835 protein-coding genes, 18 tRNA genes, 13 rRNA genes, 2 other RNA genes, 17 pseudogenes, 8 riboswitches and 3 other annotated features (2 of these 896 running past the window's edge) are annotated in these 922,746 nt (G+C 38.5%); of the genes and pseudogenes, 528 read left to right on the top strand and 357 right to left on the bottom strand.

What is annotated here, in order from left to right; genetic code table 11:
• Both FI644_RS08845 and FI644_RS08850 read right to left on the bottom strand, forming a co-directional pair.
• A 16S ribosomal RNA gene (locus tag FI644_RS08845) occupies nucleotides 1-917 on the bottom strand (it extends 634 nt beyond the left edge of the window).
• Nucleotides 918-1,156: 239 nt separating this feature from the next.
• Nucleotides 1,157-1,387, bottom strand: a complete 231-nt coding sequence (locus tag FI644_RS08850; protein WP_053478228.1) for a hypothetical protein — start codon at nucleotides 1,385-1,387, stop codon at nucleotides 1,157-1,159.
• 139 nt (nucleotides 1,388-1,526) lie between these two features.
• On the opposite strand from FI644_RS08850, the gene pdaB reads away from it, so the two are divergent.
• Nucleotides 1,527-2,279, top strand: a complete 753-nt coding sequence (gene pdaB, locus FI644_RS08855; RefSeq protein WP_053478229.1) for a polysaccharide deacetylase family sporulation protein PdaB — start codon at nucleotides 1,527-1,529, stop codon at nucleotides 2,277-2,279.
• 35 nt (nucleotides 2,280-2,314) lie between these two features.
• Here pdaB and FI644_RS08860 read toward each other — a convergent pair whose 3' ends face one another.
• Entirely contained in the window at nucleotides 2,315-2,953 is a 639-nt protein-coding gene (locus tag FI644_RS08860) for a KinB-signaling pathway activation protein (RefSeq protein ID WP_053478230.1), read from the bottom strand.
• 146 nt (nucleotides 2,954-3,099) lie between these two features.
• On the opposite strand from FI644_RS08860, the gene gerD reads away from it, so the two are divergent.
• Nucleotides 3,100-3,738: a spore germination lipoprotein GerD gene (gene gerD, locus FI644_RS08865; RefSeq protein WP_053478231.1), complete on the top strand. Its 639-nt coding sequence runs from the start codon at nucleotides 3,100-3,102 to the stop codon at nucleotides 3,736-3,738.
• A gap of 44 nt (nucleotides 3,739-3,782) precedes the next feature.
• On the opposite strand, the gene salA is transcribed toward gerD, so the two are convergent.
• The 3 genes from salA to FI644_RS08880 all read right to left on the bottom strand — a co-directional run bounded on the left by salA (nucleotide 3,783) and on the right by FI644_RS08880 (nucleotide 6,263).
• Entirely contained in the window at nucleotides 3,783-4,841 is a 1,059-nt protein-coding gene (gene salA, locus FI644_RS08870; RefSeq protein ID WP_053478294.1) for an iron-sulfur carrier protein/transcriptional regulator SalA, read from the bottom strand.
• A 170-nt stretch (nucleotides 4,842-5,011) separates the two neighbouring features.
• The gene (cwlD, locus tag FI644_RS08875; protein ID WP_053478232.1) at nucleotides 5,012-5,728 is read right to left on the bottom strand and encodes an N-acetylmuramoyl-L-alanine amidase CwlD; all 717 of its coding nucleotides are present in this window, start codon (nucleotides 5,726-5,728) and stop codon (nucleotides 5,012-5,014) included.
• A gap of 91 nt (nucleotides 5,729-5,819) precedes the next feature.
• The gene (locus tag FI644_RS08880) at nucleotides 5,820-6,263 is read right to left on the bottom strand and encodes a YbaK family protein (RefSeq protein WP_053478233.1); all 444 of its coding nucleotides are present in this window, start codon (nucleotides 6,261-6,263) and stop codon (nucleotides 5,820-5,822) included.
• A 240-nt stretch (nucleotides 6,264-6,503) separates the two neighbouring features.
• On the opposite strand from FI644_RS08880, the gene FI644_RS08885 reads away from it, so the two are divergent.
• On the top strand, nucleotides 6,504-6,602 hold the full coding sequence (locus tag FI644_RS08885) for a YjcZ family sporulation protein (RefSeq protein WP_075209061.1): 99 nt from the start codon (nucleotides 6,504-6,506) through the stop codon (nucleotides 6,600-6,602).
• A 93-nt stretch (nucleotides 6,603-6,695) separates the two neighbouring features.
• On the opposite strand, the gene FI644_RS08890 is transcribed toward FI644_RS08885, so the two are convergent.
• The 128 genes and pseudogenes from FI644_RS08890 to metG form a co-directional block, all read right to left on the bottom strand.
• A complete protein-coding gene (locus FI644_RS08890) occupies nucleotides 6,696-7,088 on the bottom strand; it encodes a hypothetical protein (protein WP_053478234.1) in 393 nt (130 codons plus the stop codon).
• A 210-nt stretch (nucleotides 7,089-7,298) separates the two neighbouring features.
• A complete protein-coding gene (gene rpsI / locus FI644_RS08895) occupies nucleotides 7,299-7,691 on the bottom strand; it encodes a 30S ribosomal protein S9 (protein WP_053478235.1) in 393 nt (130 codons plus the stop codon).
• Between the two features lie 21 nt (nucleotides 7,692-7,712).
• Nucleotides 7,713-8,150, bottom strand: coding sequence for a 50S ribosomal protein L13 (rplM, locus tag FI644_RS08900; RefSeq protein ID WP_053478236.1), 438 nt, complete (start codon nucleotides 8,148-8,150; stop codon nucleotides 7,713-7,715).
• A gap of 195 nt (nucleotides 8,151-8,345) precedes the next feature.
• Nucleotides 8,346-9,083, bottom strand: coding sequence for a tRNA pseudouridine(38-40) synthase TruA (gene truA, locus FI644_RS08905; protein ID WP_053478237.1), 738 nt, complete (start codon nucleotides 9,081-9,083; stop codon nucleotides 8,346-8,348).
• Nucleotides 9,084-9,095: 12 nt separating this feature from the next.
• Nucleotides 9,096-9,893: an energy-coupling factor transporter transmembrane component T family protein gene (locus FI644_RS08910; protein WP_053478238.1), complete on the bottom strand. Its 798-nt coding sequence runs from the start codon at nucleotides 9,891-9,893 to the stop codon at nucleotides 9,096-9,098.
• On the bottom strand, nucleotides 9,890-10,759 hold the full coding sequence (locus FI644_RS08915; RefSeq protein WP_053478239.1) for an energy-coupling factor ABC transporter ATP-binding protein: 870 nt from the start codon (nucleotides 10,757-10,759) through the stop codon (nucleotides 9,890-9,892). The genes FI644_RS08910 and FI644_RS08915 overlap by 4 nt, the downstream gene beginning before the upstream one ends.
• Nucleotides 10,735-11,577 carry an energy-coupling factor ABC transporter ATP-binding protein gene (locus tag FI644_RS08920; RefSeq protein ID WP_053478240.1) on the bottom strand — a complete coding sequence of 281 codons (843 nt, stop codon included), beginning with the start codon at nucleotides 11,575-11,577 and terminating at the stop codon, nucleotides 10,735-10,737. The genes FI644_RS08915 and FI644_RS08920 overlap by 25 nt, the downstream gene beginning before the upstream one ends.
• Nucleotides 11,578-12,083: 506 nt before the next feature.
• On the bottom strand, nucleotides 12,084-12,446 hold the full coding sequence (gene rplQ, locus FI644_RS08925; protein WP_053478241.1) for a 50S ribosomal protein L17: 363 nt from the start codon (nucleotides 12,444-12,446) through the stop codon (nucleotides 12,084-12,086).
• A gap of 80 nt (nucleotides 12,447-12,526) precedes the next feature.
• Nucleotides 12,527-13,471, bottom strand: coding sequence for a DNA-directed RNA polymerase subunit alpha (locus FI644_RS08930; RefSeq protein ID WP_053478242.1), 945 nt, complete (start codon nucleotides 13,469-13,471; stop codon nucleotides 12,527-12,529).
• Between the two features lie 173 nt (nucleotides 13,472-13,644).
• Entirely contained in the window at nucleotides 13,645-14,034 is a 390-nt protein-coding gene (rpsK, locus tag FI644_RS08935; RefSeq protein WP_053478243.1) for a 30S ribosomal protein S11, read from the bottom strand.
• Nucleotides 14,035-14,055: 21 nt separating this feature from the next.
• Nucleotides 14,056-14,421 carry a 30S ribosomal protein S13 gene (gene rpsM, locus FI644_RS08940; RefSeq protein WP_053478244.1) on the bottom strand — a complete coding sequence of 122 codons (366 nt, stop codon included), beginning with the start codon at nucleotides 14,419-14,421 and terminating at the stop codon, nucleotides 14,056-14,058.
• Nucleotides 14,422-14,443: 22 nt separating this feature from the next.
• Nucleotides 14,444-14,557: a 50S ribosomal protein L36 gene (gene rpmJ, locus FI644_RS08945; protein WP_000868344.1), complete on the bottom strand. Its 114-nt coding sequence runs from the start codon at nucleotides 14,555-14,557 to the stop codon at nucleotides 14,444-14,446.
• A 35-nt stretch (nucleotides 14,558-14,592) separates the two neighbouring features.
• Nucleotides 14,593-14,811 carry a translation initiation factor IF-1 gene (infA, locus tag FI644_RS08950; protein WP_009336604.1) on the bottom strand — a complete coding sequence of 73 codons (219 nt, stop codon included), beginning with the start codon at nucleotides 14,809-14,811 and terminating at the stop codon, nucleotides 14,593-14,595.
• 173 nt (nucleotides 14,812-14,984) lie between these two features.
• Nucleotides 14,985-15,731: a type I methionyl aminopeptidase gene (gene map, locus FI644_RS08955; RefSeq protein WP_053478245.1), complete on the bottom strand. Its 747-nt coding sequence runs from the start codon at nucleotides 15,729-15,731 to the stop codon at nucleotides 14,985-14,987.
• Nucleotides 15,728-16,381, bottom strand: a complete 654-nt coding sequence (locus FI644_RS08960; RefSeq protein ID WP_053478246.1) for an adenylate kinase — start codon at nucleotides 16,379-16,381, stop codon at nucleotides 15,728-15,730. The genes map and FI644_RS08960 overlap by 4 nt, the downstream gene beginning before the upstream one ends.
• A gap of 63 nt (nucleotides 16,382-16,444) precedes the next feature.
• A complete protein-coding gene (gene secY / locus FI644_RS08965; RefSeq protein ID WP_053478247.1) occupies nucleotides 16,445-17,740 on the bottom strand; it encodes a preprotein translocase subunit SecY in 1,296 nt (431 codons plus the stop codon).
• Nucleotides 17,740-18,180: a 50S ribosomal protein L15 gene (gene rplO, locus FI644_RS08970; protein ID WP_053478248.1), complete on the bottom strand. Its 441-nt coding sequence runs from the start codon at nucleotides 18,178-18,180 to the stop codon at nucleotides 17,740-17,742. The genes secY and rplO overlap by 1 nt, the downstream gene beginning before the upstream one ends.
• Nucleotides 18,181-18,214: 34 nt before the next feature.
• Nucleotides 18,215-18,397, bottom strand: coding sequence for a 50S ribosomal protein L30 (rpmD, locus tag FI644_RS08975; protein WP_053478249.1), 183 nt, complete (start codon nucleotides 18,395-18,397; stop codon nucleotides 18,215-18,217).
• 13 nt (nucleotides 18,398-18,410) lie between these two features.
• Entirely contained in the window at nucleotides 18,411-18,911 is a 501-nt protein-coding gene (gene rpsE / locus FI644_RS08980) for a 30S ribosomal protein S5 (protein ID WP_053478250.1), read from the bottom strand.
• A 24-nt stretch (nucleotides 18,912-18,935) separates the two neighbouring features.
• The gene (gene rplR / locus FI644_RS08985) at nucleotides 18,936-19,298 is read right to left on the bottom strand and encodes a 50S ribosomal protein L18 (RefSeq protein ID WP_053478251.1); all 363 of its coding nucleotides are present in this window, start codon (nucleotides 19,296-19,298) and stop codon (nucleotides 18,936-18,938) included.
• Nucleotides 19,299-19,330: 32 nt separating this feature from the next.
• Nucleotides 19,331-19,867 carry a 50S ribosomal protein L6 gene (gene rplF, locus FI644_RS08990; RefSeq protein WP_053478252.1) on the bottom strand — a complete coding sequence of 179 codons (537 nt, stop codon included), beginning with the start codon at nucleotides 19,865-19,867 and terminating at the stop codon, nucleotides 19,331-19,333.
• A gap of 31 nt (nucleotides 19,868-19,898) precedes the next feature.
• Nucleotides 19,899-20,297 carry a 30S ribosomal protein S8 gene (gene rpsH / locus FI644_RS08995; protein ID WP_053478253.1) on the bottom strand — a complete coding sequence of 133 codons (399 nt, stop codon included), beginning with the start codon at nucleotides 20,295-20,297 and terminating at the stop codon, nucleotides 19,899-19,901.
• A gap of 30 nt (nucleotides 20,298-20,327) precedes the next feature.
• Nucleotides 20,328-20,513 (bottom strand): 30S ribosomal protein S14, encoded by a 186-nt coding sequence (rpsN, locus tag FI644_RS09000; protein ID WP_009336593.1) that lies wholly within the window; start codon nucleotides 20,511-20,513, stop codon nucleotides 20,328-20,330.
• A 25-nt stretch (nucleotides 20,514-20,538) separates the two neighbouring features.
• On the bottom strand, nucleotides 20,539-21,078 hold the full coding sequence (gene rplE / locus FI644_RS09005; RefSeq protein ID WP_053478254.1) for a 50S ribosomal protein L5: 540 nt from the start codon (nucleotides 21,076-21,078) through the stop codon (nucleotides 20,539-20,541).
• A 26-nt stretch (nucleotides 21,079-21,104) separates the two neighbouring features.
• Nucleotides 21,105-21,416 (bottom strand): 50S ribosomal protein L24, encoded by a 312-nt coding sequence (gene rplX / locus FI644_RS09010; RefSeq protein ID WP_053478255.1) that lies wholly within the window; start codon nucleotides 21,414-21,416, stop codon nucleotides 21,105-21,107.
• 35 nt (nucleotides 21,417-21,451) lie between these two features.
• On the bottom strand, nucleotides 21,452-21,820 hold the full coding sequence (gene rplN / locus FI644_RS09015; RefSeq protein ID WP_053478256.1) for a 50S ribosomal protein L14: 369 nt from the start codon (nucleotides 21,818-21,820) through the stop codon (nucleotides 21,452-21,454).
• 40 nt (nucleotides 21,821-21,860) lie between these two features.
• A complete protein-coding gene (gene rpsQ, locus FI644_RS09020) occupies nucleotides 21,861-22,124 on the bottom strand; it encodes a 30S ribosomal protein S17 (RefSeq protein ID WP_053478257.1) in 264 nt (87 codons plus the stop codon).
• Nucleotides 22,125-22,145: 21 nt separating this feature from the next.
• On the bottom strand, nucleotides 22,146-22,346 hold the full coding sequence (gene rpmC, locus FI644_RS09025; protein ID WP_053478258.1) for a 50S ribosomal protein L29: 201 nt from the start codon (nucleotides 22,344-22,346) through the stop codon (nucleotides 22,146-22,148).
• The gene (gene rplP / locus FI644_RS09030; RefSeq protein ID WP_053478259.1) at nucleotides 22,336-22,770 is read right to left on the bottom strand and encodes a 50S ribosomal protein L16; all 435 of its coding nucleotides are present in this window, start codon (nucleotides 22,768-22,770) and stop codon (nucleotides 22,336-22,338) included. The genes rpmC and rplP overlap by 11 nt, the downstream gene beginning before the upstream one ends.
• A 1-nt stretch (nucleotide 22,771) precedes the next feature.
• Nucleotides 22,772-23,428 carry a 30S ribosomal protein S3 gene (rpsC, locus tag FI644_RS09035; protein ID WP_053478260.1) on the bottom strand — a complete coding sequence of 219 codons (657 nt, stop codon included), beginning with the start codon at nucleotides 23,426-23,428 and terminating at the stop codon, nucleotides 22,772-22,774.
• Between the two features lie 3 nt (nucleotides 23,429-23,431).
• Nucleotides 23,432-23,773 carry a 50S ribosomal protein L22 gene (gene rplV, locus FI644_RS09040; protein ID WP_053478261.1) on the bottom strand — a complete coding sequence of 114 codons (342 nt, stop codon included), beginning with the start codon at nucleotides 23,771-23,773 and terminating at the stop codon, nucleotides 23,432-23,434.
• A gap of 18 nt (nucleotides 23,774-23,791) precedes the next feature.
• On the bottom strand, nucleotides 23,792-24,070 hold the full coding sequence (rpsS, locus tag FI644_RS09045) for a 30S ribosomal protein S19 (RefSeq protein WP_049635903.1): 279 nt from the start codon (nucleotides 24,068-24,070) through the stop codon (nucleotides 23,792-23,794).
• A gap of 60 nt (nucleotides 24,071-24,130) precedes the next feature.
• Nucleotides 24,131-24,961: a 50S ribosomal protein L2 gene (gene rplB / locus FI644_RS09050; RefSeq protein WP_053478262.1), complete on the bottom strand. Its 831-nt coding sequence runs from the start codon at nucleotides 24,959-24,961 to the stop codon at nucleotides 24,131-24,133.
• Between the two features lie 29 nt (nucleotides 24,962-24,990).
• On the bottom strand, nucleotides 24,991-25,275 hold the full coding sequence (rplW, locus tag FI644_RS09055; protein WP_053478263.1) for a 50S ribosomal protein L23: 285 nt from the start codon (nucleotides 25,273-25,275) through the stop codon (nucleotides 24,991-24,993).
• Nucleotides 25,275-25,898 carry a 50S ribosomal protein L4 gene (rplD, locus tag FI644_RS09060; protein ID WP_053478264.1) on the bottom strand — a complete coding sequence of 208 codons (624 nt, stop codon included), beginning with the start codon at nucleotides 25,896-25,898 and terminating at the stop codon, nucleotides 25,275-25,277. The genes rplW and rplD overlap by 1 nt, the downstream gene beginning before the upstream one ends.
• A 27-nt stretch (nucleotides 25,899-25,925) precedes the next feature.
• Nucleotides 25,926-26,552, bottom strand: coding sequence for a 50S ribosomal protein L3 (gene rplC, locus FI644_RS09065; protein WP_053478265.1), 627 nt, complete (start codon nucleotides 26,550-26,552; stop codon nucleotides 25,926-25,928).
• Between the two features lie 39 nt (nucleotides 26,553-26,591).
• Nucleotides 26,592-26,900, bottom strand: a complete 309-nt coding sequence (rpsJ, locus tag FI644_RS09070; RefSeq protein ID WP_009791329.1) for a 30S ribosomal protein S10 — start codon at nucleotides 26,898-26,900, stop codon at nucleotides 26,592-26,594.
• 396 nt (nucleotides 26,901-27,296) lie between these two features.
• Nucleotides 27,297-28,484 carry an elongation factor Tu gene (gene tuf, locus FI644_RS09075; protein ID WP_053478266.1) on the bottom strand — a complete coding sequence of 396 codons (1,188 nt, stop codon included), beginning with the start codon at nucleotides 28,482-28,484 and terminating at the stop codon, nucleotides 27,297-27,299.
• A gap of 121 nt (nucleotides 28,485-28,605) precedes the next feature.
• Nucleotides 28,606-30,684 (bottom strand): elongation factor G, encoded by a 2,079-nt coding sequence (gene fusA / locus FI644_RS09080; protein ID WP_053478267.1) that lies wholly within the window; start codon nucleotides 30,682-30,684, stop codon nucleotides 28,606-28,608.
• Between the two features lie 51 nt (nucleotides 30,685-30,735).
• On the bottom strand, nucleotides 30,736-31,206 hold the full coding sequence (gene rpsG / locus FI644_RS09085; RefSeq protein ID WP_009336565.1) for a 30S ribosomal protein S7: 471 nt from the start codon (nucleotides 31,204-31,206) through the stop codon (nucleotides 30,736-30,738).
• Between the two features lie 46 nt (nucleotides 31,207-31,252).
• Nucleotides 31,253-31,675 carry a 30S ribosomal protein S12 gene (rpsL, locus tag FI644_RS09090; RefSeq protein ID WP_053478268.1) on the bottom strand — a complete coding sequence of 141 codons (423 nt, stop codon included), beginning with the start codon at nucleotides 31,673-31,675 and terminating at the stop codon, nucleotides 31,253-31,255.
• 102 nt (nucleotides 31,676-31,777) lie between these two features.
• Complete coding sequence (locus FI644_RS09095; RefSeq protein WP_053478269.1) at nucleotides 31,778-32,026, bottom strand: 50S ribosomal protein L7ae-like protein; 249 nt, start codon at nucleotides 32,024-32,026, stop codon at nucleotides 31,778-31,780.
• A gap of 156 nt (nucleotides 32,027-32,182) precedes the next feature.
• Nucleotides 32,183-35,782 carry a DNA-directed RNA polymerase subunit beta' gene (rpoC, locus tag FI644_RS09100; protein ID WP_053478270.1) on the bottom strand — a complete coding sequence of 1,200 codons (3,600 nt, stop codon included), beginning with the start codon at nucleotides 35,780-35,782 and terminating at the stop codon, nucleotides 32,183-32,185.
• 152 nt (nucleotides 35,783-35,934) lie between these two features.
• Entirely contained in the window at nucleotides 35,935-39,495 is a 3,561-nt protein-coding gene (gene rpoB, locus FI644_RS09105; RefSeq protein WP_053478271.1) for a DNA-directed RNA polymerase subunit beta, read from the bottom strand.
• 357 nt (nucleotides 39,496-39,852) lie between these two features.
• Complete coding sequence (locus tag FI644_RS09110) at nucleotides 39,853-40,455, bottom strand: class I SAM-dependent methyltransferase (protein ID WP_053478272.1); 603 nt, start codon at nucleotides 40,453-40,455, stop codon at nucleotides 39,853-39,855.
• Nucleotides 40,456-40,588: 133 nt separating this feature from the next.
• Nucleotides 40,589-40,951: a 50S ribosomal protein L7/L12 gene (gene rplL, locus FI644_RS09115; protein ID WP_053478273.1), complete on the bottom strand. Its 363-nt coding sequence runs from the start codon at nucleotides 40,949-40,951 to the stop codon at nucleotides 40,589-40,591.
• A gap of 57 nt (nucleotides 40,952-41,008) precedes the next feature.
• The gene (gene rplJ, locus FI644_RS09120) at nucleotides 41,009-41,509 is read right to left on the bottom strand and encodes a 50S ribosomal protein L10 (protein ID WP_053478274.1); all 501 of its coding nucleotides are present in this window, start codon (nucleotides 41,507-41,509) and stop codon (nucleotides 41,009-41,011) included.
• Between the two features lie 32 nt (nucleotides 41,510-41,541).
• Nucleotides 41,542-41,684, bottom strand: a sequence feature (ribosomal protein L10 leader region).
• A 50-nt stretch (nucleotides 41,685-41,734) separates the two neighbouring features.
• Nucleotides 41,735-42,433: a 50S ribosomal protein L1 gene (rplA, locus tag FI644_RS09125; protein ID WP_056681733.1), complete on the bottom strand. Its 699-nt coding sequence runs from the start codon at nucleotides 42,431-42,433 to the stop codon at nucleotides 41,735-41,737.
• Nucleotides 42,434-42,590: 157 nt separating this feature from the next.
• The gene (rplK, locus tag FI644_RS09130; RefSeq protein WP_009336545.1) at nucleotides 42,591-43,016 is read right to left on the bottom strand and encodes a 50S ribosomal protein L11; all 426 of its coding nucleotides are present in this window, start codon (nucleotides 43,014-43,016) and stop codon (nucleotides 42,591-42,593) included.
• A 242-nt stretch (nucleotides 43,017-43,258) separates the two neighbouring features.
• On the bottom strand, nucleotides 43,259-43,792 hold the full coding sequence (gene nusG, locus FI644_RS09135; protein ID WP_053478276.1) for a transcription termination/antitermination protein NusG: 534 nt from the start codon (nucleotides 43,790-43,792) through the stop codon (nucleotides 43,259-43,261).
• 147 nt (nucleotides 43,793-43,939) lie between these two features.
• The gene (secE, locus tag FI644_RS09140; RefSeq protein WP_053478277.1) at nucleotides 43,940-44,122 is read right to left on the bottom strand and encodes a preprotein translocase subunit SecE; all 183 of its coding nucleotides are present in this window, start codon (nucleotides 44,120-44,122) and stop codon (nucleotides 43,940-43,942) included.
• A 53-nt stretch (nucleotides 44,123-44,175) separates the two neighbouring features.
• Nucleotides 44,176-44,319, bottom strand: coding sequence for a 50S ribosomal protein L33 (gene rpmG / locus FI644_RS09145; RefSeq protein ID WP_053478278.1), 144 nt, complete (start codon nucleotides 44,317-44,319; stop codon nucleotides 44,176-44,178).
• A 111-nt stretch (nucleotides 44,320-44,430) separates the two neighbouring features.
• Nucleotides 44,431-45,087 (bottom strand): RNA polymerase sporulation sigma factor SigH, encoded by a 657-nt coding sequence (gene sigH, locus FI644_RS09150; protein ID WP_172797594.1) that lies wholly within the window; start codon nucleotides 45,085-45,087, stop codon nucleotides 44,431-44,433.
• Nucleotides 45,088-45,157: 70 nt separating this feature from the next.
• Nucleotides 45,158-45,667 carry an NYN domain-containing protein gene (locus tag FI644_RS09155; RefSeq protein ID WP_053478279.1) on the bottom strand — a complete coding sequence of 170 codons (510 nt, stop codon included), beginning with the start codon at nucleotides 45,665-45,667 and terminating at the stop codon, nucleotides 45,158-45,160.
• A gap of 2 nt (nucleotides 45,668-45,669) precedes the next feature.
• Nucleotides 45,670-46,413: a 23S rRNA (guanosine(2251)-2'-O)-methyltransferase RlmB gene (rlmB, locus tag FI644_RS09160; protein WP_053478280.1), complete on the bottom strand. Its 744-nt coding sequence runs from the start codon at nucleotides 46,411-46,413 to the stop codon at nucleotides 45,670-45,672.
• The gene (locus tag FI644_RS09165) at nucleotides 46,413-46,835 is read right to left on the bottom strand and encodes a Mini-ribonuclease 3 (protein WP_053478281.1); all 423 of its coding nucleotides are present in this window, start codon (nucleotides 46,833-46,835) and stop codon (nucleotides 46,413-46,415) included. Before FI644_RS09165 ends, rlmB begins: the two co-directional genes overlap by 1 nt.
• 3 nt (nucleotides 46,836-46,838) lie before the next feature.
• On the bottom strand, nucleotides 46,839-48,242 hold the full coding sequence (gene cysS / locus FI644_RS09170) for a cysteine--tRNA ligase (RefSeq protein ID WP_053478282.1): 1,404 nt from the start codon (nucleotides 48,240-48,242) through the stop codon (nucleotides 46,839-46,841).
• Nucleotides 48,223-48,891 (bottom strand): serine O-acetyltransferase, encoded by a 669-nt coding sequence (gene cysE, locus FI644_RS09175; protein WP_053478283.1) that lies wholly within the window; start codon nucleotides 48,889-48,891, stop codon nucleotides 48,223-48,225. The genes cysS and cysE overlap by 20 nt, the downstream gene beginning before the upstream one ends.
• Nucleotides 48,892-49,198: 307 nt before the next feature.
• Nucleotides 49,199-49,454: a binding site (T-box leader), on the bottom strand.
• Nucleotides 49,455-49,496: 42 nt separating this feature from the next.
• Entirely contained in the window at nucleotides 49,497-50,954 is a 1,458-nt protein-coding gene (gene gltX, locus FI644_RS09180) for a glutamate--tRNA ligase (protein WP_053478284.1), read from the bottom strand.
• A 99-nt stretch (nucleotides 50,955-51,053) separates the two neighbouring features.
• Nucleotides 51,054-51,533, bottom strand: coding sequence for a 2-C-methyl-D-erythritol 2,4-cyclodiphosphate synthase (gene ispF / locus FI644_RS09185; RefSeq protein WP_053478285.1), 480 nt, complete (start codon nucleotides 51,531-51,533; stop codon nucleotides 51,054-51,056).
• A gap of 25 nt (nucleotides 51,534-51,558) precedes the next feature.
• Nucleotides 51,559-52,248 (bottom strand): 2-C-methyl-D-erythritol 4-phosphate cytidylyltransferase, encoded by a 690-nt coding sequence (ispD, locus tag FI644_RS09190; RefSeq protein WP_053478286.1) that lies wholly within the window; start codon nucleotides 52,246-52,248, stop codon nucleotides 51,559-51,561.
• Nucleotides 52,249-52,269: 21 nt separating this feature from the next.
• The gene (locus tag FI644_RS09195) at nucleotides 52,270-53,352 is read right to left on the bottom strand and encodes a PIN/TRAM domain-containing protein (RefSeq protein ID WP_053478287.1); all 1,083 of its coding nucleotides are present in this window, start codon (nucleotides 53,350-53,352) and stop codon (nucleotides 52,270-52,272) included.
• 214 nt (nucleotides 53,353-53,566) lie between these two features.
• On the bottom strand, nucleotides 53,567-54,640 hold the full coding sequence (gene disA, locus FI644_RS09200; RefSeq protein ID WP_053478288.1) for a DNA integrity scanning diadenylate cyclase DisA: 1,074 nt from the start codon (nucleotides 54,638-54,640) through the stop codon (nucleotides 53,567-53,569).
• A 3-nt stretch (nucleotides 54,641-54,643) separates the two neighbouring features.
• Nucleotides 54,644-56,023 (bottom strand): DNA repair protein RadA, encoded by a 1,380-nt coding sequence (gene radA, locus FI644_RS09205; protein ID WP_053478289.1) that lies wholly within the window; start codon nucleotides 56,021-56,023, stop codon nucleotides 54,644-54,646.
• Between the two features lie 156 nt (nucleotides 56,024-56,179).
• Nucleotides 56,180-58,630 carry an ATP-dependent protease ATP-binding subunit ClpC gene (gene clpC, locus FI644_RS09210; protein ID WP_142108242.1) on the bottom strand — a complete coding sequence of 817 codons (2,451 nt, stop codon included), beginning with the start codon at nucleotides 58,628-58,630 and terminating at the stop codon, nucleotides 56,180-56,182.
• A gap of 16 nt (nucleotides 58,631-58,646) precedes the next feature.
• Nucleotides 58,647-59,714: a protein-arginine kinase McsB gene (mcsB, locus tag FI644_RS09215; protein ID WP_056681715.1), complete on the bottom strand. Its 1,068-nt coding sequence runs from the start codon at nucleotides 59,712-59,714 to the stop codon at nucleotides 58,647-58,649.
• 1 nt (nucleotide 59,715) lies between these two features.
• On the bottom strand, nucleotides 59,716-60,264 hold the full coding sequence (gene mcsA, locus FI644_RS09220; protein WP_053478292.1) for a protein-arginine kinase activator protein McsA: 549 nt from the start codon (nucleotides 60,262-60,264) through the stop codon (nucleotides 59,716-59,718).
• A gap of 25 nt (nucleotides 60,265-60,289) precedes the next feature.
• Complete coding sequence (locus FI644_RS09225) at nucleotides 60,290-60,751, bottom strand: CtsR family transcriptional regulator (RefSeq protein ID WP_053478293.1); 462 nt, start codon at nucleotides 60,749-60,751, stop codon at nucleotides 60,290-60,292.
• A 181-nt stretch (nucleotides 60,752-60,932) separates the two neighbouring features.
• Nucleotides 60,933-61,049, bottom strand: a 5S ribosomal RNA gene (rrf, locus tag FI644_RS09230).
• A 113-nt stretch (nucleotides 61,050-61,162) separates the two neighbouring features.
• Nucleotides 61,163-64,095: ribosomal RNA gene (locus FI644_RS09235) — 23S ribosomal RNA — on the bottom strand.
• Nucleotides 64,096-64,552: 457 nt separating this feature from the next.
• Nucleotides 64,553-66,103, bottom strand: a 16S ribosomal RNA gene (locus FI644_RS09240).
• Between the two features lie 160 nt (nucleotides 66,104-66,263).
• Nucleotides 66,264-66,339, bottom strand: a tRNA-Ala gene (locus FI644_RS09245).
• Between the two features lie 13 nt (nucleotides 66,340-66,352).
• Nucleotides 66,353-66,429, bottom strand: a tRNA-Pro gene (locus FI644_RS09250).
• A 6-nt stretch (nucleotides 66,430-66,435) separates the two neighbouring features.
• Nucleotides 66,436-66,512, bottom strand: a tRNA-Arg gene (locus FI644_RS09255).
• A gap of 12 nt (nucleotides 66,513-66,524) precedes the next feature.
• A tRNA-Leu gene (locus FI644_RS09260) sits at nucleotides 66,525-66,613 on the bottom strand.
• A gap of 7 nt (nucleotides 66,614-66,620) precedes the next feature.
• Nucleotides 66,621-66,695: transfer RNA gene (locus FI644_RS09265), tRNA-Gly, on the bottom strand.
• Between the two features lie 11 nt (nucleotides 66,696-66,706).
• Nucleotides 66,707-66,788 (bottom strand) — tRNA-Leu (locus tag FI644_RS09270).
• 10 nt (nucleotides 66,789-66,798) lie between these two features.
• A tRNA-Lys gene (locus tag FI644_RS09275) sits at nucleotides 66,799-66,874 on the bottom strand.
• Between the two features lie 13 nt (nucleotides 66,875-66,887).
• Nucleotides 66,888-66,960 (bottom strand) — tRNA-Thr (locus FI644_RS09280).
• A 12-nt stretch (nucleotides 66,961-66,972) separates the two neighbouring features.
• Nucleotides 66,973-67,048 (bottom strand) — tRNA-Val (locus FI644_RS09285).
• Nucleotides 67,049-67,058: 10 nt separating this feature from the next.
• Nucleotides 67,059-67,175: ribosomal RNA gene (gene rrf, locus FI644_RS09290) — 5S ribosomal RNA — on the bottom strand.
• A 190-nt stretch (nucleotides 67,176-67,365) separates the two neighbouring features.
• Nucleotides 67,366-70,298 (bottom strand): 23S ribosomal RNA (locus FI644_RS09295).
• A 318-nt stretch (nucleotides 70,299-70,616) separates the two neighbouring features.
• Nucleotides 70,617-72,167 (bottom strand): 16S ribosomal RNA (locus tag FI644_RS09300).
• The 16S, 23S and 5S rRNA genes sit together here with 9 tRNA genes alongside, the layout of an rRNA operon.
• 342 nt (nucleotides 72,168-72,509) lie before the next feature.
• Nucleotides 72,510-73,946: a lysine--tRNA ligase gene (lysS, locus tag FI644_RS09305; RefSeq protein WP_053479386.1), complete on the bottom strand. Its 1,437-nt coding sequence runs from the start codon at nucleotides 73,944-73,946 to the stop codon at nucleotides 72,510-72,512.
• Between the two features lie 266 nt (nucleotides 73,947-74,212).
• Entirely contained in the window at nucleotides 74,213-75,214 is a 1,002-nt protein-coding gene (gene dusB, locus FI644_RS09310; protein WP_053479385.1) for a tRNA dihydrouridine synthase DusB, read from the bottom strand.
• A gap of 132 nt (nucleotides 75,215-75,346) precedes the next feature.
• Nucleotides 75,347-75,565 carry a helix-turn-helix domain-containing protein gene (locus tag FI644_RS09315; protein WP_053479384.1) on the bottom strand — a complete coding sequence of 73 codons (219 nt, stop codon included), beginning with the start codon at nucleotides 75,563-75,565 and terminating at the stop codon, nucleotides 75,347-75,349.
• Nucleotides 75,517-76,044: a 2-amino-4-hydroxy-6-hydroxymethyldihydropteridine diphosphokinase gene (folK, locus tag FI644_RS09320; RefSeq protein ID WP_053479383.1), complete on the bottom strand. Its 528-nt coding sequence runs from the start codon at nucleotides 76,042-76,044 to the stop codon at nucleotides 75,517-75,519. Before folK ends, FI644_RS09315 begins: the two co-directional genes overlap by 49 nt.
• A complete protein-coding gene (folB, locus tag FI644_RS09325; protein WP_053479382.1) occupies nucleotides 76,044-76,406 on the bottom strand; it encodes a dihydroneopterin aldolase in 363 nt (120 codons plus the stop codon). The genes folK and folB overlap by 1 nt, the downstream gene beginning before the upstream one ends.
• A complete protein-coding gene (folP, locus tag FI644_RS09330; protein WP_053479381.1) occupies nucleotides 76,399-77,232 on the bottom strand; it encodes a dihydropteroate synthase in 834 nt (277 codons plus the stop codon). Before folP ends, folB begins: the two co-directional genes overlap by 8 nt.
• Nucleotides 77,233-77,248: 16 nt before the next feature.
• A complete protein-coding gene (gene pabC, locus FI644_RS09335) occupies nucleotides 77,249-78,106 on the bottom strand; it encodes an aminodeoxychorismate lyase (RefSeq protein ID WP_056681705.1) in 858 nt (285 codons plus the stop codon).
• Nucleotides 78,107-78,109: 3 nt separating this feature from the next.
• Nucleotides 78,110-78,703 (bottom strand): aminodeoxychorismate/anthranilate synthase component II, encoded by a 594-nt coding sequence (pabA, locus tag FI644_RS09340; protein ID WP_053479379.1) that lies wholly within the window; start codon nucleotides 78,701-78,703, stop codon nucleotides 78,110-78,112.
• A pseudogene (locus FI644_RS27480) lies at nucleotides 78,687-80,116 on the bottom strand (anthranilate synthase component I family protein). Before FI644_RS27480 ends, pabA begins: the two are co-directional and overlap by 17 nt.
• A 197-nt stretch (nucleotides 80,117-80,313) precedes the next feature.
• Nucleotides 80,314-81,243 (bottom strand): cysteine synthase A, encoded by a 930-nt coding sequence (gene cysK, locus FI644_RS09350; RefSeq protein WP_056681702.1) that lies wholly within the window; start codon nucleotides 81,241-81,243, stop codon nucleotides 80,314-80,316.
• 191 nt (nucleotides 81,244-81,434) lie between these two features.
• Entirely contained in the window at nucleotides 81,435-82,331 is an 897-nt protein-coding gene (locus FI644_RS09355) for a peptidyl-prolyl cis-trans isomerase (protein ID WP_053479376.1), read from the bottom strand.
• Nucleotides 82,332-82,358: 27 nt separating this feature from the next.
• Nucleotides 82,359-83,237 (bottom strand): Hsp33 family molecular chaperone HslO, encoded by an 879-nt coding sequence (gene hslO / locus FI644_RS09360; RefSeq protein ID WP_056681699.1) that lies wholly within the window; start codon nucleotides 83,235-83,237, stop codon nucleotides 82,359-82,361.
• Between the two features lie 35 nt (nucleotides 83,238-83,272).
• Nucleotides 83,273-84,049 (bottom strand): type III pantothenate kinase, encoded by a 777-nt coding sequence (locus tag FI644_RS09365; protein ID WP_172797593.1) that lies wholly within the window; start codon nucleotides 84,047-84,049, stop codon nucleotides 83,273-83,275.
• Between the two features lie 145 nt (nucleotides 84,050-84,194).
• Nucleotides 84,195-86,186, bottom strand: a complete 1,992-nt coding sequence (gene ftsH, locus FI644_RS09370; protein ID WP_056681695.1) for an ATP-dependent zinc metalloprotease FtsH — start codon at nucleotides 86,184-86,186, stop codon at nucleotides 84,195-84,197.
• A gap of 146 nt (nucleotides 86,187-86,332) precedes the next feature.
• Complete coding sequence (gene hpt / locus FI644_RS09375; protein WP_053479372.1) at nucleotides 86,333-86,878, bottom strand: hypoxanthine phosphoribosyltransferase; 546 nt, start codon at nucleotides 86,876-86,878, stop codon at nucleotides 86,333-86,335.
• 23 nt (nucleotides 86,879-86,901) lie between these two features.
• On the bottom strand, nucleotides 86,902-88,290 hold the full coding sequence (tilS, locus tag FI644_RS09380) for a tRNA lysidine(34) synthetase TilS (RefSeq protein WP_056681692.1): 1,389 nt from the start codon (nucleotides 88,288-88,290) through the stop codon (nucleotides 86,902-86,904).
• Between the two features lie 93 nt (nucleotides 88,291-88,383).
• Entirely contained in the window at nucleotides 88,384-89,367 is a 984-nt protein-coding gene (gene prkT, locus FI644_RS09385) for a serine/threonine protein kinase PrkT (RefSeq protein WP_053479370.1), read from the bottom strand.
• Complete coding sequence (locus tag FI644_RS09390; RefSeq protein WP_053479369.1) at nucleotides 89,336-90,073, bottom strand: vWA domain-containing protein; 738 nt, start codon at nucleotides 90,071-90,073, stop codon at nucleotides 89,336-89,338. Before FI644_RS09390 ends, prkT begins: the two co-directional genes overlap by 32 nt.
• A gap of 89 nt (nucleotides 90,074-90,162) precedes the next feature.
• Nucleotides 90,163-92,649, bottom strand: coding sequence for a stage II sporulation protein E (spoIIE, locus tag FI644_RS09395; protein WP_142108243.1), 2,487 nt, complete (start codon nucleotides 92,647-92,649; stop codon nucleotides 90,163-90,165).
• Nucleotides 92,650-93,076: 427 nt separating this feature from the next.
• Nucleotides 93,077-93,535: a S1 domain-containing RNA-binding protein gene (locus tag FI644_RS09400; RefSeq protein ID WP_053479367.1), complete on the bottom strand. Its 459-nt coding sequence runs from the start codon at nucleotides 93,533-93,535 to the stop codon at nucleotides 93,077-93,079.
• Nucleotides 93,536-93,622: 87 nt separating this feature from the next.
• Nucleotides 93,623-94,030, bottom strand: coding sequence for an FtsB family cell division protein (locus tag FI644_RS09405; RefSeq protein ID WP_053479366.1), 408 nt, complete (start codon nucleotides 94,028-94,030; stop codon nucleotides 93,623-93,625).
• A 13-nt stretch (nucleotides 94,031-94,043) separates the two neighbouring features.
• Entirely contained in the window at nucleotides 94,044-94,676 is a 633-nt protein-coding gene (yabQ, locus tag FI644_RS09410) for a spore cortex biosynthesis protein YabQ (RefSeq protein WP_053479365.1), read from the bottom strand.
• The gene (gene yabP / locus FI644_RS09415; protein WP_053479364.1) at nucleotides 94,673-94,978 is read right to left on the bottom strand and encodes a sporulation protein YabP; all 306 of its coding nucleotides are present in this window, start codon (nucleotides 94,976-94,978) and stop codon (nucleotides 94,673-94,675) included. The genes yabQ and yabP overlap by 4 nt, the downstream gene beginning before the upstream one ends.
• A 94-nt stretch (nucleotides 94,979-95,072) precedes the next feature.
• Nucleotides 95,073-95,339 carry an RNA-binding S4 domain-containing protein gene (locus FI644_RS09420; RefSeq protein WP_053479363.1) on the bottom strand — a complete coding sequence of 89 codons (267 nt, stop codon included), beginning with the start codon at nucleotides 95,337-95,339 and terminating at the stop codon, nucleotides 95,073-95,075.
• Between the two features lie 17 nt (nucleotides 95,340-95,356).
• The gene (gene yabN / locus FI644_RS09425) at nucleotides 95,357-96,814 is read right to left on the bottom strand and encodes a bifunctional methyltransferase/pyrophosphohydrolase YabN (protein ID WP_053479362.1); all 1,458 of its coding nucleotides are present in this window, start codon (nucleotides 96,812-96,814) and stop codon (nucleotides 95,357-95,359) included.
• A gap of 15 nt (nucleotides 96,815-96,829) precedes the next feature.
• Nucleotides 96,830-98,431, bottom strand: a complete 1,602-nt coding sequence (locus tag FI644_RS09430; RefSeq protein WP_142108244.1) for a putative polysaccharide biosynthesis protein — start codon at nucleotides 98,429-98,431, stop codon at nucleotides 96,830-96,832.
• A gap of 240 nt (nucleotides 98,432-98,671) precedes the next feature.
• On the bottom strand, nucleotides 98,672-99,208 hold the full coding sequence (gene spoVT, locus FI644_RS09435; protein ID WP_053479360.1) for a stage V sporulation protein T: 537 nt from the start codon (nucleotides 99,206-99,208) through the stop codon (nucleotides 98,672-98,674).
• 273 nt (nucleotides 99,209-99,481) lie between these two features.
• Nucleotides 99,482-103,018: a transcription-repair coupling factor gene (mfd, locus tag FI644_RS09440; RefSeq protein WP_142108245.1), complete on the bottom strand. Its 3,537-nt coding sequence runs from the start codon at nucleotides 103,016-103,018 to the stop codon at nucleotides 99,482-99,484.
• 232 nt (nucleotides 103,019-103,250) lie between these two features.
• Nucleotides 103,251-103,481 carry an anti-sigma-F factor Fin gene (fin, locus tag FI644_RS09445; protein ID WP_053479358.1) on the bottom strand — a complete coding sequence of 77 codons (231 nt, stop codon included), beginning with the start codon at nucleotides 103,479-103,481 and terminating at the stop codon, nucleotides 103,251-103,253.
• A gap of 149 nt (nucleotides 103,482-103,630) precedes the next feature.
• Complete coding sequence (gene pth, locus FI644_RS09450) at nucleotides 103,631-104,191, bottom strand: aminoacyl-tRNA hydrolase (RefSeq protein ID WP_056681671.1); 561 nt, start codon at nucleotides 104,189-104,191, stop codon at nucleotides 103,631-103,633.
• 100 nt (nucleotides 104,192-104,291) lie between these two features.
• Nucleotides 104,292-104,927: a 50S ribosomal protein L25/general stress protein Ctc gene (locus tag FI644_RS09455; RefSeq protein ID WP_053479356.1), complete on the bottom strand. Its 636-nt coding sequence runs from the start codon at nucleotides 104,925-104,927 to the stop codon at nucleotides 104,292-104,294.
• 331 nt (nucleotides 104,928-105,258) lie between these two features.
• Nucleotides 105,259-106,215, bottom strand: a complete 957-nt coding sequence (locus tag FI644_RS09460; protein WP_053479355.1) for a ribose-phosphate diphosphokinase — start codon at nucleotides 106,213-106,215, stop codon at nucleotides 105,259-105,261.
• A 17-nt stretch (nucleotides 106,216-106,232) separates the two neighbouring features.
• A complete protein-coding gene (glmU, locus tag FI644_RS09465) occupies nucleotides 106,233-107,606 on the bottom strand; it encodes a bifunctional UDP-N-acetylglucosamine diphosphorylase/glucosamine-1-phosphate N-acetyltransferase GlmU (protein ID WP_053479354.1) in 1,374 nt (457 codons plus the stop codon).
• A gap of 293 nt (nucleotides 107,607-107,899) precedes the next feature.
• Entirely contained in the window at nucleotides 107,900-108,190 is a 291-nt protein-coding gene (gene spoVG, locus FI644_RS09470) for a septation regulator SpoVG (RefSeq protein WP_053479353.1), read from the bottom strand.
• A 280-nt stretch (nucleotides 108,191-108,470) separates the two neighbouring features.
• A complete protein-coding gene (locus FI644_RS09475) occupies nucleotides 108,471-108,845 on the bottom strand; it encodes a RidA family protein (RefSeq protein ID WP_053479352.1) in 375 nt (124 codons plus the stop codon).
• Entirely contained in the window at nucleotides 108,842-109,684 is an 843-nt protein-coding gene (gene purR / locus FI644_RS09480; RefSeq protein WP_142108246.1) for a pur operon repressor, read from the bottom strand. Before purR ends, FI644_RS09475 begins: the two co-directional genes overlap by 4 nt.
• Before the next feature lie 59 nt (nucleotides 109,685-109,743).
• The gene (ispE, locus tag FI644_RS09485) at nucleotides 109,744-110,613 is read right to left on the bottom strand and encodes a 4-(cytidine 5'-diphospho)-2-C-methyl-D-erythritol kinase (protein ID WP_053479350.1); all 870 of its coding nucleotides are present in this window, start codon (nucleotides 110,611-110,613) and stop codon (nucleotides 109,744-109,746) included.
• A 208-nt stretch (nucleotides 110,614-110,821) separates the two neighbouring features.
• On the bottom strand, nucleotides 110,822-110,998 hold the full coding sequence (locus FI644_RS09490; protein WP_075209064.1) for a small, acid-soluble spore protein, alpha/beta type: 177 nt from the start codon (nucleotides 110,996-110,998) through the stop codon (nucleotides 110,822-110,824).
• 136 nt (nucleotides 110,999-111,134) lie between these two features.
• Nucleotides 111,135-111,398 carry a biofilm formation stimulator Veg gene (gene veg / locus FI644_RS09495; RefSeq protein WP_053479348.1) on the bottom strand — a complete coding sequence of 88 codons (264 nt, stop codon included), beginning with the start codon at nucleotides 111,396-111,398 and terminating at the stop codon, nucleotides 111,135-111,137.
• A gap of 227 nt (nucleotides 111,399-111,625) precedes the next feature.
• Complete coding sequence (gene yabG / locus FI644_RS09500; RefSeq protein ID WP_053479347.1) at nucleotides 111,626-112,510, bottom strand: sporulation peptidase YabG; 885 nt, start codon at nucleotides 112,508-112,510, stop codon at nucleotides 111,626-111,628.
• A 349-nt stretch (nucleotides 112,511-112,859) separates the two neighbouring features.
• Nucleotides 112,860-113,738, bottom strand: a complete 879-nt coding sequence (gene rsmA / locus FI644_RS09505) for a 16S rRNA (adenine(1518)-N(6)/adenine(1519)-N(6))-dimethyltransferase RsmA (protein WP_056681655.1) — start codon at nucleotides 113,736-113,738, stop codon at nucleotides 112,860-112,862.
• Nucleotides 113,731-114,291: a ribonuclease M5 gene (gene rnmV / locus FI644_RS09510; protein ID WP_053479345.1), complete on the bottom strand. Its 561-nt coding sequence runs from the start codon at nucleotides 114,289-114,291 to the stop codon at nucleotides 113,731-113,733. Before rnmV ends, rsmA begins: the two co-directional genes overlap by 8 nt.
• Nucleotides 114,292-114,658: 367 nt before the next feature.
• Nucleotides 114,659-115,840 carry a G5 and 3D domain-containing protein gene (locus FI644_RS09515; RefSeq protein WP_142108247.1) on the bottom strand — a complete coding sequence of 394 codons (1,182 nt, stop codon included), beginning with the start codon at nucleotides 115,838-115,840 and terminating at the stop codon, nucleotides 114,659-114,661.
• A gap of 329 nt (nucleotides 115,841-116,169) precedes the next feature.
• Nucleotides 116,170-116,937 carry a TatD family hydrolase gene (locus tag FI644_RS09520; protein ID WP_053479343.1) on the bottom strand — a complete coding sequence of 256 codons (768 nt, stop codon included), beginning with the start codon at nucleotides 116,935-116,937 and terminating at the stop codon, nucleotides 116,170-116,172.
• A 488-nt stretch (nucleotides 116,938-117,425) separates the two neighbouring features.
• The gene (gene metG / locus FI644_RS09525) at nucleotides 117,426-119,381 is read right to left on the bottom strand and encodes a methionine--tRNA ligase (protein ID WP_053479342.1); all 1,956 of its coding nucleotides are present in this window, start codon (nucleotides 119,379-119,381) and stop codon (nucleotides 117,426-117,428) included.
• 621 nt (nucleotides 119,382-120,002) lie between these two features.
• Here metG and abrB point away from each other — a divergent pair.
• Nucleotides 120,003-120,284 (top strand): transition state genes transcriptional regulator AbrB, encoded by a 282-nt coding sequence (abrB, locus tag FI644_RS09530; RefSeq protein ID WP_053479341.1) that lies wholly within the window; start codon nucleotides 120,003-120,005, stop codon nucleotides 120,282-120,284.
• 32 nt (nucleotides 120,285-120,316) lie between these two features.
• Here abrB and rsmI read toward each other — a convergent pair whose 3' ends face one another.
• From rsmI to FI644_RS09580, 10 genes are all read right to left on the bottom strand, one after another.
• Nucleotides 120,317-121,195 carry a 16S rRNA (cytidine(1402)-2'-O)-methyltransferase gene (gene rsmI, locus FI644_RS09535; RefSeq protein WP_053479340.1) on the bottom strand — a complete coding sequence of 293 codons (879 nt, stop codon included), beginning with the start codon at nucleotides 121,193-121,195 and terminating at the stop codon, nucleotides 120,317-120,319.
• Nucleotides 121,173-121,460 carry a GIY-YIG nuclease family protein gene (locus tag FI644_RS09540; protein WP_053479339.1) on the bottom strand — a complete coding sequence of 96 codons (288 nt, stop codon included), beginning with the start codon at nucleotides 121,458-121,460 and terminating at the stop codon, nucleotides 121,173-121,175. Before FI644_RS09540 ends, rsmI begins: the two co-directional genes overlap by 23 nt.
• Nucleotides 121,450-122,190, bottom strand: a complete 741-nt coding sequence (locus FI644_RS09545; protein ID WP_053479338.1) for a tRNA1(Val) (adenine(37)-N6)-methyltransferase — start codon at nucleotides 122,188-122,190, stop codon at nucleotides 121,450-121,452. Before FI644_RS09545 ends, FI644_RS09540 begins: the two co-directional genes overlap by 11 nt.
• Nucleotides 122,191-122,358: 168 nt before the next feature.
• Nucleotides 122,359-122,733 carry a DNA replication initiation control protein YabA gene (yabA, locus tag FI644_RS09550; RefSeq protein WP_053479337.1) on the bottom strand — a complete coding sequence of 125 codons (375 nt, stop codon included), beginning with the start codon at nucleotides 122,731-122,733 and terminating at the stop codon, nucleotides 122,359-122,361.
• A gap of 13 nt (nucleotides 122,734-122,746) precedes the next feature.
• Entirely contained in the window at nucleotides 122,747-123,574 is an 828-nt protein-coding gene (locus FI644_RS09555) for a PSP1 domain-containing protein (protein WP_053479336.1), read from the bottom strand.
• A complete protein-coding gene (gene holB / locus FI644_RS09560; RefSeq protein ID WP_053479335.1) occupies nucleotides 123,567-124,574 on the bottom strand; it encodes a DNA polymerase III subunit delta' in 1,008 nt (335 codons plus the stop codon). The genes FI644_RS09555 and holB overlap by 8 nt, the downstream gene beginning before the upstream one ends.
• Nucleotides 124,575-124,586: 12 nt before the next feature.
• Entirely contained in the window at nucleotides 124,587-125,027 is a 441-nt protein-coding gene (locus FI644_RS09565; RefSeq protein WP_053479334.1) for a YaaR family protein, read from the bottom strand.
• Nucleotides 125,028-125,053: 26 nt separating this feature from the next.
• Nucleotides 125,054-125,383, bottom strand: coding sequence for a cyclic di-AMP receptor DarA (darA, locus tag FI644_RS09570; protein WP_053479333.1), 330 nt, complete (start codon nucleotides 125,381-125,383; stop codon nucleotides 125,054-125,056).
• Nucleotides 125,384-125,700: 317 nt separating this feature from the next.
• The gene (gene tmk / locus FI644_RS09575; RefSeq protein ID WP_053479332.1) at nucleotides 125,701-126,357 is read right to left on the bottom strand and encodes a dTMP kinase; all 657 of its coding nucleotides are present in this window, start codon (nucleotides 126,355-126,357) and stop codon (nucleotides 125,701-125,703) included.
• Between the two features lie 38 nt (nucleotides 126,358-126,395).
• The gene (locus tag FI644_RS09580; RefSeq protein WP_142108248.1) at nucleotides 126,396-127,832 is read right to left on the bottom strand and encodes an aminotransferase class I/II-fold pyridoxal phosphate-dependent enzyme; all 1,437 of its coding nucleotides are present in this window, start codon (nucleotides 127,830-127,832) and stop codon (nucleotides 126,396-126,398) included.
• A 239-nt stretch (nucleotides 127,833-128,071) separates the two neighbouring features.
• Between FI644_RS09580 and FI644_RS09585 the strand changes: the two genes are divergently transcribed.
• Nucleotides 128,072-128,275, top strand: a complete 204-nt coding sequence (locus FI644_RS09585; protein WP_053479330.1) for a sigma factor G inhibitor Gin — start codon at nucleotides 128,072-128,074, stop codon at nucleotides 128,273-128,275.
• A gap of 84 nt (nucleotides 128,276-128,359) precedes the next feature.
• Here the strand turns inward: FI644_RS09585 and rrf (FI644_RS09590) are convergent.
• The 12 genes from rrf (FI644_RS09590) to tadA form a co-directional block, all read right to left on the bottom strand.
• Nucleotides 128,360-128,476, bottom strand: a 5S ribosomal RNA gene (gene rrf, locus FI644_RS09590).
• 67 nt (nucleotides 128,477-128,543) lie between these two features.
• Nucleotides 128,544-131,476 (bottom strand): 23S ribosomal RNA (locus FI644_RS09595).
• Nucleotides 131,477-131,690: 214 nt separating this feature from the next.
• Nucleotides 131,691-131,766, bottom strand: a tRNA-Ala gene (locus FI644_RS09600).
• Nucleotides 131,767-131,775: 9 nt separating this feature from the next.
• A tRNA-Ile gene (locus FI644_RS09605) sits at nucleotides 131,776-131,852 on the bottom strand.
• A gap of 170 nt (nucleotides 131,853-132,022) precedes the next feature.
• Nucleotides 132,023-133,573 (bottom strand): 16S ribosomal RNA (locus FI644_RS09610).
• Nucleotides 133,574-133,836: 263 nt separating this feature from the next.
• Nucleotides 133,837-134,100 (bottom strand): pro-sigmaK processing inhibitor BofA family protein, encoded by a 264-nt coding sequence (locus tag FI644_RS09615; RefSeq protein WP_053478147.1) that lies wholly within the window; start codon nucleotides 134,098-134,100, stop codon nucleotides 133,837-133,839.
• An 85-nt stretch (nucleotides 134,101-134,185) separates the two neighbouring features.
• Nucleotides 134,186-134,404 carry a YaaL family protein gene (locus FI644_RS09620; RefSeq protein WP_053478148.1) on the bottom strand — a complete coding sequence of 73 codons (219 nt, stop codon included), beginning with the start codon at nucleotides 134,402-134,404 and terminating at the stop codon, nucleotides 134,186-134,188.
• 21 nt (nucleotides 134,405-134,425) lie between these two features.
• Complete coding sequence (gene recR, locus FI644_RS09625; RefSeq protein WP_053478149.1) at nucleotides 134,426-135,022, bottom strand: recombination mediator RecR; 597 nt, start codon at nucleotides 135,020-135,022, stop codon at nucleotides 134,426-134,428.
• Nucleotides 135,023-135,197: 175 nt separating this feature from the next.
• On the bottom strand, nucleotides 135,198-135,518 hold the full coding sequence (locus tag FI644_RS09630; protein ID WP_053478150.1) for a YbaB/EbfC family nucleoid-associated protein: 321 nt from the start codon (nucleotides 135,516-135,518) through the stop codon (nucleotides 135,198-135,200).
• 18 nt (nucleotides 135,519-135,536) lie between these two features.
• Nucleotides 135,537-137,231: a DNA polymerase III subunit gamma/tau gene (dnaX, locus tag FI644_RS09635; protein ID WP_053478151.1), complete on the bottom strand. Its 1,695-nt coding sequence runs from the start codon at nucleotides 137,229-137,231 to the stop codon at nucleotides 135,537-135,539.
• A 121-nt stretch (nucleotides 137,232-137,352) separates the two neighbouring features.
• Nucleotides 137,353-137,617, bottom strand: an RNA gene (gene ffs / locus FI644_RS09640) — signal recognition particle sRNA large type.
• Between the two features lie 77 nt (nucleotides 137,618-137,694).
• Nucleotides 137,695-138,225, bottom strand: a complete 531-nt coding sequence (gene tadA / locus FI644_RS09645; protein WP_379999993.1) for a tRNA adenosine(34) deaminase TadA — start codon at nucleotides 138,223-138,225, stop codon at nucleotides 137,695-137,697.
• 142 nt (nucleotides 138,226-138,367) lie between these two features.
• On the opposite strand from tadA, the gene FI644_RS09650 reads away from it, so the two are divergent.
• The 3 genes from FI644_RS09650 to FI644_RS09660 all read left to right on the top strand — a co-directional run bounded on the left by FI644_RS09650 (nucleotide 138,368) and on the right by FI644_RS09660 (nucleotide 141,165).
• Nucleotides 138,368-139,654 (top strand): LysM peptidoglycan-binding domain-containing protein, encoded by a 1,287-nt coding sequence (locus FI644_RS09650; protein ID WP_142108249.1) that lies wholly within the window; start codon nucleotides 138,368-138,370, stop codon nucleotides 139,652-139,654.
• Between the two features lie 204 nt (nucleotides 139,655-139,858).
• Nucleotides 139,859-140,500, top strand: a complete 642-nt coding sequence (locus FI644_RS09655; protein WP_056681951.1) for a deoxynucleoside kinase — start codon at nucleotides 139,859-139,861, stop codon at nucleotides 140,498-140,500.
• Nucleotides 140,497-141,165, top strand: coding sequence for a deoxynucleoside kinase (locus FI644_RS09660; protein ID WP_053478155.1), 669 nt, complete (start codon nucleotides 140,497-140,499; stop codon nucleotides 141,163-141,165). The genes FI644_RS09655 and FI644_RS09660 overlap by 4 nt, the downstream gene beginning before the upstream one ends.
• 115 nt (nucleotides 141,166-141,280) lie before the next feature.
• Here FI644_RS09660 and FI644_RS09665 read toward each other — a convergent pair.
• The 6 genes from FI644_RS09665 to guaB form a co-directional block, all read right to left on the bottom strand.
• A tRNA-Ser gene (locus FI644_RS09665) sits at nucleotides 141,281-141,373 on the bottom strand.
• Between the two features lie 96 nt (nucleotides 141,374-141,469).
• On the bottom strand, nucleotides 141,470-142,750 hold the full coding sequence (gene serS, locus FI644_RS09670) for a serine--tRNA ligase (RefSeq protein WP_056681954.1): 1,281 nt from the start codon (nucleotides 142,748-142,750) through the stop codon (nucleotides 141,470-141,472).
• A 98-nt stretch (nucleotides 142,751-142,848) separates the two neighbouring features.
• Nucleotides 142,849-143,066: a binding site (T-box leader), on the bottom strand.
• 69 nt (nucleotides 143,067-143,135) lie between these two features.
• A complete protein-coding gene (gene pdxT / locus FI644_RS09675) occupies nucleotides 143,136-143,714 on the bottom strand; it encodes a pyridoxal 5'-phosphate synthase glutaminase subunit PdxT (RefSeq protein ID WP_142108250.1) in 579 nt (192 codons plus the stop codon).
• 14 nt (nucleotides 143,715-143,728) lie between these two features.
• Nucleotides 143,729-144,610, bottom strand: a complete 882-nt coding sequence (gene pdxS, locus FI644_RS09680) for a pyridoxal 5'-phosphate synthase lyase subunit PdxS (RefSeq protein ID WP_142108251.1) — start codon at nucleotides 144,608-144,610, stop codon at nucleotides 143,729-143,731.
• A 161-nt stretch (nucleotides 144,611-144,771) separates the two neighbouring features.
• The gene (locus FI644_RS09685) at nucleotides 144,772-146,151 is read right to left on the bottom strand and encodes a serine hydrolase (RefSeq protein WP_181758185.1); all 1,380 of its coding nucleotides are present in this window, start codon (nucleotides 146,149-146,151) and stop codon (nucleotides 144,772-144,774) included.
• A gap of 410 nt (nucleotides 146,152-146,561) precedes the next feature.
• Complete coding sequence (guaB, locus tag FI644_RS09690) at nucleotides 146,562-148,025, bottom strand: IMP dehydrogenase (RefSeq protein WP_142108253.1); 1,464 nt, start codon at nucleotides 148,023-148,025, stop codon at nucleotides 146,562-146,564.
• Between the two features lie 115 nt (nucleotides 148,026-148,140).
• On the opposite strand from guaB, the gene FI644_RS09695 reads away from it, so the two are divergent.
• On the top strand, nucleotides 148,141-149,106 hold the full coding sequence (locus FI644_RS09695) for a YaaC family protein (protein WP_142108254.1): 966 nt from the start codon (nucleotides 148,141-148,143) through the stop codon (nucleotides 149,104-149,106).
• 79 nt (nucleotides 149,107-149,185) lie between these two features.
• Here FI644_RS09695 and rrf (FI644_RS09700) read toward each other — a convergent pair.
• The 13 genes from rrf (FI644_RS09700) to dnaA all read right to left on the bottom strand — a co-directional run bounded on the left by rrf (FI644_RS09700) (nucleotide 149,186) and on the right by dnaA (nucleotide 165,187).
• Nucleotides 149,186-149,302, bottom strand: a 5S ribosomal RNA gene (rrf, locus tag FI644_RS09700).
• Between the two features lie 67 nt (nucleotides 149,303-149,369).
• Nucleotides 149,370-152,302 (bottom strand): 23S ribosomal RNA (locus FI644_RS09705).
• 255 nt (nucleotides 152,303-152,557) lie between these two features.
• Nucleotides 152,558-152,633: transfer RNA gene (locus FI644_RS09710), tRNA-Ala, on the bottom strand.
• A 9-nt stretch (nucleotides 152,634-152,642) separates the two neighbouring features.
• Nucleotides 152,643-152,719, bottom strand: a tRNA-Ile gene (locus FI644_RS09715).
• 170 nt (nucleotides 152,720-152,889) lie between these two features.
• A 16S ribosomal RNA gene (locus tag FI644_RS09720) occupies nucleotides 152,890-154,440 on the bottom strand.
• Between the two features lie 266 nt (nucleotides 154,441-154,706).
• Nucleotides 154,707-155,798, bottom strand: coding sequence for an HD-GYP domain-containing protein (locus FI644_RS09725; protein WP_142108255.1), 1,092 nt, complete (start codon nucleotides 155,796-155,798; stop codon nucleotides 154,707-154,709).
• Between the two features lie 94 nt (nucleotides 155,799-155,892).
• Complete coding sequence (gyrA, locus tag FI644_RS09730) at nucleotides 155,893-158,412, bottom strand: DNA gyrase subunit A (protein ID WP_053478297.1); 2,520 nt, start codon at nucleotides 158,410-158,412, stop codon at nucleotides 155,893-155,895.
• Nucleotides 158,413-158,694: 282 nt separating this feature from the next.
• Nucleotides 158,695-160,617, bottom strand: coding sequence for a DNA topoisomerase (ATP-hydrolyzing) subunit B (gene gyrB, locus FI644_RS09735; RefSeq protein WP_053478819.1), 1,923 nt, complete (start codon nucleotides 160,615-160,617; stop codon nucleotides 158,695-158,697).
• A 108-nt stretch (nucleotides 160,618-160,725) separates the two neighbouring features.
• Nucleotides 160,726-160,974, bottom strand: coding sequence for an extracellular matrix regulator RemB (gene remB / locus FI644_RS09740; protein ID WP_053478298.1), 249 nt, complete (start codon nucleotides 160,972-160,974; stop codon nucleotides 160,726-160,728).
• Nucleotides 160,975-160,983: 9 nt separating this feature from the next.
• Complete coding sequence (recF, locus tag FI644_RS09745) at nucleotides 160,984-162,102, bottom strand: DNA replication/repair protein RecF (RefSeq protein ID WP_053478299.1); 1,119 nt, start codon at nucleotides 162,100-162,102, stop codon at nucleotides 160,984-160,986.
• Between the two features lie 84 nt (nucleotides 162,103-162,186).
• Nucleotides 162,187-162,399, bottom strand: coding sequence for a S4 domain-containing protein YaaA (yaaA, locus tag FI644_RS09750; RefSeq protein ID WP_053478300.1), 213 nt, complete (start codon nucleotides 162,397-162,399; stop codon nucleotides 162,187-162,189).
• Nucleotides 162,400-162,527: 128 nt separating this feature from the next.
• Entirely contained in the window at nucleotides 162,528-163,664 is a 1,137-nt protein-coding gene (gene dnaN, locus FI644_RS09755; protein ID WP_053478301.1) for a DNA polymerase III subunit beta, read from the bottom strand.
• A 176-nt stretch (nucleotides 163,665-163,840) separates the two neighbouring features.
• Nucleotides 163,841-165,187 carry a chromosomal replication initiator protein DnaA gene (dnaA, locus tag FI644_RS09760; RefSeq protein WP_053478302.1) on the bottom strand — a complete coding sequence of 449 codons (1,347 nt, stop codon included), beginning with the start codon at nucleotides 165,185-165,187 and terminating at the stop codon, nucleotides 163,841-163,843.
• A 689-nt stretch (nucleotides 165,188-165,876) separates the two neighbouring features.
• Here dnaA and rpmH point away from each other — a divergent pair.
• The 11 genes from rpmH to FI644_RS09815 all read left to right on the top strand — a co-directional run bounded on the left by rpmH (nucleotide 165,877) and on the right by FI644_RS09815 (nucleotide 176,587).
• The gene (gene rpmH / locus FI644_RS09765) at nucleotides 165,877-166,011 is read left to right on the top strand and encodes a 50S ribosomal protein L34 (protein ID WP_053478303.1); all 135 of its coding nucleotides are present in this window, start codon (nucleotides 165,877-165,879) and stop codon (nucleotides 166,009-166,011) included.
• A gap of 74 nt (nucleotides 166,012-166,085) precedes the next feature.
• The gene (gene rnpA / locus FI644_RS09770) at nucleotides 166,086-166,475 is read left to right on the top strand and encodes a ribonuclease P protein component (RefSeq protein WP_053478820.1); all 390 of its coding nucleotides are present in this window, start codon (nucleotides 166,086-166,088) and stop codon (nucleotides 166,473-166,475) included.
• Nucleotides 166,476-166,605: 130 nt separating this feature from the next.
• Complete coding sequence (spoIIIJ, locus tag FI644_RS09775) at nucleotides 166,606-167,385, top strand: YidC family membrane integrase SpoIIIJ (protein ID WP_053478304.1); 780 nt, start codon at nucleotides 166,606-166,608, stop codon at nucleotides 167,383-167,385.
• On the top strand, nucleotides 167,382-168,002 hold the full coding sequence (gene jag / locus FI644_RS09780) for an RNA-binding cell elongation regulator Jag/EloR (protein WP_053478305.1): 621 nt from the start codon (nucleotides 167,382-167,384) through the stop codon (nucleotides 168,000-168,002). The genes spoIIIJ and jag overlap by 4 nt, the downstream gene beginning before the upstream one ends.
• Before the next feature lie 452 nt (nucleotides 168,003-168,454).
• Complete coding sequence (gene mnmE, locus FI644_RS09785; RefSeq protein ID WP_053478307.1) at nucleotides 168,455-169,840, top strand: tRNA uridine-5-carboxymethylaminomethyl(34) synthesis GTPase MnmE; 1,386 nt, start codon at nucleotides 168,455-168,457, stop codon at nucleotides 169,838-169,840.
• A gap of 272 nt (nucleotides 169,841-170,112) precedes the next feature.
• The gene (mnmG, locus tag FI644_RS09790; RefSeq protein WP_053478308.1) at nucleotides 170,113-172,002 is read left to right on the top strand and encodes a tRNA uridine-5-carboxymethylaminomethyl(34) synthesis enzyme MnmG; all 1,890 of its coding nucleotides are present in this window, start codon (nucleotides 170,113-170,115) and stop codon (nucleotides 172,000-172,002) included.
• Nucleotides 172,003-172,029: 27 nt separating this feature from the next.
• Nucleotides 172,030-172,746: a 16S rRNA (guanine(527)-N(7))-methyltransferase RsmG gene (rsmG, locus tag FI644_RS09795; RefSeq protein WP_053478309.1), complete on the top strand. Its 717-nt coding sequence runs from the start codon at nucleotides 172,030-172,032 to the stop codon at nucleotides 172,744-172,746.
• Between the two features lie 204 nt (nucleotides 172,747-172,950).
• Nucleotides 172,951-173,829, top strand: a complete 879-nt coding sequence (gene noc / locus FI644_RS09800) for a nucleoid occlusion protein (protein ID WP_057768011.1) — start codon at nucleotides 172,951-172,953, stop codon at nucleotides 173,827-173,829.
• A 293-nt stretch (nucleotides 173,830-174,122) separates the two neighbouring features.
• Nucleotides 174,123-174,884: a ParA family protein gene (locus tag FI644_RS09805; protein ID WP_053478311.1), complete on the top strand. Its 762-nt coding sequence runs from the start codon at nucleotides 174,123-174,125 to the stop codon at nucleotides 174,882-174,884.
• Nucleotides 174,877-175,719, top strand: a complete 843-nt coding sequence (locus FI644_RS09810; protein ID WP_053478312.1) for a ParB/RepB/Spo0J family partition protein — start codon at nucleotides 174,877-174,879, stop codon at nucleotides 175,717-175,719. The genes FI644_RS09805 and FI644_RS09810 overlap by 8 nt, the downstream gene beginning before the upstream one ends.
• Before the next feature lie 154 nt (nucleotides 175,720-175,873).
• On the top strand, nucleotides 175,874-176,587 hold the full coding sequence (locus FI644_RS09815) for a DUF554 domain-containing protein (protein WP_053478313.1): 714 nt from the start codon (nucleotides 175,874-175,876) through the stop codon (nucleotides 176,585-176,587).
• Between the two features lie 40 nt (nucleotides 176,588-176,627).
• Here FI644_RS09815 and yyaC read toward each other — a convergent pair whose 3' ends face one another.
• Nucleotides 176,628-177,269, bottom strand: a complete 642-nt coding sequence (gene yyaC / locus FI644_RS09820) for a spore protease YyaC (protein WP_053478314.1) — start codon at nucleotides 177,267-177,269, stop codon at nucleotides 176,628-176,630.
• Nucleotides 177,270-177,516: 247 nt separating this feature from the next.
• Between yyaC and FI644_RS09825 the strand changes: the two genes are divergently transcribed.
• The 30 genes from FI644_RS09825 to FI644_RS09970 all read left to right on the top strand — a co-directional run bounded on the left by FI644_RS09825 (nucleotide 177,517) and on the right by FI644_RS09970 (nucleotide 207,161).
• A complete protein-coding gene (locus FI644_RS09825) occupies nucleotides 177,517-177,714 on the top strand; it encodes a DUF951 domain-containing protein (RefSeq protein WP_053478315.1) in 198 nt (65 codons plus the stop codon).
• A 127-nt stretch (nucleotides 177,715-177,841) separates the two neighbouring features.
• Nucleotides 177,842-178,942, top strand: a complete 1,101-nt coding sequence (gene ychF, locus FI644_RS09830) for a redox-regulated ATPase YchF (protein ID WP_056687015.1) — start codon at nucleotides 177,842-177,844, stop codon at nucleotides 178,940-178,942.
• Nucleotides 178,943-179,085: 143 nt separating this feature from the next.
• The gene (locus FI644_RS09835) at nucleotides 179,086-180,006 is read left to right on the top strand and encodes an ABC transporter permease subunit (protein ID WP_053478317.1); all 921 of its coding nucleotides are present in this window, start codon (nucleotides 179,086-179,088) and stop codon (nucleotides 180,004-180,006) included.
• Nucleotides 180,007-180,010: 4 nt separating this feature from the next.
• Complete coding sequence (locus tag FI644_RS09840; protein ID WP_142108256.1) at nucleotides 180,011-180,910, top strand: ABC transporter permease; 900 nt, start codon at nucleotides 180,011-180,013, stop codon at nucleotides 180,908-180,910.
• A gap of 181 nt (nucleotides 180,911-181,091) precedes the next feature.
• On the top strand, nucleotides 181,092-181,379 hold the full coding sequence (gene rpsF / locus FI644_RS09845; RefSeq protein ID WP_053478318.1) for a 30S ribosomal protein S6: 288 nt from the start codon (nucleotides 181,092-181,094) through the stop codon (nucleotides 181,377-181,379).
• 57 nt (nucleotides 181,380-181,436) lie between these two features.
• Entirely contained in the window at nucleotides 181,437-181,943 is a 507-nt protein-coding gene (ssb, locus tag FI644_RS09850; RefSeq protein ID WP_053478319.1) for a single-stranded DNA-binding protein, read from the top strand.
• A 50-nt stretch (nucleotides 181,944-181,993) separates the two neighbouring features.
• Nucleotides 181,994-182,230 carry a 30S ribosomal protein S18 gene (gene rpsR / locus FI644_RS09855; protein WP_053478822.1) on the top strand — a complete coding sequence of 79 codons (237 nt, stop codon included), beginning with the start codon at nucleotides 181,994-181,996 and terminating at the stop codon, nucleotides 182,228-182,230.
• A gap of 259 nt (nucleotides 182,231-182,489) precedes the next feature.
• Nucleotides 182,490-184,481 (top strand): methyl-accepting chemotaxis protein, encoded by a 1,992-nt coding sequence (locus tag FI644_RS09860; protein ID WP_142108257.1) that lies wholly within the window; start codon nucleotides 182,490-182,492, stop codon nucleotides 184,479-184,481.
• Between the two features lie 182 nt (nucleotides 184,482-184,663).
• Nucleotides 184,664-185,605 (top strand): YybS family protein, encoded by a 942-nt coding sequence (locus FI644_RS09865; protein ID WP_053478321.1) that lies wholly within the window; start codon nucleotides 184,664-184,666, stop codon nucleotides 185,603-185,605.
• A 71-nt stretch (nucleotides 185,606-185,676) separates the two neighbouring features.
• On the top strand, nucleotides 185,677-187,650 hold the full coding sequence (locus FI644_RS09870; protein WP_053478322.1) for a DHH family phosphoesterase: 1,974 nt from the start codon (nucleotides 185,677-185,679) through the stop codon (nucleotides 187,648-187,650).
• Nucleotides 187,647-188,096: a 50S ribosomal protein L9 gene (rplI, locus tag FI644_RS09875; protein ID WP_053478323.1), complete on the top strand. Its 450-nt coding sequence runs from the start codon at nucleotides 187,647-187,649 to the stop codon at nucleotides 188,094-188,096. The genes FI644_RS09870 and rplI overlap by 4 nt, the downstream gene beginning before the upstream one ends.
• Nucleotides 188,097-188,488: 392 nt before the next feature.
• On the top strand, nucleotides 188,489-189,853 hold the full coding sequence (gene dnaB, locus FI644_RS09880; RefSeq protein WP_056687003.1) for a replicative DNA helicase: 1,365 nt from the start codon (nucleotides 188,489-188,491) through the stop codon (nucleotides 189,851-189,853).
• A 266-nt stretch (nucleotides 189,854-190,119) separates the two neighbouring features.
• Complete coding sequence (locus FI644_RS09885; RefSeq protein WP_053478325.1) at nucleotides 190,120-191,412, top strand: adenylosuccinate synthase; 1,293 nt, start codon at nucleotides 190,120-190,122, stop codon at nucleotides 191,410-191,412.
• 124 nt (nucleotides 191,413-191,536) lie between these two features.
• A tRNA-Lys gene (locus tag FI644_RS09890) sits at nucleotides 191,537-191,612 on the top strand.
• Nucleotides 191,613-191,623: 11 nt separating this feature from the next.
• Nucleotides 191,624-191,695 (top strand) — tRNA-Glu (locus FI644_RS09895).
• Between the two features lie 67 nt (nucleotides 191,696-191,762).
• Nucleotides 191,763-191,835: transfer RNA gene (locus FI644_RS09900), tRNA-Phe, on the top strand.
• A gap of 404 nt (nucleotides 191,836-192,239) precedes the next feature.
• Nucleotides 192,240-193,712 carry a peptidoglycan DD-metalloendopeptidase family protein gene (locus FI644_RS09905; RefSeq protein ID WP_142108258.1) on the top strand — a complete coding sequence of 491 codons (1,473 nt, stop codon included), beginning with the start codon at nucleotides 192,240-192,242 and terminating at the stop codon, nucleotides 193,710-193,712.
• Nucleotides 193,713-193,921: 209 nt separating this feature from the next.
• Nucleotides 193,922-194,632, top strand: coding sequence for a response regulator YycF (gene yycF / locus FI644_RS09910; protein ID WP_142108259.1), 711 nt, complete (start codon nucleotides 193,922-193,924; stop codon nucleotides 194,630-194,632).
• A 9-nt stretch (nucleotides 194,633-194,641) separates the two neighbouring features.
• Nucleotides 194,642-196,468, top strand: coding sequence for a cell wall metabolism sensor histidine kinase WalK (gene walK / locus FI644_RS09915; RefSeq protein WP_142108260.1), 1,827 nt, complete (start codon nucleotides 194,642-194,644; stop codon nucleotides 196,466-196,468).
• The gene (locus tag FI644_RS09920; RefSeq protein WP_142108261.1) at nucleotides 196,465-197,802 is read left to right on the top strand and encodes a YycH family regulatory protein; all 1,338 of its coding nucleotides are present in this window, start codon (nucleotides 196,465-196,467) and stop codon (nucleotides 197,800-197,802) included. Before walK ends, FI644_RS09920 begins: the two co-directional genes overlap by 4 nt.
• The gene (locus tag FI644_RS09925; protein ID WP_142108262.1) at nucleotides 197,789-198,586 is read left to right on the top strand and encodes a two-component system regulatory protein YycI; all 798 of its coding nucleotides are present in this window, start codon (nucleotides 197,789-197,791) and stop codon (nucleotides 198,584-198,586) included. Before FI644_RS09920 ends, FI644_RS09925 begins: the two co-directional genes overlap by 14 nt.
• Before the next feature lie 6 nt (nucleotides 198,587-198,592).
• Nucleotides 198,593-199,387: an MBL fold metallo-hydrolase gene (locus FI644_RS09930; RefSeq protein WP_142108263.1), complete on the top strand. Its 795-nt coding sequence runs from the start codon at nucleotides 198,593-198,595 to the stop codon at nucleotides 199,385-199,387.
• 235 nt (nucleotides 199,388-199,622) lie between these two features.
• Nucleotides 199,623-200,852 carry a S1C family serine protease gene (locus tag FI644_RS09935; RefSeq protein WP_142108264.1) on the top strand — a complete coding sequence of 410 codons (1,230 nt, stop codon included), beginning with the start codon at nucleotides 199,623-199,625 and terminating at the stop codon, nucleotides 200,850-200,852.
• A 158-nt stretch (nucleotides 200,853-201,010) separates the two neighbouring features.
• Nucleotides 201,011-201,172, top strand: a complete 162-nt coding sequence (locus FI644_RS09940) for a CxxH/CxxC protein (protein ID WP_082631651.1) — start codon at nucleotides 201,011-201,013, stop codon at nucleotides 201,170-201,172.
• An 80-nt stretch (nucleotides 201,173-201,252) separates the two neighbouring features.
• Nucleotides 201,253-201,732 carry a 23S rRNA (pseudouridine(1915)-N(3))-methyltransferase RlmH gene (gene rlmH / locus FI644_RS09945; RefSeq protein ID WP_142108265.1) on the top strand — a complete coding sequence of 160 codons (480 nt, stop codon included), beginning with the start codon at nucleotides 201,253-201,255 and terminating at the stop codon, nucleotides 201,730-201,732.
• 421 nt (nucleotides 201,733-202,153) lie between these two features.
• Nucleotides 202,154-202,426, top strand: coding sequence for a dsDNA nuclease domain-containing protein (locus tag FI644_RS09950; RefSeq protein ID WP_053478334.1), 273 nt, complete (start codon nucleotides 202,154-202,156; stop codon nucleotides 202,424-202,426).
• A gap of 92 nt (nucleotides 202,427-202,518) precedes the next feature.
• The gene (locus FI644_RS09955; protein ID WP_053478335.1) at nucleotides 202,519-204,192 is read left to right on the top strand and encodes a DUF6138 family protein; all 1,674 of its coding nucleotides are present in this window, start codon (nucleotides 202,519-202,521) and stop codon (nucleotides 204,190-204,192) included.
• A 109-nt stretch (nucleotides 204,193-204,301) separates the two neighbouring features.
• Nucleotides 204,302-204,817 (top strand): imm68 putative immunity domain-containing protein, encoded by a 516-nt coding sequence (locus FI644_RS09960; protein WP_245637818.1) that lies wholly within the window; start codon nucleotides 204,302-204,304, stop codon nucleotides 204,815-204,817.
• A 550-nt stretch (nucleotides 204,818-205,367) separates the two neighbouring features.
• Nucleotides 205,368-206,537 (top strand): ParM/StbA family protein, encoded by a 1,170-nt coding sequence (locus FI644_RS09965; RefSeq protein WP_053478336.1) that lies wholly within the window; start codon nucleotides 205,368-205,370, stop codon nucleotides 206,535-206,537.
• 12 nt (nucleotides 206,538-206,549) lie between these two features.
• Nucleotides 206,550-207,161 (top strand): hypothetical protein, encoded by a 612-nt coding sequence (locus tag FI644_RS09970; RefSeq protein ID WP_053478337.1) that lies wholly within the window; start codon nucleotides 206,550-206,552, stop codon nucleotides 207,159-207,161.
• Nucleotides 207,162-207,595: 434 nt separating this feature from the next.
• On the opposite strand, the gene FI644_RS09975 is transcribed toward FI644_RS09970, so the two are convergent.
• Nucleotides 207,596-208,786 (bottom strand): coenzyme F420-0:L-glutamate ligase, encoded by a 1,191-nt coding sequence (locus tag FI644_RS09975; protein WP_053478338.1) that lies wholly within the window; start codon nucleotides 208,784-208,786, stop codon nucleotides 207,596-207,598.
• A 136-nt stretch (nucleotides 208,787-208,922) separates the two neighbouring features.
• Here FI644_RS09975 and FI644_RS09980 point away from each other — a divergent pair, with 136 nt between their 5' ends.
• Nucleotides 208,923-209,807: a LysR family transcriptional regulator gene (locus tag FI644_RS09980; protein WP_053478339.1), complete on the top strand. Its 885-nt coding sequence runs from the start codon at nucleotides 208,923-208,925 to the stop codon at nucleotides 209,805-209,807.
• Nucleotides 209,808-209,982: 175 nt separating this feature from the next.
• Here FI644_RS09980 and FI644_RS09985 read toward each other — a convergent pair whose 3' ends face one another.
• Nucleotides 209,983-210,447: a DUF8821 family protein gene (locus FI644_RS09985; RefSeq protein ID WP_053478340.1), complete on the bottom strand. Its 465-nt coding sequence runs from the start codon at nucleotides 210,445-210,447 to the stop codon at nucleotides 209,983-209,985.
• 22 nt (nucleotides 210,448-210,469) lie between these two features.
• Nucleotides 210,470-210,949 (bottom strand): GyrI-like domain-containing protein, encoded by a 480-nt coding sequence (locus FI644_RS09990; protein ID WP_053478341.1) that lies wholly within the window; start codon nucleotides 210,947-210,949, stop codon nucleotides 210,470-210,472.
• A 111-nt stretch (nucleotides 210,950-211,060) separates the two neighbouring features.
• On the opposite strand from FI644_RS09990, the gene FI644_RS09995 reads away from it, so the two are divergent.
• Both FI644_RS09995 and FI644_RS10000 read left to right on the top strand, forming a co-directional pair.
• Nucleotides 211,061-212,023: a helix-turn-helix transcriptional regulator gene (locus FI644_RS09995; protein ID WP_053478342.1), complete on the top strand. Its 963-nt coding sequence runs from the start codon at nucleotides 211,061-211,063 to the stop codon at nucleotides 212,021-212,023.
• Between the two features lie 248 nt (nucleotides 212,024-212,271).
• On the top strand, nucleotides 212,272-213,072 hold the full coding sequence (locus FI644_RS10000) for a nitroreductase family protein (RefSeq protein WP_056686990.1): 801 nt from the start codon (nucleotides 212,272-212,274) through the stop codon (nucleotides 213,070-213,072).
• A gap of 139 nt (nucleotides 213,073-213,211) precedes the next feature.
• Here FI644_RS10000 and FI644_RS10005 read toward each other — a convergent pair whose 3' ends face one another.
• Entirely contained in the window at nucleotides 213,212-213,757 is a 546-nt protein-coding gene (locus FI644_RS10005) for a pyridoxamine 5'-phosphate oxidase family protein (protein ID WP_053478344.1), read from the bottom strand.
• Nucleotides 213,758-213,812: 55 nt separating this feature from the next.
• Here FI644_RS10005 and pdxR (FI644_RS10010) point away from each other — a divergent pair, with 55 nt between their 5' ends.
• Nucleotides 213,813-215,282, top strand: a complete 1,470-nt coding sequence (gene pdxR, locus FI644_RS10010) for a MocR-like pyridoxine biosynthesis transcription factor PdxR (protein WP_053478345.1) — start codon at nucleotides 213,813-213,815, stop codon at nucleotides 215,280-215,282.
• A gap of 360 nt (nucleotides 215,283-215,642) precedes the next feature.
• Here the strand turns inward: pdxR (FI644_RS10010) and FI644_RS10015 are convergent, their stop codons facing one another.
• Nucleotides 215,643-216,815: an MFS transporter gene (locus FI644_RS10015; RefSeq protein WP_053478346.1), complete on the bottom strand. Its 1,173-nt coding sequence runs from the start codon at nucleotides 216,813-216,815 to the stop codon at nucleotides 215,643-215,645.
• Nucleotides 216,816-216,895: 80 nt separating this feature from the next.
• Here FI644_RS10015 and yeiL point away from each other — a divergent pair, with 80 nt between their 5' ends.
• The 5 genes from yeiL to FI644_RS10040 all read left to right on the top strand — a co-directional run bounded on the left by yeiL (nucleotide 216,896) and on the right by FI644_RS10040 (nucleotide 222,836).
• Complete coding sequence (gene yeiL, locus FI644_RS10020; RefSeq protein WP_053478347.1) at nucleotides 216,896-217,567, top strand: transcriptional regulator YeiL; 672 nt, start codon at nucleotides 216,896-216,898, stop codon at nucleotides 217,565-217,567.
• A 126-nt stretch (nucleotides 217,568-217,693) separates the two neighbouring features.
• Nucleotides 217,694-219,142 carry a DEAD/DEAH box helicase gene (locus FI644_RS10025; protein WP_053478348.1) on the top strand — a complete coding sequence of 483 codons (1,449 nt, stop codon included), beginning with the start codon at nucleotides 217,694-217,696 and terminating at the stop codon, nucleotides 219,140-219,142.
• Between the two features lie 335 nt (nucleotides 219,143-219,477).
• Nucleotides 219,478-220,038: a class I SAM-dependent methyltransferase gene (locus FI644_RS10030; protein ID WP_142108267.1), complete on the top strand. Its 561-nt coding sequence runs from the start codon at nucleotides 219,478-219,480 to the stop codon at nucleotides 220,036-220,038.
• 55 nt (nucleotides 220,039-220,093) lie between these two features.
• On the top strand, nucleotides 220,094-220,780 hold the full coding sequence (locus FI644_RS10035; RefSeq protein WP_053478350.1) for a response regulator transcription factor: 687 nt from the start codon (nucleotides 220,094-220,096) through the stop codon (nucleotides 220,778-220,780).
• Nucleotides 220,755-222,836 carry a sensor histidine kinase gene (locus FI644_RS10040; protein ID WP_142108268.1) on the top strand — a complete coding sequence of 694 codons (2,082 nt, stop codon included), beginning with the start codon at nucleotides 220,755-220,757 and terminating at the stop codon, nucleotides 222,834-222,836. The genes FI644_RS10035 and FI644_RS10040 overlap by 26 nt, the downstream gene beginning before the upstream one ends.
• A gap of 120 nt (nucleotides 222,837-222,956) precedes the next feature.
• Here the strand turns inward: FI644_RS10040 and FI644_RS10045 are convergent, their stop codons facing one another.
• The gene (locus FI644_RS10045; protein WP_142108269.1) at nucleotides 222,957-223,598 is read right to left on the bottom strand and encodes a lysoplasmalogenase; all 642 of its coding nucleotides are present in this window, start codon (nucleotides 223,596-223,598) and stop codon (nucleotides 222,957-222,959) included.
• Between the two features lie 192 nt (nucleotides 223,599-223,790).
• Between FI644_RS10045 and FI644_RS10050 the strand changes: the two genes are divergently transcribed.
• The 4 genes from FI644_RS10050 (at nucleotide 223,791) to FI644_RS10065 (ending at nucleotide 229,175) form a co-directional block, all read left to right on the top strand.
• Nucleotides 223,791-224,567, top strand: a complete 777-nt coding sequence (locus tag FI644_RS10050) for a MerR family transcriptional regulator (protein ID WP_053478353.1) — start codon at nucleotides 223,791-223,793, stop codon at nucleotides 224,565-224,567.
• 4 nt (nucleotides 224,568-224,571) lie between these two features.
• On the top strand, nucleotides 224,572-225,606 hold the full coding sequence (locus FI644_RS10055; protein ID WP_053478354.1) for a C45 family autoproteolytic acyltransferase/hydrolase: 1,035 nt from the start codon (nucleotides 224,572-224,574) through the stop codon (nucleotides 225,604-225,606).
• 371 nt (nucleotides 225,607-225,977) lie between these two features.
• A complete protein-coding gene (locus tag FI644_RS10060; protein WP_142109006.1) occupies nucleotides 225,978-227,120 on the top strand; it encodes an MFS transporter in 1,143 nt (380 codons plus the stop codon).
• A gap of 238 nt (nucleotides 227,121-227,358) precedes the next feature.
• Nucleotides 227,359-227,549, top strand: a riboswitch (Lysine riboswitch).
• A 144-nt stretch (nucleotides 227,550-227,693) separates the two neighbouring features.
• Entirely contained in the window at nucleotides 227,694-229,175 is a 1,482-nt protein-coding gene (locus FI644_RS10065; protein WP_082620724.1) for an amino acid permease, read from the top strand.
• 46 nt (nucleotides 229,176-229,221) lie between these two features.
• Here the strand turns inward: FI644_RS10065 and FI644_RS10070 are convergent, their stop codons facing one another.
• The 5 genes from FI644_RS10070 to FI644_RS10090 all read right to left on the bottom strand — a co-directional run bounded on the left by FI644_RS10070 (nucleotide 229,222) and on the right by FI644_RS10090 (nucleotide 235,541).
• A complete protein-coding gene (locus FI644_RS10070; protein WP_053478355.1) occupies nucleotides 229,222-229,926 on the bottom strand; it encodes a DUF421 domain-containing protein in 705 nt (234 codons plus the stop codon).
• 274 nt (nucleotides 229,927-230,200) lie between these two features.
• A complete protein-coding gene (locus FI644_RS10075; protein ID WP_142108270.1) occupies nucleotides 230,201-232,192 on the bottom strand; it encodes an alkaline phosphatase family protein in 1,992 nt (663 codons plus the stop codon).
• 72 nt (nucleotides 232,193-232,264) lie between these two features.
• Entirely contained in the window at nucleotides 232,265-232,780 is a 516-nt protein-coding gene (locus FI644_RS10080; protein WP_053478357.1) for a type 1 glutamine amidotransferase domain-containing protein, read from the bottom strand.
• Nucleotides 232,781-232,859: 79 nt separating this feature from the next.
• Entirely contained in the window at nucleotides 232,860-234,860 is a 2,001-nt protein-coding gene (locus tag FI644_RS10085) for a catalase (RefSeq protein WP_142108271.1), read from the bottom strand.
• Between the two features lie 249 nt (nucleotides 234,861-235,109).
• Entirely contained in the window at nucleotides 235,110-235,541 is a 432-nt protein-coding gene (locus FI644_RS10090) for a MarR family winged helix-turn-helix transcriptional regulator (protein WP_053478359.1), read from the bottom strand.
• 118 nt (nucleotides 235,542-235,659) lie between these two features.
• Between FI644_RS10090 and FI644_RS10095 the strand changes: the two genes are divergently transcribed.
• The 11 genes from FI644_RS10095 (at nucleotide 235,660) to FI644_RS10145 (ending at nucleotide 246,810) form a co-directional block, all read left to right on the top strand.
• Nucleotides 235,660-236,247, top strand: a complete 588-nt coding sequence (locus tag FI644_RS10095) for an NAD(P)H-dependent oxidoreductase (protein ID WP_053478360.1) — start codon at nucleotides 235,660-235,662, stop codon at nucleotides 236,245-236,247.
• Between the two features lie 169 nt (nucleotides 236,248-236,416).
• The gene (locus FI644_RS10100) at nucleotides 236,417-237,118 is read left to right on the top strand and encodes an AraC family transcriptional regulator (protein ID WP_053478361.1); all 702 of its coding nucleotides are present in this window, start codon (nucleotides 236,417-236,419) and stop codon (nucleotides 237,116-237,118) included.
• A gap of 87 nt (nucleotides 237,119-237,205) precedes the next feature.
• Nucleotides 237,206-238,102, top strand: coding sequence for an EamA family transporter (locus FI644_RS10105; protein WP_053478362.1), 897 nt, complete (start codon nucleotides 237,206-237,208; stop codon nucleotides 238,100-238,102).
• Nucleotides 238,103-238,139: 37 nt separating this feature from the next.
• Nucleotides 238,140-238,472: a chaperone CsaA gene (gene csaA, locus FI644_RS10110; RefSeq protein WP_053478363.1), complete on the top strand. Its 333-nt coding sequence runs from the start codon at nucleotides 238,140-238,142 to the stop codon at nucleotides 238,470-238,472.
• A 519-nt stretch (nucleotides 238,473-238,991) separates the two neighbouring features.
• Nucleotides 238,992-240,290 carry an ABC transporter substrate-binding protein gene (locus FI644_RS10115; RefSeq protein WP_082446769.1) on the top strand — a complete coding sequence of 433 codons (1,299 nt, stop codon included), beginning with the start codon at nucleotides 238,992-238,994 and terminating at the stop codon, nucleotides 240,288-240,290.
• Between the two features lie 77 nt (nucleotides 240,291-240,367).
• On the top strand, nucleotides 240,368-241,366 hold the full coding sequence (locus tag FI644_RS10120; protein WP_231690171.1) for a carbohydrate ABC transporter permease: 999 nt from the start codon (nucleotides 240,368-240,370) through the stop codon (nucleotides 241,364-241,366).
• Nucleotides 241,363-242,205: a carbohydrate ABC transporter permease gene (locus FI644_RS10125; RefSeq protein ID WP_053478364.1), complete on the top strand. Its 843-nt coding sequence runs from the start codon at nucleotides 241,363-241,365 to the stop codon at nucleotides 242,203-242,205. Before FI644_RS10120 ends, FI644_RS10125 begins: the two co-directional genes overlap by 4 nt.
• A 95-nt stretch (nucleotides 242,206-242,300) precedes the next feature.
• The gene (locus FI644_RS10130) at nucleotides 242,301-243,317 is read left to right on the top strand and encodes a LacI family DNA-binding transcriptional regulator (RefSeq protein WP_053478365.1); all 1,017 of its coding nucleotides are present in this window, start codon (nucleotides 242,301-242,303) and stop codon (nucleotides 243,315-243,317) included.
• Between the two features lie 74 nt (nucleotides 243,318-243,391).
• A complete protein-coding gene (locus FI644_RS10135; RefSeq protein ID WP_142108272.1) occupies nucleotides 243,392-244,321 on the top strand; it encodes an ROK family protein in 930 nt (309 codons plus the stop codon).
• Nucleotides 244,322-244,333: 12 nt separating this feature from the next.
• Nucleotides 244,334-245,779 carry a glycoside hydrolase family 1 protein gene (locus FI644_RS10140; protein WP_281176522.1) on the top strand — a complete coding sequence of 482 codons (1,446 nt, stop codon included), beginning with the start codon at nucleotides 244,334-244,336 and terminating at the stop codon, nucleotides 245,777-245,779.
• A 41-nt stretch (nucleotides 245,780-245,820) separates the two neighbouring features.
• Nucleotides 245,821-246,810, top strand: coding sequence for a Gfo/Idh/MocA family protein (locus tag FI644_RS10145; RefSeq protein ID WP_142108273.1), 990 nt, complete (start codon nucleotides 245,821-245,823; stop codon nucleotides 246,808-246,810).
• An 86-nt stretch (nucleotides 246,811-246,896) separates the two neighbouring features.
• Here FI644_RS10145 and FI644_RS10150 read toward each other — a convergent pair whose 3' ends face one another.
• The 4 genes from FI644_RS10150 to ahpC all read right to left on the bottom strand — a co-directional run bounded on the left by FI644_RS10150 (nucleotide 246,897) and on the right by ahpC (nucleotide 250,770).
• Complete coding sequence (locus FI644_RS10150) at nucleotides 246,897-247,049, bottom strand: sulfurtransferase TusA family protein (protein ID WP_172797678.1); 153 nt, start codon at nucleotides 247,047-247,049, stop codon at nucleotides 246,897-246,899.
• A 96-nt stretch (nucleotides 247,050-247,145) separates the two neighbouring features.
• The gene (gene yedE / locus FI644_RS10155) at nucleotides 247,146-248,375 is read right to left on the bottom strand and encodes a selenium metabolism membrane protein YedE/FdhT (protein WP_053478367.1); all 1,230 of its coding nucleotides are present in this window, start codon (nucleotides 248,373-248,375) and stop codon (nucleotides 247,146-247,148) included.
• A 288-nt stretch (nucleotides 248,376-248,663) separates the two neighbouring features.
• Nucleotides 248,664-250,193, bottom strand: coding sequence for an alkyl hydroperoxide reductase subunit F (ahpF, locus tag FI644_RS10160; protein ID WP_142108274.1), 1,530 nt, complete (start codon nucleotides 250,191-250,193; stop codon nucleotides 248,664-248,666).
• Between the two features lie 13 nt (nucleotides 250,194-250,206).
• Nucleotides 250,207-250,770, bottom strand: coding sequence for an alkyl hydroperoxide reductase subunit C (ahpC, locus tag FI644_RS10165; RefSeq protein WP_053478369.1), 564 nt, complete (start codon nucleotides 250,768-250,770; stop codon nucleotides 250,207-250,209).
• A 344-nt stretch (nucleotides 250,771-251,114) separates the two neighbouring features.
• On the opposite strand from ahpC, the gene hprK (FI644_RS10170) reads away from it, so the two are divergent.
• A complete protein-coding gene (hprK, locus tag FI644_RS10170) occupies nucleotides 251,115-252,041 on the top strand; it encodes an HPr(Ser) kinase/phosphatase (protein WP_142108275.1) in 927 nt (308 codons plus the stop codon).
• 29 nt (nucleotides 252,042-252,070) lie between these two features.
• Nucleotides 252,071-252,170, bottom strand: a riboswitch (purine riboswitch).
• Nucleotides 252,171-252,408: 238 nt separating this feature from the next.
• Here the strand turns inward: hprK (FI644_RS10170) and FI644_RS10175 are convergent.
• A complete protein-coding gene (locus tag FI644_RS10175; RefSeq protein WP_142108276.1) occupies nucleotides 252,409-255,864 on the bottom strand; it encodes a S8 family peptidase in 3,456 nt (1,151 codons plus the stop codon).
• Between the two features lie 681 nt (nucleotides 255,865-256,545).
• Between FI644_RS10175 and FI644_RS10180 the strand changes: the two genes are divergently transcribed.
• Nucleotides 256,546-258,054 carry a malate:quinone oxidoreductase gene (locus FI644_RS10180; protein ID WP_056686953.1) on the top strand — a complete coding sequence of 503 codons (1,509 nt, stop codon included), beginning with the start codon at nucleotides 256,546-256,548 and terminating at the stop codon, nucleotides 258,052-258,054.
• Nucleotides 258,055-258,154: 100 nt separating this feature from the next.
• Here the strand turns inward: FI644_RS10180 and FI644_RS10185 are convergent, their stop codons facing one another.
• Nucleotides 258,155-259,477, bottom strand: coding sequence for a phytoene desaturase family protein (locus FI644_RS10185; RefSeq protein ID WP_056686952.1), 1,323 nt, complete (start codon nucleotides 259,475-259,477; stop codon nucleotides 258,155-258,157).
• Between the two features lie 221 nt (nucleotides 259,478-259,698).
• Here FI644_RS10185 and FI644_RS10190 point away from each other — a divergent pair, with 221 nt between their 5' ends.
• Nucleotides 259,699-260,445: an SDR family NAD(P)-dependent oxidoreductase gene (locus tag FI644_RS10190; RefSeq protein WP_053478374.1), complete on the top strand. Its 747-nt coding sequence runs from the start codon at nucleotides 259,699-259,701 to the stop codon at nucleotides 260,443-260,445.
• 114 nt (nucleotides 260,446-260,559) lie between these two features.
• Complete coding sequence (locus FI644_RS10195) at nucleotides 260,560-261,933, top strand: IS1182 family transposase (RefSeq protein ID WP_142108277.1); 1,374 nt, start codon at nucleotides 260,560-260,562, stop codon at nucleotides 261,931-261,933.
• Nucleotides 261,934-262,052: 119 nt separating this feature from the next.
• Here FI644_RS10195 and FI644_RS10200 read toward each other — a convergent pair whose 3' ends face one another.
• Nucleotides 262,053-262,667 (bottom strand): TetR/AcrR family transcriptional regulator, encoded by a 615-nt coding sequence (locus tag FI644_RS10200; protein WP_056686949.1) that lies wholly within the window; start codon nucleotides 262,665-262,667, stop codon nucleotides 262,053-262,055.
• Nucleotides 262,668-263,000: 333 nt separating this feature from the next.
• Between FI644_RS10200 and FI644_RS10205 the strand changes: the two genes are divergently transcribed.
• From FI644_RS10205 to FI644_RS10215, 3 genes are read left to right on the top strand one after another with little or no spacing between them, the layout of a single operon-like run.
• The gene (locus FI644_RS10205) at nucleotides 263,001-263,750 is read left to right on the top strand and encodes a methionine ABC transporter ATP-binding protein (RefSeq protein ID WP_056686945.1); all 750 of its coding nucleotides are present in this window, start codon (nucleotides 263,001-263,003) and stop codon (nucleotides 263,748-263,750) included.
• Entirely contained in the window at nucleotides 263,743-264,405 is a 663-nt protein-coding gene (locus FI644_RS10210; RefSeq protein WP_053478378.1) for a methionine ABC transporter permease, read from the top strand. The genes FI644_RS10205 and FI644_RS10210 overlap by 8 nt, the downstream gene beginning before the upstream one ends.
• 19 nt (nucleotides 264,406-264,424) lie before the next feature.
• A complete protein-coding gene (locus FI644_RS10215; RefSeq protein WP_053478379.1) occupies nucleotides 264,425-265,258 on the top strand; it encodes a MetQ/NlpA family ABC transporter substrate-binding protein in 834 nt (277 codons plus the stop codon).
• Nucleotides 265,259-265,761: 503 nt separating this feature from the next.
• Here the strand turns inward: FI644_RS10215 and FI644_RS10220 are convergent.
• The 6 genes from FI644_RS10220 to kynU all read right to left on the bottom strand — a co-directional run bounded on the left by FI644_RS10220 (nucleotide 265,762) and on the right by kynU (nucleotide 272,640).
• A complete protein-coding gene (locus FI644_RS10220; protein WP_142108278.1) occupies nucleotides 265,762-266,670 on the bottom strand; it encodes a nuclease-related domain-containing protein in 909 nt (302 codons plus the stop codon).
• A gap of 270 nt (nucleotides 266,671-266,940) precedes the next feature.
• Nucleotides 266,941-267,384, bottom strand: coding sequence for a GNAT family N-acetyltransferase (locus FI644_RS10225; RefSeq protein WP_142108279.1), 444 nt, complete (start codon nucleotides 267,382-267,384; stop codon nucleotides 266,941-266,943).
• Between the two features lie 778 nt (nucleotides 267,385-268,162).
• Entirely contained in the window at nucleotides 268,163-268,792 is a 630-nt protein-coding gene (gene kynB / locus FI644_RS10230) for an arylformamidase (protein WP_053478381.1), read from the bottom strand.
• 61 nt (nucleotides 268,793-268,853) lie between these two features.
• Nucleotides 268,854-270,197, bottom strand: a complete 1,344-nt coding sequence (locus FI644_RS10235) for a sodium-dependent transporter (protein ID WP_053478382.1) — start codon at nucleotides 270,195-270,197, stop codon at nucleotides 268,854-268,856.
• Between the two features lie 221 nt (nucleotides 270,198-270,418).
• Entirely contained in the window at nucleotides 270,419-271,273 is an 855-nt protein-coding gene (kynA, locus tag FI644_RS10240) for a tryptophan 2,3-dioxygenase (RefSeq protein ID WP_053478383.1), read from the bottom strand.
• A gap of 83 nt (nucleotides 271,274-271,356) precedes the next feature.
• On the bottom strand, nucleotides 271,357-272,640 hold the full coding sequence (kynU, locus tag FI644_RS10245; protein WP_053478384.1) for a kynureninase: 1,284 nt from the start codon (nucleotides 272,638-272,640) through the stop codon (nucleotides 271,357-271,359).
• A gap of 156 nt (nucleotides 272,641-272,796) precedes the next feature.
• Here kynU and FI644_RS10250 point away from each other — a divergent pair, with 156 nt between their 5' ends.
• Nucleotides 272,797-273,417 (top strand): TetR/AcrR family transcriptional regulator, encoded by a 621-nt coding sequence (locus FI644_RS10250; RefSeq protein ID WP_053478385.1) that lies wholly within the window; start codon nucleotides 272,797-272,799, stop codon nucleotides 273,415-273,417.
• A gap of 62 nt (nucleotides 273,418-273,479) precedes the next feature.
• On the opposite strand, the gene FI644_RS10255 is transcribed toward FI644_RS10250, so the two are convergent.
• Nucleotides 273,480-273,689: a hypothetical protein gene (locus FI644_RS10255; protein ID WP_053478386.1), complete on the bottom strand. Its 210-nt coding sequence runs from the start codon at nucleotides 273,687-273,689 to the stop codon at nucleotides 273,480-273,482.
• A 321-nt stretch (nucleotides 273,690-274,010) separates the two neighbouring features.
• On the opposite strand from FI644_RS10255, the gene FI644_RS10260 reads away from it, so the two are divergent.
• On the top strand, nucleotides 274,011-274,727 hold the full coding sequence (locus FI644_RS10260; RefSeq protein ID WP_053478387.1) for a sulfite exporter TauE/SafE family protein: 717 nt from the start codon (nucleotides 274,011-274,013) through the stop codon (nucleotides 274,725-274,727).
• A gap of 71 nt (nucleotides 274,728-274,798) precedes the next feature.
• Here FI644_RS10260 and FI644_RS10265 read toward each other — a convergent pair whose 3' ends face one another.
• The 4 genes from FI644_RS10265 to FI644_RS10280 all read right to left on the bottom strand — a co-directional run bounded on the left by FI644_RS10265 (nucleotide 274,799) and on the right by FI644_RS10280 (nucleotide 277,318).
• Nucleotides 274,799-275,107, bottom strand: a complete 309-nt coding sequence (locus FI644_RS10265) for a hypothetical protein (RefSeq protein ID WP_053478388.1) — start codon at nucleotides 275,105-275,107, stop codon at nucleotides 274,799-274,801.
• The gene (locus FI644_RS10270; protein WP_053478389.1) at nucleotides 275,104-275,769 is read right to left on the bottom strand and encodes a hypothetical protein; all 666 of its coding nucleotides are present in this window, start codon (nucleotides 275,767-275,769) and stop codon (nucleotides 275,104-275,106) included. Before FI644_RS10270 ends, FI644_RS10265 begins: the two co-directional genes overlap by 4 nt.
• Nucleotides 275,770-275,959: 190 nt before the next feature.
• Nucleotides 275,960-276,373 (bottom strand): MarR family winged helix-turn-helix transcriptional regulator, encoded by a 414-nt coding sequence (locus FI644_RS10275; RefSeq protein ID WP_053478390.1) that lies wholly within the window; start codon nucleotides 276,371-276,373, stop codon nucleotides 275,960-275,962.
• Nucleotides 276,374-276,556: 183 nt separating this feature from the next.
• Nucleotides 276,557-277,318, bottom strand: coding sequence for a DeoR/GlpR family DNA-binding transcription regulator (locus FI644_RS10280; protein ID WP_053478391.1), 762 nt, complete (start codon nucleotides 277,316-277,318; stop codon nucleotides 276,557-276,559).
• A 236-nt stretch (nucleotides 277,319-277,554) separates the two neighbouring features.
• On the opposite strand from FI644_RS10280, the gene FI644_RS10285 reads away from it, so the two are divergent.
• The 7 genes from FI644_RS10285 to FI644_RS10315 all read left to right on the top strand — a co-directional run bounded on the left by FI644_RS10285 (nucleotide 277,555) and on the right by FI644_RS10315 (nucleotide 284,268).
• Nucleotides 277,555-278,307 (top strand): ABC transporter ATP-binding protein, encoded by a 753-nt coding sequence (locus FI644_RS10285; protein WP_053478392.1) that lies wholly within the window; start codon nucleotides 277,555-277,557, stop codon nucleotides 278,305-278,307.
• The gene (locus FI644_RS10290; protein ID WP_053478393.1) at nucleotides 278,300-279,949 is read left to right on the top strand and encodes an ABC transporter permease subunit; all 1,650 of its coding nucleotides are present in this window, start codon (nucleotides 278,300-278,302) and stop codon (nucleotides 279,947-279,949) included. Before FI644_RS10285 ends, FI644_RS10290 begins: the two co-directional genes overlap by 8 nt.
• Nucleotides 279,949-280,923: an extracellular solute-binding protein gene (locus FI644_RS10295; protein ID WP_053478394.1), complete on the top strand. Its 975-nt coding sequence runs from the start codon at nucleotides 279,949-279,951 to the stop codon at nucleotides 280,921-280,923. Before FI644_RS10290 ends, FI644_RS10295 begins: the two co-directional genes overlap by 1 nt.
• A gap of 20 nt (nucleotides 280,924-280,943) precedes the next feature.
• A complete protein-coding gene (locus FI644_RS10300; RefSeq protein ID WP_053478395.1) occupies nucleotides 280,944-282,041 on the top strand; it encodes a 2-aminoethylphosphonate--pyruvate transaminase in 1,098 nt (365 codons plus the stop codon).
• Complete coding sequence (gene phnX / locus FI644_RS10305) at nucleotides 282,034-282,864, top strand: phosphonoacetaldehyde hydrolase (RefSeq protein WP_053478396.1); 831 nt, start codon at nucleotides 282,034-282,036, stop codon at nucleotides 282,862-282,864. The genes FI644_RS10300 and phnX overlap by 8 nt, the downstream gene beginning before the upstream one ends.
• A gap of 83 nt (nucleotides 282,865-282,947) precedes the next feature.
• Nucleotides 282,948-282,994: riboswitch (PreQ1 riboswitch) on the top strand.
• Nucleotides 282,995-283,120: 126 nt separating this feature from the next.
• Nucleotides 283,121-283,621, top strand: a complete 501-nt coding sequence (queF, locus tag FI644_RS10310; protein ID WP_053478397.1) for a preQ(1) synthase — start codon at nucleotides 283,121-283,123, stop codon at nucleotides 283,619-283,621.
• Nucleotides 283,622-283,635: 14 nt separating this feature from the next.
• Nucleotides 283,636-284,268, top strand: a complete 633-nt coding sequence (locus tag FI644_RS10315) for a queuosine precursor transporter (protein WP_142108280.1) — start codon at nucleotides 283,636-283,638, stop codon at nucleotides 284,266-284,268.
• 225 nt (nucleotides 284,269-284,493) lie between these two features.
• On the opposite strand, the pseudogene gnd reads toward FI644_RS10315, so the two are convergent.
• The 5 genes and pseudogenes from gnd to FI644_RS10340 all read right to left on the bottom strand — a co-directional run bounded on the left by gnd (nucleotide 284,494) and on the right by FI644_RS10340 (nucleotide 290,567).
• Nucleotides 284,494-285,893: pseudogene (gene gnd / locus FI644_RS10320) on the bottom strand (decarboxylating NADP(+)-dependent phosphogluconate dehydrogenase).
• A 107-nt stretch (nucleotides 285,894-286,000) separates the two neighbouring features.
• Nucleotides 286,001-287,347 carry a GntP family permease gene (locus FI644_RS10325; RefSeq protein ID WP_053478400.1) on the bottom strand — a complete coding sequence of 449 codons (1,347 nt, stop codon included), beginning with the start codon at nucleotides 287,345-287,347 and terminating at the stop codon, nucleotides 286,001-286,003.
• Nucleotides 287,348-287,362: 15 nt separating this feature from the next.
• Nucleotides 287,363-288,907: a gluconokinase gene (gntK, locus tag FI644_RS10330; RefSeq protein WP_142108281.1), complete on the bottom strand. Its 1,545-nt coding sequence runs from the start codon at nucleotides 288,905-288,907 to the stop codon at nucleotides 287,363-287,365.
• The gene (locus FI644_RS10335) at nucleotides 288,900-289,631 is read right to left on the bottom strand and encodes a GntR family transcriptional regulator (RefSeq protein WP_053478402.1); all 732 of its coding nucleotides are present in this window, start codon (nucleotides 289,629-289,631) and stop codon (nucleotides 288,900-288,902) included. The genes gntK and FI644_RS10335 overlap by 8 nt, the downstream gene beginning before the upstream one ends.
• Before the next feature lie 447 nt (nucleotides 289,632-290,078).
• A complete protein-coding gene (locus FI644_RS10340; RefSeq protein WP_231690172.1) occupies nucleotides 290,079-290,567 on the bottom strand; it encodes a GyrI-like domain-containing protein in 489 nt (162 codons plus the stop codon).
• A gap of 310 nt (nucleotides 290,568-290,877) precedes the next feature.
• On the opposite strand from FI644_RS10340, the gene FI644_RS10345 reads away from it, so the two are divergent.
• From FI644_RS10345 to FI644_RS10365, 5 genes are all read left to right on the top strand, one after another.
• Nucleotides 290,878-292,146: an ATP-binding protein gene (locus tag FI644_RS10345; RefSeq protein ID WP_053478403.1), complete on the top strand. Its 1,269-nt coding sequence runs from the start codon at nucleotides 290,878-290,880 to the stop codon at nucleotides 292,144-292,146.
• Nucleotides 292,147-292,157: 11 nt separating this feature from the next.
• Nucleotides 292,158-293,048: a response regulator gene (locus FI644_RS10350; protein WP_053478831.1), complete on the top strand. Its 891-nt coding sequence runs from the start codon at nucleotides 292,158-292,160 to the stop codon at nucleotides 293,046-293,048.
• Nucleotides 293,049-293,191: 143 nt separating this feature from the next.
• On the top strand, nucleotides 293,192-294,487 hold the full coding sequence (gene gltP / locus FI644_RS10355; protein ID WP_053478404.1) for a glutamate/aspartate:proton symporter GltP: 1,296 nt from the start codon (nucleotides 293,192-293,194) through the stop codon (nucleotides 294,485-294,487).
• Nucleotides 294,488-294,789: 302 nt separating this feature from the next.
• Entirely contained in the window at nucleotides 294,790-296,067 is a 1,278-nt protein-coding gene (codB, locus tag FI644_RS10360; RefSeq protein ID WP_053478405.1) for a cytosine permease, read from the top strand.
• Complete coding sequence (locus FI644_RS10365; protein ID WP_053478406.1) at nucleotides 296,057-297,325, top strand: cytosine deaminase; 1,269 nt, start codon at nucleotides 296,057-296,059, stop codon at nucleotides 297,323-297,325. Before codB ends, FI644_RS10365 begins: the two co-directional genes overlap by 11 nt.
• 238 nt (nucleotides 297,326-297,563) lie before the next feature.
• Here the strand turns inward: FI644_RS10365 and FI644_RS10370 are convergent, their stop codons facing one another.
• Nucleotides 297,564-297,839 carry a hypothetical protein gene (locus tag FI644_RS10370; RefSeq protein ID WP_053478407.1) on the bottom strand — a complete coding sequence of 92 codons (276 nt, stop codon included), beginning with the start codon at nucleotides 297,837-297,839 and terminating at the stop codon, nucleotides 297,564-297,566.
• Nucleotides 297,840-298,405: 566 nt separating this feature from the next.
• On the opposite strand from FI644_RS10370, the gene FI644_RS10375 reads away from it, so the two are divergent.
• The 6 genes from FI644_RS10375 (at nucleotide 298,406) to FI644_RS10405 (ending at nucleotide 302,651) form a co-directional block, all read left to right on the top strand.
• Nucleotides 298,406-298,933: a bifunctional transcriptional activator/DNA repair enzyme AdaA gene (locus FI644_RS10375; RefSeq protein ID WP_053478832.1), complete on the top strand. Its 528-nt coding sequence runs from the start codon at nucleotides 298,406-298,408 to the stop codon at nucleotides 298,931-298,933.
• Nucleotides 298,934-298,947: 14 nt separating this feature from the next.
• Nucleotides 298,948-299,856, top strand: coding sequence for a DNA-3-methyladenine glycosylase family protein (locus FI644_RS10380; protein ID WP_379999706.1), 909 nt, complete (start codon nucleotides 298,948-298,950; stop codon nucleotides 299,854-299,856).
• On the top strand, nucleotides 299,849-300,370 hold the full coding sequence (locus FI644_RS10385; RefSeq protein ID WP_231690174.1) for a methylated-DNA--[protein]-cysteine S-methyltransferase: 522 nt from the start codon (nucleotides 299,849-299,851) through the stop codon (nucleotides 300,368-300,370). The genes FI644_RS10380 and FI644_RS10385 overlap by 8 nt, the downstream gene beginning before the upstream one ends.
• A gap of 269 nt (nucleotides 300,371-300,639) precedes the next feature.
• Nucleotides 300,640-301,536, top strand: a complete 897-nt coding sequence (locus FI644_RS10395; protein ID WP_142108282.1) for a LysR family transcriptional regulator — start codon at nucleotides 300,640-300,642, stop codon at nucleotides 301,534-301,536.
• 207 nt (nucleotides 301,537-301,743) lie between these two features.
• On the top strand, nucleotides 301,744-302,259 hold the full coding sequence (locus tag FI644_RS10400; protein WP_053478409.1) for an acyl-CoA thioesterase: 516 nt from the start codon (nucleotides 301,744-301,746) through the stop codon (nucleotides 302,257-302,259).
• A gap of 20 nt (nucleotides 302,260-302,279) precedes the next feature.
• A complete protein-coding gene (locus tag FI644_RS10405) occupies nucleotides 302,280-302,651 on the top strand; it encodes a hypothetical protein (RefSeq protein ID WP_053478410.1) in 372 nt (123 codons plus the stop codon).
• Nucleotides 302,652-302,737: 86 nt separating this feature from the next.
• Here FI644_RS10405 and FI644_RS10410 read toward each other — a convergent pair.
• A pseudogene (locus FI644_RS10410) lies at nucleotides 302,738-302,995 on the bottom strand (aldo/keto reductase); the annotation flags it as partial.
• Between FI644_RS10410 and FI644_RS26815 the strand changes: the two are divergent.
• A pseudogene (locus FI644_RS26815) lies at nucleotides 302,992-303,300 on the top strand (winged helix-turn-helix transcriptional regulator); the annotation flags it as partial. The pseudogenes FI644_RS10410 and FI644_RS26815 overlap by 4 nt on opposite strands.
• Before the next feature lie 138 nt (nucleotides 303,301-303,438).
• On the top strand, nucleotides 303,439-304,173 hold the full coding sequence (locus tag FI644_RS10420) for a sulfite exporter TauE/SafE family protein (protein ID WP_053478411.1): 735 nt from the start codon (nucleotides 303,439-303,441) through the stop codon (nucleotides 304,171-304,173).
• A 151-nt stretch (nucleotides 304,174-304,324) separates the two neighbouring features.
• On the opposite strand, the gene FI644_RS10425 is transcribed toward FI644_RS10420, so the two are convergent.
• From FI644_RS10425 to FI644_RS10435, 3 genes are all read right to left on the bottom strand, one after another.
• Entirely contained in the window at nucleotides 304,325-304,678 is a 354-nt protein-coding gene (locus FI644_RS10425) for a cupin domain-containing protein (RefSeq protein WP_053478412.1), read from the bottom strand.
• Nucleotides 304,679-304,697: 19 nt separating this feature from the next.
• Nucleotides 304,698-306,266 carry an autoinducer-2 kinase gene (lsrK, locus tag FI644_RS10430; protein ID WP_142108283.1) on the bottom strand — a complete coding sequence of 523 codons (1,569 nt, stop codon included), beginning with the start codon at nucleotides 306,264-306,266 and terminating at the stop codon, nucleotides 304,698-304,700.
• A gap of 149 nt (nucleotides 306,267-306,415) precedes the next feature.
• On the bottom strand, nucleotides 306,416-307,336 hold the full coding sequence (locus FI644_RS10435; RefSeq protein ID WP_082446766.1) for a sugar-binding transcriptional regulator: 921 nt from the start codon (nucleotides 307,334-307,336) through the stop codon (nucleotides 306,416-306,418).
• A gap of 352 nt (nucleotides 307,337-307,688) precedes the next feature.
• Between FI644_RS10435 and FI644_RS10440 the strand changes: the two genes are divergently transcribed.
• The 7 genes from FI644_RS10440 (at nucleotide 307,689) to fba (ending at nucleotide 314,911) form a co-directional block, all read left to right on the top strand.
• Nucleotides 307,689-309,194: a sugar ABC transporter ATP-binding protein gene (locus FI644_RS10440; RefSeq protein WP_053478415.1), complete on the top strand. Its 1,506-nt coding sequence runs from the start codon at nucleotides 307,689-307,691 to the stop codon at nucleotides 309,192-309,194.
• On the top strand, nucleotides 309,187-310,188 hold the full coding sequence (locus FI644_RS10445) for an ABC transporter permease (RefSeq protein WP_053478416.1): 1,002 nt from the start codon (nucleotides 309,187-309,189) through the stop codon (nucleotides 310,186-310,188). Before FI644_RS10440 ends, FI644_RS10445 begins: the two co-directional genes overlap by 8 nt.
• Before the next feature lie 7 nt (nucleotides 310,189-310,195).
• A complete protein-coding gene (locus FI644_RS10450) occupies nucleotides 310,196-311,203 on the top strand; it encodes an ABC transporter permease (RefSeq protein ID WP_056686914.1) in 1,008 nt (335 codons plus the stop codon).
• Complete coding sequence (gene lsrB, locus FI644_RS10455) at nucleotides 311,196-312,263, top strand: autoinducer 2 ABC transporter substrate-binding protein LsrB (RefSeq protein ID WP_053478418.1); 1,068 nt, start codon at nucleotides 311,196-311,198, stop codon at nucleotides 312,261-312,263. The genes FI644_RS10450 and lsrB overlap by 8 nt, the downstream gene beginning before the upstream one ends.
• Before the next feature lie 66 nt (nucleotides 312,264-312,329).
• The gene (lsrF, locus tag FI644_RS10460; RefSeq protein WP_053478419.1) at nucleotides 312,330-313,238 is read left to right on the top strand and encodes a 3-hydroxy-5-phosphonooxypentane-2,4-dione thiolase; all 909 of its coding nucleotides are present in this window, start codon (nucleotides 312,330-312,332) and stop codon (nucleotides 313,236-313,238) included.
• 102 nt (nucleotides 313,239-313,340) lie between these two features.
• The gene (locus FI644_RS10465; protein WP_053478420.1) at nucleotides 313,341-313,850 is read left to right on the top strand and encodes a type 1 glutamine amidotransferase domain-containing protein; all 510 of its coding nucleotides are present in this window, start codon (nucleotides 313,341-313,343) and stop codon (nucleotides 313,848-313,850) included.
• A 197-nt stretch (nucleotides 313,851-314,047) separates the two neighbouring features.
• Nucleotides 314,048-314,911, top strand: a complete 864-nt coding sequence (gene fba / locus FI644_RS10470; protein WP_056686911.1) for a class II fructose-1,6-bisphosphate aldolase — start codon at nucleotides 314,048-314,050, stop codon at nucleotides 314,909-314,911.
• Between the two features lie 84 nt (nucleotides 314,912-314,995).
• Here the strand turns inward: fba and FI644_RS10475 are convergent, their stop codons facing one another.
• Nucleotides 314,996-316,033: a ketopantoate reductase family protein gene (locus FI644_RS10475; protein WP_053478422.1), complete on the bottom strand. Its 1,038-nt coding sequence runs from the start codon at nucleotides 316,031-316,033 to the stop codon at nucleotides 314,996-314,998.
• Nucleotides 316,034-316,213: 180 nt separating this feature from the next.
• Between FI644_RS10475 and FI644_RS27485 the strand changes: the two are divergent.
• From FI644_RS27485 to FI644_RS10495, 3 genes and pseudogenes are all read left to right on the top strand, one after another.
• Nucleotides 316,214-317,728: pseudogene (locus FI644_RS27485) on the top strand (methyl-accepting chemotaxis protein).
• A gap of 30 nt (nucleotides 317,729-317,758) precedes the next feature.
• Nucleotides 317,759-318,430 (top strand): YdeI/OmpD-associated family protein, encoded by a 672-nt coding sequence (locus FI644_RS10490; protein WP_231690175.1) that lies wholly within the window; start codon nucleotides 317,759-317,761, stop codon nucleotides 318,428-318,430.
• Nucleotides 318,431-318,615: 185 nt separating this feature from the next.
• Nucleotides 318,616-320,256 carry a peptide ABC transporter substrate-binding protein gene (locus tag FI644_RS10495; RefSeq protein WP_053478424.1) on the top strand — a complete coding sequence of 547 codons (1,641 nt, stop codon included), beginning with the start codon at nucleotides 318,616-318,618 and terminating at the stop codon, nucleotides 320,254-320,256.
• Between the two features lie 118 nt (nucleotides 320,257-320,374).
• On the opposite strand, the gene FI644_RS10500 is transcribed toward FI644_RS10495, so the two are convergent.
• The 3 genes from FI644_RS10500 to FI644_RS10510 all read right to left on the bottom strand — a co-directional run bounded on the left by FI644_RS10500 (nucleotide 320,375) and on the right by FI644_RS10510 (nucleotide 322,513).
• On the bottom strand, nucleotides 320,375-320,824 hold the full coding sequence (locus FI644_RS10500; RefSeq protein WP_053478425.1) for a hypothetical protein: 450 nt from the start codon (nucleotides 320,822-320,824) through the stop codon (nucleotides 320,375-320,377).
• Between the two features lie 5 nt (nucleotides 320,825-320,829).
• Nucleotides 320,830-321,597, bottom strand: a complete 768-nt coding sequence (locus FI644_RS10505) for a hypothetical protein (RefSeq protein ID WP_053478426.1) — start codon at nucleotides 321,595-321,597, stop codon at nucleotides 320,830-320,832.
• 67 nt (nucleotides 321,598-321,664) lie between these two features.
• The gene (locus FI644_RS10510) at nucleotides 321,665-322,513 is read right to left on the bottom strand and encodes a hypothetical protein (RefSeq protein WP_053478427.1); all 849 of its coding nucleotides are present in this window, start codon (nucleotides 322,511-322,513) and stop codon (nucleotides 321,665-321,667) included.
• 146 nt (nucleotides 322,514-322,659) lie between these two features.
• Here FI644_RS10510 and FI644_RS10515 point away from each other — a divergent pair, with 146 nt between their 5' ends.
• From FI644_RS10515 to FI644_RS10545, 7 genes are all read left to right on the top strand, one after another.
• Nucleotides 322,660-323,676, top strand: a complete 1,017-nt coding sequence (locus FI644_RS10515) for a DUF2804 domain-containing protein (RefSeq protein ID WP_053478428.1) — start codon at nucleotides 322,660-322,662, stop codon at nucleotides 323,674-323,676.
• Between the two features lie 108 nt (nucleotides 323,677-323,784).
• A riboswitch (Lysine riboswitch) is annotated at nucleotides 323,785-323,967 on the top strand.
• Nucleotides 323,968-324,114: 147 nt separating this feature from the next.
• The gene (locus FI644_RS10520) at nucleotides 324,115-324,969 is read left to right on the top strand and encodes a transporter substrate-binding domain-containing protein (RefSeq protein WP_053478429.1); all 855 of its coding nucleotides are present in this window, start codon (nucleotides 324,115-324,117) and stop codon (nucleotides 324,967-324,969) included.
• A gap of 65 nt (nucleotides 324,970-325,034) precedes the next feature.
• Nucleotides 325,035-325,799, top strand: a complete 765-nt coding sequence (locus tag FI644_RS10525; RefSeq protein ID WP_053478430.1) for an amino acid ABC transporter permease — start codon at nucleotides 325,035-325,037, stop codon at nucleotides 325,797-325,799.
• Nucleotides 325,800-325,819: 20 nt separating this feature from the next.
• A complete protein-coding gene (locus tag FI644_RS10530) occupies nucleotides 325,820-326,560 on the top strand; it encodes an amino acid ABC transporter ATP-binding protein (RefSeq protein ID WP_053478431.1) in 741 nt (246 codons plus the stop codon).
• Nucleotides 326,561-326,747: 187 nt separating this feature from the next.
• On the top strand, nucleotides 326,748-328,445 hold the full coding sequence (locus FI644_RS10535; RefSeq protein ID WP_321172082.1) for a methyl-accepting chemotaxis protein: 1,698 nt from the start codon (nucleotides 326,748-326,750) through the stop codon (nucleotides 328,443-328,445).
• A 241-nt stretch (nucleotides 328,446-328,686) separates the two neighbouring features.
• Entirely contained in the window at nucleotides 328,687-329,958 is a 1,272-nt protein-coding gene (locus FI644_RS10540; RefSeq protein ID WP_053478433.1) for an MFS transporter, read from the top strand.
• Between the two features lie 133 nt (nucleotides 329,959-330,091).
• Nucleotides 330,092-330,192: riboswitch (cyclic di-GMP riboswitch) on the top strand.
• Between the two features lie 92 nt (nucleotides 330,193-330,284).
• Nucleotides 330,285-330,656 (top strand): hypothetical protein, encoded by a 372-nt coding sequence (locus tag FI644_RS10545; RefSeq protein ID WP_053478434.1) that lies wholly within the window; start codon nucleotides 330,285-330,287, stop codon nucleotides 330,654-330,656.
• Between the two features lie 73 nt (nucleotides 330,657-330,729).
• Here FI644_RS10545 and FI644_RS10550 read toward each other — a convergent pair whose 3' ends face one another.
• The 4 genes from FI644_RS10550 to FI644_RS10565 form a co-directional block, all read right to left on the bottom strand.
• A complete protein-coding gene (locus FI644_RS10550) occupies nucleotides 330,730-331,737 on the bottom strand; it encodes a FecCD family ABC transporter permease (protein WP_053478435.1) in 1,008 nt (335 codons plus the stop codon).
• Nucleotides 331,734-332,741, bottom strand: a complete 1,008-nt coding sequence (locus FI644_RS10555) for a FecCD family ABC transporter permease (protein ID WP_181758186.1) — start codon at nucleotides 332,739-332,741, stop codon at nucleotides 331,734-331,736. Before FI644_RS10555 ends, FI644_RS10550 begins: the two co-directional genes overlap by 4 nt.
• Before the next feature lie 75 nt (nucleotides 332,742-332,816).
• Complete coding sequence (locus FI644_RS10560; RefSeq protein WP_053478436.1) at nucleotides 332,817-333,755, bottom strand: iron-hydroxamate ABC transporter substrate-binding protein; 939 nt, start codon at nucleotides 333,753-333,755, stop codon at nucleotides 332,817-332,819.
• Nucleotides 333,706-334,551: an ABC transporter ATP-binding protein gene (locus FI644_RS10565; RefSeq protein ID WP_142108286.1), complete on the bottom strand. Its 846-nt coding sequence runs from the start codon at nucleotides 334,549-334,551 to the stop codon at nucleotides 333,706-333,708. The genes FI644_RS10560 and FI644_RS10565 overlap by 50 nt, the downstream gene beginning before the upstream one ends.
• A 191-nt stretch (nucleotides 334,552-334,742) precedes the next feature.
• Between FI644_RS10565 and FI644_RS10570 the strand changes: the two genes are divergently transcribed.
• From FI644_RS10570 to FI644_RS10580, 3 genes are all read left to right on the top strand, one after another.
• Nucleotides 334,743-335,795 carry an NAD(P)/FAD-dependent oxidoreductase gene (locus FI644_RS10570; RefSeq protein ID WP_053478438.1) on the top strand — a complete coding sequence of 351 codons (1,053 nt, stop codon included), beginning with the start codon at nucleotides 334,743-334,745 and terminating at the stop codon, nucleotides 335,793-335,795.
• A 90-nt stretch (nucleotides 335,796-335,885) separates the two neighbouring features.
• Nucleotides 335,886-336,074, top strand: coding sequence for a hypothetical protein (locus FI644_RS10575; protein WP_053478439.1), 189 nt, complete (start codon nucleotides 335,886-335,888; stop codon nucleotides 336,072-336,074).
• A gap of 223 nt (nucleotides 336,075-336,297) precedes the next feature.
• Complete coding sequence (locus tag FI644_RS10580) at nucleotides 336,298-337,107, top strand: AAC(3) family N-acetyltransferase (protein ID WP_053478836.1); 810 nt, start codon at nucleotides 336,298-336,300, stop codon at nucleotides 337,105-337,107.
• Nucleotides 337,108-337,146: 39 nt separating this feature from the next.
• Here the strand turns inward: FI644_RS10580 and FI644_RS10585 are convergent, their stop codons facing one another.
• From FI644_RS10585 to FI644_RS10600, 4 genes are all read right to left on the bottom strand, one after another.
• Complete coding sequence (locus tag FI644_RS10585; RefSeq protein ID WP_053478440.1) at nucleotides 337,147-337,794, bottom strand: TetR/AcrR family transcriptional regulator; 648 nt, start codon at nucleotides 337,792-337,794, stop codon at nucleotides 337,147-337,149.
• Between the two features lie 78 nt (nucleotides 337,795-337,872).
• Entirely contained in the window at nucleotides 337,873-338,979 is a 1,107-nt protein-coding gene (locus tag FI644_RS10590) for an ABC transporter permease (protein WP_142108287.1), read from the bottom strand.
• The gene (locus FI644_RS10595; protein ID WP_056686883.1) at nucleotides 338,976-339,698 is read right to left on the bottom strand and encodes an ABC transporter ATP-binding protein; all 723 of its coding nucleotides are present in this window, start codon (nucleotides 339,696-339,698) and stop codon (nucleotides 338,976-338,978) included. Before FI644_RS10595 ends, FI644_RS10590 begins: the two co-directional genes overlap by 4 nt.
• Before the next feature lie 247 nt (nucleotides 339,699-339,945).
• Nucleotides 339,946-341,112 (bottom strand): MFS transporter, encoded by a 1,167-nt coding sequence (locus tag FI644_RS10600; protein ID WP_142108288.1) that lies wholly within the window; start codon nucleotides 341,110-341,112, stop codon nucleotides 339,946-339,948.
• Between the two features lie 189 nt (nucleotides 341,113-341,301).
• Between FI644_RS10600 and FI644_RS10605 the strand changes: the two genes are divergently transcribed.
• Nucleotides 341,302-342,954 (top strand): FAD-binding dehydrogenase, encoded by a 1,653-nt coding sequence (locus tag FI644_RS10605; RefSeq protein WP_142108289.1) that lies wholly within the window; start codon nucleotides 341,302-341,304, stop codon nucleotides 342,952-342,954.
• 68 nt (nucleotides 342,955-343,022) lie between these two features.
• Here the strand turns inward: FI644_RS10605 and FI644_RS10610 are convergent, their stop codons facing one another.
• The gene (locus tag FI644_RS10610; RefSeq protein WP_142108290.1) at nucleotides 343,023-343,754 is read right to left on the bottom strand and encodes a DUF4230 domain-containing protein; all 732 of its coding nucleotides are present in this window, start codon (nucleotides 343,752-343,754) and stop codon (nucleotides 343,023-343,025) included.
• A gap of 225 nt (nucleotides 343,755-343,979) precedes the next feature.
• A riboswitch (SAM riboswitch) is annotated at nucleotides 343,980-344,092 on the top strand.
• 96 nt (nucleotides 344,093-344,188) lie between these two features.
• Between FI644_RS10610 and FI644_RS10615 the strand changes: the two genes are divergently transcribed.
• Together FI644_RS10615 and FI644_RS10620 are read left to right on the top strand one after the other, a co-directional pair.
• Nucleotides 344,189-345,487, top strand: coding sequence for a Na+/H+ antiporter NhaC family protein (locus FI644_RS10615; RefSeq protein ID WP_142108291.1), 1,299 nt, complete (start codon nucleotides 344,189-344,191; stop codon nucleotides 345,485-345,487).
• A 33-nt stretch (nucleotides 345,488-345,520) separates the two neighbouring features.
• Nucleotides 345,521-346,006 (top strand): PaaI family thioesterase, encoded by a 486-nt coding sequence (locus tag FI644_RS10620; RefSeq protein WP_053478447.1) that lies wholly within the window; start codon nucleotides 345,521-345,523, stop codon nucleotides 346,004-346,006.
• An 85-nt stretch (nucleotides 346,007-346,091) separates the two neighbouring features.
• On the opposite strand, the gene FI644_RS10625 is transcribed toward FI644_RS10620, so the two are convergent.
• The gene (locus FI644_RS10625) at nucleotides 346,092-347,513 is read right to left on the bottom strand and encodes a PAS domain-containing sensor histidine kinase (protein WP_142108292.1); all 1,422 of its coding nucleotides are present in this window, start codon (nucleotides 347,511-347,513) and stop codon (nucleotides 346,092-346,094) included.
• A 219-nt stretch (nucleotides 347,514-347,732) separates the two neighbouring features.
• Here FI644_RS10625 and ybaK point away from each other — a divergent pair, with 219 nt between their 5' ends.
• From ybaK to FI644_RS10640, 3 genes are all read left to right on the top strand, one after another.
• Nucleotides 347,733-348,215: a Cys-tRNA(Pro) deacylase gene (gene ybaK, locus FI644_RS10630; protein ID WP_053478449.1), complete on the top strand. Its 483-nt coding sequence runs from the start codon at nucleotides 347,733-347,735 to the stop codon at nucleotides 348,213-348,215.
• A gap of 273 nt (nucleotides 348,216-348,488) precedes the next feature.
• Complete coding sequence (locus FI644_RS10635; RefSeq protein ID WP_142108293.1) at nucleotides 348,489-349,592, top strand: PRK06851 family protein; 1,104 nt, start codon at nucleotides 348,489-348,491, stop codon at nucleotides 349,590-349,592.
• Between the two features lie 130 nt (nucleotides 349,593-349,722).
• Nucleotides 349,723-350,160 (top strand): hypothetical protein, encoded by a 438-nt coding sequence (locus FI644_RS10640; RefSeq protein ID WP_053478450.1) that lies wholly within the window; start codon nucleotides 349,723-349,725, stop codon nucleotides 350,158-350,160.
• A gap of 242 nt (nucleotides 350,161-350,402) precedes the next feature.
• Here FI644_RS10640 and FI644_RS10645 read toward each other — a convergent pair whose 3' ends face one another.
• On the bottom strand, nucleotides 350,403-351,758 hold the full coding sequence (locus FI644_RS10645; protein ID WP_056687328.1) for a YjiH family protein: 1,356 nt from the start codon (nucleotides 351,756-351,758) through the stop codon (nucleotides 350,403-350,405).
• A gap of 189 nt (nucleotides 351,759-351,947) precedes the next feature.
• On the opposite strand from FI644_RS10645, the gene FI644_RS10650 reads away from it, so the two are divergent.
• The 3 genes from FI644_RS10650 to FI644_RS10660 are packed head-to-tail and all read left to right on the top strand — an operon-like array spanning nucleotide 351,948 to nucleotide 354,587.
• On the top strand, nucleotides 351,948-352,751 hold the full coding sequence (locus FI644_RS10650; protein WP_056686868.1) for an ABC transporter permease: 804 nt from the start codon (nucleotides 351,948-351,950) through the stop codon (nucleotides 352,749-352,751).
• Between the two features lie 3 nt (nucleotides 352,752-352,754).
• Nucleotides 352,755-353,561, top strand: coding sequence for an ABC transporter permease (locus tag FI644_RS10655; RefSeq protein ID WP_053478452.1), 807 nt, complete (start codon nucleotides 352,755-352,757; stop codon nucleotides 353,559-353,561).
• Nucleotides 353,562-353,579: 18 nt separating this feature from the next.
• On the top strand, nucleotides 353,580-354,587 hold the full coding sequence (locus FI644_RS10660; protein ID WP_056686865.1) for an ABC transporter ATP-binding protein: 1,008 nt from the start codon (nucleotides 353,580-353,582) through the stop codon (nucleotides 354,585-354,587).
• A gap of 64 nt (nucleotides 354,588-354,651) precedes the next feature.
• On the opposite strand, the gene FI644_RS10665 is transcribed toward FI644_RS10660, so the two are convergent.
• On the bottom strand, nucleotides 354,652-356,412 hold the full coding sequence (locus tag FI644_RS10665) for an ABC transporter ATP-binding protein (protein ID WP_053478454.1): 1,761 nt from the start codon (nucleotides 356,410-356,412) through the stop codon (nucleotides 354,652-354,654).
• Complete coding sequence (locus FI644_RS10670) at nucleotides 356,393-357,166, bottom strand: MerR family transcriptional regulator (RefSeq protein WP_056686863.1); 774 nt, start codon at nucleotides 357,164-357,166, stop codon at nucleotides 356,393-356,395. Before FI644_RS10670 ends, FI644_RS10665 begins: the two co-directional genes overlap by 20 nt.
• 131 nt (nucleotides 357,167-357,297) lie before the next feature.
• Between FI644_RS10670 and FI644_RS10675 the strand changes: the two genes are divergently transcribed.
• From FI644_RS10675 to FI644_RS10690, 4 genes are all read left to right on the top strand, one after another.
• The gene (locus FI644_RS10675; RefSeq protein WP_142108294.1) at nucleotides 357,298-357,489 is read left to right on the top strand and encodes a hypothetical protein; all 192 of its coding nucleotides are present in this window, start codon (nucleotides 357,298-357,300) and stop codon (nucleotides 357,487-357,489) included.
• Between the two features lie 112 nt (nucleotides 357,490-357,601).
• Nucleotides 357,602-358,258, top strand: a complete 657-nt coding sequence (locus tag FI644_RS10680; RefSeq protein WP_172797677.1) for a DNA alkylation repair protein — start codon at nucleotides 357,602-357,604, stop codon at nucleotides 358,256-358,258.
• 38 nt (nucleotides 358,259-358,296) lie between these two features.
• On the top strand, nucleotides 358,297-359,166 hold the full coding sequence (locus tag FI644_RS10685; protein ID WP_053478457.1) for a Cof-type HAD-IIB family hydrolase: 870 nt from the start codon (nucleotides 358,297-358,299) through the stop codon (nucleotides 359,164-359,166).
• Entirely contained in the window at nucleotides 359,163-360,239 is a 1,077-nt protein-coding gene (locus FI644_RS10690) for a PQQ-dependent sugar dehydrogenase (protein WP_056686857.1), read from the top strand. The genes FI644_RS10685 and FI644_RS10690 overlap by 4 nt, the downstream gene beginning before the upstream one ends.
• A gap of 51 nt (nucleotides 360,240-360,290) precedes the next feature.
• On the opposite strand, the gene FI644_RS10695 is transcribed toward FI644_RS10690, so the two are convergent.
• The 9 genes from FI644_RS10695 to FI644_RS10735 form a co-directional block, all read right to left on the bottom strand.
• A complete protein-coding gene (locus tag FI644_RS10695; RefSeq protein ID WP_053478459.1) occupies nucleotides 360,291-360,929 on the bottom strand; it encodes a MarC family protein in 639 nt (212 codons plus the stop codon).
• Between the two features lie 183 nt (nucleotides 360,930-361,112).
• Nucleotides 361,113-361,811, bottom strand: coding sequence for a hypothetical protein (locus FI644_RS10700; RefSeq protein ID WP_053478460.1), 699 nt, complete (start codon nucleotides 361,809-361,811; stop codon nucleotides 361,113-361,115).
• Nucleotides 361,812-361,816: 5 nt separating this feature from the next.
• Complete coding sequence (locus FI644_RS10705; protein WP_053478461.1) at nucleotides 361,817-362,179, bottom strand: FixH family protein; 363 nt, start codon at nucleotides 362,177-362,179, stop codon at nucleotides 361,817-361,819.
• Nucleotides 362,176-362,847: an ABC transporter ATP-binding protein gene (locus tag FI644_RS10710; protein ID WP_053478462.1), complete on the bottom strand. Its 672-nt coding sequence runs from the start codon at nucleotides 362,845-362,847 to the stop codon at nucleotides 362,176-362,178. Before FI644_RS10710 ends, FI644_RS10705 begins: the two co-directional genes overlap by 4 nt.
• Nucleotides 362,844-363,641: an ABC transporter permease gene (locus FI644_RS10715; protein ID WP_053478463.1), complete on the bottom strand. Its 798-nt coding sequence runs from the start codon at nucleotides 363,639-363,641 to the stop codon at nucleotides 362,844-362,846. The genes FI644_RS10710 and FI644_RS10715 overlap by 4 nt, the downstream gene beginning before the upstream one ends.
• Before the next feature lie 2 nt (nucleotides 363,642-363,643).
• The gene (nosD, locus tag FI644_RS10720; protein ID WP_075209262.1) at nucleotides 363,644-364,963 is read right to left on the bottom strand and encodes a nitrous oxide reductase family maturation protein NosD; all 1,320 of its coding nucleotides are present in this window, start codon (nucleotides 364,961-364,963) and stop codon (nucleotides 363,644-363,646) included.
• Entirely contained in the window at nucleotides 364,960-365,523 is a 564-nt protein-coding gene (locus FI644_RS10725; protein ID WP_053478465.1) for a hypothetical protein, read from the bottom strand. The genes nosD and FI644_RS10725 overlap by 4 nt, the downstream gene beginning before the upstream one ends.
• Nucleotides 365,524-365,651: 128 nt before the next feature.
• The gene (gene nosZ / locus FI644_RS10730) at nucleotides 365,652-367,523 is read right to left on the bottom strand and encodes a Sec-dependent nitrous-oxide reductase (protein WP_053478466.1); all 1,872 of its coding nucleotides are present in this window, start codon (nucleotides 367,521-367,523) and stop codon (nucleotides 365,652-365,654) included.
• Between the two features lie 61 nt (nucleotides 367,524-367,584).
• Nucleotides 367,585-368,016, bottom strand: coding sequence for a cytochrome c (locus tag FI644_RS10735; RefSeq protein ID WP_053478467.1), 432 nt, complete (start codon nucleotides 368,014-368,016; stop codon nucleotides 367,585-367,587).
• Nucleotides 368,017-368,337: 321 nt separating this feature from the next.
• Between FI644_RS10735 and FI644_RS10740 the strand changes: the two genes are divergently transcribed.
• Together FI644_RS10740 and FI644_RS10745 are read left to right on the top strand one after the other, a co-directional pair.
• Nucleotides 368,338-369,060 (top strand): Crp/Fnr family transcriptional regulator, encoded by a 723-nt coding sequence (locus FI644_RS10740; RefSeq protein WP_053478468.1) that lies wholly within the window; start codon nucleotides 368,338-368,340, stop codon nucleotides 369,058-369,060.
• Between the two features lie 86 nt (nucleotides 369,061-369,146).
• The gene (locus FI644_RS10745; RefSeq protein WP_053478469.1) at nucleotides 369,147-369,611 is read left to right on the top strand and encodes an SRPBCC family protein; all 465 of its coding nucleotides are present in this window, start codon (nucleotides 369,147-369,149) and stop codon (nucleotides 369,609-369,611) included.
• Nucleotides 369,612-369,711: 100 nt separating this feature from the next.
• Here FI644_RS10745 and bshB2 read toward each other — a convergent pair whose 3' ends face one another.
• The 3 genes from bshB2 to pdxK all read right to left on the bottom strand — a co-directional run bounded on the left by bshB2 (nucleotide 369,712) and on the right by pdxK (nucleotide 371,903).
• Nucleotides 369,712-370,377: a bacillithiol biosynthesis deacetylase BshB2 gene (gene bshB2 / locus FI644_RS10750; protein ID WP_053478470.1), complete on the bottom strand. Its 666-nt coding sequence runs from the start codon at nucleotides 370,375-370,377 to the stop codon at nucleotides 369,712-369,714.
• A gap of 40 nt (nucleotides 370,378-370,417) precedes the next feature.
• Entirely contained in the window at nucleotides 370,418-370,762 is a 345-nt protein-coding gene (locus tag FI644_RS10755) for a YojF family protein (protein WP_053478471.1), read from the bottom strand.
• Nucleotides 370,763-371,063: 301 nt separating this feature from the next.
• Entirely contained in the window at nucleotides 371,064-371,903 is an 840-nt protein-coding gene (gene pdxK, locus FI644_RS10760) for a pyridoxine/pyridoxal/pyridoxamine kinase (RefSeq protein ID WP_053478472.1), read from the bottom strand.
• A gap of 147 nt (nucleotides 371,904-372,050) precedes the next feature.
• Here pdxK and FI644_RS10765 point away from each other — a divergent pair, with 147 nt between their 5' ends.
• From FI644_RS10765 to FI644_RS10790, 6 genes are all read left to right on the top strand, one after another.
• Nucleotides 372,051-372,722 carry a response regulator transcription factor gene (locus FI644_RS10765; protein ID WP_075209261.1) on the top strand — a complete coding sequence of 224 codons (672 nt, stop codon included), beginning with the start codon at nucleotides 372,051-372,053 and terminating at the stop codon, nucleotides 372,720-372,722.
• Complete coding sequence (locus FI644_RS10770) at nucleotides 372,719-374,071, top strand: HAMP domain-containing sensor histidine kinase (protein WP_142108296.1); 1,353 nt, start codon at nucleotides 372,719-372,721, stop codon at nucleotides 374,069-374,071. The genes FI644_RS10765 and FI644_RS10770 overlap by 4 nt, the downstream gene beginning before the upstream one ends.
• A gap of 170 nt (nucleotides 374,072-374,241) precedes the next feature.
• Entirely contained in the window at nucleotides 374,242-374,670 is a 429-nt protein-coding gene (locus FI644_RS10775; RefSeq protein WP_056686848.1) for an Hsp20/alpha crystallin family protein, read from the top strand.
• Nucleotides 374,671-374,692: 22 nt separating this feature from the next.
• Nucleotides 374,693-374,896, top strand: coding sequence for a hypothetical protein (locus FI644_RS10780; RefSeq protein ID WP_056686845.1), 204 nt, complete (start codon nucleotides 374,693-374,695; stop codon nucleotides 374,894-374,896).
• Nucleotides 374,897-374,901: 5 nt separating this feature from the next.
• Complete coding sequence (locus tag FI644_RS10785; protein ID WP_056686842.1) at nucleotides 374,902-375,282, top strand: hypothetical protein; 381 nt, start codon at nucleotides 374,902-374,904, stop codon at nucleotides 375,280-375,282.
• A complete protein-coding gene (locus FI644_RS10790) occupies nucleotides 375,263-375,547 on the top strand; it encodes a hypothetical protein (protein ID WP_053478477.1) in 285 nt (94 codons plus the stop codon). The genes FI644_RS10785 and FI644_RS10790 overlap by 20 nt, the downstream gene beginning before the upstream one ends.
• Here the strand turns inward: FI644_RS10790 and FI644_RS10795 are convergent.
• A complete protein-coding gene (locus FI644_RS10795; RefSeq protein ID WP_056686838.1) occupies nucleotides 375,544-375,801 on the bottom strand; it encodes a spore germination protein in 258 nt (85 codons plus the stop codon). The genes FI644_RS10790 and FI644_RS10795 overlap by 4 nt on opposite strands.
• 9 nt (nucleotides 375,802-375,810) lie before the next feature.
• Nucleotides 375,811-376,056 (bottom strand): hypothetical protein, encoded by a 246-nt coding sequence (locus tag FI644_RS10800; RefSeq protein ID WP_053478479.1) that lies wholly within the window; start codon nucleotides 376,054-376,056, stop codon nucleotides 375,811-375,813.
• 242 nt (nucleotides 376,057-376,298) lie between these two features.
• On the opposite strand from FI644_RS10800, the gene FI644_RS10805 reads away from it, so the two are divergent.
• The 16 genes from FI644_RS10805 to FI644_RS10885 all read left to right on the top strand — a co-directional run bounded on the left by FI644_RS10805 (nucleotide 376,299) and on the right by FI644_RS10885 (nucleotide 392,627).
• On the top strand, nucleotides 376,299-377,213 hold the full coding sequence (locus FI644_RS10805; RefSeq protein ID WP_053478480.1) for an ABC transporter ATP-binding protein: 915 nt from the start codon (nucleotides 376,299-376,301) through the stop codon (nucleotides 377,211-377,213).
• A complete protein-coding gene (locus tag FI644_RS10810; protein WP_053478481.1) occupies nucleotides 377,213-377,923 on the top strand; it encodes an ABC transporter permease in 711 nt (236 codons plus the stop codon). Before FI644_RS10805 ends, FI644_RS10810 begins: the two co-directional genes overlap by 1 nt.
• Entirely contained in the window at nucleotides 377,923-378,648 is a 726-nt protein-coding gene (locus FI644_RS10815) for an ABC transporter permease (RefSeq protein WP_053478482.1), read from the top strand. The genes FI644_RS10810 and FI644_RS10815 overlap by 1 nt, the downstream gene beginning before the upstream one ends.
• Before the next feature lie 579 nt (nucleotides 378,649-379,227).
• Nucleotides 379,228-379,992 carry a formate dehydrogenase accessory sulfurtransferase FdhD gene (gene fdhD, locus FI644_RS10820; protein ID WP_142108297.1) on the top strand — a complete coding sequence of 255 codons (765 nt, stop codon included), beginning with the start codon at nucleotides 379,228-379,230 and terminating at the stop codon, nucleotides 379,990-379,992.
• A gap of 45 nt (nucleotides 379,993-380,037) precedes the next feature.
• On the top strand, nucleotides 380,038-383,016 hold the full coding sequence (gene fdnG, locus FI644_RS10825) for a formate dehydrogenase-N subunit alpha (protein ID WP_142108298.1): 2,979 nt from the start codon (nucleotides 380,038-380,040) through the stop codon (nucleotides 383,014-383,016).
• Nucleotides 383,016-383,834, top strand: a complete 819-nt coding sequence (locus FI644_RS10830; protein ID WP_056686833.1) for a 4Fe-4S dicluster domain-containing protein — start codon at nucleotides 383,016-383,018, stop codon at nucleotides 383,832-383,834. The genes fdnG and FI644_RS10830 overlap by 1 nt, the downstream gene beginning before the upstream one ends.
• Nucleotides 383,827-384,501, top strand: a complete 675-nt coding sequence (locus FI644_RS10835; RefSeq protein ID WP_053478486.1) for a formate dehydrogenase subunit gamma — start codon at nucleotides 383,827-383,829, stop codon at nucleotides 384,499-384,501. The genes FI644_RS10830 and FI644_RS10835 overlap by 8 nt, the downstream gene beginning before the upstream one ends.
• Nucleotides 384,502-384,601: 100 nt before the next feature.
• A complete protein-coding gene (locus FI644_RS10840; RefSeq protein ID WP_053478487.1) occupies nucleotides 384,602-385,396 on the top strand; it encodes a formate dehydrogenase accessory protein FdhE in 795 nt (264 codons plus the stop codon).
• Between the two features lie 21 nt (nucleotides 385,397-385,417).
• Complete coding sequence (gene mobA / locus FI644_RS10845) at nucleotides 385,418-386,038, top strand: molybdenum cofactor guanylyltransferase (protein ID WP_053478488.1); 621 nt, start codon at nucleotides 385,418-385,420, stop codon at nucleotides 386,036-386,038.
• Nucleotides 386,035-387,264, top strand: coding sequence for a molybdopterin molybdotransferase MoeA (locus FI644_RS10850; RefSeq protein WP_053478489.1), 1,230 nt, complete (start codon nucleotides 386,035-386,037; stop codon nucleotides 387,262-387,264). Before mobA ends, FI644_RS10850 begins: the two co-directional genes overlap by 4 nt.
• A 13-nt stretch (nucleotides 387,265-387,277) precedes the next feature.
• Complete coding sequence (locus FI644_RS10855) at nucleotides 387,278-389,209, top strand: molybdopterin biosynthesis protein (RefSeq protein WP_142108299.1); 1,932 nt, start codon at nucleotides 387,278-387,280, stop codon at nucleotides 389,207-389,209.
• A gap of 4 nt (nucleotides 389,210-389,213) precedes the next feature.
• Nucleotides 389,214-389,678 carry a molybdenum cofactor biosynthesis protein MoaE gene (locus tag FI644_RS10860; protein ID WP_053478491.1) on the top strand — a complete coding sequence of 155 codons (465 nt, stop codon included), beginning with the start codon at nucleotides 389,214-389,216 and terminating at the stop codon, nucleotides 389,676-389,678.
• A complete protein-coding gene (gene moaD / locus FI644_RS10865) occupies nucleotides 389,671-389,904 on the top strand; it encodes a molybdopterin converting factor subunit 1 (RefSeq protein ID WP_053478492.1) in 234 nt (77 codons plus the stop codon). Before FI644_RS10860 ends, moaD begins: the two co-directional genes overlap by 8 nt.
• A gap of 202 nt (nucleotides 389,905-390,106) precedes the next feature.
• Nucleotides 390,107-391,126 (top strand): thiazole biosynthesis adenylyltransferase ThiF, encoded by a 1,020-nt coding sequence (locus tag FI644_RS10870; protein WP_142108300.1) that lies wholly within the window; start codon nucleotides 390,107-390,109, stop codon nucleotides 391,124-391,126.
• 833 nt (nucleotides 391,127-391,959) lie between these two features.
• On the top strand, nucleotides 391,960-392,235 hold the full coding sequence (locus tag FI644_RS10880) for a YwdI family protein (RefSeq protein WP_231690176.1): 276 nt from the start codon (nucleotides 391,960-391,962) through the stop codon (nucleotides 392,233-392,235).
• Between the two features lie 20 nt (nucleotides 392,236-392,255).
• Nucleotides 392,256-392,627, top strand: coding sequence for a DUF423 domain-containing protein (locus tag FI644_RS10885; RefSeq protein ID WP_053478494.1), 372 nt, complete (start codon nucleotides 392,256-392,258; stop codon nucleotides 392,625-392,627).
• A 43-nt stretch (nucleotides 392,628-392,670) separates the two neighbouring features.
• On the opposite strand, the gene gerQ is transcribed toward FI644_RS10885, so the two are convergent.
• Both gerQ and hemQ read right to left on the bottom strand, forming a co-directional pair.
• Complete coding sequence (gene gerQ, locus FI644_RS10890; RefSeq protein WP_053478495.1) at nucleotides 392,671-393,144, bottom strand: spore coat protein GerQ; 474 nt, start codon at nucleotides 393,142-393,144, stop codon at nucleotides 392,671-392,673.
• A gap of 230 nt (nucleotides 393,145-393,374) precedes the next feature.
• Nucleotides 393,375-394,121, bottom strand: a complete 747-nt coding sequence (hemQ, locus tag FI644_RS10895; protein WP_142108302.1) for a hydrogen peroxide-dependent heme synthase — start codon at nucleotides 394,119-394,121, stop codon at nucleotides 393,375-393,377.
• A gap of 519 nt (nucleotides 394,122-394,640) precedes the next feature.
• Between hemQ and pta the strand changes: the two genes are divergently transcribed.
• Nucleotides 394,641-395,618 carry a phosphate acetyltransferase gene (pta, locus tag FI644_RS10900; protein WP_142108303.1) on the top strand — a complete coding sequence of 326 codons (978 nt, stop codon included), beginning with the start codon at nucleotides 394,641-394,643 and terminating at the stop codon, nucleotides 395,616-395,618.
• 219 nt (nucleotides 395,619-395,837) lie between these two features.
• A complete protein-coding gene (gene lipL / locus FI644_RS10905) occupies nucleotides 395,838-396,674 on the top strand; it encodes an octanoyl-[GcvH]:protein N-octanoyltransferase (RefSeq protein ID WP_053478498.1) in 837 nt (278 codons plus the stop codon).
• A gap of 245 nt (nucleotides 396,675-396,919) precedes the next feature.
• Here the strand turns inward: lipL and FI644_RS10910 are convergent, their stop codons facing one another.
• The gene (locus tag FI644_RS10910; RefSeq protein ID WP_053478499.1) at nucleotides 396,920-397,660 is read right to left on the bottom strand and encodes an RsfA family transcriptional regulator; all 741 of its coding nucleotides are present in this window, start codon (nucleotides 397,658-397,660) and stop codon (nucleotides 396,920-396,922) included.
• Nucleotides 397,661-397,983: 323 nt separating this feature from the next.
• Between FI644_RS10910 and FI644_RS10915 the strand changes: the two genes are divergently transcribed.
• From FI644_RS10915 to FI644_RS10925, 3 genes are all read left to right on the top strand, one after another.
• On the top strand, nucleotides 397,984-398,208 hold the full coding sequence (locus FI644_RS10915; RefSeq protein ID WP_053478500.1) for a YuzB family protein: 225 nt from the start codon (nucleotides 397,984-397,986) through the stop codon (nucleotides 398,206-398,208).
• Nucleotides 398,209-398,407: 199 nt separating this feature from the next.
• Entirely contained in the window at nucleotides 398,408-399,709 is a 1,302-nt protein-coding gene (locus tag FI644_RS10920; protein ID WP_056686823.1) for an HD domain-containing protein, read from the top strand.
• A gap of 49 nt (nucleotides 399,710-399,758) precedes the next feature.
• Nucleotides 399,759-400,265 carry a YwgA family protein gene (locus FI644_RS10925; RefSeq protein ID WP_053478502.1) on the top strand — a complete coding sequence of 169 codons (507 nt, stop codon included), beginning with the start codon at nucleotides 399,759-399,761 and terminating at the stop codon, nucleotides 400,263-400,265.
• A 9-nt stretch (nucleotides 400,266-400,274) separates the two neighbouring features.
• On the opposite strand, the gene thmT is transcribed toward FI644_RS10925, so the two are convergent.
• Nucleotides 400,275-400,460, bottom strand: a complete 186-nt coding sequence (gene thmT / locus FI644_RS10930) for a 2-hydroxymuconate tautomerase (protein ID WP_056686821.1) — start codon at nucleotides 400,458-400,460, stop codon at nucleotides 400,275-400,277.
• A 181-nt stretch (nucleotides 400,461-400,641) separates the two neighbouring features.
• On the opposite strand from thmT, the gene FI644_RS10935 reads away from it, so the two are divergent.
• Both FI644_RS10935 and FI644_RS10940 read left to right on the top strand, forming a co-directional pair.
• Nucleotides 400,642-401,304: a site-2 protease family protein gene (locus tag FI644_RS10935; RefSeq protein WP_053478504.1), complete on the top strand. Its 663-nt coding sequence runs from the start codon at nucleotides 400,642-400,644 to the stop codon at nucleotides 401,302-401,304.
• Nucleotides 401,305-401,459: 155 nt separating this feature from the next.
• On the top strand, nucleotides 401,460-401,972 hold the full coding sequence (locus tag FI644_RS10940; RefSeq protein WP_053478505.1) for a YwhD family protein: 513 nt from the start codon (nucleotides 401,460-401,462) through the stop codon (nucleotides 401,970-401,972).
• A 250-nt stretch (nucleotides 401,973-402,222) separates the two neighbouring features.
• Here FI644_RS10940 and FI644_RS10945 read toward each other — a convergent pair whose 3' ends face one another.
• Nucleotides 402,223-404,283: a transglycosylase domain-containing protein gene (locus FI644_RS10945; RefSeq protein ID WP_053478506.1), complete on the bottom strand. Its 2,061-nt coding sequence runs from the start codon at nucleotides 404,281-404,283 to the stop codon at nucleotides 402,223-402,225.
• Nucleotides 404,284-404,688: 405 nt separating this feature from the next.
• Here FI644_RS10945 and speE point away from each other — a divergent pair, with 405 nt between their 5' ends.
• From speE to argS, 4 genes are all read left to right on the top strand, one after another.
• Nucleotides 404,689-405,516: a spermidine synthase gene (gene speE / locus FI644_RS10950; RefSeq protein ID WP_053478507.1), complete on the top strand. Its 828-nt coding sequence runs from the start codon at nucleotides 404,689-404,691 to the stop codon at nucleotides 405,514-405,516.
• Between the two features lie 170 nt (nucleotides 405,517-405,686).
• Nucleotides 405,687-406,559, top strand: a complete 873-nt coding sequence (speB, locus tag FI644_RS10955) for an agmatinase (RefSeq protein ID WP_053478508.1) — start codon at nucleotides 405,687-405,689, stop codon at nucleotides 406,557-406,559.
• Nucleotides 406,560-407,101: 542 nt separating this feature from the next.
• Nucleotides 407,102-407,518, top strand: a complete 417-nt coding sequence (locus tag FI644_RS10960; RefSeq protein ID WP_231690177.1) for a YwiB family protein — start codon at nucleotides 407,102-407,104, stop codon at nucleotides 407,516-407,518.
• Nucleotides 407,515-409,185: an arginine--tRNA ligase gene (gene argS / locus FI644_RS10965; protein WP_053478510.1), complete on the top strand. Its 1,671-nt coding sequence runs from the start codon at nucleotides 407,515-407,517 to the stop codon at nucleotides 409,183-409,185. Before FI644_RS10960 ends, argS begins: the two co-directional genes overlap by 4 nt.
• Before the next feature lie 45 nt (nucleotides 409,186-409,230).
• Here argS and cls read toward each other — a convergent pair whose 3' ends face one another.
• A complete protein-coding gene (gene cls, locus FI644_RS10970; RefSeq protein ID WP_379999727.1) occupies nucleotides 409,231-410,415 on the bottom strand; it encodes a cardiolipin synthase in 1,185 nt (394 codons plus the stop codon).
• Between the two features lie 217 nt (nucleotides 410,416-410,632).
• Here cls and FI644_RS10975 point away from each other — a divergent pair, with 217 nt between their 5' ends.
• From FI644_RS10975 to FI644_RS27125, 11 genes are all read left to right on the top strand, one after another.
• Nucleotides 410,633-412,744, top strand: coding sequence for a (Fe-S)-binding protein (locus tag FI644_RS10975; RefSeq protein ID WP_053478512.1), 2,112 nt, complete (start codon nucleotides 410,633-410,635; stop codon nucleotides 412,742-412,744).
• Nucleotides 412,745-413,037: 293 nt separating this feature from the next.
• Nucleotides 413,038-414,225, top strand: a complete 1,188-nt coding sequence (locus FI644_RS10980; protein ID WP_142108304.1) for an acetyl-CoA C-acetyltransferase — start codon at nucleotides 413,038-413,040, stop codon at nucleotides 414,223-414,225.
• Between the two features lie 110 nt (nucleotides 414,226-414,335).
• Complete coding sequence (locus FI644_RS10985; RefSeq protein ID WP_053478514.1) at nucleotides 414,336-415,187, top strand: 3-hydroxybutyryl-CoA dehydrogenase; 852 nt, start codon at nucleotides 414,336-414,338, stop codon at nucleotides 415,185-415,187.
• A gap of 233 nt (nucleotides 415,188-415,420) precedes the next feature.
• Nucleotides 415,421-416,551, top strand: a complete 1,131-nt coding sequence (locus FI644_RS10990) for an acyl-CoA dehydrogenase (protein ID WP_142108305.1) — start codon at nucleotides 415,421-415,423, stop codon at nucleotides 416,549-416,551.
• A gap of 33 nt (nucleotides 416,552-416,584) precedes the next feature.
• On the top strand, nucleotides 416,585-417,724 hold the full coding sequence (locus FI644_RS10995) for an acyl-CoA dehydrogenase (RefSeq protein ID WP_053478516.1): 1,140 nt from the start codon (nucleotides 416,585-416,587) through the stop codon (nucleotides 417,722-417,724).
• A 127-nt stretch (nucleotides 417,725-417,851) separates the two neighbouring features.
• On the top strand, nucleotides 417,852-418,490 hold the full coding sequence (locus FI644_RS11000) for a TetR/AcrR family transcriptional regulator (RefSeq protein ID WP_142108306.1): 639 nt from the start codon (nucleotides 417,852-417,854) through the stop codon (nucleotides 418,488-418,490).
• 148 nt (nucleotides 418,491-418,638) lie between these two features.
• A complete protein-coding gene (gene icmF / locus FI644_RS11005; RefSeq protein ID WP_142108307.1) occupies nucleotides 418,639-421,905 on the top strand; it encodes a fused isobutyryl-CoA mutase/GTPase IcmF in 3,267 nt (1,088 codons plus the stop codon).
• Between the two features lie 213 nt (nucleotides 421,906-422,118).
• Complete coding sequence (locus FI644_RS11010; RefSeq protein ID WP_053478519.1) at nucleotides 422,119-422,316, top strand: hypothetical protein; 198 nt, start codon at nucleotides 422,119-422,121, stop codon at nucleotides 422,314-422,316.
• A 154-nt stretch (nucleotides 422,317-422,470) separates the two neighbouring features.
• Nucleotides 422,471-423,034: a DNA-directed RNA polymerase subunit delta gene (gene rpoE, locus FI644_RS11015; RefSeq protein WP_053478520.1), complete on the top strand. Its 564-nt coding sequence runs from the start codon at nucleotides 422,471-422,473 to the stop codon at nucleotides 423,032-423,034.
• Nucleotides 423,035-423,274: 240 nt separating this feature from the next.
• Nucleotides 423,275-424,879, top strand: a complete 1,605-nt coding sequence (gene pyrG / locus FI644_RS11020; protein WP_053478521.1) for a CTP synthase — start codon at nucleotides 423,275-423,277, stop codon at nucleotides 424,877-424,879.
• A 36-nt stretch (nucleotides 424,880-424,915) separates the two neighbouring features.
• On the top strand, nucleotides 424,916-425,041 hold the full coding sequence (locus tag FI644_RS27125; RefSeq protein ID WP_256376288.1) for a hypothetical protein: 126 nt from the start codon (nucleotides 424,916-424,918) through the stop codon (nucleotides 425,039-425,041).
• 1 nt (nucleotide 425,042) lies between these two features.
• Here the strand turns inward: FI644_RS27125 and FI644_RS11025 are convergent, their stop codons facing one another.
• Nucleotides 425,043-425,573, bottom strand: a complete 531-nt coding sequence (locus FI644_RS11025; RefSeq protein WP_053478522.1) for a DUF2529 domain-containing protein — start codon at nucleotides 425,571-425,573, stop codon at nucleotides 425,043-425,045.
• Between the two features lie 213 nt (nucleotides 425,574-425,786).
• Between FI644_RS11025 and FI644_RS11030 the strand changes: the two genes are divergently transcribed.
• The 45 genes from FI644_RS11030 (at nucleotide 425,787) to nuoN (ending at nucleotide 471,132) form a co-directional block, all read left to right on the top strand.
• A complete protein-coding gene (locus FI644_RS11030) occupies nucleotides 425,787-426,161 on the top strand; it encodes a response regulator (protein WP_053478523.1) in 375 nt (124 codons plus the stop codon).
• Between the two features lie 223 nt (nucleotides 426,162-426,384).
• Complete coding sequence (locus FI644_RS11035; RefSeq protein ID WP_053478524.1) at nucleotides 426,385-427,242, top strand: class II fructose-bisphosphate aldolase; 858 nt, start codon at nucleotides 426,385-426,387, stop codon at nucleotides 427,240-427,242.
• Nucleotides 427,243-427,564: 322 nt separating this feature from the next.
• A complete protein-coding gene (gene fsa / locus FI644_RS11040; RefSeq protein ID WP_053478525.1) occupies nucleotides 427,565-428,209 on the top strand; it encodes a fructose-6-phosphate aldolase in 645 nt (214 codons plus the stop codon).
• 292 nt (nucleotides 428,210-428,501) lie between these two features.
• On the top strand, nucleotides 428,502-429,788 hold the full coding sequence (gene murA / locus FI644_RS11045; RefSeq protein WP_142108308.1) for a UDP-N-acetylglucosamine 1-carboxyvinyltransferase: 1,287 nt from the start codon (nucleotides 428,502-428,504) through the stop codon (nucleotides 429,786-429,788).
• Between the two features lie 63 nt (nucleotides 429,789-429,851).
• A complete protein-coding gene (gene glpX / locus FI644_RS11050) occupies nucleotides 429,852-430,814 on the top strand; it encodes a class II fructose-bisphosphatase (RefSeq protein WP_053478527.1) in 963 nt (320 codons plus the stop codon).
• Nucleotides 430,815-431,523: 709 nt separating this feature from the next.
• A complete protein-coding gene (rho, locus tag FI644_RS11055; protein WP_053478528.1) occupies nucleotides 431,524-432,798 on the top strand; it encodes a transcription termination factor Rho in 1,275 nt (424 codons plus the stop codon).
• Between the two features lie 185 nt (nucleotides 432,799-432,983).
• Entirely contained in the window at nucleotides 432,984-433,190 is a 207-nt protein-coding gene (gene rpmE / locus FI644_RS11060; RefSeq protein WP_053478529.1) for a 50S ribosomal protein L31, read from the top strand.
• Between the two features lie 456 nt (nucleotides 433,191-433,646).
• Nucleotides 433,647-434,267, top strand: a complete 621-nt coding sequence (locus FI644_RS11065; protein WP_053478530.1) for a thymidine kinase — start codon at nucleotides 433,647-433,649, stop codon at nucleotides 434,265-434,267.
• 241 nt (nucleotides 434,268-434,508) lie between these two features.
• On the top strand, nucleotides 434,509-435,486 hold the full coding sequence (locus tag FI644_RS11070) for a DMT family transporter (protein ID WP_142108309.1): 978 nt from the start codon (nucleotides 434,509-434,511) through the stop codon (nucleotides 435,484-435,486).
• Between the two features lie 42 nt (nucleotides 435,487-435,528).
• Nucleotides 435,529-436,200: a GntR family transcriptional regulator gene (locus tag FI644_RS11075; protein WP_053478532.1), complete on the top strand. Its 672-nt coding sequence runs from the start codon at nucleotides 435,529-435,531 to the stop codon at nucleotides 436,198-436,200.
• Between the two features lie 251 nt (nucleotides 436,201-436,451).
• Nucleotides 436,452-437,795: a serine hydroxymethyltransferase gene (glyA, locus tag FI644_RS11080; protein ID WP_142108310.1), complete on the top strand. Its 1,344-nt coding sequence runs from the start codon at nucleotides 436,452-436,454 to the stop codon at nucleotides 437,793-437,795.
• 327 nt (nucleotides 437,796-438,122) lie between these two features.
• A complete protein-coding gene (gene prfA / locus FI644_RS11085; RefSeq protein ID WP_053478534.1) occupies nucleotides 438,123-439,196 on the top strand; it encodes a peptide chain release factor 1 in 1,074 nt (357 codons plus the stop codon).
• Nucleotides 439,189-440,061 carry a peptide chain release factor N(5)-glutamine methyltransferase gene (prmC, locus tag FI644_RS11090; RefSeq protein ID WP_305791047.1) on the top strand — a complete coding sequence of 291 codons (873 nt, stop codon included), beginning with the start codon at nucleotides 439,189-439,191 and terminating at the stop codon, nucleotides 440,059-440,061. The genes prfA and prmC overlap by 8 nt, the downstream gene beginning before the upstream one ends.
• Nucleotides 440,062-440,256: 195 nt before the next feature.
• Nucleotides 440,257-441,003: a stage II sporulation protein R gene (gene spoIIR, locus FI644_RS11095; protein WP_246067045.1), complete on the top strand. Its 747-nt coding sequence runs from the start codon at nucleotides 440,257-440,259 to the stop codon at nucleotides 441,001-441,003.
• A 102-nt stretch (nucleotides 441,004-441,105) separates the two neighbouring features.
• Entirely contained in the window at nucleotides 441,106-441,549 is a 444-nt protein-coding gene (locus FI644_RS11100) for a GNAT family N-acetyltransferase (RefSeq protein WP_056686800.1), read from the top strand.
• Nucleotides 441,550-441,727: 178 nt separating this feature from the next.
• Nucleotides 441,728-442,771 (top strand): L-threonylcarbamoyladenylate synthase, encoded by a 1,044-nt coding sequence (locus FI644_RS11105; protein WP_142108311.1) that lies wholly within the window; start codon nucleotides 441,728-441,730, stop codon nucleotides 442,769-442,771.
• A 174-nt stretch (nucleotides 442,772-442,945) separates the two neighbouring features.
• A complete protein-coding gene (locus FI644_RS11110) occupies nucleotides 442,946-443,497 on the top strand; it encodes a manganese efflux pump MntP (protein ID WP_056686797.1) in 552 nt (183 codons plus the stop codon).
• Between the two features lie 231 nt (nucleotides 443,498-443,728).
• Nucleotides 443,729-444,181, top strand: a complete 453-nt coding sequence (locus tag FI644_RS11115) for a low molecular weight protein arginine phosphatase (RefSeq protein WP_056686794.1) — start codon at nucleotides 443,729-443,731, stop codon at nucleotides 444,179-444,181.
• A gap of 14 nt (nucleotides 444,182-444,195) precedes the next feature.
• Nucleotides 444,196-445,491, top strand: a complete 1,296-nt coding sequence (locus FI644_RS11120) for a methyl-accepting chemotaxis protein (RefSeq protein WP_142108312.1) — start codon at nucleotides 444,196-444,198, stop codon at nucleotides 445,489-445,491.
• A 151-nt stretch (nucleotides 445,492-445,642) separates the two neighbouring features.
• A complete protein-coding gene (gene rpiB, locus FI644_RS11125; protein WP_053478540.1) occupies nucleotides 445,643-446,083 on the top strand; it encodes a ribose 5-phosphate isomerase B in 441 nt (146 codons plus the stop codon).
• Between the two features lie 31 nt (nucleotides 446,084-446,114).
• Complete coding sequence (locus tag FI644_RS11130; RefSeq protein ID WP_056686789.1) at nucleotides 446,115-446,690, top strand: TIGR01440 family protein; 576 nt, start codon at nucleotides 446,115-446,117, stop codon at nucleotides 446,688-446,690.
• Nucleotides 446,691-446,860: 170 nt separating this feature from the next.
• Nucleotides 446,861-448,102, top strand: coding sequence for a serine hydroxymethyltransferase (gene glyA, locus FI644_RS11135; RefSeq protein ID WP_056686786.1), 1,242 nt, complete (start codon nucleotides 446,861-446,863; stop codon nucleotides 448,100-448,102).
• 350 nt (nucleotides 448,103-448,452) lie between these two features.
• On the top strand, nucleotides 448,453-449,082 hold the full coding sequence (gene upp, locus FI644_RS11140; protein ID WP_053478543.1) for a uracil phosphoribosyltransferase: 630 nt from the start codon (nucleotides 448,453-448,455) through the stop codon (nucleotides 449,080-449,082).
• Nucleotides 449,083-449,213: 131 nt separating this feature from the next.
• On the top strand, nucleotides 449,214-451,463 hold the full coding sequence (locus FI644_RS11145; RefSeq protein ID WP_056686782.1) for a S8 family serine peptidase: 2,250 nt from the start codon (nucleotides 449,214-449,216) through the stop codon (nucleotides 451,461-451,463).
• Between the two features lie 417 nt (nucleotides 451,464-451,880).
• Nucleotides 451,881-452,255, top strand: coding sequence for an ATP synthase subunit I (locus FI644_RS11150; RefSeq protein WP_053478545.1), 375 nt, complete (start codon nucleotides 451,881-451,883; stop codon nucleotides 452,253-452,255).
• 22 nt (nucleotides 452,256-452,277) lie between these two features.
• A complete protein-coding gene (gene atpB / locus FI644_RS11155; RefSeq protein WP_053478546.1) occupies nucleotides 452,278-452,991 on the top strand; it encodes a F0F1 ATP synthase subunit A in 714 nt (237 codons plus the stop codon).
• 73 nt (nucleotides 452,992-453,064) lie between these two features.
• Entirely contained in the window at nucleotides 453,065-453,277 is a 213-nt protein-coding gene (gene atpE / locus FI644_RS11160) for a F0F1 ATP synthase subunit C (RefSeq protein WP_053478547.1), read from the top strand.
• 150 nt (nucleotides 453,278-453,427) lie between these two features.
• A complete protein-coding gene (locus FI644_RS11165; protein WP_053478548.1) occupies nucleotides 453,428-453,946 on the top strand; it encodes a F0F1 ATP synthase subunit B in 519 nt (172 codons plus the stop codon).
• Complete coding sequence (locus FI644_RS11170; RefSeq protein ID WP_053478549.1) at nucleotides 453,943-454,479, top strand: F0F1 ATP synthase subunit delta; 537 nt, start codon at nucleotides 453,943-453,945, stop codon at nucleotides 454,477-454,479. The genes FI644_RS11165 and FI644_RS11170 overlap by 4 nt, the downstream gene beginning before the upstream one ends.
• A gap of 24 nt (nucleotides 454,480-454,503) precedes the next feature.
• A complete protein-coding gene (gene atpA / locus FI644_RS11175) occupies nucleotides 454,504-456,012 on the top strand; it encodes a F0F1 ATP synthase subunit alpha (protein ID WP_053478550.1) in 1,509 nt (502 codons plus the stop codon).
• Between the two features lie 40 nt (nucleotides 456,013-456,052).
• The gene (gene atpG / locus FI644_RS11180; protein WP_053478551.1) at nucleotides 456,053-456,910 is read left to right on the top strand and encodes an ATP synthase F1 subunit gamma; all 858 of its coding nucleotides are present in this window, start codon (nucleotides 456,053-456,055) and stop codon (nucleotides 456,908-456,910) included.
• A gap of 209 nt (nucleotides 456,911-457,119) precedes the next feature.
• Nucleotides 457,120-458,541 carry a F0F1 ATP synthase subunit beta gene (gene atpD / locus FI644_RS11185; protein WP_053478552.1) on the top strand — a complete coding sequence of 474 codons (1,422 nt, stop codon included), beginning with the start codon at nucleotides 457,120-457,122 and terminating at the stop codon, nucleotides 458,539-458,541.
• Nucleotides 458,542-458,563: 22 nt separating this feature from the next.
• On the top strand, nucleotides 458,564-458,971 hold the full coding sequence (locus FI644_RS11190) for a F0F1 ATP synthase subunit epsilon (protein ID WP_053478553.1): 408 nt from the start codon (nucleotides 458,564-458,566) through the stop codon (nucleotides 458,969-458,971).
• Nucleotides 458,972-459,011: 40 nt separating this feature from the next.
• Nucleotides 459,012-459,146 carry a hypothetical protein gene (locus FI644_RS27130; protein ID WP_256376290.1) on the top strand — a complete coding sequence of 45 codons (135 nt, stop codon included), beginning with the start codon at nucleotides 459,012-459,014 and terminating at the stop codon, nucleotides 459,144-459,146.
• Between the two features lie 1,079 nt (nucleotides 459,147-460,225).
• Nucleotides 460,226-460,600 carry an NADH-quinone oxidoreductase subunit A gene (locus FI644_RS11195; protein ID WP_053478555.1) on the top strand — a complete coding sequence of 125 codons (375 nt, stop codon included), beginning with the start codon at nucleotides 460,226-460,228 and terminating at the stop codon, nucleotides 460,598-460,600.
• Entirely contained in the window at nucleotides 460,591-461,103 is a 513-nt protein-coding gene (locus FI644_RS11200; protein ID WP_053478556.1) for a NuoB/complex I 20 kDa subunit family protein, read from the top strand. Before FI644_RS11195 ends, FI644_RS11200 begins: the two co-directional genes overlap by 10 nt.
• A 3-nt stretch (nucleotides 461,104-461,106) precedes the next feature.
• Nucleotides 461,107-462,486, top strand: a complete 1,380-nt coding sequence (locus FI644_RS11205) for an NADH-quinone oxidoreductase subunit C (RefSeq protein WP_056686772.1) — start codon at nucleotides 461,107-461,109, stop codon at nucleotides 462,484-462,486.
• A 3-nt stretch (nucleotides 462,487-462,489) separates the two neighbouring features.
• A complete protein-coding gene (locus tag FI644_RS11210; RefSeq protein ID WP_142108313.1) occupies nucleotides 462,490-463,590 on the top strand; it encodes an NADH-quinone oxidoreductase subunit D in 1,101 nt (366 codons plus the stop codon).
• Nucleotides 463,590-464,600 carry an NADH-quinone oxidoreductase subunit NuoH gene (gene nuoH / locus FI644_RS11215; protein WP_142108314.1) on the top strand — a complete coding sequence of 337 codons (1,011 nt, stop codon included), beginning with the start codon at nucleotides 463,590-463,592 and terminating at the stop codon, nucleotides 464,598-464,600. Before FI644_RS11210 ends, nuoH begins: the two co-directional genes overlap by 1 nt.
• A gap of 226 nt (nucleotides 464,601-464,826) precedes the next feature.
• Nucleotides 464,827-465,252 carry an NADH-quinone oxidoreductase subunit NuoI gene (gene nuoI, locus FI644_RS11220; RefSeq protein WP_053478559.1) on the top strand — a complete coding sequence of 142 codons (426 nt, stop codon included), beginning with the start codon at nucleotides 464,827-464,829 and terminating at the stop codon, nucleotides 465,250-465,252.
• On the top strand, nucleotides 465,249-465,770 hold the full coding sequence (locus FI644_RS11225; RefSeq protein WP_053478560.1) for an NADH-quinone oxidoreductase subunit J: 522 nt from the start codon (nucleotides 465,249-465,251) through the stop codon (nucleotides 465,768-465,770). Before nuoI ends, FI644_RS11225 begins: the two co-directional genes overlap by 4 nt.
• Nucleotides 465,767-466,081, top strand: a complete 315-nt coding sequence (gene nuoK, locus FI644_RS11230; protein ID WP_053478561.1) for an NADH-quinone oxidoreductase subunit NuoK — start codon at nucleotides 465,767-465,769, stop codon at nucleotides 466,079-466,081. The genes FI644_RS11225 and nuoK overlap by 4 nt, the downstream gene beginning before the upstream one ends.
• A gap of 159 nt (nucleotides 466,082-466,240) precedes the next feature.
• The gene (nuoL, locus tag FI644_RS11235; protein WP_053478562.1) at nucleotides 466,241-468,103 is read left to right on the top strand and encodes an NADH-quinone oxidoreductase subunit L; all 1,863 of its coding nucleotides are present in this window, start codon (nucleotides 466,241-466,243) and stop codon (nucleotides 468,101-468,103) included.
• Nucleotides 468,100-469,608 carry a complex I subunit 4 family protein gene (locus tag FI644_RS11240; protein WP_142108315.1) on the top strand — a complete coding sequence of 503 codons (1,509 nt, stop codon included), beginning with the start codon at nucleotides 468,100-468,102 and terminating at the stop codon, nucleotides 469,606-469,608. The genes nuoL and FI644_RS11240 overlap by 4 nt, the downstream gene beginning before the upstream one ends.
• 6 nt (nucleotides 469,609-469,614) lie before the next feature.
• Nucleotides 469,615-471,132: an NADH-quinone oxidoreductase subunit NuoN gene (nuoN, locus tag FI644_RS11245; RefSeq protein ID WP_142108316.1), complete on the top strand. Its 1,518-nt coding sequence runs from the start codon at nucleotides 469,615-469,617 to the stop codon at nucleotides 471,130-471,132.
• Nucleotides 471,133-471,400: 268 nt separating this feature from the next.
• Here the strand turns inward: nuoN and FI644_RS11250 are convergent, their stop codons facing one another.
• Together FI644_RS11250 and FI644_RS11255 are read right to left on the bottom strand one after the other, a co-directional pair.
• Nucleotides 471,401-472,642: an MFS transporter gene (locus FI644_RS11250; protein WP_142108317.1), complete on the bottom strand. Its 1,242-nt coding sequence runs from the start codon at nucleotides 472,640-472,642 to the stop codon at nucleotides 471,401-471,403.
• 94 nt (nucleotides 472,643-472,736) lie between these two features.
• Nucleotides 472,737-473,375: a TetR/AcrR family transcriptional regulator gene (locus tag FI644_RS11255; RefSeq protein ID WP_053478566.1), complete on the bottom strand. Its 639-nt coding sequence runs from the start codon at nucleotides 473,373-473,375 to the stop codon at nucleotides 472,737-472,739.
• A gap of 436 nt (nucleotides 473,376-473,811) precedes the next feature.
• On the opposite strand from FI644_RS11255, the gene FI644_RS11260 reads away from it, so the two are divergent.
• The 3 genes from FI644_RS11260 (at nucleotide 473,812) to murA (FI644_RS11270) (ending at nucleotide 476,486) form a co-directional block, all read left to right on the top strand.
• Nucleotides 473,812-474,057 carry a DUF1146 family protein gene (locus FI644_RS11260; protein ID WP_053478567.1) on the top strand — a complete coding sequence of 82 codons (246 nt, stop codon included), beginning with the start codon at nucleotides 473,812-473,814 and terminating at the stop codon, nucleotides 474,055-474,057.
• Between the two features lie 341 nt (nucleotides 474,058-474,398).
• The gene (locus tag FI644_RS11265) at nucleotides 474,399-475,139 is read left to right on the top strand and encodes a YwmB family TATA-box binding protein (RefSeq protein ID WP_246067048.1); all 741 of its coding nucleotides are present in this window, start codon (nucleotides 474,399-474,401) and stop codon (nucleotides 475,137-475,139) included.
• 33 nt (nucleotides 475,140-475,172) lie between these two features.
• A complete protein-coding gene (gene murA / locus FI644_RS11270) occupies nucleotides 475,173-476,486 on the top strand; it encodes a UDP-N-acetylglucosamine 1-carboxyvinyltransferase (RefSeq protein ID WP_142108318.1) in 1,314 nt (437 codons plus the stop codon).
• A gap of 17 nt (nucleotides 476,487-476,503) precedes the next feature.
• Here the strand turns inward: murA (FI644_RS11270) and FI644_RS11275 are convergent, their stop codons facing one another.
• Nucleotides 476,504-476,695 carry a hypothetical protein gene (locus FI644_RS11275; RefSeq protein ID WP_142108319.1) on the bottom strand — a complete coding sequence of 64 codons (192 nt, stop codon included), beginning with the start codon at nucleotides 476,693-476,695 and terminating at the stop codon, nucleotides 476,504-476,506.
• A gap of 228 nt (nucleotides 476,696-476,923) precedes the next feature.
• Here FI644_RS11275 and spoIID point away from each other — a divergent pair, with 228 nt between their 5' ends.
• Nucleotides 476,924-477,961, top strand: a complete 1,038-nt coding sequence (spoIID, locus tag FI644_RS11280; RefSeq protein ID WP_142108320.1) for a stage II sporulation protein D — start codon at nucleotides 476,924-476,926, stop codon at nucleotides 477,959-477,961.
• A gap of 65 nt (nucleotides 477,962-478,026) precedes the next feature.
• On the opposite strand, the gene FI644_RS11285 is transcribed toward spoIID, so the two are convergent.
• Nucleotides 478,027-478,446 (bottom strand): VanZ family protein, encoded by a 420-nt coding sequence (locus FI644_RS11285; protein ID WP_142108321.1) that lies wholly within the window; start codon nucleotides 478,444-478,446, stop codon nucleotides 478,027-478,029.
• A 140-nt stretch (nucleotides 478,447-478,586) separates the two neighbouring features.
• On the opposite strand from FI644_RS11285, the gene spoIIQ reads away from it, so the two are divergent.
• A complete protein-coding gene (gene spoIIQ, locus FI644_RS11290; protein WP_142108322.1) occupies nucleotides 478,587-479,525 on the top strand; it encodes a stage II sporulation protein SpoIIQ in 939 nt (312 codons plus the stop codon).
• 217 nt (nucleotides 479,526-479,742) lie between these two features.
• On the opposite strand, the gene FI644_RS11295 is transcribed toward spoIIQ, so the two are convergent.
• Nucleotides 479,743-481,446, bottom strand: coding sequence for a methyl-accepting chemotaxis protein (locus FI644_RS11295; protein WP_142108323.1), 1,704 nt, complete (start codon nucleotides 481,444-481,446; stop codon nucleotides 479,743-479,745).
• Nucleotides 481,447-482,040: 594 nt separating this feature from the next.
• Here FI644_RS11295 and spoIIID point away from each other — a divergent pair.
• From spoIIID to FI644_RS11330, 7 genes are all read left to right on the top strand, one after another.
• Nucleotides 482,041-482,313 (top strand): sporulation transcriptional regulator SpoIIID, encoded by a 273-nt coding sequence (spoIIID, locus tag FI644_RS11300; RefSeq protein WP_053478845.1) that lies wholly within the window; start codon nucleotides 482,041-482,043, stop codon nucleotides 482,311-482,313.
• 410 nt (nucleotides 482,314-482,723) lie between these two features.
• Nucleotides 482,724-483,725, top strand: coding sequence for a rod shape-determining protein (locus FI644_RS11305; RefSeq protein WP_053478575.1), 1,002 nt, complete (start codon nucleotides 482,724-482,726; stop codon nucleotides 483,723-483,725).
• Nucleotides 483,726-484,004: 279 nt separating this feature from the next.
• Nucleotides 484,005-484,832, top strand: coding sequence for a flagellar hook-basal body protein (locus FI644_RS11310; protein WP_053478576.1), 828 nt, complete (start codon nucleotides 484,005-484,007; stop codon nucleotides 484,830-484,832).
• Nucleotides 484,833-484,859: 27 nt separating this feature from the next.
• On the top strand, nucleotides 484,860-485,702 hold the full coding sequence (locus FI644_RS11315) for a flagellar hook-basal body protein (protein WP_053478577.1): 843 nt from the start codon (nucleotides 484,860-484,862) through the stop codon (nucleotides 485,700-485,702).
• Between the two features lie 24 nt (nucleotides 485,703-485,726).
• Entirely contained in the window at nucleotides 485,727-485,999 is a 273-nt protein-coding gene (locus FI644_RS11320) for a DNA-directed RNA polymerase subunit beta (protein WP_053478578.1), read from the top strand.
• Between the two features lie 140 nt (nucleotides 486,000-486,139).
• On the top strand, nucleotides 486,140-486,562 hold the full coding sequence (gene fabZ / locus FI644_RS11325; RefSeq protein WP_053478579.1) for a 3-hydroxyacyl-ACP dehydratase FabZ: 423 nt from the start codon (nucleotides 486,140-486,142) through the stop codon (nucleotides 486,560-486,562).
• A 161-nt stretch (nucleotides 486,563-486,723) separates the two neighbouring features.
• Nucleotides 486,724-487,026: a hypothetical protein gene (locus FI644_RS11330; protein WP_053478580.1), complete on the top strand. Its 303-nt coding sequence runs from the start codon at nucleotides 486,724-486,726 to the stop codon at nucleotides 487,024-487,026.
• Between the two features lie 30 nt (nucleotides 487,027-487,056).
• Here the strand turns inward: FI644_RS11330 and FI644_RS11335 are convergent, their stop codons facing one another.
• The gene (locus FI644_RS11335) at nucleotides 487,057-487,491 is read right to left on the bottom strand and encodes a YwpF family protein (protein WP_053478581.1); all 435 of its coding nucleotides are present in this window, start codon (nucleotides 487,489-487,491) and stop codon (nucleotides 487,057-487,059) included.
• Between the two features lie 289 nt (nucleotides 487,492-487,780).
• On the opposite strand from FI644_RS11335, the gene FI644_RS11340 reads away from it, so the two are divergent.
• Both FI644_RS11340 and FI644_RS11345 read left to right on the top strand, forming a co-directional pair.
• The gene (locus FI644_RS11340) at nucleotides 487,781-488,140 is read left to right on the top strand and encodes a single-stranded DNA-binding protein (RefSeq protein ID WP_053478582.1); all 360 of its coding nucleotides are present in this window, start codon (nucleotides 487,781-487,783) and stop codon (nucleotides 488,138-488,140) included.
• 5 nt (nucleotides 488,141-488,145) lie between these two features.
• Entirely contained in the window at nucleotides 488,146-488,325 is a 180-nt protein-coding gene (locus FI644_RS11345) for a hypothetical protein (protein WP_142108324.1), read from the top strand.
• Nucleotides 488,326-489,036: 711 nt separating this feature from the next.
• Here the strand turns inward: FI644_RS11345 and FI644_RS11350 are convergent.
• A complete protein-coding gene (locus FI644_RS11350; protein WP_053478846.1) occupies nucleotides 489,037-491,856 on the bottom strand; it encodes a DEAD/DEAH box helicase in 2,820 nt (939 codons plus the stop codon).
• Nucleotides 491,849-493,465 carry an SWIM zinc finger family protein gene (locus FI644_RS11355; RefSeq protein WP_142108325.1) on the bottom strand — a complete coding sequence of 539 codons (1,617 nt, stop codon included), beginning with the start codon at nucleotides 493,463-493,465 and terminating at the stop codon, nucleotides 491,849-491,851. Before FI644_RS11355 ends, FI644_RS11350 begins: the two co-directional genes overlap by 8 nt.
• A 643-nt stretch (nucleotides 493,466-494,108) precedes the next feature.
• On the opposite strand from FI644_RS11355, the gene FI644_RS11360 reads away from it, so the two are divergent.
• From FI644_RS11360 to FI644_RS11410, 12 genes are all read left to right on the top strand, one after another.
• Nucleotides 494,109-495,023, top strand: a complete 915-nt coding sequence (locus tag FI644_RS11360) for a helix-turn-helix transcriptional regulator (protein WP_142108326.1) — start codon at nucleotides 494,109-494,111, stop codon at nucleotides 495,021-495,023.
• A gap of 67 nt (nucleotides 495,024-495,090) precedes the next feature.
• On the top strand, nucleotides 495,091-495,840 hold the full coding sequence (locus FI644_RS11365; protein WP_142108327.1) for an effector binding domain-containing protein: 750 nt from the start codon (nucleotides 495,091-495,093) through the stop codon (nucleotides 495,838-495,840).
• A 137-nt stretch (nucleotides 495,841-495,977) separates the two neighbouring features.
• Nucleotides 495,978-496,436 (top strand): DinB family protein, encoded by a 459-nt coding sequence (locus FI644_RS11370; RefSeq protein ID WP_181758187.1) that lies wholly within the window; start codon nucleotides 495,978-495,980, stop codon nucleotides 496,434-496,436.
• Nucleotides 496,437-496,872: 436 nt separating this feature from the next.
• A complete protein-coding gene (locus FI644_RS11375; protein WP_142108329.1) occupies nucleotides 496,873-498,231 on the top strand; it encodes a M28 family peptidase in 1,359 nt (452 codons plus the stop codon).
• Between the two features lie 1,206 nt (nucleotides 498,232-499,437).
• Nucleotides 499,438-500,961: a YifB family Mg chelatase-like AAA ATPase gene (locus FI644_RS11380; protein ID WP_142108330.1), complete on the top strand. Its 1,524-nt coding sequence runs from the start codon at nucleotides 499,438-499,440 to the stop codon at nucleotides 500,959-500,961.
• Entirely contained in the window at nucleotides 500,958-502,022 is a 1,065-nt protein-coding gene (gene dprA / locus FI644_RS11385) for a DNA-processing protein DprA (RefSeq protein WP_142108331.1), read from the top strand. Before FI644_RS11380 ends, dprA begins: the two co-directional genes overlap by 4 nt.
• Before the next feature lie 137 nt (nucleotides 502,023-502,159).
• Nucleotides 502,160-502,975, top strand: a complete 816-nt coding sequence (locus FI644_RS11390) for a YwqG family protein (protein ID WP_142108332.1) — start codon at nucleotides 502,160-502,162, stop codon at nucleotides 502,973-502,975.
• 67 nt (nucleotides 502,976-503,042) lie between these two features.
• Nucleotides 503,043-503,612, top strand: coding sequence for a cupin domain-containing protein (locus FI644_RS11395; RefSeq protein WP_142108333.1), 570 nt, complete (start codon nucleotides 503,043-503,045; stop codon nucleotides 503,610-503,612).
• A 124-nt stretch (nucleotides 503,613-503,736) separates the two neighbouring features.
• Nucleotides 503,737-503,883, top strand: coding sequence for a hypothetical protein (locus FI644_RS26285; protein ID WP_172797676.1), 147 nt, complete (start codon nucleotides 503,737-503,739; stop codon nucleotides 503,881-503,883).
• A gap of 47 nt (nucleotides 503,884-503,930) precedes the next feature.
• A complete protein-coding gene (locus FI644_RS11400) occupies nucleotides 503,931-504,878 on the top strand; it encodes a hypothetical protein (protein ID WP_142108334.1) in 948 nt (315 codons plus the stop codon).
• A gap of 100 nt (nucleotides 504,879-504,978) precedes the next feature.
• The gene (locus FI644_RS11405; protein ID WP_142108335.1) at nucleotides 504,979-506,331 is read left to right on the top strand and encodes an SMI1/KNR4 family protein; all 1,353 of its coding nucleotides are present in this window, start codon (nucleotides 504,979-504,981) and stop codon (nucleotides 506,329-506,331) included.
• 61 nt (nucleotides 506,332-506,392) lie between these two features.
• On the top strand, nucleotides 506,393-507,145 hold the full coding sequence (locus FI644_RS11410; protein WP_142108336.1) for an NUDIX hydrolase: 753 nt from the start codon (nucleotides 506,393-506,395) through the stop codon (nucleotides 507,143-507,145).
• Nucleotides 507,146-507,250: 105 nt separating this feature from the next.
• Here the strand turns inward: FI644_RS11410 and FI644_RS11415 are convergent, their stop codons facing one another.
• Nucleotides 507,251-508,447 (bottom strand): L,D-transpeptidase family protein, encoded by a 1,197-nt coding sequence (locus tag FI644_RS11415; protein WP_142108337.1) that lies wholly within the window; start codon nucleotides 508,445-508,447, stop codon nucleotides 507,251-507,253.
• A gap of 522 nt (nucleotides 508,448-508,969) precedes the next feature.
• On the opposite strand from FI644_RS11415, the gene FI644_RS11420 reads away from it, so the two are divergent.
• A complete protein-coding gene (locus FI644_RS11420) occupies nucleotides 508,970-510,346 on the top strand; it encodes a S41 family peptidase (RefSeq protein ID WP_142108338.1) in 1,377 nt (458 codons plus the stop codon).
• Between the two features lie 242 nt (nucleotides 510,347-510,588).
• The gene (locus tag FI644_RS26290) at nucleotides 510,589-512,616 is read left to right on the top strand and encodes a coiled-coil domain-containing protein (RefSeq protein ID WP_181758189.1); all 2,028 of its coding nucleotides are present in this window, start codon (nucleotides 510,589-510,591) and stop codon (nucleotides 512,614-512,616) included.
• A 245-nt stretch (nucleotides 512,617-512,861) separates the two neighbouring features.
• Here FI644_RS26290 and FI644_RS11430 read toward each other — a convergent pair whose 3' ends face one another.
• Genes FI644_RS11430 through FI644_RS11440 form a run of 3 tightly spaced genes read right to left on the bottom strand, consistent with a single transcriptional unit; the run spans nucleotide 512,862 to nucleotide 514,873 of the window.
• The gene (locus tag FI644_RS11430; protein ID WP_056686734.1) at nucleotides 512,862-513,134 is read right to left on the bottom strand and encodes a hypothetical protein; all 273 of its coding nucleotides are present in this window, start codon (nucleotides 513,132-513,134) and stop codon (nucleotides 512,862-512,864) included.
• Nucleotides 513,134-513,892 carry an Ig-like domain-containing domain gene (locus FI644_RS11435; protein WP_056686731.1) on the bottom strand — a complete coding sequence of 253 codons (759 nt, stop codon included), beginning with the start codon at nucleotides 513,890-513,892 and terminating at the stop codon, nucleotides 513,134-513,136. Before FI644_RS11435 ends, FI644_RS11430 begins: the two co-directional genes overlap by 1 nt.
• Nucleotides 513,893-514,873 (bottom strand): Ig-like domain-containing domain, encoded by a 981-nt coding sequence (locus tag FI644_RS11440; protein ID WP_056686728.1) that lies wholly within the window; start codon nucleotides 514,871-514,873, stop codon nucleotides 513,893-513,895. It lies immediately after the preceding gene.
• Between the two features lie 589 nt (nucleotides 514,874-515,462).
• Here FI644_RS11440 and FI644_RS11445 point away from each other — a divergent pair.
• The 3 genes and pseudogenes from FI644_RS11445 (at nucleotide 515,463) to istB (ending at nucleotide 520,386) form a co-directional block, all read left to right on the top strand.
• Complete coding sequence (locus tag FI644_RS11445; RefSeq protein ID WP_142108340.1) at nucleotides 515,463-517,694, top strand: hypothetical protein; 2,232 nt, start codon at nucleotides 515,463-515,465, stop codon at nucleotides 517,692-517,694.
• A 651-nt stretch (nucleotides 517,695-518,345) separates the two neighbouring features.
• A pseudogene (gene istA, locus FI644_RS11450) lies at nucleotides 518,346-519,628 on the top strand (IS21 family transposase).
• Nucleotides 519,628-520,386, top strand: coding sequence for an IS21-like element helper ATPase IstB (istB, locus tag FI644_RS11455; RefSeq protein ID WP_142108341.1), 759 nt, complete (start codon nucleotides 519,628-519,630; stop codon nucleotides 520,384-520,386). The pseudogene istA and the gene istB overlap by 1 nt, the downstream one beginning before the upstream one ends.
• A gap of 256 nt (nucleotides 520,387-520,642) precedes the next feature.
• Here the strand turns inward: istB and FI644_RS11460 are convergent, their stop codons facing one another.
• Entirely contained in the window at nucleotides 520,643-520,912 is a 270-nt protein-coding gene (locus tag FI644_RS11460; protein WP_142108342.1) for a hypothetical protein, read from the bottom strand.
• 207 nt (nucleotides 520,913-521,119) lie between these two features.
• Nucleotides 521,120-523,678, bottom strand: coding sequence for an Ig-like domain-containing protein (locus tag FI644_RS11465; RefSeq protein ID WP_181758190.1), 2,559 nt, complete (start codon nucleotides 523,676-523,678; stop codon nucleotides 521,120-521,122).
• A gap of 232 nt (nucleotides 523,679-523,910) precedes the next feature.
• On the opposite strand from FI644_RS11465, the gene FI644_RS11470 reads away from it, so the two are divergent.
• From FI644_RS11470 to FI644_RS11480, 3 genes are all read left to right on the top strand, one after another.
• On the top strand, nucleotides 523,911-526,010 hold the full coding sequence (locus FI644_RS11470; RefSeq protein WP_142108344.1) for a ligand-binding sensor domain-containing protein: 2,100 nt from the start codon (nucleotides 523,911-523,913) through the stop codon (nucleotides 526,008-526,010).
• A gap of 243 nt (nucleotides 526,011-526,253) precedes the next feature.
• Nucleotides 526,254-528,845 (top strand): hypothetical protein, encoded by a 2,592-nt coding sequence (locus FI644_RS11475; RefSeq protein WP_142108345.1) that lies wholly within the window; start codon nucleotides 526,254-526,256, stop codon nucleotides 528,843-528,845.
• Nucleotides 528,846-529,123: 278 nt separating this feature from the next.
• A complete protein-coding gene (locus FI644_RS11480; protein ID WP_056686712.1) occupies nucleotides 529,124-529,978 on the top strand; it encodes an HNH endonuclease in 855 nt (284 codons plus the stop codon).
• A gap of 612 nt (nucleotides 529,979-530,590) precedes the next feature.
• Here FI644_RS11480 and FI644_RS11485 read toward each other — a convergent pair.
• From FI644_RS11485 to FI644_RS11500, 4 genes are all read right to left on the bottom strand, one after another.
• Nucleotides 530,591-531,040: a competence protein ComK gene (locus FI644_RS11485; protein WP_246067069.1), complete on the bottom strand. Its 450-nt coding sequence runs from the start codon at nucleotides 531,038-531,040 to the stop codon at nucleotides 530,591-530,593.
• A gap of 36 nt (nucleotides 531,041-531,076) precedes the next feature.
• Entirely contained in the window at nucleotides 531,077-531,358 is a 282-nt protein-coding gene (locus FI644_RS11490) for a helix-turn-helix domain-containing protein (RefSeq protein ID WP_142108347.1), read from the bottom strand.
• A 361-nt stretch (nucleotides 531,359-531,719) separates the two neighbouring features.
• Nucleotides 531,720-532,220, bottom strand: a complete 501-nt coding sequence (locus FI644_RS11495) for a sigma-70 family RNA polymerase sigma factor (protein WP_142108348.1) — start codon at nucleotides 532,218-532,220, stop codon at nucleotides 531,720-531,722.
• Nucleotides 532,221-532,405: 185 nt separating this feature from the next.
• The gene (locus FI644_RS11500) at nucleotides 532,406-533,224 is read right to left on the bottom strand and encodes a hypothetical protein (protein ID WP_142108349.1); all 819 of its coding nucleotides are present in this window, start codon (nucleotides 533,222-533,224) and stop codon (nucleotides 532,406-532,408) included.
• Between the two features lie 59 nt (nucleotides 533,225-533,283).
• Between FI644_RS11500 and FI644_RS11505 the strand changes: the two genes are divergently transcribed.
• On the top strand, nucleotides 533,284-533,487 hold the full coding sequence (locus FI644_RS11505) for a hypothetical protein (RefSeq protein ID WP_056686698.1): 204 nt from the start codon (nucleotides 533,284-533,286) through the stop codon (nucleotides 533,485-533,487).
• Nucleotides 533,488-533,774: 287 nt separating this feature from the next.
• Here the strand turns inward: FI644_RS11505 and FI644_RS11515 are convergent, their stop codons facing one another.
• Nucleotides 533,775-534,215, bottom strand: coding sequence for a YtoQ family protein (locus FI644_RS11515; protein ID WP_056686695.1), 441 nt, complete (start codon nucleotides 534,213-534,215; stop codon nucleotides 533,775-533,777).
• Nucleotides 534,216-534,832: 617 nt separating this feature from the next.
• Between FI644_RS11515 and FI644_RS11520 the strand changes: the two genes are divergently transcribed.
• The 8 genes from FI644_RS11520 (at nucleotide 534,833) to FI644_RS11555 (ending at nucleotide 543,448) form a co-directional block, all read left to right on the top strand.
• Nucleotides 534,833-535,621 carry an IclR family transcriptional regulator gene (locus tag FI644_RS11520; protein WP_056686692.1) on the top strand — a complete coding sequence of 263 codons (789 nt, stop codon included), beginning with the start codon at nucleotides 534,833-534,835 and terminating at the stop codon, nucleotides 535,619-535,621.
• Nucleotides 535,622-535,639: 18 nt separating this feature from the next.
• Nucleotides 535,640-536,665, top strand: a complete 1,026-nt coding sequence (locus FI644_RS11525) for an ABC transporter ATP-binding protein (RefSeq protein WP_053478631.1) — start codon at nucleotides 535,640-535,642, stop codon at nucleotides 536,663-536,665.
• Nucleotides 536,655-537,719 (top strand): ABC transporter ATP-binding protein, encoded by a 1,065-nt coding sequence (locus tag FI644_RS11530; RefSeq protein ID WP_142108350.1) that lies wholly within the window; start codon nucleotides 536,655-536,657, stop codon nucleotides 537,717-537,719. Before FI644_RS11525 ends, FI644_RS11530 begins: the two co-directional genes overlap by 11 nt.
• Before the next feature lie 64 nt (nucleotides 537,720-537,783).
• Nucleotides 537,784-539,004, top strand: a complete 1,221-nt coding sequence (locus tag FI644_RS11535; protein WP_142108351.1) for a dipeptidase — start codon at nucleotides 537,784-537,786, stop codon at nucleotides 539,002-539,004.
• A gap of 24 nt (nucleotides 539,005-539,028) precedes the next feature.
• Nucleotides 539,029-540,663, top strand: coding sequence for an ABC transporter substrate-binding protein (locus tag FI644_RS11540; RefSeq protein WP_142108352.1), 1,635 nt, complete (start codon nucleotides 539,029-539,031; stop codon nucleotides 540,661-540,663).
• Nucleotides 540,664-540,734: 71 nt separating this feature from the next.
• Nucleotides 540,735-541,682, top strand: a complete 948-nt coding sequence (locus FI644_RS11545; RefSeq protein ID WP_053478634.1) for an ABC transporter permease — start codon at nucleotides 540,735-540,737, stop codon at nucleotides 541,680-541,682.
• A 24-nt stretch (nucleotides 541,683-541,706) separates the two neighbouring features.
• Nucleotides 541,707-542,597, top strand: coding sequence for an ABC transporter permease (locus FI644_RS11550; RefSeq protein WP_142108353.1), 891 nt, complete (start codon nucleotides 541,707-541,709; stop codon nucleotides 542,595-542,597).
• Nucleotides 542,598-542,614: 17 nt separating this feature from the next.
• On the top strand, nucleotides 542,615-543,448 hold the full coding sequence (locus FI644_RS11555) for an alpha/beta fold hydrolase (RefSeq protein WP_142108354.1): 834 nt from the start codon (nucleotides 542,615-542,617) through the stop codon (nucleotides 543,446-543,448).
• Between the two features lie 372 nt (nucleotides 543,449-543,820).
• Here the strand turns inward: FI644_RS11555 and FI644_RS11560 are convergent, their stop codons facing one another.
• Complete coding sequence (locus FI644_RS11560; RefSeq protein WP_142108355.1) at nucleotides 543,821-544,471, bottom strand: hypothetical protein; 651 nt, start codon at nucleotides 544,469-544,471, stop codon at nucleotides 543,821-543,823.
• Nucleotides 544,472-545,237: 766 nt separating this feature from the next.
• Here FI644_RS11560 and FI644_RS11565 point away from each other — a divergent pair.
• The 4 genes from FI644_RS11565 (at nucleotide 545,238) to FI644_RS11585 (ending at nucleotide 548,302) form a co-directional block, all read left to right on the top strand.
• Nucleotides 545,238-545,795, top strand: coding sequence for a YitT family protein (locus tag FI644_RS11565; RefSeq protein ID WP_075209256.1), 558 nt, complete (start codon nucleotides 545,238-545,240; stop codon nucleotides 545,793-545,795).
• Nucleotides 545,796-545,954: 159 nt separating this feature from the next.
• A complete protein-coding gene (locus FI644_RS11570) occupies nucleotides 545,955-546,308 on the top strand; it encodes a hypothetical protein (protein WP_142108356.1) in 354 nt (117 codons plus the stop codon).
• Between the two features lie 936 nt (nucleotides 546,309-547,244).
• Nucleotides 547,245-547,796: a cysteine hydrolase family protein gene (locus FI644_RS11580; protein WP_082446748.1), complete on the top strand. Its 552-nt coding sequence runs from the start codon at nucleotides 547,245-547,247 to the stop codon at nucleotides 547,794-547,796.
• Nucleotides 547,797-547,876: 80 nt separating this feature from the next.
• Complete coding sequence (locus FI644_RS11585; RefSeq protein WP_056686667.1) at nucleotides 547,877-548,302, top strand: hypothetical protein; 426 nt, start codon at nucleotides 547,877-547,879, stop codon at nucleotides 548,300-548,302.
• A 287-nt stretch (nucleotides 548,303-548,589) separates the two neighbouring features.
• Here the strand turns inward: FI644_RS11585 and FI644_RS11590 are convergent, their stop codons facing one another.
• Nucleotides 548,590-549,645: a C40 family peptidase gene (locus tag FI644_RS11590; RefSeq protein ID WP_053478646.1), complete on the bottom strand. Its 1,056-nt coding sequence runs from the start codon at nucleotides 549,643-549,645 to the stop codon at nucleotides 548,590-548,592.
• A gap of 399 nt (nucleotides 549,646-550,044) precedes the next feature.
• Between FI644_RS11590 and FI644_RS11595 the strand changes: the two genes are divergently transcribed.
• Nucleotides 550,045-550,428, top strand: coding sequence for a hypothetical protein (locus FI644_RS11595; RefSeq protein ID WP_142108358.1), 384 nt, complete (start codon nucleotides 550,045-550,047; stop codon nucleotides 550,426-550,428).
• 174 nt (nucleotides 550,429-550,602) lie between these two features.
• Here FI644_RS11595 and FI644_RS11600 read toward each other — a convergent pair whose 3' ends face one another.
• Nucleotides 550,603-550,764 carry a type II toxin-antitoxin system antitoxin gene (locus FI644_RS11600; RefSeq protein WP_075209255.1) on the bottom strand — a complete coding sequence of 54 codons (162 nt, stop codon included), beginning with the start codon at nucleotides 550,762-550,764 and terminating at the stop codon, nucleotides 550,603-550,605.
• A gap of 12 nt (nucleotides 550,765-550,776) precedes the next feature.
• Entirely contained in the window at nucleotides 550,777-551,622 is an 846-nt protein-coding gene (locus FI644_RS11605; RefSeq protein ID WP_056686662.1) for an SPFH domain-containing protein, read from the bottom strand.
• 289 nt (nucleotides 551,623-551,911) lie between these two features.
• Between FI644_RS11605 and FI644_RS11610 the strand changes: the two genes are divergently transcribed.
• From FI644_RS11610 to FI644_RS11620, 3 genes are read left to right on the top strand one after another with little or no spacing between them, the layout of a single operon-like run.
• Nucleotides 551,912-552,196 (top strand): DUF997 family protein, encoded by a 285-nt coding sequence (locus FI644_RS11610; RefSeq protein WP_053478649.1) that lies wholly within the window; start codon nucleotides 551,912-551,914, stop codon nucleotides 552,194-552,196.
• A gap of 11 nt (nucleotides 552,197-552,207) precedes the next feature.
• Nucleotides 552,208-553,701, top strand: a complete 1,494-nt coding sequence (panF, locus tag FI644_RS11615; RefSeq protein WP_142108359.1) for a sodium/pantothenate symporter — start codon at nucleotides 552,208-552,210, stop codon at nucleotides 553,699-553,701.
• 46 nt (nucleotides 553,702-553,747) lie between these two features.
• Nucleotides 553,748-555,355: an N-acyl-D-amino-acid deacylase family protein gene (locus FI644_RS11620; protein ID WP_142108360.1), complete on the top strand. Its 1,608-nt coding sequence runs from the start codon at nucleotides 553,748-553,750 to the stop codon at nucleotides 555,353-555,355.
• 137 nt (nucleotides 555,356-555,492) lie between these two features.
• Here the strand turns inward: FI644_RS11620 and FI644_RS11625 are convergent, their stop codons facing one another.
• On the bottom strand, nucleotides 555,493-555,855 hold the full coding sequence (locus FI644_RS11625) for a YflT domain-containing protein (RefSeq protein WP_142108361.1): 363 nt from the start codon (nucleotides 555,853-555,855) through the stop codon (nucleotides 555,493-555,495).
• A gap of 239 nt (nucleotides 555,856-556,094) precedes the next feature.
• On the opposite strand from FI644_RS11625, the gene FI644_RS11630 reads away from it, so the two are divergent.
• Together FI644_RS11630 and FI644_RS11635 are read left to right on the top strand one after the other, a co-directional pair.
• On the top strand, nucleotides 556,095-556,838 hold the full coding sequence (locus FI644_RS11630; protein ID WP_053478653.1) for a tail fiber protein: 744 nt from the start codon (nucleotides 556,095-556,097) through the stop codon (nucleotides 556,836-556,838).
• Entirely contained in the window at nucleotides 556,839-559,409 is a 2,571-nt protein-coding gene (locus tag FI644_RS11635) for a discoidin domain-containing protein (RefSeq protein WP_142108362.1), read from the top strand. It begins immediately after the preceding gene.
• 123 nt (nucleotides 559,410-559,532) lie between these two features.
• On the opposite strand, the gene FI644_RS11640 is transcribed toward FI644_RS11635, so the two are convergent.
• Nucleotides 559,533-560,378 (bottom strand): MurR/RpiR family transcriptional regulator, encoded by an 846-nt coding sequence (locus FI644_RS11640; protein WP_053478655.1) that lies wholly within the window; start codon nucleotides 560,376-560,378, stop codon nucleotides 559,533-559,535.
• Nucleotides 560,379-560,682: 304 nt separating this feature from the next.
• On the opposite strand from FI644_RS11640, the gene FI644_RS11645 reads away from it, so the two are divergent.
• The 18 genes from FI644_RS11645 (at nucleotide 560,683) to FI644_RS11730 (ending at nucleotide 581,618) form a co-directional block, all read left to right on the top strand.
• Nucleotides 560,683-562,248: an ABC transporter substrate-binding protein gene (locus tag FI644_RS11645; RefSeq protein ID WP_142108363.1), complete on the top strand. Its 1,566-nt coding sequence runs from the start codon at nucleotides 560,683-560,685 to the stop codon at nucleotides 562,246-562,248.
• Nucleotides 562,249-562,275: 27 nt separating this feature from the next.
• A complete protein-coding gene (locus tag FI644_RS11650) occupies nucleotides 562,276-563,226 on the top strand; it encodes an ABC transporter permease (protein WP_142108364.1) in 951 nt (316 codons plus the stop codon).
• A gap of 16 nt (nucleotides 563,227-563,242) precedes the next feature.
• The gene (locus FI644_RS11655; protein ID WP_053478658.1) at nucleotides 563,243-564,145 is read left to right on the top strand and encodes an ABC transporter permease; all 903 of its coding nucleotides are present in this window, start codon (nucleotides 563,243-563,245) and stop codon (nucleotides 564,143-564,145) included.
• Between the two features lie 22 nt (nucleotides 564,146-564,167).
• On the top strand, nucleotides 564,168-565,190 hold the full coding sequence (locus FI644_RS11660; RefSeq protein WP_181758191.1) for an ABC transporter ATP-binding protein: 1,023 nt from the start codon (nucleotides 564,168-564,170) through the stop codon (nucleotides 565,188-565,190).
• Nucleotides 565,165-566,151 (top strand): ABC transporter ATP-binding protein, encoded by a 987-nt coding sequence (locus FI644_RS11665; protein WP_142108366.1) that lies wholly within the window; start codon nucleotides 565,165-565,167, stop codon nucleotides 566,149-566,151. The genes FI644_RS11660 and FI644_RS11665 overlap by 26 nt, the downstream gene beginning before the upstream one ends.
• A gap of 73 nt (nucleotides 566,152-566,224) precedes the next feature.
• On the top strand, nucleotides 566,225-567,376 hold the full coding sequence (locus FI644_RS11670; protein ID WP_142108367.1) for a M20 peptidase aminoacylase family protein: 1,152 nt from the start codon (nucleotides 566,225-566,227) through the stop codon (nucleotides 567,374-567,376).
• 38 nt (nucleotides 567,377-567,414) lie between these two features.
• Nucleotides 567,415-568,524 carry an o-succinylbenzoate synthase gene (menC, locus tag FI644_RS11675; protein ID WP_142108368.1) on the top strand — a complete coding sequence of 370 codons (1,110 nt, stop codon included), beginning with the start codon at nucleotides 567,415-567,417 and terminating at the stop codon, nucleotides 568,522-568,524.
• Nucleotides 568,525-568,983: 459 nt separating this feature from the next.
• Nucleotides 568,984-569,976: an ABC transporter ATP-binding protein gene (locus FI644_RS11680; RefSeq protein ID WP_056686651.1), complete on the top strand. Its 993-nt coding sequence runs from the start codon at nucleotides 568,984-568,986 to the stop codon at nucleotides 569,974-569,976.
• Complete coding sequence (locus tag FI644_RS11685) at nucleotides 569,973-570,992, top strand: ABC transporter ATP-binding protein (RefSeq protein WP_053478664.1); 1,020 nt, start codon at nucleotides 569,973-569,975, stop codon at nucleotides 570,990-570,992. The genes FI644_RS11680 and FI644_RS11685 overlap by 4 nt, the downstream gene beginning before the upstream one ends.
• Nucleotides 570,989-571,798 (top strand): IclR family transcriptional regulator, encoded by an 810-nt coding sequence (locus FI644_RS11690; RefSeq protein WP_053478665.1) that lies wholly within the window; start codon nucleotides 570,989-570,991, stop codon nucleotides 571,796-571,798. Before FI644_RS11685 ends, FI644_RS11690 begins: the two co-directional genes overlap by 4 nt.
• An 18-nt stretch (nucleotides 571,799-571,816) precedes the next feature.
• The gene (locus FI644_RS11695; protein WP_053478851.1) at nucleotides 571,817-573,397 is read left to right on the top strand and encodes an ABC transporter substrate-binding protein; all 1,581 of its coding nucleotides are present in this window, start codon (nucleotides 571,817-571,819) and stop codon (nucleotides 573,395-573,397) included.
• 131 nt (nucleotides 573,398-573,528) lie between these two features.
• Entirely contained in the window at nucleotides 573,529-574,461 is a 933-nt protein-coding gene (gene nikB, locus FI644_RS11700) for a nickel ABC transporter permease (RefSeq protein WP_056686648.1), read from the top strand.
• Between the two features lie 107 nt (nucleotides 574,462-574,568).
• Nucleotides 574,569-575,369 (top strand): ABC transporter permease, encoded by an 801-nt coding sequence (locus FI644_RS11705; protein ID WP_434088023.1) that lies wholly within the window; start codon nucleotides 574,569-574,571, stop codon nucleotides 575,367-575,369.
• A 10-nt stretch (nucleotides 575,370-575,379) separates the two neighbouring features.
• Nucleotides 575,380-578,328: a M14 family metallopeptidase gene (locus tag FI644_RS11710; protein WP_053478667.1), complete on the top strand. Its 2,949-nt coding sequence runs from the start codon at nucleotides 575,380-575,382 to the stop codon at nucleotides 578,326-578,328.
• A 12-nt stretch (nucleotides 578,329-578,340) separates the two neighbouring features.
• Nucleotides 578,341-578,952 (top strand): pyroglutamyl-peptidase I, encoded by a 612-nt coding sequence (locus tag FI644_RS11715; RefSeq protein WP_142108369.1) that lies wholly within the window; start codon nucleotides 578,341-578,343, stop codon nucleotides 578,950-578,952.
• Complete coding sequence (gene pxpB, locus FI644_RS11720) at nucleotides 578,945-579,688, top strand: 5-oxoprolinase subunit PxpB (RefSeq protein WP_053478669.1); 744 nt, start codon at nucleotides 578,945-578,947, stop codon at nucleotides 579,686-579,688. Before FI644_RS11715 ends, pxpB begins: the two co-directional genes overlap by 8 nt.
• A 305-nt stretch (nucleotides 579,689-579,993) precedes the next feature.
• The gene (locus tag FI644_RS11725) at nucleotides 579,994-580,758 is read left to right on the top strand and encodes a LamB/YcsF family protein (protein ID WP_053478670.1); all 765 of its coding nucleotides are present in this window, start codon (nucleotides 579,994-579,996) and stop codon (nucleotides 580,756-580,758) included.
• A complete protein-coding gene (locus tag FI644_RS11730; RefSeq protein WP_053478671.1) occupies nucleotides 580,755-581,618 on the top strand; it encodes a 5-oxoprolinase subunit C family protein in 864 nt (287 codons plus the stop codon). The genes FI644_RS11725 and FI644_RS11730 overlap by 4 nt, the downstream gene beginning before the upstream one ends.
• 186 nt (nucleotides 581,619-581,804) lie before the next feature.
• On the opposite strand, the gene FI644_RS11735 is transcribed toward FI644_RS11730, so the two are convergent.
• The 5 genes from FI644_RS11735 to FI644_RS11755 all read right to left on the bottom strand — a co-directional run bounded on the left by FI644_RS11735 (nucleotide 581,805) and on the right by FI644_RS11755 (nucleotide 587,433).
• Nucleotides 581,805-582,665, bottom strand: a complete 861-nt coding sequence (locus FI644_RS11735) for a Gfo/Idh/MocA family oxidoreductase (protein ID WP_053478672.1) — start codon at nucleotides 582,663-582,665, stop codon at nucleotides 581,805-581,807.
• 5 nt (nucleotides 582,666-582,670) lie between these two features.
• Nucleotides 582,671-583,981, bottom strand: a complete 1,311-nt coding sequence (locus tag FI644_RS11740; RefSeq protein WP_142108370.1) for a GGDEF domain-containing protein — start codon at nucleotides 583,979-583,981, stop codon at nucleotides 582,671-582,673.
• 112 nt (nucleotides 583,982-584,093) lie between these two features.
• On the bottom strand, nucleotides 584,094-585,152 hold the full coding sequence (locus FI644_RS11745; RefSeq protein ID WP_056686639.1) for a dihydrodipicolinate synthase family protein: 1,059 nt from the start codon (nucleotides 585,150-585,152) through the stop codon (nucleotides 584,094-584,096).
• Nucleotides 585,152-586,168 carry an NAD-dependent epimerase/dehydratase family protein gene (locus FI644_RS11750; protein WP_056686636.1) on the bottom strand — a complete coding sequence of 339 codons (1,017 nt, stop codon included), beginning with the start codon at nucleotides 586,166-586,168 and terminating at the stop codon, nucleotides 585,152-585,154. Before FI644_RS11750 ends, FI644_RS11745 begins: the two co-directional genes overlap by 1 nt.
• Nucleotides 586,169-586,188: 20 nt before the next feature.
• Entirely contained in the window at nucleotides 586,189-587,433 is a 1,245-nt protein-coding gene (locus FI644_RS11755) for an Nramp family divalent metal transporter (RefSeq protein ID WP_056686633.1), read from the bottom strand.
• A 247-nt stretch (nucleotides 587,434-587,680) separates the two neighbouring features.
• Between FI644_RS11755 and FI644_RS11760 the strand changes: the two genes are divergently transcribed.
• From FI644_RS11760 to FI644_RS11785, 6 genes are read left to right on the top strand one after another with little or no spacing between them, the layout of a single operon-like run.
• On the top strand, nucleotides 587,681-588,625 hold the full coding sequence (locus FI644_RS11760) for a sugar-binding transcriptional regulator (protein ID WP_142108371.1): 945 nt from the start codon (nucleotides 587,681-587,683) through the stop codon (nucleotides 588,623-588,625).
• A gap of 11 nt (nucleotides 588,626-588,636) precedes the next feature.
• Nucleotides 588,637-589,563, top strand: coding sequence for a sugar ABC transporter substrate-binding protein (locus FI644_RS11765; protein ID WP_053478678.1), 927 nt, complete (start codon nucleotides 588,637-588,639; stop codon nucleotides 589,561-589,563).
• Nucleotides 589,564-589,587: 24 nt separating this feature from the next.
• The gene (locus tag FI644_RS11770) at nucleotides 589,588-591,096 is read left to right on the top strand and encodes a sugar ABC transporter ATP-binding protein (protein WP_142108372.1); all 1,509 of its coding nucleotides are present in this window, start codon (nucleotides 589,588-589,590) and stop codon (nucleotides 591,094-591,096) included.
• Nucleotides 591,093-592,064 carry an ABC transporter permease gene (locus FI644_RS11775; protein ID WP_053478680.1) on the top strand — a complete coding sequence of 324 codons (972 nt, stop codon included), beginning with the start codon at nucleotides 591,093-591,095 and terminating at the stop codon, nucleotides 592,062-592,064. The genes FI644_RS11770 and FI644_RS11775 overlap by 4 nt, the downstream gene beginning before the upstream one ends.
• Nucleotides 592,061-592,834 (top strand): tryptophan synthase subunit alpha, encoded by a 774-nt coding sequence (trpA, locus tag FI644_RS11780; RefSeq protein WP_142108373.1) that lies wholly within the window; start codon nucleotides 592,061-592,063, stop codon nucleotides 592,832-592,834. The genes FI644_RS11775 and trpA overlap by 4 nt, the downstream gene beginning before the upstream one ends.
• Before the next feature lie 17 nt (nucleotides 592,835-592,851).
• On the top strand, nucleotides 592,852-594,324 hold the full coding sequence (locus FI644_RS11785) for a xylulokinase (protein WP_142108374.1): 1,473 nt from the start codon (nucleotides 592,852-592,854) through the stop codon (nucleotides 594,322-594,324).
• A 19-nt stretch (nucleotides 594,325-594,343) separates the two neighbouring features.
• On the opposite strand, the gene FI644_RS11790 is transcribed toward FI644_RS11785, so the two are convergent.
• Nucleotides 594,344-594,655: a hypothetical protein gene (locus tag FI644_RS11790; protein WP_142108375.1), complete on the bottom strand. Its 312-nt coding sequence runs from the start codon at nucleotides 594,653-594,655 to the stop codon at nucleotides 594,344-594,346.
• 347 nt (nucleotides 594,656-595,002) lie between these two features.
• The gene (locus FI644_RS11795; protein ID WP_142108376.1) at nucleotides 595,003-596,235 is read right to left on the bottom strand and encodes an ATP-binding protein; all 1,233 of its coding nucleotides are present in this window, start codon (nucleotides 596,233-596,235) and stop codon (nucleotides 595,003-595,005) included.
• A 189-nt stretch (nucleotides 596,236-596,424) separates the two neighbouring features.
• Here FI644_RS11795 and FI644_RS11800 point away from each other — a divergent pair, with 189 nt between their 5' ends.
• Entirely contained in the window at nucleotides 596,425-597,774 is a 1,350-nt protein-coding gene (locus tag FI644_RS11800) for a diguanylate cyclase domain-containing protein (RefSeq protein WP_142108377.1), read from the top strand.
• 128 nt (nucleotides 597,775-597,902) lie between these two features.
• On the opposite strand, the gene FI644_RS11805 is transcribed toward FI644_RS11800, so the two are convergent.
• Nucleotides 597,903-600,413: an NEW3 domain-containing protein gene (locus FI644_RS11805; protein ID WP_369692283.1), complete on the bottom strand. Its 2,511-nt coding sequence runs from the start codon at nucleotides 600,411-600,413 to the stop codon at nucleotides 597,903-597,905.
• 327 nt (nucleotides 600,414-600,740) lie between these two features.
• Between FI644_RS11805 and FI644_RS11810 the strand changes: the two genes are divergently transcribed.
• From FI644_RS11810 to FI644_RS11845, 8 genes are all read left to right on the top strand, one after another.
• On the top strand, nucleotides 600,741-601,946 hold the full coding sequence (locus FI644_RS11810) for an ROK family transcriptional regulator (protein ID WP_142108379.1): 1,206 nt from the start codon (nucleotides 600,741-600,743) through the stop codon (nucleotides 601,944-601,946).
• Nucleotides 601,947-602,073: 127 nt separating this feature from the next.
• On the top strand, nucleotides 602,074-603,165 hold the full coding sequence (locus FI644_RS11815; RefSeq protein WP_053478686.1) for an extracellular solute-binding protein: 1,092 nt from the start codon (nucleotides 602,074-602,076) through the stop codon (nucleotides 603,163-603,165).
• Between the two features lie 66 nt (nucleotides 603,166-603,231).
• The gene (locus FI644_RS11820) at nucleotides 603,232-604,302 is read left to right on the top strand and encodes an ABC transporter ATP-binding protein (protein ID WP_142108380.1); all 1,071 of its coding nucleotides are present in this window, start codon (nucleotides 603,232-603,234) and stop codon (nucleotides 604,300-604,302) included.
• Between the two features lie 42 nt (nucleotides 604,303-604,344).
• Complete coding sequence (locus FI644_RS11825; RefSeq protein ID WP_053478687.1) at nucleotides 604,345-606,072, top strand: ABC transporter permease; 1,728 nt, start codon at nucleotides 604,345-604,347, stop codon at nucleotides 606,070-606,072.
• 15 nt (nucleotides 606,073-606,087) lie between these two features.
• Nucleotides 606,088-606,819, top strand: a complete 732-nt coding sequence (locus tag FI644_RS11830) for a creatininase family protein (protein WP_142108381.1) — start codon at nucleotides 606,088-606,090, stop codon at nucleotides 606,817-606,819.
• A gap of 48 nt (nucleotides 606,820-606,867) precedes the next feature.
• Nucleotides 606,868-608,367 carry an argininosuccinate lyase gene (gene argH, locus FI644_RS11835; protein WP_053478854.1) on the top strand — a complete coding sequence of 500 codons (1,500 nt, stop codon included), beginning with the start codon at nucleotides 606,868-606,870 and terminating at the stop codon, nucleotides 608,365-608,367.
• The gene (locus FI644_RS11840; protein WP_053478689.1) at nucleotides 608,360-609,310 is read left to right on the top strand and encodes an N-acetylglucosamine kinase; all 951 of its coding nucleotides are present in this window, start codon (nucleotides 608,360-608,362) and stop codon (nucleotides 609,308-609,310) included. Before argH ends, FI644_RS11840 begins: the two co-directional genes overlap by 8 nt.
• Before the next feature lie 93 nt (nucleotides 609,311-609,403).
• Complete coding sequence (locus tag FI644_RS11845; RefSeq protein WP_053478690.1) at nucleotides 609,404-611,131, top strand: alpha/beta hydrolase; 1,728 nt, start codon at nucleotides 609,404-609,406, stop codon at nucleotides 611,129-611,131.
• A gap of 59 nt (nucleotides 611,132-611,190) precedes the next feature.
• Here the strand turns inward: FI644_RS11845 and FI644_RS11850 are convergent, their stop codons facing one another.
• The 7 genes from FI644_RS11850 to fdrA (FI644_RS11880) form a co-directional block, all read right to left on the bottom strand.
• Entirely contained in the window at nucleotides 611,191-612,447 is a 1,257-nt protein-coding gene (locus FI644_RS11850; protein ID WP_053478691.1) for an MFS transporter, read from the bottom strand.
• A gap of 386 nt (nucleotides 612,448-612,833) precedes the next feature.
• Nucleotides 612,834-613,547: a response regulator transcription factor gene (locus FI644_RS11855; RefSeq protein ID WP_142108382.1), complete on the bottom strand. Its 714-nt coding sequence runs from the start codon at nucleotides 613,545-613,547 to the stop codon at nucleotides 612,834-612,836.
• Nucleotides 613,519-616,158, bottom strand: coding sequence for a sensor histidine kinase (locus tag FI644_RS11860; protein ID WP_053478693.1), 2,640 nt, complete (start codon nucleotides 616,156-616,158; stop codon nucleotides 613,519-613,521). Before FI644_RS11860 ends, FI644_RS11855 begins: the two co-directional genes overlap by 29 nt.
• A gap of 101 nt (nucleotides 616,159-616,259) precedes the next feature.
• The gene (arcC, locus tag FI644_RS11865) at nucleotides 616,260-617,198 is read right to left on the bottom strand and encodes a carbamate kinase (protein ID WP_053478694.1); all 939 of its coding nucleotides are present in this window, start codon (nucleotides 617,196-617,198) and stop codon (nucleotides 616,260-616,262) included.
• Nucleotides 617,199-617,201: 3 nt separating this feature from the next.
• Nucleotides 617,202-618,107: an oxamate carbamoyltransferase subunit AllH family protein gene (locus tag FI644_RS11870; RefSeq protein ID WP_142108383.1), complete on the bottom strand. Its 906-nt coding sequence runs from the start codon at nucleotides 618,105-618,107 to the stop codon at nucleotides 617,202-617,204.
• A gap of 7 nt (nucleotides 618,108-618,114) precedes the next feature.
• Nucleotides 618,115-619,380 carry a YlbE family protein gene (locus FI644_RS11875; protein WP_053478696.1) on the bottom strand — a complete coding sequence of 422 codons (1,266 nt, stop codon included), beginning with the start codon at nucleotides 619,378-619,380 and terminating at the stop codon, nucleotides 618,115-618,117.
• A 180-nt stretch (nucleotides 619,381-619,560) separates the two neighbouring features.
• A complete protein-coding gene (fdrA, locus tag FI644_RS11880; protein WP_056686597.1) occupies nucleotides 619,561-621,309 on the bottom strand; it encodes an acyl-CoA synthetase FdrA in 1,749 nt (582 codons plus the stop codon).
• Nucleotides 621,310-621,651: 342 nt separating this feature from the next.
• On the opposite strand from fdrA (FI644_RS11880), the gene FI644_RS11885 reads away from it, so the two are divergent.
• From FI644_RS11885 to FI644_RS11895, 3 genes are all read left to right on the top strand, one after another.
• Complete coding sequence (locus tag FI644_RS11885; protein ID WP_053478698.1) at nucleotides 621,652-622,506, top strand: alpha/beta hydrolase; 855 nt, start codon at nucleotides 621,652-621,654, stop codon at nucleotides 622,504-622,506.
• A 159-nt stretch (nucleotides 622,507-622,665) separates the two neighbouring features.
• Complete coding sequence (locus FI644_RS11890; protein WP_053478699.1) at nucleotides 622,666-623,799, top strand: DUF4062 domain-containing protein; 1,134 nt, start codon at nucleotides 622,666-622,668, stop codon at nucleotides 623,797-623,799.
• Entirely contained in the window at nucleotides 623,796-624,008 is a 213-nt protein-coding gene (locus tag FI644_RS11895) for a hypothetical protein (RefSeq protein WP_053478700.1), read from the top strand. The genes FI644_RS11890 and FI644_RS11895 overlap by 4 nt, the downstream gene beginning before the upstream one ends.
• Nucleotides 624,009-624,941: 933 nt before the next feature.
• Here FI644_RS11895 and FI644_RS11900 read toward each other — a convergent pair.
• From FI644_RS11900 to FI644_RS11920, 5 genes are all read right to left on the bottom strand, one after another.
• Nucleotides 624,942-625,322 (bottom strand): VOC family protein, encoded by a 381-nt coding sequence (locus FI644_RS11900; protein ID WP_142109012.1) that lies wholly within the window; start codon nucleotides 625,320-625,322, stop codon nucleotides 624,942-624,944.
• Between the two features lie 69 nt (nucleotides 625,323-625,391).
• Nucleotides 625,392-625,778, bottom strand: a complete 387-nt coding sequence (locus FI644_RS11905; RefSeq protein WP_082446736.1) for an SRPBCC family protein — start codon at nucleotides 625,776-625,778, stop codon at nucleotides 625,392-625,394.
• Between the two features lie 5 nt (nucleotides 625,779-625,783).
• Nucleotides 625,784-626,140, bottom strand: a complete 357-nt coding sequence (locus tag FI644_RS11910; protein ID WP_053478702.1) for a VOC family protein — start codon at nucleotides 626,138-626,140, stop codon at nucleotides 625,784-625,786.
• A 27-nt stretch (nucleotides 626,141-626,167) separates the two neighbouring features.
• Nucleotides 626,168-626,986, bottom strand: a complete 819-nt coding sequence (locus FI644_RS11915) for a helix-turn-helix domain-containing protein (RefSeq protein WP_231690182.1) — start codon at nucleotides 626,984-626,986, stop codon at nucleotides 626,168-626,170.
• Nucleotides 626,987-627,061: 75 nt separating this feature from the next.
• Nucleotides 627,062-627,553 (bottom strand): GNAT family N-acetyltransferase, encoded by a 492-nt coding sequence (locus FI644_RS11920; protein WP_231690183.1) that lies wholly within the window; start codon nucleotides 627,551-627,553, stop codon nucleotides 627,062-627,064.
• A gap of 304 nt (nucleotides 627,554-627,857) precedes the next feature.
• Here FI644_RS11920 and FI644_RS11925 point away from each other — a divergent pair, with 304 nt between their 5' ends.
• Both FI644_RS11925 and FI644_RS11930 read left to right on the top strand, forming a co-directional pair.
• Entirely contained in the window at nucleotides 627,858-628,538 is a 681-nt protein-coding gene (locus tag FI644_RS11925; RefSeq protein WP_142108384.1) for a hypothetical protein, read from the top strand.
• A 14-nt stretch (nucleotides 628,539-628,552) separates the two neighbouring features.
• Nucleotides 628,553-630,058 (top strand): NHL repeat-containing protein, encoded by a 1,506-nt coding sequence (locus FI644_RS11930; protein WP_142108385.1) that lies wholly within the window; start codon nucleotides 628,553-628,555, stop codon nucleotides 630,056-630,058.
• A 239-nt stretch (nucleotides 630,059-630,297) separates the two neighbouring features.
• Here the strand turns inward: FI644_RS11930 and FI644_RS11935 are convergent, their stop codons facing one another.
• Complete coding sequence (locus FI644_RS11935; RefSeq protein ID WP_053478704.1) at nucleotides 630,298-631,263, bottom strand: DUF3298 and DUF4163 domain-containing protein; 966 nt, start codon at nucleotides 631,261-631,263, stop codon at nucleotides 630,298-630,300.
• A gap of 458 nt (nucleotides 631,264-631,721) precedes the next feature.
• On the opposite strand from FI644_RS11935, the gene FI644_RS11940 reads away from it, so the two are divergent.
• The 10 genes and pseudogenes from FI644_RS11940 (at nucleotide 631,722) to FI644_RS11980 (ending at nucleotide 646,317) form a co-directional block, all read left to right on the top strand.
• A complete protein-coding gene (locus tag FI644_RS11940; protein ID WP_056686588.1) occupies nucleotides 631,722-633,584 on the top strand; it encodes a bifunctional metallophosphatase/5'-nucleotidase in 1,863 nt (620 codons plus the stop codon).
• A gap of 342 nt (nucleotides 633,585-633,926) precedes the next feature.
• Nucleotides 633,927-635,066, top strand: coding sequence for a glucosaminidase domain-containing protein (locus FI644_RS11945; protein ID WP_082620733.1), 1,140 nt, complete (start codon nucleotides 633,927-633,929; stop codon nucleotides 635,064-635,066).
• A 204-nt stretch (nucleotides 635,067-635,270) separates the two neighbouring features.
• On the top strand, nucleotides 635,271-635,933 hold the full coding sequence (locus FI644_RS11950; protein ID WP_053478706.1) for a hypothetical protein: 663 nt from the start codon (nucleotides 635,271-635,273) through the stop codon (nucleotides 635,931-635,933).
• Nucleotides 635,934-635,948: 15 nt separating this feature from the next.
• Nucleotides 635,949-637,160 carry an efflux RND transporter periplasmic adaptor subunit gene (locus tag FI644_RS11955; RefSeq protein WP_056686585.1) on the top strand — a complete coding sequence of 404 codons (1,212 nt, stop codon included), beginning with the start codon at nucleotides 635,949-635,951 and terminating at the stop codon, nucleotides 637,158-637,160.
• A 169-nt stretch (nucleotides 637,161-637,329) separates the two neighbouring features.
• Complete coding sequence (locus FI644_RS11960) at nucleotides 637,330-640,785, top strand: S8 family peptidase (protein ID WP_142108386.1); 3,456 nt, start codon at nucleotides 637,330-637,332, stop codon at nucleotides 640,783-640,785.
• 262 nt (nucleotides 640,786-641,047) lie between these two features.
• Nucleotides 641,048-641,296, top strand: a pseudogene (locus tag FI644_RS27535) (hypothetical protein); the annotation flags it as partial.
• Nucleotides 641,297-641,374: 78 nt separating this feature from the next.
• Nucleotides 641,375-641,878: pseudogene (locus FI644_RS27540) on the top strand (anthrax toxin lethal factor-related metalloendopeptidase); the annotation flags it as partial.
• Nucleotides 641,879-642,275: 397 nt separating this feature from the next.
• Nucleotides 642,276-644,753: a phosphodiester glycosidase family protein gene (locus FI644_RS11970; RefSeq protein ID WP_142108387.1), complete on the top strand. Its 2,478-nt coding sequence runs from the start codon at nucleotides 642,276-642,278 to the stop codon at nucleotides 644,751-644,753.
• 208 nt (nucleotides 644,754-644,961) lie between these two features.
• Nucleotides 644,962-645,372, top strand: coding sequence for a hypothetical protein (locus FI644_RS11975; RefSeq protein ID WP_075209246.1), 411 nt, complete (start codon nucleotides 644,962-644,964; stop codon nucleotides 645,370-645,372).
• Between the two features lie 237 nt (nucleotides 645,373-645,609).
• A complete protein-coding gene (locus tag FI644_RS11980) occupies nucleotides 645,610-646,317 on the top strand; it encodes a C40 family peptidase (RefSeq protein WP_053478710.1) in 708 nt (235 codons plus the stop codon).
• Nucleotides 646,318-646,343: 26 nt separating this feature from the next.
• On the opposite strand, the gene FI644_RS11985 is transcribed toward FI644_RS11980, so the two are convergent.
• Entirely contained in the window at nucleotides 646,344-647,249 is a 906-nt protein-coding gene (locus tag FI644_RS11985) for an accessory Sec system S-layer assembly protein (protein ID WP_053478711.1), read from the bottom strand.
• Between the two features lie 65 nt (nucleotides 647,250-647,314).
• Nucleotides 647,315-649,681: an accessory Sec system translocase SecA2 gene (gene secA2, locus FI644_RS11990; protein ID WP_053478712.1), complete on the bottom strand. Its 2,367-nt coding sequence runs from the start codon at nucleotides 649,679-649,681 to the stop codon at nucleotides 647,315-647,317.
• A 385-nt stretch (nucleotides 649,682-650,066) separates the two neighbouring features.
• On the opposite strand from secA2, the gene FI644_RS11995 reads away from it, so the two are divergent.
• The 14 genes from FI644_RS11995 (at nucleotide 650,067) to FI644_RS12060 (ending at nucleotide 666,419) form a co-directional block, all read left to right on the top strand.
• Entirely contained in the window at nucleotides 650,067-651,125 is a 1,059-nt protein-coding gene (locus FI644_RS11995) for a glycosyltransferase family 4 protein (RefSeq protein WP_053478713.1), read from the top strand.
• A 173-nt stretch (nucleotides 651,126-651,298) separates the two neighbouring features.
• Nucleotides 651,299-652,411, top strand: coding sequence for a DegT/DnrJ/EryC1/StrS family aminotransferase (locus tag FI644_RS12000; protein ID WP_142108388.1), 1,113 nt, complete (start codon nucleotides 651,299-651,301; stop codon nucleotides 652,409-652,411).
• Nucleotides 652,412-652,510: 99 nt separating this feature from the next.
• Complete coding sequence (locus tag FI644_RS12005) at nucleotides 652,511-653,254, top strand: hypothetical protein (RefSeq protein WP_053478715.1); 744 nt, start codon at nucleotides 652,511-652,513, stop codon at nucleotides 653,252-653,254.
• Nucleotides 653,247-654,257, top strand: a complete 1,011-nt coding sequence (locus tag FI644_RS12010) for a Gfo/Idh/MocA family protein (protein WP_053478716.1) — start codon at nucleotides 653,247-653,249, stop codon at nucleotides 654,255-654,257. Before FI644_RS12005 ends, FI644_RS12010 begins: the two co-directional genes overlap by 8 nt.
• Before the next feature lie 14 nt (nucleotides 654,258-654,271).
• Nucleotides 654,272-655,585 carry a nucleotide sugar dehydrogenase gene (locus tag FI644_RS12015; RefSeq protein WP_053478717.1) on the top strand — a complete coding sequence of 438 codons (1,314 nt, stop codon included), beginning with the start codon at nucleotides 654,272-654,274 and terminating at the stop codon, nucleotides 655,583-655,585.
• Between the two features lie 118 nt (nucleotides 655,586-655,703).
• Entirely contained in the window at nucleotides 655,704-656,435 is a 732-nt protein-coding gene (locus FI644_RS12020) for an N-acetyltransferase (protein ID WP_142108389.1), read from the top strand.
• Nucleotide 656,436: 1 nt separating this feature from the next.
• The gene (locus FI644_RS12025) at nucleotides 656,437-657,864 is read left to right on the top strand and encodes a lipopolysaccharide biosynthesis protein (protein ID WP_142108390.1); all 1,428 of its coding nucleotides are present in this window, start codon (nucleotides 656,437-656,439) and stop codon (nucleotides 657,862-657,864) included.
• A gap of 122 nt (nucleotides 657,865-657,986) precedes the next feature.
• On the top strand, nucleotides 657,987-659,579 hold the full coding sequence (locus FI644_RS12030; protein WP_181758193.1) for an asparagine synthase C-terminal domain-containing protein: 1,593 nt from the start codon (nucleotides 657,987-657,989) through the stop codon (nucleotides 659,577-659,579).
• Entirely contained in the window at nucleotides 659,576-660,634 is a 1,059-nt protein-coding gene (wecB, locus tag FI644_RS12035; RefSeq protein ID WP_053478721.1) for a non-hydrolyzing UDP-N-acetylglucosamine 2-epimerase, read from the top strand. The genes FI644_RS12030 and wecB overlap by 4 nt, the downstream gene beginning before the upstream one ends.
• A 10-nt stretch (nucleotides 660,635-660,644) precedes the next feature.
• Entirely contained in the window at nucleotides 660,645-662,024 is a 1,380-nt protein-coding gene (locus FI644_RS12040) for an O-antigen polymerase (RefSeq protein WP_053478722.1), read from the top strand.
• Between the two features lie 9 nt (nucleotides 662,025-662,033).
• Nucleotides 662,034-663,140: a glycosyltransferase gene (locus FI644_RS12045; protein WP_053478723.1), complete on the top strand. Its 1,107-nt coding sequence runs from the start codon at nucleotides 662,034-662,036 to the stop codon at nucleotides 663,138-663,140.
• An 81-nt stretch (nucleotides 663,141-663,221) separates the two neighbouring features.
• Nucleotides 663,222-664,304 (top strand): glycosyltransferase, encoded by a 1,083-nt coding sequence (locus tag FI644_RS12050; protein ID WP_142108392.1) that lies wholly within the window; start codon nucleotides 663,222-663,224, stop codon nucleotides 664,302-664,304.
• Nucleotides 664,301-665,164 carry a UTP--glucose-1-phosphate uridylyltransferase GalU gene (gene galU, locus FI644_RS12055; protein WP_053478725.1) on the top strand — a complete coding sequence of 288 codons (864 nt, stop codon included), beginning with the start codon at nucleotides 664,301-664,303 and terminating at the stop codon, nucleotides 665,162-665,164. The genes FI644_RS12050 and galU overlap by 4 nt, the downstream gene beginning before the upstream one ends.
• A gap of 13 nt (nucleotides 665,165-665,177) precedes the next feature.
• The gene (locus tag FI644_RS12060) at nucleotides 665,178-666,419 is read left to right on the top strand and encodes a glycosyltransferase family 4 protein (protein WP_142108393.1); all 1,242 of its coding nucleotides are present in this window, start codon (nucleotides 665,178-665,180) and stop codon (nucleotides 666,417-666,419) included.
• 578 nt (nucleotides 666,420-666,997) lie between these two features.
• Here the strand turns inward: FI644_RS12060 and FI644_RS12065 are convergent.
• From FI644_RS12065 to FI644_RS12085, 5 genes are all read right to left on the bottom strand, one after another.
• On the bottom strand, nucleotides 666,998-668,320 hold the full coding sequence (locus tag FI644_RS12065; RefSeq protein WP_142108394.1) for a SpoIID/LytB domain-containing protein: 1,323 nt from the start codon (nucleotides 668,318-668,320) through the stop codon (nucleotides 666,998-667,000).
• Between the two features lies 1 nt (nucleotide 668,321).
• Nucleotides 668,322-669,017 (bottom strand): SH3 domain-containing protein, encoded by a 696-nt coding sequence (locus tag FI644_RS12070; RefSeq protein WP_053478728.1) that lies wholly within the window; start codon nucleotides 669,015-669,017, stop codon nucleotides 668,322-668,324.
• Nucleotides 669,018-669,193: 176 nt separating this feature from the next.
• The gene (locus tag FI644_RS12075; protein ID WP_075209244.1) at nucleotides 669,194-671,302 is read right to left on the bottom strand and encodes an N-acetylmuramoyl-L-alanine amidase; all 2,109 of its coding nucleotides are present in this window, start codon (nucleotides 671,300-671,302) and stop codon (nucleotides 669,194-669,196) included.
• A gap of 207 nt (nucleotides 671,303-671,509) precedes the next feature.
• Nucleotides 671,510-672,547: an LCP family protein gene (locus FI644_RS12080; protein WP_053478729.1), complete on the bottom strand. Its 1,038-nt coding sequence runs from the start codon at nucleotides 672,545-672,547 to the stop codon at nucleotides 671,510-671,512.
• A gap of 164 nt (nucleotides 672,548-672,711) precedes the next feature.
• Nucleotides 672,712-673,350 carry a YigZ family protein gene (locus FI644_RS12085; RefSeq protein WP_053478730.1) on the bottom strand — a complete coding sequence of 213 codons (639 nt, stop codon included), beginning with the start codon at nucleotides 673,348-673,350 and terminating at the stop codon, nucleotides 672,712-672,714.
• Nucleotides 673,351-673,815: 465 nt separating this feature from the next.
• On the opposite strand from FI644_RS12085, the gene FI644_RS12090 reads away from it, so the two are divergent.
• Together FI644_RS12090 and FI644_RS12095 are read left to right on the top strand one after the other, a co-directional pair.
• Nucleotides 673,816-674,973, top strand: coding sequence for a sensor histidine kinase (locus FI644_RS12090; protein ID WP_053478731.1), 1,158 nt, complete (start codon nucleotides 673,816-673,818; stop codon nucleotides 674,971-674,973).
• A 111-nt stretch (nucleotides 674,974-675,084) separates the two neighbouring features.
• Complete coding sequence (locus FI644_RS12095) at nucleotides 675,085-675,771, top strand: response regulator (RefSeq protein ID WP_053478732.1); 687 nt, start codon at nucleotides 675,085-675,087, stop codon at nucleotides 675,769-675,771.
• Between the two features lie 477 nt (nucleotides 675,772-676,248).
• On the opposite strand, the gene FI644_RS12100 is transcribed toward FI644_RS12095, so the two are convergent.
• Nucleotides 676,249-676,521, bottom strand: coding sequence for a hypothetical protein (locus tag FI644_RS12100; RefSeq protein WP_142108395.1), 273 nt, complete (start codon nucleotides 676,519-676,521; stop codon nucleotides 676,249-676,251).
• 171 nt (nucleotides 676,522-676,692) lie between these two features.
• Here FI644_RS12100 and sda point away from each other — a divergent pair, with 171 nt between their 5' ends.
• The 28 genes from sda (at nucleotide 676,693) to fliT (ending at nucleotide 703,089) form a co-directional block, all read left to right on the top strand.
• Nucleotides 676,693-676,845, top strand: coding sequence for a sporulation histidine kinase inhibitor Sda (gene sda, locus FI644_RS12105; RefSeq protein WP_082446734.1), 153 nt, complete (start codon nucleotides 676,693-676,695; stop codon nucleotides 676,843-676,845).
• Nucleotides 676,846-677,067: 222 nt separating this feature from the next.
• Nucleotides 677,068-677,910: a DegV family protein gene (locus tag FI644_RS12110; RefSeq protein WP_142109015.1), complete on the top strand. Its 843-nt coding sequence runs from the start codon at nucleotides 677,068-677,070 to the stop codon at nucleotides 677,908-677,910.
• Nucleotides 677,911-678,161: 251 nt separating this feature from the next.
• Complete coding sequence (locus FI644_RS12115) at nucleotides 678,162-679,658, top strand: ATP-dependent helicase ComFA (protein ID WP_142108396.1); 1,497 nt, start codon at nucleotides 678,162-678,164, stop codon at nucleotides 679,656-679,658.
• Nucleotides 679,648-680,352, top strand: coding sequence for a ComF family protein (locus tag FI644_RS12120; protein ID WP_369692284.1), 705 nt, complete (start codon nucleotides 679,648-679,650; stop codon nucleotides 680,350-680,352). Before FI644_RS12115 ends, FI644_RS12120 begins: the two co-directional genes overlap by 11 nt.
• A gap of 92 nt (nucleotides 680,353-680,444) precedes the next feature.
• On the top strand, nucleotides 680,445-680,876 hold the full coding sequence (locus FI644_RS12125; protein ID WP_053478735.1) for a TIGR03826 family flagellar region protein: 432 nt from the start codon (nucleotides 680,445-680,447) through the stop codon (nucleotides 680,874-680,876).
• 254 nt (nucleotides 680,877-681,130) lie between these two features.
• Nucleotides 681,131-681,394, top strand: coding sequence for a flagellar biosynthesis anti-sigma factor FlgM (gene flgM, locus FI644_RS12130; protein WP_053478736.1), 264 nt, complete (start codon nucleotides 681,131-681,133; stop codon nucleotides 681,392-681,394).
• A gap of 18 nt (nucleotides 681,395-681,412) precedes the next feature.
• Nucleotides 681,413-681,898, top strand: a complete 486-nt coding sequence (locus tag FI644_RS12135; protein WP_053478737.1) for a flagellar protein FlgN — start codon at nucleotides 681,413-681,415, stop codon at nucleotides 681,896-681,898.
• 18 nt (nucleotides 681,899-681,916) lie between these two features.
• Nucleotides 681,917-683,482, top strand: a complete 1,566-nt coding sequence (gene flgK, locus FI644_RS12140; RefSeq protein ID WP_053478738.1) for a flagellar hook-associated protein FlgK — start codon at nucleotides 681,917-681,919, stop codon at nucleotides 683,480-683,482.
• A gap of 10 nt (nucleotides 683,483-683,492) precedes the next feature.
• Complete coding sequence (flgL, locus tag FI644_RS12145) at nucleotides 683,493-684,380, top strand: flagellar hook-associated protein FlgL (RefSeq protein WP_053478739.1); 888 nt, start codon at nucleotides 683,493-683,495, stop codon at nucleotides 684,378-684,380.
• Between the two features lie 49 nt (nucleotides 684,381-684,429).
• Nucleotides 684,430-684,981 (top strand): DUF6470 family protein, encoded by a 552-nt coding sequence (locus tag FI644_RS12150; RefSeq protein ID WP_053478740.1) that lies wholly within the window; start codon nucleotides 684,430-684,432, stop codon nucleotides 684,979-684,981.
• Between the two features lie 19 nt (nucleotides 684,982-685,000).
• Nucleotides 685,001-685,447: a flagellar assembly protein FliW gene (gene fliW, locus FI644_RS12155; protein WP_056686561.1), complete on the top strand. Its 447-nt coding sequence runs from the start codon at nucleotides 685,001-685,003 to the stop codon at nucleotides 685,445-685,447.
• A gap of 2 nt (nucleotides 685,448-685,449) precedes the next feature.
• Nucleotides 685,450-685,659 (top strand): carbon storage regulator CsrA, encoded by a 210-nt coding sequence (gene csrA, locus FI644_RS12160; RefSeq protein WP_053478742.1) that lies wholly within the window; start codon nucleotides 685,450-685,452, stop codon nucleotides 685,657-685,659.
• 144 nt (nucleotides 685,660-685,803) lie between these two features.
• Nucleotides 685,804-686,655, top strand: a complete 852-nt coding sequence (locus tag FI644_RS12165; RefSeq protein WP_053478743.1) for a flagellin N-terminal helical domain-containing protein — start codon at nucleotides 685,804-685,806, stop codon at nucleotides 686,653-686,655.
• Between the two features lie 133 nt (nucleotides 686,656-686,788).
• The gene (locus tag FI644_RS12170) at nucleotides 686,789-688,672 is read left to right on the top strand and encodes a TPR domain-containing glycosyltransferase (RefSeq protein ID WP_053478744.1); all 1,884 of its coding nucleotides are present in this window, start codon (nucleotides 686,789-686,791) and stop codon (nucleotides 688,670-688,672) included.
• Between the two features lie 244 nt (nucleotides 688,673-688,916).
• Nucleotides 688,917-691,040 carry a glycosyltransferase gene (locus FI644_RS12175; RefSeq protein WP_246067050.1) on the top strand — a complete coding sequence of 708 codons (2,124 nt, stop codon included), beginning with the start codon at nucleotides 688,917-688,919 and terminating at the stop codon, nucleotides 691,038-691,040.
• Between the two features lies 1 nt (nucleotide 691,041).
• Nucleotides 691,042-692,616, top strand: a complete 1,575-nt coding sequence (locus tag FI644_RS26295) for a glycosyltransferase (protein ID WP_181758194.1) — start codon at nucleotides 691,042-691,044, stop codon at nucleotides 692,614-692,616.
• Between the two features lie 27 nt (nucleotides 692,617-692,643).
• Nucleotides 692,644-693,810, top strand: a complete 1,167-nt coding sequence (locus FI644_RS12185; RefSeq protein ID WP_246067052.1) for a glycosyltransferase family 4 protein — start codon at nucleotides 692,644-692,646, stop codon at nucleotides 693,808-693,810.
• Nucleotides 693,811-694,033: 223 nt separating this feature from the next.
• Nucleotides 694,034-694,597, top strand: a complete 564-nt coding sequence (locus FI644_RS12190) for an acyltransferase (protein WP_142108397.1) — start codon at nucleotides 694,034-694,036, stop codon at nucleotides 694,595-694,597.
• A gap of 90 nt (nucleotides 694,598-694,687) precedes the next feature.
• Nucleotides 694,688-695,800, top strand: a complete 1,113-nt coding sequence (locus FI644_RS12195) for an aminotransferase class I/II-fold pyridoxal phosphate-dependent enzyme (protein WP_142108398.1) — start codon at nucleotides 694,688-694,690, stop codon at nucleotides 695,798-695,800.
• A 27-nt stretch (nucleotides 695,801-695,827) separates the two neighbouring features.
• The gene (locus FI644_RS12200) at nucleotides 695,828-696,574 is read left to right on the top strand and encodes a sugar phosphate nucleotidyltransferase (protein ID WP_142108399.1); all 747 of its coding nucleotides are present in this window, start codon (nucleotides 695,828-695,830) and stop codon (nucleotides 696,572-696,574) included.
• 11 nt (nucleotides 696,575-696,585) lie between these two features.
• Nucleotides 696,586-697,131, top strand: coding sequence for a dTDP-4-dehydrorhamnose 3,5-epimerase (gene rfbC / locus FI644_RS12205; RefSeq protein ID WP_142108400.1), 546 nt, complete (start codon nucleotides 696,586-696,588; stop codon nucleotides 697,129-697,131).
• Between the two features lie 12 nt (nucleotides 697,132-697,143).
• Nucleotides 697,144-698,157 (top strand): dTDP-glucose 4,6-dehydratase, encoded by a 1,014-nt coding sequence (rfbB, locus tag FI644_RS12210; protein ID WP_142108401.1) that lies wholly within the window; start codon nucleotides 697,144-697,146, stop codon nucleotides 698,155-698,157.
• On the top strand, nucleotides 698,154-699,026 hold the full coding sequence (gene rfbD / locus FI644_RS12215) for a dTDP-4-dehydrorhamnose reductase (protein WP_142108402.1): 873 nt from the start codon (nucleotides 698,154-698,156) through the stop codon (nucleotides 699,024-699,026). The genes rfbB and rfbD overlap by 4 nt, the downstream gene beginning before the upstream one ends.
• Nucleotides 699,027-699,284: 258 nt before the next feature.
• Nucleotides 699,285-700,346, top strand: a complete 1,062-nt coding sequence (locus FI644_RS12220; protein ID WP_142108403.1) for a tetratricopeptide repeat-containing glycosyltransferase family 2 protein — start codon at nucleotides 699,285-699,287, stop codon at nucleotides 700,344-700,346.
• 61 nt (nucleotides 700,347-700,407) lie between these two features.
• Nucleotides 700,408-700,767, top strand: a complete 360-nt coding sequence (gene flaG / locus FI644_RS12225) for a flagellar protein FlaG (RefSeq protein ID WP_142108404.1) — start codon at nucleotides 700,408-700,410, stop codon at nucleotides 700,765-700,767.
• A gap of 15 nt (nucleotides 700,768-700,782) precedes the next feature.
• Nucleotides 700,783-702,300: a flagellar filament capping protein FliD gene (fliD, locus tag FI644_RS12230; protein ID WP_142108405.1), complete on the top strand. Its 1,518-nt coding sequence runs from the start codon at nucleotides 700,783-700,785 to the stop codon at nucleotides 702,298-702,300.
• 43 nt (nucleotides 702,301-702,343) lie between these two features.
• Nucleotides 702,344-702,739, top strand: a complete 396-nt coding sequence (gene fliS, locus FI644_RS12235) for a flagellar export chaperone FliS (RefSeq protein WP_142108406.1) — start codon at nucleotides 702,344-702,346, stop codon at nucleotides 702,737-702,739.
• Complete coding sequence (gene fliT / locus FI644_RS12240) at nucleotides 702,739-703,089, top strand: flagellar protein FliT (RefSeq protein ID WP_142108407.1); 351 nt, start codon at nucleotides 702,739-702,741, stop codon at nucleotides 703,087-703,089. The genes fliS and fliT overlap by 1 nt, the downstream gene beginning before the upstream one ends.
• Before the next feature lie 209 nt (nucleotides 703,090-703,298).
• On the opposite strand, the gene FI644_RS12245 is transcribed toward fliT, so the two are convergent.
• Nucleotides 703,299-703,478 carry a hypothetical protein gene (locus tag FI644_RS12245; RefSeq protein ID WP_053478760.1) on the bottom strand — a complete coding sequence of 60 codons (180 nt, stop codon included), beginning with the start codon at nucleotides 703,476-703,478 and terminating at the stop codon, nucleotides 703,299-703,301.
• A gap of 239 nt (nucleotides 703,479-703,717) precedes the next feature.
• The gene (locus FI644_RS12250) at nucleotides 703,718-704,761 is read right to left on the bottom strand and encodes an HD-GYP domain-containing protein (protein ID WP_181758195.1); all 1,044 of its coding nucleotides are present in this window, start codon (nucleotides 704,759-704,761) and stop codon (nucleotides 703,718-703,720) included.
• A 186-nt stretch (nucleotides 704,762-704,947) separates the two neighbouring features.
• Between FI644_RS12250 and FI644_RS12255 the strand changes: the two genes are divergently transcribed.
• Complete coding sequence (locus tag FI644_RS12255) at nucleotides 704,948-705,292, top strand: hypothetical protein (protein WP_056686526.1); 345 nt, start codon at nucleotides 704,948-704,950, stop codon at nucleotides 705,290-705,292.
• Nucleotides 705,293-706,185: 893 nt separating this feature from the next.
• Nucleotides 706,186-706,737 (top strand): ribosome hibernation-promoting factor, HPF/YfiA family, encoded by a 552-nt coding sequence (hpf, locus tag FI644_RS12260; RefSeq protein WP_053478763.1) that lies wholly within the window; start codon nucleotides 706,186-706,188, stop codon nucleotides 706,735-706,737.
• Between the two features lie 295 nt (nucleotides 706,738-707,032).
• On the opposite strand, the gene FI644_RS12265 is transcribed toward hpf, so the two are convergent.
• A complete protein-coding gene (locus FI644_RS12265) occupies nucleotides 707,033-707,161 on the bottom strand; it encodes an FbpB family small basic protein (protein WP_075209241.1) in 129 nt (42 codons plus the stop codon).
• A 420-nt stretch (nucleotides 707,162-707,581) separates the two neighbouring features.
• Between FI644_RS12265 and FI644_RS26300 the strand changes: the two genes are divergently transcribed.
• From FI644_RS26300 to FI644_RS12345, 16 genes and pseudogenes are all read left to right on the top strand, one after another.
• Entirely contained in the window at nucleotides 707,582-709,495 is a 1,914-nt protein-coding gene (locus FI644_RS26300; RefSeq protein ID WP_181758196.1) for an SEC-C metal-binding domain-containing protein, read from the top strand.
• 240 nt (nucleotides 709,496-709,735) lie between these two features.
• Nucleotides 709,736-710,725 carry a nuclease-related domain-containing protein gene (locus tag FI644_RS12275; RefSeq protein WP_053478764.1) on the top strand — a complete coding sequence of 330 codons (990 nt, stop codon included), beginning with the start codon at nucleotides 709,736-709,738 and terminating at the stop codon, nucleotides 710,723-710,725.
• A gap of 106 nt (nucleotides 710,726-710,831) precedes the next feature.
• A pseudogene (secA, locus tag FI644_RS12280) lies at nucleotides 710,832-713,341 on the top strand (preprotein translocase subunit SecA).
• A 149-nt stretch (nucleotides 713,342-713,490) separates the two neighbouring features.
• Nucleotides 713,491-714,592, top strand: a protein-coding gene (gene prfB / locus FI644_RS12285) for a peptide chain release factor 2 (RefSeq protein WP_142108409.1) whose coding sequence is annotated in 2 segments (ribosomal slippage) — nucleotides 713,491-713,562 and nucleotides 713,564-714,592 — 1,101 coding nt in all. Because the reading frame shifts where the segments join, the coding sequence is not laid out codon by codon here.
• Nucleotides 714,593-715,268: 676 nt separating this feature from the next.
• Complete coding sequence (locus tag FI644_RS12290; RefSeq protein WP_056686518.1) at nucleotides 715,269-716,135, top strand: YitT family protein; 867 nt, start codon at nucleotides 715,269-715,271, stop codon at nucleotides 716,133-716,135.
• A 51-nt stretch (nucleotides 716,136-716,186) separates the two neighbouring features.
• Nucleotides 716,187-716,540, top strand: a complete 354-nt coding sequence (cccB, locus tag FI644_RS12295) for a cytochrome c551 (protein ID WP_056686515.1) — start codon at nucleotides 716,187-716,189, stop codon at nucleotides 716,538-716,540.
• A 483-nt stretch (nucleotides 716,541-717,023) separates the two neighbouring features.
• The gene (gene ftsE, locus FI644_RS12300) at nucleotides 717,024-717,710 is read left to right on the top strand and encodes a cell division ATP-binding protein FtsE (protein WP_053478769.1); all 687 of its coding nucleotides are present in this window, start codon (nucleotides 717,024-717,026) and stop codon (nucleotides 717,708-717,710) included.
• The gene (gene ftsX / locus FI644_RS12305; RefSeq protein WP_053478770.1) at nucleotides 717,700-718,593 is read left to right on the top strand and encodes a permease-like cell division protein FtsX; all 894 of its coding nucleotides are present in this window, start codon (nucleotides 717,700-717,702) and stop codon (nucleotides 718,591-718,593) included. Before ftsE ends, ftsX begins: the two co-directional genes overlap by 11 nt.
• Before the next feature lie 325 nt (nucleotides 718,594-718,918).
• Nucleotides 718,919-720,370, top strand: coding sequence for a S41 family peptidase (locus FI644_RS12310; protein WP_142108410.1), 1,452 nt, complete (start codon nucleotides 718,919-718,921; stop codon nucleotides 720,368-720,370).
• A gap of 317 nt (nucleotides 720,371-720,687) precedes the next feature.
• Nucleotides 720,688-721,443, top strand: a complete 756-nt coding sequence (locus FI644_RS12315; RefSeq protein ID WP_053478772.1) for a DUF364 domain-containing protein — start codon at nucleotides 720,688-720,690, stop codon at nucleotides 721,441-721,443.
• Nucleotides 721,444-721,462: 19 nt separating this feature from the next.
• On the top strand, nucleotides 721,463-722,035 hold the full coding sequence (locus tag FI644_RS12320; RefSeq protein WP_053478773.1) for an FmdE family protein: 573 nt from the start codon (nucleotides 721,463-721,465) through the stop codon (nucleotides 722,033-722,035).
• Nucleotides 722,036-722,055: 20 nt separating this feature from the next.
• Nucleotides 722,056-723,087 carry a FecCD family ABC transporter permease gene (locus FI644_RS12325; RefSeq protein WP_142108411.1) on the top strand — a complete coding sequence of 344 codons (1,032 nt, stop codon included), beginning with the start codon at nucleotides 722,056-722,058 and terminating at the stop codon, nucleotides 723,085-723,087.
• Nucleotides 723,084-723,875 carry an ABC transporter ATP-binding protein gene (locus FI644_RS12330; RefSeq protein WP_053478775.1) on the top strand — a complete coding sequence of 264 codons (792 nt, stop codon included), beginning with the start codon at nucleotides 723,084-723,086 and terminating at the stop codon, nucleotides 723,873-723,875. The genes FI644_RS12325 and FI644_RS12330 overlap by 4 nt, the downstream gene beginning before the upstream one ends.
• Nucleotides 723,876-723,919: 44 nt before the next feature.
• Complete coding sequence (locus FI644_RS12335) at nucleotides 723,920-725,050, top strand: ABC transporter substrate-binding protein (protein ID WP_142108412.1); 1,131 nt, start codon at nucleotides 723,920-723,922, stop codon at nucleotides 725,048-725,050.
• 287 nt (nucleotides 725,051-725,337) lie between these two features.
• Nucleotides 725,338-726,531 (top strand): PDZ domain-containing protein, encoded by a 1,194-nt coding sequence (locus FI644_RS12340; protein WP_056687307.1) that lies wholly within the window; start codon nucleotides 725,338-725,340, stop codon nucleotides 726,529-726,531.
• Between the two features lie 134 nt (nucleotides 726,532-726,665).
• Nucleotides 726,666-728,510, top strand: a complete 1,845-nt coding sequence (locus FI644_RS12345; protein WP_142108413.1) for a TniQ family protein — start codon at nucleotides 726,666-726,668, stop codon at nucleotides 728,508-728,510.
• A 566-nt stretch (nucleotides 728,511-729,076) separates the two neighbouring features.
• Here the strand turns inward: FI644_RS12345 and FI644_RS12350 are convergent.
• Genes FI644_RS12350 through FI644_RS12360 form a run of 3 tightly spaced genes read right to left on the bottom strand, consistent with a single transcriptional unit; the run spans nucleotide 729,077 to nucleotide 736,062 of the window.
• Complete coding sequence (locus FI644_RS12350) at nucleotides 729,077-731,506, bottom strand: hypothetical protein (RefSeq protein WP_142108414.1); 2,430 nt, start codon at nucleotides 731,504-731,506, stop codon at nucleotides 729,077-729,079.
• 55 nt (nucleotides 731,507-731,561) lie between these two features.
• Nucleotides 731,562-734,951, bottom strand: a complete 3,390-nt coding sequence (locus FI644_RS12355; protein ID WP_142108415.1) for a hypothetical protein — start codon at nucleotides 734,949-734,951, stop codon at nucleotides 731,562-731,564.
• Nucleotides 734,944-736,062: a restriction endonuclease-related protein gene (locus FI644_RS12360; protein ID WP_142108416.1), complete on the bottom strand. Its 1,119-nt coding sequence runs from the start codon at nucleotides 736,060-736,062 to the stop codon at nucleotides 734,944-734,946. The genes FI644_RS12355 and FI644_RS12360 overlap by 8 nt, the downstream gene beginning before the upstream one ends.
• A 700-nt stretch (nucleotides 736,063-736,762) precedes the next feature.
• Between FI644_RS12360 and FI644_RS26820 the strand changes: the two genes are divergently transcribed.
• From FI644_RS26820 to FI644_RS12380, 4 genes are all read left to right on the top strand, one after another.
• Nucleotides 736,763-737,578, top strand: coding sequence for an abortive infection family protein (locus FI644_RS26820; protein ID WP_142108417.1), 816 nt, complete (start codon nucleotides 736,763-736,765; stop codon nucleotides 737,576-737,578).
• 20 nt (nucleotides 737,579-737,598) lie between these two features.
• The gene (locus FI644_RS12370; RefSeq protein WP_142108418.1) at nucleotides 737,599-738,429 is read left to right on the top strand and encodes an HNH endonuclease; all 831 of its coding nucleotides are present in this window, start codon (nucleotides 737,599-737,601) and stop codon (nucleotides 738,427-738,429) included.
• 113 nt (nucleotides 738,430-738,542) lie between these two features.
• A complete protein-coding gene (locus FI644_RS12375; protein ID WP_142108419.1) occupies nucleotides 738,543-739,175 on the top strand; it encodes a hypothetical protein in 633 nt (210 codons plus the stop codon).
• Between the two features lie 478 nt (nucleotides 739,176-739,653).
• Nucleotides 739,654-740,757, top strand: a complete 1,104-nt coding sequence (locus tag FI644_RS12380; protein ID WP_142108420.1) for a hypothetical protein — start codon at nucleotides 739,654-739,656, stop codon at nucleotides 740,755-740,757.
• Nucleotides 740,758-740,964: 207 nt separating this feature from the next.
• On the opposite strand, the gene FI644_RS12385 is transcribed toward FI644_RS12380, so the two are convergent.
• A complete protein-coding gene (locus FI644_RS12385; RefSeq protein ID WP_142108421.1) occupies nucleotides 740,965-742,767 on the bottom strand; it encodes a TniQ family protein in 1,803 nt (600 codons plus the stop codon).
• A gap of 69 nt (nucleotides 742,768-742,836) precedes the next feature.
• Here FI644_RS12385 and FI644_RS12390 point away from each other — a divergent pair, with 69 nt between their 5' ends.
• From FI644_RS12390 to FI644_RS12480, 20 genes are all read left to right on the top strand, one after another.
• Nucleotides 742,837-743,478 carry a TnsA endonuclease N-terminal domain-containing protein gene (locus tag FI644_RS12390; protein WP_142108422.1) on the top strand — a complete coding sequence of 214 codons (642 nt, stop codon included), beginning with the start codon at nucleotides 742,837-742,839 and terminating at the stop codon, nucleotides 743,476-743,478.
• Nucleotides 743,478-745,586: a TnsB C-terminal domain-containing protein gene (locus tag FI644_RS12395; protein ID WP_142108423.1), complete on the top strand. Its 2,109-nt coding sequence runs from the start codon at nucleotides 743,478-743,480 to the stop codon at nucleotides 745,584-745,586. The genes FI644_RS12390 and FI644_RS12395 overlap by 1 nt, the downstream gene beginning before the upstream one ends.
• The gene (locus FI644_RS12400) at nucleotides 745,579-746,559 is read left to right on the top strand and encodes a TniB family NTP-binding protein (RefSeq protein ID WP_142108424.1); all 981 of its coding nucleotides are present in this window, start codon (nucleotides 745,579-745,581) and stop codon (nucleotides 746,557-746,559) included. The genes FI644_RS12395 and FI644_RS12400 overlap by 8 nt, the downstream gene beginning before the upstream one ends.
• 652 nt (nucleotides 746,560-747,211) lie before the next feature.
• Nucleotides 747,212-749,212: an AAA family ATPase gene (locus FI644_RS12405; RefSeq protein ID WP_142108425.1), complete on the top strand. Its 2,001-nt coding sequence runs from the start codon at nucleotides 747,212-747,214 to the stop codon at nucleotides 749,210-749,212.
• Nucleotides 749,202-750,944, top strand: coding sequence for a UvrD-helicase domain-containing protein (locus FI644_RS12410; RefSeq protein ID WP_142108426.1), 1,743 nt, complete (start codon nucleotides 749,202-749,204; stop codon nucleotides 750,942-750,944). Before FI644_RS12405 ends, FI644_RS12410 begins: the two co-directional genes overlap by 11 nt.
• A 366-nt stretch (nucleotides 750,945-751,310) precedes the next feature.
• The gene (locus FI644_RS12415; protein ID WP_142108427.1) at nucleotides 751,311-752,936 is read left to right on the top strand and encodes a hypothetical protein; all 1,626 of its coding nucleotides are present in this window, start codon (nucleotides 751,311-751,313) and stop codon (nucleotides 752,934-752,936) included.
• 584 nt (nucleotides 752,937-753,520) lie between these two features.
• On the top strand, nucleotides 753,521-754,222 hold the full coding sequence (locus FI644_RS12420) for a response regulator transcription factor (protein ID WP_142109019.1): 702 nt from the start codon (nucleotides 753,521-753,523) through the stop codon (nucleotides 754,220-754,222).
• Between the two features lies 1 nt (nucleotide 754,223).
• Nucleotides 754,224-755,159 (top strand): sensor histidine kinase, encoded by a 936-nt coding sequence (locus tag FI644_RS12425; RefSeq protein WP_142108428.1) that lies wholly within the window; start codon nucleotides 754,224-754,226, stop codon nucleotides 755,157-755,159.
• A gap of 205 nt (nucleotides 755,160-755,364) precedes the next feature.
• The gene (locus FI644_RS12430) at nucleotides 755,365-756,288 is read left to right on the top strand and encodes an ABC transporter ATP-binding protein (RefSeq protein WP_142108429.1); all 924 of its coding nucleotides are present in this window, start codon (nucleotides 755,365-755,367) and stop codon (nucleotides 756,286-756,288) included.
• Nucleotides 756,281-756,976 carry an ABC transporter permease gene (locus FI644_RS12435; RefSeq protein ID WP_053478779.1) on the top strand — a complete coding sequence of 232 codons (696 nt, stop codon included), beginning with the start codon at nucleotides 756,281-756,283 and terminating at the stop codon, nucleotides 756,974-756,976. Before FI644_RS12430 ends, FI644_RS12435 begins: the two co-directional genes overlap by 8 nt.
• Nucleotides 756,977-757,222: 246 nt before the next feature.
• Nucleotides 757,223-758,449, top strand: a complete 1,227-nt coding sequence (locus FI644_RS12440) for a TraB/GumN family protein (protein WP_053478780.1) — start codon at nucleotides 757,223-757,225, stop codon at nucleotides 758,447-758,449.
• A 211-nt stretch (nucleotides 758,450-758,660) separates the two neighbouring features.
• On the top strand, nucleotides 758,661-759,008 hold the full coding sequence (locus FI644_RS12445; protein ID WP_053478781.1) for a metal-sensitive transcriptional regulator: 348 nt from the start codon (nucleotides 758,661-758,663) through the stop codon (nucleotides 759,006-759,008).
• A 12-nt stretch (nucleotides 759,009-759,020) separates the two neighbouring features.
• Nucleotides 759,021-759,227 (top strand): copper chaperone CopZ, encoded by a 207-nt coding sequence (copZ, locus tag FI644_RS12450; protein WP_053478782.1) that lies wholly within the window; start codon nucleotides 759,021-759,023, stop codon nucleotides 759,225-759,227.
• 86 nt (nucleotides 759,228-759,313) lie between these two features.
• Nucleotides 759,314-761,728: a heavy metal translocating P-type ATPase gene (locus FI644_RS12455; protein ID WP_142108430.1), complete on the top strand. Its 2,415-nt coding sequence runs from the start codon at nucleotides 759,314-759,316 to the stop codon at nucleotides 761,726-761,728.
• A 13-nt stretch (nucleotides 761,729-761,741) separates the two neighbouring features.
• Nucleotides 761,742-761,873: a hypothetical protein gene (locus FI644_RS27135; RefSeq protein WP_256376293.1), complete on the top strand. Its 132-nt coding sequence runs from the start codon at nucleotides 761,742-761,744 to the stop codon at nucleotides 761,871-761,873.
• A gap of 285 nt (nucleotides 761,874-762,158) precedes the next feature.
• A complete protein-coding gene (locus tag FI644_RS12460) occupies nucleotides 762,159-763,082 on the top strand; it encodes a DMT family transporter (RefSeq protein WP_142108431.1) in 924 nt (307 codons plus the stop codon).
• Between the two features lie 95 nt (nucleotides 763,083-763,177).
• Nucleotides 763,178-763,276, top strand: a riboswitch (SAM riboswitch).
• Between the two features lie 134 nt (nucleotides 763,277-763,410).
• Nucleotides 763,411-763,516, top strand: a riboswitch (SAM riboswitch).
• 185 nt (nucleotides 763,517-763,701) lie between these two features.
• A complete protein-coding gene (locus tag FI644_RS12465; RefSeq protein ID WP_142108432.1) occupies nucleotides 763,702-764,733 on the top strand; it encodes a methionine ABC transporter ATP-binding protein in 1,032 nt (343 codons plus the stop codon).
• Entirely contained in the window at nucleotides 764,723-765,373 is a 651-nt protein-coding gene (locus tag FI644_RS12470; RefSeq protein ID WP_053478785.1) for a methionine ABC transporter permease, read from the top strand. The genes FI644_RS12465 and FI644_RS12470 overlap by 11 nt, the downstream gene beginning before the upstream one ends.
• Nucleotides 765,374-765,390: 17 nt before the next feature.
• Nucleotides 765,391-766,221, top strand: a complete 831-nt coding sequence (locus tag FI644_RS12475; protein ID WP_053478786.1) for a MetQ/NlpA family ABC transporter substrate-binding protein — start codon at nucleotides 765,391-765,393, stop codon at nucleotides 766,219-766,221.
• Nucleotides 766,222-766,257: 36 nt separating this feature from the next.
• A complete protein-coding gene (locus FI644_RS12480) occupies nucleotides 766,258-767,472 on the top strand; it encodes a M20 family metallopeptidase (protein ID WP_056686471.1) in 1,215 nt (404 codons plus the stop codon).
• Between the two features lie 409 nt (nucleotides 767,473-767,881).
• Here the strand turns inward: FI644_RS12480 and FI644_RS12485 are convergent, their stop codons facing one another.
• Nucleotides 767,882-768,154 (bottom strand): alpha/beta-type small acid-soluble spore protein, encoded by a 273-nt coding sequence (locus FI644_RS12485; protein ID WP_142108433.1) that lies wholly within the window; start codon nucleotides 768,152-768,154, stop codon nucleotides 767,882-767,884.
• 138 nt (nucleotides 768,155-768,292) lie between these two features.
• Between FI644_RS12485 and FI644_RS12490 the strand changes: the two genes are divergently transcribed.
• From FI644_RS12490 to FI644_RS12510, 5 genes are all read left to right on the top strand, one after another.
• Nucleotides 768,293-768,526 carry a CsbA family protein gene (locus FI644_RS12490; protein WP_053478790.1) on the top strand — a complete coding sequence of 78 codons (234 nt, stop codon included), beginning with the start codon at nucleotides 768,293-768,295 and terminating at the stop codon, nucleotides 768,524-768,526.
• A gap of 471 nt (nucleotides 768,527-768,997) precedes the next feature.
• The gene (uvrB, locus tag FI644_RS12495; protein WP_053478791.1) at nucleotides 768,998-770,977 is read left to right on the top strand and encodes an excinuclease ABC subunit UvrB; all 1,980 of its coding nucleotides are present in this window, start codon (nucleotides 768,998-769,000) and stop codon (nucleotides 770,975-770,977) included.
• 7 nt (nucleotides 770,978-770,984) lie between these two features.
• A complete protein-coding gene (gene uvrA, locus FI644_RS12500; RefSeq protein ID WP_142108434.1) occupies nucleotides 770,985-773,864 on the top strand; it encodes an excinuclease ABC subunit UvrA in 2,880 nt (959 codons plus the stop codon).
• A gap of 132 nt (nucleotides 773,865-773,996) precedes the next feature.
• On the top strand, nucleotides 773,997-775,112 hold the full coding sequence (locus FI644_RS12505; protein ID WP_056686456.1) for a DUF4097 family beta strand repeat-containing protein: 1,116 nt from the start codon (nucleotides 773,997-773,999) through the stop codon (nucleotides 775,110-775,112).
• A 104-nt stretch (nucleotides 775,113-775,216) separates the two neighbouring features.
• Nucleotides 775,217-775,576 (top strand): phage holin family protein, encoded by a 360-nt coding sequence (locus FI644_RS12510; RefSeq protein WP_053478794.1) that lies wholly within the window; start codon nucleotides 775,217-775,219, stop codon nucleotides 775,574-775,576.
• 330 nt (nucleotides 775,577-775,906) lie between these two features.
• On the opposite strand, the gene FI644_RS12515 is transcribed toward FI644_RS12510, so the two are convergent.
• Nucleotides 775,907-776,500, bottom strand: coding sequence for an N-acetylmuramoyl-L-alanine amidase (locus FI644_RS12515; protein WP_246067053.1), 594 nt, complete (start codon nucleotides 776,498-776,500; stop codon nucleotides 775,907-775,909).
• 234 nt (nucleotides 776,501-776,734) lie between these two features.
• Here FI644_RS12515 and hprK (FI644_RS12520) point away from each other — a divergent pair, with 234 nt between their 5' ends.
• The 21 genes from hprK (FI644_RS12520) to FI644_RS12620 all read left to right on the top strand — a co-directional run bounded on the left by hprK (FI644_RS12520) (nucleotide 776,735) and on the right by FI644_RS12620 (nucleotide 795,954).
• Nucleotides 776,735-777,658: an HPr(Ser) kinase/phosphatase gene (gene hprK / locus FI644_RS12520; protein WP_053478795.1), complete on the top strand. Its 924-nt coding sequence runs from the start codon at nucleotides 776,735-776,737 to the stop codon at nucleotides 777,656-777,658.
• A gap of 247 nt (nucleotides 777,659-777,905) precedes the next feature.
• Nucleotides 777,906-778,727, top strand: coding sequence for a prolipoprotein diacylglyceryl transferase (gene lgt / locus FI644_RS12525; protein WP_142108435.1), 822 nt, complete (start codon nucleotides 777,906-777,908; stop codon nucleotides 778,725-778,727).
• A gap of 40 nt (nucleotides 778,728-778,767) precedes the next feature.
• Nucleotides 778,768-779,721, top strand: coding sequence for a nucleoside recognition domain-containing protein (locus tag FI644_RS12530; RefSeq protein ID WP_053478796.1), 954 nt, complete (start codon nucleotides 778,768-778,770; stop codon nucleotides 779,719-779,721).
• Complete coding sequence (gene ppaX / locus FI644_RS12535; RefSeq protein WP_053478797.1) at nucleotides 779,705-780,358, top strand: pyrophosphatase PpaX; 654 nt, start codon at nucleotides 779,705-779,707, stop codon at nucleotides 780,356-780,358. The genes FI644_RS12530 and ppaX overlap by 17 nt, the downstream gene beginning before the upstream one ends.
• Nucleotides 780,355-780,891 carry an acyltransferase gene (locus FI644_RS12540; RefSeq protein WP_053478798.1) on the top strand — a complete coding sequence of 179 codons (537 nt, stop codon included), beginning with the start codon at nucleotides 780,355-780,357 and terminating at the stop codon, nucleotides 780,889-780,891. The genes ppaX and FI644_RS12540 overlap by 4 nt, the downstream gene beginning before the upstream one ends.
• 338 nt (nucleotides 780,892-781,229) lie before the next feature.
• On the top strand, nucleotides 781,230-782,420 hold the full coding sequence (locus FI644_RS12545) for an ATP phosphoribosyltransferase regulatory subunit (RefSeq protein ID WP_142108436.1): 1,191 nt from the start codon (nucleotides 781,230-781,232) through the stop codon (nucleotides 782,418-782,420).
• Complete coding sequence (gene hisG / locus FI644_RS12550; RefSeq protein WP_053478800.1) at nucleotides 782,417-783,076, top strand: ATP phosphoribosyltransferase; 660 nt, start codon at nucleotides 782,417-782,419, stop codon at nucleotides 783,074-783,076. Before FI644_RS12545 ends, hisG begins: the two co-directional genes overlap by 4 nt.
• Complete coding sequence (hisD, locus tag FI644_RS12555; protein ID WP_142108437.1) at nucleotides 783,054-784,325, top strand: histidinol dehydrogenase; 1,272 nt, start codon at nucleotides 783,054-783,056, stop codon at nucleotides 784,323-784,325. The genes hisG and hisD overlap by 23 nt, the downstream gene beginning before the upstream one ends.
• A gap of 4 nt (nucleotides 784,326-784,329) precedes the next feature.
• Entirely contained in the window at nucleotides 784,330-784,917 is a 588-nt protein-coding gene (hisB, locus tag FI644_RS12560; RefSeq protein ID WP_053478802.1) for an imidazoleglycerol-phosphate dehydratase HisB, read from the top strand.
• A 1-nt stretch (nucleotide 784,918) separates the two neighbouring features.
• Nucleotides 784,919-785,554: an imidazole glycerol phosphate synthase subunit HisH gene (gene hisH / locus FI644_RS12565; RefSeq protein WP_053478803.1), complete on the top strand. Its 636-nt coding sequence runs from the start codon at nucleotides 784,919-784,921 to the stop codon at nucleotides 785,552-785,554.
• Nucleotides 785,554-786,291, top strand: a complete 738-nt coding sequence (gene hisA / locus FI644_RS12570) for a 1-(5-phosphoribosyl)-5-[(5-phosphoribosylamino)methylideneamino]imidazole-4-carboxamide isomerase (RefSeq protein ID WP_053478804.1) — start codon at nucleotides 785,554-785,556, stop codon at nucleotides 786,289-786,291. The genes hisH and hisA overlap by 1 nt, the downstream gene beginning before the upstream one ends.
• On the top strand, nucleotides 786,285-787,043 hold the full coding sequence (hisF, locus tag FI644_RS12575; protein WP_142108438.1) for an imidazole glycerol phosphate synthase subunit HisF: 759 nt from the start codon (nucleotides 786,285-786,287) through the stop codon (nucleotides 787,041-787,043). The genes hisA and hisF overlap by 7 nt, the downstream gene beginning before the upstream one ends.
• Nucleotides 787,040-787,630 carry a bifunctional phosphoribosyl-AMP cyclohydrolase/phosphoribosyl-ATP diphosphatase HisIE gene (gene hisIE, locus FI644_RS12580; RefSeq protein WP_142108439.1) on the top strand — a complete coding sequence of 197 codons (591 nt, stop codon included), beginning with the start codon at nucleotides 787,040-787,042 and terminating at the stop codon, nucleotides 787,628-787,630. Before hisF ends, hisIE begins: the two co-directional genes overlap by 4 nt.
• Nucleotides 787,631-788,021: 391 nt before the next feature.
• Nucleotides 788,022-788,984 (top strand): nuclease-related domain-containing protein, encoded by a 963-nt coding sequence (locus tag FI644_RS12585; protein ID WP_053478807.1) that lies wholly within the window; start codon nucleotides 788,022-788,024, stop codon nucleotides 788,982-788,984.
• A gap of 84 nt (nucleotides 788,985-789,068) precedes the next feature.
• On the top strand, nucleotides 789,069-790,559 hold the full coding sequence (locus tag FI644_RS12590) for a tetratricopeptide repeat protein (RefSeq protein WP_053478808.1): 1,491 nt from the start codon (nucleotides 789,069-789,071) through the stop codon (nucleotides 790,557-790,559).
• A 92-nt stretch (nucleotides 790,560-790,651) separates the two neighbouring features.
• Nucleotides 790,652-791,602 carry a thioredoxin-disulfide reductase gene (gene trxB / locus FI644_RS12595; protein WP_053478809.1) on the top strand — a complete coding sequence of 317 codons (951 nt, stop codon included), beginning with the start codon at nucleotides 790,652-790,654 and terminating at the stop codon, nucleotides 791,600-791,602.
• A gap of 512 nt (nucleotides 791,603-792,114) precedes the next feature.
• Nucleotides 792,115-792,573: an 8-oxo-dGTP diphosphatase gene (locus tag FI644_RS12600; RefSeq protein WP_053478810.1), complete on the top strand. Its 459-nt coding sequence runs from the start codon at nucleotides 792,115-792,117 to the stop codon at nucleotides 792,571-792,573.
• A 105-nt stretch (nucleotides 792,574-792,678) separates the two neighbouring features.
• On the top strand, nucleotides 792,679-793,572 hold the full coding sequence (gene rapZ / locus FI644_RS12605; protein ID WP_142108440.1) for an RNase adapter RapZ: 894 nt from the start codon (nucleotides 792,679-792,681) through the stop codon (nucleotides 793,570-793,572).
• Nucleotides 793,569-794,549 (top strand): gluconeogenesis morphogenetic factor MgfK, encoded by a 981-nt coding sequence (gene mgfK, locus FI644_RS12610; RefSeq protein ID WP_053478812.1) that lies wholly within the window; start codon nucleotides 793,569-793,571, stop codon nucleotides 794,547-794,549. Before rapZ ends, mgfK begins: the two co-directional genes overlap by 4 nt.
• A 170-nt stretch (nucleotides 794,550-794,719) precedes the next feature.
• Nucleotides 794,720-795,661 carry a DNA-binding protein WhiA gene (gene whiA / locus FI644_RS12615; protein ID WP_053478813.1) on the top strand — a complete coding sequence of 314 codons (942 nt, stop codon included), beginning with the start codon at nucleotides 794,720-794,722 and terminating at the stop codon, nucleotides 795,659-795,661.
• A 35-nt stretch (nucleotides 795,662-795,696) separates the two neighbouring features.
• The gene (locus tag FI644_RS12620) at nucleotides 795,697-795,954 is read left to right on the top strand and encodes an HPr family phosphocarrier protein (protein WP_053478867.1); all 258 of its coding nucleotides are present in this window, start codon (nucleotides 795,697-795,699) and stop codon (nucleotides 795,952-795,954) included.
• A gap of 181 nt (nucleotides 795,955-796,135) precedes the next feature.
• On the opposite strand, the gene clpP is transcribed toward FI644_RS12620, so the two are convergent.
• Nucleotides 796,136-796,741 (bottom strand): ATP-dependent Clp endopeptidase proteolytic subunit ClpP, encoded by a 606-nt coding sequence (gene clpP, locus FI644_RS12625; protein WP_053478814.1) that lies wholly within the window; start codon nucleotides 796,739-796,741, stop codon nucleotides 796,136-796,138.
• A gap of 270 nt (nucleotides 796,742-797,011) precedes the next feature.
• On the opposite strand from clpP, the gene FI644_RS12630 reads away from it, so the two are divergent.
• A tRNA-Arg gene (locus FI644_RS12630) sits at nucleotides 797,012-797,083 on the top strand.
• A gap of 90 nt (nucleotides 797,084-797,173) precedes the next feature.
• Here FI644_RS12630 and FI644_RS12635 read toward each other — a convergent pair.
• Nucleotides 797,174-797,731, bottom strand: a complete 558-nt coding sequence (locus tag FI644_RS12635) for a site-specific integrase (protein ID WP_142108441.1) — start codon at nucleotides 797,729-797,731, stop codon at nucleotides 797,174-797,176.
• A 241-nt stretch (nucleotides 797,732-797,972) separates the two neighbouring features.
• Between FI644_RS12635 and FI644_RS26825 the strand changes: the two genes are divergently transcribed.
• From FI644_RS26825 to FI644_RS12675, 8 genes are all read left to right on the top strand, one after another.
• On the top strand, nucleotides 797,973-798,122 hold the full coding sequence (locus FI644_RS26825; protein WP_156341161.1) for a DUF1064 domain-containing protein: 150 nt from the start codon (nucleotides 797,973-797,975) through the stop codon (nucleotides 798,120-798,122).
• 184 nt (nucleotides 798,123-798,306) lie between these two features.
• Nucleotides 798,307-798,462: a site-specific integrase gene (locus FI644_RS26830; protein WP_246067054.1), complete on the top strand. Its 156-nt coding sequence runs from the start codon at nucleotides 798,307-798,309 to the stop codon at nucleotides 798,460-798,462.
• Between the two features lie 896 nt (nucleotides 798,463-799,358).
• Nucleotides 799,359-799,622 carry a hypothetical protein gene (locus tag FI644_RS12650; protein WP_142108442.1) on the top strand — a complete coding sequence of 88 codons (264 nt, stop codon included), beginning with the start codon at nucleotides 799,359-799,361 and terminating at the stop codon, nucleotides 799,620-799,622.
• Between the two features lie 819 nt (nucleotides 799,623-800,441).
• Complete coding sequence (locus tag FI644_RS12655; protein ID WP_053477617.1) at nucleotides 800,442-802,265, top strand: reverse transcriptase/maturase family protein; 1,824 nt, start codon at nucleotides 800,442-800,444, stop codon at nucleotides 802,263-802,265.
• Between the two features lie 639 nt (nucleotides 802,266-802,904).
• Nucleotides 802,905-803,057 (top strand): hypothetical protein, encoded by a 153-nt coding sequence (locus FI644_RS27370; protein WP_369692288.1) that lies wholly within the window; start codon nucleotides 802,905-802,907, stop codon nucleotides 803,055-803,057.
• Between the two features lie 24 nt (nucleotides 803,058-803,081).
• Nucleotides 803,082-803,315, top strand: a complete 234-nt coding sequence (locus FI644_RS27375; RefSeq protein ID WP_321172085.1) for a phage holin family protein — start codon at nucleotides 803,082-803,084, stop codon at nucleotides 803,313-803,315.
• 6 nt (nucleotides 803,316-803,321) lie between these two features.
• On the top strand, nucleotides 803,322-804,233 hold the full coding sequence (locus FI644_RS12670; RefSeq protein WP_053478818.1) for a GH25 family lysozyme: 912 nt from the start codon (nucleotides 803,322-803,324) through the stop codon (nucleotides 804,231-804,233).
• A 308-nt stretch (nucleotides 804,234-804,541) separates the two neighbouring features.
• Entirely contained in the window at nucleotides 804,542-805,780 is a 1,239-nt protein-coding gene (locus tag FI644_RS12675) for an IS110 family RNA-guided transposase (RefSeq protein ID WP_142109020.1), read from the top strand.
• A gap of 319 nt (nucleotides 805,781-806,099) precedes the next feature.
• On the opposite strand, the gene FI644_RS12680 is transcribed toward FI644_RS12675, so the two are convergent.
• Nucleotides 806,100-807,005 carry an anti-sigma factor family protein gene (locus tag FI644_RS12680; RefSeq protein WP_053477618.1) on the bottom strand — a complete coding sequence of 302 codons (906 nt, stop codon included), beginning with the start codon at nucleotides 807,003-807,005 and terminating at the stop codon, nucleotides 806,100-806,102.
• Nucleotides 807,002-807,490: an RNA polymerase sigma factor gene (locus FI644_RS12685; protein ID WP_212139252.1), complete on the bottom strand. Its 489-nt coding sequence runs from the start codon at nucleotides 807,488-807,490 to the stop codon at nucleotides 807,002-807,004. Before FI644_RS12685 ends, FI644_RS12680 begins: the two co-directional genes overlap by 4 nt.
• A gap of 525 nt (nucleotides 807,491-808,015) precedes the next feature.
• Here FI644_RS12685 and FI644_RS12690 point away from each other — a divergent pair.
• From FI644_RS12690 to FI644_RS12700, 3 genes and pseudogenes are all read left to right on the top strand, one after another.
• Nucleotides 808,016-808,783 (top strand): annotated as a pseudogene (locus FI644_RS12690) (IS110 family transposase); the annotation flags it as partial.
• A 245-nt stretch (nucleotides 808,784-809,028) separates the two neighbouring features.
• Nucleotides 809,029-809,493 (top strand): GNAT family N-acetyltransferase, encoded by a 465-nt coding sequence (locus tag FI644_RS12695; protein WP_142108443.1) that lies wholly within the window; start codon nucleotides 809,029-809,031, stop codon nucleotides 809,491-809,493.
• Nucleotides 809,494-809,788: 295 nt separating this feature from the next.
• Nucleotides 809,789-810,193 (top strand): annotated as a pseudogene (locus FI644_RS12700) (transposase); the annotation flags it as partial.
• Nucleotides 810,194-810,221: 28 nt separating this feature from the next.
• On the opposite strand, the gene FI644_RS12705 reads toward FI644_RS12700, so the two are convergent.
• Nucleotides 810,222-810,662, bottom strand: a complete 441-nt coding sequence (locus FI644_RS12705) for a cytidine deaminase (protein WP_053477621.1) — start codon at nucleotides 810,660-810,662, stop codon at nucleotides 810,222-810,224.
• Between the two features lie 209 nt (nucleotides 810,663-810,871).
• The gene (locus FI644_RS26305) at nucleotides 810,872-811,045 is read right to left on the bottom strand and encodes a hypothetical protein (protein WP_180320708.1); all 174 of its coding nucleotides are present in this window, start codon (nucleotides 811,043-811,045) and stop codon (nucleotides 810,872-810,874) included.
• A gap of 104 nt (nucleotides 811,046-811,149) precedes the next feature.
• Here FI644_RS26305 and FI644_RS12715 point away from each other — a divergent pair, with 104 nt between their 5' ends.
• From FI644_RS12715 to FI644_RS26310, 3 genes are all read left to right on the top strand, one after another.
• Nucleotides 811,150-811,368, top strand: a complete 219-nt coding sequence (locus FI644_RS12715) for a hypothetical protein (protein WP_053477622.1) — start codon at nucleotides 811,150-811,152, stop codon at nucleotides 811,366-811,368.
• Nucleotides 811,369-811,370: 2 nt separating this feature from the next.
• Nucleotides 811,371-811,610: a YolD-like family protein gene (locus FI644_RS12720; RefSeq protein ID WP_053477623.1), complete on the top strand. Its 240-nt coding sequence runs from the start codon at nucleotides 811,371-811,373 to the stop codon at nucleotides 811,608-811,610.
• Nucleotides 811,611-811,927: 317 nt separating this feature from the next.
• Complete coding sequence (locus tag FI644_RS26310; protein WP_156319152.1) at nucleotides 811,928-812,080, top strand: hypothetical protein; 153 nt, start codon at nucleotides 811,928-811,930, stop codon at nucleotides 812,078-812,080.
• Nucleotides 812,081-812,178: 98 nt separating this feature from the next.
• On the opposite strand, the gene FI644_RS12725 is transcribed toward FI644_RS26310, so the two are convergent.
• A complete protein-coding gene (locus tag FI644_RS12725; RefSeq protein ID WP_053477624.1) occupies nucleotides 812,179-813,156 on the bottom strand; it encodes an exonuclease domain-containing protein in 978 nt (325 codons plus the stop codon).
• A gap of 289 nt (nucleotides 813,157-813,445) precedes the next feature.
• Between FI644_RS12725 and rpoN the strand changes: the two genes are divergently transcribed.
• The 8 genes from rpoN (at nucleotide 813,446) to eno (ending at nucleotide 822,508) form a co-directional block, all read left to right on the top strand.
• On the top strand, nucleotides 813,446-814,777 hold the full coding sequence (gene rpoN / locus FI644_RS12730) for an RNA polymerase factor sigma-54 (RefSeq protein WP_053477625.1): 1,332 nt from the start codon (nucleotides 813,446-813,448) through the stop codon (nucleotides 814,775-814,777).
• Between the two features lie 13 nt (nucleotides 814,778-814,790).
• Nucleotides 814,791-815,048, top strand: a complete 258-nt coding sequence (locus FI644_RS12735) for a glutaredoxin family protein (RefSeq protein ID WP_056686411.1) — start codon at nucleotides 814,791-814,793, stop codon at nucleotides 815,046-815,048.
• Nucleotides 815,049-815,164: 116 nt separating this feature from the next.
• Nucleotides 815,165-816,187, top strand: a complete 1,023-nt coding sequence (locus tag FI644_RS12740; protein ID WP_053477627.1) for a sugar-binding transcriptional regulator — start codon at nucleotides 815,165-815,167, stop codon at nucleotides 816,185-816,187.
• A 46-nt stretch (nucleotides 816,188-816,233) separates the two neighbouring features.
• Nucleotides 816,234-817,241 carry a type I glyceraldehyde-3-phosphate dehydrogenase gene (gap, locus tag FI644_RS12745; RefSeq protein ID WP_053477628.1) on the top strand — a complete coding sequence of 336 codons (1,008 nt, stop codon included), beginning with the start codon at nucleotides 816,234-816,236 and terminating at the stop codon, nucleotides 817,239-817,241.
• A 197-nt stretch (nucleotides 817,242-817,438) separates the two neighbouring features.
• Nucleotides 817,439-818,623: a phosphoglycerate kinase gene (locus FI644_RS12750; RefSeq protein ID WP_053477629.1), complete on the top strand. Its 1,185-nt coding sequence runs from the start codon at nucleotides 817,439-817,441 to the stop codon at nucleotides 818,621-818,623.
• Nucleotides 818,624-818,909: 286 nt separating this feature from the next.
• Complete coding sequence (tpiA, locus tag FI644_RS12755) at nucleotides 818,910-819,659, top strand: triose-phosphate isomerase (RefSeq protein ID WP_142108444.1); 750 nt, start codon at nucleotides 818,910-818,912, stop codon at nucleotides 819,657-819,659.
• Nucleotides 819,652-821,187, top strand: a complete 1,536-nt coding sequence (gene gpmI, locus FI644_RS12760) for a 2,3-bisphosphoglycerate-independent phosphoglycerate mutase (protein WP_142108445.1) — start codon at nucleotides 819,652-819,654, stop codon at nucleotides 821,185-821,187. Before tpiA ends, gpmI begins: the two co-directional genes overlap by 8 nt.
• Nucleotides 821,188-821,212: 25 nt before the next feature.
• Nucleotides 821,213-822,508: a phosphopyruvate hydratase gene (eno, locus tag FI644_RS12765; RefSeq protein ID WP_053477632.1), complete on the top strand. Its 1,296-nt coding sequence runs from the start codon at nucleotides 821,213-821,215 to the stop codon at nucleotides 822,506-822,508.
• Between the two features lie 155 nt (nucleotides 822,509-822,663).
• Here eno and FI644_RS12770 read toward each other — a convergent pair whose 3' ends face one another.
• Complete coding sequence (locus FI644_RS12770; protein ID WP_056686402.1) at nucleotides 822,664-823,623, bottom strand: nuclease-related domain-containing protein; 960 nt, start codon at nucleotides 823,621-823,623, stop codon at nucleotides 822,664-822,666.
• 150 nt (nucleotides 823,624-823,773) lie between these two features.
• Between FI644_RS12770 and secG the strand changes: the two genes are divergently transcribed.
• The 5 genes from secG (at nucleotide 823,774) to ssrA (ending at nucleotide 828,685) form a co-directional block, all read left to right on the top strand.
• Nucleotides 823,774-824,007 carry a preprotein translocase subunit SecG gene (secG, locus tag FI644_RS12775; protein ID WP_053477634.1) on the top strand — a complete coding sequence of 78 codons (234 nt, stop codon included), beginning with the start codon at nucleotides 823,774-823,776 and terminating at the stop codon, nucleotides 824,005-824,007.
• A gap of 111 nt (nucleotides 824,008-824,118) precedes the next feature.
• Nucleotides 824,119-824,865 (top strand): alpha/beta hydrolase, encoded by a 747-nt coding sequence (locus tag FI644_RS12780; RefSeq protein WP_053477635.1) that lies wholly within the window; start codon nucleotides 824,119-824,121, stop codon nucleotides 824,863-824,865.
• A gap of 21 nt (nucleotides 824,866-824,886) precedes the next feature.
• Nucleotides 824,887-827,235: a ribonuclease R gene (gene rnr, locus FI644_RS12785; RefSeq protein WP_142108446.1), complete on the top strand. Its 2,349-nt coding sequence runs from the start codon at nucleotides 824,887-824,889 to the stop codon at nucleotides 827,233-827,235.
• A 473-nt stretch (nucleotides 827,236-827,708) separates the two neighbouring features.
• Entirely contained in the window at nucleotides 827,709-828,176 is a 468-nt protein-coding gene (smpB, locus tag FI644_RS12790; protein WP_053477637.1) for an SsrA-binding protein SmpB, read from the top strand.
• Between the two features lie 149 nt (nucleotides 828,177-828,325).
• Nucleotides 828,326-828,685: a transfer-messenger RNA gene (gene ssrA, locus FI644_RS12795) on the top strand.
• Between the two features lie 593 nt (nucleotides 828,686-829,278).
• On the opposite strand, the pseudogene FI644_RS12800 reads toward ssrA, so the two are convergent.
• From FI644_RS12800 to FI644_RS12825, 6 genes and pseudogenes are all read right to left on the bottom strand, one after another.
• Nucleotides 829,279-829,500, bottom strand: a pseudogene (locus tag FI644_RS12800) (DDE-type integrase/transposase/recombinase); the annotation flags it as partial.
• A gap of 327 nt (nucleotides 829,501-829,827) precedes the next feature.
• A complete protein-coding gene (locus FI644_RS12805; RefSeq protein ID WP_142108447.1) occupies nucleotides 829,828-830,934 on the bottom strand; it encodes a YcaO-like family protein in 1,107 nt (368 codons plus the stop codon).
• Nucleotides 830,935-830,943: 9 nt separating this feature from the next.
• Nucleotides 830,944-832,029 carry a YcaO-like family protein gene (locus FI644_RS12810; RefSeq protein WP_142108448.1) on the bottom strand — a complete coding sequence of 362 codons (1,086 nt, stop codon included), beginning with the start codon at nucleotides 832,027-832,029 and terminating at the stop codon, nucleotides 830,944-830,946.
• On the bottom strand, nucleotides 832,008-832,853 hold the full coding sequence (locus tag FI644_RS12815) for a nitroreductase family protein (protein WP_142108449.1): 846 nt from the start codon (nucleotides 832,851-832,853) through the stop codon (nucleotides 832,008-832,010). The genes FI644_RS12810 and FI644_RS12815 overlap by 22 nt, the downstream gene beginning before the upstream one ends.
• On the bottom strand, nucleotides 832,846-833,709 hold the full coding sequence (locus FI644_RS12820; RefSeq protein WP_181758197.1) for an McbB family protein: 864 nt from the start codon (nucleotides 833,707-833,709) through the stop codon (nucleotides 832,846-832,848). Before FI644_RS12820 ends, FI644_RS12815 begins: the two co-directional genes overlap by 8 nt.
• Nucleotides 833,710-833,876: 167 nt before the next feature.
• Nucleotides 833,877-834,125, bottom strand: coding sequence for a hypothetical protein (locus FI644_RS12825; protein WP_142108451.1), 249 nt, complete (start codon nucleotides 834,123-834,125; stop codon nucleotides 833,877-833,879).
• Nucleotides 834,126-834,540: 415 nt separating this feature from the next.
• On the opposite strand from FI644_RS12825, the gene FI644_RS26315 reads away from it, so the two are divergent.
• From FI644_RS26315 to FI644_RS12915, 21 genes and pseudogenes are all read left to right on the top strand, one after another.
• Nucleotides 834,541-834,699: a hypothetical protein gene (locus tag FI644_RS26315; protein ID WP_181758198.1), complete on the top strand. Its 159-nt coding sequence runs from the start codon at nucleotides 834,541-834,543 to the stop codon at nucleotides 834,697-834,699.
• 769 nt (nucleotides 834,700-835,468) lie between these two features.
• Entirely contained in the window at nucleotides 835,469-835,585 is a 117-nt protein-coding gene (locus FI644_RS27545) for a hypothetical protein (RefSeq protein ID WP_501162002.1), read from the top strand.
• A 160-nt stretch (nucleotides 835,586-835,745) separates the two neighbouring features.
• Nucleotides 835,746-836,642, top strand: coding sequence for a gluzincin family metallopeptidase (locus FI644_RS12830; RefSeq protein WP_142108452.1), 897 nt, complete (start codon nucleotides 835,746-835,748; stop codon nucleotides 836,640-836,642).
• Nucleotides 836,643-836,739: 97 nt separating this feature from the next.
• On the top strand, nucleotides 836,740-838,380 hold the full coding sequence (locus FI644_RS12835; protein WP_181758199.1) for an ABC transporter ATP-binding protein: 1,641 nt from the start codon (nucleotides 836,740-836,742) through the stop codon (nucleotides 838,378-838,380).
• A gap of 211 nt (nucleotides 838,381-838,591) precedes the next feature.
• Nucleotides 838,592-839,008, top strand: a complete 417-nt coding sequence (locus tag FI644_RS12840) for a hypothetical protein (protein WP_142108454.1) — start codon at nucleotides 838,592-838,594, stop codon at nucleotides 839,006-839,008.
• Between the two features lie 426 nt (nucleotides 839,009-839,434).
• Nucleotides 839,435-839,947, top strand: a complete 513-nt coding sequence (locus FI644_RS12845; protein WP_142108455.1) for a hypothetical protein — start codon at nucleotides 839,435-839,437, stop codon at nucleotides 839,945-839,947.
• An 820-nt stretch (nucleotides 839,948-840,767) separates the two neighbouring features.
• Nucleotides 840,768-842,093, top strand: coding sequence for a TniQ family protein (locus FI644_RS12850; protein ID WP_142108456.1), 1,326 nt, complete (start codon nucleotides 840,768-840,770; stop codon nucleotides 842,091-842,093).
• 157 nt (nucleotides 842,094-842,250) lie between these two features.
• Entirely contained in the window at nucleotides 842,251-844,917 is a 2,667-nt protein-coding gene (locus FI644_RS12855; RefSeq protein WP_142108457.1) for a TnsB C-terminal domain-containing protein, read from the top strand.
• Nucleotides 844,914-846,029 (top strand): AAA family ATPase, encoded by a 1,116-nt coding sequence (locus FI644_RS12860; RefSeq protein WP_142108458.1) that lies wholly within the window; start codon nucleotides 844,914-844,916, stop codon nucleotides 846,027-846,029. The genes FI644_RS12855 and FI644_RS12860 overlap by 4 nt, the downstream gene beginning before the upstream one ends.
• A gap of 143 nt (nucleotides 846,030-846,172) precedes the next feature.
• Nucleotides 846,173-847,690 (top strand): TniQ family protein, encoded by a 1,518-nt coding sequence (locus FI644_RS12865; protein ID WP_142108459.1) that lies wholly within the window; start codon nucleotides 846,173-846,175, stop codon nucleotides 847,688-847,690.
• Nucleotides 847,691-848,325: 635 nt separating this feature from the next.
• Nucleotides 848,326-848,892, top strand: coding sequence for a DUF2441 domain-containing protein (locus FI644_RS12870; RefSeq protein WP_053477649.1), 567 nt, complete (start codon nucleotides 848,326-848,328; stop codon nucleotides 848,890-848,892).
• A 44-nt stretch (nucleotides 848,893-848,936) separates the two neighbouring features.
• Entirely contained in the window at nucleotides 848,937-849,113 is a 177-nt protein-coding gene (locus tag FI644_RS26320) for a hypothetical protein (RefSeq protein WP_172797673.1), read from the top strand.
• A 482-nt stretch (nucleotides 849,114-849,595) separates the two neighbouring features.
• A complete protein-coding gene (locus FI644_RS12875) occupies nucleotides 849,596-850,456 on the top strand; it encodes an alpha/beta fold hydrolase (protein ID WP_142108460.1) in 861 nt (286 codons plus the stop codon).
• Between the two features lie 345 nt (nucleotides 850,457-850,801).
• Nucleotides 850,802-850,891 (top strand): hypothetical protein, encoded by a 90-nt coding sequence (locus FI644_RS26835; RefSeq protein ID WP_231690137.1) that lies wholly within the window; start codon nucleotides 850,802-850,804, stop codon nucleotides 850,889-850,891.
• Between the two features lie 514 nt (nucleotides 850,892-851,405).
• Nucleotides 851,406-852,221: a TrmB family transcriptional regulator gene (locus FI644_RS12885; RefSeq protein WP_053477651.1), complete on the top strand. Its 816-nt coding sequence runs from the start codon at nucleotides 851,406-851,408 to the stop codon at nucleotides 852,219-852,221.
• 61 nt (nucleotides 852,222-852,282) lie between these two features.
• Entirely contained in the window at nucleotides 852,283-853,005 is a 723-nt protein-coding gene (locus tag FI644_RS12890) for an alanyl-tRNA editing protein (RefSeq protein WP_053477652.1), read from the top strand.
• Between the two features lie 44 nt (nucleotides 853,006-853,049).
• Nucleotides 853,050-853,790: an AzlC family ABC transporter permease gene (locus FI644_RS12895; protein WP_142108461.1), complete on the top strand. Its 741-nt coding sequence runs from the start codon at nucleotides 853,050-853,052 to the stop codon at nucleotides 853,788-853,790.
• A complete protein-coding gene (locus FI644_RS12900) occupies nucleotides 853,763-854,083 on the top strand; it encodes an AzlD domain-containing protein (protein WP_053477654.1) in 321 nt (106 codons plus the stop codon). The genes FI644_RS12895 and FI644_RS12900 overlap by 28 nt, the downstream gene beginning before the upstream one ends.
• A gap of 3 nt (nucleotides 854,084-854,086) precedes the next feature.
• A complete protein-coding gene (locus FI644_RS27380; protein ID WP_142108462.1) occupies nucleotides 854,087-854,257 on the top strand; it encodes a Tn3 family transposase in 171 nt (56 codons plus the stop codon).
• Nucleotides 854,258-854,387: 130 nt separating this feature from the next.
• Complete coding sequence (locus FI644_RS12910; RefSeq protein WP_246067056.1) at nucleotides 854,388-854,774, top strand: DUF1801 domain-containing protein; 387 nt, start codon at nucleotides 854,388-854,390, stop codon at nucleotides 854,772-854,774.
• Between the two features lie 226 nt (nucleotides 854,775-855,000).
• Nucleotides 855,001-856,295 (top strand): annotated as a pseudogene (locus tag FI644_RS12915) (IS110 family RNA-guided transposase).
• Between the two features lie 559 nt (nucleotides 856,296-856,854).
• Here the strand turns inward: FI644_RS12915 and FI644_RS12920 are convergent.
• Genes FI644_RS12920 through FI644_RS12935 form a run of 4 tightly spaced genes read right to left on the bottom strand, consistent with a single transcriptional unit; the run spans nucleotide 856,855 to nucleotide 859,212 of the window.
• Entirely contained in the window at nucleotides 856,855-857,580 is a 726-nt protein-coding gene (locus tag FI644_RS12920) for an ABC transporter permease (RefSeq protein ID WP_053477656.1), read from the bottom strand.
• Nucleotides 857,577-858,302: an ABC transporter ATP-binding protein gene (locus tag FI644_RS12925; RefSeq protein WP_053477657.1), complete on the bottom strand. Its 726-nt coding sequence runs from the start codon at nucleotides 858,300-858,302 to the stop codon at nucleotides 857,577-857,579. Before FI644_RS12925 ends, FI644_RS12920 begins: the two co-directional genes overlap by 4 nt.
• Nucleotides 858,303-858,767: a DUF3021 domain-containing protein gene (locus tag FI644_RS12930; RefSeq protein WP_056687291.1), complete on the bottom strand. Its 465-nt coding sequence runs from the start codon at nucleotides 858,765-858,767 to the stop codon at nucleotides 858,303-858,305.
• A gap of 10 nt (nucleotides 858,768-858,777) precedes the next feature.
• On the bottom strand, nucleotides 858,778-859,212 hold the full coding sequence (locus tag FI644_RS12935) for a LytTR family DNA-binding domain-containing protein (RefSeq protein WP_053477659.1): 435 nt from the start codon (nucleotides 859,210-859,212) through the stop codon (nucleotides 858,778-858,780).
• A gap of 356 nt (nucleotides 859,213-859,568) precedes the next feature.
• Here FI644_RS12935 and FI644_RS26635 point away from each other — a divergent pair, with 356 nt between their 5' ends.
• The 3 genes from FI644_RS26635 to FI644_RS12945 all read left to right on the top strand — a co-directional run bounded on the left by FI644_RS26635 (nucleotide 859,569) and on the right by FI644_RS12945 (nucleotide 861,272).
• Complete coding sequence (locus FI644_RS26635) at nucleotides 859,569-859,781, top strand: hypothetical protein (protein ID WP_212139253.1); 213 nt, start codon at nucleotides 859,569-859,571, stop codon at nucleotides 859,779-859,781.
• Between the two features lie 252 nt (nucleotides 859,782-860,033).
• On the top strand, nucleotides 860,034-860,354 hold the full coding sequence (locus FI644_RS12940) for a hypothetical protein (protein WP_053477660.1): 321 nt from the start codon (nucleotides 860,034-860,036) through the stop codon (nucleotides 860,352-860,354).
• A 327-nt stretch (nucleotides 860,355-860,681) separates the two neighbouring features.
• On the top strand, nucleotides 860,682-861,272 hold the full coding sequence (locus FI644_RS12945) for a histidine phosphatase family protein (RefSeq protein ID WP_053477661.1): 591 nt from the start codon (nucleotides 860,682-860,684) through the stop codon (nucleotides 861,270-861,272).
• A 109-nt stretch (nucleotides 861,273-861,381) separates the two neighbouring features.
• Here the strand turns inward: FI644_RS12945 and FI644_RS12950 are convergent.
• A pseudogene (locus FI644_RS12950) lies at nucleotides 861,382-862,725 on the bottom strand (IS3 family transposase).
• A 237-nt stretch (nucleotides 862,726-862,962) separates the two neighbouring features.
• Between FI644_RS12950 and FI644_RS12955 the strand changes: the two are divergent.
• The 5 genes from FI644_RS12955 to FI644_RS12975 all read left to right on the top strand — a co-directional run bounded on the left by FI644_RS12955 (nucleotide 862,963) and on the right by FI644_RS12975 (nucleotide 867,936).
• Complete coding sequence (locus FI644_RS12955; RefSeq protein ID WP_142108463.1) at nucleotides 862,963-863,547, top strand: TetR/AcrR family transcriptional regulator; 585 nt, start codon at nucleotides 862,963-862,965, stop codon at nucleotides 863,545-863,547.
• A 15-nt stretch (nucleotides 863,548-863,562) separates the two neighbouring features.
• Entirely contained in the window at nucleotides 863,563-864,342 is a 780-nt protein-coding gene (locus FI644_RS12960) for an aminoglycoside adenylyltransferase domain-containing protein (protein ID WP_142108464.1), read from the top strand.
• 886 nt (nucleotides 864,343-865,228) lie between these two features.
• Nucleotides 865,229-865,906 (top strand): hypothetical protein, encoded by a 678-nt coding sequence (locus FI644_RS12965; RefSeq protein ID WP_053477665.1) that lies wholly within the window; start codon nucleotides 865,229-865,231, stop codon nucleotides 865,904-865,906.
• A gap of 267 nt (nucleotides 865,907-866,173) precedes the next feature.
• Nucleotides 866,174-866,734 (top strand): hypothetical protein, encoded by a 561-nt coding sequence (locus FI644_RS12970; RefSeq protein WP_053477666.1) that lies wholly within the window; start codon nucleotides 866,174-866,176, stop codon nucleotides 866,732-866,734.
• 179 nt (nucleotides 866,735-866,913) lie between these two features.
• Nucleotides 866,914-867,936, top strand: a complete 1,023-nt coding sequence (locus tag FI644_RS12975) for a Gfo/Idh/MocA family protein (RefSeq protein ID WP_142108465.1) — start codon at nucleotides 866,914-866,916, stop codon at nucleotides 867,934-867,936.
• 153 nt (nucleotides 867,937-868,089) lie between these two features.
• Here FI644_RS12975 and FI644_RS12980 read toward each other — a convergent pair whose 3' ends face one another.
• Both FI644_RS12980 and FI644_RS12985 read right to left on the bottom strand, forming a co-directional pair.
• Nucleotides 868,090-869,328 carry an IS110 family RNA-guided transposase gene (locus tag FI644_RS12980; protein WP_142109020.1) on the bottom strand — a complete coding sequence of 413 codons (1,239 nt, stop codon included), beginning with the start codon at nucleotides 869,326-869,328 and terminating at the stop codon, nucleotides 868,090-868,092.
• Nucleotides 869,329-870,214: 886 nt separating this feature from the next.
• Entirely contained in the window at nucleotides 870,215-871,471 is a 1,257-nt protein-coding gene (locus FI644_RS12985; protein WP_380000388.1) for an MFS transporter, read from the bottom strand.
• A gap of 393 nt (nucleotides 871,472-871,864) precedes the next feature.
• Here FI644_RS12985 and FI644_RS12990 point away from each other — a divergent pair, with 393 nt between their 5' ends.
• The 3 genes and pseudogenes from FI644_RS12990 to FI644_RS13000 form a co-directional block, all read left to right on the top strand.
• Entirely contained in the window at nucleotides 871,865-872,287 is a 423-nt protein-coding gene (locus FI644_RS12990) for an ester cyclase (protein WP_246067082.1), read from the top strand.
• Between the two features lie 48 nt (nucleotides 872,288-872,335).
• Complete coding sequence (locus FI644_RS12995) at nucleotides 872,336-872,917, top strand: TetR/AcrR family transcriptional regulator (protein ID WP_053477674.1); 582 nt, start codon at nucleotides 872,336-872,338, stop codon at nucleotides 872,915-872,917.
• 305 nt (nucleotides 872,918-873,222) lie between these two features.
• Nucleotides 873,223-873,463: pseudogene (locus tag FI644_RS13000) on the top strand (MOSC domain-containing protein); the annotation flags it as partial.
• 101 nt (nucleotides 873,464-873,564) lie between these two features.
• Here the strand turns inward: FI644_RS13000 and FI644_RS13005 are convergent.
• Complete coding sequence (locus FI644_RS13005; protein ID WP_181758200.1) at nucleotides 873,565-874,830, bottom strand: MDR family MFS transporter; 1,266 nt, start codon at nucleotides 874,828-874,830, stop codon at nucleotides 873,565-873,567.
• Nucleotide 874,831: 1 nt separating this feature from the next.
• Nucleotides 874,832-875,755: an ArsR/SmtB family transcription factor gene (locus tag FI644_RS13010; protein ID WP_142108468.1), complete on the bottom strand. Its 924-nt coding sequence runs from the start codon at nucleotides 875,753-875,755 to the stop codon at nucleotides 874,832-874,834.
• A 347-nt stretch (nucleotides 875,756-876,102) separates the two neighbouring features.
• Between FI644_RS13010 and FI644_RS26840 the strand changes: the two are divergent.
• The 5 genes and pseudogenes from FI644_RS26840 to FI644_RS13045 all read left to right on the top strand — a co-directional run.
• A pseudogene (locus tag FI644_RS26840) lies at nucleotides 876,103-876,539 on the top strand (tyrosine-type recombinase/integrase); the annotation flags it as partial.
• A 266-nt stretch (nucleotides 876,540-876,805) separates the two neighbouring features.
• The gene (locus tag FI644_RS13025; protein WP_053477677.1) at nucleotides 876,806-877,282 is read left to right on the top strand and encodes a CarD family transcriptional regulator; all 477 of its coding nucleotides are present in this window, start codon (nucleotides 876,806-876,808) and stop codon (nucleotides 877,280-877,282) included.
• A gap of 1,094 nt (nucleotides 877,283-878,376) precedes the next feature.
• Entirely contained in the window at nucleotides 878,377-878,832 is a 456-nt protein-coding gene (locus tag FI644_RS13035; RefSeq protein ID WP_142108469.1) for a VOC family protein, read from the top strand.
• Between the two features lie 204 nt (nucleotides 878,833-879,036).
• Entirely contained in the window at nucleotides 879,037-879,417 is a 381-nt protein-coding gene (locus FI644_RS13040; protein WP_212139239.1) for a VOC family protein, read from the top strand.
• 292 nt (nucleotides 879,418-879,709) lie between these two features.
• Complete coding sequence (locus FI644_RS13045) at nucleotides 879,710-880,171, top strand: NUDIX hydrolase (protein WP_142108470.1); 462 nt, start codon at nucleotides 879,710-879,712, stop codon at nucleotides 880,169-880,171.
• Between the two features lie 308 nt (nucleotides 880,172-880,479).
• Here the strand turns inward: FI644_RS13045 and FI644_RS13050 are convergent, their stop codons facing one another.
• The gene (locus FI644_RS13050; protein WP_142108471.1) at nucleotides 880,480-881,148 is read right to left on the bottom strand and encodes a Crp/Fnr family transcriptional regulator; all 669 of its coding nucleotides are present in this window, start codon (nucleotides 881,146-881,148) and stop codon (nucleotides 880,480-880,482) included.
• A gap of 69 nt (nucleotides 881,149-881,217) precedes the next feature.
• On the opposite strand from FI644_RS13050, the gene FI644_RS13055 reads away from it, so the two are divergent.
• Nucleotides 881,218-881,952 carry an HAD-IIB family hydrolase gene (locus FI644_RS13055; protein WP_053477682.1) on the top strand — a complete coding sequence of 245 codons (735 nt, stop codon included), beginning with the start codon at nucleotides 881,218-881,220 and terminating at the stop codon, nucleotides 881,950-881,952.
• A 498-nt stretch (nucleotides 881,953-882,450) separates the two neighbouring features.
• Here the strand turns inward: FI644_RS13055 and FI644_RS13060 are convergent, their stop codons facing one another.
• The gene (locus FI644_RS13060) at nucleotides 882,451-882,966 is read right to left on the bottom strand and encodes an undecaprenyl-diphosphatase (RefSeq protein WP_142108472.1); all 516 of its coding nucleotides are present in this window, start codon (nucleotides 882,964-882,966) and stop codon (nucleotides 882,451-882,453) included.
• Between the two features lie 254 nt (nucleotides 882,967-883,220).
• Nucleotides 883,221-884,783, bottom strand: coding sequence for an alkaline phosphatase family protein (locus FI644_RS13070; RefSeq protein ID WP_142108473.1), 1,563 nt, complete (start codon nucleotides 884,781-884,783; stop codon nucleotides 883,221-883,223).
• 224 nt (nucleotides 884,784-885,007) lie between these two features.
• Here FI644_RS13070 and FI644_RS13075 point away from each other — a divergent pair, with 224 nt between their 5' ends.
• From FI644_RS13075 to FI644_RS13085, 3 genes are all read left to right on the top strand, one after another.
• A complete protein-coding gene (locus FI644_RS13075; RefSeq protein ID WP_053477685.1) occupies nucleotides 885,008-885,232 on the top strand; it encodes a hypothetical protein in 225 nt (74 codons plus the stop codon).
• 403 nt (nucleotides 885,233-885,635) lie between these two features.
• Nucleotides 885,636-886,109 carry a GNAT family N-acetyltransferase gene (locus tag FI644_RS13080; protein WP_056686290.1) on the top strand — a complete coding sequence of 158 codons (474 nt, stop codon included), beginning with the start codon at nucleotides 885,636-885,638 and terminating at the stop codon, nucleotides 886,107-886,109.
• A 211-nt stretch (nucleotides 886,110-886,320) separates the two neighbouring features.
• The gene (locus FI644_RS13085) at nucleotides 886,321-886,761 is read left to right on the top strand and encodes a YrvL family regulatory protein (protein ID WP_053477687.1); all 441 of its coding nucleotides are present in this window, start codon (nucleotides 886,321-886,323) and stop codon (nucleotides 886,759-886,761) included.
• 468 nt (nucleotides 886,762-887,229) lie between these two features.
• Here FI644_RS13085 and FI644_RS13090 read toward each other — a convergent pair whose 3' ends face one another.
• Complete coding sequence (locus FI644_RS13090) at nucleotides 887,230-887,700, bottom strand: CD3072 family TudS-related putative desulfidase (protein WP_142108474.1); 471 nt, start codon at nucleotides 887,698-887,700, stop codon at nucleotides 887,230-887,232.
• Nucleotides 887,690-888,265 carry a CD3073 family putative ECF transporter S component gene (locus FI644_RS13100; RefSeq protein ID WP_056686288.1) on the bottom strand — a complete coding sequence of 192 codons (576 nt, stop codon included), beginning with the start codon at nucleotides 888,263-888,265 and terminating at the stop codon, nucleotides 887,690-887,692. Before FI644_RS13100 ends, FI644_RS13090 begins: the two co-directional genes overlap by 11 nt.
• A 459-nt stretch (nucleotides 888,266-888,724) precedes the next feature.
• On the opposite strand from FI644_RS13100, the gene FI644_RS13105 reads away from it, so the two are divergent.
• Complete coding sequence (locus tag FI644_RS13105) at nucleotides 888,725-888,865, top strand: GNAT family N-acetyltransferase (protein ID WP_246066931.1); 141 nt, start codon at nucleotides 888,725-888,727, stop codon at nucleotides 888,863-888,865.
• Between the two features lie 302 nt (nucleotides 888,866-889,167).
• Complete coding sequence (locus tag FI644_RS13110) at nucleotides 889,168-890,220, top strand: NosD domain-containing protein (protein ID WP_142108476.1); 1,053 nt, start codon at nucleotides 889,168-889,170, stop codon at nucleotides 890,218-890,220.
• Between the two features lie 367 nt (nucleotides 890,221-890,587).
• On the opposite strand, the gene FI644_RS13115 is transcribed toward FI644_RS13110, so the two are convergent.
• Nucleotides 890,588-892,207: a PucR family transcriptional regulator gene (locus FI644_RS13115; RefSeq protein WP_181758119.1), complete on the bottom strand. Its 1,620-nt coding sequence runs from the start codon at nucleotides 892,205-892,207 to the stop codon at nucleotides 890,588-890,590.
• A 534-nt stretch (nucleotides 892,208-892,741) separates the two neighbouring features.
• Between FI644_RS13115 and FI644_RS13120 the strand changes: the two genes are divergently transcribed.
• From FI644_RS13120 to pdxR (FI644_RS13155), 9 genes and pseudogenes are all read left to right on the top strand, one after another.
• A complete protein-coding gene (locus tag FI644_RS13120; RefSeq protein WP_053477692.1) occupies nucleotides 892,742-894,109 on the top strand; it encodes a hypothetical protein in 1,368 nt (455 codons plus the stop codon).
• A 25-nt stretch (nucleotides 894,110-894,134) separates the two neighbouring features.
• Entirely contained in the window at nucleotides 894,135-895,358 is a 1,224-nt protein-coding gene (locus tag FI644_RS13125; RefSeq protein WP_053477693.1) for an amidohydrolase family protein, read from the top strand.
• 259 nt (nucleotides 895,359-895,617) lie between these two features.
• Nucleotides 895,618-897,240: pseudogene (gene fdrA / locus FI644_RS26845) on the top strand (acyl-CoA synthetase FdrA); the annotation flags it as partial.
• Nucleotides 897,241-897,318: 78 nt separating this feature from the next.
• Nucleotides 897,319-898,569 (top strand): YlbE family protein, encoded by a 1,251-nt coding sequence (locus tag FI644_RS26850; RefSeq protein ID WP_380000472.1) that lies wholly within the window; start codon nucleotides 897,319-897,321, stop codon nucleotides 898,567-898,569.
• Nucleotides 898,569-899,423 (top strand): oxamate carbamoyltransferase subunit AllH family protein, encoded by an 855-nt coding sequence (locus tag FI644_RS13135; RefSeq protein ID WP_142108479.1) that lies wholly within the window; start codon nucleotides 898,569-898,571, stop codon nucleotides 899,421-899,423. Before FI644_RS26850 ends, FI644_RS13135 begins: the two co-directional genes overlap by 1 nt.
• 22 nt (nucleotides 899,424-899,445) lie before the next feature.
• On the top strand, nucleotides 899,446-900,408 hold the full coding sequence (gene arcC / locus FI644_RS13140; RefSeq protein ID WP_053477695.1) for a carbamate kinase: 963 nt from the start codon (nucleotides 899,446-899,448) through the stop codon (nucleotides 900,406-900,408).
• 220 nt (nucleotides 900,409-900,628) lie between these two features.
• Entirely contained in the window at nucleotides 900,629-901,849 is a 1,221-nt protein-coding gene (locus FI644_RS13145) for a dicarboxylate/amino acid:cation symporter (RefSeq protein WP_053477696.1), read from the top strand.
• A 480-nt stretch (nucleotides 901,850-902,329) separates the two neighbouring features.
• The gene (locus tag FI644_RS13150) at nucleotides 902,330-902,530 is read left to right on the top strand and encodes a hypothetical protein (RefSeq protein WP_246066932.1); all 201 of its coding nucleotides are present in this window, start codon (nucleotides 902,330-902,332) and stop codon (nucleotides 902,528-902,530) included.
• Nucleotides 902,531-902,650: 120 nt separating this feature from the next.
• Nucleotides 902,651-904,084, top strand: a complete 1,434-nt coding sequence (gene pdxR / locus FI644_RS13155; RefSeq protein ID WP_142108480.1) for a MocR-like pyridoxine biosynthesis transcription factor PdxR — start codon at nucleotides 902,651-902,653, stop codon at nucleotides 904,082-904,084.
• An 85-nt stretch (nucleotides 904,085-904,169) separates the two neighbouring features.
• Here the strand turns inward: pdxR (FI644_RS13155) and FI644_RS13160 are convergent, their stop codons facing one another.
• Nucleotides 904,170-904,931 carry a MerR family transcriptional regulator gene (locus FI644_RS13160; RefSeq protein WP_056686255.1) on the bottom strand — a complete coding sequence of 254 codons (762 nt, stop codon included), beginning with the start codon at nucleotides 904,929-904,931 and terminating at the stop codon, nucleotides 904,170-904,172.
• Between the two features lie 317 nt (nucleotides 904,932-905,248).
• Here FI644_RS13160 and FI644_RS13165 point away from each other — a divergent pair, with 317 nt between their 5' ends.
• Nucleotides 905,249-905,539 (top strand): hypothetical protein, encoded by a 291-nt coding sequence (locus FI644_RS13165; RefSeq protein WP_142108481.1) that lies wholly within the window; start codon nucleotides 905,249-905,251, stop codon nucleotides 905,537-905,539.
• 44 nt (nucleotides 905,540-905,583) lie between these two features.
• Nucleotides 905,584-906,120 (top strand): PadR family transcriptional regulator, encoded by a 537-nt coding sequence (locus tag FI644_RS13170; protein ID WP_142108482.1) that lies wholly within the window; start codon nucleotides 905,584-905,586, stop codon nucleotides 906,118-906,120.
• Between the two features lie 158 nt (nucleotides 906,121-906,278).
• Here the strand turns inward: FI644_RS13170 and FI644_RS13175 are convergent, their stop codons facing one another.
• Nucleotides 906,279-907,148 carry a cation diffusion facilitator family transporter gene (locus tag FI644_RS13175; protein WP_056686249.1) on the bottom strand — a complete coding sequence of 290 codons (870 nt, stop codon included), beginning with the start codon at nucleotides 907,146-907,148 and terminating at the stop codon, nucleotides 906,279-906,281.
• Between the two features lie 207 nt (nucleotides 907,149-907,355).
• Between FI644_RS13175 and FI644_RS13180 the strand changes: the two genes are divergently transcribed.
• The 3 genes from FI644_RS13180 (at nucleotide 907,356) to FI644_RS13190 (ending at nucleotide 909,838) form a co-directional block, all read left to right on the top strand.
• Nucleotides 907,356-907,850: an arsinothricin resistance N-acetyltransferase ArsN1 family A gene (locus FI644_RS13180; protein ID WP_053477703.1), complete on the top strand. Its 495-nt coding sequence runs from the start codon at nucleotides 907,356-907,358 to the stop codon at nucleotides 907,848-907,850.
• Between the two features lie 23 nt (nucleotides 907,851-907,873).
• Complete coding sequence (locus FI644_RS13185) at nucleotides 907,874-908,323, top strand: MarR family winged helix-turn-helix transcriptional regulator (RefSeq protein WP_053477704.1); 450 nt, start codon at nucleotides 907,874-907,876, stop codon at nucleotides 908,321-908,323.
• Nucleotides 908,324-908,473: 150 nt separating this feature from the next.
• On the top strand, nucleotides 908,474-909,838 hold the full coding sequence (locus FI644_RS13190) for an NAD(P)-binding domain-containing protein (protein ID WP_246066937.1): 1,365 nt from the start codon (nucleotides 908,474-908,476) through the stop codon (nucleotides 909,836-909,838).
• 51 nt (nucleotides 909,839-909,889) lie between these two features.
• Here the strand turns inward: FI644_RS13190 and FI644_RS13195 are convergent, their stop codons facing one another.
• Nucleotides 909,890-910,396: a VanZ family protein gene (locus FI644_RS13195; RefSeq protein ID WP_056686242.1), complete on the bottom strand. Its 507-nt coding sequence runs from the start codon at nucleotides 910,394-910,396 to the stop codon at nucleotides 909,890-909,892.
• Between the two features lie 231 nt (nucleotides 910,397-910,627).
• On the opposite strand from FI644_RS13195, the gene FI644_RS13200 reads away from it, so the two are divergent.
• From FI644_RS13200 to FI644_RS13210, 3 genes are read left to right on the top strand one after another with little or no spacing between them, the layout of a single operon-like run.
• On the top strand, nucleotides 910,628-911,335 hold the full coding sequence (locus tag FI644_RS13200) for an ABC transporter ATP-binding protein (protein WP_056686239.1): 708 nt from the start codon (nucleotides 910,628-910,630) through the stop codon (nucleotides 911,333-911,335).
• A 1-nt stretch (nucleotide 911,336) separates the two neighbouring features.
• Nucleotides 911,337-912,398: an ABC transporter substrate-binding protein gene (locus FI644_RS13205; RefSeq protein WP_142108484.1), complete on the top strand. Its 1,062-nt coding sequence runs from the start codon at nucleotides 911,337-911,339 to the stop codon at nucleotides 912,396-912,398.
• Entirely contained in the window at nucleotides 912,373-913,143 is a 771-nt protein-coding gene (locus FI644_RS13210; RefSeq protein ID WP_181758120.1) for an ABC transporter permease, read from the top strand. The genes FI644_RS13205 and FI644_RS13210 overlap by 26 nt, the downstream gene beginning before the upstream one ends.
• 55 nt (nucleotides 913,144-913,198) lie before the next feature.
• On the opposite strand, the gene FI644_RS13215 is transcribed toward FI644_RS13210, so the two are convergent.
• The 9 genes from FI644_RS13215 to FI644_RS13255 form a co-directional block, all read right to left on the bottom strand.
• Entirely contained in the window at nucleotides 913,199-913,882 is a 684-nt protein-coding gene (locus FI644_RS13215; protein WP_142108486.1) for a response regulator transcription factor, read from the bottom strand.
• Complete coding sequence (locus FI644_RS13220) at nucleotides 913,879-915,255, bottom strand: HAMP domain-containing sensor histidine kinase (protein WP_142108487.1); 1,377 nt, start codon at nucleotides 915,253-915,255, stop codon at nucleotides 913,879-913,881. The genes FI644_RS13215 and FI644_RS13220 overlap by 4 nt, the downstream gene beginning before the upstream one ends.
• Before the next feature lie 166 nt (nucleotides 915,256-915,421).
• The gene (gene guaD, locus FI644_RS13225) at nucleotides 915,422-916,789 is read right to left on the bottom strand and encodes a guanine deaminase (protein WP_142108488.1); all 1,368 of its coding nucleotides are present in this window, start codon (nucleotides 916,787-916,789) and stop codon (nucleotides 915,422-915,424) included.
• 234 nt (nucleotides 916,790-917,023) lie between these two features.
• Nucleotides 917,024-918,112: a GerAB/ArcD/ProY family transporter gene (locus FI644_RS13230; protein ID WP_142108489.1), complete on the bottom strand. Its 1,089-nt coding sequence runs from the start codon at nucleotides 918,110-918,112 to the stop codon at nucleotides 917,024-917,026.
• 24 nt (nucleotides 918,113-918,136) lie between these two features.
• A complete protein-coding gene (locus FI644_RS13235; RefSeq protein WP_142108490.1) occupies nucleotides 918,137-919,231 on the bottom strand; it encodes a GerAB/ArcD/ProY family transporter in 1,095 nt (364 codons plus the stop codon).
• A 40-nt stretch (nucleotides 919,232-919,271) separates the two neighbouring features.
• Entirely contained in the window at nucleotides 919,272-919,496 is a 225-nt protein-coding gene (locus FI644_RS13240; protein ID WP_053477715.1) for a hypothetical protein, read from the bottom strand.
• Nucleotides 919,496-920,671, bottom strand: a complete 1,176-nt coding sequence (locus FI644_RS13245) for a Ger(x)C family spore germination protein (protein ID WP_056686218.1) — start codon at nucleotides 920,669-920,671, stop codon at nucleotides 919,496-919,498. The genes FI644_RS13240 and FI644_RS13245 overlap by 1 nt, the downstream gene beginning before the upstream one ends.
• Nucleotides 920,672-920,703: 32 nt before the next feature.
• Nucleotides 920,704-922,275, bottom strand: a complete 1,572-nt coding sequence (locus tag FI644_RS13250) for a spore germination protein (RefSeq protein WP_380000417.1) — start codon at nucleotides 922,273-922,275, stop codon at nucleotides 920,704-920,706.
• 184 nt (nucleotides 922,276-922,459) lie between these two features.
• Nucleotides 922,460-922,746, bottom strand: the end of a protein-coding gene (locus FI644_RS13255) for an ABC transporter ATP-binding protein (RefSeq protein ID WP_142108491.1). 502 nt of this gene lie beyond the right edge of the window; the window shows 287 of its 789 coding nt (coding positions 503-789); the start codon falls outside the window, past its right edge; the stop codon is at nucleotides 922,460-922,462.

Below are 922,746 nucleotides of genomic sequence, written 5' to 3' on the forward strand. Positions count from 1 at the left end.
TTTCAGCCTTGCGGCCGTACTCCCCAGGCGGAGTGCTTAATGCGTTTGCTGCAGCACTAAAGGGCGGAAACCCTCTAACACTTAGCACTCATCGTTTACGGCGTGGACTACCAGGGTATCTAATCCTGTTCGCTCCCCACGCTTTCGCGCCTCAGTGTCAGTTACAGACCAGAAAGTCGCCTTCGCCACTGGTGTTCCTCCAAATCTCTACGCATTTCACCGCTACACTTGGAATTCCACTTTCCTCTTCTGCACTCAAGTCTCCCAGTTTCCAATGACCCTCCCCGGTTGAGCCGGGGGCTTTCACATCAGACTTAAGAAACCACCTGCGCGCGCTTTACGCCCAATAATTCCGGACAACGCTTGCCACCTACGTATTACCGCGGCTGCTGGCACGTAGTTAGCCGTGGCTTTCTGGTTAGGTACCGTCAAGGTACCGCCCTATTCGAACGGTACTTGTTCTTCCCTAACAACAGAGTTTTACGATCCGAAAACCTTCATCACTCACGCGGCGTTGCTCCGTCAGACTTTCGTCCATTGCGGAAGATTCCCTACTGCTGCCTCCCGTAGGAGTCTGGGCCGTGTCTCAGTCCCAGTGTGGCCGATCACCCTCTCAGGTCGGCTACGCATCGTCGCCTTGGTAAGCCGTTACCTCACCAACTAGCTAATGCGCCGCGGGCCCATCTGTAAGTGATAGCCGAAGCCATCTTTCAGCTTTTCTACATGAGTAGAAAAGGATTATCCGGTATTAGCTCCGGTTTCCCGAAGTTATCCCAGTCTTACAGGCAGGTTGCCCACGTGTTACTCACCCGTCCGCCGCTAATCTTTGGGAGCAAGCTCCCTCAGATTCGCTCGACTTGCATGTATTAGGCACGCCGCCAGCGTTCGTCCTGAGCCAGGATCAAACTCTCCAATAAAGAGTAAGATTAGCTCTTAAGTTTTAATACTTGAATTAACGTTGACGTTTTTTGTTCGTTCAGTTTTCAAAGAGCAATATCAATTCCGCTGCTTACAGCGACTTTATTAATATATCACCTTTCACTTTCGACGTCAACAACTTTTTTAAGTTATTTTCATTACGTCATTAGCGACGCTTATTAATATAACAGCTAAATAAAACTAAGTCAACAAAAATCAAAGAGTTTTTTTGAAAGTTTTATCCCTTTTGTTCCCTCTTCTGTCTATTTAGCATATATTTCAAGCATTCATTAGGTGCAGCCACTCTTTTGAATAACGAAAATAATATTTTATATCTCTCTTCCATTGCTCTTTTTACTATATGATCGATTCGTTCATCCTTCAAATCAAATAATATTTCATCCATTTCTCTTTTTATTAAATACTCTATTTCTTTTTGTTCTTTTTGATTGATTAACATTCCTAACATCCTATAACCCCTTTATTTCAGTTTGGTTTTTGTAGTATTTTCCATTTTATTTTTTTTATGAATTTGTTTTTCAAATCATTTTTGAAAATTACTTGCATAAGATTGAGACAAGAAGTATTTGGACGAGGTGAGAGGAATTATGAACTTCTTTTTTGTGCTTAACGGAAAAACGTTTAAACAGCTTGTTATCGTTGTAACAACCGCTTTTTTTGCTGCCTGGTTCCTTTACGTCGGAAACATTGTTCATCTGCCAGCTTTTTCAACAAAAGACGGGCCTAAAGCAATATACAAAGGTGAAAAAGATCTGGCACTCACATTTAATATCGGGTGGGGCGATGAAAAGGCAGAACCCATTCTCGATGTTCTTAAAAAGGAAAATGTGAAAGCTGCTACCTTTTTCCTTGCGGGATCATGGGCAGAACGTCACCCAGATCTTGTTGCTCGAATCGTTAAGGAAGGATATGAAATTGGAATACTTGGTTATAATTATGAAGACTATACCGAGCTTGAAGAACAGAAAATTAGGCAGGATATTGCGAAGGCTCAAGATGCATTTAAAAAGTTAAATGTAAAAGATATTAAGCTAATTCGAGCACCGACAGGACATTTTGATCAAAAAACATTAAAGGTAGCTGACAGACTCGGATATACGGTTGTACATTGGAGTCTTGATTCAAAGGATTGGACAAATCCCGGCATAGAGGTCATCGTCAAGAATGCGGCACAAGCAAAAAAGGGAGATATCCTGCTATTACACGCCTCAGATTCTGCGAAACAAACAGCAAAAGCTTTGCCTCAAATCATCCAAGGGATAAACAGCAAAAATTTAAAGTTTGTGTCCGTTTCTGAAATGATTGCGAATGCTGAAACAAATACAAGCGAAGTCAAATAATACAATAATATATTAACTAAGCAAAAAAGCCGTCCTTATTTGGCCGGCTTTTTTGCTACTTTTTGTCTTTGCTCTTGTGAAGCTTTATTAAGCTTTTGAAGAATAAGCAACTGGTACGCGTTACATACTAATAACGGAAATATCATTAGATATACCCAGCTTTCTTCATTTACTCGCAAAACTGGGACCCACTCGATTGTTGTTACAACAACCATAAAAAATACAGCAGGTATAAATGCTTCTTTACTTGTCATCTTAACTTTCATTGCTGCCACTGCCGCTCCAACAACAAGGATAAATGCTGCTACTCCAACATATGGCCAAATGCTGTCTCCTTCTTCAGCAAAAGTATTATAACGAAGGTAGACCAAATCAAATAAAACAAACAAGATTAGAATAACCTGAACTGCATTCCATAACGAATGGGATTTAAATATGCCAAGTCCAAAACGATGAACGGTTAAATAAGCAAAAAAACCTGCTTGGCTTAGAACACTGAAAATAAAACCTACTCCAATTAACCATATTAAAACAGATAATATTTCAAGAAGATCGAAAGATGTAAATATAGGTTCAAATTCATTCCAGCGCACAATAAAACCTACAACCCCAGTAGTTAATCCCCCAACTAACAGAGTTGTCATAAACAACTTTACCCAGTTCCGGCTAGTCAACTTATTTTTCCTCCATAGCATTTATTCAATCCCTTTTGATTGTACCAACGTAGCAATAAAAAATCTAGGTAAAGCAATTCAAGCGAATAATATTTGCTCATTTTCTTCATTCTAACATTAAGGACATCTCTGAAAGGAGCTTCTATATGTTAAAAATATTCCGTATACTCGTCCCTTCAATGCTAATTATGATGCTCGCAGGCTGTGGCTCAGGTGAAGCTGGCGGCAATAATTTGGATTATGAACAAACAAAGAAAATGATTGTGGATATACTAAAAACAGATGATGGCAAAAAAGCAATACAGGAGCTAATGGAAGATGACAAAATGAAGCAGAAGCTTGTAATGGACCAAACGGTTGTTTCAGAAACGATCGAAAGGACATTAACCTCGGATAAGGGAACAGAATTTTGGAAAAAGTCCTTTGAAGATCCTAAATTTGCTGAAAGCATTGCAAAAAGCATGAAAAAAGAAAATGAAAAGCTTTTAAAGGATCTAATGAAGGATCCTGAATACCGCGGAATGATGATAGAAGTTTTAAAAGATCCTGAATTAGAAAAAGAAGTCACTAATGTATTAAAAAGCAAGGAATATCGTGAACATTTGCAGACCGTTGTCACTGAAACATTTGAGAGTCCGCTCTTTAAGGCAAAAATCCAAGAAATTCTCCTAAAAGCCGCTAGTGAAGTAAAAAGCGGTGAAAAAGGAGGAGAAAGCGGAGAGCAAAGTGATAAAGAGCAAGGCGGTGATCAAGGTGGAGGCCAGAGTGGCCAAGGCGGCAGCTAATCCCAAGAAAAAAACCTCTTTTCACAAAGTGAAAAGAGGTTTTTTTATTTGCCTTCAAGAGAATAAACGACTTTCTGTGCAATTTCAGTATAAATTTTTCCCAACCTATGATCTTCTTGATATACAGAAGGAGCAAACTCCTTTTCATCCCAGTCTGGTTGTTGAAGAGGCAGCTGACCTAAAACGTCTGTTTTTAATTCTTCAGCAAGTTTCTGTCCTCCGCCTTGACCGAAGACATATTCCTTCTCACCCGTAAGCTTACTTTCAAAATAAGCCATGTTTTCAATAACACCTAAAATTTCATGTTCAGTTTTTATGGCCATCGCACCAGCTCGAGCAGCAACAAATGCAGCAGTTGGATGTGGAGTAGTAACAACGATTTCTTTACAAGCTGGAAGCATTGTATGAACATCCAGTGCCACATCACCTGTTCCAGGAGGTAAATCAAGTAATAAGTAATCAATGTCTCCCCATTCTACTTCATTGAAAAAGCTATTAAGCATTTTTCCAAGCATTGGGCCTCTCCATATAATTGGAGCATTGTCTTCAACAAAGAAACCCATAGAAATGACTTTTACACCAAAACGATCAACCGGAATAATCTTCTCTCCTCTTACAACAGGGCGTGTCGTAATCCCCATCATATCAGGCACACTAAATCCGTAAATATCAGCATCAATCAAGCCGACCTTTTTCCCTAATCGTGCTAATGAGACTGCAAGGTTCACCGAAACAGTAGATTTCCCAACTCCACCCTTTCCACTCGCAATCGCAATAAAGGTCGTCTTGCTATCAGGAGACAGCAACCCTTTATCTTCTTCTTTCACCGCTTGACGATACTGGGCTAATACAGATTCCGGCAGTTCACTAAACCGGATACCAACAGTTGCTGCACCTGCTTCCTTTAACAAATTCACAATTTGTGTTTGAAGCTGTAGCTGCTCAGCACTACCTGTTTTTGCAATTAATATCTTTACACTTACATGATTTTTATCTTCCTTGATTTTCACTTCATCAATGGCACCGAGTTCACCTAGTGTTTTATGTATAAATGGCTCTTGAACTCCACTTAAAACTTCTCTAATATTTTGTTCCGTTAACATACTAGCACCTGCCTTTATGAATTCGTTTCCATTAAAGTATAACATAATGTTAGTGCGCTACAGTTAATTCTATCACACCTTATCAAATTAAAACCAATACTCGTACTTCCTATAAATTTTCAATTAATCGGTTTCTTTAGAGCACAAAAAAAGATGCCTTTTAGCATCTTTTATTCCTCTTCCTTTAATTCTTTTTCATCGGAAAAATACCTGAGAATCCCCATATATATCGAGGCTGCTACTTTATTCTGGTATTGCTCTTTCTTCAAATTTTCTTTTTCAGCTGGATTGGATAAAAAGCCTACTTCCACTAAAGCGCCAGGAATTTCAGCGTTTTTTAAGATATATACATTATTTAATTTCTTTGCTTTTCGATTCGTGTTTTCTAAGTTTCGTCTTAGTTCATCCTGTATAAACTTTGCCGCCCTTGCGTTTTCATCTTTATGAGATGCATAGAAGGTCTGTGCGCCGCTCCAGCGTGAAGAAGGAATCGCATTTAAATGAATGCTCGCAAAAAACTCAGCCCCTGACGTATTAATCAGTTCGAGGCGCTTCTTTAAATCCTCTACTTTTCGTCTGCTATATCCTCTTGTGCCATCTGGAGCCAGGTCACGATCATCTTCTCTCGTTAAAATGACAAGCGCTCCCTGTTCTTGAAGATATTCTCTCACCTTCAGTGTCACATCAAGGGCAATTTCCTTCTCAAGTGCATCCTCGTCCCCTGCTCCGCCATCTGGACCACCATGACCTGGATCAAGTAAAATAATCTTCCCAGTTAACGGCAAATGCCATGATTCCCAAGAATCCTCTTCTGAAAAATCATATTGCAAAATTAAAAATAGGACGATAAGTCCAATGGCGAATGCCGCAGCTTTTAATTTTTTCATATTCCCTGTCAACCTCCCGCTCGTCCTCCATTAAAATATATGGGACAAGGTAAAGAGATAGAACTAGGAAACACAGTAGTTAGGAGCGAAATTAATGAAGACGGAGTTTATGTCTCCTTTGACCTTTTTGAAACCCCTCCATCCACCAGGTATTTACATATTCCTCACATAAGTAATAGAGAGATTCACTTATTATTCCTTCTTCCCCATGACCCCAATATAAGAGGAAGTTGTAAAGTGTATCTGAAAAATGCTGTATCTCGTATCGGCAACGATTTCTTACGTCTTCCGCAGGTTCGCCATATAATCCAAATCGGCTAAAATGAGCACCTAATAAATACGCTTCAATCGCTACATCATAGCAAGCTTCTTCAATCCCAGCATTCATCATAAGCCCAGATACAAATCTTGAGGATCCAAAATGATGCTGAACTTTTTCCTTTAATGCCTTTATAGAAATTTCCTTTAAAATGGACTTTTCATATTTAATTTGCTTTTCACGTTTCTTTTCTGCAAAGGTTGTAATTACATTCATGCCTTCCCACCTCTTAATGATAGTCTTTAACCGCAAAAGGAGAGACATACAAAAATGCAGACGCTTTTGTCTGCCAATTTTGTATAAATCCTTCAAAAAAATTCTTTATGTAATCATTTTTTGATTAAAAAGTAAAATTCCGCAATACAATCAATATGCTTGTCCTATTCAAAGTTTGATTCAATTCATACCTTATAGATGAAAGAGCTCTTTCAAAACTATTCGAAGGAGGAAAAACAAATGGCTGAAACTAGAGGATATGGAAATGGAAATGGCAGCACCTTTGTGCTAATTGTCATATTGTTCATATTGTTGATCATTATTGGCGCTGTATTTTAAAGGAATAGGAGCAGTATCAATCTAATAGCGATACGAGTTGCATCAAAATGAATGAGGCTGACTTATTAGGGGATATAATAAGTCAGCCTTTTTTTATTCATTTTCATTATTCTTATTTAATTCATATAGATCTCCCGCAATTTTTGCCATCTTTAACAGTTTTTCTAGATTAAAGCTATTGAGAAAACTAAAAGGATGTTTAGCTGGCTCTGATGGTTGAAATTCCTTAGTGGATTTAATGTTTTCTAACTTGTCGTTTATTTGGGTCATTTCAATTAATAATTTATTTACATTTTCACGTTGTATTTGTGTAGATTCGTTTATGCTTGAGATTTCATTGACTAGTCTAATCAATATTTCCTCATTTTGTGATGGAGCTTTTCCCACCTTTTCTCGACCTTGCATTTGTTCCATAATTAAATTTAATGCCTCTCCTTGCCTGACTAACTCCTTTAATAGTATTTCTTTATAATCGCCTTCGCTCATTCACATGAACCCCTTTCTTATTAATTGTAAGGACGCTTAACTTAGTATCAATCCATTGAACGAGTTTTCTATTTTTAAGCTTGTCCGGGTTATCATATGTTGAACAATGGCAAGTTGTATAGATAAAAGCTATGTCTCCTCACGAAAATTCTAATTTTATATAAAAAAGACCCCCAACCAAATTGGTTGAGAGTCTTTGAAAAGTTGATATTAACGTTTTGAGAACTGAGGTGCACGACGAGCGCCTTTAAGACCGTATTTTTTACGTTCTTTCATACGAGCGTCACGAGTTAATAGACCTGCAGCTTTTAGTGTTGGACGGTATCCTGGATCAGCTTGAAGTAACGCACGAGCGATACCGTGGCGAATTGCGCCAGCTTGACCAGTGTATCCTCCACCATTAACATTTACATGTACATTATAGCTGCCTTGTGTTTCAGTAGCTACAAGCGGTTGATTTACAACTGCACGCAATGCTGCAAATGGGATATAATCTTCAATTTCACGACCGTTGATAATAATTTGACCATCGCCTGGAACTAAACGAACTCGTGCAACGGAGCTCTTACGACGACCAGTACCAATATATTGAACCTGTGCCAAGTTAATAACCTCCCCTAAAAATTATCCACGAAGTTCGTAAACTTCAGGTTGTTGTGCTTGGTGCTTATGTTCAGCGCCAGCATATACGTGTAATTTCTTGAACATTTGACGACCAAGAGAATTCTTTGGAAGCATGCCTTTAATAGCAAGCTCTAACATTCTCTCAGGGTAGTTTGTACGCATTTCATTAGCAGTTCTAGTTTTTAAACCACCTGGGTGTAAGCTGTGACGGTAGTAAATCTTGTCAGTAAGCTTTTTACCAGTTAAGTGGATTTTTGAAGCATTAAGAATAATTACATGATCACCAGTATCAACATGTGGTGTATAAGTTGGTTTATGTTTACCACGTAGGATTGATGCAACTTCACTAGCAAGACGACCTAAAGTTTTGCCTTCAGCATCAACTACGTACCATTTACGCTCGATATTGTTTGCATTCGCCATAAACGTTGTACGCATCAATTTTCCCTCCTAAAATTTCCATTATTCATTCATTTGGTTTCATTTATCTTAGACACAATAAGTTCCGGGGCTTATCGTGGTTTTAATAACAATACCTTTGCTATGATACACTTTTCATCGACTAATGTCAATAAAATGTTACGCCAGGTTTAGTTGTTTTAATGTTTTTTTATAATGACACCTATTTTCACTTCAATAATGCACTTCCCATAAATACAAACCTTGTGCCGGCGCTGTTTTCCCTGCATATACACGATCCCTTTTTTCAAGTATATCTGGTATGGATCCGGGAGAAATATCACCTGCACCCACCCCTAGAAGCGTCCCCACTAAAATGCGAACCATATTATACAAAAAACCATTTCCGACGAAGCGGAAAATCAGCATATCTCCCTCTTCTACCACTTCTATCTTACGTATTTCACGTACCTTATCAACAACATCTGTTTTAGCTGAGCAAAAGCTTGTAAAGTCATGTTCTCCAATCAAAAAGGGGACAGCTTCATTAACTTTCTTAATATCTAAAGAATATGGATACTGATAAGCGTAATTTCGTTTAAATGGGCTGCGCTGCAAGGAACGATAAACGAAATAACGATATTCCTTCCCTTTTGCATCAAAACGGGCATGAAAATCATCGGCAGCCATTTCTGTATGAATGATGGCGATATCTTCCGGTAACAGCGTATTTAACGCAACCTCCCACTTTTCCAAAGGAATCTTAAGAGGGGAGTCAAAATGAATCACCTGCCCCCTTGCATGAACGCCAGCATCCGTTCTGCCCGAAGCACTAACCTTGACATCCATATCTTTATGAAGCTTTCTAAGCGCCTTCTCCACTTCACCTTGCACTGTCCGCTTATTTGGCTGGACTTGATAGCCAGCAAATTGTGTACCATCATAAGAAATTATACATTTATATCTTTGCATCACATTGCTCCATTACGTTCGAAATAGGACTAATAAAGCTGTTAAAATTCCAAGAAATACGAGCATTGAAGTATCCTTAATCCCCCAGCTAAGCTGCCTGTACTTCGTCCTGCCTTCTCCGCCTCTGTAGCCCCTTGCTTCCATCGCTGTAGCAAGCTCTTCTGCCCTTTTAAAGGAATTGACAAAAAGCGGGATCAATAGGGGGATAATCGCCTTCACTCTATCTTTAATCGGCCCGCTAGAGAAGTCGACTCCTCTAGCTGTTTGTGCCTTCATGATCTTATCTGTCTCTTGCATCAAGGTCGGTATAAAGCGAAGCGAAATGGACATCATGAGAGCAAGCTCATGTACAGGAAATTTTACTTTATTTAACGGATGAAGTAAGTTCTCTAATCCATCTGTTATTTCAATCGGCGTCGTCGTTAATGTAAGAATCGATGTCATCAATATAAGTAGGAAGAAGCGTAAGGATATGAAAATCCCCTGCCTTAAACCTTCTTCATAGATGGAGAACCAGCCAGCTTGAAATAAGAGTTCCCCTTCCTTTGTTAAAAACAAATGCAAGAGCAATGTAAAAAGTACAAGCCATAGTACAGGCTTCAGTCCCGATATAATAAACCGAAAGGGCACTTTAGATAAAGAAATCATTACCAATGTATAAATCGCTAATAATCCATATGTTAGGCTATTATTTGCGATAAAAACAATACAAACAAATAAAAAGATGATCACTAGCTTTGAACGCGGATCCATGCGGTGAATCAGCGATTGAGCAGGAACATAACGGCCAAAAATCATCTTCTCCATCATTTCTGCCCACCCCCCTTTAGTAAAGAGGCAATTTCCTTAGTTAGCATCTCCACAGTTAAACAAGTTTGCGAAAACTTTATATGAAAGGTTTCTTCGATTTTTTGCTGGAAGCGTACGACCTCAGGCACATCTAACCCAAGCTGCATCAAGCCTTCAGGAGAAGTGAAAATTTCCTCTGGCGTTCCTTTCTTATACACTTCCCCATTTTGCATAATAACAATGTGGTCTGCGTATTTAGAAGCATCCTCCATACTATGTGTGACTAGCACAGTCGATAGTTTTCTCTCAATATGAAGAGCATGGAACATATCCATAATTTCCTTTCTCCCGCGTGGATCAAGTCCTGCAGTCGGCTCGTCCAGTACGATAACATCTGGTTCCATTGCTAACACACCAGCAATGGCTACTCTGCGCATTTGACCGCCAGATAGGTCGAACGGGGATTTGCTCAATATCTCTTCAGAAAGTCCGACTTGTTTAATTGCTACCTTTGCCCTTCTCTGCGCTTCTTCCATCGTTACGCCAAAATTCATCGGTCCGAAGCAAATATCTTTTTCAACCGTTTCTTCAAACAATTGATGCTCTGGAAACTGAAAAACGATACCTACCTTCTGCCGTACTTCCTTTAAATTTTTTTGCTTTTTATCTGCCGTGACTTCTTTATCCCCAATGACAACTTTACCTGCAGTTGGCTTTAATAAGGCATTCAAATGCTGCAAGACCGTTGATTTCCCGGAGCCTGTATGGCCAATAATCGCTAGAAAGGTTCCTGATGGAATATTAATAGACACATCCTTAATGGCAAGGCGTTCAAAAGGGGTTTTAGCCTGATAACGGTATTCTACTTTTTGTAGTGAGATGTCCATAACTCTGCCACCAACTCTTCTTCTGATAAAAAATGCCTAGATAGTGAAACCCCTTGTTCCTTTAGAAGCTTACTCAATTTAACTGGGAATGGAATGTCCAAGCCAAGTTGAACAAGTTCTTCATCCAATTGAAATATTTCTTTCGGACTACCTTCCCGGTAAAGTTCCCCTTTATTCATTACAATGATCCGATCCGCCTTTACTGCCTCTTCTAAATCATGCGTAATCGAAATGACTGTCATATGGTGGTTCTCTTTTAACTCTCTAACCGTCTCCAAAACCTCTTCTCTACCTCTTGGATCAAGCATCGAGGTTGCTTCATCCAAAATAATAATCGAAGGTCTAAGTGCGATGACACCAGCAATAGCCACTCTTTGCTTCTGGCCACCGGATAGATGGTGCGGCTCTTGATCAAGAAATTGAGCCATTTTTACCTTTTCCAGCGAATACTTGACTCTTTCTAGCATTTCTTCTCGAACAATTCCGTTATTTTCTAAACCAAAAGCCACATCATCCTTTACAGTTGTTCCAACAAATTGGTTATCAGGATTTTGAAAGACCATACCAATCTTTTTTCTTATCTCCCATACTGATTCCTCTGTAAGAAGCATCCCATTCACCTTAATTGAACCTTCTTGAGGAAAGTGTAACCCATTTAATAGCTTAGCGAGGGTTGATTTACCAGAACCGTTATGACCGACTAATGCTAGCCATTCGCCCTCATATATATCAAAAGAAACATTTCTTAGTGCAAACCCAGTCTCTAAAGCATACTGAAATGAAATATTATCTAATTGAACTAGCTTTTCTTTACTCAAAGCAGCTCCTCCTCTCAACTTACTCTTCTCTATTCTAAACTGTTCTCCTAACCAATCAAAACAAATTTATAAATAAAAAACCCGCCATTTTTGGCGAGCTTCAATAGCAAAGACAGTAAATTTATCAAAAAAATATATTAAAAGACCATTACAAACAAGAAAAGCGCTAATTTCCAAATCTGCTATTCGAGCTTATAAAATGTCAATACTGTCCCTATTTAAGCCCATTCAACAGTATCCTATTTAAAAAAGCCCGCACCTTCCCGAAAAACAGGCCTCCACCTGCTTAGCGCTAAGACAAATATAAATCGGAAAGGTGCAAGAAGAGCTAGACGCGACATGATCTTAGAAAGCTTATGCATATGCATAAATCATACACCTGTAATTTGTGTATGAACGAATCATGCCCATCGTAACACTCACTTTGGCTACTTCCTTACAGAAGTTTGTTCTATTACAGAAAAAGGGCAAAGAACAAACTGTCCTGCCCTTCATCCGAATAGAAATTAAACTAACTCGATAATTACCATTGGTGCACCGTCACCGCGACGAGGTCCAAGTTTCATAATACGAGTATATCCACCTTGACGTTCTTCATAACGAGAAGCGATATCGCTGAATAATTTTTGAACTGCATCTTGCTTTGTTTCAGCGTTAGCTACCTCATTACGTACGAATGCAGCTGCTTGACGACGAGCATGCAAATCGCCACGTTTTCCAAGAGTGATCATTTTTTCAACAACTGAACGAAGTTCTTTCGCACGAGCTTCAGTTGTTTCAATACGCTCATTGATGATTAAATCTGTTGCTAAGTCACGTAGCATAGCTTTACGTTGAGAGCTAGTACGTCCTAACTTTCTGTATCCCATGAAAGTTTCCCTCCTTTGTTGAAGTCATTCTTAAGCCGATAAGCTACAAGAATTATGACAGGTTAACAAACGTTAACTAATCAATCATCTTTACGTAAGCCTAATCCAAGCTCTTCTAGTTTGTGTTTAACTTCCTCAAGAGACTTTCTGCCTAAGTTACGTACCTTCATCATATCTTCTTCCGTCTTATTAGCTAATTCTTGAACGGTATTGATACCAGCACGTTTTAAACAGTTATATGAACGAACAGAAAGATCTAGTTCTTCAATGGTCATCTCAAGTACTTTTTCTTTTTGATCTTCTTCTTTTTCAACCATGATTTCAGCATTTTGAGCTTCATCAGTTAATCCAACGAAAATATTCAAATGCTCAGTTAAGACTTTCGCACCAAGTGCAACAGCATCTTGTGGACCTGTACTTCCATCAGTCCAAACATCGAATGTTAACTTATCATAGTTAGTCATTTGTCCTACACGTGTATTTTCAACCTGATAAGACACACGTGAAACTGGTGTGTAAATAGAATCGATAGGAATAACACCAATCGGCTGATCTTCTCTTTTGTTCTGAACAGCTGGCGTATATCCACGGCCTCTTCTTGCAGTTAGACGCATGCGTAAATGACCATTAGCACCTAAAGTCGCAATGTGTAAATCAGAATTAAGGATTTCTACATCACTATCATGGGTAATGTCAGCAGCATGAACAACGCCTTCACCTTTTACATCAATTTCAAGAGTTTTCTCTTCATCAGAGTAAATTTTTAGTGCAAGTTTCTTAATGTTTAAAATGATAGATGTTACATCTTCTACGACGCCTTCAATTGTTGAGAACTCATGAAGTACCCCATCAATTTGAATCGATGTGACTGCGGCACCTGGGAGTGAGGATAAAAGGATACGACGTAAGGAGTTACCCAAAGTAGTACCATATCCACGCTCAAGCGGCTCTACGACGAACTTCCCGTACTTGGCATCATCGCTGATCTCAACCGTTTCGATTTTTGGTTTTTCTATTTCGATCATGAAAATATACCCTCCTTCAAAACGTCGAAACCCCGGTTAGCATACTAACCGAAATTCCCCCATGTATACGTTCCCGTTTTGTGCACAACAACTGGAATAATTATCCTGTATAAACATAAAACATTTACATCATATCCCATTATAGACAAGGATACAAATTCTATACAGAAAAATTAAACACGGCGGCGTTTTGGTGGGCGACATCCGTTATGTGGAACTGGAGTCACGTCTCTGATAGCAGTTACTTCAAGACCAGCAGCTTGTAGCGCACGAATAGCCGCTTCACGTCCTGCACCAGGTCCCTTAACAGTTACTTCAAGAGATTTCATTCCGTGTTCCATAGATGACTTCGCTGCAGTTTCTGCTGCCATTTGAGCTGCGAAAGGAGTAGATTTACGTGAACCTTTAAATCCTAGCGCACCAGCACTTGACCAAGAAAGTGCATTCCCATGAGCGTCAGTAATAGTTACAATTGTGTTATTAAAAGTAGAACGAATGTGTGCAACACCTTGTTCAATATTCTTTTTCACACGACGTTTACGTGTATTAGTTTTGCGTGCCATTTAAAGTACCTCCTTTACCGATTATTTCTTCTTGTTCGCTACAGTCTTACGAGGACCTTTGCGTGTGCGAGCGTTATTTTTAGTGTTTTGTCCGCGAACCGGTAAACCACGGCGATGACGTAGACCACGATAGCTTCCGATCTCCATTAAACGCTTAATGTTAAGTGAAACCTCACGACGAAGGTCACCTTCAACCTTTAGCTTATCGATGACTTCACGGATTTTATTTAACTCATCTTCTGTTAAATCACGAACACGAGTGTCTTCAGAAACACCAGCTTCTGCTAATACTTTCTGAGCAGTATTTTTACCAATCCCATAGATGTAAGTTAATGAGATTACTACACGTTTTTCACGTGGAATATCTACACCAGCAATACGTGCCATAAATTAGCGCACCTCCTTGTTATTAACCTTGTTTTTGTTTATGTTTAGGGTTTTCACAGATAACCATAACTTTTCCACGTCTGCGGATAACTTTGCACTTTTCGCAGATCGGTTTAACAGATGGTCTTACTTTCATTATCCTAACCTCCTTAATAGTACGGAGTGCAATGGTTATTTAAAACGATAAGTGATTCTTCCGCGAGTTAAATCATATGGAGATAGCTCCACAGTAACTTTATCTCCTGGTAAAATACGAATAAAATGCATGCGGATCTTACCAGAAACATGAGCCAACACCGTATGACCATTTTCTAATTCTACTTTAAACATGGCATTTGGCAAAGTATCAACCACTGTGCCTTCAATTTCAATTACATCGTCTTTCGCCATCAAACAGTCTCCTTTCTTTATTCAAATACGAACTCATTTATCTTTGCAAAAGCAAAGCTTGTTTTCCATCATTACACGCCGGATTTTTCGAGAAATATATTTGAAACTAACAACCTTATGATTATAGCACAGAAACGGAACAAAATTGAAATGATATATTTAAATACAAACAATTACACAATTGTAAGTATCTCATACCCATTTTCAGTAATGGTAATCGTATGTTCAAAATGAGCACACATTTTCCCGTCAATTGTTACGACTGTCCAGTTGTCAGTCAATGTTTTCACATATCGGCTTCCTGCATTCACCATTGGTTCAACAGCAAGTACCATACCCGGTTTTAGTCGTGGACCTTTGTTTGGGGGACCATAATGAGGAATTTGCGGGTCCTCATGTAAGTTCTGTCCTACTCCATGACCAACATACTCGCGTACAATGGAAAAACCATTCTGTTCCGCATATGTTTGAATAGCATGTGAGATGTTCGATAGACGCTCACCTGGCTTTGCTTCCTTAAGGCCAATAAACAATGACTCTTCTGTGACGTCAAGAAGACGCCTCGTTTCATCATCAATTGTACCTACAGGATAAGTCCAAGCAGAGTCACCATGATAACCGTTATATTTAGCACCAATATCTACGCTGATAATGTCGCCGTCTCTCAACACCCGACTACCAGGTATGCCATGAACAAGTTCATTATTTACTGAAGTACAAATGCTGCCAGAGAAGCCATTATAGCCTTTAAACGAAGGAATTGCATTCGCTTTACGAATAAATGTATCAGCGATATGATCTAATTCTTTTGTTGTTATTCCAGGAGCAATATGTTTTTTCAGTTCTTGGTGAGTCAATGCTACAATTTTGCCGGCCTCACGCATGATCTCAATTTCACGCGGCGTTTTGCAAATAATCATTCATGCAAGCCCCCGAGTAAACGATCCAGATCAGTAAATACTTTATCGATATCCTGCTGGCCATCAATATTGCGTAAATACCCTTTTGCTTCATAAAAATCAAGCAAAGGCTTTGTTTGTTTGATATTCACATCAAGTCGAGTCTTAACCGTAGCCTCATTATCATCCGCACGCTGATACAGTTCCCCGCCACAGCGATCACATTCATCCACTTTTGCTGGAGGATTAAATACAAGATGATACGTGGCACCACAATCTTTACAGATCCGGCGACCAGTCAAGCGCTCCATAAGAATATCTTGATCCACATCAATATTAATGACAAAATTAATTTTTTTATTCAATTCTGCAAGAATATTTTCAAGTGCGTCTGCTTGAGGAACCGTTCTTGGAAATCCATCAAGCAAGAAACCCTTCTCACAATCATCCTTGCTTAATCGTTCACGAACAATACCGATTGTCACTTCATCAGGAACAAGCTCGCCTTTGTCCATGAAAGATTTTGCTTTCAGGCCTAGTTCCGTTTCATCCTTAATGGCTGCACGAAACATATCACCTGTTGAAATATGAGGGATGCCATACTTGTCGACAATCTTCTCGGCTTGTGTACCTTTACCGGCACCGGGGAGCCCCATTAATACTAAATTCATATGAATTCCCCCTTAAATCTAATTGGCTTATAGGGAACCTTTTCATGTCCCCTAAAAACCAAATTATTTGATAAACCCTTTATAATGACGTTTAACAAGCTGTGATTCAAGCTGTTTCATCGTATCTAGCGCAACACCAACAACGATGAGCAAGCCTGTTCCTCCAATTTGAGCTGAATCTGGCAATCCTGCGATATTGATGAAGAACATCGGCAAAATTGAGATGGCTGTAAGAAAGAGAGCACCTACAATTGTTAAACGATACAAAACACGAGTCAAATATTCCTGCGTACTTTTCCCTGGTCTAATGCCTGGAATGTAACCGCCCTGCTTCTTCAAGTTATCAGCCACTTGTTCTGGATTCACTTGAATGAAAGCATAGAAATAAGTAAAAGCAATAATTAATGCACTATAGATGATCATTCCGACAGGTGTCGTATAATCAAATACTCTTTGAATCCACAAAGTGACATCATTTTGCTCTAAGAAACCGGCAACAGTTCTTGGCGTAATGATGAATGACATAGCAAAGATAACTGGAATAACCCCAGCTGCATTAACTTTTAATGGTAAGTGAGTGTTTTGACCACCAACTGGATTTCTCCCAGCTGTTACACGCTTGGCGTACTGAATTGGAATCTTTCTTAATGCCTGTTGGATGAAAATAGTACCAACAACAATAGCAACAACTGCAAGGAGAATTAATACAACAGTAACGATTTGAAGGAAAATTTGCTCTCCAGCATTTTCAAACTTCTGTGCATAGATCTGGTTAATAATTGACGGTATACCAGCTACGATACCAGCGAAAATGATAATGGAAATTCCATTTCCAACGCCCTTTTCAGTAATTTGTTCCCCTAACCACAATAGAAATGCAGTTCCAGCAGTTAGTACAGTTGCAATAAGAAGATAGGAAGCAATTCCAGGGTTTTCAATCAACTGACCATTTGCAAGGTTATTAAAACCATAAGACATACCAAGAGCTTGGATGAAACCAAGCACGATAGTAAAGTAGCGGGTAAACTGAGCTAATTTACGGCGTCCAACTTCTCCCTGCTTTGACCATTCCGTAAACTTTGGCACAACGTCCATTTGCAGTAACTGAATGATGATTGATGCCGTAATATATGGCATAATTCCCATCGCAAGTATCGAGAAGTTAAGAAGTGCACCACCGCCAAAAGTATTTAAAAGACCGAATGCATTTAATTCATCCTGGGCTTGTAAAAGGCCGGCATTCACACCTGGTACTGGTATGAAAGTACCGATGCGAAATACGACCAGCATTAAAAGGGTGTATATGATTTTTCTTCTTATATCACCCACGCGCATAAAATTGGAGATAGTCTGAAACATTAAATCACCTCAGTTTGACCGCCGGCAGCTTCAATCGCTTCCTTCGCAGCAGAGGAGAATTTATGAGCTTTAACTGTAAGCTTTTTCTCAACTTTGCCTTTAGCAAGAATTTTAATTCCTGCTTTTTCATTACTTACTACCCCAGTTTCGACAAGAAGAACTGGTGTTACTTCAGTTCCATCTTCAAAACGGTTTAGTGCATCAAGGTTCACTACTGCGTATTCCTTACGGTTAACATTCGTAAAACCACGTTTTGGTAAACGTCTGAATAAAGGTGTTTGACCACCCTCAAAACCAGGACGAACACCGCCACCTGAACGAGCGTTTTGACCTTTATGACCTTTACCAGCAGTTTTACCGTTACCAGAACCGATTCCTCGGCCCTTACGCTTACGTTCTTGACGTGAACCCTCTGCAGGCTTTAATTCATGAAGTTTCATGTTGGCACCTCCTTATTTTGTAGAAGAGTGAAATTTAGTTTTCTTTTACCGTAACAAGGTGAGCAACTTTGTTGATCATACCGCGAATAGCAGGATTATCTTGATGCTCAACTGTTTGGTGCATTTTGCGTAAACCAAGAGCTTTAACTGTTTCGCGTTGGTCTTGCGGACGACCAATCACGCTGCGAGTGAGGGTAATTTCTAGTTTATTCGCCATTTGATTTCCCTCCTTATCCTAACAGTTCTTCTACTGATTTTCCACGTAATTTAGCTACGTCCTCAGCACGTTTTAATTGTTGCAAACCATCCAATGTTGCACGAACCATGTTGATTGGTGTGTTTGTTCCTAAAGATTTAGAAAGGATATCACCAACACCAGCTAGTTCAAGCACCGCACGAACTGGTCCACCAGCAATAACACCAGTACCTTCATATGCAGGCTTTAAAAGAACTTCACCAGCACCAAAGTTTCCAATTACTTGGTGAGGAATGGATGTTCCAACCATTGGTACTTCGATTAAGTTTTTCTTCGCATCTTCAATCGCTTTACGAATTGCTTCAGGTACTTCTTGTGCTTTACCAGTACCAAAACCGACATGGCCGTTTTTGTCGCCCACTACTACAAGAGCAGAGAAACGGAAACGACGTCCACCTTTAACAACCTTCGCTACACGATTAACTGTAACTACGCGTTCTTCAAGTTCAAGTTTGTTTGGATCAATACGACGCATCTTTTTGTGTCCCTCCTTTATCTATTAAAATTCTAATCCATTTTCACGAGCCGCGTCAGCTAATGCTTTTACACGACCATGATAAAGGTATCCTCCGCGATCAAAAACGATAGTTTTAATACCCTTTTCTACTCCACGTTTTGCAACTAATTCTCCGACCTTAACTGCTGCATCAACGTTGCCTGTAGATTCTAGATTGATTTCTTTATCTAATGTAGAAGCACTTGCTAAAGTAACTCCCTTAACATCATCAACTAATTGAGCATAGATATGCTTATTAGAGCGGAACACATTTAAACGAGGACGAGCTTCAGTTCCAGAAAGCTTAGCACGTACACGGCCATGTCTTTTCTTACGAACTGCATTTTTGTCAGCCTTCGTAATCATTTAAGTCACTCCTTTCGTTTACTTATGCGGCATTACTTACCAGTTTTACCTTCTTTACGACGCACATATTCGCCTTCATAACGGATACCTTTTCCTTTGTAAGGCTCTGGAGGACGAACATCACGAATATTAGCTGCTAAAGCACCAACACGTTCTTTGCTGATTCCTTTAACGATAATCTTCGTATTTGATGGTACTTCAACCTCGATACCTTCTTCAGGTTCCATTTCAACAGGATGAGAGTAACCAACATTAAGGATAAGCTTCTTACCTTGTTTTTGAGCACGGTAACCGACACCAATAAGCTCAAGACCTTTTTCAAAGCCTTTAGAAACACCTTCAACCATGTTAGATAATAATGCACGAGTTGTACCATGGATTGTACGGTGTTCTTTTGATTCAGATGGACGAGAAACCGTTAATACGTTCTCCTCTACTTGAATCATCATATCAGGATGGAATGAACGAGTAAGTTCACCCTTTGGTCCTTTTACAGTAACTGTGTTTTTATCGTTAGTGATTGTAACGCCAGTTGGAATTTCAATCGGTTTTTTACCTATACGAGACATTTATTGCACCTCCATTCATTAAGAAACTCTTTTACCAAACGTATGCTAGTACTTCTCCGCCAACTTGTTTAGCGCGAGCTTCTTTATCTGTAAGAACTCCTTGAGAAGTAGAAACTAGTGCGATTCCAAGGCCGTTAAGTACACGTGGTACTTCGTCAGCTTTTGCGTATACACGAAGACCTGGTTTACTGATACGTTTAAGACCAGTAATTACACGCTCGTTGTTTGAGCCGTATTTTAAGAAAATGCGGATAATGCCTTGCTTATTGTCTTCGATAAACTCAACATCACGCACGAAACCTTCACGCTTAAGGATTTCAGCAACTTCTTTTTTAATATTAGAAGCAGGAACTTCTAATTTTTCGTGACGAACCATATTCGCATTACGGATGCGAGTAAGCAAGTCTGCAATTGGATCTGTCATGACCATTGTTTTTACCTCCTTCCCACACTTGGGTTTTTACCAGCTAGCTTTTTTCACGCCAGGAATTTGACCTTTATATGCTAATTCACGGAAACAAATACGACAAAGCTTAAATTTACGGTATACAGAATGTGGACGTCCGCAACGTTCGCAACGTGTGTATTCTTGTACCTTATGTTTAGGCGTGCGTTTTTGTTTCGCAATCATTGACTTTTTAGCCACGTTTTCGCCTCCCTCTATTTAGCGATTACTTTTGGAATGGCATTCCGAATTGAGTTAAAAGTTCACGAGCTTCTTCATCAGTATTAGCTGTAGTTACGATAACGATATCCATACCACGAACTTTGCTTACTTTATCGTAATCAATCTCAGGGAAGATTAATTGCTCTTTAACACCTAGAGTATAGTTTCCACGGCCGTCAAATGACTTCTTAGAAATCCCACGGAAGTCACGAACACGCGGAAGAGATACAGAGATTAATTTGTCGAAGAACTCATACATACGCTCTCCACGAAGTGTAACTTTCGCACCGATTGGCATACCTTCACGTAGACGGAAGCCAGCGATAGAGTTTTTTGCACGAGTTACTACTGGTTTTTGTCCAGTAATTAATGCTAATTCTTCCACCGCATTATCAAGTACTTTTGAGTTTTGAACAGCATCACCAACACCCATATTAATAACGATTTTATCAATTACAGGCACTTGCATTACTGATGTATAGTTAAACTTGCTCATTAGAGCAGGAGTAATTTCTTTTGTATATTTTTCTTTTAGGCGGTTCATTCATTGTACCTCCCTTCTTCTTTAAACTATTTATCTAGAACTTCACCGGATTTTGTTGCTACACGTACTTTTTTGCCATCAACCGTTTTATAGCCTACACGAGTTGGTTCACCAGACTTAGGGTCTACAGGCATAACGTTTGATACATGAATAGGAGCCTCTTGGTTAATGATTCCGCCCTGCGGATTCACTTGAGAAGGCTTAGAGTGTTTCTTAACAATGTTTACTCCTTCAACAAGAACTCGATCTTGTTTAGGGAACGCTGCAAGAATTACGCCCGTTTTGCCTTTATCTTTACCAGAGATGATCATAACTTTGTCACCTTTTTTCACATGCATCAGTAAGCACCTCCTTAAAGGCAATTTAGTTAGTATTATAATACTTCTGGAGCTAAAGAAACAATTTTCATGAAGTTGTTGTCACGTAGTTCACGAGCAACTGGTCCGAAGATACGAGTTCCACGAGGGCCCTTGTCATCACGAATAATTACACATGCGTTTTCATCAAAACGAATGTAAGTACCGTCATTACGGCGTACACCGCTCTTTGTACGAACAACTACTGCTTTAACAACATCACCTTTTTTAACAACGCCACCTGGTGTTGCTTGTTTCACTGTACAAACGATAATATCACCAATATTAGCTGTTTTGCGGCCAGAGCCACCAAGAACTTTGATTGTAAGTACTTCACGAGCACCAGAGTTGTCAGCAACTTTCAAACGTGATTCTTGTTGAATCATGAGTGTAACCTCCCTTCGGAATAAGCCTTTTTCCGAACAATTAGATAATAACTGCTTTTTCTACCACTTCTACAAGACGGAAGCGTTTTGTAGCTGAAAGCGGACGAGTTTCCATAATACGGACGATATCGCCAGTTTTTGCAAGATTTTGCTCATCATGAGCTTTGAATTTTTTAGAGTACTTAACGCGTTTACCATATAAAGGGTGTTTTTTGTAAGTTTCAACTAAGACAGTAACGGTCTTATCCATCTTATCTGAAACAACACGCCCAGTGTAAACTTTGCGTTGGTTGCGTTCACTCATTGTGCGAACCTCCTCTCAATATCACTTAGTAAAACCAATTTCTCTTTCACGAATAACAGTTTTCATACGAGCAATCGACTTACGTACTTCACGAATACGAGCTGTATTTTCAAGCTGTCCTGTCGCCAATTGAAAGCGAAGATTGAATAACTCTTCTTTTAATGATTTGACTTTTTGTTCAATTTCGGCAGTGGTAAGGTCACGAATATCATTAGCTTTCATTTGATTCACCACCAATTTCTTCTCGTTTTACAAACTTACACTTAACAGGAAGTTTGTGTGCTGCAAGACGTAAAGCTTCACGAGCGATCTCTTCAGAAACACCTGCGATTTCAAACATTACTTTACCAGGTTTTACAACTGCTACCCATCCTTCAGGAGCACCCTTACCGGAACCCATTCGGACTTCAAGAGGCTTCGCAGTGTATGGCTTATGCGGGAATATCTTAATCCAAACTTTACCGCCACGTTTCATGTAACGAGTCATCGCAATACGAGCTGATTCAATTTGACGGTTCGTAATCCAAGAAGCTTCTGTTGCTTGTAGACCGAATTCACCAAATGTTACTTCAGTACCGCCCTTTGCTTGACCGCGCATTTTTCCACGATGTTGACGACGATATTTTACGCGCTTTGGCAATAACATATTATTTGCCTCCTTCCCCAGTTTTCTTCTTAGTAGGAAGGACCTCTCCACGATAGATCCATACTTTTACGCCTAATTTACCGTAAGTTGTATCAGCTTCAGCTGTAGCATAATCGATATCAGCACGAAGAGTATGAAGTGGAACTGTTCCTTCGCTATAGCTTTCCGAACGTGCTATATCAGCACCGCCTAAACGGCCAGATACCATTGTTTTGATACCTTTAGCACCAGCACGCATTGCACGTTGAATCGTTTGTTTTTGAGCACGACGGAAAGAAACACGGTTTTCTAATTGACGAGCAATGTTTTCCGCTACTAATTTCGCGTCGATGTCAGCTTTTTTGATTTCAAGAATATTGATGTGTACACGTTTGCCAGTAAGTGAGTTAAGCGCCTTACGAAGTGCTTCTACCTCAGTACCACCTTTACCGATAACCATACCTGGCTTCGCAGTGTGAATAGTGATATTAAGACGATTTGCAGCACGTTCGATTTCCACTTTAGAAACAGAAGCATCATTTAGACGCTTTGTGATGTACTCACGTACTTTAAGGTCTTCGTGTAAAAGATCAGCATAGTCTTTGCCTGCGTACCATTTAGATTCCCAATCACGGATAACTCCGATACGCAAACCGACTGGATTTACTTTTTGACCCACTGATTACCCCTCCTTCTTTTCTGATAAAACGATAGTAATATGACTAGTACGTTTGTTGATTTGGCTTGCACGGCCTTGTGCACGAGGACGGAAACGTTTTAATGTTGGTCCTTCGTCAACAAATGCTTGAGTAACTACTAAATTATTAACGTCCATTTCGTAGTTGTGCTCAGCGTTGGCTAATGCAGATTTTAAAACCTTCTCTACGATTGGAGAAGCAGCTTTTGGCGTTAAGTTTAAAATCGCTACTGCTTCACCTACTTGCTTACCTCGAATTAAATCTACGACTAAACGAGCTTTACGAGGAGCAATACGAACTGTTCTTGCAACAGCTTTAGCTTGCATATGAATGCCCTCCTCTCATTAACGTCTTGTTTTCTTATCATCATTGCCATGGCCTTTGTATGCACGAGTTGGAGCAAATTCTCCAAGCTTGTGGCCTACCATGTCTTCAGTAACGTATACAGGCACATGTTTACGACCATCGTAAACAGCAATTGTGTGTCCGATGAATTGCGGGAAGATCGTAGAACGGCGAGACCAAGTTTTTACAACTTGTTTGCCCTCAGTTTCATTTAGCTTTTCGATCTTTGTCATTAAATGTTCATCAACAAAAGGTCCTTTTTTTAAGCTGCGACCCATGATTGAACCTCCCTTCGCGATTGTTCTACGGTCCGACTTTGGAACCGTAGTTCAATCCCGTTATTTTTTGCGGCGACGCACGATAAATTTATCTGATTTATTATTTTTCTTACGTGTTTTGTATCCAAGAGTTGGTTTACCCCATGGAGTCATTGGTGATTTACGTCCGATTGGTGAACGTCCTTCCCCACCACCGTGTGGGTGATCGTTAGGGTTCATTACAGAACCACGAACAGTTGGGCGTTTACCTAACCAGCGTGAACGTCCTGCTTTACCAATGTTGATAAGTTCGTGTTGTTCATTACCCACTTGACCAACAGTTGCACGGCAAGTAGCAAGAATCATACGAACCTCACCAGAGTTCAAACGAACAAGTACGTATTTGCCTTCTTTACCAAGAACCTGCGCAGAAGTACCTGCTGAACGTACTAATTGTCCACCTTTACCAGGTTTTAATTCAATGTTGTGGATAACTGTACCCACTGGAATGTTTGCAAGTGGTAGTGCATTACCCACTTTAATATCTGCTTCCGGTCCAGACATTACTTCCATGCCCACTTCTAAATTCTTAGGTGCAAGGATGTAACGCTTTTCTCCGTCAACGTAGTTAATTAATGCAATGTTTGCTGAACGGTTTGGATCATACTCGATTGTAGCAACGCGTCCTGGAATGCCATCTTTGTTACGTTTAAAATCGATTAAACGGTATTGACGCTTATGACCGCCACCTTGATGACGAACTGTTAACTTACCTTGGTTGTTACGGCCGCCTTTACGGTGTAAAGGAGCAAGTAATGACTTTTCTGGAGTGCTTGTAGTAATTTCAGCAAAGTCAGATGATGTCATATTACGTCGACCGTTTGTGGTAGGTTTATACTTTTTAATCGCCATTTCGTTTCCCTCCTTTTCTCGTCAATGTATTAAGCTTCGAAAAACTCGATTTCTTGACTATCAGTTGTTAATTTCACAATTGCTTTACGACGTTTGTTTGTGTAGCCGCCGAATTTACCCATACGCTTGAATTTACCTTTGTAATTCATGATGTTGACCTTATCAACTTTCACGCCAAAGATTGCTTCAACAGCATCCTTAACTTGAGTTTTATTGGCTTTAACATCAACCTCAAACGTATATTTCTTTTCAGCCATAAGATCAGTAGAACGTTCAGTGATTACGGGGCGCTTAATGATATCGCGTGCATCCATTATGCAAGCACCTCCTCTACTTTTTCAACCGCTGCCTTCGTCATGATTAACTTATCATGATTTAAAACATCCAACACATTGATTCCAGAAGCTGTTACAACTGTTACACCAGGGATGTTACGAGCAGATAGTGCTACATTTTCATCTAGGTCAGCTGTAACGATTAACGCTTTTGTATCAACAGAAAGTCCTTTAAGTACACCTTTAAAGTCTTTTGTTTTTGGAGTTTCGAAAGCAAGGTTTTCTAATACTAATACATTTTCACCTAATACTTTAGAAGATAATGCAGATTTAATAGCTAAGCGACGAACTTTTTTAGGAAGCTTGTAGCTATAGCTGCGTGGCACAGGACCAAATACAGTACCACCTCCGCGCCATTGTGGAGAACGGATAGAACCTTGACGTGCACGGCCTGTTCCTTTTTGGCGCCACGGCTTACGTCCACCGCCTGCTACTTCAGAACGAATTTTAGTTTTATGAGTTCCTTGACGTAAAGAAGCTCTTTGCATAACAACTGCTTCAAATAATACATGGTTGTTAGGCTCGATTCCAAATACTGTTTCATTAAGTTCGATTTCTCCAACCTTTGATCCAGCTTGGCTGTATAATGCTACTTTCGGCATTCTTTATTCCTCCTTTCCGACTTATTACTATGCTTTTACCGCACTTTTAATTTTTAGCATTGCTTTTTTAGCACCTGGTACATTTCCTTTAATAAGTAAAAGATTGCGTTCAACATCAACTTTTACAATTTCAAGGTTTTGAACAGTTACTTGATCTCCACCCATACGTCCAGGTAATAATTTACCCTTGAATACACGGTTTGGAGCTACAGGACCCATTGAACCTGGGCGACGGTGGTAACGAGAACCGTGAGCCATTGGTCCGCGAGATTGTCCGTGACGCTTAATAGCACCTTGGAAACCTTTACCCTTTGAGATTCCTGTTACATCAACAGTTTCACCTGCTGCAAAAATATCAACTTTGACTTCTTGACCAACTTCATAATCTCCTAAATTCACTCCACGTAATTCACGAACGAAGCGCTTAGGAGCAGTGTTAGCTTTTGCAACATGTCCTTTTTCAGGTTTGTTAGATAACTTTTCACGTTTATCTTCAAATCCAACTTGGATTGCTTCATAGCCATCAGTTTCAACTGATTTCTTTTGAAGAACAACGTTAGAAGCTGCCTCAACAACTGTTACCGGGATAAGTTCACCGTTTTCAGCAAACACTTGAGTCATACCAATCTTTCTTCCTAAGATTCCTTTGGTCATATCAGTCACACCTCCTAGATTGTTAGTTAAATTTATTCATTAAAGTTTAATTTCGATATCTACACCAGATGGTAAGTCTAAACGCATTAGCGAATCAACTGTTTGTGGTGTTGGGTTAATGATGTCGATTAGACGTTTATGCGTACGCATTTCGAATTGCTCACGAGAATCTTTATACTTATGAACCGCACGAAGGATTGTGTAAATAGACTTTTCAGTCGGTAGTGGAATCGGACCAGAAACAGCCGCACCAGAACGTTTTGCAGTCTCAACAATCTTTTCAGCAGATTGATCAAGGATTCTGTGATCATACGCTTTTAAACGAATACGAATTTTTTGTTTTGCCATTATTTTCCCTCCTTTTCGCCTATTTTCAAATAGACATTCTCAGTGAAAATTTCCCACACACTCGCCATGGCAAAGCGGCCGGGTGTGTCAGCAACCTTTCACATCATCGCAGTCAAAGACCAACATTGTCTATTATACAGAAATTAATAATGAAATGCAATAGCTTCACATAATTTCTTTTTGTTTTGCACACTTGTATTATTATAGCGGCAACATGGTACTTTTTCAAGTCTCTACGAATAAACCAATTATTTCAAATTAGCTTTTTCAATCGCTATGCAACTATAATTCTCTGTTTAAACTGAGTGCAATTATTATAGAAGAAACACGACTAAAATCAATCTTTCCCAATAAAAAAACCAGATGGATCGTCACCCATCTGGTTTTTGAGTTCAATTATTCAATGATTGTAGCAACAACGCCAGCGCCTACTGTACGTCCACCTTCACGAATTGAGAACTTAGTTCCTTCTTCGATAGCGATTGGAGCAATAAGCTCTACGTGCATTTCAATGTTGTCTCCAGGCATAACCATTTCTACGCCTTCAGGAAGGTTACAAATACCAGTTACGTCAGTTGTACGGAAGTAGAACTGAGGACGGTAGTTTGTGAAGAATGGAGTGTGACGTCCACCTTCTTCTTTTGATAATACATAAACTTCTGCTTTGAACTTTGTGTGAGGCTTGATTGTACCTGGCTTTGCAAGTACTTGACCACGTTGGATGTCTTCACGAGCAACACCACGAAGCAGAGCACCAATGTTGTCTCCAGCTTCTGCATAGTCAAGTAATTTACGGAACATTTCTACACCAGTTACTGTTGTAGATTTTGGTTCTTCTGTAAAACCAGTGATCTCGATAACATCTCCAACTTTAACTACTCCACGCTCAACACGGCCAGTAGCAACAGTTCCACGACCAGTGATTGAGAATACATCCTCAACTGGCATCATGAATGGCTTTTCAGTATCACGAGCTGGGTTTGGAACGTACTCATCAACAGCAGCCATAAGTTCGATAATTTTCTCTTCCCATTCAGCTTCACCTTCAAGAGCTTTAAGAGCTGAACCTTTAACAACTGGAATGTCATCGCCAGGGAATTCATATTCTGATAATAGATCACGAATTTCCATTTCAACTAATTCAAGAAGTTCTTCATCGTCTACCATGTCACATTTGTTCATGAACACAACAAGGTAAGGTACACCTACTTGACGAGAAAGAAGAATGTGCTCACGAGTTTGTGGCATTGGGCCATCAGCTGCAGATACTACTAGGATACCGCCGTCCATTTGAGCAGCACCAGTGATCATGTTTTTAACGTAGTCAGCATGTCCTGGGCAGTCAACGTGTGCATAGTGACGGTTAGCAGTTTCATACTCAACGTGAGAAGTAGAAATTGTAATTCCACGCTCTTTTTCTTCAGGAGCGTTGTCGATTTGATCGTAACCGCGTGCTTCACCGCCACCTGCTTTTGCAAGTACAGTAGTGATTGCAGCTGTTAATGTAGTTTTACCATGGTCAACGTGTCCGATTGTACCAATGTTAACATGGGGTTTTGAACGGTCGAATTTAGCTTTTGCCATTAGGAAAATCCTCCTTTAAATTATAAAAGTTAAGTATTTGGTGAGCTGCAAAAAGAATATTCTTTTTGCAGCAAAATTAGCCTACATTAGTAGTTATACTTGATAAATTAGGTAAAATCAATTATTCACCTTTATTTTTTTTGATGATTTCTTCTGAAATCGATTTTGGCACTTCTTCATAGTGATCAAAGTGCATTGAGAATACACCACGACCTTGCGTGCTTGAACGCAATGACGTTGCATAACCAAACATTTCAGAAAGTGGAACCATCGCACGAACAACTTGTGCATTACCACGAGCGTCCATACCTTCAACACGACCACGACGAGAAGTTACGTTACCCATAATATCACCTAAGTATTCCTCAGGGATAATTACTTCTACGCGCATGACTGGTTCAAGAATGACTGGGCTACATTTTGAAGCAGCATTTTTAAGAGCCATAGATGCAGCTATTTTAAACGCCATTTCTGATGAGTCAACATCATGGTATGAACCATCGAACAATCTTGCTTTAATATCTACTAATGGATAACCAGCAAGTACTCCTCTATCAAGAGCATCTTCAAGTCCAGCTTGAACTGCCGGGATGTATTCACGAGGAACAACCCCACCGACGATGCCGTTTTCGAATTCAAAGCCTTTTCCTTCTTCGTTTGGAGAGAACTCAATCCAAACGTGACCGAATTGTCCACGTCCACCAGATTGACGAGCAAATTTACCCTCAACTGAAGCAGACGCGCGGAAAGTTTCACGGTATGCAACTTGTGGTGCACCAACGTTAGCTTCCACTTTGAATTCACGTTTCATACGGTCAACAAGGATATCAAGGTGAAGCTCACCCATTCCAGCGATGATAACCTGGCCAGTTTCCTGATCAGTATGCGCACGGAAGGTTGGATCTTCTTCTTGTAATTTTTGAAGAGCAGTAGTCATCTTATCTTGGTCAGCCTTTGACTTAGGCTCGATAGATAATTGAATAACCGGCTCTGGGAATTCCATAGATTCAAGAATAACAAGATTCTTTTCATCACATAGACTATCTCCAGTTGTAGTGTCTTTAAGACCTACAGCTGCAGCGATATCTCCTGCATATACTGTTGAAATCTCTTCACGAGAGTTAGCGTGCATTTGAAGGATACGTCCTACACGTTCACGCTTACCTTTTGTAGAGTTTTGCACATATGAACCAGAGTTCAATGTTCCAGAATACACACGGAAGAATGTAAGTTTACCAACATAAGGGTCAGTCATAACTTTAAACGCAAGAGCTGCGAATGGCTCTTCGTCACTTGAATGACGTTCAATTTCTTCATCACTATCTGGAAGGGTACCCTTAATTGCAGGTACATCAAGTGGTGATGGAAGATAATCAATTACTGCGTCAAGCATTTTTTGAACACCTTTGTTCTTGAAAGCAGAACCACAGATTACTGGGTAGAATTCAACGTTTACAGTACCTTTACGAATAGCAGCCTTTAACTCTTCGTTAGAGATTTCTTCTCCGCCAAGATACTTTTCCATCAAATTCTCATCAAGTTCAGCTACCGCTTCAATTAATTTTTCACGGTATTCTTCAGCTTGATCCATGTATTCTGCAGGGATTTCACGCTCTTCAATGTCAGTTCCTAAATCATTACCATAGAATGTAGCTCTCATTTCGATTAAATCAATGATTCCTTCGAATTGATCTTCAGCTCCAATTGGTAACTGAATTGCAGCAGCATTCGCTTGCAGACGATCATGAAGAGTTTTTAATGAATAAAGGAAGTCCGCTCCAAGTTTGTCCATTTTATTAACGAACACAACACGCGGAACTCCGTATGTTGTAGCTTGACGCCAAACTGTTTCAGTTTGAGGCTCAACACCAGATTGAGCATCAAGTACAGCCACAGCTCCATCAAGTACACGAAGGGAACGTTCTACTTCAACTGTGAAGTCTACGTGTCCCGGTGTATCAATAATGTTTACACGGTGACCTTTCCATTGAGCAGTTGTTGCAGCAGAAGTGATTGTAATTCCACGTTCTTGCTCTTGCTCCATCCAGTCCATTTGTGAAGCACCTTCATGTGTTTCACCAATTTTATGGATCTTACCAGTGTAATAAAGTACACGCTCCGTTGTTGTTGTCTTACCGGCATCAATGTGAGCCATGATACCGATATTACGAGTGTTTTTCAAGGAGAACTCTCTTGCCATTGGGTCTTTCTCCTTCCTAGTATGAGTGTTATTTTAATTAATCTTTTAATCTTACCAGCGGTAGTGAGCAAACGCTTTGTTTGCTTCTGCCATTTTATGTGTATCTTCACGTTTCTTAACCGATGCACCAGTGTTGTTAGCTGCATCTAAGATTTCGTTAGCTAAACGCTCTTCCATCGTTTTTTCTCCACGAAGACGAGCATAGTTTACTAACCAACGAAGACCAAGAGTTGTACGGCGATCAGGACGCACCTCTACTGGTACTTGATAGTTTGCTCCACCTACACGGCGTGCTCTAACTTCAAGTACTGGCATGATGTTCTTAAGTGCTTGATCAAATACTTCCATCGGCTCTTTGCCAGTTCGCTCGCTAATGATATCAAATGCAGAATATAAAATAGCTTGTGATTTACCTCTTTTACCGTCGATCATCATTTTGTTGATAAGGCGGCTAACAAGCTTTGAATTATAAATCGGATCCGGCAATACGTCTCTTTTTGCTACAGGACCTTTACGTGGCATATTATTTCCTCCTTTCGGAAATTCTTTTTAATAATATTTTAGTTGATTATTTCTTAGGTGCTTTTGGTCTCTTCGCACCGTACTTAGAACGTCCTTGCATACGGTTTGCAACACCAGCTGTATCTAATGCTCCGCGTACGATGTGGTAACGTACCCCCGGTAAGTCTTTCACACGTCCGCCACGGATTAACACAACGCTGTGTTCTTGAAGGTTGTGTCCGATACCAGGAATGTAAGCATTAACCTCGATTCCGTTAGATAAACGAACACGCGCATATTTACGTAACGCTGAGTTTGGTTTTTTCGGTGTCATTGTACCAACACGAGTACATACACCGCGTTTTTGTGGTGAAGATACGTTAGTTTGTGCTTTCTTGAAGCTGTTATAGCCTTTGTTTAGTGCTGGTGATTTTGATTTGTCCTCTTTCGTTTGACGAGGTTTACGCACTAATTGGTTAATAGTAGGCATGTAATTGTCCTCCCTTCATTTTTGTTAAGCCCACACATCCAGGTGGTTCATTTTGTTGCAAAAAACAAAGTCTTCGCAGATATCTATCTACAAAAACAGTTTTTAATTAATTATTGCAATAGTTGCCGCACCTACATCTATCCCGCATGCTTTTCCAAGCTTTTTCATTGAATCAACATACAAAACCGGAACTAACGCTTCCTCTGCTGTATTTACAACTTTTGCTATGACTTTATAGTCTGCATCTTTTGCAACTACAACTTCTCTAACCGTTCCTTGATTTAGTGCTTTCACCGTTTGCTTTGTTCCTATTACGACATTTTTTGCCTGCAATACTTTTTCATAAGACATGAACGATATCCTCCAAAGTATTCGGTTAATAGGAGCACCTTTGCTATATTACCATTTTCGATTTCCTATGTCAACAATCATTCTGCTTTTATTCACAAGTTTATCGAAAAAAATTGGTGCTAGCCGATTGAACTAGCTAGCACCAAAGGAAATATCCTACTCTACTGTCACAGCATCTTCAGCTGCTTCTTCATTTGTGTATGGTTCAGCACGTCTATATCGCTGCATACCTGTACCAGCAGGGACTAATTTTCCAATAATTACATTTTCCTTTAACCCTAACAGTTCATCACGTTTTCCTTTAATTGCTGCATCTGTAAGAACTCTTGTTGTTTCTTGGAAAGATGCCGCAGATAAGAATGAATCTGTTTCAAGAGATGCTTTAGTAATACCGAGCAATACAGGACGGCCTGTTGCTGGTAATTTGCCTGCAAGAAGGGCTTTTTCATTCGCATCAGTAAATTGATGGATATCCAATAATGTACCAGGAAGTACATCTGTCTCTGCAGCATCAATTACACGAACTTTACGAAGCATTTGACGAACCATAACCTCAACGTGCTTGTCGCCAATTTCTACCCCTTGCATACGGTAAACCTTTTGTACTTCACGTAACAAGTATTCTTGTACTGCCGTTACATCTTTAACTCTGATTAACTCTTTCGGGTCAATAGAACCTTCTGTTAGTTCTTGACCGCGTTCCACATGGTCATTTACAGCTACTTTTAGACGAGATGTGTAAGGGGCGGTATACGTTCGTGATTCTACTTCACCTTGAACGACGATTTCCTGCTGTCGATCACGGCCTTCGTTTATACCAACAACCACACCTTCAATTTCAGTAATAACTGCCTGACCTTTAGGATTACGCGCTTCAAAAATCTCTTGAATACGCGGTAAACCTTGAGTAATATCGTCTCCCGCAACCCCACCGGTATGGAAAGTACGCATTGTTAACTGTGTACCCGGTTCACCGATAGATTGAGCAGCGATAATACCTACAGCTTCTCCTACCTCTACCTCTTGACCAGTTGCTAGGTTGCGGCCATAACATTTCTTACAAACACCATGTCGTGTATTACACGTAAACGCTGACCGAATCCAAACTTCTTCAATATTCGCATTGATAACCGTTTCAGCAAGATCCTCAGTAATTAGACCATTCTCTGGCACAATCACTTCATTCGTTTCAGGATGTTTGATTGATTTCCTAGCATAACGTCCGATTAGACGTTCCTCTAGCGTTTCAATCACTTCAGTCCCGTCCTTCAACGAGCTAATTTTCAAGCCGCGATCAGTTCCGCAATCATCTTCACGGACAATGACATCTTGCGCTACATCTACAAGACGACGCGTTAAGTAACCTGAGTCAGCCGTTTTCAACGCGGTATCTGCAAGACCTTTACGAGCACCGTGAGTGGAAATAAAGTACTCTAAAACCGTTAATCCTTCACGGAAACTTGATTTGATAGGCAATTCAATAATTCGTCCAGCCGGGTTGGCCATAAGTCCGCGCATACCAGCTAACTGAGTAAAGTTAGAGGCGTTACCACGGGCACCAGAGTCACTCATCATAAAGATTGGGTTTGATTTATCGAGTGATTTCATTAGTCTTTCTTGAATTACATCTTTCGCTGCACTCCAAATAGAAATAACACGATCGTAACGCTCATCTTCAGTGATAAGTCCACGTCTGAATTGCTTCATAACGTTATCAACTTTATTTTGGGCATCATGAATAATTTTTTCTTTCTCACCTAATACAACGATATCAGCTACACCAACTGTAATCCCAGCTTTAGTAGAATATTTGAATCCAAGGTCTTTCATACGGTCAAGCATTTTGGATGTTTCCGTAATTTTATATCGCTTGAATACTTCAGCAATAATATTCCCAAGGATTTTCTTCTTAAATGGATCTACAAGCGGCATTTCACGAATAACAGAAAGAACATCCGTTCCTTGCTCAACAAAATATTGCTTTGGTGTTTCCACCTCAAGATTTTGCCTTGTAGGTTCATTAATATAAGGGAATGATGTTGGTAAAATTTCGTTAAATATTAATTTCCCAACCGTTGTTATTAATAACTTTTTGTTTTCCTCTTCGGTAAAGGTTGGATTTTTTAAAGATCCAGCGTGAACTGCTACACGTGTGTGCAAATGCACATACCCATTTTGATAAGCAAGCAACGCTTCATTTATATCTTTAAAAATCATCCCTTCACCGACTGATCCGTCTCTTTCCATCGTTAAGTAATAGTTACCTAAAACCATATCCTGAGAAGGAGTAACAACCGGTTTTCCATCTTTCGGGTTCAAGATATTTTGAGCTGCAAGCATTAATAATCTAGCTTCTGCTTGTGCTTCTGATGAAAGCGGAACGTGAACAGCCATTTGGTCACCGTCAAAGTCAGCGTTATATGCTGTACACACAAGTGGATGAAGACGTATCGCGCGTCCTTCAACAATCGTTGGCTCAAATGCCTGAATACCCAGTCTGTGTAAAGTTGGTGCACGATTCAGAAGAACCGGATGCTCTTTAATAACACTTTCAAGAACGTCCCATACTTCAGGCTGCACTCTTTCGATTTTGCGTTTTGCAGATTTAATATTATGTGATAGACCCTTTTCAACTAATTCTTTCATAACGAATGGCTTAAATAGCTCTAATGCCATTTCTTTAGGGAGACCACACTGATACATTTTTAAATTTGGTCCGACAACAATAACCGAACGGCCAGAGTAGTCAACACGTTTACCTAAAAGGTTTTGACGGAAACGACCTTGCTTACCTTTTAGCATATGTGAAAGAGATTTTAACGGACGGTTACCTGGACCCGTAACTGGGCGTCCACGACGTCCATTATCGATTAATGCATCGACTGCTTCCTGAAGCATTCTCTTTTCGTTTTGTACGATAATGCTTGGTGCACCAAGATCTAATAAACGTTTTAAACGATTATTTCTGTTAATTACTCGACGGTAAAGATCATTAAGGTCTGAAGTTGCGAAACGGCCGCCATCAAGCTGTACCATTGGACGCAATTCTGGAGGAATTACCGGAAGAACATCAAGAATCATCCAAGATGGTTCATTGCCTGACCCACGGAATGCCTCTAGGACTTCTAAACGCTTAATTGCGCGTGTTCTTCGTTGTCCTTGGGCAGTTCTTAATTCTTCTTTTAAGATATCGACTTCTTTGTCAAGGTCAATATCAGAAAGGAGTTTTTTGATGGACTCAGCACCCATTGATGCTTGGAATTTATTCCCGTACTTTTCACGATACGCACGGTATTCTTTTTCTGAAAGCAACTGTTTCTTCTCAAGTGCAGTATCACCTGGCTCAGTCACTACATAAGAGGCAAAATAAATTACTTCTTCAAGTGCACGAGGAGACATATCAAGAACGAGTCCCATACGACTTGGAATTCCTTTAAAATACCAAATATGAGATACCGGAGCAGCCAGCTCGATGTGTCCCATTCTTTCACGACGAACCTTAGCACGGGTTACTTCAACACCGCATCGGTCACAAACTACACCTTTATAGCGAACTCTCTTATACTTTCCGCAATGACATTCCCAATCCTTCGTAGGACCAAAAATGCGCTCACAGAACAAACCATCTTTTTCTGGTTTTAATGTACGGTAATTAATTGTTTCCGGTTTTTTCACTTCACCATGTGACCATGAACGAATCTTATCTGGTGAAGCTAGACCGATTTTCATATACTCAAAATTGTTTACATCTAGCAAGGGGCCTACCTCCCTTTTGATCTCCGGGCTTTTCCCTTATTGCCCATATGTAGCAAACAGGGTGAAACTATATTACCCTTCAGCCTCCGTTACATATTGTAAACAGGGGCTGAAGGAGCAAAAAAATCGATTAATTCACTGTTTTTTAGAAGTTATTCCTTTGTAACAACTTCCTCTTGTTCAATATTTTGTGGTTCCGGAGCAATTGCTAAAGATTCAGCTTGCTGTACTTCTTCGTCATCCTCCGTATCACGCATTTCAATTTCTTCTTCATCGCCAGAAAGAATTTTTACATCCATTCCTAAGCTTTGAAGTTCTTTAATAAGTACCTTAAATGATTCCGGTACTCCCGGCTCTGGGACATTTTCACCCTTAACAATGGATTCGTATGTTTTCACACGTCCAACAACATCATCCGATTTAACAGTTAATATCTCTTGTAGTGTATATGCAGCACCATAAGCCTCTAATGCCCATACCTCCATCTCACCAAAACGCTGTCCGCCGAATTGTGCTTTACCACCCAACGGCTGCTGAGTTACAAGTGAGTATGGTCCAGTTGAACGGGCATGAAGTTTGTCATCAACCATGTGCGCAAGTTTGATCATATACATAACCCCAACTGATACACGGTTATCAAACGGTTCACCTGAACGTCCATCATATAGAACTGTTTTCGCATCGCGTGCCATTCCAGCTTCTTCAATCGTCGCCCAAACATCTTCCTCGCTCGCTCCATCAAAAACCGGAGAAGCTACATGAATACCAAGTGCTCTAGCAGCCATTCCCAGATGAAGCTCAAGCACCTGCCCAATATTCATACGAGATGGAACCCCTAGAGGATTTAACATGATGTCAACAGGTGTGCCATCCGGCATATAAGGCATATCTTCTTCCGGTAAAATCCGTGAGATAACCCCTTTGTTCCCATGTCGTCCAGCCATCTTATCTCCCTCAGAGATTTTACGCTTTTGAACAATATAAACACGAACTAATTGGTTTACTCCAGGTGGGAGTTCATCCCCATCTTCTCTGTTAAAGACTTTTACATCCAGAACGATACCGCCACCGCCATGAGGTACACGTAGTGAAGTATCACGTACTTCACGTGCTTTTTCACCAAAGATTGCATGAAGAAGTCTTTCCTCAGCAGTTAGCTCCGTTACTCCCTTAGGTGTAACTTTACCTACTAAGAGGTCTCCATCCTTCACTTCAGCACCCGTACGTATAATTCCACGCTCATCCAAGTTACGCAGGGCATCTTCTCCAACGTTCGGAATATCACGCGTAATTTCTTCAGGTCCAAGCTTTGTATCACGTGATTCAGATTCATATTCCTCAATATGAATTGAAGTATATACATCATCTTTTACAAGGCGCTCACTCATGATGATTGCATCCTCGTAGTTATAGCCATCCCATGTCATAAAGGCTACTAAAACATTGCGTCCAAGAGCTAATTCACCAAGCTCCATTGATGGTCCATCTGCAAGTATTTCACCTTTTGTTACACGGTTGCCAACAGCCACGATTGGGCGTTGATTATAGCAAGTTCCTTGATTAGAACGGATGAACTTGAGCAATTTATATTTATCAAGATCACCTTTTACTTCTTGGCCATCGATTGTGTTGATTCTGCGAACCCATACTTCACGGGCTTCTACATGTTCAACAATCCCCTCGTGCTTACAAATAACCGCAGCACCGGAATCCTTCCCTGAAACATATTCCATTCCAGTTCCAACACGAGGCGCTTGTGGCTGCATTAAAGGAACAGCCTGACGTTGCATGTTTGCTCCCATTAACGCACGGTTGGAGTCATCGTTTTCTAAGAAAGGAATACATGCTGTCGCAGCAGATACAACCTGCTTAGGTGATACATCCATATAGTCAACGCGATCACGGGCAACAACTGTATTTTCCCCTCTGAAACGAGCAACAACTTCTTCGTCAAGGAATGAACCATCATCATCAAGACGAACGTTCGCTTGCGCTACAACATAATTATCCTCTTCATCTGCAGTCAGATAATCAATGCGGCTAGTCACTTTGCCTGTTTCAGGATCAATTCGACGGAAAGGTGTCTCAATAAAGCCAAATCGATTTACTTTTGCAAATGATGATAAAGAGTTGATCAATCCAATGTTCGGACCCTCTGGTGTTTCGATTGGACACATCCGGCCATAGTGGGAGTAGTGTACGTCACGAACTTCCATACCAGCTCTTTCACGCGTTAAACCACCTGGTCCAAGAGCAGAAAGCCGGCGTTTATGCGTCAGCTCTGCAAGCGGGTTTGTTTGATCCATGAACTGAGATAACTGCGAACTGCCAAAGAATTCTTTAATCGATGCAATGACAGGACGAATATTAATCAGCTGCTGTGGAGTAATTGTGTTTGTATCCTGAATGGACATTCTCTCACGAACGACACGTTCCATTCTTGAAAGCCCAATACGGAATTGATTCTGAAGCAATTCACCTACAGAACGCAAACGACGATTTCCGAGGTGATCAATATCATCTGTAAGACCAACTGAATGCAGCAGGTTAAAGAAATAACTAATTGATGCAATAATATCAGCTGGAGAGATATTTTTCACAGCCTCTTCCACGTAAGCATTGCCAATTACATTAATGATCTTTTCCCCATCTTCATTTGGTGCATAAATTTTAATCGACTGGAGTGTAATATCTTCCTCCAGCACACCACCTACAAGACTCACCGATTTAAAGCCAATATTTTTTTCTAAATAAGGCAGGATTCGATCTAATGTACGGCGGTCAAGGGTAACGCCCTTCTCTGCAATAATTTCCCCTGTTTCCGGGTCAACAAGTGTTTCTGCAAGGCGTTGTCCAAATAATCTATTTTTAATATGAAGTTTTTTATTAATCTTATATCTACCAACATTCGCCAAATCATAGCGTTTTGGATCAAAGAATCTTGAAACCAATAAGCTTTTTGCATTCTCAACTGTTGGTGGCTCTCCAGGACGAAGACGCTCATAAATTTCTAATAACGCCTTGTCAGTTCCTTCGGTATTATCTTTTTCAAGCGTATTACGGATGTATTCATTGTCTCCAATCAAATCAATGATTTCTTGATCAGATCCGAACCCAAGTGCACGCAAAAGAACCGTAACGGGCAGTTTCCGAGTACGATCTATTCTAACGTATACGACATCCTTGGCATCTGTTTCATACTCAAGCCAAGCGCCGCGGTTCGGGATTACAGTTGCAGTAAAGCCTTTTTTCCCGTTTTTATCTAGTTTTCCACTAAAGTATACACTTGGAGAACGGACAAGCTGTGAAACGATAACACGCTCAGCTCCATTAATCACAAATGTACCTGTTTCTGTCATAAGCGGGAAGTCACCCATAAAGACATCCTGGTCTTTAACTTCGCCTGTTTCTTTGTTTACAAGACGCACTTTCACACGTAAAGGTGCAGAATATGTAACATCTCTTTCTTTCGATTCCGGAACGGAATATTTTGGTTCGCCAAGGCTGTAATCAATAAATTCAAGCGACAAATTACCAGTAAAGTCTTCAATCGGAGAAATGTCATGGAACATTTCACGTAAACCCTCATCAAGAAACCATTGATAAGAAGAGGTTTGGATTTCGATTAGATTTGGTAATTCTAAAACTTCACTGATTCGTGCGTAACTTCTACGTTGGCGGTGTCGTCCATACTGAACTAGTTGACCTGTCAACTGATTCACCCCTCAAATCAAGCGTTATTATTAGAAAAGCGGAAGTGCCTCGCTTAGGGACGACAAGCATAAGACAAGACGGCCTAAAGGTTGTTCTTTAACCTTTTGGTCGGATTGGCTTATGACTCGAGTCTCTAGGCACTGGAGCTAGACATCCTAACTTCAGGAAACTTGCCACTTTTCGGTTAGACAAAAAGAAAAAGGGTTTTAACTAAAAAACCACATTTCCACATTACGACAATTATTTTGTTATCATTCCCATTAACACCATTTTTATACAACTTTTGTGCATTTTAGTAATTAACCGGAATATAATATGTTGGCATTTTACAATACTATCATACGAAAAAAGTCAAGTCAATCTTTTTTTGCTTTTATAATAAAGTAGCCTTTTTTCTTCGCAACCGTCTCTACTTCTCCGTATATTTCGGACATTTTTTCAATTGCTGATGGAGCTCCTTGCTTTTTTTGAATAACAACCCAAAGCTCCCCACCAGGGAGCAGACAATCAAAACTTTGTTCAAATATATCATGAACAACTTTTTTTCCAGCACGGATTGGCGGATTTGTTAAAATTGCCGCAAACCGATTGCCCTTAACATTCTCTAATCGATCACTCTCATAAATGCAAACATTTTCAATTTCATTTAATTTTGCATTCTCCCCTGCAAGCGAAAGGGCTCGTTCATTTACATCAATCATATGCACAAGTCGATCCTTCATTTGTTTCGCCACAGATAACCCAATCGGTCCATATCCACAGCCAACATCAAGAATATTCCCATCTATCGCCGGTTCAGTAAATACTTCTATTAAAAGCCTAGACCCAAAGTCAACTTCCTTTTTAGAGAATACCCCATTATCTGTTTTAAACCGGAACGAAAAGTTATTGAGAGTGAAGCTCCAAAATTTCGGGTCACTTTCAACATTTTGTGTTTTGGAATAATAGTGTTCAGACAAGATAAAGTCACCTCCGTCGGAGAAAGAATTGTAGAAAGCTAAAGAGGTTTACAACCTTCTCATGCACGAAAAGAAATTTCATTGTTTCGGGTCAAAAAAAGCCCGCTATACAGCGGGCTTTTCAATATTTATATTACTTAACTTCAACGCCAGCTCCAACTTCTTCAAGTTTAGCTTTGATTTCTTCAGCTTCTTCTTTAGAAGCGCCTTCTTTAAGTGCTTTTGGAGTGTTATCAACAAGTTCTTTTGCTTCTTTAAGTCCAAGACCTGTGATTTCACGTACAACTTTGATAACTTTGATTTTTTGATCGCCTGCAGAAGCAAGGATTACATCAAAATCAGTTTTTTCTTCAACAGCGCCAGCAGCAGCTCCGCCCATAACAGCTACAGGAGCTGCAGCAGTTACACCAAATTCTTCTTCGATAGCTTTTACTAAGTCGTTTAATTCTAAAACAGTCATATTTTTAACTGCTTCAATGATTTGTTCTTTAGTCATGATAAAATTTCCTCCTTATATTTGGTTTGATTCTATTAGTTTAACGCTAACCTTAACTTACGCGCCTTGTTCTTCTTTTTGGTCTGCAACAGCTTTTGCAGCAAGAGCAAGATTGCGGATTGGTGCTTGAAGAACGCTGAGTAGCATAGAAAGTAAACCTTCGCGTGATGGAAGTTCTGCAAGAGCCTTCACTTCATCAACTGAAGCAACATTACCTTCAATTACACCCGCTTTAATTTCAAGCGCTTCATGTTTTTTCGCAAAATCATTAATGATTTTTGCTGGAGCAACTACATCTTCAGTACTGAATGCAACCGCATTAGGACCTGTTAACACTTCATTTAAGCCTGAAAGCTCAGCAGATTCAGCTGCACGGCGTGTTAATGAATTCTTGTATACTTTGAATTCTACACCAGCTTCACGAAGTTGCTTACGAAGTTCAGTTACTTCTGCAACAGTAAGACCACGATAATCAACAACAATCGTTGATACACTTGCTTTAAATTTATCAGCAATTTCTTCTACGATCTGTTTCTTTTGTTCGATAGCACTGCTCATCTTTACACCTCCTGTAGAAATTCTACATTTAAACCGTCCATAAAAAACCTCCACACCTTTGCAGACATGGAGGAAGTATACAATAGTTAATAAATCAATTAACTGTATCGTAATACCTCGGCAGGAAATTAAGCTTAAAGGCGCCTGCTGTCTACGGTAAAAATGTTATTTTATTTTCACAACAAAATACATAATACTAAATGTATATTTGTTTGTCAATTGTTATTATTTAACTGTTACAGTTGAAGGGTCTACTTTTACGCCAGGTCCCATAGTTGAAGTAACAGATACGTTCTTCATGTAAGTTCCTTTTGCAGCAGCAGGCTTAACTTTCATCATTGTATCGAAAATAGTGTTGAAGTTTTCAACAAGCTTTTCGTTTTCAAATGAAACTTTACCGATTGGCACGTGGATGTTACCAGCTTTATCAACACGGTATTCAACTTTACCAGCTTTAATTTCTTGAACAGCCTTCGTTACATCAAAAGTAACTGTGCCTGTCTTAGGGTTTGGCATTAAGCCTTTTGGTCCTAACACACGTCCAAGTTTACCAACTTCACCCATCATATCTGGTGTAGCAACGATTACATCGAAGTCAAACCAGCCTTGTTGGATTTTGTTGATGTAGTCCGCATCACCTACGAAATCTGCTCCTGCAGCTTCTGCTTCCTTCGCTTTTTCGCCTTTAGCAAAAACAAGGACACGCTGAGTTTTACCAGTACCGTTTGGAAGCACAACAGCCCCACGGATTTGCTGATCAGCTTTCTTAGGGTCTACTCCTAAACGGAATGCCACTTCTACAGTTGCATCGAATTTAGCGAAATTTGTTTTCTTCGCAAGTTCAATTGCTTCTCCAATTGGATAAGCCTTCATGCTATCTACAAGCTTAGCAGCTTCTAAATACTTTTTACCTTTTTTAGCCATTTTTATTTCCTCCTTGATTTGTGGTTTTAACGGAATAACCTCCCACGTAACAAAAGCATAAACGCTTCGTTAGCGCTATGAACTATTGTTAGACGCACAAAGGGTTGCGTGTGAAACCAAATTCAGCAACGCAACCCCGTTGAACAGCATACATGGATTAGTCTTCGATAACGATACCCATGCTGCGAGCAGTACCTTCAACCATACGCATTGCAGCTTCAACACTTGCAGCGTTTAGATCAGGCATTTTTGTTTCAGCAATCTCGCGTACCTTGTCACGCTTGACTGTTGCTACTTTATTACGGTTCGGTTCACCTGAACCAGACTCAATTCCAGCCGCTTTCTTAAGAAGAACTGCAGCAGGAGGAGTTTTCGTAATAAATGTAAATGAACGGTCTTCAAAAACCGTAATTTCAACAGGAATGATTAGACCAGCTTGTTCAGCTGTACGAGCGTTAAATTCCTTACAGAATCCCATGATATTCACACCGGCTTGACCTAGTGCAGGACCAACTGGCGGCGCAGGGTTTGCTTTACCTGCTGGAATTTGCAATTTAACAAGTTTGATTACTTTTTTAGCCACGAGACACACCTCCTTAAAGTCCGTGATGTGGTAATAGGGATATTCCCTCCCACTCAACTTATAGTCTTTATATAAAGATAAAGAACTCTAGCAATTGTCCGGTCTCATTGTCCGAGACATACTGACCTTTGAAATGTTACCACTTTTTAAAGATGATTTCAAGTTTTTTTCAAATAAGCAAGGATAACTTTTTATAGTTATAAAAAAGACATGCCATATTTTGAAGATTTCTCATTATTTTTTTATAATTTTTCAATCTGAGAAAAGTCCAGTTCGACTGGAGTATCACGGCCAAACATATTTACTAATACTTTAATCTTCGCCTTATCCTTATCAATATCTTCAATTGAACCTGTAAAGTTCGCAAATGGACCTTCTTTCACTTGAACTGTTTCTCCAAGTTCAAAATCGATATCTACTCGCTTTTCTTCCACGCCCATGCGCTTCAAAATAACGTTTACTTCTTCTGGTAATAACGGAGTTGGTTTAGAGCCAGATCCAGCTGAGCCAACAAATCCTGTTACACCTGGCGTATTGCGGACTACATACCAAGAATCATCAGTCATCACGATTTCAACTAATACATATCCAGGGAAAACTTTACGTTTAACAACCTTTTTCTTTCCATTTTTGAAATCTGTTTCTTCTTCTTCTGGCACAATCACACGAAAGATTTTATCTTGCATTGCCATTGATTCTACACGTTTCTCTAAGTTAGCCTTTACTTTGTTTTCATAACCCGAGTACGTATGAACAACATACCAATTCTTTTCCATTCAAGGGGACTCGTTCGTCCTTCCCTCCCTGTAATAATAAATTTTAGGCTTTTTTGTAGAGTATTTTTTACCAAATGAAAAAACCCGTTTCCGGGCTTTGCAAATGTTTCCTCTGTTATTCTCCATTATACCATGGACATAGAGGGGTTATTCAAGAATTAAACGAATCAGTTCAGAAATACCTAAATCAACTACAGCAAAGAACACAGCAAAGAACACGACTGTTGCAAGAACCGTCACTGTATAGCTTGTCAATTCTTTACGCTTTGGCCAGCTGACCTTCCTCATTTCACGGCCAACATCACGGAAAAACTTCAAGATGCGTTGCATGTCGTAACCCCCAACTCCAAGAGAAATATCCTTTTAAATTTTATCTATAGACCTTATTTTGTTTCGCGATGGGTAGTATGATTATTGCATGTTTTACAAAATTTTTTAAGTTCTAAACGGTCAGTTTCTTTGTTATTCATCGTTGAATAATTTCGAGAACCGCACTCAGCACAAGCTAGTGCCACTTTTTTCCTCATTCATTCCACCTACTAAATACTTCTACGTCCTTAAAACTTTAACACGGACGATAATTGATGTCAATAACAGCGAAAACTGGAAGAAAGAGTAGAATGTAATACTTGATCTGTTTACAAAGAAATTTCACGAACCTCCAGGTATCGCTCAAGCTTTCGCTTTACCCGCTGAAGGGCATTATCAATTGATTTAACATGACGGTTAAGTTCCTCTGAGATTTCCTGATAGGATTGACCATCTAAATAAAGCGCAAGTACCTTTCTTTCCAAATCACTCAGAAGCTCCGCCATTTTCACTTCAATATGATCGAATTCCTCCTGATTAATGATTAATTCTTCAGGATCCATTACCTTCGCACCAGAAATGACATCCATTAATGTCCGATCCGATTCCTCGTCATAAATCGGCTTGTCCAAAGATACGTAGGAATTCAACGGGATATGTTTTTGTCGGGTAGCTGTTTTGATAGCTGTAATAATTTGTCTAGTAATACATAGTTCAGCAAAGGCTTTGAAAGAGGAAAGCTTGTCCTCTTTGAAATCTCGAATCGCCTTATATAATCCAATCATTCCCTCTTGAACAATATCTTCTTTATCTGCACCAATCAAAAAATAGGATCTTGCTTTTGCACGAACGAAATTACGATACTTATGAATTAAATAATCTAATGCTTCACTTTCTCCACGATGTACTAAATAAACCAGTTCTTCGTCTTCTAGCTGTAAATACTCTAAATTACTTTCGTCGATTGCCTTTAAGTCAGTATCCACTCAGATCCCTCCGACCGCACAAACATAGATAGAAATATTATACAGTAGGCTTTTTTCCAGCGTCAACCGCTCATCGCTTTCCTCTGCGCCATTTTTCAAAAATTTCTGATACCTCATTGCTAAGCGGTATTCTAGAGAAAGGTCTTTCCTCTTGTATTTTTTTCACTTTTTTGTCTATTCTATTTTCAATATTGTTCATTTCATTTAATAATTCTCTTGATGATTTCCGCAATGCCCCTTGACCAAAGATCGCCCACTGTTCCGTATAATCTGAAGTAGCTACGTGAATTTGTGTTTTTATATTATTGAGACTGATTGCTAATTTTTCAATTCGTTCATCCGCTGTTTCATTTGTTCTTGTAAAAATTACTTCTACATTATGATTTTTATACTGTTTTTCTGTTCCCTTCACAAAATGGGCATCAAATACAACGATCACCCGATAACCAGAATATGCTCGGTATTCTGCCATTTTCTCTATTAAGCGATCTCTAGCTGCAGATAAATCCTTGTCTTTAAGTGCTCTTAGCTCGGGCCAAGCACCAATCACATTATAGCCATCGACAATTAGGATGTTCATCTTTATCCCTCTAGAGGGTGTCGTTTCCGGTGGACCTCATACATGAGGAGTGCTGCAGCAACAGATGCATTTAAAGAGGTTACATGGCCTGACATTGGTAAATGGATAAGAAAGTCACATTTATCACGAATGAGGCGTCCCATTCCTTTCCCTTCACTGCCGATCACTAAGCCTAATGGCAATGTTCCATCAAACTGCCGGTAATCCTCTCTGCCTTTTGCATCTGTTCCAGCTATCCATACACCTTTTTCTTTTAGTTCATCAATTGTCCTTGCCATATTTGTTACTCGGACAACAGGAATATGTTCAATTGCTCCCGTAGATGCCTTTGCAACTGTAGCAGTTAAACCGACAGCTCTTCTTTTGGGAATAATAATCCCGTGAGCTCCTACTGCATCAGCTGTTCTCATTATTGAACCTAAATTATGCGGATCCTCAATTTCATCCAATAGTAAAAAGAATGGGGCTTCATTTTTCTTTTCAGCTGCATGAAACAAATCGTCTATTTCAGCATATTGATATGCCGCAACTTGTGCGATAACCCCCTGATGGTTTCCTTCTGCTACTTGGTCCAGTTTTTTCTTCGGGACAAATTGAACAAATACATTTGACGCCTTAGCTAAACCTATAACCTGCTGCATTTGGCCGCCTTGGGAGCCTTCAGCGATCAAAATTTTATTAATATCTCTGCCTGATTTAAGCGCTTCAATAACAGGGTTTTTCCCCATAATGATATCTTCGTTCATTACACTGTTCCTCCTTTCTTATCCTCAACCATTTGAAAAGCAGCCACAATTATTTCTTCGAGCCTCTTTTGCTGATCCGATAAGTATAAATTGCCTATAAGCGATTCAAAAGCCGTACTATAACGATATGTTTGGACATCCGTGTTTTTTGGAACTGTACCTGATTTTGCATTTCTTCCTCTTTTAACAATAGCCAATTCTTCTTCCGTCAGAAACCCAGAATCAATAAATTGATGAACAATTTGCGATTGTGCTTTTGCTGACACATAATGGGTCGCCTCCTTATGAAGCTGATTTGGCCGTACCTTTCCATTTTGAAGCAGATGTCTGCGTACATATATTTCAAAGACAGCATCGCCCATATAGGCAAGGGCGAGACTGTTTAGCTGTTTTTCATCAATTTTATTATCATATTGAAGCATTGTTTAGCCTCTTTTCCATCTAATCCCTTGAGGTGTATCTTCTAGGATGATATTCATTTCCTTCAGCTTCTCGCGAATTTCATCGGCTAGTTGGAAGTTTCGTTCCTTCCTTGCCTGATTGCGCTGTTCAATCATTCGGTCAATTTCCTCATCCAATAGTTCTTCTTTCGGAAAATCTAGTGAAAGACCTAGAACGTGGAAAAGCTCTTCAAATTCCTTTGCAAAAGCAACAATTACTTGAACAGACGTATTTTTCTCCATCAAATAATAATTAGCTAATTTAGAAAGCTCAAAAAGAACGGAAATTCCATTTGCAGTATTAAAATCATCATCCATTGCTTTAATGAATTCTTCATGTAAGGCAATAATTTTTCCTAACCACTCTTCATTGTTGTCTGTAAGATTCACACTTGCTTCTTGGCGATGTTTTAAATTCTGATAAGATGTTCTAATTCGTTCCAAGGATGCTTTAGTACTTTCTAATAATTCTTCACTGTAATTAATCGGATTCCGGTAATGGACTGAAAGCATAAAGAATCGAAGAACCTGTGGGTCATGATTTTTGATAATGTCATGGACTAGCACGAAGTTACCAAGTGATTTCGACATTTTTTCATTATCAATATTGATATACCCATTATGCATCCAGTAACGAGCAAATGTCTTTCCATTTACTGCTTCTGATTGCGCAATCTCATTCTCATGGTGCGGGAAGGCCAAATCCTGTCCACCAGCATGAATATCAATCGTTTCACCTAAGTATTTCTTAGCCATCGCAGAGCATTCAATATGCCAGCCAGGTCTGCCCTTGCCCCATGGGCTATCCCAATAAATCTCGCCTTCTTTCGCGGCCTTCCAAAGAGCAAAATCAAGCGCATCATCCTTTTTTTCCCCTACGGCAATACGCGCACCAGAGCGCAGCTCGTCGATTGATTGATGGGATAGCTTACCATAACCGTCAAATTTCCGAGTATGGAAATACACATCCCCTTCAGATTCATAGGCAAATCCCTTTTCAATCAATGTTTCAATAAACTCAATAATAATGTCCATACTCTCCGTTACTCTTGGATGTGCATCAGCACGCTTGCAGCCAAGTGCGGAAACATCTTCGAAAAATGCGTCGATAAAACGTTCAGCAATCGTCGGAACATCCTCCCCAAGCTCCCTTGCAGCCCGGATTAATTTATCATCTACATCCGTAAAGTTGGAAATATATTTAATATCATATCCCCTATATTCAAAATATCTTCTAACCGTATCAAATACAATTGGCGGACGGGCATTTCCTATATGAATATAATTATAGACGGTCGGTCCGCACACATACATTTTTACCTTTCCTTCTTCCAAAGGGATAAAGGGCTCTTTTTTTCTTGTTAACGTATTATAAATATGAATGGTCATTAACTTGACTCCTTTCTTTCCTTAAACTTTCGATTTCGCTCTTTAATGCAGCTAGTTCATTTTCCATCTCTTTAAACCGGTCAGCAATCGGGTCAGGCAGATCACAATGGTTTAAGTCTTTACTTATTTTTACCCCATCCTGAACTTTCACTCGGCCCGGAATACCGACAACTGTTGAATTAGGGGGTACCTCGTGTAAGACAACCGAACCGGCCCCTACCTTTGAATTTTCTCCAATTGTTATTGATCCAAGCACCTTTGCTCCCGTTGCAATGAGGGCATTATCTTTAATTGTTGGGTGGCGTTTGCCCTTTTCTTTCCCTGTCCCTCCTAGTGTTACACCTTGAAAAACGGTGACATTATCACCAATCTCACACGTCTCCCCGATCACTACACCCATACCATGGTCAATAAAAAACCGCCTGCCTATTTTAGCACCTGGATGAATTTCAATTCCGGTAAAAAAACGACTAATTTGCGAGATAGCTCTCGCAAAGAAGAATAGCTTTCTTTTGAATAGGGCGTGAGCGATATGATGTGCCCAAATAGCGTGAAGTCCAGAATACGTTAATATTACTTCTAAATAGCTTCTTGCCGCAGGATCCTGTTCAAAAACAACCTCAATATCTTCTTTCATCCTCTTAAACATGCTGACTCCCCTCCTTTTAGAATCAAAATAATTGTTATAAAAATAGTTTTATCTAAATAATATTTTCCCGGGAAATTTTATATTTCCTAAATAGAAAAGCGTAAGCGCCTTGATCATCGCCGTACAAACTGGAGGGGCTCTTCCTTTCGATAAAGGAAACACGAAGAGCGATAGCGATTCGATGTTGACTTATCGTAGGGAGGAGACCCGAATTTTGATAGGCGATAGGCGCTGGAGCTAGACAATTCCCATACTCCCAAGTTACACCTCTTATCTAATAAATAAAAAAAGCGCCTCTGTCACATAGGACAGAGACGCTTTATGCGCGGTTCCACTCTGTTTAGACTTAACTAGTCTCAACTTTAACCTGTTAACGGAAGGAGTTCCGCTCATTTCTACTTAAAAAAGCATGGCCCTTACACATACACTCAGGCAGCTTAAATGTTCGAAACAAGACTCAGAGGGGCACTTCAGAACAATGAGGGGCTTAAACCACTTTCAGCCGATGATGGTTCTCTCTAAAAAGCATCATGATCCCTACTTTTCCTCTTCTACACTTTCATTTATTAAATTACTTATTACTATATTACATTTTAAGCAATATGTTAACCCAAAATACTCATTAATCTTGTTTTTACTTTTTCCCTTCCAAAAAGTTCGATTGCCTGTGGAAGATCTGGCCCATGCGTTTGTCCCGTGATTGCCACACGTATTGGCATAAAGAGTTTCTTTCCTTTATGACCCGTCGCCTTTTGTACAGCCTTCATTGCAGCTTTGATTTCTTCCGCCTTAAAGTCAATCATCTGCTCAATTTCATTTAAGAAAGCAGCAAGCACCTCAGGCACCTGTTCTTCATTAATAACCTCTTTTGCTTCTTCATCCAATACAGTCTCTTCTGCAAAGAAAATTTCCGTCAGCTCAATAATCTCAGCGCCATAACTCATCTTTTCTTGATATAACGCAATCAAGCCTCGCACCCATTGTTCTTCTGCTTCTGTTCTTTGCTCACTTACCAGACCAGCCTTCACAAGGTGTGGCAAAGCAATCGAAACAAGCCGATCGATATCTAGCTTTTTCACATACTGATTGTTCATCCATGTCAGCTTCTGTTTATCGAATAGAGCTGGTGATTTTGATAATCGATCCGCATCAAAGATATTAATAAACTCTTCTTTTGTGAAAAGCTCATCTTCTCCCGATGGTGACCATCCAAGCAGGGCAATAAAGTTAAAAAGGGCTTCAGGTAAATAGCCAAGCTCTTCATACTGCTCAATAAATTGGATGATAGACTCGTCACGCTTACTTAGCTTTTTACGGCTTTCATTCACAATCAATGTCATATGGCCGAATATTGGAGCTTCCCACCCAAGTGCTTCATAGATCATCAATTGCTTCGGCGTATTGGAAATATGGTCATCCCCTCTTAAAACATGGGAGATCTCCATTAAGTGATCATCTACCGTTACTGCAAAGTTATATGTCGGTGTTCCATCCTTTTTGACAATAACATGGTCGCCAATTCCATCCGCTTCAAAAGAAACATTCCCTTTGACCATATCAGTAAAAGTAAACACTTTTCCTTTTGGTACTAAGAAACGGATACTTGGCTGTCTGCCTTCGGCTTCTAATTTTGCACGTTCCTCTACTGTTAAATGGCGGCATTTTCCGGAATATGCAGGTGTATCGCCTTTTTCTACCTGTGCTTCGCGCTCTGCTTCAATTTCCTCTTCGGTACAGTAGCATTTATAGGCGTGTCCTTTATCAAGAAGCTCATTATAGTATTTCTCATAAATATCATTCCGTTCTGATTGGCGGTACGGACCGAAAGCACCTTCCGTATCAACGCTTTCATCCCAATCTATGCCAAGCCACTTTAAATACTTTAACTGGCTTTCTTCTCCACCTTCAATATTGCGCTTCTTATCTGTATCTTCAATACGGATAATAAATTTCCCGCCTTTATTACGAGCAAATAAATAATTGAATAATGCCGTACGAGCATTACCGATATGTAAATGTCCAGTTGGACTCGGGGCATAACGTACGCGAATATCGTTTGACATAATACTGTTGCCTCCTAAATAATCTTCTAGCTACTCATCTATTTTAGCACCCTGAATTTCTGTGATAAAGACTTATATCAATCAAAAATAGATTTCACTTTATTTCCTTTTTTGCAATAACACCGCTACCTGTGAAGCAATTCCTTCGCCTCGGCCTGTAAAACCCAGCTTCTCAGTTGTCGTTGCCTTCACATTAATATTTTCGTTATCTGTTTCTAGTAATTGTGCAATCCGCTCTCTCATTGGCTCAATATAGGGAGCCATTTTCGGCTTCTGAGCAATAATGGTACAATCTGCATTGACAAGCTCATATCCTTTTTCTTTAACAAGCTTCCAAACGTGTTCTAATAATTTTGCAGAGTCCGCATCTTTAAATGCTGGATCAGTATCTGGAAAATGCTTGCCGATGTCCCCTTCTCCGATCGCACCTAAGCAAGCATCAGCTACTGTATGCAATAAAACATCCGCGTCTGAATGGCCTAATAAGCCTTTTTCATATGGGATCTCAATTCCGCCAATAATTAGGGGGCGTCCTTCAGTTAATTGATGTACATCAAAGCCTTGTCCAATTCGAAACATTCGATTTGCTCCTTTATCTATAGTTTTACAACCGCTCTTGTCTTTTTCTGAGAATCGCTTCAGCAAAATACAGGTCCTCAGGGGTCGTTAGCTTAATATTGTCATAATTTCCTTTTACGATAACAATTTCCTGACCGAGGCGCTCTACTAAACTTGCATCATCGGTTCCAAGAAAATCATCTTGCTCTGCCTTCTTATAAGCATTCATCAAAATAGAAAAACGAAAAGCCTGCGGGGTTTGAACAGCCCACAAGCTCGTACGTTCGACCGTTTCAGCAACGATATTTCCAGCAGCTTTTTTTATTGTATCCTTTACAGGAACTGCTAAAATAGCAGCTCCTTTCTCCTTGGCAGCTTCCACTAATGGAAGGATGAGTTCCTTATCAATAAATGGCCGTGCGGCATCATGTACAAGTACGATTCCTTCTTGTTTTACATGCTTTAATGCATTAAATATACTATACTGTCTTTCTTTCCCTCCTGGGACAAGAGCAACTACCTTCGTAATATGATTTTCGGCAAGAATCGCTTTCAATGCCTTCTCCTCTTCCGGATTTATCGCAAGAAATATCCCCTTACATGATTCATCCTTCTGAAAAACATTTAATGTATGAATGAAGACAGGTAACCCATTAACCTCTAGCAAAATTTTATTTTTCCCTGCTTCCATTCTCTTTCCTTGACCAGCTGCAGGTATAATGACTTGATAAGCCATGTAAAACAAACCCCTATCTCTCTATAATGCTTTTTCTAATAGTTTCGGCTTTGCAAAGATCATCCGTCCAGCTGAGGTTTGCAGGACACTTGTTACTAAGACATCGATATGCTTGCCAATATAATCCCGGCCATCTTCAACAACAATCATCGTTCCATCATCCAGATAGGCAATTCCTTGATTTTGCTCTTTCCCATCCTTAATGACTTGAACTTTCATTTCTTCTCCTGGAAGAACAACAGGTTTCACAGCATTAGCCAGATCATTAATATTTAAGACGGCTACCCCCTGGAACTCACAAACTTTATTTAAGTTAAAGTCATTCGTTACGACCACACCATTTGTAATCTTCGCAAGTTTGACAAGCTTACTGTCTACTTCTTGAATCTCTTCAAAGTCACCTTCATAAATTTCTACTTTTATGGCAAGCTCTTTTTGAATCCGATTCAAAATGTCTAACCCTCTTCGTCCTCTATTACGCTTTAATACATCTGACGAATCAGCGATATGCTGTAATTCTTCAAGGACAAACTGCGGGATAACAATTGTTCCCTCTAGAAATCCAGTCTGGCAAATATCTGCAATTCTGCCATCAATAATGACACTTGTGTCTAATATTTTCAAGATGTTTTTAGCAGCTGCTTCAGGCTCCTCTTCATTTGCCTTTTTCTTTCGATTAGAAAACAAATTAAGAAGCTCATCACGTTTTTTAAATCCAACCTGAAACCCTAAATAACCAAATATAAGTGTTAATACAATTGGTGCAACCGTATTTAAAATAGGAACTTCGATGGCATTCAATGCATAACCAATCAAAAAGGCAACAATCAGCCCAAATACTAGGCCGATGCTTCCAAAAATAATATCAGTTATCGGTACCCGTACAAGCGATTCCTCTACCCATTTTACAAAGTTAACAACATAATCAACCGCCCAAAAAGAAATAAGATAAAAAATAATTGCACCTAACACCGCGGACATATAAGGATTATTTAACATGGTAATGTTATCGAGTGATATTAGTCTTAATAAATCAGGAATCAAAAATATCCCAAGCGTTACCCCAATAATAAGGAAGCATGCTTGAACAATACGTTTTAACATTCCTTCACCTCCTTTTAATCATTATTAACAAATTCCAAAAATTGAAACCTATAGAAAAGGGAAATTTCCTCAAGAAATTAAATTATATTAAAATAAGATAAGATAACCGATAATAGTCAATGCCACAGCCTAAGGTTAGCACCATTCGCAATCTAGTGTCAAATAAAACAACCAGACATTGTATCATACTGATTATTATAGTTCAATAGTCACTTTATAGCTGCCGATCTGCAAAAAACTGATTTTTTATCAATTTTAACCCATCTTTAATTTTCCTCGCTCTTACTTCTCCGATTCCCTCTACTTCATCCAATTCCTCTACAGATGCAGCAACAATGGCAGGCAAATCGCCAAAATGAACAATTAAATTCTCTATAATGACTGGCGGCAGCCGCGGGACTTTTGAAAGCATACGATAGCCACGCGGACATTTATATTCGTCCGTGTGAATATACCCGTTATACCCTAGCAATTTCAAAATAAGGGTATCCTCAAGAATTTTTCCAGTAGATAGTTCCTGTAATTTATCAAATAATTCGCCCGTTTGAACATCCTTAGATTGTGCATAGTCCTTTATAATTAATTCCGCTTCCCTTTCAATATCCAGCAAAATCTCATTCATCTGCAAGCGGATTAATCTACCTTCAATCCCCAATTCATTTAAATAAGCAAGCAATTCTGTCTTAATCCTCAATACCATTTCAATACTATGAAAAACATTGATGATATCACAATAGGTAACTAGCTCTTCAAACTCCAGCACACTTAAATTAGCAATGCTCTGTTCTAATACAACCTTATATTTTTCAAGTGTTTGCAGAGCAACATTTGCTTTCGACAAAATCACCGCAATATCCCTTAGTGCATAACGAAAATGCCCTTTATAAAGAGTAATGACATTTCTGCGCTGAGAAATAGCTATAACCAAGGATCCTGTTTGCTTCGCTACCCTTTCAGCTGTTCGATGACGCATCCCCGTTTCCGTGGATGAAATGCTAGGATCTGGGGCAAGTTGAGCATTTGCTATTAATATCTTATTCCCTTCCTCATTTAGAACAATTGCCCCATCCATTTTAGCTAACTCGTATAAATAGCTTGGCGAAAATGGAGAATTTATTTGAAATCCTCCATCAACGATATTTGTCATTTTCTCTTTATTCCCAAGAACGATTAATCCCCCAGTGTTTGCACGAAGGACATTATCAATTCCTTCTCTTATCGGCGTACCCGGAGCCATAAACTGCAGGATTTCACTCATCGTTTTTTCACCAAGCTTTTTCATATCCATCCTTTATCCTCCTAATGTCGCTTTTAATGCTTCACTAACAGAACCTACCCCTATTAGTTCTACTCCTTTTGGTCCCTTCCAGCCACCAAGATTATTAGATGGTAGAATGACTCGTTCAAAGCCAAGCTTTGCAGCTTCCTGAACCCGTTGCTCAATTCTTGAGACCCTTCTGACTTCACCAGTTAATCCAACTTCTCCAATAATACAATCCGTAGGTTTAGTTGGCTTATCACGAAAACTAGATGCAATACTGACAGCAATAGCTAAATCGATAGCAGGCTCATCTAGCTTTACTCCACCAGCTACCTTTAAATAAGCATCTTGGTTCTGCAGGAGCATCCCTACCCTTTTTTCTAGTACTGCCATTAGCAATGGCACACGGTTATGGTCAATTCCCGTTGCCATTCTTCTTGGATTTCCAAAGCTTGTTGGGGAAATAAGCGCCTGTATCTCCACGAGAACTGGACGTGTTCCTTCCATCGATGCAACAACAGTTGATCCTGCTGCACCTTGGGATCTTTCCTCTAGGAAAATTTCGGACGGATTTTCTACCTCTTCCAATCCAAACTCCTTCATTTCGAAAATTCCCATTTCATTTGTAGATCCAAACCTGTTTTTTACTGCTCGTAAAATACGATATGTATGGTGGCGTTCGCCCTCAAAATAAAGCACAGTATCAACCATATGCTCCAATAGTCTCGGTCCGGCTATAGAGCCTTCCTTTGTAACATGCCCAACTATGAAAATGGCAATTCCTTTTGTCTTCCCGATTCTCATTAACTCAGCCGTGCACTCCCTTACTTGAGAAACACTTCCAGGTGCTGAAGTAACCTCTGGATGAAAGATTGTTTGAATTGAATCAATGATTACAAAGCTTGGATTTACTTGATCGATTGTCCTGCTGATTTCTTCAAGACTTGTCTCCGAGTAGACTAATAAATTATCTGAAGAAACACCCAAACGGTCCGCTCTTAATTTCGTTTGACGCATGGATTCTTCTCCAGATATATACAAAACAGAGTGGTTTTTATTAGCAAGTTGGGATGAAACCTGCAGGAGAAGCGTAGATTTACCGATTCCAGGATCACCGCCGATTAACACAAGAGAACCTCTAACTACTCCTCCTCCAAGTACACGATTAAGTTCATTTAAATCTGTATATATTCTTGGCTCACTTACCGTCTCAATAGCGTTTATTGGCGTCGCCTTTGAGAGAATGGTCGATCCTGCGGAATGGGCAAATGCTCCCCTTCTTGAGGTAGCAGGCTTCTCTACTTCTTCGATCATTTTATTCCACTCGCCACAGCCCGGGCATTTCCCCATCCACTTTGGTGATTCATACCCGCATTCCTGGCACATAAACTTTGTTTTCCTTTTGGCCATAACCTTATTCTCCTTCTCTAATCAAACCTTTACCATTTATGTTCTAATTCTTCATTGGAAATATACCCAGAATTATATTATACGCTGTTTCGCACTTAGTAATTACAAAGAAGGTACACGATTATCCACGTGCACCTTCTTCTTTTATCTCATTCATTATTTTTGTATAGTGGCCGTAAGGTTTGATCCCCCTGTTTCTACAACAAACTCTCCATCACGGACATCAATAACAACCTTTTGACCTGTTAATACCGTTCCTTTAAGCAGCTCTTCTGACAAACGATCCTCGATATGTTTTTGAATCGCTCTGCGAAGCGGTCTTGCCCCATATTCAGGGTCATAGCCTTCGACAGAAATTTTCTCCTTCGCAGCATCAGTTAATTCAATATCGATATCCTGCTCTTTTAACCGTTTAGTCAATTGATCAGACATTAATGTAACAATTTCCTTTAAATGCTTTCTCTCTAGTGCATGGAAGACAATGATCTCATCAATACGATTGACGAACTCTGGACGGAACGCCTTTTTCATTTCCTCCATTACCTTCGATTTCATATCCTTGTAATCCTGTTCGCCATCTTGAATGTTGAATCCGACATATTTGTTGCGTTTTAATGCCTCTGCTCCAACATTGGAAGTCATAATTAAAACTGTATTACGGAAATCGACAGTTCTTCCTTTCGAATCAGTCAAACGGCCATCCTCTAATACTTGCAAAAGAATATTGAAAACATCTGGATGTGCCTTTTCAATTTCATCTAGCAGTACAACTGAATATGGCTTTCTGCGAACCTTTTCAGTTAACTGTCCGCCTTCTTCATATCCTACATATCCAGGAGGTGAACCTACCAATCTTGAAGTAGAGTGCTTCTCCATATACTCAGACATATCGATACGGATCATTGCATCTTCATCGCCAAACATTGCTTCAGCTAATGCACGGGCAAGCTCTGTCTTTCCGACCCCAGTTGGACCGAGGAAAACAAATGAGCCAATCGGACGCTTTGGATCCTTTAACCCAGCCCGCGCGCGGCGAACTGCTTTGGAGATCGCTTTAACTGCTTCTTCTTGACCAATCAGTCTTGAATGAAGGATCTCTTCTAAATTTAGAAGCTTCTGTGTTTCTGTTTCTGCCAATTTAGAAACAGGGATACCCGTCCAGCTAGATACAACGCTGGCAATATCTTCAACAGTTACTTCACTGTTCTCTTTGCCTTGTTTTTCCTTCCAAGATTTCTTTGTTTCCTCCAGCTGCTCACGAAGGCGCTGTTCTGTATCCCTTAAAGAGGCAGCTTTCTCAAATTCTTGGCTTTGTACAGCAGCATCCTTTTCTTTACGAACATCCTCAAGCTTTACTTCTAATTCCTTTAAATTAGGCGGTGTCGTGTAAGAGCGAAGACGCACTTTCGAACCTGCTTCATCGATAAGATCAATCGCCTTATCTGGAAGGAACCGATCTGAAATATAGCGATCTGATAGTTTTACAGCCGCATCAATGGCTGCATCAGTTATCGTTACACGGTGATGAGCTTCATAACGGTCTCTTAATCCCTGTAAAATTTGTACAGACTCATCAGCTGTCGGCTCATCAACCGTTATTGGCTGGAAGCGTCTTTCTAATGCTGCATCTTTTTCTATATATTTACGATATTCATCAAGTGTTGTTGCTCCAATACATTGCAATTCGCCACGGGCAAGTGAAGGTTTTAGGATATTAGAAGCATCAATTGCTCCCTCTGCTCCTCCTGCACCAATTAATGTGTGCAGCTCGTCAATGAATAAGATAATATTACCTGCTTGCCTGATTTCATCCATTACCTTTTTCAAACGATCTTCAAATTCTCCCCGGTATTTTGTTCCAGCAACAACCGTTCCCATATCAAGGGTCATGACCCTTTTATCACGAAGTGTCTCTGGGACCTCATTATTAATAATTTGCTGTGCCAGCCCTTCTGCTATTGCTGTCTTCCCAACACCAGGCTCACCAATTAACACTGGGTTATTCTTTGTCCGGCGGCTCAACACTTCTATTACACGCTGTATCTCTTTACTGCGTCCGATCACAGGGTCAAGGCTTCCTTCTTTGGCGATAGCCGTTAAATCTCTTGCTAAACCATCAAGCGTAGGTGTATTGGCATTAGCCGATGATCCGCCCTGGTGATTGCCAGATTCATTGCTTCCTAATAACTGCAGCACTTGCTGGCGTGCTTTATTAAGACTAACCCCAAGGTTATTAAGCACTCTTGCAGCTACACCCTCACCTTCACGAATAAGTCCAAGGAGGATATGCTCAGTCCCTACATAGGAGTGGCCTAATTTCCTCGCTTCATCCATTGAAAGTTCGATCACTTTTTTAGCTCTAGGTGTATAATGTGGCGTCTGGGTTGCATCCTGCCCCCTGCCAATTAAATTTTCCACTTCGTTTTGAATTTTATCCGAACCAAGTCCCAGCGCATAGAGGGCTTTAGCAGCAATGCCGTCCCCTTCTCGAACAAGACCTAGAAGAATATGCTCTGTTCCAATATTATTATGACCTAAACGAATGGCCTCCTCTTGTGCTAAAGCCAACACCTTCTGGGCTCTTTCTGTAAAACGACCGAACATCATATCAGTATCCTCCTATCTATTGATTCTCCATTTTTAATCTTTCTCTTATTAAGGAAGCCCTTCGGATATCCCGCTCATGAGGTCTTAATGGACCTCCAGCATATTGTTGGAGAAATCCAGGCTGTGTTAGAATCATAAGCTCATTTAAAATATTCTTAGAAATATCGCTTAAGTACCCCATGTCAATACCTAAACGAACATCTGATAAGCATCTTGCCGCTTCCTTTGATTCTATAATTCGTGAATTGGACAAAATCCCAAAAGAACGGAACACTCTGTCTTCTAATTGTATGTTTGAAGTTTTCTCTAATGCTTCCCTTGCCGATCTTTCCTGTGAAATGAGCTGACTCACTACACTCTTTAAATCCTCAACTATATCTATTTCTGATTTCCCAAGTGTCAACTGATTCGATACCTGAAAGATGTTTCCTAAAGCCTCGCTGCCCTCACCATAAATCCCTCTAACAACTAAACCCAATTGATTAATTGCTGGGATAATCCGATTGATTTGCTGAGTTAAAACAAGTCCAGGCAGATGCATCATTACTGAAGCCCTTAACCCAGTCCCTACATTCGTCGGACAGCTTGTTAAATAACCGATATTTTCATCAAATGCGTAATCAATCTTCTCCTCAAGCCAATCATCGATCTCATTAGCCATTTCCAATGCCTCTAAAAGTTGAAAACCCGGGAATAAGCATTGTATTCGGATGTGATCCTCTTCATTAATCATAATGCTTAATTCCTCATTTTCAGAGAGCAAACAAGCACCATAAGATGAGTTTTCTGCTAAATAAGGGCTAATTAAATGTTTTTCCATGAGTACTCTTTTTTGAAGCGGCTGAAGTTCATCCATTAACAATAGCTCCATATTCCCAAGCTTTGTAAAAGAAGAGTCATCCACCCTTTCTTTTATCTTATGAATGACTGACTTGGCCTCGTCATTGGAAAAAAGAATAGGAAACTTAAATTGGCTTATATTACGGGCTAATCTAATTCTTGAACTTAAGATAATGTCTGAATCTGGACCTTCAGCACTCATCCAGGAGCTGACAGCTTGATTAATAAAACGTTCTAAAGACAAGCTATTTCCCTCCCTCAAGATTTGTATTTAATTGGCTTTCCAGCAATCGTATCTCATCTCTAATTTCCGCGGCCTTTTCAAACTCTTCCCTAGAAATAGACTCTTTTAGCTGATACTTTAATTCCTCAATATTCTTTTTCAAATGTAGGCTTCCGCCGATTCTTGCCGGAATCTTCCCATTATGCGAAGAGTTTCCGCTATGCAATCTTCTAAGTATTGGCTTAAGCTGTTCCTCAAAAGCTTTGTAACAATGGGCACAGCCAAATCTTCCTATTTTAATAAATTGTTGAAAAGTCATAGAACATTGATCACATTGCAAAATAGTTTCATCTTCGAATGTATCCTGTTCTTTTTTTTTGACTGTAGGATCCATGTTCAATAAGCCAGCTAATAAATTATTAATGGAAAAACCAGTTGCACCGCTAAGCATGAACATATCACCCTTTTCCTGCGCGCATTTCTCGCATAAATGATATTCTGCCTTTTCAGCATTGACTATTTTTGTAAAGTGCAGCGTTGCAGGTCTTTGATTACATTCCTGGCATATCATGTTTTCACCTCTCCAGCTCGCTGTTTTATTTATATTTTAAAGTCGTAAGCATCGCTCTTAACATTCTTGCACGAAGTTCATCTCTATAAGGGAGATCAATATATAATACAGATCGGTCAATAACACTGAGCATGATTTTTGCCTCTCGCTTAGTAATAATTTCCTCTTCTATAAGTCGGAATATCACATCTTCCGCACTATTCTGTGTTAACCGGCCTTGAATTAAAGATAATATTTGTTCAATTACATGAGCATGATCATAAGATTGAACCTTCATTATTCGAATATATCCACCGCCGCCTCTTTTGCTTTCAACGACATAACCCTTTTCAATTGTAAATCTTGTATTGATGACATAATTAATCTGGGACGGTACACATTGGAATTTATCTGCAATTTCACTGCGTTTTATCTCAACGAGTTCTCTTTCGCTCAATTCTAAGACCTGCTTCAAATAATTCTCAATGATATCTGAAATATTTCTCATTACTCCTCCCCCCAATCTGACTTTGACTATATTTGACTTTAATTATACATAAGTATAAATGACGTTGCAATGAACAAGTATTATAATTTTCCCCCATTTTTTATTTCTCAAACCTATGAATGAACTGATAATTAGAATATAGAACACAAAAAAGAGCACCTTTACAGGTGCTCTTTCATTTGCCTAGCGACGTCCTACTCTCACAAGGGGACAGCCCCTAACTACCATCGGCGCTGAGAAGCTTAACTTCCGTGTTCGGGATGGGAACGGGTGTGGCCTTCTCGCCATCGTCACTAGACCTATTTATGATGAGGTTTGTTCCCTCAAAACTAGATAATGCTAAAGAAGAAGTTGAGTAATCATTTTGTCCAGCTACGGCTCCTAACTTCTCGGTCGCCTTCGCTTTTCATTTTGGTTAAGTCCTCGACCGATTAGTATTTGTCAGCTCCACGTGTCACCACGCTTCCACCTCAAACCTATCAACCTGATCATCTTTCAGGGGTCTTACTAGCTTGACGCTATGGGAAATCTCATCTCGAGGGGGGCTTCATGCTTAGATGCTTTCAGCACTTATCCCTTCCGCACATAGCTACCCAGCGATGCTCTTGGCAGAACAACTGGTACACCAGCGGTGCGTCCATCCCGGTCCTCTCGTACTAAGGACAGCTCCTCTCAAATTTCCTGCGCCCACGACGGATAGGGACCGAACTGTCTCACGACGTTCTGAACCCAGCTCGCGTACCGCTTTAATGGGCGAACAGCCCAACCCTTGGGACCGACTACAGCCCCAGGATGCGATGAGCCGACATCGAGGTGCCAAACCTCCCCGTCGATGTGGACTCTTGGGGGAGATAAGCCTGTTATCCCCGGGGTAGCTTTTATCCGTTGAGCGATGGCCCTTCCATGCGGAACCACCGGATCACTAAGCCCGACTTTCGTCCCTGCTCGACTTGTAGGTCTCGCAGTCAAGCTCCCTTATGCCTTTACACTCTTCGAATGATTTCCAACCATTCTGAGGGAACCTTTGGGCGCCTCCGTTACTTTTTAGGAGGCGACCGCCCCAGTCAAACTGCCCACCTGACACTGTCTCCTGCCCCGATCAGGGGCATGGGTTAGAATTTCAATACAGCCAGGGTAGTATCCCACCGATGCCTCCACCGAAGCTGGCGCTCCGGCTTCCAAGGCTCCTACCTATCCTGTACAAGCTGTACCGAAATTCAATATCAGGCTACAGTAAAGCTCCACGGGGTCTTTCCGTCCTGTCGCGGGTAACCTGCATCTTCACAGGTACTATAATTTCACCGAGTCTCTCGTTGAGACAGTGCCCAGATCGTTACGCCTTTCGTGCGGGTCGGAACTTACCCGACAAGGAATTTCGCTACCTTAGGACCGTTATAGTTACGGCCGCCGTTTACTGGGGCTTCAATTCAGAGCTTCGCGTAAGCTAACCCCTCCTCTTAACCTTCCAGCACCGGGCAGGCGTCAGCCCCTATACTTCGCCTTGCGGCTTCGCAGAGACCTGTGTTTTTGCTAAACAGTCGCCTGGGCCTATTCACTGCGGCTTTTCAGGGCTATTCACCCTAAAAAGCACCCCTTCTCCCGAAGTTACGGGGTCATTTTGCCGAGTTCCTTAACGAGAGTTCTCTCGCTCACCTTAGGATTCTCTCCTCGCCTACCTGTGTCGGTTTGCGGTACGGGCACCTTATCCTCACTAGAGGCTTTTCTTGGCAGTGTGGAATCAGGAACTTCGGTACTATATTTCCCTCGCTGTCACAGCTCAGCCTTCACGCAAACGGGATTTTCCTCGCTTGCAGCCTAACTGCTTAGACGCACATATCCAGCAGTGCGCTTACCCTATCCTCCTGCGTCCCCCCATTGCTCAAACGGAGTTTGGTGGTACAGGAATATCAACCTGTTGTCCATCGCCTACGCTTTTCAGCCTCGGCTTAGGTCCCGACTAACCCTGAGCGGACGAGCCTTCCTCAGGAAACCTTAGGCATTCGGTGGATGGGATTCTCACCCATCTTTCGCTACTCATACCGGCATTCTCACTTCTAAGCGCTCCACCAGTCCTTGCGGTCTAGCTTCAACGCCCTTAGAACGCTCTCCTACCACGGACATCGTAGATGTCCATCCACAGCTTCGGTGATACGTTTAGCCCCGGTACATTTTCGGCGCAGAGTCACTCGACCAGTGAGCTATTACGCACTCTTTAAATGGTGGCTGCTTCTAAGCCAACATCCTGGTTGTCTAAGCAACTCCACATCCTTTTCCACTTAACGTATACTTTGGGACCTTAGCTGGTGGTCTGGGCTGTTTCCCTCTTGACTACGGATCTTATCACTCGCAGTCTGACTCCCATGGATAAGTCTTTGGCATTCGGAGTTTGTCTGAATTCGGTAACCCGATGGGGGCCCCTAGTCCAAACAGTGCTCTACCTCCAAGACTCTTTCTACATGAGGCTAGCCCTAAAGCTATTTCGGAGAGAACCAGCTATCTCCAAGTTCGATTGGAATTTCTCCGCTACCCACACCTCATCCCCGCACTTTTCAACGTGCGTGGGTTCGGTCCTCCATTCAGTGTTACCTGAACTTCAACCTGGACATGGGTAGATCACCTGGTTTCGGGTCTACGACCACATACTCATTCGCCCTATTCAGACTCGCTTTCGCTGCGGCTCCGTCTATTCAACTTAACCTTGCATGTAATCGTAACTCGCCGGTTCATTCTACAAAAGGCACGCTATCACCCATTAACGGGCTCTAACTACTTGTAGGCACACGGTTTCAGGATCTCTTTCACTCCCCTTCCGGGGTGCTTTTCACCTTTCCCTCACGGTACTGGTTCACTATCGGTCACTAGGGAGTATTTAGCCTTGGGAGATGGTCCTCCCTGCTTCCGACGGGATTTCTCGTGTCCCGCCGTACTCAGGATCCACTCTGGAGGGAACGAAGTTTCAACTACAGGGCTTTTACCTTCTCTGGCCGGCCTTTCCAGACCTGTTCATTTACCTCGTTCCTTTGTAACTCCGTGTAGAGTGTCCTACAACCCCAAGAGGCAAGCCTCTTGGTTTGGGCTAATCCCGTTTCGCTCGCCGCTACTCAGGGAATCGCGTTTGCTTTCTCTTCCTCCGGGTACTTAGATGTTTCAGTTCCCCGGGTCTGCCTTCAATACCCTATGTATTCAGGTAAAGATTCTATCCCATTACGGATAGAGGGTTCCCCCATTCGGAAATCTCCGGATCAAAGCTTACTTACAGCTCCCCGAAGCATATCGGTGTTAGTCCCGTCCTTCATCGGCTCCTAGTGCCTAGGCATTCACCGTGCGCCCTTTCTAACTTAACCTACTTCGGTCAATGATCAACTGCGCATCTCGGCGTCAGCTCTCTCGCTGTGCTCCTCACGTACTGAGTACGTTCCGGTGCTCGCTCGGTCGCTTCCTTGATCTGCTTGTTGCTCATTGCCCTCATGGTTTACACTCTTACTTGGTTTTAAAAACTCAATATAAGAGAAAAAACTTACTTGGTTTTAAAAACTCAATATAAGAGAAAAAACTAAGATGGCGATTACTCGGTTATCTTCTTTATTGCATTATCTAGTTTTCAAAGAACAAGGCTACTGATTTCAATCACAACGTGATTAAGCTTCGTAGCTATTCATCATGCTGCCTTGCGACGAGCTGAGGTTTATCTTCCTCGAACTACTGCGGCGCAGGAGCAAAATAATATGAGAGATTACTCTCTCAAAACTGAACGAACAATGAAACGTCTTTTAATGAAGTTAGACTTCATTTCATCCTTAGAAAGGAGGTGATCCAGCCGCACCTTCCGATACGGCTACCTTGTTACGACTTCACCCCAATCATCTGTCCCACCTTAGGCGGCTGGCTCCTTGCGGTTACCCCACCGACTTCGGGTGTTACAAACTCTCGTGGTGTGACGGGCGGTGTGTACAAGGCCCGGGAACGTATTCACCGCGGCATGCTGATCCGCGATTACTAGCGATTCCGGCTTCATGCAGGCGAGTTGCAGCCTGCAATCCGAACTGAGAATGGTTTTATGGGATTGGCTAAACCTCGCGGTCTTGCAGCCCTTTGTACCATCCATTGTAGCACGTGTGTAGCCCAGGTCATAAGGGGCATGATGATTTGACGTCATCCCCACCTTCCTCCGGTTTGTCACCGGCAGTCACCTTAGAGTGCCCAACTGAATGCTGGCAACTAAGATCAAGGGTTGCGCTCGTTGCGGGACTTAACCCAACATCTCACGACACGAGCTGACGACAACCATGCACCACCTGTCACTCTGTCCCCCGAAGGGGAACGTCCTATCTCTAGGATTGTCAGAGGATGTCAAGACCTGGTAAGGTTCTTCGCGTTGCTTCGAATTAAACCACATGCTCCACCGCTTGTGCGGGCCCCCGTCAATTCCTTTGAGTTTCAGCCTTGCGGCCGTACTCCCCAGGCGGAGTGCTTAATGCGTTTGCTGCAGCACTAAAGGGCGGAAACCCTCTAACACTTAGCACTCATCGTTTACGGCGTGGACTACCAGGGTATCTAATCCTGTTCGCTCCCCACGCTTTCGCGCCTCAGTGTCAGTTACAGACCAGAAAGTCGCCTTCGCCACTGGTGTTCCTCCAAATCTCTACGCATTTCACCGCTACACTTGGAATTCCACTTTCCTCTTCTGCACTCAAGTCTCCCAGTTTCCAATGACCCTCCCCGGTTGAGCCGGGGGCTTTCACATCAGACTTAAGAAACCACCTGCGCGCGCTTTACGCCCAATAATTCCGGACAACGCTTGCCACCTACGTATTACCGCGGCTGCTGGCACGTAGTTAGCCGTGGCTTTCTGGTTAGGTACCGTCAAGGTACCGCCCTATTCGAACGGTACTTGTTCTTCCCTAACAACAGAGTTTTACGATCCGAAAACCTTCATCACTCACGCGGCGTTGCTCCGTCAGACTTTCGTCCATTGCGGAAGATTCCCTACTGCTGCCTCCCGTAGGAGTCTGGGCCGTGTCTCAGTCCCAGTGTGGCCGATCACCCTCTCAGGTCGGCTACGCATCGTCGCCTTGGTGAGCCGTTACCTCACCAACTAGCTAATGCGCCGCGGGCCCATCTGTAAGTGATAGCCGAAGCCATCTTTCAACTTTTCTACATGAGTAGAAAAGGATTATCCGGTATTAGCTCCGGTTTCCCGAAGTTATCCCAGTCTTACAGGCAGGTTGCCCACGTGTTACTCACCCGTCCGCCGCTAATCTTTGGGAGCAAGCTCCCTCAGATTCGCTCGACTTGCATGTATTAGGCACGCCGCCAGCGTTCGTCCTGAGCCAGGATCAAACTCTCCAATAAAGAGTAAGATTAGCTCTTAAGTTTTAATACTTGAATTAACGTTGACGTTTTTTGTTCGTTCAGTTTTCAAAGAGCAATGATTATTATTACTCTGCCGCTCAAGGCGACTTTTAAATACTACTATGTTTAAAATGTTAAGTCAATACCTTTTTTAACATTTTGGTGGAGCCTAGCGGGATCGAACCGCTGACCTCCTGCGTGCAAGGCAGGCGCTCTCCCAGCTGAGCTAAGGCCCCATAAAAATATGAATGGTCGGGAAGACAGGATTCGAACCTGCGACCCCTTGGTCCCAAACCAAGTGCTCTACCAAGCTGAGCTACTTCCCGTTTTTATGGCGCGCCCGAAAGGAGTCGAACCCATAACCTTCTGATCCGTAGTCAGACGCTCTATCCAATTGAGCTACGGGCGCTATTTTTTAAAGTGGTGCCGAGGACCGGAATCGAACCGGTACGGTAGTCACCTACCGCAGGATTTTAAGTCCTGTGCGTCTGCCAGTTCCGCCACCCCGGCAAATAATTGGAGCGGAAGACGGGATTCGAACCCGCGACCCCCACCTTGGCAAGGTGGTGTTCTACCACTGAACTACTTCCGCAAATAAAATGATGCGGGTGAAGGGAGTCGAACCCCCACGCCTTGCGGCGCTAGATCCTAAGTCTAGTGCGTCTGCCAGTTCCGCCACACCCGCATTATTTAAATGGTGAGCCATGAAGGACTCGAACCTTCGACCCTCTGATTAAAAGTCAGATGCTCTACCGACTGAGCTAATGGCTCTTTCTAGGAAACATGCCGGCCAGAGGACTTGAACCCCCAACCTACTGATTACAAGTCAGTTGCTCTACCAATTGAGCTAGGCCGGCATAATAAAAATATGGTGGAGGATGACGGGATCGAACCGCCGACCCTCTGCTTGTAAGGCAGATGCTCTCCCAGCTGAGCTAATCCTCCATTTTATAAAGCCTAGCGACGTCCTACTCTCACAAGGGGACAGCCCCTAACTACCATCGGCGCTGAGAAGCTTAACTTCCGTGTTCGGGATGGGAACGGGTGTGGCCTTCTCGCCATCGTCACTAGACCTATTTATGATGAGGTTTGTTCCCTCAAAACTAGATAATGCTAAAGAAGAAGTTGAGTAATCATTTTGTCCAGCTACGGCTCCTAACTTCTCGGTCGTTTCGATCCGCCCCTACAAATCCAAATGCGGGATTTGCATGGTCGGCTCTCCAACGCCTTTCGAAGTTGAACAGTCGCCTTCGCCTTTCATTTTGGTTAAGTCCTCGACCGATTAGTATTTGTCAGCTCCACGTGTCACCACGCTTCCACCTCAAACCTATCAACCTGATCATCTTTCAGGGGTCTTACTAGCTTGACGCTATGGGAAATCTCATCTCGAGGGGGGCTTCATGCTTAGATGCTTTCAGCACTTATCCCTTCCGCACATAGCTACCCAGCGATGCTCTTGGCAGAACAACTGGTACACCAGCGGTGCGTCCATCCCGGTCCTCTCGTACTAAGGACAGCTCCTCTCAAATTTCCTGCGCCCACGACGGATAGGGACCGAACTGTCTCACGACGTTCTGAACCCAGCTCGCGTACCGCTTTAATGGGCGAACAGCCCAACCCTTGGGACCGACTACAGCCCCAGGATGCGATGAGCCGACATCGAGGTGCCAAACCTCCCCGTCGATGTGGACTCTTGGGGGAGATAAGCCTGTTATCCCCGGGGTAGCTTTTATCCGTTGAGCGATGGCCCTTCCATGCGGAACCACCGGATCACTAAGCCCGACTTTCGTCCCTGCTCGACTTGTAGGTCTCGCAGTCAAGCTCCCTTATGCCTTTACACTCTTCGAATGATTTCCAACCATTCTGAGGGAACCTTTGGGCGCCTCCGTTACTTTTTAGGAGGCGACCGCCCCAGTCAAACTGCCCACCTGACACTGTCTCCTGCCCCGATCAGGGGCATGGGTTAGAATTTCAATACAGCCAGGGTAGTATCCCACCGATGCCTCCACCGAAGCTGGCGCTCCGGCTTCCAAGGCTCCTACCTATCCTGTACAAGCTGTACCGAAATTCAATATCAGGCTACAGTAAAGCTCCACGGGGTCTTTCCGTCCTGTCGCGGGTAACCTGCATCTTCACAGGTACTATAATTTCACCGAGTCTCTCGTTGAGACAGTGCCCAGATCGTTACGCCTTTCGTGCGGGTCGGAACTTACCCGACAAGGAATTTCGCTACCTTAGGACCGTTATAGTTACGGCCGCCGTTTACTGGGGCTTCAATTCAGAGCTTCGCGTAAGCTAACCCCTCCTCTTAACCTTCCAGCACCGGGCAGGCGTCAGCCCCTATACTTCGCCTTGCGGCTTCGCAGAGACCTGTGTTTTTGCTAAACAGTCGCCTGGGCCTATTCACTGCGGCTTTTCAGGGCTATTCACCCTAAAAAGCACCCCTTCTCCCGAAGTTACGGGGTCATTTTGCCGAGTTCCTTAACGAGAGTTCTCTCGCTCACCTTAGGATTCTCTCCTCGCCTACCTGTGTCGGTTTGCGGTACGGGCACCTTATCCTCACTAGAGGCTTTTCTTGGCAGTGTGGAATCAGGAACTTCGGTACTATATTTCCCTCGCTGTCACAGCTCAGCCTTCACGCAAACGGGATTTTCCTCGCTTGCAGCCTAACTGCTTAGACGCACATATCCAGCAGTGCGCTTACCCTATCCTCCTGCGTCCCCCCATTGCTCAAACGGAGTTTGGTGGTACAGGAATATCAACCTGTTGTCCATCGCCTACGCTTTTCAGCCTCGGCTTAGGTCCCGACTAACCCTGAGCGGACGAGCCTTCCTCAGGAAACCTTAGGCATTCGGTGGATGGGATTCTCACCCATCTTTCGCTACTCATACCGGCATTCTCACTTCTAAGCGCTCCACCAGTCCTTGCGGTCTAGCTTCAACGCCCTTAGAACGCTCTCCTACCACGGACATCGTAGATGTCCATCCACAGCTTCGGTGATACGTTTAGCCCCGGTACATTTTCGGCGCAGAGTCACTCGACCAGTGAGCTATTACGCACTCTTTAAATGGTGGCTGCTTCTAAGCCAACATCCTGGTTGTCTAAGCAACTCCACATCCTTTTCCACTTAACGTATACTTTGGGACCTTAGCTGGTGGTCTGGGCTGTTTCCCTCTTGACTACGGATCTTATCACTCGCAGTCTGACTCCCATGGATAAGTCTTTGGCATTCGGAGTTTGTCTGAATTCGGTAACCCGATGGGGGCCCCTAGTCCAAACAGTGCTCTACCTCCAAGACTCTTTCTACATGAGGCTAGCCCTAAAGCTATTTCGGAGAGAACCAGCTATCTCCAAGTTCGATTGGAATTTCTCCGCTACCCACACCTCATCCCCGCACTTTTCAACGTGCGTGGGTTCGGTCCTCCATTCAGTGTTACCTGAACTTCAACCTGGACATGGGTAGATCACCTGGTTTCGGGTCTACGACCACATACTCATTCGCCCTATTCAGACTCGCTTTCGCTGCGGCTCCGTCTATTCAACTTAACCTCGCATGTAATCGTAACTCGCCGGTTCATTCTACAAAAGGCACGCCATCACCCATAAACGGGCTCTGACTACTTGTAGGCACACGGTTTCAGGATCTCTTTCACTCCCCTTCCGGGGTGCTTTTCACCTTTCCCTCACGGTACTGGTTCACTATCGGTCACTAGGGAGTATTTAGCCTTGGGAGATGGTCCTCCCTGCTTCCGACGGGATTTCTCGTGTCCCGCCGTACTCAGGATCCACTCTGGAGGGAACGAAGTTTCAACTACAGGGCTTTTACCTTCTCTGGCCGGCCTTTCCAGACCTGTTCATTTACCTCGTTCCTTTGTAACTCCGTGTAGAGTGTCCTACAACCCCAAGAGGCAAGCCTCTTGGTTTGGGCTAATCCCGTTTCGCTCGCCGCTACTCAGGGAATCGCGTTTGCTTTCTCTTCCTCCGGGTACTTAGATGTTTCAGTTCCCCGGGTCTGCCTTCAATACCCTATGTATTCAGGTAAAGATTCTATCCCATTACGGATAGAGGGTTCCCCCATTCGGAAATCTCCGGATCAAAGCTTACTTACAGCTCCCCGAAGCATATCGGTGTTAGTCCCGTCCTTCATCGGCTCCTAGTGCCTAGGCATTCACCGTGCGCCCTTTCTAACTTAACCTACTTCGGTCAATGATCAACTGCGCATCTCGGCGTCAGCTCTCTCGCTGTGCTCCTCACGTACTGAGTACGTTCCGGTGCTCGCTCGGTCGCTTCCTTGATCTGCTTGTTGCTCATTGCCCTCATGGTTTACACTCTTACTTGGTTTTAAAAACTCAATATAAGAGAAAAAACTAAGATGGCGATTACTCGGTTATTCTTCTTTATTACATTATCTAGTTTTCAAAGAACAAAAAAGTTTCGAGAGAAAATTACTCTCTCAAAACTGAACGAACAATGAAACGTCTTTTAATGAAGTTAGACTTCATTTCATCCTTAGAAAGGAGGTGATCCAGCCGCACCTTCCGATACGGCTACCTTGTTACGACTTCACCCCAATCATCTGTCCCACCTTAGGCGGCTGGCTCCTTGCGGTTACCCCACCGACTTCGGGTGTTACAAACTCTCGTGGTGTGACGGGCGGTGTGTACAAGGCCCGGGAACGTATTCACCGCGGCATGCTGATCCGCGATTACTAGCGATTCCGGCTTCATGCAGGCGAGTTGCAGCCTGCAATCCGAACTGAGAATGGTTTTATGGGATTGGCTAAACCTCGCGGTCTTGCAGCCCTTTGTACCATCCATTGTAGCACGTGTGTAGCCCAGGTCATAAGGGGCATGATGATTTGACGTCATCCCCACCTTCCTCCGGTTTGTCACCGGCAGTCACCTTAGAGTGCCCAACTGAATGCTGGCAACTAAGATCAAGGGTTGCGCTCGTTGCGGGACTTAACCCAACATCTCACGACACGAGCTGACGACAACCATGCACCACCTGTCACTCTGTCCCCCGAAGGGGAACGTCCTATCTCTAGGATTGTCAGAGGATGTCAAGACCTGGTAAGGTTCTTCGCGTTGCTTCGAATTAAACCACATGCTCCACCGCTTGTGCGGGCCCCCGTCAATTCCTTTGAGTTTCAGCCTTGCGGCCGTACTCCCCAGGCGGAGTGCTTAATGCGTTTGCTGCAGCACTAAAGGGCGGAAACCCTCTAACACTTAGCACTCATCGTTTACGGCGTGGACTACCAGGGTATCTAATCCTGTTCGCTCCCCACGCTTTCGCGCCTCAGTGTCAGTTACAGACCAGAAAGTCGCCTTCGCCACTGGTGTTCCTCCAAATCTCTACGCATTTCACCGCTACACTTGGAATTCCACTTTCCTCTTCTGCACTCAAGTCTCCCAGTTTCCAATGACCCTCCCCGGTTGAGCCGGGGGCTTTCACATCAGACTTAAGAAACCACCTGCGCGCGCTTTACGCCCAATAATTCCGGACAACGCTTGCCACCTACGTATTACCGCGGCTGCTGGCACGTAGTTAGCCGTGGCTTTCTGGTTAGGTACCGTCAAGGTACCGCCCTATTCGAACGGTACTTGTTCTTCCCTAACAACAGAGTTTTACGATCCGAAAACCTTCATCACTCACGCGGCGTTGCTCCGTCAGACTTTCGTCCATTGCGGAAGATTCCCTACTGCTGCCTCCCGTAGGAGTCTGGGCCGTGTCTCAGTCCCAGTGTGGCCGATCACCCTCTCAGGTCGGCTACGCATCGTCGCCTTGGTGAGCCGTTACCTCACCAACTAGCTAATGCGCCGCGGGCCCATCTGTAAGTGATAGCCGAAGCCATCTTTCAGCTTTTCTACATGAGTAGAAAAGGATTATCCGGTATTAGCTCCGGTTTCCCGAAGTTATCCCAGTCTTACAGGCAGGTTGCCCACGTGTTACTCACCCGTCCGCCGCTAATCTTTGGGAGCAAGCTCCCTCAGATTCGCTCGACTTGCATGTATTAGGCACGCCGCCAGCGTTCGTCCTGAGCCAGGATCAAACTCTCCAATAAAGAGTAAGATTAGCTCTTAAGTTTTAAAACTTGAATTAACGTTGACGTTTTTTTGTTCGTTCAGTTTTCAAAGAGCAATGATTGTTATTACTCTGCCGCTCAAGGCGACTTTTAAATACTATCACATTCATTGTGTTTAAGTCAATAACTTTTTTAATTTCTTTTTTCAAAAGTTATCGTCTCGCAACAACAGATATTAATATACCACCATATTTACGCGGTTGCAATATGTTTTTTCGATATTTATCTTTAGAATTCAAAGAAAAAATATTCATATTATTTATTGAAATACAAAAAAGGTAAAGCACATAAAATATCATGCCTTACCTCTGATAAAGTTATTTAACGGTGACGCATTAACGGGAATAATAAGACATCTCTAATGGAAGGAGAATTTGTTAAAAGCATGACAAGGCGATCGATACCAATCCCAAGCCCTCCCGTTGGAGGCATTCCGTATTCTAATGCTTCAATGAAATCATCATCCATCATATGAGCTTCGTCATTACCTTGCTCACGTTCTTTGAGCTGAGCTTCAAAACGTTGTCTTTGATCAATAGGATCATTAAGTTCTGTGAATGCATTCGCATGCTCACGTGCAACAATAAATAGCTCAAACCGATCCGTAAACCTTGGATCTTCATCATTTTTCTTTGCAAGCGGAGAAATTTCAACAGGGTGTCCAAAAATGAATGTTGGCTGAATTAATTTCTCCTCTACTTTTTGCTCAAAAAATTCATTTACAATATGGCCATAAAGCATATGTTCAGTAATTTCTACCCCATGCTCTTTCGCTAATTGCTGCGCTTCTTCCTTGCTCATCTCTTTCCAGAAGTCTACCCCTGTGTATTCCTTAATCGCATCTACCATATGAAGTCTTTTCCACTCTGGTTTTAAGTCAACTTCATATTCTCCATATTGCACCGTAGTTGTTCCAAGTACTTCCTGTGCGATGTGTGCAATTAGGTTTTCAGTTAAGCTCATAATGTCGCGATAGTCAGCATATGCTTCATATAATTCAATCATCGTAAATTCCGGATTATGGCGTGTTGAAACACCTTCATTACGGAAGACACGGCCGATTTCATACACCTTCTCTAAGCCGCCAACAATCAAACGCTTCAAATGTAGTTCAATTGCGATACGCATGTACAGCTCCATATCAAGTGCATTATGGTGGGTAATAAACGGACGAGCTGAAGCTCCACCAGCAATTGAGTGCATCATTGGGGTTTCTACTTCTAAGTACCCTTGGCTATCTAGATAGCGGCGCATGGATTGGATAATCCGACTACGGTCAACGAATGTTTTTTTGCTTTCCTCGCTCATGATTAAATCCAAATAACGTTGACGGTATCGTTGCTCAACGTCCTTTAAACCATGGAATTTATCCGGGAGTGGTCGTAACGCTTTCGTTAAAAGTTCAAATTCCTGAACCTTTACAGAAAGTTCGCCTACTTTTGTTTTAAAAAGAGTTCCTGAAACGCCAACGATATCCCCAAGATCAACCGAGTCGAAAATTTCATATTTTTCATCACCAATTGCATCTTTACGAACATAGATTTGAATTTGTCCAGATAAATCCTGGATATGTGCAAAACCCGCTTTTCCTTTCCCGCGCTTTGTCATGATACGGCCTGCAAGTGCTACTGTTATATTTTTTTCTTCAATCTCTTCTTTTTCAAGTGCTTCATATTGTTCGATCAATTCCTTAGTTTGATGAGAACGATCAAAACGCTTTCCAAAAGGATCTAGTCCTTGATTGCGAAGGCTATTCATTTTTTCCCTTCTGACGATTAATTGGTCATTTAATTCTTCATGACTCTGGCTCACTTATATCATCTCCATTATTTTGTAAATCTTTTTTATGTAAAGCTTATGCACAATAAAAGATTTCTCACTTCTATTATTCTACACAATGTGGACCGGACAGACATCAATAATATGAATAAATAGAATAAAAACTGCCAGTAGGTCACTGGCAGTTCTCTTTCGTTCAAAAGTATTATAGATAAAGAAAATTCCAAAGTCAAACATCACCACTGTTATCCCGCTTGGATTTGACTCTGTTCCTTTTCCTCTACTTCTATTACAAGTGCATTTAACAATGTAACAAGATCTTCTCTTGTATGACACTCATTGATCGCATTTCGTGCTTTTGCATTTCCACGAATCCCTTTTAGGTACCAAGCAGCATGCTTACGCATCTCACGAACAGCTATATACTCGTTTTTCAAAGCGATTAAACGATCTAAATGAAGGATGCAAACATTAATTTTCTCCCGCACACCCGGCTCACCCATTAATTCCCCTGATTCTAGGTATTTAACTGTACGGTAAATCATCCATGGGTTCCCTAATGCAGCTCTACCAATCATGACACCATCACAGCCTGTTTCATCAAGCATACGTTTAGCATCTTGAGGCGTTTGCACATCTCCGTTTCCAATTAGTGGAATATTGATACTTTGCTTCACTTCACGAATAATATCCCAATTTGCATTTCCTTCATACATTTGTACACGTGTACGTCCATGCATCGCAACAGCCTTTCCGCCCGCACGTTCAACTGCCTGTGCATTACGAACAGCGTAAATATGGTCTTCATCCCATCCCATACGCATTTTAACGGTAACCGGTTTCTCAACTGCATCTGTTACAGCTGAGACCATTTCATAAATTTTATCTGGATCAAGCAGCCATTTCGCCCCTGCATCACATTTAGTGATTTTAGGTACAGGGCAGCCCATATTAATATCGATAATGTCCGCGTTTGTACTTTTATCAACAAATCTCGCCGCTTCAACCAATGTCTCTTTTTCACCGCCAAAAATTTGCAGGCTTAGCGGCTTTTCTCTTTCATCGATGTAAAGCATGTTCATTGTCTTTTCATTCTTAATAACGATGCCTTTATCACTGACCATTTCAGCACACACTAATCCAGCACCGAATTCTTTGACAGTAAGTCTAAAAGCTGAATTGCAAACTCCTGCCATTGGCGCAAGTACAACACGATTTTTTAATTCTATATCGCCAATTTTAAACATAGTAAACCTCCTAATTCGCAATAAGAAAGCGCCTTGTTGAGGTAGACAAGCATAAAACAAGTCTTTCAACCCAAGGCGCAGCAGCTAGAAATCTATCTAACCTAAAGTTACATCCCTTATTTAAGTAAATATCTATTCTCTATTTTCATCTGGGGGAGTTAAATCTTCAACGGTAATATTTAGCATGAAAGCAACCCGCCCTAAAAAGTCTGCAGCCGGCATTCTGTTCCCTCTTTCAATCTCTCCTAATATCGATACTGATACACCAAGCTCCTTGGCAAAGCTTTCCTGTGTAAAGCCTTTTAGTTTACGAAAAGCGCGAATACGTCTTCCCCATTTTTCCGCTTCCATATCCGTACTCCCTCTCTATCAGGTATATCCTCTAAACTTGCTTGAAGAGGCTTTTCCATCGTCGGAAGCTTGATGCTGGACTGAATCTCAAGTAGAGGGATCATAACAAAAGCTCTCTCTTGCATCCGAGGATGAGGAACTAATAACTTCTCTGTTTTAATATTTTCTTGATTATACAGTAAAATGTCAAGGTCTATCGTTCGAGGACCCCAGCGTATTTCCCTCTTTCTCCCAAGGTCCTTTTCGATAGCAAGGCACGCTTCCAACAATTGAATTGGGCTTAAAGCCGTGTTCACTTGTATGACCATATTTAAAAATTGCTCTTGATCCTCATACCCAACTGGATCCGTTTCATAAATGGATGAAGCATTCACTACATTCACATCTGGAAGAGAGTTCAACTCCTCGATCGCTTGCTTTAAATGCTCGAAACGGTTCCCAATGTTGGAGCCTAGTGCAATATACGCTTCATTATTCATTACATCCTGCTCCTTGTTACTTCAACCGCAACGGATTCATAATGTCCTGGAATAGGCGGATCTGGTTTAATTACCCTCACAGTCACTTGAGATATAGGTTCAAAACGGTCAAGCATTTCCCCGGCAATCTTTTCAGCAACTGCCTCGACAAGCTTATAAGGTTTTCCTTCAACAATCTCTTTGCAAACTTGATAGATTTCTCCATAATTAATTGAGTATTCGAGCTGATCCGTTTCCCCTGCTTTTTTTAAATTAGTTTCCACAGTTAAATCGACCATAAATCTTTGTCCTAGATGGGTTTCCTCAGGAAAAACCCCATGATATCCATAAAAAGCCATCTTATTTAAAATAATTTTATCCATGATAAACTCCCTTACCTACTAGTGCATCCATCATTTTTGCCATTCGAGCCATTTCTTTCACATCATGAATGCGCATAATGTGACATCCCTTCTGAATTCCATAACAAACAGTCGCCCCAGTCCCTTCCATCCGCTCATCAACAGGCAAGTCTAACACCCCGCCAATCATAGACTTTCGAGAGGTTCCAAGTAAAACAGGATATCCAAGGGATACTAGCTTGTCCAAATCTCTCATCATTTCTAGATTATAAGATAAGTCTTTAGCAAAGCCAATTCCCGGGTCTAAAATAATATTCTCATCCTTAACTCCAGCCTGCCTCACAAGCGAGATGCTTTCATACAGATCATTAACCACATCACGGTAAAAAGCGGAGTAATCTTGGTTTGCACGATTATGCATTAACACAATTGGAACTTGAAGTTCAGCAGCAACCCTCGGCATGTCCTCATCCGCTTTCGCACCCCAAATATCATTTATGATATGGGCTCCTGCCTTTATCGCTTCTTTTGCCACTTCAGCCTTATATGTATCTATTGAGATCGGTATATTTACTGCTTCTGAAACTGCCCGAATAATAGGAGTGACCCGCTCTATTTCTTCTTCAGCAGATACCTTAATAAATCCAGGTCTGGTAGATTCTCCTCCAATATCAATAATATCTGCCCCATCCTGTACCATTTGCATAGCCCGTTCCACCGCTTGGTCCAAGTGATTATACTTGCCCCCATCAGAAAAAGAATCAGGCGTAATATTTAAAATCCCCATAATTAGCGTCTTCTTGCTGTAATCCAATGAATAAGGACCACATTGAATAATTGTAGACATGTATTTTTACCTCCTTTTACCACTCATTCCTGCTCCACAAGTACCCGCTAAGGTTCTTATATTGCTTTTGAAGATCTTGTACAAAGCCGCCGTTATTGCCTGGCATCTCGCTCCCAGCAAATGAATAAATCGGAACAATTTCCTGGATGGAATTCGTAACGAAGATCTCATCTGCCTTTTTGGCTTCAGCCGTTTGAAAGAAACCTTCTTCAACAGCTATTCCATTCCTTTGGGCTAGCTTTATAATTAATTTTCTTGTAATCCCATTTAAAATGCCCGTTTCAATCGCCGGCGTATACAATACATTCTCTTTTAGCCAAAATAAATTCGAGACAATTCCTTCTGCTAAAAACCCTTCTTTGGTTAGAAAGATCCCTTCACATTCAGGCATATCCCCTATTTCCCTCTTTGCTAAAATATTATTTAAATAATGATGTGACTTTAAACGCTCCACACCTTCAGGGGTATTCCGATTCAAAGTTAATATAACCGCCTTTTTTTCCTGTCCGATCATTGATGGAGGCAGAGGCTTTGCAAAGATAATCAAATTGGGATAAAGATAAGGATCTGGCTGCAGTCCGATTTCCCCTACGCCCGCTGATACATTCAAACGGATGTAAGCATCAGTTAAACGATTTTTTGCTAAAAGCAGGCGCAGCGCACTCTGTATCTCCTCCCTCGAATAAGAAACTTTCATGTTAAGCACTTCTAAACTATTATTCAGCCTTTCCAGATGATCATCCAATAAAAAGGGATGTCCATCATAGACTCTGAATGTTTCAAAAAGACCCATTCCGTATAAGTATCCATGGTCAAACGGGGAGATAACAGCCTCTTCCTTCCCGACAATTTTTCCATTCATATAGATAAACATAGCCTAATCACCCCTTAATACTTCCATTTTTGAATAATAGCTTAGGAAGTTCTTGAGCAAATCCTTTCCTGCCGTTGTCATGATCGATTCTGGATGAAATTGAACACCTTCTACCGGCAGTTCCTTATGGCGAATGGCCATGATTTCACCTTCAGCCGTCCAGGCGGATACTTCGAGGCAAGAAGGCAGTGTTTCCTTCCTGACAATTAGGGAATGATATCTTGTTGCCGGAAAAGGATTGGGCAGCCCTTGGAAGATCGTTCTCCCATCATGATGCATATTAGATGTTTTTCCATGCATCAGCCGCTCTGCTTGAACGACCTCACCACCAAAAACCTGAGCAATTGATTGGTGCCCAAGGCAAACCCCGAAGATTGGTATATGACCAGCAAATGCCTTGATTGCTTCTATGCTAATACCCGCTTCATTCGGACTGCAAGGCCCAGGAGAAACCATTAAAAACTTTGGCTTTAATTCACAAATTTCTTCAATCGACGTTTCATCATTTCTTCTAACAACTAATTCTTCGCCTAGCTCACCTAGGTACTGAACGAGATTATATGTGAATGAATCATAGTTATCAATCATAAAAATCATCATTAATCACCTTTTTCCTGTTCTGCCATTTCTTTTGCCATCCATAAAGCAATAGCCTTTTTTAATGATTCTTTATATTCATTTACTGGGTTTGAATCAATGACAACACCTGCACCCGCCTGAACATGTGCAAACCCATCCTTCACTAGCATTGTTCGAATAATAATATTCAGCTCAAGATCTCCATTAAAATTAATCCATCCGAACGAACCTGTATAAGGTCCTCTCGTCACAGGTTCCAATTCCTCGATAATTTCCATTGTTCTTATCTTCGGAGCCCCTGTAATCGTCCCTCCGGGGAACACAGCATCAATTAAATCAAACCCATCTTTGCCATCAGCAAGTTCACCTCTTACATTTGACACAATATGCATGACATGAGAATACTTTTCGATCACCATAAACTCATCTACTTCAACAGACCCATATGTGCAGACACGGCCAAGATCATTTCTTTCTAAATCGACGAGCATCACATGTTCTGCCCGTTCCTTTTCATTTTCAATTAACTCATTTGCCAGTTCAAGATCTTCTGATTCATCTTTTCCGCGGGACCTTGTTCCTGCGATCGGCCGAGTGCTAACCTCTTTTCCCTTTTTCTTAATCAATAACTCTGGCGATGCACTGACAAGCTGATATTCAGGTGTTTGGATATATCCCATATATGGAGAGGGATTTAACTCCCTAAGCTTTTCATAAACATCCAGTGCTGGAAGGGAGATCGGCTGGCTTTGACGGACAGATAAGTTCACCTGAAAAACGTCACCCTGTGAAATGTAATGCTGTACACGCTGAACCGCCTGAATAAATATCTCCTCACTCATGGAGACTTCTTTTTGCGTGCTTATTTCAGTTGCGTTTTTTTGAATTTGGAAGAGCATATTCCGCTATCCATCGCCTCTTCCAATTTTCAGCTCTGTTTTCAACTTCTTCCCTCTCATCAGACTGCTCATATAGAAACATAAGCCACAAAACTTCAGCCTGATGATCGAACACAAACCATTCCTTAAAAACTAAAAAGTGAATATCAGGCATTTGCAAATCATCTCTTGCTAATTCCGGCAGTTTTTCAATATAACGGCCATAATCATAGCTAATTAAACCGATTGCGCCACCCTGAAAATCAGGGAACTCCTCATACCTTTCTGCTTCATATTGACTGAGCCAGTCTTTAAACAAATGCAGCGGATTTCCTTCAAGGGTTTGTCTTCCTTCTTTATGTATTACTTCTAACTTTGAGTTTTTCCCGATTAAAACCGTTTCTGGATCAAAGGCTGCAATGCTGTAGCGTCCGCCGCGCCCGCTTTCCAATAATATATGATGCTCTTTCTCTAAGGAAATTTTGCGATATTGCGGAAAAAGACGATTATAAGTATAAGGAATCTTTTTTGCGTGTAAATGGTATTTTTTCATCGGAAGGCACCCCCATGTATTCTCTTTTTTCATCATACATGAAGAACGCCTCTCTTTCATTTTAATTTAGAAATTTTGAATAAATGGATAGGCGCTGGGGCTGAACGAAGAGGAACTCATCACAAAGTTTTCCATAACAGTGGTTTTTTCCTAATCAAAAAAAGCAACAGTCAAAAATGACCGTTGCCTTTTGCTGATTATTCCGTTTCAAATTGGTACAATGGAGTGCTTAAATAACGTTCTCCATTACTAGGAAGGATCGCAAGCACTTTCTTGCCCTTTCCAAGCTCTTTCGCAATCTTTAATGCAGCGAAAATAGCTGCTCCTGAAGAAATGCCTCCAAGAATCCCTTCTTCTTTTGCTGCACGGCGAGCATACTCAAATGCCTCATCATTCGTCACTTGGATCACTTCATTATAGATTTCTGTATTAAGAATATCTGGGACAAACCCAGCACCAATTCCTTGAATTTTGTGTGGACCCGGTTTTCCGCCTGATAAAACCGGAGAGTCTGTTGGTTCTACCGCATAAATTTTGATATTCTCATATTTTTCACGAAGAACTTCACCCGCTCCGGATATTGTACCGCCAGTTCCAATTCCTGAAATAAACGCATCTAGCTGGTCACCCATTTGTTCTGTAATTTCTTTTCCAGTTGTTTTCCGATGAATTTCTGGGTTAGCAGGATTTTGGAATTGTTGAGGCATGAAATAGCCATGCTCCTTTGCAAGCTCTCCCGCCTTGCGAATCGCTCCATTCATTCCCTCCGCTCCAGGTGTTAAAACAAGCTCCGCCCCATAAGCACGAAGGAGATTCCGTCGTTCCATACTCATTGTATCAGGCATAACTAATACCGCCTTATACCCTTTTGCAGCAGCAATCATCGCCAGGCCAATTCCTGTATTCCCGCTTGTCGGCTCAATGATGGTTACTCCTTCTTTTAATTCTCCACTTTCTTCTGCCGCTTCAATCATCGCAAGAGCAATACGATCCTTCACACTGCTCCCGGGATTCATATATTCTAATTTGACAAACACATCTGCACTATTCTCATCAACGATGCGATTAAGTTTCACAATTGGAGTCTGGCCTACTAATTCTGCAATCGAATTTGCTACACGTACCACTTGCCCCACCTCTTATTCCGAGTATTTTTATTGGTTTAATTAAAACTTACCAAGTAAAGCCTATAAAGTCAATTGTTTTGCAATGGAAAATTCAATTTTCAATTAAATTTCATACTTTCGCCTAATCTTTATTAACCTATCCCTAAAACCCAGAAAAAAACACGGACTTGGTCCGTGTTTCTTTTATTTTCCTAGTGAGCCTCAAGCTCTCCATAAAACCATTCAATATCCGTTTCATTCCATAGCGGCTTCGCAGAAACAGGGATTTCCATTTGCTCTAACGCAATCTGCCTTCTAATCTGATCTTTTACATCCTTATATTTGTACTCCTTGCCCTTAACAGCTTCATGAAGCATAACAATTGCATAGCTGTCCTCAAGCTTTATTGGTTTACTCCATTTACCCGGCTTTAGTTTTTTTATTATTTGAAGAAAGTCCTTTGAATAACGGTCGCTATCTTCATTTATGTAGCCAGCATCTCCGCCGAGATTAGCCGTAAACTCATCAATCGAGCGTTCCATTGCTAGCACTGCAAAGCTAGACCCTTGCTCCAACTCCTTCAGCGTTTGTTCCGCTGCTTTTTTTGTTTTGACTACAATTTTAGAAATATGATAGGAGTCAGGCAAATGAAACTGCTTTTTATTCTGATCGTAATAACTCTTCATTTCTTTTTCTGATACTTTAACATCCTTTGTTAAGATTTCTTCAAGCATCAAGCTGCTTTTTATTTGCTCACGCATTTTTTCCTCATCTGATGACTGGTAACCACCAGAGGAGCCATACATTGTTTTAATAACCATGAGTTCCCGTTCAACCGCTTGATCTGATATTTTTATATCGTACTTCTTCCCGGCAGTTTCTATGATTTTTTGGTCAACTAGTTCACTCAGTATTTCTTTTCCGTATCTAGACTCCATTTCATTCAGCCAATCTTGCCGTGTGATCTTTTCCTTTCCTACCTTTGCCACAACTTCACTGCTGCCTGTACTCCCTTTAGAAATTAAAAAAGCCACGGTCAAGCAATTAAGCAAAATGAGTCCAGCTATCACTATCCAAAGTTTCTCTCTTTTTAACCTCTCCTTCTTCACCTTAACCTCCCCCTAAAACTCCACCTTTTACTTCGCTTCTTGCTTAAACTTTTCTAATTCTTCCTTTGAATAATGGTACATTTCATTACAGAAGTGGCATTGTGCCTCTGCTTTGCCTTCTGTATCAATCATATCTTGAATTTCCTCTTTTCCAAGACTAGTGATTGCATCTGCAAACCTTTCCTTGGAGCAAGTACACGTGAATGCCACAGGTAACTTCTCAAGTATCTTCACATTTTCCTTCCCTAATAGCTCACTTAATAGTTCTTCTGGTGATAGCCCTTGTTGTATGAGTTTAGATACAGGAGGGATCTGTTTTAAGCGATTTTCAATATCTGTAATTGTTTCATCATCAGTTCCCGGCATAAGCTGCAAAATGAACCCACCAGCAGCAAGAATCGTATTATCAGGATTAACAAGTACTCCTACACCAACAGAAGATGGTGTTTGTTCCGAAGTAACAAAATAGTACGTGAAATCTTCTCCTAATTCACCAGATACAATTGGAACCTGACCTGTAAAATGCTCCCTCATCCCGATATCTTTCACAACAGTTAATGTCCCTGTTGTCCCGACTGCACGGCGAACATCGAGTTTCCCTTGTTCATTTAAATCAAAATGGGTTTGCGGATTCGTCACGTATCCCCTTACTTCCCCTTTTGAATTACTAACCACTAAGATAGGACCGATCGGACCGCCGCCCTCTATTTTAATTGTTATCTTTTCCTCACCTTTCAACATGGCACCCATCATCACACCAGCTGACATGGCTCTCCCTAATGCTGCAGAAGCTGTTGGCCAAGTTTGATGACGGCGCTGTGCCTCACCAACCGTTTCCGTTGTCCGAACAGCATATGCCCGGACTTGTCCATTATAAGCAAGTGCTTTAATTAAATAATCACTCATTTGTAAACCCCTTTCACTTGTCAATCTCTTGTTATTTATTTTAATGTCTCCATATTACGCTTATAAATAATCTGAAGGCCTTTTAAAGTTAAAAATGGATCAACAATATCAATAATCGTTGATTCTTTTGCAATTAAGCTTGCTAATCCACCGGTTGCGATAACGGTAGGATTTCCTTTTGCCTGATCCTTCATTCTCTTAACAATTCCTTCTACTTGACCAACATAACCAAATAAGATTCCTGCCTGCATCGCTGCCACCGTGTTCTTCCCAATAATATCATCGGGTCGTGCGATTTCAATTCTTGGCAGCTTGGCAGCTCTTGAATATAATGCCTCCGTCGAAATCCCAATTCCCGGGGCAATTGCACCGCCCATATATTGTTTATGCTCATTGACATAGCAATAGGTAGTCGCTGTTCCAAAATCAACAATAATAAGCGGACTGCCATAGTCATGAATGGCAGCAATAGCATTCACAATGCGGTCTGCTCCAACTTCTCTTGGGTTTTCATATTTAATATTTAACCCTGTTTTCATACCAGGGCCAACAATTAGCGGTTTTATATGAAAGTATTTATGACACATTCTTTCAAGTGCATTCATTATCGGTGGGACAACCGAAGAAATAATAATTCCATCTATATCAGCAAATTTCAACTCTACATGGTCAAACAGTGACTTAATCAGCATGCCATATTCATCTTCTGTTTTATTTCGGTTCGTTTCAATTCTCCAATGGTATTTCAGAGTATCTCCGTCATATACACCTAGAACCATATTTGTATTCCCTATATCAAATACGAATATCAATCTTCTCACCACTTTTTTTATAGTTAAATTCGACAATGTTTTCACTGAACACATCATAACATAACTCGGTTAGCAACGTGTAATCGGAATTAAATCGATGTAAATTTCGCGAAAAAAAAGCGCTCTGCTAGGAGCGCTTTTCCATTTATTCTTTTCGATCGTCCTTCGTTTCTTGCGGACTTTCTTCTCTAGAAGAAGCTGAATCTTCTTCTTTTGCCTCTGTCGTTTTTTCAGGAAGTTCTTCTTTATTGACGTTAATATTTACTTTAACATCTCCAGCAGATGCTTCATCTGTTTTGACAGGACGATCAGGTAATGTACCATGATCAATTAGATGCTTAATTTGTTCCGCATCGAGCGTTTCTACTTCTAGTAGCGTATTGGCAATTAAATCAAGTTTTTTGCGATTTTCAGTAAGTACCTTTTTCGCCTTTGCATAACAATCCTTAATTATACGCTGAATTTCTAAATCAATCTCATAGGCAATCGCATCAGAGTAATTCTGATCGTTATTGAAATCTCTTCCTAAGAAGACCTGACCGCCTTGGGATTGGCCAAACTGTAACGGACCGAGCTTATCGCTCATTCCAAATTCTGTTACCATTCTTCTAGCAATTCCTGTTGCACGCTGGAAGTCATTATGAGCGCCAGTACTTACTTCGCCAAACACAATTTCCTCTGCAACACGGCCACCAAGTAGACCGACAATTTTATCAAGAAGCTCTGGTTTTGTCATAAAGAAGCGATCTTCTTTCGGAAGCATAACAGCATATCCGCCAGCTTGCCCACGAGGGACAATCGTTACTTTATGAACCATTTCTGCTTCTTCAAGAACTACACCTATAACTGTATGACCCGCTTCATGGAAGGCAACGATGTTTCTTTCCTTTTTAGAAATCACACGGCTTTTCTTCGCAGGACCAGCAATTACACGGTCAGTTGCTTCGTCGATATCAGTCATATCAATTTTTTTCTTATCCCGACGAGCCGCAACAAGGGCTGCTTCATTCAATAAGTTTTCTAAATCAGCACCTGAGAATCCAGGAGTACGCTGTGCAATGGCTTTTAGATTAATACCTTCATCTAATGGCTTATTGCGGGCATGTACTTTAAGAACTGCTTCACGTCCAATAACATCTGGGCGATCAACTGTAATCTGACGGTCAAAACGTCCTGGACGAAGCAATGCTGGATCTAGAATATCCGGGCGGTTTGTTGCAGCAACAATAATAATTCCTTCGTTGGCGCCAAATCCATCCATTTCAACAAGCAATTGGTTAAGCGTTTGTTCACGTTCATCGTGACCGCCGCCTAAGCCAGCACCACGCTGGCGTCCAACCGCATCAATTTCATCAATAAATATAATACATGGTGCATTTTTCTTAGCATTTTCGAATAAATCACGTACACGTGATGCACCAACACCGACAAACATTTCAACGAAGTCTGAACCACTAATAGAGAAGAACGGGACACCAGCCTCACCAGCTGCAGCTCGCGCAAGCAACGTTTTACCTGTACCTGGAGGTCCTACAAGAAGCACACCTTTCGGAATTCTAGCTCCTAGTTCTGCAAACTTTCTCGGGTCTTTCAAAAATTCAACGACTTCAACAAGCTCTTGCTTTTCTTCATCCGCTCCTGCTACATCCTTAAAGCGGACTTTCTTTTTACTGTCATCATAGAGCTTTGCCTTACTTTTACCAAAGTTCATCACACGGCTTCCACCGCCCTGTGCTTGGTTTAGTAAGAAGAAGAACAAAATAAAAATAATGATGAAAGGGATAATTGAAGTGAAGAATGTAACCCATCCACTTGTTTCCTTAGCTGGCTGAAAATCCACCTCAGCGTTTTGTGCAGCAAGTGCATCAATTCGATCAAGTATCTTATCACTGTTTACAACATAAGTAACAAAATACTTGCCTTCTTCGTAGCCTTCAAGCTGGCCCTTTACTTCAAAAACGCCTCTCTCAGGCTGCATCGTAATGGATTTAATGTCACCATTTTCTAAATGTGTAACAAATTCATCATAAGAGACTTGTTTCGTTGGCTCATTGTTCCCATTAAAGAAACTAACGACGCCGATAATTACCAAAAATATTAATAAATAAAAGATGGTATTCCGGAAGATCCGATTCATCCTTTACCTCCTCCCACGGTAAACAAACTATAATGTATAGTATCATAGAAAATCGTGCCAATACAAGGATTTGCACTTGACAAAACTGGTTCACTTCTTCATGTAGAAAGGATCATTCTTGGATGTTTCTTCTTACAATTATTGACTTAATTATTATCACTATATACTTCAGGCTTTAGTACACCAATATATGGAAGGTTCCGGTATTTCTCAGCATAATCAAGACCATACCCAACAACAAACTCATCAGGAACGATAAATCCAACATAATCTGCTTTAATATCTGCCTTACGTCCTGTTGGTTTGTCCAGTAATGTAACAATTTTGATTGATTTTGCCTTGCGATAACGGAATAATTCAACTAAATAACTTAAAGTCAAACCACTGTCGATGATATCTTCAATAATTAAGATATCTCTGCCTTCAACAGATGTGTCAAGATCTTTAACAATTTTAACCTCACCCGATGAAACAGTTGACTTGCCATAGCTGGAAACATCCATAAAGTCCATTTCAAGATACGTATCGATTCGTTTTAACAAATCACCCATAAATGGCATAGCACCTTTTAAAACGCCAATAGCAAGGGGGAAATTATCTTTATACTCCTCAGTTAGCTCTGCAGCAAGGCCCTTAATTTTTTCTTGAATTTCTTCTTCTGTTATTAAAATTTTCTCGATATCATTTTTCATTTTCAGCGTGCCTCCTAGAAGAATCATTGCCTTATGTAAGTTAAAAGAATAAAGTTAGCATTCGACTGCTGCCCAGTTGAAGAATGAGATTTTTTTAATCCTGGCACCCACAAGATTTGGCCATTGCTGTCTGTTACAATTGGCCAAAAATTTCTTTCTTGCAAAGGCACTTTATAATCGATAAAAATATCTTTTACCTTCTTCGACCCTTGCATTCCTTTCAATGTCATACGGTCTCCATCTTTCCTCGTTCGAATAACAAGAGGAAGCAAAGAATCGTCCCGCTGTATAAGAAGGGAATTTGCTTGAATAGAACCTTCAGGACAGTTTGTAAATTCGAACATCATACAGCTGCCATTGGGTAATTCGACTTTTCCAGGCTCATTCATTTCAAAACGATAGGATTGTATTGGTTGAAGACGAAAAAGGAATTGACATTTCTCGTATGAACGCACAACTTTCAAACCGTTTGGGAAATGAAGTGTTCCGGATGGGTGGGGACTGCTCATTAATGCAAAAACATTCTCAATATGTAAGGCAGATAAAGATGTAGGTTTTTCCTTATAAAGATAGTTTAATATTAGTTGAATCCCTCTTCTTTGTAAAGGCATTGGCATTTCTCGAAATTCTTTAATATTTATTATTATTTCCCTAGTTGCCTTCTTTTCCATTACTTTATTCATTTTTTGGATCGTTAATTCCTGCAAAAAAGCTTCATCACTTTGAATTTCTTCGCTAAATCGCTGAAAATGCACATGAACATGGGGATTTTCCTTTTTTAAAAAGGGCATAACTTCCTTCCGAAACCGATTGCGGCTGTACATTCCCTTTTCATTACTTGGATCTCGGCGCGGATCAAGCTGATGGCTTATGCAATATTCTTCAATTTCCAATCGATTCAAGCATAGAAAAGGCCGAAGGATATATCCATTTCCAAACGGTCTGCTAAAAGCGATCCCCGCTCTTGCATCTCCTGAGCTTCCTCTGGTTAGCCTCATAAGAATCGTTTCTACCTGATCATCCCCATGGTGGCCGAGGGCAAGGTAGTCTGAATGATGCTTTTCCATCATTTGTTCATAAAATTGATATCTGCATTCTCTAGATGCAGCCTGAGCGCTTTTGCCTGTCTCTTCAATATAGTTAGGAACATCTATTCTCGTCATTTCAAAAGGGATGTTTCTTTCCTCACAAAATTGCTGAACAAATTGTGCTTCTGCATAAGATTCTTCGCCTCTAAACATATGATCCACATGAGCGGCAACAACTGATAAATCGAACGTTTGTTTCTTCCCCCACAAATAATGAAGCAGGGCCAGTGAGTCTGGTCCACCTGACACCCCAATTAAAAGTTTCTTATTATTTAACTCTATACCTTTTCGCTGTAAAAAAGCTTTGATCTTGGCATCCAGCATATACTTCTTCCTTATCATAAAAATATAATGTCTAAATATGTTCTTCTTGAAGCATAGCATAGATGACTTGCATGAAACTAATCATTTAATTTTTTATGTTAATTGACCATAAATATAGAACATATAGAGAAGAGAAATAATAATAAAAATTAAAGTGGTTTCAAAAAGACCGCTTCTTTTCTTTTTTTTAGTATACGTTTGCCTGCTTACACTTTTATTCGATTGTCTTGTTTGAGTTTGTGTTCTTTGGGGAGGGCGTGTTTTATGATTAGGGTGGGGCTGGTTAAACTGCAGCATCGCCGTCCTCATTTCCTTCGCACTTGAAAAGTTCCCTTTTAAGGCATGTATTAAGGTGCCTTCATATTTTTTGAGCTCATCTTTCCCCTTAATCATGACCTCAAGCTGTTTAAGGTCACCTGAGGTTTTATTGAATCGCTTTGGGTAAGAGATATTAATAAGGATCATAGCAACTGCAAAAAGATCGTAGCTCGGATCAGCCTTCCTCGATCCGAGTCCCCAATACCCTCGATCAAAGAATTCTGTGAACTCCTTAATTGCCCTTCCTTGAATAGTCGTTCCACCGACATCAATACAACGTATACGCGCTGGCGGCCCTGTTACGATCAAATTATCGGGCTTCAGGTCACCAAACACCCAGCCATTTTGATGAAGCGTATGCAAATCGTTTAAAAGCTGTAATATAAGCACTTCTACCCATACTCGCCCATTTTGCTGAATATAGGTTAATAAATCTGGACCTTGGATATATTCCATTACATAAAAGGAAATTTGCCCGCCCCTTTGCTGCCAGTCATCAACATCAAGTAAAGAAGGCCCGAGGGCAGACCCTTGGACCTTTGCAAAGGATTTTAGAACATTCACTTCACTAGTAATAGACATGCCATTATCACTCATTTTCAGCGCAACCGACTGATTGCGGAATTGAGCTAAGTAGACAATACCGTTTGCCCCAAATCCTAGTTCCTTTATAATTCTATATTGATTATGGTGCCATTTTCCTTCTATAAGTGTTCCTGGCTTTACATTAAACTGATTCTTCAAAGAATGATTCATCATCACGAGAGAACAAACTCCTTAATGATCGTTTTTTCTTAAAATAAGTTAATGCCTCACGAATGGCAGGGCCCGTTGGGGTGATTCCGCCAGTTGTTAATTTCCCAAATATACTTGTGAGCGAACCAAGATTCGGAGTCCAGTCCAGAACCTTTTCGACTTCTTTCTTTCTGGCCGGAAAGACGAATACGCTAAAATGATTATCACCTGAACGGGCATTTAAACTTAAGGAAAGATCGAGCAAGGCTTCTTTTACAGTCGGAAGCTTCTCTTTCATACTCGCACTCATATCCACTAGTATAAGCACTTCCAGCTCAACGGTTTCACCAAGCTCATCAACAACCTCCATCACTTCTCCTCTCTGGTCCGGCGGGAGATCCTCTACTTTTTTGCTGCCCCCTAGAATTTGCTGCAGCTCACGATTGACAACTCCCTGCAAGGTTTGTGTCATCGCCTTTCTCGTAACCATTTGAACGGTTTGTGATAGTTGCTTTGCATAAACAACCTGACTGACGCCTCCGCCTGACATCGCGATGCCCTCGATTTCATTCATTCCCTTTTCATCAATGACATCATGTTCCATCACACCGATGACATTCACTGTAATCCCCTGCTCTTTTGCTAACGCGGCCATCGCAATTGGGTCCTCTCCTTGATTCGAGCAGCCGTCCGTAATTAATAAAATCTGCTTCAATGTTCCCGTTTTCATAAAACGTCCCTCCTATACCTTCGTTGTTCTCATTTTCGACCGGTAAGAAGGGAAATATACATATATTATTAGCTATTAGGTTAAATTAACTAATTAGCCATTTTTCTTATTTTATGAACAGGAATGCTAGTCCACTTCGGTGTATTATGCTTGATCTTAGCAACAATGACCGTCATATCATCCTCAATAAAGCCAGATCTTGAACGAATAACCTCTTCCATGATCAAATCGGCTACCGCCTGCGGGTCCTCTGTTTTCAATTCAATAATTTTCCTCTTCATCCATAAATCAAAATTTTCTACATGCTTCGGTCCCTCAAAAATCCCATCACTCATCATAATTAATAAATCCCCTGCTTTTAGCTGTTCACTGACAACATCTACTTCAAACTCTTGTATAATTCCCATTGGTAGGTTACTAGCCTGTATTTTTATTACCTTATCTCCTCTCCTGATAAAGCTTGGTGCCGACCCAATCTTCAGAAATTCCGCCCCTGCATTTTGGAGGTCAATCATCGCTAAATCTAATGTTGAGAAAATCTCATCAGTCGTGCGCAATGATAAAACAGAATTTACCGACTTAATGGCTACCTTTTCTTCAATCCCTGATTGCAAGATCTTTTGAAGCAGCTGAAGTGTCTCTTTACTTTCCACATGTGCTCGTTCTCCGTTCCCCATCCCATCACTAATAGCAATGGCATACTTTCCACAGCCAAGCTCCATCGTAGAATAACTGTCACCGGAAAGAAATCCCCCGTCTTTAGCTGCATGAGCAACCGCACTTTCAACAGTAAAGGCTTTAGCAGAACGGAAAGTTACATGGCAGAAACCATTAGGAAAGGTTGAACAATCCTCTGAACTGACAACAATGGATTCTCCAAGGATATCCGATAGCATCGGCGCAATCAGTTTCTCACATTCTCCATGCCCGTTGCAGTAAGGAATAGTCATATCAATATCTACATTTCTCTGTTCCAAGCTGTAAATCTCCACTTGTTCAATCTGAATACCAAACTCTTGTAAGGCTTCTAAAATAAGCTCTTCCTGTTTATGATGATTTTCTCTTTCCCTTTGAATTTCCTTTGCAAAATCACCCATCACCTCTGATACACCTAGTAATTGTTCAGCTACCAATCTTCTGCTTTCCTGTACCTGTTTCTTTAGTTTTTGATTCGCATGGTAAAAGGTTAACTCCTGTTGGATTGTATCTGTTACCTTCTTCGAACGTGTACAATGCTTTTCCCACTCTCGTGATAGCTTCGGCGATAAATCGCCATGATTATCTTCCATTTCATTCATAATTTCTTTCATGTAGTCATATGTTGTATCAAAGTTTCTTGTCCAGCAATGATCCTTTTTAAAGCATGTTTGACATGTTTTTTCGGTAACATTGCTTAGAAAATAATCTAACTCACGTGCTCCTTCATCCTCTTTCCATTCTGATGGCTCATCATAGGATGAAAAACTTTTTGAAAGGGCTTGAAATACGTTTGAGAATTGTGCCACTCTTTGAGCTGTAACATCTCGCATTTTCCGCATATATTGCTGTTGTTCCGCAGCATGTTCAGTTGTGCCTGGAATATGTTTTGCAAGCTTCGTTAATAACGCTTGAGGTGTAAAAATAAACAAGAGAATAGCAGCCGCTGTCTCTAATAAAGTTTTATAAAGAGCGCCTCCTCCTTCACCATACATCCCAATTAAGAGAGTAGCTATTAAAAGACCTGCCGACACACCTATCTTTCTTCCATCTTTTAATAGACCACCAAGCAGACCCGCAAAAGCTAGCAAACTCATATGGTGGAAACTTGTTATATTGGCAAGACTAAATATTAATCCTGTTACAACGCCTACCGTAGAGCCTACTGTTGCACCGGCAACAAAGGCAAATAATAACACTAAATATCTTGACATAACATGCTCAATGGAAAGCCCATAAACAGTCCAGCCAATCGTACCAGTCATGACGGTAGCCAACATAATAATTAGGCAAACGATCTCCTCTATCTTTAACGATTGCTTTCGCTTGTTAACAGACAATAATGGGAGACTCTGAACAAAAATGAGTGTAAGAATAAAACCTAAGCTTGCTTCTACACCAGCCATCATTCCATCAAAAAGTGTAAGCTGCTTCGTTACTATAAAATCTTCCAATAGTTTTCCTGCAGTAATTGTAAAAAACACAAAAAACGGCAATGCCTTAATCTCATTAGTAAGCCATTTTTTTGCGATACGATAGGCAAGCAAAAATAAAAAGCTAATTCCAAATGCAGATACAGCATGAGAAATAGATAGGGTTGCAGCTCCTGCGATCAATCCTATAAGAGCAATCGGTGCCTTTTCCTTTCTTAAAAAGTACACAGCTGCGAAGAAAGGGAGGCTAAAAGGTGTCAGTTGGGCTAAAATCAGCGCTCTTCCAAGTAAAAAACCGATCAATAAAAGAAGATAGCCTTTTTTTAGAAAGACAGTCTCACACATCTGCTGAAATTTATTTAATCCTTTTGTAAACTCCCATTTAGGTTTAGTAAAATTCACTTCTCCAAGCGGTTGGACTACATTCCTTTCTACACTATTTGCCATTTTAACTACACTCCCCACTTTTTATCGTTGCAAATCATTATAAGTTTGAAACAGAAAGAAGTTTGTCAAAATGGTGGACAAGACCACTTTTTTCGTTCGACTTATTTCCCTGAAATATCTAATAAGTAAACAAAATGATCGAATGAATCACACATCCTATTCCACTTTTTCGATCTTTAAAGGCTCAAAAGGGAAAAAAAGGAGAGATATATGCTTCATTTGCCTTAATGCTAAAAAGATTGACGAAATGATCGTTTTCGATACGACATAATCCTATAAAAAATTTATTAGCTTATTGAGAAACCGTTAGAAAAAGGCACCCTTTAAATAAAAAAAAGACAAGTCTATTTCAGACTTGTCTTTTATCTATGGGAATCATAAACGATAAACCCTGCTATTTAGAATAATATATCAATTAAGCAGCAAGTTACCCTCGTCTAGCGCCTCTTCCCCCACGTTTTGATTCAGTATTGCGTTTTAAAGATGATAAACGATCTTCACTATCCTTTAAGAAACGAGCCATTTTAGATTCAAAGTTTTCTCGGGAAGGACGATTATCATTTGATCTGCCTTGACGTGGACGTTGAGAATGTGAATGTCCCCTTGACTCTCTTCTGTCGCCTCTTTCAGGACGCTCTGTTCTTTCAGGCCGGTCTTTAGCTTTTTTAATGGATAAACCGATCTTTCCATCCTTTTCGACATTAATGACTTTAACCTCTACTTGGTCACCGACCTTAAGATGTTCATTAATATCCTTTACATAATTGTCTGCAACTTCACTAATGTGTACCAGACCTGTTGAGCCTTCCGGTAACTCCACAAACGCTCCGAAATTTGTAATTCCTGTTACCTTACCCTGTAACTTGCTGCCCACTTCGATTGACATAAAAAGATATTGCCTCCTTGAGTTATATAAAAAAATCAAACTTACTGTATATTATACAGAATATGAAAAAAGAGTTCAATACAAGGTCTAATTAGTTGATTTTCCCTTTTTGTCATTTTTTTCCTTATTCTCAGGGATATTAAAAATGACTTCCCCATTTTCAGAAAGGAAATAATCCTTCCTCGCAAGCTTTGAGATGTATTCATCATCATTTAACTTCACAATTTCTTCTTCTAACATCACTTCTTGTTTCTTTAGTAAGGCTAACTCCTGATCAAGCTTCTTTTTTTCTGCCCTTTTTTCATCAAGAACAGAGGATTGCGAAACGAGTGTGGAGATCATGAAAACAGAAAGGACAGCTGCTCCTATAAAAAATACGGTTAATCTTCTAAATAGACGTTTTCTTTTTATATTCCCACTAATCTCGGCTACTTCTTGCTGTTTTGCATAGCTTGTCTGTATTTTTGCTACATTTCTTTTCTTGATGGCACCCACTTCGCACCCTCCCTTACTTTTTATTTTTATTCCACCTAGATATCCATCTAAGGAAGTAATTCTTTATTTGTTTAATAATTCCTGCCATTCTATTATAAATCTTATCGACTGTTTTTTTAATATGTTTCGGCAAAAGTTTCCAAATTAGCAAAAAAATCCACTTTACAGGCAGTAAAATGAGTTTCAATATTAATAATACTAGTTTTAATACTGCTTTTAACAGTGAAAAAAGACCCTTTTCTAATAAAATGAATAAAGAAATGATCGCAACAATTAATGCACGAATCGGTTTATAAATAACAAAATGAAATAATTTCAACAAAAAGCGGTAAAAATTGATGACCATTGTTATAAGAATTTCTAGCAAACGAAGGTAGATTCCCTTAAATAAACTCTGGTAGGCTGCAAATCCGCATAAAAGGGCAAGAAATATATACCCTCTTAGTTCACCCTTATTGGCTAAAAACAAAATGTAAAAAATCGCCAACCCTTGTACAATCCAAAAGAGGATATCGTTTATAAAGACGATTAGACGGTTTCGCTCTGTCCGCTTTAAAAAACGATTGTATGTATCAAGGGCGGCGCCAAAGACACAACCCATGCCAACCATAGCTAGCATGGTGATAAATTGGGTAGTTAATGTCATCGGAATAACTTGCTAAAGAATCCTTTAGCCTTATCTCCATGCTGATCATCCAGATAGACGAGATCAAAGATTTTCCCCTTAATCGAGACAACACCCTTATCTACATCTAAATTCTTCATTTGCAGATTCTGACCCTTTATCGCTAGAAAACCCATAACTGTATCTAACAGAAACTCTTCATTATCAAAGCTCTCAACCTGCTTAACTCCAGTAATATCTAACAGCCTTCTGCCTCGCATGATGACATCATGTTCCTGGACATTTGTTTTCGTTGTTGAATTTGTCTCATAATATTGACTCATTCATTCATCCCTCACATTCACAAAGTACAAGCTTTTTGTACATGTTTATGAATGAATGGAATGAAATAGAACAACGAAATGCGGAGGCGACTGTTTAGCCTTCCGATTCTACTTTCTCTTCTTTTATAATTGTATACATTTCTGCAGCGTCTTCTTTTCTTGTTGTTTCCTGTAAACGGTCGATTTTGACAGTCACTAATTTTTGGCCAAAGCGAACAACTAATTCATCTCCAACCTTTACGGTTGTACTCGCTTTTGCTTGTTGTCCATTAACTGAAATACGCCCTTGATCAGACACCTCTTTCGCTAACGTTCTTCTTTTAATTAACCGTGACACTTTTAAAAATTTATCTAATCTCATGCTAAACGCTCCTTTATTTACAAACCTTTTTCTTTCGCTTCATCCCAAAATTGATCAAGCTGTTCTAATGGAAAAGCTTCAAATCGCTTTCCACTTTCCTTTACCCGTTTTTCTACAAATGAAAATCGGCGTTTGAATTTTTGATTGGTCTGGTATAATGCTTCTTCCGGATTAATGTTATAAAACCTGGCAATATTGACAAAAGCAAAGAGTATGTCGCCGAATTCATTTGGCATTTTATCACTGTTATTCTCTGCTTCTAATTCAAATTCACGAATCTCCTCTTTTACTTTCTCCCAGGCTGGTCCTACTTCCTTCCAGTCGAAACCAACTTTTGCTGCTTTCTTTTGGATTTCCGCAGCCGCCATTAAATTAGGAAGAGACTTTCCTACTTGATCAAGGAGAGATTCTTCTGCTATTCCCTTTTCTTCTTTTTTTATAGCCTGCCAATTCTTCAATACATCTTCTTCGGTTTCTGCTGTTGAATGGCCAAATACATGCGGATGACGGCGAACCATTTTTTGAGATAACCCTTCAATGACGTCATCTATTGAGAAAAACCCATCATCCTCACCAATTTGGGCATGCAGGAGGACTTGAAGAAGGACATCACCAAGCTCTTCTATCAAATGATCGATATCGTCTTCATTTATCGCCTCAATGAGTTCATATGCCTCTTCGATTAAATACTTCTTTAAAGATTCATGTGTTTGCTTTTTATCCCATGGACACCCATTAGGCCCACGCAATTCAGCAATAATGTGACGGAGCTTTGTAAACCGTTTATATAGAATAGCTTCATCACTGACTGGCGGGACATAAACAGAAGTTAAATTATTTAACTCGACTTCCCGATCAAGTTCGTATAATGGAACCTTTTGAATCCGTTCGGATTGGCTCCCTGCTGCTGTCACAATATATATATCATAGTCATACGGGAGGATATCCATAAGTGTAAGCTTTACTTCTGAAGCAACAAATTGATCATACACCTGACCAATAATTACATGCTGTTTCACTTCCATTTCATCCTTCTTCAGACTTGTGCCATCTAGAAGCTGAAAGCCATCGATCGGGTCAATTTTTAACGCTTGAAATAGGGCATCAAGAAAGCTTTGTCCACCGCCAACTTCTATGTCCACACCTCTTTCAGGTGCTTTTTCGAGTAAAAGCTGTACGGTTTGTTCGGCCACAAGCGGATGACCAGGCACTGCATAAGTAATATTTCCCTTTGATAAAGCTTCATCAAGAAGAAAATGACAAATTTCCTCATATACTGCTTGAAATTGATCATGCTTTTCATAAACAGAATCAAAAGAAGTGAACACCAATCCCTCTTTTTCTAGTTCATTCACTACCGGATGCTCCTTCGTCCGCAAAAAAAGTGGATCCGCATTCTTTAATGCTCGATACACACCAAGTGGAAGCTGGTCCAAATCTCCTGCACCAAGCCCGAGTATACGAATTTTATTCATTTGTATCTTCAACTCCTATTTCTTTTTTGGCAGGAAAAACAATAGCTTGCTTCCAAACGGCAGCAGGGCAAGTTCCTCCTCTTTAAAGGTCCTCCCTTTTAAAACAATCCAAACATATATGATTGCACCTACAATTACAGCACTTACGGACTGAAGTCCTGCAAACAGACGATCATGATCAAAGGTTGGGAAAAGACCCGTTACATATATATAAATCTTTAAAACGATCACCATGACAAGTGCAGCTGCACTTACTACTAGGAAAGATCGCATACTCAAAATAGATGTTCTTAGTAACTTTCGAAGCCTGTATAACAATATAACCATGACCATACCTAATGTTAGACAGGATGCCAACGCTGCACCCATTGTATCAAACAACGGAACAAGGATCATATTCAAACCATATTTCACGCCAAACCCGCATAGAATAGCAAAAGCAGGGAAAAGAAAATTGCCTAACCCCTGAAGAATAGCGGTTGTGGTAATGATGATGGACGTAAATAAAATCAGCAAACATAATACCGCCAGCACTTCAGACCCATTACTATTTTCAAACAGCATTCTGTTAGTAGGTTCAATAATACTCCATAATCCAAATGTAGCACCCACTCCAATGAATAGACCGATTTGAATGGCAAGGCGGATTTTATCATGCATATATTCCATTTGTTCTTTCAACTTTTCACTCGTAATCATCGGAACGAGAGACAATGACATAGAAGTCGCAACAACCGTCCCAAGCTGTATTAACGGCTGTCCTCGGTCATATATCCCCTTTAATTCCTTTGCCCCTTCACTAGTTAAACCAGAAGAAAGGAGAATAGAATATAAATTCAATGAATCAGCCATTTGGATAAAAACAAGTAACATGCTGCTTATACAAACAGCAAAGCCTTGAAACAAGAGTGCATTTGCCAATCTCCTGCTTTCTTTCCAATTCACTTTCTCAATTGATAGGAATGTTCGTTTTCTTCTAGTCCAATAAAAAGCACCCAATAGGAGAATAGCTGTAATTCCACCGGTTACTGAACCAAGAACGGCCCCGCTTCCAACTATGTATAGGCTATACTCCTTTTTTGTCAGAATCCATGCTGTGAGCAAAATAGTAAGCACACGAACAAACTGTTCTCCAACTTGAGATATAGCGGTCGGAACCATATTTCCAGTTCCTTGAAAATAACCTCTAAGGACAGACACAATTGGAAAGATTAGAAAGACGAATGAAATCATTCGCAGCAATTGGGCAAGTCCTGGGTCACCCATTGATGCAGCGAGTCGCTCAGCTCCCCAATAAAGAATCGAAAAGCCAGAAAAACCAATTAGCATTAAAACAACTGCAGCAATGGCAAATAAACGATGTACTCCACTTTTCCCCTGTTTCACTGCCTGCTCTGCATAAAGCTTAGAGATAATAACCGGAAACCCATTCGTAGCTAATACTAATGCAACGCCATAGAATGGATATACCTGCTGATAAATATAAAATCCAACATCTCCAACAATATTTTGAAATGGTACGCGATACATCGCACTTAATATCTTTGTAATTAAAGCAGCAATTGTTAATATGAGCGCTCCTTTAAATAAATCTCTAGAATTCTTTTCGGGCCCCATAAGCCCAACTCCTCCCAAAACACAATCAGCAATAATTCAGAAGTATTATAACACAGAAATGCGGAGGTGCCTTGTTCACCCCCGACAAGCATAGGACAAGCCGGCTATATTAACTTTCTAAATAGATAAGGTCAGATCTAAGTGCTGATCCCGTCTGAAAAAAGAAAAAGGGCAGCATTTTGCTACCCCTTTTTCAAATATATTCTTTTGTAAATCTTGAACTAGGAAGCTAAGTACTTCTTAAGATTCCATTTGTCTTGCTAAGAAGCTCGCTGCGGTCTCCACCGCTTTTTGTTCTACATCACCTAAGGAGCCCTCTTTTGCATAAATAATGACTGCACCAATTGGATCCCCATTCGCAATAATCGGACCCATTGTATAAGCGGATAAATCCTCTGAATTCCCTTCAACCAAGGAGATATTACCAGACTGATTCATAATAACTGAACTGCGGTCTTCCATGGTTTTCTCAACTAGTTCGCTAACATTTTTGTTTAAATATTCCTTCTTCGAACCACCTGCAACAGCAATAAACGTATCTCTGTCACAAATTAAGACCGGATTGCCAAGACTGTCATACAATGCTTCTGCATACTCCTTCGCAAAATCACTAAGTTCACTGATTGGAGAGTATTTCTTTAGAATCACTTCTCCATCACGATCCACAAAAATTTCGAGTGGGTCTCCTTCACGAATACGTAATGTTCTGCGTATTTCCTTAGGAATAACTACACGACCTAAATCATCGATTCGACGAACAATGCCAGTTGCCTTCATCTAATGTTGCCTCACTTTCATCTGATGATTTTTGAAAAGCGGCTGCGCTAAAACAGCTGTCTAACTTAAGACGCACCTGCTTTTCCTTTAGCAATGCTTTAATTGGGAGAAAATGAATGCATCGCCATGTTTGAACTTAGTATCTTTCATCTGGAAAGTTATATACACGTTCAATTATTTTTTTCTCATGTAGGTAGTAGTAACCAAATTTGGTTAAACATTACATCGGGCTTTCTTATGAAATACCCTTATCCTAAGCAACTGAAACATTTTCTATGAAGTTGTTTGACTCTGTACCTCTTTTTTTGATCCATAAAGACCACGGACAATTTCAAAGGCAATATTCAACCATTCTCTAGTTTTCATCCCTTTAATATAAAGAACAGCCTTAAGTTTTTTCCCATCCATTCCAAGACCAACTGTTCGTCCATATTTACTTGTTACTTCAAAGATCTTCTGACCGTCAATTTGAGAACTTGCCTTTTCAGATAATAGTATTAAGACTTCATTCTTAGTCTGCTTAATCGTTTCAATTCCGATCATTTCTCCATAAACCTTCATTTCAGTCATTTGGAATAGATAAGATACTTCATCTGGATACTCACCAAACCGATCAAGCATTTCTTCATTTAATTCCTCTAGATCTTCCAATGAAGAAGCGCCTCTAAATCGTTTATACATTTCAATCTTTTGATGACCGTCATTAATATAAGCATCAGGAAGATAGGCATCTACTTCAAGGTCCACTTCTGTTCGCGGCTTAATCTCTTCATTCATATTGCCTTTTCGATCCTCAATCGCTTCTTTTAACATTTGAGAATATAAATCAAAACCAACCGAATCGATGAAGCCATGCTGCTCTGCCCCTAGCAGGTTTCCGGCTCCCCTAATCGATAAATCACGCATGGCAATCTTAAATCCGGATCCTAGCTCTGTAAATTCCTTTATGGCTTGAAGTCGTTTTTCTGCCACTTCTGTTAATACCTTATCCTTACGATAGGTGAAATAGGCATAGGCAACCCGATTCGAACGGCCAACCCTTCCTCTTAGCTGATAAAGCTGTGAGAGCCCCATTTTATCAGCATCATGGACAATCAAGGTATTCACATTCGGAATATCGACACCTGTTTCAATAATCGTTGTGCTCACAAGTACATCAGATTCTCCTGCAAGAAAGCTCAGCATGACCGATTCTAGTTCATTTTCTGTCATTTTCCCGTGGGCATAGGTCACCTTCGCATCTGGTACAAGCATAGAAATTTCTTCCGCTTTTCTTTCAATATCTTCGACTCTATTATAGAGAAAATACACTTGCCCATCTCTCGCAAGTTCTCTTTCAATCGCTTCACGAACGATTCCGCCATTATATTCCATGACATATGTCTGAATCGGAAAACGATTTTCAGGTGGTGTCTCAATAACAGACAGATCACGCACACCCAGCATGGACATGTGGAGAGTCCTCGGAATTGGCGTTGCTGTAAGCGTCAATACATCCACATTCGTCTTCAGCTGTTTAATTTTTTCTTTATGTGTCACACCGAAGCGCTGCTCTTCATCGACGATTAATAGACCTAAATCACGGTAGGAAATATCCTTTGATAAAATACGATGAGTACCAACTACAACGTCAACTGCACCAGACTTCAGCCCTTTTATCGTTTCTGTTTGCTGCTTTCTTGACCGAAAACGGCTCAAGAGGCCAATTTCAATCGGAAAGTCTTGAAACCTTTCCCTCATTGTTTCATAATGCTGCTGGGCAAGAATCGTAGTTGGAACAAGGATAGCCACTTGTTTTCCATCCGCAATTGCTTTAAAAGCAGCACGGATTGCCACCTCTGTCTTTCCGTAACCAACATCCCCGCAAAGCAATCGATCCATCGGCCGCTCTCTTTCCATATCCCGTTTAATCTCATGGATTGAACGGAGCTGGTCTTCTGTTTCTTGATAAGCAAATGCCGATTCAAATTCTCTTTGCATTTCTCCATCCGGACTAAAAGCATGTCCTTTCGAAGCTTCCCTTTCCGCATAAAGCTTAATAAGATCATCCGCAATATCCTGAACAGAGGATTCAACTTTCTTTTTAACCCGCTTCCAGTCATTACCGCCTAATTTATATATTTTTGGCTCTTTTGCCTCTGAGCCTACATATTTCTGAATAAGATCAATTTGCTCAACTGGAACATAAAGCTTATCACTGCCTTGATATCGTATATGAAGATAATCTTTATGAACACCATTGATTACTAGTGTTTCAATCCCTAAATATTTCCCAATTCCATGATTCACATGGACAACATAATCTCCAACTTTTAATTCTGAATAGCTTTTAATTCGTTCAGCATTTGAAAGTTTTTGGCGACGAGGCTGTTTTTTTGTCCGTTTATTAAAAAGCTCCTCTTCCGTGATCACTGCAAGCTTTTGAATCGGCAATTCAAATCCCGTATGAAGATTTCCTTCTACAATTTGAACTTTTCCAAGAAGAAGCGGCTGTTTTTCATCTATGAACAGCGTGTCAATTTCATAGTCTTCTAACACTCTTTGAAGCTTCCTTACCCGCTCTTCTCCAGGACCTACTAGAATAACGGTATATTTTGCTTTTTTCCATCGTTCCAGTTCACCTTTTAACACATTCATTTGACCGTGGAAATTCTGCATTTGCTTGCATGTTACATTAATAATATTTTCTGGACTTGTATTCGGGACGTGTCTTAAAAATAAGGACATATATATAACAGGCTGCTTCTTCTTATTTAGAAATCCTTTTAAATTATGGGATATTTTCACTTCATGGATAATTTGGCCTTCACTTAATAGACTTGTATACCATTCTGCTTCTTCCTTCTCCAAAGAGTCATTCATCTCTTGGACACGACTGATTTCATCAATAATAATAAGACCATTCTCAGGAAGATAATCTACTAAACTATTTCTTTCCTCATAGGCAAAGGAGAGGTACTTGAATAGTTGATCTGGTTTACTGCCCATTTTCAATTGTTCTAACTCAAAACCAATATTTTGTGCTAGCAGTGTCTTTGCCTTCTCATCTTTTATCTTTTTAAGACTTGATCCTAATCCTTTTTCAAGCTTTTCAATGATTTTACTAAAATGATCAGCTTGTAAAGGATATTCTGTTGCAGGTCCGATTGTCACATCTGATAGTTTCTCTTTTGAACGCTGATCCTCCAATGAAAAGGAACGAATCGAATCTACTTCTGTATCAAATAATTCAATCCGGATAGGGTCTGTTTCCGTTAAAGGATAAATATCAATAATTCCACCTCTTATACTGAATTCACCTGGGGATGAAACCATTCCAACCCGTGTATATCCCATTTGAACAAATTGAAGAAATTGATCTTCTAGAAGTTCATCGCCTACTTTTAATGTTAATTGGCAAGCATTCCAAAGAGATGCGGGTGGGAGGATTTTTCTCAGTCCTGCCATTGGGGCAATTAAAATTCCTTCTTTACTTTTGCTCCAATAGTTTAATACTTCTATTCGCTGTGCCTTTAATTCTGGACTAGCAATACTAATTTCTGCAGCGATTAATTCATTAGCTGGATATAAAAATACCTCTGATTCTCCAGCTAAATTAACAATATCCTCATATAATTTCTGTGCTTGAAGTAGGTTATGTGTAACAACAAGCATCGGCCTTCCTGTCTGTTCATAAACAGATGCTAGAAAAAGTGTACGAGCAGAACCGGATAAGCCAGATATTAGCTGCTCCCTCAGTCCTTCTTTTATACCAGACAAGACGGACCTTACATCATCTTGCTGACTTATCATATGTTTAAGCCCTATCATGGCTACCCTCCAATCTGAAATGCGCAAGCGGCTTGGTCAGACCCGACAAGCATAAGACAAGACGGCTAGAAGGTTGTTCTTTAACCTTCTGGACGGGTTGGCTTATGACTCGAGGGTCTAGCCGCTGAAGCTAGACAATCTGAAATGCGCAAGCGGCTTGTCAGTAGATTTTCACCGACAATTCACAATAATTAGAAATAGAAAAACGCTTTGGATGATGGTCCAAAGCCTATTATTGAATCAAGAAGTCATGTTCGTGATAATCAGGATTGCGCTCTAACAGTTCATGACAATCTTCACATATTGCTTTTACTTGAAGATCTCCTGACTGATCATACGAAATCATTTCCTGTCGTTCTGAATGATTTAATAGATGAAAACCTAGAGAGTCCGTATTTATCGCTGTATTTTCAATTGTTCCTATTTTTACTCCACAATGACGGCAATGATAATGTATAGCCACTCCCTGTCCCTCCCCGCAAAACGTTCAATACTATTAGTATGAACGCATTGTTATGAACTTATTCATTAGGGATACAGATGCATAGCATACAGTAACATTCATATATAAAGATATATTATTTTATGATACTAATAAAAAAATATGATGGATTACTGGTTATATTCATTCATAATATGTAGAAATGGCTTTGATATCCAATCCTCACAGGCATTTGTGCATTTTAGAATAACCTCACCCAATATTTCCTGCTCTTCTTTCGAAAATCTTCCTAGAACATAGTCTGGAACCTTCATTCCGCTTGGTGGTCTGTCAATCCCTACTCTTATTCTGTTAAACTCTTGTGTTCCCAAATGAGCAATGGTTGACTTTATACCATTATGACCGCCCGCACTGCCTTTTTGCCGCAATCTAATTTTCCCAACCGGTAAATCTAAATCATCATAAATAACGACAAGCTCTTCATCTTCTATTTGAAAATAATCCATTAAAGCAGCAATAGATTCTCCTGATAAATTCATATAGGTTAGAGGCTTTAATAGATATACTTTCTCCCCTTGCACATGGCCAACCCCATAGATTCCTTGAAATTTCCCCTGGTTTAAAGGAATATTCAATCGATCAGAAAGTGCATCAATAACTTCGAACCCAATATTATGCCGTGTCTTTTCATACTGCTTTCCTGGATTTCCCAGTCCAACAATTAGTTTCATCTTCCCACCATCTTTTTAAATATTGCCTAAAAAGAAGGGGCCGACCAATTATAGCAGGCCAGTCCCTTCCGTTCGGGCAAGGCTTTATCCCTTTTAGCCTTTATTCTTCACTGCTTTTCGTTTCTCTGCCTTCCTCATTATCAGGAGTTCCAGGCTCCTGCTCTTCACCGCTATTAATTTCTGCTTCCTGTCTAGGAGGTAGGATGGAGGCAACAACTTCCTCGTCGCCCTCGTTTATTGTATACCCGCTGTTCGTTTGAATATCAGCAATAGTAAGTGTTTCATTCACTTGAAGATTTGAAACATCGATGTCCACCGATTGAGGAATGTTATCTGGCGTAGCAGTGACAGTAAGCTCATGCATAGATTGCTGCAGCACACCGCCATCTTTAACGCCTGGTGCATCCCCAACAAGATTTATTCGCACATTAGCTGTTATTTCCTTAGACATATCTACTGCAAGAAAGTCAACATGGATTACTTCATGTTTAATCGGGTCTGCCTGATAATCACTTAATACTACATTATGTTTATTCCCGCCCAATTCTAATGAAATAACTCCATTTCTTCCTACTTTTCGGATGATCTTAGTAAAATCCGCTTCACTTACATAAATAGACTTACTGTCCAATTTTGCTCCATAGACTACAGCTGGAATATTTCCATCCTGGCGTATACGGGTTAAAGCAGATCCTCGAAATTCTTTTCTCTCCTGTGCTTGCAATACAGCTGTCATCAATTGATCCCCTTCCTCATTTTGTAATCTAAGACACTCTATATAAAAAATGCCCTAAAAGGAGGAAAACTAAACCTTCTGTTTCAAAATCAGCGCCATCAGCAGATGCAATAATAGCAGGCTTGCACTTATGCAGGCCTGCTTCTTTTTTAGGATAAGAAAGTATAATATTTCACGAATTGGAGAACTGCATAGCGCAAGCAGCCTAGGGCCTATTGACCTTCCCTTCCTTGCCTGCGTTAAGTCAAGCACGAATGCGCTATCGCTCTTCGTGTTTCCTATATCTCATCGGGAGCGTCCAGTCCATATGACGTTTGCGCCTTGCTTACTATTAATCGAAAAGCGTGCTTACAGACTGCTCTTCGTGAACGCGAATGATCGCTTCTCCAATTAAAGGCGCAACAGATAGCTCAACAATTTTGGCAATTTTCTTTTCTTCTGGTAAAGCAATTGAATTTGTAACCACTAATTCTTTAATATTTGAATTCTGAATTCTTTCAATTGCTGGACCTGATAATACTGGATGTGTACAACATGCATATACTTCAGATGCTCCATTTTCCATAAGCGCATTGGCAGCAAGGGTAATCGTTCCAGCTGTATCGATGATATCATCAATTAAAATGGCTACTTTCCCATCAATATTACCTACGATATTCATTACTTCAGCAACATTTGGCTTTGGACGGCGTTTGTCAATGATGGCAATCGGAGCCTTTAGACGCTCAGCCATTTTACGTGCACGTGTAACTCCACCATGATCCGGAGATACAATGACAACATCTCCATCCATTGCCTTCTTCTTAAAGTACTCAGATAAAATAGGCACACCCATTAAGTGATCAATTGGAATATCGAAGAATCCTTGAATTTGCGGTGCATGTAAATCAAGTGTAATCACACGTGTTGCTCCAGCTGTTTCAAGAAGATTAGCTGCTAATTTAGCAGTAATTGGTTCACGTGCTCTCGCCTTTCGATCCTGACGCGCATATCCATAATATGGCATAACGATGTTGATTGTCTTAGCTGAAGCGCGCTTTAAAGCATCGATCATAATTAAAAGTTCCATTAAGTGCTCATTTACAGGAGAGCTTGTTGATTGAATCACATATACATCACATCCGCGAATACTCTCTTCAATGTTGATTTGAATTTCTCCATCGCTAAAACGCTGTACTGAGCACTTCCCTAATTCTACTCCAATTACACTTGCAATTTCTTGTGCTAAGTCACGGTTTGAGTTAAGACTAAAAACTTTTAAATTAGGATCTAAATATTGGTTAGACATGTTGAGCCTCCATCGCATTATTTCTTTATGTTCAGTTTTCCCACATAATTCTCTTTATTCACTTGACGCGCTCTCGCAATTGACAACGCTTCCCCAGGTACATCCTCTGTGATTGTAGAACCAGCAGCTACATAAGCATTCTTGCCAATCGTTACAGGCGCTACAAGATTGGAATTACAGCCAACAAAAACGCCATCCTCAATCTTTGTCAAAAATTTATTTTTTCCATCGTAATTAACAGTGATTGTGCCACAGCCAATATTCACATCACGCCCAACCTCTGCATCACCAATATAGCTTAGATGTGAAGCTTTGCTTCCTTCACCCAAAACAGCCTTTTTCACTTCCACAAAGTTTCCAATTTTTACACTGCTGTGGATTTCTGATTTTGGACGAATATGGGCATAAGGACCAATTTGCACATCAATTCCTATTTGACTATCAAATGCGGCGGATTGACGTATGACGGTACGATCTCCTACTGTACAATCAGCAATTTCACTATGTGGACCAATCACACAATCAGAGCCGATTACCGTTTTTCCAGAAAGTGTTGTTCCTGGGTGCAAGATTGTATCCATTCCAATTATAACATCTGGACCGATATATGTATTTAATGGGTCAATAATTGTTACACCATTTTTCATGTGAAATTCATTGATCCGCTTTTTCATAAATCGCTCTGCTTCAGAAAGTGCTACACGGTCATTCACACCAAGCGTTTCTTCGAATTCATCCGTTTGATAAGCAGTAACGATTTCTTGATCATCTTTTAAAATTCCAATCACGTCAGGAAGATAGTATTCACCCTGTACATTATCATTGCTTACACGAGTAAGGGCACTAAATAAGGCGTTATTGTCAAAACAATAGGTTCCAGAATTAATTTCCTGAATTTCTCGCTCTGCCTCTGTTGCATCCTTATGTTCAACAATTTTTTCTACATACCCATTTTCATCACGAATAATGCGGCCATATCCAGAAGGATCATCCGCTAATACCGTTAGAACCGTAGCTTTCGCTTTCATCTTCTCATGGTGGTTAAGAAGTGCCTCCATTGTTTCATGCTTGATCAACGGCGTATCACCGCACACAACAATCGTTACTCCTTCTTTTCCTCCTAGGATATCTTTCGCCTGCATTACGGCATGAGCTGTCCCTAGCTGCTCTTTTTGCAAGGCATATACAATACTGTCACCAAGCTGAGATTGAACCAGTTCTGCTCCATGACCAATAATGGTAACCATTTTCTCTATATTAAGCTTTCCAACTTGGTCAACCACATGTTGAACCATTGGTTTACCGCAAACGGGATGAAGGACTTTATAAAGTTTTGATTTCATTCTTGTCCCTTGGCCCGCGGCTAATATAACCGCATAACGATTAGACATAAACGCTGCCTCCATTCCAAAATATATCTTCAACACGTCAAAAGCCATCACAACGATATCCTTTTTATCCATTAAAAATATATCTTAATTAGGACACTATTTCAAGGAATGAAAGAAACTACTTATATTTGTCAATTTAATGAACATTTTTTTGCAGGGAAGGTTTAGATGGAAACAAAAAGGGGGAATGATAGAAGAGTGGGCAGAAGTTTTTACTAACCGTTCATTCATTTTAAAAAAGAGATAAATAAAAAGAGCCATACTTTTGAAGTAGGCCCTTGATGTTTATTTGTTTAGGAAGCTCCAGCTTCTTCGAATTCAACTTCTAATTCACCTAAACGGTGGTATTCTGATAATACAGCTTCCTGAATTTTGCCTCTAGTTCCGGAGTTAATCGGATGAGCAATATCTCTAAATTCACCATCTGGAGTACGCTTGCTTGGCATTGCAACAAATAGACCGTTATTCCCATCAATCACTCGAATATCGTGAACAACAAATTCATGATCTAAAGTAATGGATGCAATAGCCCTCATCCGACCATCTGTATTAACACGGCGTAATCTTACGTCAGTTACTTCCATCCTGTTCACCACCTTTGCGAGAAGATACAAACCTAGTGTATAAATTCAACATGATTCTTGTTTCTCCTTCTTTAAGTTGAAAAAAATTTTCGAATTATTCAGTTGAAAGAGCAAGATGTCACATTTTCCCCTATATTCCCTCATTCATTATGACTAGTTTATTGTAATAATATACAAAATAATTTTAATTTATAAATAATTGGACCTATTAAAAACCATGCTCACTTAGCAAATAAAATAAAAAACAAGCTTATCAATCACGATAAGCCTGTTTTTTATTTTATTTAACTAGGGCAATTACTTCAATTTCAACTAATGCATCTTTCGGAAGTTTAGCTACCTCTACACAAGATCGAGCCGGTTTATGGGTATGGAAGTATTCCCCATACACTTCATTAATAGCAGCAAAGTCGTTCATACTCTGAATAAACACAGTCGCTTTTACAACAGTATCCAAGGAAGCTCCAGCTTCTTCAAGTACTGCTTGGAGGTTTTTAAATACTTGATGAGTTTGAGCCTTTACATCTCCCTCAACCATTACCCCTTCAGTTGTCAGTGGAATTTGTCCAGAGCTATAAAATAAATTATTTACAATGATTCCTTGAGAATAAGGACCGATTGCTGCAGGAGCCATGTTCGTTTGAATCGTCTTCATACTGATTTTCCCCCTTCTATAGATCTTTTGAAATAATTTCCTTCACCAACATTAATCTTTTTCTCTTTTACATCTACATCTGAAAGCCTAACAAGGGATATATATTCATCTACAAGCCGCTCTTCCGCTTTTTCCGCTTCAACTAATACGGCAATACCTGCGACATATGCCTTAAACTCTTCAAGCATACTAACCATCCCATTGACCGTCCCGCCTGCCTTCATAAAATCATCAACAATCAAAACTCTTGAGCCCTCTTCAAGGCTTCTCTTAGAGAGCAGCATCGTTTGAATTCGTTTGGCAGAACCTGATACATAGTTGATGCTTACAGTTGAGCCTTCAGTCACCTTACTGTCCCTTCTGACAATAACAACAGGAACATTTAAATAATTTGCCACTGCATAGGCTAAAGGAATGCCTTTTGTAGCAACAGTCATAACCACATCAATTTTTGTATCAGCATAAGCAGAAGCAAATAAACGGCCAGCACGCTGCACAATGGTTGGGTCTCCTAATATATCTGTCATATATAAATATCCACCAGGCAATAGCCTTTCAGGGCTTGCAATTAATTCACAAAGCTCTTTAATAAATGATCTTGCCTCTTCATCCGACACCTTTACATGGAACCGTACCCCGCCTGCAGCACCTGGCACTGTTTGCAGAGTACCAATATTTCTTTGTTCAAAGGTTTCCTTAATAATAGCTAAATCTTCACTAATGGAGGATTTAGCTGACCCATATCTTTCCGAAAAAAATGTTAAAGAAACTAATTGATGTGGATGTTCTAGTAAATAATTCGTCATGTCAATTAAACGTTCACTTCGACGAAATTTCATCATAGGACCCCCAGTGAAATCCGAATATTTTATCGATAATATACCACTATTATCCGGATTTAATCAAGCATATGTCTTTCACCAAGCATTCTGACTGCGAAAACTTGATCACAAAAACCTCTTAGTCCATTATAAATCCGTTGCATTCTAGAATCATGATGAACAAGTCCAAATACAGTCGGCCCACTGCCGCTCATCAATACTGCATCCGCTCCAAAACGCTTCATTTGCTCTTTAATTTGAGCGACTTCTGGATGTAAGGAAAATGTTACCTCTTCAAGAACATTGCCAACATGCCCACATACACCCTCATAATCCCCTTGTTCAATTGCTCGAATCATTTCTTTTGTTTTCGGATGGTGAATCCCATTTATATTAAGTCTGCGATACACATCCGCTGTTGAAACGCCAATAAATGGCTTAGCCAATATGACCCAGCAAGTCGGCGCAGCCGGAAGCTTCGTAATTACTTCCCCGCGACCGGTTGCAAGGGCTGTCCCTCCATATACACAGAAAGAGACGTCTGAGCCGATCTCTGCTCCTATTTCTGCAAGCTGATCAACCGAAAGTCCAAGCTTCCAAAGTTTATTAAGCCCTCTTAATACAGCAGCTGCATCACTGCTGCCGCCCGCAAGACCCGCTGCAACCGGTATAGTCTTTTCAATGGCAATCTCTACGCCACTCTTCACATGAAATCGTTCTTTTAATAGGAGTGCAGCCTGGTACGCCAGATTCCGCTGATCATCCGGAACAAATCGATTATGTGAAATAATTTTTATTTCATCTTGTTCTAATAAAGTTAATTCTAGGCGGTCCGCTAAGTCAATTGTTGTCATTATCATTTCAACTTCATGATAGCCATCTTGCCGTTTATGTAAAACATCTAATGATAAATTGATCTTCGCCGGTGCCTTCACCAAAAGCTTCACATTTCCACCTACTTTATATATTTCAACGACTCCATTTTTTGTCCTATTTTACCACAAAACAGCAAAAGTAAGACCTCTGATCTAACTTTCGTCACAAATTATTTGTTTCACGGAATTTTCAAAATAAAAAACCAGGGCAGATAACCCCGGTTTCACACAGTGTTTTCAATTTAGTTAATTAGTAAGCATGCGTAAAAGCCATAAAAGATTATTGGTTTTTCAGAAGACTTTGCTGGGCAATTTCAACTGCTCTTTTAACCATATTCCCTGCATCTCTAGCTGTTATGCCGCCCCATCCCTCTTTTTGGACGGTATCATAAAAGCCTAATTCCTTCGCAAGCTCCTCTTTAAATCCTTCTGACATAATCCCTCTTCTTCTGCCTATGATTAACATCCCCTTCTACACTGTGTATGTATAGTATGGGACAAAGTTTTGTTTTCATTAAAATACAAGGCTCACATTTTGTAAACGAAAAGAGCCGCTGATTTCTCAGCGACTCCATGTGAAGCAAAATCATCTATTAATTTAAAGCAACTTGTCCTGTTGTATCTTCATAGAATGTAATTTGAACCGTTTCTGTTAAGACATCTGCATAGCTGTAAGATACGCGTTCAAACGCATTTTCTTCCTGATCTAACTCAATAACAAATACGGATGGGTACGTTTCAGCTAAAACACCTGAACGCTCAATCGTCTTTCTCCGTCCGCCATTGGCCTTGAGTAATAGTCTTTTCCCAAGGTTTGAATCAAGAGCCTTTTTGATATCATTTAATGTTTTTCCCATTCGGTCCACCTCACTATGTTAAGTATATCACGTTGACACAATGGAGTCAAATTAAAAATATAAATTATAACAGGAAATAAAAAAGATTGTCAATATATTTTAATCCGCAATTTCTTCTATTTTTCAACATTTATAGGTTGCCCTTATACATATAGAAATATGTAAGCTTACTTCACATTCTCTTCATGTAAAAAAAATAAACCGTTTCATGAAGAACGGCTTACAAATCATGATTCAGTGTTTTGTTCTCTATTATAAGGCATACCTGTTCTCAATACCCCTCTTGTCTCTATTCCTCCTAATCCTTTTTCTCCGGTTAATGTATTTCTTAGAACATCCCAAACATTGATCCGCTCCATAAAGGGGGTAAAACTGATTTTTGCTACAATATAAACTGGATCAAGTGCATGGATGTTCACTCGATAAGGTGAACTTGCAAAATTTGCCCCTGCATGGATGATTGATTCGAAATGGGACTGACAAGCGCCTGCAAAAATAACAAGCTGGTCTAAATGAGGGATCTTCTTCCTTGCCTCCTTAACTGTTTGAACAAAATGTTTAGAATGTCGATAGGCATTAATATCTGCTTTTTTCCCCTTGGATTTTGAGTAGGAATCATGCCCTGTAATAACCAAAATATCTGGTCTGTAATAATCAATTAATTGTCCAATTTTGATTGGCATTTCCTTTTCATTGCAATGAATCCCTGTTACAGGAACACCGATTTTTTCGTATAAAGATAAGCACTTTTCCAAATAAGCTGGGTCACCGTCTAAATGCAGCACTCTTCCTGGTATCTGAAAATAATTATATGCCTTGCTGTACCCATCTGTAGCCTCATACTCTCGTCTTTGCTTAAGCAGATCTACATCCTGCTGAAATAACTGAAGAGATTGCTCCTCTCGTGTGTAGGATTCCTTCGCTTTCTTTTCCCTCATCGACTGGCTAACCGCAAGTAGATCCTCAAGTGGTGCATCAGCTATCAGCCGAATATCTTCCCCATATAAAATAGCGATCTTCTTGCCATTTTGTTCACGTATATCAATTACCCGAAACATAATATCACATTGATAAGAGACTCTGCCGACAATATCCATGATGTTTATGCTCACTGTTGTCACTCCATTTAGCCCTATACATATAAAGAGCGATCTATTCGAATATATTCCTCTCATAAAATATGCATACGTCCATAAACATGTGCGTTATCGCAGACAGCGGATGAAATAGAAGCTCAGCTATACCAAGAAAAGCGCAAGCGCCTTGGTGATCGCCGTACAAACTGGAAGGGCCGGTTCTTTCGATAAAGGAAACACGGTGAGCGAGAACGAACCGATGTTGACGCAATCGTTGCGGAGGGGACCTGAAGTTTGATAGGCGATAGGACGCTTGCGCTAGACAATTCTCTAACTCCAAAGTTATAAATTCTGATACTAAAAAAAGGCCTGCAACATGCAGACCTTAAGCAAAGATTGGAAATAGATGATCACTTAACCGGGCAAATTCTTCGATTGATAAAGTTTCTCCCCTTCTTCCGGGATCAATTTCCGCTTGTTTCAATGCAGAAAGAATCTCTTCCTTCTTCTGTTTTCCTTCTTGCAGCCCATTCGTAAGATTGTTTAGTAACGTTTTTCTTCTTTGTGCAAAGCTTATCCGTATTAATTGAAAAAAGAAGCCTTCATTGATTACTGATACCGCTGGTTCCTTCCTTTTCGTTAATCGAATGACTGCTGAGTCCACATTTGGCTGAGGAACAAAAACAGTTTTAGGAACAATCATTACTGTCTCAGCTTCCGTATAATATTGAATGGCAATCGAAAGGGAGCCATAATCCTTTGTTCCTGGCTTGGCAGCTATTCGATCAGCCACTTCCTTTTGGAGCATGCAAACAATCCCCCTAATCGGGAGCTTTTCTTCAAGCAGCTTCATTATGATTGGGGTTGTTACATAATAAGGGAGATTGGCCACAACCATTAAATCTGCTATCTCACCTAACTCCTTTTCAATGACCCCTTTTACATCCGCTTTTAATACATCTTCATGTATAACCTTCGTATTTGGATAGGGAGCTAGTGTTTCCTCTAAAATGGGCAATAGACGCTGATCAATTTCAAATGCGACTACCTTTTTGCTTCTTCTAGCAAGCTGCTCTGTTAAGGCACCGATTCCCGGTCCTATCTCAATGGCTGCTGAATCATCCGTTAGTTCTGCATGATCAACGATTCGCTTTAAAACATTCGTATCGATTAAAAAATTTTGTCCGAGACTTTTCTTAAAGGAAAATCCGTATTTTTCAAGAATATCCCTTGTCCTAATTGGTGTAGCAATATCTTTATGCATTGTCTTCCTCCTGACGTATAACTTGGATAGCAGCAGCAAATGAAGCCTTGCTAATCTGGAACATCATTAACCTCTTATGCAGCTGTTTCCCATTTGCAAAGCCAATTTTCAGCAACTTACCAAGCTTTTCTCTGCGCTCTCTCGCTCCCTCTCCACCGATAAGACCTGCCGTTATTAAATCCTCTTGCGTTATCTCCTCTACTGTCTCTTCATGCATCACGTGAGCAGCTTGAAGAGCCCTTCGGATTGTTTCAGGAGACGCATGTTCAACACCAACACCTTTTCCATGCTTATGAATAGCATCTTCCTTTTCGATAAAAGCATGCTTACAGCCTGGAACCTGCTCTTTAATCGTGTTGCGGATTTTTTGTCCTGGAAAATCCGGGTCAGTAAGGACAATAACCCCTCTTGTTTCTTGTGCAAGTTTTATTTTATCAATCGTTTCTAGATTAATTGCTGACCCATTTGTTTCAATTGTGTCAGCATCCAACGCTCTCTTTATAGCCGTTGTATCATCTTTTCCTTCGACAACTATAATTTCTTTAACTTTCATATTTCCTCCTTAAGACGACGAAAAGCGTAAGCGCCTTGACCATCGCCGAACAAACGCAGAAGGGCCGGTTCTTTCGATAATGGAAACACGAAGAGCGATAGCGCATTCATGTGCTTGACTTATCGTAGGGAGGGGACCAGAAGTTTGATAGGCGATAGGCGCTGCAGCTAGACAATTCTCTAATTCCAAAGTTATTCTTCTTATCTTTAAATAAAATATTTGATAAAAACCTGAAACATTTTTGTAATGTAAATCGTCTATATAGATGAACATTAAATAATGACTTTTATTATATATGAAAAATCCAAGAATGGAAAAAACAAAAAATGCAGAGGTTTTAAAAGCCCCTGCATCGTGAATAATACTATTAATTTAGAATTCTAATTTTAACCGTCTTACGGCCCCAACGGTAAGCTACAGCTTTAGATGAGAAGAATACGTCAATTTTGTTTCCTTTGATTGCGGATCCAGTATCAGCAGCTACAGCATAACCATAGCCCTCAACATATACCTTTGTTCCTAATGGAATAACTCTTGGATCCACTGCAATCACTTTTGCATTCGGATTGGCTCTTAGGTTAATGCCTGTTGCAGTATTCCCTGAACAGCCATTACAGTTCGCTGTATATGCCGTTGAAGAGACATATATTTCTTTGCCGCCTGATTCATTTCCTCGAGACACAACATAATTGACTGTCTTTGATCCAACAGCAACTACTTTATCTGTCTTTTCTCTGACCTTTTTCTCACTAATTAATTTTCTGGAAACCTCTTTGCCATTCTCTAAAACCACTTCAAACTCTTTGTTTAGAAGGCCTTCCTTCCCTTGTGTAACAACTTTCTCTGTCCCTTTATTCATGCTGCTGTCCTTTTTCGTTACAACAGCAAACTTTATTGGTTCTTCCACTACATCGGTGACCTTTTCTACTCGAATGACATGGATCACGTCATTTTCTTTGACTTTTTCTTCTGTTTTCGGTTCAACACGATCGAACTCTCCTAGTGTAATCCCCTGTTGTGATAAAAAGTCAGCGACCGTAGTCGAAGTTGACCATACCTGTTTCTTATTCCCGCCATCAGACAAAGTGATCGGAAATGCTGTATCTATTTCTATCTCTAAATGATCTTTTATTTTGTTTTCGAGATTTGGTTGAACTTTGTCATATTCAGATAAGGCAATCTTCTGTTCATTCAAAAGCTCTTCAACTGTTTCGGATACTGTCCAAATCGTTTTCTTCTCGTTGTCTTTTACAATGTGAACCTGTTTTGCCGGCTTCCAAACAATTTCTAAATTATTTTCCACCTTTGTGTCCCTTGCTGGAAACACATAATCCTCTGAGTGTAAAGAAATTTCTAGCTCTGCGAATAACTCACTTATTGTTGCCGCATGAGTTTTAATATTTTTTTCTTGCCCATCTAATGTGATTGCTACTGTTTTCTTAGTAGTTTCAAAGATTAAGAAGCCAAAAGACGCCGCAAAAACGAGGAAACTCGCAGTAATAATTGCTAATTTCTTTTTACTCAAAGACTTGGATAACAGGTTTTTCATGTTTTTGAATACGATGAAAAACGCCTCCTTTTCTCTCGGAGTGATTATATAGACTATCGAGCTTGCTGTCAACTCCTTGGTATTTGCCGTCACGTATGAATGTTACACAAAGGAGACAGACAGGTGTCTAACATTTAGTCGTAATCTTTCTTTCCAAGTAGAATAACCAGCCCCCTCTCAAACTTATTCCCTATTATGCAAAAACTTCAATAGAAAGGAAAGAGAGACTTATCGACATGGTTATCCTATGAGAGGAGAAGGAAATGTAGAACTTCTTAGAAATAGAAAAAAATAGGACAAGCTTTCTAAAAAAACGACAATTTTCCTTATCAGTTTATGCCGAATATTTTTTTGGCATTGGCTGTTGTTGCTTCAGCTACTTCTTCGAAAGAGATCCCTTTTATTTCTGCAATCTGCTCAGCAACTAACTTTACATAACTTGGCTCATTTCGCTTTCCCCGATATGGATGCGGAGCTAAATAAGGGCAATCTGTCTCAATAAGCAACTTTTCTAAAGGGATAGCTTCAGCGACTTCCTTTGGTTTTTTTGCATTTTTAAACGTAACTGGCCCTCCTAGGGAAATATAAAAATTCATCTCTACACATTCTTTTGCCGTCTCTGGACTTCCACTGAAGCAATGCATGATTCCCCCAACCTCTCTTGCCTCTTCTTCTTTTAGAATCTCAACAATGTCAGCCGTTGCATCCCGATTATGAATAACGATTGGCAATTTTACTTTTTTCGCTAGTTGAATTTGCCTTCTAAATACCTCTTTTTGAACATCCTTTGGAGATTTGTCCCAATGGTAATCAAGCCCCATTTCTCCAATTGCTACTACCTTTGGATGGCTCGCAAGCTCTTCGATCCACAGAAGGTCTTCATCCTTCATATCAATTGCATCAACAGGGTGCCAGCCAATACTTGCATAAATAAAATCATATTTCTCCACTAATTCCATTGCCTTTTCAATTGTCGGACGATCAAAACCAACAACGACCATTCGAGAAATTCCCTCTTTTAATGCCCTATTAATCACTTCTTCTAAATCTTCTTTATATTGATCCGCATTCAAATGCACATGTGTGTCAAATAACATCAAAATACTCCTTTTTATCAAAAATTATTTTTACATTACATTTTTATCATTTATTTAACAAATGCAAAAGTGCCTCTCTCCCCCATCGAATAGCAAAAGACATATCTCACGGGAGGGTGTTTTTTTACCTTTTCAGGAGGCTTGGTTTGATACCTTGAAGTCGACCAAAATGCGACGGTTCCATAAAATCTTTCCTTTTGCAAATTGCCGCTGCCACCAAAGCTTTTCTTATCCTGTCTAATTGTCGACACTAGTTTATCCTGTACGCCGTGGGTAGCGCTTAAACTAAAAGGTAACAAATAGTAATAAACTTTCTCTGCTATAACTCTTAAATTTAGTTGAAGCTATCTAAAAATAGTAAATTACATGCTTTTCTTCTTTATTATCCCAACATTCAATCAACAATAAGCTATTTTATAAAAGAAAAACATAGAAATGTTCGACGTAAAATGTTACACGTGAAACATTTCTATGTTATTCACTTTTTATTATTTTACCCTAGAACCTAAAGGAAGAGATTCTGCAATGGTTGCTAGTGATAATTCGCCATCCTTACTTCCTGCTAAAATCATTCCTTCGGAAAGCTCTCCGCGAAGTTTAACAGGCTTTAAGTTTGTAACACAAACCACTTTTCTGCCAACTAAATCTTCTGGTTTATAGAACTTCGCAATCCCTGAAACAACTTGGCGTTTTTCATATCCTAGGTCTAATTGGAGCTTCAGCAGCTTATCTGCCTTTTTCACCGGTTCCGCGTGTATGACTTCAGCTACCCGTAAATCTACCTTCATAAAGTCATCGATAGTGATTTCTTCGCTATCCGGTTTCACTTCTTCTTTTCCCTCTTCGACTTTAGGAGCAGAACCTTGCATCTTTGTTTTGATATATTCTACTTCATCTTTTAAATCTAGACGCGGGAATATTGGATCCCCCTTTGCAATCTTTGTTCCCTCTGGAATTAATCCAAACGACTCAAGGCTCTCCCAGGAAGTTAAAGCTTCTTCATTAATATTTAACTGGGTAAAAATTTCCCTCGGCGTTCTTGTTAAAAAAGGCTGCAATAGAATGGCAATTCTTCTTAATGATTCTGCCAAATGAACCATTACATTGCCTAGTTCTTCCACGTTGACTTCATCTTTTGCTAAAGCCCAAGGCTGTGTTTCGTCAATATACTTGTTTGTTTTGCTCACTAATTGCCATACTGCTGTTAACGCAACCGAAAATTCCATATTTTCCATTGCTTCTTCATATTTTGCTACCGTTTCTTTATTAACTTGAAGCAATTGCTGATCAAATGCGCCTGTCGAACCTTTATAAGTTGGGATTACGCCATCAAAGTACTTATCCACCATCGCTAATGTTCGATTTAATAAATTCCCTAAATCATTTGCAAGATCAAAGTTGATTCTTTCAACAAAGCCTTCTGGTGTAAATACACCATCGGAGCCGAAAGGAACTTCGCGCAATAAATAATAGCGTAAGGCATCTAATCCATATCGATCAATTAAGGTAACAGGGTCAACCACATTCCCTTTTGATTTGGACATTTTGCCATCCTTCATTAATAGCCATCCATGGCCAAATACCTTTTTAGGAAGCGGAAGATCTAACGCCATCAACATAATTGGCCAATAAATCGTATGGAAACGAATAATTTCTTTTCCTACTAAATGAACATCTGCAGGCCAATACTCTTTATACTTAGAATCATCATCTGTGCCATATCCAAGTGCAGTAATATAATTGGATAATGCATCAATCCAAACATAAATAACATGCTTTGGATTTCCAGGAACCTTAACTCCCCAGTCAAAGGTTGTTCTTGAAACAGCAAGGTCTTCTAATCCCGGTTTAATGAAGTTATTGATCATTTCGTTTTTGCGGGATTCAGGCTGAATGAATGAAGGGTTTTCTTCATAATATTGAAGTAATCTGTCTGCATATTTACTTACCTTGAAGAAATACGACTCCTCTTTCACCTTATTTACAGATCGTCCGCAATCTGGGCAATTCCCATTTTCAAGCTGACGTTCTGTGAAAAAAGATTCACATGGTGTACAATACCATCCTTCGTATTCCCCTAAATAAATATCCCCCTGCTCCAATAATTGAGCAAAGATCTTTTCAACCACTTGCTTATGCCTCGTTTGTGTTGTACGGATAAAGTCATCATAAGAAATATCAAGTTTCTTCCAAAGTTCCTGGATTCCCTCGACAATTTCATCTACATAACTTTGAGGTGTTACCCCCTTCTCTTCTGCCTTTTCCTGAATCTTTTGTCCATGTTCATCCGTTCCTGTAAGATACATAACCTCAAAGCCACGCATACGTTTATAACGTGCCATTGCATCTCCTGCAACTGTCGTATAGGCATGACCTATATGTAAATTGCCACTTGGGTAGTAAATAGGTGTAGTTAAATAAAAGGTTTTTACTTGTTCCTCCATGAAAATTCCCTCCCTAAAAAAAAACGTAAATACTGGTTAAAATCAACTCTCGAATTGAAAATAATATTTAACCATCTTTTAAAATTAGTCAAATAAAGACGTGAATGAAAATTAGTCAAGATATCGAAAAAAACGTATAGATTTTCAAGTCTCTATATTCGTCATCTTTACCTCTTATATCATCAAAATATACCTAATATTTAGCATTTGTGCAACAAAATGCACATATTATGCCATACAAATAACATTAAGTACGCCTTTATATACTTTTCCAATTATTATTTACATTTAAATATTTTAAATTATCCCTATAAAACTAGTTTTTTCTTCGAATACTATAATACATGTCGAAAAATAGCATTAGATTTTGTCGAATAATATTTATATGAAAGTGTATTCAAACTGTCATTTAAATCCTGTTAATAAATTGAAATTTAGAGGAAACCCACTTATATCAAGTGATTATTAGTAAGTATAAATTTACCAAATAAAATAGAAATAAATTAATTGACGTTTTTTGGAATGACTGGTATTATTGAGGTACAATTAATTTTGTCGAATTATGACGAATCAATGATAATTTAAAAAATAGAATTATATATTTTGGGAGGAGAATATTAAATGAAATCTACAGGTATTGTTCGTAAAGTTGATGAGCTTGGACGTGTGGTTATTCCTATAGAATTAAGACGTACATTAGATATTGCTGAGAAGGATGCACTTGAAATCTATGTGGATGATGAAAGAATCATCCTAAAAAAGTATAAGCCAAATATGACATGCCAAGTAACTGGAGAAGTTTCTGATGATAACCTTACTTTAGCTAACGGCAAGTTAATTGTTAGCCGTGAAGGTGCAGAGCAACTATTAAAAGAAATCCAAAATAGATTTGAATTAGTATAAGAAAAAAAGCTTCTCAAAATTTGAGGAGCTTTTTATTCTTTAATATGGTAAATATGGTAAACCTCTCTTTTACTCATCTGGCGATCACTAGCCGTTTGTTTAACAGCATCCTTGCTTGACATTCCATTGACCGTAATATAATGAGAAACATGATCCTCAATAGACATTTCTCCCCACCAGGCCTCTTCATCCTCGTTTTCTTCAGCTGAAGAACCTTCTATTATCAGGCAAAACTCTCCCCGGACTTCCTCATTTGTTGCCCAATTTATTACTTCTTTTACTGTTCCTCTGATAAACTCTTCATATTTCTTCGTTAATTCACGGCAAAGAACAATCCTTCTATCACCCATCTGTTCATCAATCAGTGTAAGTGTTTCTTTTAAGCGATGCGGCGCCTCATATAGGATTGTGGTTGCTGTAAATTTGGCAAGTTTTTCAAGCTCCTGCCTTTTTATCTTCTTTTGTCTGTTTAAAAAACCATAAAAATAAAAAGGCTGCGGGTTTAGGCCAGATGCAATCAGTGCGGTCAATGCTGCATTTGCACCTGGAAGAGGGACAACCGTTAATTGTTCAGCGGTCGCCGCTGCAACTAGCTCAAAACCTGGATCTGAGATCGTTGGCATCCCTGCATCACTCACAAGAGCAATCTTCGCGCCTGCCGTTAGTTTTTCCAACAGTTTTTGCCCGCTCACCTCTTTGTTATGCTCATGATAACTTATAACAGGTGTATCAATCTCAAAGTAATTGCAAAGCTTCTTCGTATTTCTTGTATCCTCCGCAGCAATAAAGTCCGATTCCTTCATTATTCTTATCGCCCGAAAGCTCATATCTTCAAGATTACCAATTGGGGTCGGAACCAAATACAAAATTCCCTTTTGCTCCTCATTATTAAAGCTCTTTTGCTGCCACATATATTCCACCTGATTCCTTTACTAGAAAGTCTTCTTTCTTTTTCCTGGTCCACTGCTTAAATTCATATTCTGCCTTTAATGCCTCGCTCTTATTATCATAAGCTTTTGAGAAGACCAGCTTTACCGGTCCTCTCCCTCTCGTATACTTGGCACCCTTGCCTTCATTATGGAGCTTTACTCGTCTATCCAAATTATTAGTATAACCAGCATACAGACTATTATCTTTACAATGCAATACGTAAAAATAATGATGACTATTTTCCATATAAAATTTCCTTCAACTCTGAGGTATATTCATTTTCTTCATTATATACAATAAGCGGCGGCAATATTTTTAAATCAGGATTGCCATCTTTTGTTGCTTCAATCAGCAATGTGTTTGCTTCTTTTCCTTGCTTCGGGTAGACAAATTGAATTTTTTTCGGTTCCAGTCTATATTTTCTCATTAAAGTCATGATATCGAGAAATCTTGAAGGACGATGGACAAATGCCACTTTCCCACCCTGTCTTACTAACTGACTGGAAACCTGAATGGCATCCTCTAATGTACATAAGATTTCATGCCTCGCAATAGCTAAATGCTCATTCTCATTTCTTTCCTCCGCGGAGGGAGTAGGAAAATATGGAGGATTACAAGTAACAACATCAAACTTTCCATATCCTAACCTATTAGGCATTTCTTTTATATCCCCATGAATCATTTGTATACGTTCTTGAAGATTATTATACTCTATGCTCCTTTTCGCCATATCGTATAGTCTCTCCTGAATTTCAACACCCGTTATTATTCCTTTTGTTCTTGCACTTAAGAATAATGGAATCACACCATTTCCGCTGCATAGATCGATTATCATTCCCTTTTGAATAGGTACATACACAAATCTTGCTAATAATACAGCATCAAGTGAGAAAGAGAAGACTGATGGGCTTTGAATGATTCTCAAATCCTCTGCCAACAAATAGTCTAACCGTTCATCTCCTTGTAAAAAGTCCATTCGCTTGCCTCCAAAACGTATAAATTTCCATTCGAGTAAGAAAAGCGCATGCATCTTGATCATCCGCCTTACAAACTGATAAACCGCTGCGTTAAACAATTCTCCGTCTCGAAAATACACTTTCTTGTCTTTAAAAATAGCCTTCCTTTGATAGGAAGGCCATCATCATTATTTCTTATTTAGGAAGGATAAACAAAACAAGCAGTCTCCTTCTTTCCGCGGACTTCCAAAATGCAGGTTACAAATATGAAAGCCTTCTTGGTACAAACGGGCAAGGTTATCGTAGCCTTCCCCTATATCAATCAGCTTTTCAGCCGCTGACTCTACCTTCGCATTCGCTGTTTGACTCTTTTTACTTGGCTTTTCTACCTCATCTGTGTGCAATTCTAAATGTTGTCTTAGATGATTATTTTCCAGTTTTAAAGAATTATTCTCTTCAAGTATTTCTGCCAAATGCTGCTTTAACTCACCAAGCTGCTGATATAAATGTCCGATTTGGGCTTCCATACTACTTACTGAGTCAAAGATTTCTTTTTTATCCACGTGTTCCACCTCATTAATCTGTGGATTGAACTGATACAGCATCCTGTTTTAATATTTCATCATGTGTATATTCCAGCACTCGCTCCTGTGATGTCACATCGACCTGAAGCACTCGTTCAAGAATATTTAAGCCTACTACTTTTCCAGGTCCATCCGGCGTTTCGATCCATTCACCTACATCCGGCAACAGTTCTTTAGCCGCCTCATACTCATCATTCTCATATTTTAAGCAACACATTAATCTTCCGCATAGTCCTGAGATTTTTGTAGGGTTTAATGATAGATTTTGATCCTTCGCCATCTTAATTGATACGGGGTCAAAGTCGCCTAAAAAGGTAGAGCAGCATAGCATTCTTCCGCAGGGGCCAATTCCGCCGAGCATTTTTGCTTCATCTCTTACCCCTATTTGGCGCAGTTCAATCCTTGTCCGGAAAATGGCTGCCAAATCCTTAACTAATTCACGAAAATCTACTCTTCCGTCAGCAGTAAAGAAAAATATGACCTTATTACGATCGAATGTATATTCAACATCAACTAGTTTCATATCAAGTTGATGCGTACTTACCTTTTCACAGCAAACCTCATAGGCTTCCTTTGCTGCTTGTTTATTTTCTTCAACAATCATTCGATCTTTTTGATCCGCGATTCGGAGGACTTTTTTTAATGGAAGGACAACATCATGCTCATCAACCTTTTTCGGGGCTACCACTACCCTCCCATATTCCACTCCTCGAACGGTTTCAACAATTACAAAGTCATCCTTTACAATCATTAACCCACCGGGATCAAAATAATATATTTTCCCCGCTTTTTTAAAGCGGACTCCTACTACATCATACAAATGAAGACCCCTCCTGCAATTTCAATACAAGCTGTTCCATTAGCAGCTGCGGATTCATATTTGCTTGCAATTTCCTTTTTGCTTCTAAAATGGCTGTCATCTGCTCTGATATACGCCTGCTCGAGGATTGCAAGGCAAACTGCTCAAAGCGGATTTTTTCGTTTTGAAAAACAGCTTGATCCTGTTTGCCTAACTGAATATATAATAAATCCTTAAAAATAAGTAATAGTAGATCTAAACCATAATCCATTTGTTCTTTTTCTTTAAAGTGGAAAAACCATTCCTCCTGAAGGGTTACCATTGCTTCAAGCGGGTTTTTTTTAAGCACTTCATGTAATTTTAACACTATTTTTTGCGCTTGTACAAACCAATCATTTCGACTATATTCGAGTGCTTCATCTAAATTATTGGTAATCTGGGCAAGTATTGGCGCCGTAAAACGATCCACTCCATTTGTTGTAAGCGTTTCAATCATTTGATAAGAAGAAAGAGCCTTAAATGAAATAGTTTGACAGCGAGAAAGAATAGTAGGGAGTATTTGTTGGGACTGTTCTGTCATCAAAATGGCAATGGTGTGAGGATGTGGCTCTTCGAGAAATTTTAATAAACTATTTGCTGCATTTATTGTCATTCGGTCCGCATGTACAATCATGTATAATTTCTTATTTGATTCAACCCCTGTTTTGGAAAACTCCTCTTGCAGCGAGTGAATCTGAGTTTTCTTGATAGACTGGCCATCTGGTTCAACAACATGTACATCTGGATGGTTTCCGTTGTTGATTCTTTTACAGTTTAGGCAGGTTTCACATGGGATATAACCTTCTACAAGGGATTGGCAAAATACACTTTTGGCCAACAGCGTACTTGCCTCACGTTTTCCAGTCCCCTTCATTCCTTCGAATAAATAGGCATGGGCAAGCCGCCCCTTTAATATACTATTTTTTAACATTTTCAAAACGACAGGCTGTATTTCCTGAAGCTGTTCCCATGTTTTCGCCAATTCCATCACCACTTACGTATATATATTGATCAAAAGCCCTTTTATTTCACCGATTTTTCCTAATATATCTATAGAAGATTCTTCTTTTTTCATAACTTCCTCTGTTAATTCAACTAGCTTATTATCAATAGTTTCAACAACTCGTAAAGATCTCCCTTGGCCAAATTGATTCCAGCTATGGGACTGCTTTAGCTCCATCCCATAATCAACAGCCTCTTTCACAAAACGTTTTACTAATGTTTTAAATTTAGCTAAATCTTTAAAAGTTCTTGAACGTCCAAGCCGGTCTCCCGCTAAATTGATATCCTTTAGCAGCTGTTGCAGCTGCATATTTTGCATTTTCTGATCTTGCTTTTGAACTAGACCAGAAAACTTAGCTCCGCCATTAACTAAATGCTTTTGTTCTGGTCTAACTTTATCCACATTCAAACGAAGTTCTTGATTAATTTTCATCATAATCCTCCACGATACCTTTCTATCTAAAACTGGAGAAAATTTTCAATTGGCAATACAAATACGGTTGCACCGCCTACCTCCACCTCTACTGGATATGGCACATACGAATCTGCATTCCCTCCCATTGGAGAGATTGGGGCGACTAGCTGGTCTCTAGACTGACAATTTTCTTTTATTATTTGCAATGCTTTATCAACACGTATATCCTCTGTACCTATCATGAAAGTTGTATTTCCTGACTTTAGGAAACCACCTGTACTTGCCAATTTAGTCGCTCGAAAGTTATGATCCACCAATGCTTTTAATAATTTATTGCTGTCTTGATCTTGAATAACCGCTAATATAAGCTTCATATTTTCAGCCCCCTTCATTGTTCCATAATTATTCCTATCTACATTATACCAATTAATAAGGGAACAAACATATTTAATTCATTGTCGATAAATGGGAATTTTCTTGGACTATAAGAAAAGCGCAAGCACCTTGGTCATCGCCGTACAAACTGGAAGGACCGGTTCTTTCGATAAAGGAAACACGGTGAGCGAGAGCGAACCGATGTTGACTTATCGTACAGAGTGGGCCTGAAGTTTGATAGGCGATAGTGCGGAGCTAGACAATTCTCTAACTCCAAAGTTATACTTTCTTATCTTTTAAAAAAAGACTTTAAAGACTATTCTTTAAGGTCTTTTTCACTTTCTCGCTGAATAATCTCCTTAATTTTCCATTCTGCTTCTCTTAATACGGATTCAATCGGCTGAGCAGCATTAATTTTAACCATTCGCTCTGGATAGTCATTCATTAAATTAGCATATCCTTCTCGAACCTTATGGTGAAAATCAAGATCCTCTAAATCAAGACGATTAACTTCTCGATTCTTATGCTTGTTAATTCTTTCAAGTCCAATCTCTGGTTCAATATCAAAATACAATGTCAGCTTCGGCATCATATCCTCTATTGCAAAACGGTTAATGGAAAAAACTTCTTTAATACCTAACCCGCGAGCATAGCCCTGATAGGCCAAAGAACTATCAATAAACCGATCACATAAAACGATATATCCTTTTTCAAGAGCAGGGATAACCTTCTCAACTAGATGTTGTCTTCTCGCGGCTGCATACAATAAAGCTTCAGTTCGAGCATCCATTTGTGTATTTTTTTTATCCAGAATGACCCTTCGTATTTGTTCAGCTATTTCTATTCCTCCCGGTTCTCTTGTTAGGAGGATCCGATACCCTTCTTGCTCAAGTTTTTGGGAAAGCATTCCGATCACTGTTGTCTTACCTGCTCCCTCCGGTCCTTCTGCTGTAATAAAAATCCCTTTATTCATTTGTTAACCCCCATGATGATTTAGTATAGTAAATATAGTTAGGTTAAATATATAGTTAGTTTCCCTTCTTTTAGATCCCCATCACCTTGAAATCTAGCTCCGGACACTCTTAGTAATTTAATATGTTCGTTTGTTTCTTCGCTTATTATTTCCCCAGGAAATAATAATGGGATGCCAGGCGGGTATGGAACAATTAATTGTGCACATATTTTCCCAGTAGCTTCCTCAATCGGGATATTGACTTTTTCTAATCGTGCTTGTTCTTCTGCATTTAATGCTAATCTGGAAATATCAGGATTATTGTACGAACCTTTTCCTTTACCCATTTCATTATAAGTAATTGATTTCAATGCAGCTTGAAAGTGAGTAGTAATTTCCCTTATAGGATATTCCATTCTATCTTTTAATAATGGGAATACAAGAACAACATTATAAGGGTCAGCCATTTCTGTATATATCCCTTTACTTTCAAATAATTTTTGGAGGTCATACCCACTTAACGAGGTTGTTGATTGGATTGTTATCTTTAAAGGGTCACCCATCCCCCCCTTATATGTTAACACCCTGATTTCTTTTAGCTGCTGTAGCTCATTCCGAAATTCAGTTATCTTCTGCTGAAGTGATTCGGCATCCTTATCTGTAAATGTAGCTAAATAGTTTCTGGCTATATCTAAAGAAGCCATAATTGGATAGGAAGGGCTGCTAGATTGTAGAATCTGAAGAAATCCGCTTACGTGTACTGCTGAAAGAAGGTCACTATTAAAATGTAAATATGCTCCCATTGTCATTGCAGGAAGTGTTTTATGTGCCGATTGAACAACGATATCTGCATTTAGTTGTATGGCAGATGGCGGAAAATACTTTCCACCAATAAAATGAGCCCCATGTGCTTCATCAATCAAAACAGGAATACGTTGGCAATGAGCGACTTCTATAATCTCCTCTAATTCATTAACCATTCCATAATAATTAGGATATGTAAGAATGAGCGCCTTTGCATAAGGGTACATTTCTATAGCTTGTTTAACTATCCTTGCAGATACCCCTCCTGCCACACCCCAATCTTCATCAAAAACTGGAGCTAAAAAAACAGGATTCGCTTTTACAAGGCTGATCCCATTCAAAATGGATTTATGACAATTCCTTTGTACAAGAACCGTATCATCTTCCTTAACTGCTGTCATGATCATTGCGAGGTTTCCAACAGTCGAGCCATTCACTAAGAAAAAACTTTTTTTTACCCCATATAATTGAGCAAGAAGCTCTTCTGCTTCTTTAATCGCTCCTTCAGGAGAATGTAAATCATCTAAGCCAGTAATTTCCGTTGCATCAAGCCTAAGCAATTCTTTATAATAACTTCCGATCTCTCCTGTTATGAGCTTCCCATATTTGTGACCAGGCACATGAAATGACACTGGATTTTGCTCGGCATGCTTCTTTAACTTTTCGAATAAAGGCATTTTTTTTTGATTCATTTATAATCACCAATTATCTTTGTTAGAGTCCCATTTATTTTACCAAATAGCTGTTTGAAGTGATACTATTACCTTTATTCATTAATATTAAAAAGCAGTAAAAGAATTCCATAATAGACATACAACCAAATTATGTTTAAATCATACAATGGTTTATAAGTGGATTTATAGTTGAATTTTCTAAAGATTGTATACAACGATACAGAGACGGACAGACTAGGTGTATGGAGGTGGAGTAGTTGGGTATGCTAATGGCAAAGAAGCATATTGGGGAAGAGTGTGTCATATGCGAGCAAACAAAATGGAAAGGAATATATCTATACACTTCTTTTATTTGTACAGACTGCGAACATGACCTAATTTCTACAGATACAAGTAATCCTAAATATAAATACTTCTTAAAGCAATTAAGAAAAATAACAAATCCAGAAATTTTCTCTTGATGAGCTCCATTATGGGGCTTTTTATTTTCCCATCATTTTTTATAGAACACAAAAAGAGCACCTTTACAGGTGCTCTTTTCATTTGCCTAGCGACGTCCTACTCTCACAAGGGGACAGCCCCTAACTACCATTGGCGCTGAGAAGCTTAACTTCCGTGTTCGGGATGGGAACGGGTGTGGCCTTCTCGCCATCGTCACTAGACCTATTTATAATAAGGTTTGTTCCCTCAAAACTAGATAATGCTAAAGAAGAAGTAGAGTAATCATTTATGGTTAAGTCCTCGACCGATTAGTATTTGTCAGCTCCACGTGTCACCACGCTTCCACCTCAAACCTATCAACCTGATCATCTTTCAGGGGTCTTACTAGCTTGACGCTATGGGAAATCTCATCTCGAGGGGGGCTTCATGCTTAGATGCTTTCAGCACTTATCCCTTCCGCACATAGCTACCCAGCGATGCTCTTGGCAGAACAACTGGTACACCAGCGGTGCGTCCATCCCGGTCCTCTCGTACTAAGGACAGCTCCTCTCAAATTTCCTGCGCCCACGACGGATAGGGACCGAACTGTCTCACGACGTTCTGAACCCAGCTCGCGTACCGCTTTAATGGGCGAACAGCCCAACCCTTGGGACCGACTACAGCCCCAGGATGCGATGAGCCGACATCGAGGTGCCAAACCTCCCCGTCGATGTGGACTCTTGGGGGAGATAAGCCTGTTATCCCCGGGGTAGCTTTTATCCGTTGAGCGATGGCCCTTCCATGCGGAACCACCGGATCACTAAGCCCGACTTTCGTCCCTGCTCGACTTGTAGGTCTCGCAGTCAAGCTCCCTTATGCCTTTACACTCTTCGAATGATTTCCAACCATTCTGAGGGAACCTTTGGGCGCCTCCGTTACTTTTTAGGAGGCGACCGCCCCAGTCAAACTGCCCACCTGACACTGTCTCCTGCCCCGATCAGGGGCATGGGTTAGAATTTCAATACAGCCAGGGTAGTATCCCACCGATGCCTCCACCGAAGCTGGCGCTCCGGCTTCCAAGGCTCCTACCTATCCTGTACAAGCTGTACCGAAATTCAATATCAGGCTACAGTAAAGCTCCACGGGGTCTTTCCGTCCTGTCGCGGGTAACCTGCATCTTCACAGGTACTATAATTTCACCGAGTCTCTCGTTGAGACAGTGCCCAGATCGTTACGCCTTTCGTGCGGGTCGGAACTTACCCGACAAGGAATTTCGCTACCTTAGGACCGTTATAGTTACGGCCGCCGTTTACTGGGGCTTCAATTCAGAGCTTCGCGTAAGCTAACCCCTCCTCTTAACCTTCCAGCACCGGGCAGGCGTCAGCCCCTATACTTCGCCTTGCGGCTTCGCAGAGACCTGTGTTTTTGCTAAACAGTCGCCTGGGCCTATTCACTGCGGCTTTTCAGGGCTATTCACCCTAAAAAGCACCCCTTCTCCCGAAGTTACGGGGTCATTTTGCCGAGTTCCTTAACGAGAGTTCTCTCGCTCACCTTAGGATTCTCTCCTCGCCTACCTGTGTCGGTTTGCGGTACGGGCACCTTATCCTCGCTAGAGGCTTTTCTTGGCAGTGTGGAATCAGGAACTTCGGTACTATATTTCCCTCGCTGTCACAGCTCAGCCTTCACGCAAACGGGATTTTCCTCGCTTGCAGCCTAACTGCTTAGACGCACATATCCAGCAGTGCGCTTACCCTATCCTCCTGCGTCCCCCCATTGCTCAAACGGAGTTTGGTGGTACAGGAATATCAACCTGTTGTCCATCGCCTACGCTTTTCAGCCTCGGCTTAGGTCCCGACTAACCCTGAGCGGACGAGCCTTCCTCAGGAAACCTTAGGCATTCGGTGGATGGGATTCTCACCCATCTTTCGCTACTCATACCGGCATTCTCACTTCTAAGCGCTCCACCAGTCCTTGCGGTCTAGCTTCAACGCCCTTAGAACGCTCTCCTACCACGGACATCGTAGATGTCCATCCACAGCTTCGGTGATACGTTTAGCCCCGGTACATTTTCGGCGCAGAGTCACTCGACCAGTGAGCTATTACGCACTCTTTAAATGGTGGCTGCTTCTAAGCCAACATCCTGGTTGTCTAAGCAACTCCACATCCTTTTCCACTTAACGTATACTTTGGGACCTTAGCTGGTGGTCTGGGCTGTTTCCCTCTTGACTACGGATCTTATCACTCGCAGTCTGACTCCCATGGATAAGTCTTTGGCATTCGGAGTTTGTCTGAATTCGGTAACCCGATGGGGGCCCCTAGTCCAAACAGTGCTCTACCTCCAAGACTCTTTCTACATGAGGCTAGCCCTAAAGCTATTTCGGAGAGAACCAGCTATCTCCAAGTTCGATTGGAATTTCTCCGCTACCCACACCTCATCCCCGCACTTTTCAACGTGCGTGGGTTCGGTCCTCCATTCAGTGTTACCTGAACTTCAACCTGGACATGGGTAGATCACCTGGTTTCGGGTCTACGACCACATACTCATTCGCCCTATTCAGACTCGCTTTCGCTGCGGCTCCGTCTATTCAACTTAACCTTGCATGTAATCGTAACTCGCCGGTTCATTCTACAAAAGGCACGCTATCACCCATTAACGGGCTCTAACTACTTGTAGGCACACGGTTTCAGGATCTCTTTCACTCCCCTTCCGGGGTGCTTTTCACCTTTCCCTCACGGTACTGGTTCACTATCGGTCACTAGGGAGTATTTAGCCTTGGGAGATGGTCCTCCCTGCTTCCGACGGGATTTCTCGTGTCCCGCCGTACTCAGGATCCACTCTGGAGGGAACGAAGTTTCAACTACAGGGCTTTTACCTTCTCTGGCCGGCCTTTCCAGACCTGTTCATTTACCTCGTTCCTTTGTAACTCCGTGTAGAGTGTCCTACAACCCCAAGAGGCAAGCCTCTTGGTTTGGGCTAATCCCGTTTCGCTCGCCGCTACTCAGGGAATCGCGTTTGCTTTCTCTTCCTCCGGGTACTTAGATGTTTCAGTTCCCCGGGTCTGCCTTCAATACCCTATGTATTCAGGTAAAGATTCTATCCCATTACGGATAGAGGGTTCCCCCATTCGGAAATCTCCGGATCAAAGCTTACTTACAGCTCCCCGAAGCATATCGGTGTTAGTCCCGTCCTTCATCGGCTCCTAGTGCCTAGGCATTCACCGTGCGCCCTTTCTAACTTAACCTACTTCGGTCAATGATCAACTGCGCATCTCGGCGTCAGCTCGCTCGGTCGCTTCCTTGATCTGCTTGTTGCTCATTGCCCTCATGGTTTACACTCTTATTTTGTTTCTAAAACATTATAAGAGAAAAAACTAAGATGGCGATTACTCGGTTATCTTCTTTAATTGCATTATCTAGTTTTCAAGGAACAAAAAATAACGAACGGATTCGTTATGTTGGTGGAGCCTAGCGGGATCGAACCGCTGACCTCCTGCGTGCAAGGCAGGCGCTCTCCCAGCTGAGCTAAGGCCCCGTTATGAAATGGTGGGCCTAAATGGACTCGAACCATCGACCTCACGCTTATCAGGCGTGCGCTCTAACCAGCTGAGCTATAGGCCCATATAACGGAATTCGGTAAATGATAAGCGATGATTATTCGGTCACTATCTTGACCTGTTTGCTTCTCATTTCCCTCATTTTGATATTAAGTTAATAAAGAGATTGCTCTCTCAAAACTGAACGAACAATGAAACGTCTTTTAATGAAGTTAGACTTCATTTCATCCTTAGAAAGGAGGTGATCCAGCCGCACCTTCCGATACGGCTACCTTGTTACGACTTCACCCCAATCATCTGTCCCACCTTAGGCGGCTGGCTCCTTGCGGTTACCCCACCGACTTCGGGTGTTACAAACTCTCGTGGTGTGACGGGCGGTGTGTACAAGGCCCGGGAACGTATTCACCGCGGCATGCTGATCCGCGATTACTAGCGATTCCGGCTTCATGCAGGCGAGTTGCAGCCTGCAATCCGAACTGAGAATGGTTTTATGGGATTGGCTAAACCTCGCGGTCTTGCAGCCCTTTGTACCATCCATTGTAGCACGTGTGTAGCCCAGGTCATAAGGGGCATGATGATTTGACGTCATCCCCACCTTCCTCCGGTTTGTCACCGGCAGTCACCTTAGAGTGCCCAACTGAATGCTGGCAACTAAGATCAAGGGTTGCGCTCGTTGCGGGACTTAACCCAACATCTCACGACACGAGCTGACGACAACCATGCACCACCTGTCACTCTGTCCCCCGAAGGGGAACGTCCTATCTCTAGGATTGTCAGAGGATGTCAAGACCTGGTAAGGTTCTTCGCGTTGCTTCGAATTAAACCACATGCTCCACCGCTTGTGCGGGCCCCCGTCAATTCCTTTGAGTTTCAGCCTTGCGGCCGTACTCCCCAGGCGGAGTGCTTAATGCGTTTGCTGCAGCACTAAAGGGCGGAAACCCTCTAACACTTAGCACTCATCGTTTACGGCGTGGACTACCAGGGTATCTAATCCTGTTCGCTCCCCACGCTTTCGCGCCTCAGTGTCAGTTACAGACCAGAAAGTCGCCTTCGCCACTGGTGTTCCTCCAAATCTCTACGCATTTCACCGCTACACTTGGAATTCCACTTTCCTCTTCTGCACTCAAGTCTCCCAGTTTCCAATGACCCTCCCCGGTTGAGCCGGGGGCTTTCACATCAGACTTAAGAAACCACCTGCGCGCGCTTTACGCCCAATAATTCCGGACAACGCTTGCCACCTACGTATTACCGCGGCTGCTGGCACGTAGTTAGCCGTGGCTTTCTGGTTAGGTACCGTCAAGGTACCGCCCTATTCGAACGGTACTTGTTCTTCCCTAACAACAGAGTTTTACGATCCGAAAACCTTCATCACTCACGCGGCGTTGCTCCGTCAGACTTTCGTCCATTGCGGAAGATTCCCTACTGCTGCCTCCCGTAGGAGTCTGGGCCGTGTCTCAGTCCCAGTGTGGCCGATCACCCTCTCAGGTCGGCTACGCATCGTCGCCTTGGTGAGCCGTTACCTTACCAACTAGCTAATGCGCCGCGGGCCCATCTGTAAGTGATAGCCGAAGCCATCTTTCAGCTTTTCTACATGAGTAGAAAAGGATTATCCGGTATTAGCTCCGGTTTCCCGAAGTTATCCCAGTCTTACAGGCAGGTTGCCCACGTGTTACTCACCCGTCCGCCGCTAACCTTTGGGAGCAAGCTCCCTCAGATTCGCTCGACTTGCATGTATTAGGCACGCCGCCAGCGTTCGTCCTGAGCCAGGATCAAACTCTCCAATAAAGAGTAAGATTAGCTCTTAAGTTTTAATACTTGAATTAACGTTGACGTTTTTTGTTCGTTCAGTTTTCAAAGAACAACTTCTTTTTATTCGCAGTTAAGCGACTTAACAAATATATCATTTATCATTTCTAGTGTCAATAACTTTTTAAAGTTATTTCAACTATGTCGTGGTGACGACTTTTAATATATTACCACCTAGTAATTATACAGTCAATACTTTTTTTATAAAAAATTGGACAGCTCATTAAAAAATCAGCTGTCCATTAAATAACCCAGGTTTGAATAGCTACTAATGCAAATAAACCAGGAATCCCTAAAAAACCGGAAATAGAAGATGTAATGAGATTTATAGGTACGTGGATGCCAAATTGATTGCCGAACGCATTTAAAAAGAACAAAAAAAGTGCGCCAATAAGTAATTTAATTACGCCCTGTCCAATAAATCTTACTGGCTTTAGAGGGGCTCCAATAAATAAAAGTAAAATAATTAATCCTCCTAATATGGAGATTACTACAACAGGCTCCAACAAAAAGTCCTCCTCTCAAGATACTTGTACTTTCATATTATGATATGCAAGTACAAATAAGACCTAGAAAGAAGGACATGCTTATTTATTTTCTTATCGTTATCTTTCTTTTCCTCACTTCTTTAAAAAGAAAGAAATATTTCGCTTCAGCAATCTTTGCCTGGCTGATTGCTTCTGCGGACGGGTCGAAGCTTTTTTCTAGCAGCTGCCGCTGACTATTCCAAGAATTCTTCAAGTCATTCACTTTTTCTAATAGCTGATCATCAAATTCCTTCCGAAGCCAGCCTTTTTTGCGAAATAACATCTATTCCGCCTCCATCTATTCTTAAACTTCTCTTCTTCCTTCTAATGCTTTTGAAAGTGTCACCTCATCAGCGTATTCAAGATCTCCTCCAACTGGCAGACCATGGGCTATACGTGTGGCACGAATACCTGATGGCTTTAAGAGTCTCGAAATATACATCGCTGTTGCTTCTCCCTCAATATTAGGGTTTGTTGCAAGGATAACCTCTTGCACTGTATCATCTTGCAGTCTCTTTAAAAGACTTGGAATATTAATATCCTCTGGACCAATGCCATCCATCGGAGAGATAGCTCCTTGAAGAACATGGTACAAACCATGATATTCTTTCATTTTCTCCATTGCAATCACGTCTTTTGGATCTTGAACCACACAAATAACCGTTCGATCCCTCTTTTGATCCTCACATATATAGCAAGGATCTTGATCTGTGATATGACCGCAAACGGAGCAGTACGTTAAATTCCTTTTTGCATTGACTAAAGCCTTTGCAAAATCGAGTACAGTGTCTTCCTTCATACTTAGTACAAAAAAAGCCAGACGAGCGGCCGTTTTCGGGCCGATACCTGGCAATTTCATAAAGCTGTCAATCAGCTTTGATATCGGTTCAGGATAATGCATATCTATTCCTCCTAGAAAAGCGTAAGCGCCTTGGTCATCGCCGTACAAACGCAGAAGGGCCGGTTCTTTCGATAAAGGAGACACCATGAACGATAGCGAATAGATGTCGACTTATCGTAGGGAGCGGACCTAAAGTTTTGTAGGCGATAGGACGCTTGTGCTAGACAATTCAGTCTTAGAACATTCCTGGGAGATTCATCCCTTTAGTAAATTGACCCATTGTATTATTTGTTAATTCATCTGCCTTTTTCAAAGCATCATTAGTTGCAGCCAAAACAAGATCTTGAAGCATTTCAATATCTTCAGGGTCTACAACATCTTCCTTGATATTTACCTCAAGCACCTCTTTATGTCCGGAAACAACAACTGTAACCATTCCGCCTCCAGCTGTTCCTTCAATTCTTTCTTCACCTAGCTTTTCTTGAGCTTCTGCCATCTTTTTTTGCATTTTCTGCATTTGCTTCATCATATTTTGCATATTTCCCATTCCACGCATCGTCTTTTCCTCCAATAATTATTCTTTAATTTCTATTAAACCTTCTCCAAATAACTTCATAGCCTCTGAAATCAGAGGTTCTTCCTCCATCTGGTTTATACTACCATCAGATTCGCCATCGTGCTGTGTATGAAGGAAATCTTCCCTGATTTTTTGCCATTGTTCATCAGGGACCCCTGCAATGTGCATTCGCTTCCCTAATATCTCATGCATTATATTTGCTAATGTTTCTAAAAACTTTGCATTGTCCATCGCCATTTGGCAATGAATCTCATATTTAAATTTAATAATGAAGGCACTTTGAGATGCTGCTACAGGCTCCGCTTCATTCAATAAGGCTGCTTGTGATCGCATTTGATTATGAACAAGCCGATTGAGCATATCGCCCCACTGACTCTTGATAGCCTTCAAGTCATCTTTTGTCGCTTGCTTTAGTATTTCATTGATTTTACCAACGGGAACTTGAAATCCTTTTCTCGAGCTTCTTTGTGGTTTCTTTTGAACAACCGGTTGGGCTTCATCGTTCACAGTAAGCCCATTTCTTTTTAAATCGCTTATCTCTTGTTCAAGCTGGTTAATTCTATTCAGTAATGGTTGAATATCACCAGTTGGTGTTGCCTGTAATCCTCCTTCAAGCTGACAAAGTTTAACAATTGCAACTTCAAGGAAGATTCGTGGATGATTCGTCCACCGCATATCTTGTTGTGCCTTATTTAATACATCGATTAATTTATAAAGCTCTTCTGGTTTTACTTTTTCTGCAAGAGTCTGGAATTCATCATCAAGCATGACTCTTTCTAACGATTCTTCTAATCTTGGTGCAGCTTTAAAAAGCAGCATATCTCGATAATAAAGAATAAAATCCTCTATAAATCGGGCAGGATCTTTTCCATGAAAAAGCAGTTCCTCAAGATATTCCAAACCGGCTGCAGCATCCCTTTCAAGAACTGCATTTGCTAACTTATTAAGAAAACCTTGTGATACAGCACCTGTGACAGTTAAAGCATCTTCAACAGTTACCCGATCCTCGCTAAAGGAAATGGCTTGATCGAGTAGGCTTAATGCATCACGCATCCCGCCATCAGCCGCTCTAGCTACAATTTGAAGGGCTTGCCCATCACATTGAACACCAGTCTCCTCGACAATTAGCTGCATTCTGCCTACAATTGCCTGTGCCGTAATGCGTTTAAAGTCAAATCGCTGGCATCTAGAAATAATCGTAAGCGGGATCTTATGCGGCTCTGTAGTAGCCAAAATAAAAATGACATGCCTTGGAGGCTCTTCCAGTGTTTTTAACAGTGCGTTAAAGGCGCCAATGGAAAGCATATGTACTTCATCAACAATGTAGACCTTATATTTCACTGATGTCGGTGCATACTTCACCTTGTCGCGAATATCCCTTATTTCTTCTACACCATTGTTTGAAGCGGCATCGATTTCAATCACATCTGGAATCGAACCATCTGTAATTCCTTTACAAGATGCGCATTCATTGCACGGCTCATTCACCGGGGCCCTTTCACAGTTAACGGCTTTTGCTAAAATTTTCGCCGCACTTGTTTTTCCAGTTCCTCTTGGACCAGAAAATAAATAAGCATGCGATATTTTTTGCTGAAGCAGGGCGTTTTGCAATGTCTTCGTTACATGCTCCTGTCCAACAACATCTATAAAGCTTTGTGGCCGCCAAACGCGATATAAAGCCTGATAACTCATCGACACGCCCCCTTCCTGTGCACTCTCCAACCATTATAACGTATCCCTGTTCTTTTTTAAAAGGAAACAAATAAAAAACTCATCTCAAATGAGATGAGTTTCATTTATAATAGTTAAACTGCCGTGCACCTTCCGTCGACTGACGCCCATAAGCGTTACTTAAGCAGTTAGCTCGGCCCAGGCAACCCTGCGGCACATGAGAGTGTCCACTTAATGCTGCTTCCTTCCGGACCTGACATGGTTCATGGATTCCCATTGCGCAGGACCCAGGCGTCAACACCACTTACTTAAGGCAGGCCCTACAGGACATCAGCCTCGGGAAGGGATTCAGCCTCGCTAGAGCGGATTGCGAGTACAGGGCACCGCTACCTCCCCACCTAGCACGGCAAAGTTGAAACCATATTTAGGTGTCACCCGAGTGACACAATATAAGTATACTAATATCATTTGTAAAAATCAATGCCTAACCATTGTTAATTCCTTCATCTATCTCCAATTGCTTCTTTCGTTGTTTCTTTTCTTCTTTCTTACGCAAACGCAGTCCTTTAAAAAAAGCAGATAGAAGCTCGCCACATTCTTTTTCTAACACTCCAGATACGACTTCACTCTGATGATTAAACCGATCATCTTGAAGCAAATTCATAAATGTGCCTGCACATCCGCCTTTTGGATCCTTTGCACCATAAACTACCTTTTTTATTCGAGAAAGCATGATAGCTCCAGCACACATCGGGCAAGGTTCAAGTGTCACGTACAAAACGGCATCTTCTAGTCTCCATGTTCCAAGTGATTGACATGCTTGATCAATAGCCATCAGTTCTGCATGAGCAATCGAGCTTTGGTTATGTTCCCTTAAATTATGTGCACGTGCAATAATTTCCCCATTCAGCACAATAACTGAACCAATCGGAACTTCCATTATTTCTTGTGCTTTTTTAGCCTCTTTTATTGCTTCTATCATGTATGTTTCATTTTGGTCTACATTTTGCAGCATCCTTCTCATTCCTTTTGCTTATTCCTCTATAAATTATATCATTTCTTTTTTCTCTCATTCATAAAATGTTGTAATGACTATTTTCTGATCAGACCATTTATTCAATTGCTGCCCCATTCGGTTTAATCTAGGAGGGAATAACTTGCAAATTCATGTTGTTCAGCCAAACCAATCCTTATATGGGATTGCACAAGCCTATGGTTCGAGCGTTAGTGATATTGTAGAAGCCAATGAACTTCCGAATCCAAACAATCTTGTAATCGGTCAAACTCTTGTTATTCCAATTATTGGCCAATTTTACTGGGTCCAATCTGGTGATAGCTTATATTCAATTTCTAGAAAATTCGGCCTTTCTTTTCAACAGCTCGCTGCTGTTAACGGCATTTCTGTTAATCAGCCTCTTCAAATTGGGTTTCGGCTTTATATTCCTCCCCGCCCGAAAACAGAAGCAGAGTTCAATGCCTATGTAGAACCGAGAGGTACAACGGTTGCTCCTAATTTAGAAGCTAGTGCAAGAGAAGCTGCACCGCATTTAACATACTTAGCACCCTTCAGCTTCCAAGTGCTCCGTGATGGCTCACTGAAGGAACCACTTCTTAACAATTTCCCTGCTATTGCTCGTGCAAATAACAATGTATTAATGATGGTCATTACAAATCAGGAGAATGATCAATTCAATGCTGAACTTGGGCAAATTCTTTTAAACAATATGCCAATTCAAGAGCGATTTCTAAACAATATCGTAACTACAGCAAAGAAATACGGTTTTAGGGATATCCATTTTGACTTCGAGTTTCTGCGCCCAGAAGACAGGGAAGCGTATAATCAATTCCTTCGAAAAGCAAAAGCACGCTTCCAGCAAGAGGGGTGGCTGATTTCTACAGCTCTTGCACCTAAGACAAGAGCAGATCAGCCTGGAGAATGGTATGAAGCACATGATTACAGAGCACACGGAGAGATTGTCGACTTTGTTGTTATCATGACATATGAATGGGGGTATAGCGGGGGTCCAGCTATGGCTGTTTCTCCAATTGGACCAGTAAGAGATGTAATCGAGTATGCAATAAGTGAAATGCCTTCTACAAAAATTATGATGGGGCAAAATTTATACGGCTATAATTGGACACTGCCATTTGTGCAAGGTTCAATAGCTAGAGCAGTCAGTCCCCAGCAGGCAATTCAGATTGCAGCAAACAACAATGCAGCTATCCAATATGATTATACAGCCCAAGCACCATTTTTCCGCTATACAGACAGTGAAGGAAAGCAGCATGAAGTTTGGTTTGAAGATGCTAGGTCCATTCAAGCTAAATTTAATTTGGTGAAAGAACTCAACTTAAGAGGAATGAGCTATTGGAAGCTTGGTCTATCCTTTCCGCAAAACTGGCTCTTAATCACAGAAAATTTCAACGTGGTAAAGAGAGCTTAACAAAAATCACAATATTCTTCCCTACTAACAGCTGGCCATACGCACAGCTGTTTTTTTCATTGCCCTCACACATTGAAATTCCATATCCCTCCCACCTAATAGTGTGATAAAATATCTTTTGTGTCATTAATGAACGATAGAGTCCTAACGGATACAATTTTATTAGATAGAAAAGTAAAAAGCGAAAGAGTAGGAGGGCAATCTATGGGGGGAACACCTTTTATTACTGTAGAGGGGCCAATAGGTGTCGGAAAAACATCTCTTGCCAAAGAGATAGCCGAACAGTTTCAATTTGCATTATTAAAAGAAATTGTTGATGAGAATCCATTTTTAGGGAAATTTTATGAGGACATTGAAGAATGGAGTTTTCAAACAGAAATGTTTTTCCTTTGCAACCGATATAAACAGCTAGGTGATATAAACAATCACTTTTTAAATAAAAATAAATCTGTTGTTGCAGATTATCATATATTGAAAAATTTAATATTTGCTGGTCGTTCACTAAATACAGTCGAATACCAGAAATATTTAAAAATCTATGAAATATTAACAAGCGATATGCCTAAGCCAAATGTGGTCATATATTTGCATGCCAGCCTTGAAACACTCTTAACCCGCATTAAGCTTAGAGGACGAGAGATTGAAAAAAATATTAGCCCTTTATATTTAGAGCAATTATCCATTGACTATGATAATGCTATAAATGACTTTGAAGCAAAACACCCGGACATTCCAGTACTGCGATTCAATGGCGATCATCTGAATTTTGTAAAAAATAAAAATGACTTATCTTATATACTTGATACGCTATCCACATTATTGAAAAAGAGGAGCATTCAATCATGAATTTAAGAAATAAATATGAGATCCCGGCAAACTCAGTGATTACCATTGCTGGAACAGTTGGGGTCGGGAAATCTACCATGACAAATGCACTTGCCAAAGCCCTTAACTTTCGCACATCGTTTGAAAAGGTTGATACAAATCCTTACTTAGATAAATTTTACGCTGACTTTGACCGTTGGAGCTTCCATTTGCAAATTTACTTCCTTGCAGAGCGCTTTAAAGAACAGAAACGTATCTTTGAATACGGAGGAGGCTTTATTCAAGACCGATCCATCTATGAAGATACAGGCATTTTTGCTAAGATGCATTTTGAAAAAGGGACCATGTCAAAAACTGATTACGAAACATATACAAGCCTTTTCGACGCAATGGTTATGACGCCTTATTTTCCACATCCGGATCTCCTTATCTATCTTGAAGGTTCTTTGGACGATATCCTTTCTCGGATTCAAGAAAGAGGCCGTCCTATGGAACAGCAGACACCGATTGCCTATTGGGAAGAAATGCATCAGCGCTATGAAAACTGGATTAATACATTTAATGCATGCCCTGTACTAAGGCTTAATATTAATGATTATGATATTATCAATCATGAAGATTCAGTTGAACCCGTTGTCGAACGGATCTCAGACTTTTTACGGCAAACACAATTATTAAAAAAATAGTCGCCACTACTGGCGACTATTTGCTTTATTAAGCATAAAAAAGAATAAAAAAACCGTTACAGCTCTTGTAACGATTTTATCTCCAATTTATGCGCATGTTAGATGTCAATTTAAATGGAGGAGGAAAGGGGATTCGAACCCCTGCGCGGTTTGACCCGCCTGTCGGTTTTCAAGACCGATCCCTTCAGCCGGACTTGGGTATTCCTCCGTATCGACAAGAAATACTATATCATTAAATTAATACGAAGTCAACGTTATTTTTAATATATTTTCTGAGCGGGTTTGACCCGCTCAGAACTGATACTTACTCCGGTTTAATAACATCCCTGTTTCCCATATATGGACGTAATACTTCTGGAATAATTACACTTCCATCTGCCTGCTGATAATTTTCTAAAATAGCGGCAACCGTACGGCCGATCGCAAGGCCAGACCCATTCAATGTATGGACAGCTTCAGGCTTGCCCTTCGGCTCGCGGCGGAATCGAATATTCGCACGCCTTGCTTGGAATGCCTCAAAATTACTGCAAGAAGAAATCTCCCTATATGTGCCATAGCTTGGGATCCAAACCTCAATATCATACTTCTTAGCGGCAGTAAAGCCAAGATCACCTGTACACATGCGGAGCACACGATACGGAAGACCCAATAGCTGTAAAACCTTTTCGGCATTCTTGGTTAGCTTTTCCAATTCATCATAAGAATCTTCAGGTTTTACAAATTTCACAAGTTCTACTTTATTAAATTGATGCTGACGAATGAGCCCTCTCGTATCACGTCCAGCAGATCCTGCTTCAGAACGGAAACATGCACTAAATGCTGCATAATTAATAGGCAGATCCTCAGCACTTAAGATTTCATCCCGATGCATATTTGTAACTGGTACTTCGGCAGTTGGAATTAAGAAGTAGTCTTCATTTTCAATCAGGAATGCATCCTCTTCAAATTTTGGAAGCTGCCCTGTACCTGTCATACTTGCACGATTCACTAAGTATGGCGGCAAGACCTCCTTATATCCATGTTCTTCTGTATGAAGATCGAGCATGAAGTTGAACAATGCACGTTCCAATCGCGCCCCAAGCCCTTTGTAGAATACAAAGCGGCTTCCCGTTACTTTCCCTGCACGTTCAAAATCAAGAATTCCTAAATCATCGGCAACATCCCAATGTGGCTTTGGATCAAAATCAAACTCGCGAATTTCTCCCCATGTCCAAGCTTCCTCATTATCATCTTCAGTCTCCCCAACTGGTACACTTTCATGCGGAATATTTGGGATGCTTAGCATTAAATGCTCTAATACCTCTTCTACTTCCCTTAATTCATCGTCAAGCTTTTTTATTTCATCGCCTACTTCTCTCATCTCCGTGATTAAATGATCTGCATCCTGCTTCTCACGCTTTAAGACCGCCACTTGCTGTGAAACCTCATTTCTTTTACTCTTCAGCTGTTCTGCTTCTACAATTAATTCACGGCGTCTTCCATCAAGCTCTTCGAATTTTCCTAAATCCCCAAGATCCTCTCCACGGTGCTCTAGCTTCTTTTTCACTTCTTCAAAATTTGCTCTTAAATACTTAATGTCTAACATAAATAATTCCTCCTTTTTAAATAAAAAATCATCATGCCATTTTCGATAAAAACCCTAATTTAATTATCCGCAGCAACACAAAAAACTCCCGTCCCCAAAAAAGGGACGAGAGTTACCCGCGTTGCCACCCTAGTTGAAAGCATAAGCTTTCCACCTTAAAATAATAACGGTTTTAACCGAAAGTAATTACTAACCTAAAGCGGCTTTCCATACTTTACTCGAGGATGGATTCACAAGCAGCATTCACCGATTTCCACCAGCCATCGGCTCTCTAAAGAATGAATAACCTGTTACTATTTCCTCTCATTGCTTTGAACTATTAGAATTTAAGTAATTCATAATTTACTACAATTATAAACGATTTGCAACCATATTATTCAAATATTTACTTTTTTGCTTCTTTAACCATGTTAATAAAATAACCAGTTAAACGGTGATCATCCGTTAATTCGGGATGAAATGAACAGCCAAGAATATTTCCTTCACGGGCAGCCACAATACGCTCCTTATGCTTAGCTAGGATCTCCACATTTCCTCCAGCTTGTACAATATGCGGTGCGCGGATAAAGACGGCTTGAAAATCTTCTGCAACACCCGCAATATCTAAATCAGCTTCAAAGCTTTCTTTCTGACGTCCAAATGAATTTCTTTCGACCTTCACATCCATAACACCAATATGCGGTTCATCGTAACCGACAATATTTTTTGCTAATAAAATCAAGCCTGCACAAGTCCCAAACATTGGCTTGCCTAACTCAGCAAATTCTTTCAGACTCCTCATAAAGTCATATTTATCAATCAATTTACGCATTGTGGTGCTTTCTCCACCAGGGAGAATTAGACCGTCTATTTCATCCATTTGTTCTTTACGTTTAATGACAATAGCTTCTGCACCGCATGCCTCGATAGATATTACATGTTCCCTTACGGCACCTTGAAGGCCAAGAACTCCAATTTTAATCATTCAGTATTCTCTCCTTACCAGCCGCGCTCCTGCATACGAGCTTCCGGAGCTAATGATGAAATTTCAATCCCTTTCATTGGAGCCCCAAGCTCTTTTGAAAGCTCTGCAATCAATTTATAGTCTTGATAATGGGTAGTTGCTTCAACAATTGCTCGAGCAAATTTAGCTGGATTTTCTGATTTAAAAATACCTGACCCTACAAAGACTCCGTCTGCACCAAGCTGCATCATAAGAGCAGCATCAGCAGGGGTTGCTACGCCGCCTGCAGCAAAGTTAACGACTGGTAGACGCCCAAGGTTCTTAATTTCAAGAAGAAGCTCGTACGGTGCTCCTAGCAGCTTAGCTTCTGTCATAAGCTCATCTTCATTCATTCCTACAACCTTACGAACTTGTGCATTTACCTTACGAATATGGCGGACGGCTTCTACAATATTTCCAGTTCCTGGTTCACCTTTTGTACGAAGCATAGCTGCACCTTCACCGATACGGCGTGCAGCCTCACCTAGATCACGGCATCCACAAACAAAAGGAACAGTATATTCTCTTTTATTTAAATGGTACTCCTCATCTGCTGGAGTTAATACTTCACTTTCATCTATGTAATCTACACCCATAGCCTCAAGTACTCGCGCTTCTACAATGTGACCAATACGTGCCTTAGCCATAACTGGAATTGTGACTGCATTCATAACTTCCTCGACAATGCGAGGATCAGCCATTCTCGCTACGCCGCCTGCTGCACGAATATCTGATGGAACTCTTTCCAATGCCATTACTGCAACCGCACCAGCTTCTTCAGCAATTTTCGCTTGCTCGGCATTAACGACATCCATGATGACGCCGCCTTTTTGCATTTCTGCCATTCCTCTTTTTACTCGATCTGTTCCTGTCTTCATTGTGCTCCCCCTTTGTCTTATACCATCAGCCATGGATGGGTGATTCAATAAAAAAATGCGGGCAAGGAAAATATTTCATTAAATCAATCGGAATAATTACCTTTCCCTAATGAAAATAAACAACAAAAAGGGTTTCCTGTCAAGACAGGAAACCCTTTTTTTTAAAACCAGCCTTTTACTGTTGAAGAAATACTGCCCCAGACATTTCCGAAGAAGCTGCCTATTCCGCGCATCATCAGCACAAACCAGTTCGCTTTTTCAACATCATCAGCAGCGACAACATCGACTTGAATATTTTTTTGTCCATCTTCAGTTAAAAAGTTTAATGCTTGTCCATCTTCTGCTTTTATTGTTAATGTACCAATCTTTTCTCCCTTTTTGATTGGTGCTGTCAACTCACCTTTATCGTTTAGCTTCTTTTTATCTAAAACGAGCTTAGGCTTATAATTTTCTTTTTCTCCATTCTTCACAACCATTGTAATCGGTTCTTTTGTTTGAATCTTTACCTTATCCTCTTTCCCTTTAGTTACAGGTAACGTTTTTTTCCCTTTTACCTGATAATTTTCAGGATATAATTCTTCTTTACTATAGTTGCCAAAAGCATAATCAAACATTTTTCTTGTTTCATCAAAACGAACCTTTTTATTTGTGTGATTTCCCTTTTCATCTTTGGCATTCATGATCACGGTAATGTAGCGCGTACCATTTCTCTCCGCAGTGCCCGTGAAGCATAGCCCTGCAAAGTCAGTCGTTCCAGTCTTCAAACCATCTACACCCTCATAGCCATAAATAAGAGATGGAAGCATCCAATTCCAATTTTCCATTTGAATCATGTCATCCGTACCTTCACGGAATTTCATTTTTGGTGTGCTTGCAGTTTCAAGAACCTCTGGAAAATCACTAATCAAACGTGAAGCTAGCTTTGCTGTCGCTCTAGGAGACATAACGTTTTCATCTTCAAGATTTCCAGTATGGTGAAAACCTTTTAAATCTGAGTTGTTTAATCCTGTAGAGTTAACAAATTTATAATCCTGCAATCCTAACTGTTCTGCCTTTTTATTCATCATTTTAACGAAATTGGCTTCTGAACCAGCGATTGTCTCAGCAATCGCAATCGTTGCCCCATTTGCTGAATAAATTGTCATTGCTTGATATAATTCACGAATACTATATTTTCCATCTCTTCGTAATGGAACATTCGATAAACGCGGGTAATCTTGAGATACTTTATAAACGTATTCATTTACTGCGTATTCCTGATCCCACTTTACTCGTCCTTCTTTAATCGCTTCAAGCAGCAAATACTCAGTCATCATTTTTGTCATACTAGCAATGCCGAGTACTTGATCGGGATTTTTAGCATACAGCACTCTTCCTGTTTCTGCCTCTACTAAAATAGCACCATCTGCATTTATATTTAATATATCCTCTGCATGCGCTCTATTTAAACTCGGGAAAATTCCTAATACCATTATTAACACAAGGAAACTAGCAACATATTTACGATATTGTTTTATTTTCAATATAAAGCCCTCCAACATATTAGTACACTTTTGTTATTTTAACATAACTCACCCATAAAAAATAGGCAGATGAATTACCTATTTAGAAAAGCGGATGTGTCACGCATAGAGGCGTATGGACTGGAGGGTTCTAATCCAGTTGCGGCTCCTAGCTCGAGGCCATAAGATGGACTGCCTGTGGCAAAACATGCCACGCAGCAGTCCATCTTATGCTTATTGTGGCTAAACAGTCACCTCACTATTTGATGGTAAAAAAAACACAAAGAGCACGAATGTTCCATGTTTCTTAGTGTAGTGAAGAGTACTAGACGCTGAGCGCTCATACTCGTGCAATGCTATCAAGGCGTTCCTTGTAGAGCTAGATAGTTTCTTTTTTTTAATTACAAATAAAAAAGCAGAGAAGAAATTTCTCCCCTGCTTTCATATGATTACATTGAATAATTGGGTGCTTCTTTCGTAATTTGCACATCATGCGGGTGACTTTCTCTTAATCCTGCACCAGTCATTTTTACAAATTGAGCATTTTCCCTTAAATCTGTTAAGTCCTTTGTACCACAATATCCCATTCCTGAACGCAATCCGCCAACAAGTTGATAGATCGTGTCTGAAAGAGGGCCTTTGTAAGGCAGGCGGCCTTCAATTCCTTCTGGAACAAATTTCTTATTATCCTCTTGGAAGTAACGATCCTTAGAACCTTTTTCCATGGATGCAACAGATCCCATTCCACGATATACCTTAAAACGACGGCCTTGGAAGATTTCCGTTTCTCCAGGACTTTCTGATACACCAGCTAGTAAGCTTCCTAGCATTACCGCGTGTCCGCCTGCAGCAAGTGCCTTAACTACATCACCTGAGTACTTAATTCCGCCATCAGCAATAATTGTTTTTCCATGCTTCTTCGCTTCTGTTGCACAGTCATAAACAGCCGTTATCTGTGGAACACCTACACCTGCAACTACGCGTGTTGTACAAATGGAACCAGGACCAATTCCCACCTTTACAATATCAGCTCCTGCTTCAATCAAATCCTTTGTCCCTTCGGCAGTAGCGACATTCCCAGCGATAATAGCCAAATCAGGGTAGGTGCTGCGGATTTCACGAACTGTATCTAAAACACCTTTTGAGTGTCCATGAGCAGTATCAAGTACAATCACATCAACTTGAGATTTAACAAGCATCTCAACTCTTTTCATTGTATCCTTCGTAACACCAACAGCAGCTCCCACTAATAGACGCCCATGTTGATCTTTTGCAGAGTTAGGAAACTCAATGACTTTTTCTATATCTTTAATGGTAATTAACCCTTTTAGAATGCCATTATTATCTACTAAAGGTAGCTTTTCAATTTTATACTTTTGAAGAATTTTTTCAGCTTCAGCTAATGTTGTACCAACAGGAGCTGTAACTAAATTCTCTTTTGTCATTACATCTGAAATAATGATTGAGAAATCAGAGATAAAACGAAGATCACGATTTGTTAAGATACCAACAAGCTTTTGCTCTTCTTGATTGTTAACAATCGGAACACCGGAGATGCGGTATTTCCCCATCAAATGTTCTGCATCGAAAACTTGTTGTTCTGGGGTGAGGAAAAATGGGTCTGAGATAACGCCGCTTTCTGAACGTTTAACTTTATCTACCTGCTCAGCTTGCTGTTCAATGGACATATTTTTATGAATAATGCCAAGTCCGCCTTGACGAGCCATTGCAATTGCCATATCCGCTTCAGTAACTGTATCCATTCCTGCACTAATAATCGGGATGTTAAGCTTTACATTTTCCGTTAATTGGACACTTAAATTCACATCTCTTGGAAGAACCTCTGATTTGGAAGGAACAAGCAATACATCATCAAATGTTAAACCTTCTTTTACAAATTTACTTTCCCACATCTTTTTTACCCCCTAGACTCGAAAATATTATTAGTAGGTTATCAATTGGACAAAATACTGTCAAGATAACTTTAATATGTTAGACTTTTCTAATAATTACGGAGGGATATTTTTTATGTCTACATACACAAATTGGAACTCATTTCTTCCCTTTTTTTCGGCAAGCGCTACTCAAGACTATTTAAAGAACTGTTATCAGCAACGAAATCTTGAGAGGGCCGAAATTAATAGTTATGAAAAAAGCTATCCCTTTATATATTATCTTGAACATGGACAAATATATTACAAACAAGCAGAATTAGCCCCATTAATCATACAGCCAATCCTTCTTTTTTATGGATTTGTTCATTTAATCAAAGCATGTATATTAACAATTGATCCTAACTATCCTGAAACAACATCGGTTTTGGCACACGGTGTTTCCACAAGAAAAAAAAAGAAACAACAATACCACTTTTTTCAGGATGAAGTAAAGATTCAAAAAAGCGGGCTTTTTCCATACATGGCTGAGAAAATGTTTCACATGAAACAGTTAGAAGGGGAAAAAGCGACAATGGAAGAATTACTTATGCAAATACCTGAACTAAATTCATTCTTTTCTAGACTCGAAGGGAAAAATACTTTTTTACAAATAAATAAACAAAAAGATCTATTATCAATATCGAAATGTATTTTAGATGAATACCACATGACTGAATCTCGCTTTATTGAATACTGGAAAACAAAATCAATTTCAGAAATTATATTCGAGGATTCTAACGAAGATTTTATTAACTTTAAATATCCTCAATTACATATTGACAAAATTCTCCCTTTAAAATTTTCTTTAGAAGATAATCAACTTGCTTTTCCATTAAGACAAAGCGCATTAAACAACTTTCCTGAATTATTAATCCATTATTTACTATTATATAATTTAAGTATGATTGCACGCTATGAAACAGAATGGTGGAGTGAGACAATAAAAATAATGCCAAATCTTGATTATCCGTTTATTCTATCCTTTCTTAATATGACATCTAGGAAAGGTCCTTTCTTGATTTATCAATTTTTAATGAAAGAAAGACAACTATTGTATTAGCCTATTGAGTTTATACATGGATAGTCCTAGCTCTCGTAAATAACACAAAAAGAGCACCTTTACAGGTGCTCTTTCATTTGCCTAGCGACGTCCTACTCTCACAAGGGGACAGCCCCTAACTACCATTGGCGCTGAGAAGCTTAACTTCCGTGTTCGGGATGGGAACGGGTGTGGCCTTCTCGCCATCGTCACTAGACCTATATAAGATGAGGTTTGTTCCCTCAAAACTAGATAATGCTAAAGAAGAAGTTGAGTAATCATTTATGGTTAAGTCCTCGACCGATTAGTATTTGTCAGCTCCACGTGTCACCACGCTTCCACCTCAAACCTATCAACCTGATCATCTTTCAGGGGTCTTACTAGCTTGACGCTATGGGAAATCTCATCTCGAGGGGGGCTTCATGCTTAGATGCTTTCAGCACTTATCCCTTCCGCACATAGCTACCCAGCGATGCTCTTGGCAGAACAACTGGTACACCAGCGGTGCGTCCATCCCGGTCCTCTCGTACTAAGGACAGCTCCTCTCAAATTTCCTGCGCCCACGACGGATAGGGACCGAACTGTCTCACGACGTTCTGAACCCAGCTCGCGTACCGCTTTAATGGGCGAACAGCCCAACCCTTGGGACCGACTACAGCCCCAGGATGCGATGAGCCGACATCGAGGTGCCAAACCTCCCCGTCGATGTGGACTCTTGGGGGAGATAAGCCTGTTATCCCCGGGGTAGCTTTTATCCGTTGAGCGATGGCCCTTCCATGCGGAACCACCGGATCACTAAGCCCGACTTTCGTCCCTGCTCGACTTGTAGGTCTCGCAGTCAAGCTCCCTTATGCCTTTACACTCTTCGAATGATTTCCAACCATTCTGAGGGAACCTTTGGGCGCCTCCGTTACTTTTTAGGAGGCGACCGCCCCAGTCAAACTGCCCACCTGACACTGTCTCCTGCCCCGATCAGGGGCATGGGTTAGAATTTCAATACAGCCAGGGTAGTATCCCACCGATGCCTCCACCGAAGCTGGCGCTCCGGCTTCCAAGGCTCCTACCTATCCTGTACAAGCTGTACCGAAATTCAATATCAGGCTACAGTAAAGCTCCACGGGGTCTTTCCGTCCTGTCGCGGGTAACCTGCATCTTCACAGGTACTATAATTTCACCGAGTCTCTCGTTGAGACAGTGCCCAGATCGTTACGCCTTTCGTGCGGGTCGGAACTTACCCGACAAGGAATTTCGCTACCTTAGGACCGTTATAGTTACGGCCGCCGTTTACTGGGGCTTCAATTCAGAGCTTCGCGTAAGCTAACCCCTCCTCTTAACCTTCCAGCACCGGGCAGGCGTCAGCCCCTATACTTCGCCTTGCGGCTTCGCAGAGACCTGTGTTTTTGCTAAACAGTCGCCTGGGCCTATTCACTGCGGCTTTTCAGGGCTATTCACCCTAAAAAGCACCCCTTCTCCCGAAGTTACGGGGTCATTTTGCCGAGTTCCTTAACGAGAGTTCTCTCGCTCACCTTAGGATTCTCTCCTCGCCTACCTGTGTCGGTTTGCGGTACGGGCACCTTATCCTCGCTAGAGGCTTTTCTTGGCAGTGTGGAATCAGGAACTTCGGTACTATATTTCCCTCGCTGTCACAGCTCAGCCTTCACGCAAACGGGATTTTCCTCGCTTGCAGCCTAACTGCTTAGACGCACATATCCAGCAGTGCGCTTACCCTATCCTCCTGCGTCCCCCCATTGCTCAAACGGAGTTTGGTGGTACAGGAATATCAACCTGTTGTCCATCGCCTACGCTTTTCAGCCTCGGCTTAGGTCCCGACTAACCCTGAGCGGACGAGCCTTCCTCAGGAAACCTTAGGCATTCGGTGGATGGGATTCTCACCCATCTTTCGCTACTCATACCGGCATTCTCACTTCTAAGCGCTCCACCAGTCCTTGCGGTCTAGCTTCAACGCCCTTAGAACGCTCTCCTACCACGGACATCGTAGATGTCCATCCACAGCTTCGGTGATACGTTTAGCCCCGGTACATTTTCGGCGCAGAGTCACTCGACCAGTGAGCTATTACGCACTCTTTAAATGGTGGCTGCTTCTAAGCCAACATCCTGGTTGTCTAAGCAACTCCACATCCTTTTCCACTTAACGTATACTTTGGGACCTTAGCTGGTGGTCTGGGCTGTTTCCCTCTTGACTACGGATCTTATCACTCGCAGTCTGACTCCCATGGATAAGTCTTTGGCATTCGGAGTTTGTCTGAATTCGGTAACCCGATGGGGGCCCCTAGTCCAAACAGTGCTCTACCTCCAAGACTCTTTCTACATGAGGCTAGCCCTAAAGCTATTTCGGAGAGAACCAGCTATCTCCAAGTTCGATTGGAATTTCTCCGCTACCCACACCTCATCCCCGCACTTTTCAACGTGCGTGGGTTCGGTCCTCCATTCAGTGTTACCTGAACTTCAACCTGGACATGGGTAGATCACCTGGTTTCGGGTCTACGACCACATACTCATTCGCCCTATTCAGACTCGCTTTCGCTGCGGCTCCGTCTATTCAACTTAACCTTGCATGTAATCGTAACTCGCCGGTTCATTCTACAAAAGGCACGCTATCACCCATTAACGGGCTCTAACTACTTGTAGGCACACGGTTTCAGGATCTCTTTCACTCCCCTTCCGGGGTGCTTTTCACCTTTCCCTCACGGTACTGGTTCACTATCGGTCACTAGGGAGTATTTAGCCTTGGGAGATGGTCCTCCCTGCTTCCGACGGGATTTCTCGTGTCCCGCCGTACTCAGGATCCACTCTGGAGGGAACGAAGTTTCAACTACAGGGCTTTTACCTTCTCTGGCCGGCCTTTCCAGACCTGTTCATTTACCTCGTTCCTTTGTAACTCCGTGTAGAGTGTCCTACAACCCCAAGAGGCAAGCCTCTTGGTTTGGGCTAATCCCGTTTCGCTCGCCGCTACTCAGGGAATCGCGTTTGCTTTCTCTTCCTCCGGGTACTTAGATGTTTCAGTTCCCCGGGTCTGCCTTCAATACCCTATGTATTCAGGTAAAGATTCTATCCCATTACGGATAGAGGGTTCCCCCATTCGGAAATCTCCGGATCAAAGCTTACTTACAGCTCCCCGAAGCATATCGGTGTTAGTCCCGTCCTTCATCGGCTCCTAGTACCTAGGCATTCACCGTGCGCCCTTTCTAACTTAACCTACTTCGGTCAATGATCAACTGCGCATCTCGGCGTCAGCTCTCTCGCTGTGCTCCTCACGTACTGAGTACGTTCCGGTGCTCGCTCGGTCGCTTCCTTGATCTGCTTGTTGCTCATTGCCCTCATGGTTTACACTCTTATTTTGTTTCTAAAACATTATAAGAGAAAAAACTAAGATGGCGATTACTCGGTTATCTTCTTTAATTGCATTATCTAGTTTTCAAGGAACAAAAAATAACGAACGGATTCGTTATGTTGGTGGAGCCTAGCGGGATCGAACCGCTGACCTCCTGCGTGCAAGGCAGGCGCTCTCCCAGCTGAGCTAAGGCCCCGTTATGAAATGGTGGGCCTAAATGGACTCGAACCATCGACCTCACGCTTATCAGGCGTGCGCTCTAACCAGCTGAGCTATAGGCCCATATAACGGAATTCGGTAAATGATAAGCGATGATTATTCGGTCACTATCTTGACCTGTTTGCTTCTCATTTCCCTCATTTTGATATTAAGTTAATAAAGAGATTGCTCTCTCAAAACTGAACGAACAATGAAACGTCTTTTAATGAAGTTAGACTTCATTTCATCCTTAGAAAGGAGGTGATCCAGCCGCACCTTCCGATACGGCTACCTTGTTACGACTTCACCCCAATCATCTGTCCCACCTTAGGCGGCTGGCTCCTTGCGGTTACCCCACCGACTTCGGGTGTTACAAACTCTCGTGGTGTGACGGGCGGTGTGTACAAGGCCCGGGAACGTATTCACCGCGGCATGCTGATCCGCGATTACTAGCGATTCCGGCTTCATGCAGGCGAGTTGCAGCCTGCAATCCGAACTGAGAATGGTTTTATGGGATTGGCTAAACCTCGCGGTCTTGCAGCCCTTTGTACCATCCATTGTAGCACGTGTGTAGCCCAGGTCATAAGGGGCATGATGATTTGACGTCATCCCCACCTTCCTCCGGTTTGTCACCGGCAGTCACCTTAGAGTGCCCAACTGAATGCTGGCAACTAAGATCAAGGGTTGCGCTCGTTGCGGGACTTAACCCAACATCTCACGACACGAGCTGACGACAACCATGCACCACCTGTCACTCTGTCCCCCGAAGGGGAACGTCCTATCTCTAGGATTGTCAGAGGATGTCAAGACCTGGTAAGGTTCTTCGCGTTGCTTCGAATTAAACCACATGCTCCACCGCTTGTGCGGGCCCCCGTCAATTCCTTTGAGTTTCAGCCTTGCGGCCGTACTCCCCAGGCGGAGTGCTTAATGCGTTTGCTGCAGCACTAAAGGGCGGAAACCCTCTAACACTTAGCACTCATCGTTTACGGCGTGGACTACCAGGGTATCTAATCCTGTTCGCTCCCCACGCTTTCGCGCCTCAGTGTCAGTTACAGACCAGAAAGTCGCCTTCGCCACTGGTGTTCCTCCAAATCTCTACGCATTTCACCGCTACACTTGGAATTCCACTTTCCTCTTCTGCACTCAAGTCTCCCAGTTTCCAATGACCCTCCCCGGTTGAGCCGGGGGCTTTCACATCAGACTTAAGAAACCACCTGCGCGCGCTTTACGCCCAATAATTCCGGACAACGCTTGCCACCTACGTATTACCGCGGCTGCTGGCACGTAGTTAGCCGTGGCTTTCTGGTTAGGTACCGTCAAGGTACCGCCCTATTCGAACGGTACTTGTTCTTCCCTAACAACAGAGTTTTACGATCCGAAAACCTTCATCACTCACGCGGCGTTGCTCCGTCAGACTTTCGTCCATTGCGGAAGATTCCCTACTGCTGCCTCCCGTAGGAGTCTGGGCCGTGTCTCAGTCCCAGTGTGGCCGATCACCCTCTCAGGTCGGCTACGCATCGTCGCCTTGGTGAGCCGTTACCTCACCAACTAGCTAATGCGCCGCGGGCCCATCTGTAAGTGATAGCCGAAGCCATCTTTCAGCTTTTCTACATGAGTAGAAAAGGATTATCCGGTATTAGCTCCGGTTTCCCGAAGTTATCCCAGTCTTACAGGCAGGTTGCCCACGTGTTACTCACCCGTCCGCCGCTAATCTTTGGGAGCAAGCTCCCTCAGATTCGCTCGACTTGCATGTATTAGGCACGCCGCCAGCGTTCGTCCTGAGCCAGGATCAAACTCTCCAATAAAGAGTAAGATTAGCTCTTAAGTTTTAAAACTTGAATTAACGTTGACGTTTTTTTGTTCGTTCAGTTTTCAAAGAGCAATTCATTAATAACGCACTTCTTTTTTAGAAGCAACTTTATTAATATACCATATAGGTTTCTGTGAGTCAAGAAGATATTTTCCTCTTTTAAGGAAACTCGTCTCCTGCTGACTTGAATTATTATATCAATCTAATATTATTATTGCAAGCATTTTTTAGTAAATATAAAATAGACCGTGTAATTACGGCCTATTTTAGTACTTCCTCTATAAATAATTGGCGGTTTTTTTCTAAATGGATAATCTCATCCGTATTGCTAATTTTTACGAGTGGTCTCGTCGGGGACTTTTCTTCAATAAATAGAATTTCTGCTACTCGATCATCGGATAGCTTTACGCTGCTCCCGATTGAAAATGTCATAATACCTGATCCAATAGCTTGCATTGCAGTAATATCATATTTACCAAACATATCTTGAAGCATCATTTCTAACACTTTAAACGGCGATTGTTTTCGTCTGTATAAACGGCTGCATGTCATAGCATGGAACGTATCAGCAACACCAATGATTTTAGCAAAAATATTAATTTTATTATTCTTCTCTCCTAAAGGGTACCCGCTGCCATCTAATCTTTCATGATGCTGCAAGATACCAATTTTTGTGCTTTCCCTTAAAAGAGAGATATTCTGAACCATTTTGTACGAATAGGTCGTATGTTTTTTCATTTCCTCAAATTCCTGTTTGGTTAATGTAGATTTCTTATTTAAAATTGCTGGTTTAATTTTTGCCATTCCAGCATCAGATAAACATCCTCCAATAGCTAACTGAACAATATCCCCTTTATTCATTCTAAACTTTTTTCCTATAAACGCACTTATTAATCCAACTGCAACCGCATGTTGAAATAAATACTCATCTTGCGTTGATAGATGATGCAAGGAGAATAATTCAGATGGGGTTATTTCTGACTTCTCTACGAGAGGGATCATAATATTCCTAATTTTTGAAATATCAATAGGAAGACCTGCTTGCCAATTATTAAATTCTTTCTTATAATCCCTGACACCCATTAAAAATGAATCTTCTAAACTAGCCTCAATTATGGATGGGGCAATTTTTTGCTCATTTCCGTCATCATCCATAATTTCCTTCGGCAGAAATGGAGAGCCGTTAACCATCAATTTGTCTACAGGAACCTCTTTAATTAAAAAAGCTTTTAATATTTCAATTAATTCATTCGTAATAATCGTCTTTTTACTAATGATTGGGCGATTTGTCAGACTATATATATCTTCTGTTAAAATACACCCTTCTTGAAGTTCATTTATATTTACACGCATGTCTTCACACCTCAAATGTCATGAGTCCTTAATACTATTCTACTCCATTTTAATAAAAAAGAGGAACACTAAATTGTGTCCCTCCTGCTTATTATTATTCTTGCTCATTATTCCCATCATCTTCAAGGTTTGCATCAGCACTTTCAATTGGCTTTGTTAATTCTTCATCTGATTTATCCTCATCTTTTTCAACCTTCGTAACAGTAGCAACAAATTCATTCTGACTTTCATCTAAACGGATCAATCTTACCCCTTGGGTATTACGACCCATTGTTGAAATATCACTTACTGCCATACGAATAAGGACTCCACCCGTTGTAATTAACATTAAGTCTTCTTCTCCAGTTACAGCCCGCATGGAAACAAGATTGCCGTTTTTCTCGGTTATATTACATGTCTTGATTCCTTTTCCGCCTCTTCCTTGAACTCGATATTCTTCAGAAGGAGTACGTTTGCCATAACCATTCTTAGTCACAATTAATATTTGAGATTGTTCTTCTAAAACTTCCATTCCAACAACTTCATCATCGCCATTTAAACTAATTCCCTTCACACCTGTGGCTGTACGCCCCATTGAACGAACATCCGTTTCTGGGAATCGAATAAGCAATCCATTACTTGTTCCAATAATGATTTCCTTATTGCCATCTGTTAAGCGAACAGAAATTAATTCATCATCTTCTCTCAAATTCAATGCAATTAATCCATTGTTTCTAATATGGGCAAATGAGCTTAAAGGGGAACGCTTGGAAATCCCCATTTTTGTTGTAAAGAATAAGAACCAGTCATCAACAAATTCTTCTACCGGAATGATCGCATTCACCCATTCATCCTTCTCAATTCCAAGGAGATTGATGATCGGTATCCCTTTAGCTGTTCTGCTGAATTCTGGAATCTCATACCCTTTTGAACGATAAACCTTCCCCTTATTTGTAAAGAAAAGGATCGTATCATGGGTGCAAGTAGTAATTAAATGCTCGACAAAATCGTCCTCATTTGTTCCCATTCCTTGAATTCCGCGACCTCCGCGCTTTTGAGAACGATAAGTCGATACAGGCAGTCGCTTAATATAACCCTTATGAGTCAGTGTGATGGCAATATTCTCACGCGGAATAAGGTCTTCATCTTCAATTTGCTCAATTCCACCTGCAACAATTTCTGTGCGGCGCTCATCGTCAAATCGTTCCTTGATTTCAATTAATTCTTCACGGATAATATCCAATAGTTTTTCTTCATCCGCTAAAATAGCTTTAAGCTCACCAATTAGTTTAACTAAGTTAGCATATTCTTCTTCAATCTTTTCACGTTCTAATCCAGTCAAACGCTGAAGACGCATATCAAGAATCGCCTGTGCTTGCTTATCGGATAAATTAAACTTCGACATTAATCCTTCACGCGCGATATCTGTTGTTTGGGAACTGCGGATTAATGCAATGACTTCATCTAAATGATCCAGTGCAATGCGCAAACCTTCCAGAATATGTGCACGAGCTTCTGCTTTTCTTAATTCAAACTCTGTTCTGCGGCGAATAACAACCTTTTGGTGGTTTAAGTAATAAACTAAGCATTGTTTTAAGTTTAATACCTTAGGTTCCCCATCAACTAAAGCAAGTAAATTAATACCAAAACTTGTTTGTAAAGCTGTCTGCTTATATAAATTATTCAATAAAACATTAGCATTTGCATCTTTACGAACCTCAATAACAATTCTCATACCTTCGCGATCAGATTCATCCCGAAGGTCAGTAATGCCATCAATTTTTTTATCCCTTACAAGCTCCGCAATTCTTTCTATCAATTTTGCCTTGTTCACTTGATAAGGAATTTCATTGACAATAATGACTTCCTTGCCACTTGGCTTTTGCTCAATTTCTACCTTCGCTCTTAAAGTAATGGAGCCTCTTCCAGTTTCATAAGCTTTACGAATCCCGCTGCGCCCCAAAATAATACCAGCAGTTGGAAAATCCGGGCCTGGAATAATATCCATTAGCTCTTGAATGGTTATTTCAGGATCCTTACTTACTGCTAAGACACCGTCGATCACTTCTCCAAGCTGATGTGGCGGAATATTCGTTGCCATCCCTACCGCAATCCCTGAAGTTCCATTAACTAATAAGTTAGGAAAACGTGCGGGAAGAACAACTGGCTCTTTTTCTTCTCCATCATAGTTATCTTGATAATCAATCGTATCTTTATTAATATCTCGTAGAAGCTCCATTGAGATTTTAGACATCCGAGCTTCTGTGTAACGCATAGCTGCTGCAGAGTCCCCATCAATAGAACCAAAGTTTCCATGTCCATCCACGAGCATATATCGATAGTTAAAATCCTGTGCCATCCGGACCATTGTTTCATATACCGCTGAATCACCATGAGGATGGTATTTACCAATAACATCCCCAACAATACGAGCTGACTTTTTGTACGGCTTATCCGAGTGCATACCAAGGTCATGCATCGCATATAGAATACGACGGTGAACAGGCTTTAAACCGTCTCGAACATCGGGTAATGCACGAGATACAATAACACTCATCGCATAATCAAGAAATGACTCACGCATTTCTGTGCTTATATTTCTTTCTTTTACCTGAGACTTCGGAGTTTCGGCCATTTAAAGAACCTCCCTTTTAAGTGAAACTTCCAGCATGTTTACATGCTTATCATCTGGCGACTTCATGCCTTTTCTCTTGTATCGAGGCCGGGCAGTCACCTTCGCTTTTCTACTTGTCCAGCTGCGGCTCCTAGCTCCTCGAGGTCATAAGCCAATCTAGCTAGAAGGTTAAAGAACAACCTTCCAGCTAGCTCGTCTTATGCTTGTCGGAGCTGGGCAGTCGCCTTCACTTTTCTATGTAAAACCAGGATAGAATAATCTTGTATCTATCCTGGCATCCTATTATATATCTAGATTTTTTACATATAGTGCATTTTCTTCGATAAAGTGACGACGTGGTTCAACTTTATCGCCCATTAATATTTCAAATGTCTCATCAGCTTCAATCGCATCTTCTAGATTCACTTGCAATAACGTTCTTGTTTCAGGATTCATTGTTGTCTCCCAAAGCTGCCCAGGGTTCATTTCCCCCAAACCTTTATATCGCTGTACATTTGGCTTTGGCTGACTTGGCAACCTATTCATGATTTCCTCTAGCTGACGGTCATTGTATGCATATTCAATTTTCTTCCCTTGCTGCACCTTATATAACGGCGGCTGGGCAATGTAAATATACCCGGCTTCAATAATTTGTCTTAAATATCGGTAAAAGAAGGTTAATAATAAAGTACGAATATGAGCGCCATCGACATCCGCATCCGTCATAATGATAATTTTATGATATCTCGCTTTGGAAATATCAAAATCTTCTCCTATACCGGTGCCTGCCGCTGTAATCATCGCTCGTACTTCATTATTTGAAAGAATACGATCCAATCTTGCTTTTTCGACATTCAGGATTTTCCCTCTTAAAGGGAGAATCGCTTGGAAATGGCGATCTCGCCCCTGTTTAGCTGAACCGCCCGCTGAATCACCCTCAACAATATAAAGCTCAGATATGGAAGCATCTTTAGAAGAGCAGTCTGCCAATTTCCCAGGCAAGCTTGACACTTCAAGCGCGCTCTTTCTTCTCGTTAATTCACGTGCCTTCTTTGCTGCAAGTCTTGCACGTGCTGCCATAAGGCCCTTTTCCACAATTTTTCTGGCAACTGATGGATTTTCTAATAGAAACTTTTCAAGTGTTTCTGAAAAAATAGTATCTGTAATTGCTCTAACTTCAGAATTTCCAAGCTTAGTTTTTGTTTGTCCTTCAAATTGCGGGTCAGGATGCTTTATAGAGATAATTGCAGTTAATCCTTCACGTACATCTTCTCCCGAAAGATTCGCATCATTTTCTTTAAATATCCCATTTTTTCTAGCGTAGTCATTAATGACTCGGGTTAACGCAGTTTTAAACCCTACTTCATGCGTTCCGCCTTCATACGTGTTGATGTTATTAGCAAAGGAATGGATATTTCCAGTGAAACCGTCATTATACTGCATGGAAACCTCAACATTTATACCGTCACGATCCCCTTCAATATAAATCGGCTCTTCGTGAATAACATCCTTCGTACGATTCAAGTGTTCAACATATGACTTGATTCCACCTTCGTACATATATTCACTTTTTTTATTTTCTTCACGTTTATCTTCAATCGTAATCTTTAATCCGCGATTTAAGAAAGCGAGCTCACGAATACGATTAGCAAGTGTGTCATAATCATATTCAGTTGTTTCCGTGAAGATTTCACTATCTGGCGTGAAGTGAGTAGTTGTCCCGGTATGATCTGTTTCACCAATTACTTTAAGATCCGCACAAGGAACTCCTCTTTCAAATTTTATATAATGGATCTTGCCATCACGATGGACATACACTTCCAGTTCTGTGGAAAGGGCATTTACTACCGAAGCACCAACACCATGTAATCCACCTGATACTTTGTATCCGCCGCCGCCAAATTTCCCTCCAGCATGCAGAACGGTCATGATGACTTCAACAGCCGGGCGACCCATTTTTTCTTGAATACCTACAGGAATTCCCCGGCCATTATCCGTTACGGTTATACTATTATCCTTTTCGATGCACACATTAATTTCTGAACAATATCCGGCTAATGCTTCGTCAATACTGTTATCAACAATCTCCCATACAAGGTGATGAAGACCTTTAGCACTGGTAGAACCGATATACATTCCAGGACGCTTCCTTACTGCTTCAAGACCTTCTAATACCTGTATCTGATTCGCATCATAGGACTGTTCCTGTGCAGCCTTTTGCTCTATTGACACATCGATCACCTACACTTTCATTATGCATAACTTACAAATCAATCATCTATATAAAAGCTGACGTTTAATGTCAGGTTATTTTTTTACTAGCTTCTCAATTATTTAGTAATCGTGGGTAACTGAATGTTGCGTACGTCTTTTCAATGTTCCTGAAGCTAGTGAGGAAAAATAGACTTTCTTTGAAGTGATAACTACTGATTTAAAAGACCCTTTAGAAAGGTTTACAACAGAATCATTCTGGCATTCTAAAAACTCTTCTATATACTTAGAAGAGTTAACACTTTCTTTATCTAAAATCGCAATGATATCCTTTGAACGAACTAAAATATCTTCTCCGACATGGATATACAAACACTCACCTCATTGAATCTTAGTTATTCCGCCAGCTTTAACATTAAATGCAGCTGCTTCTTTTAATGTTTGGTGATCAATTCCATCGACACTCGTTGTTGTTACAAAGGTTTGCACTTTCCCTTGTATTGTATTTAATAAATGGGACTGACGGTAGTCATCCAATTCAGAAAGAACGTCGTCAAGAAGAAGAATCGGATACTCGCCAATTTCTGAATGAATGAGTTCAATCTCTGCTAGCTTTACAGATAAAGCTGTTGTCCTTTGTTGCCCTTGCGACCCAAATGTTTGGACATCTCGGCCATTAACAAAAAAAAGAAGATCATCCCGATGTGGCCCAAATAGAGTAGTTCCGCGTTCTATCTCTCTATTTTTTATTTTAGCAAATTTTCCCTCGTACACATTTATCATTTTCGACAATTCTAGCTGTTCTGATACATCTGCTGACGGCTTGTACTCTATTTTCAGCGTTTCAAGTCCTCTAGATATGCCCTCATGGATGGGCAGCGCCCATTTTTCAAGCATCCTCAAAAATTCAAAACGCTTAGATACAATCTTCACAGCTATCTGAATAAATTGCTCTGTCAAAATTTCAAGCATCGTATGATCGGATTGTTTCTTTATTTGCATCTGTTTTAAATAATGATTACGCTGTTGTAATGTTTTTTGGTACTGGCTGATATCATGTAAATAAACGGGGGACACTTGGCCAATTTCCATATCAATAAAACGGCGTCTTACTTGCGGACTGCCTTTTACAAGATGAAGGTCTTCGGGAGCAAACATGACAACGTTCATATTTCCTACATACTGACTTAACTTTTTCTGTTCAATATGGTTACATTTAGCCTTTTTCCCCTTTTTGGAAATGATCAATTGCATTGGCAATGAACCATAGTTTTTTTGTATCCGTCCTTCTATTTTAGCATATTCTTGATCCCAGCGTATAAGATCTTTATCATTTGATGTTCGATGAGACTTTGCCATGGCTAATACATAGATGGATTCCATCACATTTGTTTTCCCTTGCGCATTCTCGCCTAATATAACATTCACTTTATTTTCGAAGTGTACCTCTAACTCTTCATAATTACGATAATTTTTCAAAAGTAATTGCTCTATATGCATAGACGCTACATCCTTTTAGCTATTTAAAGCTTCGGTCAATTGCTTTTTGCTTAATGTTGAATTTTTTACTTATGGAATAATTTGTTAAATAATTTCAAAGGAACCATAATCAGGGATTTCGATTTTATCCCCTATACGAAGCTTTCTTCCTCTCCTTTGATCCTGCTCTCCATTAACGAATACCTCATATTCACTTAAAAACCACTTCGCCATTCCACCTGTTTGGATTACATCCGCAGCCTTCAGGAATTGCCCTAAGGCAATATATTCAGTACTAATTTTTATTTTCGTCATCATTTCACTCTTTCTGCATCTAAAAATAGCTTCTAATACTTTATTCTACTAAATAACTGATTAATATTCAAAGGTAACATAATTAAAATAAAAAGCTACCCGCAAACGCACGAGCAGCTTTTAATTATATTTTAATATGTTCGAACTGGCAGAATTAATTGAAGTATCGAATCATCATTGATTGGACGTATGACAAAAGGTCTCATCGCCCCTGTAAAACTTATCGTAATTTCTGATCCTTCCAGTGTTTTTAATGCATCCATCATAAATTTAGCACTGAAAGAAATTTTTAATTCTTCCCCTTCAATCGATTGGCTTTGAAGTTCTTCAACTACATTACCAATTTCAGGAGTGTTCGAAGAAATTTCAATAATTCCATCTTGAATAGTTGTAAATTTAACAACATTATTTCTTCCTTCTCTAGCAAGCAGGGAAGCACGGTCAATAGCATGTAAGAAATCCTTTGTATTGACGACAATATTCGTCTTGCTTTCATTTGGAATTAATTTAGAAGTATCTGGGTAATTCCCCTCTAATAATCTTGAGAAAAACAAGAGATTCTTTGCTTTAAATAAAACTTGGTTTTCTGTAATAACAATATCAATTAAATCATTGTTGTCATCTAAGATTTTACTTAGTTCACCTAAGCTTTTTCCTGGAATAACCACATTATAGCTTTCATCCGCTTCTGTTTCAATTCTTGCTTTTCGTAATGCTAGACGATGACTATCTGTTGCAACACAGGTTAATTCACCATTTCCAACCTTCCAGTTTACACCTGTCAAGATGGGGCGTGTTTCTGAGGTGGACACTGAGAATACTGTTTGTCTAATCATAGCTTTTAATAAATCTGTTGGGATTTTAAAGATATTTTCTTCTTTAATTTGCGGCAAATGTGGATATTCATCAGCATCCAAGCCGTTTAGCTTAAATTCAGATTTTCCTGAACGGATAACAGTTTGCAATTGATTCTCGACATGAATCTCAACTGTATCTGTAGGCAATTTTTTTACAATCTCACTAAAGAATTTCGCTTGGAGAACGATCGCTCCTGGTTGTTTAATTTCTGCAATTTCGTCTCCAGCATCTTCTTTTGGGATAAAGGATTCAATTGAAATATCTGAATCACTGCCTGTTAATGTCACTCCGTCTGTAGTCGCAACAATTTTGATTCCCGTTAAAATAGGGATTGTTGTTCTGCTTGTCACAGCTTTCATAACATCTTGAACACTTTGAACCAAACGATCCCGTTGGATTATGAATCTCATTTTTTTAATCCTCCGATATAATTTTTTTATGGTGTATATTTATATATTTTCTTTTAAAAAAATAATAGAAGTACTAGTAGGTCTTGTTGATATGTGGATAACTCTGTTTATTGAATGGAAACACAGCCTATCCACATGTGGACAGACTGTGTGTAAGCGGAATAGAGTTATTCACATTATACCTTTAGAATTTCATGAATTTCACGCAGCTGCTTCTGGAACTGAGTATCCGTTTGGACTAGTTTAGAAATTTTCTCATGTGCATGAATAACTGTTGTATGATCTCTTCCTCCGAATTCTTCTCCAATCTTAGGCAGTGAAAAATCCGTTAATTCTCTTGATAGATACATAGCAATTTGTCGAGGGAAAGCAACTGATTTCGTTCTTTTCTTTGCCTTAAAGTCCTCAAGCTTTACATTATAATGCTCTCCTACAACTCTCTGAATATCATGAATGGTAATTACTTTCGGCTTGGAGCTAGGAATGATATCTTTCAGCGCTTCAGCGGCTAAATCAGCATTAATATCTTTATTTATTAAGGAGGAGTAAGCTACAACTCGTATAAGTGCTCCTTCTAATTCACGGATATTGGAATCGATTTGATTGGCTATATACAGCATCACTTCATTCGGAATATCCAGTCCTTCAGCCTTAGCCTTTTTGCGGAGAATAGCAATTCTTGTTTCAAGATCTGGAGGAGTAATATCAGTAATAAGACCCCACTCAAATCGGGAACGAAGACGGTCTTCAAGTGTTGGAATTTCCTTTGGCGGCCGGTCACTTGAAATGACAATTTGTTTGCTTTCTTCGTGCAATGTATTAAAAGTATGGAAAAATTCCTCTTGTGTAGATTCTTTTCCGGCTAAAAATTGAATATCATCAATTAATAGAACATCAACTTTACGATATTTATTACGGAAATCAATCGCTTTATTATCACGAATGGAGTTAATAAATTCGTTTGTAAATTTTTCTGATGATAAATAAACAACCTTAGCAGACGGATTATGATCTAAAACATAGTGTCCAATTGCGTGCATTAGATGTGTCTTCCCTAATCCTACACCACCGTAAATAAATAAAGGGTTATAAGCTTTTGCTGGTGCTTCAGCTACAGCAAGAGAAGCCGCATGCGCAAACCGATTACCTGAACCAATAACAAAAGTATCAAATGTATTCTTCTGATTAAGCATAATGGAAGGTATTTCTGGCTGCTCTTCTTCCTTCTTTGCTCTTTTTGGCGGATTAGGAAGATCCATATCATTTTCCGTTTGATTTTGCGGGATAATAAACTTTACTCCTAATTCTTCTCCAGTTATTTCATAGACAATTTCTGAGATCAGTTTGGAGTAACGTTCTTCAAGCCAATCACGGGCAAAATCATTTGGAACAGTAATGACTAAAGTATCGCCTTGAAGGGCGTGAGCTTTTGTTGATTTTAACCATGTTTCATAACTTGGTTTGCTTATTTTCTTCTCGATCTTAGCAAGAGCATTATTCCAAAGATCCGATATATTCTCCAACCAATGTCCCTCCTTTTGCCTTTTTGTTAAAGCTGCTAAATTCTGCATTAAAAATATAGGTTATACAAGTTGTACAACCTATATTTAGTGGTTTATGGATCCTTCTTCATCCTTGTTAGCCTATTAAATTAAAATCAATCAAAATTAAAATGTGGAAAAATATATAATAAGGAAGTAAAGTAGGGTTTCGACAATATCCACTACTTGTGGACAACGTTTTACAAACCGTTCGAATAAACTGTCCACAACATATCCACAATCTGTGGATAAAGAAGTTATGCACAATAAATTATTAAGAGTGAAAACACAATTATGATAACAGATAATACTAGGAGGTGCAACGGTTTTTCAGATATTATCCACAAGCATAACATATTGGGTATAAAAATTGTCCACATGACAGGATTATGTGAAAAAGCTGTCAATATGTGTTGTGGATAATGAAAAAACTGTCGAAATTTTATCCACAAGGCGGTGTAGCTATATTCCCTTGAAGAAATTTACTTTATTAAAATATAAATTTTAGAGTGACAGATAGCAGAAAAAAGGGTAAACTCTCCTAGTAGATCTTTTCAAATTTTAAACAAAGATGTTCAACTACTTTAATCAAGAGTTGACAATTTTCTAGTAGCATCTTTATAATAGTTAAGACTGTCTTTAGCAGCTATTCCTCAGGGAGGTGTCATATAATGAAAAGAACTTACCAACCAAGTAAGCGTAAAAGAAGCAAAGTTCATGGATTCCGTAGTCGTATGAGTACGCCTAACGGACGTAACGTACTTGCTCGTCGTCGTCGTAAAGGAAGAAAAGTATTATCTGCTTAGACCACTGAAACGTCAGTGGTCTTTTTTTCCATAATCATAGAATTTGTATTGGATTAAAGGTGGTGTAAATGACGATGAAAAAAGAGTATCGTGTAAAAAAAAATAAAGAATTTCAAGAGGCCTTTAAGAAAGGAAAGTCATTTGCAAATCGCCAATTTATTGTCTATTCGTTAAAAAAGCCAGGGCAAGAGCATTTTCGAATTGGTCTTTCAGTTAGTAAAAAAATAGGGAATGCGGTCACGCGAAATAAGATAAAAAGATATATCCGCCAGGCCTTTCACGAAATGGAGAATGAAGTACATAGCCAATTTGATTATATTATTATCGCTAGAAAACCTGTTGCTGAGATGGGATTAGAGGAAATTAAAAAAAGTCTGACCCATGTATTAAAGCTTTCTAGGGTTTTGAAAAAACAAAAATCTGGCAATAATGTACAACAGAATTTTCGACCAAATAATAACTGATGAGCTTTAATGGCATGGTAATTTTAAAGACATGAGTTAGTAAAAATGTTAAAATATATGCAAGTCTGTGTTTTATGCATGGAAAAAAATAAATATAATTATTTTCTAAGCAGTTAGGAGGAAAAAACGTTTGAAAAAAAGAGTATTTCTGGTAATCGGCTTAATTTTCGTGATCGCATTATTATCGGGGTGTACGGAGATTAAACAGCCAATTACTTCAGAGAGTGAAGGCTTTTGGAATGAGTACATAGTGTATCCGCTTTCACTGTTTATCATTAAAGTTGCAGAATTTGCAGGTGGCAGCTTTGGATTATCCATCATCCTAGTTACAATTATCATTCGCTTATTCTTGCTGCCACTTATGATTAAACAGACGAAAAGCTCAAAAGCAATGCAGGCAATTCAACCTGAAATGCAAAAGCTAAGAGAGAAATACAGCTCGAAAGATCAAAAGACACAGCAAAAGCTGCAGCAGGAAACAATGGCTTTATTCCAGCAGCATGGTGTTAATCCGCTAGCGGGATGTTTTCCATTAATAATTCAAATGCCAATCTTAATTGGTTTTTATCATGCAATTACTCGTACGCGAGAAATTGCCGATCATAATTTCCTATGGTTTGATCTCGGTGCCCCTGATCCCATTTATTTATTGCCATTAATTGCAGGAGCAACAACATTTATTCAGCAAAAAATGATGATGGCTGGAACAGCGAATCAAAATCCGCAAATGGCAATGATGCTATGGTTGATGCCGATCATGATTATTGTCTTTGCGATTAACTTCCCAGCTGCTCTTTCATTATACTGGGTTGTAGGAAATATCTTTATGATTGTTCAAACGTATTTTATTAAAGGACCGGAGCTTAAGAATGCGAAGGCAACCGGTAATGCAGGAGGAGCAAAAAAGTGAAACAAGTAACTGCTACGGGGACTACAGTCGAGGAAGCAGTAAAGTCGGCACTCGCTCAATTACAAACGACAGAAGAGCGCGTAGAGATTACAATTGTTGATGAAGGAAAAAAAGGTGTTTTCGGTATTTTTGGCGCTAGACCTGCAATTGTGAAAGCTGTTTTGAAGCAAGATCCAATCGAGGAAGCAAAGAAGTTTTTGTTGGATATTAGTGAAAAAATGGGTGCTCCAATTGCGATAGAAGTTGTTGGCGAAGGACGAAATATCCAATTTGTTCTAACTGGAGAAAAGATTGCTCTTTTAATTGGAAAAAGGGGTCAAACGTTAAACTCGTTACAATATTTAACACAGCTTGTCATCAATCGATACTCAGATCAATATATAAATATTTTACTTGATGCAGAAGATTATCGAAAGAGACGTAACGATACCCTTACACAATTAGCCGAGCGTTTAGCACAAAAGGCGTTAAGAACAGGTCAAAATGTCGCATTAGAACCGATGCCTTCATACGAACGAAAAGTAATCCATGCAGCTCTAGCAGAAAATAAGCGAGTAAAAACATATTCAAGCGGCAATGACCCGCATCGTCATCTTGTTATTTCACCAATAAAGTAGAAAAGCGAAAGTGGCTTGGTCACCCCCGACAAGCATAAGACCAGTCGGCTGAAAGGTTGCCTTTTTAACCTTTTGGACGGATGGGCTTATGACCTCGAGGGGGTAGCCGCTGGAGCTAGACAAATAGAAAAGCTGCTGGAGATAGACAACAAAAGAAGCGGCTTTGACTCCCAATCAATGAATTGGGAGTTTTTTTTTGTGCCTATTTTTATATGAAATCGCCAGAATAGGAATTATCAAATGGTTTTATTGTTATTCACATGTGGATAAGTTAAAATAAAGCATAATAAATTTAATGTATGTGGATAAAAGGAATAGAGAATTTGAAAGACAAGACTTGTGGATAATTGTGATAAGGGGTACGCCATTCTTTTCTTAAAAATAGGCATGTGCTATTCTATTTATTTGGGATAAACGGATTTTGGTAAGGCAGTAAGTGAGGTGGATTTTAAATGGAATTTGATACAATTGCGGCTATTTCTACACCGATGGGTGAAGGAGCGATTGCCATTGTACGATTAAGTGGAGATCAGGCAATTGCTATTGCAGATAAATTATTCAAGGGGATAGGCGGAAAAAGGTTAAAAACAGTCTCCTCCCATACGATCCATTATGGTCAAATTATTGACCCAAAAACGGAACAAGTAGCGGAAGAAGTAATGGTATCCGTGATGAAGGGTCCAAAGACCTTTACGAAAGAGGATGTTGTTGAAATAAATTGTCACGGAGGCTTAGTTTCTGTTAATCGGGTGCTCCAGTTGTTATTAACGAATGGGGCAAGACTTGCAGAGCCTGGGGAATTTACAAAACGGGCATTTTTAAACGGGCGGATTGATTTATCTCAAGCCGAAGCGGTTATGGATTTAATTCGTGCTAAAACGGATCGTGCGATGAATTTAGCTTTAGGTCAAATGGAAGGGCGATTGTCGAAGCTTATTCGGAAGCTTCGTCAAGAAATATTAGAAACATTAGCTCACGTTGAAGTGAACATCGATTATCCTGAATATGATGATGTGGAGGAAATGTCACATCGAATGTTGTTAGAAAAGGGGTCCTATGTAAAAGAGGAGATTGAGAAACTGCTTCGTACTTCCCAGCAGGGGAAAATTTTGCGGGAAGGGCTTTCTACTGTTATCGTTGGTCGTCCTAATGTAGGGAAGTCCTCATTACTGAACAGTCTTGTGCATGAAAATAAGGCAATTGTTACGGATATTCCTGGTACAACAAGAGATGTAATTGAAGAGTATGTTAATGTTCGCGGGGTCCCGCTGCGATTATTAGATACTGCAGGGATTCGGGAAACAGAGGATATTGTGGAACGTATCGGTGTGGAAAGATCACGGCAAGTATTAAAAGAAGCGGATCTTATTTTACTCGTTCTAAATTACTCAGATGAATGTACGAAAGAAGATGAAAATTTATTTAAAGCAGTGGAAGGCATGGATGTTATCGTGATCGTTAATAAAACAGACTTGCCTCAAGTGATAGACATGGACCAAGTCCATAAACTTTCAAAAAACCACAAGCTTGTTACGACTTCTTTATTAGAAGATAAAGGTGTGGATGAATTAGAGGAAGCGATCGCCTCATTATTTTTTGAAGGCTCCATTGAGGCGGGGGATTTGACCTATGTATCCAATACCCGTCATATTGCCCTGCTAAATCAAGCTTTACATTCGATTGAAGAAGCGATACAGGCTGTCGAAATGGGCACACCTATTGATATTGTCCAAATCGATTTAACAAGAACATGGGAACTGCTCGGTGAAATTATTGGAGATAGTGTCCATGAGAGCCTTATCGACCAGCTGTTTTCGCAATTTTGTTTAGGTAAATAAAGGTCATTTCTAAAAGCTCGTTATTTTAAAAATAGATTTATGTTTTATGTTTGAAAAAAGCTTAGTTGATTGGAGTGGAAGGTGCGAGACTCCTGCTCAGAGTAGTGAGACAGGTGAGACCCCACAGGCACAAAAGTGCCGAGGAGGCTCACCGCCCCCCGCGGAAAGCGAGCAACCTGGAGCAGAAATCAACCTCTACCAATTATTTGTTAATTAGCTACAATGTTTACGAAAATAGATAAAGTAAAAGAAGTAATAAAGGAGGCAGCATCATGCCATATGAAGCAGGAAATTATGATGTCATCGTTGTCGGCGCAGGTCATGCAGGCTGTGAAGCTGGCCTTGCATCAGCACGTATTGGTGCAAAGACATTAGTTGTGACAATCAACTTAGATATGATTGCCTTTATGCCATGTAATCCATCAGTTGGCGGACCGGCTAAAGGAATAGTGGTTCGGGAAATTGACGCATTAGGTGGGGAAATGGGAAAGGTAATTGATAAAACCCATATTCAAATGCGAATGTTGAATACAGGTAAAGGACCAGCTGTCCGTGCCTTAAGAGCACAAGCAGATAAATTCATGTATCAGCACGAAATGAAGAAAATTCTTGAAGAAGAAGAGAACTTGACACTTATTCAAGGAATGGTCGAAAGATTAATTGTAGAAGATGGTGTTTGCAAAGGTGTAGTGACTCAAACGGGTGCAGTCTATACGTCTAAAACAGTTATTATTACAACAGGTACCTTCCTAAGAGGAGAAATCATTTTAGGGGAATTGAAATATTCAAGCGGTCCGAACAATCAACAGCCGTCAATTAAGCTTTCCGAACATCTTCAGGAGCTTGGCTTTGATTTAGTCCGATTTAAAACAGGTACACCTCCTCGAGTAAACAGTCAAACCATTGATTATAGCAAAACGGAAATTCAGCCTGGTGATGAAACACCAAGAGCTTTTTCATACGAGACTACAAAGTATATTACAGATCAGCTGCCATGCTGGTTAACGTATACGAGTGAAGAAACGCATCAGATTATCAATAGCAATCTTCATCGATCACCGATGTATTCAGGAATGATTCAAGGAAAAGGTCCGCGTTATTGTCCATCCATTGAAGATAAGGTTGTTCGTTTCAATGATAAGCCTCGTCATCAGATTTTCTTGGAGCCTGAAGGAAGAAATACACAGGAAGTATATGTTCAAGGTCTTTCTACGAGCTTACCTGAGGAAGTTCAGCATCGGCTAATTAGAAGTGTGCCTGGCTTAGAAAATGCACAAATGATGCGTGCTGGGTATGCTATTGAATACGATGCAATTGTGCCAACACAGCTATGGCCTACATTGGAAACAAAGCAAGTAAAAAACTTATTTACAGCTGGTCAAATTAATGGAACGTCAGGTTATGAAGAAGCAGCGGGACAAGGTCTAATGGCAGGAATGAATGCTGGTTTAAAAGCACTTGGAAAAGAAGAGGTTATTTTAAGCCGCTCGGATGCTTATATTGGCGTTATGATCGATGACCTTATCACAAAGGGAACATCTGAGCCGTACCGCCTGCTTACTTCACGTGCGGAATATCGTTTATTGCTGCGCCATGATAATGCCGACTTACGCTTAACAGAGCTTGGCTATTCAATTGGTCTTATTAAAGAAGAACGTTACCAAACATTCTTAGCAAAAAAGCAATCAATTGAAGGAGAAATTAAAAGACTTCAAAAAACAATGATTAAGCCAACTGCAGAAGTTCAAGAATTAATTCACAGTCTAGGCGGAAGTGAATTAAAGGATGGGATCAGGGCTTCTGATCTATTAAAACGCCCTGAAATGACGTATGAGCATATTCAAAAGCTTGTACCTAGTGAAGAGCTGCTAAATCCCGATGTTGAAGAACAAGCAGAAATTCAAATTAAGTATGAGGGATATATTGAAAAATCCCTTCAGCAAGTTGAGCGTTTAAAAAAGATGGAAGATAAGAAAATTCCAGAGAATATCGATTATGATGCAATTAACGGACTTGCCACAGAAGCGAAGCATAATTTAAAAGAAGTACAGCCTTTATCCATTGCACAGGCTTCAAGGATTTCTGGTGTAAATCCAGCAGATATTTCAATTTTGCTGATTTATATCGAGCAGGGGCGAATCGCAAGAGTTTCAAACGAATAGAGCGAGACAATTGGAAAGGACTAGGCGATGAATACAGAACAATTTATTGATATGCTGAGTGCGAAGGGGATATCACTTTCGCCTCAGCAGCTTCAGCAATATGAAACATATTATTCTACATTAGTGGAATGGAACGAAAAAATGAACTTAACGGCTATTACTGACAAGCCTGAGGTGTATTTAAAGCATTTTTATGATTCGATTACTGCTGCTTTTTATTTTGACTTCAAGCAGCCAATACATATTTGTGATGTAGGCGCCGGGGCAGGATTTCCAAGCTTGCCAATTAAAATTGCTTTTCCGGAACTGCATGTTACCATTGTCGATTCATTAAATAAACGAATTGGATTTTTAGAGCATCTCTCAAAGCAATTGGGCTTGAAGAATGTGCAATTTGTCCATGATCGTGCGGAAACCTTCGGCCAAAAAAAGGAGCATCGTGAAGCTTATGATGTAGTTACTGCACGTGCAGTAGCACGACTGTCCGTACTTAGTGAACTATGCTTGCCGCTTGTTAAAGTCGGTGGTACTTTCGTAGCTATGAAGGGGGCAAGTGCAAAAGAGGAATTGGATGCTGGGAAAAAGGCGATTGCTGTCCTAGGCGGTAAACTTGATCAATCCTATTCCTTCACACTTCCTCAAGAAGAAAGCGAACGGAATATTTTAATTATCAAAAAAGAAAAATCGACTCCGAAAAAGTACCCTAGAAAGCCAGGGACACCGAATAAAACACCAATTGAATAATGTTACTTTTTTCATAGAAATATGGCATAATGAATGGGTTAATACAATAGCTCTCTGTAAAAGTAAATATATTAGATAACTTAATGAGGAACAGAAATGTTCACAATTGCAGTGCGAAAAAACAAGTTAACATGGTTTTCGGAAGGACTTGTCATTTTTATAGAGAATATGTAATAGGGAGTTTCGTAAAGGTGGTGCAGGGTGATGAAGCATTCTTTCTCACGCTTTTTTGGCCTAGGCGAAAAGGGAGAACAAGTAGAAGCGGAAAAGATTGAAGAACAAGTGGATATAGAGAGGATTGGGGAATTTGAAGAGGTAAAGAAAATCCCCATTGACCTAATTGTTCCTAACCGTTTTCAGCCAAGAACGGTATTTGATGATGATCGAATTGAGGAACTGTCACGAACCATTCATACACACGGCATTATTCAACCGATTGTTGTAAGAGAATTCGAAAATGGCCAGTTTGAAATTATTGCTGGTGAACGTAGATGGCGAGCAATGAAAAAGCTTGGCTGGGATGAAGTTCCAGCTATTGTAAAAAATTTAAATGATACAGAAACAGCTTCTGTCGCATTAATAGAAAATCTTCAAAGAGAAGAATTATCCCCAATTGAAGAAGCTGTAGCATACGGAAAGCTGCTAGAATTGCATAATCTAACGCAAGAGGCATTAGCCCAGCGTTTAGGCAAAGGTCAGTCTACAGTTGCTAATAAACTTAGACTATTAAAGCTCCCTCAACCTGTTCAGGATGCCTTGTTAAGCAAGGCAATTACAGAACGTCATGCACGTTCTTTGATCCCACTAAAGAATCCTGAAAAACAAGTGAAATTGCTTGAAGAAATTATCGAAAAAAATCTAAATGTTAAGCAGACAGAGGATCGTGTCGTCAGGCTTCTTGAACAAAATAATTCAAAGCCTAAGCCGAAAAGAAAAGCTTTCAGTAAGGATATGCGAATTGCGGTCAATACAATTCGTCAATCGTTGTCAATGGTATCTGATAGTGGAATTAATCTAGATTCCAAAGAAGAGGAATTTGATGAGTTTTACCAAATCACAATAAAAATCCCGAAAAAGAAATAGCTTTCATACATTATTGATACGAATAAGTATATGGCCTGTGGGGTATGCGTTTAGAACTTTGATCGTTCTTTTGGATCACTTTCGAAAACGTGTGCACTACAGGCTTTTACACATCTACATTTTTCCTTCTCCATATTTTTAACAAAAAGAATATTCTCTATCCTTTTTCATGTTAAAATAGATTACGTGATTGCCATTTTCCGATAATGGCAGTTTATCCATTTTCAAACGTTGATATTTTTCATATATATATGCTTTAAAACCTTAATTAGAAGATGAAGGTAGGTGATATCGTGGGCAAAGTCATTGCAATTGCGAATCAAAAGGGCGGAGTCGGCAAAACGACTACTTCAGTAAATCTTGGTGCATGCTTGGCATACATAGGCAAGAAGGTCTTGATCGTTGATATTGATCCGCAAGGGAATGCTACGAGCGGTGTTGGGATTGAAAAAGCAGATGTTGAACAATGTATTTATGATGTGCTAGTAGATGATGTAGAAGCTTCTAAAGTGATTATGGCAACTTCTGTTGAAAATCTTTATGCGATTCCAGCGACCATTCAGTTAGCAGGTGCAGAAATTGAGTTAGTGCCGACGATTTCCAGAGAAGTGAGGTTAAAGAGGGCATTGGAAGAGATAAAGGAAGACTATGATTATATCATCATTGACTGTCCTCCCTCATTAGGTTTGCTTACACTAAACTCATTGACTGCTTCGGATGCAGTCATCATTCCAGTTCAGTGCGAATATTACGCATTGGAAGGATTAAGTCAGCTATTAAATACTGTCCGCCTCGTTCAAAAACACTTAAATCATGAATTGAAGATTGAGGGTGTTTTATTAACGATGCTTGATGCACGGACAAATTTAGGATTGCAAGTCATTGAAGAAGTGAAAAAGTATTTTCAAGATAAAGTGTATAAAACAATTATTCCTCGAAATATCCGTTTAAGTGAAGCACCAAGCCATGGTGAGCCAATTATTACGTATGATCCTAAATCCCGTGGAGCAGAAGTATATATCGATTTGGCAAAGGAAGTGGTTTCGAATGGCTAAAGGCTTAGGAAAAGGACTAAATGCTTTTTTTACAAACATGGAAACCGTGAAGGAAGAAACGGTTCAAGAGGTCCGAACGAAAGAGCTACGGCCCAATCCTTATCAGCCTCGAAAAGTATTTGACAAGGAAGCAATTGAAGAGCTTAAGCAATCAATTATAGAACATGGTATTCTTCAGCCAATCATTGTACGCAAAAGTATTAAAGGATATGAAATTGTTGTTGGTGAAAGACGTTTCCGAGCAGCAAAGGAAGCGAAGCTCGAAACGGTTCCTGTAGTTGTAAGAGAATTAAATGAACAGCAAATGATGGAGCTTGCTGTGTTAGAGAACTTACAGCGCGAGGATTTATCTCCAATTGAAGAAGGGGCAGCCTATCAGCTTTTAATGGAAAAGCTCAAGCTAACACAAGAGGAGCTGGCAAAGCGTCTTGGAAAAAGCAGGCCACACATTGCTAACCATATTCGACTGTTATCCCTTCCACCGAAAATACAGGCTCTTATTTCAGAAGGGGAAATTTCCATGGGGCATGGCCGGGCACTTTTAGGTTTAAGAAACAAGGACAAGATCCAGGCGGTTGTAGAAAAAACAATGAAGGATCACTTAAATGTCCGACAGCTTGAACAGCTTATTCAACAGCTGAATGATGTTCCACGTGAAACAAAGAAACCTGTTCAACAAAAGGATATTTTTATTAAAGAACGGGAGTCTTCCTTACGTGACCGATTTGGCACAACTGTTACGATTAAGCAATCAAAGAATAAAGGGAAAATTGAAATAGAGTTCTTTTCAAAGGAAGATTTAGAACGAATTATAGAATTGATAGAGAAGAAGTAATTCTTGTAAACCATCATATCGATGGTTTTTTCTTTGACGATTTTTCTTTAGAAAAAGCTTAAATTTAAAAAAAGGGTTGTAAAGAGTGCTCGATACATGATAGTGTATTTTAAAAATATTCGATTTTCTAAATAGACTGAATAAGGTGAAGAAGATGTTTCTACTAGGCACACTTGTCAACGGATTATTGATTATCATTGGAACATTAATAGGTAAGCGGCTTAATCGAATTCCTGAGAATATGAAGGGAACCGTCATGTATGCAATTGGGCTCGCTGTTATGGTTCTCGGTCTGCAAATGGGTTTAAAAGGTGAAAATTTTTTAATTGTAATCCTTAGTCTCGTTTTTGGTGCAGTAATTGGCGAATACTTTGCTTTAGAGGATAAATTGAACGCGCTCGGAAACTGGCTAGAAAAAAAGCTTGGTTCGAGTGATCAAGGCAGTATCTCACAGGGGTTTGTAACAGCTACCTTAATATTTGTCATCGGTGCCATGGCTATTATTGGTGCATTAGACAGCGGGATAAGAGGCGACCATGATGTTCTGTATACGAAATCAATTATTGATGGATTTACTGCATTAATATTAGCAACAACACTTGGGATTGGCGTTCTTTTCTCTGCGTTCCCTGTGGTTATTTATCAAGGACTAATTGCCCTTTTCGCCACGCAAATTGATCGGTTTGTACCAACAGAGCTAATGAATAGCTTTATTACGGAAATGACTGCTACAGGGGGAGTCATGATATTTGCTATAGGGTTGAATTTGGCAGGGATAACAAAAATTCGCGTGGCGAATTTACTCCCAGCTATTCTAGTAACAGGCTTAATTGTAACAATCGTTTATGTATATCGTTTGTATGTTTAGCAAATAGTGGAGAGGAACAGTTTCCTCTCCACTACTCGATTTATATCTTGCTGCCTTGAATGTCCTGTTCTTTGTCTGATTCCCATTTAAATGCAGAGATGATAGGATCGGACTCATATGTGAGGCTTGCTTTATAAATCCCGTTAGCAATCGTTTTAGCCATATTCAATACAAGATGAAGTCTTGTATTTTGCAAAACGAAAAACTCCATAAATCCGCTTACATTGACAATCCCTGTTATATGAATATGTCCGACTTCAGGAAGATCCTTATTTACACCTGCTCCAGGCTTTACAGGTCCTTCTCCTGCTTGAATGACTCCAACACTTTTTAAACGGCCTAAACAAGCATCAATTCCAATAATAAATGGGTTGAAATGCACCTTTTTAATTTCGTCCAATTTTTCAGCAAGATTGACTGCATGGACAGGATTTTCCAGTGTGCCATATACAAAAAAAGAGGATAGTCTTTTCTCTTCAAGCAATGTGCCGACAAGTGGTCCCAATGAATCACCGGTTGAGCGATCTGTCCCGATGCAGACAATGACAACTGGACGGCTAGTGACCCCAGCTGGCAATAGATGTTTAACTGCCTTTGCTAAATCTCCCGCCGCATTTGTCTCATCATATGGAATTCTCGCTGCACCGTCTTTTTTATCAAACAGATTATTTCGTAAATTCACTGGTTCCACCCCTTTTTCATAGATAAAAAAGCATATTCATAGGTGTTTTTATACACGCTTTTGATTAGTAGTAACAGTATACGGAAGATTTTAGTAATGTATACGTACCGATTAAATGAAAAATGGAATCCAGGTGAAAAGACCTGTGATTTATAAGAATATACAATTAATAGAAGGTAGCCTTTGATAATTTTGCTCATTTAAGCTTAAATAAAGTAAAAGAGCACTATGTTTGGGAGGGTTAGCAGTGGAGCAAAAGGAATTTAATTTAAATGATGTGGTTGAAATGAAAAAGGCACATCCATGCGGAACGAATCGCTGGAAAGTTATTCGGATGGGGGCAGATATCCGCATAAAATGTGAGGGATGTGCACATAGTGTGTTAATTCCCCGCAGAGAATTTGCACGTAAAATAAAAAAAATTCTTGTGAAAGGCGAGGAATAACATTCATCATGCATGGTTTTGGTGAGTGCTTGTCTTTTCCCCCTTATATCTCTATAATTGTGAAGGGTATTACCTGAATGAAACCATAGATTTTTAATAGATATTTTTTAATAGAGGAGTGGCAATAATGGCTTTAACAGCTGGGATTGTAGGATTGCCGAATGTTGGAAAGTCTACATTATTTAATGCAATTACCCAGGCGGGAGCAGAATCTGCAAACTATCCGTTCTGTACAATTGATCCGAATGTTGGAATCGTAGAGGTACCGGATGACCGCTTAAACAAATTAACAGAGCTTGTTCAACCTAAGAAAACAGTTCCTACTGCCTTTGAATTCACGGATATCGCTGGAATTGTAAAAGGGGCTAGTAAAGGTGAAGGACTAGGAAATAAATTCTTGTCACATATTCGTGAAGTTGACGCTATATGTCAAGTTGTCCGCTGCTTTGCAGATGATAATATTACACATGTATCTGGAAAAGTAAATCCGATTGATGATATCGAGATTATTAACTTAGAGTTAATCTTAGCTGACTTAGAGACAGTTGATAAGCGCATCGCCCGTGTAGGAAAAATGGCGAAGCAAAAAGATAAAGAATCCATGTTTGAAATGGAGATTCTTGAAAAATTAAAGGAAGCGTTCGAAGCAGACAAGCCTGCGCGTACGGTTGAATTTACAGAAGAGCAGATGAAGGTGGCAAAAGGACTTCATTTGCTAACGATTAAACCTGTTCTTTATGTAGCAAATGTTGGCGAAGAAGATGTAGCTGATCCTTCTTCTAACGAATATGTAAAACAAGTGAGAGATTTTGCTGAAAAAGATAATGCGGAGGTCATTGTTATTTGCGCAAAGATTGAATCAGAAATTGCTGAGCTTGAAGGAGAAGAAAAGGAAATGTTTCTTCAAGAGCTTGGAATTGAAGAATCAGGTCTTGATCAGTTGATTCGTGCTGCATATAGTCTGCTTGGCTTAGCTACTTATTTTACAGCAGGTGTGCAGGAGGTTCGTGCATGGACGTTCCGTCAAGGAATGAAGGCCCCTCAATGTGCAGGCGTAATCCATTCTGATTTTGAAAAGGGCTTTATTCGTGCAGAGACTGTTTCCTATGACGATTTATTAACGGCTGGAAGTATGACAGCAGCAAAAGAAGCCGGAAAAGTACGTTTAGAAGGAAAAGAATATATCGTTAAAGATGGCGATGTCATGCATTTCCGATTCAATGTTTAATAGTGAATGAACTCTAAAACACTGTAGAATTCTATCTGCAGTGTTTTTTTTATGGGTTCAATTTTAAGAAAATAAATAATTTGTAGAATATTAAATTTATATTTGTTGTGATTTTGTAAAACTAACATTTATTGGGGGTTTCTATGAGCGTAGCTAGAACATTTTTTAAAAATGTCGTTCTTTATGTATTGATCATTTTAGCCCTGATCTTGGTTGTATTGTTTCCGCGTAATCCTTCCATGGCTGTTAGTGGAAAAGCTATGACTGTGGAAATGGGATACAATTTTTCATGGAAAGAATATAAAAACAATATTTTCCAGTATTTCCGATCTGTCTGGATGGAAAAAAGTTTGGGAGATACACGCTATGAAAGAGTGACTGTAGAAGATGAGATTAAACGTTTTTTTCCAAATAGCTTAAAACTTATTATTCCTGCTTTCTTTTTAAGTCTTTGCTTAGGTATATGGAAGGGAGTTTTTGATTACAAAAATAAATTAAAGAGGAGAAACATATTTGGCAATGGATTGACATGGCTCCTGCAATCAATCCCTGATTTTTTCATTGTGGTTTGTCTTCAGTGGCTTGTCATCTTTATTTTTCCATCTTTACGTCTTTTTAGCCAGTTAAATTGGTATGGTTTTATCGTGCCTGCCCTATTAGTTTCCGTTTATCCGATGATGTATTTAGCTAGAATTACCTCAGCAGCTCTTTCGGATGAAGAGGGTCAATATTATATTCAAGTAGCAAAAGCTAAGGGAATTCCTATGAAAGATATCATTAACCGACATATTTTGCGCAATGGCTTAAAGAAAATTTTACCCCATATGACCTCATTGATGGTACATACTTTGTCAAGTCTTCTTATTGTTGAATATTTAATTGGATATGAAGGGATGGCTTATAGACTATTTACTGCACTTGACTTCAATCTATCCTTTAATATGGGCTCTTTAAATGGTTTTGAGCCAGGAGTCATTATTGGACTTGGTCTTTGCTTTTTGCTCATGGTCATCATGGCACAGGTGACAGGATTTATTATTAAGAGAAGTCTTCGGATTCCATAATGGGGTGGCTAAACTGAGAAATAACTATCTAATATTCGGAATCATTTTGGCGGGGATTTTAGCGTTTTTTACTATACTAGGACCTTTTCTTCCCTTTGTAGATAAAGAATTAAAGGGAGAGCGGATTACTTTTCCTGAACCAGGAAAAATCGAAATGGCACCTTTTCCGCCATCTGACAGGTTTCCTATTGGTTCAGACAGGGATGGCCGGGATTTATTAAGTTTGCTAGTAATAGGGGCAAAGGATACTTTCTTCCATATTTTTATGATTGTTATTATTCGATATTTAATTGCTATTCCTTTAGGCCTTCTTGGCTTGAAAAATAAAGGATTCTTTTCCTGGATCATTAAATGGTGGAATCAACTTTTTTCTAGTTTTCCAGTTGTGTTTACGACTGCTTTAATACTTTGTTTGCCCATTTTATTATTTAATGAGCAAAGATATTATTGGTCAATCCTTATTATTGCGCTTGTGGAGGTTGGAAGGGTAAGTTTCATTATCCAGCAGCAAGCTTATGTTCTTTCACAAAAAGCATTTATTGAGGCTGGAATTACAATTGGTGTCAAGCCAATTAGGATGATCATTTCTCATTATTTCCCGAACATCTTCCCAAGCATAGTAGTGAATTTTTTTATAGACGCAGGTCGTGTTGCGATATTAATTGGGCAACTAGCTATTATAAATATATTTATATCACAAGAGTTAATTCAGGTTAATTATGGTCAAAGCCAAATTTTTAATACAAGTGTGGACTGGGCAATCCTTATTAGGGAAGCACGAAAAGATGTGATTACAGCCATTTGGATTCCATTTTTCCCAATGCTATTGATTGTTCTATCAGCATTAACTTTTAATATCCTTGGAGAAGGACTACGTAAGCATTTTAATCGGCATATGCAATAAAGTGAGATGCAGATATGTGCAAAACAAGGTGTCCGGCTGCTCTTCATAAAAGTTTTTGTATGTATGTAGGGCTTTCATTGCAAAAAACAATCTAATATGCTATACTTTCATCTTGTGAGTAATGAATAATTGCTCCTTGCCCGTATAGTCGGGCCGTTTAGACCAAAAGGAGGTGAAAGTGATGAGAAAGTACGAAATTATGTACATCATCCGCCCAAACATTGAAGATGAGGCTAAGAAAGCTCTTATTGAGCGTTTTAACACAATCTTAACTGATAATGGTGCGGAATTGACTGATTCTAAAGAGTGGGGTAAGCGTCGTTTAGCTTATGAAATCAATGATTTCCGCGATGGCTACTACCAATTAATACATGTGAATGCAGAAGCGAAAGCTGTAGATGAATTCACACGTTTAGCTAAGATCAACGAAGACATTATCCGTCAAATCGTTGTTAAAGACGAAAAATAATAGATATATTTACTAAAATGTTCCATGTGGAACAATGGTTGGAAGGAGTTGATTCTAATGATGAACCGTGTTGTTCTTGTCGGACGTTTGACAAAGGATCCAGAATTGCGGTATACCCCAAATGGAGTGCCGGTTGCAACTTTTACTCTTGCAGTAAATCGTACGTTTACGAATCAGCAAGGTGAACGAGAAGCGGACTTTATTAACTGTGTGATTTGGAGAAAGCCAGCAGAGAACGTAGCAAACTTTTTGAAAAAGGGAAGTCTTGCAGGTGTTGATGGGCGAATTCAAACGCGTAGTTATGAAGGCCAAGACGGAAAGCGCGTATATGTGACTGAAGTTCAGGCTGAAAGTGTTCAATTCTTAGAACCGCGCAATAGTAATAAAGGCGAAGGCGCTGGCTATGGCTCTCCTAGGGAACAGGATTTCCCATTTGGGAACAACAACAATCAGAATCAACAACCGCAGTACAACCGAGATAATCAGGGATATACACGTGTAGACAAAGATCCATTTGCCAATGACGGCCAAATTGATATTTCAGATGATGATCTACCGTTCTAACAGACCGATTATTTTATAACACAATATAAAGGAGGGAAATAACCATGGCTATGGGAGGACGTAGAGGAGGACGTGCAAAACGTCGTAAAGTTTGCTTTTTCACTGCAAACGGAATCACTCACATCGATTATAAAGATGTGGATCTTCTAAAAAAATTCATTTCAGAACGCGGTAAAATTTTACCACGTCGTGTAACTGGTACGAACGCTAAATACCAACGTAAGTTAACAACAGCTATTAAGCGTGCACGTACTATGGCATTACTGCCATATGTTTCAGGTGAATAACTTTTAAAAAGACATCGAATGAATCGATGTCTTTTTTTATGTCCAAAATTCACAACATTGGTAATTATTTTATTATGAGATTTACTATAAAAGTAGTAAAAGTATGTTGAATTATGTCGAAATAATGACTGATTAGTTATATTGGATGGAGTAAGGGGAGAAGAAATACAGGAATAATATACTGGGTCTAAAGGGGCATTATCTAACTAAATTTCGAGCAAACGATAGCTAGAATTAAATTAAAAATGGGGGAAAAATCTTGTTGAAATCTATAAAAGGCAAGCTTATTTTACTGATTTCTGTATTATTTATTGCTGTTCTTACCGCGGTTGGTTTTTTTGTATATCAGCAAACAGATCAAGAAATTGAAAAAGATGTAGTTGGCCAAACAAAGAGTATTGTTGCGGAAATGAATAATTCACTTCATTTATTTCTTGAAAAACATTCAATAAATATGCAGTTTTTATCACAATCTGGACGTGTAATCGATTATGTTAAGACGCATGGGGACGAAAAGGTAAATATTGAACTTGAAAAGGATTTTACCAATTTCCTGGATAAGAATAACGATGTTACTTCAATTTATGTAGCAAGTGCGAATAAAGACTTAAATATCATTCCAAAGGCAGATTTAGGAGCGGATTTCGATCCAACTTCCCGGGATTGGTATAAAAAAGCTGCTGCAAACCCTGATCAGGTAGTTTGGAGTGAACCTTATGAGGATGCGGCTACAAAGGAATATGTCGTGACAGCCTCGTATGCAGTAAAAGAAGGATCTAAAGTAATTGGTGTCATGGGTCTGGATATTAAACTTACAGATGTAACAAATATGATTAGCTCAGTCCGTATAGGATACAATGGATACCCATTTGTTTTTTCTCAACAGGGAACAGCAATCGTCCACCCTACAGAAAGAAGCAATAACTTGATGGATCTTTCATTTATTAAAGAAATGTATGAACATCCAAAAGGTGATGGCGTCATCAATTATGTGTATGAAGGGGCAAATAAAAAGTTAGTTTTTGATACTGTTCCTGGAACAGACTGGAAGGTGGGCGCAGCCTATTCTGATAAAGACTTGATGGTGACAGCTATAAAAATTAGAAATAGTATTGTTCTTATTTCTGTAATTGGCATAATTATTGCAATTGTAATTACGTATTTTGTTGCTATTGGATTGACAAAGCCTCTTGGATTACTTAAGAAGGCATTTAATCAAGTATCGAACGGTAATTTGATGGTGAAGGTAAATGTAACTTCCAAGGATGAAATTGGCGAATTAAGCGGTCATTTTAACACCATGGTGGAAAATATGAAATCGATCCTGACCGCAGTCAATTTATCTGTTAATAATGTAAAAGAATCAGCAGAAAGTTTAAGTGCTGTTTCTGAAGAAACAAATGCTTCTAGTGAGGAAATGGCTGCCGCTATTAATGAAATTGCTAAAGGCGCTACGCAATCTGCAGCAGAAGCGGAATCTGCGAATCATTTGTCTAATCAGTTAAGCACTCAAATTAATGATATTAGCGAAAAAGCTTCTGAGATGACTTCACTAGCGGAAAAAGCAGATGGCATCAATCAATCGGGAATCAAACAGATTGGTCATTTAAAAGGATCATTTACGACATCTAGGGAATACCTTGGTTCCATGGAAGAAGTAATCACTGACCTAGAGAATAAAATTGAAAAGATTGAAAAGGTGATGACCACCATTACGGAAATAAGCTCGCAAACCAATTTATTAGCTTTAAATGCTAGTATTGAAGCTGCTCGTGCAGGTGAGCATGGAAAGGGCTTTGCTGTTGTAGCTGAAGAAGTAAGGAAGCTTGCAGAGCAATCAGTTATAGCTACAGATGAAGTAAAGCTGACTATTACTGATATCCAAAACGGTGCTTTACAAGCCGTTGAATCGATGAATAAGACGAAAGAAACCTTTAATCAGCAATCTGAAGTGGTAAGTGAAACGGAGCAAAACTTCCAAAACATTTCAGGGCTTGTTGAAAGAATGAGAAACTCCATCCTTTATATAAGCAATGAGATGATTCATCTTGCTGAAAGTAAAGAAGAAGTAGTAAGTGGCATTCATAGCATGGCTGCCATGGCTGAACAGGCAGCTGCATCTTGTGAGGAAGTAAGTGCTTCTACAGATGAACAGCTTCATGCACTTCAGTCAGTTGCTGCTTCAGCGGAACAATTAACGGAATTAAGTAATGAACTAAAAGATGTTGTTGAAAAGTTTAAAATTAATTAAAGTGAGAAAAGGGATATCATTGTATTGATATCCCTTTTCCATTAGAGCTAATTCATACTAAACCAAGCTGTGAAAACCACTCTGTGATTATATTTGTTCACCTGCAAAGTATCGCATGGTTGAATCTGACTATATTACTAGCTAAAATAGACTTTATGAGTGCCCATTTAGGGGGTGGAAATTTGAGAAATGCACATAAATTAACAGAAGGAGCACTTTGTTTAGCTGTTTTTGCTGTTTTAATTTTAATGACTATCTATATCCCAGTGTTAGGGATTGTTACGAACTTATTTTTAGCAGTCCCGTTTATCTTATTTGCGGCAAAGAATACACGGATCCATTCTTTAGTTTTTCTCATTGCTGCGATCATTCTGTCTATCTTAGTAGGGACGATTCTATCGATCCCGCTTACGCTTTCTTATGGACTAGCGGGTCTTGTTATCGGGGATTTTATTCAAGGGAAAAAGAGTAGAATGTCTACTTTTGTTGCTGCTACACTAGTCTTTTTAATTACATTATTAGTACAATATGGCGCATCGGTTGTCTTTTTTAAGCTGAATTTAATTGAAGAATTTATTCAGGTGATGAAAGAATCCATTGATCAATCAGTGGCCATTGTTGAGGCTCTGGGACAAAAGGTCGATGGAACTGTTTTGGATAATTTTGATGCATTTATTAAAATGATTGAGACCTTGACCCCAAGTTTGTTCGTTATGACCTCTATCGTTGCTGTTTTATTGATTGAGTCGGTTTCCCTTCCAATTGTTAAAAGATTTGGAGTGATCCCACAGGAAAGACCACCTTTAAGAGAGCTTACTTTGCCAAAAAGTATCCTTTGGTACTATTTGGTTATCATGCTTGCTTCGCTTATTTTAAAACCTGAAGAGGGAGATTATTGGTATTTAGCCTTGGCTAATCTTTCATTTATACTTCAGCTATGTATGGTTATTCAAGGGTTGGCATTTTTATTTTATATTTGTCATATGAAAGGCATATCCAAAGCAGTTCCTATCATTGCAGCAGTCTTCACATTCTTTCCCCCAATTCTCCTTCCTATTGTTAGGATATTAGGTATAATTGACTTAGGGTTTGAATTAAGGAAAAGGTTAGAAAACAAAAATTGATAAACGAGTGTTCAAAAGGAAAATTCATCTTTTGAAAAACATCTAACACTACTGTTAGGGAGCTGAAAAGAATGCCATCTTATTTAGAAAAGCGGTCCATTCGCTATCCGATTTTTGGGTTGATGGGCATAACAGTGGTGCTTCTCGGATTATTAGCGTATTATAACTGGCTTTTGAGTATATTGGGAGTTATTCTCTCCTTTCCTCCTTTTTATTATATTTTTAAAGTGGATGCAGTGCAGAGGAAGGAAACAGAGGAATACATAACCACTCTATCTTACCGGGTAAAAAAAGTCGGTGAAGAGGCTTTGATGGAAATGCCGATTGGGATCATGCTGATTAATGATGAATATTTCATTGAATGGACCAATCCCTTTTTAGCGTCATGCTTTGATGAAGATACGTTAGTGGGAAGATCGCTTTATGATGTTGGGGATTTACTCATACCCTTAATTAAGCAGGAAGTGGAAACAGAAATCATTACTCTGCATGATCGGAAATTTCGAGTCATTCTAAAACTTGAAGAACGGCTGTTATACTTTTTCGATGTGACAGAACAAACAGAAATTGAAAAAATGTATCAGGAAGAAAGAACTGTGCTATCAATTATCTTCTTGGATAATTACGATGATTTGACACAAGGAATGGATGATCAGACGAGAAGCAGCATGAACAATGTTGTGACTTCCATTTTAAATAAGTGGGCAGTCGATAATGGGGTATTCTTAAAGAGAGTATCATCAGAAAGATTCATTGCTGTCTATAATGAGCAAATTCTTCAGCAACTTGAAAAAGGGAAATTTACCATTCTTGATGAGGTAAGAGAAACAACCTCAAAGCACAATATCCCTTTAACTTTAAGTATTGGTGTGGGAACAGGCGTATCATCTCTTCCTGAACTTGGCGTTCTTGCCCAGTCCAGTCTGGATTTAGCACTTGGAAGGGGCGGAGATCAAGTTGCCATAAAGCAGACGAATGGAAAAGTGAAATTTTTCGGAGGGAAAACAAATCCAGTCGAAAAAAGGACGAGGGTTCGTGCCCGAGTTATTGCCCATGCATTGAAGGAATTAATTACTGAAAGTGATAAAGTAATTATTATGGGACATAGAAATCCGGACATGGACGCGATTGGGGCAGCGATTGGTATTCAAAAGATTGCCGAAATGAATAAGCGTGATGGGTATATTGTTGTGAATTTCCAGGAAATTGATACAGGAATCCAGCGATTAATGACGGAAATACAAAAGAAAGAAGAGTTATTTTCGAAGTTTATCAGTCCTGCACAAGCTCTGGAAATCGCGTCAGAGGATACTTTATTAGTAATCGTTGATACACATAAGCCTTCCATGGTGATTGAAGAAAAGCTTATTCATAGGCTTGAGCATGTTGTTGTTATTGACCATCATCGCCGTGCCGAGGAGTTTATTAAAAATCCTTTGCTTGTTTATATGGAGCCATACGCTTCTTCAACTGCGGAGCTTGTAACAGAGCTGCTTGAATATCAGCCAAAGAATGTAAAGGTTGAAATGCTTGAAGCAACTGCATTATTGGCGGGGATTATTGTGGATACGAAAAGCTTTTCATTAAGAACAGGTTCTCGGACGTTTGATGCAGCATCTTATTTGCGATCGCTTGGAGCGGATACTGTTCTTGTGCAGAAGTTTTTAAAAGAAGATGTAGAGACGTATATTAAACGCTCGAAAATTATTGAGAATGTATACTTTTATCGAGAGGGAATTGCCGTTGCAAAGGGGCAGCCTGATGAAGAGTATAGCCAGGTACTGATCGCGCAGACAGCTGATACCTTATTAACGATGGATGGAGTAATCGCCTCATTTGTTATCTCGAAAAGGTCAGAGTATACAGTGGGTGTGAGTGCGCGTTCGCTAGGCGATGTAAATGTTCAAGTCATAATGGAAAATCTGGAAGGCGGAGGGCATTTAACTAATGCAGCTACCCAGCTCTCAGATGTTTCATTAGATGAAGTGGAAGAACGTTTGCAAAATGTAATTGATGAATATATGGAAGGGAGAAAAAAGGTATGAAAGTTATATTTCTGAAAGACGTAAAAGGTAAAGGAAAAAAAGGCGAGGTAAAGAATGTTGCTGACGGGTATGCACAAAACTTTCTAATTAAACAAGGCTTAGCGGTAGAGGCAAATCAGGCAAATGTCAGCACATTAAATGCCCAAAAGAAAAAGGAAGAAAAACTTGCAGCTGAAGAGCTTGCAGATGCAAAGAAACTTAAGGAAGTAATGGATAAAATTACTTTAGAGTTCTCAACAAAAGCAGGTGAAGGCGGCCGTTTATTCGGTTCTATTACAAGCAAGCAGATTGCAGAAGAACTGCAAAAGGCTCATAATTTAAAAGTGGATAAGCGAAAAATTGAACTGCCTGATGCGATACGTACACTAGGCTATACAAAAGTGTCTGTCAAGCTTCACGCTGAAGTGACAGCTACTCTGAATGTTCATGTAAAAGAAGCAAACTAAATTTGGAAGTTCCATTTACACATAAACATGATAAAATAGAAGAGTTGAAAAAATGTGATCGGTTTTCGCTGATCACATTTTTTCTAGGTGTTTGTATGTATGACGATGCTTTATCTAAATGATAATTTTATAGATTTGATTAATAGACTTTAACTTTCAGTGCCTTGGTCAAGGCGCTTTTCGTATTTAGAATTATCCAGCTGCAGCGCCTAGCCCCTCGAGGTCATAAGTCAATCCTCTCAGAAAGGTAAAGAACACCTTTCCGGGAGGCTTGCCTTATGCTTGTCGGAGCTGAACACTAAGGAAAGCTCCTTTGAGTAATCCACGCAGGAACAATCTGCTTTTGATTGTTCCGAAGGCGCTTCCGCTTTTATATTAAGGAGGTTTTATAGATGAGTGATTTATATGCAGATCGTCTTCCGCCTCAAAACATTGAAGCGGAGCAGGCGGTTCTTGGTGCGATCTTCCTTGAACCATCTTCCCTCACATTAGCCTCTGAAATTCTAATTCCAGAGGATTTTTACCGTGCGGCTCATCAAAAGATCTTTAATGTCATGCTGAAGCTAAACGATCAAGGAAAAGCGGTTGATCTAGTTACGGTGACAGAAGAATTGAGTGCAGCTAAGCTTCTCGAAGATACTGGCGGGGTCAGTTATTTAAGTGAGCTCGCCGGGTCGGTCCCAACTGCGGCAAACATAGAATATTATGCAAAAATTGTCGAAGAGAAATCTTTGCTCCGCCGGCTTATTCGAACAGCAACTAGCATTGCGCAGGACGGATATGCACGTGAGGATGAGGTTGAGGTCTTACTTGGAGAAGCTGAAAAAAATATTCTTGAAGTAGCCCAGAGAAAAAATGCAGGAGCTTTTCATAATATAAAGGATGTTCTCGTACGTACCTACGATAATATTGAAGTGATGCATAACCGAAAAGGGGACATCACTGGAATTCCAACAGGTTTTGCTGAGCTTGATAAAATGACTGCAGGCTTTCAGCGCAACGATTTAATCATTGTCGGTGCCCGTCCTTCAGTTGGTAAGACGGCCTTTGCTTTAAATATTGCCCAGAATGTTGCAACAAAGACAGAAGAGAATGTCGCGATATTCAGTCTTGAGATGGGTGCTGAACAGCTTGTGATGCGTATGCTTTGTGCAGAAGGAAATATTGATGCGCAAAGACTTCGTACCGGATCACTTACAGATGATGATTGGGGCAAGCTGACGATGGCAATGGGAAGTTTGTCAAATGCGGGTATTTTCATTGATGATACACCAGGAGTCAGGATTACAGAGATTCGTTCAAAATGTCGCCGTTTAAAGCAAGAGCATGGTCTTGGGATGATCCTGATTGACTATTTGCAGCTGATTCTTGGCAGTGGACGTTCAGGAGAAAACCGCCAGCAGGAAGTTTCAGAGATTTCTCGTTCTTTAAAAGCGTTAGCACGTGAACTGCAGATTCCTGTTATCGCTCTATCTCAGCTTTCCCGTGGAGTCGAGCAGCGTCAAGATAAGCGGCCGATGATGTCAGATATCCGTGAATCAGGGAGTATTGAGCAGGATGCGGATATTGTGGCCTTTTTATATCGTGATGACTATTATGATAAGGAATCAGAGGATAAGAATATCATTGAAATTATTATTGCTAAACAGCGTAATGGCCCAGTAGGTACAGTACAATTAGCCTTTGTTAAAGAGTATAATAAATTCGTAAACTTAGAGAGGCGGTATGATGACTCAGCGATGCCGCCAGGGGCCTAGAGGAAGAGGACTAGTGTATATACTAGTCCTTTTTTATATATCAGAAGCATGTAAGCGATATAGTAACTTGGGCGGAAAATAATCTCACTATTTAGACGAACATATTTTCATATTTTCATATAAAATGTTCGTGTTTTGTTGACTTTTATCTGTAATACTTGATAAAATAGGAATGTTTGAAAGGGATATAAGGAATATTTGATTATGATTTTTAATGCGTATGTAAACTTACATTTTTAATAATGAATATCTCGGAGGTGCTTTTTATGTCATCAGTAGTTGTCGTTGGAACACAGTGGGGAGATGAAGGGAAAGGGAAAATTACCGATTTTCTTTCTGAAAATGCTGAGGTTATTGCTCGCTACCAAGGTGGAAACAATGCGGGACATACAATTAAGTTTAATGGAGAAACTTACAAGCTTCACTTAATTCCATCCGGAATTTTTTATAAGGATAAAGCATGTGTGATCGGAAACGGAATGGTTGTAGATCCGAAAGCGCTTATAAAAGAACTAGCTTATCTGCATGAAAAGGGAGTAACAACTGATAACCTCCGTATCAGCAACCGTGCTCATGTCATTCTGCCATATCATTTAAAATTAGATGAGGTGGAAGAAGAGAGCAAAGGTGCAAACAAAATTGGTACAACGAAAAAGGGAATTGGCCCTGCTTATATGGATAAAGCAGCACGAATCGGGATTCGAATTGCTGATTTATTAGACCGTGAAGTATTTGAAGAAAAGCTTGCACGTAATCTTGAAGAAAAAAATCGTCTGTTTGATCGAATTTATGAAACAGAAGGATTTAAAATCGAAGATATTTTAGATGAGTATTATGAATATGGACAGCAAATTAAGCACTATGTATGCGATACATCCGTAGTTCTTAATGATGCACTTGATGAAGGACGCAGAGTTCTATTTGAAGGGGCACAAGGAGTCATGCTTGATATTGATCAAGGAACATATCCATTTGTTACATCTTCAAACCCTGTTGCAGGTGGCGTAACTATCGGATCTGGTGTAGGTCCTTCAAAAATTAAGCATGTGGTAGGTGTTTCTAAAGCTTATACAACTCGTGTGGGTGATGGTCCATTCCCTACTGAGCTTGATAATGAAATTGGTCACCAAATTCGTGAGGTTGGCCGTGAATATGGAACAACTACTGGCAGACCTCGCCGTGTTGGCTGGTTTGATAGCGTTGTTGTGCGTCATGCTCGCCGAGTAAGTGGACTGACAGATCTTTCACTGAATTCCATTGATGTATTAACAGGAATTGAAACACTGAAAATCTGTGTAGCTTACCGCTACAAAGGAGAAGTTATCGAAGAATTTCCAGCAAGCTTGAAGGTACTAGCTGAATGTGAGCCAGTATATGAAGAGCTACAAGGCTGGACAGAGGATATTACAGGCTGCAAGACTTTAGATGAGCTTCCTGCCAATGCTCGTCATTACCTTGAGCGTGTATCTCAATTAACAGGCATTCCGCTTTCAATCTTCTCAGTTGGTCCAGACCGTACACAAACAAATGTTGTTAGAAGCCCTTGGCGCCAAAACTAATAGCAGAAGGAGCCCTGATCTTATCAGGGCTTTTTTGTTTTTAAGGAAAACCAAAAAAGTTATTGCATTAAACATAGTTTATATGATATTATAAAAAACGTCGTCATAATAATAGTTTTATTCCGAGCCATTAGCTCAGTCGGTAGAGCATCTGACTTTTAATCAGAGGGTCGAAGGTTCGAGTCCTTCATGGCTCACCATTTTTATAAATGGCCCCTTGGTCAAGCGGTTAAGACACCGCCCTTTCACGGCGGTAACACGGGTTCGAATCCCGTAGGGGTCATGGCACATGACAGTCAGTAAGCGGCTGGCAAGCACAGCCTCCTTGCTGACTGTCATATTTTATATACGGCTCAGTAGCTCAGTCGGTAGAGCAAAGGACTGAAAATCCTTGTGTCGGCGGTTCGATTCCGTCCTGAGCCATCAAAAAAATAACGGAAAAAAGGAGTATGATTCTATCATACTCCTTTTTTGTTACATAACTGTAACATTAAAACCATTTTCTTGAAGTTGAAAGGACTTTCTCTTTTTTTCTTATTGCTTTGCAGCTCCGATCAAGAAACATTCAAAAACCTCCATATATAGGCATTTTATACCTGTATATAAGATTTATTATTTCGACAATTCCTGCTAAGTTTTATGCTTTTACTTTCATTAATAGTAATAAAATGTCAACTATTATACATTTTTGTTACATTATGAAGTCTAGTTATCTAAGAAGTGGCTTTTATGATAAAGTAGAGAAGTGAAATTTTACAGGAATTAAAAAATAGTTACATAGCACTATATGAAAGTTTGTTTGGTACCGTAGTCTAGGAGGATGTAACATGCAAGATTCAATTAAAAAAATATTTTCGTTAAAGAATGATACATATAAGAAAATGACAACAGGATTTAAAAAGACAGCAGTTTCAGCAGTGGCTGTTGCTGCACTCTCGTTTGCGGGAGGTGCTTCTGCTTTAGCAAATGGTGAAAAGTTAACAACTGTTTATTATGTTTACATGAATGATAAATACATAGGAACTGTTTCCGATAAAAGCGTAATTGAAAATATTGTAAATGATAAATTGTCTGAGTCAAAAGATACATATCAGAATCTTAACCTATCTGTAGCGTCCGAGGTTACATATGTTCCGGAGCAGGTTTTTCATTCAAATGCTGCTACGAATAATTCAGAAGTAGCAGAACAAGTTGTTAAAGAAATTGGTGTAAAGGCTGACGCCTCAGCGTTAGTAATTGATGGCAATCCAGTTGCTTATGTTGAAAATGCAGAGATGGCAAAAACAGTATTAGACCAATTAAAGTTAAAATATGTATCCGAAGATCAATTGAAAGCTCTGGATGCACAAAAAGCTTCTAATCATACATTACCCCCATTAAAGGAAAATGAAACTCGTATAGTAGACGTTCGTTTATCAAAAGAAGTGACAGTTTCCAATGAACAAATTGAACCAGGGATAATATTATCTGTTGCAGATGCGATCAAGCTCCTTGATAAAGGTTCAGTAGAAGAAGTGAAATATAAAGTAAAAGAAGGGGATGTGCTTGGAGGAATTGCCCATGCGCATAACCTTGAAACAAAACAGCTGCTAGCCATTAATCCTGGGTTAACGGAGGATTCGCTTCTTCAAATTGATCAGGAAGTTAACGTTACTGTTTTGAAACCGTATGTACAAGTGGTAGTTGAAAAGGAAACCTTTACAAAGGAACAGGTTCCATTTGAAAAAGAGGTTGTGGAAGATTCTTCTATGTTTAAAGGTGATACAAAGGTTAAACAAGAAGGTAAAGACGGTATGCGGGCAGCAACCTATCATATTTCTGAACAGAATGGCCAAGTCATTACAAAGAAACTAGCAAAAGAAGAAGTTCTTCAAGAGCCGGTTAAACATATTGTGGTCAAAGGGACAAAAGTAGTCCCATCTCGTGGAGAAGGAAGCTTTATCTGGCCTGCTAATGGTGGATACATTTCCAGTAAGGTCGGACATCGCTGGGGCAGAATGCACAAGGGAATTGATATTGCCAGACCGAGCAATCGCACAATTAAGGCAGCCGATAATGGAGTGATCGTATCAGCAGGCTATGATGGAAGCTTTGGAAATAAGATTGTCATTGACCATAATAATGGCTATAAAACAATCTATGCTCATCTTTCATCGATAGATGTAAATGTAGGACAAACTGTTTCCAAAGGTTCAAAAATTGGTGTCATGGGCTCTACTGGAAATTCAACAGGTGTTCATCTGCATTTTGAAGTTCACAAAAATGGGGAAATACAAAATCCCTTAAATTATATTCGCTAATAAATTGACAGGAAAAAGTCTCTAGTGCTGCATACTAGAGATTTTTTGCTATTTCGTTTTGAAAAGAATGAATAGCAACTATGATCATACTGTAACATCTTTCTAATACGTGTATTCTCATTTATAAAATGGTAAAGTAAAAGTGAGAACATATATGAAAAAATTAAAATCTACTTCCTTCAAATAATCGATTGAAAAAGGAGCGCCATATGGAGAAAAAAATTCTTGTTGTAGACGATGAAAAACCAATTGCTGATATTTTGCAATTTAATTTAAAGAAAGAGGGCTATGAGGTTTTCTGTTCCTATGATGGAAACGATGCCCTGGACAAGGTGGAGGAAATAAAACCCGACCTTATTCTGCTTGATATTATGCTTCCACTAAGAGATGGGATTGAGGTTTGCCGAGAAGTTAGAAAAAAGTACGATATGCCAATTATTATGTTAACAGCAAAAGACTCTGAAATTGATAAGGTCATCGGGCTTGAGCTCGGGGCAGATGATTACGTAACAAAACCTTTTAGTACGAGAGAGCTGATCGCGCGTATTAAAGCGAACTTAAGACGTCACCAGCAAATAACTGCAAACGCGGTGGAGGAAGAGGAGTCAAATGAAATTACGGTAGGCTCGCTTACCATTCATCCGGATGCCTATATCGTTTCTAAACGCGGAGAGACGATCGAGCTGACACACCGTGAATTCGAGCTTCTACATTATTTGGCTAAGCATATTGGACAAGTAATGACAAGGGAGCATCTTTTGCAAACTGTTTGGGGCTATGATTATTATGGAGATGTCCGAACGGTTGACGTAACCGTTAGACGACTTCGGGAAAAAATTGAAGATAACCCAAGTCATCCTACCTGGATTGTTACGAGAAGAGGGGTAGGGTATTACTTGCGAAATCCTGAACAGGAGTAAGGAGCATCAATGAAAAAAGTTGGCTTTTTCCGTTCGATTCACCTTAAATTTGTCATTATATATGTCCTTTTAATTTTGATTGCCATGCAGATTATTGGTGTTTACTTTGTACGGCAATTAGAGTTTACATTGAAGGATAATTTTAAAACAACGATTCAAGACCGTGTGAATTTGCTTGCCTATTATCTTGAAGAACAAATGACGAAGGATCGTCTGCCTGATGATGAGACTACCAAAGAAGAAGACGTTTATAAATTATTGAGAGACTTTTACTCACCTGATATTACGGAAGTAACTGTCATTGACGATTCGTTGAGGATTCTTGGCACATCGGATCCGGATAATCAGGGTGTTGTTACGCAAAGGACAACAGACACGCTCATTAGGATGACACTTGCAACTGCCCAGCAATCAAGCGAGGATCGGATTGACCATAGGGGGAATCGTATCTGGGTATTAGTTACCCCAATTAAGCATCATGGGGAAGTAAAGGGTGCTATATATTCAGTTGCAAAAATAGAAAACGTCTTTCAGCAAATGAGACAAATCAATAATATTTTTATTACTGGTACAGCCATTGCACTTGCAATTACTGCTGTTTTAGGTGTTCTTTTGGCACAAACAATCACAAGGCCAATGTCAGATATGAGAAGGCAGGCACTTGCGATGACAAAAGGGAACTTTTCGCGCAAGGTTAAGGTTTACGGGTATGATGAAATTGGCCAGCTCGCAATGACATTTAATAACTTAACGAAAAAGCTGCAGGAAGCGCAGGCAACAACAGAAGGGGAACGACGAAAGCTGTCTTCTGTACTCTCCTATATGACGGATGGCGTGATTGCGACTGATCGGAAGGGACGTGTCATTTTAATAAATGAGCCTGCGGCAGAAATGCTGAATGTTTCACGTGAAACAGTCCTGTCCTCTCCAATTGTTCCACTTCTTGGTCTGGAGGAGGACTATACCTTCGATGAACTGCTTGCAGAACGAGATTCAGTTATTTTAGATTACAGTGAACCTACAAATACATTAATCTTACGGGCAAACTTTTCCGTTATCCAAAAGGAAACTGGATTTGTAAATGGCCTTATTACTGTGCTTCATGACATTACAGAGCAAGAGAAAATTGAGACGGAGCGCCGTGAATTTGTTGCAAATGTATCTCATGAACTAAGAACACCATTAACGACGATGAGAAGCTATTTAGAAGCGCTAGCTGATGGTGCGTGGCAGGATAAGGAGATTGCACCAAACTTTTTAGAAGTAACCCAAAATGAGACAGAACGGATGATTCGTCTTGTGAATGATTTGCTGCAATTATCAAAAATGGACAGCAAGGATTACCGTCTGACAAAAGAGTGGATCGATCTTATTTCCTTCTATAACCGGATTATCGATCGATTTGAATTAACGAAGAAACAAAATGTGATTTTTGACCGAAGACTACCTGATCAGGCAGCATTTGTTGAGATTGATGCGGACAAGCTTACACAGGTGCTGGATAATATCATATCCAATGCACTGAAGTATTCTCCAGAAGGTGGAAAGGTTACATTCCGTGTAGAAGAAAAGCTAGGTATGATAGTTGTGAGCGTTTCTGACCAAGGAGTGGGGATACCGAAGGAAAATATTGATAAAATATTTGACAGATTTTATCGAGTTGATAAAGCAAGAACTAGAAAATTGGGTGGTACAGGTCTTGGTCTGGCTATTGCTAAGGAAATGGTTGAAGCACATGGTGGTGAAATATGGGCAATGAGTAAAGAGGGGAAAGGAACATCGATATTTTTCAGCCTGCCTTATGATGCTCGTACTGAAGAGGATGATTGGGAATGACATATGAAAATATTAAATCAGTCATATTAGTCATTTTAGTCTGTTTTAGTATTTTATTAACATGGAGTATTTGGACATACCAGCCAAATTTAGAAGTGATTGAAAAGCAAAATACGGTTGAAAAAGTAGCGATAAGTGACAAAAAGGAAGTCGGAGAAATTGTTAGGCCTGATCGGATTATCTATCATCTTGATAAAGAGAGTCATTTCGGAACAGTTGATATAAATGAAATTAATAAGGTGATAGCTGAAATAAGCAGATGGAATTATGCTGATTTTGAGAATATTTCAGGTGGAATAGGCAATTACCCCTCCTTTATCCATAATTCAGGAAAAGCAGTTATTGAATTTCCAGACCTGATTCCAATTGATCTTTATCGGTCGATTATTGATATTAAAGATAAAAAACTGCCTCATTTTCAATTTGATCGTATTGTTATTGATATAGGTGCAACGCAGAAGGAACAAAGCTATGTCTATTTTATATCTTCTAAAGAAAAAAAGGCATATAGAAGCCATGTTGCTTCATCTTTCGTCCATAATTTTAATAATGCATTCTTTAAAAATGTGGAATACAATTTAAGTTATTCTTCCTATTTTCCATATAAAGTGTCTGAGGATCGAGTGCTCTTTTTGCTGTCTGATGAAACAAAAATGTTAAGCTATCAATATGTATCCAACCCATTAGACCCTGAAAAGTATAAGAACGCTTTATTTAAAGATCCAAGTGTGGTTCAGAAGAATTGGCAGTCTTCAGGTTCAGGGGTAGAGTTTAAGGATTATTCAAGTCTGATGAGAGTGGATGAGGATAAAAATACGCTTTCATATGTGAACCCGGTTGAGAGCAATGAGAGCCAGTTTCCTACAGATAATCTTTTGAAAAGAAGCATTGATTTTGTCAATGAACATGGTGGCTGGACAGGAAATTATCAATATGTGAAGATTGATGAATCAAATCATCGAGTATTGTTCCGCCTTTATGAGAATAATGGGTATCCCGTGTTTAGTGATGCGAATGGAATCTCCGAAATAAGCCATACTTGGGGACAAAACGAGATTCTGGAGTATTCCCGCAGTAATTTTTCGTTTGGCATTCAAACACCGGATGAATCTGAAACAACTCTGCGTTCTGGTCAAGAGGCATTAGAGTGGCTAGAGCAAATGGAAGGAGTTCATCTTAATCAGCTGCAGGATATGGTAATAGGGTATACGATGACAAAGGATTTACACACTCGATTAGTTTATCTTGAACCGGCTTGGTACTATCAATACAATGATATATGGAATAAAATTTCCTTCGAGGAAATAGGAGGGGGCAATCATGGATTGGAGTAAAATTAAAACAATCTTTATATTGACCTTTCTTGTACTCGATATCTATTTAATGTATGAGTTCTTTAAATTAAAGGATTCAAGTCAATATGAATTTATTGTGGAGCCATCATTTGATAAAAGACTGAAAGCTGATGAAATTGAGTATAATGATCTTCCGAAAAATATTCAAAAAGATAACTATTTAAGTGCTACGCCTAAAAACTTTACGAATGATGATGGATTGGATGATCCAAAGCTAAAAGGGCAGCAAGTAACGGTGAATGATGGCTTGGTCTTAACTGCCACCCTAGATAAGCCGTATGAGTTAAAGGATAAGTTAGATACGGCAGAGATTAATTCTTTTGTTAAAAACCATGTGATATATGGTGATCAGTATCGTTTCTGGGGAAAAGATGAAAACAAAATTACCTACTATCAGCAGTTTAAGGACAAAGTTTTCTATAAAAATATTAGCGGGGAATTGACGATATGGCTAAATGCTGAAAATGATATTGTTTCCTATCAGCAAACGATTTTAGAGAAAATTGAAGAGCTTTCAGAAAAGGAAAAAATAATCCAGCCGCTTAAAGCCATTGAAACATTATATGAAAAGGGCTCCTTAAAGCCGAAAAGCAAAATCTCAAAAGTCGAGTTAGGCTATGTAACCTTTCTTCATACTGGTACATCCCAGGTGCTGACACCTGCTTGGCGCTTTGTGATTAATGGGGAAGAGAATATATTTGTCCACGCGTACGAGGGGCAGATAATGCAATTAAACAATGAAGAGAAAAAAATAGTGGAGTGAGAGAATATGTCCTTGGAATTTAGCGTTCTCGCAAGCGGAAGTACGGGGAATGCGATCTATGTTGAGACAGAGGATCATTCATTTTTGGTTGATGCTGGTCTAAGCGGGAAACAGATGGAAGCCTTATTTCAAAAGATTGACCGGGATATGGGGAAGCTCTCAGGCATTTTAGTTACACATGAGCATAGTGATCATATTAAAGGTGTCGGAATTGTGGCTAGAAAATATAAATTACCTGTGTATGCAAACGAAAAAACATGGCAGGCAATGGATGGCTTAATTGGACAAGTACCTGTTGAGCAGAAGTTTGTTTTTAATATGGAAACCGTAAAGACATTCGGTTCTTTAGATATCGAATCATTCGGTGTTTCCCATGATGCGGCAGACCCGATGTTCTATGTTTTTCATCATGGGCAAAAGAAAGTGGTTATTATAACAGATACAGGCTATGTAAGTGATCGGATGAAGGGCCTTATTTCCAATGCGGATGCGTATGTATTCGAAAGTAATCATGATGTGCAGATGCTTAGAATGGGAAAGTATCCTTGGAGTATTAAACGAAGAATCTTAAGCGATGTTGGCCATGTCTCTAATGAGGATGCGGCGATTGCCATGAGTGAAGTAGCTGGGGATCGAACAAAGCGCATTTATTTGGCTCATTTAAGCCAGGACAATAATATGAAGGATTTAGCGAGAATGGCTGTTGCACAAACGCTTGAGGGCAGAGGGATTAGAGTAGGGGAGCAGTTTGACCTGTTTGATACAGACCCGAAAATTCCGACGGCATTAACAGCGGTTTAATAGAATGGGCATCGCTTAAGGCGATGCTCATTTTTTTTAACAAAATTCATCAAACTTATGAACAAAGTCGTAAGATTGAGTTTTACAATTGCTTTTTTCTTAGCTTATAAAAATTGAGGGAGTATAATAATGGGTAAGAAGGAAGAATAAATCTTAGGACTAATCATGACATTAAAGGTAAACATGTAGCTCTCTCATTTTTTAAATAGACGTGAAATGAAAGGACTGGTGCAAGGTGGGCTATTATGATCAAGATTATCAAAATCGATCCAATAAACAAAAAGGAAACAAAGGCGGGTATTTTTTAGCAAGCCTAGTAGGTGTGATTCTAGGAGCCATTCTTGTCATTATTGCAATCCCTAAGCTCGCAGATTACAATGTTTTGCCGTATTCAATCGAGCCGGATAACCAATTGGAAGAGGAAGCGGCGAATAATGAAAGTGCGAACGTTCCTACACAAAATGTATCCCTTAATGTCGTAACAGATGTAACGAAAGCCGTTGATAAAGCGGGGGATGCAGTCGTTAGTATTACAAATATCCAAGCAGCAGGCTTCTGGTCCAGAGAAGCTGGTGAAGATGGGGTGCCAGCTGGAACTGGTTCAGGTGTTATATATAAAAAGCAGGGGAAAAGTGCTTTCATCGTAACGAATCACCATGTGGTTGAAGGTGCCCAGCAGCTCGAGGTAAGTCTTGCAGATGGAACAAAAATACCGGCAAAGCTTGTTGGCAGTGATATTTGGACAGATCTAGCTGTATTGGAAGTGGACTCAAAGGATATTAAAACGGTTGCTGAATTTGGTGATTCAGGTGCATTGAAAACTGGGGAACCAGTCATCGCAATCGGAAATCCATTAGGCACATTTGAGGGCTCTGTCACACAAGGGATTATTTCTGGCTTAGAACGGACAGTACCAGTTGATATTGACCAAAATGGAACAGCTGATTGGCAGGCTGAGGTTCTACAAACAGATGCAGCCATTAACCCAGGGAATAGCGGTGGAGCCTTAATTAATATTAGTGGCCAAGTCATCGGCATTAATTCAATGAAAATTGCTGAGTCAGCGGTTGAAGGAATCGGATTGGCTATTCCAATCAATTATGCCCGGCCAATTATTGAGGACCTAGAGAAATTTGGGGAAGTAAGAAGACCATACATGGGTATTCAGTTAGCATCGGTAAGTGAAATCCCTGGCTACTATCAGCAAGAGGCATTAAAACTTCCTCGAGATGTGAAAGTAGGAGTTGCGATTACATCTGTTGAACCTAATTCACCTGCTGCTCAAGCAGGCTTAAAGGAAATGGATGTAATTGTTGAAATGGATGGCGAAGCAATAGGGGATGTCATTCAGCTTAGAAAGCATTTGTATAATCAGAAAAAAGTTGGCGATCAGATGAAAGTGAAGTTTTACCGAGCAGGTAAGCTTCAAGAAGCAACCATTAAACTGAGCGGTGAAACATTCTAATAACCAAGATAAAAGCAGGAAAGCACAATGAGGCTTTCCTGTTTTTTATTGGTTTGATATGATGAGATGTGGATAAGTAGAAAATGTGAATGGAATGAAAATTATCCACAATTCAAATAATAATCACAAGTGAAAATGAAGAAAGAAGGAATGCTTAAATGATTTACAGCTGCGAGGAACATGTTGATATAGCAATAGATACAGTGGTTGATGAGTACGAAACCTTTCCGCAATTATCAAAGATTTCAAAGGAAGAAGAGTTATCAACAACCTGTGAATATTGTCAAAATCACGCTGTATATCTTGTGGCGAACGAATGATCTCACACAAGATGTGGATAGAAAATGTGGATATGTGGATAACTAATGTGGATATCTTGTTTACAAAGTGAGGATGACCTGTGAATATCTCAATAATAACGGTTGGCAAGCTAAAAGAAAAATACTTAAAGCAAGGAATCGATGAATACTTAAAAAGATTATCGGCCTACGCTAAAATAGAAATCATCGAAGTCCCAGACGAAAAAGCCCCAGAAGAATTAAGCGATACTGAAATGATCCAAGTGAAACAAAAGGAAGGCGAGCGGATCCTATCAAAAATCCATCCAGACGCACATGTCATTGCTCTAGCGATTGAGGGGAAAATGAAAACATCAGAGGAGCTGGCTGATGGTCTGGATAAGTTAGCTACATATGGTAAAAGCAAAGTGACGTTTGTGATCGGAGGATCGCTAGGGCTGAGCTCTGAGGTCTTGCAGCGGGCGAATGAGAAACTGAGTTTTTCGAAAATGACCTTTCCACATCAGTTAATGAGGCTAATATTGGTGGAGCAGGTTTATCGGGCGTTTCGGATTTTGCGGGGAGAACCGTATCATAAGTAAATGAGGTTATTACCACAAATGCCGTTAGTTTATAAACTAACGGCATTTTAAATATCAAGGTAAACAAGTAATATGTACAATAACTCCCAATTCTTTACAAGTAGAAATAAATGAATAGAGCAACCATCATATCTGATACTAGTAAATTTTATGTATTAGCTAAGCATTCAATACTCTGTATTTATCATTTCTTTGTTTTAAAAGAATTAAAACAAAGAATATATCCTAAAATCAATGTGGGATACGAATTAAGGAAATGACTGTAATATTTAACAGAGAGAAGTTACTACTTCTTTACTACGTAAAATGGTAAAATTGGTAAAAAATGTTGTTATGGACCTATTTTATCGATACAATTGAGGAAGATGATTTATTCATATATTAACAAACTCTCAGATTGAGAATGAATAGGATTGATTACATGGATAAACTAAAAGACTCATTTGTTAAGCAGAGAGACATTAGTGGTCCACGTTCTTCAAATAGATTTGATTACCAAAAAGATTGGGCTATTTTAAAGATGATGGAAATGTATGGAGTTGAAGGGGATTTCTTATTAGTTATGGACTATTACGATGATGTTGTTATTTATGATTCAGCTACAGACCCTGAAAACAATTCCTTTTTTCAGATAAAAACTAGTTCAAAAAACTGGACTTTAAACTCTTTGACAAATAGAAAACCAGGAGCGTAAGGGCGGAGAGGAATATCAATTCAACAAGGTTTTCCATTTTCATAGTATGATTATGTTGAGAAAAGATAGAACACGCGGAAAGGCAGAAGACAATGAACGAATTGCAGAAAGAAGCGCTGGAAGAGATGAAAACGGCCATCAATAATTGGTTTGACGAACAGGAGAATCGAAAGAACGCAGAGGAAGTGGTCTTACGCACCACGCTGCAAGTAGGCATCTTTAACTTTGTCAAGCTGGATTATCGACCGGGCAGGACTAGGGTCGACAGTTCGAAATCTGTGGGGAGTGCCGCAGGCAAAAAGTCGATGAAAGCTTCACCCTTTACGCGGGAGCAGATATTGCATGAGATTCAGCCCCTGCTGGCGGAAATCGTAAGGAAGAGGCTGAACAAGCTGGAAACGTCGCCGTTGATCAACTACCGTTTTACCTTCCAAGGAACTTTCGCAACGATGGACGGGCTTGTGGAATTAACGGTGCTGGAAACTGTGTATGAAGCGAAAAAGAGGCAGCTTCTAGAGCAAATTCGGTCCTATATCGAGAAAAAACTGGAGAAGGACTCTTACCCGACAAAGCCGCTGGAAACTTTCTTTTTGGCGCGTCATCTGCTGAATCCGGATTTGTTCCCCGAACCGGAAGCCGCAAAGACGATCACCTTATTTGATCGGATTCAAGAGTTGAATAAAGAACGGGCTGAGGCTCTCGCGGAGCATCGAAGAGATATCATTAGAGGTTTGACCGGCTGGGCTGAGGATGTATTCCTGCCTCGTTACTATGATGTTACCCGTTCCGAATACGGGAGCAATGAGTATGTGATCAAGCCGGATGCTGTTCTTGAGAATAAGGATGAGCCAAATCAGCCTATTGACCTTCTGTTGTACGGCGCGGTAATGATTATTCGTTATGAGCCGAACTACAGCAAATTTAGGGGACTGACTTTTTTGGAGCTGGCGAAGCAGCTTGGCAGCGGCAAAGCCACACGTATGCTGAAGGAGGGCAGCGACAGCTTCTCTCAAGAAGACGTTCATATGCGCCATGAATTGGTCGAATGCAAGGCTAACGATGTTTTTTCCCTCTTCACCATCGTTATTCGCAAGGAAGAAGCCGGGGCGTATGAAGGGGCAATTTCGTTTATTCTCTCTTTGCTCAGAAAGGGCTTCCCGAAAAGCTACAAAATCAAGTTAAAATCTAGCGTGAGAGAGTATTTGCCCATCAAGGGGCTAGCCAAATCGGAAACGCATCGTTTTTTTGCGAATGCTCTGGCTTATTCCGAGCTGCATCCGTTATTGGAGGAATACGCTCGTGAGGCGATGGTAGAATTCGAATGGTATGAAGATGTGGATGACGAAAAAAGCGTCATGCCTGGCAGTTATGCTGTGTTCGGGCTGGGGCTTTCGTCCGAAGGGTACTTTCCGCTTGTTGAAGCTTACATAGACCTTGTAGATGATGAGCACCAGCTGGTGCATGACAAGTTCACAGCCGTTTTTGTCGAGACCTATGGTATAACGGAACGATCGACGCCCACCTTGATCTCCTGCCTGCTTCGTTCCCACGATTCGTTAAAGCTGAAAATTCAGCCGGAGCTGGAAAGTGAAGACAAGCTTACGCTATTAGTACAGCAAATAGAGACTTTGTCGGATGATGAGGCCGAACGGGTATTGTACCCGATCTGGGGCAAGGCGGAGAAGCTGGCTGCATTGGCTCGCAAGGCACAGGGAACGCGCAAGGAGCTGTTAATTCGTCTCTTAAAGGCGGCGGGTATAGCCTGACGATGGCTCGGCGATAGCGGCATTGATAAGTATGCTTTTGAGAGATTAAGCGTTAGTCAAAGCCTATGACCTCTTATAATAATAAAACGGTCTTATTTGGATAATTACAATGCTTAAAAGAAAGTGGGAGAAGAACATATACATAAACAAATGGTGGAGAGATTTAATTGGCGGGTCCGATGATTCACTGGCATTAATAGACTATTTAGAACAATTGGACTCAACGGATGTGACGCTCAATCAGATTTTAGAGGAATTGGGTTTCGATGAGCTCCTTTCTGAGGGGGACTTGGAGAACGGCGGAAGTATTGGATTTGATGTGAAAAGTGCTAACGGCACATTTCGAGCAGAAATTGATATTGCCTGCTCAGCTCTAATCGATCTTTCAGCTATTGTGTTGGAGTCTCATAAATCAGGCTATGTCGATTTGCATGATTTGGATGAGGCTAGGCAGCCATGCAAGCTTTATATAGATGCATCCATAGAAAAAAGGAACCTGCTGCGGGACGAATTGTACAAATTTTCCCGTAATCCGCTGGCTTACGAATTAGCCGAGCTTGTTCCGGTCGAGGATATGAGAGAGATTGCGGAAAAGGCGAAAATGATCGCGGATGAGCTGGTATAAGTTGCACATGTTTGTGATAAAGATCCTGTGAATATGGTTATGGGTCATTACTATAAAGATGGTTGCCGGTTAAGTGCCGTGGTGAATTTTCGCCGATAGACCAGTTACGGAGAACCGTACCATAAGTAAATGAGTTTTTTAGAAACTAAGGCGGGAATTTAAAAAATATATTAAAAAGGGAGAATGCGCAAGCATTCTCCCTTTTTATAGGGTGGAAAATGATAAATACATCATGTTTTTTCAAGAGGTTGATAATGATAACTTCTCAATCATTTACGAAAAATATGAAGTATACAAAAGTGTTTACACGTCTACATTTTGTAATCAGATTGTATGCAAAAGTGTTTACAAGTAAACAAACCTGTATACATCTTGTCGCTGTAGGATGTATACAGGTTTGTTGCTAAAGATTACGGAAATGTCTACAAATAGCCATAGTTTACGAAGTGTTTACAGTTGTATATCTTTTGGGTAAAGCTCATTGTAGAATCTAGTAATCTCTTATAGCCTTTTTAATAGTAAAGAAATAAATAAAAAGGAATGATTAAAGATGAACTCTAGAATTGCAGCTGTAGATGTTGGTAATGACTCCATTAAGGCCATTTTTGGTGAATTAGAGTACGAATTAAATATTCCTAATATTGTAGGAATAGACACAGAAGATCGTCCTGTGATTGGAATAGAAGAATTAAATAATAAAAATCCGCTAGAAGGAATACATATCAAGGTTCACTCCCCTGCATTGAAAGATAACAATGCCATCTACCGTGTAGGCCATTTGGCAACAAAAAGTGACAATGCAACAGAGCTAGATCCAGGAAGCGCTAAATCCGAAGAAGATCAAACATTGGTCATGCTTTTTGCCACTCTAGCATTAGATGCCGTAAATGAGGAGAATAGCAATACTTTCCCACGAGTAAAAAATGTTATCGATGCCAATTATACACTTGGAACTGGCCTCCCACTACGTGAAGTAAAGGAAGGTAAGGACGCTGGATACCGCTCCAAATTGGTTGGTTCCGTCCATCAGGTGGAATTCCTTGTTACTCCTAAATATCAAGGTTTAAAAGTGAATATTAAGTTTAATGAAGTAAAGATTTATCCCGAAGGGTTTGCCGCTTATATTAATCTTGTCATGGACAACCAGCTAAAAATCATTAATAAAGATTTAATTGATAAAAGAATAATCATTCAGGACATAGGGGGACTATCGACAGATATTGCTGTCATTAAGAATCGAAATGTTGATGATGATAAGGCACAAGGATTTAATCTAGGTGTATCGGAATCATTAGAGGCTATTAGAGAAGAAATCAGATCGAAACATGCCATCGAATTAGATAGCCGTCGTGATGTTGTCGAAATTATCACGAGAAAAAATGACCGGAATCATATTATGGTGAAGGGAAGTCGGACAAGTGTCCATGATATTACGGATCGGATCTTACTTGAACTAGCAAAAAAACAATATCGTCTATTACGAAATGTATGGCAGAAAAATTCACAAACAGAAATCTGCTATTTTGTTGGTGGGGGAGCGAATGTTTTAAAAGAATATATTAAAACATTGAATAATAATCTAGATGGGTATAATATTGATTTCTTTGAAGATGAGAAAGAGAGTATTTGGATGATGGCGAATGCTTACTATAAGCTTATTACTGATTTTGTGAGGAAGAGTGAAAAGTCTAAACCATCCCAAGAACCTGTGAAGAAATAATAGGGTGATGATATGAAAAGCTCTAGTTCAAAGGAGATTAAGAGAGGGCAAGCCATTTCATTTCGTATCCCTTCAGATACCCCTGATCATCTATTAGGGCATTTACAAAGGCTAAAGGAATTAGAAAGAAGGAATTTTTCGAGTAAGATTGCCGAGTTTGTGTTACAAGGGGTTGGACAATCTTTTTCGAAGGAACGGGAAACGATTACGGTTCCTCTTCCTCATAAATTAAGTAAATCACAACGAGATTGGTTAAAACATGAGCATTCGGAGGCCGTATTGGGTTCGATTGTTTACCAGCTTTTAACGGATCCCATTCGAACAACTGCCTTGCTTGCATCGTTAAATAGTAATTCTCTAGATATTAATGATGCCTTGTATTTGCAAGAAGAATTGCCGAACGAAGAGGTACCTGATACGGAAGCATCCTTAGCGAGTAACTATTTAAGTGCTTTTGAGGAAAAAGCTGATGCCGGAGATTTAAGTATAATGGATGATTTAAATACGTTTGATTGGCAAAAAGCAACAAAAGACAAATCGATAACAGCAGAAGAGCAACAGGCTGACATGGAAAATGATCTAGACAGTCTGTTAGGGGATTTTCTTAATAAAATGAATAAGTAGCATGAAAGAAAAGAGAAAAAATTGCAAATACAAAATAAACCTCATTAACAACTATAACGGGGAACCGTATCATAAGTAAATGAGTTTTTTTGTTATAACTATTTGCGGGAAGCTAAATAGACTGTTTCTACACTCTACACGTTCAGAGTTTATTTGAGGACTCGTATTAAAGAAAGGCAACTATCCCTTCTGATGTGACGCCCGAAAGTTAGAGTTTTATATTATGCAGCTAATTGGCTAGTATGGATACGGTATTGTACCGGACTCATACCTGCCAATTTTTGCTTTATCCGCTTGTTTAAATCCTTCACTATACTTAGCCATAGAAAAACACCTCAAAAATTAGATTTCACTCTAACTTTTGTATGGAGTATATTAATTCATGAAAGTAAAAAAAGATGTCTGGATTTAGGAGACATCCTTTTTGTATTATTTTATTTTGTATAGTTATCGAAGTAACCTTGAATATAGATTATGGGTGTTCCTTTGTCCCCACTACCCGAAGTCAAATCAGATAATGATCCAATTAGGTCTGTTAGTTTACGAGGTGTAGTACCTTGTGCCTCCATTGCACCAACTAGGTCTTCTTTTTTATTCTGGATGTATTCAGAAATAGCTTGTTTTAACTCTTCTCCATGAAGATGTGAGAAGTTGTTATCTGCCAAGTATTTCAATTTCACTTCGTTTGGAGTACCATTAAGTCCTTTAGTGTAAGCAGGTGACACTACTGGATCCGCAAGCTCCCAAATTTTACCGACTGGATCTTTAAATGCCCCATCACCATAAATCATTACTTCAACGGTTTTACCTGTTACTTCTTTGATTCTTGCTTGAATCTCATCAACAATTGGTTGACAATTGTTTGGAAATAGTTTTACGCTGTCTTCTGTTGCTTTGTTTGATCCAAGTAGACCAAAAGCTTCATTAAAGCCGCTATCATTGATTGATTCTGAAAGAATATCATCAAGTCCATATACTTTTTCAGCACCATGGTTTGTTAAGATCCGTTTTGTTCTGAAACGTGAGTGAATATCACAAGTTAATACCTTCTTTGTATAGTCTAAAATGGTTTTTGGGTTGTTTGAGAAAATAACCTCGCAAGTTACACCTTCAGCCTGAATCAGGGATTTATAGTATTCGATGTAATCAACACCTGTAAATGGATGTTGGATAAAACCGAAATGTTCACGGAACTGAGCTTCAGATAATACATCTGTCCATGGATTTATGCCTTTAATGTCTAGTTCGTCGATATCTACAAGGTGGTTCCCGACTTCATCAGATGGATAGCTTAACATTAAGACTATACTCTTTGCCCCTTTTGCTATCCCTCGTAAGCAGTTTGCAAATCGATTACGGCTAAGAATCGGAAAAATGATACCAATTGTTTCGTCACCGAATTTTGCTTTAATATCTGTTGCTATATCGTCAATTGTCGCATAGTTTCCTTGTGCACGAGCGACAATGGATTCAGTTACTGTTACAATATCACGATCCTCTATCGAAAAGCCTTCGATTTTTGCAGCATTTATTACTGTATCAACTACGATTTGTTCGATATTATCTCCTTTGTTAATGATAGGACCGCGAAGCCCACGAACTACTGTTCCAACGGCTCTTGTCAATTTAATCTCTCCTCTAATCGAGTACACTTTATATAGAATTATGTACTTATGTTTTAACGCTATGAGTTTACTATACCTTTCTAAAATGATATAAGTAAAATTAATATTTGTAATACCTGATATAAGGAGAACTTATATGATTGGAAAATTGGATTTATATCGTATATTTAACGTCGTTAGCCGAAATAAAAGTTTTTCTAAAGCAGCACAGGAATTATATATGACACAATCTGCGGTCAGTCAAGCTATTATGAAGCTTGAGAATGAATTAGAAATACAACTTTTCTATCGAACATCAAAGGGCATAGTATTGACAAATGAAGGAAAATTATTAAATGAGCATATTAATTCAGCTTTAGGAATGATCAACGTAGCAGAAGAAAAAATATTAGAATTTAAAACATTAAAGACTGGACAATTACGTATCGGGGTTGGAGATACCATCTCTCGCTATTTTTTATTACCTTATTTGGAAGAATTTCATGCAAGATACCCCGGAATCAAATTAAATATATTAAATGGAACCACAACAGAAATCTGTGATTTTATTAAATCTGGAAAGGCAGATATGGGGATATGCAATTTGCCAATCTATGACGACCACCTTCAAGTCATACCGTGTAAGGAGATTCAAGATATTTTTGTCTGTGGAGAAAAATTTAAAAAATTAACGAATAAACCGATTAGTTTAGAGTATTTAATGGGAATGCCACTAATTTTTTTAGAAAAGAAATCGAATTCACGAATGTTTGTGGAAAATTTCTTTAAAAAGAGGGGCTTTCATGTTTCACCAGTGTTTGAACTTGGGTCATATGATTTAGTTTTAGAATTCACAAAAATAAATTTAGGTATTTCTTGTGTCATAAAAGAGTTTTCAAGGTATTATTTAGAAAGAGAAGATTTATACGAGATAAGGCTGGAAGAGGAAATCCCCAAAAGGAGTATTGGCATATGCTATTTAAAAAATATTCCATTATCGCGTGCTGCGAAGAAGTTTGTAGAAAGTATAAATAACGTCTGAAGCAGTAAAAACTCATTTAGATGTATCAAGGTGAACCGCACCAGTAAATGAAGTTTTCGCAAAAAAAGTAACAGCACCTTCTAATTGGATGGAGAGGTGCTGTTTTATTATTTGAATGACTAGATGATTATTTGCTTCATGAATGGTTGTGTTTGTTCTTGCAATTTTGCTTACTTTAATATTCTCCTTTGATTACAAAAAACGAGCCCCGAATCGTTCCAGCTAGTTTAGACTTCTGCCTAGCAAACTTAAATTTTCCTTCTAATTCTTTTGGTACCTCCATCCCCTCAGAAAGCTTAAAACCAACAGCCCGCTTCTTTGGATCATTAACCGTATACATAACGTTGATCCCCAGACCATCCTCATAAAAGACGTAGGCAAATTTGATATCTTCCACTTGAAAACGTGACGTTTCTAAAGGTTTGGCAGCAAACACAATATCACGTTCTTCTTTCAAAATTTGGTTCACATAATCGAGGGTATCTGAGGACTCGCTAGCTGGTACAACCGTAAATTCATGCTTATATTTGTTCATAAAGTAACGGGCTTCATTAGCACGTAAACCAGCAAGCGCTTCAGCTGCTGGTGAAGACTCTAAACCAGCCGTAGATACATTTTTAAAATCAACGATATAGGACATTTCCATTCCTCCTATTATCTTTTTATTTCCTAACAACAGGAATCCACATTTCACCAAATAGTAAGCCGTTTTGCTGCCCCATCTCAACCGCTGCATTGGGCCCTCCAACATAAGCGACATTTTTTTCTTCTGGCAAAACTTGACCAAAGGCAATGCCAGTAAGCAGATTACTTAACTCTTCCGCTGTCTCAGCTTGCCCTTTAACAACGAGGTATTCCCCTTTAGGGAATTGAATCACTCTTGATGCTTCTGGCAGTGACTTTTCTGTCATGACGCCAGCATAATGCATCATCTTGTTATTCACCGCTTCGTTTACGACAAAGATGTAATCATTTGTGGCGATGGATTTTAATTTTTCAAGCCTTCCGTCCTCTTTAACTGCCTGCCAAAAGTCTGCCTTTTCCTTATTAATGCCGGCATAGTCTGTATAATCGCTCTTAAGTTCAGTCCCAATGCCTAATACAGTAAAGCTTTCTTTTTCTTCTAAAGTATAATTTGTCATTTTCAAAACCTTCCTTTTAAATTAAATTTATCAAATGATTTGTCTTTTCACTTGATGAGTTTATAATAGCTTTAAATCATGTCAAAAAATGATACTGTTTAGGAGGTCCCGATGAAAAAAGTTGAACGGATTAATATCATCATGCGGTATATCAATAACCGCGCCCATTTTACCATTTCTGAAATTATGCGGGAATTTAACATCTCTCGTTCGACAGCTATTAGAGATATCAAAGAAATTGAAGCCATGGGGATGCCGCTTGTCGCTGAAGTTGGAAGGGATGGGGGATATTTTGTCATGAGCAACTCTGTCCTGCCTACTGTTCGCTTTACTGATAATGAGATCAAAGCCCTTTTTATTGCATTTATGGCTACAAGAAATCAACAACTCCCCTATCTAAAGAGCCGTCAGTCTTTAGCTGAAAAGTTACTAGGCCTCATCTCAGAAAATCAGCAAGAGGACCTTGTTCTATTAAATCAAATCTTGCTTTTTGAAGGGACCAACCCTCATAATCCCGATTTACTTGATCTGTCAGACCTTCCCCATCCGATGTTAGAAAAACTCATTCAAATCATTCTGTTGGATAGCTATTTATTGATTACCATCAATGAAGAGAAAGCGATAAAGTCTTATTCAATTTATCTTCTGCACCTTTACCGTGAAAAAAGTCTTTGGCTGATTGAAGGCTTCGACTTAAAGGATGAAAAGAGGAGGATTTTTACTGTCGATAATCTCATCGATGTTAAACCAAACCCGACGAAAAAAAGAATAAGTAAAAAAAAGATTTTAGAAAAACTTAGTAATCAGGAAGAAATAGTCAATCTGATCCTTGAACTTGGTCCAAAAGCGATTGCCCAGTTCAAAAAATACCATCCTTTAAAAGTTTCCATTTCCTATACGAATCCTTACCAAACCACAGCCATTCTAAAGACTTTTATCCATGTTAATCATTCAGAAGAATTGACCGAAATAACAAATTGGCTGCTTTTCCTCGGTGGGGATATCAAGGTCAGGGAAATGCCGGAAGAAATCTTAGAAGTTTTACAGGGGAGATTACTCCTATACTGCCCATAAGTAGTGCCAGTTAAAACCACTAAAAATTATAAGTTTGACTAGTTGCCAGTCTTCCAAAGGCAATCTTTTTATTTATCAGATTATTCAAAAATAATGATATAATATTATCAGAGTCTATTCATTTTTCTATATCAAGGGTAAGAGGAATGACGCCTATCTTACAGTATTAACCAAATGGATAGATTGAACTTTATATATGCAAAGATTGTTAAACCCCTTAGATATGCGATTAATAAGGAGTGATTGCTTTGGAATTAAATGATGTGATATTTGGACACAGATCCATACGAGAATATGAAGATAGGGAAGTAAGTCAAGAACTGCTAGAGCAAATAATAGATGCAGGTATTCGTGCCTCATCAAGCGGAAATATGCAGTCTTATTCGATTATCGTCACAAAAGACAAAGAACTTAAGCGAAAGTTGTACACCGCACATATGGAACAATCGATGGTTGTTGATGCACCTATCCTATTAACCTTTTGTGCTGATTTTAATAGAATGAGAAAATGGCTTTCGCTCAATGATGCACCTGTCCATTTTGATAATTTTATGAGCTTTATGATCGGTGCTATTGATGCTTCTTTGGCAGCACAAAACTGTGCCTTAGCAGCAGAGAATGCTGGGCTAGGGATTTGTTATATGGGCTCAACGCTTGCAAATTGTGATCAAATTGGTGCACTGCTAAACTTACCGCCCAATGTCGTACCAGTTGTGGGTTATTCATTAGGCTATCCTGCAGAAAGCCCTGCTCCAAGAGATCGATTGCCAAGGCATGGACTTGTTCACTATGATCAGTATCGTGATTATTCAGATGAAGAAATTCTAGAGATCTACAAAGAAAGAAATGAAAAGGGATGGAAACGCTATATGGACATTCCTAGGCTAAAGGAAATGACAGAACGGCTGGGATTAAAGAATCTGGCTCAAGTCTATACAATTGCCAAATATACGCAAGAATCTCACATCGAGTTTTCACATACAGTGCTGAATTACTTGGAGAAGCAGAGCTTTATGAATAATAATGACAGAGAACCTAATCGTAAGTAAATGAGATTTTGATATAAAAAGGGAGCCAATGCGTTGTGCAGTATTGGCTCCCTTTTTTAGTCTTATCCCATTAGGATTGTGCCACTAGCCTTTATAAAAGGTTTTCTTGATGGAAATGATGTCCTGTTTGCAGAAAATTTTAGATATCCATCTGAACGTTCCTGCCGGGGTAGAAAGACAATTGCGGATTCATTTGGTTTTCTTTTGCCGTTCGTACGCTGGGTTTAAGTTTAAAAACCACTGTATGGCTCCCTAGAGAAGATCGATATTTCTCAACATGGGATTGTGAAAGGCTTTTATCGTAGTAGCCGGGTACGTACTTATCCAGCATGGCTTGCATTGCCGCGGTCGCTTCTGTTAAATCACTTACCTTTTCAAGTACTCCGAACAGCATCACACTCATGTAAGCAGTATCTGTCTTTGCAGGTATAGGGCTTACCATCGTTCCGTAATCTTCAGATACTGTGAAACAACAGTTGGGATTTGCATGAATCAAATTGATTTTTCTTCCTTTTGCGGCACCATGAAAATACAAAGCTTCATTCATCCAGACAAAATCCAAAGGAACCACATAAGGAAGCTCCCCATCCGTTAATCCAAGGTAACCCGTCCGTGCGTGGCTTAAAAACTGATCAATACGCTTTTCATCTGTACATATTAATTTTTCTTGGCGGATCTTATGCATTTTTCATCCCATCTTTCTTTATAAATGATAAAATCATTTTAAGAAATTTCTGTACATGATGAAAGCGGCAGAATTAAAAAGTTTAATAGGGACAGATGGAGGGTTACCAGTGGAAATTACCCCATTTTTACATAGAGAGCTGCCTGAGCCCTTATACAGTCAGTTGTATCATTGGATTAAGAAGGAAATTGAAGAGGGCAGGCTCTTGCCAGGAATGAAGATGCCATCCATCCGTCAGCTAACAGCTCATTTAAAGGTTAGCCGAAATACGGTTGAGGCAGCATATCAGCAGCTGCAATCAGAGGGATACCTCGAAAGTGTACCTAAAAGTGGAATATGGGTAGCTGAGATTGAGAAATCTCCACTGCATCCGAATGAGGTGGAGCATCCTATTAAGTTGGAATGTAAGCCTTCAAGCGAAGTCCTTGTGGATTTTGAATATGGAAATGTCGATCTTGAAAAATTCCCCTTGAAGCAGTGGAAGAAATGTCTTTCAGACGCAGTTGATCAAGAGAACAACTGGTTATTTGAGTATAGTGAAAAGCAAGGTGAGTTTGCATTGAGGAGGGAGATTTCAAACCATTTACTGCAATCCAGAGGTGTACGCTCTGCACCAGAACAGATTCTTATTACGGCTGGAACACAAACTTCTATGGCGTTGATCTGCCGGCTTTTGGCACTCCAGGGAAATACCGTGGCCATGGAAGAACCGGGTTACAGTGGCGTACGGTCTGTATTTGAAGACGAGAGATGCCATGTTGAACCCATGCCTCTTGAAAAGGACGGATTGTCAGTTGAGCATATTCAAACGAGCAGGGCAAAAGCCGTATATGTAACGCCTTCTCACCAATTTCCATTCGGTATGGTTTTGTCCATTTCGAAAAGAATGCGGTTGCTAAAATGGGCTTATCAATCTGAGGGATACATTATTGAGGATGATTATGACAGTGAGTTTCGTTACCGGGGACAGCCCATTCCTTCGCTGAAATCCCTGGATGAAGAAGAAAGGGTCATTTATTTAGGTACATTTTCTAAATCATTTCTTCCTTCAGTCCGGTTAAGTTATATTGTATTTCCACCTTCTCTAATGGGTCAATATTTACGAAAGTTCGCGGCTTATAACCAATCTGTCTCTCCTATAATTCAGAGGGCTATGGCTCTGTTCATGCAATCTGGAGAATTCGAAAGGCATATTCGAAGAATGCGCAAGCTGTATCAAAGAAAACATCAGGCTTTGCTAAGAAGTATTGAACAACATATGGGCACTAAAGTAAAAGTTGTTGGAGAAAAGTCAGGCTTGCATATCTTATTGAAACTAAAGGGTGTATCCACCTTAGAGCTAATCGAAAAGGGTCTGCAGAAGGGGGTCAAAGTTTATTCCCCGTTAAGTTTTTGGTTGAATCCAACCCCTGAAGGTCATTCCTATATTATGTTAGGATTTGGGGGATTATCAATTGAAGAAATTGAAAAGGGAATCAGTTTACTCGCTAGCTGCCTCCATGAAGAGGAGATAGGCGAGTCATAGACATATCATTACGCAAAGCCATGCTCATTATTGTACATTTTCTCATCTTCTTTTTTTCTTAGTATATGGAAAAGGAATAAGTGAGTTTAGACATATGACCTAAACCGATATAACCCAGATAACTTGAGTTGATAAGAGTTATCGTTATATTCCGACTGATTAGTGGCTCAAATCGGGAAATAAAATCCGCCTTTAGAATAGTTTCGAAGAACCGTACCGTAAGTAAATGAGGTTATCCTTATATGTTTTGTGAAAATATAAAAAAGCTGAGATTTATCTAAATTAGATAAATCTCAGCTTTTTTGAAGGATTGTGAAGTTAAAAAAATTGAAACAGCTTTGGAAGAACTAGACAAGAGATTTAAATAGAAATAAGAGCTCCCTTTCTAAGTTCTAGTTTTCGGTATATAAGTGCAATCAGCATGGCTGGCAGGGTACAAACAATCATTCCGATAAAGGCATATCTTGGCTCAATTTCGTATAAGTAGCCACCAAAGATTGTAAACACTGCAGTGCTCCAGCTAAGTGCAAGTGCTGAATACATGCCTTGTGCTTTTGGTATCTGTGCGTGTGGTATGTTGTTGATTAAGTATTTCATAAAGGCGTAATGCCCCATAGCAAACGAAAATGCATGTAAAGTTTGCGCGATACAGAAAACAAGTACATTTGGAAAGGCAAATATTAATATCCAACGAATGGAAGAACCAATTGCTGCAAATGTCAGTAAAGTGCCTACTGAAAATTTGTTAAAGCTTTTATCTGCAACTGAGAAGAATATGATTTCTGCAATCACGGCAATGTTAATAATGAGACCAATCAGGTATATGGGTGCATGGATATCCTGTAGGAAAATATATCCGTAGTTGTAATAAGTAGCATGTGCGGCTTGCAGTAAAATGACAATCATAAGTACCAAACTAAAGTGTTTGATCCGAAATAAATGGAACATGCCTGCTTTTTGTGTTTGGTCTACTTGCGGCTTTTTAGATAAAGTACTAGGGGCACTCATTAAACTAAGAAGCACAAATCCGATCATTCCAAGCAATAGTGCCCAGAAAATTACCTCATCTCCAAACATTCCTGTAAAAATGGTTAAAACTATGCCCACTGAGACAAACCCAATGGATCCCCATTGACGGCTTCTTCCATAGTGTCTTAATTGTTTGCTTTGTACAAGGATACTGGCAGCACTATCTAAAGCAGGCATCAGAGTAGGATAAAATATGTGTAAAACGATCGTTACTAATAGTAAGCCAGCAAAGGAGTTTACTGGAATATAACAAAGAATGGAGGCTAGGGTGCCAATTCCCGCCACTTTTAACAGGACTTTACTGCTAAATCTCTCTGATAAATATGGAAAGGCAAATAATGTGGACAGGCCTCTCGTAATTAAACCGAAGCTCATGATCAAGCTAGCTTGTGAGACAGTAATTCCTTTTGTATAAATCATCCACCCTGACCAATAAGGCAGAAAAATGCCCCATGTCATAAAAAAACTAAAAAAACGTGTACTCATCCAGCGCTGTGTATTCATTATTTTCCTCCTCATTGAATGCATGATATCATGGGATAAAATATGAATAATATGAGATATCTCATATTTCGAGGTGGAATATGGAAGTTTACAAAGGTGAGAAAAAAAGATTGTATTTGGAGAATAACTCAATCGCACATCTATTTTCATTTCAAGTAGAAGCATTTATAGAAGTTCACGAATACAGGCGGGATGAATGGATCATTCAAGAGGGCATGAGGCCGGACTTTTTATTTTATGTAATGGAAGGAAAAGCAAAAATATATGTAACACATCAGAATGGAAAAGTATCCTTAATTAATTTTATCAATGCTCATGATTATATTGGGGAAATGGAATTATTAAATGATGTGTATTATACAAAGGGGATTCAAGCATCAACGAAGATCATTTGTTTTGCGATTCCGTTTCATCGATATCGCACACAATTACTGGATGATGCAAAATTTCTCCGTGAAATGACTAAATTTTTAAGTGTAAAAGCTACACATATGGCAGCAAAGTATTCACAAAGTCTCGCTTTCCCGCTTGAAAACCGGCTAGCGGATTTTATTTTGCAAACAGCAGATGAAGGAATTTATAAAGAGAAACACGTAACAGTTTGTGATTATTTAGGTGTATCCTATCGGCACTTATTGCATGTACTTACACAATTTTGTGATAAAAATTATTTGCAAAAGGAAGGACGGAACTATCAAATTAAACAATCCCATTCCTTGAATGAACTTGCCGAAGTGTTGAAGAATAAATAACCATTTAGACAACAGGAGGTTGTTCAGTAACAAAATAGGAATTCGCGTATAATAGTAGTTTGTATAAGGAAATGATCTATACGCAAGATAATAAGGTAAATAATTCAAAATAAAAGAGGTTTAGTTATGTGCAGAGAAAGTTTTAAGGATTATAAATTAAGTAATGAAATAGTAGATGCGCTGGAAAGCTTAGAATATGAAAATCCAACAGCTGTTCAAAGTAAGGTTATCCCTCTTGTGTTAGAGAAAATGGATCTTGTCGTAAAATCACAAACAGGGAGTGGAAAGACTGCATCATACGGGATTCCCATTTGTGAATTAATTGATTGGAAGGAAAATAAACCGCAAGCGTTAATTTTGACACCAACAAGAGAACTTGCTGTTCAAGTGAAAGAGGATTTCATAAACATAGGCAGATTTAAACGAATAAAAGCTGCAGCTGTTTATGGAAAACAACCTTTTGCAATCCAAAAAACAGAATTAAAGCAAAAAACGCATGTAGTCGTCGGTACTCCGGGCCGCGTGTTAGATCATATTGAAAGAGGTACTCTACCTTTAGAACGAATTAACTATCTTGTTATAGATGAAGCTGACGAAATGTTAAACATGGGATTTATTGAACAAGTGGAAGCTATCATCAAAGAGTTACCACGAAAACGAGTGACAATGTTATTTTCAGCTACTATGCCGGAGAAGGTCAAAAACCTATCACTTAACTATATGAAAACACCTATCGATATTGAAATTAAGGTGACTGGACTCACAACTGATAAAATTGATCATTCTCTTTTTGAAGTGGAAGAAGACCATAAATTTTCTATGCTTAAAGATGTAACGATTGTTGAAAATCCAGATAGCTGCATAATCTTTTGTCGAACAAAAGATCGAGTAGATACTTTGTGTGATCAGTTAATGGATTTAGGTTATAGCTGCGATAAAATTCACGGCGGCATGGTACAAGAAGATCGGCTTGATGTGATGAATGACTTTAGAAGAGGAGAATTCCGCTATTTAATTGCTACGGATGTAGCCGCTAGAGGAATTGATATTGATAATATAACACATGTCATTAACTATGACCTTCCATTAGAGAAAGAAAGCTATGTCCATCGAACGGGAAGAACAGGAAGGGCAGGGCAAAAGGGGAAAGCTATCACTTTTGTTACACCATTTGAGGATAAGTTTTTAAGTGAAATTGAAGAATATATTGGTTTTGAGATTCCGAGCATGGCTGCTCCTTCAAAAGAGGAAGTCTCAAATAAGAAATCTGACTTTGAAGCAAAAATGAATGTTGAACCAACTATTAAAAAGGCAAAAGGTGAAAAAATAAATAAGCAAATTATGAAGTTGTACTTTAATGGTGGTAAGAAAAAGAAGCTTAGAGCAGTAGATTTTGTTGGAACGATTGCAAAAATTGAAGGAGTAACAGTAGAGGATATTGGTATCATTACAATATTAGATGCTGTTTCTTATGTTGAAATATTAAATGATAAAGGTCCGATTGTGTTGAAACGGATGAAAAACACAACCATAAAAGGTAAGTTGTTGAAAGTATATGAAGCTAATAAAAAGTGAAACGTTGGTGTGTGAAGTAACTAGGAGCAATCAGACAATCTGACTTTTTTCTTGTTAGTAACAATATTAGTAGATATCAAACAGAAAACCTCATTTAGAAATAATACGGTGAACCAAATCGTAAGTAAGTGAGACTTTAATATATCACATTGAAACAGTCTATGAATAAAAGTAGACTGTTTTTTATTTTTTACCCCTACTTCTCACTTCGCAACTCTCCTAATAAAAAACCTTAAGAAAATCTTAAGAAACCTATCCACTAGTTTCTAAGATTTTTTTATTAAGATAACCTCATTAGCAAAAGGCAAGACCATAAGTCAGTGGAGGCGAGTTCTTTGAATAATCACAATTCCTTGTTATTTTTACAATCCTTTATCCGTAAGCCAAAGGAAATCGGCAGTGTATGGCCAAGCTCAAGTTTTTTGGCTAGAAAAATGGTCCAGCAGGTGGCGTGGGAGGAAGTGGGTGCAGTAGCGGAGCTTGGTTCCGGTACAGGTGCGATTACAAAAGAAATCCAATCACATGTATCCAATAAAGCAGCTGTTCTTCTGTTTGAGAAGGATGGGGAAATGAGTGGGAACCTTCAGAAGGAATTCCCGGAATACTTGTGTTATCAGAATGCTGTTCAGTTACTAAATATAATGGACCAAAATGGTATTAAGCAATTAGACTGTGTTATTAGTGGACTGCCCTTCTTTAATTTTTCAACGGAACTACGTGAAAGATTACTAAAACAGGTGATTGATTCATTAAAGCCAGGGGGGTATTTCATTGCTTTTCAATATTCTTTACAAATGAAGAAACAGCTTTCTAGAGCTTTCAACATTGAGAGAATCCATTATGTCCCACTAAATTTCCCGCCAGCTTTTGTTTATGTTTGCAAAAAAATTAACTAAAAACGAATAATAGAGGGAGGAGCAGGACTTGTAGTTTATTTTAGGGGTGAATGTAGTGAACATATTGGTTTGTGACGATGATCAGGCAATTGTGGATGCGATAGGAATTTACTTAGAAAATGAGGGCTATACAATTTTCAAGGCTTTTAACGGTTTAGAAGCAATCGAAATAATCGATAATCAGGAAATTCATCTAGTTATTATGGATATTATGATGCCAAAGATGGATGGTATAAGAGCAACCATGAAGATTAGGGAAGAGAATAACATCCCGCTCATTATGCTTTCCGCTAAAACGGAGGATTACGACAAAATACTAGGATTAAATATAGGAGCAGATGACTATATTACGAAGCCCTTTAATCCTTTGGAGCTAATGGCAAGAGTTAAATCACAGCTAAGAAGGTACACAACTTTAGGAAGCCTTGAAACGAAGAGCAACGTTTATAAAACAGGTGGGCTCATGATTGATGATGAAAGTAAAATAATTACTGTTGATGGAGAGGCGGTTCAACTTACACCAGTGCAATACAAGATCTTAAAATTTTTAACTGCAAATGCAGGACGAGTGTTCTCTATCGAAGAGATTTACGAAAAGGTTTGGAATGAAACGGCCTTTAGCCCGGAAAACACAGTAACCGTTCATATAAGAAAAATTAGAGAAAAAATAGAAATCAATCCGAAAGAGCCAAAATATTTAAAGGTGGTGTGGGGAATTGGATATAAGGTTGAAAAAATATAGCCACTCAATGACAACAAAATTGATTGTCTTTATGATCATGCTTGCTTGTTTTTCAGGTGTTATGCAAGCAATTGCTAATTTAGTCTCTGTAAATGATGGCGATGTTGGAATCGTTTTTGAAGATAATTACTTCTTTAGCGAGTCTTATGTAAGAGAAAGTGAAAATCTCATAAGTGAACTCACAAGGCTGTTGGGAAAATATAAAAGTGAAGAAAATATTCTAAAGGGCGGAACAATTAATAAAGATGATCAAAGAATGGAAGAACAGAACTTATTTTCAGAATTTCAGATTGATTCCAAGAGTTATAATCCAAATTTAAGTGAAGCGGAAAATTACGAGAAGTTCAAGGTTGATTATGCCGATAAAATTTCTGAGTTAAAGGACCAAATGATAAAGAGGGATTTAAGAGAATTTCATTTCCTATTGAACAATATCGAAGAAGTTAAAGATCCTTTGTATTATGCCAGCGATGGTGTAAATGTTTATACGAATAGTACAATGAAAGATAAAGAACAATTTAAAGACTATCCATCTTACATGGTGTTTGAGGGGTATAAAAGCGATATTTATCCAAAAGAAATAGAGGCAAATAAATATTTAAATCGGATTACAATGGAATTGGATGAATGGGGCACTGAAAACCATGCAATGTATGTTGCTTTTCCAAAGAAGTTTTTAGATTCAAAAATAAATGAGTGGAAAGAAAAGAAAGTGAATTCCACAAAGGGCTTTTATTATTTACTAGGATTTTCAGCAGGCTTTATCCTATCCTTTTTATATCTGGCATTTGTGACCGGGAGAAAGTCCTTTAAGGACGAAGAGCTGCGTTTGTATGCAGTAGATAAATTATATATTGATTTGAACATCTTACTATGTATAGGACTTATAACACTTTGGGTATTAATACTTGATTTTTTGGAAATTCCAAACAACTTAAACTGGGTCATTCCAATCACGATTCCATTTTCCGCTGCTTGTTTTGTACTTATTTTATCAATGGTGAGACATGTTAAGAATAGAACATTGTTTAAGCATACCCTGATTTATCAAATAGTCAAAGGACTTGTTCAATTTGTAAGAAATGTCTATGATAGTGGAAATGTTGGGGTAAAAACAGTTCTGATTGTTATAGGGTATCCGCTATTAATTGCTTTAACATTTTTTATGTTTCCAATAACCATAGGGTTTGCTGCCTGGTTTGCTTTGAAGAAAGTTAAGTCTTTTAAGGCAATTAAAGATGGAGTAGAGAGAATAAAAAATGGAGAAATCCAACACAGTATCGAAATTGGTGGAAAGGGAGAGTTTGCAAATCTAGCTGCCAATATTAACAGCATTACCGATGGATTGAAAAATGCAGTAGAAAACGAACTAAAAAGTGAGCGGTTAAAAACAGAACTCATCACTAATGTATCCCATGACATACGAACACCGTTAACATCGATTATCACATATGTTGATTTACTGAAAAATGAAAAGGACCTATCAAAGATAGCGGAATATACAGAAGTACTGGATCAAAAATCTAAAAGGCTAAAGTTTCTAACGGACGATTTATTTGAAGCTGCTAAAGCTTCAAGCGGAAATATCCCAGTCCATCTTGAAAAGATTGATATTGAATCATTGATCACTCAGGGGCTTGGGGAAGTAAGTGAAAAGATTGAAGAGCTGAACTTAGAATTTAAGTTTAACCATCCAAATGCCAAAGTTTATGTGACTGCTGATGGGAAATTACTATGGAGGTCTATTGAAAACGTATTATCCAATATCTTTAAGTATGCTCTTAAAGGGTCAAGGGTTTATATCAATATCGAAGATTTAGGAAAAGATATCCTTCTTACCTTCAAGAATATTTCAGCTTATGAATTAAATATTTCAGCTGATGAATTAATGGAGCGTTTTAAAAGAGGCGATGAATCTAGATCTAGCCAAGGCAGTGGATTGGGCCTTTCCATTGCAAAAAGCCTAATTGATATACAGAAAGGGAAATTTATGATTCAAATTGATGGGGATTTATTTAAATCTATCATCTGTATCCCTAAGCATAGTAATGAGTGAGTCATTAATAAATAACATTTAGTTGGCTTGTTTCACGTGAAACAAATAGGATGTAAAGTAAAACTGCGGATTTCAAATGGATGATTTAATGTTCGGCAAAAAAGGGCCTAATTCATAAAATTAGGCCCTTTTTGGTATAAATAATTTAATACTATGAGCGATAAAGAACTGGGCTGTGTAATAGGTGGTCATAATTAGGACAGATGCATAGGGGATGTCGGATACAAAGCGATTCCACGCTAGTATCGAATCAGAGATAACGAATAAAATACTCCCAGCAATTGCCCACTTATTACCGGTCATAACGGCAGACCAAGCCATCGCAGAAATGATAATCGTATATACAATAACTGGAATGAATAAAGCACTATTGCCTTTTTCGATAAGAGATTCGGTAAGAATTAGACCAATAAAAATGGCATAGAAACTGATAGGAATAATGGTCAAAACACGGATGAGGGAAAAACGCCACTCCTTAAAGAACCCAATGATATAAAAAATATGACCTATTAAAAAGGCAGATAGTCCTATCAGGAACCAATGAAGTAAACCATCGCCAAACATACAAAACAATAGTCCCGCTAAAATAATCCAACCGGTGAAGGAGCGGTTTCCCCGAAATTGAAGAAACCCATAAGTAATGATTAACCACATTGGAATTAACTTGAAGAGAAGATTAAGAACAAGAGGTGCATCCGGAATAATAAAAATATATAATGCACTCGAGACTAAGATGAGTAATGGTAAAGACAACCGTTTCAATTCGTCACACCTTTCTATAAGTTAATTTTTATCAATATATTAGACTATTCTCCATTTAATACCAGACTCTTTGGACATCCTTGGAATTTATATCATTTATTTGAGAAAGCTTGCTTAGCAAATTTTTTTATACCTTCCACTTGACCTTAAAGTAACTTGAACCTGTAACATAGGATTAAAGGAGTGAGGGATTTGAGCAAACTCATGACAATACAGGATTTTTCCGAGAGAACGGGTATTTCCAAGAGTGCTTTGAGGTATTATGAGTCAAAAAATTTACTGCGTCCAGCAGGTAGGAACTCCAATGGGTATCGAGTATATTCTGAGACCCAAGTTGCAATCATTAAGCTAGTTTCCAGTTTACGTTTGGCTGATGTACCGATTAAGGACATCCAAGTATATCTAAAAGAGAAAGATGAAAATATACGAAAAAATATGATGGATGATTGGACTGTAATGATAAAGAAAAGGCTTGATATCTTGAATGTAAGTTTACGATATTTAGAAAGCGATTCTATGAATGATCAAATTTATTTGATCGAAAAAGCTGATGAAAATATCATATGGTTCTCAGCAGAGTCTGAAACTGGGAAATTCGGAGAACACTTTATAAAAAGAGGAAAAGAACTTGAAAAGTTAAATATTCCGATAAAAAGTTGTTATTTAAAATATCTATCGGGCAAAGACTTGATTAAAGCACATATAGGCTTTGGCGTACCATTCGGCATCCCAACAAGCGGATTATCTGAAGTTGAATTAGTAGAACACCTAGCTTCATGCATATATATTGCCTTGTCATTTAATGCTCCGATGACTGAAATACAAAATGGCTATTGGAAATTAATTAACTATGCAAACGAAAACAAATGGATTCCAACAGGTTCCATACTAGAATGGTATCGAGGGGATGACTTCTCAAATCTTGATTTATTAATGCCAGTCACTAAATTGGAAAAAGGGAGGATATAGTAAAATGTTTAAAAATGAAGAGCTGGCTGTTAGAATAGTAGAATTGAGAGGGGACTATTATCAAATTGGCTTGGAACAAGGCAAAGAATTAATGTCATTATCAAGCTTTCAACAAATAGACCATCTAAGGGAATTGACTACTAATTCTAATGTACAAAAGTCTAAGGAAATACTAGAGAATATTTCCCCGAAACTTTTTCAGGAACTGAGTGGCTTGGCAGAAGGATTAAATATGGAATTAGATAGTACAATAAAACTATTTAGTGGGTACGATGTAGTATTCCCAGAAATGGGGTGTACTACATTGGTAAACGACGGCTATTATGTACGTAATTATGATTTTAGCCCGGAAATGTACGATGCAAGACTTGTATTTATGAGGCCATTAAATGGCTATACTAGTGTAGGGTTTAGTCAGCAAGTAATCGGAAGACTTGATGGGATGAATGAAAAGGGGCTCGTTGTAGGGCTGCATTTTGTAAATAATGAACACAGGGACGAGGGCTTTATTGCAACGACCATTGTTAGAATGCTGCTTGAACAGTGTGCAAATATTGAGGAGGCAATAGCCTTCATCACTGATATCCCTCATGGTTATTGCTACAATTACTCCATTACAGATAAAAGTGGAAAAAGTATACTTGTAGAAGCTTCTCCACAACAACAGATCATAAATTTTGCAAATCCTCTAATATGTACGAATCATTTTGAATCAGAAATATTAAGAAGCAAAAACAGAATAAATATACAAGGCTCAGTAAAACGGAAGGAATATGTGAGTTCCTTACTAACTGGGGAGCTATCTCCAATGTCTGTTTATCATCATTTTAATGATTCAAGTTCCCCATTATTCTTTAAACACTATAAAGAGTACTTTGGTACGTTGCATACAGTTGTTTATTCGCCAAAGGACTTAAGCATCATAATTGGTGTTGGAGAGAATTGTAAACCGATAGTATTTTCTCTTAAAGAATTTATGGAGGGGAGATTGATTCTTCCTGAATATATGAAAGGGGCAATCAATCAAGTTTCCCTATAAGTAAAAAAAGGCTAAAGTACACTGACTAAAAAATGTGCACTTTAGTCTTTTTAAATTGAAATAGAATCCTTCAAAAAGGAAACTATATTCGATATGTTATAAAAGATTTGTTCATTAACGTATTCCTAGGAGATATTCCTTTTCTATTATTATTTCTCTTTATGATTTATCTGTCATTTCCTCATAGTAATAAGTATGAGATGAAAGGGCATACTAAAGCTTTTCCAGAAAAAAATAAACCTTGTTTTTTCGAAGGAAGATGATTATAGTAAAATGGTAATGACAACTGTCAAGACATCAGGGGGGTAAATATCGTGACAGAAAAGACTATTTCACAGAGAAAGCTTCTTGGCATCGCAGGACTCGGATGGATGTTTGATGCACTGGATGTTGGGATGCTTTCGTTTATTATTGCAGCACTGAAAGTAGAATGGGATTTGACACCAGAACAAATGGGGTGGATCGGAAGTGTGAACTCAATCGGGATGGCTGTTGGAGCGCTCGTTTTCGGTCTATGGGCAGATAAGATTGGCAGGAAGAATATATTTATTATTACCTTGTTATTATTTTCTATTGGTAGTGGTCTTTCTGCATTAACAACTACCCTTTTTGCTTTCTTAGTTCTACGCTTTTTTGTTGGCATGGGGCTCGGTGGAGAATTACCTGTCGCATCAACTCTCGTTTCAGAAAGTGTATCAGCGAAAGAACGCGGGCGAGTGGTTGTATTACTTGAAAGCTTTTGGGCATTTGGCTGGTTAATTGCAGCACTTATTTCATATTTTGTTATTCCGTTATTTGGCTGGAAAGTGGCTCTAATCCTTAGTGCTTTACCTGCTTTTTATGCCATTTATTTACGGTTGAATTTGCCTGATTCACCGGCATTTTCGCCAAAGAAAGCAGAGAAACGGTCCATTCTCCAAAACGTCCGGGAAGTTTGGTCGAAGAAATACGCACGCTCCACTTTCGTACTTTGGATTGTTTGGTTCACGGTCGTTTTTTCATACTATGGGATGTTTCTTTGGCTGCCAAGTGTCATGGTGATGAAAGGATTTAGTATGATTCAAAGTTTTGAATATGTATTGATCATGACTCTAGCTCAGCTGCCTGGCTATTTTTCAGCTGCCTGGCTCATTGAACGAATGGGAAGAAAGTTTGTGCTTGTCACTTATTTGCTAGGGACGGCAGGTTCAGCCCTTGTTTTCGGTCAGGCAGAAACAACTGCAGTCCTTATCGTGTCGGGTATCTTTTTATCATTCTTCAACCTTGGTGCATGGGGAGCTTTATATGCATACACCCCTGAACAATATCCGGTTGTCATTCGTGGGACAGGCGCTGGTATGGCTGCAGCAATTGGACGTGTTGGTGGGATTCTTGGACCGCTCCTTGTTGGCTCACTTGTTGCTGCAGGTCATTCCATTGGTTTCATTTTTGCACTGTTTTGCGCAAGTATTGTCGTCGGTGTGATTACACTTGCCTTTTTAGGGAAAGAAACACGGCAGACAGAATTAACCTAGAAGAAAGTGTCCAAAAGTTAAAAGATAGGTACCAAGTCTTTTACCTTGATTAAAGATTAACAATAAATTTTTCGTGAGAAGAATGTATATATTTTCATTCAGATTCAATTGGTAAATAATAACCATTCCCTTTAATACAGCATTTGGGGATAAGAGAAAACAACGAGATATTGACTATTCTAAAATAGTATTATAAAGTTAGGAACGTAATAATTTCATATAACAAATCCTCATCAACCGATGAGGTAGAGGTCGCAGTTTTTATCAGTAAGGCGGACGAGATGCAGGGACATCACTTGACTCCGTTTGAAAGGAAAAGCTGCCGAAGCGTGCTTGTTTCTCTGATTAAGCATGCTGGGGCTGTCTCCAAATAGGAACAGAACTGTCACGATTGGCCCTACCAGCCATTCGTGTTGGGCTATCTTTCGGAAGGTATGATGCGGGCTATTTTTAATGTCACCTGAATCTACTTCGGTGGCATTTTTTATTCCAAGCTCCTTCCAGATTAGACAAGCTGATGGGTCTTCAGTTAGGGCCTTGTGCTAGAAAAATTGAAGAAAAGGAGTAACATCGATGAAAACAGCAGAAGTAAGAAAAGATAAATTAAGTAAAGGTACAATTTCTTCCGAAAAAGAAAATACCGGCTTAAAACGCAGTTTAAAATCACGCCACTTGACAATGATTTCTCTAGGCGGAACCATTGGAACAGGTCTCTTTCTCGCTAGTGGCGGAGCAATCCACTCCGCTGGTCCCGGAGGAGCTATACTATCCTATCTTGTGATTGGGATTATGGTCTATTTCTTAATGACAGGTCTTGCGGAAATGGGTGCCTATATGCCTGTTGCAGGAAGCTTTAGCACGTATGCCACTAAGTTTGTCGACCCATCACTTGGATTTGCACTTGGCTGGAACTATTGGTATAACTGGGCGATAACTATTGCAGCAGAATTATCAGCCGTCACGATGATTATGAAGTTTTGGTTCCCTCATACGCCTTCCATTATTTGGAGTGCAGTATTCTTAGTAATCATGTTTTTATTAAACTATCTATCAGTAAAAGGCTTTGGTGAAACGGAGTATTGGTTCGCCTTAATTAAAGTGGTTACTGTAATCATTTTCATTATTATTGGTATTTTAATGATTTTTGGAATCTTAGGTGGTCAGGTAATTGGTTTTAAGAATTTTACGGTTGGAGATGCACCGTTTCATGGCGGCTTTATGACCATGCTTGGGATCTTTATGGCTGCTGGCTTCTCCTTTCAAGGCACAGAATTACTTGGTGTTGCTGCAGGTGAAACCGATAATCCTAGTAAAGCAATTCCAAGAGCTGTAAAATCAGTATTTTGGCGCATCCTTCTATTCTATATCCTAGCGATTTTTGTAATTGGTTTAATCATTCCTTATACAAATGAGAATCTTGCAAGCAGCGATGTAACGGTTAGCCCATTCACGATTGTTTTCCAAAAAGCAGGAATTGCTTTTGCTGCTTCCGTAATGAATGCAGTGATCTTAACAGCTGTGCTGTCTGCCGGTAACTCAGGCATGTACGCTTCCACACGTATGCTATGGAATTTGGCCCGTGAAGGGAAAGCACCTAAGTTTCTTGGAAAATTAAATAAAAGAGGTGTTCCTGTAAATGCTTTGATTATCACATCATTAGTCGGAACACTTGCATTCTTGGCTTCATTATTTGGTGATGGTACTGTATATGTTTGGCTGCTAAACGCTTCAGGGATGTCAGGGTTTATCGCATGGCTTGGAATTGCCATTTGTCACTATCGATTCCGCCGGGCATTTGTTGCTCAAGGAAAAGACTTAAACCTCTTGCCATACAAAGCAAAATTATTTCCATTTGGCCCAATTTTTGCCTTTGTGGTTTGTGGCTTTGTCGTACTAGGACAAAACTATTCGGCATTTCTAGGAGATCATATTGATTGGAACGGTATATTGGTTTCTTATATAGGATTACCTTTATTCCTTATTTTATGGCTTGGGTACAAATTTACGAAAAAGACAAAATTGATCCCGTTAAAGGATTGTGATTTATCAAATTGACTTTATTGCACGCAGCAAGCGTGCTTTTTTTTATGCTTTATATGTTTTAGTTATATAAAAAAACTTTAAGGTTGTCTTGGCTATCAATGGTGGCAAACAGAACATTTTTTACTTCAGTCTGATATAAACTTTTTAAATTAGAAACAACCCATTCTTCACTCTTTTGAATTTGTTTTAATTCCTTGAAGTTAATTTTCCCTTCTTTAATGATGGTCTTTGGAAAATCGAATGGCTGTGTTTCCATCTGAATCGATGAAGGGGTTAAAGGTTCGTATTTTGGATCCAAAAAAACAGAAAATTTCCCATCTGCCTCCCAAATGGCTAAGGCTACTTTCTTTACATCTTCTATTTTTTCTTCTCGTAATTCTTCTAATAACACATCTAGAGATATCCTTGCTTTTTTTAATCCGTTATAGATGATTTCTCCATTCTCAACAATGGTTATTGGTGCAGGGGTAATCAGTCTTCTAAACCATGCCCATTTCAGGATTGTAAAAATGCCTCCAAGATAGAAGACCACCAATACAATGGTTGTAATGATAGACCCTTTGAGACCTAGATTTTCATCAGATAGAGGGTGAGCAATAATGTTTCCGATGACTAATGCAATTGCAAAATCGAGAGGTCTTAACTGGGAGATGGCACGCTGGCCCAATACTCTCGTTACAATTAATAAAAAGAAAAAAGCAACAATAGCTCGAAGAATCCACTCAAAGCTGGTAAGCGTTTCTTGGCCTTGGAAAAAATCCATATAAGACACATCCCTTACAAAATACTATTACATAGTTTAACACTGATGTTATTTTAATAAACGGCAATTCATTTAAAGTAAAATGTAAAAAGAAACGGGAATAACGGAGTGTATCCATATGTATTTTTGGAGTGGTTTAAATAGGATTTATCACCAGTTAAAAACCAAGATGATTTCTCTACCCCTTATCTATTTTTAAATTAACAGACAAGGGGATCATTTCATTAATTAATGCTTAGTTTTTCTAAAGTATGAAAAGCTAAGTAGGCTTGGATCATTGGGAAGGTTTGTAGCCGTTTTTATCCTTGTAAATACCTTTAATCTTCTTGCCTTCTACAAATGAAGGTACATTTAGCTCTAGTAAATCGTAAATAGTAGGAGTGATATCTAAATTAGACATGGAGTTAATCTGTTTCCCTTTGTAAAAGTCTGTCCCGATAGCCATAAAAACAGGTCTTAGCATGTTTCTATCTGCATCTCCTCCATGTGTTCCTAATTCAATTGGCGGAGAGACATTTTTTACAAAGCCGCTGCCCATCACATAGCCTGGAGCCCCAATTAACACAACATCCCCTGAATTTTGATGGTCCAAAAGTGTTTTATTTGTATTTGTATTTTTCATTACTTTTTCATAAGGATGGATTTTTTGTTTGAAAAGGTGTTTCCAAAAATCTTTGACATGTTCTTGAACCTTATTGAATGAGAAGTTGTCCGTTTTAATGGCTGACATGATTGCTTTCATATCATATTGAATGACTTCTCCCTTTTTATATTTAATTTCTACTTCTTTAAAAGCTTGAATAATCTGGCTGCGGACACTTTCATATTCTTCTATAGGGACAATTCCATCTTTTTCACGGTTCTGTAAGTTAATGTATACGTGTGCGGCTGATCCGCTTGGAATAGCATACGCTTTTGATTCAGTAAAGTTGATTTTATTTTTTTGATCGACAGTTAATAACCCGGCATCTTTTAATACTTTGTTCGGTGATAGAGTAGAATGAGCAGGTTCCATCCCATGATCGGAGACTACAAACAAATAGTCATTATCGTTTAGGGACTTCAATGTTTCACCAACCACCTTGTCTGCTAACCGGTACGACCACTCGATATAGCTCATATATTGTTTTGACTTTTCAGGTGAGTATCCAGGCTGTCTGGGATCTATTAATAAATACTTATGTTGTTCATGATCAATCTGGGGGGTATAGAACATCAGTAAATCAGGATTGTATTTCTGTTTTATATAGAGAGCAACTTTTGTGACCCACATGACAAAACGTGTGCTTATCTCCTCATATTCTTTCCTCGTAATCCATCCCTTTTTAAGTGCTGTACCATCATCCTGAGCCGGATAAAACCCAAATTCCTCCTGTATCTCATCAGCAAATCCTTCAGGCCCGCTAATTAAGCTGGAAGTGACTTCTGTCCGATACAAAGAGATAGGAAGGGTATGATCTTGGTTATCTGCTTTCATTTTGAACCAAAAGCCAGCTTTTTGACGATCGTTTATCTGCAATGAAAGAGATCCCCATTGCTTTCCTTTTACAATCGAATCATTAGGATCTATTTTTTTATCCTGAGATAGTATAAAGGTGTCATAGTTTGGCTGTTGATCATCCGTTGAGTCAATCGCTAAAATGTGGATGAGCTGATCCCTTTCATTTTCTATTTTGATCGTGAGTTCCGCTTCTTGTAAAGGAGTGAAGCTTTTGGGAGGGTGAACCCATTCGGCAGCTTTTGTAAAGGTTAGTGATTCTAAATTGCTTGGAGACCATGTTTTTTCAAAGTAAATAGAATAATCACCCTGTTTTCCATCTTTAGGATTAGCCCCTGGAAAAGCAATGGTAGCGGTTGTTTTTCCTTGTTTTCTAGCCTCGACCCACAATGGAGGAACCTGAATTTCCTCTTGGAAACCGCTATCATCATTGCCTAAAGTTTTATTAGGTTCGTGCCAATGATTACTTACAATTCCGGTCTGGTTGGGTGCAGCTCCTGTGGCAATTGCTGCGTGTGAAGGCGCTGTAAGCGAAGGCGTAATAGTAGAGGGCTTTTTTGCCGAGACTCCGTTGTCTAGCAGCTGTTTGATATGAGGCAATTTATTCTCTTTCACATATTTTTTAGTATAGTCATTTTTCATTCCGTCAAAAGAGATAAGTATGACCTTTCTATTAGTTTCTTGATTTTCTGCCGCTCCAACTCTATTAATTGTGGTGAAAAGAAATAAATTAAGAATGATTATGACTGCAAATAAAGGCTTTCTCATTTTATTTATCCTTTCTGTTGGCTATTTCTCTTCAAAAGTAAAAGGCAGAAGGAAGCCCCTTCTGCCTGCTAACTATCCTAATATTCGCAACGATTCCCGAATAAATGCCGGTATGTCATCAGGCTGTCTGCTAGTGACTAGCTGATTCTGGCATACAACCACTTCTTTATCATGGAAATTTCCGCCGGCGTTCTTTAAATCAACTTGTATCGATTTATATCCGGTCACATCGCGTCCTTCGAGAGTTTCTGCGGTAATCAGCAGCTGTGGGCCGTGACAAATAGCTAATACAGGTTTTTTAGCATCCATAAATGCCTTGCTAAAGTGAACAAAACGCTCGTCTGCACGAAGAATATCTGGAGAAAAACCGCCTGGGATGAATAAGGCATCAAAGTCCTCAGGGGAAACATCACTAATACTTTTATCAATCATGATTTCACTGTGTCCTTGTTTCCCCTTTACTCTTTTTCCTTCTTCCATTTCAATTGTTGTTACTTCATATCCTTTTTCTTTAAACACTTTTACTGGTTCTGTGTATTCCGAATCCTCAAAATGGTCTGTTACTAAAACGGCAATTTTTTTACTCAATGCAATCAACTCCTTCATTAGTAAACTACCCTTTTTTACAAGGATGAAACTTTTTTAGCAGTTTCGAAATGCTAGTATCTCACCGATCCCAGAATCGGCCTTGGGCAATGCCTTTAATAAATGATTCAATCGTGGAGTCTGATAAATTGAAAACTCCTGCTCCCTCTAGTTTTACCCTGCTGGAATCTAATGCATGAGGATCACTAAGGGCAAGGGCTAATGGTTTATAGTGTTTAAAGGTTGTTTCTATAAATTCCAGCACAGGTGTCTGAATAAGAGATTCACTACTGATGACTAATACAGCATCAAAAAGGCAGGGGTCTGTTGTGTCATAAGTATCGGTCACTTTTAGGGAATCATCGAAACGAGAAACCTTTTTATCAATGATGCTATAATTTAAACGTTGGTTTGTTAATGTCTGAACCCATTTTGACAGAAGGGGCACATTGGGCTTCCCATTCAATACGATCGCGACATTTTTGGAATCGGGTTTGCAGATGGTATTGGCCATGCTGAGTGCGGGAGATTTTTTATCCGATTGGATTTCGAGATTTTCCTTAGGCAATGGCACTCCGATATTGTCAGCCACCGCTTGTGCTAATTGACGGTCAATATGATTCAAAAGGGCGACTGCATTAGCTTTCACCATATCTGACTTGCATTTTCCAAGTTCGAAGCTAAATGCGTCTTTTACATGCTGCTGTTCAAAGGAGGCCAGACTGTTAAAGAATAGTTTGGCCTGGGAGTAGAAATCTAGAAAGCTATCACTGCGGCCTCTAATTTTCTGTCCATCAATCTTTTCTTGATAATGCTCGTATCCTCCATGTTCGGCTGGAACGGGTGCTGGTTGATTGTCATTTAAACTGTTGCGGTGATAGCTGGTTTGGCCGTGATGGATCGTCATTTGGTGCATGCCCTCACGTTGATTGTTATGAAAAGGACACACAGGCTGATTGATTGGAATTTGATGAAAATTAGGACCGCCTAATCGCGATAATTGTGTGTCAGTATAGGAAAATAATCGGCCTTGCAAAAGAGGATCATTGGAAAAATCAATACCGGGTACAACATGTCCAGGGTGAAAGGCCGCTTGTTCTGTTTCAGCAAAGAAGTTGTCGACATTTCGGTTCAATGTCATTTTGCCGACTATTTTCACGGGAACCTCTTCTTCTGGCCATAGTTTCGTTGGATCTAAAATATCAAAATCAAATGCATGCTCCTTTTCTTCCGGTATCAACTGTAATCCAAGCTCCCATTCAGGATAATCCCCCTTTTCAATCGCTTCGTATAAATCTTGACGATGGAAATCAGGATTTTTCCCAGCTATCTTTTGGGCCTCATCCCAGACTAATGAGTGAACGCCTAGTACAGGCTTCCAGTGGAATTTCACAAAATGGGCTTGTCCTTCATCATTAATGAGCCGGAAGGTATGAACGCCAAAGCCTTCCATCATTCGGTAGCTGCGAGGAATGGCGCGATCACTCATGTGCCACATAACCATATGAGCCGATTCAGGATTCTGTGCAATAAAATCCCAAAAGGTATCATGAGCGCTGGCCCCTTGGGGGATTTCATTGTGTGGTTCTGGTTTGACCGCATGGACAAAATCAGGGAACTTAATCGCATCTTGAATAAAGAACACAGGCATATTGTTGCCGACTAAATCGTAATTGCCTTCATCCGTATAAAATTTAGTGGCAAATCCTCGCACGTCTCTTACGGTGTCATTAGATCCTCTTGATCCTTGCACGGTTGAGAAGCGTACAAAAACGGGGGTTGTTTTGGAGGGATTTGTAAGAAAATCTGCTTTCGTGTATGCCTCTAAGGATTCATAAAGCTGAAAAAAACCGTGTGCACCTACACCGCGTGCATGAACAATTCGTTCAGGAATCCGTTCATGGTCAAAATGGGTCATCTTCTCACGAAAATGAAAGTCCTCCATGAGTGTAGGACCTCTTAACCCAGCCTTTAAAGAAAATTCATCCTGTGCCATTTTTAATCCCTGGTTAGTCGTTAAGGCATGTTTCCCTTGATTATCATTGATGTATTGCTTTAATTGCTCAGTCTTTTTATTTTCCATTAGAATCCTCCTCCATATCATATAATTTTGTGCATACCCTTTTTATTAGGTTAAAAACATGTAAAATTATTTGGTTGAAGACATTTGAGGAAAAATAAAGAAGGGGCTAATAAAAGATCAGGTATCTGACCTTTATTAGCCCCTCTAATTTTTATTTTCTGCAGTATAAGCTATGATGTGTGCTAGTAATAAATCCATTTAAAACAAAGAAAAATCAGTTTTCAATTGAGGAAGCCTAATAAATGATGTCTATTGATAAAATAGTTTTGTCTGAAGAATATCTAGGGCACGCTCAATATCCTCTAAATCTTCTTTTGAAGCATGTTGTATTCGATCTAGAAAACGAGCCTCTATAGATGCAAATGCTTCGTTCATCATAATTTTTCCGTCATATGAGAGACAGATATATTGTTTTCGGCGATCCTCTGTATCTTCGATTTTTTCAATCAATCTTTTCTCACTTAATTTTCTAAGCTCTCGACTTGTGTTCGGCATAGACATATTCATACAATTGCTAATTTCGCTTGGAGTCACAGGCTGACTAACCGTAATATATTCAAGAATTTTGTATTGAACTTGAGTGATTGAATCTGACTTGGCATCTTGTGTTAATTCATATGTCACCCGATGAACTGAATTTGTAAATGATACTAGCTTATAAAAAAGAGCTGTTTTATCCATAATTCTCACCTCTTACAGACAAGATAACAAAAGTGTTGTCAAAATACAATTATCATTTGACAATGAAATTTGAAGAGTGCTATGATTTACTTATCAAATGATAAGTAAGAGGTGCACTATGAAGATGTTAATAATCTACACATATCCTCATCATAAAAGTTTAAATTTTGCATTTTTACAAAATGTGATCAATGGGAGTAAACAGAATCCTAATATTAAAGAGGTACAGGTTTTAGATTTATATGATGAGGGTTTTAACCCAATTCTAGTATTTAACGAGCAAAAACGAAGACGTGATATGCATACTGATCCTGCAATTGAAAAATATAGACAACAACTTACATGGGCAGACAAGATTGTCTTTATCTATCCAATGTGGTGGGGGAGACCTCCGGCGATGCTTTTGGGATATATCGATCAATTATTTGCCTCCAATTTTGCCTATAAAGATAAGAAGGGACTTTTCCCGGAAGGGCTTTTGAAAGGAAAATCCGTTGTATGTGTGTCCACCATGAAGGGGCCAACTCACTATCCATTTCTTTGGTTGAATAATGCACATAAAACTCTAATGAAAAGAGCATTATTTAACTTTGTTGGAATCAAGAAAGTGAAGTTCTTTGAATTTGGAAGTATGGAAAGTCCAAAGGGAAAACAAAAGAAGAAACTAGAAAAAATTTATAAGTATTTTAGTAAACTAGACCATTAAGAAAACCGAAAAATGTTTTATAAAGTGATTTTGATATATAAGAGGGTTGAGTCTATCGGAAAACTAACCCAAAACAAATCCATTCATGCTTCATCTTTTTTCTAAACCCTTTCTTACATCTTTGTTTAGAACTATAATATATCTTAAACAAAGAGTAAGGAGGGGTAAGATGGAAAGGGTCAACCAAGTAATTTGTGAGAAAAGGTCTTATTCTAGAGAGTTTAAATCTCATCAGCATGACTTTGGCCAACTTCTTTTTCCATTACAAGGCTCCTTAGAGATACAAACGAAGGGGCAAGAGATCATTCTGAATTCAGATTACTGTTTCTATCTTCCTCCCCAATTTGATCATAACTACCGATCCATGGACAGGAATGAATTTTTAATTTTAGACATCCCAATACAATATTTACCAGACAATACAAGCAGCATGTATATGCAGTTGGATAAACAGTGGACTTCTATCCGTTATTTGCTTTTAGAGGAGGCGAAGAGTCAGGAGAACAAAGCCTCTTTAGTAGACTTGACTAGATATGTGACCAACAAACTTCATCTCTCTAATACGCCATCTATTGACTATATTCATAAGCATTTTAAAGAGTCAATTAAGTTAGAAACTTTAGCCAAAATTGAACATTACCATCCAGTATATTATTCAGCATGGTTTAAGAAGAGAACGGGGAAAAGTCCAAAAGATTATATTTCTGAACTTCGTTTGAAAGAGGCTAAACATTTATTAATTTCAACAGTGTGGTCCATCACAAAGATTAGTGAGGAATTAGGCTTTGAGAATTCTTCATCGTTTACAAGATGGTTTGTTCGTTGCGAGGAAATAGCTCCACAAAAATATCGAAATCTTAATAATGGGTAAAAAGGATATTAAACTTGGTAAAGGAAATTTTTAAGAAATTTCCTATGATAAGTTTAATATCTTTTTTATTTTTTTGAGGTGGGAACAATGAAGGGAAATTTGTCTCCATTATTCATATTACTTGCAGCAATACTTTGGGGGACGACGGGGACAACTCAGGCACTTGCTCCAGAAACAGCCCACCCAATTGCGATTGGGGCTACTCGTCTAGCTGTAGGAGGAATGTTTTTAGTATTAATTGTTCTGCTAATAGGACAATTCGACTTTAAACATTGGCCAATCAAGACAACAGTATTGGCTTCATTAAGTATGGCGCTGTATCAGCCATTATTTTTCTCGGCCGTTTCGATTACGGGTGTGGCCATAGGGACAGTGGTAGCCATTGGCAGTGCCCCTATTTTATCAGGTCTCATCGAATGGCTATACTTAAAAATTCGTCCTTCTAAGGTTTGGTGGTGTTCTACTTTCCTATCAATAGTAGGTTGTCTATTGCTCTTTGGTAATAAAGAATCAGTAAATGCAGACCCTGTTGGGATAATAATGGCTCTCGGAGCTGGCTTATCGTTTGCAATTTATGCTCTGATCAGTAGAACTTTAGTTGAAAGCCATTCTTCATTATCAGTAGTAGCAGTCGTTTTCACTCTCAGTGCGGTCTTGTTATCCCCATTTTTATTTATTTTTGATATGTCTTGGATAATGAGTTTTCGAGGTGTTGGTGTAAGCCTGCAACTTGGCATTATGGCGACTGGGATTGCCTATTTCCTTTTTGCCAAAGGTCTTATCCATGTCTCTTCATCAACTGCCGTTACACTCACGTTAGCAGAACCATTAACAGCAGCATTATTAGGAGTTTTCATATTAGGAGAGTACTTAAATATAACTTCTTGGGGAGGGATTCTGTTCTTAATACTCGGAATCGGAATATTAATATGGCCGTTCAAAAGTTCTAGTAATGAAAAGGAACTTAGTATGATTCAGAAATGAGTAATATAGGAAATTGAAAAAAGGTGGTTCGTTTAGTATGGCAAAAATTGAAGACTTTTTAAAACTAGATATTCGTGTAGGTACCGTCATTCGTGCAACATCTTTTCCTGAAGCAAAAAAGCCTGCTATAAAACTAGAAATTGACTTTGGAGAAGAACTCGGCATAAAGCATTCTTCTGCTCAAATTACACGCAGATATAGCCCTGAACAACTTTGTGGACGACAAGTAGTAGGAGTCGTTAATTTTCCACCCATGCGTATTGCGGGGTATAAATCTGAGGTTTTGGTAATCGGTGGGGTACCGGAAGAGGGGGATGTCATTCTTTTAAAGCCTGATGAAATCATTAGGAATGGAACAAGAATATCATAAAAATATATAAGGAAAACTACCAGTGAATAACGAAAAATATAGCAAAAAGTAGTAAAGAAGAGAAATAAATGTCATTGACTAACAATATTTAGAAGATGGATTTCAATCAAAGAGACTGTCATTATTAGACGGTCTCTTTCATTTTTTAACAACATCTCTCTGTGCAAGCTAAAGAATGATTCCTGCCTAGACACGACATACCACTCGTGACATGTCGTATGTAGATTATTTTTTGTAGAATTTTAAAGAAAATTTAGGAAACCGGTTTCGATAAAGTAGTTGATTTTTCTGAATATTGGGTTTATAATCTGGATTGAAAGCGGTTTCTTCCGTATAAAAGACTAAATTTCTTCTGAAGTTTAGAAATCGGTTTCCGAATTATCTTGCAATAATTTCGTTTTAAGGATCAAATTTCAAATAAAGAAGGTGAATGATACAAAAAAAGGAAAATGATTATTTCAGTGGAGTTTTCAAATTTGCAAGTAATTATTGGCTAAAAAATAGTGGGGGGAATGAAAAGTGAGAAGCTTGAAAAAACTGGTCGCTATAGGATTATCGACAGCCCTGGCATTTACATTAGCAGCCTGTAATAACAATGAAAAGTCATCTTCTGATGATGTTGAAAACGGAGATAAACAAGTGACCTTAAACTTTTGGACGTTCGGTGCTACTGGCTATGAAGATTTAGCCAAAGAATACGAAAAAGAAAATCCGAATGTAAAAATAAAAGTACGAGCAGCTGAAACGGCAGAGCACCATGATGCATTATTTACGGCACTATCGGCTGGGAGCGGTGCCCCAGATATTTCAATGTTGGAAATTGACCAGTTAGACCGTTTTAAAGCAGCGCAAGATCGATTTGAAAACTTATATGACCTCGGAGCGAAGGATATTAAAGCTCAATACTTGGATTGGAAATGGAGTACTGGTGAAAACAATAATGGAGGTTTCTTAATTGGTTTACCGACGGATATTGGGCCGAAAGCTTTATACTACCGCATGGATGTGTTTGAAGAGGCGGGCCTGCCGACTGAACCAGATGAAGTAACAAATTTAATTAGTTCACCGAAGGCATTTGAAGAAGCAGGTTTAAAAGTAAAAGAACAAACGGGTAAACCGTTTATTGATAGTATTGAAATGGCATTCAGAGCTTATTTAGATGCTGCAGAAGAAACCTTTCTTAACCCTGAAGGAGAATTATTACTGGAAGAGGACGGCAATGCTGTCAAAAACGCCTATGACTATGCAGTTAAATTAAACGAGTTAGGCATTGTAGGGAAATTTGAAATGTGGTCGCCGGAATGGGCAAATGCAGTAAATAAAGGAGAATTTGCAGCAGAGCTAGGTGCAGGCTGGCTAAAAGGCTGGATGGAAGGCAATGCAACAGAAGCGATCGGTAAATGGAGAGTGGCTACATTGCCATCAGAATTTGCAGCAAACTGGGGTGGCTCTTTTATCGCCATTCCAAAGGAAACAAAAAATGCGAAGGAAGCGTATGAATTTGTTGAATGGTTAGTATCACCTGATAATCAATTGAAATCATTCCAAGCAAAGGGACTATTCCCATCTGCACCATCTGTTTATGACATGGGTGAGTTTAAGAATAATGAAGATGAGTTCTTTGGCGGGCAGGCAACAGCACCTGTTTTTGCAAAAGCTGCCCAAGATATCAATGGCGCCATTTATAAAGGGGAAAAATATTTCCCAGTTTACCAGGAAGTGTTGAATGCCTTAAAGAATGTCCAATCTAAAGGGGCAGATCCAGAAAAAGAGTGGACTGAAGCCATTAAGCGGGCGAAGGATTTATTAAATCGATAGGTTAATAGTACTTTAGAGGTGGATGTGGGGCTTAATAGCTTCACTTTCCGCCTATTGATCGGAAAAGAGGTGTGAAAATGCATGCTGAAAGTAATAAGGAAAAGGTGAGTAAGAAGGGAGGCGTAAGTGTCTATCAAGAGCCAAGGAAGGAAAAGGTAAAAAAGAAGCGATACAGGTCTGAGGAGAAAAAGGATATGATTTCAGGCTATTTGTATATTGCACCTTTCTTTATCATTTTTTCCCTTGTTGGTTTATATCCAGCCCTATTTAGCATATACTTAGGATTTCAAAAATGGAATGGTTTAAGTCCGATGGAGTTTGTTGGATTATCAAATTTTAAAATTGTTTTAACAGACCCTCTATTTTGGAAATCGGTTTATAATACAATTGTTATGGGGATTATGGGTACCGCCCCACAATTAGTTTTCGGAATCATTTTTGCTTTTTTGCTGAATCTAGCCTTTTTAAAATTTAAACATTTTTTCAGGGTAACGATTTTTATGCCGTATATTACTTCTATGGTAGCCGTAGCCCTTATTTTCAGTGTACTGTTTAGCGATCACGAGTCTTCGTTAGTCAACTATTTGTTAAGTTTGGCAGGTGTTGATCCGGTCAATTGGAGCAGTTCTGAATGGGGGACGAAAATTGCTATTTCAATCATGGTATTTTGGAGATGGGTAGGCTATAACACGATTATTTATCTTGCTGGTATCCAAAGCATTCCAAATGACTTGTATGAAGCAGCCACAATTGATGGAGCAAATAAATTTCAGCAGCTGATCTACATTACGATGCCGATGCTGAAACCATTTATTATTTTAACTGTATTTACCTCGACCGTTGGGGCTTTGCAGCTATTCTCTGAACCTACCGTCTTTTTAGGAAATAGTGCGTTTACAAGAGATGAGGCTATGACTATCGTTATGTATTTGTATCGGGATGCCTTTAAATTGCAATCCTTTGGTACAGCATCTGCAACGGCGATTATTCTCTTAGTGCTGATTACCGTATTTGCACTTATTAATACATCTTTAATTGCAGGGAATGGAAGGAAGAAGCGGGGTGAAAACGCATGAGTAAATTAGAAAAAAGGAGAAGCACCCCTGTTAGCAGAATCCTCATTTATGTACTTTTATCCATCGTGTCATTATTTTCATTGTTCCCATTTTATTGGATGTTTGTCATGGCAACGAGTCCTAGCTCTGCCTATAACTCCATTCCGCCAACAGTTACACCAGGAAGCTTTTTAGTCGACAACTTTAATAAGGTTCTGGATAAAATTGATTTCTTTCAAGCGATGTGGAACTCCTTTGTTGTTTGTTCGATTGTGACCATGGTCGTTTTATTTATTAGTTCATTAGCTGGATTTGCCTTTGCGAAGTTTAAATTTCGAGGGAAAAATATCTTCTTTACGGCCATTCTATTAACGATGATTATTCCGCCGCAATTAGGATTAATCCCACAGTACTTCTTAATATCCAAGGCGGGACTCCTCGATACATTGCCAGGTGTGATGATATTATTCTTCCTAAATCCGCTCGGTATTTTTCTAATGAGGCAGTATATCAGTGAATCTGTACCTGATGAGTTAATCGAAGCTGCGAAATTGGATGGGTGTTCCAACTTTAAAATTTATCGAAGCATTGTGCTTCCGATTATCCTTCCTGCATTTGCAACGCTAGGAATCATCGTCTTTTCTGCAGCATGGGGAGAGTTCCTCTGGCAGTTTACCGTCTTAAGGGATCCGGAAAAATATACAATTCAAGTAGCCTTAGCCCAATTGAGCAATACACAGAATGTCGATTTCGGAATGATTCTATCAGGTGTATTCTGGGCAACGGTGCCGCTTTTGATTATTTTCTTATTATTTAACCGTTTATTTATTTCAAGTATTACTGAAGGATCTGTGAAATAGGAATTTTTTGCAAAATATCTTTGTTATCTATTTAAAACTTTTAGGAATCTAGCAATGATTATCTATTATTTTGTGAGAAATAGAAGGGATTAGAGATGAATTTAACTATTAAAGATATAGCACAAATGGCAGGTGTTTCCCAAGGCACTGTTTCAAAAGTAATTAATAATTATGCAGGCGTTAGTGAGAAAACGAAGAAACAGGTAATGGATGTCATTACGAAAATGGGGTATGAGCCTAACTTTTCTGCTCGAACATTGGCAACAAAGAAGTCAAATCTTATCGGACTTATTTACGCCGGGAAAATTAATGTTGATATGACACACCCTTATTTCAATGAGGTGATCTCATCATTTAAAAAAAATATTGGTTTACTTGGTTATGATATTTTAATGTTTTCTAATGAGCTTTTTCAATCAGACAATGGGAGTTATTTAGCGAGATGCAAGCATTTTCATGTAGATGGCTGTTTGGTTATTGCTGGGGAGGAGGTTGAGGAGGCTGTCTTTGATTTAGCCAAGGAAGGATTCCCTTGCATCGGAATCGATATTGAACTTAATGGTCCGAAGTCTAGCTACATCATGACAGATAATATCGATTTATCAAGAAAAGTAGTTGAATTTTTTTATCTTAATTCTATAAAAAAGATTGGTTATATTGGAGGGAAATGGGATTCAACTATCTCTAATTTAAGAAATCAAGGATTCTTTGAGGCTATGAATCAATTTGGCTTAGACGTTCGCGAAGAGTGGATTCAGTATGGTGATTTCCATGAGAAAAGCGGATATGAGGCGATGAAGAAAATACTAGAAGGCAAGGAGTATCCTGAAGCCATTTTTGCCATCTCTGACTTAATGGCGCTTGGTGCATTAAGGGCGCTGAAGGAGGAGGGACTTCATGCTCCTCACGATATTCGCATAATTGGATGTGACGATATTGCTGCCTGCCGCTATAGTGACCCAAAACTTACTTCAGTTAAACAAGATAAAGAGAAATTTGGAAAATTATCAGCTTATATGCTGAATGACTTAATAAATGGAGAGTCACAATTAAAGCCTGTATTAATTGACTCTGAATTAATAATCCGTGAGTCATGTGGAACAAAACAGTGATAATTTCTATCCCGTTCTTAGTAAGATCTCATTGATAGACATTCCGCTTTAAAGGGTTGATAGGAGGTTGTTTGGTGAATTACTATGCGGTTCTAGATGTTGGAGGATCCTCTATTAAATATGCGCTTATGGATGAATCGGGGGAGTTTATTGAAAAATCCTCTGTTCCTACTCCTAAAGAGAGTCTTGAATTATTTGTGGATCAAGTACATTTAATTGTTAAGGAATATCAAAAAATTCACGAATTAAGAGGCATTGCCATTAGCATGCCAGGTGCAGTAAATGTTGATACAGGGTACATTGCTGGATTAAGTGCACTTCCGTATATCCATGGACCGAATATGAAGGAGCTTCTTCGGGAAAGAACCTATTTAACGGTTGAAATGGAAAATGATGCGAACTGTGCTGCATTAGCAGAAGGGTGGATTGGTGCTGCGAAGGATGTAATGGATTACCTTTGTCTTGTGATTGGCACCGGCATTGGCGGCGCAGTCGTTCTTAATAAAAATATTCGCCATGGGAAAAATCAATTTTGTGGAGAATTTGGCTATATGATTATGGAGGATTATCTCGAAAGGCCAGAAGGAGAAACATGGAGCTCACTAGCTGCAGTTGGCGGATTGATTAAGAGAGTAGCTAAGCGAAAAGGAGTGGACCCAGTTAGCCTAAATGGCAGAAGGGTGTTCGAATTGGCAAATAATGGGGATGAAGAAGTTGCAGATGAAATAGAAAGGTTTATGAAGCGACTAGCTGTTGGGATTTATAATCTTCAGTATATGCTTGATCCGGAGAAAATTTTGATTGGCGGAGCAATCAGCAGTCGCGAAGGTTTTGTTGAACAGATTAATGAAATCCTATCTCAGCTTAAACTTAATCAAAATGACTTAACGATTCACGTTGAAAGATGCCAGTTTGGCAATGATTCAAATTTAATTGGTGCTTTATACCATTTATTACAAAGACAATCCATTGGCGAGAAGAGAGAGGCCATTCCAAATGAATAAGGGGCGTGTAAAATGATACATCATCAAACATTTAAATGTTTCCCAAAGGATTTTTTGTGGGGAGCAGCATCTGCAGCCTATCAAGTGGAAGGTGCGTGGGATAAGGAAGGAAAAGGGATTTCAAATTGGGATCAGTTTGTCCGGATTCCAGGAAAGACGTATAAGGGAACAACAGGGGATGTAGCCGTAGACCACTATCATCGTTATTTGGAAGATGTGAGATTGATGGCGGAGATGGGATTAAAAGCCTATCGTTTTTCTGTCGCCTGGACCCGAATTTTTCCTAATGGACGTGGGAAAGTGAATGAAAAAGGAATAGAGTTTTATGATCATTTAATTAATGAATTAATTAAATATAACATTGAACCAATCTTAACTCTATATCACTGGGATTTGCCTCAGTCACTTCAGGAAGAATATGGGGGATGGGAATCAAGAAGAATTATTGAGGATTTTACAAATTATAGTGTTGAATTGTTTAAGCGTTTTGGTGATCGTGTGAAATATTGGGTTAGCTTAAATGAACAAAATATATTCACAAGCCACGGATATCTTCATGCCACACATCCGCCGGGGATGAATGATGAAAAATTATTCTATCAGGTCAATCATCACGCCAATCTCGCCAATGCTAGTGTCATTAAGGAGTTTCGCAAATATGTTCCTGATGGAAAGATTGGCCCTAGCTTTGCCTATTCGCCTGCATATGCCGCTTCCTCCAATCCGATAGATATCCTAGCAGCCGAAAATGCGGAAGAGTTAAATAGTTACTGGTGGATGGATATATATGCATGGGGGAAATATCCAAAAATGGCATGGAGCTATTTGGAGGAAAAGAGGATTGCGCCTATTATTGGAGAAGGGGATTTCGAATTACTGCAAGAGGGCAAGCCAGACTTTATGGGAGTAAACTATTATCAGTCAACAACCTTTGAAATCAATCCTTTAGAAGGCGGCGTCGGCGCTGGGAAAATGAATACAACAGGTAAAAAAGGGACATCAAAGGATTCGGGAATACCGGGATTATTTAAAACGACAGCCAATCCAAATGTAGAAAGGACGAATTGGGATTGGAATATTGATCCTCAAGGCTTACGAATTGCCTTGCGCAGAATAACGAGCCGTTATGATTTGCCGATATTGATTAGTGAAAATGGATTGGGAGAATATGATCAGGTTGAACAGGGGGATGTCATTCATGATGATTACCGCATTGAATACCTCCGCTCTCATATTATTGCCATCCAAGAGGCCATTTCAGATGGTGTCGATCTGTTCGGTTATTGCGTATGGTCCTTCACCGACCTGTTAAGCTGGTTAAATGGTTTCCAAAAACGCTATGGTTTTGTCTATGTGAATCAGCATGAGGAAGGAAATCACGACCTCCGCCGAATGAAGAAGAAAAGCTTTTTTTGGTATAAAGAGGTTATTGACTCTAATGGAGAAAAATTGTTCTAGTTAAGAACGGATTTAGACGTGATGTAAAGGGGGACAGGGCAATGGCGCCTGGAAAAGTCCGTTGGGGAATGATTGGCTGCGGGGATGTAACAGAAGTGAAAAGCGGACCTGCATTTCAGAAAGCTGCAAACTCTGAGCTAGTTGCTGTTATGAGGAGAACAGGAAAGGTAGCAGAAGATTATGCAAAGAGACACAATGTACGGAACTGGTACGATAATGCGGATGCACTTATTAACGATCCAGAAGTCGATGCGGTCTATATTGCAACACCTCCTAGTTCACATAAGGATTATACCATTAAAGCGGCAAAGGCCGGGAAGCCTGTTTATGTAGAAAAACCAATGGCACTTAATTTTGCAGAATGCAATGAAATGATTGCTGCATGCAAGGCTGCAAATGTTCCTTTATATGTTGCTTATTACCGAAGGGCACAGCCTAAATTTATTAAAATCAAAGAGTTATTAGAAAGCAATAAGATTGGCGATGTTCGTTTCGTATCAACTACACATTATCAAAAGGCTGCTGAAGATGTAAAAAACAAACATAATCCCCCATGGAGAATCAAACCTGAATTGTCTGGTGGGGGGCTGTTTTTTGATTTAGGCTGCCATACACTCGATATATTAGACTTTTTATTAGGGCCTATAAAGGATGTGCAAGGCTTCGCTTCCAATCAAGCAGGCTACTATCGGGCTGAGGATATTGTAACAGGTACCTACCAATTTGAATCTGGCATACATGGTGTAGGATCTTGGTGTTTTTCTGCTTATGAAGATGTAGAATTAAATGAGATCATTGGCAGTACAGGGAAAATAACCTTTTCTACTTTTGGTCCTGATCCGGTGTTGCTAACGACAGTATATGGAACGGAGCAATGGAGTTTTCCGCCATTCCAGCATGTTCATCAACCCCTTATTGAACGGATTGTAGCAGATTTAACAAGAGGTTTTAGTCAGACACCTAGTACAGGATTGACTGGTGCTAGAACGACATGGGTTATGGATAAATTGGTGAAAAGCTTCGGAAGTTAACTGGAAAATTTAAATGATTGGTAAAAAAAGTACCCGCTAAGTAGAATTCATGCGTTTCTACTTTACACGGGTACTTTGAATATTAGCTATTGAACGACCTTAATATAAAAGTAAATATCCTGCCCAAATTTCTCCGGCTCTGCTAGGAGCTGGTATCCATGTTTGACGGCTTCTTCCGGGACACTGCGAAAGGATTGCGGACAATCCGCAATAACCTGGAGAATCTCTCCAATTTTCATCGTTTTTAGCGCATCCAGCGCATAAATAACAGGATATGGTCAAGGTTCACCACGAATGTCTAATGTGTAGTTGACATCTATTATCTGGGACATGAATTATACCTCCTTGGTAACGTGAGACATCCGTTCCGTTTTTTGCTGTTTGATTCCTGTTCCGTAACGGAATCGTTTTTCCCACCAATTTGAGAATAAAAGCCAAGCAGCCAGCATGGCCATTGTTCCAAATAAGGCTCCCATCGGTCCCCATTGTTCAATTAAATTAACTTTTGGCCAATTTTCCACAAGGGCATGGTAAATGCCGAGATGATCCCAGCCATAGGCAAGCACTGTCGCACCAATAATATTACCAGCGCCGACTACCCAATATAATAATTGGCCTTCCATTGCCCGATACATCATTCCCGTTTCGCAGCCACCTGCAAGCACAATGCCAAACCCAAAGAGGAGGCCGCCAATCACTGTGCTGGGAGCAGCTACTTTGATAAGGGCGATAGAGCCGCTTTGAATATAGAAAAATGTAATGACAACGCTGATCATCATACCAACCGCAATAGCTTTTGACATCACGGCACGGCCACTGATCCACAAATCGCGAAAAGCAGAAGTGAAGCAAATTTGACCGCGTTCAATGAGTATACCAAACAAGGCTCCTGCAATACAAGCAACTGCAAGAAGGGTCTTACCTATTGCGAAAAAGTAAAAAATGATTGCTAGGTACAGAATAGCAAATACGAGACCTAAAATCGGCTGAATACTCTTTTTCTGAACATCCGTTGTTCCAACTGGGCTTATCCTGCCTTTTATCATGGTCGGTTTTCCTCGCCACCATTTCGTATTCACGACTTTGACACCAAAGTAGGTTCCGATGGCTGTGGTCACCATAAAGATCCATGCATGGAATGAGAATTGAGGTACGCCTGTGAAAAAAGCCGCTAAATTGCAGCCAAGAGCAAGGCGTGCACCAAACCCTGCGATGATTCCCCCAATGAATCCTTGGAATAACCTTCTCTTTTGTTTTGGTATGCGGATTTTAAAGCTGCTGCTTAGTAAAATCGAAATCATTGCGCCAATAAGCATCCCAATGACAATCCAGCCATCCGTTCGGCTAATGGGATTTCCTTCGAGACCTACTAGTTGGAAATATGCCCATTGCGATACATCAATGCCAAACCATTCTAAAATATGCCCGCCAAATCTGGTGAATTCCCCGGTAACCGCCCAAACCGTACCTGTAATTCCAAAATACAAAGCACTGACCAGGCCTGCAATGCCAATGGCGATGTATGGGTTCCAATACTCTTGGAAGACTTTCTTGTAAAGATTCATGGCATGTAACTCTCCCTTTTATAGAGACTATTGAAACAGTCCTTCAGATAATCATAATGAGAATGTTCCTATAGAATAGTCCTAAAATAATTGTGCAGAAAAAAATGCCTAGGGGTTTCCAGGCATACTTACTCTTAATGTAACTATTTTTATGTTACAAGGCAATTCAATTTATCGATAAGTTAGATCAATAATTATCGTAACTTTGAATATAAGAACAGCCTATAAAAATAAATAAGCTAGACAGAACATATCACTAATGACTTGTCCTATCTAGCTTATATTCTATTAATTTCGGATTAGATAATCAAATGCGCCTAAGGCAGCAGTAGCACCCGATCCCATCGATATAATGATTTGCTTATAAGCACTATCAGTACAGTCGCCTGCAGCAAATACGCCAGGAATATTCGTTGCCCCACGCTTGTCTACAATGATCTCACCGGTTCTAGTGCGGTCAACCGCATCACCTAACCATTCGGTACTTGGTACAAGACCGATTTGAACAAACACACCTTGCAATTCAACATGATGTTCTTCTTCTGTTGCACGGTCAATATACGTAATACCGTTAACCTTATCAGTTCCAGTAATTTCCTTTGTTTGCGCATTTTTTATAACTGTTACATTTGACAGGCTGTAAAGGCGGTCCTGCAATACAGAATCGGCTTTAAGCTCAGGTGCAAATTCAATAACAGTCACATGTTTTACAATGCCTGCAAGATCAATGGCTGCCTCGATGCCTGAGTTGCCGCCACCAATAACTGCAACGTGCTTTCCTTCAAATAATGGACCATCACAATGCGGGCAGTATGCCACACCTTTGTTCTTAAATTCAGCTTCACCTGGGACGCCGACATTACGCCAGCGAGCACCTGTTGAAAGGATGACTGTTTTACTTTTTAGAACAGCTCCGCTTTCTAGTTCTACTTCTATAAGGTCTTTCTTTTCTAAACGTTTTGCACGCTGTAAATTCATTACATCAATATCATATTCTTTTACATGTTCTTCAAGGCTTGCAGCAAGCTTAGGGCCCTCAGTATATTTAACACTAATAAAGTTTTCAATGCCAAGCGTATCCATAATCTGACCGCCAAAGCGCTCTGCTACAATACCTGTACGAATGCCTTTACGTGCTGTGTAAACGGCTGCACTAGCACCGGACGGACCTCCGCCAATAACAAGGACATCAAATGGATCCTTGTCAGAGAGTTCAGAAGGGTCTGGAGTGCTCCCCATTTTCGCAAGGATTTCCTCTAATGACATACGGCCGCTGCCAAAGACTTCTCCATTTAATAAAACAGTTGGTACTGCCATTACGTTCTTGCTTTCAACTTCTTCTTTGAAAGCAGCCCCGTCAATCATTGTATGTGTAATACCAGCGTTGAGAACACTCATTACGTTCAGTGCCTGTACAACATCAGGGCAGTTATGGCAGCTTAAGCTAACGTATGTTTCAAAGTGGTATTCGCCTTTAATACTTTTCACTTGATCGATTACTTTCTGATCGATCTTCGGAGCTCTTCCGCTTACCTGCAGTAAAGCTAACACTAAGGAAGTGAATTCATGTCCAAGCGGAATCCCGGCAAAAGTTACCCCAGTGTTCTCGCCAATACGATTGACGCTAAAGCTAGGTGTTCTTTCTAATGTTGTATTTTCAACCTTAATTTTAGCTGACATTGTTGCTAGTTCATCAACTAAGGTTAACATATCCTTTGATAATTCATCAGTTCCAGCACTGACTTTGAGCAGTATATCGTTTTCCAGCAATTGTAGATATTGATCGAGTTGTGCTTTAATATCAGCGTCTAGTATCATTTGAATCTTCTCCTTAAATTTTGCCTACAAGATCAAGGCTTGGCTTAAGTGTTGCAGAGCCTTCCTTCCATTTTGCCGGGCAAACTTCACCTGGATTGTTGCGAACATATTGTGCTGCTTTAATTTTGTTAATTAGTGTGCTTGCATCACGGCCAATGCCATCTGCATTAATTTCAACAGCTTGGATAATACCATCTGGGTCGATGATGAACGTACCGCGATCTGCTTGTCCTAATTCTTCAACTAATACGTCAAAGTTACGGGAAATAACATGTGCTGGGTCACCAATCATTGTATAAGTAATTTTGCCGATTGCTTCTGATGAATCGTGCCATGCTTTATGTGTAAAATGAGAATCTCTAGAAACAGAGAATACTTCAACTCCAAGTTCTTGAAGCGCTGGGTATTGCTCTTGAAGGTCTTCTAGCTCAGTAGGGCAAACGAATGTAAAGTCTGCTGGATAAAAACAAACAACACTCCATTGACCTTTGAAATCTGCTTCTGAAACCTCAAAAAATTCTCCATTTCTATATGCATGTGCGTTAAATGGTTTAACCTCTGATCCAATAAGTGACATAGTAAAAATTCCTCCTAAAGTTAGGTTTTAATGGTTATAGATAGTTTGTTCAATGGGGATTGAGAAAAGTTATCTATCTATAACAATTTCTTGTTTATATTAATTATTATATAGGCTTAATTATTAATGTCAACATAAATGCAATAATTATTTTAATTAAATAGTAATTTTACAACCAATGTACTTATTTATTCTGCTTTTTTCTATCAATAGGCAAGGGAATAATGATTTCAAAATACAATATTCCATTCTCATTTAGCGAAGAAGTTGGTAAATGGATGACGTTTCCATTCCACTTCAGTATAATTCAACTATAGAAGAACGATTAGGACGGTGAGAAAAGGGTGAAGAAGATAACCGTTGAAAACTTGGTTCGTGAGTTTGCCTTGAAAGTAGTAGCTGGTCAAAGTCAGCTTCAAAAAAAAATAACACAGTCGCGTGTGCACCGCCCGGGCTTGGAATTTGTAGGCCATTTTGATTTTTTTCCAACAGAACGAGTTCAGATTCTAGGAAAAAAGGAAATTACTTATCTGCATAAGTTAAGTAAAGAAGAACGTAAAGTCCGAATCGGAAACATTGTTCATTATCACCCTCCATGCTTTATTGTAACGGCTGGTGAAGAAGATATTACTTATTTAACCCACCATTGTGTCGAACAGGGTATTCCATTGTTAGTAGCAAAAAGATCTGAGGCCACTTCGGAGTTTATTCCTAGATTAGATGCGTATTTATTAAAGGAATTAGCTCCAGAAATTGCCGTACATGGAGTTTGTATGAACGTGTCTGGCATTGGCATCTTACTTCGTGGGAATTCGGGGGTTGGAAAAAGTGAAACGGCACACACATTAATACGCCGTGGACACCGTCTGGTTGCTGATGACGTCGTTGTTCTAAAAAAGCTTAGCCCACAAACAATATTAGGTACGCATGATGAGAAAACGAAGGAGTTTTTGGCTCTTCGAAGTATTGGCTTGCTGAATGTAGTTCGATTGTACGGTCGCAAGGCTTTTCAAGATGAGACACGAATAGCCCTTGATATTCATTTGACGAGATGGGAAAAAGATGCCCTGTATAATGAATTGGATCAGAAGTTTCATTATACAGACTACATGGGGGTTAAAATTCCATCTATTGAAATTCAGCTGCAGCCTGGAAGAGATGTGGCTGGGTTAATTGAAGCAGCGGCAAACAATTGGTATTTGAAGCAGCAAGGCTACAGCGCAGCAGAGGAGTTTATGAGCAGAGTGAGGGAGGATATCTCCGAAAAATGAATTGGTCATTTAAATCTTAAAGTCAGCAGTTAATATAAAAATATCCCGTCTAAGGCTATTTACAGTAGTTTGGTAGAAACTTTTGGACCATATCTCCAACTTTATACAGAGAACAAAAATACGAATAATATTATTTGTTTTTATAAATTGTTCGTGATTTTACGATTTATATCATTTTTTTAGGGTGTCAAAGTATTTTTTTAATCATTTACGAATGATTGTTAGTTGACTTCGTTTGATGGAGAAAATATTTACGTTTATAGAATTTTATTCGAAGTTCTTCCTATTCGCTCCTTTTCATTAATCTAGTAAAGAAATCGGCGCATGCGCCGATTTCTTGAAATTCACCTTAAAAACTGGCAGGTGATTATTTTAATGTAACTGTAAGCTTATATGGAGATGTGCTTGCTTTTCCGAAAGCTTCACTAACTTCGATATAATATTTACCTTTTTCTAATTCTGCGTTTGCTAATTCTTGGTCATTTGCACCATATTGGTCAAAGCTCTTAATCAATTTTCCTTTTGAGTTAAAGATTTTCAATACTCCATCAAGTGAACTTTCCATATTAAGAACCATTGAGACTCTAGATTTCTTGTTTAAGTCTAGGACGAAATGATCGATATCGCCAAATGGAACACCGGCATTCATATATCCTTGGCCTTCAAATTTAGTATTGTTTATTTTTTTCAATTTTAATGGCTTTTCAGGAACATGATTTGTCACTTTTCCATCCTCATCAGCTAATTGATCTTTTAAGCCAACTAACTTAACTTGATAAGGTTTAAGGTTTAGGGAAGAGAACATGGACTCGATAACGATGAAATAACCATTCCCCTTTTTGGCTTTAAAGGATGCTTCAATGTCCCCAGGAGAAAGATTAAATATACTTGCTCCAAAAGGAACGGCTGCTTTAATCTCGTTAGTATCAATTTTTTTGTTTCCGTTTGTATCTTCAATTAGTAAACCCGAGAAAATATGCTCATCTAGCAGGTCTTTAGGCAATTTATTTAATTCTTGAGCAGATAATTTTTTCTCTAAAATTTTTAAATCAATAATTTGATCTTTACCTGTATGTTTATAATAATAAAAATCTGTATCACCTTCATAAATGAAGTAGTTATCATAAACTTTTCCCTGCTGAATGGCAACTGCATTTTCGATGCTGTTATTGTCTAAATCCTTTTCAGGTGAGTTCGTTACTTTCTTAATTGATAGTGTATAAGGATCAGCAGAAATATTACCTGTAGCATTTTCTAGTTCAATGAAATACTGTGTATCTTTTTTTAAGGCAACATATGGAGATGGAGTGCCTGCCATTCCTAATAAGTCAAGAAGGCCTCCTCCACTTGACATGCTTTGATAAGGTATTAGCATTTTTGATTCTGAATCATACTCATAAATTGTCGTATTTATTTGTTGACCAGATCCTTTTTGTGCAAATAGACTATAAATGGAATCTTCAGAAGGGTTAATGGAATAATAGTCCTTATCCCCGGAAATTTGGAAAAATCCTTTTTGCTCTTTTTCTGTTAGTGGAATTGCATTTTTACGAATAGCCTCAGTTTGTATTTCAGAAAAGAAATCATCCTCTTCGCTCAATAGCTCATCGATCTTGTTTGCATGATCAGCAGTATCTTGTTCCTCCATATTTAATGGTAGACCATCTTCATCCTGAGGAAGCTGAACTTGTTCAATTTTTAAATTATAAGGATAAGCATTATAGTCAAAAGAAATTTCTTCTTCCGTTCCTTCTATACCCAATCCCTCACCTAAAAGAGAGCCAATATCAAAATCAAAGTCTAGCATATTCTCATTTGATACTGTTAATAAGTACTTAACTCCAGGCTCAGCTTGGAATGAAAGATGTTTTTCATTTCCTATTCCATTATCTTCGGCATTTGCGAGTAAAATGGGCTCTGTTTCTTCATCGTTAAGCATGGAAACAAAAAGGGAAGAATTTACACCAGGTATGCCATCTAATGATGTTGATAATATGGTTGGTTCAGCAACTTCGAAAGCAAAGTAATCATAATCAGGCATATTGTCTGTGTTAAAAAGTGTTAATGGTTCATTTTTTTGCTGCTTAGAAGAGTAAGGGAATGCTTTTACTTCGATAGGACTTTGGATTGAGTTAGAATTTGGTATTAATTGGGCGAATTTCTCCGCTTTAAAGGTATATGTAGATTTACCTGATTTACTATAATTTCCGTTTACATCAGTAATACCGATAACTAAAGTACCTTCATTCTCTGCACTAAATAAGTATGCTTCTTGCTCACCTGCTTTTGCCCTATTCATTTTTATTGGCTCGACAGTTTTTGCCTCAGAGCCTTTAGGATAAAAATAAAAATCCATTTTGTAGTCATAATTTTTAGCAGCATCTAATACGGTTTGAACATGCTGCCCGTTTTTAACAGGGATTTTATAATAATGTGATTCCTCTTGTGCAGTTAATTTTCCTTTTTCAATATTTTCACCTTGCTCTTTCAGAGGCTTTGCTGTATTAATTTGTTCAATGCCTTTCAGCTTTTTATACTTAGGAAGCTTTTTTATATCAAATTGTAAAGCTGCAACAGGGTTGATCAATCCATTTGCAAATATAGGATCATACCCTTTTTCACCTAAATCAGTTGCCGTATTTTCAATAATATATTCAATTTCATATGGTGTTAAATTCGGATATTTCGATTTTAATAGTGAAACAGTACCAGCTATGACAGGAGAAGCCATTGATGTTCCAGTTAATTGCATGAAAGTGTTGGGCTTATTGTCTGTATAAGCAGAACTATAAATATCTTCACCAGGAGCAACAATATCTACACTAGGGCCATAGTTAGATGACTCAGACAGCTGTTTTTTACTATTAATATTTCCTACACTAATTACACCTGGATAAGCTGCAGGATAGGAATACTCATCAGTAGATTCATTTCCAGCTGCTGCAACAACCGTAATACCAGCATCAATTGCTTTTTGGACAGCGTCAGCAGTAATTGGTGAACTAGAAGGACCACCAAGGCTCATATTAATGACATCTACTTTTTTCTCGATCGCATGCAAAATGCCTTGGGCAATTATGTAATCATTTGCAAATGGTTGTCCACCAAAAACATCAATTGGCAAGATTTTTGCATTCGGATTCACTCCGTGTCCACCAATGCCATTATTAGCTGTTGCTGCAATGATTCCAGCTACATGTGTACCGTGAAGATCAGGAATGCTTGATTTCGCTGGTGCTGCTGCATTATAAGGTGTTACAACTTGTGCTGATAAATCAGGATGTCGATAGTTAACACCAGCATCAATGACAGCAACCGTTACTTGATGCTTTCCAGCATATTTTAAAGCCTTATCAATATTTAATATTTGCAAATGATACATTTTATTTTTTTTCGGATCAACTTCACCAAATTTTTTATATTTGACACTTGGGGTGATGGATGTAATTTCTGCTTGCTTCTTATAAGTTTTTAAGACATCGCTTAATTTGCGTTTTTTCGGAACATAGACAACATCGTAGCCTAGTCCAGGAAACGAATTAATAACTTGAGTTCCTGCTTTTTTATGAATGTTTCTTGGGATAGCCTTGTTATATTTAATGATTAATGTGTCTACATCAAGGGTTTCATTACTTTTTTTGTTATTTTTATATGCTTCGAGTTTTAGCTCTGCTTCAGATTTAGCTAAGTTTTTTACGATGGCCTCTTTGCTCGCTGCAATACTGCTATAATCTTGATTATTTTCAGCAGCGCTAGCTAACGAAGGGACAACTAGTATAGCAGATGCAGCAACGGCTAGTGATTTTTTCCAAATGTTTCTCACGAGTGTTCCTCCTTCAGTTATGTAATACTAACATTTGTTTTGATTAAATGGTTTTTTAGAATGTTGAAGACAATAAGAATAATGATAGTTTTCTCTAGATTAATTTGAACTGCTTTATTAGAAAAATATTTTTATTATATTTAGTTGTTTATTGCTGAATTTCACCAGCCTTCTCTTTATCTTGCATACGAATGCCTTTTCAAAATTTTAAGATGCACTTTTCATTCCATTATTCTTTTTCTCCAGCGTGATACACTATTAATAATGCTTGCAATTAATAGAGCTTTATTCAAAAACCACTTATTCACGAATATGATGTAATACGTGTATAACTACTTAGTAGTTTCATAAAATAACAAGAATTACTATTAAATGGAAAATAAAAGTATTTTCTTAATATTTCAATTAGGAATTGTAACTAGTTATATCATTAATATATTCATCTCTTAATATTCCTGTTTTTCACAAATGGAAAGGCTGCCCACCTTTTACCAAATTTAAATAGTTTATTATTATCAGAAATTAGTAGATATTTTAATCTATTAATAATTATAATAGACTATGAGGTAGTTATATAATTAATACAGAGAAGGTGTGTTCCTAAGTGGCTCCAAGATTAGTTGCCACCTATGCAGCAATGCCTACATTTTTTGGCGAATATAGCGGATAAGGAAGGTTATTATGAGCAGCGTACAGAACAAAACAGACGTTATCTTAATTGGTGCCGGAATTATGAGCGCAACTTTAGGATCTTTACTGAAAGAATTAGCACCGGAATGGGAAATTAAAGTGTTTGAAAAACTTGCAAATGCTGGGGAAGAAAGCTCGAATGAGTGGAATAACGCGGGGACGGGTCATGCGGCACTGTGCGAGCTTAACTATACATCCGAAAAACCAGACGGATCGATAGACATTAGCAAAGCGATAAAGGTGAATGAGCAGTTTCAGCTTTCAAGACAGTATTGGGCATATCTTGTTAACAACAATCTGATTCATAATCCGCAAGACTTTATCATGCCAATCCCACATATGAGTTTAGTTCAAGGGGAAGAAAACGTATCCTATTTGAAAAAACGATTGGAAGCGCTGTCAAACAATCCTCTGTTTCAAGGTATGGAATTTTCTGATGATCCTGAAACACTGAAGAAATGGATTCCGCTTATCATGGAAGGCCGTACTTCGAATGAACCGATTGCGGCAACAAAGATTGACTCTGGAACGGACGTCAATTTTGGTGCATTAACACGCATGCTGTTTGACCACTTAACGAGAAACAGTGTTGAGATCAATTACAAGCATAGCGTGGAGGATATTAAACGTACGAACGACGGCTTGTGGGAAGTGAAAGTCCGTGATATTGATGGCGGCAAAACAGAATCTCATACAGCAAAATTCGTCTTTATTGGCGGGGGCGGTGGAAGTCTGCCTTTACTGCAAAAAACCGGTATTCCTGAATCAAAGCATATTGGCGGATTCCCGGTGAGCGGATTATTTATGGTTTGTAATAATCCAGAAATAATCGAACAGCATCATGCAAAAGTATACGGAAAGGCAAAAGTTGGAGCTCCTCCAATGTCTGTTCCGCATCTGGACACAAGATTTATTGATAATAAGAAATCATTGCTGTTTGGACCGTTTGCTGGCTTCACACCAAAGTTCCTTAAAACAGGTTCAAATTTAGACTTGATCGGTTCCGTAAAACCGAATAATGTCATTACAATGCTGGCAGCAGGTGTAAAAGAAATGGCATTGACCAAATATCTGATTCAGCAAGTGATGTTATCAAATGAAAAGCGCATGGAAGAATTACGCGAGTTTATTCCGAATGCAAAGCTTGAGGATTGGGATATCGTGGTAGCAGGTCAACGTGTACAAGTTATTAAAGATACAGATGCAGGTAAAGGAACGCTCCAATTTGGAACAGAAGTGGTTAGTGCTGCGGATGGATCTGTGGCTGCTCTTCTTGGCGCTTCTCCAGGTGCTTCTACTGCCGTACACGTAATGCTGGAGGTATTAGAAAGATGCTTCCCAGAGCATATGTTTAAATGGGAAGCAAAAATAAAGGAAATGATTCCTTCTTATGGCGTGTCACTAACGGAAAATCCTGAACTTTTCCAAGATATTCATACATCAACAGCACAGACGCTTGGTTTAAGCGAAAAGAGCGAAAAAGAATTGGTTTATAGTTAATTCTTTGGTTGCAGATACGCTGTATTGAAAAAATAGATTGTCCCTATGGGTATCTTAATACCTAATAGGGACAATTTTATTTTTACATAATAACAATGGTTTAAATAGCTGGTACTCTTCCGTTGTAATTTGCACTATTTTTCCTCTCTTCGTTTAAAATGATTTCTTCAGCTGCTTGTTTTCCGCTGCTAATGGCTCCTTCTGCCAGAATCGAGTGGGGAGAAGTCCAATCCCCTGCTATATATAATCCCGGAATTTCTGTTTTAGAACGATGAAGATTAAGCTCATCTCCTATTTGCGGTAAGCGCTGATTTACCGTAATGTCAGGGATAAAGCGTTTTGAAATGACATATTGCTGCCAGCCTGGCTGCAGTCTATCTAAAAATTGTTCAAGCTCGTTTTTTACACTTGGTCCATCAACATGTTCATTTGGATAATGATATTTAAATACATGCAGCACTGCATTCTTTGTATGATCAGAGAGGCGGGCGTAAGTGGAATGAACAGAATAATAGAGAGGGTCCGTGGTCCCCATAGCGAACAATTGCTTTGGAATAGGCAGCTGTGTTAAAGCGACATCTAATGTTGCCCCCTTTACAGGTGTTATTTGAGCAAAAAAATCCCTATTAGGAAGGCTCGCTTTTTCCCCTAACATATGAATAAGTTCGTTTGGACCAGTTGTACAAATCACATATTTTCCAAGAGTTTCTTCGCCATTGGATAGAGTAAATTTAAATTGGTCCTTTTTGGGGTCGCGTTCCATTTGTTCAACAAGAGTATGTGAATGAACATGAACTCCGGAGACAATTGCTTTATTGTGAAGCTGGTCAATGATCGTCTGCCAGCCGTCATCAAGATATAGTACGCCTCCCATCGCATATTTTAAATGTGATACTGCTACTCTTGCGCTTATCTTTTCTGGAGCATGACAATAGGTGGCAAGTCTGCCAAGCGTATAAGGTAATGACTTAATAGTGTTTGATTTGGTCATTTGATGAACCCATTGTTGGAAAGTTTGGTTTGTTAATTTTTCAGGATCTGCACTCATGATTTTCAATATAACGGCAATCCACTCCATCCTCTCTTTCGAATGTAGAAATCTAGTTGTGAATAGTTCAAAAGGAGAAAATGGGGCAGTGTATTCAACATTGTTTTCAATTAATGTGCCGCCTAGTTTAGGGGATTTCCCATTAAGATGAATACCTAAATCTTCGAGAATGAACCTGGCTTTTCCTTTTTTATAAAGGGCATGAGGGCCAAGATTGAAATGCTGTCCATTCATCTTATTTGTTCTAGCCCTTCCGCCAACACTTTTTCCCTTTTCCAAAATTAAAATAGATAAATTCGTATTCATTAAATAGTTAGCTGCAACATAGCCTGCTAATCCACCGCCAACAATGACAATATCCCATGTTTGTGTCATATAATAACCTCCTTTTATTCTTTCATAACTCAAGACGATGAAGGGTGAATAGTTGTGACACTGTTTTAAAAAAATAGCAAAGGATTATATTATTGACATGATGTATATAACTTCACAAAATAGATATATTTATGTATAATAAATTTATCCTAGGTATTCATTTTAAAATGAATTTTTTGAAAAATAAGTATACGAGTTTTCTAAATGAAAGGGAGATTATAATGGGACGTTTATCTGGTAAAGTAGCGATTATTACGGGTGCAGCATTAGGTATGGGAGCAGCTGAGGCGAAGCTTTTTGCAGAAGAAGGAGCAAAGGTTGTTGCGACAGATATTAAAGATGATGTGCTGCAGGAAGTAATCAATGAAATCAAAGCAAGTGGCGGTGAAGCCATTGGCTTGAAGCACAATGTCGTTTCAGAAGAAGAGTGGAAGAACGTTATTCAAACAGCGGTTGATATGTACGGTAAAGTCGATATATTAGTTAATAATGCTGGAATAGCAAGTCCAAAAACAATGACACAAATGGAAATGGCTGAGTGGAATAAGGTTATGGATATTAACTTAAACGGTTGTGTCCTAGGAATGAAGTATGTGATTCCAGAAATGCAAAAGGCAGGCGGCGGATCCTTAATTAATATTTCCTCAATCGGTGGAATTGTTGGGATGGCTGGGTCAAGCCCATATACAGCTGCAAAAGGTGCATTACGCTCATTATCAAAATCAGCTGCTGTAGAATATGGCAAGGATAAAATTAGGGTGAATTCTGTTCATCCTGGTATTATTGAAACACCAATGACGGCTGACTCTTTCAAGGATGCACTGCCTTTCTATAAAACATTTACACAACTTCCTTATTTCGGACAACCTGAAGATGTTGCTTACGGTGTATTATTCCTTGCGTCGGATGAATCACGCTTTATGACAGGTGCAGAGCTTGTCATTGATGGTGGCTGGACAGCTCTATAATGTTTACATTAAAAATCCTCTCAAACTATGGGGCTGTTGACAAACTAATAGGATTTACCAATACCTGTGTAGAATTTAATTATTCTATACAGGTTTTGTATTGGGGGAATTTTTATGATGGGTCGTAAAGATGAATATCAAAGTAAACTAGAGTTTATTGATTTAAATACATTTGTTCCTTCAAATCATATTCTTCGCCAAATTAATGAAAAGATAGACTTCTCTTTTGTATATAACAAAATGGAAAAATATTATTCGAAACTCGGCAGGAAATCACTTGATCCTGTACTTTTATTTAAGATGTTACTCATTGGCTATCTTTATAATGTTGATTCAGAACGAGTGTTAGAACAAGAAGTCAATCTAAACATTGCTTATCGCTGGTTTTTAGGGCTTGATTTATCTGACACTGTACCTGATCACTCCACATTTAGTCAGAATCGACGAAGGAGATTTAAGGATAGTACTGTCTTTCAAGAAATTTTTGATTATATTATAGATCTTTGTATAGAGAATGGGTTAGTGACTGGTGAAGTCATTGTTACTGATTCTACCCATATTAAAGCTAGTGCTGCAAAGGGTAAGGCCGAAAAGGTAGTTGTAGAGAAAACACCTTCTCAATATTTGAATACCCTTGAAAAGGAAGCCAAAAAAATTGAAAAAGAGCTTGAGGATAAAAGAATTGAATCTGGGAAGAAGAAACGAGGCAGAAAATCAAAGAGTTCATCTACCGAAAAGATTTCTGTAATAAAAACGGACCCTGACTCTGGCTTATTAAATCGCCCTGGAAAGCCATCTGGTCCCCACTACTTAGCACATGCAAGTATTGATACAAAAAACGGAATCATAGTTGATATTCATCCGAGTGCTGGTAACATAAATGATTGTGAGCCTTTTATAGATAGATTAAATGTGATACAAGAAAAATTTGAATTAAACATTAAAAATGTGGCAGCTGATAAAGGATATGATAAAACTAAGATTCATCATGGCTTAAAAACATTGGAAATCACAGGTTATATTAGTCCCATAGGATATACTACACCTTTCGAAACAACGTCTTATAAGGAGTTTACCTATAACATTGACACTGATACGTATACTTGCCCCAATAAAAAAACACTTACGTTTACCCATTTAAGAAAAAAAGAAACTGATAATTATTTAAAAACGTATTCTGCTAAAAGTAAAGACTGTAAAGTCTGTCCATTTCGAGAATGTTGTTTTGGGGAAACAGCAAGTAAAAGAACGATTTCTCGACCAATTGCACATGAATTGTTGGAAGCAAATACTCAGAGGGCAAAAACTAGTGAATATAAAGCATTCCAAAAGCTCCGAAGAGTTTGGTGTGAAGGTTCCTTCGGAACATTGAAATCTAAGCATAACCTGTATAAAACATATAAGAGGGGCATTGAAAAAATTTCTGAACAATGCCTTTTTTCAGCGTTGGCATTAAATTTAAAAAGAATTATAAAGGTAATGAATTAAGACAAAAATTATAAAGAAAACTAATAAATATACTCTTAAAAAGAGAATGGGAAAGGAGCAAAGCTCTTTTCCCATTTTGTCAACAGCCCCAACTATTGAGAGGATTTTTTAATGAGTGATTAAGATCTGTCCTTCATTGGATTATGGATATAAGGTCCTTTAATAGATAGATTCATTAATTGAAAGGCAATTTCTTCCTCAGATAAATGCATCCCTTTTTCTATCCACCAAATGATTACTTCTAAAAAAGCAGATTCCACATATTTAATAATTAATTCTCGATTGGCTGTAAGATTTTGATCGTTAGGTTCCATTTGATTCATTCCTTCAGAAATAAACTCATGGATAAATGCTAATAGCCCTGAGGTCAAAGTAGGGATACGATTGGTTACGAGTAATGCTCTGTAGAAAGGGTAATTTTCACCTATTTGATGAAATAATTGTACAAAACTAGGATGAGGCTGATCTTCCAGGAAATCAAAATTACCTAGAAATGACACTTGTTTGCTCACCTTTTCATGTAAATCATTTAAGGTTTCATCTATACATTGGTTCATCAAATCAGTTTTGTCCTTATAATGAAGGTAGAAAGTCGCTCGTTTCACTGTTGCACGTTCCGAAATATCCGCAACAGTAATTTGTTCGAATTCCCTTTCTTCCATTAACTCAATAAAAGCGCGCTTCAATAAACTTTGTGTTCGAACCGCACGAGGGTCTTTTCTTTTTGTTGACATGGAATACTTTCCTTTACGAAAAAGTTTTGGATAAAATTCTTCATTAAGTTTATCATTAGTCTTTATAGATGGAAAGAACCGGAAAACTTTATTATAGAATTTGCCTTGTTAGGGTATATAAAGAATACAGATGTAAATGCAATTTTTACCGATAGAACCTATGCAGGCAAAAGAAATTACTCTGTGTAGTCGATAAAGACAGTGGTAATAGGGAAAGACGTGTATGAAGCCAGTTGAATAAAATGAAAATATTGTCAAAATGACACCCCTCTCTATTTAGGCTATAATAATAAAGTTCTAATCACCTTTCAAACAGTGGAAAGGGGTTTTTTTATGATTCATTTACATAAGGTTAGTAAAAGTTTTTCACATTTTCAGGTCATTAAATCGGCATCTTTAACGATCGATAAAGGTGAGATATATGGAATTATTGGGGCAAGTGGAGCGGGAAAATCGACTTTGCTGCGGCTAATGAATTTATTGGAAACACCGGACGAAGGCCAAGTAGAAGTGAATGGTCAAGATTTGACCAAATTGAACAGCAAAAAACTTCGACAAGCTCGACAATCGATCGGGATGATCTTTCAACATTTCAATTTAGTGGCGAATAAAACGGTTTACGACAATGTGGCTATTCCTTTAGAACTAGCAAAAGTTCCAAGACAAGAACGCCGCAACCGAGTAGTTGAGTGTCTTCAATTTGTTGGATTGGAGAGTTTATTGGATAAATTTCCTGCTGAATTAAGCGGAGGACAAAAGCAGCGGGTGGCTATTGCACGGGCATTAGCGAATCACCCGCAAGTTTTGTTGTGTGATGAGCCCACCTCCTCTCTTGATCCTAATACAACGGCTGAAATATTAGGTGTATTAGAAAATGTAAATAAAAGTCTCGGTGTGACGATTGTTATTGTCAGCCATGAGATGGAAGTGATTAAAAGTATATGTAATCGCGTAACTGTCATGGCAAATGGTGAAATCTATGACACGGTATCCATTGAACCAGAGGGGATCAAACAATTAAGTAAACGTCCAAATTGGTTTATCGAACAATTAATAAAGGATGGTGAGAAAAGCCATGCCTGAGATTTTAGTTCAATATCAAGCCGAGATTTGGACGGCAATCATCGAAACGTTCGTAATGGTTGGTGTCTCTATTGTTGCTGCTGTCCTAATAGGACTCCCAGTTGGGACGCTGCTATTTCTTTGCAGGAAAGGAAAAATACTTGAAAATCCATTCGTTTTTTCAGTTTTAAATTTATTAGTAAATACAATCCGTTCCTTTCCTTTTTTACTGCTTGTTGTTTTTTTAATTCCATTTACAAGATTAATTATTGGAACGGCGATTGGTACAGCAGCTGCAACTGTACCATTATCGATTATTGCGATTGCTCATTATTCACGTTTAGTCGAACAATCTTTATTGGACGTACCTAAAGGTGTGATGGAAGCGGCCATTTCGATGGGGGCTTCTGTTAAAGATATTATTTTTAAATTCCTTTTTGTTGAGGCTCGTTCTGGCCTTGTTCTTGGGTTAACTACATCCATTATTAGCTTTATTTCTTATTCAACGATAATGGGCGTAGTCGGAGGCGGCGGGATAGGAGACTTCGCCATTCGATACGGTTACCAGCAATTCAAAACAGATTTAATGATCTATATGATCGTTATTATGGTAATATTAGTACAGCTTATTCAATTTACTGGTACAACTGTATCTAGAATAATTGATAAAAGATAATAGTAAGGAGAAAAGACAAATGAAAAAGGTAATATTACTAGTAACGTTGTTTCTAATTCTTTTAACTGGCTGTGGCCAAGGGAATGAAACAAAGGAAAAGGACAGTAAAAAAACTGCAGCAGATAACGAAGAAGTAACATTAAAGGTAGCGTCATTAATTCCGCCAATGACGGAAATTCTTGATCTTGTTAAACCAAAGCTAGCGGAGGAAGGCATTAATCTAGAAATGGTTGTATTAGGTGATAACGTGCAGCCCAATACAGCATTAGCTGCAAAAGAAGTAGATGCAAACTTCTTCCAGCATGTTCCGTATATGGAAGAATTCAATAGAAACAATGATGCAGAGCTCGTTCCAATTGTCCCTATTTATTTTGCTAACTATGGGGTTTATGCAAAAGACTACAAGTCAATGGACGAACTGCCAGAGGGTTCCGTTATTGCCATTGCGAATGATGTTTCGAATATTGATCGTTCCCTATCTTTGCTGGCTCAGCATGGGGTAATTACTTTAAAAGAAAAAACAGGTCCCTATTATACACAAGCAGACATTACGGACAATCCTAAGAATTATAAATTCGAAGAGGTAGACTTGTTAATGCTAGCTCGAATGTATGATGATGCAGACGCAGTTGTTATGACACCTGCCTATGCTGCACCGCTTGGATTGACACCTAAAAGTGATGCGCTCCTTACAGAAGGAGTAGAAAATAACTTTGCCATTACTCTCGTAGCACGAAAAGACAATGCTGACTCAGAGGCAATCCAAAAGCTCGCCGAAGCGATGACAAGTACAGAGGTACGTGAGTTTTTAGAAAAAAATTATGACGAGACGGCTATTCCAGCGTTTAAATAGGATTTTTAAGGACCATTCGAGTTGTTATCTACAACGAGAATGGTTCTTTTTTATAGGGTCAGACAGGTTTAAGGGAAAAGCTGAACTAAGTCCGAAGTCAACCTGAGTTCAGACAGGTAGAAGAGGAAAAAGCTGAACTAAGTCCGAAGTCAACCTGAGTTCAGACAGGTTTAAGAAGAAATAGCTAAACCAAGTCCGAAATCACCCCAGGTTCAGACAGGTAGAAGAGGAAAAAGCTGAACTAAGTCCGAAGTCAACCTGAGTTCAGACAAGTACAAGAGGAAAAAGTGAACTAAGTCCGAAGTCAACACGAGTACAGACAGGTTTATGTGAAAAAAGTTGAACCAAGTCCGAAGTCGGCACGAGTTCAGACAAGTACAAGAGAAAAAAGCTGAACCGAGTCCGAAGTCCACCCGGATTCAGACAAGCTCAAGAAAAAAGGTCTCAATCAGTTCTGAAGGATTATATATGGGATTACTCACAAATTAACCATGACAAGGTTCTTATTCAAAATAAGTATCACTGGTAATTCCAAATGCAGTATAGTTTTTCTTTAAAATCCTGCTGATAGTTTTTTTATTTAAATCAACCTTACACCATTCATAAATGTTTTGGGTAGTAACCCGGTGATCTGGAAATAGGAGCTTAAATTCCTCCACATTTCGTAAAATAGCTGAGTCAATCTTTTCGTGTTCTCCACACTTTTCGCATACAAAGTGATATCTTTTTCTGCAGATCATGAAAGACTTACAACACCTACAATATATCCCCTTTTGAAGTTGCTCATAGGTATACTCTGGCAATTTCATAAATGGATTTATCGTTTGGTGTAACGAAACTAATCTTTGAGCTAGTTTTCTATGTCCATCATTCAGTTTAGAGGGTGTTTTATTTAAATCTTTTAAAAAACGATTTACCTGGGTTGGAAGAATAACCGGTTGGTCCATTGGGGCCTGATACAAAGTGAATTCAGAGTTCACAAAGATAACGGAGGCTTCAACGAGGTAATTTTGTTTGAGGTTTTGGAGTAATTGGCGGAAAAGAGTAGTACTTCTTTTTAACTGATCTACAGGGTTCTTATATTCACGTCTGGTTGTGATAGAATAAAGCTTGTCCGATTCGAAGTAACAATCCCCCTGATAATTTTTTATATCTAAAAAATGAATAACGCCCTGTGAAATAATCAAAGTATCAATTTGAAAATAGGAGTTGTTAACCTCAAGTAGTAAATCGTTTATGATATATCTTTCTTCTAGAAGGCTTTCGACAAGCTGATCAAATATTGTCTCCCCTTCATATCCCCTTTCAAGATTTATATAGTAGAGCTTTTCCTTTTCAGTTAATTCCATTCGTGTGTTTAAATAGCGCAATATCATTAATTCATCTGATTCTCCTCGAGCCTTAATTAACATAAGACCACTCCCCTTTCTTAACGTTTCTTTAATTATATTAAAAAATAGCGAGATTCCCTTAAGAGTATATGATTATTCAGTTAACATTTGTTCGTTTCGCAGATCCATAAATGGTAAACTCTCTGCCGTAGTAAAAGAAAGGATAAGTGATACCGCGATTTTTCACGTGCAAAAACTCTATATCGTGGATGAACGGTTAAGTTCGAGCAAACGGGTATTTTAAAAAAATAAAGCTGACGAGGCTATCTCCCCTTTGTCAGCTTTTCCAATTTAAAGAGTAAAGCGGGAGACTTGTTCGTCACTGATAATCAGCCCATCTACTTCTTGGAAACCTACCTTTTCGTAAACACGTTTTGCATGTACATTCGTTGGTTCATAGGACAGTGTAATCGTTTTGTGATGCTCCTCTTTTATATTCCTTATATCATCTATAACTAGTTTGACCGCTTCCTTTCCATATCCCAGCCCTTGATATTTATGATCAATCATTATCCGATAAATCCAGTACTCATGATCGTCTTCATCAATGCCATATAACGCGAAACCAATCATTTCCTTGTCATGATAGATTCCTTTTGCATGGAAGTTTTCTAGAAAGTTTAATTGAGCAAGGGATACAGCATTTGATGCCACAAACTTCACTTGATCTTCTCGGACGCGGAGTGAAATGGCTGTAATCCAATTGTCTTTCGTAATCGTATCTAAATGCAGCATGCTTCATCTCTCCTTTCATTAATTATACATAATTGTTAGTTAATTTGGATTAGTTGAATTACATTTTTATCTATAGGTCTTCCTTTTCAATTTTCAGTGACATAGGCTTAAGCAAAAAGATGATCATGCTTAAATTTTAGTGAACTTTGCAAAGTTGGGAGGTAGAAATTTACAATTCCCGAACAATTCAGTTGGAGCAAGGAAAGGGAAAATTAGAGATGAATAAAGACAAAGCAGGGAAAAAGCCGTTCAAAAGATTATGAAAAGAGGTATGTTAGCTGCAGCAGTACTTGTAATAGCTATCTCTATTACCGTTGCTGCGGCCCATAATACGGATTATTTCAAGATGCTTTTTGGTGTGTGAAAGGGATGAGTAGTAATCCCACAGATCAAGTGACCATTGATTAAAATGAAGGTAGAAGAAAGTATAAGTGGAGGGAAAAGCGTGATTATTATGGCTTCCTTTGAGAGAGGACAGATCTGCTTTTCCTGAAGACGCAGTCATCGCCACTCTAGAATTATACGTGAAAAATGGAGCAAGTTACATGGTTGATTAGCAAGTAACGGAGGATGGCAAGAAGCTTATAGTCATGTTTGGTATGAAGTAAAAAGTACTTTTGGGAAAACAGCCTTCATTGTTAAGCATAGGAAAACTTAATAATTTTTATAAATAAAGACCACCTTTCATTGATAGGTGGTCTTTCCTTGTTAATAGTTGAAGTTATTAAGAACATTGAAGTTGGTGGGAAAAGGATCTTGTACCCTTGTCTCACAGTAATTAAAGTGCTCGCAGTACAGCGCGTACTGGGCTGGCGTCTGCGCCTTCAATGGCAAGCGGCAAGGCAATGAGTTCATAATCGGCCGGCTCAATATTGGTTAGGACGATATTCTCTAAGATATATACACCGTTCTGATTCAATGAGTGGTGTGCCGTCATTGATTTACTGTCGACTGCATCCACAGATGGCCCGTCCGTTCCAAGCAGGCGAATTCCTTTCTCTTTGAGGAAAGGTCCGATGTTTTCTTTAAAGACTGTGAAGCTTTCGGGGAATTGCTTTATATTCCTTTTCCCGCTTGTTTTTAGAAGGAGCCGTTCGATCCCCTCCAGATTATAAGACTCCAACTCCTCTTTTCCAATAGCTTCGAGGCCCGTTACATCGATGACCCGTGCTTTTCCAACATATATATTCACATCTAACTCATGCACTTTCTCTCCGTTCCCATCGAAGTGATAGGGGGCATCGATATGTGTCCCTGTATGAACACCAGTATGGATTTGGCCAATATTCACTGACCCTGTTTGTTCCTTTGTGAAGCTTAACTTGAATGTAAATGGCAGATCTCCTGGCCAAACAGCTATGTCATTTGTGAGAGGCTGTGTAATATCGATCCATTTTTCTTCTTTCATAAAAGCACCACCTTGAGTCATTTTTTTCGCAGATTAACAGAATGTAAAACCCACTTTTAAGTTAAATGATGCCGAGCGTATTCAGGAATACAACAATGATCGTAATGGGTGCCACACATATCATTAGAAAGCGCCAAGCGGGATATAGCTTTGGTGCTGCTGTGCTGTTTAATTCAAATTCATGCTTAACAAGTGACTTATCCGCGCTATAGATGATGAAGAATGAAATCAGCAGGCTGCCGAATGGAAGCAGGATATTACTGACAAGGAAATCTGTCGCATCAAAAATGCTTTTTCCAAAAATCATTAAGTCGCTTAGACTGCTTGAAGATAAAGCGGCTGGAATGGCTGCTAGGAAAATAATGAGCCCAGAGATCCATGTCACCTTGCTTCTTGATCTTTTTCCATTTGCTGTAAAAGCGGCTACAATGATTTCATACAAACTAAAGGAGGAGGTCAATGTAGCAAATAAGAATAATAATAAGAATAGGCTCAAGAATACTTCGCCAAATGGGAGCTGAGAAAAAACGGACGGCAATACCATAAACAGTAATCCAGGTCCCTCTGCTGGCTCATAGCCGAAAGCAAATACGACTGGGAAGATGGCAAGTCCAGCTAATAAGGAAACGAAAATATTCATGCCGACAACCGCACTGGCAGAAGACGTTAAGCTTACATCCTTTTTTAAATAAGAGCTGTAGGTAACCATACAGGAAAATCCGACCGCTAATGAGAAGAATGACTGTCCCAGCGCATATAGAATGGATTCACCAGTTATTTTTGAAAAGTCGGGCGAGAGGAAGAACTTTACTCCTTCCAGTGCGCCTTCAAGAGTCAAGGCACGCACAACTAAAATAATAAAAAAGATGAATAATAGCGGCATCATATATTTATTTGCTTTTTCAATTCCGTTTGAGACACCAAGCGAAATGACGAGAACATTAATTAAAGAAAAAATAAGCAAGCCAAGAATCGTAATCCATGGGGTCCCAATGATCGAACCAAATAAATCAGGATAGCTTGCCCCATCAGCAATAATATTTCCGGGAATAGACAAACCACTATAAACAAGAACCCATCCGCCAACGACACTGTAAAAGGATAGGAGCAAAAAACAGCCGAGGACTCCTAGTCGGCCAACCCACACCCACAGGCTGTTTGGTGCCAAGTTCTTATACGCGCTGACCGCTTCTTTGCCTGATCCCCTGCCAATAATAAATTCAGAAATAAGCAGAGGCAGGCCGATTAGCAATGTAAATGCGACGAATAGGAGAAAGAAAGCGCCCCCGCCGCTCATTCCTGTTACATACGGAAACTTCCATATGGCGCCAAGACCAATAGCCGCCCCAGCAGACGACAAAATAAATCCAATCTTGGATGTCCACTGATCCTTATTTACCTCCACTTCACATCACCCTTTTCTAAATTAACGAAATAAACGTTAAAAATAATCACCGGTCCGTCTCACAGACCGGCGATAGGAGTTCAATTTTATCATAGATTATCGGACCGTTCGCCTCCTATCTCAAAACTTTTAGACCGGAAATGAATGGTCTGTTTACGGCCGAACGTCTTACTAACATTCGGGAAGGATGAAAATCGACTAGGAACCTTGCTGAATAAAGCTTATAGTTCTGTTCGTAAATCCCAAAGCTCTGGGAAGAATCGGTGATCAAGCACCTGCTTCAAATAATTCACCCCTGAAGAACCGCCAGTTCCTACTTTGAACCCGATAATTCGTTCTACTGTCTTCATATGGCGGAACCGCCACTGCTGAAGCCAATCTTCTATATCAACAAGCTTTTCGGCCAATTCGTATAAATCCCAGTATTGGTCGACATTGCGGTAAACCTCACGCCAAGCTGCGGCTACACTTGGGTCTCCTGCATATACATTCGAAAAGTCCCGATCGAGCAATTCTGGATTAATGTCAAAGCCTGCACGGGCTAATGCTTTAATCGAGACATCATAAATGCTTGGCGCCTGAAATGCAGTCTGAAGTGCTGCATGAACAGCAGGATCCTTCTCATAGATTTTTAGAATATGAGTGGACTTATAGCCAAGAGCAAATTCGATGAGTCTGTATTGGTAAGACTGGAAGCCAGAAGCCTTTCCAAGTGTGTCGCGGAATTGCAAATACTCAGCAGGTGTTAAGGTGGACAAAACATCCCAAGCTTGAATGATTTGCGTCTGGGTTTTAGAGACACGGGCAAGCTTTTTAAAGGCAGAATGCAGCTCATCTTGTTCAATTTCTTTAATTGCTGAGGAAAGCTCATGCAAAATAAGTTTCATCCAAAGCTCGCTTACCTGGTGGATAATGATGAACAGCATTTCATCATGATGGTCTGATAGTCGCCGTTGGCTTGTAAGAATTTTATCAAGATGCAAGTATTCCCCATATGTCATATTCTCTTTGAAATCTGTATGAATTCCTTTTTCTTTTTCAAGATTTTTATAAAGATCTGAGATGGATTTTGACATTGTGTTCTCCCCCTTTGGAGTTGAGTATCATGTATCATGGCTACTAGCGGCTGATGGAATCTATCGAGTGATTCTATTCTATTTTACGCAACTACATCGCGCTTGTTCTCAAATTTCTTATACTGCTCTTCTTCCATGATTTTTTTCAAAATCTGCACAACTTCCCGTACTTCTTCAAATGTATTGTATAAAGCAACAGGAGCAAGTCGAATGCCATTCGGTGTACGGAAGTCAGGAATGACCCCGTTATCTTTCAAAGCTTTACAAATGCGAGCTGCCTCTTCATGTTCAAGAAATACATGGCCGCCCCTTCGGACTGCATCAAGCGGGTTTCCAATCTTGAACCCAAAACAGCTTAATTCAATGTTAATGAGATCAAGCATATAATCGGTTAACTTTAAAGATTTTGTGCGGATTTTTTCTATTCCTGCATCAGCAAACATCGATAGAGAACCTAATAGCGGTGCTGCACTCAGTAAATTAGGCGTGCCCATTTGCATAGCTCCTGCAGTTGGTGCCGGAGTTAAGTCATGCTCCATGTCAAATTGTTTGTCCTTATCCGAACTAAACCAGCCTGCAAGCCCGGGATTAGCCCCAAAGTGCGTCTCGTTTACATAGATGCCGGCTACAGCTCCTGGTCCGCCATTTAAATGCTTATATGAGCACCAGAAGGCAAAATCTACGCCCCACTCACTTAATGAATGTGGAATGGAGCCAATGGAATGGCATAAATCAAAGGCAACTATGATCCCTCTTTTGTGTGCTTCCTCGGTTATCCGCTTCATATCTAGTATTTGGCCACTGCGGTAAAGAACGCCTGCAAGGACAATCAGTGCCACTTCGTCTGTCATTGCCTCAATAATATCCTCTTCACGGATTGTTAGCCCATCCCTGCTTTTCACTTGCACTAAATGTTCATCTGGATTGAGTCCGCGAATGTTCAGCTGGCTTTTTAAAGCATAAATATCGGTTGGAAAATTCAACTCATCTGCAAGAATCTTTGTTTTTTTTTCTTCCGGCTGATAAAAGGTAGAAAGGATTTGATGTAAATTAATTGTCGTGGAACCGGTTACAATTACTTCTTCAGGCTTTGCACCGATAAGTGGTGCTGTCATCTCCCCAAGCTTTTCAGGGAGATAGAACCACGGATTTTCCCCCTTTAGCCAGCCGTCAATGCCATAAGTCTTCCATGATTCAAGTACGTTATGAAGTGCTTGCTCAGCCCTTCTCGAAAGAAGTCCAAGAGAGTTCCCGTCAAAGTAAATGGTTCCTGTCTGCAGGTAAAATTCGTTTCGATACTGTTTTAGTTCATCCTCAGAATCAAGCTTTTGGGCATAGGCCTTTGTTAAAAACTCCTTTTCACTCATATGGACCAGCTCCCTTTCTTATGGAATGTTCTTTATAAAAATAGAATGAAGTATTTAATTGATATTATGTCAATGATATAATATCAATTAACAGATTGTAAAGAAAATACTTAAAATTTAGAATATGTTAAAAATTGTTAAGACGAGGTGAAATGAGTGAATCATGAAGACGGTTTATCCAAGAGACAGCAGAAGGCACTGCAAACCCGATTAAATCTACTGAATGCCGGTAAAGTCATTTTTCTAAAAGAAGGCTTTCAAAAAGCAACGATGACGGAGATTAATAAACGGGCAAATACTGGCTATGGTACGGCCTATGTGTATTTCAAAAATAAAGATGAGCTATTTGCTGAGCTAATGGAAAATATAGTAGAGAAAATGTATGATGTTGCAAGCATGCCCTTTGAGCCCACGACAGTGGAAGAAGCGTATTCGCAAATAAAAGCGCAGGTAAGATTATTCATCCAGGCGGCATTAGATGAACAAGAGACGATGAAGGTTATAAAGGAGGCCATCGGAATTTCAGAAATGGTAGAAAGAAAGTGGAGTCAGATTCGTGCCCGATTTATTGCTGAGATAACAAAGGATATTACTTTCGTTCAGACGGCCGGAATGGCTAACAAGGATATAGAAGCTTCTTTGATTGCTAGAGGCTGGTATTATATGAATGAACAGCTGATGTGGGATATCGTGCTTGGGGAGGTTGTAGAAGACCTCACTATTGTAGCTGAAAATCTAGCTTTACTTTATACAAGGGGCCTCTACAAAGTTAGGTAATCTTCAAAAATCAAAATAGAGCCTTACCAGAGCTTTCTGATAAGGCTCTATTCCTTTAGAGATTACTTCCTCCCAGCCGTCCAATTCATCCCCCATTTATGGGCACGGTCCATTTGCTTATGTCCATCATAGTATTCTACAAGCCTTTTAACATTGAAGGATTTGTTTTGGACATTTTCAATCATGGCGATGGCACACATAATCTTGCCATTTCGATGTTCGTCCATTTTTACAACAATGTCTTGTCCGTTCTGATACTTAAGGGTTACCACGCCATCAACTAGATTCGCCCCTTTTTGTTAACTGAATCATTTGTACCACTCCTAATATTGAATTTTAATAGACTGGATGCATACATAATCTTTCTAAAGTAAGATTGTAAGTGGGTAAATCTGATGCGAAGGTCGTGGTGTTCTTAGTTACGAGGTGTAAGAAAATGTATTATCACGTAGTTACCCCCATTTTACAAAAAATGATAGAAAATATATACCTTCGTGTGAAAACTTCTCTAGTGACAGGAAAAGGTATATCATTGAAGGAAAGAATAACTTGAACGGATTTATGGAACAAAAAGTAAAAAAAGCAGGTGCTATATGAACACATTGTTATTTGTCGTCATCATCCTAACAGCTTCCATCCTTCAAACAAGTACAGGTTTTGGTTTTTCCATATTGGCTACTCCCTTTCTTCTACTGCTCTTTGAACCAACTGAAGCGATCCAAATGAACTTACTATTATCGCTAGTGATTTCTATTGCTTTAATAAGGAAGGTTAGAAAGGATATTGATTTTGGAATCGTGAAAAGATTTGTGATCGGAAGTGGAATAGGCCTGCCAATAGGAATCATCATCTTTATGCTAATAGACATCAATAAGTTAAAGTTAGTCATAAGCCTTATTATTTTGGCATTAACCATTTTGCTTATCCTTAAGTTTCGCATGAAACAGGGGAAGAAGAGAGACCTAGCTGTTGGCGGACTTTCAGGTGCTCTTACAACGAGTATAGGCATGCCTGGACCGCCATTGTTGTTATACTTTTCAGGAACAGATACGCAAAAGGAAAAGCTGCGAGGGACTACGCTGGCATTTTATATGTTTATTTATTTGATCAGTTTAGTTATCCAGGTTATTTTTGCTGGGACGAATAAAACAGTCTGGGTATCAAGCGCTGCTGCACTTCCATTAGTATTTATCGGTTTGTATGTGGGGCAGCTTTTATTTAAAAGAATTAACCAGCAAATTTTTCGTATCTTCACGTATATTATTTTATTGTTTACTGGTGTTTATTTGTTTATTGAAAGTTTGCTATAACTTAAATCAAGAAATGATTAAAGGCAGTTCCTATTTTCATAGGTGCTGCCTTTTTTGCATACAGTAATAATTTATTTAAACTTCATGGGTGGTTGGGCTGGAGAGAAAAGATTGTGAAAACAAAATGTAATCGAGCGTTTTACATAAAGTGAACCTTTGAAAAGCAGCAATGAAACAACAAGTGATACAGGAATGCTTAAAGCGATAGGAAGATCAATGCCATGCCAAATACTCATTTTTATTTGTTCGAAACCGATGGTTCGTAGTATCCCGGCTATTATGGAGATTAGTGCACTCAACATCATTCCTAGATAAAGGACAGAAAGGACAGGGATTGTTAACGACAATAAGAAGGAAAGGATCGTTTTTTTTATATTCATGGATTCTCACTCCGTATAATCTGTTGGACTTTAGCATTCGGAGAGATGGTACAGCTTTTTGTATAGGTAAGTGTTTGAATATTGCACTGGCTGCCAACATCCACAACATCCCCCTCAACGATTTCCGCATCTGTATAGGCAAGCTGCAATTGTCTTCCTTTAATAAACTGGCAGATTAGTTTTTTCTTTAATGAAATGGACTTTCTATCCTTTTCTATAAACGCTGTATCTGTAATTAATCGGTTGATCCTGCTCTCACCTGATAATTTTAGCTGAAAGTGTTTTGTGTGAATTTCTTTTGCGGTAATCAGCCCAATGGAATCAAGGTGTTCTGAATGAAGCATTTGTTCAATGGTAAGCTTTCCTGAACTGGAAAGCTTCGCTGCACGCACATTTTTCATTTTTAAATTTCCGGCATTGATGATCTCTTTTACCTCGCAATTGCCTTTTATGACACATGATCCAGAGCTTTTTAACAGATCTGCTGCAACATGAGAATGAAAGGTACTAAAGCCATGAGTGGAGATCTCTTTGAGGTGGATTTCTTGGTGTAATGTAACAGAACCACGTATGTTCAATCGTTCGCAGTCTTTAGCTAATTCCTTGATATGACCGCTTGTCAGAGTGATGCTTCGGGGCTTTTGAGCCTTTTGGTTTTGCATTCCTTCACACCGCCTTATTTAATTAATATATATTTTAATAATTAAAATATATATTAATTAAAATACATTGATTGGTGATTTGTCAAGAAGGGATTAGATTAATCACCTATACTATCTGGTTGTATGAGGATATAAAAAGCTTTTTCCATAATTGGACAATAAAAAAAGGATTTCAATATAGATGAAATCCTTAAAAAATGGCACTCATTAATGAATTAACTTCTTTTAATATTTTTGCCATATCTGTTAGCTTCTCGGATGGGAATTTCAAAAAGATGGCATGGACTTTTTCTTCACCCATCCTCGTCAAGACCATTTTTACAACTCTGCGGTCTTCAGTTTCTCTTACACGCTGAACCACATTTAATTTTTCCAGTTTATCGCACATCGATGTAACAGCTCCAGGGGTTACATTAAAGAAATCAGCAATTTCAGTTGCTTTCATTCCATTATTGATTTTTAGCTGAAGCAGAAGTATAAGCTGATTCTGGGTGAGTGACTCCCCTTCTGATAGCAGGTTGACAAACATTTTAGACTTTTGTTGTATATCAAGCATTTCTTTCATAATGATTTCCACATTATGTATCTGTTCATTTTTTGCCATTGGATCACAGCCTAATATAGTATTTTACTTATTAAAATATATGGTAAGTATATAATTAATCTTTGCCAATGCCAATAGATCTTCCCAAGAGTACTACGTATAGATATTTATTTAACTGTCACTTTTTTCAATAAAGTAATCTTTTAGCTTTTGTTATTTACATACGATCTATTGACCTATAGATTATTCTGAAATAATTAATTCAGTGTTCGTATGTCTAAATTCATTAATTAAATCTTTATTAACGTTTTCATCCGTAATAATGTAATTAATTTGCTCAATAGGAGCTATTGCAATAGTGACATCTTTTCCGAACTTTGTACTATCGGCAGCAACGTATATTTCTTTGGAGCGTTCAATGATTTTTTTCCGGGTAAGAGCTTCTTCAACATTATAGTCGGAAATACCTCTTTCAAGCGTAATGCCGCTTGTACAAATAAATGCTTTCAATATATTTAATTCATTAAAATTAAATAAATAGTCAAAGGTTACAACAGATTGCTCATTTTTCCTTATCTTTCCGCCAATGATGATTAGTTCAACATCCGTATTCATCAGCTCGGTTATTACAGGAATGGAATTTGTTACGACAGTTAAGTTTTTCTTGTTTTTAATGTATTTTGCAATTTGATAAGTTGTTGAGCCGCTATCAATAAATATACAATCCCCGTCGTTAATCCATTCACTGCATGTTCTCGCAATGCTCTCTTTTTCTTCTAAGTGGCTAATCATCCGTTCATCGATCGCAGATTCACCAAATTTTGATTCTACTATCTTAACCCCACCATAAATCTTTTCAATTTTCCCTTGTTTCGTAAGGAGATTTAAATCTCTGCGAAGTGTATCAACGGAAACGTTTAGTTTATCCGTTAGTTCAGATATTTTAAGGACTTTTTTTATCGTTAATAAATCAATAATTTTTTTTTGCCTTTCAAGTGGAAACATATTTTCACCCATTTAAATTTAATTAGATGCAGCTATAGTAATTCCAGTTTACTGATAAATCTCGGCGTACTCAATAGATTTATATAAATGACAATAAGGAAAACAGCGAAAGTTAGTAACGATTTGGTATTAAGTTAGTAAAGATATTGGCAAAATTTACATAAACTATACAAAAATCTTTATTCAAATTTACATATCATTTTTATACTGAAGTTGTATTTAGGGAGGTGAGCCGTTTGCTGAAATTGCAAAATATAAGCAAACAATTCGATCAAAAGATCGTTTTAGAAAATATAAATCTTGAAATAAACACTGGCGAGATTGTTTCCCTACTAGGTCCAAGCGGAAGCGGAAAAACAACATTATTAAATATCATTCTCGGATTAACAAAAATGGATGAAGGAAAAATCATTTTTAATGGGCGGGATGTAAGCAATGTACCAATGAAGGACCGGGAATTTAATATTGTTTTCCAAGACTATGCACTTTTTCCTCATTTAAATGCCTATGAAAATATTGTTTATGGGTTAAGAAATAAGAAGGGAATGGTTTCTGAAAAGGAGCTTCAGGAATATATCGATTTCTTAGAATTAAAGCCGCATTTAACAAAGAAAATAGGGGAATTATCAGGCGGGCAAAAACAAAGAGTTGCTCTTGCAAGAACACTGGTAACAAAGCCGAAAATATTGCTATTAGATGAGCCGCTGAGCGCACTGGACGGGGTAATAAAGGAATCAATTAAACAGCGTATTCAATCCATTGCAAAAGAGTATAAGCTTACAACAATTATTGTTACGCATGATCCGGAAGAAGCTTTAACACTGTCTGATAAGGTATTAATTATTAATCGGGGGAATATTTCGCAGTTTGGTACTTCTAGGGAGATTATCAATCAGCCAAGTAATGATTTTGTAAAGGATTTTATTTTAAAACAGCTACAAATAAAGCGGCAAAATATATTCAATTTATTTGGTGAGAAGTATGCCTAATGTAAGACCAGAAATGCGCATCGTTTATTTCCTGTTAGCATTATTATTTGCTGGTTTTCTCCTATTGCCTCTGTCCGTGTTATTTATTCGATCCTTTGAAACGAGCAGCGGGTTTGATCTTTCCAATTATCTTTCGGTTCTGTCGAATAAAGAGATAATAGAGTCAATTGGAAATAGTTTCAAAGTTTCAAGTGCGACAGCGGTGATAACGACTATTCTAGCATTTACATTGGCTTATTCGATTAACTGTACGAGAATCTATCAGCCACTAAAAAGAGTGATTGGAACGGTAATTATTCTCCCGATGCTCCTGCCTACGATTACATATGGATTTGCTATTATGTATTCATTTGGAAACCAAGGGTTAATAACAAAGATAATCGGCCATGGATTTTTTGACATATACGGCTTTAATGGTTTATTAATCGGCTATGTGATCTATACATTGCCAGCTTCCTTTCTTCTTATTAATAATTCCTTTAAATATGTTGATAAGAAATTTATCATCGTTTCCAAGTTAATGGGTGATGGGACGTTAAGAAGCTTTTCGAATACGATTGTTCGTCCATTAATCGGAACCTTAGGAGGTGCCTTTGTTCTTTCCTTTATTTTAAGCTTTACAGATTTCGGAATCCCTGCATCAGTTGGGGGAACGTACTCTGTTGTTTCAACCCAACTGTATCAAGTAATGCTAGGGTCCATTCCTGACTTTAATCATGGGGCTGTCATTGCCGTTCTTATGTTATTACCAGCAGTGCTAGGCGTTTTTCTGTTATACTTCCTTGAAAAATTTAACTTTCAATACGAAAAGATTACCGACATAGAGTGGACGCAAAATAAATATCGGGATACTTTTCTAGCAATGATTTCATCGATCTTTTTATTAGGGATGCTGTCTATTTTTGCCGTTATGTTTATTGCGCCATTTCTTAATAGTTTTCCTTATAATCTATCGTTTACCTTTAAGCATATTTTGAATGTGTTTCAATCGGGTGATTTAGTAGCTGTTTATAAAAATTCATTTGTAGTTTCTATTTTAACAGCCATTATTGGCACTGTTATTGCCTACAGTTCTGCAATTCTAAATGTACGCACACAATTAAAAGGAAGAACAGCAATCGATATCGTTTCAATGATTACAAATACTGTTCCAGGTATGGTGCTTGGCTTATCGTATTTGCTTCTTTTTAATGGCAGTAGTTTAAAAGGAACATTTATCATCATCATCCTATGTAATATTGTTCACTATTTTACTACTCCCTATTTAATGGCCAAAAACTCTTTATCTAAAATGAATCGATCTTGGGAAACGACGGGAGAGTTACTTGGAGATAGCTGGATTAAGACCATTTATCGGGTCATTCTGCCAAACTCAGTATCTACTGTTATTGAGATGTTTAGTTACTATTTTATCAACTCAATGGTAACGATTAGTGGAATTATCTTTCTAGTTACAGCTCAAACTTCATTAGTTGCGAGCAAAATTAAAGAACTGCAGCATTTTGCAAAATTCAATGAAATATTTGTTTTATCTTTACTCATCTTTTTTACTAATCTATTAATCAAATTCCTTTGTGATTATTTGCAGAAAAGGCAAGTAGTAAATGGTAAAAAAATATATAGAAAAAGTGAGGCGGCATAATGATGAAAAAAATGATCCTGATTCTATTCGCTTTAGGTTTTGTGATTGCGTTAGCAGGTTGTAACAGTCAAAAAGAAGAGGAAGTCGTTATTTATACGAATGGGGATGAAGAAGCTGTTGCGGCAATGGAAAATGCCTTAAATAAGGCTGGCTATGAGGGAGAGTATGTTTTTCAATCGTTAGGAACGTCTGAATTAGGCGGGAAGTTAATAGCAGAGGGTAAGGAAATCGAAGCTGATTTAGTGACAATGAGTTCTTATTTTCTTGAAAGCTCACAAGAGGAGCATTCGATGTTTAAAGATTTAGCTTTTGATGCGAAGGCATTAGAGGAATATCCATCCTTCTATACGCCGATTTTATCCAATTCAGGTGCCATTTTTGTCAATACGGAAGTACTGAAGGAAAAAGGGCTGGAAGCACCAACATCTATTAAAGACTTAACAAAACCAGAATTTAAAGGATTAGTGTCTATTCCGAATATCGTTGATTCTTCAACAGGCTGGCTGTTAATCCAAGCGATTATAAGTGAGTACGGGGAACAAGAAGGAAAAACGATTCTTCACGAGTTGATTGCTAATGTGGGCCCACACTTAGAAAGCTCTGGCTCAGGTCCAATTAAAAAAGTCCAGGCTGGAGAAGTGGCGGCAGGTTTTGGACTTCGCCATCAAGCGGTCCAAGCAAAGGAATCAGGTGCACCGATTGATTATGTCGATCCAGTGGAAGGCAACTTTTCTCTTACCGAATCGATTGCTGTTATTGATAAAGAGGGTGAAACAACAGACTTAGCTATGAAGATGGCAGAGGTAATTATTAGCGATGCAAGGAAGGAATTATTGTCATCCTATCCGGTTGCTCTTTACAAAGGGGAGACAGTTGATGAGGTGAACAAGCCAGCTCATTCGATGACATTCGCCCAACCGTTAACAGTAAAGTTATTGGAACAGCACCAAGCATTTTTTAATTCAGCAAAATAATAATTGGAGTGTGAAGGAACATGCATAATTATAAGCTTTTGACACCGGGTCCGCTGACAACTTCTCGTACAGTGAAAGAGGAAATGCTTTATGACCGCTGCACTTGGGATGATGATTATAAAGGAATTACACAAAAGATTCGTATACAGCTGCTTGAATTAGCTGGTGTATCGCAGCAAGATTACTCGGTTGTGCTTATGCAAGGAAGCGGGACATTTGCGGTTGAATCTGTGATGACATCAGCCGTTTCGGATGAAGATAAGGTTCTCATTGTGACGAACGGTGCTTATGGAGAGCGGATTGTAAAAATCGCACACTATATAGGGCTTAATTACCGTGAATATCGTGCCGCCTATAATGAGTACCCAAATGAAGATGAAATTAAAGAGATTTTAGAAGAAGATCAAGCGATTACCCATTTGGTTATGGTTCATTGTGAAACAACGACAGGCATTTTAAATCCGATGGAGATGATATCGAGATTATCAAAGGAATACGACAAAACGTTAATCATCGATGCAATGAGTAGTTTTGGAGGGATAGATATAAATATTCCTGAACTTGGAATTGATTATCTAATTAGCAGTGCGAATAAATGTATTCAAGGGGTTCCGGGATTTGGCTTTGTTATTGCCAAACGGGATAAACTTGCAGCTTGTGAAGGAAATGCTCGGAGCTTATCATTAGATCTATTTGATCAATGGAAGGAAATGGACAAGGACGGGAAATGGCGATTTACATCCCCAACGCATGTTGTAGCTGCCTTTTCGAAAGCAATTGATGAATTGCTTGCAGAAGGCAGCATCCCAGCCAGACATCACCGCTACCAAAATAATAACCAAATTTTGCGGGATAGACTTGAAAGGATTGGCATTCACACGTATATTACAGCAGAAAAACAGTCACCGATCATTACAACCTTTCTTTTCCCAAGCGAACAATTCTGCTTTGAAGATTTCTATTTGTATGTGAAAGAACGAGGATTTGTCCTTTATCCAGGAAAGCTGACAGATGTGGATACATTCCGAATTGGCAATATTGGGGAAATTTATGAAGAAGATATAGAGGCATTATGTAATATTATTGAGGAATATCTGGAGGGATGCCAGCATGCATAAAGTTGAAGGGGTTATCTTAGATTGGGCTGGAACAACTGTTGATTTTGGATGTTTTGCTCCTGTAAATGTATTTATTGATATTTTTAAACATGCAGGCATTGATGTAACGATGGAAGAGGCAAGAGCACCCATGGGCATGCTAAAGATTGATCATATTCGTGAAATGCTAATGATGCCAAGGGTTTCCGGATTATGGGAAGCTAAGTTTGGGAGAAGATTCAATGAGCAAGATGTAGAGGATTTATATGCCGAATTTGAGCCTGCATTAATGTCCTCCTTAAAAGAATATACGGATCCCATTCCTAGGGTGGTAGAGACAGTACAAAAGTTGAAGGAGATGGGGCTGAAAGTTGGTTCGACAACAGGGTATACCCAATCAATGATGGATGTTGTTGTTCCTCATGCAGCTAGTAAAAGCTATAGTCCTGATTTCTATATAACTCCTGATGGAACAAATTCTCTTGGAAGACCGTATCCTTATATGATTTATCGTAATATGGAGGCATTGAAACTTTCTGCTGTGTGGAAGGTTATCAAAGTGGGTGATACGGTTTCAGATATTAAAGAAGGGGTTAATGCAGGGGTTTGGTCAGTTGGTGTCATTATAGGAAGCTCTGAACTAGGTTTAAGCTTAGATGAATTTAATGCTTTATCAAAGATAGACCAAGAAACAGCTATCGCTAAAACCGAACAAACCTTTATCCAAAATGGGGCCGATTTTACAATGAAATCAATAAGTGAATTGCCGCAGTTAGTCGAGAGGATTAACCACCTTATTGCAGAAGGGAAAAGACCATATACAAGAGTTGAAAAGATCGAGTAGATTTAGCATAGTACATTACATAAATTTCTATTTGACGTTTTCCGCTGCATTCTATATTATATTGAAAAGATACCCGAACTTGATCGGGAGAGGTTCATAGCTTATACCCTCTATAAAAAACTATGGATACATGACAATACGCCATGTCCATAATAGGACATGGCTTTTTTTGTTTTATCCTATTTGTTTGCAATAGAATGGTTGAACGAGCCTCTTTTGAAAAGTGTTGGGAAACATTTTACAAGGAGGCTTTTTTATGTCTGGACGCAAGCTGGAAGAAGGATTAAAGGATTTAACACTCTTAGGCAATCAGCAAACACAATATCGATCTGATTATGCACCTGAGGTATTGGAGGCGGTCGATAGCCTGCATTCTAATCGGGATTATTTTGTAAAATTTAACTGCCCGGAATTTACAAGCTTATGCCCCATAACAGGTCAGCCTGATTTTGCAACGATGTACATCTCGTACATCCCAGATAAGAAAATTGTGGAAAGTAAGTCTCTGAAGCTCTATTTATTCAGTTTCAGAAATCATGGTGATTTTCATGAGGATTGCGTCAACATTATCATGAACGATTTAATTAAATTACTAGATCCACGGTATATTGAGGTTTGGGGAAAATTCACACCGCGCGGGGGCATATCGATTGATCCATGGTGCAATTATGGGAGACCCGGCACGAAATATGAAGAGATGGCGAATCATCGGCTGATGAACCATGATCTCTATCCGGAAAAAGTAGATAATCGATAAGGCAGGTAAAGGACATGATTTTATATTTAAATGGTATATATGTCGGGCTTTTAATTTTGGCTAATATTGTGGCTGTTAAGCTATTTAGTATTGGGGACTTTGCGATCTTGCCAGCAGCTGTTATTATCTATATTTTTACGTATCCAATTATCGATGTGATTGTCGAGGTTTATGGAAAAAAGGAAGGGCAGAAGACAGTTCATGCTGGTTTGATCATGCAAGTTCTAGCCGTTCTATTTATGACAATTGCGATTCATTTGCCAGCAGCTCCCGTATTTAAAAACCAGGAGTCCTTCGAAACAATCCTAAACGGAAGCTTTCGAGTGATTACCGCGAGTCTAATTTCTTATGCGATTAGTCAAAATCTAGATGTTTTTGTATTTAATCGATTAAAGAGCAAGCATGGACAGAAAAAACTTTGGCTTCGTAATAATGCCTCCACCATGCTGAGTCAATTGGTCGATACAACTATTTTTATTACGATTGCTTTCTATGGAACAATGCCTGTTGCTATCCTAGGAAGCCTAATTCTAACCCAATATGTTTTTAAGTTTTTTGCATCGATTTTTGTTACTCCGCTTGTTTATTTATTGGTTCATCTTATTAGGAGACAAGAAACAACATCTATCGTTCAAAAGGAAATTTAATATTTTTGAGTGAAAAAATTAGTAGAAATAGTCCATTCCATATTGAACTGCACCCCCATTGCTAGATACATCTAAACGATTGGAGGTGCAGTTTTTCTATGACTAAATATTCATTTGAATTAAACCTAGAGGCTGTAATATCCTATTTAGAAGGGAACCGACGCTGCGTTTTATGCAGGAATCTGTCTTGCTTTTACCTGGGACAGTAAACCTGTCCACATGTCCCTACCATTCTGTATGAAAGATCCCTTCTCTGTCATTTCTTTCATAAGTGTGGGCACCGAAGTAGTCGCGTTGTGCCTGTAATAAGCTGGCATTAGATGTGCCTGTGCGATAGCTGTCATAGTAAGTGAGTGAGGCACTTAAGCAAGGGAATGAGATCCCAGAGTTAATGCCCTCGCAAAGTACTTTACGCAAGCCTGATTGATATGCCTTTGCTTTTTTAGCAAAATACGGTGCAATTAACAAATTCGCCAAATTTGGCTGAGACTGATATGTTTCACTAATGACATTGAGAAATTCTGCACGAATAATGCAGCCGCCACGGAAAATGAGGGCGATATCCTTTAAAGGTAAATCCCAGCCATACAGTTCAGAAGTCATTTTATATTGTGTAAACCCTTGTGTGTAGGCACAAACCTTTCCCATGTATAACGCTTGTCTAACATACTCAATCCAAACCTCTTTATCTAATGGCTGCTGATTCATATTTGGGTCAGCTAGGATGCTTTCTACAGTCAATCGTTCTTCTTTTAAAGAGGATAGATATCTTGAAAATAATGATTCCGTAATAATAGAAGAAGGGATTCCGTTATTAATCGCTTGAACACTTGTCCATTTTCCTGTTCCTTTTTGTCCTACTTTATCAAGAATGACATGGATGAGGGGCAATCCTGTTAATTCGTCTTTTTTTCTTAAAATGTCTGCAGTGATTTGGATTAAATAACTATTTAGTTCTCCTTGGTTCCATGTGTCGAAAATGTCTGCAATTTCATGAACGCTCAAATGGAGTCTGTCTTTTAAAAATGTATACGCTTCTGTAATTAATTGCATATCTGCATACTCGATCCCGTTATGTACCATTTTTACAAAGTGACCAGACCCTTTTGGACCAATATAAACACAGCATGGGGTGTTGTCCACTTGTGCTGCTATTTTTGTAAGAATGGGAGCCACTTTCTCATATACTTCTTTATCCCCGCCTGGCATGATAGAAGGTCCCTTTAAAGCACCGACTTCGCCACCGGAAATCCCAATTCCTAAATAGTCAATTCCTTTAGACTTCAGCTCATCGTATCTGCGTTCTGTATCGTCGTAATGAGAGTTCCCGCCGTCCATAATGATATCGCCTGCTTCAAGAACAGGCATTAATGAACGAATCACTGAATCAATCGGTTTGCCTGCTGTAACCATAAGAAAGATTTTTCTTGGCGTTTTTAATGACTGAACAAAGTCTTGGATTTCGTAGTATGGATGGATTCCCTGTCCTTCACTTTTTTGAACAAGCTGATCGGTTAAATCCCTCGTATAGTTATAAACGGCTACTTGTTCTCCTTTACTAGCCATGTTTAAAGCGAGATTACTGCCCATTAGCCTAAACCAATAATACCGATTGTATTGAACATTCTTCTGAGCTCCTTTTAACTTAGATTAATAGGCAGTAAAACTCCGATTTCAATCGAGAGGTTTTACTGCCTAGAAAGGATAAATTTATATTGCCTTTAGAAAAAAATTATACGAATAAGCTTAGGAGTAGAATGAATCCTAATCCAGCTACAGAAATAATCGTCTCAAGTAATGTCCATGTGGCAAACGTTTCCTTCATGCTTAATCCAAAATATTCTTTAAACATCCAGAAACCTGCATCGTTTACGTGGGAAGCAATTAAACTGCCCGCGCCTGTTGCAAGTACAACTAAAGCAAGGTTAGCATCAGATTGTCCTAACATTGGAATAACTAAACCAGCAGTTGTTAAAGCAGCAACTGTTGCAGAACCTAAGGAAATCCGTAAGATGGCTGCGATGATCCAAGCGAGTAAAATGGGTGATAGGGAAGTACCACCGAATAATTCAGCCACATAGTCACCTACACCGCCATCTATTAATACTTGTTTGAAGGCACCGCCGCCCCCAATAATTAACAGCATCATCCCAATTTGTGTAATAGCTGTGGTACATGATTCCATAACCGTTTTTATAGGAATTTTTCTTGCCAGACCCATTGTATAAACGGCAACTAATAAGGAAATCAGCATGGCGGTACCAGCTTCGCCAATAAACCGGATCGCAGCTAGAAAACTATTGTCTTCAAAGCCCATTGTCTTTTGAAGAAGAGTAATAATGGTTGAGATCGACATGAGGATAACTGGAAGTATAGCAGTAAAAACACTAATGCCAAATCCAGGAGTATCCTCCAGTTTGAACGTTTTTTGCTCTCCTAAGGAAGCAATATTACCTGTTTTTGTAAATGATGCAGGGACTATTTTTTTAGCAATTTTCGTAAAAATAGGTCCAGCTAAAATAACTGTTGGAAGAGCAATAATAAAACCGTAAAGCAATACTTCACCAATGTTTGCACTGTATTCACCAGCAATAACGGTTGGTCCCGGATGCGGCGGCAAGAAACCATGGGTGACAGATAAAGCGGCAGTCATCGGTATTCCAAGATACAAAATGGATACCTTTAATTCTCTTGAAATGGCAAAAACGATTGGAATTAATAAAACTAATCCCACTTCGAAAAATAATGCTACCCCAATAATGAATGAGGCAACAACGACAGCCCACTGAATATTTTTTTCTCCAAATTTGTTGACGAGGGTCATCGCAATTCGTTGGGCTCCTCCAGAATCAGCGATTAATTTCCCTAACATGGCCCCGAGTCCAAAGATTAATGCTAAATGGCCAAGCGTTCCTCCTAATCCTGCTTCAATCGTTTTAACAATTTCCTCTAGTGGCATTCCAAGGGCTAAAGCAACGCCAAAAGATACGATTATTAATGAAATAAAGGTGTTTAATTTTAGTCCCATTATTAAAATCAGTAATGCAATGATCCCAATGGCTACAATGAATAATGGCATGTTCGCCCCTCCTAATTATTTATTTGTGTCTATTAAGCCGCGTTGATAGCTGGCAATTTGTGTATATTCATTTGCTAATGCTCGAGAAAGGTTGATGAAAATCGGCAGTAATTGTCGATATTCTTTAACAGCTTCCTCATTTGGTGTGTGCTTAAAAGTGCTGCCAATCATTTCAGTTGCTACTTCAAATGACTGGATTGTGCCTGTCGCATAAAGCCCCAAAATGCAAGCACCTAAACAAGAGCTTTCATAGCTTTCAGGAACGACTACTTCAGATTCAAAGATATCAGACATCATCTGTCTCCAAACCTCAGATCTAGCAAAGCCGCCAGTTGCTTGAATTCGGGTAACAGGGCTATTCATACATTCCATTAAAGCCAAAAATACGGTATATAAATTGTAAATGACACCCTCTAATGCTGCACGTATCATATGTTCTTTCTTATGTGAAAGTGTGAGACCGAAAAATGAACCTCTCACATTCGGATTCCAAAGTGGTGCGCGTTCACCTGCAAGGTAAGGGTGAAATAATAATCCATCAGCACCTGGTCTAACACGCTGAGCGATCTTCGTTAATACCTCATAAGGATCAATACCTAGTCTTTTTGCTGTTTCAATTTCTGAAGAGGCAAATTCATCCCTTATCCAGCGGAGGATCATCCCCCCATTATTAACTGGTCCGCCAATTACCCAATGCTTTTCGGTGAGGCAATAGCAAAATATTCTGCCCTTTTCATCTGTTTGCGGCTTGTCAATAATCGTTCGAATGGCACCGCTTGTCCCTATTGTTACCGCAATCTCGCCTTTTCTTATTGCATTTACCCCTAGATTAGAAAGCACACCATCGCTTGCACCAATAATAAATGGGGTTTGCGGATTGATCCCAATCTGCTTTGCTAAATGAGGGTGACAGTTCTGAAATATTTTGGTTGTCGGTACAAGCATAGATAATTGGGCACATGTTACACCAGCAATTGCGAGAGCTTCCTCATCCCAATCCAGTGTTTTGAGATTCATCATGCCCATCGCTGAAGCAAGAGAGTAATCGACAACATATTGATCAAAGAACTTTTTAAAGATGTATTCTTTAATTCCAATATACTTTTTAACTTTGACAGCGATTTCAGGATGCTCATTCACAAGCCAAGCAATTTTTGTTAATGGTGACATGGGATGATTGGGTGTGCCTGTCCGTTTATATATTTCATGTCCATTCAACTCATCTTTTATTTTATGTGCCCATGCTTCGCTGCGATTATCTGCCCAAGTAATACAAGGGGTCAGTGGATGGTCATGTTCATCCATCGCAATGACACTATGCATGGCACTGCTAAATGAAATAAACGATAGCTTTTTTTGCGGATGCTTCTTCGTTATATTCGAAATAGCTTGTAAGAAAGCTTTGAAAATCTCTTCAGGGTCTTGTTCAGCTGTAGAAATATCCGGTGTGTAAAGGGGATAACCAATATTCTCTTGTTGAATGACCTCTCCCTTTTCAGTAAATAGAACAGCTTTCGTACTTGTCGTGCCGATGTCTATACCTAACATATAGTTACTCATCTTCTAGCTCGGCTCCTTTAGATAGCATTTGTTGAGACATCCATAAATCCTCTACCTTTCCTTGGACATCATCAAAGTTTTGGTGCAGGGATTTAATCATCAGCGTTCGATCTCTCGTTTTTATTGCTTCAATATACAGCTCATGATTTTCCAAAATCCGTGGGAAGTCTTCGTATTTTTCCTTAAAGCGAGCACGCATCGATAAAAGAATGAGGGATTCCATAACGGGTTTTAAATTATTCCAGATCATCAGCATATAGGAATGATTAATGGCACGAATAATTGTTTCATGGAATAAGACATCTTGATAAGAAAATTCATCAGCGTCTTGGAATTTGATGGCTACTTTCATCATTTCATGGATTTTGCTGAGCTCATTTACTAACTCATGAATATCCATTTTGACAAGTCGTTCAAACACAAACGTTTCTATTAGTAAACGTACATCGTAAATTTCTTCAATTTCTTTTTCTGTTAAGCCGATAACGACGGCACCCATTCTTTCTAATCGAATCATATTTTCCGAAGCAAGTATTTTTAATGCTTCACGAATGGGTGAGCGGCTCACAGCAAAATCAGCTGCTAATTTATTTTCAGAAAGGATGGTACCGCTTTCAATTAAGCCGGAAATAATTTGCATTCGAAGCTCACATGCTACACGATCACCAGCCGAAGCTTTAGAAAGCCATTTTCCTGGATAGAGAAATTCTTTGGGTTCAGTCATAAAATCACCTTCTTATTTTTAAGGTATACTTGTATACAAGTATTATAACTGAGATTTATAATTGTGCAAACGCTTTTAATTCGTCTGCTTCTATGCATATTTTGGAAATTTAATTGTTATATGTAATGAATAATGTAGAATTCCTGCCTGACGTTTTCCTTCATATTCTATGTTATATTGGCGAAAATACTCGAACTTGATCAAGAAAGGCTTATAGCTGATACCCTATAAAAAAACATGAAAACATGACAATACGCCTTGTCCATATTGGACACGGCGTATTGTCATGTTTTATTCTCTTTGTTTTCAATTGAATGGTTATGATTGATTAGAATAGGAGAGGAGCAATTTAAGGAGTTCTTTTCCTTGTTTTTGTTTGCAAAATGAATGTAATATGAACATAATTTTCATTTCTTATTAAAACATGTACGATCAAAATTCTTCCTCTTACTTTTTCTGAACAGCAATAAATACATCAATTTCATTATCGGAATCATCTGGCTTGTATCGTTCATCCCATCGTTCCATATCATATCTAATGGGTGCGTAGCCGTTTTCCCTTAGCCATTTCCCGTATAAGTAATCATAAGTTTTATACAATTCTGCTTCAGGTCCTTGATGAGTATAAGTGACATAGAAATTCTCCGGAATGGTGTGGAGAATGGCTCCTTCAGGGACATCAATTGCATTAGATACCTCATAGCCAATGATTTGTGTGAATTTATCCTCAAAGGCATTAAAGCCTTCCTTCATAGGATATAGCTGAACTAAATAGACGTGATTGCCGCATTTATTCAGAATGCTTCCGGCATTTTCTTGTAATCTAGCCAATGTTTTCTTTCCTAGATCTCCTTCTTCTATTTCCCGCAGATTTGCTTCAAATTGATAACCAATTACATGAAATGCTTCCTTTTTCATTACTTTTGGTTCCATCATGTGAAACTCTCCTTTCTCATTTACTATGATTCATTCTAAATAGCCGTACATATCTGTGATTTCAATTCTGCAAAAAGGGATTCGTATGTGGGGTCTAAGAGGTGAAAGGTAAAAAGCAGTTCCTATAAGATTAAATTTCTCTTTCTTTTTTTCTTTTCCTTCTATAAATGGGAAATATTGATTTTATAATTCTTTCAAATGTAACTATGAGGGATACCTTAAGGTCAGAGTCAAGGTTTGTTAATAAGGAATATTTAAGAGAAAATAGAGATGATATAATGATTAAAAAAAGTGCAATCAGGAGATTTCAATGGCTTTTTCAAAAAAATATGTAAGTAAGCATTTTTATCAAACGGATGGATTTATAGTAGCTATTATTGCTTTACTGACGTCAATTCTAAGTGAAGTGAAGGTAGTGCCCTTCGATGGAGAGGTTTTTCGTTTTGGTCTTGGAAGCATCACCTTTTTTCTGCTTATTCTTATTTGGCCTCCGGTTTCACTTATACGTACAGGGATTGTCACAGGGATAACCGTTGTTGGCTTTCGTTTAATCGAGGATTATTTTTTAAGTGATATATCTTTTTCGGTAAGTTTCCTTAGTCATTTGCCGGCCCTACTATTTTATTTTGTATTTGCACTTGGTTTACATACAATTAAAATCGAACGGTATAAAACATTTCCGCTTATTTTGGGAGCCTGGGCTTCCCTGTTTGAATTGATCGGAAACGTTTTAGAATACATCATGCGACATGGGCTGCTGCATCAAACGAATGATTTCAGGGATTGGATACTATTATTTGGAGTGGCATTGTTCCGCAGCTATTTTGCTGTAGGATTATACAGCTCCATTACGGTTTCAGAACAAAAGAAAAGAATGCAAGAGATGCTTGAGGTCGGATCTGAATTATATGGAGAAGTGCTCTACTTGCAGAAATCAATGAACCATATTGAGCAAATAACTGCTGAGAGCTTTGATTTATATCGAAAATTAAAAAAGCTTGAGCAGCACCCATTAAGTGTTCAGGCTCTTCGCATTGCGCAAGAAATCCATGAAGTGAAAAAGGATTCACAAAGGATTTTAGCCGGGCTTACGAAAGTAACGGGAAGAAAAAATAGTGACACTCTTTTTCTAGCAGATGTGCTGAACCTTGTCGTGATGGCAAATGAAAAATATAGTGAAATGTTAAAGAAAAAGATCACCTTTTATGTGAATTTATCTGCTGATTTTGAGACCAGTCAGCTTATTCCGCTTCTTGCTTTATTAAATAATCTGACTGCCAATGCGGTCGAATCGATAACGGAGACCGGGGAAATTCATTTTGATATAAAGGATGAGTCGACACATATTTGTTTTGTTATTAAAGATACAGGCAAAGGAATTGCGGAAGAGGATGTATCCATTATTTTTGAACCGGGGTATACAACAAAATTTGATGATGATGGTGTTGCTGCAACAGGGATTGGACTATCCCATGTCAGCGAAATTGTTCAAAAGTTAGAAGGGCAAATCCAAGTGGAGACTTCTACTAAGGGAACGGTTTTTCAAATTCGCATTCCAATAAAAAATGTACGAAAGTGAGTTGAATGATTCTGCGTTATTTCATTGTAGATGATGATCCAGCAAGCCGAACAATGCTGAAAAATATAATTATAGATGGAGATTTGGGAGTTGTCATAGGTGAAGCAGAAAGCGGTGCCTCTGGACTTCAAACCATCCTTACAATTAACCCGGATGTTGTTTTAATCGACTTACTAATGCCGGAGTTGGATGGAATTGAAACGATTGAGCTTTTGGGAAAGAAAGGGTTTAAGGGCCAATTTATTATGATTTCCCAGATTGAAAACAAAGAAATGGTAGGGGAGGCATATGAAAAAGGAATAGAGTTTTTTATTCATAAGCCAATCAATCGTGTGGAAGTGCAAAGTATCTTAAAGAAAACAGCAGAACAATTTCGGCTAAGAGGTTCGCTGCTAACGATTCAGGAATCATTAGCCAATATCGGATTGGTGAATCAAATGAAAAGGCAGCCAAGTGTAAAGGAAATTGTCTTAACGATTTTAAATGACATGGGAATCATTGGGGAAGCGGGAAGTGATGATATTATAGCGATCATTGAGTTTCTGATGAGCCAGGAACACAAGGTTTCTCAATTGCCGCCTTTAAAAGATTTATATGAGGCTGTATCTAAAAAACAAGGATTTGCTGATTCAGATATAAATAAAGAAAGTAAAGCAATGGAACAGCGAATTCGCAGAACACTTCTTACAGCAACGAATAATTTGGCTTCATTAGGGGCTATTGATTATACGAATCATGAGTTTGAATATTATGCCCCACGATACTTTGACTTTCAGGAAATAAGAAAACAAATGATATTTATCCAGGAAGGAAAAGAGGAGGTAGTAAGGATAAAAATTAATAGCAAAAAATTTCTTCAAGTGCTTTATCTTGAAACACTGGAAAAATACAACCAGAATTAGTTAAATAATGGCTCATTTTAAAATTATTAAAAAATATAATTGTCGGATTTTGTAGGATTGAGTAAGTCGCCCATAAAATTATTTTAATAAGCTATCTCAGCTAGAGAAAGCGTTTTCATTCGTATAAAAGGGGTGACTTCTTGATGAAGAAAAAGTTTAAATTTTCTTTGGCATATCAAATACTTACCGGTCTGGTACTGGGGATTATTATTGGAGCCATTTTCTACGGAAATCCTGCAGTAGAAACGTATTTACAGCCTATTGGTACGATTTTCCTTAATATGATCAAGATGATTGTTGTGCCAATCATTATTTCTACTTTAATTCTAGGTGTTGCTGGAACTGGAGATATCAAACAGCTAGGGAAGCTTGGCGGGAAAACACTGATCTATTTTGAAGTTGTTACAACGATTGCCATAATTGTTGGTGTATTGGCAGCAAATATTTTTCAGCCTGGTCATGGGATAGACATGTCGTCTCTTTCAAAGGGGAACATTGACCAATATGTTGAAACGACAGAAGAAGTACAAAGTGAAAGCCACGGGGTTTTGGATATCCTTGTCGACATCGTTCCAAGTAACGTGATTAAATCGATGTCTGAAGGCGATATGCTGCCGATTATTTTCTTTTCCGTGTTATTCGGTTTAGGGATTGCAGCCATTGGTGAAAAGGGGAAACCAGTGCTTGCATTCTTTGAGGGAATGGCAGAGGCGATGTTCTGGGTGACAAACATGATTATGAAGTTTGCCCCATTTGGCGTGTTTGCTTTAATTGGTGTAACGGTTTCTAAATTCGGATTGGAATCCTTACTTCCATTAGGAAAATTAATGATTCTCGTTTATGTAACGATGGCATTCTTCATTGTTGTTGTACTTGGCGGGATTGCGAAGCTGGTCGGCATTAATATTTTCCATCTGATCAAAGTATTGAAGGATGAGCTGTTATTAGCTTATTCAACTTCTAGTTCGGAAACTGTATTGCCTAAAGTCATTCAGAAGATGGAAAAATTCGGATGCCCGAAAGATATTGTTTCTTTTGTTGTTCCAACAGGTTATTCCTTTAACCTGGATGGGTCTACGCTATATCAGGCGCTAGCGGCACTGTTTATTGCGCAAATGTATAATATTGATTTAAGTATTACGCAGCAAATTACATTAATATTAGTATTGATGGTTACATCTAAAGGAATCGCTGGTGTACCAGGAGTATCTTTTGTTGTTTTACTAGCAACACTGGGAACAGTAGGAATTCCTTTAGAAGGTCTTGCATTTATTGCGGGAATTGACAGACTTCTTGATATGGCACGTACAGTCGTAAATGTGATCGGCAATGCACTGGCTACTGTTGTCATGTCTAAATGGGAAGGCCGATTTGACTCTAAGAAAAAGGTAGAGTACTACTCATCTATTAATCAACCAGAGGAAACGGTTCAAGCGTAGCTAAATTAACTCTTATAACTATAGGATTCTATTTAATTGTATAAACATAGTGAAAAGCTGATATTGACAATAAAGTAGTTTCCTGCAATAATAAAGTCAATTAAATATTGGTACCTTTAATTCAGTCCAGAGAGGCTGACAAGGACAGCGGAAGTTAACAATCATTCATGGGATGCGTATATAGGCAGCCTGTGTTTATTGTGAACGAAAGGGGTTTATTGTCAGATATGGCGATAAACCCTTTTTTGTTTTGTCCGAGCTTATTCGAGGACCAATTTCAACACAAAATTGGAGGAATATGCATGGAAAAGATAGATTTAGAGTTTTCACTACAGCCTGTACCAAAGGAACATCGAACGGGGTTTTGGAAGATTCTCGCTGTTATGCTTGGCTTTACATTCTTCTCAGCAAGTATGTGGTCTGGCGGAACGCTAGGGAACGGTCTATCATTTATCAATTTTATCTGGATTGTACTAGCAGGTAATTTAATTCTTGGAATCTATACAGGTGCATTAGCGCACATTGCGGCGAAAACTGGATTATCGACTCATTTGCTGACTAAATATGCTTTTGGTGAAAAAGGTTCCTATTTATCCTCTCTTTTGCTAGGTGTTACACAAGTCGGCTGGTTTGGTGTAGGAGTCGCCATGTTTGCCGTGCCGGTTCAAAAGGCAACAGGGCTTAATGTTTACTTTTTGATTATCGTTTCTGGAATTTTAATGACAATCACAGCGATATATGGAATTAAAGCACTAGCTATATTAGGAGTTGTTGCTGTACCTTCTATAGCTATTTTAGGAAGCTACTCTGTTTTAGAAGCTACTGAGACAGCTGGTGGAATTCAAGGTCTATTGGATTATCAGCCACTTGAAGCAATGGGACTGGCAACGGCTATAACCATTTGCATCGGCTCATTTATCAGTGGTGGGACACTTACTCCCGATTTTGCCCGGTTTGCAAAGACTGCACGCTCTGGGGTAGTTTCAACAGTTATTGCTTTCTTTCTCGGAAATTCATTAATGTTCTTATTTGGTGCAGTAGGAGCGATTGTCTATAATAAATCGGATATATCCGATGTGATGTTTTTACAAGGATTAATTATACCAGCTATTATTGTACTCGGTTTAAATATTTGGACGACAAATGAAAATGCTTTATATGCTTCAAGTTTAGGATTCGCCAATATCACAAAAATCTCTAAAAAGAAGATCGTTGTATTTAACGGGACAGTTGGGACAATCACAGCGATGTGGCTATATAATCACTTTGTTGGTTTTTTAACTATACTAGGATCTACCTTGCCTTCCATTGGAGCGATCGTATTAGTCGACTATTTCTTGTTAAAGCGTGGAAAGTATAAGCCGTTTAATGAAATGAAATTTAAAGCGGTGAATTGGCTTGCGATTATTGCATGGGTAGGCGGAGTGGCTGCAGCGAACTTGATTCCGGGCATCCCGCCGATTAATGGACTTTTAGGTACGGCGATTCTTTATGCTGTTTTAATGAAGTGTATCCCACAACATGAAGAAGTTGTGAACCATTTGGATATTAGAAAAGGCGGGGAAATAAATGATTATTAAACAAGCAAAGCTTAGAGGAAAAGATGGATTATGGAATATTGTTGTCCAAGACGGAAAGATAAGCAACGTGGCGCAAACCTTGGAAGAGGTTTCTGGTCATGAAATCCTTGATGTAGAGGGAGCTCTTGTTCTTCCTCCTTTTATTGAATCACATATCCATTTAGATACAACTTTAACGGCAGGTGAGCCGGAGTGGAATCAAAGCGGTACTTTGTTTGAAGGGATCCAAAGATGGTCACAAAGAAAAGAAACATTAACATTTGAAGATGTTAAGAAAAGATCGAAAACTGCGTTGAAATGGCAGATCGCTCAAGGAATACAGCATGTCCGTACACATGTAGATGTAACAGATCCAAAGCTTACAGCATTGAAAGCCATGCTTGAAGTGAAAGAGGAGATGGCTCCTTATATAGATATTCAATTAGTTGCTTTTCCGCAGGAGGGCATTCTTTCTTACCCAAACGGAGTTGAACTGCTAGAAGAGTCGTTGAAGATGGGAGCAGATGTAGTTGGAGGCATCCCTCATTTTGAATTTACTCGCGAATATGGAGTGGAATCATTAAAAAAGGCATTTGACCTAGCAGAAAAATATGATCGATTAGTGGATATTCATTGTGATGAAATCGATGATGAACAATCGCGTTTTGTTGAAGTGGTAGCAAAAGAGGCATATGAGCGTGGAATAGGTGCTCGTACAACAGCAAGCCATACAACAGCAATGGGTTCATATAATGATGCATACACATATAAGCTATTTAGATTATTAAAGCTATCGTCTATTAATTTTGTATCGAATCCACTTGTCAATATTCATCTACAAGGGCGATTTGATACATATCCGAAAAGAAGAGGCCTGACAAGAGTCAAAGAGCTTCAAGAGGCAGGGCTAAATATTTGTTTTGGTCATGATGATATTTTTGATCCATGGTATCCGCTTGGAACAGGCAATATGCTCCAAGTATTGCATATGGGGATTCATGCTTCACAATTAATGGGCTACGAACAAATTGTAAATTCGATTGATTTAATCACAAGTAATAGTGCGAAAACACTGCAAATCGAAGAAGTCTACGGAATAGAAGAAGGAAAACCAGCGAACTTTATCGTGCTATCTGCAGAAAACGAATATGAAGCAATTCGCAAGCAGGCAACAGTTAGATATTCCTTCAGAAACGGAAAAATAATCGCAGAAACAAAACCAAGTGAAACAAGCATAACACTCAACCAGTCAAAAGAAAGCGTAAATTTTAATAGATAATGGGACAGATGGACAGGTTCATTGTCCCAGCTGATTTTATAGAAACAAGGAATCTGTCAGAAAAATATTAAAGTAGCACATTTTTTACTTAATATATAACCCCCCAACCTAGTAATAGCTTGATTACCGGGTTGGGGGGCTTTTTTTCTATTTGTCTTAGGTTTCTTTTGAAATTATTTTAATCTAAATTTTAATAGTTTTACCTGCTACAAAGGATAAAATGATAGCAAAAAAATAATTATACAGAACTTAATGAAGCTATGCCTATCCAAAATAAAAATTTCATAGCAATTGCAACAACACCCAAAATAATCGATGCTATCGACATGCCTCTCTTTACTGACTTCATCATCCCTACACCACCAAAAATAATGGCTAATGCTCCTAGGATGTAAGGTAAAAATGGAATTATATTTAATACGACTCCGATAATACCTAACACTAATCCAGCAACGGCTAAACCATTACCTTCAGCCTTTTGCACTATAACTGTGTGTGTTTGTTCATTATTCATAATTTTCACTCCCTCCCGTTTTTAGAAATAAATATCTATATAGGGAAATTTTACTATATATATTATAAATCTAAAGATATTATGGATATATGTCAATAGAATTTAGAAAATTTAAAAATTACATACTATAATTAATATTACTTTATTATTTTTAAAGATGTTAGTTTAATAAAATTAGATAAATTTCTTTTAGAAAATTGGCTGCCATTCTCTCAATCTAGCACGATAATAAAATCCCCTCATTTTTTGCCCCAAATAATAACCTCTCATAATTCTATAAAAACTCATTATGAAGACTGGGAAATTAAAAGAATTTAGTGTAGAGTTTTTTTCCTAGCTCAGACCATAAGAGCAAGAATGAGGATGAAATGATTGCTGCCACATTGATAAAATGAAATACACAATAGTATCCTCTATAATTCCTCCTCTTTACCTAAGTGAGACAAATGTAATAAGCTTGAATTAGTCATGCTTTAGAGCGGGAGAGGATGTGAAGGGTTCTTCATATTGCCCATAATGGGAAAGGAGATCAATCGGTGGCTATTATCTGTCTTTCATTCGATGAAATGTGGGAGAAAATTATCGCCTGTGACCGAAAATATGACGGATTATTTTATACAGCCGTGAAAACGACCAAGATTTATTGCCGTCCTTCATGCAGATCTAGAAAACCAAAGAAAACGAATGTTTCCTTTTATTTGGATATCAATGAGGTTGAGCAAGCTGGTTTTCGTGCATGCAAGAGATGTCAGCCAGAAGTAGAGCATTCTCCGCATATTGGGCTGGTAAGAAAAACAATTACTTTTTTAGTGAATCATTATAAACAACAGCTTGTATTACAGGATATTGCCGATCATGTAGGTGTCAGTCCTTATTATCTTGAACGGCTATTTAAGCAGGAAACAGCTGAAACACCAAGAACCTATTTGGAAAAAATTCGAGTGGATAAAGCAGCGTATCTACTTATAAGCACAGATCAAACAAATCTAGAAATTTGCTATGAGGTTGGATTCCAAAGTCCATCTAATTTTTATCGGGTTTTTCGGCGGTTAAAAAGTTGTTCACCAAGTGAATATCGAGACCTTGATAGGTAAAGGAGACCGAATAAGTGAATTGGATGGACCATGAATACTATATTGAAATATATCCGCCACTTGAATTTAACTATAAAGAATGTTTAGTGTTTTTGTGCAGGTCAGATCAAGAGGTGCTGTACAGGGTGATGAATGGATTTTTATATAAGCTTATTAAAGTAGGAGAGGAATCCATTTTATTAAAAATAGGGTATGATCAACATGTGCTGTATGTTGAATTTCCGATAAGTCATCCATCTGAAAGTGCACGTAAAGAAGCAGCTATGTATGTATGGGAATGGTTTGATCTTGAACAGGATTTATCATCTTTTTATGAGGTAGCTTGTAAAAGTGAGGTTTTGCAGCCGCTTGTTCAAAAATATGCTGGGCTTCGGGTGGTATGTATGCCTGATTTGTTTGAAGCTCTTGCTTGGGCAATTATTGGACAGCAAATTAATTTACCCTTTGCTTATTCTTTAAAGAAACGGTTTGTAGAATCCTTTGGTGAAGGACTGTCATTTGAAGGCGAGCGATTTTGGTTATTTCCCTCATTTGAAAAAGTTGCAGAAATAGATGTTGAGGAATTGAAGAAGCTTCAATTTACTACTAGGAAGGCTGAGTATATCATTGGTGTTGCAAAGGCGATGTCAAATGGAGAAATAACAAAGGAAAGCATGCTAAAGAAACAAGATTTTCAGCAAGCGAAACAATCATTAATGGTGATTAGAGGCGTAGGAGCATGGACAGCAGACTATGTGCTGATGAAGTGCTTACACTATACGTGTGCCTTTCCAATCGCAGATGTCGGTCTGCATAATGCACTAAAGGAGCAAATGGGGCTTGAAAGAAAGCCGACAATAGAAGAAATTAATCAAATAGCAACAAATTGGGAAGGCTGGCAAGCATACGCAACATTTTACCTATGGAGGTCCTTATATGAATAATCAGCAAATGGAACGGAGGGACAGGTCCCTGAGTCCCGCTTTATATACACTAGACTACGAATCTCCGGTTGGAGTACTTGAAATAATAGGCAGTGACGAAGCAATTTATTCTATTTTGTTTTCTGATTCGGAGACACTAGTGAATTTCAAGAAAGCCGATACACCTAAAGTGTTGCTGGATTGCTATGAGCAGCTTGATGAATATTTTAACGGGAAGCGCCATGATTTTACTTTTCCTTATGTATTTGAGGGAACAGCCTTCCAAAAGGATGTTTGGAATGCGTTAACAACTATATCCTATGGGAAAACAGGCTCTTATAAAGATATAGCGGTTGAAATCGGAAATGAAAAAGCAATCAGAGCAGTTGGAAGTGCAAATGGAAAAAACAAATTAAGCATTGTCATCCCGTGTCATCGCATTATCGGCTCCAATGGAAAATTGACCGGCTATGCAGGCGGGTTATGGAGAAAAGAATGGCTGCTCCAGCATGAAAAATCTTTTAAGAAAGAATAATGTGGGTCAGAGGGGCAGGTCTCGTGTCCTAATTAAAATAGGAAGAGACAGTAAACTTGTCCCCATGTCCCTTATGCTGTGAAGTTTCCATCATAGCTTAGCATAATGGCTGATTTAACACCTTTCATGTCGGAAATATTATTGATGAAGCTTGTAGTTTATTTTATTTAGTATCAAAGGTTCATTCGTTTGCCATTATGGTAAAATGGTAAAATAGTAAAATTGAAAATGATATTGAAGGTTTAAACGAATGAAAGGCGGGAGCATCATTGGACATTAAACATATGCAGTATTTTATGGAGGTTACGCGTACTGGCAGCTTTACGAAAGCAGCAGAAAACCTGTACATTACTCAGCCCGCCCTGAGCAGAATTATCAAATCTTTGGAGGATGATGTGGGTGCGCACCTTTTCATCCGTTCCCGGAAAAAGCTGATGTTAACGGATGCTGGAAATGTTCTATTTAGACATGCACAAGTGATTGAAAAGCAGCTGCAGCTTTTGGAAACGGAGCTTGCTAGTATGATTAAATTAAGAAAAGGTCATATTCGTATAGGTCTGCCTACGATCGTCAACTCCTTCTTTTTTTCCAAGCTCATTGCGAGCTTTCATCAGGAGTATCCTGAGATTACATTCCAATTAGAAGAGGATGGATCCAAGCGGATTGAAGAAAAGATTATGAGTGGCACACTGGATTTTGGCGTCATTGTTTTGTCTGATAAAAATGATCGGCTAGATGATTATACATTTGTTAATGAGAAACTTACACTTGTTGTTCCTTCATCCCATCATTTAGTTGAGAAAAAGGAGGTAGCCTTGCATAAATTAAAAGATGAAGCGTTTATTATGTTTAACCAAGACTTTGAACTGAGAAATCTGATTCTTAAGGCATGCAAGGAGGCTAATTTCCAACCGAGAATTATATCAGAAACCTCGCAATTAGATTTTATTGAAGAATTGGTTGCCTCTAATTTGGGCATTACACTTCTGCCAGAAAGTACAAGCAAGGAACTGACAGCAGACGTCCAAACCATTGCGGTAACGAATCCAGTGATTGAATGGAATCTTGCTATTATTTGGAAAACGGATGAATATTTATCCCAAATAAATAAGGAATTTATTCATTTTGCAAAAGATAAACTATCCCACATCAAGAACAACATATGATGGTCGAATGATCGCCTTCTCCCATTTTGGAGAGGGCTTTTTTGTTTGGGGAAATGTACACGTTTACATAACATTTTCTTATAATTGGCATGTATGATTGGCATTGTACTTCGATTGAACACGGGTACTATAATGGTTTCTGTGATTAAAATGAATGCACAAAGGCTCATTCTTCAAATATGCAAGGATAGACAAGGAGATGGATATATGGAGCCAAAAAAGATTAAAGAAACACGCGTTGTTCAAACAGATCAGGTACTTATTAATGATTTAAATAATTATCATACATTATTCGGCGGCGTTCTTATGAAAAAGATGGATGCCTGTGCAACTCTTTCTGCCCGAAGACATTCGAGAGTGAAGGAATGTGTAACGGCATCAACAGACTCCGTACACTTTATTGAACCAATTCGGCAAAGTGATTCCGTTTGTATTGAATCATTTGTTACTCATACTGGAAAAAGCTCGATGGAAATTTTCTGCAAAGTAATTGCTGAGGATTTAGATACAGGTATTCGTAGGTTGGCAGCCACTGCCTTCCTTACCTTTGTTGCTTTGGACGAAAACAAAAGACCAGTGGAAGTGGCGAAAGTCGTGCCGGAATCTGAAGAAGAAAGGTATCTTTTTGAATCTGGAGAAGAACGGGCAAAAATCAGCAAATTGAAAAGACAGCAAAATATTGAACTTATCTCTAAACTTTCATTACAAAAGCCTTGGGATTAAGAGTAAAAGGAGAGATTTATATGCTGATCGCATCAAGCATTAATGAACTGCAAAGTGCAAAAGGGGCGATCGAAACATTAAAATCGACACAGCCGGCACTATTTCAAAAGTTTATGAATTCCATTCGTTTAACACATCAATTACAGTTTGGATTTCAATATATGGGCTGCCTCATTACAGAGGAAGACTCTAGCAGCTTCCGTCCAGCGTCTCAGGATGAGTATGTGCTATCTGTCTATCAGAGAGAAATTAAAGAATTAAAGGCAGACAGTAAATTTCACGACTTGAAGCAGCTGCTAGCAAGCTATAAACAAATCAGCTACGCAAATATTTGTAAGCTGGCAATGGGAACTGACCCGAAAACATTAGTTGGGCCGACTTATATTCGGTAAAGTCGTTATAGATATAGGCATTAATTTGCAAAAAAAGCTGTCATTACACAGACATAGCTCATGTGTGATGACAGCTTTTTTATAGTTTAAAAGTCAAAGTTATCTGGATCTGGACCAACTCGGTGATTTTGATTTAAATTATTTATTTGTTCCATATCTTCTTTTGTTAGTTCAAAATCAAATAGCATTGAGTTTTCAACAATTCGATGTTCCTTTGTAGATTTCGGAATGGTAACAACTCCATTTTGCAGATCCCATCTTAAGATGATTTGTGCAGTTGATTTGTTATACTTCCTTGCCATGTTCTCTAGAACGGGGTGATCTAATAATTGACCTTGCATTAATGCCAGATATTACACAGAAAATGTTGACTCAACAATTACGAGAGCTAGAAGCTGACGGAGTAATAAAGCGAATTGTCTATAATCAAGTTCCTCCAAAAGTAGAGAATGAGCTTAGTGAATACGGCTGGAGCTTGAAAGGAATATTAGACTCGCTATGTGCATGGGGAGAAAAACATATTACAAAAGTATACGGAGCTGCAACGGAGGAACAATTGGCATCAATACAAGAAATTACTGCTTCCTCTGCGGCGTTGGTTAAAATGGCTGAGGAACTGCAGAATATTGTTGTGCGGTTTAAAATTTAAATAGTTGAAGGATAGGCAAAACGAGATATTTTACCTATTTTTTATATTATAATAAGTTTTTCTTATCGGTTTTAATAAAAACTATTAAATTTATTTATGTTTATTGCAGGAATATACTTTTGATAAGGGGGCGTCAATATGGAGTATGTTGTTATTTTCTTTATTGGTATATGTGCAACAACCGTTGGTACGCTAGCAGGTGGTGGGGGTCTAATCAGTCTGCCGGCCATGCTGCTTATGGGAATACCTGTCCACTCAGCGATCGGTGCCAACAAAGTGTCGAATACGGTTAGTTCCTTTTCGAGTTTTTTTCATCTATATAAAAAAGGTGATCTTTCACTTAAAGAATCATTATGGATCATCCCCGTAAGTGTTTGCGGCGGAATAAGCGGCGGGTTTATGGCATCAAGAATTGCAGAAGAAAATATGTATATCGTGGCGATTATCTTACTTATTTTTGCTTTTATTACTTCATTTATCGGAAAAAAGGATTTTACTGGTGATGCTCAGCTGAAAATGAATAAAATAAGTATACCAGGTCTTTATGGAATTGGTATGTACGATGGTCTTTTCGGTCCGGGTCAAGGGACATTGATGCTTTATTTATTTGGGTATTTAAATATTTCTTATATTCGAGCGGTTGGCTTGGTTCGTCTTGCTACCTTTTCAAGCTGTTTTGGCGCAGCAATCACTTATATTGCAACAGGTAAAATCATTTGGCCCTTAACACTTGCACTTCTTTTCGGTTCTGTAGCAGGTGCTCAAATTGGCGTACGCATTGCTAAAAAGCTAAAGCCGAAGTATGTAAAACCCATTTTGAGAATAGTTACCATCGCTCTTATTGTTCAAATAGTTGTAAACAATGTTTTTTAGGGGCAAAGGGAAAAAAGAAAGAGCATTTGATATTTAAAAATAGAAGATGCTCTTTCTTTTTAATTAATTTTACCAGTAAATAATTTTGCACTCATTTTCTATTCTATTAAACTGAAGAATTCTATCCTGAAAATATACTTGACGGTAAAAATCAACTATATGGCCGATAATCTACTTCGATCTTGTCTTTCTCCTGGAAGGGAGAAAGCATAAATGCAGCTTTGAAGTCTGTTGTGCCTTTGTTTATGAGATAGTGAACTTTTTTTGGTTCGACATGGATCAGGTCGCCTTTTTTGCAATGGAATATTTCGTTTTCAATATGGATTTCGAGTTCTCCTTCGAGAATGAAAAAGTTTTCCTCCATTATATTGTGATAATGAGCAGGGAAATCTTGGCCGGGTTTTAAGACGACTACGCCGAAGTTCATGCGTGGTCCGCGTAATAAATATTTGGGACCATGGTCTCCGAATCGATATTCTCTTTCTTTCTCGTTCACAATTGTCATGAGCTTCACTCCGTATCAATTATTTTAAACCAGGGGCAATCCACATATTGTCTGTAAGTTTGTTGTCTGCTAACTCGAGTTGCTTTTTATAGACTTCCTTCCATTTCAAAAACAACTCTTCATACACTTCATTATTCTCTGGGGATGGATAATACGTTTTTTCAAATGTAATTACTTTTGAGATGGCGTCATTGAAGTTTTGATAGATTTTGGCACCGACTCCTGCACAGATAGCAGCACCTAGAGCGGTTGATTCTCTTATGACTGGGATTTTTAGTGGGGTGTTTAGGACGTCGCAAACGATCTGGCACCAGAGTTCGCTTTTGGATGCGCCGCCAGCAAAGACAATGGAATCTGGAGCAGTATTTGTAATGCTATTGACCAATTCAATATTTCCTTTTGTAACAAAGGCGGCATTTTCCATAATTGCTCTATAGAAGCTTGCTTTGTTAAATTTATCGGGGTCTAGTTTAAAGTTGATAAAGCTTGGAGCTGCATGCTTCCAAGATTTATAATTCATGATGTCAGAAAATGTACAAAGCATACCATAGCTACCGACAGGGATGTTGCGCGCGCGTTTTTCCATTTGGGAATAAATGCTCTCGCCAGTTTGAGTCTGGATGTATTGTTCAAGATCACAAAAGCTATCTCGAAACCATCTCATGACTAAGCCGGGGAAGAAGGAGATGGCTTCATATTGCCATGTATTCGGGACGGCGTGGCAGTTAATTCTAACCCTGCATTCTTCATCCATTCGAACATGATTGGTTGTGTATTCATATTGCCAGAAGCTTCCCCCGAATACAGCAGCATCCCCCTCATTGATCACACCAGCGCCAATACAGCCGAGTTGGGCATCACCACCACCAGCAACAACTAATGTATTAGTGCTTAGTCCTGTAAGCGCTGACATTTGTGCGGTGACATTCCCGATTACTGTTCCACTTTCATGGACAACTGGAAAAATATCATTTCTAAGATTTACTTGGTTTGCGATGTTAGGGTCCCAAACTCTTTGCTTCAGATCGAAAAGGCCCGTTGTACATCCGTTTGAAGGCTCTACTGACAACACACCAGATAAACGGTACGTAATCCAGTCATTCAGCATTGAGACATATTTAATTTGACGATAGGTCTCAGGGAGATTGTTTTTTACCCAGAGGATTCTTGGGATCGCTCCTAAGGAAAAGGTTTGACCGGAAATTTTATAAAGATTCGCTTCTAATGTGTCACTAATAAGATATAAGTTATTAACCTCATTATTGGAACGTGAATCGACGTTCGCGCATGCCCATAATTCATTACCGTTTTCATCGTATAAAACAATGGCTTCTCGCATGCTCGTAGTAGATAAGGCAATGATTTCTTTCGGATCGATATTACTAGTTGCAATTAATTCTTTAATTAAATCTGTAATGATGGTAATATTTTGAACAATGTCGAAATCCATTGAACCAGGATATCTCGGATCCTCTTTATGTGTCCATTCAGATTGCGTTACACCTAATTCCTGCCCCAAAGTATTAAATAAAATTACTCTTACACTGCCGGTTCCGGCATCAATAGCCATTAGGTATTTATCCATCATTCTCTACCCTTCGTATATTTATTTTTAAGTATAGGGGCAAAATTAACACAATATAGCGGACAGGCAAAATGATTGGTATGCAAAACTAGGGGCGTAAGTAGTGCACATGTCCGGTTGTGTTAATCATCCCTATCATAAACGAAAAGCTATTAAATCAAATTTTGAGCAACTAATTCATCTGTAATCAAGACATCGATGTATCCCCCTTTTAGCGCACCGATTATAGCATCCTTTTTGGCTAAACCTCCTGCTACGGCGACAACATTCTGTAGTGATTTTAGTACATCTATTTCTGTACTAATTAGCATACTATGAAAATCAAAATCTAGAATATTCCCATTAATGTCGTAAAACTGGCTTAATAAGTCCCCGACAGCGCCCTTTGATTTTAAAATCTCAAAATCATTGGTGTCCATGTAGCCTTCCTTAATTAATGTTGCTCGGTCATTTAAGGCGCCAATTCCGATAACGGTAATATTGGAATAGGGAATCATATCTAATATTTTTTTAACTTGCTTCTCCTCTAGTAAGTGACTGGCAATTTCTTTCGAAGATACAAGTAATGGAGAAGGTACTATGTAATGATTGTAATTTGGATTTGTATAATAGTCTGATCTTGTATCGATAGCAGTAGGCATGTAGAATTTCACACCTCCAGATAAGGATACGAATGTAACGTTATATTTAGTGGAAATTCGCAAGTGTCCTAGAGTCTTCGATACGGCTTCTCCGTAACCAATGCTAATCATTGTGTCACTTGTAATGCGATCTTCAATGTATTGAGCAGCAGCAATGGGAAGAGAGTCAGCATTGGTATCATGGGAAGTTGGGACAATGTAAATATCCTTCAAGTTGTATTTTTCTTTAATTTTATTTTGAAGCTCAATATTATCGAGGTTTTCTAAGTTGATTTTAAATTGAATGACATTATTAGTTTTTGCCTTTTCAAGGTATTTAATAACCTTCATTCTTGAAAGATTTAAAGACTCAGAGATTTCATTTTGCGTCTTTCCTTCAATATAATACTGCCACGCAATTTTTACGATTAAATCATTTTCATACATCATCATAATCACTCTTTTTATTTTATTTGTTTAACAAAATATTAATCTTAAAACATTTGTTGTTTATTAACTTTAATATATCAACAAATGTTTTGTTCGTCAATATTTGTATTTTGTAAATTCAATTAATTGAAAAAACAACGTAAATGCATGAGTAATAAGCGTTATCTTCTATTAATATATTTATATTATGTACTTAATATGAGGAAAATAAAATTGTTATAAGAATAATTAAAATATTTAAAATAAAAATAAAATGATGCTTGATTAATAAAATGTTTTAAATTATACTTTTTGTAACGTGGAGAAAGCGGTTTCAAAAATGCTGCATACATAGACAAAGTATGGAGGGTATTTTATGGGGGAAACGAAACGGTTAGTCAAATTGGATCATATTCAAAAGACATTCAACCAAAATAAGGTGTTAAAAGGTGTCTCGCTGGAAATTAACCAGTCAGAAGTTATCTCGATTATTGGTGGCAATGGAGCTGGGAAAAGTACGCTGATGAAAATACTTACAGGCGTTTATAAAGCAGATGAAGGCAGCATCGAAATCAATGGAGATAAACTAACAAATTATAATCCTTCCATCGCTCATGACAAAGGCATTTATCTCGTCCCTCAAGAACCTTTGCTATTCCCTAATATGACGATCGAACAAAACTTAACGATTGGCTTTCATAAGAAGAAGCAAGAAGTCAGAGAAGCAGCGAAAAAATTAATTGAACAATTAGGCTGGAATTTTGATTTAAGTCGATATGCCATTTCATTATCGATCGCTGAGCAGCAACAAGTTGAAATTATTAAAGGACTTTTAAGAGATTCGAAGGTTTTGATTCTAGATGAACCTACTTCTTCCTTAACCTTTGCTGAAACAGAGTCCTTATTTAAGTTAATAGAGCAGTTAAAGAATGCTGGCGTTGGAATCATCTATATTACTCATCGATTAGATGAAGTGTTTCAAATTTCAACACATGCAGTGATTTTACGAGATGGGAAAGTCACGTTGAAAGGCAAAATTAATGAATTTACAAAGGAAATGCTGATTCAAGGATTATTACCGATGGATAGTGAGAAAGATGGCAGTCATTCGTATGAGAAGTGTTCCGTCGATCGAATGAAAGAAGAAAAGATATTACGGGTGCAAGATTTGTGTGGGGACGGCTTCAAGAATATTAGCTTTGATGTATTTAAAGGAGAGGTTGTTGGGGTAGCGGGCCTCCTAGGAGCAGGGAGAACAGAAATTGCAGAGGCTATATACGGGATTACTCAAGTAAAGAGCGGAAAAGTCATTTTGAATGGGAAAGATATCACTCACTTTCGTGTTAAGGAAACAATTGAAAGTGGTATAGCCTATATTCCCGAGGATCGGTTTTTGAATGGGATTTTTTCGATCAGCTCAATCAGTAGTAATATGACGGCTCAGGTCATTAAGAAACAAAAATATTTTATTGATAAACAATTTGAAAAAAAGATTACAGATGAATATGTTAGCAGGCTAAGTATTAAAATTGGCAGCCAAGATGATGAGATTCGATCATTGTCTGGGGGAAATCAGCAGAAAGTTGTGATTGCAAGAATATTATCAATGAATCCGCAGCTGATAATTATGGATGAACCTACTAGAGGAATTGATGCTGCAGCTCGAAGTGATATTTATAACATAATTACTCAATTAAAGGAACAAGGATATTCGATATTACTTATTTCATCAGACTTAGAAGAAATTGAGCGTATAAGCGATCGAATCTATGTGATTTATCGTGGAACCTGTAATGTTTGTCTTGATTTGGAAGAGATTAATGCAACCAATGTGATGAGAGCAGCCTTTGGCACCTATAAAGGAAGTGAAAATTATGTCTAGGCTCATTAGTCTTGCAAAGCATCGGGAAATTAGAACGGTTATATTCTTAATTTTGCTATTTCTAATTGTAGGAATAGTTAATCCTGATTTTGTAACCGTAGCCAATATTGAGAATGCTGTAAAAAATAGCTTGCTATATATCGTGCTGGCTGCAGGAATAACATTTGTCTTACTAACAGGTGAGATTGATATCTCGGTTGGAGGGATATTAGGTCTGAGTGCTGCGGTTAGTGGAATGTTTTTGCGGGATGGTGGAAGTATTTTTCTAGCTATTCTCATAGCGATTGTGATTGGTGGGGTTATTGGGCTAATCAATGGCTTAGGGGTCACAAAGTTAAGAATCTCTTCCTTTATTATGACTTTAGGGATGCTGGAGATTGCTAGGGTTGTTCAAGTCATTTATACAAATGGGAAATGGGTTGAGAATCTCCCGAAAACATTTAAGGAAATATCACAGAGTAGTATTTTAGGCATTAATACACTTGGAGTCATTGTGATTATTGCTGTTATTCTCATTCACTTTTTCTTGGTAAATAGTAGAAAGGGGCGGTATTTCGCTGCTATTGGTGATAACCAGGATGGAGCAGTATTAATCGGAATACCTGTGAAGAGATACAAGGTTTTTGCTTTTGTTATTTCGGGGATTTGTGCCGCTGTTGCAGGACTGATCTTTGCGAGTCAAATTGGATTTATTTCTACAACTGCTGGCATAGGTATTGAGATGACTGTCATCGCAGCAGCAGTTCTCGGGGGAGTTTCCTTAAGTGGAGGAATCGGTTCCGTAATCGGGGCATCCGTTGGAGCAATTATTATGAGTTCGATTAATTCGGCTCTTGTATTTTTAAAGGTTCCCGCATTTTGGAATTCAGCTATTTCAGGCTTGCTCTTAATTCTGATCGTTGTGGCGGATGTCCTGATTGTACGTCGTGCGAATAAAAAGGCAAATAAAGAACGGCTAAATGCAAGAGTCTTGAACTATCAGGAGGGGGCGTAAGATAAGTATGTTGAAAAAAATACCCAAATGGAATCTCGTTCTCTTCCTTATCTTAATTGCGGAAATGATTATTTTTGGTTTAATGAATCCTAGATTTTGGAACATAAATGTTCTATTAAATAGTTTTAATGATTTCATCGGTATTGCCATTATTGCCTTTTTCGTTACATTCGTCATTATAACAGGCGGAATTGATATATCTGGTGGAGCGATTATTGGATTAACCTCTGTTGTCGTGGGGATTTTGTCACAGGTGGCAGGTTTAAATATTTGGGTTGCTGTCTTTTTAGCGATAGTAGTAGGTGGATTATGTGGTCTGTTAAATGGAATACTCATTGCCTATGCAAAAGTGCAAGCGATGGTTATTACTCTTGGAGGTATGCTTCTATACAGTGGTGTTGCACTCGTTTTGGTTGGGGTGTCAGGCGCAAGTACGTATGAAGGGATTTCAGGTTTTTCGCAAGGGTTTATTAATCTAGCGAATGGGAAGCTTTTCGGAATTCCGCATTCTGTTTTCATCTTCTTTGCCTTGTTGCTATTTGCATATATTCTGCTCCACCGGACGAGGTATGGAAGATATATCTATTTAACTGGGATTAACCAGAATTCAGCTGAGTACTCGGGGATTGATACAAGGAAAATCATTACGAGTACGTATGTATTATCAGGGCTGAGTGCAGGGGTTGCTGGGGTGATTCTTACCTCTTATTTAGGAAGTGCACGTGCGGATTTTGGCGCAGAATATTTAATGCCAATCCTCACTGCTGTTGTATTAGGAGGAACATTAATAACAGGTGGTAAAGGGGGTGTTATCGGTACTGCTCTTGCAAGCATCATCGTTGGTTTTTTAAAGCTCGGATTACAAATGGGGGGCATACAAACGCAATATATCGGATTAGCTACAGGGTTACTTTTGATTATCTCCGTTGCATTCTTAGGAGTTCCAGAATTTAAGTCCAATGTGAAACGATTAGTTACGATTAAAAAGGATAGAGGGGGCAAACTAAATGCGTAAATCAAAGTTTTTCAAAATATTAACCGGTGTGGCTCTTTCAACTCTTGTTTTAGCAGCTTGTAATAGTGAGGATGCTGGAAGCAATGCTAAAAAAGATCCTAGTGATATTGAAGTAGTATTTATCCCCAAGATGACGGGCAATGCTTTTTTCGAGTCTGGAAATGATGGTGCACAAGAAATGGCCGAAAAAGTCGGGTTTAAGGTGAAATATGATGGGGCACCTGAAGGAACCGTTGCCAACCAAGTGCAAATCATTAATAGTGCTGTAAATAGTGGGGCAGATGCGATTGCTGTTTCTTCAGTATCTTCGGACGGTCTAAATCAAGCTTTACAAAAAGCATTGGATGCGGGTATTAAAGTTGTTACATGGGATTCAGATGTGGATCCGAAATATCGAACTGTATATATAAACCAAGGGACACCAGATATTTTAGGTGCGATGCTCGTTGACATGGCTGCAGGTCAGCTTGCTAATCCGGATGATGCGCAAAAGGTTGCTTGGTTCTACTCAAGTCCAACGGTTCCTGACCAAAATTCATGGGTTGAATATGCAAACGAGTATATGAAAGAAAAATATCCAAAATGGGAAGTTGTGACAACACAATTTGGTGAAGGCAATGAGCAAAAGTCGTTACAAGTAGGGGAAAGTATTCTTGATACGTATCAAGACATTGATGTCATTATTTGTCCAGACTCTACCGCTCTTCCAGCAATGGCACAAGCAGCACAAAATAAAGGCTTAGATAAAAATGATGTCGCTATTACGGGATTTGCTTCTCCGAATTCAATGAGGCAATATATTGAAAACGATACAATCGAAAACCACGGTTTATGGGATGTAAAGGATCAAGGTGCCCTAGCGGTATATATAGCCTACCATTTAGCATTAGGCAAGGAACTGAAGGTTGGCGGCAGTGTAGAAGTGCCTGATCTTGGTGAAGTGAAGGTAGAGCCAAACTCTGTTCAGGGCTATGACTACGATGCGGAGGACTCAGGAATTATCGTACTGCCTGAACGAATTGTATTCACGAAAGCAAATACAGGAGAATATGATTTCTGATGATTATTATCTCGTTTTATTAATTTTAAAGTTTACTAGATAACTAGCGAGGAAAGGAAGATAAAAATGGCGGATAATATCGGTAACAAAGCAGCAAAAAACTTTGCAGAGAATGTCCCTTTTACGAATAATGGTAACTTCCACGTAAAGGGAGCTGCAAATTTAGATTGGGGAATGAAAGACAGATTATCGAGGATTTTTAACCCGAAAAGCGGAAAGACGGTCATGCTTGCATTTGATCATGGCTATTTTATGGGACCTACGTCTGGGCTAGAGCGCTTAGATATATTAATTCCTAAGCTAGCAAAATATGCGGATTGCTTAATGGGGACTCGCGGTGCAATTCGAAGCAGTGTACCGCCAAGCTTTAATAAATCGATTGCACTTAGAGCTTCTTCAGGTTCAAGTATATTACAAGACGATTTAAGTCGTGAATCAATGGTTGTTGATATAGAGGATGCCATTCGCATGAATGCAAGTGCAATCGCCATCCAAACATTTATTGGTGCTGCTGGACAGAAAGAAACAATTGAGCAATTAAATAAGGCGGTAAACCTTGGAACAAGATATTCAATTCCAACAATGGGTGTTGTAGCGGTAGGGAAGGAAATGGAACGTACAACTCAATTCTTCCTGTTAGCAACAAGAATGCTAGCTGAATTCGGAGCCTCCATCGTCAAAACATACTATTGTGACGATTTCGAAAAAGTTGTTTCAGCCTGTCCGGTGCCGTTAGTAGTGGCAGGAGGAAAGAAGATTCATGAAAAAGATGCGTTAACGCTAGCATATAGATCTATTCAAGGAGGCGCGGCAGGTGTAGATATGGGACGTAACATCTTCCAGTCAGAATATCCTGAAGAAATGATTCAAGCCGTAACAAAAGTCGTACACGAAGGCTTCACAGACTTAGAAGCATATGAGTATTTCTTAGATCTAACAAATGTAGGGACAGGTTCCTTGTCCCACAATTCATAATGCTGAACTAATTCATTCTAATAAAGCTTCTACTGAAATAAGGTAGAAGCTTCCCTTTTTTTAGTCTCGCAAAATTCATATTATTTAATGGAGGTATTCAAAATGGCAAAAGTTGCTTTCTTGTTAGCACCTGATTTTGAGGATTCCGAAATGAAAAATCCGTATGATGAAGTGAAAAAAGCAGGGCATGAGACGGTCATTATCGGCAATGCAAGGGGAGTGGAATGTGCTGGTAAGAAAAGAACCGTGACGTATGTAACTGAAATAGCTGCTTCTGAAGCAAATGCAGATGAGTTAGACGCTATTGTTATCCCAGGTGGGAGTGCGCCTGAAGAACTAAGAGTAAATCTGGATACCGTTCAACTTGTGAAACGTTTAAATGAAAAATCAAAGGTAATTGCAGGAATCTGCCACGGCCCACAAGTTATGATCAGTGCAGACATACTTAAAGGAAAAGAAAGCACGAGCTATATTGGTATTCGTGATGATGTTATCAATAGTGGAGCGGAATTTCTTGATGAAGAAGTCGTTGTTAGTGGGAATATCATCACATCCAGAACGCCAAAGGATGAGCCTGCTTTTATTCGAGAAATATTGAATAAATTACGTTAGGGGAGAGGACAGTGGGGACAGGTTCATTGTCCTACAACTGTCCCTTAATCTGTTAAATAGTTGTCTAGTGCCAAGCATCATCAGCACTCGGTCTAAGCTAATCCGTCTATAAGATTAACAAGCACAACTCTACAGTCGGTTCTATTTGGCCAATAGAACGGCGTCTTGTGCTTTTTTTGAATGGAGGTAACGATAAAGTGGAATTAGTTACAATGAAAGAGATGTTACACAAAGCTTTAAAGGAAGGTTATGCGGTTGGTCATTTTGACATTCATAATCTTGAGTGGACTCAAGCTGCTTTAAGTGCTGCTAAAGATGAAAACTCACCTATTATACTTGGAGTAACGGAAGAGGCAGTACGCTATTTCGGTGGATTTTCTGTAGCTGTCGCAATGGTGAGGGCATTACTATATGAAATGAATATAACTATTCCGGTTGCGCTTCACTTAGATCACGGTTCTAGCTTTGAAAACTGTAAAGCAGCTATTGATGCTGGGTTTACTTCGGTGATGATTGATGCATCCCACCATCCATTTGAAGAAAATGTAAAGATGACACAAATGGTCGTTGAATACGCTCATGAACGAGAAGTAACGGTTGAAGCTGAATTAGGCAGTATCGGAGGTTGTGAGGCAGGTGTTTCTGTTGTCTCAAAAAATTCAATTTATGCCAATTTAAATGAATGTGTGGAATTAGTAAAGCTAACGGGAATTGACGCTTTGGCTCCAGCGCTGGGTTCAGCCCATGGCCCCTACAAAGGTGACCCCAAATTAGGAATTCAAGAAATGATAGCGATTAGTGAAGCAACCCATATTCCGCTAGTTCTGCATGGCGGTTCTGGTCTTCCTGTTGAACAAATTAAGCAATCGATTGCCTCAGGTACAGCAAAAATTAATGTCAATGCAGATAACCATCTCGCGTTTACAAATACAATCCGAGATATTTTTAATCAAGATGCAGATATTTACTATTCTGACAATTATATAGCACTTGGTCGTGAAAAAGTAAAAGAAACGATCAAAAAGAAAATACACTTGTTTGGATCGGCTGGGAAGGCTTAGACGAAAAAATAAAAAGAGCATCTAATTATTAATAATAGCCAGATGCTCTTTTGAGCTGAAAAGTTATATCATAATAATTTATTATTAAATTTCTTTGCTAATTAATTCTTTAAAGAATACGATGTTTTCATCAAAATTTGGTATGGTTTTTCCATCTTCTGCTTGTTTGACTAAGCTTACGACTAAATCATTGAATGGAGTGCGTACGCTAAATTCTTTCCCTTTTGCAGATACAACGCCATTGATATAATCAATTTCAGTCTTTCTTTGCTTTTCGAGGTCTTGCAGCATGCTTGCTTTTAGAAGGGCTTGCGGCTCAAAAATTTTCTTAGCTAACCCGATGACATTTGATAGGTTGCTTTTGTCCTCATTTACTTTAAATACACCAACATGAATACCAGCTAGCTCTGTGAATTCAACACCTGATGCACTTCCTGCCTGTAATGTTTCATCAGCCAGCATTACGGCACTAGTTACAGCTGTCTCGTTTTTTAAAATGTCCCCATATGTACAGCCTAGGGCAGCTGACATGCCGCTCATTGCCACATTAACGAGTAATTTTGACCATTTGGTTCCTACTAGATTAGTAGAAATGACAGTGCCTCCAACTAAATTTAATACTTCTTTAATGTTGTGGATCCGATCCGTAATTGTTCCGTCTAATTCACCAATTTGAAAGGCATTGTTTTTAAAAGATTCCATAGCCGTTGTTAATTCAGATACACCAGGTTTTACCCAAGTCGCGCCAAATTCAACTGACCCGCCAATCACACGGTTTTTTCCTAATGAAGATACTAGTGATTCTTCTGGAACCCCGTTTTGCAGCGAAAGGACTATGCTATCCTCTGTTAAAAAGGGTTTTAAGTTAGCTAATACGTCTTTATTAAAAACTTGTTTGGTTAATAATAAAACAAGGTCGTATGCTCCGGTCATTTCTTTAGGCGTTATCGCCTGTACTGGAACATTTTCTTTAATTGTTCCAATGACGGAAGCGCCAGTTTCGTTTAGTGCCTTTACATGCTCCTCGTTTACATCGATTAATTCTACATGTTCTTTCCCTTTAGAAAGAAATGCACCAATGATTGTTCCTAAAGATCCAGCTCCCATAATTGCGATTCTCATAATTAAGTATCCTTTCTTATAAAACCTTCATTGATTATTTGTGATAATAGTACTTTTGTAATAAAAATTATATAGAAATAGAAATTATTATTTAAACAAATATTCCCTATATAGGAAATTTATATTAATATTAGATCAATACTACTATATTTTTCCTGAAAAATTGAGAGGGAGATCCTAATGAAACAACAAGATACCTATAATACACAAAGGGTGCATAAAGTAAATTTAGTGCTGTTAACAGCTCTAGTTTTTCTTATCGTCGTTCCGATTATTTTTGAAAGAGGCGTTGCTGATAGTGTAGGGATCATTATTGCAGGGGCTCTTGTTTTAATTTTATCGGCTGTAAACTACTTCTTACCAACACCTGAATATTTGAAGGGGCTTTTCTTTGCCCTGCTGCCGAACTTAGTTGTGGTAGCTCTATTTAACTTAGATGGTTTTGCTCTCAATAAGCATTATTTAATTTTATTAACGATTGCGATGGTCACTCTTTATTTAAAAAAGGAATTAATTCTTATATTTAGTTTAATCGTAAACGCAGCCTATATTTCCATGTGCATTTTCAATCCATCAGGGCTATTAGGAAGTGAACAGGGATTAAAGGCATTTATTACCGTATTTTTTATTATCAATGGAATTTTGTGTGCTTTCTTTTACATAACAAAATGGGGAAGAGAACTTATAGAGGAATCCTATAAAAAGGAACTTGAGGCAAAAAAATTATTAGAAAAATTAAAAGTTACGTTTTCTTCCATAGAAGAAGGTACAATAACATTAGAAGGCAATATCAATCATTTTAAGACAAATATAACAACGATTTATGATTCTAGTCATCATATTCTTGACTCTGTTCAGGAAATGGCTGCAGGGATTCAAGAGGAAGCGAACAATATCATTCATGTGAATGAATGGATGGGAACTTCGCTGTAAAGAGTTAATCATACGATTTCCATTTCCCAAGGGATTGTGGAAAAGTCAGATGAGATGAATGAGAAAGTCCAGGATGGCTGGAATAAGATCAGCCAAGTAACAGACCATATGGAAACAGTCAATTCTGCCATTAGCACGACTGCTTTAACAGTTACAGAACTGCAAGCAAGCCTTGAAACAGTGAATTCATTATTAGAAGGCATTAAACAGATTGCAGATCAGACCAATTTATTAGCACTCAACGCAGCCATTGAATCTGCTCGTGCAGGAGAACATGGAAAGGGCTTTGCGGTAGTAGCAGATGAGGTGCGCAAACTAGCGGAGCAAAGTGCAAATATTACTGTATCTATATCAGAAGTGACAAATACACTCTTCCATAAGTCCGAGGAAGCACAAGTAAAGTCTATTGAAGGGGAAAATGCAGTCGTGGAAGGGCAGCATTTATTACATGAGGTTTCATCCTTCTTTACTGAGATAAAAGATTCGTTCCAAGAGACAAATGCCGAACTTTCTAAGGGAATGGAAGAAATTAAATTAGCGACAGATAATTTTACCCATATTCAAGAACAAATTGAAAATACCGCTAATATTTCAGAAGAAAATTCGGCTTCCACTCAGGAAATAGTGGCAACACTAGAAGATGAACATCATCTAATTACTTCAATTAATGAAGTAGTAACCGGATTAAATCATGTAAGCTTACAATTAAAAGATATGGTAAATGGGGACAAAGGTTTTTCGGGCAATCAGTCAGGACAGTAAACTTGTCCCCTTATCCGAGAAAGGTGGATTTTGGTGGCAAAAACAATTGTAGAAAAACTAAACCTGCAAAAGTATAAAAAGGCAGCTATTTTAAATTTGCCAGAAGGAGCGGATTACTTAGCGGAATTAGCAGATTATGACAAAGAGCTTACTGATACATATGATCTTATCTTTGCATTTGTGCTGGATATGGAGTCTTTGCAGGAAGTTGTATACGACGTCATTAAAAACAATTACTTGAATAAAAATGGGTACATCTTCTTGGCTTATCCGAAAAAGGGCAATAAAGTATACCCAACTTATATCCATCGTGATGATTTGCTAGCAGGGTTAGGGGCAGATGAAGATGGCTATGTGGGCACAAGCAACATTAAATTTGCCCGTATGGTCGGGTTGGATGATGTCTTTACGGTTGTCGGCTTAAAAGAAGATTCCAAGGGTAAAAACAGTGTATCAACAAAAGCAAGCCAATGTGTGGACGATTATATTGAAATGATTCCTGAAGTAGAAAAGGATTTGCAAGATCATCCAGATTTACTTGCCTTCTATCAGTCACTCACCCCAGGATATCGAAAAGACTGGGCTCGCTATGTATATAGTGCGAAACAAGACGCAACCAAAGAAAAACGCCGTGAGGAAATGAAGCAAATTCTAGGAAAAGGCTTTAAGAGCAGGGAGTTGTATCGAGCAAATCAAAAGTAACCTACAGTTGAATAGCTTATGGAAATTACACAAAATGCTGCAAACATTAGCGGAAAGCAAATATGTCCGTTATTGTTTGCAGCTTTTTCAATTAGTAAGAACTAAAATTTATATACATAGATTCCAGAATGTGTATAATGTTACTAATTAAATATTTTTATTTTTCTAAAAATAAGGAGGGTCATATGAAAAATCAAAAGTGGATGGTATGGATTGTACTATTAATAGTGTTCTTTCTTAGTGCTTGTAATTCGAAAGAAAGTGGTTCCCAGGCAGTAGGGAGTGAAGAGGGAACAGAAAAAAATAGTCAAGAGCAAGTGCTGAAGGTAAATAATTTTACAGAGCCATCCTCTCTCAATCCTAGTTTGGCTACAGATGTTTGGTCATCCAACATCCTTCTGCAAACGTTTGAAGGGCTAACCCGTATTAACCAAAAGGGTGTGCCTGAAAATGCGATGGCAGAAGAAATTGCTGTATCTGATGATCTTCTGACATATACATTTACATTAAGAGATGATGCAAAGTGGTCAAACGGGGACCTGTTAACGATGCAAGATTTTGAATATGCTTGGAAATGGGTGTTAAATCCAGAGAATCTGTCACAATATGCTTATCAATTATTTTATATAAAAAATGCGGAGGCAGCCAATAAAGGTGAAGTATCTCTTGATGAGGTAGGAGTAAAAGCGATTGATGAAAAGACATTGGAAGTTACACTGGAAAATCCGACACCATTCTTTTTAGAGCTTACGGCTTTCTATACGTATTTTCCAGTTAACAGTAAAATCGCTGAAGGGAATCCAGATTGGGCTAAAGAGGCAAGTAAGAGTTATACCTCAAATGGACCCTTTAAGATGATGAAGTGGGAACATCAAAATCAAGTCATTCTTGAAAAAAATGAACATTATTGGGATAAGGAAAGTGTCAAATTAGAAAAAATCGAAATGGTGATGTTAAATGATTCGAATACGGAGCTTAACATGTTTAATTCTGATGAATTACATTGGGCGGGTGCTCCGACTGGCAGTTTGCCGCTTGAAGCCATCCCTGCCTTGCAGCAAGAGGGAGCTCTAGAGGCTGCACCTACAGCTGGTACGTATTGGTATGAATTTAACTTAAAGAAAAAACCCTTTAATAACGTGAAAATTAGAAAAGCGCTGTCTTATGCGATTGATCGCCAGTCTATTGTTGATAATATTACACAAAGCGCAGAAATCCCTGCAACCGCGATTGTTCCAAATTCAATGATTCCGGAAAATGAAACGGGCTATTTCAAGGATGGGGATATTGAACAAGCAAAAGCGCTTCTAGAAGAAGGGCTAAAAGAAGAAGGATATTCCGGTGTGGAGGAATTACCAGTCATTACTCTTTCTTATAATACGGATCCAGCCCAAGCCAAGATAGCGCAAGCCGTTCAAGATATGTGGAAAACAAATTTGGGAATAAATGTAGAGCTTAGTAATAAAGAATGGGCAGTTTATTATGAAGGAATCATCAATGGCGATTTCGAAGTAGCTCGAATGGGTTGGACAGGGGACTTTAATGATCCAATCAACTTCTTAGAAATATTTAAAACGGATGCTGGGAATAACCATACCGGTTGGATGAATAAAGAATATGCTTCTTTGCTAGATCAGTCGGCTCTTGAAACAGATCCAAGTAAACGAAAAGAAATATTCAAGCAAGCTGAAGCGATTATCATGGATGAAATGCCCGTTATTCCATTTTACTTCAAAACAAGTGTGTATGTGAAAAAGGATAATTTAAAGGGCGTATATGTCTCGGGATTAGGGAACGTCCAGTATAAGTGGGCATACTTTGAATAATGATCGATAAACGTTAGTTAAACATGAAAGCTGTCAGTTTGAGGGAATCCTTATTCCACTAAAGTTGGCGGCTTTTATTTATATAAAATAGGGGGTGCAAATTTGCATCCATATCATTTCAATGCGATTTCCCAACTGTAATTGCTTGGTATTTCCACAAGATATCTTCTATGAATGAAAGTTGACTTTTGGCACATTGAATGATGACGGCAACTTCAGGTATTTTTTTCGTTTTCTTCGATTGAGCTTTGCTTTTATTTGGAAAATAATATAAGGCATATCCAATGGTGAATCCAATAAGTGCACCAAGAAGACCGCAAATAATTGGTCCTAAATACAATGTAAATCCGACACTGGCACCAATAACTGCACACCCTGTAGCGCTTGCCATGCCAATTTCAAACGCATTGGAGTGGATATTTTGTGTTCTTCCTGAGATCTGAATGGGTGAAGGCTTATCGTCCATAAATACGACAAGGATTTGATCCCTAGAAATAGAGCTATTCTCTAATACAGTTAATGCTTGCTCTAATTCAATCGATTGTTCAAACATTCCAATAATGATCATAAGAATTACACCTGCTTATGGAAGATAAGAAAATCATCTTTCCTGTAACGATTTTTAAGATACTGACGTTGTGCGATACGATAAAGTTTATTGTGTTCAATCGTTGTAGTATAAGCATGAAAGATGGCTCCGCCCATTACAGAAGGCATAAATAATAACCAATGTTGCTGCAGAATTAAGTTTGATGCTTGGAGATTCCCAAGCATTAATTGTAAAAGAGACTCGTGAAGCTTTGAAAAGTATAGATAAATCCACCACCAAATCATTGCATAAAATGCTAATCCAAACCGGTGAATATATAGCTGCCCTAATCCCGGAAATAGAAAAGAATAAACAGCGCCAACGATTGGTTTTTTCCTATCTAAAAATTGAATTTCCAAAGGGAAAATGCCTATACGAGAGATTTGTTCATTTTTTAAGCAAGTTAAATCAAATACTTTATTTTGGTAAATGGCCAGGCGGTAACTATCCCAAATGGTTATCATATAAATAATCAGATAGCCAAATGCCCATTTAGGCTGAACAACTGATTGTGCAAGTTCAAACTTCCCGCAAAAGGAGTAAATCATTGCATCATTAATGTGAGCAAACGTATTAATAAAAACCTCAGATAATGATAGTAAGGTTGCTCTTATGTAGTGGTTAAGAAAATAATGCCCAAAACCAGGAAAGACAGCAGACCACCAAGCAATCATAAGGGGACTTTGCTTTTGAAGATGCGTGATTCCAAATACACTCATTCTTGCAAGAGAAGGATCGTGTTCATTTATCATTATCAGAGCACCTCTTACGGAAATTACTTTACGCAGGTATACATAACATTTTTCAATTATTTACATTTTATTCAAGATAGGATCTCATGAATAATCTTTTATTAATCAGACTCGTAAGCAGAACCAGCAATAAGGACAAACCAATATAATATAAATGATCCCACCAAACAAGGCTTTGAAGGATTCCTGCAGTTAATAGCACCTGATTGACTATAAACATCAGGAAACCTGTTAAAGCATATTTTATCCACTTTGTTTTCCAGTTGATATGAATAATTAGGCAGTAATAAAGAGAATCGATTAAAAAGAATATGTCTGCAAAAGCAACGGTATCACGTTCCAGATATTCAAACCATCCAGGATTGTATATTCGATTTGAGAAAAAAATAATTGGCAGAATGTGGGCACTGCACGAAATAGAAACAATGGCTAAATAAAGAATCAAGTTCTGTTTAAATCTCCTTGGATGATTCAAAATCCATTGATAAATAATCTTTGCAGTAGCAAAGTAGAATGGCAATCCAAGCCCTGTAAATGCTAACCGCCACCAATTATGTGAATAGATTTGCAATTCTAGAAATAACCACTCAATACCGACAAATAAACCGGCAAAAAGGAAAATCCAAATCCAATTTAGATGAAAGGTTGCAATGAAGGTTGCAATAACTGGCAAAGCAAATGCATTTGAGGCAAAGGCGCCTAAGTTACTGTCATAAAAGGGATGACCTTTAACGAATTTAGGATAATATTCATAGCTTCCTAAAAAAGTAAAGATGACCGTTTCAATTATAAAGCCGAGTCCAATCATAGCTAATAAAAGGAACAGGGTTCCTGTATTTCTTTTTTTAAAAAGATTAAAAATAAAAATGGAAATACTAAAAACAATGAGAGCTAGAAACCAATATGAATTATACACACTGATCACTCCGATAAATCGAGAATATATATAATTTGTACAAATGCCTGAATAATATTCGGCATTGGAAACTGAATGCATATTAAGTTTGCAAAAGATAGTAGAGTTACAGTATGAAGTATACATAGAGATGAGGGGTTAAGAGGATGGCAAGAGAAATAACAGAACGAGTAGATATGTGTGATGAGAATGGCCGATTAGCCGAAAACAGCATCGGCTGGGCAAGGCAGCCGCTGTTTAATTGCAATGTGTCGGGAAGGTTCCTGCGGAAGAAAAAATGGAATTATTGGTGTGTAACAAGCCCAGAGTTCTTGTTTTCAGTCACAATTTCTCATTTGGATTATGCTGCTGTTTTATTTGTGTATGTGCTAGATTTACAGAGTCTTAGTTTTCAGGAGCAGACAGCCATTGTTCCATTTGGATTCGGCTGTAAAATGCCTGAAGAGGTGAATGCCTCCGTGAAATTTGAGGGAAAGCAAATGGCTATTTCATTTGAAGAAAAGGGAGATTCCACAAGTATACGTGTTCATTGCCCGCATTTTAGCGGAAGAAATAAGCCGTTAGTTGCAGAAGTACGAGTTGAACGTCCACGTGGGCATGAATCGATTAATGTCGTTGTGCCGTGGAGTGAAACACGATTTCAGTTTACGTCAAAACAAACAGCACTTCCTGCAGCTGGAACAGTTCATTGGAATAGGAAGGAATACATCTTTAATAACGAAAATGCCTTTGGATGCTTGGATTTTGGCAGGGGAGTCTGGCCCTATCATTCGACATGGAATTGGGCTCAAGCTGCGGGGATTGTCAATGGAAGATCAGTTGGCCTAAATTTCGGTGGTCAATGGACGGATGGAACTGGACAGACTGAGAATGGAATTGTGGTCGACAGAAAGCTAAGCAAAATCAATGAAGACATCAGTTGGGAATATGATAACAGCAATTATTTGAAGCCTTGGACATTGAAAACAGCTGAAACGGATCAAGTGTCTCTAACGTTTCAGCCATTGTTTGAGCGAAAAGCAGCAACGAACGCATGGGTTATTCGTTCCTCCGTTCACCAAATGATTGGTACATTTAACGGTTATATTCGAACGAATGATGGGGAAAAGATAATGATTGAATCCTTTGTAGGGTGGGCAGAGGATCATAAGGCAAGCTGGTGAGTTCAACGAATCTAGTTCTTTGGTAGCAAGTGCCAATTTTGATGAGTTGACAGAATAGGCTTACTACTGTAGGATAATGAATATAATTTAATAAGACCTCATCTTTGCTGATGAGGTAGAGGCGCGGTATTTAATAGTCTGTAGTGGAGCTTGAGAAGCTAGGATGCTAGAGAGAAGGAAATATCGCCGAAGCTTGTAATATTCTCAGTATTGCTTGCTGGGTCTGCAGTTAAGAACTGCAGGACTGTCTCAATGAACTTACCCGGTTTGTTGAGTTGTGCTATCTCATTTAGGGAAAGAAGAGGGATTTTGGGGCAAACTATAAACGTTGCGACCTGAGTTCATCTCAGGTCGCTTTTTGTTTTTAGTAAAATGCCTAAAGGCAAGAGGTCAAGCATATATTAGACTATTAAATCAAATAAATAGGGGGAAAATAGCATGAAGAAAAAACTATCATTATTTTTAGCGATATCTCTTTCAGCCATTATTCTATTAGCAGGCTGTGGAACAAGCGGTGATTCAGATAAGAAGACAGAAGGATCAGGATCATCATCAGAAAAAGATACCTTTAAAGTAGGACTTGAAGCTGGCTATGCACCATTCAATTGGACACAAATGGATGATTCAAACGGTGGCGTTAAAATCGATGGCAATGCAGAATACGCAGGCGGATATGATGTAGAAATCGCTAAGAAAATTGCTGAAGGGTTAGGCAAAGAGCTAGTGATTGTGAAAACAGAATGGGATGGACTTGTACCATCGCTAACTTCAGGAAAAATCGATGCGATTATTGCTGGGATGTCACCGACAGCAGAACGTAAAGAAACCATTGATTTCTCAGATAACTACTACAAATCGGATTTAATCATGGTTGTCAAAAAAGGCGGAAAGTATGAAGGTGCAACTTCGATCCAAGATTTCAAAGGAGCAAAGGTAACGGCACAGTTAAATACATTCCACTATTCAGTTATTGATCAAATTGATGGAGTGGAAAAAAAGCCAGCAATGGATAACTTTCCGGCTATGAGGGTAGCGCTAGAATCGGGTGTTATTGACGGATATGTTTCTGAACGTCCAGAGGGAGTTAGTGCATCAGCTGCAAATGATAACTTCGCGATGGTTGAATTCACTGAAGGATTTAAGACGTCTGAGGATGATACGGCTATCGCAGTTGGGATTGCAAAGGATAGTGAGCTAACAGCAAAAATTAACGAAATATTGGCTGGTATTTCTGAGGAAGAACGCATCAGTATTATGGATGCTGCAATTAAAAATCAGCCAGCGGCAGAATAATGGTTTGTGAAGCCGGCTGCATCAGCACAATGTAGTCGGCTTCCACGTTTAAGGGGAGGATACGAATGGATTTAAGTTTTGAATGGATTATAAAAATTATTGAAACAAACTGGCCGATGTTTCTGCGCGGAGCAGGCGTAACCCTCTTGATTGCATTGATCGGAACTATTTTTGGGGCATTGATCGGGTTATTGGCAGGCATCATCCGCACCATTCCAATACCTGAAAAAGGAGCGAAGAAAGGCTTCTTAAAATTCATTAACATCATCCTATCCGTGTATATAGAATTTTTCCGTGGCACACCGATGATTGTACAGGCAATGGTTATCTATTATGGTTCTGCTGCAGCATTTGGCTGGCAAATGAACCCGATTATTGCAGGGGTCGTTATTGTAGCAATCAACACAGGTGCATATATGGCTGAAATTGTCCGTGGGGGGATTATTTCAGTTGATACTGGACAATATGAAGCAGCCCAAGCCATTGGAATGAATCATGTTCAAACAATGACTCATGTAGTGATGCCACAGGTTATCCGCAATATTTTACCAGCAACAGGCAATCAATTTATCATTAATATAAAAGATACAGCGGTCCTAAGTGTCATTTCCGTTACTGAGTTATTCTTCCAAACGAAAACGGTGGCAGGCAATAACTTTAGATATTTCGAAGCATTCTTTATCGTATGTATCATTTATTTCATTTTGACATATGCAGTCACTTTAATTCTGCGCTACTTTGAAAGAAAGCTTGATGGTCCGGATAATTATATAGTCGTAGGCAATCAGGCTCAGATTGAAGCTGGAGAACATAAAGGGATCGGGCAATAATGGGGAAGGAGGAGAATGGTATGGAGACAGTCATTGATATTCAGCGTTTAAGTAAATCCTTTGGAAACCATGAAGTATTAAAAGATATTCATTTCTCAGTGAATAAAGGAGAAGTCGTCTGCATCATTGGTTCCTCAGGTTCAGGGAAATCCACACTTCTTCGCTGTGTCAATCTATTAGAAAAACCGAGCGGCGGAAAAATTATTTATCATGGTGAAAATATTCTCGATGATAAGCATGATATTCATGCCTATCGAAGAAGATTAGGAATGGTATTTCAGCAATTTAACTTATTTAATAATCATAACGTACTAGGCAATTGTGTAATCGGCCAAATGAAGGTATTAAAGCGCTCGAAGGAAGAAGCGGAAAAGGTAGCGCTGAAATACTTGAAAGTGGTTGGGATGGACAGGTTTGTGAATGCGAAGCCCAGACAGCTGTCTGGGGGGCAAAAGCAGCGGGTTGCTATCGCTAGAGCCCTTTCGATGGAACCAGATGTGCTGCTGTTCGATGAACCAACGTCTGCGCTTGATCCAGAGATGGTAGGAGAAGTTCTTAAGGTCATGAAAGAGCTTGCTGAGACAGGTCTGACGATGCTAATCGTTACGCATGAAATGGAATTTGCCAAAGAAGTATCTGACAGAGTGGTCTTTATGGACAAAGGGGTTATAGCAGAAGAAGGAAGCCCTGACCAGATTTTTAATCACCCAACTGGGGAACGTACGAGGGAGTTTTTAAAACGTACTTTGAGGGCAATCTAGGTTTTTAATAAAACTTATCAAACTATGTCAAATAATGTCGATATTAGGAGAAGAAAAATCATTCAGTAATGATGATTTTTCTTCTTTTTTTAATCTAGGAGAATGGTGGGAATGAGAAAAGTCATAGTATAGTAGAATGAATTGCGGTAAGATTTAGTAAAATCTTAAACCAAGTCTATAAAAATAGGTGATTGAGTTGAAAAAATTAAAATTAGGCATGAAGATCAATATGATGGTTCTGGCGATTATACTTTCGTTATCAACGATTATAGGAGTAGTTGTTAATCAAGAAATAACAAAGGGAATTAAGGGATTTGCGCTAGAAAAGGCAAAAGCGGATCTTACTTTAGCATATAAATATATAGATGTTAAATATCCGGGAGAATGGACAATTAAGAATGGACAGCTTTACAAGGGAAAAACCCTAATAAATGAAAATGATGATATGGTCGATGAAATCGGTGGCGATACTGAAGATACAGTGACGATTTTTCTAGGCGACACACGTGTATCGACTAATGTCATTAAAGATGGGAAACGTGCAATTGGAACACAAGTATCAAAAGAGGTCTCAGATGTTGTACTAAAAAACGGGGAACATTTCTATGGTGAAGCAAATGCTGCAGGACATATTTATCAGTCAGCTTATATGCCAATTAAAGATACTAACGGTGAGATTATAGGTATTTTTTACGTGGGTGCCTCACAAAATATTATTGACAGCATCCTATCTAGTTTCTTAGTCAAATTTATTACTATTCTTTGTTTAGTCATCGTTGTGTCAGCTCTTGTTACCTATTGGTTTACAAAAAGGATGAAAAAAAGGTTAGCCAAGATCACGGCGGCTCTTGAATTAGCAAGGGATGGGGATTTCACCTCTCAAATCAAGGATCATACGGGAGATGAATTAAACGATCTTTCTACTAGTTTCAATAGAATGGCTGACAACCTTAGACAAATGATGAATGAAGTGAATATGGCTTCCGAACAAGTTGCGGCTTCTTCTGACGAGTTAACGGCAAGTGCAGAGCAAACGAGCCAGGCAACGGAACTAATTACTGACACCATACAACATGTTGCGCAAGGAGCAGAACATTCAACAATAAGTGTACAAGAAAGTGCAGTAGCTTTGGAAGAGGTTTCAAAAGGGGTGCAATCTATGGCAGAAACAGCCTCTATTATATCTGAAGCTAGTTCTCAGGCAACACAGAAAGCGAAGGATGGCGGAGTGTATGTGAACAGAACTGTTCAACAGATTAATGCAATTAGCCATTCAGTAAACGAAAGTGGAGAAGTCTTTCAATCGTTGGATCAGCGCTCAAAAGAAATTGGTGAGATTACAAAAGTCATTTCAGGTATTGCTGACCAGACAAACTTGTTGGCACTAAATGCGGCAATTGAAGCTGCTAGAGCAGGAGAACATGGAAAAGGGTTTGCTGTGGTTGCTGATGAGGTTCGGAAATTAGCAGAGCAATCGCAGCAATCGTCCGCCCAAATTTCAGGCTTAATCGTTGAAATTCAACAGGACATGCTGCAATCCAACAAATCTATTGAGCAAGTAACGATGGATGTCAAGGCTGGGCTTGAGATTGTTGGACAAACAGAGGGTAGCTTTAAAGAAATTCTGCATTTTATGGACAGTCTTGCAGCGAAGATACATGATTTGGCAGCTACCGCAGAACAGGTCTCTGCAAGTGTTGAAGAAGTATCTGCAACGGTATCTAGCATTACACACATATCAGTAGGAACATCTGACCATTCCAAAAATGTGGCGGCATCTGCAGAAGAACAGCTTGCTTCTATGAAAGAAATATCCATATCCGCCCAATCATTATCCAAATTAGCGGAAGACTTACAAACTTTAATTAGTAAGTTTAAGATCTAGCGGAAAGTAATAATCGAATAAGATAAAAATGTGATTAGCTATCTGTTTTTATGGGTACAGGATATAGAATCACTTCTATTCAAAGAGGGGAAGAAGACACCAAATGCTGGTGAAATTCTTCTTCTTTTTGTTATGAGAAAAGTTTTTTGAATTGAAAACGCCTTCATTAAAAATCCTAATAAATATATAAGAAAACTAGAGTATAATGAGTTTTATTAAATATTAACAGGAGTAGTGACCATTGGAAAAACAAAATAGCAAATACAGATGGGCTGTCTTTGGCACAGTGTTGTTTACTTATTTTCTAATTGTTAGCCAAAGGACGGCCCCAGGACTAATTACAGATCAACTAATGAAGGACTTCGGTCTTACAGCTTCAACCATTGGATTACTGACAAGCATTCAATTTCTTGCATACGCAAGTCTGCAAATACCAATTGGGCTATTGTCTGATCGATATGGTCCTAATTTTTTCCTTATTATTGGAACCATTCTAAATGGCTTAGGGACAGTATTATATAGTTTAGCTCCAAATGAATTTTTCCTTCTCTTTGCTAGGTTATTAGTGGGACTTGGTGATGCAACCATTTGGGTCAACTTGGTTTTAATTTTAAGTCTGTGGTTTAAAGGAAATGAATTTGTTGGGTTGATTGGAATAGCTGGGATGGCGGGGAGTTTTGGATTTCTGCTGGCAACTGTGCCTTTTTCCTGGTGGATTACTTTATGGGGCTGGAGGGTTCCATTTTTATTAATAGGGATTATTCTATGTGTACTAGGAATCTTGCTTTATTTCATCCTTGTGAAAAAACCTAAACAACTCTTTAATGATTATCAGAAACAAAAGATAATCTCACCTAAAGAAGAACAAGTAAAGGAAAAGACATTATCGCTGCTACGCCGCATTCTTTCAAGCCGTCAAGCTTGGGCAACCTTCTTATGTCATTTTGGTGTTGTTGGCACATATGTTGGATTTATCGGTTCATGGGCTGTTCCATATGGGATGAATGTATATGATATGAATCGTTCAGATGCGAGCCAGCTTATTATGATCGGACTTATCGGAGCAATTATCGGCGCACCGATTACGAGCTGGATTGCAGGACGTATAGGTTCAATCAAAAAGCCTTATACAGTTATTCACTTCATTTCATTCTTATGCTGGACAGCCATTCTATTATTCGGGGGAGAGCCGCCCATTTTCATGCTTATCATTCTTTTCTTTATCATCGGATATTGCAACGGGGCAAATACGTTAACATTTGCTGTTGTCCGGCAATCATTTGATCGGAAAGAGGTTGGTCTAGCTTCTGGATTTGCGAATACAGGCGGTTTTTTAAGTGCAGTCCTTTTGCCCGGTATTTTTGGCAAAATACTCGATCATTTTCATGCTTCACCAATCCAAGTAGGCTATCATTACGCATTTATCATACCGGTTATTTTTTCTATGCTTGGTTTGGCCGGCGGGCTTTTGATTAAGGAGCAGCGCCAGGAAGAAAAGGAGTTCAATGTGTAAATTTGAATAAAATAATTTTCAATTGGAATTTCAATAATGTAGAATTTTGCTGAATCTTGTTGAATTATAAATTAGAATGAATTATCATAAGAATTAGAGGTTAAAAAGTCCTAAATAAAAAGTCCTACATAAATGAGTTTAAAGGCAAACTATTCGAAAGAATAGGACGCAAAGCTATGGGTCTAAGGTAGTGGTTTAGTGATAAGCAACTAACTATGACAGCCGGTTACCAAATTTTTGAATGGGTTATTTGAATTTTTGGCTATTCACGAATGAGGGAATAGCTTTTTTCTTTTGCCCTACTTTTTTATTTTGAGGTGATTTTTTTGAAGGTCGAGGAATTAATACAGGAAGTTAATAAAAATGTAGAACAATTAGATTTTGTCACAACCAGGAAATTAATTGAGGAGAATATAGAAGTTTTAAGCAAGCATAAGGTGCTATTGAAAAGCAATGCGAGAGAGCTGCTCAAATTGCTTACAGAACGGCTAGATGCGGGGTATGAACCTATTTCAAGGCAGGATATGGCTACGGTCATTGCCCTAAATTCATATGCAACGAAATTTGATATTCGATCCATGAAATTAATTGTAAAAGATAAAGCAAAATTGTTATTAAGAAGAGACGTTATTGAATACTTAAATAAAGATGCGAAAGTGCTATTAGAAGGTATGGGTGTGATCGAAAAAATTAGTTAAGATGACAACCCTTCAAATTAAATTGGAAGTTATCTGAGAAGCCCCTGAAATTATCTATTTTCAGGGGCTATTCTTATTTTTTCAACAATAAGTAAATAAAGTATGGCGCACCGATTAATGAAACCATAATGCCTGCTGATATCCCGTCTGGCTCAACTAAGTTACGCCCAACCGTATCAGCGAATAACAGAAGCCATCCGCCAATTAGAATGGAGATCGGGATAAATAATTGATTTCTCGGTCCTACCAAGGCTTTTGCTATATGTGGGGCCATCAGTCCGATAAATGTAATACCACCCGTCACTGAAACGGCCGCAGCGGCTAAAGCAACAGCTGTCAGAAGGAGAACGATACGCTCCTTTTCAATGGATACACCAACTCCAATGGCTACCGGTTCGTTTAATCCAAGGAGATTCAATCGGTTTGCCTTATACAAGGTAAAGGGAATGAGTATCACCAGCCAGGGAAGGATGGCCAAAATAAATGGCCAGTCAGTCCCCCAAATATTCCCTGCTAACCACTTAGCGATAAAATCGACTTTTTCCTGTTCCGCAGAAGAAATAAGGACAATCATCGCTCCAGAAAGCGCCATTGAAAATCCAACGCCAATTAAAACTAATCGGACTGGCTGGAGTCCAACTTTTCTATTATACGAAAAAATATAAATTACACTAGCAGTAATTAAAGCACCAATAAATGCGACAACAGGAAGCAGATAAACAAAGGAACCAGCATCAATCGGCAGAAATAGGAAGAAAATAGCAATCGCTACCCCTGCACCTGAATTAATTCCGATGATGCCAGGATCAGCAAGATCGTTCCGTGTAATGCCTTGCAAAATGGCTCCTGATAAAGCAAGTGCCATCCCAGCTAACAAAGTAATGATTATTCGTGGCAATCGAATGGAGAATAAGATAAACTCCTCTTTAAATGTACCCTGACCAAATAAAATAGGCATTAATCGGTTATAGGAGATGGATGAATACCCGAGCCCCATCCCAATAAAGATAGTAAGTAAAATCAGTGCAAGTAATACAAATAATAGAATTCGCTGTTTTTTTATTAATCCTGGCTGAATCATGAGAATGCTTTTCCTCCTTTACGTACAATGAACAGGAAGAAAGGTAAACCAATCATAGCAATAATGGCAATAATCGGTGTTTCATATGGTGAATTGATGGTACGACCAAGTGTATCCGCTAATAGCATAAAAGAAGCTCCGATAATCGCTGACATAGGTATAATAAACCGGTAATCCGTTCCAACTATTGCACGAACTATATGAGGAACCATTAATCCAATGAACACCATATTTCCAACAAGTGCAACAGCAGCACCGGCGAGCAGAATAATAACTATAAATAGGACAAGCTTAACCTGAGTGGTCTTTTGCCCTAATCCAACAGCTACCTCTTCATTTAGACTAAGAATCGTTAGTTGCCTTGAGAAGAAGAGAGAAACAATAATTCCTATTAAAATAAACGGAACGATTACTTGAAGCTGTGCCCAGGACGTTCCGATTAAACCACCGGCAGTCCACATGGATACATTCTTTGATATTTTAAAATATATTCCAACTCCTTCTGATAATGCATATAAAAAGGCAGATATAGCAGCCCCTGCTAATACAATGCGAAGAGGAGAGAAGCCTCCTTTTTTCATTGAGCCAATACCGAAAACCAAAATGGCCCCAATAGCTGCACCAATAAAGCAGGCGATCATGATCCCCAAGTAATTGGTTGAAGGGATGAAGGCAATCGAAATAGCTAGTGCCGCATTAGCCCCAGCTGTTAATCCAAGCAATCCTGGATCAGCAAGTGGATTTCTTGTGATCCCTTGCATAATAGCACCAGAAACAGCTAGCGCAGTACCAACAAAAACAGCTGCGATTTCACGAGGCAAGCGAATTTCACGTATGATCGAAATTTTATCACTGGTAGCATCGGAGGTTAGTGCTAACCATACATCTTTAACCGCAATATCTGCTGCGCCAAAAACACAAGCCATAACAAACATTCCTATAAAAACAAGGGTTCCAGCAGTAAGTTTAAATATAAATGGGATCGAACGTTGCTTTTCTTTCATTATTGAGTCCTCATCTTTTCTGTTCTTAGAATAAGGGAAAAGGAATTCTTTAGAAAAAGAATTCCTCAAAAAGATTTAGTTTCCTAAAAATGATTCCTTAAAGAAGGCAAGCTGTTTTTCAAGTGTAACTGGGTCAGTAAAGGAAGCACCATTCCCTTCCATTTCAAATACACGATTGTTTTTGACAGCAGGAATGTTTTTGTATGTTTCTGTTTCCTGGAATGAGCTATCGGCATCTGCATATTTACTGAAGACAATGTAGTCCCCGGCAAATTCTGGCAGTACCTCCGCTGATAATGTATAATACCCTTCTTTTAATGCCATTTCCTTTACTTTTTCAGGCATTTTTAGCTTCATAGATTGATATAAGATCTCAGTCCCACGTGCCCAGTTATCCCCAAAGACGTAAAGCTGTTTATCGTAGCCTTCGATGACAGTAACTGTTGCATCTTCACCAATTTTTGCTCGAATCTCTTCCCCAGCTGCTTCTGCTTGAGCTTTAAAGCCCTCTACCCATTCTTTTGCCTCGTTCTCTTTGTTTAAAAGCTTGCCAAGTTCTATATGCTGTGTGAGGTAATCTACTTTTCCCCATGTATATGTGACAGTAGGCGCGATTTCACTTAACTTATCGATGTTTTTACTAGTAGAACCAGCAATAATTAAATCAGGCTCTAATTCAATAATTTTCTCTAAGCTTTCATCTGAAACTTCTTCTACATCTTTTAACTCTTCTGCAAACGTTGGATTATTCTTAGACCACACGTCCACTCCAACAATGTTAACACCCAAACTAATGACATTTCCTGTGTACCCAGAAAGCAAAATAACTCTTTGTGGATTTGCAGGAACTTCGATTGGTCCATTTTCAGACTGATAAGTGATCGTGCCTGATTGTTCCTCTTTCGGTGCTTCAGCCTCTTTTTTATTTTTATCTTCTTTCACTTCAGATCCATTGCTGCAGGCACTAATAAGAAGCACCAGCAACAGTATAAACGGGACTAGTATTTTCTTCATTATTGTTTTCTCCTTTTACTAAATTATAAGTGATGCACATTGGTTTATTTGTACGAGGATCTTTTCCAATTTCAGCATCAATATTGAAAACTTTTTTAAGTACTTCATGATGAATGACATCTTCACAATGACCAGCTTTTACAACCTCGCCGTTTTTTAAGGCAATAATATAATCAGCAAATCGGGCAGCTTGATTTAAATCATGTAAAACCATGACAATTGTACGTTCCTGTTCTTTGTTTAGCTTTTGTAATAATTCTAGAACCTCTAGCTGATGGGCCATATCTAAATAGGTTGTAGGCTCATCAAGGAAGATGATTTCTGTTTCTTGTGCAAGGGCCATCGCGATCCATACACGCTGCCGTTGCCCGCCTGAAAGCGCATCCACAGGCCGGTATTTAAAGACAATCGTACCTGTCACATCAAGTGCCCAATCGATTACATCATAGTCTTTTTTGGTTAATCGGCCAAAACCTTTTTGATAAGGGAAGCGGCCATAAGAAACGAGTTCACCTACTGTTAACCCGTTTGCACTTTCGGGAGATTGGGGGAGAATGGCCATTTTCCTCGCCAGGATTTTCGTATTTTCTTTAGCGATATTTTCTCCATCCAACACAACAGTTCCTGATTGATGTGGAATAATTCTGGTTATAGCTTTTAGAAGGGTAGACTTCCCACAGCCATTTGATCCGATAATTGTTGTAATTTTTTTGTCTGGGATCTCAATGCTAAGGTTTTTTACAATTTTCTGTTCACCATAACCAATATTTATTTCATTTGTATACAGGCGAACCATTTGCCAACCTCCAATAAAATACGATAATTTTAGGATAGTGATAATGATTATCAATATCGTTTCTGAATCAAACTATAATTCTATTTTTTTCTGTTGTCAATCGTTATTTTTGTATTGCGAAAATAACGAAAAGGGGATATAGTTAAATGAGAATGATAATCAATAACATTTATGGTTTGGGGTGAGCGGAGATGGAACATCGGGAAATATACGATGTAACGGTAATTGGTGGAGGACCTGCAGGCCTTTATTCAACTTTTTATAGTGGATTGAGAGAAATGAAAACAAAGCTGATTGAATATCAGCCGCAATTAGGCGGAAAAATTCATGTATATCCAGAGAAAATGATATGGGATGTTGGAGGAATGACGCCAATTCCAGGTGCAAAGCTGATTGAACAACTTGTTGAGCAGGGGCTAACATTTAATCCAACCGTTGTTTTAAATGAAAAAGTACTCTCGATCACTCGTGATGAAGAAGAAGGCATATTCGTTTTATATGCTGCTTCAGATCAAAAGCACTATTCGAAAACAGTTATTGTTGCTGTTGGCGGGGGGATACTAAACCCGCTTAAGCTTGAGATTGAAGGGGCAGAAAGGTTTGAAGTATCAAATTTAAATTACACAATAAAGTCGTTAAAACGTTTTAAGGATAAAACAGTCATTATTTCAGGCGGAGGCAATTCAGCTGTTGATTGGGCAAATGAATTAGTGCCCATTGCGAAGAAAGTGTATGTAACCTGTAGAAAAGAGGCTTTAAAGGGGCATGAGGCACAGGTTTCCCAGTTATTGAGCAGCTCTGCTACATGTTTCTTCCATACAGAAATTACAAAGCTTATTGCTGATGCTAAGCATGAAGTAATTGAACGTGTTGAGCTTACAAATATGGAAACGGGTGAGGTCTCTTATTTGCCTATAGATGACGTCATTATTAATCATGGGTTTGAAAGAGATGCAGCATTGCTTGATAACAGTGAATTAAATATTGCCTTGGCAGATCAATATTATATATCAGGAAATTCAACTAGCGAATCTACTGTCCCAGGGCTTTATGCTGCTGGTGATATTTTAACATACGAAGGAAAAGTACATTTAATTGCAGGAGCATTCCAGGATGCAGTGAACGCAGTGAATAAAGCCAAGCAATTTATTGAACCTGATGCATATAAAGTTGGAATGGTCTCTTCGCATAATGATCTTTTTAAGAATCGCAATAAAGAACTAGTCAAGCAATTATTAAATTAATCGACTATTCATTCATATATTCTCTTCGAATAAAGTACTTCTATTAGGGAAATCTACATATGTACTTTTGATAAAAAGGAGAGATATAAATTGAAAAAGCGACAAAATGAAGTACAAGAGCATGAAAAAGTAATTGCTGCACAAAACCAAGCAGGACAATTCAATCAAACAGATACTGAGTTTTCTCTGGATGAAAATGTGCAGGCAGCAGTAGCTAAAAGTATACAGAACCAAGCGAAAAATCAGCAGCCAACCTATCAGCCAAACAAACCAATATAAATGGATATAGAATCTGACACTAAGATGGTGTCAGATTTTTTTGTTGGGTTTGGCGAATATAATCAGTGTGACGGCGAATATATCATTTTTTTGTCCAATATATCGAGGTGGACGGCGAATATATTAGTGACGATGGTATAATTAGACATAAAGTGCAAGCGATATAAAGGGAGAAGAAACCATGGAATTAATTTATCTCAATGAAATGCTTAGGGGGATGGAAATGAAAGAAGCGGACGTAATTAAACAATTAAAGTCACCACATACAAGATCCAGTCTACATGAAAATTTCAAAAATCTTGGGATAGAAAAAGGGATGGTTGTTATTGTCCATTCCTCATTAAGTGCATTTGGCTGGGTTTGTGGAGGAGCCATTTCTGTTGTTCAAGCATTAATGGATACGATTGGTTCTGAGGGAACCATTGTGATGCCAACGCAGACAGCAGATGTCTCTGATCCCTCTGAATGGCAAATGCCTCCTGTACCAAAGGAGTGGTGGCCGATTATCCGTGAACATATGCCAGCATATGATCCGCAAATAACACCTACAAGGGGAATGGGGAAAATTGTTGAGGTATTTAGAACCTTTCCAGGGGTAAAAAGGAGTTCACACCCAACGTATTCCTTTGCGGCATGGGGAAAAAATGCCGAGTATATCTTATCTGAGCAGCCATTAGAAGAAGGATTTGGCCCGAAGTCTCCTTTAGCAAAACTATATGAATTAGATGGGCATATCTTGTTATTAGGTGTGGGACATGACAGCAACACCTCTTTGCATTTTGCAGAACACGCCATCCCGGATAGAGAAAAGGCTAAAAAGGGAACGGCACTTGTTGAAAATAACGTGCGTGTCTGGAAAACATATGAAGAGATTGTGTATGATTCTGATTGTTTTGCTGATCTAGGGGAGGACTTTGAGAAGACATATGCAGTGAGAAAAGCAGCTATTGGCTCAGCCGAATGCAAGCTGATGAAACAGCAGCCAATCATTGACTTTGCGCGGGAGTGGATGAAAAAGAAGGATCGTTTATGATAGAAAAAGTCCAATTCACCATGATTGGACTTTTTCTATTTATTCTTTTTTTCCCAAACCGTGCATGATAAATTGAATGGTGCGCTCCGTTTCAAGTTCATCATCCCATTCCAGATGAGGGAACAGGACATAGCGAGATATTAAATAGCCAAGTATGGTAGTAATAGCTAGCCTCGCAACACTTTCTGGAGGCATTTCAATTAATTGTCCCTTTTCCTGATAGCCCTTAATGATAATGGAGACACGATCAAATATTTTTTTAGCAATTTGTTCTAGAAAGAGTTCTCTTAATTCTGGCTGAAAAGGGATCTCTTGAAGAAGGATTTTAATAACTGGCAGCAACTTTATTAAAACTTCTCTTCGATTTTCGATCGTCGCCTTCAAAAAGTCTTCCACCCGATCATATTGCCGGTCAAGCACTTTGTTAAAATCATTCACTACAAAAGGACCAATTAGGTTTGCCATAAGGGGGGCAACAATCGACATCAGCAGATCTTTTTTTGTCTTATAGTGCCGGAAAATCGTTCCTTCAGCTACCCCTGCCTTTTTGGCAATTTCACTCGTTGATGTGGCCGAATATCCCTTTTCTGAAAAGGATTCAATAGCGGCAACGATTATTTTTTTTTGTTTATCAGTTAATTTTTCCTCATCAAATAGCTGTTGGATCATCAATTCTTCTTCAGACATTGTTTACTCCTTTAAATTCCATTCTGCATACACTTATTTTAAATCATTTTAACGGAAATGGAAAAGTGAATAAACGGTTTAGATTTTTCGATACTTTTTTAGTGTAATGATATTTAGAATAATGAAGACAAGGGCAAAGCCTAATAGGACAAGCAAATCGAACAAGATGTCACTTAGTCCTAATCCTTTGTACATAACATCCACTAATGCATTGCCGGCGTAGTACATCGGCATTGCTTTTGCGATGATTTGAAGCCAGTCTGTCATGGCTTCGACAGGGAAGATTCCCGCGAAAAAGATTTGTGGAATGATTGCGATTGGGATAAACTGCATCATTTGAAATTCTGAATTTGCGAATGCTGATAGAAGGATGCCTAAAGACAGTGCAACTAAGGCGATTGTCAAATTAATTAAGATCACATTCCATAAGGACCCGACGAGCATGATGTCTAAAACTTTAACCGCATAAAAGACGACAATAATCGTTTGGATGATAGCAAATAATCCATATCCTAATAAATACCCAAAAACAATGTCTCTTCTTTGAATGGGTGTTGCCAGTAATCGGTCAAGAGTGCCAGTTGTCCGCTCACGCAATAGCGCAATCCCGGAAATAAGGAAGACGAAAAAGAAGACAAAGTAGCCGACTAATATCGGGCTTAACTGGTCAAAAAAGGTTGTTTCTTTATTGCCATATATATAAGCTGTATCAATCTCTGGTGCTTTTTTCTGTTCTAGCTTTTTTAGATCGCCAGGGACTTTATTCTGAATCTCTTGTATGAAAAGAGATAGTTTATTTGCCTGTTCCTTGGCGTTTTCAGCAGCAACTGCTTGTTGTACCTTCATTTTTAATACTTTTGCAGTAGAGGGATTTGCATTTAATAAGGTTAATTGAATGTCTTCATCTTCCATTTGAAGAACACCATCCAGCTCATCCTCGATCATGATTTTTTGTAAGTTATCTAGTTGGTCATACTGCAGAACAGTTACATCCATATTTCCCAATTGCTCAGTAAGTGGTTCATCGACATGATTGACACCAAGTCTTGGAGTGACCTCATTACTTGAAAGTAAATAATCGAGCAGAGTAAGAATCAGTAATGGGGCGATCATCATTAGGGCAAGCGCTCTTTTGTCACGTATCATTTGCTGGAAAATTCGCTTCACTAACGCTAATACTCTCATCCCTTTTTCCCTCCAGCTTTTAAGAATACTTCTTCTAGACTAGTAATGTTGTAATGTTCCTTTAACTCTGCTGGTGTCCCACTCGTGAGTATTTCCCCGTCCCTTACCATCGCGAGACGGTCACACTTTTCTGCTTCATCCATTACATGTGTTGTTACCAAAATCGTTTTTCCAGATGCCTTCAACCGGCGGATTTCTTTCCATATAGACTGTCTTAACTCAGGATCAATACCAACAGTAGGTTCGTCTAATATAAGTACTTGTGGGTCTTGAATTAAAGCAACAGCGAGGGATAATCGCCGTTTCATTCCGCCTGAATAATCCTGGATTCTCTTTTTTAGATGCGGAGTTAGATTAACTAAATTTGCTGCATAAGAAATTCTCTCTTTTTGCTCTTGTTTATTTAATTTAAACAGGGAAGCAAAGAAGGCAAGGTTTTCTTCACCCGTTAAATCCGTGTATAGGGCATCGGCTTGTGCCATATAGCCAATTTTCTGCAGCAGGTTTAAGTTTGGAACAGGGGTATCTAATACATGGATATGTCCTTCTGACGGACGGTCCATTCCAACAATCAACTTCACTAAGGTTGTTTTTCCCGAACCTGAAGGGCCGATTAGACCGTATATTTGTCCGGACTCCACCGTTAAACTAATCTTATTTAATACAGCCTTCTTGCCAAAGCTTTTGCAGACATCTTTAATAACAATAGTTGAAGCCATTTGTAAGCCTCCTTTTATAAAAGTGAGTGATTACTCACTTTTATTATAATCAAAACTAATTATAGGTCAATATAAGTTTGTAGGAATTATCATTCATGGCGCCCAAAATCAGGAGGGGAAAGCAAAACGGTAGCCAAGAAGTGTTCATGGCGCTCGAAAATAGGAGAAAAAATAAAACTGGTCGTCATGATCCATTCATGACGACCAAAATCAAAGGTAAAATGGCAAAACGAATTATTATAAGGCATTAGTTTGCTTCTACATGTCTCACTTTCACTCGATATACTTGATATAAAAGCAATGCAACAATCGACAGGATGATTCCAGAATAATAAGGCATCCCAATTGCTACGGAAAAGAGCCACCCGCCTAACGGAGGACCGGCGATTCTGCCGAGTGAATCGAATGAGGACAGAAGTCCGGTTGTGCTTCCATGTCCTGTTGTTGATTGTTTCGTTAACAGGGAGGAGACACTTGGGCGGATGAAGCCATTACCGATTCCAAATATCGTTAAATAAAGAGCGGCAGTTGCAAAATTATTAATGAATAGAATAAGGATAAATCCGATTGCCGAAATAATAATACCAAGCTGAATAACAAAGCCTTCGCCAAGCTTTTTAGTCAATCTTCCAACTAATCCGCCTTGTACAATCGCTGAGGCGAAGCCCATAATCATAAAAATATAGCCGAGCTTCACAGCACCTAATCCCGCCTTTTCAGAAGCGAAGTAAGCAAAGGTTGCTTCAAGGCCTGATAAGGATAAAGAAACGAACAACTGAAGGATAAACAGAATGGAAACAGGGCCATTGAAAGCCTTAAGTATGGATGTTTTCTTGCTTGTTTTACTCTTTCTATGTTCAGGTGTTAATGATTCTTTTAAAATACCCATAACAAAGAAAAATGTGAGTAAAGAGGAGGCGCCTGCGATATAGAAAGGAATATGTAAGCTTGCCTCAGAGAAGATTCCGCCTATTGCTGGACCAAAAATAAATCCAAGTCCTGTTGCAGCTCCGATGATCCCCATCCCTTTTCCGCGATCCTCTTCTGAAGTAATATCTGCCACATAAGCCATAACAGTTGGCATATTAGCAGAAGACAAGATCCCTCCAAGAATCCGGGCTACAAAAAGCATCCAAAGCTGTGTGGATACTGCCATTAATAAGAAAGAAAGAGAAAGCCCGAAGATTCCAATCATGATGACTGGTTTTCTGCCGATTCGATCAGAAACTCGACCCCACATTGGTGCAAAGAGAAGCTGCATAAGAGAATAAACAGCCATTAATAATCCTAATTCAGTTGGTGTGGCACCAATTTCTTCCGCATAAAATGGCATGACAGGAATGATAATGCCAAAGCCCACCATGACAAGGAACATGATAGCAAACAAGATAGGCAAAGCTTTTTTCGTTTCCAAAATTAAGTTCACTCCAGTTAAATAACTTTTTTCGAATGTCATGAAAATTATACCATTAGCATCATGTTAAATAAAAACGAAGCAAACTTTTTAACGCAAGAAGCAAATAATTGATTTAATTATCTAAAAAATCAGTTAATATATTAATAAATAAAAAAATGATCGGATGATAAAAAGGGGCTGTTAAAAATGAAATATGATGCAATCGTAGTAGGAGCAGGTCTTGCTGGTTTGGTAGCGACAGCTGAGATGGCAGATGCAGGTAAAAAAGTACTGCTAGTAGACCAAGAACCTGAAAGCTCACTTGGGGGGCAAGCATGGTGGTCTTTTGGCGGATTATTTCTTGTTGATTCACCAGAGCAGCGGAGATTAGGCATAAAAGATTCAAAAGAGCTGGCATGGCAGGATTGGTTAGGAACGGCTGGTTTTGACCGAGAGGATGACGAAGATTATTGGGGGAGAAAATGGGCTGAGGCGTATGTTGGTTTTGCAGCAGGGGAGAAGCGTGCATGGCTGTATGATATGGGTGTACGTTTTTTTCCAATTGTCGGCTGGGCCGAAAGGGGCGGTTATCTGGCAGAAGGACATGGGAACTCAGTACCCCGTTTCCATATTGTATGGGGGACAGGTCCAGGTCTAGTGGAACCATTTGAACGACGTGTAAAAGAGCATATGAAGAATGGGTTGGTTGAGTTTCGTCCGCGTCACCGGGTCGACCACCTATTAAATAGTGGTCCTTCAGTAGTTGGAATAAGCGGATCTGTTCTTGTGCCTAGTTCAGCAGCCCGCGGGGAAGCGAGCTCAAGAGAGGTAATCGGTGAGTTTGAATATCGTGCAAAGGCAGTGCTAATTACAAGCGGCGGTATTGGCGGGAATCATGACCTCATCCGCAAAAACTGGCCCAGCCGTCTTGGGAAGCCGCCAAAGAATATGCTGTCAGGTGTGCCTGCACATGTGGATGGCCGGATGCTGTCGATTACAGAAAAAGCAGGAGGTAGAATTGTTAACCGTGATCGCATGTGGCATTACACAGAAGGGATAAAGAATTGGGATCCTATTTGGGATAAGCATGGAATTCGAATTCTCCCAGGGCCATCGTCCATATGGCTGGATGCTAGAGGGAGGCGTTTTTCAGCCCCGAATTTTCCAGGGTTTGATACATTAGGAACTTTAGAGGCGATCCAAAAGACAGGATATAGCTATTCTTGGTTCATATTGACCCAGAGGATTATTGAACGTGAATTTGCCCTTTCTGGTTCAGAGCAAAACCCAGATTTAACAGGGAAAAGTATTAAAAAGGTATTATCTAGAGTTTTGCCTGGTGCTCCTGGTCCTGTCCAAGCATTTATGGATAAAGGAGAGGACTTCGTTATTGCCAATCATTTGTCTGATCTCATTGAAGGGATGAATAAACTAACAGACGAAAATTTGCTGGATTTTGCAGAGATTGAGCGGCAAATTAAGGCAAGAGATCGAGAAATCGATAATAAATTTACGAAGGACCTGCAAATTACTGCTCTTCGAGGTGCCCGCCAATATATAGGGGATAAATTAATTCGTGTAGCAGCTCCACATAAAATCCTTGATCCTAAAAATGGCCCTTTAATTGCTGTTCGGTTAAATATCGTTAGCCGAAAAACTTTAGGGGGGCTACAAACAGATTTATCGGGTCAAGTATTGAATGATGCAGGAGAAGCCATTCCAGGGCTGTATGCGGCAGGAGAGGTTTCTGGCTTTGGCGGAGGAGGAATTCATGGCTATCGCGCATTAGAGGGGACATTTGTCGGTGGGTGTCTTTTCTCTGGGCGGGAAGCTGGCCGCGCCATTGCATCAAAAGTGTGAAAGACAAAATAAGTCTAGTAGAAGTATAAAAAATGGGTTGTGCTGTGCGCACCACCCATTTTCTATTGTTATTTAAATTCAACGCGTGCTTCATAGCCAAGCTGTTGAAAGAAATGACTTAATACCTTTACTGCACTATCCTCTGCTTTCGTTAATAATCCGATATTTTCAGCTTCTTTTATAATCTCAGTCTGTGCTTTTGCAGCAAGGTCATACCCCTCGTCCCATTTCACTTCACTTCTAAACAGGCCTTCCTCAGAGTACGTTTGTACTTTGTCCATGTTAATAGATGGATCTTGGATCAATGCCGCATGCGGAAGAGTTAGTTTAATTTCTTTGTTTTCCTCATCAATTACAAAGTTTTCATCCGTAACTGATTGCAGATCAACACCAGCAAGTACTGTTGCAGGAACAATGAGAAGTACCGTCCTTTTTGTACCGGGGAAATTCACACTGATTTCTTTATTAAATAGTTTATTATCTTCTTCTTTGATCACTGTTGTGACAACAGCCTGTGCGGTAGCTAAGGTTGCCAATTCTTGAACGCCTTCAACAATATTAATTGTTTCGCTTTGGTAGGTGCTGCCAGTAAACAATTTTAAATAGGTAAACGCACCTAAGCTGCCTATTAAAAAAACGATAATAGCAATCAATAAAACTCGTAACTTAAAAGACTTGCCAAATGAGGGAAATGGGATAGAAGATCTTTTTCTCGTTCCCATCGCTATGGATGCTGCTGCTTCTCTGCTTCCAGCAAGGATTTCCTCCTTGGCTGCGCTCGTATCTTTTATATGTGCCATATGGATCCTCCTTGTCGAATATTGAAAATGGGCTATATATTATATACATTCGTTTTCTATGAAAAGTTTCTACTTCATTATAATTTATTTCCTTCCAATTGTGTGGGAAATGAAATAAGTGGCAGTAGAATCAATTTACAGCAAAAGAAATATCCAAAAATTTACCGTTGCATGAATACAAGAAATCATGTAATCTGTTACTTATTCAAATAGATCGTTTATATCTTCTTATCCAGAGAGATGGAGGGACTGGCCCGATGATATCTCGGCAGCGGAACTGTAGGAAACTAGAGTTGCTGTGCCAAATCCAGCAAGCAAATGTGCTTGAGAGATAAGAGGAGTGTTTTATAAATTCGTTTATAAGGCCTCTTCTTGCTGTGGTGAGAAGAGGTCTTTTGTTATGTTCGAAGGAAAATTTTACGGAGGTGCACTTTATGGAACTGGGTAAAAAAGGGAACCCGTGGGCGCTGCTGCCTTTCGTGGTCTTTTTAATATTATTTATTGGAACAGGAATTGTGACGGGAGATTTTTATAAGTTTCCTGTCATTGTTGCCATTGCAATCTCTGGTGCAGTTGCATTAGTAATGAATCGAAAGGAAACGTTCAGTAATAAAGTAGATATTTTCTGCAAAGGGGCAGGAAACTTAAATGTGATGCTTATGGTTATCATTTTCCTCCTAGCAGGAGCGTTTTCAGAAGTGGCTAAGGGGATGGGGGCAGTTGATTCGACAGTAAACTTTGCGCTTTCAGTCATCCCGCAAAACCTATTAATGGTCGGAATATTTATTATTGCCTGCTTTATTTCTCTTTCGATGGGAACATCGATGGGGACGATTGTTGCACTTGCTCCAATTGGAGTTGGAATAAGTGAGCAAACAGATATTTCATTGGCGCTTTCCATGGCGGCCGTTATTGGCGGATCTATGTTTGGTGATAATCTTTCCTTTATATCTGATACAACAATTACTGCTGTTCGTTCACAAAATACACAAATGAAGGATAAATTTAAAGTGAACTTCTGGATTGTCTTACCGGCAGCCATTGTGACATGTGTCATCCTAGGCATTGTGACAATGGGAGAAAATGCCGAAATTACGCAACATTCCTATCACTTAGTAAAAATTCTTCCATATGTTTTAGTCATTATTTTTGCCTTAATTGGGATGAATGTTTTTCTTGTCTTGGCATTAGGAATTGGATTAGCAGGAGTTGTTGGATTGGCGGATGGAAGCTATCAAATGATGCCATTGGTTCAAAAGGTTGGAGAAGGAATGGCTGGAATGTATGAGATTTCCTTTCTAGCTATTTTGATAGCTGGTATGGTAGAGGTAATTAAGCATAATGGCGGGATCGACTTTTTGCTTCATATAGTAACCCGAAATATCAAATCCAAAAAGGGAGCAGAGTTTGGCATTGCTGGACTTGTCGGACTAACTGATTTATCAACTGCCAATAATACGATTTCAATTTTGATTGCGGGACCGCTTGCCAAAAATATTGCCGATCAATATGAAATTGATCCGCGAAAATCGGCTAGTCTCTTAGATATTTTCTCATGCTGTGTACAGGGGTTAATTCCGTATGGAGCACAAATCCTAGTTGCTGCAGGTGTTGCTAGTATTTCACCAGTAAGCATTCTGCCTTTCTCTTATTATCCGATTCTAATAGGAGTTTGTGGTGTAGCAGCCATACTCATTGGCTATCCAAATTTTAAAAAAGAAAAAAGCGTTTGATATGTTATACTATTCTGAAAAGGGGGTAGTATAATGGAGAAAAAAGTAGTAAATGCTGTTCAAGATATTTATCCGGATGATTTTGCTTGGTGCTATGGCTGCGGCCGTCTGAATGAGGATGGGCATCATTTTCGCACAGGCTGGCAAGGGGAACAAACAATGACAGTCTATACACCAGAAAAAGAACATAAGGCCATTCCTGGCTTTGTTTATGGCGGATTAATTGCTTCACTCATTGACTGCCATGGAACAGGTTCTGCTTCATTAGCGCTCCATCGTAAAAATGGACATGAAGTAGGGGATGGTGCTGAGCCACCGCGTTTTGTTACAGCATCCTTGAAGGTTGACTTTGTGAAGCCAACTCCAGATGGTGTGCCATTAACAGCGATAGGGACAGTGACAGAAATCCATCCGAAGAAGTGGAAGGTCGATGTAGAGGTTTTTGCTAATGATGCGGTATGTGCTCGTGGAGAAGTGGTTGCTGTAGTTATGCCAAGTTCATTTAAAAAACAAGATTAATAATAGAGAGAGTATAAAAATCTAAAGGCTGTCTAAAAAGTCACTCATTCATGAACTTTTTAGACAGCCTATTTTTGCAAACAACTTATAATAAAGGTAATAATATTTCTACTCTCGTTCCATTGGAAGAGCTATCAATGTGTAGATTTCCTTTATGCTCTTCAATAATATTTTTACATATCATTAAGCCTAATCCTGTTCCTTGTTCTTTTGTTGTAAAAAAGGGTTCTCCAATTTTACTTAATAGGTGTTCTGGTATGCCGCTGCCCTGATCAATGATTTGTATCATAATCGTATCTGTGTGATGCTTACGGATTTCGATTGTTATTCTTCCGCCCTTTTCCATTGCTTCAATTGCATTTTTTAGGAAGTTGATAAACACTTGTTTTAATTGATTCTCATTGCACTTGATGAGCGGTAAGTTCGGTTCGATGCTTTTGATTAATTCAATGCTATTTAAATTGGATTGTGTTTTTAATAGTGTAATGACATGATTGATAATAACTTCTATATTCTTTCGTTCATATTTGATTTGCTGTGGTCTTGCAAGTACTAATAGCTCATTAAGAATGGTTTCAATTCGATTGATCTCTGAACTGATCACATCAAAATACATCTTATTGCCTTTCAGATCCTTCTCCATCATTTGAAAAAAACCTTTAATGGCGGTTAAAGGGTTTCTAACTTCATGAGCAATGCCCGCGGCTAATTGCCCGGCAATGGTAAGCTTTTCAGAATTAATGATTAAATCCTGCGTTTGTTTTCGTTCACTAATATCTCTCATTATGACATGAACCGCTGGATTGTCCTGGTAAATGGTAGGGATTGTTTTCAGTTCCACATCAATTACTTTCCCATCCATTCGAATAAATCGTTTTTCGATGGGTCCGATTGAACCATTATGCATATCACGCTGTTTTAAGCGTTGGTGGTCATCGGGGTGAACAAAATCATAGATGGGTCGTCCAACAATGTCACTCTTTCCCTTAAAACGAAGCATTTCAACACCTGTTTGATTAATGAAGAGGCAGCGTTCATCTCTTAAAATAATCACACCATCAGGGGACTCCTCTACAATGCGATGGTACCTATCTTCCCCTTCTCGCAGCTTTTCCTCTGTTCGCCTTCTGTTAGAAATGTCCTGAATTTGACTGATATAAAAAATAGGGTTTTGCTGCTCATCCCTTACTAAGGAGACGCTCATTAATGCCCATATTTCATACCCATCTTTATGTATGTAACGTCTTTCTGAATGGTAGGAATGCTCTTTCCCATTTAATAATAAATGAACTATATGTAAATCGTTTTCTGAGTCGTCTGGATGAGTGATATCAAATATTTTTAATTTTAGCATCTCCTGTTCTTCATAGCCAAGGATGCTGCATAGCGCTTGATTTACCTTTAATAGTTCGCCATCATTTGCTGCTATTAATGCCATTCCAATTGCAGAATTCTCAAAAGCCTGGATAAATAATTGCGGATGATCTAAAGTAATCTTTCCCAGCATTCATATGTACCCCTCATTTGTTGTTTTATGGCTATCAAAGTTAATTAGACAAGGATATGACAGATAAGCTACTATAATAAATATGTCAACTTCTATGATAGCACTTTTTCTTAGATATAAGTCAAAATTTTCAAAGTATACATATTAATTTTTAAGAGTATTTTCTCAATTATATTATTTTATAAAAATATATATTCCTTTCATAAAGGGGGGAACAACATGGCGCAAGGAAAGACAAATGCCATGCGTATTCTTGATTCAAAAAAGCTTTCCTATGAATTAATCACCTATGATAACCAGGATGGAAAAATTGATGGGCTGTCAGTGGCTGAAAAAATAAATCGGGATCCGAAATGGGTATATAAAACACTTGTTGCCTATGGAAGCAGTAACCAAGTATATGTATTTATTATTCCAGTAGGAGATGAGCTTGATTTAAAAAAGGCAGCAAAAGCTGCAGGTGAGAAGAAAATGGAAATGATCCCCGTTAAGGATATACAGAAGCTTACAGGCTATATTCGTGGAGGATGCTCACCTGTTGGGATGAAGAAGCAATATCCAGCATTTATTGCCGTACAGGCAATGGCATTGGAAAGAATGGTTGTCAGTGGAGGCAGAATTGGCTTGCAAATGGAAATGAATCCTGAGGACTTAATGAAGGCTATTCAGGGAAAACAAGCAGATATTTGTAAAACTGTATAGTGAAATTTTAGTATAGGATGCCTGCAAGATTTGTAGGCATTCTTTTTTTGAATTCAATGCAAATGCTCGATAAAGTACTCAAAATGCTAGATAAACCATGAGAATAGCTCGATAAAATAATCAAAATGCTAGATAAACTAAAAAACTAGCCCGATAAAGTTGAAAAATGCTCCATATGAAATTCTATTTAATTGGGCATTCACCCATGAACCCCATTTTGCATATCGTAAAGGTGAAAGCAAATCAGCTAAATACGGGAAAGGACGTGTAAAAGTGGCTGGAAAGATAAAAAATTACTTTGCCGGCGGAAATACAGCCCGTGGTTTTTATAGCTTGTATGAATCAAATCTGCAAGGACTTAATCGCATCTTTATATTAAAAGGCGGTCCTGGAACAGGAAAGTCCTCTTTAATGAAAGCAATTGGAACGGAATGGGCGGATAAGGACTATGATATAGAATATCTTCATTGTTCTTCAGATAATGACTCCATTGATGGAGTTTTGATTCCAGAACTAAGAGTAGGCATCGTCGATGGAACAGCCCCACATGTCATAGAGCCTAAAGCGCCTGGTGCGATTGAGGAATATGTGAATCTTGGAGAGGCATGGGATTCAAAGGCACTTGCTAATCAGAAGGAAAGTATTCTTAAAATTAACAATGAGGCTAGTAAATCATTTGAAGCTGCATATAGTACATTTGAAGAAGCATTAAAGATACATGATATTTGGGAAAATATTTATTTTGATCATATGGATTTTAGTAAGGCGGATCAGCTTACAAACAAGTTGATTGCTGATTTTTATGGAAATATCTATTTAAATAAGCAATCCGATGTGAGGCATCGATTCTTAGGAGCAGCAACACCAAAGGGTGCGGTGGACTTTGTCCCCAATTTAACAGAGGATTTGCCAAAGCGATATTTTATTAAAGGCCGAGCGGGAACAGGAAAATCAACCATGCTGAAAAAACTAGCTTCTGAGGCTGTAAATAGGGGACTGGATATTGAAATTTATCATTGTGGCTTCGATCCTCATAGCTTAGATATGTTAATTATACGTGAGCTTGGTATAGCGATATTTGATAGCACAAGCCCACATGAATATTTTCCAAGTCTGGCTGGGGATGAAATCATCGATACGTATGAGGAATTTGTCACTCCGGGAACGGATGAAATTTTTGCAGAACAAATTAATGAGATAAGCAAGCAGTATAAGGCAAGAATGAAAGAAGCGATCTCTTATCTGGCACAGGCAAAGGAACACCGTGATAAATTAGAAGCAATTTATATAGAAGCAATGGATTTTTCAGTCGTTGATCTCCTGAAAAACAATATCCGAAAAGAAATCTCCAATATGGTGCCAAGCACCAATCTTTGACAAATGGATGATTTAATATCGTTAGGATGGACACTAAATATATATTGAAATTAAATAGAAACAGTCAAACACACAAATAGGCTACTGGCATACATTAAATGGAATGCATGAAGAGAGGAGAATAAAATCAATGGATTATCGAAACTACCCTTATTCATTTCCTTATAATGTTGAAGGTCCAATAATGGATGAAAGAATTTTCCCTGGTGGAGGAGGGGGAATGCCAGGCTTCCCACCTGGATTTCCGCCAGGATTCCCGCCAGGGCAGGGCCAACCGGGTCAACAGCAAGGAGGAGGCCAGCAGGATGGACCACCCTCTTCGCCCCCGCCATCCTTTACACCACAAATGCAGCAGCAATCATCCTTTGGTACATTTGCAGTAGACCCAGGAGCTATTAGAGGTTGTTTACGCCGTTTTACTTACATCTGGCTTGAAAACGGACGGAGTTTTTGGTTTTTCCCAACATTTGTAGGAAGAACCTCAGTAGCTGGCTGGCGCTGGAGAGGTTTCCGCTGGGTATTTTATGGAACAGATCTCAACAGAATCCGTTCCTTTCAATGCTTTTAAACAAAAAGACGGACTTCTAAGGTCCGTCTTTTTGTCATAGTCTAGGAAATTATAAAATCGAATGTTGTGGATAACTTTGGAGAAAGGAAATTGTCTAGCTCCAGCGCCTATCGCCTATCAAACTTCAGGTCTCCTCCCTACGATAAGTCAACATCGGTTCGCTCACTCACCGTGTTTCCTTTATCTCAGTCGAAGCCCTTCCAATTTGTACGGCGATGATCAAGGCGCTTGCGCTTTTCTTATTAAAAGATAATATGGGCAGCCAATACAATGACCGGCAATGTAATGATCGTTCTTTCTAAAAAGATGATAAACAGATCTTTCAATGAAACCGGGATTTTCGAACCTAGTAAAAGTCCGCCAACCTCTGACATATAAATAAGCTGTGTAACAGATACAGCAGCAATAATAAAGCGGGTCATTTCACTCTCGATGGATGCACCAATGACCGATGGAAGAAACATATCGGCAAACCCGACAATTAATGTCTCAGACGCAGCCTTTGCTTCTGGAACCTGCATAATTTCAAGCAGCGGAATAAACGGGATGCCAAGAAATTTAAATATCGGTGTATACTCTGCAAGAATTAGTGCGATTGTACCGAGTGCCATAACAATGGGGGCTACACCCATCCACATATCAAGAATATTTTTAGATCCTTGCTCGAAGAATCTTTTAATGTTTTGATTCTCTTTTGCTTTATCAACAGCTTGGACAACGCCCCAGCTAAATGCTGTGTACCCTTTTGGAACGGATTCATCCAATTCCGTTTTTTTATCTCCGATGTACGTATCTGGCTTTCTTGAAAGTGGCGGAATTCTTGGACAAATAATTGCTGCCACTAATCCTGCTAAAGTTACAGTCAAATAAAACGGACCAAATAAATGACCTAAATTAACCTGAGAAATAACCACTAGGGCAAATGTAATGGAGACGACGGAGAACGTCGTACCAATAATCGCCGCTTCCCTCTTCGTATAATACCCCTCTTCGTACTGTTTGCTCGTAAGCAAGACACCAATTGTACCATCGCCAAGCCATGAAGCAATACAATCGATAGATGATCTTCCTGGAAGCTTAAAAATTGGGCGCATGACCTTTGTTAGCATGGAACCGAAAAATTCTAGAAGACCGTAGTCTAACAATAAAGGAAGAAACAAGCCGGCAAATAAAAATACAGAGAAAAGGACAGGAAGCAAATCATTTAGCAGCAAACCGCCCGTGTTTTCTGACCAAATAAACTCAGGGCCAATTTTAAAAAATGCGGCAATCACAAATAGAGTCCCGAGTATTCTTGCTCCAAACCAGACAGTCGGCACATTAAATAAACTATTGAAAAAAGGACGATTAATGATAAATGCCGGTTTGAAGAGTTTTGCGACAACTGTACCTAACAGCGTTAAAATAATGATGACAGTCATAATTGCTGGCAGATAGGCAGCAAGTACATCTTGAATCCACCCTGAAAGAATAGCAATAGGGATGGTAATCTCATCATTATATTTTAACGGAACGATAAATAGGCTAATCCCGATAAGGGAAGGAATAAGAAATTTTAATACATCTAAAGGAGTGACTTTCTTTCTAGTTGTGTCAATCAAAACAATCACCTTTGTTAGTTATATTTATAAGACAAAATTCATTTTAATTCATATTCATAGAAATGCCAACCTTTTTTATTTAGCTTCCACTGTTTCCCTTCTTTTATTTGCAGAAAATGTCATTCACACCTAATTAAATTGAATTATGTTAAAATATTTAAAAGTCAGACAAAAAGAGGTGGGAAGGTGCCCAAATTTCACGTTTACTGGATCTTTACGAAAAAAGCCTTTCTTCGTTCAGCCGTGTACCGGTTTGATGTTTGGTCAAGGTTAGGCTCTAATCTTATTTTCCTTCTCATGTGGGGTTCGATTTGGACTGCCCTTTATGCAGGAAGGGAAGAAGCAGGCGGCATCAGCTTTCAAGCTATGCTGACTTATATTGTTGTCAGCCAATTTTTGACTGGAGTGAATGGAGCCGGTACACCTTTATGGGAAATTCAGGAGAAGGTAAGAACAGGTGACATTGCTTTAGAACTAATGAGGCCCTTTAATGTTCCGTTAAGGTACCTATTCGCTGATTTTGGCAGTGTCACTTTCTATATTGTTACAGCTCTCTTGCCTATATATGCAATTTTATTTATTTTTATGGATTTTACGCTGCCAACGGATATAATCACTTGGGTAAGTTTTATTGCTGCAGCATTCATCGGTTTTTTAATTAGGTACTGCATTGAAATGTCCTTCGGTCTGCTCTCTTTCTTTTTAGTGGAGACAGGTGGAATTGAGGATATTTTTTACTTTGCAATGTCCCTGCTCTCAGGCTCTGTTATTCCGCTATGGTTTTTCCCAGAGTGGCTGGCAAAAATAGCTGCCTATCTGCCTTTCCAAGGAATCTATTACATACCCAATGCTATTTTTATCGGGGAAATTGCCGGAGGGGAAATCTTGCTTTCTATTGGCTTGCAGATTTTCTGGTTAATTATTTGCTATTTTCTATTAAGACTTGTTTGGAATAGAGCCTCACATAAAGTTGTTGTACAGGGAGGTTAACAAATGGCTGCAATTAAATATGTGAATCTCTACTTTAAGTTAATTTCAGCAGGAATTCGTGCACAAATGCAGTACCGGTTTGCATTTATCATGAGGATTATCGGTTTAATTACTGCTTATACGGGTACGGCAGTCACGATGTGGGTGATGCTCTATCAGTTTCAGGTGCTTGGTTCATGGACCTTTTTTGAAATGCTTTTTCTTTACGCGATTGCCATCCTCTCTTGGGGCTTTTGTGTCATCCTCTTTTTACATTTTCGCAGTCTGGATACATATATTCTAAACGGAACATTCGACCGCTTTTTGGTCAGACCGATTAATCCCTTTTTCCATTTCATGGCGATGAAGTTTGATATGGCCTCATTCGGGCAGTTTATTTTTAGTCTAATTATCTTTATTTGGGTGAGTCTTGAATTACATATTGAGTGGTCCAGCGGAAAAGTGCTGTTTTTACTCGCTTCCATTATTGGAGGCATTCTCATCCAGGGTGGCATGCTCGTATTGATTTCGGCGATAGCCTTTTGGACAACGAAATCTCAGCAGTTCTACTGGGTTGTGATGTATCCGGCAAGAAATTTAACAAATTATCCGCTAGTTATATATCCGAAAATTGTGCAATGGATAGCAGCGTTTGTAGTTCCATTTGGATTTGTAAACTATTTTCCTGCGGCAGTTATTTTAGAAAAAGGAACGCCATTTTTTCCTGTGAGTATCGGCTATTTTTCCCCACTAGTAGGTCTTGTATTCTTTATGATTGCCTATTGCGTTTGGATGCTCGGATTAAGCCGGTATAAGAGTACAGGCTCATAAGATTAGGAGGAAGTAAGGATGCCGATTATTGAAGTAGAGAATGTAAGAAAGGATTTCATGATTGCAAAAAGGGAAACAGGAATGATGGGAGCTTTAAAAAGCTTAATTAAGCGGGAATATATGAGGAAAGAGGCTGTTAAAGATATTAGTTTCTCCATTAATGAAGGAGAGATTGTAGGCTATATCGGTCCAAATGGGGCCGGAAAGTCCACAACCATAAAAATGCTAACCGGAATTCTCGTCCCTAGCTCCGGGAATGTTCTAGTTAATGGGCTTGTGCCATATGAAAATAGGCAGGAGAATGCGAAAAGTATTGGCGTTGTTTTCGGGCAGCGATCACAGCTATGGTGGGATTTGCCAACGATTGAATCCTTTGAACTATTGAAAGAAATCTATCAAGTGTCCAATCAGTGCTATAAGAAGAATATGGACACGTTTACAGAAATTCTTGGTCTGGATGAGTTTCTGAACACACCTGTAAGGCAATTATCCCTTGGACAAAGGATGCGGGCTGATATCGCAGCTTCATTACTGCATGATCCGCCTATTCTATTTCTTGATGAACCGACGATTGGCCTTGATGTGGTTGCAAAAGAGAAAATGCGGACATTCATTAAAGAAATTAATCATGAACGAAAAATTACTGTTATCCTGACGACACATGATATGGAGGATATTGAAAAGTTATGTGAGCGGATGATCCTGATTGATCATGGCATGAAGGTGTACGATGGAGAAATAGCCATGATAAAGGAAAGGTTCGGGAAAATCCGCACACTTATTGTTGATTTAGAAGAGTCTCTGCATAGTTTACAGCTATTGGGTGGAGAGGTATGTAAAGAGGAAGGAAACCGCTATTGGATTAAATTTAATCGTGATGAAGTATCAGCTTCCGAATTAATCGCCCAAATTACAAAGACTCATAGTGTGAAAGATTTAACCGTGGAAGAGCCTGCGATTGAATCCATTATTAGCCGAATCTATCAGGAGGGGTATAAGGATCTTCAGGTAAGTGCGAAAGTATAATAAAGGTAGAGGATGACAGCAAAAGATCTAAATTGACTGTCACCCTCATGTGTAAGAAAAATTATTAATGCATAACTTGTTCACCAAGCTGCTGCTCTGCCAGCTTCCTATACAATTCATGTGATTCAAGCAATTCATGATGTGATCCAGTACCTGTAATACGTCCGTCCTCGATTACTGCGATTTGGTCTGCTTCAACAATCGTCGATAAACGATGGGCGATGACAAGCGTAGTCCTTCCAGCCATTAATTGCTGTAATGCCTGTTGGACGAGATGCTCTGAGGCGCTGTCAAGATTAGAGGTGGCCTCATCTAGAAGGAGGATTTTGGGGTTGCGAATTAATGCCCTAGCGATAGCAATTCTTTGCCGCTGACCACCAGAAAGCTTCATTCCTCTCTCCCCAACTTCTGTTTCAAACCCTTTCGGCAGCCGCTCGATAAATTCTGCAGCGTTGGCAAGCTCAGCTGCTTGCTGGATTTCTTTATCCGATACTTGATGTTCGATTCCATAACAGATGTTTTCTCTTATTGTTCCTGACATAAGGGGACTTTCCTGTGAAACATAGCCAATCTGGCTTCTCCAAGAGTAGAGATTAAAGGCTGTAATATTCGTTTCGCCAAGGAGGATTTCACCTGATTCAGGCTTGTAAAATCGCTCAAGCAGTGCAAATAAAGTAGTTTTGCCGCTCCCGCTCGGTCCGACAAAAGCAGTTGTTTTTCCAGATGGAACGGTTAAGTTCATATTTTTAATAATTGGATTTTCCTTATAGGCGAATGAAAGATTATGAAAAGTAAGGTCCATTGCTGAATTTTCAACAGCGCGAGTTTGCAGTGATGTCTCTTTCTCAATGCCAAGAATCTCTTGAATTCGTTCCGTTGCCCCAACAGCCTTTTGAAAAGCGGTAAAAAAGGAGGCCATCTGTGTGAAGGGAACAACAATTTGAAACATGTAGATAATAATTGCCACAAGGGAGCCTGCTGAGAGGGCACCTGATGCTACTTGAACGCCTCCATAACCGATTAAAATGACGAGCACGAGCATCATGATAAACGTCATAAAAGGTGAAATGACTGCTTGAATTTTAGCCTCTCTTAAACCGAACTGGAAAAGATGCTGGATGCCTAAATTCCCTTTTCGTTTTTCTGTATTCTCTGCATGGTAGGCCTTCACAAGGCGAATATCCGCCAAAACACGCCCAAGGTTTCCTGAGAAATCGGCCATTTCATCTTGAGTAGACTTTGAAATTTTATACATTTTTTGTCCGAGCGGCATGATGATAACGATTGAAATGGGCACGGAGATAATCATAATAAGCGTCATTTTCCAATCAATTAATAGGAGGATGATGATGGAACCGATAATGGATATGAGCCCAGTTAAAAAAGTGATTAAATGCTGCGTGATAAGATTTTTGACAATATTGGTGTCCTGTGTCACTCTGCTCATCGTTTCACCTGATTGATGCTGGTCGAAAAACGGAATAGGAAGAGATAAGACTTGCTCCCATAGCCGTTTTCTTATGGATGCAACAATTGCTTCCCCGATATAAGTCATAAAGTAGAAGGAAAACCCGGAAGAAACGGTTTGGATAATAAAAGCTGCTGCCAGCAGGATAATTAACGAGGCCTCAAGAGCCGATGCTGCCAGCTGATCAACAAGTGCCTTTGTAAAAAGCGGAACAATTAAACCTGCTCCGGTCTCGATTAAGCTTAAAAATATGGCGAGAATAAAGATCCACTTTGGCGGGTTTGCTTCCTTTAATAATTGCCAAAATGCCTTCCAATTCGTGGAGGTTATCTCTTTATTAGCTGGTTTCGTTTCCATCAAATATCACACCTTTCCTTTTTAAATAAACCTCCATTGCTTTCCCAACCCATTCTTCTTCTTCCGGTGTAAATGGAGAGGGGAATAATTTAGGATCATCTTCAATTTCAACCTGTCTATTAATCAAATCTTGAATCAGCTCTAATGATCCTCCTAATACATCTTCCGCAATGTCCATATAGTCCTGAATTAATCCTTGTACTTTGTCACTTTCAGGATTTTGCCCAACTGCTTCCTTCATTTTAGTGAAAAGAAAAGCAGTTCTTGCATTTAACTCCTGTTGTTTTTCCTCCGATATGTTATATAAAACTTCTACTTTACTCTCGGGGATAAGCCCTTTTAGCCATTCTTTATGCTCATCCTCCATTTGGATATTATTAATTAACGATATAAAGATGGAGGAGTTAACCGTTCCTTGATCCTCCATAATATGAAGAGCATGGTCCAAGGCGCGGATGACGCGTTCAATATGCTCTTTTCTTTGCACCATTTCCTGTTTTTGAAAAGCAAGCGAGTCCTTTAAATCCCAATCCTTTAAATGGAGGAACTCACTAATTTTTTCTAAGGAATAGCCCAAAAATTTCAGTGCAACAATTTTTTGCAGTTGAATGATGTCATTATTCGAATAATATCTCCTCCCAGAAGGAGAGACTAAGGTAGGTTTAAGCAAATGAATCTCATCATAATAACGAAGGGCTCGGATGGTCGTTCCTGTTTTTTTTGCAAACTCACCAATGGAATATTTTTCAGCCATGATTATGCCTCCAATCTTCTTTCTACTATTATCATAAAACCTAACGTAACGGGAGAAGCAAGAAGAAATTTACATTTCATTCATCAATATTTTCAGAAAAGTGTTATAATAAAGAAGAGGGAGTGATGATTATGTGGTTTTTAGTCATTCTTTGTGTTTCTTTGCTTGGCATCGGGTTTCTTGTAGACTGGTGGAATAAAAAGAACGGAATAAGAAATTTTGATCCTGAAGAAAATGCGAAGCATGTTTCAGAATCTGAGAGAGCCTATATCGAATCCCATATGCATAATATAAAAAATGACCATAGTAATGGGCCGTTTTAATTTATCGGGCGTGACTGCTAAAAGCGGTGATGCCTTTTCTTATTAATAATGAATGTTTTATATCGTTTCTAGGTACAATGAAGGAATATGATGAAAAAGGGGTAAGTAGTTGATGCTACACGTATTAGTCGATTTATTTGAGCAAAACAGAGATCAGGAAAAAGCGATCCCCATGCAAAATTACATGAAAAATCATTTTCCGTTTCTCGGTATTAAAACAACAGAAAGAAGAAGCTTAGTGAAACAATTTTTTGAAGAAAGTGGAATCTTAAAGAACGATTTTCAGGCGGACTTTGTTCTTGCTTTATGGAAAAAGGATGAAAGGGAATATCAGTATGCTGCATTGGATTATATCGAGAGGTCAATGAAAAAGCTGGAGAAACGACATCTTCCTTTTTTAGAGCAGCTGATTACCTCTAAATCATGGTGGGATACGGTGGATGTCCTTGCCCCTAAACCCGTTGGATCGATTGCTTCCGAGCATCCGGAGGTCATTGAAGAGAGGATAGAAAATTGGGCTTATGGTGATCATTTATGGCTGCGCCGTTCAGCTATTCTCTTTCAGCTCAAATATAAAGCTCGTACAGATGAAGAGCTTTTATACCGCTATATTGTCCAAAATAAAGAGAGCAAGGAGTTCTTTATCCAAAAAGCGATTGGCTGGGCACTGCGGGAATACTCAAAAACAAATCCCGCTTCAGTAAGAATCTTTATTGAATCAACAGCCTTGCCTAATTTAAGTGTCAGGGAAGGAAGCAAATATATTTAATCTTTAAGTTAATACATTAAAAAGAAAAAGGTGAAAACATGATTAAATGCATTGCGATTGACATGGACGGAACGCTTTTAACAGCTGCTCAGCAGATAACGCCTGAAAACCTGGAAGCGATTCGCAGGGCCCAATCCAAAGGAGTAGAGGTGGTCATTGCAACAGGAAGATCGTATACAGAAGCTAGCTTTGTCTTAGATGCGGAAGGCTTAATATGTCCGATGATTTGTGTAAATGGAGCGGAAATACGATCGGCAAATAAAGAAATTGTTGCGACCAATTCATTAGAGAAATCGACAGCAAGAAAGATTACGGCCATTCTTGACAGGTATAGACTTTATTTTGAGGTATATACAAATAAAGGTACATTTACATTGGACGAGGAAAAGGCTGTTTCCATAATGGTTGACATTTATATGAGTGCAAACCCGGAAGCGGATGTCAATGAAGTAATGAAAGTCGCAGAGAAGAGAATAACAAAAGGACTTGTACATAAAGTGGAGAGCTATGATCTGCTTTTCAATAATGATGAACATCAAATCTATAAATTATTAGCCTTCTCTTTTGAACAAGATATCTTATCTGAGGCAAAGAGGGAGCTATTAAAGGTAGAAGGGTTAGCAATCTCTTCTTCCGGAGAGGAAAACTTAGAGCTGACAAGCATAAACGCCCAAAAAGGGATAGCACTTGAAAAGTTTGCACAAGCAAATGGGATTGACATGAAAGACACAATGGCTATTGGGGATAATTACAATGATCTTTCCATGTTTAATCTGGCTGGCTTATCCGTTGCAATGGGAAATGCAGATGAGGTGATTAAGGCACAGTGTGACAAAGTTACACTTACAAATGAGGAAAGCGGGGTCGCTAAGGCGATATGGGATGCTCTAGAAGGAGTAGAGGATTGAAGCGTGTATTAACAAGCCTGATTATTTTATTTGCTATCGTTGGTGCAGGCTGTTCACAAATAGAAGAGAAAGGACAAGAGGTGGATCAAGAGGCAAGTCTTCCCTATAAGGAGCCAAAAGTGATTGCAGATGGGCTGCAAATTCCTTGGTCAATTGATCAAAGTGAGGGCATCTTCTATCTGTCTGAAAGACCAGGGCATATTGTGAAAATAGAAGAAGAGAAAGCGGAACGTCAGAAGGTGGTTCTTGAGCAGCCGCTGGCAACTGCTGCAGAAGCAGGGCTTTTAGGCTTTGTATTGTCACCTGATTTTTCCAAAACAAAAGAAGCTTTTGCATACTATACGTATACAGACGGATCAGGACAGTTTAATCGAATCGTCCTTCTAAAGCAGGACAATGGAACTTGGAAGGAAACAAGGCTTCTACTGGACCAAATACCAAGTGGTCAGTTCCATCATGGAGGAAGAATTGAGATAGGACCGGATGGCAAGCTTTATGCCACAACTGGCGATGCATCCAACGAGCCAGAGATCGCGCAGGATATTCATTCCCTAGGCGGGAAAATCTTGAGAATGAACCTTGATGGATCTATTCCAGCAGACAATCCTATCCAGGATTCATATGTGTATACCTACGGACATCGAAATCCGCAAGGTCTGGCATGGACAAAGGACGGTATGTTATATGAAAGTGAGCATGGTCCCTCGGCAAATGATGAAGTGAATCTTATTCAACCGGGCCATAATTATGGCTGGCCGCTTATTAAAGGAAAAGAGAGCAAGGAAGGATTGGAGACGCCACTATTTACCTCAGGGGACAGCGCCACATGGGCACCTTCTGGCATGGCATTTTATGAAGGGAAGCTGTATGCTGCTGCTCTAAGAGGCAGTGCCGTGTTGGAGTTTGATTTAAAATCGAAGAAGATGAGAGAAGCCATTACAGGTCTTGGGCGGATTCGAGATGTATATATTAAGGATGGATTCCTATATTTTGTCAGCAATAATACAGATGGCCGCGGCACTCCGCTGGAAAAGGATGATAAGCTCTATCAAATTCCGCTAGCTGATCTATAGAGAAAAGGTCCGGTCTCATCCAGGCCTTTTCTGTTTTGATTCAATAGAATATTATTCTATTTTCAGGATCGTTCGAATAATTGGAGTGAGACCACTTACAATAAATTCAACAGCTATAACCATAACGATCAGTCCCATCAATCGCATTAAAATATTGTTTCCAGTTTCGCCTAAAAGATTATAAATACGCGTTGAGTTCAGTAAAATCAGATAGGTTGCAAAACAAACAATGGAAATAACAATGATTAAGATACCTTGAAAGACAATGCTTTCAGCTGTATCCATCATGAGGATGGCATTCGTAATCGCCCCCGGTCCGCAAATCATAGGGATGGCAAGTGGTGTAATGGAAATATCATTTGTATAGCTATTTACTTCTTTTTCACTGATTTTAGCCCGAACAAGTCTTGCTTGAAGCATGTCCTGCCCCATGAGAAAGAATATGACTCCGCCAACAACCTTTAGGCTGTTGATTGTAATTCCAAAAAATTTAAAAATTAGCTGCCCTGTTATTGCGAACAATACAAGAATAATAAAGGAAACAATCGTTGCTTTTCTTGCTGTTCGCTTCTTCATCTCTTTATCTAAATCAGCTGTCATTGAGAGATAAATAGGCATAACACCGAGAGGATTTATAAGAGTAAAGAATGAAGTAAACCCAAGTAAGGCAAAAGCAAAATACTCGTGCATAAAAACCTCCAAAATTTTAATAACATATGTGCTAGTATATCAATATTTGTAAAAAAGCTAAACACGAAGAGTAAGAGAAAACAAAAAGCCCTATCATTTTAGATAAGGCTTACACTCGTTTTTTATATGTCCACTGCTTGTGTGCGAGTAACTCAACATTGCCATATGCAGTGTCTGATATCGCTAAGGTGTTTCAATAGTTAAATTTAATGATTCCATTTGTGACATGTAGAGCTCTTCGTACTTCTTATCAGTTAAATAGGATATTTCTTGTTCTGCTGCATCTGGATTTTCCTTTTTAACATCTTCTTTTAGTATATTATATATTTCCTCTGTTAAAACTCTTTGTTTAAAGTAAGTATTTAATTGAGTATTATATTCGTCTGATGAGCTAGCTTCTATTAGCTTCTTAGCTAATTCTGCTTGATCTACTTTTTGAGTAAAGTCATCGATCTTTTTTTGTAAAACTTGTTCATCTACTTTTAAACCCTTTTCCTCTGCAAGAAGATACATGGAGTTCTGTTCAATCATTTTGGATAGATTGACATTATAATTATCATGATATTTGATTTGTTCATCCCAGTATTTAAGCTTGTCTTCCAATTCCTTACCTGTAAGGCTTTGCTGGTCTTGAAGTCGATTCAATTCAATCTCAACTTTACTCATTAACTCGAAAAATTTAAGATCAGCATATGTGTAAACCATTCCATTAATTGTAACAACCTTGTCTTCATTCGTTAGCTTTTCCATACTCACATCTTCGTTTCCGGTATCACTTTTTTTCTCTTCGCTCGGATTTGAGGCTGCATTTATCTGGCAGCCGGCAAGAAAGCTGCATACAATTAAAATCAGCAAGGTAGTGAATAATCTTTTTTTACACATGTTCCTCATTCCTCATCAACATCAAATATAATTGCTTTTTCAAAGGATTCCCCATCTTTATCCGCTTCAATATTGGCAATCCATTCGCCCGCCATCGGCAACTCTACACTTGATTCGTATAGCCCATTCCCTTTATCTTGAAGGTTCAAATGGATTTCGCCATGGTCCATTTTTGCCATTTCAAGATTAGCAATGATTTCTAATCCTTCTATTGGCTTTCCATCCTCAGAAACTTTAAATATAATAGGTGAATCCTTCTCCCCATTATACGTTGGGGGTGTATCTATAGAGAACTCATAATTAGAGCCAGAACTACAGCCTGTGAGAAGGATAAGCAATAGTGTCAATATAGAAAAAAGCTTCCTCATTTTTTTCCAACCTCCTGCAAATGGTTACTCATAAAGTCGTCAACTGTATATTTGATAATTGTTCCTTCATTTAGAAAGGCAACATTTGTACAAGTTTGTTTAATTTCATCCATATGATGTGAAGACATCAAGATGGTCTTACCTGATAATGATTTCAGAATATCTAGCACCTCTTTGCGGCCAATTGGATCCAGTCCACTTGTTGGCTCGTCTAGGATTAAAATATCTGTATCGTAATAAAGCATGACACCAAGACCAAGGCGTTGCAGCATTCCTTTTGAATATCCTTTAATTTGGTGATGTCGATCGTCCCATAAAGACACAAGTCTCAGCTTTTCTTCCATCTTTTTCTCGTCTATTTCCTTTGAACTAAGGGAAGCAAAGAAGCGCATGTTTTCTTCCCCTGTCAGATGCGGATAAAGATGGAACTTTTCAGGTAAATAGGAAACTATTTTTTTCCATTCTCCTTTTTTGTGGGAATATCCCCCTAATTGAATGGATCCTTTTTTCACGGGAAGCAGGCCAAGCATAGAATGGATCAAGGTGGATTTACCAGCTCCATTCCGACCTACTAAAGCGCAATGCTCATTTTTTTCTATGATTAAATTTATATTATTTAGTACATTCTTATCTTTATAGGATTGATAAAGCCCCGTTATTTCAATCATGATTTTTCCCCCTTGCTTCTAAGCAGTATAGACATCTCGAAGAAAATGACCATCCATAGGACAATATCAATTAGAAGGAATTTCCATGGTTGCATCCAAATCATTTTTTCCATTAATCTGGACATGTTATTTAAAGAGAATAGACCTAGTGACGTCTCTAAAAAGAGTTGAAGGGTATGGATTGGATCTAAAAAATATAACCAAGAAAAAAGTTTTACATTTTCATATGAAACAGAAGAGACATATTGCAAAAATACAAGATCAATAAGAAAGATAAAGAAAAACCAAGTGAAAATCACGGCGCCAATCAGCTGCATTTTTGTATTGCAAATACTGCCGAGGAACAGTCCAATTTGATTAAAAATGAGTAAAAGGACAATCACAGTTCCTAAAAAAAATAGAAAGCTAGCTAGGTGAAATTGAAGAAACCATTTCATGAAAATAGCTAGAACAAAATACCAGACAACAAAGACACTAATAATAACACAATGAATGGCGAGACTTTTTTTCAATAATAGGGTCCGATAGGATTCTTTCTTTGTTAAAAGAATCATCGAAGTTTTTAACTCTCTTTCTTGAAAAATAGAAAAGGCAGATAGAAAAAGGCCAAAAATCGGAATGAGATAAACATTCATACCGTGAAGAGAAAGGAGAAAGGCGTCAAATCCTAATGCATCTGGATATGAACGTGCCTCCACTAATAAAAAGATGGAGGTAAGTATTACCATTGCAAGTCCTAGCCATAAACCTTTTCCACGTGATTGTTCAAGCCACTCCTTCCAAATGTAATTCATTGTCAACGGCTCCTTTTCGAATTGTAAAATCGACCAATACCAACCAAAAGAATTGGAATGGAAAATAATAGCATCGGCACCCAAGTAGGTGAACGGCCTTTTTGCTTTGCTATTAATGGAAATTGATCTTCGACCATTACATCCTGAGTATTCATTACCTCATTAATCTTTTCATAGATACCAATGGAAGGGCTTTTCAGAAATAGATAAGCAAGCTCGTTTTCATCAATTAACTTATATAATGAGGATTTATACTCAATGGGTGAATCACCAATACCGTTTTGATCTAAATCAAAACCAGATTGTTCATTTCCCCAATAATTTCCGCGACCATTTTTGAACCAATGATTTGTAGCCTCTCCACCAACATTTAATACATGGGCTACATTTTGCTTGAAATGGTTATCTGTAAATACCTGATTGGTTGAGGAAGACCATAGTTCAATACCAATATCATTATGGAAAAATTTATTTCCAATAATTTGATTTTGATTCGATTGTTCTAAATAGATTCCTCGCTGGTTTAAATAAAATTCATTATTTTTAATGATATTATCTTCACTAGTTTGGATGATTAGCCCAAAAGACCTTGATCCTTGATTGAAAGAAAATTGATTTTCTTCTAAAATAATTCCTTGTGAGTGCATGATAGCTGCACCACCGGTATTTTTAATAAAGTGATTATTAATAAACTTGTTGTCATTTGAGTACATATAGTGGAGACCATAACGAGTCCTAGTAACAAGGGTATCTTTTACTTCAACTTGGTCTGCAAATTCAAAAAAAATGCCGTCTCTAGTTTGAGTAATAAAGGAATCTTGTATCATAATATCGGAAGATCGAATAAGTTGAATTCCATTCCCTTGACTACCAAGCTTTCCAGTTCCTTGCCCAGTCACTGAAACATTTTTTACTTCAGCGTGCCTCACCTTATTTAGAAATAAGCCATGGTAAACATCGTGAATAACAAGATTAATGAATTGATGGTGGTCTCCTTTAGCACGAATACCAGAAAACTCCTGATCTGAGCTTCTGTTTAAACTACCGTGCTCAATCGTCAAATTTTTCAATGTTACGTTTGAAGCATCTATTGTTATTACATTGCCTTTTCCATTTCCTCGTATGACTGTGTTTTCTTCACCGGTTATTGTTAGTGGTTTATTAATTTTAATATTTCCATCGTATTTTTTTCCTTCTAGTATTAACTCGCCATTTCTCGGTGTTTCATCTATTAATTGTTGTAAGGGAACATTGGCAGAGACGGGAGAATTGGTAAATATCCAGATGCCTATTGCAACAAATAATAAAACAAAATGCCTCATTTCTTTCGCTCCAACCATAAAGGAATAAGGGTGCAAATAAAAGCAGCACCAAGTATAAAGGCACCTGTTGTAAAGTAACTATTAGTTACAAAATTAGCAATGGTGTTTTCTCCGATAATTGGGGGGACAAAAGGATCTAATTCAATAGGTGCTTTCGGATCAAGCTCAGTACCAAATTTCTTGAGCCATCTCTTCATATCGTAAATACCAAGAATCCCTCCGATGGTAAATAAACCAATCCCAACATATAGTAGTTTCTTCTTCCGAAGGAATCCTATCATTAAGATAATGATAGCTAGGCCAATAACAAGATATTTCATATATGGTAATTCAGGAAAACTTTCATTGCTGAATTCCGTCATGCCAATATAGTGATTTAGACCATTAACAATATCGATATCTCCAGCTAATGTGTACGGATAAACAATAATATCGAGGCCTTCCGGATATTGCGGTGCAAAGAACTTCATACCCCACCAAGGGAAAAATAGGGAGGTAACTAAAAGGGCAGCAGCTATTATTAAACTAAGCATAGAACCAATTGATAATTTTTTAGACATGCCTTTCATCTCCTATATTTTGAACTTCCATTTTTCAAAGGTTCAAAATGGTGTCAAAGGTAGGAGGGTATTGTTCGTTATTTACCAATACCCTCCAAGAATAAATTATAGTTGATAATTACAATGCTTTATTTAGGTTCAACTAGTAAATATCCGCTCATTTCTTGGTGTAGCGCTGAACAGAAGTTTGTACAGTAAATAGGGAATGTACCTGCTTTGTCAGCTGTAAATTCCAATGTGTTTGTTTGTCCTGGCTGAACCTCGTAATTCAGGTTATAGTCCATAATACCGAACCCATGGGTTATATCTTGGTCAAGGTCAATGTTTGTCAAGTGGATAAAGACTTTATCACCTTGTTTCACAGTCAGTTCATCTGGACGTTTAGATTTAGCATCAAATATGAACTTTGAACGCATGGCAATCCCGTAAACATGGACTTCATTTCCTTTTCTTTCAATCCGTGTGTCTTCCTGGCTCCATACGGAATTAGGACGCTTCTCATCCTTTTCATAAATTGGTATTGTTTTAATTTTGTCTGCTTTAATAATTTGTGCATAATGTGGTTCAGGATCCACTGGATTGGTATAGACCAGTTCCATTTTGTCATTAGAAATATCGATTAATTCCATAGATTCTGGATGTGAAGGCCCTACTGATAAGAAAGCATCCTTTGCAATTTTATTTAATGATACAAGCCAGTTCCCATCTGGAGAAGCTGTATCCCCTTCAGCGGCAGAGGAGTGACCTGGTGAATAATGGACAGGAATTCGATCGATTACTTCCCCAGTGTCAATTTTCCACTTAATAACTTCTGAAGAAATAAACATTGTATTATAGGCATTTCCTTTGTCGTCATATTGGGTATGAAGAGGACCTAAAGCTCCTGGAGGATCAACCTCACGTTCCATCACCTTATCATATGGAAGAACAGGAATACCGAATTTCTCATCCGTAAAATCCTCATTTTTAACTGCTTCCATAGCTTTTTCAAAGGAGAAAACAGTCATTAGTGGAGCAAGTTTACCAGAAGCGATGAATCTTGTTCCATCAGGTGTAAAGTCCACTCCATGCGGAGACTTAGCTACTGGAATTGCATAAATTGATCCTTTAACTTTTGTTGGGTCAATCACTTTTGCACCGTTAATTTCCTCGAATTGGCCATCAGCAACCTTTTTCTCAAGTTCTTTCCAGTTAAGCAATACAATGTAGTCACGGTCATTTTGTGAAGCATTAATTTCTAAGTTAGTTGTTGCAAATTCAGTATTATACGTAGTCATGACAATCCAGTCGCCGGAAACCTTTTTACCGGCATCAGATAAATCGTAAGACCAAGGTGGAAGCATGATTTGGTAGCCTAAATCAAACTTCTTTGTTTCCTGGTCAAATTTAACCATTGAAACAATTCCTTTATATTTTTCTTCAAATTGGTCCAGAGATGCATAATCTCCTCCGAGAGGTCTAGAAAAGCGAGTAGGCATAACAATATATTCTGTATTTTGTGTTACAAATGTACCTGCATGAGGTCCACCCATATTAGGCATGCTCATAATATCTGCTGTATGAAATGTTTTTAAATCGACAGCAGCTATTCGGTTATTGGCCACGTCATTGGCAAATACAAACTTTCCATCATATTCAGCATCTGTTTCAGATATTGCTGGATGGTGGAAGTCACCCCAAGTAAAACCACCTAACATTTTCTTTGTGGCATCATCAAATCCATAACCTGTAGCTGGATCAGGAGTAAAAACTGGAACAGTCCGGAGTTTCCTCATTGACGGTACTCCATATACAAACAATTGACCAGAGTGTCCCCCTGATGAAAGCATATAGTAGTCATCGTGCTCACCATATGGAACGTAAACCTTTTCTGCATTCGTTTTGTTAGCGTTCTCATTGGTTGCTGATCCGGAAGGTCCTGATGAAAAATCCGCAAAAAATACTGTTGCTGCAAGGACGCCAGCAACTAAGCCGGTCGCAGCAGGAATCCAATTTTTCATTAATAATTGCACCGCCTTTTATTATTATATTTGTCTTTTGAGTCATCTAAGGTAATAGATATTATTCAGCTGCTTTTTTAAGTGCTTCTACAACTTGACTGATTTCTTCATCAGTTAATGGATTTCCGCCAATTACGCTAGACATAACTGCAGAAGTGGGTTCTTTTAAAAACTCAGCAAGTGGCTTGCCATGCTTGCCTTCAACATTATTAAATGCTTGTGTTAAATCAGGACCTGTTGCTCCACCCTCGAGATTTAATCCACTTACAGCATGACAGCCCAAGCATCCTTTTGCCTGAAGAATGTTATCATCAGAAACGGCTACTGTTTTATCTGTTTCTTCCGTTGCTTCCTCTGAGGATTTTGAGTCTTCCTTATCATTTACAGCTACTTCTGGCTGTGATTGACCAGGCGCTATAACATCAAATACTAAATAACCTAGCCCTAAGCCAATTAGAGCGCTAGTGACAAAAATAATTAAAGGTTTTTTCAATTGATTCCCCCCTTTTTTTTGTATGTTTTTCCTTATTATCCTAACGTTTGGAAAGGGGAGGGCTGTGTGATGAGATTCACACCTTAGCTATTCTGCTGTGGATGTTCTGTGACTGGGTAGTGAAGAATTTGTGACGATTGAAAACCAAAAGGATCAAAAAACTCCTTTAAACCATACATCTATTAATATAAAACCAGTATTGATGATTTTTTTTGAGAAAGTGGATGTAGAAGGATAATGTGAAAAATGTCACATGCAACAACTGTAAGCTTAGATAGAATAAATATAAATATGAAATACTTTATAAGGTGGGAAATGAACATGAACAACCCAAATACAGCTCAGCAGCCAGATATTGAAGAGTTTTTAGGTCAAATAGAAGTGTTTAAGAACCTCCCAAAGCAATCGGTCCAATTAATTGATAAACGGATTGTAAAAAAAGCGTATAAAAAAGGTGAGCAAATTATTTCTGAGTATGAAGAGGCTCAAGGTGTCTTCTTTGTTTATTCAGGTATTGTGAAGTTAACGAAGCAGGATGAACATGGGAATGAAATCATTACTTGTATTAAGAAAAAAGGCGAAATTTTCGCAGAAGCTTGTTTGTTTAATGCGGAGGGCATGTGCTACCCGGCAACAGCAACGATGATTCAAGAAGGGGAAGTATACTTTTTAAATACAGATGACTTGGAGCAAGAGCTTGCGCTATCCCCAGAAATGTCTGTCCAAATCATCCGATATATGAGTGAACAGCTTCGGGATATGACATCGATCTTAAGAGATATTGCCCTTCTAGATGTTTATATGAAAACGATTCGTACGCTCGAGCGGCTTGCTGAGAAATTTGGAGCAAATCGCTGCAATAAAATGTATATTGAGCTTCCTATTACAGTTCAAGAGTTCTCCACCTTAGTTGGCACATCACGAGAAAGTGTCAGCAGAGTATTTTCAAAGCTTAAAAAAGATGGAATTATCGAAATCAAAGGGAAAACTATTGTTATTACCGATTGGTGTAAATTCTGTTCTCTGTTTCATCAAAAATTATAATTCACTAAAACAGGATTCTAATTAGAAAGAATTCTGTTTTTTGTTATAATAAAGAAAAAAGGCTCGTACTTAATAGAGGTGTAAATATGGCTGATTTTCGTTCAAGTGCTATCATTCATAAACCAGTGAAGGAAGTATTTCAATATATGGCAGGCATGGAGAATGTCCATGAGGTGATGCCGCTTGTTGCTAAAATGGAAAAGTTAACAGAAGGAGAGATCGGGAAAGGAACAAAATTTAAGGAAACGCGAATAGTTAGAGGAAAGGAAATCTTTGCAGATGTTGAATATATTCAATATGAGGAGAACCATTCCTTTACTTCAAGAAGCAATTCAAATGGATTAATTGTTGAGTATAACTATGTTTTCCATGAAATTGAAGAAGGAACACAAGTGGAGCTTGAGGCATTTATTAAAACAAGCGGTTTGAGGATGAAATTAACAAGGCCGATGATTGTCAAGATGATTAAGCAAGAAGACGGCTACCAGCTTGAGAACTTAAAGAATATGCTAGAGTCAGAAATCAATGAAACGAGTGATTTGCAAATATAATTCTTGTTTTGCAAAAAAACAGGCGGATATGCAAATAAAAATGGCATTTTGCAAAAAAAGCAGTTTTTCGCAAATTTGAAGTGAAAAACTGCCTTTTTTATTAGAACTTATAGGTCCAAAAACGCTCATTATGAATTCGTGCCATCACTGCGGGGTCTTGGTTTTTTAACTGTTCTTCCATTTCTGCGGCCATCAGCTGTGTTTGTGAAACATGCGCTTTTATGGCAGCCACCTTTAAATCAGCAACTTCACTTACATTGTTAACAACGTCTGCTTGGCCGATTTCTTCCTCGCAGTTATTAGAGAAGGCAACACAATGAACCTTTGGCCGCTTGTTTTCAGGCATATCTTTTACAGCTTTAATGACAGCGGCACCGCATGCATCATGGTCAGGATGTACAGCATAGCCTGGATAAAAGGTAATAATTAAAGAAGGCTTTACTTCTTTAATAATTGATCCCATATGGGCTGCAAGTACAGCTTCATTTTCAAATTCTACTGTTTTATCACGATAACCTAGCATGCGTAAATCGTTGATTCCAAGGACATTTGCAGCATCCTGCAGCTCTTTTTTTCTTATGTGCGGCAAGGATTCCCTCGTAGCAAATGGAGGATTTCCCATGTTTCTCCCCATTTCCCCGAGTGTCAAGCAAGCATATGTTACAGGGACCCCGCTCTTCGTATAGGAGGCAATTGTTCCTGAAACACCAAATGCTTCGTCATCTGGGTGAGGGAAAACGACTAATACATGTCTTTCTTTTTCCATGTCGCATACTCCTTTCTTTCACTTTATGTTCCGGTAAGCTCTAAAATGGCTGTTCACTTAATTGCAAGGAGACGGCCAGTTTGCCGCTAAAGTCATGTCCTGCTAGTAGCAGCCTTCCTTTGTTATCCACTTCAAAATGAGTAATTCCTTCTGCATACACCCAGCCGAAGCTCATTTTGAGCCCAACACGAAAAGGTCCATTTCCAGTTATTTTCCCATGTTCATATTGTAAAAGCGCATTCCGTATGTATGCTCCTGAAGAGAAAAAGGACTCATCGAAATGAGAAGCATATGCCCCGTTTGTTGTTTCTAAATGGATATACACTTCCTTTTGGGCAAAGCGATCCAATTCTTTTTGTACCTGATCAATAATTACCGGTTCCATCCTAATCCACCTTCTTCGTACGTTATCCCTATTTCTATCTTGATTTCAATTTTTATTTTACTAAAAAAGGAATGGAAAAGCGAAATTCATGCTTAAAGAAAAGCGCAATCGCCTTGGTTATCGCCGTACAAACTGGAAGGGCCGGTTCTTTCGATAAAGGAGACACAATGAGTGATAGCGAATTGATGTCGACTTATCGTAGGGAGGGGACCTGAAGTTTGATAGGCGATGGAGCTAGACAATTCTCTAACTCTAGAGTGTTTTCTGATGCTTTTAAAAAAACAGAGCCGCTTGGCTCTGTTTATGAATTAAGCTGTTCTGCTTCCAAACGACCTGTACCAAAACGGCGATAAGCTCCATGCATCGTTGGTCCAACATATTCATTTAATTTAAACCCATGACTAATAGCTGCTGTAATGAAATCCTTTGCAATTTCCACTGCTTCTTCTACTGTTTTCCCTTTTGCTAATTCTGCAGTAATAGCTGATGAGTAAGTGCAGCCTGCACCATGCGTGTAAGTCGTTTCAATTCGTTCGCTTTCAAACAGTTTAAATTCTTTCCCGTCATATAGCAGATCTACCGCTTTTTCATGCTGCAATTTACTTCCGCCTTTAATAAGGACATACTTTGCACCAAGCTCATGAATTTTCACAGCCGCTTCTTTCATATCATCAACGGTTTTGATCGGTCCCGTTTGAGCCAATTGCCATGCTTCAAAGAGGTTAGGTGTAACAACCGTTGCACGTGGAACAAGAATCGTTCTTAATGCTTCAGCAGTTTCTGGGTGAAGCACCTCATCTTCCCCTTTACAAACTAATACGGGGTCAATGACAACCCGGTCTAATTTATTTTCGTCTATCACTTTAGCTGCAAGTTCAATAATTTCAACAGAACCGAGCATACCCGTTTTCATTGCATCTATTCCAGTTGATAGGACCGTTTCTATTTGCGTTTCTAATGTATCAAGGGCAATTGGAAAGACATTATGATTCCAGTTGTTTTTTGGATCCATTGTCACGATTGTAGTTAGAGCTGTCATTCCGTAAACGCCTAGTTCTTGGAATGTTTTTAGGTCAGCTTGGATGCCTGCGCCTCCGCTTGTGTCAGATCCAGCAATAGTTAAGACTTTTTTCATCGTCATTTGCAAATTCCTCCCTGAAGTATTGCTTCATTAAATAAGTTGGTATTGTTTTTTCTATTATAACAATAATCACTTTTTCGAGAAACTTTAAATCAAAAGTCTTTTATTCCCAATTGCTATTCTCTATTATAAACGTAGGTGATAAAAATGAGAAGAATTCTATACATAGAAGATGATTTAGAAATTGGCAGCTGGGTGCAGGAGGATCTAGAGCAGAGAGGATATAACGTCCAGTGGTTAAAAACAGGCGAAGGAGCCGAAAAAGCAGTTATCAATAGTGATCTTGTCATATTAGATGTTATGCTCCCTGGACTTGACGGATTTACAGTCGGACAGCGGCTTAAAAAAGAGGCGCCTTATGTCCCTATATTAATGCTCTCGGCTCGTACAGCTGTAGATGATAAGCTGCATGGCTTACAATTCGCAGATGATTATGTAACAAAGCCCTTTCACCCGGATGAACTGGCAGCAAGAATTGAGGTATTGCTAAGAAGGTCTGGTCTATCGGTTTCAAATGAGATAAGGCTCGGCCATATATGTGTGAATCTCTCCGAAAATACCATTGTTGATCAGCGGAATGGAGAGGAAATCATTTTAACTGGCAAGCAATATCAGATATTTATGCATTTTATAAAACATCCAAATCAGATTCTAACGAAAGAGCAGATCTATGAGTCTGTTTGGGGAGAGCAGTACATGGAAGGCGACAAGACATTGATGGTTCATATTCGCTATCTTCGTGAAAAAATAGAAAAAAACCCAGGCTCACCTGAAATAATAGAAACAATCAGGGGAATCGGCTATAGGGTGAAGCAATGAAATTGAAAAACTCATTATTGAATCAGTATCTATTAATTATCTTATTTGCCATCATGATCGTACCAATATCCTTTTTAGGTATTTCAATTCTATTTTTTAATTATCTTCCTACTGATGTGGAGCCGAGTAAATATCAAAATGGGACAGATTTAGAAGCGATGTGGCATGAGGAAGCACAAAGCCTAGCTGGTGCTTCCGATGATCAAATAAACGAAAAGCTGACAGAAATAAAAAAGGAGTATTCAGAGGCATCTATGTTTTGGGTGGATGAAACAGGGCAGACGAGGGAAAGGCTGCCTGAAAGCCTTTCTGTTCCACCTTCATGGTCACCAGCCTTAACGATTGATTATATGAAAAAAAACCGTGGATTAGAGGTTGACCCTTTTACAGTCGTGGCTTTAATCGGCAAGAAAAAAGATGAAGGGTTTATGATTCTCCAGGTCCCGCGTTCAGCCATGCTCTCTGCTGGACAGAGTTTACAAGAACGGTACAGCTATGCCATTATTCTGGCTGTAGTAGCTGTATTAGCAATCTTTATATTTATCTCGTGGATTTTCTTCTACAAAATTAGAAAGCGCCTTCTGCGGCTTCAGCAGGCCATGTCCAGTCCAGCAGAAAGCGGCATTCCAGATACAATAAGTGTTGAGAAAAGGGATGAAATAGGGCAGCTGGAAGTTTCATTTAATGAAATGATTCATCAGCTTGAAATTAGCCGGGTCCGTGAGAAGGAAGAAGAAATGCTTAGAAGACAGCTGATTGCGAATTTATCACATGATTTAAGAACGCCATTAACAACGATTAGAGGACATGCCTTTAGCTTAAAGAAAGAAGCATTGAGTGACAAAGGTAAAGAATCGCTCGATTTAATCGACAATAAAATTGGCTATCTTGGCCAGCTAATTGAAAACCTTCTTTCTTATACATTATTGACAACAGGAAAGTATCCGTATTATCCAGAGAGGACAGACATGGTTCGGTTAGTAAAGACATCTTTTGCGGCATGGTACCCTGTATTTGAAGGAGCAGGCTTTCAAATGGAGGTTGAGTTTCCAGAGACGACCTTTTATTGGGAAGTTGATCCCCAAAGGATGGAACGGGTGTTAGATAATTTTTATCAAAATATTTACCGGCATGCACGGAATGGCGCATATATTGGTGTGAAGATCGATGCTCATCTTCAGGAGATCTTCATTGAAGACCATGGTCCAGGGATGGGCGGGGAATCGATTGAAAAAGGAGCGGGAATCGGGCTTTCCATTGTATCTCTTATGCTGAAGGATATGAAGCTTAAATGGGAAACAGAAACAGGAGAGCATGGGACAATGATTAAAATTAGAAAAAGAAGTTGATGGCTGGCAGATAAAACGAAAAAAGAACTTACTTTTGAGCAGATGATTCTCAAAAATAGGTTCTTTTCTTTGTTAATTAAATATGTAAGGAGTTCTATTTATAATCAGCAATTGGGAATTCTTAAATAATCTCACATTTCTATGCATATAAATGCTTTGAGGTGGTTTTTATGACTAGGGATACAGGGAAATTTAGCTGGTCGAAACTTCCCGAGGGTGCAGAGGATGTTCTAGGTAAAGAGTTTTGGAATGATATTCAGCAGCTTTTCCCTAAAAAGGGACCACTTATTGATATGTATGAAACCGAACATGAAGGAATTATTCTTGTGGAATTACCAGGATTGCACTCTATTAATGATATAAAAATTAAGCTAAAAGACATGAATTTGGTTATTTTAGGCAATATTCCTGTTTTTTCGCTTAGCAGCAATGGGAAGGCAACTATAAAGGAAAGGTTTACAGGTCCCTTTGAAAGACAAATACCTCTTCCTTTTTCATTTATGGCAAAGAATGTCACTGCAAAGTATCAAAATGGTCTCCTTGTGATTAGGCTTGAAAAAGTGGTGAGTGAGCAATTAATTGATGTCCATTTCGAGTAATGAAGCGACGGAGGTGAAAAGAATGGCTCAGATTAAAATAAAGCAATTCGCGATTGGTCAAATCAAAGATTCTTCAGCTGTATTTTCTGGAAAAAATACACAGTATCGTTTTTCATCAGCCGCATACAAAGCAGAGGGAAATGGAACGATTCAGGGGAATCATAATCACATTTTTAATAATATTCATATGGTGAAAAATAATAAACCTACTTCAGAAAATGAGTGATTCCTTTGTTTTGGCATAAGCGGAGAAAAGATGATCTTTCTTACAAAGAACTGCAGAAGCAATTAGAGGATTTGCAGAAGAGGATCGATCGAATGAAGGAACATCAAAAGGCAGAATATCATTTTCATATTGATAGAGTAGATATTCATCAGCCTGTTCTTGATCAATTATCGTTTCACCTTGATCAAATTGATATAGAAGAATTGAGCGGTGCGCTCAATGTAGGGAATAATTTTGGCGTAAATATAGGAAATGAAAAAGAAAAGGGACAAAAGAACAAAAAGGAAAAACAATCTCAAGATAACAGTGTCTTCAAAACAACGAAAGAAGGCTATTCCATCTCTTTAAAAGACAAGGAGGCTAAGAATGACACTACTATCTCCTAACTTCTTTATTGGGACAATCCGAATTGGGACAGTAGAAGGTGCTTCATGTGTAAACTTCGGCAATAATGCTCCTTCGGGATTTGAAAGCTTTAAAAAACATAGTCAAGGCCTTGGGAGTATTAGTGGTGACGGGAATCATATTGAAGGCTTACGATCATTGTTAAATGACTCGGCCATTATGGATCTGCTAACCAGCCGGGATGAGAAGGATGTTCCAGATTGGGTAAAGGAGTTAATACAAGAAAAGATGAAAGGGGAGGACTAATGGTGTCCATCCCCTTTTTTTTTGTTACTCTGATTCATTTGGCTGGGCTCAGTGATAATAGGCATATCTATTAAATCATTATCGTAAACAACATTTATATTATTCATTAGGTGATTAAAGTCTCCTATCACCGTTCCCAATGCGCTGTTTTCTTTTGTTTGTGATTGCCAGTTTAATTGAATATTAGATCCTGTAAAAACACCAGAATTTTGGCTAATGCTATTAATTGAAATCGAATCAAAGACAATTTTCATGTAAATTCCTCAATACTGTATATTAGGCTGTGGATTGATCACTTCAGGAGTATTAATTGGAGTATCAACTAAATCGTTATCAAAATTAATATTCAGATTGCCTGTTGCAGCCGCCAATCCAAACTGCTGACCGGCAGCAAGATTATTTTTCCCTTGAAAAGACCAGTCCGCTTGGTTGTTTTGACCTGTTGCTACTGATGAGTTTTGATTGATTGTGTTTACTGCAATTTGGTTGAAAATGATGGATACAGGCATCGTCTTCCCCCTTTACGAAAAGCTGCGCCCTTGAATAATTTGTCAAAGGTGATCATACGTAAGCGGCATGATTTTTTAAATAAAGCATAATTGCTAAATATGGAGACTACTTATAGGTATCATATTCGCCTAATCGGGAAATGTGTTTAGTCCATTTGCATTCGAATATTTAAACGAATTTTAAACTTCATTGCCCTTCGTTTTAACCAAGGCTAGTTATGATGGGTATCGAGGTGATGAAGATGAGTGAATTAATTATTGAAACGAATCAATTGACGAAGAAATTTTCGAATAGGTATGCCGTGGAGAATATTGATCTCAAAATAAATAAAGGTGAGATCTATGGATTCCTTGGACCAAATGGTGCAGGGAAAACAACTACGATTCGGATGCTTCTTGGACTTGCTAAACCAACAAAGGGATCCATTCATATATTTGGAAAGAATATGAAAAAGGAAAAACTTAATGTGTTAAAAAAAGTAGGTTCTTTAGTCGAGTACCCATCCTATTATGGCCATTTAAATGCGTATGAGAATTTGGAGGCTCTGCGTATTCTGCTCGATGCGCCCAAATCGAGGATTAATGAAGTGCTTTCGATTGTCAGATTATCGAATGAAGCGAAAAGACCGGTGAAAGGATTTTCATTAGGAATGAAGCAAAGATTAGGGATTGCTGCGGCACTTTTAGGAAATCCTGAGCTGCTTATCTTGGATGAACCGACAAATGGACTCGATCCTTCGGGCATCCTGGAAATAAGAGAACTCATTAAAAGTATGCCAAAAGAGCATGGCATTACAATTCTCGTATCAAGCCACTTATTATCAGAAATGGACCAGATGGCAACGCAGGTAGGCATCATTTCAAAAGGAAAAATGATTTTTCAAGACTCCATTGAAGCGCTTAGGCAAAGAGCACAAAGCAAAATAGCTATCAAAGTTGATCAAACAGAACAAGCATGGAGAATGCTGCTTTCAAAAGGCAGGCAGGCAGAAATGGACAACAATCAAATATATTTGCCTCATACTTCGGATGAAGAGATTTCTACTGTGATTGGTGACCTCATTCATGATCGCTTCTCTGTGTACAGAGTCCAGGAGGAGAAAAAATCACTTGAAGATATTTTCCTGGAGCTTACTGGCGGGGAGGGGAGTTTGTAATGCTGAGCATTCTAGCCTCGGACTTTATTAAGATTAAAAGGAAGCTGATTTGGTTTTTGATATTTCTCGGGCCCTTCGGAGTTGTAGCACTTGAAGCCGTTAATTTTGGACTTCGGTATGACTATTTAACAAAGGTCCATGAAAAGGATTTATGGGCCGGTCTGATAGGAGAGGCAAAGTATTTAGCTATTCCTGCTCTCATGCTCGGGTTGACACTTATTGCCTCTATGATTTCGAACATTGAGCATCAGACAAATGCATGGAAGCAGCTTCTCGCATTGCCAGTTTCTAAACTGCGGGTTTTCACCGGGAAATTTGTGTTAACAGCCCTTTTGCTTTTCGTATCAAGCACGTTCCTATTCCTTGGGATCATTGTCCTTGGTTTCTTTCTTAAGTTTGGAACGGACGTCCCGTTTCTGTCCTTGCTTAAAATGGCTTACTTTCCTTATCTTGCTGCCATGCCTTTTATCGCGCTGCAAATCTGGCTTTCCATCACAATGAAAAATCAGGCCATTCCTTTGGTTATCGGAATTGTAGGTACGATTCTCTCATTGATGTCCTTTCGATTCCCAGATTGGATGCCTTGGAAATGGCCATCATTAAATAATGGCTGGGATGATCCATTGTATTCCGTCATTTTCGGTCTTGTTTGCGGATTAGCCATATACTTGATTGGTTTGCTTGATTTTGCAAGAAAGGATGTGAAGTAATGGGAAAGGTATTAAGGTCTGAGTTTTTAAAACTTAGAAAGTCAGCAATCTGGCTGTTAATTTTTATAAGCCCTGCTCTCTCATTCTTAGTTGGCCTTGGTGAATCTGTAGAAGATACACCTCACAAATGGGAGATGGCAATAACTTATATGGCATTTATACACGCACTTTTATTTTTGCCTTTACTCACAGGTGTTTTTTCTGCTTTTGTGTGCCGATATGAGCATATTGGAGGAGGCTGGAAGCAGCTGCTTGCTATGCCTGTTTCCCGCAGCAATGTTTATCTTGCGAAATTCCTGCTTGTTCTAGGTTTGCTTGCATTCACACAGCTGCTGTTTGCTTCAGGAGTACTGTTGGTTGGACAATTAAAAGGATTCGAAGAAGCCATTCCGTGGAAGACGATAGCGATAAGCTCATTAGGCGGCTGGATCGCTTGCCTTCCTCTTGCTGCTCTGCAAATATTCGTATCTGTTGCATGGTCCAGTTTTGCTGCTCCATTAGCCATTAATGTCATATTTACATTGCCAAATATGTTAGTAGTGAACTCAGAAAAGTTTGGTCCTTTTTATCCGTGGGCTCAGCCATTTTTAGCAATGGTGCCAACAGGACAGGATGGATTTGGTGCAATGAATGTAACGATGGAGACATTGCTGCTTGTCATTTTTGGGAGCTTTGTTCTATTTTTTCTATCAGGTTTTACTTATTTTCAAAGAAAAGAAATTTAGCATCCTTCCAATTTTGGAAGGATTTTTTTCTGTCTATGAAATAATAAATTTGGATGTTGTGGATAACTTTGCGACAGGTTTGTCTGCGTTCAGCTCCAGCGCCTACCCCCGACGTACAGGACGTACTAGTGTCGACAATGCGACAGGACAAGGAAAGCTTCGTCAGCGATGCATCGCACGACTAAAAGTGAAGCTTTTAGGAGGACGTCGCGTTTTTGTCGACCCCGTCTTGTGCTTGTCGGGGGTGATCAAGACGCTTGCGCATTTGTTCTAATTTGGAAAGGAGGATCATATTTTTCATTATTTATTCACAATAATTTTTAACAATATGGTGAACAAATGAACTGCTTTTTATTTGCCACTATTGAAACGTGATAAATGTTACTGCTGTTATTGCTTGTTCCATTTACTATATATTACGTATTAATAATAAATTTTCACATTAATCTCATATTTTAATCCTAGTTTTCGTGATAATTGTCGCAGAAGAGTTAGAACGGTTCTTCTTATAATAAAAAGGGAGATCACTCCGTACAATTGATATGGCCTGCGCTTCCTTTAGCAAAAGGGGTGGAAACGATGAATAAAAAGGGATGTCCTGAGGAGTATCCGATTACTCTCATAATAAATGGATATGAGGTAGCCGTTTTCCAGCTGACAAATCAAGATTTGGAGGACTGGGTATACGGCTATTTATTTTCAGAAGGAATGATTGATGGAGCAGAGGATATTCAGTCTATTACGAGTGAAGAAGACTCTGGAACACTTTCAGTCACTTTAAGGGAAGGGTTTAACCCCGAATTAATGTTTTCGAAGAAGAAGCACTATACCGCTGGCTGCGGAAGGGGAGTCACTTTCTTTTCTATGACAGATGTGAAGACATTTAATAAGGTGCAATCCAACAATACGTATCTATTAAGTTATATCTTGAAGAAGCGCAGTGAATTTGCTAAGAACTCTCCATTGTATGCAGAAACAGGAGGCATGCATGGTGCCTGCATTGTACATGCAGATGGGGAAATGGCAATTCGAGAGGATATCGGCAGACATAATGCAGTTGATAAAGTTATCGGACATGCCATCCGGACAAACTGTAAGCCTGAGGAGCTGGTTTTGCTAACCACAGGAAGGGTTTCTTATGAAATGCTTTCGAAAGCAGCAAAGTTTGGCTTTTCGGTTATCGGATCGAGAACCGCTGCGACAAAGCAGGCGATTCAGCTAGCGAAATTTCTAAATATTGAGGTAGTTGGCTATTTAAGAGGAAGAATGGCTATTTCATATACGTCATTCGGAAGGGTCATTAACGATTTGGAAGAAAAGACTGTGGGGGTTCATCCAAAATAATTGGGTTTAATATATGTTCTATTTATGGAAAAGAGGGGAAAATAGATGGAATTTACAAGAAGACAGTTTCTGAAATTGTCCGGGGCTGTGGCAGCGACTCTAGCGGTTGTTGAGCTTGGCTTCGACGATAAAGGAGCGAGAGCAAAAACAAGAGAGTTCAAGATTGCTGAACTCAAGCCTACACCAACCATTTGTCCTTATTGTGCGGTTGGCTGCGGAATTTTAGTTTATTCTAAAGGCGATGATGTGGTGTATACGGAGGGGGATCCGGACCATCCGATCAATGAAGGAAGCCTTTGCAGTAAAGGAACGACAGTAAGACAGGTGTATACAAGTGAAAAACGGATAACAAAGCCAATGTACCGTGCACCTGGCAGCGACAAGTGGAAAGAAGTAGATTGGGACTTTGCCCTTGAAAAGATAGCCAAAAATATTAAAGAAACACGGGACCGTACGTTTATCCATAAGGAAAAAGGACTGACAGTCAATAGAACAGATTCTATCGCCTATCTTGGCGGAGCTGCATTAGATAACGAAGAGTGTCATTTGCTGCAGAAATTGTTCCGTGCAGGGCTCGGGCTAACCTATATCGAACACCAGGCCCGAATATGACATAGTTCAACGGTTGCCGGTCTGGCACCTACATTTGGTCGTGGAGCAATGACAAACCACTGGAATGATCTTAAGCATGCCGATGTATTAATGATTATCGGTGCGAATCCCGCTGAAAATCATCCGATTAGCTTTAAATGGATTTTAAAGGCATTAGAAAAAGGCGGGAAGCTTATCTCTGTTGACCCGCGTTTTACAAGAACCTCACAAATGGCAAATGTGTATGGGCAGCTGCGTTCTGGGACAGATATTGCCTTCATTGGCGGAATGATCAACTATATTCTTGAAAACGAATTATTCCATAAAGAATATGTAGCCGCTTACACTAATGCCTCTTACATTGTCGAAGATACGTATTCGTTTAATGATGGAATGTTCAGCGGCTATGATAAAGGAAAGAGAAGCTACGATAAGACAAAGTGGGCTTTCAAAAAGGATAAAGAAGGAAAAACCCTTAAAGATCCAACATTGAAAGATCCGAAATGTGTATTCCAGCTGATGAAGAAACATTTTTCTCGTTATGATATTGACACAGTTATTGGCGTGACAGGTACTGCGAAAGAAACGTACCTAGACATTTGCAAAACATATGCATCTACAGGTGAAGTAGGTAAAGCAGGCACCATTCTATATGCAATGGGTGGAACACAGCATACGGTTGGAACGCAAAATATTCGTTCTTATGCGATACTTCAGCTGCTCCTTGGTAATATTGGGATTTCTGGCGGTGGTGTGAATGCATTGCGTGGGGAATCCAATGTTCAAGGTTCAACCGATTTCGGTCTTCTATATGATAATGTGCCAGGATACATGCAAGTACCAACAACAGCTGAAACCGATTTTACTTACCAAGGCTTCCTAGATCGCATTACTCCTAAAGAAGGCTATTGGGTGAATAAGCCGAAGTTTTATACAAGCATGATGAAATCCTTCTATGGGGACAATGCAACAAAAGGAAATGAATTCGGTTATCACTATTTACCTAAGCTTGCAGCAGGCAAAAACTATTCATTTATGCGATTGTTTGATGCGATGCATCGGAAAGAGCTTGAAGGTTTATTGTTATTTGGTTCAAACCCAGCAGTTGGCGGACCAAATGCTGGCAAAGAAATCGAGTCTCTCAGCAACCTAAAGTGGATGGTTGCAGTGGATCTTTTTGAAACAGAAACCTCTTCCTTCTGGCAAAAAGAAGCAGGGGCAGACCCAGCATCCATTCAGACAGAAGTCATTTTCCTTCCTGCAAGCGGATCTTTTGAAAAAGAGGGCTCGGTTACAAATTCAGGCCGCTGGATGCAGTACCGCTGGCAAGCGATTAAGCCAAAGGGTGAGTCGAAGGCAGATTTGGAAATTGTCCATATGCTTGCACGTCGCTTAAAGGAAATGTACAAAAATAGCTCAAATCCTGCAGATATGCCGATGAAGGCATTGACGTGGGACTACGGTGAAAGTGATCACCCTGATATTGATCTCGTATGCAGAGAAATAAATGGCTATGACATGAAAACAAAACAACAAGTAAAGAAATTTGGCGACTTAAAGGATGATGGTTCCACATGCAGTGGAAACTGGATCTATTGTGGTTTCTATCCTGAAAATGAAAACCTGTCAAAACGAAGAGACAATACAGATGAAGGAATGAGTAATTTCCTAAACTGGTCTTATGCATGGCCAGCAAACCGCCGTATTCTCTATAATCGTGCAAGTGCGGATTTAAACGGGAAGGCATGGAGCAAAACAAGAGTTGGCATTGAATGGAATGCTACTGAAGGGAAATGGAAGGGAAATGACGTTCCGGACTTCGTTGTCGATAAGGGGCCAAATGATCCAACTTTCATTGATCCTTTCATTATGATGGCAGGAGGAAAGGGAGCCCTATTTGCTTCCATTAATGAAGGACCACTTCCTGAACATTACGAGCCATATGAAAATCCGATGTCCAATTCATTCTCAAGTGTCCAGCTGAATCCAGCTGTACAATTTGGTGAAGAAGAAATGAATGCACAAGGGGATGTATCCAAGTTTCCAATTGTTGCAACAACATACCGTCTATCCGAACATTGGCAATCTGGGGCGATGACGCGGAGCCAGGAATGGCTGGCAGAGCTTGTTCCTCATATGTTCGTTGAGATTAGTGAGGAATTAGCAAAAGAGAAAGGCATTAACAATAAGGATAAAATCATTGTTTCATCCGCACGTGGTGAAATTAATGCTTACGCAATGGTTACGAAGCGTTTTAAACCATACAAATTAAAGGATAAAACGGTTCACCATATTGGTATGCCATGGCATTTCGGATATAAAGGCATTGTCACAGGCGGCTCAGCAAACCGCTTAACACCGCATATTGGAGATGCAAACTCAACAATACCAGAATACAAAGCATTCCTGTGCGATGTTAGGAGGGCGAAATAATGGCTGAAACAATTAAATTAGTTGATGTAACGAAATGTGATGGCTGTCGTGCATGTATGGTGTCATGTAAAAATTGGAATGATCTCCCTTCTGAAATGGAGGATTTCCACGGAAGCTATCAATCTCATGAAAAGATTACAGCAAATACATGGAATGTCTTAACATTTAACGAGCAAGAAAGAAAGGATGGCGGGCTTGATTGGCTCTTCCGCCATTCCTCCTGCTTGCATTGTACGGAAGCTGCATGTGAGAAAGCATGTCCTGAAAATGCAATTAGCCATACAGAATTTGGATCAGTTGTCGTTGATTATGATACATGTGTTGGCTGTGGCTACTGTGTGCAGGCATGTTCGTTTGATGCTATCAATCTCGCAACATATATAGATAAAAATGGAAAAGAGTTCAGAAAGGCACAGAAGTGTACGCAATGTACGGACCGTTTAGAGGAAGGGCTTCAGCCTGCGTGTGCAACTGCTTGTCATACGGGAGCTATTGTTTATGGGGATAAGGATGAACTTCTTTCTTCAGCTGAGGATCGTTTAGCGCAAATAAAGGAGCGTTACCCGAATGCAAATATATACAATCCACAAGGCATTAGCGGAACAAATACGGTGTATATCCTTGCTGATAAACCGACAACATACGGCTTACCGGAAAACCCTAAAGTGGCACTTTCTCAAATTGTTTGGAAGGACTATGCACAGCCAATTGGGAAAATGATGCTTGGTGCGACAACGATGGCCGTTATTGGTTCATTCATCGCAACCAATTTAAACAAGAAGAACCATTCCAGTGAAGGAGACCAGAGCCATGAATAAAAGTGGAAATCAAAAAACGGTTAAACGTTTTAATTTGGGCTTTAGAATTTCACACTGGGTAAATGCAGCAGCCTTCTTTGTTCTTTATATTTCAGCATTGCCAATGTATACCGAATTCTTTGACTGGCTTTACCCTGTTTTTGGCGGACCAGCAGGTGCAAGATTAGTGCATAGAATTGCCGCAGTCGCCTTTATGCTTCCACTGCCAATTATGATAATTTTTGATTGGAAGGGTTTTAGTAATTGGGCAAAAAATATCTTTTCATGGAAGAAGCATGACCTGCAATTCTTCCCCCAATTTATTAAAGAGTTTTTTGGAATGAAAGCAAAGGTCCCAAAGCAGGATTTCTTTAATGCTGGTGAAAAAATTAATTCCTGGTTAATGATTATTACAACGATTATGCTGATTTGTTCAGGACTTATCATGTGGTTCCCGCAGTATTTTCCATATGGAATCATCATGTGGGCATATCCAATGCATAGCATTGGTTTAGGTCTTGCTGCAGCTGTTGCCATTGGTCATATTTATATGTCTCTTGTTACCGCAAAACCTTCTATGAGAGGAATTATCAAGGGGGATGTATCGGAGGAATATGCGAAGGATCACCATGGCCGTTGGTATGATGAGCTTCAGGCGGCAAAACCGAAAAAGAAAAAACATGCATAACCGCTCATGCTTTGAACAATTGATAACCGAATAATAATAGAGAGGAGCTACCCTGGATAAAGGGTAGCCCTTCCTCTCTTCAATGAAAGTGGTGTTTTCGATGGCAAAAATGAATGTTCTTGATGAAAACTATGAAAAACTGCAACAGGAGATACAGTCATTAAATGAAAAATGGAGAGGAGAAATAGGTAATCTGCAAATAGAGGATATAACAGGGAACGGTTCACCCATCCTTCCTCAAGCAGAACTTTCAATTGATTTCAGCCAATATCAACGATTTATTGAAGAGCTTCTCCAGATGCTTGGTCAAAATAATGAGGGCATAATCCATACAGCAGATAAAATAAAAGCACTATTGACGTTAGATGTCTTACAAGCATGGTTTAAAGAAGCAATTGTTGTGAACCATTTCTACTTTAAAAACTATGCAGATGAAAATAACCTTCCTGATTGGCTTCCAATCTTTGTTGCTGAACAGGCTGCACGTCCTTTTTTACAAGAGGCAACCGCTCTATTGGAATCACAATTAAGGGGAATGAATCATGCCAATGGCTGCCCTTCCTGTGGTGAACCTGCACGCTTTGCCTTGCTCAACAAGAAAGGCAAGAAGGAGCTGACATGTCCAAGATGTCTTCATGCTTGGGAAGAAAAGAAAATTAGCTGTGCACACTGTGGATCAGAAGACGAGTTAGTGATCCTTAAAGTAGAGGGCGACGAAAGTGCGGAAATTCATGCATGCCATAAATGTAAAGGGTATACTAAAGTTATTGATAGCAGAAAAATGTTTAAAAAGGAATCTCCAACCCTATTAGATGTGAAAAGCATCCATCTCGATTATATTGCTCAAGAAAAGGGTTTTGGGGTTTCAGACGATTCGGGTATAGGGACTCACTAATTTTCAAAGCAGGTGAGAAAAATGAGGACTACAGGAATAATCATGGCGGGCGGCAAGTCAAGCAGGATGGGAAAAAATAAAGCTCTGTTAAAAATAGGCGAAAAAACGGTCATAGAACATATTGCTGCAGAGCTTGAAAAGACGGTTACGGATCTAATGATTGTGACCAATACAATTGAAGATTATCACTTTCTTAATCTTCCAATGGTTGAGGACGAGTGGAAGGGTATGGGGCCGCTTGCAGGCATTCATGCGGGACTAAAAGCCTCCAAAACAGATAAAAACCTTGTTGTTGCTTGTGATATGCCATTTGTATCTTCGAAGCTAGGAGAAATTTTGCTAGGTTTCTTAGATGATTTTGATGCGGCCGTGCCAAATATCTCGGAACAGCTTCATCCATTATTCGCAGCTTATCGTAAAAATGTTCATGAGGAAATCAGCCATTCCTTACAGAAACAGGAGCTGCGAATTAGACAATTTTTTCAAAAGATAAATACAAAAATTGTGTTAGAAGAAGATCTCCAAATGCTGCATTTCCCTTATCAAGATCATCATTTTTTTAACATGAACCATCCAGAGGAATTTGAGGAAGCTCTAAAGCTAGCAAATGGATATCCAAAAGAAAGCAGAGATTTATCATGAAATTTTTTCAAGTGAAATCGGTAGAAGAAACGTTTGATCTAATCAGCCACCATGTAAAACCATTAACTGAATATATAACCATTCCGCTCATTGAAGCGCTGCATTTCGTTTTAGCTGAAGATATCTATGCCCTTGAAAATGTTCCTGATTTTCGCCGCTCAACTGTTGATGGATATGCTGTTAAAGCAAAGGATACATTTGGATCATCCGAAAGTCTGCCGGGTTTTCTTGCTCTTGCAGGAGAAGTTCAAATGGGCGAAGTACCACCAAGAGCACTTCAAGCAGGGGAAGCGATGTATGTACCGACTGGAGGCATGCTCCCTGATGGCAGTGATGCGGTTGTAATGATTGAGCATTGTGAAGATTTGGCTGGATTAATCAATGTCTTCAAGCAGATCGCTCCAGGTGAAAATGTCATTTCTGTCGGAGAGGATATAAGCAAGGGAGCCCTTCTCTTAGATAAGGGGACGAAGCTTCGTTCTCAGGAGTTAGGTGCACTTGCCTCTCAAGGAATTACAGCAGTTTCCGTGATAAGAAAACCGGTTATCGGCTATCTGTCCTCAGGTGATGAAATTGTTCCAATTGAAACGAAAAATCTAGCTCCAGGCGAAATACGAGATATGAACGGGATGACAATTGGTGCCCTTGTGACTGAGTGGGGCTACAGCTTCCATTATGGAGGAATTGTCAAAGATAACCGCGAGGAGTTTGAACGAAGGGCAAAAGAATTATTAGCACGTACAGATTGTTTAATTGTATCTGGCGGCAGTTCAGTCGGCACGAAGGATTATTCAGTAGAAGTGATCCAATCGCTAGGAAAACCAGGAGTATTTGTGCATGGTGTATCTATTAAGCCGGGAAAGCCGACGATTTTATCTTTAGCGGATAACAAGCCTGTTATTGGTCTCCCAGGTCACCCAGCATCAGCTGTTATTATTTTCCACTTGTTCGGAAAGGCTATCTTAGAACAGCTGCACGGAGCTCGAACGAAGGAGAAACAGCTAACCTTTGCGAAGGTAACGAAGAATATTCCCTCATCACCAGGACGGACAGATTATGTGAGAGTACGATTATTTGAAGAGAATGATGATTGGTACGCTGAACCGATTATTGGAAAATCCGGTCTCATCTCTACCCTCGTTCAAAGTGATGGAATGATCGAGATCGCAGCAAGGCGAGAAGGTGTTCAAAAGGGAGAACTCGTTCCGGTAAGAATTTTTAGGTAGGGGGTGGAATTAGATGTCAACATTCCATTTCAAGAGGAAGGTATATTTACAGGACAAGCCACGGCATGAGGCAGTTCAACAAATGCTTGCCCATTTTGAATCCAAGCAAGAGATCGAATGGCTGGACAGCTCAAGTTCATTAGGAAGGGTATTAGCTGAGCCTGTTTTTGCAAACAGTTCCATGCCCCATTACCATGCGTCTGCGATGGATGGAATTGCTGTTATTGCAGAGGAAACCTTCTCAGCTCACGAGCAGCGACCGATTCAGTTAAAACGAAATGAAGATTTTGTATACGTTGATACAGGAAATGAAGTTCCTTCTCCTTTTGATGCTGTTATTATGATTGAGCAAGTAAATGAGCTTACTGAGGATACGATTGAGATTATTGAACCTGCTGTACCTTGGCAGCATATTCGGCCCATTGGAGAGGATATTGTACAGGAAGAAATGCTATTTCCTCAAGGTCATCTTATTCGGCCTGTGGATATCGGAGCCCTTCTTGCATCAAGAACGGTGACCGTTCCGGTAGTGAAAAAGCCGATCGTTACAATTATTCCAACAGGGAATGAGCTGGTTTCTCCAGCTGCCTCCATCTCTGCTGGCCAATTAATTGAATTTAATGGAACAGTTTTTGCTAATTATATTCATGAATGGGGTGGAGAACCACACCTGCACCCGATCGTGAAGGATGAACCGGAGGAATTACGGGTAGTTCTTTTGGAAGCTGTCAAACATTCTGATATTGTTGTTATCAACGCAGGCTCTTCGGCAGGATCAAAAGATTACACGGTTCACATGATTCAAGAGCTTGGAGAGGTTTTTACTCATGGAGTGGCAACCAGACCAGGTAAGCCTGTAATCATTGGGAAAATTGAAGATACAATCATCATTGGGGTTCCTGGCTATCCTGTTTCCGCTTATCTAGCGCTTGAATGGTTTGTCAGGCCACTAATTTATGAAGTATTGCAAACACCTGAGCCAGTAAGGCAAAAGCTGAAGGTGAAAGTTGGACGCCGCATTGTTGGGGCAATGGGGGCAGAGGATTTTATTCGGATGAACATTGGGTTTGTAGACGGTGAATATATTGCTAATCCACTCCCAAGAGCAGCTGGAGTAACCATGTCGTTAGTCCGGGCAGATGGGATTCTTGTTATTCCACCTACAAGCCTTGGATATGAACAAGGTGAGTACGCAGAAGTTGAATTGTATAGACCGTTAGAAGAAATTCAGCAATCCATCGTTTGTATTGGAAGTCATGATTTAACGATTGACCTCCTATCATCCCAATTGAAAAAAGTAAAAAGAGATTCAAGAATCATGTCCTCTCATGTCGGAAGCTTGGCAGGAATTATGGCAATTAAGAAGGGAGAGGCACATGTGGCCGGCATCCATCTTCTTGATCCAGAAACACTGGAATATAATCAATCCTATATTGAAAGATTTTTGGCAGATAAAGAGGTTGTTCTTTATCCATTTTTAAAACGAAAACAAGGCTGGCTAGTGCCGAAGGGCAATCCACTTGATATACAATCAATAAAAGATATTGTTCAAAAACAGGGACATTTTGTTAATCGTCAAAAAGGAGCGGGCACGAGAATCCTATTTGATATGCTCTTAAGAAAAGAAGGAATGGGTGCGGAAGCCATTATAGGCTATGATAGGGAAATGTTCTCCCATTTAAGTGTGGCGGCAGAGGTAAAAGGAAATCAGAATGCAGTTGGGCTAGGAATTTACCCTGCAGCAAATGCAATGGGCCTTGATTTTCTCCCTGTTGCAGATGAACACTATGATTTACTTATGACAAAGGAATTCTTCGAAAGTCAAAAGGGCAAGGATTTAATCGATGCGATTCAGTCGGAAGAGTTTATAGAAATAGTAGAAGGAATTGGCGGGTATCATCTAGAAAGGAAACCTAATCCGATCTACTTTAGCAAAAAGGAGTGATTAAATGAATTACGCAATCTCAAAGGAACCAATCCATGTTCAGGAAGTGATTGATAAGGTTGTGCAGCGTGAAGCAGGTGCGATTACTACCTTTATAGGGACAGTTCGCGAATTGACGCATGGAAAGAAAACACTATATTTAATATACGAAGCATACGAATCGATGGCTGTGAAAAAGCTCGAACAAATCGGAAATGAGATTAAAGAGCGCTGGCACGGATCAGAGGTGGCAATTACCCATCGAGTAGGGAAGCTGGATATAACAGATGTAGCCGTTGTCATTGCCGTTTCAACTCCCCATCGTGCAGATGCATATGAAGCGAATCGATATGCAATTGAGCGGATCAAGGAAATTGTACCAATTTGGAAAAAGGAACATTGGGAAGACGGACAAGAATGGATTGGAAATCAGCTTGAAACAGTTGCCTATCCAAAAGGAAAACCGGAGGAGAGTGACTTAAATGAATAAAATTTTGTTTTTTGCTCATTTACGTGATGCTGTCGGTGAAGAGTCAATCATGATGGATGCAAAAGGAAAAACGATAGCGGATCTGAAACAGATGGTTTTGGAAACTTATAAGTCGGTCAATCTTGAAAATGTAATGACTGCTATTAACGAGGAATTTGCTTCGGATGAGGATATCATTCATGAAGGAAATGAAATTGCCTTTATTCCTCCAGTCAGCGGTGGCTGATAAGGGGAAAAAGATGTCATTTTTATAAATAGTAAGAAACCATCTTTAAGTTAGAGAATTGTCTAGCTCCAGCGCCTACCCCCTCGAGGTCACAAGCCAAGCCTCCCAGAAAGGTAAAGAACACCTTTCCGTGAGGCTCGTCTTGTGCTTGTCGAGGGTGACCTAGGCGCTTCCGCATTTCTTACTGAAAGGAGTAACGCACATGGATGAAAGGTATTCAAGGCAAACCTTATTTTCACCAATTGGAAAAGCGGGACAAGAGAAAATTCGTTCAAAGCATGTATTGATGATAGGTGCTGGTGCGTTGGGTTCAGGCAATGCAGAAATATTAACAAGGGCAGGAGTAGGCAAGCTGACGATCGTTGATAGGGACTATGTAGAGGCTAGCAATCTTCAGCGTCAGCAGCTGTATACAGAGCGAGATGTAGAAGAAAAGCTGCCTAAAGCAGCAGCTGCTGAAAAACGACTGAGGAAGATTAATTCTGATGTAGAGATAGAGGCATTTATTACGGATGCAACACCTGAAAAGCTAGAGGAGCTCGTTCAAGGTGTGGACCTAATTATTGATGCAACAGATAATTTTGAAACGAGAATGGCGATCAATGATGTCTCACAAAAATATCAGATCCCTTGGATTTATGGGGCATGTGTAGGCAGTTTTGGCATGAGTCTTACAATTATTCCTGGGAAGACGCCCTGCTTAAATTGTATTCTGAAAAAGATCCCCATTCAGGGAATGACATGTGATACAGGTGGGATCATTGCTCCTACTGTTCAGATGGTTATTTCACACCAAGCAGCTGAAGCATTGAAAATCCTTGTTGAGGATTGGGAAGCTGTTCGTACTTCATTTATTAGCTTTGATCTTTGGAGAAATCAATATACGAGCATGAAGGTTTCGAAAGCGAAGGATGCAGGCTGTTTATCATGTGGGGAAAATAGAACCTATCCGTATTTAGATAGCGAGAATATGACAAAGTCGACTGTTCTTTGCGGAAGAGATACAGTACAGATTCGCCCGCCCGAACGGCAGAATATCCAGTTAAATGATTTATCCCAGCAATTAAAAGAACTTGGATACAAAGTGAAGGGGAACCCCTATTTACTATCTGTTGAGATAGATGAACAGCGTCTCGTTATTTTCAATGATGGACGTGCACTTATACATGGAACTAAAGATTTAACACAAGCAAAAACAATTTATCAGCGACTGCTAGGATAAAAGTAAAGCCCTGACTATACATCGGTCAGGGCTTTTTTTTCGTGTGAAAAAAACGTCGACTGGTTAATACTAACTAGTTTTTAAATGAGCGGAATAACTAGGTAGGCAGATACCAAAAAAGGTTTCTATACGACAAAATTCCCCAGGAAATGAGTTGTTTCACGTGAAACAGACAGTATTTGTCATCATACGAGATGTAGCAGAAGAAAAGTAATGATGGATCGAAAAAATCAGCCAGTTCATGTATAATGAATGTTGATTAAAAAGAGGAATGGGAAAAATGGAGAAAAACAGAATTGATTGTTTCAAATGTAAATTTTTCTATTTGTCTAGTTCCGGCTCCTAGTCCCTCGAGGTCATAAGCCAATCTGTCTAGAAGGTTAAAGAACAACCTTCCAGCCAGCTCGTCTTATGCTTGTCGGGGCAACCCAGTCGCCTCCACTTTTCAATATTACTTGGGACCAAAGGTTTCCAAAGGGCTGCAAAGCGTTCCAATTTAAAATAGCAAAGCTTCCATCAGTAGAAGTACTCCGTGCATCAGGTAAGCCTTGCTTACGCTTTGAAAAGAGAGTGAATAAAAAGTAATTAAAATAAAGCTATTTTCTAAAAGATTGTGTTAATTGTGTAAATGATAATTGCAAAAAAGATTAGTTGATTGGAGCGGAAGGTGCGAGACTCCTGCGGGAAGTGTGGGACAGGTGAGACCCCGCAGACGCTTTAGCGTCGAGGAGGCTCAGCGCCCACCCCGCGGAAAGGGAGCATCCTGGAGCGGAAATCAACCACTATGAACTATATAATAGTAGAAACAAAAGCTTGATAAAGTAGAGGTGAAAATGTTGAACATTTCCGTCCAGCAATTGCTAAGGAAAATCGAAGAGGAATTGCACGAAGCTAAAGGAAACATAAATGAAGCAAGAATAAGAGAAAGAATCTATTCGATTAAATCACTATGTGAGCTCATACTAGATGAACAGGTGCAGCTAGCTGCTCCAAAAAAAACATTTGTTCCTCAAGAACCAGTTCATCAGGCTCAGCCAGTTAGTATTCAGCACCCTAAACGTCTAGAGATAGAAGATGATGCAAATGGGGATTCATTGTTCGACTTTTAACAGGAAGAGAGGGAGTTAAAATGAAATTATTTATTATTCTTGGTGCCATTAATGCTTTTCTATCAGTTGCTCTAGGAGCATTCGGCGCGCACGGCCTAGAAAAAATGGTAGAACCAAAGTATTTGGAAATCTGGAAAACAGGAGTCACCTATCAAATGTTCCATGCGACGGGATTATTAGTAATAGGTGTCCTTCTAGGCAAACTGCCAGCAAGTGCTTTATTATCCTGGTCAGGCTGGATCATGCTAATTGGGATTATCTTTTTCTCTGGAAGCTTATACATACTGACGCTAACGAAAATTGGTGTTCTTGGTGCGATCACTCCAATTGGCGGTGTTTGTTTTTTAGTGGCATGGGTATTGTTAATCATCGCAGCAGTAAAGCATTTATAAGAAAAAAGAGCTTTGACATTTTGTGTCAAAGCTCTTTTTTTAATCACCTCGGACTGTATTGTGAAAGGCTTGGTGCTCCACCGAATGAAGGATATTCATACTCGATTTCTTCTTCAAACGTGACATAGTCTACGTAAACCATTGGAATTAAGTATCGCATGCCTGATTGCGGGTCACTTAAGATTACATGATCCCTGCCTGCAGCTTCGATTATGCCTTCGAATTTTTTGGCGTTCCACTCTCGATTATTTTCAAAGGTGGCATAAACCGTTGCAAGTTTCCCTTTGTTCAAACGTAGAATGTTTTCGATATAGGATTGCTCAATCGGAAGCATCCCTGGAACTTGAGGAGCTTGTGAGGGGGCACTGCCGCCTCCTGTTGTTGGAAATGGTACAGTTTGCATTTGCGGGTAGGCCATTGGCTGCACTCTATATGCAGGAGTAGCAGTTCCTCCTGTATATGGCTGCTGATACCCGTAGTATGGGTTGGCTGTGTACTGATTAAAGTTTTGACTCACACTTTTCCCTCCTAGAAATCAAAGTGAAACTTCATATAAAGCTCAGGAGAATATGGATTTAATAGACTAATGGAAAACGATATTGATGATAAATACTCACTAATTCATAGTATGTATAGGCATGTTTTTTTATGCTTTTTTCTTTGTAAGAAAATTGTTTTAGTATACACGCAGTAAAGCCGAAAAAAACCTCCTTCGCATGATTGCAAAGGAGGTAAAATAAAGATTTATTAATTTATGTGTAATAGCTGTGCAATACGATCTTCCTCAAGAAGATTACCTACGAAGAATGAACCGAATTCTCCATACCTTGCACTTACTTCATCAAAACGCATTTCGTATACAAGCTTCTTAAATTGAAGGGCATCATCAGAGAATAAAGTAACACCCCACTCATAATCGTCGAAGCCTACAGATCCAGTAATAATTTGTTTTACTTTTCCAGCGTATTGGCGGCCAATCATACCGTGGCTGCGCATCATATTACGGCGATCTTCCATAGGAAGCATATACCAGTTATCATTTCCTTGACGGCGCTTATCCATTGGATAGAAGCAAACATGCTTGGATTTAGGCAGAATAGGATACAGACGTGCCAATATTTCTGGACTTTGGTATGGATCCTGATCTGAAGGTAAATAGTTGCTTAATTCAACAATGGAAACATAAGAGAATGTAGGTACAGTATACTCTGCTAGTTTCGTTTTATTGAATTCATTTTCAATTTCATTTATTTCCTCAAGTGTTGGTCTTAAAATCATCAGCATAAAGTCAGCCTTTTGGCCAACCACTGTGTATAATGCATGGCTTCCCTTTTTCTCGCTTTGAGTTGTGTTCCACTTATCTAAAAGGGATAAAAACTCATGGATAGCTGCTTGGCGCTCATCACTTGACAACATCTTCCATGATGTCCAATCGATTACACGGAAGTCATGTAAACTATACCAGCCTTCAAGCGTTTTTGCTGCTTCACTCATTACTATCACTCCTAATATGTATATGTGCGAATAATCACACCATAACTATATCATAGTTTCTCCAAATGATAAGGGAATAAAACTTGTAAAAATGATGGATATTGATTAATATGACAGATTTGTGGATATTTTGTTACAAGAGGCTAATATTAAGGGACGTTCATGTTTATAAATGAGTAATAACTGGAAAATACATAAGAAAAGCGCAAGCGCCTTGGTCATCGCCGCACAAACTGGAAGGGCCGCGACTGAGATATAGGAAACACGGTGAGCGAGAGCGAACCGATGTTGACTTATCGTAGGGAGGGGACCTGAAGTTTGATAGGCGATAGGCGCTGGAGCTAGACAATTCTCTAACTCCAAAGTTATACTTTCTTATCTTTTAAGAAAAGACATTGTAAATGTGATAAAACCAACTTGAAATTTTACTATAGTAACGTATTCTAGAAGGGGAAGCTGTACGGATTAAATGGAGAATCTTAAGTGAATACATACAATTGAAAAGTAGGAGGAGCTCTTATGAGTGATTTATTTTCAGTCTTGAAAGAGAAAGTGAATGGGAAGGGTTTAAAGATTGTTTTTCCAGAAGGAATGGATGAGCGGATTTTGGTAGCGGCAGGCAGATTAGCTGCTGAAAAAATGATTATACCGATTTTAATCGGAAATGTTCAATCGATTGAGGCAAAGGCGAAGGATTTGAATGTTTCTTTAGAATCTGCAGAAATTTATGATCCAAGCCACTATGAAAAAATGGATGAGCTTGTCGCTTCTTTTATTGAGAGAAGAAAAGGGAAAGCGACGGAAGAAGATGCCCGAAAGATTTTACTAGATGAAAACTATTTTGGGACCATGCTCGTATACACGAATAAAGCAGATGGCTTAGTGAGCGGTGCTGCCCATTCAACAGCAGATACAGTACGGCCGGCACTTCAAATTATCAAAACAAAGGCAGGCGTTGGCAAAACTTCAGGTGTTTTTATTATGGTACGAGAAGATGAAAGGTATATTTTTGCAGACTGTGCAATCAATATTTCACCTGATAGCCAGGACTTGGCAGAAATTGCGATTGAAAGTGCAAAAACAGCAAAAATGTTCGATAATGAACCACGTGTAGCAATGCTGAGCTTTTCAACAAAGGGTTCCGCAAAGTCGCCAGAAACAGAGAAGGTCACCGCTGCTGTTCAGGAAGCGAAATTACGTGATCCACAGCTGATTTTGGATGGAGAGTTCCAATTTGATGCGGCATTTGTTCCTTCTGTTGCAAAGAAGAAGGCGCCGGACTCTCCGCTCCAAGGCGATGCCAATGTATTTATTTTCCCAAGTCTGGAGGCTGGAAATATTGGCTATAAAATTGCCCAGCGCCTTGGTAATTTTGAAGCAGTTGGGCCGATTTTACAAGGCTTAAACCGCCCGGTAAATGACCTGTCCCGCGGATGCAATGAAGAGGATGTTTATAAGCTGGCTTTAATTACAGCTGCGCAGGCGTTAAATCAATAGATTGATGAAGAGCTAGTCTATGCCTAGCTCTTTTTTTCTGTAAAATCTGTTGGTATAATTGGGTTTGGCGAATAAACAGCTTCATTTGGCGAATAAAATTTAATTTTGTCCAATATAAGGTAGGGTTTGTCCAATATACTGCAGTTTTGGCGAATAAAATACAGAAATTGTCCAATAAATGATTAGTGTAAGATAAATTAGGTTAGGGGAATACCATAGATGAAAGATATATTACAGCAAGAGCAATGGAGAGTTATTGATGAATCGGTTTTGGCTAAACATTTGCCTGCACTGCATTCATTTGGAATAGATGATACGCTATGTGCATCTGTTGGAGGCGGAATGGTTCCAGCGACGGCTCGAAGCTGGGTGCATGAAAAGACAATTGTATTAGGCATCCAAGATACAAGACTCCCTTTTTTGGAAGAAGGCATTGATTTTCTAAAAAACGAAGGCTATCAGGTCATTGTCAGAAACTCTGGCGGGTTAGCAGTAGTGCTGGATGAAGGTGTGTTAAATATTTCACTGATCTTTCCAGAAGGGGAGAAAGGCATTGATATTAACCGCGGCTATGATGCGATGTGGATGCTGATTAAAGAAATGTTTTCAGATTTTAAAGCAGACATTGAGGCAAAGGAGATTGTTGGTTCTTATTGTCCGGGGAGCTATGATCTTAGCATTGGCGGTAAAAAATTTGCTGGGATTTCTCAAAGGCGGCTCCGCGGTGGGGTAGCTGTACAAATTTATCTTTGTGTAGATGGAAGCGGAAGTGGCAGAGCTAAGTTAATCGAACAATTTTATCAAACAGCGAGAAAGAATACAGATACAAAATTTCAATATCCTACGATTAAACCGTCAGTTATGGCGTCCTTGTCTGAGTTATTGAATACAACTCTAACAGTGCAGGATGTCATGTTCCGGTTTTTAACTAGTTTGAAAAACAGATGTAATCATTTATTCACCGGTGGGCTTACAGAAGAAGAACGAAAACTATATGAAGCTTATTACGATCGCGTCGTCCAGCGGAATGAAAAAATACTCGGTGATAACAAATAACGAAAAGCCGTACCTTATAAAGGGGTTACGGCTTTTCTTAATCGAGGCATGCGGCCTTCCTTCTCCTATTACTGTATAAGTCGTCCACGTGACAAGTGAATGACCTCTTTCTATATATCCGTCTAGCTACAGTGCCTACCCCCTCTTGGGTCTAAGCTGAATCCTCCCAGAAAGGTAAAGGACACCTTTCCGAGAGGCTCGTCTTATGCTTGCCGGGGGTAGTCAAGGCACTTCCGCTTTAGGGATTACTCCGCGACCTTTTCTAAATTCCCGTTTCGGTCCATTTTAAATTTGGTTGCAGGTCTTTCCTCTTCATCAAAGAGTACAAGTTTGCGAGCGCGGTTCATAATTTTCATTAAGGTCTCGTAATCTTCTTGAATGGTTACGGTGTTTTGCTCTAACTGGCCAATTTTTCCCTCTAGTTCTTCGTTTCGGCTCTTAATCTGTGCATTTTCACGTTTTAATCTTTCATTCTCATTTCTTAAAATATCCAATTGAATACTCGAGTGTTTTAAAGATTGTAAGTATGAAATAACACGATCGAGATTGATTTCAGAACTGACAGGATAATTTTGGACTTCATTATAGACTGGCGTTGGCCTTGTTTCAATTATTTCTTCAGCATACTCTTCAATATAATCTTCATTTGCTGAAACAGGCTCTGGCAATGAAATAGTAGTAGTTTCCATTTCATTTAATTCCGGTACTGGCGGTGAATATAGCAGCTTTTTCTTTCCGCCTTGATCTTTTCCAAGGATTCGCTGTCTTTGCTTCCGCTGCTTCTTAGCAAGCTGGAGTGCTTTCTCATATTGATGTCTAACGACAGCATTCCAACGAAATCCGCAGGCTGCAGAAGTGCGATCGAGCTTGTCTCCAACCTCTTCAAAGGCGTTTAATTGTGTGCTGCCCTCTCTTACATGTCTTAATACAGTTTCGGCTAGTAATAAATCATTTTCATCTGTCCATGCATCTTGACGAACTTTCATTTCCTCAACTCCCAATTTAATTTTGCATTTTTTTAAAACCTTAGTTTAAGGATGGACAACTTTGGGCGAATTTATACAAATTGGATTAAAAGGATAGTAGATTTTTATAAAAACAATAGATAGGTATGATAAAATAGAACTTGTGATTTGCTTGAAGCAGCGTTAGAAAAATTTAAAAAATTCCATATTGCTAGTGGGATAAAACGGCTTGCAAAGAAAAAGGTTAAGCTGTAAAATACAGCATGAGCCAAGTGAATAAGAGTAACTAGCATCGGAAAAACTTATAGATACTATGCTAGACCGCAGAAAGGGTTGTAATATAGATGGCAAACGAATTTCGTGTTTGCGATGATTGTCTAGGCGTAAACTTAAAAACATTAATTCCTCTTTTAAAAGAAATAGATCCAGAGGCAAAGATAGAAATAGGTTGTCAATCCTATTGTGGGCCAGGCAGAAAGAAAACATTCGCATTTGTAAATAATCGTCCGTTAGCCGGTTTAACGGAAGAAGAATTAAAGGAAAAAATTAATAAAAAGCTGAAGAAGTAAAAATCACCTTTGAAGAGTGTCCTAAGGTGATTTTTTGTTTTCGAGGAATTTATATAATTGGATATTGTAGCTAGCCTTTATTCAAAGGCGCTTGCGCTTTTCTTGTTGTCGAATATAGCTGAAATATCAGAAAATGTGTAGTGAATTGCGTTTGAAATCGAGATATAATAGAGAGAAGTTGGAAAATCGGAGGTAAAAGATGGCCTATTCGATGGAGAAGCTACGTGAAGAAAAGGTGTTTAAGGATCCTGTTCATCGGTATGTTCATGTGAGGGATCGGGTAATCTGGGATTTAATAGGCACGAAGGAGTTCCAGCGGCTAAGAAGGATTAAGCAGCTTGGAACAACCTATTTAACCTTTCATGGGGCCGAACATAGCCGTTTTAATCATTCGCTCGGTGTTTACGAGATTGTCAGGCGGATTGCAGATGATGTATTTATTGGAAGGCCGGAATGGAATGAAGATGACCGCCTCCTCTCTTTATGTGCTGCACTTCTTCACGATTTAGGACATGGTCCTTTTTCGCATTCTTTTGAGAAAGTCTTTGATTTGGATCATGAATATTTTACAAGAGCTATCATTCTCGGAGAAACGGAAGTTAACCAGGTGTTATCAAGGGTAGGAAAGGATTTTCCTATAAAGGTAGCTGAGGTTATCGCGAAAACATCAAAAAATAAGCTAGTAGTCAGCCTCATCTCCAGTCAGATTGATGCAGATCGGATGGATTATCTGCAAAGAGATGCTTATTTTACAGGGGTTAGCTACGGTCATTTTGACATGGAACGAATCCTGCGTGTCATGCAGCCGAGAGAGGATCAAGTGGTCATTAAGCAAAGCGGAATGCATGCTGTTGAGGATTACATAATGAGCCGATATCAAATGTATTGGCAAGTATATTTCCATCCAGTAACCCGAAGCGCAGAAGTGATTTTGACGAAAATTTTGCATCGGGCCAAATACTTGCATGAGCATGGATATTCCTTTAAATCACAGCCGATTCATTTTTATTCAATGTTTAATGGGGAACTAACATTAGAAGATTATATTAAGCTTGATGAAGCCATTATTCTTTATTACTTTCAAATGTGGCAGGAGGAGGAAGATCCAATCCTTCGAGATCTATGCTGCCGCTTTATGAACCGTAATTTATATAAGTACGCGGAATTTGAGCCTGCAAAGGAATATAAGAAGCTTGCAGAGCTTTCTGTCCTTTTTGAGAAGGCAGGGATTGACCCGGACTACTATCTTGTTGTCGATTCGTCATCAGATTTGCCGTATGATTTCTACCGCCCAGGTGAAGAGGAAGAGCGGCTCCCCATTCAATTATTAATGAAAAACAAAGAAATTCGAGAGCTTTCCAGGGAATCAGAGATTGTAGATGCGATCTCGGGGAAAAGAAGAACCGACCATAAATTGTATTATCCAGCGGATTTGCTCCAGGATGATTCGACCGAGCCGCTGATTAAGAAGCAAATTCGAAAGCTATTGGAAATAGAATAGAGATTTTAAAGTTAAGATATGGGACTAAACGGAGTAGGAGATGAAGAGCTTGTTAAAAGATCATGCCAAAATCATTCATGCGATTGCCGCTTCGGAGGAAATTATCGGACGAAAAAAACTGCAGAAGATAGTGTATATCGCAAAAAAGCTGGCTTTCCCCTTTCAGGAGCGATTCCAATTTCATTTTTACGGCCCTTATTCAGAGGAGTTAACATTAAGAGTAGAAGAGCTTTGCAATATGGGTTTTTTAGATGAAGTGAAGGAGAAGAAGGGCGGATACTATCAGTACCGATATACATTAACGGAAAATGGCAAGGAATTTTTAAGCCTGAATGAAGTGTCTATGCCGAATCTTCAAGAATGTTTAACAGATATGAACAATCAAAATGCCAGATTTCTTGAGCTTGTTTCAACGGTGTTGTATTTTGACACCCTTCCGAAAGAAGAAGTAAAAGAAAAGATCTTTACGTTAAAAAGCAAGCAGCGCTACACGGATGAAGAAGTAGAAACTGCTTATCAATATATTGCCAATTTAAGAGAAAAAGCCGGGCATTAATGCTCGGCTTTACTTATCGCTCAAACGTTCTCCACCTACAGCATAATGATTCTTTGTCATTTCTTCAATAAAGACAACGATCTTTTCCTTCGGTGCTCCAGTTGTCTCGTTCACTGCTGCTGTTACTTTTTCTACAAGTGCTTTCTTTTGCTCCTCAGTGCGTCCCTCTAGCATCTTTACCGTTACATATGGCATGAATATCATCTCCTTTTAAAATGAGTTAAAATGAGTTTTTCATATTTCGGAAAAATGTGCAAGTAGTGCAGTGGTGTCTATCTTTCACTTTCAGAGCAAAGTCGTGTATACTTTTAAATAATGTATAAGGGGAAATTCATTCCCTAGATAGGATCTCCAGTTTGAAAGAGGGGTTTGGTGTTTGGAACAATTTCTAGCCTTTTCACTTAGAGAAATTCCATATGTTGCGATTACGTTAATGATCGCTTTCACGGTCCATGAGTTTGCCCATGCGTTTGTGGCTTATAAATTTGGCGATTCAACCGCACAAAGGCAGGGAAGATTGACGTTAAATCCAATTCAGCATCTAGACCCAATCGGAACAATATTAATCTTTATTGCAGGCTTCGGGTGGGCAAGACCCGTGCCGGTAAATCGCTTTTTCTTTAAAAATCCAAGACTTGCGGGAATCATGGTTTCGATTGCCGGGCCGATAAGTAATCTGCTAATGGCCATTTTAGGCTTTATAATATTGTTTGCTCTGCTTGGAATGGGTGCTGCAGCTGGTCTGCCAACGTTTGTACCGGAGTTTTTAAATATTTTTATCCAGCTTAACTTAGTTTTATTTGTTTTTAATTTATTGCCGTTTCCGCCATTGGACGGGTATCGAATAGTTGAGGACTTGGCACCGGCGCATATACGTCCGAAGCTTACACAATTTGAAGCATATGGCTCTGTCATTTTTCTGATACTTGTTATCACACCGCTTGATCAATACACAATTCAGCCGATCTTTAGAACGGTCTTGCCTATCCTATCTAATGGATTAGGTGATTTCTTTTACCAATTATTTATCGCAGATTAACGGGCTGTAAGACCCCCTTAAGAAGTTTAGGAAACAAGAGATTCTAAGTAGGGGATCTAACAGTCTGTAAATGCCGATTGGTTCAACTAACAATCAGCGGGGGATGAAGGAAAACCCCACTGATTGAGTTTCACTTTATGTAAGGAGGAATACCTTTGGAAGAGAAAAAAAAGAAAGATATTGGGTTTAATATTATCAAAAATGATCCGACAGAGGGGCATGGAGGATTTGGTTCAGGCTCATTAAGCCTAGACAATGTATCTCCCGTCATTATTGATGTGGATGCTGGAGAAGCATCGATAGAGGTTGGGGCGATGCATGCCCGCAGCCCTGTGGAAAAGGGGATAAAATTCTTAAAAAGCAAAGAAGAGGTTCCGAATGGAAAACCTTATTGGCTTGTTTGGGTGACGATTGACCGCAAGGAAGATGGCCCGTACTATGCGGGTGTAACAGCTTGCGAGATGACAGTAGACAGGGGAATCCGCAGAGGATACAAGTCCTTGCCAGAGCATGTTAATCGGATGGATAAATCCATTAAAAAACATATTATCGTTGATCATATGGATGCTAAATCAAAGGCAATTCTTACTGAGTTTTTGCAGAATCATAATCTTGGGATGTGGGATCGCTCTATACAACAGCTCAAAGACGATTTGCAAGCAAATTAATCGAAATAGCGCATGAATTTTGACGAAATTGTGACAGTTTACTGACTTAAATTTTTAACTACTTGCCCAAATCCAATAAAATAAGTAAACTTATAAACAGTGTGTAGACACTTTATAAAAACTAGGACACGAAAAAACTCGGGGGAATTCCTCCGAGTTTTTTCACTTATATTTGCGGAGAAATTATTCTTGAATAATTTCTCTTAAATTTATATGTCCACTCCATAAAGACAAATATTGCACGATACTGTTACCAGTCAAATAATTTTTTATACCAAGGTTTTTTGGCCACTTTTTCCTTTTTGCTAGGTTTTTCCTCTGAGTAAGGCAAATGGTCTGTACAATATTCGGTTGGTTCGGTGCCGCTGACATAGTACGTAAATCGCTTGATTGGGCAATCGTCTGTTGCAAGCTTTCCATTCGCAGGATTCACATAAACTCCTACTGTCCCTTTCGGCTGCTTAAAGCTTTTGGAAGGCTTTCCTTTATGAGCATCCTCCATGAAGCGGGCCCAAATATTCTTCGCGTAGGATTTATCTGCAGAAAGTGTAATCGCCTTTCCTTTATCATATCCAGTCCAAACAGCAGAGACGAGCTGAGGGGAAAAGCCAATCATCCAGCTATCCGTGTCTGTTGTTCCAGATTTCCCAGCATATGTGCGTGAAATATCATTTATGATTGTACTCCCTGTCACACTAGTGTAGCCATTTAGTTTCCGATCAAAAATCCCTGTCATCATTTGTGTCATTACAAAGGCAGATTCAGGCTTTAAAATCGGAATGGACTGCTTGTCATTCTCATAAATCACTTTTCCGCGATGATCTTCAACTCGTGTAATCATAACAGGTGAAACCTTTTTTCCACCGTTTGCCAGGATGCTATAGGCACTTGCCATTTCAATGACTCTTACTCCGGATGTCCCTAGGGCTAATGATGGGACGTCAGCCATCTTTGTTGTAAGTCCGAATTTTTTTGCTGTATCGACAAGTGTGTTTTCGCCTAAAAATAAATGTGTTTTCACAGCAAAAATATTATCGGATAGAGCCAGTGCCTGAGCCATTGTAATATCACCGTCTGCATACTGGCTATTAAAGTTCTTTGGTGAGTAGTCAGGTCTCCCATCATCAAAACGAAAGGTTGTCTGCTCACTGCGCATGACAGTGGAAGGGGTAAAACCCTTTTCAAGCGCCGCATAATATAGAAGCGGTTTTATGGTGGATCCAGGCTGGCGAACCGCCTGTACAGCCCGGTTAAAGGGGCTCTCTTCATAACTTCTTCCACCAACCATCGCTTTGACATAGCCGTTTTTAGGATCCATCGCAACGAGTCCTGTTTGGATCTCTGATTCCTTAGAGATCAATCTCTTAACCGTTTGTTCAGCAATTTCCTGTTGTTTTAAATCAATGGTTGTGTATACTTTTAATCCGCCAAGCTCAATGACCCGATCATCTAAATTCAGCTCTGTTCTTAATATATGCCGAACCGTATCCTGAAAATAAGGTGCTGTCTTTGTTTTTGTGTGGAGATGCTTTCCAACGAAAGTGAGCTGTTCATTTAAAGCCTCATCTACTTCAGTTTTGTGAATGAGTTTGTTCTCAACCATTGTTTGTAAAATAAGCTTTTGGCGGCTCTTGGCATTTTCCATTGAGTTGAACGGGGAGTAAATGCCTGCCCCTTTTGGTATACCAGCAAGCATTGCTGCCTCTCCGAGAGTTAACTCACCAGCTTTTTTTCCAAAGTAGTATTGGCTTGCTGCTTCAGCTCCATAAGCGCCATGTCCATAATAAATCGTATTTAAATAGCCTTCTAAAATTTCCTTCTTCGTATAATTCATTTCAAGACGAATCGTATAAAAGGCCTCGAGCATTTTTCGCTTCCATGTTTTTTCATGTGCCAGGAATAAATTACGGGCATATTGCTGACTAATGGTGCTCGCGCCTTGAACCTTGGCCATTGCTTTGATATCTGCAATTAAAGCACCGACAATCCGTTTATAATCAAACCCATGATGGGAATAAAATTTGCGATCCTCTATAGAGATGGTAGCGTCGATTAAATGCGGGCTGATTTGGTCAAGTTCAACCCAATAACGCTTTTGGCCATTATGGCTCTCTCCGATCACAGTTCCGTCATCGGAATAAAATAAAGTTGACTGCGGAACAGCAAGTGGCGGGGGACCCAGTATTTTTGCGTAGAGCAATATACCTGCACCAATAAGCACGGTTAATGCGAGTCCAATTAAGCTAATAATGAAGATTGCTCGAAAATATTTACCTGCTTTTCTAAATCGCTGGTTTGTCATTATCTCCATTTCGGTGCCTCCCCCTTTCTGGGCTAACCTAAAGAATTACGGTAAAATAACCTAAAAATCACATCTATTTATCTAGTATTGAAGAAACAGTGGGATTTTAAACATTTTTATCAAATACATGTAACTTTTTCTTGCATTTTCGCTAGATTCATCTATACTTTTTCTCATGTTTGTAATTATGGCGTTTGGGAATTATAAGAAAAGTGCAAGGCATTGATCATTGCTATACAAAATGTGGGGGCACCAACTGAGATAAAGGAAACATGGTGAGCGCGGGCGCATCGATGTTGACTTCTTGCAGGGTGGAAACCTGAAGTTGATAGGCGATAGTCTGCTGCTTGCGCTCGCCTTATTCTTTTTACATTAAATACACGTCATTTTTTTGATGGAAGGGATGATTCTAAAATGGGACTATGGTTTACTGAGAAACAAACAGAGAATTTCGGAATTACAATGAAAATTAAGCAGACTTTACATACAGAGCAAACAGATTTTCAAATGCTTGAAATGGTTGAAACAGAAGAATGGGGAAATATGCTTTTGCTTGATGGCATGGTTATGACTTCTGTAAAGGATGAATTTGTTTACCATGAAATGGTGGCGCATGTGCCATTGTTTACACACCCAAATCCTGAAAACGTCCTTGTAGTAGGCGGAGGAGATGGCGGTGTTATTCGTGAGGTGCTTAAGCATCCTAGCGTGAAAAAGGCAACGCTCGTTGATATCGATGGAAAAGTAATCGAGTATTCTAAGAAATTTTTGCCGGAAATTGCTGGCATGCTGGATGATCCGCGTGTAGATGTCCAAGTTGGAGACGGCTTCATGCATATTGCTGAAAGTGAAAATGAATACGATGTCATTATGGTTGACTCAACTGAGCCAGTGGGTCCTGCTGTTAACTTGTTTACAAAAGGATTCTACGCAGGAATCTCTAAAGCGCTAAAGGAAGATGGCATCTTTGTTGCTCAATCAGACAACCCTTGGTTTAAGGCTGACTTAATCCGCAATGTCCAAAAAGATGTAAAGGAAATCTTTCCAATCACAAATCTATATGTGGCAAATATTCCTACTTATCCAAGTGGCATGTGGGCTTTCACAATTGGTTCAAAAAAATATGATCCATTAGCAGTTAGTGAAGAACGCTTCCATGAGATTGAAACAAAGTATTATACGAAGGAACTTCATAAAGCCGCATTTGTTTTGCCGAAATTTGTACAAGATTTAGTGAAGTAACCTAGATTTGCAATAATAATTGTAATTTCACAATTAAAATTGAGATTTTGCAAAAATAAGGTTAATTTCGCAAATAAAAGTGGATCTTTCGCAAATAAATTCATTTTTTTGCAAATTAGACTTGAAAGGAGCTTCATGCTCCAAATACATACGAACGAGGGATGACAGTTATGCGTTTTGATGAAGCATACTCAGGCAATGTTTTTATAAAAAGCCATCCGAATTACGAAGAAAGTGAAGCTGTTTTATATGGAATGCCAATGGATTGGACGGTCAGCTATCGTCCGGGCTCCCGCTTTGGCCCTGCACGTATACGCGAAGTATCCATTGGTCTTGAAGAGTACAGTGCTTATTTAGATCGTGAATTAGAAGAAGTAAAATACTTTGATGCAGGCGATATTCCGCTTCCGTTCGGAAACCCGCAAAGAAGTCTGGACTTAATCGAGGAATTTATTGATAAGCTTTTAGCAGAAAATAAGTTTCCATTAGGGATGGGCGGCGAGCATCTAGTCTCTTGGCCTGTAATGAAAGCGATGTATAAAAAATATCCAGATCTTGCGATTATCCATATGGATGCACACACAGATTTGCGTGAGAATTATGAAGGGGAGCCATTATCTCATTCAACACCTATTCGCAAGGTGGCTGAATTAATTGGACCTCAGAATGTTTATTCATTCGGCATCCGCTCTGGTATGAAGGAAGAGTTCCAATGGGCAAAAGAAGTGGGCATGCACATTTCAAAGTTTGAAGTGCTTGAGCCTCTAAAAGAAGTGCTGCCAAAATTATCCGGACGACCTGTGTATGTCACGATCGACATTGATGTACTCGATCCTGCGCATGCACCAGGTACGGGAACAGTTGATGCAGGAGGCATTACATCTAAAGAGCTGCTAGCCTCCATCCATGAAATTGCCCGTTCGGAAATTAATGTAGTAGGAGCAGATCTTGTAGAAGTTGCCCCAATCTATGACCCGTCAGAACAAACGGCAAATACAGCAAGCAAGCTAATCCGCGAAATGATCCTTGGCTGGGTTAAATAATAAAGCACTTTTCTAAAAGATTGTTGTATAAAACTAGTTGTGTAATTGAAAAAATTGGTTGATTAGAGCGGAAATCAACTTTTGCCAACTATGTGTTATTTAGCAACAATGTTAAAACAAAAACGGAGACCCGCTGTCTCCGTTTTTTTCCGTGAAATAAGAAAGTATAGCTTTGGAGTTAGAGAATTGTCTAGCTACGGCTGCTAGGGGCTCGAGGTCATAAGCCAACTCGTCAAGAAGGCTAAAGAGCAGTCTTCCTGCCGATTCGTCTTATGCTTGTCGCCCCTGGGCAAGCCGCCTCCGCATTTCGGATTGTCTAGCGCAAGCGCCTATCGCCTATCAAACTTCAGGTCCCCTCCCGACGATAAGTCGACATCAATTCGCTCTGCTTATTGTGTCTCCTTTATCTCGGTCGCGGCCCTTCCGGTTTGTACGGCGATAACCAAGGCGCTTGCGCTTTTCTTATTCAACTAGCACCTGTTATCGTTTTCTACTATAATGAAATGAAAAGGATGTGTAGCCAACCAGTGGAGCAAGTGCCTGTGAAAATTAAGGTAAAAACGGATATACGTGATGGGAGCAGTAAGGATACTTTTGAACTTACAGCTTTTGGACAATACTACAAAAAGGAAAATGCCCGTTTTCTGCAATATAATGAGGAAATGGAAGAAGGCACCGTAAAGACTATTATTAAAATTTCAGATCAGGATGGTCTAATTTTGCGAAGTGGTGCAGTGAAAATGAGGCTTCCTTTTCAAATGAATAAAAAGCTAAGAGGCAGCTATGATACGCCGTATGGGGTATTTGAAACGGCTACTTTAACAAAAAGGCTTGACCATCAGTTTGATGAACAGACAGACATTGGATCAATTGATCTTTTATATGAAATGAGCATACAAGGTGCACATTCAGGTACATATCATTTAGTCATAACATTTCAAAAGGAGGAAGAAAAATGAATAGTGTTGAGCAAATGCAGAATAAATTAAAACAAGAAATCAAAGATGCTGTTCTAAAAGCGAATTTAGCAGCTGAAGAACAAATTCCGGACGTTATCCTAGAAGTGCCGAAGGATAAATCACATGGGGATTATTCAACAAATATGGCCATGCAGCTGGCACGTGTTGCAAAAAAGGCGCCTAGACAAATAGCAGAAGCATTAATCGAGAATTTTGATGCTTCCAAAGCGTCCATTAAAAAAATTGAAATGGCTGGACCGGGGTTTATTAATTTTCACATGGATAATAGCTACTTAACAAATTTAATTCCAACGATTCTTGAAGCAGGGGATCGATATGGGGAAACAAATATCGGCGGCAAGCAAAAGGTTCAAGTGGAGTTTGTGTCTGCAAACCCTACCGGTGACCTTCATCTTGGACATGCTCGCGGAGCGGCAGTTGGCGACTCTTTATGCAACATCTTAGCAAAGGCCGGCTATGACGTTTCTCGCGAATATTATATTAATGACGCGGGCAACCAGATTAATAATCTGGCATGGTCTGTTGAAGCTCGTTATTTCCAAGCACTTGGCATGGAAAAAGAAATGCCGGCAGATGGATACCATGGGGAAGATATTATTGGCATCGGCAAAAAGCTTGCCGAGGAATATGGCGATAAGTATGTTCATGCAGACGAAAAGGAGCGCTTTGACTTTTTCCGTGCATACGGGTTAAAGGTTGAAATGGCCAAGCTAAAGGCTGATCTTGAAGATTTCCGTGTCCCATTTGATGTCTGGTATTCTGAAACGTCTCTTTATGAAAATGGGAAAATTGATAAGGCATTAGCAGCATTGAAGGATAATGGCCATATTTTTGAAGATGGTGGAGCGACATGGTTCCGTTCAACTACTTTTGGCGATGATAAAGACCGTGTTCTTATTAAAAATGACGGCTCTTACACTTATTTAACACCAGATATTGCTTACCATAAGGATAAGCTTGAGCGCGGATTTGAACAGCTGATTAATATTTGGGGTGCAGACCATCACGGCTATATCCCTCGTATGAAGGCAGCGATCGAGGCACTTGGCTATAATCGTGAGGCATTAGAGGTAGAAATTATCCAGCTCGTTCATTTATATAAAAACGGCGAAAAAATGAAGATGAGCAAACGCACAGGGAAAGCTGTAACAATGCGTGATCTTGTTGAAGAGGTAGGACTTGATGCAACTCGTTATTTCTTTGCAATGAGAAGCGCAGATACGCACATGGACTTTGATTTAGACTTAGCTGTTTCTCAATCTAATGAAAACCCTGTATATTATGCGCAGTATGCACATGCGCGTATTTCAAGCATTTTACGCCAAGGAGAAGAACAAGGAATGACTGTCGACAGACAGGCTGATTTCTCTCTTATTTCTTCTGAGAAGGAAATGGATGTCCTGAAAAAATTAGGCGAATTCCCGCAAGCAGTTGGAGAAGCAGCTGCGAAGCGGTTGCCGCACAGAATTACAAACTATATTTTTGAACTAGCATCTACTTTCCACAGCTTCTATAATGCTGAAAAAGTATTAGATGCAGATCATCCTGAACGAACAAAAGCACGCTTAGCACTAATTAAGGCAGTTCAAACGTCTTTGAAAAATGCTCTTGCTTTAATCGGTGTGTCTGCTCCGGAAAAAATGTAATCGAAAAAGCTGACTCGCGGGAGTCAGCTTTTTTGCGATTTTCAATTATAAGAGTGGTGCAAAAAGCCTGGCTGCCCATTCTTTGATATTGCGCCTCCGATTTAATTCTGTTAGGGATAATTGTCTGGAATCCTGAATATCTTTTTTAATGACAGCCTGTACTTTTTTTATGAAAGGCTGATCATAAATATAACAGTTAATTTCATAGTTGATAAAAAGGCTGCGCCTATCGAAGTTTGCTGTGCCAATATCGCAAACCTCATCATCGATAATGATTGTTTTGGCATGATAAAAGCCAGTTTGAAATTCATAAACGGCAGCGCCATTTTCAAGAAGTTTCCTTAAAGATGGATAGGAAGCCTCTTTTACAAGGATATGATCTGAAATTTTTGGAACAAGGATGGTTAATGCAATTCCCCTTTCCTGCGCTGCGATTAAGTCATTAAATAATCTTTCACTAGGAATAAAATAGGGTGTACCAATGAAAATTTTTGTTTTTGCTCTATTAATTAAAGAAGAAAAGGTGTCTTCCAAAAAGGCACCTTTTGACGGAATAATCTGATGCTGAATCTTTCCAGTATGCAATGCAGGAAAATAAGCGTTATTTGCTAATAGATTTGTGTTCGTCTCTTTATGCCAGTCGACCAAAAATTCCTTCTGCAGATCAGCAGCACCTTCACCGGCCATTTTTAAATGATAGTCGCGCCAAGGGCTTAATTTTGGATCTAAATTAATATACTCCTTGCCAATATTGAATCCGCCAATATATCCAATTTTCCCATCAATAATCGTGATCTTTCGGTGATTTCTAGCTTGGAATGTATAGAAAAGGTAGGGCAGCTTAGGTGTATGGGCAAAGGAAAAATGAATCCCATGCCTTTTTAGTGATTCAATTGTTTTTTTCTTAATCGGGAAGCTCCCCATTCGATCAAGAAGCAAACGGACTTCTACTCCTTCATCCGCCTTTTTCTTTAATATGCTTAGAAATTCTTTACTGATTTTGTCGTCCTTTACAATGTAAAAGAGGATGTGGATATGATGTGTTGCCTTTTTTAGCTCGGAAAAATAGTCGGCAAATAGCTCTTGCCCCTGAGTGAAAATATCGATATTGCTTACTCGAAAAGGGGAGTCTACTCGTTTTAAGCCTTGTAACTGTTTTTTTCTCCCGAGGGTGAAATCAAGTGAAAGCCAAAGAGCAATTATTAGTAAAATAGCTGCTACTGTCAATATGATCGTCATTGCTGCGTGCTCCCCAGATATATGTTACCAATTATTATCTCCATGTCCATGCATTCTATAATTATTTTTGTAGAAAAAGCAAAAACTGGTTGACTGAATGCTCATTCATTATATAATAGATACAAGTAATAATATCTGAAAATTTAATTGTATTAAAAATTTTCGACTAATATGTATATTAGGAATCCAAGAAAGGAGCGCTTTATATATGAATGGGTTATTATGGATTAACTTAATCGCATTTCTCCTTGTAACCGCTTACGCTATTAGCTTGTTTGTCTATGTGATTAAGACAAGAATGGCGTATATCAAGCTCGGTAAGAAGGTTGACTTCGATAATAATGTGAAAGAGCGGCTCGGAAAAATCTGGGTGAATGTCTTTGGGCAGAAAAAGCTTATGAAGGATAAGAAAAGTGGAGCGATCCATGTTATGTTTTTCTACGGCTTTATTCTTGTTCAATTCGGTGCGATTGATTTTATCATTAAAGGGATCAAGCCAGGAGCTCATTTGCCGCTTGGGCCATTATATCCAGCCTTTACCTTTTTTCAGGAAATTGTCACGTTAACGATTTTAGTAGCGGTTGTTTGGGCGTTCTATCGCCGATATATTGAAAAGCTTGTCCGATTGAAAAGAGGCTTTAAATCAGGTCTTGTTTTAATTTTTATCGGTGGGTTAATGCTATCCGTTCTACTTGGAAACGGCATGGGTATGATCTGGCATGGACATGAAGGTGTATGGACAGAGCCAGTTGCATCTTTAATCGCCGGAGCATTCTCCTGGATGGGAGAAACAGCCTCTGTCGTCGTTTTCTACATCTCTTGGTGGATTCACTTGCTATTCCTGCTTGCATTCCTAGTATACGTTCCACAGGGCAAGCATGCTCACTTAATTGCTGGACCAGCAAATGTGTACTTTAACCGTTTAGAAAATCCAGGAAAATTAACAAAGATTGACTTTGAAGATGAATCACAGGAATCGTTTGGTGTTGGAAAAATTGAAGATTTCAACCAGCTGCAAATGATTGACTTCTATGCATGTGTGGAGTGCGGACGCTGTACAAATATGTGTCCAGCAACAGGCACAGGCAAGATGCTATCACCGATGGACCTAATTCTTAAGCTTCGCGATCATTTAACAAACCACGGGGCGGCTGTTACATCTAAACAGCCGTGGGTGCCGACATTTGCATTTTCAAATACAACAGGCAATCAGCTTGCATTAGCAGCGTCAGGTAAAGGAGCGCAAGAGGCTGCAGCAGGACTTGCCTACAGCCCAAGCTTAATTGGCGATGTGATTACGGAAGAAGAAATCTGGGCATGTACAACTTGCCGAAACTGTGAAGACCAATGTCCAGTAATGAATGAACATGTGGATAAAATTATTGACCTTCGCCGTTATCTAGTTTTAACAGAAGGAAAAATGGATGCAGATGCACAGCGCGCCATGACAAATATTGAACGCCAGGGCAATCCTTGGGGACTTAACCGCAAGGAAAAAGAAAACTGGAGAGAAGCACGCGAGGATGTATATGTACCAACAGTGAAGGAATTGAAAAAATCCGGAGAAGAATTCGAATACCTCTTCTGGGTTGGCGCAATGGGCTCATTTGATAACCGCAGCCAAAAAATTGCCCTTTCCTTTGCAAAATTAATGAATGAAGCAGGCGTTAAGTTTGCGATTTTAGGAAATAAAGAAAAGAACTCTGGTGATACACCAAGGCGTCTTGGAAATGAATTTTTATTCCAGGAGCTTGCAACGAAAAATATCGAAGAGTTTGAGAAAAATGAAGTGAAGAAGATCGTTACAATCGATCCGCATGCATACAATATTTTCAAAAATGAATATCCTGATTTCGGATTAGAAGCTGAAGTGTACCATCATACAGAAATTCTTTACGATCTTGTTAAAAAGGGCAGACTGAAGCCGCAGTATGCCGTAAACGAAACGATTACCTTCCATGACTCCTGTTACTTAGGACGCTATAACGAAGTGTATGATCCGCCTCGTGAGATCCTAAAAGCGATTCCAGGCGTCAAGCTTGTAGAGATGGAGAGAAGCCGTGAAACAGCGATGTGCTGTGGAGCAGGGGGCGGCTTAATGTGGATGGAGGAAGAAACTGGTCATCGCATTAATGTCTCACGGACAGAGCAAGCATTGGCGGTTAATCCAGGTATCATCAGCTCTGGCTGTCCATATTGCTTAACGATGCTTTCTGATGGGACAAAGGCGAAGGAAGTAGAAGAAAAAGTAGGTACGTACGACGTAGCTGAAATTCTAGAGAAATCCGTCATTGGCGAACAGCAAACACTCGTATCCTAATAAATAATCAAGAGAAATTGAAACACAGCATCATTCATAAATATAATTTTATGAATTTTGGGTAAAGTGTTTCAATTTCTGCTATTTTTAAAGTAAAATAGAATAATAAGATAAAGCGCTTACAATTCTTGAAATGGAATATGTAAATTTTTTTATATCTGTTTCGAGCGAGCGTTCAGTCATTTAACTAGTCCACTAATTGAAACTTCAGCTATGAACAACTTCAAAGACAATTACTTTTTCATCTCAATATTTTAATACTTTTTAACAATTGAATTAAAGGAGCGATTCGAATGGGGAAGACCGTAATAGTAGGCGGGGCAAGAACGCCTTTTGGAAAATTTGCAGGCGGATTAAGCAGCTTTTCAGCATCTGATCTTGGCGGCATTGCAGTAAAAGAGGCCTTAAATCGCGCGGGTGTGAAGCCTGAAGAAGTTGGCGAAGTGATTCTGGGTACTGTTCTCCAAGGGGGGCAAGGTCAAATCCCATCGCGGCAGGCAGCACGAAAAGCTGGATTGCCATGGGAAGTGAAGACGGAAACAGTAAATAAAGTCTGTGCCTCAGGTATGCGCAGTGTGACACTCGGTGACCAAATTATTCGCTTAGGGGATGAAGAGGTCATTGTTGCAGGCGGAATGGAATCGATGAGCAATGCGCCGTATTTCTTGCCGAATGCTCGCTGGGGGTTGCGAATGGGAGATGCACAAGTTAAGGACCTGATGACACATGATGGCCTAAGCTGCAGCTTTACCGGTGTCCACATGGGTACGTTTGGCAATGAGGTAGCAGAGGAGCTTGAAATTAGCAGGGAAGAGCAGGATCGCTGGGCATTAAGGAGCCATGAACGGACTGTTGCAGCGATGGAGTCTGGAAAACTAGCAGAGGAGATCGTTCCTGTTGAGGTTCCGCAACGAAAGGGCGAACCGATTATTATAGCAGAGGATGAGTCACCTCGAAAGGATACCTCTCTTGAAAAGTTAGCTAAGCTTCGTTCAGCCTTTGGTCAAGGCGGAACAATCACAGCGGGGAATGCACCAGGTGTGAATGATGGGGCAGCAGCACTCGTATTGATGAGTGAGGAACGTGCGGAGCGTGAAGGAAGAAAGCCGGAAGCGGTTATTCTAGGGCATGCGGCCATTGCAGTAGAAGCAAAGGATTTTCCGAAAACACCAGGGCTAGTGATTAATGAGCTTCTTCGGAAAACTGGAAAATCTGTTGAAGATATCGATTTATTCGAAATCAATGAGGCATTTGCAGCCGTGGCATTAACGAGCGGAAAAATTGCAAACTTAGATGAAAGCAAAGTCAACGTGAATGGCGGTGCGGTTGCCCTTGGTCATCCAATTGGTGCGAGCGGGGCGCGAATCATTCTAACATTAATGCATGAATTGAAAAGACGCGGCGGCGGGGTAGGCATTGCGGCTATCTGCAGCGGCGGCGGCCAAGGCGATGCGATTATGATTGAAGTACCAAAACACTAGGTCGTATCCTAACCTCTTGAAAAAAATTTAGTTTCTATTATCTGAAATCTATGTATATTGCTTAAATTTAAAATACACTATTCAACGAATAAATTGGGGGAGCAGAGAAAATGAACGTACAAAAAATCATGGTAATCGGTGCTGGCCAAATGGGATCAGGGATTGCACAAGTATGTGCCCAAGCAGGATACAGTGTTTTATTAAATGATCTGAAACAGGAATTTGTAGACCGCGGACTGAGTGTCATTAAGAAGAACCTCAATCGACAAGTAGAGAAAGAGCGGATCACAGCTCAGCAAATGGAAGAGATTTTGAATCATCTTACACCTTCAACTGAATTAACGGATGCAAAAGATGTTGACCTGATCATTGAGGCAGCAGTTGAAAATATGGAAATCAAAACGAAGATTTTCGGTCAGCTGGATGAAATTGCCCCAGCACATGCGATTTTAGCAAGCAATACCTCTTCCTTGCCCATTACAGAAATTGCAGCAGCGACAAAACGTCCTGAACAAGTGATCGGCATGCATTTTATGAACCCAGTTCCGGTGATGAAGCTTGTTGAAATCATCCGTGGATTGGCTACTGCTGATGAAGTCTATCAAACAATCGAAGATATCACAAAGACTTTAAAAAAGGTTCCTGTAGAAGTCAACGACTTCCCAGGGTTTGTCTCTAACAGAGTGTTAATGCCAATGATTAATGAAGCTATTTTCACCTTATATGAAGGAGTTGCAACGAAGGAAGCCATTGATGAGGTCATGAAGCTCGGCATGAATCATCCAATGGGGCCATTAACTCTGGCTGACTTCATCGGACTCGATACTTGCCTGTATATTATGGAAACCCTTCATGAAGGCTTCGGCGATGATAAATACCGTCCATGCCCGCTGTTAAGGAAGTATGTCAAAGCAGGCTGGCTTGGAAAGAAAACAGGCAGAGGCTTTTACGAATACGAATAGAGGTTTTAAGAAGGGTAAGAAAGTATAACTTTGAGACAGAGAGTTGTCTAGCGCAAGCGGACTATCGCCTATCAAACTTCAGGTCTCCTCCCTACGATAAGTCAACATCGGTCCGCTACCGCAAACCGTGTTTTCCTTTATCTCAGTCGGGGCCCTTCCAGTTTGTACAGCGATGACCAAGGCGCTTGCGCTTTTCTATAAACACCGAAGAATGAAGTCCGGAGGGGAAAGAAATGAACCTAAGATTTACTGAAGAGCAGGAAATGATGAGAAAAATGGTGCGTGACTTTGCACAAACAGAAATTGCGCCATTTGTTGAAAAAATGGAGCAGGGAGAGTTCCCGCGTGAGATTCTGCGTAAAATGGGAGAGCTAGGATTGATGGGGATTCCGATTCCTGAGCAATACGGCGGATCTGAAATGGATTTTACTTCGTATATCATTGCGATTCATGAGCTTTCAAAAGTAAGTGCGACTGTAGGCGTGATTTTATCTGTTCATACATCTGTTGGGACGAACCCAATCGTTTATTTTGGAACAGAAGAACAAAAGCAAAAGTACGTGCCAAAGCTGGCATCAGGTGAATATCTTGGCGCGTTCTGTTTAACTGAGCCGAGTGCAGGGTCGGACGCAGGAGGCTTAAAATCAAAAGCGCGTAAAGATGGCGAACATTATATCATCAATGGTTCCAAAGTATTTATTACAAACGGCGGGGAAGCAGATATTTATATCGTTTTCGCTTCAACCAATCCTGAGCTTGGCAGCAAGGGAATTTCAGCGTTCATCGTTGAAAAAGACACGCCTGGTCTTGTGATCGGGAAAGATGAACATAAAATGGGACTGCATGGATCAAGAACGCTGCAGTTAAGCTTTGAAGATATGCGTGTTCCAGCAGAAAACCTTCTTGGTGAAGAAGGGCAAGGATTTAAAATTGCGATGGCTAACCTTGACGTCGGCCGCATCGGAATTGCCGCACAGGCGCTTGGAATCGCAGAGGCAGCACTCGAGGCTGCAACAGGGTACGCGAAGGAACGTGTTCAATTTGGCAAGCCAATTGCTGCTCAGCAAGGTATTGGGTTTAAGCTGGCAGATATGGCGACTGCGGTGGAAGCTGCGAAGCTATTAATCTACCGTGCGGCAGACCTTCGCCAAAGAGGGGTCAAATGCGGGAAAGAAGCGTCAATGGCCAAGCTTTATGCCTCAAGAACAGCGGTGGAAGTAACGACAGATGCCATTCAGGTATTTGGCGGCTACGGCTATACAGAGGATTACCCAGTTGAACGTTATTTCCGTGATGCAAAAATTACTGAAATTTATGAGGGAACAAGCGAAATTCAACGAATTGTTATTAGCAAACAGCTGTAAAACAAATACCATCATTAATGGAGGATAAGTGAGATGAACTTTCAATTAACTGAAGAACATGAAATGATCCGAAAAATGGTACGTGATTTTGCGAAAAATGAAGTAGCTCCAACAGCAGCTGAGCGTGATGAGGAAGAGCGTTTTGACCGTGAGATTTTCGATAAAATGGCTGAGCTTGGTTTAACAGGGATTCCATGGCCTGAAGAGTACGGAGGCATTGGCAGTGATTATTTAGCGTATTGTATTGCTGTTGAAGAGCTTTCAAGAGTCTGTGCCTCAACAGGCGTGACATTATCTGCACATACTTCTCTTGCAGGCTGGCCAATTTATAAGTTCGGCAGTGAAGAGCAAAAGCAAAAATACTTAAAACCGATGGCCCAAGGAGAGAAAATTGGCGGCTACGGCTTAACAGAGCCTGGGAGCGGTTCAGATGCAGGCGGTATGAAAACGACTGCTCGTCTTGAAGGGGATCACTATATTTTAAATGGCTCGAAAATTTTTATTACAAATGGCGGAATTGCTGATATTTACGTTGTATTTGCGCTAACAGATCCGTCTTCAAAGCATAAGGGAACAACAGCATTCATTATTGAATCAGACTTCGAAGGATTCTCAGTCGGCAAAAAGGAGAAAAAGCTAGGCATTCGTTCTTCACCAACAACAGAAATCATTTTTGATAACTGCAAGGTACCAGTTGAAAATGTGCTAGGTGAAGTAGGAGAAGGCTTCAAAATTGCAATGATGACGCTTGATGGCGGACGCAACGGAATTGCAGCTCAGGCAGTCGGAATTGCGCAAGGTGCTCTAGATGCTTCGATTGAATATGCAAAGGAGCGCGTGCAATTCGGAAAGCCGATTGCAGCTCAGCAAGGCATTGGTTTTAAGCTGGCAGATATGGCTACAAGTGTGGAAGCTTCAAGGCTATTAACCTATCAAGCAGCATGGCTTGAATCTGAAGGCTTGCCGTATGGAAAAGAGTCAGCCATGTCTAAGTTGCTTGCAGGAGATACGGCAATGAAGGTAACGACAGATGCCGTGCAAATTTTCGGCGGCTATGGCTATACAAAGGATTATCCAGTTGAGCGCTTTATGCGAGATGCAAAAATCACTCAGATTTATGAAGGAACACAAGAAATTCAGCGTCTCGTTATTTCTCGCATGCTGACGAAATAAGGCTTGCATATAGAGTTTAAAAGCGGGGTTTCCTCGAAGATCTAGATCGTCTTAGTCTGCTAAACCTGCTGAAAACTTGCCCTAAAGGCATACTCGAAATTGGGGATTGATAAAGGCGGTAGGTAAAGTGAAAAAACGTGAAGTACAAGCGTCTGTGAAAGACGAACGGCTCGTTAAAAAGAGGCGGGATCAAATGATTAAAGGTGCGGTAACCCTTTTTATTCAAAAAGGGTTCCATCGCACAACAACAAGGGAAATTGCTAAGGCTTCCGGTTTTAGCATCGGCACATTATATGAGTACATCCGAACGAAGGAAGATGTCTTATATCTTGTGTGTGACAGCATTTATGATCAGGTAAGCGAACGCCTTCAGGAAGACCTTGATACAAACCGGGGAACACTAGAAAGCTTAAGGCTTGGCATTGCGGGATATTTCCGGGTGGTTGATGAGATGCAGGATGAGGTGCTCGTCATGTATCAGGAAGTGAAGTCGTTATCAAAAGATGCCTTGCCTTATGTCCTGAAGAAAGAACTTGAAATGGTCGAAATGTTCGAACAGGTCATTAATGGCTGTGTAGAAAATGGAGAATTAGATCTAACGGAGGAGCAGGTCAAAATGATTGCTCATAATATCTTTGTCCAAGGGCAAATGTGGGCCTTCCGCCGCTGGTCATTGAAAAAAATCTACACAATCGATGATTACATTAAGCTGCAAACTGATTTGCTTTTTCAAGGAATCATTGTTGAGAAATCAAAGCAAATTTAGGGGATTGCACGATAAATAAGGGGACTTGCTAGATAAACTATTCCAATTGCTAGATAAACTATTCCAATTGCTAGATAAATGAACAAAGCTGTTAGATAAACCATAAAAAATGCTCGATAAGCAATCAATCTAATAGAGGGGGAGAAGAATGAGTAATCCAGAAGTTTATAAACCAAAGAATCATATTCGTTTTGTTACAGCTTCCAGTCTTTTTGATGGTCATGATGCCTCCATAAATATTATGAGAAGAATTATTCAGGCAAGTGGTGCAGAGGTTATTCATCTTGGACATAACCGTTCAGTTGAAGAAGTGGTAAATGCAGCCATTCAAGAGGATGTTCAGGGGATCGCGATTTCTTCCTACCAAGGAGGGCATGTTGAATACTTTAAATATATGTACGATCTTTTAAAGGAAAAAGGCGCGCCGCACATCCGAATTTATGGTGGTGGGGGCGGCGTTATTATTCCGAAAGAAATAAAGGAGCTTCATGAATACGGAATTGCAAAAATCTTTTCTCCTGAAGATGGGCGCCAAAATGGGCTTCAAGGCATGATCAACGTGATGCTTGAGGAATGTGACTTCACAACATTCCATACAGAAGCAACGGAGCAAATTGAAAAACTCCAAGATGGGCAGGTGAATGCCATAGCGAAGCTCATTACGCTGGCAGAGCACCATGTCAGCATGGAAAAAGAAACGGCAGCCGCGCTTGATTCAGTAATGGAAAAGGTAAAAACATTAGAGAAATCTGTTCCGGTTCTTGGGATTACCGGTACTGGAGGAGCAGGAAAAAGCTCATTAACTGATGAATTAATTCGTCGTTTTATCAATGAAATTCCGGAAAAGAAGGTTGCAATCCTATCTGTTGATCCGACGAAACAGAAAACAGGCGGCGCTCTTCTAGGTGACCGTATTCGAATGAATGCGATTTTTAATCCTCGTGTATATATGCGCAGTTTAGCGACAAGACAATCAAAAAGTGAGCTTTCACTTGCTATTAAGGATGCCATTTCTGTTGTTAAAGCGGCAGGATTTGATCTCATCGTTGTTGAAACAAGCGGAATAGGGCAAGGGGATGCTGAAATAACTGAAATTTGCGACGTTTCAATGTATGTTATGACGAGTGAATTCGGTGCCCCATCCCAGCTTGAAAAAATCGATATGATTGATTATGCCGATTTAATTGTCATTAACAAATTCGAACGAAAAGGCTCAGAGGATGCGAGACGGCAAGTTCAGAAGCAATATCAAAGAAGCCATATGCTGTTTGAAAAAGACATGGATGAAATGCCGGTATACGGAACGATTGCCAGTCAATTCAATGATCCGGGAACAAATGCTGTTTTTGCAGCTTTAATCGAAAAGATCAATGAAAAGTCTGGAACAGATTGGAAAACCTCGTTTTCTAAAAATGCACATGTCGAAAAACAAAACGTTATTATCCCGAATGAGCAGCGTTACTATTTAAGAGAAGTTTCTGAAGCTGTTCGCAATTATCATAAGAAGGCAAATGAACAGGCAGAGCTTGCCCGCAAGCTATTCCAGCTCGAAGGAGCAATACTTGCCATTCGTGAGCAGGATGCAAACGAGGAAGTTCTTGCATCGTTAGAAAAGGTGAAAGCAAACACTGAAGCAAAGCTCACACCAGAAACGATAAAAATTCTTGACGGCTGGGAAGACTTAACGAAGAAGTATACAGGCGAACAGTTTGTTACAAAAATACGTGACAAAGAAATCGTAACGATTTTAAAGACGAAAAGCCTATCAGGTCTTTCAATTCCAAAGGTCGCATTGCCGAAATATAAGGATTATGGAGAAATTATCCGTTGGGTGTATAGAGAAAATGTGCCGGGTTCATTCCCGTACACGGCTGGGGTTTTCCCGTTCAAGCGTGAGGGAGAAGATCCGAAAAGGCAATTTGCTGGCGAAGGGACACCAGAAAGAACGAATCGCCGTTTCCACTATTTATCAAAGGATGATTCGGCTAAGCGTTTAAGCACAGCTTTCGACTCGGTTACGCTTTATGGAGAAGATCCGGATTACCGTCCAGATATTTACGGAAAAGTAGGGGAAAGTGGAGTCAGCATTTGTACGTTAGATGATATGAAAAAGCTTTATGCAGGTTTTGACCTCTGTCATCCATCCACATCTGTTTCGATGACAATCAATGGGCCGGCGCCGATTATTCTTGCGATGTTTATGAATACAGCGATTGAACAGCAAATCGAAGCGAAGGAACAAGAGCTTGGCCGGATCTTAACGGAAGCGGAATTTGCAGAAGTAAGGGCACTCACATTACAAACAGTTAGGGGAACCGTTCAAGCAGATATTTTAAAAGAAGACCAAGGTCAGAATACATGTATTTTCTCTACCGAATTTGCTCTTCGGATGATGGGGGATATTCAGCAATACTTCATTGACCAAAAGGTTCGCAATTATTATTCTGTATCGATCTCCGGTTACCATATTGCAGAAGCAGGAGCAAATCCAATTTCACAGCTTGCATTCACACTTGCAAACGGCTTTACGTATGTAGAGTATTATTTAAGCAGAGGAATGGATATTAATGATTTCGCGCCGAATTTATCGTTCTTCTTCTCAAATGGACTGGATCCTGAATATACGGTGCTAGGCCGCGTGGCACGCCGCATTTGGGCTACGGTAATGAGAGATAAGTATGGAGCAAATGAGCGAAGCCAAAAGCTGAAGTACCATATTCAAACATCAGGCCGCTCGCTCCATGCGCAGGAAATTGATTTCAATGATATTCGTACAACATTGCAGGCATTAATGGCTCTTCATGATAACTGTAATTCCTTGCATACGAATGCGTACGATGAGGCGATTACAACTCCGACTGAGGAATCCGTCCGCCGTGCAATGGCGATTCAGATGATTATTACGAAGGAGCATGGATTAACGAAGAATGAAAACCCGCTGCAAGGGGCATTTATTATTGATGAATTAACAGATCTTGTTGAGGAGCAGGTGCTTCAAGAATTTGAACGGATCAATGATCGCGGCGGTGTGCTCGGTGCAATGGAAACACAGTACCAGCGCGGGAAAATCCAAGACGAATCGATGTATTATGAAATGCGAAAGCATACAGGTGAGCTGCCGATTATCGGCGTCAATACGTATTTAAATCCAAATCCTCCTTCAGAGGAAGATATGAACAATATGGAGCTGGCAAGGGCAACGAAGGAAGAAAAGGAAACACAAATCCAGAATTTGCGCAGCTTCCAGGAAAGAAGCAAAGAGAAAACAGAGGATGCGCTAACACGATTGAAGAAAACAGCGGTCAGCGGCGGAAATATTTTTGCTGAACTGATGGAAACGGTTAAAGTAGCAAGCCTTGGCCAAATTACCAGAGCTCTTTATGAAGTTGGGGGTCAGTACAGAAGGAATATGTAATATTAAATAAGAGATCGGGAGGAAATCGGCGTTACAGCCGATTTCCTTTTGTCTAGCAGGCTTGTCTTATGCTTGGCGGGACTAACCAGTCACTTTCACTTATTGTTTACAAAAAAATTCATTCCTTACTTATACTTTCCGACGGGAATTCGATATAATCGAATATAGTTAAGTGTATACTTCACAGATTTGAAAGAGCAGGGTGTGAAATAAGTGAAACGGATTTTTGTTTTTATTGGACTATTAGGGGTTTGTATTGGAACAGTCTATCTATATCAAAGGCAATTAGGGGCAATCCCGTTTTTATTAATATCCATTTATTTCTTTATTTTAGCCTACAAACAGCTCTCAAAAAAAACGAATCATAGTGACGATGAAGAAAAAGAGAAGAAAAACAACAGATATAGCTAGCATAAACAGAAAAATTTTGTTTATAATGAAGAATATGCATTTTAGAGCATGCGAATGAAAGCAGAAATAATACGTTTCTTAACTATTTTTTTGTTTATTTTTCCCTTCAGAGGAAAGTGCTGAAGGTGTTACATAGAGAAAGGACGTGCGAATATTGAGTTTACAAGAATACTCGAAAGAACAATTGCAAGAAATGTCTTTAATTGAAATCGCATATGAGTTATTAAAGGGAAGAAAAGAAGCTTTGCCTTTCAAGGTAATCATGGATGAACTTACAAATCTTCTTGAGCTTACAGACGAACAAGTTAAGGCAAAAATTGCGCAATTCTATACAGATTTAAATATTGATGGTCGTTTCTTAGGCCTAGGAGATAACACTTGGGGTCTCCGTGTTTGGTATCCAATTGATCAAGTGGAAGAAGAAGTCGTTACAGATATTAAGCCTAAGAAGAAAAAGGCGAAAAAGGCTTCTGATGATGATTTAGACCTTGAAGATTTTGATGAACTAGACGAAGATGATATTGATTATGATGATATTGACGATTTAGATGAAGAAGATTTACTTGATGAAGATGATGATGACGATCTGATTGAAGATGAAGAGGATTTAGATGAAGATCTTCTTGAAAAAGATGAAGAATTTGATATTGATGATGAAGAAGAAGAATTAGAAGATGACGAGCTTGATCTTGATGAGGAGGAAGAAGAAGATTTATAATCTTGACTTTTTCCTAGCAGGCTTGTAGAATCATTTTTGGGCTCCTTTTAAAAAGGAACGATTCATTATACACGTACAGCGCTCCCTTACTTTTAATAAGTAAGCGGAGCGCTTTTTATTTTTTTATTGCATCGCTAGACCCTCTAACATCAAGCCGGTGATCCGGTCTGAATGATTTCTTTAATTATGTCTTTAAATAAAGGCAAATTTGTACAAACTGATACCTAAGGGGGAATTATGATGACAAAGTATATTTTTGTGACAGGCGGCGTAGTGTCGTCACTAGGAAAGGGTATTGTAGCAGCATCACTTGGAAGACTGTTGAAAAACAGAGGTTTAACGGTAACGATTCAAAAATTTGATCCCTATATAAATGTAGATCCAGGGACAATGAGTCCATACCAGCATGGTGAAGTTTTCGTTACGGGTGATGGAGCAGAAACGGATTTGGACTTAGGGCACTATGAACGCTTTGTTGACATCAATGTAACTAAATACAGCAGTGTGACAACAGGTAAGATCTATTCAACCGTGCTTCGGAAGGAACGCCGCGGGGATTATAATGGCGGTACAGTTCAAGTGATTCCGCATATTACGAATGAAATTAAAGATCGGGTATTCCGCGCTGGCCATGAAACAAATTCAGATGTGGTCATTACTGAAATTGGCGGTACAGTAGGAGACATTGAATCGCTTCCATTCTTAGAAGCCATCCGTCAGATTAAAAGTGATGTGGGCCGTGACAATGTAATGTATGTTCACTGTACATTAGTGCCGTATATTAAGGCTGCTGGAGAAATGAAAACAAAGCCGACACAGCATAGTGTAAAAGAACTAAGAAGCTTAGGCATCCAGCCAAATGTCATTGTTGTTCGTACAGAAATGCCGATCTCTCAAGATATGAAGGATAAGCTTGCTCTATTCTGTGATATTGATAAAGATGCAGTAATTGAATGCCGTGATGCGGACACATTATATTCCATTCCGTTAGCTCTTCAGGATCAGAATCTTGATAAAATTGTTTGTGACCATTTGAAGCTAGACTGCGGAGAAGCAGACATGACCGAATGGAAACAGCTAGTTGATAAAGTTACTCATTTATCGAAGACAACAAGAATTGCTCTTGTTGGTAAATATGTTGAACTGCAAGATGCATATATTTCTGTAGTTGAGGCATTGAAGCATGCAGGGTATGCACATGACTCAGATATTGAAGTGGACTGGATTAATGCGGAAGAGGTTACTGAAAGCAATGTGGCAGATATACTGAAGGATGCAGATGGCGTACTAGTACCAGGCGGATTCGGTGATCGTGGAATCGAAGGGAAAATTCTTGCGATCCAATATGCACGGGAACAGAAAAAGCCATTCCTTGGGATTTGCTTAGGTATGCAGCTTGCATCGATTGAATTTGCAAGAAATGTGCTAAACCTTAAAGGAGCACATTCAGCGGAAATTGATCCAACAACAGAGCATGCGATTATTGATCTTCTTCCAGAGCAAAAGGATATAGAGGATCTTGGGGGAACGTTACGACTTGGATTGCAAGCTTGTAAATTAATCGAAGAGACGAAGGCTTACGACGCGTATCAGGATGAAGTTGTGTACGAACGTCATCGTCATCGCTACGAGTTCAATAATCATTATCGTCAAGAAATGGAAGAAGCAGGATTTGTATTCTCTGGGACAAGCCCTGACGGACGCCTAGTCGAAATTATTGAAATTAAAGACCATCCATGGTTCGTGGCATCCCAATTCCATCCGGAATTTATTTCAAGACCAAATCGTCCACAGCCATTATTCCGTGAATTTGTCGGTGCAGCATTACAATTCAGCGAAAAGTAATGGAAAAACCCCCGCTAATTTGGCGGGGGTTTCTATTTGGTCGATAAATCATTGAAAGTGGCCCGTAAACTGCAGAAAGTGGCCGATAAACTAGTAAAAGTGGCCCGTAAAATTAGAGAAGTGGCTTATAAAAACGAACAAGGTGAAATTTCTTTCTTATGAATTACTCATATTCTGCAAGGATTTCCTCAATGGTGAAGCGGATTCCATAATAAACAAACAAAGCAGCCATTGATGCTGGAAAGCCAAAGCGGTTTCCTTCCTCATCAGGCAGAAGCCCTTTTGTAAGAGATAAATTAATATGAACATCAGCTAGATTGACTAAGTTTTCACCTTCTTCAGATACAACGGTGGAGATAGCAACAAAAGGAATCTGCTTTTCTGCTAAAAATTTTCCTGCTTTGACTGCCTCTTCATCTGTTGAATATCTGGAAACAATTAAAAATCTGTCGGTTTCGGAAATGTCATCAAAGTTATCATCAGTATTCCATATGACTCCCTTTTTTAAGGGCTCCTGACTTTCTGTTGCTTCATAAGCAACGGCCTTCATTTCATTTGCTGCAAATATGTATAACTTTCCGCTTCCGATGACAGCTTGTGCAAGCAAGCGTGCACTGTCCTCCATTGCCAATTCTTCGTTATCCTGTATTCTTTTAAACAACCCAGAAAGCTGGGTAGAAAACATTTTTAGCATCTTCTCTCTCCTTAAAATTGTTTCATTGTAAATCATGTCTATTATAAGGGAATGTAGAGAAAAAGGTAAAATTATGGCTGGGAATAAAAAAACAGGCAGGAATTGACAGGAATGGAGTAGAATTATAGGAAGGGGAGTAATTGGATAGCCAGCAGGACATCATAGGATAGAAAGAAAGAACAATCGTTATTAACGAAGGGAAGAGGTGGCTTAATGAAGGGGAAAATCTTAATTGTTGATGATCAATTTGGAATTCGGATTTTACTGAATGAGGTATTACAGAAGGAAGGGTACGATACATACCAGGCAGCAAATGGCATTCAGGCACTCGAAATTGTCTCAAAGCATTCACCTGATTTAGTTTTGCTTGATATGAAAATACCAGGAATGGACGGTATTGAAATATTGAAGCGAATGAGAGTCATCGATAAAGAAATTCGCGTAATTATTATGACAGCATACGGAGAATTAGATATGATTCAGGAAGCGAAGGATCTAGGTGCCCTTACCCATTTTGCAAAGCCTTTCGATATTGATGACATTCGTTCAGCTGTTAAGGAATATTTGCCATTATCAAATACTTTATAAGAAGCCCATGTAAATGAGGCTTCTTTTCTCTGTATTAAAATAGTAACAAACAAAAATCATACATTAATAGCAATTCTTTTTCTGTTTTGGTATGATACAAATGAATTCCAAAGGATACGCTAATCTTTACGCGCGGACATCTGTACATATTCGATTCATATGAAGGAAAGACTTTAATAAGAATCCGCGCAAATAAACCGTTTATTTTAAGGAGGAAAAAAAGATGCCTTTAGTTTCAATGACTGATATGCTTAATAAAGGTAAAGCCGAGGGCTATGCAGTAGGTCAATTTAACTTAAACAATCTTGAGTTTACTCAAGCGATTCTTCTAGCAGCAGAGGAGGAAAAATCTCCAGTTATTCTTGGTGTCTCTGAAGGTGCTGCCCGTTACATGGGTGGATTTAAAACGGTTGTCAAAATGGTAGAAGGCTTACTTGAAGATTATAAAATTACCGTTCCAGTTGCGATTCACTTAGATCATGGATCAAGCTATGATAAATGTAAGGAAGCGATTGATGCAGGTTTCACATCTGTCATGATAGATGCTTCACATGACCCTTTTGAGGAAAATATCGCAACTACTTCAAAGGTAGTTGAATATGCACACGCAAAAGGAGTATCTGTTGAAGCGGAATTAGGCACGGTTGGCGGGCAGGAAGATGATGTCGTTGCTGATGGCGTTATTTATGCAGATGCAAAAGAGTGTGATGAACTTGTTAAGCGTACGAAAATTGATTGCTTAGCTCCTGCACTAGGTTCCGTTCATGGCCCATACAAAGGGGAGCCAAATCTAGGCTTTGCTGAGATGGAGGAAATCGGAAATCTGACAGGTGTTCCTCTCGTTCTTCATGGCGGAACAGGCATTCCAACAAAGGATATTCAAAAAGCGATCTCTTTAGGTACAGCAAAAATTAATGTAAATACTGAGAATCAAATCGCTTCTGCGAAAACGGTTCGTGAAGTTCTAGCCGCGAATCCAAATATGTATGATCCACGCAAATATTTAGGACCAGCACGCGATAAAATCAAGGAAACAGTCATTGGGAAAATGCGTGAATTCGGTTCTTCTGGCAAAGCTTAATAACATCTATTTGAAGTGGAAACCGCCTCTTAATTAGCAGGCGGTTTCCATTCATTTGTCATCTTTTTTGAAGACTTTTTTCTAAAAGGTTATTGTTGGAAAAAAGCTTGGTTGATTGTAGCGAAAGGCATGAGACTCCTGCGGGAAGTGTGGGACAGCTGAGACCCCACAGGAGCGTAAGCGACGAGGAGGCTCAGCGCCCACCCCGCGGAAAGCGAGTACCAGTAGCGAAAATCAACTTCTACCACAAACATTGTATTTAGCAACAACAACGTTTGTGAAAACCGCCTTTTTGAAATTTTAATAACAGGAGGAATTACTAATGAAATTTTTTATTGATACAGCAAATATGGAAGAAATTAAAGAAGCGTTCTCTTTAGGTGTAGTTGCAGGTGTCACAACCAATCCATCCCTCGTAGCAAAGGAAAAAAATGTTTCTTTTGAGGATCGTCTACGTGAAATTACGGCACTTGTCCCAGGTTCAGTAAGCGCTGAGGTCATCGCACTTGATGCAGAAGGAATGATCAAGGAAGGAAAGGAGTTAGCAGCGATTGCCCCTAATATTACAATTAAAGTGCCAATGACTCCAGATGGGTTAAAAGCTGTTCATGCTTTTTCAAAAGAAGGCATTAAAACAAACGTAACACTTATCTTTAGTGCGAACCAAGCATTGCTTGCAGCAAGAGCGGGTGCTACATATGTTTCTCCGTTCGTTGGAAGACTGGATGATATCGGTCATAACGGACTTGACCTTATTTCCACAATCGCAGAAATTTTTGCGATTCACGATATCTCAACAGAAATTATTGCCGCATCTATTAGACATCCACAGCATGTAACAGATGCAGCCTTAAGAGGGGCGCATATTGCAACCGTTCCTTACAAAGTAATCCAGCAATTATTCAACCATCCGTTGACAGATAAGGGCATTGAAGCCTTTCTAGCAGATTGGAATGCCCGTTCATAAAAAGACTAGTTTATGAACGCTTCATTTTAGGGGGAAAAGTGTATTTTTCTGGGTCTTTAGGCTTAATTTAAACTTTTTTGCATATCGATACATGAGAATTATTTTTTCGTGTAAACTAGATGATGTGGATATTGTCGGTATACGTTAAAAACGATTAGTAATTTTATCCATTTGTTCGTTGAAGATAACTCATTACCATGGAACTATTGCATAATTAGAATAAGCCTATTTACTTGATTTAATAAACACGCACAGTGTTTTCTTACACATACGGCTTAGAAGGGAGTTAATAATGGAAAAGCTTATGATTGCAGGCGGTTATCCTTTAAAAGGAACGGTTCGGATTAGCGGGGCGAAAAATAGTGCAGTGGCTTTAATACCGGCTACGATACTGGCTGATTCGCCCGTCACGATTGAAGGGCTGCCAAATATTTCGGATGTTCAAATTTTAAAGGGACTGCTTGAGGAACTTGGGGGGACAGTCAGCTTTAATGAAAGTGATATGACTGTCGATCCATCTTCTATGATTTCCATGCCTTTGCCGAATGGAAAAGTAAAAAAACTGCGTGCCTCTTATTATTTAATGGGTGCTATGCTTGGCCGGTTCAAGAAAGCAGTCATTGGTCTTCCTGGCGGCTGTCATCTTGGACCAAGACCGATTGATCAGCACATAAAAGGCTTTGAAGCCCTTGGAGCAAAGGTCACAAACGAGCAGGGTGCCATTTACTTGCGGGCGGATGAACTTATTGGAGCAAGAATTTATCTTGATGTCGTTAGTGTTGGTGCAACCATCAATATTATGCTTGCTGCTGTAAGAGCAAAAGGCAGAACGATTATTGAAAATGCGGCTAAGGAGCCGGAAATTATTGATGTTGCCACATTGTTAACGAATATGGGTGCAAAAATTAAGGGTGCTGGTACGGATGTTATTCGGATTGATGGAGTTGACCAGCTCCATGGCTGCCAGCATACCATTATTCCTGATCGTATTGAGGCGGGAACGTACATGATTCTTGGAGCGTCAGTAGGCGAAGGGGTTTTAATTGATAATGTTATTCCTCAGCACCTTGAGTCATTGATTGCCAAGCTTCGGGAAATGGGTGTCAAAATTGAAGCAGGGGATGATCAAGTCTTTGTCGGACCGGCAGATCAAATGAAAGCGGTAGATATTAAAACACTTGTCTATCCTGGTTTCCCAACAGATCTTCAGCAGCCAATTACAACGTTGTTAACGAATGCAGTTGGGACAAGCATGGTAACCGATACGATTTATAGTGCCCGTTTTAAGCATATAGATGAATTAAGAAGAATGAATGGGAACATTAAGGTTGAAGGCCGATCAGCCATTATACATGGCCCGGTTAAGCTTCAAGGAGCAAAAGTGAAGGCAACTGATCTGCGTGCAGGTGCTGCTTTGGTCATTGCTGGCTTAATGGCTGAAGGAGTAACAGAAGTAACGGGAGTCGAGCATATTGACCGTGGATACAGCCATCTAGTTGAAAAATTAAATGGCCTTGGAGCAACCATTTGGCGTGAAAATTTAACACAAGAAGAGCAAGAGCAAATCAAAAATGCATAATTATAAATGCGGAGCTGGACAACAGATATAGAATACAGCAAAGAGGTTGAGGGGGAATTAAAGATGGAACGCAGTTTAACAATGGAGCTTGTCCGTGTAACTGAGGGTGCTGCCCTAGCATCTGCCCGTTGGATGGGGAGAGGGAAAAAGGATGAGGCAGATGATGCAGCAACTTCTGCTATGCGCGATGTCTTTGATACGGTTCCGATGAAAGGAACGGTTGTTATTGGGGAAGGGGAAATGGATGAAGCACCAATGCTTTATATTGGAGAAAAGCTTGGTACTGGCTATGGTCCCCGTGTAGATGTTGCTGTCGATCCACTTGAAGGAACAAATATTGTTGCATCTGGCGGATGGAATGCTTTAGCCGTTTTGGCTATTGCTGATCATGGCAATTTGCTTCATGCACCTGATATGTATATGGACAAAATTGCTGTAGGTCCAGAAGCAGTAGGCCAAATTGATATTAATGCCTCAGTTATTGATAATCTGAAAGCTGTCGCAAAGGCAAAGAATAAAGATATTTCAGATGTTGTCGCAACCGTATTAAATCGTCCGAGACATGATTATATTATCAGCCAGCTTCGTGAAGCAGGAGCAAGAATTAAGCTGATTAATGATGGCGATGTAGCTGGTGCGATTAACACAGCTTTTGATCATACAGGTGTAGACATTTTGTTTGGTTCTGGCGGAGCTCCTGAAGGTGTATTAGCAGCGGTAGCTTTAAAATGCCTTGGTGGAGAAATCCAAGGAAAGCTTATTCCGCAAAATGATACTGAAATTGAGCGCTGTCAGAAAATGGGGCTAGATATTAATAAGGTTCTTCTTATGGAAGATCTAGTTAAAGGCGATGATGCGATTTTTGCTGCTACTGGTGTAACCGATGGCGAGCTTTTACGCGGTGTTCAATTTAAAGGCTCTTACGGATCCACTCATTCAATCGTCATGCGTGCAAAATCAGGAACAGTACGTTTTATCGAAGGCCGTCATAGCCTTAAGAAAAAACCGAATCTTGTTATTCGTTAATCGATATAAGAAAAGCGGAAGCGCCTTGGTCATCGCCGTACAAACTGGAAGGACCGCGAATGAGATAAAGGAAACACGGTGAGCGAGAGCGAACCGATGTTGACGCAATCGTTGCGGAGGGGGCCTGAAGTTTGATAGGTGATAAGACGCTTGCGCTAGACAATTCTCTAACTCTAAAGTTATACTTTCTTATCTTTTAAAAAAAGGTCTGGCGAAGAGCCAGACCTATCATTTCATTACCCCTTCCTTATTTCTTCAATCAAAATTTAGTTGTGAAACCTCTTATAAAGGGGTAAAATAGAAATTGTTTTTCAAGTAGTAGAGGAATCCTCAAAAAATGACCATTCAACTTAGTTAATGATAGAAATATAGCTCCTTTTCCGGATCTATCCTCGGTTCTTTAATTACTTTTAGTAGAATTCATTACCTCAGGTAGAAAAGCGCAAGCGCCTTGTTCATCGCCGTACAAACTGGAAGGGACACGACTGAGATAAAGGAGACACAATGAGAGAAGCGAATTGATGTCGACTTATCGCAGGGAGGGGACCTGAAGTTTGATAGGCAATAGGCGCTGGAGCTAGACAATTCTCTAATTCCAAAGTTATACAATCTTATCTTTAAACAAAATCCCTTTTTCCTTTCCATAGTGATGGTTTTATTTGTGCGTATATCGAAAAAGAGATTGAAAATTCAAAAGTGTGGTGTCTATATGGGATTAAATATTTCAAGTTTAGAAAATATGAAGCTAAAAGAGCTTTATGAGCTTGCTCGTGAATATAAAGTATCTTATTACAGTAAATTATCAAAAAAGGAATTAATATTTGCCATTTTAAAGGCCCGAGCTGAAAAGGAAGGATACTTCTTTATGGAAGGTGTCCTTGAAATCATTCAGTCAGAAGGCTTTGGATTTTTGCGTCCAATCAACTATTCACCAAGCTCCGAGGACATCTATATATCGGCATCTCAGATCCGCCGCTTCGATTTAAGAAATGGAGATAAAGTTTCTGGTAAAGTTCGTCCTCCAAAAGAAAATGAACGATATTTTGGTCTTCTTCAAGTAGAAGCTGTCAATGGGGATGACCCAGAAACGGCAAAGGAACGTGTCCATTTCCCTGGATTAACGCCTTTATATCCAGATTTGCAGATGAAGCTTGAAACAACGCCTAAGCATCTATCCACTCGAATTATGGACGTGCTTGCACCTGTTGGATTTGGTCAGCGCGGATTGATTGTTGCTCCGCCAAAGGCAGGTAAAACGATGCTCTTAAAAGAGATTGCCAACAGTATTACCACGAATCACCCAGACGTTGAGTTAATCGTTTTATTAATTGATGAGCGTCCAGAAGAAGTAACAGATATTGAGCGATCTGTTGCAGGTGATGTGGTTAGCTCAACATTTGACGAGGTTCCTGAAAACCATATTAAAGTGGCCGAGCTTGTGCTTGAACGCGCGATGCGTCTTGTTGAACATAAGCGAGATGTAGTCATTTTGATGGACAGTATTACTAGGTTAGCAAGAGCGTATAACCTGGTAATCCCACCTAGCGGAAGAACATTATCAGGGGGGATTGACCCAGCAGCCTTCCACCGTCCGAAGCGTTTCTTCGGTGCGGCCCGTAATATTGAAGAAGGCGGAAGCTTAACCATTCTAGCTACAGCTCTAGTCGACACAGGTTCTCGTATGGACGATGTCATCTATGAAGAATTTAAAGGGACAGGGAATATGGAGCTTCATCTGGATCGTTCACTTGCTGAACGCAGAATTTTCCCTGCTATTGATATTCGCCGTTCAGGAACACGTAAAGAGGAGCTTCTCATTCAAAAGGATCATCTGGACAAGCTTTGGGCTATTAGAAAATCAATGTCTGATTCGCCTGATTTTGCTGAGAAGTTCTTGCGTAAGCTAAGACAGACTAAATCAAATGAAGAATTTTTTGCTAACCTCTCAGAGGAAATGAAGGCAAAGAAAAACGGGATTAAGTAATAACATAGGGTAATTTCCAAACCAATTATTTCCCTTTCCTAGGAAACAAGAAATCAAATATTGCAAAATAGGTTTGGCCTTGTTATAATAATTCCAGTGTGTTTTTAGGTTATACGGCATCGACATGATTGCCCGTACTATATACTCTGTTTCAGTATGATTCAGGGCGGAAGGAGATGAAAAGAATGAAAGCAGGAATTCATCCAAATTACAATAAAGCAATGGTGAAATGTGCTTGCGGTAACGAGTTCGAAACAGGTTCTGTTCAAAAAGAGATCCGTGTTGAAACTTGTTCTGAATGCCATCCATTCTATACAGGACGTCAAAAATTCGCTGAAGCTGGCGGACGTGTTGATCGTTTCAATAAAAAATACGGCATTAAGCAACAATAATAACAACCAAAACAGGCAAGTTTTCTTTCTTGCCTGTTTTTTATTGCCCTTTCATACTTTAGAAAAGCACAAGCGCTTTGATCATCGCCGTACAAACGCAGAAGGGCTCCGACTGAGATAAAGGAAACACGGTAAGCGTAAGCGAACCGATGTTGACGCAATCGTTGCGGAGGGGACCTGAAGTTTGATAGGCGATAGGCGCTGGAGCTAGACAATCCGAAATGCGGAGGCGGCTTGCTCAGGGGCGACAAGCATAAGACGAATCGGCAGGAAGGCTGCTCTTTAGCCTTCTTGACGAGTTGGCTTATGACCTCGAGCCCCTAGCCGCCGTAGCTAGACAATTCTCTAACTCCAAAGTTATACTTTCCTATCTCATAATAATGTCTTTTGACAGTGTCATTTTAGGATACTTAGAGATAATATATAATGCAACATTGTAAGGAGGAGAGGCCGTTCATGTATGTGATGAAGCATCATGGGTGGGTAGAAGTCATTTGTGGGAGCATGTTCTCTGGTAAATCGGAAGAACTAATCCGCCGTGTGCGCAGAGCTCAATTTGCTAAACAAAAAATTGTAGTATTTAAACCGCAAATAGACAATCGCTACAGTGACGAAGAAGTCGTTTCCCATAATGGGACTGCTTTTACAGCAATCCCCATTTCCCACTCAACCGATATTTTTCAACATATTAATTCCGAAGTAGATGTGATTGCTATTGATGAAGTCCAGTTTTTTGATTCAGAGGTTGTGAAGGTGATTCAGCACTTAGCTAATAGCGGTCATCGAGTGATTGCAGCCGGTCTTGATCAGGATTTCCGCGGAGAGCCATTTGGCCAGATGCCAGCATTGATGGCTATTGCTGAATTGGTTACGAAGCTGCAGGCTGTTTGTGCGGTATGCGGATCGCCAGCAAGCCGCACTCAACGCTTGATTAATGGCAAACCAGCTTCCTATGATGATCCCGTAATTTTAGTTGGTGCCTCCGAAGCGTACGAGCCTCGCTGCCGTCACCATCACGAGGTTCCGAAATCTCCTAGTCTCAGCTACGGGAAGGAAACATCCACTTCCATTTCATAATGCAAATACATTTTACGTTCTGTCTGAATGAGTTCAGGCAGTTTTTTTATGGCAAAAAATGAGCTTTGGCTGATAAAGTGATAAAATTCCCTGATAAACCACACAATTTGTCTGATAAAAATAATTTGCAGTTATATTTTAGCTCGAGCAGCTTCCAAAAAATATTGCTTAAAAACCAAAATGCGATATATTAGTTATATGTAAAACTGACATAAATTTTTAACATTAGAGGTGAAATGAATTGCGTCCGATTATTTTAGGCGTGTTTGCTGCTTTCTTTTTTGCTTTTACTTTTATTTTGAATCGGTCAATGGAGCTATCGGGAGGCAGCTGGATTTGGAGTGCTTCGCTTCGCTATTTATTTATGGTCCCCTTTCTTCTTATTCTTGTTATGTGGCGAAGAAATTTGAAGCCACTTTTGCTTGAGATGAAAAGAAATCCGGGTATTTGGTTTTTGTGGAGCATTATTGGCTTTGGTTTATTCTATGCGCCATTAAGTTTTGCAGCTGCTTATGGGCCTGGCTGGCTTGTTGCAGGGACATGGCAAATAACCATTGTTTCGGGGGCTTTGCTTTCTCCTTTATTTTTCGAGACTAGGCAAACGGAAAGTGGTCCAGTGAGGATTCGAAGCAAAATACCGATTGTTGGCTTGATGATGTCTATCCTCATCTTAATAGGTGTAGGAGTCATGCAAATAGAGCATGCGGGTCATTTATCGGCAAAAGCAATTATTTGGGGTGTCCTGCCGGTAATCATTGCTTCCTTTGCTTATCCGCTTGGGAATCGGAAAATGATGGAGGTATGTCAAAATCGATTGGATGCCTATCAGCGCGTTTTGGGGATGACGTTAGCAAGTTTGCCCTTCTGGCTTCTTCTTTCTGTTTATGGCGCTGCAACGGTCGGTATGCCTAGTATGGGACAAACGATTCAATCGCTACTGGTCGCAGTTTGTTCAGGTGTGATGGCAACTGTCCTCTTTTTCAAAGCAACTGACTTGGTGAAGGGGAATATGCCTAAATTGGCTGCAGTTGAAGCAACCCAGTCATTTGAAGTATTGTTTGCCATATCCGGTGAATGGCTGATATTATCTGCACCGCTGCCTTCCTATTTGTCATGGATTGGTATGCTTCTTGTCATTATTGGCATGGTTTCGCATAGCTATGTTTCACAAAGAGAGATTCCGATTAAGCTACCAATCGTAAAATATAAGTCAGTTTAATTGGAATTGACTTTATATAGTACTGATTGATATATTGGTTTCATGAAAACAATAAAAACGATTGAACGACCAGCATTAAGAGATCAAGTGTATGATTCATTAAAAAAAGCGATTATTACTTTGGAGCTGGAACCGGGTCAGCGCATTAAAGATAAGGATTTGGCAGCTGAATTTGGCGTCAGCCGAACCCCTGTTAGAGAGGCGCTTAAAAGACTCGAAGATGAAGGGCTTGTTGAGTCGCTGCCAGGTTCTCAAACGCGAATTACAGAAATTCATTTAGAGGAGGCGAAAAACGCATTCACTGTTGTGGCTGCTTTGCAAAGTTTAGCGGCACGGCTTGCAGTTCCCATCATTTCTGATGAAGACATTCAATTAATGGAAGAAAGCAACATGGAATTGCGTAAAGCATTAGAGAAAAAAGATGTGATTCAAGCAGTGGAAGCAGATGATCAATTTCATGCTGTTTTGCTAAAGGCTTCAAGAAATGATGAAATTGAACGGGCGTTGGATCGAATCATTTCAAAGGTGAGGAGGCTGGAGTTTTCAAAATTCAGCTCAGTTGATGCAGAACAATCACTTGAGGAGCATAAAGCAATTATACTCGCATGCCAAAAGAAGGATTACATCCTGGCTAGCTCTTTAGTGGAGGAAAACTGGCTAAGTTTAGGAAGAATTCTTGTTGGTGATGCTGAACACAAAAAAAATAATGAGTAGTGGAGAGTGTAACGAAGGTTATGCTCTTTTTTATTCAGCTTATTTAAATACAGAATAATCTGATTAGTATATTGACCATTAATCCAAAATGCGATATATTGGTTTTAAGAAAGAGCCTATTTCTAGATCCTTTCATTCATAGATCATCCTCCCAACTTGATAGAATCATAGGTTCTTTACAGGTTCAGTGATAGAAAAACACTTTTTTCAATGGATATTTTTTAAAGAACATGATTGAGGAGGAATGTAGAATGAGTTCTGTGACGAAAGCGGCTGAAAACTATGAAATTCATGATTCCAAGGTGTTAGACTGGGCAAAGGATCTAATTGAAAAAAGCTCTTCCCCTCGTTTAATTCAGAAAGAGATCATCAATGCTGTCGATCGAAATGCGATTTGGAGAGGTGAGGAATGTCTCAATTTATTGGCTCCGGAAGCGCCAACGAGTCCGACGGTTCGGCAATTGCTTGCATCTGAGGTAGGCACACGGGCTGCCGAAGGGCATATTGGACCGACACAAAGATGGTTTTCCGGTACGAAATACATTGATGAAATTGAATCTCTCTGTGTGGAGCTTCTGAAAAAAGTATTTAAAAGCAAGTATGCGGATCATCGCTTAGTTGCAAGTATGATTGGGAATATGACCGTGTATGCAGCCTTAACGAAGCCGGGGGATACTATTTTAACCATTGCACAGCCATTTGGCGGTCACTCCAGTAACCGGTATGATGGTCCGGCGGGGATTCGCGGTTTGAATATTTACGATGTTCCAATGGATCCAATTGACTTAGTCGTAAATATCGATGAGTTTGCAAAGGTTGCTAGAGAAGTAAAACCGCGGTTAGTAACACTTGGTGCTTCGATGACGTTATTTCCGTTTCCGCTAAAGGAAATGTCTGAAATTGTGAGTGAATGGGGTGGGAAGATTTTCTTTGATGGTGCCCACCAGCTTGGACTCATTGGCGGTGGACAGTTCCAAGATCCGCTAAATGAGGGTGCATGCATTATGACTGGTTCCGCCGGAAAAACATTTAGCGGTCCACAAAGCGGAATCATTGTCTGGAATGATCCAGAATTAACACAGCCTGTTTGTGATACGATTTTCCCTGCGCTTGCTGCGACACATCAAGTAAACCGTGTAGCTGCTTTAGCGGCATCTGCTGCAGAATTTTTAGCTTTTGGCAACGAGTATATGGCACAAATAGTTGCGAACGCAAAGGCGTTAGCAAAAGCATTGTATGATCGAGGCATTTCTGTACTTGGTTCTCATAAAGGTTTTACAGAGACACATCAAGTGATTCTTGATGTGAAACGTTTTGGCGGCGGTTTAGAGGTGGCCCACAAACTTGCGAAAGCCAATATTATTACGAATAAAAATTTGATTCCTAGTGACAAGCCTGAGGACTGGGATTATCCGAGTGGTTTACGGATTGGAACAATTGAAATTACTCGTTTGGGAATGAAGGAAGCTGAAATGGACATCATCGCTGACTACATCGTTAGTGTCTTAGAAGGAAGAGATACAGTCGAGGATATTCGAAAACGTGTGATTGAAATGCGGTCTGGATACCAAAAGATTCATTATTGCTTTGATTAAAACATTTTTAGTGAGACCTTCTGAGTAATCGGAAGGTTTTTTTCTGTTCTGGAAGGTGAAATGCTTGATAAATGAAGTCAATTGCTAGATAAACTTGAAAAAATGCTCGTAAAACTAGAAAAGGTACTCGATAAAATGAAAAAGTTGCTCGATAACCTTTTCACAAGTAACCAATGCCTTTCTTAATTTGTTTTTGACTGCATCTTTCACCTATACTATAATTAGAATGTTATGGATTTGTGTATAAATGAACAAAAATAACTTACTTTATATAGACTGCCCGGAAATTACATCCGAGGATTAATGGAAAAATTGAGGTGAAATGCTGTGTTTGATCGTCTTCAATCAGTGGAGGACCGCTATGAAAGATTAAATGAGCTTTTGAGTGATCCGGATATTGTAAATGATCCAAAAAAATTACGTGAATATTCGAAAGAACAATCAGATATACAAGAGACTGTTGAGGTGTATCGTGAATATAAAGAGGTACGCGAACAGCAGCAAGATGCGAAAGCTATGCTTGAGGAAAAATTAGATGCAGATATGCGTGAAATGGTAAAGGAAGAGTTGGGTGAGCTTGAAGAGAAGGTAGAGGATCTTGAAGCCCGTCTGAAGATTCTTCTCATTCCGAAAGACCCGAATGATGATAAAAACGTAATTATGGAAATCCGTGGAGCTGCGGGCGGAGATGAAGCTGCTCTATTCGCTGGCGATTTATACCGTATGTACAGCCGTTTTGCAGAGATGCAAGGCTGGAAAACAGAAGTAATTGATGCGAACACGACAGGTGTTGGCGGATATAAAGAGATCATTTTCATGATTAACGGAAATGGCGCTTATTCAAAATTAAAATTTGAAAATGGTGCGCACCGAGTACAGCGTGTCCCAGAAACCGAGTCAGGTGGCCGTATTCATACGTCAACAGCGACTGTTGCTGTTCTTCCTGAAGCGGAAGAAGTGGAAATTGAAATTCATGACAAGGACATCCGTGTTGATACATTTGCTTCTAGCGGACCAGGAGGACAAAGTGTAAATACAACCATGTCAGCTGTCCGTCTGACTCACTTGCCGACAGGAACGGTTGTTTCATGTCAGGATGAAAAATCACAAATTAAGAATAAAGAAAAGGCAATGAAAGTATTGCGTGCCCGTGTATACGATAAATTCCAGCAGGAAGCACAGGCAGAATATGACCAAGTTCGTAAATCAGCTGTTGGTACAGGGGACCGTTCTGAACGGATCCGTACGTATAACTTCCCGCAAAACCGTGTAACCGATCACCGCATTGGCTTAACGATTCAAAAGCTAGACCAAATTCTTTCAGGAAAGCTAGATGAAGTGATCGATGCATTAATTCTTGAAGAACAATCTGCGAAGCTTGAAAGTGCTTCTAATGAGTAATGAAGCAATGAAAGTGTATGAAGCCCTCCATTGGGCTTCTTCTTTTTTAAAAGAAAAAAGTCGGGATGAAAATGCGGGAGAATTATTGCTACAGCATTATATGGGGATGAACCGAGCAAGCTTCTTGGCGAGTCTGCGTGATGAACTGGATGCGAATGTTTTTGAGGATTTTAAGAAGGGTGTTTTTCTCCATGCGGAGGGGAAGCCAATTCAATATATTATTGGCTATGAAGAATTTTATGGCCGCAGCTTTCAGGTCAACGAGGATGTTCTAATTCCACGGCCGGAAACGGAAGAGTTGGTTTTTGGCGCACTAAAGCGGATGGATAGACTATTTGGCGAGCGGAAGGCACTTGAAATAGCCGATATTGGAACAGGCAGCGGTGCGATTGCCATTACGCTGAAGCTTGAAAAAACAGATTTACAAGTGATAGCGACTGATATTTATGAACCAACACTAGCTTTAGCAGCAGAAAATGCAAAAGCGCTTGGAGCGGACATTCAATTTGTTGAAGGGGATCTCCTAGAGCCGTTAATGACCAGTGGAAAAAAGTTCGATGTTGTGATCTCGAATCCTCCGTATATTCCAATCCGTGATATGGAGTGGATGTCAGAGGTCGTCTGGGAGCATGAACCCCATCGCGCATTGTTTGCTGGTACAGATGGCCTTGATATATACAAAAGGTTAATCGAATCACTGCCTGAAGTATTAAAAAATGAGGCGCTAGTCGGTTTTGAAGTCGGGGCGGGGCAAAGCAGGGCAGTTGCCGAATTACTTGAGCAAGCTTTTCCACAGGCAGATATAGAAATTGTTCACGACATAAACGGAAAAGACCGAATTGTCTTCGCTGCTATCCGGTGTTAGGCACTGCTCGTGGACGAAAACTGTAGTTTGTCCCGTACATGAGACCGAATGGACTTAAAATAAAAAAGTGCCCTCTGTGGAAGAGCGAATATACTGGATTTGCTCTTCTGCGGTGCCAGGGACTTTTTTAAATTTTAATAGTTTAAGATTCTGTCATTTTGTCCACACTGGGTTAGTGAAGGGGCGGTGTCAGAATTGAAAACAAAAATGATCGTGAATTTATATATTATTATTCTATGCTTAGGAACGATAGCAAGTTTATATATACCGAAAAACGAGGTGGTGGCGGATGAGCCGCTTGTCATACCGAATGAGGCCATTAGGCTGCGGATTCTAGCAAATAGTGATAGTGAATCTGATCAGGCAATTAAAAGGCTTGTCAGGGATGCAGTCAATGCAGAAATTACAAAGTGGGTAGCGGAATTAACGTCAATTGAAGAGGCACGTAATTTAATTCGCTCACGTCTGCCTGAGATTCAGAAAATAGCAGAAAGTGTAGTAGAAAAGGAACAATCATCTCAGTCTGTGAAAGCTAAATTTGGAAAGGTAGACTTTCCTACAAAACTTTATGGACAATTCCTTTATCCAGCCGGGGAGTATGAAGCCATCTTAATCACTCTTGGAGAAGGAAATGGAGCCAACTGGTGGTGTGTATTATTTCCGCCGTTATGCTTTCTGGACTTTTCAAACGGTGTCGCTGTAAGCGATGGCTTTGAAGGAGAAGAAGCAGAAAAGATCAGCGCTGAAACAGAGGTAAAGGCAGAGAATAAGATAGAAACAGAAACAGTAGAAATAACAGAAGAGGAAAAGGAAGAGCCTGAACCAGAACTAGTAAAAGAAGAAATAGAAGAGGAAGAACCTCCTGTATATGCAGAAGAAGACGAACAGCCAGTAGAAGTGAAGTTTTTCATAAAAGAGCTTTGGGACAATCTATTTAGCTGAAAGCCTTGGCAAGTGCAAGGCTTTTTTTCTTTTAAAGCAGTTCTACTTTCTCTATTTTTCCATATTCATAGAAATAGAATATGAAAAATGGGGTGGGTCGAAATGGAGACTATCATTCGCTGCGCACAAACAGAGGATATTGCGAGATTGGAAATATTTTTAGAAGAGGCAGGATTAAGCAAGGATGGTGTGCAAGCATCAATTGACTATTTTTTACTAATGGAGAATCAAATAGGGGAAATGAAAGCCACACTAGGGATTGAACCGCTCGGAAAAGTGGGTCTGCTTCGTTCGCTTGCGATGCGGCCGGATTGCACGGAAAAAGATTTATTTCTTCTTTTTGAGCAAATCTTCATTTTAGCAAGAGATAGACAGTTAAATACACTCTATTTAGCCTCCAATAAAAAGAGCTCAATCGAAATTTTCCGCTTGATTGGATTTACCGAGGAAATAATAGAAAACTTACCTGAGGAGCTTTTTCAGTCTGAACATGTAAAACATATTTTAACTGTGGACAACTCCTTCTTTTTGAAATTATCCATCTAAATTGTGGGTATCTTTCCAAAGTTATTCACAAAAACGCTCAATCTATCCACAATTTGTGGATAATACTTGAGTTATCCTCTATCTTCTTTTATACTTTCAAAAGTAAACAACAGAAAAAATCACGGGAAATAAAGGAATAACCCCTTCTAATTTTCGTGATTAATGAAGGTGGAGCTGAATGAATACAAAACGATGGTCGGTGGATAAATATGTGGATGATCAAGATAGTTATCCACAAATCTCACAGGCTGCCGATCTTTTAATAAACAATGAAGTGGTCGCCTTTCCAACTGAAACAGTGTACGGTTTAGGTGGAAATGCAGAAAATGATGAGGCAGTCGCAAAAATTTTCGCTGCAAAAGGGAGACCGAGTGATAATCCGCTTATTATCCACATTGCTAAAGAAGAGCAGCTGAATGCTTTTGTTGAAAAAATACCTGAGAAAGCTGCACAATTAATGAAGCAGTTTTGGCCAGGTCCATTAACCCTGATTTTTAAAAATAAAGCGGGATCACTTTCAGATAAAGCAACAGCTGGCTTATCCACAGTTGCGGTCCGAATGCCAGATCATCCAGTGGCGTTAGCGATTATAAGTGCAGCAGGGCTTCCTGTTGCAGCTCCTAGTGCCAATCGGTCTGGAAGGCCAAGTCCAACAACAGCTGAGCATGTATGGGAGGATTTGAACGGAAAGATCGCTGGGCTAGTTGACGGTGGACCAACCGGAGTAGGAGTTGAATCGACTGTAGTTGATTGCACAGAATTCATTCCTGTTATCTTAAGACCTGGCGGTGTAACGAAGGAGCAGCTTGAAGCGGTGATTGGTGAGGTAAGCGTTGATCCAGCACTTGTGGATAAAGGTGAGGCTCCGAAATCTCCGGGAATGAAATATCGCCATTATGCACCAGATGCGCCGCTTACTCTTGTGAATGGGACAAGGGAGTATATCCAGGAGCTTGTGGATAAAAAGAAAGCTGAAGGTTTATCTGTGGGTATTTTAACAACTGAGGAGAATCTGGGTTTTTACAGGGCCGATTATGTGATTGCCTGTGGAAAACGGGCTGACTTGAATTCGGTTGCAAGTTCTCTATATGATGTGTTAAGGAAATTTAATAATACAAATGCCGATGTGCTTTTTAGTGAAATGTTTCCACAGGAGGGTGTGGGGCATGCGATTATGAACCGCCTAATGAAGGCGGCTGGTCACCGTGTGATAAATAGCTGAGCCGTTCCTATTGAAGGAGCGGTTCTTTTCATACACCTGGAAATGATCTAATCTGATATTGTTAATATCTTTGTTGATTTCTGCCTTGAACGGCTTTTCATTTAACGGTGATTATTCTTCTAAAATCCTTTGGACGTGCATATGCTGAATTAGCAAGTCCAAGGGGGAGGAAGAATGGGAGAAATGTTTGGTGTAATATTCACACTGACCTTAATGGCATTTGCCTTAGCAATGGATGCCTTTTCAGTCGGTCTAGGGATGGGGATGTTTAAGCTTCGCCTTAGGCAAATTTTCAAAATCGGTATGATCATAGGTTTTTTCCATATTTGGATGCCTCTCTTAGGGATGATAGCCGGCAAGTTTTTATCCAATAAATTTGGAGAGTTTGCTACCTATGTAGGTGGGGGCTTGCTTCTTCTATTAGGAATTCAAATGATCTGGTCAGGATTTAAAAAAGAAGATACTAGTATGATCACTCCAGTTGGCTGGGGTTTAATTCTATTTGGCTTTACTGTTAGCCTAGACAGCTTTTCCGTTGGGTTAACTCTAGGTATTTATGGGGCACAAACAGTCCTAGTACTCGCGTGCTTCGGCATTACAGCAACCATTCTTACATGGCTTGGCTTACTCATTGGCAGAAAGGTACAAGGGTGGTTGGGATCATACAGTGAAGCCCTTGGCGGCAGCATCCTCCTCGCTTTTGGAATTAAACTGCTTATAGGTTAACAAGTGTGACGAGTGGTGCTTGGCAATGCTCGTGGACAAATTGCGCAGATGTTTGTGTGTGAGATGGACAGTCCAGAAACACGTAGTCAGCTTGTTTTTGTCGAATATTCTTTGTTAAGAAGGGGAAAACGGCTCCCTTTCTTTTTTTGTAATGGACTAATAAAATTTTTGTCGAAGAACACTATTGAATCTGGGAGTTTTGACTTATAATGGTGGAAAGGAGGCACACCTATGACTCGCGTTTTATTTGTTTGTACAGGAAATACGTGTCGGAGCCCGATGGCTGAGGCCATTTTGAAAAGCAAGAATCTCCCAGGAATTGAAGTGAAATCCGCTGGTGTGTATGCAATGGATGGGAGTGCAGCATCGGAAAATACAAGAAAAGTCCTAGCGGAGCATGGAATTGTGTTTGATTCCCATCAGGCGTCGATGCTAAATGATGAGCTAGTGAGTTGGACGAGCTACATTATCACGATGACAGCAAGCCATAAAGCGGCAGTGATCAGTATGTTTCCAGATGCTGCAGGGAAAATCTTTACCTTAAAGGAATTTGCAATTGGAAATAGCAAGAGTGATATTGCTGATCCTTTTGGCGGGCCAATTGAACAATACAGACACACTTATAATGAAATGAATGACATGATGATAAAAATAATTCAACGGCTACAAACAGAAAACAGGTAAGTAGGGGGACAATAATGGAGGAGAAACATAAATATAAATTTGGTTTGAGAAAGAAACTTGTACTGTTTATTACTACATTGGCAATTATTACTTATACAACAAGTGCTTTCTTTATTTACTTTTTATACCCGCTGATCCAGGAATCCCTTCCATTTGGGGAAGTTTGGTTTACGATCATCACGCTTAGCCTTGGAATTATTTGGTCAGGGATCTTAGCCTTTTTCGCAGCCGGCTTTATTGTGAAGCCTTTACAAAAGTTAGAAAAAATGGCTTTAAAAGCAGCTCAAGGCAATATTCAAGAAGATGTAGAACTAGCAAAATCAGACGATGAAATTCGTTCGCTTGGAAAGGCCTTCAATGATATGCTTTCAAACTTGAGGGAAATGGTTCATCAAATCGATGAGAATTTCCGTGAAACAAATGATAAAGTCATTGCTATTTCAAAGGAATCTTCCTTTGCAGCAGATCAAGTCGATTCGATTTCGCGAACAATCAACGAAATATCTATTGGAGCTGACAACTCAGCCATTTCGATTCAATCAACAGCCGAATCGGTTGAAGATGTCATTCGAATTGCCGAAGAGGTGCAAGAAAAGGCTAAAGCATCTGAATTAGTTTCCACAGAAATGGTTCAGGATCTTTATAATTCTAAGAAGATCATTCATGACCTTATTTCAGGAATTGAAAATCTGGCCAAGGAAAACCAGCAATCTCTTCAAACAGTCCAACGCTTAGAAGAAAATGCAGCAAAGGTTGAACAAATCATCCAGCTTGTTGGTGATATAGCAGCGCAAACGAACTTGCTCGCTTTAAATGCTTCAATTGAAGCAGCACGTGCGGGTGAACACGGAAAAGGCTTTGCCGTTGTTGCCGAAGAAGTCCGCAAGCTTGCAGATGAAAGTGCCACGGCTGTACAAGGCATTTCGGAATTAATTAAAAACATTCAGGGAGAAGTCCAGAATGTCGTGCGCCAAATTTCAGAGCAGGTCGACACGGCAAACAATGAAGCGAAAAAAGGTACGGAAACAAATAAAGTCATTGAAGAAATGACAAAAACCGTGAATGAAATGGCTGAATCTGTTTCAACGATAACGATCTTAGTAGATCGTCAAATGGAAAGCATTCAGCATACTTCCACACAATCACAGGAAGTAGCAGCCATTGCCGAAGAAACATCTGCAGGTGCCCAAGAGGTGGCAACAGCAACCGAACAGCAGACAAAAGTCATGGCCAATGTAGAATGTCTTGCAAATGAGCTCAAAGGCCAAGCGGAAAAATTGAAAAATACCATCACGAGATTTCAGATTTAATTGAAAGCAGCCTTCGTTCATGAAGGCTTTTTTCTTTATAACTTAAATTTTCGGTCAGCCTTTACAAGTCAATCCCTCTTTATAATATTTGCTTTTTGTGCCAAAATAAGAGCAGGTTATAAAAGTTAGGTTTATTTTAGGAGGATTAAAGATGAAAGTAGCGATTGCATCAGACCATGGCGGAGTAAATATTCGCGAGGAAATAAAAGATTTAATGAAAGAAATGGGTATTGAATTTGAAGACTTTGGCTGTGAATGCGAAACGTCTGTAGATTACCCTGATTATGCCCTTCCTGTTGCGGAGAAGGTGGCAAACGGAGAATTTGATAAAGGCATTTTGATTTGCGGAACAGGCATCGGCATGAGCATTGCGGCTAACAAGGTAAAAGGCATTCGCTGTGCGCTCGTTCATGATCTTTTCAGTGCAAAAGCAACACGTGAGCATAATGACAGCAATATGCTTGCTATGGGCGAACGTGTCATTGGACCAGGACTGGCGAGGGAAATCGCGAAGGTTTGGCTGACAACGGATTATGAAGGCGGACGCCATGAAAATCGTGTTGGAAAAATTAAAGAATACGAAAACAAATAGAAACAAAGCTTCCGAGAAAGGGTGAGCCTTTATGACGGAATCCATTCAAACATGGGAAGAACAGCTGCGCACGATTCTCCGTGAATTTGCGGATCAAGTTCAGCTGACAGACAAGCATCTTTTTGTTGTTGGCTGCAGTACGAGTGAAGTGGCTGGAAAGAAAATTGGCACAGCAGGTACGGAGCAAGTGGCAGAAATGATTTTTACCCAGCTGAAAAAATATCAGGAGCAAACAGGTGTTGCTCTTGCCTTCCAATGCTGTGAACATCTAAACAGGGCGTTAGTTGTTGAACGAAAAACTGCGGAAGAAAGAAAGCTCTCCGAAGTAAGTGTTATCCCTGTAAGAAAAGCGGGCGGTGCAATGGCCACTTATGCGTTTGAACACTTTAAGGACCCCGTTATGGTTGAACATATCGCTGCTGATGCAGGAGTGGATATCGGGGATACATTTATCGGTATGCACTTAAAGCATGTCGCTGTCCCGATAAGAACCTCACAGAAATGTATGGGGGAAGCACATGTGACATTGGCAAAAACAAGGCCCAAACTTATTGGCGGTGCTCGCGCTGTGTATGAAAGAAGCCAAGCAAATGAGTCATGCAGATAGTAAAAGCCTTTGCAAAACGCAATGGCTTTTCCTTTTGGATGAGAAAACCGCTTACGATTGTTTCTATTCTTCTTTTCATTACAAAAACATGATAAGATATAATAGAATTTTCAAAATAGGACGTTACATATCTATTGAAAAGAGTTTAGTCGAAAAGGGAGGATTCTATAATGAAGCATTTAGCACAACAGGATGAACAAGTTTTTCAATCGATTCAAGATGAGTTAGGACGTCAAAGAACGAAGATTGAATTAATTGCTTCTGAAAACTTTGTCAGTGAAGCGGTAATGGAAGCACAAGGATCTGTGCTGACGAATAAATATGCTGAAGGCTATCCAGGCAGACGCTATTACGGCGGATGTGAACACGTGGATGTCGTAGAGAACCTGGCTCGTGATCGTGCGAAGCAAATTTTTGGTGCTGAACATGTAAATGTACAGCCTCATTCAGGTGCACAAGCGAATATGGCTGTTTACTTTACAATTTTAGAACAAGGCGATACGGTCCTTGGTATGAATCTTTCCCATGGCGGTCATTTAACACATGGAAGCCCTGTTAACTTTAGTGGCATTCAATATAACTTTGTTGAGTATGGTGTCGATGAAAAGACACATTTGATTGATTACGATGTGGTTCTTGAAAAGGCCCGTGAGCATCAACCGAAATTGATTGTTGCTGGAGCAAGCGCATACCCGCGTGCAATTGACTTCAAACGTTTCCGTGAGATTGCCGATGAAGTCGGTGCGTATTTAATGGTCGATATGGCTCATATCGCAGGTCTAGTTGCAGCTGGTCTTCATCAGAATCCAGTTCCTTATGCAGATTTCGTAACTACAACCACACATAAAACACTTCGTGGTCCACGAGGCGGAATGATTCTTTGTAAAGAAGAATACGCGAAGAAAATTGACAAGTCGATTTTCCCTGGGATCCAAGGCGGTCCATTAATGCATGTCATTGCTGCAAAAGCGGTTGCATTTGGTGAAGCGCTTCAGGATGATTTCAAAGGTTATGCAGGAGAAATAATTGCCAATGCGAAGCATCTGGCAGAAGGTCTTCAGAAGGAAGGAATTGACCTTGTTTCTGGTGGTACTGATAATCATTTATTGCTCGTTGATCTTCGTTCACTTGGCTTAACTGGAAAAGTTGCTGAAAAAGTGCTAGATGAAGTGGGCATCACAGTAAATAAAAATACAATTCCTTTCGATCCGGAAAGTCCATTTGTAACTAGCGGCATTCGTATCGGGACAGCTGCGGTTACATCTCGCGGCTTCGGTGCAAAGGAAATGGAAGAAATCGCTTCTATCATTGCCTTTACATTGAAAAATCATGAAGATGAAGGCAAGCTTGAAGAGGCAACCAAGCGTGTCGAAGCATTAACAAGCAACTTTACTTTATATCCTGAAAGATAGTCTTTACAAGCTGCTCTTCGAAAAGAAGGGCAGTTTTTTTTATTGAAAAATTTTAGTAGATAAAGCAGAGCAAAGGTCAAATGCTCGATAAAACAAAAAAGCTGCTTGATAAAATGATTGAAATGCTAGACAAAACATGAAAGTTGGTAGATAAATGACAGAGACTGCTAGATAAGGTGAATCCAAATGATGATTTGCCTGATGATACACGATAAAAGTAAACGAACCAAAAAACTTTTAACGAATCTCAAACTTTTTACACTGATAGTTGCCCTGATTATTTTTTTTCTGTAAAATTAGACGAAGTGTTAGAACGAACCATTTTACATATTGAAAAGGAGAGAATGTTCATGGCAAAGGTATACGTATTTGATCACCCACTTATTCAGCATAAACTTACATATATTCGTGATAAAGCAACAGGAACGAAGGAATTCCGCGAGCTTGTTGATGAGGTTGCTACATTAATGGCATTCGAAATTACAAGAGATATGCCGCTTGAGGAAACTGAAATTGATACACCAGTAAGCCGTACAAAGTCAAAAATTCTGGCTGGGAAAAAAATGGGGATTATTCCAATCCTCCGTGCGGGAATTGGAATGGTCGATGGGATATTAAAGTTGATTCCAGCAGCAAAGGTTGGCCATATCGGACTTTATCGTGATCCTGAGACATTGAAGCCAATCGAATATTATGTAAAGCTTCCAAGTGATGTGGAAGAAAGAGATTTCATCGTTGTTGACCCAATGCTTGCAACAGGCGGTTCTGCAGTGGAAGCAATCAATTCTTTGAAAAAGCGCGGAGGCAAACATATTAAATTCATGTGCCTAGTTGCTGCTCCAGAAGGAGTGAAAGCACTGCAAGAGGCACACCCGGATGTAGATATTTACATTGCTGCGCTTGATGAAAAGCTGAATGATCATGGCTATATCGTGCCAGGACTTGGTGATGCTGGCGATCGTTTATTCGGGACAAAATAATTCTAGGTGATATCTGTATCACTTTAATAAAAGAAGGCTGACCTGATTTTGGGTTAGCCTTTCTTTATTTTTACATCTTCACATATTCCCTCGTTAAATGGAAAACCCTATTACAAAAAAGGGTGCTTTCTATGAAAAAAATCATCTTGTTTTTAACCGTCATCCTCATATGCCTATCTCAGTCAGCGGTATCCGCACGAACCTTAAATCACCCGCAAATTCCAATGGAGTCATCGGACAAGGAGAAAGTTGCTATTGTTGTTTTATCAGAAGAAAAAAGTGAGGAAGAAATAATGAAGCTCGTTCGTTCAATCCCTCATTTACAGCTAAGGCATATTTATAAATACGCTCTAAATGGCTTTTCGGTAAAGGGGAGGCAGGCAGAAATTGAGCAAATATCAAACAAAGTGAATACCTCACTCATCTCTCCGGTTAATACGTATAAGGTTCATGCAGAAGAGAGTATAAAAATGATTGGCGGAGAGGAGGTTCGCGGACTTTTTGATCAAAAAAATCAGCGATTAACAGGAAAAGGAGTGAAAGTTGGGATCATTGATACTGGAATCGACTACACCCACCCAGATTTAAGAGTCAACTATGGCGGCGGGCATGATTTAGTGGATGGAGATGATGATCCGATGGAAACGAATGCTGCTGATGGTGAAGGCACGTTGCACGGGACTCATGTGGCTGGCATTATCGCGGCAAATGGGAAAATTCAAGGAGTAGCTCCGGATGCAACAATTATAGCTTATCGTGCGCTTGGTCCCGGAGGCAGCGGGACAACGGAACAGGTCATTGCCGCAATTGATCAAGCGATTAAGGATAGAGTCGATATATTAAACCTATCACTTGGCAACAACGTGAACGGTCCAGATTTGCCAATAAGCATGGCATTAAATAAAGCGGTAGATAAAGGGATTACAGCAGTTACTTCCTCCGGCAATTCCGGTCCGAATTATTGGACGGTCGGTTCACCAGGTACGGCTTCAAAGGCAATATCCGTTGGTGCTTCAACACCGTCCATAAATATTCCTTTCTTGGAGGTGTCGGGTCAGAAGCTCAGGCTAGAGCCGCTTCAGGGATCGGTTGATTGGGAACTCAATCAATCGAATGAAATGGTTTTTGCTGGATTAGGCAAAAAGGACGAACTGAAGGAAGTTAAAGGAAAAATCGTTCTTGTAGAAAGAGGAGAGCTTACCTTTACAGAAAAGGGGATAAATGCATTCGAAGCAGGCGCAAAAGCAGTCATTATTTACAATAATACGAAGGGGAACTTTTTCGGGAATTTAGAAAGAGAACTGCCTATTCCGGTAACTGCTTTATCAAAAACGAAAGGGGAGCAGTTAAGAAAGAAGCTCTCCAAAGATAAGATTTTTGCAAGGACCTATATAATAGAAGAAAAGGATATTCTTGCCGATTTCAGCTCTCGTGGTCCTGTAACATCTACATGGGAAATCAAACCAGACATCGTTGCACCAGGAGTCGCTATCAATAGTACGGTACCAGGCGGATATTTGCCGCTGCAAGGAACGAGTATGGCAGCTCCGCATGTAGCAGGAGCTAGTGCACTTATCAAGCAAGCACATCCTGATTGGGGTCCAGACAAAATTAAAGCAGCCCTTATGAATACAGCAAAACCGCTCCTAAACAAAAAGGGAAAGCCGTACCGAGCGTATGAACAGGGAGCAGGAAGAATCCAAATGGAAAAGGCATTAAAATCAAATTCTCTTGTCATGCCTGCCTCATTACAGTTTGGCAAGTTTCAACTAGCTGATCGTATGCACGAACATAATGGATATATAACGGTAGAAAATATTGGTGATTCCCCCCTGTCGTACTCATTTTCTATTCCGCATGCTGAAAATGGTCTAAGCTGGACGCTTCCTCTTTCTTTCTATTTAAAGCCAGGAGAAAAAAAGCGGCTGGAGCTGAAGCTTGCTGTCGACCCAAATGTATTCAAAAAAAAGGTGTATGATGGAACCATAAGATTAAAAGCTGGATCACAAGAAATCAATATTCCATATATCTATGTTCTTGAGGAACCAAATTATCCAAGAGTCATGGGGTTTGGAGTTGGAAAGGGAGACAAGCCTGATACGTACCGTTATGAGGTCTATCTGCCGGGAGGAGCGGAGGAATTCGGCATTGCAATGTTTGATGCAGATAGCCTGCGTTTTATTGATTTTCTTGATTGGAAAAGAGGGGTAGGAAAAGGGCAGCTGCTGCAGGAGATTAAAAGAGATCAGCTCCCAGAGCCAGGCCTTTATAAAATTAAGGTGTTTGCGAAAAAAGCGGGGAGAGAGGATGCGGTTGAATCCTATTTGTATATATTACCAAATGGTGAAATGGAATCATCATCTATCCATTTGCTTAAGTAAAATTGAAAAAAATCTATTAAAATGAAGGATTTTTCTACTGTATGAAAAACCTTCAAATACTTGATAAAAGGGGTGTAGCAGAACTTCACCCCTTTTTCAATAGGTAAGATTCAAATTATTATGAAAATAGTGTGAACACACTTTCTTTCCCTTGATATATATGACTTTTTTCATTTTAAATGCATTGACATTGACAAGCCCCTATTGTATGCTTACAAAGGGTATAATATGATAGGGTTTTCATAATATTTGGGCAGTCATTATTCCCACGTCTGCATGTTGCTAATAGTAATTAGTAACACCTCAAAACCCACTTACCATTCACCTCAAAGTGAGGGAGAATGCGTTTAATGAGCATCAAAAGACCGCAACCCATACAAAGCAGTCCATCAATTTTTTACAGGAGAATAAATCATAATGCCAGAATTAAAAGCTACCTATGTGAGACAACGAAAATACATATTTTTATTGTTGTCAATTTATGTTCTTGGCTGGGGATTTACTTCTTACCAATCTATCTTTTTAGGATTAGTATTGGGTACTTCCTGTAGTTTGTTTAACTTGTGGCTTCTAGCAAGGAAAACAGAGCAATTTGGCAATGCGGTCGCAAACGGTGAGAAGATACGCTCACTCGGAATGGTTTCCAGAATGGCAATGGCAGTACTTGCTGTGTTTGTTGCAATGGAATATCCCGAGAAGGTCCATCTGATCAGTGTAGTAATTGGATTAATGACTTCATATGTTGTCATTATGATAGATTTTTTTCTTCAAACTTTTCATTTACGTAAATAGCGGGGAAGAGAGGTGAATATTAATGCATCATGGAGCTCCTTTACGTGAGTTTATGGGCTTAACTTTTAACTTAGGGAATATTATGATGATTACGATTGCCAGCGCAGTTGTATTTATTATAGCTGTTCTCGCTACTAGGAAATTAGCCATGAAACCTACAGGGATGCAAAATATACTCGAATGGGTAATGGATTTTGTTAAAGGCATTATTAACAGTTCGATGGATTGGAAGGATGGCGGACGATTCCATCTGCTTGCTTTAACGTTGATTATGTATATTTTTGTTTCCAATATGCTTGGTCTGCCATTTTCAATCACTTATAACGGGGAACTCTGGTGGAAATCACCAACAGCTGATCCCGCAATTACATTGACTTTGTCTCTAATGGTACTAGCCTTAACGCATTTCTTTGGGATTAAGGCAAAAGGAGCAGGCGGTTATGGACGTGAATTTCTTAAGCCATTTTGGATCATGTCTCCAATTAAGATTGTTGAGGAATTTGCCAATGCCCTCACATTAGGTCTGCGTCTTTATGGAAATATTTATGCTGGAGAAATTCTCCTTTCATTATTAGTTGGTACTCTAGCTGCTGGCAGCTGGGCCGGCAAATTTGCTGCAATCATTCCAACGGTTGCTTGGCAAGGATTCTCGATCTTTATCGGTGGAATCCAAGCGTTTATCTTCTGTATGTTATCTATGGTTTATATGGCACACAAAGTGAGCCGAGACCATTAATATATACCCTGTTCAATTTTGAACAAAACACAAATAAAAAAATTAATTATACAATTCAAGGAGGAAATTTAGAATGGGTCTATTAGCAGCAGCAATCGCAGTAGGTTTAGCAGCACTAGGTGCTGGTATCGGTAACGGTCTTATCATTTCAAGAACAGTTGAAGGGATGGCTCGTCAGCCTGAAGCTCGTGGAATGCTACAAACAACAATGTTTATTGGTGTAGGTTTAGTAGAGGTACTACCAATCATCGCAGTAGTTATCGCGTTCATGGTTGTTGGACAGTAACTCCTAGTTTAAACAATTTGAAAATGGCGAAGATCATTCGATGAGGACCTTCGCCATTCCTTTATGTCTTAAATATGAAAAATCTAAGTTTTATATAAATGAAACATCGTTTTTGCATTTCTTATAGCTCTTGAAGGGAGTGAATCGAGGGTGTTATCAAACAGTTTAGTATTAGGTGCATCAACCGGTTTTAACAGTGGAGATATGATTTATCAGTTGATTGCGTTTATTATTTTATTACTTTTGCTTAAAAAGTTCGCATGGGGTCCGTTAATGGGCATCATGAAAGAACGTGAAGAACATATTGCAAATGAAATCGAATCGGCTGAACAAAGCCGTACAGAAGCGAAAAAGCTTTTAGAAGAGCAAAGAAACCTTCTAAAAGAAGCGCGCAACGATGCGCAAGGCTTAATTGAAAGTGCGAAGAAGCAAGGCGATGTACAGCGTGAGGAAATCATTGCTGCTGCACGTGCGGAATCTGAGCGTATTAAGCAATCTGCTAAGGTTGAGATCGAACAGCAGAAAGAACAGGCAGTTGCAGCTATTCGCGAACAAGTGGCTTCACTATCTGTATTAATTGCTTCCAAGGTGATTGAGAAGGAATTAAGTGCAGAGGATCAAGAGAAGCTTATTAACGAATACATTCAAGAGGCAGGAGAAGAGCGATGACGGGCTCTATAGTAGCAAAGCGCTATGCGTTAGCTCTTTTCCAGCTTGCAAATGAACATCAGCTTCTTGACCAAATGGAAGAAGAGCTTCGTGCAGTGAAAAAAGTAATGAATGAAACTTCCGAATTACAGGCAGTGCTTAAGTCTCCTAAGCTTTCAATTGAAAAAAAGAAGGAGATTCTAAAGGATGCATTTGCATCTGTAAATACATTCGTTTTAAATACGTTAATGCTTTTAATTGAACGCCATCGAGAAGATGAAATCTCGGATGTGGCGGATCACTTTGTAAATATGGCAAATGATGCAAGAGGCATTGCAGAGGCGAAGGTCTACTCGATCCGCCCGTTAACAGACGCGGAACGTGAAGCGCTGTCTTCATCATTTGCAGAAAAGGTTGGCAAGAAATCACTTCGCATTGACAATATCGTAGATACTAATTTACTCGGCGGCATCAAGCTTCGAATCGGAAACCGGATTTTCGACGGCAGCTTGCGCGGTAAGCTAGATCGTCTGGAACGTCAATTATTAGGATAAGATTCGTAGATAGGGGTGAAACTCATGAGCATCAAAGCTGAAGAAATCAGTGCGCTGATAAAAAAGCAAATCGAAAACTATCAGTCGGAAATTCAAGTGAGTGATGTAGGTACAGTTATCCAAGTTGGTGACGGTATCGCTCGTGCTCATGGCCTCGACAATGTCATGGCTGGAGAGCTTCTTGAATTTTCAAACGGCGTTATGGGTATGGCGCAAAACCTTGAAGAAAATAACGTCGGTATTATCATTTTAGGACCTTTCACAGAAATTCGTGAAGGGGATGAGGTACGCCGTACAGGACGTATCATGGAAGTTCCTGTTGGGGAAGAGTTAATCGGTCGTGTTGTAAACCCATTAGGACAGCCAGTGGATGGAATGGGCCCAATCAATACAACAAAAACGCGCCCGATTGAAAGCCCGGCTTTTGGTGTTATGGATCGTAAATCTGTACACGAGCCACTTCAAACGGGAATTAAAGCGATTGACGCTCTTGTGCCAATCGGACGCGGACAACGTGAGTTAATCATCGGTGACCGTCAAACTGGTAAAACATCCGTTGCTATCGATACAATCTTGAACCAAAAGGGTCAAGATATGATTTGTATCTATGTTGCAATCGGACAAAAAGAATCAACGGTTCGTGGACTAGTTGAAACGTTACGTAAAAATGGTGCAATGGATTACACAATTGTTGTAACAGCTTCTGCATCACAACCTGCTCCATTGTTATACTTAGCACCATATGCTGGGGTTTCAATGGGAGAAGAATTTATGTTAAATGGAAAGCACGTATTAGTAGTCTATGATGACTTAACAAAGCAAGCTGCTGCATACCGTGAACTTTCCTTATTATTACGCCGTCCTCCAGGTCGTGAAGCATATCCAGGGGATGTATTCTACTTACACAGCCGCCTTTTAGAGCGTGCTGCTAAGTTAAGTGACGCAAAAGGTGCAGGTTCAATCACCGCATTGCCATTTATTGAAACGCAAGCAGGTGACGTTTCTGCATATATCCCAACAAACGTTATCTCTATCACAGATGGACAGATCTTCTTGCAGTCTGACCTTTTCTTCTCTGGAGTACGTCCAGCGATCAACGCAGGTCTTTCTGTTTCACGTGTAGGGGGTTCAGCGCAAATTAAAGCGATGAAAAAGGTATCTGGTACATTGCGTCTAGACCTTGCTTCATACCGTGAGCTAGAAGCGTTTGCTCAATTCGGTTCTGATCTTGATAAAGCTACTCAAGCAAAACTTAACCGTGGTGCTCGTACAGTAGAAGTATTAAAACAGGATCTAAATAAACCATTAAAAGTTGAAAAGCAAGTTGCGATTCTTTATGCATTAACTCGTGGCTTCCTTGATGATATTCCTGTACAGGATATTCGTCGTTTCGAATCAGAATACCTTTCTTGGTTAGACCACAACCGCAAAGATTTGTTAGACCATATCGCTACAACGAAGGAACTTCCTTCTGATGATGATATGGCTGCTGCGATCAACGAATTCAAAAAATCTTTCGCAGTTTCCGAATAATTGGGGTCTGACAAACTTTGAAAAAAGGTGGTGAGAACCTGTGGCATCATTAAGAGATATAAAGAATAAGATAACTTCCACTAAGAAAACGAGTCAAATTACGAAAGCGATGGAAATGGTATCTGCATCTAATTTTAACCGTGCGGAGATGAATGCGAAAAAGTTCGTTCCTTACATGGATAAAATTCAAGAGGTTACTGCATCCATTGCTTTAGGCAGTAAAGATGCAACGCATCCGATGTTAAGCTCTCGCCCTGTCAAAAAGACAGCTTATTTAGTCATTACTGCTGAGCGTGGTCTTGCAGGTGCATTTAACAGTAACGTTTTGCGTTTAGCATTCCAAACGATTCAGAAGCGCCACAAATCAAAAGATGAGTATGTGGTTATCGCTTTAGGGAAGATGGGCCGCGAATTCTTCATGAAACGTGACATGAACGTTATTCTCGACATTACTGGAATAGCTGATCAACCAACATTTGCTGATATTAAAGATACTGTAAATAAAACAGTGAATATGTTTGCTGATGGAGCATTTGATGAGCTATACATGTACTACAATCACTTTGTCAGTGCAATCCAACAGGATGTTACAGAGAAGAAAGTTCTTCCACTAACCGATATTGCGACATCTAACAAACTAACATCTTATGAATTTGAACCATCTGCAGAAGAGATTTTAAATGTATTATTACCTCAGTATGCAGAGAGTTTAATTTATGGAGCACTTCTAGACAGTAAAGCTAGTGAGCATGCTGCTAGAATGAGCGCGATGAAAAGTGCAACTGACAACGCGAAAGAGCTTATTGACTCATACAGCCTAAGCTACAACCGTGCTCGTCAGGCTGCAATTACACAAGAAATTACCGAAATCGTCGGCGGAGCAGCCGCGTTGGAATAATTTGAAATGCGAAAAGTGCCTGGGTCAGCCCCGACAAGCATAAGACGAGCCGGCATGAAGGTTGTTCTTTAATCTTCTTGTCGGATTGGCTTAGACCCAAGAGGGGCTAGGCGCTGAAGCTAGACAAAAATTAAATAAATACAAGGGATGAGGACCAAGTCGGTCCCTTGCCCTTTTGTATGTTGAATTGAACGTTAGGAGGGAAAAAGATGAACAAAGGACGCGTTCTTCAAGTTATGGGTCCAGTTGTTGACGTAAAGTTCGAAAGCGGACAACTTCCTGAGATCTATAATGCATTGACAATCGTAAATAAAGCGCGTAATGAATCTGAAGTTGACATCAACTTAACCCTTGAAGTTGCCCTTCATTTAGGTGATGATACAGTTCGTACCATTGCAATGTCATCTACTGACGGTTTAACACGTGGTAGTGAAGTAATTGATACTGGTGCACCAATTTCTGTACCTGTTGGTGATGTTACACTTGGCCGTGTATTTAACGTATTAGGTGAAACAATCGACTTAGATCCGGCACTATCTGCTGATGCTCGCCGCGACTCTATCCATAGAGAAGCACCAAATTTTGAGCAGCTTTCAACAGAGGTAGAAATTCTTGAAACTGGAATTAAAGTAGTAGACTTGCTTGCTCCATATATTAAAGGTGGAAAAATCGGTCTATTTGGTGGTGCCGGTGTAGGTAAAACCGTTTTAATCCAGGAATTAATCAATAACATCGCTCAAGAGCACGGCGGTATTTCCGTATTCGCTGGTGTAGGTGAGCGTACACGTGAAGGTAACGACCTTTATCATGAAATGACAGATTCAGGCGTTATTAAGAAAACAGCGATGGTATTCGGTCAGATGAACGAGCCGCCAGGTGCACGTATGCGTGTTGCTTTGACAGGTTTGACAATGGCAGAATATTTCCGTGATGACCAAGGACAGGACGTTCTTTTCTTCATGGATAACATCTTCCGTTTCACTCAAGCAGGTTCAGAAGTATCAGCGCTACTTGGCCGTATGCCTTCTGCCGTTGGTTACCAGCCAACTCTTGCTACTGAAATGGGTAAACTGCAAGAACGTATCACATCTACTAACGTAGGTTCTGTTACTTCTATCCAAGCGATTTATGTACCAGCCGATGACTATACGGATCCGGCTCCGGCTACTACTTTCGCTCACTTAGATGCAACAACAAACCTTGAGCGTAAGCTTTCTGAGATGGGTATCTATCCTGCGGTGGATCCACTTGCTTCAACTTCTCGTGCACTGTCACCGGAAATCGTTGGCGAAGAGCACTACGCAGTAGCTCGTGAAGTACAGTCAACATTACAGCGTTATAAAGAATTACAAGATATTATCGCAATTTTAGGTATGGATGAGCTTTCTGATGAAGATAAGCTTGTTGTACAGCGTGCGCGTCGTATCCAAGTATTCTTATCTCAAAACTTCCACGTGGCTGAACAGTTCACTGGCCAGCCAGGTTCATACGTACCGGTTAAAGAAACAGTTAAAGGCTTTAAAGAAATTCTTGAAGGTAAATATGATCACCTTCCAGAAGATGCATTCCGTCTAGTCGGCCGCATTGAAGACGTGATTGAGAATGCAAAACGTATGGGTGTAGAAGTCTAATCTCGGACCAGGAGGGTAAAAAATGAAGACGATTAAAGTCAGTGTTGTTACTCCCGATGGCCCGGTGTATGAATCAGATGTGGAAATGGTAAGTACAAAGGCCGAGAGCGGTGAGCTCGGAATTTTACCAGGGCACATTCCAATGGTTGCACCGTTACAGATTGGAGCCGTTCGTTTAAAAACGCAAGGAAAAACAGACATCGTAGCAGTAAGTGGCGGATTTGTAGAAGTTCGTCCAGACAAAGTATCTATTTTAGCGCAATCTGCTGAACAAGCAGATGAAATTGATGTAGATCGTGCTCTTCGTGCGAAAGAACGTGCGGAAAAGCGTCTGAACGATCAGAAACGTGAAAGCGTCGACTTCAAACGTGCTGAACTAGCTCTACAGCGCGCACTAAACCGTATTAATGTTTCAGAAAGACAATTTTAATCATAGAGGACACCTCCCAGTTGTACTGGGGGGTGTTTTTTTGTGGAAAATCATAGATTGGATTGACCGGAATATGAGAGGAAATGACCGGAATAATGAAATTTTGGCCGGAATACAGAGGGAAGTGACCGGATTAAGTATAAGTTTGACCGGATTACATAGAAATGAACGATAACTGGATGATGAAAGTAGATAATTCTGAGGTTCAGATCAAATACACTTGGTTGAAGTTTTATTCTTGGAATACAAATAGTATTTCCTGAAGAATTTTCTGGAAATATCTCTAATATGTGAAGTGGCCCGAAAAAATAGGAAAGTGGCCGATAAATGAGGAAAAGTGGCCCGTAAAATAGAAAAAGTGACCGATAAAGGGACTTTGGCAAACTTTTAACTATAAATATATATACATTATCAAAACAACTTCTTATTTTTAAGGAAATGAATAGATTTATTTTAAGAGACATTCTGTCCAATAAAAATAATGAAGATTTGTTGACAAATCTCACTGACAGAAAGATGAATTTGACCTTTAATGGTAAATGGAATGGGGAGGAATTAGAGATTAGTAGGTAAAGAGGATAGGTGGATTCACAATATTGCCATTTTGTTGTGTGTTCGGGGAATGTGTTGGGCTTTGAGTGTAAGGGATGAAAATCCTCTAGGGCTGTGTTCCAGCTTACAAAAGTGCTGATAGTATTAGACTAGTAATAATGCAGATGTCAGTTCGCATTTGTGCTAACTTGTGGATGGATTCGGGGAAGTGAGTTTAGGAGCTTTGCGCAAATGCTCAGGGTGGAGGGGATGGGTAGACATCTAGGATGGAAGATGGAAACCTTCTAGGGGCTGACGCCCCAACTCACAAGAGTGCTGATAGTATAAGACTAGTAATAATGCAGATGTCAGTTCGCATTTGTACCATCTTGGGGAGAGTATTCGGGGGAGTGATTCAGGGAGATGGTACAAATGCTCAGCGGGGAGGGATATGTGTCGACATCCGGGTGTGTTAGATGGAAAATCTCTCACCCGGATGTGCTGCCGCACCTCCGGCTTCAGCTGCCGCTGAAGCTTGCCAAACAAAGCTTTTTCCGCTTTTTGAGAGCGAGCTCTCAAACGCTGCAAAAGCTTTGTTTGGCAGGTGAGGGATTTTCCAATAATATACTAGGGCTTGTCGACACTTATTTGGAAGAGTGCTATAATGGTTACGGTTACAAATATTGAAGAATTAAAAATTTTACAACATTGGAGGGGATAGACATGGAAATGCTAAATTTATATCAAAATAACTATTTGATCGTGTTTGTATTCCTATGTCTGGGGATTTTGTTACCTGTGGTGGCGTTGTTTTTAGGGAAGCTTTTGCGTCCTTATAAACCGTATGATTCGAAGTACACCACGTATGAGAGTGGACTTGAACCATTTAGTGATTCAAGGGTACAGTTCAATGTGCGCTATTATATTTTTGCCCTTATGTTTGTTATTTTTGATGTGGAGACAGTGTTTTTGTATCCTTGGGCTGTTGCATATGAAAAACTCGGAATCTTTGCATTAATTGAAATGTTGATTTTTGTATTTATGCTTGTCATCGGGCTTATTTATGCTTGGAAGAAGAAGGTGTTGAAATGGATCTAAGAATCGAAAACATCCCTGAAGAGGATATGCAAGAGATACAAAGAACGGTATTTATGTCAACGCTTGAACAAATTAAAGCATGGTCTCGCAGCAACTCGTTATGGCCTATGACTTTCGGGCTTGCTTGTTGTGCGATTGAAATGATGCAGGCAAGTAATGCACACTATGACTTAGAACGCTTCGGTACATTCTATCGCAATTCCCCTCGCCAATCAGATGTTATGATCGTATCAGGTACAGTAACAAAGAAAATGGCGCCAATTCTTCGCAGGTTATATGATCAAATGCCAGAACCCAAGTGGGTCATTGCTATGGGCTCTTGTGCAACAGCTGGTGGACCTTATGTGAAATCTTACTCAGTTGTAAAAGGGGTCGATCAAATTGTACCTGTTGATGTATACATACCTGGATGTCCACCAAATCCAGCTGCTTTAATATATGGAATTAATAAATTGAAAGAAAAGATCCGTTACGAGGCTAAGACTGGGAAGAAGGTGATCTAACCCATGAGCGGTGAAAAAGATTTAGAACAGCTAAAAAAAGAGGCTGCCGCGAAGGCGAAGGCTGCCGCACTAGCGAAAATGAAGGCTAAAGAACTGGGTGAAGAGAAGGAAGAGGCACCGTCAGAAGACCTTGATATAGCCAAGCAAAAAGCTGCCGCTGCAGCGAAAGCAAAGGCCGCCGCACTAGCGAAAATGAAGGCGAAGGAACAAGGCGAAGAGAAGGAAGAGGCACCGTCAGAAGACCTTGATATAGCCAAGCAAAAAGCTGCTGCCGCAGCAAAGGCAAAGGCTGCCGCACTAGCGAAAATGAAGGCGAAGGAACAAGGCGAAGAGAAGGAAGAGGCACCGTCAGAAGACCTTGATATAGCCAAGCAAAAAGCTGCTGCCGCAGCAAAGGCAAAGGCTGCCGCACTAGCGAAAATGAAGGCGAAGGAACAAGGCGAAGAGAAAGAAGAAGCGCCAACTGAAGACCTTGATATAGCCAAGCAAAAAGCTGCTGCTGCTGCCAAAGCAAAGGCTGCCGCCGCAGCGAAAGCGAAAGCTGCTGCTCAGGCAAATCAATCAAGTGAGGCTGGAGATGACGCGAAGGCGAAAGCCGCTGCCGCTGCCAAAGCAAAGGCCGCCGCAGCAGCCAAAGCAAAAGCAGCAGCATTGGCAAAACAATCAGGTGAATCTGGTGGGGATGACGAAAAGGCGAAAGCGATAGCTGCCGCGAAAGCAAAAGCAGCAGCAGCCGCGAAAGCAAAGGCCGCAGCATCAGCAAAAGCTGGAGGCGCAGCAGGAGACGATGAAAAAGCAAAAGCGATTGCAGCCGCCAAGGCAAAAGCCGCAGCTGCAGCAGCAGCCAAAGCGAAGGCTGGTGGTGGAACCGTAAAGGCTGAACCAGCAGAAGAAGCGAAGCCATCACCAAATCAGCCATATCTTGATAAATATATTAGAGTCATAGAAGAGCATCTTGGAAATGATCATATAGAAGATTATTATATTAATAATCTATCAAAGGATGTTCCAACCCTTGTAGCAAAGCCAGAAAGCTATTATAAAATTGCAGAGTTTTTGAAATATAACGAGCAATTAGGCTTTGATTATTTATCAGAGCTGCATGGAACGGATTTTGAAACACATATGGAAGTGTATGTTCATTTATATTCATATAAAAATAGTCAATCCGTTGCATTAAAAGTAAAGATTGACCGTGATGGACCAACGATTGATTCATTGCAGCCGCTTTGGGAAGGTGCGAATTGGCCAGAGTGTGAGGCATATGATTTACTGGGCATTAAGTTTAACAATCATCCGAACTTGCACCGCATTATGCTTGGTGAAGAATGGGTTGGCCATCCACTAAGGAAAGACTATGAACCGTATGATGTGGAGGTGTAACCAATGTTGCGAACAGAAGAAATGCTTTTGAACGTAGGACCTCAGCATCCAAGTACGCACGGTGTTTTTCGTCTCGTCTTAAAAATTGATGGAGAAACCATTGTAGAGGCAAAGCCAGTCATCGGCTACCTTCACCGCGGAACAGAAAAGCTGGCAGAAGATCTTCAATATACACAAATCATCCCTTATACTGACCGGATGGACTACGTTTCAGCGATGACGAATAACTATGTAATTTGCCATGCGGTTGAAACGATGATGGATATTAAAGTACCTGAGAGAGCCGAGTATTTACGTGTCATTGCAATGGAACTTGGCCGGGTAGCAAGCCACCTTGTCTGGTTTGGTACGTACTTGCTTGATCTTGGGGCAACGAGTCCACTTCTATACGCTTTCCGTGAAAGGGAAATGATCATCAATATGCTGAATGAGCTATCAGGCGCTCGGCTAACATTTAATTACATGCGTGTTGGCGGAGTCAAATGGGATGCGCCAGAAGGCTGGATTGATAAAGTAAGAGAGTTCGTCCCTTATATGCATGAACAATTAAAGGGCTATCATACGCTCGTAACAGGAAACGAAATCTTTATGAACCGTGTAAAAGGAATTGGGACATACACGAAGGAAGACGCACTTAACTATTCCCTTAGTGGAGCCAATCTTCGCTGTACAGGAGTCAAATGGGATCTGCGTAAAAATGAACCTTACTCCATTTATGATCGGTTTGATTTTGATGTGGTTACCCGTGAAACAGGGGATGCATGGGCGCGTTATCATGTTCGCCTTGATGAAATTGAGGAATCATTGAAAATTTTAGAACAAGCGTGTGAACAGTTCCCTGCTGAAGGGGAGATTTTAGCGAAGGTGCCAAAGATCATTAAAGCACCTAAAGGAGAGGCCTTTGTACGAATTGAGTCTCCTCGAGGAGAAATCGGCTGTTATATCGCAAGTGATGGAAAAAAAGAACCATATCGCCTGAAATTTAGACGACCATCATTCTATAATCTCCAAATTCTCCCTAAGCTATTAGAGGGAGAGACAATTGCAAACTTAATTTCCATTCTAGGAGCGGTTGATATCATCCTAGGGGAGGTGGATGGCTAATGGTTGAAGATTTATTGCATTCCCAGCCGGAGATCTTAAACTTTGGGATTTTCTTTTTACTCGCAACCGTATTGCTTTTAGTCATTTTGGGATTCGTAACCTATGCGATCCTAGCAGAGCGGAAGGTTATGGGATTTATGCAGCTTCGCCAAGGTCCGAACCAAGTGGGCGGACGCTGGGGATTATTGCAAACTGTTGCTGACGTTTTAAAGCTTCTGCTAAAAGAAGATACGATTCCAAAGCTTGCTGATAAACCATTATTTATAATTGCACCAGTTATCGCATTTGCACCATCATTTATAGTTATTGCAGCAATTCCGTTTACAGATAAATTGCAATTTGCAGATTTAAATATTGGATTGCTTTACTATATCGCCATTTCAGGTTTGACGACGATTGGAATGGTTACCGGTGGATGGGCTTCCAACAATAAATATGCCCTACTCGGGGGGATGCGTGCAGCTGCACAGATGATTTCCTATGAAATCCCGCTTGTGATGTCAGTGCTCGGCGTTATTCTTTTAACAGGCAGTTTAAACCTAAATGATATTGTGGCTGCGCAAGAGAATGTATGGTATATCCTGCTTCAGCCCGTTGCATTCATTGTCTTTATCATTGCTTCAGTGGCTGAGTTAAACCGTGTCCCATTCGATCTTCCTGAATCCGAAAACGAACTTGTAGCCGGGTTCCATGTTGAATATTCCGGATTCCGTTGGGCATTTTTCATGCTTGCTGAATATGTGTATATGTTTGCGATGGCATCATTAACAACTGTTTTATTTTTAGGAGGATGGCTTCCGCTATTCTCATTCCTAGACTTTATTCCAGGTGCCGTCTGGTTTGCGCTTAAGTTCATGTTTGTCGTCTTTCTATTAATTTGGTTCCGAAGCACGTTTCCGCGTATTCGTGCAGATAAGTTAATGGAGTTTGCCTGGAAAATACTTTTACCAATCGCATTAGCGAATATTTTCCTAACAGCCATCATCAAGGAAATTTTTAAACTGTTATAGGAAAAGCGGTAACGCCTTGGTCATCGCCGTATAAACGCAGAAGGTCCGGTTCTTTCGATAAAGGAAACACGGTGAGCGAGAGCGAACCGATGTTGACGCAATCGTTGCGGAGGGTGCCTGAAGTTTGATAGGCGATAGGACGCTTGCGCTAGACAATTCTCTAACTCCAAAGTTATTACTTTCTTATCTTAAAAAAAGCTTACTTTAACCGCAAGGGGTGAAAAACATGCTTGGATTTGGATTAGCAAAAGGCTTAAAGTATACCCTGAAAAATTTAACGAAAGAAAAACCAACCTATGAATATCCGAATGAGCCACTCCCATTGCCAGACCGATTTCGGGGAATTCAAAAGTTCTATCCGGAAAAATGCATCGTTTGTAATCAATGTGCGAATATTTGCCCGACCGATTGCATCCAGCTGACAGGGAAAAAACACCCGGATCCGAACAAAAAGGGAAAAATTATTGATACGTATGATATTAACTTTGAAATTTGTATTCTTTGCGACCTGTGTACGGAGGTTTGTCCGACAGAGGCAATCATTATGTCAAATAACTTTGAACTCGCTGAGTATAGCCGTGATGAGCTATTTAAAAATCTCGAATGGCTGGATGAAAATGACGAGAATATACGGAAGGTGAATAAAGCATGACGTTATCAGGTGAATTTTTCGCGTTTATTTCACTCGCTTTAGTTGCAGTAGTCGGCGGCGTGCTCTTATTAAACCTTACCAAGGTCGTGCACATGGTCCTTGCACTCGTTTTTACATTTGTCAGCATCGCGGGAATCTTTATCCTGCTGTCAGCTGAATTTCTTGCGGCCGTTCAAATACTCATCTATTCTGGGGCGATTACAATCATTATGCTCTTTGGAATCATGTTAACCCGTCATGATGATACGAAAGAACCGAAGACAGGCCTTCTGCGAAAGCTGCTTCTTTTCTTAGGGATTCTCGGCTTTGCATTCGCCTTTTACATCGGAATTTATAATCTTGATTTTGGTGAAGTGTCAACCACATTACATGAGAACAACACAGAACAGATTGGGATCGCGCTTTATTCAAAATATATTATTCCATTTGAATTAACATCTGTCTTGCTGCTCGCTGCGCTTGTTGGAGCGATTGTGCTGTCAAAGAATGATCAGGAGAAGGAGGCGAAGAAGGAATGAGTTCAGTTCCACTTTCAGCCTACTTGGCGCTGGGTTTAATTCTATTTTGTATCGGTTTATATGGTGCACTAACAAAGAGAAACATCATCATTGTTCTTATTTCGATTGAGCTAATGCTTAATGCGGCGAACATTAACTTAGTAGCGTTCAGTAAATTCGGTGTGATGCCATCTATTACAGGACAAATCTTTGCACTTTTCGTCATGGCTGTTGCCGCTGCAGAAGTTGCTGTTGGGGTAGCAATACTGATTGCCTTATACCGTAATCGAAATACCGTTAACATTGATGAAGTGAACACATTGAAACACTAGAGGATGAAGCAAGTCTTTATAAAGTGAGTTCAAATTGAGGCTGAAAATAGAAATCACAGGCCGATTTCCGCTAATCTAGCCTCTGACCTCTAGTAATCTAACACGTTGGCTCTAGGACTATACAAAACTATAAACGTGTTCAAAAAGGGGATTGTGATATTGATGGAGAATGCATGGATCATACCGCTTTTCCCGCTTTTATCGTTTTTGTTCCTTATCTTTTTTGGCAAACGACTGAAGGAAGCAAGTGCATACATAGGAATCCTGCTCTCGCTTGCATCGTTCGTTTACTCCTTATTGGTGCTGTTCGAAAGATTTACATCACCCACACATAAGGCAGAGTCGGTTTGGCTGACGATAGGGGATGTTCAGTTAACAGCGGGTTTTGAAGTCAATCAATTAAATGCATTAATGCTTGTAATCGTATCGCTAGTGAGTTTCCTTGTACATACGTATTCAAAGGGATATATGCACGGTGATGAACGATTCCATGTGTACTACGCTTACTTAGGATTATTTACATTTGCAATGCTAGGCTTAGTGCTTTCGCCAAACCTTCTGCAAACGTATATTTTCTGGGAGCTTGTCGGTTTAGGTTCATTCTTGCTAATCGGCTTCTACTTTTATAAAGAAGAAGCGAAGAAGGCAGCCAAAAAGGCGTTTATTATGACGCGTATTGGAGACGTAGGTCTTTTAATTGGAATGATTCTATTATTCTGGCAGGTTGGAAGTTTCGAATATGATGAAATTTTTGCTGCGGTTGAAGCTGGAGCAGTTTCTTCAACCATGATTACATTAACTGCCATTTTAATTTTTATTGGTGCTGTGGGGAAGTCAGGTCAATTCCCGCTTCATACATGGCTGCCGGATGCGATGGAAGGTCCAACGCCAGTTTCTGCTTTAATCCACGCCGCAACGATGGTTGCAGCAGGGGTTTATTTAGTGGCATCCCTGTTCCCGCTCTTTACGGCAAGCGAGACAGCGCTAATGACGGTGGCGATTATTGGGGCATTCACTGCGATCTTTGCAGCAAGCATTGGTCTTGTTCAGAAGGATATTAAGAGAGTGCTTGCGTATTCAACTGTCAGCCAGCTAGGCTACATGATGCTTGCACTTGGATCTGCCGGCTATGTTGCTGGTGTGTTCCACCTTATGACACACGCTTTCTTTAAAGCCTTGCTATTCCTTGCGGCAGGTAGCGTTATTCACGCTGTTCATACGCAGGATATTGAAAAAATGGGCGGTTTATGGAAAAAGCTTCGTGTAACAGGTCCGTTATTTTTGATAGGAACATTAGCAATCAGCGGTGTCCCTTTATTTTCAGGATTCTTTAGTAAGGATGAAATTCTAATTGCAGCTTGGGCACATGGGAATACGGTGTTATTCTGGCTAGCGGTTATTGCTGCTTTCTTCACCGCATTCTATATGTTCCGTCTCTTCTTTATGGTATTTTCCGGTGAATCCCGCAGTGACATGAAGCATGTGAAGGAGTCACCAAGTGTGATGACTGTACCGATGATGGTTCTTGCTATCCTTGCTGTTGTAGCAGGGTATGTTAATACACCTTGGTTTGGGACATTTCTTGGAGATTGGCTAACAGAAGGAAATCCTGCTCTTGGGCATGGGCATATCGAAGGTCCGTCGTGGATTATGATTGTTGCAACAGTCGTTTCTTTATTAGGTATTTTCCTAGCTTGGCTAATTTACAGCAAGCGGTCACTATCACGTGATTGGCTCGGTGCTTCGACACTATATACGATTCTATATAATAAATATTATATCGATGAATTGTATGAATTAACGGTTTTAAAAGTAACGAAAGGACTCAGCCTGATTCTGCGTTTCATTGAAACATTCATCGTTGAGGGCATAGTCAAAGGGGTTTCAGGAGCGGTTTCTGGACTTGGACACTTAGGCTCAAGATTCCAGAGTGGACAGATCCAAAGATATGGTGCCGTCGCATTTGTCGGCTTAGCGATCTTAATTGTCGTATTTGCTGTAACAGGGGGGTATTTGAAATGAACTTTGCTTATTTATCCATCTTAGTTTTCTCCCCTTTACTCGGTATAATCGCTTTATTATTTGTTCCGAAAGCAAAGGAATCTGTCATTAAAACGGTTGGGTTCCTTGCAACTCTTCCGGCGCTCGTGCTGTCCTTGATGGCATATTTCCAATATCGATCAGGAAGTTCACTTGAGCGTTTAGATGAAATGGTCAACTGGATTCAATTTGGTAATCCAAATAGATTAGGCGAATTGTTTTCTATTAAATATGAATTAGGTGTTGATGGATTCTCGCTGATTATGCTTGTGTTAACAGCCATCCTGTCTACACTAGCAGCGATTGCTTCCATGTATATTAAGAAAGAATGGAAAGGCTACTTTATGCTATTCCTTCTTTTAGAGGTTGGAATGCTTGGCGTTTTTGCTGCTGAAAACTTAATTCTGTTCTTTATCTTTTTCGAAATTACACTTATTCCGACGTTCTTCCTTATTGGGAAGTGGGGCTATTTTGAAAAGGAAAAAGCAGCATTTAGCTTCTTAATTTATAATGGGTTAGGCTCGGCTGTACTGCTCATTGTCATCATGGTGCTGTTTGCACGTACAGGGACATCGAATATAGAAGCGCTAACTTCCATTCTTGCCGCTGACAGCTCTAACCTTGTTTTGTCAGAAGGTGGAAAAATGGGCTTGCTAATTGCTATGCTGATTGCATTTGGAGTTAAGCTGCCAATCTTCCCGCTGCATAGCTGGATGGTACGCGTTCACGTTCAAGCATCTCCATCTGTCGTAATGCTTCACGCAGGGATTCTCTTAAAAATTGGTGCATACGGGATTATTCGCTTCGGTATGGGCATTTTCCCTGAACAATTCCAGGATCTTGCCGTATTAATCGCAGTTCTTGGTGTAGTCAACCTGCTTTACGGAGCATTCCTTGCACTTGTTCAAACAGATTTCAAAATGGTACTTGCTTATTCATCTATTTCCCATATGGGGATTGTCTTAATTGGTTTAGGCGCTTTAAATGAGGCAGGGATTCAAGGAGCGATTTTCCAAGTAGTTTCACATGGATTAATTGCTGCGCTGCTATTCTTCCTTGTCGGTGTATTCTATGAGCGTCTGCAAACATCTAATATTCCTAACCTTGGCGGCTTGGCAAAGGGAATGCCGATTACGGCAGGTTTCCTGCTTGCAGGGGCAATGGCTTCGCTAGGAATGCCAGGAATGTCAGGCTTTGTGAGTGAATTCATGGCTTTCCTCGGATTATTTAAGGAAATGCCGGTTTTAGCTGCTGTGGGTGCGTTTGGTATCATCCTAACAGCTGTCTATCTGCTGCGTGCGGTTCTTGGGATTACTTATGGCAAGGCTCACCGGGAGTTTGCTGGAATTACTGATCTCAGGAAAGCGGAATGGGTTCCTGCTTTAGTTCTACTAGGGATTATTGTCTTAATTGGCGTATATCCAAGTGTTTTAACTGAACCGCTCACATCTACACTTGAAACTATCATGCTTGGGATTGGAGGGTGATGAAGGATGGATCTCGAAACATTACTATCATTTAAATGGAGCATCATGACACCTGAGTTCATCATCCTCGGTGTAATTACGTTACTTTCATTATTAGATTTATTTATGGCAAAGAGCGTGAATCGAAAGCTGCTTGGCTGGCTCGGCTTAGCTGGGATTCTCGGAGCGCTTATATCGTTGCTTAGCCTAATGGGCAATGGCCCTGAAACAATTCTCTATGATACATTCCGTTTGGACTCTTTTGCGATTGCGTTTAAGCTGCTATTGTTAATCGGAGCTGCGTTAGTCTTCCTGATTGCGATCAGCTATGAGCCAAAGGAAGGGCTAAATGAATATAGAGGAGAATTCTATTACTTATTCCTAGCCGCCTTGCTTGGTGCGATGATGATGTCCTCTAGTGGCGATTTAATTACATTGTTTATCGGGCTTGAGCTTCTCTCGATTTCTTCTTATATTCTTGCAGGGATTCGAAAGAAACATAGTGGCTCGAATGAGTCCGCGATGAAATATGTCGTGAATGGCGGAATTTCTACATCCATTACGATTTTTGGAATGAGCTATGTTTATGGCCTAACTGGAACGACAAACTTGCTTGATATGGCTCGTCATGTGATTACATTAGCTGATTCACAGCATATATATCTTTTAGGGCTTGCGTTCTTTATGATTTTCGTTGGTCTTTCCTTTAAAGTGGCAACGGCACCGTTCCATATGTGGGCACCAGATGTGTACCAGGGAGCACCAACACCAGTTACGGCATTCTTGAGTGTTGTTTCGAAAACAGCAGGATTTATTTTGATCGTCCGTATTTTAATGGTGATTTTCTATAACATCCCGACTGAAGGACCGGGTTCGATGCCGCTTCTTATCAAGGTTCAGGATTATATCGCCTTCCTTGCAGCAGCAACAATGATTATTGGGAACGTGGTTGCATTAAGGCAGAAGAACATTAAGCGATTATTTGCTTATTCTAGTATTGCACAAGCAGGTTACTTGCTTGTAGTTGTAGCTTCCATGTCTGCGTTCTTGTTTGATACGCTGTGGTTCTATTTAGGGGCATACTTGTTCATGAACTTAGGTGCATTCGCGATTATCCAGCTGATCACACAGAAAACAGGTTCTGAGGACATTGCAGAATTTGCCGGTTTGTATCGAAAAGCGCCGATTTTGGCGATTGCAATGGCCGTTTTTATCCTGTCATTAGCGGGGATTCCAGGAACAGCCGGCTTTATCGGGAAACTAAACATTTTCATGGGTGCCCTCGTTGTTGAACCAGCACACTATGTGCTTGTATCCATCATGATTGCGACCACGGTTGTCTCGTATTTCTACTACTTTGGCGTTATGGTCCAGATGTTCTTTAGACCAGCGGCCAATGATGAAGTGAAATTTAAGCTTCCTGCAGGACTAGGCGTTGTTATCGGTGTCTGTGTATTCGCAACAATTCTGTTCGGAGTAGCACCAAACATTGCTCTTGATTTCTTGCAAGGGAACTTCAATCAGTTCAGCGATTTTTTTCAATAAAATAAGCTAAACAGAAAAGCGGAAGCGCCTTGGTCACCCCCGACAAGCACAAGACGAGCCTCACGGAAAGGTGTTCTTTACCTTTCTGGAGGAATGGCTTGGGACCTCGAGGGGGTAGGTGCAGGAGCTAGATAATCTGAACAAAGGGTTATAACAAAGGGGTATAATAAAAAGTGGAAGAGGGTGGAATCGTATAGATTTCACCCTCTTTTTGCATGAATCTGGCTGCAGGACGGAAATAATGCATTTTAATATTTGTTCATTGCGCTCATAGGTTCCCTTGTAACTTAGTAAGATAACGTTTTGTCATAATACCTAGAAGAACCTCGACAAGGATTGCAAAAAATACAATGACAAATACTTGATCTGAAAAACGATCAAACAACACACCATATAAGGACTGACCAATTGGATAAGAACACATCACGATTGTTGCAACAACCGCGCTTACTTTTCCTAGCATTTCATTTGGTGTCTCTGTTTGGATAAATGTTTGTGCAAAAATGGTGAAAATCCCTACTGATGCCAAGCATAAAAAAGTACTTATACAAATAACAATATAAGCAATCATTGGCTGTATTTGTAGACCTGATACAATTGCTATGGGTAATAGCATGACTCCTCCTAATATGATGAAAACATGAGAATTATGAATGCTATACTTTTTACCTACTAATCCAATAGAAAGGCCTGCTCCAATCGATCCGATTGCCAAGAAGCTTTCAGCAAAACCGTATAGTTGTGAACTTAGACCAAGCTGCACTTTTATAATATAAGGCAAGCCGATCATAATCATTGAGGAAAAAAACAAATTAATTGATGCAACCACTAGTAAAATCTTAAATAAAACTTGATTATCTTTACTAATAAATGTTAATGCCAGCTTTAAATCCACAATTACTGTATTTATTACTTTTCCATTTGATGCTTGTTTAATAAAAGGGATACGTATAAATACTTCTAAGAGTGATGAAATAAAGAATGCAATTGCGCTAACTATTACGATTACCTTTAAATCTAAAAATCCATACAGCATTCCACCTAAAATCGGTCCTAAGAAATTAGCAAGGGCATTTACTTGGACAACCACTCCATTTGCTTGCAGCAAATGATTGCTATCTACCAATACAGGAATACTTGATTGAACAGCTGGTTGATACATAGACTGAATAATGGAGAGAATAATCATCACACCTGCCACTATGTAGACAATTTGGTTGCTCCCTAATTGTGTAAGAAACAAGATACACACTAATGAAGTGATAATATCCAAACATATCATGATATTCCTGCGATTGACCCGATCTGCTAGCACGCCACCAAAAGGTGATAATAAGATTGTAGGAATCATTGATACCGCAAGGATACTTCCAAAAGCTGCAGCTGAACCAGTCACATCCAAAATATACAGTGATAGAGAAAAACGCAGAATAGAATTGCCGAATAAAGAAATAATTTGACCAATAATCAATAGCGTAAAATCTTTTTTAAATAGTGTACTTTGTTTCATTAAAATTTCTTCCCTTCGTATAAAAACAAATACAACAAACCAACCGACGGTATGTTTGAATTAAATAATATACTGCCTTCTTAAAGGCAGCTCATTATTTAAATATGTTTTTCAGATAATTATTCATTGCATTTAAAACATCTTCGTCTATAAACGGAATACCCATAAGTTCAGTAAGTTCTTTTAAATACAAAATTTTACGTTCTAAATCTGTTTCATTTCCTTGACCTATCATTGGACTTAGCCAAACGTTATTTAATAATAAGATAACTTCACTCGCACTTTTGCTATCCGATATAGAAATTGAGCCATCTTTTTTTCCTTCTTCGATTAGCTCTTGTAAGATTGGTACACCATGTTTTAGCGTACCATTCAATAAGATACTAACGAATTTAGGGTTTTCCGTTAAAGATATAGCCATTTTATCAAACTGCTGCTTTTCAAGATTCTCAAATTCAGTACAGATGATCTTTTTTAGTTTCTGCAATCCATTTAAATGGTTAAGATTTTTGAATTTTTCAATTGAATTTGGATAATAGAAACCCTTATCACCAATTGCATGCAAGATGTCTTCCTTTGATTTGAAGTGATGATAAATAGCGCCTTTACTCATGCCCAATTCATTTATAATATCTTGAATTGTTGTTTGTTCATAACCCTTTTCTAAAAATAATCGATACGAAATTGAAAGGATTTGTTCAATGGTTTTTTCAGGATATTTATTTCGAGCCATGTTTCCTCCTTTATACATACCAATGGTATGTATAAAGGGTAACACTTCGAAAATTATAAGTCAAATACATTTCAATACATGAAAAACGGATGCAGGTTGGAAATTCAATATGACACACAGGCGGAAAGTGAATGAAGTGCAGGAAGAAATTTATGTACGGACACCAAAAAATCAGACAATATGAAAGAGATTTGGCCATTTTCCGATCTCTTTTTTGCGTTATTTTCATTGGTGAATATATAACCTTGAAAAATCCCTCCATATTTGAAAGTACCTGTCGGTAGATGAAGGATGAAAAACATCGGATTTTTGTAACGATACAATGATGGAATTCGCCTAATACATGGGACAGGATTTCAATGCTGAACGATAAAATGTGCTAATATGGAAACTGGGTGCTGGCTGCAAGCATACTCATTTTGAAAGGAGTGTTTTTATGATTTCTGGCTTTGGACAGCAGGCATTAATTAGCATTCTATCCCATTTAGCATTTATTGCACTTGCATGGTGGGCTTTACAGGCATTGCGCATTGACCAAATTTTAAAGCCAAATCGCGTATTCCAAGCAAGAGTATTATACATATTATTATCAATTGTGATTGGATCATCTGTAAGCAATTTCTTCCTTGATTATCTCCTATGGTCCCAACAGCTTCCGCTTATTCTGCAAATCGTCTATTAAGGAGAGAATCCATCGAGAAATCAACTTGCTTGCCAGATTTCTCCCGATACCATAAATATAGGCCTTCGTACATGTTTTCATTTTGGCTATTATTAAGTACAATTCTATTTGTTATGCTTATTTTCAACGATGAATGATCAGGAAGTAATCCCAATTTATTCAATGATGAATATAATAACGAAACCAGTTTTTTTCATCAAGAAAAATGTATATGGTTGACTGGTCTGTAAAGAAAAATCCTTCCCAGTGAACCTAAATCGCTTTTGTCAAAAAGTGACGACTTTTCCTGCGTATGCTCCTCTTCTCCTTGGTAACAATTGTAGTAAGGGGAGGAGTTACCATTGAAAAAAACAAAAAAGATTTTAGCAATAGTTGTTCTTATTGGTTTTATGTTAGTAAATATTGGGAATAAAACGACAGTAGCAGTTGGGGAGCTTGACTTGTTGAAAATAGCGTCCGTTTTACAGGACGAGAATATTTTAATCACTGAATGGTCTTTACATGCGAGAGAAAAAATGGAAATGCTCGATAAGGTGGAAATTAAGGATTATACTAAAGAGCTGAAGCAGCAATTTCCTAACTGGGAATGGTCAGTACAAACAAGCAAAGGTCATTCTGAAGCTGTTGCCGTTTTAAAACATGGAAGTGAAACAGAAACAATAAAAATTCTATCTACCCCCATAAAAGACCACTTTCAAACGTATGTGATTTATGAGGTGAAAGGACAAGGGTGGGACCAAAAGGCAGAGGAATCCTTATCAAAAAGAATGACCGACAGAATAACTGACATATTTCGAGGAAATGCCACAACTTTCTCTTGTATCAAAGGCGAATTCAATGATAAAATAGATAAGACTTTGCCATTGGAAATAAAGCATTTATTAGCTGTTTTTAAAGCAAAGGAAGTCGAGGCATTAAAGGAAGATGCCTTTATTGCTAGCTCAGCCTATTCGACAATGTTTTCAGAATCTGTTGAAGCTGGCGAAAAAGAAATGAATGTACAACTAGGAATACGAAATCAAGGAATGGGCGGAAAGACTACCATTGTAGTTGGCACACCTATTATAACGATTGAATATTAATATAGAGAAAATGGACGCGGAGGGGAATACACTTTGGAAAAAATCATCGTCCGCGGCGGCAATAGGCTAAGCGGTACTGTCAAAGTAGAAGGAGCAAAGAATGCTGTCTTACCGGTTATCGCCGCAACACTATTAGCAAGTGATGGGAAAAGCGTAATTCGTGATGTACCTACACTCTCCGATGTATATACGATTAATGAAGTATTACGCTATTTAAACGCTGAAGTTGCGTTTAAAGATAACACCGTTACTGTAAATGCATCCCGAGAGTTAAGTGTTGAAGCGCCTTTTGAATATGTACGCAAAATGCGTGCTTCCGTTTTAGTTATGGGCTCATTATTAGCGCGTAATGGCCGTGCACGAGTAGCATTACCTGGCGGATGTGCCATTGGTTCTCGCCCGATTGATCAGCATTTAAAGGGCTTTGAAGCAATGGGTGCGACTGTTAAGGTCGGCAATGGCTTTATTGAAGCAGAGGCTGCTGGTGGACGCCTGCACGGAGCGAAAATATATCTTGATTTCCCAAGCGTAGGAGCTACTGAAAATATTATGATGGCTGCTACTCTTGCAAAAGGAACAACTATTTTAGAAAATGTTGCAAAGGAACCAGAAATTGTTGACCTTGCAAACTTCCTGAATAAAATGGGTGCAAAAGTTAGAGGTGCTGGAACAGGTACAATTCGCATTGAAGGTGTCGATGTATTATTTGGTGCAGACCACAATATTATTCCTGACCGTATTGAAGCGGGAACCTTTATGGTTGCAGCTGCAATTACTGGAGGAGATGTGCTTGTACAAGGAGCAGTTCCAGAACATTCGACTTCTTTAATTGCAAAGATGGAAGAAATGGGCGTTATTTTTATCGAAGAAGCAGAAGGTATCCGTGTTTTAGGACCAGATAAGTTAAAAGCAGTCGATATTAAAACCATGCCTCATCCAGGCTTTCCAACAGATATGCAATCCCAAATGATGGCATTATTACTGCATGCAAACGGCACAAGTGTCATTACAGAAACAGTATTCGAAAATCGTTTCATGCATGTGGAAGAATTCCGCCGTATGAATGCTGATGTTAAAATCGAAGGACGCTCCGTAATTATGAATGGTCCATCTAACTTACAAGGAGCGGAAGTAGCCGCAACGGATCTCCGTGCTGCAGCTGCATTAATTCTAACAGGATTAGTAGCTGACGGGGTCACTCGTGTGACGGAATTAAAGCATTTAGACCGTGGCTATGTCAACTTCCATCAAAAGCTTGCTGCATTAGGTGCAGATATTGAACGAATTTCAGAAAAAGAAGAAACCGTTGTAAATGAAGAAGCATATATTACAGATATGAATGCTTAATTTTTAATAAAAACGCATTATTCACCTGTCAGACTTCTGACTAGTTGAGCAATGCGTTTTTTATTTATATGCATCTTAAACGTGCTTGCGAGAAGCATTTGGGACTTATCAAGCAACATTTCATACTTATCATACAAATCGAACATTTCCCGAAAGTTATCAAGCATTTCCCAATAGTTATCAAGCATCTTCTGAGATATATCGAGCATTCCGACGTATCAGGCCCCATATAAAAAATATCTAGCACAATAGTAGGCTTATTGAGTATTTCCCCAAATTTATCGAGCATTTCCCGTTTACGAAGTGTTTTTCCACTTCAACCGTCATTTCATATCCTTCTAAAATTTTGTCATAATCGCTTGTCCAATCCCATAAGAATGAAATGAAGACGGACTCATTGGGAGTCTTAAGATTACATTCCTATGGAGGCTTAAATCATGAACACACCAAAATTCAAACTTTTCATCGTACTAGGCGCATTATTGTTTGTCATCACACTTATGATTCCATCCTTAGTCGTGCTTCCTTTCACAGAGGATCAAGCAACCGGAAAACTTGGGGAGCAGCTAAAAAAGGGGGAAAGCCCAGCGGAAACAAAGGTCACGTCTTCTGGTCCAGCCGTTGAAGTAGCCGTTTTCCAAATGCAGAAGAAGCAAACAGTAACACTTCCTCTTGAAGAATATATTGTTGGTGTCGTTGCATCTGAGATGCCGAGAGAATTTGAGAAAGAAGCCTTAAAAGCACAGGCTTTGGCTGCCAGAACCTATATTGTCAATCAAATGCTAAAGGAAAGTAAAACGGAGCTGCCAGGCGGAGCACTTGTAACCGATACAATTCAGCACCAAGTATATAAGGATGATGCCGAGCTAAGAAGGATTTTCAAAGATGATTATAGTTGGGCGATAAAGAAAATTAGAGAAGCTGTGAGCGAAACGAGCGGACAAATTATCACCTATAATGGTTCCCCCATTGATGCGAGTTTCTTTTCAACTAGCAATGGCTATACAGAAAATCCAGAAGAAGTATGGCAAATGCCGCTCCCTTATTTAAAAAGTGTGGAAAGCCCATGGGATCTTAATTCCCCAAAATTCGATGGCCAAAAGGTATTGACTGTTTCAGAATTCGAGCAGAAGCTTGGTGTTAAGCTGCCAAATAACAGCACAATTGGAAACGTAACAGAAAGAACAGCTGGCAAGCGCGTAGGCGAGGTGGAAATCAACGGGAAAACGATCAAAGGGAAGGATATCCGGGATACCCTTGGATTAAAGTCTACGGACTTCACCTGGGAGCGCAAAGGGGACAAAATTATTATTAACACAAAGGGAAATGGCCATGGAGTCGGAATGAGCCAATACGGAGCGAATGGGATGGCTGCAGAGGGCAAAAGCTACAAGGATATTATTGCTCATTATTATCAAGGAGTAGAGGTAACTGCATCCGATAATATTCTAACAAAAGTACTCGCCAAACAATAGAACGATCCACTCAGTATGTAACTGGAATAAGAGAGTTATCGCATCATAAAGCGATAACTCTCTTTTTATGCTTTTTTTAGAAAATGAAGGAAGGCTGCAATCTTTGAGAAGCGCTTATGAAAGGAAGCGCGGTCAATGAAATACCAGCAAATGGCGACACCGGTTACATCTTTGACAACATCTATAAATGTTGCAGACCGGGCAGGCACAAAAGATTGATGAATCTCATCTGTAATCCCATACAGGCAGGCAATGACGGCGCAAACGAGATTGATCTTTTTAGAAAAAGGAATCTTTGTTGTATGCATCGCAAAGACGAATAATAAATAAAGAATGGCGAATTCGATTAAATGCATGGATTCCTTAATAAAGCTGTCAAGTGATAAGTCGGGAAGCTCAACCACTGCATTAGCTGGGAAGCTTGAGAGCGTCCAAATGATCCCCATATATAAAAAGGGAAGAATTCTGAAAATCCATTTCCACATGTTAAAAACTCCTTTTAAAAAATAATTTATCTTTCATGAATAATTTCCTCGCGCTTATCAAAAAATAATCTAAAAAATTTTTTTCTCCACGTGTATATATTTCTTCTATTCTGTTCAGAATGATTGCTGAGGTGATGATAATGAGAGAGGAAGAAAAGAAACGATCTTCTCAAAATTCCAGCTTTAAGCGCTTTTTCAAAAAGCGTTGGGCATTCCCAGCTATCTACATTGTAAGTGCAGCAATCATTCTAAGTGCGGTCCTTTGGTATCAGAACAGCAATAGCGCGAAGAATCAAGATGACTTTGATTATAATGCGACTGATGTTCCAGGAAAAAATATCAATGAACCAGCTGTTGAAGTAAACCGTCAAATGGAAAACTTCATGATGCCTGTAAAAGAGGCTGATTCGCCAGTCATTCAAAGACATTTCTATGATATGAATGGCAAGGCAGAAGAACAAGAAGCAGCTCTCGTATTCTACAATAACAGTTACCATCAAAATACTGGTGTAGATATTGGCATTGAGAGCGGCGAAACATTTGATGTTATTGCAGCACTAAGCGGTACCGTAACGAAAGTAGCTGAAGATGTACTATTGGGAAATGTCATTGAAATTGAACATGACAATGGAATTGTAACACAATATCAGTCTGTTACAGAGATGAATGTTGAGGTTGGCGATCAAGTTAAACAAGGACAAGTTCTTGCAAAAGCAGGAGAAAGCATGTTTGATGAAGAAGCAGGTGTACATGTACACTTTGAAATTCGCAAAGATGGTGTTCCTGTAAATCCGCATAATTACTTCCAAAAGCCATTAAGCTCTCTACAAGAGGACACTTCATCAGATAAAGCGAATGCAGCTGATGAAGAAAAGGCAGAAGAGGACAAAGCTTCAGATGAGCAATCAACTGAAGATGGAAAGTCACTTGAGGAAGATCAACCATTAGAAGATGACAAGTCACTTGAAGAGGATCAATCATCAGAAGAAAATGCTGGTGATAAAGAAAAGGATTCAAGTGAAAAAGACAAAACAGAAGATGGCACAAAACAAGATAAAAAAGAATCTGCAGATGCATAAGAAAAGCGCAAGCGCCTTGGTCATCGCCGTACAAACTGGAAGGACCGCGAATGAGATAAAGGAAACACGGTGAGCGAGAGCGAACCGATGTTGACTTATCGTGGAGGGGGCCTGAAGTTTGATAGGCGATAGGACGCTTGCGCTAGACAATTCTCTAACTCCAAAGTTATACTTTCTTATCTCGAAAGAGAAACCCGCCAAATGGCGGGTTTTTTGCTTATAGTTTAAATTGGTTGACGATCATTCTAAGCTCATCAGCCATTTGGCTAAGGACAGTCGTAGAGGATGAAATTTCCTCCATGGTTGCATTTTGTTCTTCTGCAGCAGCAGCAACATTTTGGGACCGTTCAGAAGCTTCATTTGATAAATGGGCTACTTCATCCATCGTTTGCTGCATATTTTGTGTGCTTGCATTGACCTGTTCAATTACAGCGGAAATTTCCTCTGTTTGAGCGGAAACCTCGCTAACCATTCGGGCAATTTCCTGGAAGCTGGATTGGGTGGTCTTAGCCATTTCAATGCCATTTTCCACATTTTGAAGGGATTCCTCCATCGCTAGATTGGCCTCCATGACTTCCTGACGAATGACACCGATCAAGCTGCTGATTTCACCAGCTGCTCCATTTGACTGCTCTGCTAGCTTGCGAACCTCATCAGCTACTACCGCAAATCCTTTTCCATGTTCTCCAGCTCGTGCTGCTTCAATGGCTGCATTAAGTGCGAGCAGGTTTGTTTGATTCGTAATATCTGTAATCAACGTGACAATTCGTTCAATTTCCTTTGATTTTTGCTCAAGGGAGTTAACGATTTGCGCTGTTGCTGTTGAAGAACGCTGAATATCAACCATCTTATCCATAGTATTATCCATGATTGATGTTCCTTCAACCGTTGCTTCTGTTGTTTCAACGGCCAGGTTAGATACATTACCAACAGATTGAGAGGCTTGATTCATCCCTTTGCCTATTTCCTCGATCACTTTCCGGCTCGTATGGGTGCTCTCTAATTGGACGGATGAGCCCTCTGATATTTCCATAATTGCTTCTGTTACTTGTTGAAGAGAGTTTGATGTTTCTTCAGCACTTGCAGCTAATTCCTCTGAAGTCGAAGCAACTAGACCGACATTTGAGTCGATATTATGAACAATTTTTAGTAATTTATCGAGCATTTGGTTAAAGCTTTCTGCCATCTCACCAATTTCATCCCGATTCTTAATCTTTAATTCTCCAACGGTTAGATCGCCTGTCGCCATTAATGTAAATTTCTCAGCCAGTTTTACGATTGGTTTTTGGATGAGACGTAAGATGAAAATGATCATAGTAATGACGAAAAGAATTGAAATAAATACTAATATTATCATGACAATAGTGTTATTTTTGTATAAATGTATCCCTTGATCTTCAATTTCTGATGCATGTTTTTCGTGCATTGAAATTAGCTCATCGATATCTTTATCCATTGCATCATACAAGACCTGTGCATCATAAAATTGTAATACGGCACTTTCAGTTTGGTTTTGGGTTTTAAGTTCTTTTGCTTTATCTGTTGTCTGTAAGAATGTTTCCCATTTTTTTCGAAGACTTTGACCGATTGCCTTGGCCTCTTCACTTTTTAAGCTTTGTTCCTCATACTCATCGAACATTTGATCAATGTTTACTTTAAGCTCATCCATTTGCTTTAAAAATTTATTGATATATTCCGGGTCGCTCGATAATAAATATTTTTGAGCGGTTGATAAATAGCGCTCTGTTGTAAAATTGATATCGCCAATTTGTCTAATTCCAGGAATAACCTCTGTATTAATAAACTTTGCATTTTCATTCAATCTTGAAGAGGTGACAAATGATGAGGCGCAAATCACACCAATTAATACTAAAAAGGCACCAAAGATAATAACAATTTTCTTGCGGATGGACCATTTCATTCCTGCATTCTCCTTCACTTGATGAATGTGATTTTATGTTGACTATTTATTCGAGACACTTTAGCGAATGATCTTTAAAGTATTTCGACAAAAATCGCTATAAATTTCTTGAACTAATCATAATACGAAATATTTAAATTGGAAAGGCATTTTTTTTAAGAAAAGTCAAATGAAGAGGTCTGACCTCCTTCGACAAATTTCTTGGGAAATACCCTTTTTTCGTCCTATTCCTTCACTTTGTATAAAAATAAAGGTAGTAGGAGATTTCGATGTATTGCTCAAATTTTCAAAAAATTATTTAGATACCTTGTCCCTATTGTGTTTTTGATGCATATATAAGCAACCAAGCTAATAGACTGATACTAACCTTACAAAGAGAGTGTTTGAGGTGAGGAGTCGTTTGCGAAATAATAATGTATGTGCTCGGGACATGTTTATTCATAGCAAGTTCAGAAAGTATTGGCTTTCTGCCGCATGGAGGAAAAGGCGAATTGATTTTATACAAATGAAAACGTGCGGAATGGTGTAGCGGTCAAAGCGAAAAGCGAGTCTCATTTCACACTTCTCACATCCAATTTAGGGAGGGCGAGTGGTGTGCACGATTACATCAAAGAGAGAACTATCAAGATTGGAAAGTATATCGTGGAGACGAGAAAAACGGTTCGCGTTATCGCGAAGGAGTTTGGCGTATCCAAAAGTACAGTCCATAAAGATCTAACGGAAAGACTTCCTGAAATTAATCCCGAATTAGCCGTCGAGGTTAAAGAAATCCTAGATTATCATAAATCAATCCGCCATTTACGAGGGGGAGAAGCAACAAAAATGAAGTACAAAAAGGAGGAGTTAGAAGGCGAGCCCATCAAGTAATTTATGTGAATACAATCATCATAAAAAAGAAGCTAGAGATAAGGGCAATTGGCAATGGGCTAATTGCTTTTATTATTGAAAAGACTACTGTTAGAAGTATGGCAAATCATTTAAATCATCCCTTGTGCCTCTCCTTCCGACAAAAACTAGCAAAAATCCCAACAATTTTTGACAAATCATTATTTAAATCACAGTGAGTGTGGTAGAATATAAAATTAGGATAGAACTTGGTTCGTATAATCAAATGAGCATCTATGAAGCAACAAATAATAAAGCGAAGTTCGCTAAAAATAGCTTAAACATAAGAGATTGTGCTTGGCTGGTTTTCTTTAAAAAGCAGACGCCTTGCGCTTTTCTTATGAGCCAGGGCGGACGAGAAAGGCCAAAAGTGCAAGGAGGAAAGAGTAGGAATGTTTGCGAGGGATATTGGTATTGACTTAGGAACGGCTAACGTGCTTATTCACGTAAAGGGCCGAGGCATTGTATTGAATGAGCCATCTGTTGTAGCAATCGACAGAAACAATAATAAAGTTTTAGCTGTTGGTGAAGAGGCACGCCGCATGGTCGGGCGTACACCTGGAAATATTGCAGCTATTCGTCCATTAAAGGACGGCGTAATTGCAGATTTTGATGTGACAGAAGCGATGTTAAAGCATTTTATTAATAAATTAAATGTGAAAGGCTTTTTATCAAAGCCACGCATTTTAATTTGCTGTCCAACAAACATTACGAGTGTGGAGCAAAAGGCAATTAAAGAAGCGGCTGAAAAAAGCGGCGGCAAAAAAATCTATTTAGAAGAAGAACCGAAAGTAGCAGCAATCGGTGCCGGTATGGATATTTTCCAGCCTAGCGGAAATATGGTTGTTGATATTGGCGGAGGTACAACGGACGTAGCCGTATTATCAATGGGTGATATTGTTACCTCTTCATCCATAAAAATGGCTGGAGACACCTTTGATAGTGAAATCCTTCAATATATTAAACGTGAATACAAGCTTCTGATCGGGGAAAGAACAGCTGAAAATATTAAAATAAATATTGGAACGGTATTCCCAGGCTCAAGAAGCGAAGAAATGGAAATTCGCGGCCGTGACATGGTATCAGGTCTTCCAAGAACGATTACAGTGCGTTCAGAAGAAATTGAACTTGCACTAAGAGAATCGGTTGCTGTCATCGTTCAGGCTGCAAAAAGCGTCCTAGAACGCACACCGCCTGAACTTTCTGCAGATATCATTGACCGCGGTGTGATTCTAACAGGAGGCGGTGCATTGCTTCATGGCATCGATACACTGCTTGCTGAAGAATTAAAGGTTCCTGTCTTAATTGCTGAGAACCCAATGGACTGTGTGGCTATTGGAACCGGTATCATGCTTGACAACATCGATAAGCTTCCTCGTAGAAAGCTCGGATAATAAAGAGATAGCCTGCCTTCTATGGCAGGCTATTTTCGATGAAGGAAATGAAGTTTGGTTCTAGTGTAAAAATTGTTAGTAGATGGATGCTTCATGCCAGGAAATATGGATTGCTTCTGAGCGTTTTTGCATAAATCTCCTATTTCATACTATTTCCTGTAAAAATATAATGTATATTTTCTGTTTTTTTTTTATAATAGAGGTAGTGTCTAAAAATAGATTTGCGAATAGGCGATTCATTTACATATTTAATCGATTAATATAATGAGGTGAACATTTATGTTCAGAGGTTTTTATACCGTTGCGTCTGGGATGCTTGCACAGCAAAGAAGGACGGAAATGTTGACGAATAATATGGCAAATGCCAATACACCTGGCTTTAAAGAAGATCAATCATCATTAAGAGCATTTCCTGAAATGCTTTTGCAGCGGATGGATGATCAAGGCGTTAATATTCCAACTCAAAAAGGGCTCAATCTTCCTTTTAATAAAAGAATTGGCTCTCTTAGTACTGGTGTCTACATGCAGGAGGCGATTCCTGCATTTAAGCAGGGGGATTTAAAGGAAACAGGACTTGGGACAGATATGGCGCTTTTAGACGTCTTTATGCCTGAGAATGGCTCTGTATTTTTTTCCGTTGCTGGTCCAAATGGGGAAACACAGTATACAAGAAATGGAAACTTTACTGTAGATGGGCAAGGCTTTTTAACGACTGCAAGCGGCTTGCAAGTGTTAAATGACGCTGGAAACCCAATCCAGCTAACAAGTGATCAGTTCACAGTCAATGAAAATGGTGTGCTTTCTGGTGAGGGCGGCGTAACAGCAAGACTTGGCATTGGATTTTCGGCTGATGCAAACCGTCTGATCAAGCTTGGAGACGGGCTGTATCAAACGGAGGATGGAAATGCCTTAGCGAATGCTTATAATGAGCCTAACGCACAATTTAAGCTGCAGCAAGGCTTTATCGAGCGTTCCAATGTGGATGTGAGCAGAACGATGACAGATATGATGACTGCTTACCGTGCCTTTGAAGCTAATCAAAAGGTTTTGCAAGCATATGATAAAAGTATGGAGAAAGCCGCAAATGAAGTAGGCAGAATCGGCTAATTTGACTAGTGGAAAGGAGGAAGTGCAATGAATAGAACAATGATTACAGCGACGAATACGCTTTCTCAATTGCAGAAGCAGATGGATATTGTCAGCAATAATATGGCAAACATTGATACAACTGGCTATAAGCGCAGAGAGGCAAGCTTTACCGATCTTTTGTTTCAGCAATTTAATAATCAGCATAATGCGAATGCAGAAGGAAACCGTTTGACGCCAAATGGGATCAGACAAGGGGTTGGGGCAAAGCTTGCTCAATCAAAAATAGTCATGTCGCAAGGAAGCATCAAAAATACCGACCGTGCGCTTGATGCGGCATTCACAAAGGAAGGCCAATATTTCCGTGTGCTCGAGCAAAGTGAAAACGGTTCGGCGATTCGCTATACGCGTGATGGTGCTTTCTACCTGACGCCGCTGTCAGATACGGAAACCATGCTTGTAACGGGGAATGGCTATCCGGTTTTGGATGAAAATAATAATCCGATTACGATCAACGGACAAGTAAATGATTACGAAATAACGACAAATGGGCGTTTGATTGCGAAAATGGAAAATGGCGGGACGAGTGAATTCAATCTTGGTGTCGTTCAAGTGAATAAACCGCAATTCCTTGAGCAAAAAGGCGGCAATCTTCTGGGTCTGCCAGAAAATATGGCTGAATTAAATGTACCTGTGAATGAAATCTTGACTGAGCTGAACGGTCCGATGCGTAATCAAGTCTCAATTCAGCAACGTGCACTGGAACAGTCAAATGTAGATATGTCCAGAGAAATGACCGATCTCATTAACCTCCAGCGCGCCTATCAATTCCAGTCTAGATCCGTTTCAATTGCAGATCAAATGATGGGATTAGTGAACGGAATTCGTTAATCTGCGATAAAGGGGAAAAACAAAATGTCGATAAACAACAATAATCAAGAAGCAGCGAAAACGCGTGAGCAGTTTAAAAAAGAGAGTAACCCCCAACCGGCGAAAGTGCGCAGACGTCGTATACGAGTGCGTATTCTACCGATCTGGCTGCGGATTATCATTGTTGCGGCTTTAATTTTCCTAAGTCTCATTGCTGGTGCGGCCGTCGGATACGGTGTTATTGGGAATGGCGAAGCAAAGGATATATTTAAGAAATCAACGTGGACGCATATTGTTGATTTAATTGAAAAAGAATAAAGGAAAACTAGGTGAGGGGCATGGTGCCTCTCTTTTTTTATGTGAATCATAACAGCCAGGACCCTCCAGCCTATACATACACGGTTTTTTTTAGTAAAATGAAAATAAGATATAACCTATTACTAGTAGGAGGTACTAAAATGCTGGATATTAAGCAAATTAAAGAAATCATTCCCCATCGCTATCCTTTTTTGCTTGTTGATAAGATTCTTGAGGTAGAGGAAGGCCAGAAAGCGATTGGAATCAAAAATGTGACGGCTAATGAGGAATTTTTCAACGGCCACTTTCCGGAGTATCCTGTTATGCCAGGTGTGCTTATTGTTGAGGCGTTGGCACAGGTTGGCGCTGTTGCTATGCTGCTTAAAGAAGAAAACCGTGGCCGTCTTGGTTTTTTAGGCGGGATTGATAAATGCAGATTTAAAAGACAAGTTGTCCCTGGTGATCAGCTGCGTTTAGAAGTTGAAATCATTCGTGTAAAAGGGCCAATCGGCAAAGGGAAGGCTGTCGCTACAGTTGACGGAGAACTCGTCTGTGAAGCGGAAATTACATTTGCATTAAAATAATGATTGAACCTAAGAAAAACCAGAATATACCATGAGATAAAGCCGGCCTATCAAAGGGCTGGCTTTATTTTTTATGCAAGTTGCTGCGTATTTTGGGAACATTAACAGAAGACCACTATAAAAGAGGTCACCAAAAAACATGTAAGGAAGGAGTTTTTCTCATGAATAAAAAGTTATTAAGCATTATTGGAGGATCCCTGCTTACGGCAATGCTGCTAACAGGTTGTGCGAACAACGACCAAGAGCCGCCTCCAGAGGATAACAATATCAATGAGCCAGGAGTCAATGACAACAATGGAAACGGCACGGATACAAATTTAAATAATGACAATGGCTTAAACAATGATAATAATGATGTAAACACAGATAATGATGGGGACATCATGCAAGATAATAATGAACCTGGTGAAGATTTAATTGAAGATAATTTAGATCAAAATGATAAAGATAACAAAGACAGATAATAAAAAGGGACAGGGGAGACCTGTCCTTTTTTATTTCTCTTTAGCTAGTGTCAATTTTGGCTTGCTATGCATCATTTGATTAAACTCATTAAGAAGCTTTTCCCCAGAAAGTCCCTGGGTAATTAATTTCTTCAAAACAATTTCTGCATAGTCATAATTTGTTTTCTTTAAATGTCCCTTTAGAAGAATGCTTATATGATCTTCGATGTGTTTGATCGTAACAATTTTTGTTTGAAAGGCAGCTGGGCTGTTTTCTTTTTTCGTAATAACGACTTGAACAATCAAATCCTCGTCCTGTTTGGCAAGCTTCTGGAAATAGTCATCATACGAAATGTTGATATAGGCCTCAATCAGCCAAGTGCTTTGAGTATTTTCTTGACTAATGATTAACCCATCTTCTAGCTCGATATCTACCAATTGGTCATCCTCGACTATCTGCAGCGAGATCAGCTTAAATGTTTTCATCCTCTTCCTCCTGTTTCAGACTCGTTTTTACGGACACCCTCAACTAACTCATACCCAAATTATAACATAGCTGAAGATAGAAACGGAAACCGCATCCATGTCGAAAAATATAGTCGGAAATAATCGAAATAAGGTTATAACTGATAATAAATGCCAGGATATAGGTATATATACCTAAAAGAGGTGTTTCTGTGTTTCTTCCCCAGTCAAAATTGTATTTTCGTGCTTTTACGCGTGTATCGCATAGCGGTTATGATAGGGCTAACTTTATAGAAAGGAGAATGGGCAGATGATTAATCAAGTAACACTCGTTGGCAGGTTAACCAAGGACCCCGAGCTGAAACGGACAGCGGAAGGAACCCCCGTTACAAATGTGACCCTTGCTGTTAATCGTCATTATCGAAATCAGCAAGGGGAAATTGATGCAGACTTTGTTCAATGCACACTTTGGAGAAAGGTAGCAGAGAATACCTCAAGATACTGCCGAAAAGGCTCCCTAGTTGGAATTACCGGCAGAATACAGACAAGTCATTATGAAAATCAAGCAGGTAAACGAGTCTACGTAACTGAAGTATGGGCAGATAGTGTCAAGTTTCTTGATCAAAAAAAGCCGGATGAAGCGTATGCACCAGCAGGGAGAGAGGTGTAGCATTCTTGGAAAAGGAAATCGAATGCTTAGTGGAAGCCCTCATTACAATGCTTGGAAAATCAAATAAAAGAGTCAATGATTTAACTAGTCGCGTCGAACAGCTGGAGGAAATTATCCATGAATCCGTTTTACAGGATGACAAATCAGAGCCAATAAAGGAGGTGCATGCAGCATTTACTAACTAAACTTCTCAAAAATGTTCACCGTAATTTTCTATTCCCAATACCCTCTATATAAAAATTCAATTCAACTCCTCGAATTCCCTCATTCTTTCCGGTACAAATGTGCCGGACTTTTTCATTTAATAGGAGGGTGAGGTGGGGTACCGTCTTTGTTGATTTTTTCTCTATCGCCGAGCATCAAAGATCTTTATTTATTGGTGACCGCAAATCCGAAATTTTCACTTTCATGGTAACCAAAGGCCGTCATTGGTGACCGCAAAGCCAAAATTTTCACTTTCATGGTAACCAAAGGCCGTCATTGGTGACCGCAAATCCGATATTTTCTCTTTCATGGTAACCAAAGGCCGTCATTGGTGACCGCAAATCCGAAATTTTCCCTTTCATGGTAACCAAAGGCCGTCATTGGTGACCGCAAATCCGAAATTTTCCCTTTCATGGTAACCAAAGGCCGTCATTGGTGACCGCAAATCCGAAATTTTCCCTTTCATGGTAACCAAAGGCCGTCATTGGTGACCGCAAATCCGAAATTTTCCCTTTCATGGTAACCAAAGGCCGTTATTGGTGACCGCAAATCCGAAATTTTCCCTTTCACGGAAACGAAAAGCCCTCATTGGTGACCGCAAATCCGATATTTACTCATTTACGGTAACCAATACTCCTCATTTCTTACCGCCCTTAAAAATAGCCACTAAAACAATGTTTAGTGGCTAAGCATTATGATAAATAGACAAGATCTCGCAGTTCATCCGTAGAAAGCTCGGTAATCCAGCTTTCACTTTGGATGATTTGGTCGTTCAAGGATTGTTTTTTCTCAAGCATGGCATCAATTTTTTCCTCGAGTGTGCCTGTACAGATCATCTTATGGACATGAACAAAGCGTTTTTGCCCAATGCGGTAGGCTCTGTCTGTTGCTTGATTTTCAACGGCAGGATTCCACCAGCGATCATAGTGGATCACGTGATTGGCGGCGGTTAAATTCAAGCCGGTTCCTCCAGCCTTCAATGATAAAAGGAAGATAGGAAATTGGTGCTCCTGGAACTGAGCAATCATCCGATCCCGTTCATTTTTCGGCACACTGCCATTCAAGAATGGAACATCCACTCCGAATTTCTTCTTCACCATGTTGCGGATGATGTTGCCCATTTCAATATATTGCGTGAAAATGAGACAGCTTTCTCCTTGTTCAAGGACAGAATCAAGCAGTTCACTCAGCTTTTCAAGTTTTGCTGAGCGTGCAATCATATTCGCTGGTCTCTCCTCTTTTAAGTAGAGGGCCGGGTGGTTGCAAAGCTGCTTCAAGCGGCTCAGCATTTGCAGAATCAATCCCCTGCGCTCAAAGGCAGACAACTGCTCAATCTGTGCAAAGGTGTCCTTCACAAGCTGCTCATACAAGGAGGCTTGCTCAGGTGTTAACGGACAATACTCCTTCTGCTCAAGTTTATCAGGCAGATTGAGTGCAACCTCTTCATCCTTTTTCGTCCGGCGAAGCAGGAAGGGACGAATGAAAGCCTGAAGCTGCTGAACCTTCTCTACATCATCGTCCTTTTCAATGGGCAGAACGAAGCGCTTTTGGAATTGGCCGAGGCTGCCAAGATAGCCGTGGTTTGTAAAGTCGAAAATGGACCATAGCTCGGACAGGCGATTTTCCATCGGTGTGCCGGTTAGGGCAATATGATGTTTCCCCTTTAATTTCCTTACTGCTCTGGACTGCTTCGTCTGAGCATTCTTGATGTTCTGCGCCTCATCGATGCTAATCGAGCTCCATTCGATGCGTTCGAAATCCTCCACATCTAGATGGGTTAGCCCATAGGAGGTGAGAACGACATCCGAGGCCATTACTTGTTTAGAAAATACCTCTTCTTTTAGCCGATTCCCGCCATAATGGAGATAGACGTTCAGATTAGGTGCAAAACGTTCAATCTCTTTTTGCCAGTTGCCCAATACCGAAGTGGGGCAAATAATTAGCGCAGGACCGCTGTCTGTTTCCGTCTCTTTTACCTTTAAAAGATAACTGATCAGCTGAATCGTTTTCCCAAGCCCCATATCATCTGCCAAACAGGCGCCAAACCCGTACTTCCGCAAAAAGAAGAGCCAGCTCATGCCGAGCTTCTGATAGGGACGGAGATCGCCTTGGAAATCAGCGGGTGCTTCCTCAAGCGGAATGTCCTTTATGTCGCGAAGCTGCTTCACCATTTGCTTCCATTGACGATTCAGTTCGATTTGAATTTTCGCGAAGGCTTGCGGGTTTTCGAGTTCATCCGTTTCGGCCTCTTCATCCTGAAGGAGCTCCTGTTCGATTAAATCGCGTACATGCAGGCCTTCCTTTTCTGCTTTTTTCATTAAATCTTGAATTTGCCGCACAAAATTGGGGTCAAGCTTAATCCAGCGCCCGCGAATATAGACAAGACGACGCTTTTCTTCAACCATACTGTTGAATTCATCCTCTGACAGGTCTACTCCGTTCATGGAAATGCGCCAGTCATAATCAAGCATTGCTTGGAGGCCCACGAAGGATGGACGATGGTTCGATTGGCCTTTTACCCGTGCTTTTACTTTCAGACTGGCATTTTGCATCGCTTGCCACCAGGATGGCAATAGGATTTCAACGCCAAGGGAGAGCAGGGTTTCACTCGCTTCTGTTAAAAATGTCCATGCTTCCTCTTCTGTTAGCCTGCTGGCAAGCCCTTTTTCACCGGCAAGCCAAGGGAATACGCTGATCCAGCGCTGCAGTTCTTTTTCAATCGCTTCCTCATGTTTCTTCCAGCCACGCGGGTAGTTGGCATAGTCATTCCGATCAACAAGCAAATCAGGCTGTTTTTTTCCGCGAAGGAAAATGCTGAGGTCCCATTGGTCATATATTTCCGCAGGCTCTTCTAATTTGAGCCCGATAGTAAAAGGTACATCGCTTTCCTTGAGGCCAATCCATTCCTGCCAGCTTTCCTCGTCAAAATAGGCAGCAAGATCACGAGGGGAGAGCTGATCATTTCGAAGTGCCTTAAGTTTTTCACCGAAGACAGCCCTCGTCTCGCTTTTTCGCTCCAAATAGGCATCCAATGAATGATGATACCAATTCTGGATAAAGTCTTTAACGGGCGTTTCATCAATGATTTGCTCCCAGAAGGAGGATGCGAATTCATTCATCACCCGATCAGGCAATGCCCAGCGAAATTCTTCCTTTTCCCAAGAAGCAAAATCCGGAATCCATTCTTTTTCAGTGATGGCTTCATAAATCGGCAGTGCCGCGGCTAAGCAAATTTGCGCCATCTCATCCCAGTCCCACTCAATCAATTGATTGAACTGCTCCCGGGCAAACAAGGTAACAAGCTGCCAGCCGTTGATGGGAAGGTCTTTTCCGTCAACAATTTCCTTCTCATTAAAAAGCGTTCCATAGAAGCTTTCTTCATGATGATGAAAGAGAAGCCGAATCCAAGCTTCAGGTGCAAGGAACTGCCCCTCTTCATTTTGGGCAGATAGATAATAGAGATCTGTGTTGATATTCCGTACGGCAATGGTTATATGTCTAGTTTTAAGCATCAATCAGCTTACCCCTTTTACATTCTTCTTGAAAGGCGCGTAGTCGTTTCGTTTTTTCAAGCAGTGCTTCCAAGTAGTACGCCCAGTCGTCCTGCCGCTTTAACTTTTTGTACAAGGTGCGGAGCTTTTTCATCTTTCGGACTGCTTGGCGGTAATTATCTCTGCCTTTTTGTGCAATATGATCTTGTACAGATTGATGATAGAGCGGCAAAAGCAAGTGAGGATGCTGCTTTTCAAGTGCTTTGAGCCGATCGCTTTGCAGCCTATCGATATCAAGACCCATATAGGCTTGTAAATCGGTCCAGCGATCAAATGCCTCATTGTCAAAAAGAAGATATTCATATTCGTTATAGCTGTATGGCAGCATTTCCATCAAGGCTTTTTCATAAAGATCCTGCCGGTTTGCTTCGATGCAATATGGTTGGATCGTCTTGATTGTATGTCTTGTATAGCTCATCTTTTCATAATAGTCCTTGGGTAAAGACAGATAATCCTTTAATTTTTTAATATACACCTCGATAAAAGGCGCGACCCGTTTCCAGTCCTTTTGCGCAGTGAGGAGCTCAATCCAATATGTGATAAATGGGGTCATCCATTTATCCGGTAGAGCCAATTGTTCCAGAATGATGTCATCCTCTTTTTGCAGAAAATGAAGATGAATCATACCGATAAGCAAGGGATGGCTTTTTTCCTCAACTGCCCTTAATTTCTTAAGTTCCTCCTGACACCAGTCCTTCTTCTTGAAAAACTTCGTCCATAGGATGCGGTACAAGTGAATCCGTTCAAATTCAAGCGGGAATTCAGCCGTAATGAGCCCAGAGGAATCCTCTTTCAGCTTCTCAATGAAATCATCAAAAGCAAAAGGCAGGGAATGAACGGAAAGGGAGTGAATGACGTCGACTACATCATCCGCTATTTCATAGAAAAGCTGTTTATAATAGCGATGAATCATTTCTGCAGAATGCCCATATTTCATGCTTAACCCCATCAGCTTTTTAAAAGAAAATACATGTCCGACAAGGAAATAGAGGAGCTTCCATTCCTGCTCATAGGGGGCATTTGCCTTCATTCTTCGGGTATACACCTTGTAAAGCTCGGTAATCACGTATGGCTTTGGTTCGCCGTTCCCTTCCAAAATCGTGTGAAAGCTTTCGTCGAATGCCGCAATCCACCTGTCATAATTGGGCTTCAGCCGCCCAGCTGTCTGCAATAAATCCTTGGCTTTCTGAATGCCCAGCTGTTTAGCAATCTTTTTTTCCCGCAGCGGCTTCCGCCATTCCTCCACCCAAGTGCTAACACTTCTCGCATGGGAAAGAAGCTGGAAAAAGACAGCCAGCTGATGGCGGCAAAATTCATCGGCTGGACAAGAGCACGTACTTAATTGGATAAAATTAAGGTTTAACTGAACCTTCGCTGGCGTTACATCCTGCACCGTCGCAGTAATTTCATCTCCATCAAAACGCAGCTGATAAACGAGCCCCTGCCGAAACAGCATCAGCCCTTTCTGAATGAGGCGCTCATGCTCGGGATTCTCTGCACGCAGTAACTCCATCAATTCATTCGCTGCAAACTGCAAAGGCTCATGGAAACGCTCAGGTATTGCAGTCATAGATAAACCTCCTCACCGATTGCCTCTGTCACACTCCGTTATGGAGAATCGCGAGTGACATCAGGCACAAAAGCATATTCCTTAATTATAACATTTCTTAGGAGGGTTCGCACGGGAGTATGGAAGTGGGAAATCACTGTGGGGAAATTGAATCAGAGGAGAGCGATGATGCCTGAGGAAGGGAGAATAGGTGTGAAGCGGTAACCAGAGGAGAGTGATGATGCCCGATGAAGTAGAAAAGAGAGTAACCGCGGTAACAAGAGGATGCTACATGTGCCCGAGAAAGAAGAAAAGAGAGTGTTCGCGGTAACAAGAAGATGCCACATGTGCCTGAGAAAGAAGAAAAGAGAGTGACCACGGTAACAAGAAGATTCCACATGTGCCCGAGAAAGTAGCAAAGAGAGTGTCCGCGGTAACAAGAAGATGCCACATGTGCCCAAGAAAGAAGAAAAGAGAGTGTTCCCGGTAACAAGAGGAAGCTACATGTGCCCGAGAAAGAAGAAAAGAGAGTGTTCGCGGTAACAAGAGGAAGCTAAATGTGCCTGAGAACCAAATTCCTCATGTACCCTCAAATAATAAAGGATTTTCCAATATCCATATAGAATTTTTTCTGATAGCATCTTATCTAAAAAGGAAGAAAACTATGAAACTAGACCGTCTTTTAACGATGACGATGATTTTAATAAACCGAAAAAAGGTAACAGCACAGGAGTTTGCTAAAGCTTTTGGCGTCTCAGTAAGGACCATTTATCGGGATGTGGACACGCTCAGTCAAGCGGGAATTCCTGTCGTAAGTTATCAAGGAGTGAATGGAGGAATTAGTTTAATAGAGGGGTACCGTATGGATAAGCAGGTGCTGACAGAAGGGGAGCTGGCATCCATTTCTATCGCTTTAAAAAGCGTGCTTACCTCTTACCAGGATCCGCATGCGGAAGCCGTTCTTGAAAAAATTACGGGGATTGCTGAAGAATCGGTCAAAAATACTTCGGATTATCTCTTCATTGATTATAGTCCGTGGGGGACAACTCCATTTTTGAAGGAAAAAATGACAACGATCAAACAGGCAATTGAATCTTCAACCTGTATAACTTTTACATACGGAAACGCTGGAGGAAAACAATCCGTTCGGACGGTTGAGCCCCATACACTTGTTGAAAAAGGGAGATCCTGGTATGTCTACGGCTATTGTCAATTAAGAGAGGCCTTTCGGCTTTTTAAAATTGCCAGGATGAAAGAGGTAAAGGGCTGCCAAGTTACGTTTGTCCGCAGAGAAATAGATTTGACTGAGCGTCCATGGGACAAGGAATGGAATGCGCCAGAAAATACGGTTGCACTAATGCTGGCGTTTCAACCTGAACATCGGTTAATGATTGAGGAAATGTTCGGCATCGAGGCGATTGAGGACGGTGCTTCGATTATAAAAGTTGACATTCCTGAGGACGAGTGGCTATACGGATTTATCCTCAGCTTTGGCAATAAGGTAGAGGTGCTGGAGCCTCTTCATATAAGGGAAATAGTAACAATACGAGCAAAAGAAATTTTAGAAAAATATTTGTAAATATGACAAACAGCTGTCAGGTTTCCCTTGGTATAGTGAGTACAAACAATTGAAAGGTGTGTTTTTGATGAATGCTGTTTATTGCCAAAGCTGTGGAATGCCGATGAATGAGGAAAAAATATTTGGTACGGAGAAGGATGAAGGAAGAAGCAGGGAGTATTGTGTTTACTGCTATGAAAAGGGCGAATTCAAACAGCCAAACATGACGGTTGAGGACATGATTGATCTTTGTGTTCCTTTTATGAAAGAGGATGGAAAAAGTGAAGAGGAAGCTCGGACGATTCTGACGAACTTCTTGCCAACATTAAAAAGATGGAGCGGCAACAGTAAGATGAATGAACCAGTCATTATAGAAAAAGAGGCGTTTACCATCATTGGCATGACGTCAAGAACGTCGAATGCCAATGAAATGACGATGGACGCAAAAATCCCGCAAATGTGGGAGAAGTATTATCAGCAAAAAATATATGAGCAAATTCCAAACCCTGAGGGAGCCATTACATATGGTCTTTATTCTGACTACCTTGATGGGGTGAATGGTGAATACAGTATGACAATCGGACTGCAAGGAAGTGCGGATTCATCATTGCCTGAGGGACTCGTTGCGAAAACCATACCAGCTGCCAAATATGTTGTCTTCACAACCGAAAAAGGACCTATCGCGCAAATCGTCATTAAAGCATGGCAGCAAATTTGGGCATGGTTTGAGCAATCTGACTTTACAAGAGCCTATACAGGTGATTTCGAAGTATATGATGAAAGATGTGCAAACCCGCTTGAGGCTCAAGTTGATATCTATATTGCGATAAAACAATAATCGCGGTCAGCAGGAATATATCTGCGAACATGAGTAAAATATCTGCGAAATTAACAATATATCTATGAAATATGGATATATCTACGAAATTTCCAGTTTATCGATTTTTCGACAAAATAAGAAAGGAGGTATGCCAATTGCAACTGGAAAAACAGAACATCTTATTGCATTACGAACAATCCATCCAATGGGTAAAAGGGCTAGAACAATTATCCGAGGAGCAATGGAGAACACCAATTAAAGAAGGAAAGTGGAGCGTTGCGGAAATCATCGGCCATCTGATACCGTGGGATATGTTTATTATAAAAGATCGAATGCCATACTTCTTCAAGGATATCGATTTGCCGAAAGGTCCGGATGCTCAAGCGCTCAATGATCAAGCAGCCTCTGAAAGCAGGGTGCGAACAAAAGAAGAAACGATTGAGCGGTTTGCAGCTACCAGAAAAACACTACTATCTGCTTTACAAGAGATGAATGACGACCTTTGGTCCAAGGAGCTAATCATTGGCAAGTCTACGCTATCCCTTGCAGCCTATTTTCAAGGAATGGTCGAGCATGACAATCATCATTTTGAACAAATAAAAAATGTCATTTAATAGAAAAACTGGAGCCGTGTCTGTACGCATGGGCTCTCTTTTTCTATTTATTCCTATTGCCAGCTTCCTCCTCACAAGTATAAATAATATTTTCCCCATTAATAATGTCGAAAATAGGGAGATCCTGTTGTTTTTTGCGTAATCTCTCATTCTATTAAAATGCTGATAAATAGTATTCAACTCGATTAATCATTTCGTACTAAGAGAATGATTTTACTTGGAAAAACTAGATAGGTATATAGGCAGGGATTTCTATTTCATTATACTAATTTCTATTCGTCAAACAGAAAGATATATGAAAAGATAAACCCATTCTTCCTGAAAACAGTGGCTCTTCCTGCAGAAAAATGGATAGATTTGTATTATTATTTCAATTTACAAAATATTTAATTATATCAATAATAGAGTCATATTAAAAATGACTAGGAGGAATACGATGAATCGTAAATTAGTAGCTTTATTTGCAGCAGCGGGTTTGGTTTTATCCAGTGGAACCGTCCACGCGGCAACGATTGTCAGTCCAAGCACGCAATATGAGGTTGTATTAGAAAATAAGCTTCTGAAGAAGATCAGTGCGGACAATATGTATAAAACAATTGAATTGTTATCTAAGCAACCTAGGGAAGCTGGAACAGAAGGAGAGCTTAAAGCCGTCAAATACATAGAGGGAGAATTTAAGAAGCTAGGCTACAAAACAGAAATTCAGCCATTTCCAATTTACGATTTCAAGACCAATCATGTAAAAGTGAAAATTGGCGACACCGATCTAGGTGGAACCACTCACGCATTTAGCGGCAGTGCGAGCGGAAAAGTAACTGCTCCACTAGTGTATGTAGGGAAGGCAACACCTGAGGAAGTTGGGGATGTAAAAGGAAAGATTGTATTAGCAGAACGTGGAGACATCGCTTTCGTTGATAAGATTAAGAATGTCCTTGAAAAAGGGGCAGTCGGTGTCCTGATGTACAATAATTCGGATGAAGGCAATACATTCGGACAAGCTGCAGAGGGGCAAAATATTCCGGCAGTTGCTATTACCAAAGCGGAAGGACTGAAGCTAGTTGACCAGTTGAAGGCTAAAGAGCTTTCCGTAACTTTGGATGTAGACATTGAAAAAATTGAGAAGACTTCCTACAATGTAATCGCCACAAAACCAGCAACGGAGAAGAAAAATACAGGACAAATCGTAACAGTTGGTGCACACCATGATTCAGTGCCTGGTGGACCAGGTGCGAATGATGATGCATCAGGAGTTTCTGCTGTCCTTGAATTAGCAAGACTGTTTGCGAAGGAAAAAACAGATACAGAAATTCGCTTCCTTACATTTGGTTCTGAGGAAAGAGGGCTAGTCGGCTCGTCTTACTATGCGTCTAAACTTCCGAAGGCAGATGTTGAAAAAATGGTTGCGCACTTCCAAATGGATATGATTGGCGGCCGTGATGCCGGAGGAGATAACGAAGCTGGCGGATTAATCATGTATACAATTGACGGCAAGAAAAATCTCGTGACTGACTTAGGGGCAACGTCAAGCTATCATCTTTTTAATGAGGTTCTTCCGTATGGACAGCTTGGCCGAAGCGACCATCAACCATTCCATGACCTAGGAATCCCATCAGCTCTATTTATTCATTCACCAGTCGAGCCTTGGTACCACCAGCCGACAGACACACTAGATAAAATTGATAAGAAAAAACTCCTTCAAGTAGCGAAAATCGTAGGCTCATCTGTTTACCATATTACAGACCCTAAGACACCTGGGATCATTAAATACTATTTTGAAGATCGCGCTGTAGATTAATAGAGTGTTCATGGGCGGTGCCAGGCACCGCCCGTGGATATTTGAGTGAAGTTCGGACAGGTTAGGGGGATTCAAGAGCAAAGAAGTCCGAACTTGGAATGACTTCGGACAGGTTAGGAGGATTCAAGGTTAAAGTTGTCTGAACTTGAGTGGAGTTCGGACAGGTTAGGTGGCTTCAAGAGCAAAGTTGTCCGAACTTGGGAGAACTTCGGACAGGTTAAGAGGATTCAAGAGCAAAGAAGTCTGAACTTGGGATGAGATCGGACAGGTTAGGAGGATACAAGAGCAAAGAAGTCCGAACTTGGGATGAGTTCAGACAGGTTAGGAGGATTCAAGAGCAAAGAAGTCCGAACTTGGAATGAGTTTGGACAGGTTGAGAGGATTCAAGGTTAAAGTTGTCCGAACTTGGGATGAGTTCGGACAGGTTAGGGGGACTCAAGAGCAAAGAAGTCCGAACTTGGAATGAGTTCGGACAGGTTAGGAGGATTCAAGAGCAAAGAAGTCCGAACTTGGAATGACTTCAGACAGGTTAGGTGGGATTCAAGAGCAAAGGAGTCTGAACTTGGGATGAGATCGGACAGGTTAGGAGAATTCAAGAGCAAAGGAGTCCGAACTTGTGATGAGTTCGGACAGGTTAGGAGGATTCAAGAGCAAAGGAGTCCGAATTTGAGAGAACTTCAGACAGATTAGGAGAATTTAAGGTTAAAGTTGTCTGAACTTGAGTCAACTTCGGACAAATTAAGAAAAAACAAAGTCAATTGTGTCCGAATTGGTGAGCTCTTTGGTAAAAAGTTTAATGTAACTCTCTTTTTCTAGTTCATTCTTCATGAACGGTGGCTAGTGTTGCTCATGGATATTGCATGTGTGATTGTGTACGTGGAAAGTATGTCAATCAGGCATCTCAACTTTATTAATATTTTTTTATTTAAAGAGAAACTAATAGAATCAATAATGTATAATAATAGAGAAATACCTTCCTCCGCTAACACTCCAGCTATTCCTCACCAGTACGACATCTCATAGGCAATCAGAAATATGGCACTTTTCCAAGATGATCAAGATCGAGCGTATGATCTATTTCTTTCATCATCAGGTACGAAAAAAGGATAAAAATATCCCGGGGAAACGAGTGACCTTCCTTTATTTTGTTTTGCAATAATGTTGGAACTCGTTCATTCGAAAAAATACAAATAAGGAGATACAATTATGGCATCAACCGTACAAAGCTTTACCACGACAGGTATCCAAGGACATCTCATAGAAGTCGAAACCGACACACTTATTGGCTTGCCGACCGTATCCATCGTTGGTCTCGCCGACAAAGCTGTAAAGGAAGCGAAGGAGCGATTGGAAGCCGCCATCAAAAATGCTGGCTATAAGTTCCCGCCGCAAAAAATCGTATTCAACCTAGCACCATCAGATATGAAAAAGACCGGCACCCATTTTGACCTCCCCATGGCAATAGGCCTTTTACTCCAAACGAATCAAATCCATCCAGTCTCGCTTTCCAAAACAGGACTAATCGGCGAGTTATCCCTCAATGGCTTTATTCGCCCTGTTTCAGGCATTCTTCCAATGGTCGTAAAAGCGAAAGAGTGTCAATTAAAAAGAATAATTCTCGCAAAGGAAAATGTACAGGAAGCCCAGATCATTAAAGGAATAGAAATAATCGGCTGTAATACACTGAAAGAAGCCATTCATTTCCTCAATGGAAAACAGCCCCCTCCCGCAATAGAAATAATTAATCCACCAAGCGCAAATGAATATTCAGTTGATTTCAAAGATGTAAAAGGTCTCCATTCACTTGTTGATTACATTAGTATCTCTGCGGCAGGCGGTCATAACTTTCTCATGGTCGGGCCACCGGGGTGCGGCAAGTCCATGATTGCCAAGCGGATCCCAACCATCCTCCCCAACATGATAGAAAATGAATCACTCGAAGTCATGAAAATATACAGTGTAGCCAATTTGCTAAAAGATAAAAGCAGCCTCATCACGAAGCGCCCCTTTCGATCTCCGCACCATAACGCCTCAACAAACGCACTCATCGGCGGTGGAACGTATGCATTGCCCGGTGAGATTTCCCTTGCTCATAATGGAGTCTTGTTTTTAGATGAAATCGCCGAGTTTAGTAAAAAGGCATTGGATTCGCTAAGACAGCCGCTTGAAGATCATGCAGTCACCATCTCAAGAGTTTGGGGCTCAAACACATTTCCAGCCAATTTCATGCTTATTGGTGCCATGAACCCTTGCCCATGTGGGTATTACGGACAGGAGAAATGCCGCTGTACAGACTACGAAATCATAAAATATCGTCAAAAGCTTTCCGGCCCCATTATGGATCGAATGGATATTCAAAAATATGTGGGCACAGTTGACTTTTTTAATGAGGAGGACGAGGGGATAAGCTCAGCAGACATTCGAACCCGAGTGGAAAAAGCAAGATCTATTCAACAGAAACGATACGAAGCGCTTCCTGATATTAACTGCAATGCACTGCTAACCCCTGCACTCATCAATCAATTTTGCCCGCTTGACAGGGAATGTACAAAATTGCTGCAGCAAGTATATCACCGCTTTCGGTATAGCGGCCGATCCCTGCATATATTCATTAAAGTCGCACGTACAATTGCAGATCTAGAGGGGGAGGAGAAAATACAAATTCACCACCTGAAGAAAAGCCTTTTAAGCCGGGATATTGAAAAAGAAACAACATTCATAGGAGGATGATGATGGACATTTATTGGATATGGCTAAGTCGATTAAAGCATGTAGGACCCGTCCTGCAAAAACAGATAATCAAGCATTTCCCATCGCCCAAGGCTGTTTTTGAAGCAACTGAGGATGACCTTACAGTGGTGTCCAAAATGACAAAAACTGCAATGAAATCGATCCTCATAAACCGGGGTCTAAAAGATGCAGAGAATATCTTGAAAACAGCAGAAAAAAGCGGGGTAAGCCTGCTTCCTTTTACGAGTGAACACTACCCAAAATTCGCCCGCGAGAGCAAGCAATCACCAATTATTCTCTATTACAAAGGAGAACTCCAGCCGCTCCACACCACGGTTGGAGTTGTTGGCGCGAGAAGATGCTCGCCCTATGGAAGGAAAATCGCCAAACAAATAGGAGAGGAACTAGCAGCGATAAATATTCCTGTTATCAGTGGCTTTGCTAAAGGAATTGACAGCTACGCACAAATTGCCTGCAGCCGAAAAGGAGGATACACAATTGCTTTCCTTGGCTGCGGTCCGGATGTTTGCTACCCTCCAGAGCACAAGATACTTTATCAGCAAATCCTTGAAAATGGCGGTGCCTTTCTCTCGCAGTATCCGCCTGGAACACTGCCATCCCCTAAATATTTCCTCGCAAGAAATGCTCTAATCAGCGCTTGGTCCACAGAGCTTGTCATTGTGGAGGCTAGTGAACGAAGCGGTGCTCTCTGGACAGCAGACTTTGCCATCAAGAACAATAAACCTGTCTATACTGTTCCCAACCGGATTGACTCCCAAGAAGGGATAGGCACAAACCGTCTCCTTGCTCACGGGATCCCGCCGTACCTTGGGATTCAAAGCCTGCAAGCACACAAAGAAAAACGAGAACACAGCAAACATCACCCAGCGACCGTAATCCCCGAATCCCCCATTCTCCAGCTCCTTTCAGACTCTCCCGCTACCATTCAGCAACTATCCAAGCAAATAAACCTCGACGTCACCGAAATCATGGACCAGCTGGTCGAATTAGAACTGGAAAAGAAAATTATCGTTAGGGGAAATGTGGTTTATCTGGTGTGAGGGTTCAATGTGACTAAAAATCTGCTAAATGCAATTGAAAGTTCATACGGTATGAGACGGGAAATTGTTATATAATGTAAATTATTAATAGAGGAAACTAATTTTATCTGAAATCCACGTAAAGGCGGCGATTACATATGAGTCAGACTCCGAAATTAACATTACCAAAGGAACTGGAAGTCTATCGAAAGCAAATCGAAGGTACAATAAAACCTTTTGTTAAAATTTCTGCATCCAAAAGACGAACAACCCTTTTTCAGAGTAAGTTTGCAGGCGACCCCTATCTTCCAAAAACAACAGAACATCCAAAGGATGCGAATAATAAACCAATGAAATTGTTAGCACAGATAAATTATGAGGAAATCCCTGTCCTAAAGGAAATGCCAACGCAAGGGATCTTACAATTTTTTATCTCAGCTGAGGATGATGTGATGGGATTAGACTTTGACCATATGACAAGCCAAAGAAATTTTAAACTATTATTTCACCCGCATATTGAGAGAGACGAATCATTATTAATTAGCGACTTCTCCTATATGTATGATCTTAATACAGATTATTTTCCAATTCAGCATGAATTAGCCCTTACGTTTAGTGTAGATTACGAACCAGTATCCATTGAACATTATAAAATAGATGAGTTACTTGAGACGGTAGATTTAAACCTTGAGGTAAGTGATGGGGAAGATGTAAAAGAACTTTGGGAAATTTATTCTGATACATTCCTAGGGGATGGCCACAAAATGGGGGGATATCCTTTCTTTACACAAGGGGACCCTAGAGATAGTCAAAAACGTTATGTCGACCACGAGATTCTTTTACTTCAAATAGATAGTGATGATGATCATGGGATCATGTGGGGAGACAGTGGCGTTGCAAACTTTTTCATTCGAAAAGAAGATTTGCTTAACTTGAATTTTTCAAACGTTATCTATAATTGGGATTGCTATTAAAAAAACATAACATCCCCTAACAGAGTGCATAGAATGATTTTATAAATCTGAAAGGGGTTGAAGGAAGATGTATGATGTCCCTTATATATACCCAAATCCATATCATGTTCACTTACCAATGGACATCCATGGAAGAAGTCTTGCTTACTGGAATGTTCCCAACGGGGTGAATCGTAATACGCAATGGCTTCCCGTTCAGTCACCAGTAGAAAGGAATCGTATTGAATTAAAGGATTATGGATCAGCACCATTTGTGGTGAATATCAACAAGGCTGCCAAGCAAAATCGTGCATATCGTACAGCTTTATGGACAGGAAGGCATTTGCAAGTTACGTTGATGAGTCTTAAAGCTGGTGAAGACATTGGATTGGAAATGCATCCAAACCTTGATCAATTTCTGCGGATTGAACAAGGGCAGGGGATTGTTCATATGGGGAATCGGAAAGATCATTTATATTATAGGAAAAAAGTCAATGATGATGATGCCATCATGATCCCTGCTGGAACATGGCATAATGTTACAAATACAGGGAATGTCCCGCTGAAACTATACTCGATTTATGCACCTCCCCAACATCCATGGGGTACAGTTCATATGACAAAAGCAAATGCAATGGCAGCGGAGCATGGGCATTAAATCTCTTCGGTGCAGCGATGGAAAGTGATCCTTTGCATCGCTGCACGTTGAATATAGCTTTTTTATATTGAAGAAGTAGTTTTGTAAAGTGTACAGGCATCATACCAATAATGGGGGGATCATAATGGCAAGATTTATTGATGATTTGGCTGGAGCAATCTATGATGTTTTTAAGTTTTTAATTACTAGTCTTTGCTATCTACTCGCTGGAATGCTCATTGTCGGAATCCCACTCTATCTAATTGCATTTGTATTTAAAATGATTGGTTAAGCGGGAAGAGGAAGGAATCAATACAATATTTGAAAAGAGGAACTCGCATGGAGAAGATAGCAAAGAAATATCTAAAAATATATCATAATCCAGCAGAGACCAATGATGTTTATACATATGTAGACTGGGAAGATTATATAAACCACCAATTTGAAATATACACAAAGATTGATAAAAGAAGAAAAGATGCGGATATAACTATATATTTAGCTTTAATAAAAAATCCATATTTATTGGGATTGTCTGAGGCTTTTCAGAGTAATGATTATGAGTTATTGAATCATACCATTTACCATTACAGCAAACATAGATTACTAGATATGAAAGCTGGCGGTTATGATCATTGTCTATATTTCTGGAATGTGATGGATAGCATGGCCTGCAATTATAAAGAGGCAGTCGAGAAATGTTTTCCTGAGGAATTGGGGCTATGCAAGAATGGATACCCTTTTTATGTCGTTGCCAGTAATTTGCTCATGTCATTATGGTATAAAAATCAGCAATGGATGGAATTTGCTTATCCTGCAGGAGAAAAATTTTTGAATCAAAAGAAGGGTTTATGGGAAAAAGCAATCGTTTCCTATCTAATGGCCCTATCGAATAAGGATATGGAGAAAGCAACGGAAGCATTGAGTGATGTATGTAAACATTCCACAAGGATTGACCGTCCAAAAATATATAAATGCTTTTGCACAGAAGCGCATGGGCTGTACCAGATAGCCAGGTATCTATTATCAGAAGAAGATTTCAATCGAATCGAAATGCCGGCTAATGATAATTTTTGCAAGGGATTAATCTCGTGGCAGAGAAAACATAATTACCCGGAAAAGGGGAAAATGATCGTGCATTATCCGGAAGCGCTTGACGTGATGAATCATATTTTAGACCTGCCATTGCCACGGTGTATTTTAATGGGAAGTGGTAGCAGGAAAACAATAGACACAGAACAAATGAAAAAGAACTTGATTGCGGAGTTTGCGGGCGTTGATTCATGAAGAATGAACGCTGTTTTTCGTTGTAATTACTGAGCTTCATGACACAGGTTAGATCAGGAAGGTATTTACAAAAATCAGCTGTAGAGGGAGAGGGTGAAAAATGGAGGATATTCAATTTCTTATTTCAAAGTGGAAACAAATACTGCAAAAATTAGAGAAGAATAACGGCAAAGTCCGCCAAATTCAAATTGGTAAAAAGGCAACGATGCAGGAGATAGAGGCGAAAGAAAAGGTGTTAGGGTGTCAATTACCTCCTTCATATAAATACATAGTACATAATATCGGAAAATCACTTTCCTTTTATTACTCATTTTCTGAGGATACAATGATTCCCAGTGAATTTAGGGAAATATTTTCTGGAGAGATCAATTGGAATATCGACTTCCTTCAGAATTTAAATATAGCTGACGAACTACTGGAGGATGAAGAAGATGATGGGGGAACACTTAGAGGGAAGTTGGAGTTTTCCCACGCTGGAAATGGAGATATTTACGCATTTGATATGTCTGTTGACAGTGCGGAAAAACCAGTTATTTATTGGGACCATGAAGAAGACACGATTACTTATATTGCCGATTCATTTATCGATTATTTACTTAGGATTACTGAACTTGGGTGTATCGGCAGTGAAAAGTGGCAGTTTGAATATTTTCTAAGCGATTCTGGATTGGACACTGCAAGTCCAGCAGCCGTTAAGTGGAAGCAGTGGTTTGAGACATTTTCAGAGACAACCTTAGAAGATGTGAAAAATAATATGGAACAGCTAGCAGCATTTGTTGTTTATCGAGAGAAATTAGATGAAGAAACAATCACCTTACTCCAGAGATTTGATAGAAATGAGTTGTTTCAGTTCCTTCTAAAAAAATTGCATAAAGAAGGGGCATTTAAAGATCAGAAGCTAATATGTGGGATGATCGGACGAGTTTTAGGATTATACGCCGAAACATGGGTTAGCAGCATATGGGAAGATAAACCAGATCATATAGATACAAGATTACGTTCGTACCTAACAGCAATGTGTACAAGTAAGGATAAAGGATTACTGCTAGTATTTAATTTTCTTGAATCATCTAATAAAAAGATAACGGGGTATGAAGCACTTTCCCATCTTGGTGATTTTCATTCGAGGGATGTGATTTCCTGGATGGAGAACGATGTGAAATTTCCTGTGACAGAAGGCTGGGACGAATTATTTCTAAGATCAAACTTTTCATGGGACGATTTAAAAAGGTGGACCTCCTTAGAGGAGAAGCATGAAGTAACTGTCATTCACGCATTAGAAAAATATGTCCATGAGAAGTCCGCAAATAATGAATTTTCTTATGTTATATCAGGTCTCCCATCAAAATCGGAACTTATTGATTTTCTAGTTGAACTACGTAAGAGACAAGTGTTAAAAAAAAGGATCCTTCCTATTGAAAATGTTATACAAAACATAGATATTTTTTATTGAGATTTGAATTTGAGGGTATTCATTTATTCGAAAAATAACTTGAACAGATAGGAGGTTCCCCATGCAGCCACTCATCATCGAAAAAGCTCCACCAAGCATAATAGTCAAATTGAGCACAAGTCCAAGCAGGATTCCCCAAGAGATAAGCAACAACCATGATCGCTTTTGGAATGAACAAATAAGCAAAAATCCTGCACTTAGAAATGGAGAAGCCTTCGCTATTACAGATATTAGACAAACACCCGAGAAACTAGAAATCACCGTTGTGAAAACCGACTACAAACACTATTTATACACAATGCACCATCCCACGTGTGACTATCCGTGTAAAGTCATCTATTCCTGCGCATCGGTCATTACGAAAGACAACCATTTGGCTTTCGGCAGAATGAATCAAACGACCTCTACCCCTGGGCGTCTGCAATTCACGGGTGGCGGACTGGATGAATCGGATTTAAGAGATTCCAAATTTAATATGGAAGATAATATTAGCAGAGAATTAAAAGAGGAGATGGGGCTGGACATTCACTCGCCAGTTGTTCGTTCGTTTAGACCTAAATTCTTAAAGCATAAAGGCTCGCACGACTTTTGGGCAGTTATCTATGAATTATCGGTAGATTTTACAGCGAATGAACTGCATGATTATTTCTTAAATCATAACCAACATATAATAGAAAATGGGCAGCAGCCTGAGTTTGATAAGTTCCTGTTCGTTCCATTAGAAAAAGAAGCCGTAGAAGCTTTTATCCAAAATGAAAAAGCCCCTATGGTTGACTATTTAGCTGAGACACTCTTAAAATATACAGAAAAATAGGCACTCATGTTCAAGGGATTACTAAGTGACATTCCACAGAAAAGAGAGCCGATCCTGATCGACTCTCTGAATCTATTATTAACTGGGATTCGGTTTTTATCCCGTTTATTTAATTGTAACCACCGTTTTCAATGGGATATGCTGGAATAGCCATTGGACATCAGCGTTTTTCAGTCGAATGCAGCCTAAACTGACGTAGCCTCCAATGGAGGATGGATCGTTCGTTCCATGGATCCCATATTTTGTTCCCTTTGTTCCTGGTACGTCAAGACCAAGCCAATGACTGCCAAACGGATTCTTTGGATCGCCCCCAGGGATATCCTTTGGGCTATACCATGGTTTTTCAATTTTGTTAACAATTCTATACGTTCCTTCAGGTGTGAGTGATGAGTTTTTCCCTGTCCCAACTGAAAAAGTCTTTATCGCTTTCTTGTCTTGATAAACCACAAGCTTATTTGTTTTTTTCGTAATAACGATGCTGTACACGCCTGTTGCTTTCTCTTTATCTTTATTTTCTGACAATTTTTGTAATACAAAAGGACCTGGGATCTGCACCGTCTCCCCATATTTCAATTGATCGGGATTTTTGATTCCGTTAAAATTGGCTAATGACACACGATAGGAAGCGCTTCCATAATATTTTCTCGAAATGCTTGCAAGTGTTTCGCCTTTACTCACCTTATGATCAAACATAAACTCAGGATTCGGTATATTAAGCTTCATCCCTGAACGAATCTCTTTTGCGGGATCAGTAATCCCGTTATAAGAAGAAATCTTATTCTGAAACTGACTGCTTGAAAAATAGAGCATAGTAATACTAAAAAGAGTCTCATTCTTCTTCACTTCATGTTCGATCACACGAATGTCTTCCTTCTTCTTCCCTTCACGTTGGATCACACGAATGTCTTCTTTCTTTTTCCCTTCACGTTGGATCACATGTATGTCTTCTTTCTTCTTCACTTCATTTTGACATGTACATTTCTTCTCAGCTTTTGTCTGTATTGCATCCACCTTTATTTCAGTTTTTAATTCCTGTCCTAATTCTGATAATTTTTGGGGTGGCGTTTTCTGTGGCGAAGCTAAAACTTCCTCTTGATTTGCAAGCTTCTCTTTTGGTTTCACTACTTGAATAAGCTGATCAGCCATTGTGCTTGATTGAATAGCTGGTACTGCTGCGAAGAGACCTATCAATAATAAAAGCATGAAAAAAATAAAAGTAAAGCGTCTTTTTCTTTGTCTGCTAGCCCTAATTCGCTTAGACCGAGAGAGCTGCCCTTTCTGAACATCCATCTTACTCGACATGTTTCTTCCCCTCACACTAAAATTCTACAAAATCTCCCAAATTATAGCTTGTTATGAAAGAAAATAAAGCAAAAATAATAAAAATAGGACCACGAAAATAACAAATCACTCCTATTTAACCAAAATATGGACAAAATATAGCGGAATATTAGCTAAAATGAACCTCTTTTACCTGCAACCTTTTACCCAGCAGGACAAATGGACAGGTACCCTAGGGTTATAAATATTCCAAATATAGTAAACTGGTTAACTTCTAAAAAATATTCAGAAGGAACTGCTCACAACCAAGCAGGTAAATACCGGTCTGCTGGTTATTCCTTCGTACATATAGGCTTGTTCAGTTCATCAGACCGGCAATTCATTTTTATTATTTACTGGAACAAGGTTCCTGTCCCCTTGTCTCTCCGCCATCCCTGTCCTATTGCCAAAAAGCCTATGAATCTGGCAATAAGTAGTCTAAAATATAGCTAACGGTGCCTGTCACCGCGTGATTCGACAAACTAAGGGAGGTGCCTGTATTCGATGTTAAAAAAGTATTTTAGCTTTTTACTAGTTTTCTTGCTTCTATCGAATGTAACAGCTGTTTCTGCGGCTGAGCCGATAGATGAGATACGTGCATTAATAAAGGATTATTACATAGAGGATGTACCGAATTCTGTGCTGGCGAAACCGACTGCCAAGGAAATTACAAAGCATTTGGATCCTTATTCTGCCTACATGACAGCCGAGGAGTTTGCTAAATTCTCCAATGGAATTGAGCAGCAGCTTGTAGGTGTAGGGATTGTGCTGGAAGAGGATATTAAAGGGATAAAGGTACTATCCGTAATCCAGGGCGGACCAGCGGATCGAGCGGGTATGCAAGCTGGAGATATTATTGTTAGCGCCAATGGGATTAGCCTAGCCGGCAAATCTGTTCAAAATGCGATTTCAATTATTAGCGGAAAAGAAAACACAACGGTGACGTTAAACTATATTTCGGTTGATACGAACAGCATAGTAACAAAGACGATAACAAGAGAATTAATTAAGCTGCCGAACGTCGAGTATAAAATGCTCGGAGGCGACATCGGCTATGTTCGTTTAAACAGCTTCGCCCAAGAATCAACGAAGGAAATCGTTCGCGCGATTGAAAAATTAAGCGGGGCAAAGGGCTGGATTTTCGACCTTCGCAACAATGGCGGAGGCTATGTTTCGGCTGCCCAGGAAATTGCCGGTCTCTTTCCAAATGTAAAAAACGCGTTCCAGCTGCGCTATAAAACAGAAAAACCAGAAATTTACGCAGCCATTCCACAAAAAGTAAAGTTTACAGAACCAACGCATATCCTAATCAATGAGTATAGCGCAAGTGCATCAGAAATGGTTTCCGTCTCTGTCAAAGAGCAAAAAGGAGCAACCATATACGGGCAAACATCCTTTGGAAAGGGATCAATGCAAACATTATTCCCGTTAAGTGACAACAGTTTGTTAAAATTAACAACCGCACGCTTCTATTCACCGAACGGCACGCCTGTTCATGAGGTAGGCGTGACACCAAATGTTGAAACGGCGGTAGGGGAAGAATTAACAATCTCCCATAGAGATCAATTAATCGCCAAATATAAAGGGTACCAGAAGCTTCCAATGCTCAAGGATGTCCCAGTTACTAAGACATTTACCGTTGAAATGAATATGAAAATGAACTGGTCTGCACTCAAGTCTGAGGATGTTCAGCTGATCCAGCTAGGCGGGAGCGAGGTTCCAGTTGATGTGAAAGTTGCCAACGATTATAAAATGACGATCACACCGAAGGCAAAGCTGCAAGCCAAAGGACATTATATGCTTCTCATCCATCCAAAATGGACAAGCAAAAATGCCAAGCAGATGCAAAAGGGCATTTACCTTGAGGTGACAGTGAAGTAGGAGGAAAGGAGCGCGAATTTGTGCTCTTTTTTCTTGCTAGTTACGCGCATTAATAGCATATCAAGTGATCTTTGCAAATCTCTTAGAGTTCTTTATTAAGAAATTTATCCTATCAAACTATTTCAAATTCTATAATTATAATGTATAATCGGGAATATAAATGAATTATATCTCTTTATCGAACTTATTTTTTTACATAAATTGTTCTATATAAAGAACATAAGGGGAGGTTTGGAATAATAGTGGAACCAAGATTCATGAGACAAAAAAGCAAGCTCAAGAAGCAAAAAAGAAGACTGTTTCGGATATTTACATCGAGTGTCGCGATTTCCTCTCTTTTATTAGGCACGGCAAGGATGACAGGCCCTACATATGGAGCATTTACCTCTATACAGGACCAGGAAATTGGGGTTCAGGCTTGTTTCATTTTCCCAAAGGAGATTGAAAAGCGACGAGATCTTACATATGAGTGGAAGGAAGAAGCGATCGTACTGATGCAGGAGATATTAGCAAAAGCAGGCGAAATCGATGTCGCGGGCATGACGGAAAAAATCGACGGGATGATCAAAGCGGAAGAGGAAGATGGCACCGAAGCACCGCCAGCAGTTTCATTCGACACTACAACGATCGAAGGACTGCAAGCGCAGCAGGAAAGCCTGCGAGCAGAAATTGCGGCTATTCAACTGACAATTGCGGAAAATGAACAAAAGGTTGCGGACTTAGGGGCATTGATTAGTGAAATACAAGAGATGCAAACAAAGCTGCAAGAGGTTCTTGCTAATGACTTCCCGAAAGGAGAACAGAAGGCGCAGGAGAACCTTAAGAAAATGGAAGAAACCCTTGAATTTATTCGAGGGATTGTACAACTTGCCATTGAACAATGTAATTATGATCCAGAGTTCTTTGAGCTAATCCTCACACAAATCGAAGGCTTCAAAGAGGAGCTGATCCTATTTATGGAGGAATTTGCAGAAGGCAAAATTTTAACAGAAGAACAAGTCAAACAGCTAGACATGAAAATGGAAGAAGTAAATAAAGCCATGGAAGCCCTTCGTCAGCAAAATACAGACTTGTTAGCTAAAATCACCGAAATCGAAAGCACCATTGCCGCCATTGACCAGCAAATCATTGCCTTCCAAGAAATCCAAAAGAAAAAGGATGCCCTTAGAGAAGGCGCAGCACGAATCATTCAAAAGCTTAATGATTCAAAGAACTTAACACCTGAACAAGTTCAATACTTAATGGATAAGTTAGCAGAAATCAAGGCTGCCCTGGATAATAAGGATTTAACGGCAGATATTAGCGGGTTAGATCAAGCGATCGCTGACATAGAGAAAGAAATGAGCCAACTTGAGGAAATCCAAGTGCAAAAGAAAGGCTTAAAGGAAGGAACAATCCTACTAATTCAAAAGATCACTGAATCAACCACTCTATCAGAGGAGCAAAAACAAGCCCTTCTTGAAAAATTAACAGGACTGAATTCAGCCATTGATAGTGGAGATCTAACTGCTGGAACTGGTGAATTCGAGAAAGCCCTTGCAGAAATTGAAAAGGAAATGAAGCAAAAAGAAGATGAGGCAAAGCTCGAGCAAGAAAAGCTTGAAAAAGAAAAACTGGAGAAAGAACAGCAGGAACAACAAGAGGAAGAAGTCGCTGAAGAACAGCCGCAAAATCCAAATTCAAAAGAAGGCATTGATGCACTCAAGAAGCAAATTACCGAATCAGCGACACTAACGGATGAACAAAAACAGGAGCTGCTTGATAAATTGGCAGAACTTGATGCTGCAATCGGGGAAAAGCCATCTGACGGCACAAGCGACCTCGAACAAGCCCTTTCCGAAATCGAAAAAGAAATGAAACAAAAGGAAGAGGAAGCGAAGGAGGAACAAGAGGAGAAAGAAAAGTCCGAAGAGGAAAAGAAAGAAGGGGAAACTGAAGAAGGCAAAGAGAATCCTACTAAAGAAGAAAATCCAAATGATCCAGAAAAACCTGATCCAGAAAAGCCAGCAAAAGAAGATGTAAAGAAACCAGGAGAAGAAAAGCCTGTAAAAGATAACGAAAAAGAACAAACGCCAAGCCCACAGGCTGCTCCTAAACGAGAACAGCCAGTGAAAGAACGCAGCGACAATAATCACTTAATAAACAAGCTGTTAAATAGCGGAGCAGTCCAGCCACAGATCAATAAACCAGAAGCGCCAAATAAAAACTTATCGATTGAGAATACAAGGCTAGATATGAGAACGGAAGAATCCACGGTCGAACCAGAGTAAGAAGGAAAAGGTGACAATATAATTAAAATGACAAAGAGCTCCGGATGCATAGGCAACCGGAGCTCTTTGTCAGGATAAAGCTTGTTAATAATCATATAATAAGCATAAAAAAGGCCAGCACTCATAACATTGAGTACTAGCAAAATGATGCTGCAGCTTTTGCTGCCCAGTTAGGTAAGCACTAGCCATTGGAAAAATCCGTTGCCAGTGTCCATCTAATAGACGTTGTTAGTATCAAAAAAGTTTCATTCAATTTTAAGAATTTTAAATGGTGCATCCTTTGAGACATCTTTTTCAGAGGAATCCTCTGTTTGTTCTTCAGCATTTGCAGCTTTCTCGCTATTTTCTGTCGCTTCGGTACCTGTTTCAGCTTCTGCTTTTCCTGAAGAATCACCCTTTTCGATGCTTGCCTCTTTACGGGAATCCTCTCCAAGATCAGAAAAAAGCATCGGCCAAATAATTAGGTTTGCGATGATCAGTGAAAAGATCATGGTATTACGGAGGGCTTTCTTCATCATTACGGAATGACAACCTCCTTCGTTTCGAGCACCTTGCCAGACATGCTGTACCCTTTAACGGTAATCTTTTCTCCAGATTTTAGCCCAGGCTTATAAAGCACAAATAAATTGTTGCCTTTATATTCAAACTCATCGCTGCCAGCCTTCACCTTTGTCACATAATCGCTCACCTGTACACTGATTTCATCAAAATGTGAATGCTTCTTCGTCTGAACCTTTACTAGATTCTTTTCAGGTGTTTTCGAGCTAGTGCTGTACTTAGAATTAGAGCTAGGTTTCGAGTTCGATCCGGAACTGGACGTTTTCCCTGATGAGGAAGTAGGCTGCTTAGCATTGGTAACCGTCTTTTCGTTGGAGCTCTTGCTCTCCTTTGAAGCAGTCCCAATTTTAAAAGGCAAAACCGTATGCTCATTCAGAAATTGATTGCTGCCGGATTTTACATTCCCTTTAACATATAAGTAATAAGTAACTTCTTTTTTATAAGGAGACTCAGGTGTAATTGTTACTTTTCTTTCATCCTTTGATAGGCTAAGCTTTGCTTTTACCTGTCGTTTCTTATCATCTTTAATAAGGAAGTTTTGCTTTTTAAAGGTTCCTTTATTAATCGGCTGTGAGAAGGTAATCGTCCAGCTTTTCATCGGATCCTGAATGGCTCGTTCGTTGAGCGTAACCTCTTTAATTGAAGCTTGCCCCTGCAGTATTCCAGGAAAGACAATAAGACTGCAAACCATCATGAAGAGGATAGTAATCTTCTTCATTTATCTATCCTCAACCTGAACTTTAATATCTTGCATCAAGCTTTCAGACAGCAAATCAGAAAACAAGCTTTCTTTTGACAGCAGCTCATGGAACGTATAGCCATTTCCAGCCGTCTTATATTTATAGGATTCTTTAAAAGAAGTAATTGCTTTGCCATCCTCGGCAGCAAACTTAATAATCTTCGAATCTATTGTTTGCTGGGCATTGTTTAAAACAGTCACTCTTACATCGTAAAAGTCAGGAATATTTGAGAACCCAATGTCAAATGTAAATTGGTTCTTCGATGCCTTCGTACCAGTTACTTTGCTCGCATATCCCTTTTGAAGGATATTATCATTTTTCATTATATCGACATGAACACTCGCGACGTCTTCACTTTTTGTATTAATATCAATATTCGTAATGCCGTTAAAGGATGCTTGATCCCCTTTTAAGGAACCTGTTTTTTTATGAATCACAGAAATCTCATTAATATAGCGTTTTGGAGCAAAAGCTTTAATTTGTCTAGGCGCATATGTATCAAGCATATTCATTAATCGGCCTTCATTAACAACCATTAATTCATAGAAATCGATATAGTTGGTTTGGAACGTATAAGACAGATGCTGATTGTATGTACCATTCTGTAGATCAACAGCAGGTCCGTTGAACTGAACCATGTATTCTTTGTTGAATCCGAGTGATTTCTCAGGAAGAATATGTAATGCTTCTCCATCTTTCTTAACGGTTTTTATCGGGAAATCATAATACGTTCCGTTGCTCTTCTCAAATAGTTTAATATACTGTGAGGAAATCCCGCGTATATCACTGTTGAAATAAATGCGTATATCCGTATCAATCGGAACATTCTGTTCGTTAGCTGCAGGACTTGTATGATCAATCCTTGGAGCAGCAGCTGCTGAGACCGATTGATTCAAAGCAGGCATTAATATGGAAAGGAGCAGTATGAAAGCAACGCCTATCCCCTTCAGTTTCTTCATAATACAAACCACCTTCATTGATAATAATTCTTTAGTCTTACTATACAACGAAATTCGACATTTCTCTATCCCTAAATAGGAAAAAGCCGCCAAATTTGGCGGCTTTTCCTGAACGCTGGAGCGAAGGTTAGTACGTTTGTACTATACAAGTTAAAGAAAGCATCCATTAGGGAGAAAACCTTCTTAATGATAGTGTACCAAATAATACCGAAAAGTACATGAAAAATTTTCTAATATAGACAAATTTTTATTGAACAGGCATAATCCTGAATTGACTGAATAGAATGATAAAGTGTGCATTCCTCTAGAAAACAGTAAATATATTACAGAATTAATAAAAATATGATAAAAAATGTAGAAATTTAGCAAGGTTTATATTATCATATGAAATATAAACCAAAGTTGGGAAGTCTGTCTTCGTTTACCTATAAAAATATATATTGGTAACTATTGCATTAAAGTTAATAGTTTGATATACTTTTTTACTAGTTAGGTAAGTGATGGATATAGAGGAAAACACAACCATTGGTTTATTCATTGCTAACAAATAAAAAAAGCACTACATAGTACGAAGGGAGAATACAAGTTTATGAAAAAGAAAGCTATTAAAATCGCAGCTTCAACAGCTGTGGCAGCTTCAGCATTCGTAGCTGCAGCACCAGTTAATAAAGCTGATGCAGCTGTAAATGTTGATCAATTAGTTAAATCTGCAGAGGCTTCTGCAAAAGTTCTACAATGGTCTATCTCAACAGAGGGTACTGCTAATTTTGTTGATCGTCCATACGCTCAATATAATGCAGCTAAGAAAACAAATGCTGCTGCTAAAGCTGCAATTGCAAAATTATCTGCTTCTGAAAAGGTTGTTTATGAAGCACGCCTTTTAGATTCTGACATTCAAATCAAGCGCGCTCAAGCTTACATTGATGCTCTTACTTCTGGTGAGAAAATCCGTGACAAGCAAGCTGCTCTAGACAAAGCTATCAAAGCTGCAGATCTTAAATCAGTTCAATCAAGCTACCACGTATTAACTGCTGAGATCCGTAAACAAGCTGAATTATTATACCGTGTTTATGGTCAATCTACTCGTGATGGCATCTTAAAAACTTTCAAAGCGCCTGCTGAAAGCTTATACAGAAGTGTTGTTAACGAAGTAACAGTACTTGATCACACTGCTTTAGTAGATAAGTATACAAAAGAAAAGAATTTTGATAAAGCTGTAGACCATGTTGCTAAAGCTGAATATGCGTTGAAAGACGTTAAGTTATTCAAAACTGAATTGACTAAGAATTTGAATGATGTTGTGGATGCACTTCCGTTAGATGTTGTTTCTGTATCAAGAGTTGATTCAACAACTGTTCAAGTGAAATTCACAAAAGCGTTAGATGTTGCGCCAGTAGCTCATTTCACTTTTGATAAAGGGCTAATTGTTTCTTCTACAAAATTAAGCGATGATAAGAGAACCGTAACTTTAACAGTATCTGGTGAAAAAGCTAATGAAACATATACGCTTTCTTATAAAGGAGAAGCTAAAAAATCATATACTTCACCAAAAGATAATACAACTGGACCAATTGTTGGACCAAAAGAAACTGCTAGAGTAGATGCTGGAAAATATCGTGAATATACATTTAACATCAAAAACACTGATGGAAGACCATACACTCATGATGTTAAAGTGAAAATTCTTGATGCTAATGATACTGCTGCAGCAGCGGGAGTTCTTAAGTCAGTTAATGGAAATACTAACCTAGCTCCAGACACTGATGGATCTGTTACTGTTAAACCATCTGCTGAAGGAAAAGTAACAGTAATTATTACTAGCGTAGATGCAACAACTGGAGGAACTTTCTATCCAGAAATCACGAAAACTACAACAGGTGATGTTGAAACTGGTGGAAAAACAATTTTCCTAGTAGATGATGTGGCAGATACAACTACAACGGGAGCTAATAATGTTGTTGATTATGTAGATGCAACAAATGATTTCTTTGCAATTGACACAAACAAATTCACTTTCAAGAAAACTGATATTTTACAAGTAAAAGGAATCACTGTTTCTTATGATGAATTTAAAAAGGCACTAACTGCATATTCAAAAGTAGCGGTTAGCTATAATCCTAAAACAACAAACATCTTTAATATTACTGAACCATTAACTGTATCAGTAATTAAAGTAACAAACCCATCAAATGGTGAGTCTGCACGTGTTAAATCAGCTGAATACTTTGATTTACGTGGTGCTGGTCAAGCAGGTAAAGAAGTAAGGGTTTTTGCTGCTGATGGTACAACTCTTGTAGATAAAGCAACTGTTGGTTCAAATGGAGTATGGGAAGTACGCGTATATCCAAAAAATAAGGATTTGACTAAGTACGTAGTTGAGCAATATGAAGGTTCTAGTGATACTTCTGCTCCAACTGCAGGTGCTAAGAAAACTGTAAAAATTTATGCAGGTTCTTTTGATGTAATTGATGTCAAAAATGAAACTAACACTGGAGCACTTGCTGTAAATGAGGAACTTACATTTACATTCTCTTCATATGGAACTGGAAATGACGAGTATAAAGATTCTGCAGTTGTAGCGAATAATACAGCACTTACTTTCACAGATGATAATTTCAAAACTATTACATTTACTGTTGGTAGTGGTGGAACTCAAATTGTTAAAAACAATGCAAATCAAGTAAAAGTAAAACTAGGAAATCCAACAAAAGTTGACTCTGGTTTTGATTCAGCTAAAACACCTAAGTTAACTCAAATGACTAATGTAAAATCAAAAGATGGTATATCTTTGAGCTTAAGTTCTTCACTTGACATTAAATAATATTAGAGAAATATATGTCATTCTCTTAATGACACGTTGAAAAGCTCTGTAGAGAGAAATCTCTTTACAGAGCTTTTCTTTATTATAGAACCGATGTTAATTATTATCTGAACATCCTTTTTTTGAAAAGTTTATCTCTTATGTAAGGATTGGTTAGAAAGATAAAACATGAAAAGAGAGCAAAAGAGAGAAAGTGTCTGTGGGTTGCGATCTTAAAGTATATAATATAAATTCGGATTTACCTTTAGGAATCAGTGCTGGTATGCTTTGGTTCCTTTTCCTTCTCATCATCTCGAAGTGTCTCAGATTGGTGGAAGGCTGTTAAGAAAAAGAACTTGACAGCCTTCCACCAATCTGAAGTAGTGTTATCAAGACGATAAGGAGAAAATCTGGCATATATGCCCTTTAATTAACTCGCTCTGGCATAATGAGCTGGTGTGCTGTAATTTTAAGCGCCTTGAATTTGTCTGTGATTATAATTGCAAATATAATCATAAATTACCTTTCCTTATAGGACTTTTGTTAAATATGTGGAATTGATTATTAAGCATGTTTTAGAAATGTTAATTTAAAAATGTACAATAATGCTTGAATAAATATGTACAAAGTTGATGTTGAGTTACATTACATACTAATCTTGGGGTGATTAGTATGTACATATCGATGAATCTTGATATCAATTTTAAGATTAAAAGTCTGTTAGATTTACCAAAATTCAAACAATTAATGGAGTACATGAATATGAAAATTAACAAAAGTAAATTAGCTGAAGAATTAGGTGTGTATCGGAGGACAATAGATAAATACTTAAATGGCTTTGTGCCAAAAAAGAAACGAGATAAGCCTTCTAAGATTGATGAATACTATGAGATAATAGCTGCTCTCCTTTGGTAGGATTCCAAACAAGTATTTTACTTTCGTCGAGTGCTTTGGCAATATTTAAAGGACAATCATGGATTGGAGTGTGGCGTCTCAACTTATCGAGCTATATAGCACGAACACCTAAATTTAATGTTTACTTTGTGGAGAACAAGCGTATTCCTTCTCCTAAGGGGACAGTTCGTTATGAAACTCCACCTGGAAAGCAAGCTCAATTAAATTGGAAAGAAAACATTCTATTTGAGACAAAAGATGGTGAACAGGTAGAGATCAATGTAGCTGCACTAATTCTTTTTAATTCAAGGGTCCGTGCTTTTCATTTGAGTCTTTCAAAATCACAAAGTACCTTGTTTTCATTTTTAACAGAAGCTTTTGAAGCCTTTGGTGGTGTGCCGGCTGAAATCCTTTCGGATAATATGAAAACGGTAATGGATAAGGCTAGAACGGAACACTCCCCTGGTAAAGTGAATACAAAATTTGAGCAGTTTGCGAAAGACTTTGGGTTTAAAGTGCGAGATTGTATCGTCGGTAGACCGAGGGTATAAGGAAAATAGAGGCAACAATGAAGCTGTAAGATGAAATACATGCCTATCAAGGACAATTCATATTAGAGGAATTACATCAGTTTATACAGGATTAAGCCAACCGAATTAATCATCAGGTCCATCAAGGAACAGGGGATATTCCAATCTTAGAGTTTAAAAAAGAAAGGAACCACTTACTCCAGCTACCAACTGAGAAAGTAAGAGATTCCTATTGCATCAAGCATACACTTGTAAAAGTCAATGCATCCAACATAATCTCCTACAAATCAAACTAGTAAACTCTGTACCACCAGAATTCAAGGAAAGAAGGCAGGCTTACAGGTGTACGATGAACACTTGTGGATTTATTATAACATGAAACTCGTTGCACAACATCCAATAAGTAACGCTAAGCTAAATTATCAAGAGGCGCAATATAAAGCAAGCTTGGCTGCTTCAGCCCCTCATTATCCTGAAATCGATGATTTAGCCAAAAAAAATCTAGCGACAATTGGAGAGGTGTTTAAGTAATGAATCCTTCTACTAATTATCAGCAGTTATTAAGAAATTTAAAGTATCTAAAGTTAAAACAAATGAGCTTGTATTTAAATGAAGTTGTTGATTTTGGTGTAAAGAATCAGATGTCGTTTATCGATACGTTAATTAAATTTACAAATTATGAAATTGATGTGCGTGAACAAATTATGACGCAATCCATGGTAAAGGTCGCAGGATTTCCACATTTAAAAGAAATAAAGGATTTCGATTTTACCTTTCAAACGTCTATAAACCAGCGGCAAATTCTTGATTTCCTAACCTTGCGTTTTATTGAGCAAAATGAAAATATCGTATTCTTAGGACCAGGTGGTGTTGGTAAAACCCACTTGGTCCCTGAAATAGGGACTGCGGCAGCAAAGAAACGAACAAGCACCTACTTTATTAAGTGTCACGAATTGATACAAAATTTAAAGTGTGCTCGACTAGAAAACCGCCTAGAAGACCGTTTAAAGCATTACACTAAATATAAAGTATTAATCATTGATGATATCGGCTATCTGCCTATTGATCAAGAAGAAGCAAAACTGTTCTTCCAATTAATTGATATGCGATATGAGAGGCGTAATACCATATTAACAACAAATGTGAACTTTAGGGCATGGGATGAAGTTTTTCAGGAGCCTAAGCTAGCAAATGCAAGATTAGACCGTATTTTGCATCATGCGATAGTTGTAACGATGGTGGTAGATTCCTACCGATTAAAGAATCATTTCGCAAAAGAAAATGAGTGATTTTGTACATCCTTATCCAAGTGAAAATGTACATACTTGTGTTGACATTTATACTTAAGTAAAGCTTTTATTTTACGGTGTCCATAACGAAAATGATTCTCCTCACAAAGAGACATGATTAGTTCCTCTATAGGATTCATTGAGGCTTTGCCATATTTTTTCTTCCAGCGATAATAAGTCGATTTTGATATTTCCAAAATGGCTAATATACTGATGATAGGGTACATGGAACATAGATCATCTACAACTTTTAAGACTATCTCCGGCTCCATCTTCTTTCGATCTCTTGGTACTTTTTTAGAATTTCCAACTGTGTCTCTAATTGTTTGTTCCTTCTTCTTAATTCCTCCACTTCACTTAATCCGTCTGGTCCCTTGCCGTATGTATACTGTTTGCCAACAGGATGAGTTTGTGAAATATTATTAATGCCTAGCTGATCCATAATAGTGTGGTTGTTTACTCCTTTTTGCTTTAACTCGATTACTTTCCACTTAATTTCCTCTGGATAATGAACTCTAGTCCCCATAAGAAAAACACCTCCAAAATCGTATTAGTAATAAATACGACTCAGGGGGGTGTTTTTTCCTTGTCTCAATTTACTGGGTCACTCTATTATTTCTACAGACTTTTTTATTCATTCATTTGAGCACGAAAACCTGGCCTAGTGTCCGTTTAAAACTAAACGAATTTATATTGTTCTATGCCAAGTGTTCACAAAAGCCTAACCTCTACATTAATTAATTTTTTTCACTGTACCAGTCTTTAATGCATTTTCTGCTGCATCCCTAATAGATTCTGAATCTTTTGATTGAATGGTAATTTCTCCAGTAGTGAATAGACCCTCTGATACAGAATTGATAGTCATTACCCTCGAATTAGCAACCTTTTCTAATTGGTATTCATTTTGATCCAGAAGACGGTCTCCAACTTTGATTTCGAAACATGTGTACCCGTTATCGTATAGTGTAATATTTTCAGAAAATGTTAGTTTAATATTTTTATTGGCATCCAGAACGGCTGCAGTTAAAAGGGGTTGAGTATTATCTGTTAGCAGAATATTTGCTGAATAGGAATTCATCACATTATCAGAAAGATCCTTTACACCTGTTACGGAAAGTTTATAATTCTTAGTAGATGTAATCTTGCCTTCAGGCAGCGTAATTGTAACGAGCCTTTTGTCGTTGCTCATTGTAAAAGTTGTATCCGCAGGTAAATAGTTTCCATCATAAGTATAGTTTCTATAATATGTTGCGGAATCTTCTTTTACTGCTTCACTGAAATAGGCTAGGAATTGTCCGTTTACGGATGATTTATCTAATTGAACTGTTGGCTTGATTGAATCCAACTTTTTGGTAATAGTAGTAATGAATGCACGATTGTCATTTTGTGAAATCGTATTATCTTTTACCGCTCCATCTTCAACGGTTATACGATAGTCTCCGTCAGGTAAACCTTTAGCATCAAGTATCATCTTTTTATCCACATTTGATTTAGCAATTGTTTTAACAACATTACTTTTAGAATCATAAATTGTAATATTTTTGATTACTGGTGATCCGGTTTTTAAGGTTTTATTAAAAGTAATTAGGATTTCATCTGTTTTAGCATCGTAAGTTGAACTTACAAACTGCGGCGGATTCAAATCCTTCGCAAGACTGACAGAGCGATCAATTGTGGACCCTGTATTATTGTCAAGATCCTTAAATGCTTTTACCTGCACAGTTAACCAAACGGAGTTTTCGTTTGTTCCATAAACACTTGCAGGAAGCTCAATGTCAAACTTTGTTTTTTGTCCATTAGAGACATCCTTTACAGTCGTTGGTCTAATGGTTGTGTTGCCCTTTGTAATGACAAGGTTAGATGCGGTGAACGCTTCTAATGTTTCTGTAAATTCTACTGTAAGTGTTTTCTCGTCCTTCACCTGTAAAGTTCTGACTCCTGGCGCAACCGAATCGGCTGTTGGATTATACATAAAGTTGCTGCGATACGTATCCATTGTATTAGGCGTATAGACAACTACATCCTTTGCACCTGAAACAACGATAGAATAGGATCTTCCTTTTCGAAGGCCAATACGATCAAGCTCTGCTTTAGGTACAGTGACTGTATCTGTGTCACTATAAACAGAGTTTGCTGTAACAGATTTTCCATCAACAGTGATGCTTAGGGATGACCCCGAATTAATGATTTCCGAGAACTTAATTTCCACATTGCCATTTGTTTGAGTGGTTATTGTTGAAACGGTTGGCTTTTGCTTATCTGAAAAAGTGAAAGATGAAGTGTAATCAGCTGTGCTTAATGTCTCATAGTTCGCTGACTGAATATTCTTCTTTACAGTTACAGTATAGGATGTACTTGTATAAAGCGGATCATATAGTTCAATGACTGCCGTCTTTTTGTCATTTGTAAGTATTACATTTTTAATCGTTCTGCCTGAAACAGAGTAATTCGATGTATTTTCAGCCCCATTTGTTCCGGAGCCAGATAGCATGGCTTTGTTAAATTCGACTCTAATACGTTTAGGTTCTGCTGCACTAACGTTTTCTACTTTAGGAACGTAAGATGTTTCTAAAGCGTTTAAGCGATCCGTTAAGTATTTCTTAATAACTGTATTGTTGATATATTTTAAATAGCTTTTTGCCTCTTGAATATGTTTGTTGGCTTTAACGGAGTTCTTATCTGCTAATGCTTTTTGTGCAAAATCGAGTTCCATTTTTACGGTTACAGGATATTTGGAAGCGTCCCGAACCTTTTCAGCTGATTGCTTATAATGCGAGCGTATGAGATCACGTGTCGTTTGCCCATATACACGATCAAGCAGAATTGCCTGTTTGCGGATCTCATTGGAAAGCTCATGGTATGCCTTCTCTGTCTGATCATTAATGATATCAAGATCCTGCTGATAAGCTAAAGTTTGTTGTTTTTCCTTAATTTTCTCGCCCGCAGTGATCGCATCGATATAGTACATCGTGCGAGTGATATGCAATTTTACATTTTGATCTAGGTCTGCTAAATATCTGTTCTTCTGGGCAGCTGGTAAAGTATTTACCGCTTTTAAAGCTTTGTCATACGCAGACTTGGCAGCATTATAAGCAGCCCATGGACGAGTCTTGCCATCGGCAGTTCCCTCAATGGATATGGCCCATTTTAATACAGTCCCCGCATCTTTTGCAGTCTTTACTAGCTTTTCTGCTTCGCTGACAGAAGCAGCTTCAATGGATGGTGCTGTAACGAAGGCAGAAGCAGCGATCGCGGAAGCACTTAAAATTTTCAACGTTCTTTTTTTACTCATACAATTATCCCCTAACATGAAATTTGTAGTAATACATCCAACATATTCCTATTGTAAGAGATTATATGAATGCTGTCATCTTCTGAGTATAGTAGTTTTGCAGGAAATTCATTTTTTTAACCTCGTAAGCTATAAAGCCAGAATCTTTACATTACTTATACTCTTTTAGGGGAGGAAAATCATACCTATTCGCGCAATTTTTGTTATAATGGAAAAGAAGGGAGAAGATTGGATGAAGAGAAAGATATTAACGTTAGTCACTATTTTCCCGCTTTTCTTATCGCTTGGACAGCCGAGTGTTTTTGCGGAGGAGATTGATGCTGGAACGCCAGTAGAGCAAGAAGATATTGAAAATATTGAGGATCAAGAGACACCGGAAACAGAGATCAATGAAGATGAGGTAGAAGTAGTTGAAGAGATCAATAAGAACATTAGCTTAGTTGGTCCGCAGGTGTTTCAGACATCTGCTTTAACTGCAGCTGCAGGTTCGGATGAACTTGGAAATTCGTATATGTATTTTGTTATGCATGGAACGCCATCAGCCTTGGCTGTTGTCGATTTGAATACGAATGAATTGAAGCATACATATACACTGTCTAAGTCGACAAGTGCTTGGGGATTAGACGTGGATGAGGATGGAACCGTTTGGGTTGGTGGAACGACTGATGGAAATGTATATAGCTATAACCCAAATACGGATGAATTTCATGATCATGGAAATATGCTTACATTGCCTAAGGATACAGCGATTCAAGATATTGATGTTGTAGACGGAATTGTATTTGGTTCAACAGCATATGGCGGTTCTGTATTTAAATACGATTCTTCCACTGGAGAACTAGAGAATTTTGGCCAGGCTTTATATAAGAAGGAATTTGCTAAGTCCATTGCCTATGATCAAGAGGCAGACGTTTTATACGTAGGTGTTGGTTCAAAAGCAGACTTAGTAAAAATCGAATTAAAAACAAAGAAGAAAACAGCGTTTCTTCCGAATGAATATAAAGATGATAAATATGTGAGAGATATCAAATTCATTGGAGATAAGATTTTTGCACGAATGGATCCGTCCAATCGGTTAGTAGCTTTTGATAAAGAAACCTTAGAAGTGACAGATGAAATCGAATTAAACTCGAGAACCGTATCATTGATTTCTCCAACAGAAGAGGCTATTTATTATTCGAAAGAAAATAGTCTATACAAGTATGACCTAAATACGAAAGAGCATATAAACCTGAATGTTTCTTTACTCAAAGGAACAGAATTGCTAAATCTAGATTTTGCTGAATTAAATGATCCGAACTATCCTGGAACTACGTTAGTAGGTCTTATTGATAATGCGGGGAACGTTTTTAAGTATAATTTAGAAACAGGTTATAACGAGATTACAAAGATGGAACTGCCAGCGCAGCCAGTTACTTTATACACAATGATTCAAGATGAAAAACGGGAAAATATCTTTATCAATGGATATATGTCAGGCGGCTTAGCCATCTATAATCCTAAGACGAATCAATCTACACTTCATAAAGATATTAGCCAAATTGAATCGATGACAATTATGGGAGATAAGCTATATATTGGAGCTTACCCAAGAGCTAGAGTGCTTGAGCTTGATTTAACGAAGCCATGGGGTCCGATGAATCCAAGAGAGATTATGCGACTTGGGGAGTTTGGACAAGAAAGATCTACTGCCATTACTGCTGTACCAAAACTGGGTAAAGTATTCGTAGGAACTTATCCAGAAACAAGCATCGGCGGGGGAGCATTGGCGATCTATGATTTGAAAGAGAACAAGCAAGAAGTCTATGAAAATTACATCTATAATCAGAGCCTTGTGTCATTCCTACATCATGATGGATATATTTATGGCGGAACTTCGATTCATGCGAACTACCAAGTAAATGAACGTGGTGCAAGATTCTTCCGTTTCAAACCTGATTGGCCGGAAGAAAAGGAATACATTCACCTGCCGATAGAAGCCAGCATGATTACTAGCATCATCGCAGATAAGAACGGCACAATCTGGGCAATGGCTGATGGGACACTGGTTTCCTACAATCCAGAAACAAAGGAAATTAAAACAAAGCAGATCTTAGAATTAATTTCTGGCCGCTTCCGTAACGCGAAGATTATTGAAGGCATCGACGGAAATATCTATGGAACAGTAGAAGGAAGATTATTTAAAGCGGATCCGAAGACTTTAGATATTGAAATCCTCGTAAAAGAAGGGGCAAACGAAATTGCTCAGGATGCTGAAGGAAATCTGTATTACAGAAATCAAGCAGATTTGTGGAAGTATACATTCCCAACTGAAGAAGTAGAAAAGAAATAGACCTTAAAAATCAACCTAGCATATAGGTTGATTTTTTTTGTTATAAATAATAGAAGAAACTAGTAATCTACTTGAATACTTTTCCTTTGTATCCAATTTTACTAGTTTGAAGGAAAATTTTTGTCATTTAACTAATTTTAGAGATGATTTATGATTATAAACGTGGGGGCGACAAGGACATACAAATGCCTACATACTTATGAATTATCAATCTTATAAACATTCTTCTAGGGGGATTTTACATTGAATAAAAAGAAAGCAATTAAAGTACTAGGTGCATCAGCAATCGCTGCATCCGCATTCGTAGCAACATCTCCATCAAGTGCAGACGCTGCATCAGTAAGCCAAGTACAATCTTTAGTAAAAAAAGCTAAAGATGCTGGTACAGTTTTAAAATGGGCAATCTCAACTGAAGGCTCTGCTGATGGAACAACTCGTCCATGGGCACAATACAATGCTGCTAAAGCTGCTCGTGATAAAGCAGTAGCTGCAATTAACACATTACCAGCTTCTCAAAAAGCTGGATACCTTGCCGACATAGAACAAAATGTAAACCTTCACATTAACCGTACAATGTCTTACATTGATGCCATCACTGCTGGTGAAAAAATCAATGTGAAAAAAGCTGCTCTTGAAGCACAAATCTCTAAAGGGCTTATCGACGACAAGACTGAAGCTGCATACCATGCACTTTCTACTGAAATTCGTAAGCAAGCAATCCTATTAGACCGTGTTTACGGACAAACGACACGTGACGAAATCCGTGCAAACTACAAAAAAGCGGCTGAAACTGTACGTGACAGCGTGAAATACGAAGTATCTGCAAAAATCGAATTAGACTTAGCTAAAAAAGCTCTTGCTGCAAATGATGCTGCAACAGCTGAAAAGCACTTAACTGAAGCTGCTAAGTACATGAAAGATGTTAAAAATGCAGCAATGAAGGCAGCTCTTGTAAAAACTTTTGACGAGTTAGAAGCTCAAATGACTCCTGAAGTTAAATCAGTAACTGCAATCAATGGAAAGCAATTAGTAGTAAAATTCAATACAGCATTAGCAAAAGGTACGACTGAGGCACAATTATTAGCTGCTCTTTCATTAGAAACGAAAGCTGATTCAGCTGCTACTTTGTCTGAAGATAGAAAGACTGTTACTTATACTTTAGACAGCACTGAAGTTAAAAATGCAAAACTAACTGTTAAAGCTCTTGATACAGATAAAAAAGCTGCTGATCATACTGTCATTAAAACAGCTGAATACAATGCTGTATTCTCATTTGAAGATGTAGTAGCTCCAGAAGTAGCTGATAAAAAATTCAATTACACTTCTGCAACTTCTGCTGATTTAACATTAAAATTCTCTGAAGAGTTATCTTCTTTTGGAACGATCTCTGTAAATGGTGCTCAAGTTACTCCAGCTCCTGCAGATATCGATTTAGCTAAAGGTGAAGTTGTCCTACGTGGTTTAGAAGTAGGAAAATCATATACAATTGACGTTGTAGGTGCAACAGATGCTGCTGTGAAAACAAACAAGGCAGAGCATATTACTCTATCTTTAACAGTTCCAGCTCAACAAGTTGATTCAACAATTCCAACTGTATCTACTTCAACAAATGGAAATAAATTAGCTTTAACTTTCTCTGAAGAAGTAACAAAAGGTAGTGTATCTATTGGCGGCGTTGCTGTTGCAGCTAATGATATTACAACAACTGACAACAAAACATTTATTGTGGATGTTCAAAAAGCTAATGCTGGTGCATTCTTCGCTAACAATGCTAACTTCTTTACTTCAGAAGTTGTAATTAACGGATTTGCTGATAAAGCATCAACTCCAAATACAATGAAAGAAGTTAAATTCAATTCTACATTTACTGCTGATAACACTGCTGCATCATTAGTTCGTGCAGAAGCAAAAGCAGATGGAAAATTAGTGCTTGAATTTAACGAAGAAGTATCTGCTGCAAGTCTTTCAGCTCTAACAGTTAAGTCAATTGATGGAATTTTCCAAAGCAACACGAACCTAACTGTAGATTCTGCAATCAACCCAACTGTTGATGGAGAAGTTGTAAAGAACAAGCTTGAGCTAACACTAGCTGCTGGTACACAACTTGCAACTGGCAAGAACTATGTACTTGAAGTAGCTGCAGATAAAGTAGCTGACAGCTATGCGAACAAAAACGATAAAGCTATTACTTTAAATGTTGTAAGACCTGAAACAGCTGAACAACAAGCAGGTAAAGTAGTAACAACTACGATCAGTGAGGACAAAAATGTTATTTCTGTAGTATTTGCTAACACACATGCAAATGGAATGACTGATTCCGTTCTTTCTCCAGCTAACTACACTGTTGGCGGAAAAGCTCTTCCAGCAAACACAGATATTAAGTTTGTAGACAACAAGAACAAAGTAATGATTACATTACCAGAAGGATTTGTAACAGTGAACGGAACATTTACTTTTGCTGCTTCAAACTTAACGGATGCTTATGGAAATACTTTAGCTGATGGAGAAAATACAGCTCAAGTTGATTTAACTGAAAACATCGCTCCTACTGTAAACACAGCATTAACAGTAAACAGCAGCAATGAAGCAGTAGTTAGCTTCTCTGAATCAGTTGTTTCAACTGATATCGATGGCGATGCTACATTCTTCGAAGGTATTTCTGTAAAAGTTAACGGCTCTACTGCTGCATTTACACCAGCAGTAAACAACGGCAAGTTAACAGTTAAATTAACGAATGCGATCACACTTACAGATAAAGTAACAGTAGAATTTAAAGATGCTGAATTAACAGATGTTAATGGAAACCAAGTGAAGAATGGTTCTGCATCTAACTAATAATTAATTGTATGATCCATGAACACATTTGTATGTGAGTGGGTATTATAGAAGGAGAGCTACCGTAATATGCGGTAGCTCTTTTTTTTTACTAGTCTCTTGGGGCGGTTCCTTTTTTGATGCGCAGAAAATTGTATTTAAATCAAATATGCAATCTATTGTTTTGGTACTATATACATATATAAATAATCCATTTCTGCAAAATATGAGTAAATAGACTAATAGGATTGATTAATATGTTAATAGTATTTACACCAAGATAGCAAAGGAGACTTCCAATGACGGTTTGGCTAAAATCAGCAATTAGTGATTTTGATGTAAGCTCTGCAATTGAAGAGGTTGGGTACATCGATTGGGGAACGAATCATCATATTTTTGCTGGTGATATTGTTTATATTTATATGGGAAGACCAACACAAAAAATTTCATATAAGACAGAATGTGTGAAAGATGATCTAACAGAGAAGGAGTTAACAGATTATAGTCAGTTCTATCGCGTTCCATTATCGTCTTCAGCTGTTTCTAATCGAGTATCAAAAAAGTATATTCGTTTAAAGCCTTTAATCAATTTAGAAAGTTGTCTAGGTGAGGAGCTTTCTTTAAATGAACTTGTTGCAAAAGGGATGGCAAAATCTTATGTACGAGATACGAGAAAATTAGAGAATAAGCCGGATCTATTAAAATACATATATGAAGTAGAAGAAAAGCTAGAGATGGATTCGATAGATTCATTGGTACCGAAAGGGACACCAACTACAGTTGCAGAACGTATCGTGAAAACAAGAGTTGGACAAGGACTATTTAAGCAAAAGCTGTTATTGGAATCTCAGGAATGCTGTATCTGTGGCCTTACTGACATGAGTTTATTAATAGCTAGTCATATAAAGCCATGGAAAGACTGTACATCAAATGAGAGATTGGATAAGCATAACGGACTTCTGCTTTGTCCCGCTCATGATGCTCTGTTTGATAAGGGCTATATTACTTTTAATAACAATGGGAAAGTGGTTATTTCCTCAAGACTGGATGAAACAACGAAAAGGTTAATGAATATTGAATCGAGCAGTAAAATAAAACTATCCAAAAATAATAAGAAGTACATGGCGTTTCATCGAAGTAAGATTTTTAAATGACAAATTAGAGGTAAATAGCATTCAAAAAACTTCGTGTGGAGGTTTTGTCATTGGAGAAAATAGAAATTACAGAGAAGGAATTAGTTGATTGGGCTGATAGCTTTTCTCCGAAAAATAATAAATGGATTGTCGCTAACTTTCCGAAAAGAAGTCCTAGGGAATTTTAGAAAAGACGATCAATTTTTTAAGGAAATAAGTAAAGATTGTGGGATTTATTATTTTGTTAAGGAAAACAAGGTTAAATATGTGGGACAAAGTATAAATTAAAATCCCCTTTCTATAATCATAAGGATTCAAACGAGGCTTATTGTTTCGATTTTTATATTGTTACTGATAGTAAAAAGCCATTAGTTGTTGCCGATTTGGAGCTATTAGTAGAATACTTTAGAAGAATTTTAATTCTAGCAAAAAAGAATAAAGGTTGATTTTAATACTGCAGATATTAGCTGCAATATTACATAAAAGGACTGGGCGTTTGCAAGAAAGAGCAACCGCCTAGTCTTCGGTCATAGAAAAAGCAGTTATCGGATTAGGACTTTTTCTAAGGGTAAAAATAATCCACCATCTTGTATCCTAATCCACTGTCTTTTCTATTGCTAAGAATAAAAAATCTCATATCTTTGTCATATCTTCTAGCTGTTCGGCTTGCTTAATTTTACAATTAAAGGATGCAAGTTTGTCTTTGATGAGTTTTGTTCTGCCATTGCTGTATATGATGAAGGTTTGGCGGTTGAGGCTGCTTGTTCTTTTGATGTGAACGGGGTTGTACCAGACGCACTCACTATGCTTAGATGATAGGGTAGGAAACAAGACAATTCGATCAATTGGGTTGACTAAGATGGGGCAAATATAGATATTGCCCAGCAGACTTCTAGCTGTCTTCGTGGCGCCCTTTAAATCATATCCAACGCATATAATGTTGTCATTGATAATTTCAAGAGGTGATTTGTCGACGATGAAGGTTCTTCCTGTTTCTGTGACGAGGGTGCACAGCTTTCCGTTGCGGTCATAATAACCTGTCATTTCCATGAAATGTTTGTTGATGGTATAGCGGCTTTCCATAAACAAGCGAATCGACTCCTTTATGTAAAATATTCACTACTCCATTTGAACATTTGACCAATTGGGATCCTTTTCACGAATCCGAGCTCTTTCTGCATCCATCTCAATTTCCTTCAAAAATTCAGAAGGCTCCATTCCTAAGGCTACGGCTAGGGAGCTAATTGTACTCAAAAGAGGCTCTTGCTGATTATTTTCCAGTAAACTAATTGTTCGTGTATCAAGGCCACTTTCCTCGGCGAGATCCTCCTGTGTCAGTAATTTGGACTTCCTTAGCTTCTTTAAAGTTTCACCAATATATTTTAGATTCCAGATTTCCATGATAAACCTCCTTTCTATGATTATTAGATAATATTAAGGTGAAATCTTACAGATATAGGACTGCATAAATGTTGGGTAAGGTAAACTTTTCTATTATTCATAATATCCAAAATTTGTTTAAAAACTAGGTGTTAATCCCTATGGTATGCGGTTTCTAAATGGAGCTGGGTTATGGAAAATAAATTGTTACATTCTCATGAACAATTATCTTTTCACGTAAAAAATAATAAGGATAGTCGAATTTTGCTTGTACAAACCACCATCATATGAAAACACACAGGGAAAGCGAAGTTGTATATAAATAGTTTATATGAGGAAGCAGGAAAAGGTTGTGATATTAGCCTCCTGATTCCTAAAAAACTTACAATACCTTATTTTCTTTGATTGCTTTTCTTAGCTTATCCGTGGCAGCTGTTCTCCAATTTTTCACGGCCGATAATGAAACCTTCTCCATTGCGGCTATTTCCTTCACATTGAATCCCTTTAGGCATGTATAAAGAACCCATTTCGTCTGATTCTCAGTCAGGGATCCAGCCTGGCAATAGGAGAGGAGAATGTCTTCTTCCAATGGGCAGAGGCTGAACTCATCTTCTACGTAATCCAGGAACTCCTCGTTTACTGGACATGTATTCTCCATGTGCCTATTCGATTGATTCATTTCTGTGAGTAGCCTTCCCTTGATAAAGGTGTAAGCATAATTGGTGAAGTTCCCTTTCTCTGGATCAAATCGTTCATATGCCTCCCATAATGCAATAAGACCAATCTGGAAGAACTCATCCTTGTTCATAAAAATATTTAGGGACGAAATAATTTTGTAAATCATCGGTGTATATTGCTTCTTGACCTGTTCAAAGCTTTCCATCATGAATCCCTTCAGAAAGCGCGCTTTGCTCGTGTATTCCCGGGTTATCTACACCATAATGGAATGCTGAATCTTCAGCGAACAGGTTAAAGTCTAATTTTAACCAGGAAAAAGTGGGAAGGATGAAAAATTGGCATCAAAAGAGAAAATTGACCGAAAAAATAAGATGTTAGGACGAAATTGAATCAATCGCTATATTTCTTTCTAAAAATCAATTCCTCTTGCCCCTGTCCGGTAGAAAAGCCCAGATCAAATAACTCATCAAAATAGAGCTCCTCTAATTTCTTATTTAAGATTCCATAGAAGTAAGCAATAGGGTTTGCTACCCTATTGGCTGACTTCATTTTCCGAATCAGCTGCTTAAAGGAATGGATCGCTAAAGAAGTTATCAGGTCAGTTTCACTCTCCCTGTTATGTCGGTAAGCGGCGATGGTCGTCATTCTCCAAAATTCTTCAATCTCCTTGGCGACAGGAAAGAAGCATTTCATCAGTTGGACGAATGCACGAGGAACTCGGTCACTTGTATAGGTATGGTCAAGTTCAGTCTCTTTACGTTTATTTTTATCTTTAATTATTGTTTTAGAAAGATTGATAGCTTTATTAAGGGAGTTCATTTTTTCCTCTTTAGGTGGTTCACTGCTGGGAAAACAATTAAATACATACAAATTACTAGACTGTGACCCATTTCTTCTTTCTGTTTCATAAATCGTTAGGATGCCTAACGCTGACACCTTGGCAACCATTCGTTTAAACGTAGATCGGGAAATCCCGTTTCCGCCATACTCTTCATGAATGGCTTTTAACAAGGTACCGATTTTCGCATTACATACACCCGGCACTTTCGCAGCGAAGCGGATGAGCCGCTTCAGCCCAACTAGTTCTCCTTTCGTAAGCTGGTCCTTATGTACAGCCAGCCACATTTCGATATGCGTATTAAACTCCTGAAGATTCCTAAATTGTGAAAACGACTTAAACTGTTCTACATTGCCTGATTTTAAATTCATCTCTATGCACCACCCTTTTATTGCTATATATCTATTTGGGTGGAAATGGGACAGGATGAGTGCTCATTATTTTTAGACAAGGAAATTTTATTAGCGGGCATGCTGAAGCGCTTGCATTAAAAAGGGACTATAAAAAGATGATGAAATTATTAGAACATGCACAATTGAAGCGTCCAGATTACTATGCATTACAAGATAGTATCGATATGATCGATAGACTATTGAATATGAGGATGTCCTTGGCAAAGTTAGTGAAAATATAAAAAGGACTCAATTTCAATGAAGTTTATGCAACTGTAGTTGCTATTGTATCTGATGAGGAACGAAAAAACGGCTCAACCATTTTAAGCAAATACAAAGCCACTTATGAAATTCGCTATGAAAATGATCAGCTGAAACTGATATCTGGGAAGGCGGAGAAGATTAATTAGGGGGTACGATGTATTGTTTTGTTGAGCAAGACTTAAGGGAAATAGGACAGGTGAACTAAAGAAAAGGCTCTGGAAATATTCAGAAGCCTTTTCAACTATTGTTATTCATCGAGATAGCTTTATTCAAAAATATAACCAATCACATCCAACGCCTGTTCAACTGTCTCTACTGTTACATTTGCCTTATTGGAAAGTTCCTTTAACGGGTGGATTAATGATTCCGGTCGAATGATAATGGTTGGTTTATTCAACGTTATTGCTGTTGTGGCATCCATCGCTGTATTCCATTGTTTATACTTTTCGCCAAACAATGCAATCACGATATCGGCCTTCTGCATTAATACTTGTGTTCGGAAATTGTTTATATCAGATGCTGCATCATCCTTATAAAGGTTGCTAGGTTGTTTCCCTAGAATCTCTTCACCGATATTATCTGACCGGTCATGGTTTGTTTGAGGTGCCACAAATATTAACGGAAGATTTTTCGCCTTTGCTTTTTTCTCTAATTCCTCTCTCCAATTATCATGAATCTGTCCAGCTAAATAAACGGTTAATTCCATTAATATCCCTCCAAGTGCAATTAGTCTACTCTATCTTATAAAACTTTGTTGGAATTTTCAAAAATTAATGTGTGGTAGGAACTGCTATCTCCGTCAAGATGAGTATGATGAAGGCCCAATCTTGTTCAGAAAACAAAGAGATTGTCTTTCATCGCAGCAATGAAGGCCCCATTTTAGTCGGAAAACAAGGAAAGTGTCCTTCATCGGGGTAATGAAAGCCCAAACATGGTCGGAAACCAATGGAAGAGTCCTTCATCAGGTGAATGAAAGCCCAAACTAAGTCGGAAACCAAATGAAGAGTCCTTCATCGGTTCAAAGAAAGCCCAAACTTTTAAGCGAACAGTTTGGGTTTGGTGAACAAGAACAATTGAATCAGCAAAAATCTCTAATCCCTGTAGATGGATCTACAGGTTTTTTGTATTTTTATAACCTTATACGGAATCAATGATTTTCGTAGTATATGTTCGCCATATAATAATACTTGCTTTCAAATAATCAGAAACTTATAAAAAATCATAAAAATGTATTTACAATATTTTTTGTCATGGTATTATTATAAAAACGTTACAAAATTTAGAATAGTGGTTCTATAATCGAACCACAAAGGGTGTGTGAATTTGAGCTCGAAAACAGTTAGTAAGGCCCTTAGTATATTGGATGCATTTACTGCTGAAACCCCATCATGGGGATTGAGGGATCTTGCGAGATATTTAGATATGAGTCATACGATTGTTCATCGTATTCTCTCAACATTTGAGGAGAAGGGATATGTTGTTCAAAATACCGAAACAAACAAATATGAATTAGGGATCAAATTTATGGAGCTGGGCAATGTGGTTGAAGAAAATCTGAAGATATCCGAGATGATTCAGCCCATTATGAAGCGGATTGCTTTAGGGACAGGGGAAAGTGTAGTCTTGACCATTATTGATAATGAAGAAGGTCTATACCTGAAAATCGTTGAGAGTGAAAAAAGTGTTCGTTTTTCGGAATCGGTTGGAAAGAGAAGTCCCTTGTATATTGGTGCTTCACACAAAGTGATTCTAGCGCATCTTCCCCCAGACATTCAGAGCAAAATTATCGATCATGGGATAGAAAATAAAGCTAGACAGATTAATACAAAAGAAAGCTTCCAAGTTTTACTTGAATTTATTAAAAAGCAAGGCTGGTTCTATACATCCAGTGAAACGTTTGAGGAAGTGGCTGCTGTATCTATTCCTTTATTTGATAAAAAGAATAATATTCTAGGCTCTTTATCAGTTGCTGGCCCAGACTATCGTTTAACAGATGAACAGGCAAAGAAAATTCTTCCTATACTGAAAGAATATCAAGAAAATATGAATTTCATTTTAAGCAAAGTCTTTTTTCCATCTAGAAGAAATTATTTAATGAATAAACTATCTTAATGGAGAGGAGGGAGTTAGTTGGATAAGATTCTTGAAGTGAAAAGTCTTGTCACAGGTTATCAAGGGAAGGATGGGTTTGTAAGAGCTGTAGATGGTGTTTCTTTCGATATTAATAGAGGAGAGACCATTTGTATTGTAGGTGAATCAGGCAGTGGGAAAAGTGTAACATCCATGAGTATTATGCGGCTAGTAGAATATGAGAATGGAAGAATCATCGAGGGCGAAATTAAATTCAATGGCGAGGAACTGACGACCAAAAATACCGAGGAAATGAGAAGGATAAGAGGATCGAAAATATCGATGATCTTTCAGGAACCTCTAACTGCACTTAACCCTGTTTTTACAATCGGCAAACAAATTACAGAAGCCATTCTTTTTCATCACCCGATAAGTAAAAAGGAGGCTTGGCAGCGAGCGGAAGAACTTGTTCGTCTTGTAGGAATATCAGATCCTCAGGCTCGCTTGAAGCAATATCCACATGAATTATCAGGCGGGATGAGGCAGAGGGTAATGATTGCCATTGCTTTAGCTTCTGAACCGGACCTTCTCATTGCTGATGAACCAACAACTGCCTTAGATGTTACCATTGAGGCGCAAATACTAGAGCTTTTACGGAAATTACGTCAAGAACGTAATATGTCCATCCTGCTCATTACTCACGATATTGGTGTTGCTGCCGAAATGGCCGACCGAATTATCATTATGTATGCAGGAAAAGTGATGGAAATTGCTAAAACAAAGGATATTTTTGATCAGCCACTCCACCCGTATTCAAAAGGACTGCTGGAGTCCGTTCCAAAGATGAACGGAGAACGCGGGGTACCTTTAAAATCAATTAAAGGATCAATTCCTAGTTTAAATGAAATTCCAAGCGGCTGCCGTTTTTCTCCACGCTGTCCATTTGCAACAGATAAATGCCATACAGAAGAACCGCTTTTAGAAATGAGAGGGGAAAGACAAGTTGCATGCTGGCATGTAGATTATCTGATCGAAAATAGTTTACTTCAAATTGAAGAAGAAGGGGGTGTATCTATTGAATCCTAATCAAAAGAGCTATTCTTCTGACAACTCAGAACCACTTCTAAGAATTGAAAATTTGAAAAAACACTTTCCAATCAAAGGAGGCGGTTATTTTAGGAAAGAAAAAAAGGCAGTGCTGGCTGTTGATGATGTGTCCTTTACGATTTATAAAGGGGAGACATTAGGTTTAGTCGGTGAGTCAGGCTGCGGGAAATCAACACTTGGCAGAAACATTTTGAGGCTGCAGGAGCCAACAGAGGGTCAGGTTTTCTTTAATAATACGAATATCTTATTACATAACAAACATGAACTTAGAAAACTGCGAAAACAGATGCAAATTATCTATCAGGATCCTTTTGGCTCGTTGAATCCTCGCTTTACAATAGGACAAATTATAGGCGAAATGTATGAAATCCATGGCATTGCGAAAGGAGCTGAAAAGGAAAAGAAAGTAAAGGAAATGCTTGAATTAGTTGGACTGGATCCTAGCCGTTACAATAGCTATCCGCATGAATTTTCTGGGGGGCAGCGGCAAAGAGTTGGCATTGCAAGAGCGCTTGCGCTAAATCCGACATTTGTTGTAGCAGATGAACCAGTCTCTGCACTTGATGTGTCAGTTCAATCACAAGTAATCAATTTATTGATGAAGCTTAAAAAGGAATTAGGCCTTACCTTACTTTTTATCGCACATGGTTTAAATGTTGTTAGACATATATCAGATCGTGTAGGTGTCATGTATTTAGGAAAACTTGTTGAGCTGTCAGAAACGGATAATATCTTCGAGAGTCCAGCCCATCCGTATACAGCAGCACTGTTATCAACAGTCCCTGAAGCAGATCCACGATTGAAAAAAGAGCGAATAGTTTTAAAAGGAGAAGTCCCTTCTCCAGCTAGTCCTCCATCTGGTTGTCGTTTTCGAACAAGATGTCCACTTGCAGCAGAACGATGCAAGAATGAAATGCCGCCATTAGTAGAAGTACGCAGTAAACACCACGTCGCTTGCCATTACCCACTAGAAGAAGGACAAACACTAAAAGAAGCCATTGCTTCTAGAAAAGAAGGACAATTGTCCATTTAATTATCTGAATGTTTTTTTAAACGGAATAATCAGTCTAAAAATAAAAAATAAGGAGTTTTTAAACATGACACAAACAACTAAGCAAGGAAACAAGAAAATGTATGACGGATACAAATCTTTTCAGTATTTAGAAGCTGGTGTGGATTATAAAGAGTATAAATTATCGAAAGAAAATGATCGAGTGGAACCTTACGTTTATCCTGTCTCGGCAGATGAAGAAGAAACCGTTCAAGAAATATTAGAACAGGATTATATCGTTTCCATGCATGAACATACATTTGTTATGCCAGAGAATTTACAAGAGTTCTATGAATTTAGACGTCAAGGACGTGATTGGACAGGCTTTGAAGCGCTTAGCCAATCCGGATTGGATGTTATATTCGAAAACTTCATGGATGGAACAGCGATGATTACTTCTCAGGCAGGATGGAAATGGTCAGATGTCATTCATGATTTGGGTATTCGTTTTAGTGATATTGCTCATCAAGACATGGTCATTAAAGCAGAGCGCATCTCGGATTTATATCGCGCGAAAAAGGAAGGGAAAATTGCCTTTGTTGGGGCATTGGAGTCTTCAACAATGATTGAAAACGAACTCGATCGATTAGATGTTTTATATGGGTTTGGGATCCGTACGATGGGGATTGTTTACTCTGAAGCCAATCAATTAGGAGCAGGTTTAAGAGAACCGAATGATGGTGGTTTAACTGTATTTGGTAAGCAGGCTGTTCGTCGGATGAATAAGCTTGGAATTACGATTGACGTGTCACATGCAGGGGATAAGACATCATTAGATACGATCGAGGCGAGTGAAAAGCCTGTCACAATTAACCATGCAGGGGCTCGTGCGCTCTGGAATACAAAACGCTTAAAACCTGATGATGTGATTAAAGCTTGTGCGGAAAAAGGCGGGGTTATTGCGATTGAAGCTGCTCCACATTCAACGATTACACATAATCACCCAGCACATAATATCGAATCATTCATGGAGCATTTTGAGTACACTGCCAATTTAGTGGGGATCGACCATGTGGCTTTTGGCCCTGATACATTATTTGGGGATCACGTAGGTGTTCACGATCTCTTAGCTGGTCAGCTTTCCATCAAGAGTGCTCAAATGGCAAATCTGCAAAAGGTTGAGTATGTGAAAGGGCTTGAAAACCCAGCTGAATGCTTCCCTAATATTGTTCGCTGGTTAGTGAAGAAAGGCTATAGCCGTGAAGAGATTCGTAAAGTTGTTGGCGGAAATATCTTCCGTGTGTTGGAGGCTACTTGGGCAAAATAATTTAATTTGAGAGGGTAGATAATCATGAAGAAAAGCAAATGGAAATTTTTAAGTACCCTATTGCTCTCCGTTATTCTTCTTGCTGCATGCTCCTACGGAGGAGAAAGTACAACTACAAGTGGAGAAAAAGAAAATGGAAGCAGTTCGGCGAGTGGACCTAAGAAAGGTGGAAAGGTCTCCATTCCGATTGTAGCAGATCCGACATTTAACCCCTGGCATCCGAACGCATACGCAGAATCAAATGTCATCAACAGAGTATTATTCTCAGGGTTAACACAGCCAGGAAAGGATTTAGCACCTTCACCTGACTTAGCCACAAAATGGGAGGCATCAGAAGACGGCCTTGAATGGACCTTCTATTTAAGGGACGATGTTCTTTGGCATGACGGGGAAAAATTCACGGCAGAGGATGTTGCCTATACGTTTAATGAAATTGTATTAAACAAAGAGTTAGGGGCAAATAATGCATCTTACTTCCAAAAGGTAAAAGAGGTTCAAGTAGTGGATGACTTCACAGTAAAGTTTATGATGGAGAGTCCAGTAGCGGCTTTACCAGCTTATTTAAGCTTTAATACAGAGATTGTTCCGAAGCATATCTTTGAAGGGAATGATCCTTGGGAATTAACCTCTTTTAATAAGAAGACCCCTGTCGGAACCGGTTCATTTAAGCTAAAGAGCTATACTTCTGGTCAAAGTGTTGTTCTCGAACGCAATGAAGATTTTTATGGAGAAACTGCACTTCTTGACGAAGTGGAGTATAAAGTTCTTGCTGATGCCAATACACATGTTGCCCAAATTTTAAGTGGCGAGCTCTCCATTTTTGCTTTAGATGATTTGGCTGCACTTGACCGAATTGAGAAGGCAAAAGGTGTAACTGTTGAGGGAAGAGAGACTACCCGCTTCTTCTGGCTTATCGTGAATCAGCAAATTGAAAAATATCAGGATGTACGGGTTAGACAAGCACTCCTTCATGCCATTGACCGTCAAAACATCATTGATACCGTGCTTAAAGGATATGGAACAATTGCCGATGCGGGGATTGCCCCCGCATTGAAGGAATATTACACCGATGATGTTACGCGATATGAGTATGATCCGGAACGTGCGAAAGAACTTCTTGCTGAAGCAGGTTGGGAAGACACAGATGGGGATGGCATTGTCGATAAAGATGGAGAGCCATTTAAAATTGACTTCGAAATAGGGATTCAAGGTGACTTGGAGGCTGTTTCCCAAATGGTCCAGCAATATCTCGTGAAAGTTGGCCTGGATGTTAAATTAAATGCGATGGAATGGAATGCGATGGTCCAGGATGTCGTTGTTAATCGAGATTATGAAATGAGCTTAAACTGGTGGAGATATCCTGCTGATCCAGATTTATCAGCTTATATGCATTCAAATAGTATTAAGGGAATGAATATTCCTGCTTATCAGAATCCAGAGTTGGATAAGTTACTTGATGCGGGTGCACAAGCGAGTGATGTGGAGGATCGTAAAGGAATTTATACGGATGCGCAGAAATTAATGGCGGATGAACTGCCATATATGTTCCTTTGGTACCCGCAAGAAGCGCAAGTACGCGTTGATAAACTTAAAGGGGTTCCAGAACTTGCATTTGGGGATGCTCTTCATTATATCCATGAGTGGTATATCGAAGAATAGTGAATAGGATATGGAAGTGTGTGAACAACACACTTCCATTCCACTAACAAGGAAAGGAAGGAGGAGATGAAGTGCTCAGATTTTTGCTTAATCGATTGGGACAAAGTGTAGTTTTATTACTTATCGTGACAGTCATCACCTTTTTTCTAATTAACCTTGCCCCCGGTGGACCAGCAAGCACGATGAGAATGGAAGCATCTCCGGAAGAGCGTCAAGCAATGATTGAGAAATTAGGATTGGATCAGCCAATATATATACGCTACATAGACTGGATTACAAATGCGGTTCAAGGCGATCTTGGAATATCCTTCACTTCGAGTGAGCCTGTTATTCAGCGAATTTCAGAAAGACTGCCTTATACAATTGAATTAACGGTTTTCACAATCGTTATTTCTGTTATTATTGGCATTCTTTTGGGAGTATTATCAGCTATAAAACGAGGAAAAGCACAGGACCATATCATAAATTTTATGAGTGTCATAGGCTTGTCTGTTCCAGCATTTTGGCTAGGGCTTATGCTAATCTTGCTATTTTCAATTACCCTTGGCTGGCTGCCTTCATCAGGTGTTGGATCTCGTGGGGCAGATTTTGATTTATGGGGCTGGATCTCTCATTTAATTTTGCCTGTCCTTATTTTAACCACGACCGTACTCCCAAATATTGTTCGATTTACACGCTCATCCATGCTTGAAGTAATCTCTCAAAACTATATTCGAACGGTTCGGGCAAAGGGAGCGAAGGAATCAATTGTCTTATATGTTCATGCTTTGCGTAATGCTTTAATACCAGTCGTTACAATAATAGGTGTTCTTATTCCCCGTCTTTTAAGTGGCGCCGTCATTACTGAAGCTATTTTTGGATGGACAGGAATTGGAACGTTAATTATTGAAGCAGCGAGAGGAAGGGATTATCCTCTTGTGATGGGTGTTACGGTCATGATTACGATTGTAGTTGTTGTGTGTAACTTATTTGTTGATCTTGTTTATTCTCGAATTGATCCAAGAGTGAAAAATGTATAAATAGATCTGGGGAGGTGAGATGGAATGGAGGCTTCTACTCAAACGAATGTAACGAGCGGAGCAGCGGTAAAAGTCAAAAAAAAGAATACGTTACTCAATCGATTGCTTCAAAATAAAGTTGCCTATTTTTCATTTTGGTTTTTGATTATATTACACATCATCGTATTTATTGGACCTTTAGTCTGGACTGTGAATCCAGAAGAGTTACAGGAGATTGGTGCCTTAGCTAGCTGGTCATTACAGCATCCATTCGGAACAGATGACCTTGGCCGTGATGTATTTGCTAGAATGCTTCATGGGGGAAGAGTGACATTGCTTGTTGGTTTAGCAGCCATGCTATTCTCTTTATTTATTGGCACCTTTGTCGGAGCATGTGCTGGATTTTTTGGGAAGTTTGTAGAAGCTGTGTTTATGAGAATTACAGAGGCAATGATGGCGATTCCGAATTTTTTCTTTGTTCTTGTCGCCTTAACTGTACTTGGTACAAGTCCATTTATGGTCATTGTGGTCATTGCTTTATCTAGCTGGATGGAAATTGCGAGGGTTGTATACGGGGAGACTCTGAAATGGAAAGAGTATGAATTTGTTGAGGCAGCTAATGCATCTGGTGCAAAGTCGATGAGAATTTTAACAAGATACATTATTCCTCAAATTATTCCTTCTATTATTGTATCAGGAACCTTAACAATTGCCGCAGCTATTCTAACGGAGAGTGCCATCAGTTATTTAGGACTGGGAATACAGCCTCCGACTCCAACATGGGGCAATATGCTGCAAAATTCACAGCAATATATTTGGACGGCACCTGTACTTGGGATTTTACCAGGGGCTGCCATTACCATCGCAGTGCTTGCTTATAATTTCTTAGGAGATGGCCTACGCGATGCACTTGATCCACGATTTGTTAAAAAATAATGAAAGGAGCTACGACAATGTTTATTACGATTAACGATAACGAGCTTTACTATGAAATTCATGGGAATCCTGATGGAGAGACTATTTTTTTTATCCATGGAGCTCCTGGTTTAAGTGATTGCCGTGGGGATATTAAAGCTTTTTCCCCGCTCGGTGATACATACCGTCTTGTATTTATGGATATGCGGGGATCTGGCCGATCAGGGGGAAACCCGCCATTTACGCATGAACAATGGGCAGCAGATATCGAAGAAATGAGGAAAACCTTAGTTGGCGGTCCAATTAAGATTCTAGGTGGATCCTATGGAGGATTTCTAACGCTTGAGTATGCGCTGCGCTATCCGGAAAATGTTACTCATGTGTTATTACGTGATACGGCTGCCAATAGTGAATTTGATCATCTTTCTGTTGACCGGGCTTTAGAGAGTCATTTGCCAGGGATAACAGAGCAGGGCATTCGCCGGCTATTCGATGGGAAAGTAGGATCGAATGAAGAACTAAAGGAGATGTTTACAGCTATTCAACCGCTTTATACGGTCGAATTTGACGCAGAAGCAGTCAAAGCACGTTTGGATTCTATCTATTATCGCTATGAGACGCATAATTTTGCTTTTCGCTATAATAAACCAGCGTTTAATTTAGTTCCAGATTTGCACCAAATATCTGTTCCCACATTAGTGACTGTAGGCAGACATGACTGGATTACACCAGTAGTTTGCTCAGAGCTCATTGCTGAGAAGGTACCTAATTCAAAACTCGTTATCTTTGAAAATAGCGGACACTCCCCTCAGCAAGAGGAAAATGAGGCATATTTAAAGTTAGTTCGTGAATTCCTTCATGCGGATCTTTAATGAAGAATCAGCTTTGACCTAATCATTCATGGATATTTCATTAATAGACAAGTCTTCGTTTTCTCTTAGATGTTTGATATAATTTACATCTGGCACTGCTAGCATCCTTTCAATTCTCCACCTGTTATGATCTCGACAATCAAACAGTAGAGGTTATTTTTGGAGCAGGCAAGCCTTTTTTTATGCAGCTAGGTTCTGCACATAATCTCTGCAAAACTCTGTCCTTTTTTTTGCAATAAACAGATATAAAGGGAAACTTTCACGCTCAGTACAATGAAACGAAAAAAAGAGGGACTGACTGTTTCCTAAAAGTAAAAGTCCCTCTTACCTATTTCTATGTTGGGGGTTGTCACCTAAACTACGTGATTATGGTTACAACTTTACAATATTTCTTTCTCTTGACTGATAATCGTAAATTCCTACAAATATAGATGCTTTGTTTGAATTCTTAGTTACATCAAAAGTGATGTAGTTTCCTTCATTTCCATTTCCATAGGCGAAAATCAACAAATATTGATAGATCTTACTGGTCTTTTCTCTCGCAAATATATCGCGGTCGCGTTGCACCCATCCTTTGTGGATTTGTACGTTCGTTTTGATTGAAACATCTGTAATTTTGTCAATTTCTAATTCAAAAGTGTGCTCATTTCTTTCGAAAACAATCTTATCATTACATCTATAAACGAACGTATTAGTACCCGTATTTATTGGGAGACCTGACACATGTTTTAACTTTAAACATACATCAGCACCTAGTTCTTTTATTCTTGCTTTTGAACCAGGTGTTAATTTTTTTCTTTCCCTTCTAAGTTCTATTTCCCTCTGAAGAGATTGGTTATTGTTATAGGATAGGAGTTTTTTTATTAAAAAGGATTCAAGTATGACCAAAAAAACCAAAAAAACTAAAACTATTGCATAGTCACCTGCTTGGTAACTGATCATGTTAATAAAAACACCCGATACAAATATCACAAGATACAAGCCAACAAGTACAGTACCTATTAAATACAAATTCCTTTTCAATAGCATCCTCACTTGACCTCTTTTCCTTATAGTTTTTTTACAAATGTTGAAATGGTAATTTCTCTTCACTTCGCTATTTAGTTTTCATGTGTTTACTAACGCATGTAAATAATATTCAAAATCTGATTTTCTTCTACTTAGAGTTCGGGTTTATTCCCTTTAAAAACATGTAGCTCGCTTAATATGTTGTCTATTAAAAATAGTTCAGGTAAATATAGTTTTAAAATTTTGAACTGAGTATTTTTGATTAACGTCACTCCACTTTAAAAGTAACTCCAGTACTTCCATTGTAAAGGAATTTATTGTTGTCTGAACAAGAATTTCCTAATTTTGCTAGTGTTTTTTATGTGATTATTACATAGTTATTGAAAAGTTTGTTTTAATGGGAACATTGACTATTAAAGCGAAAAATATATGATGGACAGTTGGATTTCAAAATCTAGTGATGAATAGAAGAATTAAGAGATATTCTATAGATTTTATTGTCATTTGTACCGATTTATAAATTATAAAGGCTGTCTTATCACTTAAAAAATACATTAAGTTCAATAAAACTGCGGGGGAATAAATGTAGAAATCTACAAACTTGGCCTAAACTCAGCTAGCTGTGAAATAAAGGACAGTTTCCCTGTTCCTCTATTCAAGGGGAATCAGTTGAAAACTAAGCAACATTTGCGGAACCATTCCCATGTTTTTTGCATGTTCTCTGGACAATCCTCATATGGATAAATGAGTGTTTTTTGTCTGAAAATATGGGGTGGTCGAAATGTTTGCTCGAATTGCTGCTGTTGTGCTTGGAGGCATGCTGCTGGGGATTGGGATTAATGGTTTCTTAGTTCCGCATCATTTACTGGATGGTGGAATTATCGGCCTTGCCCTAATTTTGCATTATTATTTTGATTTTCAAGCTGGACTGTGGTCGGCATTGTTAAGTGTCCCTCTTATTCTCTATGCATGGGCGAAAGATAGACCCCAGTTTCATGGCAGTGTTTACGGGATGATCGTGACTGCGATTTTTATTGATATATTGGCCCCTATTCAATTTTCCCTGCCGATCTGGGCGAGTGCTATTTTAGGAGGGGTGATTTGCGGAATTGGAGTTGGATTGATGCTCCGTAATAAGACTAGCACTGGGGGCACTGACTTGATCGCTTATTTCATAGCCCAAAAAACGCCGATAAATATTGGACTGCTTATCGTTTTAATGGATGTTTTCATTGTCGGACTAGGATCTCAGGTATTGGGCCTACAGAGTGTTTTGTTTTCCGGCATCACCATATTAACTGCGGGTGTCTGTGCGAATATCTGTTATGAAGGATTATAGAAACACCTGGGGTGGTTCGATAGTGTTAATCAATCGTTTGATTAATTGGGAAAGGCTGTTGTGAAGAGTTAGCCGAAAATATAATTTTATTAATAATTAACACAGCTGACCGATATATTAATTGTAAAATAATTTACAAAAATGGAGGTCATCTACAGCATGAAAAAACACATAATAGTATCTCTATTGATGGCTACAGGATTCCTATTATCAACCGTATCAATAACCGAGGCATCAACAAAAGTGATGTGGGGGAAAATGGAGCTGAGACCCGGACAAATTGGGAAAGTGACGATTTTAACAGATACGGCCATATGGAAGGTTAAAGGTGGGGTCCTGTCAGAAGACAGAAAACTAAAGAAGGGTCAAGTATATAGAGTTTATCGTTATGTAGATGTCGAAGACGGTTTGTATAGTGTGGGAGATGGAGACTTTGTCTTTTCCGGTGTGGTAAAGTATGAAACCCCATCTAAAGCGAAGCTAGCCCTTTTAAAGAAAAAAACACAGCGTTAGGTATTGAATTGTAGCTAAGGGGTTTATCTCTTAGCTCTTTTTTATAGGTTTGGATTATTGTTGTGTAATCAGAAACTGCTTTGTCATGATGTGAAGCTCTTATTCTATAATCAGCTCAAGTTCAGACAAGATCCGAAGAAAAAGGCATGCTGGAGTCCGAAGGTGGATCAAGTTCAGACAAGATCCGTAGAAAAGGGCATGTTGGAGTCCGAAGGTGGATCAAGTTCAGACAAGATCCGTAGAAAAGGGCACGCTCGAGTCCGAAGTCAGTTCAAGTTCAGACAAGATCTGGAGAAAAAGGCATGCTGGAGTCCGAAGTCAGTTCAAGTTCAGACAAGATCAGGTGAAAAAAGGAGACCTGAGTCCGAAGGTGGTTCAAGTTCAGACAAGATCCGAAGAAAAAGGCACGCTGGTGTCCGAAGGTGGTTCAAGTTCAGACAAGATCCGTAGAAAAAGGGACGCTCGAGTCCGAAGGTGGTTCAAGTTCAGACAAGATCCGAAGAAAAGGGCACGCTCGAGTCCGAAGTCAGCTCAAGTTCAGACAAGATCCGTAGAAAAGGGCATGTTGGAGTCCGAAGATGGTCCAAGTACAGACAAGATCCGAAGAAAAAGGCATGCTGGAGTCCGAAGTCAGTTCAAGTTCAGACAAGATCCGAAGAAAAAGGCATGCTGGAGTCTAAAGTTAGCTCAAGTTCAGACAAGATCCGTAGAAAAAGGCACGCTCGAGTCCGAAGGTGCACCGAAATTAAACTACCCACATCCAATTCCTCACAAATGCTGTAAAAATAGTAATGCGTACTTGATCAAATTCTACTTAAAACCCAAAGTACACAGTCGCGTTTCCTCTTTATTTTAACCACTAAAAGAAGTTGCTAAAAACCCACCCTTGAATTACCATTTAATTAGGAATAAAAAACCAATATGAGGTGAGCCATTATGCCAAAACGCGCATTAATTAATATTGACTACACAGAAGATTTCGTCGCAACTAATGGAGCTTTAACATGTGGAGAGCCGGGGCAGGCACTAGAAGATAAAATAGTCGATTTAACGAAGGAATTTATCTCAAAAGGGGACTTTACTGTATTTGCTGTTGATGTCCATGAGGAAGGAGACCCCTTTCATCCAGAAACCAAGCTATTTCCTCCACATAATATCCGACATACAAGTGGCAGAGATTTGTATGGTGCACTAAAAGAACTGTATGAAACGAATGAAGGATTGGAAAATGTATACTTTATGGATAAAACAAGATATTCGGCATTTGCCGGAACGGACCTAGAAATGAAATTACGTGAGCGTGGAATTGAAGAGATTCATTTAGTAGGGGTTTGTACCGATATTTGTGTTCTCCACACAGCGGTAGATGCTTATAACAAAGGGTTTAAAATGGTTGTTCATAAAGAGGCAGTTGCATCCTTTAATCAAGCAGGGCATGAGTGGGCTTTAAGCCATTTTGAAGGATCGCTTGGAGCAACGGTTATTTAGTTTTATATAGTGCTAGGCAATGCTTGAAAAATGTAAGAATAAGTTAATCCTAAATACAAAGCCATAACAGGGGTGAAGCAGTGAAGAAACTATTGTTATTGCCATTTATGCTTTTGCTGCTAATGGGATGCAATGTTAACGATGGTAAATTGACATTTTCAGAGATTAATCCAGAAAAAGCAAGTGCCACAGTGAAAGACTTTATTACTCAGATGGAAATAAATGAAGATGGAACAGGGAATGGGATTTATATACTTAATGTTAAGAAGGATAAGTTTTATTTGTTTTTAAGCCAGGAATTTCTTGATAAAGGGAAGAGCTTTGGTTCAATCGATGTGAAAGAAGAAGAGGACACACTTACTATTTATTTGAATGAGCGCTCTGATAAAGGGCAGGAAAATCAAGTGATGCAAAAATTATACGAAATTCACCGACCGAAAGACTACGAGTTCCTTCGTGTATTTAAAAATGGCGAAGAAACACATATCCAAACTGTAGGGGCCTAATTGTCTGGCGCTAATCGTGGAGAAAGACCTTACAGATCTGAATGTACCATAGCTAAGGAGATTTCTCTTAGCTTTTTTTGGCTACAAATGTTCGTCTATCTTAAGAGAATGAACAGCGTGACAGGGAGCTTTTCTCCAATCTTGTTACCTATATCAAAGAAGAGATGAAATTTGAACATGCTCACATATCTATGTTTTATACGGATAAGGATTTTTAATAGAAGTGGATGTCATAATGAAAAAGGATCAACCTTCCCATCAGGAAGATTGATCCTTTTTCATGTAGATTAATAGAATCTCTTAAACCCATCAAAATGCTTCTGATAGTAAGCATCACTAAGCTTCGTAATCATTACACCTTTGGATGTGCTGGCATGAATAAACTGGTTATCGCCCATGTAAATGCCCATATGGGAAATTCCTGGTTTATACGTATTTTCAAAGAAGACTAGGTCCCCAGGCTGTGGAGTATCCACATAATAGGAACGGCTATAATAGCCCTCAGAAGAAAGGCGATTAATGGTTTTCCCCGCTTTGTTAAATACATAATAAATAAATCCGCTGCAATCAAAGGCATTCACGCTAGCCCCGCCATATAGGTAAGGAGTACCGATGAGCTTGATTGCCTCATCTAATAAAGGCATACCCGTATTCGTTACTTGCTCGTTAGCCTCGGGCTTTTGCTCAGTTGCAGGTTGCTTTCCTTGGCCGTTGACTGCCAATGATTGACCAACATAAATTAAATCAGATTTTAAGTTGTTTAAGGTTTGCAGCTGCTGAACCGTTGTTCCGAATTGAGAAGCGATTCGTGATAGGCTATCGCCGCTTTTTACTATGTATGCTGTCTGATTACTATTTCCAGAAGGGGCAGGAGTGGGTGCAGGTGCTGGTAAGGATTCTTCCACCACAGGTTCTTTCGATGGAGCTGTAGAAGAAGCAGATACCTTCAAACTTTGCCCTGGATAAATAATGTCTGATTTTAAGCTATTCCACGCAATGAGATCAGTTAATTTGATTCCATGCTTCGCAGCAATTTTGCTAAGATTGTCACCTTGAACGACTGTGTAGGCTTGTACAGTTTGAGTCAGAGCGGAAGCGGCTGCTGCTGTTTTCGGAGCAGTGGGGGCAACGGCTTTCGCAACCTTTAGCGTTTGGTTATTAGCTAAGAAATCTGTTGTTAGATTGTTTAAAGATTTAAGCTCACCAATTGTCGTATTGTGCTTTTTAGCAATGCTAGAAAGGGTATCCCCCTTTTGTACCGTGTAGGTAGAAGCAAAGGCACTCGTTGTAAAGCTTGCTGATAATAGAGCAGCAGTTGCAAAAGTTGCGACTTTTTTCTTCATTCTTCTCTCAACCCTCCCAAAATAATCTATATTATGCATATTCTATCATACAAAACGACACCTGACACCATCAGCGGACAAAATTTACTAGTTTGTATGAATATAGTGGACATAATTTGCTGGTTTGTATGTGTACAGTGGACATTTTTAAGAAGGTAGTAAATTTGCGGGACAGAGGGGATAGGGAATCTGCCCCATTTTTTCCCTGGGAAAGATTGCAGCTATCTTATAAAAATCGAACACACCTATTAATCAAACGTTTGATTAGTAGGTGTGTTCGTATGTATTGCTTATAAAGTAAGCATTCAATAAAAGAGAACTGCTTTTATCTTTTTTACATAACCTCTGAATCCACAAGGATGTAAATGTTGTATAATAATAAAGAGGAGGTGAGAAAAAATGAACGAAGAAAAAATTGAAAGTATGTTATCTCAATTAATTACAATGGTAGGAACCATGCATTCAGATCAGCTGGAGATGAAGCAGGATCAGCAAGAGATGAAACAGGACATACAAGGAATAAAACAGGATTATCAAGAGATGAAGCAAGACATGCAAGAAATGAAACGGGACCAGCAAGAGATGAAGCAAGACATGCAAGAAATGAAACAAGACCAACAAGGAATCCATTTTAAAATAGAAAAGATGGAAACGAAAAGTGAAGAGCGTCATCAAGAAATATTGGCCCGTTTCAAAGTGCTGGAAAATGACCAAGATTTTATATGGGAGAAAACGGCACGGAATGAAAGGGATCTGGCTAACATAAAACGACAATTAAGTTAGTAAGAACAATATTTTTCCTCATTGTTTTCCACGAAATTATTTTTTCTTCTATAGAAATGAACTCCATCTTTATCGCATTCTGCAAACAAACACATGGATAATTCATAAAAAAGGTAAACAAAAGGAGAGCCGATCCAGTCAAGATTGCTCTCCTTTATATATGGCTTAAGACTTTTACTCCTGCGACTTCTTCAGCCTTCCAGCCTTCTTAGCGGCATCACGAAGAAGAAATTCTATATGGCTATTTACGCTTCTAAAATCATCAGCAGCCCACTTTTGCAAAATCTCATACAGTTCAGGGTCTAAACGTAATGGAAAACTTTTTTTCTTAGACATAGAGCCCACTCATTAATATAGTGTCCCCGTATTAATAACAGGCTGGGCTGGTTTTTCTGCTACAATGGCTACCAATAAATTATTAACCATTTGGACTTTGCGCTCATCATCTAACTCAATTGTTTTATCCGCTTCTAACTGTCTAATCGCCATTTGTGCCATTCCAACAGCACCTTCAACGATTTTTTGTCGAGCTGAAATAATGGCTGATGCCTGTTGGCGCTGCAGCATCGCTTGGGCAATCTCTGTTGAGTAAGCAAGGTGTGTTAATCTTGCTTCAATCACTTCAACCCCAGCAACATTCAGTCTGTCTTGTAAATCAGCTGTCAATTCATTGGAAACCTCTTCTGCATTCCCTCTTAATGTAAGATCAGCATCTTCAAACGTATCATAAGGATATTTCGTTGCCACATGGCGAATGGCTGTTTCACTTTGAATCTCAACAAATTCCTCATAATTGTCTACATCAAACACAGCTTTAGCCGAATCGACAACTTTGAAAACAATGACCGCAGCAATCTCAATCGGATTTCCTTCCACATCGTTTACCTTTAAGCGCTTGCTATTAAAGTTTCGAACCCTTAATGACACATTGCGACGCAGTGAAAGCGGCACAGTCAAGTATAGTCCATTGTTGCGAATCGAACCTAAATACTTACCGAAAAAAGTAACGACAGCTGCCTGATTTGGCTGAACAATTGTAATTCCGCTTGCCAAAAGGACAGCTACAACAAGTAATGGAATGGCAACGACAAATAGCTCTTGGCTAATTAAAAGCCATACACCAAGTCCAAGCAGCACGATGACTGATAAAATCCCAATAAAACCATTAACCTGAAAGACGTTTTTTTCTTTCATTTTAATCACTCCTCTCAATATCTAACTTATATTATTATGATATCACTTTTAGGAAATATTGTAAAATGTTTTTTCTGAAAAATAGATGTTAAGTAATGAAAGCTAGGACTTTAATAGACAATAAATTTTAGATAAATCCATCATTTTGCCTATTTTTTAAAATAGTATAAAAATTCATAATATTCTATTGACTTCCATTGAAGGCAAGACCTATACTTTTAAAAGAAGTGTTGGCTTCAAAAAATACCAATGAAGAAGTTAAAACATCAATCAAAGGAGGCAGAGTTTATTGAAGGATCAAGAGGAATTCATCGAGGATAGCAGGTTTGCTCAATGTGATAAGGAAATGCGGGTGACGATGTGGTTATTTGTGATTAACATTCTTCTTGTAGGTGGGGTATCCCTATGGATTGGCCTTAACAAACCAGCAGCTTCCATGAGTTATATTCTTGGCTTTCCCGCTTGGTTTTTTTGGGGTGGACTTGTAGGGAATGTGATTTTCTGTATTCTTCCTTATTTTATGGTGAAGTTTTTTTACAAGGATATGTCTATTGAAGCAGAGGATGAAAGGTAGGTGACGGTTTAATGAAATGGGATGTTCTTATACCGATATGTCTTGCTTTAATTGTTACCTTTGCAATCGGGATTGTACTGCATAAGCGTTTAAAGGTCAAGAATGCAAACTTTCAGGAGGATTACTTCATTGGCGGCAGATCTCTCGGACCGTTAGTATTAACATTTACTCTCCTAGCATCGGCTGCAAGTGCGGGTACATTTATAGGATCGCCAGGTGTTGCTTATAATTCCGGTTTTAGCTGGATTCTTATTCTCCTGACGCAAGTAGGGATGGGTGTATATATTTTAGGAATACTCGGGAAAAAATTTGCCATTGTGGCAAGAAAGATTAATGCAGTTACATTAACAGACTTTTTTAAAGAAAGGTACCAAAGTAGAGCAGTCGTGCTGGGGAGCTCGATTGGGATTATTATTTTTATCAGTGCGTATATGGTTGCCCAATTTGTAGGGGGAGCGCGGATTTTAGAATCCATTACAGGATTGCCTTATAAAACGGGGTTAATGATTTTTGGTCTGGCTGTTGTTCTTTATACAGTATATGGCGGGTTTAGGGCTGTCGCAATAACGGATGCCATTCAGGGGATCATTATGATTTTAGGCGGAGTCTTGCTTTGGATCTTCTTTTTTATTAAGACAGAGGGTTTTAGCGGATTAATTGGACAACTCGTAACAGAACATCCAGAAATGGTAGAATTGCCTGGACCATCAGGGGCAACACCGTTAATGCTGTTTTCTTATTTTATGCTCTTTGGGATTGCTGCCATTGGGCTGCCGCATGCATCTGTCAGAGGAATGACCTTTAAAAATACGGAATCCATGCATAAATCAATTATTTACAGCGGGCTTATCATGGCGCTTTTTACCATTTTCTTTGCCACTCTTGGTCCATTTGTAAAAGTATTATATCCGAATTTATCCGTACCTGATATGGCGTTGCCGACACTTATCCTGGATATCATGCCTGGATGGGTGGCGGGAATCGTATTATCAGCTCCGCTCGCTGCCATTATGTCGACGGTCAACTCCATGCTGCTTGTAACTAGCGCCTCCGTTGTAAAGGATATTTATTTGAATTATATTAACCCGAAAGCCAGTGAAAGAAAGATTGCTAAACTATCATATTTTACGACTCTTATTATTGGTGTTGGCGTTGTATTATTCGCCTTAACGCCTCCAGACTATTTGCAATTTATTGTGGTGTATGCAATAGGCGGGCTTGAAGCAACTTTCTTTGCTCCAATTGTATTCGGTCTTTATTGGAAGAGAGCGACCACATGGGGTGCGATTATTTCGATGTATGCAGGCTTAATAAGCTATATCTTGCTCGGAGAATTATTTCCAAACCCATTTGGGATGCAAACAATTGTTACTTCGACAGCTGTTTCAATCTTTTTAATGATTGCTGTCAGTTACTTATCAAAAAGACCATCACAGGAAGTCATTATTAAATTCTGGGGTTCGCAAAGGGCTGCAGCAAATAGTGGGAATAGGTCTATAAGCTAGTTCTTATTTTCTTTAGAGAAAAATCAACCTATTAGGAGGATGCTATATGTTTGATACGATTATTAAAGGTGGACAGATCTATGATGGAACGGAAAATCCTTGGACGAAATCAGATATTGGTATTAAAGACGGTGTGATAAGTAAAATTGGCGATTTAAGCCTAAAAGAGGCAAAGCAAGTAATTCATGCAGAAAAACTAGCTGTAAGTCCAGGGTTTATTGATACGCATGTGCATTCTGATCTGCTTTGCATTAAACCAGAGATTCATAAAATTAAAGTCTTACAGGGAGTCACAACAGAATTGTTCGGGCAGGATGGGATCTCGGTTGCCCCCGTATCGGAAGCAACAAAACCGCTCTGGCAGAAGCAATTAAAAGGATTGAATGGAGATATTGGTGATTGGCCGTGGAATACGATTGAAGAGTACCTTCAGTTTTTGGAAGATACAGATATAGCGGGGAATGCCACCTATCTTGTCCCGCATGGAGCTGTCCGGACATTGGTGATGGGGTTTGAAGGGCGAAATGCCACGAAAGAAGAAATGGCAAAAATGAGAGAGCTTGTAGAAGAAGGCATGAAACAAGGGGCTGTTGGGTTATCATCAGGTCTTGTCTATCCGCCTAACGTTTTCTCCTGCAAAGAGGAATTAATAGAGATCTGTAAAGGAGCAGCAAAATATGATGGATGTTTTGTTGTTCACATTCGTAATGAGAGCAATCAATCACTAGAGGCATTAGAGGAAGTTATTGATGTGGCTAGACAATCTGGGGTACGGTTACATGTGTCCCATTTTAAAGTAGCTGGGAAGATCAATCGTTCAAAATATGAGAAAGCCCTAGACAGAATGGACGAGGCGAGAAAAGAAGGAATCGAAGTAACCTTTGATCAATATCCGTATACTGCAGGATCTACTGTTTTTCATGCTATCTTACCTCCTTGGATGCATTCTGGCGGAACAGCTGAACTGCTGGAGAAGTTAAAGGATGCTGATATACAGGCACGTATTAAAGAGGATCTTAGGAATAACACTGATTATGAAAACTGGGTGCTAAACTGCGGATGGGAAAATATTACACTCACCTCTGTTTCCACTGAAAAAAATCGCTGGGTTGAAGGAAAGAATATGGTTGAGATTGCAAATTTACTAGAAGTTGAACCAGCTGATGCAGCATTTAAGCTTCTTCTAGAGGAAAACGCTGGGATCACCATGCTAATCCACTGGGGGGAGGAAGAGGTAATTACTGGAGGAATGCAGCATCCTTTACAAATTGTAGGTTCTGATGGGATTTTTGGAGGGAAGCCACATCCACGACTATATGGTACGTATCCAAGAGTATTAGGCTATTTTGTAAGAGACAAACAAGCCCTTACGCTTGAACAGGCCATTCGAAAAATGACAGGGGCCCCAGCACAATTGCTTCGTCTGAAAAATCGGGGTTTGCTGAAAGAAGGATATGCAGCAGATATTGTTATATTCGATCCGCAAACGATTAAAGATAATGCCACATATGAGGAGCCCTTACAAGAACCATCAGGCATTCATTATGTATTTGTAAACGGGCAATTGGCTGTTGAAGAGGGAAAATACTTAGGAGTAACCGCTGGTCAAGTGATAAGACGAGAGTCTGAATATGCTACAAACGTTTCAATATAAAGAGCTCACAGACCTGGAATGTTTATAGCAAGTAGTGGTTAGGCTATTAAAATCATGATGTTGTTATGAGACGTTATTGGATAAAGGCTCTGCAGAGAAAATCTCTGCAGAGCCTTATTTTTTATTTCTTCAAATGGTTAAAAACTAGTATTAATAGGTAATTCAGATTCAGACAATGTATTCAACGTAGCAACGATAACGATTTTTCCTTTATCAAGCTCTTCTTCATATTGCTCAGCTTCTGCTGAAGTTAAACCGAGATTTTCAAAATGGCTTCGAAGCTCATTTCCTCGTGACTTAAATATGTTTGCAACGGTGTCCATCATTCCTTTTTCCTCTAAATCCATGCTTTGAGTAAGTGTATCATCCGTTAATTCTTTGGAGTAATCTTTATCATGTGCAAAAATATATATTTGTTCCTTCGAATATCCTTCAGCAGCTAGTTGAGATATTTTTTCCTGAACATCCAGAACATTATTGGCAACAAGTACTTTACGCATAACTATCATCCTCCAAAATTATTTTTTATTATTCAGTTGTCTTCTATGTACTTACCTTTTTTGATAGATTTGAAACATTTTTCATAGAATAAAGAGTGTCTAAATTAAATTTAATAAAAATAAAATATAATACTTGAAAGTAATATAATTAACAATATAATTAAAGTAATAAAGTCGTATTTTGTATAAATACGGCAAAAAAGTGATTATCAAGAGATTGAATGGAAGGGTGTGAATGAATGAAAAGAAAATTTTTATTAGCTGTTGTTATGGGAATCTTATTATTTTTAAACGGAAATGAACTGAAGCATATCGCTGCAGCAGATAGAAGTTCAACGATCGAAAGGTATGTGGGGGAAATTCGGCTATTTCCATATAGAGATTTTCGAATGATGGAAGATGGCTGGGAAGAGTTAAATGGTCTGCAGAAGGTGCAGCAATTTAACCCAGATTTATATTCAGTCATTGGAACAACATTTGGCGGAGATGACTTCTCCTATTTTTTGCCTGATTTAAGGGGAGCAAATCCATTGCCAAATATAAATTATATGATTTCGATGAAGGGATCATTGCCAGGTTCGGCTGATATTCAATCCTATGCAGGGATGATGCTATATCCTGGAAAATTAAATAATGAGTTCACTGAAGCGAATGGGGATGGAAATACACCTGACCTTCGGAATGCGAGCCCACTTCCAGGCATAAAGTACTTTTATACGGATGACCAGAATGACTCGAATGTGTATATAGGAGAAATTCGTCTCTTTAAGAAGGAAGATATGAAAGATACAAAAGGCTGGCTGCGATGTGATGGTGCAGAGCTGAAGATAGAAGAGCATATCGCATTATATTCACTTATTGGAGATAGATTTGGCGGAAGAAAAGGTCAATACATGAATATTCCTAATTTAATAGATGCAGAACCCTCAGCAGATGTTTCTTATTACATCTCAATAAATGGGAAATTTCCGGGAGACAAATAAATGAAAATACTAGGGAATCGGACACATTTAATAGAGAAATTAGTAACAAAAGCAGTACTTCTAGGGCTGTTCTTAGCGTGTATCCTCCTATCTGTTCATCTGCCGGCAGCAATGGCAAGCACAGAAAATATTGCTAAGGGAAAACCAGTTGAGGCGAGTAGCTTTGTGGCTCCTTACAGCCCTGAAAGAGTTGTAGATGATCATACCCATTATACAAGCCGATGGTATGCTTCCGGAGAAGAAACCTACTGGATTAAGGTGGATTTACAATACTCTTCCATAATAACTGGCTGGGAGCTAACTAATTTAATGACCGATGATCTTATGAATAACGGGCTCATTGTAAGCCCAGCTGACTTTAAGCTTGAAGCAAGTACAGACGGTGTGAACTGGTCAGAAATTGATCGGATGAATGGCAATACGAAGGCGAATCATACCAAGACATTTCCGGCGACTAGAGCCCGATATGTAAAGCTAACGATCACAAAAGGGAACAATGTGAATCATTTATGGACATCGATTAAAGAATTAAAAATATTTGGCACGCAGGAAATTGATCTCCCTAAAATTGATGTGGGGAAAGGGAAAATATTAAATACTTCACAAAAATTCCAGTATAGCTTGGATTCATCTAATGGGTTAGATGGGGAGTGGATTGATGCAAAAGAGGGAGAAACAACAGGGCTCGTTTTTAAACCAGGAAAAGTGTTTATTCGTGAGAAAGCGAATCCTCTATCACACAAGCTTCTTATAGATATACCTGAGCCAAGCAACCCTCCAAATGTCATCTTAGAAGAAGGTGGCGGAGAAGATGATTATGTACTAAAAAATGCAACGGAACAGATGGAATATAGTCTTGATCAAGGGAAAAGCTGGTCTAAAGTGACAGCTGAATTAGCTGCGGGTGCTGAGAAGATCAAGCTTTATTCGGATACGGATGGTGTTATGGTAAGAGTAGCCGCGACTGAAAAGACGCTCGCTTCTAAAACAAATCAATTATTTTCAGCGGGAAAAGCAACTATTTCATCCAATATTCCATTAGTAGAAAATACATTAGACCAAAGTGAAATTACTGTTCAATTAAGTGGAGATTCTTTTAAAAGTCAAGAACTAAGTAGTGATGATTTTGAACTCATTGACGGCCCAGCTGGTTTAATAGTGGAAAGTATTCGGAAGATGGATAATAGGACAGTAACGCTGCTGTTATCCTTTAATGGAACTGATATTAGTCAGGACCATCAATTAAAAGTGAAGGTTTTAGAAACAGCAACAATATCAGGTCAAGAGTTACTCTCAGTTAACTCCTTGATAGTTACTGCTTTCCAGACATCAAGTTCAGTTACGCTATCCCAAGATGAAGAGATATGGGAGGGAGAGGAAGACGGAAAGAGCATCATCGTTTCAGTAGAAGGCAATCTGTTTATGAATACTCTAAATGCAGCAAATTGGAAGGTTCTGAATTTGCCTCTGGGTGTTTCCGTTGATCAAATTATTAGAGTAGGCCCTCATTCTGCCAACATAGTTCTCAAAGGGCAATCTATTCAAGACTATCCAGGTGATATTCAAAATGTAAGTGTTAGTATAGCAGGTGAGGAATTTATTCATCCGATTGTCGGAGATAAACTTATTGCAAGCAGTGGGTTTTTGCTTAGAAGTATCATCGATTACTCTAAGCAAATTGAAAAAATTGAATTCGATCAGATGGCATATAAGCTTCTAAAGGATCAAACTGTTCAGCTTCATGTGTTTGCAGTGGAACAAAGTGGTGATAGGAGAGACATCACAAGATTTGTTAAATTTCTTGTGCAGCCGATCGATGGGGGAAATATATTGGTTGATTCTGAGGGATTGCTAAAAGGGATAACTGCCGGGAAAGCAAAGATGGTCGCATCGTTTGGTTTGCAGTCAGCCATTATTGATGTGGAAATTACTGAACTGATTCCAGATCCTGATCCAAAGCCAGATCCCGGTCCAAAGCCAGGTCCTAATCCAAACCCAACTCCAGAAGATAAATATATAAATATTGTCTCACCAACCGATGGCAACGAAAGAGTATCGACTGAGATAAATGGAAACAAGCTTTTGCTTAATAAAAAAGACATACCCGCATTAAGAAACAAAAAAATCGTTATTGAAAACTCTATAGCTAATGGAGATATGTTAATCATTCGTTATGCACTTGCTGAAAAAACTGCAAATGAAATGGATGCCCCAGTAATCATAGAGCTGAAAGAACAAGTGAAAAAAGTTGTTGTTCTCTATGATGATCAGCCCTATGAATATTTCCAGCCTAGCTTCAATGTTTCTCAAGATCGCCAATGGATGATTGAAATGAATATTCCTATTGATCCAAAATCAGTGAACAATGATAGTCTATCGATTATAAATTCAAAGGGAGAGGCTATTCAATTGACGTTTAAGGTTAGTGATAATAATAAGGTAATTACCCTTATACCAGGTGAATTATTTAGAAGCGGAGAAATATACATCTTAACATTAAGTCAGGAGCTAAAAACACCTGCCAGCAAACCATTAAAAGTTCCAGTAAGAATGGTATTTACAGTGCAGTAATGCTCCGTTAAATCATAAAATGATCTGTTAATAGAATTAAAGGAACAGAAAAGGAGAGTGGATCCCTAGACCACTCTCCTTTTAAATTTTATTAAAAAATATTAACGTAATCCTAAACTAGTCTCAAATAAAAAAGTTCTCCGAATTAAATCTATCATAGTTATCTCTTCTTTTTTTAAATTCTTCTATATCAATAACGGATACCCCTGCAACAATGGTATTAACGAGTGAGAAAACAGCAGGTGCTGAATCAATTGTCGACCTTGGCGAAAGGCCGATTGGGAATAGAACATCTGAATGCTCCGAAAGCGGCGAAAGGTCCGAGTCCGTAATGCCGATGACAAATGCCCCTTGTTTTTTTGCTGCCTCTGCTAACTTGAGAGTGGAAGGTGTATAGCGGTGAAAGGCAATAGCAATTAGCGTGCTCTCGCTATCGAGCTTTGTGATTAAATGGTTGATATCATCAATGCCCGGCTGAATAAGCTGGGAGTTCCCACGAACAATATTAAGTGTAAAGGAAAGCCAATGAGCTACGGCAAAGGAGGTCCTCATGCCAGTGACTAAAACCTTGTTGGATTGATAAATTCTGTCTACCGCGAGCTGAAGGTCCTCCTCCTTTATATTTTCTTTCATTTCCTGAATATGTGCTTGGTGCTGCTGAAAGTTCTGTGCAAAAAAATTAGGTTTATTGACTAATTCCTCTTTCCCTGCTTGATATTCATGCAGGCTGCTCTTCTGGAAAATTAAAAAGCTTCGAACCTCATTTTGCAGTTCACTATAGCCGCTATACTCTAATGAGTAACAGAACCGAATAACGGTTGTCTCACTTACGCCAACTTCTTGTCCTAGTTGACTTGCTGATTTCATGGCGAGAGCTTGTGGGTTATCTAGTACATATTTCCCTACTTTTTTCATTCCCGCTGATAAAGAAGAATACTTGTTTTTTATTCTTTCTTTAAAGTTGATCATATAAATGACTCCTTCAGGACGATTCATCAATTACATTTACGATGACTTTTAATAGTATGAGCCCTATTTAAACATCGAGCTTTTCTTTTACATTACCATTTTCAACGGATAACTGGCAATCAAGATTTCAATAATAATAATTATTGCAAATTGACAGAATATATGATAAATTTGTCCAAAGTATAAACTTCATAGTGTTCAAATTAGAAGTATAGGCTTTATTTTTAAAGAGTCAAGGGTGATATTCTTCTTTATTTGGTCACTGGATGTTAGAGAAATGGAATATCAATAAGGGGGTCTAGAAATGAAGAAAATAAGTTTACTATGTTTAATGTTACTTTTGTCATTTACCTTAATGGCTTGTTCTGCAGAGGAGTCGGGGACAGATGATAAAGGCGGGGAGGCTGCGGTAGGAGGAGAACTGCAGGTTGCTTATAATGCACAGCCCCCAACACTTGATCCGTTGTTAACGACAGCTGTAGCAACAAGAGATGTAATGAGACATGTCTATGAGACGTTGGTAACGGTTAATCAAAAATTTGAAGTGAAACCGATGCTGGCAAAGTCTTATGAAGTAAGTGAGGACGGCAAGATAATTACTTTTGAATTAAGAGACGGTATCAAATTTCATAACGGGGAAGAGATGCTTCCTGAGGATGTTGTTGCCTCCATGAACCGATGGAAGGAGTCAACAACACTTGGCAAATCGTATTTTGCTGATGCAGTCTTCTCTTCTTCAGGTGAAAAAACAGTCGTTTTAGAAATGAAGCAGCCCTTGTCTACAGCCTTAGCGATGCTTGCTGATCCAGGCCAGGCAGCGATTATTACGCCAAAGGAAATCAATGAAGCTGCTACTGAACAGGGCATTACCGAGTATATAGGGACTGGCCCATATAAGTTCGTCGAATGGAAAACAGATCAATATGTTCATTTGGATAAATTCACAGATTACCAATCACTAGATTCAGAGAGCAGTGGCTTGGCTGGGAAAAAGGAAGGCTTTGTTGATGATATTTATTTCCAATTTGTAACCGATGCTTCCACTCGTTTATCAGGGATTCAAACAGGAGAATATGACATTGCGAATGCGATTCCGTTTGATAATGCGGAGCAATTGGAAGCGAATGAAGATGTTGTTAACCACATTGACCACAATGGATTTAATGGATTGGTATTTAATAAGAAGGCAGGCTTCTTTGCAGATGTAATTGCACGTCAAGCTGTGAATGCTGCTTTGGATGAAGAAGAAATTTTAATGGCTTCGTTTACAAATGAAAACTTCTATGAATTAGAGCATGGGCTAATGATTAAAGACCAAGTTGAATGGTACAGCGAAGCGGGAAAGGATCAATACAACCAAAATGATCCGGAGAAAGCAAAGCAATTATTAGAAGAAGCTGGCTATAACGGAGAAGAGATTGTCATTCTGGCAAGTAGAGATTATGAGGATCACTACAATGCAGCCGTTGTCGTTCAGCAGCAGCTTGAGAAAATAGGGATGAAAACGAAGCTGGATGTTTATGATTGGGCGACAGTCCTGCAAAGACGTGCAGATGAGAAAGCCTATGATATTTTCGTAACGGGCTTTCCGACAGAGCCTATTCCTGCGAAATATGTATTCTTAGATTCTGCTAATCAATGGCCGGGATGGACGAATAGTCCTGAAATGGATCAATTGCTAGATCAAATTAATACAGCCTCTTCACAAGAGGAAGCACAAGAATATTTTGCACAGCTTCAAGAGGAATTCTACAACTACTTGCCAATGATTAAATTTGGCAATAAGACAACGATTACTTCTACTCGTTCGAACATCGAAGGGATGGGCTTCTTGCAAGGCGTTACCTTGTGGAATGTGCAGAAAAAGTAACTAGATTTATAGAGGGGTGAGTTACCTGTGAAAGGATATATTCTAAAACGGCTATTATCGCTTATACCAGTGCTTTTTGTAGTAGCTGTTGTTGTGTTTCTGATTATCCATATCACTCCTGGTGATCCGGCTTCGGTTATGCTGGGTCCGGAAGCGAGTCCGCGTGAGGTAGCCGAGCTGCGCGAGGAGCTCGGCCTCAACCTCCCTCTGTACCAGCAATTTACGAGTTGGCTTGCTGGAGTCGTGCAGGGTGATTTTGGATGGTCCATATTTATGAACGAGCCTGTGCTTCAATCATTTTTCTCCCATTTAGGCCCAACACTGTCTCTAGCGATTTTCGCACAATTGCTTGCGGTAGTGCTCGCTATTCCATTTGGTGTTATAGCGGCAAAAAGAAGAGGCACGATCATTGACCAGACGTTTATGGGTGGATCGCTAATCGGCATATCTGTCCCAAGTTTTTTATTAGGACTTTTATTAATTCTCCTCTTTGCCGTTCAATTGCGATGGCTGCCTGTAGCAGGCTATAAACCATTAAATGCTGGCTTTTTCCTGCATATACGGTATTTAATCCTGCCTGCGATTGCCTTAGGTGCCATGCAGGCTGCACTTATTGCCCGTATGACAAGATCATCGATGCTCGATATCCTTAACGCTAATTACATAAAAACAGCGCGTTCAAAGGGTTTAAAGGAAAAAATCATCATTTATAAGCATGCTTTAAGAAATGCGTTTATACCAATTTTAACAGTCATCGGACAAACGTTTGGAACGCTGGTAGCAGGAGCGGCGGTTGTTGAAACAGTTTTCAATATTCCGGGCATCGGCCAGTTAATTGTTAACTCTGTTGAACGGCGTGATTTTGCTGTTATTCAAGGGACCATCCTTCTTGTGGCGATTAGCTATGTATTAATTAATCTTGTTGTTGACTTGCTATACGGGGTGATAGACCCACGCGTTCGTCTAAATCGAAAATAGAAAGGAGGCGCTCATTATGCAAACAACAGTGGTGAGGGAACAGGAACTATCCCAAGTGAAAAGTCATATAAAGAAAGAACGCAGGCAGTTGCTAATAAGGCGTTTCCTTTCCAATAAACTAGCGGTTACTGGAAGTGTCATCATTGTCATTATTTTGTTATTCACTTTTGTCGGTCCATTGCTTGCCTCTTATGATCCATATGAATTGGAGGCAAAGCAGCGGCTATTGGAGCCTAGTGATGCACATGTTTTTGGTACAGATAATTACGGACGAGATTTATTCAGCCGGGTTGCATATGGGGCGAAAGTATCGATAGGCGTAGGGTTCTTCGTTGCCATTATTACTTCAATCCTAGGGATGATTATTGGTCTTTATGCAGCATACTATCGCTCGCTGGATAATATTTTAATGAGGCTATGCGATGGGCTCATGGCTTTTCCCGCCATTTTACTAGCGATTGCCATCATGGCTGCATTAGGGCCAAGAGTGGAGAATGTCATTATTGCTCTAAGCATCGTATTTACACCATATGTTGCTCGGACGGTCCGCTCCTCCGCGCTTGTCATTAAAGAACAAACATATATCGAAGCATTAAAAGCACAGGGGGCAGGAGCAACAAGAATTATTTGGGTGAATATTGCTCCAAATGTCATTTCTCCTTTAGTTGTTCAAGCCACATTTATCTTCGCAGATTCGATCATTACGGAAGCAGCTTTGAGTTTTCTAGGTGCAGGAATCCCAGCACCTGCCCCAAGCTGGGGGAATCTTTTATATGATGGAAAAATGGTGATTTTTAATGCGTGGTGGATGACCGTTTTCCCTGGAATCGCCATCATGCTTACTGTATTTGGTCTTAACCTGTTTGGGGATGGTCTTCGTGACCTATTAGACCCTCATAATAATAAAGCGAAAAAATAACGGGAGAGGAGGGGGAACGATCATGGAAACGAAACTTTTGGAAGTAAAAAATTTAAAAACACATTTCAATACGGAGCGTGGGCGTGTCACTGCAGTTGATGGGGTATTCTTCACTGTGTATGCTGGAGAAACAGTTGGTGTGGTAGGGGAATCCGGGTGCGGAAAGAGTGTAACAGCAGAGTCCATTCTTCGCTTGCTTGATGAGAAATCAACAGAGTACGAAGGGGAAATCCTATACAAAGGAAAGAATTTGTTAACCTCTACTATTAATGACATGCAGTCTGTAAGGGGAAATGATATTTCGATGATCTTTCAGGATCCGATGAGCTCATTAAATCCTGTATACACAGTGGGGAATCAGATTGTTGAATCCATTATGCTTCACCAGAATGTAAATAAGAAAGAGGCTTATGAAAAGGCAACAGAAATGCTGAGGTTAACAGGCATTCCCTCACCAGAGAAAAGAATTCACGAATACCCACACGAGTTATCTGGCGGGATGAGACAGCGGGTAATGATCGCGATGGCTCTGTCCTGCCAGCCCAAGCTGCTTATTGCTGATGAACCAACAACAGCTCTGGATGTCACTACACAATCACAAATTCTGGATTTGATAAATGAATTAAAAGTGAAGTTTAACATGGGTACGGTCATGATAACGCACGATTTAGGGGTAGTTGCAGAAGTTTGTACAAAGGTAGTTGTGATGTATTTAGGACAAGTCATTGAAGAATCGGATGTTCGATCATTGTTTTCTTCCCCTTATCATCCCTATACGGATGGGCTACTTAAATCAATCCCGCAATTAACTGGGGATCGCTCTAAAAAACTGCATGTCATCGAAGGGAAGGTTCCTACTCTGCATCAAATTCCAAAAGGCTGCCGATTTGCTCCTCGATGCGCATTTGCAAATGAAAAATGCCATGATGAGATGCCTGAACTTGTACAAGCAGATACTAGCCGTAAAGTTAGGTGCTGGCATTACAAGGAAATATTCCAGGTGGGGGAGGAGAATCCATATGTCAGTGCAGCAGATTCCTATTGAACAGCCACTTTTAGAGGTGAGAAATCTAAAAAAATACTTCCCTGTAACGAATTCACTTGGCAAGGTGACAGGACATGTACAAGCGGTAAATGATGTTTCTTTCCATATGAGAAAGGGCGAAACCTATGGCTTAGTAGGTGAATCGGGGTGCGGGAAAAGTACAACTGGACGAACAGTTCTGCGCTTGATTGAACCTACAGAAGGAGAAACGCTATATAAAGGAGAGAATATTTATCAGCTTAAGGGAAGAAAGCTTCTAGATATGCGCCGGGAATTACAAATGGTCTTTCAGGATCCCTATTCTTCTCTTAATCCAAGAAAAAGAATTGGCCATATTTTAGAAGAAACATTGAAAATCCATCGCATCGGCAGTAAACAAGAAAGGATGGACCGAGTGATGGACATGTTAAATAAGGTTGGCTTCCAATCTGAGCAATATTTCCGCTATCCGCATGAATTTTCAGGTGGTCAAAGACAGCGAATTGGGATTGCGAGGGCATTGATGGTTGACCCGAGTTTGATTATTTGTGATGAGCCTGTATCAGCACTAGATGTTTCCATCCAGTCACAAGTGCTGAATCTTTTGGAAGAAATTCAGGATGAATTTAATTTAGCGTATCTGTTTGTTTCCCATGATTTAAGTGTGGTTCGCCATATAGCCGATCGCATAGGAGTAATGTATTTAGGGCAAATGGTGGAGGAAGCCCCGACAGATGAGTTATTTGCTCAACCGCTGCATCCGTATACACAGGCTTTGTTATCAGCTGTTCCGCTGCCAAATCCAATGATTAAGAGGGAGCGGATTACACTAAAAGGAGAAGTGCCATCCCCGATTAATCCGCCATCAGGATGCGTATTTCATACTAGGTGTCAGCATGCAACCGAGATTTGTAAGAAGAATGTCCCTGTTAAAAGGGATGTTGCACCAAACCATGCTGTCGCATGTCATCTTTATGAATAGGCTAACGGCAGGTCAAGGGAAGATTCTAAAATGAATAAAGAAAATAGAATAGCATAGCTAAGGAGGAAGTAGCATGCTAGAAACTTTAGATAATAGCAAACTGAAAGTCCAAATCTTTGAGATTTTTGATTATCTCCATCAACACCCAGAGGTTAGCTGGAAAGAATATAAAACGACTCAATATCTTGCTAATTTGCTAGAAGCATTTGGCTGTAAGGTTACTACATTTGCAGACTGTACAGGAGTAGTAGCGGAAATCGGAGAAGGAGACTTCACGGTTGGCCTTCGTGCAGATATGGATTCCTTATGGCAGGAGGTAGACGGGATCTGGCAGGCAAATCATTCCTGTGGACATGATGCCCACATGACAATGGGATTGGGTGTCATGATGATGCTGAAGAAAATGGATGTTAAGCTTCCAGGCAAAGTGAAATTTATCTTTCAGCCAGCTGAAGAAAAGGGGAATGGCGCATTAAAAATGCTTGAGAAAAAAGTAATGGATGATGTTGATTACTTATTCGGTGTACATTTGAGACCGGAATTGGAGGTTCCAAATGGGAAGGCCGCACCAGCTATTGTCCATGGGGCAGGGCAATTTATTACAGGTAAAATTATCGGGGAAGACAGTCATGGAGGCCGTCCTCATTTAGGAGCGAATGCCATTGAGGTTGGATCCGCTTTAGTTGAGCAGATGAAAGGGATTTATCTAGATCCGATGATTCCCTATTCGATCAAGATGACCAAGTTTATCGCTGGTGGAGATAATGGCAATATTATCCCGGGTTCCGCTCAGTTTGGTCTTGACTTGCGCGCACAGTCTAATAAGGTGATGGAACAGCTAGTGGAAAAGCTGGAGAAAATCATCGGGAACCTTTCAGACCTTTACCAAGTTAGCATTACATATAAGACCGAGGGGGAAATCGTAGCAGCTCAAGTCAATGAGGAAGCCCAATCCATCATGGCTGAAGCAATTAAGGAAGTCATCGGAGAAGAGAATTTAGTTCCTCCTAGTGTCACATCTGGCGGGGAGGATTTTCACTTTTATAGTGTAAAGCGTCCTGAATTGAAAGCAACAATGCTTGGACTTGGCTGTGGACTAAAACCAGGATTGCATCATCCTCATATGACCTTTGACCACGACGCTTTATTAACTGGAATTGAAATATTAACCCGATCCTTACTTAAAACTTTTGAAAAAAATGGTTTGGGATTAAAAGGTAACTAAAAATACAGTAGATTCATAGCACACAAGGAGGATTCATTATGAAAATTGATAAGGTGAAATTAGAACGTTTAAAGATGCCCCTGCTGTCCCCGTTTCAAACAAGCTTTGGGACGGAGACAGAAAAGGAATATATTCTTGTAAGTGTTTATGGGGATGGCCATGTTGGATATGCAGAAAGTGTTGCAATGGAGTCGCCTGCTTATAATGAGGAGACCATTGATACAGTCTGGCATGTGGCAGAACAGTTTATCATTCCTCAGATTTTAAAGGCAGAGCTCGAATCCCCTGCTGATTTTTCGAAGTTGTTTTCTTGGATCCGCAGAAATAACATGGCCAAGTCAGCGATTGAGGGTGCTCTGTGGGATTTATACGCCAAACAAAATGGGATTTCCCTCTCAAAAGCACTCGGAGGGGAAAAAGAAGAAATCGAAGTAGGCGTTAGTATTGGAATAGAGCCAACGGTGGAAGGGCTATTAAAGAAGGTGGAAGGCTTTTTAGCGGAGGGCTATAAGAAGATTAAAGTGAAAATTAAGCCTGGTATCGATGTTGACAGGATCAAAGCGATCCGAGAGACTTTTGGCTATGAAGTCCCTTTAATGGCTGATGCCAACTCTGCTTATACACTCGATGACATCGATACGTTAAAAGAATTAGATCAGTATGGACTCATCATGATTGAACAGCCGCTTGCACATGATGATATTGTCGATCATGCCAAACTACAAAGGGAATTACAAACCCCGATTTGTTTAGATGAGAGTATCCATTCTGTAGAGGATGCCAGAAAAGCAATTGAGCTTGGCAGCTGTAAAATCATTAATATTAAAGTTGGCCGTGTAGGCGGACTTACGGAAGCGAAGAAAATTCATGACCTTTGTCAATCACATGGTATACCGGTATGGTGCGGTGGAATGCTGGAGGCTGGAGTAGGACGAGCACATAATATCGCTATTGCTTCCTTATCAAACTTCATCATTCCAGGAGATACATCTGCCTCTAAAAGATATTGGGCCGAAGACATTGTTGAGCCAGAAGTAACCCTAAGCAAACCAGGAATAGTAGCCGTTCCAAAAGGAGCTGGTATTGGGTATTCACTCGTTCAGGGGAAAGTCGATAAGTATCTAATAGATGCTAAGGTCTATAGATAGAGTATGCTTTGAAAATCTAAATATCACCTCAAAAAACTGCCGCATTGCGAGCAGTTTTTTTATTTAGGTTCTGTTACAACAGAATGGTGATTTTACTGTGTTTGAAAAATAAACGGAAAAATTCCGCTTAAATTGGGAAATACCTATATTTCCTTAAAAATAAGGGGAGTTTTTCCGGTTATAGTATCTAAATCGTTGGATTTTGTCTGAATTAGAGCAGTTAATCGGAATATCTCCGCTTATATCTGCTTCTCAAGCTTCCTCTTTATATATTAACCGGAAATTCTCCGCCTATGAATTCCTGTACCATACACGAAAATCAACAATGTATAGTAACGGTGATATTTATCACACTTTTTCCGAAAAAACTATTGCAAACTTTCAGACATTTAATTAAAATTAAAATAATTCAAAAAATGAAATTGCATTTCACAAAATGAAACCGTTAGGAGTGTCATAATGGTTCAAAAAGTTTTAGAAGTGGAAGAATTGAAGGTTGGGATTAAGGACGAGGATGGCGGAAAGATCGCTATCGTGAATGGAATAAACTTTCACCTGCATAAGGGGGAAACGCTCGGAATTGTTGGAGAATCGGGATGTGGGAAAAGTATGACGTCTCTATCGTTAATGGGCTTGTTGCCTGCTGGTGTGGAGAGACATGGTGGGGATATTCGATTAGGGAATCTGAATTTTAATAGCTTTAACAAGAAAGATTGGCGGCAAATCCGCGGGAAAAAGATTGCGATGATCTTTCAGGAACCGATGAGCTCTCTTAATCCGGTCTATACAGTCGGTGCTCAAATAAATGAAATGATTCTGAACCATGAAAGAGTTTCGAAGAAGGAAGCTAGAAACCGCGCTCTTGAAATGCTAAAGCTTGTAGGAATTCCTAGACCGGAACAAGTATTGAATGAATATCCGCATCAGCTGTCAGGCGGAATGCGTCAAAGAGTCATGATTGCGATAGCCCTTTCTTGTAATCCAGAGGTTCTTATTGCGGACGAGCCTACCACTGCTCTTGATGTAACCATTCAGGCGCAAATTCTGGAATTGATGAAGAAGATCCAGGATCAGCTTCATATGTCCATTGTACTGATCACCCATGATCTTGGAGTTGTTGCGGAAATGTGTGACCGGGTGATTGTCATGTATGCAGGGGAGATTGTAGAAGAATCATTGGTCGTTGATCTTTTTGATCAGCCAAGCCACCCGTATACGAAAGGTTTATTAGCTTCATTGCCAGACATTCAAGAACAAAAGGAATATCTTTCTTCCATATCGGGTGTTGTTCCAGCTCCGGGAAAAATGCCTGTGGGCTGCCGCTTTGCCCCTCGCTGCTCCTTTGCACATGAACGGTGCAAGGAAGTTCCGCCTCTATTTGAAATGGAAAATGGATCTAGAGTAAAATGCTGGCTTTATGAAGATGGTGAGACGGAGGTGGCTGCGAAGTGAAGGAAAGAGAAAACGTATTGCTAAAGGTTGATAATCTAAAAAAATACTTTCCTATCAAAGGTGGAGTTTTCGGCAATAAAACAATGAAGCAAGTAAAGGCAGTGGATGGCGTTTCCTTTGAAGTGATGGAGGGAGAGACATTCGGAATCGTGGGGGAGTCGGGCTGCGGAAAGAGTACAGCTGGCAGAACGATTCTTAGATTGCTTGAGCCAACTGAAGGAAGCATCTACTTTCAAGGCAAAAATATAGCTGAACTAAATCCAAATGAAATGAGAAGGTTAAGAAAGGATATCCAAATTGTCTTTCAGGATCCGTTCGCTTCATTAAATCCCCGAATGAAAGTTAGAGATATTATTGAAGAGCCGCTTATCAACTTTGGTGTAAGTGATCGAAGAGAGAGGGAAAAAAGGGTGCTCGAAGTAGCCGATCAGGTTGGCTTAACGGCTGCACAGCTTTCGCGTTTCCCGCATGAGTTTTCGGGTGGACAGCGGCAGCGGATTGGCATCGCAAGAGCACTCATTTCGAAGCCAAAACTAATTATTGCGGACGAGCCTGTATCCGCACTCGATGTATCCATTCAGTCGCAAGTACTAAATTTAATGAGAGATTTACAAAAGGAATTTGGACTTACATATATATTCATATCCCATGACTTAAGTGTAGTGAAGCATTTTTGTGATCGGATAGGGGTCATGTATTTAGGGAAAATGGTGGAAATTGCTGATAAGAACAGCCTGTATGATGAGCCTCTGCATCCATATGCCGAAGCCTTGCTTTCTGCACTGCCTAGTCCTCATCCATTGCAAATGAAAAATCGAATCATTTTAAAAGGAGATGTACCAAGTCCTTCGAATCCACCAAGCGGATGTACATTCCATCCTCGATGTTCTTCTTGCATGGATATTTGTAAAACCGAAAGGCCATCATTACAGGTAATTCGAGATAACCATGCCGTATCCTGTCACCTATATGATAGTCCGGAAAAACTTGCAGTCGCAGCGGGAGAATTAAAATGAGTAAAACATTAGAAAAAGCGTTAAGTTTACTAGATTATTTTACAGAAGAAAAGCCTTACTGGCGATTAGATGAAATTTCAAAGCATTCAGGCATTCCAAAAGCAACGGCATTCCGCTTATTAAGAGGATTTGCTGAGATGGGTTATTTACAGCGTATGACATTTCAGCAGGATGGATTAGTTGTCGATGGAGAGAGCTATGGATTAGGCCTTAAATTTCTTGAAATGGGGGAACGGGTGGCTGCAAGATTTGAGATTCGCCGCGTTGCTCTTCCATTTATGAAGAAGCTTCAGGAAACCTTTAATGAAGCTGTGCAGCTTGTCATTCGCGATCAGCATGAAGGTGTTTATATTGAAAAGGTTGAAAGTACAAGACCTGTCCGTCTTTATACAAAGGTTGGCCGCCATGCACCCTTATATGCGGGAGCGTGCACACGGACGCTTCTCTCCTTTTTGCCGGATGAGATGGTGCAGGAAGTGCTAAAAGCGCCCTTAACCATTTATGCAAGTCAAACACCAAAGTCGAAAGAGGAAGTTCTAACATTAATTGAACAAACAAGAAAAGAAGGGTTTGCTTATAGCGATTCTGAGCTTGAGGAAGGGACGGTTTCAATTGCTGTCCCCATCTATGATCGGTTTGGAGCAGTTCCTTATTCGATCAGCATCGCGGGATTTTCAACCTCATTGCCAAGGGACAAAGTCCATCATATAGTAGGCGCGCTTTGGGAGGCGGCGGCAGGCATTTCAAAAGAAATTGGCTGCAGCCAGCCATATCCATATGGAGAAAAAATAGAAACGAAACAATAACAGGGGGGAAACAAGTTGATGAAAAAGAAGCTATCGTCATTATTGGCACTTCTAGTGATCTTTACACTCATATTATCCGCATGCTCGGGCGGCGGGAAGGAAAAGGCGAGTACAGAATCAGGAAAAGGCAGCGAGGAAAACCCTGTGAAAGACCGCGGCAATGAAATTGTTATCGGTGTTTCAGGTGATCCGCAAAACTGGGATCCGATTGATACGTTCCTATTAGATTGGAGTACGGTCGCTACCTCGGTATTTGAAGGGCTCGTCGATCGTACAATTGATTTGGAACTGCAGCCTGGTCTTGCGGAAAGCTGGGAGTATTTAGATGATAAAACATTGCAATTTAAGCTTCGCCAAGGGGTTACCTTCCATAATGGCGAGCCATTTAACGCGGAGGCAGTAAAATTCACATTTGACCGTCTACTAGGGGCAGAAGGTCAAAAGGGTCCGCAATATTCCAATTATACGTCCATTGAAAGCGTTGAAGTAGTAGACGAATTTACGATAAACATGAAATTAAATACGCCGGATCCGGTCCTTTTAACGAAGCTTGCAGGGTACGGAGCTGTGATTGTACCGCCTAAATATGTAGCGGAAAAAGGGGATGAGCATTTTAACAACAACCCTGTCGGTACAGGTCCGTTCAAAATGACTGGCTATAAACGTGACCAGGAAATCGTCTTAGAAAAAAATCCTGAATACTGGAAAGAAGGATTGCCAAAGCTTGATAAGGTTGTCTATAAAGTCATCCCAGAAGCATCTACAAGATTAGCAGAATTACAAACTGGCAAAATTGACATTATGAAGCGTGTAGAAGTGTCACAGGCTGAAACAGTAAAAGAATCTGGCTTCCTTGAATTGCAGGAAGTAGGAACACCAACAGCATTCTCTTTACGCTTTGATGTTGCCAAGAAGCCATTTGATAGCAAGGAAGTAAGACAAGCAATCAACTATGCAGTTGATAAAGAAGCGATTATTAACGAAATTCTTGGCGGCTATGGGAAGCCAATTAGCACATTCCAAAGTGAGCTTTCCTTCGGGAACAATCCGGACTTAGAGCCGTATCCGTATGATCCGGAAAAAGCGAAGGAATTATTGAAAAAGGCTGGTGTGAAAGAGGGAACAGCAGTTGACCTATTCATCCCTGGGAATGATGGCAACTTTAAAGAAATTGCACAGGCTGTTTCCTTCTATTTAGAGGAAGTAGGCATCAAGGTGAACATTAACACAGCAGACAGTACGACATTAACTTCAGACTTAATTCCAAATGCAAAAGCTGGCCATATGTATCGTCAGGGCTGGGGTGGATGGACACTGGACTTCGATAATACAGCTTACTTAATGTATTACGAAGGAGAACAATGGAATCCTTCATTCAAAAATGAAAAGGTTGAAGAGCTTCTTAATAAGCAGCGTGCAAGTGTTGATCCAGAAGAGCGTAAAGCAATCTTCAAGGAGCTGACTGAATTGCTGTATGACTTAGCTCCTGAGTTGAATCTCTATTCCGCTGTTGATTTATATGCAGTCAATAAACGAGTTCAAAACTTCCAGCCGCCACATGAAGATCGTATGCGACTAGAAGAAGTGATGGTGAAGTAAAGACATCGGCATAAAGAGATAGTATGAACCTCATGCTATCTCTTTCTTTTAAATATAACTGCTCTCTATTTGCGCCGAGGGCTTATGTTTACAGGATAAAGAGCCTTGCGCTTTTCTAAGGGGGGAACCAAATGATTGCTTATATTATTCGAAGATTGCTTCATACTATTTTAGTTGTTTTTGCTATTTCGTTAATCATCTTTTTTTCTGTCCGGTTAACGGGAGATCCTGTTTCTGTTATGTTTCAGGCAGGGGAACCAACAAAGGAAGCGATAGCAGAAGTAAGGAAAAACCTCGGATTAGATGAACCATTGTATGTACAATACGGCATCTTTCTAAAGGGTCTCATCACCTTTGATTTTGGAGAATCGTTTAGAAGCGGAATGCCTGTCATGGACTTAATCAAAGAAAAACTGGGAGCCACATTAGCTCTAGCCTTTGGGGGAATGGCCGTAGCAATCATGATTGCCTTTCCGGTAGGGATTGTATCAGCGGTTAAGCGAGGAACAGGAGTAGACTTCTTTGGGCGGATTTTTTCATTAATTGGCATTTCCTTTCCTAACTTTTGGCTAGGGATTATGCTTATTCTAATTTTCGCTGTCAATTTAAAATGGCTGCCATCTTCGGGTTTTGAAAGCTTCAAGCATCTGATACTTCCATCCATCACGCTCGGGATGATTTTATCTGGGATATTGGCAAGACTTGTTCGATCTTCGATGCTTGAGGTTATGAATCAGCAATACATATCGACAGCGAAGTCAAAAGGAATTAGTGATTTTGCCGTGATTATCAAGCATGCATTCCGAAATGCGTTATTGCCTACTGTTACATTCCTTGGATTGCAGTTTGGTGCGTTACTCGGCGGGACGGTCATTGTGGAACAAATTTTTTCTTGGCCGGGGATTGGACGTTTGATTATTGATGCGATCAATCAGCGGGATTACCCGGTGATTCAGGGTGGCGTTATCTTCCTTGCCGTTATCATGGTCGCCGTTAACTTAGTTATTGATTTAAGCTATACGCTTATTGATCCGAGAATCAAAATCGGGGGGAGCCGATCATGACATCTTTACAGCTCGAACAATCACCACAGCAAATCAGTCAGCAAAAGCCTTCTTTCCTAAAGAGAATCTGGCGTTTTATTAAGAAGAATCCCGCGGGTGTTGCGGGGATGATTCTCGTATTGTTAAGTATTTCTGCCGCTCTTTTTTCCCAATGGATTGCTCCATTTGATCCTTCAAAGGCGAGTCTAACCTCTCGTCTCGCGCCTCCATCCTGGGCAGATGAAACGGGTGAATCTGTTTTCTTCCTTGGTGCCGATCAGGTAGGGCGTGATTTGTTCAGCCGAATCATATATGGGGCGAAAATTTCATTGATGGTTGGTTTTTTTGGCGTTTTAATCTCATTAGTTATTGGTACCGTACTTGGCCTAGTAGCTGGTTATTTTGGAAAATGGCTCGATGATTTTATCATGCGTGTGGCTGATATTCAATTAGCCTTTCCATTTATCTTATTTGCGATTGTGATTATGAGTGTGCTCGGTACGGGGATATGGAAGATTATTATTATTCTCGGTTTAACGTACTGGGTTGGTTTTGCCCGCTTGATTCGAGGAGAAGTCATTTCTCTGAAAGAGCAGGAATACATTCATGCAGCAAAAGCCATTGGCGGCACCACCTTTACGATTATTCGAAAACATATTTTACCGAATGTAATGTCTTCCATCCTTGTTCTTGGCACCATGTATATTGCTGAATTTATTCTATTGGAAGCTTCATTAACCTTTCTAGGCTTAGGGGTGGATCCAACGATTCCGTCATGGGGAGGCATGCTTGCAGATAGCCGGAACTATGTGACAACCGCCTGGTGGACAGCGACGTTCCCTGGGATTGCCATTATGCTGACGGTTTTAGGATTTAATTTATTGGGCGATTGGCTGCGGGATAAATTTGATCCAAATATGAAATTGTAGGTGAATGCAGGTGGAAAACATTTTCTCGATTTGGACGAAAGATGGCCTATTGCGTGATAAAAATGGGGACGGCGTCATCGATGGCACAAATGTATGGATTGATCTGCCGGATTACTTAGCACCTGAAGGATTGATCGACTTTTGTGCCCGCTTAGGATTTGAAACGACTTCCTTATCATTCTGTTTCTTTGAACCGAGCGAGGAAGCGGTGAAGCTGTGCTTTGTGCACTCTGAAGCAGCTACGGATATTAGATTGGAAAATAATCAGCTAATGATCCGTTACCAAAGTGAACAGGAGCTGTCGGATCTGCTAAAGCTTCTAGCTGCGATGGATCTGGAACAGGCAGGCACAAAAAGCGATGTGATTGAATTAAGAGATGGCAGGCTGTATGCAGGGCAGCTGTCCATTCCAACGATTGATTATCCAAATGATCTTGCTGCTGCCGTGCCTGAAATAAATAACTTAAGTGATTTATGGAGTTTTTCAGGGATTGGAAAAAGCAACGAAGCCTCACCTGCAAAGCTTTTTCATATGAATATAGGCGTAGAGAAGTCATTAATGACGGCTGGGCTTTTGCGTGAGATATGTTATTTTGCTGCAAGAAGCGCCATGTATTCAACAGAAATTGTATTTCCGGTGACAGGGAATAAGGAAGCGAGCCTACAGTTAGAAGTGCTAGAAGGCGATGACCCTATTTTGGAGCTCGTGAAACCAAATGTCTTGCAGCTTAGAGGAAGAAAAGAAAATATGGCAGCTGCCGCCTATCAGCTTGCAAGGGCTAAGCATTGGAGTGAAGGCGGAGTATTTGGGTACTGGGAGCAGAAACATCAATTATCGCAAAAAAAGGAACCTCCGCTTCTATTTGAAATGCAATGGTCAGATGAGAAAGAAGTAGATGTCGCTTTTGACCATTTGAAAAGAGAAGAGGATCTGGCAGGTACGGATATTGAAATCTTTTTATCAGAACCGGCTGAGGTCCGCAGAAGGCTCGAAGAAGAATGGCGAGCAATCTTTCCGCAAGTCCATTCCTTGACCATTCGCTCCGCATTTAAAGCAGGCTTGCACTGGCTGATGGAAGAAATGATTCCCAGTCTGCAGCCCTATAAAGAAATTGAAATAAAAGTACGAGAAGAAGCTGGTGAAAAGGGACTTGAGCTGCCGATTCGCTGGATTCAAGAGCTATATCCTGCCGATCGATTGATCGAAGAGGAAATAGGTTTGAAGGCAGATTTAGTGACATACAAATTAGAGGGGAATCTCTCTCATACATATGAATTGTATGGACTGGATGAACAAGGGGAAAAGCACTTTATTAGCTCTTTAGATGTTCCTGTATCAAGACTGCCATACATTGACGGCAAGCATGATGTTTATCCGGCTTCAAGTGCTGTTCGCATTCGGAAAAATGGAGTGGAAGAAGAGCAATTAATTCAAACGGATAGAGAACGATTTTACCGTTTTTATGCAGATAAGGTACTGCCAAAGCTTAGAGACGCTATATCTGATTACCATCCAGGCCAGGGGCATACAAGACCGTTATTTGACCGCATCGAAATCGATGTGTGGATGAGTGAGGAGGAAATTAAGCTTCAAGTGGATGAGGAACGGGTTTCTGCACTAGAGGCTTTGCATGAAGATCTATACTTTAATACATTGGATTATTTTGCTTATTTAGGTGAGGAGCTTGAAGGCAAACCATTTGATGCACCCGGCGGTGTCCATCCTTTTATGCATGTGAGGGTGGGGGAAAAGCCGGAAGCACGAATTCGGGTCTATGGATGGGAAGATAAACAAAGTGAGAATTGGGTAACAACCGCCATTTTGTTTAATGAAGCAGGGGATTTTTCTAAAGCAGCGCTGACAAATGACGGGGAGGAAATCGCTCTTTCGATAGAAGCATCTGAAAAGCCTGACAGGCATCTCCATCCAGATGTGAATGAGTGGCTAAATAAACATCCTTCCTATCGGGTGTTATATCCAGATCATTCTTATCGGGGACATGCGATACCGATTATTGAATGCTTCCTGGATACAGGTGAAGAATATGATTCTCCTTTAAAAATGACCTTGTTTAAGAAAACGATTTTCATTGAGGCAGGACATCATTCAAACGAAGTGTCAAGTACACCTGCTATTCTGCAGTTGCTAGAGCGAGCTTGCGAACGCTCTGATCATTTGCTGAAGGAAATGAATATTGTCCTCCTTCCATTAGCCAACCCGGATGGCTATGAATTAATGACAAAGCTTACAAAAGAACATCCGGAATGGAAGCATCATGCCGCAAGATATAATGCAGTTGGATTGGAATATTCATTTGTCCGTTTTCAGGAAACGGTATTTGGCGAGGCAAATATCTATCCTGAGGTTCTTCGGAGATGGGCGCCAGATATCATAGTTGACGATCATGGGATTCCGTCTCATGAGTGGGTTCAGCCTTTTGCTGGCTACAACAGTCCGCCGCGCTTTCCGGTATCATATTTTCTCCCAAGTGCAAAGATTTATGGGATTGGAAGACTATCTACCGGAGCTTTCCGTACAAGGCATGAGGAAAATTTAGATGCAATTGTTAACGAGATAAGCCAAGCAATTAGAGGGACGGAAATAGAAAAGGAAAATAGCTATTGGAAACAACGATTTAGAAAGTATGGAAACGAATGGCTTCCAGAAGTGTTTCCGATTGAAGAAGCACCAGGTATTCATTTTTATAGGCAGCCAACCGTTGCACCTAGCTATTCGACACTTGGCGTTTCAAGATATCCAGAATGGATCGGAGCAGAAATTATTTCGGAGGCGGCAGATGAGGTTGTGTACGGGGACGTTCTACAGAGCTGTGTAGAAGCGCATATTGTCTTTGATTTAGCGATATTGGATGTACTTCAAAGGGCGAGGATTGATGTAAAGCGTCAAACTGTGAATGGACTGTCCTATGAACGAGCTCGTCCAATTCAACTTTTATAAGGGGGTATTACGATGAAGACTTTATTATTAACCGGATTCGAACCATTTTTAAAATTTACCATTAATCCAACGATGCGCATTGTGGAAGAACTGAACGGGCAAGTAGTTGGAGATTATAAGATTCATAGTGAAATCCTTTCGGTCGATTTTAAGAAATCGGGTGCACAGCTTTTAGAGCATTTGAAAACTGTTCAGCCGGATGCCCTTGTTTCCTTAGGGCTTGCAGGTGGCCGCTTTAAAATGACTCCCGAACGAATCGCGATTAATGTAAACGATGGAGAGCCTGATAATAGCGGCAATGTGCCGGTGGATGAGACTATTGAGGAGCTGGGAGCGGATGGCTATATGTCCACCCTTCCCATCAGAAAAATGGTTAATCGATTAACGGAAGCGGGACTGCCTGCAGAAGTTTCAAATACAGCTGGTACCTATTTATACAATAACGTGATGTATCAAGGGCTCCACTATGCGAAAAGGCTAAATAAGCGCATGCCTGCTGGGTTTATACATATTCCAGCCTCTCATGAACTTGCCATTGAGCACGGGAAAATTCCAAGCTGGTCCCATGAAGACTTAACAAAAGGAATTCTTACTTGCATTAAAGCTTTGTCAGAAGATGAATAAACCATATGAACAGCTTCCAGAAGCAATGATAACTGGTGAGAACAGCTTACGCTTTAGCTTTGGCAGCAGAGTAGAAAAAGGCACTTATTATAAGGTGCGGAAGTTCTGCAAGATAGTCGAACAGCATTCAGGTCCTTACTTTCAGGAAATCGTGCCAAGCTTTCATACGGTTACGGTTTATTTTAACAAGGAATTAAAAGAACCGAATGAAATGATTGAACGTCTATTGACTAAGTGGATGCATGGTAAAGAAGAAGAGGCAGAACCGGTGGAACGAAAGCTGCGTATTCCTGTTTGCTATGATGATAAATTTAGTTTAGATATGGACCGAGTAACAAGTCATACGGGACTAACACGGGAAGAAGTGATTTCCCTTCATGCCGGGCATACATATACGGTTTATATGATAGGGTTTCTACCTGGTTTTCCATATTTGGGCAAGCTTCATGAAAGGCTGGCAACGCCTAGATTACCTACACCAAGAGATAAGGTCTCAAGGGGGACTGTAGGGATTGGAGGCAGCCAAACAGGGATATATTCATTGGATTGTCCTGGAGGCTGGAATATCATTGGAAAAACACCGCTTGATCTATACTTGCCAGAAAGGAAAGAGCCATTTTTCTTTCAGGCAGGGGATCAGCTAGAATTTCAGCCAGTTACGCTAGGAGAATTTCATGAAATAAGCAAAGAATTAGCTAGTGAACCAGAGGAAATCAAGCGATTTATCGCAGATTAACGGGCTGTAAGACCCCCACTTCAAGAAGTTGAGGGAACAGAAAAATTCTAAGTGGGGGATCTAACAGCCCGTAAATGCCCGATTGGTTCAACTAACAATCAGTGGGGGATGAAGGCCGACTAAGAACGCCACGTCCTGTGGCAACGTCGGCACTAGCACGTCCTGTACGTCGGAAAACCCCCACTGATTGAGTTTCACTTTATCTTGGAGTAGACACGAGAGGGATTTTACCTAGCAGAAGTACAAATTTTCATGCAAAATAACGGTAGACGGATCGTATTTTTCACTTACAAGGAGGTGCCGTTATGCGAATTGATTTAAACGCAGATATAGGAGAAAGCTTTGGAGCGTATACAATTGGAGAAGATCAAGCGCTTTTCCAGCACATAACATCCGCCAATATTGCTTGTGGGTTTCATGCAGGCGATTTTAATGTCATAAAGGAGACGGTGAAGAGTGCAAAAAACTTTGGAGTAGCTATTGGAGCCCATCCAGGATATCCAGATTTGCAAGGGTTTGGACGCAGGGAGCTGCAGATGACCGCACGAGAAATTTATAATTGTGTTGTTTATCAAATCGGGGCTTTAAAAATATTTTGTGAGATTCATGGGGCACCGCTTCAGCATGTGAAGCCTCATGGCGCACTTTATAATGCAGCAGCGGAAAAGAGTGAAGTGGCCGAAGCGATTGCAGAAGCAGTCTATGACTCTATTCCTGAAGCATATTTATTCGGGCTATGTAATAGTGAACTTATTCATGCTGGGCAGAAGATTGGCTTAAAAACTGCTTCAGAAGCTTTTGCGGATAGGCGCTATACGGATGAAGGCCGGCTATGTTCAAGACTTCTGCAAGATGCTGTATTAAAATCCTTTGATGACATTCTCGGCCAGGTGAAGGAAATTGTAATAAACGGACGGGTTAGAACGCAGTCTGGACAGTTGTTATCCTTACAGGCGGATACGATTTGCTTTCATGGCGATGGAAAAAATGCCGCCCTCTATACATCGAAGATTCGAAAATTATTGGAAGATGCCGGCGTTCTCGTTCGTTCAGTAGGAAAGCCGATATGATTCCGCTATTTAAGGTGAAGAAAGCAGGTGTCTATGGATCAATGCAGGACATGGGCCGCACAGGTTTTCGGCGGTTTGGTGTACCTGTATCTGGTGCGATGGATTTCCATGCTTTTCAATTAGGCAATTATATTTTAGGGAATGATGCTAAAAGCCCTGCACTTGAGCTTTTTTTAGGCGGGGTAGAGTTAGAAATATTGAATGATCATCGAATGGTCATTTCAGGAGCCGATCTAGGGGCAAAATTAGATGGCCAGCCAGTTCCAAACTGGAAAACCTTCAATATCTATCAGGGGCAAACGTTAAGTTTTACGAGGCCTATGCAAGGGAGCATCGCTTATGTCATGCCAGAAGGAGGCTTTCTATCTGAAGAACTTTTAGGCAGTTCGTCTGTTTATCCAAAGGGGAAGCTGGGCTCGCCATTGAAAAAAGAGATGATTCTATTTGCTAGACAAGAGCAATCAATGAAATTTCACAGAGGGCTTTGTCAAAGTGAAATTCCTGAATATTCTGCGGATCTGAAGGTGAAGCTTTGGCCGAGCCCGCATCTGAACCGTTTTCACCCGGATAGTTTAAATGAATTCTTTCAATCCACCTATCAAATAAAAGGCGGAGACCGAATGGGGTATCTTCTTGAAGGAAACCCTCTACGATTTATAAATGGAAGCGATATCTTATCTGAAGCCACTCAATTCGGAACGATTCAAGTACCGAATAGCGGACAGCCGATTATTCTAATGGCAGATGCCCAAACAATTGGCGGGTACGCAACCATTGGAAAAATAGCCAAAGAGGATCTTTGGAAGGTAGTCCAGTTAAGAAGAGGGGGAAAGGTGAGATTCGAAGAGTTGGCAAGATGAAAAAGAAACTCCTATTAGAAGTCTGTTCGCTGTAAGGAACAAGTAAAGGCTTCTAAAATAGGAGTTTTTGAGTTTCGGAGGGATTGTTTTAAAGATTGCGTCAGTAACTGGGACATTGAACTTGTCCCACTGCCCCGAAAGGAAGATTATAAATAGGGTAGCTAATGAAGGACTTATAAAACTGATTTATTCTAGCATGTTGATTTGTTCTATTAATTTTATAATCTCAGCAGTTTCCTCAAGAGGCACTGGTGATAAACCAGTATTAAAAAACTCCACGATTTCCACTAATAAATTTGCATAATAAGGTCGTTCATCCTGCCAAAGATCGAATGTTTCTGCACGATCTTTATAGTGAATAACGCCTCCAAAACGGTTATGCCAATCATAATCTCCCCGCAAGATTACTTGGCGGCTGTCAGAAAATGATAACGTTACCCACTCATATTTTTCATCAAATTTCTCTTTTTTGATCATATGAATATCCGTTCCAAAAAGCGTTATGATCATTTCGATCAAATGAATCCCATACCAAAAATATCCAGGCATAGCAGTCTGCTGCGGCAATGGACCATATATGTATGCACTAATGAAACCGCTGGAATCTATATTTTTGATAGACTGAGCATAACGCAAAGAGGAAGAGCTCATGATCGGGGTTTGATGGTTTTCACTGAGCTCCATCACTGTTTTCATTTCATCACTGCTCATGACAATAGGCTTATCAATGAATACCGGCTTCTTGTATTGAACAATATTCTTTAACCAAGACAGGTGATTCCGGCCATCGACTGTTGCTAATAGAACAGCATCCACGCTTCTCATGAACACATCTATATCTTCAACAATCTTTACGCTGTATTTGTTCTCAACAATATTCTTATAGTGTTGAAAGCGGTCCCTGCTAATGGACAGATCCTTAGAAAAGATTGGGAGAGCATGTGTGATTCTTCCACCCTCTACATGGTTTGGATCACTTGTATCGTTCAGCAATCGAGTGAAAATTTCACTATGAGATGTGTCTAACCCAATTAATCCAATTCTCATCTTCACTACTCCTCATTAGTAATTATCGAAAAAACTTGACGTGGGCGCCCCCTTGTTGTGAGCTTTTCTGTACCTGCTACTTCAACAATATGAATGTCTAACCAAGCCTGTAGAATGCGATGGGCACTTCTAATTGTAATTCCTAGCATATTGGCAACATCCTGAGCCGTAAACTCATTGAGCCGATTTCGTTTAATCATCGCTAATGCCTTTTCTAAATGGACCGCATTGATTCCTGATTTCTCAGCTAAATCAAGAAGCTTCGCATCTGTTACAGAAAGCGGGTAAGTAATAGGGGAAATAAGATCAATCGGTCCAAAGACTTTCCGGTCTTCGCGAACAATGAACCCGCATTGCCCGCCATAATCCTGTGCCTGATAAAGAGCAAATCGAGCATTTTTGCCGGATTCAATCGCTGTTGACCCGAACCCTATTCCGATGGATAGATTCATATTCAGCGACTTTTTCATTTCATTTAATAATGGCAAGGATTTGTAGCCTTCGGTAATTCGTTCAAATGTTCCACGATTCGTAACAAATATATATTCAGCGTCATTTAGGGCTGTTAAATAGGCATCAAATTGCTCTGCAAAATTTAATAAAGTTTTATAAATATCATGAATCCGTTTTTGTAATTGTTTTTCTGTAGCAAAATCCTTCATTAAAGTGGATTGGTCCACATAAATTCTGCCAAAGACAATCTGTGTTTCCTTTTCCTTTCGCTGAGTTGTTGACAGCAGGAGTCGTTCTAAAATGACAATAATATCTTCTTCTGTTGGCTTCAGCCATTCATTGGTAATCCCAAGCTGGCTTAATTTTTCACTTATTAGCATTAGACTCGTTATAACAGCACTATTTGGATTGTTTTCAACAACTGATAGATGGTGTTCAACTACCTCATCTACATTATCTGCGTGGACTAATTCATTAAAATGGGTATATGTGAATGATTCCTGGAGTGATTGTTTCGTAATCTCGATATATGGAACTTGAATTCCGTCAAAACTTATATGTGACAAGGATTGTTTTTTGTTTAGTAAATAGAGGGCACGATATAACCCCGAACCTTTCAAAGGAACATAGAAGGATGGAAGCTGTACTGGAATCTCCATTCTTGCAGTTAAATAAGGGGCCCTGCCCGAATAGAGTAAACAATCTACCTGTCCTCGAAGCTCCTTAGTAAATACAGATGCATCACTTAACTGATCGGAGAGACGGAAAATAGGTGTCATCGATGGAAAGAGATCAAAGCATCTTTGGAAAAATTCCTTTATCCAAAGTGGACCAATCACTCCAACTTTAATATGTACGTCCAATTCATCCACTCCTTTTTGCTTATCAAAAAAGGCACACCCGAAAGAATGTGCCTTTTCTATTCATTATACATGAGCTTCATGGGATAAAGCGAAACTTCCATCAGTGGGGGTCTTACTGCCCGTTAATCTGTGATAAAAAGGATTTAATAAAAGAGTCATCGTTGAGCTCTGGATATGCGGCTGTGACTCGGCTAATCTCTTCACTTTGTCCATCGCTCAGTACTTCATGATCGGCTAAACACCAATTTCCTTGAAGCAGACCTTGTCTTCTTAACACTTCATTAATCCCTGAAATGCTTCCTTTAAATTGATGGGCTGTATCAAAAAATGCTGCATTTGCATCTGTCACTTTTTGGGCAATTGTCAGCCATTTTAAATCAATGATTTCTTTTCTTTTTGCTTCTTTTATAGCGTTAAATAATTGAACAGCACTTCTCGTCCAAACAGACCAATGACCAAGTAATCCTCCAACTATTGTCTTTTTCACTTCTTGATTGTTTATATTGAATGCATAAGTCGTCAGTAAATCAATGACAATATTATCATCATTCCCAGTATAGAGCGCGATTTCATCTCTTCGCTTTGATTCACAAACGGCTCTTACAACATCTAGCGTTTGATAACGATTGAAAGGAGCCATTTTAATTGCAAGGACATTTTTAATATTGGCAAATTCTGTCCAAAAATGGTAGCTGAATACTCTTCCTCCAACTGCAGGCTGTAAATAGAAGCCAAAAACTGGAATGATTTCAGCGATCAATTCCGTCCGTTTAAGCAAGTCGGCCTCTGTGTAATGATTTAAACCGCCATTGCTTAATAAAACCAGGTCATAGCCTAAATTCCTAGCTATCTTTGCTTCTTTAACCGCCTGCTCGGTTGGTCCGCAGACCCCCGCAATTTTTAGAAAAGGACGATTAATCTTTGCCATTTCCACTTCTTCAGAGGCTATTCTCAGCACATCTTCGAAAAGGCTGAACTTAGGATCACGTATTTCAAATTGTGTTGTATGAACTCCGACCGCAATTCCATCCACGCCTGCTTCAAGATAATAACGGGTTAATCTCCTTTGAGAGGCCTCATCTAATTTCTTCTGTTCGGTTAATGCTAACGGATGTGCAGGGATGAATGCACCATCATGCAGTAATGTCCACTTTTCAGGTGAAAGTCCCATCAATATTGCCCCTTCCTTTCCTGAAAATGGGTAGGTTTGTTAATTGTTTCTCCATTATTCATGACCCAATTCGCTGTCCAATCGAGCATTTCATGAATGGATACACTTGGATAGCCGAATAATTGGTGCGCCTTTCCGGCATTATTTAGCAGGGCTGTTTCTTGCTCCTGGCCTTTAAATACAGGTTCTTTTCCAAATCTTTTACTAAATTGCTTTGCAATCCAACGTACAGGCAGTGTTTCAGGACCAGTTACATTTAAGAGAGTTGGAGGAGAGCTTGCAATCGATAGGGAGCGAATTGCGTATTCATTAGCGTCTCCTTGCCATATGACATTGACGTGCCCCATTGACAAGTCGATAGAAGTAGAATGATAGACCGCTTTTGCAATTTCAAGAAGGACCCCATATCGCATATCAATTGCGTAATTTAAACGAAAAATCGTAAGTGGCGTCTGATCTCTGTAAGAAAAATAGGTTAATACTCTTTCACGGCCCAAGGATGATTGACCATATTCTCCAACGGGACCTACTGGATGGGATTCATCGCATCCGCCTTTGTTCACAGGAACGAGTGGATAGACATTTCCTGTAGAGAAGGCAACAATGCGAGAGCCGCTGAAATGTTCAGCTATCCTTCCGGGTAGATACGTATTCATCGCCCAAGTATAATGTTCATTTCCAGCCGTTCCAAATTTGTTTCCGGCCATGTAGATAACATTGGGCAGCTTCGGCAAAGCAGCTAGCTGTTCTTCATTCATTAAATCAGCAGTAATTGTTTCAATGCCCGCTTCCTCTAATTCTTCCTTTAGATTTCCAGAAGAAAACCTTGAAACACCGACTACTTTTTTATCGATTCCAGCTTCGTCAATTGCTCGCTTGGCTTTCTTTGCAAGTGTGGGACCCATTTTTCCTCCCACCCCGACAATTAAAATATCTCCTTCCACTTTCCTTATGTCTTCTATTAAACCTTTGGACGGTTTGGTCATTAATTCTTCTAATTGCTGTACATTTTGCATGAAATACAACTCCTTAATGTTTAAGAAAGAAAGATATTTTTGAAATTATTAAATGCTAGGTAAAGTAAAACGAGTAAACCAATCATTCCAAATAGATTACTAGTTAATTTGTTTTTCAAGGATCCCATAATTTTCTCATCGTTTGCGACAACTAAAATACAAATGGCGATAAACGGAACGATAAAAATGGTTACAGCTTGTGCGAATACGATAAGATTTACAGGTGCAGATCCGAAAATAACGGCAACAATTGAACCAAATAAGATTACTCCAACAATGGCAAATTTCACTTTCATATTTGAGAGCTTGCTTCCAAAGCCCAATCCGTCTGCTAGCATCGAACCGCCAATTGTCGCATTCCCTATAAGAGATGAGTAGGAGGCGCCCATTAGACCAATCATAAATACAACAGTTGCCCAAGAACCAAACAGGGGTTCAAGAGATGCCCCCATTTCTGAAGCATCGTTCACCACTAGACCTTGGGGCTTTAATACAGCTGATGCAACAACCATAATTAAGAATGAAATGAATCCTAAAATAAAAATCCCTAAATACGACTCGCGTGTGCTGCTTTTCGCATCTTTAATTGTCCAGCCTTTTTCTTGAACTAAATAAGATTGGTAGACTGCACCGACGATTGAGAAACTCGTTGCAAAAAGGGCAATGACTAAGCCAATACTTCCTGAAGGCATCGTTGGTATAAATCCGCTGAAAATATCTGCGAATGATGGTTTGACTGCGATAAAGGTAATTAAAAATGCCCCAAGCATAACTAAAACAAGGCCAAGCATAAGCTTTTCTAAAATCGCGTAAAACTGTTTTGTAAATAGTAAGGCAATGGCAAGGATGGACATGATAACGATCCATATAGTTGAATGAATACCTGTCAGGGCTTTCATTGCAATTCCTGTACCAATTGAATTACCTGCTTGGAAAGAGGCCGTCACTAAAAAGGCACCTACACCTATTAGAACGGATGCAATTTTCCCCCATTTATTCAGCATTACCTTTATGAAGCTTCGATTGGCAGCAAGCCCAATCCGTGTGCTCATTTCTGTGTAGCACATCATAAAGATAATCGCTGCAAAAATTGCCCAAACGAGTTCAGTGCCATATATTGCCCCAATTTTTGACGACAGCGTCACACTTCCTGGACCTAAAACTAAGGCAGAAGTAATAAAAGCAGGACCAAGATATTTTAAAATGCTCTTCTTTCTTCCATTTACATGAACGCTAGGTGTTTCCCCTTCATTCTCCAATTTCATTAAACTCGCCTCCTTTTTCGTTGTCTGAATCTTCTATATAATCATAAAACATGAAAGCTTTAATTGACATGTCTTTAATATGTCTTTAATTTGCTAGCAAGAGAGATATGTCCTTTGTCCTAAATTTAAATAAATTTATTTTTATAAAATATTGACTTTTTTCAGATAAATAGGTAAATTATGATTACACCATGAACAAATTCTCTGTATTGCACAAATGTGCATTTGAAGATAGAAGGGGGTTTCTATGGATAAGGAAAGGTTAAGATTACTAGTGAAAATTTGCCATCTCTATTATCAGGATGGGATGAATCAGCAACAAATTGCTTCGAGGTACGGAATTTCACGATCTCAAGTTAGCAGGTATTTAGCAGTTGCAAAAACGGAAGGGATTGTGGAAATCACGATTCGAAATCCGTTTAGTGATGAGTCTGTATTAGAGAATAAGCTGATGCAGCAATATAATTTGCGGGATGTAATCGTAGTTGATACGACTGATGCAGATGATGCTCTTGCAGATATGTTAATGGGAAAGGCAGCGGCTGCATTTTTTGAAAACGCTATCAAGGAAAAAGATGTAGTTGGAGTAATGGCCGGTAAATCGATAACCGCGCTAGCCAGAGAAGTAAGTGATCCGCAAAAATCCAATATTCATTTTGTGCCATTAGTAGGCGGCTGGGGTTCTGAGGGAACTGAATGGCATTCGAATATTAACTCTTCCTTGCTCGCTAAAAATACAAAGAATTCCTATTCTGTATTACACGCTCCAGCAGTCGTCCGTTCAGAGGAGGCAAAAAAGACGCTTCTCCAAGAGCCAGAGATTGCAAAACTTATAGCCTTCTATTCTCGTGTAAATGTTGCATTAGTCGGTATCGGACAAATCTCAAAAGAGGCAACACATGTAAAATCAACAAATATGACTGATAAAGAGCTTTTAGCACTTGAGAAAGACGGGGTAGTGGCAAGTATAGCTACAACATTCATCGATGCGGAGGGAAAACAGGTCAACACTTCTTTCTCGGAGCGAATGATCGGGATTAGCGGATTAGATTTAAAAGAGGTACCACTTGTTTTAGGAGTTGCACGCGGAGAGGTCAAAGCCAAGGGAATTGAGGCGGCACTAAAAGGCGGATGGCTCGACGTTTTAGTCACTGATATGGAAACTGCAAAAATAATAATAGAAGAATCATAGGGGGTTAATGTATGAAAAGGCTATTAATTATCATAACTGCATTTGTGTTATTAGTAACATTAAGTGCATGTGGTGGAGAAAAATCAGGGGGATCAAGTGAAGATGGAAAGAAAGTCGCTATCTTAACACCATTCCTATCATCGGTTACAACGAAACAAATGGTTGATACGTTAGAAAGCCTTGCGACTAAAAAGGGCTGGTCAACAAACACGATTGATACAAATGGTGATGTTGGTGCATTAGCTTCACGTATGGAAGATGTCATTTCTTCTAATGTTGATGCGATTGTGTTAGTAAGTACAGATCCTAATCAAGTGAAATCTCAAATTCAAATGGCTAAGGAAAAAGGTATTCATGTCTTTGGAAGTGATGCGAGCTATATCGACGGAATGACGTTAAATGCAACTAGTGATAATGCGGAAATGTCTAAATTAATTACCGAGTATTTAGTTGAGCAAATTGGTGAAGAGGGCAACTTAATCGTCTTTACTCATCGCCCGCATCCTGGTGTTTTGAAGCGTACAGAAGTACTAGACGAAATGTTAAAGAAATATCCAAATATTCATGTGATTACTGAACAAGAAATTAAGGTGCCGGGTCCGATTGAAAATGCACGTCAACAAATGGAAAATTTGCTTCTTGCTAACAAGGAAGAAGGATCTATTACTGCTGTTTGGGCTGGATGGGACGAGCCTGCAATTGGTGCGGCTCAAGCGATAGAAGCAGCTGGCAGAGAAGATATTATCGTTACTGGCATTGATGGAAATAGCCAAGCAATTGTCATGATCGAGACAGGAGCGCCAATTAAAGCGACAGTTAGACAAAACTTCGAAGGAATGGCAGATATCGTTATTGAACAAATGGAAAAAGTCTTTAATGGGCAAGAAGTAGATAGTACGGAAATGTATGCTCCAGCAGAATTAATAAAAGAAAAATAGACACTTAGGAAGGGCGGGAATAGGATGGCGTTACTTCAAATCGATAAAATATCCAAAGTGTTTGGAACGAATAAAGCGCTAAATAATATTACTTTGTCTATAAATGCCGGTGAAGTACACGCCTTAGTAGGAGAAAATGGAGCTGGTAAATCAACACTTATAAAAATTTTAACTGGGGTTTATTTTCCAAGTGAAGGCAGCCTCCATTGGCAAACCAAACCAGTGAAAATAGGGAGTCCAAAGGAAGCGCATGATCTCGGAATTAACGTCATTCATCAGGATCGCCAACTTATTTCTTACTTTACTGGTCTAGAAAATCTTTATCTTAATACGAAGTATCCTAAAAATGGCTTAGGAATTAATTGGTCAGTGATGCATAAGGAAGCAACTGCATTATTAAATAAATGGGGAATGAATATTCCCCTAAAAAAAACGGTATCGGAGATGACGCCATCGGAGAGGACCATGTTAGAAATTGCCCGTGCGATGATGTCAAATTCAAAGATGCTGTTATTAGACGAACCAACAGCTTCCCTAACAGATAAGGAATCGGAGCTATTGTTTCAATTTATAGATCGATTGCGAAAAGAAGGCGTAGCCATTATCTATATTTCACATCGACTTGAAGAGGTCATACAATTATCCGATCGAGTCACAGTGTTAATGGGTGGAAAACAAATCATTACTTTGCCAAAAGAAGAGGTAACACAGGAGCGCTTGATTCATTATATGACAGATGGTCAAGCCACAATCGGAAAAAGCAATCGGTCAAAACCTGCAATCGGAAAATCTCTATTAAGTGTAAAGAACCTTCGCACGTCAGATCAGATCGTCAAACAAGTAAGTTTGGAATTACACGAGGGAGAAATTTTAGGTGTGTATGGCTTGGCGGGTGCAGGACGAACAGAAACAATGGAAGCAATCTATGGCTTGCGCAAGATAGAGGCGGGTACAATTGCTTTTTACCAGCAGCTTGTTACGAATCCAAGCCCAGCTTATGCCATTGAAAACGGGGTCGTCTTAATACCGGAAAATCGGCATGAAGATGCGTTAATTATGGGGAATTCCATCTCTGAAAATATGTCTCTGCCCATATTAAGTAAGCTCACAAAGGGCGGGGTTGTTCAAAAGAAAGAAGAAGAACAATTGGTAGATAGAGAGATGAAAAGATTCCAAGTGAAGGCAGTAAATAAATTTCAGACAGTTGGAGAGTTAAGCGGAGGAAATCAGCAAAAGGTTGTTTTTGCAAAGGCATTATTGTCAGAACCATCCATCTATATTTGTGATGAGCCGACACAAGCAGTAGACATTATGACAAGAAAGGATATACATCAATTTTTACGAGACCAAGTGTCTGAAAATAAAGGTGTTATCTATGTATCCTCCGATTTACATGAGGTATTAGAAATCAGTGATCGAATCATTGTATTTAGTGAAGGGAAGACGGTGGCTGATTTACCAAATGAAAATATTAAACCAGATGATATATTGGAAATTTGCTATCGTTTTCAGAAGGAGGTTGTCAGCGAATGATTGCTCAGACAGAAAAGAGTCCAAATAAGATTTTTAACAAGAGTGTTCTTAGCTCCTATGGAACCATAATTGCGGGGATATTAATCATTATTATTTTTAGCGTCTTAAGTCCTTCTTCATTTGCAACTGTCGATAATTTTATTAATATCACCCGTCAAATATCGCTGCTCGTTGTCATTGCAGTTGGGGCAACCTTGGTCATGTCCGTGAATGAATTTGATTTATCCATTGGGGCAATTGCTAGTTTAGGCGGTGTAGTTTCTGCCAAATTAGCAACAGAAGGTGTGCCTATTATTCTGTGTATTCTTATACCTGTTCTTGTTGGTTTTTTAGTAGGTCTTATTAATGGATCAATCATTACTCATTTTAATGTATTATCATTTGTTACAACTCTGGCAATGGGGACCGTAATTGGCGGTTTTACATTTTGGTTTACAGGGGGATCTACCATATTTGAAAATATTCCCCAAGGTTTTAAATGGATTGGACAAACGGGTATAGCAGGGATTCCGATGTTATCCATTATTATGCTTGTCCTTGTTCTTGTGTTTTGGTTTTTGATGACACAAATGTCTGTTGGGCGCCGTTTTTATGCCATTGGCGGCAATGAAAAGGCCTCAAAAGTTTCAGGAATCCCGATAAAAAAGTATAAAACATTTGCTTTTGCCTTATGTGGCATGTTGGCTGCTCTAACAGGGGCCTTGCTTGCTTCACGTCTGGGATCTGCTCATCCAACCGGCGGAGACGGCTACTTTTTAAATGCGTATGCTGCCGTTTTTCTAGGGATGACAGTCGTTAGAAGTGGAATTCCTAATATATTCGGTACATTATTTGGCGCCGCGGTACTAGGTATACTAGCAAATGGTTTAACCATATTGGAAATCCCTACTTTTCTGCAAAACGTAATTACGGGAATGATCATTATTATTGCATTAATAATTCAAAAGTTAGGCCGTGAAAACACATGATTACATCACAAGAGAATTTTTTTAATAGAGTAAAGAATGATAAACACCCCTTTTTGACAGGCTACTTTGTGGGTGGGGATCCGGATGTAGGCTCCGCTCTTGCTTATATAAAACAGGCGGTAGCAAATGGAGTTGATGCAGTTGAAGTGGGGATTCCAAGTGAGAATCCATACTTAGAGGGGGAAGTCATTAAAAGATCACATGCCAGGGCCTATTCTAATTTCCATAAAAAGGATCAAATACTCCCTTTCTTTAAAAGACTTCGATTGGAAATTAATGTACCTATATGGGTAATGGGATACTACGAAGATGTAATTAAATCTGGCCTTTATATAGATTTATCAATCTATCAAATCATTGATGGCCTTATTATTCCAGATTTGCCTTTGGATGAAGTGATTGGCCTTCGTAAAGAGTTAAATAAGTTTAATGTTTCAGTTATCCCGGTGATTAACAACGGCATGGAAGATTGCGAGCTGGAAATTGCTTTAAAAGGAGCAGACTTGGTGTATTGTCAAATTCATCAAGGGAAGACAGGGACAAATATAACGAATCTTAATGAATTGCCTCAATTTTATCATAAAATACGCAGTCAAACGGAAGCAGCACTAATGGCTGGATTTGGTGTGAAGAATGCTCTTCTCGCTGAGCAAGTATGGAATTGTGGATTCGAGGGTGTTGTCGTCGGAAGCGAAATTGTGAGAATGGTAGAAATGCAGGATAAAGAACAATTTGTTCATTTCATTCAAGGACTTTCTAGTGCAAAGTAGAAAAAGGATGTGTAATTATGCACTATATTGCAGCTTTTGACTTAGGAACAACTGCGATTAAAGGTGTTTTATTAAGCCAAGAAGGGAAAATTTTCGCAGAACACTCATTTAACATCCATACAAGCTTAGGTGAAAATAACGAGATAGAACAGAACCCTGAGGAATGGTGGGAAGGTGTTCAATCGATTACTCATGAGTGGTTTTCTGTACATGGTGTTTCTTCACAGTCCATTAAGGCTATTACGTTTAGCGGTCAAATGGAAGATGTTATTTTGATTAAAGAAGGAGAAAATACAACAAGTGCTATTCTTTATTCAGATAATCGAGCAAACATAGAGGCTGAAGAAATTAATAAGAAACTGCCAGGTTTATATGAGTTGACCGGAAATAGAATTACGTCTTCATCTCCGATTTCGAAATTACTTTGGCTGAAAAAGAATAGCATAAGCAATAGTGATAAAAGGATACATGTTGTATTTAGTGCAAAAGATTATATTATCTATAAATTAACTGGTTCAGTTGTAACAGATTATACAACAGCAGCAACATCTGGTTTTATGAATATTGAATCAAGAAAATGGGAAACGCAACTTTTAAGCAGCTTAGACATTGAGCAATTCATGTTGCCTGAGCTTACTTCTTCAGAACAAGAGGTTGGTCAGGTTTCAGCATTTGGTGCAAATGAAACGGGGTTTTGCCTACATACACCTGTACTCTGTGGAGCGGGAGATGCTGGAGCGAGCACTCTTGGTGCAGGAGCCATTTCTGAGGGAGATTGTTATATGTATTTAGGCACAACAGGCTGGATTGCTGTTCCTTCGAAGGATCATTCGCCTAAGGACCATGGAATATTTACTCTCGCACATATCATCCAAGAGTTGAATATATCCATCGCCCCTTTATTAAATGTAGGAAATGTGCACCGTTGGGCGGTGGAGGCGTTTATTCAATCAGGAAATTATGCTGATTTTGAAGATGAAGTTCAGAAATCACCTCCAGGCTCAAATCATTTATTATTTTTACCGTATGTTCATGGAGAGAGATGCCCTGTACAAGATAGTGAAGCAAAGGGTGCATTTTGGGGCATTGGCCCTAAGACAAAGAAATCTGATTTTGCCAGAGCTGTTTTAGAAGGCATCTGTTTCTCTTTATTTCAAATTATGCAAATGTTGATGCAAAAGAATATTGGCAGCATTACCCTCATTGGCGGCGGTGCAAGAAGTCATTCATGGTGCCAGCTCTTAGCTGACCTAACGAATAAAACGGTAAGAGTACCGGCAAACAGTGAATATTTACCATCCATTGGCATTGCGGCAACCGCATTTCAATCCTTAGGGTGGGTTGAGGATTATAAAGAATTTGTTGATCAATATATTATTTCTTCCCAGTCAAAGTTATATGTGCCTAATAAAAGAAATAATGAAATATACAAGGATCAATATAAAATATATTTGAAATTGTACGAGTCAATGAAAAAGATCTATCAGTGAGGGACAAAGCTTTGTCCCTCTATTCTATTAGCTCCCCTAAAACTGAATCCAAACTAGAAAATATAAATCCTAACTGCTTTCCTTTATTCGTATTAATCGACCAAGATCCAGGCAGGGAATACCGAGATGCATTTTCTTTCGTTATTATGTTAGTAATGATTGCTTTATTACTTGTTTGTTTCTCTATTTTACCTACTAATTCAAGTAATGAAATATCCTCCTCACAGCCTGGATTAATTGGGCCTGTGAAAGAAGATGCCCCCATTTCATATAAAAACTGAGCAGCTTCTCCAGAGTGAATGAAGCTGTATCTCGCTTTGGGATTCGCCATTCCTATAGGTTCATTCTTTTTCACCTTATCTACATGGAATTTTAATCTCTCTGTATAGTCATCTGGTCCGATAACAATAGGAAACCGGATTGCTGCTATAAACTAACCTTTTGCCAAAAAATTGTGTGCCCCCTAAAATAAGAACGTGATCCATGGAAGTTCCCTCACTTATCTATCTGAATTTTATAAGTTATCACTAGTATTCTATTGTTATAGGAAATTTCCCTTTTCAGTATGAAAATAATGTATAAATAAAAATAACCTGCTTTCTTGTGAAGGAGTAAGCAGGTTATTTTTTTATGTTTTCGTATTCTTTTTTAAGCCAAATTATCCCCCCGCGCATCCGTTCAAACAGGAATTGTAATCGTAAAAGTAGTGCCTTTTCCTTTTTCGCTTTCGACTTTAATTTGGGCTTTCAGTTTATGGATGATGCTGTGAACCATAAGCATGCCAAGGCCTGTCCCTTCAACTTTAGTAGAGTAGTAGGGCTTGCCAATATTGGATATTTCCTCAGCGGTCATGCCGTTTCCTGTATCTTTAATGGTAATAAGGATGTTCCTTTTGTGCTCTGAAACTTCAATAGAAAGAATGCCGCCTTTCTCTTTCATTGCTTCAATGCCGTTTTTATACAAATTGATTAGGCACTGCTGCATTTGGCTTTTATCAAATTTCTTTGACAATGAATTATGGAAAGTAAGTTGTATATCGACATTATGCATGCGAGCGTAAGGAATCAGTATGTTTTTGACATACGCTGTTTCTTCTTTTAAATCAGAAAGCACCATGTTTTCAGATTGGGGTTTGGAGAAGGCTAGAAAATCACTCACAATTTGTTCGGCTCGATTTAATTCTTGTAAAGAAAATTCTACATATGATTTCTCCTTTGACGAGATTGATTCCGATTTGCTTAACAGCTGCAGAAAACCGCTCGTTACCGTAAGTGGATTTCTGATTTCATGGGCAACACTTGCTGATAATTCGCTGATTAGATGGTATCTTTCTGACTGAAAAAAGGCTTCGCGTGCTTTCAGGTTCGCAATGATTTTTTCTAGCAGGCACATTAGAATAACAGTCATGATTACTTGGGCCATTAGTGCATGAATGGATAAAATCCAAAACTCTTCGTTTAATGATGTCTGAAAACTTAAAGTCGTCAAGTAGAAGCTGATCGTAATAAAAGAAACGGTTGTTGCAAAATAAATTCGATACCGAGGTAATAGCCTGATAAACTTTCGGCTGCATAAGGATACAAGCACAAAAACTAGGGTTGAAAAAAGCAAGGATTGAAAGATGCCATCGCCACCGATATAGAAACGATAGGCATTGAGAACGATATAAATGAAGAAAGCATTTTTGTATCCACCATAAAGGACAGCAAGGATGAAAGGCACCAATCGTAAATCAAAAATAAATCCACTATCTAAATAAATTGGAAAGGTCATACAAAGAAGCATTGAAATGGATGCAAGAATAATGAGTATATACTTACTATAATAAAAGTTCTTATTTTCAAAAAAAATAAGATAGGCTAGAACGGGAATAAGTAAGAAAAGAAAATTTATTAATAAAGTTTCAATCAAATTTGAACGTCCTCCTAAAACGATATGCTATTTATTCTAACATAAATGAATAGAAAGCTTGATACCATTCCTTCCATGAAGGATCTGATCTTCTATCCAAAATAGTATCGAAGCATTTTGTAAAATGTTAGAATAGGAATAATTACATATAGAAAATGAATCACTTTATTGAATAGGATTGACATTCGTATGATATATAAAGAAGTAATCCATCACCGAAACGTAATTCTTTTTAGTTTGATTGTTGTATTTTATTTTGTACAAGTTTCTATAAATATCTCGATTGAGGGGATTGCTAGTGTGTTTCCGCCAGTTATCCTGTTTTTTATTGCTGCGTCTATACTGCTGCTGTTTATTATTAAAAAGATCAACCCCGTTTTAACTATGTATACGTTCGTCATATTTACTTATCTTTATTTCTTTTTTCTGCTGACGGATTCACCTTATTTAATTAACTATTTATTCATGTGGCTAGGTCTTCCTTTAAGTGCAGTTTACCAAAATTATCGAGCAGTACTGCTTGCAGGGATAGGTTCCTTGCTTCTTACGTTTTATGCATTCTTTTCTTTTCGAAATGAGATTTTTCCGAATGTGGCTAGCGGAGATTTTGTTTTCTTCCTGATTTTCGGATTATTTCTGATGGGATTCTTATTATTGTTTATTAAGGCGACCCTTCTTCTATGGAAGCGGACGGAAGAATCTAGTAGTAAGTTGAACCATGTGCTGCAGCAAACGAACATTATTGCATGGTCATATGATCGATCCACTGATCGATTATCTCTATCCAATCACCTGCCTAACCTGCCGGAACTATCAGATACACTAGAGATTAGCGGCAAGCTGATGATTGAAAATTACATACATTCAGAGGATAGCAGCATTCTTAAGCATGCATTTTCTGAGATTGAGAAAGGGAAAGCTCGCACAGTTGAATATCGAATTGTAAACAGCAAAGGGGACGTCACATGGCTGCAATGCAGAGGTGTGTCTTTCATGAATGAAACAGAACGAGAGGCAAAGATAGAAGGGATCTTAATCGATATTACGAAACAAAAACAGATGGAAGAACAGATAAAAAAGCTAGCTTATTATGATTCATTAACAGGTGCAGCAAATAGGTATAAGCTTAAGAAATGTTTTGAAAGCCTGCAAAAGATGGGGAGAACATTAGCGATTCTTTTTATTGATATGAACTCCTTTAAGCAGGTAAACGATACGTATGGTCATGATGCTGGTGATCGTTTGCTTCAAAAGGTTTCAGCGCGAATACAAGGGGAGATTGCTGAAATGGATTTATTATGCCGGCTGGGTGGAGATGAGTTTGTCATCTTATTATCTAATGTGGATGATGCCATGGCAAATGCAGCCATCACCCGAATTCATGCGGCAATGAATCGTCCGTTTGAAGTAGATGGCGTATCGATTCGTGTCTCAGCAAGTGTTGGCAGGTCAATGATTATGGAAGCTAATCAGGCTCATCTGGATAAGATGCTGCAGCAGGCTGATGCAGAGATGTATTTGGTTAAGGGTCATGAGTAAAATTAAAAAAGGAAAGTTCTTAAAGAATTCTCTTTATAGAACTTTCCTTTTTATTTATTGACTTCTGCTTTTACATATTTTTTCGGTTACTAGCAGGTCATTCTGCTATAAAGGCTGGAACCCCCAAATCACTGATTGGCTCCATAGCTAATTAGGTTTGTGAATATGCGATAGCCACCAGGTACTTGGCCTTGAATTTGCCGATAGAATACGAGGTTCGTATAAAGATAGGTCCCTTTCCCGTGTTTGGCCATCAGGATGCCGCCATCGAAAGGATCTTCATTTGGATCGCCCATGCTGACGAATGTTTCGTAGCTGCTGTCCCATTTCATTGGGTAATATAATCCTCTTTCTTGAACCCAGTTTTCCCAATCACTATCAGTAATTTTATTCGGATAGTTGAATAAAGAGGATTCTGGATTTAGGACAGTGACTTTTGCATTTTCGTCTGTCACTCTCCACTTAATGGATGGGTTTCCGATGGTTAATGGATAAGGGGCGGTCTTTTGAGCATCCCATCCATCATTTGGTTTATGGTATTGAACGACTAAGTGACCGCCATTTTCGACATATTTATGGAGACGATCGTTGTTTTTGACTAGGTCTTCTCTTGAGAGGTATGCACGAATCCCAGTCACGATCGTATCGTATTGACTAAGATCGCCTGTTGCCAAATCCTCTTCAGTAAGCTTTGTAATGTTGAATCCTGTATTAGTTAGATAGTCTGCTACTTTATCGAAACCACTATCTATATAACCAATTTTCAATTGATCATTCTTTAACAGTTCAAACGCCACACCATTTACTTGTGCAGGATACATATAATAAAACGTTCCGATGTGATCGTAGCTGATTTCCTGAACGGTTGAATCAAATGTTTGACCGTTTGCAGCTGCTTCAGCACGAATGGCAAAGCTGCCATCTTGAATATCGGAAGGAGGTGTCAGCTTGAATGCAACCTCTTTTTCCTCTAATTGAGCAGTAAAGGCAACCTCTTTTTTGCTAGGAGAAACCTTCCATCCTTCTGGTACGATTAATGAAACAGAGGAAGTGTTTTTTCCATCTAAGTAGTTTTTGACTTTAACTGTTACTGGAATTTCTTCCTGAACATCCGCTGAATTTACGACAATGTCTTCTGGAGATAACGTGATGCCGACATCAGGCAAGACGGCAATGGTTTCTTTCAGTTCATTGATTTGACTAGTTTGCGTACCATTAAATTCATACTGAACTTTCGTGCGGATGACTGAATCAAGGTAAGCATGATAGTATTCTGCATCTTTAGGCACCTGTACTTCATAATTTAGTTCAACTTTTTTACCAGGGTCTAAGTCTTTAGGGGAATTGGATTTGGAAACCTTCCAATTTTTCGGTACAACTAATTCAGCTGCTACCTTTTTTACTTTCTTATTCCCGTTATTTTGAATGCTCACCTTGACAGTTGTTTTTTGCCCTTTTGTAAGAATGTTTGTTTCTGGGCTGGTTTCAACAGATAATTCTGAGGCTTTCACGCTTGCCGTTTGTAATTGCTCTTCTTTTAACGAAAGCTTATGAAGCAAGTCAGACTTTACTTGTGGGTCAAGCTTTGCTTTTTCTGTTTTCTTTTGGATTTGTCGAACGTCCTTAAGTGCTTTTTGGGTTTTTTCAAATACTTGATCATTGCTAGGATACGCAGAGATGATGGAGTCTAGTGATTCTTGAAGTTTTGTGAAATGTACTTGCAGGTCTTTTTCTTGTTTTGGGAGTTTTTGAGCCCACTCTTTAAAGTTGTAAGGGATCCCTGCAAACAGATTGCTGCTGCCATTTGTATCAACAGCACTCTTTAATAATTCCAGATGAACTTGTCTTGGCTCAGCAGGGATGTCACTGCCCATGCCCTGGCTTTTATGCATATAGCGGGATTCCTCTCCCAATTGAGGATAAGTCATTTTATAAATTGGATCATACTTTCCAATTTCAATAGAGGTTGTCGCAGTATCCTTTGATTCAGCAGGCAAGTATAACTTTTTAACCTGCCAGACGGATAATCCCTCTTTAAGCTGTTCTGGAAAAATAGCTGGATTTGCCGCATCTTTAAATGCCTTTTCGCTTAATATTTCCATTGCGCGATGGTGCCCGTGCTGTGTATCAACATTTCTGAAAGATGGCATGACGATATCAGGCTGATACGTTCGAATGAAGCGAATCAATCGTTCATAGGTGAGATTCTGTCCCCAGTTTTCTAATGTTTCATCAGGGGTTTTCGAAAATCCAAAATCATAAATAGGGTCAGAAGTTGTCTCGCTAAGATGGTAGGCCTTTACACCAGTGATCTTTGCTGCCTCAATCATTTCTCTGGATCGAATAATCCCGAGTCCATTGTCTAGTTCACTTCCGATTTCGTTTTGCCCGCCCTCCCCGCGGTTAGCAATTAGACTTGAGGTTTTGATGCCAAGTCCTCTTGATAAATAAGCGAGAAAGTCGCTTCTCTCGTCATCCGGATGTGCCCCAGTGTTGACAAAAGTGACAGTAGTTCCAAGAGGCTTAACAGCATTCCAAAGTTCTACATCAGGTTCCTGTGTTTCAGTTGCGTGACTCGCAATGGGCCATAAAGAAACAATTAACAGAAAAGAAAGTAACCAGCTAAAATACTTTTTCAATTTTGAAACCCCTTTCATATTTAGATAAAAAACAAAGCGGGAAAATATCCTCCTTTCTCTATATTATCTCGTAGGTTAGTTAATTCAATTAACTAACTGCACGGATAATCTCCATTAATAGTACCTGTATCTAAGTGCGTTTGTAAATATCTATATATTCAGAAAATTAAATTAGTAACATCTACCTATATATTTGGTGTAGAACAACTATTTTAAAATATATTTATTAAAAAAATTACAAAAATTTGTTGTAAATGATTATCCACTATTGTATATTTTAGTTAATTAATAAAACTTACTAACCATAACGATTAAGGCCGTGATGTCATGAGTAGTAAAAGAAATTCCACTCCGTTGAAAACAACGAACAAAAAAGTAGTGCTTCAATGTATTAAAGAAAATCAGCCTATTTCTCGTGCGGAGATTGCATCCAAGCTTCAAATAAGCAAACCGACCGTTTCTCTGCTAGTAGATGAACTGGTTCAGGAAAACTGGGTATTGGAAAAGGGAATAGGGATGGCTTCTTCGCAAGGTGGGAGAAGACCGATTCAGCTTTGTTTTAATGAAAAGGCTGGATATGTGATTGGGACGGATATTGGCGGGACGAAAGTCAAAACTGTCATATGTGATCTGATCGGTAATATTATATGTTCAAGCAGCTTCAAAACAAATCACTATTTACAAACGGGTTTGCTGAAACAAATTCATAAAGAAATAAACGGTATGATTCAGACGTATCAGCTTGATTCAAGTAAAATGCTCGGGATGGGGGTAGGAATCCCTGGCATCACTGAACCAACCAATGGTGTCGTAGTTGAAGCACCGAGTATTAACTGGGTCCGTTATCCATTTATTACCGAAGCTAAGCGTTATTTCTCGTTCCCGATATTTGTCGATAACGATGTGAATGTAGCAGCTCTAGGAGAGCAATGGCTAGGGAATGGGAGATCAAAAGATAATATTCTTTTTATCGCTGTTGGAACAGGTATCGGCAGCGGAATAATTATTCACAATCAGCTATACCGCGGCTCTTCATGTGCAGCAGGGGAAATGGGGTATATGGTTACTGATAAAAATGATATGAGAAATGAATTTAAACCTATATTCCATCGATATGGATACTTGGAAAGCGTTGCTGGGGGGAAAGCGATCGGTGAAAGATTGACTAAGCTTATCCGGCAAAAGCAAGACCATCCAATGTTTGAGGAAGCTAGTAAATCAGAATTGACAGGTGAAATAGCCTTTACATTAGCAAAAGAAGGCGATGAAGCGGCACGGCTGGTTGTGGATGACGCGATTGAACATTTAGCCTATGGAATCATCAATGCTGCCAGCTTGCTAAATCCAGAGGTCATTATATTGGGTGGCGGTGTCTTTAAATCATCGGATTATATTTTACCTAGATTGCGAGAAATTGTGTATCAATATCTTCCTAGTTCAGTAGAATTAAACACCTCACAGTTAGGGGAGAATGCTGAAGTGCTAGGAGCGGTTTCATTATTCTTGCGAGAATTTGAAAGCGTTTTAAACTAGGGGAAACGCAAATAGGCATTTAATTACTTGGTTCTAAAGCGGGTTTATATGGCTTCAACATCTAGAACAGAGAATAATTTCTAAGCCTGCTTTAAGGATAAATTAATCTATTTTAAGGGGGTTCATCATGTTTAGGAAGAATCGTTTATTTGTTTTTTTAATTGTCGCACTCATGCTAATAATGTCCGCATGCAGTAATTCTACAGGTGGGGGCAATGAAAGCAGTGGAGAAAAAGAAAACAATTCAGGCGGGGAAAAGGCGGCAGAAAACAGCGGAAAGTTAGTCATCTACACGGCTCGTGATCAAACGATCGTCGACCAAGTTGTAGGGATGTTTAATGAAAAGTACCCTGATATTCAAGTAGATGTCCTTACAATGGGTGCGCAGCAAGTTCTTGAACGTATTCGTGGAGAAAAGTCGAACCCTCAAGCCGATTTTTGGTGGGGCGGTACACAATCTGCCTTTATGACAGGTGCTGCTGAAGATTTATTAGAACCATTTAAGCCGAGCTTTGATGCGAGCATTCTGCCAGAGCATAAAGACAAAGACGGACGCTGGTATGGTGAGATGCTTTTACCGGAAGTGATTATGATCAACTCAGATATGCTTTCAAAAGAAGAAGCTCCCCAAGATTGGGATGACCTGCTTGATCCAAAGTGGAAGGATCAGATTATCATCCGTGGCGTACTTGCTTCGGGAACGATGAGAACGATATATTCAGCAATGATTCACGAGCAAGGAGCGGATAATCCAGAGGCAGGCTACGAGTGGCTAAGCAAGCTTGATGCGAATACAAAAGAATATGCCCAAGATCCTACTAATCTGTACTTAAAGCTAGCTCGTCAGGAAGGTTCCATCTCCTTATGGAATTTACAGGATATTCTTTTACAAAAAAACGAGCATAACCAGCCATTTGATTTTGTTTACCCAGAGAGTGGAGCACCTATTCTTGTAGATGCAGTTGGTCTTGTTAAAGGTGCAAAGAATCTTGAAAATGCAAAAGTATTCTACGAGTTCCTTTTTGACCCTGAAACCCGTGCAACGTTAGCGGAGGACTTGTATCAAATTCCTACCCGTACGGACATTGATAAGGATCAAATGCCTGATTGGTTTAAGGATATTGAGCTGAAATCATTAGATCTAGACTGGGGAGTCATGGCAGAAAAAGAAGCTGAGTGGATGCAGCATTGGGATGAAAATATTAAAGGCAAAAATTAATAGTCTATTTTAAAAGGGGTGAAGAATCTTTTCACCCCCTTTTATCTACATAGCGAGGTGGTTTTGGTGAAAAGTGTACGACTTGATAATGTGAGCAAAATGTTTGGAACAGCTAAAGGGGTAGAACATGTGGCAATTGATGTAAAGCCGGGTGAGTTTTTCACCTTTTTAGGGCCTTCAGGATGTGGGAAAACAACGACACTCCGAATGATCGCAGGCTTTTACTACCCAACGAAGGGAAAGATCTTTTTTGATAACCGGGATGTAACGACCCTTCAGCCGAATAAAAGAAATATTGGGATGGTATTTCAAAACTATGCCCTGTTCCCGCATATGACGGTTTTTGAAAATATTGCTTTTGGACTTGAGGTTCGTAAATTATCGAAATCAGTCATCAAAGAAAAAGTGGAAAGAGCACAAAAACTCGTCCATCTAGATAAATATGGAAATAGAAAGATTAATGAACTCTCAGGCGGCCAGCAGCAGCGTGTGGCTTTAGCACGTGCTCTAGTGATCGAACCGGATATTTTATTATTGGATGAACCTTTATCAAATTTGGATGCAAAATTACGTGAAGAAACAAGATTGGAAATTAAACGGCTTCAAGTGGAATTGGGCGTAACTACGATTTATGTTACTCATGATCAAACGGAAGCGATGACAATGTCTGATCGGATAATGGTCATGAAAGAAGGCGTCGTTCAACAGATCGGCAGTCCGCAAGAAATTTATAATAAGCCTGCGAATCATTTTGTTGCATCGTTTATTGGAGAATCGAACATGCTCGAAGGTGAAGTGACAGAGATACGCGGAACAGCGGTGAAGGTGAAAGTAGATAGTGATCTGCACGTAGAAGGAGTCTTAGACACAGAGGCTGATCAGCCAAAACTAGAAGTAGGAAAGAAAGTGAAACTTTCCATTCGTCCAGAGGCCATATTTGAAGGTCAAGGCCCAAATCAATTACACGGAACGATTCAATTAGTTGAATTTACTGGGGTTAGTATTAATTATCTTGTTAAGGTGGGTTCATCCATTTTAAAGGTCATGATTATTAATAAAGGAAATCAAATTCTTAAACGAGGAGATTCCATTTCTCTTTATGTACCAGAAAAGGGTGTTTACTTTATAAATGAGTAGTTTTCTTTATGGAACTTATTCAAGCGAATAGAAGGTGAAAACATGAATACGAATCAAACAGCTTCACAGCAGGAGAGCCGGTGGTCAAGACTTACACAATCTAAATATTTCATCTATATCTTAATCTCCCCTCTTTTCTTAGTGCTCTTAGCCTACGTAATCTATCCTTTTTATCAAACGTTTATTCAAAGTGTGGTAGGTACCGAAGGAGCTGGAATCGGAAACTATAAACGTTTCTTTAGTCTGGAAAGTACAGCCAACCTTGAGGCGCTTTGGACTAGTATCTATATTTCAGTCATTAGTGTGATTACTTGTGCGATTGTCGGTGTGACAATGGCCTTCCTAATAGAAAGGTATGAGTTTCCGGGGAGGAAAATTCTGTCCATTCTCGTGCTTGTTCCTATGGCCTTGCCGCCTTTGGTGGGAGTATTATCATTTACTTTCTTATATGGAGAAAGCGGGATCATTCCAAGATCTCTTCAAGCATTATTTAATCTTGAGTCCGTTCCCTTCTCATTAAAAGGCATTACAGGGGTCATTGTTGTTCATACCTTTACAATGTATACATATTTTTACCTGACTGCGTCGGCAGCCATTAAAGGGCTTGATCCTTCTTTAGAAGAAGCAGCTACAAGCTTAGGGTCTGGAAGAATACGTATTTGGGTAAAAGTCATTCTTCCGATGTTAACACCAGCGATGGTTGCTTCCTCATTACTCGTGTTTATGATTGCGATGGCTTCTTATACAGCTCCATTAATGTTTGGGGTAGAGAGAACGATGACGATGCAAATCTATTTATCTCGAACGAATGGAAATTTAGATATGGCTGCTACTCAATCGACTATTCTCTCGATTGTTTCCATCTCCTTCTTAATTATGATGAGATGGTACCAAGGAAGACGTAACTTTCAGAATCAAAGTAAAGGGATTAGTGTCCATCGGACAGAGCTGCGTACACCTTTTATGAAATACCTTTCTATGTTTCTATCCTTTATCGGGGTCATTATTCTCATGCTGCCGATTCTTGTACTCGTACTTATCTCTTTCTCGGTGGATGGAGAATGGACGATTCAAATTATTCCGCCAGCCTACACACTCGATCATTACATTGCGTTGTTTACCGATGAACGAACGTGGCGCCCAATCTGGAACAGCTTACAAATGAGTTTTGTTGCAACCATTGGAAATATTCTTTTCGGGGTTGCTGCAGCCTATGCCATGATCCGAACAAGGTTTAAAGGAAAGGCTCTCCTCGATATTTTAATTATGATTCCATGGGCTCTTCCTGGAACAGTTGTCGCAGTTAATTTAATTGCTGCTTTCAGTGAGCCATCTGTATTTAGCTTTAATCAAGTATTAATCGGTACATTCTGGATTTTGCCGCTCGCTTATTTTGTTCGGCATTTGCCGCTTATTTTCCGGTCGACCTCGGCAGCGCTTATGCAGATGGATCAGTCGGTGGAGGAAGCTGCTCGAAGCTTAGGTGCCAACTGGTGGTATACGTTTAGAAGAGTGGTTGTGCCAATGGCTTTTTCTGGGATATTAGCAGGAACCTTGTTGGCAATGGTTCAAGGACTGGGTGAATTTGTTGCTTCTATTCTTATATATAGCACCTCGACCATGCCGCTTTCTGTTGCTATTTTTCAAAAGATGTATGCATTCCAATTTGGAACTGCCTGTGCATACGGCGTGCTGCAAATTTTGTTAATCATTTTTGTCTTGTTTATTTCTCAGAAATTAACAAATGGGAAGGCAGGAGCTGTTATTTAGGAGGAGGTTTTATCATTGAAGGCTAGTGAAATTCATGGAAGAGATCTCGAATTATTAGAAAATGCCGCATTTGCTGTTGTACCTCTTGGAAGTTTCGAATATCATGGTCCCCATTCTCCTTTAGGAACGGATATTTTTTTGGCAGATGGATTCGCGGAAAAAATTGACCCGAACTTAGGAGGGGTCACTCTTCCAACGATTCCTTTTACAGCATGTCCGGGAAAAACATCTAAATATGCAGGCACGATCTCGATTAGACCAGGCATTTTTCAAGAGTATTTAATTGATCTTACATTAGGAGCTATCAGTCAGGGAATTAAAAAAATTCTGCTTCTAAATGCACATGATGGGAATATGGGGATTTCGAGAACCGTTGCGGAATATGTAACTGGCCTGCATAAGGATGTAAGCTTTCTGCTGATTAATTGGTGGCAAATGGTTGAGATCGATGCTGCTGAGGAAATTGGTTTTAAAGGTACAAGCGGGAGGGGGCATGGGGGCCCATATGAAATGTCTGCTGTAAAAGCTTTCCGTCCAGACCTAGTAACGGTAAGGAAAGAAGATGAAGAATTTATTGGTGCTGCCCCACTCTCCAGCTTTCCTTATATTCTTGTGGAAGGAACACCAAAATCATGGGATGGCTATACAGGTCTCATTCAACAAACATCAGAGGAAGCTGGAAAGAAAATTGTAGATAAAGCAACAATTCATATGAATGAGCTGATAAGAAACTGGTTAGATCAATAAATTTGCAGGAAAGGGCTGTTTGCTGTGAAAGCATCGCTTAGAGAACGAATGATTGATAAAGAAGGCACTCACTTTCCATCTAAGACCTATACTTCTATGGTGTTAGAGCCAGCTTATAATGAGGCAAAGAAACACTTTATCGATTCAATGGTTGATATTCATTTTGCCCATTTAATTATGCTTGTTGAAGAGGGATTAGTCGAGAAAGAAGAAGCAAAAAAGATTGCTAAAGCTGTTTCCAGCTTAAATACAGAAGAGATAAAGACCGGGAACTACAATCCGCAATTTGAAGATTTGTTTTTTCAGGTAGAACATGACTTAATTGAAGATGCCGGTGATATTGCGGGTAATTTGCATATTGCCAGGAGCCGAAATGACATGGGCATTGCGATTTACCGAATGACGCTAAGGAAAAAGATTTTGACCTTATTGGAGAAAGCCCTCACACTGCGAGAAGCTCTAATTGAACTTTCTGATGAGCATAAACATACGATTATGATTGGATACACTCATACGCAGCAAGCACAGCCTACTACACTCGCTCATTATTTTAATGCGATGACGGATATGCTGACTCGTGATATTAAGCGGCTGCGGGCTGCTTATGAGACCGTGAACCGAAGCAGTATGGGAGCGGCAGCGTTAACTACTTCGGGATTTGCTATTAACCGGGAGCGTGTGAAAGAGCTGCTAGGGTTTGAAGGCATGATTGATAATGCATGGGATGCCGTTGCCGGAGCAGATTATATTGCGGAAGTAGCTACGTCTGTTCAGCTTTCAGCCTTGAATTTGGGACGGTCTATTCAGGACTTCCTGTTATGGGGAACACAAGAATTCGGAGCCTTTATCCTTTCAGCACCTTACGTACAAATTAGTTCCATTATGCCTCAAAAAAGAAACCCTGTGTCTATCGAGCATATGCGGGCACTTTTATCCAGTGTTGCCGGCGATTGTCAAACCGTCCTTCTTATGCTGCATAATACGCCATTTGGGGATATTGTCGATACGGAAGACGATATGCAGCCATATATTTGGAAGTCCATGGAGACGTTAGGCGGCGTCTATGAACTATTATCTTCTGTTTTATTAACAATGGAAGTAGATAAGGAAAACCTTTTAAAACGTGCAAAAGAGAGCTTTGCGAATGTAACAGAACTGGCTGATACGATGGTGAGAGCGGATGGGCTTTCATTTCGCCAAGCGCACCACGTAGTAAGCTCTACAGTAAAGGAATTAATGAAAAACGGAAATAAGTCTCTTGAAGCTCTTACTCTTGATCTATTAAATGCCCAATCAAAATTAATTGTTGGGAAACCTTCTACTTTGACAAAAGAGGAATTATCAGAATGCCTAAGCCCAGAATATTTTGTTCAAATTCGTACATTGCAAGGAGGTCCAAGCCCAAGCAGATTAGAGAAAACGATTAAAGTCCGATTGGCTGAACAGACGGATTTGTCAAACTGGCTTATTGATAGGAACGAGCAATTACGAGTATCAAAAGAAAACGTAACAGCCATTATTAAAGAATGGAATATTGTCAATGAATGATCAGTCTTTTCATCTTCTTGCTGTTGATGGAGGGGGAACGAAGACACTAGCTGTGATAACGGATAGTACAGGTTCGATTCTCGGAGAGGGCAAGGCAGGTGCTTCTAATTATCAGGTGATTGGGAAGGAACTGGCTATAAAGGCGCTTGTTACATCTATCCAGGAAGCGTTAGTTGAAGTTGCCGCACGGAATAGCGGTCCAGTTCAGTTTGAGAAAACGGTGTTTGCACTCGCAGGAATTGATACGACAAATGATGAGGTAGAGGTAAGAGAGATTGTAGAAGAAACCATTAAGCAGCTGGGGTTAGCTACTCATATGCTGTTAGTTGAGAATGATTGCTTATCTGCTTTATTAGGTGCTACACAGAATAAGGCTGGTGCTCTTTTAATCTCTGGAACAGGATCGATCGTATTTGCTCATGACGGCCGCGGGAGCTTTTTTCGAACGGGGGGCTGGGGATATAGAGTTGGAGATGAGGGCAGTGGCTATTGGATTGGGAAGGAAGCGATTCGATCCGTTTTGAAGATGAATGATGGAAGAGAAAAAGAGACGATCCTATCAAAGCTAATATTACAGAAGTTTGGCTTTAATAAAGTAGAGGACCTTTATAATTGGGTTTATAGTCCATCTTATTGTGTTGACGATGTAGGTGCGCTTACTACTTTAGTGGAAGAGGCGTATAAAATGGGTGATGAAGTGAGTAAAGGCATATTAGACGATGCTGCATCCGAACTAACCCTTCTATTAGAAACCACAATTGATAAAGCGGGAATTGCAAGGGAAGAATTCCAGCTAATTCTACAAGGTGGTGTGATTCAAAACAATCTCTATATTAGGAATCGTGTACTAGACTGCCTGAAAAGAAAAGCTGAGAGAGTAAAAGTTATTGATACCGATCAAAAGCCGATTACCTTTATCATTAAACGGGGCTTAAATCTTTAGGGGGGAATCCCCTTTTTTTTTATCTTTAAATGAACCATTTCCCATTCTCAATCGTATTAAATAAGTAGACTAAGTTAAATGGGAGGAATGGAAATGGCGAAAAAGGCAATGAAATCGATTAGCATGCTTATGCTAGCAGGATCACTCGGACTCACGGGAGCTGCAGGCAGTTTAACCATCTCTGAACATCATGTATCGGCACAAGAAGTGAAAAATGAAATGAACTATGAAAATCAGGCAAAGGAATTTCTAATGTCTGTAAAAGCAAAAAAATGGGATGCTGCTTATACCCAATTAAGTCATAATCTTCAATCTGCTGTATCGAAAGAGACTCTTTCCTCATTATGGACACAGCTCTCGACTCCATACGGTGAAGTGAAAGAAACTTCATTTGAAGATGTAAAAGATGATGGGGTACATAAGAAAGTTACGTTTATTGTTAAAGCGGAACAAGGTTCTTATAAACAAGTGATAAAGTTTAATAGGGAAGGGAAGATAGATGATTTCTTGTTTGATGTCATCTCATCGCCTGGAAGCTTCCTAAATCCAGCGTATAATCACCCTGAAAACTATACAGAAAAACAAGTAGTTATCGGTGAGGGAAAGTATGCCTTACCTGGGGTACTGACGGTCCCTAAAGGAAAAGGGCCATTCCCGGTTGTTGTTCTCGTTCACGGATCCGGTCCGAATGATATGGATGAGACGATGACGGTCTTCAAGCCTTTCCGTGATATCGCTGCCGGTCTTGCCAATGACGGAATTGCTGTATTGCGCTATGACAAACGAACAAGAGCTCATACGGTTAAGGCGGGAATGGAACCGAAATTCTCCATTCAAGAGGAAACCGTCATTGATGCAAACCTTGCAGTTGATAAACTGAAGTCACTCCCTGAGATTGACTCGAAGAATATCTTCGTTTTGGGGCATAGCCAAGGTGCGTTCGCCCTGCCATTAATAGTGGAAAATGATAAGAAAAAAGATATTAAAGGGGTTATTGGTGTTGCTGGACCTGCAGGGAAATTTCATGATCTGATGCTGTGGCAAATGGAGGAGCAATTGAAGCTCGCTGAAAAAATGCAGGCACCAAAGGAGCAAATCAATGCTTTAAAAGAGACGCTATCAACCTATCAAAAGCAATTTGGAATTTTAAAGGATCCGAAGCATACGAAGGAAAATATCCCAGCTGATTTTCTATTACAGCCTGGTTATTGGTGGTTTGATCTGCGTGACTATGTCCCAACAGAGTTAGCAAAGAAGCAGGATATTCCAACCTTGCTATTACAGGGAGGAAAGGATCTTCAAGTTCCTGCCTCAGAATTTGAAGCATGGAAATCTGCCTTAAAAAACCGCGATAATGTGGATTATAAATTATACCCAAATATGTTCCACACACTAGTTGATTATCCTGGTGAGCCGAACTGGATGACGGAATATATGACACCAGGAAATGTCCCGCAGTCATTCCTATCCGATATTGCTGGGTGGGTGACAACAGGCAGCATTAAATCTGATGAAGATAAACCGGAACCAAAGCCTGAGGAGCAGAAGCCGGCACCAAAGGTTTATTGGGATGGCTTGTTAATGAAAAAAGGACAAATTGGCAAGATTGAAGTGGTGAAGCCTATTAATCTTTGGAAACGTGAAGGGGATAAGCTTACATTTGTAAAAGTGCTAAAGCCTGGGGAACAATATCGAGTATATAAATACGATGACAAGTTCGGTGGGCAATATGGGCTTGGGGATAATCACTATATTACTAACATGAAGGGCTATGTGAACTATAAAACCCCATCAAAAGCGAAATTAAAGGAACTTCAATAAATAATAGAAAAGATCCCGAATCGATCATATGAGATTCGGGATCTTTTCTATTTGTTTATTTAACTTGCCGCACCTTCCACATTCGGACGGTTATTCTCTTTAATGAATAATACAGAAATCGTACCGATGACTAAAAGAACTCCTGCGAAATAGAATCCAGCATTCAATGTACCTGTGACATCTGTAAGGAATCCAGTAATATATGGAGCCAATATGGATCCGCACATGCCGATAAAGTTATAGAAACCAAATGCAGTACTTAATGCATGTTTTGGAGCGTTATCAGCTACGACCGCAACAAGCACTGGGTTCGTACTAATTTTACCGAAAATACCGTAACCGATTAAAGCTGCGTATAATACCCACATACTATCAAATGCAACGATTGAAACAATAGCAATAATAGAAAGTGGAAGCATCACTAGCAAGACTGGACGGCGTTTTCCCATTCTATCAGCAATCCAGCTAAAAAGAATGGATCCTGGAATGGCTGCCCATGGAACGAGTGAAGAAACAACGGCAACCTCTGTTCCATCAATTCCTCTTGCATGCTGCAAGTAATATGGAATCCAAGTAACAACTACGAAGAATGCATAAATCGCACAGAAGATAGTAATGTATGCAAAAACTAAGTTTCTGCTAAAAAGCTCTTTCATTTTAAGCTTTGGTTTCGCTTCTCCAGCTGTAACGCCTGCAGTGGTTTTTGGTTTGTCTTTAATGACCCACCACATAGCCAGACCAATAAGGACTACTGGGATGGCGATGACATAGAATGGAGCTCTCCAGCTCATGCCAAGTGTGCCAACTGTGTAACTAGAAATAAAGTATCCAGCTGATAAACCAAAGGCCATTCCACTGTTAATAATCGCACTTCCTAAAGTAATATGCTTTTTTGGAATCGCTTCAGATGATAAGCCATACTGTGGGCCATAATAGAAGCCTTGGAAGATCCCAACTAACAGCCAAGCAATCATGAATAGTGTAAACGAAGGCATCATACCTGTTACTGCTGCCATAATACCGAAAAGAATCACACCAGGAACAAGGACTTTTTTCTTTCCAATCTTATCTCCTAGTATTCCAGATGGTACATTTAGTCCCGCATATCCAATGAAGAAAATACTGCTGATTAAACCTAGTTGTGCAGCAGATAAACTAAACTCTGCTTGGATATTGTCCATGACCGGGTTAAGAATGGCACGCGTTGCATATAGTGCAACCCAGCCTAGAAAGAATACAATCGTGATTTTAACCCAATACGGAATCCCGCCCTTAGATACAGGTACCGGCTCATCTTGATTCAAAACTTTAGCCATTTTCTTTTCCTCCCAATTTAGATTTATTTGTATGGATCTTAAGTAAAAAAATAATATTTCAACCTCATCCAAACTATAGGATAAAAAGCATTGCAGTCGAATAAAAATGAAAGGGTTTACATTGCAAAAAGATTAAAATGTGATGAAAAGTCAATTAGAAAAGCGCAAGCGCCTTGGTCATCGCCGTACAAACTGGAAGGACCGGTTCTTTCGATAAAGGAGACACAATGAGTGGAGCGAAAGGATGTCGACTTATCGTAGGGAGGGGACCTGAAGTTTGATAGGCGATAGGACGCTTGCGCTAGACAATTCTCTAACTCCAAAGTTATACATTCTTATCTTGTAAAAAAAAACCGTACTGCTTATTAGCAATACGGTCTTAAAGCCTATTCTTGTGGAACACTCCTCAGCATATAACCAAGTCCAGGATAGGTAACAATATATTCCTCTTTATTCTGCAGATGCTCTTTTACTTTTCTACGGATTCGTGCAATGCCCACACGTAAATATTCGATGTCATCTCGATATTGCGGTCCCCAAACTTCTGAAAGCAATATTTCATGCTGGACAACTTTATCAAGGTTAAGAGCTAAAATTTCCATTACCGAATATTCGGTTTGTGTGAGCTTAAACTCCTCATCCTTAATCCAGCATCGCTTACTTCCAAGATCAATAGCTAAGACCCCAGTGCGAATAATCGGTGTGGCCACCGACTGCGGATCAGCAAAGCTGGCCTGGGTCCTTCTTAACACGGCATTCACACGTGCAAAGAGTTCATCTAATGAAAACGGCTTTGTTAAATAATCATCTGCTCCAACATTTAATCCCTGTACTTTATCCTTGGCGTTACTTCTAGCAGTAAGCATAATAACAGGTACATTCGAAAACTTTCGCAGCTTCTCCAATACATAAAAGCCGTCCTGACCTGGCATCATGATATCGAGCAAAATTAAATCAGGGGAAATTAGATCGAATTTCTCAAATAATTCTTCTCCTGAGCTAACAGTAGATACCTCGTATCCGATGGATTTTAAGTTTGCAGAAATAAATCGCAGAATTTTCGGTTCATCATCAACGATACAAATCTTTTGATTTTTCATCTATGTCCCTCCCTCTTTTATTGGGAAAATATAAGATAAATGTACTTCCTTTTCCAGACTCACTAATCGCTTCGATTTTCCCTTCATGTGCTTCCATAATTCCAACACATATCGCAAGACCAAGGCCTGTCCCGCCTGTCCGCCTTGTTGCTGTTACATCAACCTGATAAAAATGATTAAATATTTTCGTCATATGATCTTCTGAGATGCCAATTCCATTGTCAGAAACGGCTATAGTTACATCATTCTCTGCTATATCTAACGTAATATCAATTTCCTTTAAGCTCGCATCATTATAGCGCAGACCATTTGTAATTAAATTAACTAACACTTGTTGAACGCGAATCTTATCCGCATAGAAGGTAAAATCTTTTCCAAGCTTATTATGGAAATGAAAGCTTGCATCTTCACGTAAGGCAAGAGGAATTTGCTCCATTGATTTTTCAATAAGATAGCTTGCCCGGACCATATTACGCTCCACGTACATCGTTCCTGATTCAATCTTTGAGATGTCCATCCAGTCATTGACTAAATGAAGAATCCTTTCAATATCTTCATGCACACCCTCTAACAGCTCCTGCTGAAAATCCGGTTCCCATTCAACTTCAGGACGCAGCAATGTTTCCACACTGCCCTTAATATTTGTAATCGGTGTTTTAAATTCATGAGAGGTAAGGGAGATTAAATTATTTTTTAATGTATCAATTTCCTCTTCCTTCGTGATATCACGTAATAATAAGCCTTCGCCAATCACGTCCTCATCGAGCATGACAGAGAATTTATGAAGAATATAATATTTAGGCTTCTTTTGCCGAGCCTTATACTCTAATTTTAATTCCTTCTTTTTATTAGCAAAGAAGGCGGACAGCTCTTCAGGGTCAACATCAAATATGTTGATAAATTGTCGATAAACATCATTAAAGCTGACTAATTCCTTCTCTTTACCCATTTTAACGGTAGAAAGAAAGAACTCATTCACATATTCAACCTCTTTTTGGTTATTGACAAGCATTAATCCTTCCGACATGCTTTCCAATACCGCAGCTAACACAGCATGTTTATTGCGGATTTGTTCAAATAGGAACTTATTTTGCAGCATGACTGCTAAGGAGCTCGCAAAAGTCCGGAGAAATTCCTGCTGGCTCGCTGTCATTGATTGCTTGTTCATAAGATCAACAATTAAGAAGCCTTTATTGTTTTTTTCAATCTGAATCGGTTCGATGTACTGCTGTTCGCCTACAATATTTTTGCTCAGATATTGCAGTAAATTTTGCTTCGTATGAATCGTATTCGTTGTAACTGCTAAATCATGGAAAAACACATGGATGGAATAATCCATGAAAGGCTCTATTTCTTTTAAACAATGCTGAATAAAATGAGCTAAATCCTTATTAGAAGAAACAGAGGTAATTAATTTGTTTACTGCCTTCAGCTCTAAGTTTTTATTCTTCAACGTAGTCGTTCGCTCTTCAACTCTCGCTTCAAGCTCTTTGTTTAATTCGATTAATTCCGTGCGGTTTTTTTCTACTTCATCAATCATATGATTGAAATAATAGAATAGCTCTTCCATTTCTTGAGGACCTTGAATTTTCTTCTTTACCGTTGCTTCCTCCTTGATGCCCTTTGTATAGTCCTTTATATAATTTAATAAATATCTTATCGTCCGTTCTAAGCGATCCGTTAAGTAAAGGCTGACAATCACCATGATAAGGGCTGTAATAAGGAGGAAAACGATAATTAAGAGAATGGCATTTTTATAGGTTGAAGTAATGGCATCTGTTGGCTTACTTACCCATACAACCCAATCAAGATGGTTTATTTTCTCATAAGTAACGTAGACATCTTCATGCAGATTATCCAGTTCAAAATAGCTGCTTCCGCTTTTATTCTGCTGTTCTTTAATATATTGAACAATAGCAGACTCGCTCAGATTCACTAACTCTCTTCTCGTATCGACTTCAGGGTGAACGACGACGTTTTTCTCTTGGTCAATGACCACTGCATATCCGCCATCCCCAAAGGTGCGATTTTTAATATGCTCACCTAATGCATTTAAATCTAGAGCTCCAAGTACATAACCAACTAGTTCGCCTTCATCATCCAGGATCGGGGAAACGATAGCGACTAGCAAAATATCTGTCCCGCCTCTCCCGTGATAAACTGGGGAAATGACTGTTTCCTTTGTTTTCAATAATTCCTTATAATAATAGCGATCACTGAAATTATGATTTTTCCTTTTAACCCCGTCTGTATAGGATTCAGGGTAAAAAACAATCGATTGTCCTTTGCTATCCCCAACGTACATATTGACAAAACCGGGATAGTTCGTTTTTATATCCTTCAATTGTTTTTGAATGCCAGGAATATCATTATTTAAAAAGGGCTCTTTCACATTCAGCGCTTCTGTTTGAATGGCTTTTTTATAGTCTAATACATAATTGTCAATATAATCTGCGAGATATTTCGCCGTCTGTGCTTGGTATCTCTGATTCTCATTAATTAAAGATGATAATTGATAAATTTGAAAAACGCCTAGGATGGCGATTGAAAAAAAGGCAATGATTAAAAATGAATAAATAAGTTCTTTTTTTAAGGAGCGTGCCTTTCTCATGATTGGCCTCCTCTATTGATTGGATGAGAAAAATGGTATCTGTGCTAGCTTATAATAAAAATTTAGCATGAACAGATACCATATTATATAATAATTTTAAATTATTTTGTAATTTGTGTGCCAGCTTTTCCTTCCATGGCAAGGTCTGCTTGATCTAGTGAACAAATAATGGCTCTTCCACCCAGCTCAGCAAATTGAATAGCAGCCTCCATTTTTGGCCCCATGCTTCCAGCTGAGAATTGCCCTTCTTCCACATATTGCTTTGCTTCTTCAAGGGTAATATGTGTTAATGCCTTTTGATCAGGCTTGCCGTAGTTTACATACACATTTTGCACGTCAGTTAAAATCATGAAAGCATCTGCCTTTACCTCTTCTGCTAATTTAAAGGCACTGCGGTCCTTATCGATTACAGCTTCAATTCCAGTAAGGGCTCCATCCTCGTTCTTTACGACCGGGATTCCTCCTCCGCCGGCAGAAATAACAATCGTATTTGCATCCGTTAATTGTTTAATTGTTTCAGAGCCTAGAATAGACTTCGGCATTGGAGAAGGAACGACACGTCTCCAGCCTCGTCCAGCATCTTCTTTTACGATCCAGTTCTTTTCCTCAGCTAATTGCTTTGCTTCTTCTTCCGTGAAAAAGACACCGATTGGTTTGGAAGGATCTTGGAAAGCTGGATCATCGGCTGATACTTCTGTTTGTGTCAGCATGCTGACAACAGAATGATTTAAGCCGAGCTTGTGTAATTCGTTTTTCAATGTTTGATCCATCATATAGCCGATGAATCCTTGTGATTCTGCACTGCACACATCTAATGGGAAAGGAGGAACGATGTCCTTCGCTTCTTCATTTTGGCGCAGAATGTTGCCTACTTGCGGACCATTCCCGTGTGTAACAATGACATTATGGCCATTTTCTACGATACGGGCAATGATTTCACTGCTTTTACGTACATTTTCTAATTGATTTTCATAGGTTGCTTCTTGCTTCGGTTGTAAGATTGCATTTCCACCTAGTGCAATGACTACTTTTTCTGCCATCTATTATTTCCTCCAATTTTTCATTGTTAATAATCCGATTAATAGCCCGAATGCTGTATCTATTCCAGAGCTATGACCAACGGTAAGTAATTGCGAAAGATGAGATTCTACATCTGCCTGCTTATCCTTTTCTGCTAAACTATTTAAGATATTTATAATAGTAGAGCTGAACTCGCCTTTTAATGCATAGAGCAGATACTCTCTGGCAATATCTGTAGTAACGGATTCATGCTGAAGAATGCCTTGAATCGTTTGCAGAAAAAGCGGGCTGCATATGCCAGTAATTGCATGAATGGCTAGTAAACCAACAAGATGGTCATCTCCTGATGGGGTCAGGCCTCTTCCTCTGCCTAAGAAAAAGCGTATAACTCTGTCTATTTCAGATGGATCATGGGAAGAGAGCGCCTCCATTAAACGGTAAACTTCATTTGCAGAAGTAGAGCATTTCTCTTTTTGAATACGAAGGTATTCTAGAAGAAATTGTTCAATATCAAGATCTAATCCTGTTTTTTCTCCTTCAACAGCTAGGACTTTTATGAATGTTTCTAGGTGTTGAGTGGATATCTCTTTCTCCGTAAAATGAATATTGTTTGAGTAGGGTGCTCCTTTTGTAAAACTAATTGCTATATGAATATTTTCGAACGTCATCTGCTTTGTTTCTTCATCCCAATGGACAGCAGCTGGCATTTGAATAGAAGCCAGCAATTTCTGAATGGCTTCCTTTTGAAGATGAATGCCAAAGGGAAGCTTCCCGTTTTTATCTGTACCGATAAAAAACAAACGCTTGCCCATCCGAATGTTCAGCCCATTTTGAAATAGGCTATGAACAGATCCACTCGGGTTTTCTATAAGGAAGAGAGGAATAGTCCGTTCATATTCCTCTGCATACATTGTTTGAGATTTTAGCATCGGCTCATTAGATGAGGCCTAATTTAACCGCATATGCTTCAAGCGCTTTCTCGAAGCATTCCTTCGGAGCACGAACTGTTCCCGCACCAACCTGTCCAACACCTGCTTGTTTATGAGCAATTCCTGTATTAATGACAGGCTCAATTCCTGTTTCAACGACTTTACGTGCATCTATTCCGAGGCAAGCCCCTTGGAAATCCCATGTTGGAATCGTAAAGTTGCTGTTTTGATCGATACAAATTTCCATCATATCGTTGCTTGTTGTAAGTGCATCACTGAAGCCGCCAGCACCAACGAAGCGTGTTACACCAGGAGCCGCAATCATTGCCATCCCGCCGACACCAAATGTTTCGGTAATCGCACTATCCCCAATATCCGGGTTTGCATCATCTTGAGAATAGCCAGTGAAAAACAGTCCTTGTGGTGTATTAACTGGAGCAGTAAACCATTCATCGCCCATTCCGCTAATACGAATACCAAAGTCCTTCCCGTTACGGCACATCGCTGTAACAACTGTACCTTCTTCAATTTTTCTTGCACCATCAAGGACAGCTTTACTAGTTGCCATCGCAATATTTAAGAAGAATTGATCCGTATCAGCTAAGAACTTAATAACATCCTTTAAGTCCTTGTTATCGATATCTTCTACTTGCACAATATATGGACTGATTTCTTTAAGGAAGATTAGGGATGCTGCGATATTCCGCTGGTGGAACTCGTCACCCATAGTGATGGCCTTAGCAATCATTACATTTAAATTTAGTCCGTTATCTGTTAGCTTTAATGCCTTTGAAAGGGTTGGCCCTAATACATTTTTCTGCCACTTTAAGCGATTGATTACTTCTTCAGAGTAAGCGCCGAAACGAAGTACTTTACCGATTCCTTCGTTCATGATGCAGTAAGCTTCATTTCCTTCTGAACGATTTTCTACGACAAATACCGGCATATTCGCAGAGGTGATCCCACCCATTGGACCAACTGCATTTACATGATGGCAAGGAATAAAGGTCACTTCGCCATTTTTAAGCATTTGTTTAGCTTCTTCCTCTGTGTTAGCCCAGCCTTCAAAAAGGGCAGCACCGATACACGAACCTTGCATGGGTCCCGTCATATCTTCCCATTTAATAGGTGGTCCAGCATGCAAAAGTACTTTTCCTTCAGTTAATTCTTTGATTTTATCCTTAGCTGGAACGACATCCACAAGGAATGGCGCAGATCCAGAAATCTTTTCAATTACCGCTCTGTTTGCTTCATCCATTGAATTGTATTTCATGTGAAATCCTCCTCGTATATTTAATAGGTATTGTCTAGCTCCAGCGCCTATCGCCTATCAAACTTCAGGTCCCCTCCCTACGATAAGTCGACATCAATTCGCTTCACTCATTGTGTCTCCTTTATCTCAGTCGGGGCCCTTCCAGTTTGTACGGCGGTGAACAAGGCGCTTGCGCTTTTCTTATTTTAAAAGAGCCAAGATTTTTCTCATTTTTTCGTTTCCGCCAGCAATTGGTCTCCAGTCAAACTGAACGACACGGCCACCATACGCTGTGATGGAATCAGTAAAGCTCTTTAAGCCTACATTGATGACACTTGGTTTATTGTTCACTAATGCTTCCATTTCTTTAGATACGGTTAAATCGAATGCCTTTGCTGGTGCTTTTGCATCCACATGAGCTTTCTGCACATCTTTTACCTTTAAGCCTACGATTGCTAGAGCTGTTCTTACCGCTTCGTTATTGCTGTCCTTCACGATGATGCCTGCTTCAGCAAGCTTTTTCTTTTGAGCTTGGTAATCTTGCGGATCCGTTTCTGTTCCACAAACAGAAGCGACTACATGCAATGTACGGCCTTCATTATGCGCGTGAGAAACGGCTTTTTGAATCGATGGTAAAAGGGCACTCGCCATATCATCATGTGAGCCATAGCCAAGTACGAAATCAAGAAGGATGACTGCTGTTTGTTCGTCAGCTCCAGCCTCATCAATAAATCTAGCTCTCGTCTCAGGGTCGATCATTGGATGCGGTTTTCCTTGTGTATATTTGTCATCGCCAAGGTCCACAACGATGTGGCCATCTTTCTTTAAGACATAGCCATCTTCGTTTGTTATGGCTGATCCTAATCCTAATGCATCAGAAATTAATACGGCCGCTTCTGACGCTAATGTTCCACCTGAGAATAGTCCTTTAATTGTTCTTTGGCTTGGTTTTAAGTCTGTATTAGCTGCTTCAAAATTGCCTTGATTGTAATCGGCTTTGATTTCGTTTCCTTTTGCTAAGTCAACAGCAATGCGAGCTGTTTCTTCTAGCGTGTATGCTTGGTATACATTTCCTTCATGCTGAGTTGGCTTTTCGCCTAGGAAAATCGTAACGACAGGCTTTGAAACGCTATGAAGCAAATCAACAACTTCATTACGTACTTCTTTTGCAGGCGGCTTAGAAATAACAACAATGATATCTGTTTGCTGGTGATTTTCTAATGCGCGGATTCCGTCCATCATTGTGATGGCGCCAACAGGTTCCTTCAAATCGCGGCCGCCCGTACCAATCGCATGGCTAACCCCTTCGCCAAGACGGTCAATAATCGCTGTTACCTCTTGAATCCCAGTTCCTGATGCACCAACAATTCCGATGCGTCCTTTTTTAACAACGTTCGCAAATGCAATGGGAACGCCATCCAATATTCCTGTTCCACAATCTGGCCCCATGACAAGCAAGCCTTTTTCATGTGCCTTTTTCTTTAGTCTTACTTCATCTTCAATTGGCATATTGTCACTGAAAATGAACGTATGCAAACCTAAGTCCAATGCTTTTTCAGCTTCTTCAGCCGCATATTGGCCAGGGACGGAAATTAAAGCTAATGTCGCATCAGGCAATGCTTTTTTTGCTCGATCCCATGTGCGGACCGTTTCAAAATCGTTTCCTTTGTTACTGATGGATTGGTCTTTCAAGTATTGCTCAACCTTTTCCAATACCTCACTCATTTTATTCTCATCATCTGTATCAACCACAATGGCCATATCATTCGATTCTGCTGTTTCCAGCTCTTCTGAATACAAGCCAGCAGTTTTAAAGATATCTTTATTCGCTGGTGTTCCCATCATGATTTGAGCCTTGTTGACACCTTCAATCGTAGAGATTGAATTTGTTAATAACATTAGATTAATAGAGTCTTGATACGAGTTCTTTTTTACAATCGTATAAATCACTTGTTATCACCTCGGTTTTATTTTTCGGTTTGCTGCATTTGAACAAAGTAGATTCTTTAGAAAGGCCCTCTATCGTGTGAAAGATCCATGCTGCAAAAAAGGTTCAGTTGACTGGAGCAGAAGTCAACCTCTACCCAACCCTATTTTTAAAAAGAGCCTTCGGTAAATAAATAAACAATAACTTAACCTCAGTTGCATTATAGGAAATCAGGCATAACAATCGAATAAAATTGAAAGGGTTTACATTGCAAAAACATTAAAGATTTACTCCATTCATTTGTTTCTACCATCGATGTACTATAATTAAAAACGTTAACGAGTAAATGAAAGGAAGGATATGTAATGAAAACAACATTTATATATAAGGAAGTAGATGGCTGTAAAATCAAAGGGGATTTTTATTCCATTGAAGAGAAGCATGCGCCACTCGTTGTTTATATTCATGGGGGAGGCTTAATCTTTGGAACAAGAACGGATATGAAAGAGGAACAAATAAATCTTTATTTACAGGCAGGCTATCACGTATGCACAATTGATTACCGTTTAGCACCTGAATCCAAGCTGCCAGCCATTAAAGAAGATATTGAGGATGTTCTAATTTGGTTAAAAGATCGAGGAGTAAATCAGTTCAATTTTGATCCTGAACGAATAGCCGTAATCGGCAGTTCAGCGGGGGGTTATCTCGCATTATTATCTGGTACTTTTCAAGTTCGCCCGAAAGCGATTGTTTCTTTTTATGGCTACGGGGATATTGCTGGGGATTGGTATCGAAAGCCTAGTCCTTATTTTTCAAAAATGACAACTGTTCCAGAAGTTCTTGTACAACAGCTCATTCAAAAGCAGCCCATATCTGAAGGACCAATCGAACGCCGCTTCGCTATTTACTTATACTGTCGTCAGCAAGGACAATGGGTCGACTATTTAACCAATAAGAACGAAGAGACACTCGATCCTTTTTGTCCATTAAAAAAAATAGATGAAAACTATCCGCCAACGCTCCTTTTGCACGGAGATGCCGATGAGGATGTTCCTTACGAACAGTCCGTATCCATGAGCGAGGCACTTAACAAGGCAGGTATTACAAATAAGTTCATTACAATTAAAAACGGCAAGCATTCATTTGATGAGGATATGGGAGATCCCGTTGTTGCTGAAGCGTTTGAGGAAGTCCTTAGATTTTTAAAGGAGAGGCTGTAAAATATAATTAAATTTTCAGTCTATTAGGTATTTGCTTGTTAGTATAATGGTATAATATGGGTAACTAACCTAAGGGGGAAGGGGGAGTTTCCGCTGATCAATAAAACAAGAATTTTTATTAGCTCCGCTTATGAAGAGGATCTTAAAGGGCCAAGGAAGTTGATCAAAAAGCATCTCGAAGAAAGTGGACATGAAGTACCGATTTTTGAAGACGGGGACTTTGGCACTTGGGAGAAGGATACACTTAAACAGTGTCAGGACGTTGTCAAATCCAGTGATGTGTTTGTTTTGCTGATTAATAAGAAATCAGGTGCCAGTCGAAGGCTGTTGCGTGGTAATGTAACGCCAACCTATCTTGAATATAAAGCTGCGCTGTTAGAGAAAAAGCATATCCTTGTTTTTGTATCGCCTGAGATCAAAAATAATTTTAAGCTGCTGCAAAAGGAATTTAAGAATTTATATGATATTTATTTAAGGGACCATCACCGGCTGCCTGGGTCTCCGTTTGACCCGCTAAAAGACTGGATGCAAGAACAATTAAAGCAGGATGGAATCGCGAAAAGCCTGCTGGAAATTGCTGATCTATTTGTATGGGCGTTCCTCTATGATATTTATTCAAATGGAAAATGGCTTTATGATTTTAATATCTCCCGTTCTGAAAAAGAGGCAAGCACAATTTCAGCGATGCTCAGCACGTCACTAAGGTCCGTTGTTGGTCTCATAGAAGAAAGGGATCAATTGGAGGAGCTTAAAGGACAAGCATCTTTCTTGTTAAATTATGCAGATTATACACTAATTATGCTGGATAAAAGAAATTCAATCGTGCAAAATACGAAAAGAGAATGGTCTAATTTTTTAAAAAGCGGTTTGCTGTTTCTTGATGAACCGAGGGCGATTGTGCAAACGCCGGATACAAACCCGATCCACGTGAACACGGTTTCTGAATGCTTAGCAGCTTCCCTTTATAAATATGATGGAACTTACTTAAAGCGAATGGCTGAATGTGGTGACATAACAGCACCTGACTTTTTCGATTTGACCGAATCGGAGGATGTATTTGTTGTTGAAGCATATAATAATCAAGAACGACTAATTGCCTTTTTAGAAGAAAAACAGACACTCTATATCACCGAACCAATAGGTGAATATGTGCTCTGCCTTCATTTTACGTTCATCGATTGGTGGTCTAAAGAACAAGTTCGCGCATATTCAGATGAGATTGAATATGCTATAATAAACGAAAGTGGCTATTTCTTTCAATTTTTGATTATGCTGATAGGAGGGACAAAATGAGCAAAGAACGAGTAAGTTATCATAGCTCTGGCACCATTGTTTCTAGACGTTCCCCGGCAGGAAAAGTCATCCAGAAAAATAAAGGGAAAATCTTAGGCCCACGCAGCTTCAGTGATTCCGTAGCCAACAACATTGATACATTAAATAAAGTATTAAAAGAATCAGATAAAATCATGCCTCGTCCAACGAGAATGTTTAGAAATGCATAAATTGTAGAGAAGATCATCTTCCCTGCAATTTTTTTTGTATAGTTTTGACTGAATTAGAAGTAGAAAGCCGTAACGAGAGTCTGATGCTGGTTTAAGTTCAGACACTTTTAGGAGGAGAAGACTGGAAGAAGTCCGAAGTTACCTTAAGTTCAGACAAGATCAGGAGAAAAATCCGGAAGAAGTCCGAAGTAAGCTCAAGTTCAGACAAGATCAGGAGAAAAATCCGGAAGAAGTCCGAAGTTAGCTCAAGTTCAGACAAGATCAGGAGAAAAATCCGGAAGAAGTCCGAAGTTAGCTTAAGTTCAGACAAGATCAGGGGAAAAATCCGGAAGAAGTCCGAAGTAAGCTCAAGTTCAGACAAGATCAGGAGAAAAATCCGGAAGAAGTCCGAAGTTAGCTCAAGTTCAGACAAGATCAGGAGAAAAATCCGGAAGAAGTCCGAAGTTAGCTTAAGTTCAGACAAGATCAGGGGAAAAATCCGGAAGAAGTCCGAAGTAAGCTCAAGTTCAGACAAGATCAGGAGAAAAATCCGGAAGAAGTCCGAAGTTAGCTCAAGTTCAGACAAGATCAGGAGAAAAATCCGGAAGAAGTCCGAAGTTAGCTTAAGTTCAGACAAGATCAGGAGGAAAAGCCGGATGGAGTCCGAAGCTAGCTCAAGTTCAGACAAGATCAGGAGGAAAATCCGGAAGAAGTCCGAAGTTAGCTTAAGTTCAGACAAGATCTGGAGAAAAAGCTCGATCAAGTCCGAAGTTAGCACAAGTTCAGACAAGATCAGGAGAAAAAGCTAGATCAAGTCAGAAGTAAGCTTATGTGCAGAAAGAATCAGGAGAAGGGGGAGACATGTGTCCTCAATAGGAAGAAAAGTAGAAACGCGGTAACCTAAAAGAGGAAGCTCACAATGATAGTAAAATAAACACTAATTAGTCATGACTCCTAATACTCATTCATCTTTCTATCCTTCTCTGCTTCATTCAAATACTCAAACAGCCCAATAGGATTTCCCCAGGGGTCTGAAAATGTTGCCCATTTTACAGGAACTTCTGGTCTTTCATATATTTTAAAGTGAGCGATATTTAATTCTTTCACTAATCGCTCTCGCTCAGCTTCTATATTCACAACACCCAGTCTAAGAGGACCGCTGCTTTTGGCTGGAATTCCTACAGCCACTTGAAGCCAGCATCTTGAAATAAGCTCCCACTCTGCAAAACCCTCATGTGGAACAAAATCAGGCTCTCGTCCTAATAATGTTTGATACCACCATTCTCCTTTAACCATTTCGGTTACACGCACCTGAAAAGTCACTTCATATATCAGCTGTATCATCCCCTATAAATACATCTCCTTTAAGAACGATCCCATGTTCTATATATATTTTTAATAAAGTCAGAGCTTCTCCCCAGCCAGAAGCACAGCCAATACATGCATCGATTCTTTAATTGAATTTAAATACCCATTCTCTTCAAGGATTACTATAGTTCCTTCCTTAAATGGATGCAAATTGAATTTCACGGTTGTTTGGCTTTCTCCGGGGCACCATTGAAAAATAAAAGACTCATAAGAGATGGCTTCGACTATTTTTCCGGCATCTTCAATCACTTTATCCCCATTAACCGTCCATCTTAGCCGGATTTCACCCGTTTCATCCTTGTTCCACGCAATGGTTGTCCGATCTGTAAACCAAGCATTCCAACCATCAGCGGTTGTTAACGTATGGAACACTTTCGCTGGCTTCGACTTAATATACGTTTGATGCTTAATCACAGGCATCATAACAACTAGCTAGAAAACTCGACGATTTCAATTTGATTTCCTGCAGGATCCTTGATAATCGTATACCGGCCAGGCGGGCATGGCTGGGGCTCATCAAAGAGAATCGATACTCCTTTAGCTTTTAGTTCATCAATATCTTTATCAAGGTTCTCCGAAACAATTCCTAATAAAACACTTTGGCGTGTCTCTGCATCAAAAGGCTCTGTTTCCTCTAATACGATTGGGATTTCATTATGCACTAAACTAACTAGCTTATCCCCGTAATACTTTGACACCTCGAAAGTTAACACCTTTGTATAAAATTCAACTGCTTTCTTAATGTCGTCCACCTTCACGGTTAGCACACACACTTGATTTAACAAAATGATCCCTCCTAGCATTTGATATCCTTAATTTAACAAAAAAATAATGAAAAATTTCTTCAAGTTTGCTTTGTTTTTTTCTTTTTCAAATAATAGCTGGGGGAGATTTATTAAGATCGGTGGATCATAGGGCAAAGGATCTCTAAGCCTTATCTTTACTTCTGCCTCTGTCCTTTCTGTTACTTCAATTACATGATCCGACTTTCCCCGTAAGGATTTATCTAAAAGAAAGTAGTCTTTTGGATGAAAACTCAGAGGAAGTGCTGCCGCTAAAACATAGTAGGTTCCTAATGGCACAGCGGAGAACACGCAGTTTGTTTGATTATGGGTAATGGCTGTTCCAGCTACAGGTCTTTGGTCTGGGATCGGGCGCGGGAAGAGGCCGATAAAAATAAGGCCTTTAAAGCCTTTCGGAAATTCTAGGTGACATGAAATAACAGGAGGAGTTAATTTTATGGCTTCAAGCTTGTCCTGACGCTCAAAGTGGTTAATAAATTGGTGCAAGTCATCTGTCCTCAACTGGAATTGCTTTGGGGACAGACCGACAAATTGTTTGAATTTCGTGCTGAACGTTCCTATGCTTCTAAATCCAATTAAAAGCAGTGTTTTTAATATCGATGACGAGGAAGCATCTACCAGTATTTTCTTCCCCGCCTCGATACGTAAGGCAGATAAATAATGTCGTGGCGATATTCCTGTGATTCCTTTAAACACTCTCGAAAAGTGATAGGGGCTATACCCAACGAGAGAAGCTAGCTCTTCTGAAGTGATTTCTTCCTCTAAATGCTTCTTCATATATTCAATTGCAGTAACTACTGTTCTAGACTGATCATTCGAATTTGGCAATGTATTCACCTATTTTTATGCGGCTTATTTTTCAGAAAAAAGCGATTCTCTTTATGGAAGAATCGCTGAATACTTCTATCCTTCTTTATACCCATCATAGATGGCATCCCAATCAAAAGGTCTGGCCATTCGATTTTCGATATTGTCTAATGGCTTAAAGCCATATTGGGTATAAAGAGAATGCGCATCCCTCGTGGCGAGGTGGAAGTTTGTTCCTTTCAAATGAGGATGCTCGGTAATGACACTCATGAGCCACTTGCTTAATCCTTTTCCTCTATATTCAGGAAGGATGAATACATCCCCTAGCCATGAAAATCGAACAAGATCGGAGACGACACGCGCAAAACCAATCTGTTTTGGCGAACCAGTGGTGGGGTCTCCTTCATAAACGCCATAACAAAGAATCGAATGTTCAATGGCTGCAATGACCAATTCTTTCGAAATTCCTTTAAGCCAATAGGACTCCTCACTAAGGAAATGATGGATAACGTCAATATCTAAATAGTTTTTATTCGAACTTATAAAAAAGTCGCCGTTCCTTATCAATTCTGCTTGTCTATTTGCCAACACTTCGTTCCCCCTATGTTAAAATCTTATATTTATATTTATACAACTAACTATTATAATTTTCAAATAATTTAAGCAGGGGAAAGGGGATTCCTTCAATAGGCTAGGTAATTAGAAAATTCACAGCTCTAAAAATTAATCAAACGTTTGAATAAGGTAAAACGACCAGGGATTATTCATCCGAGAGGATCGTTTCATCCTATTTTTCACTTCATTTTCCATTATAGCATTTCACTTTAACAGTCCCAATTACGATTTGCCTATAGTAAAATAGATCTAACAACAATAGAATAGGAGAAAAATAATGATGAAAAAGTCGGTCTTATTTCTTATTTTAGCCTGTGTATTTCTAGTATTTTCGCAAGCTGGCTCTGTCTTAGCTGATTCGTCCTACCAAATTTCAAAGGTAGGAAAACCAATTACAAATAGCACCGCCATCACGGCAGCTTCGGGCAATGATGCGAAAGGAAATGCATATATGTATATTCTTTTGCAAGGTGAACCTGCACAGCTCGTTGTATTTAATCTTTTTAATAAAAAGATAGTTGATCAAAAGGCGTTAACTGGTTCATCTAGCGGCTGGGCGGTTGAAGTAGATGGAAAAGGAGAGGTCTGGATTGGCGGAACGCCTTCTAATAAACTTTATAAGTATAATCCAAATCAAAAAAAGCTAACCGATCTTGGAAAAGCAACGAGTGGAAGTACATCAATCCATGATATCGAAGTAGATCATCATGGGAATGTGTATGGAAGCACGTCTTATGAAGGCGGCTTATTTAAACATAGCAATGGAAAGTTTCAAAATCTTGGACAAGCGGCAAGCGGAAAAACAATTGGGCGCAGCTTAGCCTATTATCCAGGAACAAACACGATGTTTGTTGGAGTTGGAGCAAATGCTGATTTGATTGCTTGGAATCTTTCAACCAATGCAAAAAGTCTATCCTGCCTCCGCAATATAAAAACGCAACCTCTGTTTATGATTTAGATCAGGCTGGGGGTGTGCTGTTTGCCAAGCTTGAAAACAAACATACCATTCTTATGTTCGATGCGAAAACATATAAGTTTAAAGGGGAGCTGACAGCAAAATCACGAGGAGTTTCAAAGCTTGCACCTAACGGGAATGATGTTTACTATACAAACGATTATCACTTTCAAAAAATGGACTTGCAGACAGGGAAGGTAACGGCTTCACGTAAAGCATTGCAGGGAACAGAAGCCGTTTCCCTTGATTTTGTGAAAAAAGGATCGAAGACCTACCTTGCAGGCTTACTAGGAAATACGGGCACTTTCTTTACGTATGATGTGGCTAGTGAAGAGCTGGTTGTTGATCGCTTTGTACTGCCGGAAGCAGGCGTTCCTATTTACAATCTAGCAGCAGGACCAGACGGCAATATTTATACAAGCAGCTATGTATCTGAGAAGATGGGCGTCTACCATCCACAGTCAAAAACATTTTCATCGATCCCGAGGGTCGGACAAGTGGAAAGTTTTGCGACAGTAAATGGAAGATTTTATCTAGGTGTTTATCCAGCAGGTATCATTTCAGAGTTGAAAGCACCATCGTCACCAACACAATTGTTTACGATTGGCAACGGACAAAACCGGCCGGTGGCGATGACTGGGGCAAAAGGAACAAACTACTTATTTATTGGAACCCATCCGAAAAGTGGCGAAATTGGCGGCAGTCTAACCATTTATGACACAATTACGCGAAACCATTCGGTCAGAAGAAATATTGTGAAGGATCAAAGTGTAATCTCACTAACTGCGCACCAATCATACGTCTATGGGAGCACGTCCATATTCAGCGGAAAAAACTTGGAAGGCAAACAAAATGCAGTCCTTTTTAGGATGAAGAGCACATCTCCAGCAGGGAAAATTGAAATTTTGCCATTAGGGATAAAAAATCCGCGCATGATTCATGCGTTAGTTTCAGATACAAAGAAGATTTATGGCTTATCAGATGGCAACTTCTTTTCTTACGATCCGCAAACGAAGAAAACACAAACGGTTAATATTGTGAAAAATACGAGCGGACGTTTTAATAATGGAACGCTTGTCATAGGAAATGATGGGTTGATTTATGGAACAGTTGAAGGGACGTTATTTAGCGTTCATCCAGGGACTTTCAAAAAGGAAATACTGAAAAGCACAGGAGCTGAACGGCTTACCAAAGGGGCAGATGGAGTCATCTACTTCACAAGCAAAGATGAACTTTTTTCTTTAAAAACACATCAAAAAGTCATGTGGGGAAAAACAGAACTTGTAAAGGGACAAATTGGAAAAGCAACCATGAAACAAGCTGCAACACTTTGGAAACGGAATGATGACGGAACCTTAGAAAAGGCACGTACACTTAAAGCAGGTGAAGAATTCCGCGTCTATCGCTATCTTGCCGAGAAAAATGGGCTCTACGGAGTGGGCGGTGGATTATTTATTGAAAAAAGCACCTCCAGCGTCTTATATGAAACACCTTCAAAAAGTAAATTAGCATTGCTAAAGTAGGGGCAAAAAGAAAAGGGAGCAGATTACATATCTGTCCCCTTTTTTATTAAAAGATATGAAAGTATAACTTTGGTGTTAGAGAATAGTCTAGCACAAGCGTCCAATCGCCTATCAAACTTCAGGCCCCCTCCGCAACGATTGCGTCAACATCGGTTCGCTCTCGCTCACCGTGTTTTCTTTATCGAAAGAACCGGTCCTTCTGCGTTTGTACGGCGATGACCAAGGCGCTTGTGCTTTTCTTATTTAAAAACCGAATAAGGTATTTTCACTTCCGGCATCCCAGCTGCATAGGCGGCCACTTCATATTCGAAGAATTTCACTACGACCCCATTATCGTAAAAGTAAAAAGGGCGATTATTATCGATAGTGATTGAAGAAAGCGAGTCAGTAAAGATCATTCCTATTTTTTTATTTTGATTGAGCAGGTCAGCTTTTGCGTAATTTTTCATTTTTGTTAAGGCGCTGCTGCTCTTAGCTGTGCTCGTTAAGGAAATTTGGTTTCCAGTCAGCATATCGAAATTATATGCTTTCACTGTTGACATTCCATGAGCACCGCCTGTATACATGTAATCGTAAATAAGAATGCTAAGCAGGTTATTTTTATTATATTTTACTTCATAACTTACATCATATTCATAGGAAAACCTATACTCTTCATCCGCAGGAACATCGTAGCCGTGTTCATTATAATAATCCTCACGATGGGCAAACTCATCCTCTTCTAATTTTAATAAGGATGTATAAGAAGCATCCATGTGATTTTTTATAGCCGTGTTAATCTTTTTCTGAGCCTCACTGCTGATCAAGCCTTCAACTTGCGGATAATTAAATGACCCCTCAAATGTTTGTTTAGAAAGAGTAACACCTAACGCCTGGAGTTTTACTTTAGAAGGAGTTTCATATTTAACAGCTGAAGATTTCTTAATAAAAGCTCCGCCACCAACACCATAAAGACCTCCGAAATCACTTTTAAATGTATAGACGCGGTATTCTTCCCCTTTTTTAAGCTTTCGAATTTCTACTAAGCTTTTTTGATCTTTACTGTATGTCCATAGCTGAGAATTATTTAATAATGTGGCTTTTCCTATTTGTCCCTTCTTCAGCTCTGTTTTCCCCCACATCACACTTGCTTGTGCAGAACCGATAGGCAGCATAGATAGAGAGAGAACAAATACAAATAATAGACCGAGTAATTTTTTCTTCATTCCAAAACCTCCCATTAAATATATTCTTAATATACTAGGGAAGTTTTTTTTATACAATCAAAAAGGGAAAGGGTATACAGCTGTAGTTCACATATCATGAAAAAAGGGTGGGACAAGGAATCTGACCCTCTGTTCCCTTGAAGGCATAAAAAAAGAATTAGCCTTCGGAAGATCCGATGACTAATTCAAAGTTAGGTAAGCACGCCGGAAAAGTAAACTCATTTGTTTACACATGCTAGCGTACAGTTACTATTGTATACTAGCAACTCGAATCTGTGAATGTGGAAATTATGGAAGTTATTTGTGATATTGTTGAAAATTGTATTAAAATGTCATAAATTGTTGATTTATTAGGCTTTAATTATAGGTATAACGTACTAATTTTACATTCTATTAACACGAGATTAATATTTATAAGATATAATAGAATTGAATTTTCAAAAAACAGGAGGTAAGTCATGCGAAGGTTTAAAAAAGGTTTTGCTGTTATTGTCTCTTCTTTAGTCGTATGGTCCGGATTTGGCGGACAGTTCACTGCACTTGCAGATAGTACTTCGGCTAGTGCCGCAACAAAGAAAATCACAATTTTGCATACAAATGATACCCATGGCCGTGTGGAAGAAGGCGATGGAATGGGATTTGCAAAGATTTCTGCGCTTGTGAAGCAATTTGAGAGTGAGAATCCAAACACTTTGCTGCTTGATGCAGGGGATACTTTGCATGGAACGACATTTGCTACTGTGAGCAAAGGCGATAGTATTACAGAAGTCATGAATACGGTCGGCTATGACGGAATGGCTGCTGGTAACCATGATTTTAACTATGGGTACAAGAGATTGCTAGAATTAGAAAAGAAAGTTAATTTTCCTGTATTAAGTGCAAACGTTCGTCAGGAAGATGGAACAAACTTATTAAAACCGTATGAAATTAAAGAAGTAGACGGCATTAAACTAGGCATCTTTGGCTTATCTACACCGGAAACACATTACAAAACACATCCAAAAAACGTTGAGGGATTAACGTTCACTGATCCTGTAAAAGAAGCACAGGCAATGGTGAAGGAATTAAAATCCCAAAATGTTGATATGATTATTGCTGTGACTCACTTAGGAATTGATGAGTCAAGTACAGAAACATCTATTAAAGTGGCAAAAGGTGCTCCTGGCATCGACCTCATTGTTGATGGACATAGTCATTCCACTCTTGTCGAAGGGCTAAAAGGAGAAAATGATACACTGATAGTAAGTACAGGTGAATATACGAAAAATCTAGGTGTTGTTGAATTAACATTTGAAGATAAGAAATTAACGAAAAAAGCGGCACGTTTGATCTCGAAAGAAGAAGCAGCGAATGTGAAGCCTGATCCAGCTGTTGAAAAAGTGATTAAAGATATTCAAACAGCACAAAAAGAAATTTTGTCAGAAGTAATTGGCAAAACAGATGTACAGTTAGATGGAGAGCGTGAACAAGTCCGTGTAGGCGGAACCAATCTTGGGAATTTAATTACAGATGCAATGGTAGATATGACTGGTGCGGATATGGCTGTAACAAATGGCGGCGGAATCCGTGCATCGATCAAAAAGGGAGACATTACGAAAGAGGATGTTATCACTGTTCTGCCGTTTGGCAACTATATCGTGACAAAGGAATTAACGGGTGCTCAGATTAAAGCTGGCATTGAAAACGGGGTAAATGCTTACCCAGAATCAAAAGGTGCATTCCCGCATGTTTCTGGTTTAACTTTTGCTATTGATCCTGCTCAAGCAGTTGGTCACCGAGTGCATTCAATGAAGATTAAAGGGCAGCCAGTTGATATGAATAAGAAGTACTTAGTCGCAACAAATGATTTTATGGCTGCTGGCGGAGATGAGTATACTTCATTCAAGGATAGCCCGATCGCAAACGAATTCCCTGCTTTAGATGAGGCATTAATTGCTTATATTCAAAAATTAGGCTCTGTGAACGAAAAGTATGAAGCTCGTATTGTTGAGAAAGCCATTGAAAAAGAAGAAGTAAAACCAACACCAACACCAACACCAGTACCAACTAAGAACGTTTACTGGGATGGTCTATTAATGAAGAAAGGCCAAATTGGCCGTGTCACAATTGAAAAACCAATCAACCTTTGGAAGCGCGATGCAAATAACAAGCTTACTTTTGTTCGTGTCCTGAAGCCTGGTGAGCAATACAGAGTATATAACCAAGATAAACTTTACTTTGGTCAATATGGAGTAGGTGATGGACATTACATCACAAACATCAAAGGACTAGTAAAATATGAAACACCTTCTAAAAAGAAACTAGCTGAATTGAATAAGTAATTCTGCTACTAGAAGCAGAGAGATGTCCATCTCTCTGTTTTTATCTAAAGATAAGAACGTATAACTTTGGAATTAGAGAATTGTCTAGCTCCAGCGCCTATCACCTATCAAACTTCAGGACCCCTCCCTACGATAAGTCGACATCAATTCGCTTCTCTCATTGTGTCTCCTTTATCTCAGTCGTGCCCCTTCCAGTTTGTACGGCGATGATCAAGGCGCTTGCGCTTTTCTAATTCTAGTATTGAAAAACACCTTTACGGTCATTTAATTTTACGAGAAAATAGAAAGTAAGTATGAAGATTAGAAATGATCATCTAGAAAACAATCGTAAGGGAGAAAGAAATGAAAAAAGTTTATTTATTGCTGTTTGTTTTATTTATGAGTCTGATTCCAACTGTATCTGCAAAAGCTGCTAGTGAAAAAGTAGCCATAGAAGGGAATTCTATATTAACAGCGAAGCAAATGGGGGATTTTGTCTTACTGAAAAAGCCAGATCCTAAGTTAACGACTGTCGATATTTATAGATTAGCAGATTTATATTTGTCGATTGGACGGATGGAAGGAATTCGCGGAGATATAGCTTTTGCGCAAGCCATTCATGAAACGGGATTTTTCCAATATGGCAACGATGTGTTACCTGAGCAAAACAATTATTCTGGCATTGGTGCGGTTGGCGGCGGAGCACAAGGAGCTTTTTTCAATACGCCTGAGGAAGGTGTGCGTGCACAAATCCAGCATTTAAAGGCATATGCGAACAATGAACCGCTTGTAACTGAGAAAATTGACCCTCGATTTGATTATGTAAAGCGAGGAATTGCACCTTATTGGACAGATTTAAATAATCGCTGGGCTGTTCCTGGGAATGGATACGGCGAAAAAGTTTTAAGTATTTTTGATGAGATGAAGCAAATTAACTTAGCGATTCCAAATGTAAGCAGTGAGTGGACATCGAAGCTTCCGGCAGCATCCGTGTATTTGAAAGCAGATATGCCGCTTATTAGCCCGGATGGGAAAACAGAAAAGATCTTGAAAAAGGGTTTTTCCTACAAAGTATTCGGTACGTTAGGCAACAATTATAATCTGGGCGGCAATTATGTCATCGCTGCCAATAGCAGCAAGATGAGTGTTTATATTGGCCGATTGCATATTAAGAGCAAAAATATCGATTTATATAAGCCGGATGGCAATGTTCACCGTAAAATGATTCCTGGTGAAATCGTTAAAGTATTTAGCTATGATGAAAAGGCATACTATGTCGGTGGCGGTTATTATATTAAAAAAGGCACAGATGTTTCTTTTTACAAAGGGACGATTCAAATAAAAGCGGACAGTCCGCTAATAGATGCATCAGGTAATACAGCTAAAACACTGAAAAAAGGACAAGTATTTAGAGTATATGCCATCAATGGGAACAAGCTAGACCTAGGCGGGGGCTACTACCTAAATTATGACAAAATAAAACACGTCTATGCAAACAACTAACTGGGTGCCAGGCAAGCTTCCTGAACAAAATAGTTATGAAAGGAGATTCACATCTTAATAGAGATGGATGAATCTCTTTTTTTTATTGGTGTATATCATAACTTGTGAACAATTTCCTAATTTCGTCAATTTTAGGGTTTAAAATGGGAATTGAGACAATATGTGGGTTAAAATAGAAGTAGAATTCGTTTGGAGGTACAGCTTATGGTCTATTACGTGCAACTTATTAAGGGGTTGCTGCATCCAAGTAATTTCTCCTATCAAATGGAGAAAGCTGAAGAAATAAGAGGGCTTTGGAAAAAGGTTGTATTCCTCATTTTATCAAGTATTCTTATATCTGCTATTGCTGGTTACTACGGTGTAGGATTGGACATTCTAGCAAAAGAAATTACAGGAATACCTCAGCAGGAGCTTGAGGCAAAGAAGGTAATAGCAGGAATCGGGAAGGTTATATGGGGAGCGGGCTTTGCGGCATTTGTCCTCTTCGGCTGGTCAATTATTCTGTGGGCTTTAATGGACCTTCCATATAAGAAATTGGTTGTTATTCAATTATTTGTGCTCATTATTTTACTGCTTGAGAAAGCTGTCCTGCTCCCTTTCAATGTTTCACTAGGGATCAGTTCTGAATTCTCTCCATTTGGGTTAGGTGTAATGGCTAGATATATTACATCGAATATGATTGTCGTATATCTCTTATCACATATCTCAATTTTTAAAATATGGGTGATTATTTTCCAATATGTATGCATAAAGAGGATGAGTGAAAAGAACCCTAAGGTTATTTTCATTCTAATTGTTTGTGTAAATTTATTCTTTTGGTTAATTTCAACGCTATTATCCTATTTGAAAATTGAAAGTCTTATATAAACAGGTGGTGATTACTTGAGAAAGCACATCAAAAAGCTGCTGGTAGGGGCTGGAATTCTATTCATTTCCGGGAATATCTACCTCATTTTGAAAGATCAATCAAAGATTGAGCGGTCCGCATTTGTTGATCAATATTCAGCAGCCAAAAAAGAGGATATCAAAGAAATGCTTCATAAGGAAGGTGTTGTTTCACCATCTGATAATTACCATTATTACTATGATGAAAAAATGGGCTCTTTTAAACAGTTTTTTGTGAAAAAAGGAGAAGAGGTAACAATAGGGACTCCTTTGTATGAATATATTTCGGCTGATATTGAGGCAGATCGTGTCCGAATGGAAGCCGAAATTACTAAGATAGAAAACCAGATTTCAGCTATAGAAGATCATATTTCAGAGCTTACCCGCTATAGAGATTCGTTAATGTTTGAGGATGAAGAGAAGGCGGAAGGACGAGCAATTATACATAGCGTCGAGCAGGATATATATGATAAAGAATTACAGGCAGAAATGTTAGGGAAAGCAGCTGAAAAGTATGAACAGGAATTAGAAGCGCTTCAGGCAAGCGAGGGGAAATTAACCGTTGTTAGTGAGTATGAGGGCATTGTTAGCGATGTGAATGTCGGCTTAGAAAATCCGCTGATAACAATCAATTCTCTGACTCCTACGATTCAAGGCAGCTTTAATGAAGAGGAACGGCTTCAGGCAGAAGCTGGAATGACGGCTATCCTTTCCTCTAAGTTAATGAAGAATACATGGAAGGGGACATTACAAGAGGCAGATAATCTTCCAGCTGAACATGCTTCTGAAAAGAAGAAAAGCTACTATCCATTTACGATTCAATTGGATGAAGAGGCACCTCCAGATTTACTTCAAGGGTCTCATGTGAACATAAGACTTATAACAAAGGAGGTGAACGGAGCAATAATGGTTCCAAAGGAGTCCATTGTGAGGAATAAGAAGAAATCCTTTGTCTGGCTTATTACAGCAAGCGGAAGGCTAGAGCAAAGAGAAATTAAAACTGGCATGCAATCCGGTTATCAAGTCCAGGTCAAAAAAGGAATCGACGCTGGTGAAATAATTGTCAGTCATTCCAATTCTGTTCAAAAAGAAGAGGGGCCATCCATTATCACCCCACTTCATCCTTCCAAACTAGAACTCTCTTCAATGAAAGCAATCGAAAAAAAACAAATAGCTAGATATATAGCAAAAGGAATCCTTTCGCGCTAACGGTGTTCACAAGCGGATCTATTTGTACATATTGTGCAGACCCCATGTTTAATGGACACCACGAAGTATCTGCCTGTCGAAATTAGTAAAAAGTTTGAATAGGATAACGCTTGCTATTATTTGGTAATTATTAGTAAGATAAAGGGAGTACAGAAAATAGGGGGATACTATGAAAAAATGGGTTAGAAATGCCTTATCGGTTACAGTAGGGCTTGGCTTAATTTCTACTAATCTAGCAGCAGGAACGTCAGCCTATGCCGAAAAAAAATCAGCGGATGTAGCAGCGATACACGTAAGTAATCCACAGCTTCAGAAAAAGCTGGACTTGGCCAATGAAAAGGCTTTAAGTGAGGATACGATTGTTATTAAATATTCGAAACCGCTTACTCAAGCAGAGCATCGGATAGCAGGCGGAACATTGCTTAAGAACTTCCCTACTCTTAACTACGCGGTTGTTAAAGTAAATAACAAAAAGAATCTTCAAAAGGTAATGGGAAAATATAAAGGATTTGCGCATGTAAATTCAGTGAATCCAAGTGCACTGTACAAGCCCTTAAATGTAAAAGATCCAAAAGTGTCTGAGCAGTACTATATTGATATGCTAAATCTGAATAAAGCTCACCAGCTGGCAGGGAAGAATAAGGTTACAGTTGCTGTCATTGACCAAGGTGTAGACATGCAGCACCCAGAGTTGAAAGGGAAGCTGCTGCCAGGCTATAACGCAGTAAATCCGATGAATCAAGGAACTCCTGATTTCCACGGAACACATGTGACGGGAATTATCGCCGGCAATAAAAATAATGGCATTGGCGGCTTTGGCGTAAATCCAAATGTAAACATTCTTCCAATTGATGTCTTTGATCGCGGGTATGGAGCATATGACTATGCGATTGCAGATGGAATTTTACACGCGGTGGATAAGGGTGCCAAGGTAATCAATATGAGCTTAGGCGGACCAATGAAATCGCCAGTCATCGAGGAAGCAATCAAAAAAGCATTAGAAAAAAATATTACCATCGTTGCAGCAGCAGGAAATGATGGGGCTGCAGTAGTTAATTATCCAGCTGCATACGAGGGAGTTATTAGCGTCGGATCAGTGAACAAAGAAAAGAAACTATCAGACTTCTCCTCATATGGACCATCAGTTGATGTGGTTGCACCTGGAGATGAAGTGTACAGCACGCTCTATGATTATGAAAAGAAGTCAAGCTTTGTTAAAATGAGCGGTACTTCAATGGCTTCTCCAATGGTAGCAGGTGTTGCTTCGTTGCTTTTATCAAAAAATCCAAAATTAACACCAATGCAGGTGGAGTATATTTTAGAGCATACAACAGAGGATTTAGGAGATAAAGGGTTTGACGTTAAATACGGAAATGGACTCGTTAACCCGGTTGCCGCGCTTAATTTTGATATGAAGAAACTGCCAAATTTAACAAACAAAGATTTGACAGTTAAGGAAATTCTAGAAAAGGCTGAAGAAGTAGACTTAGCGAAAACTTCTATTATCAATGGTGTCATTACAAAACCATTTGAAGAAAAATGGTACCAAACAGAGGTGAAGGCTGGGGAGTACATTCAATTCTCTCTAGAGGGTGCAAAGCAATTTGACTACAAACTCCTTATCAACTCACCTGACGGCAAAGAAAAAGTTGATGTCAATAAAGTGCTGGATGGAAAAACAGAAGGCAAGCTTTATAAGGTTCCGGCCTCAGGAAAGCTCACCTTTGCTGTGAAAGATGTGAATGGAAGCTATGATGATTCGAAAAGTCAGCAATCCAAGTACAATCTCTCCGTGAAAAAATATACAGAGCTGCCAAAGGATGAATCTACACTTGAAGCACCGATTGATCTGAAGCTGCCGTATAAATCCGGAAAGGAAAACTTTACTTTGATCGGTGAAGAGGGCGACGATGATTATTACCGTTTCTCTGTTGAAGAGGAGCAAGTCATTCGTGTTGACCTTTCAGGTATTCCAGGGGTAGATACAAGTATAAGTGTTTACGAGAAATGGCTTCCAACTGAAACAGCTGAAGGGGATGTGCAAGATATAGAGATGCCTGAGATGCCAGCTGAATTCCCTGAAGAACCAACCTACTATGGGAATAATAAAGGCAAGGGTGAAGGCGAAACATTATCCTTTACTGCCAATCCTGAAACTGAATTATTAATTAAAGTTTCGAACAAAGAGAGCAACTATTTCGGCATTTTTGATTTCTTTATGAATATGGGCATGATTGAAGAAGAGCAAAGCCCTGAATCTTCAGCAATCCCTTATCAGCTAAATGTGGAAGGGAAGGTTCTTCCTCCAGATGAGGATTCATTGCCAGTATTTTTCTCTGAGGAAGAGGAAATGAGCATGCTTGAAAAACAGCTGGGGCTTATTTCAACGACTCCAGAAAATGAGGAATTTGATTATGTCCAAATGATTAAGGACGGGGCACTGCCTTATAAAATGGGTGATTCCGCAACAGGATATCTTCAATCACTAGAGGATGAAGATTGGTTCAGCCTTACGCCAGAAGAGAATGGAATCTATGAGTTCCTTTTATCTGATAAGGATGCTTCCGTTCCAATGCTAGGAATCTATCAAGTGAAGGAAGAGAAGGACCAAAACGGAGAAGAGTACTCCTATGTTGAAGCGATTGGTACGAATGAATATTCGTTCTGGCTAAATGGGGAACTTGGTACTTCCGTGTATACAGGATTAAAGAAGAATGAAACGTATTATGTGAAAGTAAATACGAATTACTATAATGGCAGTATTTCATTTGATCCTTATAAGTTCACTTCCAAGCTTGTTGTGAAAAATCCACAGGATAAATATGAGGACAATGATAAGCCAGAAAATGTGAAGAATCTTGCTTCGAATGTGATCGAAGGAAACTTTGCTATGCCAAATGACCAAGATGTCTTCTATTTTGAAAGCAAACAAAATGATATTTATGGTATTACATTGGAAAGAAAGAAAGTTAGTGAGAAATTTAAATCCCAGTATCCGAAAGAACTGCTGGATCCGTTCTATGGTGTTTTAGTAGTCGTAGAGGATAAGAATAAAAACCGTAAATTGGATGATGAGGAAATTGCCAACTCGCAATATATTCAAAAGGGTGCGTCTGAAGGAAAAACTTTTGGTTCCTTCAAAGCTGAAAAAGGCAAGAACTACATTATCACAGCTTCTGCCTATTTCGAGGGCTTTAACCCATTCTCATTAATCCCATACGTATTAACGCTTAATCCGGTTAATAAAAACGATGAGGATAAAGGTTCAGTTGTGAAGAATAACATCCCATCTAAGCCGCTAAAACTAAATGCAAAGTCTGCTAAGCATCTGCAAGCAACTGGTCATTTAAATGCGGGGGTTCCTTATGGAGATGAAGATTGGTACGAATTGAAACTAGACAAAAATACAAAAGGAACCATTGAACTAGCTACAGGCATTGAGGTAGATGGGGTTATTTCCCTCTATAAAAATGGCAAGCTTGTTTCAACAGCCGATTACTATCTAGCAGGGGATAAGGAAGTTCTAAGCTTTGACCTTAGCAAAGGTACCTACCATATTAAGGTGCGTGATTCATTCGGCAATACCACTTTAAATCCGTACACATTAAATGTTTATAAAAATTAATATAATGTGATTCAAGTTGAAATGGTTGCCTGTGGGGTATTCGTTCAGAATCGTAATCCTTCTTTGGATTGCTGGCTGAGCGTGTGCCCCGCAGGCTTTTCAGCTAGTGTTTTTTGACAGAAAAGTCTCTATCTTTTTCCCAGGAATCGACATACAATAAAGATACGAGCTGGAGGGATATCATTTGAAAAAACTAGTTTTTATATTTGCTGTATTCATCCTTTTTCTATCGATACATCCCGAGGATTCCAAGGCTGCGACTGTGTATTGGGATGGAGTCGAGCTGAAAAAGGGACAAATTGGGCGTGTCACAGTAGTCAAACCTATTAATCTTTGGAAAAGAACAGAGGACGGTCTTCAATTTATAAGATTGCTTCAGCCTGGTGAGAAGTATCGCGTATACCGAATGGACGAGCTTTATGGCGGCCAATATGGGGTTGGAGGAGATGCCTACATTACGAAAGTGAAGGGGCATGTTATTTATGAAACGCCATCAGCTACTAAGCGCAAACTATTAGATTGTGATCAGAAATGCCTTGTTGAAAACATAGTAACTCTTCCGAAAGAAGATTATGATAGGACAGCTGTTGAGCAAGTGAAAGAGCGATTAGGGCATTTGCCAGAACCTATTTTAATGCAGCTTATTGATCATCAAATACATATCGTTCTAGTAAATGGTCCGATTACTGATACAGCGGAATATGCCCACCTAAAAGGTGTTGCCCCAAGAGGCTGGGAGGATACGAATAAAACATGGGATGATGTTCCTGGAGTCGGCGGTGGAAAAGCGGTCGTCGTTCGAATAGGGTATAGTGAAAAGGGAAGTGGACATGGTTCCATTAATTTAGAACTGCATGAGCTAGCACATTCTGTTGATAGTATACTGAAGAAGCATGTATCCTCTTCTGATGCTTTCAATGCGATTTGGAATATGGAAAAAGGAAGATTGTTCCTGAATGAGAAGTATTTCCTTAATTATCGTGAGGAATACTTTGCAGAAGCATTTGCGCTATATTATCGGGATGATAATTCCAGAGCAAAATTGCAAAGGATGGCACCGCTAACCTATCAATTTATTGAAAGTTTAATTTAGCAAAAAGCCTGTGGAGCAGCCCTCAGGCTTTTTGCTATTTTATTGGCCGATGGCCCGAAAACAAGATGAGTGGCTGATAAACTAGGAAAGTGGCCCGAAAACAAGAGGAAGTGGCTGATAAACTAGGAAAGTGGCTCGAAAACAAGAGGAAGTGGCCGATAAATTAGGAAAGTGACCCGAAAACTAGTGAAAGTGGCCGATAAACTAAAAATTTGACCGGAAAACAGCACAAAGGACCGAAAAACGAACAAATTCTTCAGATTAATAGCTACATATCAAATAATGTCAGTTCCAATCTCTTCTTTTTTAGTTCAAAAGTCGTTTTATCCAGTTATTTGTCCAATTATCTGGGAAAATGTCATATAATAATAGAATAGTATATAGAAGGAGAGGGAAAATGACGAAAAAGTGGATAGTTAAGTTAGCAGTAGTTGTTGCATTGATATTTGGTTTAAGCTCTCAGGCTTCAGCAAGCGAGCCGAAAGTTTATTGGGATGGACTTCTTATGGTTAAAGGCCAAGTGGGGAAAATAAAAGTGATTAAGCCTATTAATCTATGGAAAAGAGATGGAAATAAGCTTGTGTTTGAACGGGTATTAAAGCCTGGTGAGCAATATCGTGTGTATCGCTATGACAATCTCTTTGGGGGCCAATATGGACTCGGAGGCGGTTATTATATTACGAAAATGGCAGGGTATGTTGACTACCGAACACCATCTAAGAAAAAGCTGGCAGAGCTTGAAACTGCATATAGTGGCGGTGGAACAACAACGAAGCCAATAGGAAATCTTTCGATCGGAAAAGTGACACAGCAGCAATCAAAGAAGATCGCTCCTGGTGTAACAGAAACAGAGCTTTCAGTAACGAGCAACAGAGGAAAGCAGAAAATTTATACAGTTGAGTATGACGGAAAGACAGAGAAGATTAGTTTAGAAACGGCTTTGGCAAAAGGGCAATTATACGGATTTGAACCTGTATCAAAACAAGCAAATAATGCCCAAACGCCAGAGAAACATGTAGTAGCGGGTATCAACGGTGACTACTTTGATAAAAATGGTCATCCAGTAGATCTAATGATACAAAAAGGCGAAATTGTTGCTACGAGTCAGACGCCATTAAATGAATTAGCTGTTTTCGGTGTAACAAAAGAGGGCAAGCCATTAATAGGCAATCCACAATTGAAAATTTCTGTTCAAGTAAATGGACAGAATGCGTATTGGATTAATTCTGTTAATAGAACTAGATCGGCCAACCATCTTGTACTTTATACACCAGCTTTTGCAAGCTCTACACGTACAAATAATCTTGGAACAGAAGTGGTTGTCAAAACGGAGTTTGGTCAATTAAACGGACATAGTGTGTTAACAGGCACAGTTGTTAGAGTGGTGGAGAATGTAGGAGATGAGCAGCTAAACAGCGGGGAATTTGTGCTTTCTGGCCACAATTTCGGCAGTGATTACTTAAAAACAATTTCCGTTGGGGACAAAGTTGAAGTAAAGGCGGATTTTGGGTCAAATGATTGGAACCAAGTGGTGGAAGCGTTAAGCGGCCGTTACCACTTAGTGAAAAATGGATCAGTTGTTAAGCAGACTGTTGCAGGTGTTCACCCAAGATCGGCAATTGGAATTAAAGCAGATGGCGGAATTGTCACGGTCGTTGTTGATGGGCGTAATGCTCTTCACAGTGTAGGTCTTTCCTTAGCGGAAATGGCTACTGTCATGAAGGATCTTGGTGCTGTTCAAGCATTTACCTTTGATGGCGGCGGATCTTCTACAATGGTTATAAGAGATCATGGGAATGATTCCGTTTCAGTAGTGAACAAGCCTTCAGATGGGGCAGAGCGTTCCGTATCCAATTCCTTATTATTTATCAGTCAATGGATGAAGGGACCTCTTAATCAGCTTGTCGTCAATCCGAAGGAGCTTACTTTGTTTGCAGGTGCTACATATAAGGAGTTAGGCATTACTGTTAAAGGAATGGATCAATTCTATAATGCGGTTCCTGTTTCACAAGTAGCATATAGCTCTCCAGCATTGAAGAAAAATGCAGATGGCAGCTATACAGCTTCCACTTCTTTAAGCAATAGTGAGATGACTGTTTCATCTGGTAATATTAGCAGCAAGATTAAAGTGAATATAATTAATACGCTTGATAGCATCCAAGTGGATGAAAAGGATGTCATTGTTGAAAACAACACGATTTATAAAATTCAGCCGAAGGGCATTTATAAAGGCAAGACAGTGATTACCGATCCTGCATTGTTCAAATGGAGTGTATCACCAGCGAGTCTAGGTACAATTAATAATAAAGGCGAATTTAAAGCTGGATCCGCAAAAGGAACAGGTACGATTACTATATCCCATGGGAAAGTTTCAGCAAAAATTGCCGTAACAGTTGGAACACCTGAACCAATTCTTATTGATGGCTTTGAAAACGGAGTAGCAAACTATAAGGCATCTGGAGCAAGATATAAGAGTGTGAACTTAATCCAGGATCCTTTAAGCAAAACGGGAAAATCATCAGCGAAGCTAAGCTATGACTTTACAGGTACTTCAGGGACATCAGGCGCTTATATCGATGCTATTAAACCGATCGCTATAAAAGGCAACCCGAAAAAAATTGGCATGTGGGTTTACGGGGATGGCAAAGGGCATTGGCTAAGAATGCAGCTGAAGGACGGCAGCGGCCAAGAGATTCAGCTTGATTTTACAAAGAATTTAAATTGGACTGGCTGGAAGTATATCGAAGCAGCTGTTCCACAAAATATCAAAACACCATTAGTCATTGAAGCTCCAGTGCGTTACATGGAAACAAATGATGCAAATAAAAATAGCGGTGCCATTTTTATTGACCAAATTCAAGCTGTTTACAAATAAATAAAGAATGGATAAGAGGCCAAATTTCTCCCTGATTTTTTATTTTGATTTGGGGAATTTGGCCCTTGTTATGATTGCACTTTACAAAAAATGTTATTTGTATTGGTTTGATTTGTCATTTATGATATGGTACGCTAGTACAAGCAATTCTATTTTGTGCTCTTTTATGGGATAATTTATAGAAACCCTTTTCGTTGGAGGGAAAAGAATGTCAATGGGTTCGAATAATATGGAACAAGTAAGAAAGCAGTTTGAAAAAGATCCTCCCAAAATTATTGGGGGTTATAAAAGGCAAGGCTGGGCTCAAAAGGCTCTAGATAAAACCGAGAATGAAGATATCGAACAAGAGAAAAAAGGTTTTATTACAGCAAAAGCAATTCTTGAAGCAAAGGATGGCAGCTATTATCCGGCCTTTTTATTAATTGATACGAAGAAAAGCGGAAAAATTAAAGATGCTTTTTTTCTTTCTGAGGCACAGGAGCAATTTAATCTCATTCCATTAGAATTAGCTTTAGAGTTTATGGACAAAGACGCAAGTGACTTAATGCCTTTTCGATATAGAACACTCGGAAAAGTTAAAGGGGATCAATTCCAAAAAAATTGGCCAGACTTTTCGTAAACCTTCTTACATGGTAAGAAGGTTTATTTTTTGTTATAGTAAACGTAATTTTTCATAAAAATGGGATAATATGGCTAGTTCTTTAGTAGAGTCTTTCAAAATCACCCAAATTGTAACATCCCTGTAATATAACAAGAATTATTTAATAGATTTGAAATGATAAATTACCTGAAAATAATGTAAAATCATACTTGTAGCGATAATATACGACATTCTTCTTATTTTCGGGAGGTTTAAATGAAGATTTTAGCGAAAGTAGTCATTACGGGGGCATTGCTTCTTCCGGCAGTGTTCGGAGCAGGCAGCGCAAGTGCATCTAGTACGGATGATCTAGTAGAATATAGCAAGAAATTCATTGGAACTCCTTATGTTTGGGCAGGAGAATCACCAAAAGGCTTTGATTGTTCAGGATATATTACATACATATATGAAAATTTTAATGTGAATAATTTACCTAGAAGTTCTGCAGACCAATATAATGTTGGCGAAACTGTTGCTAAATCAGATTTAAAGCCAGGGGATGCTGTTTTCTTTAATACATCTGGATCTGGCGTATCCCATGCAGGGATCTATATTGGCGACAATAACTTTATTCATGCATCAACTTCTGACGGCGTTAGAATCAATAGTTTAGACGATAAATATTGGAAAAATAAGTACGTAGGTGCGAAACGATTCACAAACTTTGATGCTCCACCACCGCCGCCGGGAGAGTTCAAAGGACTTGAAGTAAAGTCTGGTCAAATAGGTGTAGTAGAAATTAAAAAGTCTATTAATCTATGGAAACGTGATAGCAATGACAAATTAGTTGTTGAAAGAGTACTTAAAGCTGGAGAAAAATATCGCGTGTATACATATGATGATAAGCATGGCGGTCAGTACGGGCTTGGCGATAATATGTACATAACGAAAATGGATACACATATTGAGTACTTTTCATTGTAAGAAAAGAAGAGGTCTGAAGCTTAGCTTCAGGCCTCTTCTTTCATATTAACAGCTGCATTTTGAGGAACATAAGTCTTCCATTTAGATAGATCTAGATTTTCCTTTGTTATCGCTGATTCTGGGAAAACAAAGGTCCATGGTTTGCATGTTTGGCTCTTGATTTCAAGGTTATTTAATTGAAACCCAGCCTGGGCAACAGCTTCTCCGGAAGCATCTTCGAATACTAGTGGCAGGTTTTCAATCGTAATGCTGCGGTTGCTTGCATTGCGGATTAGTAATGTGGCAGCCAATCCTCTTCCTTCGATCATTTTTGCCTCTAGTCCCATGAAATTAACTTCTCCTTCACGTAAAGGCGGAAGGTTCTTTACAATGTCTTCTAAATGTTGTTTCTGCTCGTCACTAAAGGCTTCTTTCCAGCTATCCTCAAGATCGAGTGGAAGAACGTCTGGAGCTTTTTGCTTCAGTTCAAAAACAACCTTCCAATTATTTTTAGGAATTTCATCTACGAGTTTATTATCGTTTTCGAATAAGAATCTCCATGGTCTGCAAGAGTTAGGAGGCAATTCACCGAATAAGTCCATTTCAAAGCTCTTTCTAGCTAATCGTTCATTATCGCCATTCACAATAACTAAGTCAATTACCTCGAAGCTTACAGGCTTAGGAAGGGAGCTTCTTAAGAAAGCGGTGATAACGAACCCGCCATCATATTCGTATAAATTAATGCCATTAATGGCAATTTGGTTTGGCTGAAGCGTTGGCAATTTTTGATGGTTATATTGGAACACATATTTTTCTTGCACGCTCAAGTCCCATTCTGGGTGATAAGAAAGCTCTGTTTTTATTCCTTCTTCATTATCTGTTGCGCGAATATCTAATGATTTATTTTCCTCTTGCCCGTTTACATCTTTATTTCCCTTATTAAAAATCCCCATAAGTCGTTCAGTCCCCTTTTAAAAGGAATAAGGCGAGTTTTTGTAGAATCGCCTTATTCTTATCTTTATTGTTTCTCCTCACTAGGAAGAAAATGCTGAATGATCATTCTTGTTTGCTTGCTTGCTTGAGCATCTAATTCGGCTAAGAAATGCTTGAACTCCTCGAAGCCTTCCAGCTCGTATAGGCGGTACGGATCCTCTTGGCCATAGCCGCGAATATTGAAGCCTTCTCTTAATTGCATCATCATTTCCATATGAACAACCCATGAACGATCTAAATTTTGCAGATATAATAATTTAACCTGCGATTGGAAATCTTCATTTGCTTCAAGATTCTTTATTTCATTCATATAATTCTCATATAATTGGTCGATCTTTTCTCGAATTCCCTCTTTTTCAAGATCGAGTAATTCAGAGGCTTGGAATGGCAGCTCACCGAAAACAAGTGTCAGTTCTTCATGCAAACCATCTGCTACTGAATTTTCTGTAATGAGTTCAGCAGGGCAATAGGTTTCAAAGATGTTATTAAGATGATTTTGTAAAGAGTTGTTGATCAAATCTACTGAATTCGTATTTGCTAGTAGTGCATCACGTTTTTCATAAACGATTTTCCGTTGTTGGTTAACGACATCATCTAGCTTCAATAGATGATTTCTAGCAGAGAAATGACCGCCTTCTACAATGGATTGAACTTTAAGCACAAATTTCACTGGATTTGGTGAAATGATAAGGCCAGTTTCATCCGTTTTCATTTTCTTTTTCCACCTATCCATCTCTTCTTTATCATAACTATTAAAGATATCATCTTCAATGGATATGATAAATTGAGTAGAGCCTGGGTCTCCTTGTCTTCCAGCTCTTCCTCTCAGCTGCATATCAATTCTTTCACTTTCATGGAGCTCTGTGCCGATTATATGCAAGCCGCCAAGCTCTCTGACAGCAGGGTCCAAGATAATATCCGTTCCGCGTCCGGCCATGTTTGTAGAAAGCATGACTTGATTTTTTTGTCCGGCTTGAGAGATGATGTTTGCTTCATCTTCTTCCGTTTTTGCATTAAGAATTCTATGCTTGATTCCAGCCTTTTCTAGATAGCCTGAAAGCTTTTCTGACTGTTCGATGGAGGTTGTCCCAATTAAAACTGGACGGCCAATTTTATTATTTTTGGCTACCTCTTCGACGATTTTTGCAACCTTTGCTTCATAGTCTTTATAAACTAATGGCTCATCATCTATACGAGCATTCGGTTTATTTGTTGGTACTGAAACCACACGAAGACTATATGTTTCAAAAAATTCCTTTTTCGAAGGTGCTGCACTACCGGTCATTCCGGATAGGATTTTATAGATCCTGAAATAGTTTTGGACAGTGATGGATGCTTGTGTCTGGTTCTCATCCTTAACAGTGACGCCTTCTTTTGCCTCAATTGCTTGGTGAAGTCCATCGCTAAAGGTCCGGCCTTCCATGATTCTTCCTGTAAATTGATCGACAAGCATGATTTCATCGTTTTTAACAATGTAATCCACATCTTTTCTCATGACGACATGTGCCCGTAACGATTGCATAATGTTATGAAGAAGCTCGCGGTGTTCTGCATCATATAAATTTTTCAAGCCAAAAGCTTGTTCGAATTCATTTGCTCCATTATCTGTTAAAACAATTTGCTTTGTTTCAGGATAGAATTCATATTGGTTGCCGTCTTCAAAATTCTTTACAATTTCAGAGGTAATATAGAATAATTCAGTCGCAATATCTGATTTGCTGGCAATGATGAGCGGAGTTCTTGCTTCATCAATTAAAATGCTGTCTACTTCATCAACAATTGCGTAATGTAAAGGTCTTTGAACACGTTCTTCAAAGCTTGCTGTCATATTATCGCGCAAAAGATCAAACCCGAATTCCGTACCTGTGCCATAAGTAATATCTGCGTTATATGCTTCTCTTTTCTCGGTTTCAGAGATTTGAGAAATATTTAACCCAACTGTTAAGCCGAGAAAATTAAACAGTTTTCCCATCTGCTCATAGTCACGAGTTGCTAAGTATTCGTTCGCTGTAATCACGTGTACCCCTTTGCCTTCCAGTGCTCTTAAGTAACTAGGGAGGGTAGCAACGAGTGTTTTACCTTCGCCCGTTCGCATTTCAGCAATCCCGCCTTCAAGAAGGACTAATCCTCCAAGCAGCTGTACATCATAATGGCGGAGACCAAGTACCCGTTTAGAGGCTTCTCTCACTGTAGCGAAAGCTTCTTCTTTTAAATCAAGAACAGATACGCCTTCTGCAACCTTCTCTTTTAAATATTGAGTAGCCTCCTTAAGCTCCTCATCGCTTAGAGCAGAAATCTTTTCTTCTAAATCATTTATATTTGTGACATGTTTATATAAGCGTTTAAGCTCCGCAGAATCTTCATTAAATATGCGCTTCATTAACGATAGCATGCTGTTCTCTCCTAAAATTTAGTAAAAGTAGTTCTATTTTTTATAAGATTAATAGCCGTTTCGGCTTCTACATTTTTCCCTATCTAATTATAACATATAATGTAGTATAATATAATTTGGAAGGGAAGCCGCAGTTAATTTTTGACAGATTCTATTATTCTTCTTTATTTGAAACTTTTTTCGATAATATTCGTCAACTTTAGAGGAAACTTCCATTTAAGGTCGAAAACTAATAAAGACTTTATTGTAAAAGAGGTGATACTATTAACAAGTAATTGCTATACCTTACAAGAGAATATTTTTAAAAATGAAATTAATTGAATTCTTTTTGATATATGTTAGTATAAATCTGGCTGCATAAATTCAAAAACTAAAGGTGATATCATTGGATATTAAATTTTTAGCTGCATTTATTGCGGCTTTAGTGACGTCCTTGCTAATAACTCCCTTGGTCATTAAGTTTGCACTGAAAATTGGTGCAACTGATAAACCGAATCATCGGAAAGTCCATTCAAAAATTATGCCTAGACTTGGTGGTTTGGCTGTCTTTGCTGGAGTGATTGCAGGCTATTATGTGGGCGGTCTCTATAATGAAAAGATAACTGGGATTTCAGTAGGTGCGATTATTATTGTTATTACTGGCGTCCTTGATGATAAGTATGAACTCTCAGCAAAATATAAGCTAATCGGTCAATTGCTTGCTGCAGCTGCTGTTGTAGGAAGCGGCTTGACGATAGATCATCTGACCATTCCATTTATCGGTACGTTTGATGTTGGTTTTTGGACATATCCGATTACGGTCTTCTGGATTGTTGCTATTACGAATGCCATTAACTTAATTGATGGCCTTGATGGCCTTTCTGCAGGGATTTCTGCGATTGTTATTGCAACCATTGCTTTTATGGCCGGAATTGCAGGAAAGCCGCTCATTTTGATGCTATCTCTTATTTTATTGGGAAGCACATTAGGATTTCTGTTCCACAATTTTCATCCCGCAAAAATATTTATGGGTGATACGGGAGCGCTGTTTTTAGGTTACGCCATTTCCATTCTGTCATTACTCGGTTTGTATAAGAGTGTAACCCTATTTAGTTTTATTGTTCCAATCATCATCCTTGGTGTGCCTGTTTTCGACACGACCTTTGCGATTATTCGACGGATTGTAAATAAAAAGCCGATTTCAGCTCCTGACAAATCGCATTTACATCATCGTCTCCTTGCCCTTGGTTTGTCTCATCGGAAAACAGTGCTATGCATTTACGGATTTGGAATTATTTTTAGCATTAGTGCTATACTATTTTCAACAGCAACACTATGGGTTAGTATTTTTATCATCTTCGGATTATTGCTGATCCTCGAGGTGCTCGCAGAAACAATTGGCTTAGTACACGAGAAGTATCAGCCTGTTATCAAAATATATCGAAAAGTTACTGGCAGACAATAACATTAGGCCGTTTGTGGACGACTCGCAAACGGCCTTTTTAGAAAAATGATTTGTCTAGCTGCAGCATTTATGTTCGAAATTTGTCATTTTACAACAGTGTTAAATAGCAATTTTTATCCCTTTTTATGTTAAAATGATTTAGTATTTCATCTAGGAAGTTGGAGGAAATGAATATGAAAATTCCTATGTTAGATTTAAGTGAACAATATCAAACGTTAAAGAACGAAATGCTTACTGCTTTAGATCAAGTGATGAGCTCTTCTCATTTTATTTTAGGCGATAATGTGAAGAAGCTGGAAGCAGATGTGGCAGCGTATAGTCATGTTCAGCATGGAATTGGTGTAGCAAACGGTAGTGATGCCATACATATTGCTTTACAAGCAGCAGGAGTAAAATCAGGTGATGAAGTAATTACAACACCATTTACTTTCTTTGCTACTGGCGGTTCGATTGTTCGTGCTGGAGCTACTCCGGTTTATATTGATATCGACCCAGTAACATTTAATCTTGATCCAAAGAAAATCGAAGCAGCCATTACTGAAAAAACAAAAGCAATTATTCCTGTTCATCTATATGGGCAAACAGCTGATATGGAAGAAATTTGTGCGATTGCTGATAAGCATCAACTTGCGGTAATCGGTGATGCTGCACAAGCAATTGGTGCTAAGCATAAAGGGAAAACAGTTGCAGAATATGGTACGGCTGCAACATACAGCTTTTTCCCAACAAAGAACCTGGGAGCATACGGAGATGCGGGCATGGTTGTTACAAATGATGACCAAGTAGCAGAAAACAGCCGTGTCATCCGTGTTCACGGAAGCAAGCCGAAATATTATCACCATGTATTAGGCTATAACAGCCGTTTGGATGAGATGCAAGCTGCTGTTTTAAACGTGAAATTCCCGCATTTAGATAAATGGAGCGAGCTGAGAAGAGAAAGAGCAGCTATTTACACACATCTTCTTAATGAGCAATTAGGGGACTTAGTAAAAACGCCGGTTGAAAAAGAAGGCAATTACCATGTATTCCACCAATACACGATCCGTGTAGATAAGCGTGATGAATTACAGGCTTTCTTAAAAGAACAAGGTGTGCAAACAATGATTTACTATCCGCTGCCACTCCATGTACAGCCTGTTTTTAAAGATCTAGGCTATAAAGAAGGAGATATGCCAGAATCAGAAAAGGCAGCTAAAGAGGCATTGTCATTGCCAATGTTCCCTGAACTGAAACAAGAACAACAAGAATATGTAGTAGCGAAAATCGCGGAGTTTTTCAAAAAATAAAAAATAAAATGGAACGTCGCCGAGCAGGGGGCGTTTCTTTACTTGCTTTTTTCGCAATAATAAGCAGTTTCTATAATTTTAAAAGGAATGGTGGTCTTTTTGGCAGAACAAAAAAGATTTGCGTTATATGAATACTTAGTTTTCTTTTGGAAGAAGAAAATTTTCTTCCTTATTATCCCCCTACTGTTTACATTATTAGGATTCGGTGCTTCTTATTTAATCCCTAAGGATGGCAAATACGTAGGGAGTGCAACTGTTTTTACAGGTTCTATTAAGCAAAAGGCATTAACAAATCCATCGAATGTGGTTGCTACTTATGGCAAAGATGTTCATGGGGTCATTGATGCGTATGTTTCTAGTGAAAGCTATGTAAAAATCAAAATTTTTGATGATAATGAAGAGCGTCTTAAAAAGGATCTTCAAAAGATGGCAGCTGGCATTGAGCAGGGACTTGTTGACAGCTATGATCTAAGATATCAAACGACAGAAGATATTATAAAAAATAATGAAACAACCTTTGAGCAATTAAATGATGTGATAACAGTTAGCAGTGAAAGACTTGAACGTGAAGATTTAACAATTGAAGAAACGGAAGACATTACTAGCCTGCTTGAAAAATCTGAGGCAGATGCTGCAAAGGCCAAAACGTCTATTCAAAGCATGAAAACAGATTTAGCCTTTTTTGAAAAGCCGGGCATTGTTTCTCAAGAAGTAGGCCCAACAAACACGTATAAATTAGAACTGACATTAGCAGGACTTGTTTTGGGGATTATTGCTGCAATCCTTATTCTGATGCTATGGAAATATATAAATGATGCTAGGAGATTCTATAAAAATGATTAATTTTGCCGTTGTTGGTATGGGTCATATTGCAAACAAGCATATTGAAGCAATTGAAAAGGCTGAAAATGCGAATCTGTTTGCAATATGCGATACGAACCCTGCACGTTTAGTAATTGATAACGAAGATGTAAAGAAATATACGGACTTAGCTCAAATGCTTGAGGAGAATCCGGATATTGATGTTGTTAATATTTGTGTCCCTTCAGGGTTACATGCACGCTTAACGAAGATTGTTGCAGAGCATAAAAGACATATTATTGTTGAAAAGCCAATGTCACTTAAGCAGCAAGATGCTGAGGATATGATTAAATATGCGAATGAAAATGGCGTCAAGCTTGCTGTTGTTCATCCGAACCGTTTTAGACCTGCCATTCAAAAGCTAAGAGAGCAGATGGATGCAGGCTCATTCGGGAAATTAAGCCATGCAAATGCAACCGTTCGCTGGAATCGCAATCAGGCATACTATGATCAAGCTGAATGGCGGGGTACGAAGGAATTTGACGGCGGTGTTCTTATGAACCAAGCGATTCATGACCTTGACTTAATGCTATGGTTAATGGGGCCGGTGGAATCGGTACAGGCGATGGCGGCTACTCGCTTACGCAAAATTGAAACCGAAGATGTCGCAGCAGCTGTTGTTCAATTTAAGAATGGAGCGCTTGGTGTCATCGAAGCAGCGACGACAATTTATCCGAAGAACCTAGAAGAATCCCTTGCTATTTTTGGAGAAACGGCATCAGTGAAAATTAGCGGCAGAAACGCTAATTTTATTGAAACATGGGATATCGAAGGGGTAACGGAAGAGGAAGCGGACAAAATAAAAAATGAGATTCAAGCAGATCCTTTTGGCAAACCAGGGCATCAATGCATCATCGAAGATATGGTGCTTGCTGTAAAAGAAAATCGTAACCCAATTGTAACTGGAGAAGACGGTCTTGCTCCTGTAAAATTAATATTGGCCATATTAGAATCAGCAGAAACTGGCAAAAAAGTCGTTCTATAAAAGGAGAAAGAAAGATGAACGTATATACATCATTAATTAATAAAATTGAAAATAAAGAAGCTGTTATTGGTGTTGTTGGCTTAGGTTATGTGGGTCTTCCGCTTGCAGTTGAAAAAGCAAAAGCTGGCTATAAGGTTATCGGCTTTGACGTACAGGCAGCACGTGTAGAGCAAGTGAATATGGGAATTAACTATATCGGCGATGTGGTTGATCAAGAATTAGCAGACATGATTAAGGATGGCCGTTTAGTCGCAACAACTGATTATGCGCGTATCCAAGAAGTAGATGCCGTGGCAATCTGTGTGCCAACTCCGCTTGATATTTATCAGCAGCCAGATACTTCTTATGTAGAAAGCTCATCTAAAGAAATTGCTAAATATGCACATGAAGGCATGCTTGTTGTATTAGAATCGACTACTTACCCAGGAACAACAGAGGAAATTGTCAAGCCTGCGCTTGAAGAAAAAGGCCTTAAAACAGGCGAAACTGTATTTGTTGCTTATTCTCCAGAGCGTGTGGATCCAGGTAATAAGCAATTCAAAACGAAAAATACTCCGAAAGTAGTTGGCGGAATTACTGAGAATTGTACGAAAGTGGCAGCAGCCCTTTACAGAAGTGTTCTTGAAGGCGATGTACATGAAGTATCCTCTCCGGCAGTTGCTGAAATGGAGAAAATTTTCGAAAATACATTCCGTCACATTAACATTGCATTGGCAAACGAAATGGCCATTCTTTGTGAAAAAATGGGCATTGATGTATGGGAAGTAATTGATGCAGCTAAGACAAAGCCATACGGATTTATGGCGTTCTATCCAGGTCCAGGCTTAGGCGGACACTGTATTCCAATCGATCCATTCTACTTAACATGGAAGGCTCGTGAATATAACTACCATACACGACTAATCGAACTTGCTGGCGAAATTAACAACAGCATGCCTGAATATGTCATCACACGTGCAATGCAAACATTGAATGAGGATGGCAAAGCACTTCGTGGAGCAAAGGTGGCTGTTCTTGGTGTTGCATACAAAAAGGACATTGATGATGTAAGGGAATCTCCAGTTCTTAAAATTGTTGAGCTGTTGGAGCATCACGGTGCAGATTATACAGTAGTAGATCCTTATGTGAAGTCATTCAGATCATGCAATCAAAAGATTGAAACGGTTGAATTGTCTAAAGAGCTTTTAAATGAGGCAGATCTTGTTTTAGTAACAACTGATCATACAGATTTTGATTACGAAATGATCGCGAAGGAAAGCAAGGTTATTTTTGATACGCGTAATGCACTAAAGGATATTGCGAAGCCGAATAAATACATTAAATTATAATATATAGAGCAAGATTTGGAGATTCCAGTCAAATTAGTTGGGAATCCGGTCAACTCTCTGTTTATCCGGTCAAAATTTCATTATTCCGGTCAATTTTAAGGTAAAGGGAGACTTTCTTATGAATTTTATTGATCCTTCCGCTATAGTAGATGAAACGGCAAAGGTCGGTTATTTTTCCGTTATTGAAAAAGATGTAAAAATCGGTAAAAACGTTATCGTTGGTAACCGCGTAACGATTCATGAGGGGACAACGATTGGGGATAACACGACTATTGCAGACGGTGCCGTTGTTGGAAAGCCGCCAAAGCCAGCAAAAACAAGCACGGTTAAGCTATCTGATTCCATTCCTGCTCTGGAAATTGGTGAAGAAGTAACTATTGGTGCCAATTGCGTTATTTATCGTGGAGCGAAAATTGGCTCAAGTACATTAATTGCAGACCTGGCAAGTGTAAGAGAAAACGTAGAAATTGGGAATTTTGTTATCGTCGGCAGAGGCGTAACGGTTGAAAACTTTGTGAAAATTGGCGATCGCACAAAAATCCAATCCAACTCATATATTACTGCTTACACAACATTGGAAGAGAAAGTGTTTATCGCTCCTTGTGTCACAACGACAAACGATAATTTCATGGGCCGTACGGAAGAACGTTTTGACAAGATTAAAGGGGCACATGTAAAAAAAGGCGCTCGTGTTGGTGGAGCATCGATTATTCTTCCGGGGATCATCGTTGAAGAGGAAACATTTGTTGCCGCTGGTGCTTTAGTAACAAAGAATACGGAAGCAAAGACTTTAGTTAAAGGTGTTCCTGCTAAATTCGTCAAGATGGTAGACGAGCGGGAACTGTTATAGGGTGTTCGCCCAAATTAAGCGTTTAGGAGCGGATTCGCTCCTTTACGCATTTATGAACGTAGGAACGAAGCTAATAGCCTTTATTATGCTTCCGATATATACATCCTTTCTGCCAGATCCTGCACAATACGGGGTTTTGGATTATTTAGATCGAGTCACGTCCATGCTGACCTTCGTTGTTATTTTCGGAACAGATTCCGCACTTGCCTTTTATTACTTTGATACAGAGGATAAGAAGAAAAGGCTGGATTATGTCCGCTCGGTCATGACCTTTAGAATGCTGATAGTTTTAATAATTGCAATCGTATTTCTAGTCGGTGGAGAGTGGCTGGCACAGCTTCTATTAAAAGATGCTGCCCTATATTATTTGTTCTACATTGCAATTGGGGTTTTGGCTTTAGATACAGTAATTGCCCTAATTTTAACAGTTCTTCGTTATGACTTTTTCACGAAAAAGGTTGTAACTTTTACGATTTTAAAGATGCTTCTAATTGCATTATTCTCTTATGGATTTTTAGCCTATGTTAGCCCAACAATCGATGGCATTTTGTATGGAAGGCTAATAAGTGTGGCTATCGTTGCTCTTTTATTGATTAAGCCGTTAATCAAATTTATTAAATTTACATTTAATAAAAAACTTTTGAAAGAAATTCTTGTTTACGCTGCACCACTAGTTCCGGCTTCTCTGGCCTTTTGGGTTATTGTTAATGCAAACTCTTTTCTGCTAGAAAGGTTTACCTCGTTTCACGAAGTTGGTATTTACGGGGCAGCGGTTAAGTTTGCATCTTTAATAACACTCCTCACCAGTGGGGTACAAATGGCTTGGAGACCGTTCTCCATGTCGCTTAAGGATAGAAATGATAGCCCTGTTTTATTTGCAAAGTTGTATTATGGTATTCTGTTACTAGGGACAATCGGTGTTTTAGCAGTCGCTACATTAATGCCTTGGATCATCCAAATGTTAAATACCAACTATCATGAAGCTTATCAATATGTTGCGGTCTTATCTGCTGTTACCTTCTTGAATTTTTTCTATATGATTATTTCAGTCGGTATCTTTTTCTCGAAACAAACAAAGATTATTTCGTATGCATTCGGAATCGCAGCAGTTGTCAATGTTATTTTGAATGTGGCGTTGATACCATCCTTTTCGATCTGGGGAAGCGTCGCAGCTTATTTGATTTCTTATCTGATCGCGATTACGTATATTTTCTTTAAAAGCCAAAAACTTTATCATGTTCCGGTGTCATTTGGCAAAATGACCTTTTTATTTATGTTCTCACTGGTAGCAGTGATGGCAATCGTTTATATTCAGGAGAGCAGTATTTTGGATTGGAATATTGTATTTGCTTGGATCGGGTATGTGGTCGTTGTTCTGCTTTCACGGATTGATAAAGATCTATTGCGGAAAAAATCTGCTGCAAATTGAAAATAGGAAGGTCTGTGGGATACGTGTCCGAAAATGATTCAATGAACGAATAGATACGCGTACCCCACAGGCAATTCCATATATTTAAATGACATAACCTAACGAAAAAATAGGTGATTTATTTGCTGAAAGTAATTATTCAAAACAGTACTCTTATAAAAGAATTAACCTTCCCATTTGGCCAAGTATATTTTGGCGGCTATCTTCTTTACAAAGGGAAGTGTTATCAAGCCGAGGATCTTCACAATATTCTTGATGAAGAGGGGTTCTTCCTAAGTGAGCTAAATGAAATACAAGGTGAATTTGTCTTCATACAAGCTGGTCAGAGTGAAGTGACGGCGATTGTTGATCGGAAGCGGAGCATACCACTTTTTTATTATAAAGATGGCTCAGACTGGATTGTAACAGATAAAATTAGTCAAAAACCGGACCAGGTATTCAATCAAACAGCCGTGAAGGAATTTTTATTAACTGGTTTTACCGCAAATGAAAAGACACTTTACGATGGAGTTCATCAAGTTGAAGCTGGTTCATACATTCAGATCCAAGAAGATGGGAAGATTAGAAGCAAAGAGTATTACCAATTTTACCATCAGCCTGTTGAGAAGGACTTAGAGCAATTTAGTTCAGAACTAAAAAATGTTTTTCATCAAGTGTTCGAAGACCTCATTGTCCGTTTAAAGAATAAAGTTCCGATTCTGCCTCTTAGCGGCGGCTATGATTCAAGAATTATCGCCTTATTGCTAAAGGAGTATGGGCTGGAAGATATCGCTTCCTTTACATACGGAAAAAGGGAAAATAAAGAGGCGCTTGTTAGTAAAGATATTGCTGATCGCCTCGGGCTAAAATGGGACTTTGTTGAATACAAGAAGGATGATTGGCATAGCTGGTATCATTCAGCTGAGTGGAGGCAGTATGTGGATTTTGCTGTGAATGGTTCTTCGATGGCTCACCTTCAGGATTGGCCAGCCGTAAGAAAAATCGTTAGCAAGCAGGATCGAGATTATGTGTTCATTCCAGGCCACTCAGGTGATTTCGTTGCAGGAAGCCATTTAGCTTATGAAATCACGGAGGATCGTGCGTTTTCGGCAGATGACGTCGTTCAATTTACCCTTAATAAGCATCATAAGCTTTGGGAAATGGAAAAGGGGCTGCATGAATCTGCTGGGGATGTACTAGCAGAAATCAAACGGTCATTTGGAGACTTGCCATTCCAAACAAATGAGCAGGCGAGTGCTCTATTTGAATACTGGGATTGGAAAGAAAGACAGGCAAAGTTTATTATTAACTCTGTCAGAGTGTATGAGTTTTATGAAAAGGGCTGGGAGATTCCATTATGGGATGATCGGTTAATGGAATTTTTCAAAACCGTTCCTGTCGACCTTCGTTTCAAGAAATACTTATACGATTACACTCTTCATCAAGTGTACCCAGATTATTTTCCAAAGCCAGAAAAGCCAGCAGGCAAGGAAACGTCTTTAAAACAAAAGTATGGTGTCTTTTACAAAACAGCGAAAAAGATCTATAACAAGAAAAAGCTTTATCAAAAGTATTATACAGAGCCGATGGAATGGTACGGCATTTATAAAAGCTATCCTGAATACCTCAGGGCTTTGTCCTTTAAATATGATCGCTTGAAATATTCGCAGCCGTATAATATTAACTCATTTTTAGCAAAAGACTATATTCAAAGCTTGAAAGGTGAATTGAAATGAAAATATTAACGATTCTAGGCGCAAGACCGCAATTTATTAAAGCTGCTCCAGTATCAAGGGTATTACGAAAGCATATGGAGGAAAAGATCATCCACACAGGCCAGCACTATGATGCTAATATGTCTGATATTTTCTTCGAAGAGCTGCATATTCCGAAGCCTGATTATCATCTAGGTGTTGGATCAGGCAACCATGGGAAGCAAACAGGTGAAATGCTTGCGAAAATTGAAGAGATTGTTCTAAATGAACAGCCTGATTATTTAATGGTCTATGGTGATACAAATTCAACATTGGCAGGCGCATTGGTGGCTGCTAAATTGCATGTTCCTGTCATTCATATTGAAGCAGGTCTTAGAAGCTTTAATAAAAAAATGCCGGAAGAAATTAATCGTATTATGACAGACCATGTATCAGAATATTTATTTTGCCCGACAGACACGGCAATTGAAAACTTAACAACTGAAAACATTACTCACAATGTATTTAATATTGGGGATGTGATGTATGATGCCGTGCTTTATAATCGTGAGCTGGCAAAGGAAAAGTCGAATATCCTAGCGGAAGCTGGGTTAACGGCAAAAAATTACCACTTAATTACGATTCACAGAGCGGAAAATACAGATGATATCGAGAATATGAAAAACATCTTAGATGCTTTTTCAAAAATTGAAGAAGTAAAGGTATGGCCGATTCACCCGAGAACGAAGCATAAATTGGCTGATTACGGCTTAAACTTAGGCGATGTCCCTAATTTAAAAGTAATTGATCCTGTTGGTTACCTAGACATGCTGACGCTTGAGGCGAATGCAAAGAAAATCGTGACAGACTCTGGCGGCGTACAAAAAGAGGCTTATTTCATGAAGGTTCCGTGCGTAACGATCCGTGAGCAAACAGAATGGGTTGAAACGCTTAGTGGAGACGCGAATATCTTAACTGGAACAGATACGGAGAAAATCTTAGCTGCTGTGCAAAAAGAGGTTAACCCAGAATATAAAGAAGTATTTGGTGATGGACAAGCCTCTGAAAAAATTGTTGATTTAATCAGCAAAAAGTAGGTGCTGACGAATGTTAGCTATTATTATTTGGCTGGCTGTTCTAACGATTTCAGTCATCCTATTTAAAAAAGTATCTGGGAGCTTGTCACTGTTTAAGCCAAATCTTAATTCTTTAATCTTTTATTATTCCTTGTTTGTTTCCTGTTATATTGGCAGCTTATTAATTGCTCTTGATATCGACCATTATTACATGATTAATAAACTCGACCATGAAGTTTATCGGTATATCGGTTTTGGAGCCGTTTCTTTCGTCATGATTATGCTGCCGCTTTCGATGTTCATCGTCAGCAAGCTTGCAGGCTTTGATGCAAAGAAGGAATTTAATCATTACTTGAAAAAGCCAGTGGAGAATACGTTTACGGAGAAAAATGAGTTCTACCTTATCTTTCTCGGTCTCTCGCTCATTAGTATGCTTGCGGTTGCTTATACTCTATTGAAGACAAGTCAGGTTCCTATTTTGGAGCTGTTAAAAGGGAACTTATCTGATCTGGGCCAACTTCGAATTGATGCAGCAAGGAATTTTCACGGCAAAGTATTAATAAGAAATATTTTTGCGATTGCATTGACCCCTTTGCTGTCCTTAATCGCTTATGTATATACTGTAAAGACAAGACAATTGAAATGGGGATTATTATTCCTGCCTCTTTTCGCCTGTGCGGTCTTAATCAGTGTGTATGATCTATCAAAATCACCGATTATTTTTTACATCATTATGTTTATTTTTGTACAGCTATATGTTGGGAAGCTCGTGCTTAACCGCAGGAAAATTAATAAGTATATCATTAGTGGAGCTGTATTAATCATTTTGATGTACGTGTTTATTCAAGGAGTAAATGATTTAAGTTCCTTCCTGTCCTACTCATCTGGACCAATTGGAAGAATTATTTTAGCTCAAATTGCACCTACCTTCCTGCATTTAAATATTTTTGGGGAGTCGATCCCATTTTTAAATGGCAGCAGTCTCCCATCCATTTTAATCGGCTGGTTCGATATCGAACAGGTGCGTTCGGCTAGACTAGTCATGGCAAACGCGTTTCCTAACCGGATTGAAGACGGGACAGGCGGTGTGCTGAATACGCTTTTCATTGCGGAGGCGTATGCTAATTTCGGCTATTTAGGGATTTTATTCGGGACGATTTATGTCGGCGTACTTATCCAGCTGCTGTATATTATTTTTATCAGGCTTCCGAAAAACCCGGTGTTTTTATGCTTGTTTATTTACTTTTCCATTAACATTCCTCGGACATTAGTAGGTGGATTTGCTGATTTTCTCTTCAATCCAATTTGGATATTTATCACTTGCTTATTCGCTGGAATTCTATTGTTTATAAGAATTCGTTTGGATTTGTTTTCCTTCTTTTTCAAGAAGAAAGCGAGAAACGAGCTATAAGGAGAAAAAATGATGAAATCAGTTTTACTATACTATCCATTTGAGGTAGCCGAGAATGCGAATAGCGGTTCAAAGCTTCGCCCGAAGGAAATTCATAAGGCCTTTCAGCAATGGGGAAGCCGGGAAGGTGTAAATATTCTCTTGCTGTCAGGGAACTCAGCTGAAAGGGAGTCCTTATTTGAGCAATGGAAGGCAGAAGGGAAGCTGGATGATCTTTGGTTCTGCTATATGGAGAACCAAACGATTCCTTTTTGGCTGACCGATAAAGGACATATTCCGAAGAAGCCTTTTATTGATACGAAGGTCATGAAATTTTTAAAACAGCGCCATGTGCCTGTCGGTGTTTTTTACCGTGATGTGTATTGGAAGTTTGATGAGCTTTATCCATTAAAGGGTGCGAAGAAAGCGATTATGAAGACCATCTACCGAATGGAAGAGAATTTCTATAATAAATATTGTGACGTTATTTTCTTGCCTAGCGATGCAATGGGGAAGTTTGTGGATATTAACAGGGAGAAAGTCTCCCTCCCTCCAGGCGGAAAAGAGAGCCAAATCGTTCGAAATGAACGAGTGAACGAAAAGGCTCAAGGGCTATATGTCGGCGGGATTAATAATGAAGATTACGGATTGTTTCTCTTGCTAGATGCACTTCAACTAGCAAATAAAGAAGGCTCTATTTGTGAATTAACGGTTGTTTGCCGTGAGGACGAGTATAAGGGATTGCCTGAGGAAAAGAAGGCACGTTTGCAGGAAATGAATGTAGCGGTAAAGCATGTGAGCGGAGAAGCATTAAATGCTCTTTATCGTGAAATGGACTTTGCCTTTATTCCGAGATATCGCAGTACGTATAATGATTTCTCCGTCCCGGTCAAGCTTGTTGAATACCTTTCTAATGAGCTTCCAGTCATCGCCACATATTGTCAGGCCCAACAAGAAATAATAGAGACAGATGACTATGGCATTATTTGTGAAGACAACTCCACAGCTATGGCAAAGGCAATCGAAAATATGGCAAAAGATGCTGAGCATTATCGAGAAAATATTCAAAAAACGTTCTTGCAAAAGCATTCATGGCTTGCAAGAGTGGAAAAAATAAAGAGCACCCTAATCAAATAATTTGCACGACTTGTGGACAAAACGAGGTGTTTTGTCTTTGTAGGGTGTACATTTTAATGAACGACTTTCTGAGGAGGACATATGAAAGTTTTAATTTTGGCTCCAAGTAAATCGATACACACACATAAGTGGGCCTTGTTTTATAAAGATAAGGAGATCGATGTGAAGGTTGTAACGTTTTTCGATCATTATTCTGCGGAAAATGCGAAAGAAGTAGATACGATTACTCTTCCTAAGCTTTTACCAGGGAAGCTATCTTATATTTCAAGCGTTTTCGCACTGAAAAAAATCTTAAAACAATTCAAACCTGATATTCTGCACGCTCACTATGTGTCAAGCTATGGATTTATTGGCGCATTGGCAAATTACAAGCCTTATTATGTTTCTGTTTGGGGAAGAGATATTTTCCAATTTCCTCAGCAAGGCAGTGTGAATCGAAAAATTGTTGATTACACATTATCGAAGACTGATGTTGTTTGTTCTACAAGTCATATCATGGCTAAAGAAACAAATAAGTATACAGATAAAAAGGTTTTTGTCACTCCATTCGGTGTGGATCTGAATAAATTCAAGCCAATACCCGGGTTGAGATCAGACGATCAAATTACGATAGGTACGGTTAAGGCGTTATCAGATAAATATGGCATTGGGGATTTAATTAAAGCCTTTGCCACGATTTACTCCAGCAAGAAAAATGCCCAGCTGCTAATTGTTGGAGATGGGCCGCAACGAAGTGAATATGAACAATTAACAAAAGAGCTGAAAATTGATCATGTCACTACTTTTACGGGCAGAGTACCAAATGACAAAGTACCTGAATACATAAATAAAATGGATGTGTTCGGGGTTCCTTCTACAGAGGACAGTGAAAGCTTTGGGGTTGCTGCAGTAGAATCGATGGCATGCGGTGTTCCTGTCGTTGTTTCTAATGTCGGCGGCCTGCCTGAGGTTGTTCTCGAGGGCAAGACAGGGTATGTAGTGCCAAAAGAAAATCCGGAAGAATTAGCGAAAGCGATTCTATCTTTAGTAGAAGATAAAGAAAAAAGCCAAGCGATGGGTCTTGCGGGCATTGACCATGTAAAGGCAAATTATAACTGGGTTGATAACGCGAATGGCATGCTTAAGCTTTATGACCAAACCTTGAAAAAGGGGATGAAATCATGATTAAAAAGGCAGTTATTCCTGCGGCAGGCTTAGGGACAAGATTTTTGCCTGCGACAAAGGCACAGCCAAAGGAAATGCTTCCGATTGTAGATAAGCCAACGATTCAATACATTATTGAAGAAGCGGTTGAGTCGGGAATCGAAGATATCATTATTGTAACAGGAAGAAGTAAACGAGCGATTGAGGATCATTTTGATAAATCCGTCGAGCTAGAATTGCTTCTTGAGAGAACAGGTAAGCATGAGATGCTCGAGATCGTTGAGAATATTTCTAACCTCGTTGATATTCACTATGTAAGACAAAAGGAGCCACTAGGCTTAGGCCATGCGGTCCTATGTGCGAAGAAATTTATTGGCAATGAACCTTTTGCTGTATTGCTTGGCGATGACATTGTCGATAGTGAGGTTCCTGCGTTAAAGCAAATGATTGATCAATATAATGAGGTTCATTCAAGCATTCTTGGCTGTAATGAGGTTCCTCGTTCAGAAGTGAATAAGTATGGAATTGTGAATTACTCAGAAAATACAGGGGATCTTTTCAAGGTGGAAAGTTTAGTTGAAAAGCCTGCTATTGAAGAAGCGCCATCCACACAGGCGATTGTTGGACGATACATTTTATCGCCAGCGATTTTTGATTTGCTTGAACAGGTACAGCCTGATAAAAAAGGCGAAATCCAGCTCACAGATGCAATTGATCGATTGCTTGGACAGGAATCGATTTATTCTTATATCATCCAAGGCAACCGCTATGATGTCGGAGATAAGTTTGGATTTTTACAAGCGTCCATCGATTTCGCATTGAAGCGTCCGGATCTTAAAGATAAGCTAGAAGCTTATATTAAACAAATTCATGTTAAGTAATGGAGATGGGAAAATGAGAGTGATTTATCTATGCCAGCATTTTCCCCCTGAAACAGGTGCCCCTCAAATTCGAGTATACGAAGTAAGTAAAGAGCTAATTAGCAGAGGTCATCAGGTGGAAGTATTAACAGCATTTCCTCATCATCCTCATGGAATTATTCCAGAGGAGTATAAAGGAAAATTCTATATGTATGAGGATTGGGATGGGATTCCTGTTCACCGTTCATGGATTTACCCATCTCCGAAAGGAAGCTTCTGGAAGCGGCTTGCTTCTTATTTTTCCTTTACACTCAGTGCGTTTTATTCGCTCATGAAGGCAAAACCGACCGATGTGATCATTTGTAATTCGCCACCGCTTTTTCTCGGCATCACCGGTTATCTCGGGGCTAAAATGAAACGGGCTAAATTTGTCTTCAACGTAGCGGATATTTGGCCAGAATCTGCAGTTGAATTAGGGATTTTAAAAAATAAATCGTTTATCCGCTTAGCGGAGTGGCTTGAAAAATTTCTTTATAAAAAGTCGTGGAAAATTGCGACTGCAACTGAAGGAATTAAGGATTATATGATCCGTAAAGGGAAAGACGATTCAGATGTTTTCCTACTTCCGAATGGCGTGAATACGGAGACATTCAAGCCGATTCCAAAAGATGAGAGCTTGTTAAGTGAGATTGGCATACAAGGGAAAAAGGTATTTATGTATGCTGGAGCACTCGGTTATGCACAGGGATTAGATTCGGTATTGGAAGCGGCTCTCTTGTTATTGGACAAGCAGCAAGATGTCCACTTTCTTTTTGTTGGTGATGGCCAAGAGCGCGAGAAGCTTGTAAAAATGAAAGAAGACTTAGGGCTGGAAAATGTGACGTTTTATGGATCCGTTCCCGTTTCTGAAATGCCAAGAATGTTTTCAATTGCCGACTTTAGTGTCGTTTCCTTAAGAAATATTGAGCTTTTCAAAGGAGCAAGACCTTCGAAGATTTTCCCTGCCATTTCCTCAGGCGTTCCCGTACTTTATTGCGGAGATGGGGAGAGCGCAGCAATTCTTGAAGAATACAATTGCGGAAAAATTGCTCCTCCAGAGAATCCTGAAGGAATCGCAAATGCGATTTCAGAGTTAATGACGATATCTGATGATGAATATCAAGCGATGAGTGAAAATGGTCGTAAGCTTGCGATCGAACAATATTCATGGAAAAGCATTGTAGATGAAATTCTAGATAACATAGAAATCAAGGAAAAAAAGAAAGCCAATTCCTAGGTAGGAATTGGCTTTCTTCTTGCTGGAGGGCATGTTAGTGGGGGAAGGAGAAGGAGAGGGGTGCAGACATGTGCCCGCGAAAGCCAGAAACTCGAAAGCACGGTAACAAGAGAAAGGAACATGTGCCCGCGAAAGCCAGAAACTCGAAGACACGGTAACAAGAGAAGGCAACATGTGCCCGCGAAAGCCAGAAACTCGAAGACACGGTAACAAGAGAAGGCAACATGTGCCCGCGAAAGCCAGAAACTCGAAGACACGGTAACAAGAGAAGGCAACATGTGCCCGCGAAAGCCAAAAACTCGAAGACACGGTAACAAGAGAAGGCAACATGTGCCCGCGGAAGCCAGAAACTCGAAGGCACGGTAACAAGAGAAGGCAACAAGTGCCCGCGGAAGCCAGAAACTTGAAGGCATGGTAACAAGAGAAGGCAACAAGTGCCCGCGAAAGCCAGAAACTCGAAGACACGGTTACAAAAGAAGACGCTCGTTTGTCTATAAAGTGAAGTAAGGGAATTCCATCTTCTAATATGAAACAGAAAACGCCTGGAGTGATTTCTCATTCTCCAAGCGCTTTTGCCTTTATTTTGAAACCGTTGTTCCTTGGAAATAGTGGGTAAGGATTTGTACAGCAGTCCAGCCCTTTTCTGCATAGCCACGTGCGCCGTATTGGCTCATTCCAATTCGGTGTCCCCAGCCTTTTCCATTAAGGGTTACAGAGGTAATGCCTGTTCCGCCTTCATTAGAAACAACCCCACCAGCAGTTTGGATCGATACCTTTGAATCTGAAAGGGAAACTTCGCCATTTGCCGTTTGCACCTTTTGTCCTTTTAGATCCTTAATGGTTTCAGTGCCGTTAGCTGTTTGAACAGATAGCTCCGTTGGTGAGCCATTTACCTGAATATCAAACCAGTTTGAGTATAATTGATTATAAAGGTTTGCATCGGGCAGAGGGAATAGTTTACGAATCACTGCTTCATTTCCAGTGACTGTTTTATCGCCTGCAGAAGTCTTCAGTGTTACTCCGCGAACTTCGCCGTTTGCGCCTGTTTTAGCTAAGGTGATATCAAGGATTTGGGCTGATTCAGCAAATCCGAATGATTTTAACACTTGTGCAGCCGTAAATGTTTCACTCCAGCTGCTGTATGGAGAATTTTCATATGGATCTTCAACAGATACTAAATAAGGAAAATCGGATTGTCTAGAGTTCCATACATCTCCAACATTTGCCGTTCGGCCGCCGCTTGTTGAAAAGAAGAAGGTTTGAATCGGTTTGCCATTATATTTAACTAAAAGCCCTTCTGTTTCTTTAATGGCGGCATTTGTCCGAGCATCCTCTCCAGAATACCCTCGGTATACCTGGCTTGCCGCAGTCGTTGTTAGCATAATTGAATTTGCCGCATAGCTTCGAGCAGAAATGGCTTGTGCCTTTAAAGCCTCTTTATGCCAGGAAGCAGGCATTTCGCTAGGAACTACACCCTTTAAATAGTCTTCCATATCAAGAATATTAATGACTTCTATTTTACTGCCGTTTGGTTTCAAAAAGAAACTGCCGCGGTAAGTCACCCCATTGCTTACTCTTGCTAGAGATAGACTACTGCTGATCTGCTCTTGAACATCAAAACCTTTAGCAGAGCTTTCGGTAAAGCCAGTGTAGCTTACAGTTACTCCAGCGCTATCCTTTTTAACACTAATCGTCGTGTTTGGCGGTACTTGCGTAACATTTCCTGTATCTTTATTGCTAAGCTGATATGAGCCGTTTAAAGAGAGAGTCACATTTGCATTTAAAAGAATCGATACATTTACTTTGGTTGGGTAGTTTACTAGTTCTGCTGCTTTCGAGTCAGTTGGTAAATAGACTAGTAGCAATAGTAGACTAGCAAAAATGGAAATAAATTTCTTCAATTTATTTCACCTCGCTAAGATTGCCGATTACCCATCCTTTGATTCCGCCAGCTGTTTGAACATTATGCCAAACCTCGCCAGCAGCATTTGTGAAGGAGGAAATGTATTTTAACGTTGTCCCTTTTGGAATCACTTGAAGGGATGCATAGCTTGTCGTCGCTCCTTTACGCAAATTCACATCTCCAAATGTCACGACGGTTTTCTCTGCATTCGCTGGCTTTTCAACAGAAACGTCTCCAGAAAATACCCATCCTTTTAACGTAGAAGAAAGTTCAACACGATACCAAAGACCTGTTGCAGATTTATGTGAATCAATAACCTTCAATGAAGAGCCACTTGCTCTAGTAGCAACTACTTTATAGTCTTTTGTTGCTCCAGAATGAATGTTAACTGTTCCCTTAGCATAAACAGCTGAAGGCAGCTCTCCAGTAACTGGTGGAGTAACAGGCGGTGGTGTTGTCCCCGGCTGAGAAATTTGAGCTTTCAGATTATTTATTTCCTGCTGCTGTGAGGAAATCTTTGATTCTAGTTCGGAAATCTTCGTTTTCATTGGATTTAATTGAGAAGTCACCCAATCAACACTTGCTAATACAACGTTACTTGAGGCTTTCATTACTTGAGGAGTCGAAATAACCGCACCCGCTCCGAGGCCCAGCGTTAACACACCTGCTGCCATTAACTTTTTTGATCGATTCATCTTTTTTCCTCCTTTTATATAAAAAACAAAAACTATTAGTCCTAAAAAAGGATAACTCTGAAAAATGAGACATTCGTCCATGAAAAAAATTTGGGTAACTAATAAAAATTACCCAAATTTATATTCCTATAGTAGATTAGCATAAATATTCGTTATGGAAAATAGTTTACAAGTATTTAGAAATTGTTAAAGTATTCCTCGAGCCCATTGGTAATTCCAACCGCTGCTTTTTTGCGGAAATCGCTAGAATTCAGCAATTTTTCTTCTTTCGGATTAGAAATGAAAGCGAGTTCTACTAAAATACTTGGCAGGTCATTCATACGGTTTACATAGAAGTTTTGTTCCTTAACGCCTCGATTATAAGTGCTAAGTGAAGAAATCATACTTTTTTGAACGGCGCTACCTAATGTTTTGCTTCGCGGTCCGTTAAAATTAACCGTTGAATTATAATAAGTTGTTGACCCATTAGATGATGCAGAGAAGGAATCTGCATGAACGCTAATGAATGCATCTGCAGTCGATTTGTTGGCAATTGCTGTTCGCTCAGCTAATTCTAGGAAAACATCAGTGCTGCGAGTAAGGATGACAGTTGCTCCGTATTTTTCTATTTCCTCTTTAAGAGCTAATGCAGTTGCTAGAACAACATCCTTTTCTTTTATTCCAGAAGGACCTACTGCCCCAGAATCCTTTCCGCCATGACCAGCATCGACGATAATTGTTTTTCCTTTCATACCGAATGGAACAATTTTAATAGATAGCTTGTCATTATAATTTCTCATCGTAAAGGAGTATCCTGGTTCAAACGTTATCACGACTGATTTTTCAGCCCCTGAAGCGAAGGTTTCGACGGATTGAATTCCAGGAATTTTTCCAGAAGGCAGCTCAACATCTGTTAATCCTCCTGTCAGCTTTAAGCGATTGGAAGACAGTGTTGTGTAAGAAACGGAAAAATTACTCGCTTTTTTCCAGTTTAAGTATTGATCTCCACCCGAAGTAGTTACTGTTGGCGATAATAGCTTCTTAGATACTAATTGAAAGGAAGCCATATCAGAGCTTAGAACCCATCCCTTTTTTCCAGAAGAGCTCAAAATATTGATCCATTGCTGGCCAAGAGAGTTCTTGAACTCACCAAGGATTGTTATTGTCGTATTCTTTTTCAGAACTTCTACCACTTTATATTGAGTGGATGCACCTGAACGCAGATTCGTATTTGATGTACTGACCGTGTACTTTGAACCAACAGCATATGTATTAGTAGTCTGTGTTGAAACAATCGTTTCACTGATCCATGCTAATTGATTGGAGCTTGTCAGTACTTGATACCATAAGTGGCCATCTGAACCCTTTTCAGATTTTACTGCTTTTAAAAGTGTTCCTTTTGTTGCCTGATCCATAATTGAATAGCTCGTGGATGGACCGCTCCTTAAATTAGCTACATCGGCAGTTACATACAAATCAAGATTCAATGATTCAGACGTACTAACTGATTCTGCTGGAATCCAGCCCGCTAATGAAGCATTTACCTCTACTCTTAGCCAAGCTGTACCGTCTGTATGGGTAAAGTGATCGATAACTTTTACTTTCTGGTTTAATGAAAGCTTGTAGACGGATGCGTAAGAGGTAGTTGCTCCTTTTCTGACATCCAGCCCATTTTGCCCGCTATAAACATAGCTGCCAATATCGGGGAGATCCGTTGTTTCAGACCCTGGAGGGCTTGGCGGATTAGCAGTTGAATCAAAGGCATCCCCATGAATCCAGCCTTTTACGGATCCTAGATCAGCACGGTACCATGTTTCTCCAGCTGCATTTTTAAACGTATCAATAATGTTTACTTTTTGATTCTGATAAACATATGTAACGATGCTGTATGAATCAGTTGCCCCTTTTCGAACCGGAGCCTTTGCCGCATAAATTGTTTTGACTTCTGTACTTGGAGGAGCAGGCTTATAATCATTAGATGGTGCGACATAATCTTGGATTACCCAGCCTTTTACGGAGCCAAGCTCAATCCGATACCAAAGTTCCCCTTTGCTGTTTGTAAAGCTATCAATCACTTTGACTACTGTGTTTTTTGAAAGTTTTGTGACTACTTGATAAGAAGTAGTAGCGCCCTTCCGAATGTTTACATTATTTTCAGTAATTAAAGCGTTCTTACCTGTTTGAATCATACTGCTGTTTATTTGTTCTACTAACGTATTTGCCGGTGTATCAAGGCTTTCTGCTTGTACGATGGCAGGAAAGAGAGCAGCAGTAGCAAGAACAGAAGAAGCAATCAGTTTTTTCAAAATTTTTTCCCTCCGTCGACAAAATTATATTTCCGTATCTTATTCTAGCGAACTTTGTCTAATGTTCCAACTATAAATACTAAATATAGTTATTTATTATTAGAAAAATATAGATAGCAATGGATGTAGAGGGGGTATTCTGGAGATTTTATACAAAAAAAGCCTGTGGCACGTTTTCACGTTTACACAGGCTTGTATTATATTAATCTAGTATTCTTCGTTATCCGTATCTTGTTCTGATTGCGAATTTTGAGAAGGCTGGTCATTTGTTCTTACTGTTTTCTTCGTATTTGTTAAGCTGTCATTTAATATTGTGCTTACTTCATCAATAGAGTCATCATCAGGAATATAATAATAAACGCCATTAATGTATTCATCTTCGCCTTCTATTGTTAAGTTCTGAATTTCTGTATTCTTTATTTTGCTATATAGTTTTATGAAATTTGCAAATTTAGACGGGGGAATGTTTGTTTTTACATTCTCTCCTAAGTCACCTAATATATCATTAATTTTTGTAATCGTACCGAAGGATGTTCCTTTATCAATAATGGCCTTGATTACTTCCTTCTGTCTTTCGTTTCGGCCTTTATCCCCTTGTGGATCCTTTTTTCTCATTCTTACATAGGCAAGAGCTTCATTCCCATTTAGATCCATTGGACCTTCATAAAAGGTTTTCCACTTTAAGCTGCCTGTAAGCTGTGATTTAAATGTAAATGGAACATTTACTTCCACTCCGCCAAGTGTGTCAACGATATCTTCAAATCCGTCAAAGTTCGTCGTAATATAATAATCAATTGGCACATCTAGCAGCTCATCAATCGTTTCAATTGTTGATTCAACGCCGCCGTAGCTAAAGGACTCAGTAATTTTTGTTTTCTTTCCAGCCGCCGGAACCATAATTCGTGTGTCACGAGGAATACTTAACATGGATACTTCTTCTGTAATTGGATTAACGGTTACAAGCAGAAGTACATCTGATCGCTGTCCGCCACCTTGTTCTTCAATTCCTAATAATAGGATATTAAAAGGCTCTTTCGTAATCTTAACCTCTTCTGTTCGATGATTTTCTACTTTTTCACGATCAATTTCTTGGTAAATATTATCAGTAGCCTTTTTTGCGTGGTAAGCAATATCAAATGCAAAATACGATCCGCCACCAACTAAAAGGAGCAGGATTAAAAGGACAAAGGTGCGCCAAAAACGCTTCTTCTTGCTTTTTCTCCTATTTGACCTAAGATTAGACATTTTATCCCCACTTTTTGTTTTAATAGTAAAGAAACTTTAGTGACTGTATTCTTTGTATGTTCTATTTGTTACATTAAAAAAGACACATATTGCAGGCTGGCTTTGTTAAACGCAAGTAAATCAATAGTTAATTTTACCGAAATTATCAGTAATCGTAAATATAATTATTTTTCCACGTCTTCTTCCAAATATAACAAGGCGCCTTCTGTAATTTCTCCCTGTCCATTCGTTAGCTCAATCATCCATTCTGTAAAGGCAGCTGTTTGTTCTTCCTCCACAAATGTTTCGATCTCTACCGTATCTAAATAATGGATTTCCTTAAGCGCATAGATAGAGGAGCGAAGTTCGTTTTCGAGCTTTCCAAGCCAAGTATAGTCCACCTTCGTATGCATAACCTGCATGAGCTTTCTTTCAACAATCCCAGTTGCATCAATGCCTTCTGAGGTAGATTTCCCATAAGCACGAATAAGGCCGCCTGCTCCAAGCTTGATTCCTCCGAAGTACCGAGTAATGACAACAACCGTATCTTTCAATTGCTTTTTCTTGAGTACTTCAAGGATGGGAACGCCTGCGGTTCCGCTCGGTTCACCATCATCATTTGCTTTTTGGATCTGATCATTTTCTCCAATCATATAGGCAGAGCAATTATGTGTGGCATCCCAATTTTGTTTTTTTATTTTTTGGATAAATTCTTGTGCTTCTTCTTCCGATTCCGCTCTTTCAACATAAGCGATAAATCGCGATTTTTGGATGATGATTTCGTGTTCTCCGTAACCTTTTACAGTATAGTAACGGGGCAGCATATAACCGCTCCTTTCCAATCTAATTCGCCTTTCTTCATTATAATTCGACAAGTTGTAAAACTTCAATTATAAGCTGAATGTAATGAAACTTTAATATTGTAAAAAAGTCTCCGTGTTATAATAACAATATTCAAATGGTAGGAACCTTCTATAAATAAGTTATTCACTGAATATAGTTGGCTAATAAAGATAATTTATGGTCATATTATAGGATATAAGTCATATGTATGAAACATAATACTAAGTCTTTTTACGGAATTTTGCCCATTTTAGCCTGTTTTTAAGTGTTCAGAGATAGTATAACAAGCCATTTCAAGCTAGAATAAAAGGGATTAGTGGAAGAAATTTGTTTAAAAGTAGGTCTATGCTGGGTAGAAGAGAAGCATTTACAGTACATAAGCTTTTTTCATAAGCTATACAGTCCATAGGTCGCTAAGCGTATGCTTTTCGATTGGAGGATATTTAATGAGCAAAAAAAAGAAACTTGATACAAAGACGCTTGATTTAATATTAGAAAAAATGATTGACACGGTTGACATTAGCAAGAACGAAATTTTTCGTATTGGTGAGCAATGCCGCAAGGATCATATGACTTTAAGTGATGAGCTTAAAGCAATGAAGGAGCAAGTTGCGAAGACCATTAGCGAAGGGGACAGGCTCGATGTTCAAACGCGTTTTGCGAGAAAACGTCTTTCTGAAGTAAGCATGCACTTTAAGGATTATACTGAAGCGGAAGTACGAGATGCATATGAAAAAGCTCATCAGCTGCAAATGAATTATTCCATGAACCAGCAAATAGAAAAGCAGCTTCGGGATCGACGCGATGATATTGAAAGAAGGCTTATTGGCTTACAGGAAACGATTGAGCGTGCAGAACATCTCATTTCCCAAATTACGGTCGTTATGAATTATTTAACAAGCGATCTCCAGCAAGTTGGTGAAATGCTCGAGGATGCCAAGATGAAACAAGACTTCGGGTTGAAAATCATCGCTGCGCAAGAAGAAGAGCGAAAACGTGTATCTAGGGAAATTCATGACGGTCCAGCGCAAATGATGGCAAATGTCATGATGCGTTCGGATTTAATTGAACGAGTATACCGGGAAAGAGGCAGCAATGAAGCATTCAAGGAAATTCGCGACCTGAAAAAAATGGTCCGAAATGCACTATATGAAGTGCGGAGGATTATTTATGACCTGCGTCCGATGGCTCTTGACGATTTAGGCTTAGTTCCGACCCTCAAAAAATACTTGCAGACAACCGAAGAATATCATAAGAAAACAAAAATTGTCTTTGCAAATTTAAAAGAAGAAAAGAGACTCCCAGCAAATTATGAAGTGGCTCTATTTCGACTCATCCAAGAATCTGTACAGAATGCGATTAAACATGCTCGGCCATCAGAAATACAAGTGAAGCTTGAAATCGATAAGTCCAAAGTTTCTGCTATCATTAAAGATGATGGGATCGGCTTTGATACCTCTCAGAAAAAGACAAATTCCTTTGGCTTGATCGGCATGAGAGAAAGGGTCGAGCTATTAGAAGGCGAGCTGTCCATTGATTCAAAAATAGGAAAAGGGACAGTTGTTCTCATTCAGGTTCCTATTATTTGTGACTCGAATAATTGAGGATAGTAGAGGGGAACGGAATAATTATTTCGCAAAGATAGTAGCAAATTTTAAAGAGAAATAAGAAATTACTTAGATAAAATCTATGTGAAGAATGTAGGAGGGGAAAAAATGACTACAAAGATTGTCATAATTGATGACCACCAATTATTTAGAGAAGGCGTAAAACGCATTTTAGATTTTGAAAAATCGTTTGAGGTAGTAGCTGAAGGGGATGATGGAAGTGAAGCTCTTTCCATCGTTGAACAGCACCAACCAGACGTCATTATTATGGATATTAATATGCCGAGTACAAATGGTGTTGAGGCTACACGCCAGCTGATTGAAAAATTCCCTGAATCAAAGGTGATTATTCTTTCCATTCATGATGATGAAAATTATGTTTCGCATGCATTGAAGACAGGCGCAAGCGGCTATCTATTGAAGGAAATGGATGCAGACGCATTAATTGAAGCTGTCAAAGTAGTAGCCGATGGCGGTTCATACTTACATCCAAAGGTAACCCATAATCTTGTAAATGAATACCGCAGACTTGCGTTAGAGGAAGCAGGACAAGGTCAATCTCACATGCCGCGCGTAGAAATTCGCCGTCCGCTTCATCTGCTAACTCGCCGCGAATGCGAAGTACTCCAGCTGCTAGCAGATGGAAAAAGCAACCGTGGAATTGGTGAAGCCATCTTCATTAGTGAAAAAACGGTTAAAAACCACGTCAGCAATATTTTACAAAAAATGAACGTAAACGACCGTACACAAGCCGTAGTTGTCGCAATTAAAAATGGCTGGGTAGAAGTTCGGTAGTACGTTATTGAGAAAAGAGCTGTTGCATAAAAATGCAAGGGCTCTTTTTTATGTGAGTGGATTGGGTTTATATGAGTAAATTTACTATATTAGGCTTTGGACAGGATTGGCGATTTTAAGGGTAATCGATTCCGAATTAAAGCCGAGTTCAGACAGGATTGGTTAAGATAAGAGAGAGCGAGTCTGAACAAGAGTCAAGTTCGGACAGTTTAGGTGAAAACAAGAGAGATCGAGTCTGAACAAGAGTTGAGTTCGGACAAGTTTGCTGAAGATAAGAGAGATCGAGTCTGAACAAGAGTTGAGTTCGGACAAGATTGATGAAATAAAGAGAGATCGAGTCTGAACAAGAGCCAGGTTCGGACAGGTTTAGTGAAATCATGAGTAATCAAGTCCCTACCTGAGTCCATTTTATAGATCCCTACAAAAGAGAATGTACTCACGATAAAATCAATACTACTTATTCTTAAAAAAACATAATCATTTTAACACTCCGGTTGCGAGAGTTTGTAATATACTTCTTATTTCGGAGCCTCTTTTCCGTGCACAGTGAATCATAAATAATACTTCTTCGATTTCCTGTGGAGTAGAAACCTCAGTGAGCCAATCCGCTAATTCCTCTCCAGTAATTGAATATTTAATTGTAGAAATTCTAATCGATTTATAAGCTTTTAGTATATTTTTGAATGCATGAATATTTCTCCTATGGTCTGTGCCACGGTAATACGAATTTGAATAGGCCCTCTTGTGCATATAGAACCCCACCCTATAATAAATAATCCTCGTACTATTTTGCCTGCAATGTAGAGAGGACATACCCGAACTCACTAGAAATGTACAATTCATGACACTTACTTTATACCTGTTTACAAAATAGGTGTTTTTAACCAAAATAGGAATAAATACATAAAGGAGCGAGTGGATATGTCTAGTTTAGAAAAACTGCCAGATCTATTATTAGTCGAGACGTACTATAAAGCTGTTGCGATTGATCTTGAACCGAAATTTATTGAATTTCTATTATTTGAAATTAATAAAAGAGGCTTAGAGGTTTATTACGAAAAACAATTGAATTGATCCTGTATCTATAATTCTCCAAAAGTAAGCTTCAGTTACTCTACATGATTTATACCCATTTTCACAGTACTATTAACGTTATTCTTCTCGAACGTTTCCACACATGATAAAAATTCTCTCTCTTCAGCCTAATCCCGTCAAATCCACCCCAAATTTAATGCATTTCCTTTCAATTTCATATAAAATGGGAAATAGAAAATGAATAAGGATGGTATCCCAAATATGAAAACGGCAGTAGTCACGGATAGTACAGCCTATATCCCAAAGGAACTACGGGAAAAATTAAATATATATATGATTCCACTTAGTGTAATTTTTGGAAATGAAACATATCAGGAAGAAATCGATATAAGTGCTTCTGACTTCTATGAGGAAGTAAAGCATAAAGAACTCCCGACGACCTCTCAGCCTCCAGTTGGACAGTTTGTAGAGCTTTTTGAAAAGCTATCAAAGGAATATGATGCTGTTATCAGCGTTCACTTATCAAGCGGGATTAGCGGTACATTCCAAGGTGCGGTCACTGCTGGAGGGATGGCGGAAGGAATTGAAGTCTTTCCATTTGATTCTGAAATCAGCTGTATGGTGCAAGGCTTTTATGTGCTGGAAGCAGCGGAAATGGCTGCAGAAGGTCATTTACCACAGGAAATAATGGCGCGGCTAGAAGAAATGAAGCATTCGATTCGCGCATATTTTATGGTCGATGATCTATCCCATTTACAGCGCGGCGGACGTCTTTCAAGTGCTCAAGCACTTATCGGCAGCTTGCTTCAAGTAAAACCGCTTCTCCATTTTGAAGAGAAGGTCATTGTCCCATTTGAAAAAATCCGCACACGCAAAAAGGCAATGAAACGAATCGTCGAACTCCTTGAAGAGGATGCCAAAAGCGGTGCCCCTTATCGAGCAGCAATTATTCATGCCAATCGAGAAGCAGAGGCAAACGAATGGAAAGCCGAGCTTGAAGCCCAATTCCCAAATGTTGAATTTATGATCAGCTACTTCGGTCCCGTCATCGGTACCCATCTTGGTGAGGGTTCGATGGGACTAGGTTGGGTAAAGAAGAAATAAACGTTCCCTGACTTGCAAAAAAAGTTACTTCGGGGGAACGAAAAGGACCCGATATACGCATTACACAGAATACACGGTAACAAATAGAGTAAAAGCGTGACTGAAAGTAACGAAAAAGGATTCATACAGGAACGATTAGAATTGAAATGTGCCCGTTACTAGTCAAAAAGGCTTAATGAGGTAACAAAAAATAACTAACAGAGGTATTCGGATCGTATGCCGGGTGCCTCTAATACTACTGAGGTGATCCTTTGCGATTTGCCATCGTCCATTCGAAACTCCTTCCCGATAAACTCCTTTATTCCCCTGAAAAAACATACCCAATCTCATCAATTGATCATATTCCCGTTCAGCAGACGAATTTAAGCTACTCCTACAATATATTGCTACAACAACAGCTAGCAGGCAAACAGCTTTTGCTCGATGATCTTGCCATTCCCCTCGAAGAAATCCAAGAACATTACGAAAATGGTTACCTCATCTACCGGAAAGGGATCTCAATAGAAAAAAATAAACCTATCTGCAATCGCTGCGGCAACAAAGATAAACATTTTTTCGCTCACTTTCCATGTGCCCGATGCGGCGAACAGTGCCTATATTGCCGTAAGTGCATAATGATGGGGAGGATCAGTGCATGCACCCCATTAATCAGCTGGACAGGACCGACTATACAAGTAGAAATCCATAGTCCGCAGCTCTCTTGGAACGGTTCCCTATCCGAAGGACAGCAAGTGGCCTCTGAACGAGTTGTACAGGCAATTAATGAAAACAAAGAGCTCCTCGTTTGGGCAGTGTGCGGGGCAGGGAAAACCGAAGTGCTTTTTCAAGGCATAGATGATGCGCTTACCGCTGGAAAAAGAGTGTGTCTTGCAACGCCAAGAACAGATGTGGTACTTGAGTTAACTCCTCGTCTAAAAAGTGTTTTCCCGAACATCCAGGTTGCTTCCCTCTATGGTGGGAGTGAAGACCGCCATTTGAATGCCTCCTTAACGATTACAACAACCCACCAGCTTCTTAGATTCTACCAAGCCTTTGATACTGTCATTCTCGATGAAGTTGATGCCTTTCCCTATTCTGTTGAGGAATCTCTCCAATACGCCGTCCATCAAGCGCGAAAGCAGTCATCGTCCATGATCTACCTTACTGCTACCCCAAATGAAAAATGGCAAACCGAATGCCTTCAAGGAAAAAAGGACTTTGCAACAATTCCTGCCCGCTACCATCGTCATCCTTTACCAGTGCCGCATTTTCAATGGTGTGGGAACTGGGAAAAGGGGCTAAAAAAGAATCGCCTTCCCCCAACCATCGTTCAATGGGTAAAAAAGCGTCTGGACTCTAACAAGCAATGCCTCCTATTCATTCCTAAAATCGATAAAATGGAAAAAATCCTTCCGCTCATCCGATCGCTCCATCCGAAAATAGAGGCGGTCCATGCGGAAGATCCAAATCGGAAGGATAAAGTAATCGCGATGCGGAACAAGGAAATCCCCGTGCTCCTCACCACAACGATTTTAGAAAGAGGAGTAACTTTCCCCAATATTGATGTGGCCGTACTAGGTGCAGAGGACCGTATTTTTACTGAAAGTGCCCTCGTTCAAATTGCCGGCCGCGTGGGCAGGAGTGCACAGTTCCCAAGCGGCGAGATCACTTTTTTTCATTATGGTAAAACAAATGCAATGATTCGTGCGAAAAATCAAATCTTAAAAATGAACGAAGAAGCTCGAAAGAAAGGACTGATTGATTATTGAACACTGTCTTGTTTGCTTTTCAGAAATGATGCCGCAAATGGGCTGGACTACGTTATTTTCAAAAGAAGAATCAAGCTACATGTGTACGGAATGCTACGCGAAATTTGAAAAAATTGAAGGAGAAACCTGTAAGAGCTGTGATCGTCCTTTAGTGGAAATAGAACCACAATTTAAAGCGGGGAATCGGTGCTTAGATTGCATCCGTTGGGAGGAGGATCACGAATGGGCAGGTACGCTTGAGAGAAACCATTCACTTGTCCATTACAACGATTTTGCCAAAGAAGTGATTGCACGCTTCAAATATCGTGGGGATTATTTGCTTTCGTATCTATTTGTTCCGTTAATCAAGAAAAAGCTCCAATTGATCTCTTTTGATGCAATCGTTCCGATCCCGTTAAGCGAGGATCGACTCTATGAAAGAGGATTCAATCAATCAGAAGCTATAATTTTAGCTTGTGGCTATCAGCCAAACAATCTCCTCACTAGAATTCATTCAGAAAAGCAATCAAAGAAATCCCGCTCAGAGCGCATTCACCTTTCACAAGTTTTTCAAACAAAGATCAACATTCCAAATAAAAAAATCCTCCTCATTGACGATATATATACTACAGGTTCTACACTTAGACATGCCGCGAAAGTCCTTAAAGAAGCAGGCGCCCAATCAATAACCTCGCTGACAATAGCAAGAGGATAACAGAATTTCGGAAATCTGCCATTTTCTAATTTCCGGCATTCAGGCTATAATTGTGGAAAAAGAGATCTTAAAGATAATAAGGAGGAGCCAGCGTGTCTGAACTGACAAACTGTCCAAACTGTAATGACATATTCGTAAAAAACCAATTCCGTGAAATCTGCCAAAATTGCTGGAAAGAGGAAGAAAAGGCATACGAAACGGTCTACCAATTCATCCGCAAACGTGAAAACCGTGCGGCAACAATGGAACAAGTAGTAAGCGCAACCGGAGTAGAAGAAGAGCTAATCCTAAAGTTCATTAAAACAGGACGTCTCAAATTAACACAATTTCCAAACCTTGGATACCCATGTGACAAATGCGGAGCGATTATTCGTACAGGAAAGCTTTGTGATCATTGTTCAGAAATTCTTCGAAAAGAGCTAGATGTTTTCGCAATGGAAGAAGAGCGTAGATTGGAAATTGAGAGAAGAGAAAAGAATGCAACTTATTTTGCGATGGATGAGAAGATTAAAGGGAGAAATTAACATTGAACTAATTACCTGTGAGAAATGTGGGCAGATTGTGATTCATCAAATGAATCGATCATCTGAACGTGTGTCTTACAGGTTTTTTATTTCAGGAAATTTTATTAGCTAGTTCAAATTAAGCAAAGGGACATTCATTTCAATAGGTATTTAGAAGTAATTTCAGCTAACTTAAAAATAATATTTAAAAACTTTACACTTTTACCGATAATAACTATATAGAAATTCGCTCGGAGTGAAAGTGAGGGATATCAATGAAAATCAATAACTTTGGCACTTCAGGTGTAAACCCATATAAACGCCAAATGAATAAACTTGATAATATAGCAAAAACAACAGCAAACGCAACAGATAAAATAGAAATCTCAACAACAGCAAAAGAAATGCAGCAAGTCACCCAATATGCGGTCAACCGCCAAACAAAGGTAGATGAACTGAAAATACAAGTAGAGAACGGCAACTATAAGATCAACCCAAATGAGGTCGCAAAAAGCATCCTCAATTTCTATAAAAGATAAGGATTGGAGGGGAAACACATGTCCGCCGAATTGTTATACGCATCCATGGAAAAGCTGTGCAAGCTTCATAAAAGCCTCTATGAGCTCGCAGTGAACAAAACAGACATCATCAAAACCGGGGACATGGATGCCCTAAACCAATTGTTAAAAGACGAACAATCCCATATCGCGGCCATTGATCAAATGGAGAAAGAACGCCAAAAAGCCGCAAAGGCTCTTGCGCCTCACATCGATCAACCGACAGTTACAGATTGTATGGATCGTCTTTCAACTGCTGAACAGGACAAGATTACAGACATTGCCAATGAACTCGTCCAACAAGTCCTTCATTTAAAGGAACAAAACAATCTCAATCAGCAGCTCATTCATAATTCTCTGCAATTCGTCAATGTTTCTATGAATTTATTGCGTCCGCAGCCTGAAAATATAAACTATGGACCACCTAAAAAAAATAAAAAGTCTTCCGAAAAAAGCGCCCAAGGGATGTTTAATTCGAAAGCATAACAGAACGGAGGAACAATCATGCGCCCAACTTTTATGGGACTTGAAACAGCCCGCCGAGGTATGTTCACTCAGCAAAGTGCTTTATATATAACAGGACATAATATTTCAAATGCGAATACACCAGGATTTTCTAGACAACGGGTTAATTTTCAGCCAACTATTCCATATCCAGGTAATGGGATAAATCGTCCGTACTTGCCTGGGCAAATGGGGACAGGTGTCGAAGCAGGAAGTATTCAGAGAATCCGTGACAGCTTTATTGATGCTAGATACAGAAGTGAAAGTAATCAATTAGGATATTACGGAGCAAGATCTGATGCGCTGACTCGAATGGAAGATGTAATGAACGAGCCTACATCAGAAGGACTATCAGCAGCAATGGACAACTTCTGGAATTCCCTGCAAACATTAGGAACGAACCCGAATGAGAGCGGTGCGAGAGAAAGTGTCTTAGCGCAAGGAAATGCGATGGCAGATACTTTTAATTATCTCTCTACTACCCTTAATTCTATTCGTGACGATCTAAAGCAGAGTATTAGTGTAAATGTTGATAAAATAAATACTTTAGCTTATCAGATCAATGAAATTAATAAACAAATAGGTCAGGTGGAACCACATGGAGATCTTCCGAATGACTTATACGATGAAAGAGACCGACTAGTCGATGAACTTTCACAATTAGTGAATATCAAAGTGACAAATCAGCAAAGTGGAGGAATCCCATCACCAATTGCTGAAGGAACTTATAAAATAGAAATTCTGGATCATTCAGGGAAAAGCTTAGGGACGTTAGTTGATAAGAATACAATTGGCGGGGAACCAAATAAGATATCCTACAAAATGAATAATGATGGTTATGTTGAATCCTTATCAATCGGAAATGGCTCACCAGTAAAAGTAGAGGATTTCTCAAAAGGAACCCTAAGATCAGATATAGAGGCTTATGGGTATGTGGATAAAAGCGGGAAACAAGTGGGTACATATCCTGATATGGTAGATCAGCTTGATAAATTGGCTTTTGCCTTAATTAAGGAATACAATCATGTCCATAGAAGCGGAATTGATCTTGATGGGAATAGTGGGAAAAACTTCTTCCAGGATCTTTCAAGTTATAAAGGGGCAGCTGGTAAAATTTCAGTAGCACTCACAAACCCGAATGAAATCGCTGCTTCCCTCAATGGAAAAGGAAATGGGGATAATGCTTATAAAGTGGCTGAAGTACTCAGAAAGGATCTTTCTGAGTTTGAAGCACAGATTAAAGATTCCGCAGGCAACTTAATTAATTTAAAAGATTTCGCTCAAAATGATTTGAAAATGACAGGAAATATTAAGTCCTTCTATGGTGGGCTAATTACCTCCCTAGGTGTCAAAACACGGGAAGCAAATGTCTTAACTAATAATACTTTGACACTATTAGAGTCAGTAGATAGACAGCGGCAATCAGTTTCTGGTGTTTCACTTGATGAGGAAATGTCAAATTTAATTAGATTCCAGCATGCGTATAATGCATCTGCTAGAAATATCACAGTTTTAGACGAAATGTTAGACAAAATCATTAATGGCATGGGTACAGTCGGAAGGTAGGGATAAATAAATGCGTGTAACACAATCGATGCTTACTAATAATATGCTGCGAAACTTAACAAGTAGTTACCATAAACTCGGTAAATATCAAGAACAGCTAAGTTCTCAAAAGAAAATTTCAAGGCCTTCCGATGATCCAGTTGTTGTATTTAAAGGCATTTCTTATAGAACAAGTGTAAATGATGTTTCACAATACCAAAGAAATATGTCTGAGGTAAATGTATGGCTGGAAAATACAGAAGACGCACTTGAAAAGGCTGGTTCATCAATTCATCGGTTAACTGATTTAGTCACACAAGCAAACACTGGAACAGTAACTGATGACGATAGAAAGAAAATCGAAGATGAAATAGAGGAAATAAAAAAGCAGCTCGTTTCCATTGCTAATACGAAAATATCAGGGAAATATATATTTAATGGTTCGGATATTTATAATGCTCCTGTCAACTATGATGGGACGAACGTAACAATGAAATATAATAACGATGCTGTAAATATTGAAGTTTCTGCAGGTATTAAACTCCAAGTAAACTATTTAGGATCAAATGTATTTGGTGACGAGAAAAGTGGCATGTTTGCGGATTTGGAAGCTTTGCAGAATGATTTAAAAAATGGAAATGACCCAGACTTAGGAAAATTCATTGATGCATTTCAAAGTCATTTAAATACAGTTACATCTGCTAGATCAAGTATCGGTGCCTCGATGAACCGTGTAGATATGATTCAAAATCGCTTAGATTCTCAAGAAATCATTGCGACTAAGACAATGTCAGAGAATGAAGATATTGATGTGGAAAAAGTCATTTTAAACCTGCAAACCCAACAAAGTATTCATAGAGCAGCCCTAAGCGTTGGTTCAAGTATCATTCAGCCGAGTTTAGTTGACTTCTTAAGGTAAAAATAAAGCTATCTATATAGATAGCTTTTCTTTTTAGGGAGAGAATAATATGCAAATACCACAAATTCGTATAGAATCACAGGCTGGTAAAATTGGTTTGAATATTAATAAACCCATTCAATCGATTGAACAGCCTCAAGCTGATTTGAGCATAGAACAGCCTCCTGCCGAAATGACAATAAACCGTCAGCCTGGCAGATTAACAATTGATCAAACTCTAGCAAGAGAAAACCTAGACCTTAAATCAGTTTTTAAAAGAAATGATGAAAATGCTCAGCTTGGATACCAAACCTTAATGGAATATATAAGTAAAACTGTTCAAGAAGGCGATGAGCTAATGAAAATAGAAAATGGCGGGCAGCCGCTGATAGATCAGGTTGTAAGAGCAATGGATCGCGAGTCCGTATTTAATACTGGCAATACCCCTTCTCAAGACAGTGTACAAATAGACTATGCACCTGCAAAGGTTGAAATAGAATGGAATCGAAATAAACCTAATATTCAGGTTCAACTGAATAAGCCTATTCATGATTATACGCCTGGTAATGTAGAGGTTTTTATGCAACAATACCCATCATTAAATATAGACTTTACAATCTAAAGACTGTGGGGAGATAAAAGTGAATATCAAAACAAGGTATCATGAAGAAATTGAGGTAAGCAAAGAGGATATTATTTACTTTGGAAGCGGAATACCAGGATTTCCAGAAGATAAGGAATTCATCAACCTTCCTCTAGGAATGGACTCGTCTTTCAGTATCCTCCAATCAATAAACAATGAAGAACTTGGCTTTGTGATCGCTGAACCTTTCTCCTTCTTCAAGGAGTATGAATTTGATTTAGATGAATCGGTTATTACTCAACTGAAGATTAAGGACAAAACAGATATCATTATCTATTCAATTGTTACACTCGGTGATTCATTAGCCACATCAACCGTTAATCTGCAAGCCCCTATTATCATTAATAAAAGAGAAAGCTTAGGGAAGCAAGCCATTCTAAACACTGATAAATATCATACAAAGCATGTATTAGCAACAAAAAAACAAATGGGTCAGGAGGGGTAACGATGCTAGTTCTCACAAGAAGAAGAAACGAAAGTGTTATCCTGAATGAAAACATTGAAATAACAATACTAGAGATTGATGGAGATCAAGTGAAGGTTGGTATAAAGGCTCCGAAAGAAGTCGAAATTCTTCGTAAAGAGATAATGGTAAAAATTGAAGAAGAAAATATGAACGCATTAAAAGGAAATCATGATTTGAAAAAATTTTTTTAAAAGAAAAACAAAAAAGGTGTAAAAACTTCGAGAACCCTGTCGATATAATAAATAGTTACATAGGAAATAAGTCGGCCGACGAAATACTATGTCAAACTAACCACATGGAAGTGGGAACTTTCAAACTCAAGGAGGAAATTCAAAATGAGAATTAACCACAATATTTCAGCGATGAACACTCATCGTCAATTATCTTACAACAACAATGCTTCAGCTAAATCAATGGAAAAATTATCTTCAGGATACCGCATCAACCGTGCAGCTGACGATGCAGCAGGCCTTGCAATCTCTGAAAAAATGCGTAACCAAATCCGTGGATTAGACCAAGCATCTGCTAACTCACAAGATGCAATTTCTTTAATCCAAACTGCTGAAGGTGCATTAAACGAAACTCACGCAATGCTTCAACGTATGGCTGAATTAACTACTAAAGCAGCTAACGAAACTTTAACTACTTCTGATACTGCTAAAATTCAAGAAGAGATTACTGAATTAACAGAACAAATTGGTGCTATTGCTGAACAAACAAAGTTCAATACTAAGAATATCTTAAATTCATCATCTTCATTAACATTCCAAGTAGGTGCAAACTCAGGTGAAACTATTAAGTTAGACTTGGTAGATGCTACTGTTACTGCTCTTAAGCTTGATGCTGCTGGCGGTATTAAAGACCTAGTAAGTGATGTAACATCAACTGTTGATGGAAGCTTAAACGGTGTTGCAAAAGGTAACTTAGATATTATCCAAAATGCTATTAACACAGTTTCACAAAACCGCTCTAACCTAGGTGCTGTTCAAAACCGTTTAGAGCACACTATTAACAACCTAGGAACAACTTCTGAAAACTTACAAGCTGCTGAATCTCGTATTCGTGACGTAGATATGGCTAAAGAAATGATGACTATGACTAAGAACAACATTCTTACTCAAGCTGCTCAAGCTATGCTTGCACAAGCTAACCAACAGCCACAAGGAGTTCTTCAACTTCTTCGTTAATATTCTAAAGAATAAAAGAGATCTTAGAATTCCTAAGATCTCTTTTTTTTTAGGTAAAATACCCCTGTCCTTAATGTTTTTAATTAAAAGTCGATAATAGTAATAGAACTTTAGAATTTAAAAGGTGGCTATCATGGGTAAAAATACTATATCACTATGTATGATTGTTAAAGATGAAGAAACGTACTTAAGAAGGTGTTTGAATAGTGTTAGAAATCAAGTGGATGAAATCATAATAGTTGATACTGGTTCAACAGATTTAACTATAGACATTGCAGGAGAATTTGGGGCTAGCATTTTTACTTATAAGTGGGACAATGACTTTGCCTCAGCAAGGAATTTCTCTTTAGATAAGGCACAATCTGAGTATGTTATAGTACTTGATGCTGATGAATATTTAGATGAGAAAACAAACCTACAAAAGGAAATCGAAAAGCGAAAAGATTTTTATATCATAAATTTTAGGAATTATATGGATGGGGGCTATGTATCAAAACATCAAGCAATTCGATTATTTAAAAATAATATCAACCTAAGATATTATGGGAAAATTCATGAGCACTTAAATATTGATGCATTTAAGAATTTAACTAATGATTTTGCTGACTTTGTTATCCATCATGATGGCTATAAAAAAGAAACCTATGATAAAAAGAATAAGTTTGAACGAAATTTAAAGATTTTAGAAAAGGAAGTAAAAGATACACCTACTGGGTATAATATGTATCATTTAGGTACGCAGTATAGAATAGATGGCGATTATGCCAAAGCGTTAGATTTGTTTAGAAAAGCTTATCCACTAAGTAAAACCCAGATTTATTTACCCTATCTTCTTTATCTTATGGGAGATTGCTTATTACAGTTAGGTAGGTATAAAGAGGGGATTAATCTAATTAAAGATTCTATCGAAATATTTCCAAAGTATACTGGTTACTATTATTTAATAGGATTAATCTATGAACAACTAGACTATTTAAAGGAAGCAGAGAGGGCATTTGAGAGATGTCTTGAATTGGGAGAGGTTGAGGACTTGCAATCTTTAGAAGGTGTTGGAAGTTACTTTGCTCATATTAAATTATCAGAAGTACATCAAAAACAAGGTAATTTAATAAAGGCACTAGAATCATCATTCTCTGCATTGGAATTTAATAAGAATTTTCCACCTGCACTCTCACAGTATATTTCTGTATTAAAGTCTGCTGGCATTAATGAAAGTGATATAAAAGAAAATTTGATAAAGTCTTACCCAATCAATGATGTTAAGAAATTAGAGATTCTTACTGGTGTCTTATATGCTCATAGAAATAAACTCCTTCAGTTTTATATTGATGAGTTTAACATAAATGTAAATAAATCAGTTTTAGCAATTGCAGCCCTTTATAATAATGAATATGAGAAAGCTTATAAATATTGGAATGAAGAAGAAATATTAGATAAGAGTAATTTTAGTGATATCGTTACATTGCTGGTAGTTCAAAAAAACCAAGACTTGTTGGAGAAATTATTAAAGGCAATGAATCTTAATAAAAAAGAAAAGAAGGTGATGTCTTCTATAGTGGATGGAAAGGGAGAGATATTAAATTATTTTCCGGATACATTATTTGAAACTATAAAAGATGCATGTATAAATTTACTAACAATAGAAGAAGAGGCAGTTTTTTTAGATTTATTAAAAAGGTTAAATTTAAATGTACAAGAAAAAGAGCAATTAGTAAGATCAATATTAAATAAAGGCTATCTAGAGGTAGCTATATATTTAATAAATGAAGAATTAAAAATAAATAATACAAATTATGAATTAATTGGATTGCTAGGAGATGCATATGCTAGGCAAAATAAATATAAGGAAGCACTTGGTCTTTATACTCAGTTGATTGAAAAAATAGGAGATTATTCTTCTTATAATAGATTATTTTGCTTATATGAAAAGATTAATTACAGTGATGGACTACCCATGTTAAAAATTCAAATGAACAGAATCTTGGAAACTGAATTAGGGGTTAATATAATGACCTAGCTAATGTCTTGATTAGAAACAATGTGAAAAAGTTAATATTAATTAGTTCTCCTTATTTAATGGGTTTTTAGAATAGCTAAAACCTGAAATAAGGAGATTTTTTTTATTTAGGAGGGAACTGCAAAGTTTAAAAAATTATTTCCCAATTAATTGAAATCTCTATATGAAGTTAAGAACCAATAAAAAGTGCCGATAATAGTATAGAAGTATTTCGACTTTTTTTGTCGAATAATGCGGATTGAAAATGGATGAGGTGGATATATTGCTTACGAGCATAATCATACTAACTTACAATAATTTAGAATACACAAAACAATGTTTAGAAAGTATAAGAAAGTATACAGATCGAGATACTTATGAATTAATCATAATTGATAATAATTCTGTGGATGATACTAAAGAATGGTTATTAAAGCAAGATGACATAAGAGTAATAATAAACAAGGAGAATCTTGGCTTTCCTAGAGGCTGCAATCAAGGTATTGGAATAGCTAAAGGGGAAAATATTCTACTATTAAATAATGACGTCATTGTAACTGAGAATTGGCTAAGTAATATGGTTAATAGTCTGTATAGTGAGGACAGAATCGGTGCAGTTGGTCCAGTTACCAATTCTGCAGCATATTACACTGCAATCCCGGTAGAATACTCCAATTTAAATGAAATGCACAATTTTGCACAAAGATTTAATAAGTCTGATTCCGAAAAATGGGAAGAAAGATTGAAATTAATCGGCTATTGCATGCTTATTAAAAGAGAAGTGGTTGACAAAATTGGACTTTTAGACGAAAGATTTACCCCTGGGAATTTTGAGGATGATGATTACTCTGTTAGAATTCGACAAGCGGGTTATAAGCTACTGTTATGTAAAGATACATTTATTCATCATTATGGAAGTGTTTCATGGAAAGAAAATATTTCTGGATATGGAGAATTATTATCTGAGAATGAGAAAAAGTTCATGGGGAAATGGGGAACAAATTCTTCTTCCTATATAATTCATCATGATCTAATTTCAAAATTACCTTTCCATGAAGAGGCTGAATTTAAAATTCTTCATATTGGATGTAAAAGCGGCGGAACATTACTTAAAATTAAGGATAAATTTAAACATGCATCCCTTTATGGTATGGAAACTAATAAATATGAAGTTAGCGAAGTGGAACGAATTGCTAACATAATAAAAGAAGATGAACCACTTTCAAGAGCTTATTCAAGGGAATATTTTGATGCTATCCTTATTACTGATTTCAAACAATATGTACCAAGTAATTTACTAAAAGAAGTAAAAAGGTGCTTGAAAAAAAATGGAATATTACTAGCGAAAATGCGTAACGTTTCAAGTTATTCAAATATCTCGAAGTTGATTTTGGCAGAAAATCCATACAATTTCCATGAAGTTTATTTTTCTAGAAGTGATATTAGAGAACTATTTGATAAAGAGTATTATTATCAATTTGAAAATGAACAAGAGGAATTAAATAATGAAAGGCTAGACTTTATTCAAACTTTAATGCAAATGGGATCTAAGGAGATAGCCGATTTTGCAGTGCAAAATTTTTTAGTTAAAGCTAGTTTCAAAGATGAAGAAATAAAGCAATTTGTTATAGATATTTATGAGAATAAAGATATTGAAACAAACTTAGAAAAGTTACTCTGTTATGACGATGATGTAATTATTGGTGTTATTAATGAGATGAACAATCCTGAAGAAGTGCTAAATGTTTTAGCTATATCTATCTATTCCTATCAACAATTTGAACGTGTTCTTCCTTATTTGGAAGCTGCCTTTAAATTAGATTCTAAAAGCAGTGATACGATTTATAATATTGCTTTTATCCTACACTCATTTGGGGAAAATAATTCTGCAGCAGAATTTCTCGAACTACTAGAGAATATGGATAATGAAGCTTTAACATTATATAAACAAATTACTGAAAAAATAAGATTTAACCAACAAGAATTAATCATGCTTTTGAGAAGAATCGAATATGAGATTGATTTAGAACAAAGTATTCAAACACTTATTAAAGTATTATTAGATCCAAATATAACTACAAATGAAATAATTATGATTATCGAAAATAATATCATTCAAAAAGTTAAAGTGTTAAATATAATTGGTATTACATGTTACGAACAAGGGTTTTATGAGGATATATTAGTCTATCTAAATAAATCATATGACATTGATAAAAATAATGACCAAACCTTATATAATCTTGGTTTTTTTCTCCATAAGTTAGGTGAGAATAAATCTGCGTTAAATTATTTGGTGAAAATTCAACATATTGACAAAGAAATAGAACTGTTAATAAGTGAGGTTCAAAAAATACTACAAGTAAATATTATAGGAGATTATTCTTAAAATGGATGAACAAAAAATTGCCTTTATATATTGCTACAATGATGAAAAGTTGCTTAATGAATCTATTCATTATATCCATTCACTTACTATTCCAGTAGGCTATGAAATAGAAATTATCCCAGTTGAAAGTGCATCTAGCATGACAGCAGGATATAATTTCGCTATGAAACAAACTGATGCGAAATATAAAGTATTTCTTCATCAAGATGTATTTATTATTAATCGGGATTTTATAAGCGATATTTTAAAGATTTTTCAGCATAATATAAAAATTGGTCTTTTAGGAATGGTGGGTGCAAAGGAATTACCAACTAACGGTATTTGGTGGGAAGCACAAGAGAAATATGGGAAAGTTTACGATAGTCATACTGGAATAGTGGAATTACTCTCATTTAATGAACCTACCAATGATGTTGAGTATGTCCAAGCTATTGATGGATTGATAATGGTAACACAATATGATATTCCTTGGCGTGAAGATATCTTTAACGGGTGGCATTTTTACGACATTTCACATAGCGTAGAATTTGCAATAAATGGTTATAAAGTAGCTGTTCCAAAGCAAAAGGAGCCTTGGTGTATTCATGATTGCGGCATCGTTAATGTAAAGAATGGATTCTTAGAAAATAAAGAATTATTTTTGAAAGAGTATTGTAAATTTCTTTATGAGCAACAACCATTAGTAAGCATTCTAATACCTGCTTATAATAGACCTAAGTATTTAGAAGAGGCTCTAAAAAGTGTAATAAATCAAACATACAAAAAAATTGAAATTATTATTTGTGATGATAGTACAGATGAGAATGTTAAAAACATGATACAACCCTATTTAAGTAAATATCCTAATATTAAGTATTATAAAAATGAGGAGAATCTCTTTGTATTAAATTGGAATAAATGTTTTGAACTTTCTAAGGGTAAATACATAAATTACCTGATGGATGATGATTTATTTCATCCAAGGAAAATTGAAAAAATGGTTAATTATTTTCAAAAACACAAAAATCTAAGTGTAGTAACTTCATACAGAGAAATAATTGACGAACATGGGAGTATCTTACCTCCATTCGAAACTACCAGAAGGCTATTTAATGAGGATACTATTATTGATGGTATTGAACTGGGTAATTTTATTTTAAAAAACAGTTTAAACGTAATTGGTGAACCAACCACCGCAATGTTTAAAAGAAGTGACTTAGTAGAGAAATTTGGTTTCTATAAAGGAAAAATGTATGATGTGATTAATGATTTAGCTACTTGGATCTCCTTACTATGTAGGGGAAATGTTATGTATATTACAGAGCCATTAAGCTATTTTAGACAACATTCTGGGCAAAATCAAAAGTCATTTAGGTTAATTGAAAATTCAATATCTCAACATCTTAGACTAATAATTGATTCAAGAAATGATGGATTTCTATCAAATGACGAAGATTATAAATATGCATTATCAAATCAATTAAAGAATAATGGAGATTTATTTATGAAGTTTATACAGAGTGGTAATATTGAAACTTTAAAAGATAAAAAGATTGTAGATTCTTTATTTATATTATTGAATGAATTAAAAAAGTAATTGGTTACCTTAGAGGAAGTGCACATTTTGAAAATAATCAATAATGAAAATAAAAATAATATCCATAAAAAACTTAATAAAAATATTTCAGTCCAAATTGAAGAATTAGCTATTCTCCTTAAAAAGAAGAATGCGGATAAAAAAGAAAATAGACTTGCGGTTATAGATACCCAATTTCCTTGGATGAAAAGTGGGTTTCGTTATTGGGAAAATCTAGAGATTTATAAACAACTACCTAATACATTGTTTTTTGCAGTTAATCCATATATCGATGATTTTCCCGCAAATGTTTTTCATATATCTGAGTTTCCAAACTTAGTGGAAAGCGAAGGGATTACGCATGTATATTCCGTGTTTTTAAACCTTACACTAAGTCTACTTGGTGAAACGAGAACTTCGAATGGTATAGAAATTCCAGGCGCAATTTCTGGTATAAATATAGAGCCATTAATGAAATTTCATGATATTAAACTTTGTTCAACGATATATCCTGGAGGCGGATTGGATCCTACAACTCCAAAAGAATTCTTAAGAATAATTAATGAAAATTGTTATAGAGTATTTACTAATGCAGAAGAAGTATTAAAAGAGATCCCAAAGGCAATCCTTACTCCAGTTATTGTTAATACTGATTTTTATTCATATAAACCAAGAAGATATATAAAAGAAAATAAGATTATTATTACATTCTGTGCTAATAAAGGTGAAAGAAAAGGGTTTCCTAATCTTGTTAATGCATTTAATCGGTTAGAAGAAAAATTTCATTTAAATATTATAGGTGATTGGAAAAATGAGTTATATTTGCTAACTAATATGAATTATACATATTACGGGCCGCAAAATCCGGAGATAATAAGGGATATTTATTGGAATTCACATGTTTTTATCAATTGTAGTTACCATGATATTTATGCATTAGATGGATTTCCTACAACTGCGGCAGTAGATGCTATGTCTACGGGGTGCTTGTTGATAACTACTAATTCACGTGAGGATTCCTTTTTTTTGAAGTCCGGATTAGACTATATTCTAATTAACGTAAATGATCCTGATGAGTTAATTGAAAAATTAGAGTGGGTTGCGCAAAACTTCAATGATGCACTAAGAATAGCAGATAATGGTGCTGTTTCAATAAGAGAGCAATTTAACAATAAGAAAAATGTAAAAAAGAAACTGTCATTTATTATGCAATAATTAGTTTTTTAATTAAATATTTTTTCTATGCATTATTTTGTAGTTCTTAGTAAACCTAGGTGGCGTAAAAATAATATGATGTGATTCATTTTATTAAAGAGCAGAATCCTCACTATTCATTCTATTTAGGCCATTATACCATTTACGCTCAGGAGACAGTTTTGTTTGCTAAACCATTATTAGGATGATTAAGACTATGGTTATGGAATGATAGGAGGGTTTTATGAGCTTTTATACGAGTGAAGAGTTAAAAAAGATTGGCTTTAAAAATTTTGGAGAAAATATTAAAATTAGTAAAAAATGCAGTATCTATTCACCAGAATCTATTGAAATAGGAAATAACGTTAGAATTGATGATTTTTGTTTATTATCAGGTGGAGAAAAAGGTATTAAAATAGGATCAAATATACATATTGCTGCTTTTAGTGCAATTTATGGTGAAGGTGGAGTACTACTTGAAGACTTCTGTACTCTATCATCAAGAGTTATTCTTTATAGTCTTACGGATGATTATTCTGGTTTAAGTATGACAAATCCCACTGTACCAAAGGAATACACAGGTGTAATAAAAGCACCGATTACGATAAGTAAGCATGTAATAATTGGAACAAACTCTACAGTATTACCGAATGTTGTAATTGGAGAGGGAAGTGCGATTGGCGCCCATAGTCTTGTTACAAAGAACATAAATTCATGGGGGATATATGCTGGTATCCCTGCAAAAAAGATAAAAGATAGAAGCAAGGTATTATTGAATAAAGAGTTAAAAATGCTAAAAATGAAATAATTAAGTACAAAAAATAATAAGATAAAAAGAATATTTATAACGAAAATCTTAATAATTTGATCTAGAGTGTTGATAGAGAGAGGTATGAATATGGAGGTTATTCCTTTTCTTAAGCCAAATGTAGTGAAAAAAGAATCTTATTTACAATATCTTTCTAAAATAGATGAAAATAAAATATATACAAACTATGGACCGCTTAATAGTCAGTTTGAGGAAAGAATTCTAGAGGAATACTTTAAAGGAAAAGGAAAAGTAACTACGGTAAATAATGCAACAATGGGTCTTATTTTAAGTATTAATGAGCTTAAGCGTCCTCAAGCTAAGTATGCTATTATGCCTAGTTTTACTTTCTCAGCGACTCCGTTATCTGCGATGTGGTGTGGATTAGAGCCTTATTTTGTCGATATTGATAAGGAAACGTGGTTGATGGATGAGGAGAAATTAGGGGAAGCATTAAAATTACTTGGAGATCAAGTAGCAATTGTAGTTCCTTATGCAACTTTTGGTTCTTACCTAAATTTAACTTTTTACAATTATATTCAAGAGTCTGGAATTCCTGTAGTAATTGACGCAGCACCTTGCTTTGGAACTACATTTGAAAATAATCATATCGGAGAAAATTTTTATGGTTCAATAGTATTTAGTTTCCATGCGACTAAATCATTTGGAATTGGAGAAGGTGGTTTAGTATACAGCCGAAATACTGATTTGATACAAAGTATTAGAAAAGCATCAAATTTCGGGTATTATGGTACACGTGAGTCTACTAGTTTAGGTATTAATTCAAAGCTTTCGGAATATCATGCTGCGATTGGGTTAGCGACACTTGATATATACCAAGAAAAAATTCAAAAAAGGCAGCAAGTTTTTGAATATTATTTAGAAGAAATTAATAACTACGGTTTGCTTGAAAAAGGATGGGAGATTCAAAAAACAGTAGGATCTATTCCATATCAATTTTTTTCAATTCTATGTCCTAAAGGTGAAAAGAATAGAGAGTATATTGAAAAACTAGAACAAAACTCTATAAATGCTGTTTCATATTATAATCCTTCTTGTCATCAGCAACAGCAATTTAAAAACTATCTTCATTTAGAATTAACAGTAACAAATGATATATCCAAAAGAATTCTAAGTCTTCCTTTTTGGGAAAACATGGATAAAAATGTGGTGAAACGGGTAATCAAAGCTTTAATATCTTAGAAATATGGTATATTTGGAGGAACTTATATGAAAGGCATAATCCTAGCAGGAGGTACAGGCTCTCGCCTGTACCCCTTAACAAAAGTAACAAATAAACATTTACTTCCAGTAGGGAAATACCCTATGATCTACCATGCTATTTTCAAATTAGTAGAAGCAGATATTAAAGATATTTTAATAGTAACAGGAAAAGAGCATATGGGAGACGTTGTGAATCTATTAGGCAGTGGTTCAGATTTTGGTGTTACTTTTACATATAAAGTCCAAGATCAGGCTGGCGGAATTGCACAAGCTCTTAGTCTTTGTGAAACTTTTGTTGGAACGGATAATATGACTGTGATCCTTGGAGATAATGTGTTTTCAGATAATATCACTGAATATGTACAAAAGTATAAACAGCAAAAGAACGGGGCGAAAATCTTAATAAAAGAAGTTACAGATCCACATAGGTTTGGTGTTCCCGAGTTAGATGGCTCTCTTATTAAAAGTATAGAAGAAAAACCAAAAGATCCAAAAAGTAATTATGCAGTAACGGGGATATATATGTTTGATTCCTCTGTATTTGATATTGTACGAGGTCTTAAGCCTTCTAATCGAGGAGAGCTGGAGATTACGGATGTTAACAATGCCTACATTGAAAAGGAGTCTCTTACTTTTGATGTTTTGTCAGGCTGGTGGACAGATGCAGGTACACACCAGTCTCTAGCTAAGGCAAATGAGCTTGCAGCAGGAACTGATCTAGGTGAGAATTTTAATGTACATATGAAGCTATAAGGGAGTTTAATATGGAGGTAATTAATACTAAATTTTCTGATGTGAAAATTCTTTGTCCAAAAGTTCACGGTGATCATCGAGGATTTTTTATGGAGTCCTTTAACGAATCAGTACTGGGAAAAATGGGATTAAATTATAAGTTTGTTCAAGACAATCAATCTTTATCTAAAGAATCTGGAACCATTAGGGGATTGCATTATCAGTTATCTTCAAAGTCTCAAACAAAGTTAGTGCGTGTACTGAGTGGAGCTGTCTATGACGTTGTATTAGATATACGAAGGAATTCACCAACTTTTGGACAATGGGAAGGATTTATTTTGTCAGAATATAATTTTCGGCAATTACTTGTTCCAAAAGGGTTTGCTCATGGATTTTGTACACTTGTTCCAAATACTCAAATTCTTTATAAGGTGGATGAATATTATTCACCTGAACACGATCGTGGGATTCTTTGGAACGACCCGGAATTAAATATTTCTTGGCCAACTTCGAACCCGATTTTATCAAAAAAGGATGAGGTTTTGCCAGTGCTGAAAAAAGCAGAAATAAACTTTTAAGGGGATAGATAAGTGAATATTCTAGTAACAGGTGGAGCGGGGTTTATTGGGAGTAATTTTGTTAGATACATGCTGGATACTTATCCAGATTATCAAATTATTAATTATGACCTTTTGACTTACGCAGGTAACTTAGAGAACCTTAAAGAGTATGAAAATCGAGAGAATTATTCTTTTATAAAAGGAGATATCCGGAACACAGAACTTCTTCAATATGTTGTTAAAAGGCATTGTGTAAATGTCATTATTAATTTTGCAGCTGAATCTCATGTGGATAGAAGTATTTCAGATCCAGGAATTTTTGTAAAAACAAATGTTTTAGGAACTCAAGTTCTTTTGGATGTGGCAAAAGAAAATAACATAATGAAATACGTTCAAATTTCAACAGATGAAGTATATGGTTCTTTAGGAGAAGATGGATTTTTTACCGAAACGACACCGCTTTCACCTAATAGTCCTTATTCAGCAAGTAAGGCAAGTTCTGATTTATTGGTACAGGCCTACCATGAGACTTACGGAATGAATGTTAACATCACAAGATGTTCTAATAATTACGGCCCATTTCATTTTCCGGAAAAATTAATTCCTCTGATGATCACGAACGCATTGGAGGGGAGAAATCTGCCGGTATATGGAGACGGAAAAAATATACGTGACTGGCTTCATGTTTCTGATCATTGCTCGGCGATAGATTTGGTCTTGCATAATGGAAAGCCAGGGGAAGTATATAATATTGGCGGTCATAATGAGAAACAAAATATTGATGTTATTAAAGAAATATTAAATATTTTGGAGAAACCGCATAGTTTGATCCAATTCATTGAAGATCGAGCAGGTCATGATCGAAGATACGCAATTGATGCGACGAAAATAAGAGATGATCTTGGCTGGAAACCCGCTTATGATTTTGAGAAGGGATTACTTGAAACAGTAAACTGGTACTTAAATAATAAAGCATGGTGGAGTAGAATAAAATCAGGTGAATACCAACGCTACTATGAAACTCAATATGGTGCTTTGCTATGAGTAAAGGAAAGGTCTTGATCACTGGTGGTACAGGCCAATTAGGTTCAGATATTGGGGAGTTGTTGCTTAAACAGCGATATCAAGTATATTCCTTTTCAAAGAAAGAACTAGATGTATCGAACTATGAACAGGTTGAAAAGACCATCAATGAAATAAAGCCTGATATAGTGATTCATTCTGCTGCATATACAAAGGTAGACTTAGCAGAGGATAATCAGGATACCGCATATTTAGTCAACGCTATAGGAACAAGAAATATTGCTATAGCATGTGAGGATATACAAGCTAAGTTGGTCTATATTAGTACGGATTATGTTTTTGATGGGAACAAACAGGGAAGATACAATGAGTTTGATCCTCCTACCCCCATTAATGTTTATGGAAGTTCAAAATTAGCTGGTGAACATATGGTTAAGGACTTTCATAGTCAATATTTCATTGTTCGTACTTCATGGCTTTATGGGGAAAATGGAAACAATTTTGTTAAAACCATGTTAAACCTTGCTGAAAACGGCAGACAGATTAACGTTGTAAATGACCAATCTGGTTCCCCTACTTGGACAGTAGATGTCGCTATCAAAGTTTCCGAGCTGATAAAAACAAAATTATACGGTATTTACCATGTTACAAACTCAAGTGAATGCACATGGTTTGAATTTGCATCGAAAATATTTGAATTGGCTCAAAAAAGGGTAGAGTTAGTACCTATTAGTTCGGAAGAGTTTGTTCAAAAAGCAAATCGGCCTAAAAACTCTGTGTTAGATCATATGGGATTAAGGTTAAATAATTTTTCCGAGATGAGGCATTGGGGAGATGCGTTGGAAGATTATTTTTTAAGAACCTCGCAAAAGACAACTGATGAAAAATAGTAGAAGATATAAGGTGTGAACTGTAAACACTTTTTCATCTTAACAATTTTAGTATCAGTAGATGATAACTTAATTTTTTTCGAGTACTCCTTTATCTCTATTTATTTAATTTGGCTGTGGAGCAATTATCCACAGCTTTTATATTTTTTATCACACTGAAGTTTTAGGCTAATTGAATGATAACTCTTTTTTCATATATTCAAATATTATAATCCAAGTCGATATTAAAAGAAGTTAGTCATATTAGAGGAGAACAAAATGCCAAACATTTCTTTAGTTATGATCGTAAAAGATGAATCGGAACACTTAAATACCTGTTTAGAGTCTGTTAAAGATTATGTAAATGAAATCATTATCGTAGATACGGGATCTACAGATCATACGATAGAAATTGCAAAGACACATGGTGCAACAGTCTATGAATATACTTGGACCAATGATTTTGCTGCTGCCCGCAATTTTGCATTATCTAAATCAACGTCAGAGTGGAACTTAATTCTTGATGCTGATGAGCAGATTACCAATTGGGACAAAGACAAAGTAAATAAATTGCTCCAAAATGATCATTTTATCGGGAAAATTAATATTAAAAGCAATTTTAAGCAAAACAATGAAGAGCGTTATTCACAAATATATATTTCACGTTTGCTTCCAAAGGGAGCTTATTATTCTGGGAAAATACATGAGCAGGTGATGTCTAAGCTGCCGCGGGTTGAGCTACCTATTGATGTATTCCATACAGGTTATTTTCAAACGGATAAATCAGAGCGGAATCTTATCCTTTTAAAGGAAGAGCTTTCTAATAATCCGAAGAATGCTTATATCTTATATCAGCTTGCTCGACAATATAAAACAATGAATCTCTATCAGGAAGCAGCCCATTTTTTTAAGGAAAGTTATCAGGCGGCAGATCGATCAGAGGGTTACTTCACAGATTTGGTTGTCAATTATATTTATACATTAATTGAATTGAAGCAATACTACTCTGCTTTTGAAATTATTGACCAAATGAATGTACCTTTAGGGAATAGTCCTGATTATCAGTTTGTGTGCGGGATCTTTTATATGAATTTTGTGTTAAGCGATACGGCTAGGAATATTGATTTTCTTCCTCTTATTGAAAGGTCCTACCTTATCTGTCTTGCATTAGGAAATCAGAATGAAAGAGAAATTGTATTAGGTACAGGCTCCTTCCTTTCGGCATATAATTTAGGAGTTTATTATGAGATGTTTAATCAAAAGGAAAAAGCAAAAGAATTCTATGAAATTTCTGCTGCCTATCATTATTTACCTGCACAAAGCAGATTATTGTCTCTATAAATGTAAATAATTTGATGAAATATCCGATGTAATAAGTAGAACAATTACTAGGGGGATTAAGATGGGCTCTGTTGATTCAATTTCCAGAACTTCTGTAGATAATATTAGCTTTGAAAGTAATAAATCTATTAAAGTGCAGGAACAACCAACATACATCTTAGAACAGCATCATGAGAATACTGCAGAAACAGCTATTCAAGAAAAAGATTTAGAGCAAGTAGTTTCAGATATAAACCAAGTATTAGGAAATACTCATACTTCTTTGAAGTATATGTACCATGAAAAATTGCAGACGTATTATGTTACTTTAATCAATGATCAAACAAAGGAAACGGTAAGAGAAATACCGCCAAAGAAGCTATTAGATATGTATGCTTCAATGAGAGAATATTTTGGGTTGTTTGTTGATAACAAAATATAATGGAGGGTGTCCTAAATGGTTAATAACACGATGAGAATTACAGGATTCGCATCTGGACTTGATACAGATACGATAATTAGGGACTTAATGAAAGCGGAGCGTGCTCCACTGGATAAATTATTTCAAAAAAAGGAATGGATGTCGTGGCAGCGTGACGCTTATCGAGATGTGAATCTTGAGCTTAGTGCTTTTCAAAAAAAGGTTGATAAACTACGGTTTTCTTCGGATTTTAATGGCTTTAAAGCTACTTCTTCAAATACAGCAAATGCATTAGTTTCCGCGAAAGGTAATGCGATACAAGGTTCTTACGATTTGAAAATTGAGCAATTAGCTGAGGTAGCAAAAATAAAATCAGGTTCTGCAATTAAAAAAGGTGATGGGACTGCTGTAAAAGCTACTGATAAAGTGTTGGCAGCAGGAGAGACCTCATCCTTTGAAATTAAGACGGCTAAGGGAACAGCAATCATTAATGTTACTGATGAAGATACTTTTGCATCTTTGGCAACCAAGATTGGATCGGCTACCGAATCTGGAAAGTCTTTAGAATTAAGGGCTTCCTTTGATGAGGTAACATCAAGCTTTGTCATTTCTACGAAGGAAATGGGGAAGGATCAAAAGATAGAAATTACTCACCAAACAGGTACGTCAGATGTTGCATCACTAGTATTTAATGGAGGAACCATTTCTGCAGCACCTGCGACACCAACTATTTATAGTGCAGATGGCAAGAATGCCAAAATCACCTTTGATGGAACGGTTATTGATAACTTAACATCAAATAAAGCAACCGTCTATGGTGTGGAATTGACGCTATTAAAAGCTGATCCGACAGCAACAACTACAATCAATGTTGAATCAGATACAGATGCCATTTTTACCAAAATCAAAGATTTTGTCGATAGTTATAACTCAATGATTGATAGTCTTAATTCTAAAGTCAAAACTCATCGTAATCGTGAGTACCAGCCCTTAACGGAGGAACAAAGAGAAAGTCTATCTGAAAAAGAGGCTGAGAAATGGGATGAAAAGGCAAAAGAAGGGTTATTGTATAATGATCAAATTATCAGGGATACGTTAACAACACTTAGAGGTAAAATGTATAATTCTGTTTCAGGAATACCTAATGGTCAACTAAGAATGTTATCCGAAATAGGTATTCAGTCAGCCTATATGTCTAAGGATGGCAAGCTAGAAATTAATGAAGATAAGTTAAAAGAGGCGATTGCTAACAACCCTGATGAAATCTCAAACCTATTTACCAGTGAAGATGGAATTGCCACGAGAATATATAAAGAAGTAGGCAGTTCGATTGAAAAATTAAACAAAAAGGCAGGCCGCCCAAATACAGCGACCACTCTTGATATAAGTACACTTGGAGACTCAATCAAAGATGTTACTACTCAAATGAAAACATGGGAAGATAAGCTGAAATTAATTGAAAATCGTTATTGGAAACAGTTTACGGCAATGGAGCAAGCGATTAGCAAGATGAATGCACAAAGCAGCTCTATTGTAGGAATGCTGGGACAATAGACTAGAATTACTTACGTGTTAACTTTTAGGAGGATATTTAAACATGCAAAAACAATACGAAGCATATCAACAGAATTCTGTTTTAACTGCTTCTCCTGGTGAATTGACACTGATGTTATACAATGGTTGCCTGAAATTTTTAAATCAAGCCAAAAAAGCGGTTCAAGAAAAAAATATTGAAGCTAAACATACAAATCTTTCAAAAGCACAAAATATCATTTCAGAGTTAATGGTTACTTTAAACTTTGATTATGATATTGCTAAAGATATGAGAAAATTATATGACTATATGAATCGGAGATTAATTGAGGCTAATATTAAGAATGATACTGATATTATAAGTGAAGTAGAAGAGTTGGTAACAGAGTTCCGTGACACTTGGAAGGAAGCATTGATTATTAACCGGAAGAAACAATATAGTACAAGCGGGCTTGTTTGATGGAAGTCATTGAAAAGCTATACGAGATTACTAAACAGTTACAGTTGACTGCTTCTAATGGAAATCAAGGAGACAGAGAGAAGCAAATTGAAGAGTTAGAAGCGTACCTTGAAACACGTGGGAAACTGTTAGATAGTGTAGATCAATCTCTATTAACTAATGATGATAAACAAAAATTGAGAGAAATTCTTTCCATAAGTGAAGATGTAATAAAGCAAATGGGGAAGATTAAGACATCTATTCAGCAAAATATTATTAATACGAAGAAAGGGAAGTCTGCCTTTAAAGGATATAACGACCCTTATGCATCTGCCTCATTCGATGGTCATTATTTTGATAGGAAAAAATAAGGTCGAAGAATAAAAAATATAATAAATTTGTTTAAAACCTGCTTTGAAAAAAGCAGGTTTTTGTTATTAAAACATCAGGTGCTTTTAATGATTTAGAAAATTTTGTAGCTCAATTTAAACAAGATGCCAAACCCCTTTTTACAAATGGGAAAATTAATTTAGCCAATCCAGATACTATTATAAAAGCACAGCTAAACTCAGCTGTGCTTTTAAATCTTTATATCAATAAATTGTGAGAATGGAGAAGGTTGTTGTATTTCACGTATTCTTTTTGAAGGATCTTCCAATACATCTAAAATCCTTTCTTTTATGGCAGTCTCTGCTATTTGTTTATTGATGACAACAAATTGTGAGACTGGTCCTTCTCCAACACCGCCGATAATCGCCATTTGAAACCCTCCTATTTATTGTGAATAAAATATATATTCACCGTAAGGTTTCAATTCTCCTTCATTTATTTGGTAATTATATCCATCAATAAATTGAAGCATTACTCAATTTATTTAATTAAGATTAATATTTTTTTAATTAATAATTTTCCCTGATTAAGTTATATTAATTAATATCTTTGTTAATTAGATAGATACATATAATGAAATCTATGAAGTTCATAAAAATATAAGCTTAGTTATACGCGAACCTCATGCCCTTCGCCAATTAGACTCTCAATCCTCACTCCAGCTTCCCTCCGCAAATCTACGTACTCCTCTCCAACCTTCACCAACGGCTGGTAAGGCTCGTTCTCATGAATAAAGACAATCTGCGCTTCATTCCCATTGCTCAATCTCACCTTTTGCAATAGGTTTTGCCTCATAATGTATCGGACAAACGGAATGACAATTGCCGGGTTTAGCTCATTTTTTTGTGCTTTTTCAATTAGTTCGTACACACCTGCAAAATGCGGTTTCTTTTCCCCATTATCATGAATATTCATATACACGGCGTTAAAGCAATCTGCAACGGAAACAATTTGCACGAAATAAGGGATGTCCTTCTCCTTTAGTTGCCCTGGATACCCCACTCCGTTTATTCTTTCATGATGATGAAGAGCAGCCAATGGAATAAGCGAATTGATATAAGGAATCGAGTTTAATAGTTTATGTCCAATCTCTGTATGCTTTTGAATCTCTTCATTATCAACAGAATTTGTATTTTTATAAATATTTTTGTCTACTCCTAGCATGCCAATTTCGTGAAGTAGCCCCATATCTGCAAGTAGGAGGCAATCTTTCTTCTTATAGCCTAATAGTTTGCCGATAATACTTGAGAGAATTCCGACATTTATACTATGTTGATACAGCTGTTCATCTTTTTTTCCTTCTGTTTGCAGGACTTTTAGAATGGAAACATCACAGAGTGATAGTTCAATAAGTGGATGAAAGCGCTCTCTTAATAGAACGATATTAATTTCCTTACTTCTGTAGAAGCTTTGGAATGTATCTTTTATATAGGCTTGAATCGTTTGGTACGGTTTTTCACTTGGTGATATTTTCTTAATGTTTTCGTTAAGATCTACTGATACGGTCTTGCCAAATCTATACTTTTGCAGCAAAAGGATATGAACTTCTTTTAAGATCGTTCCCTTTTTCAATAATAAGATGCCTTGCTCCGAGAAAATGTCTTCGCCAAGTGCACTTCCTACCAAATCGAATGATATTTGTGCTTGATCCATGATTGATCCCCCTAAACCTGTAGTTAACAGAAAAACTCCCCAAAAATTATCTTGTTTATGTCCTAAATTTATCATTTTACTAAAGGGAAATATACTAAAATTAACCTATTTTGTAAAAATGGGTAAAGTGTCCTGTATAAATTGTCCTATTGTTGACAATTTTAGAATTCATGGGTATATTAGCCAATGGATGAAATTTATTACTATGTGTATATAATTGTTGTAAAGGTGATAAAAATGAACACTCCAGATATGAATCATAATAATATAGGGAAAAAAGCCATATTAACAAAGTATGATTATCACAAAAATTGTTTAATAAGGGAAATAAACGCAGTAAAATCTATTAAAATACCAACACAAAACTATTCTATTAATCATACTGATTTAGCGGATTGGATTATTGATGTTTCATCTCCTAAGGAACTTGAGATGCTTCTTAGTGAGATCAGAATTGTGAAAAAACGAACAAATAATATTAAACCATTCTTAGCAATCATTGCAGTTGGGTTAGTAAACAAGGCTGAGTAAGGAAAATTAGTGAACCCACCAACTACATGCAGAAGTAGGTTCGTTTTTTTAGAAAAAGGTCAATTTTAATGAAAATAGCTTATCAAATGCCATTAATCGTTTGAAGACACTATCAAGGTTAAAAAAATGCAATCGAACAAGGCGGAGCAGTTCGAATCTGATTTCCCGTAAGTTTTTGAAAGTAGTATGGACGATTAGTAAGAAAGAACTAATTGATTAAAAAAGATGTGTTGATCAATAATGCAAACTGTTTTCCACTCCACAGCGTTTGTAAACAGCAATACTACAAATTTTGTCATTGTTGTTTGTGAAAGGGGATAAGCTTTCAACGACGATACCTGGGGTATGTATAATTTTTTCTCCGTAACAATATGTAGACAATTGAAATATAATAATATCGGGCTATGACTTGTTATTATCATAAATGTTTAAATCAATGGGTGAGGTCAGTACAAGGACGTCTGGTGTACAAGTATCTTCTAGTTTGTTAGAAAAATGCTTAGATATTTACTAAAGCCTAACTATGGGTGCTGCAACCATAGCGTACCGAACCCCTTTATTGATCTCAACTCGATCTTCTTAAAGCTGTAAGAGTCGAGCGGCTCTGTTGCTTTTTCCTTTTGAAAGATATATTACTCCTGCTTAACGAGTATTGTCTAATATTAAATATCAGATAGTTAGAAACAATTAAACAATTCAGAGCAAAAGTATATCCTTCACCATTCCGACAAATTTCTCAAACTTTTTTCATGTACTAGCAGGAGATTTATGGGGTAAAATAGAAATGTAAGTATATAGTCTTTTTATTAAGGCTAAGTGTCTTTAACAAAGAAGCCGGATAGGCTGAAGAGAAGGCGCGCAGTATTCGTATAATGAAAAGGAGGAGTTCGCTTATGAATTTTAACATTCGTGGTGAAAACATTGAGGTAACTCCAGCAATTAGAGAATATGTAGAGAAGAAAATTGCAAAATTGGAGCGGTATTTTACCGAGTCTCCAGATGCAACCGTACATGTGAATTTAAAAACGTACCAAGATAAAACCTCCAAAGTAGAAGTAACAATTCCAATGCCGAATCTTGTCCTTCGTGCAGAGGAAGTTCATGATGATATGTATGCAGCTATTGACTTGATTACTGATAAATTAGAACGCCAAATTCGCAAGCATAAAACGAAGGTAAATCGTAAATTCCGTGAAAAAGGGAATGTGCCAGATATGTTTGTTACGCTTGATGAATCTGAAAGAGCATCAATGGATGAAGACCAGGAGCTCGAAGTTGTCCGTCAAAAAAGCTTTGATCTAAAGCCAATGGACAGTGAAGAGGCTATTCTGCAAATGAATATGCTTGGCCACAATTTCTATGTATTCACAAATGCAGAAACTAGCTTAACAAACGTTGTTTATAAGCGGAAAGATGGCCGTTATGGTCTAATTGAAGCACAATAATAAGGAAACCCCGCTGTCAAAAGCGGGGTTTTTCTGACTCTATGATTATGTCCGCTGATCAGAATCAGAAAGAATCTGAGCGGGTTGAATTTGAATCCTTGGCGGATTTTTTACCTCTGAAGTGATTGCTGACGTAAATGTTGTTTCGAGTATACTTCAAAAAGTAAAGATTACTAGCCATTTTTGTAATGCTGGGTTTTCAATTACGTATTTTCTCCTCTTTTTGTATGATTTTGATAAAAGTAAGAGGGAGATTTTACACTGCAAATTCCTCCTTTCTAATAAGTGGGTTTCTTCATTTTGTCTTTGCGTGTTTTTCATCGATTCTTTTCTCGATTTTTTCCATTTGAATCTTGTCCTTTAATAACTCTTCTTTGTTCTTCTTCGTTAATTCTTCAAGTGAAAATCGGATCTTTTTATTCATGTGAATTCCTCCATTATTGTATAGGTACTGACCTTGCATGTTGTGGATTGTGAGCCCTTGATGGATGCTTTTCTCCAACAATATTTATTTCAACAAGCCTAATAAAAAAGACCTTTACCACGATGGGTAAAGGTCATAAATAAAGACCTCTACCGCTTGGTAAAGGTCTGGCTAACAATTTTTAGGCTGCCAACAATGCCGAGAGCTAGTGCTCTGAAATGACGACAATGCTGTAAAAGCTACTCCCCTTTAGGAGAACAACTATTTAATTAATATTATTATATAAACGGAAGTTGAAAATGTCAAGGATAGCAGTTTTATATTTTAATTCGTGTGGCAAACTAATAGTTAATTTGTTAGAAGCTATAGTGATAGAATAGATTAAAAACAGATCAATAGGGATAAGGAGAAAGCTGTTATATGTCTACTTTAAAAGTTAGCCGGAATGAACCATGTCCGTGCGGAAGCGGGAAGAAGTATAAAAAATGCTGTGGGAGCAAGGATACGGTTCTTATTACAGATGTGATTGATCATGAAGTGTTAGAGCTGCATAAGGAAGCGGAAATTTTTGCGATCCAACAGTTTGGTGATGAAATAGCGAATGATTTTGAAGACTTGCTTCATTCGCTGGAGGATGCAGATGCTGGAGATGCGGATTTCTATGAATTTTTGCACCCTTTTTGGTTTCTAGTATTTGAACCGATGGAAGATGGCAAAACCATTATGCAGAAGTTTATTGAGCATAAACTTCGCAAAGTTTCACGCACAAGAGTGAAGGCCATTCTGGAATCTTGGCAGGAAGGCTATGCTGTTGCTGGTATAGTGAAAGAATATCATATCGATAGCCTTATAATAGAAGATACATTGACAGGAAAAGAGTACCCTGTTGTTCTATTTGAGCATTCGCGAGATTACGAGGAAGGCGTATTCGCTTTTGCAATTTTGCATCGCTATGAAGACAAATTTACTGTTTTTCCAACTCTATTTGAACTTTCTATAGAGCATACAGCCGATTTTGAAGTCTTTATTGAAAATGAATTTATGAATTCAGGATATGATAGTCCAGAGGAATTTCTAGCAGACAACTTCCTTGAAATGATGCATGAGACACCAAAGGCGGGAGTAACGCTTGATCTTCAAGGTTTTGAATGGCCAAGCGACGGAGCTAAGCAGGTAGCCGAAATGTTTGAAAAGGATATGAAAGCGGCGGGAGAACTTAGCTGGATCATCCATATAGGCGTTATGCTTTGGATGGAATATTGCAAGCAAACCAATAAAAATATTCAGAAGCCTGTAAATTATGTGGCGGCCCTTCGTTATCTCGTTACTACTTTAGCACCGACAAAAGTTGAGCTAACACAGAAACAGATCGGAGACATGTATGGATTGCCAGCTAATCGAGTATCTAGCTATTATAGTGACATTTACTTTGTTGTAGAGAATTACATAGGGGCAATGATTGAACGGGATCAGAAGAAGCAAAGCCATGCACTGGAAGCGGAATTACAAGAGGTGTTAAAAGAAATTGAAGAAAATCAGTTGGAAAGTATGGAGGAAATAAATGACTTTTTGCAAGCAAGATTAGACAGCCCTAATCCCAGAAAGAACAAGAGTCAAGGCACGAAAGAAGAGGCACAAGAGCTAATATACGCAGCCCTTGAATCTAATGGGCCAGAAAGATACAGACTAGCTCAGAAAGCCTTGGAATTAGACCCTTCCCATGCAGACGGATATACAATTTTAGCTGAACAGACTGATTCTCTGCAAACTGCTGCCCAGCTTTTTGAAAAGAGTATGCGCATTGGCCGCGATGAGCTTGGTGAAGCATTTTTTCATGAGAATAAAGGGTACTTCTGGGGGCTAATCGAAACAAGACCATTTATGCGTGCAGCAATGAATTATGCAGCATTTTTACAAAAAATTGGTGATTTAACAGCAGCAATTACTCAGTACGAGGAGCTGCTGGAATTAAATCCGGCTGACAATCAGGGTATCAGCTATATGCTATTTATTGCCTATTGTGATGATGAACAATTTCGAAAAGCTTCTGAACTCTTGAAGAGATATCCGGAAGATAGTGCACAAGATGCGTATAATCAAACATTAATCGAGATTTTATCAAATGGTTTAACAGATAAAGCCAATCAACTATTTCTTGCTGCCAAAAAGGTAAATAAGTATGTCGTTGATTTATTAACAGGTAAAAAGAAGCTCCCAGCAGACATTCCTGATTATTACAGCTTCGGTGACAAAAATGAAGCCGCAGTCTATGTGAGTGAGCATCAGCATCTTTGGAATAGAGTTCCTAAGTTGAAGGAATGGCTTAGTAACTAGACGGAGAGCATGGATGCTCTTCGTTTTTTTATGAAAAATAATGAGGTGGCCCATAAAATGAGAAAGTTGCCTATAAATTAGGTGAAGTGGCCCGTAAATCATTGAAAGTGGCCGATAAAATGAAAATCTGGCTTGTAACATGAAGATTTAACAGATGTGGTGATAAAAACTATAATCTAGGCAGGATTATTTCTATGTAAAAACGAATATTGTGTTGAACTTTAAAAAGGAGAGATCAAATTGATTGTAAAAGAACGTACAATTCCTATCAGAATCCAAAAAAATGAAGCACTTTTAAGAAGAATACCGGAAAATCATTGGAAAAGAGCTGAAATTGCATCAGATCTCGCCAAACGTTGGGCTGGTTTCAGAGGCGAACAAGCATTAGACTTTCCTTTAAGCAAGCTCCCTGAAAAAGACTATATGATATTCCACGGCATACGACTCTCGAATGGAAAACACTTCTTTCAAATCGATACTTTAATCCTCACATCCTTTTTCGCGCTCATTCTTGAAGTGAAAAACTATTCAGGAAGACTTTACTTTGATCCCTTACTTGACCAGCTTATACAAACCAACTCAAACGGGGAAATTAAAGGCTACGCCAATCCCATTGAACAAGCTCGCCAACAATGGACAGAGCTGAGAAAATGGCTGAACAAACGCAATATTTCCATTCCAATCGACTTTCTGATTATTATTAGTAAGCCCTCAACCATCATTCAAACTGCCCCCGGAAATATGAAAATGATGCAAAAAGTCCTTCACGTTCAATTTTTATTAAAGGAAATTGAAAAAATAAGATTATCTTATAAGAACGAAATCCTCACTCCAAAAGAGCTCAAGAAAATCTGCCGAATCCTATTAAAAGAGTATAAAGAAGAAATATTTGATGTTCTTCCTTTTTATAACATATCAAAAAGCGAAATAACCACTGGAGCACTTTGTGAGAAATGCCAATCTACATCCCCAATGGAAAGACACTACGGAACCTGGTTTTGCCCTAAATGCAAATCAAAGGATAAAAATGCCCACATACTTGCGGTCAATGATTATTTCCTGCTTAACAATAATTCCCCCATTTCTAACAGTCAATTTCGAGATTTCCTCCACCTTTCCTCCGCAAGTATTGCAAAAAAGTTACTCATTTCAATGGACTTGCCATTTAAAGGCCAACTTAAGGGGAGAGTCTATTTTCCAAAAGGCAAAACTTCCTCCCCACCCTCATAAGTTGTCACCCCCTAGTGAAAGTGGTAATATTAATAGGAATAATATGAGATTTCATGGGAGATTTTTACCAAAATCTTCTCCTATCCAATATAAAGGAGCGTTTTAAATGCTTGGGATTTTAAATAAGGTGTTTGATCAAAATAAACGCGAACTAAAACGACTCACAAAAATTGCAGAGCAAATTGAAGCACTTGCGGCTGATACGGAAAAATTAACGGATGATGAGTTACGCGGCAAAACAGACGAATTCAAAGCACGCTATCAAAAAGGTGAAACGTTAGATGACTTGCTTGTTGAAGCATTTGCTGTTGTGCGTGAAGGTGCAAAGCGTGTGCTTGGATTGTATCCATACCCGGTGCAATTAATGGGGGAGCTTCCCTTCATGATGGAAACATCTCCGAAATGAAAACAGGGGAAGGTAAAACGCTTACGGCGACAATGCCAGTATACTTAAATGCTATTTCTGGTAAAGGCGTTCACGTTGTTACTGTCAACGAATACCTTGCTAGCCGTGATGCTACTGAGATGGGTCAGCTGTATGAATTTTTAGGACTAACAGTTGGTTTGAACTTAAATGGACTCACAAAGGAAGAAAAGCAAGCCGCTTATGCAGCGGATATTACGTATAGCACGAACAATGAATTAGGCTTTGACTATCTTCGCGACAATATGGTTCTTTATAAAGAGCAAAAGGTTCAGCGCCCGCTTTTCTATGCGGTAATCGATGAGGTGGACTCCATTCTAATCGATGAAGCGCGGACACCGCTAATTATTTCAGGAACAGCGCAAAAGTCGACAGCCCTTTATATTCAGGCCAATGGGTTTGTTCGTACATTGAAAAAAGAAGAAGATTACACATATGACGAAAAAACAAAAGGGGTTCAGCTAACAGAAGAAGGGATGACAAAAGCGGAACGTGCTTTTGGGATTGAGAACCTTTTCGATATTTCCCATGTCACATTGAACCATCATATTACGCAAGCATTAAAGGCGCATTCAAGTATGCATCTTGATGTGGATTACGTTGTTCAAGAGGGCGAAATTGTCATCGTTGACCAATTTACTGGCCGTTTGATGAAGGGCCGCCGTTATAGTGACGGTCTGCATCAGGCAATTGAAGCAAAAGAAGGGCTAGAAATTCAAAATGAAAGCATGACCCTTGCAACAATTACATTCCAGAACTACTTCCGTATGTATGAAAAGCTGGCTGGGATGACTGGTACAGCGAAAACAGAGGAAGAGGAATTCCGCAATATTTACAATATGAATGTTATTGTCATTCCAACCAATCGTCCGATTGCCCGTGATGACCGTGCGGATTTAATTTATTCATCGATGGATGGAAAGTTCCGTGCAGTTGTTGAGGATATTGCTGAGCGCCATAAAAAAGGCCAGCCCGTACTTGTTGGTACGGTTGCGATTGAAACATCAGAGGTTATTTCAAAATATTTAACGAAAAAAGGTGTACACCATAATGTCCTAAATGCCAAGAACCATGGCCGAGAAGCAGAAATTATTCTCGATGCCGGTAAAAAAGGTGCGGTCACGATTGCAACGAACATGGCTGGCCGTGGTACAGACATTAAGCTTGGTGAGGGTGTCAAAGAATTAGGTGGACTAGCTGTAATTGGTACGGAACGCCATGAGAGCAGACGGATAGATAACCAGCTTCGCGGACGTTCAGGCCGTCAGGGAGATCCCGGGATTACGCAATTCTATCTTTCAATGGAAGATGAATTGATGCGCCGCTTCGGTTCAGATAATATGAAATCGATGATGGAGCGTCTTGGTATGGATGATTCCCAGCCAATTCAGAGTAAAATGGTTTCAAAAGCAGTTGAGTCTGCTCAGAAGCGAGTAGAAGGCAATAACTTTGATGCACGTAAACAGCTTCTTTCCTATGATGATGTTCTTCGTCAGCAGCGTGAAATCCTTTACGGACAGCGTAATGAAGTGTTGGAATCAGAAAATCTTCGCGAAATCGTTGAGAAAATGCTGATGACATCACTCGAGCGCAATGTTCATGCTTTCGCACCGGCTAACGGTGACGAGGAGGAGTGGAATCTTCCAGGTCTGATCGACTATGTGAATGGAAACCTGCTGCATGAGGGAGATATTACGGTTGATGATCTTAGAGGCAAGGATACAGAAGAGATCATTGAAGCTATTTTTGCAAAGGTTAAAGCACGCTACGATGAAAAAGAAGAGCTTCTTCAGCCTGAACAAATGCGTGAATTTGAAAAGGTTATCGTTCTTCGTGCGGTGGATACGAAGTGGATTGACCATATTGATGCAATGGATCAGCTCCGTCAGGGGATTCATCTTCGTGCATACGGACAAATCAACCCGCTTCAAGAATATCAGCAGGAAGGCTTTGCGATGTTCGAAAATATGATTGCCGCAGTCGAGGAAGATGTGGCAAAATACATCATGAAGGCTGAAATCCGCAACAATTTAGAACGTCAAGAAGTAGCAAAAGGCCAAGCGGTCAACCCGAAGGAAGATGGGGAAAAGGTGAAGAAAAAGCCAGTTGTAAAACAGCTGGATGTTGGCCGAAATGATCCATGTATTTGTGGAAGCGGCAAAAAGTATAAAAACTGCTGCGGAATTGGATAATCTAAAAGAGCCCGGCAAGCTGTTCACTGAATAGCTTTGCCGGTGTTTTTTTCTTTTTAGGTGTGATTTTATTTGTTGTAACAGTATAATAATAAATGGCTGAGTGAACACAGTATAAAAGCAGCTCAAAAATTATAAGAGGTGAAAGCATGGAATTAGCAGATATTCGGAATGAATTAGAGAAAATGGCTAAACGATTAGCGGACTTTAGGGGGTCTCTTTGACTTAGAGAACAAAGAGGCACGTATTGCGGAGCTTGATGACACAATGCTCCATCCAGGATTTTGGGATGACCAGCAAAAGGCACAAGTGGTCATTGGAGAGCTCAATGGGCTGAAGGATCAAGTTCATGAGCTTTATGATTTGAATGAAACATTTGAAAACCTTGAATTAACGTACGAGCTTGTGAAGGAAGAAGCAGACGCTGAGCTTCAAGCCGAATTAGAGGAAGAATTAAAGGATTTGGCCAAGCGTCTGAATGAGTTTGAACTGCAGCTTCTTTTAAGCGAGCCTTATGATAAAAACAATGCGATTCTTGAACTTCATCCAGGAGCTGGTGGAACTGAGTCACAAGATTGGGGCTCCATGCTTCTGCGTATGTACACGAGATGGGCAGAGAAAAAAGGCTTCAAAGTAGAAACACTTGACTATCTTCCAGGGGATGAAGCTGGGATAAAAAGCGTAACACTAGGTATTAAAGGTCATAACGCATATGGCTATTTAAAGGCAGAAAAAGGTGTACATCGCCTTGTGCGCATTTCGCCATTTGATTCTTCAGGCCGCCGTCATACGTCGTTTGTGTCATGTGAAGTGATGCCAGAATTTAATGATGAGATCGAAATTGATATCCGCACAGAAGACTTGAAAATAGATACCTACCGTGCAAGTGGTGCGGGCGGACAGCATATCAACACAACGGATTCAGCTGTTCGGATTACCCATACACCAACAGGAGTGGTCGTTACTTGTCAAACCGAGCGCTCGCAAATTAAAAACCGTGATCGTGCGATGAAAATGCTTCAAGCAAAGCTTTATCAACGAAAAATTGAAGAGCAGGAGCAGCAATTAGCAGAAATTCGCGGAGAACAAAAAGAAATCGGCTGGGGCAGCCAAATCCGTTCCTACGTTTTCCATCCGTATTCCATGGTGAAGGATCACCGGACGAGCACAGAAAGTGGAAACACACAAGCGGTTATGGACGGAGAACTTGATCCGTTTATTGATGCATACCTTCGTTCAAAATTAAGCTAAGTATGAGAAATAAAAGCCTTTACTCGGTCTTATAGATCGGCAAAGGCTTTTTTTTATTGTAAATAACGGTGTTTGCCAGTTTAAGTTGAGGGGGTACTAGACGTGGATTCTTTTCTATAGCTGATTAATTTCTGTTTTGTGAACCCCGGTTTTTTACTCAGGTGTTTAATATCAATTTTTTGTTCCAGTTTATTCATTCGATCCTATTCGAAAAGTTTCCTCGTGCTGATCAAGTTCTGTTTCTATATGCTTAAAATGACTTTTAAATTCTGTTGCATGGTTATTGACCGTTTCCTCCAAACTATAAAGGCTGTTTTCGACATTCTCAAAACGGTCATCAACATTGTCTAATCTGTTATTTCTTTATCGATGGAATCAAAACGCTTCATGGTGTCCTTGCAGATGCTGTAAAATCTCATTTAGAATTTTCTCCATACTCTCACCTTCTTTTACAACATTACACCACGGATTTGTACACACAATTCTCATCTTTGTTCATAGATAATAGCAAATATCCACAACCTAAGATTAAGCTATTTACCCCTTTAACACAGCACACTATTGGCATTTACAGTTAAATGGCTCCATGCTATACTCACTGTCGGTATATGTCGAAAGTCATGATGTTATTCGGTGAAATTCGCGGTAGTGGCTCCCACTACAAAGGAGAAGAATGATGCAAAAAAAGAAGCGAGAGATTGCCTTTCATACAAAAAGAGAAATGCTGAAAGAGTATATTTATGTACTTATTGGTGCAGCTATTGTAGCGATTACTTTCAATGTATTCTTACTGCCAAATCGAGTGGCTTCGGGCGGAGTAAGTGGGATTAGCACGATCTTAGATGCGGTTGTTGGGTGGGAGCCTGCGTATGTGCAGTGGGCCTTTAATATCCCTCTCTTTATTGCTGGGGTTGTCTTCCTTGGCAAGCAGTTTGGAGCTAAAACATTGGTTGGAACCATATTTTTGCCGTTTGTTGTTTTTCTAACAAAGGATTTTGAAGCGTGGACAAATGATCCTTTGCTTGCTTCATTATTCGGCGGAATCGGTGTCGGTCTTGGCCTTGGTGTTGTTTTTAGGGGAAGGGCCTCAACGGGTGGAACAGACCTTGCAGCACAAATTATTAACAAATATACTGGACTCTCGTTAGGTACATGTGTGGCGATTATTGATGGACTTATCGTACTTACTGCAGCCATTGTGTTCGATATCGAAAGAGGACTATATGCCTTACTTGCCTTGTTTGTTACTAGCAAAACAATCGATCTCGTTCAAGTAGGCTTTGGCAGAACAAAAATGACAATGATAATAACAGAAAAACAAGCGGAAGTTCGTGAAGGAATATTGAATAAAATTGATAGAGGTGTGACAAAACTAACAGCATACGGTGGTTATACTGATAATGAGCGTCCAATTCTCATGTGTGTCGTTGATCAAACGGAGTTCACAAAATTGAAACAATTGGTCAAAAGCATTGATCCGACTGCATTTATCATTGTTACCGATGCATCTGAGGTACTTGGAGAGGGTTTCAATCGCGCTTAATGTTGGTATAATATAACTGTGATATGTAATATTACCAGAGGGGGATTTTAAGTGAAAAAGAAGCTTCTAGCATTACTTTTAGGGTCTTCTCTAGTTCTTGCTCTTGCTGCTTGTGGCGGCGGGGATGACGACGCATCGAAAGAGAAGGACACAGGTACAACAGGCGGCGAAACAACAACAGCTGATGCTGGCGATGCCGAAAAGCTTTACAATCAAAAGTGCTCAAGCTGCCATGGCGGCAATCTTGAAGGTGGCGTAGGCCCTGCTCTTGAAAAGGCTGGTTCAACTCATTCTAAGGAAGATATTGAATCAATCATTGCTAATGGACAAGGTGCAATGCCAGCTGGATTGCTTAGCGGTGATGAAGCATCACAAGTTGCTGAATGGTTAGCTGCTAAAAAGTAATAGTAAATTATTTTTACAAGAAACGTTCTGTTTATCGCAGAACGTTTTTTCTGTTTGCTAAGATAAGAAAGTATTACTATTGAATTAAGAACTGTCTAGCGCAAGCGTCCTATCGCCTATCAAACTTCAGGTCTCCTCCCTACGAATAAGTCAACATCGGTTCGCTGACGCTAACCGTGTTTCCTTTATCGAAAGGAAGATCCCTTCCAGTTTGTACGGCGATGAACAAGGCGCTTCCGCTTTTCTTTCTTTGAAAAGAAACTGTAATAATTTTTCAGGTATTTTTAATGATTGTAGATGTTATAATGAAAGCTGAATGAAAATAAAGTTGGTTTTTATCCTTTTTTGTCTGGAAGTTGTCGTTTTTTGACGAAATAATAGATTCGCTTAAATATAATTACTTTAAATGAAAAGATATTGATTCGTGAGTCGAAACTGCGTAATCAATTTATATAAACAGAATAGATATTGGGTGTGATAGAAATGATAGAAATGAAGGATGTATTTAAGAAATATCCAAACGGAGTAGTTGCTGCAAATGGCATTGACGTATCGATCAAGGCAGGAGAGTTTGTTTATGTGGTTGGTCCGAGTGGTGCTGGTAAATCAACATTTATTAAAATGATGTATAGAGAAGAAAAACCATCTAGTGGAACAATTATGATTAATGGGATCAATCTTGCAAAATTAAAAACAAGCAAGGTTCCTCTACTTAGACGTAATATCGGCGTGGTTTTTCAGGATTTTAAATTACTTCCAACACTAACTGTCTATGAAAATGTAGCCTTTGCCCTAGAAGTAACTGAAGAACAGCCGAAGTATATAAAAAAGCAGGTCATGGAGACACTAGATCTTGTTAATTTAAAGCATAAAGCACGGATGCTGCCAACTGAATTATCGGGGGGAGAGCAGCAGCGCGTCTCGATTGCCCGCTCAATCGTGAACTCACCGAAAGTAGTAATAGCGGACGAGCCGACGGGAAATCTTGATCCTGAAACATCATGGGAAATTATGAATATTTTTGATGAAATTAATACTAGAGGAACAACAGTCCTTATGGCAACACATAATAAAGAAATTGTTAATAAAATTAAACATCGCGTGATCGCAATAGAGGGTGGAAGAATTGTCCGTGACGAGCAAAGGGGGGACTATGGCTATGAAAGCTAGAACCTTAAGCCGTCATTTAAAAGAAAGTGTAAAAAGTCTCGGAAGAAATGGCTGGATGACGTTTGCATCAGCAAGTGCGGTTACTGTCACGCTTATTTTAGTCGGGGTATTTTTCGTCATTATGATGAATCTTAACAAAGTAGCAACAACGCTTGAACAGGAAGTAGAAGTTCGTGTTCATATTGATGTAGCAGCGAATAAAGAAGATCAAAAGGCTTTGGAAAAGAAGATTCAAGGCATTTCGGAAGTCAAATCCGTTCGTTTTTCTCCAAAGGATGAGGAGCTCGATAACCTCATTGAAAGTTTTGGTGAAGAAGGAGAGGCGTATAAGCTTTTTGAGCAGGACAACCCGTTAAATGATGTATTAGTTGTGAAAACAAAAGATCCGGAAGATGTCATGAAGGTTGCCGAAAAAATAGAAAAAATGGAATATGCTGCGAAGGTGAAGTATGGACAGGGGGAAGTTGAAAAACTATTCTCTTTCCTAAATGGAGCAAGAAATGTGGGGCTTGTTCTGATTGTAGGTTTGCTGTTTACAGCTATGTTCTTAATCTCAAATACAATCAAAATCACAATCGTATCTAGAAGAAGAGAAATTGAGATTATGAGATTAGTAGGAGCGACAAACGGGTTCATTCGTTGGCCGTTCTTCCTTGAAGGCTTATGGCTTGGCGTACTTGGGTCCATTCTGCCAATCACGCTTATTGCCATATCGTATAACTATGTTTATGACTATCTGGCACCGAAACTGCAAGGAAACTTTATGGAGATCCTTGAGTTTAGTCCATTCGTATATCAGGTTTCTGGATTATTACTCCTTATGGGCGCATTAATTGGTGTCTGGGGCAGTATGATGTCCGTACGTAAATTTCTAAAAATATAAAAAAAAAGGAAGGAGCTAAGCTTCTTTCTTTTTTTTGTACGAAAAAATATGAAATGCTAGATAAAACCGAAGACTTGCTAGATAAATTGAAAAATCTGCTAGATAAAATCAAAGACTTACTCGATAACTTTAATGAAATACTAGATAAAACCGCCAACCAGCTAAAATAACTTAAATCTCCCCAAACAAACATCTCTATAGCAAAAAAAATCTCATAACCCGTCCCATTTTTTCATATATTGAATTAGCATCCCTAAAAAAGGTGAATCAGGCAAATTGTAGAAGGATTAAAAATCGGTATACATCGAAGGAAAGGAAGATGGGGATGAACAGAAAGTGGATTGTGCTGCTTATGACGGGATCTCTCTTGACGGGAGCGGGTGGTACATATGCTGGAATGCAATGGGTAAATAAAAGTAACCCTAAGGTAAGCGTTGAAAATCAAACAGCCCCTACAGCGGAAGGCAAAACCCCCATTTCTGCAGGGGATTTAGAGAAGGTAGAAAAGGCCTATCATTTAATATTAAATAGCTATGTTGAAAAAGTGGAGGAGGAGCAGCTGGTAGAAGGTGCCATTCAAGGAATGCTTTCCACGCTCTCAGACAAATATTCAGTGTATATGGACAAGGAAACGGTGGAACAATTCAACGAGTCACTTGAATCCTCTTTTGAAGGAATCGGAGCTGAAGTAAGCATGGACGATGGAAAGGTTGTCATTGTCGCTCCATTTAAGGATTCTCCAGCGGAAAAAGCGGGTCTCAAACCAAGAGATCAAATTTTAAAGATTGATGGAGAAAGTATAGATGGACTTGACTTGTTTGAGGCGACATTAAAAATTAGAGGAGAAAAAGGGACAAAAGTTAAGCTGGAAATTGCTCGTCAAGGATTGACTGATCCTCTAGTTGTTGAAGTTAAACGGGATGAGATTCCGCAAATGACTGTTTATTCCGATTTAAAAAGACAAAATGGAAAAGCGATTGGCTATATAGAGATCACCTCTTTTTCAGAGGATACAGCGGCAGAATTTGAAAAAAATCTTAGAGGTTTAGAGAAAAAAGGGCTTGAGGGGTTAGTCATTGATGTTCGTGGAAATCCAGGAGGCTATCTGGAGGCAGTTCAAGAAATTTTGAAAGGGCTTGTGACAAATGAAAAGCCAATGATTCAAATTGAACGTCGAAATGGAGAGAAAAAGAGATATTTCTCGAGCTTAACGGAAGAAAAAGACTATCCCATTGCGGTCTTAATTGATAAAGGAAGTGCATCTGCTTCTGAAATCTTAGCAGGTGCGTTAAATGAGGCGGAAGGATACCCGCTGATTGGAGAAAAAACATTTGGAAAAGGAACGGTTCAGCAACCAGTGCCAATGGGGGATGGAAGCAATATTAAGCTGACATTATTTAAGTGGCTAACACCAGATGGAAATTGGATTCACGATAAAGGGATCCAACCAACACTTAAAGTCATGCAGCCGGCCATTTTTAATACGCATCCACTGCAATTGGAAGAGACATTGATACAGGACATGAACAATGAGCAGGTAAAAAATGCACAGGAAATGCTGGATGGGCTAGGCTTTTCTCCGGGGAGAAAAGATGGCTATTTCAGTGAAGCTACTATTATTGCTGTTAAGGCATTTCAAAAGCATTCAGGTCTTAACGCCACCGGAACGATCGATCAAAAAACGGCTGCTGCATTAGAAAAGGCAATCATTGACGAAATGAAAAAAGAAGAGAATGACATCCAGCTCCAAACGGCTCTAAGATTTCTAGCCAGATAGTATTGTAGATTTTCACGCGTAGACAATAGTTTATTTAGGTATTTACAAATAATTCCGCGATCAACATATGAAATAACAGGAGGAGCAATCTTCCTGTTATTTTTATTGTGCTAAAACTGTATAGGAATTTGTCAAATTCGTGAAAAGTAGAAAAATAAGTAAATTGTTGTATTTATAGTTTTGATAATAAATTATAATTAGATATAACTAATTATAATTAGATATATTTAATTATAACTGATTATAATAGTGAACATCTTTTCTATTCATCTTGGTTATTTTAACCATTTTGCTAGATTACTATGGGAGGGTCTTTTATGTGGGAGTTATATGACAAACTAATCGCGGAAATAAGCGAGGAAGAAAGGGTTGAGGAAGTAATTGCAGGGCTTTCTTGGACTGCTACGCGTTCGAAGGCGATGGGATTAGCAATGAGCTTCCCTCGTCCTTTGGAATTATCACAATTGCCAGGGACATGCATGGGACAATCAGTGAAGAGCTTAGCTGAAAGAATAAAATCTTGGAATTCCTTGGAGGCTGCTATCGGTTTAAGTGCAATCAATTCTGTCAGGAATTGCCGTGAAACCATTGCCGACATGGAAAATAAGGGATATAAGCAATTGCAATCTGGCAGTGCGTTTGATCTCTTCGCGGACAAAATAAGAGGGAAAAAAGTGGCTGTGATAGGACACTTTCCCGATGTTTGTGAGTTGTCGAAGCATTGTCAGCTTTCAGTGTTGGAGCGGAATCCGCAAATGGGGGATCTACCTGATCCTGCAGCAGAATATATTCTATCCGAACAAGATTATGTGTTTATGACATCTTCAACTCTTATTAATAAAACAACACCTCGATTACTGGAGCTTTCAAAAAATGCTGTGACCATTATGTTAGGACCCAGCACACCATTTTCAACAGCTCTATTTGAGATGGGGGTTGATATAATTAGTGGTTTAGTTGTTGAGGAAGAGGACTTTGTTCTCCGCTGTATTAAGGAAGGCGGAGGGGTGCGCAGCTTCCGAAATGCTGTTCAATACATAAACATTTCAAAAAGCGATGGAAGAATATTTTGACTATAAGGTGTGTGGCGAAATGAAAACCGTTAATGAATTAATAGAAGCAGCTGCAAGTTACCATGGACACCTTTGTGCCGGTCAAATTCTTGGAGTCAGAATGGGGATGGCGGGATTAAAATGGTTAGGCATGGAGGATTTACATAAGAATAAGAGTCTAATTGTTTATGTTGAAACAGACCGATGTGCGGCAGATGCCATTCAAACGGTAACAGGCTGTAAATTAGGAAAAAGAACGTTAAAGCACATAGATTATGGCAAGATGGCAGCGACCTTTTTAGATATTAACAAAAACAAAGCAGTAAGAATATTCGTACCTGCTAATGTTCGTGAGCTTGCAAAGAAATATGTTAATAATAGAGATAACCCATATTTAGAAGCATATAAGATGATGCCAGATAACGAGTTATTAGCATTTGAAGAGGTCGTTGTAGATTTTCGTCCAGAGGATCTGCCGGGAAAGCCGTTGAGGAGAATTATTTGTGATAAGTGTGGAGAAGAAGTGAATGATGGGCGTGAGGTGGCCGTTGATTTAAAAGTATATTGTAAACCTTGCTACTCAAAACCCTATTATCAGGTTATTCGCCGCTGAGGATAAACTAGGAGGCAGTCATGGGCGAGTTAAGTAGAGCATCTTATATTAGAGAGTATCGGGGAAAGCTTTTTATTTTAGCTATCTTTCTTATTTGTTGTTTCATATTATCTTTCGCCCTTGGAAGATATCCAGTCGGGCCGTTAGAACTGTTTAAGGTTTTCGCTTCAAAGGTTATTCCATTTGAACCATCTTGGACTATTGAGGTAGAAACAGTCATTTTTCAAATACGTCTTCCGAGGATTTTAGCAGCTGTTATGATCGGGGCTGCCTTATCTTGTGCAGGGGCAGCATATCAGGGATTATTTCAAAATCCGATGGTCTCACCTGACCTATTAGGTGCATCTGCAGGAGCAGGATTTGGTGCAGCACTAGCCATCCTTCTTGGCTTAAGTAAATACAGTATTGCCCTATCGGCATTTTTCTTTGGGATGCTGACAGTTTTCTTAGTATGGATAATCAGTTCACGTGTAAAGAATAACCCGTCACTCAGTCTTATTCTAACAGGTATAATGGTAGGTTCTTTATTCTCTGCTGGTCTTTCTTTCATTAAACTCATAGCAGACCCGAATAATGAACTCCCTGCCATTACCTATTGGCTAATGGGAAGTTTATCATCGATACGCCAGCAAGACTTACTGCTATGTGCAATCCCTATATTGTTGGGATTAATTCCATTAATGTTTTTGCGATGGAAAATAAATGTTATGACAATGGGCGAGGAAGAGGCGCAAACAATGGGGGTGAATACGAAAGTCATTCGTATTCTCGTTATTGCATGTGCCACTTTGGCAACAACAGCAAGTGTATCTGTTAGTGGAATGATTGGTTGGGTTGGTCTTGTCATTCCTCATTTTACACGCATGATAGTTGGTTCTGATTATCGTGTTTTAATTCCAGCATCCATGCTGCTTGGAGCAAGCTTCTTATTAATTGTTGATAATTTCTCAAGGCTATTAGCTACACAGGAGATTCCATTAGGCATATTAACAGCTTTCGTTGGAGCCCCATTTTTTATGTATTTGATCTTACGAGAGGGTAATAGACGATGATAATAGAAGTGAAGGAACTAAGCTTTAATTATAAGCAAAGAAAAATATTGGATAACATCACCTTCTCTGCCCATTCTAAAAACCTGATATGTGTCCTTGGTCCAAATGGTGTTGGGAAAAGTACATTATTCCGCTGCATGCTCGGACTAACAAAAGGGTATCAAGGTGAGATCTTGATAGAAGGGAGGAATATTAAAAAGATGCGAATAGCGGAGCTTGCAAAGAAGATTGCTTACATTCCGCAATCTCATCATCCAACTTTCAACTTTACTGTTTTAAATACAGTATTAATGGGCCGAACGATCCATCTTAAAGGTGTTTCCAATCCGAATATAGAGGATGAAAAGGAAGCGCTGCACGCATTGGATATGCTTGGAATTTCTCATTTGCGTAACCGTGGATATGCAGAAATCAGCGGGGGTGAAAGACAATTAGCATTAATTGCCCGTGCCATTGTGCAAAAGGCAAAGATTCTTGTGATGGATGAGCCGACAGCCAATCTTGATTATGGGAATCAAATTCGTGTGATGATGCATGTAAAGAAACTTGCGCAAGAGGGGTATATTGTCATTTTATCAACACATAATCCAGAACATGCTTTTTTATATGGAACAAAGGTACTATTGATGTTCAATGGGGAGATTATTCAAAGCGGCTGCCCGAAAGAAATAGTGACAGAGGCATTGCTTGAGCAATTATATGGCGTACATGTAAAGCTCGAGGACATCAAGACAGAGGCTGGAGATGTCCGAGTTATTGTTCCGAATCTAATGAATAGACAAACTTAATAGTTCCTAAGTTAAATAGGAATTCAATATGGAGGAAGCGTTTAATGAATCAAGTTAGAAAAATGAGTTTATTATTTTTAGTAATTATATTTGTAATTGGAGGAATGGCTGGCTGTAACTCAAACAATTCTGCCAAAAAAGCAGCAAATGAGGAAAATCAAGAAATTCAAGAGAAGGCAAAACAGCCAGAAGAACAAACTACACGTAAATTTACTGATTCTGTTGGACGAGAAGTTGAAATTCCGGCTAATATAACAAAAATTGCCCCATCTGGACCTTTAGCTCAAATGGTATTATATTCAATTGCACCTAAAAAGTTAATAGGCTGGGCGAGAAAACCTGGGGAGGCTGAAGCAAAATATTTTGATCAAAAGATATTAAATCTTCCTACATTTGGCATGTTTTACGGGGACACGTTTAATTTAGAGGCATTAATTGCAGCGAAGCCAGATGTCATTATTGATATTGGGGAAGCGAAGAAAACGGTTAAAGAGGATATGGATGAAATCCAAAAGAGCACAGGCATCCCTACTATATTTGTTGAAGCAAAATTAGATACCATTCCTCAATCTTATCAAATTTTAGGTGATATTCTAAATGAAAAGGAACAGGCAGAGGCACTTTCGTCTTATAGTGAAGCTGCGATAAATGATGCAAAGGAAATTTCCTCTTCAATTCCAGAGAAGGAGATTGTCACTCTATTTTATGGAATAGGTGACAATGGATTGAATACGAATGGAAAAGGCTCTTTCCATGCAGAAATATTTGACTTTGTAGGTGTAGAAAATGTAGCCGTATTGGATCAAGCAGCAAGCAAAGGAGGAGGAAATGAAGTCTCAATGGAACAGCTGCTGTTTTGGCAGCCAGAAGTCATTATTTTTGCACCTGATAGTGTTTATGAAGAGGTTACAGCAGGTGACCCATTATGGAAAGATTTAAAAGCAGTTCAAACTGGTAAAATCTATGAAGTTCCAGAAGGACCGTATAATTGGCTAGGCTTTCCGCCATCCGTTAACCGAGTATTAGGAATGAAGTGGCTAGGAAATCTCATTTATCCTAATTTATATACATACGATATGATTAAAGAAACAAAAGAATTTTATCGTATGTTCTATCATTATGATTTAACGGATGAAGAAGCAGGCGAACTCCTTTCCCGCTCAACATTAAAATAATCTAAGAGATAGCAAGAGATATCTTCTTGCCATTTTTTGCACGTGAAGAAAGTAGAAATCTTCAGCAAAAAGTTTATTCGACGTTATCAAAAACATAAGGAAATAAGTATAGGTGCAGCTGCACCTCTGTCTTCGTTTTTTCAAGACTCGCCAATCGGCGAGTTTTCTTTATTTATTTCATCTTGCAATAGGTTTTGTGTGGACATTTTGGTAGAATAAAGAGTAATAGATATTGGAAATATCGAATATTTCTTATGGAAATTTATTAATAGAGGTTGGTGGCTATGGTGGCTCAAGAATGGCTGATTGAAATCGCAAAGGGAGCGGGTAAGTTTTTTCTTCATCCTGTATTCTATTATCTCTTCTTTTTAGCTGCTATTTTAGGCGTTTCCCGGGTGAAACGAGAGAGGGGCAATTTTCATGTTCGAGCGGAGAATGCATACTTTGAGTTGAGACAGCTCCTTCCGCTAGGTTTATTCATTGGAGTTGTATTGTCTCTGATTTCAATTGCGGCAGGTCTTGTTATTCCGCTGGAAACCATTGTCTTTACAGCGATATTAACCATATTGTGGAGTTTCACAACAAAGATTCGCTGGATGGCACCCGCTTATACGTTAGGGTTTGCCTTTTTTGCAACAATCTTTGCGGTCGAACAAGAATGGCCGCTTCCATCTATCTTCACATCTATTTCTGATGCGAAGCCATCTGTTTTTCCAGCAATCGCTGTCCTTTTAGCCTTGCTATTGATTGGGGAAGGAATTCTTATTTTCAAAAATGCGCGAAAGGGAACCTCTCCTAAGCTAATAAAAAGCAAAAGAGGCCAAAGGGTTGGGATCCATGAGGTAAAACGGCTATGGATGATCCCACTGTTTTTGGTCATTCCAGGTGAAGTACTTAAGAGTCCTTTTGAATGGTGGCCCGTTTTCTCAATAGCTGGGCATTCGTATTCTATCCTTCTAGTCCCGTTTGCTATCGGCTTTTTCCAGCAAATTCAAGGAAATCTTCCAAGCAATGCGATAAAGGCAACTGGGAAAAAAGTGATTTGGCTTGGCTCGATTATCTTACTCTTATCCATTGCCGGCTATTGGTCGCCAATTGCTTCGATTGCGGTCGTAACCATTGCGATTGTTAGCAGGGAGATTATTACATTAAGACAGAGAATGGCAGACGAAAATCGTCCTTTCTTTTTTTCGAAAAGAAATCATGGTGTGATGGTTTTAGGGATTATTCCGCAATCTCCAGCTAGTTCTATGGGATTAAAGGTTGGAGAGATAGTTACGAAGGTGAATGGGATTCATGTCCATGACAAAATCGGCTTCTATGAAGCCCTTCTGAAAAACCGTGCCCATTGTAAGCTGGAAGTGCTTGATACAAATGGACAAATTCGCTTTGCCCAGCGTGCTTTATATGAAGGCGATCATCATGAGCTTGGCATCCTTTTTGTGCAGGAGGAGAGGAATAGGGGCAGTGAAGCAGTTTAACTGTAAATCTTCATAAACTTCCGGAATGAAGGCATATTTATCCGGAAAGGAATTCAAAATTTTTCGGAATGGATTAGCCCCTTTAATTTCTTATTTCAATTGTAAATTCAAAATAGGGTGAGGAGATAGTATCTATGGTACAAGAAACTAATCGTTCTACTAGATTGTTATTACTAGCTCCCCCATATACTTATGAAAGTTTTGAAGGTTATATATTGAGATTAACTCATGAAAATAATTATGATTCCTCAGTTTGGATTTACCAACTTATAAAGCAAGTGGGAAAAAACAAATACACTACTAAGCAATCTTCTTTAAATGAAAAAATCAATTCGCTCAGTATGATAGGATTAAAACACGAAGAAATTCAAATTTTAAACTGGGGTTTAGAATATGATAATGTAGTTTCTACATTTTATCGCCAAAGTTTTAAATGTAAAATTTGTCCTCTTTGTTTGAATGAAAATGGTTATTATAGTGAGTTGTGGAATTATCTTTTTGTTACTTCATGTCCAAAGCATAAATGTTTACTGGTAGTAAATTGTCAAAAGTGTGATCGATACTTAACATGGAGCAGAGGACACCTATTTAAATGTGGGTGTGGATTTGATATTAGGAAGAGTAAAATTATTAATAGTAATGAGGCTAATAATGAGTTTTCATCATTAGTCTCAACAAAGCTTTATAATAATGCTATTTTTACGAATGAGGTTAATCCACTTTACAATATTAATAATGAAAATATTTTTAGATTAATAAATTTCTTTGCTATGAGAGTATTTAGAAATGGAAAATCCATTAGGAAATTACCTCTTACTAAAATGGAAAATGAGGAAATAGATCGGATTGTAAGTGATGTTTTTAACATTTTTACCGATTGGCCAAATAACTATTTTCTATTCTTGGATTCTATAGAAAATGATGTTAAAAAAGGGGTTGTACGAAAATTCGGTTCCTTCTATCGTAATATTTTGGAAAATTATAATGACTTTCCTTTTCTATTAGATGCGTTTAAATACTATTTAATTCTAAATAAAAGTAAGTATATATCAGTAAACTATCTTAAGTTAATTAATCAGGATAAAAGCCTTAGAACAGATTTGACAGGAACCCAGGCAGCAGAATTTCTTGGCATGAAAGTCACAACAATTAAAAAGCTTCTAAAAAACGGCGTCTTAAAAGGGATTGAAAAAAGAATAAGCAGTAAACACAACATGAGCTTGATTGATATCGATAGTATAATGGTGCTGAAAGAAAAATTGAAAAGTTGGTATTCTGTAAACAAAACTAAAGAAATCCTTAATTTAAGTGAGACACTGTTATATGATTTCTTGGAGTTACTGGAATTTATTGAAGTTCCCCAAAAAAATGGAGCAGTTAGAAGATATTTTAATCCAGATAGTGTAAATGGTTTATTAAAACAAATTGATAGTATGATTATTTATAGTCAAAATGAAAAATTATTATCACTTGATTATTCAGTAAAACTTTTGAATTCAATTACTAAAAGCTATAGTTATCTTGATATTATCAAAGATATTCTAAATAAGAATTTAATTCCAAGAGGGAAAGAATCTTCTATAGTTGGAATCAGAAGTTATCTATTAAAGGAGTACGAAGTCTTAAATTTTGGACATAGAGAACTTAAACGACAAAATAAGGATACATATTCAGTTAAAGAAACAGCAACTTTGATAAATTTTAAAAGTTCTGATATGTGGTCTTTATTTAACAGGGGATTTATAAAGAAAGTGGATAACTCCAAATCTGCAAGGATACATAAAGAGGAAATTGAAAGATTTAACAAAACATATATAGATTTAAAAAATATAAAAAAACAATATGATTTTCCTTTTGAACCAACATTAAATAACTTACAAAAGCGTGGCATTCAGCCTGTGATGGGTCCTAAATATGATGGTGGTAGAAAATACTTATTCCTAAAGGAATCAATTGAAGGGCTGGCTAAGGTTAAGTAATTAAAACAGAGTTCAAGTTATGATTTTTTAAAAAAATCCGTAAGACTCCATTAAGGTTAGGATTTACATTATAATGTATAAAATTACGGATGGAAAAAGACTTATGATACATACAAATTTATTATAAAGTGACGTTGATAAAACATAGCCTTACTAAATTCGCTTTCTATTTAAATTTAGAATGCAATAAACTAGATATAGAAAATAGATGATCAAAAATAAAACTAATGTAAAAAAATATCAATAATCTTACTGGGCATTTAATATAACCTTTACCAAATTTGATTGAATTCAAAAATGGAAACATGTGCTTTGGAAAATATATAATTACCCAATCTAATTGGTGGTTTTTCGAATGAAATGGATAAATAACGTAACTCTAAAAGCAAATAAGCCTTGAAACAAGTTTTTTCGATTATTTCAAGCTGAATACCTTAATATTGTAAAAAAAAGAGTATTGACGAATAAAGTCAATTTTCTAGATATATATTTTGCCAAAAGGCATAAACTAATGCACATTTCGAGTAGAAAAAGGATTAGTTAATGGGCTAATCCTTTAAAAGTATTTAAAATAACAATAATTCATGATGCTGCTTTAGCATATGAAGTGGATAAGGATGATTCACAAACGATTCAAATGTAACCGTGATGTTTCTCAATAAATGAACCGCATAAGCCATTTGGTCTTTGTTGACTTCCTTTCCCTTGATGGATTGGAATTGAAGCTTAATTGGGACACGGTTGACATACATCTTATTGTAATCTAATTTACTCATGAAACTATTAGCTTTTGTATCAGTTGGCATCTTTGCGGCTATCGATACATATCCATCGTTGGTACGTGCTAAATAGGTTCCCTTTGATGGAAGTTCATTATTTTTAAAGTAAGATACATACGGTACATTCGATGTATTAAATTCATATGTCATGAAAGTAAACCCTCGTTCACTATCGTTTGCTGTACATAAGTGCTTCTCAAAGATAACAATCGGTTCAGCATTTTCTATTGATTGAATACAACCTCTCCAAAACAATGAGAAGTTTCGTTTATCTCGTTGAACTAACCTCCGTTGATGACTAAGAGTAAGATAGGTCAATGATTCCTCTAATGTAAGCCAATTCGATTGCTCATATTTAACGTGCATCATTCCTTGATGGTACCGAGCAATAGTGTAAATAAATCTTTTAGCCCGTCCATGGCCGATTTCTAACACATAAGGCATATAGAATACATAGTGATTTAATACCGCTTCAGAGGATTGAATATGTTGGTTTAAAAACCCTTTGGTGGCTAAGATGTCTTGGATTGATTTAAGTAATCTATTAGATAAATTGACATCCTTTCCATAAAAGCATTGCGTCAACATATTTCTTTCCAAGAACCCTAATTTCACTGATTGTTTGGGGTCAGTATGAGCGTTGTAGCTTTCATACTCGCCTATCTCTACTAACGCATGTGAAATAGCAGGAGAAGGTGAAATAAGGGCTTTAAAACGTTCTATTCGCTTTAGGGTGGCATCCCGGTATTCATTGAAGGACGAGCATTCTAATGGACCAAACAACGTTGAGTCCCACTTATGGTAGATAAATTCAATCGCAAAGTCTTGTAAGAAACTTTCATCTGAACGAGAAATGACATCAAATCGATTTTCCTGTTGTGAAGATGGCTCAACCTTATAGTTAGAACCACCATTTTGTTTTTCTCTTGAAAATAACGTTTCAATTGCTGCTTTTACTTCTTCTTGTATCATAGTTCGAGTGGAATACACATGAATGGGAATCACTTGATCCCACAAATGTTCTTTTTGTGTATTACTTACATCTACTCTAATGTGTCCACCTTTATAAGAGGTACTTACATTTGGTGCCTCCCAATCCTCTTCTCTTAATTTTTTGAGTGGATGTAAGAGGGGAAGTGTAGGAAAAATAGATTGTATCATCAAAAATAGATTGTAATGGTCAACTGTATTTAAGCCCACTTCTAGGTAATTACCATTCTTATTTTTATCTTCTGCAACATAAGGAATTAAGACCATTGTATTGGATGAATCTTGATATTGGTCAAGAGATGATAAAATCGTTTCTAATGGATCTAATTCTAAGCGGTTTCGTTTTAACCATTCTATTGTTGCACGTTCATGAGTGAATCGAGCCGATTGTCCGCTTTTCGCAATGGATAACCGCAGCATGTGAGGTGATTTCCATATTGGATTTACCACATAAAAGGAACGGTCATCGTACGATTTCTTTTTTGAATTGTAATGGAACCGCTTCTTAGGGTGTAGTCCCACCAGCCAACGACGTAATGAAAAATACACATGAACGTGCCAATCGTCGACGGAACGAACCACTTCAAGACGACCAACAATAGAAGCTTTTAATGGGGTTTTGGCATCTTCTTTTGATAAGGCAAGTGGATGGGATACCACTTCATATCCGCTTCCATTATGCGTTTTGTACCAAACAGTAGGGTAAGATGCATCGTTTCCTACTTGCTTAAAAGATGCAGGAATACCTGTTTCGATCATCCGAGTGGCTAGATACCCTTTCATAAATGCGGGAAAGGTACGAGTATCATGAAATAAAGATGCTACATCTACTTCCCAATAGGGCATTTTCGCTTGTTTCACTTCGGAAGGGATAAGCAACAGTGATTCTTCATCCTCTTCTAAACATCCCTCAATCCAGCGGTAAAACTCCCAATAGAGAAATTCCACTTCTTCTAAAGAGGTAAGTGAAAGATACATCCACGGTTCTGCTCCTTGCAACGAAGCAGAAGAAAGATGAATGGAGATAATAGAAGGATAACGACCTTCGATCATGGTTCGGAATTCTCCGAATTTGAAACGACTTTGATATTCGAAACTAAATGTATGCAAAAACGAAACCATTTCAACTGGTAAATAAATGGCAAACACCGATTGATCTTCAAATGCATCAGTTTTTAGAATAAATCCATGCGGTTGAATTAAATTCTTAGTAGTAGTAAGTGTCATACCTATTCCTTTCTGACAAAACCCTCTGCTCATGTTGAACAGAGGGGTCTATCCATTAATAATTTTTTGTATATGAATGATAAGTCGGTGTAAGAGCTTCTTCTAAACTTTCGATGAATGGTTGGTATAACTTATCTATAATCATATCATCACGTTGAGTGAGAATGTTGTTCCATTCTTCTAGCAAGTTATTATTCTTTTTATTTAAAGCTTCTGTTCTTCGATTGTACGAGAATTTTGCATCTACATAATGAACTCGTGCATCTGTATTTCCACGTAAAGTACGGCCAATCATCTGCCAAACATTGACGAACGTATACCAGGAAATGATCTCACGAATTTCTTCTTCTAAGGTGTCAAAAGCTTCTTCACTAGCAATGAGTTTTTCAAAAATTTCATTGGAGCGTTTCACCACATGTTGAATGCCATCTCCGAAGTACTTTTTATATCTTGCCGCTTCATCAACTAGAGCAGGTAGGTAACCATTCAAGATCGAAATGGCATTGGATACATTTTGTGTCACAAGGTACGGTCGAACCATAAACATGACCGAGCCGAAGTAAGAATAAAAGCTATTTTTCTTTAGAATGTTGTAGCCACGATTAATCGATTGGAGTGGTACGACTAATACATCAATGTCTTTATCCGCAGCATAAATTACTTCATCTCGTAAGATGTTTTCATTGGCTGAATGTTTAGTAATTGCCTGAACTTTATCTTGCAAAAAAGGAATTAACGCTTGATACACCCATTGAGCTTGAACATACGAATTGACCACTAGTAGAACTTTACGTCCTTTATTAATATCGTTTTCGTCAATTTGCCAATGATACAATTCTTGACGGATTAGGGGTACCATCTGTTGAGTTAATCGTTTCAATTGAATTTCTTTTTGTTCTTCCGAAACCCCCGAAATGAAAATCGGCTCATTCTCGTGATCCACAAACACATGAGAAAATTGTTCAATCGTCGAAGGGATTTCTATTTTAGATTCCAATAAATACGATATGGGTACATCTACATGGTAATGTGTGGAACCTACCGCATAACTTGTTCCTGACAAAAAGACAACACTCGTTTCTTGTTTATCACGATGTTGGTATAAAGTCCCCCAATTCGTTAATGAAGAACGACCTACTCCTAAGTATTGATAAACTTCAAAGGTACCATATTGTTGGTCTTTTGAACTCTCTTTGAAATAATATTGAAATCGTCTCATCGTAAGGGCATCGGGAATAAATGGCAAATATTTATAAATGTGTTGGTAAGTTACTTCAATAAACTCATCAAGATTACTATTGGTACGAATTTCAACGTAATCCTTTAATTCTAAAATGTTATAGAAACAAGTATCAAAGACATAAAAATACAGATAAAGCATGAACTTGGCTACATCATCTTCTTCTAGGATGGGTTGATTGATTCCATTTATATTTGGAAATACATGCTGTATTAAGAAAGTACGAATGACGCTCATTTCCATTTCGAATTTCTCTGCTTCTTTTCCTTCATATCTTGAATCCATTTTTATGGTTTCAACCTCATTTATTTGTGAGATAACCAATTTGAGATACTCTTCTGGATTAAAACGTTCTTGATGGAAAAACCATTGGAATAATTCGTTTTTCATGACATCTTCATCTTTGGGTAACTCGAACCATTTTCGAGTGACATTTGAAAGTAAAAGTTGCGGTGAAAAGGTGCGTTTTTTTAAGAATTTACGAACGGATTCTTTGTTTTGGATAAGTCCGAAAATAAGGTTTTTCGAACGATTGGCCAAATCTATATAATGAGCAAATCGACGGATGTTCGTATCATTTTGGATTTTTTGATTTTGGTCCAATAGTGCAAACGCGGTTTGGCGTAACTTTTCAAAGCTTTGTTCATGATTTCCGAAAAGTTTATTCGCTGTATTATACATCGCGTCAAAGGTATCTTGTATTCCATCCGCTTCATCTACGTAAATGACATCTAAATACATATTCATTAAATCATAATAGGTTTTATGATGAGGATTCATAAACGTATACGGAGCTGATTGTTGAATAGCAGCCGATGTCCCAATCCATACATCCGCCTCAGAGAGCTGGCGGTCAGCTTCAAACATCCCACAGGTTAAATAAAGTGGACATAGATACTTCTCTTTATTTTTGGATTCAGAAATTTGAAGTTTGGTACATGGATATTCTTTTAAAGGGATGGTTGGATCAGCATTTTTAGAGAAGGAATCCACAATGCAAACCCCACCAAAAAAGCTCAAAACGTAATTTAAAGCTAGTTCTGATAGAATGTGTTTATCTTCATCGGCCGTACGTGTGATTTTTTGAATGAACTGTTGTAAATGACTATCCATATTGTTTTTTCCAATAATCGGTACGGCTTTTATTCCTGTTAAATATAAATCATATACCCATTTCAACGTATCCGCTGTATTCATGGTGACAATTCCGCACTTATTGCCCTGTTGGACCAAACGGAATGTTTCTAAGTGAATAAACGTGGTTTTACCCGCTCCGACAAGTCCGGCGATACCGACTTGTGTATCATACTCTAAGGATTTTTTTGTTGAGTCTGTAGAATAAAGCGTGACATTTTTCTGTCGGTCTTGCCAATAAGTTGTATTGGTTTCTATTTTCCCTAGTGTTGCTGCCACTTCCATCCGTTTACGGTCCATGTCTTTTGCTACTTCATCCCAATGAGTATCACACTCTAAAGATAAAGTGAGTGTAGAACGTGGTTGTTTTTGTCGGCCATGAATTAAGAGGTGTGAACCTTCATTTAAAACTGAATTATCAAACTCTAGCCAATGAGATGGCATCCGATTAGGTTTGTTTCCAGCCAAATTATAGGTTTGATCAAAAACTTGCTGGTAATGTAAGGTAGTATAATACCCTTTTTTTTCATCGTTTTTATAACTTCGGAAAAACGAGATGGGCGTTGCACTCGTAGTAAATTCAGGAATAACAGGCTCTCGCACAATATGAGAGAACGTAAGCATTTTATCAAATAAGTTGAAGCGCTCTTGAATCACTGAGGGAATTTGTCGCTGTAACTGATCCTCATTCGGATCTACATTTTCCACGTCTTCGTATGCTCGAAGTAGAGTAGAGAAAGTTAGATAGCGATTAAATTTATATTTCCATGTTGTTTTAGATGAACGCTTTTTAAAGTAAACACGTAGTACTTGAACTTGTTCAAAATCAAGAGGTTCTGGAATTAATGTATCTATCCCCATAAACATAGAATAAACATTTGATGCGGTTAAGGGAATATTAGGGTAATTTTTTTGAAACGCATAACATGATAACTCGACTTCTGCTAACATCGTAAAGTCGGCATCGTCAATCACTGCTGTATCAAGTTGCTTCCATTCATCTTTAAAAGGTTGGAGGAACTCTCCCTGGGTTTTATATAAATAACGAAACATCGATAAGAGTTTAGGCATGATGTACCTCTCTATTCGTAATCTTTTTAACAATTTCTTTGAATCTCATGACACGTAAAGTAAGAGGGACCTGTTTATTAATGAAATCCACATATGCTTTTGATTTATGATCAGGTACCGCAATAATTGTTGTATGTGACTCATGATACTTTCCTTGACTCAATTCCTCTTCTAATTTGGACAATAGGTCATGGGAGATTCTGTAGTTTTTTACATCGATTAAGAAGGTATCTTCTTGAACCTTCACTTCTAAATCCCCATATCGCTCTAAATTTGGATATAGCTCCACCACTGCACCTTTTTTCTCTAGTCGTGTTTTTAATTCCATTTCCCATAAACCCGATATGACAGTTGAGAATTGTACTGCTTTTTTTGTACGAAACTCGGCATCTTGAAATAAAGACCCCATTGTATCGGAGACATCAAATTGTTTCTCACATTCTTCTGTTAAACAACGATAATGACTATCGGTAATTTTAGTCATTGTCCAACCACATCGCGGGCACAGAAGATAATGGTAGTTTCTAATAGGTTCATAACATTCTTCTAGGTAATTGGAAAGTTGAGTATCTAACAATCCCTTCATCATAAACTGCTTTAATTCCTGCTCATTTAGTACAGGATGTTCTTGAATAAACAACCGAAATTTAGTATAGAGTTTTTGGGCGTTATCTAGTTGATGTTGATATTGACGACAATAGTGTAAGGCTTTAGCCACTCCGCTACTTTGGAATTCAAATAATGATTCCTTCTCGGAATAGATATAATGACAATCATCGGTTAATCCATACGTATCTAAAAAACGAAAATTCTCTAAACCTAAGTTTTTTAATTCTTTTTTCGTAAAGATTCCTTCTCCCCATTCAGATAAAGGAAGTTGAAACAAGGTTAAGAGTTTTTGATAATTGTTTGGGAACAATTCACGATTACGGTAATCTATTCCACTGCCGATAAAACGACGCTCGGTACTTAAATATCTTTTTATTATTTCTGTATGTATTCGTTTTAATGGGGGGAACGTCGGTAATTCCGAGGGATTGCGTTCTAAATATTGTAGCGTTTCGGTTACTTCTAATACGAATTCAATTAAGTTTTTATTGAAATAATCCATACAAATTATCCTTTCAGCCATCTTAATTTACTTTTTATAGCAAAAATGGGTATAGTATTCAAAAAGCATTATATCATTAAAATGAATAGATTTAAGAAGTTATAAAGTACTAGACGTAAAAATAGTCTTACCTATGTGTTATTGATAGTGAGAGAAAAGGGGGAAAGAAAAGTACAATCCATCATTCGAAACGATGATTTCAACACATACTGAATTTAAGATTGACTTAGAATGGTTAATGATTTACCTGATCTAGTTGCTGTGTAGTACAACGATACAGTTCATTAAAAAAGAATATTTCACAAGTGGCACTTTTTTCTTAGATAGTAAAACATTTATTTCTAAAGCTAAAAATAATTCTTTAAAAGACAACGTTCTAATTCAAAATGAAGCTTCATGAATTGAAGGCCCGTTGACGAAAGGTCCATTTACTTGAGTTCTCCATTCTTTAATAACAATCAAAAGAAGAACACTTAAAGAAAATAATAGTGAAAAGACCGTCGACAAGGTATTGGAAAAGAAGTCAACAACCCAATCTAAAAATGTTGGTTCAAGCATTAATGGATTTATATTATGAAAAACGACACTAGAACATTCCACACAACTTGGAGAGCTTTTTTATCGTAAAATAGTAGCCTAATTTGTCCCTTTTTGTAATAATTGGAATTAATGACATTGATAGAGATTGGAGTAATGATAATTGATAAGCAAACGGACAATCCATACCTTTTATGACTTATTAACAGGCTATGGAACACTTGCAACCATACAAAAGCTCTTTGAATGTGAATACATTTTTGAAGCTGAAAATTATGTCTCCACTTTAAGTGGGCAAAGACGTTCACTTGCTGACTCTTACGTTTCTTCACTTGATTTAAAAAATCCTAGTGACTTGCGAAAATTGTTCAATGTAATAGAAATGTTTTATCTCGAAAATGAAGAAAACGAGTATTTTCAAAATGATACTACTCGGAAGCAATTTTTTAAATTGTTGGAACGTGACGGCTATACTTTTGTAAATGGAAAAGTTCAATATGAAAACACAACATATATTCCAAAAGAGCTTGAAAGCTTTACTGGGGAGTATAATATCGAACACGTTGAAAATGATTGGAAGAGAGCGTTAAGTCAAGCAAAGTCTGATCCAGAAGACGCAATCACTGCAACCAGAGCAATGGTTGAAAGTACGTTGAAATGGATACTGGACGACATTGAAGAAGAATATAAAGAAACGGACAATCTAAGTCAATTATACAAGAAGGTTGCTCAATTGCTAAACTTGTCTCCAGACCAACATGGAGCGGAAATTTTCAAACAAATACTAGGTTCAATAAATGGAGTTGTAACAGGACTTGGAGCCTTGAGAAATGCTTATGGAGACTCACACGGAAAAGGAAAAGTGTATTACAAACCAAGCGAGCGACACGCAAAATTTGCCATCAATTTAAGTGGAACACTTTGTATTTATCTTATAGAAACCTACATGATTAGTAGAAAGATCCCTTTTACTAAGTGAGCAAAATAAGGTGGGAATTTATGGCAGCAAAAGACGAACATTTAGCTCTCAGTTCTGGAATTGGACTAGCAGGATTGGCTGTTTCAAATTTTTGGGATTATAGTGCAGAAGCATTTTCTTGTTTCAAAGACGAAATTTTTGAGAGTATTGTTAAACCAAATAAATTGACGGCAGTTCATCACTATTTGTTTTTCTTTCAGGACATTGAAGATGAATTGGACAAAATTTATAAAAACGTAGACGATTTACAATGGATTTATAATTTTATGATAAGAACTCTTGAAGGAGTAAACTTGCAACCGAACATACCAACTCCAGACTTTGCTGGTTGTAGCGACGAATATCATGAAAAATGTAATTGTAGAGAAATCGTTGAGCAGCTAATGGAATATATAAATGAACACCAAGACAAAATTGATGAACTAATCGTTCACGCTGCGTTTCAATTCATTTTTCAAGATAGAAAGTTCTTGCATGATTTTCATTTGGAGCTTTCTGCATTTATACAAGAATACATGGAAGAAATCGAGGAACAATTTCCAGAGTATGTTACTAATAAGAAACGGATAAAACGAGTTTATTTCCCAAAATGGTTGACCGACGCTGTTTTTTATCGAGACAAAGGAACTTGTTCAAATCCAGAATGTCGTTGTGACCTTTCTAACTTGATCAGAACACAAAACACAAAGCATATTGACCATATTGTTCCTTTGGACTTGTATGGCAGCAACGACGCTTCAAACTTTCAATTGTTGTGTGAACCGTGTAATACTTCAAAAGGAGCAAGGTCAACAGCAAGTAGTTCAGTAAATGCACCATATTGGAATATAGAAAAACAAAGTAAAGTGTAAGGAGTGGAGAACGTATGAGCGAACAACTTCAAGTAAATGTGTGGTTATCTAAACATAAAAGAGAGCGATACATTTTCATTTATTAAAAATTACAAGAAAAGTTTGCTACTGCAATGGAAACCCTTTTCAATGATATTGAAGGTTCTGCAAACAAATACAAAGAGAAAATGGTTGAAGAATATGGGACAGCTTACAATTATGAAGTAGTTGATCCTAGCGACATATTTGAAAATATCGAAATGGAAACTTACGAATTTTATAAATCTGAAAAACTCATGGAATATAATTTCCACTTGTCGTTGTTGGCTACAACATACCAGATTTTTGAACAACAATTGAGAGGTTTTATCTACTCGGAGCTAAACCATAGAATGAGCCCGATAAGAACAAAAGATGGATTTTCAAAGTTTAGTTTTAATATGGGTCAATTAAAAGAAGCATACGAATTTTTAAATTACGATTTGACAAAGACTTGTCAATGGGAAACTGTTGAACTATTAGCTGATCTTGTAAATACATACAAGCATGGTGACGGACGTTCTGCTACTAGGTTATATAATAAGAACCCAGACTTGTTCTTAAAAGGTTACTTCGGTGACGAGAGACTCATGGACGTTGAACTAACAACCAATGCTGAGATTGTTTTCGATATTGAGAAAGTTGGTTTTGATAAGTTCACCAAGGTTATTATTGAGTTTTGGGAGGACTTTCCTGAACACTTAAGTCCAGTTGTCGAAGTTGATTAAACGGAAGACTAAAATCTAAATTTTTTTGATTAAAGTGCCTGATCCCCGATTCAGTCAAGTATTACTGCACTGGGGGGCAGGTATTTTTTCAAAATTAATTAGCTTCTTACTGGGTTAAAAGTTCTGATAGGGACAATCGGTTCTTGTGCTAAAAGGGGGGGATGTTGAACAAGGGTTGGCATTTATAGCTGTATCTTTTGTTGCACAGTACAAAGACTGTTCAATAGAAGAGGTTATTCGGCAATCGGGCGCGTAAACGAAGAAGGATTAACGCTATTTCTATTAAAGTTATTGTATTAATGGGAAGTTTTGTGCAGGAACGACATTTAGTGAAACTTTGCATTTACTGTATTCGTAATATTGAATAAAAGGGGGTTGTACAAGTGAACGACACAATTTGTTATAATCTTCTATCTTATTTATTCCTTTGAATATTCATAGTATAAATCCAAAAATTAATATAATGGGGTAGGAACTTGTGTTGAATAATGTTGACGATTTTATTCAGATGTTAAGTTTAGGTACTGATTCAGAATTAGAATTGAATGCTATGAAAGAAAAAAAAGTTGTTTACAGAAAGCAATTAGGCAGATTACTAAGTCAAAGTAGAAAGAATGCCAAAGAAGTAAAGTGCTTTTATTGTGGTGAAAGATGTAGTAGCTTTTGTAATTCACATTCTATACCTGCTTATTTTCTGAGAAACATTGCTGTAGAGGGAGACATATACAATAATAATAAATTAGTAAGTTTACCATTATTAGATAATGATAATGGTGTAAACCAGTCGGGAACTTTTCAATTAATTTGTCGAGAATGTGATAGTAAAATCTTTAGTGATTATGAGAATCCAGATAATTATAAAGATGTACCGACAGCAAAAATGATTTCTCAGATTGCTATGAAAAATTATTTAAAAAGTATAAGTAAGAGAAAGTTTGAAATTGCATTATATGATAACATGTACGAAAGCTTTGGGCTTCGGTATGAACTTTATAAACAGAAGCAGATAATAAATAATTTAGATTTAAAGGAATATACTGAAGATTTTAATCGAGCAAAGAAGATAGATAAAAAAGGATGGGATAATGAGTATTACTTAATTTATCATCAAAAAGTAGATTATGTTGTTCCAATGGCTTTCCAAAGTAATGTTGCATTAATGATAGACATTGAAGGGGGTATTATTAATGATATATATAATGATTCTCCCGATTATAGAATTAAAGCTATCCATATATGTGTGTTCCCACTAGAGAATTCAAGTGTCATTATGATGTTTATTGATTCAAAAGATAACAAGAGATACAGAGCATTTTATAAGCAATTTAGAAAATTGTCTGTTAAAGATAAATTAGCTGCAATAAACTATATAATATTTAACTATTCCGAAGATGTATTTATTAACAAAGAGGTTAATGATGATATATTGAAACATAAGGGATTAATAGATGCAAGTAGAAAATCATTTGATGTATTAACAACGAATCCAAATGTTGATACTGCATTAGTTGGAAGTAATGTGGATTTTTCAAATATGAATGAAATCCCCAATTTACTCTTGGAAGAGTTTAAAATTCGATAATATATCAGATTACCTTTGTAGTTGTATTTCTAAAATTATTGAGTTGAAAGATGTATGCATGAACACAACATATTGCAAGTTTGTGAACAATTGCTCTTAAACTAATCGGGCTATAGTTTAATACGGAGTGTAAGACACCTATATAGATATAGGTGCCTACTGAAATATTTATTGATTACAAATTTTCCGGTTAATAATCAAATAACATCAGATATGGCTTCTTATAAACAAAAGTCTTTTTCCATCATTAAATTTAGGGCCCGATACAGAAATAAGCTTACCAAGAGTATACTTCTTAGTAGCTTGTTTTACAGTGAGGTTGAGTTTAAATGCAAGTTCTAATGTTGTAATGAACCTCTCGTGAAACTCCAGAAAATTTTTGAAGGGAATGCCGTTGATAGTATGATTATTAATCCGTCCTAATCTGCCTTTACTTATCCAGTATTGTACATCTGATTGTTTAACACCTAAAATAAACGTTGCATCTCTATACGAAATAACTTTCGATTTTTTACTAAGCCTAAAGATTTCTTCTTTGATTTGATAATATGTGTCCTTTTTATCAAGTAGGGAATCACTGAGTTTGTATTTATATTCAAATTTTAAAGAACCGTTTAACATTTTTTTAATCAGAAAGTTTGCTTTATCTGGGCCTATCCATTCAGCTACATGATTAAAAGTGATAGGGTTACTTATATTCGTAGTAGATGCTTGCTTAAGCTTTTTCTTTAAAGTATTGATAGAATTCTTAGGAATTACCCAGTTATATACACTACCTGATTTAAAGTAAAAGGCACGATCTATAAGTCCAGCATTCAATATTGCAAAGGTAGCCTTTGCACTTGTTCCCCAAATTGCTCTCAATTCCTCTTTATTGTAACTTTTTTCAAATTTATCCATGAAAATATCCAACTCAACTTTATCAATAACTATAATTGAAGAATTAAGAACATTTATTTTCTGTGATTTAACTTGAGGCGAATTTACAATACCTCCGTTAAATTTTGGATATAAGAATCTTACTTCATCAGATCTTACATATTGATTTCCTGCCAAATTCCCCTTTTTAATAGCTACGTAATTTGTAAAAGCTTTAGAAACTTCCCATAATGGTGTGTTAATAATTCTTGGAATTCCGTACTTAATAAAGCTTTGAAGTGAGCGAGCGCTGCTTATTTCAGAGTTCCTTATAAATATTTCAAATTCATTTGGCCAATTTGTAATTATGTTAAAAACATAAGTAAATAAACATGCTGTTTGTTCTACGGTACGGAAATTTTTCAAATGATTTCTCTCAAGTACTGTTCCTTCATAGTTCAAATTGTACTTAAAGATAGATAGATCGACTCTCGGAATCAATTTTGCGGCCCATAGGGCTAAGAAATCCAAAGTTTCTATAAATGTACCATGATTATTTATCCACGGATGGGAAAATGATAAACTATCTTTTTCGAGGAGATGATCTATTACTTGCTGATACTCGATAAATTTATTAGGAAAATTCAATTTTAATGGTGAATTTGATAGAATATTGTTACAATTTAAACATTTATCAAGTATAATAGATTTTGCATTCGGGATATTTTTGCATATATAGCAACGATCATTTAACATTACGCTATGTTCTGTACACATAATTGAATGGCAACTTATCCAAGACTTTCTTTGGTAAACCCCATCTTTAAGGCACAATGGACAGAAGCGAGTTTTCTTATATAGAAACACTGTGTTTTTTGACTCATTGCGAACATCTATATGATACCTCTCAAAATACTTACATACCGTTAAATCTTCAGCTTCTTCAAGAGTTAACCCTAGAAATTTGGCAACAAATTTTAGTTTATCTCCTTTTAACCGATTGACCTCTTCAGGCTTAAGATAAATTGATATTTCCCTAAGAATCAGCTCAAATATCCAATCTAAGTTACCCATCTCGTGTTCTATTGCAACCCTGTAAATAAAACTTAATAACGTTTCTTGTGGATAAGGTTTTGGAAAAAAAAGCAACATATAATCACCTGGTTTTTTTACTATTATTTTCAATGTTGGAAAATATTATTAAATTCGAGGTGTTGTTTAATGAAAGTAGCAAGGAAAATCAAAGCTAGCAATAAACTTAGCATTCGTGGAAAGCATAATAGCACAAAAATGCACCGGATGATTCCATGGGAAAGTACACTTGAAAGAGATTTTATTAAGCTTCTTGATTTTGATCCCACAGTTATAAATTTCAGATTCCAACCTGAAAGAATTGATTATGTGTATCAGGGGAAAAAGCTGAAATATTACCCTGATTTCCTTGTTGTTAAAAATGACATGAAAAAGTACCTTTACGAGGTAAAGGCAGAAGATAAGATTAACGATGAAAAGAATAAAATTAAGTTTCAAGTGGGACTCAAATACTGTGGTGCAAGAAATATGAAGTATTTGGTCGTCACTGAAAAGGACATTCGTAAAGGTTTTTTAATAGAGAACCTTGATATTTTGACAGAGGTTAGGCCAGACTCTGTTTGCAGAAAAGTACAGCAAGTAATAATTAGAGTATTAGAAGAAATGAACGGTCGAACTAGTATAGGAAGTTTGAAAGAAATCATCACATATTTTGATGAATCAGAAGTAGAAAATAACGTATTTTATTTGATCTACACCCATCAAGTATTAACGGACTTGATTACACACTTAATTAACGATGAATCAATAATAGAAAGGATAGGTACTTAATGTCTGGTTATTATTTCTCGCCGGGTTCTAGATTTTTAATTAAGGACAATGAATTTATAGTGAGGAAAGAGCTAGAGGTTGATTATGAATTAGAAAATTTGAATTATCAACAAATAGAGTTATGGAGAAAAGATGACCTATTAAAACATTGGTGGGATGGGACTTTAGTCTTCAGAATAAATGAGGCGGAAAAGAAATACATCCGTGTGCAAAATTTCAATGATTTAGATGAAAAATCAAAAAACGAAGCTATCAGAAGATATAAGATATTAGAACCCGTCATAAAAGGGGAAATTTCACCTTCTGAAATCAAGAGTTACATTGAAGGGCTTAATGGACAAGTTAAGAAATCAGCCTTTTATGAATGGAAAAAGAGATGGGAAAGTACTGAAGACATAAGAGCACTTGTTGCATTCAAATCTGGACCAAAAGGCCCTAGGATATCAAAAGAAAAACAAGAAATTCTAGATGGAGCAATCAATCATTACTTGGAAAATTATATATATGAAGGACTTGACTATACATACGAAGATATATTTTCAGAATGCGCTTTAAGGATTGATGAAGAAAATCTGAATAAAGAAGCACATGAAAAACTAACTTATGTTTCACGTTCAAAAGTAAGAAGACGGTTTATGGAGCTGGTTGATATCTACAAAATGGATTTGCCCAAAAAAGGAACCGTGTTAGCGAAACTGAAAAGAGATGGAACAAAGAAAGAAGTAATAGCAACTAGACCACTACAAAGGGTCGAGATAGACTGGACACCTGTTGATTTGATGTTAGTAGATCCAGCGGATCTTAAAGCCAAAAGGCCAAATTTAATATATGCGGTTGATAAGTGTACAGGTATGCCAATGGGTTTTTTTGTTACGTTTAAACCTGTTGATAGCAGTGCATTAAAACAATGTTTAATCCACATAATTATGCCTAAAATTTATTTAAAAGATTTATATCCATTTGTTGAAAAGGAATGGATTGCTCATGCAATTCCTCATACTATAGTTGTTGATAATGCGAGTGTTAATGATTCTTATGAATTTGAAGAGGGTTGTTATCAAGTAGGAGTTAAAGAAGTTCAGTTTTGCAAAATAGATGCAGGTTATCAAAAGGGAACAATTGAAAGAGCTTTTAGAAGATTGAACACAACGTATATACATAATCAGAAGGGGACTACTTTTTCAAACTTTATTGAAAAGGGTAGATATGATGCACAGAAAAATGCTTGTATAACAATACAAGGTTTTATCTATATGGCACACCTTGCTATGGTTGATATAGTTGCCAATAGTTATGATACAAGACGAGGAAATTCTCCTCATAATCTTTGGGTTCAAGGGATAGAAAAAAACCCACATCTTATGTTACAGATTCCTAGAAGTATTGAATCATTAAAAATATTGCTAATGAGTGGTTCGGAATTAAGAAAAATACATCAGCAAGGGGTAGTTATTGAGAATGAATACTATTATAGTCCTGAGTTAATGGAGCTGAAGAATCTCTTTGAAAAACTCAATCGAGAAGATGAGAAAGTACGAGTTAGATACGATACAAGCGATATGAGAAAGGTATACGTGTACGATCCAATTAATAATAAATATATTAAGGCAGAGTTTACTGGATTAAAGAGAAAAAAGATAAACATTGACTTACCTGTTCCGCTTATAGCATTGGAATTGGATTCAAAGAGGAAAATTGAAATAAAAAAGTCTTTTAGTCCAAGTGACAGAGCAAAAGTTAAACGCAAAATGAAATTAATACAAGAACGAGATGAAAAGCAAATTAAAAAGTGGAAAAGAAATAAGGATGAGGTAGTAAATCAGACTTCTGATTTTATCTTAGAGACAGTGCTTAAGCCAGTTGATCAAATAACATCTAAGCCTGTTATAACTACAGAAACAAATGTAGAAGTTCCATTAGTAAATGATGAAATCAGAATTGTTGATAACGTTCCTGAAGACAAACGAAACAATAAGAAGAAATCTGAACCTAGAGTTGACAAAGAGAAGGATTGGTATATTGAATACGAGGATACAGATGATGAAGATCTTCCAAGTTGGGAGGCTACTATGATAAAAGATAAAAAGGAGATGACTTCATATGAATGAGCAACTTCCCTTTAAAAGATTAAATGGAATTCCAGCAAGCAAAGAGGATGTGAGAAATAGAAGAGAGCATGTAAAGAGAATCGTGATAGCACATCCCAATTATAGTGATTTACTTACTGAGATAGAAGAAGTACACTACTATTCAAAAGGTTCAGTGAAACCAGACTCATTATTTTTGTCCGGAGAGGCTGGAGTTGGAAAATCTACACTCTTGGAGGATTATACTAGCCGTTTCCCGAGAGATATAGTTAACAACAATACTGTCATTCCTGTACTATACTCCACGTTGCCAGTTGGTGCAACACCAAAAACGGTTGCAGCTAGACTACTATATTCTTTAGGGGATCCTGCGTATGATAAGGGGACTGAAATTAGTCAAACGAGCAGGTTGTTGAATTTTATTAAGAAATGTAAAGTTGAACTGATAATAATAGATGAATTTCAGCATCTATTAGATAGGGACACAAAACACATCCTCAATAAGGCTTCAGAGTGGGTTAAATCTTTTTGTGATGAAGCTGGAGTACCGATAATATTATGCGGTTTTCCAGAATCAAAGAAAATATTTAAGTTTAACTCACAACTTGATCGACGATTCCTAACTAAACTTAGTATGGAAGGCTTCAGATATTATACAAAAGAAGAGCAAATCGAATTTAGAGCGTTCCTAAAAAGTATAGATGAGCAATTACCATTTATAGATAGATCATCTCTAGCATCCAAACAATTAGCAGATAAATTTTTCTATGCAACTAATGGTATTCCTTCACATGTAAATAAGATTTTGTATGAGGCAACAGGACTTGCTGCAAAGAGTGGAAATGACTCAATTGATGAAAATCATTTATACGATGCGTTTAACAAAATTGAATTCACTACACGTCCATTTGTCACGAATCCGTTTACCGTAAAGAACTTCAATATAGTTGAAGCCTTTGAACTAGAGAAACTAAGAAGTAAAGATGCGAATTAGGAAGGAATAAACCACCATAACTAAAGTTGAAAATCACCGTAAAGATACGTATAGTCTTGCTTATTTCGCAGAGAATTAGTAATTGGGTAATTCTCTGCTTCTTTGTGAAGTAGTTATTGGCTGATTAGGAACTTTTCGAACTTACAAAAAGGGAGAAAGACTTAGGGACGTGGATGTTGATTCCTTACTTTATATAAAATTTTATTAATTGATTAAAAATTCAATCGAAAAAATCATATTAAAGAAAAACTTGGAACTGTATTCTTGAAGAGATTTATAAGGATTGTGAAAGTGAAAGCTCTATTATTTGAGATAGGAAAGGACCAATACCGGTCCTTTTTGCATTTACATGTAAAAACTGAATTGAATGTTTCATTAAGACTTCTTAAAATTTCTTTAGTAAATATAGGAAAAATGGGGAGATTTGTCGAATTGATAATTATGTAAATCTTTTGCTTAAGGAGAACCTTTATGGAAAAATGAAGAATTTCTTATGAATGGCTGAATATCTAGACTTTAAAGAAAAATAATATTCGGAAGACAAGCATATGGACCTAATTGCTGACATTATGGCAATGGCCAATTCCCGTCATGAAGGAGACAAATTCATCATTATTGGGGTAAAGGATAGACCGGAAGGAAGGGATAAGAGATGTATCTACATAGTTTGAAATTATGGAACTGGCGGAAATTTTCAGTAGGTGAAGATGGAAACCCTGGGATGGAAGTTGAATTTAAGGAAGGGCTAAATATTTTAGTTGGTGAAAATGATTCAGGAAAAACTGCAATTATCGACGCCATCAAAATAATTCTAGGAACAAACAGTCATGATATTAATTGGGTGACAGAACAAGACTTTCATAAAGATAGTACCTCATTAAAAATTGAATGTACATTTAAAAAGTTAAGTCCACAAGAAGAAGCGTACTTTTATGAATGGCTATCACTTCAATCACAAACTTCTGAACTTCGCATTGTAATGGAAGCAGAGATTTATGAAGATATTAATAAACAGAAGAAAATTAAAAGAAGCGTAAAAGCAGGTCCGGAAAATTTAGAAGTGGGTATGGAAGATACTGTTCGACAATTATTAACAGTGACATATCTTAAGCCCTTACGAGATGCTGCGACTGAATTAAGCCCAGGTACACGTTCTCGAGTAGCTCAAGTAGTAAAAAGCTTAGGAGATTTTTCAGATGATAGCACAGAAAAACAAAAGATTGTTGATAGTTTTACAAATGCTTTTGATGAATTAAAGAGAGTACTAAATGAACCGGTGTTGAGTAAAATTGGACTAACTGTTAATGAATTCTTTGAGGAGAATAATAAGAAAGAACCTGAGATAAAGAACAGGGAAATGAATTTCTCAGAGATTTTAAGAAAGTTAGAATTGAACTTAGGAGAGATTGGAACTGGCTTAGGAAGCTCCAACTTATTATTTATGGCTGTTGAATTATTGTTGCTCAGTGAAACAGAAGTAGGACCAAAAATTGCTTTGATAGAAGAGATAGAGGCCCATATTCATCCACAAGCACAACTACGAGTTATTAAACACTTCGAAAAAAATGCTGATGAATCAGGTATGCAATATATCTTCACATCCCATAGCCCAGTGTTAGCAGCTTCTATATCCTTAGAAAATATTATTTTTATCTTTAATCAACAAGCTTTTCCGATGAACAAAGGCCAAACAAAATTAGAAGCAGATGACTATGAATTTTTAGAAAGGTTTTTAGATGCAACTAAAGCTAATTTATTTTTTGCTAGAGGCGTCATCTTTGTAGAAGGTGATGCAGAGAACTTGTTATTACCATCTATTGCAGAGGTCATTGACCGACCCTTGCATAAATATGGTGTTTCAATTATTAATGTTGGCAATTTGGCATTTAAACGATATTCATCCATCTTTATTAGAGATGATGTTAATAACCCAATGAATTTTCCAGTTTCTATAATAACCGATTTAGATTTAAAACCAGTTGAGTATTATGAAGAACCTTGTTATTTAAAAGTAGATAGAGAATTAAATAGGAAAATCGCTGACTTTTATGAAAGTGGACAATTAAAAAGTCAACTAGAAGAAAACATATATGTTCAGATGAAGGATGTAATAAGCAAGTCTAAAACAATTTATGGTGAAAAAATAAGAGCTGAATTCTCAGGGGCAGAACTGAAGCAAAAGTTTAAAGAAATAGGTATAAGTATAGAATCATTGTTGCAAACTGTAGAGCCAAATTTTAATGAATGTAAAATAGGTAAAGAGAATGAAATTAAAGAAAGATACTTCAATAATGTGGAACAAACAAAAGTATATATCTCTCAACCATGGACGTTAGAGCACTCTATAGCACATAGTGATTTAAGGGAAGAATTTGAAGATATTTTACTAAAATGTCACTATGTCCAAGAATCAAACAGACAGGAACAAAAGCAAATATGGGAAGCGATAGTAGACCCCGTTGAAAGGGCCACGAAAGTTTATTCTTTTTTATTGAAAAAGGAAGTTTCTAAGTCTATAGTAGCTCAACAATTTGCGAAATTCCTGATAGACAATAAAGAATCTTTAAAAGATAGATTATTACAAGATCAAGTATTGAAGCACTTAATAGATGCAATCAAACATGTAACAGGAGGAGAGAACGTTGCAGTTTGATGAATTAGAATATGAACTTGTCGAGAGAATTTTATTGGGTGATGGAAGATTTAATAGTTTGCAAAGAGAGTTTATTGAATTGTTCGAAACAAAAACGATTGTAGCGGGGCCAGGTGCAGGAAAAACAACTGCACTGGCTGCAAAAATAGTATTATTACTAAGATGCCTAAAAAAAATTGGGAGTAAAGAAGGCGTTTGTATTATTACATATACAAATGTGGCTGTTAATGAGATCAATACTACACTTCAAAAAGCGGGTATCGCGAGCATCTCTCATCCTCATTTTATTGGTACAATACACGAGTTTTTTAATAGGTATTGTGTGCTACCATTTTTTAAAAAAGAGTACAATCATAACACTTTATTTTTTGATGACCAATCTTTTAATGATTTAGAGTTTTATAAAAGATTTCTAACTAGAAGATATTCTTTTATGCAGGATGGCGCAAGGGCATTTATAGCTGGGAAAATTTATGAAAGCACTCTTTACTTTGATAGTTCTCGGGGCTGTATAGATATAGAAAACACCAGCGGATGGGAAAAGTTTGAAAAATATAGGGCTGATGCTTTAGAATCAAAATTCTTACGTAAAAAGCAAGGTTTTTTAGAGTACGATGACACTTTTTTGTTTTCCAAATTATTTTTGACTGACTCACATTATAGAGAATTGCTTAGAAATCGCTTTAAATATATATTTATCGACGAATTTCAAGATACAACTCCTACAGGAATTGACTTATTGAGAGGAATATTTAATTCACAAGATAACATAATGCAAATAATTGGAGATCCTTATCAAACAATCATGTATGGACAACCAATGCCTGAAATTGATGAGAAACAGATTTTTCAATTAAATGTAACAAATCGCTTTGGAAAAGAAATCTCAAAACCTTTGAATTTAATAATGCCTACAGTAAATATTCAAACACCTGAGGAAAAAGTTTCTTTTGCACCAATTATTCTATTGTATGAAGAAGAGAATCAAATATATACAGCATATAAAAAGATTATTACAGAGTACGAACAACAGTCTCAGCCTTTTAAAGACTCTAAAAAGAGCGATAAAGTTTTAGTTTGGAATAAGAGATGGACCTCTAGAATAAAGCCAGGAATAATGTATAGCAATAAGAAGTCTAAGGAGTTAGAGACAATAAGTGTTCACTTAAAACGTTTAGTAATCGAATTTGTATGTAAAAAGATTAGAAACGACAGTGAAAGCATTACTGAATTGAAAAAATGGGTTAAAAACCATAATAGAATAATGGAGTTAAATAAAATATTATTAGATCTCATAAAACTAGGGATTAATGCTGAAAGAAAGCAGCGACTAAAAGTGTTTATAAATGATCTACTACAGGAAAAGGGAGTAACAAGAATTAACATTACGAACTCAATATTTCATGAAATTGAAGATATATTAAATTGTTCGGATAGTAGAGTAGATGGAATTGAACAAACAGAGAACGATGTATTTACCATACATTCTGTAAAAGGTGAAACCTTACGTTCAGCTCTACTTGTAAATTTTGATGAAGGTCCTCTCACGGATATACTTTTTCATAGATATGGGATTCTCAGTGATATTGGTTATAGATATACAGACCACAATTTATTATATGTAGCAATTAGTAGAGTTACACATCTATTTGTATATGCACTCCATAAGGATCTTTGTACTGAAGAAGTACGTGAGAAAATGAAAGGAGAATGGATAATAAAGGAATGTTAGTTTGAAATTCATGGTAGTTAATTCTAACACGCCTAAACAAGAAAAAGATAATTTTTATATTTATGAAAAATCCATAATACAATTACCTAAATACTTATTCTTTTAGAGATAAAAGTATATAGGAAAGAAGTAAGTTTGAAATTCAAAAATTCTTTCTTGGAATTTATGGGAGGTTACTTATAATATCAAATTCATCGGTCTTTGAACCATGACCAATAAAAGAAATTTAAGTTACAAAAGTAGTAAGAAAAAATAAACGTTACAGATAATATAAATTCAATCATTTATATAATAGGGTTTTTTGTAGAAAGTACGATACCAGTATTAATAGAAAGAATAATATTTTTATAAGGGCAGCGTTACAAAATGAAAACTAATAAATATAATGATTTCATAAGATCTTTGTTTGAAGACCCAAGTTCGTTCTATTCTGCAACAGATTTGAACGAAGAACTTTGTAATAAATTCAACATAAGCAATAACTATTCAAGACAGTTAGTACGAAGAGCAACCCAAAATAATATTATTAAATCAAGTATGCCTTTTAGCTTCAGTAAAGGACAATATTTCTATATGCATCCATCTAGTTCCTTAAACTTAGCAACAATTAAAGAGATTTCTAAACAATATAGAAAGCCGTTATTCAGGCTACTTTCACTATTGGAAATCAACGAAGGAATTGTCTCTATGTACGAAGCTATCAAAATAACATCTACTCCTATTAGCAACTTTGAGAAATACAAAACGGTTTCGTTAAAGGAAGATTTAAAAAGGTTAGTCAGCTATGACTTTATTACAATAAAGACTTTAGCTACTGGTGAACGGTTTATTATTAAAAGTTCTGAAGTTGCGGTTTGTGATGAGCTGATTTCTAAGCATCAAGAAAAGATGAGAGAAGATACAATTTTAATTGTAGATATATTACGTTGGTTCTCGGACCATGGTTTTATTTCGGAACGCCCAATTTACAGAAGTAAAGATAACCCTAGTCAGGGCGCTGTATTTAATGATTTCCTTTTTGATTTTCATTCTTTTACAAAAACAACTGGATTCCATTTTGGCGATTTAAATAAAGAAGATTCAAGTTCTATCGTTGTCGCCGATATTTTACTTTATAGAACCTATTCAGACATTGATTTACAATCGTTTTATGAACGTATTCAATTAATTAGGAACAGTACTAAGCCAGAAAATGGTCCGAGAAAAGTAGTGCCAATAATTGTTTACATGGATATTGAAGATGAGACAAAAAAACAATTAAAAAAGCTGCATATTCTTAATTTTTCGTTGGAATCTTTACTAGGATTTAAGGTGCGAAGCATTCTCAATAACATTCAATCTTTAAGAAGATTAATACAGGACAACTTTCACTTGTCGGAAATCGATAGTGTGAAAATTATTCAGACGGTACAAGAGTCACTTGATACAATTGAAGAAAGTGGTCAAAATGAGAACTTGCAAAATATTAAAGGCGATCTATTTGAAACACTAATGTTTACTATCTTTACAAACCTATTCCCAAAGGATTATGTCGAGCATTCTGTATATATAAAAAATCCTGATGAACCCACTAAGCAACCGTATGAATACGATCTTGTAATTAAAACCAGGAACGAAATAATAATAGTAGAACTAAAGGGCTTCAAGATTTCAACTATTATTAATCTGGGATCGAAGGATGAAAAGAATACTATACAGTGGTTCTTCGGAAAAACCTATCCAATTGCTAAAAAACATTTCTTAAAAAGCAGTGGATTGGAAAAACACCAAATAAAAGCCTGTTACATTACTAGTGCGAATTTTTCTGATGAAGCAAAAGAAAAACTAGAAGAGTTTAATAATACAAGGGTGAAACCCACTAACTTTGATTGCTTTTATGATCGTAAGAAACTGCTTAAACTTCTGAAAAAACATGATGGTCTAGCTGATATTAGAGAGACAACTGGTTTTATAAAGACACTTGAAAAATATTATCTTATTGAAAAGAGATAGAGTTTTAGAGGGAAGGGAGCATTTTTATGAATAATCTTAAGAATTTACATTTTAATCATACTCCTTCTATGTCAGAAACCTTTCATTCCTAAAATTTGAATGGATGTTTTTTTCAGTTAAGTATGACAGAACGCACTAATTTTTTCCGCTCGATTATGAATAGAAATACAAACTACAAGGGAAAGAAAAACCTTATTCCGGAAGTAAATGAAAAAAATCAAAATTAAATGGTGACAGTCTCAACACTAGATTCCGGAGGTTAATGAAAAATTACATTAACGCAAGAGATTTATTCAGTCAAGTAAATTGGAAGATGGAAACCATAGAGACAAGAACATAATTTATCAATGGGAATAAAACAGATGCGAGCCAGCATCTGTTTTTTTTATAACAACTGCCTATTTGGCTTATCAGTTAGTTTTACCGAAGTGTGCATCGAATTTACCTCTAAAAATTTCCAGTAGAGAAAAAAACCGTAAAAAAACAATCGACAAAAAATGTTAAATATCTGTACTATTAAAATAAGAAATTAGTAAATAGGAGAACAGGTGAATAGAAAACTTAAAGAGCAGGGAGAAGAGACTATGAAGCATCGGCTATTACTTGTTGATGATGATCTTTCGATTAGTGAAATGGTAAAAAGCTATTTAACCAAGGAAGGCTTTGATGTGTCAATCGCATGTAATGGGGAAGATGGAGTATCAATGTTTATGAAAGAAGCATTTGATCTTATCTTAATTGACATCATGATGCCGAAGTTAGATGGAATTGAAGCAATCAAGATCATTCGAGAAAAAAGCTCGATTCCAATATTAATAATGTCTGCGAAAGACAGTGATATTGATAAAGCGTTAGGGCTGGGCTTCGGTGCAGATGATTATATAGCCAAACCGTTTTCTTTGCTAGAGCTGTCAGCAAGAATAAAAGCAGCCATCCGGCGGGCAACAAAGTATTCTAATTATGAAGATTGTGGAGAAAGTAAGAATGAAATTACATTTGGTGAATTGAGAGTAGACATAAACAATTACTCTGTTTTTAAAGGGAAACAAGAGCTTAAGCTTACAGCAAAGGAATTTGAGCTGTTAAAACTATTTATTACAAATCAAAAGCGTGTATTTACAAAAGAACAACTTTACAACCTCGTTTGGAATGATGACTATTTCGGTGATGAAAACGTGATTAATGTCCATATCCGAAGGCTAAGGGAAAAAATAGAAGATGATCCATCCGAATCAAAGTATATCAAAACGCTTTGGGGTATTGGCTACAAGTGGGATGGCCGATAATATGGCAATCTTTTTACTTATTATCATCCTAATTTTATGTTTAATCACCTTTGTTCAATATAATACGAATAAAATGAGGAGTAAGAATTTAAAGCAAATCCAAAGAAAATTACATGACATTACATCCAATTCTACTAATGAAAAAGTACTGCTTTTCACGGACGATAAAGAACTTATTGCCCTTGTAAATGAATTAAATCAGCTGTTAGACGTTAATCTAAACGCATTAGCCAATTATAAAAAATCTGAGCAATCGATAAAAAAGATGATTTCTAATATTTCTCATGATTTAAAGACGCCATTGACGGTTGTATTAGGCTACATCGAAATGATCCAACTAGATAGTGAAATGAACGAGGAGGAGAGGAGCCTTATATTATCTAAGGTTCATAAAAAAACAATTGAAGTAATTGATCTGATCCATAAGTTTTTCGATTTGGCCAAATTGGAAGCTGAAGATAAACATATTTCGATGACAAGAGTACATATGAATGAGATTTGCAGAAAAAACATATTAGATTATTATGATGTTTTAACAGCTAAAGGGTTTACTGTCCATATTGAAATTCCTGATTCTCCGATCTATGCATTGGGTAATTTGGAAGTTCTTGATCGAATTTTAAATAACCTCATTTCGAATGCTATTCAGCATGGGAAAGATGGAAGGACGATTGGTTTATCGTTACGAAATGAAGAGGAGCTTGTTTATGTAGATATTTGGGACAGAGGAAAAGGTATAAATGAGCTGTATAAAGATCGAGTGTTTGAAAGAATGTACACTCTTGAGGATTCGAGGAATAAATTTTATCAAGGAAGTGGATTAGGTCTTACCATTACTAAGAGGTTAGTTGAGAAATTGGGTGGATCCATTCAGCTGAGCAGTATACCTTATGAGAAAACAGTTTTTTCTTTTACATTAAAACGAATGACATATTAAGGAGAACTCGTTTCGGAAGTTAACGACGAGTTCTCTTTATTTGAACTTAAGAAAATTGTAAGAATTGCGTAAGGAAAAAGTGAATTCTGTTCCTTAATCTAAAAGTAAGAAATGAATTTGTAGCCATGCATGAATAATGCTCCCCATCTTCACTACAGCTTATGGCAATAGATAGGACACTGAAAAAATGAAAGGAGATTCAAAAATGACCTACATTGTAAGAACTACACAATTAACAAAGACGTATATGGGTAAAGAAGTTGTATCGAATGTCAATATGAATATTAAAAAAGGAGAAATCTATGGTTTTCTTGGACCGAATGGAGCGGGGAAAACAACGATCATGAGGATGATTACAAATCTGGTAAAACCGACGGGTGGAGAAATTGAGCTATTTGGTGAAAAACTAACGAATCACTCCTATCATCTTTTAGGAAGGATGGGAACGATTATTGAGTACCCAATCTTTTATGAAAAGCTTACAGCAAAGAAAAACTTGGAGCTTCATTGTGAGTATATGGGGTTTCATGAAAGCAAGGCCATTGATGAAGCACTGGATCTTGTACATTTAAAAAATGTTGATGATAAGTTAGTGAAGGACTTCTCTCTTGGTATGAAACAAAGACTTGGCATTGCTAGAGCTATTGTTACGAAACCGGAATTGCTTATCTTGGATGAACCGATTAATGGGCTGGATCCTGTTGGAATAAAGGAAATTCGAGACCTGTTCAAATTATTAAGTGCGGAATATGGGGTAACTATCTTAGTTTCTAGTCATATTTTAGGGGAGATTGAACAAATAGCAGATACAATTGGAGTAATTAACCAAGGGAAGTTAATAGAGGAAGTAGCGATGGAACAGATTCGTGAAAAGAATACCGAATTTATTGAGTTTGTAACGAATGATTGCAGAAAATCCGTATTTGTATTAGAGCATATATTAAAGATTACTAATTTTAGAGTCATTGATAATCGTTTAATTAGAGTGTATGATTCCTCCGTACCACAAAGTGAAATAACAAAAACATTCGTTTTGAATGATATTGTCATTGAATCTATCCATAAGAAGAATAGTTCGTTAGAAGACCATTTCTTAACGCTGTTGAACGGAGGTGGAATCAGTGCTTAAATTAATTAAATTGGAAATGAAAAAGTATAAAATGGGAGGATATGTACGAAGCTCACTCATTACAAATGTTATTATACTAGGAGTCATTTGCCTTATTAGCTATGTGGAAAAGTTGGAGGGCACAAGAGTTTTCGAAGATTATGCTATGGCATTGCAACTGATCGAAACACTCATCAGAGCAACATTTATTATATTTGCAGCGGTACTTATTTCAAGATTAGTCATTAATGAATATAAAAACAAATCGATAACAGTCCTTTTTATGTATCCAATTAACCGCAAATCTCTTATAATAGCGAAACTGCTAATTGTTGTTATTTTTACGTTCGTAAATATAGTAGCAGCTAACATTTTTGTAGGTGGCGGGTTTTATTTGGTAGACCAATTTGCTCAAATGGTCCCTGATCAGCTTACATTATCAGGCTTAGGAAAACATTCGGCAAGTGTTGTAATGAATGCTTTAGCAGCAAGCTGTATGAGTCTTATTCCTCTCTACTTTGGGATGAGAAAGTTCTCCGGATCTACTACGATCATATCTTCCATTTTTATAGTATTAATTGTCTGTCAGAATATGAATGGTTTTACCTTAAACTCCATTGTCCTTATACCGATTTCACTCGCTGTAATTGGAGCCATTACTGCTTATTTAGCCATACGTAATATAGAAAATAAAGACGTGATTCATTAATGAATCGTAGTTAAGTACCTAGTCAGCCCATGAAAAATCATGGGCTTTGTTTATGCAGGTCAATAAAGGGAAATGGACGTTGGAACAAAGTTAATATTATATACCTTGTTTGAAAATCTAAGGTAAGACCTTTTTTTAAAAAAAAAGACTAATAGTATTGAGACTCCTGTCAGATTAAGGTAACATGTATATTTGTTAATAGATTCCTATTAATGTATATTTTTTACTAGAGAGGAGAGAATGATAATGAAAAAAATATTTAAGAGTGTTGCTATGCTTGTCATGGCTGTATTCCTCGTTTCATCATTTTCAGTCAGTTCAGCATTTGCTGCATCGGACAGTGCAAAGAACTGTGTTCCTAAAAAGGTTATGTGGGGGAAAACGGAACTTAAGAGTGGCCAATTAGGAAAGGTTACTATCTTAAAAGAAACAAAGTTATACTCTTTAAAAGACAATAAGCTAGTAGCTGATAAAGCACTCCCTGTTAAAGGTGAGTATAGAGTTTATTCTTTTAAAAATGTTTCTACCAGTGATATTTATGGCGTTGGCGGCGGCAAGTATATCAAAAAAGATAGCTCTATTAAATACGAAACTCCTTCCAAGCGAAAGCTAGCAGAGCTCAAAGCGGCTAGCTGTAAGACGGAACAGGTTGCTGAAAATGAGGGCGGATTCTTCTGGAAGGCAGAGAAGAATGGCAATACGGTTTATATGCTAGGTTCCATACATTTGGGAATCGAAGAATTTTATCCGTTAAATTCAAAAATAATGAAAGCATTCAATGAATCCAAATATTTAGCTGTAGAAGCAGATATCCTTAACTTAAATCCTCTTGAATTCCAACAGACCATCCTTGAAAAGGCAGTCTATGAAGACGGTTCAACGATTGAGGATCATATCTCAAAGGAACTTTACAAGAAACTAACAGATACCTTTGTTAGCTATGGTGGAGATATGAACGAGATCAAGCATTTAAAACCTTGGTATTTAAGCATGAGTTTAGATAGTTTAAAAACAATGGATCCTAAATATAAAGCTGAATTAGGAATTGATCATTATTTCTTGTCTAATGCAGGTAATAAAAAGGTCATTGAGTTAGAGGGAGCAGAATTCCAAATCAACATGCTGTCTGGATTCTCAGAAGATGTACAAATCAAGTTACTTGAAGACTCTTTAAAAACTGATAATGCTAATGATGGACTAGCACCGCTTATAAAGGCATGGCAAACGAGCGATGATGCTGCCATTGAAAAATTACTATTTAGCGTTCCTGATAATAGCCCAGAATACAAAGCCTATATGACTGAAATGTTTGATAACAGAAATGTGGGGATGGCGAATAAAATTGAAAAGTATCTAACAGGTACTTCAAAAGGAACATATTTTGTCGTCGTGGGTGCTGGACATTACTTTGGTGATATGAGTATCATCAAGCTACTTGAAAATAAAGGATTAAAGATTGAAAAACTTCAATAGAACATTTTTTAAATGAGAGCTGCCACCTGAAGGTTAGCACTTGATGAATACAGATAATAGCCGCTGCCTAATAAAGGCAGCGGTTTTGTTACATAAAGGGAATGTATTATAATAGTAATTAACAGTCAAAAAAAATTCACATTTTTTAATGAAATACCTCTTTACATACTATACGGGGGTATAATATAATAAGCGCAAGGGGGAAAACCATATGGGTTTCGATCTAGAAAAAGATGCAATGCTGTCAGAAGAAGAAAACTGCTGTTCAAGCGGGAGTGAAAGAAAGAGCCATCATTCTGATAAGGTGAAAAGTAATCTTGTCACACGATTAAACCGTATAGAAGGACAAATCCGCGGAATAAAAGGCTTAATCGAAAGAGACACTTATTGTGATGATGTGATCACGCAAATTTCTGCGACGCAATCAGCGTTGAATAGTGTTGCAAAAATTCTTCTTGAAGGGCATTTAAAGGGCTGTGTGGTTGATCGCCTTCAAGAGGGAGATACGGAAGTATTAGATGAAGTTCTTGTAACCATTCATAAATTGATGAAAAAATAAGGAGTGTTAAAGATGGAAAAAGTAACTCTAAATGTAGCAGGCATGTCATGTGGACATTGTGTGAAAGCAATCGAAGGAAGCGTAGGCGAATTAGCAGGTGTTTCTAAGGTTAACGTTCAACTTGAAAATGGAACAGTAGATGTTGAGTATTCTTCAACAGAAGTATCATTAGATAAAATTAAAGAAACGATTGATGATCAAGGATATGATGTAAACTAATATTTTGCGTTCTAGCCGTGCTAAAGTTTAGCACGCTCTCTTTTTCAAAAAAATATACCCTATATAGGTATAGGAGGCTTAAAGAAATGAGTGAAAAAGTGGTTGAAAGTCAGTTTCAAATTACCGGAATGACCTGTGCAGCATGTGCAACACGAATTGAAAAGAGTCTAAATAAAATGGAAGGTGTGTCAGATGCGAATGTGAACCTGGCACTCGAAAAGGCATCAGTAAAATTTGATGCTGCAAAGATGGGGCCAGCTGATATTCAGGAAAAAATCAGAGCGCTTGGCTATGATGTGATCACGGAAAAGGTTGAACTCGTTCTAACTGGAATGACTTGTGCAGCATGTGCGACTCGCATCGAGAAAGGTCTAAATAAAATGGATGGGATTATAAGCGCGAACGTGAACCTTGCCTTAGAAAAGGCAGCGGTTGAGTTTAATCCGTCCATCGTATCACCAGCTGAGATGACACAAAAGGTAGAAAAACTTGGCTATGGAGCAAGTGTGAAAAGTGAGGATAATGAGAAAGGAACGGTCGACCATCGATTAAAAGAAATCGAAAAGCAGCAAGGGAAATTTATTTTTTCCCTGATCCTATCCTTGCCGCTTTTATGGGCAATGGCTGGTCACTTTAGCTTTACCTCTTTCATATACGTACCTGAAGCATTTATGAATCCGTGGGTGCAAATGGCACTTGCCACACCTGTACAATTTTATATTGGTAAGCAGTTTTATGTAGGCGCATATAAGGCGTTAAGAAATAAGAGTGCAAATATGGATGTGCTTGTTGCATTAGGGACATCAGCTGCTTATTTTTACAGCTTATATTTATCTTTAAAAACAATTGGCAGCGGTGCGCATCCGGAAGGACTTTATTTTGAAACAAGTGCAGTGCTTATTACATTAATTATTCTTGGTAAAGTTTTTGAGGCAAAAGCGAAAGGCCGTTCTTCAGAAGCAATCAAGAAACTTATGGGTCTGCAGGCAAAAACAGCAACTGTCATTCGAGAAGAAAAAGAAATGGAAATCCCGCTAGAGGAAGTAGTTGCTGGAGACATTATTCTAGTAAAGCCAGGAGAGAAAATTCCAGTCGATGGCGAAATTCTTGAAGGCCAGTCTGCCCTTGATGAGTCAATGATAACAGGAGAAAGTGTTCCAGTTGATAAAACGGTTGGGGATAGAGTTATTGGCGCAACATTAAACAAAAATGGATTTATTAAAATAAAAGCAACAAAGGTAGGGAAAGAGACAGCTCTTGCCCAAATTATTAAAGTGGTAGAAGAAGCACAAGGTTCAAAAGCGCCGATCCAGCGTCTAGCGGATTCTATTTCCGGTGTCTTTGTACCAATTGTTGTAGGAATTGCTGTCATCACATTTTTCGTGTGGTACTTGTTTGTTGCACCAGATGACTTTGCAGAAGCACTCGAGAAATTAATTGCCGTCCTTGTTATTGCATGTCCATGTGCACTCGGTCTTGCTACACCAACATCTATTATGGCAGGATCTGGCCGGGCTGCAGAATATGGTGTTCTTTTTAAAGGTGGAGAGCATCTTGAAATGACGCATCGAATTAATACAGTGATTTTAGACAAAACAGGTACAATCACAAATGGAGCACCAGTATTAACGGATGTCATCACAAAACTAGAAGAAGCGGAATTTTTAACATTAGTCGGTTCAGCAGAAAAGCAATCTGAACACCCGCTTGCACAGGCAATCGTTGAAGGAATTCAGGAGAAAAACATCACTCTTACCCACCCTAGTGCGTTTGAGGCAATCCCAGGCTACGGAATTAAAGCCCTCGTTGATGGGAAAGAAGTGCTAGCCGGCACACGACGTTTAATGAAAAAATTCAATATTGAAATAGAACATGTGTCAGACGATATGCTTACTATTGAAAAGCAAGGAAAAACAGCGATGTTAGTAGCAATCGATGGTGCATTCGCAGGAATTGTTGCTGTTGCCGATACAATAAAAGAAACATCAACCGAAGCCATTAGCCGTTTAAAGGATTTGGGACTTGAAGTAATTATGATTACAGGCGACAACGAGCAAACGGCACAAGCGATTGCGAAGCTTGCTGGGGTCGACCGTGTAATCGCAGAGGTTCTCCCTGAAGGAAAAGCAGAAGAAGTGAAGAAGCTTCAGCAGCAAGGGAAGAAAGTCGCAATGGTAGGAGACGGAATTAACGATGCACCAGCGTTAGCAGTGGCTGATATTGGAATGGCAATCGGAACAGGAACGGACGTTGCGATGGAAGCAGCTGATATCACCTTAATTAGAGGCGATTTAAACAGCATTGCCGATGCCATCTTTATGAGTAAGAAAACGATCCGCAATATTAAGCAGAATCTATTCTGGGCCTTTGGCTACAACACGCTTGGCATTCCGATTGCAGCTCTAGGATTTCTGGCACCATGGCTTGCGGGAGCAGCAATGGCCTTCAGTTCAGTTTCTGTTGTCCTCAATGCCCTTCGTCTACAACGAGTAAAATTATAAGGGAGAGATTCATATGAAAAAATGGGCGCTTTCAGCAATCGTTTATCTGTTAATTGTCGTAGGCGGATACTACTCCTATACGGCGATTGCTGGATCACCAGCTGATGATCCAGGTCATTCTGATACGGAGCAGCATGAAAAATAAGATGAAATAGGGTTTTCATTTGGAGATAAGGAATAGATGGTTTAAAAAGATCCCCACGGCTGCTCTAAACAGCTGTGGGGATCTTTTTTAATTAGGTTTTATCCTAAGTCTGAAAATAAAAATAATTAAGTTTTTAATGATTTACACGACAGATAGAACACTCTATAATCAAAGGAATGGCGTTTAACAAATAAAGAAAGTGAGGGGTAATGAAGGAAAGTATATGTTGTTCTAAGACTTCTACAGCATTGGCTCTATGATAAAAGAAGCAGGGGTGAGAGAGCAGTGAAAATAGCCTATTTCCAGCTGGCATTATCAATGGCTTTTGTAGGCGCAAATGTTGCGGTTGGCAAAATAATTGTTGAGGATGTCCCGATCTTTCTTTTTTCCGAAACAAGATTCCTGATTGCTTTACTTTTTTTAGTTCCAATGATGTTGATCAGCCGGCCGCAAGCGGTGAAGTTGCAGAAAAGTCACTGGGGCTATTTAATTTTGCAGTCATTTTTTGGTGTTTTCTTGTTTAGTGTTCTCATGCTTTATGGGGTACGTTTTACATCTGCTACAGCTGCAGGAATTATTACGAGTACCGTTCCGGCGATAATCGCTCTTCTGTCATTTTTCTTTTTAAGAGAAAGAATGTCTGCTCCACAGGCTATTTCTATTTGTCTTGCAGTCTTAGGGATATCAATTATTACCTTTCAGACGAACTCATCAACTTTAGAAAGCCCCTTATTTTTACTTGGAAATGTACTTGTCTTTGGTGCCGTTATTTCAGAAGCCTTGTTTACCATATTTGCCAAAAAGCTATCAGCTGTGTTGACGCCGATTCAAATGGCTACAGGAGTGAACATCATAGGCTTTATTTTCTTTCTTCCTTTTTCGATAAAGGAAGCGATCACTTTCAATTTCATAGATTTAGAACCGACTGTATACTTGCTTATCGTTTATTATGCAATCACTGCCAGTGTGCTTTCATTCGTTCTTTGGTATAAAGGAGTTGCAAAGGTAAGCGCTAATATAGCGGGAATCTTTACAGGGTTTATTCCAATAACGGCAACATTGGTAGGCATTGGTTTATTAAAAGAACCTTTTGGTCTGAATCAACTGATTGGAATCATGTGTGTGTTAGGAGCAATATATCTTGGAACAAGAGGAACAGAAACAAAGGAAATGGATCAATCCTCTCAACATTCAAAAACGTATCATTGATCATTGCATTCATAAATTTCGAAAAAGTAGTTGACTTTTTATTTTATTGAATGTAAAGTATATTTCAAGTTAACCAAATCGAATATGTGAAGTACTTCTTATCAAGAGAGGTTGAGGGACTGGCCCTACGACACCTCGGCAACGGACTTATTGTACCGTGCCAATTCCAGCAAGCATGTCTTGATAGATAAGAAGAGGCGCAAACGTTGAATTCTGTCCTCTTCTTTTTAAGAAGAGGTTTTTTGTTGTAAACAACAAAGGAGGAATTCGAGTTTTTTTGTGTAATAATCATAGTTTTCGCATTGGAATAATAAAAATAAAATATACATTCTTATCGAGAGAGGCAGAGGGACTGGCCCGATGAAGCCTCGGCAGCGGATTCCATTTTGGAATCTATGCCAAATCCAGCAAGCGAAAAGCTTGAGAGATAAGAAGAGACCCCCTGCCCTTTATTTGTGAATAAAGGAATGCCCTCTTCTTGTTTTCAGGAAGAGGGATTTTTATTTCCTTTTTTTCATAAAGGACTGGGGCACGCAATTAAAAAGGATCAAAAGTTTGCCTGCACACCCACAGGCAATTCCAAGTATAAAGGTGTCAGTCACCGGAAGGAGAGAACAAAATGATTGAATTTCAAAATTTGAAAAAGGTGTATACCAGCGGCGGACAGCAGGTTGCGGCACTGAATGGAATTGATTTAACAATCAATAAAGGGGAGATTTTCGGTGTAATCGGGTTTAGCGGAGCGGGAAAAAGCTCGCTTATCCGCTGTGTCAATTGGCTCGAGCAGCCTACATCTGGCCGTGTGATTGTGGATGGATATGATCTGACAGCTTTATCAGCAAAGGAAATCCGTGAGGTAAAAAGAAATATCGGGATGGTCTTTCAGCATTTCAATCTCCTAAACTCAAAAACGGTGTTTGCGAATGTGGCCATGCCATTAATTCTAGCAAAGGTGCCAAAAGAGGAAATGAAGAAAAGAGTGAATGAGCTATTAGAGTTTGTAGGTTTGTCAGACAAAGCGAATAATTATCCAGATCAGCTATCAGGCGGGCAGAAGCAGCGGATCGGTATTGCAAGGGCACTCGCTACAAAGCCTTCGATTCTCTTATGTGATGAGGCAACTTCTGCACTTGATCCGCAAACAACAAGCTCGATCCTGGAGCTGTTGAAAAAAATAAATCGAGAATATAACATTACGATTCTCATTATCACCCATGAGATGGCAGTCATCCGAGAAATTTGTGATCGGGTTGCAGTTATTGAAGCGGGGAAGATCATTGAGGAAGGGACTGTTTTCAATGTCTTTTCGTCACCGAAAACAGAGACGGCAAGAAACTTTGTCAGCTCTGTCATGAATGACCAAATTCCTGATTCCATTAAAGAGATTGTTGAGAAAAATGAAGGACTTCAAAAGATTTTCCGAATCAATTTTATCGGCAATTCAGCAGGCCAGCCGCTGCTCTCACAGCTGGCGAAGAAGTTTGACATTCACATCAATGTTCTTTTTGGAAATATTACCGAGCTGCAAGGCACGCCTTTCGGGAATTTGATCGTTGAATTTCAAGGGGCAGAGAGTGAAATCAACCGGGCATTAATGTTTATCAGCCAAGAGAAAGTAACAGTAAAGGAAGTGAAAGCACATGCTAGTTAATTCAGACCAAATTATTGAAGCGCTTATTGAAACAATTCAGATGGTGGCATTTTCTCTATTATTCTCAGCTGTTCTCGGTCTGCCGCTAGGGATTCTTCTTGTCGTAACAAGAAAGGGGCATCTGCTGGAAAATCTGCCAGTTTTCAATGTAATCAACGGAATTATTAATATTTTCCGCTCAGTGCCATTCATTATTCTAATGGTGGCAATCATTCCGGTAACAAGATTGATTGTAGGCACATCGATTGGAACAGCGGCAGCAGTCGTTCCACTCGTATTTTACGCTGGTCCATATATTGCCAGATTAATAGAAAATTCCTTGCTTGAAGTAGACCCAGGTGTCCTTGAAGCAGCTCAGGCGATGGGAGCAACACCGGCGCAAATCATTTTCAAATTTCTCATCCCAGAGGCGCTTAGCTCTTTAGTATTAGCCTTTACGATTGCAACAATTGGTTTAGTAGGAGCTTCTGCAATGGCTGGAGCTGTTGGCGGGGGAGGACTTGGTGATTTAGCTATTACATATGGCTATCAGCGGTTCGACACAATGGTTATGCTGATCACAGTAGGTATTTTAGTCGTAATGGTTCAAGGGCTGCAAACCTTTGGCAATATATTATCAAAAAGAATTCGCAGACGATAATCAGGAGGATGACAACAATGAAAAAGTTATTTTTAGCATTCATTATTTTAACACTGGCCGTTTTTAGTACAGCGTGCTCAAGCGAAACAAGCGGAAAAGAAAAAACCGTAAAAGTGAAGATTGGTGTAAGCGGATCAGATAACCGCATTTGGGACTTCGTAGCAGAAAAGGCAGCAAAGGAAGGCATTGAAGTAGAAATAATCAGTTTCTCTGACTATGTACAGCCGAACATTGCCCTAGCTGAAGGCGAGCTTGATGCCAATGCATTCCAAACCGTTGCGTACTTTGACTCTTTTATAAAGGAACATAATTTAGATTTAGTGCCAATTGCCACGACAGTTCTTGCACCAATGGGAATTTATTCTGAAAAATATAAGTCTATTGATGAAATTCCTGAGGGAGGAAAAATAGCGGTACCAAATGATGTATCCAATATGGGAAGAGCGCTGCTTCTTCTTCAAGAAGCTGGCCTGATTAAGCTGACAGACGATTACGATGGCAACGGATCATTAGATAAAATCGTTGAAAATCCTAAAAATCTTGAAATTGTCGAAATGGTTGCAGCACAAACACCGCGTGTTCTCCCAGATGTAGCAGCTTCCGTCATTAATAACGGAATTGCAGTTGACGCAGGATTCAATCCAACGAAGGACTCCATTTACCATGAGAGTGCTACCGCTACTCCATATGTCAATATCATTGCCACACGAGCAGAAGACAAGGACAAGAAACATCTAAAGAGATTGGCTGAGCTTTATCAAGAGGATGATGTAGCTGAATTTATCGAAAAAGAATACAAAGGAAATTCCATTCCAACATTTATTCCGTTAAGCGATATTGGCTGGTAATGGATTTAAATAAAAAACATTAGGGAGGAAATAATCATGTCAACACCATTAAAAACAATCGATGAGTTAAAAATAGCAATTAACGAGAATGTGGAAAGCAATAAGGAGCTTTATATTTCAGCTAGTCATCAAATTCATGCAAAGCCTGAAATCGGAAATGAAGAGTATTTTGCTTCAGGACTGCTGATTGACATTCTTGAGAAAGAAGGATTTGAGGTGGAAAAGGCAGTAGCTGGACACCATACTTCTTTCCTTGCTCGTAAAAAATCCTTCTTAGAAGGACCGGCTATCGCATTTCTAGCTGAGTATGATGCGCTACCTGGTCTTGGTCATGCATGTGGCCATAACATCATTGGAACAACGAGTGTTGGAGCTGCGATCGCATTAAGCAAGGCATTAGATGAAACTGGAGGAGAGGTTGTTGTATTAGGGACTCCTGCCGAAGAAGGTGGTCCAAATGGAAGTGCAAAAGGAAGCTTTGTAAAGCATGGGCTATTAGAAGGGATTGATGCCGCATTAATGATCCATCCATCTAATCAAACAAGGCTGACGAGCACATCACTAGCTGTCGATCCGCTTGACTTTGAGTTTATTGGCAAGCCAGCACATGCAGCAGCTGCTCCACACGAAGGCATTAATGCACTTGATGCGGTTATCCAGCTATTCAATGGAGTCAATGCGTTACGTCAACAGTTAAAGGATGATGTCCGCATTCATGGGATTATTACAGACGGCGGAGACGCGCCGAATATTATTCCTGAATATGCGAAAGCAAGATTCTTTATCCGTGCAGCAACAAGAGCACATTTAAATGAAGTAACAAAGAAGGTAAAGGCTATTGCTGAAGGTGCAGCACTAGCGACGGGTGCTACGCTTAATATCATCGCTTTCCAAAATGAAGTTGATAATCTTCTATTAAATAGGAAGTTTGATGAAGTATTTCATCGCATCATCGAGGAATTAGGGGAAACAGTTATTTTAGATGATAAGGATGGCATTGGTTCAACAGATGCTGGAAACATCAGTCAAGTAGTACCGACAATCCACCCGTATATTAAAATTGGTGCAGATGATCTCGTTGGTCATACAGTTCCGTTTAGAGAGGCAGCTGCTTCTAAAAAGGGAGATGAAGCATTAATTACTGGAGCGAAGGCACTTGCTTTAACTGGACTGGAATTAATAATCAACTCTGAATTATTAACAGCGATCAAAGACGAATTTAATGAAAGAAAAGCTGCTGAGGACAAATAGGGGTATTTTGAGAACAAGCTCATTAGAGAGGTCTAAGAGATAAAATCGATAGGAGCTGTCTCATGGTATTGAAGAGAAAAAGAGGCCACGTATAAAGAGTATGGAGCCCGATTTTTTAAAAAAGAGGAAAAAGAAGTCACATAAGAAGCATGCATCCTGATTTTTCAAGAAAAAAGGATCTTTCGATTGGACAGAATCCCCCAAAAAGCGAAAGAAATCGTCTCATAGAAGGATTCTATAAGATCAACTCTGATTTAAACCCAAACAGAAAATCCAAAGAAACAGAGGGTGTCCCGATAGTAAATTCAGGACACCCTTCTTCAGTACATAGAAAAACAGTTCCATTTAAGTAACCACTACACTAAAACGATGCACAAAAAATACACTACTACATTTTTACCATAACAAGTTATTTTCGCATCTGCTCTTGTGCCATGCGTACAAGCTCTTTTACCATGTTTCCGCCAATTTCGCCGCCGACTTTTCCTGCTTCTTTTGAAGTTAGACTGCCGTTATACCCCTTTTGAAGCGGAACACCAACTTCATTTGCTACCCCATATTTCACATGATCGGGATTATCTTGGTCAATAGGGTATCCTTTGTTTTTCATTACTTGATTTTTTAACTGATCCAACGCTCCCCGTGATTCTGGAACGAGCGGACGCCGCTTTCTTCTAGCCATCGTAAGTATGCCTCCCTGAAATGTTATATGATTATCATGTGGTGAAAGGTATAGAATCATTCGGTTAAATCGGTGGTGTATGTTACCAAAATAAGCTATTCTATTGGTAGGTGAAATTAGTAAAAGAAGGTGTAATGATTGGGATTAAAATTTTTATCGGCCCTGCTGATTCCAGGTTTGCTAGTAGTGCTGTTTACAAGGGTAGCATATAATCATGTGATTGGCCTTGTCCTGACGGTAGCATTAATTGCAGCTTCTGTTTATAAAGGCTACACAGATTCATTTTGGCTTATTGTCGTTGACGCCTTTTCTTTGACGGTTGGATTTTGGTATTCACAGCGGATGAAAAAGAATTTTCAGAGAAAATCCTAGATAAAACATATGGTAGACCTGTCGGCGCTTCTTCGACAGGTTTTTTAATTGGAATAAATGAAACATAAAAGTTAATCAAACGTTTGATTAACTTTGCTTCGACTAAATCCCTCTTGATTCGTGCGAAATAGTAGTCATTTAGCTTAATTAAAGCTCATATTTCTTGGGAAATTGTCGAGAAAAAATCCATTCTTTCTATGTAAAACAAGAATGATTGAGAACTAATCAAACGTTTGATTCATTACATTTCAGCAATATGAACCTATTTTCGATAAAATCCCTTCTGGAATATTTAACTAACTGAAAAATAAAACGAATATTCGTTCGCATATTGCTGGTTTGTATGAACAGTTTTGTGGTAGAATGTATATAAGAATAAAGTTAAAAAATGACAAATCAGCAACAGCCAGCCCTTACACATTCAAGCTGATTGATAATAGAGAAAAGTATAAATGAACTGGAGGCTTTTTAGTGAAGGACCAATTTAAACTAGTCTCAAAGTATTCTCCGCAAGGCGATCAGCCTGAGGCAATCAGAAAAATTGTTGAAGGAATCCAAGCGGGAAAACGCCATCAAACGCTTTTAGGGGCGACAGGAACAGGAAAGACATTCACAATTTCAAATGTGATTAAAGAAGTCAATCGGCCAACTTTGATTATTGCGCACAATAAAACATTGGCTGGTCAGCTTTATAGTGAATTTAAAGAGTTTTTTCCTGATAACGCGGTAGAATACTTTGTCAGTTATTACGATTATTTTCAGCCGGAGGCGTATGTTCCATCCACTGATACTTTTATAGAAAAAGACTCGAGTGTGAACGATGAAATTGATAAACTGCGCCACTCTGCGACATCCTCCTTATTTGAACGTCGAGATGTCATTATTATAGCCAGTGTTTCCTGTATTTATGGATTGGGATCACCGGAAGAGTATAGGGAGCTTGTTCTATCTCTTCGCACAGGGATGGAAATTGAAAGAAATCAATTGCTGCGGAAGCTAGTGGACATTCAATATGAACGAAATGACATTAACTTTCAGCGTGGAGCATTTCGTGTTCGTGGCGATGTGGTGGAAATATTCCCTGCTTCGAAGGACGAGCACTGTTTGCGTGTGGAATTTTTCGGGGATGAAATTGAACGGATACGTGAAGTCGATGCACTGACCGGAGAAATTATTGGCGAAAGAGAACATGTTGCTATTTTTCCTGCATCTCACTTCGTAACCCGTGAGGAAAAAATGCTCGTAGCCATTCAAAATATCGAAAAGGAATTGGAAGAACGGTTAGCAGATTTGCGTGACAATAACAGGCTGCTTGAAGCTCAGCGTTTAGAACAGAGAACTCGTTATGATCTCGAAATGATGAGAGAGATGGGCTTTTGTTCAGGGATTGAGAACTATTCCAGGCATTTAACATTAAGGCCACCAGGGTCAACTCCATATACACTGCTGGACTATTTTCCAAAGGATTTGCTTATCGTCATTGATGAGTCCCATGTGACGCTTCCGCAAATACGCGGAATGTACAATGGAGACCAAGCACGGAAATCTGTCCTTGTTGAACATGGCTTCCGTCTTCCATCAGCATTAGATAACCGTCCGTTAATGTTTCCTGAGTTTGAGAAACATATCGATCAAATTGTTTATGTTTCTGCAACCCCTGGACCATACGAGCTTGAACATACTCCAGAAATGATTGAGCAAATTATCCGTCCAACGGGGCTGCTTGATCCAACGATCGATGTCCGTCCGATAGAAGGACAAATTGATGACCTGATTGGTGAAATCCAAGATCGAATTAAGCGCAATGAGCGTGTGCTGATTACTACTTTGACGAAAAAAATGTCTGAAGACTTGACCGACTATTTAAAGGAAATCGGCATTAAAGTTCAATACTTGCATTCTGAGGTAAAAACATTAGAGCGGATTGAAATCATCCGTGAGCTTCGTCTTGGAACGTACGATGTTCTAGTCGGAATCAATCTTTTAAGAGAAGGTCTTGATATTCCGGAGGTTTCTTTAGTAGCGATTCTAGATGCTGACAAGGAAGGCTTCCTTCGTTCGGAGCGTTCCCTTATTCAGACGATTGGACGTGCAGCCCGAAATGCAAATGGGCATGTCATCATGTATGCGGATAAAATCACTAATTCTATGGAATTAGCACTTAGTGAGACGAAACGGCGCCGCACAATGCAGGAGGAACACAATCTGAAACATGGAATCACACCGCAGACGATTCAAAAAGATATTCGCGAAGTTATACGTGCCACTCATGCAGCTGAGGAACAAGAAGAATATAAGGCTTCATCCCAAATCGGCAAGCTGAATAAGAAAGAACGAGAAAAATTAATTGTAAATATGGAAAAAGAAATGAAGGAAGCGGCGAAAGCACTCAATTTCGAACGTGCTGCCGAGCTTCGTGATTTATTATTAGAATTGAAAGCGGAAGGATGACGTACAAATGGCGATGGAAAAATTAATAGTAAAAGGCGCCAGAGCCCATAATTTAAAAAATATTGATGTCACCATTCCAAGAGATAAGCTTGTTGTTTTAACGGGGCTTTCCGGTTCTGGAAAGTCCTCGCTTGCTTTCGATACAATCTATGCGGAAGGGCAGCGCAGATATGTGGAATCTTTATCCGCCTATGCTCGTCAATTTCTTGGACAAATGGACAAGCCAGATGTCGATGCAATTGAAGGGCTGTCTCCGGCGATATCTATAGATCAGAAAACAACAAGCAGAAACCCTCGTTCTACAGTGGGAACAGTGACAGAAATATATGATTATTTGCGGCTCTTGTATGCAAGGGTTGGCCGCCCAACATGTCCAGTACATGATATTGAAATCTCATCACAAACAGTTGAGCAAATGGTTGACCGGATTCTTGAATATCCGGAACGGACGAAGCTGCAAATCCTTGCACCACTTGTTTCTGGCCGAAAAGGAACACATGTGAAAATTCTTGAGGATGTCAAGAAGCAAGGATTTGTCCGTGTGCGTATTGATGGTGACATGTATGATCTTGGAGAAGAGATTGAACTTGAAAAAAATAAGAAGCATTCTATTGAAGTAGTTATCGACCGAATTGTAGTCAAAGACGGCATTGCCGCACGTCTTGCAGACTCAATGGAAACAGCTTTAAAGCTTGGTGATGGAAAAGTACTAATCGATGTAATTGGCGAGGAAGAGCTGTTATTCAGTGAAAATCATGCTTGCCCACATTGCGATTTTTCTATTGGGGAGCTTGAGCCGCGAATGTTTTCCTTTAATAGTCCATTCGGTGCTTGTCCTGAATGTGACGGGCTTGGATCCAAGCTTGAAGTGGATGTAGACCTCGTCATTCCGAATCGAGATCTATCATTAAAACAGCATGCCATTGCACCATGGGAGCCAACAAGCTCACAATATTATCCACAGCTGCTTGAAGCTGTCTGCACTCATTATGGAATCGACATGGATATCCCTGTTAAGGATATTCCTTCTCATCTCTTTGATAAGGTTTTATATGGCTCAAACGGAGAAAAAATCTTCTTTCATTACGAAAATGACTTTGGTCAAGTTAGAGAAACGACGATTGAATTTGAGGGTGTTATACGAAATGTAGAGCGAAGATTTAAAGAAACGAGCTCTGACTATATTCGTGAGCAAATGGAGAAGTACATGGCTCAGCATGATTGCCCAACATGTAAGGGCTATCGTCTGAAAAAGGAAACGCTTGCCGTACTCATTTCAGGTCAGCATATCGGGAAAATAACGGAATTATCAATTAATGAAGCATATAAATTTTTCGATCGTCTATCATTAACGGAAAAAGAGATGAAAATAGCAAATCTCATTTTCCGTGAAATTAAGGAGCGTCTTGGCTTTTTAGTAAATGTCGGACTAGATTATTTAACTTTAAGCCGTGCGGCAGGCACTCTGTCAGGCGGGGAAGCTCAGCGGATTCGGTTGGCAACCCAGATTGGTTCAAGACTGACTGGCGTCCTTTATATTCTTGATGAACCCTCCATTGGCCTCCATCAGCGGGATAATGACCGTTTGATTGAAACGCTTAAAAATATGCGTGATATCGGAAATACATTAATTGTTGTTGAGCATGATGAAGATACGATGCTTGCTGCTGACTATTTAATTGATATTGGCCCTGGGGCAGGCGTTCATGGCGGAGAAATTATTTCAGCAGGAACACCAAATGAAGTTATGGAAGACCCAAATTCGTTAACAGGCCAATACCTTGCCGGAAAGAAATATATCCCGCTTCCGATTGAACGCCGTAAAAATGATGGGCGATTTATAGAAATAAAAGGTGCAAAAGAGAATAATCTTAAAAATGTAAACGTAAAATTTCCATTAGGCACATTTATTGCCGTCACTGGAGTATCAGGCTCAGGGAAAAGTACGCTTATAAATGAAATTTTGCATAAGTCACTGGCACAAAAGCTCAATAGAGCAAAAAGTAAACCTGGTGAGCATAAAGAGATTAAAGGCATTGAGCAATTAGAAAAAGTCATTGATATTGACCAGTCGCCGATTGGAAGAACACCGCGCTCGAATCCAGCCACATACACAGGTGTATTTGATGATATTCGTGATCTTTTTTCAACGACAAATGAAGCGAAGGTTCGAGGATATAAAAAGGGCCGTTTTAGCTTTAATGTGAAAGGCGGACGCTGTGAAGCATGCCGCGGCGATGGAATTATCAAAATCGAAATGCATTTCTTGCCTGATGTATATGTGCCATGTGAAGTATGCCATGGAAAACGCTACAACAGAGAAACGCTTGAAGTGAAGTACAAAGGAAAAAGCATTGCGGAGATTTTAGATATGACTGTTGAGGATGCAGTTGAATTTTTCGAAAACGTTCCAAAGATTAGCCGTAAACTTCAGACAATCTATGATGTTGGGCTGGGGTATATAAAGCTTGGACAGCCTGCCACAACTCTTTCAGGAGGGGAAGCACAGCGTGTAAAGCTTGCTTCTGAGCTGCACCGACGATCAAACGGAAAATCATTTTATATTCTTGATGAGCCGACAACCGGCTTACATGTCGATGATATTTCCAGATTGCTTATCGTTCTTCAGCGCCTAGTAGAAAACGGAGACACCGTCCTTGTGATTGAACATAACCTCGATGTAATTAAAACGGCAGACTTTATTGTTGACCTTGGACCAGAAGGCGGGAATAAAGGTGGTACAATCGTCGCAACTGGCACACCAGAAAAAATAGCCGAAATACCTGAGTCCTATACAGGAAAGTATCTAAAACCAATTTTAGAACGTGACCGCTTAAGAATGAAAACAGAAATAGAAGAAAAAGAAGCCAGTGTAACAAATGTGTAATGTTAAAGAAGCAGTATGATATGTACGAAGCAGTACTATGTACTGCTTTTTTTGAATAAAATTTATCTAAAAATTTGAAACCATTGCTTAACAATTTTCGTATATAAAAGAAAACGGCTGGAGGAGATTGGTATGCAAGAGGAACGTTTAAGAATATTAAAGATGATTGAAGATGGCAAGCTGACTGTAGAGGAAGCGTTATTATTATTGGAAGGTCTTGATCAATCCAATAAAGTGGCTAAAGAGAAACAGGATGACCTTTTCCCAGACCTTTCAACAGTTAAATTTGAAGAGGCAAAAAAGGAAGATCCGCTTAATTACAAATTCCAGTCAGCAAAAGATAAAATTATCGACTTTGTTGATCAAGCTTATAAAAAAATTAAGGATTTTGATCTTGACTTTAATTTTGGCAAATCCATTGATATTTCACATATCTTCGAGCAAGCAAACGTGGATTTGAAGGAAATAGATATTGATCTTGCCAACGGGATGGTAAAGGTGCTTCCATGGGAACAAAATAATGTTCGCATCGATTGTCAAGCAAAGATTTATCGGGTGGAGACACAGGATGAGGCGAGAAGAAAATTCTTAAATGAAGTCGTCTTTATGATTGACAGTCAAAGGCTGCGGTTTTCAACCCAGCAAAAATGGATGAAGATTGATGCCGTTATTTACATCCCTCAAACAGAGTATGATAATATAAAAATTCGCATGTTCAATGGATCGATTGAAAGCGAACATTTAACTGCTGCGAGCTATAAAGCCAAAACGGCAAATGGGAAGATTACACTTAATGATATAAAGGGGAACTATGCGGAAGCAGAGACTTCGAATGGACAAATTTTAGTTCAAAGGAGTATCGTTGGTGAACTTGAAGCAGAGACGCTAAATGGGGCGATCACTCTTGATGGTGAATATCGAAAAGTGGATTTACAATCTTTCAATGGAGATATCTTCTGTGCATTCACAGGTGGTGTCTGTGAATTTATAAATGCTAAAGCTGCTACTGGCGGCATCGAGCTGCAAATTCCTCATCAAGCATCAGCGGTAGAGGGAGAACTGAAAACGAATCTTGGCGGTTTTAATGTGAATCTTGAAGGAATTCAAGTAGTAGAGGAAAAAAGCGATGTGATCCAAAAAGTGATGCGCTTTAACTCATTAAATAATCCTGATCATGCCCTAAGGATTATCGCAGAAACAAAAACAGGATCCATTCATGTGAAAAAGGTAAAATCAGAAGTATTTTAAAATGATTACTTCGAATGAAATGGTGAAGACTAATACCTAGAAAAAAGGAAATCAACTTGTCCTGGTTCCTTAATTCACACCGCCAGAACAGAGGTGTAAAGTAAATGAGATGGTTGATCGGCATTTTAATTAATGCCATCCTATTTGTGGCGATTGCCGGATTTTCAGAAGAATCCTTTTATGTATCGAGCTTTGGAGCAGCAATTGGAGCAAGCTTTATTCTTTCCATATTAAATATTCTAGTTCGTCCGATATTAATTATCCTAACGCTGCCAGTCACTTTAGTGACACTTGGATTATTTCTATTTGTCATTAATGCGATCACATTGCAAATTACGGATAACATTATGGGCAGCTCCTTCGAAATTGCTAGCTTTGGCACAGCACTGCTTGTAGCAGTTATCATGGCAATTGCGAATATAATTATTCAAAAGGTTGTTTTTGAGCCGGCAAAGGATAAATAATGAATAGTCATCAGCAATTTAAGTAATCGACAAAAAGCCAGCACGATGATTCGTGCTGGCTTCTTCTATTCGAATAGTACATAGGCGGGATAACCAAGTTTAACCAATTTATCGCAGATTAACGGGCTGTAAGACCTCCACTTCAAGAAGTTTCTGGAAAAAAATTCTAAGTGGGGGATCTAACAGCCCGTAAATGCCCGATTGGTTCAACTAACAATCAGTTTGGGGATGAAGGAAAACCCCCACTGATTGAGTTTCACTTTATCCGCAAGCTTGTCCGCATGTTTTTATCATTGAATGTTCCTACTTGAACCTTGTATTGACCTTTCTTCATGGAGATGGATGTTTCGAGGGGCTTGTCCCAAAGTCTATCTTCGTCTTCAAACTGAAATGATCTACAATCCCTTTGACAATGGCTTCCGCGCAAGTTTTTCGAAATGTGTCTGAACGCAAGTGCTTAACTTCCTCACGATTTGTCATAAAACCGCATTCGACTAAAACGGCGGACATCGTTGTTTCTCTTAAGACATGGAAATTAGCCTCCTTCAAACCACGATCCTTTAACCCTGTGGAAATGACTAAATTTTTATGGATTTTTTGTGCCAGCTCAGTTGTTTTCTTCGGTCTAATTGGATGGACATAGGTTTCGATTCCATTTGCATCATTCCAGCTTGAGCCAAAGGCATTCGCATGAATAGATACATAGCAATCAACCTTTAGTCGGTTTGCCTGGTCTGTCCGTACTTTAAGCGGAATGTCCTGTTTGTCTGAGTGGGCAAAATATACTGTCACATCCTGATAGTTTTCAAGAAGAACCTTTGCATAATTAGCAACACCCCGATTAAATTCATATTCCCGCATGCCATCTGGACTCCGCTTCCCAGCAGTTGTATACCCATGGCCTGCATCCAGCATCATTTTCATTCTCCCGCTCCTTCCAATAGAAATGGTCTATTGTAATTTATGATAAATCTTCTCTAGTAAATAAAATCTAGTTATCTTTAACATATGAGTAGAGCTAAGAAAAGGACATGTATAATAAAGAAAAAAGGCATATTTATGAATCGATTCATTTGGTTCTGAGGTAAAAAGTGCTAAAATGAAATGAAACTGCCATAATAAAAATTGAAGCAACTTCCTTGCGAAGGAGGAAATATAGTGCCTAAAGTTTGTACAAAAGATATTATCGAAAAATTTGAACTTGAATTGATAAGCGGCGAAGAAGGAATCAATCGCCCGATTGTCACAACTGACCTATCAAGACCTGGTATTGAACTTGCAGGATACTTTAATTTTTATCCAGCTGAAAGAATTCAGTTAATTGGAAAGACAGAGCTAACATTTACCGAAAGATTAAATGATATGGACCGCCAAGACCGCTTCGAACGTTTATGCACAGATATCACTCCCGCTATAATTATCTCAAGGGGGATGGAAGTGCCGAATGATTTAGTGGAAGCATCGGAAAGAGAATCTGTTCCACTTTTAAGAACGAAGCAAAAAACGACTCGATTTTCGAGCTTACTTACAAACTACCTGGAAAGTAAGCTGGCTCCGACAACAGCTGTTCATGGTGTGCTCGTAGATGTCTATGGCATTGGTGTACTCATTACGGGAAAGAGCGGTGTAGGTAAAAGTGAAACCGCGTTGGAGCTTGTAAAACGGGGTCATCGTCTAGTCGCCGATGATTGTGTGGAAATTAGGCAGGAAGATGAAAATACACTAGTTGGAACATCTCCAGAGCTGATTGAACATTTGCTGGAGATTCGTGGGCTTGGGATTATTAATGTCATGACATTATTTGGTGCTGGTGCGGTGAGAAGCTATAAACGAATTTCTGTTGTGATGGATTTAGAGCTATGGGATCAAAACAAACAATATGATCGCCTCGGACTGGATGAGGAAAAAATGAAAATTATTGATATGGATTTGCCGAAGCTGACAATCCCCGTTCGCCCTGGCCGAAACCTAGCTGTCATCATTGAAGTAGCAGCTATGAACTTCCGCTTAAAGAGAATGGGCGTCAATGCAGCTGAGCAATTCTCAAACCGCCTTGCAGACGTCATCGAAGACAGTGAATAACGAAGACTTAGCAAAAATAACATATGTACCGCAAAAATAAAGAGACATTTGCAAAAAAAAACGCGATATCGCAAAAATAAAGAGGAATTTGCAAAAAAAACGCAGATATCGCAAAAATAAAGAGAAACTTGCAAAAAAGATCCAGATTCCGAAAAAAGACTTGCAAATAGTTTTTGGAATAGTTATATGTAACCTGTTATTATGCATTAAAATAGAAAAAAATGAAAGATTGAAAGGAGCAGTGATTATGGAAGCTACTATTCAACCCCTTGACCCGATCGCCATATCCCTTGGGCCCATCAATATTCGCTGGTACGGACTTATTATCGGTATCGGAATTGCTTTAGCCCTCATGATTGTCATGCGCGAAGGGGAAAGAAGAGGGATTAAAAAGGAGTTAATTGCTGATTTAATGCTTTGGGCAATTCCGATTGCCATTATTTCAGCACGCATCTATTATGTAATTTTTCAATGGGATTACTATGCCCAGAATCCTGGTGAGATTATTAAAATTTGGGAAGGTGGCATCGCTATCCACGGTGCTTTGATCGGATCCGTCATAACAGCGGTTGTCTTTGCGAAAAAGAGAGGCGTTTCCTTCTGGAAAATTGCTGATATTACAGCGCCGAGCATCATTCTAGGCCAGGCAATTGGCCGGTGGGGAAACTTTATGAACCAGGAGGCACATGGCGGAGAAGTGACACGGGCATTTCTAGAAAACCTTCATCTCCCAGAGTTCATCATTAATCAAATGTACATAAACGGTACGTATTATCACCCTACCTTTTTATATGAATCGGTTTGGAATATTGTTGGTTTTATTATTCTCATTCTATTAAGAAGAGTTAATTTGCGCCGCGGGGAGCTTTTCCTCACATACGTAATCTGGTATTCAATTGGGCGTTTCTTTATTGAAGGAATGCGAACAGACAGTTTATGGCTAATTGAAGGACAATTAAGAATGGCACAAACCATTTCGATTGTACTGCTAATTGGCGCAGTCATTCTCCTGATTTTAAGAAGAATGAAGGGGTATGCAGATGCCCGTTATTTAGATAAAAGTGTTTAACTTTACTAGCTAGCAAAACTACATAGAGAGGGGAAGAGACATGCTGGTCGAATCGTCCAAAAAGGGGATCATGGTTGGCTTAAAGACGACCTGGACGTTAGGAAAGGTCATCTTTCCCGTTACTTTAATCGTTGCATTGCTGCAGCATACACCTGTGCTGCCATGGGTGATCAAGCTAATCACACCGCTTATGAATCTAATTGGCTTGTCAGGGGATACAGCCATTCCGCTTGTTTTAGGGAACATCTTGAATCTTTACGCGGGAATTGGAGCGATATTGACGCTTGATTTGACTGTAAAAGAGGTATTTATCGTTGCAGTCATGCTTTCCTTCTCACATAATATGATTATTGAATCGAGCGTAGCCGTAAAAGTGGGTGTGAAGCTTTGGATTGGTATCGCAGTGAGAATGGGGCTGGCGCTCATCTCTGCAATTGTGATTAATCTCGTATGGCACGGGGGATCTGAAATAGCTAAGTACGGAATGATTCCGGCAAAAGAAGAAGAAGTTACAGGCTGGCTTGCTATTTTACTTGATGCGTTGCAAAAGGCTGGCCTAGGGATCTTTCAACTGGCAATCATTGTCATTCCGCTTATGATCGTGATCCAAATACTAAAGGATTTAAAGTGGCTTGCTGTTTTTTCAAAATGGATGGCACCGGTAACAAGAATGCTAGGGATGAAAGAAAATACATCAACAACACTTGCAGCTGGTTTATTGTTTGGTCTTGCATTTGGGGCTGGTGTCATGATCCAGGCAGTGAAAGAGGACGGAGTCAGCAAAAAGGATGTAACCATTGCATTTATCTTTCTTGTTGCCTGCCATGCGGTTGTTGAGGATACGCTGATTTTTATTCCATTAGGCATTCCAGTATTGCCGCTTTTACTCATCCGCTTAGGTGTAGCGATCCTCTTAACATTGATTGTCGCATTTATTTGGAACCGCACAGATATGGCCAAAAGAAAGGAAGCAACATATGAGCACACAAGTTAATACCGTTTTATTCGATTTAGATGGAACATTAATTGATACGAATGAATTAATCATCTCCTCTTTTTTGCATACGTTAGGGAAATATTATCCTGATCGTTACAAGCGGGAGGATGTTATTCCTTTTCTTGGTCCAACACTTACGGAAACGTTTGAATCGATTGCACCTGAGAAGGTAGAGGAAATGATTAAGGTATACAGAGAGTTTAATCTCGGTAATCATGATCTGCTTGTGAAGGAATTTGATGGGGTATTTGAAACCATTCGTTCATTGAAGGAAGCCGGCTTCAAAATAGGCATCGTCACGACAAAGGTGTTAATGGTCGTTGAAAAAGGCTTAAAGCTAACAAAGCTGGATCAGTTCTTTGATGTGATTGTTGCATTGGATCATGTGAAAATGCCAAAGCCAGATCCAGAACCGATTCTAAAGGCGCTAGAGCTTCTAGGCTCAAAGCCGGAAGAGGCAATCATGGTGGGCGATAACTCCCATGATATTCTCGGCGGGAAAAATGCAGGCACGAAAACAGCTGGGGTTGCCTGGAGTGCGAAGGGGAAAGAATTCTTACATCAATTTAATCCAGATTATATGCTTGGAAACATGGCAGATTTACTTGATATTCTTGAGGTCGGAGAAAAATGAGGAAGACCGAAAGATTTCCGGTAGAGGGGGCCAACTCCCTTTGGCATGTGTATAAGACGGTGCCATTTTGGAAAGTGGTCAAGAACTTTGTTGTGATTCAGCTGGCAAGATATACGCCCTTTTTAGGGATGAAAAATTGGCTATACCGGACCTTCCTGCGAATGAAGGTAGGCGAACAAACATCTTTTGCCCTTATGGTCATGCTCGATGTCATGTTTCCCGAAAAAATAAGTGTGGGCCGCAATACGGTAATTGGCTACAACACGACAATATTAGCACATGAATATCTAATTAAAGAATATCGCCTTGGACCAGTTGACATTGGCAGTGAGGTAATGATTGGTGCCAATACAACAATCCTCCCCGGTGTATCCATTGGGGACGGTGCTATTGTATCTGCTGGCACGCTCGTACATAAAGATGTCCCGCCCGGCTGCTTTGTCGGTGGAAATCCAATGCGGGTGATATATACAAAAGAAGAAATGGCTAAAAGATGGGCAGACGATCCCATCTACGGCAAGGAAAAAGAATAATTTTGAGTCCTGCATTTTGCAGGGCTCTTTTTTTGTGCTGACAAGAAGAAAACTGTCCAGCCTTAAAAAATTTCCTTAGCATTAGTGTAAATATTTGAGTCCGGATCAAGTTATCGAGCAAATTTATTGATTTATCTAGCAGTTTGAACGGTTTATCTAGCAACTTATAAAAGTTATCTAGCAGCATTATAAGTTTATCTAGCATTTCCCCACGATCCTGAACACTGAGTCCTATTTTCAGAATTATTTGTTGACGGAAATAGAAGACAGCGTTAAAATACATATATCTTTAATTTACTACCATATTAGCGAACTAAAGGATTTAGAGGTGAATGTCATTGACCCGCTTATTTATGTTTGAGAAACCGTTAGGGATGAGAGATACATTACCCGTTTTATTTGAGCGAAAGCAAAAGATCAGATCATCCATTGAAAAAGAAATGAAGAACTGGGGCTATCAGTTTATGGGGACGCCAACACTCGAATATTATGATACGGTTGGCGCAGCGTCCGCCACACTAGATCAGCAGATATTCAAGCTCCTTGATCAGCAGGGTCAAACACTTGTTATGCGCCCGGATATGACAGCGCCTATTGCACGTGTTGCTGCATCAAAACTATTAAAAAATGATCTTCCGATTCGTTTAGCCTATTCTGCAAATGTATTCCGCGCCCAGCAGAGGGAGGCTGGACGCCCAGCTGAATTTGAGCAAATTGGTGTGGAGTGCATCGGGGATTCTACAGTTAGTGCGGATGGAGAAGGAATTGCCTTAATGATTCATTCATTACTAGCCGCTGGATTAGAAGATTTTCGCCTCTCCATTGGGCATATCGGATTTGTGCAGACATTTTTCCGGCAGATTTTAGGCACGGAAGAAAGAGTAAAAGCATTAACAAGATATTTATATGGAAAAAATTATGTAGGCTATCGGGAGCATGTAAATGAATTAGCTCTATCATCTATAGATAAACAAAGATTGCTAGAATTCTTAACTCTGAAAGGCCGGAGTCAAATCATTGAAAAGGCTTTTGATCTGCTTGAAAATGACATAGGAAAAAGAGCAGTAACCGAGCTGCAGCAGCTGTGGGACATCATATCTGACTTTGGACTAGATGGAAAAGTGACCTTCGACCTCACATTGGTAAGCCATATGAGCTACTATACAGGAATCGTATTTGAGGTATATGCCGGAAACGTTGGCTTTCCAATCGGCAACGGGGGAAGGTACGATTTATTGCTGCAGAAATTCGGAAAGCAGACGGGGGCAACTGGATTTGCCATTCGAATGGATCGACTTTTAGAAGCGTTAGAAGTCGATGAGGAGGAATTAGAACGCACCTCCTGTGTATTATTTAGCTCGGAGCGAAGAAGGGAAGCTTTTGACTACGCACAAAAGCAAAGGAAACTAGGAAATAAAGTCGTTCTGCAGGATATAAGCGGAGTTAAGGATATCGATGCCTGCACAAGCCGATACGTAGATATTACCTTTCTAGTCGGAAAAGCAGGAAAGGAGGCTGCGCTAAAATGAATAATTTCTTAACGATTGCCATGCCAAAGGGGCGAATATTTGAGGATGCCGTCCAATTGCTCAAAAAGGCTGGCTTTCAATTGCCGCCAGAATTCGATGATTCTCGGAAATTGATCCTTGAAGTGCCAGAAGAAAAGTTCCGCTTTATTTTAGCTAAGCCGATGGATGTCCCTACCTATGTAGAGCATGGGGTGGCTGACCTAGGGATTGCAGGGAAAGATGTCATGCTAGAGGAAGAGCGGGATGTTTATGAATTGCTGGATTTAAAAATAAGTGCCTGCTATCTTGCTGTCGCTGGCTTGCCTGACACAAAAATTAATGACGTAGCGCCAAAGGTGGCAACGAAATATCCACATGTTGCAGCCGCTTATTTTCGAGAACAAGGAGAGCAGGTTGAAATTATTAAGCTGAATGGATCGATTGAGCTTGCTCCCCTCATTGGGCTTGCCGATCGAATTGTCGATATTGTTTCAACAGGGAGAACGTTAAAGGAAAATGGATTGGTCGAGTATGAGCGGATGGTGGAAATCACCTCCAGACTGATTGTGAATCCAGTTAGCTTTCGACTGAAGGATGAGCGCATTAACGAGCTTGTCGAACGGCTAAGCAAGTTAAAGACTGGAGGGATTGGGAATGAGAATTTTAAAAGCGAGTGATCAGCCTTCGATTAAAAGGTCAGTCGATTGTGGAACAGACGAACAGCGAGCGACCGTCAAAACGATTATCGAGTCGGTTCGAAAAGGAGGGGATCAATCATTAAAAGCCTATTCATTCAAATTTGATGGCGTATCCCTAGAGAACATTTCCGTAACAGAGGAAGAAAAAATGGAGGCATACAAGAAATTTGATGAACAGAACCTTGCTGTTATTAGAGAAGCTGCCGCTAACATCCGCTTATTTCATGAAAAGCAGCTGCGGACTTCTTGGATGACAACCGATGAAAACGGCACAATTCTTGGACAGAAGGTGACACCACTTGATTCTGTCGGTCTGTATGTACCAGGGGGGACGGCAGCCTATCCATCATCCGTCTTAATGAATGTCATACCTGCGAAGGTAGCTGGAGTTAAGCGCATTGTCATTACTTCTCCTCCCGATAAAAAAACAGGGAAGCTGCCGCCAGCAGTTCTTGTAGCCGCTCAAGAGGCAGGGGCAGAGGAAATTTATAAAGTTGGCGGGGCACAGGCGATAGCGGCCCTCGCTTACGGAACAGAGACGATTGCTCCTGTCGATAAAATTACAGGACCTGGGAATATTTATGTGGCTTTGGCAAAAAGAGAAGTGTTCGGTGATGTTGATATTGATATGATCGCGGGACCAAGTGAAATAGCCATTCTTGCTGATGACACAGCTAAACCGAATGAAGTGGCAGCAGATCTATTGTCTCAAGCGGAGCATGACCGGTTATCGTGCAGTGTGCTCGTCACGCCTTCAGAAGCTCTAGCTGCCGCGGTTGCCTATGAGGTGGAAAAACAATTAGCTACCCTTCCTCGACAGGAAATCGCTAGGGAATCGATTGAAAACTATGGAGCAATCTATGTAACCGATTCAATGGAGGAGGCTGTTCAAACGGTCAATCTTCTTGCCCCCGAGCATTTAGAAATCATCACGGAACATGCGATGTCGTTAGTAGGACAGATTAGACATGCTGGTGCGATTTTTATTGGACGTTATAGTCCTGAACCGGTTGGCGACTATTTTGCCGGACCAAATCATGTATTGCCAACGAATGGCACAGCTCGCTTTTCTAGCCCGCTAAATGTGGAAGATTTTCAAAAGAAATCAAGTATTGTTTATTACAGTGAAAAGGCATTGAAGGATCATGGCGGAAAAATTGCTGCATTTGCAAGGCTTGAAGGACTCGAAGCCCATGCACGTGCGATTGAAGCAAGGTTAAAGGAGTGAAATCATGGCCAGAGTTTCTGAGATTAAGAGAATTACAAATGAAACAGAAATTAAGCTCTCGTTAAATATAGATGGAGAAGGCACAAGCACGCTCGAAACGGGCGTACCATTTTTAACCCATATGCTTGATTTATTCGCTAAACACGGGCAGTTTGATTTAACTATTCATGCGAATGGGGATACAGAGGTAGATGATCATCATACAACAGAGGATATCGGTATTTGTCTTGGACAGGTGCTGAAGGAAGCACTTGGAGATAAAAGGGGCATCAAGCGTTATGGGAATGCATTTGTCCCGATGGATGAGGCACTTGCCCAAGTAGTTGTTGATTTAAGCAATCGTCCACATTTAGAATTCCGCGCCGAGCTTCCGAATGCGAAGGTAGGAACATTCGATACGGAGCTTGTTCATGAATTTCTTTGGAAACTTGCACTTGAAGCAAGGATGAATCTCCATGTGATCGTTCACTATGGAAAGAACACGCATCATATTATTGAAGCCATTTTTAAAGCTCTTGCACGGGCATTAGATGAAGCAACAACCATCGATCCAAGAATTAAAGGAGTTCCATCTACGAAAGGGATGTTATAAAATGATCGGCATCATTGATTATGGCATGGGTAACTTGTTTAGTGTGAGCAAGGCTCTAGAAAGACTAGATGTGCCTTACTTTGTTTCGGAAAAAGCAGAAGAGCTGATGAAGGCGAATGGATTAATCCTGCCAGGAGTTGGCTCCTTTAAGGATGCAATGGAGCGGTTAAATGAGACTGGCTTATCAGCCATGATTAAAGAATTTGTGGGATTAGGAAAGCCTCTCCTTGGCATTTGTTTAGGGATGCAGCTTTTGTTTGAAGGAAGCAAAGAAAATGGAGAGACAATTGGCTTAGGGCTACTAACTGGCTATGTTGAAAAATTTCCGGGAGTAACAGCGGATGGCGGACGATATAAAGTGCCGCATATGGGGTGGAATCAGTTAGAATGGACGCAATCTTCTTTGATTTTGCAGCAAGTGGAAGAGGATTATGCATATTTTGTTCATTCTTATTATGTTGATCGTATGGACAAGGATATTTTACTAGGCAAATGTTCTTATAATGTGGAAGTACCCGCCGTTGTTGGCAATGGAAATCTATTCGGCATGCAGTTTCATCCGGAGAAGAGCAGCAAACTGGGCATGAAGCTTTTACGTAATTTTACAGAACTCGCAAGGGAAAGGGTGACTACATGATGAACTTTACTATTTTTCCAGCGATTGATATGAGAGGCGGGAAATGTGTCCGTCTGCAGCAGGGGAACTATGACCAGGAGACTGTGTATGGGGATTCCCCATTTGAAATGGCTAGAAGTTTTGCGAGCGAAGGGGCAAGCTGGATTCATATGGTCGACCTTGACGGAGCGAAAGATGGAAAAAGAGTAAATGATTCCTTTGTAGTCAAAGCTGCAAATGAATTAACATCCAATATTCAGATTGGCGGGGGCGTCCGAGCAGAAGCGGATATCGCTCATTATTTAGAAAATGGGATTGCCCGCGTCATACTTGGAAGCATCGCTGTCTCTGATCCTTCATTTGCGATTGAAATGATTCGAAAATATGGGGCCCAGATTGCGGTAGGGCTAGATGCGAAAAACGGCTATATCGCAACGGATGGCTGGCTTCATACATCAAAGGTGAAAGCGATCGAATTTGGGAAACGCTTTGCTGATGCAGGTGCAGAAACCTTTATATTTACCGATATTGCCACAGATGGAATGCTTTCAGGACCAAATGTGGAAGCGGTATGGCAGCTGGCACAAGAAACCGAGAAACATGTAATTGCTTCAGGCGGAGTTAGCAGTCTGGAGGATTTAGCTGAACTTCAGAAATTCCGGAATGATGGTGTGATCGGCGCTATTGTTGGAAAGGCGATTTATGAAGGGCGCTTCTCCGTATCGGAAGCATTAAATGAGGTGAATGTGTCATGCTAACGAAGCGTATTATTCCATGCCTGGATGTAAAGGATGGACGAGTCGTGAAGGGAATTCAATTTGTACAGCTGCAAGATGCAGGTGACCCTGTTCAAATGGCTCGATTTTATGATGAGCAAGGGGCTGACGAGCTTGTCTTTCTAGATATTTCAGCATCTGTAGAAGGTAGGAAAACAATGCTCGAAGTTGTTCAAGCGGTCGCAGCTGAATTGGCTATTCCTTTTACAGTTGGTGGAGGAATCAACTCATTAGAGGATATGAAGGGAATTTTAAGAGCGGGTGCGGATAAAGTTTCATTAAATACGGCCGCCGTAAAAAATCCTAATTTAATTACAGAAGGCGCGAATTTCTTTGGTTCCCAATGCATCGTTGTGGCAATTGATGCGAAGTATGATTCAGAACTGGGATCATGGCGTGTCTATACGCATGGGGGGCGAACACCAACTGATCTAGATGTAATCAAGTGGGCAAGGAAAGCGGTCGAGCTTGGAGCGGGTGAGATACTCCTTACAAGCATGGACTCAGATGGAGAGAAAAGTGGCTTTAATATCGAGTTAACACTAGCAGTGAGCAAGGCTGTATCCATTCCTGTGATTGCATCTGGCGGAGCAGGGTGTGCCGAACATTTTTTAGACGTTTTTACAAAGGGAAAAGCGGACGCAGCTCTTGCAGCATCGATTTTTCATTATAAAGAGACATCTGTTGCCGAAGTAAAAACATTTTTAAAAGAAAAAGAGGTGCTTGTCCGATGAAGGTTCAGTTTGATGAAAAGGGGCTTGTTCCGGCAATTGTTCAGGATGCACGTACGAAAGAAGTACTTACCCTTGCTTATATGAATGAAGAATCGCTTGAAAAGTCGATAGAAACAGGGGAAACATGGTTCTTCAGCCGTTCGCGGCAAGAGCTCTGGCATAAAGGAGCAACAAGCGGCAATACCCAAAAAATCATTGAAATGAAAGTGGACTGCGATCAAGACGCGATTGTTGTGCTGGTCGAACCAGCTGGACCAGCCTGTCATACAGGAGAAATCAGCTGCTTTTCTGATCCGATGATTCTCTTCAAGCTTGAACAAATCATTAAAGATCGTGAAAAAAACCGGCCAGAAGGTGCCTATACAACCTACTTATTTGAAGAAGGTCTCGATAAAATTCTAAAAAAAGTAGGAGAAGAGTCTGCTGAAGTTATTATTGCTGCTAAAAATCGAGACAAAGAAGAGCTCAAATGGGAAGCAGCAGATTTGATTTATCATTTACTTGTTTTGTTACGAGAGCAGGACCTGCCGTTTCATGAAATTTTGAAAGTCCTGGAAAAAAGACATGAACCGAAACCGGCCGAGTAATGGCCGGTTTTATCGTAAATGCTAGATAAAATTAGAAAATTGCTAGATAACCAGATCGAAATGTTAGATAAATCAAGAAAATTACACGATAACCAGATTGAAATGTTAGATAAACTAAAAAAGTTGCTTGATAAATCGTGTAGATTGCTCGATAAAGACGTCCGAGACCCGAAATGCTAGATAAACTAAGAAAATTACTCGATAACCAGATCGAAATGCTAGATAAATCAAGAAAATTACTCGATAAGTCGAGATAAAAAAACTTAAGCAGCACAATCATTACCTAGATACATCAAATTGTAACAACTTCCAAGAGAATCCCCCATTCTAATGCAGGATTTCCCCCGACAAAAAAAGAAGTAAGCTTCCAAGCATAAAAGGAGGGAGCAAATTGATTATAAAAGAACGAACGATACCGATTAGAATACAAAAGAACGAAGCCCTATTAAGAAGGCTTCCAAAAGATCATATAAAAAGACAAGAAATGGAAGAAGATCTGCGAAAGCGTTGGGCGGGTTATCGAGGAGAGCAAGCGGTTGATTACTATTTAGGGAAACTGCCGGATAAAAATTTTCTAATCTTTCATGGCATTCGGCTCTCCAATGGAGAATACTTCTTCCAAATAGATACACTCATTCTTACCCCATATTTTGCCCTGATTCTTGAAATAAAGAACTATTCAGGTACTCTATATTTTGACCCAACATTTAATCAATGGATCCAAACGACACAAATGGGTGAAAAAGGGTATCCATGTCCAATTGAACAAGCCAACCAACAGAAACAAGGATTGAAAAAGTGGCTGGAAGCACGTAATATTTCAATTCCCATTGATTTCCTCATAATTATAAGCAAGCCTTCGACCATTCTTAAAACTGCACATGTGAACACGCCTATCCTTCAGAAGGTTTTACATGTTCAATTTATCCTAGATAAAATTCAGAAAATGAAATATAAGGACCCACTTTTAAATACTAAAGAATTAAAAAGAATTTCCCGCCTTATGTTAAAAGAGCACAAACCAGAAACATTAGATATTCTTACATTTTATAAAATCCATCCAACTGAAATAATAACAGGAGTCATCTGCAGCAATTGCATGTCAATCCAAATGACTAAATGTTATGGAAGTTGGATCTGCCCAGAATGCAAGCAAAAAGATCCACATGCACACGTTCGTGCAGTCGATGATTACTTCCTCTTATTTAATGATTCTCCCCTATCCAATCAGAAATTTCGTGACTTTCTTCATTTAACTTCTCCTTATATTGCCAATCGCCTGTTGTTATCCATGAATTTGCCTTTTACCGGTTCAAGAAAGGACAGGCTTTATCATTCGTCCGAGACTAGGTAAGTGTCAAATATTCCTCAATCCCTTCTCCATAAGGTTGCTCATGTGATATACTACTTGAGTTGATTAAGAAAGATGGAGGATTTCATGAGCAAAGACTCTAAAGCAAGACAACCAAAAGGAAAATTACTAACATTTAACCCGACCGGTGAGTATTATTTCGCAAAAGGACTAAAGGCTTACCATAAAAGGGATCTATATAAAGCAAAAAAATATATACAGCGAGCGATGCAGCTAGAGCCTGGAGAACCGATGATTGTTTGTCAATTGGCCATTATTTTTTCGGAATTAGGTGATTACCAGGAGGCAAACACGCTTCTTCACACGATTCTGGAGGAATTGGATGCGGACATGGTGGAATGCCACTATTTTCTCGCAAACAATTATGCCCATTTAGGCTTCTTCAAGGATGCCTATCATCATGCCAATTTATATTTGGAGTTGGATGAGGATGGGGAATTTGTCGATCACACGATGGATTTACTTGAATTGCTGACAATGGAAGCAGAAGAGATGGATGAAGATTTATATGATCAGGACGATCTCATTACTAAGCAAGAGCATGCACGGGAATTGCTTGAATCTGGACACTTTCCAAAGGCGGTAGAACTGCTCAATTCGGTGATTGACGAGTATCCTGAATACTGGTCTGCCTATAACAATCTTGCCCTTGCCTATTTTTATCTTGGTGAAAACCAAAAGGCTGCAGATATTTTAGAAAAGGTGTTTCAAGAAAACCCTGGCAACTTGCACGCCCTATGCAATAAGCTCGTATTTGCGTTTTACCAGCATGATATGCCTGAAGTCAAAGCATTAAAGGACATGTTGAAAAAGATTAAGCCGATTTCAATAGAGCATCAATTTAAGCTTGGAGCCACTTTTGCTTTAACAGGTGAATATGATGAAGCTTTTTCATTGCTGCGCAGCCTTCAGAAAAAAGGATTTGATGGAGATGGCACCTTTTTCTATTGGCTTTCCTATTCAGCGTACTACACTGGAAGGGAGGCTATTGCTCAATCTGCATGGAAAAAAGCGATCCAATTGAATCCCGAAAAAGAAGGGAACGAGCCATGGAATGAGGATAAGACTGTCCTTGATGGCTTTGAGAACCATCATGCATCGATTCTGAAAAAATTGGAAAGCGATTATATTGAGGAACGCCTTTTTGCTTTATTCTTAACTTCCGTGTCAGCGGGAAAAGATGAGATCTTGACATCAAGAGAAATAAAGCATAATCAAAGGTTCTCACATTTAGAGCGGGAATATTTATCATTTTTACGGACAAAAGAAGAAATGTCCGGGCAAACTCTACATGAAACTGCCCTTCTTCTTTATCAAAATTATCATCCAATCGGCACAGTAGAAGCAGGCTTGTTTTTAATGTGGTTTGCTGTCTTTGTTAAATTGGACAGCAGTCTATCGGTCAAAAATAATAAGGCATGGGCAGCTGCAGTGGAATATGTATGGATGAAAATGAGAGAAGAAAAGGTTTCTCAGCAGCAAATGGCTGGAAAATATGGAGTTTCCTCATCTACATTACAAAAATATGTAAAAATGGTGAAAAATCTCCTTTCTTGAGCAAATACTTGGACGGAATCATCTTATTTTTATAGGATATGAGTAGATGGTCATAATAGAATAAAGATCCCTTTTCTTAGGAGTGAAATAACATGACGGAAGAGAAAATTTATGATGTCATTATCGCAGGTGCCGGTCCAGCTGGAATGACTGCCGCTGTTTATACATCTCGGGCAAATTTATCAACGTTAATGGTCGAGCGCGGCGTTCCTGGCGGACAAATGGCTAATACGGAAGAAGTAGAAAACTATCCAGGCTTTGATCATATTTTAGGACCTGATTTATCAACGAAAATGTTCGAGCATGCGAAGAAATTCGGTGCGGAATACGCATATGGCGATATCAAGGAAATTATTGACGGCGAAGAGTACAAAACAGTTGTAGCAGGATCCAAGCAATATAAAGCTCGTGCTGTTATCATTACGACTGGAGCTGAGTACAAGAAGCTTGGTGCACCAGGAGAGAAGGAACTAGGCGGCCGCGGAGTTTCCTATTGTGCAGTTTGTGACGGAGCCTTCTTTAAAGGAAAAGAACTAGTTGTCATTGGCGGCGGAGATTCAGCAGTAGAAGAAGGTGTGTACTTGACTCGTTTCGCATCAAAAGTAACGATCGTACATCGCCGTGATGAGCTACGTGCCCAAGCAATCTTGCAGCAGCGCGCATTTGATAATGAAAAAATTGATTTCATTTGGAATCATACAGTTAAGCAAATCAACGATAAAGACGGCAAGGTTGGCAGTGTAACGCTTGTATCAACCGAAACAGGTGAAGAGCAAGAGTACAAAACAGATGGTGTCTTCGTATACATTGGAATGATTCCATTATCCAAGCCATTTGCAAGCCTTGGTATTACAAATGAAAATGGCTATATCGAGACAAATGAGCAAATGGAAACGAAAGTCCCTGGCATCTTTGCTGCTGGTGACATTCGCGAAAAGATGCTTCGCCAAATTGTCACTGCAACTGGAGATGGAAGCATCGCAGCTCAAAGCGCTCAACATTATATCGAAGAATTAAAAGAAAGCATGAAAGCGAAAGCATAATCAGAAATGCGGAAACGCCTTGATCACCTCCGACATGCACAAGACAATCCTAACGGAAAGGTGTTCTTTACCTTTCTGGGAGGAGTGGCTTGTGACCTCGAGGGGGTAGGCGTTGGAGCTAGACAGTTATATAATATAAAGGAGTTTTCCTTATTTTGTCTGTAAAAAGCCGCATACCAATTGTGCGGCTTTTCTTTTTCTAAAACTTTCTTCATCGGAAATAATATTTACAAAAAGTAATTCTCTTTTAATTTTCCTGTAACAATCGTGCAATAAAATTGAGGTATTCTAATAATAGAAATTGACCCCCTTTTAAAGATATAATCCTTTGTAAAGCGCAGTGTATCTGTGCTTTTTTTTTGTCTAAAAATAATGGGAATATTTTCATTTGAATAAATAATTGTGTGTACGATAGATCCTTTTGTAAGAATCTTCAATTCGTTGTGGGTGTTTAACAAAAATAGTATAATAAAAGGAATAAGCAGACGGGATGGAAGGCAGGTGCATAGAAGTTGCAGCGAGTCACTAACTGTGTATTGTTGAAAGATGATCAAGTATTGCTTTTGCAAAAACCGAGTCGAGGCTGGTGGGTAGCTCCTGGAGGAAAAATGGAGCCTGGAGAATCAGTTAGAGATTCATGTATCCGAGAATTCAGAGAGGAAACGGGGGTATACTTGCGCAATCCGAATATAAAGGGGATCTTTACCTTTATTATGAAAGAGGGCGAAAAAGTTCTTTCTGAATGGATGATGTTCACCTTTTTAGCGACAGAGGCTGATGGACTGAACCTAGATGAGTCGGAAGAAGGGAAAATTCTGTGGCACCCATTTGAGGAAATCAAGAACCTTCCAATGGCTGCAGGTGACTATCATATTCTCGAATACATGATTCATGGAAAAGGAATGATTTATGGTACGTTCACTTATACACCAAATTTTGAACTACTAAGCTATAGATTAGATCCGAGTTAAAGCCTCGGCGAGCCTAAAGATTTTCAGAGGAATGGTATCGAGCTAGTGATTCATTCCGGGCGCAAATACGCCAAGGCGATTTTGTTATACAGGGGGAAAATAAAAATGAGTACAGGCGCAGTGAATGAAACGCAAATGGTCATTATTACGGGGATGTCAGGTGCTGGAAAGACAGTTGCCATTCAAAGCTTTGAAGATCTAGGATTCTTCTGTGTGGATAACCTGCCGCCAACACTCTTGCCTAAATTCCTTGAATTGATGAAGGAATCGGGGAATAAGATGAATAAGGTTGCATTAGTCATGGACCTTAGGGGACGTGAATTCTTTGACCATTTGTTCAAAGCACTTGATGACCTTTCAGAGACTTCATGGATCACACCGCAAATTCTTTTCTTAGATGCGGATGATTCTACGTTAGTTAGAAGGTATAAGGAGACGAGGCGGTTTCACCCACTCGCTCCATCTGGTCTTCCTCTTGAAGGAATTAAGCTTGAACGTGAGCTTTTAGAGGAATTAAAAGGAAGAGCACAGCTCATTTATAATACAACACGATTAAAACCAAGAGAACTTCGTGAAAAAATACTTACGGAATTCTCAGTAAATAAGTCAACTTTATTTACTGTCAACGTGATGTCCTTTGGTTTTAAACATGGATTGCCGATTGATGCTGACCTTGTTTTTGATGTGCGATTTCTTCCAAATCCTCACTATATTGAACATATGCGGCCAAAAACGGGATTGGATGAAGAAGTCTCTACCTATGTATTAAAGTGGTCAGAAACACAGAAGTTTCTTGAAAAGGTAACAGAGCTCCTTAGCTTTATGCTTCCTCATTATAAAAGAGAAGGGAAAGCGCAGCTCGTTATTGCTATCGGATGTACGGGCGGCCAGCATCGTTCAGTAGCCTTGACTGAATATATTGGGGAGTACTTCAAGAACGAGTATCATACCCGAATTACGCATCGTGATATTAAGGGGAGAAGGGAAAAAGAGAAATGAAAAACAGACAGCCAAGAATTGTCATCATCGGAGGGGGAACAGGATTGCCTGTTCTATTAAGAGGACTGAAGCAGTATCCTGTTGATATAACTGCTATAGTAACTGTTGCTGATGATGGAGGCAGTTCAGGGAGACTGAGAAATGATTTACACATTCCTCCTCCCGGTGATATACGCAATGTTTTGGCAGCACTGTCTGATGTGGAGCCACTAATCGAAGAAATGTTTCAGCATCGTTTTAAGACGTCGAATGAACTTTCAGGTCATTCGCTGGGAAATTTAATTCTTGCAGCCATGACCTCGATTACGGGGAATTTCGTTCATGCGATTCAGGAAATGAGTAAAGTATTGAACGTAAGAGGGAAGGTCTTGCCCGCTGCGAATCAAAGTGTCGTTCTACATGCGGAGATGGAAGACGGGACAGTCGTTTCTGGAGAATCCAAGATTCCTTACTCCGGGAAAAAAATTAAGAAAGTATTTTTAACACCTAAGCATATTAAACCTCTTCCTGAAACGATTTCTGCAATAAGGAAGGCCGATTTAATCATCATTGGCCCAGGAAGTTTATATACGAGTATTTTACCAAATCTTCTCGTGCCAAAGCTCGGGCATGAGGTTTGCCGCGCCAAGGCAAAAACGGTATATATTTGCAATCTTATGACCCAGGCGGGAGAAACATTTAACTATACAGCAAGCGACCATGTAAAAGCGATTTATGATCACATGAGCTGTGCGTTTATGAACACGATTCTTGTCAATAGTGAGGATATCCCTGACGATATTCAGGAGCGATACAGTGAAGAAATGTCAAAGCCGGTAATCTTTGATACAGAACGCCTTCAGGACTTAGGTCTGGAAGTGATTCCTGGAGAAATCGCGAGTGAAAAAGACGGTGTGATTCGTCATGATACAAAAGTGGTCGCAGAAATGTTATATTCATTACTTATAGATGAAATGAAAAAACGAAATAACAATTAGATGGTTTAGCGGAGATGCGCTTTTCTATCTGTCTAGCTGCAGCGCCTAGGGGCTCGAGGTCATAAGTCAATCCGTCCAGAAGGTTAAAGAACAACCTTCCAGCCGGCTCGCCTTATGCTTGTCGCCGATAAGCGGGCGCCCTGCGCTTTCCTAATAAGGGTGGTGAGAATATGTCTTTCGCTTCGGAAACGAAAAAGGAATTAACGAATCTGGAGGCAAAGGATTGCTGTGGAAAAGCGGAATTATCAGCGCTTATACGGATGAATGGCTCGCTTTCATTTTCCAACAGAAAATTAATCGTTGATATTCAAACAGAAAATGCAGCGATAGCAAGAAGAATTTATATCCTGATTAAAAAAAATTATCATGTACAAGTAGAACTGCTCGTTCGAAAGAAAATGAGGCTGAAAAAGAATAATGTCTATATTGTTCGCTTATCAGAGAAAGCCAGTGAAATTCTGGACGACTTAAAAATAATAAGCGAGGGCTTTGTTTTTACACACAATATTTCGGAAGCATTGATTAAAAAGAAATGTTGTAAGCGCTCTTATCTTCGTGGTGCTTTTCTGGCCGGGGGATCTGTTAATAACCCAGAAACTTCATCGTATCATTTAGAAATTTCTTCACTTTATAAGGAGCATAACGACTCTTTATGTGAATTGATGAATACATTTAATTTAAATAGTAAAACGCTTGAGCGAAAAAAAGGCTTCATTACGTATTTAAAGGAAGCTGAAAAAATTACCGAGTTTTTGAGTGTCATTGGTGCTCATAATGCATTGCTTCGATTTGAAGATATACGGATTGTCCGTGATATGAGAAATTCAGTGAACCGACTTGTCAATTGTGAAACAGCGAACTTAAATAAAACGATTGGTGCAGCCATACGTCAGGTCGAAAATATACGATTTATTGATGAAACAGTTGGCCTTCATATTTTGCCAGATAAGCTAAGGGAAATTGCTGAGCTGCGGGTAGCCTACCAGGATGTTACGTTAAAAGAGCTTGGTGAAATGGTTTCAGGAGGAAATATAAGTAAATCAGGTATTAATCATCGTTTAAGAAAAATAGATGAAATTGCTGATAAACTGCGAGCAGGGGAATCGCTTTAAAAAAATTATGATTCGATATGGGAGGAAAGGAAGAAATGTTGGAAAAACAGGTTGAAGTAAAATTAAAAACAGGATTGCAGGCACGGCCTGCCGCACTTTTTGTGCAGGAAGCCAATCGATTTTCATCGGATGTCTTTCTTGAGAAAGATGGAAAAAAAGTAAATGCTAAAAGCATCATGGGCTTGATGAGCCTTGCTGTTAGCTCAGGGTCAGTCATTACGTTAATTGTAGACGGTAAGGATGAAGCAGAAGCACTTGAAGAACTGTCTAAGTATATTCAAAAGGAAAATTAATCGAAATTGCAAAGAGTCTGGAGCTTTATTCCAGGCTTTTTTTTCGGATAAAATGCAAAATGCTCGATAAAATAAAAAATCTGCTTGATAAAATGAAAAGCATCTTCATGAAAGGAATGATAAAAAAACACATGAGATTTCGCAAACGAAATCTCATGTGTTCTCAATTATCAAACCTATTTTACTTCTCTTTCTTATCTGCAGCAGGTTTGCGTGTAATAATTTTATCAACTAATCCGTATTCTAATGCTTTTTCAGCAGTCATGAAGTTGTCACGATCTGTATCTCTCGCAATCACTTCAAGTGGCTGACCAGTACGTTCGGAAAGAATTGTGTTTAGCTTATCACGAAGGAAGAGAATGCGTTTAGCAGCAATTTCAATTTCAGTTGCTTGCCCTTGAGCTCCACCTAGTGGTTGGTGAATCATTACTTCACTGTTTGGAAGAACGTAACGCTTGCCTTTTTCACCAGCTGCAAGCAGGAATGCACCCATAGAAGCAGCCATACCTGTACAAATCGTTGATACATCTGCTTTAATGTACTGCATTGTATCATAGATCGCCATACCAGCAGTAATGCTTCCGCCTGGGCTGTTAATGTATAATGTAATATCTTTCTCAGGGTTTTCAGCTTCCAAGAATAATAATTGTGCAACAATCGAGTTGGCAACATTATCATCGATCGCACTTCCAAGCATGATAATACGATCTTTTAATAGACGGGAGTAAATATCGTAAGCGCGCTCTCCACGGTTTGTTTGTTCAATAACTGTAGGGATTAGGTTCATCTCATTATTCCTCCTTTAATTAAGTAAGGGTAACATACAAATGCCATATATTTTTCCATTGATGTATGTAATCTCATGATACACTGTTGGTCAATAAAGGTCAAACAATACACTTCCACAAAACAGGATTATTATTCGACATCTTCCTTCTAATATATATATCCGTTTCCATCATTCCCGCTCTTCCGGTTTTTAAACAAAAGATTCCTTGCAAAGTTTGAAAAAATCGCATATAATCTATATTTGTAACGCAAATGCATATTACACAATGCCCTCGTGGTGCAACGGATAGCACGTGAGATTCCGGTTCTTAAGATGTGGGTTCGATTCCTGCCGAGGGCGCTAAATTATTGATAAATATGGGTTTTTCAAGTATTTCGGTTGAGAGTGTCCAACTTTTGTCCGAATACATTGAAAAACCCATCTTTTATTTCACTCAATTTTCTCTAACCAAGCACTCATAAAATGATTAACTTTTTCATTGCTAAGTTGCTCAGAACGCTTGGACATATGGCCATAAGTATTTAATAAAATTGTTTTATCTGTATCTACAAGACGTTCACCAATATAATTTATATCTGCAATTCCAGATTCCAACAAAATAGCTTCATGAGTATGCCTAAACATATGCGGAGTAACATGCATTAGTTCGTGTCGCCTACATAACGTTCTAAGCATATCAGCGTAGTTTGGCGTTTTTACCAATTCTCCTAAAAATTTAGGTTTCTCCTTCATTTTCATAACCCACTCAGAGCGAATTCTATTCCATTCTTTTAATCTCTCAATAGTAAAGTCATCAAGTACAATCACTCGTTCCCCACTTTTCCCTGTCTTGGTAGTTGGTTTTACAACATATACCTCAGACACCCTAAAAAGTGTTTTATCGATATTTAATGTATTAGCGTCCAAATCTATATCATTTAACGTAAGTTCGCAAATCTCCCCAATACGGGCTCCTGTAGCGACTAAAAGATGAAGTAGTGAGGATATTCAACTAGCCAGTCCTTTTTAGCATGCTGGATTAATTCAAGATATTGTTCTAACTCAAGAAAATGGCAGATAGGATCACATTTGATTCACAAGCAGAGTCCATCTACTAAAACTAACTAAAATACTTAAAACACGCTAACCATATCAAAGTCTTTAAGCTTCAACCAAGACATTTGCTTCAGGAAGGGTTTAAAAAAATGGAAAGACATAAAGCCCCATTTATTAAAAAGCTGACTTTGAAGTGACAAAACTGGATGGCAGTACTCAAATAATTGTTGTAAAAGGTGCAATCACAAAAGAATTTGCAATCAAACAAAATCTTTTTGAACTAAAGTACATGGATTCAATTACTCTTTTGAAATATGAATATGGTCAATTTGTGGAGGTGTAAAGAGTAATCCGATGAATGCCAAGCACTTTAAAGCTCCAGGAGCACATTAGTAAATTTACGATCGATAAAGAACTAGCAGCATATCTTTTCCAATCAAGGAGAGGGCAGGACCGAATACACAGGGTTCAGGCCTGGAAGATACTTAACGCAAGAAGTAGGGCTTGAAGAGATAGGCACTCACACATTGAGGAAGACGTTCGGATATCATTTTTACAAGCAATATAAGGATGTGGCTGCGCTGCAGGAGATATTTAATCATAGCAGTCCGGCAGTTGCGGTGAGATATATAGGTATTACGCAGGATATCATCGACGAAAAGGTGTATGGGTTTAGTTTATAGACTTTGTATTATGTTTCCTAAAAACAATCCATTCTTTATGAAGAGATTCTAGTAACTTTATTTTTTCTTCAGCAATTCTATAATTCTCATTTGTATTACGATCACGATTGATATTAAGAAAATAAAAACAAATGACACTCCAAAAATGGCTGTTGGATCAATGAGAACAAGCAGTTCCGAACTGGTTTATATCATAATTATAACAGTTTGGAGGAAGTGCATATTATGAATTATTATTGAGTTTACTGTTGAGAAAATAGAATCAATTGGATATCCAATCAACTCTTTAGTTTTTGATACTTACAAATTTCGAATCCTGCATTAAAAATTGAAATTACCATAATGAAGAAAAATAGGATTTGAATAAACGAGTTAGCAGACCAATATCCTATGAAGTTCATAAAAACCAGAATTAAAAACAACAGGGCTGTAGTAACAGAAATTATAGATCGAAGTTTGTTATTCATAAAATGCTCCTCACAAATCAAATATGTAAACAATATATAATGTAAAGTTAACATAAATAAACGAGGATTTAAACCTAAAATTTAACAAAAAGACTTATGAAACAAAAGAATTATTATGTTTCCAATTTATTAAATGAAAAAACAGACTAAATTAGTCTGTTTACAAAAAAGTACTCCATATAGCCTTAAAAAAGATTCCTAGTCCACCTAAGAATACACCTAAACAAGCTAAACTCAATGGGGATCCCCATTTAATTTCTGGCATAGATTTAACCTCATTTCCTTGTAGTTCCAGTTGTAGTTATAGGAAATTATACCATAATTTTCATAATAGGGAAGTTGTTTGTAAAAGAATTATTAAGTTTATTAGGTTAGGAGGGAGTTTATTTGGAGAAAAAGAACGTTTAGAAGGATTGATGACAGCAATTTTTGAATCTACTCGCCAACAAAGGCTATGGAATTTACGATCGAGTCGATATTGATATGGATGATTTCATGTTTTTACATCGTTTGGCTGAAAAAACAAATCAACTGCAGAAGGAAATTTCTCATTGGAAAAAGGCATTCGATAATGAAAATAAAATTGCTGGTCATCTCCAGAAGAAAGTTGAACGCTTAGAAAAGGAACTTAGATCGTATCAAGAAATTGCCGATATAAGTGAAATCGGAATTGCAGGAGCTGAAAGAAATTAATAATTTAGCAATTTGTTAAAAGAAAGGATTATAACATTGCATCATATTAAGGTAAAAGAGTGCAAAAGGTGGTTAAAATAACTAGTCTAGACAGAAATTCAACCATCAACCTAACTCCTTTCAAATTCAGTATTTCAATAATCTAATAATAAATTTTGATTATTTACCTAGTATATCTGAACTGTAAATTCATTGTTAATTATCATGAAGCAAATTGTTAGATGAATCGATCGTCTACTTAATAAGCATTATGTTGTGCGCCCATAAGGGCAGATAAGAATTCGCTGTGTGGCAACAGCGTAGGTTAAAATTCACAATCTATACCTATCATCAATCATCTTATCCGAAAGGGAAACCAGACGGGGAGTGTAGCATGGTGAATAATGCCATAAGTTGGCGAGATTCTACGTCACGACTGAATGGCTAGATGAAATATGTAAATAAGGAAGAAAGCTATACTGCTTGAATGATAGTCTAAGGACGATGATGCTTGCGCATGAAGAATGGAATCTGAAACTTCATGAGAATATGGGGGAGGTGTTGGAACACTGCACCAAACCAAGTGAATCATATTCTTCCATCTACCATCAGTAGAAACAGACGAAAGTCACTTCCGACATTACAATAAGCTATGTTTTTATCTGTCTAAATGGGGATTACCTAAGTTGGAAAGCCTTTTGAGGCTATGATAGTTGTATCTGAATATCCAATAGGGTAACGGAGTTTCCGTAGTAGTCTGAGATAGGGAAAGCCTATTACATGGCGAAGGGAAACAGTTTGTCGAGTTTGATACGAAAATGGGTCAATGCGGGAGGCATTATGAGAAATCCGATATTAGTGTTAAACACTCTATCTTCCAAAGCGAAAATAAAAGGATATCAATTTGAACGCTTGTATAGGAATCTATACAATCCTGAATTTTTTCTCAAAGCTTATGGGAAAATATATGCCAAAACAGGGAATATGACTGCTGGTTCTGATGGAAAGACAGTTGATGGTATGAGCATTGAAAGAATTGAACGTATTATCGAGAGCCTAAGAAATCAAACCTATAGTCCAGTGCCTGCAAAACGTGTGTATATTCCCAAGAGTAACGGAGGAAAAAGACCTCTAGGAATTCCGTCTTTTGAAGATAAGCTTGTTCAAGAGGTAGTTAGAAACTTATTAGAAGAGATATATGAACCTGCTTTTTCACCCAATTCACATGGATTTAGACCAAGAAGAAGCTGTCACACAGCACTTCTACAATGTAAAAATACTTTAACACATACAAAGTGGTTTGTAGAAGGTGACATCAAAGGATTCTTTGATAATATTGACCACCATATTTTAATAAACATTCTTCGCAAAAGAATAAAGGACGAAAAGTTTATTAATCTAATATGGAAGTTCTTAAAAGCTGGCTATCTTGAGGATTGGAAATTTCACCAAACATACAGTGGAACCCCACAAGGTGGGATAATCAGCCCAATATTATCTAATATCTATTTAAACGAATTGGACATTTATATCGAGGAATATAAAGCTTCCTTCGATAAAGGAACCAAAAGAGCAGCTAATAAGGAGTACATGAAAATAAGCAAAAAAATACATGAACTCAAGAAAACACTTCACAACGAATGGCAAAATCTTACGGAAGAAAATAGGTTTAATTACAAACAGGAAATCAAAAACCTGTACAACTTACGAGGTACTATGCGGAGAACGGTTCAGAATGACCCTAATTTCCGAAGAATACAGTACGTAAGATATGCCGATGATTTCCTTATAGGAATTATAGGAAGTAAACAGGACGCCGAAAAGGTTAAGGAAGACCTAACAAGATATCTAAAGGAAAAGCTTAACTTAGAGCTATCACAAGAGAAAACCCTAATTACCCATAACAAGAAGAAAGCACGTTTCTTAGGATATGACATCATGATTTCGCAGGATGAATCCCTCAAAGGAGGTACTTTCAAGGGACAGAAAATTACTCGCAAATCTGCAAAAGGTAAATGCTATCTCAGTCTACCTAGAGAGAAATGGATTAACAAATTATTATCTCTAGGTGCGCTTAGAGTGTCCTTCGGACATATCTGGAAGCCAATACACCGTACCTACTTAAGTAATCTTGAAGATATTGAAATAATCAGTACGTACAACAGCGAAATTGAAGGACTATATAATTATTACAGAATGGCTTTCAATGTTAGCAATCTTCATAGCTATTATTATGTAATGAAATTTAGCTTTCTTAGAACAATGGCTCAGAAATATAAGTCATCGGTAGGTAAAATGGCTAGTAAATACAGAGTTCATAAGGATTTGGGTGTAAAATTTGAAACCAAACAGGGTGTTAAAATCCGACTATTTTATAGCAAAGGTTTTAAATACAACCTATCCGTTTTAAGAGAAGAAGGAATGGATTTTAGAGAGCAAACAGCTATGTACGGTGGAAGGACTAGCTTAGTAGAGCGCCTACTTGCGAATAAATGTGAATGGTGCGGAGCTGAGAACGTACCCATCGAAGTTCACCATGTGAGGAAAATAAAAGACCTTAAAGGCAAAAAGTTATGGGAGCAAAATATGATAGCGAGAAGAAGAAAAACCATGACACTGTGTAAAGAGTGCCATGTAGACTTACACGCTGGAAGACTAGATTGACAAATGGAGAGCCGTATACATCGAGAGGTGTACGTACGGTTCGGAGGAGAGCGTTTGGAAACCTATCATAGCAATATGACAAGGCGCTGGGCGCTTATCCTACGCCGAGCAAGCGACTAGCATCCACCATTGCCATGTGAACAAGGTATGTTTTATCCATAGCTCCAACCTAAGATCTGTTAATTGGTTAGAAACTTTATCAATTTTTCCCCCTAATTGGTCCAATGTTAACACCACTTCATAATTTTTAATAATAGAGTACCCATGGAAAAAAATTTATGATATCGGTTTAAAAAATGTGATAAGTTATATATTTTTTGTCGTAATACGATTTTTAAAATGAACAAAATGATAGTATTGATTCCTTTTAGGTATAATATTAGTCGATTGATATTTCATATGGTGCTAAGCGAGTATGTTTAATCAATTTTACTGTTGGACCATAAGGAAGTTGATATGTTAAACGGTCATTTCTAGTTGAAACATGATGTCCAGTTGAAGGCTCTATATCGAATGTAATCTTATGATAAAGCCACGGAAGCCATTAACTCTTTTAGTCTCAATTACATCAACTTTCCAAAGTTCAATCTCTGGAGAGAACGTTGTGAAAATACCGCTCTGGGATAATTTTATGAGAGTATGGTGGAAATATGGAGAAACTTTTCAATTTGTAACAGCATTATTGCAGGAGCAGTCCAATTCCTATATGGGAATTGGACTATTTTATTGACTATTTTACTTGTTTTAGCCATTCTTGATTTTATAAGTGGAATGGCTGCTGGCTTTGTTTAAGGAAATTTAAAAAACAAAGTGGGCATGATTGGGATTGTAAGGAAAGTTTTCATCTTTGTAATGGTAGCTGTTGCGCATTTAATAGATCTATTGCTAATTGAAAGCGGTTTAGAAACAAAAGCATTGGTAATGACTATGGTTATTGTGTTTTACGCAGTAAACGAGATTTTATCAATAACAGAAAATGCAGGACGGATTGGTCTTCCAGTGCCAGAGCAAATTAAGAGTGCAATCGTTGTCCTTAAAAGGAAAGGATGATAGAAAATGACAAAGAAATTAATCGTTGATATTTCTCATCATCAACCTAATAGTAAAATCAATTGGGAGCAGGCTGCCAAAGAGGTTGCGCTATTTGTTATTCGTACACAATATGGCACCTCTACGATTGATCGAGAGTATAAAAAGCACGTTGCTTCTTGCAAGCAGTATGGGATTCCATTTGGACATTATATTTACACGCTATTTAAAGATAAGAATGATGCTATCCGTGAAGCAAAAGACTTCCTAAGTAGATGCGACAAAGATGCAAAATTTTTAGTTGTTGATGTAGAGGTACAGACCACAAAAACAAAAGCTGAAATGGCTCCAGCTACTCAAGTATTTATTGACTATTTAAAGGCTAACGATAGCAGACCAGTTGGGTTATATACTGGACACCATTTTTACAAGCCATATGGCATGGATAAAGTAAAAGCAGACTTCCTGTGGATTCCACGTTATGGCAAAAATGACGGAACCCCATCCAAAAAGCCTGATTACGCTTGCGACCTATGGCAATACACTGAAAAGGGTCGTGTGAACTGGTATGGAGGATATTTAGATCTGAACCAATTAAACGGTAGTAGATCATTGGAGTGGTTTATTGGAGTTGAAAGTATGCCACCAGCTCCTACAGAAAAACTAATGTGGGGTAAAACTGAATTTAAAAAGGGGCAAATTGGTCGTGTAACAATCCTCAAACCAATAAATTTATGGATTGATAATGAAGAAGGGAAGCTTGAAATGGTGCGTATCTTAAAACCTGATGATCAGTTTAGGGTATATGGATATCGTGATAAATATGGCGGGCAGTATGATGTTGGCGGGGGACATTGGGTCACAAAGATGGATGGTTATATCAAGTATGAGACTCCATCTAAAGCTTTGTTAGCCCAGGCAGCAGAAGTTTATAGTTGAATACAAAAAGCCCATCTCAAACGAAATGGGCTTTTTATGTCTTACTTAAGAAAAGCGCCCGATCGTAATATAAGTTTAACCAGTTTTTACTGGTTGAACTTTTTTTATTTGGTTTTATTATAGCGGTAGTCGGAGTAGAACGTAGCGCCCGTGGGACTCGATCCCGTCCGCAAAACTGTTCACTCCCTACTTGTATAAGCATGTTTCAGGCTGGTTGGGACAATGATCCCGTTTAACAAGCGAACCTATGACAGTACAAGCAGCCTAGGGACAACCGACTAATCTTAATTTCCAAGGAGGAGATGATGATGAATCCAGTAGTTGGGCTGGATGTTTCTAAGGGGGAAAGTCAGGTACAAGCATTCTTAGATAAGGGACAGCCTTTTCGTAAAAGTTTTAGTGTAAAACATACAGTGGAGGGCTTTGAGAATTTATTAGGATTCTTAAAAGAGATTGAAAGAGTAGCTGATGGTAAGCAACCTTCGGTTATTTTAGAATCAACAGGACATTACCACTCTCCTGTTATTCAATTTTTGGAGGAACAGCAATATGTTTATATTATTGTGAATCCCCTTATCTCTCATCGTGCAAGGAGTACAAGTTTAAGAAAGGTAAAAACAGACGCTGTCGATGCCTATCTTCTTTGCGAACTATACTACAAAGAAGAAGTTGAGCCGTATAAAAAAAGAGGTATACAACTCTTAAACCTTCGTAATCTGACAAGGCAACAAGAGACAATTTCAAGTATCTCTGCACAAACCAAGGTACAGCTTCTAACAGTGCTAGATCAAATATTCCCTGAATATAGAGGTGTCTTTGGTAATTTATATTCAAAAGTCTCATTACAGACTCTTTTCTTATTTCCTACTTCTGAACATGTACTAAATACTACCGAATCCGTTTTAACTGAAAAGATTGTATCGTTATGTACCAGACGTTCAGAAAAGTGGGTAAAAGAAAAAGCACAAAAGCTTATTGAGGCTGCAGGACGAAATCCATTTCAAAACAATTTGTATGAAAGCCATATATTTAACCTAAAGATGTTTATTACCATTGTTCTTCAATATCAAGAGCATCTATCACAACTAGAAACTGAAATAGATGCCCTCGCTAAAGAAATTGAAGAATATAAGATTATCCAATCTATCCCTGGTATTGGAGAAAAGATTGCGGCAACAATCATTTCCGAAATTGGAGGAATAGATCGGTTTAATCATCCTAAAAAGTTAGTTGCCTTTGCAGGAATAGATCCTAGTGTTTACTCTTCTGGAAGGTTTACAGCGACCAACAATCGCATAACTAAAAGAGGATCCAGAAGGTTAAGGCAAGCATTATATATGGCTGTGTACTGTGGAATTCGAGATGCACGTAAACAAAAGAAGAGCGATACCGTTATACCTCGAAACAAAAGATTAAGAGAGTTTTACGATAAAAAACGCGATGAAGGTAAATCCTATAGAGTAGCAATAATTGCTTGTACTAATAAGCTTTTACACTTGATTTATGCACTATTAAAGAACAAAACTACTTTCCAAGAGTTAACTTAAAAACTATATTTAACAACATAAAACAAAACCTTCCAATAATGAAATTCAGGAAGGCTATTTGGCATACTCATCTTTAGTATATCATCTAATTTTTCATTTTTTTATTGAAAAATGTTGACAACTATTAGCTGGTTTTGTTGAAGATGGACTCTGATCAGTAGAATTTGGGGTTTCAACCAATTCAAAGGATACTTTTTGGCCATGTTTTAGAAATCTGAATCCATCAGGAAACCTTTCCGTATCAAGTAATATAGAACTGAAATTAAGAAAAGAATCGCTGATTGGTGAGTCTATTATAAACAAGTGAAAGCAACAACTATTATAAAGTGCTTTTCGGCTTCTTGATTGATAATTTTTTTAATATGCTCCTTCCAGCTAACAACGCAAAATATAAAGAAATTGTGACTAGTAATATTGCATAAAAGTCTCGTCTAGCAAGGTAAGTTGTAGAGTGAAGACCTTTTATAAGTAAGTGAGCAAACAGGTAGGAGATAGGCAATAGAATAATTTTTTCTAGTCCATTTCTTATTTTTTCGTTCTTACGGAATATGGCCAATCCAATTCCACAAATAAGTAAAAATACTATAGCAAACAACACATAGTAGCTTAAAACTAGCCGAGGTAACGTAATGACAGAACCATCCGTTATTGGATCTCCATAAATTAAAATATTTTCACTTCCATCGGTATTGTAATAATAGATTGAAGCGACCGTTTCTCCATTCGGGTTTAAGACAGTATTTTCTAGGTTGTTTTTGCTTATTTTCTGGTGCCAGATCGTTTCCCATGTAGTTATATCATAGACATAACCTGAATTGTCTGCTACTGGATATTGTTCTACATGGAATCCAGAGACTTCTTCACTAAATTTCAAAAGTACAGTTCCGTCATCCTTCTTAATGATTGAAACCGCATTTTCATTATAAGAAATGTATGCTGGCGCTGTCAGATAAGCCATTGTAACCACTGCAAAAACCAATGTTACCATGACTGAAAGAATAATCGTTAGCAGCTTTTCCCTTCGCAATGTATTTTGTATGTTTCTTAAGGGAGCTATATCGGTATCTACTGGCAGTTCTTCAAGAGTCCTCATTTCTTCAAGTCGTTTTTTGCAGTTTTCACAAGAAGCTATATGTTCTTCAACTATATCTCTAGTATCTTGACTTGCCATATTCTCGACATATAACGGCAGTATATCCCTAATCATATTACAGCTAATTTTCATTGATAATCCCCCAATCGCGCTTTAATCTTTTCTCTAGCACGGTGATAAGTAACACAAGCCCAATTATCACTTTTTGCAAACAATTTGCCAATTTGCTTAAATGACAGTTCTCCAAATACACGGAGCGTAAAGACCTTTTTATATGGCTCTTTTAAATTCTGGATAATTTCATGTACCTTCATAGACGCTTCTGAAGTGGTTATTTCTTGTTCTACATTGTCTCCACTAGCTGGTTCTGGAACCGACTCAAAATCTACAAAGCTTTTTTTCTTACGCAAATAAGAGTAATAACTGTTTTTGGCAATTTGGCATAACCAAACACGGATATCACTATCCCCTCTGAAACTGTCTAGCGATGTTAATGCCTTCATAAAAGTTTCCGAAGTGACATCTTCAGCGATATGCTTATCGCCAGATAAACTATACACATATAAAAATACATCTTTAAAGTATGTATTATAAATATCCTCAAGCTGTGTCACCATCTCACCTCCTTACATATAAGACGCGATAAACTCAAATATCTTACAAAAATATAAGAAAAACCGAACAAAGTACGCCCGATCCTTTTTTCTTCTACCATAATTATTGGGTCCTGTAGTCGATACTTCTTCCCATGTATTCCTTTATAATATTCAGGGACCATTTCTCCTCCACATTGTTCACAATGAAATCGGTTTAGTTTAAGTGAAATATATACAATCTTTATACTAACTAATATCTTATTACCAAGCGATCTTCAACAATCTGGCCCGTTCGTATTATAAGGTCAATCAGAAAAGAAAATATTTCTGGTTGACCATTTTTTATATCGATATATGATTACGGTAGCCGAGGTAGAACGTAAGCGCCCTTGGGACTTGATCCCATCCGTTAAACAGTTCACCCCCTACTTGTAGAAACTTGATTGAGGCTGGTTGGGACAATGATCTCGTATAACAAGCGAAGCTATGATACTACATGGAGGAATAGGGGTTACCGGTTAATCGATTTTCAGGAGGAGATAAATGATGAATCCAGTCATAGGTCTGGATGTGGCAAAAGGTGAAAGTCAGGTTCAGGCATTTTTGGATAAAAAGCAACCGTACAAAAAGAGCTTCAAAGTAGCTCATACTCTTGAAGGGTTAAGTAATCTTCTTGATTTTATTAGAGAAGTAGAAGATATATCAGGGGGGCGTCCTCCTATTGTGTTAGAATCCACTGGACATTATCACACACCAATTGTCCAGTATTTCGAGGTCAGAGGATATTTGTTAATTATCGTGAATCCTCTCCTATCGTATCGGGCTAAGAGTTCTAGTTTACGCAAGGTAAAGACTGATATCATAGACGCTTATCACCTCTGCGAGCTGTACTATAAAGAGGACTTAGAGCCTTATAAACAAAGAGGAATCCAGCTCTTAAACCTTCGTAATCTTACAAGACACGAAAATATTACAGGCATGTTTGTACAAACCAAACTGCAATTTCAGGCAGTTCTCGATCAAGTATTTCCTGAATACAATGGAGTTTTCGGAGCCTTATATTCGGATGTTTCTTTACTAACTTTACAGGCATTTCCCACTTCAGAGGAAGTTTTGGAAGCAAGCAAAGAAACCATCGCTAACAAAATAAAAGAGTTCTGTAAAAGTCGTTCACAACAATGGGCAAACAGTCAGGCAGAAAAACTAATGGCTGCCGCAGCACAAAACCCATTTCAGAAAACTTTATATCATAGTCTTTCTTTAAGTTTGAACATGTATATTAATATGCTTCTTGAATACAAAAAACATCTATCTGTAGCTTTGAAATAAAGACGTACTGTTTATAAAAAAGATGTACCGTTTTAAAGAAAGTCATACCGTTTATAAAAATGATGAGTCGGAATTATCTACACTTCAGTTTTTCTTATTGAACTAACACGGCAGGTTAGCTTAATAAATATCAGATTTTGAATAGTTAATTTTAAATTTAGAAATATGTTATTATTTCACATAAGAGTATATTGCTTTAAATAATTTTAAAAGAACTTTGGAGGAACAATATGAATATAAAGTTAGCTACGCTAGAGCAAGTTAATCAAATAGAAATTTTATATCAAGAGCTTTTTTTAAAAATGTCAAACTTTCAGCCCAAATATATAAAGCCTGCAAAGCAGGATGTAGAGTTTATAAGGAAAACAATCAATGAAAAGGATTCGGATATTTTATTAGCTGAAATTGATAACTGTACTATAGGTTTTTTACTTATTCAAGAACTAATCACACCATCATATACGTGTTTGGTTGAACACAAATACGCATTTATTCCAGATATAATTGTTGGAACCAAATATCAATCTCAAGGAATTGGTTCAGCTTTGTTATTAGAAGCAAAAAAATGGGCTGAAAATCGAAATTTAGATTACTTAGAGTTGAATGTACTGTCTGAAAATATTGGTGCTATTACTTTATATGAAAAGCAAGGATTTATAGATGTGAGCCATACAATGCGCTATGAATTTAATTGAAAAGACATAGGGAGTATTAGTGTGTTAAGAAACTAATTAATTCTGTTCAGTAATTGGGTCGTATTGTTAAAAATCAGAAGGAATTTTTGAGAAGGAAGTTGAAATTAATGATATTCTTCAACTAACGGGGGCTTTTGTTGAAGAAGGAACAAAAAATGATCAAACTTTTTTATAAAAGAATCTTTCAATTTAACACTAGAAGAGCATGTTTTGATTAATCTTTTTTTCAAAACATGCTCTTTTCTTTTGTTCGTTTATCAAGGTTAATAACATTTTTTTAATTAAACTTTATTTCAAAGCTACACTATCCACGCTTGAAGACGAGATAGATGCTTTAGCAAAGCATATTGAAGAGTGTAAGATTATCCGGTCCATCCCCGGCATCGGTGAAAAAATCGCTGCCACGATTATTTCTGAGATTGGGGAAATTGATCGGTTTAATCATCCTAAGAAACTAGTAGCATTTGCCGGAATCGATCCGAGTATCTTTGAATCTGGTACATTCAAAGGTACTTTAAATCGAATTACCAAAAGAGGCTCTAGCAGACTAAGACAGGCCTTGTATATGGCAGTTAAATGTGCCATTCGAGATTGTCGCAAGCAGAAAACGACAGATGAAATTATTCCCCGTAATAAGCGATTACGAGAGTATTACGATAAGAAACGTGAAGAAGGAAAACCCTTTAAAGTAGCTGTGATATAAATATTTCTATATTAATTGGTATAACTTAATCCTTAGAGTAATGCTCAAGGGTTTCAAAAGGATAAGCGTTTGTCCAATGATAAGGTTGTAAGTTTTCTAATGTTACAAACTTCAAGCAATTATCTGGAGTTGTAACGCCTACTTTTACATCTGTCCCCCAAAATCTAAGTCTTTCTTGACAAACACCACAAGGTGAAAGTACTTTAAATGGACTATTTTCGTCATCTCTTACTACACATAAGCAATGTGATACACAAGAATTAAATTTATGTGCTTCACACATTGCTCCAACCTCAATGCATAAATCAACGCTACTATTTGCTGTTTCTATAGAGACACTTGTTAAAAATTTACCATCATCAGTATGAATTACTGCTACACCACCCCAACCTGTAGGATATCTCTTGGTTATAAATTCCGTCGCTATATTATACATTTCCGTCTCTATACTTTTTACTTGGTTCATACTCTCACTCTCCGATTTATATGTTTATGGTAATTATAAGATAATTATCATTGTTACGCTAACCTCTTCGTATGCTCTATAACCCTTACTCCATTAAATGGCCCGAATGTTGAACAAAGCTAATGACGATTTTTCCACTAAACTGCTGTGTTAGATAAACAATCCAAATTAATGAGCCCTTCCGGTTGGAGGGGCTATATACAAATATTTTATTCTCCATTCATTATCTTAACTAGTCGTAAATTCTTTTTAGACGGGGTTTCGTATATAACCTTTGAAGTGTCTTTTTGAATGAACATACCTACCAGTGCATCTTTTAAACTCTGTACATGTTCTGGTAGCATCATGACAGTCAACTTTATAGTTTCACGGTCTTTTTTCATTAATTCCATCTCCTTTTCGTATATTATATGCGAACGTTAGTTCTTTATTCAACTTGAAACCGAATGAACGTTCGTATAAAATGATGGTAAAGGAGGTCAGATTGATGAGAAGTTTACTATTAAAGGCGGCAGCAAGTGGGGCATTATTAGAAATGATTTACCAGGACTGTAAGGGGAATATTAGCCAGCGAAAAATTAAGGTGTTATCAGTAAACGAGGAGTCATTTAAAGCCTATTGCTATATTCGGAAACAGCAGAGAACCTTTAAAATAAGTAACATCTTATCAGTCGGGCAAGTAAACAGCCTAAGTAGAGGGGCATAATTATGGCTAAAGTTAAGAGAAAACGACCAACAAGGGATGAATTCGAGTTAGAGGAGATTGGAAATACACTTGTAGAGGCATATGATGAAAAAACAGAAGTAATTTTAGATGTTTGGGAAAAAGGAACCGTTCAGGGGAATATTATAAAAATGGATAGCCGCACAAAATTAATTTATATCGAAAAGGATTCAAAGGTTACTAAAGTTCCTTTTATGGACATAATGAAAGTTTCGGTATTATAAAGTGGAGCTCCTCTCATTTGAGAAGAGCTTTATTTATTCCACCAAATCTCCCCAGAGATTTTTCTCTGTACCGTTAGTGCTCTTGCGATTCGTAGCAGACGTAGTCTTCATCTCCAACAAACTCCACCATTTATTGAGATCGATTACAAACAAACCATGGCAAAAAACATTCAAAAAGTCAAAAGATATACAAAGTTATCCACATATAATCCACAATTTGCACTTATTTGGGTGACAAATCCACCTTATCGAAAGAAAAAGCTTTAGCAGCTATGTGAAGGTCTGAAAAACCAAATCTACCTATGGGAGGACTTAAAATGAGTGTTCAGACAATGTCGATTAAGGAATTCATGGCTGGGAACAGTATAAATAGAAGGAAACAGAAAAAGGCTGGTAAATTGGTTAGAAGAATCGGTACATCTATTGCGATGCAGGATTGGGTTCGTTTCCTGCAGAGGGCGCTACTTTAATTTAGAAATATCATAGCGAAAAGCCGTAAGCCCAAACGTTTCATGGGTTTACGGCTTTTTTTCAGCTACAAGCCCGTAGGCCTCTTTCTCCATTAAAACTAGTTCAGTACATATTTTTTGCGTACGATAGATGTTAGAATTAATCGGCAATCTAGCAGTTTTCTAAACTTAGTTTCCGTGAGAATTTCAATATTCCTTCCTGCTTCAATTAGCTCATAAGCTTTTCTTTCCTTTGAGCTTAATCCGCTGCTTCCAACAAGTAAATGATCCTGTTTTCCAACGACAAGATAATTTGTTTTAGAACTTACTCCACTTTTAATGATTCCTCCTAGGTTAACTACTCTTTGCATGGCTTCCTCACGATCCATTGTTAATTCACCAGTAAAAACAAAATTTTTACTATAAAAAGGGTGGTGAATATCAAAATCGTTAGTAGATGGAATCATGTCTTTTGTGGATATTTTGGCGAAATTCTTTTTTCTCTTCTTAAATTCCGTTTGAATCTTTAATTCTGAGAATCGTTTTATCGGTATTGAACTATAGGTACTAATATAGGTATGGATGGATTTCCTTCTTTTTGTTTCCATGCATTTTAAAACTAATTCCGCACATGCTCTCGCATCATCTAAGGCGTTGTGGTGATTATTAAGAGTTATGCCAAACCTTTCTGCACGGTCTTTTAATGAGCTGCCGATACCTTCCCCACTACACGCGCGAGTACTTATTGGAATACTGCACACATAGTCGAATTCAGGAACTTCAATTGAATAGGTTTTCAAGCAATTTCTCAATACATTCATATCGAACTGAGCATTATGTGCGACAAATAAACTCTCATTATGAAAATAATGGCTAATCTCCCCCCACACTTCATCAAATTTTGGTGCGTTCTTTAAATCATCAAAAGAAAGACCATGTATTTTTGACATCTCTTGATCGAGTTCGAGGGTAGGAGGCTGAATCAGATAATACTTTTCGTCAATGATTTTATTGTTCTGGATGAATACCATTCCTAAAGAGCATGCACTGTTCATATGGTTATTGGCTATTTCAAAATCAATCGTTATGAAATCCATTTGGCTTCCCCCTTTTAGTTTAAAAAATAATTAAAGTTATAATAATCCCACATGGATTTAGAAAATGACAGGACAAGATTTAAACTTATCATAGTTGAAATAAAAAGTTAAAATGAATGGCTTGTATGCTTAAATCATTGAAGAATCTTCTCTATTATTATAAAGTGATTGAAGCATTCACTTCATCCCTTTTTTGTTTTGAACAGTACTGCAAGACTTCCCTATGACAATATTTTTCCATACAACATTCCTTCCCGTTATTGTAAAATGAACACGAGGGGGGATTAAGATGAACTTACAAGCAGGGTTATGGCAGCAGCAGACTTTAAAGCTAACGATGACGCAAGAGCTTACTCAGGCGATTGCCTTGCTGCAATATAATACACAGGAGCTTTCTGCATTTTTAGAGAATAAAGCTTTGGAAAACCCCTTATTGCAGATTGAGCCTGGCAATGTGCAAGCCATGGACCCCCGGAAGGATCGAGTGAAGCCAACTCGCAAGAAAGTGGATAAAGATAAGCAAAACTGGATTGAACAGATTGGGGAAACGGTGACTTATCTAGATGAATATTTAAAGTCACAGGTAGATCTCAATCGATTAACTATAAATGGAAAAAAAGTATTTGACTATTTAATTGAGTGTATCGATGAAAACGGTTACTTTCGTGCAGAGGTAAGTGAAGTAGCCGCTCATTTTAAACTATCGGACGAAGAAGTCTATGAACATCTTAAACTATTGCAAGGATTAGAGCCCGCTGGGATCGGTGCCCGGAATTTGCAAGAATGCCTCTTATTGCAATTACGGCGCTGTGAGAAGAGGAATGTACTCGCAGAAGAAATCATAGAAAAGCATTTCCTTCCTTTTGCTGAAAAGAAATGGAAGGATATATCAAAATTGCTCAATGTAAAATTGAATGAGATTCAAGAGGTATTCGATTTCATTCAAACATTAAATCCAAGACCAGCTTCCTCCTTTCAACACGAAAAATCTGCTTACATAGTGCCAGATGTTGTGATTAAGTGGGATGGGGAATCCTTTACAGTAAGTATATTTGATGAGGCATTGCCGAAAATTAGCTTTAACAGCGCGTACTATGAAAAGTTCTCGTCTAACAATGATAAGTCAGTCAATCGCTTTATTCAGGAAAATCAGCAGGATTATCAATGGATCATGAAGAGCATTGAGCAAAGAAAAGAAACATTAACAAAGGTTTCTTTGAAGATAGTAGAAAAACAGCGGGACTTTTTTATGAATGGACCTGCATACTTACGACCAATGACAATGAAGGAGATTGCGGACGAACTTGAAATTCATGAGTCAACGGTCAGTCGTGCCGTTAGAGAGAAGTATGCGCAAACCCCTTTTGGAACGTACGAATTAAGATCCTTCTTCTCAAGCACGATAAAGACTACATCAGATGAGAATACCTCATCCAAGCAAGTAAAGACGATCATTAGCCAATTGGTAGAAGGCGAAAACAAACAAAAGCCATTATCTGATCAGGAAATCGTTCATTTGTTAAAAGAGCAAGAGGGGATGGTTGTTTCGCGTAGAACAATTGCGAAATACCGGGATCAGCTCGGTATTCCTTCTTCATCAAAACGAAAACGCTATGAATGAAGGGAGAATAGCAATGAACAAAAGTACACTTGTGCTCTATACACGCAGCCGTTGTTCATTATGTGATAAAGCGAAAAAGATCATCCTAGAATTACAGGAAGAATGGGATTTTATTCTGGAAGAAATTGATATTGATACGAGCGATGAATTAACTGAAAAATATGGAATCATGATTCCGGTTGTTGAAATCGATGGAGAAGAAATTCAATTCGGACAAATTGATCATCTAACCATTAGTGAAGCGTTTTCAGAAAAAAGTAAATCTTTTTAATTGAATTCACTTATTACTCCTGTTAAAATGTAGTTATAGCAGGAGTGATTTTTTTTGCTTCAATCGGGACATAATATGTCTACGGGGGACAAAAAATGTCCAGGAGGATAAAATCAATGGATTCATTAATTGATGTTCAAAAAAGATTATTGCCTGATTTATTAACCATTATGCAAAAGCGCTATCATATTCTTCACTACATTGGGCTAATGGAACCTGTTGGGAGAAGGAGCTTAAGTCTCAGTTTAGGCTTAACGGAAAGGGTATTAAGAAGTGAGGTTGAATTTTTAAAAGACCAAAATCTGATTGCCTCTTCAACCGCAGGGATGAGCTTGACTTCTGATGGTAAAGATTTACTTGATAAATTAAGCGCTGTCATTAGAGAAATCTCAGGAATTAGTGCCATGGAGGAGAATCTGCAGCGTAAGCTTGGCATTCAGAAGGTCATCATCGTCTCTGGTGATTGTGATGATTCACCATGGGTGAAAACGGAATTGGGCAGAGCTGCTGCCAATCGGATGAAGTCCAATCTTACAGGGGAAAATATTATTGCTGTAACAGGCGGCTCAACTATTGCAGCCGTGGCAGATATGTTAACCCCATTAGACGCTTCGCAAAGCTGTCTTTTTGTCCCCGCAAGAGGCGGAATAGGTGAGGATGTAAAAAATCAAGCCAACTCCATCTGTGCGGCAATGGCTGACCGGACGGATTCCAAGCATCGTGTCCTGTATATCCCAGATCAAGTGAGCCAGGAGATGTATGAATCCATTATTAAGGAACGGGAAATTAGCGAAGTTCTGAAAATGATCAAGTCAGCAAGCATGGTTTTACATGGGATTGGAGACGCTATTACAATGGCAGAACGCCGAAAATCAAGCAGCGAAGATCTAGCAAAAATTAAAGGTGCACAGGCAGAAGGGGAAGCTTTCGGCTATTATTTCAATAAAAATGGCGAGGTCGTTCATAAAGTTCAAACGATTGGACTCCAGCTGCAGGATCTTTCTGCTATTCCGGATGTCATTGCAGTTGCAGGAGGAAAAACGAAGGCAAAGGCGATTGCCGCTTATATGAAACAAGCACCGCAATCAACCGTACTCGTAACGGATGAAGGTGCAGCAAAATGTTTATTAAAAGGGTAAATACCCTTTTTCAATACAATTTTATCCGACAAGGGAGGAAGTTAAAATGGCAGTAAAAGTTGGTATTAATGGATTTGGAAGAATTGGTCGTGTAGTTTTTCGTGCAGCATTAAAGAACCCTAATATAGAGATTGTCGCAGTAAATGATTTAACAGATGCAAACATGCTTGCACATCTTTTAAAATATGATTCTGTGCATGGAACATTAAATGAAAATGTATCTGTTGATGGAGATTATCTTGTAGTTGGCGGACATAAAGTAAAAGTAATCGCAGAACGTGATCCTGCTCAGCTTGGATGGGGAGACTTAGGTGTTGAAGTGGTTATTGAATCAACAGGTCGTTTTACGAAGCGTGAAGATGCAGCGAAGCATTTAGAAGCGGGGGCAAAGAAAGTCATTATTTCTGCACCTGCTACGAATGAGGATATTACAGTAGTTATGGGTGTAAACCATGAAAGCTATGATCCTGCAAACCACCATGTCATTTCAAATGCGTCATGTACAACAAACTGTCTTGCACCTTTTGCTAAAGTTCTGAATGATAAGTTTGGCATCAAGCGTGGAATGATGACAACGATCCACTCTTATACAAATGATCAGCAAATTCTTGACTTGCCGCATAAAGATTATCGTCGTGCACGTGCGGCAGCGGAGAATATCATTCCAACGACAACTGGGGCTGCCAAAGCTGTTTCCCTTGTGTTGCCTGAGTTAAAGGGCAAATTAAACGGTGGAGCTGTACGTGTACCAACTCCAAACGTTTCTTTAGTTGATTTAGTTGCTGAGCTTGAAAAAGAAGTAACAGCTGAAGATGTAAACGCAGCATTTAAAGCAGCGGCTGAAGGAGAATTAAAAGGCATTTTAGCATATAGCGAGGAGCCATTAGTTTCTAGTGATTACAATGGAGATCCTGCATCATCTACGATCGATGCCCTTTCTACAATGATTATGGAAGGCAATATGGTAAAAGTCATTTCTTGGTATGACAACGAAAGCGGCTATTCTAATCGCGTTATAGATCTTGTAGATTATATCGCACAAAAAGGCTTTTAAAATCTTAATAAAATTCCTTGGAAAGTTTTAAACATATTGGAAATTGAAAGTGCAAACGTCTATAATGATATATGGTAAAGGGGAGCGGGGAACAAACCCCTCTCCTTTTTCTATGAAGAGTTTTCGCAATTATTTTTGCATTGGTGTAAGCCTAAGCAAGTACTACTTATTTGTAAACATGTGGGGGTCATTTTGCGATGAACAAAAAAAGCGTTAAAGATGTGGATTTAAAAGGGAAAAAGGTATTTTGCCGTGTGGATTTCAATGTACCGATGAAAGATGGCAAAGTGACTGATGAAACACGAATCCGCGCTGCACTGCCAACGATTCAATACTTAACAGACCAAGGAGCAAAAGTAATTCTAGCCAGTCATCTTGGACGTCCAAAGGGACAGGCAGTCGAGGAATTGCGCCTGACACCGGTCGCAGCTCGTTTGTCTGAGCTTCTTGGAAAAGAAGTGAAAAAAGCAGATGAAGCATATGGAGATGCGGTTAAAGAAATGATAGGAACAATGAACGAGGGAGATGTCATGCTTCTTGAAAATGTTCGTTTCTATCCTGGCGAGGAAAAAAATGATCCTGAGCTAGCGAAGGCTTTTGCTGAATTAGCCGATCTTTATGTGAACGATGCGTTCGGAGCAGCACACCGTGCCCATGCTTCAACAGAGGGAATTGCTCATTATCTTCCAGCTGTATCAGGACTTTTAATGGAGAAGGAGCTAGAGGTGTTAGGAAAAGCTCTATCTAATCCAGAGCGCCCATTTACAGCGATTATTGGCGGGGCAAAAGTAAAGGATAAAATTGGCGTGATTGAAAATCTGCTTGATAAGGTAGATAACTTAATCATTGGCGGCGGCTTGGCTTATACGTTCGTAAAGGCAAATGGACATGAAATAGGAAAATCACTTTTAGAAGAAGATAAAATAGATTTAGCAAAATCATTTATGAAGAAAGCGCAAGAAAAGGGAGTTAACTTCTATATGCCAGTTGACGCTGTCATTGCTGATGACTTCTCCGTGGAAGCAAACACAAAAACGGTTGCAATTGAGGAAATTCCAGCCGATTGGCAAGCGCTTGATATCGGACCGAAAACGGCTGAAATTTACAGCGATGTGATCCAAAATTCAAAGCTAGTCATCTGGAATGGACCGATGGGTGTGTTTGAATGGGATAAATTTGCTGGCGGAACAAGGGCTGTGGCTGAAGCATTAGCAGAAGCTAACGATACATATTCCGTCATTGGCGGCGGGGACTCTGCAGCAGCTGTAGAAAAATTCTATCTTGCAGACCGCATGAGCCATATTTCCACGGGCGGCGGTGCTTCCCTAGAGTTTATGGAAGGCAAGGCTTTACCTGGTGTAGTTGCGTTGAATGATAAATAGAAAAGCGGAAGCGGCTTGTTAGCCCGACAAGCATAAGACGGGTCCAAGTAGAAGGCGTTCTTTGCCTTCAACTTGGGAACGGCTTATGACCTCGAGGGTCTAGGCGCTGGAGCTGGACAGAGAAAAGCGGAAGCGGCTTGATCAGGGGCGACAAGCATAAGGCAGTCCAGCAGGAAGGTTGTACTTTAACCTTCTTGATGGAATGACTAATGACCTCGAGGGTCTAGGCGCTGGAGCTGGACAGAGAAAAGCGAAATAAAAATATTGCATGAAAGGATGTACCATTATGCGTAAACCAATCATTGCAGGAAACTGGAAAATGCATAAAACCCTTCCGGAGGCGAGAGCATTTTTAGGAGAAATTAAAGGCTCAATTCCAGATGTGGATAAAGTTGAAACGGTTATATGTGCCCCAGCTTTATTTTTGGAGCGCTTAGTAGGCTCTAATGTAGGTATTGGTGCACAAAATATGCATTTTGAAGAAAGCGGTGCTTTTACAGGGGAGATCAGTCCTGTGGCACTAGAAGATATTGGTGTAAAATATGTGATTCTCGGTCATTCTGAACGCCGTGAAATGTTTAATGAAACAGATGATGCAGTGAACAAAAAAACATTGGCAGCTTTCAAGCACAACCTAACTCCGATTGTATGCTGTGGAGAAACGCTTGAACAACGGGAGAACGGCGAAACAATGGCATTTGTAGGCTCACAAATAGAAAAGGCATTGCAAGGCTTAACTGAGGAACAAGTGAAACAAACGGTTATTGCGTATGAACCAATCTGGGCAATTGGCACAGGAAAATCTTCTACTGCTGAAGATGCAAATGAAGTATGTGCACATATTCGCCAAGTGGTGAAGGAGCAATTTTCTCAAGCTGCAGCAGATGCTGTCCGAATTCAATATGGCGGCAGTGTGAAGCCTGGAAATATTAAAGAATATATGTCTCAGCCTGATATCGATGGCGCTTTAGTAGGAGGCGCTAGCTTAGAAGCACAATCGTTCCTGCAATTATTGGAGGCAGGGCAATATGAGTAAATCACCTGTTGCATTAATCATCCTAGATGGCTTCGGGTTAAGAAATGAGCAAAAGGGAAATGCAGTATCTCATGCGAAGAAGCCAAACTTTGACCGTTATTGGAATGAGTTTCCTCATGCGACCTTAACAGCTTGCGGGGAAGCGGTCGGTTTGCCTGAAGGACAAATGGGGAATTCAGAGGTTGGACACCTGAATATTGGTGCTGGTCGTGTGGTTTATCAAAGCCTGACAAGAGTAAATGTGGCGATTCGTGAAGGCAAGTTTGAGAAGAATGAAACCTTTTTAAAGGCTATTAACCATGTAAAAGAAAATGGGACAAATCTTCATTTGATGGGCTTACTTTCAGATGGAGGCGTCCACAGCCATATTAATCACCTTTATGCGCTGCTTCATTTAGCGGCAGAAGAGGGCGTTAAAAACGTCTATGTTCATGGGTTTTTAGATGGACGGGATGTGGGACCACAAACGGCTGAAGGGTATATAAAAGCAGCTGAGGAAAAAATGAAGGAATATGGTGTCGGTGAATTTGCGACGATTTCTGGCCGTTACTACTCTATGGATCGGGATAAGCGATGGGAGCGTGTAGAAAAATCATACCGCTCGATGGTTTACGGGGATGGACCAACCTATTCGAATGCGAGTGATTTAGTAGAGGATAACTATCGGCATGGGATTTTTGATGAGTTCGTCATTCCATCAGTAATTACTAGAGAAAATGGGGAGCCTGTTGCAACCATTCAGGATAATGATGCTGTTATTTTCTATAACTTCCGACCGGATCGGGCAATCCAAATATCAAACACGTTTACAAATAAAGATTTCCGTTCGTTCGATAGAGGGTCAAAGCATCCTGATCACCTATTTTTCGTTTGCTTGACTCATTTTAGTGAAACGGTTGATGGCTATGTGGCGTTTGAACCAAGCAATTTGGATAATACACTTGGCGAGGTACTGTCCCAAAATGACTTAAAACAGCTGCGAATTGCAGAAACTGAGAAATATCCGCATGTCACCTTTTTTATGAGCGGGGGACGTGAAGCGGAATTTCCAGGTGAAAAGCGGATTTTAATCAACTCCCCAAAGGTCGCTACATATGATTTAAAGCCAGAAATGAGTGCATACGAAGTGACGGATGCCTTACTAAAGGAAATCGAAGCGGACCAGCAGGATGCGATTATTCTTAACTTTGCTAATCCTGATATGGTCGGCCATTCTGGGATGCTTGAGCCTACCATTAAGGCGGTAGAGACTGTTGACGAATGCCTTGGGAAAATTGTTGATCTCATCGTTAAAAAAGGTGGAAAAGCAATTATTACTGCTGACCACGGGAATGCGGATGAAGTTGTTACGTTAGAAGGGCAGCCGATGACCGCCCATACGACCAATCCGGTACCTGTGATTATTACGGAAAATGGTGTAAAACTTCGAGAAGACGGCATTCTTGGTGATCTTGCCCCAACCGTGCTGGATCTTCTTGGACTTGAAAAACCAGCTGAAATGACAGGAACAACATTAATAAAAAAATAAGTTGAATTTAAAGGAGAGAATAAATATGCCATTTATCCAACATGTATATGCTCGTGAAGTTTTAGATTCTCGCGGAAACCCAACAGTTGAAGTAGAAGTGTTAACAGAATCAGGATTCTTTGGCCGTGCAATGGTTCCATCTGGTGCATCAACTGGTGAATACGAAGCAGTTGAGCTTCGTGATGGCGACAAGTCACGCTACCTTGGAAAAGGTGTTCAAAAAGCAGTAGACAACGTAAATAACTTAATTGCTGACGTTGTAATCGGTATGGATGTAACGGATCAAGTCGGCATCGACCGCACGATGATCGAATTAGATGGAACAGAAAACAAAGGCAAACTTGGTGCCAATGCAATCCTTGGTGTTTCAATGGCGTGTGCACATGCAGCTGCTGAGTCTGTAGGTCTTCCTTTGTACCGTTACCTTGGCGGATTCAATGCGAAGCAGCTTCCAACACCAATGATGAACATTATTAATGGTGGATCTCATGCTGATAATAACGTGGATTTCCAAGAATTCATGATTATGCCTGTAGGCGCGCCTACTTTTAAAGAAGCGATCCGCATGGGTGCGGAAGTATTCCATTCTTTGAAGAAAGTTTTATCTGGCAAAGGCTTGAATACAGCTGTAGGTGATGAAGGCGGATTCGCTCCAAACCTTGGTTCAAACCGTGAAGCATTAGAGGTTATTATTGAGGCAATTTCCAATGCTGGCTACGAAGCGGGCAAAGACATTTACCTTGCAATGGATGTTGCTTCATCCGAGTTCTTTAACAAAGAAACTGGCAAATACGATCTTGCAGGTGAAGGCCGCACAGGCTTAACTTCAGAAGATATGGTTAACTTCTACGAAGAGCTTGTGAATGAATTCCCGATCATCTCGATTGAAGACGGCTTAGATGAAAACGACTGGGAGGGCCACAAGCTTCTTACTGAACGGATCGGCGGAAAAGTACAGCTTGTTGGGGATGACCTATTCGTTACAAATACAAAGAAATTAGCACAGGGAATTGAGCAAGGCGTTGGCAACTCAATCCTTATCAAAGTAAACCAAATCGGTACGTTAACAGAAACATTTGATGCCATCGAAATGGCGAAGCGTGCAGGCTATACGGCTGTCGTTTCTCATCGTTCTGGTGAAACAGAAGATGCAACTATTGCTGACATCGCTGTTGCAACAAATGCAGGCCAAATCAAGACAGGATCTATGTCCCGTACTGATCGTATCGCAAAATACAACCAGCTTCTTCGCATCGAGGATGAGCTTGGGGATTTAGCGGTTTATGATGGATTGAAGTCTTTCTATAATTTGAAGAAATAAGTTTGTCAGGGCGGCCATTGTGGCCGCCCCTTTTGGTGGTTTGGCGAATATAATTGGGGTAACGGCGAAGATATTTCATTTTTGTCCAATATAATGTGGCTGACGGCGAATATATCATTTTTTTGTCCAATAAAATCAATCTGACGGCGAATATCTCACTGAGGATGGTATACTCTCCCTTTGTTAGCCCCTGAACTTGGCAGATTCATTCGCATAAGCAGCTTGGATGCCATATCTACGGATGATAAATGAGTAAATTCACGAAATTGCTTGTTAGACATCGTTGAATTTAATGAGAGAAAGTAATCTTTTACTGCCTCAACATGTGCATTTTTATCAAAACACCCACATTTTTCACAAAACCATTTTTTCCGTAAGCGAACCATCCCAAATGATAGGCAATTTGGACACTGCACCCCTGTTTTCACATCTGATTTAGTCAATACGTATTTCTGTGAAATATTCTGATCACTTGGAACATGGCTTTTTAAAAGCAATTTACACAGTTTCCGCAAGTGCTTCATTTCAATTACATCTTTTTTATACGCCTTTCCAATTTCATTTAGACGATCTAGCAGATTATATCCATGCACGATCCTTTTCAAAAGTGATTGACTGCGAGAATTGGTTTTTAAAATGGTTGAGGGGCTGCTGAAAGCAACTAAATAATCGATGGGAATCTGAGAGTAGCCATAACTGTTGAGAAATGTGCTTAATTGCTGCTGATGCCATTTGGTTTGAGAAATGGGATTTTGGAAGCCCTCTTCTTTATCATTAGCTGTGCGAATAAGTTGGTTAAACGAATCTTCAAGAAGCAGTGTACCGTAGAAATTCTTGCATTCGAGGATAAAAGCTAGATGGCGGCTGAGGACTAGATAATCGATTTGAAAATGGTGAGGACCATTAGGAAGACACAAATCATGAAAAATAAAGTAATCTTTATCCGGGAGGAAATCTAAGTAGTAGGATAATGCTCGTTCCCCGTTATAACCAGCTAATCTTTTTCTTAAATCCTCCTTTATCTCGGCATATTTGGCATGATCTATAGGTATACGCCGCATTAATGCCTCCAATTTTAAAATGCTGCTTGGTTTCGATAACTCTTTTACAATCAAAATAATCACTCCTTTCCCGATAAATTCGATCTCGAGTAGAACCATTCCTTCTACGAACTATGACCAAATTCTGAATTCTATTGCCAATAAAACACAACTATGATAAAATTAGTGATACTGTAAAAGGTTCGTTTCAGGAGGTGGGCTTTTATGCATGCACTATTAATCACGCTATTGGTTATTGTATCTGTCGGACTTATTGTTGTCGTACTTCTGCAGTCAGGTAAAAGTGCTGGTTTATCCGGTGCCATTTCTGGGGGAGCAGAACAGCTTTTTGGAAAACAAAAAGCACGCGGGCTGGATCTGATTCTTCACCGTATTACAATTGTTCTTGCAGTCCTATTCTTTATTTTAACTATTGGAGTATCCTATTTCGCGTTATAAAAAATTGCCTGGCCTTCATTAGGTCAGGTTTTTTTCGTTTGCTTTGTTAAAAATAACTATTAATCAAACGTTTGATTAAACGAATTTTACATAAAAAGGGGTATCATATAGATGAAAATTGTTACACCGAAGCCGTTTACTTTTGGTAATGGGAAGCGAGCGGTGCTGTTGCTGCACGGTTTTACAGGAAATACAGCGGATGTACGCATGATGGGCCGTTTTTTAGAAGGGAAAGGCTATACATGCCATGCACCGCAATACAAAGGGCATGGTGTGCCGCCAGAGGAGCTTGTTCATACGGGGCCAGAAGACTGGTGGAAAGACGTCATGGATGGCTATGAATACTTGAAAAATAAGGGTCATCAAGAAATTGCTGTGGCAGGACTATCATTGGGAGGCGTATTTTCCTTGAAATTAGGTTACACTGTACCTGTTAAGGGAATTATCCCCATGTGTGCACCGATGCATATTAAGAGTGAAGAAGTGATGTATGAAGGGATTCTTCAGTATGCCCAACAATATAAGCAGCTAGAAGGGAAAACTGAGGTGCAAATAGAACAAGAGATGGCTGAATTTCAAAAAACACCGATGAATACATTAAAAGCACTTCAAGAATTAATTGCTGATGTTCGCAATCATGTGGATATGATTTATTCTCCAACTTTCGTTGTTCAAGCAAGAGAGGATCATATGATCAATACGGACAGCGCGAACATTATTTATAATGAAGTGGAGTCAGATTTGAAAGAAATCAAATGGTTTGAGGAATCAGGACACGTAATTACGCTTGATAAAGAACGAGATCAGCTTCATGAAGATGTGTTTCAGTTTTTAGAAAAGCTAGATTGGGAAGAATAGAAGAAAAGGAGGGGATATTGAATGGAAAATAATATCCAACAAATTATAGATAAGCTCCTGTACTATATGAAGGATGAGGCTTATAAGCCGCTTACCGTACAGGAAATGGAATCCGCATTTGGAATTGAGGATTCTTCCGATTTTAAAGATTTTGTAAAAGCGCTTGTGATGATGGAGGAAAAAGGTCTCGTTGTACGAACAAGAAGCAATCGGTACGGCCTGCCAGAGAAGATGAATCTCATACGCGGGAAGTTAACTGGGCATGCTAAAGGCTTTGCCTTTGTCATTCCAGATGAGCCGGGAATGGATGATATTTTTATCCCGCCAAATGAAACGAATAACGCGATGCACGGAGATATCGTTCTTGCACGTGTTAGTTCAGAGACATCTGGCCAGAGACGAGAAGGCACTGTTATACGCGTTTTAGAGCGTGGAATCACGCAGATTGTCGGGACATATACAGAAAGTAAAAATTTTGGATTTGTGCTTCCTGATGATAAGAAATTCACCAGTGATATATTCATCCCGAAAGCAGCTTCTCTTGGCGCAGTTGAAGGTCATAAAGTAGTCGTTAAGCTGACAACTTATCCGGAAGGAAGAAAAAGTGCAGAAGGGGAAGTCGTACAAATCCTCGGTCATAAAAACGATCCAGGTGTTGATATTCTTTCTGTTATCCATAAGCATGGTCTGCCAATGGAGTTTCCGGATGAAGTACTTGAACAGGCAACAAACACGCCTGAAACAATTGATCCAAATGATCTGGCAAACCGCCGGGATTTAAGGGATCAAACAATCGTCACGATTGATGGGGCAGACGCTAAGGATTTGGATGACGCTGTTACTGTCACGAAGCTTGAAAATGGCAACTACAAACTTGGTGTACATATCGCAGATGTTACCCATTATGTTCGTGAGGATTCACCGATTGACCGTGAAGCAGAAGAGCGCGCAACAAGTATTTATTTAGTTGATCGCGTTATTCCAATGATTCCTCATCGCTTGTCCAATGGGATCTGCTCATTGAATCCGAAGGTTGACAGGCTAACACTTTCATGTGAAATGGAAATAGCTCCTAGTGGAGAGTTCGTTTCGCATGAAATTTTCCAAAGTGTGATTAAAACAACGGAGCGAATGACTTATTCGGATGTGAATAAAATTCTCGAGGACCAAGATGAGGAGCTCATGAACCGTTATGAGCCACTTGTACCAATGTTTCAGTTAATGGAAGAGCTCGCACAAATTTTACGAAATAAGCGAATGAAGCGTGGAGCGATTGACTTCGATTTTAAAGAGGCAAAAGTGATTGTTGATGAGGAAGGCAAGCCAAATGATGTTGTTATTCGTGAACGTTCAGTTGCTGAAAGGTTAATCGAAGAATTCATGCTAGCAGCAAATGAAACGGTAGCCGAGCATTTTCATTGGATGGAGGTACCATTCATCTATCGAATCCACGAAGATCCGAAGGAAGATAAGCTAAGAAGATTCTTCGAGTTTATCATCAATTTCGGGTATATCGTAAGAGGGACAGCGAATTCTGTCCATCCGCGTGCCTTGCAGGAAATTATTGAGGAAGTCCAGGGCAAGCCAGAGGAAATGGTTGTTTCGACGGTTATGCTTCGCTCTATGCAACAGGCAAAATACGATCCAGAAAGCTTGGGTCACTTTGGATTATCAACAGAATTTTATACACATTTCACATCGCCGATCCGTCGGTACCCAGATTTAATTGTGCACCGATTGATCCGTACGTATTTAATTGAAGGCAAGCTCGACCAAGCTACAAGGGAAAAATGGAATGCACAGCTTCCTGATATTGCTGAGCACTCTTCAAATATGGAGCGGAGAGCAGTCGAGGCAGAACGGGAAACGGATGAGCTGAAAAAAGCCGAATACATGGAAGATAAAATTGGCGAGGAATACGACGGGATGATTAGCTCTGTGACAAACTTTGGAATGTTTGTTGAGCTGCCGAATACAATTGAAGGTCTCATCCACGTAAGCTATATGACCGATGATTATTATCGTTACGATGAGCGCCATCTAGCGATGATTGGCGAACGGACGGGCAACGTGTTCCGCATTGGTGATGAAATTACTGTCCGTGTTGTAAAAGTGAATAAAGAAGAGCGCTCAATTGACTTTGAAATTGTCGGCATGAAAGGAACACGCAGACAAGAAACAAGTGATAAACCAAAGATTTTCCGAACAGGCAGCAGTGAGCGCAAGCCACGTAAAGGCAAATCCGAACAAAGTGCAGGAAGTCGTAATCGTACAGACTCTGGCGCTAGCGATGGAAAGAAAAAGCCAAAAAAGAGTAGAAAGTATTACGAAAATGCGCCAAAGGCAAAGCGAAAAAATAAGAAACGCTAACTAGTGCAGCTTTGGCCAAATCACGAAAATGGATTTGGCCAAACTTTTGGATAGGGTCAGCTAGAGTAAACAATGTGTGGAAATAAGTGGATGCAGTGAATTAGAGCCCTTATGTGGTAATAAAAGTAAAATCAGGTCACTATAATGATGGTTAGAGCCTGTAAATGGGTAAAAAAGGTAAATGAGGGCATGAAAGTGGAGTTTAGAGCCTGGGAGTGGGTTAATTTGGTAAATGTCGGTTCCAAAGCAAAAGAAAGAGCTTAAATATGGAAGTAAAAGTAAAAATGGGTCACTAAAACAAGTTTTTATAGAATAAATAGGAAATGATAGCTGAGAAGAGAGCAGTCTTTGTCTTATGTGGGAAAGGCTCTTCATTGAGCAGTCTCTATTTTTTTGGTACAATATAGAAAACGTATTCTATCTGACAGCCCCCAAAAGTACTGACAGATTAGAAGAAGTAAGGGGGAATTGCAATGCCAAAAGGCGCAGGGAAAATGATCGCGCAAAATAAAAAAGCTTATCATGACTTTTCAATAGAAGAAACCTACGAAGCTGGAATTGTCCTGCAGGGAACAGAAATTAAATCAATTAGACAAGGGAAAGTTAATTTGAAAGATTCCTATGCAAGAATTGAAAAAGGGGAAGTTTTTTTAATTGGGATGCACGTCAGTCCATATGAGCAGGGCAACCGCTACAACCATGATCCGCTTCGAGAAAGAAAACTGCTTCTGCATAATAAAGAAATTAGCAAACTAATTGGAGAAACGAAAGAAATTGGCTACTCACTTGTCCCATTAAAGCTTTATTTGAAAAATGGATACGCAAAGGTTTTAATCGGTCTCGCAAAAGGGAAAAAGAAATACGACAAGCGTGAGGATCTGAAAAAGAAAGAAGCCAAACGTGAAGTGGAGCGTGCTTTCAGAGAAAGACAAAAAATGTAATTACAAAAATTTACAATTGAATTTGTAGTTATATATGCTATAATAATAATTGTCAAAGCGAGTGACATTAACAATCTTTAGCTCAGCTACTTGAGTATTCCGGATGTCGTCAGCGTGCAGAATGAGATTCGACGCAGACCTATTACAATGGGGACGCTACGGATTCGACAGGGATAGTTCGAGCTTAGGTTGCGAGTCGAGGGGATCGGCCTCGTTAAAACGTCAAAGCCTATAACTGGCAAACAACAAAACAACTTCGCTTTAGCTGCTTAATAGCGCTTAGCGGTTCGTCCCTCCATTGCCCATGTGGTAGGGTAACGGACTCACTCTAAGTGGGCTACGCCGGATTCCACCGTCTGAGGAAGAAGGAAGAGAACAACCAGACTAGCTGACTGGACGCCTGTCGATAGGCAGAAGGGTTCAGCGAATCATGAATATGTCGACTACACTCGTAGAAGCTTAAGTGCCGATGTTTCTGGACGAGGGTTCGACTCCCTCCGTCTCCACCAAATACATATTTGGTGGTTTTTTATTTTGTGTGATGTGACGTAAAGCATAAGTTTTCCGTTTGGAAAGCTTATGCTTTATTTTTTTTTAGGAAAGTTTATGCTTAATTCTTTAAAACAAAAGGTTAAGTTAGACTGCTCACTTTAAAAACTCTATACATATGGTTATTTTTAAAAAATTAAATAATAGTTAGAAAAATTAACTTATCTTAATTTAAAGCGAAAGCCTTGTAATTCTAAAGTCTTCTTTGATAAATGATCTATTTCAGTTTCTATTTCAAAAAGTTATTTGTAAATAATTATATACAGCATTATTATATTTTTATATTCATTTGGACATCTTAATAATAATCATATGATTTTTGAAAGCGGTGAATATTATGATTCTGTTTAGAAAAGAACGAGGTGATTATGCTTCGGACTCAGACCGACGCGGTGATGATTTATAATTCTGTCTGGGCAAGTAATCAATACGAAGTTTAAGAGCCATGGAGAGTTCCTATGGACATAACTTTATATTACAAAGTTAAATTATAAAACAAACTAAAAAGAAATTGAAAACAGAAAATAGAAAATAGGAGCTATCGTATCATACAACAGTTTCCTTTACGTGACATCCTTTGTACAATTCCTCTTGATTCAAGAACGTGTCGATATTGTTTCATTAGATAGTGCCAGCCTTGATCGGAATGCATTAGTAGCTGGTGGTCTTCTGCTAAGCGTTCGAAAGCTTGATCTAACATTTCTGAAACAAGAGAATACGTTGGTCTAGAGCCAATTGTATACGTAATAATTTCTCCGTTAAACAAGTCTAATACAGAAGGTTTCCTACAGGTTTAAGGGGTTCTCCAGCAAAAAAAAGGGAAAGTGGTAAAACTTTAAGTGCATCTAATTCAAGTGTTGAGGCCGGTGCGGTACTATCTTCAGCAATAATAATTAAAGGGCAATATTGATTCTAGAAAGTTCAATGAGTTAAGGTGAGAGAAGAAGAGTTAAAGGTCAATCAACGAATACAAAACAAAAAATATTATTTAAGTTTAAGCACTTCATGTTAAGTCTATATTTTATAGCACATATAAAAATGAATACGGATAAAACAAAAATTTCAAATTGTTTTATTCGTATTCAAAATTATTGTAAAAATATTAAGCGAACAGAATTGTTTTAAATTTATTTGGAAAATCATTTGAGGGTAAGGATTCACATATTTTATAAACATTTGGATCAAAACCTTCTGTTCCCATATGTGGAAAACAATCTGGCGAAAATACTTTAACAACTTTCATTCTTTGATTAGTAGGATTATCAACAAAAGTTGCATATACATTTACGTTGAATTTCTCAACAAAGTTTTTGACAGAATTAAATAATGGAAACTTGTTATAATGATTTTTATATAAGGAAATCTCAAATTTTTCAGTTGTATCGTTAAGTAAAAAATCATATTCTTTTTTGAAACTATCAATCGATGTGTTATAAAAATTTTGCATAAAAACATTGTCGCTTTTTATTTTGTTACCGATACTTTGATTTTTGCTTGATTCAAAAATCATCATGAATTCATTTACGCATCCTTCAATGGACTTTTCAATATCAAAACTTGCATTACAAGCTATTGAAAAAGCATTATCATGAAACCCAATCGCACAAACTACATATACATCTTCTACTATAGATATATTAAATAATTTAAATTTTTCTAGAGTCTGACTTAATACATTTATGCGATTATACAACTTTGAGGTAGGAAGGTCATTTAATGAAATACTTTTTGGTACTAACCTACTTAACCATAAATAGATTAGTGATTGTCTTTCTATAAACTCTAAGTAACCATTTTCTATGGCATCTTTACTAAACCAGTGAGCTGCATATCCACAAGAATCTGAAAAAGAGTTTTTTAATTCATCTATATTTACATTTCGAAAAATAGGTAAATCAAAGTTTAAAAAAATACTTTTTGCTGGGACCGAAATAATATCGCTATTATATAGACTAAATGCTTTTACTTTTGGATTCTGTGGTTCTTGAGGATCAGTATTAAAACTTTTAATAGAGGCTAATCTTTCTGAATACTCCCCAATGGCAGCTTTCAATATTTTACGTTTCTTTAAACCGTATGAAAACCCTGTGATACCGGAATGCAACGAAGTTGTTCTAATATCACAAACAATTGGATTCCCTAAATATTTATTTTGTCTGATAAAAAACGTTGGTGAAAGTAAGTGATTTATATTAGTGTTTTGTGACATGATAACCTCCTAGATAATTGGGCAATCAGGAACGATACTAAAGTCTTCTTCCTTTAATTTAAGGTATTTTTTATTTATATCCTTATTCAAATCTATATATTTTTTAATTGGGATATGGGTGTATAAACTTTCTGAATAGACTTTAGCAATTATTAAATTATTATCTACAGACTGTAAAAGAATAGATACCTTCAGATCTTTTATCCATTTAGGTAGATTGTTTACGACATAACCCAATTTTTCTTTGGCGGATAAATCAAAATTAGTGTAAATTGTTGAAGATGTTTCTTCCAAATGGATAAAGTCCTCTATATAATTTTGGGTTTCTTCTTCGAATTGAAATGTTAAAGCTATATCATCATACTCCTGGTATTTATTAAAAAAATATACATGCTCATTATATTTTCCTAAAAAATACGCTTCTGATAAAGCTTTGTTAATCGCTTCATCTAAATTAAAACTTGAGCCTACACCGAATTTATATTTTAGTAATGAATATCTGGGATCACATTTTATTATTGCCACAACAATAAACAAAGGGAAGAATGTACTTTGTAAGAATAAATGGATACCAGAGTTTTCAAATAATAAGTAATCTTTATAAATTGATGAAAATTGGTTATGCTTTATTTTTTTAGTGTCTTTTCCATACCAAAGTAAAAAAACACTATTTTTTTCTAATAGTTCACTTACAGCATTAAAGACCGCGATTTTTCCATTCGAATGTGTAGCTGTTCCTGTTGTATCGATATGAGGTGGTGTTTCACGATATTTAGTATATTCAATAGGTAATGTTTGAACTTCTTTTCTTAAAATATCGTATACAATTGATTTCGTTCCGTCACCTTTTAATTCCTTTGCACCCTTCATTAAGGCCCTTCGTTCAATAGATTCTGAAAATGCTTTCTTTACACTAAGACCTTTTTCTTCTGAAACTGCACCGCAATGATAAGGTGCCATATACCCATCTTTATCTACAAATGTACCGATCAAGGATTTTGCTTGATATAGTTTTTTATTGATAAATTTTTTATTTGTAAACCCATATCTATCGCCCTTGGATATTTCAAATATCATTTTTTCTTTCCAAACCATTGGAGCATAACTATTGGTGATAATCTTGGGCTTACACCTATTACTTTCGATAAGGCATTATCGTTAAAGGATGATGAACAATAATCTCCTAACTCTTCCTCTATTGTCTGTAATATAGAAGTTCTAAAGCTTTGAGAAGCTAAACCTACTTCAATAAGCGCATGCCTATATCCTCTATAACCATACTTGGTCACAGCTCTTTTCATATCTACTACATAGGCAATTAGAAAGTCAGAAGCTTTTTTATCTACAAATTTTAGAAATTGCTTTTCTGTTACATCATCTAGCCCTTTTATTCTTAACAGACTACATTCTGCTGGGTCAAATACATAACATCCACTCTGGATTACTTTTTCTCCCATTATTGGTTTAAAAGTAATGAATATTGGAATAACTGGATATAAACCACCAGCTGATGGGTATCTTTTGGTTGGGATTCCTTCAGCGCGACCAAATGATTGATATAAAAGATTAGTTAATAAATCTTGAGATAAATTCCAGGATTCATTAAATTCCCTATGACTGTAAGATGTATCGCGGTGGTTTTTTTCCAGATTAAGTACTATTTTGTCTTCATAATACTCTGGTAAAGCATCTGTATGTTCAATAAGCTTTAACCATTTGAGCATAACCTCATTACAATCCCAATCTTCACCAATTTTCCAAGTTGACCTTTGATGAAATTTTAATACGTCATTAAGTTTTTTTGAGGAAAGAATCTGATCTTCCATATAATTCAGTTCTATATTTTTTTTTATTTCCTTGTAATTTGTCCCGTAGTTAGAATTCGGTTCTATGACATTATTAATTAGAGTTTCATTCATAACAGTCACACATCTCCCAAAATAAAGATGAATCTTCATAAATTTTTAGGTCTTTTAAATTTAAAACAGTACAATTAGTGAACTCTTCAGGATGCATATTTGTTACTTGAAGGTCATTCAAATATCTATGAACTTTATTTAAAAGAAGCCTTACAATATTAACTTTCATTAATCCAGAAAGTGGAGAAGAAATAGCGAATTTTGGATCTTCATCATATAATAAACTAACCATTTGTTGATATGTAATACTGTCACTTTCTTGTGTAAATGATTGTGACATAATATATCCCATATGACAGTTATGGCAAGGAATACCCCAAGTAGGAGAGTATAGGGCATCTATGTAATAATTCCCATTATAAATGTAACTTAAGATAAGCTTTGAATCTTCCTGCTGCTGTCTTTCGTTAATAATTTTTATTTTATCTCTATCGTATGAAGCAAGAAATACTATTAATAACTCATCTTCTTCAGCTTTAGGCATATCCTGAACTTCATATAATTCAATGCTTAAAGCATGTGAATAATCTTCACGTAGGGATTCGAGTAATGATTTTTTAACAATGTCATCATCAGCTATAATTGAGATTTTTTTAATATTCAATGAAACTTCTTTTTTTTCCGTTAAAATGAAATAATTCTTTAAGAACAAAATAACTTCATCAGTATCATCAGAAAAAATATTATTTAATTCATCGTAACTTGTTGTACGCTTCTTTTGTTCCTCCCAAATCTTTAATAAGTTTATTAGCCCGTCGTCAGTTACTTTAACAATACTTTCTTGATTTTGAACTATGGCTGAATTATCTGGAGCATCGTAAAGTAAAAAATTTGCAATATTAAACGTAAGAGGCATTTGAAAGCACATCCTTTTGAATTTTTAATATATTTCATTGATGTTAAATTGCTAAAAAGACATACTATCTGCATTCGATATCAATTTGGATAGCATGTCTTTTTAAAAATAAAGATTGCAAGTCATTTTTTGGAATAAAATATAAAACTAAATTTAGGTCTTACTAATTAAATGCCGACTTTTTTCATTGAAGTTGAACCACAGCCACCACAGGTCACATGACACAAATAGCATGCAATACAGTTTCCACAGCCTGTGCACGCACAGGCACCACCACCTCCAGATCCTGGCTCATTATTGCTTCTAACTTGTTCTTGTGTTAAAGAGCCTATTCCAAATTTACTACTAATGTTTTTTCCAGATAGTTGAACTCTGTTTTTTGCATTAAATGGTTGTACTTCTACTTCTTCACTCATCCAATTTCCCCCTCAAACATAGAATATAGTATAATTTTTCCAAAAAAATAACAGGCAATTCTCATAATAGTAGAATATTTAGATAATTTCAATAGTTTTATTATTATAAAAAAAAAAAATAGAAAAAAATGTCATAAAATTATAACATTTTGATCCTTGACATGAAGTTGAACTTTGAAATCAATCACAAAAGGGGTGTATTATATTTGAGGGTAAAAAGCGATTTAGCGAGACTTTTGATGGGTGTGAATTGGACACTTTTAGTCGATAATGATTAAAAAACTGATGAAATATTGTAGGGTTTACAACATTTATTATAATATTTGCAAAAGTATTGACTTACATTTGTGGCGATAAACAGTTTTAATGTATTATATTGTAAATGTCCTGAAATTAAACGAAAGGAGGTGAGAGAATGCCATTATGGATAGTGTTAGTAGGAATTTGCTCTTTCTTCCTTGGTATGGGAGTTTGTATTGATTATTTCAATAAGAAGAACGGACGAACTTTAAATACCAAAATGTTACGTGAAAACACAAAAGACAATTTAGGTAGCAGCAGCGCATTTATGTAATACCAATATATTTTCTATAATCCTGAAGTAACTTTTATTTAAGTTACATTCAGGATTTTTTTAGTGAAATTTAAAAATCTGTCTATATGTGTTCCTGGACTGAAATCAAAAGTACATAATTGATATTTTTAAAAACTTTTTCCTATGTAAGATTTATTGAGATGTATGAATATTCAAATGATTTATTCTTTACATAATATTGGAAATCAAATACAATTAAAGGAATAGTAGAATAATATTGGAAATACATTGTTTTAAGGCGACATAGAAAAAAGTAATTATACTAGAAATCTGTGGATGAGTTTTAAAAAGTAACTAACTATATTTATCATGAGCCAATCTTGTAGCTGAATAGATAGTTTATACATATTTGCTATAACTTGCACAGGAAAATGTGATTGTGTTTCTTCTGAGGATAATGCACTCAATAAGTTTATAATCAGAAAATTCATATGCAAACAGAAGAGTCGGCCTATTACTTGTTATGTGTAACAATTTAAAGTTATATATTGTTAAACATAACTATGAGGAGGAGAAAGATGAGTAAAGAAAAAAATATAACATTAATCCTTTCCTGTTTTACTCATTAGCGGATAGCTCGGCTGTAGTTCAAACAAGTGAAGGATTAACAACAATTTCAGATGAGAATAAAGAGACTCTTATCTAAATTTGAGGATAACAAAAAAAGGATAATTAGTAATTCAAGGCTAAAACAATATTTGATGATGAAACAGATGAAGTAATAAACTTTTTAAATGCTTTTAAAATCATTGAAGAGAAAAAGGAAATAAGGGTAAATATTGAAGGTATCAATATCTATTCGAATCATGAAAAGGTAAATAAACTTGTTTTTGTAACACTTGAAAATACATATAAAGATATTTAAGTGTTAAAGAATACACAATAGATGACTTTAAAAACCAGTAAAACCAAAAAACTACTTATTGTGTTTCTTAATCCATACGATATGAAAACAGTGGGTTTACTAAGTGAATGGCAAAAGAAAAATCTTGAGTCCATTAAATAGGACGAAGGGAGAATACAAATTGAAGTACTTTGCGACCCTTCTTTTTCTAGTCTTTGGATGTATAGCATGTTCAAACCAAAATGAACTTACCCATAAAGAAAAAGAAATAGATACCCAAAAAGAGAATGATAGATTAATTATAAAAAGTGGAAACATTGAGTATGAACTTCACAATACGAGTATTTTATCAAAAGATCAAACAATGAAATTAACTGATGAAATAATTGATAGTACTGAAATTATTCTAAACACAGTAAAAACCGATTATAAACCTTCTGAAAAAATATATGTATATTTACAAAATGGTCAAGGTATTTCTGCTGGTTTTAGGAATAATATTAAACTTTTCTCTGTTAATGAAGAAAAATATCCTTTAGTTCATGAGCTAACTCATACTTTACTAGGTTACGGTGAAAATTTTAACTCGGTAGCAGGGTATATTACACAAGAAGGATTAGGGGTATATATGCAAACTGAATATGGAAAGCCTAGTTTCCCTAATTATGGTTTATCAGAACATAAGCTAATGAAATATCTTATTAATTCTGATAGAGATATTCCTTTGTTTAAGTTAATTGAAGATGAATACTATAGCGAAATCTTTAGACCTTCAGGTGGTTCGCCACAAGACAATGCTCTTAAATGGCTAAGTTATATTCATGCAGGTTCTTTCGTTAAATATGTAATAGATGAATATGGGAATGAAAAATTCGAAAAAGTTTACAATAAACCGAATTTAACTAAAAAAATTAAAGATACATATGGCATTTCTATAGAAAGGTTAGAAAAAGAATGGATTAATTACATTTTAGAAAGTGAAAGTGATTTAACGACAGAAGATAAAAAGATGATTGATGGTTTTTATTTACTAAGCTCTCATATGAAATCTATTGATGAACAAATTTTCATGAGGTAGAAATTAAAGATTTATAAAATATCATTTCGAGTGTTGCATTTGTTATATGCTCAAAACGTTAAAAGACATATTATTAAATTTACTGTAGGTGTGTAATTTGCTAATAAAAGAATTTGCAAAAAAAAATAAAGGTAAAATTTCTTTTGTTTTATTTTTAGGCATAATATCAACTTTACTATTTCTTTTAATCCCGATTGCTAATAAAAATATTATAGATAATGGAATTCCAAGTAATGAAAAGAGTGTTTTATTATTATCAGTAGGTCTGTTCTTTATATCTCTTATTTCTGCAGAAGTTCTTCAAGCTTTAAAACGAGTGATGGTTACATATTTAGAGAATAGTTATAGCCTTTTTTTGCGTCAAAAGATTCATGTAAAAGTAAGGAATTTAGAAGTACTTAATACATTCTCGAATGGGTCGCTCATTTCTCATCATATTAACGATATTAATTTAATTAAGCAAAAACTACGCAAGTATTTTGATAATATTATTAATTTTATCCAGATAATCTCTATTTTTGTGTTAGTTTCTCTTATTAATATAAAGTTTTTATTCATTGTTATTTTAATAATTCCAATTTATGCTTTGCTGCCAAAAGTTTTAGGTAAGAAAATAACAGAACAATCTTCGATAGTACAAAAGTGTTTAGAACAAATAACTGAGGTATTAAACAATAGCTATAAAATATCTAAAGAAATTAGGATATTTCAAAAGGAAGACTGGGACTATAAGAGGACTGAAAATAAACTTAGAAGTATCATCGCCCCAGTTGTTAAACTCGATATTCTCAATAATCTATTTGTAGTTGGCCAACTTTTATACTCAGTTTTTCTATGTACGCTTTTTTACTTTGCTGCCATTATGGTTCAACAAAATCTTATTTCAATCGGTACGCTTTTTGCACTTACAAGTTATATCGGATTCGTAGCAGGCCCTGTACAGGCCATTGTTTATAATTTTGGAACATTGAAAAGTATTGATGCTTCAGAGGCTAGGATTAATGTTGTTCTCAATAGTAAGGAGAGAATGAAACATAAAGAGAAAAAAATCTTATCAAATGATATAAACATTAAATTTTCAGAAGTGAAATTAAATTTTGGAGAAAAGTTAGTTTTTAAAAATATCTCATTTGAAGTTAGTAATGGGAGCTTTGTTGGTATTATCGGAAAGAGTGGATGTGGAAAAACCAGTATTCTTAACATCATCGCAAAATTATGTAAACAAACAGAAGGCAAAGTTCTTATTAACAATACAGATATTAAATCAATAGGGGATACAGAATATTATGGGTATATAAAATATGTTTTTCAAGAAGGTAATTTTATTGAGGGGTCGTTGCGAGAAAATCTATTCATTGATAGTGATGATATAGCCAAAGAATCATTTGCTAATAAATTAATTGAAGATTTTGAACTTGATTTCTTATCTAATAATTTTGAATTCAAATTGGAGAATGGTGGAGACAATTTATCTGGTGGTCAAAAGCAGAGACTTGCCTTGATAAGAGCTCTTATAAGTGAGCCTCCTATTTTATTATTGGATGAGGTAACCAGCGCACTCGATAGCGAATTGTCTATGAAGGTTCTATCAATTATTAAAGAATTAAGGAAAGAAAAAATTACTATATTTGTAACCCATAGTAGAGAATTATTAAAAAACTCTAATTTGGTTTTTCGAATGGAGAATGGAAACCTAGAAGTTCTATCAACTTTTGAATCTTCATTATTAGCGTATTAATTCATATTCACCTTAGATGAAGAAGGTGTCTTGAAACCCTTGATACTCTAAAGCTTAAATTTATGAAATTAATTCAATTATTTAAAAATAACTTTTTGTCCTGATTTGTGAACAAAATGTCGAAAATTCAGAATGTTAATTCTGCAAAATATGTAGTATTGTAATATATGTACCAACTATACCAAATATTGTAATAAAAGGAGATTTAGTTATGAAAAAAAGAATAATGCTAGTAATAGGACTATGTTTACTTTTTATTAGTACTACTGCTTATGCAGCAAGTGGACTTGTACAAAACACAGCTGCTTTAACTGCTTCATATTCCACTGCGGGTGGTCAGCCTCATTATTTAGTTAATGGAACATCAACAACTGTTGAAAAAAATTTGGCTGCCGGAAATGTAAGAGAAATCAATGCACAACTGTCCCTATATCGAAATGGAGTTGCTTTAAAGAGTGATACTAAATATGAATATAAGACTACAAAAGCAACACAATCATTAACTAATAATGAGTATACAGGGAATATCAATTATAAGGTATACACATATGGGCAAGCAACTTACTCAGATGGGGGATTTAGTCAAGATTCTGACACTCGAACAATTACTGTTAGCACTGTACAATAAAAAACTAGTGGTGCAGTGATTTGAAGAATTTATCATTAAGGGTTTTTGGACCTGAGCTCATGTTTTATATTGTTTGCTAATAATGTTATTACTGAAATAAGTGTTGTGGAATCAAAAATCGATATTACAAACATTACTGCATCATCTAATCAGGTGAAGTGAAGTATTCCGCTTTGACCAGATCTTCAACGTATGCCAGCCGTTGATGTTTTATCTACCATATATTGTAATAATGTGAGAAAAACATGTGAAGCAAAATCCGAAAAAGATAAGAGCACCGTTTCAATTAGTAAAAAAGTGCCTGGTTCTAGGTTTAACGTATCAGGGACATGGGAGATATATAGTAAACACTGGGATAGTTCATCAGACAGCATTCTTACTGTCGACAATGTTTATTTGTTTCCAAATTAAAGGAGGTAATCAAACATGAAAAAAGGTTTAATTTTAACTACAGGTTTAGCTTTATTATTAATAGGTGCAAGTGTTGGGTCTGCAAGTGAGAAAGGATTCTATATTTTTGAAAAACCATCTAATACTGAAGAACAGAAAATACAAGAAGAAATTGATAAAGCTAATGAGCAATTTATATCTGATGTCAATCAAGATATTCAAAGTTCTTTAAAATTGGACTTAGAGGGTTATGAGCAAATAGACGTTGATCTTATATTTGAGGATGAAGAGTACTTGAATCTGGCAAATATAGTCATGAGCATTATGACAGTACAAGAAGAAGGGGATATTATACCTATTGTTTATAAAAATAATAATGATGTTCTGATTCTTGAAAAGAAAGCTGATAGTACAAATTTCGTACACCAATTTAAGTTGAATAATGAAAAAAATGAATGGGAAAAGGTTCAAATTGAAAAAGGTAAAGGAAGAAATATTATTCATCCAATTGAGAGTTTAAATATCCCGCCAACTGAGAGTGAAAAATAATTTCTTTGCTAAATAGAAAAGGGGAGTGAAAATTTTCACTCTCTTTTTTAAATAAGAAATAAAAATTATCTAATGATAAAGTATAGAAAATATTTCATATGTTTGCAATGCTATAATTATTATCAAATCGATTATTTATATAGACAAATTTAACCTTTTTCGGATACCTTGAAATCGATATAAATGAAAGCGAGATTGAGTTAAGGAAGAGGATTGAAAAAATGAAAACAATCAAAGTATGTATCAATTTTCTTTTCTTCAACTTAATGGTGCTTTAATTTAACCGGGGGTGCTGCAGCGACTCTTTTTCTGGTTCAACTAAAGGGGCAGTTTTTTTCAAGAAGACTGATAGGAAATGATAAGGTCTTGTTGTTTTCATTTAATCGAATTATTTCGTGAACCCTGTGTTTCTACATTTGAAAAAACCATGTTAAATGCATTGACTTGTCTCGTCGCCCAAGAGGTAGTTGATTATGGAATTAAAGTAAAAATAAAAAGCTCAAAGCATATTTTTTATGCTTCGAGCTTTTTATTTTGATTAACTAAGATTTAGAAATGATATTTTTAAGTATTTCTAAATCCCTTTTTAATATTAAATTTCAATATTCAATATCATTATTAAAGAAACTTAAGTTAGTTTGATTATTAGATAATGGGCCTTTGACCCAGAGATAAATAGTTGTTAAAGAAATTAAATAATCTCCACTTGAATGTTTTACTGCCTAAACAAACACCGATTAATTTCAGAGAAACGCTGATTATCTTGGATAAATTACCTTGTATTTACAAATATATATAAATAAATGAGGTGTTACAGTTTATGAAGGGTCATTTATTGAATGATAGAAGTGTTTTATACAATATAGAACCTTTTGGAATAGGTACATCAGAAGTAGAGAGCTTTACTAGTTATTTAATGCGAGTAGCATATGAACACAATGTTTCTATTGGTCATTTAATTAATAAATTGGTAGCAGCCTATTTAAATAAGGAATATTTAGAAAGGAGTAGTATTTTTGGGGGGAATCGTTTTTATGAAGGAGCAAAGACGATAAATGGTTATATGGAAAATTCAAAAGATATAGTTGGAGTTATGGAAATGATTACATCTAGAAGTGATTTATCTAACCTTACATTGTCCAGATGGAAGGATTTTATCCCATTAAGGAATCTTTTAAAAGATACCCTTACGTGGTGCCCAGAATGTATTCAAAGTTGGATGCAAAGTGGTCAACATATTTATTATCCGTTAATTTGGTACATCAAAAGTGTAAGGGTTTGTTTAAAACATAGCTGTTTTTTAGTTGAAGTATGTCCAGCTTGTAATAAGAGGGTCGATATATTACGACGACAAATGATAGGTGGATATTGCTCAAATTGTTTTACTTCATTAGCTCAATTTGGAGTAATAGAAAAACTGGATCTAGAAGAATTAAAATGGCAAACGTTTGTTGTACAAAATATAAAGGAATTACTAAAGATAGATATTAGCAACCTTAAAAATCCACGTGATCAAATAATTGATCAGTTGAATTTAGTTTATAGAAAGATTTTTTCGGAAGACATTGTATATTTTTCGAATTATCTCAATACTCCTAAAAGCACTTTGCGATATTGGTTATCAGGGCAGAATTTTCCGTGTATAGAAAATTTAATAAAAATTCTCTTTAAAGTAAACATGAACATTTCAAATGTTTTATTTGAAGTTGAAAAAAATATGATGATTACTCAACCTATTATTTTGGAATACAGGCATGAAAAAATTTATAAGGAAATAAGAAGACCACTAAAATATGACGTAATTGAGGAGAAGTTTAAAGAACTTCTAACTAGTGTACCACCAGTCTCGATGAATATTGCTGCGAAAAAAATTGGACATGACAAGCGTGTTTTATATAAAAATTTCCCCGATTATTGTAAGCAAATTTCAAAGAAATATAATGACTTTGTTAAAGAAAAGTCTAGGCAAAGGATTGAAATGTTAAAAGAAGAAATAAAAAAGTCCTTTATCTCATTAAAAAATGAGGGAATCTATCCTAGCCGAAGGAAAATTGAGGAAAAAGTTAATAAAAGAGGAGTTCTTAAAGAAAAAATTCTGCAAGAGTATTGGAAATACTTATTAAGATCAAGTGGATTTCACGATTAAAATCAAATGGAAAATTAAATGACGGGATGACACATTAAAATTAAATAAAAAAATTTATAAAAAAAATCAAAATAACTATTAACATTCTAGATCAATATGGCTATTATCTCTCGTGAAAAGAAATAAGTAATATAGACAAGAAATGGAGGGATTATTTATGATGAGTCCCGAAGAATTTGAGGGATGGGCTCAAAATCTTAAGTTGACTGATGAGATTAAAAAAGAAATTCAAAGAATTAGACAATCCCCCCCTTCAAGGAGAGTTGGTGGGGGGAGATATAATGTTAGTGGCAGATATAGTAGTAAGAAAATGGGAGTAACAATACAGTTTGAGAGTCACAAGGTTGAATTACCTGCAATTTATATGCTTGAATTTGATGAAAATGTTCTTGAGTATTATGATCAGCCTCCACAACTGAAATTAACATACTACAAAAATAAAAATGGAAGAAAAATGGCGTACTTTTACACTCCTGACTTTTTTGTAATTAAACGAGATAAGGCGTATTGGGTGGAGTGGAAGACTGAAGAAGAACTAATTAAGCGGTCACAAGAAAAACATGATAGATATTTTAAAGATAATGGACAATGGATCTTTGAGCCCGGTAACAATTATGCAAATGAACGAGGTTTAGAGTTTTTGGTTCATTCATCAGGGGATATCAATTGGAAGCTTCAACGAAACCTTACATTTTTAGAAGATTATATTGTAAATGAGTATGTTTCAGAAAATACAAAAGTTTCCCTTATAAAAGAGGTAATATTATCATCACCCGGCTTGTCTCTATTAGAACTCATCCAAAGTGCAGAGGGTCGATATTCTTCCGATGATATATATGCCTTAATAGCTAAAAATATTATATATATGGATTTATATAATTCAATAATAACTGAACCAGAAAATGTAAAGGTCTATTTGAATAAAGAACAAAGCAAGGGTTTTACTATAGTTGAGCATTTAAAAAGACAAGATAGAAAAACAAATAAGATTGAATTGAAAAGTGGAAATAAGATCCTTTGGGGAGAACAGACTTGGACTATTCTGAATTATGATCAAAGCAATAAAAAGGTTTTTTTATATTCCCATATAGATAATAATAATTTAATCCTACCAATTGACATATTTGAGGGGTATATAAGAGAAGGGTATATCAAAGGAATTGATAATGATGATTTAAATGAAGAAAATAATTTGAAAAGCATGATTGCTCAGGCAACTGAATCTGATTTTACTATTGCAAATGAAAGGTACGAGGTAGTAGTTGAAGCTTTAAAGGGGAGAAAATATAAACTCGATAATGTAACCGATAGAACAGTAAGGAACTGGGTTAAAAAATATAGAGATGCAGAAGAGCTATATGGAAATGGTTACGTTGGCTTGTTACCAACTACAAAAAAGAAAGGAAATCGTGAATCTAAGCTTCCAATTGAAACCCTAAATTTAATGAACGAAGTGATATCTGAAAGTTATGAAACGATAAACATGAAAACAGCAAGAGCTGTTTACGGTGAATTACTTGTTAAGTGTGAGGAATTAAATTTATATGAACCATCTTATCCAACTTTTTGTAAAGCAATAAATAAACGTAATATATATGATTTGGAACTAAAGAGAAAGGGAAGACGTGCTGCATATAAATATGTAGAATTTTATGCTGAATTAGAATTCACTACTCCAAGACATGGGGAACGAATATTTGAAACAGCACATATTGATCACACTGAGTTAGATATTGAATTAGATATAAATAAAAAGGAAACTAAAAGACCTTGGTGTACCTTTATGATTGATGCTTTTTCAAGAAGAGTACTTGCATTTTATTTATCTTTTGAAACTCCTTCATATAGAACATGTATGATGGTTATTAGGGAATGTGTAAGGAAGTATAACCGTTTACCAAATTATATAGTGGTTGATGGTGGTAAAGAATTCAAAGGAATATATTTTGAATCACTTCTTGCCTTATATGGTGTTCATAAGAAAGAGAGACCAGCTGCAAAAGCAAGATTTGGTAATGTGGTTGAACGTTTATTTGGTATAGCAAATAAACTGTTCATTCATAATCTTACAGGTAACACACAAATTATGAAAAATGTGCGTCAGGTAACAAAATCAGTAAATCCAAAAAATCACGCTGTTTGGACATTGGATAGTTTGAACGACAGACTTGAAAGTTGGATTATTGAAGTTTACGACAACTTAGAAAATCCATCCCTAAATCAAAGTCCTAAAGAAGCTTTTGAGGAATCAATTGTCATATCCGGTGGCCGTAATAATACTTACATTCCATATGATGAAACTTTTATTTTAATGACCTTACCTTCTGTAACTAGAAGGACACGAAAGGTGCATCCGGGTCAAGGGATAAAGTTAGCATATGGGTATTATTGGAGTGAAACGTTTAGAAATCCAAAGGTTGAAAATTCAATTGTAGAGGTAAGATATGACCCTTTTAATATCGGGATAGCATATGCCTTTATAAATAATGAGTGGGAAAAATGTAAATCCGAGCAATATTTAATTTTTAATGGGAAGACTGAAAAACAACTTAATTTAATAACTGAAGAACTTAGACTAAAGAAGAAACTACGTTCATCAAATAGTTCAATAGCTGCAAAGATAATAGCTAGATTTATCTTGGAATCAGAAGATATTGAAGCAAAACTAGGTCTGGAAAAATATAACCCTATAGATCAGAAACCTGACTTAAAGGTTGTAAACAAGAATCCAGAATATGATCAAAATACTGTGGAAAATATACAATCTAATTCAGAAGATATTGATCAAGAAGAATTAGAGGTTTATGGAGAGTTGCTATTATGAACAAACACGATAGGTTATTTGAAAAGGAACTCTTAACAAAATCAAAAGAGGAACGAAGGGATTTTTTTGATAATTATACTATTTCGCATCCTAAAATGGAGTTAATATTAAAAGATTTAAAAAAGGAGATAAATACAGGAGTATGTAATGTCATTTTAGTGGTTGGACCCTCTGGTGTAGGAAAATCAAGATTGTTTATGCAAACATTAAAATCAGTATATTATGAAATGGAAGAGCAACTTGAGTTAGACAAAAGCATAATACCTATTAGCGGCATAGAATTACCAAATCCAGACCTGGGTAAATTTAATTGGAAAGATTTTTACTATAGAGTTCTTACTGGGTTAAATGAGCCATTAATTGATTTTAAGATAGATGTTCAAAATTACATTAAAGGAAAACAGAACAATAAAGCAAGACCAGTCCATTCCCTGACCGCACCGGAACTAAGAAGATCAATAGAGAATGCCTTTTATTATAGAAAAACGAAGGCACTACTTATTGATGAGGCGCAGCATTTCTTTAAAATAAGTACTGGTCAAGGAATAGAAAGGCAATTTAACTCGATAAAGTCATTAGCTAATATGGCAAATACAAAAATAGTATTATTTGGAACTTATCATTTAAACTCTGTAATAAATTTGGATGGTCAACTTTCTAGAAGGGTTAAGGAAATCAACTTTTCGAGATATGATTACAAAGATAAAAAAGATATTAAAATGTTCCGAAGTGTATTATATACTTTTCAGAAAATGCTGCCGGTTGAAGAAGAACCCAACTTAGTAAATTTCCATGAATACATCTATGAAAACTGTGTAGGTTGTGTTGGGATTCTAAAAAATTGGTTGCAAAGATGTCTTTTATATGCCCTTGAAAATGAAGAGAGTACCATTACTTTTGAAAATTTAGAGAAGAACGCATTGCAAACCCAAAAACTTCTTACTTTAGCAGAAGAGGCTATAAATGGTGAGTCGGACTTTATTGAAAAAGAGGAAGAAAGAGATAAACTGAAATCCTTATTGGGGACTAAAAATAAAGAAAAAAGTGATACAAAGAGAAAAGGGAGCAGTAAACCAGGAATTCGTAATCCTGTACGTAATGTTGTTGGATAAACTTAAATTTAATTTGACCTAATTGGAAATTGAGTGGATGGTTGCTTTAATAATATCTACTCAATTTTTCTTATATTTTGTCTCTTTTAGCTTTTATGATTGTTTATTAAATAAAAAATTTATTATCTAGGGGTATTGGTGTAATGGTTATTGATATTAATAGATTAAGAGATACCGAGAGTGGAATTGATAATTATTTTTCATCAAGGAGTATATTGTACAGTGTAGAGCCAATAGGTGTAGGGACGCCATATGTGGAAGGTCTTGCAAGCTATATATCCAGATTAGCAATTAATCATAATGTGAGCATGTCTGTATTGATTACAGAGGTAATCACTCAAAATATTAATATTGTATATCTTAAAAATGAGCAAAATAAAGGATCAATCCTAAGTGATACAAATAGATTTATTAATGAGAACAGTCTGATTACTTTGGAGTTTACAAATACAATAGCAAAGTTAACTAATAGGAGAGATATTCATTATTTAACGATGATTAATTGGAAGGGGATCTTTAATAATAATATCCGCGAAACTAGTAGGAAATGGTGTCCTTCCTGCCTAAACCAAATGCTTTTCAAATCGGAGGTTGTTTATGAGCCCTTACTTTGGTGTTTAAGTGATATAAAAAAATGTGATATCCATGAAAATAGATTAGAAAATAAATGTCCTAGTTGCAAAAGAGAATTACCCTTTATTCATAGCAGATTAGAAGTAGGACGATGTCAATATTGTAGGGCGTGGTTAGGAGATACAGGTGATTCTAGTGTGAAAGATCCACTTTCAGATAAAGAGAAATTTATCAACTTAAATTATATGCAATTAATTGAAACGGGACCTAGCCTTGAATATTACCCAACTAAAGGTTCCTTTGGTTACAGATTAAATCAGATAAAAACTTCTTTAGGTTTTAAAAGTACAGCTGAGTTTGCTGAGTATTTAGGGTTTCCACAAACAACTGTATGGGGATGGATAAATAATAAATATGTTCCTACTCATGAGAATTTGTTAAAAACCGCTAGAAAACTCAATACTACCATTTACGATATATTTTATAATAAAGAGATTAAAATAAAATTAGATATGAATATATATGGAAATAGGGAAAGAAAGAGAAGCATTCCATTAGGCGAGATCGAATACTTTCTAAAAAACAACATTAATTCTAAAGAACCTAAAAGTCTAATGAGAATTGCAAAAGAAGAGGGATTTTCCGCCGATACTGCTAAGGCTAATTTACCTTTGTTATGTGAGATATTAAGAAATCATTTTGAAACTTATAAAAAGCAACAACAATTAAAGATACAAAAGGAAATAGAAACGAAACTAAATCAGTGTTTGAGAGAGGAAATACCAATTAGTCTTAAGCAATTCTCCATAAAATATGAGGTTACACTAAGATCGGCAAGAAAATATGCCCCAGATCTGTGCAAAAAAGTTGTTTTTAGATATAAGGAACACACCTCCAAGTTGAAAGATGAGAGAGTAAAAAATATTACCAATGAAATTAGACATATAGTTTTTGATTTACATCAAAAAGGCATTAAACCAAGCATATGGAATGTCCAAAAGGAGATGAAAAGTACATGTGTATTCTTGGAAGATGAAGTAAAAGGGGCATTTAAAGAAATTGTTTCATCATTAGGGTATAAGTTTTAATAATACTTATTTAAATTTAAATATACTTTTAAAAATCAAATAAAGGATAAAGATTCCTATTACATAAAAATAAAGCATAAGTTTTCCGAAAAGTATTTAAATATTGATGATTTACTCGATTTAAAAAAATATAAACAAAAACGAAGCTGAAAATATGCTTTGTGATAATCTTGAAGTCATGTGGCTCTAAGCGTGGAAAGCTTATGCTTTATTCAATGGAAAAGTTATAGTTTACGTCACATGTGTTGTGACGTAAAGCATAAGTTTTCCGTTTGGAAAGCTTATGCTTTATTTTTTTTTAGGAAATTTTATGCTTTATTGGTATTATCAACAGAACACAAATTTACAATGTTAAGGTCTCAAACTAGCATTAGCTTACCTTTTTATTGTCAAAAATTTCTATTTAGTTTCAACAGTATTATTATCATTTCACTAATTTTTTAATCGATTTGTTGAAGGTGTTTAAAAACACTAATCATATTATTCAATTAAAGGGCCATTTAATGGAGGAGGAATATCAGGAAAATTGAACACTATGGAAATAATAGTTTCTGATTTTTTTGAATAAAAAGGTATCTAATTGCAAATGAAGAATACTTAGTGTTAGATAAATATCGTTAGAAAGGTAGAACATAATGGCTGAAACTTATGTGTATCATGTAGTTACCGAAATACCTATGAAGCTTGGACAAATAATATTTTTTGATAATAATCATTATAATGGTGTTTATAATCGGGTTATGGCTTGTAAAGACATATTAGATGGCAAAAAGCCTAATGATAACTTTACCAAATTTATAAATTCAAATTTGGAATATTGGAAGGTTAGAGCATACAGAGAATTAGCATTGGAAAAGGTTAGAAAAGAAAAATATCCAAACTATCCTTCTAGAATGTCATGTTTATACACCTCCAAAACTTTATCAGATGCAGAAATGTGGGCTAATTCTTTTATAAATGGTGGTAGAAAGGTTTATCAAATAGTTAAATTACGAACAGATGGTAAGGTATTTGATGGTGATGCGTATAACGTATTTGACGGAACTGATAATGCTGAAGAAAATGAAAGAAATGCAAATTGCTATTGGAGTAATAAACCTAATAAATTTGGTAAAGAACAATTAATTGAAACGTTAGTAGATGGCAATATAGAAGTCGTAGAAATAGTAAAGGAATTTCCCAAAACGGGCGCTTTACAGTAAGAATTACGCTCTCTGTTTATGATAAAGAATAAGAGTGATAATTAGTGAGTAAAACAGTTACTTTTTCATTTAAAAGTACCAAATATGAAGGAACAGAGTCAAAAGAGACATTTACTTTTGAAAATTTAGGTATTGCCGAGGATATGGATGTTAAATCAATAAAAGTAGAAATAGAAAGAATTTTTCAGGCTTGGGTTTGGGATAAACTTAATATTTCTTAAAGTATAGTTATCGATGAGGAAAACGTACATAGTGCAGATGATAGTCAGTAACAAAGAGAAATTACTGTAGTTTTGTAAAAAAGACTAATCATTTAAAATAAAATCTGATTATTAAAAATTAAGATTGATCATTAATAATAAAGTTTGATTAAAAACCCTGTGTTGATATGAAAAATTTTTCTTTTTCAACAATCGGGCCATTTAATTGAATAAGACTTAAAACAAAATTGTATATTTATAGGTAGCTCTTTGTAGCGAAAAAATTACTAATATGGAATATATTTACATGATTATTTGGGAGGTTTATGTGCAGAGATAATAAAGTTGTTTAATTTACAATAAAGTCACTTAAAAAATAATATAGTTGTTTAAAAATCCTTCTTCCACCATAGAAGCTGATTAGTTGAAGAAGGATTCCTTCTAATATATGGAGAATTATTTGTTAATAGCAAAATTAAAGGATGGATATAAGAGAGGACTATATGAGTATATACAAAACACAATCTGGAAGAGAAATGTCACTAAAGCTTTATGATGCTCAATTGAAGAAATTGGATTATTCATGTAAGGATATTTACGTTCATACTCGTTTTGGAAGAACACATATCATTGAAACTGGCAATCTATCGGGAGAACCATTGTTAGTATTTCATGGTGGGAATAGTACGACTGCCTATAATTTACTAATGTACAGATTCCTGCTTAAGGATTTTCACATCTATGCGGTTGATATTATTGGCCACCCTGGAAAAAGTGATGAAGTTAATCTCTCTCATAGCAATTATGATTATGGAAAGTGGGCAAGTTATGTTATTTCAGGGCTTGGATTTGATAAAATAGCATGTTTTGGGGTTTCGTTTGGAGGCGGAGTTTTGGCAAAACTGATGTGTATCGCACCTGAAGCAGTAAAAAAATCCGTATTAATTGTACCATCAGGTATTAATAATGCCTTTCCAATCAGTACTGTGAAAATGATGATACCACTACTCAAATATAAACTAACAAAGAAAGAAAAATATATAAAAGAAACAGCTTTATTTATGGCTATTAAAGAAGAAATTCTTGATAAAGATACTTTGGATATGGTGAAAGATAGTTTTGATCATGTAAAAACAAAAGTAGGGATGCCGTCCAATGTGAGTGAAAAATTAATGCAACAGTGTAAAGCACCGACACTTATTATGGCAGGTGAAAAAGACTGTTTATTTCCATCGAAAAAAGTATTACCAAGAGCAAAAAGAATCATACCAAATAACACGGCTCATATGCTAAAAGGGTGTGGACACATGCATATGATGTCAGAGCGTGAAAAGAAAATGATCGTTGATTTCTTAAGTGCTTAGTAACTTTAAAGTACTTTATTATTCATTTTTGAATGTAAATACATTTATATGAATAGAAATTAAACAACTTTAAGGAGCCTTACTACAATAAAATGTAGCAAGGCTCGTATCTTTTAAAACAAAATTAAATAACTTTATTATCACTAAACAGTTTAAGAAAATGGATGTTAAGTCTCTTACTATAAGCAAAGTAGGGATGAAGTAGCACATCGTTTTTTTTGTAGAAATCCTCTTCCTGAATATGGGCCACTGGCACCTAGTGAGGAAGAACTAAATTTAATTGGGGATGTTACAAATTTAAAGGTATTAGAAATTGGTTGTGGAAATGGGCATTCCATACAATATATGGACCAACGGAATGCAGGTGAATTATGGGGATTAGATCTGTCAAATAAACAGATTGATGCAGCAAAAAACATTATTAAAAAATTGTAATTCACCGGTAAAGTTATTTGAATCGCCAATGGAGGATAATCCAGGTTACCGACTAATTATTTTTACATTTTTTTCTATATGGGATACTGCCGACAAAACGTGCATTTTGTTCGCTAAAAAGAAGAATTAGGATATTTTATATTGCCTTCTTGTTTAGGGTCCTGATTAAAAAACATATCAATTAACATTTGTAAACGTTAAATAACTCTCGCTTTATCATGTAACTGACCAAAAATATAAAAGAATTATCTTATCAAAATAATTACATCCAAGGGCAACCAACAATAACTATTGTTTTTGCCTTTTTTTAATAGACTTAGCAAAAATAGTTCTTGACTCCCAATGTTTATTTCAAATATTCTAACTAACTAAGACTTAAGACGAGCAGCTTATAAAAAACGAAAAGTGTACAGTAAGAAAATCTTATTGAAATTTTTTTGGTATTTGTTGACAAGAATGTTTTAATACATTTAAATAGTAGGTAACACAATAACTACTAAAAGAAAGGGGTATTATGGAAAATATTTATAAGGAACTTCAAAACTTAGGATTTTCCCAGTATGAATGTAAAGCTTATATAGGTTTACTAAAAAATTCGCCAATTACAGGTTACGAAGTAAGTAAACGTACAGGTGTACCGCGTTCAACGATTTATGAAGTTTTAGGTAAATTGCTTGATAAGAGAGCTATCTATACAGTTCCTTCAGAGCCTGTTAAATACTCACCAGTACCGGCTAAAGAGTTGATCAACCGTTTGAGGAAAACTTTTGAAACTTCCTTTGACTATTTGGAAAAAGAATTAACTTCTCTAGAAAGCGAACGGGAAACGGATGTTATCTGGCGAATTCGCGGAAATGATCATGTAATAGAAGAAATGTTAGCCATCATTAACCATGCAAAAGACGAATTATGGCTATCAATTTGGGAGCCTGAAGTCCCGGAAATAAAAAAGGCGATCGATCGGAAGGTAGCGGAAGGGGTCAATGTGTTTACCATCCTGTTCGGATCTCCAAAAACTCAGCTAGGATTGACCTATCATCACAATTACATGCCTCCGGATATTGTTCAAGAACGGATGGGAGGACATCTAAGTGTTGCTGCACGTGATGGTGAGGAGGTTGTGATCGCGAATTTTACGGAAACTGCCTCTCCTTGGGCCGTAAAAACAAAAGATCCGGCACTTGTACTAGTTGCAATTGAATACATTAGACATGACATAATGATTGAGGAAATTACGAAGGAGCTTGGTCCAGATAAGTTGGATGCACTTTGGCGTAGAAATCAAGACCTCATTCAAGTAGTAACAGGTAAACGGTTCGAGTCATCATGAACCGTATTTTCATCTATTATTAATAGTAGTTAGTATAGTAACCCCTAAAGGAGATGATTAAATGAATACACGTGAACTTTATTTGGACGACAGTTATTTAACCTCTTGCACTGCGAATGTAGTGAAACTGGAAGGAGAGAAGGTATCACTTGATCGAACAGTTTTCTATCCGACCGGAGGAGGGCAAGAATATGATACTGGACTGCTCATACAAGGGGGGCAAACATTCGAGGTTTACCAAGTTAAAAATGAAAAAGGCGAGATTATCCATTATGTGAAAAACGCTGATCAGCTAAAATATGGGGAAATAAAAGCAGAAATTGATTGGGAACGAAGGCAAGGGTTGATGAAACATCACTCCTTATTGCATATTCTGGGAGCGGTCGTATACAAGAAATACAATGCTTTATGTACTGGGAATAAAATATATCCAGATCGAGCAAGGATCGACTTTAATAACCTTCACGATTTATCCGATGAAGAGTATCAAGAAATAGTAAATGAAACGAATAAAATTATAAAAGAAAACCACCCCGTGGCAATTCGATATGTATCTAGAATGGAGGCAGAAAATATCCCTGGTTTAATTAAAACAGCTATTAACTTACTGCCAGCTTCAGTTACAAGAATTCGCTTAATTTCCATTGATTCCATAGATGAGCAAGCTTGCGGGGGGACACATGTTTCAAATACTGGAGAGATAGGGGAAATGGCCCTATTGAAAGTGAGTTCCAAAGGGAAAAACAATAAACGACTGGAAGTTGCTCTCGTTACTCCTGGTTGAGGTTAAACAATTTTATATAATTTGCTCTATAGGGAGGATTAAGGTTGAAACTTAAAGAAGAAGTTGTTTATTTAAGTGGTGAAGAGAGTTTCCTAAAAGGGGTGAAAGATTGCTTACCGACTGTTCTTGGTTATTTAAGTATAGGGTTTGCAGCAGGCGTTGTACAAAAAACAGCAGGCCTAAGTATAATCGAAATTACACTCATGTCTTTACTTCTCTATGCCGGATCAGCTCAGTTTATTGCTGCCGGGATGTTGGTTTCGGGAGCTCCAATCATGTCGATCATATTGACGATATTTATTGTCAACCTTAGATATCTCTTATTGAGTGCAGCACTTGCACCCCATTTTCGCCACCTGGGGACATGGAAAAATACCTTACATGGATTTCTATTAACAGATGAAACGTTTGGTGTAGCCACAAGTTATCTTTCTGATAAGAAATACGCAAGCAACAGATGGATGCTGGGATTAAATCTAACAGCCTATCTGAACTGGACATTAGCAAATGTATTAGGAGGATTATTTGGAAAATGGATACCGAATCCAGAGGAATTCGGGCTCGATTTTGCCTTGCCGGCGATGTTTATCGGACTGCTCGTATTACAGATAGTCAGTCGTTCTGAATTCCGGATAGATCTCCTTGTTGTGACAGGGGCTATTCTATTTACTATATGCACAAGCTTTATCTTTTCAACGGGAATTAATGTTATTTTGGCAACGGTTGCAGCCGCTGCTTTAGGGATGGTGATGGACAAATGGAAATCCGCCCAGAAGTCTTCTTAATTATCATTGGAGGAGCATTAGTGACTTTGATACCCCGCGTTTTCCCTCTAGTCTTCCTAAGTAAAATAAATATACCCGATTGGGGATTGCATTGGTTGAGACACATACCAGTCGCTATTATGGCTTCATTGATAGCTGAGGAATTATTGCCTTTAGGTGAAAAGAGCGGATGGGAACCGATGCGACTTTTGGCAGCAGTTGTATCCCTCATAATTGCCATTTTCACCCGAAGTCTTTTGTTGACAGTAGGGTCTGGTGTTGTCACTTTGTTCTTATTATACAAGTTTTTTTAAGCAGTGAAATCAGCTGAAGCGACAAAAGAATTTAAGAAACATAATGCCCTAAAAGAAGAATTGCTCCCACACATTTCACCTTTAGGCTGGGCACATATTAATCTTCTTGGAGAATATAAGTTTGATTCATATAGGTTACCAGCTAATATGCTGAGACCCTTAAATAAAAATTAATCTATAACAGGGGTAGCGTCAGGAAACCGCATTTATCTTAACCATCCATAACGGATGACTTTACAGTATTCAATGTGAGAGGGGACTAAATAATAATGACTAAAAATAAAATTCAGGTGAAAGTAAGAAGTTGATTGATTCTGAACAGGTAGCAGAATTTATGAACAACCTTGTACATCCACTTAAAGAAGAAATAGAAGAGGTTCGAAAAATCATTTTAAGCACTGATGATAAAATTACAGAACATATTAAATGGAACGACCCTAGTTTCTGTTATGAAGGTGAAGATCGAATTACATTTAATCTTAATGGAAAAGGATTTATTCGACTCATATTTCATTGTGGGGCTAAGGTAAAAGAACGAAAGACCAATGAGCCTCTGATTTCAGATCCTAGTGGTGTATTAGAATGGATAGCAGCTGACAGAGTTATGATGAAATTTACTGATAAAAATGACATTAAATCTAAAGAAGAAAAACTTAAAGAAGTAATAACAATGTGGCTCAAAGTAATTTAAGATAACAGAAAATTTAAGTAATTTTCGGAATGATCCCATATTTTGTTATTCAATTAAAGGGTGCAATACTTCAAGTAGGAGATTGCTCCTTTTTTATTTAACTAAAGGGGCAGCATTCCTGTAATAACTGAAAATGAGATTTGTACGAAAAATGACCTCTTGATAAGATGAATATGTCCTGAGCTGGCCAGCTAAAAAGGACAAAACATCATTCGGAGGTCATACAATGAATTATAACCAAAATCATAAAATAGCTCAAATTACTTCTAAAACCTTGATAATTGGAATTGATATTGCCAAACATCATCATGTAGCTAGAGCACAAGATTATCGAGGAATAGAACTTGGTTCTACTTGCTTTTTTGATAATACACAAGAAGGTTTTAGCACCTTTATGGAGTGGATTAATCAATTAAAAGAGATCTATAAAATGGAATCTGTTATAACTGGAATGGAGCCTACAGGACATTATTGGCTAAACTTAGCTCATATTTTAAAAGAAAAACATATTAAGTTCGTGACGGTTAATCCCCTACATGTCAAGCATAGTAAGGAATTAGATGATAACTCGCCAACTAAAAATGATGTAAAAGACGCAAAAGTCATTGCACAGCTAGTCAAAGATGGTAGATACGCTGAACCAACCATACCACAAGGTGTTTTCGCAGAACTTCGTGTGGCTAAAAATTACGTGATCTATTAAGTATAGACTTACAGATCGTGCAAGGACAGGTCCATAACTGGATTGATCGCTACTTTCCAGAGTTCTTTGACGTTTTTAAAAGTTGGGAAGGAAAGGCAGCTCTTCACTTACTAAAATTTGATGCGTTACCTCATGAATTAGTGAAATACTCAGACGAAGAATTACTCATCTATTTAAGGCAAGAAGTGAAACGAAGTATAGGGATGAAGAAGATTCAAGCTCTAAAAGAAGCTGCCAATCGCTCGATTGGTATACGTCAGGGTGTCATGATGGCCAAAATGGAACTAAGAACATTAATTCAAAAATATGAACTCATTCAAGCCAAGTTCGAAGAACTTGATCATTCACTGGATACCTTACTTCAAGATATACCAGGAGTGAACCAGATGTTAGAGATTACAGGAATTGGACGAGATACAGTGGCAGGTTTTTACGCTGAAGTAGGTGATTTAAGTGAATATAATCATCCTCGTCAAATAACCAAATTAGCTGGACTCAGCCTAAAAGAAAATACATCAGGTAAGCATAAAGGGAAGACCAAGATTACGAAACGTGGTCGGAAGAAATTACGGGCATTATTATTTCGCGCATCTATGATCCTAGTAGCGAAGAATAAAGCCTTTAAAGCTCTTCATCATTACTACACAACGAGATCAGAAAATCCGTTGAAAAAGATGCAGTCTTTAATAGCTTTATGTAATAAACTCATACGAATTCTCTTTTCTATTGGCAAGAAACAGTTTGTGTTTCAGGAAGAAAAGATGTTGAAGGATATTCCCCATATGCACTCAGTTATCGATGTACAAATAGCAGCTTAATATTCTATAAAATTTACTTTTAATTAATAGATTGAATGATTGAGCAAACAAAATCAGCATAGGATTAGTCGGCAAAGCAACTAACGTAAGGACATAGATCCTGTGGGGCAGCATGACCGACATCCACCTTATGGAAAGGTTGAACGAAGGAATGTAGGAGCGAAGACTTTGTGAGACTTGGGAGGGTTGACCCCCATAAGATATGTGGACATCCATTGGTGCGTACATACCTATTCTTCCAACTTTTTGAAAATAAACGAAAGTTGGCTAGTTTCTTACGCTCTTTTTCTTCATAAACTGCTTATTTGTTTTCTTTTCATACTCATCAAAACTATTATCTTTAACAAGTTGTATAGGAATATTAAGAAAAATGGCGAATACAAGAGATAATTGTTTGTTTATTGAGGGAGTTTAGTTGAAGAAGACATAGATCTTTCTTAACTACAAAAAAGAGGCTTCTCAAGTTCAGCGAACTAATGAGAAGTCATACCAGAGTCACCTATACCTATTATTTTAATCTTCGCTTTCTAATATTCCATTTCACACACTAAGTTTCCCCTTAATACCTCATTTTCTTCCTAAACGCACCAATCGCAATCACATATAAAACCACTGTATATCCAACTACCCATATTAAAGGAACCAACATCTCACCGTAATCCCCCTGTAGAGCCAATCTTGTTACTTCCACAGCATGAACAAATGGAAGTACACTCGCAACATTCTCAAATACTCCACCAATCATGTCTAATGTGAACCATGTACCACTTAACCATGTTGCGATATTAACAAACAAAGCGAATATGCCACCTACCTGTTTATCAGTAAAAAATGTTCCGAGCATTAATCCAAACCCTAAATAAAGAAGCGCATTAACTAAAAGTACTGCTATAGCTACTATCACATTCCAATCAAACTTTAAATCTAAGAAATACGCCGTAATAAAACAAACTACTATTTGCATCATAGCAATTAAAATTAGTGGGATTGTATAACCAATAATATAGTCAGAAGGTCTTAATGGCGAAACAAATATCCGCATTAAAAATGAGCTTCCCTTGTCTTTTCCAATTAGCATACCTGAAAATAAAGTCAAAAATGCAAAACTAAACACAATGACACCAGGAGTGAGATTTTCAATTTTATATAGCTCCATTGGCATATTTTGTTGCATAATCGTGAATAACCACATAACGACGACAGGTAGTCCGATTCCAAACAATATGGTTAATGGATCACGTATTATTTCCTTTTGATTTCTCGATGCAAATGCTAAAAACCTCATTTAACTCCCTCCTCTGTTAAAATTAAGAAAATATCTTCCAAACTTTTCATACTATGTTGTTTTTTTAATTCACTTGCAGTGCCTAATGCTTGCAATCTCCCTTGGTGCATAATACCGATGCGATCCGCTAAAGCTTCTGCCTCATCCAAGTAGTGGGTTGTCAACACTACAGTAACCTTCCCTTTTAGAGTCTCTAACACTTTCCAAAGCTCACGGCGTGCACGAACATCTAACCCAAGTGTTGGCTCATCTAAAAATAAAATCTTAGGTTTGGAAATAAGCGCCATCGCAATACTTAATCTGCGCTGCCAGCCACCTGACAATGTTTTTGCTTTAGTTTTAGCCTTATCCAATAAACTAAATTCCATCATCATCTCATGCGACATCTTTCTTGCTTTTTCTTTTCCACTACCATAAATCCTTGCAATGAATTCTAGGTTTTCCCGCACTGTTAGGTTCGGTGCTACTGCGGTTTCCTGTGGTGACACATTTATATTTTGCTTGACGGCTTCAGGTGAGGTAATAATACTATCTCCCAATAAAAAAGCATCTCCTTCAGTGGGGATTAGCATACACGATAGCATTTTAATAGTTGTTGTTTTTCCGGCACCATTTGACCCAAGCAAAGCAAAAAATTCACCATTATCTATTTCCAAAGATAAATGGTCCACAACCATTTTATCTTTGTATGCCTTCTTTAGATTTTTTAATTCTATAGACATTTATCTTCCTCCTATCTCCTTACTTTTTAGAATTGCATTAATTCGTTCAATATCCTTTCTTGAGATTGATAGTTGAATCCAGTACGTTATGACGTAAACTCCTACAAAATTAGCTAGTAAAATGAACCAGCTCATAGGAGTCTGTGGTGTCCAGCACAGTATAACAACAGTTAGCCACACTGCACCTGTTGTAAAAAAATGGGTCATATACTGTTTCATTAATCCCCAATGGTCTATGTTAAAAATGAACGAACCTAGGGCTAGTGCAACACCAATGAACCCTGTTAAAATAAATTGTGTTAATACAGCTGTCAACTCCGTATCAAATAACTCACTGAATTCATCTGATACAGGTATAAACGCACCTTTTCCTAAAAATAAGGAAATGATAATCTGTGTGATTTGTCCCAAAAAGACACCAATAATAAAACCTATACATACTCTACCTAGAAGCCTTTTTACCATCTCTTCCACCTCAAATCCCCAACTGTTTTTTAATTTTTGATACATACCGACGAGATGCGAATGTTTTAATATCGCTCTTCAGCAAAACACCTATTGTTCCGGTAAGGCTAATATCCAAACTAACAATCTGATTACGATTAATTAGTTCCGATTGGGAAATCCGAATAAATTGGTTCAATGCTAATTTTTCTTCCAACTCATACAGTCGCATACGAATGGAATATGTATCATGATTTGTTTGTACATAGACCTTTTTGTTTTCCGAGTAAATTCGAATGATCTCATCCGCTTCAACAATGATTGCTTCTTCCTCAGAAAACACCGTTAGTTTTTGGTTTTTTGATATCTTTTTCATCACGCTTTTCACTTCATCGGTTATTTTATCGGTGATAATAATGACTTTAGGTTCTTTATAGGCTGAATCAATTTTCACTTCTATTTCCATAATTAATATCCTTTCCCTACTGTAAAATGCTTTTTCTAGACAGTAAATAGATTTAAGACATTCGGTCAATATAGAGTGACAAACGGTTATTTCTTATACTAAAAAATTTAACAAAATCTATTAAATATTAATATATCGTAAAAGATACATTGATTGGTGTCTATCTACATGCAACAAAAAGAAGGCTTCTCAAAAGTTCACTGATCTAATGAGAAGCTTTCCCAGGGTCTCTTTTCACCTTTTCCCCGTACTATTTCCAAATCGATTGCTAGAGTTTAGATAAAATCTTTAGTATCAATTATCTCAATACCATTTGACTGAGTCATGTTCAAATTAATATATATTACCCAGAAGTAATGAAGGACTTCGAGAAAAAAAGCATAGAAAACATTTTCAACGAAGAAAGAAATTACACTTATTATTATATAAGAGCATTAGAGGGAGTTAGATTATATTATGAAAAAAATGAGGATACTGGTGAAAAGATGAAAAAGAACCTATTAAATAAGGCTTCCCAAAGGGATAAATTTCGCTATTCTTATTCAACTATTGGTGCTTTAGTTGAATAAAACATAGGTTATTAAATGACTCTATTGTTATATTTTTTAGTATAGTGAAGTATCTTAGATCAAAAATTAAACAACTATATATAACCCCCATCCTAAATTTAATACGTGGTTATGCTTGTTAAACTTTTAAAATTAAATAACTTTATTGTCTTTTTTCAGAAGGACTTAAAATGAATGTACAGACGATGTCGATTAAGGATTTCATGGCTAGGAACAATATAATATAGAAGGAAACAGAAAAAGGTTGGTAAATTGGTTAGAAGAATTAGTACATCTATCGCAGTACCAGTGATTATGGCAGAGCCACCATTCACAGCTACTACAGAGGTGGTACTAGCCACAGCGAAAGAATGGATGGGGCAACATACACTATCACCATTAGCACATGTGTTGGATCCGGTAGTGGATATATTAGTTGCACTAGCCTTCTCTGTTGCTAGTTTGGTAATTGTAGATGCATGTTTTCTATTTATGTTTGGAAGTGCGGAAAGAGCATGGACCATAATTCAAAATGCTGGATTAGGTTATGTACTAATTCAAGTATCCCCTTTAATTTTGAACGTATTAAAATAGGTTGGTAACGCAGTGTAAAATAATTGAAAATTAAATTCGTCAACAAATACCAAATTTTAATATTTAGATAAAATAAAAAACCCTTAGAATTGGAGATTGTGAAGAAATACACTTAAGCTAACGGTGCAGGTTAGTTGAATAAGGAATATCTATAGAAATGTAAGATTACATGGTAAAATAGCGAAAAGAGGCTGTGTCAAATATGGATATTTCTTTAACCAATAAGATTAATATAAGATTTTAAGAAAGCCCATTTTAGTAAATTTAAAATAAAGTTTGCTAAAGATAAGTTCAATTTGGATTTAAAAGATATAAGGGGGAAAAGAAATGCAAATACTATTAATTCGACACGGAGAATCGGAAGCAGATATTTTAAACGTACATGAAGGAAGAGCTGATTTTGAATTAACGGAAAGAGGTAGAAGGCAAGTGGGAAGTTTAGCACAAAAAGTAAAAAATAATTTCCCACCAGATTTTATATGGGCAAGTACGTTAAAAAGAGCACGCGAAACCGCTGAAAAGTTAGGAGAAACTATTGGGTGCCCAGTGCAATTGGAAGAAGAATTAATGGAATTTAATAATGGTGTACAAGCTGGATTATCCTTTGAAGAAGCGAAAAAGTATCCAGAGCCAAAATTTTTTCATGATCGTTTTGAAAATGGAGAATCATTCATAGAATTTCGAATGAGGATTGAAACGATATTTTCTAAGATTGTGACAGAAAATAAATATGAACGAATTGCGATTGTTGCTCATGGCGGGGTAATTAATAATATATTACGTGCTTTTTTCCAAATGCCAATCAACATGGATTATTATTTTAAAATCGGAGATACAGGAATTAGTTTAATTGAACTTACTGATAAGGAAAAGGTAATTCACTTTATAAATGATACGAATCATTTAGAGAATATATAGGATAACTTTGTTAAAAATTTTGTTCAATCTTTTTTATAAAAAATACGATATTAAATCAATAAAACCCCACCTTTGAAGTGACCCCTAAAAGTTAGACACGGTTATTTCATTAGGCAGCTTGGGTAAAATGAGTTCGGTATTGCACCGGACTCATTTTAAATTTTGCCTTTATTCGCTTTGTATTATAGTAATCGATGTATTTTTCTAATTCTATTTTAAAATGCTCTACACTTTCAAATTCTCTCAAGTAGAGGAACTCAGATTTCATAATACCAAAGAAATTCTCCATTACAGAGTTGTCGTAACAGTTTCCTTTACGAGACATACTCTGGATGATCCCTCTCGATTCAAGTGTGTGGCGATATTGCTTCATTTGATAAAATGCCAGCCTTGATCAAAATGCAGAAGTAGCTGGTGGTTCTCAGGCAAATGTTCTAACATATTTGAAACAAGGGAAAGGTTGGTCTAGAACCAATTGTGTACGTAATTATTTCCCCATTAAATAAATCTAAAACAGGCGATAGATAAAGTTTCTCACCGAATAATTTAAATTCTGTAATGTCTGTTACCCACTTTTCATTTGGAGCATCTGCCGTAAAATTACGGTCTAAAATATTCGGCGCAATTTTACCAACTGAACCTTTATAAGGTTTGTATTTTTTCATACGTACGATACACTTTAACCCCAATTCTTTCATAATACGTTGAACCTTCTTGTGATTCACTCTTTTTCCACGATTCGCAAGCTCATCACAAACACGGCGATAGCCATAACGCCCTTCATGTTCTTCATAAATTGCCTTTATTTCCACTTTTAGATCGGCATCTTTATCTGGACGATTCAAACGTTTCACTAAATCATAATAAGTGCTACGTGGAATGCAAGCGAGCTTTACGAGTGCTTTCACCGGATATTTATGCCTTAATTCATAGACTACTTGCGCTTTGTCTTGTTTGGTGATTTTTCCTTGTTTTGAACTAAGGCACTCAACTTTTTTAAATACTCATTTTCCATTTCCAATTGTTTAATACGTGCTTCCAGCGCTTCAGTATAGCCTTCAACTGGTGCTTGTTTTGATAGTTTATTGAATTCATTTTTCATGGATGGACGCCCCTTTTTCCTTGATTGAAGGGCATCTAATCCTTGAGATTCATATTGCTTTCTCCAAACACTATTTGTTGAAGGGGCAGGTATTTTAAAAATCGCTGCCGTCTCGTTTAAGGATGTACCATTTTCAATCATAAAATTAAGTACATTTAGTTTAAACTGTGAGGTGTAATTTGTACATGGATTAATAAAAGCATTAACCCCATTGTATTCATATTGTTTAACCCATTTAATGATTGCTTTATGATCAGTCCCTAGAGATTTGGCTATTTTATTAAAACTTTCATTCCCATTTAAGTAGCGCTTAACTGCTTGTAATTTTTCTTCGGCAGAATATTTAGTCATAAAAAAAACTACACCTCCAATTGTTAGATGATGTCTAACAATCGGGGTGCAGTTCACGTTTAGAACAATCTTTTTTTCAAAACGGTGGGGTTTTTATAACGTAAATCAACGTTTGCAGCATTCTTTTAATCAAATTTTATTTCAAAGCTACATTAAAAAGTATTTACTTTCATATGTAATTCATTTACATTAAATAAATAAATGTTTATTTATTTAATGTATTGTGAGTGATGATGAATGGCAAGAACAGTCAACAATCAACAGCGACTAGAGAAGCGAAATGTCATATTAAAAGAAGCAAAAAGGCAATTTCCAAGAGAGGGGTTTTCTAAGACTACTCTTTCTAGTATAGGGCAGGCAATAGGTATTAATCCTGCTACGATTTTACTGTATTTTCCTAACAAGAAGGACTTGTTTGAGTATACCGTTAAAGAAGCATTTCAGGAGACCAGAAGAGGACAACTTTATTTACCAGAGAGTTTAGAACTGTCAGAACAATTAGAGCAGATGGTGAGGCATCACGTGAGGCAATATCGTGAAGATCCATCAAACCTACGAATTTTACAATATCTGTTTTCCCAATCTGGTAGGTTTCCAGAGTTAGAGCAAGAAGCAGTTTCCATCACTTATGAGTTTGTGGAGAGAATGACTGGATTGTTGAAGAAGCGCTCTAGATTAAATGAAACCGAACAAGAACTTCGCAATAAAACGTGGGCTTATTTATCTTTCCTAAGTGGATTTACGATGATTATGCTTGAGCCTGAAAAATATCCATTATGGGAAGGGATTGTAAAACAAGGAGTTAAGCTAATTGAAACATAAAGGAGTTAAAGAAACATGATCCATAACGAAGTCAAGAAAGTAATGACGCTATATAGTAGCAGGTTGAACGAAATGTTTCCAAATCAAGTTCTTGGAGTCTATTTATATGGCTCAACTGTTATAGGTGCCTTTCATCCTGAAAGCAGTGATATTGATTTTGTTACAGTTTTTAGTCGGGAATTGACAGGCGAAGGGTTAATAAAACTATTGCACCTTCATAAGGAGGTTAAAGCTAAAAGTCCATTGGTCAAAAAGTTTGAATGTGAGTACTTATCTTTGGATGAGCAGAATCAATTACAGTTACATAAATCTTTCCCGTTTTTTGAGGGTACAAAGTGTAAGGGAAAAAGAAAGCTTATGAAAATTGCGGTTTATCAGCTTGTCCATGATTCATATGCTGTTTACGGTCCGAATTTTTCTACTTATTACTCAAATATAGATTGGAAGGATGTTATGCAGGAGATGGAGTACAATCTTAACTACTATATAGCGAGTAAAGCTTCCCGAAGCTATTTGTTTTTATTCGATTTTTGGATTGAGTTCATTGTATTAACCTTATGTCGAGTGTACTATACATTGAAAACAGGAAAGATTACATCAAAGGAACTGGCCTGTGCAGAAGTGATCAAGGACTTTGATTTAAGGTATTCTGACATTCTTCATGAGGCACTTAGAATTAGAGGGAGAGTTCAAGCCAAGTCCAATTATAAAAATCGATGGGAACGAAAGAATGCAACGATCCATTTTATAAATTCTTTAAGAGAGTATTGTAATCAAGCTTTTTTATCTAGATAAATATGGAATTGATCCCGCTTTTTTTCACAAAAGGCAATTTCATTAATCCTGCTGCTTTAACTAAAGGGCCAGCATTCCTGTAATAAGTGAAAATCAAGCTTGTGTAGGGATCGCTTCGGAGATCTTTCTTATTGTAGAAAAGAGTCAGGTGTGCGGCCGAGCCTAGGTCGTATCATATAGCGGGTGGGATTCCCGCCGAGTAAGAACTAGCCATTCGCTCGTAGCGAGTCTTGGAGGACTAAAGGTAACTCTAGTCTTTAAGCGTAGACAGTTAGGTAGCGGGCCGAAAGCCAAATGGTTGAAGGGATGGAGCTCCATAAACTTTAGTAAACCGAGAGGGCTGATGCTTTACCTGCAGCAGAAAGCTACATTTAATCCTTCGTCAAAAGCTAGACGGATTAAACCTCTCTGGAGTCAGAGACCTTGGCACGTTACACATTGATATGATACGGCAACTCGGGAGACCCTATAGGTCTTTTCTTGTTAGAAGAGTATGGTGTACAAGCGATACAAAGTAAGGAAACCAAACGCCGATATAGGGAGTCGGATAGCAGCGTAGTACCAATGAAGTTGGGTAATGCCGATGGAGGAAAGGCTAGCTACCAGTTATCACCCTTACTGGGGACACATTAACTACACTCAGAGGTAGGAATAACAATGGAAACAAGACTAGTAAGGATAGCAGAATTAGCAATATCTGAACCTAAAAGATTAGCTATATCTGTGAATGGTAACTAGGAGGAGCCGTGTGCGTTAATTGCGCAAGCTCGGTTCTCTTCTACTCGACTAGTGAAAGAAGCAGCAAAGGGGCTTTATCCTTATTTCATAGACATTCCATATTTATATTGATAGAATAATCAGAAATATATTAGAGGTGGAATAAAATTTGAAGAAAATAATAGGATGCCTACACGCACATTATTCAAATATTGAGTATATCGAAAACGCACTCTCCCCATATGACATTGAATTAATACATTTTGTTGACCCCGCATTAATGGTTCGAGTGACAACTGATGAGAACTTCAAAGAAGCTGATGCTCAAAATAAAGTTAAGGAGCAAATAGAGTGGATCGCCCAAAGTAATGTTGATGCTATTCTCATTACTTGCACAAACTATATAGCAATTTTACAGGAAGAACAACTCTCAATATCAGTGCCTATTATCAAAATTGATGAACCCTACTTTGAATATATCTGTAATATAGAGCAACCTCAGATAATCCTATTTACAAATCCTGCAACAGTTAATGGGACTATGGAGAGACTCAATCAATATGCTTACAAACATCAAAAATCTCTAGATATAGAGGTAATTGTCATTAATAATACTTTTGAATTGATAATGCAAGGTCTAAAACAAGAATATAATCAAGAAATTTCTAAGTTATTGAATACAATTATTAAAGAAGATAAGATTATCTCCGTCGCTCAATTATCAATGGTTGATGCTTCCAAGGAAGTAGAGTGTATGACATCTAAGTCTATAATTAATCCTTTGGATACATTAATTTCTTCCATTGTTAATAAGATCGAAATGGACAAGAAATCATTGGTATTATAATTTATCCTTATTGAAGTAACGAAGCAGCATTCCTGTAATGATGAAAATGAATGTTGAATATAAAACGTCTCAAACCATTGATATCACTGGTTTTGAGACGTTTTTTTAACTGTTTAAAAGCTGCGCAAAACTTCCATTAACACTAATTGCCCATCGTAAACCCCTTATTGAACAACGGGAGGTCAGTTGGATAAGTTATAACTTGCCTTATGGGGACGGGTGAATTTTAGAGAAATGTTAAAAATAACCTAAGTAGGAGGTGAGAAATTGAAAAAACAATATTTTGTTCAATTCTCAGACGATAGTATAAAAGACGATTTTGCCCTTCCAAAAGATATGTTTAAATCAATGGATGTCGGAATTAGAGACATAGATACGGACTTTCTTTATACATTGGTTCAAAATATGTTCAGCTTTCCTGTATTCTTTGTGCTGGAATCTGTGATTTTTGAACATATTGAAAAGATTATTTTGGAAAGGAATATCCCTTACTATAAGTTTGCTTCGGACGGTATTATTATCAAAATTGATTCGGTTGACACACTAGAAGTGATTTGTAGTAGTACGGTTGATTTAGTTTTAAATGGATTGAGCGTGTTTATTTTCTTTGGACAAGGACTTTCTGAAGGGAATTTAGTCCCAACAAGAAACTGGGATAAACCTATTGAATTTAAAAATCTAGATTTTGAAAAGGTCGATACATTTATTGATGTACACGAGGTTGGACTCACTATATTTAGTAAGAATGACAAATACAACTCCCCTAAAAAAATTACACACTTTATATCAGAAGCCTACTCGCTTGATTTGGAGAACAGCGATATTTAATTAGCTTAAATAAGAACAAAATCAAGGACCTTGATTGAGGTCCTCAATTTATACTAGCTTATATCAACAATATTATTTAACAGAGCTTTTTATTAAAGGGCCATTTTCTTGAATAAGCAGGACTTCTTATTAAAATATCGAAATAGTTTTAAACAAGGAGTAAAAAAGGAGATGAAAGTATGAGAGTAGGCATTATAGGAGGTGGTTTCGGCTTAAGAATTCAAGCACCTATAATCAAAGTCCATCCTTCTATGGACGTGTCGGCTGTTTGTACAATGAACCGGCATCAATTGCCAAATGAAATATTAAGTTGGGAACCCCCCCCAAAACATTATCTAGACTGGGCTCAAATGTTAAATAAAGAGAAGATGGATATTTTATTTGTGAGTTCTATGCCAATACATCATTATGAAATAGTTAAATATGCAATAAAAAAGGGAATAAATATTGTGTGTGAAAAGCCATTTACTATGAATAGTAACGAATCAAGAGAGTTACTAAATCTTGCCACGGAAAATAATGTTAAGATTTTAATTGATTTTGAATGGAGATACTTACCTATTCGTCAGAAAGTAAAAGAAATAATTGAGAAAAACCATATTGGTAAAGTTCTTCACTTTGAATATCATATTTCATCCCCTCGATACCAATATCTCCAAAATAATAAATTAGGTTGGTTGGGAGAAAAACAGAAGTTTGGAGGAATGTTAGGGGCATTAGGAACACATATGATTGATTGTTTGAGTTGGTTAGTAAAGGACGAAATAGAAGATTTGAGTGGTTTTGTATATACGCACGTTCCACAAGCTGTAGGCGAACATAGAGAAGCAGATGATGCTTTCTTTATACACGGTAAAATGAAAGGTAACTCCACTTTTTCCATTCAATTAATATCAGGAATTAATCACTCATTTGGAGCAAATTTAAGAGTTTTCGGAAGTTTAGGAACAGTAACCTTACATAATGATCAAGAACTTTATTTTGGAAAAACAAACGAAAAATTAAATGAAATAAATGTTATAAAACCAGAAATACCAGCTCACCAATTATCAGGAGAGGCAATTGCTTATTTTCCAGCCTTTTATCCATTTTTAGAAAAAGTTTATGAATATATGGCTTTCGAAAAGTTGGATCAAGATCTTCCTACAATCGTGGACGGGCATAAAAATCAAGTTATTCTAGATAAAGTTTTAGCAAATTAATGATTTCCTTATTCCACAAAACCAGCTAATAGTTGTCAACATTTTTCAATAAAAAAATGAAAAATTAGATGATATACTAAAGATGAGTATGCCAAATAGCCTTCCTGAATTTCATTATTGGAAGGTTTTGTTTTATGTTGTTAAATATAGTTTTTAAGTTAACTCTTGGAAAGTAGTTTTGTTCTTTAATAGTGCATAAATCAAGTGTAAAAGCTTATTAGTACAAGCAATTATTGCTACTCTATAGGATTTACCTTCATCGCGTTTTTTATCGTAAAACTCTCTTAATCTTTTGTTTCGAGGTATAACGGTATCGCTCTTCTTTTGTTTACGTGCATCTCGAATTCCACAGTACACAGCCATATATAATGCTTGCCTTAACCTTCTGGATCCTCTTTTAGTTATGCGATTGTTGGTCGCTGTAAACCTTCCAGAAGAGTAAACACTAGGATCTATTCCTGCAAAGGCAACTAACTTTTTAGGATGATTAAACCGATCTATTCCTCCAATTTCGGAAATGATTGTTGCCGCAATCTTTTCTCCAATACCAGGGATAGATTGGATAATCTTATATTCTTCAATTTCTTTAGCGAGGGCATCTATTTCAGTTTCTAGTTGTGATAGATGCTCTTGATATTGAAGAACAATGGTAATAAACATCTTTAGGTTAAATATATGGCTTTCATACAAATTGTTTTGAAATGGATTTCGTCCTGCAGCCTCAATAAGCTTTTGTGCTTTTTCTTTTACCCACTTTTCTGAACGTCTGGTACATAACGATACAATCTTTTCAGTTAAAACGGATTCGGTAGTATTTAGTACATGTTCAGAAGTAGGAAATAAGAAAAGAGTCTGTAATGAGACTTTTGAATATAAATTACCAAAGACACCTCTATATTCAGGGAATATTTGATCTAGCACTGTTAGAAGCTGTACCTTGGTTTGTGCAGAGATACTTGAAATTGTCTCTTGTTGCCTTGTCAGATTACGAAGGTTTAAGAGTTGTATACCTCTTTTTTTATACGGCTCAACTTCTTCTTTGTAGTATAGTTCGCAAAGAAGATAGGCATCGACAGCGTCTGTTTTTACCTTTCTTAAACTTGTACTCCTTGCACGATGAGAGATAAGGGGATTCACAATAATATAAACATATTGCTGTTCCTCCAAAAATTGAATAACAGGAGAGTGGTAATGTCCTGTTGATTCTAAAATAACCGAAGGTTGCTTACCATCAGCTACTCTTTCAATCTCTTTTAAGAATCCTAATAAATTCTCAAAGCCCTCCACTGTATGTTTTACACTAAAACTTTTACGAAAAGGCTGTCCCTTATCTAAGAATGCTTGTACCTGACTTTCCCCCTTAGAAACATCCAGCCCAACTACTGGATTCATCATCATCTCCTCCTTGGAAATTAAGATTAGTCGGTTGTCCCTAGGCTGCTTGTACTGTCATAGGTTCGCTTGTTAAACGGGATCATTGTCCCAACCAGCCTGAAACATGCTTATACAAGTAGGGAGTGAACAGTTTTGCGGACGGGATCGAGTCCCACGGGCGCTACGTTCTACTCCGACTACCGCTATAATAAAACCAAATAAAAAAAGTTCAACCAGTAAAAACTGGTTAAACTTATATTACGATCGGGCGCTTTAATGGAGGAAATATCATAGAAATTAATGCGTATTAGTTGTGCATGCTTTAGTACAAAGAAAATTTTGTTTAACGTTTACTCAAATTGCTTCAGATTCACTATTTCTAAACAATAAAAGAGTCTTGTGTAGTGGTTATTCATTAGTGAATATATCCTTGCCTAAAATAATTTAATGAATATTATGATTGCCTGAAATAGAAAAAAACTATTATTGTAGAGGTCATATTATTTTAAGAATAAAAGTTATAGGAAGAGCGTTATCCTTAAACCTTAGAGCACCATGGTCTGGCAATAATATGGTTCATAACTTGGCAAAATTATGGTTCAAGTCACATTTGTTTCTGGCATTTAACTAATGTATGTTTTGGCAGTATATTTATTAATATTCTTGAATTATTTTTCAAAAACAACAAACTGTATAAACACTTACATCTATACATAGCTTTTGAAGTTGCTCTTATTCAACGAACGGGCCATTTAATATGGAAATTGATAATCTTCTCTTAAATATAAAAAGGTTAGAAAAAAGGAGAAATAAACGTGAAGTCTCTGAAATTAAGTGAAAAGGAGATAGAATTAATTTCTACCCCTTTTTGCTTAATTTTTTAAAAATATCATCTACTTTGAAATTACTTCTGCATATCCTTCTTAGAAAGACGGTAGGTAGCCATCCAAAATATAAGAGCCAAAGCACTGACAGAGATACCGAATACACATACACCTTTCCAGCCATAATTTGCGTATATGTTGGTTGAAATTATGGAACCCGTGGCACTGCCAACAGAATAAAAAACCATGTATGCAGCAGTAAGCCGACTTCTTGCTTCAGAACGGACTGTAAAAATCATACTCTGATTGGTGACATGAACTGCTTGTACAGCAAGGTCAAGAAGGATAATGCCAATAATTAATACGAGAATTGAATAGTTAATAAAGTAAATAAAGAACCATGATGCTATTAGTAACACTAATGCTACAAACGTTGTAAGTTCTCCTAATCCTCGATCAGCCAGTCGCCCAGCCCGTGCTGCAGCTAATGCTCCAGAAACTCCAGCCAGACCAAATGCTCCAATAGCAGTATGTGAAAATGAGTAAGGTGGAGAACTTAACGGTAACACCAATGAAGTCCAAAAAGTACTAAAAACAGTAAAAATCAAAAGTGCCAATATCCCACGAATAAGAAGAATCCTTTCTTGAACAAATAACATTAGAACGGAATGTAACAACTTTGGGTAGGTTAGAGATGGACGCTTGTAAACCGTACCCGGAAGTTCTTTGTGTAATAAGCCAATCAAAATCAGAATTAATACAGCTGAAGAAAGGTAGACAGAACGCCAACCTCCAAGATCAGCCATTATGCCAGCAAACGTCCTTGCCAGTAAGATGCCAATGACAACTCCACTTGTAACGAAACCAACTACTCGTCCACGCTCAGCAGGAACAGCCAACGTTGATGCATATGCGACTAGAGTTTGTGTAATAGTGGCAAGCAAACCTACCACTGCAATACCAATGAAAAACACTATACTGGTAGGAGCTATACCAACAACAACTAACGCAACAGCTAACATTAACATTTGACCCATAATCACATGTCGTTGGTTTAATAAATCACCCAGAGGGACCAATAACAGCAGTCCTAATGCATAACAAATCTGAGTAATTGTAATTACGATTCCAATGGTCGATGGGGTAATAATGAATTCAGTAGCTATTGAGTCGAGTAATGGATGGGCGAAATAGATGTTAGCAACAGCCATACCACAAGCTATCGCTATTAATAGTTCTGTATATCTAGACAATGTTGAATTGGATGCTATTTGTAACTCATCCGTTTTTGTAGCAAACTCTTCAGTAAATTTTATATTTTTATCGTTACTATCCAATTTAGTATATCTCCTTTCATTAATTTTACCGATGAGTATAATATACTGAACGGTAAAAAATGATTCTTTTTAAGCATAATCTTAACTTATTTAGGTGTCAAGTTAGTTTTGAACATTATTTATTGTTCATCAAAGAGTTTGGAAATTAACATATGAGGTTATATGCATAACCTTAATTATTTTAATTGGAGTTAAATGAAAAAAACATTCAATATTGACAAAAAGAATATAAATGAATAAAATCAAAATATACCAATTGGTATAATATGAGGAGGTTCTGATATGATTGGAAATGGAAAATTTGATAAGGACGTAGCGATTGATGAACTGAATCAAACAATAGATATAAATGAATTGAGAGATGAAGCATCTTTAAAAAGAACGCCTTCATCAATACAGACTAACGAACAGATTATAAAAAGTTTTTTTGAAGTTGTAAGATCGGGTAACAAACCTGAACAAGCCGAAACCTTCATGGCAAAAGAGGTAAAGGCTCATCAAATGAATTCAGAAAGTATGGTGACGATAATAAGATCACCCAAGAATTATGCAGAACATATAAAAGAAATGTTGGATATATGGGGAAACTTTAAAATTGAAATTCAAGAACTTCTTTCTCAAAATCAGAAGGTTTATGTTAGATGGAAACAGATTGGAATGCATATTGCAGAATATGAGGGCTACCCTCCTACAAATAAAGAAGTTATTGAAATAGGTAGTGCCGTATACCAACTAGAAAAACAAAAAATAGTGGAGTATTGGATTCAAGTGGACAGACTTGCAGTCATTGAGCAGATAAAACGAAATCAAAAATAAGATTGCTATCAGTAAAGAAATTTAGTTTTTTGCGAAGGAGGATTTATCATGGTTCGACAACGTGAATTTGATAAAGAAAAAGCATTGGACGATGCTATGGAACTTTTTTGGGAGAAGGGATACGCTGCCACATCGATTAGTGATTTAACAGCCACTATGGGTATACAACGACCTAGTTTATACGCAACTTTTGGAGACAAAGAGAAACTGTTTGAAGCTGCTTTGCGTAAATATACAAATTTGCATGCCTCCCTCATTAGAAAAAAACTACAAAACACTACATCTGTGAAGGAAGCATTTCGTAATCTATTTGAAGAAATGATAGAAGAAGAGTACAAGAACAAAGTAAGTAAGGGCTGCTTTTGTATTAATACAATTGTAGAGCTTGCCCCACACGATGAAAAATTTGAAATACTTACGAGGGAGCATGAAATGTATCTTTCAGTCATATTTCAAGAAACCCTTCTAAAAGGTATTAAATCAGGTGAGTTAGAAAGCAACCTAGATGTTAAAGCCTTAGCTCAGACATTAGTTGTTGCATTAATTGGAGTTACTGTTTTATTGAAATCTCATCCGGAGCGATCATTCGTAGATAAATCTGTAACTTTAATATTATCGTTAATAAAATAAATGGAAGAAAGTTCGAATAAATGGAGCTATAGCTTTAATAAGCATTTTTCCAAAAAAAGATTAAAAGAAAGAAAACTGGAGCCAAAAAACCTAAATAATATATTCCGCAATCGGGTCATTTTCTGGATTAACATCTAGAAAATGTGAATGTTTGTACTGAAATTAATCTGGTAGGTTAGTAAAAGAAGTCTGCAACAAGTGATAATATTAATAATAGATAAATTAGTAACAAGGAGATGTGCGTATAAGTGGATAGTAGTAAAGCTATAAGGTTGGAGAAATTTTCTATTGGTTTACCCAAAATAATGAAGTACAGGAGCGATAAAGAAATAAATACAGGAATTTGTAAACATACAACTGAAGAAGCTCTCTAAAAAAAGAAGGATTCCTTGGAGATGGAGTTGCGGATTTACGATATCATGGGGGTCCCGACCGTGCCGTATGTGTATATCCCTATGAGCATTATTCACTCTGGGAAAAAGAATTTAAGAAACCATTTCCCCATCAAACTTTGGTGAGAATTTAACCGTAACAAATATGCTTGAAGAGGTAGAAAATGATCATTCTTTTTTTATACAAACCAATCTTAAATCTGCTGAAAAAGAATCCATTCTGATCAATCTTTTTTCAAAATGGATTCTTTTTATTTATCGTAAAATGCTGGTTTGTGAGTTACTTTTAATCAATCTTTTTTCAAAATCAACATTAGAAGTTGTGTTTTTATTTTTAAAAAGATTAACACCACGCCAGAAGAATAGAATGCTCAGTATTGAAATGAGAGCCATTGTTAGAAAAAAAGCAGTTCCGCTAAATTGCTTTAACATAAAGCCTCCGAGCATTGGCCCGATAAAACTTCCTAAAGAGTTAAAGCTCTGTGCTCCATAATACGTTCCCCGCAATGCTTTTGGCGTAATTTGATCAATAAGTGTATACTCTGCCGGTATCACAAGTACTTCCCCTAGAGTAAAAATAATCGTCGAAATAACGAACATAACCGCATTCCCGGAAAAAGCAAACAATAACATGCCAAAAGCTGTAAAAATACATCCGATTATTATTGTAAATAATGGTGTTCGTTTTTCTGCCCATCTTGTTATTGGATATTGCATGGAAATGACTCCAACGCTGTTTGCAATCAAGATGATAGCAAACAATTGAACACCATTCGTGAAATCATTTTCCAAATATTGTGATACAGTAACCGACCATTGTCCATGTACTACCATGCAAATGATTCCTCCAATAACAAAGTAGAGGAGGATAGTGTCTGAGCGCAGTACACTTAAAGATTTCCTTAAAGTTATCTTTTCTGTATCTTGAGCCTCTATTTGTTTAATACCAAATCGTTTCAATAATATATGAAGAAGAATAGTGAATCCTAAATATAGACATGCTGCAATAAGAAAGGGAACTTCATTTGCAGACAGTGCAAGATAAGCTCCGATTATTGGGCCAATTGCAAAACCGAGGTTGTTAACTACATATCGAAGGGAAAAGACGCGAACTCGTTTATCCGCATCGGTGACATCTCCCATTAGTGCCTTAGCGACTGGCGTAAAGAATGAGTTGCTTAACCCTATTAAGATCACTAATATGATGAGAAAAATTGGTGTTTCAGCAAAAACAAAGCCCAAAAAAGAAAACGATGATAATAAAAGGGATGCAAGCAATACCTTCCTTCTCCCTATCCTATCTGACACAATACCTGCTATGAATCCTCCAAACGTTGCCGCAAGAGGACCAGCCCCAACAGTAAGTCCTATGACTACAGGATCCATATGAAGTTCTTTCACCAAATAGATAGGCAAAAATAACAGACTCATTGATTGAGCAAGCGCGATTAAAAACGTACCAAAAAGAAGTGTATGTACGATTGGATGATATTGTTTTAAGAACAGATTGGCTTTATTCATGTTATACTCCACCGTCATTGTTCCTAATATAAGCATTGATCAGGTTTTGCATTTGCTCTAGTCCTTCCTCACGCAGACTGTATTGGTGAATAAACTTACTTCCAAAATAGTGAGTCCTGATCAATCCTGCCCTTCTTAAAATGGACAAATGGTGGTTGGTAGTGCTTTTTGCGAGTCCAATATAATTTTGAATGGCCGAAAAATTTTGCATTCCGGAATGCAAAAATCGCAGTATTTTTAAACGATTCTCATCAGCTAAAGCATGGGTAACAAATGTTAACTCCCAAGGCAGTTCGTTAGCATCATTTGCTGCAGATTTTACTGGATATAGACAAGTGCACATAGATTCGAAGTAATCGAGTATCGTTGCTGGACGGCAATGATATTGCGGAATGAGAAAAACGGTTTTTAACATTTCATTTGGTTCAATTCTAATTCCATTTGTCGCTTCTTCAATTAAATTAATAGATGATACTTTAGAAATCAGGTTCCGTTTTTGTCTTGCATCATCCTTTAATTGTTCAATAATTCTAGGATCAATGTGCTGAAAGTACTGTACATCCCACTCTGATAATAGGTATACCATTCGATCACGCAGTTCTTTTAAATTACCAGGTATATTGTTAATCCAGGGAGCCAATCGTTCATATAAATCACCAGGTGGCTGGTCTTGAAGCCATTTGATAAATTCTTTTGGAGTTCTCTCCCCAGGGCATTGCCAAACTAATAAATTGATTCGATGCAATACTTCTAATCGGTCATCTTCCAGCTCAGCTGCGAAATGAGGATGAAGTTCTGTTTTAACGGAATTATGCCAGTCTTTACTGAGGGAGAAATTGCGATGCTGTTTGAAATTGATGTAGTGATACAAGCTTGTAATAAGTTCGTTAACAGGTGAAAAATCTACAATTACTTGAAAAGACATAAAGTTCTACCTCCTTGGAACAATAATCAGTTCGATGTTTATGGAACAAATTTTATATATAATAACATAAGAAGAATAAAATTGTAAATGTTATATTTCTAGAATATAGTTTTTTTAATTGGTGGTTAAAAGAAAACCTGATGATCATAAAATGACCTCAGGTTTTTCTTTTTGCATACTTAAAAACACATTTCAATAAGTTGAAATTGGACTAAGCCCGTAAGTATATTTGACAACACTGATTCTATGCATGCAAGCTTCTGATGGTATTTTATACATTGACAAATGTGTTTTAAGGGAGTGCTGAAGTGTTTTAGCACGCACCGTATAAGCCTCACTTACTTGCGTCAGAAAGAGAAATTGAACATCTTAGTGAAGCTTGTCATACTTCTTTGGAGAATGCGTTATTTGAATTTATGTATTCGACAGGCTGCCGTATTGGAGAAGTTATAAAATTGAATCGTGATGATATTAGTTTTTTAACGAATTCAGTTATTGTTCATGGGAAGGCGATTAAGAAAGGGGAGTGTACTTTAATACCCGTTGCTACATTTGGTTAAAAAGATATCAAGATGAGCGAGATGATGAGGATTCTGATTGTTTATTACGGAAAGAAGGCCAAACAGGCGTATGAGTATTGATAATCTGAGATATATTATCAAACGCATATCAAATCGAGCTGGGATAAAAAAGTATACATCCTTATCAATTACGACACAGCTATGCTACACATATGATTAACAATGGTACGCCACTTGAAGTGATTCAGAGCTTACTTGGTCATGTGCGATTGCTGAACAAGGCAGTCGCTTTTTGTGTTATTTGCGCAGGAAGGTTTTATATAGAATAATAATATTAAGGTAGTAGAGGTTTCAGATTATACGCGGGAAAATAAACCTTCCCTTTATTGGTAATCCGACACGATTCCTATTGTTTTTGCTTTTTCTGATTTTTAATGAAAAAGTAGTTGACGTTGAAAATTAATTTATGATAAAATTAAAAATTTGATAAAAAATAATATATATGTTAAGGTTAAGAAGGTTACCATATATGGAGGTGGATTATTTGTTTCAAATTGGCGATAACATTGTTTATCCAATGCACGGAGTAGGTATAATTAAAGCCATAGAAGAAAAGGAAATCTCAGGGGAAAAACAACAGTATTATGTCATAAAAATGTTAATCGGTAATATGCAAGTCATGATTCCTACGGGTAAAATGTTGAGTTCAAGTATACGCCCTGTTACTGACATAATTGCATTAAAACACATCATACACATTTTTCATCATGGAGAATCAGATAGATTACTGCCGTGGAAACAAAGGTATAAAGTGAACACGGACAAAATAAAAACGGGTAAAATACAAGAATGTACTGAAGTTGTACGTGATTTAATGCGTATGAAGAAAGAAAAAGCACTTAATGCAAGCGAAAAAAAAATGTTAGATAACGCACATCAATTTTTGATTAGTGAACTGGGATTAATTAAAGGGATTACTGAAAATCAAATAAAAAGTTTCTGTTAAGATTAATTTAAGATAATGTATTACATCTCCCGAAAATATCCTGAATTTTTTGGGAATATGTTTATTATTAAAAGTAAATCTTTTCAAAGACATTCAACTTCTCCAACTCACCTTTAAAGCATTAACCTCTTTTGTTATTTCTACAATCTAATCCATTTTTATTATTTAAATTTCTTTTACGAACGTTTGAAGTTTCATCAAATAACTCGATAAAATAGTCACTTGATTTTTGCAATCCTGATTCACACTGGCACGGACAAGGAGCCGTAAGGATGAAAGAGAGGTAGGGCTTTCATTGTTTTAGGTATACAATATATTATTTAAGTCATTATTTCTAGAAGAAAAAACAATCAATTTCACCTCTATCTTTAAGAATTTTTTACATCTACTGAGACAGTGAATAGTAATTGTTTATCTTCTTTACGTAAAAGAGAAAAACGAATTGGTAACACCATATGGTCAACTACAAAAATGGTTTCCAGACCAGGAAACCATTTTTTATTTTAGTTACATAACAATAGTAAAGATTACTGGGACAGGTCCCTTGTCCCATGAGACTACTTGTCCAATACTCTATCCCTAGCAACTTTTCTCGAACGAGTGAGTTGCCATCTAGAAGAACAAAGGAACCACCCACTCTCCACAAGAAGAGACTAAAAAAGGTCACGTATTAATAGATCCAATAGCAGCTTTTTCTTGTTCCTGTTAAAGGAGATATTATTGATGACCCAGATTTTGATTTAAGAATTCATAATGGATATGAGGTTGTAAAAGTTACCCTAAATTATGAGACAAATGAATGCTATGTATCCCTACATCCACTTGCAATTGAATTAGAAGAAATTAGTATCAATGACTATATAGGAAAATTTGTAGCACATGAATGGCGTATTGTTTCAAAAGATGAATTATTAACCTGCTAAAAGAGAAAGATTCACCGCATACTACTTCATGTTATTGAAGTAACGAAGCAGTATAGTATAAGAGAATGAAGATATAAATACTCCAAAAGTCGTAGGATAGTTCAAACTATTCTCCGTCGTAGACTCCTTTACTAAATTGTATGCTAAACCTAATAAAAGGAGGGTAAATAGATGATTAGAGGATTATATGAAGCACATTTACCAGTAAGTACTTTAAAAAAGTCGATTGAATTCTACAAAGGCTTAGGCTTAAAGTTAGCAATAAGGTATGAAAAGATAGCGTTTTTTTGGATAGTAGAGAATAATAGCTGGATTGGTTTATGGGAAAGTGACCAAGGTGTTAATACAAAATATCATCCATCCTTAAGACATATAGCGTTTAAGGTAGATTTTGAGGATTTAAAAAATGCAAAGCAATGGTTAAAAGAACGGGGCATTGATATACGTGAAGAGTTCGGTTTTAAACCTACTGAACCAATTGTAATGCCAGATCAAGCCCATGCTATGGTGTATTTTCATGACCCAGATGAAAATTCATTGGAATTTATCTGTAAACTCCCTGCAGAGCCTGAGAACAAGCCAGATATGTACTTAAGTGAGTGGAAAAAACTTAAAGGCATTAATTAAACTACTTTAAGAGATCCATAAAAAGGATGTTATATAATGCACTAAAAGCAGAAGGGTATTTATGTTCAAAATCAGCTACCATACAGGAAAGCTTTTTTGTTCAACAAACGCGGCATTTAGTGAAAGAAAAATTCTAAAAGAAATTAATAGAACTTAAAGATTAGAAAAGAGTTTTGAACAATCTAATTAATGATGAGAGGGATTATGATGGCATTTAGAATTGAGTTTTTTGTAAACGATATTGAGAAATCAGTAGTGTTCTATCAAAATATTTTAAGACTGAAATTATTACAACAGGGAGAAAACAGCGCGAGTTTTATTAGTGATGAATCTCATCTTCTTTTAACATCATTTGATGTTTTAGAGGACAATCATTATTTTAAAAAACATAACTTCGCTAAGCTTGGTGGTGGTGTAGAATTTATAATTATAACGGATCAAGTTGAAGAGTTATATAAAAGTATAAAACAAAAAAAACCCAATTCAATTGAATCAGATTTAAAACAACAAACTTGGGGGATGGTCGATTTTAGAGTCATTGATCCTGATGGTTATTATATAAGGGTATCCTCAAAAAGAAAATAATAGCATTAAGATTTTATTTATTAATTTCAATAAATAACTTTTTATAAAATAATCGTGGCAGTTGAAAAAGGTAAAGTTTGTGATGGAATTCACTATAAACTATAGGGTGCGTTAGTTCAATCAGAATTAGCATTGAGATTATATTTTAGTTATTCCATTAAAGGGCGCAATTCTGCAGCAAGAATTCGCTCTTTCTTCATGGAAAGTGCCATTATCTGGAATGGAAGAAGGGTTTATTCGCGAGTGAATCGAAACAATTAAAGGGTATTGATTAACGATTTGGAGGATTGCAATGAAAAAAGGAATAATACGACCACTGGTTATTTGTATATTTCAAAAAGACGATTCCATCCTTGTTGCAGAGGGCTATGATTCAGTAAAAGGTGATTATTATTACCGTCCTATAGGAGGAGGAATTGAATACGGAGAAAAAAGCGCAGAAGCTTTAATAAGAGAGGTACAAGAAGAAATTGAAACTGATATTTTTAATCTCAAATATTTGGGGACTCTTGAAAATATCTTTACTTTTAACGGGGAAGTAGGACATGAGATTGTACAGGTATACGATGCATCATTTGTTGATTTCTCTTTTTATACCGAGGACTTGTTTGAAGGTAAGGAAGATGACGGGAAAATATTTAAAATTATGCGTTTGCCTATAAGTAAGTTTCAAAACGGTGAATTACGACTTGTTCCTGATGGCCTTTTAGATTTGATCAAACAGAACAACAGAATTGTTAAGTCACGTAATTAGCAGAAACGGAAAGCTTTAGTTAAAAATATTAATTTATTCCATTATCGGACGCTTTCCTAGAATAAGGAAAGTTTTTTTCGTTAAAGGGGCAGATTTTTGAACACATTTGCAGAAATATTTGTAACTTTTATGGGGAAATAATTCAACAATAGAATTTAAAATTACCTAGACCGAATCAAAGTAAAGGAAAGAAGGAGAGCTCTTTTGGGTATACATTTAAAATAAGTTGGACAGCATTACCCCCTTAGATTTTATTAGTCTAAAGGGGGGATTTTTGTATAAAATGCAGCTGCGAGAATAATAATAGATTATTTATATCGGATATCCTCCGCTACTATAGATAATCTCTCAAAATCTAGAATTTTTATTTTTTCATTGTTTCTTTCGATTATTTTTTCATCTTCCCAGCGTTTTAAAACTCGGTTTACATGCCGGTTAGTTGTGCCAATTAGATTGGCGATATGATGATTGTTCTCAACTATTAAGTATCCATCATAGGTATTCTCGGTATGTGTTGTACATAAATATGCAGCAAGTTTTATACTAACGGAAGATAAGGCATTTACACGAGATAATGTTGTACAAGTTTTTAATTTAAACGTTAACTCTTTTAATAATAGTTCAGTAAAGGCAGGGTCTTTTTTTAGAGATTGTTCATATAGCTCAGTTGGAACAAATATAAATGTACATGCTTCAGTAGCATGGCAATTAGATTGAATGTCACAATGCTGAAAAATTTCAATATCTCCTAATATAGAAGGAGGTGTACAGCGACGAAGCAATAATTCTTTTCCATTTATCTCAGGGTTTGATACATAGTAAGAACCATTAATTAAAAAATAAATGCCTTTAACTTTCTCGCCAACGGTCAAAATTGATTCATCTTTTTTAAATGAAAGGACTTGAATTGCGATTTTGTCTTTTTCGGATAATGAGTATTGGTAGATGTTTTTAAATTGTTGAACGGCAGTTTTCATAAAAGGGACACCTGTCCTTTCAAAAGATCATTATCCTTTATTATACTCGAATTAAGGAGTGATGAAGAAATGAATTTTGTATTTGATATAGATGGTACCCTTTGTTTTGATGGAAAAACAATTGAATTAGATATTCAAGAAGCAATTGAACAATTAATTGTTGCTGGACATAAAGTGATATTTGCTTCTGCAAGACCAATCCGTGACCTGCGCCCTGTCTTACCGGGAAAGTTTCATCATTTTCAATTAATTGGTGGGAATGGAGCCTTTACAAGTTTTGAAGGGAAAATAGAATGTGTGTCTTTTGATGAAGATACCAAAATTGAATTATATAGTTTTATTGAGAAATATAACTGTTCATATTTGGCGGATAGCGATTGGGATTTTGCATATACAGGGGAACAAGGTCATCCTATTTATCATCATATCAATCAAGTCGATGCAAAAAACATTCAGTTAAAGGAACTGAACAATCTTTCTAAGCTTGTGTTATTTAATGTAGAGGATTCTTTATTGAAGGAACTAGCTACTTTACCAGTGTCCATTACACGATATAAGAGCGAAGATATTTATGATATTAGTCCTCATGGTATTAATAAGGTGAGAGGCATACATAATTTCGGTATACGTGATTTTATTGCTTTTGGTAATGACCAAAATGATAAATGCTTATTTGAACAAGCAATACATAGTGTATGCGTTGGAACTCAAGATGTAAAAAAATATGCAAGTGAAGTGATTTATAAAGAGGATGTAGCAAAAAGAATTAGAAATTTTTTGAGGCAGGATATACCTTGTGTATAAATTAATCAAACTTTGTACTATCGTATTCAAATTAACCAAGCTTATAAAGTTGATTGTTATTCAACAATCGGGCGCATTAATTAAATACGAATTTATTTTAAATAAGGCTTTATATCCAAGATTTTATACATAACTTGTATATAAAGCCTTGATTGCTATTCAAAAAACATACTGCCGTAAACAACATTTTTTAATATTAGTGAATTCTTAATAAGTCATTTTTTATTACAATTTCTCAAGAATAAAACATTCTTATATGGTTTCTTTTTGTATATTCTTAAGTGAATATATCTTTGCCTAAAATAAATTTGTGAAGATTATAATTGCCAAGAATACAAAAACTATTATTGAAGGTGTTATTTTTCTTTTTTGAAAGAAAAGTTAGTCGAACATCGGTGTTTTAAATCCTTAGAGCCCCATAGCTTGGCAATAGAATGATTCACAACTAGCAATAAAATGGTTCATTTCACAATTTTGTGATTTAAAGGGTATGATTTCTTATTTGACAGCATTATATTTAATACAGCGGGCAGTTTTATCTATTATGATGCTAGTCATGCTGGAAATAAAGGCACTTCCGATAATATCAGATGGATAATGATGTCCTACCCAAATACGTGAGAAGCCCGTCAAAACAGATAGAACCAACATGATTGAACCAAGAACACGGTCATATAGAAAGATAGAAGTTGATATAGCAAATACAAGCAGAGTATGTTTACTTGGAAATGAAGAACCCATTTTTGAAGGAATAAGTATCCCGACTTGGCTTTTCATAAACGGACGTGGTTTAAAATAAAATAACTTAATCAAAATGTTAATTAATAAAGTAATCCCCGCTGATATCACCGCATTACAAGACGCTTTTTTGTAAGAGTCATTTCTAAACCACATGTAAATCAATACAAAAATAAACACATAACGAATTTTTTTTGATATCAAAATCATCAGAAAATCAATTGGAAAACAACGTCCAGAAAGCTGATTAATCGACTTAAATACTTTGTAGTTCATTAAAGATCCTCTCCTTACTTTGTAGATAAAAGGTGGGGGTATTCATTCACTATTTGTATGGTAATAATCGATTTTCACGTACATGGATATATATTTGGTATCAAATGAGGAAGTATCTAAGCAAATAATAAAAATGGGTATTCCAGAAAAGCATCCTAACGGTACAGGCATGCCAGAATACTTCCGATTAGTTCGGCCGCCATCGCAGAAGCAATCTTTGCTGCCACTTCGGACAACAACTTCATTTTTAACTCTCATTCTAAGAGGTCCAATATCCATTTTTTTAAATCAACAATACGTAAATTATCTATGCTTTTATTGGTTCCTGTAACAATAATAGGAGTAAGAGAGTCATTTTTATGCATCGAACCATGGGCACCTCCACCTGTATGTTCAGGAGAACTTTCTCCAATAAATTCATAACCAGGTTTGGCATCTACTATTAGAAACTCTCCTTTTTGTGAATGTAATGCACCGTACAATCTAGCTAATCCATCAGGATAATCACCATACTTTATTTGATTGTTATTTTTTATAGTCAAATCAAGAATTGAGCTATTTCCTTTTATAGACCAAGTTTGATTATAAGCATCTTTAAAAGCTCCTTCGGGTTTGAATTGAAATACCCCATCCTTATCCCATGACTTCACTTGAATCATGTTGTTTTCCTTCCATGCAATCCATGCGATACGTTCATCTGCTAACAACCTACTTGCAATATCTTGCAGAGAAAAATCTTCACTGATCTTATAAATATATGCCATTCGTTCATTTGCTGTAATAACAAGTTCATCATTATTACGTACAGGCTCATTAAGTTTTAAAATATTGTAGTTCGAAAGAGCTTCTCTTAAATCAATTAAAGCTTCATTTTTGTTTTTTTTAACTGAAGATTGCTTGCTGTCTCCGATGATAATCCAAATCATATTTTCTAGCGCACTTTCCCAAGTTGGAAAAACATTTAATATTTCTTGTAAATTCTTATCAAGTTCTTCAATGCCTTCAGTCGTCTTAGGTCCTTTTCTATGAACTTCATGATCATTTACTGGAAAGTACATGATCGTGAATTCGGGAAGTATGTTCTTTTCTAAAAGATATTTTAATTCTTGCGCTGCAAATGCATCATTAAGCCCTAACCGATTTAATAAATGTATATTTTTTTCGTCTTGACGAATAAATGCACCCACTGACAATCGCTTCGGTCCAAAGGTTTTGTATGTATTCGGCAATGCAGTAGTCTTCGCTAAGACCTTTGGAATCTTCAGCGTGTGCTCATAATTTCTGCGATAAATGATAGAGTTAATAGAAGCTGTTTGTTTTCCCCTTTTGTCTAATACTTCGTGAATGGTCTCCACATTAGGGCTGAGGTCCACATTATTAAATTGGTACAATGAGTCTTCAGTAAACTGAGTAACCCCAATCTTCATCATTTCGAAAAGACCATTTCCATAATTTATAGTACGTTTTTCATCTCCGTCATACCATACAAGACCTGGAATTTTATGTTTATCAGGGTAAGTACCGGTTATTAATGAGCTGTCAATTGTAACTGACATTGTTGGATAGGAGCTGACTAAGTATTTATTATATTGGCCATGTTTTACAAAAAAATCCAAGGCAGGTGCCTTCTTCTCTTCAATCACTTTCTTTAAAGGTTCATCCATTAATGAATCAATGATAAGAAGAACAATTTTAGGGGAGGTTTTGTTATTCATTTGAATAGCCATAGGGTTATTTTGATCTTCGTTATTTTTATAAGCAGAGCAGCCAATTAATAGGATGGAAAGAAATACGATAAAAATTGAGCGAAACCCCATCATCATTCCACCTTCATATGTATATTTTCATATGTTCTTTATTTTCTACGATTTCTTTCATTTCTATGAATTATTATTTACGGTGAATAAGGTATATCGTTAACAAACAATTCGAAAAAGATTTTTTCTTTATCTTATAGTCGGAGTTTATTGGAAGAGGTATTAGTTTATTAAAACCAGAATATATTTATAGCACTCTAGACTAAGGGTAAGGTGGTATTGGAATGGATAAAAGAGTTCTATTTGACTTTGAAATTGAGTTTACTAATGGGGGAGGAGTTCAAGGGCAGGAATTCCGCCTTGATATTGATGGAGAGGACATATCTGACGAAGAGTTAGCTAGGTATATTGTAGAAGATATGAGGTTGCTAATGGTTGGCAAAGTAAGGATTCTTAACAAGAAAATTATTAACGAAAAACATAAACGAAGACCTGCTGATGAGAAATAATATTTTTTGAAGTGTAAGCCGCCAAACTTAAGTGACTTTTCTTTTTATGGGCGATTTTTTTAAAATTTATAATACTAAAGAGAAACATTTCTGTAATTACTCAAACCTATTTTTGTAATGCAATATGAAATAATCAAACATTATTATAATAAATTGTTATTATCAAATAGAAAACCGTTATTTTGAACTATCCTTTTTCAAAATAACGGCTTTATTAATTATTGCTAATATAAGGAATTCAAATGGGGTTTAATCAATCTTTATTTTACAGCTATAGTAACGGGACAGTTTTCTTTAACTAGGATAAAATAAAATGTGGTAAAATATGGTTATAGCATTAGGGATACGGTTATTGATTTTAGAATTACGTTGTAAGTTTATACACAATTAAAGGGGAATTAAGATGAAAATACGTTTAGTGAAAGGGTCAGACTACTATGTAATATCTCCACTAATCAATAAGTGGTGGGGAGGAAGGCAAATGTCAGATATGTTACCGAAATTATTCTTTGACCATTTTACAAATACAAGTTTCGTTGTTGAAAAGGAAGGAGAAATTGTAGGTTTCCTAATCGGCTTCCTTTCTCAATCTTATTCTAATGAGGCGTATATTCACTTTATTGGAGTTCACCCTGATTATAGAAGACATAACATCGGAAAAAAATTATACAACGAATTTTTTAATAAAGTTAAACAAAATGGTTGCAAAATTGTCCGTTGTGTAACGTCTCCTGTCAACAAAGTTTCGATTGCTTATCATACTAAGATGGGGTTTGTAATTGAAAAGGGAGATAAAACAATTAATGGTGTTTCCGTCAATACTGATTATGATGGACCAAATCAAGATAGAGTATTATTTGTGAAAGAGTTAGTTTAATTAATAAACCTTCTTATTCTATTAAATGGCTCGATACTTCAATAAAGAATATTGCTTTTTTCTTTTTCCATTAACGAAGCAGGTTTGTTAAAGAACCGAAACATTCCTATCTTTATAAAAAGCTGAAACTCTATATTAAGGTTTAGAAGTGATTATAAAATTTTATACTTAAATAACAAGGCAGAATACTAACAGAAGGAGAAATAGACTTATGCCAGAAAAAAATGATTCATTTCGTGAAATGAATTTAAAAGATAAGACGGCAACAGTTGCAGGAATAACATTGCTCATTATCCTTGTGTTAGGTTTTGTATTGGGACTTTATTTCTTTGGACTGGCAGGGATTTTTAAACTGCTCGGTGTTCATTATAAATCTATTTGGTCATTGGTTGTTTTTGTTGTCAGTTTTTTTATTCTAGGCATCATTTTCGAATTGTTTTCCAAAACAATTTTTAAGCTGTCCGTCCGAAATATAACAAGGGAAATATGGGTCTTTTTCATCCGAATCAGTTTTGAAGTCACAACAAACTGGCTAGTCTTGTTTACAGTGGATGAGTTTATGCATAGTATTACACTTTCATGGAAAACAGAGATAATTATTGCATTGTTAATTGCCCTAATTGAAATTGCTTTTGATAGTGATAAGGATTAAGCTGCCAATAGTGATTGACTTGTATCTTTCCTATCTTGATGGTTAGCTAGCATTTATTTGGTATAGATAGTTTCCTTGTATTGAAAATAACGGAAGTTTAGTGAAAGAAAAATTAATTATTTATAAGATGGAGATCATACTTTAATTATTCCATTATCAGGCACTTCAATGAAATAACTATAGGGCACATATTATACATGAATAATATGTGCCCTTTTTTATTTTTTAATTTAGGTCTTCATAAAAGAATAATTAAATGGATACTTTTTACTATAATAAACAGGTTTGTATGGTGTTTTCGATTAAACTTTTTTCAAAGCACCAACTATGTGTCCTTCCTCCTCTTGTTTTGGCAAAATTGGGTGATTAGACTTGGAGAAAACTAAAACTACAAAAGCTATGAGAGGATAAGACAAAAACTTAAAAAGATGTAAGTTAATAAAAATGATTGATCATTTGGCCAATATTTTAGTTACTCTTAATATAATTCTCCTTACTATTGAAAATAGGATTTTTATGATCCGGAAGGTACCATTCAGTAGCAATAGCTATCTGCTGTTCGCTAAAGAGCTTTTTTAACTCTTCCATAAAGACTCCCCTGGTCATGTCACAGGAGGGACTGCTTTGAATGCCTAGAATACCAGTGATTTGATAGTCGCATTTTTTGTATTCCGTCAATTGTTCGAGAACTGGCAATAAAATTTTTCGACAGTGCTGACGATATTCTTCATTATCATATTCCTCATAAGTCATAGATGGACGTTCTAATCCTAAAAATGTGAATTCGGGACAGGGCAGCTGTATAACCCCTAGTCCTTCCTTTTGAATCCAATCTAATACTGTAGGGATTGCACCAAAACTCCGTGCTTCCCCTTCTATGACCGTGTTTTGATTAAAAATGCAATGGGATACGAGCAGAATTTTTTTATTACGCTGCATGGCGGTCATTTCCTTTATATATTTTTTGGAACATTGGTAATTTGATAACGATAAACATGACTAATAAACAAGTAATAATTTTATCTACAAAGTTGCCGGTGATTCTTGATATAAAGGTAGAAGCAAAAATACTTTCACCAGCAGCTCTCATCCATAAAACGATAACATCCATCCCGCTTCCATCTAAACCGCCAAAGACAGCTACAGCAATAGGGGTTCCTATTAGTGGTGCAATAATAGAAAGAAGAATTCCTGTTATAAGTGCAATATACCATTTGGTGAAATTGAATTTTCTTGCCATGAGTCCAACTACAATTGCAATTGCAACATTAACTAATCCGAAAAAGAAAGCTGTTGGGCTTGTTGTAACCCCCAAAACAACATTTGTTAACAAACCGGTTAAAGCCCCCCACCAAGGCCCAAATAGAACGGCCATTAATACTGTTCCGATTGTATCAAGAAATAAAAGTGGGATTTTCATAGCTGAAATAATTGTTCCTAATATAACATTCATAGCAATACATAAAGCACCATAATTTAAAATAACAGTTTTTCTATTACTCATATAAACTTCCTTTCTAATTCTATTGATAAGCAACTAATTAATATCACTTTAACTAAAAAGTTAGAATGACATTTATCACAAATGTGTTATTTATCGAAAATAACTATTAGTTATTATCGATTTTATAGATAAAACAAATAATGATTCACGTCCTGTAATTCCAATCGTTTTTATGAAAAACAATATTTCATTCGTTAGAAGAGAAATTCCCAAAAAGGAAGGGCACTTGGTAAAATAGTTATTTTATAACATGAAATTATATAGAAGAGTCATCTTTCTGTTTATGCAGTAATAGAAAAGGAGTTAGGAAGAGTCATCGGCGCAGCTGGATTTAATGTCCTAACAACATTAAATGAAGTTGAATTAATTTTTCATTTTGCGAAAAATGCGTGGGGGAAAGGTTAGGCCAGAGAAGCTGCAGCAGCATGTGTTCATTTTGCGAAAATGAACCCGAAAGTAATGAAAATTTACGCCTCAGCTGATCCAAAAAATACAGGTTCATTGAAAATCTTAGAGAAAATTGGATTTAAGTATAAAGGAATGAAATGGTTTGAGGATACGAACCAGGAAGAGGCATATTATGAAATCCAGGTAAGTTAGAAAAAGGGTTGTCTGCAATTATTAAATTGGGGCAGCCTTTTTTCAATGTAAGTATGAATGAAAAATAAACTCATAGTGCCAATAAAAATACTTATGATAAACGATACGAGTGCAGGTAGTTTTTTTTATAAAAGAGGCGATAAGTAAAGTAAAAGAAGAGCTGCTTAGACTAATGTATAAATGGATCTAAAACCAAAAAAAGAAAAGGAAAAATGAAATTTTCATAATTATTACATATATTCCACACATTTATTAGATACACTCACAAAGTGAACCAGCATGAAAGCGAGGATAGTAATGAAATGAAAAGAATGATTTTTACAATGTTTCTCCTCGTTTTAGGGTTTTGCTTGCCTGATGGAGCCGAAGCAGCAAGTACATTGCAATCTAAAATTGATGCAGCCTCAAAGGGTACTACTATTGAAATAAGGGAGGGGGAGTATAACGAAACAGTGAATATTTCTAAGCCCATAACCTTAATAGGAAAGGGGAAAGTCCTGCTGCGCTCTTGTGAGGAAGAGCCGGTCATTGCCATTAGTGGTGAGGGAGTTATTCTCAAAAATATCAAAGTAGAGCACTGCGGTGATAGAAAAGAAGACATGGCTGTTTTTGTAACTGGTTCTAACCATATTTTAGAGGGAATTGATATTGAAACAAGAGGTGCGGGAATAAAACTTGATCGTGCAGCTGACGTGAAGATAGAAGATAGTAAGATTGTTGGCGAAAAGCAAGGAAATGGAATTGATTTATGGAAATCCTTTAGAAACACCATAACAAATATAAAAATTTCTAATGTGGCTGACGGAATTTATTTAGAACAAAGCGAAGAGAATATATTGTTCCAAAATACGATTCAAAATTCACGTTATGGGATGCATCTTATGTTTTCAGACGATAACTTACTTAATGAAAATGTATCTAAAGCTAACTCAACTGGTGCAATGTTGATGGAATCAAATCGAACCGTTGTAAGTAATAACAAGTTGTCCTTTAATAACAATAGTGTTCATGCTCAAGGACTATTACTTTATATGGTTTCTGACACAATGGTAACCGGAAATACAATTATTTCAAATCGAGTAGGTATATATATAGAAGAAGCTGAACGTAATCAAATAGATAATAATACGATTATGGATAATTTTGTAGGGATACAGTTTGAAGATGCAAATGGGAATACGGCTGAAAGGAATACCTTTGTTGGAAATGTTAATAACGCTCAGGCGATAGAAAGTCTTGAGCTCATCATCGTAAAGGGAAAAGCAAAAGAGATCCGGCTTCTAAGCAATAAACTGACGAGTTTAAAAGGTGTCGAATATGGGAAATTTACAGTGGCACCAGTTGACCATGTGTAAACTGACTTCCTCGATAAACAAATAATATTAAAAGCTTGTTGTCTTCTATTAAAAATAATAAGTGCCTGTAACTGCCTGTTATTTGTAGATATCCACTTAGCAAATGACAGGCAGTACGGGCACGTTTTTTTTTATATTATGGTTTCTAACTATTTAATCATTCTTATATACAGTTTTTATAATTCTGGCAAATGGGTATTTCTGTCATAATCATGTTCCATATACTAATCCTCCGCCGTGTATATAGATAATCGTTTTTTCCTTTCTATTTGTTTTAGATCTTATAAATGTTGCTTCTAAGGCAAGAGTTTGAATTTTTCCATATTTTATTGTCATTTTATTGTACATAAAATGGACAGAGTTTCCGTTATAAAGTTGTATCTATAAACTCAAGTAGTCGCAAGCCAATATTAATTTGCAAAAGTTCCTCGGGATTCTCAAAATTAATATTAGCTAGTTTTATAAGCCGTTCAATTCGGTATTTTGCCGTCTTTGGGTGAATGAATAACTCCTCTGCAGTCGTTTTGAAGTTTTGGTTATGATCTAGAAAAACCCTTAATGTCTTATTAAGTTCTGGTTTGGTTTTTTGAATTTCTAATATTTTTTCAGGTACAAATTTTATTAATTCATCAATATTATTTGTTTCCAAAAATAATTGGAAGATTCCTAAGTCCTTGTAGGACACGATTTTATTTTTTTGGCCAGTTAGTTTTAATATCTTTAAAATGTTGTTTGCTTGTTTATTTGCCAAGTGTAAATCAGTTACATTTGATTTGTTGCTGATTCCTATATTAAAGGATAATTGTGAATAATAGGATAAGGAAGTAAAAGAGTTGATGGCTACAGTTATTTTTTCGGAAAATCCTTGATCGTTATCTGAATTACAAATGAGAAAGATAATCTTATCCTTTTTTACCAAACTTACAAATTTGCTCCAACGGATTGAGATATAATTCGATAGGGTATTTAAAATAGATTCAGAATCTTCTCGTTTTACTTTTTTTCTGCTGCTCTCCACCGAAAGGTCAAATATGACGAGATGGATATTGTCTTTCTTGCTAAGATTCAGGAAATGCAATATCTCTGCTAATTCTTCCTCTGTTTGATATCGTGCATAGATTAAATCATTAATGATCTCATTTAAATGACTGAGATTTTGCTGCTGCAATGCATACTTCTTTAGCAGTTCCATTTGAAGAGAACTTACTGTATTTTCTATAGCCATAAAATCATCTTCAGTCGTCTTTTGATTTAATTCATGGATGATTAATCGATAAACATCTGTTCCTAGTGAAGGGATTTCTACCGATAATTGGGAATAGTGTTGAGCTGTAAGATCTGTATGAGAAACTACTTGTCTTTGATATTCAAAATTAGTATAGCGTTTTTTGGCCAGCTTGGTCGATTTACTTACATGAAAGTCACCTAATTCTAGATTTATACTTCTGTATATAATGGAATTATTTTTAAAAAGACTGACAGGATTAGGGATGAGATCCTCTAATAAAGCAAGTATATCTTTTAATCGTGGCTCTCTGAGTGCCATATTCGTGAATTGATTGCTAATCATGTAATAGCGGTCTAGCAGAACTTTATTTTTATTAATTAACGTTTCCATGACACTCAAAATAATGGCTTCGTACCGTGTTTCTTTTTGGATTTTTATCAGGGGGATTTGATTCACATTGCATTCCTCAATGAAATGTGCTGGAATCTTCTTTACTAAACGATCTAATTTAACAATGAAAGCTGCGATCCCTATCGTATTCGCTTTTATAAAAAAATTTTTCGTTTCAGTCAATGAAAGATTTTCAAGCGCAAAGAAACTAGTTAAGCATACTTGTCCAAAGTTCCCCCAAGCTTCAATATCAGGAGCTTCCATAACCATTATCCCAGTCACTTCTTTTTGCAAGCCTTTCATTCCCGCAATTAGCTCGGATTCATATAAAGACTCAAAGTCAAGTATATCTCTAACTGTTAAGGTCATATCTTTACCTCCCATCGAACGTAGAAGTAGTTTTTTATATACTAAACTAAATAAATATAAAAGGAAACTTTTTATCTTTAAATAATAAAAATAGCATTCCATAAATTTAGTCCCTTTGAGATAAAATATACTCCTGACTCTATACATAGCGGATAAAGACGAATGTAATTGACAACGTTTACAATGAAGTTGGGTCATCATAATGAAATCACTCCCTAAAGTTTAGACTTTCCCCCGGATATTTCGTCATACTTTGAGAGTGGTGGTTATAACAATTGATCGATTGTAAACACTGCTTAAGCACTTAGTTTATGATCGATCTCGTATTTACTTCATTCCCTAGATATATACCATTCTAAAAAGAACGGAGGTTTTAGATAGAAAGAAGAAAATAAGCAAGCAATAGTAAGAAATCTTTCATTATGATGAAATTAATATTCTGAACCTTTTTCTTACTCTGTAAAGAAAATATATTTCAGTGGATTAAACAATCAGTTATTATTCTTATCAAACATTAAGAATGGAGGTCTCCAAATGGCATTTAAAAAGCGTAATCTTTATTCAATAACAGCAGCCATCCTATTTATGCTGATATCTGGATATCAAGTATTTGCAGCAGGAGTAGATGAAGTTAAAATTCCAACTCCTACTGGTTTTCAGGCGATTTTAGTCATTGTTCCAATCATTTTGATTATTGTACTTTTATTCATGAAGGTGGACATGCTGGTTGCTGGTTTTGCTGGCGGTGCATTAGCCATGTTAATAGGTGGCATTGGGATTGCACAGGCCAACGAAGAGTTTTTAAAGACCATACCACAAATGCTTTCTAATACTGTTCCAGTTGTAAACTCAGCCATTGCTATGGCTGTATTCGCATCTGGCGGGTATACTGCAGCGTTAAATCTAGTTCGACGTAAAATTGGCAACAAGAATGAGTACATGGCTGCCTTTATTGTCATTCTACAAGCTGCTGCAACGTATATGTCTGGTGTTGGCGGCGGTACGGCTATGGTAATTGCGCCATTAGCGTTTGCAGCCGTAGGTGCAATTCCTGAATTGATTGCAGCTATGTCTATAGCTACAGCTGTAGCATTTACGACTTCACCAGCATCTCTTGAATCAAGCGTTGTCTCTAAGTTATCTGGTATTCCAGTTGCTGAGTACGTTGGAACAATGAGATGGGTTACATTGCTATTTGCAGTGATCGCAGTAGTGTTAGCTTTCTATGGCGCGAAGAAGAGGGGCAGCTTGTTCGTCAGCGAAGAAAGTGAAGAATATGCTGCGATGAGCAATGGTCAATTATTTAAAATTACGATTCCTGCGATTTTCATGCTATTAGCGATTATTGTCGGACCATTTATTAATAAGGCGTTAGACTATTCACTCATTAACCCTCTTGTTTATACAATTGGTACTGTCGCATTAATTTTCATTTGTACTAAATTTAACTTAAACCAGACTACAAATTCTTTAATTGATGGATCTATTTATATTCTTACGAGATTATTTCAAGTCGGTATTTTCCTAGCGTTTATCAACCTTATTAGTAATACTGGAGCATTCCAAGTTATTGCTAGTGCGGCTGGAAATGCTCCAACTGCATTAGTTGTTCCTGCTGCTGTGTTAGCGGGTGTTTTAATTGGGATCCCTGCGGGAGCATTTGTTGGTTCTATCCTAGGATTAGTCCTGCCGATCGCTGTTTCATTAGGTTTCTCACCTTTAGCAATAGGCTTTGTCACAATTGGTGTTGGATTGGGAAGTCAATTAAGTTTTGTTAACATAACCATGCAAGCATTATCTGCTGGTTTCAAACTTCCTATTATAGAAGTAGTAAAAGGCAATGGTAAATGGGTTGGATCTGCAATAGCATTACTTCTTGTATTATCATTTATTTTATCTTAATAACCTTAAAATGGAGGGAATTAATATGGATATCTTAATCAAAAAGGCACGACTTGAAGAAGGTGCAGAGTTACAAGATGTAGCAATTAAAGATGGCAAAATAGCAGCTATTGGGCATGCGATTGATGCAGATGCGAAGCAAGTAATCGAAGCAAATGGCAAGGTATTGGTTCCTGGATTTATTGAAGGGCATATTCACTTGGACAAAGCATTAATTGCTGACCGCCTTCCAAATAAATCTGGAACATTAAAGGAAGCCATTGAGGTTACTGCAAAGTTAAAACCAACATTTACAAAAGAAGATATATTAGATCGTGCACAACGTACAATTGAAATGTTAATCGTAAACGGTACAACTCATATTCGTACTCATGCTGAATTTGATCCTTCACAAGGCTTCACAGGATTTGAAGCGATCATGGAATTAAAGGAAAAATATAAGAGTTTTATCGATATGCAAGTTGTTGCATTCCCGCAAGAAGGAATTTTTAAAGCACCAGGAACAGAAGAAATGATGTTTCAGGCAATGGAAGCCGGTGCAGATGTAGTGGGGGGAATTCCATATAATGATTCTCCTGCAAAAGAACATATTGATTTGGTATTTGAAATTGCTAAAAAATATGGCAAACCAATTGATTTTCACCAAGACTTCAAAGACGATCCAGAAGGGATGACAATTGAATATATTTGTGAAAAAACAATTGCTGAAGGTTATGAAGGACAAGTTTCACTAGGTCACGTAACGGCATTAGGAGCAGTTCCTAAAAAACAATTAGAACCAATTATTGAAGGTCTAGCCAAAGCCCAAATTAGTATTATGTCTTTACCAGCTACTGATTTGCATATGGGTGGACGTAATGATGAATATAATGTTAGACGCGGTCTTACGCCAATTCGTGCGTTACGTGATGGTGGAGTAAATATGTGTATCGCTACAAATAATATTCGTAATGCGTTTACTCCTTATGGAACAGGCGATCTTGTTCAAACAGCCATGCTAGCCATTCCTACAGCACACTTGGGAGGTGCAGCAGATTTACCGACTGTTTTACCAATGATCACAACGAACCCAGCTAAGGCTCTTGGTATAAAAGATTATGGGATTGAAGTTGGACACACTGCTAACCTTGTTTTACTAGATACAGAATCTGTTACAAACGCGATCATCGATCTGCCAACACGATTGTTCGTTATTAAAAATGGACGAGTTACAGTAAAGACTGAAAAGATTGTAACAGTTTATCGATAATAAAATGACGAGTCCCTATTTGTTGCCTGAACATTTAGGGGCTTTTTTTACACTCAAGCCTTTTCATTTAAATTTCAATGAATCTATTACAGCAAGTTTTTATCTATAAGAGATAACATACGATTGTCTATTTTATCTTCATGTAGCGATGGAAACACTTACAGTCAACTTTATAATTAATACGAGAAAAGGAAAGGGGAATATTTTTATGCTGCACACAATTATTAAAGAAAATAGTTATCAAGATTCCATCAATTTGATGTTATTAACGAATTCTGTTAATGGTTTAGACGGAGTAAATAAAAGTTCCATCATGATGGGAACGGACGCAAATAAAGATATTTTTAGAAATTCCGGATTACTTACACCTGAAGCAGAATCTGCAAAAGGGAATGATATGGTAATTGTTGTTGATACAGATGACGATGCTGTTATGAATCTGGTATTAGCAGAAACGGATCGTTTTCTAAATGACCTATCTGTAACAAAAGAGTCAGGCGGATTAAAGAGTGTGAAAAATTGGAAGGATGCCCTAGAAGCACTTCCTGATGCAAACTTAGCCCTATTCTCTATCCCTGGAGAATACGCTGCGGATGAAATTGAAAAAGCACTAGACTATAATCTTAATGTTTTCTCTTTCAGTGATAATATTTCTATTGCTGATGAAGTAAGACTTAAGAAAAAAGCGCATGAAAAAGGTCTATTGCTAATGGGACCTGACTGTGGAACAGGTATTATTTCAGGTATTCCAATGGCGTTTACAAATGTAGTAAACAAAGGAAATATAGGTATTGTTGGAGCTTCGGGAACAGGTATTCAAGAAGTAACAGCTATGATAGACAAATTAGGCGGCGGTGTTGTTCACGCAATCGGGACAGGCGGCCGTGATTTAAGTGATAAAGTGGGAGCAATTACAGTGAAGGATGCCATTGTTGGCCTAGAGCATCATGACGCCACTGAAGTGATTGTGGTCATTTCTAAGCCACCTGCTCCACAGGTAAGAAACGAAGTTGTCCAATTGCTTCACGATGTAAGCAAGCCGGTGGTAGCGATTTTCCTTGGAGAAAAACCTGATCACCACGAAGGCAGTGTGTACCTTGCACACACATTAGAGGAAACAGCAAGAATCGCTGTGGATCTGGCGAACGGACAGTCTGTGAAATCAAATTATTACGAGCCTGCTGCTCATCATGTAGAAAATCCTCTGCCAGCGGGTAAGACAGTCAAAGGACTATATTCAGGCGGTACATTAGCTGCAGAAGCAGGTATGTTAATTTCTGAATCATTAGAATTAGGCGGATTGGTTAAAGAAGAGGGATTTATCTTAAAGTCTCATGGTTTTGAAGTCATGGACCTTGGAGATGACATCTACACACAAGGTAAACCACATCCGATGATGGACCCTGAAGTTAGAATGAACAAAATTAAAGAATATTCAGTAGATCCTTCTACTGGCGTGATTCTGCTAGATTGTGTATTAGGATATGGAAGTCATCCAGATATGGCACAAGCATTAGCTCCGGCAATTAAAGAAGCCATTGCAGTGGCTAAAGCAGGTGGAAGAGACTTGCATTTTGTAGGGACTGTTGTAGGGACAAAACAGGATCCACAGGACTTCAATCAAGCTGTTGCAACATTAGAAGAAGCAGGTGTTATTGTTGAAGAGAGCAATGCAAAAGCTGTTCAATTAGCACTTAAATTTATGGGTAAAGAATTAGTTGAAGCAGATAAGCAAGTGATTCCTTACAGCAAAGAGAAAAATCCTTTACCTGCACTTAGCTCAGCTGTTGATGAAATGCTAAATACGATGCCTCGGGTAATCAATGTTGGTCTTGAAAGCTTTAATGAACCAATTATTAAATATGGTGGTCAAAGTCTTCAATTCAATTGGAAGCCTGTTGCAGGAGGAAATAAGAAGTTAATCAAGATCTTAAATGCTTTACGTAAAAAAGAAGAAGAAATCAATGCTTCAAATGAAAAGGTGATTGATAGAATCAAGAATTCTCAACCATTCCTTGTAGATGTAGTATCTGCAAAATCAGTTATTCCAGAACTAAATGGAAAAGTATTGCTTCATGCAGGCCCACCAATTACTTGGGATGAAATGACTGGTCCAATGCAAGGTTCATGTATCGGGGCATCATTATTTGAAGGCTGGGCATCTACGGAAGAAGAAGCAAGAAAACAACTTGAATCTGGAGAAGTTACTTTCATGCCATGTCATCATGTTCATGCTGTTGGACCGATGGGCGGTATTACTTCAGCGAATATGGCTGTGCTAGTTGTAGAAAACAAAGTAGATGGCACGGTTGGTTACTGCACAATGAACGAAGGAATCGGTAAAGTTCTGCGTTTCGGAGCATATTCCCAAGAAGTAGTCGATCGCCTACACTGGATGGCAAATGTTTTAGGACCAGTTTTAAGTCAAGCTATAAAACTTAAAGGTGACGGAATCAACCTAAATGTTATGATTGCAAAGGCCATTACAATGGGAGACGAATTCCATCAAAGAAACATTGCGGGATCTCTAGTATTCCTAAAAGAAATCAGTCCTTCTATTGTTAAGCTGGATATTGAAGACAGCACGAAGGAAGAAGTGATTCAATTCTTGGCAGATACGGATCAGTTCTTCTTAAATATCATGATGGCGACAAGTAAAGCAATCATGGACCATGCGAGAAAGATAGAAAGTGGTACAGTTGTTACCACATTAACTAGAAACGGTAAAAACTTTGGTGTTCGTATTAGCGGAATGGGGGATCAATGGTTTACTGCCCCTGTTAACACACCAAAAGGATTATATTTTACAGGATACTCAGAAGAAGATGGAAATCCTGATATCGGTGATAGCGCCATTACTGAAACAGTCGGCGTCGGCGGTATGGCAATGGTAGCTGCACCAGGTGTTACTAGATTTGTTGGTGCTGGCGGCTTTGAGGATGCATTAAGGGTATCTAATGAAATGGCGGAAATCAGTATTTCACATAACCCTAACTGGAGTATTCCAACTTGGGACTTCAAGGGAACTTGTTTAGGAATTGATATAAGAAAAGTTGTGGAAACAGGCATTACACCAATCATTAATACCGGTATTGCCCATAAAAAAGCTGGAGTAGGACAAATCGGTGCTGGAACAGTAAGAGCTCCTCTAGCATGTTTTGAAAAAGCGTTAGAAGCGTATGCAGAAAAACTAGGAATCACAGTTGAATAATGATTTCTAATTCCTTAGAAATTGAATATGGGGTAAAGAGCAATTATTTACCCCATATTTTATATGAAAATTCTGTTGGGAACATTCACAGTGTTTTTCAAACCAGCTTTAATCTTGTATTTCATGACCAATTAGTGCATGTCGGGTCTTTAGGGACACCAGTGTCCGCATTTGGGGTCAATATTCCGGGAAACAGCCTTCAACAGCTGTTAAACAGAATTTCAGCAGGAAATTCTGTTCGATATGAAGATGGAAAAATCATGATTGATACATCAAATCATGAGGTGAAGATCAAACTGGATAAGCTTTCGGAAGTAGATTTGCGGTTAAGTCATCTTCCAATCGATAGGGTGGATGTAAAAAACAATGAAATATTTAGACTAATCAATCAAATTGACTTCCTTGGGGATTCAGGTGTTATTCAATCTGCCAAAGAATTATCCTTGCTAAATGAATTCATCTCTGCACAGTCAGATCATAAGAAGGTTATCAAAGTCATTATAGAACATTTTTTTGGCAGAGGAATTGGTTTGACTCCAAGCGGTGATGATTTTATTTCCGGTCTGATTATGGTAGAGTCATGCTTTTCAGATGATTCATCTTGTAGAGAAGAGCTGAGTGAGTTCTTAAGTAGGCATTCTTCAACCACTGATGTTAGTCGCAGTTACTACCAATGCCTGCTGAATGGCTATGTTAGTGAAAGTTTTAAGCATTTACTAAACAATTTATCTGGAACGGTTGAAATTGCTAAAGCCAGAAGACTTGTGAAAAACGTAACAAACTACGGTCATACTTCAGGGATCGATACTTTATTTGGTATCCAAGTCGCATTAAAGAAGCTGATGCAGAAATAAAAATTTGAGGAGTGTTATATAGATGGGAAAAAAAATCGTCGTTGCACTAGGCGGGAATGCAATCTTAACTGATGACCCCACTGCACTGGGACAACAAAAGGTATTAAAGGAAACAGCTGAAAAACTAGTAGCATTAGTAAAGCAAGGACATGAATTAGTAATCAGTCATGGAAATGGACCACAAGTTGGAAACTTGTTAAACCAGCAAATGACTGCTGACTCTGAAATAAATCCTGCATTGCCATTAGATTCCTGTGTTGCCATGACTCAAGGCAGTATTGGATTTTGGCTGCAAAATGCTATGAATGAAGCGCTTAAAGAGGAAAATATTGATAAACAGACGGCTTCAATTATTACTCAATGCTTAGTTGATAAAGATGATCCTGCTTTTATGAATCCTACAAAACCAGTTGGGCCTTTTTTAACAGAAGAGGAAGCAAAAACCGTTGCGGAAAAAGATGGGTCCGTTTATATAGAAGATGCTGGCAGAGGATGGCGTAAGGTAGTTGCTTCACCAAAGCCGCTTGAAATTATTGAATACCCGATAGTAGAAAACCTTGTGAAAAATGGATTTATTACAATTTCAGCCGGCGGCGGCGGAATTCCAGTTATTAAAACAGAAGAAGGAATCAAAGGTGTTGAAGCAGTAATTGATAAGGATTTCGCTGCGGCAAAACTAGCTGAACTTGTGAAGGCAGATTACTTGATTATTCTTACTGGTGTTGATTATGTGTTTATTAACTATGGTAAAGAAAATCAGAAAAAACTTGAGGACGTTACTCTTACTGAATTGAAGGAATATATCAATCAAAATCAGTTTGCAGCAGGAAGTATGCTGCCAAAAGTTGAAGCTGTTGTTAATTTCTTGGAAAATAGTCCAAATGCAAAGGCAGTTATTACTTCATTAGATAATATCGCAAATCTCAAAGATGAGCTAACTGGGACAGTCGTAAAGAATAACAATTATTTAGAGAATGCCATTTAGTTTGTCATACTATAATAAGAGTTCTAAAAGTAGAGTAGTAGTTTAGAAATGAATTTTTTATCATGCTTTTTTATGGGACTGGAGAAATATCTAATTGTGTAGTCTCCAGTTCTTTTTCTTTACAAAAATATTTAAAGTAAAAGCCGCTAAATAGATTGTAAATCTGAAAAAAATAAATTAATATGATCCAGACACTCTTATAAGATCTAGGAGAAAAAATATGAAAATAAGAATGAACATAACCACTCAGATTATTCTAGCGACTATTCTTGGCGTATTATTTGGTGGATTCTTCGGAAAATTCATGACATCCATTGATGTCTTTGGAAATATATTTTTACGGTTGATTCAAATGTCCATTGTTTTATTAGTCATGGGACAGATTATTGAAGCAGTTGGTGGGTTAAATCCAAGGAAATTAGGAAAATTAGGATTTAAAACGGTCATTGTTTTTATCACTTCATCTTTCCTGGCTGCCTTATTTGGTATGGTAATAGGAGTGTTATTTAAAATAGGGAAAGGAATTGATTCCACTCTACTCTCGGACAATCCACTGCCAGAAATGGGTACAGCAAGCTCTATAGAAGATACGATTCTTAATTTTTTTCCTACAAATATAATTAACTCTATGGCGCAAGGATCGATTGTTCAAGTTATTATTTTTGCCATCATTTTTGGACTGGCATTAAGTTATGTCAGGTTAGATGACAAAGAAAACAAAATATTTCAAGGAACAGTACAGTTTAATTCAGTCATCTTAAAATTGGTTACCTTAATTATGAAGATTGCACCAGTGGGAATATTTTTTATAATAGCCTCTACTATCGGAAATATGGGTTTGCAAGTTTTACTTCCATTGGCAAAGTACTTATTAATTTATTGTTTGGCCACTTTTATATTTCTATTTATGTGGTTTCTATTTGTTTCCTTATACTGTAAAGTAAGTATGGTTAAATTAATCAAGAATATGGCTCCAATGTCTATTATGGCTTTAACTACTACATCTTCTGCTGTTACTCTGCCAATTGCTTTAAAGGATGCGAAGGAGAAACTTGGAATAAGTGAAAGAATTACAAAATTAGTCCTTCCATTAGGAATGTCACTCAATAGTAACGGGTCAGCTATGCATATGGCAATTACATTAGTCACAATTTCACAGATTGCTGGAATTTCATATTCAGGTGGAGAATACTTTTATCTTGTTATTTTAGCAACATTAGCTTCCCTCGCAAATGCTGTAGTACCAGGTGCGGGATTAGTATCATTGTCTATTGTCGTTCCACAATTGGGATTGCCAATTGAGAGTATCGCCCTATTTGCTGGAGTAGAATGGTTTGTTGGCATGCTGCGCACGATTTTAAATGTTGATTCAGATACTTTAAGCGCATTTATTATTGCTAAAAGTGAAAATGAAATCGATTATAAAATTTTCAATCAATAAATGGCTTAATTTAAACGTTTATCATTCTAAGTAATTTATTGATTTCCATACTATAAAAGGCAGGTACCGACTCTTTATTAGGCTAAGGAAAATATATTCTCGCCTGAAAGTTAAAGAAATGAGCGTTACGTCATAAATTTAACATCTACATAAAAAATGTGGATGTTTTTTTTTGTTGACCTTAACGATTTATGATGCATCTCAATATTTTTGTACAAAAAATGTAAAAAGGCATTTACTAAAATAATAGGGGCAAATGTGTAATTTGTTAATGTTAAATATATCTAGACATCAATCCCACTTATTATTCCCAATCACGTTTAATTGAAAGAAAAAGAAAATAATATAAAAATGAATAGAAAGAATATTCAAATGGATGGCGAAAATTATTCAAAAGTGGATGGGTCAATTCCTTTTCATTTATTTTATACTGATTACTTAAATGTAGTGGAAGTAAATCATTTTTTATAGAGGTGGACGATGACGATGAAAATATTAATTGCCTTTGTCTTTATTATTTTGATAATCGCCTTGGTTGGGACTTTAATGGTAACGCGGAAGACGGATGAAAAATATAGCGAAACGACGAAAAAAAATACGATTAATTTAACGTTCATATATGTTGCGGTTATTTTTTTGTCTATTATCGCCCTTGGTGTGTACATTAGCTTTTTCGCTTAAAGGAGTTCGCTGCAACATTATATGGATCAGGAGAATTCAATACGTGATCTAATTATCGTTATAATAGATAAAAGTAACGAAAATTAGATCACAATTTTGAATGAAAAGAGATGGAATGAAATGGACTGGAATCTTGATCGAAAGTCTAAAAAACCGATATATAAACAAATTGCTGAATATATTGAAAATGGAATTGCTGATGGGACCTTTCCGCCAGATAAACCTCTTCCATCGGAGAGATACTTAGCGAAAGAGCTAAATATCAATAGGAGTACAGTTGTAGCTGCATATGATGAGATTGAATCAAATGGTTTAGTTCAACGAATTCGCGGAAGTGGCACGATGATAAGTCAGGATATATGGGGGATAACAAAAAAACGTATCCCTAGTTGGAACAGATACATAGAAGCCGGTTCATTTTTGCCAAATTTGCCGCTCACCCAAAGAATACGTAAAGAGATGGAAGAGCAGAAACTAATCAATTTAGCGAGCGGTGAATTATCAGAGGATCTCTTTCCGACGAATGCATTAAGGGAGATTACGTCCACTCGCTCTTTTATCGGCCGGTTAGGTTATGATCATCCTCAGGGGAATGCAGGATTAAGGACGACTATTGCAAAGCATGTGAAGGAGTTCCGGGAGATTGAAACAAATCCCTCCTCTATTCTAATTACTTCTGGGGCACAACAAGCTTTACATCTAGTCGTTCAATGTTTGTTAAAGCCTGGGGATGCTGTGTTAATAGAAGACCCATCCTATCATTACAATCTTCCGATATTTCAAACAGCAGGTATAAAAACGTACTATTTACCGGTTAATGATCAGGGGATAGACACTGATGAGTTAATAGCGTTACATAAAAAACATCGCATTAGAATGATATTTTTAAATCCAGCTTTTCAAAATCCAACAGGCACTTTACTAAAAACGAGTCAGCAGAAAGCTATTTTGGAAATATCCTCTGAACATGGAATACCTGTAGTGGAAGATGATCCGTATAGTTTAACGTCTTTTAACGGCGAAGGAGTTTCAACATTAAAGTCGATGGATACGCATGGAAATGTCCTATATATTAGTTCTTTATCGAAGGTTGTTGCTTCGGGTCTTAGAATTGGCTGGATTATTGGTCCAAGATCGGTAATAGAAAGATTATCTGATGCCAAACAGCAAATTGATTTTGGACATGCGAGCTTTACTCAATGGATCGCTAACGATTTTTTAGAATCCGCACATTTTCATTCGCATATTCAGAAATTAGTGAAGGAATTAGAGAAGCGGCGGAATCAAATTGTCTCTAGCCTTAATTACTATTTAAAAGATCAAGTGGAATATACGATTCCTCAAGGTGGAATCCATATTTGGTGTAAATTAAAAAGAGACGTTGATGAAATGAAGTTATTGGAACATGCGATTAATCGGGGAGTCATTTACGTACCTGGAGTTACAATGGGATCCCGAAAAGGGTATGTGCGATTCACTTTTGCAAGAGAAAATGAGAAGGCTATCGATGAAGGAATCAAGCGCTTTGCAGGTGCACTAAATGCTGCCAAATAAAAAGAGAATCATGATTGCGTTCATGATTCTCTTTTTTTACTATATATTCTTTATTAATATATCATCAATAACCATATTTCTAGTTCTATTCTGTTTGTCTCATACAATATTCCATTGCCTGGTTAATCCATTGCTGTTCATCTTCTGTGAATGGGGAAGGGGTCATGTTTTCAAGTTCCTGAATATCGAGTTCTTCGACGTTTGCATCAGCTAGTTTTTGAATCAAATCTTCACCAAGAAATGCAAAAGATGCTTCAATATATGTTTTAATCATTTCTTGTACTTTTGGATCCTCAACAGGTTTGCCGTAAAGCTGTTTTACTTCCTTAGCTAATTGAATAAAGGTTTGATCTAAGGTGGTTTTCTCTTCTTCCGTTTTTTTCGACAATTCTTCTACAATATCCGCTTGCATGTGCCGTTCCATCCATTCCTTTTGTATATATTCTGTTTGCATGCTATGGATGAGGCTGAATAAGATGGCACTATCTACTTCCCCTTCTTCCTCTAGTAACTTAGTAATTCTCTTAATTGCCGCCATTGATAGTTCGATTTTTTCTTTTTCTTTTTCTAATGCTTGTAAATGGAGAGATAACGTTTCATTTAAATCATTAGTAAAACTCGATTCATGTAATAAGTGAAGGATTTTATCCAGACTATACCCAAGAAACTTTAGACTTACGATTTTCTGCAAGGTGAGGATATCTTGGTGATTGTAAATGCGATGTCCTGACGTTGGATTCTTTTCTGGCTGTAAAAGACCGATTTCGTCATAGTAATGCAAAGTACGAATGGAGATTCCTGTTTTTTCTGAAAATTCACCTATGGAAAACTTATTATTTTCTTTCATCTAAATTCCTCCCATAAAAAAGTATAGGTTCATTATAAAACCTGACGTGGCTGTAGGTTCAAGTGGGAAAGTGAAACAAGAATCAATTTAATGTTTCACTTAGCCGAAGCAAGCACTTTTAATCACAATTAGTGCTTTGCCATTCCATCCACTGAGAAAAAAATATTAATTGCCCTTAAAGTATGAAACTAGTTTTCACCTATAGAAATGTTAGTTAGAAGATTTATTAATTGACTTTATATAAAAATATAGAATAAAATAGGAAAAAAATTTAATTAAAGTACTGTAATTACAGTACATTGATTAAAGTATTATTAATGCAATCAATAGCAAATGGTGCCACGATTACACGTGAAATGATGTACATGCCATATGAATGGATGAGCTACATTTCACCAATGTATTACTCAGTACAGGCATACTTCGCAAATCTATACGGCAGTGTTAGTCCAAGTCCCTATATTTGGTCAATGGCTGCAGTTGGTGCAGTTGCGATGTTCATTAATATTGCTATCGTCACCTTTTTGCATAAACCAATGCCAGTTGAGGAAGTAGAGGTAAAGACCGAAACAGAAGATGTAAAGAATACAGCTGAAGTCACAGCTTAGTTTTGCTAAAATAAGAGGAAACTCTTCTTGAAGGAGCATAGAGTATGTCCATTCAAATTTTTATATTGAGCAAACTGATGGAGGATAATAATTATCCATATAAATTAAAAAAACAGCTTTCAGAGCCTATTCCCTTGGATGAATTAGGCGGGCTGACAGAAAGTAAACTGTACTATCATTTTGCTTCATTAGCTAAAAAAGGTTTAATTGAGCCGGTTGAAATTATAAAAGAAGAGCACCGGCCAGATAAGCAAGTATTTGCGATTACGGATAAAGGTCGTGAAGCACTTCCGAAATTAATCTACAAAATGTTTGAACAGGCAGAAGGCATTAAGGATATGGTCGTTGGCTTAGCAAACATGAAATATGTGGATCGTGATCAAGTAGTAGAAATACTGGAAAAAAAATTAAAAACTATCAAGGATGGCTGGGAGAGAATTAGTCATTTTGAGCAGGTGAAGACAGGCAAGGAGTCCGAGACAATAAGAGAGTTTTTGAGCGGCTATCTTTCAACTAAAACAGAGCACACAATAGAATGGCTTGAAAGATTAATTATTCACATTAAACAAGGGGAAATATAATGGCGATCGTACAACCGAATGTAGTGAAATGAGCCGAAGTGCGTATCTAATAATTATCTTTATAAAAATAGAAGCTATGTGAAAACTACTATTCACATAGCTTTTGTCTGTCTTATTATGTCACTTGATGTGTGAGGAAAAAAACGTAAATCAATCAGTTAATTCGGCTCCACATGAACATGTACATCATAAACCCCGTAATCCTTCATCATGACTTTTTCAACATGGGTAGTGATATCATGCGCTTCTTTAATATCCAATGTGGAATTTACAAGAATGACAACATCTATGACCTCATTATTCCCGTAATATCTTCCTTTAATTTCTTTTATTCCTTTCACGCCATCTACTTTTGTGATTACTTCCTGATAGAGTTGAATTTTCTTTTCATCAAATCCATCTGAAAGCTCATGAGAAGCTTGTTTAAAGATGTCCCAGGCTGTTTTGCAAATTAATAGTCCGACAATAATAGCAGTTATTGTATCCAGCAAGGGCATCTTTAATTGAGACCCGAGTATGCCTACGGCTGTTCCTATACTCACCCACGCATCTGAAAGGTTATCTTTTGCCGCTGCCATAACGGCTTTGCTATTAATTTGATTAGCTAACCTTTTGTTGTAAAGGTACACAACATACATAGCTAGTGCAGAAAAAATACCTACATAAGCCGCCATAATATCGGGTGTTTCTTTTTCTCCTTGAAACATAGAGGTGATCGCATCGATCAACACTTCCAGACCTACTGCAGCCATAATAAATGAGGCAACCATTGAGGCAATCGTTTCACTTTTCCAATGTCCATACCGATGATCTTTATCAGGCGGTCTTTGTGATAACTTCAGTCCGATGAGTACGGCAATCGATGCAATGATATCGGTTGTATTGTTAAGCCCATCTGCTTTTAGAGCAGCAGAGCCACTCATATAGGCAATGACTAATTTTATGATAGAAAGGCAGATATAAGCGAGAATACTAATGATTGCCCCGCGTTCTCCTAATTTTAGATCTTTATATTTTTGCTCTTCCATTTTCTTTGCCCCCCATTAACCCTTGACCATGATACAACTTAAAATAGGGGTGGGTCTAGAGCAACCTTTTTGTACTATTTTATATAAGTAAGTGAGAGGCAAGTAAGTTGCGTTTGGGAAAAATCTATATGGTAAAAAATAATTGCAATATGCAAATTATTAATATATATTTATAATTATTAGAATGTTGGTATTTATTGGGGGGATATGATGACAATTGTAAGAGAGGCCACTTCAACGGATTTATTATCGATCGTATCTATTTACAATGAAGGGATCGAAGACAGAATAGCAACATTAGAAACAGAGACAAAGGACTTACCTTACATGCAAGAGTGGTTTGATAAGCATAAAAATCGCTATAAAGTACTTGTAGCTGAATATGAAGGCAATATTATCGGCTGGTCCTCGTTAAACCAATATAATAACAGATGTGCCTATGCGGGCGTGGCAGATTTGTCTGTTTATGTTGCCCGTACCTTCAGGGGGAAAGGGATTGGGAATATGCTGTTAACAGCCATCGAAAAGTGCGCAAAAGAAAATCATTTTCATAAGATCGTCCTCTTTACTTTCCCTTTCAATCAGCTGGGGCAAAGTTTATATCAGAAAAAAGGCTATCTTGAAGTTGGTGTGTTCAAAAACCAAGGTATACTTGATGGAAAATACGTTGATGTAATGGCTATGGAAAAATTATTAAAGTAAAAATTGATTAGAGGTGATAGGAAGTGGAAAATCTTCGTGAATTATTTCAGATTATGACGAGACGTTTTGGATTTTTAGATAAAAACTGCTGCAGTGTTGGCGGAGTAAATGTTTCAATTATTCATAGCCATATTTTATACGAGATCGATAAACAGCATCATCCCTCTATTCAGCAAGTGGCAGAAACATTAGGGACAGATATTACGACGTTTAGCCGGCAAATCCAAGCTTTAGTTAAAATGAATTTAGTAAAAAAGACACCACATCCAGATGATAAAAGAGTTTATATTCTTTCCTTAACTGTTGAAGGAAAATATGTTGCAACTACAATTGATCAGCAGATGAAAACATATTTGAATGATGTATTCTCACATATGAATGAATTTGAAAAAGAAACAGTCATTCGTTCCATTAAACTATTAAATGAGGCGATGGCGAAAACAAGTAATTGCTGTACGACCCCAATGAGGTAAACCCTCATGATTTAATACTTGCATTTTGCAAATAATAAATAATAGGATTGCACTTGCCAGAGGTTATTTTTAGCAGAAAAAGAAATGAGCATTTTTTAACTTGGAATCATAAGGCTTAAAAATAAATCAAGCGAAATGAGGAGAATTACGATGTCAAATGTCATTCATACACAAGGATGCTGTTCCACACAAACATCACCTTTTATCACTAAAACTGTAAAAAATGATAAATTACCAGTCGCCATAATAGGTGCAGGCCCTGTAGGCTTAGCGGCTGCAGCTCATTTAGCCAGTCGCGGAGAGTCTTTTATTTTGCTAGAGGCGGGGAGTCAGGTTGGAGCAAATATTTTAACTTGGGGACATATTCGATTATTCTCTCCATGGCGTTATAACGTTGATAAAGCTGCAAAGAGCTTGCTGGAACAGAATAATTGGACATATCCTGATTCAGAAAAATTGCCAACAGGAAAAGAACTTGTTGAACAATACTTAAAGCCACTTGCCAATCTTCCTGAAATCCAGCCATATATTCAGCTGCAGACAAAGGTATTATCGGTTGGAAAAAAAGATATCGACAAAATGAAAACGCTGAATCGGGAAAATGTGCCCTTTGTCATCTATACAGAGTCAAATGGAACATATAAAATTTTTGAAGCTAGAGCTGTTATTGATGCAACGGGAACATGGGGGAATCCGAACCCTGCGAACTCAAGTGGTGTATGGCTTAAGGAGGAGAAATCACTCCATGAACAAATATTTTATGGAATCCCAGATGTATTAGGGAATGAAGAGAAACGGTATGGAAATAAACGTGTAGCAGTTGTAGGCGGTGGACATTCAGCGATTAATACATTACTGGATTTAGCAGAGCTTACAAAGAGGTACCCTGAGACTGAAATTTATTGGATCATGAGAAAACAACTTGTTGAAGATGCCTATGGCGGGGAAGAAAAGGATGCACTAGCTGCACGCGGTGAATTAGGTAGTCGTATCCATCGTTTAGTTGATAGGCAGAAAGTAAAAGTGATTACTTCTTTCCGAATTCAGGAGGTTAGAAAATCCCAAAAAGGAATGGAGATTACAGGTATTAAGAATGGCGAGGATAGTATTCTGAAAGGAATAGAAGAAGTCATCGTAAATACAGGCAGCAGACCAAATTTATCAATCTTAAGTGAAGTAAGAGTTTCAATGGATCCAGCTGTAGAAAGTGTGGAAGCTTTAGCACCACTTATTGATCCGAATATTCATAGCTGTGGCACTGTTCGCCCGCATGGAGAAAAAGAGCTCCGCCAGCCCGACAAGGATTTCTATATCGTTGGTGCGAAAAGCTATGGACGTGCTCCAACATTCCTAATGGTGACAGGATATGAACAGGTAAGATCAGTTGTAGCCTATCTTTGCGGGGATCTGTCGTCTGCAGAAAAAGTAGAACTTGATTTGCCTGAAACGGGTGTGTGTAGTGTAAGCTTTAATAAGAAAACAGTTTGTTGTGATGATTCATGTTCATGTAATTAATAAAAAGGGAAGCTTTGGCTTCCCTACCACAATCGCTAATTGTAATGAAAATTACCAATTAGCGATTGTTACTAAAATTGAAATACATAAAACCGGTATCCCAACTAAAGCGGAAGCAACGGTTATTAGCTTTCTTACTCGATGCCCATTTTTAAAAATTTTCTCCAATACTAAGTAAATCAGTATCCCGATGAACCCCCCTAGAGAATTTAAAATAAGGTCATCAATATCACTTGCACCAATAGCGAATAAATATTGAATGATTTCTGCCCCTAAGGACAAACCACAAATGATTAAAAATGTTTTAATCACTTTCCTTTTAAAAATCATCAGATAAATCCCTGCAGGAACAAACATAAGTATATTTCCCCACACGTTAACATCTACCCATTTGGTGCGGATTCCATCATCAACATGTATATAACTGCGGATGGTTTCAAAAGGGATAAGATTTACGCTTCTATAGCTGCCCCTTGATAAAAATAGCAAATCTATTAATAAAAATAGATAAAAAATGAGCATTGTCCAAAATAAAAATGGATATATTCCTTTTTTCATAGTTAAACTCCTTCTAGAATCTTTACCCTTTAACTTAATAGACGAGTGGAAATAGGTGAAACCCTACAAGGAAGTATTCATATTTTCTGTCACATTTTCGCCATAATTTTATAAGCAAGGTGTGATTGTCATCATAAGTAATGAGAATCATTATCAATTACAATTCTAAATGAAAACTATTATCATTTAGGGGATTGATCATACTCGACAAAAAAATACTAGGGGAATGCTATGAACGTACTACTAGAGTTTGATTCTGTGTCGGTTAGGTTTTGCGAGGAGGAGGTAATTGAAAATCTATCTTTTTCTTTGAGACAAGGGGAATTGATTGCATTATTAGGCCCTTCTGGCTGTGGGAAAACAACGATATTAAATATTACTTCAGGCTTGATAAACGAAACTGGAGGGAAGGTTAGCGTTCATGCTAAAAAGTTTGGTTATGTATTTCAAGAGCCAAGATTACTGCCATGGCGAACAGTTATAGATAATATTTTATTTGTTATGAAGGAAAAAAATAAAACAGTCAAAAAGCTGAAGGCAATTGAAATATTAAGAATGGTTAGATTGGATCATGTTGCTGACTATTATCCTTCTAAATTATCGGGAGGCATGAAACAGCGTGTCTCAATCGCTCGTGCACTAGCAACCCATCCTGAACTTATATTAATGGATGAACCGTTCTCCGCACTTGATCCAAAATTAAAAAATGAACTTCAGCAAGATGTCATTCAATTAATTGATGAAAATCATATCGGAATCATCTATGTCACACATGATCCGTTGGAGGCACTGAGACTGGCTGACCGAATTTTAGTACTGTCAAGTCAAGGCTGCTCAATCATACATGAAATGAAAGTGGCGAAAAAAAGAAATGAAAGAGACTACGAATTTTTATCACAAGTTGAACTAGAACTCAGGAAATGGGTTGGTGGGATTTAACGTGGAAAAACTATATAAGAACAACATTCATTATCTACTCGTATTCTTCTTAATAATCACAGTATTTTTAACAGGATGTTCACAATCAACTGAAAAAGAGTCAGCTGCTCCAGCAAATGAGGAGCCAGGTAAGCAAGAAGATGCAGCAGAGAAGTTAAGTGAACTAACCATACAAGCACCATTAGGAATCTCAATTGCTGCACCTATTTACAAAGTGGTGGATGATAATCATTTGCAGGAATATACGAATCAATTAAATTATATGTCTTGGAAGAATCCAGATGAGCTTCGTGCACGAATTAGTGCCAATCAAGCAGATATATCAGCTGTCCCAACATATGTTGGAGCCAATTTATATAATCGTGGGATGGACGTAAAGCTGATGAATGTGTTAATTTGGGGTATTTTGTATGTAGTAGGTCCAAATGGTGAACAAGTGAGCTGGGAGCAATTAGAAGGGCAAACCATTCATGTTCCTTTCAAAGGCGATATGCCAGATTTAGTTTTTCAATATTTATTAAATAAAAATGGCATTGATCCAACAAAGGACATAAAGATAGAGTATGTTTCGTCCCCGCAAGAAATTGTTCAGCTTATGATTGCAGATAAAGCAAAATATGCAGTTGTTCCAGAACATGTAGCCACATTATCTGTTGTAAAGGGGAAACAGGAAGGAAAGAACCTTGCAAAGATTATGAATTTGCAGGAGGAATGGAAAAAAGCAACGGGAAGGGATTCTTTTATCCCACAAGCTGGTATCCTCGTCTCCAATTCATTAATTGAGGAACAGCCTGAATTGGTAGAGGAAATACAAAATCAATTTGAACAAAGTGTTCAATTTATTAATGAAAATCCGTCAGAAGCTGCAGCGATTATTAATAAAATGAATGAGGATGTACCAAAGCCGATTATTGAGCAGGTCATTCCTTCGTTAAATTTACAATTTGTTTCAGCAAAAGATGCAAAAGACGATTTAGAGTTTTTCTTTAATGAGATTTCAACGCTTTCTCCTGAAATTATTGGGGGGAAACTGCCGGATGCAGGCTTCTATTACGAAAAGTAAAAAACGATTCATTCGAACCTTAGTTATCTTACTATTACTTTGTATTTGGCAAGTATGCTCTTATTTTTTGCCTAGTATATTATTGCCTTCACCTATCGAAACGTATGATGAATTTGTAAAATTAATCATTAATGGGGAATTAATTAGCCAGCTAGCTCAGTCTGGCTTCAGAATACTTATAGGGCTAGCGATTGGCATCATCATTGCCATTTCTAGTGGATTAATTGCAGGAAAGTTTGAAGTTGTCTATGAAATCTTTCGTCCAATTTATTCTATGATTATGGGCTTGCCGCCGATTATTGTCGTTGTATTAGCAATGGTTTGGTTTGGAACAAGCTCGACTGTCCCCATTTTTGTTGTGAGCGTGCTCGTTTTTCCTGTCATTTATTTAAATACGGCAGATGGCTGGCGAAATATTGATAAGCAATTACTTGAGATGGGGGCCATTTACAAAACCTCGCCCCTTCAAAATTTAAAGCACATTATTCTGCCAGGACTGGCTGTCCCGATTATCTCAGCGCTTTCATTAGCGGCTGGTTCAGCTGTACGAATTACAATTATGGCAGAATTATTAGGTTCTAATTCGGGGATAGGCTATTCCCTTGCATTGGCAAGAGTAAATATTAACACAGCGAAAGTATTTGCTTGGACGATTATTTGTATATTAATTATACTTATCCTTGATCATTTTGTGCTTAATCCAGTAAAAAATTATGTACTTAGATGGAATAAACAAGGGACTTAAACTTTTTAAAGCTAATCTAACACAATATTAAGTGGCTGTTAGATTAGCTTTTCTATTATAATGTTCCTTTCCCAGCCCATTTATATCCAACGCCCCAAACCGTTAACAAGTGATTATCAGCAGGAAATCCGGCTTTTCGAAGCTTTTCTCGTAAATTTCGGACGTGAGAGTCGATGGTCCGGTCTTCGGTTGAAACTTCGTATCCCCAAATAGAAGTAATTAAATGCTCCCTCGTAAAAACCTTATTTTGGTTCGTTAGAAATAAGCTCATCATTGCAAATTCCTTAGGTGTTAATAATACCTCCACCCCATTATACAGGAGCTCATAAGAGTTTTGATCAAGAAAGAGACCGCGATAAGAGATTTTTCCCGTTTCATTTTTTTGTCTCCTTAAAACGGCTTCAATCCTTGCGATTAGCACATCTTCGTCAAATGGCTTAGAAATATAGTCATCCGCCCCATTATTTAATCCTTTTACAACATCCGTTTTATCACTCATAGCCGTTAGCATAATGATAGGGGTGTCCCACGTTTGTCTGATTTTCTCACATGCATCTAATCCATTCATTTCAGGCATCATAATGTCTAAAAGAATTAAATCAACCGGATGTGTTTCTAAATAGTTTATTGCCTCACGGGCAGATTCTTTTTTAATACAATGATACCCGATAGGAGACAAGTATAAAGATAATAAATCAAGCATCATTGGTTCATCATCGACGAGTAAAAGCGTCTTCATCGTTTCAGTTCTCCTTTAAAGATTAGTTCTACCTCGGTTCCTGCATTTTCTTTGCTTTTCACAAGTATTTCAGCCCCATGCGCCTGAACAAGTTCTTTTACAATTGCCAGCCCCAGTCCCGTGCCGCCTAAAGAGCGTGTTCTTGATTTTTCCACCCGATAAAAACGATTAAAGATGAGTGGAATCTCCTTTTCTGGAATGCCTTTTCCGTTATCTTGGATAGAAATATGAATTGATTTTTTATGTTGCCAAGCCTTTAGTTTGATGTCTGCTCCTGCTTGAGAATACTTGATGGAATTGTCTAGTAAATTGAGTATAATCTGTTCAAGTCTCAAAGGATCTGCTTGTATAAATATTTTTTGCGGGCATTGCAGTGTGAAATTTATGCCTTTCTCTTGAAAAGCAAGGGATAGCTTCTGCTCCATTTTTGTAAAGAACGGCCTTAAATCGATACGTTCTTTTTGGATGGCAAATGAATTTTGGTCAATTTTTGCTAGATCAAATAATTCTTTGATTAATACAGATAATCGATTTGTTTCTTCCACAATAATATTTAAATATTTTTCTCTTACTTCATCAGGAAGTTTTCGTTTCTGAACGATATCTGCGTATCCTTTGATATACGTTAAGGGCGTTCTCAGTTCATGGGAAATACTAGCCAGGAACTCATTTCTTTCTTGTTTTAAATAGTTTAAATCTCTAGCTAATAATTCGATGGATTTTGCTAAATCACCTAACTCATCATCAGAGGCTATAGGTAAAGAAACTGAAAACTGGCCTTTACTCAATTGCGATGTGGCTTCTTTCATTTTTAGAAGCGGCTTTGTGATTCCTTTTGAAAGAAAGATGATAATAATAATGGTCAGACATACGGAGATCCATCCAGCTAAAAGAAAGTGCTCATTTAATCCTTGTATGAGCGAATGTACAGATGCCGTGTTTTCAAACATGAAGACATAGGCTGTCAGCTGTCCATTAACTTCAACAGGACTAATGGTAGCAATATAAGGTTCATCTTTCCAGTTGTCTTCAACGATTTGCCCCTCAGCTGTAATTGGGGAAGATGGTATTTTCAAGTATTTCTTTAAAGACGCAATTTCGGATGAGGAATTGAGCACCTTTCCATTTTTATTGGTGATAATTACATCAGTCATTGATTCGGATTCCATTAAAACAACGTGATCAATGGTTTCTTTATCGAAATGCTTTTCAAGGATGGCTCTATGTGAATTTCCCCTTGCTTGCAGTGCTTTAAGTTCTTCTTCCACTCTAGATTCAGCAATGCCCATATGTAAAAAGAAAAACATGACAGTGATCAATCCAAATATAATCAAGAAAAACAATATCCCAAGCTTTATAGAGAGTTTCTTCAATCTACTCACCTAATTTCAATCAATTACTTTTATTCTACTCTAAAGTTGTGAAGAATTTATGCAGAGGTAGTGGTGGACATGAAAATCACTGGATTTTTATTAGATTTAAAAAGCGCATTCGTGAGGGAATGCGCTTTTCTTATGATAATTATTAGTAGTTCTATCATTACATACGTGAATGAACTTTCTCTCCTTGCACCCAGACTTCACGGATGTTTTCTGGCCGGACCAAGTACATAATTTTCTGAAAGACATCAAATAAATCCTCATTTGCACTATAGATAGGAAGCTTTGCAGATGCGACAGTTGTATCGATAATTTGTACATCCCAAGCATAGTTTTCTTCTAAGCGTCCAATGGGTAAGCTCAGGCTTTCTCCGCCGCCAGCAGTAGCGAAAAAGAAGGCTTCATTCATTGTGATTCGTGAATTTGGCAATCCGCGTTTTTCAGCAGGCAACGCTGGGTTCACGCCATCATCTAACATTCTGGAAGATATAACAGCTTGTCTGGCATTATCGAATAGACTAGGTGAATAACCTCCAGATACGTCAGATCCTAAACCAATTTCAACACCCTTTGCATGTAAATGGGCGATGGGGATGACACTATTGGCAAAGTAGGCATTGGAGATTGGACAATGACTAACAGCAGTGCCTGTTTTCGCAAATAATTCTGCATCATCGTCATTTAAGAAATTACAGTGTGCCATGACTGACTTCTCTCGTAATAGACCAAAATCATGTAAAGCAAATGCGTCATTTTTATCGTAACGATCTTGAACATAGGTATGTGCCCAATCGCTTTCACTGCAGTGTGATTGGATGTATGTATCATGCTTTGCAGCTAGTTCGCCTAATCCCTTTAAAGCTTCATCCGTACAGCTTGGAATAAACCGCGGTGTAACTACAGGGTATACCCCTTGTTTCACTGATTTTGCCAATTCGTTAACGGCTAGGATAAATTCTTCTGTATCTGCTAATGCTGTTTGCGTATCTGCATCACGATAATAATCTGGGTTTTGTTCAGGATGATCCATGACAACTTTTCCTACTAAACCGCGCTGTCCTTTTTCAGCACATAGTTTTGCCAGCAGCAAACTAGCTTCTTTATGAACGGTTGCAAAATAAAGTGCGGTAGTTGTTCCATTTGTTAGGAGGGTAGTAACCACATCTTCGTAGATTTTTTTTGCGAAATGTATATCCGAAAATTTCGACTCAAGCGGGAAGGTATACGTGTTTAACCAATCATAGAGCGGAAGATCTAAGGCTGTTCCAGATTGGGCCCATTGCGGTGCATGAACGTGTAAATCGATAAATCCAGGAAAGAAATATTGACCTTCAGCTAAATGATGGAATTGTTCTGTATCTGAGTAAGAATCTATTAATATTTGATAGCCTTCTTCTTCTGGTGCAACAATTTTTTCAATCATGCCATCAGTATTAATACAGAATAAATGATCTTTTAATATTTTTACTTCCTTTGGTGAGCTGCTAGAAAAAGCAGTTCCTTGAAAAACTTGCGTGTATGAAATCATAGTTATCCTCTTCCTTTGCTAAACGTAAATTCGATCATTTGATGAGAAACCGATAAAACTGCCACCTCGAATAAGCTGGTTGAGGATACCAATACCCAAACCTTTTAAAAGGAATGGCAGCTTGTACCCTAAAAGTATAACCTAATTATTCACATTCCTTAAATATTAAAAGTGTATAAAGGTGGCAAAGGCTGAAGTACTCCTGAATGCATATGGCAGATAAACTCCTAATCATTAAATTTCTAAGCTCTTTGATTTCTTCCTTATCACAGCCATTCCTAATATAAATAAGGGAATGAACGTCTGCATGATTGGAAATAAAAACGGGAAAACAGTTATATCTATATGATTGTTTACCATTAAATTGGGCACTGCCCAAAAACTAACTTCTACTATTAAAATGCCAATCGGCCAAACAATCGGTTTATAATCAGATAATTTTAGCCATTGAGCTGTTGTTAAAATTGTAACATAGTAGAAAACAGTAATTTTTATAAATGTTCCTAATATCCATATCGCAATGATAATAGGTTCGATACTTTCAATGAAATCTCCAAGGTTTACTAATTGAGTGGCTGATAAAAAAGGGTAAATGTAAAATTCAGTATTTTGATTTAGAATAAACAGAACTGTAATGTTTGTTATTATAAAAGTGACTAAAATTAAAAGAACAGTAAGGATACCCCATTTCATCCCCTTAGAATCTGATAAGGAGGGGAGGAGAAACACAATTAGGAATAGCTCGCCAAACCATATTTGAGGTATAATTGCCCCTTTTAAAGAGGGAAGGAGTCCATTTTCTAATATCGGAAAAATATTTGAAGGTTCTAATTGCGGAAGTAATAAAAAAATAATAATAAATACCGAAAAGACAAAAATCGGAAAAAATAATTGGGCAACTCTCCCAATTACTTCTATCCCGGCAATGACTGTAAATGCCGAAAGTAAAAGCATTGTAATCATAATGACACTCACAGGTGTTTTTATAAAGAATACCTTTATAAATTCTGCATAGGTTCTAGTAATTTGCCCGGATGCAATGAGAAAGAAAGTAAAATATAGAAAACCGAGAAGTTTTGTAGCAAGCGTGCCAATTGTATGCTCACATATTTGAAAAAATGATTGCCGTGGGAATCGTTTTGATAAGTGAATCACAATGATAACTGTAAAAAAGCCGATGATCGAAGCCCAAATAGGAGAAAGCCATAAGTCTTTCTTTGCAAATTTGGCGGTAATTGAAGGAACTGTAAGAATAGCTGTTGCTATAATTGTCAAATACATCATCATCCCCATTTGCAAGGAGGAAATTCTCCCTTTGTCCATAATCTCACTCCTTTCATCAAAAAATTATATCTTCACTGGTTTTACCTTTTTCTTAATACTAGAAATGGCTAATAATAGTAATGGAATGAAAGTTTGCATTATTATGCCAAGAAAAGGAGAGACGGTTTCATCATGATGATTGATAACCATTAAATTTGGTAAAGACCAGAAGCTTAATTGTACGATTAGAATGCCGAGTGGCCAAACGATTGGTTTATAGCCAGTTAGATTTAGCCATTGTCCGATCCCTAACGCAGTCACATAATAAAAAACAGTTATTTTTACAAACGAGCCCAAAATCCATAAAGCAATGATGATTGGATCCATATTTTCGATGAAATCACCTAAATTAACAAATCTAGTAGCTTTTAAAAAGGGGTAAATGGAACCGGCTATGTTTTGTCCTAAGATGAAAAGAACAATTAAATTTGCTGTTACAAAGGTGAACAACACCATAAATATCGTAATCATTCCCCATTTCCTTCCCTTACTTTGATCTGATAAAAATGGAAAGAGAAATATGATTAGGAAAAATTCACCAAACCAAATTTGAGGGATGATGGCACCTTTTAAGGAAGGGAGGATTCCGTCTTCCATAATAGGCAATAGATAACTTAAATTTAGTTTAGGAATTAATAAAATAATAATAATAAAAATAGAAAAGAAAAAAATAGGGAAAAAAATCTGTGATACTCTTCCAATTACTTCTAACCCTCCAATGACGGTAAAAGCGGCAAGAACGGTCATTGAAATAACAATGACACTTATTGGTGTTTGAGGTAAATACACAGTTAATATAAAATCTGCGTAGCTTCTAATAATTTGCCCCGTAACATAAGCTAAAAAGCAAACATAAATAAATCCTACTAGCTTACCTATATAAAGCCCTGCTGTATGTTCACATATTTGAAAAAATGATTGCTGCGGATAGTTTTTAGACAACCTCATAACAATAAATAAGGTCATAAATCCAACAAGTGAGGCCCAGATTGGAGAAAGCCATAAATCTTGTTTAGCATACTTCGCAGTTATTCCGGGAACTGTTAAAATCGCAGTGGACATTATTGTTAAATACATGATCATCCCCATTTGCAAAGAGGAAATCTTGCCCTTCTCCATTCCTAAACCTCCAATCACAAGAAATCAAAAACAATTAAATTTATAGACTTTCCATGAAATTGCCAAATGGTTGAAATATACTTTCAAGCAGTGTGACTGGTCCTGGTAAGTTGGGAAGATCAAAAAGGGAAAGAGCTCCAGCTATTATAAGTAAAATAAAAAAGGTGATCCTATCTTTTTTAGGATAAGTTTTTATTGTTTTCCACTCATATAAAATGATGACCCCAATAATTATCAGGACACAAAAGAATATTCCCCATTTCACTATTTTTTCACCTCATCCTTAGGCAGCCCGCTAGGAGTACTTGTATATCCAGGTCTGCGAATATTGGCATTAACATCCACACTTACTTCTATTTGGGGGAATATCTCATTCCATCGGTTTTTCACCTTTTTCCATTCCTTTGGATAATGGTGATGAAATTCTGTCGCAAAATCAATAATATCAATATTAAATTCTTTCTGAAGCGGATCGATTGCTGCTTCAATCCGATGTTTTATATTTTTTCCAAAATCAATTTCTAACCTCTTAATTGTTTCAGGATCCATTAAATTTAGCTTGGTTTCATTTTGAACCACATCTCCTTCTGCTTGTACTTTAATCGTCATTTTCCATTTATCTTTTGATATCCTTGGCTTTAGTTTGACATCAGATTGTACTGGACTAACTGATATCTCTTCCTCTTCATTCCCAGCTTTAAAGGAAATGGTGCTATATTTTAGCATATTTTTTATCCACATGATTCCACGTGTTTCATATTCTCCTATCGTGCCGATCATTTTATCTTTCGAAAATATAGCGGAACCTGAAATATAAGGTATCGATTCATTTTCTGTTTTCCCTTTATTTGGAGGGTAAACTTTTATAAGCGGAAGCACAGCGTTTTGGGCATCACTTGTCAACATTAAATCCAAGTCCTTCATTGTTACAGGAAGTCCAATTTTGAAATCTAATAGCTCTTTAAGTACCTCTCCGGAATATCGTTCTAAAGGGGGCAGTAACTGAAGAACCTTTTCTGTATCAGCTTTACTAACAAACATAAATGCTCTGCCGCGTGGCTCCGGATGGCGCACTAAGAAATCGAACTGCTCCCGAATTCCGTTTTCAGCGAGTCCCATACCAAAAATGAAAACTTTGCATTGCCCCCAAAAGATTGTTCGAGGCAGCACCATTTGAAGTTTCGAAACAGCATCTGCCAAATTGCTGCCAATACCTGTCCGAATTAATGTCAAATCTCCTCCGCCTGTCCCCAAGCCGCCGCCGCCACTGAGTGCCCGAGGGATAAATACTTGCGCGGTAACTTTAATCTGATTATCCTCTGTTAGGTCTATTGCTGTCGCAGTTATGATAGCTATATCATTGACTTCTACGCGATCCCAGCAGCCGCTGAGCATAAAAATACTTAGAAAAAAAGAAAGAGATAGGAAAAAACGCTTCATATTATATTTTCTCCTTTGTAAATAAAATTAGGCTATTCTCCTCCTTTAGTAGGATCAGGTTTTAAACCAGGAGATTGACGATGTTTGTTATAATCACCCGTTAAATGAGGACGCGTATTAAGCTTCCACCATGGGGATCTTATCAATGTATCTTTCAGTTCCGTACCTTTTAATGGAGCTAAAGGACTTAAATAAGGAACACCAAAAGAACGAATGGTTGATAAATGAACAACGATTGCAATAATCCCCATCATAACTCCGAGAAGACCTAATGCCCCAGCCAAAAAAATAATGGGGAAGCGCAGGATTCGAAATCCGATGCCCATCGCATATCGTGGAATCATGAATGAGGCAATGCCAGTAATAGCTACCACAATAACCATGGGTGCTGATACAAGTCCCGCTTGGACAGCAGCTTGTCCAATAACCAAAGCACCAACAATACTGACAGCCGCCCCAACTTGTTTCGGCAATCGAATCCCCGCTTCTCTTAAAGCTTCGAAGGTAACCTCCATCATGAGGGCCTCTACAAGGGCAGGAAAGGGAACGGCTTCTCGTGAAGCAGCTACACTTAGCAATAGAGCTGTAGGGACCATTTCATGATGAAAAGTTAAAATAGCGACATATAGAGATGGGAGCAACAGTGAGATAACTAGAAATAAATAACGAAGCCAACGAACAGCCGTACTAACTAGAAAGCGTTGATAATAATCTTCATGTGATTGCAAAAGCGAAAAAAATGTAGTTGGGACGACTATAACAAATGGTGTCCCATCAACTAGAATAGCAACCCTTCCTTCCAGCAAATTGGAACAAACAACATCCGGACGCTCCGTACTTAATATTTGCGGAAAAGGGGAGTAGGGATTATCTTCTATTAATTCTTCAATATATCCACTTTCCAAAATCCCATCGATTTTAATCCGTTCTAAGCGATTGTGTACCTCTTCTATAAGATTGTGATTAGCAATCCCCTCTATATAAGAAATAACAATCTTCGTTTTTGTAAGCTGACCGATAAATAATTCCTGCATTTTAAGAGAAGGACTTTTGATAATCCGTCGTAATTGAGATGTACTTACATTAATTGTTTCCGTAAAACCTTCTCTTGGCCCTTTAATTCCTACTTCAGCAGACGGCTCTCCAATTCCGCGTTTTTCCCATTTTGCTAGACAGAAGGAATATCCAGTATTAATTCCATCACTTAGCAGCAGAGGATTCCCTGTGGAAATAGAATCAATGCATTTGGAAAGGGAGGTGAACTTTTGTATGTTGGTAACAGGAATTTTATTTTCGAGCATATTCATTATTTCGTTTGTATTTTTTACAGTTGTGTTCATCAATGGCTGAAGGATTTGTTCATCTGTTTCTTCCACATTTGCCAGCCCATCGATATATATGAAATAAGCTTGAAACATTCCTCCAATTAAAAATGGCCGAATCACAATATCCGAACAATTAGTATACATGGAACGAAAATACTTGATATTTTCCTCAACTTTGTTTGACAGAGAAATTTGGACGTCCAATGGTTCTGTTTGAACATCTGCTTGTGACTGATTTTCTTTTCTTTTTTTTAGTAGATTTTTTAGGTGACGTACCAACCATATTTCCCCCTATGGAAAATTCCCTTTTAATGACAGGCTTTCTTAGTTATCCCATAAATTCTTCTAAGTTATGCATGTGATTAAATAATGAAGAAACTTAGGGTGGAGGGGAATAAGGAGAATAATGTATACCTAGAATCAAAAAAAACTGTAGATATCTCTACAGTTTTTTAAACATATTTTACTTTTTTATCAAATCATACGTCACACACATCGGCTTTCCTGTTCTCGGATCACGGCTGATTTCTGCGTCGATATGAAAGACTTTCTGCAATATATCCTTCTTCATAACCTCATCACTTGTTCCCGCTTTAATAAGATTGCCATCCTTTAAAGCAATCATGTTATGGGAAAAGCGAGCGGCATGGTTTAAGTCATGTAAAACCATGATAATGGTTCGATTCTGTGATTCGTTTAAGTTTTTCAGCAACTCCAAAACTTCTAATTGATGGGCCATGTCAAGATAGG

Source organism: Cytobacillus solani, assembly GCF_006704205.1.
GTDB lineage: Bacteria > Bacillota > Bacilli > Bacillales > Cytobacillaceae > Cytobacillus > Cytobacillus solani.

Excerpts from the sequence above, each read along its gene's own strand:
- FI644_RS09685 (WP_181758185.1), bottom strand. The coding sequence starts at position 146,151 with ATGTTGGAGGGCTTTATATTGAAAATAAAACAATATCGTAAATATGTT.
- clpC (WP_142108242.1), bottom strand. The coding sequence starts at position 58,630 with ATGATGTTCGGTCGTTTTACAGAAAGAGCCCAGAAGGTGTTGGCTTTA.
- FI644_RS13160 (WP_056686255.1), bottom strand. The coding sequence starts at position 904,931 with ATGAAAGAAAATAATAAGTTTTCCATAGGTGAATTTTCAGAAAAAACA.
- FI644_RS11190 (WP_053478553.1), top strand. The coding sequence starts at position 458,564 with ATGAAGACGATTAAAGTCAGTGTTGTTACTCCCGATGGCCCGGTGTAT.
- FI644_RS09970 (WP_053478337.1), top strand. The coding sequence starts at position 206,550 with ATGAAAAGCTCTAGTTCAAAGGAGATTAAGAGAGGGCAAGCCATTTCA.
- yaaA (WP_053478300.1), bottom strand. The coding sequence starts at position 162,399 with ATGATGACGAAAATAAAAATTAGTACTGAATATATTGCCTTAGGGCAA.
- rplF (WP_053478252.1), bottom strand. The coding sequence starts at position 19,867 with ATGTCTCGTATAGGTAAAAAACCGATTGAAATTCCAACTGGCGTTACA.
- serS (WP_056681954.1), bottom strand. The coding sequence starts at position 142,750 with ATGTTAGACATTAAGTATTTAAGAGCAAATTTTGAAGAAGTGAAAAAG.
- FI644_RS26305 (WP_180320708.1), bottom strand. The coding sequence starts at position 811,045 with ATGAAAAAAGACCGTGAAACTATAAAGTTGACTGTCATGATGCTACCA.
- secA2 (WP_053478712.1), bottom strand. The coding sequence starts at position 649,681 with ATGCTATCGTTAATGAAGCGCATATTTAATGAAGATTCTGCGGAGCTT.
- FI644_RS09965 (WP_053478336.1), top strand. The coding sequence starts at position 205,368 with ATGAACTCTAGAATTGCAGCTGTAGATGTTGGTAATGACTCCATTAAG.
- FI644_RS10685 (WP_053478457.1), top strand. The coding sequence starts at position 358,297 with ATGATTAAATGCATTGCGATTGACATGGACGGAACGCTTTTAACAGCT.
- FI644_RS12960 (WP_142108464.1), top strand. The coding sequence starts at position 863,563 with ATGATCCATAACGAAGTCAAGAAAGTAATGACGCTATATAGTAGCAGG.
- FI644_RS11225 (WP_053478560.1), top strand. The coding sequence starts at position 465,249 with ATGACGTTATCAGGTGAATTTTTCGCGTTTATTTCACTCGCTTTAGTT.
- FI644_RS09810 (WP_053478312.1), top strand. The coding sequence starts at position 174,877 with ATGGCTAAAGGCTTAGGAAAAGGACTAAATGCTTTTTTTACAAACATG.
- prmC (WP_305791047.1), top strand. The coding sequence starts at position 439,189 with ATGAGTAATGAAGCAATGAAAGTGTATGAAGCCCTCCATTGGGCTTCT.
- FI644_RS11600 (WP_075209255.1), bottom strand. The coding sequence starts at position 550,764 with ATGTCTAAGAAAAAAAGTTTTCCATTACGTTTAGACCCTGAACTGTAT.
- FI644_RS11400 (WP_142108334.1), top strand. The coding sequence starts at position 503,931 with ATGGAGAAGATAGCAAAGAAATATCTAAAAATATATCATAATCCAGCA.
- FI644_RS12590 (WP_053478808.1), top strand. The coding sequence starts at position 789,069 with ATGAGCAAAGACTCTAAAGCAAGACAACCAAAAGGAAAATTACTAACA.
- FI644_RS10400 (WP_053478409.1), top strand. The coding sequence starts at position 301,744 with ATGGAGCCAAAAAAGATTAAAGAAACACGCGTTGTTCAAACAGATCAG.
- FI644_RS10590 (WP_142108287.1), bottom strand. The coding sequence starts at position 338,979 with ATGAGAGTATTAGCGTTAGTGAAGCGAATTTTCCAGCAAATGATACGT.
- FI644_RS11785 (WP_142108374.1), top strand. The coding sequence starts at position 592,852 with ATGCACTATATTGCAGCTTTTGACTTAGGAACAACTGCGATTAAAGGT.
- FI644_RS12845 (WP_142108455.1), top strand. The coding sequence starts at position 839,435 with ATGAAAAAAGGTTTAATTTTAACTACAGGTTTAGCTTTATTATTAATA.
- secE (WP_053478277.1), bottom strand. The coding sequence starts at position 44,122 with ATGCAACGCATCTTGAAGTTTTTCCGTGATGTTGGCCGTGAAATGAGG.
- FI644_RS12370 (WP_142108418.1), top strand. The coding sequence starts at position 737,599 with ATGGCAGCAAAAGACGAACATTTAGCTCTCAGTTCTGGAATTGGACTA.
- FI644_RS26310 (WP_156319152.1), top strand. The coding sequence starts at position 811,928 with ATGAGTGTTCAGACAATGTCGATTAAGGAATTCATGGCTGGGAACAGT.
- FI644_RS11470 (WP_142108344.1), top strand. The coding sequence starts at position 523,911 with ATGAAGAGAAAGATATTAACGTTAGTCACTATTTTCCCGCTTTTCTTA.
- ispF (WP_053478285.1), bottom strand. The coding sequence starts at position 51,533 with ATGTTTCGAATTGGACAAGGCTTTGATGTACATCAATTAACTGAAGGA.
- FI644_RS11935 (WP_053478704.1), bottom strand. The coding sequence starts at position 631,263 with ATGAAGAAAAAATTACTCGGTCTATTATTTGTATTTGTTCTCTCTCTA.
- rpsG (WP_009336565.1), bottom strand. The coding sequence starts at position 31,206 with ATGCCACGTAAAGGTCCTGTAGCAAAAAGAGACGTATTGCCGGATCCG.
- rplA (WP_056681733.1), bottom strand. The coding sequence starts at position 42,433 with ATGGCTAAAAAAGGTAAAAAGTATTTAGAAGCTGCTAAGCTTGTAGAT.
- nuoN (WP_142108316.1), top strand. The coding sequence starts at position 469,615 with ATGGATCTCGAAACATTACTATCATTTAAATGGAGCATCATGACACCT.
- FI644_RS27375 (WP_321172085.1), top strand. The coding sequence starts at position 803,082 with ATGATTGGGATTGTAAGGAAAGTTTTCATCTTTGTAATGGTAGCTGTT.
- dprA (WP_142108331.1), top strand. The coding sequence starts at position 500,958 with ATGATGATGGACATTTATTGGATATGGCTAAGTCGATTAAAGCATGTA.
- istB (WP_142108341.1), top strand. The coding sequence starts at position 519,628 with ATGAATCCTTCTACTAATTATCAGCAGTTATTAAGAAATTTAAAGTAT.
- FI644_RS09195 (WP_053478287.1), bottom strand. The coding sequence starts at position 53,352 with ATGTTAAAACGTATTGTTCAAGCATGCTTCCTTATTATTGGGGTAACG.
- FI644_RS11110 (WP_056686797.1), top strand. The coding sequence starts at position 442,946 with ATGGGAGAAATGTTTGGTGTAATATTCACACTGACCTTAATGGCATTT.
- FI644_RS13125 (WP_053477693.1), top strand. The coding sequence starts at position 894,135 with ATGGATATCTTAATCAAAAAGGCACGACTTGAAGAAGGTGCAGAGTTA.
- FI644_RS10980 (WP_142108304.1), top strand. The coding sequence starts at position 413,038 with ATGGGGAAGACCGTAATAGTAGGCGGGGCAAGAACGCCTTTTGGAAAA.
- FI644_RS11765 (WP_053478678.1), top strand. The coding sequence starts at position 588,637 with ATGAAAAGGCTATTAATTATCATAACTGCATTTGTGTTATTAGTAACA.
- infA (WP_009336604.1), bottom strand. The coding sequence starts at position 14,811 with ATGGCGAAAGACGATGTAATTGAAATTGAAGGCACAGTGGTTGATACT.
- FI644_RS13005 (WP_181758200.1), bottom strand. The coding sequence starts at position 874,830 with ATGAATAAAGCCAATCTGTTCTTAAAACAATATCATCCAATCGTACAT.
- mgfK (WP_053478812.1), top strand. The coding sequence starts at position 793,569 with ATGAAAAACAGACAGCCAAGAATTGTCATCATCGGAGGGGGAACAGGA.
- darA (WP_053479333.1), bottom strand. The coding sequence starts at position 125,383 with ATGAAGCTTATATTAGCGGTTATTCAAGATCAAGACAGCAATAAATTA.
- FI644_RS10605 (WP_142108289.1), top strand. The coding sequence starts at position 341,302 with ATGAAATATGATGCAATCGTAGTAGGAGCAGGTCTTGCTGGTTTGGTA.
- FI644_RS11635 (WP_142108362.1), top strand. The coding sequence starts at position 556,839 with ATGAAAATACTAGGGAATCGGACACATTTAATAGAGAAATTAGTAACA.
- salA (WP_053478294.1), bottom strand. The coding sequence starts at position 4,841 with ATGTTAACGGAACAAAATATTAGAGAAGTTTTAAGTGGAGTTCAAGAG.
- FI644_RS13055 (WP_053477682.1), top strand. The coding sequence starts at position 881,218 with ATGAATTTTGTATTTGATATAGATGGTACCCTTTGTTTTGATGGAAAA.
- FI644_RS08930 (WP_053478242.1), bottom strand. The coding sequence starts at position 13,471 with ATGATCGAAATAGAAAAACCAAAAATCGAAACGGTTGAGATCAGCGAT.
- rplI (WP_053478323.1), top strand. The coding sequence starts at position 187,647 with ATGAAAGTTATATTTCTGAAAGACGTAAAAGGTAAAGGAAAAAAAGGC.
- spoIIE (WP_142108243.1), bottom strand. The coding sequence starts at position 92,649 with ATGGCAAATAGTGTAGAAAGGAATGTAGTCCAACCGCTTGGAGAAGTG.
- FI644_RS10640 (WP_053478450.1), top strand. The coding sequence starts at position 349,723 with ATGGATTATCGAAACTACCCTTATTCATTTCCTTATAATGTTGAAGGT.
- FI644_RS12255 (WP_056686526.1), top strand. The coding sequence starts at position 704,948 with ATGGATGAAATTTATTACTATGTGTATATAATTGTTGTAAAGGTGATA.
- FI644_RS12050 (WP_142108392.1), top strand. The coding sequence starts at position 663,222 with ATGAAAGTTTTAATTTTGGCTCCAAGTAAATCGATACACACACATAAG.
- FI644_RS09315 (WP_053479384.1), bottom strand. The coding sequence starts at position 75,565 with ATGGAAGCGGAAAAATGGGGAAGACGTATTCGCGCTTTTCGTAAACTA.
- FI644_RS10025 (WP_053478348.1), top strand. The coding sequence starts at position 217,694 with ATGTGCAGAGAAAGTTTTAAGGATTATAAATTAAGTAATGAAATAGTA.
- folP (WP_053479381.1), bottom strand. The coding sequence starts at position 77,232 with ATGTCTACAATTATTCAATGTGGTCCTTATTCATTGGATTACAGCAAG.
- FI644_RS11730 (WP_053478671.1), top strand. The coding sequence starts at position 580,755 with ATGATTCCGCTATTTAAGGTGAAGAAAGCAGGTGTCTATGGATCAATG.
- moaD (WP_053478492.1), top strand. The coding sequence starts at position 389,671 with ATGAATAAAATTTTGTTTTTTGCTCATTTACGTGATGCTGTCGGTGAA.
- cwlD (WP_053478232.1), bottom strand. The coding sequence starts at position 5,728 with ATGAAAAAATTAAAAGCTGCGGCATTCGCCATTGGACTTATCGTCCTA.
- FI644_RS10565 (WP_142108286.1), bottom strand. The coding sequence starts at position 334,551 with ATGGTTCGCCTGTATACAAATGAAATAAATATTGGTTATGGTGAACAG.
- FI644_RS12475 (WP_053478786.1), top strand. The coding sequence starts at position 765,391 with ATGAAAAAGTTATTTTTAGCATTCATTATTTTAACACTGGCCGTTTTT.
- FI644_RS09460 (WP_053479355.1), bottom strand. The coding sequence starts at position 106,215 with ATGTCTAACCAATATTTAGATCCTAATTTAAAAGTTTTTAGTCTTAAC.
- FI644_RS13200 (WP_056686239.1), top strand. The coding sequence starts at position 910,628 with ATGAACGTACTACTAGAGTTTGATTCTGTGTCGGTTAGGTTTTGCGAG.
- fsa (WP_053478525.1), top strand. The coding sequence starts at position 427,565 with ATGAAATTTTTTATTGATACAGCAAATATGGAAGAAATTAAAGAAGCG.
- recR (WP_053478149.1), bottom strand. The coding sequence starts at position 135,022 with ATGCATTATCCTGAACCGATATCAAAGCTGATTGACAGCTTTATGAAA.
- FI644_RS11405 (WP_142108335.1), top strand. The coding sequence starts at position 504,979 with ATGGAGGATATTCAATTTCTTATTTCAAAGTGGAAACAAATACTGCAA.
- rplO (WP_053478248.1), bottom strand. The coding sequence starts at position 18,180 with ATGAAACTTCATGAATTAAAGCCTGCAGAGGGTTCACGTCAAGAACGT.
- FI644_RS11145 (WP_056686782.1), top strand. The coding sequence starts at position 449,214 with ATGAAAAAAATCATCTTGTTTTTAACCGTCATCCTCATATGCCTATCT.
- FI644_RS12670 (WP_053478818.1), top strand. The coding sequence starts at position 803,322 with ATGACAAAGAAATTAATCGTTGATATTTCTCATCATCAACCTAATAGT.
- FI644_RS13120 (WP_053477692.1), top strand. The coding sequence starts at position 892,742 with ATGGCATTTAAAAAGCGTAATCTTTATTCAATAACAGCAGCCATCCTA.
- FI644_RS11295 (WP_142108323.1), bottom strand. The coding sequence starts at position 481,446 with ATGAAATGGTCCATCCGCAAGAAAATTGTTATTATCTTTGGTGCCTTT.
- rsmI (WP_053479340.1), bottom strand. The coding sequence starts at position 121,195 with ATGTGGCAGCAAAAGAGCTTTAATAATGAGGAGCAAAAGGGAATTTTG.
- ssb (WP_053478319.1), top strand. The coding sequence starts at position 181,437 with ATGATGAACCGTGTTGTTCTTGTCGGACGTTTGACAAAGGATCCAGAA.
- nosD (WP_075209262.1), bottom strand. The coding sequence starts at position 364,963 with ATGAGGCATTTTGTTTTATTATTTGTTGCAATAGGCATCTGGATATTT.
- FI644_RS09920 (WP_142108261.1), top strand. The coding sequence starts at position 196,465 with ATGACATATGAAAATATTAAATCAGTCATATTAGTCATTTTAGTCTGT.
- FI644_RS10525 (WP_053478430.1), top strand. The coding sequence starts at position 325,035 with ATGGATTTAAGTTTTGAATGGATTATAAAAATTATTGAAACAAACTGG.
- FI644_RS10610 (WP_142108290.1), bottom strand. The coding sequence starts at position 343,754 with ATGGCACATATAAAAGATACGAGCGCAGCCAAGGAGGAAATCCTTGCT.
- disA (WP_053478288.1), bottom strand. The coding sequence starts at position 54,640 with ATGGATATGAAAAAGCTTGGTGAAAAAACGATGAGTGAAATCCTGCAG.
- guaB (WP_142108253.1), bottom strand. The coding sequence starts at position 148,025 with ATGTGGGAAAGTAAATTTGTAAAAGAAGGTTTAACATTTGATGATGTA.
- FI644_RS27370 (WP_369692288.1), top strand. The coding sequence starts at position 802,905 with ATGGTGGAAATATGGAGAAACTTTTCAATTTGTAACAGCATTATTGCA.
- FI644_RS11515 (WP_056686695.1), bottom strand. The coding sequence starts at position 534,215 with ATGGAATTAACCGTTTATTTAGCTGGACAGATTCATGATAATTGGAGA.
- FI644_RS11240 (WP_142108315.1), top strand. The coding sequence starts at position 468,100 with ATGAACTTTGCTTATTTATCCATCTTAGTTTTCTCCCCTTTACTCGGT.
- yabN (WP_053479362.1), bottom strand. The coding sequence starts at position 96,814 with ATGAATAAAATTCGTATACTCGGGCTTGGTGCAGGAGATTTGGACCAG.
- FI644_RS12680 (WP_053477618.1), bottom strand. The coding sequence starts at position 807,005 with ATGAAAATTAGCTGTAATATGATTAGGGATATACTGCCGTTATATGTC.
- uvrA (WP_142108434.1), top strand. The coding sequence starts at position 770,985 with ATGGCGATGGAAAAATTAATAGTAAAAGGCGCCAGAGCCCATAATTTA.
- spoVG (WP_053479353.1), bottom strand. The coding sequence starts at position 108,190 with ATGGAAGTAACTGACGTAAGATTACGCCGTGTTAATACAGATGGTCGG.
- bshB2 (WP_053478470.1), bottom strand. The coding sequence starts at position 370,377 with ATGGAAAAAGAAAGACATGTATTAGTCGTTTTCCCTCACCCAGATGAC.
- FI644_RS12415 (WP_142108427.1), top strand. The coding sequence starts at position 751,311 with ATGAAAACTAATAAATATAATGATTTCATAAGATCTTTGTTTGAAGAC.
- nuoK (WP_053478561.1), top strand. The coding sequence starts at position 465,767 with ATGAGTTCAGTTCCACTTTCAGCCTACTTGGCGCTGGGTTTAATTCTA.
- FI644_RS12350 (WP_142108414.1), bottom strand. The coding sequence starts at position 731,506 with ATGACACTTACTACTACTAAGAATTTAATTCAACCGCATGGATTTATT.
- FI644_RS13190 (WP_246066937.1), top strand. The coding sequence starts at position 908,474 with ATGTCAAATGTCATTCATACACAAGGATGCTGTTCCACACAAACATCA.
- FI644_RS11150 (WP_053478545.1), top strand. The coding sequence starts at position 451,881 with ATGCCAGAATTAAAAGCTACCTATGTGAGACAACGAAAATACATATTT.
- FI644_RS10315 (WP_142108280.1), top strand. The coding sequence starts at position 283,636 with ATGATTTTATATTTAAATGGTATATATGTCGGGCTTTTAATTTTGGCT.
- FI644_RS11380 (WP_142108330.1), top strand. The coding sequence starts at position 499,438 with ATGGCATCAACCGTACAAAGCTTTACCACGACAGGTATCCAAGGACAT.
- csrA (WP_053478742.1), top strand. The coding sequence starts at position 685,450 with ATGCTAGTTCTCACAAGAAGAAGAAACGAAAGTGTTATCCTGAATGAA.
- rplX (WP_053478255.1), bottom strand. The coding sequence starts at position 21,416 with ATGCATGTGAAAAAAGGTGACAAAGTTATGATCATCTCTGGTAAAGAT.
- FI644_RS10335 (WP_053478402.1), bottom strand. The coding sequence starts at position 289,631 with ATGACTGAACCCAAAGAATTTCTCTATCCAGGAAAATGGCTTTCTAAA.
- rpmG (WP_053478278.1), bottom strand. The coding sequence starts at position 44,319 with ATGAGGAAAAAAGTGGCACTAGCTTGTGCTGAGTGCGGTTCTCGAAAT.
- FI644_RS12190 (WP_142108397.1), top strand. The coding sequence starts at position 694,034 with ATGAGCTTTTATACGAGTGAAGAGTTAAAAAAGATTGGCTTTAAAAAT.
- rlmB (WP_053478280.1), bottom strand. The coding sequence starts at position 46,413 with ATGAACGAAGATATCATTATGGGGAAAAACCCTGTTATTGAAGCGCTT.
- FI644_RS12530 (WP_053478796.1), top strand. The coding sequence starts at position 778,768 with ATGCTGGTCGAATCGTCCAAAAAGGGGATCATGGTTGGCTTAAAGACG.
- FI644_RS09660 (WP_053478155.1), top strand. The coding sequence starts at position 140,497 with ATGAATTTAAGAAATAAATATGAGATCCCGGCAAACTCAGTGATTACC.
- rpmH (WP_053478303.1), top strand. The coding sequence starts at position 165,877 with ATGAAAAGAACTTACCAACCAAGTAAGCGTAAAAGAAGCAAAGTTCAT.
- gltP (WP_053478404.1), top strand. The coding sequence starts at position 293,192 with ATGAAGAAAAAGTTTAAATTTTCTTTGGCATATCAAATACTTACCGGT.
- FI644_RS09420 (WP_053479363.1), bottom strand. The coding sequence starts at position 95,339 with ATGAGATTAGATAAATTTTTAAAAGTGTCACGGTTAATTAAAAGAAGA.
- pdxR (WP_142108480.1), top strand. The coding sequence starts at position 902,651 with ATGGACTGGAATCTTGATCGAAAGTCTAAAAAACCGATATATAAACAA.
- FI644_RS11680 (WP_056686651.1), top strand. The coding sequence starts at position 568,984 with ATGGTTCAAAAAGTTTTAGAAGTGGAAGAATTGAAGGTTGGGATTAAG.
- FI644_RS10420 (WP_053478411.1), top strand. The coding sequence starts at position 303,439 with ATGGAGTATGTTGTTATTTTCTTTATTGGTATATGTGCAACAACCGTT.
- FI644_RS08890 (WP_053478234.1), bottom strand. The coding sequence starts at position 7,088 with ATGAGCGAAGGCGATTATAAAGAAATACTATTAAAGGAGTTAGTCAGG.
- FI644_RS10095 (WP_053478360.1), top strand. The coding sequence starts at position 235,660 with ATGAAGATGTTAATAATCTACACATATCCTCATCATAAAAGTTTAAAT.
- ftsX (WP_053478770.1), top strand. The coding sequence starts at position 717,700 with ATGAAAGCTAGAACCTTAAGCCGTCATTTAAAAGAAAGTGTAAAAAGT.
- FI644_RS09950 (WP_053478334.1), top strand. The coding sequence starts at position 202,154 with ATGGATAAACTAAAAGACTCATTTGTTAAGCAGAGAGACATTAGTGGT.
- FI644_RS08880 (WP_053478233.1), bottom strand. The coding sequence starts at position 6,263 with ATGAATGTAATTACAACCTTTGCAGAAAAGAAACGTGAAAAGCAAATT.
- copZ (WP_053478782.1), top strand. The coding sequence starts at position 759,021 with ATGGAAAAAGTAACTCTAAATGTAGCAGGCATGTCATGTGGACATTGT.
- rfbD (WP_142108402.1), top strand. The coding sequence starts at position 698,154 with ATGAGTAAAGGAAAGGTCTTGATCACTGGTGGTACAGGCCAATTAGGT.
- glpX (WP_053478527.1), top strand. The coding sequence starts at position 429,852 with ATGGAACGCAGTTTAACAATGGAGCTTGTCCGTGTAACTGAGGGTGCT.
- rnmV (WP_053479345.1), bottom strand. The coding sequence starts at position 114,291 with ATGAAAGTTAAAGAAATTATAGTTGTCGAAGGAAAAGATGATACAACG.
- FI644_RS11395 (WP_142108333.1), top strand. The coding sequence starts at position 503,043 with ATGTATGATGTCCCTTATATATACCCAAATCCATATCATGTTCACTTA.
- gyrA (WP_053478297.1), bottom strand. The coding sequence starts at position 158,412 with ATGGCCGAAACTCCGAAGTCTCAGGTAAAAGAAAGAAATATAAGCACA.
- rplD (WP_053478264.1), bottom strand. The coding sequence starts at position 25,898 with ATGCCGAAAGTAGCATTATACAGCCAAGCTGGATCAAAGGTTGGAGAA.
- FI644_RS11855 (WP_142108382.1), bottom strand. The coding sequence starts at position 613,547 with ATGAAAAATCAAAAGATTTGTATCGTTGATGATGAACCGAAAATTCTG.
- rplQ (WP_053478241.1), bottom strand. The coding sequence starts at position 12,446 with ATGGGATACAGAAAGTTAGGACGTACTAGCTCTCAACGTAAAGCTATG.
- atpB (WP_053478546.1), top strand. The coding sequence starts at position 452,278 with ATGCATCATGGAGCTCCTTTACGTGAGTTTATGGGCTTAACTTTTAAC.
- FI644_RS10870 (WP_142108300.1), top strand. The coding sequence starts at position 390,107 with ATGGATGAAAGGTATTCAAGGCAAACCTTATTTTCACCAATTGGAAAA.
- FI644_RS11420 (WP_142108338.1), top strand. The coding sequence starts at position 508,970 with ATGTTAAAAAAGTATTTTAGCTTTTTACTAGTTTTCTTGCTTCTATCG.
- FI644_RS08915 (WP_053478239.1), bottom strand. The coding sequence starts at position 10,759 with ATGGACATCTCACTACAAAAAGTAGAATACCGTTATCAGGCTAAAACC.
- tmk (WP_053479332.1), bottom strand. The coding sequence starts at position 126,357 with ATGAATAAAGGGATTTTTATTACAGCAGAAGGACCGGAGGGAGCAGGT.
- FI644_RS09430 (WP_142108244.1), bottom strand. The coding sequence starts at position 98,431 with ATGGGGCCCGAAAAGAATTCTAGAGATTTATTTAAAGGAGCGCTCATA.
- FI644_RS13060 (WP_142108472.1), bottom strand. The coding sequence starts at position 882,966 with ATGAACTACAAAGTATTTAAGTCGATTAATCAGCTTTCTGGACGTTGT.
- FI644_RS10515 (WP_053478428.1), top strand. The coding sequence starts at position 322,660 with ATGGCAAGAGAAATAACAGAACGAGTAGATATGTGTGATGAGAATGGC.
- FI644_RS12070 (WP_053478728.1), bottom strand. The coding sequence starts at position 669,017 with ATGAATCGATCAAAAAAGTTAATGGCAGCAGGTGTGTTAACGCTGGGC.
- rpmJ (WP_000868344.1), bottom strand. The coding sequence starts at position 14,557 with ATGAAAGTAAGACCATCTGTTAAACCGATCTGCGAAAAGTGCAAAGTT.
- FI644_RS12420 (WP_142109019.1), top strand. The coding sequence starts at position 753,521 with ATGAAGCATCGGCTATTACTTGTTGATGATGATCTTTCGATTAGTGAA.
- FI644_RS09095 (WP_053478269.1), bottom strand. The coding sequence starts at position 32,026 with ATGTCTTATGAAAAAGTATTGCAGGCAAAAAATGTCGTAATAGGAACA.
- gntK (WP_142108281.1), bottom strand. The coding sequence starts at position 288,907 with ATGAGTAACTATATGTTAGGTATAGACATCGGCACGACAAGTACGAAA.
- FI644_RS11870 (WP_142108383.1), bottom strand. The coding sequence starts at position 618,107 with ATGCTAAAATCTCAAACAATGTATGCAGAGGAATATGAACGGACTATT.
- FI644_RS09955 (WP_053478335.1), top strand. The coding sequence starts at position 202,519 with ATGAACGAATTGCAGAAAGAAGCGCTGGAAGAGATGAAAACGGCCATC.
- FI644_RS10945 (WP_053478506.1), bottom strand. The coding sequence starts at position 404,283 with ATGGAGATAATGACAAACCAGCGATTTAGAAAAGCAGGTAAATATTTT.
- FI644_RS11120 (WP_142108312.1), top strand. The coding sequence starts at position 444,196 with ATGGAGGAGAAACATAAATATAAATTTGGTTTGAGAAAGAAACTTGTA.
- rpmC (WP_053478258.1), bottom strand. The coding sequence starts at position 22,346 with ATGAAAGCTAATGATATTCGTGACCTTACCACTGCCGAAATTGAACAA.
- lgt (WP_142108435.1), top strand. The coding sequence starts at position 777,906 with ATGGAAGCTACTATTCAACCCCTTGACCCGATCGCCATATCCCTTGGG.
- FI644_RS12505 (WP_056686456.1), top strand. The coding sequence starts at position 773,997 with ATGCAAGAGGAACGTTTAAGAATATTAAAGATGATTGAAGATGGCAAG.
- FI644_RS26300 (WP_181758196.1), top strand. The coding sequence starts at position 707,582 with ATGTCTACTTTAAAAGTTAGCCGGAATGAACCATGTCCGTGCGGAAGC.
- FI644_RS12085 (WP_053478730.1), bottom strand. The coding sequence starts at position 673,350 with ATGCTGCCCCGTTACTATACTGTAAAAGGTTACGGAGAACACGAAATC.
- FI644_RS10625 (WP_142108292.1), bottom strand. The coding sequence starts at position 347,513 with ATGCTGGGAAAGATTACTTTAGATCATCCGCAATTATTTATCCAGGCT.
- FI644_RS12815 (WP_142108449.1), bottom strand. The coding sequence starts at position 832,853 with ATGAATGAAACTCTAATTAATAATGTCATAGAACCGAATTCTAACTAC.
- cysS (WP_053478282.1), bottom strand. The coding sequence starts at position 48,242 with ATGACCATTCATATTTATAATACGTTAACAAGAAAAAAAGAGCCCTTT.
- FI644_RS11655 (WP_053478658.1), top strand. The coding sequence starts at position 563,243 with ATGCAAACAACAGTGGTGAGGGAACAGGAACTATCCCAAGTGAAAAGT.
- FI644_RS11960 (WP_142108386.1), top strand. The coding sequence starts at position 637,330 with ATGAAAAAATGGGTTAGAAATGCCTTATCGGTTACAGTAGGGCTTGGC.
- ispD (WP_053478286.1), bottom strand. The coding sequence starts at position 52,248 with ATGGCTTATCAAGTCATTATACCTGCAGCTGGTCAAGGAAAGAGAATG.
- FI644_RS11320 (WP_053478578.1), top strand. The coding sequence starts at position 485,727 with ATGTCGATAAACAACAATAATCAAGAAGCAGCGAAAACGCGTGAGCAG.
- spoIIQ (WP_142108322.1), top strand. The coding sequence starts at position 478,587 with ATGAGAGAGGAAGAAAAGAAACGATCTTCTCAAAATTCCAGCTTTAAG.
- argH (WP_053478854.1), top strand. The coding sequence starts at position 606,868 with ATGATTGATAAAGAAGGCACTCACTTTCCATCTAAGACCTATACTTCT.
- kynB (WP_053478381.1), bottom strand. The coding sequence starts at position 268,792 with ATGAAAGAAGAAAAATGGATCGATATTACACAGCCTCTCACAAATGAC.
- rpsR (WP_053478822.1), top strand. The coding sequence starts at position 181,994 with ATGGGAGGACGTAGAGGAGGACGTGCAAAACGTCGTAAAGTTTGCTTT.
- FI644_RS13195 (WP_056686242.1), bottom strand. The coding sequence starts at position 910,396 with ATGAAAAAAGGAATATATCCATTTTTATTTTGGACAATGCTCATTTTT.
- FI644_RS10375 (WP_053478832.1), top strand. The coding sequence starts at position 298,406 with ATGTGGGAGAAAATTATCGCCTGTGACCGAAAATATGACGGATTATTT.
- FI644_RS11075 (WP_053478532.1), top strand. The coding sequence starts at position 435,529 with ATGAAAACAATAAAAACGATTGAACGACCAGCATTAAGAGATCAAGTG.
- FI644_RS10435 (WP_082446766.1), bottom strand. The coding sequence starts at position 307,336 with ATGATGATGTATGAAAATGATTTAATCGTAAAAATTGCGTGGCAGTAT.
- purR (WP_142108246.1), bottom strand. The coding sequence starts at position 109,684 with ATGAAATTTCGTCGAAGTGAACGTTTAATTGACATGACGAATTATTTA.
- dnaX (WP_053478151.1), bottom strand. The coding sequence starts at position 137,231 with ATGAGTTATCAGGCTTTATATCGCGTTTGGCGGCCACAAAGCTTTATA.
- FI644_RS10440 (WP_053478415.1), top strand. The coding sequence starts at position 307,689 with ATGGGGGAAACGAAACGGTTAGTCAAATTGGATCATATTCAAAAGACA.
- FI644_RS10775 (WP_056686848.1), top strand. The coding sequence starts at position 374,242 with ATGACTAGGGATACAGGGAAATTTAGCTGGTCGAAACTTCCCGAGGGT.
- FI644_RS11330 (WP_053478580.1), top strand. The coding sequence starts at position 486,724 with ATGAATAAAAAGTTATTAAGCATTATTGGAGGATCCCTGCTTACGGCA.
- FI644_RS12445 (WP_053478781.1), top strand. The coding sequence starts at position 758,661 with ATGGGTTTCGATCTAGAAAAAGATGCAATGCTGTCAGAAGAAGAAAAC.
- FI644_RS11495 (WP_142108348.1), bottom strand. The coding sequence starts at position 532,220 with ATGGAAAGCTTTGAACAGGTCAAGAAGCAATATACACCGATGATTTAC.
- FI644_RS12060 (WP_142108393.1), top strand. The coding sequence starts at position 665,178 with ATGAGAGTGATTTATCTATGCCAGCATTTTCCCCCTGAAACAGGTGCC.
- FI644_RS10210 (WP_053478378.1), top strand. The coding sequence starts at position 263,743 with ATGCCTGAGATTTTAGTTCAATATCAAGCCGAGATTTGGACGGCAATC.
- rpsM (WP_053478244.1), bottom strand. The coding sequence starts at position 14,421 with ATGGCACGTATTGCTGGTGTAGATATTCCACGTGAAAAACGTGTAGTA.
- rplW (WP_053478263.1), bottom strand. The coding sequence starts at position 25,275 with ATGGATGCACGCGATATCATTAAGCGCCCCGTAATCACTGAACGTTCT.
- FI644_RS12515 (WP_246067053.1), bottom strand. The coding sequence starts at position 776,500 with ATGAAAATGATGCTGGATGCAGGCCATGGGTATACAACTGCTGGGAAG.
- FI644_RS12465 (WP_142108432.1), top strand. The coding sequence starts at position 763,702 with ATGATTGAATTTCAAAATTTGAAAAAGGTGTATACCAGCGGCGGACAG.
- FI644_RS09155 (WP_053478279.1), bottom strand. The coding sequence starts at position 45,667 with ATGAACATCCTAATTGTCGATGGCTATAATGTGATTGGTGCTTGGCCC.
- FI644_RS11115 (WP_056686794.1), top strand. The coding sequence starts at position 443,729 with ATGACTCGCGTTTTATTTGTTTGTACAGGAAATACGTGTCGGAGCCCG.
- hisIE (WP_142108439.1), top strand. The coding sequence starts at position 787,040 with ATGAAGGTTCAGTTTGATGAAAAGGGGCTTGTTCCGGCAATTGTTCAG.
- FI644_RS26835 (WP_231690137.1), top strand. The coding sequence starts at position 850,802 with ATGGACCAACGGAATGCAGGTGAATTATGGGGATTAGATCTGTCAAAT.
- FI644_RS12330 (WP_053478775.1), top strand. The coding sequence starts at position 723,084 with ATGATAATAGAAGTGAAGGAACTAAGCTTTAATTATAAGCAAAGAAAA.
- FI644_RS13215 (WP_142108486.1), bottom strand. The coding sequence starts at position 913,882 with ATGAAGACGCTTTTACTCGTCGATGATGAACCAATGATGCTTGATTTA.
- FI644_RS12375 (WP_142108419.1), top strand. The coding sequence starts at position 738,543 with ATGGAAACCCTTTTCAATGATATTGAAGGTTCTGCAAACAAATACAAA.
- hisH (WP_053478803.1), top strand. The coding sequence starts at position 784,919 with ATGATCGGCATCATTGATTATGGCATGGGTAACTTGTTTAGTGTGAGC.
- lsrF (WP_053478419.1), top strand. The coding sequence starts at position 312,330 with ATGGCGGATAATATCGGTAACAAAGCAGCAAAAAACTTTGCAGAGAAT.
- FI644_RS09515 (WP_142108247.1), bottom strand. The coding sequence starts at position 115,840 with ATGAAAAACCTGTTATCCAAGTCTTTGAGTAAAAAGAAATTAGCAATT.
- flgK (WP_053478738.1), top strand. The coding sequence starts at position 681,917 with ATGCGCCCAACTTTTATGGGACTTGAAACAGCCCGCCGAGGTATGTTC.
- FI644_RS10620 (WP_053478447.1), top strand. The coding sequence starts at position 345,521 with ATGGAGAAAAAAGTAGTAAATGCTGTTCAAGATATTTATCCGGATGAT.
- FI644_RS12345 (WP_142108413.1), top strand. The coding sequence starts at position 726,666 with ATGGTACAAGAAACTAATCGTTCTACTAGATTGTTATTACTAGCTCCC.
- FI644_RS10835 (WP_053478486.1), top strand. The coding sequence starts at position 383,827 with ATGAATAAAAGTGGAAATCAAAAAACGGTTAAACGTTTTAATTTGGGC.
- FI644_RS13050 (WP_142108471.1), bottom strand. The coding sequence starts at position 881,148 with ATGAAAACTGCCGTTCAACAATTTAAAAACATCTACCAATACTCATTA.
- FI644_RS09940 (WP_082631651.1), top strand. The coding sequence starts at position 201,011 with ATGATTTACAGCTGCGAGGAACATGTTGATATAGCAATAGATACAGTG.
- ybaK (WP_053478449.1), top strand. The coding sequence starts at position 347,733 with ATGGCGCAAGGAAAGACAAATGCCATGCGTATTCTTGATTCAAAAAAG.
- FI644_RS26315 (WP_181758198.1), top strand. The coding sequence starts at position 834,541 with ATGCCATTATGGATAGTGTTAGTAGGAATTTGCTCTTTCTTCCTTGGT.
- FI644_RS10700 (WP_053478460.1), bottom strand. The coding sequence starts at position 361,811 with ATGTGTAAAAAAAGATTATTCACTACCTTGCTGATTTTAATTGTATGC.
- FI644_RS12685 (WP_212139252.1), bottom strand. The coding sequence starts at position 807,490 with ATGGTGACACAGCTTGAGGATATTTATAATACATACTTTAAAGATGTA.
- pdaB (WP_053478229.1), top strand. The coding sequence starts at position 1,527 with ATGAACTTCTTTTTTGTGCTTAACGGAAAAACGTTTAAACAGCTTGTT.
- FI644_RS11465 (WP_181758190.1), bottom strand. The coding sequence starts at position 523,678 with ATGAGTAAAAAAAGAACGTTGAAAATTTTAAGTGCTTCCGCGATCGCT.
- FI644_RS10555 (WP_181758186.1), bottom strand. The coding sequence starts at position 332,741 with ATGAAAGAAAAGCAACGTTCGATCCCATTTATATTTAAACTTACTGCT.
- FI644_RS12440 (WP_053478780.1), top strand. The coding sequence starts at position 757,223 with ATGAAAAAAATATTTAAGAGTGTTGCTATGCTTGTCATGGCTGTATTC.
- FI644_RS12165 (WP_053478743.1), top strand. The coding sequence starts at position 685,804 with ATGAGAATTAACCACAATATTTCAGCGATGAACACTCATCGTCAATTA.
- FI644_RS13150 (WP_246066932.1), top strand. The coding sequence starts at position 902,330 with ATGACGATGAAAATATTAATTGCCTTTGTCTTTATTATTTTGATAATC.
- pdxK (WP_053478472.1), bottom strand. The coding sequence starts at position 371,903 with ATGACGATGAAAAAAGTCTTAACTATTGCTGGATCTGACACAAGCGGA.
- FI644_RS09925 (WP_142108262.1), top strand. The coding sequence starts at position 197,789 with ATGGATTGGAGTAAAATTAAAACAATCTTTATATTGACCTTTCTTGTA.
- FI644_RS11460 (WP_142108342.1), bottom strand. The coding sequence starts at position 520,912 with ATGGGGACTAGAGTTCATTATCCAGAGGAAATTAAGTGGAAAGTAATC.
- FI644_RS11550 (WP_142108353.1), top strand. The coding sequence starts at position 541,707 with ATGGAGGCTTCTACTCAAACGAATGTAACGAGCGGAGCAGCGGTAAAA.
- FI644_RS12100 (WP_142108395.1), bottom strand. The coding sequence starts at position 676,521 with ATGCACAAGAGGGCCTATTCAAATTCGTATTACCGTGGCACAGACCAT.
- FI644_RS13175 (WP_056686249.1), bottom strand. The coding sequence starts at position 907,148 with ATGGAAGAGCAAAAATATAAAGATCTAAAATTAGGAGAACGCGGGGCA.
- FI644_RS11500 (WP_142108349.1), bottom strand. The coding sequence starts at position 533,224 with ATGAATTTAAAATCAGGCAATGTAGAACAGTTTAAGTCGTTTTCACAA.
- FI644_RS11490 (WP_142108347.1), bottom strand. The coding sequence starts at position 531,358 with ATGGAAATCTGGAATCTAAAATATATTGGTGAAACTTTAAAGAAGCTA.
- rpsE (WP_053478250.1), bottom strand. The coding sequence starts at position 18,911 with ATGCGTCGTATTGATCCAAACAAACTTGAACTTGAAGAACGCGTAGTT.
- FI644_RS12695 (WP_142108443.1), top strand. The coding sequence starts at position 809,029 with ATGAATATAAAGTTAGCTACGCTAGAGCAAGTTAATCAAATAGAAATT.
- tuf (WP_053478266.1), bottom strand. The coding sequence starts at position 28,484 with ATGGCAAAAGCTAAATTCGACCGTTCAAAACCCCATGTTAACATTGGT.
- FI644_RS11440 (WP_056686728.1), bottom strand. The coding sequence starts at position 514,873 with ATGAAGAAACTGAAGGGGATAGGCGTTGCTTTCATACTGCTCCTTTCC.
- FI644_RS11750 (WP_056686636.1), bottom strand. The coding sequence starts at position 586,168 with ATGCAAAATGTACAGCAATTAGAAGAATTAATGACCAAACCGTCCAAA.
- lsrB (WP_053478418.1), top strand. The coding sequence starts at position 311,196 with ATGCGTAAATCAAAGTTTTTCAAAATATTAACCGGTGTGGCTCTTTCA.
- ychF (WP_056687015.1), top strand. The coding sequence starts at position 177,842 with ATGGCTTTAACAGCTGGGATTGTAGGATTGCCGAATGTTGGAAAGTCT.
- FI644_RS11445 (WP_142108340.1), top strand. The coding sequence starts at position 515,463 with ATGAAAAAGAAAGCTATTAAAATCGCAGCTTCAACAGCTGTGGCAGCT.
- FI644_RS09565 (WP_053479334.1), bottom strand. The coding sequence starts at position 125,027 with ATGAAAATTAATCAAGAACTTCGTTTGAATGTGGATAAAGTTAGACCA.
- cysE (WP_053478283.1), bottom strand. The coding sequence starts at position 48,891 with ATGTTTAAGAGGATGAAAGAAGATATTGAGGTTGTTTTTGAACAGGAT.
- FI644_RS11770 (WP_142108372.1), top strand. The coding sequence starts at position 589,588 with ATGGCGTTACTTCAAATCGATAAAATATCCAAAGTGTTTGGAACGAAT.
- veg (WP_053479348.1), bottom strand. The coding sequence starts at position 111,398 with ATGGGAAAAACATTAAATGATATCAAAAAGGCTCTTGATTCAAACCTT.
- FI644_RS11705 (WP_434088023.1), top strand. The coding sequence starts at position 574,569 with ATGATTCTCGTATTGTTAAGTATTTCTGCCGCTCTTTTTTCCCAATGG.
- FI644_RS13045 (WP_142108470.1), top strand. The coding sequence starts at position 879,710 with ATGAAAAAAGGAATAATACGACCACTGGTTATTTGTATATTTCAAAAA.
- rpsL (WP_053478268.1), bottom strand. The coding sequence starts at position 31,675 with ATGCCTACTATTAACCAATTAGTGCGTAAACCTCGTCAAACGAAAGAG.
- FI644_RS11945 (WP_082620733.1), top strand. The coding sequence starts at position 633,927 with ATGAAAAAAGTTTATTTATTGCTGTTTGTTTTATTTATGAGTCTGATT.
- FI644_RS10185 (WP_056686952.1), bottom strand. The coding sequence starts at position 259,477 with ATGACACAAACATGGGATATTGTCATTGTTGGCGGTGGATTAGCAGGC.
- FI644_RS12925 (WP_053477657.1), bottom strand. The coding sequence starts at position 858,302 with ATGTCTATAGAATTAAAAAATCTAAAGAAGGCATACAAAGATAAAATG.
- FI644_RS26635 (WP_212139253.1), top strand. The coding sequence starts at position 859,569 with ATGAAGGACTTCGAGAAAAAAAGCATAGAAAACATTTTCAACGAAGAA.
- atpA (WP_053478550.1), top strand. The coding sequence starts at position 454,504 with ATGAGCATCAAAGCTGAAGAAATCAGTGCGCTGATAAAAAAGCAAATC.
- galU (WP_053478725.1), top strand. The coding sequence starts at position 664,301 with ATGATTAAAAAGGCAGTTATTCCTGCGGCAGGCTTAGGGACAAGATTT.
- FI644_RS11305 (WP_053478575.1), top strand. The coding sequence starts at position 482,724 with ATGTTTGCGAGGGATATTGGTATTGACTTAGGAACGGCTAACGTGCTT.
- pta (WP_142108303.1), top strand. The coding sequence starts at position 394,641 with ATGAGTGATTTATTTTCAGTCTTGAAAGAGAAAGTGAATGGGAAGGGT.
- FI644_RS11690 (WP_053478665.1), top strand. The coding sequence starts at position 570,989 with ATGAGTAAAACATTAGAAAAAGCGTTAAGTTTACTAGATTATTTTACA.
- FI644_RS12885 (WP_053477651.1), top strand. The coding sequence starts at position 851,406 with ATGGAAAATATTTATAAGGAACTTCAAAACTTAGGATTTTCCCAGTAT.
- FI644_RS09545 (WP_053479338.1), bottom strand. The coding sequence starts at position 122,190 with ATGGACTTTTTACAAGGAGATGAACGGTTAGACTATTTGTTGGCAGAG.
- FI644_RS10595 (WP_056686883.1), bottom strand. The coding sequence starts at position 339,698 with ATGGCTTCAACTATTGTTATTAAAGATGTCTGCAAAAGCTTTGGCAAG.
- ftsE (WP_053478769.1), top strand. The coding sequence starts at position 717,024 with ATGATAGAAATGAAGGATGTATTTAAGAAATATCCAAACGGAGTAGTT.
- FI644_RS13025 (WP_053477677.1), top strand. The coding sequence starts at position 876,806 with ATGGAGGTGGATTATTTGTTTCAAATTGGCGATAACATTGTTTATCCA.
- FI644_RS10100 (WP_053478361.1), top strand. The coding sequence starts at position 236,417 with ATGGAAAGGGTCAACCAAGTAATTTGTGAGAAAAGGTCTTATTCTAGA.
- FI644_RS11355 (WP_142108325.1), bottom strand. The coding sequence starts at position 493,465 with ATGACTGCAATACCTGAGCGTTTCCATGAGCCTTTGCAGTTTGCAGCG.
- FI644_RS12325 (WP_142108411.1), top strand. The coding sequence starts at position 722,056 with ATGGGCGAGTTAAGTAGAGCATCTTATATTAGAGAGTATCGGGGAAAG.
- rsmG (WP_053478309.1), top strand. The coding sequence starts at position 172,030 with ATGAATACAGAACAATTTATTGATATGCTGAGTGCGAAGGGGATATCA.
- eno (WP_053477632.1), top strand. The coding sequence starts at position 821,213 with ATGCCATTTATCCAACATGTATATGCTCGTGAAGTTTTAGATTCTCGC.
- FI644_RS09540 (WP_053479339.1), bottom strand. The coding sequence starts at position 121,460 with ATGGAAAATAGTCATCATTATTTTTACGTATTGCATTGTAAAGATAAT.
- nuoI (WP_053478559.1), top strand. The coding sequence starts at position 464,827 with ATGCTTGGATTTGGATTAGCAAAAGGCTTAAAGTATACCCTGAAAAAT.
- fliT (WP_142108407.1), top strand. The coding sequence starts at position 702,739 with ATGGAAGTCATTGAAAAGCTATACGAGATTACTAAACAGTTACAGTTG.
- arcC (WP_053478694.1), bottom strand. The coding sequence starts at position 617,198 with ATGGCAGAAAAAGTAGTCATTGCACTAGGTGGAAATGCAATCTTACAA.
- kynA (WP_053478383.1), bottom strand. The coding sequence starts at position 271,273 with ATGTCAAAATCCATCTCAGATCTTTATAAAAATCTTGAAAAAGAAAAA.
- rplN (WP_053478256.1), bottom strand. The coding sequence starts at position 21,820 with ATGATTCAACAAGAATCACGTTTGAAAGTTGCTGACAACTCTGGTGCT.
- FI644_RS11375 (WP_142108329.1), top strand. The coding sequence starts at position 496,873 with ATGAATCGTAAATTAGTAGCTTTATTTGCAGCAGCGGGTTTGGTTTTA.
- FI644_RS12080 (WP_053478729.1), bottom strand. The coding sequence starts at position 672,547 with ATGTCTAATCTTAGGTCAAATAGGAGAAAAAGCAAGAAGAAGCGTTTT.
- rplR (WP_053478251.1), bottom strand. The coding sequence starts at position 19,298 with ATGATTACGAAGGCTGACAAAAATGCAGTTCGTAAGAAAAGACATGGC.
- FI644_RS11595 (WP_142108358.1), top strand. The coding sequence starts at position 550,045 with ATGAACGAAGAAAAAATTGAAAGTATGTTATCTCAATTAATTACAATG.
- FI644_RS10840 (WP_053478487.1), top strand. The coding sequence starts at position 384,602 with ATGGCAAAAATGAATGTTCTTGATGAAAACTATGAAAAACTGCAACAG.
- FI644_RS09835 (WP_053478317.1), top strand. The coding sequence starts at position 179,086 with ATGAGCGTAGCTAGAACATTTTTTAAAAATGTCGTTCTTTATGTATTG.
- FI644_RS11195 (WP_053478555.1), top strand. The coding sequence starts at position 460,226 with ATGGAAATGCTAAATTTATATCAAAATAACTATTTGATCGTGTTTGTA.
- FI644_RS11745 (WP_056686639.1), bottom strand. The coding sequence starts at position 585,152 with ATGGGACTTTCACCTGAAAAGTGGACATTACTGCATGATGGTGCATTC.
- FI644_RS11840 (WP_053478689.1), top strand. The coding sequence starts at position 608,360 with ATGAATGATCAGTCTTTTCATCTTCTTGCTGTTGATGGAGGGGGAACG.
- rplB (WP_053478262.1), bottom strand. The coding sequence starts at position 24,961 with ATGGCGATTAAAAAGTATAAACCTACCACAAACGGTCGACGTAATATG.
- FI644_RS10070 (WP_053478355.1), bottom strand. The coding sequence starts at position 229,926 with ATGGATTTTTTCCAAGGCCAAGAAACGCTTACCAGCTTTGAGTGGATT.
- yabP (WP_053479364.1), bottom strand. The coding sequence starts at position 94,978 with ATGAGTCAATATTATGAGACAAATTCAACAACGAAAACAAATGTCCAG.
- hpf (WP_053478763.1), top strand. The coding sequence starts at position 706,186 with ATGAATTTTAACATTCGTGGTGAAAACATTGAGGTAACTCCAGCAATT.
- FI644_RS10105 (WP_053478362.1), top strand. The coding sequence starts at position 237,206 with ATGAAGGGAAATTTGTCTCCATTATTCATATTACTTGCAGCAATACTT.
- FI644_RS10585 (WP_053478440.1), bottom strand. The coding sequence starts at position 337,794 with ATGTCTGAAGAAGAATTGATGATCCAACAGCTATTTGATGAGGAAAAA.
- FI644_RS10765 (WP_075209261.1), top strand. The coding sequence starts at position 372,051 with ATGAGAAGAATTCTATACATAGAAGATGATTTAGAAATTGGCAGCTGG.
- yeiL (WP_053478347.1), top strand. The coding sequence starts at position 216,896 with ATGGAAGTTTACAAAGGTGAGAAAAAAAGATTGTATTTGGAGAATAAC.
- csaA (WP_053478363.1), top strand. The coding sequence starts at position 238,140 with ATGGCAAAAATTGAAGACTTTTTAAAACTAGATATTCGTGTAGGTACC.
- FI644_RS10265 (WP_053478388.1), bottom strand. The coding sequence starts at position 275,107 with ATGAATATAAAAAAAACGATCCTTTCCTTCTTATTGTCGTTAACAATC.
- FI644_RS26285 (WP_172797676.1), top strand. The coding sequence starts at position 503,737 with ATGGCAAGATTTATTGATGATTTGGCTGGAGCAATCTATGATGTTTTT.
- FI644_RS10810 (WP_053478481.1), top strand. The coding sequence starts at position 377,213 with ATGCTGAGCATTCTAGCCTCGGACTTTATTAAGATTAAAAGGAAGCTG.
- FI644_RS10705 (WP_053478461.1), bottom strand. The coding sequence starts at position 362,179 with ATGAGGAAGCTTTTTTCTATATTGACACTATTGCTTATCCTTCTCACA.
- FI644_RS13110 (WP_142108476.1), top strand. The coding sequence starts at position 889,168 with ATGAAAAGAATGATTTTTACAATGTTTCTCCTCGTTTTAGGGTTTTGC.
- truA (WP_053478237.1), bottom strand. The coding sequence starts at position 9,083 with ATGCAAAGATATAAATGTATAATTTCTTATGATGGTACACAATTTGCT.
- FI644_RS10830 (WP_056686833.1), top strand. The coding sequence starts at position 383,016 with ATGGCTGAAACAATTAAATTAGTTGATGTAACGAAATGTGATGGCTGT.
- FI644_RS10140 (WP_281176522.1), top strand. The coding sequence starts at position 244,334 with ATGATACATCATCAAACATTTAAATGTTTCCCAAAGGATTTTTTGTGG.
- FI644_RS11250 (WP_142108317.1), bottom strand. The coding sequence starts at position 472,642 with ATGAAACAAAGTACACTATTTAAAAAAGATTTTACGCTATTGATTATT.
- dnaN (WP_053478301.1), bottom strand. The coding sequence starts at position 163,664 with ATGAGATTCATAATCCAACGGGATCGTTTGGTTCAAAGTGTTCAAGAT.
- FI644_RS12850 (WP_142108456.1), top strand. The coding sequence starts at position 840,768 with ATGAAGGGTCATTTATTGAATGATAGAAGTGTTTTATACAATATAGAA.
- FI644_RS11030 (WP_053478523.1), top strand. The coding sequence starts at position 425,787 with ATGAAGGGGAAAATCTTAATTGTTGATGATCAATTTGGAATTCGGATT.
- upp (WP_053478543.1), top strand. The coding sequence starts at position 448,453 with ATGGCAAAGGTATACGTATTTGATCACCCACTTATTCAGCATAAACTT.
- FI644_RS12290 (WP_056686518.1), top strand. The coding sequence starts at position 715,269 with ATGCAAAAAAAGAAGCGAGAGATTGCCTTTCATACAAAAAGAGAAATG.
- FI644_RS12000 (WP_142108388.1), top strand. The coding sequence starts at position 651,299 with ATGAAAATTCCTATGTTAGATTTAAGTGAACAATATCAAACGTTAAAG.
- spoIID (WP_142108320.1), top strand. The coding sequence starts at position 476,924 with ATGAACACACCAAAATTCAAACTTTTCATCGTACTAGGCGCATTATTG.
- ftsH (WP_056681695.1), bottom strand. The coding sequence starts at position 86,186 with ATGAATCGGATCTTCCGGAATACCATCTTTTATTTATTAATATTTTTG.
- FI644_RS11170 (WP_053478549.1), top strand. The coding sequence starts at position 453,943 with ATGACGGGCTCTATAGTAGCAAAGCGCTATGCGTTAGCTCTTTTCCAG.
- rfbC (WP_142108400.1), top strand. The coding sequence starts at position 696,586 with ATGGAGGTAATTAATACTAAATTTTCTGATGTGAAAATTCTTTGTCCA.
- tilS (WP_056681692.1), bottom strand. The coding sequence starts at position 88,290 with ATGCTGGATGCCAAGATCAAAGCTTTTTTACAGCGAAAAGGTATAGAG.
- FI644_RS12175 (WP_246067050.1), top strand. The coding sequence starts at position 688,917 with ATGGATGAGGTGGATATATTGCTTACGAGCATAATCATACTAACTTAC.
- FI644_RS12015 (WP_053478717.1), top strand. The coding sequence starts at position 654,272 with ATGAACGTATATACATCATTAATTAATAAAATTGAAAATAAAGAAGCT.
- FI644_RS11065 (WP_053478530.1), top strand. The coding sequence starts at position 433,647 with ATGTATGTGATGAAGCATCATGGGTGGGTAGAAGTCATTTGTGGGAGC.
- FI644_RS10670 (WP_056686863.1), bottom strand. The coding sequence starts at position 357,166 with ATGGCTGAAAAATATTCCATTGGTGAGTTTGCAAAAAAAACAGGAACG.
- yedE (WP_053478367.1), bottom strand. The coding sequence starts at position 248,375 with ATGAATCTTTACAAGAAAGTCTTCCAAGAGTATTGGAACCCATACATC.
- FI644_RS13090 (WP_142108474.1), bottom strand. The coding sequence starts at position 887,700 with ATGCAGCGTAATAAAAAAATTCTGCTCGTATCCCATTGCATTTTTAAT.
- FI644_RS10860 (WP_053478491.1), top strand. The coding sequence starts at position 389,214 with ATGAATTACGCAATCTCAAAGGAACCAATCCATGTTCAGGAAGTGATT.
- FI644_RS10755 (WP_053478471.1), bottom strand. The coding sequence starts at position 370,762 with ATGGAACCGGTAATTATTGATCAGGTACAAAAAGAATTGGATCGCTTT.
- FI644_RS10975 (WP_053478512.1), top strand. The coding sequence starts at position 410,633 with ATGAATGGGTTATTATGGATTAACTTAATCGCATTTCTCCTTGTAACC.
- FI644_RS10855 (WP_142108299.1), top strand. The coding sequence starts at position 387,278 with ATGTCAACATTCCATTTCAAGAGGAAGGTATATTTACAGGACAAGCCA.
- FI644_RS12955 (WP_142108463.1), top strand. The coding sequence starts at position 862,963 with ATGGCAAGAACAGTCAACAATCAACAGCGACTAGAGAAGCGAAATGTC.
- atpE (WP_053478547.1), top strand. The coding sequence starts at position 453,065 with ATGGGTCTATTAGCAGCAGCAATCGCAGTAGGTTTAGCAGCACTAGGT.
- FI644_RS12250 (WP_181758195.1), bottom strand. The coding sequence starts at position 704,761 with ATGGATCAAGCACAAATATCATTCGATTTGGTAGGAAGTGCACTTGGC.
- FI644_RS11285 (WP_142108321.1), bottom strand. The coding sequence starts at position 478,446 with ATGTGGAAATGGATTTTCAGAATTCTTCCCTTTTTATATATGGGGATC.
- FI644_RS12355 (WP_142108415.1), bottom strand. The coding sequence starts at position 734,951 with ATGCCTAAACTCTTATCGATGTTTCGTTATTTATATAAAACCCAGGGA.
- FI644_RS10465 (WP_053478420.1), top strand. The coding sequence starts at position 313,341 with ATGGCAAAAGTTGCTTTCTTGTTAGCACCTGATTTTGAGGATTCCGAA.
- hisG (WP_053478800.1), top strand. The coding sequence starts at position 782,417 with ATGAATAATTTCTTAACGATTGCCATGCCAAAGGGGCGAATATTTGAG.
- mobA (WP_053478488.1), top strand. The coding sequence starts at position 385,418 with ATGAGGACTACAGGAATAATCATGGCGGGCGGCAAGTCAAGCAGGATG.
- FI644_RS10715 (WP_053478463.1), bottom strand. The coding sequence starts at position 363,641 with ATGAATTACATTTGGAAGGAGTGGCTTGAACAATCACGTGGAAAAGGT.
- atpD (WP_053478552.1), top strand. The coding sequence starts at position 457,120 with ATGAACAAAGGACGCGTTCTTCAAGTTATGGGTCCAGTTGTTGACGTA.
- rsmA (WP_056681655.1), bottom strand. The coding sequence starts at position 113,738 with ATGCATAAAGATATTGCTACACCAATTAGGACAAGGGATATTCTTGAA.
- FI644_RS13165 (WP_142108481.1), top strand. The coding sequence starts at position 905,249 with ATGCAATCAATAGCAAATGGTGCCACGATTACACGTGAAATGATGTAC.
- folK (WP_053479383.1), bottom strand. The coding sequence starts at position 76,044 with ATGAATAATGAAGCGTATATTGCACTAGGCTCCAACATTGGGAACCGT.
- radA (WP_053478289.1), bottom strand. The coding sequence starts at position 56,023 with ATGGCCAAAAGGAAAACAAAGTTTATGTGCCAGGAATGCGGGTATGAA.
- FI644_RS10615 (WP_142108291.1), top strand. The coding sequence starts at position 344,189 with ATGGAACTGGGTAAAAAAGGGAACCCGTGGGCGCTGCTGCCTTTCGTG.
- FI644_RS10780 (WP_056686845.1), top strand. The coding sequence starts at position 374,693 with ATGGCTCAGATTAAAATAAAGCAATTCGCGATTGGTCAAATCAAAGAT.
- FI644_RS11985 (WP_053478711.1), bottom strand. The coding sequence starts at position 647,249 with ATGGGGATTTTTAATAAGGGAAATAAAGATGTAAACGGGCAAGAGGAA.
- FI644_RS11100 (WP_056686800.1), top strand. The coding sequence starts at position 441,106 with ATGGAGACTATCATTCGCTGCGCACAAACAGAGGATATTGCGAGATTG.
- speB (WP_053478508.1), top strand. The coding sequence starts at position 405,687 with ATGCGTTTTGATGAAGCATACTCAGGCAATGTTTTTATAAAAAGCCAT.
- FI644_RS13010 (WP_142108468.1), bottom strand. The coding sequence starts at position 875,755 with ATGTCTTTTCAAGTAATTGTAGATTTTTCACCTGTTAACGAACTTATT.
- rplL (WP_053478273.1), bottom strand. The coding sequence starts at position 40,951 with ATGACTAAAGAACAAATCATTGAAGCAGTTAAAAATATGACTGTTTTA.
- FI644_RS12705 (WP_053477621.1), bottom strand. The coding sequence starts at position 810,662 with ATGAACCAAGTAAAAAGTATAGAGACGGAAATGTATAATATAGCGACG.
- speE (WP_053478507.1), top strand. The coding sequence starts at position 404,689 with ATGGGACTATGGTTTACTGAGAAACAAACAGAGAATTTCGGAATTACA.
- FI644_RS10740 (WP_053478468.1), top strand. The coding sequence starts at position 368,338 with ATGAACAACCCAAATACAGCTCAGCAGCCAGATATTGAAGAGTTTTTA.
- FI644_RS10405 (WP_053478410.1), top strand. The coding sequence starts at position 302,280 with ATGCTGATCGCATCAAGCATTAATGAACTGCAAAGTGCAAAAGGGGCG.
- FI644_RS11775 (WP_053478680.1), top strand. The coding sequence starts at position 591,093 with ATGATTGCTCAGACAGAAAAGAGTCCAAATAAGATTTTTAACAAGAGT.
- FI644_RS10015 (WP_053478346.1), bottom strand. The coding sequence starts at position 216,815 with ATGAATACACAGCGCTGGATGAGTACACGTTTTTTTAGTTTTTTTATG.
- FI644_RS11725 (WP_053478670.1), top strand. The coding sequence starts at position 579,994 with ATGCGAATTGATTTAAACGCAGATATAGGAGAAAGCTTTGGAGCGTAT.
- FI644_RS12740 (WP_053477627.1), top strand. The coding sequence starts at position 815,165 with ATGGATTCATTAATTGATGTTCAAAAAAGATTATTGCCTGATTTATTA.
- FI644_RS10295 (WP_053478394.1), top strand. The coding sequence starts at position 279,949 with ATGATGAAAAAAATGATCCTGATTCTATTCGCTTTAGGTTTTGTGATT.
- FI644_RS10710 (WP_053478462.1), bottom strand. The coding sequence starts at position 362,847 with ATGATTGAAATAACGGGGCTTTATCAATCCTATAAAGATAAGAATGTA.
- gap (WP_053477628.1), top strand. The coding sequence starts at position 816,234 with ATGGCAGTAAAAGTTGGTATTAATGGATTTGGAAGAATTGGTCGTGTA.
- FI644_RS09930 (WP_142108263.1), top strand. The coding sequence starts at position 198,593 with ATGTCCTTGGAATTTAGCGTTCTCGCAAGCGGAAGTACGGGGAATGCG.
- FI644_RS12430 (WP_142108429.1), top strand. The coding sequence starts at position 755,365 with ATGACCTACATTGTAAGAACTACACAATTAACAAAGACGTATATGGGT.
- FI644_RS11665 (WP_142108366.1), top strand. The coding sequence starts at position 565,165 with ATGTCAGTGCAGCAGATTCCTATTGAACAGCCACTTTTAGAGGTGAGA.
- FI644_RS11950 (WP_053478706.1), top strand. The coding sequence starts at position 635,271 with ATGGTCTATTACGTGCAACTTATTAAGGGGTTGCTGCATCCAAGTAAT.
- fusA (WP_053478267.1), bottom strand. The coding sequence starts at position 30,684 with ATGGCAAGAGAGTTCTCCTTGAAAAACACTCGTAATATCGGTATCATG.
- FI644_RS10220 (WP_142108278.1), bottom strand. The coding sequence starts at position 266,670 with ATGTTAATTAAGGCTCGAGGAGAATCAGATGAATTAATGATATTGCGC.
- FI644_RS11735 (WP_053478672.1), bottom strand. The coding sequence starts at position 582,665 with ATGAGAATTGGATTAATTGGGTTAGACACATCTCATAGTGAAATTTTC.
- FI644_RS11625 (WP_142108361.1), bottom strand. The coding sequence starts at position 555,855 with ATGCGTAAAGTACTTGTTGCCAATAATGTTCTGGATGTTCAGGAAAAA.
- FI644_RS10180 (WP_056686953.1), top strand. The coding sequence starts at position 256,546 with ATGAGCAGCGTACAGAACAAAACAGACGTTATCTTAATTGGTGCCGGA.
- FI644_RS11825 (WP_053478687.1), top strand. The coding sequence starts at position 604,345 with ATGAATACGAATCAAACAGCTTCACAGCAGGAGAGCCGGTGGTCAAGA.
- FI644_RS09985 (WP_053478340.1), bottom strand. The coding sequence starts at position 210,447 with ATGTCCTATATCGTTGATTTTAAAAATGTATCTACGGCTGGTTTAGAG.
- FI644_RS10195 (WP_142108277.1), top strand. The coding sequence starts at position 260,560 with ATGATGGGTCGTAAAGATGAATATCAAAGTAAACTAGAGTTTATTGAT.
- glmU (WP_053479354.1), bottom strand. The coding sequence starts at position 107,606 with ATGTCTAATCGTTATGCGGTTATATTAGCCGCGGGCCAAGGGACAAGA.
- FI644_RS10725 (WP_053478465.1), bottom strand. The coding sequence starts at position 365,523 with ATGTCTAAAAAATTATCAATTGGTTCTATGCTTAGTTTAATAATAGCT.
- FI644_RS10850 (WP_053478489.1), top strand. The coding sequence starts at position 386,035 with ATGAAATTTTTTCAAGTGAAATCGGTAGAAGAAACGTTTGATCTAATC.
- icmF (WP_142108307.1), top strand. The coding sequence starts at position 418,639 with ATGAGTAATCCAGAAGTTTATAAACCAAAGAATCATATTCGTTTTGTT.
- FI644_RS10520 (WP_053478429.1), top strand. The coding sequence starts at position 324,115 with ATGAAGAAAAAACTATCATTATTTTTAGCGATATCTCTTTCAGCCATT.
- FI644_RS10225 (WP_142108279.1), bottom strand. The coding sequence starts at position 267,384 with ATGCTGCATTTAGATACGATTACGAAAGACAATTGGATTACAGCCATT.
- FI644_RS10570 (WP_053478438.1), top strand. The coding sequence starts at position 334,743 with ATGGAACATCGGGAAATATACGATGTAACGGTAATTGGTGGAGGACCT.
- FI644_RS12195 (WP_142108398.1), top strand. The coding sequence starts at position 694,688 with ATGGAGGTTATTCCTTTTCTTAAGCCAAATGTAGTGAAAAAAGAATCT.
- nosZ (WP_053478466.1), bottom strand. The coding sequence starts at position 367,523 with ATGAAAAATTGGATTCCTGCTGCGACCGGCTTAGTTGCTGGCGTCCTT.
- guaD (WP_142108488.1), bottom strand. The coding sequence starts at position 916,789 with ATGATTTCATACACGCAAGTTTTTCAAGGAACTGCTTTTTCTAGCAGC.
- FI644_RS11570 (WP_142108356.1), top strand. The coding sequence starts at position 545,955 with ATGAAAAAACACATAATAGTATCTCTATTGATGGCTACAGGATTCCTA.
- codB (WP_053478405.1), top strand. The coding sequence starts at position 294,790 with ATGGAAAAGATAGATTTAGAGTTTTCACTACAGCCTGTACCAAAGGAA.
- FI644_RS12245 (WP_053478760.1), bottom strand. The coding sequence starts at position 703,478 with ATGGCGATTATCGGCGGTGTTGGAGAAGGACCAGTCTCACAATTTGTT.
- FI644_RS12090 (WP_053478731.1), top strand. The coding sequence starts at position 673,816 with ATGAGCAAAAAAAAGAAACTTGATACAAAGACGCTTGATTTAATATTA.
- FI644_RS12860 (WP_142108458.1), top strand. The coding sequence starts at position 844,914 with ATGAACAAACACGATAGGTTATTTGAAAAGGAACTCTTAACAAAATCA.
- FI644_RS12360 (WP_142108416.1), bottom strand. The coding sequence starts at position 736,062 with ATGGATTATTTCAATAAAAACTTAATTGAATTCGTATTAGAAGTAACC.
- FI644_RS11845 (WP_053478690.1), top strand. The coding sequence starts at position 609,404 with ATGGCGAAAAAGGCAATGAAATCGATTAGCATGCTTATGCTAGCAGGA.
- pabC (WP_056681705.1), bottom strand. The coding sequence starts at position 78,106 with ATGTTTATCTATATGAATGGAAAAATTGTCGGGAAGGAAGAGGCTGTT.
- FI644_RS10655 (WP_053478452.1), top strand. The coding sequence starts at position 352,755 with ATGGCTGCAATTAAATATGTGAATCTCTACTTTAAGTTAATTTCAGCA.
- pxpB (WP_053478669.1), top strand. The coding sequence starts at position 578,945 with ATGAATAAACCATATGAACAGCTTCCAGAAGCAATGATAACTGGTGAG.
- FI644_RS09630 (WP_053478150.1), bottom strand. The coding sequence starts at position 135,518 with ATGCGTGGAATGGGAAATATGCAAAATATGATGAAGCAAATGCAGAAA.
- FI644_RS11360 (WP_142108326.1), top strand. The coding sequence starts at position 494,109 with ATGAAACTAGACCGTCTTTTAACGATGACGATGATTTTAATAAACCGA.
- FI644_RS09725 (WP_142108255.1), bottom strand. The coding sequence starts at position 155,798 with ATGCGTGTAAATATAAATGAACTTCAAGAAGGGTGTATTTTAACAGAA.
- FI644_RS10260 (WP_053478387.1), top strand. The coding sequence starts at position 274,011 with ATGAACACATTGTTATTTGTCGTCATCATCCTAACAGCTTCCATCCTT.
- metG (WP_053479342.1), bottom strand. The coding sequence starts at position 119,381 with ATGGAGGAACAAGTAAAAACCTTTTATTTAACTACACCTATTTACTAC.
- FI644_RS12220 (WP_142108403.1), top strand. The coding sequence starts at position 699,285 with ATGCCAAACATTTCTTTAGTTATGATCGTAAAAGATGAATCGGAACAC.
- FI644_RS10200 (WP_056686949.1), bottom strand. The coding sequence starts at position 262,667 with ATGTCAACAAAAAGAAAAGACCCTCGTGCGGTTCGAACACAAAGTTTA.
- FI644_RS11275 (WP_142108319.1), bottom strand. The coding sequence starts at position 476,695 with ATGCTCGATATATCTCAGAAGATGCTTGATAACTATTGGGAAATGCTT.
- FI644_RS11925 (WP_142108384.1), top strand. The coding sequence starts at position 627,858 with ATGATGAAAAAGTCGGTCTTATTTCTTATTTTAGCCTGTGTATTTCTA.
- lipL (WP_053478498.1), top strand. The coding sequence starts at position 395,838 with ATGAAAGATATATTACAGCAAGAGCAATGGAGAGTTATTGATGAATCG.
- FI644_RS11790 (WP_142108375.1), bottom strand. The coding sequence starts at position 594,655 with ATGGCGAATCCCAAAGCGAGATACAGCTTCATTCACTCTGGAGAAGCT.
- flgM (WP_053478736.1), top strand. The coding sequence starts at position 681,131 with ATGAAAATCAATAACTTTGGCACTTCAGGTGTAAACCCATATAAACGC.
- FI644_RS12720 (WP_053477623.1), top strand. The coding sequence starts at position 811,371 with ATGGCTAAAGTTAAGAGAAAACGACCAACAAGGGATGAATTCGAGTTA.
- glyA (WP_142108310.1), top strand. The coding sequence starts at position 436,452 with ATGAGTTCTGTGACGAAAGCGGCTGAAAACTATGAAATTCATGATTCC.
- fliD (WP_142108405.1), top strand. The coding sequence starts at position 700,783 with ATGGTTAATAACACGATGAGAATTACAGGATTCGCATCTGGACTTGAT.
- lsrK (WP_142108283.1), bottom strand. The coding sequence starts at position 306,266 with ATGATGGATAAATACCTAATGGCTATTGATGCCGGAACCGGCAGTGTA.
- FI644_RS26295 (WP_181758194.1), top strand. The coding sequence starts at position 691,042 with ATGGATGAACAAAAAATTGCCTTTATATATTGCTACAATGATGAAAAG.
- FI644_RS13210 (WP_181758120.1), top strand. The coding sequence starts at position 912,373 with ATGCAGGCTTCTATTACGAAAAGTAAAAAACGATTCATTCGAACCTTA.
- FI644_RS12040 (WP_053478722.1), top strand. The coding sequence starts at position 660,645 with ATGTTAGCTATTATTATTTGGCTGGCTGTTCTAACGATTTCAGTCATC.
- menC (WP_142108368.1), top strand. The coding sequence starts at position 567,415 with ATGAAAATTGATAAGGTGAAATTAGAACGTTTAAAGATGCCCCTGCTG.
- FI644_RS09400 (WP_053479367.1), bottom strand. The coding sequence starts at position 93,535 with ATGTCAATCGAAGTGGGCAGCAAGTTACAGGGTAAGGTAACAGGAATT.
- FI644_RS10130 (WP_053478365.1), top strand. The coding sequence starts at position 242,301 with ATGAATTTAACTATTAAAGATATAGCACAAATGGCAGGTGTTTCCCAA.
- FI644_RS12010 (WP_053478716.1), top strand. The coding sequence starts at position 653,247 with ATGATTAATTTTGCCGTTGTTGGTATGGGTCATATTGCAAACAAGCAT.
- FI644_RS10885 (WP_053478494.1), top strand. The coding sequence starts at position 392,256 with ATGAAATTATTTATTATTCTTGGTGCCATTAATGCTTTTCTATCAGTT.
- FI644_RS10120 (WP_231690171.1), top strand. The coding sequence starts at position 240,368 with ATGCATGCTGAAAGTAATAAGGAAAAGGTGAGTAAGAAGGGAGGCGTA.
- FI644_RS11760 (WP_142108371.1), top strand. The coding sequence starts at position 587,681 with ATGGATAAGGAAAGGTTAAGATTACTAGTGAAAATTTGCCATCTCTAT.
- FI644_RS09990 (WP_053478341.1), bottom strand. The coding sequence starts at position 210,949 with ATGACAAATTATACTTTAGAAGAAAAAGAAAGCTTTACTGTATTAGGC.
- pdxS (WP_142108251.1), bottom strand. The coding sequence starts at position 144,610 with ATGAAGACAGGAACAGATCGAGTAAAAAGAGGAATGGCAGAAATGCAA.
- FI644_RS12315 (WP_053478772.1), top strand. The coding sequence starts at position 720,688 with ATGTGGGAGTTATATGACAAACTAATCGCGGAAATAAGCGAGGAAGAA.
- FI644_RS12400 (WP_142108424.1), top strand. The coding sequence starts at position 745,579 with ATGAATGAGCAACTTCCCTTTAAAAGATTAAATGGAATTCCAGCAAGC.
- FI644_RS11755 (WP_056686633.1), bottom strand. The coding sequence starts at position 587,433 with ATGAAATTGGAGAATGAAGGGGAAACACCTAGCGTTCATGTAAATGGA.
- FI644_RS11940 (WP_056686588.1), top strand. The coding sequence starts at position 631,722 with ATGCGAAGGTTTAAAAAAGGTTTTGCTGTTATTGTCTCTTCTTTAGTC.
- FI644_RS10800 (WP_053478479.1), bottom strand. The coding sequence starts at position 376,056 with ATGCCTGTATCCATCATTTTCAACCAAATTGCAGTAAACACAATCAAT.
- yabQ (WP_053479365.1), bottom strand. The coding sequence starts at position 94,676 with ATGACATTAACTACCCAATTTATCACCATGCTAGCTATGGTTGGCATG.
- queF (WP_053478397.1), top strand. The coding sequence starts at position 283,121 with ATGTCTGGACGCAAGCTGGAAGAAGGATTAAAGGATTTAACACTCTTA.
- FI644_RS10880 (WP_231690176.1), top strand. The coding sequence starts at position 391,960 with ATGTTGAACATTTCCGTCCAGCAATTGCTAAGGAAAATCGAAGAGGAA.
- noc (WP_057768011.1), top strand. The coding sequence starts at position 172,951 with ATGAAGCATTCTTTCTCACGCTTTTTTGGCCTAGGCGAAAAGGGAGAA.
- nikB (WP_056686648.1), top strand. The coding sequence starts at position 573,529 with ATGATTGCTTATATTATTCGAAGATTGCTTCATACTATTTTAGTTGTT.
- FI644_RS10675 (WP_142108294.1), top strand. The coding sequence starts at position 357,298 with ATGTGGTTTTTAGTCATTCTTTGTGTTTCTTTGCTTGGCATCGGGTTT.
- FI644_RS10365 (WP_053478406.1), top strand. The coding sequence starts at position 296,057 with ATGATTATTAAACAAGCAAAGCTTAGAGGAAAAGATGGATTATGGAAT.
- FI644_RS10910 (WP_053478499.1), bottom strand. The coding sequence starts at position 397,660 with ATGAAAGTTCGTCAAGATGCATGGACAGATGAAAATGATTTATTACTA.
- FI644_RS11850 (WP_053478691.1), bottom strand. The coding sequence starts at position 612,447 with ATGGCTAAAGTTTTGAATCAAGATGAGCCGGTACCTGTATCTAAGGGC.
- FI644_RS13180 (WP_053477703.1), top strand. The coding sequence starts at position 907,356 with ATGATGACAATTGTAAGAGAGGCCACTTCAACGGATTTATTATCGATC.
- flaG (WP_142108404.1), top strand. The coding sequence starts at position 700,408 with ATGGGCTCTGTTGATTCAATTTCCAGAACTTCTGTAGATAATATTAGC.
- hslO (WP_056681699.1), bottom strand. The coding sequence starts at position 83,237 with ATGAGTGATTATTTAATTAAAGCACTTGCTTATAATGGACAAGTCCGG.
- FI644_RS11260 (WP_053478567.1), top strand. The coding sequence starts at position 473,812 with ATGATTTCTGGCTTTGGACAGCAGGCATTAATTAGCATTCTATCCCAT.
- FI644_RS11205 (WP_056686772.1), top strand. The coding sequence starts at position 461,107 with ATGAGCGGTGAAAAAGATTTAGAACAGCTAAAAAAAGAGGCTGCCGCG.
- secG (WP_053477634.1), top strand. The coding sequence starts at position 823,774 with ATGCATGCACTATTAATCACGCTATTGGTTATTGTATCTGTCGGACTT.
- FI644_RS12810 (WP_142108448.1), bottom strand. The coding sequence starts at position 832,029 with ATGGTTTGGAAAGAAAAAATGATATTTGAAATATCCAAGGGCGATAGA.
- FI644_RS08885 (WP_075209061.1), top strand. The coding sequence starts at position 6,504 with ATGGCTGAAACTAGAGGATATGGAAATGGAAATGGCAGCACCTTTGTG.
- FI644_RS10300 (WP_053478395.1), top strand. The coding sequence starts at position 280,944 with ATGCATAATTATAAGCTTTTGACACCGGGTCCGCTGACAACTTCTCGT.
- FI644_RS10495 (WP_053478424.1), top strand. The coding sequence starts at position 318,616 with ATGAAAAATCAAAAGTGGATGGTATGGATTGTACTATTAATAGTGTTC.
- FI644_RS13080 (WP_056686290.1), top strand. The coding sequence starts at position 885,636 with ATGAAAATACGTTTAGTGAAAGGGTCAGACTACTATGTAATATCTCCA.
- FI644_RS12265 (WP_075209241.1), bottom strand. The coding sequence starts at position 707,161 with ATGAATAAAAAGATCCGATTTTCACTTGAAGAATTAACGAAGAAGAAC.
- FI644_RS11580 (WP_082446748.1), top strand. The coding sequence starts at position 547,245 with ATGCCAAAACGCGCATTAATTAATATTGACTACACAGAAGATTTCGTC.
- FI644_RS13135 (WP_142108479.1), top strand. The coding sequence starts at position 898,569 with ATGATTTCTAATTCCTTAGAAATTGAATATGGGGTAAAGAGCAATTAT.
- lysS (WP_053479386.1), bottom strand. The coding sequence starts at position 73,946 with ATGAATAGCCTTCGCAATCAAGGACTAGATCCTTTTGGAAAGCGTTTT.
- ppaX (WP_053478797.1), top strand. The coding sequence starts at position 779,705 with ATGAGCACACAAGTTAATACCGTTTTATTCGATTTAGATGGAACATTA.
- FI644_RS11350 (WP_053478846.1), bottom strand. The coding sequence starts at position 491,856 with ATGCTTAAAACTAGACATATAACCATTGCCGTACGGAATATCAACACA.
- FI644_RS11695 (WP_053478851.1), top strand. The coding sequence starts at position 571,817 with ATGAAAAAGAAGCTATCGTCATTATTGGCACTTCTAGTGATCTTTACA.
- FI644_RS12150 (WP_053478740.1), top strand. The coding sequence starts at position 684,430 with ATGCAAATACCACAAATTCGTATAGAATCACAGGCTGGTAAAATTGGT.
- FI644_RS11035 (WP_053478524.1), top strand. The coding sequence starts at position 426,385 with ATGCCTTTAGTTTCAATGACTGATATGCTTAATAAAGGTAAAGCCGAG.
- FI644_RS09980 (WP_053478339.1), top strand. The coding sequence starts at position 208,923 with ATGATTGGAAAATTGGATTTATATCGTATATTTAACGTCGTTAGCCGA.
- FI644_RS13085 (WP_053477687.1), top strand. The coding sequence starts at position 886,321 with ATGCCAGAAAAAAATGATTCATTTCGTGAAATGAATTTAAAAGATAAG.
- FI644_RS10815 (WP_053478482.1), top strand. The coding sequence starts at position 377,923 with ATGGGAAAGGTATTAAGGTCTGAGTTTTTAAAACTTAGAAAGTCAGCA.
- FI644_RS11980 (WP_053478710.1), top strand. The coding sequence starts at position 645,610 with ATGAAGATTTTAGCGAAAGTAGTCATTACGGGGGCATTGCTTCTTCCG.
- tpiA (WP_142108444.1), top strand. The coding sequence starts at position 818,910 with ATGCGTAAACCAATCATTGCAGGAAACTGGAAAATGCATAAAACCCTT.
- FI644_RS10345 (WP_053478403.1), top strand. The coding sequence starts at position 290,878 with ATGGCTTTTTCAAAAAAATATGTAAGTAAGCATTTTTATCAAACGGAT.
- FI644_RS10795 (WP_056686838.1), bottom strand. The coding sequence starts at position 375,801 with ATGAAAATTGTCTTTGATTCGATTTCAATTAATAGCATTAGCCAAAAT.
- FI644_RS12170 (WP_053478744.1), top strand. The coding sequence starts at position 686,789 with ATGGGTAAAAATACTATATCACTATGTATGATTGTTAAAGATGAAGAA.
- FI644_RS12200 (WP_142108399.1), top strand. The coding sequence starts at position 695,828 with ATGAAAGGCATAATCCTAGCAGGAGGTACAGGCTCTCGCCTGTACCCC.
- FI644_RS12135 (WP_053478737.1), top strand. The coding sequence starts at position 681,413 with ATGTCCGCCGAATTGTTATACGCATCCATGGAAAAGCTGTGCAAGCTT.
- FI644_RS10660 (WP_056686865.1), top strand. The coding sequence starts at position 353,580 with ATGCCGATTATTGAAGTAGAGAATGTAAGAAAGGATTTCATGATTGCA.
- FI644_RS09870 (WP_053478322.1), top strand. The coding sequence starts at position 185,677 with ATGCCATCTTATTTAGAAAAGCGGTCCATTCGCTATCCGATTTTTGGG.
- FI644_RS09580 (WP_142108248.1), bottom strand. The coding sequence starts at position 127,832 with ATGAATCAAAAAAAAATGCCTTTATTCGAAAAGTTAAAGAAGCATGCC.
- FI644_RS13100 (WP_056686288.1), bottom strand. The coding sequence starts at position 888,265 with ATGAGTAATAGAAAAACTGTTATTTTAAATTATGGTGCTTTATGTATT.
- FI644_RS10145 (WP_142108273.1), top strand. The coding sequence starts at position 245,821 with ATGGCGCCTGGAAAAGTCCGTTGGGGAATGATTGGCTGCGGGGATGTA.
- wecB (WP_053478721.1), top strand. The coding sequence starts at position 659,576 with ATGAAAATATTAACGATTCTAGGCGCAAGACCGCAATTTATTAAAGCT.
- FI644_RS11905 (WP_082446736.1), bottom strand. The coding sequence starts at position 625,778 with ATGATGCCTGTGATTAAGCATCAAACGTATATTAAGTCGAAGCCAGCG.
- FI644_RS12020 (WP_142108389.1), top strand. The coding sequence starts at position 655,704 with ATGAATTTTATTGATCCTTCCGCTATAGTAGATGAAACGGCAAAGGTC.
- FI644_RS10505 (WP_053478426.1), bottom strand. The coding sequence starts at position 321,597 with ATGATAAATGAACACGATCCTTCTCTTGCAAGAATGAGTGTATTTGGA.
- hisF (WP_142108438.1), top strand. The coding sequence starts at position 786,285 with ATGCTAACGAAGCGTATTATTCCATGCCTGGATGTAAAGGATGGACGA.
- rpmD (WP_053478249.1), bottom strand. The coding sequence starts at position 18,397 with ATGGCGAATAAACTAGAAATTACCCTCACTCGCAGCGTGATTGGTCGT.
- map (WP_053478245.1), bottom strand. The coding sequence starts at position 15,731 with ATGATTATTTGCAAAACGCCGCGTGAAATTGAGATCATGCGTGAGGCC.
- FI644_RS11365 (WP_142108327.1), top strand. The coding sequence starts at position 495,091 with ATGAATGCTGTTTATTGCCAAAGCTGTGGAATGCCGATGAATGAGGAA.
- rplC (WP_053478265.1), bottom strand. The coding sequence starts at position 26,552 with ATGACCAAAGGAATCTTAGGAAGAAAGATTGGTATGACTCAAGTGTTT.
- fdhD (WP_142108297.1), top strand. The coding sequence starts at position 379,228 with ATGAATAAAAAGGGATGTCCTGAGGAGTATCCGATTACTCTCATAATA.
- FI644_RS09225 (WP_053478293.1), bottom strand. The coding sequence starts at position 60,751 with ATGAGAAATATTTCAGATATCATTGAGAATTATTTGAAGCAGGTCTTA.
- rpsH (WP_053478253.1), bottom strand. The coding sequence starts at position 20,297 with ATGGTCATGACAGATCCAATTGCAGACTTGCTTACTCGCATCCGTAAT.
- FI644_RS11605 (WP_056686662.1), bottom strand. The coding sequence starts at position 551,622 with ATGAAAGAAAAAAACGTCTTTCAGGTTAATGGTTTTATTGGGATTTTA.
- argS (WP_053478510.1), top strand. The coding sequence starts at position 407,515 with ATGAATAGTGTTGAGCAAATGCAGAATAAATTAAAACAAGAAATCAAA.
- FI644_RS11620 (WP_142108360.1), top strand. The coding sequence starts at position 553,748 with ATGTTTGATACGATTATTAAAGGTGGACAGATCTATGATGGAACGGAA.
- FI644_RS12840 (WP_142108454.1), top strand. The coding sequence starts at position 838,592 with ATGAAAAAAAGAATAATGCTAGTAATAGGACTATGTTTACTTTTTATT.
- FI644_RS10075 (WP_142108270.1), bottom strand. The coding sequence starts at position 232,192 with ATGAGAAAGCCTTTATTTGCAGTCATAATCATTCTTAATTTATTTCTT.
- FI644_RS12930 (WP_056687291.1), bottom strand. The coding sequence starts at position 858,767 with ATGGTAAAAAGGCTTCTAGGTAGAGTATGTATAGGTTTTATTATTGGT.
- FI644_RS11630 (WP_053478653.1), top strand. The coding sequence starts at position 556,095 with ATGAAAAGAAAATTTTTATTAGCTGTTGTTATGGGAATCTTATTATTT.
- hisD (WP_142108437.1), top strand. The coding sequence starts at position 783,054 with ATGAGAATTTTAAAAGCGAGTGATCAGCCTTCGATTAAAAGGTCAGTC.
- FI644_RS09620 (WP_053478148.1), bottom strand. The coding sequence starts at position 134,404 with ATGTTATTTCGCAAAAAAGGCTGGCTTCGGAAGGAATTTGATGATCAG.
- tadA (WP_379999993.1), bottom strand. The coding sequence starts at position 138,225 with ATGCTGCAAAATGTAGACCAAAATGAAACATACATGATAGAAGCAATA.
- FI644_RS12335 (WP_142108412.1), top strand. The coding sequence starts at position 723,920 with ATGAATCAAGTTAGAAAAATGAGTTTATTATTTTTAGTAATTATATTT.
- FI644_RS12620 (WP_053478867.1), top strand. The coding sequence starts at position 795,697 with ATGTTGGAAAAACAGGTTGAAGTAAAATTAAAAACAGGATTGCAGGCA.
- FI644_RS10290 (WP_053478393.1), top strand. The coding sequence starts at position 278,300 with ATGCCTAATGTAAGACCAGAAATGCGCATCGTTTATTTCCTGTTAGCA.
- abrB (WP_053479341.1), top strand. The coding sequence starts at position 120,003 with ATGAAATCTACAGGTATTGTTCGTAAAGTTGATGAGCTTGGACGTGTG.
- glyA (WP_056686786.1), top strand. The coding sequence starts at position 446,861 with ATGAAGCATTTAGCACAACAGGATGAACAAGTTTTTCAATCGATTCAA.
- FI644_RS09475 (WP_053479352.1), bottom strand. The coding sequence starts at position 108,845 with ATGAAGACGATTCAAACGAACATGGCTCCTGCAGCAATCGGTCCTTAT.
- FI644_RS10580 (WP_053478836.1), top strand. The coding sequence starts at position 336,298 with ATGAAAGAAGCGGACGTAATTAAACAATTAAAGTCACCACATACAAGA.
- FI644_RS10530 (WP_053478431.1), top strand. The coding sequence starts at position 325,820 with ATGGAGACAGTCATTGATATTCAGCGTTTAAGTAAATCCTTTGGAAAC.
- rplJ (WP_053478274.1), bottom strand. The coding sequence starts at position 41,509 with ATGAGCAGTGCTATCGAACAAAAGAAACAGATCGTAGAAGAAATTGCT.
- FI644_RS10275 (WP_053478390.1), bottom strand. The coding sequence starts at position 276,373 with ATGGCAAAAAATGAACAGATACATAATGTGGAAATCATTATGAAAGAA.
- FI644_RS10190 (WP_053478374.1), top strand. The coding sequence starts at position 259,699 with ATGGGACGTTTATCTGGTAAAGTAGCGATTATTACGGGTGCAGCATTA.
- FI644_RS11540 (WP_142108352.1), top strand. The coding sequence starts at position 539,029 with ATGAAGAAAAGCAAATGGAAATTTTTAAGTACCCTATTGCTCTCCGTT.
- FI644_RS11435 (WP_056686731.1), bottom strand. The coding sequence starts at position 513,892 with ATGAAGAAGATTACTATCCTCTTCATGATGGTTTGCAGTCTTATTGTC.
- FI644_RS10915 (WP_053478500.1), top strand. The coding sequence starts at position 397,984 with ATGGCAAACGAATTTCGTGTTTGCGATGATTGTCTAGGCGTAAACTTA.
- FI644_RS12045 (WP_053478723.1), top strand. The coding sequence starts at position 662,034 with ATGATGAAATCAGTTTTACTATACTATCCATTTGAGGTAGCCGAGAAT.
- FI644_RS10770 (WP_142108296.1), top strand. The coding sequence starts at position 372,719 with ATGAAATTGAAAAACTCATTATTGAATCAGTATCTATTAATTATCTTA.
- FI644_RS12390 (WP_142108422.1), top strand. The coding sequence starts at position 742,837 with ATGAAAGTAGCAAGGAAAATCAAAGCTAGCAATAAACTTAGCATTCGT.
- FI644_RS11970 (WP_142108387.1), top strand. The coding sequence starts at position 642,276 with ATGACGAAAAAGTGGATAGTTAAGTTAGCAGTAGTTGTTGCATTGATA.
- FI644_RS09905 (WP_142108258.1), top strand. The coding sequence starts at position 192,240 with ATGCAAGATTCAATTAAAAAAATATTTTCGTTAAAGAATGATACATAT.
- FI644_RS10745 (WP_053478469.1), top strand. The coding sequence starts at position 369,147 with ATGGCTGATTTTCGTTCAAGTGCTATCATTCATAAACCAGTGAAGGAA.
- FI644_RS10920 (WP_056686823.1), top strand. The coding sequence starts at position 398,408 with ATGGCCTATTCGATGGAGAAGCTACGTGAAGAAAAGGTGTTTAAGGAT.
- FI644_RS10205 (WP_056686945.1), top strand. The coding sequence starts at position 263,001 with ATGATTCATTTACATAAGGTTAGTAAAAGTTTTTCACATTTTCAGGTC.
- FI644_RS11480 (WP_056686712.1), top strand. The coding sequence starts at position 529,124 with ATGACGGTTTGGCTAAAATCAGCAATTAGTGATTTTGATGTAAGCTCT.
- nuoH (WP_142108314.1), top strand. The coding sequence starts at position 463,590 with ATGGTTGAAGATTTATTGCATTCCCAGCCGGAGATCTTAAACTTTGGG.
- FI644_RS09995 (WP_053478342.1), top strand. The coding sequence starts at position 211,061 with ATGAAAAAAGTTGAACGGATTAATATCATCATGCGGTATATCAATAAC.
- whiA (WP_053478813.1), top strand. The coding sequence starts at position 794,720 with ATGTCTTTCGCTTCGGAAACGAAAAAGGAATTAACGAATCTGGAGGCA.
- FI644_RS11975 (WP_075209246.1), top strand. The coding sequence starts at position 644,962 with ATGTCAATGGGTTCGAATAATATGGAACAAGTAAGAAAGCAGTTTGAA.
- kynU (WP_053478384.1), bottom strand. The coding sequence starts at position 272,640 with ATGAGTGAAAAGGAGTTTTTAACAAAGGCCTATGCCCAAAAGCTTGAT.
- pdxT (WP_142108250.1), bottom strand. The coding sequence starts at position 143,714 with ATGATTAAAATTGGAGTTCTTGGCCTTCAAGGTGCCGTAAGGGAACAT.
- FI644_RS09455 (WP_053479356.1), bottom strand. The coding sequence starts at position 104,927 with ATGACAGCTGTATTGCAAGCACAGGAGAGAAAAGAATTTCGAGGATCT.
- arcC (WP_053477695.1), top strand. The coding sequence starts at position 899,446 with ATGGGAAAAAAAATCGTCGTTGCACTAGGCGGGAATGCAATCTTAACT.
- FI644_RS12655 (WP_053477617.1), top strand. The coding sequence starts at position 800,442 with ATGAGAAATCCGATATTAGTGTTAAACACTCTATCTTCCAAAGCGAAA.
- FI644_RS12540 (WP_053478798.1), top strand. The coding sequence starts at position 780,355 with ATGAGGAAGACCGAAAGATTTCCGGTAGAGGGGGCCAACTCCCTTTGG.
- pabA (WP_053479379.1), bottom strand. The coding sequence starts at position 78,703 with ATGATTTTTATGATTGATAACTATGATTCATTCACATATAATCTCGTT.
- thmT (WP_056686821.1), bottom strand. The coding sequence starts at position 400,460 with ATGCCATATGTAACGGTAAAGATGCTAGAGGGACGCACTGAGGAGCAA.
- FI644_RS13145 (WP_053477696.1), top strand. The coding sequence starts at position 900,629 with ATGAAAATAAGAATGAACATAACCACTCAGATTATTCTAGCGACTATT.
- panF (WP_142108359.1), top strand. The coding sequence starts at position 552,208 with ATGAAATGGGATGTTCTTATACCGATATGTCTTGCTTTAATTGTTACC.
- prkT (WP_053479370.1), bottom strand. The coding sequence starts at position 89,367 with ATGATGAATCATTCTTTGAAGAATCAGTTTAATGTAAAGCCAGGAACA.
- murA (WP_142108308.1), top strand. The coding sequence starts at position 428,502 with ATGGAAAAGCTTATGATTGCAGGCGGTTATCCTTTAAAAGGAACGGTT.
- FI644_RS27135 (WP_256376293.1), top strand. The coding sequence starts at position 761,742 with ATGAAAAAATGGGCGCTTTCAGCAATCGTTTATCTGTTAATTGTCGTA.
- FI644_RS11715 (WP_142108369.1), top strand. The coding sequence starts at position 578,341 with ATGAAGACTTTATTATTAACCGGATTCGAACCATTTTTAAAATTTACC.
- FI644_RS13235 (WP_142108490.1), bottom strand. The coding sequence starts at position 919,231 with ATGGAGAAGGGCAAGATTTCCTCTTTGCAAATGGGGATGATCATGTAT.
- FI644_RS09520 (WP_053479343.1), bottom strand. The coding sequence starts at position 116,937 with ATGTTATTTGACACACATGTGCATTTGAATGCGGATCAATATAAAGAA.
- phnX (WP_053478396.1), top strand. The coding sequence starts at position 282,034 with ATGCATAAAGTTGAAGGGGTTATCTTAGATTGGGCTGGAACAACTGTT.
- mfd (WP_142108245.1), bottom strand. The coding sequence starts at position 103,018 with ATGATAGGGCTTAAACATATGATAAGTCAGCAAGATGATGTAAGGTCC.
- smpB (WP_053477637.1), top strand. The coding sequence starts at position 827,709 with ATGCCAAAAGGCGCAGGGAAAATGATCGCGCAAAATAAAAAAGCTTAT.
- rplM (WP_053478236.1), bottom strand. The coding sequence starts at position 8,150 with ATGCGTACAACGTTTATGGCGAATGCAAACAATATCGAGCGTAAATGG.
- clpP (WP_053478814.1), bottom strand. The coding sequence starts at position 796,741 with ATGAACCTAATCCCTACAGTTATTGAACAAACAAACCGTGGAGAGCGC.
- FI644_RS13170 (WP_142108482.1), top strand. The coding sequence starts at position 905,584 with ATGTCCATTCAAATTTTTATATTGAGCAAACTGATGGAGGATAATAAT.
- FI644_RS11555 (WP_142108354.1), top strand. The coding sequence starts at position 542,615 with ATGTTTATTACGATTAACGATAACGAGCTTTACTATGAAATTCATGGG.
- FI644_RS12875 (WP_142108460.1), top strand. The coding sequence starts at position 849,596 with ATGAGTATATACAAAACACAATCTGGAAGAGAAATGTCACTAAAGCTT.
- walK (WP_142108260.1), top strand. The coding sequence starts at position 194,642 with ATGAAAAAAGTTGGCTTTTTCCGTTCGATTCACCTTAAATTTGTCATT.
- FI644_RS10370 (WP_053478407.1), bottom strand. The coding sequence starts at position 297,839 with ATGAATAATGAACAAACACACACAGTTATAGTGCAAAAGGCTGAAGGT.
- FI644_RS11390 (WP_142108332.1), top strand. The coding sequence starts at position 502,160 with ATGAGTCAGACTCCGAAATTAACATTACCAAAGGAACTGGAAGTCTAT.
- FI644_RS10125 (WP_053478364.1), top strand. The coding sequence starts at position 241,363 with ATGAGTAAATTAGAAAAAAGGAGAAGCACCCCTGTTAGCAGAATCCTC.
- rnpA (WP_053478820.1), top strand. The coding sequence starts at position 166,086 with ATGAAAAAAGAGTATCGTGTAAAAAAAAATAAAGAATTTCAAGAGGCC.
- FI644_RS12455 (WP_142108430.1), top strand. The coding sequence starts at position 759,314 with ATGAGTGAAAAAGTGGTTGAAAGTCAGTTTCAAATTACCGGAATGACC.
- FI644_RS10085 (WP_142108271.1), bottom strand. The coding sequence starts at position 234,860 with ATGGAAAATAAAAAGACTGAGCAATTAAAGCAATACATCAATGATAAT.
- gerD (WP_053478231.1), top strand. The coding sequence starts at position 3,100 with ATGTTAAAAATATTCCGTATACTCGTCCCTTCAATGCTAATTATGATG.
- rnr (WP_142108446.1), top strand. The coding sequence starts at position 824,887 with ATGGAAAATAATATCCAACAAATTATAGATAAGCTCCTGTACTATATG.
- folB (WP_053479382.1), bottom strand. The coding sequence starts at position 76,406 with ATGGATAAAATTATTTTAAATAAGATGGCTTTTTATGGATATCATGGG.
- nusG (WP_053478276.1), bottom strand. The coding sequence starts at position 43,792 with ATGGAAAAGAATTGGTATGTTGTTCATACGTACTCGGGTTATGAAAAC.
- FI644_RS11860 (WP_053478693.1), bottom strand. The coding sequence starts at position 616,158 with ATGAGAAAGGCACGCTCCTTAAAAAAAGAACTTATTTATTCATTTTTA.
- FI644_RS11640 (WP_053478655.1), bottom strand. The coding sequence starts at position 560,378 with ATGATCAACTTTAAAGAAAGAATAAAAAACAAGTATTCTTCTTTATCA.
- rpsQ (WP_053478257.1), bottom strand. The coding sequence starts at position 22,124 with ATGAGTGAACGCAACCAACGCAAAGTTTACACTGGGCGTGTTGTTTCA.
- FI644_RS12780 (WP_053477635.1), top strand. The coding sequence starts at position 824,119 with ATGAAAATTGTTACACCGAAGCCGTTTACTTTTGGTAATGGGAAGCGA.
- FI644_RS11410 (WP_142108336.1), top strand. The coding sequence starts at position 506,393 with ATGCAGCCACTCATCATCGAAAAAGCTCCACCAAGCATAATAGTCAAA.
- hisA (WP_053478804.1), top strand. The coding sequence starts at position 785,554 with ATGAACTTTACTATTTTTCCAGCGATTGATATGAGAGGCGGGAAATGT.
- FI644_RS12470 (WP_053478785.1), top strand. The coding sequence starts at position 764,723 with ATGCTAGTTAATTCAGACCAAATTATTGAAGCGCTTATTGAAACAATT.
- hisB (WP_053478802.1), top strand. The coding sequence starts at position 784,330 with ATGGCCAGAGTTTCTGAGATTAAGAGAATTACAAATGAAACAGAAATT.
- FI644_RS12485 (WP_142108433.1), bottom strand. The coding sequence starts at position 768,154 with ATGGCTAGAAGAAAGCGGCGTCCGCTCGTTCCAGAATCACGGGGAGCG.
- FI644_RS12825 (WP_142108451.1), bottom strand. The coding sequence starts at position 834,125 with ATGAGTGAAGAAGTAGAAGTACAACCATTTAATGCAAAAAACAGAGTT.
- FI644_RS13040 (WP_212139239.1), top strand. The coding sequence starts at position 879,037 with ATGATGGCATTTAGAATTGAGTTTTTTGTAAACGATATTGAGAAATCA.
- FI644_RS10695 (WP_053478459.1), bottom strand. The coding sequence starts at position 360,929 with ATGCACGAGTATTTTGCTTTTGCCTTACTTGGGTTTACTTCATTCTTT.
- rpsK (WP_053478243.1), bottom strand. The coding sequence starts at position 14,034 with ATGGCACGCAAAACTAATACACGTAAACGTCGTGTGAAAAAGAATATT.
- gltX (WP_053478284.1), bottom strand. The coding sequence starts at position 50,954 with ATGTCAAACGATATTCGCGTACGTTATGCCCCGAGTCCAACTGGACAT.
- FI644_RS10090 (WP_053478359.1), bottom strand. The coding sequence starts at position 235,541 with ATGGATAAAACAGCTCTTTTTTATAAGCTAGTATCATTTACAAATTCA.
- rho (WP_053478528.1), top strand. The coding sequence starts at position 431,524 with ATGGGATTAAATATTTCAAGTTTAGAAAATATGAAGCTAAAAGAGCTT.
- FI644_RS12870 (WP_053477649.1), top strand. The coding sequence starts at position 848,326 with ATGGCTGAAACTTATGTGTATCATGTAGTTACCGAAATACCTATGAAG.
- FI644_RS12480 (WP_056686471.1), top strand. The coding sequence starts at position 766,258 with ATGTCAACACCATTAAAAACAATCGATGAGTTAAAAATAGCAATTAAC.
- FI644_RS13230 (WP_142108489.1), bottom strand. The coding sequence starts at position 918,112 with ATGGACAAAGGGAGAATTTCCTCCTTGCAAATGGGGATGATGATGTAT.
- FI644_RS09815 (WP_053478313.1), top strand. The coding sequence starts at position 175,874 with ATGTTTCTACTAGGCACACTTGTCAACGGATTATTGATTATCATTGGA.
- FI644_RS12425 (WP_142108428.1), top strand. The coding sequence starts at position 754,224 with ATGGCAATCTTTTTACTTATTATCATCCTAATTTTATGTTTAATCACC.
- FI644_RS12095 (WP_053478732.1), top strand. The coding sequence starts at position 675,085 with ATGACTACAAAGATTGTCATAATTGATGACCACCAATTATTTAGAGAA.
- FI644_RS10065 (WP_082620724.1), top strand. The coding sequence starts at position 227,694 with ATGAAAACAGCAGAAGTAAGAAAAGATAAATTAAGTAAAGGTACAATT.
- FI644_RS11670 (WP_142108367.1), top strand. The coding sequence starts at position 566,225 with ATGCTAGAAACTTTAGATAATAGCAAACTGAAAGTCCAAATCTTTGAG.
- FI644_RS12855 (WP_142108457.1), top strand. The coding sequence starts at position 842,251 with ATGATGAGTCCCGAAGAATTTGAGGGATGGGCTCAAAATCTTAAGTTG.
- FI644_RS10060 (WP_142109006.1), top strand. The coding sequence starts at position 225,978 with ATGTTTGATGCACTGGATGTTGGGATGCTTTCGTTTATTATTGCAGCA.
- FI644_RS11310 (WP_053478576.1), top strand. The coding sequence starts at position 484,005 with ATGTTCAGAGGTTTTTATACCGTTGCGTCTGGGATGCTTGCACAGCAA.
- FI644_RS11535 (WP_142108351.1), top strand. The coding sequence starts at position 537,784 with ATGACACAAACAACTAAGCAAGGAAACAAGAAAATGTATGACGGATAC.
- rpoN (WP_053477625.1), top strand. The coding sequence starts at position 813,446 with ATGAACTTACAAGCAGGGTTATGGCAGCAGCAGACTTTAAAGCTAACG.
- FI644_RS11130 (WP_056686789.1), top strand. The coding sequence starts at position 446,115 with ATGACGGAATCCATTCAAACATGGGAAGAACAGCTGCGCACGATTCTC.
- FI644_RS11200 (WP_053478556.1), top strand. The coding sequence starts at position 460,591 with ATGGATCTAAGAATCGAAAACATCCCTGAAGAGGATATGCAAGAGATA.
- FI644_RS12805 (WP_142108447.1), bottom strand. The coding sequence starts at position 830,934 with ATGTCACAAAACACTAATATAAATCACTTACTTTCACCAACGTTTTTT.
- FI644_RS12385 (WP_142108421.1), bottom strand. The coding sequence starts at position 742,767 with ATGTTGCTTTTTTTTCCAAAACCTTATCCACAAGAAACGTTATTAAGT.
- FI644_RS12820 (WP_181758197.1), bottom strand. The coding sequence starts at position 833,709 with ATGCCTCTTACGTTTAATATTGCAAATTTTTTACTTTACGATGCTCCA.
- FI644_RS11810 (WP_142108379.1), top strand. The coding sequence starts at position 600,741 with ATGAGTAGTAAAAGAAATTCCACTCCGTTGAAAACAACGAACAAAAAA.
- ahpC (WP_053478369.1), bottom strand. The coding sequence starts at position 250,770 with ATGTCACTTATTGGATCAGAGGTTAAACCATTTAACGCACATGCATAT.
- FI644_RS10150 (WP_172797678.1), bottom strand. The coding sequence starts at position 247,049 with ATGAAAATTGGAGAGATTCTCCAGGTTATTGCGGATTGTCCGCAATCC.
- dusB (WP_053479385.1), bottom strand. The coding sequence starts at position 75,214 with ATGTTTAAAATTGGCGATATAGAATTAAAAAATCGTGTTGTACTTGCG.
- rplE (WP_053478254.1), bottom strand. The coding sequence starts at position 21,078 with ATGAACCGCCTAAAAGAAAAATATACAAAAGAAATTACTCCTGCTCTA.
- rpiB (WP_053478540.1), top strand. The coding sequence starts at position 445,643 with ATGAAAGTAGCGATTGCATCAGACCATGGCGGAGTAAATATTCGCGAG.
- recF (WP_053478299.1), bottom strand. The coding sequence starts at position 162,102 with ATGCATATAGAGCAATTACTTTTGAAAAATTATCGTAATTATGAAGAG.
- sda (WP_082446734.1), top strand. The coding sequence starts at position 676,693 with ATGTCTAGTTTAGAAAAACTGCCAGATCTATTATTAGTCGAGACGTAC.
- FI644_RS12110 (WP_142109015.1), top strand. The coding sequence starts at position 677,068 with ATGAAAACGGCAGTAGTCACGGATAGTACAGCCTATATCCCAAAGGAA.
- FI644_RS12920 (WP_053477656.1), bottom strand. The coding sequence starts at position 857,580 with ATGAGGTTTTTAGCATTTGCATCGAGAAATCAAAAGGAAATAATACGT.
- FI644_RS13035 (WP_142108469.1), top strand. The coding sequence starts at position 878,377 with ATGATTAGAGGATTATATGAAGCACATTTACCAGTAAGTACTTTAAAA.
- FI644_RS11590 (WP_053478646.1), bottom strand. The coding sequence starts at position 549,645 with ATGAAGAAAAAAGTCGCAACTTTTGCAACTGCTGCTCTATTATCAGCA.
- FI644_RS11025 (WP_053478522.1), bottom strand. The coding sequence starts at position 425,573 with ATGCTAAAAATGTTTTCTACCCAGCTTTCTGGGTTGTTTAAAAGAATA.
- mnmE (WP_053478307.1), top strand. The coding sequence starts at position 168,455 with ATGGAATTTGATACAATTGCGGCTATTTCTACACCGATGGGTGAAGGA.
- spoVT (WP_053479360.1), bottom strand. The coding sequence starts at position 99,208 with ATGAAGGCAACTGGCATTGTTCGTCGAATCGATGATTTAGGTCGTGTA.
- FI644_RS12750 (WP_053477629.1), top strand. The coding sequence starts at position 817,439 with ATGAACAAAAAAAGCGTTAAAGATGTGGATTTAAAAGGGAAAAAGGTA.
- FI644_RS11800 (WP_142108377.1), top strand. The coding sequence starts at position 596,425 with ATGATATATAAAGAAGTAATCCATCACCGAAACGTAATTCTTTTTAGT.
- pdxR (WP_053478345.1), top strand. The coding sequence starts at position 213,813 with ATGATGAAAGCGGCAGAATTAAAAAGTTTAATAGGGACAGATGGAGGG.
- FI644_RS09960 (WP_245637818.1), top strand. The coding sequence starts at position 204,302 with ATGCTTAAAAGAAAGTGGGAGAAGAACATATACATAAACAAATGGTGG.
- hpt (WP_053479372.1), bottom strand. The coding sequence starts at position 86,878 with ATGAAAAATGATATCGAGAAAATTTTAATAACAGAAGAAGAAATTCAA.
- FI644_RS10665 (WP_053478454.1), bottom strand. The coding sequence starts at position 356,412 with ATGGAAACGAAACCAGCTAATAAAGAGATAACCTCCACGAATTGGAAG.
- FI644_RS11255 (WP_053478566.1), bottom strand. The coding sequence starts at position 473,375 with ATGGCTCGAAATAAATATCCTGAAAAAACCATTGAACAAATCCTTTCA.
- FI644_RS10560 (WP_053478436.1), bottom strand. The coding sequence starts at position 333,755 with ATGAAGAAAATACTAGTCCCGTTTATACTGTTGCTGGTGCTTCTTATT.
- FI644_RS12735 (WP_056686411.1), top strand. The coding sequence starts at position 814,791 with ATGAACAAAAGTACACTTGTGCTCTATACACGCAGCCGTTGTTCATTA.
- FI644_RS11210 (WP_142108313.1), top strand. The coding sequence starts at position 462,490 with ATGTTGCGAACAGAAGAAATGCTTTTGAACGTAGGACCTCAGCATCCA.
- FI644_RS11430 (WP_056686734.1), bottom strand. The coding sequence starts at position 513,134 with ATGATGAAGAAAGCCCTCCGTAATACCATGATCTTTTCACTGATCATC.
- FI644_RS10215 (WP_053478379.1), top strand. The coding sequence starts at position 264,425 with ATGAAAAAGGTAATATTACTAGTAACGTTGTTTCTAATTCTTTTAACT.
- FI644_RS13105 (WP_246066931.1), top strand. The coding sequence starts at position 888,725 with ATGAAAATTTACGCCTCAGCTGATCCAAAAAATACAGGTTCATTGAAA.
- FI644_RS12980 (WP_142109020.1), bottom strand. The coding sequence starts at position 869,328 with ATGAATCCAGTAGTTGGGCTGGATGTTTCTAAGGGGGAAAGTCAGGTA.
- hemQ (WP_142108302.1), bottom strand. The coding sequence starts at position 394,121 with ATGAGTGAAGCAGCAAAAACGCTTGAAGGCTGGTATAGTTTACATGAC.
- secY (WP_053478247.1), bottom strand. The coding sequence starts at position 17,740 with ATGTTTCAGACTATCTCCAATTTTATGCGCGTGGGTGATATAAGAAGA.
- FI644_RS12320 (WP_053478773.1), top strand. The coding sequence starts at position 721,463 with ATGAAAACCGTTAATGAATTAATAGAAGCAGCTGCAAGTTACCATGGA.
- FI644_RS08850 (WP_053478228.1), bottom strand. The coding sequence starts at position 1,387 with ATGTTAGGAATGTTAATCAATCAAAAAGAACAAAAAGAAATAGAGTAT.
- ahpF (WP_142108274.1), bottom strand. The coding sequence starts at position 250,193 with ATGATACTAGACGCTGATATTAAAGCACAACTCGATCAATATCTACAA.
- dnaB (WP_056687003.1), top strand. The coding sequence starts at position 188,489 with ATGAGTGATTTATATGCAGATCGTCTTCCGCCTCAAAACATTGAAGCG.
- FI644_RS10385 (WP_231690174.1), top strand. The coding sequence starts at position 299,849 with ATGAATAATCAGCAAATGGAACGGAGGGACAGGTCCCTGAGTCCCGCT.
- rplP (WP_053478259.1), bottom strand. The coding sequence starts at position 22,770 with ATGTTATTGCCAAAGCGCGTAAAATATCGTCGTCAACATCGTGGAAAA.
- FI644_RS11105 (WP_142108311.1), top strand. The coding sequence starts at position 441,728 with ATGAATACAAAACGATGGTCGGTGGATAAATATGTGGATGATCAAGAT.
- FI644_RS13070 (WP_142108473.1), bottom strand. The coding sequence starts at position 884,783 with ATGGGGTTTCGCTCAATTTTTATCGTATTTCTTTCCATCCTATTAATT.
- FI644_RS11885 (WP_053478698.1), top strand. The coding sequence starts at position 621,652 with ATGAAAACAACATTTATATATAAGGAAGTAGATGGCTGTAAAATCAAA.
- FI644_RS09885 (WP_053478325.1), top strand. The coding sequence starts at position 190,120 with ATGTCATCAGTAGTTGTCGTTGGAACACAGTGGGGAGATGAAGGGAAA.
- FI644_RS13115 (WP_181758119.1), bottom strand. The coding sequence starts at position 892,207 with ATGACCTTAACAGTTAGAGATATACTTGACTTTGAGTCTTTATATGAA.
- rpmE (WP_053478529.1), top strand. The coding sequence starts at position 432,984 with ATGAAAGCAGGAATTCATCCAAATTACAATAAAGCAATGGTGAAATGT.
- FI644_RS10445 (WP_053478416.1), top strand. The coding sequence starts at position 309,187 with ATGTCTAGGCTCATTAGTCTTGCAAAGCATCGGGAAATTAGAACGGTT.
- FI644_RS10055 (WP_053478354.1), top strand. The coding sequence starts at position 224,572 with ATGTTTAAAAATGAAGAGCTGGCTGTTAGAATAGTAGAATTGAGAGGG.
- FI644_RS10475 (WP_053478422.1), bottom strand. The coding sequence starts at position 316,033 with ATGAGAATCGCAATTATGGGAGCTGGATCTTTAGGAACAATCATTGGT.
- fabZ (WP_053478579.1), top strand. The coding sequence starts at position 486,140 with ATGCTGGATATTAAGCAAATTAAAGAAATCATTCCCCATCGCTATCCT.
- mnmG (WP_053478308.1), top strand. The coding sequence starts at position 170,113 with ATGCCATATGAAGCAGGAAATTATGATGTCATCGTTGTCGGCGCAGGT.
- FI644_RS11815 (WP_053478686.1), top strand. The coding sequence starts at position 602,074 with ATGTTTAGGAAGAATCGTTTATTTGTTTTTTTAATTGTCGCACTCATG.
- yycF (WP_142108259.1), top strand. The coding sequence starts at position 193,922 with ATGGAGAAAAAAATTCTTGTTGTAGACGATGAAAAACCAATTGCTGAT.
- FI644_RS13075 (WP_053477685.1), top strand. The coding sequence starts at position 885,008 with ATGGATAAAAGAGTTCTATTTGACTTTGAAATTGAGTTTACTAATGGG.
- FI644_RS09695 (WP_142108254.1), top strand. The coding sequence starts at position 148,141 with ATGTCTACATACACAAATTGGAACTCATTTCTTCCCTTTTTTTCGGCA.
- FI644_RS10450 (WP_056686914.1), top strand. The coding sequence starts at position 310,196 with ATGTTGAAAAAAATACCCAAATGGAATCTCGTTCTCTTCCTTATCTTA.
- FI644_RS11875 (WP_053478696.1), bottom strand. The coding sequence starts at position 619,380 with ATGAAATACAATTCAATGGATGAAGCAAACAGAGCGGTAATTGAAAAG.
- FI644_RS12725 (WP_053477624.1), bottom strand. The coding sequence starts at position 813,156 with ATGGATTTCATAACGATTGATTTTGAAATAGCCAATAACCATATGAAC.
- FI644_RS11315 (WP_053478577.1), top strand. The coding sequence starts at position 484,860 with ATGAATAGAACAATGATTACAGCGACGAATACGCTTTCTCAATTGCAG.
- FI644_RS12675 (WP_142109020.1), top strand. The coding sequence starts at position 804,542 with ATGAATCCAGTAGTTGGGCTGGATGTTTCTAAGGGGGAAAGTCAGGTA.
- FI644_RS11415 (WP_142108337.1), bottom strand. The coding sequence starts at position 508,447 with ATGTCGAGTAAGATGGATGTTCAGAAAGGGCAGCTCTCTCGGTCTAAG.
- pth (WP_056681671.1), bottom strand. The coding sequence starts at position 104,191 with ATGAAACTAATTGTTGGACTGGGAAATCCAGGAAAGCAGTATGAAAAG.
- FI644_RS11335 (WP_053478581.1), bottom strand. The coding sequence starts at position 487,491 with ATGAAAACATTTAAGCTGATCTCGCTGCAGATAGTCGAGGATGACCAA.
- FI644_RS12900 (WP_053477654.1), top strand. The coding sequence starts at position 853,763 with ATGGAAATCCGCCCAGAAGTCTTCTTAATTATCATTGGAGGAGCATTA.
- trpA (WP_142108373.1), top strand. The coding sequence starts at position 592,061 with ATGATTACATCACAAGAGAATTTTTTTAATAGAGTAAAGAATGATAAA.
- rapZ (WP_142108440.1), top strand. The coding sequence starts at position 792,679 with ATGAGTACAGGCGCAGTGAATGAAACGCAAATGGTCATTATTACGGGG.
- FI644_RS10995 (WP_053478516.1), top strand. The coding sequence starts at position 416,585 with ATGAACTTTCAATTAACTGAAGAACATGAAATGATCCGAAAAATGGTA.
- mcsA (WP_053478292.1), bottom strand. The coding sequence starts at position 60,264 with ATGATATGCCAGGAATGTAATCAAAGACCTGCAACGCTGCACTTTACA.
- FI644_RS10990 (WP_142108305.1), top strand. The coding sequence starts at position 415,421 with ATGAACCTAAGATTTACTGAAGAGCAGGAAATGATGAGAAAAATGGTG.
- FI644_RS12995 (WP_053477674.1), top strand. The coding sequence starts at position 872,336 with ATGGTTCGACAACGTGAATTTGATAAAGAAAAAGCATTGGACGATGCT.
- FI644_RS10325 (WP_053478400.1), bottom strand. The coding sequence starts at position 287,347 with ATGCCATTATTCATTGTAGCCATTGGGATCATTGCATTACTGATTTTA.
- FI644_RS12890 (WP_053477652.1), top strand. The coding sequence starts at position 852,283 with ATGAATACACGTGAACTTTATTTGGACGACAGTTATTTAACCTCTTGC.
- rpsS (WP_049635903.1), bottom strand. The coding sequence starts at position 24,070 with ATGGGTCGCAGCTTAAAAAAAGGACCTTTTGTTGATGAACATTTAATG.
- FI644_RS11485 (WP_246067069.1), bottom strand. The coding sequence starts at position 531,040 with ATGGAAAGCCGCTATACCATCAACAAACATTTCATGGAAATGACAGGT.
- FI644_RS13245 (WP_056686218.1), bottom strand. The coding sequence starts at position 920,671 with ATGAAGCGTTTTTTCCTATCTCTTTCTTTTTTTCTAAGTATTTTTATG.
- FI644_RS10500 (WP_053478425.1), bottom strand. The coding sequence starts at position 320,824 with ATGATCATTATTGGAATGTTTGAACAATCGATTGAATTAGAGCAAGCA.
- rpsF (WP_053478318.1), top strand. The coding sequence starts at position 181,092 with ATGAGAAAGTACGAAATTATGTACATCATCCGCCCAAACATTGAAGAT.
- FI644_RS10270 (WP_053478389.1), bottom strand. The coding sequence starts at position 275,769 with ATGCAAAACCAAAAGGCTCAAAAGCCCCGAAGCATCACTCTGACAAGC.
- FI644_RS09165 (WP_053478281.1), bottom strand. The coding sequence starts at position 46,835 with ATGCTTCAATATGATAATAAAATTGATGAAAAACAGCTAAACAGTCTC.
- FI644_RS12945 (WP_053477661.1), top strand. The coding sequence starts at position 860,682 with ATGCAAATACTATTAATTCGACACGGAGAATCGGAAGCAGATATTTTA.
- FI644_RS10985 (WP_053478514.1), top strand. The coding sequence starts at position 414,336 with ATGAACGTACAAAAAATCATGGTAATCGGTGCTGGCCAAATGGGATCA.
- FI644_RS12395 (WP_142108423.1), top strand. The coding sequence starts at position 743,478 with ATGTCTGGTTATTATTTCTCGCCGGGTTCTAGATTTTTAATTAAGGAC.
- FI644_RS11645 (WP_142108363.1), top strand. The coding sequence starts at position 560,683 with ATGAAGAAAATAAGTTTACTATGTTTAATGTTACTTTTGTCATTTACC.
- FI644_RS09655 (WP_056681951.1), top strand. The coding sequence starts at position 139,859 with ATGGGGGGAACACCTTTTATTACTGTAGAGGGGCCAATAGGTGTCGGA.
- FI644_RS09390 (WP_053479369.1), bottom strand. The coding sequence starts at position 90,073 with ATGAAAACGGGAACATTGAAGCAGATTTTATTAATTACGGACGGCTGC.
- FI644_RS12865 (WP_142108459.1), top strand. The coding sequence starts at position 846,173 with ATGGTTATTGATATTAATAGATTAAGAGATACCGAGAGTGGAATTGAT.
- FI644_RS12715 (WP_053477622.1), top strand. The coding sequence starts at position 811,150 with ATGAGAAGTTTACTATTAAAGGCGGCAGCAAGTGGGGCATTATTAGAA.
- FI644_RS10550 (WP_053478435.1), bottom strand. The coding sequence starts at position 331,737 with ATGATTCAGCCAGGATTAATAAAAAAACAGCGAATTCTATTATTTGTA.
- FI644_RS10340 (WP_231690172.1), bottom strand. The coding sequence starts at position 290,567 with ATGATGGAACCAAAAGTAATGAAAAAGGAAGCATTTCATGTAATTGGT.
- FI644_RS12510 (WP_053478794.1), top strand. The coding sequence starts at position 775,217 with ATGAGATGGTTGATCGGCATTTTAATTAATGCCATCCTATTTGTGGCG.
- FI644_RS11660 (WP_181758191.1), top strand. The coding sequence starts at position 564,168 with ATGGAAACGAAACTTTTGGAAGTAAAAAATTTAAAAACACATTTCAAT.
- FI644_RS08960 (WP_053478246.1), bottom strand. The coding sequence starts at position 16,381 with ATGAATTTAGTATTAATGGGGCTCCCCGGTGCCGGTAAAGGTACACAA.
- rplV (WP_053478261.1), bottom strand. The coding sequence starts at position 23,773 with ATGCAAGCTAAAGCTGTTGCAAGAACAGTTCGTATTGCTCCTCGTAAA.
- FI644_RS10005 (WP_053478344.1), bottom strand. The coding sequence starts at position 213,757 with ATGCATAAGATCCGCCAAGAAAAATTAATATGTACAGATGAAAAGCGT.
- FI644_RS12935 (WP_053477659.1), bottom strand. The coding sequence starts at position 859,212 with ATGGAAATAGAAGTGAAAATTGATTCAGCCTATAAAGAACCTAAAGTC.
- FI644_RS10425 (WP_053478412.1), bottom strand. The coding sequence starts at position 304,678 with ATGACAATTGTGAACGAGAAAGAAAGAGAATATCGATTCGGAGACCAT.
- FI644_RS10805 (WP_053478480.1), top strand. The coding sequence starts at position 376,299 with ATGAGTGAATTAATTATTGAAACGAATCAATTGACGAAGAAATTTTCG.
- FI644_RS12310 (WP_142108410.1), top strand. The coding sequence starts at position 718,919 with ATGAACAGAAAGTGGATTGTGCTGCTTATGACGGGATCTCTCTTGACG.
- FI644_RS10680 (WP_172797677.1), top strand. The coding sequence starts at position 357,602 with ATGCTACACGTATTAGTCGATTTATTTGAGCAAAACAGAGATCAGGAA.
- gpmI (WP_142108445.1), top strand. The coding sequence starts at position 819,652 with ATGAGTAAATCACCTGTTGCATTAATCATCCTAGATGGCTTCGGGTTA.
- FI644_RS11565 (WP_075209256.1), top strand. The coding sequence starts at position 545,238 with ATGTTTGCTCGAATTGCTGCTGTTGTGCTTGGAGGCATGCTGCTGGGG.
- FI644_RS11340 (WP_053478582.1), top strand. The coding sequence starts at position 487,781 with ATGATTAATCAAGTAACACTCGTTGGCAGGTTAACCAAGGACCCCGAG.
- pyrG (WP_053478521.1), top strand. The coding sequence starts at position 423,275 with ATGACAAAGTATATTTTTGTGACAGGCGGCGTAGTGTCGTCACTAGGA.
- FI644_RS10280 (WP_053478391.1), bottom strand. The coding sequence starts at position 277,318 with ATGTTTCCACTTGAAAGGCAAAAAAAAATTATTGATTTATTAACGATA.
- FI644_RS12975 (WP_142108465.1), top strand. The coding sequence starts at position 866,914 with ATGAGAGTAGGCATTATAGGAGGTGGTTTCGGCTTAAGAATTCAAGCA.
- FI644_RS08910 (WP_053478238.1), bottom strand. The coding sequence starts at position 9,893 with ATGATGGAGAAGATGATTTTTGGCCGTTATGTTCCTGCTCAATCGCTG.
- trxB (WP_053478809.1), top strand. The coding sequence starts at position 790,652 with ATGACGGAAGAGAAAATTTATGATGTCATTATCGCAGGTGCCGGTCCA.
- FI644_RS10790 (WP_053478477.1), top strand. The coding sequence starts at position 375,263 with ATGACACTACTATCTCCTAACTTCTTTATTGGGACAATCCGAATTGGG.
- FI644_RS11895 (WP_053478700.1), top strand. The coding sequence starts at position 623,796 with ATGAGCAAAGAACGAGTAAGTTATCATAGCTCTGGCACCATTGTTTCT.
- fliS (WP_142108406.1), top strand. The coding sequence starts at position 702,344 with ATGCAAAAACAATACGAAGCATATCAACAGAATTCTGTTTTAACTGCT.
- FI644_RS12405 (WP_142108425.1), top strand. The coding sequence starts at position 747,212 with ATGTATCTACATAGTTTGAAATTATGGAACTGGCGGAAATTTTCAGTA.
- rpsJ (WP_009791329.1), bottom strand. The coding sequence starts at position 26,900 with ATGGCAAAACAAAAAATTCGTATTCGTTTAAAAGCGTATGATCACAGA.
- flgL (WP_053478739.1), top strand. The coding sequence starts at position 683,493 with ATGCGTGTAACACAATCGATGCTTACTAATAATATGCTGCGAAACTTA.